The following is a 742,114-nucleotide window of genomic DNA, read 5'->3' on the forward strand; positions in this document are numbered from 1 at the left end:
GGCTTCTCTGGGGACGTGACGGTCTTTCCGGACTCCTCCGCCTCCACGGCGGCGGCCTCGTCCGCGGCTATCTGGGCCAGGCGGGCGGCCTCGCGGGCCTTGGCCGCGGCCTCCTCCGCCAGCCTCGCTGCCTCCTCGGCCTTCGCCACCTTGTCGGCCTTCACAGCCTTGTCGGCCTTCCAGCCTTGTCGGCCTTCACAGCCTTGTCCGGCTTGTTGTCTGCCTTGTCCGTCTTCTCGTCGGGCTTCTTCTTGCCCCGGCCAAGCATTGTCACGGGACGACCTCCAGTCCGGACACGAGCCAGCGGCCGTCGACCCGCGTGAGGTCCATCTGGTAGCGGTAGCCCTGCGGCGTACCGTTCTTCACCTTGTCGTTGGTGACGGTCCCGTTGAGGGAGACCATCACCTCGGCGGAGTCACCGTCGATCGAGACCAGGGCGGCGTCGACGTCGCTGACGGTCGACTTGGCCTTGGCCTTGGTCACCTGCTGCATGAAGGCGCTCGACTGGCTCGCCAGCTTGTTCTTCAGGTCGCCGGTGGTGCCGGCCACGATGCGGTCGAGGTCGCGCTGCGCGGTGGCGGCGTCCAGCGACATGAGGTTGACGCCCATCTGCCGCGCCGCCTGAACCGCCTTCGCCCGCTGGTCGGCCTCGTCCTTGCCCCGGAGGGAGACGACGCCGAGCCAACCGGCCGCGATCGCGAGGCCGACCACGATGACGCCGAGCGTGATCGCGGTGACCATGGGAAGACGGCCTCTCATCGTGTCCGCCTCACTGGCTCAGGGGTCCGAGCAGGAGCCACTTCCACGAGGATTCCTCTCCCAACTGGCGTGTACCGGCGCTGCGCGGCATGACGTATCGCTTGCCGTCGGGCCCGTAGACGGCACCCGTCGTTGGATCGTATCCAGCGAATTCCACGGAATCCGCCGGATAGGACAGGATCAGCCGACCGTCCGTCAACTGGCCGGTCGGGGCCGCCGCCTTGGTCTTGGCGTCGCCCTTGCCCTTGGCCTCGGACGTCTTGCCGTCGTCCTCGGTGCCGTAGGCGCCGCCTTCGGGGAAGCCCGCGCCAGCGGTGGCGCCCGCCGGGACCTGCGGGTACGGCGCGATGGCGTCGCGCGGGAAGTTGCGGGCGCCGCGCACGGCGGTGGGGGCGTTGTGCGGGGCCTTGCAGCCGGCGTCCAGGGCCGGCTTCTTCGAGGACGTGTCCTGCGGCCAGCGGTGCTTGACCTTCTCGTAGCCCTTGGTGCAGGCGGGCGGTGCGTCGATGTTGAGCGCGAGACCCAGGTGCTGGGTGCCGTCGCCGGGCGTGACGGTGAACGCGCCGCCGACCGTCAGCGGGTACAGGATGAACAGCGTCCGCAGGCCCGCCTTACGGGACGTGATGACCTGGCCGGTCGTGGTGAGGTTCGCCAGCAGGACGGGCAGCGTCGGCGCGAGCTGGTTGATGGCCTTGTGCGTCTCGTCCACGGCGCCAGGCGCGGCGTCGATGGTCTTGCGCAGGGCCGGGTCGTCGTTGCGCAGGGACGTGGTGAGCTCGTTCAGGTTGCGGGCGAACCCGCGGATGTTGGCGGCCTGCCCGCGCTGGGTGTCCAGGACGGTGACGCTGTTGTTCAGCAGCCGCTCGGTGTCGGGGTATGCCTCGTCGGCGGTCTTCAGCAGCCGGTCGGTGTCGTCCAGGATCGACTGGAGGTCCTCGGCGGAGCCGGAGAACGCCTTGTCCAGCTCGTCCACGATGATGCCGAGGTCCCTGGTGTCGACCGATCCGACGAGCGCGTCGACGTTGCGCAGCAGCTCGGCGGTGGACACCGGCAGCGTGGTGCGGCCCCTGGGGATCGTGTAGGGGTCGCCCTCGTCGAGATAGGGGCCGTTCTTCTTGGCGGGCTCCAGATCGATGTACTGCTCGCCGACCGCGGACCGGTTCGCCACGACGGCCTTGGTGCCGTCCCGGGGGATCCGCTTGCCGCGTTCGAGCAGCAGCTTGACCCGGATGCCGTCCTTGGTCAGCTCGATCGGCCCGACCCGTCCGACCGGGACGCCCCGGTAGGTGACCTCGGCGCCCGTGAAAACGCCGCCGGAGTCGGTGAGGTCGACGTAGGCGATGTACTGCTTGCCGAGCAGGTCGCGGCCCAGCCCGATGTAGTTCACCGAGACGATCGCCACGCCGACGACCGTGATGACGGCGAACGCGATCAGCTGGACGATGACGCCGCGCTTGAGGATCACGAGAGGCCCCCCGTCAGCAGGGTCCGCAGACCGCCGTCACCGGAGCCGGGGGCGAGCGCGCCCGTCCGTTCCGGGTTCGGGGTGCCGGACGTCGTCTTGGCCGGTGTGGGCGTGGAGCCGCCCGGCAGGCCCGGGACGCCCTGTCCGGGGAGTCCGCCCGTGCCGCCCGGTGTCTGCGGCAGCACGCCCAGCGGCGAGTCGGGCAGCGTCACGTTCGGCACCTGCAGCATGCCGCGCATCTGCCTGCCGCTGCCGAGCATCCCCTCCAGGTCGGTGCCGCCGAGCAGGTTGCGGGCGATGGACTCGAAGTCCAGGTCGACGGTCAGCCGCACGTTGCCGTAGTCGCCCTCGATGACGTTCTCGAACGTCGCCGGGAACGGGAAGGTGATCAGGCTCTCCAGCGACTTCGGCAGGTCGGAGCCCGCCCTGTTGAGGTTCCGCAGGATCTTGTCGAGGTCCTGCAGGTTCGCCAGCATGTCGGCCTTGGAGCGGTCGATCACGTAGGTGGTGGTGCGGCTGAGCTTGTCGAGCGCGACCAGCATCTTGGTCAGGTCGGCGCGGTTGCGGTTGAGGACGGCGATCGCCGGGCCCGTCTCGTCGATCGTGTCCTGGATCGTCCTGCGCTCGTTCGCGAGCTTGCCGCTCAGCCGGTCGATGCTGTCGAGCGCGCGGGTGATCGCGGCCCGGTTGCGGTCCAGCGTGCCGGCGAAGGTGTTGACCCGCTCCAGCACCGACCTGATCGTGGACTCGCGTCCGCCCATCGCGGCCTGCAGTTCGTGGCTGATCGTGGAGACCTGCTCCAGCCCGCCGCCGTTCAGCAGCAGCGACATCGCCGACAGCACCTCTTCGATCTCGGTGCCGCGGGAGGTGCGGTTCAGCGGGATCAGGTCGCCGGAGCCGAGGCGCCCGATCGGGGCCTCGTTCCTCGGCGGTGCGAGCTGCACGAACTTCTCGCCGAGGAGGCTGGTCTGGCCGATCGCGGCGACGGCGTTGTCCGGGAGCCCGACGTCCCCGCGCACCTTCACGGTGACGAGGGCGTGCCAGCCGCCCTTCCCGGGGACGCCGCCGGCGAGCTCGATGTCCTCGACCTTGCCCACCGACACGTCGTTGACCTTGACCGCGGACTGCGGGACGAGGTCCAGCACATTCGCGAACTCGATCTTCACGGTCCGCGGGTTCGAGCCGAGGTCGGGGCCGCCGGGCAGCGGCAGCGACTCCACGCCGTTGAACGAGCAGCCCGACAGGGCCGTCGCCGCGGCGACCGCGGCGGCGCCCAGCAGATGGGCGCGGCGGGCGAGCCGTGTCCTGCTCATCGGCCACCTCCGGGCAGCAGCGCGCTGAGGTCCCCGGGCCCGCCGCGCGCCCCGGCCGTCGCGGTCTTGGCCGGCGTCGTGCCCGTCTTGCCGGTCTTGCCTGGCTTGCCGGACCCGCCCCGCGGGCCGTAGGCGTCCGGCGGGATCGGCACCGGGTCGTAGTGCGTGGTCAGCGCGGTGATCCAGGACAGGTCCAGGCTGAAGCCCGTCAGCGCCTTGCCGATGCCGTTGTACGGCCGGACGAAGTCGAGGCATTCCTTGGCGGGCGTGCCGACCGAGTACGCCAGCGAGCAGATCCAGTCGGCCAGGTCGTGGAACTGGCGGAAGTTGTCGCGGGTGTGGATGGTGCCGCTGATCGGGTCGTACGCGCGGGCCAGGTTGTTCACCGCGAGCGGTCCCGCGGTGAGGATCTCGGCGAGCGCGTCCTTCTCCTTCACCAGCACGCCGGTGATCTGGGCGAGCTGCCGGACGTTCGCGGCCAGTTCACCGCGGTTGTCCTTGACGAAGCGCTGCACGTTCCGCAGCGTCGGCGCGAGCGTGTTGAGGGCCGCGCTGAGCTCCTCCTTCTCCCCCGCCAGCTGCGCCGACACCCCGTTGAGGTGCCCGGTGAACGACTTGATCTGCTGGTCGTTCGCCTTCATCGCGTCGGTGATGATCCGCAGGTTCCGGATCGTGGCGGCGACGTCGCCGCGGTCGGTGCTGAGCGTGCTGAGCGCCTTGGAGGCGTCCGCGATCGTCTGCCGGATGTCCTCGCCCTGCCCGTCCAGGTTCGCGGCGCCGACCCGCAGCAGCCGCGACAGCGATCCGGTGCCGTCCTCGCCGGGCGCGTTGGCGCCCTGCGGGCCGAGCGCCTTGGAGAGGTCGTTGAGGCTGCCGCCGACCTCGTCGACCTCGACCGGGACGGCGGTGCGGCTGGTCGTCAGCGTCGCCCCGTCCGCGAGGACGGCGCCGCTCCGGTAGACGGGGGTCAGCTGGATGTAGCGGTCGGCGACGAGCGTCTGGTTGATGATGACGGCCTGCGCGTCGGCGGGCACCTTGTACTTGGCGTCGTACCTCATCTCGACCTTGACCGCGTCACCGACGGGTTCGACGCTCGTGACCTCCCCGACCGGGATGCCGAGGATGCGGACGTCGGCGCCCTTGTAGAGGCCGACGGTCTTGGTGAAGTACACCGTCAGGCGGCGCTGCTTCGGCTCCTGGAGCACGAGCAGGAGCACGGCCACCAGCACTGCGACGGCGAGGACCGCGCCGCCGAGGCGAAGGATGGTTGCGGAGTTGCGCACTGTGACCTGCCTGCTCACGGGAGGAACGGCAACGGGTTGTCGCTCTGGTTGCCGGTCTGGTTGCCGCTCTGCTTCTGCTTCGTCCCGCCGTTCTTCGGGGCGTCCTGGATCGAGGCGGGGATCGGGACCAGGTTCTGGATCCAGGAGTCGAACCAGCGCCCGGTGCCGGTGACGTCCGAGAACTGCCGTGCGAACGGCGCGAACAGCTGCAGGATCCGGTCCAGGTTGTTCTGGTTCTTCAGCAGGATCCGGTTGACCTTCGCCAGGTTGTCCAGCATCGGCCGCAGCTGCTTGTCGTTCTCGCTGATCAGCGCGTTCACCTGCTGGGACAGGGTGACCGTGTTGATCAGCAGCTGGTGGATGACCGCGCGGCGCGCCTGCACCGCGCGCAGCACCTCGTCGCCGTCCCGGACGAGCCTGGCGAAGTCCTGGTTGCGGTCGGCGAGCAGTTGCGAGACGTCCTTGGCCTTGCCCGCCAGCTCGTGCAGCTCCTCGTCCCGGGACGCGACCGTGTTCGACAGCCGCCGCAGGCCCTCCAGCGACGCCCGGACCTCCTCCGGCGAGTTCTTGAACGTCTCCGACAGGACGTCGAACGACTTCGCGACCTGCTGGACGTCGATCGCGCCCACCCGCCGGCTCAGCTCGCTGATGGCCGGAACGACCTCGAACGGCACGTGCGTCCGCTCGATCGGGATGTTGCGGCCGAGCCTGCCCCTGCCGCGCGGGGTCAGCTCCAGGTAGTGCGCGCCCAGAATCGTCTTGATCTTGATGCCGGCCTCGGTGCGCTCGCCCAGCCGCACCCCGTCGTCCACCCGGAAGGTGACCTTGACGTGGTCGCCGTCCAGGTCCAGGCCGGTGACCTTGCCGACCTTGACTCCCGCGATGCGGACCTCCTCGTCGGGCTTGAGCCCGGCCGCCTCCTTGAACGAGGCGGTGTGGGTCCGGCCGCCGGAGACGAGCGGGATGTTCTCCAGATTCATCGCCAGCGCCACCAGCAGCGCGATGATCGCGAACGCGGAGAGCCCGATGGGGACCGGGTTGCGTTGCCGGAACGGGACCCTCATCTACTTGCACCTCGCGTTCTCGTTCACGATCGCCGGTGTCTGGTAGACCGGTCCGCCCGGCAGCCGCACCCGCGCGTCGAGACCGCAGATGTACATGTTGAACCAGGACCCGTAGGACGAGATGTTGACGAGCTTCTGCAGCCGCTCCGGGCTCCGCTTGAGGCCCTTGTCGAGGTCGCCTCCGCTGGCGTTGAACGTCGCGGTCAGCTTGCGCAGCCCCGCGATGTCGTTGCGGATGCCCGGACGGGCGTCCGACAGCAGGTCCCGCGTCGTGCCGGTCAGCTCGTTGATCGCCGCGACCGAGTCGAAGATCGCCTTGCGGTCGCCGGAGACCCCGCCGACGAACCCGCGCAGATCCGTGATCAGCCGGTTGACCTCCGTGTGCCGCTCGTCGATGGTGCCGAGCACGGTGTTCAGGTTGTCGATCACCTGGCCGATGACCCGGTCCCGGTCGGCGAGCGTGTTGGTCAGCGACGCCACGTGCGCGAGCAGGCTGTTGATCGTGCCGCCCTCGCCCTGCAGCACCTGGACGATCTGCATCGCGAGCGTGTTGACGTCCTTCGGCTCCAGCGCGCGGAACAGCGGCCGGAAACCGTTGAACAGGGTCGTCAGGTCCAGTGCCGGCCTGGTCTGGGAGATCGGGATCGTCCCGCCCGGCTTCAGGTAGTCGTTGGCCTGCCCGGCGCCGTCGGTCAGCGCGAGATACCGCTGGCCCATCAGGTTGCGGTAGCGGATCTGCGCCTGTGTGGACGACGGCAGGCCCACCTTGAGCGGGCCGTCCCGCTCGACGCGGAACGTCACCTCGGCCTGGCTGCCCCGGTACAGCCGGATCTTCTCGATCTGCCCGACCCGGACGCCCGCGACCCGGACGTCGTCGTTCTCCAGCAGCCCGGTCACGTCCGAGAAGATCGCCTTGTAGCCGCGGGTCTCCCGGAACCGCACGTTGGCGATCGTCATCGCCAGCACGCCGGTGGCCACCGAGGTGATGACCACGAAGATGCCCAGCCTGATCGCCGCGCTCGTCGTCCTCACTTGATCGTCACCACCGATCCGTCCCGCAGCAGCGGACCGAACATCAGCGACGCCACGTCGGACACCTCATCGGCCGGGGTCCGCGTCGCCGGCCCGAGGACGCTGTTGAGCTGCTCCTTCGGGGACAGCGAGCCGGTGTCGACGAAGACGTTCGACAGCGCCCGGCCCCGGTCGCCGCCCCCGCCGTTCGGGTCGTCCGGGTTCTTCCACCACAGGTCGTCCTGCGTGCCGTCCAGCGCCAGGTAGTCCGGGAACGGCTTCTTCGGGTTCGGCAGGCCGTAGCAGCGCGGGTTGCGCTGGTCCCTGGCCTCCGGCTTGTCCAGCGGGTACTTGTAGCCCGGCCGCGGCTTGACGATCTCGATCGTCAGGTTGAAGGTCTTCGACCCGTTCCCGCCGGCCACCCGCTCGGACTCCGGCTTCAGCTTCATCAGCCCGGCGAACACGCACGGCAGCGACGGCGAGTACCGCGCCACCAGGCTCGCCACGTCCCGGTTCGCGATGTTCACGCCGATGATCTTCGGCCCGTTGTGCCGCATGAACGTGTCGCCGTCCTGCGCCAGCGCGGTCGTCGCCGGGATCAACTGCTCGATCGTCGCCTTCTTGTCGGTGATCGTCCGGCTGGTCACATTGAGGTTGCGCAGCGTCTGCAGCAGGTCCGGCGCCGCCGCGTAGTAGATGTCGGACACGTCCGACAGGCTGTTCAGGTCGTGCACCAGCGTGCCGAGCTGCGGGTTGATCTTCTTCAGCAGCGCGTCCGCCTGCTCCAGGTTCCGGCCGATCTGGTCGCCGCGGCCCTGCAGCGCCGTCGCCAGCGCGTTCAGCGTCGCGTTCAGCTCCGCCGGCTTCACCGCCTGCAGCAGCGGCAGCAGATCGTTCAGCACCTTGTCGACCTCGACGGCGGCCTGGGAGCGGTCCTGCGCGATCACCGCGCCCTCGCGCAGCCCGAGCGGGGCCGGCTGGTCGGGGATCCGCAGGTCCACGTACTTCTCGCCGAACAGCGTCTTCGGCAGCAGCCGCGCCTGCACGTTCCGCGGGATCAGCTTCGCCTTGCCCGGGTCGAGCGCCAGGTGCAGCGTCGCGCCGTCCCCCGTCGCGGCGGTGCCGCGCACCTCCCCGACGATCAGCCCGCGCACCTTCACGTCCGAGTGCGGCAGCAGTTGCAGCCCGGCCCGCTCGGTCTTCACCGTCACCTCGGTGACCGGTGTGAACGCCTTGTTGTACAGCGCCACGGTCAGCGCCAGCAGCAGCGCAATCACGATGATCATCGAGATGCCGAGCACCCGGTAGCGCACACGTTCGCTCATCGCCGCGTCACCCCGCGATCCGGACGTCCGTCGAGGTGCCCCAGATCGCCATGCCGAGCAGCAGGTCCGCCACGTTGATCACGACGATGCTGGTGCGCACCGCGCGGCCCACCGCGACGCCGACGCCCGCCGGGCCGCCGCTCGCGTGGTAGCCGTAGTAGCAGTGGATCAGCATCACCAGCACCGCGAAGATGATCACTTTGCCGAACGACCACAGGATGTCGTTCGGCGGCAGGAACAGATGGAAGTAGTGGTCGTAGGTTCCGGGCGACTGCCCGTAGAACATCGTCACGATCACCCGTGTCGCGCCGTAGGAGGCGAGCAGGCCCACGGTGTACAGCGGGACGACCGCGATCATCCCGGCCAGCATCCGGGTCGTGACGAGGAACGGCATCGACGGGACGGCCATGACCTCCAGCGCGTCGATCTCGTCCGAGATCCGCATGGCGCCGAGCTGCGCGGTGAAGCCGCAGCCGACCGTCGCCGACAGCGCCAGCGCCGACACCAGCGGCGCGATCTCGCGGGTGTTGAAGTAGGACGCGACGAACCCGGTGAACGCGGCCGTGCCGATCTGGTTCAGCGACTCATAGCCCTGCAGGCCGACCTGGCTGCCGGTGAAGAACGTCATGAAGCCGACGATCACCACCGAGCCGCCGATCACCGCGAGGCCGCCGGTGCCGAGGCTCACCTCCGCCAGCAGCCGCAGCACCTCCGTGCGGTAGCGGCGCAGCACCCGGAACACCCACGCGAACGCGCGGGCGTAGAACGACAGCTGGTGCCCGAAGTCGTCCAGCCGCTGGAGCGGCGCGCCGGCCAGCCGGCCGGCCGCCTTTCCCGCCTTCGAAGGGGCAGCCATCACATCCCCTTCGACGGGACGAACTGGAAGTACAGCGTGGAGATCAGGAAGTTCTCCACGAACAGCAGCATGAACGTGATGACGACGGTCTGGTTGACCGCGTCGCCGACACCTTTCGGGCCGCCCTTGGCATTCAGGCCCTTGTAGGCGGCGACAAGGCCGGCGGTGATGCCGAACACGAACGCCTTGAACTCGGCCTGCAGCAGGTCGGGCAGTTGCGCGATCGCATTGAAGGACGCCAGGTACGCGCCCGGCGTGCCGCCCTGCAGCATGACGTTGAAGAAGTAGCCGCCGAGCAGGCCGACCACCGACACCAGGCCGTTCAAGAACAGCGCGACGAAGGCGCAGGCGAACATCCGCGGCACCACCAGGCGGTGCAGCGGGTTGATGCCCAGCACCTCCATGGCGTCGATCTCCTCGCGGATCTTGCGGGAGCCGATGTCGGCGCACATCGCCGACCCGGCGGCGCCCGCGACCAGCAGCGAGGTGACCAGCGGGCTGGCCTCCCGGACGATCGCGACCACCGCGGTCGCGCCGGTGTAGGACTGCGCACCGAGCTGCCGGATCAGCCCGCCGACCTGCAGCGACAGGATGCCGCCGAACGGGATGGCGACCAGCATGGTGGGAACCACGGTGACGCTGACGATGAACCATGCCTGCTGGACGAACTCGCGCCACTGGAACGGCCACTGGAACACCGCGCGGCCGGTGTCCAGACACAGGGCGAAGAACCGCCCGGGTTCCCTGACGACCACGTTGGCCGCGCCGTCCCCGATCTTGCGGAACGTCGCGGAAGAGCCGCCGCCCTTATCCCCTCGCTGGTCCGCGCCGATACCAGGAGTGGACATCAGTACCCTGCACCGCCCCCGGGCCGGCCAGGAGGCGGGTTGCCCGGGAACTGGCCGGGTCCGCCCGGCGGCATGCCGCCGGGCTGCCCCGCGGAGGACGCGCCGACGGGCGCCATCGACGCCACGTACCGCGGCCACTCCTCCACCCAGTTGCGGCCCAGGTCGTCGACGAACGAGCCGGGCGGCGGGGTGACGCCGTGCGCGGCGCACCACGCGCCGGGCGCGTGCATCCCGGCGCGCAGCAGCCCGTTGCTCGGCATCTGCTGCGGCGGGATCGACGGCAGCTTGCCGGGGTCGTGGCCCATCTTGGCCTCGGCCTCCAGCTCGGACTCGTCCTTCTCCTCGGACATGCCGATCGGGCCGATCTTGCTGGCGTTGAGGAACTGCCGGACGACCGGCTCCTCGCTGGACAGCAGCATCTCCCGGGGCCCGAACATCGCGAGGTGCCGCTGGTACAGCAGGCCGATGTTGTCGGGAACGGTCCGCGCCGTGTTGATGTCGTGGGTGACGATGAGGAAGGTCGCGCCGATCTGCGCGTTCAGGTCGATGAACACCTGGTTCAGGAACGCGGTGCGGACCGGGTCGAGGCCGGAGTCCGGCTCGTCCACCAGGAGGATCTCGGGGTCGAGGACGAGCGCGCGGGCGAGGCCGGCGCGCTTCTTCATACCGCCGGAGATCTCGCCGGGGAGTTTGTGCTCGGCGCCGAGGAGACCGACCATGTCCATCTTCTCAAGGACGATCCGCTTGACCTCGGACTCGGACTTCCTGGTGTGCTCGCGCAGCGGGAAGGCGATGTTGTCGAACAGGTTCATCGAGCCGAACAGGGCGCCGTCCTGGAACAGGACGCCGAAGAGCTTCCTGGTCTCGTACAGCTGCCCCTCGGGCAGATAGGGCAGGTCCCTGTCGCCGATCCAGATGTGCCCGCGGTCGGGCTTGAGGAGCCCGACGAGCGACTTCAGGAATACCGACTTGCCGGTACCGGACGGGCCCAGAAGAACGGAGATCTCACCTGCGGGAATGGTCAGCGACACGTCCTGCCAGATCACCTGGCGGCCGAAGGACTTGGTCAGGCCCTCGACTCTGATCTCGACGCCCACTCGTCACCTTTCGTCCAGGCCGGGGGAATCCCGAACCAATGAGCGAGTAGCACTCAGGCTCTTTCTGTCGTCACACGGCGTGTCCGCCGTATTGCTACCGTCCGGTAGCCGCGCCGGGTTCCACCACCGTAGCGGCCCCCCGTCCAAATGGAAGAGGTTCCTCTCCGGATCAGCGGCCGAATGCGACGTTGTAAGGCAATCGTTACTTACAACGTCTATGAGACTAGTGGTCCAAGAACCGACGTCTCAAGGGAGGGGTCCGGCCGACCGCCGAACCCGGACGGCAGGGACGGAGACCGCCTGATGTGACCACAGCGTCAGAACGGGACGGTACGCGGCCCGCAGATGACCACACAACCCGTCGGCGGCACACGCTTTCACGCGGACCTTTATCACTCCGGCACAGGAAACGAAGGCCCCGGAACGCGAAGGAGGCGGCCACCCCCGAAGGGGTGACCGCCTCCGCGCAGAGCGGTGGAGCCACAGGCTCCGCGACTCTGGAGCTTGAAGAGCTCTGGAGCGTCCTTACTTGACGGTGACCGACGCGCCGGCCTTCTCCAGGGCCTCCTTGGCCTTGTCGGCCGTCTCCTTGTTGACCTTCTCCAGCAGCGGCTTCGGCGCGCCGTCGACCAGGTCCTTGGCCTCCTTGAGGCCGAGGCTCGTCAGGGCGCGAACCTCCTTGATGACCTGGATCTTCTTGTCGCCGGCGCCCTCAAGGATGACGTCGAACTCGTCCTGCGCGGCGGCCTCCTCGGCGGCCGGGGCGCCCGGCCCGCCCGGGACGGCGGCCACGGCCGCGACCGGCGCGGCGGCCTTGACGTCGAAGACCTCTTCGAACTGCTTCACGAACTCGGAGAGCTCGAGAAGGGTCATCTCCTTGAAAGCGTCGAGCAGGTCGTCGGTGCTGAGCTTCGCCATGATGTTTCCTCCGCTATGGCTTGTGATCTGGGGTGTGGGGAACCGCGGGTGTGCCTACTCGGCGGCGGGTGCCTCGGCGGTCTCGCCGGCGTCCTCGCGCTTGGCGCGCAGCGCCTCGGCGAGCTGGGCCGCCTGCGTCGGCAGGGCGTTGAACAGCGCGGCGGCGTTCGCCATCGAGCCCTTCATCGCACCGGCCAGCTTCGCGAGGAGCACCTCGCGCGACTCGAGGTCCGCGAGCTTGGCGACCTCGGCCGCGTCCATCGACTGACCGTCGATGAACCCGCCCTTGATCACCAGCATCGGGTTCGCCTTGGCGAAGTCACGCAGGCCCTTGGCTGCCTCGACCACGTCGCCGCGCACGAACGCGATGGCCGACGGGCCTTCGAGCAGGTCACGGAACTGCTCGTCGATACCGGCCTCGTTCGCCGCGCGCTTGGTCAGCGTGTTCTTCACCACGCGGAACCGCGCGTTCTCGCCGAGGTTGTCGCGCAGTTCCTTGACCTGCGCGACGGTCAGCCCGCGGTACTCGGTCAGCACGGCGCCGCTGGAGCTCTCGAACTCGCTCTTGAGCTCGGCGATCGCCGTGTCCTTGTGGGCCTTGGCCATAGCCCTCCTTCCGATTACCTGGGTGGTCCGATCCGCGTCCGTCCTCCCGAGGGGACAGGACGCCGATCCACCAAAAAACGCCCCGGCGCAGGCGCACGGGGCGTCCAGGCACGGCGCGGAGGCCATGCGGGGAAGCTCTCGTCTCACCTACGCAGGCCGCCCGAACGGAGTCGGGTCCTTCGGTCACCTCATGGAGGTGACGACCGGCGGTCTTCGGCATGGAACAGGATACGCGTGTCCTCGATCAGGGCCAAATCGGGGGGACGGCGGAGGGACCGCGGCCCGTGCGGGCCGCGGTCCCCCGGTGGTTCGGTGACTCGGTGGTTCGGTGGTTCGGTGGTTCGGTGGTTCGGTGGTTCGGTGGTTCGCCGTGCGGGTCAGGCGCCGGCGCCGGGAAGCCCGCCACCGCCGAGCCCGCTCATGAGCTGGCCGAAGTCGGTGACCTGGCTCGCCGGAGGCTCGACGATCTGCACCGGCTTGCCGTAGTCCCGGTACTTCATCGTCATGGTCATCGCGCCCTGGGACGTCTGGTTCGACTTCATCGTCATCTTGCGCGGCAGCTGCTGCCCGTCCACCCACAGGTCGAAGTGCATGTTCTGCATCCCGGTCGTGGCGAGGCTCTTGCGGTAGGCCTCCTGCATCTCCGGAGAGAGCTTCGCTATCGCGTCCTCCATCTGGTAGGTGCCGGTGTAGTGGGTCGTCTCGACGCCGTCCACCGACTCCTTGCCGACCTCACGCACGTCCTTGGACGCCGTCAGCATCTTCGTGTTCTGGATCGGGTCCATCTGGCGCGACTGCTGCAGCAGCTCGTCGATGTTCATGCCGGACTTCTTGCCCAGCTCGTCCAGCGAGATCTTGATCCACGGCTTCGCGCTGGAGCCGCCGCCGAGCGCGCTCAACATCGCCATCTTCATGTACATGTTCCGGCCGACGAGCCGCTGCTCCATGCCGCCCATCGACTTGCCCCCGACCGTCATCTGGGCGAAGTTCATGCTGTAGGCGAGGTCGGGCTTCGTCCGGTACTGCATGGTGCCGTTCATCGACACGTCGCCCTCGGCCGAGCCCGCCATCTGCAGCGACATGTCGGCCTTGAACGCGTCGGTCTGGCCGGTCTTCTCCGCGGCCTTGCCGAGCACCTGCGCGGCCGTCAGCTTGATGTTCTTGCCGGCCTCGTCCACCTTGCTGCCGGCGTCCCCGAGACAGCCGGTCAGCGAGAGGGCGAGGCCGGTGGCCAGCGCCGTGCCGGCGGCGAAACGACGGATCATCGTGGGGGTTCTCCTTGGTCTGCTTGGTCGCCCGGGCGCACGGGCCGAACGGTAGATCAGACGCGGGAGACACCGTCGCGGTTCACCCGGCCCCGCGTGAGGCCCTCGATCAGTTCCCGCCCGGGAAGGACCCGATCGACAGCTTCCCCACCTGGTCGGACGGCGGCGGGTTCACGCGGAACGACTTACCGTAGTCGCTGTACAGGACGGTCACCGTGCCGTTCTCGCCCCGCACGCCGGTCGCCTTCGAGACGAGCTTGCGCGGCAGGTTGTCGCCGTCCGTCCACAGATCGAAGTTGATCTTGCCGTTGGCGCGGTCCTTCGGCAGCCACCTGCCGACCTTCTCGCGCGCCTGCGGGTCGAGCCGCCGCAGCGCGTCGTCGACGGTCACCGTCCCGGCGTAGTGCGTCGTCTTCACGCCGTCGATCGTCTCGGTGCCGACCCGGCGTGCGTCCTTGGAGCCGGTGAACATCTTCGTCTGCTCGGCCGGATCCACCTTCTGCACCTGGTCGACCAGGCTCCGCACGTCGAACCCGGTCCGCTGCGCGACCTGGTTCACGTCGATCCTCACCCACGGCTTGCCGTCGCTGACGAACCGGGCGAGCTGCGGGACCTTCGCGTACAGGACGTCGCCGGTGTAGATCGCCTGCCCCTTGGCACCCGGCACGTTCTGCCCGTTGTGGCTGAACTCGTCCAGCCTCGCGGTGAACGTCAGCTCCGGACGCAGCCGGAACTGCCCGGTGGCGTGGACCTTCCCGGCGCCGTTCCCGGTGCCGGTCACGGTCAGGTCGGCCTTGAACGTGTCGGCCTGCCCCGTCTTCTGCGACGTCTTCAGCAGCGCCTCACCGGCGCTGAGCTTCATGTTGTCCGTGTTCGCCGACCCGTCCCCGTTGCATCCGGACAGGACGAGCGCGGCCCCCACGGCGGTGCCGCCGGCCGCCACCACGAGTCGTCGGTTCATGAGAGTCGAGCCTCCCTTGTCGTCCTTCTGGTGTTCCCAGTGTCCCGGGATGGCAACAGCTCGACATCCCCCGGTGGTACGAACGACTCTCCAAGCGGTACGACCAACGGCGTAGCCCGCGACCGGCCCTACGGCAGGGCACGGAACGCGCGAGAAGGCCGCGTCAGCGGTAGGAGCCGAAGGCCATCGACCCGTTGAAGGACGCGCCGGGCCCCTGCGCGTTCAGCACGATCGACGTCGGGCGGGCCCTGCTGTCGGCCCACAGGTCGAGCCCGCAGCCGGTGCCGTCCGGTACCAGGGGGCGGAACCGGGCCGCCGTCTCCTGCGGAAGCAGCGCGTACACGCTGCCCATCAGCGCCTGCGCCGTGAAGTTCGTCCGGCCGGACGCGTCCGGCTCGCTCGCGGTCATCCCGGGCAGCGTCCCGATCATGAAGGTGAACTGCCGGGGGTCGGACTCGTTCTGCAGCCTGCCCAGCTGCGCCGCGGTGAGCGTGGACGTCGTCCACTTCGTCCCGTCGTAGCCCCTGAGCGTGTTCCCGCTCACGATCACCTTCTTGGTGACCTTGCTCAGCTCGCCGCTCTGCATCGTCTGCGTGACACCGGTCGCGCTCATCGCGAACTTCGGCCACAGGGTGAACGAGGCCGTCTCCGTGGCGTGCTGATAGTCGCCGCCCGACCCGATCGTCACCTTCATGTCCGTCTTGCGGGTGAAGGAGTGCAGGCTGGGGCCGGGCTGAGGCGGGGCCGTGGGCAGCCCGTGCGCGCCACCGCCGTTCCCCGTGCCGGGGGCGCCCGAGCCGGGGCCGTTGCCGGGGCTCGCGCCCGGTGCCGCGGACGCGCCCGGGGAGACCGTCCCGGACGCCGTCCCGTTCGGGTTCGTCCGGTCCCGCTGGGCCATGGCCGCGGCCGGCGGCATCGACCCGGCGTCCTTGGCGGAATCACCGCCGACCTTGACCACCATCAGGATCACCGTGGGCACGACGGCCACCGCGGTCACGGCGGAAATGGCGATGGCCCGGTCGGTTCGACGCTTCACGACGGCAATTCAACACCAGGTTCCCCGCGGGTAACAAAACAATCGTGCGACGAATTGTCCGGTTGCGGACGCGACCCGATGTATCCACCCGGTAGAACGCGGAAACGCGACAGGGCGCCCCCGGGTGGGGACGCCCTGTCGTGACGGTCGCCGCTACCGGCGAGCCGATGCGATCAAGCGGTTTCGAACTCCGCGGTCAGGTTGCGGACCGCGTTCGGGTCCACCGGGATGCTCGGGCCCATCGAGGTCGTCAGGGACGCCTTCTTGACGTACCGGCCCTTCGCCGCGGACGGCTTGAGCCGCTGGATCTCCTCGATCGCCGCCGCGTAGTTCTCCACCAGCCGGCGCTCGTCGAAGGACGCCTTGCCGATGATGAAGTGCAGGTTCGCGTGCCGGTCGACCCGGAACTCGATCTTGCCGCCCTTGATGTCGGACACGGCCTTCGCCACGTCCATGGTGACCGTGCCGGTCTTCGGGTTCGGCATCAGGCCGCGCGGGCCCAGCACCCGGCCGAGCCGTCCGACCTTGCCCATCTGGTCCGGCGTGGCGACCACCGCGTCGAAGTCCAGGAAACCGCCCTGGATCCGCTCGATCAGGTCGTCGGAGCCGACCAGGTCGGCGCCCGCCGACTCCGCCTCCTGCGCCTTCGCGCCGACCGCGAAGACCAGCACGCGGGCGGTCTTACCGGTGCCGTGCGGCAGGTTGACGGTGCCGCGCACCATCTGGTCGGCCTTGCGCGGGTCGACGCCCAGCCGCAGCGCGACCTCGACGGTCGCGTCGAACTTGGTGACCGCGGTCTCCTTGGCCAGCTTCACGGCCTCGGCCGGGCTGTACAGCCGCTCCCGGTCGATCTTCTCCGCGGCGGCGCGGTAGCCCTTGCTGCGCTTCATGCTCGTTCCTCCAATGGAACTCGTGGTACGGGCCGGCGCCGGCCCTCCCACCGGGTGACTTACTTGACGTCGATCCCCATCGACCGCGCGGTGCCGGCGACGATCTTCTCGGCGGCGTCCAGGTCCTTGGCGTTGAGGTCGGGCATCTTGGTCGTGGCGATCTCGCGGATCTGGTCACGGGTGACCGAGCCGACCTTGGTCTTGTGCGGCTCGCCGCTGCCCTTCTCCACGCCCGCGGCCTTCAGGATGAGCTGCGCGGCCGGCGGGGTCTTGGTGACGAAGGTGAACGACCGGTCCTCGTAGATGGTGATCTCTACGGGGATGACGTTGCCGCGCTGGGACTCCGTGGCAGCGTTGTACTGCTTGCAGAAGTCCATGATGTTGACGCCGTGCGGACCGAGCGCGGTACCGACCGGCGGCGCCGGAGTGGCCGCACCGGCCTGGAGCTGGACCTTCACCAACGCGGCGATTTTCTTCTTCTTGGGAGGCATGCCTCTCCCTCTGTGTTCCGTTTCGCTGTGGTCCCGACTCCCGGACACCGGGCAACACGGCGGGCGGAACTAGACCGCCGCGTTGGGACCTTGGTCGACCCCGCAGCCCCGCGTGCGCGGGGAGCACAGCCGCACCTTTACGAGGGCGGCCACGTTTCTGGGGGGTCATCCCCGCGGGAGCGGGGCCGATGGGTGCCCGTCCCGCCGGAGACCGGAGGGCGGGAACCCGAACCCGTCCCCGCTGACGCGAGGACGGCCTGTCAAGGATACGGCCTGACCGGAGCGAGCAGGACCGGGCGTCGAGACCGTGTCGGATCTCGGAGACCCGGGCAGATCCCGGAGGCGGTCAGATCTTGGAGACCTGGTTGAAGGACAGCTCGACCGGCGTCTCCCTGCCAAAGATCGAGACCAGGACCTTGAGCTTCTGCTGCTCGGCGTTGATCTCGTTGACGGTGGCGGGGAGGGTGGCGAACGGGCCGTCCATGACAGTGACGGACTCGCCGACCTCGTAGTCCACGGTGGCCGGGGCCTTCGCCTGCTCCTTGGCGGTCTTGGCGACGCCCTCCTCGGGCGCGGGGGCCAGCAGGCTGGCGACCTCGTCCAGGCTCAGCGGGGACGGCTTGTTCAGCAGGCCGACGAACCCGGTGACGCCCGGCGTGTTGCGGACGGCGGCCCACGACTCGTCGGTCAGCTCCATGCGGACGAGGATGTAGCCCGGCAGGACCTTCTCGTTGACCTTCTGGCGCTTGCCGCCCTTGATCTCGGTCACCTCGTGCTGCGGGACCTCGATCTGGAAGATGTAGTCCTCCATGTTGAGGGTCTGCGTCCGGGTCTCGATGTTGGTCTTGACCCGGTTCTCGTAGCCCGCGTACGAGTGGACGACGTACCAGTCGCCCGGCTGGAGCCGGAGCTGCATCTTGAAGTCGGCGTACGGGTCGGCCGGCGGCTCGGGCGCGGCCTCCTCGCCCTCGCCTTCGACGGCCTCCGCCAGCTCGGCGGCGCCTTCGGCGGCGTCCGGCGCGGGACCCTCGCCTTCGAGCTTCGTGTCCGCGGGTTCGGCGTCGCCGGCGGACACGGCCGCCTCGGCCGTCTCCTCGGCGGGCTCCGCCGCCTGGTCTGCCGCAGCAGCCGCAGCGGACTGGGCCTCGTCAACGGCCTCGTCGTAGGGCTGTGAGGGCTCGGACACGGCGACTCTTTCTCTCGGTCTTCGGTGATGGACTTGCAAGGTTACGGCGGGTCTACCGGGTACACGGCCCCGGCCGCGCGACGTCAGCCGAAGATGGCGTAGACGCCCTTCTGCAGCCCGTAGTCGAAACCGGAGACGACCGCGACCATGATCAACACGAACACGAGCGAGACGGTCGTGTAGGTGACGAGCTCCCGCCGCGTGGGCCAGATGACCTTGCGCAGCTCAGCGATGACCTGGCGCACGAAAAGCGAAGGCGACGTCCGCCCGGAAGGGGACTTCTTCCTGCTCTTGCCCTCGTCCTTGGCCTCGGGCTCTTCGCGAGTCTCAGTCGCCATTTGCCGCCGTTCACCTCATAGGTCGTGATCCAACCACCCTGTGGTTGCCGCGCGGTTCCGTACCGCGGAGCGTCACGGCGCCGCCGTGACGCGGCCGGAACGGGTGCGCGCACCGCACCTCGCAGGGCAGGAGGGACTCGAACCCCCAACCGCCGGTTTTGGAGACCGGAGCTCTACCAATTGAGCCACTGCCCTTCGTTCTCCGGCTACGGAGAACACCCGGCCATGGGACCGGGATGGTGCCGGGTCCCAGCTTACGGCCTCATGTCGATGCCCGCGTGCGGACAGGCTCGTATGGCGGGGACACGCCACTTGGAGGGTGAGTCTACGTGGCCGAGGGCCCCGCGTCGAACCGATACCCGGAGATCGTCCTCCGGGCGGCGGCGAATCCCGTCCGACCAGCCCGGATATATGGCTCGGGTCATGGACCGGCGTCTGTAACGATAGAGCCATGAGCACTGACCGTCCTCGCATCTCCAAGCGCATCGCCGCGATATCCGAGTCCGCCACGCTGGCCGTCGACGCCAAGGCCAAGGCGCTGAAGGCGGCGGGCCGCCCGGTCATCGGGTTCGGGGCGGGCGAACCCGACTTCCCGACACCGGACTACATCGTCGAGGCCGCGGTGACCGCCTGCAGGGTGCCGCGCTTCCACAAGTACACGCCGGCGGGCGGGCTGCCCGAGTTGCGCGCCGCCATCGCCGAGAAGACCGAACGCGACTCCGGGTACAAGGTCGAGGCCAATCAGGTCCTCGTGACCAACGGCGGCAAGCAGGCGGTGTACGAGGCGTTCGCGGCGCTGCTGGACCCGGGCGACGAGGTGCTCGTCCCGACCCCGTACTGGACGACCTACCCCGAGTCGATCAAGCTGGCGGGCGGCGTGCCCGTGGACGTCGTCGCCGACGAGACCACCGGCTACCGGGTGAGCGTCGAGCAGCTGGAGGCGGCCCGCACGGACCGGACGAAGGTGCTGCTGTTCGTATCGCCGTCCAACCCGACCGGGGCCGTGTACTCGCGGGACGAGATCGAGGCCATCGGACGCTGGGCGGACGAGCACGGCCTCTGGGTCGTCACCGACGAGATCTATGAGCACCTCGTGTACGGCGACACCGAGTTCCACTCGATGCCGGTGGTGGTGCCGGAGCTGGCCGACCGGACGATCGTCCTGAACGGCGTCGCGAAGACGTACGCGATGACGGGCTGGCGCGTGGGCTGGCTGATCGGCCCGGCGGACGTGGTCAAGGCCGCGCAGAACCTCCAGTCGCACGCGACGTCCAATGTGGCGAACGTGTCCCAGGCCGCCGCGCTCGCCGCGGTGACCGGTGACCTGTCGGCGGTGGCGGAGATGCGGGCGGCGTTCGACCGGCGCCGCAAGACGATGGTGCGGATGCTGAACGAGATCCCGGGCGTGGTCTGCCCCGAACCGGAGGGCGCGTTCTACGCCTACCCGTCGGTGAAGGCGCTGCTGGGCAAGGAGCTGCGCGGCAAGCGTCCGGAGACGTCGGTGGAGCTGGCGTCGCTGATCCTGGAGGAGGCGGAGGTCGCGCTGGTGCCGGGTGAGGCGTTCGGCACGCCGGGCTACTTCCGTCTCTCCTACGCGCTGGGCGACGATGACCTGGTCGAGGGCGTCTCGCGGGTCGCGAAGCTGCTCTCCGAGGCGAGCTGACCCCGCCGACGTACGAACCGGCCCCGGGCGCACGCCGCCCGGGGCCGGTTTCTTTTCCCGTGGTCTCCCCTCAGGGGCGCACGCCCTCGGCGATGCGCATGAGCTGGTCCTTGGGCGCTCCCTTGGCGGTGACGGTGACACCGACCCCGGGCCGCGCCAGCCACGAGATCTGGCGCGCCGAGTCGGGACGGTCGGCGGTCAGCGCGGGCGCCCCCCGCACGGACGTACGGCCTGGGACGCCCGTCGTCTTCATGAGGTCGGCGGGGCCGGTGAGCCCGCCGCTCTTCACCAGAGCGATCTCCACCCAGCCGGTCTTGCCGCGCCACTGGCAGGTCGTGGTCTTGCGGCCGGCGTCCTCGGTCACGGCGCAGGGGCCGGTGGAGGCAAGAGCGTCCGGGATGTAGGTGATCCAGCGCGGCAGCCGTCCGGTCACGTCGCCCACGCCGGGCCTGTCCGGTCCCGTCCCCCCGCCGGAGGAGGGACGCGTGGCCGGTCTCGGCGAGGCACCCGCCTCGGTCCTCCCCTTGGACGGCGAGGACACGGGGACATCGGGGGCGGGAGACCGCTCCGGTGGCCGGTGCGCCGAGACGGTGTTCGTGGGACGTGGCGTCTCGGCGTTCCCGGCCGGCGTGGCCTGGAACGACTGGTAGGTGGGCACGAGGGCGAGCGCGGCGACCGATGCGGCCGCGACGCCCGCGGCGGCGCGGATCCGGGCCGCCCGGCGGCGGTGCCGCCGCTTGACGTCCGCGGCGAGCGAGGGGGACGCGGTCGCCGCGGCCACCTGCTCGGCCATGGCCTTCCGCAGTTCACTCTCCAGGTCCATCGCTCATCTCCCCAGTGGCGCCAGGTTCGTGTCGAGGCGCTCCCGGAGCCTGGCGAGCCCCCGGGACGCCTGGCTCTTGACCGTTCCGACCGAACAGCCGAGCGCCTGCGCCGTCTCCGCCTCCGAGAGGTCCTCCCAGAACCTCAGGACCAGTACCGCACGCTGCCGCGGGCCGAGCTTGCGCAGCTCGTCCATGAGCGTCCCCCTCAGCTCGACGGCGTGGTTCGGTGAGGCGGCCGGTGTCTCCGGGAGTCGCGCCATATGAATCTCCCGGAGCACCTTCCACCGGCGGGCGCGGCTGATGATGAGGTTGACCAGGATCCGGCGGACGTACGGTTCCGGATCGCTGCCCGCCTCCAGCCGCCCCCAATGGCGGTAAGCCTTCTCAAGCGCGGTCTGCAGGATGTCCTCGGCGTCCTGCCGGGCCCCGCACATCAACGACGCGGTGCGCAGCAGGGCATCGCCGCGTGCCGCCACGAACTCCACGAACGACTCGTCGTCTCGACGCCCCACTGTGCTCCGTCCCGGCTAGTGCGGTTCCGGTCGATGTCACCGAGAGCAGGCGGCCCCCGCGCCAGGGCCGCCCGCTCGCGCCTGTGGTGTTACCGCGCCTGCCCCAGCGCGGTCGCCACGTCCCGCAGCCCGCCGGCGAGGACGGGGCTGCCGTTGACGAACAGCGAGTAGCCGTTCGGGTCGAACAGCAGCACCCCGTTGCCGTTCGGGGCCCGCCAGCCGGCGAAGCCCGCCACGGTGACCGGGCTGCCGCCCTCGGGCAGCCGCAGCGCCTGCCGGAGCTGATTCTGGGTCATGCCGGCGGGCGTCTTCAGCGTTTCGACGGTGAGCCACTGGCCGGCCTTGCCGGTCCACTTCTGCGTGATCGCGCAGATCTTCCGCTTGCGCAGCTCGGCGGAGCCCGAGGCGGCCGAGGTGTAGCGCAGGCCCTTCGGCAGCATGACGGTCTTCTCGACCGTTCCGCCGACCTTGACCGCCGGCATCAGCTTGCTGCAGTCGAGCTTCGGGACGGCGGGCAGGCCGGGCTTGGCGGGGACGGCCGCGGACGGCCTCGGCGCCGGGGCGTCGGTCGGCAGGCCCGGGGCGGTCGGCGCGCAGGCCGGCAGGTGCGCGGGGAGCTGGCCCTTGACGTCCGGGCTCTTGACGCCGGGGGCGTCGACACCCGGGACCTTGGCGCCCGGCACGTCGGTCTCGGGCAGTTCGGTCTTCGGCAGGTTCTTCGTGACCGGGTTCTGCTTGAGGTGCTGCTCGACCTGCTTCTTCACGCCGGTCTTGGGGATGTCGGCCTTGGGCAGGCCGGTCGCGGGGAGCTTGCCCTCGGGCAGGCCGGGCTTCGCCGGGATGCAGGTCGGGAGCGTCTTCGGCGCGGTGTGCCGCAGCTCGCTGGTCGCGGCGGGAGCCTTGGCGCCGTTCGACTGGAGGCCGGCCTCGTGGTGGGTGCCCGTCATCGCCCAGGTCGCGCCGCCGCCGACGGCGACGGTTCCGACGGCGGACGCGGCGATCAAAGCGGCCTTCAGCGTGATCATGGTGTGTGTCCCTTTCTGCCCGGGTCGTTCTCGCGGGGGGTGCCCGTTTCTCTCTGGCGCCCCTCGTATACGCACGGTGCGGACAGGGGGTTGCACGCGGTTCCAAAGTTTTTTTCTGAGGTGCCCATGGGCGGATGGCCGCCGCGTGTCATGCGGGGTAGTCCGGTGTGGTGATCTCGCGGGGACAGGGGTTCGAGACGCCCGCGGATCCGGCAACATTGGCACATGGAGGCCCGTACCGTTTCAGCCCGTCCGGCCCAGGACCACTCCATGCCGGACCACCGGGAGCCCGCCCCCGCCCCGCGCGGCTCCGCCCGCCCGGACGTGGCCAAGCTCCCGAAGGCGCATCTGCACCTGCACTTCACCGGATCGATGCGGCATTCGACGCTCGTGGAACTCGCCGGCGTGCACGGCGTCCACCTGCCGGACGCCCTCGTCGAGGACTGGCCGCCCCGGCTGCACGCGACCGACGAGCGCGGCTGGTTCCGGTTCCAGCGCCTGTACGACATCGCGCGTTCGGTGCTGCAGACGCCGGACGACCTGCGCCGCCTGCTGCGCGAGACGGCCGAGGACGAGGCGGCGGAGGGCTCGGGCTGGCTGGAGATCCAGGTCGATCCGAGCGGCTACATGGCGAAGTTCGGCGGGCTGACCCCGACCGTGGAGCTGATCCTGGACGCGGCGCGGGAGGCGGCGGAGGCGGCCGGCGTCGGCATCGGCGTGGTGATCGCGGCGAACCGGACCCGGCATCCGCTGGACGCCAAGACGCTCGCGCGGGTGGCCGTCCGGTACGCGGGCCGGGGCGTGGTCGGGTTCGGGCTGTCGAACGACGAGCGGCGGGGCCGGGCCTACGACTTCGAGGGGGCGTTCCGGATCGCCAAGCGCGGCGGGCTGCTGTCGAGCCCGCACGGCGGTGAGCTGCTCGGCCCGGCGAGCGTCCGGGAGTGCCTGGACATGCTGGCCGCCGACCGGATCGGGCACGGTGTCCGCGCCGTGGAGGACCCGCGGCTGCTGGCGCGGATCGTCGAGCGGGGCGTGACGCTGGAGGTGTGCCCGGCGTCGAACGTGGGTCTCGGGGTGGCGGCGACGGCATCGGAGGTTCCGGTGCGGCGGCTGTACGAGGAGGGCGCGTCGATCGCGCTGGGCGCGGACGATCCGCTGCTGTTCGGGTCGCGGCTGGCCCGCCAGTACGAGCTGGTCCGCGCCGAGCACGGGTTCTCCGACGTGGAGCTGGCGGAGCTGGCCCGGCAGTCGATCAGGGCGTCGGCCGCCCCCGATGACGTGCGGAAGCGGCTGCTGGCCGGGGTGGACGCCTGGCTCGCGGGCTAGGCGGCGGACGCGGCCGAGCCCGCTCGCTTCCGCGTCCCGTCAGGCGGTGATCCCTTCGACCAGCAGGAGGGCGCCGAAGACGGCGAATCCCGTGGCGGCACCGTACTTGATGACGCGCTCGGGGAGTTTCCGGCCGAGCATCTGGCCGGCGGCGATGGCGAGCGCGTCGGCGGCGACCATGCCGATCGTCGAACCGGCCCACACACCGGCCAGCGCCAGGAGCCCGCCGTGGTCGGCGGCGAGGGTGACGGTGGCGAGCATGGTCTTGTCGCCCAGTTCGGCCAGGAAGAACGCGCCGCCGACGGCGAGGATCGCCGAGCCCTTGGCGCGGCGGGCCTTCGCGCGTTCGTCCTCGTCCAGTTCGTCGCCGCGGAGCGTCCACAGCGCGAAGCCGAGGAACGCGAGCCCGGCGAGGATCGAGATCGGGCCGGTGGGGAGCGCGGCGCCGAGCGCCGCACCGAGGGCGACGCTCGCCAGGTGGACGAGCGCGGTCGCGGCCGTGATGCCGATCAGCACCTGCGCGGCGCGGAAACGGGTGGCGAAGGTCATGGCCATGAGCTGGCTCTTGTCGCCCAGCTCGGCAACGAAGATCACGGCCAGGCTGATGAGGAAGGCGGACACCGGTTCCCTCTCGCTCGGACGCCGGGCGAAGGGCGGGGGTTGAGCACACGCGACCCCGGCCCGGCATGGACTGCCAGGCCGAGGGTCTCGTCCGCCGCGGTGCGCACCGGGCCCGCGCGACCGGGCGCCACCGGCGGCGCCAGTATGTCGATCACGCGATTGGGACTACTCCCCCTCGACGTTTCCGACCCTACCGGATCAGAGCGCGACCCCGACGAGGACGGGCTCGTTGACCAGTTCGACCCCGAACGCGTCGCGGACGCCGGCGCGGACCTCGCGGGCCAGCGCGAGCAAGTCGGCGGTGCTGGCGCCGCCGGGGTTGGTGAGGGCGAGGGTGTGCTTGGTGGAGATGCGGGCGGGGCCGAGAGCGTGGCCCCTGGCGAATCCGGCGCGGTCGATGAGCCAGGCGGCGGACGTCTTGACCCGGTCGCCGGTCTCCGGGTAGCGCGGGAACGTCGCGTCCGGGCCGAGGCGCTCGGCGACGCGGCGCTGGAGTTCGGCGAGCTGCTCGGGGTCGAGGACGGGGTTGGTGAAGAACGATCCGGCGCTGCGGGTGTCGGGGTCGGCGGCGTCCAGGACCATGCCCTTGCCGCGCCGCAGTTCGAGGACGGCGTCGCGGGCCTCTTTCAGCGTGACCCGCTCCCCCGGCCGTACGCCCAGTTTGCGCGCCAGTTCGGCGTAGGCGATGGGCTGCGACTCCTCGGCCTCGTGGAGCGCGTACGTCACGTCCAGGACGACGTACCGGTCGTTGCCCTTGAAGACGCTGTGCCGGTAGGTGAAGCGGCAGGCGGCGCGGTCGAGCGTGACGACGGCCCGGGACTCCCGGTCGTAGGCGCGGACCTCGATGATCGTCTCGCTGACGTCCTGCCCGTAGGCGCCGACGTTCTGGATCGGGGTGGCGCCGACGCGGCCGGGGATGCCGGACAGGCATTCGACGCCGGCGAGACCGTCGGCGACGCAGCGGGCGACGAACGGGTCCCAGTCCTCGCCGGCCTGGGCGCGGACGTGGACGGTGCCGCCCTCGGCGGCGGTGCGTTCGGTGCCGCGGGTGCCGATGTGCACGACGGTGCCGGGGAAGCCGTCGTCGGACACGACCAGGTTGCTGCCGCCGCCGAGCACGAGGACGGGTTCGCCTTCGTCGTCGGCCGCGCGGATCGCGGCGACGAGTTCGGCCTCGGTCGTCGCCTCGACGAACCGCCGGGCGGGGCCGCCCAGCCGCAGTGTGGTGTATCCGGCCAGGTTCACCTCTTCGGCGATCACCGCCACGTCGTCTTCCCTCCCGTACGTGCCCGGCCCCCATGGCGGCATCGGCCGGGACGGCCCCGGCCGATGCGTCGCTCCCGTTCAGGCGAGCTTGACGACCGCCTTCGCGCGCGTGAGGACCTTCTGGTCGTTGGACCTGGCGGTGAGCGCCACGACGACCTTGCTGTCGTCGAGCTTCTCCTCCACCTTGCCGCTGATCTCCAGTGTCGCGCCGCCCTCGTCGGGGACGACGACCGGAGAGGAGAACCGTACCCCGTAGTCCACGACGGCGCCGGGGTCGCCCGCCCAGTCGGTGACGAACCGGCCGCCCTGCGCCATCGTGTACATGCCGTGCGCGATGACGTCGGGGAGGCCGACGGCCTTGGCGACGGACTCGCGCCAGTGGATCGGGTTGAAGTCGCCGGACGCGCCCGCGTACATGACGAGGTCGGCGCGGTCGATCGCGTAGGTCTGCGCGGGGATCTCGGTGCCGACCTCGACGTCGGCGTAGTTCACCTTGGCGGTCATCAGGCACCCCGCTCCACGATCACGTTGTAGGACTTGCAGACCAGTTCGCCCTCGGTCGTCTTGACGTCGGTCTCGATGACCATCTTCTCGTTGTTGCCGATCGACCTGATCTCGGTGATCGTCGCGGTGCAGGTGACGACGTCGCCGGCGCGCAGCGGGCGGGTGTACTCGAAGCGCTGCTCACCGTGCACGACCATCGCGTAGTTCAGCCCGAGTTCGGGGTCGGCGAGACCGGCGTTGCCGAGCGAGACGACGATCGGGAAGGTGGGCGGCGCGATGACGTCGGGGTACCCGGCCGCCTTGGCCGCCTCCTGGTCGCGGTAGATCGGGTTGTGGTCGCCGATCGCGTCCGCGAACTCGCGGATCTTCACCCGGCTGACCTCGTACGGTTCGCTGGGCGGGAAGCTCCGCCCGATGAAATCACGGTTGAGTGCCATGCATTCCGTCCCTCTAGGTCGAACGGGGCATCCATGCCCGGGCGCCCCCTGAGCACATCCTGTCCCGTCTTCGCTCGGACGGTAACAGAACGACGTTCAGCCCGCCCTCGCGGGTCTCAGTGGCGAGGACGGGCTGATCATGTCAGGGCAAGCGTGCGAAGAAGCAGCCGCTTCGGCGGGGCCTGGAGCGACCCGGCTCAACTGGCGGGTTTCCCGGTGCGGACGGTGGGTCCTGGCCCTGTGCCTTGAACACAGCGGGCAGTACTCCTCCGTCCGGGCCTCAGCTAGCGGGTTTCCCGGTGCGGACGGTGCGTCCTGCAGTTGGGGCAGTACTTCTTGATCTCAAGGCGGTCCGGGTCGTTGCGCCGGTTCTTCCGCGTGATGTAGTTGCGGTGCTTGCACTCCTGGCAGGCCAGCGTGATCTTCGGCCGGACGTCGGTGGCAGCCACGATGGAGTGCCTTTCTGGGTAAGGGACATGGAACTTCGGGCCGCGGCCGCCCTGGCGGGCGGCCGGCGATTCGACCCAGCCTGCTCACCTCCGGGACGGAGGTGAGAGACATGGGTAGTAGCGAGGGCCGGACTTGAACCGGCGACACAGCGATTATGAGCCGCTTGCTCTGCCTGACTGAGCTACCCCGCCGTGATGGTCGGTGTGACCGGATTACAAGGATACCGGATGCTCACCGAACCCTGGAAACGCGACAACCCGGATCGAGATCGGGGCTTCGGCTTCGCGGGCTCCACCGGACCGTCTCCGGGACATCGGGCGCGCCGATGAGCCGTGAAACGTCCTGCTGGAACCGGTGGGACGGTACCACAGGCCCCGCTATGGAGCGAATCAACTCGTTCCCGGCTCCTCGGCTCCGGCGCAGGAACCGCGGGGACGACGAAGGCCGCCGTCCGGTGATGCCGGAGGGCGGCCCGTGTGTCGTGAGCCCCTTTACGGAATCGAACCGTAGACCTTCTCCTTACCATGGAGACGCTCTGCCGACTGAGCTAAAGGGGCTTGCGTCGTTCGCGCAGTAAAACCATACACGGCCCGAGGGCATGGCGCGAACCGCATAAGGCTCTTCCGGAGTCCGGGTGCGGCGCCCGCCGGAATGCCCCGCCCGGCAGCCGTCAGAAACGTACGAAGACCGCGGTGGCGTCGTCGAACCGCTTGCCTCTCGGCCGGCCGGCCGCCGACGCCTCCACGGCCCGGGTGCGCCTGACGAGCTCCCGCGGGCCTTCCTCGTCGAGGAGGCGGAGCAGGTCGTCCCAGCCCATGTGCTCGAACCGCTCCACGAGCCGGGACGCGCCGTCGCTCAGCACCGCCGCGCGTGTGAGGCCCTCGACCGGCACCTCGCCGGTCAGCCCCTCGTACGCGGCCTCCGGTTTCGTGCTCGCCACCCAGAACCCGCCGGGGCTGTTCCGCGACCTCCGCACGCCTTCGAGGGTGTAGCTGGGCAGATGGTCGACCCGGTCGTCCCGGAACACCCTGATCTCGCCGGCGTCCATCACGATCGGGGAGTCGGCGAGGACGTACCACTCCACCGCCCCGTCGCGGCGGCGCAGCAGCGACACCGTCGCCGACGGGCTGTCCGGATTCTCCAGATCGCATGTCCCCGCGTGCGCCTCGCCCGTCACCTTGATGGCCTCGGCGACCAGGTCGGGCAGCGGCCGGCCCTCCTCCAGCGCGAGCAGCGCCGCGATCCGGCCGCCCAGTCTCCGCACCAGCCATACCGGGTCGTGCCGGCACCCGCTGTCCACCCCCGGCGGGGCCGTCGCCCCGTCCAGCAGCACGACCCATCCGGGCCCCGCCGCCACGAAGTCCTCGTTCTCCCGTCCCGGCGTCGCCTCGCTCACATAATTCACCTGCACGGATGCAGGTCTACACGGTGGACGGCCCGCCCGGGGCCGGTAGACCGAACCCGCACACGGGGCGCGCCGGGCCGCCGCCCTGCTGTATCGGCCTCAGTCCTCGACGTCGACGCCGAAGCCGCGCGCCAGCTCGGCCAGGCCGAAGTCGTGGCCCTGCCCGACCACGCGGAGCCGCCACCGCGGGCCGCGCCGGTAGATCTCGGCGAGCAGCATCGTCCGCTCGCTCGTCCCGGCGTCGAGGGTCGCCTGCGCGACCGCCCGCTCGCCGTCGTCCGGTCCGATCCCGAGTTCGACCGGGCCGAGTTCACCGAACGTCGCTCTGCCGTCGATCGCGGCCGCGACGGTCACCTTCCGGACGGCTTCGGGCAGCGCGGCCAGATCGATGGCGATCGCCTGCTCGGTGGGGCCGTCGGCGGCGAGGCGCACCGCCCCGTCCGGGGATTCGGCGGCGCCGTAGAACACGAAGTCCTCGTCGCAGGACACCTGGTCGTCCTCGTCGAGCGCGAAGGCCACCACGTCCACCTCGCAGGACGCGTGCTGAACCCAGGACGCGGCGACCGTCCACCGCGTCCCGGCCGGCAGGTCGATGGCCGCACCGCGCGGCAGCACCATCGGCGACACGCGTTCCGTCTCCGCTCTTTCCGGTGCCCTGAGCCACCGTTCTTCGTGAACGGGCACTTCCAGGGCGACGACCCGTTCCATTCGCCGGTCGTTCTCGCCGCCGTCCAAGGCGACGACGTCCGTGACGCTTGCGGACAGGTTCACGGCCGCGGCACCGCCCAGCTCGACGACCCGGCTCCGCGCGGCGGACGAAGCGGGGTGGGTTCCGCCGAGGACCAGCACGCGGCGTCCTTCCAGCGGGCCGGTCCGCCCGGACGGTCTCCCGGGCGGTCTCCCGGGCGGCGGCGCCGGCTCCTTGGCCCCGTGCGGTGTTCCCGGCCGGACGTTTTCGAGGAGGGCGAGGAACGTCCGCTCGTCGACGATCGGCACACCTTCCCGGTGGGCTCGGCGCGCCTTGGCCGTTCCGGAGCCGGGGTCGTTCGTCACAAGGAGCACCGGCCGCGGCAACGGCGCGCCCGACGCGACCAGGACGAGGACGATCAGCTCGGCGGGCACCAGCGCGAGCAGCGCGGCCCTGGCCGTCTTCAACACGACCGGTCCTTCAGGATCGCCACCAGCGACCGGAACACCTCGCGTTGCGCGGCGGACAACTCGTCCAGCCATCCGGTGTCCGCGCCGTGCTCGACCAGGAGCGCCGCCAGTTCCGGGGGCAGGTAGGCGGCGAGATCTTCGGCGAGCGCGGCGACCCGGGGATCGTCCCGCGGCGCGTCCGCGATCTCGTCCATGCGCGCGTAGAGTTCGGCGGCCCGCGCACTGGCCTCCGGCTCGGCGAGCGGACGCAGCATCTCGGCGAACCTGGCCCGCTCGGTGGGCTCGGACGCGGTGTCGACCAGCGCCGGCAGGCCCCGGTCGAGCTCGGCGAACCCCGATCCGTGCGGCAGCCCCCGCAGGACCTCCGCCATCTCCGGGGACACCGCCGAGTCGGGCCGCAGCTCCGCCTCGGCCAGCAGCGCGGCGAGCCGGGCCCGCCCCGCCTCGATCGCCTGCTGCTGCCGGGCCAGGTCCGCGTCCAGCTCGACCAGGACTTCACGCAGTTCGCGGCCCTGATCGTCGGCCAGGACGTCGCTGATCTCGGCCGGCGAAAGGCCCAGCTCGGTCAGCCTCCGTATCCGGGCGAGCAGGACCGCGTCCCGCAGCCGGTACTCGCGGTACCCGTTCGCGCGCCGTTCCGGCTCGGGCAGCAGCCCCAGGCGGTGGTAATGCCGCACTGTCCGGGACGACACCCCGACCAGTGCGGCGAGTTCACCGATCCGCATGGCCCTATTACAGACGTTGACGCAACGTCAAGGTCAACATGCGCTACACGCCCCGCCCGTCCCCCGGTCACCGTCCGTGTCCACGATCTGGAGGGACGTCTTACACGGGCCGGACGCACCATATACCACTGTCCGCGGAGAATTTCAGACAGGGAGGGCGCGCCGGTTGGCAGTCCCAGGTCGACGCGCCCGCCGCCGCCCGGCCGCAGGACTGCTGATCAGAGGTGTGAACCGGAGACGGCAGCCATCGTCCGGCTCGATTTTCGACCCGGCCAAGGTGACCACTTCCGGACAGCGATCTTTGTATCCACCGTCCGGTTTCGCCCTGTTTGATGATATTGCCGCGCGGACCGGCCGAAACCTCGGCCAGAAGTCCGATGGTTGACGTTTTCACAGGTCAGAACGTTGGACCCGGTGAGCATCCGGGGGATTTGGTCCATGACTCCGCGTAGCGGTCCGCCCCGTCGAGAGAGCCACCGGACGCTCGGCGGCACACCGCGCACCGCATCCGTCCCATGCCGCTCATCTGCGGCTTCACTCATGACAAGGGCCGATTGGTCACGTCAAGGCGTTACTGTTCCACCCGTCGCCGAGGGTTACGGCGATCACCATCGGTCGTACGTCGGGGAGTCGGTCTGTGGAACGTCGTGGTCGGCGCTCGCGCATCCTGGCGGCCGCGGCCGTCGGGCTGTCGGGCCTGGTCGGGGCGGCATTCCTCGCTTTCCACGCGTTCCGGGAGGAGCCCGCCACCGCCGGCCCGCCGATGCCGCCCGCCGCGGCGTCGGTGTCCAGCCCGGCCGTCCCCTCGACGACCCCCGCCCTGCCGCGTTCGGCGCCGCTGCGCCTGGAAGTACCGCGGATCGACGTCCGGACACCGCTGATGAAGCTGGCCCAGAACCCGGACCGGACCGTCGAGACTCCGCCGCTGAGCCGAGCCCAGGAGGCCGGCTGGTACCGGCTCGGTGCCGCGCCCGGCAGCCGGGGCGCGGCCGTGATCATCGGGCATGTGGACACGGCCGGCGGCCCGGCGGTCTTCTACCGCCTCGGCGCCCTGCGCCCGGGCGACGAGGCGAGAGTGCTCCGCGCCGACGGCCGCACCGCCGTGTTCCGGATCGACTCGGTGGAGCGCGTCGACAAGGGCCGTTTCCCGACGCGGCGGGTCTACGGCGATCCCGGCTACGCGGCGATCCGCCTGATCACCTGCGGTGGACGCTTCGACCGCGCCAGCGGCCACTACGTCGACAACGTCATCGCCTACGGGCACCTGCTGCGTACCACGGGGGCACGCTGACATGCCATCGGCCTTCGACCCCGCGGCGTTCGCCGGGGCCGCCTGCGACGTGACGCTCCCCGACCGTCCCGCCGGACACCGTTTCGCACGGCCCGAACACCCCGCATCCGCCCATGCCAAGCGTCCGATCACCACGCCCGGGACGGGGCACCTGACGTTCCAGGCGGCGAGCGGCTCACCGACGGTGACCCTGCCCGACCGGCCGGCGCACACGCTCGCACCGCCGGCCCGCCCGCATCCGGTGCCCGCCCGCCCCCGTCCCCAGGCGGCACCCGAACCTCGCCGTACCGAGCCGGCCCCGGCCCGTCCGGAGGCGGCACCCGCCCACTCCCACCGGCGGACCAAGGACAGCAAGAAGGACGACGGCAAACGCGACCTGCCGCCCACCCGCGCGGACGCGATGCGCGTCACGGTCCTGATCCCGGCGCACAACGAGGCCAAGCAGATCACCGAGACGATCGCCTCGCTGCGCCGCCAGGAGCGCCCCCCGGACCACATCGTGGTGATCGCCGACAACTGCACCGACGCCACCGCCGCGTTCGCGCAGCTGTGCGGCGTCGAGATCGTCGGGACCCGCGGCAACAAGCACAAGAAGGCCGGGGCGCTGAACCAGGTCCTCGACCGCCTCCTGCCGATCTTCGGCCCGGACGACGCCATCATGGTGATGGACGCCGACTCGGCGCTCGACCCCGGTTTCATCCGGCACGGCGTCGAGTACCTGGCCACCGGCCGCTACGCCGCGGTCGGCGGCACCTTCACCGGCAAGCCGGGCGGCGGCACGGTCGGCATGTTCCAGCGCAACGAATACGCCCGGTACGCGCGGGACGTCCGGCGCGTGCAGGGCAAGGCGCTCGTCCTGACCGGCACCGCCACCATCTTCCGCGCCGCCACCCTCCAGGAAGTGGTCGCGGCCCGCCGGGCCGAGCGCCTCCCCGGCCTCCCCCACGTCTACGACGTCCGCGTCCTGACCGAGGACAACGAGCTGACGCTCGCCATCCTCCATCTCGGCTTCCGCATCCTGTGCCCCCCGGAGTGCACGCTCACCACCGAGGTGATGCCGACCTGGCGGGAACTGGGACAGCAGAGGCTGCGCTGGAAGCGGGGCGCCCTGGAGAACCTCCTCGACTACGGCTGGACGCCGATCACCCGCCCCTACTGGGGACGGCAGCTGCTCTCCCTGATCGGCATCCTGGTGATCGTCGCCTATCTGTCCTCGCTCGCCTACTCGGCCATCTGGCTCGGCGGCATCAAGATCAGTCCGGTCTGGGCCGCCGTCACGTTGATCTTCATGCTGGAGCGCATGGTGACCGTCCGGCAGCGCGGCAAGCTGCAGATGGCCCTCGCCGGCACCATCGTCGTCGAAATGATCTTCGACGTCTTTCTCCAGATCGTCCAGGCCCGTGCCTTCTGGCAGGCCGCCTGGCGTAAAGAAAGGAAATGGTAGGTCATGTACAACACCCCACCCATCGGTGGCATCGCCGCCGGTTTCGGCGGAGCAGCCGCGGCCTCTCCCTGGCTCGGCGTGCAGGCCCTCTGGATCGGCCTGGCGCTCTTCACGCTGGTCTCCGCCGGCCTGGCCGTGAAGCGGATCCTTCCCGCCCGCAAGGGCTGACGCCCTTGGAAGGCCGGGGTCCCGCCCCCCGGCCTTCCTTAGGTGACCTTGGCGAGTTCTCGGTCCGCGGTGACGACCGGTTTCGGCGCCGCCACGGGCAGCAGCTCGGCCAGGCGGCCCAGGCCGGAGAGTCCGGGGAGCACGGCGCCGTCCGGGCGGACGACGGCCGGGACCACCGGCGTAAGGCCCTGCCACTCCGCACGCCACCGCTCGATACGGCGCTGACCGGTCACCGTCAGGGGTCCGCCGAGCACGCTGACCGTCGCGCCGAAGCGCCGCTCAGTCCCAGAGGCGACACGGCCGGCGTCCACGGCCATCACCAGGTCGGGGCCGTACCGGTGGTCCAGCGCCGACGCCTGCGGATACATCAACTCCGCGACGATGCGGCGGATCTCGTACGGGCTGCTCACGTGACGTCCGTCCACCCAGATGGCGCGGAAGATCTCCCGCCGCACCTCGTCGGCCAGACCGTCGGTCAACGCCTCGGCATATGCGGCCACGGCCGCGCCGGTGTTGCTGACCACCGGTGGCGGCGCCTCCGGCACCGCCTCGCCGGGCCGTGAAACCTCGGCGATCTCCCCCAACTCCCGGGCCCATTCACCCTGCGCGGCACCGCTGGGGGTGCCGGTGAGCGGCAGCCGCCGATCATGCTCCACGGCCCGCCACTCAATGCCGGACCCGCCTCGCCGTACGAACTCGTCCACACGCAGGCTCGCCAGGTAGGAGTAGGGGCAGTTGAAGTCCCCGTAGACGATGTAGGCCATCGCGCATCCCTCCTCAGCGACACCCGAAGCTATTTATTACAGTTTCTACCAGTCAAAAAGAAAAAACCATCCCCACCTGGTGTGACCCAGCTCTCGTCCCCGACTCGGACACGCCCAGCCGCCAACGGCCCCACCGTCCCCACGAGAGCGACCCCCAACAACCTCACGGAAGAGGCGTGGCCCTCAGCCGGGGGATTCAGTGCTCCGCTGCGGCGACCTGCCAGGCGATGCGCCGGGCACCACCGGCACGACCACGGCCAGGAGCGAGACGGCCTCGCGCACAGGGAGAGAGACGGCCTGGCAGAGCGTCCTCCACTTCCACCTGCACGTCGTTCCCCCCGCTACACCCTCCACGGACCTCATCGCTCCCTGGACCACGACCGAACTCCCCCTGAAATCCCTCCGCCCCTGGCCGATTTCACCCGCGCCAACACCACCAGCTGAACCCCACCGCCAACATCCCAGCCCCCGAAGTCGCCCGCCACGCCGGCCACGGCATTGAAGTGTTGCTTCGCGTCCACGCCAGGTGCATCGACGACCATGAGCAGACGTGGAACGGCCGCATCGACAACGGCCAGGAACGACAGAGCGCATCCACCATGTTCCGTAACTGCTCCGTGCACACCCGGGACCTGCGGGCCCCAACGAGAACGGCCCCTGACAGCGTTGTAGCTGGTCAGGGGCCGTTCTGTGTGGTGTGGCGGGTCCAGGATTCGAACCTGGGTAGGCTAAGCCGACGGATTTACAGTCCCACCGCCGAACACCCCTGACCTGCCGCTTCTCGCGCTCGTCACCGAACCTCGGCACGCATTCGGCACACCAGGGCGATCAGAGCCATGTGACCCGGATCAGACACGCTTCCCGCTGCTCCTCCAGGACGAAGTAGACGGCAAGGCCGCCGTCCCCGAACGCGAGCGTGAGCATGTTGCCTCGGGGGTTGGACCTGCCGAACGGCTGACCGCTCCACGGAGAGACCTCCAACAGAGTGACCAACTCGGCGAAGGGGCTGAGAGCCTCGTCCGGAAGGGCGGAGACCTGCTCCTCGACCTCCGGCGTCATGATGAGCCGATACAACTAGCCTCGGGCCTCACGCTCGGCGAGAACCTCGCGCACGGGTCGTCCCTTGGGAACCGTCTCTCCCGCTTGGATGCGCTCGGCCACCGCATGCATCCGCCGCCGGCCTTCGGGGTCTTTGGCCGAGTCACAGGCCGCGAGCCACCACAGGTGTACGAAGTCGTTCAGGACACCCAAGTCCAGACTGACGCGCACCTCATCAAGCACGGCCTTAAGCCCGGCATCGAACGCCTCACGGTCCTGCGGCACCACCAGAGCGGACCGGATGGCACGAAGACTCTTCTCCGGCACAGGCGTACCGCCTGCCGGGTAGTCCTGCGGCTGCGCGGTCATCACAAGCCCTCCTCCCCCGTACCTAGAGCCTACAGACCTCGGCCCGTCTCGCGCCTGGATCGGTCGGAGGGCGGTGAGGCCCAGCCCCGCGCACCAGCCTTCTAATCCGTAGCAAGATCAGGACCGCCCAGGGGTGTCCCCACGGGTCTCCTGACCAGTGCGGCAACCTCCCGCCCGTCCACACCCGTCCAAGGTCATCCGACCCCGTCGTTAGCAAGCGCGTTAGCACCCACGCCCGTCCCGGAGGGTGCGCCCGCGCGAACGGCGAGACGGTGTGACAGACAGCTTCGCGCGGGCGTGCCCTCCGGCCCGCGGGGGGCTGGGGGCCGCGAGGCCCCCGCTTCGCCCCCGCCCGACCGGCAACGCCCGTCCGACACGTGTCGCGTACGCATGCCTTCACGCATCGGCTGTATAGGCGACCAGACTGTGTTAAGGTACCCTTGTCGGCCTTGGGGGAGGCTTGCCGGAGCGGCCGATCGGGGCGGCCTGATAAGCCGTTGGATCCTGTGTCTGGAAACACAGGTCCCGTGGGTTCGAATCCCACAGTCTCCGCCAGACGCAAGTAGGGGGCGCGCATCGCGCGCCCCCTACCCTGACCTGGGCCGGAGCCTAGGATCCTGTGTCTGGAAACATCTTCAGTATGCAACCTTCGAGCTCCAGAGGCAAGCTGGGACAATGAGCCATCCTGATGAACTGGAGAAGGTAGAAGATCCTCTTCGCCTCTTCTGGCTGACAACTGACGCGATCGAGCATCATAAGAAACAGATCGATCGTCTAGCCGAGATCCGTTCTCGGTCAATAGCAGCATTGCATGCCAGCGGATATAGCTATAGGGATCTAGCGGAAGTCCTGGGCATCAGCGCACCGCGCGTTGGACAGCTGGTCAGTTCAAATGAGCCACCCATCCTCGAAATCTTGAAGTCATGGGTCTCAATCGAGCGCAATATGTCGCTGATTGCTGAAGCTTCATCAGCTGACGACGAACCTGACCTAAGCTACTCCAAAGCACTTAAAATAATCCGCCAATCTCCTCGTTTCGACGATGGGGCTCTCTCTGACTTGAAGAAACTGCGCATCCTTCGCAATCAGGTCGTCCATGGACGCTACGATGCAACTGTAGAGGATGCCGAGTTCGCGACGGACAAGACAATTTACCTTAACGCATTGTTGCACCTTGTCCTGTCGGACGTCACATCCGACAGGAGAGTGGATACCATCTCTTCTAGTCTTGTTGAGACTAGAATAGCGAGACTTGAGAGACAATGCCTTGATCTAGCCAAGAAGGAAACTGCCGCCCGAGAGAAAGAAAAGCAATTCAGAGCTGACGCAGCGAAGAAACTTTCTAGAGCAAGTTCTTCTAGACAGCAGAGTCAGCAAGCGACAGCCGCACGAGCTGCCGCCAGGCGAGACAAGGAAGCCGACGAATGGCGGAGACGGGCCGAGAAGTTTGCTTCTGACCGCATGCGAAAGGAGGCTGAACTAAAACGCGCAAAAAGTAAGCTGAGATAGTCCCGCCTTGCTTGCTGCAGCTGTCACTGACAGACCTGACCGATCGGTGACCGTGAGTCGCCCTGATGAGCATCGTCTGAAGCCTATGGGCGCTGCATCGCCGCCCTGGGCACTCAACCTCCCCCTAGCCACTCAACCTCCCCCTAGCCACTCAACCTCCATCGAATAATCAGAAGCGGCGCCTGCACTCGACTGGCATGATGGTGGTGCACCGAGTCAGACAGCTCGATCAGCTTCGGCGTGAGGGTGACATGAACCACTCCTTGACAGATCTCGCGGACGTTGTGGAGGCACTGGCCAGGGAATGCGCGGGTATCTTCGATCTAACCTACGGCGGCCAAGCTCTCGTTGAGATAGACCAGCATGATCAAAGCTATAGCGGAGGGATTGTTCAGAACCCCGTTAAGTTCTGCCAGGAAGTGGCGGGTATCTACCTCCTGGGCGCCGGAGACTACCTCTATGGAACAGCCCTGTCCGCCAATCCGCGGCACAATCTCGCCTTTTCCTCCGCCGCGCTTGCTCGCTCCGCTTATGAGTTTTCTGCCTGGTCGTGGTGGATTCAAGAGGCCAGTATTGATGCAACGGAAAGAGTTCAGCGGACTATCGGAATCGTGCGCAGTGATATCAAGCACCCTGGCAATGCTGGACAATACGGAGTTCCCGGAGAGAGATTGATTCAGGAACTCGATTCTTGGGCTAACGCTCAAGCGTTCAGAGTTCCGAGAGGAACCCGCAAGATTACCGAAGTCATCGCATTGATGAATCCGGACAACGGGCCTATGCACTACAAGTTTCTATCTGGTCTCACACATGGCCAACTCACGCCATTGCTGCGCATCTACGATCACGTACGCCGCTCGCAAACCGACCTTGAGTGTGATCAGTGGGAGCGTCTTCTCATTGCATCGGGTGCGGTGCTACAGGCGATGGAGGCAACTTGCGTGCTTCGTGGTCACGTGTTGCCGCAAACCGTGGTTCAGTTGCGAGAGTTGCTCGATCTGTTCATGTCTGAGCTCACGTCCTTCCTCGACCGTCAGTCAGGCACCTGGGAAGGCCATGGCTAGGCAGCCCTGACTCTAGGCGGACGGGCGACGCGGCGCGGCGGGACCGGACGGGACAGGCCGCATGCCCGGCGCGCCGGGGCGCGCGGCCGCCGGCGACGCGAAGCGGCGCCCTTGAAGACGTATAGAAAGTTCTCATCCGGTCGGCTTGTTGCCCCGCTGACCTGGGGTTTTTAGGTGTCTTGGCCGCCGATGGTGGGACCTGTTGGCCAGAGGGACTCTAGGTCGCTTGGGGCTAGCGGGTCTCGGTAGGCGGCCTGGAGGACGGTTGTCCTGGTGGGCTTGTTGGCGTCGGCGAGGTTGGTGAACCAGTCGATGCCGGCGGGGTAGGCCCATAGGTAGGAGCGGAGTTGGGGGTTGGCCCCTCGGTCGGTGAGGAGGTCGGCTATGGCCGCTTCCTTGATCCAAGGCATCCGGAAGCGTGCATGGTCGGCCAGTTCCGCGATGCTGGCACCCTCGTTGAGGGCTATGTGCAGCTCGGCGCGCACTAGTTGGTTGAAGTGGTCGAAGCGGGTGCGGGTGACGAGTAGCTCGTCGTCGGGGGCGATGAAGAGGGGCAGGGCCTGGGCGAGTCCTTCGAGGAGGACTTGTTGCGGGGCGTGCACCGACATCAGGCGTACCCAGGGGACGTCTTCGGCTGCGGCTCGGGCCGACCAGCTCGCGCCCTGGAGGCCGTGGCCGAGTACCTCGTGGAGGGCGAATTGGCGGGCGGCGACCTTGGTGAAGCTGGCGCGGCGCAGGTTGAGGCGCAGGCGGACCTTGTCGCCGGCGCCGTCGAGCCAGTACGCCCAGTAGGCGTCTACCTCGGCGGTCTCGATGGTGAGGTTGAACGGGGCTTGGCTGCCGGTGGCGTGGCGGACGGCTTGCTCGTAGTCGGCGGCGGCCTGGCGGATCGCGTCGGGAGCCTCGTCGGTCTCGATGGGGCCTTCGACGGCATTGAGGTCGCGGACGGTGTCGGGGCCCCACTGGATGCCTAGGGCGGCGAGTGCTTGGCGGGCCTGGTCGCCTCGGTGGGTGATGTAGCCGTCCTGCCATCCGACGGCCGGGCATCCCTGGGTCGCCTGGACGTAGTCGGTCAGGGGCCGGTGCTCGCCGAGCAGTGCGCCTAGATACGCGAGGTCGGCCGTCAGGCGGGCGGTGAGGCGGGTGGCTCCGGCTTGCCTGGCGCGGGTGTGTAGGTCGGTGAGGCGCTGGTAAACGTCTAGGCGGCTGGTGGCCGGTTCGGTGGGTGTGGTGATGGGTGCGCAATCGAAGTCGATGACGGCGACGGATCCGCGGCCGGTCTCGTAGGCGTGCCAGGCTCGTAGGGTCGATTCGATCTCGTCACGCAGGTTCACGGATCGGCTCCCAGCGCAGCGTCACGAACTGGTTCGGGCGTAGGTGGTCACGGGTCAGCGACATGACGGCGTCCTGGCCGTCGATGTCCCAAACGAGGCTATCTGTGGCGGAGTTCTCCGAGCCGTCCGGGTGTTCCTCGCTCGCGGTGCACCCGGCGAGGTCGACATGGCGTTGCCGGACGTTGATCTCGTAGCGGCGGCAGTAGCGGGGCATCGCCTCGCGCCAGTAGTGGTTCAGGTCGAACTTGCCGCCCTCGCAGATGTAGCCGACGCGCGCCCACTCCCCCGGCCGTAGCGGCGGGGAGATCTAAAACGCGAATTTCGCGAGGTTGGTCGTGTCGTGGATGCGCTGGATGGCGATGCGCCGGTCAATGTCGGGGACGGGCTTGATGACCAGGGGGCCGGTGGTGTGCTCGAACCACACTTCGCGCGACATGCGGGCCTGCGGCTTGTCGCCGAGGTTCAGCAGGTCGAAGCGGTATTCCAGGCGTGCGGCGCCGTCGGCGGCAATCTCAATGTCGATGGTCTTCGCCAGCTCGACGACGTGGCCGGAGAGGCCGGCCAGCTCGGTGACGTCGGCGTCGTTCAGGCGGCGTTCACGCTGGAGTTCGAGGAGTCTGCGGCCGAGGTCCTGGGCGTGGTCGCTCGTGGCCGCGAGGCGAGCCTTGGCGGCGGGGATGGCTCGGGTAGTGGTGCCCCAACTGATCTCGCCGGTCTCGGGGGCGTCGATGTGGTGTTCAAGGGTGGTGAGCAGTTCGGCGACGTCGAGGGCCATGGGCTCATCGGGGTCGCTCTGCGGCTGGTTGGACTCCTTCGGCGGGCACGGCTCGAAGAGTTGTTCTGCCGTCCAGCCGGGGAGCATCTTCTCCAGCACGCGGCAGTGATGCGGGTACGGAAGCCCTTTGAGTTCACCGCTGAGCCAGCGATGGAACTGCGCCCGGCTCGGCCAACTCCCGACAAGACCAGGGTCGATGCCTTTTGCCGCTTTGTCGTATTCGCCGCAAAACGTCTGGTGCGTCTGCCAGTGCTTCTCTCGAAGTAGCACCTTGAGCCGTACGGGGGGATTCGCCATCACAACCTCTCGACGGCAGGAACGTAACACAGACGAGTATCAGACGAGACAAGACGAGAACGATCCGTCCTGGATGCGATACAGGCGGTAATGCGACGTGACGTGTCTCCCGGCCACCTTAGAAGCGTGAACACCGAGACCACTCCTGAGATCGAGTTGTTGGCGGGGCTGCGGGCTGAACTGACCGAATACGAAGTTCGGTCTGAAGTCCGTGAGAGCGTCGCCGGCCTGGCCGTCTTCACCGACGTTCCCGGCGTCTTCGTCTGGGTGTTCGTCGGGTACTCCGGGCGTTACTTCGCCTGGGACCAGGACGGGCGTCAGCACCCGGTCAACGACATCCCGGGGGCGGCTCGCCGGATCGCCGAACAGGTCCGTCCGGGCGGGGCCGAGGTGGCGACGTCGTGAACGGGCTCTCCGGATCCGGCTCGTCAGCGCTGATCAAGCGCCTACAGGACGGCTTGTCAGTCGACTTCCCCGGCTGGCTCATCTCGCGTGAGTGTTCCGGCCGATGGGTCGCCACTCGGCCGGGGTGGGGCTCCCTGTACGGGCAAAGCGCCGGAGAACTCCGCAACCGGCTCGACCGGTTCACCAGTCAGGGGGACGCGCGATGACCGGCGACCGGACGGCGACCGTGGTCCGCATCTCCCCTGCACGGCAATCAATGACCAGGAAGAAGGCGGTCGGACTGACCGAGGAAGAGCGTCAGATCCTGCTCGCGGAACTCGCCGAGATCACGGCCGAACTCGATGAACTTCACGCCCAGACTCGGCAGATCACCGCTCGGGTTCACCGGGCCGGTACGGCCGCCCCGGAGTGCGAGCCCGGTGCGGCCTGAGACCAACGACTTCAACTGAGGAACCCTGCGATGGAAACGCGTGCGCACAACGATGACCCGGCGCTTCGCCGGCTTCAGGAGGAGTTCACCGGTCACCGGATCTGGCGGGCTCGGCGCTGGGACGGACGTCTCGGCGACTGGGTCGCGACCCTCCACAACCCGGCCGCCGGCGTCGATCTGACGGTGATCCGGTCGGATTCGGCGGCGCTGCGTGAGGCGCTGGTGCAGGAGCGGCAGCGTGCGGGGCGTCCGGTGTTGAAAAGAGCCTGGTGATGGTGGCGTGGACTCCGCCATCGTCACCGGATGGGGCCGTCCCTGCGCTGGGCGGGGCGGCCCTGGTGGAGGCTGAGGCGGCGCGGCGGGCGCCTATCCCCCCGGATGCACTCGTCGCGCTGCCTCGGCCGTTCACCGCGCAGCTGCTGCTCAACCGGCTCGGCCGGGCGCTGCGGCGGCGCGGGTGGCGGGTGGAGCACCGTTACGCCGAAACCCTGCCCTTGCTGCGGGTGCACTTCCCGGAGGTTGCGGGCCTGGGTGAGAGCGTCACCGTCACCGGCTCGGGCGGCGGCGGGTGGTGGTACCGGTCCAGTACCGGGGAACTGCTCGCGCCGTGCTCGGATATGGACCTGGCTGCACTACGGGTGATGACGTCACTGGATCGGTGGATCGCGGCGGCAGGCTCGTCCTGGAGGACGGACGGGGTCTGATGGACGCCGGGGCGGCCCTCGCCGAGATCTCGGACCGCTTCGGGGTCACATGCTGGCGGGGTCACTACACGCGGTCGTTGTGGGCGCTGGTGCGGTGTGACCGTGGGTGGCGGCTGGTTGAGGCGGTGTCGGTTCGAGAGCTGGTCATGGCCATCACTCATCCTGACGGGTGGCCGTGGCCGTGACGGCCGTGCGGCATGGGGAACGGTGGGGGCACCGTGGATTCCTGCGCCGTCCGGTCGTCGCCATTCGAGGGCGGGCGGGACGACTGGCCCCGCGGCTCGGCCTAGAGGTCCTTGGTTCGTTCGTCCAGGTCGTCAAGCCTCGTCCTGAGGCTGCGGAGTTGGCCCCGGATGTCCTGGAGTTGGGTGAGCAGGAGTCGGAACTCCTCGCTGTGCTCTGATGCGGCGTCGCCGGCCTCTTGCGCGTCGGGGGTCGCTATGACGGTTGCGCCTCTAGCTCCCTGCCGGGTGGTAACCAAGCCCTCTTCGCGCAGGACGGCGATTGCGTTGCTGATGGTCATCCCTGAAACGCCGTACTGATCAGCAAGCTTGGCGCCGGGTGGCAGGGTCTCCCCCACCTGATAGACACCGGACGCGATATCGCGGCGCAGGTCGTCAGCGATGCGCACGTACGGTTTGCGTCGGTCTACCGGGCCTTTTGCCATGTCAGACAGTGTACGTCTACGCCTAGGTCTCTAGGTACCTGCGGAAAATCTCGGTCTAACGCTTGACTTGGCGACTTCCCTAGATACCTTGGTACCTAGATAGTTCGTTTCAAGCCCTGGAGGGCCTCATGCGCAACATCCCGGTGGACGTGTCGGCGCTGACGTTCGTGTGCGTGTCCGCGCCGCGTCCCAAGCTGGTCAACCAGGAGACGGGGGAGGTGAAGACGGACCGCAACGGGCACACGGTGTTCACCGTGGGTCTGTCGGCTGCCGACGTGACGGGGCGGGTGGACCTGCTCAACGTCGCGGTGGTCGGCGACCAGTCGGTGACGATCGGGGAGGTCGTGACGCCGGTCGGCCTCGTCGCCTTCCCGTGGGAGGCGGTGCTCGGTGGGGAGAAGCGGTGGGGTGTGGCCTACCGCGCCGAGCGGATCGCGCCCGTCTCCTCGGTCGCCGCGCCCTCGCCCTCGTCGGCCTCGTCGTCGGACTCGTCCGCTTCGGCGGGCGTGGCCTGAACGGCGGCCCGGTCATGACTGACCTGCTCTGGGTGCTCGGGGTCCTGGCCGCTGCGGCGGCCGGGCTCTGGGCCTGGCGCCGGTATCACCCGGCCTCGTTCTGGTACGGCGTCGCCTTCCCGCTCCGCGCCGTTCTGGTGTATCTGACGTGGCATCACGTCGCCTCCGGCTGCAAGCTCACCCGCAACCGGCGGCGGTTCCGGCTCACCCTGGACGCCATCCCGGTGGTGGGGCCGGCCTCCCGGTCCGCTGCGACGGTGGTCGAGCAGAAGCGGCGGGTGCGGCGGGTCGACGTCGAGCGCGCTCCCCGCCTGGGCGTCCTGCGTCCGACCCGGCTCGGCTGGCGCATGCGGCTGCGCCTGCACGATGGGCAAGTTCCGGCGGACTACGAACGCGCTGCTGAGGGGATCGCGCACGCCTGGCGCGTCCACTCGGTTCGCGTGGTCGACGTCCGGCCCGGCTACGTGACCCTGTGGGCCACCATGCGTGACCCGCTGGTCGACGTGGCCACCGAACCCCAAACCGGCGAACTGCTCACCGTGCGTCCCGGCAAGCTGGAGAACGGCCGTGACTGGCTGATCGACTTCCGCACCGTCCCGCACTGGCTCAACGCCGGGGCCACCCAGTCGGGCAAGTCCAACCTCGCCAACGCCCTCATCAAGGGCCTGGCCCCGCAACCGGTCGCCCTGGTCGGCTTCGACCTCAAAGGCGGCGTCGAGTTCACCCCGTACGCCCCGCGCCTGTCGGCGCTGGCCACCACCCGCAAAGAGTCGGTCGACCTGCTGTCGGATCTGGTCGGCGAGGTCGAGAACCGCATGGCGCTGTGCCGCGCGCACGGTGCCCGCAACGTCTGGACGCTCCCGGAAGACCTGCGGCCGGTCCCCGTCGTCGTCCTGGTCGATGAGGTCGCCGAGCTGTTCCTGATGGCCGACAAGTCCGAGAAAGAAGAGGTGTCCCGGACCGCTACCGCGCTGCTGCGCCTGGCCCAGCTCGGCCGCGCATTCGCCGTCCACCTGATCGTGTGCGGGCAGCGCATCGGCTCCGACCTCGGCCCCGGCGTCACCGCGCTCCGCGCCCAGTTGTCGGGCCGGGTGTGCCACCGGGTCAACGACCCCGAAACCGCGAACATGACCCTCGGCGACCTCGACCCGGCCGCCCTCGACGCCGCACGCGCCATCCCCGCCGAGACACCCGGCGTGTGCGTGGTCGCCGGGCAAGACGGCTCTTGGCACCGCGCCCGCTCGGTCTACGTCCCCGAGCATGAGGCCGAGCAGGCGGCGCGTGAGTACGCGCACCTGACCCCGGACTGGTACGCGCTGATCGGCTCGGTCCCCGCCGTCGACCCGGCCGCTTAACCGGCCCGGCTCCCTCTCCCTTCCTCTCTCTTCCGGCTCGGCGTGAGCCCGTTCGCGCCACGTCCTTACCCGACCCATGCCCGAAACCGTCCCTGGAGGCTGCCCGATGGTCGCCCGCGTCCGTGTCCTTCGTCCTCGTCCTCGTCCCCGGTTCGTCGTCGTCCCGTCCCCCTCGTCCCCGTCCGGCCCGTCGCCCTCCGGCTCGTCCTCGCCGTCCGGGTCGTCGCCGGTGGTGTCGTCCTGGGACGTGTGGCCGGTCGGGGTCGAGTGGGACGAGTTCCGGTCCCTGCACGTCGCCCGCTGCCAGCGCTGCGCCGAGTCGTTCGCCTCCGAGTTCTGCGGTGAGGTCGACGACTGGGCGGACGCGCACCGGTGTGACGCCGAGTTGGCCGCGCTGCTGGCCCTGGTCGACGTGCGGCGGGCGGCATGACCCGGCGGATCCTCGGCGCGGTCGCCGACTCCGGCCCGGTGGTGGTGCTGGCCGGTATCGCGGCGGCGGGCTCGTTCACCCACATCCGCGACACGGCCACCGAACACGGGCAACGCGGCTGGATGGCCTGGGCCATCGCCGTGTGCATCGACCTGACATGCGTCATGGCAGCCGGTGAGCGCCAGCGCGACAAGCGGACAGGACGTGACACCGGGCGCCTGTCCTGGCCGACCGTCGTCCTCGTCGGGGGCGTCCTGCTGTCCCTGGCCGCCAACCTCGCGCAGGCCGACCCCACGGTGTGGGGCTGGATCACCGCGGGCACTCCGGCGGGCGCCTTCCTGGTCGCCGTGTCGATGCTGGAACGCCGCAAGGCCGGCCCCCGTCCGGCGGCTCGTCCCTCGCCGGTCCCGGACTCCTTCGGCCACCCGTCCCCGTCCTCGACGCCGTCCCCGTCCTCGGCTGGCTCGTCCGTCCCGTCCTCGGTCTCGTCGCCGCGGGTGGTGTGGGAGGACGAGCGACCCACGGTCGCCGCCGTCCCGGCCGTCCAGCACGGCAACAAGCGGGGCGAGGACGAGCAGGACGGCCAGACCTCCATCCCGGTGCCCGCCGAACACTCCGCCTCGACGCCGTCCGCCTCCTCATCGTCGGCCGCGTCGGCCGCGTCGGCCGCGTCGGGCTCGTCGGGTCCGGCCGGTCCGCTGGTCGACTTCGCGCGCCGCGTCGCCGCCGAACACCAGACCGAGCACGGGCGGCCCATCACCCGTGACGCGCTCCGCGCACGCCTCGGCGTCTCCAACCAGCTCGCCTCCGACCTGCTTCGCCAGCTCCGCAACCAGACAACCGCGTCCGTCTCCTGACCACTGGAGGAACCCGGCATGACCAACAACACCGACCAGACCGGCCAGACGCCTGTGATCGTGCCCGGCGACCTGTTCGCCCGGCACCAGACCATCACCGGCCTGGGTGCCCTGGCCGATTTCCTGGAGGCCAACCCCGGCGTGCCGGTCAACGAGTACGGCGCGACCTTCCACGTGCCCATCCGGGCCACCGACGACGCCTCGGCCGCCGCGCTCGTCGACAACACGGCGGATCTGCTGGGCGTCAACGCCGAACACGACACCCGGCGGGGCGGCCACTACATCGCGACCCGCACCTTCGGCCGCATCTCCTACACCGTCTTCCACATCCCCGCACACGAACGCGCGGCCTCCCTCGCCCGCGACAGCTACCGCGCCAACATCACCCTCGACACCGACCAGGACGGCAGCCAAGACACCGGGCGGGCCGCCTGATGCGCGCCCGTACCGGCCACCCGCGACCGCTGCCCGCGTTCCTCCCGTTCCTCCGGCTCGTCGTGGGGTGGGTGTGCGGGACGTGCGGCGGGGGCGGGGTCGCCTCCGACGGGTCCACCTGCCCCGACTGCAACGGCCACGGCCACACCTACTAAGGGGCGTCCCGATGTTCCTGCGCCGCTGCGCCTTCGCCTGCTTCTGGCTCGTGCTGGGCCTGTTCCTGGTCCGCCAACCCGAGAACGCCGCGCACGCCGTCCGCGCCATCGTCGGCGGCCTGGCGCTCGTCGCCGATGCCCTCGCGCGGTTCACCACCGCCTTCTAGATCCCCGGCGTGGCCGCTGTCGCCGGCAAGCATCCGCGGCCACGCCGGGCCATCCCCACCACCCGCAAACGGATGAGGAGACCCGCCTAATCATGCCCGACCCGGCACCCGTCATCACCGGCCTGGCAGCCCGCGACATGGCCGCCCGGTACAACCGGGCCGACTTCAAGGCCTGGGCACGCCACGCGCACTCCACCGGGGGCTGTGCGCAACCGGTCCACCTGCGCGGCCGCGTCACCCACCTGGACCCGCTGACCGGCCAGATCCTGCACCACTACTCCACCGCCCGCGAGCCGGGCGGGATGCTGCGGGTGGCCTGCAAGACCCGGCGCGCCTCGCGGTGCCCGGCCTGCGCCGAGATCTACCGCGCCGACACCTACCAACTCGTCCGCGCCGGACTCGTCGGCGGCAAAGGCGTCCCGGCATCGGTCTCCACACACCCGGCCGCATTCGTCACCCTCACCGCTCCCTCCTTCGGCCCCGTCCACACCCGCCGCACCGGCAAGGGCGGGGGCATGGTGGCCTGCCGTCCCCGGCGGAACGGCGGGACGTGCCCACACGGGCGGCCGGTCTCCTGCACCGTCCGGCACTCGGCCGCCGACCCTCGCCTCGGGCAACCGATCTGCCCCGACTGCTTCGACTACACCGGCGCCGTCCTGTGGAACGCCCACGCACCCGAACTATGGCGCCGGTTCACCCTGGCCTTCCGACGCTACGTCGCACGCTCGGCCGGGCTCCGGGTGTCCGACCTGCGGGACGTGCTCACCGTCTCGTTCGCCAAGGTCGCCGAATACCAGCGGCGCGGCCTGGTCCACTTCCACGCCGTCATCCGCCTCGACGGCCCCGGCGGCCCCGACGCACCCCCACCCGCCTGGGCCACCCTCGACCTGCTCAACGCCGCCGTGCACCACGCCGCGGGCGCGGTCACCGTCTCGACTCCGGCGGCAGGCGACGCCCCGGCCACAGAGCATGTATGGGGGTCACAGGTCGACGTACGCCCGATCACCACGTCGGGGGAACTGACCGATACGGCGGTGGCCGGCTACATCGCCAAGTACGCCACCAAAGCCGCCGAATGCGTCGGCACCCTCGACCGCCGCATCAGGCCGACTGACGACCTGGCCACCCTGCCCGTGTCCGGCCACGCCCGGCGGCTCATCGCCGAGTGCCTGCGCCTGGGCGCGATCGAGCAGTACGCCGGGCTGCGGCTGACCGAATGGGCTCACATGCTCGGCTTCCGCGGCCACTTTTCCACCAAATCCCGCCGCTACTCCACCACCCTCGGCCGCCTGCGCGCCGCGCGCATCGACCACACCCGCCGCGACCTCGACATCACGACCGGCCGCCTGCCCTTCGACGACGACCAGGTCCTCGTCATCGCCCATTGGCGCTACCTCGGCCAAGGCATGACGCCCGGTGAGGCGCTGTTGACCGCCGCCCTCACCGGCAAACCGCTGCCCCATCTCAGTCCATCCGGCTCCTGACAACCCATGGAGAGGCATCACGTGGCCACGCTCACCACTCGTGACACGCTCACCGTTCCCGAGGTCTGCGCCGAACTTCAGATCTCCCGATCGACCTTCTACGACTGGCGTCAGAAGGGACGCGCGCCCCTCTGCATCGTCCTGCCGAACGGCAGCCTCCGCATTCGCCGGCGGGACCTCGACCGGTGGCTTGCGGCCTGCGAGGACGCCGCCTGATGGACGACATCACATACGACGTCCGCGTCTACAAGACAGACGTCTACAGGGGAAAGAAGGTCACGACCTACACCGTGCGGTGGAAGGTCGCTCGCAAGACCTGGAAAGAGCCTTTCCGAAACGCGGCGCAGGCCGATAGCTTCCGCTCGTCCCTCCTCACGGCTGCTCGTAAGGGTGAGGCGTTCGCCGTGAAGACCGGCCGTCCGCTCTCCTGGGAGCGGGAGGAGAACGCAATCACCTGGTTCGCGTTCTCCCTCGACTACTGCGCGGCCAAATGGCCGTACGCCTCCCCCAACCATCGACGGGGCATCGCTGAGGCGCTGACGGACGCCACAGAGGCTCTCTTGACCACGGGCAAGGGCGCTCCGGCGGGCGGCCTGCTGCGTGAGGCTCTCCGAGCCTGGGCCTACAGCGGGCGCTTGCAGAACGGCGAGACCGAACCGCCCGAACACCTGGCCTCGGCCGTCCGCTGGCTGGAGCGGAACACCGTCGACATGAGCGACCTCGCGCCCGACCGGCAGGGGCCGCAGCTCGCGCGGCAAGTCCTCGACCGGCTGAGCCGTCGTCAGGACGGGGCTCCGGCGGCGGGCAGTACGGCGACGCGCAAGCGGGCGACCTTCAACAACGCCATGGAGTACGCCTGTGAGCGGCGCGTCCTGCCGATCAACCCGCTGACCTTGGTGAAGTGGACTCGGCCGCGAGTGGCGCAGACGCTTGACCTTCGGGTGGTCGCCAATCCCGACCAGGCGCGGCGGCTCCTCGACGCCGTCCGGTGCCAGGGCAAGCGCGGTGAGCGCATGGTCGCCTTCTTCGCCGTCATGTACTACGCCGCGCTGCGGCCAGAGGAAGCGGTGGACCTGCGACGGGATACCCTCGTGAGCCTGCCTGACGACGGCTGGGGCGAGATGCGGCTGACGCACGCCGAACCGCGTAGCGGCTCCCGGTGGACCGACAGCGGCAAGCCTCGGGACAGGCAGCCTCTCAAACACCGGGCGCCCGGCGAGACCCGGCCCGTGCCGATCCATCCGGAGCTCGTCACGCTGCTGCGCCATCACATCAAGGAGTTCAACATCCCGGCCGGGGGCCGGCTGTTCGTCGGGCCGCGCGGCGGGATCATGACTGACCGGACGTACCTCGGGGCCTGGCACAAGGCGAGGGCGGCGGCGCTCAGTGAGCGTGAGGCAGCCTCGCCGTTGGCCAAGACGCCGTACGACCTCCGGCATGCGGCCGTGTCGACGTGGCTCGGTGCGGGCGTCCCTCCGGCTCAAGTCGCCGAGTGGGCGGGGCACAGTGTGGCCGTCCTGCTGCGCGTCTACGCCAAGTGCGTTGCCGGTCAGGAGGAGGACGCCAAGCGCCGAATCAGTGAGGCGACCAGGCCAAAGACGCCTTAGAACTTCGGCACGTATTCGGCACAGACGGCCGTAGGAGGCCGTTAACGATCAGAGACAGCCGGACATGACGAGAACAGCCCCTGACCGCGTTGACGCTGGTCAGGGGCTGTTTCTGCTAGTGTGGCGGGTCCAGGATTCGAACCTGGGTAGGCTAAGCCGACGGATTTACAGTCCGCTCCCATTGGCCACTCGGGCAACCCGCCGTGGTGTCGCTCTCGCGACGGCACTGGAAAGAATAGCGGACCGCGGGCGTGGGTGTGACATCGAGGCGGGGCGTCCGGGGCGTGGGGAGTCGATACGCTTTCTTGATCGGAAGTTGCTGCTGAGGGGATGTGTGGGTCGTGGCCGATTCCTCGTTCGACATTGTGTCCAAGCTCGACCGGCAGGAGGTCGACAACGCGGTGAACCAGGCAGCCAAGGAGGTGGCGAACCGGTTCGACTTCAGGAACGTGGACGCGGGGATCAAGTGGTCGGGGGAGTCGATCGAGATCCAGGCGAACACCGATGAGCGGGCGAACGCGGTGCTGGACGTGCTGAAGGACAAGCTCGTGAAGCGGGGGATTTCGCTGAAGGCGATCGACGCGGGCGAGCCGAAGCTGTCCGGGAAGGTGCACAAGCTGAGCGTGGGGCTCAAGGAGGGCATCGCGCAGGAGGACGCGAAGAAGATCGGGAAGATCATCCGGGACGAGGGGCCGAGAGGTGTGAAGGCTCAGATCCAGGGGGACGAGCTGCGGGTCAGCGCGAAGAAGAAGGATGACCTGCAGGAGGTCATCGCGCTGCTCAAGGGCAAGGACCTCGATGTGGCGCTTCAGTTCGTCAACTATCGGTGATCTTTCGAGGAGCGCGTCGGCCCCATCCCCCGCCGAAGGGGCCGGCGCGCTCTCGCGTGTTATGACGCGGCGGCGTCCGGGGTGGTTCGCTCGAAATCGGCGAGCGTGGTGGCGAGGGTCGTCAGGTCCAGGTCCAGGACGCGGGCCAGGGACGCGACCGTGAAGAACGCGGGGACGGCTATGGCACCGCGTTCGATCTTGCGGAGGGTGTCGAGGGAGATGCCGGCCTCGTGGGCCACGGCGGCGGCCGGGCGGGGGCCTCGGGCGGCGCGGAGGATCTGGCCCAGGGCCTTGCCTCGGTCGCGCTGTTCGTCGGTCAGTGGGGTGCGCACCATACGAGTGATTGTAATACTGGTATTATAATCTTCTGCATGGTGACCTACCGAAGCCCACGGGAGTGGGAGCGCATGCGGGAGGCCGGGCGGGTCGTGGCCCGGATTCTGCGGGACGTCAGGGCGGCGGCCGAGCCTGGGGTGCCGCTCACGGAGTTGGAGGCGGTGGCTTCGCGGACGCTCAAGGAGCATCATGCGACGTCGCCGTTTCTGCACTACAAGCCGGCCTGGGCGCCCTACCCCTATCCGGCGAACATCTGCGTGTCCGTCAATGAGGTCGTGGTGCATGGCATCCCGGACGGGAGGGTCCTCCTGGACGGCGATCTCGTGACCGTTGACTGCGGGGCCCGCCTCGGCGGGTACTGCGGGGACGCGGCCGTCTCATTCATGGTCGGGACATCCGATGAGGCGGGTGCGCGGCTTGTCGAGACCACACGGGCCGCGCTTGAGCAGGCCATCGCCCAAGCCGTTCCCGGGAACCGGTTGGGAGACGTCTCGTCCGCCGTCGAGGAGACCGCCAGGAACGCCGGCTACGGGATCGCGGACGGGTCCGGCGGGCATGGCATCGGGACGGAGATGCATGAAGATCCGCCGGTGCCGAACACGGGCCGGCGAGGGCGCGGGATGCGGCTCAGGGAGGGGCTGACCATCGCCATCGAGCCGCTCGTGACCGAGAGCGGGCGCGATGCGACCGTGACTTTGGCCGATGGGTGGTCCGTGGCGACCAGGGACGGGAGCCGGGCCGCGCACTTCGAGCACACCATCGCGATCACGGGCGATGGGCCGGTGGTGCTGACGGCGCTCTAGCGGCGGCCGGCCATGCGTTCCAGGCGGGCGATGCGGTCGGCGGTCGGCGGGTGAGTGGAGAAGAGTTTTCCGATCCCGGCGCCGGCGAACGGGTTGGCGATCATCAGGGAGCTGGTGGTGGCGAGTTCGGGGTCCTGGGGCAGCGGCATCGCCCGGGTGCCGGCGTCGATCTTGCGGAGGGCGGAGGCGAGGGCGAGCGGGTCGCCGGTGAGGCGGGCGCCGGCGGCGTCGGCGGAGTACTCGCGGGTGCGGCTGATCGCCATCTGCACGACGGCGGCGGCGACGGGGCCGAGGACGAGCATCAGCAGGGCGCCGAGGACGCCGGGGCCGTCGTCGTCCTCGGACCGGCCGATCGGCAGGAAGATCGCCAGATGGGACAGGTAGGTGATCACGGTGGCGATGGCGGCGGCGACGGACGAGATCAGGATGTCGCGGTTGTGGACGTGGGACAGTTCGTGGCCGAGGACGGCGCGCAGTTCCCGCTCGTCCAGCATGCGCAGGATGCCGCGGGTGCAGCAGACGGCGGCGTTGCGCGGGCTCCGGCCGGTGGCGAACGCGTTGGGCTGCCGGGTCTCGGAGATGTAGAGCCGCGGCATCGGCTTGCGGGCGTCGGTCGACAGTTCCCGGACGAGCCGGTACAGCACCGGCGCCTCGACCTCGCCGACCGGGTGGGCGCGCATGGAGCGCAGCGCGATCCGGTCGCTGAAGAAGTAGGCGACACCGTTGATGCCGAGGGCGATGACCAGCGCGATCGTCAGCCCGGGTCCGCCGCCGAACGCCCATCCGGCGACGAGCATCAGGGCGGACAGCGCGGCGATCAGTGCTGCCGTCTTGACGCCGTTGTATCGCACTTCCGTTGCCTCCCCGTCGACTCCGGCATGAACATCAACGGTTTGACCTGGGTGAACGTTCCCGGTCAGGTCACCTGGGACACCGTCTGCAGGACGATCTGCGGCGCCGCCGACAGGACGACCGCGCCGGCCGCGGTGGCGGTGATCGCGGCGCGGACGCCGGCGCCGGGTGCCGCGTCATAGTGCTCGCCCGAGGGGGACGGGGTGAACAGGCGCACGGCCCAGGCCAGGTAGTAGTACAGCCCGATCACCGTGTTGATCGCCATGATGACGGCCAGCCAGGTGACGCCGCCCGCGACGGTGGCGCGGAACACGACGACCTTCGCGAACAGCCCCATGACACCGGGCGGCAGGCCGGCGAGGCAGATCAGGAAGAACGCGAGGGCCGTGGCGACGGCGGGGCTGCGGCGGGCGAGGCCGCGGTAGTCGTCCAGGGTGTCCCACCGCCCCGAGACGGGACCTCGGCGGCGGAAGCCGATCACGACGGCGAACGCGCCGAGGTTCATGACGGCGTAGAGGGCGACGTAGGCGGTGGTGGCGGCGACGGCCTCGGGCAGCCGGTTCGCGCCGACGGCCAGGGGCGCGAGCATGTAGCCGGACTGGGCGACCGACGACCAGGCGAGCAGCCGGATCGCGGTCCGCTGCCGCAGCGCCAGCAGGTTCCCCAGTGTCATCGTGATCGCGGCGAGCACGGCGATGACCGGCCCCCACACGTGCCCGTACGCGGGCAGGCCCAGGGCGAGGACGATCACGAGCCCGGCGAATCCGGCGGCCTTCGACACGACGGACAGGAACGCGGCGACGGGCAGCGGGGAGCCCTGGTAGACGTCCGGGGCCCAGAAGTGGAACGGGACGGCGGCGACCTTGAACGCGAATCCGGCGAGGACGAGGACCGATCCGACGGACGCGACCGGGTCCAGGTCGGCGTCCAGCCGGGCGAGGGCGGGCGCGACGCGGTCCAGGTGCATGGCGCCGGTCGCCCCGTACAGGAGGCTGATCCCGAACAGCATGATCGCGGTCGAGACGACGGAGACCAGGAACAGTTTCAGCGCCGCCTCGGACGCCGTCCCGTCGTAGCGGCGGAGCGCGGCCAGCGCGAACACCGGCAGCGACAGCGTCTCCAGCGCGACCACCAGCAGGACGAGGTCGCGGGCCGCGACCAGCGTCAGGGCACCGATGACGGCGGCGAGCAGCAGGAAGTGGTACTCGCCCACCGGCATCTTCGAGTCGGTGATCTCCTGCAGGGACAGCAGCACGACGATCACGGCGGCGCCCAGGACGATCCCCTGGAACAGCAGCGTGAAGTCGTCCGCGACGTAGGAGCAGGAGCGGGGGCCGCCGGAGCGCAGGCCGTCCGGCAGGCAGAACGTGGCGCGGCGGTCGCCGGCGGCCAGCGCGAGCACGGCGATCAGCGCGGCGGCGAGCGACCCGCCGGACACCAGGGACAGCACGCGGCGGGGCGCGTCGAACGCGTCGGCGAGCAGCAGCCCGATCGCGGCGACGGCGAGGATCAGCGGCGGCGAGATCGCCGCGTAGTCGATGCCCTGGATCATCAGCCGCCTCCGAACAGCGCGCGGACGGGACCGGTGGTCACGTCCAGCAGGGTCTTCGGCCACAGGCCGACGAGCAGCGTGAGCGCGATCAGCGGCACCCACGCCGCGTACTCCTGCGGCGACACGGCCGCGACGGGGCCGGACCGCGGCGAGGACGGCCCGTGGGTGAGCCTGGCGAGCATCCGCAGGAAGTAGGCGGCGGTCAGCACGGCGCCGAGCGCGGCGACGGCCATGAACGTCACGAACGTCTCGCGCGGCAGGTCCGCGTGCGGCCGGTACGCGCCGGCCAGCGCCAGCACCTCGCCCCAGAACCCGGCGAGTCCGGGCAGCCCGAGCGAGGCGACGGACGCGAACGTCAGGATCGACGCCAGCCGGGGCGACGTGCCGAGCATGCCGCCGCCGATCGCGTCCATGTCGCCGGTCCCCCAGCGTTCCTTGACCGAGCCCGCGAGGAAGAACAGCAGGCCGGTGATCAGGCCGTGCGCGATGTTGCCGAACAGCGCCGCGTTGATCCCGACGGGGGTGAGCGTCGCGATGCCGAGCAGGACGAACCCCATGTGCCCGACGGACGAGTAGGCGATCATCCGTTTCAGGTCGCGCTGGGCGAGGCAGGCGAGCGCGCCGTAGACGATCCCGATGACGGCGAGGAGCCCGAGCCAGGGCGCCCAGAACCGCGCGCCGTCCGGGGCGAGCGGCAGCGCGACCCGGACCAGCCCGTACGTGCCCATCTTCAGCAGCACCCCGGCCAGCAGCACGGACCCGACGGTCGGCGCCTCGGTGTGCGCGTCCGGCAGCCAGGTGTGCAGCGGCCACATCGGCGCCTTGACCGCGAGCCCGATCCCCATCAGGGCGAAGGCCGTGATCTGGATGCCGTGCGGCAGCCCGGACCCGTGCCGGCCGGCGAGCGCGGTCATGTCGAGCGTGTCGGCCTGCGCGCCGACGAGCAGCATCCCCGCGAGGAGCAGGCCGGAGCCGAGCAGCGTGTAGAGGATGAACTTGGCGGCGGCGGCGCGGCGTCCCGGCCCGCCCCACAGCATGATCACCGCGTACATGGGGACCAGGACGGTCTCGAAGAACACGAAGAACAGCACGAGGTCGAGGGCGACGAACGTGCCGAGCATCCCGATCTCCAGGACGAGCAGGAGCGCGGTGAGCAGCCGCGTCCGGCCGCCCTCCGGCGGGCGCCGCAGCGTGTAGAGGAAGCACAGGAACGTCAGCAGCGCGGTCAGCGCGACGAGCGGCAGCGAGATCCCGTCCACGCCGAGGTGGAACCGCAGGCCGATCGCGGGCGCCCAGGCGCGGTCGATCTCCAGTTGGACGCGGGAGGTGGCGCCGAAGTCGAACGCCGTCAGCGCGGAGACCGCGACCAGCAGCGTCGCGGCGGACACGGCCGTCCCGAACGCGCGGACGGCGAAGTCGGTGCGCAGGAACCGGTTCGCCGGGACGAGCATCGCCAGCGCCCCGGCGAGGGGGAGCGCCAGCATCAGCACGAAGATCACAGGAAGATCACCACCCCGGCCACGATGACGACGACGCCGGCGAGCAGGCCGGTGAGGTAGGTCTGCGGGTTGCCGTTCTGCGGGACGCGGAGCAGCCCGCCGAGCCGGCCCGCCGCCCGCGCGGTGCCGACGACGGCCGCATCGACGCGGTCGCGGTCGAACGTGACGACGTAACGCGCCAATGCCTGGACGGGCCGGACGATCGCCACCGCGTAGAGCTCGTCCACGAAGAAGGCCCGCGCGAAGGCGGGACGGACCGGGCCAAGCGCGCGCGCAGGATCCAAAGCCGGGTCACGGTTCCATACGAGGAAGGCGGCACCCGCCCCAAGGGCGACCAGCAGGACGCTCAGCAACGACGCTCCAAGGTGCGGACGCAACTCCGAAGCGCCGAGACCGAAGAATCCGAGGATCGCGGCGGGGACGGCCAAGGCCGCGACCGTCCACGACATGAGGCGCGACGGGTCCCGCGCCTCGTAGGAGCCGCGCGGCTCGCCGAAGAACGTCATCAGCCACGTCCGCATCGCGTAAGCGGCCGTCAGGGCGACCGTGACCAGCAACCCCAGATAGACCAGCCACGCGATGCCGGCAGGCAGGTCCATGGCAGGGGCGTTGTAGCTGATCTCAAGGTGAACAGGTGGGAGCGTCCCCAGCGTCGAGTCATCGTGAATCGGAGTACAGACGAGCGACGAGTCGAACTTGCATTGCGCGTACCCGGCGGATGTAGGGGCCGCTGGGGGTATGACGGCCGACTCGCCGCCGTGGAGGGCCGCGTGCTGGGCGGCCTCGATGATGGAGTCCTTGGAGAACCATCCGCTGAGCGGCGGGACGCCCGCGAGCGCGGCCAGCCCGATCGTCATCGACCAGAACGTGATCGGCATGCCGCGCCGCAGCCCGCCGTACTGCGCCAGCATGGTCGAGCCGGCGACGGCGATGACGCATCCGGCGGCGAGGAACAGCAGCGCCTTGAACGCGCCGTGCGTCAGCAGGTGGAAGATCGCCGCGGACTTCGCGCCGACCGCGAGCCCGGCGGCCATCACCGCGAGCTGGCTGATCGTCGAGTACGCCAGGACGCGTTTCAGGTCGTCCTGCGCGAGCGCCGCGCACGCCGCGCCGACCATGGAGATCACCGCGATGAGGCCCAGCACGGCGAGCGCGGCCGGGGCGGCGAGGAACACCCCGTACAGCCGCGCGACGACGTAGACGCCGGCCGCGACCATCGTCGCCGCGTGGATGAGGGCGCTGATCGGCGTGGGGCCCGCCATCGCGTCCGGCAGCCAGGTGTGCAGCGGGAACTGCGCGCTCTTGCCCGCGACCCCGGCGAGCAGCAGCAGCGCCGCCGCCGTCACCGCCCCGCCGGGCAGGCCGCCCACCGCCCGCAGGACCCCGCCGATCTCGAACGTCCCCGCGCCGACGCCCAGCACGATCACGCCGATCAGGAACCCCGCATCGCCGAGCCGGGTGACCAGGAACGCCTTGACCGCCGCTCGCGAGTTCGCCCGCTCCTCCCAGCGATGCCCGATCAGGAAGTACGAGCAGATGCCCATGACCTCCCAGCCCACGTACAGGACGAGAAGGTCACCCGCGTAGACGACCAGCAGCATCGCCGAGGTGAACAGCGAGATGAACGCCGCGTAGGACGAGTACCGCCGGTCGTCCTTCATGTAGGCGACCGAGTACACCTGGACGGCGAGCGCGACGCAGCACACCATGAGCCCGGTCACCGCGGACAGGCCGTCCACCTGGAGCCCGACCCGGATCGGCACCGACCCGGTGTCGACCAGCGTGAGCGTGCCCGTCCGCTCGCCCGGGGCGCGCCACACGGCGAACGCGACGATCGCCGACAGCACCAGCGACACCGCGACCGGCACGCACGCGATCACGCCCGACCCGCCGCCCGGCAGGCCGCGCACGAGACGGGTCAGCGACGGCCCGGACAGCATCCCGGTGAACGCGGCGAGGAACGGCGGCAGGACCACCAGTGCGGCGAGCCAGATCATCGCGCGTCGACCGCCTCGGTCTCGGTCTCCGGCTCCGCCGGACGCGGACGGGCCACGCCGCCCGCCGCCTCGTCGTCCGCCGCGTCCTCGGCCAGCGTCCGCAGCCGGTCGACGTCGATCATCTTCCGGTTCCGGAACACCAGCAGGACGATCGCCAGCCCGAGCCCGATCTCGGCCGCCGCGATCACGATGGTGAACAGCGTGAGGACCTGGCCGCCGTGCAGCCGGTCCCGGTACCAGATGTCGAACGTGACGAGGTTCAGGTTCACCGCGTTCAGCATCAGCTCGACCGACATCAGCACGAGGATCGCGTTGCGGCGCGCCAGCACCCCGTACACGCCGGCGGAGAACAGCAGCGCGGCGACGACCGTGGGATAGGCGAGATGCATCAGCCGTCCTCCTTGCGCGGCCCCGTGCCGGAGTCCCGCGGCCCGATGTCGGAGCGGGACAGGACGATCGCGCCGACCAGCGAGGCCAGCAGCAGCACCGACAGCACCTCGAACGGCAGCACCCACGTCCGGAACACCCCGGCGCCCAGTTCCCGCGCCGACCCGCCGCCCGCGTGCAGCGGCATCCGCCGGTCCCCGAACCCCATGACCAGCACGGTGACGAGGACCGCGGCGGTGGCGGCGGCGACCGCCAGCGCGGCCCACCGGTTCCCGGAGTCCAGATCGGCGGACCCCCCGATCGGCGCCCGCGTCAGCATGATCCCGAACAGCAGCAGCACGACGATCGCGCCGACGTAGATGAGGACCTGCACCCAGGCGACGAACTCCGCCGTCAGCACCAGGTATCCGCCCGCGAGCGCGCCGAACGACACCACCAGCCACAGCGCCGCGTGGACGAGCCGCCGCGTCGTCACCACCAGGATCCCGGCCCCGACCGCGACCACCCCCAGCAGCGTGAACACGATCTCCTGACCGCTCATGTTCCGGTCCCCGGCGCCCGGCGCGCGGCCCGCGCCGCCGCCTTCTCCGCCGCGGCGATCTCCTTCGGCGGCTCGGCGGCCGGATCATGGGCCGGCGGCGGCGGGACGGTCCACATCCACTCGCGCAGCCGCTCCTTCTCGTGCGTCAGCTCCGCGATGTCGTACTCGGCGTACTCGAACTCCGGCGACCAGAACAGCGCGTCGAACGGGCACACCTCGACGCAGATCCCGCAGTACATGCACAGCGCGAAGTCGATCGCGAACCGGTCGAGGACGTTGCGGGTCCGCGGGCGTCCGCCGCCCTCGGCCGGGAGGGTCTCCTTGTGGGAGTCGATGTAGATGCACCAGTCGGGGCATTCGCGGGCGCACAGCATGCAGACGGTGCAGTTCTCCTCGAACAGCGCGATGACGCCCCGGCTGCGCGGTGGCAGGTCAGGTTGCACTTCCGGGTATTGACGCGTTATGGATCGCCGCGTCATCGTCCGCAACGTGACCGCCAGCCCCTTGGCCAGCCCGCCTCCTGGTAGCCGTCCCACACGCCCCATGATTGCGCACCACGGGCGCGGGGGGAACGCGATGGGTCCTGCGTTCGTCCTACCTGGAGTAGGCCGTGTGGTAGATGGCGGGCTTACGGGCAGGGAGGACTTGTGAGTCATCACGCAGACCGCCCGTTCGATCCGGAGTCCGGCCGCCTGCCCATGCCGGAGCGTCCGTACCCCGGGGCCCCGTATCCAGGGCCCTCGTACCCCGGAGCGCCGTACCCCGGGGCGCCGTACCCCGGGCACGCCCAACCCGGGCACACCCAGCCGAGCCGCCGGCCGCCGCCGCGGGCGTTCGGGCCGGCCGGAGGGCGTCCGCCCTATCCGGGGCCGCCCGCCCCACCGCCTCCCGTGTCGCCGCCCCTCCCGCCGCCGTCCGCGGAGTCGGCGAATGACGTCCTGTGGGCGTTCGTACCGTTCATCACACTCGGCTACGGGACGCCGTTCGCGTTCCTCTACGCCGCGATCCGGCGCGGATCGTGGGGGCTCGGCGCGGTCGCCGCCGGTTACGGCATCGGCACGGCCGGCGTCCTCACCCTGATGCAGTCCGGCGACCCGCTCCTCACCGTGCTCGGGGCGTTCCTGGCGATCATGCTGTGGCTGGCGGGCACCGGGCACGCGTTCGCCGTCCGGACGTCGGTCTTCCCCCGCGAGGCGCCCCGCAACCGGCAGAACGAGCACGCCATCCAGATCGCCAAGTACCGGCGGACGCTGCGTGCGGAGGCCCGCGCGCTCGCCGCCGAGGACCCGGCGCTGGCTCGCGAACTGCGGATCGGCCGTCCCGACGAGCCCCGCACCTACGACGACGGCGGGCTCGTGGACGTCAACCACGCGCCCCGCGAGATCATCGAGAAGCTGCCCGGCATGACGCCGGAGATGGCCGGCCGCGTCATCCGCCGCCGTGAAGAGCACGGCGGGTTCGTGTCCGCCGAGGAGATGGCGGTGGACGCCGACATCCCGCCCGACGTCCTGCCGCTGATGGCCGACTACACGATCTTCCTGAAGTGACCTCGGCCTTCCCGAAGTGACGCCCGGCCGCTCAGAGCGCGACCCTGAGGACGCCGGTGAGCGCGAGCTGGGCGAGTGACAGCGGGACGAGCCACGCCCAGGCGAGCTTCTGCAACTGGTCCTCGCGCATCCGCGGGTAGCTGACCCGCAGCCAGATCACGCAGAACGCCAGCACACCGACCTTGAGCAGCGTCCACAGCCAGCCCAGCTCGGTGTTCAGGAACGGGCCCTTCCAGCCGCCCAGGAACAGGACGGCCGTCAGCGCGCACAGCACCACGATCCCGGCGTACTCGGCGAGCAGGAACAGCGCGAACCGCAGCCCGCCGTACTCGGTGTACGGGCCGAAGATGATCTCCGAGTCGGCGACCGGCATGTCGAACGGCGGCCGGCGCAGCTCGGCCAGGCCGGCGACGAAGAAGACCACGGCGCCCACCGCCTGCCACGGCAGCCACCACCAGCGCCACTCCCCGACGATGCCCTGCAGCGACAGCGTCCCGGCCGCCATCGCCACCGACGCCGCCGCGAACACCATCGGCAGCTCGTACGACATCAGCTGCGCGGCGACCCGCATCCCGCCGAGCAGCGAGTACTTGTTCGCCGACGCCCAGCCCGCCATGATCGCGCCGATCACGCCGACGCCCATGACGGCGAGCGCGAAGAAGACGCCGGGCCCGAGGTCGAGCGCGACCTGGCCGCCGGGACCGACCGGGATCACCAGCAGGACCAGCAGGTACGGGACGAGCGCCACGCCCGGCGCCAGCTTGAACACCCACCGGTCGGCGTCGCGCGGGACCACGTCCTCCTTCTGCGCGAACTTGACCCCGTCGGCGATGAGCTGCGCCCAGCCGTGGAAGCCGCCCGCGTACATGGGGCCGAGGCGGCCCTGCATGTGCGCCATCACCTTGTGCTCGGCCTGCCCCACCAGCAGCGGCAGCAGCGCGAACGCCCCCGCGACGAGGGCCAGCTTGACCACGACCTCAAGCATCGGGCCCCCAGTCGTCCGGTACGCCGGGCGGGCGGACACGGCGGCGGCTGGGCGCGCCGTGGCCGGATTCGCCCGGTTCCTTGGCGCCCGGCCACGGCTTGGCGACGCGGGCGGCGAGCACGAAGTCCTTGCGCAGCGGGTGGCCCTCGAAACCGTCCGGCAGCAGCAGCGGGACGAGGTTCGGGTGGCCCTCGAACAGGATCCCGAACATCTCCGCGGTCTCCCGCTCGTGCCACGCGGCGCCCCGGTAGACGCCCGTCGCCGTCGCCAGCACCGGGGCCCGCCGCGGGACGCGCGTCCGGACCAGCAGATGGTGCCGGCGTTCCAGCGAGTACAGGTGGGCGACGACGGCGAAGCCGTCCTCCAGTTCGTCCACGCCGGTCAGCCAGTCGAAGAACCCGCAGGACAGGTCGTCGCGGGCGAAGGTCAGCGCGTCCACCCAGTGCTCGGGCGGCACCCCGACGGCGAGGCCGCCGAACGTCTCCTCGGTGGTGACCTCGTCGTCGAAGCGGGCCGTCCAGGCGCGGGTCAGCTCGTCCGCCAGTTCGGCGCTCACCGGTCGCGTCCGATCCGGTCGTCATGATCGTCGTCGTCGACCAGGCCGGGGATGATCGACGGATCGTGCTCCGCGGCCGCGGCCTCGTCCGCCAGCGCGGTGACGGGCTGCGTCACCTCGTCGTCCGGGTGGACGGGCGGCTCCGGCTCCCCGGCCACCGGCTCCCCCGCCACCGGCTCCCCGACCACCGGCTCCCCGACCACCGGGACCGGGCGGGTCTCCTGCTCGTCCGGCGGCGGGACCGGCGCGAGCCGCCGGTCCTCCATCGGCCCGGTCTCACCGGGCACGGGAACGTCCCCGAGGTGCTGGACGGGGATGGTCTCGTCGTCCGGGCCGGCGCCCCGCGGGGCGGCGGGTTCGCCGGTCTCGTCCGCCAGGACGTCCCAGTGCTCGAACGTCTCCTCCTCGTCCGGCGGGGGCGGCGGCTGGAGCGGACGGCGCAGCACCGTCGCCGACAGCGGACGCGGCGCGGGCGGCGGGCCGAGCGGCTCCCCGCCGCCGTAGCGGTCGCCGAGCGACTCGGCCGCGATCTTCTCCTGCAGGTGGACGATGCCCTGCAGCAGCGCCTCCGGGCGCGGCGGGCAGCCGGGCACGTACACGTCCACCGGGATGATCTGGTCGACGCCCTTGGTGACGCAGTAGGAGTCCCAGTACGGTCCGCCGCAGTTGGAGCAGGCGCCGAACGAGATGACGTACTTGGGTTCGGGCATCTGCTCGTACAGGCGCCGCACGGCGGGCGCCATCTTGTCGCTGACGGTGCCGGAGACCACCATGAGGTCGGCCTGCCGGGGACCGGGCGCGAAGGGGATGACGCCGAGCCGGATGAAGTCGTGCCGGCTCATCGACGTCGCGATGAACTCGATGGCGCAGCAGGCCAGGCCGAAGTTGAAGACCCACAGCGAGTAGCGGCGGCCCCAGTTGAGCACGAACTTGATCGGCTTGGGCGCGAGCCGCGACAGCGGCCCGACCCTCGGCGGCGGTAGATCGATGGTGCCCACAGCGCCATTGTTACAGCGCCACCGGGGGTCAGACCCAGGAGAGGACGCCCTTCTTGCCCGCGTAGGCGAGCCCGGTGGCCAGGAACGCCAGGAAGACGAACATCTCGCCGAGCGTCGTCGCCCCGTAGCCGGGCGCGGAGAAGACCGTCGCCCAGGGGAACAGGAACACCGCGTCCACGGCGAACACGACGTACAGGTAGGCGAAGACGTAGTAGCGCACGTACGAGTGGGCCCAGCCCTCGCCGACCGGGTCGACGCCGCACTCGTAGGTGGTCAGTTTCTCGGCCGTGGGACGATCCGGACGCAGCATCCGGTTCGCCGCGAGCGCGCCGCCGACGATCCCCGCGCCGACGAGGAGCAGTACGACCACAACGACATACGTGTCGAAATAGTTATGCACCAGATCCTCCTCGCGTGCGTCTCATCCAGTACCCCACAACAAGGGTCAGGGGAGTGTGGCGTTGTACCTCCACCCCGGGGGACCACAATGTCATGGTTTTACTGCACACTAGGCTTGCATTGGGTCGTCTTGACCTGGAAGGACGTGACCGGATGAGCAACCCTCCACCTCCCCCGGGCTGGGAATCCCCGGGCGGTGCCTCCTGGCCGCCTCCACCGCCGCCCGCGGGTCCGGGCGGCCCCGCTCCCGGCGGCCCTGGAAACGCAGGTGGGCCGGGTGGCGTCGGCCCGGGCGGCGCTCCCCCGCCCGGCGGTTTCGGCGGCCCGGGAACGCCGCCCCCCTTCTTCCCGCCGCCGCCCGGCGCCCCGATGGGCGGTGCCCCGATGGGCCCCGGCATGCCGCCGCCGAAGCGCGGCGGAGGGGGTGCCCTGATCGCGGCCCTGCTCGGCGGCGGCCTCGTCATCATCGTCATCATCGGCGTCGTGGTGTTCGCGCTGGCCGCCAGCAGCGGCAAGTCGCCCGAGGAGAAGCTGGCCACCGCGGCCACCGGCCTCGACTCGGCGCGCGCCGTCGGGCTGAAGGGCACCTTCGGCGGCTCCGAGACGCTGACCGGTGAGCTGAACGTCACCAAGGGCGGCCGCGCGATGGGGCCCGTCACCTGGGGCGGCAACAACGTCACCCTGCTGTCGGCCGACGGCAAGCTGTTCGTGAAGGCCGACAAGGCGTACTGGGAGCGGGAGATCTCCTCCGCCGACGACCAGTTCTACCTGAAGAGCGGCGAGCAGTGGGGGCGGCTGGGCGACGACGAACTCGACCTCGACTTCAAGACGCAGCTGACGCCGGCGGCACTGGCCGCCAAGGTGCGCCTGGCGAAGACCTCCAGTGTCAAGCCCATCGAGACCACGTGGCAGGGGAAGAAGGCCCTGAAGTTCAGCACCTTCGCCTCCACCATCTACATCACCGACGAGGACGACGCGCAGCTGATGCGCTACGAGGCCACCACCCCGCGCGTCACGCTGGACGTCACCCCGAAGGACGCCGGTGACGCCTCGTCCCTCATCTCCGACATGCGCACGAACATGGGCGAGCTGAAGGACTCCTTCAACGGGTCGGCCCGCCCGTCGGTCGACGAGTGGAAGAAGGGCGGCTGCAACGGCAACTCCGGCTGCACGGTGGAGGCGAAGATCCGCCCGCCGTACGACGTGGAGAAGCCCGTCACCGTCGACGTGCGGTTCCGGATCACCGCCGGCACGCTGACCGGCCGGGACCTCGGCAACTGCACCACCCGGATCACCATCACCGGCAGCGACTCGCAGTGGGCGAGCTGCCGGGTCACCAGCGGCGCGTGGACGAGCTGGGCCAAGTCCACCGGCGGCACGTTCTACAAGCACGCCGAGTACAAGGTGATCGGCGCCACGCCCGCCGAGGTGCAGGCTCTGCAGAACGGGCTCGACAGCGAATGAGGCGCAGGTGAGGCGCGCGGTGCGGGGCACCGCGCACTGATCCCGCCGCCCGGGTGCCCGGCGGCGCTCCTCCCGTCCGGGGGGAAGCGCCGCCGGGCACCCTTATGCTCTGTGGAGACGCCCCTCCAGGGCCCCGGCGACCGGCCCACCACCTCCCGGACCGGTCTGGAGCCTTGCCGGCACCCTTTGGAGGACGCCTCAGATTCCTTGCTTCGTGCCTGGCGGTCGGGCCGAAACCGGGCCCCGGAAGTGAGCAGAGTGAGACCGAGTGAGCGCTGAACAGGACGAGCCGTCATCCGCGGCCTCCTTCTCCCGCCCGGACGCCCCCGGAACACCCTCCGCCCCCCATCCCGGGGACGTCCACGTCGCCGGCGCCGTCCCCGCCTCCCCGGCACCACCGGACGGCGCGGTGCCGCCCGTCCCGCCCAGCGGGGCCATGCCGCCGGGAGGGGCCATGCCGCCGGGAGGGTTCGTGCCGCCGGGAGGGCCGGTTCCGGCCCCGGCCGGGAAGGGCGGCCGGCGGGGTCCGCGAAGGCTGCGGATCATGGCCGCCGCGGGCACGGCGGCCGTCGTGGTCGCGGCCGGAGCCGGCGCCGCCGTCACGCTCGGCGGGGACGAGAAGCCGGTGAAGAAGACGCCCAAGCCCACCGTGTCCGCACCGCCGCCCGCGTGGACGATCGCGGCCGGACGAGCCCTCACCTCCGGGACGGGCCTGCGCTACGACGGCACGATGACGCTGATGGGGCGGCCCGTCCAGGCGCATCTGCGGGCGACACCGGCGGGTTCGGTGACCGGCACGCTCGTCGCGGGAACGCTGACCGCCGACGTCGTCGCGATCGACGGCGTCACCTACCTCAAGGCGGGGCTCGCGTTCTGGCGCGACTACGCCGGGGACGTCGCGCACCCCGAGTACTACGCGGACCGCTGGTCGAAGGCGCCCGCGTCCGTGCCGGGCTTCGACGTCCCGGACGTCCTCGGGCCCAAGTCGATCGCGAAGACGCTGGCCAAGGCGTCGGCGGCCCCGCCGACGGAGAACGTGAACGGCGTCCGCGCGTACCGGATCAAGACGCCGGGGGCCGACTACCTGGTCACGGCCGCGGCCCCCTACCGGCTGCTGGCCGTGCGGGCCGCCGGGCAGAGCGCGCCGCGGTTCAGCGCGGCACCCGTGGCCGCGCCCGGGACGCTGTTCGCCGAACTGCGGCCGAAGGTGGCCATGCTGGGCGGCGCGCCCGACCCGGCCCTGCGCTTCACGCCGGGGACGCTGACGTTCAGCAACTGCGACCAGAACACCAACGGCTGCACGGTAAGCCTGCCCGCCACGCTGAGCGCCCCCCAGGGGACGGTGCCGGAAGACGCACGCGCCGCGATGCGGGCCTCCATCGCCTCCAGGGGCAAGCCGCTCGGTTCCTGCACGGCGTCCGGCCCGGTGCCGGCCGACCGCGCGCTGGTGCTGCGCTGCACCGTCACCAGCGGGCTGTGGCGGCACTGGATGCGCAACGCGCTCGACAACCCCGGCTCCTACCCGTACGAGGCGGCGGCCCGGGTCGTCGGCCAGGCGCTGGACCCGGCGGACGTCCCGAAGCTGCTCGCCCGGGTCGACCGGGAACGCAAGGCCGTGCTGAAACCGAAGCCCCCCACGCCGGGGCCGTCCCAGACGGGGCAGCCGTCGGCCGAGCGGTCACCGCGGCCGGAGGTGGCCACATCACAGGCCCCTGGAACCCCATGAGACACGCGTCCAGGGCCGGTGCGGCCCGGCGGGATCCGCGCTGTCTACACTTCGGGACGTGAACTCCACGCGCCTGGGGAGCCGTGGCTCCTCGACGAGCCACGCGCGGCGGCTGGTCCGGCGGCTGCACGTCGACCTGTGCCGACAGCGCAGCGGCCTGTGTCCGGGATGAGCGGAGACACCGCCCCAGGTCGCAACTCCCGGTGAGCGGTCGTCCCGACAGCCCCATCCGATCCCGGACATACCATGAAGGTAAGCCTAAGTAGCATCACGATCCCGGGTGCCTCCCCGGGGACAGATGCTGCCCGTCGAGGAGGTCTTCCTCTGTGACCAAACAGGTCCAGCAGCTCGACCGCGTCATCATCCGCTTCGCCGGCGACTCCGGCGACGGGATGCAGCTGACCGGCGACCGCTTCACCCAGGAGACCGCGGCGTTCGGCAACGACTTGTCGACGCTGCCGAACTTCCCAGCCGAGATCCGCGCCCCCGCCGGGACGCTGCCCGGCGTGTCCAGTTTCCAGCTGCACTTCGCCGACCACGACATCCTCACGCCGGGCGACGCGCCCAACGTGCTGGTCGCGATGAACCCGGCCGCCCTCAAGGCCAACCTCGCGGACCTGCCGCGCGGGGCGGACCTCATCGTCAACACCGACGAGTTCAGCAAGCGCAACCTCACCAAGGTCGGCTACGCGTCCGACCCCGTCGAGGACGGCTCGCTCGGCGAGTACCGCGTGCACGCGCTGCCGCTGACCTCGATGACCGTGAAGGCGCTTGAGAACTTCGACATCTCCAAGAAGGACGCCGAGCGGGCGAAGAACATGTTCGCGCTCGGGCTGCTGTCCTGGCTGTATCACCGTCCCACCGAGGGGACACTCAGCTTTCTGGAACGCAAGTTCGCCACCAAGCCCGAGATCATGAAGGCGAACATCGCGGCCTTCCAGGCGGGCTGGTCCTACGGCGAGACCACCGAGGCGTTCTCGGTGCAGTACGAGGTCAAGCCGGCCGAGCACGAGCCCGGCCTGTACCGCAACATCACCGGGAACCTCGCGCTCGCGTACGGGCTGGTCGCGGCGGGCGTGCAGAGCGGGCTGCCGGTCTTCCTCGGCTCGTACCCGATCACCCCGGCGTCGGACGTCCTGCACGAGGTCTCCAAGCACAAGCGGTTCGGGGTGCGAACGTTCCAGGCCGAGGACGAGATCGCCGCGGTCGGCGCGGCGCTCGGCGCCTCGTTCGGCGGGTCGCTCGGCGTCACCACGACGTCCGGCCCGGGTCTCGCGCTGAAGAGCGAGACGATCGGCCTCGGCGTCGCGACCGAGCTTCCGCTGCTGGTCATCGACGTGCAGCGGGCCGGCCCCTCCACCGGTATGCCGACCAAGACCGAGCAGGCCGACCTACTCCAGGCCATGTACGGCCGCAACGGCGAGGCGCCGGTACCGGTGATCGCGCCGCAGTCCCCGTCGGACTGCTTCGACGCGACGCTGGAGGCGGCGCGGATCGCGGTGAAGTACCGCACCCCGGTGATCCTGCTGTCGGACGGCTATCTCGCGAACGGCTCCGAGCCGTGGCGGCTGCCGGACGTGGCGTCGCTGCCGAAGATCGAGCCGAACTTCGCCGAACCGGCGCAGGAGGGGTTCCAGCCGTTCCAGCGCGACCCGGAGACCCTCGCCCGCCCGTGGGCGATCCCGGGCACGGCGGGGCTGGAGCACCGGATCGGCGGGCTGGAGAAGGCCGACGGGTCCGGCAACATCTCCTACGACCCGACCAACCACGACACGATGGTCCGGCTCCGCCAGGCCAAGGTGGACGGCATCGCGAACGACATCGAGCCGCTCGCCGTGGACGACCCGTCCGGTGCGGCCCGCGTCCTGGTCATGGGCTGGGGCGGGACGTACGGGGCGATCTCCGCGGCCGTCCGGCGGGTCCGCTCGACCGGCCGGGCCATCGCGCAGGCCCACGTGCGGCACCTCAACCCGTTCCCCGCGAACCTGCCCGAGGTGCTGCGCTCCTACGACAAGGTCATCGTCCCGGAGATCAACCTCGGCCAGCTCGCGATGCTGCTGCGCGGCCGGTACCTCGTCGACGTGATCGGCTACAACCAGGTCCGCGGCCTGCCGTTCAAGGCGGAGGAGCTGCAGGGCGTCATCCAGGAAGTGATTGACAGTGAGTGACTCAACCGCCACAAGCGGCAATGGAAGCGGCCACGCTCCTGTTAACATCAAGGTGCCGGCGGGCCATGCTCCCCGCGTACGCGGGGGTGGTCCGGGCTTCAAGACAGACCAAGAGGTTCGCTGGTGCCCTGGCTGCGGCGACTACGCCATTCTCGCCGCAGTCCAGAGCTTCCTCCCCGAGCTTCAGCTCCCGCGCGAGAACATCACGTTCATCTCCGGCATCGGCTGCTCGTCGCGGTTCCCGTACTACATGAACACCTACGGGTTCCACTCGATCCACGGCCGCGCGCCCGCGATCGCGACGGGCCTCGCCACGTCCCGCCCGGACCTGTCGGTGTGGGTGGTGACCGGGGACGGCGACTCGCTGTCAATCGGCGGCAACCACCTGATCCACGCGCTGCGCCGCAACGTCAACCTGAAGATCCTGCTGTTCAACAACCGGATCTACGGGCTGACGAAGGGGCAGTACTCGCCGACGTCCGAACTCGGCAAGATCACCAAGTCGACGCCGATGGGGTCGCTGGACGCGCCGTTCAACCCGCTGTCGCTCGCGATCGGCGCGGAGGGCACGTTCGTCGCCCGCACCATCGACTCCGACCGCAAGCACCTGCAGTCGGTGCTGCGGGCCGCCGCGCGGCACCGAGGCACCGCGCTCATCGAGATCTACCAGAACTGCAACATCTTCAACGACGGCGCGTTCGCCCCGTTGAAGGACGCGTCCGTCCGCGACGACGTCACCGTCCGGCTGGAGCATGGCGAGCCGATCGTGTTCGGCGCGGACCGTGACAAGGCGCTGCGCCGCACCCCGGCCGGGTCGTTCGAGGTGGTGAACGTCGCGGACGTCGACCCGTCGGAGATCGCCGTCCACGACGCGCACAGCCCGGACCCGTCGCAGGCGTTCGCGCTGTCGCGGCTGGACCAGCCGGCGTTCGCGCACACCCCGATCGGCATCTTCCGGGACGTGGACCGCCCGTCCTACGACGAGCTGATGCGGGCCCAGCTCGGCGAGGCCGTCGAGAAGCAGGGCGAGGGCGACCTGGCCGCGCTGCTCGGCTCCGGCGACACCTGGCGCATCGACTGATCACTTTCGCGCAAGGCCCGGCCCCGGCTCGCCCGGGGCCGGGCCTTTTCCGCGCTTTGAACGCCGGCCGGCGGGGCACGGTTCCGCACGTCCCCCGTTCGCCGATCTCCGGGCGGGACACGGTGCGGGACACGTCTCATCCTGAGAGACTGGCGGAGATCATGGAGCCGGGGAGGTGACGATGCGGGTCATTCCGCGCCGCAGCAGAGATCGTCCGCGCGAGGATCCCCCCACCGCGCCGGGCCCGGCGCTCCCCGGCGAGGCCACCACCGCCGTGCTCGCGGTTCCGCACGACGAGGCGGCGCGGCGGCGGGCGCGGGCGGCCGAGCGGCGGCGGGAGGCGGCCGAGGTCAAGCGGAGCCGGGCCGGGCGGCGGCCGGGCCGGGCGCGGGGGGCGCCGGCGGCGCAGGTCGGGGCCGCCGACCGGCATCGGTCCGCGCTGCTGATCATGGTGCTGACGCTGGGGCTGCTGATCGCGGCGGTCGTGGTGACCGGCGCGCTGATCGCGTCCTCGATGCGAACCCGGCCGGTGACGCTCGCCGCGCCGCTGCACATCTACCCGGTCGCGCAGGCGACGCCGGGGCCGTGCCCCGCCGGGACGAAGGGGATCACCGGGCAGGGGGACACGGGCCCGACGTGCTACCACCTCACGCAGGGCATCGCGATCCACAAGGTCGCCGACCTGCGGGTGCAGAAGTCGCGGGTGAAGCCGGGCGGCTACGACGTGGCGGTGACGCTGCGGCCGGTCGACCGGCACGCGTTCGCGGAGCTGACCCGCGTGACGGTCGGGCGGGATCTCGCGTTCGTCGTCCGTGACCGGCTCGTCACCCTGCCCCGCGTCGACATGGCCATCACCGACGGGAAGGTCATCGTGACCGGCTCGCCGAACCGGGCGGCGGCGAACAGGCTCGTCCACGACCTGAAGGGGCGCTGACTCAGCCTTCCGGGGCGGCCGGGGCCGCGGTCGCGGCGGGAGCCTTCGCGGCGGCACCGCCCCGGCCTCCCGAGCCGCGCAGCGGCAGTTCCTTCAGCGCGAGGACCGTGAGGAAGCCGATCACCGCCACCGGGACGCCGACGAGGAAGACGGCATGCATCGCGTGGGTGAACGCCTCCTGGATGATCCCGTGCACCGGCTCGGGCAGCTTCTGGATCTGCTCCGGCGAGCCCAGGCGGCCGCTCCCACCGGACGGCATGGGGATGCCGGCCGCCCGGAAACCCGAGGTGATCTCGGCCGCCACCCGGTTGGCGAGGATCGCGCCGAACGCGGCCACGCCCATCGCGCCGCCGAGGTTCCGGAAGAACGAGACGCCGGACGTCGTCGAGGCCAGGTCGGCGGGCGCGGCGGCGTTCTGCGCGGCGAGGATGAGGATCTGCAGCGTCAGGCCCATGCCGGTGCCGAGGAGGGCGAGGTCCGCGCCGATGAGGAGCTTCGGTGAGTCGGTGTGCAGTTGCGCCAGCAGGAACATCCCGATCGCGATGCACAGCATGCCGAGCACCGGGAAGAGCTTGTAGCGGCCCGTCCGGGTCACCATCTGCCCGGAGCCGGTCGAGGTGACGAGCATGCCGAGGACGAGCGGCAGCGTCATCAGGCCGGACGCCGTCGGGCTCATCCCCTTGACGATCTGCAGATACTGCGGCATGTAGATCATCACGCCGAACATCGCCATGCCGACGCAGACGGAGATGAACGACGTCAGCACGAACGTCCGGTTGCGGAACAGCCGGGGCGGCAGGATCGGGTCGCGGGCGATGCGCTCGGCGACGATCGCCAGGCCGAGCAGGACGGCGGCGGCCCCGAGCAGGATGTAGGTCCACCGGGAGTTCCACGCGAACTCCGTCCCGCCCATGGACAGCACCAGCATCAGCAGGGCGGCGCTGCCGGTGATGGTGACCGCGCCGAACACGTCCACGCTGGTGTCGCGGGTCACCTTCGGCAGCTTCAGCACCTTCTGGATGACGAGGAACGCGACGACCGCGAGCGGGACGCACACGTAGAAGGTCCAGCGCCAGCCGAGGGCGTCGGCGTCCACGATGAACCCGCCGAGCAGCGGCCCGGCGACCGTCGCGACGCCGAACACCGCGCCCATGTATCCGGCGTAGCGGCCGCGCTGCCGGGGCTCGACCACGTCGCCGAGGATGACCTGGGCCAGCGCGGACAGGCCGCCGACGCCGAGGCCCTGGACCGCGCGGGCCGCGATGAGCTGGCCGATGTTCTGCGACAGTCCCGCGGCCACGGACGCCAGCACGAAGATCAGCAGGGCGGTCTGGAACATGAGCTTGCGCCCGGCGATGTCCGACAGCTTGCCCCACAGCGGGGTGGACGCGGTCATCGTCAGCAGTGACGCGCTGGCGACCCAGGCCAGCTGGTCCTGGCCGCCGAGGTCGCCGACGATCGTCGGCAGGGCGGTGGCGACGACCGACGTCGAGAGCATCGACGTCAGCATCGCCATCATCAGGCCGGCGAGGATCTCCAGGATCTGACGGTGCGTGTACTGCGGTCTCGCCGGCTCGGACGCCGCCGGGTCGTGCGACGCCACGCTGGTTTGAGCCACCCTGCCCCCATGCCAATGGAATTACCTGTGTCGTGCAGGTATCTTATGTAGACGCTTGTTTACTTGCAACTCGGTGGATACTGGGCACCGACCGTCAGCGACAGCCGGGGATGGGGATGCAGGTCGAGGAGCAGCGCACGGCCGAGCGGCGGCCGAAGCGGGACCGGGCGGCGACCCGGCGCCGCATCCTGGACGCCGCCCGCGACCTGTTCGGCGAGCACGGCTACGACGGCGTCACCGTCCGCATGATCGCGGCGCGGGCGGAGGCGAACGTCGCCCTGGTCAACCGGTACTTCGGGTCGAAGGCGGCGCTGTTCGGGGAGGTCCTGGCCGGCGAGTCGGTGATCCGCGGCGTCATCGCGGGCGACCCCGAGGGGCTGCCCCGGCGGCTCGCGGAGCACTTCGTCCGGCAGATCGACCCGCGTCCGGTCACCGCCATCTCCCGGATGCTCGACCGGTCGGCGGGGCACCCCGAGGTCAAGGAGATCCTGCTCCACTACCTGGAGGAAGTGATCGTCGAGCCGATGGTCGCCCAGCTGGAGGGGCCGGACGCCCGCGCCCGCGCGCTGCTGGCGTCCACGATCATCATGGGCGGCGGGCCCGTCCGGCGGCTCGTCGGCCTGGGCGACCTGCGCGCCGCCGACCCAGCCGAGCTCACCGACCGCCTCACCGCCATGTTCACCGCCGCCCTCGCCCCGCCGGTACGCCGCGCGGTGTAGCGGGGCGGCCCGGCGTACGGCGGCGGGAGCAGCGAAGATCGGCTCATGGGCGGAGCCTGCGGCGGCGCGGCGCGCATAGGGTGCAGGACATGAGGGTGGCGGGCGCGGTTCGGGCGCGGTGGGGCAGGACGGGACGGGCCGTGCGGTGGACGGCGGGCGGTGCGGCGGCCGTGCTGCTCGCGGGCGGCGCGGCCTTCGGGCTCACGGCCGGCGACGCCCCCCGCGTCCAGGCTTCCGACCAGCTCATCAGCGTGGTGGACGGGCCGGGCAACGACCAGCGCGTCACGCTCGACACGACGTTCTACAGGCCGGTCGGGCGGGCCAGAGGCCCGGCGGTCATGCTGGCGCACGGCTTCGGCGGATCGAAACGGGACGTCGAGGGCGAGGCGCGCGGCCTGGCCCGCGCGGGGTACGCGGTGCTGGCCTGGTCGGCGCGCGGATTCGGGCGGTCGGGCGGTGAGATCGCGCTCAACTCGCCCGACTACGAGGTCAAGGACACCCGGCAGCTCATCGACTGGCTGGCGAAGCGTCCGGAGGTCGTCCTCGACGGGCCGGGCGATCCGCGCGTCGGCATGGCGGGGCAGTCGTACGGCGGCGCGATCACGCTGCTGACCGCCGGGTACGACCGGCGGGTGGACGCCATCGCGCCGCAGATCACCTGGCACAGCCTCCCGGACGCGCTGTTCCCGTCCGCGACCGGCGCGGGGCCCGCGGACGGGGTGTTCAAGAAGCTGTGGACGGGGCTGTTCTTCACCAGCAGCGCGGGCCGGACGGCCTGCGGGCGCTTCCTGCCGTCGTTGTGCGACATGTACCAGGAAGTCGCGGAGAAGGGGCGTCCGACCGAGTCGGCGATCTCGACGCTGCGGCGGTCGAGCCCGGCCTCGGTCACCGGCCGGATCAAGGTGCCGACACTGCTGGTCCAGGGGCAGTCCGACTCACTGTTCCCGCTGGACCAGGCCGACGCCAACGCGCGCGCGATCGCCGCGGGCGGCGCGCCGGTGTCGGTGGTGTGGTTCCAGGGCGGGCACGACGGCGGCGACCCGGAGACCGCGCGGGTCGAGGGGCTGGTGCGCGACTTCTTCGACGCGCGGCTGCGGCACACCTCCGCACCCTCGCCGGACGGTTTCACGGTGACGCGGGCGGGCGGGCTCGACTCCGCCACGCAGGAGATCGTCGTGGGGGAGGCGACGACGTCCCGGTATCCGGGGCTTTCCGGTGATCCGGTCGCGATGCCGCTGTCCGGCGGCGAGCAGACGATCTTCAATCCGGCGGGCGGGTCACCGGCGTCGATCTCGGCGATGCCGGGGCTGGGCGCGCTGGGGTCCCTCGGCTCCCTGGGCGGGGCCGGCTCACCGGCCGGGTCGCTGCCGACGGACATGCCGGGGCAGACGGCCGCGTTCGACACGCGTCCGCTGGACCATCCGGTCCGGCTGACCGGGGCGGCCACGGTGCGGCTCAAGGTGCGCGGGGACGGCCCGCTGTTCGCCAAGCTCTACGACGTGGCGCCGGACGGGAGCACGATCCCGGCACGCCGGCTCGCGGCACCGTTCCGGGTGTCGGGCGAGGACGTCACGGTGACGCTCCCGGCGATGGACTACCGCTTCGACCGCGGCCACCGCCTGCGTCTCGTCATCGCGACGACCGACATGGGGTTCGCGACACCTGCCAAGCCTTCGTCTTACAAGGTGCAGGTGATGTCGCCGCTGTCCGTCCCCACGGTCCCCTCATTGGCGACTGCGGCGCCGCCCCTGCCCACCTGGGTGTGGGTCCTGCCGGTGGTCGCGCTCGCCGTTGCCGCCGCCATCCTCGTGCCTGGACGCCGCAGGCGGGCCGCTGAAACCGACAGCGACGTCCCGCTGGAGATATCGGGCCTAACGAAGGCGTACAAGAACGGCCATCTCGCCGTGGCGGACCTGTCTTTCCGTGTGGAGAAGGGCCAGGTTCTCGGTTTGCTCGGCCCGAACGGCGCTGGGAAGACCACGACCCTGCGCATGCTCATGGGCCTCATCCATCCCGACTCAGGCGAGATCCGCATCTTCGGTCATCGCGTCACTCCCGGTGCGCCCGTCCTGTCTCGCCTTGGCTCCTTCGTCGAGGGACCGGGGTTCCTCCCCCACCTCTCCGGCCGCGACAACCTGGACCTGTACTGGCGCGCCACCGGGCGCCCCTCGGACGAAGCCCACCTGGACGAGGCATTGGAGATAGCCGGCCTGGGGTCCGCCCTGGACCGGGCCGTCCGCACCTACTCGCAAGGCATGCGGCAGCGGCTCGCCATCGCCCAGGCCATGCTCGGCCTGCCGGACCTCCTCGTCCTGGACGAGCCGACCAACGGCCTCGACCCGCCCCAGATCCGCGAGATGCGGGAGGTACTCGTCCGGTACGCCGCTGCCGGACGCACGGTCATCGTCTCCAGCCATCTGCTCGCCGAGGTCGAGCAGACCTGCACGCACGCGGTCGTCATGGCCGGCGGGCGGCGCGTCGCCGCCGGTCCCGTCAGCGAGATCGTCGGTTCCGGCCGCCGGCTGGAGGACGCGTTCCTGGAGCTCATCGGAGAGGCCCCATGACGACCTACAACGTCCGGCGGACCCTGCCCCTGCGCGTCGAGGCCGTCCGCCAGTTCCGGCGCCGCCGCACCCTCGTCGCGTTCGGCATCCTGCTCGTCCTCCCGTGGGTGCTGATGCTCGCGTTCAAGCTCGGCGGCGACCCCGGCCCGGACGGCGTTCCCAGCCTGGTCGGCGTCGCCACGTCCAGCGCGCTGAACTTCGCCCTGTTCACCCTGTTCGCCGCGACCGGCTTCCTGCTGGTCGTCGCCGTCGCCCTGTTCTGCGGCGACACCGTGGCGAGCGAGGCCGGCTGGTCGTCGCTGCGGTACCTGCTGGCCGCCCCCGTGCCGCGCGCCCGGCTGCTGCGCCAGAAGCTGGTCGTCGCCCTCTCCTACGCCGTGGTGGCGGTCGTCAGCCTGCCGGTGATGTCCCTGGTCGCGGGGACCGTCGGCTTCGGCTGGGGCGACATCGCGCTCCCCACCGGCGGCACCGTCCCGGTCGGCACCGCGCTCGGCCGGATGGCGATCATCATCGGCTACTCGCTGATCGCCCAGCTCGTCGTCGCGGCCCTGGCGTTCCTGCTCTCCGTCACCACCGACTCGCCGCTGGGCGCGGTCGGCGGCGCGGTCGGCCTCGTCATCGTCAGCAACATCCTGGACGCCGTCACCGCGCTCGGCTCCTGGCGCGACTTCCTCCCGACGCACTGGATGTACGCGTGGATGGACGCCCTGCAGCCCCAGATCCAGTGGACGGGCATGGCGAAGGGCGCCGCGATCTCCCTCTCGTACGCCGTGATCCTCTTCGCCCTGGCCTTCCACCGCTTCCGAACCCGCGACATAGTCTCCTGAGTTTCCGGCACGATCCGCGATCATCCGATCACCCCGAGCCACCGACATCTCCCAAAAATCGGTCGAACCTCCAGTGTCCGGTGCATAAGCTCAGCAAACCGCGCAGGCGCCCGGTACGTACTACGAGGTGACCACGGTTAAGTCCGGCCCGTTGGGGGGAGGTGATCACCATGGCACGGCAGCAACTCGTCAAGCGCCCCAAGCCCCCGCGTCAACCGAGCCAGCCCGATCTGCGGACCCCGTCAGGCCGCCTGCTTCCCTACTGAAGCCGCGCCAGGAACCTCTCCCGATCCACCACGACCCGCTCGATACGCCCGTCCCCCACCGCACCGCGCTCGTCGACGGCCCTGACCCCGAACACGAGCCGCTTCCCGTCGACCTCTTCGAGCACCGCTTCGACGGTCACCCGCGCCCCGACCGGGCTGGCCGCCAGATGCCGCATCTCGACGCGCGTCCCCACAGAGGTCCGCCCGCCGGCGAGACGGCCCGCGACCGCCTCAACGGTCGCCGCCTCCGCGAGCGCCACCAACCGGGGCGTCCCCAGAACCGGGACATCCCCGCTGCCCGCATGAACGGCGGTGTCCTCCTCCCCGACCACCAGGGACGTCTCCGCCCGCAACCCCGCCTTCAGTTCCATGGGCCGATCCTCTCCTTCTGCGGAATTCACTCACAGTCGTCGCTGTCACCGAGGCCATGGCCGGCGCCCTCGGTCAGCCACCGCCTCTGCGCCTGGGAAAAGCACTCAGCGGGCAGGGACTTGTACGCGGCGGCAACGGGCCTTCGGCGTCCGGCCACGAACGATGAAGCCGGCCCGGCTCCGAGGACGACCCCACGGTGCTCTCAGGGCTTCCTGTTCCTCCGTCAGAGGAAGGTATGGCTGGACACAGACGAGCACGTCCTCTCCCGCATACCAGCGATGCCCCAGCGTGCACGGCGACTCCTCTATGGGGAGCTGCGGAAACCCCAGCCGGACGAACTGGCGCTCCACAGCGGGGATCTCCGCCTCAAGCAGTTCCCCCCGCAGAGAGAGTTGCGCGGCCCCACCCCACAACGTCTCCTCAAGCACCATGTCGATCAGCGCGATGGACAGCCGCTCGGTCCAGGCGACACCGGTCGCGTGCTCCTCATGACCCCGGTCGCATGAGTGCGCGGTCGGCGGATCGTCCATGTGCAGATCCGCCGGCCGGATGTACCGCTCCCAGGCGCCCTGGTTCTCCGCGTGGTACATGACCAGGCCCGTGTCCTCGTACACGTACAACCCGCCGGGCGGTTCCAGGCGGTGCATCGTGGCGCACAGATCCGCACGCTTACCGAACAGCGTGTACGCCTCGCGCAGCGCCGCCGGGAACGGGAAACCCAGCCGTTCCTCGGCCGCGTCCAACTCCCCGCCGTCGTAGCCGTCGCCATCGCGTAGCGGCGTTGACCACGCCCGAGCGAACTCTTGGATGAACGTCCACGCCCGGTGCCTGTCCTGCACCCCCGCGGCAATCTCACTCGCAAGATCGAAACCATCCGGCACGGCCAGAACCCTACGCCCCCGCACGGCCGGGCCAAGCGCGCAGCCGTCACCGAAACCGACCTCTGTCGATCTGGATCGACCGGCGATACATACCGCGCTGACTCCGAGCCTGTCTTTCCCACCGGATCTCGCAGAGCAACCAGCACGGGAGCGCACGGCGACCGGACGAAACTCGCCCCCGCCCTTACCCGGCTACACAAAGTCACTCCTTCCTCACGGGATTTACTCTTCACAAGTAAAGGTCACCAGTCAATATCAAGGCGAGTACATGACCATGTCGCCGTAGACACAATTCTGGCAATTGAATCTTCCTAAAGTGCGACATAGCGTCAATTTAAACGCCGCCCGAAGCGTGCTTTTCTGGGGCTGCGGGACCCCGGCGCCGGGCGGTGCTGCCTACCGAAAGCGAAAGGCGTCAACATGCTCAAAGTGATCGGGGCCGGGCTGCCGCGCACGGGGACCACATCGATGAAGGCGGCCTTGGAGCGGCTCGGGTTCGGCCCCTGCCACCACATGTACGAAATCCTCACGAACCCCGACCAGGTCGATCGATGGCTTCCGGCCGCCGACGGCGAGCGGCTCGACTGGGACCGTGTCCTCGCCGGCTATTCCTCCAGCCAAGATTGGCCGTCCAGCGGATTCTGGCGCGAGCTCGCCGACGCCTACCCCGACGCGAAGGTCGTGCTGACCGTCCGCGATCCGCGCGGGTGGCACACCAGCTTCGGCAACCTGATGGCGAACAGTTCCGGAGTACGGAACGCCGAGGAGTTGCCCGAGGCCGCGCGTCCCGTCGCGACCGCCATGCAGCGGCTGCGTCCCGTCCTGGACCGCATCGGACGCGACATCCTCGGTGAGGTCTGGCAGGCGGAGGACGACGCCTTCAGCGAGGACGAGGCGGTCGCGGCATTCAACCGGCACGTCGAGAACGTCCGAGCGGGCCTCCCCGAGGACAGGCTGCTGGTGTTCGACGTCCGCGAGGGCTGGGGCCCGCTGTGCTCGTTCCTCGGGGCCGAGGTCCCGGACGAGCCGTTCCCGCACCTCAACGACTCCGAGGCACTGCGGAGGACGTTCGACACGCTCCTCACCGGAGGCCCCCTCGCCGCTCCCGCATAAGGGAACCGGATCAGAACCCCTCAAGGGCGATGCTCAACTCAGGCGGGCTCGCAGGAGGCAGAATTCGTTGCCTTCGGGGTCGGCCAGGACGTGCCAGGGCTCCTCACCGGTCTGGCCGACGTCGGCCGGGCGCGCCCCGAGCTTCAGGAGGCGTTCGAGTTCGGCGTCCTGATCGCGGTCGGTGGCGTTGACGTCGAAGTGCAGCCGCAGCCTACCCACCTTGGGCTCGGTGGTGGAGCTGAAGACCAGAGTCGGCTGCAATCCACCGAACCCTTCCTGTGGTCCGATCTCCACCGCACCTTCGTCCTCGGTGTCGAGCACGATGAAGCCCAGCACCTCGCACCAGAACGCCGCCAGCCGTTGCGGATCCCGGCAAGGGATTATCAGCTCGGAAATACGACAAGCCATGATCGTTATCCTACGGGGCATCAACCGAGCAAAACCAATCACTAAACGGCCCAGAGCCGCGGCACAGTGGGCGCCCCGGAGGGTGGGCCGGCCCGATCCGCGCCCCCGGGCGGTGATGCGCTTATCAGGGTGTCGGCCCGCTGGACGTGCTCAGGGGTATCTTGACTGAGGGAGCACGGGGGCGGGTGTGTGGCCAGCGCAGGGCGGACCGTGGACGGCCCACCCATGGCGCATTGAACGGCCCCGCCTCTCTGCCACGAGGGCGAAGCAGAGAGACGGGGCGGGCAGTGACGGGCGGCTCGAACTCCCCAGCCGGAGCTGGAGCCGTACCGGGACGTCCCCGAAGTGCGCGAGGTGCTCGACACCTACGCCGCTTGACCACTGCGTAGCAGGTCAGAAGCTACTCGGCGGGGGCGACGCCTACCGGGCAGGCGAGGCCCGTTCCACCTATGCCGCAGTAGCCGTCGGGGTTTTTATTGTCCGAGAGGTACTGCTGGTGGCAGTGGTTCTCACATAGGTTCGAAATAAACTCTCATCGAGCTTCGATTGCCGCAAGAACATCAGCTGCCAGCAATGAGACGGCCAAAGCCACAGTTTCAGGCTCGCCGATCCCTTCTTCGGCACGACCGGCCATCGCCGACCCCGTTGCACTCGGACCCACCGCAAAAAGATCGTACAAGTGTTGGAGTGCCTCTTTTGTAGGTCCCGAACTGATCGGATCGCCAAGTAGCGGCAGGAACCTTTCAGCAAGTTCCTCCGTCTCGGAGTCAATCATGACGCGATAAATATCGTGAGCATCTTTATCGTTCAGCCGGCGAGGCTTGTCGACACGTTCGGAGATTTTGTGAAGCTTCGCTACAAGTAGCGCCGCGACTCCAGCAACCTTCACATGGTATCTACGTGCATCACGGGGGTGCAGAGCTTTTACTTCCAGCAATGAGTTGTCAACAACCGATGCTTCAAGACCTTTCGCCCGACGGGCGACCCGACGGTCATGAGGGGGATACGCGCTCCCCGGGTATTTTTCGAGCCCGGGCCAGCCAAAGCCTCTGGGACCATGAGGTCAACAGGGATTCCGGCAGGATTACGCCACGCGCCCGGCTGACCGCCGTCAGTCTCTCGATAGAACCCAGCCTGCTCCATAACGACTTCGACGCGCGGATCTGGCCCGAGCCTTCTCGGGTCAAGAGCCAGATCACTATCCTTGGTAGCCTCCGCGAGCGCCACCGTGGAACGAACGGTACGAAGGTAGATCGCTTGGGCACCAATGACGATTACTGCGTCCCGATAGACATCCAAAGCCTCCAAGGCGTCCAAAAGCGCCGATCGAGACCGAACCAAAAGGTCGTCTTCATCGTCGCCAGGAAGATTCATTTCGAACCATCCATTCAATAAGTTCCTCAGCTTCGGATGGACTACGGCCCGGGCCAGTCATCAAATCAACAACGACCTGAGAGGGCGCCGCGATCGCAACATTCGCCCGCGTGGCCTTGGCGCGAGCGAAGACGATATCACTTTCCGGCTCAGCCAGCATCACATTCGCTCCAGCATCAGCTTCGCGCAGGTTCCACTGCTCAGCGGCATGATCCGCATGAGCTACGTAGATCATTGCGGAGCGGGCAGGGGCGTACGGTGCCCAATTTTCCGCAGCGAGCGTTCCGGTGACAGCGTACTGCACTGAACTTTCAGCAACCCTGCTCAGCAAATTTGCAAGGCCGCGTACTGCAATCCATCGGGTGACATTGCTGTTTCGCACAAATCCATAGTCATCGCTCCACCTTCGCAGGAGCGCCACCCAGTCGGGAACGTCTATCTCTCCTCGCTTATCTCGCGTCACCAGGCCTTCGGTTTCAAGGAACTCAATCACCCGATATGTGGACCCCGTCGACGCACCCGATATCTCTACCAGCGAACGAACTGTCCACGACCTCCTAAAATCCAGGAGCGCGCGAACAACCTTGGCAGCCGGAGCACCCTTCAGCGTGCCTCTCGGTCTCCCAGGCCCTCGCCAGGGATCACGGTCAGCTCCTCGGTCCGTGATGTACAGGCCCGGCCGAGAGAGGACGAGGTGCACATTCCCTGTTGCATCGACGAAGGACAGCCCTGATTTAGTGAGGCGGTCACGGAGCACCGGCGCCAGGTACCGACTAACTATCACAGCGCTCTCACCAGGAAAGTGATCAAGAATACGAGAGAAGCGCTCCCGCAGTACGGCTACGTCCCGTCCCTCCACCACTCGTTTGGCCTCCAAGAGCAGCAGGCCGGACGTACCATCTGGGGCAGCCACCTGCAGGATCGCATCGACCTCGTGGTTAGCGGCCGCTGCATCCAGCCTCTTTGCCGACCACCCATCCGGCAGGCGGTCGATCAGGGCGGTCAGTCCAGTACGAAGGACGTCCGCTTCACTCCGAGGTGCAGGCTGTTCATCCACGTCTCCCCCTGTTGTTCGGGAAACAGCCTACCTCCAGCGACAGCGGAACCAGCGCATTTCCCGAACACTGGCTGCCTCAGCTCGGCGGCCAGGAGAGGCAGCGAAGACTTTGAAGAGCCGATCCTCCAGGCGCACGCCCTCGGGCGTGCGCCTGGAGGGATCCAAAGTCATCCTGGCGTACGCGCGACTGCCGACTCAGGTGCAGCCCGGCGCAGGCATAGTGCTCGTCTGGAACAGCGCCTTCCGGGTGGCCTCCCCCGGAGAGGCCAGCAGTTGGGAGGTCACTCGGCGGGGGCGACGCCGATGGGGCAGGAGAGGCCGGTGCCGCCTATGCCGCAGTAGCCGTTGGGGTTTTTGGCCAGGTACTGCTGGTGGTAGTACTTCGTCCTAGGCCATAGAACGGAGCTTCCGGTGAGCGTGACCGAGCGTGACATCCTCCCTGTCGTCTCTTACGCGCGTATCTCTGCCGACCAAGAGCGCGACGAGCACGGCATCCAGCATCAGCACAAGGTCAATCGGCAGACCGCCGAGCGACTCGGCTGGACGGTGGTCGCGGAGTACACCGACAACGACAAGTCAGCCGCCAAGAGTGGCGTCGTCCGGGACGAGTTCGAGGCCATGCTTCGCGCACTCCGGACCGGGAAGCTTCAGGACGGCCGCGCCATCCGTGGGACCGTGGTCATGGTCGAAGACCGCTTGGTCCGGCGCCCCGGAGACTACGAGCGCTTCGTTGAAGCACTGACCTACCGGGAGGGACGGGTCTACGCCGACCAGCGCGGCCCCAAGGATCTCTACAGCGAGGACGTAGAGAGCATGGGCTTGATCGGTGCCGTCATCGCCAAGATGGAGGTCCGGAAGATGCAACGCCGGATGCGCAACGACCACCGCCGCCGCGCGCTCGCCGGAGAGCCGCCCGCCGGCGGCAACCGCCCGTTCGGGTGGAAAGACGACCGGCGCACGCTCGACCGCGACGAGGCCGCACTTGTGGCGAAGGCCGTCGAGCAGTTCGTTGCCGGACGCGGACTCAACTCCATCGTGCGGAGATGGCAGGAAGCAGGCGTCAAGACCACCACCGGCCGGGAGTGGACCACCACATCCCTAAAGGTGATGCTGCAGAACCCGCGCCTCTGCGGATGGCGCATGATCAACGGTGAACTCGTCCGAGGCACGGATGGCGAACCGATCGTTGGGCAGTGGGACGCCATCATCACCCCCGATCAGTGGATGGCGGTCAACGCCATCTTCACCGCCCGCAAGGGCAAGGCCGTGAACGCCAACGGTGCGGGAGCCCCACTCCCCCACGACTTCAGGGAGCACAAGCACCTCCTGACGGGCTTTCTCCGCTGCGGACGTCTCCGTCCGGACGGATCGATGTGCGGTGCCCGCCTACGCGTGACGCGACAGCGCGACTGCGTGCAGCACATCTACACGTGCCCGCCCAAGGCGTCGGGAGGATGCGGAGGCTTGGGCCGCCGAGGCGACAAGGTGGACGAGTTCATCTCCGAAGCCGTGTTGGCCAAGCTCGAAGAGCAAAGCACGGCCGCCGCCCGAGAGGTCGGCCCGTGGCCAGGCGAACAAGACCTCATAGGCGTAGAGGACCAGATCAAGGAACTCCGGGAACAGTGGCGCGCCCGCAAGATCAGCAACGCCCTGTTCTTCGAGGAGATCCCCGCGCTTGAGAGCGAGCAGACCCGCCTACGCACCGAGCGAGAGCGCTACGCCTTGACCGCCCAGCGCGCCGCCGCTGACATGACCGATATCCGCCGCCGCTGGTACTCGGAGGACGACGAAGACCGCTTGGACGTCTCCCAGAAGCGCGCGTACATCCGGGAAGCCCTTCACGCCGTGATCATCCACCCAGTCGGCAAAGGCAACGGCAGCCGATCCAAGTTCAACCCCGATCTCCTTGAGCCGATCTGGCGTGAGGACTGACCCGCATCCAGCGCCGAGGCCCCGGAGATGAGCACCGACCGGGGCCTTTGGCTGTGTGATCTACGCCACTTTCAGTCGTGTGCGGCCAGACGCCAGCGGACGCTACCGGACGTCAACGGTCACCCACGGACAACCACACACACCGGCAACCCCTACGGGCAAGGCGGTTTCGCAGGTTTGATCTTCGCGTGTGCGTGGCACAGTGGAGACCGGAGCCGCATCCAGCGACTTCGAGACATGCGAGTGGTGGGCGGGGTCGGCTCCCGTCGCAGGGGTCCCGCGAGGTGACCTCGGACAAAGCGGAAAGCCGGAACACACACACTAAATACACAGATCGCCGGGGTGGGCTCTCGGCACGTAAGACCGGGGTCGCGCCCGGGCGGGGTTCGCCCCGCGAAACGGCTCTCCCAACTTAGAAAGCCCTGGCTAACACGGCACATAAAGAAGGCCGCTCGCGCGAAGCACTGACCGGAACGAGCAGGCGTCAGCCTGCCCGCAGGTCGTGTCTTCAGTCCCGGAGATCGTTGCGCGCTCCCTAGCTGTGGCCAGGGAGAGGAGTCACGGGTTGAAGCCCAGCCCGGAAGCTGTCGCATGGGGAAAGCGTCAGGCCAGCACATCGCCGCACTGGTCAGACGCCAAATGGAGCAAGATCGAAGCAATCTTCGGCGTGAAGCTGCTCGCCCAGGACCAGACCGGGCAGCAGCCCCAGGAGGACGCCGAGCCGTTGCGGGACGCGGCATGAGCGCCCCGCAGATGCCCGAACTGCCGCCCGAACTGGCGGCCGCCGTCCAGCGCGCCGCGATGCCGGACTTTGAGCGCTGGCACCAGATGATCACCTCGGCGGGAGGGTGCGAGCAGCCGATCCGGCTGCGCGGCGAGCGGATCACGCTGGACGGCGAGACCGGCGAGCTGATCGAGTCCTACTCGACCGCCGACGAGCCCACCGGGTTCCTGATCACCGCGTGTGGGAACCGCCGCGCGTCCCGCTGCGCCGCGTGCGCCGAGGTCTACCGGGACGACACCTATCACCTGATCATCTCCGGTCTGACCGGTGGGAAGGGCGTCCCCGAGGAGGTCAGCGGGCACCCGCGCGTGTTCCTCACCCTGACCGCGCCCTCGTTCGGCGCCGTCCACGCCCACCGGGCCAAGGCCGGGAAGACCCAGCCGTGCCGACCCCGCCGAGACGACCCGGTGTGTGCGCACGGCCGCCCGGAGGGATGCCGAGCCCGGCACCAGGCTGACGACCCGCAGGCAGGGCAGCCAATCTGCGCCGACTGCTACGACTACCCCGCCGCCGTGCTGTGGAACGCCCACGCCCCCGAGCTGTGGCGCCGCCTGACCCTCACCGTCCCCCGGCTGATCACGGCCGAGCTGGGCATCACCCACAAGGCCCTACGCCAGCAGGCCCGCCTGTCCTACGCCCGCGTGATCGAGTACCAGCGGCGCGGACTCATCCACTTTCACGCCGTGGTGCGCCTGGACGGGCCGGACGGCCCCGACCAGCCCCCGCCCGCATGGGCCACCGCCGAACTCCTACAGCGGACGCTTCGCACCGCCGCCGCACAGGTCGAGGTACCGGCCCCGCACCCGGACGGGACCAGCCCGCCGCTGGTCCTGCGGTGGGGACGCCAACTCGACATCCAGCCCATCCAGGTCGCCGCCGAGCTGGACGGCATCGCCGACAAGCACGTGGCCCGCTACATCGCCAAATACGCCACCAAGGGCGCCGAGGACTCCGGCACCGCAGACCGCCCCATCCGGTACGCCACACAGATCAACTCGTTGAAGGTGTCCGAGCACGCCCGCCGCATGATCTGGACGTGCTTCGCACTGGCCGACCTACCCGAGTACCACGACCTACGGCTACGCAACTGGGCTCACATGCTGGGGTACGGAGGGCACTTCTCCTCCAAGTCCCGCCGGTACTCGGTCACCCTCACCGAGCTACGCCAGGCCAGAGCCGACCACGCCACCCAAGCGGCCCACCAAGCCGCAGGACGGCCCGAGCCCGACCCGGACCGCGCCACCGTGACCACCGGGCAATGGAAGTACCTCGGAAGCGGCCTCATGCACGGCGAACACTTCTGGGCCGAGCAAGCCCGCAACCGCATCCAGCAGGCACGGGCCATCCGGAACCAGATCACCGAACGTGACCAGGAACCGAAGGCGAGCTAGCCCGGACCACCCGGCGTCGAGGAGTTTCATTACAGGATCAAGGCGCCCGCAAGCGGGCGCGCGCACGGGGCCTGAGGGGCCACGCGTTTTCCGGACAGCTTCTTGATCGGTGATCTGCGGGCAGATCTACGCCGCTTGCTGCCGACTCAGGTACTGGGCATGCACCTCAAGCGGTGTCCGGTACCCGTTCGCGGAATGAAGCCTGTGTCGATTATAGAAGCCCTCGATGTACTGCACAACCGCACGGCGGGCCTTGGCTCGTGTGGCAAACACCATACGGTTGAGCCACTCGTTCTTCAACGCTCCGAAAAACGATTCGGCCATTGCGTTGTCCCAGCACACACCGGTCCTGCCGACCGAGCGCCGCATCTTGTACTTCTTGCTCAGATGCCGGCCGAACTCATCGCTGGTGTAGTTCGACCCACGATCTGAGTGGAAGATGCAACCTTCCTCGATGCGGATGCTTCCCGCCGCGGAATCCAGCGCAGCGGTGATGAGTGAAGTCTTGAAGTGGTCGGCCATCGCCCATCCGACCACCATCTTCGAATGGCAGTCGATAACCGTCGCCAGATACAGGAACCCTTCCCAGGTGGGGATGTAGGTGATGTCCCCGACCAGCTTGGTCCCGGGCCGCGCCGCGGTGAAGTCCCGGTTGACCAGGTCGGGGATCGCGCCCGGATCGCCCGCCAGGGTGGTGACCGGCCGCCACGGCCGCGGCTGCACCGGCTGGAGTCCGAGCTCGCGCATCAGCTGCCGCACCAACTCCAGCGAGGCCTCCTCGCCCGAGCGGGCCAGCACCGCGTGGACACGCCGATGGCCGTAAGTCTCGTGATTGGCGGCGAATATCGCCTCGATCAACGTCTTGAGGCGCTCCCGGCGTTCGGCGGTCGCCGACAACGGCCGGGTCCGCCACTCATAGAACCCCGACCGTGACACCCGCAGCCAGGCGCACATGTCAACGATGGCGTGGTCGGCCTTCTCCGCGTCGATGAACTCATATTTCGCGCTCACCGGTGATCCTTCGCGAAGAAGGCCGCGGCTTTTTTCAAGAACTCGTTCTCTTCGCGAAGCTTGCGGACCTCGCGTTCGAGTTCTCGTTCTCGAGGGCTCTTCGGCTCGCCGGCCGAGGTGGCGGACGAGTCCCCGCCGTGCCTTCTGCGGTACTCCTTGACCCAATTGCCCAAGGTGGTGTCGTGGATCCCGACCTCCCGGGCCACATGAGCGATGGGGCGCGGGCCGTCCAGGACCATGCGGACGATCTCGTCCTTGTGCTCCTGGGTGAAATGCCGCCTCTGTCTCGCCAACTGCCTTCCTCTCCGGTTCCACCCAACTCTAGTTGGGGGCCTGTCCGGAAGATCCGTGGCACCTCAGCCGGGCCGAGTGCCGCAGGCCGGTTCCCGACTTGCGCGGGGACCCCGCGCGGGGCCTCGGGACGGGCCATTGCGGGCAGGCAGGTGCCGCCCGTCCGCCGGTCAAGGCTACGAGGCCCCGCCCCCGCGCAAGTCCGGAACCGTCCAGCTTCAACGCGCGGCACAGCCGACACACATGGGCCGGATCTCGACAGAGTGAAGCGCGGGGGCGGGGTGCGTGGCCGGTCCCGCCCACCGCGGGGCGGGACCGTGGACGGCCGCCGCGCCTTGCGCGTGCGGCGCTGGGGCGCCGTTCGCGGCGCGGCCCCGACCACCGCCCCGCCCCACCGTGGACGGCCCGCACCCACCGCACCGCGCAACCCCAGGCAGGCCCCCGCGCAGAGCAGGCCGCACAGGTACCGGGCAGCGGCTTCCACGCCGGGCGACGCTTAAGACGGAATTGCCGCAACGGCGCCGGCTGACTCCCTGCGGTCGCCCCTACGGGGTGGCCTTACGGCCATCGACCGGCCCCAACCCTGCCAGCACGCAAGGGAAGCCGCGGCCCTCAACTCACCGCGCAGCAGTCATTAAACGGCCCCGCCTCTCTGCCACGAGGGCGAAGCAGAGAGACGGGGCGGGCAGTGACGAGCGGCTCAAACTCCCCAGCCGGAGCCACGCGTCACCACCGGGAACGAGGGACAATCCCCGAGCCCCACCCCACAGGATTCGTCCCTCTTGCGGCCTACCAGGTGCCGAGGAACATGCGGTGTTTGAGAACGGCGTCGACCTGTTCGGCCGCCGCTTTGGCGTCATCGCAGGGAGCCAGGTAGCCCCGCCGCTCTCCTCCCGTCACCGGCCAGACGGACGCATCAGGAACTTCTGTTGAGGCCATGGCCAGGCCGCCGGATTCTCCAGCGCTTCCCGCAGCTCACGCGGGTTGGCCGCTTCCACCAGCCGCGCCCCCTCCGGCGACGGGACCAGCGCCCACCATGCCCCCGTGGCCCGCCCGTACCACGTGACCGCCCCGAACGCGGGACCCCTACCCATCGGCCTGCGCGGCGAGCTTGCCCTTCACCGCCACCACCACCTCGTGCAGGTGCGCGTCATCGGCCGGAGCGATCGCACCACCGCCCGAGAAGGCGAACCACAGTTCACCGCCGCAGACCGCCCGCCGATCGCACCGCACCACCACCGGCGACCCGAACACGGCCGGAACCGCCAGCAACGGGTCAGACTCGGCCACCTCCACCGCGTACCCGTGCGCCTTGAGTGCCTGCGCCAGCGCCCACACCCGCAGACGCCGCGCCTCCGTCACCTCCGAAGCTTCCGTTGCCATGGAAGCCATCCCTTCACCGAGGCGCAGGACGGGGGTTGACCGTTGGCGCCTGCCGCCTCTTCCATGGCTTGAGCCTGTCTTTTCGGGCTGTCTCCTCAGAGGCGCCTACCAGGGGGCCGGAGAGGGGCCAGACTGAGGAGTGAGGGAGGGGCCAGCGTGATCAACGAAAAGCGGCAACGGTTCGGTCTGTATCTCGCGGGGTTGCGGCGCAACGCGCACAAGAGCCAGCGACAGTTAGCGGAGTCGTTGTGCCGCATCTCAGGAACGGCGTCTGTGACACGCCACGAGATCAGCCGATGGGAACGAGGCGAACGAATCCCCGATGTCTGGATTTCCGCCCTCTCCGAAGCCCTAGACGTTCCCCTTCAGACGCTTGAACGGGCAGCCGCCCATGCGCGCGGCGAGGACTTCTCGCCCGAAGCGCCCAGCCCAGCGGAAGCACTCTCCTATTTCCTGCCCGAAGACGTCGAACTCGGGCCATTGGCGAGCAGCACAGGCCGTCGAGTCGGGACGTCCACGGCGGCCGCGCTTGCCGATCGGGCGCACGGCCTGCGGCTCGGAGACGATGTCATCGCCAGCCGCGATCTGCTCGCGCCAGCCTTCAGGGAGTTGGACGGCGCAGTCCAGCTCTACCGAGAGACGACGCATTCCGAGCAGACCGGCCGCTCACTCCTCGGCAGCATCGGCGAGATAGCCCAGATCACCGGATGGATCGCCAGCGACGCGGGCCAACATGACCAGGCGGCACGCGCATACCGGCTCGGAATCTCGGCGGCCAGGGAGGCCGGAGACCTCGCACTCGTCGGTCACCTCGCAGGGAGTCTGGCCTACCAGCTCACCAACACCGGCCACGAAGAGGACGGGCTTAGTCTGGCCCGCGCCGCGCTGGAAGAGGCTGGGCCGGACGCACCAGCCAAGGCCCGCGCGCTCTACCTCGACCGAGTCGCATGGGCGAACACCAAAGCGGGCAACGCCCAACCAGCCATGCGCGCTCTTGCCCAAGCTCACGAAGCCATGGACGAGGAGGGCTCGCGAGAGGCACCGGATTGGGCCTACTGGGTATCGCCCGAGGAACTCGACGTGATGGACGCCCGCGTCTTCACCGAACTCCACAAACCCCTACGGGCCGTGCCTCTCCTGCAAGAGGTGCTCAGCCGGTACGACTCGACACGCACGCGCGAGCTTGCTCTGTACCTATCTTGGCTCGCGGTCGCCCTGGTGGACGCCAACGAGCCCGAAGAGGCAGCCGAGACGGCGCGGCGCATGCTCGACCTCTCGGCCCGCTTCCCCAGCGATCGGACTGCGAAGCGTGGGCGAGTCGTGCTGACCAAGCTGGAGCCGTACCGGGACGTCCCCGAAGTGCGCGAGGTACTCGACACCTACGCCGCTTGACCGCTGCGCAGCAGGTCAGACGCTACTCGGCAGGGGCGACGCCTACCGGGCAAGAGAGTCCCGTCCCGCCTATGCCGCAGTAGCCTCCGGGGTTTTTATTGTCCGAAAGGTACTGCTGGTGGTAGTCCTCGGCGAAGTAGAAGTCGGGGGCCTTGGTGATCTCGGTGGTTATGGGGCCGTAGCCGGCGGTGGCGAGGGTCTGCTGGTAGGCGTCTCGGGAGGCTTCGGCGGCCTTCTGCTGGACGTCGGTGCGGGTGAAGATGGCCGAGCGGTACTGGGTGCCGATGTCGTTGCCCTGGCGCATGCCCTGGGTGGGGTCGTGGGACTCCCAGAAGACGCGGAGCAGGTCGTCGTAGGAGATCTTGGCGGGGTCGTAGACGACGCGGACGGTTTCGGCGTGGCCGGTCTGGCCGCTGCAGACCTCTTCGTAGGTGGGGTTCGGGGTGTAGCCGCCCGCGTAGCCGGCGGCGGTGGAGATGACGCCGGGGGTCTGCCAGAACTTGCGTTCGGCGCCCCAGAAGCAGCCGAGGGCGAACTCGGCGATCTCGGCGCCGTCCGGGTAGGGCGGGGCCAGGGGGGCGTCGAGGACCTCGTGGCGAGGCGGCACCGGGATGGGCTCGTCCCTGCCGGGGAGTGCCTTCTCCGGAGAGACCATCTGGGTCTTCGCAAAGCCGAACATGTTACCCAGATTACTCTCCGGATGAGTCATGAGTGTGACCAGGTATGGCTGATTACCAAGTAGAGTTCCGGGTGTGGTGAAGCGGGGGATGCTGTTCGGGGTCGGGGCCTACGTGATGTGGGGGTTGTTCCCGCTGTACTGGCCGCTGCTGAAGCCGGCCGGGGCGGTCGAGATCCTCGCGCACCGGGTCATGTGGTCGCTGGTCGCGGTCGCCGCGGTGCTCGCGGTGCGCAGGACCCGGATCCGGAACCTGGGGCTGCGCAGAGGGCTGCTGCTGGCGCTGGCCGCGGTGGTGATCAGCGTCAACTGGGGGACGTACATCTACGCCGTCAACAGCGGGCAGACGCTTGAGTCCGCGCTGGGGTACTTCATCAACCCGCTGATCAGCGTGGTGTTCGGTGTGGTGATCTTCCGGGAGCGGCTGCGGCCGGGGCAGTGGGCGGCGGTCGGGCTGGGGACGGTGGCGGTCATCGTGCTGACCGTCGATTACGGGCGTCCGCCCTGGATCGCGCTGGTGCTGGCGTTCGCGTTCGGGACGTACGGGCTGCTCAAGAAGTTCGCCGACATGCCGTCGGCGGAGAGCCTGGCGGTCGAGACGGCCCTGCTGTTCCTGCCCGCCCTGGTGTTCGTGCTGGTGCTGGAGGGACGGGGCGAGGCGTCCTTCGGGCACCACGGGATGGGGCACGCGGCGCTGATCGTGGGGGCGGGACTCGTGACGGCCGTCCCGCTGATGCTGTTCAACGCGGCGGCGATCAGGCTGCCCATGACCGCCATCGGCATGTTGCAGTACCTGGCGCCCGTGCTGCAGTTCGTCATCGGGTTCTTCGTCCAGCACGAGGAGATGCCGCCGAGCCGGTGGGCGGGGTTCCTGCTGGTGTGGCTGGCGCTGGTGACGCTGACATGGGACGGGGTGAACGCCGGGCGCCGGAAGCGATGCCCGAAACCGCCCGAAGAGGCTAAAGTGCCGGACGTCGAACCCCGGATTCGAGGAGTTCTCGTTGCGTCTGGTCAGCTTCACCGTGTTGGGGACGGCACTCGTCGCGGCGGGCATGCTGGCACCGGCGACGGGTGAGGCGACGGCCATCGGGCACGACGACGTCACGGTGGAGCCGGGCGTGGCGCGGCCCGGGGAGCGGGTCCGGGTCTCGGTGCCCGGGTGCGGGGGCATGGCGCGGGCGGTGACGTCCGAGGTGTTCGCCGGGCAGGCCGTGCGCGGCGCCGCCACCGTGAAGCCGGATGCCGCGCCCAGCACGTACGCGGTCGAAGCGCGGTGCGGTTCACGGAAAGTGACCGGCAAGATCCGGGTGGCGGGACGGCTGGGATGGCCGGATATCGTGCCCGCCGGCCACGATTCCCGATAACCGGGAAAAGCGGAAGCTCCCTCCTTTTCTATTGCTCATTACTTAGCGTGGCCGATCGGCGGCGCGAGCACCTCTTCTCTCCGGCACCTGCGGGGATGCTGTCAACTCGTCTCGTCAACTGAGACAACCAGTCCAGCAAGTGATAAACCTCACCCGGTGGCGGTTGAGATTTCTACCGTTCGACCCCTTGATCCCGTTAAATGATCATATGATACTCCCACGAAACCCTACATAACACCCACGCCTCACAGAGAACGCCAGAAACCCCCATTCCTCTGCTTCCGGTGTCCACCGCGAGGGACACCGGGGCGCCTCGGCAGGCCCGCGCCGAGGGGCCGTATCCCCTGAGACACGCGAGCACGGGTCGAGACGCTTCAACTCAACATCGAGGGGCAGTCGGTAATGTCCGTTGACGCGGTTCCAGCCCAGAAGCCCAAGAACTTCCCCCTTTACCGCACGGCCGCCGGGTTCGTCCGCGATCCGCTCCGACAACTGGAGCGGATCAGCAGCGAGGGCGACGGCCGGCTCATCCGCATCGACCTCGGCGCTTCGCACCCTTACCTCGTCACCCACCCCGACCACATCCAGCAGGTACTGCGGCGGGAGTCGGAGAACTTCCAGCGGGACGGGGTGTTCTGGCGGCCGCTCCGCGAGCTGATGGGCGACAGCATCCTCTCCGAAGGCGCCGAGTGGGAGCACAGCAAGCGCGTCCTGCAGCCGGTCTTCACCACGCGCAACGTCAACCGGCTCACCGGGCTGATGGCCGGGGCGATCAACAACGCGGTCGCCAAGCTGGACGAGCCGGCCCGCACGGGACAGCCCGTCGACGTCCTGGCGGAGATGGGCCGGATCGTCAACGAGACCGTCATCAAGGTCCTGTTCGGTGACAAGATCTCCCCGAACGACGCCAACCGGCTGATCCCGACGTTCGACCAGATCGCCACATTGATCTCGTTCCGGTTCCTGCTGCCGTTCGTCCCGCGCGCGATCCCGATGCCCGGCGACCGGGCCTTCCGGGACGCCGTCAACGTGATGGACGAGGTGCTGTTCGAGCTTGTGGAACGTTACCGGGACGACCCGGGCGACGGCAGCGACATCTTCACCGCGCTCTGCCAGGCCCCCACCGAGCACGGCGAGCCCCCGACCAACAAATGGATCCGCGACAACCTGCTCGCCATGTTCGCCACCAGCACCGAGACGACGACGCTGGCGCTGACCTGGCTGTGGCCGCTGCTGCACGACCACCCGGACGTCCAGGACCGGCTGGTCGCCGAGATCGAGGAGGTCGTCGGCGGCGACCCGGTCCGCCCGGACCATCTGCCCAGGCTGCCGTACGTGTCGCAGGTCGTGGACGAGCTGCTGCGCCTCTACCCCGTCGGCTGGATGTTCCCCCGCATGGCCACCAGGCCGACGTCCATCGGCGGCGTGCCCATCCGGCCGGGCGACTCGGTGCTCATCAGCCCGTTCCTCACCCACCGGCTGGCATCGGTGTGGGAACGTCCGCTGGAGTTCGACCCCGACCGGTTCACCCCGGAGAACGTCCGCGAGCACCACCGCTACGCCTACTTCCCGTTCGGTGGCGGACCGCACCAGTGCATCGGCCGGCACGTGTTCAAGGTCGAGGCGCGGATGATCCTCACGAGTATCCTCAGCCGGTTCCGGCCCAGGCTGTCGGAGGCGGTGCCGGCCATGCCGCGCATCGGCGCGACGCTGCGGCCCCGAGAGCCGCTGGAGATGACGCTGACGCACGCCGGGAAGGGCGAGTGAGCGGGAGCGGAGCCGGCGAACTCGCCCACCCTGCCCATCAGGGGCGGACGAGCACGCCCGCCCTCGAATCCGGGACGATCTGCGCGGTCGCCGGCCAGTCGCAGCGGCAGATGCGCGGCTGGGCCGCCGAGTACCCCGCGCTGTACGGGGCACAGGCGTTCGATCCGGCGCTGTTCAGCACACTGTCACTCGCGGCGGCGTTCAGCGGCCCCGGGCTCACCGCCGGCGGGCTGCGCATGGCCAACCGGGTCTGCCTGTGGTGCTTCGGCCTCGACTGGCTGATCGACTACGCGGCGTCGTCCCGCGCGCAGGTGCGCGGTCTCGTCCGGCGGTGCGCGCGGGTCGCCGACGGCGCGGAACCCGGGGACGGCGACTGCGCCGAGGATGAGCTGATGCGGTTCCTCGCCGCCGTCCGGGACGAACTGGCGGCCGAACCCGCCCATCCCGGCCTGCGGGACGTCTGGCGGGAGGAACTCCAGCGGGTGCTCGACGCGATGGCGCTCGAATGGGACTGGAAGGCCGCCCGGGAGAAGGGCGAGCACGGACCCGCGTTCGAGGAGTACCTCGCGAACGCCGACAACCTCGGTTTCTCGTTCGTGTTCGCCTCGCACTGGATCGCGTCCGGGGGCGGCGGGAACGTTCCGGTGGTACGTGAGGCGAGCCGGACCGTGCAGCGGGTGATCCGGCTGCTGAACGACCTCGGCACCTACGAGCGCGATCTGAAGTGGGGCGATCTGAACGGCCTGCTGCTCGACCGGACGCGCGCCGAGGTCGAGGAGCGCATCGGGGAACTGACCAGCGAAGCCCGGACGCTGCTCCGGGACGCCGCGCGGAGCGTCCCGGAACTGGCCGGCTACATGGAACGCCAGATGGACTTCTGTGCGGGCTTCTACGGAGTCACCGACTTCTGGGGCACGTTGTGAGCATCGCCGACCGTCCTGTTGTGTGGAGCGCCGTCCCTTACCCGCGCCGTCCGGCCACGAGGTCCGGTGGCGTGGACCTGAACAACGCCGTCGGCGAGCTCATCGCCGGGCTGGTCACGCGGCAGTGGGGGCAGGTCACTCCCTCGGTGTACGAGACCGGCCGGCTGGTGACGTTCGCCCCCTGGCTCACGGGCCACGAACGGCGCCTGGGGTTCCTGCTGGAGACGCAGCGTCCGGACGGCGCCTGGGGCGTCCCCGACGACGGGTACGCGCTCGTCCCCACGCTGAGCGCGGTCGAGGCGCTGCTCGGCGAACTCACCGGCGAGGCGCGGCGGGACGGCGGGAGCGGCCTGCACCGCGCATGGCTGGCGCACTCGGCCGAGCGCGGGCTGCGGGCGATCCGCCTGCGGATGTGCGGGCCGGCCGCGGCGTCCCTGGACCTGCCCGACCTGCCGGCGATCGAGCTGATCGCGCCCGCCCTGACCGAGCGGATCAACGTGTCGCTGGCCCGGCTGCGGGACCGTCCGGTGCCGGGGCTCGCCGGCTGGGCGGGATGCGAGCTCGGCCCGCCCGCGGGGCTGTCCCGCAAGAAGCTCGACTTCGTACGCGCCCTGTTCGCCGCGGGGGCGGACGTGCCGCAGAAGCTGGTGCACGCGCTGGAGATCGCCGGGGACGACGCCGCCGGGCTGCCCTGGCCTACCCCCGAGCCGACCGGCACGATCGGCGCGGCACCGGCGGCCACCGCGGCCTGGCTGGGCGCGGACGCGGCCGACGACCTGGAGAATCCGGCCCGCTGGTATCTGGAGACCGTGGTGGCGCAGCACGGCGGGCCGGTGCCGTGCGGTTTCCCGCTGACCGTGTTCGAACGCGGCTGGGTGATCGCGTGGCTGGTGCGCGCGGGCGTCCGGTGCGCCGTCCCGCCGGAGATCGTGCTCAGCCTGACGGCGCCGCTCGGCCCGGCGGGCACCCCGGCGGCGGAGGGCCTGCCGGCGGACGCCGACACCACGGCCGGGGCGCTGTACGCCCTGGCCCTGCTCGGCGCGCCGCACCGGCCGGATCCGCTCTACGCCTACGAGACGGACACGCATTTCTGTACGTGGCAGGGCGAGGAGGGCGCGTCGATCACGACGAACGCGCACGTCCTTGAGGCGTTCGGCGAATACCTCGCCGCGGGCAGGCCCGGCGCGCAGGCGTCCCGGTACGCCGCGACCGCAACGAAGGTGGCGGGCTGGCTCCGCGAGCAGCAGGCGCCGGACGGAAGCTGGTCCGACCGGTGGCACGCGTCGCCGCTCTACGCGACGGCGTGCAGCGCCATCGCGCTCGCGCGGTTCGGCGGGCCGGAATCGGCCGCGGCGGTCGGCGCGGCCCGGCGCTGGGTCCTGGAGGCGCAGCGGCCGGACGGCTCCTGGGGCCGCTGGGGCGGCACGTCGGAGGAGACCGCGTACGCGGTGCAACTCCTGCTGCTGACCGGCGCGGTCCCCGCGCCGGCCGTCCGGGACGCGGTCGACCGGGCCGTCCCGCGGCTGCTCCGCTCACTGACCGGCGCGGACGGCGGAGACTTCGGTGAGCCGGCGCTGTGGCATGACAAAGACCTTTACCGGCCCTCGGCGATCGTCCGGGCGGGTGTGCTCGCCGCGCTGCAACTCGTCCGCACGATGCCCGGGGGCGGATCCGGCACGCGGCCGATGTTCGACTGAGTGAATTCCGCCACATCGACAGTCCTCCGCATCCCCCTCAAAATGCGACAAAGCGCCCGCCGTTGATGATTCACCTTGAGGGGTTATGGTCCTGTTGCTAGTCTTCTAGGCCGTATGGAACGGCGGCTTGCCGTCGCCCTTGCATCCCTCTGACCGCGCAATCCGCCCCCACTCGTCTATGGCAACGGCGGCTTGCGAGCCATTTCACATATTGTTTGGGCGATTGTAATGCGCTTCCGCAACTCGCGCCTGCGAACCAAGATCGCGGCGCTCTTGCTTTCCCTCACGGCACTCTGGGTTTTCGCCGCCTGGGTGACGCTGCGCGAAGGCGTCAATCTGCTCGGCGTCAGCACCCTGGACCGCGTGCTGGCGCAGCCGACCGACCCGTTGCTCGCCGACCTGCAGCACGAACGCTGGATCTCCATGGTGCAGTTGGCGCGGCCGGACGCCGTCAACCGCGCGGCACTCGACAAGCAGCGTGCCGAGACGGACAAGACACGCGCGGAAGCGATCCGGCTGGCCCGCGACAGCAACGTCTCCCTGTTCGGCAGCAAGCTCCTCGAACGGCGCGTCTATCAGATGCTGGACCAACTGAGGGCGCTGGACGCCACCCGGCACTCGGTCGACGCCGGTGCCACCGACCGGGCCCGGATCACCGACGCGTATTCGGAGGTCATCGAGTCCATTTTCCGGGTCTACGATTCGCTCGCGACCCTGGACGACAAGGATTTCGCCCGCGACACCCGGACGCTGCTCGAGCTGAACCGCACCTGGGAACTGCTTTCCCAGGAAGACGCATTGATGTCCGGTTCCCTCACGGTCGGCCGGATCACACCCGCCGAACTCATCGAGTTCACCCAGCTGGTCGGCAGCCGGCGGCACAACACCGCGCAGGCGCTGCTCAACATTCAGAGCTCGGACCCCGTCCTCTACAAGGCCCTGACAGAGAACGCGAAGCTGCGGCAGGTCGAGGCGTTCGAGGACGAGGTGATGCAGAACCGCCGGATCCCCAAGGCCGGGCAGTCCCGGCTGAACTGGCGTCCCTCGATGACCGCCGACCGGTGGGACTCGGCGGCCGACCCGGCCCTGCACTACATGCGCCTGCAGATCCAGGCCTCCGGCGACCGGCTGGTCGAGCGCGCCACGCCCATCGCGGCGGGGGTCATCCTCCGGCTGGCGCTGGCCGGTGGTCTCGGGCTCCTCGCGGTCATCGCGTCGGTCATCGTGTCGATCACCACGGCACGTGCCCTCGTCCGGCAGCTCGAACGGCTGCGCGGCGCCGCCTGGGAGCTGGCCGAGCAGCGGCTGCCCAGCGTCGTCGAACGGCTGGGACACGGTGAGAAGGTGGACGTCGCGCTCGAGGCGCCCCCGCTGCAGTTCGGCACCGACGAGATCGGCCAGGTGGGACGCGCGTTCAACGCCGTCCAGGAGACCGCGATCCGTACCGCCGTCGAGCAGGCCGAACTGCGCCGCGGCATCCGGGACGTCCTGCTGAGCCTGGCCCGCCGCACCCAGACGCTGGTCCACCGGCAGCTCACCATGCTCGACACGATGGAGCGCAAGCGCGACATCGACCCGAAGGACCTGGAAGAGCTGTTCCGGCTCGACCACCTCGCCACCCGCATGCGGCGCAACGCCGAGAACCTCATCGTGCTGTCCGGGGCGATCCCGGCCCGCGGCTGGCGGCAGTCGGTGCCGATGGTGGACGTCGTGCGCGCCGCGGTCGGCGAGGTCGAGGACTACACCCGCGTCACCGTCCTGCCGTTCGGACCGATCGAACTCACCGGCCGCGCCGTCGGTGACATCACCCACCTGCTGGCCGAGCTGATCGAGAACGCGGTGTCGTTCTCCCCGCCGGACACCGCCGTGCACATCGGCGGCCACCTCGTCGCCAACGGCTTCGCCATCGACATCGAGGACCGCGGGCTCGGCATGACCGACGAGAAGCTCGCCGAGATCAACGAGCGGATCGTCGACCCGCCCGAGTTCAACCTGCGCAGCTCCGTCCAGCTCGGCCTGTTCGTCGTCGCGAAGCTCGCCGAGCGCTACGGCGTGCGCGTCTCGCTGAAGCGGTCGGCCTACGGCGGCACGACGGCCGTCGTCGTCATCCCGCAGGACCTGATCGTCGAGAGCGACGCCGCGAAGAGCCCCGCGACCACCACCCAGAACGGCCTCACCGTCCGGCAGCCGGCGGCGGTCTCCGCCGGCGCCAGGTCCTCGGGGGCGCATCCGACGGCCAGTGTGACGACCATGACCAGGAAGCCGTCCACCTCGCCCCCCGCCCTGGTGGCCGTGCCGCCGCCCGCGGCCGACCCGGACGATCCGGACGACGCAGCCGACCAGGACGACCGCGAGGACCCGGCCCCCGACCCCGGTGACACGGAGACTTCCGAGCCGCAGGCCAGCGCCGCGGCGGAGACCAGCCACCCGGAGGATCAGCCACCCGTGACCGACAACTCCATCACCCCGTCCGGCCTGCCCGTCCGCGTTCCCCAGGCCAACCTCGCGGCGCCGCTGCGCACCGACGAACCCGTCGTCGCCCAGCAGCCGGACGAGCACGACGACGACCCAGGCCGCTCGCCCGAGGAGATTCAGCGGATCATGGGTTCCTACCAGCGCGGCACCCGCCTTGCGAGGACGGCCGTCGAGTCCCTCGGCAACGAAGCAGTGGAAGGCGAGAACGAGCAGTGAAGCAGAAAGCAGGTGCGCCGTCCGATCTGGGCTGGCTGCTGGACGACCTGATCCACCGTGTGCCGCACGCGCACAGCGCGGTCGTCCTGTCCGCGGACGGCCTTCTCATGGCCTCCTCGGAAGGGATGAGCCAGGACGACGGCGAACACCTGGCCGCGGTGGCCGCCGGCATCCAGAGCCTGGCCAAGGGCGCCGGGACACGGTTCGGCGGCGGCCCGGTCAGGCAGACGATCATCGAGATGCAGTCGCAGTTCCTGCTGGTGACGGTGGCCGGCAAGGGCGCCTGCCTCGCCGTGCTGGCGGGCGATGAGGCCGACGTCGGCCTCATCGCCTACGAGATGGCGATGCTCGTCACCAGCATGGGGCACCATCTCACCTCGCCGTCACGTTCGGAGACCGCGGAGGGCCGCTCCACATGATGCCGCCCGAAGACCCCTCGCCCGACCTCTGGCCGGAGACCCCGCCGCTCCCACCGGCCCCCGAACCGGACACGCACGAACGCTGGCTCGACGACCAGGCCGGCCCCATGGTGCGTCCCTACGTGATGACCAGCGGGCGCATCGAGCCGACCCGCGGCAAGTTCGACCTGATCACCCTCGTGGTCGCGGCCGGCCCGGAACCGGACACCGTGATCGGGCTCGGCCCCGAGCACCTGGCGCTCATCCGGCTCTGCCAGAACGTCATCTCGGTCGCCGAACTCACCGGCCATCTCAACCTGCCCGTCGCGACCGTGCGGGTCCTGCTCGGCGACCTGCTCGACAAGGGGTTCGTCTCCATGCAGGAACCCGAACCGGAGGCGGACATGCACGACATCAGGCTCTACAAGGCGGTGATCGATGGTCTCCGGGCCCTCTAGAGGCGTACGCGCCCGCCGGCTTCCCACCGCGGTCAAGATCGTGATCGCGGGCGGTTTCGGGGTCGGCAAGACCACGATGGTGGGCACGGTCTCCGAGACCCGGCCGCTGCGCACCGAGGAACTCCTCACCGACCAGAGCATCGGCGTGGACGACATCGCCGGGGTGGAACGCAAGAGCACCACCACGGTCGCGATGGACTTCGGCCGCATCACGATGCGGGACGAGTACGTCCTCTACCTGTTCGGGACCCCCGGCCAGGAACGCTTCTGGTTCATGTGGGACGAGGTCGCCCTCGGCGCGCTCGGCGCGGTCGTCCTCGCCGACACCCGCCGCCTGTCCGACTGCTTCCCGTCGGTGGACTACTTCGAGCGCCGCGGCACCCCGTTCGTCGTCGCGGTCAACTGCTTCGAGGGCGCCCAGCGCTACGACCTCCAAGAGATCCAGATGGCCCTCAACCTGGGCCCCAAGGTCCCCGTCATGCTCTGCGACGCCCGCCGCGTCGAATCCTGCAAGAAGGTCCTCATCGACCTCGTCCTGCACGCCATGAAGTTCCGCGGCCTGACCGAAGAGCCCGCCGAACCGCAGAAAGCCTGAACCCGAACAGCCGGGCTTCAAGAGCGGGGCCGTTCGCGCCCACCGGCATCGCCGGCGCGAACGGCCCCGCGCGGTCACGTCCCGCCACCTGGATCAGCGGCCGGGCGGCGCGGATCAGCCCGTGCGGCTCACCACGTAGTCGCAGAGGTTGGTGAATGCCTCGCGGGCGGGGATCTCGGGGAGGGTGAGGAGTTCGGCGCGGGCGTCCTCGGCCCAGCGGCGCAGGTCGGCACGGGCACGGTCCATGGCGGGGTGGGCGCGCAGCAGGGTGAGGGCCTCGGCGTGGCGGGTGTCGTCGGTGAGGTCCTGGACGAGGAGTTCGCGGAGGCGGGCGTCGTCCGGCCCGGAACCGATCCCGCCGAGGACGTGGTGCATCGGAAGGGTGCGGACGCCCTCGCGCAGGTCGGTGCCCGGCGTCTTGCCGGACTCCTCGGTCTCGGACGCGATGTCGAGGATGTCGTCGGAGAGCTGGAAGGCGATGCCGATCTTCTCGCAGGCGGAGGTGATCGTGTCGACGACATGGGGCGGGGCGCCCGACAGCAGGGCGCCGAACTGGCCGGAGACGGCGATGAGGGACGCGGTCTTGTCGGCGACGACCTGCAGGTAGTGCTTGAGGGGGTCGGCGGAGGTGCCGGGGCCGACCGTCTCCTGGATCTGGCCGCGGACGAGGCGGGCGAACGCGCGGGCCTGGATGCGGACCGCCTCGGGGCCGAGGTCGGCGAGCAGGTCGGAGGCGCGGGCGAACAGGTAGTCGCCGGTGAGGATCGCGACGGTGTTCGTCCAGCGGGAGTTGGCGGACTCCTGGCCGCGGCGGACGGTCGCCTCGTCCATCACGTCGTCGTGGTAGAGGGTGCCGAGATGGGTCAGCTCCACGACGACGGCGGCGGGGACGACGCCCGCGGCGGCCGGGTCGCCGAAGTGGGAGGCGAGCAGCACCAGCATCGGCCGGAACCGCTTGCCGCCCGCCTCCACGAGATGCTCGGACGCCTCGGTGAGCAGCGGATCCTCGCCACGCACGCAGTCGAGGAGCATGGCCTCGACATCGGCCAGACGCGCTTTCGCAGCGGACGCGAGCGCGGCGTCGATGGGAAGCCCGAACGGGCCGGTCTCCTTGACGGCCGGCCCGCCGGGCTTCTCAGCGGATGGGTTGCTCACCCAAGACTCCCTACCGGACGAACATGTGGGTCGTGGCCTGACCCGCGAGGTCCAGGACCGGCTGCGGGATCACGCCGAGTACCACAGTAGCCGCCACGCCGAGGGCGACCGCGACCGCGGTCGCCGGCCCGGCCACCACGACCGGCCCGTCCGCGTCCGGCTCGCTGAAGAACATGACGACGATCACGCGGACGTAGAAGAACGCGGCGATCGCGGACGAGATGACCGCGATGATGACCAGGGGCGTCGCGCCCTCCTCGACGGCCGCCTTGAACACCGCGAACTTGCCGGTGAACCCGCTGGTGAGCGGGATCCCGGCGAACGCCAGCAGGAAGAAGGCGAACACGCCGGCGACGACCGGGGACCGCTTGCCGAGCCCCGCCCACCGGGACAGGTGGCCGGCCTCGCCGCCCGCGTCCCGCACCATCGTGATGACGGCGAACGCGCCGACCGAGGTGAAGCCGTAGGCGAGCAGGTAGAACAGGCTGCTCGACAGGCCGTGCGGGGAACTGGCGATCACGCCGAGGAGCAGGAAGCCCGCGTGCGCGATCGACGAGTAGGCCAGCAGCCGCTTGATGTCGGTCTGCGTGATCGCGATGAGCGACCCGGCGACCATCGTGAGAATGGCCACACCCCACAGGACGGGCCGCCAGTCCCAGCGCAGCGTCTCGAACGCGACGTAGTAGACGCGCAGGATCCCGCCGAACGCGGCGACGACCGTGCCGGACGCCATCAGCGCCGTGATCGGGGTCGGGGCGCCCTGGTACACGTCCGGCTTCCACATGTGGAAGGGGACGCCGCCGAGCTTGAACAGCAGCCCCACGGACAGCAGCGCGACGCCCGCGAGGAGCAGGGTCTCGCTGCCGGCGTCCCTGCCGATCTGGGCGGAGATGTCCGACAGCCGCACCGACCCGGCGTACCCGTACAGCAGCGCCGTCCCGTACAGGAAGAACGCCGACGAGAACGCGCCGAGCAGGAAGTACTTGACCGCCGCCTCCTGCGACAGCAGCCGCCGCCGGCGGGCGAGCCCGCACAGCAGGTAGAGCGGCAGCGACATGACCTCCAGGGCCACGAACATCGTGAGCAGGTCGTTCGCGGCCGGGAACATGATCATGCCGCCGACGGCGAACATCATCAGCGGGAACACCTCGGTCTGGGTGATCCCGGCCTCGGCGGTGCGCTGCTCGGCCTCGCTGCCGGGCAGCGCGGACGCCTGCGCGGCGAAGTGGCCGCCGGCGCGCTCGGCGATCAGCAGCAGGCTGACGAGCGCCAGCACCAGGATGGTGCCCTGGATGAACAGCGTCGGCCCGTCCACGCCGAGCGCGCCCTCGGCGGCGACGTGGTGCGGGTTGTCGCGCCACGCGAGCGCGACCGTCCAGCCGAAGGCGCCGGCGAGGCCGAGGAACGCCAGCGGCACCTGCGCGTAGTAGCGCGCGTTGCGGCCGACGAACGCCTCGACGAGCACGCCCACGACGGCGACGCCGAGGACCAGGAGCAGCGGGGCGATCTGCCCGTACTCGATGTGCGGCGCGGGGATGTCACCCCCCTGCGCGAGGACCGCGCTCACCTGACTGGTGGTGCTCATGGACGGGCTCCGTTCTCGGCGACGTTACCGGTGATGGCCGGCGCCGGATCGCGCTGATCGACCCTGGCCAGCGTGTGTCCCACCGACGGGTTGATCACGTGCAGCACCGGCTGCGGGAAGAAGCCCATCGCCACGATGATCGCGATGATCGGGGCGATGACCCACTTCTCCCGGGCGGACAGGTCCTTCATGCCCTCGACCGCGGGGACCTTCGGGCCGCCCATGGTCCGCTGGTACATCCACAGGATGTAGATGGCGGCGAGCACGATGGCGATGATGGACGCGACGGCGGCCCACCTGTAGCGGCTGAAGGTGCCGACCACGACGAGGAATTCCGACACGAACGGCGACAGGCCGGGCAGCGACAGCCCGGACAGGCCGGCGATGAGGAACGTCCCGGCGAGGACGGGCGCCGCCTTCTGCACGCCGCCGAAGTCGGAGATCCGCGCCGACCGCCGCCGGACGATCAGGAACCCGACGATGAGGAACAGCGCGCCGGTGGAGAAGCCGTGGTTCACCATGTACAGCGCCGCGCCCGACTGCGCCTGCGAGGTCATCGCGAAGATACCGAGCACGATGAACCCGAAGTGCGAGATCGACGTGTAGGCGATCAGCCGCTTCATGTCGACCTGCCCGATCGCGAGGACCGCGCCGTAGATGATGCTGAGCACGGCGAACCCGAGCACGACCGGCGTCGCCCACTTGGCCGCGCCGGGGAACAGCTCCAGGCAGAACCGGAGCATCCCGTACGTGCCGACCTTGTCCAGCACGCCGACGATCAGCACCAGCGCGCCCGCCGGGGACTGCTGCGCCGCGTCCGGCAGCCAGGTGTGCACCGGCACCATCGGCGCCTTGATCGCGAACGCGATGAAGAAGCCGAGGAACAGCCACTTCGCCGTCGTCGGGTCGATGTTCATCTTCGACAGCTCGTCGAACATGAACGTCCCGCGGCCGAGGCCGCCGGCGTCGACGGACTTCGCCGACAGCGGGTACAGCCAGATGACGGCGACGAGCATCAGCAGCCCGCCGAACAGCGAGTACAGCAGGAACTTCACCGCGGCGTAGGAGCGCTGCGCGCCGCCGTAGGACCCGATGATGAAGTACACCGGGATCAGCATCGCCTCGAAGAAGACGTAGAAGAGGAACACGTCGGTCGCCGCGAAGACACCGATCATGGCCGCTTCCAGCGACAGCAGCAGCGCGAAGTACGTCTTCACCGACCGCTTCGCCGGAACGTCGGTGCCGCCGGAGCGGTCCGCCTCGCCCCACGAGGCCAGCATGACCAGCGGGACGAGAATGACCGACAGCAGGATCAGCGTCAGCGCGACACCGTCGACGCCGAGGGCCCAGTGGACCCCGAACTCCTTGATCCACCAGTACTTCTCTTCGAACTGGAAGCGCGGGCCGCCGGCGTCGAAGCCCGCCGCCATGACGCCGGTGAGCGCCGCGACGGCGACGGAGACGCCGAGTGCGAACTGCTTGACCAGCGTCTCCCGCTCGCGCGGGATGGCGATGAGCAGCAGCGCGCCCGCCAGTGGCAGTCCGATGAGGACGCTCAGCCAGGGAAAGTCGCTCATGAAACGTTCACCACCAGGAGCGCCGCGACCACGAGGGCCGCACCGCCCAGCATCGAGAGTGCGTAGGAACGGGCGAAGCCGGTCTGGACCCGGCGGAGCCGGCCGGAACTGCCGCCGACCCCGGCGGCGGTGCCGTTGACGACGCCGTCGACGCCGCGTCCGTCGAACCAGACCGCGAGCCGGGTCAGCCACTGCCCGGGACGCATGAGCAGCGACTCGTTGAGCGCGTCGCCGTACAGGTCCTTGCGGGCCGCGACGGTGGCGAACGAGCCCTTGGGCGCCTCGCGCGGCACCGGCCGGGCGCCGTACTGCAGCCACGCGATCGCCGCACCGATGATCATCAGCACCAGGGTGATCGCGCCCGGGACGGTGAGCCACTTGAACTCGTGCGGGTGCTCGGGCGTCCCGACGACCGGCTCCAGGAAGTCGGCGAACCCGCCGAGGATCAGGAACCCGCCGGCGGCGACGGAGCCGACCGCCAGCAGCATCAGCGGCCAGGTCATGACCTTGGGCGACTCGTGCGGGTGGACGTCGTCCTCCCAGCGCTTCTCGCCGAAGAACGTCATGAACATCACGCGCGACATGTAGTAGGCGGTGATGCCCGCGCCGATGAGGGCGCAGGCGCCGAGGATCGCCCCGGACGTGCCGCCCTTGTCGAACGCCGCCTCGATGATGGCGTCCTTGGTGAACCAGCCGGACAGGCCGGGGAACCCGATGATGGCGAGGTACCCGAGCCCGAACGTCGCGTAGGTGATCACCATCACCGCGCGGAGCGCGCCGTAGCGGCGCATGTTCACGTCGTCGTTCATGCCGTGCATGACGGAGCCCGCGCCGAGGAACAGGCCCGCCTTGAAGAAGCCGTGCGCGATGAGATGCGCGATGGCGAAGACGTAGCCGGCCTTGCCGAGCCCGGCGGCCAGCGTCATGTAGCCGATCTGCGACATCGTCGACCCGGCGAGGGCCTTCTTGATGTCGTCCTTCGCGCAACCGATGATCGCACCGGCGAGCAGCGTGGCCGCCCCGACGATCGTGACGGCGAGCTGCGCGTCCGGCGACATCTCGAAGATCGGGCCGGACCGGACGATCAGGTAGACGCCCGCGGTCACCATCGTCGCCGCGTGGATGAGCGCCGACACGGGGGTCGGGCCCTCCATCGCGTCCAGCAGCCAGGACTGCAGCGGCAGCTGCGCCGACTTACCGCACGCGCCGAGCAGCAGGAGCAGCCCGATCGCGGTGGCGGTGCCGGTGCTGAGCTGGGACGCCAGGCCCGCGTGCCCCGGACCGGTGCCGAGGATCGAGCCGTAGTCGATCGTGCCGAACGTCGAGAACATCAGCGCGATCGCGATGATCAGCCCCATGTCGCCGACGCGGTTGACGACGAACGCCTTCTTCGCGGCGGTCGCGGCGGTCGGCTTGTGCTGCCAGAACCCGATCAGCAGGTACGAGGCGAGGCCCACGCCCTCCCAGCCGAGGAACATGACCAGGTAGTTGTTGCCGAGCACCAGCAGCAGCATCGCCGCGACGAACAGGTTCAGGTAGGCGAAGAACCGGCGCCGGTCGGGGTCCTCGGCCATGTAGCCGATGGAGTAGATGTGGATGAGCGAGCCCACCCCGGTGATCAGCAGGACGAAGCTGATGGACAGCGGGTCCACCAGCAGGTCCATGCCGACCTTGAACGAGCCGACGTCGATGAAGTTCCACAGGTGCAGGGTGCGGCGCCGGGCCTCGGCGTCGTATCCGAGCATCTGGGCGAACATCGCGGCGCCCACCGCGAACGACGCGATCGACATCGTGACGCCGAGCAGGTGGCCCCACTTGTCGGTGCGCCTCCCCCCGAGCAGGAGGATCGCGGCGCCCGCGAGCGGGAGCGCGATGAGAAGCCAGGACGCGGCCTGGATGCCTTCCGCTTTCATCCTCGGCCTCTCAGTACTTCAGCAGGTTCGCGTCGTCGACCGACGAGGACCTGCGGGTCCGGAAGATGGTCATGATGATCGCCAGGCCCACGACGACTTCCGCGGCGGCCACCACCATCACGAAGAAGGCGATGATCTGACCATCCAGATTGCCGTGCATGCGGGAGAACGAGACGAACGCCAGGTTCGTCGCGTTCAGCATGAGCTCGACGCACATGAACACCACGATCGCGTTGCGCCGCACGAGGACGCCGAGCGCTCCGATGGTGAACAGGATCGCCGAGAGCGCCAGGTAGTGCCCCGGACTCATTGACCCGCCTCCCCTTCACTCGCGCCGCCGCCCGCGGCCGGCGACCCCGACTTCACCGAGCGCGCCTCGGCGTCGGCGTCGTGGACGTCCTCGGTGACCGCCTTGACCGCGGCCACGTCCTGTTCGAGGGCCTCCTCCTCGGTGCCGCCGTAGAGGTCGGCGTGCCGCTCGGCGGTGTCGGTGCGGGCCGCGATGACCGGGTTGACCGACAGCTCCGACGGGGTGCCGTCCGGCAGCAGCGCCGGCATGTCGACGGCGTTGTGCCGGGCGTAGGTGCCGGGGCCGGGCAGCGGGCCGGGGTGGTCGCCGGTCAGGAACCGTTCCTTGGACAGGTCCTTCTGCGTCGGCTTCGGCTCGGTCCGCTCCCGGTGCGCCAGCACCATCGCGCCCAGCGCCGCGGTGATCAGCAGGGCGCTGGTCGCCTCGAACGCGAACACGTACTTGGAGAACAGCAGCCGGGCCAGCCCCATCACGTTGCCGCCGGCGTTGGCCTGCTTCAGGCCCACCGAACCGCCGAGCGCCGCGTTCCCGAGCCCCACCGTCAGCAGGACGATGAAGCCGAGCGCGGCGATCGCGGCCCAGAAGCGCTGGCCCCGGATCGTCTCCACCAGCGAGTCGGTGGAACTGACCCCGACGAGCATCAGCACGAACAGGAACAGCATCAGCACCGCGCCGGTGTAGACGATCACCTGGACGAACGCCAGGAACGGCGCGCTCTGGATCGCGTACAGCGCGGCGAGGCAGAGCATCACGGTCGCCAGCAGCAGCGCCGAGTGCACCGCCTTCCGCATGAAGATCATGCCGAGTGCGGCGAGCACCGACACGACCGCCAGGAGCCAGAAGAAGAACGGCTCACCGGACTGCTTGTCGGCGACCTCGGCGGCGAGGAGATGAGCGGTGCTCATTTGCCCTCACCCCCGTCGTCCTGCTTGAGGCCGAGGCGGTAGTAGTCCTCCTCGGTGTCGCCGAGCCGCATCTCGTGCGGCGGCGTCTCCATGCCCTCGCGCAGCGGCGCCAGCAGCATGTCCTTGGTGTAGATCAGGCTCTCGCGGCTGTCGTCGGCGAGCTCGTACTCGTTGGTCATCGTGAGCGCCCGGGTCGGGCACGCCTCGATGCACAGCCCGCAGAGGATGCAGCGCAGATAGTTGATCTGGTAGGTGCGGCCGTACCGCTCGCCGGGCGAGTACCGCTCCTCCGCCGTGTTGTCGGCGCCCTCGACGAAGATGGCGTCCGCCGGGCAGGCCCACGCGCACAGCTCGCAGCCGATGCACTTCTCCAGGCCGTCCGGCCAGCGGTTGAGCTGGTGCCGCCCGTGGAAGCGCGGGGCGGTCGGCTTCTTCACCTCCGGGTACTGGACGGTCTCGCTCTTCATGAACATCTGGTGGAACGAGACCCCGAACCCCTTGACCGGGTTCAGGAAATCAGTGAGTCCCACTGGTGACCTCCTCGGAGGAAGTTTCGATCTTGGCGGGCCGGACCGGCTCGCGGGCGCGACCGTGGTAGTGCGGCGCGTCCAGCGGCGGCACCGGGAACCCGCCGGCGGCCGGCTCGGCCTGTCCGCCCTGCGCCGCGCCGGGCACGATCTCCTTGTCCTCCTCGCCGCCCCGGAACATCTCCCAGAGCACCGTGGCCAGCAGCACCACCGCGCCGACCACCGCCGCGGCGATGACGATCTGCCGCATGTCGTAGCCCTCGTTCTTGAAGGCGCGGATGGCCGCCACCAGCAGGATCCAGCCGAGGGAGACGGGGATCAGCACCTTCCAGCCGAGCCTCATCAGCTGGTCGTAGCGGACCCGCGGCAGCGTGCCGCGCAGCCAGATGAAGAAGAAGATGAACAGGAAGACCTTGATCAGGAACCACAGCATCGGCCACCAGCCGGAGTTGGCGCCCGCCCACACCGTGGAGATCGGCGCGGGAGCACGCCAGCCGCCGAGGAACAGCGTGGTGGCGAGCGCCGACAGGGTGGTGAGGTTGATGTACTCCGCGAGGAAGAACATCGCGAACTTCAGCGACGAGTACTCGGTGTGGAACCCGCCGACGATCTCGCCCTCGCCCTCCGGCAGGTCGAACGGGATGCGGTTCGACTCGCCCATCATCGTGATCACATAGATCACGAAGGACGGGGCCAGCAGCACCACGAACCACGTGTCGTGCTGCGAAGCGACGATCTCCGAGGTCGACATCGTGCCGGCGAACATGAACACCGCCACGAACGACAGCCCCATCGCGATCTCATAGGAGATCATCTGCGCGGACGAGCGGAGCCCGCCGAGCAGCGAGTACGGCGACATCGACGACCAGCCGGCCAGCACGACGCCGTAGATGGCCATCGACGACATCGCCAGCACCAGCAGCACCGCGACCGGAAGGTCGGTGCCCTGCAGCGCCGTCTTGTGCCCGAAGATCGACACCGTCGGCCCGAACGGGATGATGATGAACGAGATGAACGCCGGCACCGCCGCCATCACCGGCGCCAGGATGAACACGACCTTGTCCACCTGGCGGGGGACGATGTCCTCCTTCAGCGCCAGCTTGATGCCGTCGGCGAGGCCCTGCAGCAGGCCGAAGGGCCCGGCGCGGTTCGGGCCGACGCGCAACTGCATCCGGCCGATGACGCGCCGCTCCATCCACATCGTCATCAGCACGGTCACGACGAGGAACGCGAAGATGAACAGGACCTTGCCGCCGATCAGCCACCACGGGTCGGTGCCGAAGTCCTTCAGCGTGGGGTCGGCCGCCGGGGCCGCGGCGAGCGGGCTCATTTGCCACCTCCAGCGTTCCGCGCGGCGCCCGGGAGCACCCCGCTCGCGATCTTGACGATGCCGCCCGCGGCCGCGCCCAGATCCCGGTGGAGGGCGCAGCCCGCCGAGTTCGTCGGCAGCCACACCACCCGGTCGGGCAGGTCCGGGGTGATCTCCAGCGGGAGCGTCACCTCACCGCGCGCCGCCGACACGGTCACCGCGTCGGTCGCGCCGATCTCCGCGGCCGTCGCGGGCGACAGCCGGGCGATCGCGGGCTTGGCGGTGCCCGCGAGGAACGGCTCGCCGTCCTGCAGGCGGCCCCGGTCCAGCAGCAGCCGCCACGTCGCGAGCAGCGCCTCGCCCTGCTCGGGGTGCGGCGGCAGTTCCTGCGCCACGTCCGGCGCCTCCGGACGCTCACCGCGGTACCCGCCGAGCTCGGTCAGCTCGCGGCGCGCCGCCTCCGGGCCGGGCAGGCCCAGGTGGACGTCCATCTCGTCGGCCAGCGCGTCCAGCACCCGCAGGTCGGACAGCCGCCCGGCCGACTTCAGCACGGTGTCGAACGGACGGCCGCGGCCCTCCCAGTCGACGAACGTCCCGGACTTCTCCGTGACGACCGCGACCGGGAACACCACGTCGGCGCGGTCGGTGACCGCGCTCGGCCGCTGCTCCAGACTCACCACGAACGGGGTCGCGTCGAGCGCCCGGAGCATCGTCTCCGGGTCGGCGAGGTCGTAGGGGTCGACTCCGCCGACGAGCAGCGCGCCGCGCCGTCCCGCGGCCGCCGCCGCGACGATCCCGTCGGTGTCCTCGCCCGCCGCGGCGGGCAGGTCCGCGACGCCCCAGACGCGGGCGACCTCGGCGCGTGCGGCGGCGTCGGTCACCGGACGGCCGATCGGCAGCAGCCCGGGCAGCGCCCCGGCCTCGATCGCGCCGCGTTCCCCGGCCCGGCGCGGCACCCATGCCAGCCGGGCTCCGGTGATCCGCGCCAGCCGGACCGCCGCGGTCAGCGCGCCGGGGCTGCCGGCGAGCCGCTCCCCGGCCAGGATGACGGCGCCGGGCGTCTCCAGCAGCGTCCGGATGCCCGCGTGGCCGGCGTCCCCGATCAGCGAGCCGAGCGTCTCGGCCTCGGCGCCGGGCGGCGTCGGCAGCAGCGTGCCGCCGACCTTCGCCAGCCCGCGGGTCGCGAACGGCGCGGCGGCGTACACCGGCAGCCGGTGCTTGCGGTACGCCTTGCGGAGCCGCAGGAAGACGATCGGCGACTCCTCCTCCGGCTCGAAGCCGGCGAGGAGGACGACGGGCGCCTTCTCCAGGTCGGTGTAGGACACCTCGATGGAGTGGCCCGCGACCGAGGAGGCGATGAACCGCGACTCCTCGTCCGACAGCGGCCGGGCCCGGAAGTCGACGTCGTTGGTGCCGAGCGCGATCCGGGCGAACTTGGCGTAGGCGTAGGCGTCCTCCAGGGTGACGCGGCCGCCGGTCAGCACCCCGGCCGAGCCGCGCGCCGCCGCGAGGCCGCGCGCCGCGATGGTGAGCGCCTCCGGCCAGGACGCCGGCTCCAGTTCACCGTCCTCGCCCCGGACGAGCGGGTGCGTGAACCGCTCCGGCCGCGTCCCGTAGGCGAACGCCCAGCGGCCCTTGTCGCAGTTCCATTCCTCGTTGACCTGCGGGTCGTCCCCGGCGAGCCGGCGGGTGACCTTGCCGCGCCGGTGGTCGGTGCGCAGCGCGCAGCCGGCCGCGCAGTGCTCGCAGACGCTCGGCTGCGACACCAGGTCGAACGGGCGGGACCGGAACCGGTACGCGGTGCCGGTGAGCGCGCCCACCGGGCAGATCTGCACGGTGTTGCCGGAGAAGTAGGAGTGGAACGGCTTGCCGTCGGCCGTCCCGACCTCCTCCTTCGCGCCGCGGTTCAGCAGGTCGATGAACGGGTCGCCGGCGATCTGCTCGGAGAACCGGGTGCAGCGGGTGCACTGGATGCACCGCTCGCGGTCGAGCAGCACCTGGCTGGACAGCGGCAGCGGCTTCGGCCAGGTCCGCTTGGTCTCCTGGAAGCGCGTCTCGCCGCGCCCGTTGGACATCGCCTGGTTCTGCAGCGGGCACTCGCCGCCCTTGTCGCAGATCGGGCAGTCCAGCGGGTGGTTGATGAGCAGGAACTCCATCACGCCGTGCTGCGCCTTGTCGGCCACCGGCGAGGTGAGCTGGGTCTTGATGACCATGCCCGGCATCACGGTGGTCGTGCAGGACGCCTGCGGCTTCGGCATCCCGCGGCCGTTGCCGGCGTCCGGGATCTCCACCAGGCACTGCCGGCAGGCGCCGATCGGGTCGAGCAGCGGGTGCTCGCAGAACCGGGGGATCTGGATGCCGAGCAGCTCGGCGGCCCGGATGATCAGCGTGCCCTTCGGCACCTCGATCTCGAAGCCGTCGATGGTGCAGGAGACCATCTCCACCTGCTCGACCGACTGACCCGACTTGTCGTCGGTGACGGTCACTTGGCACCTCCCCAAAGGGTGGACTTGGCCGGGTCGAACGGGCAGCCGCCCTGTTCGAAGTGCTGGAGGTACTCGTCCCGGAACAGCTTGATGGACGACACGACCGGGCTGGTCGCGCCGTCGCCGAGGGCGCAGAACGCGCGGCCGAGGATGTTGTCGGAGATGTCCAGCAGGGTCTCCAGGTCCTCCTCGGTGCCCTCGCCGGCCTCCAGCCGCTTGAACATCTGCTTGTACCAGTAGGTGCCCTCGCGGCACGGCGTGCACTTGCCGCACGACTCGTGCGCGTAGAACTCCGACCAGCGCTGGACGGCCCGGACGACGCACGTCGTCTCGTCGAAGATCTGCAGCGCCCGGGTGCCGAGCATGGACCCGGCGGCGCCGACGGACTCGAAGTCCAGCGGGACGTCCAGGTGCTCGTCGGTGAAGATCGGCGTGGACGACCCGCCGGGGGTCCAGAACTTCAGCCGGTGCCCCGCCCGGATGCCGCCCGCCATGTCGAGCAGTTCCCGCAGCGTGATGCCGAGCGGCGCCTCGTACTGGCCGGGCCGCGTGACGTGCCCGGACAGCGAGAAGATCCCGAAGCCCTGCGACTTCTCGGTGCCCATCGAGGCGAACCATTCCGGCCCGTTCTCGATGATCGAGGGAACCGAGGAGATCGACTCGACGTTGTTGATGACAGTGGGTCCGCCGTAGAGGCCCGCGACCGCGGGGAAGGGGGGCTTCAGCCTGGGCTGACCGCGGAATCCCTCAAGGGAGTCCAGCAGCGCCGTCTCCTCGCCGCAGATGTAGGCCCCGGCGCCGCTGTGCACGACCACGTCCAGGTCGTAACCGGACCCGAGGATGTCCTTGCCGAGGTAACCGGCCTCGTACGCCTCCGCCACCGCCTGCTGCAGCCGGCGGATCACGTGCAGGACCTCGCCGCGCACGTAGATGAACGCGTGGTTCGACTTGATCGCGTACGAGCTGATGATGACGCCCTCGACCAGCACGTGCGGGTTGGCCATCATCAGCGGGATGTCCTTGCACGTGCCCGGCTCGGACTCGTCGGCGTTGACGACGAGGTAGCGCGGGTTCGGGCTGGACGGCGGCAGGAAGCCCCACTTCATCCCGGTGGGGAACCCGGCGCCGCCCCGGCCGCGGAGGCCGGAGTCCTTGACGGCCTGGACGATCTCGTCCGGCGCCATGCCGAGCGCCTTGCGGAGGGCCTTGTAGCCGCCCTCGCGCTCGTAGCCGGCGCGGGTGAACGAGTCGGCCTGGTCCCAGTTCCTGGTGAGGACGGGGGTGAGCGTGGTCACTGGTTCCGTCCTTCCTGGCTGCCGGGCTTGGCCTCGCCGGGGACGGGTTCGCCCGGCTCGTGCGGCGGCTCGGCGATCTGTTCCGGCTTCACCGGCTCCTCCGGACGCTCCCGGCCCGCCTCGGTGGAAGGCGCCTCCCACCCGCGCTCCCGGGCGAGCTTCACCCCGGCCAGCGACTCGGGCCCGGCCTGGACGCCCTCACCGGCGAGCCCGTCCGGGAACCCTGCGAGCACGCGGGACGCCTCCTTCCAGGTGGCCAGGTGGTTCGGCCCGCGGGAGGGGAGCACGTCGTTGCCGAGGCGCAGGTCGTCGACGAGCTGCTTCGCCTTCTCGGGAGTCATGTTGTCGAAGAACTCCCAGTTGACCATCACCACCGGGGCGAAGTCGCAGGCCGCGTTGCACTCGACCCGCTCCAGGCTGATCTTGCCGTCCGGGGTGGCCTCGTCGTGCCCGACCCCGGTGTGCTCGCTCAGCTCGTCCCAGATCTGGTCGCCGCCCATGATCGCGCACAGCGTGTTGGTGCAGACGCCGACGTGGTACTCCCCGACCGGCTTCCGCTTGTACTGCGTGTAGAACGTGACGACGCCCATCACCTGCGCGGGCGTGATGCCGAGCATCTCCGCGCAGAACTCCACGCCGTCCTTGGTGACGTGGCCCTCGGCCGACTGCACCAGGTGCAGCATCGGCAGCAGCGCCGACCGCGGCCGCGGGTACCGGCCGATGATCTCCTTGGCGTCCCGCTCCAGCCGCTCGCGTACGTCGGGTTCGTATGTCATCGGTCCACTCCCCCCATGACCGGGTCGATGCTGGCGACCGCGGCCATGTTGGCAGGTGCGACCATGCCGCATGCCGTACTACGTGCGATGCTCATCGGTCCACTCCTCCCATGACCGGGTCGATGCTGGCGACCGCCGCGATGATGTCGGCGACCATGCCGCCCTCGCTCATCGCCGGGGTGGCCTGCAGGTTGACGAAGGACGGCTCGCGGAAGTGGACGCGGTACGGCCGGGTACCGCCATCGCTGACCACGTGGGCGCCGAGTTCGCCGCGCGGCGACTCGATCGGCGCGTACGCCTGCCCCGCCGGCACCCGGAAGCCCTCCGTCACCAGCTTGAAGTGGTGGATCAGCGCCTCCATCGAGGTGCCCATGATGTGCGCGATGTGCCGGGGCGAGTTGCCCATGCCGTCCGCGCCGATCGCCAGCTGTGCGGGCCAGCCGATCTTCTTGTCCTCGATCATGACCGGGCCCTTGACCGTCTGGAGCCGGTCCAGGCACTGCTCGACGATCTTCAGCGACTCCTCCATCTCGTCCATCCGGACGAGGTAGCGGCCGTACACGTCGCAGGTGTCCTGCGTCGCGACCTCGAAGTCGTAGGTCTCGTAGCCGCAGTAGGGCTGCGACTTGCGCAGGTCCCACGGCAGGCCCGCCGCGCGCAGCACCGGGCCGGTGACGCCGAGCGCCATGCAGCCGGTCAGGTCCAGGTACGCGATGTTCTGCGTCCGCGCCTTGAAGACGGGGTTGTCGTCCATCAGCTTGCGTAGCGCCTTGATCCGCTTCGGCATCCGGTCCAGATAGTCGCGGATCTTGCTGGTGGCGCCGCTCGGCAGGTCCTGCGCGACCCCGCCCGGGCGGATGTAGGCGTGGTTCATCCGCAGCCCGGTGATCTCCTCGAACAGGTCGAGGGTGTACTCGCGCTCGATGAACCCGTTCAGCATCACGGTCGTCGCGCCGAGCTCCAGCCCGAACGTGGCGATCGCGACCAGGTGCGAGGAGATCCGGTTCAGCTCCATCATCATCACGCGGATGATCTGGGCCCGCTCCGGGATCTGGTCCTCGATGCCGAGCAGCCGCTCCGTGCTGAGGCAGTACGCGGTCTCGTTGAACAGCGGGGCCAGGTAGTCCATCCGGGTGCAGAACGTGGTGCCCTGCGTCCAGGTGCGGAACTCCATGTTCTTCTCGATGCCGGTGTGCAGGTAGCCGATGGCCACCCGGGCCTCGTTCACCGTCTCACCGTCGAGCGTGAGGATCAGCCGGAGCACGCCGTGCGTGGACGGGTGCTGCGGGCCCATGTTGATGACGAGCCGCTCGTCGCCCAGCTCCTCGGCGGCGGCGACGACCTTGTCCCAGTCCTGCCCGTTGACGTCGAAGACCTTGCCCTCCGCCGCCTCTTCGGCGGCGTAGGCGTCGTACTCGGTGTACTTCGTCGAACTCATACGTAAGACCTCCGCTCGTCCGGCGGCGGGATCTCCGCTCCGCGGTACTCGACGGGGATGCCGCCGAGGGGGTAGTCCTTGCGCTGCGGGTGCCCGACCCAGTCGTCGGGCATCTCGATGCGCGTCAGCGCGGGATGGCCGTCGTAGACGATGCCGAAGAAGTCGTAGGTCTCCCGCTCGTGCCAGTCGCTCGTCGGGTACACCGGCACCAGCGACGGGACGTGCGGGTCGGCGTCCGGGCAGGTCACTTCCAGCCGGACCCGCCGGTTGTGCGTGATCGACAGCAGGTGCACGACGGAGTGCAGCTCGGCGCCCTCGTCCTTCGGGTAGTGCACGCCGGACACGCCCGAGCACAGCTCGAAGCGCAGTGACGGCTCGTCCCGCATGGTCCGCGCGACCTCGACCAGGTGCTCGCGCCTGACGAAGAGGGTCAGCTCGCCGCGGTGCACGACGACCCGCTCGACCGCGTCCCCGAAGTACGGGTAGGCGCGCTGGAGTTCGTCGGCGATCTCGTCGAACTCGCCGGGCTCGGCGGCGCCGCCGGGCCCGCCGTAGGGGCGCGGCGTCGACACCTTCGGGGCCTGCCGGACGACGAGCCCGCCGTACCCGGAGGTGTCGCCGGTGGTCTTCGCGCCGAACATGCCCTTGCGGACGACCGGCTGCTCCCGGCGCTCCTCCTCGGCGTGCGCGGGCAGCTGGTCGGCGGCCTGCTCGGCCCGCTGCTCGGGGTGCTCGGAAGTCATGAGGCCCCCTGTCCCAGCAGCGGCAGCCGGCGGCGCTTGGCCTCTTCCAGCTCCACGATCTGCTTCGCGCGCTGCGGCCCGAGCTTGGTGTTCTGGATCTTGTCGTGCAGCTTCAGGATCGCGTCCAGCAGCATCTCCGGCCGCGGCGGGCAGCCGGGCAGGTAGATGTCCACCGGGACGATGTGGTCCACGCCCTGCACGATCGCGTAGTTGTTGAACATGCCGCCGGACGAGGCGCACACGCCCATCGCGATGACCCACTTCGGCTCGGTCATCTGGTCGTAGATCTGCCGCAGCACCGGCGCCATCTTCTGGCTCACCCGGCCCGCGACGATCATCAGGTCGGCCTGCCGCGGCGTCGCCGAGGCGCGCTCCATCCCCCACCGGGAGAAGTCGTGCCGGGGGTCGCCGGTCGCCATCATCTCGATCGCGCAGCAGGCGAGGCCGAACGTCGCCGGCCACACCGAACTCTTACGCGCCCAACCCGCGACCTGCTCAACCGTGGTCAGCAGGAACCCGCTGGGGAGTTTCTCCTCTAGACCCATCTCAGTCCCACTCCAGACCGCCGCGCCGCCAGATGTAGGCGTACGCGACGAGCACGGTGACGATGAAAAGGACCATCTCGACAAGGCCGAAGAGCCCCATCCGGTCGAAAGCGACCGCCCAGGGGTAAAGGAAGATGATCTCAATGTCGAAGACGATGAACAGCATCGCCGTCAGGTAGTACTTGATCGGAAAACGTCCGCCGCCGACCGGCTGCGGAGTCGGCTCGATACCGCACTCGTAGGCGTCCAGCCGGGCACGGTTCCAGCGCTTCGGCCCGGTGAACGCGGCCATCAGCACCGAGCCCCCGGCGAAGGCGAAGGCGAGCAACCCGAGCACGATGATCGGAATATAGAGATCCATGCGTTACGACCTCTCCCCGGGACGTACGACGTTGTACGGGACGGGCCGTCCGCGACCCGCCACACTGACCAAGGTGATCAATAGCGCTCCCCTCTCCGGGGGTCGGGTAATGCACTGTAGTCCGCTCACCTGCGGAAGCTTGAATTCGCTGGATGCGATCATGCCGCCGGCGCCACCTTCTGCATCGCGTTGATGACCCGGTCCATCGCATCCCCGCCCCTGGGGTCGGTCAGGTTGGCCAGAAGCTTGAGCGTGAAGCGCATCAGCGTCGGGTGCGGCAGGCCGTGCGCCGTGAGGAACTTCATGACGCGCGGGTCGCCGATGGCCTGCACGAACACGCGGGCCAGCGTGAAGTAGCCGCCGTGCTCGTCCTTCAGGATGCGCGGGTACTCGTACAGGGTCCGCTCGCGCTGCGCCGGGGTGCGGCGGGCGAGCGCCTGCACCATGATGTCGGCGGCCAGCCGGCCGGACTCCAGCGCGTAGTCGATGCCCTCCCCGTTGAACGGGTTGATCATGCCGCCGGCGTCGCCGACGAGCAGCATCCCGCGGGTGTAGTGCGGCTGCCGGTTGAAGCCCATCGGCAGCGCCGCGCCGCGGATCTTCGAGGTGGCGTGCTCCTCGTCGAACCGCCACTCCTCCGGCATCTGCGCGCACCAGCGCTTCAACATGCCGCGGTAGTCGACGTTCTGGAACGCCTTGCTGGTGTTGAGCAGGCCGAGCCCGACGTTGGACGTCCCGTCCCCGACGCCGAAGACCCAGCCGTAGCCGGGCAGGAGGCGCTCGCCGTCCCACAGTTCGAGCCACGCCTCCATGTAGTCGTCGTCGTGGCGCGGCGTCTGGAAGTAGCGGCGGACGGCGACGCCCATCGGCCGGTCCTCGCGCCGCCGCAGGCCCATGGCGAGCGACAGCCGGGTCGAGTTGCCGTCGGCGGCGACGACGAGCGGCGCCCGGAACTCGATCTCCTCGCCCTCGTGCTCGGCGGTGACGCCGATGATGCGGCCGGTGCGGTCGTCCAGGATGGGGCCGGTCACGGTGCAGCCCTGCAGCAGCCGGGCGCCGGCCTTCGCGGCGTGCTCGGCGAGCAGCTGGTCCAGGTCGGTGCGCTTGCGGACGAGCCCGTAGTCGGGGAACGACGCCAGCTCCGGCCAGGGCAGCTCGACCTTGGCACCGCCGCCGTAGATGCGCAGACCCTTGTTGCGTCCCCAGCCCGGGGCGTTGATGTCGACGCCCATCCCGATGAGCGCGCGGACGGCGCGCGGGGTGAGTCCGTCACCGCAGATCTTGTCCCGCGGGAAGGTGGCCTTCTCCAGCAGGAACACGTCCAGCCCGGCCTGCGCGAGCCAGTACGCGGTCGACGATCCGGCGGGGCCTGCCCCGACGACGATGACATCCGCGTGTCGGGTGGAGTCGGTCACGGCGTTCCTCTTTAGCTCGTTCGCTTGTGAAGCACTTCACAAGGATCCGTTGGGGAGTCTATTCCTTTATCGCGACTGGTGGGTACTTCTGGCCCGGTTCGTGTTTGGACCGGTCCCTTTTGGAGCGGTCCGGCCTACTCGCCACCTGATCAGCGGGGGTTGACGGCGTGGTGCAGCGCGGCCACCCCGAACGTCAGATCACGCCAGCGCACGCCCACCCACCCCGCCTCCCGGATGAGCCGCGCCAGCGCCGCCTGGTCGGGCCAGGCCAGCGTCGACTCGGCGAGGTACCGGTAGGAGTCGGGGTTCGAACTGACCCGTGCCAGCAGCGGCAGCCCGTACCGCAGGTGCGCCCTGTGGCCGAGCGCCAGCAGCGCGTTCGGCGGATGGCTCACCTCGCAGACCAGCAGCCGTCCGCCCGGTTTGGCGACCCTTCTCATCTCGCGCAGCGCGCGCACGGTGTCGGCGACGTTGCGGAGCCCGAACGAGATCGTGACCGCGTCGAACGAGCCGTCCCGGAACGGCAGCCGCAGCGCGTCCCCCGCCACGAAGCTCAGCCCCCGCACACCCGCCTGCCGGCGCACCCCGACGCGCAGCATGCCGAGCGAGAAGTCGCACGCCACCGTGTCGGCGCCCGCCTCCGCGAACGGCACCGAGGACGTCCCCGTCCCCGCCGCGAGGTCGAGGACGCGCTCCCCCGGCTTCGCCCTCAGCGCCCGGACGGCCTCCCGCCGCCACCGCCGGTCCTGGCCGCCGGTCATCAGCGTGTTCAGCAGGTCGTACCGCTCGGCGGTGCCGTCGAACATCGCCGCGACGTCGGCGGGCTGCTTGTCCAAAGAGGCACGGGTCATGCCTCCACCCTAGAGACTGCCGCGAACGCCCCGCGCGCCCACGGTCGCCTTAAGGAACGATTCCGCCGAAGCCGTAGCATGCGGCGGATGCCCGCCCCGCCACAACACTGGAGAAGCATGGAGTTCGACGAGACGCTTCGGCAGAGCATTGAGACGAACAAGCGCAACGCACAGGGCTACTTCAGCAAGACGCTGGAGGTGCAGAAACGGCTGTCCGGCCTGGTCGGGAGGGCCTCCAGCGGCGACGGGCGGGTCAGCGTCGGCTTCACCACCGGAGGCGCGCTCAGCGAGCTGCACATCGACCCGCGGGCGATGCGCATGGGAGCCGACGAGCTGACCCGCACGCTGCTCGACCTCGCCGCCGAGGCGCAGGCCGACCTGAAGCGGCAGACGGAGGAGATCGTGTCCGAGGCGTACGGCGACCAGAACCCCGCCGAGATGTTCCGCGACCCGGAGAAGTTCGCGGAGAACCTGCGGGCGATGCGGGACGCGTTCAGCGGGGCGATGGGCGAATCGGTCACCGCGCTGAACGAACTCAAGCGCAGGGTGCAGGCGTGAGCGCGGTCGGCGCACTGCTCGACGCCCCGGTCGTCCGGCTGCGGCTCGGCGGCGGCCGGCTGATGGAGACGGCGTTCACCCTGACCTCCGGCGACGGGCGGTTGCTGGCCCTCGGCCGCGAGCCGTCGCTCGGCCCGCTCGGCCAGGTCCGCCGGCTGACCGCCAAGACCTACCGCGACTTCCGCCGGACCGTCACGCTGTCCGCCGAGGACGGCACGGTGCTGATGACCGTCGACAAGGAGCGCTACGCCCACACCCGCCGCGCGAACGTGCTGGACGGGGCGGGCCGGCCGGCCGGGCGCATCGACGACGCCTCCCCCATGCTGTCCAAGCGGTTCCGGCTGCGCGGGCCCGACGGCGCCGAGCTCGGCCGGATCGAGGGCGAGCGCGGCGTCCTCGCCGTCACCGACGGCCGCGGAGCCGAGGTGGGCGAGATCTCCTACGACGCACCGGGGTGGACGCTGCGCCGGACGGCCGCCCACGGGCCGCCCGGCGTGCTGCTGGTCGCGGGACTGGTGCTGGCCGAGCTGACCCGGGGCAGGTGACCGCACCCGCCCCGGGTCAGCCGCGGCCCGCTAGCCGACCTCGGGGCTGGGCTCGCTCGTCAGGTCACCGGTGAAGGTGTAGGAGGGCGAGTCTCCGCCGGAGTCCGCACCGCCCTTGATCCGCCCGCCGCCGACGACCGGCCACGGCAGCTTGGGGCCGCCGGTGTGGTCCCACTTCATCGTGTGGCCCGTGAGGTTGCGCTCCAGACGCTGCAGCGACCCGCGCCAGGCGGCGTCGAACGCCGGTACCTGCGCCTGGATCAGGTCGAGCGCGGCGCCCGGGTTGCCCGACAGCATCTGGGCGCCGATGTCGGCCACCAGAGCGGTGCCGAGGATCACCGCGGCCCCGTTCATCAGCGCGTCCACGTTGCTGGTGACCGTGGTGAACATCGGGACCATCTCCATCTCGATGATCAGGCAGATCTCCCCGACGGCGGCCCAGTAGCCGGTGCCCATCGTGCTGGCGGCCACGATGGCGACATAGACGACCTGCGCCACCAGGATGATGGAGATGATCAGCATGATCACGATGAGGATGTAGAGCGTGATGGCGGCGAACAGCAAGATGTGGTGGGTGACGTCCGCCATGACGGCGGAGAGCCCCACCTGCGTCTTGAAGTCCTCCATCTTCTCTTCGTAGGCCTTGCGGTCCTTGCCGTCCCAGTCGTGGCCGGGGATGTCCTTGATGATCCGCTCGACGTCCTTTTCGAGGTCGTGGAGCTTCTTCGCCGTGCCGCCCCACGTCTCGGAGCCCTTCCAGTACGCGCTGGGGTCGCACTGGCACAGGTACATCATCGAGACCAGCTCCCAGGCCGCGGGAAGGATCACCGCGCAGCCCATGCTGGTGTAGAGGGCGGTCTGCGCCGTGCCCAGGCCGTCTTCGAACATGTGCCTTCCTCAGACGACCTGGATGGTGCTCTTGTCGTCGGCCTGCCGCCAGTTGGCCGCGACCGTGGTCAGTCCGAACTCGATCTCGCCGAGCTGGTCGTTCTTGCTCTTCATGTCCTGGATGAAGAACGCGCTGGCCTCGGTGTAGGCGATCGCCAGCGCGACCGTCACCGCGGTGAACGAGGTCTGCGCCAGGTCCAGTGACCCGATCTCCTTCGCAATGGCCGTGAACTTCGGCCCCAGTTCCCCTGCCACCTTCTTCGCGTACGCGTCGATGGCCTCATGGTCGTTCTGGACCTGGCCGTTGCCGCCGCCGGAGGGCGTCGTAGGCGAGGGTGCGGGTGTAGGCGAGGGCGAGGGTGTGGGGGCCGGCGTCGGAGAGGGGGACGGCGATGGCGGCGGCCCCGAGGTGGTCGGGCCGGGGCCCGGCGAGTTGAGAATCTGACTGATCCGATTCGGCGGCTCCGGGCTCAATCTCGCGCTCCTCTCCGCAAGGCTTCCGGCGGCCATCGTGCCGCCCGGCGGACGATCAACGCGGCACCAGGCTCCACCCAACCGCCGCCCCGTGGCAACCGGCGGTGCGGTGTCAGGCGTCTTCCTTGGTGACGGACTTCTCGAACTTCTGGCGCTGGGCGCGCAGGCCGCCGGCCACGGCGGCGGACATGCGGTCGCGCTGACCGGACAGCAGGACGTAGCTGACGACGCCGCTGATCAGCAGGGCCATCAGCACGAGCAGGAAGCCGCGGGCGCCGAAGAGCGCCAGCACACCCGCGGTCGCCGCGAAGATGGCGAGCCGCGCGATGGTGTAGAGGATGACGGAGCGCATGACACTTCGAGGTTATCCCCGGTTCTCAGCGCTCTCGCTCCGGGGTCACTTCAGGACGTCCAGGAAGAGGGCCGGGTCCACGTTGCCGCCGGAGAGGATCGAGACGTAGGTGCGTCCGGCCGGGAGTTCGTCGCGGTGGTGCAGGTAGGCGGCGGTGGCGACGGCACCGGCGGGTTCGGCGATGAGGCGCGCCTCACGGGCCAGGCGGCGCATCGTCCAGCGGATCTCGTCCTCGGTGACGGTGACGATGCCGTCCACGTGGGCTTGCATGTGGGCGAAGGGGAGGTCGCCCACCTGCTGGACGCGCAGGGCGTCGGCGATGGTGCGGCCGGTCTCCTCCGCGTCCCAGGCGACGGGACGTCCCGCGGCCATGGAGTCGCGGGCGTCGGCGGCGAGTTCGGGTTCGACGCCGATCACCTTCGCCTCCGGGCGCAGCGTCTTGACGGCGGCGGAGACCCCGGCGACGAGGCCGCCGCCGCTGATCGGGACGAGCACGACGTCGACGTCCGGACGGTCCCGGACGATCTCCAGCCCGGCGGTGCCCTGCCCGGCGATGACCCGCGCGTCGTCGTAGGGCGGGATCAGCGCGAACCCGTGCGCGGCGGCGAGTTTGCCGCTGGTCTCGGCGCGGGCCCGGGCGGTCGGCTCGACGTAGACGACCTCGGCGCCGAGCGCGATGCACCGGTCGACCTTCACGGCGGGGGTGGTGTGCGGCATGACCAGGACGGCCCTGATGCCGAGGGTGCGGGCCGCGTAGGCGACGGCCTGCGCATGGTTGCCGCTGGAGTGCGTGACCACGCCGGCCGCGCGCTCCTGCGGGGTGAGTGACGCGATGGCGGCGTAGGCGCCGCGCACCTTGAACGCTCCGATCGGCTGCAGCGACTCGGCCTTCACCAGCAGCGCCGGGTCGGCGGCGGCGCGGGGGGCGGGGTCACGGGGAAACGGGACGAGCGGGGTCCGCACCGCGACGCCCGCGATGCGTTCGGCGGCCCGCACGATCTCCGGCAGCGAAACAAGATCGGACATGGTCGTGAGACTACTTCGCGTACCGCGCACCGGGAGCGCTCGGGCGTGTTCCGGGCGTGACCGTGCAGGTCAAACGGGGTCAACGGGGGTCCCGCACAAGAACAGGCAAACACTGAGCGCGATCGCTCCTGCTCAAGAAACTACGGTCAGTCATCTTTTCCGAAAACAAGGGAGAAATCGGTCTTGACCCGCCACACTGTTAAACAGTCCACCCGCGCCGAGAGCGGGACAAAGGGGGAGAGAAAACGTGGAGAGTACGAGCGAGCGACTGCTGACCCCAGGAGAGGTCGCCGCCCTCTTCAGGGTCGACCCGAAGACGGTCACCCGGTGGGCCGCCGCGGGCCGGATCAGCAGCATTCGCACTCCGGGAGGCCACCGGCGCTTCCGCGAGTCGGAAGTGCACGCGCTGCTGCGCGGCGAGGAGCCCGTCGCCGAGCATTCGGCCCGCTGACGAGGCTCTGGCCGCCCGGACCGCCGCGCCACGGATCGGTCCTCCAGCCGGGCGGCCGGGGCATCGCACCCACCCCGATCGAACGCATCCGGGGGCGTCCGCGCGCTCAGCCCTCCGCGTCCTCCGCCTTCCACTCCTCGAACCTGCGCAGCAGGTCGGCGTCCTCGTCCCGCCAGCGGCGCCGCCGCTCCGCCAGTTCCTCCTCGGTGAGCGACTCGCGGAGCAGCCGGTCGTAGTCGGGGTCGTCCGGGCCGATCTCGATGTAGCCGTCGGCGATGATCCGTCCCTCCTGCGCGTCCGTCCCGGGCTCGCCGGTGCCGGCGAGAACGCTGTGCGGAACCCGGAGCGTACCGTCGGGGAGCCGGATCACGTACATCCTCGATCACCCTCGCCGTCTGTCGTCGCGCGGCCTGTCGTCACGGTGTGCTAGATCCCGTACCTGCGGTTGAAGAAGAGCATGACCTCAAGGGCCATCCGGATGTCGCCGGCGAGCATATCCACCAGCGCGGGCCGCTGCCGGGAGGAGATCGCGGCGAACGCGTCGGCGAAGAACTCGCGCCGGCCGAGGGCGCCCGGCTGCCGGTGGAACATGCTCGCGAGATGCGGCCGGCACTCCTCGTACAGTGCATGGAAGGCCGGGCTGTCGGAGGTCCACTCGCCGTCGTCGCCGTCGATGTCGTCGAGCGCGTGCCCGACCTCGTGCAGCATCACGTCCGGCGTCGGGGACGGCCGGTCCCCGACGACGATCTTGTGGTCGCCGTACGCGCCGGCGCAGATGTCCCAGGTGGCGCGGCCGGACGGCAGCGGCCGGTCGCGCAGGTGGCCCATGTCGTCGAGCTGCGGGACGCCGCCGGGCCCCACGTAGATGCCGTCGAGGCCGGCCGCGAGCTTCTCCTTCAGCGGCTCGGGCAGCGCCGCCAGGCTGTCCACCGCGCCGATCACCTCGGGGGGCGGCGGCCCGTCCTGGACGTCCCACTGCCGGTACAGGATGCCCTCCAGCACACCGCAGTTGCGGCGGCCGTCGGCGGCGTGCGGCATGCCCGGCGGGTACGGCTCGACCCGGAGCCGGTCGTCCTCCAGCTCGAAATCGCTCCACGAGTAGTCGCCGGACCGCGGCCGGCCGGGCCCGCGCCGCGCGAGCCTGCCGGCCTGCGCGGGCGCGTCGCCCGCCGTGTCCATGCCGCCCGGACCCAGGGCGCCCGCGTCCATGCCACGGGGGCCGTCCACCGAGAAGTCGTCGTCGCGGCCCGCCTTGCGGAACCGCCCGAACCGGTCACGCGGCTGGTTGCTGCGCGGCCTCACCTGCCCCGAATCGGGCGGGGACGCGGCGTAGGCGACCTCGTCCCGGGCCGTGTCGGCACGGAACCGGACGCCGCGCAGCACCTCCCGGGCGCGCACCTCCCGGGGTTTGCGGTGGACGCCTTTGAAGCGCATCGGGCTCCTCTGTCCGCGGGACCCGCAGGGTATCGGGCGGCATACGCCACCGGACGAGGGCCCCGCAGGCAGGGTAAGCCCGAACCCGACATCCCGTCACCCCCTGGAGTCACGCGCCTGTGGCGGGCGTGCGGTCAGGCGTAGGAGTGCAGGCCCTGGAAGATGTAGTTCACGCCGAAGAAGTTGAACATCAGCGCGGCGAACGCCAGCAGCGACAGGATCGCGGCCTTGCGGCCCTTCCAGCCGGCGGTGGCGCGGGCGTGCAGGTACGCGGCGTAGATGATCCACGTGACGAAGGACCAGATCTCCTTCGGGTCCCAGCCCCAGTAGCGGCCCCACGCCTGGTCGGCCCAGATCGCGCCCATGATGATCGCGGCCGTCCAGATCGGGAACGCGAACATCGTGACCCGCATCGACAGCCGGTCGAGGCTCTCCACCGACGGGATGCGCGACAGCACGCCGCCGGCCGCGACCGCGCCGCGCGACTCCGCGCGGTCCTTCAGCAGGTAGAGGATCGTGGCGGCGCCCGCGACGGTGAACGCGCCGGTCGCGATGATCGCGGCGGTCACGTGGATGGCGATCCAGTAGGAGTTCAGCGCCGGGCTGACCGGGCCCACCGAGTCGTACAGCCAGATGTTGGCGACACCGAGGGCGACGACGGCGGCGGCCATGACGAACGCGCCGAGGAACCGCGCCCGGTACCGGAACATGACGACGACGAACGCGGTGACGGCGGCGAACGAGATCGCGGTGAGGAACTCGTACATGTTCCCCCACGGCCACCGGTTCGCGGCCAGCCCGCGGGTCACCAGGACGCCGAGGTGCGCGCCCCAGCCCAGCACGTTCAGCAGGACGGCGAGGTTGGCCCAGTCGACCTGGGAACGCTCCGAGCCGCTCTCACCGGCGGCGGCGGCCTGCGCGGCGTCCGGGCCGCCGGTCGTGGTCTCGGCACCGGCCGCGCCGACCAGCACCTTCGCCCCGGCCTTCGCCTCGACGGCCCCGGCCGTCGCACGGCGGCGGCCGAAGCCGAGATCGGCGGCATAGGCGACCAGCGCGATGATGTACAGCACGACGGTGGTCAGCATGAGCTTGTCGCTCAGGTTCGCGAGGTCGGCGTTGCTCACCTCGTCACTCCTTCGTTTCGGGGGCCGACCCGGATTCCTGATCGGCGTCGGGGTCGCTCTCACCCGGCTCAGGGCCGGACTCCCGGCCGTGCTCCGGGGCGGGCTCGTCCTCCGGACCGCGCAGCACGGTCACGATGTCGTCGAATTCCGAGGTCGGATTCCCCAGCGTGAGACCGCCGACCTCCACCACCGTACGCCCGCCCTCTCCGGCGCTCGCACGGACCCACACCCGGCGCCGCCGGACCATGAACGAGGCGGCCACGCCGAGGACCGCGAGGATGGACGCGATCAAGGCGGGGACGCGTCCCGGGTCATGGTTGACCGACAGGCTCGTCCACTCCTTGAGCCCGTCGAACGTGACCGAGCCGGCGCCGCCCGGCAGCGTGAACGTCTCCCCCGGTTCCAGCAGCTTCTGGCCGCCCTTCACGGGCTGGAGCGTCTTGCCGAGGCCCTCCAGCTTGTAGACCGACTGGGGGGCACCGGAGTCCAGCCCGAGGTCGCCCTTGAACGCGGTGATGGTGACGACCGGGCGGGCCGGCGCGGGGAACGCCGAGACGATCTGCTTGCCGTCCTGGCTCGCGGTCGCCGTCGGCCACAGGATGGCGTAGAAGGCGAGCTGGTCGGGCTGCGCGTCGGGGACCTTGATGACGCCCTCGGACGTCAGGTTGCGCGGCTCCATCTGCAGGAACGGCACCGTGTCCTGGAAGGCGACGTTGCCCTTGGCGTCGCGGACGGTGAACACCGGCGCGTACCCGTGGCCGAGCAGGTACACCTTCGCGCCGCCGACCTTCAGCGGATGGTTGATCCGCAGGTCGTACGGCTTCTCCCGGGCGTCCGGGCTGGACCGGTAGCGGATCTCGGCGTTGAAGTCGGTGGCCTGGCCGCGCTTGGCGCCCCGCGTCTCGTACTGCGCCTTGAAGTCGTCCAGCGTGACCGTGAACGGGGCGAGCTCGCCGCCGCCGAACGCGCGTCCCGGCTGGAACTGGTCGTACAGGCCCAGCGAGTTCGCGAACGTCTTGCCTTCGGTCAGCAGGACGTTCCCCCGGTAGCCGAACAGGTTGCCGAGGCCGAGCGCGAACAGCAGCGCCAGCAGCGCCAGGTGGAAGAGCAGGTTGCCGGACTCGCCCAGGTAGCCCTTCTCGGCGGACACGGCGCCACCGGAGACGTCCGCCCGGAAGCGGCGCCCGCGCAGCACCCTGCGGGCCTCGGCGAGGACCTCGTCCGGGGAGGCGTCCGTCTCGTACGTCGCGGACTGCGGCAGCCGGTCCAGGTTGCGGGGCGCCGCCGGCGGACGCGCCCGCATCGACTGGTAGTGCTTGACCGCGCGGGGCAGGACGCAGCCGGCCAGCGACACGAACAGCAGGATGTAGATCGCCGCGAACCAGGGCGCGGCGAACACGTCGAACATCGAGAACCGGTCGAGCCACGGGCCGAACGTCCTGTGCCCGTCCAGGTAGGCGGCGACCTTCTCGGGCGCCTGGCCCCGCTGCGGCAGGATCGACCCCGGCACCGCGCCCAGCGCGACCAGGAACAGCAGGACCAGCGCCGTGCGCATCGTGGTGAGCTGCCGCCAGCCCCATCGCAGCCAGCCGAGCGGGCCCATACCGGCCGGACGCGGCACCTCCTCGGGCGCCCGGCGGGCGGCGGGCGCCTCGGTGCCCGACTCCGCGGGGTCGTCCGCGGGGTCGTCCTTGAGCTCGTGCTTGGTATCAGTCATCTCAAATCACCGGTTCGAAGCCGCTGATCCACGACCTCAGCTCGATGGTCAGGTTCCCCCACAGGCCGCTCACCAGCAGCACCCCGATGAGGACGAGCATCCCCCCGCCGATCCGCATCACCAGGGGGTAGTGGCGTTTCACCGCGCCGAACGCGCCGAGCGCCCGGCGGTAGGCGAGCGCGGTGGCCACGAACGGCAGGCCGAGGCCGATGCAGTACGCCAGCGACAGCAGCGCGCCCCGTCCGGCGCTGGCCTCGGTGATCGCGAGGCTCTGCACGGCGCCGAGCGTCGGGCCGATGCACGGCGTCCAGCCGAGCCCGAACAGGACGCCGAGCAGCGGCGCGCCCGCGAGCCCGGCCGCCGGGAGGCGCCCCGACTTCATCGTCCGCTGCAGGCCGGGGATGAACCCCATGAACGCGAGGCCGAACACGATCGTGACGACGCCGAGGACCCGGGTGATCGTGGCCTGGTACTCCAGCAGCCACCGGCCGAGCCCGCCGAAGATCACGCCGTAGCCGACGAACACGGCGCTGAAGCCCGCGACGAACAGCAGCGCGCCGGCCAGGAGCCGTCCGCGCCGCTGCTCGGCCAGGTCGACGCCGGTCATTCCGGTCACGTACGACAGGTAGCCGGGGACCAGCGGCAGGACGCACGGCGAGGCGAACGAGACGAGCCCGGCGAGGGCGGCGAGCGGTGCCGCCGCGACCAGCGACCCGCTGACGATCGTCTCGCCGACGCCGCTCATGGCCTCGCTCCGCGCGGCGCGCGCCCGCTCACCGGACTCACTTTTCCGCGAGGACCTTGCCGACCAGGGGGTTCAGCTTGGAGTACGTCGTCGGGCCGATGATGCGGACGGCGACGCGGCCCTGCCGGTCCAGCACGAGCGTGCTCGGGATCGCGCTCGGCGGCACCTCCCGGAACGCCAGCGTGACCTGGCCGTCGGCGTCGAACAGGCTGGGGAACGTCACCTTGAACTTGCGCTCGAACGCCTGCGCGCTGGCCTTGGAGTCCTTGAAGTTGACACCGAGGAACTCGGCGCCCTTGGCCTTGTTCTCGGTGTAGACCTGCTCCAGGGACGGCGCCTCGCCGCGGCACGGCGCGCACCATGACGCCCAGAAGTTGACGACGACGACCTTGCCCTTGAGTTCGGCCAGCTTGAACGCCTTGCCGTCGAGGCGCTCCCCGCCGACGTCATGGACGCTCTTGCGGTCGGCGGGCTTGTACTGCGTCACGTTCCCGCCGCCGGAGATGAACCGGTTGTCGCCGCCGTCCGGACCGCTCCCGGCGGCGTTCGTCCCGGCGCAGCCCGCCAGCAGGCCGCACAGCGCGACGGCCGCGGCGGCGGCGCGGAACGGGGAGATACGGGGGCTCAACGGGACCCTCCTACTACAAGACGTAGTATTCAACTTAGCGGTGCGTTCAAGCACCGGCGACACTGGGGCCCTTCGCCATGCCCGCGGCGGGCTCGCAGTACGCGACCTCGACCAGCCTGCTGCCCTCGAACGTCAGGCTCGTCAGGCTGGCCAGCCCGCACTCGCGCCGGGTCGGGTGGTGCCAGAGGCGGCGGTGCTCGGCGCGCAGCCGCAGGATCCAGATCGGCAGCTGGTGGCTGACGCACACGGCCTCGTGGCCGCGCGCCGCCTCCCGCGCCCGGATCACGGCGGCCCGCATCCGCGCGGCGAGCTGCTTGTACGGCTCGCCCCAGGACGGCTTGAACGGGTTGATCAGATGCCGCCAGTGCTCGGGGCGGCGCAGCGAGCCGGCCCCGGCCCCGAACGTCAGCCCCTCGAAGTGGTTGTCGGCCTCGATCAGCCGGTCGTCCACCGTGACGGGCAGGTCCAGCGCGTCCGCGAGCGGCGCGGCCGTCTCCAGCGCCCGCTGCATCGGTGAGGAGAACAGCGCGGTGACGTCCCGCCCGGCGAACCACTTGGCGGCGGCCTTCGCCATGAGGACGCCGTCCTCGCTCAGGCGGTAGCCGGGCAGCCGTCCGTAGAGGATGCCTTCGGGATTGTGCACCTCACCGTGCCGCAGCAGGTGAACGATCGTCGTCTCAGTCATGGCGTCGTCAGATTACCCGCGCCGCACGTTACCCGCGCCGCACGCCCGCCGCGGGCCGGCTCGTCGCGGGCCGGCCCGGGACGGGGGCCACCGCCGGGAGGTCGGCCGGGACGGCGGCGCGCAGCGCGGTGACGGCGGCGCGGATCGCCGGGCGCCGGGCGGCCTCCTCCCGCCACACCGCGTACACCCGGCGCGTCAGCGGCGCCGCCAGCGGGACGATCGCCACGCCGGGCGGGACGTCGCAGCGGCCGAGGCGCGGCAGGATCGCGTTGCCGAGCCCGGCGGCGACGAGGCACAGCTGTGAGGAGAACTCGTAGGCCATGTGGTCGATGTCGGGTTCGCTGTCGACGGCGCGGAGCGTGCGCATGAGCCAGCCGCAGCAGATGCTGTCCGGGGAGGAGCTGATCCAGGGGTCGCCGGCGAGTTCCTTGAGGTCGATCGTGTCGCGCCCGGCGAGCGGGTGGTCGGCCGGCAGCGCGACGTCGGCGACGTCGTCGCAGATCACGCCCTTCTGCAGGCCCTCGGCGAACGGGAGGGGCTCGTTGTTCCAGTCCTGCACGAGGGCCATGTCGAAGTCGCCGCGGGAGACCAGCGGCATGCTGCGCAGCGGATCCTCCTCGCGGAGCAGGACGCGCAGGTCGGGATGGTCGGCGCGGAGGCCGCGCAGCGCCGCCGGCATGAGCCCGCGGATGGCCGTGGGGAACGCGGCGATGGCGAGCTGGCCGACGACCGAGCCGCGGTGCGCCTCCAGGTCGGCCTGCGCCTGCTCGACCAGGGACAGGATGCGCTCGGCGTGCGCGACGAGCAGTTCGGCGGCGTCGGTGAGCCGGACGCCGCGGCCGTTGCGTTCGAGGAGCTTCTGCCCGGTCTCCCGCTCCAGCTTCGCGAGCTGCTGGGAGACGGCCGACGTGGTGACGTGCAGGACGTCGGCCGCCGCGCTGACCGAGCCGTAGGTCGCGACCGAGTGCAGGGCGCGCAGCCGTTCCAGATCAAGCATGAAGCAATTCTAAAACGAGGTGTCAAGAAATTCTCGGTTGTCCTAAATGGAATTGTCCGAAGACGATCAGGGGATGAGAGCACACCACGTCCTGCCTGGCCACCGCGGTCGCCTCCGGAACAAGGGGACCTGATATGCGCGGAATCCACGCCCCGCTCGTCACGCCGTTCACCCGCTCCGGCGAGGTGGACGTGAAGTCGCTCGAACGTCTCGCCGTCCACTGCCTGGACAACGGCGTGGACGGGCTGGTCGCGCTCGGCACGACCGGTGAGGCCGCCCTGCTGACCCCCGAAGAGCAGCGGACGGTGCTGGAGGTGTGCCGCGCCGTCGCGGGCGAACACGGCCGGCCGCTGATCGCCGGCGCCGGGACCATGGGCACCGGGGACTCGATCCGGCAGGCCCGCGAACGCGCCGCCCACGCCGACGCGCTGCTCGTCGTCGTCCCGTACTACCTGCGCCCGTCCGAGGAGGCCGTCGTCGAGCACTTCGCCGCCGTCGGCGCGGCCGTGGACGTCCCGCTCGTCCCGTACAACGTCCCGTACCGGACGGGCAGGCACCTGTCCGCCGGCACGCTCCTGGAGATCCTCGCGCTCGACTGCGTCGCCGGCATGAAGCACTGCGCGGGCGCCATCGACCACGACACGCTGACCGTGCTGGCGTCCAATCCCGGCAAGCCGGTGCTGTGCGGGGACGACGCCTACATCTACCCGATGCTCCAGCTCGGCGCGGCCGGGGGCATCGCCGCGTGCGCGTGCCTCGCGCCGGCCGCCTACGCGTCGATGTTCGGCGCGGCGCGCCGGGGTGCCGCCGCGGAGGCGCTGACGATCCACAACGCGCTGCTGCCGATGGCGGAGGCGCTGTTCAGCGAACCCTCGCCCGCCGTCCTCAAGGCGTGCCTGGCCGAGGCGGGGCTGATCGGCGACCCGGTGGTGCGCGCTCCCCTGCGCGCACCGCGTCCCGGACCGGTCGCCGCCGCCCTGGAGGCGTTCGGCGCCCTCCAGGGCAGCGTTCTTCCAGGACAGCGCTCTAGAGGGCGCTTCTAGGACGACGCCTGGGCGGCGGCGCGGGCGGCGTGCGGGAGGGCGTCCAGGACGCGCCCCAGCGCCTCCTCGTCGTGCGCGGCCGACAGGAACCACACCTCGTACGCCGACGGCGGCAGGTACACGCCGTGCTCCAGGGCGGCGTGGAAGAACGCCGCGTACGCCTTGGAGTCCTGGCGCTGCGCGGCGGCGAAGTCGCCCACCGGCGCGTCGCTGAAGAAGACCGAGAACAGGTTGCCCGCGTTCTGCACCCGGTGCGGGACGCCCTCCCGCTCCAGCGCCTGCGACGCGGCCTTCGACACGATCTCCGCCGACCGGTCGATCGCCGCGTACACCTCGGCTGTGGCGTGCCGCAGCGTGGCGAGCCCGGCGGCGGTGGCGAGCGGGTTCCCCGACAGCGTGCCCGCCTGGTAGACGGGCCCGGCGGGGGCGAGGTGGTCCATGATGTCGGCGCGTCCGCCGAACGCGGCGGCGGGCACCCCGCCGCCCATCACCTTCCCGAACGTCATCAGGTCGCCCGGCACGCCCTCGATCCCGAACCAGCCGGACCGGGACGCGCGGAACCCGGTGAGCACCTCGTCCAGCACCAGCAGCGCCCCATGCCGCTCGCACAGCCGCTTCAGCAGCGCGTTGAACCCCGCCAGCGGCGGGACCACGCCCATGTTGCACGGGACCGCCTCGGTGATGACGCAGGCGATGTCGCCGCCATGGTCGTGGAACGCCGTCTCCACCGCCGTGACGTCGTTGTACGGCAGGATCAGCGTGTCGGCGGTGGTCGCGCCCGTCACGCCCGGGGTGTCGGGCAGCCCGAACGTCGCGACGCCGGACCCGGCCGCCGCCAGCAGCGAGTCGACGTGCCCGTGGTAGCAGCCGGCGAACTTCACGATCTTGGTGCGGCCGGTGAAGCCGCGCGCCAGCCGGATCGCCGACATCGTCGCCTCGGTCCCCGAGTTCACCAGGCGGACCTTGCCCACCGGCGTCCGGGACACGATCTCCTCGGCGAGGTCCACCTCGCCCTCCGTCGGGGCACCGTAGGATGTGCCCCGGCCCGCGGCCTCCCGCACCGCTTCTACCACGGCCGGATGCGCGTGCCCGAGGATCATCGGACCCCACGAGCACACCAGGTCGACATAGGTGTTCCCGTCGGCGTCCGTCAGATACGGGCCCCGCGCGGACGCCATGAAGCGGGGCGTCCCGCCGACGGCGCCGAAGGCCCGCACCGGGGAGTTGACACCGCCGGGGACGACCCCGGCGGCACGGTCGAACAACTGCCGAGAGCGATCGAAATCAGTCACAGTTGCAGTCTCTCAGTTGCAGTTCGGCGACTTGCCTTGACCTCACGGCGTACGGGCCGATATTCCACCAAGTACGACATCGGAGGGATGGGCTTTCAACGTGGTTGACGGCTGGACGGTCCCGGGCTTCAGCCACGAGCGGGAGCTGGGCGGCGGAGCCTCGGGCCGGGTGATGCGGGCGGTCGACGACCAGACCGGCACGAAGGTCGCGATCAAGTACCTCGACGGCGCGCTCATGGCCGACGAGGCGTTTTTGGTGCGGTTCCGCGCGGCCGCGCGGAACCTGTCCCAACTTGAGGACCCCAACGTGGTCGACTTCTACGACTTCGTGGAGTCCGCGGACGGCACCGCGATCGTGATGCAGTGGGTCGAGGGCGTCAGCCTGCGGCGGGTGCTGGCCGCGCAGGGCCCCACCGGGCCGCTCGCGGCCCTGTCGGTGCTGGGCGGCGTCCTCCTCGGCCTCGCCGCCGCGCACGACCGCGACGTCGTGCACGGCGCGCTCCGCCCGGCGAACGTCCTGGTGGACACCGGCGGCAACGCGCAGCTCACCGACTTCGCGACCGCGGCCGCCGGCACCGAGGTGCGGTCCGGCGCGCAGTACGCGGCGCCCGAGCTGTGGAGGGGCGAGCCCGCCACCGTCGCCACCGACCTGTACGCCGCCACCGCGGTCTTCTACGAGTGCCTCACCGGGCGTCCCCCGTACGCGGGCCGCAACATGGCGCGACTGCACCGCGAGGCCGACATCCCCGCCGACGAGGTGCCGGGGCCGCTGCGCGGACTCGTCCGCCAGGGCCTCGCGAAGGACCCGGAGGAGCGCCCGAAATCCGCCGCCGACTTCCTCGGCGCGCTGGAGGACGCGGCCGTGTCCGCGTACGGGCCGTCCTGGGAGGCGCAGGGCCGCGGCCGGCTCACCGAACTCGCCGCGCAGGCGGCGCTGCAGCCGGAGCCGCCGAAGCCGAAGCCGGCCCGCGGCAGCGGCCGCAACCAGGTCGTCGCGGACAAGTCCGGCGGGTCCCGCAAGCGCTGGCTCGTCGCCGCCGTCGCCGTCCTGGTCATCGCCGGGGCCGGCGCGGCCGCCGCGACGCTGCTGAAGAAGGACGACAAGAACGCGCCGCCCGAGCCGACACCCGCGCAGAGCAGCAGCCCGCAGCCGGCGCTGCCGATCGGCGGCGTCGACCCGGCGCCGCTCGTCGCGCAGATCGACCAGGCCGTCGGGCGGGCGTCCGGCGCGGCGTTCAGCTACCAGCAGACCGGCTGCTGCGGTTTCCCCGTCAGCGGCCGGGGGACGTTCGGGCCGGGACAGGACGGGCGGCCCGCCTACTCGATGACGCTCGCCGGGACGGGCCCGGCCCGCAAGCCGGTGCACGCCGTCATCGTGCAGGACCGGCTGTACGTGCGGGTCGGCAAGAACTGGAGGGCGTCGGCGCTCGGCGGGCACGGCTATCCGGGGGCGGCCGAGCAGGTCCGCCAGGGCGGTTCCGTCGCGAACCTGACCGCGCTGCTGAGGTCGGCGACGAAGCTCAAGCAGTCGGGATCGATCTACGAGGGCGAGGCACCGGCCGCGACGCTGGCGCAGGTGCCCGGCGTCGGCCCCCTGTACGCGCGGATGGCCCAGGCGACCGGCGCCCAGCAGATCGCCTTCGCCGTCAAGCTCGACGCGGACCACCGTCCCGTCAAGTTCTGGGTCCGCGCCGGGCCCGAGAAGGGCCGCAACCAGATCCAGCACGGCTCCTACTCCAAGTGGGGTCCCAAGCCCACCATCAAGGCCCCGCGCTAGGCGTTCCCGCGCTAGGCGCCCTCACAGGCGTCTGCGAGGACCTCCAGGAGCCGCAGCGGGTCGGGCAGCGGGTCACGGGTCGGCGGCCTCAGCCAGGCGACCTCACGCCCGTACGGCAGCGCGGAGGGCGGCGCGACCACGTAGCTGTCGCGGCAGTGCCACCGCATCCCCGGCGTCTCGGCGACGTCCTCCGGGACGCAGTCGAGGTGGCACGACCACCACTCGTCCTCGTCGACGGGCGCGCCGCGGGTCGCGACGAAGAACAGGTGCCGTTCGCCCCCGAACGACGCGACCGGACCGACGGGAACGTGCTCCCGCTCGATCCGGTCGAGGGCGATGGTCCCGGCCGCGGCCGGGACGTCGAACACGTCGAAGACCCGGCCCGTCGGCAGGATGATGTTGGCCTGCGGGCGTTTCGTCCACCAGCGTCCGATCACGTCGGGATCCACGCTGGCCTGGTGCGCCCAGGCCGCCGATACCGGATGCGCCCCCGGGTCCGGGCAGCCGATCCGGTCGCACGAACACGCCCGGTCGGCCCCGACGTGCGCCCCCGGGAAGCAGGGCCAGCCGAGCTTCGCGTACTCCCGCGCCGCCGCGGCCATCCGGTCCCGTGCCGCCTTCTGCCGCTTGTGCCCCGTGACCGCCAGCATCTTCGCCCCCCAATAGCCCAAGGTCGCACGTGGGTTCTTGGTTACCGATGATGCCCGCCGGGACGGACCCGAGACACGGCAACCCCCGGAAAGGGCCCTAAGTGACTAGCCGGAGGGCGTACCAGGGCAGGCGCGAGAGCTAGGACGACGCGAGGAGCACCGCCGCCTCCGTCGCCCAGTAGGTGAGGGTGATGTCGGCGCCGGCGCGGCGGATGGACATCAGGGACTCCATGATGGTGCGCTCGCGGTCGATCCAGCCCTTCTCGGCGGCGGCCTCGATCATGGCGTACTCGCCGCTCACCTGGTAGGCGGCGACGGGGACGTCGACGGCGTCGCGGACGCGGCGGACGATGTCGAGATAGGCGCCCGCGGGCTTCACCATGACCATGTCGGCGCCCTCGTCGAGGTCGAGGAAGACCTCGCGGAGCGACTCGCCGGCGTTCGCCGGGTCCTGCTGGTGGGTGGACCGGTCGCCGAACTGCGGGGCGCACTCGGCGGCGTCCCGGAACGGGCCGTAGTAGGCGGAGGCGTACTTCACCGAGTACGAGAGGATCGCGACATCGGAGTGGCCCGCGCCGTCGAGCGCGGTCCTGATCGCGGCGACCTGGCCGTCCATCATGCCGGACGGGCCGACCACGGCGGCGCCCGCCTCGGCCTGCGCGACGGCGATGGACGCGTAGCGTTCCAGGGTGGCGTCGTTGTCGATCTCGCCCGCGGCGGTGAGGAGGCCGCAGTGCCCGTGGTCGGTGTACTCGTCCAGGCACAGGTCCGACATGATCACGATCGCGTCGCCGAGGTCGGCGGCCAGGTCGCGCAGCGCCCGCTGGACGATCCCGTCCGGGTCGTCGGCGGCCGAGCCGGCGCCGTCCTTCACCGCCGGGACGCCGAACAGGATGATCCCGCCGACGCCGGCCTCGGCCGCCTCGTGCGCGGCCTTGCGCAGGCTGTCGCGGGTGTGCTGGAACACGCCCGGCATGGACGCCACCGGCTGCGGCTCGGCGATGCCCTCCTTGACGAACATCGGCAGGACGAGGTCCGCCGGGGCGAGCCGCGTCTCGGCGACCATCCGGCGCAGCGCGGGCGCGCGGCGCAGCCGCCGCGGCCGGGCGACGGGGAACTGTGCAGACATGATCCCTCTGTGGGTCTATTTCCGGCGCCGGGCCCCCCGGCGCATCTGGCTGGGCTTGCGGAGCGGGTCTCCCGCCTCGATCTGGGCCGCCCGCCGCCTGGCACCGTACTCCGCGAGCGCCTCGGCGAGCGCCGACACCGACGGTTTCTCGGCCATGACGTCCACGCGCAGCCCGTACTCCCGCGCGGTCTTCGCCGTCTGCGGGCCGATCACCGCGATGACCGTGACGTTGTGCGGCTTGCCGGCGATCCCGATCAGGTTCTTCACCGTGGACGACGAGGTGAACAGCACGGCGTCGAACCCGCCGCCCTTGATCGCCTCGCGGATCGGCGCGGGCGGCGGCGCGGCCCGGACCGTCCGGTAGGCGGTCACGTCCTCGCACTCCCAGCCCAGCTCGGTCAGCTTGGCGATGAGCACGTCGGTGGCGATGTCGGCGCGCGGCAGCAGCACCCGGTTGATCGGGTCGAGGTCCTCGTCGTAGGGCGGCCACTCGCTGGCGAGGCCCTCGCCGGACTGCTCCCCGGACGGGACGAGGTCCGGGTGGACGCCGAACTCGACGAGCGCGGCGGCGGTCTGCTCACCGACGGCGGCGACCTTCAGGCCGGCGAACGCGCGGGCGTCCAGGCCGTAGTCGACGAACTTCTCCCGGACGGCCTTCACAGCGTTCGTGGAGGTGAACACCACCCACTCGTAGCGTCCGGTCACCAGGCCCTTCACCGCGCGCTCCATCTGCTGCGGGGTGCGCGGCGGCTCGACGGAGATCGTCGGGACTTCGTCCGGGACGGCCCCGTACCCGCGGAGCTGGTCCGACAGCGACGCGGCCTGCTCCTTCGTGCGCGGCACCAGGACGCGCCAGCCGAACAGCGGCTTGGTCTCGAACCACGACAGCTTGTCACGCCAGTTCACCACGTCCCCCACGATGATCAGGGCGGGCGTCTCCATGCCCTTGGTGTCGGACGCGAGCTTCTGCAGCGTCGAGACGACCGTCTCCTGGTCGGTGGTGGTGCCGAGGCTCGTCATGGCGGCGGGCGTGGAGTCGGGGCGGCCCGCGGCCACCAGGCCCTTGGCGACCTCGGCGACGGCGCCCTCCGCGCCGAGGATGACGAGCGTGGTGCCGGGGGCGGCGAACCGCTCCCAGTCGACGCCGCCCGCGGAGGCGTCGACGATGCGGACCTCGCGGTTGTCGGCGTCCGTCAGCGGGATGCCCGCGTACCCGGGCACGCCCGTCACGGCGGACACGCCCGGCACGATCTCGAACGGGACGCCGGCCTTGGCCAGCGCCCCGCCCTCGGCGGCCAGCGTGCAGGCGAGCCCCGGATCACCGCGGAACAGCCGGACGACGCGCCGCCCGGCCTTCGCGGCGCGGACGGCGAGCTTGACCGGGTCGCCCTCGGCGGTGTCGAGGATCTCCGCGTCCGGACGGCAGCAGGCCAGGATGTCGGCCGGGCAGTGCGCACGGCTGACGATGACGGTGTCGGCGCGTTCGAGCTCGGCGGCGGCGCGCAGCGTCAGCAGCGCGGGGTCGCCCGGCCCCATGCCGACGATCGCGACCGTGCCCGGGTCGGCGGTCCGGCGCGCGGCCGGCGGCCGCGCGCCGGCCGGCGCGGTGTCCTTCGTGCTCGCGGCGCTCTTCGTGCTCGCGGCGTTCTTCGTGGTGGCGGTGGTCTTCGCGGCGGTGGTCTTCGCGGCGGGGCTCAATCGCGCTCCCCCATCAACTGGTCGGCCCCCTGCGCGAGCAGCCGGTTCGCGAGGTCGCGTCCGATCTGCTCGGCGGCATCCGGGTGGCCGCTTGCGGACAGCCTGATCTGCCGGCTCCCGTCGTACGCCGCGACGGTCGCCGTCAGATGAAGCCTTTCATCTACTTCGGCAGCGTATGTTCCCACGGGCGCGGAGCAACCCGCCTCCAGCACGGCCAGCACCGCCCGCTCGGCGGTGACGGCGCGCCTGGTCGCGGCGTCGTCGACCGTTCCAAGCAGCTCCCGGAGGTCGTCCCGGCCGGCGTGGCATTCGAGGGCGAGCGACCCCTGTCCGGGCGCGGGCAGCATCTGGTCCGGCTCGAAGACCTCGCCGACCGCCTCCAGCCGGCCGATCCGCTTCAGGCCCGCGTGCGCCAGCACCACCGCGTCCAGCTCACCGTCGGTGACCTTGCGGAGCCGGGTGTCGGCGTTGCCGCGGATCGGGACGATCTCCAGGTCGGGGCGGAGCGCGCGCAGCTGCGCGACCCGGCGCGGCGAGCCGGTGCCGACGCGGGCGCCGCGCGGCAGGTCGGCGAGCTTGCTCGGGCTGCAGAGCGCGTCGCGGGGGTCGTCGCGCCGTGGCGTCGCGGCCAGCGCGATCCCCGGCGTCTCGGACGTCGGCAGGTCCTTCAGCGAGTGCACGGCGAAGTCGATCTCGCCGGACAGGATCTTGTCGCGCAGCGCGTTCACGAACACGCCCGTGCCACCGATCTGGGCGAGCAGCGCCTGGGAGACATCACCCTGCGTGGTTACCCCCACCAGCTCCACGGCATGCCCGGTCAGCCGGGTCAGCGCGTCCGCGACGCCCTGCGACTGGGTCGTCGCCATCAGGCTCTTCCGGGTGCCGAGCCGCAGCGGCCTGTTGTCGATGGTCACGTCTCGTCTCCTTCGTGCGCCGGGACCGTGTCCCGGGCACTGACCGCCCGGACGCTCGCGGCCTGGGCGTTCACCGTCTCCACGTTCACACCGTCCGGCACGTCCGGGGCGGCGGAGGCGAGTCCGGCCGGGTCGGCCTCGGCGCGCTCCGGCGCGATCGCCGCCGGCGGTTCGTCCTCGCGCAGGTCGGCGCGGGTCACCGCCTCGGGGGCCATCGGGTCCAGGCCGAACAGCTCGCGCAGCGCGTCGGCGTAGGAGTCGCCGCCCGGCGCCGCCGCCAGCTCCTTGACCCGGACGGTCGGCACGTGCAGCAGCTTGTCGACCACGCGCCGCACGGTCTGCTCGATCTCCCGGCGGTCCCGCTCCCCCATCTCGGGCATCCGGCCGGTCAGCCGGGACAGTTCCGCGTCCACCACCTCGGCGGCCATGCTGCGCAGCGCGACGACGGTCGGCGCGACGGCGGCGGCGCGGGCCGCGCTGAGGAACGCCTCGACCTCCTCGCACACGATCCGCCGGGCCGCCTCGACGGCGGCGGGGCCGATCGCCTCCGCGGCCTCCTGCGCGGTCCGCAGGTCGTCCAGCCCGGCCAGCTCGACGCCCGGCAGCCCGCGGGCGGACCGCTCGATGTCGTGCGGCAGCGCCAGGTCGAGCAGGAACCGGCGCCGCTCGCCGTCCCCGCCGCCGCGCGCCGTCAGCTGCGCCGTGGTCAGCACGAGGCCGGTGGCGCCGGTGCACGAGACCACCAGGTCGGCGTCGGTGAGCGCCTCGTCCAGCACCGACAGCTCTATCGCGCGGGACGGGACGTCCAGCGACTCCGCGAGGCGCACGGCGTGCGCGTGGGTGCGGTTGGCGACCACGACCTCGCGGACCCGGGCGCGGCTCAGCGTCGCCGCGGCCAGCGAGCTCATCGACCCGGCGCCGACCACCAGCGCGCGCACCTCCGCCAGCGGGCCGAGGTGCCGGGCGGCGACGTCCAGGCCGACGCTGACCAGCGACGCGCCCGCCTTGTCGATGCCGGTCTCGTGGTGGGCGCGCTTGCCGACCCGCAGCGACTGCTGCAGGACGTCGTGCAGGTCGCGGCCGAGCGTGCCCTCGTCGTGGGCGACCTTGAACGCCTGCCGGATCTGGCCGAGGATCTGCCCCTCGCCGACGACCATCGACTCCAGCCCGCACGCCACCGCGAACACGTGCTGGACGGCCCGCTCCTCGTAGTGGACGTACAGGTGCCGCGACAGGTCGTCCATCGGGATGCCGGAGTGCAGGGCGAGCAGCTCGGAGATCGCCGAGACGCCGCCGTGGAACTTGTCGACCACCGCGTAGATCTCGACCCGGTTGCACGTCGAGACGATCGCGGCCTCGGCGATGTTCGCCGAGGCGTGTACCGCGTGCAGCAGTTTGACCAGGTCGTCCCCGGCCACCGCCGCCCGTTCCAGCACCGCCACCGGGGCGCTGCGGTGACTGAGCCCCACCACCAGAACGCTCATGCCGGGTCTCCCGCCGTCTCTCCCGCCGTGCCCTCGATCATGCCTCGACAGTCTCCACGTACTGCGGTGCGCCCGGCGGCGAGTCGCCGTCCGGCATCGGGGCGAGTTCGTCCGGCCCGCCGGCCTTGCGCTGCTCGTGGAACGCGAGGATCTGCAGCTCGATGGACAGGTCGACCTTGCGCACGTCGACGCCGTCGGGCACCGACAGCACCACGGGGGCGAAGTTCAGGACGCTGGTCACGCCCGCGGCCACCACGCGATCGCACACCCCCTGGGCCGCGCCCGCGGGGGTCGCGATCACAGCGATGGACACGCCGTGGGCCGCGATGATGTCCTCCAGCCGGTCGATGTGCTGCACCGTCATGCCGGAAATCTCCTGGCCGACGATGGCGGCGTCCGCGTCGAGCAGGCCCGCCACGCGGAAGCCGCGGGACGCGAAACCGCCGTAGCCGGCCAGCGCACGGCCCAGGTTACCGACACCGATGATGGCGACCACCCAGTCCTGGGTGAGGCCGAGTTCGCGGGAGATCTGGTAGACGAGGTACTCGACCTCGTAGCCGACCCCGCGCGTCCCGTAGGAGCCGAGGTGGGACAGGTCCTTGCGGAGCTTGGCCGAGTTCACCCCGGCCGCCGCCGCCAGTTCCTCGGAGGAGACGGTGGCGACGCCGCGCTCCTGCAGCCCGGTGAGGGCCCGCAGGTACACCGGGAGCCGCGCCACGGTGGCTTCGGGGATGCCACGGCCCGCACGGTCGCGGTGCCGGTTCTGTCGTGGAGGTGTCACGGCCTGCTCTTCGGGCTCGACGCTGGGGACGGGGCGCTCGGGGAACCCCTGGCCCCGGCTCGGGCGGCCGGGAGGCGGCCTGGTGGCCGCGATCCGATCCGCCCGGGGCTGGCCCCCAGGTTAGCCCTTGTGAACACGCGCACAAAGTCACCCCCCGGTTTCGCGGCCGGAACGGCACCGCGGAGCGGGACGTCCATCAGGGACTTCCAGCGTAAGGGCCCGGCACCGGGACGCCATCGAATGTGACAGACCAGACAATCCGGGCCGGTGGGGCCGATGTGGCGGAGGGGCGTCGCGGCTAGCGGAGCTTCGCTATGGCGGCGCGGAGACGGTCCTCGTCGACGCGCCAGAAATCGTGCTGGACGCCGTTGACGAGCGTGACCGGGATCTGCTCCCAGTACCGCTCGTTGTCGGCCTCCGACCGCGTGATGTCGCGCTCCTCCCACCGCACGCCGAGGTCGGCGGCGACGCGCTCGATCACCGCGCGGGCGTCGTCGCACAGGTGGCAGCCGGGCTTGCCGAGCAGCGTGATCACGATGTCCGCGGCCATGTCACCTCCCGGGGAACTCCGGCGCGGGCAGCGGCATCTTGGCCGGGCCCAGCTTCAGCTCGATCACGTTCGTGGCCAGCACGTGCGTGCGGGACTCCGCGAGGAACCGCCGCAGGTGCGGCTGCCCGCGGTGCGCGGTGAACGCCGCCTCGTCCCGGAACAGCTGGTAGAAGATCCGCTGCGTGGGGCCGCCGACCACCTCGTGGCAGGCGAAGATCACCGTTTCCGGCTCGTTCGCCCGCGCCGCCTTCACCAGGTCGGCGGCGAGCCGGTCGAATGCCTCCTCGCGTCCGTCCAGCAGCGTGTAGACGGTGATCTGGCCGCACGCCTTCGACAGGTCGCCGCCCGGCAGCGGCATGCCGCCCGTCCCGGCGGGGGCGGGGAGCCCACCAGGGATGGGGAGCCCGGCGGGGCCGCCGATGCCGTCGATGGCGGTCGGCCCGGCCGGGTCGCCGGAGAAGCGCGGCTCCTCGGTGGCCGGCTCGGGGAACCGCAGCTCGCCGCGGCGCGGGGCGGGCGGCGGGGTCGGCGCCGGGACGGGCTCGGGCTTCGCGGCGGGCTTCGCGGGGTACGCCTGCTCCTCGTAGCCGCTCGCGGGCTCCTCCCCGTACTCGTCGTAGCCCTGTTCCCCGTCGTAGACCGGGATCGTCCGCATCGCGCCGTACCAGACCAGGCCGACGGCGGCGCCGAGCGCGATCACCGCGACCGGGGCGGGCAGGAATCCGCGGCTGCCGCTGACGACCAGCACGCCCGCGAGGGCGACCAGCGCGATCGGGATCAGCAGTTCGCCGGCCTCCCGGTCCTGCTTGCTCGCCAGCCACGCGGTGACCCCGGTGCAGGCCGCCAGGGAGATCACCGCGACGACGTGCGCGCCGTCGATCAGCAGCAGCGGCAGCGCGTCATAGGTGGAGCCGGGCTTGGGCAGGCTCTTGGAGAGCGACCCCTTGAGCGGGTCCAGCATCAGGATGACGATCGCGACGACCGTGTAGGAGATCGCGAACAGCCAGGCGCCGAACCGCACCTGCACGTACCGCGCGATCAGCTCGATCATGCCGAGCGCGAGCCACACCGGCCCGATCAGCGCGGCACCGAGTTCCATGACGCGGAACAGCGGGCCGTTGAACCCCATCATGAAGCCGAGCGCCATGCACAGCAGCGCGAGCGTCAGCCCGACCTGCGTGAACGACCAGGCGATGAGGTAGAGCAGCCGGTCCTTGTAGGCGCGCTGGACCAGCAACCCGGTGGCCGCCAGGGCACCAAGGGTCGCCAGAAGCGCGAGAAGAGCGTCGACCATCGCGCCCAATGGTGCCCGATGCCGCGCGTGGACGGGTAACCGCGCCGGGGAAAGCACCCGATAAGCACTTTGCGCTCATTGCCTCGCGCGCCTTCCGGTATCTAGAGTGACAGATCACGCCGGAGGTCGCGTACGCCCCGAGGAGAACTGCATGAGCAGCTTGACCCTCGATGCCGGGGTCATCCCGCTTCCTCGGTCTTCCCGTACCCGCGCCGCCCGGATCGCCCGCCCCGCCGCCGAGCCGGGCACCGACCGGGCCGAGGTCCTGAAGGCGCTGGTACTGCGCGCCCGCGACGGCGACGCCGACGCGTTCGGCTGCCTCTACGACCATTACGTCGAACTCGTCTACCGGTACGTCTACTACCGGGTCGGGACGCATTCGCTCACCGAGGACCTGACCAGCGAGACGTTCCTGCGCGCCCTCCGCCGGATCTGCGATTTCCACTGGCAGGGCAAGGACTTCGGGGCCTGGCTCGTGACGATCGCCCGGAACCTCGTCGCCGACCACTTCAAGTCCGGCCGCTACCGGCTGGAGGTCTGCACCGCCGAGCTCATCGAGCCGGACCGCCACCAGGAGGGCCCGGAGCGGGCCGTCCTGGACGCGATGACGAACCGGACGCTGCTGCTGGCCGTCCGGCGGCTCGGATCCGAGCAGCAGGAATGCATCGTGCTGCGGTTCCTGCACGGCCTGTCGGTCGCCGAGACCGCGCTGATCATGGGCAAGAAACCGGGCGCGATCAAGGCGCTGCAGTACCGGGCCGTCCGGTCGCTGAGCCGTATGCTGCCGGACGATCTGCGCCTGTGACCCCTTCGCCGGCCCGTTGACCGACCCCGCTCGGAGGTGCTTCATTGGACTGTTTATCAATTAATCATCGGGCCGTAACCCGCCGCGCCGCAGGATCGTTCTGCGGGCAGGGGCGATTTCGCGCCCGGATTCCGCAAAGGAGCGGCCGATGAGAACCGGGCTGTGAAGACGAGACGACGACGCGTCACCGAACGGGGAGACGTGCTGACCCGGCTGCGGGCCGGCGAACCGGGACCGGATCCGCAGTTCCGCGCCGTACTGCGTGAACGCCTGATTGCGGCCGCATATGACAAAAGTGAAGACTGTCGCAACCGGCGCCGGGAGGACGGTCCCGGGGAGGCGGTTGACTAGGCTTCGCCTCATGCGGCGATTCTGGCAACGCGACGTGGACCACAAGAGCGCCGGGGAGGCCGCCGCCGCGGCCGCGGCCCCGCCCGGTCCGCTGCCCGAGCCCGATCCCGCCGCGGCGGCGTTCTTCGACGTCGACAACACGATGATGCGCGGCGCGTCCATCTACTACTTCGCGCGCGGGCTCGCCGCCCGCAAGCTGTTCACCATGCGCGACCTCGCCATGTTCGCGTGGGGGCAGGCCGCGTTCCGGCTGCGCGGCACCGAGAACCACGACCACATCGGCAGCGCCAAGGAGGCCGCGCTCGCGTTCGTCGCCGGGCAGCGGGTCGCCGGGATCGTCAAGCTCAGCGAGGAGATCTACGACGAGGTGATGGCCGACCGCATCTGGCACGGCACCCGCACCCTCGCGCTCCAGCACCTCGACGCCGGCCAGCAGGTGTGGCTCGTCACCGCCACGCCCGTCGAGGTCGCCCGGACGATCGCGCACCGCCTCGGCCTCACCGGCGCCCTCGGCACCGTCGCCGAGACCCGCGAGGGCGTCTACACCGGGCGGCTCGTCGGGAACCTGCTGCACGGGCCGGCGAAGGCGGAGGCCGTCCGCGCGCTCGCCCAGCGGGAGGGCCTCGACCTCGCGCGCTGCTCCGCCTACAGCGACTCGATCAACGACCTGCCGATGCTGACCGCCGTCGGCCACCCGCACGCCGTCAACCCCGACTCCGAGCTGCGCGCCCACGCCCGCGACCACGGCTGGCCGATCCACGATTTCCGCACCGGCCGCAAGGTCACGATGGTCGCGCTGCCCGCCGCCGCGGGCGCGGGCGCCATCGCGGGCGGCGTCGCGGCGGGCATCGCGCTTCGCCGGCACTACCGCACGAGCTGATCTTCCGGCTTAGCCTGTCCGCATGACGGTCGAGCTGGCGCTGCTGTCCCGGGCCGCCTGCCGCGGACGGGACGTGACGAGCCCCCGGCTGCGCGGGCTGCTCGCGCTGCTCGCGGGCGAACCGCGAGCGGGCGTGTCCGCCATGCGGCTGGTCGGGGGACTGTGGCCGGACACCCGTCCCGAGAACCCGGTCAAGGCGTTGCAGGTCGTGGTGTCGCGGGCCCGGTCGCAACTGGGCGCGGACGTCATCGTGAGCACCGCGCTGGGGTACCGGCTGGGGCTGGAGGAGTCCGCGGTGGACGCGTGCGCCGTGCTGCTCGCCGCGTCCGCGAGTGCGCGCCGCTCGCGCGACGGCGACCACGCGGGCGCGCTCGCCGCGGCCGAGGAGGGGCTCGCGCTGTGGGACGGGCCGCCGGAGCCGGAGCCCGGGGACGACCCGCTGTCGCGCCTGCGCGCCGAGCGGGCCGCGACGTACCGGACGCTGCGCCGTGCCCGCGCGCTGGCCCTGGCGCGGCTCGGCCGGCACGCGGAGGGGTTCGACGCGCTCACCGGCGCGGCCCGCGAGTATCCACGCGACGAGGAGGTCCTCGCCGAGCTGCTGCGCTGCGAGGCCGCGGTGGCGGGGCCGTCCGCGGCACTCGCCCGGTTCGAGGCGTACCGGCGGTCGCTGCGCGATTCGCTCGGCACCGATCCGGGTGCCGCGCTGCGCGGCGTCCAGCAGGAGCTGCTGCGCGCCGAGGCGCCCGCCGTCCGGCGCGGTGCCGCGCACGAGCCGAACCCGCTGCTCGGGCGGGCCGGCGACCTCACCGCCGTGCTGAACCTGCTGCGCACGTCACGCGTCACCTCGATCGTGGGGGCGGGCGGGCTCGGCAAGACCCGGCTGGCGAACACGGTGGCGCGTGAGGCCCCGCAGCGCGCGGTGCACGTCGTGGCGCTCGCGGGGGTCGCCCGGGACGGGGACGTGGCGGGCGAGGTCGCCTCCGTTCTCGGCGTCGGCGAGTCCCGGCGGGCGCCGATACGGCCGGGCGGCCCGCTCGGCGGGATCGTGGAGGCGCTCGGGCCGGGGCCGGCCCTGCTCGTCCTCGACAACTGCGAACACGTCGTGGACGGCGTCGCCGAACTCGTCGGCGCGCTGGTGTCGATGACGCGGGACCTGCGGGTGCTGACCACCGGCCGCGCACCGCTGGGCCTGTCGTCGGAGTCGGTGTATCCGCTGCCCGCCCTCGACCTGCCGACCGCCGTCGAGCTGTTCCGGCAGCGCGCGTCGGCGGCGCGTCCCGGCGCCGGCCTGCCCGCGGGCGCGGTGGCGGAGCTGTGCCGGCAGCTGGACGGGCTGCCGCTCGCGGTGGAACTGGCGGCGGCGCGCGTCCGGGTCATGTCGGTGCCGGAGATCGCCCGCGGCCTGGACGACCGGTTCGCCCTGCTGCGCTCGCACACGCGCGACGCGCCGTCCCGGCACCGGACGATGCACGCCGTCGTCGACTGGAGCTGGAACCTGCTGTCGCCGTCCGGCCGGGCGGCGATGCGGTCGCTGTCGGTCTTCTCCGGCGGGTTCACCGCGGACGCGGCCCGCCATCTGCTGGACGGCGCCGACGTGCTGGACGTCCTGGAGGATCTCGTCGGCCAGTCGCTGCTGTCCATGACCGAGGACGGCGGGGGCGCGCGGTTCCGGATGCTGGAGAGCGTCCGGGAGTTCAGCGCGTCCCACCGGGAGGCCGAAGGGGAGACGGACCGCGCGGTCGGCGGGCTGCTGGCCTGGGCACGCGACTTCGGCACCGCGCACCACGAGGCATTGTTCGGGGACGATCCCTCCGCCCCCTGGGAGCGGGTCCGCGCCGAGCAGGACAACCTCGTGCAGGCGCTCCGCCACGGCCTCGCCAGGGGAGACGTCCCGGCGGTGGCGGCCGTGACGGCGGTGCTGGCCGGCCTGTGGACGCTGGAGTCCGCCTACGGCCGGATGATCGTCCTGGCCGAGGAGACCGCCGGGCCGCTGAGCCGGTTCCGTCCGGGCCCCGACGACGTCGAGGTCACCCGGACGGCCCTCACCCTGAGCGTCCTGACGACGTTCATGCTGAAGGGCCCGCGGCCGACGCGTGCGCTCGTCGCGCTGCGCCGCCTGCCGCCCGCCCCGCCGACCAGCCTCATCCGGGCCGGGGCGATCGTGATGGGCTCCGTGCCCGCGATCCTGGACCCGGACGGCGCGGCGCTGCGCCGGATGTGCGCGAGCGATCAGCCGCCGCTCTCGGCCCTCGCGAACTGCATCGCCGGCTACCTCCGCGAGCGGGACGGCGACCTGGAGGGGGCGCTGGCCGCCGCGGAGGCGATGACGGCGCTGGCGGACACGCCGCGGACGCCGTGGCTGCGGTTGATCGCCCACTCCCGGCTCAGCGAACTGCTGATGCAGCTCGACCGGGGAGCACGGGCCAAGCATCACCTGCGGGTCGCCCTGGACGTGCTCAACCGGTACGGATGGCCCGACATGTTCGGGTTGCTGTGGGCGCTCGCGGCCGTCTGCCTGCACCTCGGCGAGTACGACGAGGCGGAGCACTGGCTCGACCGGTCGCCCGCGCACGGCCAGGACGAGTTCTCCGGCACGGCCACGTTCGACCTCGGCTCACGCGCCGAGATCGCCCTCGGACGCGGTGACGTCGAGACCGGCCTGCGGCTGTGGCGCGAGGCCGTGCGCGGCCTGGCCGACGAAGAGATCCCCGGCCCGGGGCCCGGCCTCGACCCGTGGACGCTGGAGGCCCACTCCGTCACGGTCGTCGCCCACGCGCGGCACGGGCGCCTCGACCTCGTCCAGGACATCGCCGCCGGGCTGCCCGCCAAGCTCTCGGCGCTGCTCGCCGAACCCCCGCTCCCCATGCCGTCGTACTTCATGGACCTGCCGATCTGCGGCGGTCTGCTCCTGGCGCTCGCCATGGCCGACGGCGACCGCTCCCGTGCCGCGCGGCGGATCGCGCTCGCGGAGCGGATGCACTTCATCCGGTCGTTCCAGCCGACGATGTCCCCCGCCGCCGCCCGCCGCGCGGCCCTCGACGCCGACGAGCCGGCGTACTCCGCCGCGGTGGCGGAGTACGCCGGCCTGGGCCGTGCCGGGCTGCTGGACGCCGCGCGTGCGCTCGCTACCGGGGCGCCTTCCGGTTGAACAGCGCCTTGGAGGACGCGTAGGCGACCGCCGCGAGCCCCGCGCACCATGCCACGGAGGCGACCGCGTCATGCCCGTCCGGCGCGTCCACCAGCAGCCCCCGGAGCGTCTCGATGATCGGGGTGAACGGCTGGTACTCGGCGAACCACCGCACCCCGGCCGGCATCGACTCCGGCGGGACGATCGCGCTGCCGACGAACGGCAGGAACTGGACGATCAGCGGCGTGTTGCTCGCGCCCTCCGGGTTGTTCGCCAGCAGCCCGAGCATGACGCCCACCCAGGTCAGCGCGAACGTGAGCAGCACCAGCAGGCCGGCGGCGGCGAGCCAGTCGGCCACCCCGCCATGCGTCCGGAAACCCATCGCGACCGCGATCCCGATCACCGCGGCCGTGCTGATCAACGTCTGGATCATGCTGCCCACCACGTGCCCGGTCAGCAGGGACGCCCGCGCGATCCCCATCGTGCGGAACCGGTCCACGATGCCCTCGGTCATGTCCGTGCAGACGGCGACCGACGTCGACAGGCACCCGGACGCGACCGCCATCAGGATGATCCCGGGCGCCACATAGGTGATGTAGTCGCCCTTCGCCGGGCCGCCCACGCCCGCGCCGAGCGCGTTGCCGAACACGCCGACGAACAGCAGCAGGATCGTGATCGGCATCATCATCCCGCCGATCGTCAGGGACGGGTAGCGCAGCGCGTGCCGCAGGTTGCGGCGCAGCATCGTCGCGGAGTCCACCGCCGCGGTCGTGAGCGTGGTCATGCCGAGGTCACCTTCTCGTTCTCGTTCTCGCCGGTGAGGGCGAGGAAGACGTCGTCGAGGTCGGGGGTGTGCACGGACAGTTCGCCGACCTCGACCGCCGCGTCCTCCAGCCGTCCGAGCAGCGCCCGCAGCGACCGGACACCGCCGTCGCCGGGCACCTGCAGGCAGAGCGCGTCGTCGTCGCGGGCGGTCACGCCGAGGACGCGGGCCGCCGCGTCGAGGCCGGCCAGATCGTGGAACCGCAGCCGGACGTGCCCGCCCGGGACCAGCCGCTTCAGCTCCCCGGACGTCCCCTCGGCGACGAGCCGGCCGCCGTCCAGCACCGCGATCCTGTCGGCGAGCTGGTCCGCCTCCTCCAGGTACTGCGTGGTCAGGAAGATCGTCACCCCGTCCCGCACCAGGCCGCGGACGATCTCCCACGTCGTCCGCCGGCTGCGCGGGTCGAGGCCGGTCGTCGGCTCGTCCAGGAAGATGATCCGCGGGCCGCCGATCAGCGTCATCGCGATGTCGAGCCTGCGCCGCATCCCGCCCGAATAGGTGGCGACCGTCTTGTTCGCGGCCTCCACCAGGTCGAACCGCTCCAGCAGCCCGTCCGCGGCGCGGCGCCCCGCGGCCTTGCCGAGATGGTGCAGGTCCGCCATCAGGATCAGGTTCTCGCGCCCGGTCAGCAGCCCGTCCACCGCCGAGTACTGCCCGGTCACCCCGATCGCCTTGCGCACCCCGTCGGGGTCCCGCGCCAGGTCGCGCCCGGCGACCCGCGCCTCGCCACCGTCCGCGCGGATCAGCGTGGACAGGATCCGCACCATCGTCGTCTTCCCCGACCCATTGGGGCCGAGCAGCGAGAACACCGTCCCGCGCGGCACGGTGAGATCGATCCCGTCGAGGACGGTCTTCTCCCCGAACGCCTTCCGCAGCCCGGCCACATGGATCGCCGTCTGCCTCGCCTCTGTGTTCATGCGGCACAGCCTGCGCGCCCCCGCCTTCAGCCCGGTTTCACCCGGGTTTCAGGACCCGCCGCGGAGTCCGGTTCCGGTCAGGGGGACATAAGCGAGATTTCGGACGACTCCGGCTAAGATCACGCGATGTCCCTTTTTGGCCGCCCGGCCACCCGCCTGGCGACGGCCCTGGCACTGGTGACCGCGACCACCGCCTGCGGCGCGATGCACGTCGACGAGTTCCACAGGCAGATACGGATTCGCGGCGGCGGCCTCACCACGGCGCTCGTGCGGGACGCGATGGACGCCCTGGCCGTTGAATACCGGTCGAAGGACCTGAGCCTCACCGCGCTCACCCTCAAGTCACCGGACGCCAGCCTGACCGCACGCGTCCGCGACCCGCGGCATCCGGACCGGCTCGATGAGTTCACCTACACCGAGGAGGGTCTCGGCGACCGGTCACCGGTGAAGGTCAGCGCGCACGACGACCTGGACCGCATGGCCTTCCCCATCAAGGACGTGACCGCCCTCGGCAACGTCGAGAAACTCGTGGACACGGCGCTGGTCAGGACGGACGGCCACGTCGATTCGGTGGAGGTGAGCCGCGCCGGCGCCGCCCCGGAGATCAGCGTCGCCGTCTCGTCTCCCCGCACGGACGCCGTGGTGACCTTCAAGGCGGACGGACAGTTCCTCAAGGTGACACGGAAATGAGCAAGAACCGCGCTGCGCAGATCCTCAGCGTATTGGTCGTGTGCGCATTCGCCTCAGCGATGCTGACGCTGCTCAGCACAGTGATCGCGCCGGGCCAGGTTCGCTGGACGGCTCACTCCCTCTGCGACGCCCCCTACACCGACCCGTTCATCGTCGCCTACCGGGCCGGCAGGGGCGGCACCAACTACACGATGTACTGCGTCGGGGAACGCGGCGAGCACCAGGACGTCGGATGGATGAACCCGTACCTGATCATGTGGGCGGTGTACTTCCTGGTGATCACCCCCATCACCGGCCTGGCCCTGCTCCTGCGCCGCCTGTCAACTACTCGGCCCTGAAGGACCGAGCTTGTCAGCTGGGTCCTTGTGGGCTTTGTTCACGCTCCCGACTGCCCGCTACGGCGGGGCGGTCACGGGTCGCATCCACCAGGTTCCGGGGCTATGCCGGGGCCGGTGCGGGCATGTTGACGAATACCCACGCCGAGCGTGCGCGGTCACGCACGTTGACCCCGGCGACGACGCCGGCGGGTCCAGCGAGACCGCACCGGCGACAACAGAAATGGTCCCGCGAGGGACGGTTGTTCCTGGCGGTGCGGCCGCAGCGCGGGCAGCGCTGCGAGGTGTAGGCCGCATCCACCTGCAGGAACGGCACACCGGCACGCCGCGCCCGCTTCTTCAGCAGCCGGGCCGCCGAACGGGTCCGCTTGGCCTGGATCTCCGCCCGCTTGTCTCGTGGCCGCGGCGCCAGACGAGGGCCAGTTCCGGGTCGGGCAGGCCGACGACCGGGACGTGGGTGACGGCGCTCTCCTTCAGATCGCCGGGACGGCACCGCCCGCCCTCGCGGTACGCCAGGACACGGGCGGTCTTCGGGGCGTCCGGGCCGAGAGCGGGGACGGCGGGGTCACCCGGTGACCTCGCCGAGGGCTTCGCGGGCGAGGGTGGTGGTCAGGAGGAGGGCGAGGAGGGCGGCTATGGCCACGAGGCTTGCGGGGACGCCGATGGCGGGGGCGGCGAACGGGGTGAGGAGGATCAGGGCGGCGGTGGCCCCGACGAGTTCCAGACGGACGGCCGGGCGGCGCATGGGGGCGTGCAAGGCCCAGATCATGACGAGGACGACGGCGACGGGCACGGCGACAGAGGCGACGACCGTCCGCGTCCCCGCTCCGGTGTGCCCGCCCGCCGATGCGACCGCCGTTTCGAGGCCCGCGCCGATGGCGGCGAGCGCGGCGAAGACGAGGTAGTGGCCGTAGCCCCAGACGAACGACCTGTCGCGGTGCCGCTCCAGCCCCTCCCCGGCCGGCTCGGAGAAGTAGATCCACCAGAGCGCGAACAGGATGGCGAGACCGGCCAGGGCGATCGTGACGAGGTCGGCGTGCAGGCCGTGCTCGACGGCGTCCTGGACGGCGTTCGTCGAGGCGAGGACGCTCTCCCCCAGCAGGATGATCGTGAACAGCCCGTACCGTTCGGCGATGTGGTGCGGGTGCCAGGCCGTCGTGCCGGAACGCTCCGCGATCGGCGGGACGGAGAGGTCCAGTGCCACGAGGACGAAGAACAGCCACATCGGGCCGCCGCCGGAAAGGGCGAGCCGGGACAGCCAGAACACCTGGACGATCGAGAGGCCGGCGGCGTAGCGGAGGGCCGTGGCTCGTCCGGCGGGATGCGCGATCGCGGCGCGCACCCACAGGCTCACCAGGCCGACGCGCATGACGAGGTAGCCGAGGGTGACCGTGGTGAAGTCGCCGTCGAACGCGGCGGGCGCCCCCGCCGCGAGGACGAGGACGCCCGCCATCTGCACGAACGTCATGACGCGGTACGGGACGTCGTCGGTGTCGTACGCGGAGGCGAACCAGGTGAAGTTCATCCACGCCCACCAGATGGCGAAGAACACCATGAGGAACGGCGCGATGGCGTCCCCGGTGTGCGCGGTCCCCGTGGCGTGGGCGAGGCGCCCGGAGACCTGGGACACGGCGGCGACGAACGTCAGGTCGAACAGCAACTCCAGCGGGCTGGACACGCGGTGCGGTTCGGCCAGGTCACGGGCGACCATCCGGCTTCGGAGCGGCATGCGCCTACTTTAGGGACGCGCGGGCCGGCGCAGGCGAGCACGGACGAGCCGCCCGGCTCGCCGGTCACAGGAAGGCGGGGCCGCGGCGCAGGAGGGCCTCGTAGAGCATGTGCTGGATGTTCTCGCGGACGTGGTCGGTGAGCTCGAAGACCGTCATGGGGTCGTCGGCGTCGTCGGCCTCGTAGCCGTCCAGCGTCATGGGCTCGCCGAACTGGATCACCCATTTGGACGGGAGCGGGACGAGGCCGGCGAGGCCGAGCAGCGGGAACGTCGGGGTGATCGGGAAGTACGGAAGGCCGAGCAGCCGGGCCAGCGGACGCAGGTCGGCGATCTTGGGGTAGATCTCCTCGGCGCCGACGATGGCGCAGGGGACGATCGGGACGCCGGCGCGCAGCGCGGTGCCGATGAAACCGCCGCGGCCGAAGCGCTGCAGCTTGTAGCGGTCGGAGAAGGGTTTGCCGACGCCCTTGAAACCCTCGGGGAAGACGCCGACGAGCTCGCCCTTGGCGAGGAGCCGGGTGGCGTCGGCCTGGCAGGCGAGGGTGTGGCCGGCCTTGCGGGCCAGGTGGCCGAGCATCGGGATCTGGTAGACGAGGTCGGCGCCGAGGAGGCGGATCTGCCGGTCGGCGTGGTCGTGCAGCGCGACCGACAGCATCAGCGCGTCGAGCGGGATCGTGCCCGAGTGGTTGGCGACGAGCAGGGCACCGTCCTCGGGGACGTTCTCCAGCCCGCAGAGCTCGACGCGGAACCAGTGCTCGTAGAGGGCGCGGGCCGGCGGCAGCAGGACCGTGGAGGTGAACTCGGGGTCAAAGCCGAACTCGTCCACCTCGTAGTCGCCGGCCAGGCGGCGGCGCAGGAACGCCAGCCCGGAGGCGATGCCGCGTTCGAGGAGGCCGGGCCCGGCGGGGGAGTCGCCGGCGGAGTCCTGGCGGTCCGGGGACAGCGGGATGACCTGCGCGTCCTCGTCGTCGTCCGCGTGGCGGGCGTTCAACATCGCGGGCTCCCCTTTCAGGCGCGTCCGAGCAGGTGCGTCAGCCGGTTGTGGGTGAGGCCCTGGGCGGCGGCGAAGTCGGCGAAGGCGGCCTCGGAGCTGTACTTGGGGCGCCACGCCAGCTCGGTCTCCAGGGCGGTGGTGTCGATGACCCGCCCGTACGTCAGCCAGCGCAGCAGTTCGGGCGAGAACCCGGACAGGCCCGCGAAGCGGCGTCCCATGTCGCCGAGCACCGAGAGGGACGGCGACGGGACGGGCAGGTACGGCCGTCCGGCGCGGCGGAGCGCCTGGGACAGCAGCAGCACGCCGTCCCCGGCGACGTTGTAGCAGCCGGGATGCGCCTCGACCGTCATGCGCCGCAGCACCTCGACGCCGTCGTCCTCGTGGACGAACTGGAGCCGCGGGTCGAAGCCCAGCACCGTCGGGACGACCGGCAGGTGCAGGTAGCGGGTGAACGGCGAGTCCACGCCCGGGCCGAGGAGGTTCGCGAACCGCAGCACCGACACGGTCAGGTCGGAGCGGCGCCGCATCAGCCCGCGGACGTAGCCCTCGACTTCGACCGCGTCCTTGGCGTAGCCGCTCCTCGGCGGCTCGGCCGGTTCGTCGCGCTCGGTGAAGACCGCCGGGTCCATCGGCGAGGACCCGTAGACGGCCGCCGAGGACCGCACGACGAGCTTGCGCATGTCCGGTGAGCGCTGGCAGGCGGCGAGCAGCTGCATCGTCCCGATGATGTTGAGCTCTTTCACCTTCGCCCGCGGGGCGGCCGAGGAGGTCACCAGGTTGAGGTGCACCACCGTGTCCACCCCCGCCGACGCGATGATCTTCGCGATGCCGGGCGTGCGGATGTCGACGCGGACGAACTCGGTGCGGCCGAGGGACTCGGCGGGCGGCACCGTGTCCACCCCGATGACCCGTTCGATCCCGGGCTCCGCCTGCAGCGCGTTCGCGACCCGCGCCCCCAGGAAACGGGAGACGCCCGTGACGAGGACGACACGGGCCGCGGCGACGGGCATGGAGGACACCGTGCGCTCCACCCCCTACGGGCTCACTTCTTGTTGCGGCGCTGGATTCGCGTCTTCTTCAGCAGCTTGCGGTGCTTCTTCTTGGCCATTCTCTTGCGGCGCTTTTTGATGACAGAGCCCACGAGACCTCGCTCGGCGTATCGGGTGATGTGCAGGAGACGAACGTGCCGCGGGCGAGCATGGCCCATGAAGCGTGCACGGTCGGTCGCACAAGACTACCGCCGAACGGGCGGAGATCATGCCTCGGCCCGCCTCATGGCGCCGCGGAGGCGGCTCGCGGCCGGCCGCGTCGCATCGCGGACCGACCTGCGGCATCCGGCACCGCGCCTCGCACGGCGCCGGGCACCGCCGAACCGGGGCGGGCGGTCGCCGCCCGTCCCGCTCGGTGTCCGGACCGTCCCGCCGGGCCGGGGACGGCGGAGGCGCTGCCCCCGCTCCCCCGGTACCGGCTCCGGCGGCCGCGAGGCCGCCGGCCGGTCCTCGTCCTGCGTCCCCGGCTCCGGGGCGGTCCCTGGGGATCGCCCCGAGGCCCCCTGCGCGGCCGGGTGCGGAGTACGGGGCGGGGTCATGGCTCATGCCCCGCCCTTACCCGTTATCCGGCTTCGATGTACGCGTCGCGCAGGTAGTCGTGAACGGCCTGCTCGGGGACCCGGAACGAGCGGCCCACGCGGATCGCGGGAAGCTCGCCCGAGTGGACGAGGCGGTAGACGGTCATCTTGGACACCCGCATCACCGAGGCCACTTCGGCCACGGTCAGGAACCTGACCTCACTCAGAGGTCGCTCGCCTGAGTTCATCGGACGCCCTCTTCCACACGTGCCGCGCACAGCCCTTCGGGTGACTTCGATCACGCACGTGTACTTCCTCCAGCGTAAATCGCGCACCGGCAGTCGCAAGAGGGGAGTTCCGCACATTTCCGTATCCCGACCTGACCGTGGGGATACAGTGTCGATTCCATACTCAACGTGGACGTAACGGCACTATCCGTGTCACAACGAACGGTCGTCAACCAGGATCCCGCACTGACCTGCGGTTCCGCTGCCCTCGATGGCGTCGCACAAGCTCATCCGTCCCGTTACGGCGGCCTTGTCACCCCCTGTGACATGCCGGACGGGCACCGGTCGGCCGGGCGCGGGCTGGGACGGGGCTCAGCCCGCCGGGGCCAGCCCCGCCCGATCAAGGATGTAGGCGGTCAGCGGCGCGTAGTGGCGCGGGGAGACACCGTCGTCGAGCGGGACGACGACATCGATCTTGCCCTCGGCGGCCCCGGCGAACAGCGCGGGGTCGTTACAGTCCGCGAACCCCACGGTGTCGATGCCGGCCTGACCGGCGGCTCCGGCCCAGCCGTGATCAGCGATGGCCAGATCCGGCCAAATATCAGGTTTAGCCTCCACCGACTCCCCGGAAGCGCTAGGGGACAGCTCCCGGAGCATGGCCTCCATCGGGTGCGGGTCGTGCGTGTGGTGGGTCCGGTAGTCGTCGCCCTCCAGCATCGCGACACCGTGCTCGGCGTAGACGAGGCGGCGCAGGTCCAGGCCGCCGTACCCGGTCTCGATCTCATACGTCCAGCCGGTCGCGGGCGTCAGCACCCGGCAGCCCGCCTCGGTCAGCGCACGCGCCACCGCCTGGTAGAGCGGCGTCAGCGTGGCCGGGTGACCGGTCGCGATGACCACGTTCTCCCTGCGGCGGGCCGCGAGGCCGATGCGGTCGCCCATCGCCTCAAGCATGTCGAGCGTGATGTCGGGATCGATGGTGTCGTCGCCGTACAGATGCCTGGGGTCGGGGCTGACTCCGCACCGCTCGACCATCATCTCCAGCACGGTCCGCTCCGTCCACGACGGCTTCAGCTCCAGGCCGAACTGGTAGTACGGGTTGCCGGCGGCCATCCGCCGGTAGTGCAGCAGGTTGTTCTGGCGCGGTGTCGCGACATCGCCCGCGATCATCGTGCGGACGAGGTGGGCGCGCAGCTCGTCCCTGCCCGGCGCGGGGGTCACTCGTCCGTCAGCGGGTCGAGGCCGTGCTCGGGGAACACCGCCCGCCGCGTCGCCAGCACCGCCTGGTCGATGGGACTGCTCGGGTCGTAGCCGTTCCCCCACCTGCTGACCTCCACCACTTGCGTTCCGTCCGTCATCCGGCGCGGGGCGATCTCCTCGGTCCGCCGCCGGACGAAGTCGCGCCACTCCCGCGGGGTCTCGGTGTCCGGCGCGATCGGCCCGCCCGCGGCCTCCGCCAGCAGATGCGTCCACGCGCGCGGCACCACCTGCACCAGTTCGTAGCCGCCGCCCCCGGTGAGCACCCAGCGGCCGCCCGCCGTCTCGTGCGCCAGCCGGTGCAGCAGCGCGTAGGCCGTCCGCTGGCCGTCCACGCTGAGGAGGAGGTGCGCGAGCGGGTCGAGCGCGTGCCCGTCCGCGCCCTGCTGGGTGACGAGGACGTCCGGCCGGAACCGGTGCAGCAGCGGCGGGATGATCGCGTCGAACGCGCGCAGCCACTGCCGGTCGCCGGTACCGGGCGGCAGGGAGATGTTGACGGAGGTGCCGTCCGCGCCCGTCTCGTCCGGGAAGCCCGTGCCCGGGAACAGCGTGCGCGGCGTCTCGTGCAGGCTGATCGTCAGGACGCGCGGGTCGTCGTAGAAGGCGTCCTGCACGCCGTCGCCGTGGTGGACGTCGATGTCGACGTAGGCGACGCGTTCGGCGCCGTTCTCCAGCAGCCAGGCGATCGCGATCGCCGGGTCGTTGTAGACGCAGAACCCGCTGGCGGCGCCGCTCAGCGCGTGGTGCAGGCCGCCGGAGATGTTCGCGGCATGCTCGGCGCGGCCCGTCCAGACCGCCTCGGCGGCGGCGACCGAAGCGCCGGCGACCAGGGCGGACGCCTCGTGCATGCCGAGGAAGACCGGGTTGTCGGGGGTGCCGAGGCCGTGCCGGATCTCGGGCAGCCCGGTCGCGCCGGCCTGCTTGACCGCCGCGATGTAGGACTCCTCGTGGACGAGCCGGAGCAGCTTGTCGCCCGCCGCCTCGAACGCCGAGACCCGCACGTTGGGACGGTCCAGGACGCCGAGCTCCCGGGCCAGCGCCATCGTCAGCTCGACGCGCACGGGGTTCATGGGGTGGCCGGGGCCGAAGTCGTAGGAGATGAGCCGCTCGTCCCAGAAGATCTCAAGCCCGCAGTTCTCGGGACCGGAGCGCGGGGACGGCGCGGGACTGCTCATGACCTCACGGTATCGCGCCCGTCACGTGGCCCGGCTCACACGCCCTGCCCGGCCGCCGCTGCGGTCTTCAAGGATTCAGTACGAAACTGTGACGTGAATTACTCCGTAAAACGGGGCATACAGGTCAGACAACGCGAAATATCAAAGGGGGGTCAGATGGACAGCCCGAGCGTTCGCAGCCGAGCAATCAGCGGCGCTCTGCGTCTGGGCGTCCGTCCGCTTCTGCACTACCTCCCCGGCCACGCCACCGGCATCCGCACCGCCCGCTCCACGGTCGACGCCGCGTCGCTGCTGCTGCGGCCGGGCTCCGGTGTCCGGATCGAGGGACTCAACGAGCGGTCCGCGGACGGCGACGGCGACGGCGACGAGCGTCCGATCAGGGGCGAGTGGGTCATCCCCCGGGACGTCCCGGAGGGAAAGGCCGACGGCGCCATCCTGTACCTGCACGGCGGCGGCTACGTGGTCTGCTCGCCGCGCACGCACCGTCCGATCACCTCGCGGCTCGCGCACGACACGGGCCTGCCCGTCCTCGCGCCCCGGTACCGGCTCGCGCCCGAGCATCCGTTCCCGGCGCCGCTGGAGGACGCCGTCAGCGCCTACCGGTTGCTGCTCGCGCGGAACATTCCCGCCTCCCGCATCGTCGTCGCGGGCGACTCGGCCGGCGGGCACCTCGCCGCCGCGCTCGCCGGCGAGCTGTGCCGGCTCGGCCTGCCGATCCCCGCCGGGCTCGCCCTGTTCTCCCCCTGGGTGGACCTGACCTGCGAACTCGCCATCCAGGCGCAGCGCCGCGCCCGCGACCCCTACATCAGCCCCGCCTCGGCACGCCGGATCGCCCGCCTCGTGGTGGGGTCCGCCGGCTTCAAGGACCCGCGGCTGGCCCTGCTCACCTGCGCCTGGACGAACACGCCGCCCGTCCTCATCCAGGTCGGCGGCGCCGAGGTCCTGCGCGCCGAGGCCGAGGCGTTCGCGGACGCGCTGAAGCGCGCCGGCGCGTCCTGCGAGCTCCAGGTCTGGAACGGGCAGATGCACGTCTTCCAGATCCTGAACCGCGTCCTGCCCGAGGCGAGCGAGGCGATGCGCGGCGCGGCCCGATTCGTCTGCACCGTCACCCACCACGCCGCGCCGCGACGGAACAAGGCGGCCTAGGCACGGCCGCGCCCCGCACCCGGGCGCCGGGCGGTCAGCCGCCCGCCAGCTCGCGGCCCCGGTCGCGGGCCGCCTCGATCGCCTCCAGGACGGCGGCGCGGACACCGTGCCGCTCCAGCTCCCGGATCGCCGAGATCGTCGTCCCGCCCGGGGAGGTGACCGCCTCCCGCAGCAGCACCGGATGCTCACCCGAGTCACGGAGCATGATCGCCGCGCCCACGGCCGACTGGATCACCATCTCCAGCGCGGCGGCGCGCGGCATGCCGAGCAGGATGCCGGCGTCCACCATCGCCTCGACCAGGTAGTAGAAGTACGCCGGGCCGCTGCCGGACAGGGCCGTCGCGCCGTCCTGCAGCGACTCCGGGATGCGCAGCACCTTCCCGACCGGGGACAGCAGTTCCTCGGCCCGTTTCAGGTGCTCCTCCGCCGCGTGCGACCCGGGCGAGATCACGCTCATCGCCTCGTCCACGTGGACGGGCGTGTTCGACATGACGCGGACGACGGGCACGCCCTCCGGCAGCCGCGCCTCGACGAACCCCGTGGTGATGCCCGCCGCCATCGAGATCACCAGCCGGCCGGGCGGGACGTGCGCGCTGATCTCGTCCAGCAGGGCCCCCATGTCCTGCGGCTTGACCGCGAGGATCAGCGTCTCGGCCTTCGCGGCGGCCTCGGTGTTCGGCACGACCTCGATGCCGTACCGCTCGCGCAGCAGCGCGCGCCGCTCCTCGCGGCGCGCGGTCGCCATCAGCTCCGACGGGCGGCGGCCGGCCCGCAGCACCCCGGACAGCAGCGCCTCGCCCATCTTCCCGGCACCCAGAATCGCGATCATCGGCATACCTTGACGTGGGGATTCATCGACCGGCCCAGCCTATAGCCGCGCGGTTCACGCCCGTCCGGCAACGGAGCGCAGGAAGAAGCGGAGGTTGGCGGGACGCTCCGCGAGGCGCCGCATGAAGTACTGGTACCACTCGCGCCCGTACGCGACGTAGACGCGGACCTGCGCGCCCTGTGCGGCGAGCCTGCGCTGCTCCTGCGGACGGATCCCGTAGAGCATCTGGTACTCGAAGGTGTCGGCGTCGCGCTCATGCAGGATCGACAGCGCCCCGGCGATGTCGATGAGCCGTGGGTCGTGCGTGGCGAGCATCGGGTAGCCCTTGCCCGCCATCAGGACCTTCATACAGCGGACGTACGACTTGTCGATCTCGTCCTTGTCAGTGAAGGCCACCGCCGCCGGTGCCGCATACGCGCCCTTGCACAGCCTTACGCGTGACCCCTCGTAGGCCAGTTCCGCACAGTACTCCTCGGCCCGCCGCAGATATGACTGGATGACCGCCCCCACGTCCGGGAAGTCACGCCGGAGCTCGTGGACGATCCCAAGGGTCGAATCGACGGTCGTGTGCTCTTCCATGTCGAGAGTGACCGTCGTACTGGCGGAACGGGCGGCCGCGCACACTCGCTTGGCGTTCTCCAAGGCGAGGTCTTCATCGAACGTCTGGCCGATGGCCGACAGCTTCAACGACACCTCGGCGCGTGTGCCGAGACCGGCGGCGCCCAGCCGTTCCAGCAGTTCGACGTAGTGCTCGACGTTCGCCTCGGCGCGGCCCTTGTCGTGGGTGTCCTCGCCCAGGACGTCCAGCGTGACGAGCAGCCCCTCGCCGGTCAGCTCCCCGGTGACGCGTGTCGCGTCCTCGATCGTCTCCCCGGCGATGAAGCGGCGGACGACGTCGCCGGTGAACGGCGCGGTCTCCACGACCCTGCGCGCGCCGCCACTGCGCGACGCGGCGAGCAACGCCTGACGAAGCACCGTACGCACCCCTTGCTCCCTGGGCCCCTACCCGTCCCAGGTTATGCCCGCCGCGGGCCGGCGATCACGAAACGGTGCCCAGGCTGTTGCCGCCGCCGTACTGTTTGACGTACTCGGCCATCTCGGCGCTCTTCACGGCCTCGAACAGCTGTTTCGCCTTCGTCCCGTCCAGGAACACGACGCTCTGCTTGCCGCGCATGCCGGTGCCCTTGTGCGGCAACGTCATGAACATCACGTCCGACGCCCGGACGTCCCGCATGCTCAGCGCCAGCGAGCGCAGGTCGCCCGCCGACACGCCCTCGTCCACGCTGATCGACTTGCTGAGCGCGGACAGGAACCGGTCGAGCTTGAGCGGGTTGGTGAGCGTGCCCCGGTCCGCGGCCTGCTTGGCGAGCGCGCCGAGGAACGCCTGCTGCCGCTTGATCCGGTCGAAGTCGCCGTTCGGCAGGTTGTAGCGCTGCCGGACGAACAGCAGCGCCTCCTCGCCGTCGAGCTTCTGCCTGCCCGCCGTCCACTGCTTCTTGCGGGCCGGGTCGTACACGCTCTGCTTGACGTTGACGGTGACGCCGCCGAGCGCGTCCGTCATCGCCTTGAACCCCTCGAAGTCGATCGCGCCGTAGTGGTCGATGCGGACGCCGGTGAGGTTCTCCATCGTCTCGATCAGCAGTTTCGGCCCGCCGAACGAGAACGCCGCGTTGATCTTCTGGTTGCCGTAGCCGGGGATCTCGACCCACGAGTCGCGCGGGAACGAGATCACGTACGCCTTCTTCCGGTCCGCCGGCAGGTGCAGCAGCATGATCGTGTCAGTGCGCTGCCGCCCCGGCTTCCAGACCTGGTTACCCTCCCCGGTCGTGCCGCCTTCGGCCCGCGAGTCCGAGCCGACGAGCAGCCAGTTCTCGGTTCCCTCCACGTTCGGCCCCGGCCGCTTCGCCCCGGTGTCCGGCATCACTCCCTTGATCCGGTCGATGTTGCCGTTGTAGGACGACTGGCGCTGCCACAGCAGGCCGCCGAGCCCGGCCACGACCAGCGCCAGGAACACCCCTACCGCGATCAGGACGCGGGGCCAGCGCCGCTTCCGCTTGCGCTCGGCGCCGTCCGAGGCCCCCCAGAACGCGCCCTCGGCGTCACTTTCGGGAGCCTCCTTGGCGCCCGCGGCCTGGTCGGCGGCGTGCGGCTGCGGAGCCTCCGCGGGCCGCTGCGGCCCCGGTGGCCCGTGCTCTGGGGAGGTCATGGCGCGAAGCTACCAGCCCGATAGAGCACGGAGAGCCTGATTGCCCCCACCTGTCCGGTTGAGGAGCGACACACCGCCGCGTGTAAACCTCGGCCGCCGTTCACGGGTCATGCCGTACGGCGGCGGAGGGTGATGGCGCCCAGGACGAGGGACGTGATCGTGAAGGCGGCGATGACGGCCACGTCCAGGGCCAGGGTGCCGGTGAAGTCGGGGGTGGCGCTGATCTGCTGCATGCCCTCCACCGCGTAGGACAGCGGCAGGACGTCCGCGATCGCCTGGAGCCAGGACGCCATCTTCTCGCGCGGGTAGATCAGCCCGCACAGCAGCAGCTGCGGCAGGACGAGCGCGGGCATGAACTGGACGGCCTGGAACTCGGTCCGCGCGAACGCGCTGGCCAGCAGGCCGAGGGCCATGCCGAGCAGGGCGTCCAGCAGGGCGACGAGGATGAGCGAGCCGAGCGAGCCGTGCAGGTCGAGGCCGAGCCAGGTCAGCGAGATCGCCAGCACGACGGCGACCTGGACGAGCGCGAGCAGCCCGAACGCGAGCGCGTAGCCGGTCAGCAGGTCCAGCTTGGCGAGCGGCATGGTCATCAGCCGTTCGAGGGTGCCGCTCGTCCGCTCGCGGAGGGTGGCGATGCTGGCCACGACGAACATGACCGTGAACGGGAACAGGCCGAGCAGCATCGGGCCGATCCGGTCGAACAGCACCGGCTGGTCGAACACGTACCGCAGCAGGACCATGAGCAGCGTCGGCACGCCGACCAGCAGCGCGAGCGTGCGGTGGTCGTGCTTGAGCTGCGCGAGGATACGCCGCATCGTGGCGAAGGTGATGGCCGCGCTCATGCGGGACTCCCTGCCTTCTCATTGATCAGCCGGAGGAACGCCGCCTCCAGGTCGGAGGTCCGGGTGCGCGAGCGCAGCTCCTCCGGGGTGCCATCGGCGAGGACCGCCCCCTCGCGCATCATCAGCAGCCGGTCGGTGCGGCGCGCCTCGTCCATGACGTGGCTGGACACGACGAGCGTGGCGCCCCCGTCGGCCAGGTCCCGGAACAGCTCCCACAGCTCCTGCCGCAGCACCGGGTCGAGGCCGACGGTCGGCTCGTCCAGGACGATCAGCTCGGGCGAGCCGAGCAGCGCGACGGCGAGGTTGAGGCGGCTGAGCTGCCCGCCGGACAGCGTCGCCGCGGTCTGGCCGCGGTTGCGGCCGAGCCCGACCTCGTCGATGACGCGGTCGGCGTCCGAGCGGGGCGCGCGCAGGACGGACGCGAAGTAGCGCAGGTTCTCGGCGACGGTCAGGTCGGCGTACACGGCCGGGGACTGCGTCGCGTATCCGACGCGGCGCCGCAGGGCGGACGATCCGGCCGGCGCGCCGAGCACCGTCACCGTGCCGCCCGCCACGATCTGGACGCCGACGAGCGCCCTGATCAGCGTGGTCTTCCCGCAGCCGCTCGGGCCGATCAGGCCGGCGATCTCGCCGCGCGGGATGTCGAAGGTGAGCCCGTGCAGGACCTCCCGGCCGCCGCGGGCGACCCGCAGGTCGCGCACCCGGACGGCCGGCTCCTGGTTCACCGGGCTAGAACTCATCATGTGTTGAATTTATGTGCGCGGCGGAGCCCGGTCAAGGAGGCCCGGCGAAGCTCAGGCCGATGTCAGATAACGCTGGATGACCGGTGAAACCAGCGCGACCAGTTCCTCCTCCGGAACCGACGCCATCGGCTCGACGCGCAGGACGTACCGCAGGATCATCAGGCCGATCATCTGCCCCGCCGCCGCCTGGATCTGCGCGTGCGGGACGTCCAGCGCCTGCCGCGCCCGCTCGGTCAGCGCGACCGTGACGAACTCGCGCAGCAGCGTCGCCGCCCGCTCGTTCGTCATCGCCGAGCGGAGCATCGCCAGCAGCGGCGCGCGGCGGTCGGCGTCCCCCCACACCGCCAGGAACGCGCGGACGACCGCCTCACCGAGCCGGTCGCGCGGGACCGACATGATGCGCGGCAGCAGGACCGACGGGTCCACCGGGAAGCGCATCGCCTCGACGAACACGCCGTCCTTGCTGCCGAAGAAGTGGTGGACGAGCGCGGGATCGACGCCGGCGGCGCGGGCGATGGCGCGCACCGAAACGCCGTCGTAGCCCTTCTCGGCGAACATCTCGCGCGCCGCGGCCAGGATCTTCTCGCGCGTCTCCGTCGGGCCGGGACGGCGCCCCGGCCCCCGGCGCCCGGTGGTCTCGGTCACCGCACGCCCCGGCGGGTGACCTCCCCGGCCGGCGTGACCTCCCAGGTGCGGTCGGCGGCGGCCAGGTGCAGGCGGGCGAACGCCAGGGCCTCGGCGAGGTCCTCCATCCGCTCGACCCGGCTGGTCGCGCGCCGCGTGTTCACCTCCAGGACGATGTGCCCCCGGAAGCCGCCTTCGGCGAGGTTCTCCAGCATCGCCCCGCACGGCTGGTTGCCGCGGCCCGGGACGAGATGCTCGTCCTTGTTGGTGATGCCCACACCATCGGCGAGATGGATGTGCCGCAGACGGTCCCCCAGGTCGCCCGCCATGTCGACGGCGTCCGACCCCGAGACGGCGGTGTGGGACAAGTCGAGGGTGACGTACGGGTAGTCCTGGTCGACGGGATTCCAGTCGGGCAGGTACATGCCCGCTTCCGCACCGCGCGCCTTGAGCGGGAACATGTTCTCCACCGCGAACAGGACATCCGTCTCGTCCTGCATACGGGCCAGGCCCTCGACGAACTCCTTGGCGTAATCACGCTGCCAGCGGAACGGCGGATGGACGACAACGACCTCCGCGCCCAGTTCCTCGGCGACCTCCTTGGAGCGCACCAGCTTGCCCCAGGGCTCACGCCCCCACACCCGCTGGGTGAGCAGCAGGCAGGGCGCGTGGATCGACTTGATGGGGACCTGGTGGTAGTCGGACAGGCGGCGCAGGACGTTCAGATCCTGCGACGAGGCGTCCGTGGAGACCATGACCTCGATGCCGTCGTAGCCCAGGAGCGCGGCGATCTCGAACGCGCTCGGTACCTTCTCCGGGTAGACCGACGCGGTGGAGAGCGTGATCGGCGCGTCCGGGACCCGCAGAGCGGGTGAACGGACGCCGTTGTGCTGCGGGGTCAAGGCTTCCTCGCCAGGAATGATCGCTCGACGGTGTTCATCAGGTTCGCAAGGCAAAGCCTATGCGGCGGCGGCCGTGATGAAACAACCGCCGCGAGTGATCCTCCTTGCTCCGTCCCCATGGACGCGCCATTGATGCGTGCCGGGCCCCGGCTACGCTCTGTTTCCGTGGCCGAGATCGCGCCGGGCGCCGTGCCGAGCCCCAACATCTGGAACTCCCCGCAGGTCTACGAACTGGAGAACCGCGCCGTCGACCCCGACGGCGTCCTCGCCGACGCGATGCGCGCGATCCGCCCGTGGAAGGGGGCGGACGTCCTGGACCTCGGCTGCGGCACCGGCTTCCACCTCCCGTTCTTCGCCGCGGACGCGCACCGGGTGATCGGCGTCGAGCCGCACGCGGGCCTCGCCTCGGCCGCCGCCCGCCGCACCCGCGGCCTGCCCAACGTGACCGTCCGTACCGGCGCGGCGCAGGCGCTGCCGCTCCCGGACGCCTCGATCGACGTCGTCCACGCCCGGTGGGCGTACTTCTTCGGGCCGGGCTGCGAACCCGGTCTCGCCGAACTCGACCGGGTCGTCCGGCGCGGCGGGGCGATCTTCATCATCGACAACGACGCCACCCGCTCCACGTTCGGCCGCTGGTTCCGCCGCGGCCTGCCGAAATATGACCCCGGGGCGGTCGAGCGCTTCTGGACGCGCCGCGGCTTCGCCCGCGAGCCGCTGACGATCCGGTGGTCGTTCCAGAACCGGGACGATCTCACCGCCGTCCTGCGGATCGAGTTCCCGCCGGGCCTCGCGGACGCCTGCCTGCGCGAGGTCGACGCCGCGGGAGCCGGCTTCGAGGTGGACTATGCGGTGAATTTGTGGTGGCGTTGCCCCTGAGTTACCGACGGGTTGGTCATCCGGGAGGAACGGAGCATGGGCAACGCCGCCACCACGAGCCGTGTCACCGCTGGAAGAGCGTTCGGCGGCCTGCTCGCCGCCACCGCCGTCGGCGCCGCCGGAGCCGGCGCCGGACTCCTCGCCCAGCGCCGCGCCCTGCGCCGCCTCCAGCTGCGCCCCGACCCGTTCGCCGGCGAGCCGTTCGGCTCGCTGCGCGGCCGCCCGACGCCCGTCCGCGCCGACGACGGCACCCGCCTGTACGCCGAGATCGACGGCGAGGAGCGCACCGACCTCGCCGTCGTCTTCTCGCACGGCTGGACGCTCACCCAGGACTCCTGGCACTTCCAGCGCAAGGCGCTGCGCGGCCTCGGCCGCCTGGTGTTCTGGGACCACCGCGGCCACGGCCGTTCCGACGGCGGCGGCCGCGACGGCTACTCCCTCGGCCGCCTCGCCGGCGACCTCGCCGCCGTGATCGAGGCCACCGTCCCCGCCGACACCCCCGTCGTCCTCGTCGGGCACTCCATGGGCGGCATGACCGTCATGCGGTACGCCGACGAGAACCCCGGCCTGATCGGACGCAGGGTCCTCGCCACCGGCCTGCTGTGCACCTCGTCCGGCGGGCTCGGCGAGGTCACCCTGGGCCTGCCCGCGCTGGTCGCGCGCACCACCCGGCGCGTCCTGCCCCGCGCCCTCGGCGCCCTCGGCGCGGGCGCCGGCGCCATCGAGAAGGTCCGCCACTTCGGCCGCGACGTCACCACCCTCGTCGAGGACCTCATCGCCTTCGGCCCGGACGCCAGCCCCGCCGCGGTCGCCTTCGCCGAGCAGATGATGATCGAGACCCGCATGGACGCCTTCGCCGACTACTTCCGCTCGATGATCACGACCGAGGTCATCAGCGACTGCGCGTCCCTCGCCGCCGCCGACACCCTCGTCCTCGGCGGCGAGAACGACGTGCTCACCCCCGTCGAGCACAGCATCAAGATCGCCTCCTGCGTGCCGTCCGGCCGCCTGGAGATCATCCCCACCGCCGGGCACATGGCCATGCTCGAACGCCCCGGCACCGTCTCCGACCACCTCGGCGACCTGATCGAACGGGCCCATAAGGAGCGCTGACTGTCGGGGCCGGGCTCTAGGCTGCCGCGCATGGCGAAGGCTAAGACGGCCAAGGCGGCCTATCGGTGCTCGGAGTGCGGGTGGCAGACGTCCAAATGGGTCGGGCGCTGCGGCGAGTGCCAGACGTGGGGGACGGTCACCGAGGCGGCGTCCGCGACACCGGCGCGGGTCGTGGCCGCCGGGCCGGTCAGCGCGCCGGCGCGGCCGATCGGGCAGGTGGACGTCCGGTCCGCGCAGACACGCCCCACCGGCCTGGACGAGCTGGACCGGGTGCTCGGCGGCGGCATCGTCCCCGGGGCCGTGCTGCTGCTCGCGGGCGAGCCGGGCATCGGCAAGTCGACGCTGCTGCTGGAGGTCGCCGCGCTGGCCTCGACGGGAGGCGAGGGCGCGGGCGGCAAGAACGTCCTCTATGTGACGGGTGAGGAGTCGGCCGAGCAGGTGCGGCTGCGCGCCGACCGGGTGGGGGCGATCACCGACCACCTGTATCTGGCGGCCGAGACCGAGCTTTCCGCGGTCCTCGGGCACATCGACACCGTCGAGCCCGCGCTGCTCGTGGTCGACTCCATCCAGACCATCGGAACGTCCGAGGCGGACGGCGCGCCCGGCGGCGTCACGCAGATCCGCGAGGTCGCCGCCAACCTGATCAGGGTCGCCAAGGAGCGCGGCATCACCGTCGTGCTGGTCGGCCACGTCACCAAGGAGGGCGCGATCGCCGGGCCGCGGCTGCTGGAGCACCTGGTCGACGTCGTCCTGTACTTCGAGGGCGACCGGCACTCCCGGCTCCGCATGATCCGCGCGGTGAAGAACCGCTACGGGCCCACCGACGAGCTGGGCTGCTTCGACCTGTCGGAGGTCGGCATCGTCGGCCTGCCGGACCCGAGCGGCCTCTTCCTCACCCGCCGCGAGGAACCCGTCCCCGGCACCTGTGTGACGGTCACGCTGGAAGGCCGCCGCCCCCTGGTCGCCGAGGTGCAGTCGCTCGTCGCCAAATCCCACCTGCCGGCGCCGCGGCGGGCCACGTCCGGGCTCGACACCTCCCGCGTCGCGATGGTCCTGGCCGTCCTCGCGCAACGCTGCAAGATCTCCATGCACGAACAGGACGTGTACGTCTCGACGGTGGGCGGGGTGCGGCTCACCGAGACGTCCGTCGACCTGGCCCTCGGCCTGGCCGTCGCGGGGTCCACGGTCGAGCAGGCCCTGTCCAACAGCCTGATCGCGCTGGGCGAGGTGGGGCTCGCCGGGGAGGTCCGGGTCGTGCCCGGCGTCCAGCGGCGGCTCGCTGAGGCGGCCCGGCTCGGGTTCAAGTACGCCGTCGTCCCGCGCGGCTCCCTCGAACTCGCCGACGGGTCACCGCTCAAACGCGCCGACCCCCAGCTCAGCAGCTACGAGGGCATGAAGGTGATGGAGGTCGACAGCCTGCAACAGGCCCTCCAGGTAGCGTTCACGGCCCCCTGACAGGGGCCGCGGCAAAGTATTACTTCACGTATTACTCCACACAACGCGGGCTTGCGACCTGGGGAGGAACCAGTCCGCGGCCCTCCTCGGTAAACTGGCGCCGTCCAGCGACCTCCGGGGGTCAGGTGCCATCACACGACAAGGGTCATGACGAACGACGCCGCGCCACATTGGCCGCGGTGGCCCCGGGCACCCAGATTCGCGACGGACTGGAGCGGATCCTTCGGGGCCACACCGGCGGCCTGATCGTGCTCGGCTACGACAAGCCCGTCAGGGAGCTGTGCACGGGCGGCTTCGAGCTCGACGTCGAATTCTCCGCGACCCGCCTTCGCGAACTCGCCAAGATGGACGGCGCGATCGTCCTCGACAACAGCCACACCCGCATCGTCCGCGCCGCCGTCCACCTCGTGCCCGACTCGACCATCCCGACCGAGGAGTCGGGGACGCGTCACCGCACCGCGGAACGCGTCGCCCGCCAGACCGGCCTTCCGATCATCTCGGTCAGCCAGTCGATGCACATCATCGCGCTGTATCTCGACGGAACCCGCTACGTCCTCGAAGACTCGGCGGCGATCCTGTCCAAGGCCAACCAGGCCCTGGCGACACTCGAACGCTACAAACTCCGCCTCGACGAGGTGTCGGGCACGCTCTCCGCCCTCGAAATCGAGGACCTCGTCACCGTCCGGGACGTCAGCGCCGTCGTCCAGCGCCTCGAAATGGTGCGCCGCATCGCCGACGAGATCGAGGGCTACGTCGTCGAACTCGGCACGGACGGCCGCCTGCTCTCCCTCCAGCTCGACGAGCTGGTCTCCGGCGTCGACGCGGACCGGGAGCTGATCGTCCGCGACTACCCCTCCGACGACACCCGCACCCGCGGCGTGGCCGCCATCCTCACCGCGCTGGACGCGCTCTCCGCCAACGAACTCCTCGACCTGTCCACGGTCGCCGAGGTGATGGGCTTCTCCGGCCCGGACGCCCTCGACCTGCCCGTCAGCCCCAAGGGCTGCCGCCTCCTCGCGAAGGTCCCCCGGCTGCCGAGCACGGTCGTCGAACGCCTCGTCGAGCACTTCGGCGGCCTGCAGAAACTCCTCGCCGCCAGCATCGACGACCTCCAGGCGGTCGGCGGCGTGGGCGAATCCCGGGCCCGCAGCGTCCGCGAGGGCCTCTCCCGGCTGGCCGAATCCTCCATCCTGGAACGCTATGTCTGATCGCGCCGCCCTCACCGCCGGGCACTAGGACGCCTCAGCGGACCGGGACGAGGGAACGCCCGCCGCGTGTCACAATGGCGGCGCGCCATGAACCTGAACTCCGTGTACACCGCCCCGATCCTCGACTGGTACGAGGCGAACGCCCGGGATCTTCCGTGGCGGGCGCCGGACGCGAGCCCGTGGGGCGTCCTGGTCAGCGAGATCATGCTCCAGCAGACACCGGTCGCGCGCGTCCTGCCCGTCTGGGACGCCTGGATGACGCGCTGGCCGGCACCCGCCGCGCTGGCCGCCGAACCGTCCGGCGAGGCCGTCCGGGCGTGGGGCCGGCTCGGCTACCCGCGCCGCGCGCTGCGCCTGCACGAGAGCGCCCGCGCGATCACCGAGCGGCACGGCGGCGAGGTCCCGTCCGCGCACGAGGAACTGCTGGCGCTCCCCGGCATCGGCGCCTACACGGCCGCGGCCGTCGCGAGCTTCGCGTTCCGGCAGCGGCACGCCGTCCTCGACACCAACGTCCGGCGCGTCCTGGCCCGGCTGCTGTCCGGTGCCGAGTATCCGCCCAAGTCGCAGACCAGGGCGGAGGTGCGGCTCGCGGAGAGCCTCCTGCCGGCCGATCCCCCGACCGCCGCCCGCTGGGGCGTCGCCGTCATGGAACTGGGCGCGCTGGTGTGCACCGCCCGCACACCCCGCTGCGTCGACTGCCCGGTGCTCGACAGGTGCGCGTGGCAGCTGGCCGGACGTCCCGCCTACGACGGGCCGCCGCGCCGGGGCCAGACGTACGCGGGCACCGACCGGCAGTGCCGCGGCCGCCTCCTCGCCGTCCTGCGCGACGCCGAAGGACCCGTCGCGAAACCGGCCCTCGACGCCGTCTGGTCGGACACCGTCCAGCGCGAACGCGCCCTCGACGCCCTCATCGCCGACGGCCTCGTCGACCCGCTGGACGACGGCCGCTACGCCCTCCCCGGCTGAACCGGGGCGCCGCGCCCGGCGTGCTCGTGCACGCGAATATTCGCTGGTCGTCCTGGGTGGCGCGCCCATACCGTAACGTCCGTGCGCGACCTGCTGACCCTGCCCAAAGCCCACCTGCACGTCCACCTCGAAAGCACCGTGCGGTGGACGACCCTCCGCGAGATCGGCGCGGCCAACGGTGTCCGGGTGCCCGGCGAGGTGGGCGCGTTCGGGGACTTCGCCTCCTTCTTCGCGCAGAACGACCTCGTGCGGGCCTGCCTGCGCCGTCCCGCCGACTTCCACCGGATCGCCTACGAGTTCTGCGCGGACGAGGCCGCGCAGGGCGTCCGGTACGCCGAGGTCTCGTTCACGGCGGCCGGCCACGGCGAACGCCTCGGTGACCTCGGCATGCCGCTCGCGGCCGTCCTGGACGGCCTGGAGGCCGGGCAGGACGCCTTCGGGATCGAGTGCCGCCTCATCCTCGACCACTCCCGGCGCCGCTCCGTCGAACGCGCCTGGCGCACCCTGGACCTCGCCCGCCGCCACGACCGCGTGGTGGCCGTCGGGCTCGCCGGCGACGAGGCGCACCCCGGCGCCCCGTTCGACGCGGTGTTCGCCGCCGCCCACGACGCCGGGCTGCACATCGTCCACCACGCCGGCGAAGGCGAGGGACCCGCGAGCATCCGCCACGCGATCGGCCCCGGCCGCACCGAGCGCCTGGGGCACGGCATCCGCGTCCTGGACGACCCCGATCTCGTGGCCGAGGTCCGCGACCGCGGCATCGCCCTCGAAGTCTGCCCATCGTCCAACGTCGCCCTGGGCTTCGCGCCCTCCCTCGGCGCCCACCCGCTCCCCCGCCTCCGCGACGCGGGCCTGACCGTGACCCTCAACACCGACATCCCCGCCCTGATCGGCACCCCCCTGGCCGCCGAGTACGCCCTCGTCCGCGACACGTTCGGCTACGACGACCCCACCCTCGCCGGCCTGGCCCGCGCCGCCGTCGACGCCTCCTTCGCCCCCACCGAAACCAAGCACCGGATGAACCAGGCCATCACCGATTGGCTGACCCGGCCCGCGGCACCCGGCGGTTAGCCCCCGGCTCACCGGCCACGTCCGCCTCCACGCGGAACCATCCTTTTCCGGCCCCTCCTGGACTATCTTCGGCTTCGGAACTTCCCCAACGGGGTCGCGGCGGGTGGCTGGGAGTTGAGGGCACTTGCGTGAAGGGCTGGAACTCGCTGGACGCTACCGGCTTGAGCGCCTTCTCGGCAGCGGCGGGATGGGAGAGGTCTGGCGCGCCGTCGATACGCGGCTGCGCCGCGCCGTGGCGGTGAAGACGCTGCGTGCTCATTCGCGCGCCGACTCCAGCCTCGTCACCCGTTTCCGGCGGGAGGCCGAGATCGCGGCGAGACTCCAGCATCCCGGCATCACCGTGGTGTTCGACTTCGGCGAACACGAGGGTCACCTGTTCCTCGTCATGGAGCTTCTTGAGGGCGAGGACCTCCGCAGCGTTCTGTCCAGGGAACCCCGGGGTCTGCCCATTCCCCGGGTGCTGGAGCTGGCACGGCAGATCGCCGAGGCCCTTTCCGCGGCGCACGCCGGCGGAATCGTCCATCGCGACATCAAGCCCGCCAACCTGATGGTCCTGGAGAGCGGCAGGGTCAAGATCTGCGATTTCGGCATCGCGCGTTTCGCCGAGGCGACGGCCGGCCTGACCGGGCGGGGAATCATCGGCACCCCCTCCTACATGGCGCCCGAGCAGCTTGAGGGCGGCCGGATCGACCAGCGAACCGACCTGTACGCGCTCGGCTGCGTGCTGTACCAGCTGGAGACCGGACGACCGCCTTTCCCCGGCGACAAGGGCATCGGCGCTTTGATGCACGCGCACCTCAACGTGCCGCCGCCGAGCCCGTGCGCCGTGCGCCCCGACGTTCCGGACGAACTGGATCGCCTGACCCGGGCACTCCTCGCCAAACGCGGCACCGAACGCCCGGCGGACGCGGCGACGGTGGCCGCGAAGTTCCGCGCGATCGAGGACGAGATCAAGAGCATGGGGCGCTCGTGGCACATTCGTCCCAGCGACCTTGAGGTCGACGCGACCGTGACGTTCGCGCAGGCGCTGGAGGGGGTGACGCTGCCCATCCGGCTGACACGCCCGGAGCGCTGTGCCAGATGCCGGGGAACGGGGGCCGGAGAAGGCACCGGTCTCCGCCGCTGCCCGCGCTGCGACGGCACCGGGCTGAGAAAGGAGGCCGCACCGGACGAGGACCCCTCGAATACGGCCTGCCCCGGCTGCTGGGGACGCGGCCTGATCGCGGATGACCCCTGCAGCGCCTGCGCCGGCCGCGGCCTGATCGACGCGGCCAGAGTCCTCGCCGCGAAGATTCCCGCCGGTGTGGGCCATGGGCAGTTCGTCCGCCTGAGAAACAAGGGAAAGCCAGGTGCCGACGGTGCGCCCGATGGGGACCTCTACGTCAGGATCAGCATCAGGCGGCATCCCGTTTTCGGCCGCCGCGGCGATCACCTGACCGTCACCGTTCCGATGAGCTACACGGAGGCCACGCAGGGCGGCGAGATCCGTGTTCCCGTCTTCGGCGGCCCGCCCGTCACTTTGCGCCTCCCCGCCGCAACGCCCTCGGGCCGCATATTCCGGGTACGGGGCCGTGGCGCGCCCCGCCGCGACGGCACCAGGGGAGACCTGCTGGTGACAATGGAGGTGCACGTTCCCCAGGACCCGGCCGGCAATGCCGCCGCCCTCCGCGAAGAACTCATCCTGCGCGCCAACACCCCCAAATAGCGGAAATCCGCGACCGCGACGCCGACCAAGCACGCCGACATGAGGGCACGGTCTCGGTTTTCTAGAGCCTGAGCAGGGAGCCGCTGCGGATCTCACGCAGGAAGGGATCGGTGTCGTCGAACCATTCGGGCTGCGTCCGGACGACGGGGTGGACGGGCAGGCCCAGGCGCGCTGCGGCCTCTTGGGCCGCGTCATGGGCCGCATCGCAGGGGACTTCGCCGATGACGAGGACTTCGACATCGGCCGGCTGGTCGCCCGGCACACCGTTGCAGCGGTCCGCCCAGGGGCCGAACAGGTAGAGCTCGTGGACGGCCCGCAGGACTCCGAACTCCTCCGCCACCACGGCGGCGGGGCCGAAGGTCAGCATCAGGAGCCGGGCCAGCGGGCCGTAGAGAGGGCTTTCGGTGTTCCGGGTGACCAGGCTTCCGGCGAGCGTCCGGCGCAGCGTGAGGAGGTCGGCTCGGGCCAGCCTGGCGACCTCGCGCATCACCGATGCGAGGTCGGTGCGGAGCATCACCGCGAGGTCCAGCATGGAGACCTCACGCTCTGGGCCGAGCAGGAGCCGGGCCAGCAGTTCCCCTTGCAGGTGCGACCGGAAGATCGGCAGCCTGGCCGGCGCACCCGACCGGACGTCCTGCCGGAACGCCCGGGTGATCCGCGCCTCCTCCAGATTCGGCCGCCGCCCGAACTGCGCCACAGCACCACCCTCATTCGATCTGATGTTCGAATATTAGGGGTCGCGTATGACATTTCCACCTATCAGGAGCGTTGGGGTGCCAGGGTGAGGCGGCCGGCCCGACTCCTGCGCCACCGTCAGCCCAGGAGGCGCCGTGGAGGGCCGTCGGTCTGCTGTGCCCGTGAAACCGCCGGGCATACGGAAGGGCCCGCAGCCGGCCGGCTGCGGGCCCCTCTCGACGGACGTCAGTCCTTGTTGAAGTTGACCGCGCCCTCGATGGGCGGCGGGCTGTCGGGGACGGTGGACGGCTTCGGCACGCCCTTGAACGTGAACTTGGCGTTCTCCGCCGTGGCGTCCTTGTTCTCGGGGTCGAAGCCCTCGGTGCCGACGATCACGATCTGGCCGGGCTTCAGCTCGTTGTAGAGGATCTTCTCGGACAGGGTGTCCTCGATCTCCCGCTGAATGGTCCGGCGCAGCGGACGGGCGCCGAGCACCGGGTCGTAGCCGCGGATCGCGAGCAGGTCCTTGGCCTCCTGCCGCAGCTCGATGCCCATGTCCCGGTCACGCAGCCGCTCGTCCACCTTGGCGATCATCAGATCCACGATCTGGATGATCTCCTTCGGGGTGAGCTGGTGGAACACCACCGTGTCGTCGACGCGGTTGAGGAACTCGGGGCGGAAGTGCTGCTTGAGCTCCTCCGACACCTTCGCCTTCATCCGCTCGTACGAGCCCTGCTCGTCGTTCTGCCGGGCGAAGCCCATCGAGACGCCCTTGGAGATGTCCTTGGACCCCAGGTTCGTCGTCATGATGATGACGGTGTTCTTGAAGTCCACGACACGGCCCTGCGCGTCGGTGAGGCGGCCGTCCTCCAGGATCTGCAGCAGGCTGTTGAAGATGTCCTGGTGGGCCTTTTCGATCTCGTCGAACAGGACGACCGAGAACGGCTTGCGGCGCACCTTCTCGGTCAGCTGGCCGCCCTCCTCGTACCCGACGTAGCCGGGCGGGGAGCCGAACAGCCGCGAGACGGTGTGCTTCTCCATGAACTCGGACATGTCGAGCTGGATCAGCGCGTCCTCGTCGCCGAACAGGAACTCCGCGAGCGTCTTGGACAGCTCGGTCTTACCGACACCGGACGGGCCGGCGAAGATGAACGAACCGCCGGGACGCTTCGGGTCCTTCAGCCCGGCGCGGGTACGCCGGATCGACTGGGAGAGCGCCCTGATGGCGTCCTCCTGGCCGATGACCCGCTTGTGGAGCTCGTCCTCCATGCGCAGCAGGCGGCTGCTCTCCTCCTCGGTCAGCTTGAAGACCGGGATGCCGGTGGCGGTGGCGAGGACCTCGGCGATGAGCTCGTCGGTGACCTCGGCGACGACGTCCATGTCGCCGGCCTTCCACTCCTTCTCCCGCTGCGCCTTCTGGCCGAGCAGCTGCTTTTCGGAGTCGCGCAGCGCGGCGGCCTTCTCGAAGTCCTGCGCGTCGATCGCGGACTCCTTGTCGCGCCGGACGTTGGCGATCTTCTCGTCGTACTCGCGCAGGTCCGGCGGAGCGGTCATCCGGCGGATGCGCATCCGCGAGCCGGCCTCGTCGATCAGGTCGATCGCCTTGTCGGGCAGGAACCGGTCGCTGATGTAGCGGTCGGCGAGCTGCGCGGCCGCGACCAGCGCGCTGTCGGTGATCGACACGCGGTGGTGCGCCTCGTAGCGGTCCCGCAGCCCCTTGAGGATCTCGATCGTGTGCGACAGCGACGGCTCGGCGACCTGGATCGGCTGGAAGCGGCGCTCCAGCGCGGCGTCCTTCTCCAGGTGCTTGCGGTACTCGTCCAGCGTGGTGGCGCCGATGGTCTGCAGCTCACCGCGCGCCAGCATCGGCTTGAGGATGGACGCGGCGTCGATCGCGCCCTCGGCGGCGCCCGCACCGACGAGGGTGTGCAGCTCGTCGATGAACAGGATGATGTCGCCGCGGGTGCGGATCTCCTTGAGGACCTTCTTCAGGCGCTCTTCGAAGTCACCGCGGTAGCGGGACCCGGCGACCAGTGCGCCGAGGTCGAGGGTGTAGAGCTGCTTGTCCTTGAGCGTCTCGGGCACCTCGCCCTTGACGATCTTCTGCGCGAGGCCCTCGACGACGGCGGTCTTGCCGACGCCGGGCTCACCCACGAGGACGGGGTTGTTCTTGGTACGGCGGGACAGCACCTGCATGACCCGCTCGATCTCCTTGTCCCGGCCGATGACCGGGTCGAGCTTGCCCTCACGTGCGGCCTGCGTCAGGTTGCGGCCGAACTGGTCGAGCACAAGGGAGGTGGACGGAGCCGACTCCGAGGGACCGCCGGAGGCGGCCGGCTCCTTGCCCTGGTAGCCGTGCAGCAACTGGATGACCTGCTGGCGGACCCGGTTCAGGTCGGCGCCGAGCTTCACCAGCACCTGGGCCGCAACACCCTCGCCCTCGCGGATCAACCCGAGCAGGATGTGCTCAGTGCCGATGTAGTTGTGGCCGAGCTGCAGCGCTTCGCGCAGTGACAGCTCAAGGACCTTCTTGGCGCGCGGAGTGAACGGGATGTGGCCCGACGGCGCCTGCTGGCCCTGGCCGATGATCTCCTCAACCTGCTGGCGCACCGCCTCAAGGCTGATCCCCAGGCTCTCCAGAGCCTTGGCGGCGACACCTTCGCCCTCGTGGATCAGGCCCAGGAGGATGTGCTCGGTGCCGATGTAGTTGTGGTTGAGCATCCTGGCCTCCTCCTGAGCCAGGACGACAACGCGCCGCGCGCGGTCGGTGAACCTCTCGAACATCTCGTCGCTCCTCACAGAGCGGTTGGGCAGAGTCCGGAACGTCCGGAACTGTCCTTCCGCATGCTAGCCCGCCCCGAGGAGGCCGCCCGGTGCACTCCCACCAGGAGACGTTCCCCAGCTAAGCGCTGTTCAGTCTCATCCAACTACCGCATCGGTGCGTCATGTTCCCGCTACGCCGCAAGCGAACGGGGGCTTTCCGCAGGTCGACCGGGGCGCGGGACGAGTACGCCGAATGGGACGGAGTTCCATCCGCGCCGCCTCTCTACCTCGGCGGGGACCCACCGAACCCCATTGCCGCTACGCCAGAAGCGAACGATTGATCTTTTGAACGGGCGGCGTCACCGTCGACTCGGCTCTTGGAAGCCGGTGCGGAGACTCCCGCAGAACCGGCACAAAGAACGCCGCTCCCGAGAGAACGCCCGCAGAACCCGCTGGGGCGGAGTGTCGAAGAACACACGGGGGGAAGGCCCCCGGGAGCCCCGGAGAACAACGAACGGCCCGTCCCGCTAAGGGAGACGGGCCGCCCCGATGGGTGAGCGGTCAGTTGGCCGCCTCGTACTGCTCGATCACGTGGGCCGGGATGCGTCCGCGCTCATTGACCTTGATGCCATTGTTCTTGGCCCAGGCGCGGATCTCAGCGCTGCGTTCCCGGCTGGACGCGCCGCGCTGCCGGCGACGACGCGAGACCGCGCCCGCCTTGCGGGACTTCTCAACGAACGGCTGCAGCGATTCCCGCAGCTTCGTTGCGTTGGCGCCACTCAGGTCGATCTCGTAGGAGGCGCCGTCGATCGAGAACGCTACAGTCTCGTCCGCCTCGCCACCGTCGAGGTCGTCGACGAGAAGCACCTGAACCTTCTGTGCCATGGGGACAGACCCTTTCGGCTTGAGCAAACTTCAATCGGCTGCCAAAGATATACCGAGAACTACGCCGATGACAATTCCAGCCATGCCGATGAACCGGCACTCGGGACGAAGTCGCCTTCCGCCGGTGACCGGCCGTAATCGACCTCATCGTTTCCGGAGCAGCGCGGGGACACGCGAGGGGCGGCGGTAGCCCCTGGAACCGGGAATTAGCGCCCCACGCGGAGACGGCAGAGGTTTTCGGGCGTGACCGGTGTCACGGGCCACCGCGCCGACCTGGGCGGACCCTCGCGCTTTGCGCCGGGTTTGCGGGTGTCCCCGCTTTCGGGCGGGACGGGCGTCCAGCCGCAAAAGTCCCCTGCCCGGACCTTAACAGGCCCTGCGCACTGGTACCGCGGCCAACGATTAACCCTGACGTAACGGCCCTAACCGCCCCCGGCCGGGAATACGCGCGGACTCCGCGAGCCCGGCGCGGCGAGGATCCGCCAGTACCTCCGGGACGGCGCCCGGAGGCGCCTGGCCGGAGGGAGCCCGGGACGAAAACGGAGATCACCGCCCCCACCGGCCGAGGTGGACGGATAACCGCGGGCAAGGCGGCGGCGAAAATCTGTTCCGCCGCCCTGGGACGCGAAGTCACCATCCGCGATCCCGCCGAAGCCCGGCGTCGTGCTCCGCCGGGGAAATCAGGAGATTGAGGCACAATCCGACCGTCCGGTCCGCCCAGTTCTTCACCCTCCCCACAGGACCGGCCGAGGCGAACGTGGCCCATCTACTGTCACAACCCGCATGGATGCGCGAAAGTCCGTGCCAAGCAAGACCACGTCCCATCCGGAGTAAGTCCACTACCGCTATGAAGCGACACCGTACGCGGTGCGGCAAGGGCGGGGAAGCATCCCGCCAATCCGGAGGCGGCATCCGGGACGTGACAGATCCCGGCCCGATTCAGGGCCGTAACCGGAACGAGGCGGCATTCGCCCCGTGAACACGGGCGTCCGAAACAGACCCGGCCAACTCGGCGAAAGCATGGAGAACACCGGCGAATATCCTCGTGCCACGATGGATCGCCGCCCGAGGGTACGGCAGCAACGCCCCGGGAGCGCACCTGAACGCGTCTGAGAGGGCCTCAGAGGGCCGATGAATCGGGACGCGCACGTTTTACCACGAGGGTCCCGGCGAGCCTGTCATGGGCGGCCTGGCGGCGCGTGCCCTCGAACAGGACCCCGGCGTTCACCACCCAGAAGACGCCCGCCAGCAGACCGAGGACGGGAATCGGGCGCGCCGCGATCGGCAGCGAATAGACCGCGGCACGGAGAACCGACCGCAGGACGTCCGGGCGGGCGGCGACCCCGGCATCCGCGTTCCCGGAAACGCCCGCCGGCACGAACCCGGGTACGGGCACGGGCGATACGGGCACGGGCGAGGACACGGGCGGGGAGGCGGGCAGGGCGCCGGTTCCTCCCGCCGCCGCGGGTTCGGCGTCCTCTGCGACCGCCCCACCGGGCTGCTCGTCCGGTGGGGCGACGACGACTTCTATGCCCGCGAAGCGCTTGCCCAGTGTCCGCCCCCAGAGGGCGAGCTGGACCGCCTCGTACACGAGCATGCATCCGGCCACCGCAACAGGGGCGGCGACGTCCACTGCGCGCCCGGACGCCAGTTCGCGGATGGCGAGGACAACGGGCACACCGACGATGAGCGTGTCGACGACACGCGCCAGCAGGCGCTGACCCGGTTCCGCAAGGGGAGCCGCCATGGCGGCCTTACTCCGCGTACTCGGCGTACTCGTCGTACCCGGTCGTCCGCTCATCGATGACGAGCGTGCCGGCGAAGCGGTCGTGCAGTGCCTGATGCAGGGGCTGATCCCAGATCGCCCACAGGTAGGCCATAAGGCCGCCCACCCAGACCAGCGCCATCCCGTACGCGGCGTAATCCCACACCATCACCGCCAGGACGAGAAAGAAGAAGACGCCGATCTGGTAGCCCACATGCACGATGCCGGCGCGCCACACGGCCTGCGTCGTGGTCACCGGCTCGCCCGCGGGACGCGCCTGCACGATGCCCAGGCCCAAGACCCGCTTGCCCAGCGTCCGTCCCCACATGGACAACTGCACGGCCTCGTAAAGGAACGGCAGCACCGACAGGACGAAGAACAGGGTGAAGATGATGGGCCAGTTCCAGATGCCGCCCTCGTCCTCGGTCTTGCTGCCCGGCTTGCCCAGGCCGAACGCCCCGATCGTCACCGGCAGGATGAGCGCGAACCCGAAGACCGCGACGAGCCCGTTGTCGATGATCCGGGCACCGGCCCGGCGGTGGATGGGAGCCAGTTCCATCTCACCGCTGTAGGAGTCGCCGTAGGAGCCGTCGTACTGGTCATAGGCCGGCTCGTGGGACTGCCCCCAGTCCTGCTGGGGCTGCTGCCACTGTTGTTGCGACGGCTGCCGCTGCTGGGGTTGCTGCCATTGGGCCCCTTGGTACGGGGGCGGCGGGCCGTAAGAACCCTGGCCCTGCGGCGGTTGGTGGTGCCGCCGCCCGCGGTGGGGGGAATCACTCATTTGGGTCGGTCCTCCAGGCGAAGCAACATCCGGGTGTTGCCCAACGTATTCGGCTTGACCCGGTCGAGGTCCAAGAACTCTGCCACGCCTTCGTCGTAAGAGCGGAGAAGTTCCTCGTACACCTCTGGCGCCACCGGAGTCCCCAGGATCGGTTGGAAGCCGTGACGGGCGAAGAACTCCACTTCGAAGGTAAGGCAGAACACCCTCCGCACGCCGAGTTCTCGCGCGGTCTCCAGAAGGCGGGCCACGATGCGGTGCCCGATGCCACGTCCGCCGTGGCCCTTGTCCACGGCGACAGAGCGGACCTCCGCCAGATCCTCCCACATCACGTGCAGGGCGCCGCAGCCGATGACGGTCCCGGGCGTCCCGTGCTGGATGTCCTCGGCGACCCAGAACTCCTGCACGTCCTCGTACAGCGTCACCGTCGTCTTCTTCAGCAGGCGTCGTCCCGACCCGGCGTACAGATCGACCAGCCTGCGGATCTCCTGAACGTCGGCGGTACGGGCACGCCGGATCACGACCTCCACAAACAGACGAGATTATCGAAACCGGGCTCATCCCGGCGCCACGCCCTCGCGACCTGCGAGTTCGCGTGTTCTGGTTGGCATCCATTGCGGGTTCCGTTAGTGTCCATCGCTGGTATCGGCCGCCCGCAGAACGGAGGCCGAACCGCCGAGTCCGCGGACCGCAACCAGCGTCCCGAGGAGTCGGGAACCCGCTTTCGGAGCGTCTGGGGGTCGCCCCTGGACGGAACCGTCAGGGGTGAACCCGCGGGTGCGCGGCAGGGCCGCACACCACCGCACACGGGCTGCTCCGGCCCCAACCCGTCAGCCGACCCGCAGGCGGACGAGGAGAGGAGAATTCGTGGAGCCATTGCGGCCTGCTTCTCTTTCACGCTTTCACGGCCGCGCGGTCACCGTGGCCGGCGCGCTCATCGCGCTGACGGCCGCGCCGCACGCCATCGCCCCGCACACCGTCGCCGTCGCGCACGCCGAGCCGGGTCCGTCCGCCAAAGAGCTCCGGGCCGAGGCCCTCAAGCTCGCCGACCAGCTGGAGCAGCTCACCGAGCGGTACAACGGCCTGAAGGTGAAGCTCGCGCAGTCGCAGCGCGCCGCCAAGGTCGCCAAAGAGAACGCCGAGCGACAGGAGAAGTCGCTCCAGGAGATCCGGCAGAAGGTCGGCGCCCTGGCCGCGACCAGCTACATGCAGGGCGGCTCCGACCCCACGGTCTCGTTCGTCGTCGCCCAGAACCCGCAGGTCGTCCTCGATCAGGCCGCGACCCTCAACTACTTCGCCAAGCAGGACAGCACCAGGGTGCTCCACCTCATGCGGGCCATGCAGGCCGCCCAGCGGGCCCGCAAGTCCGCCGAGGCGCGCGCCCAGCAGGTCAAGGAGCTGCGGACGCAGCTGGAGTCGCAGCGCAAGAAGGTCTCCGAAACCTACGAGAAGGTCCGCGGCAAGCTCGTCAAGAAGGACCCCACGCAGCTCGCCAAGCTTCCCGTCGTCGGCAGCGGCAAGGCCGCGCAGGCGCTCCGGTACGCCATGAGCAAGATCGGACGCCCGTATGTCTGGGGCGCCGCGGGTCCCGACACCTTCGACTGCTCCGGCCTCACGATGTGGGCCTACAAGCAGGTGGGCATCAACCTCCCGCACTACACCGGCAGCCAGTGGAACGCGGGCACGCACGTGTCGCGCAGCCAGCTTCAGCCGGGCGACCTCGTTTTCTTCTACTCCGATCTCCACCACATGGGGATGTACGTCGGCGACGGCAAGATGCTCCACGCGCCGCACACCGGCGATGTCGTGAAGATCGCCCCCATGGCCGGACGTCCCTTCGCCGGCGGTGTCCGAGTCGCCTGAGCCTCGCTCGAACCTCGCCGCGCACGCCGGAGGGATCCACGGCCGCCGGATGGTCGAACGCCGTCCGCGGCGACGCCTCCTGCAGGGACCTACCTGCCAGGACGTCGGCGCCGCCGCCACGGGGCCGGACGGAATTCGTACCAGGTTCGCCGCCTGGATCGTCGGTGACGCCCACCCGTCCCCTGGCGGGCGTCGGGGGGTGAAGCCGCTAGATGAGCTGCCTTCGGGCCGCCCACACCACGGCCTCGATAGGGGTGTTGACCTCCAGCCGGTCACAGATCGTCCGCAACCGGCGCCGCAAGGTCCGTGCGCTCAACTCCAGCTTGCGTGCCGCCACATCGGCAGTGACACCGCTGGCGATCTGGGCGAGCAGCCGGATCTCCTCTTCGCTCAGCCCGAAATCGTCGGTGCCACGACGTGCGAGTGTGGCTGGTTCCACTCCGTCCTCCCTCGTCCGTGGTGATGACCGCGGGGATGCAGCCGTCCGCTGCACAGGCACGGGTTGGGCCTCGATCTGTACGCGCGTTGGGTTGCCGGGTCCGGAGCCTTCCGGACTTAGATCATCGGGTTCCTTTTCTGTCTCGCGAGCTTGGCCGGAGGTGGCCGCCTGGCCGATTGCGGGGTCGTACGGGGGAACTCCGGGTGACGATTCACTCGTTGGCCGTCCGAGGGAGACGGGATGAGATCGCCAGCCATCCGCACCGCCCCTTCTCGTTGGACTCGCCAGATCTCGACGCGGATCAAGATCGTGAATCGTTTCAAGCTACGCTTCGGCTCGGAACGCTAGGCGGCCGGATCCGGCCCGTCAAGCGCCGGTCAGCTGCCATCTGCCACCAATTGAACACGCTGCGTGGTCACTCAATCGGTGGCGCCCCCTGCACAACTCCACTACCTGGGGAAACACTCCTGGGGCGGGACGAGGAGCGAGTTGCCACAGACCAGTATTCGTGAGGTCGCGAGGCGGGCTGGAGTCTCAGTTGGGACCGTTTCGAATGTCCTAAACCGGCCAGACCTCGTGGCCGAAGCTACCCGTGACCGTGTTCGCGCCGCGATCGAGGAGCTCGGATTCGTCCGGAACGAGTCCGCGCGCCGGCTCCGCCGGGGCCCCGACCGCACCGCGGGCGAGTTCGGCGATCAGCCGCGGCGGGCCTTCGGCATCGTCGTCGAGGACCTCACCAACCCGTACGCGTCGGACGTCGCACGCGGCGCCGAGGCCGCGCTCAACGAGGCGGGCCACGACGCCCTCTGGCTCTCCAGCGACCACTCGTCCGCCAAGGAGCGCCGTTCGCTGGAGCTCCTGGAGGAGCAGCGGGCCGCCGGGGTCCTGATCATCCCCGTGGGGCTCGATCCCACCGATATCTCACGGCTGCGCGCCGCCGGGATGAGCGTGGTGCTGATCGACCGCGACTCGTCCGACGCCTGCACCGCGCGGGTCGATCATGTCGCGGGCGGGGAGACCGCCGCCAGGCATCTGCTCAGCCTCGGCCTGGAGCGGATCGTCTTCGTGACCGGCATCCCCGAGCCGCAGCCCTGCGTGGACCGCCGGGACGGCGCCGCGCGGAAGATCGTCGAGGCCGGTTTCGCAAAGCCCCGGACGCTCGTCCAGGACGCCCTGAGCCCGACCGAAGGCCAGGCCGCCGCCCACGCGGTCATCGCGATGTCCCCGCGGCCGGACGGGGTGTTCTGCGCCAACGACCTGCTGGCGATCGGCCTGATCAACGAGCTGACCCGGCTCGGCGTCCGCGTCCCCGAGGACATCGCCGTGATCGGCTACGACGACATCGAGCTGGCCGCGAGCGCCGCCGTCCCGCTCACCACGATCAGGCAGCCGCGCCGTGCGCTCGGCTGGGAGGCCGCCGAGCTGGCACTGGCCGAGATGGGCGAGGGCAGATCCCACCAGCACCGCCAGGTCGTCCAGCGGCCCGACCTCGTGATCCGCGAAAGCGCCTGACCGGCCCCCCCGGGGGGCGCCGGCCACGGCGCGTCGCGTCACTGCCCGGGCTTGACCAGCGGGAACAGGATCGTCTCCCGGATTCCCTTACCGGTGAACGCCATGATCATCCGATCGATGCCGGCGCCCATCCCGCCCGTGGGCGGCATCGCGTACTCCAGCGCGCGCAGGAAGTCCTCGTCGAGCTGCATGGCCTCCGGGTCGCCGCCGGCGGCGAGCAGCGACTGCTCGGTGAGACGGCGGCGCTGCTCGACGGGATCGACCAGCTCGGAGTAGGCGGTGCCGAGTTCCGTCCCGAAGCCGATGAGGTCCCACTTCTCGGTGAGGAGGGGCTCCTCGCGGTGCTGACGCGTCAGCGGGGACGTCTCGACCGGGTAGTCCATGACGAACGTGGGCTGGACCAGGGTGTGCTCGATCAGCTCCTCGAAGAGCTCCTGCACGAGCTTGCCCTGCCCCCACTTGGGGTCCCAGGAGATGTCGCGGGCGTCCGCGAGCTTACGGACGGTCTCGATCGGCGTGTGCGGGGTGATCTCCTCGCCGAGCGCCTCTGACACCGCCCCATACAGCGTGATCCGCGGCCACTCCGCCAGACCGAGGTCTATCTCGACACCGTCATGGACGACCACGGTGGTGCCCAGGGCCGCGACAACGGCCTTCTGGTACATCCGCTGGGTCAGGTCAGCCATGTCGTTGTAGTCGAGGTACGTCCCGTAGGCCTCCAGCATCGTGAACTCGGGGTTGTGCGTGGAGTCCGCGCCCTCGTTGCGGAAGTTCCGGTTGACCTCGAAGACCTTCTCGATGCCGCCGACGACGAGCCGCTTCAGGTACAGCTCGATCGCGATACGGAGGTAGAGGTCCATGTCGTAGGCGTTGATGTGCGTCTTGAACGGACGGGCCGCCGCCCCGCCGTGGATGGGCTGGAGCATGGGCGTCTCGACTTCGAGGTAGCCCTCGTCGTGCCAGAAGTCCCGGACCGCCTTGACGGTGGCGCTACGGATCCGCGCCATCTTCCGCGCCTCGTCGTTGACGATGAGGTCGACGTACCGCTGCCGGACCCGCGCCTCCGGGTCGGTGAGGCCGGCGTGCTTCTCCGGCAGGGGGCGCAGGCACTTGGAGGTGATCGCGAACCGGTCCGCCATGACCGACAGCTCACCCCGGCGGGAGGTGATGATCTCGCCCTCGACGCCGATGTGGTCGCCGAGGTCGACTTCGCGCTTCCAGAAGTCGAGCTGCTCCTGACCGACCTTGGCCAGCGACAACATGATCTGGAGGTCGCCGTCGCCGTCCCGGATGGTGGCGAAGCACAGCTTGCCGGTGTTGCGGATCAGCATGACGCGGCCGGTGACGCCGACCTTCTCACCCGTCTCGGTGCCCGGCTCCAGGTCCGGGTGTTTCTCCCGGATCTCGGCGATCGTCGCCGTGCGGGGGAAGGTCACCGGGTAGGGGTCGATCCCGCTCTCGCGGAGCCGGTCGAGCTTCTCCCGGCGCACGCGCATCTGCTCCGGGAGCTCGTCGAAGGTCTCGTCACTCACGTCGTCAAGGCTATCCAGCCCGCCTGATGCGCCGCGAACGACTTCCGGTGCTAGGGGGTGTTGCGTTCGTAGATGAGGCGGAGGCCGATGAGGGTGAGCCACGGCTCGAACACGTCGATGCTCTGGGACTCCTCCAGGACGAGCGGGGCCAGACCGCCGGTGGCGATGACCGTGACGTCCTCGGGATCATCGGCGAGCTCGTCCGACATGCGTTCGACGATGCCGTCCACCTGCCCGGCGAAACCGAAGATGATCCCGGACTGCAGCGCCTCGACGGTGTTCTTCGCGATCACGTTGCGCGGCCTGACCAGCTCGATCTTGTGCAGCTGGGCGCCGCGCGACGACAGCGCGTCTATCGAGATCTCGATGCCGGGCGCGATGGCGCCGCCCACGTACTCGCCCTTGGCGGACACCGCGTCGAACGTCGTCGCGGTCCCGAAGTCGACCACGATCGCGGGCCCGCCGTGGGTGTGGACGGCGGCGAGCGCGTTCACGATGCGGTCGGCGCCGACCTCCTTGGGGTTGTCCATCCGGACGGGGACGCCCGTCTTGACGCCCGGCTCCACGATCACCGCGGGCACGTCGCCGTAGTAGCGGCGGCACATCTCCCGCATCTCGTGCAGGACGGACGGGACCGTGGAGCACAGCGCGATGCCGCTGATGTCGCTCTCGGCCAGCAGCGGGCTCTGCTGGACGAGCCCCTGCAGGACCACCGCGATCTCGTCGGCGGTACGCCGCGGATCGGTGTTGATCCTCCAGTGCTCGATCACCTCGTCGCCCTCGAACAGGCCGAGGACGGTCTGGGTGTTACCGACGTCGATGGTGAGCAGCATCAGGTCCCCGCTGGTCAGGTGAAGTCAAGGCCGATGTCGAACACGCGCGCCGAGTGTGTCAGCGCGCCGACGGCAAGGTAGTCCACCCCGGTCACGGCAACGTCTCGGGCCCGGTCCAGGGTAAGACCACCGCTGGCCTCAAGCTCCGCTCGCCCCGCCACAAGGCGCACCGCCTCGGCCATCTCGGCGTCGGTCATGTTATCGAGCAGAATGCTCGTCGCGCCCACCGCGAGTGCCTCTTCGACCTGTGCGAGGGTGTCGCACTCCACCTGGATGTGCAGGGACGGATACACGGCGCGGATCGCCTCGTACGCCTTGGTGACGCTCCCGGCCGCCGCGATGTGGTTGTCCTTGATGAGGGCAGCGTCGTGCAGGCCCATCCTGTGGTTGACCCCGCCGCCGCAGTGGACGGCGTACTTCTGCAGGGCCCGGAGCCCGGGGAGGGTCTTGCGGGTGTCGCGGACCTTCGCCTTGGTGCCGTCCAGCGCGTCCGCCCACCGCCGCGTGGCCGTCGCTATCCCGGACAGGTGGGTGAGCAGGTTCAGCGCCGTCCTCTCGGCCCGGAGAATCGCCCTGGTCTGGCCGCTGACCGAGATGAGGACCTGCCCGGGGACCACCCGGTCGCCGTCCTCGGCCTTCGTCTCGTAGGCGACGTCCAGGAGCTCGAACACGACGCAGGCCGCCGGGATGCCCGCGACGACCCCTTCCTCCCGCGCTCTGAGGTCCCCGGTCGCGGTGTCCTCGGGCGCGAAGATCGGCATGCTGGTGACGTCGGCCTCCCCGTCCTCGGCCAGCGCCGTCCGGACGAGGTTTTCCACAGTTCGCGGATCGAGCCCGGCGGCAGTGAGCCTCTGCGAAAGTTCCGGTGTCATGAGCGCTTTCCTTCCAGAGGTTCGTAGGTCGTCGTCAGGACGTTTCCGGTCAGCCGCGTCACCAGGTGCCCGCGCCACGCTCCGTCGGCCCGCTCGGGGAAGTCCTCCCGCCAGTGGCTCCCGCGCGTCTCCTCCCGCAGGCGCGCCGCCGCCACGATCGCGGACGCGACGGTGTGCAGGTTGGTGACCTCCCAGGCCCCGACACCGGGCGCGGTGTCCCCGCCCCCGAGCGCCCGCAGTTCCCGGGCCGCGGTCTCCAGGCCCCCGGCCCCCCGCAGCACTCCGGCGTAGGAGGTCGTGATCCGCTGAATCTCCTCCCGGAGCTCCGGATCGAGCAGCCCCCCGCCCTCGGAGCCCGCACCGGCCGTGACCGGGTCGCCCATACCGGCGCCACCGGCGGGCGCGGCGGCGGCCTCCGGGACCGCGTCGCCGACCGGCGAGGCGGGTGCGGCCGAGGAGGCGAGGTCGGTTCGCAGGGCGGTGGCTATGCGGGCCGCGAAGACCAGACCTTCCAGAAGGGAGTTGGATGCCAGGCGGTTGGCGCCGTGGACGCCCGTGCAGGCGACTTCGCCGCAGGCGTACAGCCCCGGGACGGACGTGCGGCCGTACAGGTCGGTGCGGACGCCGCCGCTCGCGTAGTGGGCGGCGGGGACGACCGGGATCGGCTCGGTCACCGGGTCGATGCCGTGGTGCCGGCAGGCGGCCAGGATGGTCGGGAAACGGTTCTCCCACATGGCGGCGCCGAGGTGCCGGCCGTCCAGGAGCATGCAGGACGCGCCGGTCTCGCGCATCCGGTTCATGATGCCCTTGGCGACGACGTCGCGGGGAGCGAGTTCGGCGAGTTCGTGGCGTCCGGCCATGAAACGGACGCCCTCGTGGTCGATGAGGTGGGCGCCCTCGCCGCGGACGGCCTCGGAGATGAGGGGCTGCTGGCCGGTCGCGCCCTCGCCGAGCCAGAGGACTGTCGGGTGGAACTGGACGAACTCCAGGTCGGCGACCTCGGCCCCGGCGCGCAGCGCGAGCGCCACACCGTCGCCGGTCGAGACCTCGGGGTTGGTCGTGGCGGAGAACACCTGGCCGAGCCCGCCGGTGGCGAGCACGACGGCGCGGGCGCGGACGGCGCCGACGCCGCCCGGCTGCCCCTCGCCCATGACGTGCAGGGTGATCCCGGCGGCACGTCCGGCGGCGTCCTTCAGCAGGTCGAGGACGAGCGCGTGCTCGATGACCTCGACACCGGAGTCCTTGAGCGCGGCGAGGAGGGCACGGCTGATCTCCATGCCGGTCGCGTCGCCGCCCGCGTGCGCGATGCGGCGCCGGTGGTGGCCGCCCTCGCGGGTCAGCGCGATCTCGCCGGCGCCGGAGAGGTCGAACGCGGCGCCGAGGTCGATGAGCCCGCGGACGGCGTCCGGCCCCTCGGTGACGAGCACCCGGACGGCGTCCTCGTCGCACAGCCCGACCCCCGCGGTGAGGGTGTCGGCGAGGTGCTCCCGCGGGGTGTCGTCCGGTGCGAGCGCGGCGGCGATGCCGCCCTGCGCCCAGCGGGTCGACCCGGCGTCCAGGAGGGCCTTGGTGACGAGCAGCACCCGCCCGTGCGGACGGCAGCGCAGCGCGGCGACCAGGCCGGCGATGCCGGAGCCGATGACGACGACATCGGTCTCGGTGGTCCAGCCGGGGTCGGGGGCGTGCAGAACGGAAGGGATCATGTGCCCTCCTCCGGGATCGGTTCTCGTCATTATGACCCTAATCCCGGAGAGTCCGAACGCCCGCCCCCTCCGGCAGGGCGGGCCCGGGTCAGTCGTGGACGAGGTCGCCGCGGGTCGTCCGGGTGCCGGGGACGGGCTCGGCCGGGTCGGACCCCAGGGAGATGATCTTGTTGCCGCGGTCGACGTGCACGACGGTGGGGACGAACTCGCGGGCCTCGGCGTCGGTGAGCTGGGCGTAGCTGATGATGATCACCAGGTCGCCGGGCTGCACCAGGCGGGCCGCGGCGCCGTTGATGCCGATGACGCCGGAGCCGCGCTCACCGGCGATCAGGTAGGTCTCCAGGCGGGCGCCGTTGTCGATGTCCACGACCGAGACCTGCTCGCCGGGGAGCAGGTCGGCCGCGTCCATCAGATCCTGGTCGATGGTGAGCGAGCCGACGTAGTGCAGGTCCGCCTGCGTCACCGTGGCGCGGTGGATCTTGGACTTGAACATCGTCCGGAACATCAGTGCTCCTTGCCGAGCTGGAGGTGAACATTGTCGATCAGGTGGGTGGTGCCGACGCGGCCCGCGACGGCGAGGACGGCGGGTCCGGCACAGGGGGCCGTGATCGGGGTGAAGGACGCGGGATCGACCAGCACGAGGTAGTCGAGCACGAGAGGCGGGTCGGCGGTCGCCGCCGCGTCGAGGACGGTGCCCGCGGCGGCGAGGATCGCCTTCGGCCCTTCGGCGGCGGCGTCCGCGCCGGCGCGGAGGGCGTGCGACAGGGCGAGGGCGGTCTTGCGCCCGGCGGAGGAGAGGTAGCGGTTGCGGCTGGAGAGCGCCAGGCCGTCCGGCTCGCGGACGGTGCGGCCGCCGATGATCCGCACGGGCACGTCCAGGTCGGCGACCATGCGGCGGATCATCGCGAGCTGCTGCGCGTCCTTCTCCCCGAAGATCGCGACATCGGGGCGGACGAGGTTGAGCAGCTTCAGCACGACGGTGAGCATCCCGTTGAAGTGGCCCGGCCGGGCGGCGCCCTCCACGATCTCGCCCATCGGACCGGACAGCACCGTGACCTGCGGTTCCGCCGGATACATGACGTCGCGGGCCGGCGCGAAGATCAGGTCGACGCCCTCGCCGGCGCACGCCTCGACGTCGGCGTCGAACGTCCGCGGGTAGCGGTCGAAGTCCTCGCCCGGCCCGAACTGCAGCGGGTTGACGAAGATGCTGACGGCCACCGTGTCCGCGCTGCGGCGGGCCTGGCGCATCAGGGACAGGTGCCCCTCGTGCAGCGCCCCCATGGTCGGGACGAACGCCAGCGTGCCCGCGACGCGGGCGCGCGCCGCGGCGAGTTCCTCCCGCGTCCGCGCGATGACGGGTTTCACACGACCTCCCACATCATTCGGCTTCCCGCCCGGACGGACGGTGGTGATCAATCGGCCAGTGCTTCCAGGAGGCGTTCGGCGTCCTCGGGCTTGAGGAGTCCGGCGCCGAGCGCGCGGTCGGCGGTGAGGCGGGCCAGCGCGACATAGGCGCGGCGGCTCTCCGGCGACACCTTGGCCAGTTCGGCGACATGGTCGGAGACCGTGCCGGCGTCGCCGCGGGCGACCGGGCCGGTGAGGCCGTCGATGCCGAGCCGCAGCCCGTTGTCGAGGGCGGCGCCGAGGAGCGGGCCGAGCATCCGGCCGGGTTCGGCCACACCGGCCGCGCGCAGCAGGTCCATCGCCTCGACGACGAGCGTGACCAGGTGGTTCGCGCCTCCGGCGAGTGCCGCGTGGTAGAGCGGGCGCGCGTCCTCGGTGATCCACACGGGCTCGCCGCCCATCTCCAGGACGAGCGCCTCCGCGACCGGGCGCAGCGGCTCGGGCGAGGTGACGCCGAACGAGATGCCGGTGAGCCGGTTCACATCGTCCGGGCGCCCGGTGAACGTCATCACCGGGTGCAGGGCCAGCGGCAGCGCGCCCGCGCGGGTGAGCGGGTCGAGGACGGCGGTGCCGTACCGGCCGCTGGGGTGCATGATCAACTTGCCGGTGACGGGGACACCCGCGGTGACCAGCCCGGACGCGAGTTCGGGCAGTTCGTCGTCCGGGACGGTCAGCAGCACCAGGTCGGCGGCGGCGACCACGTCCGGCAGCGGCGAGACGGCCGCGCCGGGGAGCCGCTCCGCGACGCGGGTCCGCGACCGGTCGGACACGGCGGCCGCGGCGACCACGCGGTGGCCCGCGCGGGACAGCGCGGCGCCGAGCGCCGTGCCGACGCGGCCGGCGCCGACGACGCCGACCGCGAGCCGCGCGGGCCGGTCCGCCGGGAACTGCGGCCCGTTTCCGGGCGCACCGGAGGAGGGCGTGTCGTATGGGTCCATCAGTTCGTTCCAGTCCTCACGGGCAGGTACCGGACGTGCGCGCACCAGCGTACCCGCGGGACCCGGTCACGCGGTCCGGTGGGTGACGATCGCCACCCCGGTTCCCCATTCAGTCATGCGCCAGCGACTCCACGATGGAGGTCTTGGCGGCGCGCCGCGCGGGCAGGACGGCGGCGAGCGTCCCGGCCAGCCCCGCGAGCAGGACGAATCCGGCGATCTGGAGATACGGCAGGGCGAACACCGATCCCTCGATCATCGCGCTGGTCGCGGCCCAGCCGAACACGCCGCCGAGCACGACCCCGGTCAGCGCGCCGATCATCGCCATGACGACCGCCTCGATCGACAGCATCCGGCGCAGCTGGCGTTTGGTGAGACCGAGGGCGCGCAGCAACGCCGATTCGCGGGTTCGTTCCACGACCGAGAGGGTCAGCGTGTTGGCGATGCCGAACAGCGCGATGATGATCGCGAGGCCGAGCAGCCCCCCGAAGACCAGCAGCACCATGTCGATCGCCCTCTTCACCTGCTCTTCGAAGTCGGCGGTGGAGGTGACCTTCGCCGCGGGGTACGGCCGCACCGCCTCGTCCACGATCTTCCGCGCCTCGTCGGGGGACAGGGCATCGCTGGTCTTGACGTAGATCTCGCCCGGGGCGACCTTGCCGAAGTACCGGATGAAGTCGGCCTCCGGCAGGATGACCCCGCTGAAGTGCTCGCCCAGCTTGTACATGCCGACGATCTCGACCGGGACGGTGCCCTGCCGCGTCTTGATCCGCAGGGACTTGCCGACCTCCCATCCGGGGATGCTCGCGGCGGTCTCGTCCACGATCGCGGTTCCCGGCTTCAGGTCGGACATCGAGCCGGTCTTCATGTCCACCTTCACCGTCGAGCCCCACGCGGACGCGGTCACCGTCATGAACGCGTCCTCCTTGCCGTTGGCCGTGCCCGCATGGTCACGGACCTCGACGACCTTCTCGACCTGGGGCCGCCCGCGCAGGTCGTCGCCGAGCGCGGGCGGGAGGTCCTTTCCGCTCTGGGTCGCGATCCTGAACTGGGCGGGGAACTGCTCGTCCAGCTTGTGCGCCGCGGTCGCCTTGCTGCTCGCCGCGATGACCGCGAACAGGCTCATCAGCCCGACACCGACGGTCAGCGCGATCGTCGTGGTGGCGGTGCGGCGCGGGGCGCGCTGCGCGTTCGCCACCGCCAGCCGTCCCGGGACGCCGCCGAGCCGCGCCGGGATCGCGCCCGCCAGCCGCCCCATCGGGCGGATGAGCGCCGGCATCCCCGCGACCACCGCGAGGAAGAAGACGCAGCCGGAGAACGCGACCACGAACATCGCGACCTGCCCCTTCTCCATGACCAGCGCGCCGAACACGCCGATGGCGAGGCCGCCGGACGCGAGCAGCACGGCGAGTGCGGTGCGCCAGACACCGAGCCGGAACCGCCGGCCGCCCGGTTCCAGCCCGGCGCGCAGTGCCGCGACGGGCGCGACCCTGGTGGCGGCGCGGGCGGGCAGCAGCGCGGACAGGACGGTCACGACGACGCCGACACCGAGCCCGATCAGTATCGTCCGCACCGCGAGGGACGGGCCGGTGATCGCCACGTTCGAGTTCAGCCTGCTGATCAGGACGAGCGCGCCCTGCCCCAGACCGACGCCCGCGGCGATGCCGAGCAGCGAGCCGGTCAGCCCCACCACCGCCGACTCGGTGAGCACGCCGCCGAAGACCTGCCGGCGGGTCGCGCCGACGCAGCGCAGCAGCGCCATCTCCCGCATCCGCTGCGCGACCAGGATCGCGAACGTGTTGTAGATGACCAGGGCGGACACCAGCATCGCGACCAGCGCGAAGATCAGCAGACCGGCACGGATGAGCTCGGTGTCGGCGCCCGCCTGCTTCGCCAGCATCGCGCCGAGTTCCGGGCCGGTGAGGACTCGGTAGCTGGGACCGATGGCGGCCTTCACCGCGGCCTGGGACGCCGTGCCCGCGATGTCGATCTCGTGATAGTTCTTCTGGCCGGTCATCCAGACCGTGGTCACCGGGTCGAAGCCCACCGCGCCGAAGACGCTCGCCTCCTGGTCGATGCCGAAGTCGACCAGCCCGACGACACGGAACTTGTGCGGCCGTTCCTCGCTGTCCAAGACCGTCGCCGTGTCACCGACGGTGAAGCCCTCCCGCTTGGCGACCTTGCTGTCGATGACGGTCTCGCCGCCGTTGGAGGGGGGCCGGCCCTTGTCCACGTCATAGCGCAGCAGACGTCCGGACGGCACGGACATCCCTATCGTGGCGAAGTCGCCGACCGTCCTACCGTCCTTGCCCACCAGTGCGGTCTCGCCCCTGACCAGGCCCTGGGCCTCGGTCACCCCGGGGACGGAGCGGATCTTCTGCAGCAGCGGGGCCGAGAGCTCCTTCCCCGCCTTCTCGTTGTACAGCACCGCGACGTCGACCTTGTCGGCCGACCGGGCGAACGTCTTGGCGATGCCCTTGTTCATCGTGTCGGTCAGCACGAACGTGCCGGAGATGAAGCCGACGCCCAGGGTGATGGCCACCGCGGTCAGCAACAACCTCAGTTTGTGGGCGCGCAGGCCCGCCAGTGTCGTCCTCAGCATCACGCCCCCAGAGCCTTGAGCCGGTCCAGGACGGCCTCCGGGGTCGGCCGGAAGATCTCGGAGACGATCTCACCGTCCCGTAGGAACACCACCCGGTCGGCGTACGAGGCGGCCACCGGGTCGTGGGTGACCATCACGATCGTCTGGCCCATCTCCCGGACGGACGAGCGCAGGAACCCGAGAACCTCCGCGCCTGCCCGCGAGTCCAGGTTGCCGGTCGGCTCGTCCGCGAAGATGACCTCGGGCCGGGCGACGATGGCGCGCGCGCACGCCACCCTCTGCTGCTGGCCGCCCGACAACTCGCTAGGACGGTGCCCCAGCCGGTCGCTCAGGCCCAGGACGTCCACGACCCGCTGGAACCAGGCACGGTCGGGCTTGCGTCCGGCCAGTTCCATCGGCAGCAGGATGTTCTGCTCGGCGGTAAGCGTCGGCAGCAGGTTGAACGCCTGGAACACGAACCCGACCCTGTCGCGGCGCATCAGCGTCAACTGCCGGTCGCCCATCCGGGTGATCTCGGCGTCGCCGAGCATGATCCGCCCGCCGGTGACGGTGTCGAGCCCCGCCAGGCAGTGCATCAGCGTCGACTTCCCGGACCCGGACGGCCCCATGATCGCGGTGAACGCGCCCTTGGCGAATCCGACCCCGACGCCGCGCAGCGCGTGTACGGCCGCGTCACCGGTCCCGTACACCTTCGACACGCCCTCGGCGGTGACGGCTGGTGGCGCTTCGGCACCCGGGACTCCCCCGGGCGGATCGGTGAACGTGCTGGTCACAATGGCTCCTTCGTGGTCCGGACTGATCAGCGACCACGTTAGGAATCCGCGCCGCCGCTGCCATCGCCCCGGCGGCCACGCTCTGCGTCCCCCTCCCGGCTATCCGCGGCACCCGCGTACGACCTGAGTCGTACGGGCCCGTCACCCTGCCCGCCGACCCGGGAACCGGGGAGGAGGGCGAACGATCAGATCGTTTACGCGGAGTGACCTCGCCCGCCGCTTTTGACCAGACCCGTCTCGTAGGCGAAGACGACGGCCTGCACGCGGTCCCGCAGCCCGAGCTTCATCAGGATGCGCCCCATATGCGTCTTGACCGTGGCCTCCGAGACGTACAGCCGGCCCGCGATCTCCGCGTTCGACATGCCGCGCGCGACGAGCCGCAGCACCTCGCCCTCCCGCTCGGTCAGCGTCTCCAGCGCGCCGCCCGCCTTCTCCTCCGCGTCCGGCAGGTGCACCGCGAACCGGTCCAGCAGGCGCTTGGTGGTGCTCGGCGCGACCACCGCGTCCCCCGAGTGCACCGCCTTGATCGCCTCGATGAGCTGGGCCGGCCCCGCGTCCTTCAGCAGGAACCCGCCGGCCCCCGCCTTGAGCGCCGCGAACGCGTACTCGTCCAGGTCGAACGTGGTCAGGATGATCACCTTCGGCCCGGACCGCGCCACCACCCGCCGGGTCGCCTCGATGCCGTCCATCCGCGGCATCCGCACGTCCATGAGCACCACGTCGGCGCGCGTGCCGCCCAGCAGTTCCACCGCCTTCACGCCGTCGCCGGCCTCACCCACGACCTCGATGTCGGGCTGCGCGTCCAGGACCATCCGGAACCCGGCCCGCACCAGTTCCTGGTCGTCCACCAGCACCACCCGGATGGGCGGCGCCGCGTCCTCAACCTCGATCATGCACACTCCCTGTGGGACGACCGGCCGCGCAGGCCGCGCCCCTCTCGGTCCGCCTGGTCATGCCGCGACCTCCTCGCGCACCGGAAGGGTCGCGACCACCTCGAAGCCGCCGCCGGGACGCGGGGCCGCGCGGACGCCGCCGCCGTACACGGCGACGCGCTCGCGCATTCCGGCGAGGCCGTGGCCCCGTCCGTCGTCGAAGGCCGCCGCGCCGCGCCCATCGTCCTCCACCCGGATCTCCAGCGCGTCATCGGCGTACCGCAGCCGCACCGACACGTTCACCCGCGGGCCCGCGTGCTTGAGCGCGTTGGTCAGCGCCTCCTGGACGATCCGGAAGACGGTGAGCTGCCGCCCCTGCGACATGGCCGCGGGCACCCCGTCCACCTCGTAGGTCACCGCCAGCCCGGACGCGCGGACCTGCTCCACGAGGTCGGCCAGTTCGGCCACCCCCGGCTGCGGCGCGAACGCCCCCGCGTCGTCGTCCTCGCGCAGGACGCCGAGGAGCCGCCGCATCTCCGCCAGCGCCAGCCGCCCGGTCGAGGAGATCGTGTCGAGCGCCTGCCTGGCCCGCCCCACGTCGGTGTCGATCGCGTAGGACGCGCCGTCGGCCTGCACGACGATCACGCTGACGTTGTGCGCCACGACGTCGTGCAGTTCCCGGGCGATACGCGCCCGCTCGGCTGCCATGGCCACCTTGACCTCGTTGTCGCGTTCGCGCTCCAGCCGCTCGGCCCGCTCCTCCACCGAACGCAGGTACGCCCGGCGCGTCCGCATGTGCAGGCCGAGCACGTACACGCCCGCGACCAGCACCGTCAGCATGAGGAACGTGGTTCTGCGGTGATCGGCACTGGCCGCGTAGCGGTAGGTCGCCATGCCCGCGCCGAGTTCCGCGACCAGCGCCGCCGCCAGACCCCAGCGGAACGAGCATCCGGCCGTGACCGTGTAGAGCCCCATCAGGACGGCCAGGTTCGCCGGGATCGTGGGCACCTGCAAGACGCACTGGACGCACGAGACCAGCGCAACCGCGGTGAACACCGTGCGAGGGAACGTCCGGCGGAGGATGAGCGGACCGGTCAGCGCCGCCGTCCACATCAGGAACCGCGGCGTCTGGATCCCGTACGCGCCCGCGAGGATGCCGGGCAGGGACATGAGCAGAACCTGTGCCGCGTAGAACGCGTCGACCAGCGGCTTCTTACGCCGCAGCCAATCCCACACGCTCGCCACCATGGCGACAGGGTACGTACACGCTGGTCAGCGGCGGATCAGCCGCAGGTCTGACCCCTGTCCACCGCAAGGAGGGCGCGAGGGACGCCGTCGCCCACGGTAACGTCACAGTTGTGGAGGCGTTGGTTCCCGAATGGCTGACATGGCGCACGGCGATGGAGCGGGCGCTGTACGGGGAGGACGGGTTCTACCGGCGCGGAGAACGCCCGGCGGAGCACTTCCGCACCTCGGTGCACGCGTCCCCGCGCTTCGCCGCCGCCGTCGTCCGCCTGCTGGTCGAGGTCGACGCCCTCCTCGGACGTCCCGACCGGCTGGACGTGGTCGACATCGGCGCCGGATCCGGGCGCCTGCTGAGCAACATCCTGGCCGACGCGCCCGCCGACCTGGCCTCCCGGCTCGCCCCTACCGCGGTGGAGATCGCGCCCCGCCCCGCGGAGGTGCCGGACCGGATCGTCTGGCGGCCGGACCTGCCCGACCGCATCACCGGCCTCGCCGTCGCCAACGAGTGGCTCGACAACGTGCCCCTGGACGTGGTCGAACGCACGCCGGACGGTGTCCGGACCGTGCTGGTCGACCCGGCCACCGGGACCGAACGTCCCGGGCCGTGGCCGTCCGCCGAGGACAGCGACTGGCTGGAGCGCTGGTGGCCGCTCCGCGAGCCGGGAGACCGCGCCGAGATCGGCCACCCGCGCTGCAACGCCTGGGCCGCGGTGATCAGGCGGCTCTCCCGGGGGCTCGCGCTCGCCGTGGACTACTCGCACTCGCGCGGGGCCCGCCCCGTGTACGGGACGCTGACCGGATACCGGGACGGCGCGACCGTCCCGGCCGTCCCGGACGGATCGTGCGACGTCACCGCCCACGTAGCGCTGGACGCCTGCGGCATCGCCGGGGAGCGCGCGGGCGCGACGTCCACCCTCCTGACCACCCAGCGCGATGCCCTGCTGGGCCTCGGCCTGTCCGGCACCCGCCCGCCGCTGGACCTGGCCCACCGCGATCCCTGCGGCTACGTCGCCGCTCTCTGCCACGCCGGCGAGGACGCGGAGTTGATCGACCCGTCCGGCCTGGGCGGGTTCGGGTGGCTCGCCCAGACCGTCGGCGTCCCGATCCCCGCCGTCCTCTCCCCCTGACCGGGGCCGCGGCCCGGGGTCAGCGTTCCACGTGCAGCGCCTCCAGGCCGCGCAGGACGTACCCGGGCTTCCACTGCGGCTCCGCGGACAGGCGGAGGTCGGGGGCGGCGCGCAGGAGCGCGCCGAACGACTCGGTGAGCTCGATGCGCGCGAGCGGGGCGCCCAGGCAGTAGTGGATGCCGAGCCCGAACGTGATGTGCGGGTTCGGGTCGCGGGACAGGTCGAGCCGGTCCGGCTCGGCGAACACCTCCGGATCCCGGTTGGCGGACGCGAACTGAAGCGCCACCTCCGCCCCGCGGGGGATGTCGACGCCGGCGACCGTGATGTCCTCCAGGACCCAGCGTTCGAACATGGGCGCCGGGGTGTCGTAGCGCAGCAGCTCCTCCACCGCCGTGGGGACGAGCTCCGGTTCGGCACGGAGACGCTCCAGCTCGCCGGGGTTGCGGAACAGCGACCACCAGCCGTTGCCGGTCGCGTTGACCGTGGCCTCGTGCCCGGCGTTGAGCAGCAGGACGCAGGTGCCGACCAGCTCATCCTCGGTGAGCCGGTCGCCCTCGTCCACGACCTGCGCGAGCGCGGTGATGAGGTCGTCGCGCGGCTCGTCCCGCCTGCTGCGGGCCAGCGTGCGCAGATAGTCGGAGAACTCGACGGCGGCGCGGACGGCGGTGCGCCGCGCCTCCTCCGGAGGGTTCAGCTCGTACATGCCGCAGATGCCGGCCGACCAGGGACGCAGGAGATACCGGTCCTCGGGCGGGACGCCGAGCATCTCGGCGATCACGTTGACCGGCAGCGGCTCGGCGATCTCGGCGAGCAGGTCGCCGCCGCCCTCGTCGGCGAGGGCCCCGGCCAGCTCGGTGGCGAGCCGTCTGATCGTCGGGCGCAGCCCCTCCACCATCCGCGCGGTGAACGCCTTCGACACCAGCCGCCGCAGCCGCGTGTGCGTGGGCGGCTCCACGTCCAGCATCCCGGCGCGGACGAGGTCCCAGAACGGCTTGAGGAAGTCGGCCTCCGGCCGCCGGCCGAACTCCTCGTGGCTCCCGATGTGAAGGTACGACCGTCCGAGCCGTCGGTCCCGCAGCAGCGCATCGACGTCCTCGTACCGGCTGATCACCCACTGCCCCGTCGGCTCGTGAAAGAACACCGGGCGCTCCTCGCGGAGCCGCTCGAACACCGGGTAGGGGTCCGCCACGAACTCGGGGGACCAGGGGTCGTACACCGCGTCACTCATGCCCCGAAGATATGCGCATTTCACCCACTTCGGACACCGCCCCCAGGTCACCGCCCCCCAGGTCAGGGCCACCCCGCCGGGACGTCAGCGGGCCCAGCGGGTGGGGTCGCCGGTGGCCCGGCGGGCGGCGCGGGCACGGCGGGCGGTGCTGTCGACGATCGCGCGGGCCTCGCCCAGATCGCGGTCGGTGGCCGTGACCTGGACCGGCCCTGGGGGCGCGTCAACGTGGACGGTGGCCAGGCCGAGGAGACGCTGGAGCGGGTTCACGGTGAGCCGGACACTCTGCGCGCGCGCGTGGGCGATCACGTCGGTGCGGCGGCAGGGCCAGCCGTGCCGGGCCACGAAGACCACGTCGTCGGTGCCTGCGCCGTCCGCGCGGTCGACCGCCACAGCCTTGGAGGACGCGGGGACCAGGGGGACACCGTCGACATGCGTCCCGGGGAAGACCTGCGAGACGAGGTGCATGGCGACATGGCGGGGCGCGACGGGCAGCAGGGTCGAGGACAGGGCCTGACGCTCGCCCGCATAGCCGGCGACGGTGACCTCGACACGGGCCCAGCCGAAACTCCGCCAGATCGCCGGTTCGACGATGCTGACGGCCTGGACGCGCCCCGGAGGAAGCGTCTGCATCCTGGTTTCCAAGAGCCCGTAGCGGAGGCGGATTCCGTCCGGTGACATCGCGACCGTGAAGTTGGCGTACATCACCAGGGGTGCGATCACCGCGCGGATGAGCCCCAGCAGGACGGGGATGGTGACGGCCAGTATGCCGCCCTCCGCGTACGCCACGAGGAAGACGAGGGAGCCCAAGAAGAGCAGGCCCGTCCCCAGGACGGGCAGCTTCACGATCAGGGACGCGAAGAGCGTTCCGAACGGGACGCGCCACAGGTGACGTTCCGGGGCCTCCGGTGTGTGGCCGGGGAGCCCGGCGGCACGGGCGAGGAGTTCGGCGCGCAACTGCTGGGCGGAGTGCCGTCCCAGATACCGCAGGGCGATCTCGCTCTGCTCGCCGCCCGCCAGTTCCACTCGCACCTCCGCCAGGGCGAACATCCTCGTCACCAGCGGGCGGACAAGGTCGATGGCCTGGATGCGCGACAGCGGGATACGGCGCTTGTTCTTACGGAGGAGACCGGTCTCGACGACGAGATCGTCGTTGTCGATGCGGAAACGGAGGGCGAGCCAAGTCCAGAGGCCCGTTCCCACCGCGATCAGCCCCATGGGGAGAGTCACGATGAGGAATCTGAAGATGACCTCCGGGGTGAGCGCCAGGGTGATGCCGTGGTCTGTCTGGGTCACCAGCAGAGGGAAGCCGAGCAGGACGAAGTAGATGATGAGGAAGATGAAGGCGCGCAGGGGGGCCGTCGCCCAATGGAGCCTGTGCGTGCCCTCGGAGAACCTGACCGGCGGACGGTAGCCGGGTGGCGGGCCGTACCCGTACGGAGGACGGGGCGGACCGTACGGCGGGCCGGCGGGCCCTGGAGGGCCGTAGGGCGGTGGTGGTGGGCCATAGGGCGGGCCCGGACGGCCTTGAGGGCCATATGGGCCGGGCCGTCCCGGCGGACCGGGTCGCCCTGGCGGACCGTAGGGGCCGTAGGGGCCACTCATAGCCCCATGCTCCGTTCCTCGCCCTTCTGTGCGAGACGGTCGCGCAGAAGAGCGGCCTCAGCGGCGGGCAGGCTCGGAATGGTCGCGTCCGTGGCCGCGGCGGCCGTGTGCATCCGGACGGTGGCGATTCCCATCCACCGTTCGAGGAGCCCCGCGGTGACGTCCACGAACTGCATCCGCCCATAGGGGACGACGATGAGCCGCTTGACGAACACACCGTGCGTGACGATGAGGTCGTCCGCACGCTCGGCATACCCGTACGCCCGCCGATCCAGTTCGGCGACCAGCCAGGTGACGACCGTCCCGAGGACGACGGCGACGATCCACATGGCGGCGGCCGTCCCGCCACCGTTCCGCCACACGACGAACGCGCCGACACCGCCGATGGGAACGGCCCAGAGAACGGCGGTGAGAAGCCTGTGCCAGGCGTGCCGCTTGGAGATGGGCGCCCACTGGAGGTCGCCGCCGGGGGCGAAGGCCTGATCCGCCTGGTAGACGGGCGGCGTCTGCTGTTGCGGCGGGTAATGTGCCGGTACCTGACCTGGAGGTCGGCCGCCGGGTCCCGGGCCGGGGGACGCGGGCGGGTGCGCCGCGCCCTGCGGTCCAGGATGCGCGGCGGGCTCGTACGGCGGTTCGCCGTGGCTCGGGTTCATTGCTCCCTAGTCAACCGGAAAACGAGTACCGCTCGCCATGGGACCATGAAGCGGTGACCGGAGCGGCGGAGGCGCGACCATGACCACCGAACGGATCGTCGGGATCGGTGCGGGCGCCAAGGAGCTCGCCACCGAGGACATGACGCTGAACATCGGCCCCCAGCACCCGTCCACGCACGGCGTGCTCCGGCTGAGGCTGACCCTGGACGGCGAGCGCATCTCGGCCGCGGAGCCCATCGTCGGCTACATGCACCGGGGCGCGGAGAAGCTCTTCGAGGTCCGGGACTTCCGGCAGATCATCGTACTGGCGAACCGGCACGACTGGCTGTCGGCGTTCTCCAGCGAGCTGGGCGTCGTCCTCGCTGTGGAACGCATGCTCGGCATGGAGGTCCCGGTACGCGCCGTATGGGTGCGGACCCTTCTGGCCGAGCTGAACCGGATCCTCAACCATCTGATGTTCCTCGGCTCGTATCCGCTGGAGATCGGGGCCATCACTCCGATCTTCTACGCGTTCCGTGAGCGTGAGACGTTGCAGCGGGTCATGGAGGAGATCTCCGGCGGACGCATGCACTACATGTTCAACCGTGTCGGTGGCCTGAAGGAGGAACTCCCCGCCGGCTGGACGGCGCGCGCGCGGAAGGCGGTCTCCGAGGTCCGTGCCCGCATGGGCGACATCGACGACCTCATCATGGGCAACGAGATCTTCCGCGCCCGCACCAGGGGCGTCGGCGTCCTCACCCGGGAACAGATCCTCCAGTACGGGGTGTCCGGGCCCATCGCACGGGCGTCCGGCGTCGACTTCGACCTGCGCAGGGACGAGCCGTACCTCGCCTACGGCGACCTCGACGTCCGCGTGGCCACCCGCACGGAGGGCGACTGCCTGGCCCGCTTCGAATGCCTCCTCGACCAGGTACACGCCTCCCTGGATCTCGCCGACGCCTGCCTGGAGCGCCTCGCCGAACTCCCGCCCGGCCCGATCAACCAGCGGCTTCCGAAGGTCCTGAAGGTGCCGGAGGGGCACACCTACGCCTGGACGGAGAACCCCCTCGGCATCAACGGCTACTACCTGGTGTCGCGTGGCGAGAAGACCCCGTGGCGGCTGAAACTGCGGTCCGCGTCGTTCAACAACATCCAGGTCCTCACGGAACTGCTGCCCGGCCACCTGGTCGCCGACATGATCGCCATCCTCGGGTCGATGTTCTTCGTCGTCGGTGACATCGACAAATGAGCGCCTAGGCGCGGGAGGCCCGGTGGTCGTGTTCCTCATCGTCGGGCCCCTTGGGGACCCGGCACGCGTACTCCAGGAAGAACGCCGCCGCCACCAGCACGACGGCGGCCAGGAACGTGCCGCCGCTGACGAAGAAGTCGTGACGGGGGGTCGGCTTGTCGAGCTGGGACACGAGGTTGACGGCGAACCCTCCGAACACGCCCGCGATGACGGCGGCGGAATGCGCGCTGGCCTTGCCCAGGGCGGCCAGGCGCGCCACCGCCATCGGCTCCAGCGGCTTCGGCCCCTTACGACCGGTGTCCGGCGCGTGCCTCTTGTCGGGCTTGCGGCGGATACGGCGCAGCACGTTCCAGCCGGTGAAGGCCTCGCCCAAGGCGAGCAGCAACAGCGTCGGTACCGCCGTCCATGGCAGCGGCGGCAAGGACACATAGGCCGTATGCAACACCGCCCAGGTGACCACCACGAAGACGACGGTCAGGGCGACGAGGAACAGCGGGCGGGACGGTTTCATGCAGGCTGCTGCAGGGCCAGATCCTCCCGCCGGCGCACCGCCGACGGGCCGCCCTCGGACTGTTTGGCCTGGGCCAGGTCACCCACACGGCCATGCCCGGGCAGAAGCACGTCCGGCTCGATGTCGGCCCACGGGACGAGCACGAACGCACGTTCGTGCGCGCGCGGATGGGGAAGCGTCAGATCAGGGTCGTCGGAGGAGAAGTCACCGAACGTCACGATGTCGATGTCCAGGGTGCGGGGCCCCCAGCGGACCACGCGCTCCCGGCGCATGGAGTTCTCAATGTTCAGGACGCGTTCAAGCAGGTTCTCCGGAGGCAGCCGCGTGTCGGCCACCAGCACGACGTTGAGGAAGTCGCCCTGTTCGGGGATGGTCTCCCCAGGCGGCGCGAAGGGCGCGGTCTCGTAGACCGGGGAGATCGCCACGAAGTTCAGCCCCGGCGCGTCGAACAGCGCGTCGACCGCCTCCTGGATGTTGTCCAGCCGGTCCCCGAGATTGCTGCCGATCGAGAACACGACACGGTGCTGGACCAGCATGTGCCCACCGGTGGCGGTGCGGTCGGGCATGCGGTCGGACGCTGTCATGGGCGACTCCTCCTGATCCTCACGGCGACGTCCGTGAAGGGGTGCGGCACGGGGGCGCTCGGCTTGTGGACGGTGATCTCCACCTCGGCTACCGCCCCGTCTTCCAGACATATTGTCGCCAGCCGGTCGGCGAGCGTTTCGATGAGGTCGACGGGCTCGCCCTCGACGGCCGCGACCAGACGGCCGGCGAGCGTCCCGTAGTCGACGGTGAGCGAGAGGTCGTCGGCGGCGGCGGCGGGACGGGTGTCGAGGCCGAGCACGGCGTCCACCACGAACTCCTGGCCCAGCTCACGCTCGGCGGGCAGGCATCCGTGCCGTCCCCGCGCCCGGAGACCGCGCAGTTCGATGCGGTCGAGAGTCATTCTTCCTCTGCATCCACGACATTGAGGACCGGGGAGCCGTGGTGGAGCAGGAGCCGCCACTCCCCGCCGGTCCGGACGAACAAGTTCGTCGCCACGATGCTCCCTCCCGCGAGGAAGCCCGCCTCTGTGTCCTCATCGGCGGTAAGGACGTTCTCCTTACATGTCACCACGGCGTGGTCGCCATAGACATCTGTCTCGATATCCGTCAGCACGAACTGGATGTAGGTCGTGTTGGCCATGATGAGCGCCCAAGAACGCAGCACCTCCTCACGTCCCCGCAGCATCGTCCAGCCCGGATGCACGCAGGAGACGCCGTCGGCGTACGGACCGTCCGCCCACACGGCCGACATCCGGTCGAAGTCGCCGGCCTCGAACGCGGCATAGAACTCGGCGTGGACCTCGTCCACGTCGGCGCGGTTCACGGCACGGCTCATACGCGATGTCCCCCCTGTCCGGCGCGACCGTCCGCCGCGGCCGGTTCCGAGATCTCGTCATCTGGTGGACGGGCCGCATGGACGGCGGCCGCCACGCGCACCGCGTCCGCATTGGGGCGGACGCGGTGAACCCGTACCCCCCATGCCCCGGCCGCGGCGGCCAGGGCCGTGGTGGCCACGGTGGCGTCATCACATTCGGCGAACGCGCGGGGCGTCCCGTCGGCATCCGCTAGGAGCCTGGTGAGGAAGCTCTTGCGGGACGCACCGACCAGCACCGGATATCCGGTCTCGGTCAGCGCGTCGAGCCGCGCCAGGAGCGCCCAGTTGTGCCCCGCCTTCGGGCTCTTGGCGAACCCCAGCCCGGGGTCGAGCACGATCATCGACGGGTCGACGCCCTCGCGCAGCACGGCATCGACCCTCTGCAGCAGTTCGTCCCGCACCTCGCGGACGACGTCCGTGTAGAGGGCGCGGGTCTGCATGTCATGACTGTGGCCCCGCCAATGCATCACCACGTAGGGGACGCCCGCGGCCGCGACCACCCGTGGCATGTCCGGATCGGCCAACCCGCCACTGACGTCGTTCACCAACCGGGCGCCCACGCTGATGGCGGCCTCGGCGACCTCGGCGCGCATGGTGTCGACACTGACCGGAACATTCTCGGAACGGAGCGCCTCTATGACGGGGATCACGCGGCGCAGTTCCTCGTCCTCGGACACACGCTGCGCACCGGGGCGCGTGGACTCGCCACCCACGTCCACGATGTCGGCGCCCTCCGCGACGAGGTCCAGCCCATGGCGGACGGCCTTCTCAGGGTCGAACCAGGCTCCGCCATCCGAGAAGGAGTCGGGGGTCACGTTGACCACGCCCATGATGAGGCACCGCCCTGGCGCGGGCAGCCCCGGGACTACGGCATTGGTCATGTCACCCCACCCTATGCGCTGCGGCCACACGGTCGGCGCGACGCCTCCACCATTCCGTCACGTCCGCCCCATACCCGCCGGAACCGGCAGAACGGGCCTCAGCGCGACGCTGAGGCCCGTTCAGGTGGTTCGGGTCTCCGGGAACGGCCCGGCGGTCACTAACGGCCGAGGATCAAGCTCATCGCCTCGGACCGGGTCTCGGCGTGATCTCGGAAGTCACCGCGCACCGCCGACGTCACCGTCTTCGCGCCCGGCTTGCGGACACCGCGCATCGTCATGCACAGATGCTCCGCCTCGATCACCACGATCGCCCCGCGCGGCTCCAGCACGCTCATCAGCGCGTCCGCGACCTGGCTCGTCAGCCGCTCCTGCACCTGCGGGCGACGCGCGTACACGTCCACCAGCCGGGCCAGCTTCGACAACCCGGTGATCTGCCCCTTCTTGTTGGGGATGTAACCCACGTGGGCGACACCGTGGAAGGGCACCAGGTGGTGCTCACAGACGGAGTAGACCTCGATGTCCCTCACCAGGACCATCTCTTCATGGTCGGCGTCGAACACCGTGGTGAGCGCGTCCTCCGGCGCCTGCCGCAGGCCCGCGAACTGCTCGGCGTACGCACGCGCCACCCGCGCGGGGGTGTCGCGCAGCCCGTCACGGTCGGGGTCCTCCCCGATGCCGATCAGGATCTCGCGCACGGCCTTCTCGATGCGCGCGTGATCGAAATGCCCGCCGTGCAGGGTCTCGCCCGGCGGGTCATTCTCGATCGGCGCCTCGTCGTACGGAATCGCCAAGACGGTCAGCTCTCGCCCTGGGCCGGGTCGACCGCGTCGGAGGGGACGCCGCCGCCCTGGCCGTTGTTCTTGGTCAGGTCGGTGACGTCCTGCGGGCCGAGCAGGGCCAGCTCCTTGGGCGTGAGCACCGGCGGACGGTCGGACGGGAGACGCTTGCCGTAGCCGGTGTAGGAGTTCTGGTGCGGCCGCTTCTGGATCGGCGCGAAGATCTCCAGCACCTGGTTCTTCGACAGGGTCTCCTTCTCCATCAGGTTGACGACGAGCTCGTCCAGGACGTCCCGGTACTCCATGAGGATCTCCCACGCCGTGTCGTGCGCGGCCTCGATGTAGCGGCGGACCTCGTCGTCGATGGCGGACGCGATGTCCTCCGAGTAGTCACGCTCGTGCCCCATGTCGCGGCCCAGGAAGACCTCACCCTGGCCGGAGCCGAACTTACGCGCGCCCAGGCGCTCGCTCATGCCGTACTCGGTCACCATGTTGCGGGCGATGGCGCTGGCCTTCTCGATGTCGTTGGCCGCACCCGTGGTCGGCTCGTGGAAGACCAGTTCCTCGGCGGTACGGCCGCCCAGCAGCATGGCGAGCTGGTCGGTCATCTCCGAACGCGTGGTGAGGAACTTGTCCTCCATGGGGAGGGTCATGGTGTAGCCCAGGGCCCGCCCACGCGGAAGGATCGTCACCTTGTGCACCGGGTCGGAGTTCGGCAGCGCGTGCGCCACCAGCGCGTGCCCGCCCTCGTGGTAGGCGATGATCTTCTTTTCCTTCTCCGACATCACCCGGGTCTTGCGCTCCGGCCCGGCCATGACGCGGTCGATGGACTCCTCAAGGGTGTCCATGTCGATCAGCTTGCGGTCGAACCGCGCGGTCAGCAGCGCCGCCTCGTTGATGACGTTGGCCAGGTCGGCGCCGGTGAAGCCCGGGGTACGGCGGGCGATCACGTCCAGGTCGACGTCCTGCGCGAACGGCTTGCCGCGGCCGTGCACCCGCAGGATGCCCTTGCGGCCCTCCAGGTCCGGGCGGTCCACGGTGACCTGCCGGTCGAACCGTCCGGGACGCAGCAGCGCCGGGTCGAGGATGTCGGGACGGTTCGTCGCCGCGATCAGGATCACGCCGCCCTTGACGTCGAAGCCGTCCATCTCGACCAGCAGCTGGTTGAGGGTCTGCTCGCGCTCGTCGTGGCCGCCGCCGAGGCCCGCGCCGCGGTGCCGCCCGACGGCGTCGATCTCGTCGATGAAGATGATCGAGGGGGCGTTGGCCTTGGCCTGCTCGAACAGGTCACGGACCCGGGACGCGCCGACACCGACGAACATCTCGACGAAGTCCGAACCGGAGATCGAGTAGAAGGGCACGCCGGCCTCACCGGCCACGGCGCGCGCCAGCAGCGTCTTACCGGTGCCGGGCGGGCCGTACAGCAGCACGCCCTTGGGGATCTTGGCGCCGATCGACTGGAACTTCGCCGGATTCTGCAGGAAGTCCTTGATCTCTTCCAGCTCCTCCAGGGCCTCGTCGGCCCCGGCCACGTCGGCGAAGGTGGTCTTCGGGGTGTCCTTGGTGATGAGCTTGGCCTTGGACTTGCCGAAGTTCATCACCCGCGAGCCGCCGCCCTGCATCTGGTTCATGATGAACAGGAAGATCAGCACGATGACCACGATGGGCAGCAGGCTGAACAGCAGGTTCAGGAAGAAGCTCTGCTTGGGGACATCGACGTTGTAAGCGCCGGGCAGGTTGCCGGCGTCGGCCTGCTTCTGCAACTGCTGCTGCAGTTGCAGCCCCTGGCCGTCGACCCAGGACGCCTGCTGCTGGTCACCGTTCTTGAGGGTGACCTCGATCCGCTGGTCCTTGTCGATGATCTTGGCGGACTTCACCTGCCCCGCGTTGATCTCCTGGACCACCTTGGAGGTGTCCACGTTCTTGAACGATTGGCCGGGGTTGACGCCCCACATGAAGAGGGCGACCACAATGCCGACCAGCAGGATCCACAGCAGCGGCCCGCGAAAGTAGCGCTTCACGTCCATTTATCCGGTCACCCCTTACGGGGCCCGTCCCTCCTGACCAACGTCTGTGTGCGATCCCCGCCCGTCCGGGGGGACGAACGCCACTGCGACCAACGATGCGTCCAACGAAAGGCCCGTCGTCCGGGACGTCGGACCCGCCGTGGCGGCTTCCCTCATACGGCTCCCCCGAACCCAGGGTCCGGGACACCGACGGTACACCGCAGGCGCGGGCGACGCAGCCGACGCGTCCTCCCGCATCCCTTCCATATACCTGTCAACGACCTTTGCAACGATTCGTCACGGTCTCTTGTTCCCTGAAGCACTTTGCAAGGCTGTGACCAGCACGGCTCCCTCCGGGTTCAGGCCGGTGCAGGACGGCCGGACCCGGCCGCCGGACGGGCCCGGCCGGACGGTCAGGCCCCGTCACCGCCATGCACGTGCGGGGCGAGCGTCCCCACGAACGGCAGGTTCCGGTACTTCTCCGCGTAGTCGAGCCCGTACCCGATGACGAACTCGCTGGGGATGTCGAACCCGATGTACTTCACGTCGAGGTCGGCCTTGACCGCCTCCGGCTTGCGCAGCAGCGCGCAGATCTCCAGTGAGGCGGGGCCACGCGAACGCAGGTTGCTCACCAGCCACGACAGGGTCAGGCCCGAGTCGACGATGTCCTCCACGATCAGGACGTGCCGGTCGAGGATGTCGGTGTCGAGGTCCTTGAGGATGCGCACGACGCCGGACGACTTCGTGCCCGAGCCGTACGAGGACACCGCCATCCAGTCCATCGAGGCGGGCGTGTGCAGTGCCCGCGCCAGATCCGCCATGATCATGACGGCGCCCTTGAGGACCCCGACGAGCAGCAGGTCCTTGCCCGCGTAGTCGGCGTCGACCTGCCCGGCGAGCTCCCGCACCTTGGCCTGCAGATCATCCTCGGGGATCAGCACCTTCGCCAGCTCGGCGCCCAGGTCCTTCTCGTCCACAATCCCACCCTTGTTCGCTCAGCCCCCGCCCGCCCGGTGGGACGGACGTGGGATGGACACCGTCGCACGCGCCGTATCCGCGCCGCGCACGACGGACGCGTCGCGTGACGACGCGCACACGTCGCGAGGTCACGCCGGGCCGAACAGCAGCTTCCCGGACCGCCGGACGGCTCGTAGCCCCCCGGGCAGATCCACGTGCCGCTGGCCGTGCCAGGCCGTGACCAGCCGGTCCACCGCATCGACATGAACCGCCGCGAGCGTACCCGGTGGGCTGCCGGCCTTCACCGCGGCCATCCTCACGACCCTGGTCCGGACGGCTCTGGGCAGGTCTTCGAGCCCCTCCAGCCCGATGGCGACGCTGTAGCCGTCTTCCGGAGCCTCCAGATCGGTGTAAGCGCGAGCGGCGAGGTCGTCAAGGGCGTCGGCATCGTCACGGAGCATCCTGGCCGTACGGGCCAATGCCTCGGCCACACCCGGGCCCAGGGTCTTCTCCAGGACCGGGAGGGCTTCGTGCCGTACGCGCACACGCGCATAGGCGTGGTCGACGTTGTGGGGGTCGTCCCAGGGGTCCAGCCCCATCGCCGTACAGGCCCGGCGTGTGGTGGCGCGGTCGAGGCCCAGAAGGGGTCTCAGATAGAGGACGTTCTGCCGCCTGAACTCGGGCGGCATACCGGCCAGCGAGCGGGCGCCGGAACCACGCGCCAACCCCAGCAGGACGGTCTCGGCCTGGTCGTCCTGGGTATGGCCGAGGAGGACGGCTGCGGCCTTCAGCCTGCCCGCCGCTTCGCTGAGAGCCGCATAGCGCGCTTCGCGGGCGGCGTTCTCCGGGCCTCCCGGCCCATCGACGGTGACCGCGATCGATCCCGATGGGTCCAGGCCAAGGCCCGCCATGGTGCGGACCACGGCGTCGGCGCGCTCGGCCGAACCGTCCTGGAGACCGTGGTCGATCGTGATGCCACCGGCGGGACGGCCCGCCCTGGGCGCCTCGAAGGTGAGCGCCCCGGCGAGCGCCAGGGAGTCGGCGCCTCCGCTGCACGCGGCGAGCACCATCGCGCCCCGCGGCAGACCGGCGAGTACGCGCCGCACCGCGAGACGTACCGCCGCCACCGCCGGATCAGGCCCCATGGCACACGTCTACCACCTTGCGGGGCCGCGCATCCGCCCTAGCCCGGCTCAGGCTTCGTTGGCCTTGGGCGGCGCGTCGATGGCCCTGGGGCCGAGGACCCGGCTCATCCAGCGCACCGGCTCCTTGATCTCGTCGTGCGTGGGGAGCGTCTCCGGCGACTGCCAAATCTGGTTGAAGCCGCTCATGCCCGCTTCGGCGACGACCCGGCGGACGAACCGCGATCCCTCCGCGTACTGCTTCATCTTGAGGTCGATGCCGAGCAGGCGCCGGATCGTCTTGTCGAGCTTGGAGCCGCCTTCACGCCGCCCCTGGAACCGGGCCCTGATCTGTTGCACGGACGGGACGACGTCCGGGCCGACCGCGTCCATGACGTAGTCGCCGTGGCCCTCCACCAGCGTCATCACCGCGGTCAACCGGTCGAGGATCTCGCGCTGTTCCGGGCTCTGGATCGCGTCGATGAGATTGGAGTCGCCGCCGCGCACCGCGTCCGCCACCGCCTCGGCCGCGTCCCGGAGGCGGTCCAGCATCGCACCGGGGTCGAGGTCCGACGCGAGCAGGAACTTGGTCATCTGGTCCTGGACGTATTCACGCAGCCAAGGGACGCCGGTGAACTGGGCGCGATGCGTCTCCTCGTGCAGGCACACCCAGAGACGGAAGTCACGCGTCTCCACACTGAGCTCATGCTCGACATGGACAATGTTGGGCGCCACCAAGGTCAGCCGCCCGGTCGAAGCACGCCCCGACGGGTCCGGCGGCAAGAACAGCTCGTACTGCCCGAGGACACGGCTTGCCATGTAGGCGAGGATCGCGCCCACCTGCATCCCCGTCACGCGGGAACCGACCGCCTGGATGACCACGTCGCCCGCACCGCCGAAGGGGCCGGGGCTCCGCCGCTCGGACATCTGCTCCATGAGCGGCTCCAGCACCACGCGGAAGCCGTCCACGTTGGCACGGATCCAGCCGGGCCTGTCCACAACCGTCGCCGGGTCGGGATCGAGTTCCGACGCCATGCCGGTGAAGTCGCGCACGTGCCCGTGGGCGACCTTCGACAGCTCGCGCAGCTCCTTCACGACCTCGCGGGCCTCGTCATAGCTGACCTGCGGTCCCGGCCGGACGAGCCGGGTTCCGGCCTGAACGGCCACGTTCCAGTCGATCATTGAGGCGCTCATGTACTCCACCGTACGTTTCGGACGCGGCGCCGAGGCGCCCCTACTAGGTCGTTCAACGAACGACCGTTCTGGTTATCTCCCGTACAGCCCCGCCCACACCCGCCACCGGCCCATACACGTCCCGCCGAAGCCAGGCGCCAAAAAAAACAGGCCCCGCCCACCCGGGGGCGGACCGTACCCCTCCACCCTCGCCATCCCCGCCGCCCCACCGCAGTAGAACGAGATTCTGGGGATAACCGAAAATCAGCCGCAGCCGCACCCGGCGACGGCCGCTGCGAGTTGGTCGAGCTTCCCCGGATCCACCGGTCCCTTCCCATCCCCCGCCATGAACGCGAACGCCAGCAGCCGTCCATCCGCGTCGTACGCGAGCCCGGCCAGCGTGCTGACACCCGCCAGAGTGCCGGTCTTGGCACGAACCATCCCCGCACCCGCCTGACTGGCCGCGACGGTGTAGCGCGGCGGCCTCAACGTCCCGGAGAACCCGGCGACGGGCAGCCCGGTGATGGCCGAACGCAGCTTCGGATGTTTCTCACCGGCCGCGAGCGAGACGATGCGGGCAAGCGCGAGCGGCGAGATCCGGTTGCGCGGCGACAACCCACTGCCGTCGTTGACCGACACGCCTTCCGCAACACCGAGCCTGGCGAGAACCTGCCGGACGGCTTGCGCCGCGTCCGCGAACGTCGCCGGACGCCCCAGCTTGATGGCGACCTGGCGGGCCACCGCCTCGGCAACGTCGTTGTCACTATCAGTCAGCAAATGCTCCACCAGCGCGGACATGGGCGGCGATTGGACGGCACCGAGCCGAGCCGCCTCCTTCGGCGCGACAGTCATCCGTCCTGGCCTCGCGCTCACTCCGTCCCTGGACAACAAACGCGCGAACTGCCTCGCCGCAGAGGCGGGTGGATCGGCAATCCGCGCCTTCCTGGTCGGGTCCAACGGTGAGACGCGCCCCTCATCGACGGCTAGGGCGGTAACAGGGGCGACCTCGCCGTCCGGCAGGTAATTGGGTTTCCACCCGGCGGCCGTGCGAGGCCCCTGGTACGCGGACACGTCGTAGTCCACACGTACCTGGCGCACCCCCGATGCCTTCAGCGCCGCAGCCGTCTGATGGGCCAGATCCAATAGCGACGCATAAGGCGGCCGGCCGGCCCCTGGACGCGACGGAAGTGCCGTCAGGGTAGGATCCCCGCCTCCGATCAGTACGATTCCGCCTCCGGTACCGCGCACGACCTGGGTGGTGATCCGGTGCGCGGGGCCGACCGAGGCCAGCGCCGCCACCGACGTCGCCAGTTTCGTCGTCGAGGCCGGGGTGGCGGGCCGGTCGGCGCGCAGCTCGTAGAGGGGCCGCCGCGTCTCCGCGTCGATCACCACTGCGTTGATCTTCGCCTTCGGGCCGCCGATCAGCGCCGAGAGCCGTCCCGCCAGGACGGACGGGTTCGGCGGGCGGCCCGATCCGGCATCGGCGGCGGGGACCACGGTCGACGTGGCGGGGGCGCGCACGAGGTCGCGCGCCGCCACGCTCGGCGGCTGCGGGGACAGATGCCGGGCAGGTGTGAGTTTCACCACTGCCAGCCCCGCGGCGGCGGTGAAAACGTTAAGGAGGGACAGCGACAGGATCACGAGGGTTCGGGCCCGTCCAGGCACGTGACCGCCCCTCTCCCACTCAGCACTCACCAACGTGCGACATCCTTATACGAGGGAATACTCGTCCTGTGGGGCCGGCCTCGCCCACGGGCTCCCGAAAGACTATTCACTGCGCGCGCGCAGGGAGCGGAGGACATCTTGGATTTCGACGTCACCATTGAGATCCCGAAGGGCCAGCGGAACAAGTACGAGGTGGACCACGAGACCGGACGCATCCGCCTCGACCGCATGCTGTTCACCGCGACGCAGTACCCGGCCGACTACGGATTCATCGAGGACACCCTAGGGGAGGACGGCGACCCGCTGGACGCGCTCGTCCTGCTGCAGGAGCCGACCTTCCCCGGCTGCCTCATCCGCTGCCGCGCGGTGGGCATGTTCCGGATGACCGACGAGGCCGGTGGTGACGACAAGGTCCTGTGCGTCCCCGCCACCGACCCGCGCATGGAGCACCTCCGCGACATCCATCACGTCGCCGAGTTCGACCGGCTGGAGATCCAGCATTTCTTCGAGGTCTACAAAGACCTGGAGCCCGGCAAGTCGGTCGAGGGCGCCAGCTGGGTGGGGCGTGTCGAGGCCGAGCAGGAGATCGAGCGTTCCCTCAAGCGCGCGGCCGACCAGGGCGGTCACTGACACCGTCCCCATGACCGGTCGGCCGACCGGCCGGTGGGCCGCGCCCAGGCCGGGGCAGGGAGTCGCGGACGGCGCTGATCCGCTCCCCATCGCCCATGCGACACGTCTCGCGAGGAACCCTTCCGCACACACAGGACGTCGTGCGGAAGGGTTCTCGCCGTCCATAGGGGTTCGCCTTCATCCGGCCGGCCTCCGCCACTCGCCGTTATCCGGTGGTCGCCGGGGCCGGGCTGGAATAGGTGCTCCCCGATGATCGCCCTGTGGGGGACGGTGTCGGCTCCGGCTCGGTGCTTGAGGACGGTGATGTCACAGGAGCCGACGACGGTGCGGGGTGGGTGGTGTCCGGGGGTTGGGTTCCGGGGGTCGTGGTCGGACTCGCTGGGGCGGAACCCGTCGGCGTAGGCGTCGGCTCCGGATCAGGCGCGTTCTGCCGCCAGGTCACCTGCACTTGGGGTCCGCAAGGCCGGAACGTGATGAGGCCGCTCCCGCGTGCGTTCCCCTGCCGGGAGACATGAACGCGCACGGTCACGTTCTGGCCGGGTTGAAGATGTCCGTAGGACGGCTGAACTCGTATCGGGCCCCGAGTCTTTGCCTGCCAGGCCACTGTTCCGTCTCCCGCACGCAGGTCTACGGAGCCGTCCGAGCTTCCTGCCATGTCCAGGTAGAGCGGCGAAACCGTCAGGACGCATGGGGCCGCCACGATCGGCTCTGTTCCGGAATCGGGGTCTGGAGACAGCAGGGGCACAGCGGCCAGGGGGGCGGATGAGGCGCGCGCGCCGAGCGGGAACGTGGCGGAGACAGGAGCGGACTGAAGGGTCCCCGGCCCATCCGTATGAGTTGCGGACGGCCGTCCGGACTTCGGCATCTGCGAGACGCCCGGAACCGCCGTGGGGTGTGCGTCGGCACCCCCTTCTGCGGGATTCCGGCCGGTGCCCACGAACCCGTACATGGAGGCGACCCCGCCCCCGGACAGAAGCCCCACCACCGCCAGCACCGTCGTGGCACGGATGACCGAAGCGCCGAGACCTGCCACGCTCGCGGAAGGGGCTCTGCGGAAGCGACCGATCCCTGAGAATCGGCCTGGACGCGCCTGCTGCCCGGACCGTACGGACTGAATGGGGAAACCTTTGGGCGTGAACTCGGCGACCCTGGTGGCCGCGAAGAGCCTGTAGCCGACCAGTTCGGGATCCAGGAAGCAACTCATCACGCGTAGCCGCAGATCCGCCGGCGGATGCACTTCTGGTAGCAGCCCGTACACCTTCTGGGCCGACACAGACCGGAGTCGGAAAGGTCCACAGACCGAACACGATCTCGCATGCTCCGTCAGCCGCCCGCTGAGGTCGTGAGTGAGCTCACCACGCCGTTCCCTCAGCAGCAGCGCACGCTCGGGGCAACCATAGGGCCCCTGCTGCGCGAGTATCTCCGCCGTTAAGGTCTCGGCGAGTTCGCGGTGCGCGAGGTCCAGAGCCTCTTGGGCTTCCTGCAGCGACATGCCGAGCACGGCCGCCAGGTCGGGAACCGACAGCCGGCGCCTGACCCTCAGATCCAGAATCTCCCGCGAGATCGGACGTAACGCCGAAACCGCCTGCCATGCCGTTATGCGCCGCTCTACGTCCTCCTGGTCGTGGTGGGCGACCGGCACGTCCGGTGTCTTGGTGCGAGGCGACTGACGCCGTGTGCACTCCAGCCGCGCAATGGCGTAGAGCCATGTCCTGAAACGGTCGGGGTCGCGCAGCCTACCGACGTGCGCCTCGGCCACGATGAAGGTGTCGCGTAAGGCGACCTGCGCCGCGTCACGGCACCGCAACCGGAACCAGCAGTACGCGTAGAGCCCGCGGGCATGGGCGTCGTACACCGCGGCCGGGGCGCCGAGAGCGCGCTCGCGCAGCGCCTCGACCAGGAGTCGGTCGTTCATACCGGAAAAACCTAAAGGCTCTGGTCGCTCTTTACAGACCAATTCAGAAGATCCAAATCCAACGCCGGCCACCATTACTAGCGCTATCCAGCAAGCTCTAGGCAAATGTCCCATTTAGGAGCTTTGTTTGATTTGACCGAGATACTGTAAGTATCAGATGCCTGATGCGACCAGGAAGACATCACAATGAGCGATCAAGTAGAGACGTAGCGTGAGTGGAACATATTTCTCCTCTCGCCACGAGAGGACCATTTTCACCATCGCGGGAACAGCCGTTCGATGCCTCGTTGCCGCGACCTGAACGGCGACATGAATAACGGCTCTGCCGTAATGGCGCATGAGGTCGCCCACTCGCACCGCAAGGCCGTCCGCCGGGTGATCGAGGTCCGCCGCCGGCACGGAGCCGCCGAGGATCTCCAGAGTCGATCTTCGTTCGAACTTGACACTGTCATCGTGACAGTGTCATCATCGAGCCATGGACGAGACCTGGACGATCGGCGAGCTGGCGGCACGCGCCGCCACCGCCCTCACGGCGGACGGAGCCGCACAGGTCAGCGGGCGGGTGCGCGATCTCCCCAACGAGCGGCTGATCCGCTGGTACACCACCATCGGCCTGGTCGACCCGCCCCTCGGCCGCCGTGGCCGCAACGCCCTGTACGGGCCGCGCCACCTTCTCCAGCTCGTCGCGGTGAAACGCCGCCAGGCCGCGGGCCACTCGATCGCGGAGATCCAGATGGAACTCGCCGCCGCCCCCGACGAAACCCTCGCCCGGATAGCCGGCCTCCCCGCCGGCGGCGCCACCGCGCCAACGGCCTCCGCGCACCCGGCGCCCTTTGAAAGCGGCCGACCCGAGCCGAGCCGAACGCGGGGAACCACCGCACCACGGTCGCCGGAAGAACCGGAAGAATCCGCCGCCGGGAATGCCGGGCGAGCGGCTCCCCCGCGCCCCGCAGCCGGCAGCGCTCGCACGGCAGAACCCACCAGAGCACCGACCGGTTCGGCAGACGGCGAAGGAGGCCACGAACAGACCGACTTCTGGCGCACCAGACCCGACGTGTCCTACAGCCGGGCAGCCGTCGTCAGCGATTACGGCCGGCCGCTCCCCTCGGTGCTCCAAGGGGTTCGGCTGGCTCCGGGCCTCACCGTTCTGCTCGACGGCCCCACCCTGAGCGGCGACGACCTCGCCGCCATCGAGACCGCCGCACGTCCCCTGCTCGACGAGCTGCACCGGCGCGGTCTTCTCACCCTCGCCGAAAGCCCCGACTCTCCGTCCGCCGATCACTCCCGGAGGTTCCAGTGACCGTGCGCATTCTGCCGCTACCCGAGACCGAGCCCCCGGTACCCGACCGCGGGCTCGGCGCACTCACCACCGACAAGGGAAACCTGCCGCTCGACTCCGTCGACGTCCACGCGTCCATCACGGGTCTCGCCGCCGGAATCGAGGTCGTCCAAGGCTTCCGCAACCCGTTCGACACGCCGCTTGAGGCCACCTACATCTTCCCTCTGCCCGACCGCGCCGCCGTCACCGCGTTGCGCATGGAGGCGGCAGACCGCGTCATCGAAGGCACGCTGAAAGAGCGCGGACAGGCGCGCCAGGACTACGACGCCGCCATCGCCGAAGGCCGCCGCGCCGCGATCGCCGAGGAAGACCGCCCGGACGTGTTCAGCATGCGGGTCGGCAACATCCTGCCCGGCGAACGAGTGACCATCAGGCTGGCGCTCAATCAGCCGTTGCCGCACGAGTCGGCCTCCAGCGCGACATTCCGTTTCCCGCTCGTGGTCGCCCCCCGCTACATCCCGGGCAGCCCCTTGGACGGGGAACGCGCCGGCCCCGGGGTGGCCGACGACACCGACGCCGTACCGGACGCGTCCCGGATCAGCCCGCCCGTCCTCCTGCCCGGTTTCCCCAACCCGGTGCGCCTCGCCGTCTCCGTCGACATCGACCCCGCCGGGCTGCCACTGACCCAGATCCGCTCGGCCCTGCACGTGGTGAGCGAAGAGGGCGAAGGCGAGCGCACCACCGTGCGCCTGCAGCCGGGTGAGCGACTCGACCGCGACTTCATCCTCCGCCTGGACTTCGCCCCGCGCGAGAGCGCGGCCCTGTCCCTGATCCCGGACGAGTCGGGCGAAGAGGGAACGTTCAGCCTGACCGTCCTGCCGTCCGGGGAGGCCAGGCCGAACCCCCGCGACGTCGTCCTCGTCCTTGACCGTTCCGGCAGCATGCACGGCTGGAAGATGGTCGCGGCCCGCCGCGCAGCCGCCCGCATCGTCGACACGCTCCGCGGCGAGGACCGGTTCGCCGTCCTGTCCTTCGACAACGTCATCGAACGCCCCCGCGACCTCGGCACCGGCCTGGTCGACGGCACCGACCGCAACCGGTTCCGCGCCGTGGAGCACCTTGCCGCGCTGAACGCGCGCGGCGGCACGGAGATGCTCGCCCCGCTCGATGAGGGCTGCCGGCTGCTCGCCGACTCCGCGCGTGACCGCGTGCTCGTTCTCATCACCGACGGCCAGGTCGGCAACGAAGACCATCTCCTCGCCCACCTGGAACCTCGGCTCCACGGTGTCCGCGTCCACACGGTGGGCATCGACCAGGCCGTCAACGCCGGCTTCCTGAACCGCCTCGCCTCCATCGGCCAAGGCCGCTGCGAACTGGTCGAATCCGAGGATCGCCTCGACGAGGCGATGGAGCACATCCACCACCGGATCGCCGCCCCGCTCGCGACCGACCTGTCCCTGCACGCCGACGGGCTGGAGATCGTCCCCGGCACCATGGCCCCGGCCCGGCTGGGCGCCCTGTTCCCCGGCGTGCCCCTGACGATCGCGGGGCGGTTCCACGGTGACCCGTCCGGCACGATCGCCGTCCGCGGCACCGCGTCCAGCGGGACGCCATGGGAACAGCACGCCACCGGCATCGTCTCCAAGGATCCCGCCGCCACGTCCATCTGGGCCCGCGCCCATCTGCGCGACCTCGAAGACCGCTACACGGTCGGCGGCCCCGACGACCTGGAACAGCGCATCATCGAAACCTCTCTCCGCTTCGGCGTCCTGTGCCGCTTCACCGCGTTCGTGGCCGTGGACAGCCGGGTGGTCGCCGAGGGCGGCACCCCGCACCAGGTCGTCCAGCCGGTCGAATCCCCCCGCGGCTGGACGCCGCCCACGGCGGTCCCGAGAGCCGTACCCGCCGCATTCGCGGCCGCCCCGGAACCCTTCGCACCCCCAACGGTCACCGGCGGCATGCCCATCGGTGGCATGCCCGCCCCCGCAGGCCCGCCGCCAAAGAGCGCCGCCCCCTACGGCGCGCCACCGGCCGGCGCCGGAGTCTCCGGTAGGCCCTTCGGCAGATCCACCGGCAGGGACCCCGCCTCGCGACGGTCCCGCCGCGCTCCCGCCCTCACCGGGTTCCAGCAGGAACTGGCGAACGTCCTCAACCGCCTTCGCCAGGTCCCCGACGACCAGCGGCTCCACCATCTGCTGGGCGAACTCCTCCCGATCCTGGAGTCGATCGTCCAGCGCATGGAGGCGCAGTTCCTGGACGTCGCTCCCCTGGCCGCCCTCCGCGACGATCTACGCCGACTCCAGCCCACCTCGGACCGGGCCACCATCAACGACCAATGGACCCGCACCCTGGAGGTTCTGGCCGACTTCACCGGAGAGTCCCCACCCCGCCGCCCCTTCTGGAAACGCCCCAAGTAACCCCGGCGGCGGGTGGTGCAGCTGAGGCGGGGGCCGCCTCTGGGAGGCAGCCCCCGCGTAGTGGAAGGAGGTCAGCTTTGCTTCGGGCGGCGGTGCAGGAGCGGGATCAGGTTGAGTGCCAGACCCACCACGGCAACGGCACTGACCAAGTTGACGCCCGGGTGGAACTCCGCGAAGCCGCCGCCGGCGGTCGTTCCACCCGCGACGAGCGCGGTGACCACGGCCAGGACGAGGGCGGCGCCGACCTGTCCCGAGGTCTGGACGAGGCCGGAGGCCAGTCCCTGCTCGGAGTCGTCGATTCCGTCGGTGGCCTGCGCCATGATCGAGCTGAACCCGAACGCGAACCCGCCGCCCAGCAAGAGCATCGTCGGCAGGATCGTGACCACGTAGTGCGGGGCGTTCCCGGCCGTGGCCAGGAACCAGCCGTAGCCGAGGGTGAGGGACGTCATGGAGCTGGTGATCAGGCGGGGCGTCCCGTATCGGTCGATCAGGCGTCCGACGAAGGGGGATCCGAAGGCGACGAGCAGTCCGGCGGGAAGCAGCCCCATGGCCATCTCCAGCGGCGACCAGTGCAGGACGTCCTGCAGGTAGAGCGTCATCATGAACTGGAAACTGAGGTACGAGCCGAACAGCGCGATAATGCTCAGGTTGGCGCGGACAATGGAGCCGATCCGCAGGATGCCGAGCCGGATCAGCGGGTGCCGCACCTTGTTCTCCGCGACGAAGAAGCCGGTCAGCAGGGCGGCCGCGAGCACGACGGAGCCAAGTGTTATGGGGGCCAGCCAGCCGCGGTCGGGTGCCGAGACCACGGTGTAGACCGCGAGCAGCATGCCGCCGGTGAGCGTCACGGCGCCGACGATGTCATGGCCGCCACCGGCCGCCGGCTTGTCCCGAGGGATCAGTGCGACACCCGCGACCAGGGCGATGACCGCGAGCGGGACGGGCGTCAGGAACGTCCAGCGCCATCCGAAGCCGGTCAGCAGCCCGCCCAGGATCAGCCCGGACGAGTAGCCGCTGGCGCCGAAGACGGAGAACACCGACAGCGCCCGGTTGCGCGCGGGCCCCTCCTGGAAGGTCGTGGTCAGGATGGACAGGGCGGTGGGAGCGGTGAACGCGGCGGCCAGTCCCTTGACGAAACGGGTGACGATCAGCATCGCACCGTCGTTCATCAGTCCGCCCACCAGGGACGCGACCGCGAACACGGCCAGCGCGGCGAGAAAGACCCGGCGGCGGCCGAGCAGGTCGGCGGTACGTCCGCCGAGAAGAAGCAGCCCGCCGTAGCCGAGGACGTAGCCGTTCACGATCCACTGCAGTGATGTGGTGGAAAGGCCGAGTTCAGCGCCGATCGACGGCAGCGCGACGCCCACCATCGAGACGTCGAGGGCGTCGAGGAACAGCACGGCGCACAGGACCGCGAGGACCCCCCACAGCCGGGGAGTCCAGGTCTGTTCGGGCAGCGCGCCTTCGGCGCCCCGCACACGGACGGTGGAGGCAGGTGAGGTGTCGGTCATAGTCACGTCGGAGGACAGTACATGCATATGCATCAAATGTCTACGCACTAATTTCTTAGGAATTTAATGTGAGTGCATCTGATGCGTGCGCATGGTACGATCCGCGGCATGGAGGCGAAGGCTGCTCTGGTCGCGCGATGGCGCGGGCTGGCGACCTGCTACAACACGGTGGCGTGCGCCCTGGACCGCGCCCTGCAGGACGCCCATGGCCTGAGCATGAGCGAGTACGAGACGCTCGACCGCCTTGTCGACCTCGACTGTGAGAAGCACCGCATGCAGGAGATCGCCGCCGCGATGTACCTCAGCCAGAGCGCCCTGTCCCGCACGGTCGCCCGCCTGGAGAAGCACGGCTACGTCAAGCGCGGCCTCTGCGAGAACGATCGCCGCGGCGTCTTCGTCGAGATCACCGAGGCCGGACGCCGCTGCCATGCCGAGGCCCGCGACACCCACCTGAAGATCCTCGCGGAGCACCTGACCTCCTGACCCGGAGAGATCACCTGGCCCCAGCCCCCGGAAGAGGCCCCGCACCGTTCCTCGACGGCGCGGGAGCCAGGCGGGGTGCTGCTGGTGGCCTGCTAGACCCGGCGCACGTCCGCTGCCCGCCCCGCACCGAGATCCACCTGTTCGCCCGGGCAGGCCCGATCAGCAAAGGCGCCCTGGTTCCCGTCAGCACCCATCCGGCGGCCGAGCAGGGCGGCGTTGTCCAACTGGTCGCCGAGCCCGCCCCCGGAGCCGCTCCCCCGAGGTGACCGCCTGGGGAGTGCGTTTCATGACCGGCCGTCGGGCAACCTGGGCCCTGGGCGAAAGCGGTCCGCGTACAACGGAGCCAGGAGCCGAGGCGTTGTGGGAGGTCGCGTGATCGCCACGCTCACCGGCATCGTCCGCAGGCCGTACGACCGCGCCGACTCGGGCCAGCCCGGTCCCGGCAGCAAGCAGTGCATCCCCGGCCAGCAGGGCAACCCGCACCCTGGTTTCAAGGCCGGCGTCTGCACCAACCCGTGACAAGGCACCCGTTCCCCTAACGGCCTGCGCGGTCAGGAACGGGTGACGGTCCCCGGGGCCGGCCGAAGAGGCCGAAGCCGGGGACCGACCACATCCCGGTGACCGCGCAGCGGACGCCCTTGAAAAGACGTTGGGCGTGTTCGTCCTGAACGTCGTTGGGATAACGACAGTTCGGCCGTGGAGATGCGGGTTTCGGGGTCGATGTTCTGCGCAAATCTCGCCGGCTGATGTGGGCGGTGGGGCCGCGGGTGGGGCGGGTGATGGGCTGGACGGCTGGGGCCTGTTTCAAGAGTGCCGAATTGGCACCTGCCGCCCGCGCTGTGTCCCGGGCGCCGGGTCAACGTCTGGGTCTTTACGGGCTGTCCGTCGCGATAGGCCGGGAGATCACGGTGTGGCTTCGGCCTCGGCGCCGTTCGGCAGCAGGGCCAGGAGCTGTGCCGCGTGGCCGGGCAATTCCACTTCTGCGAGTCCGGTGATGAGGTCCCTCAGCGGAACGGGCTGGTCAACCAGGACTGTGCCGTTGGACAGGAGCCGCGTGGGCACCGGTGTGCCGAGTTCGGCCTCGCTCAGGGCCGGTCCGCCGAGTGCGCACAGAGCGTCTCCTTGGGCACGGATGCGGTTCCGGAGCCCCGTGTTACCGCCGGCGAGCGCAATGACGCGTTCAATGGTCCATGTGTCGAGTGCCATGCGGTTGTCGTACGTGGTGTTGCCTCCCGAGGCGATTGTGGAAACGGCGGCGATGGCTGTGGCGTTGATGATGGCAACGTGCGCCAGAATCTGGTCGGCGTTCCATTCACCAGCCGGAGGGACGTGGCTCGTGGCGCCGGAGTCGGCCACTGTGGCGGCAGCGTCCAACAGCGCGCGGTAGGCGTCCCGCAGCGGCTTGGCATCCATCATTTCTTCTTTCCCGGGTCGTGCGCGGGGTGAACGCGACAGAGGTTTATGGCGACATCCGTCTCAGGCGTGCGCGCGAGACATTTCCCATGGCGCCTGGGGGAGAATTTCTCCGGTTTCGAGCAGCGACTTGAGGTTCGCCAGCACGGCCGGCCATCCGTGCGAAATCCCGTTGAACATCGCCTGGTCGGGGAGATTCTCGTGGGTGACGGTGAGGCGGACGATGTCGTGGTGCGGCTCGACAAGGAAGGTGACGACCGACGGCTCTCTCGGCGGTTCAGCGCCGGGGGTGTCCTCGAAGGTGATGACCAGGCGCGTCGGGGGCTCGGCCTTGAGCACTTGACCGACGACGTCGACTGCGCCTGATCCGTCGATGCGCCGGTGCTCCCAGGTCGAGCCCGGCTGCCAGTCCGAGACATTGGCATGTCCCCAGTAGCGCGCCGTCAGGTCCGCTTCCGTCAGGGCCTGCCACACCTGCTCCGCGCTTGCGCGGATGTAGGTGACGTACACGTAGGTCGGCACGGAGGTGGGTGCGTTGGTCATGGCGTACTCCTCTGCCTGGTTCTTGATGGCACTGATCGCTTGCAGGCGGGGCTTGTCGAACTCCGAGATCCAGCGCTCCTCGATCTCGTGGATCGGCGCCGGGTTGAGGTAGTGAAGCCGTTCCCGTCCCCGCCGTACGACGGTCACGAGGCCGGCCCGCTCAAGAACGTCGAGATGCTGGGTCGCCGACTGGCGCGCCATGTCCAGGCGTTCGCACAACTCGCGCAGCGTCTGGCCGTTGTGCTCGCGCAGGCGGTCGAGCAGGAGTCGCCGGGTGGGATCGGCCAGCGCTTTGAAGACCGAGTCCATCCCTCTCGCTTCGAGGCTCACGTTGACGATTATGCAGGTATCCACCTGCATATGTCCACCGATCGGGGTCACCGGGGATGTCCTCGGGATGAGCGGAGCGGCGGCCCACCAGCTCATACGGCTCTTCGGCCTGAGCGGCTTCGAGGTCGCACATCGCCCGGTCGTCCAGGATCAGCACGGCGAGGCTGGGGAGTTCGATTGACCGTTTGGGGTCGCCGAGCCGACCTCGGCGGCGCGGGTCACCTACCTCGCCCCACTGACCCGGGGGGAGGTCCCGTCCCATTCCTCGACGGCGCGGGAGCCGGCCAGGTACTGCGACTGACCTGCGAGGACCCGGCGCGCGCCCGCCGCCCATCCCGCATCGAGACCTACCAGTTCGTCCGGCAGGCCGGGTCAGCGAAGGCGCCGTGGTCCCCATCAGCACCCATCCGACGGCGTTCGCCGCACCCGCCCCACCGGCAAGGGCGGTGGCATGCCCGTCCTCGCCGCAGCAGGGGGACGGGCCGTATGGGCAGCCGGTGCCCCTTAGCGGCTGCCCAGGATGTTCGAGTGTGCATAAAACTCCTCCCAACCAACCTTTGACCACTTTAAGTAATTGATCGGAAACAAAAAGTATTCAAACGAAGGAGTGATGGCCGCTCGGCTGACACGGCCACTCCGGGACACAGTGATCTCCCGCAAGCGCCGCAACGGCTGCGGACACCGCACTTGCCCCGTGCGGAGGCCCCACTGGCGCGTGCGCCACCCGCACGTCCGCGACACTGTCACCGGTGGACGGCGGCGCGGAGTGAGGCTGTGGGGCGAGGACCTTCGTCCCTTGATGGCCGGGACCCGCGATGTGTCTGGTGGAGGAAAGGACCGCCGCGGGGCGACCTGCACAGACGGTCATTCCAACGCCAGTACGGGGGGAAGTTCATGGAGACCGGAATCCTGATCAGGTGGGGCGCACCGAGGCAGGGGCGCGAGAAGGAGTCCCTCGAGCTCTTCCGGAAGTCCGCCGACTACTACAACCGTCTCGTCACGGACGGGAAGCTCACCTACTTCGAGCCCTTCATGCTCGGCAGTGGTGACTCCGAGGTCGAGGCCGGTTTCTTCATCCTCAAGGGAGAAGTGGCCAGCATCTTCGAACTGCTCGACAACCAGGAGTTCCGCGACCTGCTGGCACAGGGCAGCGTGCTGGCGGAGCACTACCGCTTCGACATGCTCGCAGTCGGCGAGAGCATTCAGCGGGCGCTCGAGGAGTACCAGCGGGCACTCACGACCGTGGGCGCCTAACCCACGACACGCTCAGGGCGGAACCCCCAGGGTTTCGCCCTCTTTTCATCACTGGCGCCCCTGGGGCCGCCGAGCAGATCAAGCACCCGCAGGCGCGGACGGGCGGCTCTCCTGTCAGGGGCGGATGCCATCATCGGGCGCGTGACGGACCACGACGAGTTGCTGAGGCGGGTCGCCGAGCGAGCACTCCGGGAGTCCGGTGGCGCGCTCCCACACGCCACCGCGGAACAGATCGAACAAGCCGAGGCGGCGCTCGGTTTCGCGCTGCCTCCGCTGCTGTCACGGCTCTATCAGGAGGTCGGCAACGGCGGGTTCGGCCCCGACTACCGGCTCCTGCCCCTGGCCGGAACCGACGGCCGCACCGCGGTCAGCGCCTACCTGGCGGAGCATGCTCCCGGCCGGTGGCCGACCGGTGTCCTTCCCATCCTCGACTGGGGCTGTGCCATGTACGCGGCAGTCGACTGCACCGACGCCCGAGCACCCGTCCTGCTCTTCGAACCCAACGCCGTGGAAGACGACTGGAGCGCCGCCTGGTTCGAGGACGCCGACAGCCTCGCCGACTGGCTCCAGGCGTGGCTCTCGGAAACCGGCTGGTACGAGGAGGAAGTCATGCTGAGCGAGGACTTCGCAGGCCCACAGCCATGGCCCCCGGCCAGGCAACGATTGGGCTGACGGACCGAGTCGGCCCGCGAGGCTGGCAGGAGTCGTTGATCGAGTGATCTGTGTTCCTTGTGCTGGGGACTGTAGAGGTCACTGTCTGTGGTCATCTGGGGCGTAGCGGTTCCAGGCCCCGCCCGCTTGGGCTGCGAGTTGGGTGGTGGTTTTGTCATGGAACCCGAGGGCTTGGGCGATCACGGGGGCGGGGGCTTGGAGGACGAGCTGGCGCAGGGCGGCGACCCGCCCGGCGGCGCCGGGGATGCCCATGCGTCTGACCTGGTCGGCCAGGGAGCGTGAGTGCAGTGGCCTTCCGGCGCGGCTGGGGAACAGCCATGACGCCGTCGAGCCGTTGTCAGTGCTTGCGTTCTTGGCGCGTAGCAGCAGGTCGGAGAAGGGCGCGGGAACGGGTGTGGGCGGGTCTCCGAGCCGGATGAGGACGTCGTTGTCTTCGCGGAGGACGTCGTCGGTGGTGAGCTGGACCAGGCGACTGGCGGGTTGGGCGTAGAGGAGCATGAGGCTGGCCGCAGCGCGGGCAGGAACCGGTCCCGCGGTTTCGTCCAGGACTCGACGCAGTAGTTCCAGGCGCCGGTGCTGGGTGAGGCGGCGGCCCTCGGTGATGTGCAGTCTCGGCAGGGACAGGTGCCGCGGGGCGCGGCCGGTGCTGGTCGCCCAGGTCAGGAAGCCGCGGAGAGAACGCTGCTCGTGAGACGGGTGGGTTGCGTGCCAACGGTCGAGGTGGGCCTGAGTGAGCTGGGCGAGGGCGCTTTGGTTCTGGTGGAGCCAGGTCAGGAACTCATGGGCCCGGTTGAACTGCTGGGCTGCGTGGTTGCCGGCGCTGTCGGTCAAGGGTTTGCGGGTGGCGCGGGCGCGGAGTTTGGGCAGTTGGTGCCAGGTGGCGAAGTGTTCCAGGGTCTGGTGGTGCGGGTGGTCGGCGAGTTCGGTGAGGCGTCGGTGCAGCCGGCTCTCGAAGCGCAGGAGTCTGCCGTCTCGTTCGGGCAACAGCCCGCAAGCCATGAGGAGGTCACGCAGGTGCGCGGCGGTGCGCCATTCAGGATGCCGATGGAACGCCTCGTGGGTGAGCGGCAGCGTGCCGTCGGCGAGATCGGTCAGCAGAGCTTGGTTGGTGGTTCGGCGAAGCCAGATCAGGCGGCTCTTGGGACGCGGCATCTGGATGAGCATGGCGTGCAGAGGTGCAAGGCCGGGGGCGATGCGGCGGCCGGTGCCGTCGTCTAGGTGTACTCGGTCATGATCTTGGTGACAGTCGGGTGATGGGTGGCTGGCCGCCCAGGGCTGAGTGCGGGCGTTTGGTGTTGTAGTGCTCCAGCCAGGGGCCGAGGGCCTGGGTGCGCTGGTCGTTGCTGGTGTAGGGGCGCCGGTAGGCCCATTCGGTGGCCAGGGTGCGGTTGAGGCGTTCGGCTTTGCCGTTGGTCCAGGGGTGGCGGGGCCGGGTGAACTTCTGCCGGGCGCCCAGCTGGGCGCAGGCCTGCTGGAACGCGCGGCTGGTGCGGTAGTTCTTGGCGTTGTCGGTCAGTACCCGCTGGATGCGGGGGATGCCGCAGGCGGCGAAGAACACCGCGGCGCGGGTGAGGAAGGCGGCGCTGGTGATGCCCTTCTCGTCGGGCAGGACTTCGGCATAGGCCAGGCGGGTGTGGTCGTCGATGGCGGTGTGGACGAAGTCGTAGCCGATGCCGCGGCCGCGGACGGCCTGGCTGCGGCCATGGATCCGCCAGCCGCCGCCGTCGGGGATCCGGCCGAGCTTCTTGACGTCCAGGTGGATCATGTCGCCCGGCGCGCCATGCTCATAGCGGCGCTCGCTCTCGCGCAAGGCGCGGATCTGGGCTCCGGTCACCGGGTCGCAGGCGGCGAGCACCGGCACGCCGTGGCGGCGCAGGATCCGGGTGACGGTGCGGGCCGGCACCCCGGTCGCGGCGGCGATGTGGTCGGGCCCGGCGCGCAGCTCACGCCGGGCGGCCAGCACCCGCTCCTCGGTCTTGGCCGGGGTCTGTGACGGGCATGCGCGGGGGCCGCTGCGCCGCTCGGCCAGCCCGTCCCAGCCTTCTTTGCGGAACCGGCCGACCCACCGGTGCGCGCACTGGCGAGACACCCCGAGTTCGGCGGCGACGTGCGCGATCGGGCGCCGGTCGAACTCGACACGGCGAACCAGCAGACATCTGCCATGGAACGTCAGCCGGGCATTAGCGTGACCCACTGGGACCTCCTGGTGGCGGTGAAGTCGGTGAAACTCCACTACGCCAGGAGGTCCTCTTGCTGATCAAAGACCTACCGGTCAGGTGTCACCAAGATCATGGCCAAGTACATCTAGGAGCTCGGCGAGCTGGTCGGAGAGGGTGCAGCGTTCGCAGAGCCGGCGGCCCAGCAGGTGGGCTTCGTTGCCGCAGCGGTCGCAGTGGAAATCGCGGGTGATCCCGGCGCAGTCCCGGCAGACCGGTGCGCCATCACGTCGGCCGGGCAGTAGTCGTTCAATACCGCAGCCCGGGCAGGTGCCAAAGGTCCGAGCGGCCTTCTCGCAGCAGGTGCGGCATATCAGCCCCTCCCAGTTTGCGGACTTGGCCGCGCGCCGTCCGCAGCGGACGCACTCGCCAAGATGCCAGCGCTCGTACTGCTCCCTGGTCCGGTGCGTCATTCGGGTCGGATGCGGGCGCGCTTGGGCTGGATCGGTGCGATCTGCGGCCCCGGGCCGGTGTCGCCGGTGGCGGTGCGTCGGGGCGCGGCGTTCTCGGCGCGGGTGCCGATCAGGTCCGAGGGGGTGCAGTCGAAGATGTCGCAGAGCGCGGCCAGGATGGGCAGTGAGAGCCGTTCGGGGCTCTGGGTGACCAGGCGCCAGATCTGCACCGAGGACAGGGTGACCCCGCGGTCGGCCAGAGGAGCGGCGAGGTCGGTGGCGGAGAACATGCCGTGGGTAGCCATGACCTCGCGGAGCCGCCATTGGTAGCTGACCTGGCGTTTCATCGCTTGCCCCTTCCGGTGGCGAGAACGGCGTCGGCGGTGTCCTGCATCGCTTTGAGCAGGGTCCGAGTGCGGAAGTCCGAGGACACGCAGGTGTAGATAGAGGTGGTGGAGGCGTGTTCGTGGCCGACCTGCTCCTGGACGAACCGTGGGTCCCAGCCGTCTTCGATCAGGTGCGTGACGTAGGAGCGGCGCAAGGAATGAAAGTCCAGGCCCTGATCCAGCCCGAGCGCATCGCGGTAGGCGGCGAAGCGGGTGTTGATCTGCGAGAATCCGATCCGGGGGCTGCGCTCCGACGGCCAGAACGCCGGTGAGGCAGACGCCTGAGCGAGCCTTGGTCGGACTTCGGTGACCCACTGGTCGAGGGTGTCGACGATCCAGTCCATGCCGCCGATCCCGTCGCGCGGTCCAACCGTCAGGACACTGCGGCGTTTGGGCGGTGAGCCCTTCATCGCCTTGCCCCAGCGGACGTAGCAGACGCCGAAGTCCCCGAAGGTCGGCGCGTGTGGGTTGCGCCCGAAGTCGGCCAGGTCCAGCATCCGATCCTCGCGGCGGCGCAGCCCGTAGGCGTAGGCGGTTTTGAACAGCGTCGCGTCCCGGAACGCCGGGAGCCAGCCCTTGCGGCCGGCGCCGCTGACCCGGTGGACCTGGTCGTCGGCGTGGTCGAAGAACGCCTGGAGCTCATCGCGGGTGAATGCTCGCTTGGACGGGTCAGCCTCGTTGTCCTGAAGATGAACCGTGGTGTTCCACTCGTGGCAGACCTGGATCGGGTGCGAGCCGAACCGGCGCTCACATTCGACCGCCCAGCCGTAGGCCGGGTCGGTGAGGAACGCGCAGAACGAGCGGACCGCCTCGGCGTAGTTGCGCACCGTCGAGTGCCGCAGATGCCGGACTGCCCGCAGGTCACCCAGCCACTCATCCACCATCTGCGGCATCCACTGCCAGAGGAACGCGTCGGAGTAGCGGGTGAATGCCTTCACCGCGTTCACCCGGCCCTCGATCGTAGAGAGCGCCAGGTTGCGGGCGAGCTGCTGATTCCGCCACCCGCTCAGCATCGCCTCAGCGACCTGTTCCTCGGGCCGAAGCAGCACCGTCCCACCGACCAGATGCAGGCTCGCCGCACCCGGCACCGACCCGTCCCGGATCACACTCCGCCACCTTCCGCTGCCTACATCAAACGAAAGAATCTTTCATCAGAAGTAATCGCCTGGCAAACGTGCAGGTGAGAAGGAGGTTTTCGGTGGTTCGCTGGGAGGCATTACGCTGGCCGTGCTTTCACCAGCCGCCCTCACCTCGCCCAGGCCAGCGGTTCCGGCCTGGGCGGCGCGACGTGTGAAGTAGTCGCAGACTTCATCGGCTGAAATAGCGACTGCTTGGAGGATCGGACCGGATTTTGGCGGTAGCGGGCTGGGAGGCTGCGTTCGGTGTGGGCGTCCGCGCGTTGGCCTGCGTGGAGGCTGAGTGCAGAAGTTAGCGGTAGGCCCCGGCACTCGACCGGCGATGGTCGCGGCCATCAGGCCGCGACCATCGCCATTCCCAGGTCAGTCGTGCGGCGCGGTTGTGGATTACCGCTTTTGGGCGGGCTCGGTCGTCGGCTTGTTGCGCGGGCTGAACAGGAAACACAACACGACAGCGGCCACCAGAACCATGGCGCACGCCACGAGGGTGGTCTGCATGGCGTGGACGAAGCCGGTGGCGAACGTGTCGGCGGTGAGGCGTTCGTACAGGCTGGTCGTGGCGGGGCTCAGGCCGCCGGGCGGCGTGGGCGGACTGTAGTGCCGCGCGGCGGCGGTGCTGTTGTCGACGAACCGGGCGCGCAGATCCTCTGGTAGCTGACCGGCGCGCTTCTCGGCCTCACTGTGCAGGGCCGCGGAGAGGCGGGCCGACAGCAGCGCGCCCAGCATGGCGGTACCGAGGACCCCGCCGACCTGCCGGATGGTGCTGGAGACACCGGAGGCCGCCCCGGCCAGTCGGGGATCGACGCCGTCCATGGTGGCCTGCTGCAGTGGCGCGAACGTGGCGCCGCTGGCGATCCCGATGATGGTCAAACCGGGCAGCATGTTCCACGCGCTGCTGGTGGGGCCGGTCGAGGAGGCCAGCACCAGGAGGCCGACGGCCAGCAGGGTCGTCCCGGCCACCAGGATGTACTTGCCGCCGAACTTGTCCGACAGCCGTCCGGCGTACGCCGAGCCGGCCGCGGTGAGCACGGCGTTCGGCAGCACCACCAGGCCGGTCTCCAGCGCCGAGTACCCGCGGGCCATCTGCAGGTACAGCACCAGCACGAACATGATGCCGATCATGCCGAGCTGGAAGACGAACCCGACCGCGTTACCGACCGCGAAGTCGCGCACACCGAACAGGGCCAGGGGCATCAGCGGCTCGTCGCGCCGGCGGTGCTGCCACAGGACGAACACCGCCAGCAGCACGGCGCCCAGGGCGATGACCGAGGTGATGGTGACCGGCCCGGTGATGGTGCCCCAGTCGTAGCGTTCTCCCTCGATCAGGCCGAAGACGATGCCGCCGAGCCCGGCGGTGGCCAGCGCGACGCCGACCAGGTCGAGCCGGTGGGTGCGGCCCGAGCGCAGGGGCGGCGCGAACCTCAGCGCCAGCACGACGGTGATGATTCCGATCGGGACGTTGATGAAGAAGATCCAGCGCCAGCTGAGGTGGGCGAGCAGGCAGCCGCCGGTGACCGGGCCGACGACCGGGGCGAAGCCGACGATCGCGCCGAACAGGCCGAACGCGCGGCCGCGCAGGTGCGGCGGGAAGATGGTCAGGATCGACGAGATGACCTGCGGGAACAGCAGCGCCCCGCCCAGTCCCTGCAGCAGCCGGGCGGTCAGTAGCCAGGCAGGTGAGTCGGCCGGCCCGCACAGCGCCGAGGCGATGGTGAAGGTGATGATCCCGATCACGTACAGCCGGCGGTATCCGAAGATGTCCCCCAGCCGCCGGTGGTGATCAGCAGCACCGAGAAGACGGGCAGGTAGCCGTCGATGACCCACAGCACCTGGTCGTAGGAGGCGTCGATGCCGTGGATCAGCGTGGGAACGGCGACGTTGACGATGGATCCGTCGAGCAACGACATGAAGAAGCCGATGCACATGATCGCGAGAACCAGCCACGGACGCCGCGTGACCGGCCGGTCGGCGGATCGGAGAGGATCAGAAGGGCGGGCGCGTTTCGTCACCATCACAAAACACCCTTTTCCGGGATGTGATGAGTGACTTCCACCTTTCCCGCGTCATCGGGACCCGGGAGAAGCTGGTTGGCGAGGCGGAATGCCCAACGGTGAGAAGCCGGCTCGCGGCCCAGCACAGCGCGTTCAGCCCGCGTGTAGATCGTCGAGAGGTCGACCCGGGACGCGGACTGTCGATCCGCCCACGCCGGTGTTCGTCAAACGGTCGTTTCATCTATGGCGAACAGTCGAGGCCGGCGGCCGGGAACGTCCAGGAGGAAGCGTTCATCTGACCGTTCATTTTGTGTTAGCGCCCCGGCTTGATGAACACGTTTGCCGAACGCCTGGAGGCGCGAGCATAGCTGGTCGGACTCGTCCGGGTCAGCACCAAGGATCAGGAGACCGTGCGCCAGCACGACGCGCTCGATCCGATCTGCATCAAGGTCTTCGAGGAGAAGCGCTCGGGCAAGTTGAAGGTCGACGAACGGCCCGGTCTGCAGGCGGCCCTGGACTACATGCGCCCGGGCGACATGCTGACCGTCCAGGAGGCCGACCGGCTCGGCCGCAACCTGCTGGAGGGGCTGATCGTCCTGAACGATCTGTTCCAGCGCGGCATCGCCGTCAAGGTGCTGGAAGGGATCGCGGCCGGTGAGCACACCGAACGCTCCCTCATTTTGGACCTGGCCCTCGCCCTGGCCGATGACCGGCGCCGCGACATCGTCCGCAAGCCCGCAACGGCCTGGAGGCAGCCCGCAAACGGGGCCGGGTCGGTGGACGGCGCCCGGTGGTCGACGACGACAAGCGCGCCGCGATCCTAGCCCGCCGCGAGCGCGGGGAGTCCATCCGCCCCATTGCCGCCGGGGTCAAGGTCTCGGTCGGCGTCGTCCACAAGACCCTGACCGAGGCCCGGCCAGAAACCCGTGCAGAGGCCCAGGACGAGCAGCAGCTCGTGCTGGGCCCCGCTTTACCTGGTGCCTCAGGCAGCGTCGGTCGTCCATCATGCAGACGATCCAGCGGATCCGCCGCCACTGGGACGACATCCTTCGGGTCGGCGCCTCCATCCATACCGGCGCGGTGCGTGCCTAAGACGTCATTCGCATGCTCTCCCGAGACGGCAACCCCACCCCGCTCGGGTTGGCCATCGTCCACTTCGGGCGCCTGCACAAGACCCTCCACGTGCTGTCCTACATCGACGACGAGTCCTACCGGCGCGGCATCAAGGGCCAGACCAGCCTGCAAGAGTCCCGCCACGCCCTGGGACGGTACGTCTTCCACGGCAAACGCGGCGAGTTGCGCCAGCGCTACATCGAAGGGATGGAGGACCAGCTCGGCGAGCTCGGCCCGGTCCTCGATTGCATCACGTTGTGGAACAGCGTGTACATGGACGGAGCTTTGGACCAGCTCCGCACCGAGGGGTACCTGGTACGCGGGGAGAGCATCGTCTACCTCTCGCCGTTCGCACGCAAGCACATCAACGTCCAGGGCCACTACTCGTTCCTGCTCCCGGACCGTCCCGATACCCGGCCAGGACCAAGCTGTTGTCGATGAGCGGCACGCGTGGTCAGGCTGCCTGCTTGGCACGGTGGGCGTGCACCCGGCAGGCCGTCGAGCAGTAGCGGCGTCGTCGTCCGGACTTGGGCTGAGCCACGGGCAGGCCGCACCCGGGAGCTTCGCACCGCGTTTGGTTGCACATCCCTTGGCCGGGCAGTGCCGGCCCGGGACTCCCATGAAGAAAGAGGGGCTGCTCCTGCGGCCCGAAATCTCCTCGACGAACAGCTCTATGGGCAGGTCGGACAACGCCAGGATCCGCACCTAACCAAGTGTCGGCGGGTGCTGTGCCGGACGGCGTCCCCAGGCCGAGATCAGCGGCGCGAGAGTCAGGTCGAGTTCGCCGGCGTGGATGGCGGCCAGGTGCGCGTCGATCTCGGCGTCGTCGGCCAACCCGGCCGCGAGCAGCTCGCCGCGCACGTGCCGTATGGTCGCCGCCTCCAACCGGTCACAGGCCGGCCCGCCGACCGGGAACGAGCCCACCGCGGCGACATCTACCAAGCCGGCCTCACGCAATGCCCGCGGCAGCGTCCGGCCGTAGCGCAGGTCCGCGCCGCGGCGCGTCAGCAGCTCCCGGACCGCGTCGCGCAGCCGGTTGGCCCGCCGCTGCGCAGGGCCGCTGTCGTCCAGGCAGGCCAGTGGCTGCAGAGCGGTATCGGCGTCCTCGACCAGCAGCCAACCGCCGGGCCGTAGCGCTGCCGCCATCGTGGCCAACGCTCGGGCCCGGTCGGGTACATGGACCAGCACGAGCCGGGCGTGCACCAGATCGAACGTCCCCGGCTCCGGGGGCGGATCAGCGGCGACGTCGTGCCGGCGCACCTCGTACCCGTTGCCCGCCTCCAGCCACGACGGGTCGATGTCGGTGGCCAGCACGTGCCCGGTCGGACCGACGGCCGCCGCGAGCGCCTCCGGGATACTGCGGCCACCGGCCCCCACCTCCCAGCAGCGCGAGCCGGCCCTGACCCCGAGCCGATCAAAGTGCGCGCGCGTCACACCGTCGAACAGCTCGGCCAGCCAGACGAATCGCTCGCCCGCCTCGGCGCGCGCGTTGTCCAGCAGATACCCGCGGGCGGATGCGGACTCCCCACCGGGCACGGCAGCCGCGCCGGTCGGATCCAGTCGGCCACCGACGTCAGGCAGGCGGGGCGAGGAGGTCATCACCACATTGTCAACCTCCCCCGGCCACCACGCCACGACGACGGGAGAGGGACATCTCACACAGCCGACGAATTATTCGGCCGCTTCGATCTCGGCGCGGGTGGTGGGGACCTCAACGGCGCGGCGGCTGCCGGTGGTGAGTTCGGGGACGTACTTGTAGATGGTGGAGCGGGAGACGCCGAGCAGCCGGGCGATGGAGGAGACGGTGTCCTCCGGCCGGGTGAGCAGGTCGCGGGCGTTGCGGATCTGCTCTTCGGTCATGGCCGGGGGCCGGCCGAGGCGCTGGCCGCGGGCGCGGGCGGCGGCGAACTCGACCACCTCCGCCGGGACCTTCAGCGGAGTGTCCGCCAGTAACGTGCCCAGCATCCGGACCGTGCCCCACTGCACCGCGCCGCCCAACCGAGCTTGGTCGCCGGGCGCCGCTTGTCCGCCACCACCGCCCGCGCCTTCGCGTCCAGGCGGAAGAACTGCTCCAGCTCGCCGACCGTCACCTCATCACGGAACCGCCGATACCGCGCGACCTGCTCATCCGACAAGAAATCAACTGGCATGCCCCAGGAACGTAGAGCCCCGCCAACCGCACCAAGCCCGCCGTCACCGAACCGTCGTCAACCCCGCCGGGCTACCGCCAAAATCCGGTCCGATCCTCCTCGCGGGCCAGTCCAAGCACGCCGCCCAGACAGCCTGGGCTGACAAGCTCCTCACCAGCGAGAAATGGCGGAGCGGTGATCAGGGCTACGAGTTCGCGTCCGGCTGGGCCTGCGGCAGGGTGAGGCGCTCGGACTCCGCTGGAAGTTCATCGACCTGGACGGCGGGTCCGTGCGGGTGTAGTGGCAGCTCTCGCGGCTGAAGTGGCGGCACGGCTGCGACGATGTCGCCGCGTGCACTGAGGGCAAGCACCGGCGCCCGTGCCCGAAGGCGCGGCGGGTGCCCGGCCGGCGGCACACCTGCGTCCCGGCGGCCACCGAGCGGCTGTGCCCGAAGCGGACCGGCGGCGGGCTGGTGTTCCGCAAGCCCAAGCGGACGGTGCCGCTCCCGCCGGAGCTGGTGCCCGTGCTGAAGGCGCACCGCAGGCGGCAGCGTGAGGGGCGTCTCGCCGCGGCGAACGCCTGGGAGGACAACGACCTGGTGTACTGCCGGCCGAACGTGCGGCCGATCGATCCGCGCAACGGCTGGAAGGACATCCTTGCTGCGGCCGGAGTACGGGACTCCCCGATGCATGACGGGCGGCACACCGCCGGGACGCTGCTGATCGAACAGAGCGTTCACGTCCGCACCGTTCAGGAGATCCTCGGCCACTCCGACATCCGGCTCACCCAGCAGTACACCCACGTCGCTACGCCAAGGGCCCAGGATGGTATGCAGCGCATGGGACGGGCCCCGGGGGGGCGCCGTGATCATGGGAACTGCAACACGAATTGCAACCGGGACGGCGAAGGACGCCCACCGGATTCAGGTGAACGCCCTGGTCACATACCGAGCCGCCTATCGGAATCGAACCGATGACCTATTCATTACGAGTCTCACGAACAAGATCCACACCCGTCCAGCCCCGTCCGCTCACCTGCTGGGTGACCCTCCAGATCACCCCTCCGTTCCACCTTCGTCCAGGCCCATCCAGACCTGCCGTTAGCATCCGCGTTAGCATTCCAGCCCCACGCGGCCCGGAGGTCGCGAGCCCTTCGCCTCGCGCTCGCTCAACCGGCCCTGGCTCTGCGACCGTTCGCTTTTCAGCTATAGCAACACTCCTGCCGGTTGGGCTTCGGCCGAGGTTGGACGGCTGTCGGCGTGCGCTGACAGTTGGAGCTGGTTGCCGCTGTTGCTGTCACCGTTGCTGTCAGCTGGACACGGTCTTGACGAAAGTTACGCTCTGCGCGCCGCGGTTCGGGAGCGCCTGATATCCAGCATCCAACCAGGCTGCCTGCGTGTGTTGGGGGTCGGTCTCCCACCACTGCGAGTACTTCGCAGCGCTATCGGGCAAAGCAGCACCGATCACCGCAGAGACCTCGGCGAATGACATCTCGATGTATGGGCGGCCGTCTGACCGTAGGTGCTGCGCTAGCCGCTCATACTGCTCACGTCGTACCACCTGACCATCATCGGTCACGGAGTCTCGGAAGTCATGATGGTGGGGTGGGTGTCGGCAGGAGGATCCCGCTGGCGCTCACGTGGGCATCGCTCCAGGGGGTGCGCCCGCGCGAACGGCGATGTGGTGTGACAGAGCGATTCGCGCGGGCGTGCCACCTGGCCCGCGGGGGGCTGGGGGTCGCGAGACCCCCGCTTCGCGCACGTTCAACCGGCCCTCGACCGCTAGCACCATGCCGGACTGGACGGGCCAGCGCTTCCTGTGAACGGCAGAGGCCCCTGAGAAATCGATCCCAGGGGCCTCCTACGTGATGCACACTGCCCACGGTAGACCGCAGACCAGCGTGACACGCTCACCATAGAGCATTCCCAGGCGCTGTGCTGGGAGGTGCGCAGGGTAGTAACGCCCGAGCTCAGCTCAGCGGGTGACGGCGGTCAGTGTGGGGGACTGATTAGTCGTATGGACCGAGGAAACGCTCCCCGTTGAAATGAATCAAGTGTGATGGGTCGCTGGCACACCACACCTCTGTTTCCCATGCGATCTCTCGAAGGTACTTCCGCATCTCCCTGCGGTCGGGGAAGCATGAAACGTAGACCAGTCCCGGTCTTGCCCCCTCAAATAGGGACGACAGTTCGCTGTGACGTTTAGCATCGACCGGCCCATGTGATGAGGCGGCTTCGAGAAGAACAAGCCATCCCCTGTCGGCCATGTACACGATAAGGTCGGGCATCTTTCCGTGATAGGCGACCGTCACGCCGAGTTGCGCAAGCCGTTCTTCCTCGAACCATGCCCACTTCGCGTCTGCGTCACCGACGTACAGCACTTCAGCGCCCGGGGTGAAACGTGGGCAGAACTCTTCAATCATCTGCTTAATCAGTACGTTTTGCCCACCCGGCGACAGAGTGAACGGCTCTCCGCTCGGCAGGTTGACCGGGATGCGGTTCATTTCTCGCGCGGCTGCGTATTGAGCTTTCAAACCCGGCACCCTGTCAAGATAATCGGCTAGGGCTCGATCGAAGCCGCGCCTGCCGTATAGCTGAATCACCGTCAACGCTTCTGGTGTGACCTGATAGTTCCACTTGGGTGAGTTGATGGGGCGGTCTGGCTGGTCGGGGTTCTGCTGGACGAGCAACGCATCAGCGAACTGGTGGAGCGTGAACCGGCGGATCGTCTCGCGGGTGTTAGCGGCATACTCCCGGCCGTATTCGTCTCGTATCCAGTCCATGATGGCCCTCGTGCCGAGCATGGGATTAGAGGCGTCCGCCCAGGTGTCACCGGGGCTCATGCGTAGAAGGGCAAGCAGGGTGAGTGCAGAGCGCTCGTTCGAGCGCTCGGAGTCCATCTGGAGAGCGGCGAGGATACGGCGGGCTTCGCGGATCTTGTCGGTCACACAGCTGTGTCTATCATGTCCAGGACCTTGTTAACGAGAGTATCAATCTCATTCTGTACCGGCAACCGATCGGGGGCTAGCGCTCCCAGCTGGCGCAGCGACGCCCGGTCGGGGAACCGCATAGTCCGCAGATCAGTCGCGTTCACCTGCGTGTGCCCGGAGAAGGTACGAAAGAACTTATCGACGAGGGAGGAGTTGAGCCACATGGAGAGACCAAGAGTCATGTCTCGATCCAGTCCGACTCCGTTGATGTGGAAGACATTCACATGATTCTCGAAAGCCACTTTCCCGGGTGTCTGATCTGGTGACCAGACAGCGGCCACGATGCGACGTCGCTCTTCCTTGGCGGAGAATCGCTTTACCACGCAATACCACCCCTCGGGGAGCAGCATCTTTGCGTCCTTGTCGGTGACAGGCCGGAACCACTGCGGTTTCCGGATCTCCCTAGGCCAGACCACTAGACCATCGCGAACGTTGCCGGGGTAGATCAACGGCACCGCGTCGTCTTCGGCTTGTGTCAGGAGGCAATCCCGCGACCTAAAGTCCACCACCCTCCCGGTAGAGACCTTGATCCCGAGTGAGGCGAGGGTATCGGGAAGAGAGAGCATCCGCTCGGCAATCTTGGTGTCCTCCTCGTTGGTGGCAATCCGAATGAACCGGTGTGGATCGTCCGGACGCACAACATCGGAGTAGGGCACATTGCGGTGGGACGCTTCTTCCTCGTGGCCGGCGCTCGTGGAGAGCAGCACTTGATCACGTGTGCCCCCCTTCGTGCCAGAGAAGATCACGTTTTCCTGGAGTACACCTGTGTCAGCGAAGACCGTTGAACGCGACTCGAATACATGTACCCGGTCTAGGGCCATCTGATCGAGCAGATAAGACCGAAAGGCGCCGAAGTAGGGGCCGTTGCAGAACGACCGTGGAGTGATGGCCACCAACTGACCGCCCTGGTTGAGCATGGCCGTAGCCAGGGACAGGAACGCGGCGTACAGGTTGGGCGCGTCGGCGCCGGTTGTACGGACCGCAGCGCGGGCAGCTGAGGAGGCTGCGAGCTTCGCGTATGGCGGGTTCTGGATGACGAGATCGAAGCCTGAGAGGCGCTCGTCCTGCTCTATGCCTGTCGATGCAGTGATGAAGTCGGCTTCGATCACTTCACATGTCACGCGACCGTCTCCGGCGGTGGTACATGCCGTAAGAGTGTCCGTTAGGTACGGCAACACACTTTTGTCGCGCTCGACTGCTACCACGTGCACGGCCAAGTTGGGCCGCTCGTCGAGAACGCGGGACACGAGGGCGGCGGAGAGTACACCCGATCCTGCGCCGGGGTCGAGAACACGGAGGCGACCCTCCTGTGGAAGGTAGGGCAGTGAGGCGATGAGTGCAGCCGCACGGGCGGGTGTGAAGAACTGACCTAGGGAGTCCTGGGTCTTTGGATCGAGCTCAGCAAGGGCGGCCACTCGGTTCCGCTCCGCCTGGGCGAGAAGGTCATGCACCACGAGGCCACGCTAGCGCAGCACCTCACCCTCCGTGACGTCCGTCGTGAAGCCGGTAGGGTTGGCGGCGCGGCGCGGCGGGACCGGCCCGGAGAGGCCGCACGCCCGCCGGGCCGGGCCGCCGGCGACGCGTAGCGGCGCCCTTGAAGACGTATAGAAAGTTCTCATCGGGCGGGCTTGCCCTTTTGTCCGGTCTCAGGACCTGCGTGACACATCGTGCTCAGGACGTGCGTGACACTTCGCCGAGTGCTGGTGGAGTTGAGCGTGGTGGAGCAGCGGTATCAGGCCGTGCTGCAGGTGCTGTCCGGGGCGAGTGTCACTGAGGTGGCGGGCCGGTTCGGGGTGTCGCGTCAGGCGGTGCACCGCTGGCTGGGCCGGTATCGAGATGAGGGCCTGGCCGGGTTGTCGGATCGCTCGTCACGTCCGGTCTCCTCGCCGTCGCGGACGCCTGCCGAGGTGGAGGCGCTGATCTGTGAGCTGCGGCGCAACCATCCCTCGTGGGGTGCGCGGCGTCTGGTGTGGGAGCTGTCCCGTCGGGGCTGTCGCGGGCCGGTGCCGTCGCGGGCCACGGTGCACCGGATCCTGGTGCGGCACGGCCTGGTGCAGGTCACCCCGCGGGGCCGGCGGCGCGAGGACTACAAGCGCTGGCAGCGCTCGGAACCGATGCAGCTGTGGCAGATGGACATCGTCGGCGGGATCATGCTGGCCGACGGCACCGAATGCAAGGTCGTCACCGGCGTGGACGACCATTCCCGGTACTGCGTGATCGCGGCCGTGGTGGCCCGTCCCACCGGCCGGGCGGTCTGCCTGGCCCTGGCCGGGGCGCTGGAGCGGTTCGGGATTCCCGATGAGCTGCTGACCGACAACGGCAAGCAGTTCACCGCCCGGTTCGGCCGCGGAGGGGAAGTGCTGTTCGACCGGATCTGCCGCGAGAACGGCATCGCGCACCGGCTGACCCGGCCCCACTCGCCCACCACAACCGGCAAGGTCGAACGCTTCCACCAGACCCTGCGCCGCGAACTGCTCGACGACCACGCCCCCTTCACCGGCATCGAGCACGCCCAGCGGGTCCTGGACGCCTTCGTGGCCGACTACAACACCGCCCGGCCGCACCAGTCCCTGGACATGGACCGCCCCGCCGACCGGTTCCAGCCCCGCCGCGACGACCAGCTCCCGCTGCGCCTGCCACCTGCACTGCGCCCCCTCCCCGAACCCAGGCCCGAACCCAGGCCCGAACCCGAGCTCGGGGTGGTGCCACAGCCTCGCCGGGAACCCGAACCCGCGCAGGCCGCGGGGCTGGTGCTGTCGGCCAACGGCATCGACCCGGTGAACCTGGCGGTGGAGTTCACCCGCCTCATCCCGGCCTCGGGCAACCTGACGGTCTGCGGCCAGCAGTTCTGGCTCGGCCCGCACCGCGCCGGTCTCACCCTCACCCTGCGCGCCGACACCGGAACCGTCGAACTGCTGACCGCCGGCACCAGGATCAAGAAGGTTCCCTCCCGGCTGACCACCCGGCACCTGCAGCAGTTGCTGGCCGGCGGCGGCTCCCGCATCGCCCCCCTGGCCCCGCCGCCGCATCCCGGGATGGGTGAGGCGATCGAGGTCGACCGCACCATCAACGGCTGCGGCCTGCTGTCGCTGGGCGGCCGCCAGCACCCGGTCGGCTACCACCTGGCCGGACGCCGCCTGACCGTCCGCATCGACGGTTCTGTGCTGCACCTGATCGACGGGCACACCCTGCTGCGCACCCTGCCCAACCCGCTCACCGGCGCCGACATCGCACGCATCCGCGACGCACGCCCCGCCGGACCCGGCCCCCGCCCCGCGGCCGAACCGGTCAGGGTCCAGCGCCGCGTCAGCAGCCGCGGCCAGGTCATCATCGCCGGCCAGAAGATCCAGGTCGGGATCGGCCACGCCGGAGCGACCGTGACCATCGAAGACACCGACGGCACCTTCCGCATCAGCCTCGCCGACCAGATCATCACCGAAGTCGCCCGCACCACCACCAAACCGATCGCCCGGTTCAAAGCCCGAAAACCCGAACACCACCGAACCGGCCAACCCGCCCCGCCCCAGACGGCAACCGCACTAACCTCAACCCAGGAACAACAACAGATCATCTAGCCGGAGTGTCACCCACCTCCCGAGCCAGATCTGTCACCAACCTCATGAGACCCGACACGGGCTTGCCCTTTTTGTCCGTGGCGCGGTCGGCATCCTGTGGGATGTTGCCGGATTCGGTCTCTTCCCTGGTCACGGGCGCTGGCTGTCACTTTTTCTCCGTGATCGCGCGCATCCCGGTCTTACTTTCCGGATGACGTATCCGCTGCGGAGGACGGGATGGCTGACGCGAGAAAGAGCCTGGAGGAGCTGGGCGGGGCACTCACGGACGCGGGATTCAAGGTTCGCCTAGCTGTAGATGACCCCCCGCTGCTTCACGTGGAGGGCATCGGGTCGGCCGAACTATGCGAGCAGATCGGATGTCGACTGAACCCGCTGGACGGCGAATTGTGGTTCCAGTGGTCCGCCCTAGAGGTGTTCCTCGGCCGCGCCTCCGATGTGCCCAGCGGGGTGGAACGGGTGAAGTACGTCTTGCAGGCACGGGCCGATGAGAAAAGCGCGGACTAATGCTCGCGCTCCGCGACCCGGACGGCAATGGAAATGAGGTGATGTGATGACCTCCGGCCGTGCCTCGTTGGCCATGCTGGAAACGCAGTTGTTTGCGCGTGGCCTCAAGGTCGAACTGACGGGGCAAGATCTCAAGCGCCGTGGACAGTGCGGCCTACCGCACGGTATGCGTTCTTTCGGCGCCCGGCCGAGAGGCGTCGCGTGAATGCTCTCGACCTGCCCGAGCGGCGGCTTGCCGCACTCGGTACACACTTGTCCGCACGTGGCTACCGGATTGATTTTCTCGGTACGCGGCTGAAAGTCAGCAACGTGCACGATTCGGAATGCTGCGCGCAGCGTCTAAGTGACACGGTCACGTGCCGCGCCCGGCAGGACGACGGGGGTCGGTGGTGGTACTTCACGTCCTGGGGTGAGCCGATTGCGCCGGCCGATCGGGTCACCGATGCCGCCGTTTCAATTCAGGGCTACTTGCCCTTGCCGAAGCGGTGAGTCGTGGGCGTATTTCCGGCAAGCGCAGATCACTGGCATGTCAGTACGTCACGGCTGGGAAAGTGGCAGGTCTTTCCCGAGCGTCATAACCGCGAAACGGCGATAAAAGCAGTGCGTGACCTCCTTTCTTACGACGGTCGTGTAAGTGGTGATCCCAGGTTCGGTGACGCCGTCCGCGCGATCGACAGCGGGTATTGCACGTACCGGATTGGCCGGGCATGCTACGCGGCTTTTGCGTGCGCATGCCCATCGCTCCCAAACGAATAGAGATAGCAAAACCTTGGAACCGCTGAAATTCCGAAAGTCGTCTCGATGTGCGGAACTCAATCAAGACGGCTGTGTCGAAGTCGCCTGCGGGCGGGGTTACTTCATCGTGCGTGACTCCAAGGATCCGAACGGCCTTGCGCTATGCATGCCGATTGCGGTGTGGAGAAACATCGCGCGAGCGATTCGCACTAACGCAACGTTTATGCAGGCCAGCAAACGAGAGATAGGAATCGCCGTCAATGACACAAACCATGCAAGATCCACGCATTAGGCCACCGGAAAACGGGAACGGCGATAAGCACAAGAAACGAATCCGCCGTGTTGTCCGCTGGATACGCAAGCAAGTGCGGGCCATCTCCAAAACCGGCTAGATAAGATCATTTGGGAAGGTGGTCATCCCCGGTCACTACCTTTCCTCTCCTGGGAAGGACGCGAGCACTGTGCGGAACCACCCTGGTGCGCCCGCTTGCGTCGCCTCGGCTCCTGCCTTCCATTTTTTCGGTGGGCAGGAGCCCGTCAAGCTCTCTGCACAGACTCAAGGGACGGCAGGCGGAACGGAAGTGGCAAGGGAAGAGAAGCGACGTCAAGAAATGATTCGAATGCGCCAGAGGCGCGGACTGTCGCAAACCGAAGCCGCTCGAAAAATTCGGGTTGACCTGGTCACGCTCCAGCGCTGGGAACTCGGCAAATGCAGCCCGCAACCCCGAAACATTGTTGAGATTTCGCGCGTCTTCCAAGTGTCCATATTGGAAGTGGAACGCTGGTTTGGCATGGAGCCGATGCCCAGTGATAGTAACTGGTGTCCCGATACCGATAGCAGGTTTCTTGACGGAACGACGCTTACCAAAACTATGGCTCTCATGCACGATGCCTATCGCGAAGGAATGGGGAGTGCAGGACTAACCAGGGGACAGATAGCCGCAGTGCAAGCGTACGCCGACCTCTACATTAAGGGCTTTAAGGAGGGGAGGAACGAGACAACGAGCCCACGCGCCCCTAACGGAGATACACAATAGAAGACGAGTTGGCGCCGATGTCCCGCAACGAGAACAGTTCAGTGTATCGCGATGGGGATTCACGCCCAGCATGGGCCATCCGCCTACAAGCGGAACGCGAGTCCAGGGGATGGAGTAAGCGCGAAATGGCTCGCCGTCTACTCAGGACTCCCCAGTATCGCAATTATGATCACGGATGCATTCTGAGGCAGATATACAGATGGGAAAAAGGAGAAGTTTTCCCGAGGCGGGCACAAACCGCCTTCGCTGTGGCATTTGGGATACACGTAGACCGCTTCAGCTTGAACGTTGCCGAATCTAATAGCGCACTGATCCGTGCAAAACAAGAAGCGCTGATCATCCGTGCCGCTTACCGCGAAGCGTTGCGGGCGGTTGGGTTACCGGAAGATCTGAGAGTGGAGATTGATAGATACGTCGCTCTTGACATCATGTCCAGGGAACCTACGTCCGAACGGGGGGCCTCCGTCCCCTCCCAGGGGGAACCAGGGGGCCGCACAGGGGAGCCAACTCCCGGGGTTTTCGCCGGATGACTCCCGCCCCAAGCAGACAAAGCAGTGCCGTAGCCGCAGGTCAAACGCGGTCCCGCCAACTTTGTTAGATCGGTATGCCTGGGCTTCGGTGAGGTGGTCAACGTCGGGGACATCCGTAACCCGTCAAGGCTGGAACGGCCGCGGTGCCCCTCCTGCTGCCCAACGGACGCGTCTTGACCGCGCGGTGAGCGCTGGGCGTGACGTGTCTGGGGTCTGACCGCCAGTGGTGTTCGGTCCGGCGGGAATGCCCGTCGGGCCTTCGTCGTGCTCGGGGCGCCGTCCGTCGATAAGTCGGCTCTCTGCTCTACTGGGGGCTTGGTGCCGTTCGTCCCGAGCATGCTTGAGGGGGTGGCGACCGTTCGGCGGTGACAGTGCCGGGAACTTTCGTCGTCGATCTTCTTCCTGGTCACGCAACCTGGAGGATAGGGACTGTCACTTTTTCTGCCAGTGATCGTCACTCCGGCGCCTACGTTGTCACTGTGGGAAAGGGAGTCTTCAACGTGAGTGAAGAGATGACCACGGGCCAGCGTGTTGCGCGGGCGCGTCGCCGTAAGGGCTGGGATCAGGCGACGCTTGCGCAGGAGATGGACCGTTCGGTCAGTTGGGTCACCAAGATCGAGAACGGGAGGCTTCCGCTCGATCGCGCAAGCGTGCTGGCCAAGCTCGCGAGAGTCCTGGATGTCGAGATCCCCGAACTGACCGGACAGCCGTACCGGCATGAGACGGCCGAACTCGACTCCGGCCACTCGACCATTCCGGAACTCCGGCTGGCTCTCCAGCGGGCGACCATGCCGGGCGGGGCCGGCCTGATCGGGACGCGCGAACCAAGCTCGCTCTCTGAACTCGCAGGGCAAGTCACACTGGCCGAGAAACTCCGGCAGGACGCTCGTTTCTCGGCGCTGGGTGACATCCTTCCGCGGATCATCACCGATCTGACCTTGCATGCCGCAGACCGGGGTTTGCCTGACCGCGACCGTGCCGAGTCGCTGATGTTGCGCGCGTGCCACATGGCGCGCGTGACGTCCAACTTGCTCGGTCACCATGACCTCGGCTGGACCGCCGTTCAACGCGAACTGGTGGCGGCTGAGCGGGTGGGAGCGCCGGAACTGGTAGCGGCGTCGGCGTGGGACCTTTGCGGGGTCTGGCTACATGAGGCTGCTCTCGACGGCGCCAAGTCGGCGGCACTGGCCGCGCTGGACGACATTGACGAACACTTGGGGGCCGGTGACCCGAACCTTCGGGCGCTGTCGGGTGCGCTGCATCTACGGGCCGCGGTGGCGTACTCTCGACTGCTGAACCGGCAGGAAGCGGAAAGTCACCTCAGTGAGGCTGAGCAGATCGCCGAAGAGCTTCCGCCCGGCGGCAACGTGTTCCAGACACAGTTCAACCGGGTGAACACCCGCATTCACGCTGTTGAGGTCAGTCTCGAACTCGGGCGTCCCCGCGACGTGACCTCGCGTGCCGAACAGGTCGAGGTCTCCGAGATCGCCTCGGGGGAACGGCAGGCGCACTACTGGACGTGCCGGGCGGCCGGGATGGCGATGAACCGCAAAGAGGACAAGGCGGTAGAAGCGCTTCTGACCGCTGACCGGATCGCGCCCCAGCACGTTCGAAACCGTCCGTTGGTGCGGAACCTCGTCCGGGACCTGCGTAGCAGCGGGAGGCACTCCAAGGGAGTGGAGGTCAGGGCGCTGGCAGCGCGCATGAGACTCGACTGACGGCCGTGACGGATACCACGCGGCGGGGCAGGGACGGACGTCACCTCGCCGCGATTGTCGGCACTCACCCATAGCGCAGACGTCGGCACGGACAATGACAAGAGGGGTAATGGCCACCAAGCCGGGGCTTACCGAGTTCGAGCGTCAGAGGCTACTCAAGGAGCTGGCGGAGATCTCAGCCGAGATGACGGCGACACAACGCCGCATGGCGCAGCTCTCCACGAAGCTCACAGGTCCTTCGTCCGTCTCTCAAGCTCGTCCAGCCTGAGATTCTGCCGCCGGAGATGCTCCCTGATCTCCTGGAGCTGGCCCCATAGAAGGGTGAACTCCTGGCTGGGCTCCTCGGGAGTGTCTCCGGCTTCTACACGCTCCGGCTTCGCTATGACGACGCTGGGGCTTCCCTGTCGGCTCTGAATGAGCCCTTCCTCGCGAAGCACGGTCAAGGCGCGCTCCACCGTGGCCTTGGCCGCGTCGAACCGCGCGCTCAGAGCGGCAATGCTCGGGAGCGTCTCCCCTACCGGGTAGCGCTCTGACGCAAGGTCCTGCCGCAGCTCATCCGCGATGCGGACGTAGACCTTCCTCCGGTCCACGTGGCCATGTTTGCCCATGTCAGCAGCATAGCCCTTCAACGCAGGTTCCTGGGTTCATAGGAAAGTTCTGGCCAAAGGGTTTACAGTCATACTTTCCTAGGTAACCTGTGTTTGCAGGAATCCGAAGTGACCTGGAGGTCTCGTGCGCAACATCCCTGTGGACATCTCCGCTCTGTCGTTCGTGTGCGTGTCGCCGGCGCGCCCGAAGCTGGTGAACCAGGAGACAGGAGAGGTCAAGCTCGACAAGAACGGTGAGGCGGTCTATCAGGTGGGCCTGTCGGCGGCGAACGAGGGGGGCCGCGTGGACCTGGTGACAGTCGCGGTGACCGGCGACCCGGGCTTGACGCTCGGACAAGTGGTCACGCCGGTCGGCCTGGTCGGCTTCTACTGGGAGCAGACCATCAACGGCGAGAAGCGGTCGGGCGTCTCATTCCGCGCTGAGCGGGTCGTCCCCGTGGGCGACGTGGCCGCGGCGGCTGCCTGAGATGAGCGACACAACCGCCTATCTGGTGCTCGGGGTCCTGGCCGCTGCGGCGGCCGGGCTCTGGGCCTGGCGCCGCTGGCACCCGGCCTCGTTCTGGTACGGCGTCGCCTTCCCGCTGCGCGCGGTGCTGGTGTATCTGACGTGGCATCACGTTGCCTCGGGCTGCAAGCTGACCCGGCAGCGGCGCCGGTTCCGGCTCACCCTCGACGCTATCCCGGTCGTCGGGCCGGCGGCGCGCAACGCCGCGACCGTGGTGGAGCACAAGCGGCGGGTGCGGCGGGTCGATGTCGAGCGCGCTCCCCGCCTCGGCGTCCTGCGGCCGACCCGGCTCGGCTGGCGCATGCGGCTGCGCCTGCACGACGGGCAGGTTCCCGCCGACTATGAGAAGGCGGCTGAGGGCATCGCGCACGCCTGGCGCGTCCACTCGGTGCGCGTGGTCGACGTCCGGCCCGGCTTCGTCACCCTGTGGGCGACGATGCGTGACCCGCTGGTGGACGTGGTCACCACCCCGGAGACCGGCGAACTGCTGACCGTGCGCCCCGGCAAGCTGGAGAACGGCCGTGACTGGCTGATGGACTTCCGGACGGTGCCGCATTGGCTCAACGCCGGGGCAACGCAGTCGGGCAAGTCCAACCTTGCCAACGCCCTCATCAAGGGCCTGGCTCCTCAGCCGGTCGCGCTGGTCGGGTTCGACCTCAAGGGCGGGGTGGAGTTCACCCCCTACGCCCCGCGGCTGTCGGCGCTGGCCACCACCCGCAAAGAGTCGGTGGACCTGCTCTCCGATCTAGTGGGCGAGGTCGAGAACCGCATGGCGCTGTGCCGGGCGCACGGCGCCCGCAACGTCTGGACCCTGCCGGAGGACCTGCGGCCGGTTCCGATCGTGGTCCTGGTGGACGAGGTCGCCGAACTGTTCCTGATGGCCGACAAGTCCGAGAAGGACAAGGTGTCGCGGACGGCTACCTCCCTGCTGCGGGTCGCCCAGCTCGGCCGGGCGTTCGCCGTCCACCTGATCGTCTGCGGGCAACGCATCGGCTCCGACCTCGGCCCCGGCGTCACCGCCCTGCGCGCCCAGCTCTCCGGCCGGGTGTGCCACCGGGTCAACGACCCCGAAACCGCCACCATGACCCTCGGCGACCTCGACCCGGCCGCCCTGGACGCCGCCCGCGCCATCCCCGCCGAGACACCCGGCGTGTGCATCGTCGCCGGTCAGGACGGCACCTGGCACCGCGCCCGCTCGGTCTACATCCCCGAGCATGAGGCCGAGCAGGCAGCGCGGGAGTACGCGCACCTGACCCCGGACTGGGACGCGCTGATCGGCTCGGTCCCGGCCGCATAACCGGCCCGGCCCTCCCTCTCCCTCCCTTGAGCGGCTCGGCGTGAGCCCTGATCGCGCCACGTCCCTACCCGCCCCATGCCCCAAACCCGTCCCTGGAGGCTGCCCGATGGTCGCCCGCATCCGTGTCCTTCGTCCTCGTCCTCGTCCCCGGTTCACCGTCGTCCCGTCCCCCTCATCCCCGTCCTCGGGGTCGTCCCGGTCGTCGGTGGTGTCGTCCTGGGACGTGTGGCCGGTCGGCGTCGAGTGGGACGAGTTCCGGTCCCTGCACGTCGCCCGCTGCCAGCGCTGCGCCGAGTCGTTCGCCTCCTCGTCCTGCGGCGAGGTCGACGGCTGGGCCGACGCGCACCGCTGTGACCCGGAACTGGCCGCGCTGCTGGCCCTGGTCACCTCCCGGCGGGCGGCATGACCCGGCGCGTCCTCGGCGCGGTCGCCGACTCCGGGCCGGTGGTGGTGCTGGCCGGAATCGCGGCGGCGGGCTCGTTCACCCACATCCGCGACACCGCCACCGAACACGGTCAACGCGGCTGGATGGCCTGGGCCATCGCGGTCTGCATCGACCTGACATGCGTCATGGCGGCCGGAGAACGCCAGCGCGACAAGCGCACCGGACGGGAGACGGGGCGGCTGTCGTGGCCGACCGTCGTCCTCGTCGGCGGTGTCCTGCTCTCTCTGGCCGCGAACCTGGCACAGGCCGACCCGTCGGTGTGGGGCTGGATCACCGCCGGGACCCCGGCCGGGGCGTTCCTGGTCGCCGTCTCCATGCTGGAACGCCGAAAGGCCGGCCCCCGACCGGCGGTTCACCCCTCGCCCCGTCCGGCCGCCGACGTGTCGCCGGTCCCGGACTCCTCCGGCCGTCCGTCCCCGTCCCCGTCGCCGTCCTCGTCCGGCCCGTCGGACTCCTCGCCCTCGCTCTCATCCTCGTCCCCGTGGGTGGTCTGGGAGCGCCCCACCACTCCCGCCGCTGCCGCGCCCGTCCAGAACAGCCAGGACGACCAGAAGCCGGGCGAGGACGAGCAGGACGGCCAGACCTCCATCCCCATCCCCGCCGATCCCCCCGCCTCAACGCCGTCCGCCTCGTCTCCCCCGTCCCCGTCGGGCTCGTCGGGCTCGTCGGGCTCGTCGGCTCCGGCGGGGCCGCTGGTCGACTTCGCACGCCGGATCGCCGCCGAACACCAGACCGAGCACGGGCGGCCCATCACCCGTGACGCGCTCCGCGCCCGGCTCGGGGTCTCCAACCAACTCGCGAGTGACCTGCTCCGCCAACTCCGCACCGAAACCGCGCCCGTCTCCTGACCACTGGAGGAACCCGAAATGACCGCCCACACCACCCCGACCGGCCAGACGGCCCCGGTCGTGTCCGGTGACCTATTCGCCCGCCACCAGGTCATCAGCGGCCTGCGCGCCCTGGCCGACTTCCTGGAGGCCAACCCCGGCGTGCCGGTCCCCGAGTACGGCGACACCGTCGACGTCTTCACCCGCCATTGCGACGACACCTGTTCGGCCGCGCTGGTCGACCACGTCGCCGCGCTCCTGGGTGTCCCCGTCGACGACGACCGCCCCAACGGCGGCCACTACAAGGCCGCCAAGTCCTTCGGCCGCATGGCCTACCGCGTCATCCACATCCCCGACCGAAGCCGCCGCGAGCACGAAGCGGAAATGAGCTACCGCGCCAACATCCGCCTCGACCCCGACCAGGACGACCAGGACGGCGACCAGGGCACCGGGCGGGCCGCCTGATGACGGTCGAGAACCTGTCGACGTGGCGGCTTCGCTGCCGGGCCTGCAACGTCACCGGCGGCGGACTCGGCTGGGTGACCCTGCTCGCGCTCCGGGGTGGTCCCTCGTGCTCGGCCTGCGGCTCAACCGAGGTGACCGCGCAGGACTCCGCGACCGGGTCGGCCATCGCCTTCCCTCGTCCGCTCGCCCCGGTCGGCCAGTGGTGGCAGTGCTGCAACTGCGGCGGGACCGGCCTGGACTCCTACGGCGACACCTGCCCGCACTGCTCGGGCCTGGGCAACTGCCAGTGATCTGAGCGCCCCCGGCGTGACCGCTCAACCGCCAAGTCACGCCGTCACGTCGGGGGCCATCCCCTGTCCCGCATGAATCGGTTAGGAGACCCCTTCATCGTGCCTCACCCTGTCGTCACGCCGCAGGACGCCCGGCTGATGGCGAAGATCATCGACCGGCCGGACTTCGAGCGCTGGGCCGCTCGTGCCCGCGCAACCGGCGGTTGCGCTCAACCGGTCTTCCTCACCGGAACCGTCAAGCACGTCCACACCGGTACCGGGGAACTGCTGCACAGCTACTCCACCGACACCGAACCCGACGGCGCGCTTCCCGTGGCCTGCAAGACCCGGCGGGCCTCCCGGTGCCCGGCCTGCGCCGAGATCTACCGGGCCGACACTTACCAGCTCATCCGGGCGGGCCTGGCCGGTGGAAAGGGCATCCCCGAAAGCGTCTCGGGCCACCCGGCCGCCTTCGTCACCCTGACGGCGCCCTCGTTCGGCCCGGTCCACGCGCGGCGGGCGCGCAACGGCGGACGCCTCCAACGCTGCCACCCACGGCGGAACGCCAAACCGTGCCCGCATGGCGTGGTGGCCTCCTGCGCCGTCCGGCACTCCGACGATGACCCCCGGCTCGGCGAACCGCTGTGCCCCGACTGCTACGACTACGCCGGGTCGGTGCTGTTCAACGCCCTGGCGCCGGAACTGTGGCGGCGCTTCACCCTCGCCCTGCGCCGCTACCTCGCCAAGTCGGCCGGACTGACGCACAAAGAGTTCCGCGAGACGCTGGCGGTCTCGTTCGCCAAGGTCGCCGAATACCAGCGTCGGGGCGTCGTCCACTTCCACGCGGTCATCCGCTTCGACGGACCCGGCGGTCCGGCCACGCCCCCGCCCGGCTGGGCGAACGTCCGGCTCCTGGAGGACGCCGTCCGGCACGCCGCCGGCGCCGTGTCGGTCACCACTCCGGCAGCACCTGGCATCCCGGCCCGGTCGCTGTCCTGGGGGCCGCAAGTCGACATCCGGGCCATCACCTCCTCGGGCACGCTCACGCAACAGGCCGTAGCGGGCTACATCGCCAAATACGCCACCAAGGCCGCCGAATGCGTCGGCACCCTCGACCGGCGGCTTCAACCCTCTGACGACCTGGCCGCGTTGCCGATCACGCCGCACGCCCGGCGGCTCATGAACGCATGCCTGACCTTGGGTGCGCTGGAGGAGTTCGCCGATCTCCGGCTCGTCCAGTGGGCTCACATGCTCGGGTTCCGGGGCCACTTCTCGACCAAGTCCCGCTGCTACTCCACCACCCTCGGCGCGCTGCGGGCCGCACGCATCGCCTACGTCCGCGAGCAGTTCCCCGGCTGGCAACCACCCGACGACCAAGACCCTGGCCTCGTCCTCGCCATCGGCGAATGGCGCTTCCACAGCCAGGGCCTCACACGCGGCGAAGCGCTCGTCACCGCCGCACTCACCGGAAGACCCCTACCGTCCGCCGTCTCTTCGAGGAGTCCCGCGTGCCCAAGCTCCTGCTGACCGTCCCGGAAGCCGCCAAAGCCCTGGCCATCTCCCGCAGCAAGCTCTATGAACTGCTCGCCTCCGGTGTGCTGCGCTCGGTCCGCATCGACGGTTCGCGCCGCATCCCGCTCAACGCCCTGAACGACTACATCGACGCCCTGATGGAAGAGGCCGCCTGATGACCGACTCCGCCAGCTCCGACAAGCCGCGCAAGCCGTCCAAGAGCACGCCGGGCAAGGGTCGGCCCAAGCTGCGCGACGGGGTGATGAAGCGCGGCAACACCTGGTCCTACGTCATCCGCGTGACCGACCCCGAAACCGGCATCTCAAAGCCCAAATGGGTCGGCGGCTTTACTACCGAGGACGCCGCGAAAGAGGCGCGGGACGAAGCACGGGTCAAGGCGCGGCGCGGTGAGTACATCGACCGCAACGCCATCACCGTTGCCGAGTACCTCGACCAGTGGATTGAGTCGCACGCCGTTGAGATCCGGCCGCGCACGCTGGCCAGTTACCGCACCATGATCCGGCTCTACATCAAGCCGCACATCGGCGGCCTGCGGCTCCAGTCCGTACGCCCGGCCCGAATCACCAAGCTCTACCGCGACCTCCTGACGGGCGGCGGCGAGGACGGCAAGGCACTCGGTATCTCGACCGTCCAGCGGACGCACGCCATCCTCCGTAAGGCGTTCGGTGACGCCGTCCTGGTCGATGAACTCATACCGTCCAACCCGGTCGAGCGGGCCAAGCGGCCAAAGGCGGCGGTGAACGAACCCGGCGCGGTCTGGACGACCGTGCAGCTCCGCGCCTTCCTCGGGGCCGTTCGTCGGCATCGGCTGTTCGCCTTCTACCACCTGGCCGCGTACACGGGCGCGCGGCGCGGGGAACTGCTCAATCTGCGGTGGTCGAGTATCGACCTGGACGCGAAACAGATCACGATCAGCGGGTCCACGGGTGTCGTCGCCGGCGAGCGTATCGAGGGGGCGACCAAGAGCGGGCGGTCTCGGGTCGTGAGCATCGATGACGAGACCGTGACCGTGCTCCGGGATCACCACAAGGCCCAGGTGGCTGACAAGCTCCTCGTCGGTAAGAAATGGCGGGGCGGCGATGACGGGTACGTGTTCGCTACCGGCTGGGGTGACCCGATCCATCCGGATACGGTCGGCTGGCTGATGACCAAGACCGTCCGGGCCTATAACGCCCCCAAGGAGGGGCCGCGTCCGGCTGAGCCGCTCCCCCATGCTCGGGTTCACGACCTTCGGCACATTCACGCGACGACTCTGCTCCTGGCGGGCGTGCCCGTCCACATCGTGGCCGCTCGGCTAGGGCACGCTGACCCGGCCATCACGCTGAGGGTCTACGCGCATGTGATCAGGTCGGCTGAGGTGGCTGCGGCGGACGTGTTTGCTCGGGTGATGAACGAAGCGGCGTAGACGACTGCTGTTAGCAAGCCTGTTAGCAAAAGCCCTCTTGCGAAGATCGCAAGAGGGCTTTGAGCTGGGAGCCGCCTGTCGGAATCGAACCGACGACCTATTCATTACGAGTGAATCGCTCTGCCGACTGAGCTAAGGCGGCTTGCCATGCGGAACACGGCTAGGTGAAGTCTAGCGGGTGTCGGGGGGTGGGTGCGCACGGGTTTCAGCCGCAGGTGGTTCCGTCCTTGGGCGGGTCGGTGGTGATGAGGTAGTCGTCGGTGGCCTTGGTGATGCAGGGGTTGCCCTGCAGGTAGGCGGTGTGGCCGTCGCCGTTGAAGGTGAGGAGGACGCCGCTGGAGAGCTGGTCGGCCAGGTTCTGGGCCCACTTGTAGGGGGTGGCGGGGTCGCGGGTGGTTCCGATGACGACGATGGGGGCGGCGCCCTTGGCGGTGATGGGTTTGGGTTCCTGCTTGGTCTGGACGGGCCAGTAGACGCATGGGAGGCCGCCCCAGACGACGAAGGCGCCGAAGCGGGGGGCGACCTTCTTGGCCTTGTCCGCGTACTTCCCGTAGGCGGCCAGGTCAGGCGGGTTGGGCTTGTCGACGCAGTTGACGGCCATGTTGGCGTCGGTCTGGTTGCTGTAGGTGCCGTCGGGTTTGCGTTCGACCATCTCGTCCGCGAGGGCCAGGAGGATCGTGCCGTCCGAGTTCTGCATCGCCTGGGTGAGGGCCTGGCGTAGGACGGGCCAGTACTCCTTGACGTAGAGGGCCCTGGCGATGCCCATCACGGCCAGGGCCTCGGTGACCTTGCGGGAGTCGCGCGTGTTGGTGAGGGGCTTGTGGTCCGTGGCGGAGAGGAAGGACTCGACCTTGGCCACGACCGCGTCGGCGGAGCCGCCGAAGGGACATGTTCCCGGCTTGACGCAGTCGTCGGCGAACGCGCGGAGGGCGGTTTCGAACCCCTTCGCCTGCTCGATCAGCAGTTCGGTGGAGGAGAGGCGGGGGTCGACGGCACCGTCCAGGACGAAGGCGCGGATGTTCTTGGGGAACTGTTCGGCGTAGAAGGCCCCGAGATAGGTGCCGTAGGACGCGCCGTAATAGGTGAGCTTGGAGTCTCCTAGGGCGGCACGGAGGACGTCCATGTCGCGGGCCGCGTCGGCGGTGCCGACGTAAGGGAGTTCTGAGCCGGCCTTGGTCTTGCAGTGCTGGGCGAACTTCTTGCCTTCGGCGGCGAGGGCGGCCGTTTCCTTCGGGTCGTCGGGGGAGGCGTCCGTGGCGAAGAACTCGTCGAGCTGGGGGCCGGTGTTGCAGCGGACGGGGTCGCTGCCGGCCACGCCGCGCGGGTCGAAGCCGACGATGTCGAAGCGGCGGCGCAGGTCTCTCCCGAACGTCCTGCCGGCCTGCCGGACGAAGTCCACACCGGACCCGCCCGGGCCGCCCGGGTTGGTGAGCAGGGAGCCGATGCGGTTGGACTTGTCCTCGGCCGGCAGCCTGATGACGTGGATGTCCACTTTCTCGCCGGACGGCTTGGCGTAGTCCAAGGGGACCTGGACGGTCGCGCACTGGAACCCGTTGCCGCAGCCCTTCCAGGATGGTTTCTGCCCGTAGAAAGACCCGAGCCCCGCGGGGACGCTCGTCGACGGGCTCGCCTCCTGCTCGTCGCCGTCGCTGCATCCGGTGACCGTGGCCAGTGCCAGCACTGTGGCCACGCCGATGAACTTCGCTGCCCGCACCTGGACCCCGTCTCGTCATAGCGGCACGTACGCCGCCGCCTACGCTACGTCGGCAGAGCGGCGAGGGCCACATCCCTCCATGCCCGTGTCCGACGCCGTTGACCAGCCGGTTGACCCCTGCCCACGGGAAAACACCCATCTTCCGGGCGACCGCCCCGAAGCAGCGGCATGACGGTCTGGGGCACGTCCTTGCCGGCGAGCGTTGCACAACCGCGGGTGCGATGCCTGTCAGCCGAGGGCCTGGGCCACGGGGAGGTAGAGGCGGGCCGGGTCGTTCGTGATGGGCTCGCCGTACTCCATGATCGTCGTGGTGAACGCGGGGCGCAGACCGTGCCGCTCCGCCCAGCCGATCAGCTCCGGGTGACGGTGGTCGATGTCGAGCCTTATCGGGCCTTCGGGGACGACTTCCTCCACCAGCGCGAGCGCGGTTTCGGTGTCCTGCGCGATGACGGGGCCGACGATGACCACGCCGTCGTTCTTCCACGCACCGCCGTAGCCCACGACCCCGGTCTCGTCCCGGACGACCCGTAGCGTCTCGCAGAACGTCGGCAGCCCTTCGACCAGCTGCGACCGGTCGGCGCCGAAGACCTCGGTGTCGAGCGCATGGATTCCAGGCATGTCGCTTGCCTCTACCGGCACGGTCACACCCCGCTTGGACGGCCCGTCCGACTCACCCTTATACGTCGTGCACAGCCCCACGGCCCTGAACCCCAGCCGCTCGTACAGGGGGCGCCCGTACTCGGTGGCGGTCAGGCAGAGGCTGGCCGTGCCCGCGTTGTCCATCGCGTGGCGCATCAACCGGCCGCCCAGGCCACGCCGCTCGAACCGCTTGGCGACAAGCACCATGCTGATGGCCGTGACGTCCTTGCCGTATGGGGTCGACACCACCGTCCCGGCGAGTTCCCCGTTTCCGTCATCGATGCCGTAGACGTCACCGACCGAGAACAGGAACCGCCACTTGTGGTCTTCACGGCCCCATTCGCGGTCCTCGGCGAGCCGCTGACAGGCCCCAAGGTCGTCGATCGCGAGCAACCGCACGGCTCCGTCCAGCACGCTCATGGCCTGGACGCTAGATCGTCCCCAACCATCTCCACAACCGAATTACACGCGGCGAAGCCGGCGGCATTACCCCACGCGTTATCGCCTTCACGACCTCCCTCACGCGATCGTCGGGGAACGCCCGACGATCCGAGGGGGACCATGTCGCACACCGCGATTCCGGAGGCGGGAAGCCGTCCCGGGGAGGCCGCGCGGCCGCACGCCGCGTCCACCGGCACGCTGCTCGTGCTGCTCACCGGCATATTCATCACCACGCTCGACTTCTTCATCGTCAATGTGGCGATTCCTGATATCCAGGCCGATCTGGGTGCGGGCACGACCGCGATCCAGTGGGTGGTCGCCGGGTTCGGGCTGGCGCTCGGCGGCGGGCTCATCACCGGCGGACGGCTCGGTGACCTGTTCGGACGCCGCCGGATGTACGCGCTCGGCCTGGCCGTGTTCACCGCCGCGTCGCTCGCGTGCGGGGTCGCGCCGTCCCCGGGCACGCTGATCGCCGCCAGGGTCGTACAGGGGATCGCCGCGGCGCTGCTGATGCCGCAGGTCCTCGGCATCATCAACGCCGCCTTCACCGGCGAGCGGCGCACCCGCGCGTTCACCGCCTACGGGCTGGCGCTCGGCCTCGGCGGCGTTTTCGGGCAGCTCATCGGTGGTGCGCTGATCCAGGCCGACGTGCTCGGCAGCGGGTGGCGCAGCATCTTCCTGATCAACGTCCCGGTCGGCGCGGTGACACTGGCGCTGGTCCGCCGGACGGTCCCGTCCCAGGCCGCCGCGCGGAACACCCGTCTGGACGCCGCCGGAACCGTCCTGGTCACGCTCGGCCTCGTCGCGCTCGTCCTGCCGCTGATCGAGGGACGCCGGCTCGGCTGGCCGGCGTGGACGTGGGAGTCGCTCGCGGCAGCGGCCGTCCTGCTGGCCGCGTTCGCGGTGCACCAGCGGCGCCTCGACCGGCGCGGTGGCGCACCGCTGGTCGCGCCCGCGCTGTTCCGCGAGCCCGCGTTCCGGGTCGGCAGCGGCCTCGCCCTCGTCTACACGCTGGCCATGGCGTCCTTCTTCCTCTACCTCGCCCTCTACCTCCAGCAGGGACGCGGGCTCAGCGCCCTGGAGTCGGGCCTGCTGTTCGTCGCCCTGGGCGCCGGCTACCTCGCCGCGTCCACCCGGGCCACGGCCGTCGCCGCGCGGCTGGGACGGCAGGTCCTCGCGCTCGGCGCGCTGATACAGGCGGCCGGCTGCCTGCTGCTCATGGACGCCCTGGGGCACGGCATCGCCTGGCTCATCCCGGGCTTGGCCCTGGCCGGGGCGGGCATGGGGTTCGTCGTGGCGCCGCTGTCCGCGCTCGTGCTGTCCGGGGTGACGGACCGGCACGCGGCCTCGGCCTCGGGCGTCCTGGCCACGGCCCAGCAGGTCGGCAACGCCCTGGGCGTCGCGGTGGTCGGCATCGTCTTCTACGGAGCCGCGGGCGGCGTTCCGGACGCCTTCCGGGCGTCCCTCGTCCCGCTCATTGCCTTCTGCGTGGCTACCGCGGCCCTTGCGCAGTTGCTCCCGCGCCGGTGAGCCGGGTCGGCACACGGTGAGATCAGCCGGCGTCGCCGGGCCCGGTTCCGGATGAGTACGAGGCCCACGAGATCTAGGTAGAAGGACCCATCCGGTGCGAATCAGTGCGCCGCAGGATGAGGCGATCGTTCTGTCTGGAGGGCGCATGAGATTCCGCTTGCCGAAAACCTGTGCTGTGCTGCTGCTCGTCGTCGCCGCGGGCTGCGGGAGCCCCGCCGCCGGGCCTGATCTGTGGAGGACGAAGGTCGCTCCATGGCAGGTGGAGGTCGAGGACGCGTCGGTAAGGGTCGATCCCCAGGTGGTCACGATCGGCCCCGATGACGTGTGGGTGTTCGGCGGGCGCGGCCCGGCGGACACGACGCGGTGGCCGGTGGCGAGGCACTGGAACGGCCGGAGTTGGAGCAAGGTCGACCTTCCCGGCGGACGGAGCGGCGCGATCCTGGCGGCCGGGGCGTCCTCGGCGTCCGACGTGTGGGCGGTGACCTCCGGCGAACCGGACTCGGCCGTCCTCCACTGGGACGGTGCCCGCTGGACGGTCGCCCAGCGTCTCCCCGGCTTCACCGTGACGACCATGGAGGTGTTCTCCCCGCAGGACGTCCGCGTCTACGGCTCCGGGCCGTCCGCCACCGGAACGGTCTGGAGCCGCACGGCGGAAGGGTGGTCGAGGAGCGGGCTGCCGTTCCTCATCTCACGCACCAGCGCCCGTTCCGCCCGGGACATCTGGGCGCTCACCTTCGAGGAAAAGCTGTACCGCTACGACGGCACCGTCTGGAAGGCCGTCCCGCTGGACGGTGTCCTCCCCGCCGGCAAGACGCATCACCTCATGGAGATCACCACTACGGACACCGGGATCTGGATCACCGCCGAGGGCGGCGGCAGTCCGTTCCGGGGTGGTCCACCCCAAAGTGGTTCACCCCAAGGTGAACCTGGCGGCCCCGATCTGACGTCCCTGCTCGTTCACGGCGACCCCGAAGGCGGCCGCTGGACCGCCGAAAGCCTCATGGACAGGACGGGACGGCTCAACGAGTTCGCCGCACCGATCATCGACCCGGACGGCGGCGTATGGCTCATCGGTTCCACCGACGTCAACGCCTACGACTCCGCGCTCGCCCACCGGACCCCGGACGGCGCCTGGACCCGGACCAGGATCCGCGCCCCCCGCTTCGGCTTCTTCGAGGTGCGCGCCTTCGCCCGGATGCCGGGCGGCACACGCTTCCTCGTCGCGGGCATGAACGATGAGGACGGCGCGATCCTGTCCACCCGGTGAGCCGGTCAGGTCGCGTGGCCGTCGCCCGGGCCGTACATGGCGTCGTGCTGCCGGCGAGGCGAGCAGACCGAGGCGGACGGGCACGAGCAGCGGCGGGACCCCACCTTCACGGTCACCCGGTCGCCGGGCACGTTGTAACCGATGACCTGCCCTTCTCCCTCCGGCGTGCTCACCCGCGCCCCGAGGCGCGGCGCCTTCTCCTTGAACTCCATGTAGAGGGGGTGCTCGTATTTGAGGCAGCACATCAGGCGGCCGCAGGCGCCGGCTATGCGGAGGGGATTGACGGGCAGGTCCTGGTCTTTCGCCATCCGGACGGAGACGGGTTCGAAGTCCTTGAGGAAGGTGGCGCAGCAGAGGTCGCGGCCGCAGGGGCCTATGCCGCCCTGGAGGCGGGCCTCGTCGCGGGGGCCGACCTGGCGGAGTTCGACGCGGGCCTTGATGCCGCGGGCCAGGTCGCGGACGAGGGCGCGGAAGTCCACACGGTTCGGGGCGGTGAAGTAGATCTTGAAGATGTTGTCGGCGTCGAGGTAGTCGACGCCGATGACCTTCATGGGGAGGTCGTGCTTGCGGATGAGGCGCTTGGCGATGGAGCGGCCCTCGGCGCGGCGGCGGCGGTTGGCCTCGTCCCGGGCGAGGTGCTCGTCGGTGGCGAGGCCGGCGCATTCGGGGAGGCCGCCGATGTCCTCCGGCACCCACTGCGGGGCCCAGACGCATTCGGCGACCTCGGGGCCGGAGTCGGTGGGGACGAGGACCTTGTCGCCGACGCCCGGGGAGTGCGGGCCCGGGTCGAGGTAGTAGAGCCGGCCGTAACGGGTGAAGCTGACGGCCATCACCATGCCCACGGTTTCGCTCCGTTCGCCCGGTTTCCTGTGGCCCCACGTTAGTCCGTCGGGCGCACGCGTCACCAGGTGGCGTCGGCGAGGTCCTTTCCGGGGACGGCCGGGACGCCCTGCGCGTAAAGGTCGCCGGCGGTCGCGAGGAGGGACCGGCCGGTGTCGAGGTCGGTCAGCGGGCCCGTCACCTTCTGGCGCCACAGGACCTTCGTGGGCTTGCCGGTGAGGGTGAAGCCCTGGAGGGTCAGCTCGGAGTTCGTCACCGTGCCGGCGACCACGGCGTCCTTGGTCAGGACGGCGTTAGCACTGCCCTTGGGCAGTGTCATGACGGCCTTGCTGAGCTTCAGGTCTCCGGCGGCGCCGTTGGTGTCGAGGGTGCGGAGCTGCGGCTTGGACGAGCCGGCCGGGGTCCAGACGAAGGCGAGGGTGGCCCCGGACCAGGAGAGGCTGCCGACGCGGCCGGGCGCCTTGGTCGCCCATGCCTTGTGGGCGCCGGTGCCGAGGGTGAGGACGTCCACGCGGCCGTTCTTGCCCTTGTAGGTGACGTAGGCGATGCGGTCGCGGGTGACGGCGATGTCCGACCAGGCGGTGGAGGCGCCGGGGACGGTGGCCTTCGGGATGTCCTTGAGGTCTTGCGGACGTCCGTCGTCGCCCAGGTGGAGGCGCTGGAAGGTCACCTTGCCGCCGCCGTAGGACGCGACGATGTACGAGCCGTCCTTCGCGGCGGCGACGCGGTGGAAGCGGCGGCCCTGCGGCGGTGCGATGGGGACGCCCACGTCGGCGCCGGTGTGCGCGTCACGGACGAGCAGCGCGGTGCCCGGCCGGGTGATCCCGACGATGAACCGCGGGTCGGTGTGCTCGGCCTTCGCGGCCGGCTTGGCCTCGTGCTCCTCCTTGGCGGCGCGCTGGTGGCGGTGCACCACATCGACGCCCCCGCCGATGAACAGCGCCGCGGTCGCGGCCGCGGTGAGCGGGATCAGGCTCTTCCACGAGCCTAGACGTGTCCCCTGGTCCTCGCGCCTGCCGTCGTCCATGGGTTCGCTCTGCACCTACCTGTCCACTCTTGGGGTATCGCGTCGTTTCTATCTCATCTCCATCATTTACATCGCCACAAAAGCCCATGAAGCGGGAGTTACCACATCGACGCGAACCCGCGAGCCCGGCACGGCCGCGGGCTGCGAGACGCAGGGTAACGGACGCCCCGGCTCCTCACGGCGAACCGCCTCAACCGAGGCAGGCTCGGGCCGCCTCCACCAGGGAGGAGCGGTAGGACGTCCCGAACAGGGCCACGTGGACGAGGAGGGGATGCAGCTGGTGCAGCGGGACGCGTGCCCGCCACCCGTCCGCCAGGGGCGCCGTCTCGTCGTAGGCGGACAGCACCGTTTCGAGGTGGGGCGTGCCGAACAGGGCCATCATGGCGAGGTCTGTTTCGCGGTGGCCGCCGTGCGCCGCGGGGTCGATGAGGAGGGCCCGGCCGTCCGTCCACTGGATGTTGCCCGACCACAGGTCACCGTGGATGCGGCTGGGCGGTTCCGGCGGCCCGGCCAGGTCTGCGATGTCCGACATGACGCGCTCGATGAGACGGATGTCGGCGGACGGCAGGTGCCGCGCGCCGCGGCGGAGGAACGGTTCCAGGCGGCGTTCGGCGTACCAGGCCGGCCAGTCACGGTCGTCCAGCGTGTTGTCGAGCGGGAGGTCGGCGATGAAGCCGTCCCAGGGCGCGCCGTAGGCATCCGGGCGGTTGCGGGTGTGCAGGGCGGCCAGCTCACGGCCGAGGCGTTCGGCGGCCTGCCGGGACGGCGGCGTGGCCGGCAGCCACGGCAGGACGAGCATGTGATCGTCCGCCGCGACCACGTCCGGGACGGGCGTGCCCGGCCCCGCCTCGCCCAGCCAGCGCAGCCCGGCGGCCTCCGCCGCGAACACGCCGGCCTGGCCGGCGGCCGCCTTCACGAACACCTCGCGGCCGTCGGCCAGGGACGCCCGGTGCAGCGTCCAGGAATGGCTGGAACCGAGGTCGCGCACCTCGCCGACCCCGGTGCCGAGGAGCCGCTCCAGCCGGTCGCGCACTCAGCCCTCCTTGAGCGCGGTGCGGATCTCCTCCAGGAGGCCGGGCATCGCCGCCTCCACCTGCTCAAGGACGAGGTCGAAGTCGGCGCGGTCACCGTAGTACGGGTCGGGGACGTCGAGGTCGCCGTCCGCGTCCGGGTCGAATTCGCGCAGCAGCCGGATCCTGCCGCGCGCCCCCTCGTCCGGGGCCATCGAGCGCAGCGCCCGCAGGTGCCCCTCGTCCAGTGCCAGGATCAGGTCGTACCGCCCGAACCAGGACGGTGCGAACTGGCGGGCGATGTGCGCCGACCGGTAGCCGGCCCGCTCCAGCGTCGCGACCGTCCGCTCGTCGGCCTCGTTGCCGACGTGCCAGCCGCCGGTGCCCGAACTGTCGACCTCCACGTCCAGCCCCTCGTTCTCGACGTGGTGGCGCAGCACCCATTCGGCAATCGGGGAGCGGCAGATGTTGCCCGTGCAGACGAACGTGACGCGGTACGACATGCCCCCATCATGCCCGAGCCGGCCGAAGCTCGATGATGACGGTGCCCACGCCCGGAGCACCGTCCCGGGAAAAGGGGGCGGCCCCCCGACCGTGACCGGTCGGAGGGCCGCCTTCGGGTGGCGTCAGTATCGGACGGCGTTCAGCGCGTCCACGATGCCGTTGCCGAAGAAGCCGTTCTGCTCCTTCGAGCCCTCACAGGTCTGCGTCGAGGTCCGCTTGGCGCCCGACGAGGTGTACCACTCGTACACGAACGTCCGCGGGCTCGGGCATTCCTTGGGGGTCGCCGTGCCGAGCAGCGCGCGCTCCACGACGTCCGGGTTCAGGGTCAGGCCGCCGTTCCGGCGGTCCGGGTGCCCGTACCTGCTGACGATCAGCGCGGCGACGCCGGCGGCGTGCGGCGAGGCCATCGAGGTGCCCTGCAGCGACGAGTAGTAGGCGCACTTGCCGTCCTTGCAGCTGCGGATGACGTAGGACACCTTCGGCGTGCCGTCCGGGTTCAGCTCGCCGCGCTCCTTCGCGAGCCGCTCGGGGTAGGCGGCCCAGACGCCGCCGCGGTCGTCCGGCCGGCTGGCGGCGTTGTCGACCTTGTCGCCGCCGGGCGCGGCCACCGCCACGTACCCGTTGCCGAAGCTGCTGTAGTACGACTTGCGGGTGCTGGGGCCGGTCGCCGAGACCGGGATGACGTTCTCGCCCTCGGACGGCATCGACACGCAGCTCGCCGGGACCGTCCGGTCGTACGGCGCCTCACCCGGCACGGACGGGAAGTCCGGGCTGGTCGCGTCCAGGTTCGTCTTCGTGTAGTCGACGTAGTCGTTGCCCGCCGCGGAGACCAGCGTGACGCCCCGGTCGTGGGCGAAGTCCAGGGCGCGCTGCGTCGCCTCGATGATCGTGCGCTGTTCGAGCTGGTTCTCGGGGCTGTCGGCGGGGTTGTTCTCGCAGTTCCAGAGCCACGGGTCGATGTAGTACGACATGTTGACGACGTCGATGCCGTTCTTGGCCGCGTACGTCAGGCCGTCCACGGTCGGCTGGAGGAAGAAGAGACCGGAGTCCTGGCCGACGCGCAGGTTGACGATCGACACGTTCGGCGCGACGCCCGCCATGCCGAACCCGTTGCGGGGCGAGGCGATCGTGGACGCGACGTGCGTGCCGTGGCCGCGGTCGTCCCAGTCGTTGGGGTCGACGCACGACGTGAACTCGCACGGGCCGTCGAGCTCGTTGCCGTCGGCATCCGTCGGGATGTCCTGGGTGAAGTTGCGGCTGAGCTTGCGGTTGAAGTTCGGCTTGATGTCCGGGTGGTCGCCGTCCACGCCGGTGTCGAGGATGCCGACCAGCACGCGCTTGTCGCCCGGCTCCTTCTTGTACGAGCCGTCCGGCGTCGCGTGGATCTGCTTCATGTCCCACTGCAGATCGGCCAGCGGCTCGCCGTCCTGCGACGAGGCGCTCTTGGCCGACACCGTCTTCCCGGTGCCGGTCATCTGCTCGACCTTCGAGACCTTCGTCTTCGCCTTCGCCGGCTTCGGCGCCTCGCCGATGATCCGGTTGTGCGCGACGCCCTCAAGCGCGCGCTGCTTCATCACCGCGTGGATGAACTCGGGGTTGTCGGAACGGACGGTCGCGACGCCCACGTCACGGTTCTCGTGGACGACCTTGCCGCCGGCCGCCTGGACCGCGTGATGAGCCTGGCCGAGAGAGACGTGCTCCTTGTAAAGGACGACGTACTCCGACACCTGACCCTTCGCCTGCGCGGGTTGTGGTTCCGCTGATGCTGGCACCGCGAGCGCCGTCATGGTGGTGACGGCGCACGCGGCGGAAATCAAGGCTCGCCGCAAAGCTGACCTCCTGGCAGTGGGGGAGCTAGCCCGGGATTGGGGCACAAGCCTGCCGAAGGTACGGGAGCGACTATTGAGTCTTGCGTACGGTTGTATAACGAATAGGGAGATCTCTTGTAAGCCGTGTCAGCCGGTGCGGAGCGCCAGGGTGAGCGCCTCGACCGCCAGCAGCGGGTTCACGTTCGCGTCCAGCCGCTTCCGGCAGGCCATGATCGCGTCCAGTCGCTTGAGGGTGTTCTCGGGGCCGCCGTTCTGCGCCGCCGTCCGCAGCTCCGGGCCCAGCTCGGTGTTGACGAGGTCGGTACCCGCCCCCATCTGGAGGGTCAGCACGTCCCGGTAATAGGACGCGAGGTCGAGGAGCGTCCGGTCGAGGGCGTCGCGCTCCAGCCGTGTGGCACGCGACTTCTGCCGGGCCTCCAGGTCCTTGAGCGCCCCGGCCGTGCCCCTCGGCATCCGTCCCTTGGCGCTCTCACCGAGGGCCTGCCGCAGCGCCGACGTCTCCGCCTCGTTCAGCTCCTCCGTCTGCACCTTCGCCTCCGCCTTCGCCGCCGAGACCAGCGCCTCCGCCGCCGCCACCGCCGGGCCCACCGCCGTCAGCCGGCGCGGCACCGCCAGCACCTCCGCGCGCCGCCGGCGCGCCCGCGGATCGGTCGCCAGCCGCCGCGCCCGGCTGATGTGGCCCTGCGCGGCCCGCGCCACCACGTCCGCCGTCTCACGGTCCACCCCGTCGCGCAGGGTGAGGACGTCCGCGACCGCGTCGATCGGCGGCGTCCGCAGCGTCACCAGGCGGCACCGCGACCTGATCGTCACCAGCAGATCGTCCGGGGACGGCGTGCACAGCAGCCACACCGTCCGGGCCGGGGGCTCCTCGATCGCCTTCAGCAGCGCGTTCGCCGCCGCCTCCGTCGCCCGGTCCGCGTCCTCGAACAGGACGATCTGCCAGCGGCCCCCGGACGGGGACGACGACGCGCGCAGCACCAGCGCGCGGGCCTCCTTCACCCCGTACGACAGGCCCTGCGGGCGGACGACCTCCACGTCCGCGTGCGTGCCCTGCAGCACCTGGTGGCAGGACGCGCAGTGCCCGCAGCCGCGCGGCGTCTGCGCGCACTGCAGCGCCGCCGCGAACGCCCGCGCGGCGGCCGAGCGCCCCGCTCCGGGAGGACCGGTGAACAGCCACGCGTGCGCGAGCCCGCCCGTCCCCTCGGCGGCCGACGACAGCTGCGCGACGACGGGCTCCTGCCCCACCAGGTCATCCCACACGCTCATGGATAGAGGCTAACGGGGTCAGGCGTCCCGGATGGCCGGGAAGGTGCTCGTGGCGTCCTCGGTGCCCGCCGGGACGGGGTCGGGGAGGATCTCGCGGATCCGGTACTGGATCTCGCGGCTCAGCTCGCCCTGCGGCCGGCTCGCGTCCAGGATCAGGTACCGGTCCGGGTCGGCCTCGGCGAGGGCGCGGAACCCGGCGCGGACGCGTTCGTGGAAGTCCTGCGGCTCCGACTCGATCCGGTCGGCGGGCGCGGGCAGCCGCCGCAGCCCCGCCTCCGGCGGGATCTCCAGCAGGACGGTCAGGTCCGGGACGAGACCGCCGGTCGCCCACGCGTTCACCCGGGCGATGTCCTCGACCGGCTGCCGCCGCCCGAACCCCTGGTAGGCGAGGGACGAGTCGACGTACCGGTCGCTGACGACGATCGCGCCGCGGTCCATCGCCGGCTTGATCACGTTGGCGACGTGGTCGGCGCGGTCCGCCGCGTACAGCAGGGTCTCGGCGCGGTCGGACAGCCCGGTCGTGTCGCGGTCGAGCAGCATCGCGCGCAACCTCATGCCGATCTTGGTGGCGCCGGGCTCGTGCGTGGTGACGACGTCGTAGCCGTGGTCGCGGAGCCAGATCGCGGCGAGCCGCGCCTGCGTGGTCTTGCCCGCTCCCTCGCCGCCCTCGAACGCGATGAGCACGCCGCGGTTCCGGTGGACGGGCTGGGGCTCGGCGGCGGCCTGCTCCGGCGGCGTGTAGATCTCGCCGTGCAGGGCCGCGTGCAGGTCGGGGACGAGCGGGATGCCGCGCCGGTCGTCCGCCCGCCGGTAGGCCAGCAGCCCGGACAGCAGGGCGCCGGCGGCCGCGATCAGCAGCGCCGCGCTGGAGCCCGCGAAGTCGTGGCCGCCGTCGCCGAGGTCGATGCGGTGCGTGCCGATTGCCCCGGTGACCAGCGGGGCGGCGAGGAACGCGACCAGCGCGGTGACGAGCGCGACCGAGCGCAGGTAGGCGGGCGGGCGGACGTCCTCCGGCGTGTCGGGGTCGGTCACCGCGGTGGTGGCCGTCGACCAGGCGGCACCGGCGAACACGCCGAGGAACGCCGTCATGAACACGACGACGACGAGGTTCTGGACGAGGGCGAGCACGCCCAGCGCGAGCGCGGCGGCGACCACGGCGAGGCCGTTCAGCCGCCGGCGGCTGAACGGGACGAGGACGCGGGGGCCGAGGAACACCCCGAAGCCGAAGCCGATCGCCAGCCCGGCGAGGACGGTGCCGTAGCCGGCGTCTCCCCCGCCCAGCACGCCGGTGTGGACGCGGGCGACGGCGGCGACGGCGCCCCCCGCCAGGAACGCCCCGGCGATCGCGAGCCCGAGGCCGCGCGCGGCGGCCGTCCCCGGCCCCTGGAACAGCAGCCTCAGCGGGGCCGGGACCGCGGGCATCGCCCTGACCGGGATCTCCCGGACCGCGGCGACGGCCGCGGCCGAGACGGCGAAGATCCCGGCCGCCGCGTAGAGGGCCAGGTCGGCGCGGGAGCCGCGGCCGAGCGTCCCGTCCGCGATGAGCGCGAGGACGGCGAACAGCACGGCGGCGGCCGGGGCCGGGCCGTAGATCACGCGGGTGGCGGTGCGGTGCGCGCCCGGCTCCCCGTCCGGGTCCGGGACGAGGGCGGGCAGCGCCGCGCGCGCCGCGCACACCCACAGCAGGCTCAGGCAGCCGACGAGGAACGCGGCGGCGAGCGTCCAGGCCGCCAGGTCCACCAGCGGCACCGTCACGATGATCACCAGCCGCAGCACGTCGGCGATCAGCAGCATGAGCCGGCGGTCGACGCGGGCGGCGAGCAGGCCCGCGAGCGGGGCGAGCAGCACCGCCGGCAGCAGCATCAGCGCCAGCGTCCCGCCGATCGCCTGCGCGCGCACGGCGAGGTCCTCGTCGCGGGTCAGCATCGCGACCATCGCGGTCAGCGCGGGGACGGTGAGCCACTGCGCGAGACCGGCCAGCGACAGCGCGGTCCGGAGCCGCCGGAACGGTCCGATCGGCGGAAGTGACGAAACGCCCGGCGGCGGTGACGCTGCGGGGTGCGGCCGGGGTGCGCCCGTTCTGGTCATGTCGGTCAGGGTATCGGCGCCGATGTCCTTATGAACCGGACTTCGCGGAGGTTCGGCGGCGGGTTGCCGTCTTCTTCTTGGCGCCGCCCGCGGCCACCTTCTCCCGGCGCTCCGCGAGCAGTTCCGCGGCCCGCTGAATCGTGATCGACTCGACCTCGTCGCCCTTGCGGAGGCTCGCGTTCGTCTCGCCGTCGGTGACGTACGGGCCGAACCGCCCCTCCTTCACCACCACCGGCTTCTCGCTCGCCGGATCGACGCCCAGCTCACGCAGCGGCGCCGCCGCCGCGGCCCGGCGGCCACGCTGCTTCGGCTGCGCGAACAGTTCCTTCGCCCGCTCCAGCGTGACGGTGAACAGCTCCTCCTCCGAGCCGAGCGAACGGCTGTCGGCGCCCTTCTTGATGTAGGGGCCGAACCGCCCGTTCTGCGCGGTCACCGGCTCGCCGTCCAGCTCGCCCAGCGTGCGCGGCAGCGACAGCAGCTTCAGCGCGTCGTCCAGCGTGATCGTGTCGAGCGACATCGACTTGAACAGCGAACTGGTGCGCGGCTTGGGGGCGTCCGCCTTCTTCGTCCGCTTCCTGCCCTCGGGGGCGGGGGGCTGCTCCGGCAGGATCTCGGTGACGTACGGGCCGAACCGTCCCGACTTGGCCACGATCGTGTGGCCGGTCGCCGGGTCGGTGCCGAGATCCCGGTCGCCGGACGGCTGCGCGAACAGCTCCTCCGCCTTCTCGGCGGTCAGCTCGTCCGGGGCGATGTCGTCGGGGATGTTGACGCGCGCGCCGTCCCGGTCGAGGTACGAGCCGTACCGCCCGACCCGGACCACGATGTCGGTGCCCCTGATCGGGAACGAGCTGATGCCCTTGGCGTCGATGTCGCCGATGTCGCCGACCAGCTCCTTCAGGCCCTCGGCCCCGTTGTCGCCGTAGTAGAACCGGTTCAGCCACGGGACGCGCCCGGCGTTGCCGCGCGCGATCTCGTCGAGACCGTCCTCCATGTGCGCGGTGAAGTCGTAGTCGACCAGGTTGCCGAAGTGCCGCTCCAGCAGGTTGACCACGGCGAACGCCAGGAACGACGGGACGAGCGCCGTGCCCTTCTTGAACACGTACTCGCGCGCCAGGATCGTCCCGATGATCGAGGCGTAGGTCGACGGCCGCCCGATCTCGCGCTCCTCCAGCTCCTTGACCAGGCTGGCCTCGGTGTAGCGGGCCGGCGGGCGGGTCGAGTGGCCCTCCGCGTCCACCGCGTTCGCGGTCAGCGCGTCGCCCTCCGCCAGGTTCGGCAGCCGCCGCTCCTGGTCGTCCCGGTCGGTGGACGGGTCGTCCGCGCTCTCCACGTACGCCTTCAGGAACCCGTGGAAGGTGATCGTCTTTCCGGTGGCGCCGAACTCGGCCCGCTCGCCGCGGGTCGACAGCCCCGCGACGCGGATCGACACCGACTGGCCCACCGCGTCCTTCATCTGGGAGGCGATCGTCCGCTTCCAGATCAGCTCGTACAGCCGGAACTGGTCGCCCTTCAGCCCCGTCTCCGCCGGGGTGCGGAACGTGTCGCCCGCCGGGCGGATCGCCTCGTGCGCCTCCTGCGCGTTCTTGACCTTGGACGCGTAGACGCGCGGCTTGTCCGGGACGTACTCGCCGCCGAACAGCGACGCCGCCTGCCTGCGCGCCGCCGTGATCGCCGTCTCCGACAGCGTGATCGAGTCGGTGCGCATGTAGGTGATGAAGCCGTTCTCGTACAGCTTCTGCGCGACCGACATCGTGTACTTCGCGGAGAAGTTCAGCTTGCGGCTGGCCTCCTGCTGGAGGGTCGTCGTCCGGAACGGGGGGTAGGGCTTGCGCGTGTACGGCTTGCGCTCAACGGACGCGACCTCGTAGGGCCTGCCGCGCAGCCGCTCGGCCAGCGCGCGCGCGGCGGGCTCGTCCAGGTGCAGCACGTCCTTCGTCTTCAGGGTGCCGTCGGACGCGAAGTCGCGGCCCTGCGCGACGCGCCTGCCGCCCACGCTGACGAGCCCGGCCTTGAAGACCTTCGGCTCCTCGTCCGCACCGGTGTCGAACTGTGCCGCGATGTCCCAGTAGTGGGCGGGGACGAACGCGATCCGCTCCCGCTCCCGCTCGACCACCAGCCGCGTCGCCACCGACTGCACCCGGCCCGCCGACAGCTTCGGCATGACCTTCTTCCACAGGACGGGGCTGACCTCGTACCCGTAGAGGCGGTCCAGGATGCGGCGCGTCTCCTGCGCGTCCACCAGGCGCATGTTCAGCTCGCGCGGGTTCGCGGCGGCGCGCTGGATCGCGTCCTTGGTGATCTCGTTGAAGACCATCCGGTGCACGGGGACCTTCGGCTTCAGCACGTCCTGGAGGTGCCAGGCGATCGCCTCGCCCTCCCGGTCCTCGTCCGTCGCGAGGTACAGCTCGTCGGCCTCGGCGAGAAGCTTCTTCAGCTTCTGCACCTGCTGCCGCTTGTCGGAGTTGACCACGTAGAGCGGCTCGAACTCGCGCTCCACGTTCACGCCGAGCTTCGCCCACGGCTCGCCCTTGTACTTGGCCGGCACCTCCGAGGCGCTACCCGGGAGGTCCCGGATGTGGCCGATACTGGACTCCACGATGTAGCCGCGGCCCAGGTAGCCCGCGATCGTCTTCGCCTTCGCGGGCGACTCGACGATCACCAGGCGCGTCCCCGCACCGTTGCCCCGGCCACTGTTCGCGGTGCCGTTCTTGGCTGGCACAGTCGCTCCAACCTCGCTGTCTTGGTCCTCTTACACAGGTTCTTTCTTACCGGCTTCCTACAACGCCGCAGGACGGCGCGTTCATGCCCGCGCGCTCCTCGATCATCGTTGCCGCCCCCATCAGGGGACGGGATCCTCACCGCTTTACGCCTCCGACAGGATGACATGCCGCCGCACACCGCGCGGACCGGGACGCCACGGTACGGTGCCGCATGCACGGTAGACCAAGTAATAATGGTCGCAATGGCGGAGTACACCTACCTCGTCCTGTCACTGCCGCGCGGCACCACGCGTGATGCGGCCCGGCAGATCCTGACCGAGCACGCCGAACGCGGCGGCTGGGAAATCGATCGCTTGCGCCTCTACCCGGATGGACGCCGCCGTATTCAGCTCCGCCGCAAGGTCATCCGCGCCGTCCGCACGTTCTGACCGTCCCGGCGGAGCGTAGCACCAGGTACGAACGTCATGACGCATCGTCGCGTCACGCCCGCTCCAGCGGCGCCCGGCCGGACGCCTCGTCCACGACGGGCGAACCGTGCCACCCGCAGCCGAGCGACCACCGAACCGTCCTCAGCGAGCGGTAACGATAACGCCACCGAACGCATCGGCGATGGCGAATTCAGGAACGATCAAGGAACTTGTCGAGAACCCGGACGCCGAAGCGCAGCCCGTCCACCGGAACGCGCTCGTCAACGCCATGGAACATTCCGGAAAAGTCCAGCTCCGGCGGCAGCCTGAGGGGCGCGAAGCCGAAGCAGCGCATTCCGAGGCGCGCGAACGCCTTGGCGTCCGTCCCGCCGCTCAGGCAGTACGGCGCCGGCAGCGCTCCCTCGTCCTCCGAGATCAGCGCCGCCTCCATCGCCGCGACGAGGGCCCCCTCGTAGTCCGTCTCGAGCGCATGGTCGTGGTGGACGAAGTCACGCCGAACGTCCGGCCCGAGAAGTTCGTCGACGGCCGCGAAGAACTCCTCCTCGTGTCCGGGCAGGAACCGGCCGTCCACCTGGGCGGTGGCGGTCTGCGGAATCACATTCGTCTTGTACCCCGCGTCCAGCCGCGTCGGATTGAGCGTGTTCCGCAGCGTCGCCCCGATCATCCGCGCCAGCGGCCCGATCTGGTCAAGGCACTTCTCCGGACGCTCCGGATCGAACTCCACCCCGTACGCCATGCACGCCCGCTCCAGGAAGGCCCGCACCGACTTCGTCAGCCGCACCGGAAACTCATGCGACCCCAGCCGCGCGACCGCCGCCGCCACCGCCGTGACCGCATTGTCCGGATGCACCATCGACCCGTGCCCGGCCGTCCCCCTGGCGGTCAGGTTCATCCACGCGATGCCCTTCTCCGCAGTCTCGATGAGGTACATCCGCCGGTCCCCCGGCACCGTCAGGCTGAACCCGCCGACCTCCCCCACGGCCTCGGTGCACCCCTCGAACAACTCCGGATGCTCCTTCACGAGCCAGTGCGCGCCCCACTGCCCACCGGCCTCCTCGTCCGCCAGGAAAGCGAGCACGACGTCCCTCGGCGGCCTCCGCCCCTCCCGCAACCGCTGCCGGACGACGGCGAGGATCATCGCGTCCATGTCCTTCATGTCGACGGCCCCGCGTCCCCAGACGCAGCCGTCGGCGATCTCTCCCCCGAACGGATCCCGCGTCCAGTCCTCCTTGCGCGCCGGCACGACATCGAGGTGCCCGTGCAGGAGCAGCGCGTCCCGTCCCGGATCCTCCCCCTCGATCCGCGCGACGAGACTGGCCCGTCCCGGGTGCGACTCGAAGATCCGCGTCTCCAGCCCGACCTCGTCGAGCTTCTCCGCGACGTACTCCGCCGCCACCCGCTCCCCCGGACCCGAATGATCGCCCGGGTTGCTGGTGTCGATCCGGATCAGCTCCTGGCAGAGCCTGACGACCTCGTCCTCAGCGGTCGGCTGGTGGGCCACAGTGATCACCTTCGCCTCGTGTCCTCCCCTACCCGCCCCATGGTCCCCGACGATCGACTTCGCCGCGACTCCCCACCTTTGGTACAGTGAACCCCGCCGCGGCAGCACCGCGGCCTGCGACCGAGTCCGGGTGGCGGAATAGGCAGACGCGCTAGCTTGAGGTGCTAGTGCCCTTTACGGGGCATGGGGGTTCAAGTCCCCCCTCGGACACTTCACGACAAAGTGGGACAGGTTCACATCTGTCCCACTTTGTGGTTTCTGCGCTTGGCGGAGTACTGGTGCCGAGTCCCAGAGCACCAGGACGTTCAGGAGACCCGTTGCGAGCCTTCGGGCGGAACGTCCAGTGCGCGGGCGAGGGCGGCGGCGAGCGGGGCGGCGCGGTCGGGAACGTACCGCTCGGCCCATGAAGCGGCCAGTCGGTGGAAGGCGATCAGGTCGCGTTCCACGCCGGCCAACAGACGCCGCAGGTCGGCGGTGGGCAACTCGATCATCGGCCTGTCATCGCGCTCGGCGTCGACGATCATGCGGACTATGTCGCCGTGAAGTTCACCGCATGGATCGGGATCGTGTCCGAGGAAGCCGCTCGAGGCATGGCCGTCGAGGACGCTCCACCATTCGCGCCAGTCCTCGATCCCGCTGCAGCAGCCGGGCAGCAGGGTGGTGCCCGTCGTAGTGTCGATGACTCGCAACCCGCCCGGCGCGAAGAGCGGCTCCATGGTGAGAAGGTCATGCAGGAAGGCCCCGAGCGGATCGGCCGGACGCCGCGGACGACCGTCCTCGGGATCGATATCGTTGGCTTCGGCGATCCCCATCACCGCCGTGCCGACCTCGACCGGAGAGAGTGTGCCGCTGAGCGGCAGGTACCTGAACGGCTCCGACCGAGCGACCGGCCAGAGCGTGAAGCCCTCTGACCCGTACACCTCCAAGACCGGCTGCATCTCAATCACCCTTGAAGTCTGTCTCACATCCCTCCGGGGGCACCTCACGTTTTCCGCGGACGTGATCCTGGAGCGCCCCAGGTTGGGTGGAGGCCCTGATACCTGGAAAGGTGAGGGGCTATGGCACCCCCGAGGAAGTACTCCCCTGAGCTGCGTGAGCAGACGGGTGAGAGGACCGGGTCGATCGCCCGGGTGGCCGACCAGCTCGGGGTGCATCGTGAGGCGTTGCGGACCTGGATCCGGCAGGCCTAGAACACCGCCTTGCCTATGGTTTGCCGGCGCGGCGGCGGTGGCCGGTCAGGTCGGTTGCTTTGATCAGCTTTTCGGGTGCTGATGGCGCGCGCCACAGTTGGACTAGGTGCTGCTCGTCGGTGCCGGCGTCGCGGCCTTGGACGCTCACCCGGGTCCGGTACATGCACGTGGACGGCCAGACCCGGTCGAACTCGATCAGGGTGACGGCCTGGTGTCCGGGGGCGGCGGCCCGGAGCGTGCCCGTCGTGGGCGGGGGGCCAGGGACATCGATGGTGGGGAACGCCCAGGAGTATTCGGCGATGTCGTCCCAGGGATCGGTCTCCAGTGGTGGGGGGCCGTCCAGGAGTTCGGCGGTGAGGTCGACGGCGCCGTTGCGGGTGCCGGTGAGGATGTGGGAGCGGACGGCGAGCCCGTTGCCTTCATCCAGCCAGGTGTTGTCGTCGAAGCGGTATGCGCTGACCGGGAAAGGGTGATCGGTGCCTGGTGCCGCGAACAGTGCGAAGCAGCCCAGTTCGTCGATGTGGACGCTGGTGGTGTGGTGTTGCGGCGCTGAGGGCTGCGGGGGCGCGGGTAGGTGGTCGCCGAGCCCTTCGCGGATGCGGTCACGAAGGCTCCGGGCGAGCGTTGCGTCCTCGGGGTCTCGGCTGGCGAGTTGGAAGGCCGACACGTCGAGGAGTTCGGCGAGCAGCGACCAGTGGTCGGGCGTCAGTGCCACCGTGACGGTGGTTTCCTCGGGTAGCTCGATAGTGCGGTGGCTGGTGTGCTCCCACAGCTCGTGGAAGATGGCGCTGTATTCGTCGGCTTCGGCCGGGTCGCCGCCCTCACGCAGGGACTGGCTGCTGTTGTCCAGCTGACCGACTAGGCGATGACGTTCCTTGAGGCTGACATCCATCGGATAGAGGTCATTCATGTTCTGAGATCGTATTTCTCTCGGGGCATGGCCGGCCGACGGAGTACGTGCCCCGTCGGCCGGCCGGTGTAGCGGGTTGTTGTCACATGTGGTTCTGGCACTGGGTGAAGGTCGGTGGTGTGGTGGGCGCGTTGGACACCCACACCCAGTAGGAGCCCTGCGGACGCCCGGTGGTGTCGGTGACCTTGCCGGTGGGGTTGCGCCACAGCCGGTTCTCGTCGTGGAACTTGCGGATGTCGGCGCCCTGGTAGTCCTGTTCGGCCTTGGGGACGAACCGGCAGCTCCACTGGTCGGCCGGTACCCATTCGGCGCCCTGCCAGGTCGAGGCGAAGGGGTACTCGTCGCAGGTCTGACCCTCCGGCCTGGGGAGGCTACTGGGGCAGGAGACGCTGCGGCTGAGGTAGTCGAAGTTCTTCACCACACCGTCCTTGGGGTCAGCGATCCGCGCCGGGCCGCGGATCAGGGGCTGACCGCCTGGGATGATGCCCGTGCCGGGAAAGCCGGGGCGGCTGCGCAGCGCCAGCTGCGCGAACAGGATGTTCTCCGCGATGGTCGGCATCCGCTCATCCGCACCGTACTCGACTGTGTAGGTGGGGGTGTACCAGTAACACGCAGCCCGGCTTCCCGGTGGAGATGGCGTCGGTGAGGCTGTCGCAGTGGACACCGGTGGGCGGGCCCAGGTGCGTCGCCTTCCCGTCCGAGCCCTGGATGATGGCGCCCGGGTAGGCGAACTGGATCTTGGTTTGCGGCTGCGGGAAGGTGATCGACGACCCGGTCGATTCCATGAAGTGCTCGTGCTGTTGCACCACGCCCTTCTGGGCGATGAAGGTCTTGGGCAGGGGGTGCCGCACGCCCCGTCGCAGTCGATCGAGAATGTCGCGGTGAGCAGGCTCTCGATCAGCTTGCCGGTCACGAAGTTGGTCCGGAAGTAGACGGTGCGTTTCCACTGGCGGGAGGCCGGGTCCAGTTGCTCCTCGAACGCCGAGTCGGTGTTCGCGGTGCCGAGGATCTCCGGTGTGTTGTCGGCCTCCACGAAGACGCCGATCTGATTCACGTGCGAGCACGAGTAGGTCCGCACGTAGTGGATCGCGTCCTTGTTGGCCGGTGCCGGGCAGTCGGGCCACCCGGCGGCTGTAGCGACCGCAGCCTGCCAACGCGGCGAAACCGACGAGGCGTTCGCCCTCGCCCTCGACGCCCTCAACACCGGCATCACCTACGGCTCCGAACGCATCATCAGACAAGCCCGCCAGTTCCGCTACAGCAACGCCCCCACGACCGCACCCACCGTCACCCGCTTTGACGACCGCCTCAGGACAACCCTGCTCTAGGAGAACCCGTTGCGCATCGCCATCTCCGGCCACCGCCTCCTGCCTCCCGCCACCGAAACCCTGGTAACCGAAGCACTCGACGAAGCCCTCTCCCCCATCACCGCGGACATCACCGGCCTGACCTGCCTCGCCGACGGCGCCGACACCCTGTTCGCCCGCGCCGTCCTCGCACACGGCGGCCAGATCGAGGTCATCGTCCCAGCCGAGCAATACCTCGCCGGCCTACCCGAAGAGCACCACGCCGAATACCACAAGCTCCTCGCCCAAGCCACGCAGGTGCACCGCATGCCCTTCACCGAGTCCACCAGCGAAGCCCACATGTCCGCGAGCCAGCACATGCTGACCCTCGCCGACGAGATCTGGGCCGTCTGGGACGGCCAACCCGCACGCGGCTACGGCGGGACCGCCGACGTCGTCCAAGCCGCCCACGACCTCAATAGACCCGTCCGAGCCATCTGGCCGACTGGCGCCACAAGGGATTGAGCGCTCCGTCGAACATTTGACCTTACGAGCCCTCGAAGGCGATCCGTCTCGCCGAGAGCGCCAACTCAATCTTCCCCAACCATTCACAAACCAACTGGTCCAAGCCCGAGCGCAAGACATGAATGACTCTGCGCTCAAGCCAGCACAGGTCTGAACACACAGGAAGTTGGTTACCTACCTGTCGCATCAGAGGTCGATGACACCTCAAGGCCCTTCCTCGATCTGTGTCATGTCCCCGCCCCGCAGGCAGGTCGGGCGCGACGGCGGTGAACGGCCGGCGCACCAGGTCGGGAGCCGCCGCCCGTGTGCCCTGGCGAGTCAGCAACCGCCGTTTGCGCGGACCGGACCGCCCCGCCAGGCTCAGCCATGGCGCGTCCACGATTTTGAACCTCCTGCGTTCTCAGGGGAATCGCAGTATGGGCCATGAGCTCGGTTCAATGTGCCTGCGGTAAGAGGGCAGTTGCCGGGGCCTGTCGGGTTTTTCAGCCGCCCCGCAGGGTGACCCCGTAGAGGATCCGCAGCCGGTGGATCTCCCACCACGAGATGGCGATCACCAAGCCCGGGCCGCAGAGAAGTAGCAGGCATGTGATCGGCCATGGCCCGCTGGGCAGTCCGAAAAGAGCAGCGCACTCCAAGGTCAGAACACTGGCCAACACGGGCGGGAGGACGGGGTGTACCGCGCCCAGGCCGAAGCCGGTCCGCATCACCCTGGGCGTGGCGAACAGAAGCACCGACAGGGCCCACACGAACGCCGCTACTCTCACCAGGAGCGCCCAGCCGGCATCATCCAGGTCCACGTCGCTGGGCAAGGCGGCGAAGAGGGTGAAGGCGAGGGCCACTGTGCCGAGGTAGCAGAGTAGTTTGCACAGCGGGGTGCGCACAGCCGTCCGCATGGCCGAGCGCGCATCGCGCTGCGCGCAGCCGATGACGATCATGACAACAAGCGGCGCGCTAAGCACAAACAGCGCGGGGGACACGGAATAGATCAATAGGTGTTTGGCGAGTTGCCCGGCCACCCCACTTCCAGTGACCGCAGCAATCACGAGCGGCACTAGGAGCGCTGTCCACACCCGCAACTTCTTGACTATCCCCAAAGGCCGGTCGTCAATCTGCGCGGCTCCCTTGAGAAAGAGAAACCAGGTCACGAGGCGGGCGCTGCGGAAGATGTAGTACGCCCCGATCGGATAAAGGGGCCACCGGGCGAATACGGCGAAGTACCCCAGGCCCAGCAGGGGATAAATCCTGTTGGGAAAGAGGGAGGGCCTGTCGGGGAAGAACCTCCTCTGAAAAAAGGGCATGTTCCAGAAGGGAGGGGGCCGGTTAGAATGCTCCGGAGGCCACAGAGTCCGTCGCAGCACACGAAAAGCAAGCGAGTCGGGTGCGCGATGCGAACCTGTCAACGCGTTCCCCCTTCCGTCAACCTGACGGCTACGGAGATAGCCTATATCCCCGGCCATAAAAGAACTGTAAAGAAGCCATCCCGTGCTCAGCATCTTTCCCAGCAGCACTGATGGGTAGATGATCACGTCCTGATCGCGGGCGGTGCGGCTTGGTCTGGAAACATGAAGGTCGGGTAGCCGGGAGGAGTTCCCCACTCAGGCTTTCACCTAGCTGTCTCCGATAGCTCCCAAGGAACCAAGGTGGACTTCAAGATATGACGCCGCCGCGTATGACGGTGTTACAGTGCCACTGAAAACGGTAGAGCGACACGCAGAGGGTATCTGACTAGGGAGGACGGGCTTGATCCGTCCTCGGACACAAACACATGTCGAAGCGCCAGGTCTCTGACCTGGCGTTTTTGCGTTTGCATGGGTTTGGCTTCTGATGTCGGCGGCTAAACCGCAGGTCAGAGCGATGGGGGTTCGGGTCCCTGGTATGTCCCGGTCTTCACTGGCTTCGTCGTGCTCTGTAGTTATCGTGCAAGTGATGGCCACGACAACCGGCGACGAGCGAGCCGCGTCCATCCGTGGCGCCGTAGGTCGAGACGGTGCGGCGGGCGATCTTCAAGGTGTCGTTGGTGCCCATGAAGTCGACGACCGTCTGCCCGGAGCCAAGGCGTTGCCCCGGATGCCACGTGGGCGAACTCGGCGGACATGGACGCGTAGGGCACCAAGGAGACCTTGGCGGCATACGTCGATCACGGTGGAGAAATACACCGAATGCTTGCAGTGATCGAGAACAGTCGCCGTCGGATGGGTAGGCCGAGGCATCGACCTCCGCAACACCGTTCGTGCCAGCGCTATTTCCTGCTGTTCTCGATAATGGACACTACTTCTTTCGCTATTCCTTCGCGATCGGGCAGGATCCGGAGGCTCGCTTCAACGAACTCCTTGGACAGCAGGCCGTCCGAACCGCCGGGCACGACCCAGATGACGGACGCAATTTCGGTGAGCGCCGCGTAACTCCTGATCGTCTCCTCATCGGGGAGCGGCGCGTCAAGCCCGAAGACGACGACGACCGGCATCGCCGTGCCCCCTCCCTCCGATGCGAGAAATGCCAGGTCCCGGTGCATCATTTCCAGGACCTGAGCGAAGGGCGCGATGACATCGAAACTGGGCGGCGGACGCTTGATGGCCCCCTTCGGCATTTCCCCGGCCAGGCGGAGCGCGTCTCCCGCCTGCGCCTCGCCCCCGACCATGGCGCGGACCCGGTACACCGTATGCGGGCGTGCGGCGAGCGCCCCGTCGATCTCCCGCAGCACCTCGCCACCCCGGCGCCACCCGGCCCTGTCCCGCGCGCCGATGCCGTCGATGATCACGAGGTGGACGAGCGCGTGCCCGCCGCTCCCCGCCCCGTCGGACGCGGGTTCCGGGGCACCGCCCGCCGATACGTCCGCGCGCTTCCCGCGACGCGGCAGCAGGTGGAACGGCGACCGGCGCCTCGGCTCGCGCTGGGGTTCCTGGCGTGCGTCCCCCGCGTACCGGAACTCACCGGCGGGATTCGAGGGGCCCTGCTGCTCGATCGGCGCCGGCGGCGCACCGGGCGGAACGAACGCGGCCGGGCTCAGATCGAGCGGCCGGTCCTCTTCGGCGGTATCCGCGCACTCCCCCGCGGAGGACGGCGCGAAAGGCTCGCGGATCGACGCCAGTTCCTCTCGCGTGACACCATGATCGTGCGTCGTCGCGAAATGGTTCAGCAATTCTTCGGCGTATTCCTGCAACTCCCCCACCATGGTCCGCTGCGTCCATGAGCCCGACGGCGCGAAACGCACCTCCGAGCCCTGCGCAACGGCCGCCGCACCTTCGTCCATCGCGGGCCGGGGACGGTCCTCGCTCACCGCGAGGCCACGGCACCGCAATGGGAGTCTCGCAATGGACGGATCGAGCCGGCAATCGCCGAGCAGCCGTTCCGCGGCGGCCGCGGAACCGTCGACGAACACCAGACCGAAGAAGTTCTCCGCCGCGGCCTCCATCGGTCGGGTGAGCTCGTCCCGCAGCCGCGCCACCGCCGCCGGCGAACCGTCCCCCTGCCGTGGCCGGTCCCCTGCGTCGGCGAAGCGCAGTTCGATGAAGTCACCGAGGACGGGTGACATCATCAGCCGCGCGGCGGCGTTCGTCACGACGTCCGCCACCGTGCCCGCGATGTCGGTGTAGCTCGCCACCACGAGCAGGCAGCCTCTCGAATCAGGCTCGTCGGACATCGCACCTCACAGGTTGTCGTCGTCGGGCAGATTGATCGGAGAGACCACCTGGCCCATCGCGGCCCGGTTGTTGTTCGGCCCGGCGCCGGATCCGCCATTGGCGTGACCAAGCGGACCGGTGGCACCGGCGGGCACAACAGCGTTGCCGCCGGCGGGGGCCGGCGCAGACGCAGACGTGGGCGCAGCCGGCACCACGCTATTGCCGGCAGGTGCTACCGGCGCGGGTGCCGGACTCGCCGCGGGTGCGGGCGCCGGACTCACCGCAGGTGCAGGCGCGGGGCTCACCGCAGGCGCGGGCGGTGGGGCCGGTGCGGCGGGCGCAGGTGCGGGCGGCGCGCCGTTGGTGAGTGCAGGCGGCGTGGGCGCAGGGGCCGCTGGGGTAGTGGGGGTTGCCGGGGGGCCGCTGGGCGGGATGGGCTGGGGCAGGGCGGTGCCCTGGGCGTGATTGGGCGGGACCGCTGCGGCGGGGGGCGTGCCGGGGAGGGGCGCGGGTGCACCGGCGGGCTGGGTGCCCCCCGCGAGCTGCGCGTGCAGCTGGGCGCTCCACTGGCGCAGCGCGATGTCGATGATCGTGGTCATCTCGGCGGCGACATGCTTGTTGGCGCGCTTGCCCAGGTCCACCTCCAGCTTCCGCATGTTCTTCTCGACCGCGAACGCGGCCTGCCTCTTGTCCCTCTTGCGCTTGGCGTTGTCCCTCGCCTCTTGCTCGGCGTCATTTCGAGCTGCGGTTCGCGTGATCAGTGCTCTGTCGATCTCGGCGTTCTCCCGGGCCTTGGCCCGCGCCTCGTAGGCCGAGACGTCGCCGGTGTTGAGCAGGATCTTGACCACGACCGGAAGCAATTCGATCATGAAGAACAGCAGGCCGACCAGCAGATGCGAGACCAGCAGCGTCGTGTCCTGGTTGCCGAAGTCGTACAGCGCCTTGATCTGGGCGGGCAGCTTGTTGTCGTCCTCGATCAGCTTGGTGCCCAGGTCGGTCCTGTTGCGCAGCTTGACCATCAGGTCGTCGTACTTCTTCTGCAGGCCGGGAAGCTCTGCCCTGGCATCCGCCTGCGCCTTCTGCAGCAGCTGGGCCTCACTGCCCTTGATCTTCTCCCGCGCCCGGTCCACCTCGTTCTGAGCGGCCTTCAGCTGCTGGGTGAGCACGGCGGCCTGGGCAGCGGCCTCGTCGTAGAGCTTCTTCTTCGCGTCGGCGAGCGGCCCCTGCCCCCACGTCTTGCTCGCGTCATGGCACTTCTCTCCCTGCCCGTAGCGTTCGCACTTCCAGGCCAGTAGCGCGTCGTCCCGCTTCTGCACGGCGTCCTTCTGCCGCGTCTGCACGCTTTCCAGCTTGCTCTGCGCCGCGTCGAGTTCCGGGCTGGAGGCGTCCTGGGGGAGATTCCCGGCCAGGATCCTCTTGTCCTCGTCGATCTGCTTCTTGAGCTGGTTCGCCTGGTCCTGCTCGGCCGTGTTCGCGGCCCGCTGCTTCTGCTCCTTGGACTGCTCCTGCTGCGTCTGGTAGATCTGCCGGTTGATGTCGCTCTCGAAGATGCGCAGGACGAGCGGCGTGGAGATGACGACGGCCAGGACGCCGGCCATGAACAACCGCGGCGCCGCCAGGAACAGCAGGCGGCGCTTCTCCCGGACCGATCCCATGCTCAGGACCAGCAGGCGGTCCAGGTTGATGATGACGAAGCCCCACAGGACCCCGAACGGCACCGCCCAGAACCAGTGCGCCTTCATCCCGTCGTGCAGGACCAGGGACATCGAGACGACGGCAAGGCCCGCCGTGGTCAGCAGGACCCCGGCCATCTGCGTGAACTTGGTGCGCTCCCACGGCACCTGCGCCAGGATCTCTTTGTCCCCGCCGCCCAGCCATGCGAGGAAATCCCCGACCTTCCCGCTCACGACCCACTACCTCCCGGCCTCTGTCCTAGGAGCCTTTTCTTGAAAATGTCGTGCAGCAGCGGGCCCATGTCGTCGCCCGCCCGGGCCAGCACGGTCCGCAGTGCCCGCGTGGTCTCTGCGGCCGCGTCGCCGATCCCCAGCGCGGGCATGGCGGCCGGTGCGGCCGGGATCAGCGCCTCGACGGGCTCGAAGACGTTCAGCGGCGGGATCGTCAGCACGTCGTTTCCGACCGCGATGCGCGGTCGTCCCGCGAGGGTCGCGGCGAGGGCGGGGGGCTGGAACGCGGTGAGCGTCGGGATCTGCGGCCGCGGCAGGTAGTTGAGGTCGACGGTGAAGGGCGGAAGTTCGTGCAGGGTGAGTTCCCCCAGGTCGATGGTGACGGTCGCGAACCGGTTGCGCACGTCGAGACGGACCGGGCCCGACTCGTCCGCCCGGAACGCGAACCCGTGGGGGTGGCCGGCAGGGTCCACGGTGATCTTCCCGCCGTTGCCGTGGGTGATCTCGATCTCCGCCGCCCGGTCGATCCGCCATTCGACCCGCGCGTCCTGGCCGCGGACGAGGAACGGTGAGACGAGGCGGGCGACAGTGACCTCGGGCGGATCGATCCGGTCGGCGAGCGCCTGCTTCAGGTAGATGTAGACCTGCTTTGCCGTCGGCCGCACGCTCCGGTCGTCGGACAGGGCCCGGGTGATGATGTCGATGCCGGCCTGCTCGAGGTCGCCGTGCAGCCGGCTCGCCTTCCGCGTCGAGCTCGCGCCCTTGCCCGGGGCGAGGCAGCGCAGCATCGCCAGTCCCAGTTTGTAGACGTCGGTGACGTCGTCCTGCAGGGCCTGGCGGCGCGGCCGGCCGGCCGGCGCCTGGATGGGGCACTCCGGTGCGTCCCAGTTGGGAGTCGATGCCTGGCGGCGAGAGGTGTCGGCGAGTTCGGCGGCGCCGTCGCAGTCGAGCAGCATGATCCTCGGCGGGTCGAGCGCGAAGACCACGTTCTTGAAGCTGACGTCGCCGAAGACCCAGCCGTACTTGTGCAATCTTCCGATCATGTAGACCAGCTGCGCGAGCATGATCATGCGCTCGGTGCGGTCGACGTCCCGCAGGTCGATCCGGGCCGCCTGCCGCTGCGCGGCGCTCGACGCGAGCCATCCCATCTCGCGCGGTTTCGCGACGATCTGCCCGTCCCCGTCCGCCAGCCGGCAGAAGAAGTCCCCCGGGATCTCCGCCATCAGCAATCCGCAGATCGCACCGGAGGCATCGTGCACGAGCGCCTTCGGCCAGGCGGTGAACGTGTCCAGCTCGGTCTGCTCGGCCGGCGTCAGCTTCGTCCGGAAGACGATCGAAGCCTTGGCCGCGCGGGCCTGCTCGGCGTGCCCGCTGGTGAACTTCTTGTAAGCCAGCGGCGCCGGATCACCGGGAAGGTGGAAGTCGGCCGCACGGAACACTTCGGCGAATCCGCCTTCTCCCAGCGGGGTCAGGTCTCCGAGGTCGGCTTCGCGGATCTTCAAATGGCGTCTCCGCTTTCCCCGCTCGCGACGTCGGGCCAGAAGCCCACGACGGTGCGGTCGTCCACATGTGACTTGCGGGCGAATGCCGCCTGCGCGGCGAACGTGAACGGATCCGGTGGCCCGCACCACCACTCCGCCAGCGTCTCCTGGACGTCGCCGGACCACTTGAGCGGGTTCGCGATGCCGTCCGACATCAGGAAGAGCGCGCCCGCGCCCACCCGGACCTCCCGGGTGGCGCAGGCGCCGCCGGCCATCGGCATCGGCCGCACGCCGGTGGAGTGGTAGCCCTCCTCGTCCTCGTCGGCCTGGCCGGTCAGCGGCGTCCAGCGCCCGTCCGGGGCCAGGTGCCACAGCGACGAGTCGCCGACCCAGGCGACGTCGCCGACCCACGCGTCCGCCGCACGGTGGACGGCCAGCGCCACGGCCGTCGTGGCCATGCCGTCTCGGCTCGGGTCGCCGGTGTCGTCGCACCTCGGCTCCTTCACGAAGGCGTGCAACTCCTCGTTGACCTGCGCGAAGGCTTCGGGCCAGGGCGTACCCGCGGCGCCCAGGGCCGTCAGGCGGCGGCTGACGAGCGCGGCCGCCTCGTCCGACCTGCCCAGCGAGCCGACGCCGTCGCACACGACCGCGACGGCGCGCACCGTCCCATCCTCGGCGGCGTGCCGCCCGAGCGCGAAGGCGTCCTGGCGGACCTCGCCGTTCGAGCGGTGCAGCAGCCCCCGGACGGTGGCCGCGCGGACGAGCATGCCCGGCTCGGACGCGGCGCTCAGCTCGACGTCGGAGAGCCCGGCGCGGTCCGGTGGGGCGCCGGCCGGGAGTTCCAGCCCGGCGCGCCCCGGATTGCCGATGGCATAACCCGAGAACGCGACGCGCGGATCCGCGGGCGTTTCGAAATTCATGACGTGCGGCGCCTTCCGGTGAGGACGGGAAACGAGCCGGTCAGATCCATTCCGGATCGTACTCGGCATCGCCGTGGGTAATGCCCGATCCGGGCGCGGGATCCTGCTGCGTCACGGCCGGCTTATTCGTCTGGGCGCTCATGCCGGACGTGATGACCGTCTTCATGATGACGTCGAGGATTCCCTTCAGCGCCTCCTCGACTCCGGAGGTCCGGGCCTGGTACCACTTGCCCTTCTCCGGCGGGTACGCCAGTTTCCTGAGGACGTCTTCCGGGGCGTCCCGGAATCCGAACGGGACGAAGATCGGGTGCGCCTTCATGCCCGCGCCGGTCTTGGGGCTGTAGTGCAGCGCCGAGGAGAAGGTCTGGTACCAGTCGCGGTCGAGGGGCTCGCCGTCGGTGAGAAAGAACGCGCACGGGCGGAAGACCCTGTACCCCTGGGCCTTGAGCTTCGCGCGGTCGTCCTCGATCACGCGGGCCAGTTCGCGGAAGGCGCTGCCGTAGTTCGTCCCGCCCTCGACCGCGAGCTCGGGGATCGCCGTCTCGCTCATCTGGGACAGCGGCACGACCACCTTCGCGTCGTTGGAGAACGTCATGACGCAGATCTGGGCGACGTCGTCCACGACGGACTCGGCCACGATCGCCCGGCGCAGCCGCTTCACGCCGTCGTTGAGCGCCGGCATGTCGTTCGTCATCGAGTAGGACACGTCGCAGATGAGGTAGAAGGGCATGACGATCTGCCCCTCCTCCACGTCTTTGCGCTCCGACATCCGTTCGTCGTTCATTTCGCTCCTTGATCTCGCGGGGCCCGGCGGTACGGAACGCCGGGCACCGAACCGGGGGGACGCCCTAAGACACTCATGCGGTTACACGGCCTTGACAACGAAAATGCATCCCGGTGAGCCATGGCGGACTCGCCGCTCAGCCGGCATAAAGTCCTGCCGCCCTTCTCCATATTGCTTGATATATCAAAGACGGATCGTCGGGCGGTACCGGGGAAAACCCCGGGATCGGTGGAAGCGGCACACGGAACGGGACCGGCGCGGAACGGGACGGGTGGGCGCCGCACGCCCCCGCGGCACCGCGTCCACCCGGATCAGGCCCCGCCGCCGACGACCGGGCCGGCGACGCTCTGGGGGGCATCCGTCGCGCGTTGGCTCGGTGAGCGGCCATGCGATCAGCGTACAGATACTTTTATATCTGAACAAGGAAAATTCTTGACGCCCTGAGCGGCGCGGCCCTACCGTCGGGGGATGTACGCGCTCCCTGCCCGGGTCCCGGACGTCGAGGTCCCGAGGGCCGAGATCATCCCCAACCGGGTCGCCCGGAAACTGGCCCCGCTCTTCGGCGTCATCTGGGACGAGAACCCGTTCGGCCGCACCTGGGTCTGCGACTACGGCACCGTGACCCTCGCGGAGATCATCAGGGGCGCGCCCCTTCCCGGGCGCGCGGAGCAGGCCGCGCTGGACGCCGCGGCCGAGCAGGGAACCGCCTGGAAGCACGCCGGCCGCGCCGTCTGGACGCCGCGCCGCGCGCCGACCCCGGTCGCGCTGTCCAACGCGTCCATCAACCGGTACGGCCCCGACACCAAGGCCGCCACGGTGCTCACCGGCGTCAACGTGCTGCTACGCGACGCGACCGGGGCGATCGCCGACGTCTGCCGGCACATGCACGCGACCGGCACCGGCTCCGGCATCCAGTACGCCGTCTGGGCCGGCCTCGTCCTGGAGGTCTTCCGCGCGCAGCCCGCGCTCGTCATGGCCGGCGTCCAGGCGCGGGCGGTGCAGCGCTCGCTGAAGTTCCCCTGGCGGTCGCTCGTGGACGCCCACCAGGTGGAGGGCGCGGCGCGCTGCGAGGTGAACGCCGGCGACGAGGACACCGAGGCCGACCAGCCGCACCGCCTCGACCTCATCGACGCGACGCTGCCGCTGCTCATCCCGCCCGCCGCCGTCGACCCGCTCGACACCGGGCTGTCCAGCACCGACATCCGCGGCGCGATCGCGGACCGCTGGGCGCAGCGGCTGCTCGAGATCGGCAGACCCGGGCGCGGCATCGTCTGGCTCACCGAACGGCCCACCGGCCACCGCGAGGTGCAGGCGTACCTGCGCGTCGGGTCCGCGGTAGCACCGTTCGTCGCCGAGTTGCGCCACCTCTGGCCGGACGAGGAACCCGGCACGCTGCCGCAGCCGCCGGACGACCTGGCGGACGCTCCGCTCGCCACCCGCCGCGCCCATCTCATCGCCGTGCACATCGCCGTCAACTACCTGCGGTTCCGGGACGATCTGCTGCAGGGCCCGCACGAGCTGCGCCGCAACACCCTCGCGATGGTCGCCGCGGCCGGACGGCAGGCGCGGGACGTCCTCGGCCCGCAGGACCCGGTGACCACCGTCCTCGGCGCCTACGCGTCCTACCTGGAACTCACCGACCTCAACCGCGACCGGCATCCGGACCCGGCGCTGATCGGCGCGGCCGTCCGCGAGGTCATCGGCCGCCAGCGCGAGGTCACCGAGGCGTGGCGCGGCGGGCGGCTCGACCCGGGGACGGCCGCCTACCTGCTGGAGGTCATCAACGTGGAGGCCGCGCGGGCGCGCGGCGTCCTCGACGATCCGCGGCCGGTCGACCGGGCCCTCGCGAGCGGCTGGCGGGAGCATCTGCGCGCCCGCGGCATCGACCCGGACCACGACGTCGCCGCGCTGACCGAGGCGCAGCGCTACCACCTGCAGAACTACAGCGACTACCTGGCGGGGCTCGGCGGCGGCGACCGGCTGCGCCGCGCCTTCCGGATCCAGCGGCTCGTCGTGGACATCCGCGAGCGGGTCACCGAGGCGGAGCCTGCCGGCTACGTGGCCAAATACACGGCGTCCCGGACGTCGCACGAGGTGGCGGCCAGGATCGCGACGGCGCTGCTGGACGTCGCCGGCCCGGACGAGGCGCCCATGGTGCTGGAGGCCGGGCTGCACCATGTCGAGGGCGTGCTCGCCAATCCGACCACCGAACGGCTGCTGCTGAGCCCGCAGAGCGACGGCCAGGTCGCCTGGACGGCCCTGAACGTGTTGCCCCTCATGGCGGCTGCCGCGGAGAGCGGCCGGTCGGCGCAGGTGAAGCCGCTGCTGGAGCGGGGGCTGGCGCTGCTGGAGGAGGCGCGGAACCGGGTCGCCCCCGGCAGCGCGGAGCGCGCGAAGCTCGACGAGCTGGCCGCGCGGCTCGCCGCGTCCACCTAGGTCACACAGGGGAGGGGCGGTCGAACCACTCTGCCCACCTGTCCCGCAGCCAGGCGTCCAGTTCCGCCTGGCTGCGGAAGCCCAGGCCGGTCAGCTCGGCGACGCCGTCCGGGGTGAGCGCACCGCTGCGGGCCGCCGCCTCCAGGTCGCGGGGCAGCCAGGACAGGAAATGCTTCCGGGACGGCCCGTGCAGCAGTTCGACCACCTCCTCCGGGTCGGTGTCGATGTTGCACCACGCGGACAGGAAGTCCGCCAGTTCCTCGCTGATCACGCGTTCGTCCTCCTGGTCGTCCGGGCCATCACGGCTTCGGGAAGCACGTGACGAGGTACCAGCGGCCATCCTCGCCCATCCGCCAGCACGCGAAGCCCCGCGCGCCGTCCGGGAAGCGGGTGGGCCTGCTCGCGCCCGCGGCCGCCGTCATGCTGCGGCCCTCCACCTGGGCGCGCCAGTCCGGGCCAAGGGCGTCGCGCAGCGGGACGGTGGCGGTGAACTTCATCTCCGAGCGCTGCAGCTGACCCGCCCGGTGCTTGCGTTCCTGCCGCTCCCGCGCGGCCCGTCCCGCGTCGGAACGCCAGGCCGCGTCGGCGGTGCGGATCAGCGCGCCGTCGGAATGCCAGCGTGTCGCGTCCCGCACCGGCACCTTCTCCCGTACCCCCCTGGCGTTGACGCCGGTGGTGACGCGCCGGTCGAGCTGCCGCACCGTCACGTCGCGGTGCTCGGTGAACGCGTGCCCCACCCCCTGCTTCTCCCTGGCGCGGACGGCGTCCGCCCGCCGCCGGGTCCGCTCGTCCTCCCGCGCCCGGTCGCGTTCGCGGTCCCTGGCTCGGTCCGCGTCCCGCGTGCGCCCGTCCCCCACCGCGTTCTCCTCACTACCGGGTCAGGTCGACGATGAACGGGTTACTCGCCAGGTCGCGCGCGTGCACGGTCGCCGTCCACGGGCCGAACGGCGGCGACATGATCTCGCGGACGCCCAGGACCGGCGCCATCTGCGTGCCCATGGTGCGGCTCGTCGAGTGCCCCGGGCCGTGCTGCGCCGGGGACCGCGAAAGCGACGAAATCTGGACGGGATGCTCGCCGACCCGCTTGGCCATCAGCTCGGCGCTCGCGTGCGACACCCCCGACATGCAGACGAGGGTGCCGCAGTTGGCGAAGATGACCGACCGCTGGTCGGCGTCCTTGAACTGCTGCGCGTCCTGCACGGCGATCACCAGCGCGACCCCGGCGGCCCTTGCGACGCTCAGCACGTTCTCGAAGTCGATCCGGTCGGCGAGCTGCGCGGCCTCGTCCAGGACGAGCAGCAGCGGCACCCCGGCCGGCGCGGTGAAGCGGTCGTACGCCCGGTTGAGCAGCTGGTTGACGAACAGGCTGGACAGCATCTGCGCCATCTGCCCGTCCTGTTTCGGCGCCACCACTGAGACGAGGGTGCGTTCGCGGAGGATGTCGCCGACCGACAGGTCCAGCCGGTCGGTGACCGCCTCGACCATGGGCTTGGCCAGCGCGTCCAGCCGCACCGCCACCCCGGTGATCCGCTTGGCGTAGTCGGCGGGGTCGAGGGACGGCAGGTCCCGCAGCCGGGTCGCGGCCGGGCTCGACGGGTACCGGGCGAGGGTCCGTTCGAGGTCGTTCTGGTCCTTCAGCAGCCGCAGCAGCCGGCCCGCCGTGATGGACCCGCGCCGCGGCGAGCCGCTCACCAGTTCGAGCAGCCCGCGCAGCAGCGACGCGTCCATGTTGAAGAAGTACGGGTCGGTGCCGGGCGGCGGCTGGTGCCCGAGGATCGCGGCGACAGCCCGGTCGATCGCGCGGTCGTCGTCCAGCTCGGCGAGCCAGTTCCAGTGCATCGACGCGGCGGGCCGCGTGTAGTCGAGGCTGTGCGCCCGGACGCCGAGCGGCGCGCCCGCCCGCGCCTCCTCCTTGATCTCCTTGAGCAGGTCGCCTTTGACGTCGATCGTGACGACGCTGTAGCCGGCCCGCAGACCGGCCACCGCCCACGGCACGATGATGCTCTTCGTCTTGCCGGACCCCGCCGGCCCGATCACGCCGACATTGTGGTCGGCCGCCGCCGGCGGCAGGCCGATGGGCTGCAGCACCCCCCGCGCGGGGTGGACGTACCTGCCGAGCGGGAACGTGCCGTGCCGCAGGTCGTCCGGCACCCGCCGCAGCGACAGCACCCCGCGGTAGTCGTAAAACGACCCGATCATGTCCGGTGGTGGCGGCGGGTCTCCGGGCGCCAGGAGCCCGCGCCTGGCGCCGCGGCCTTCCCTGCGGTCGGTGATCGCCTCCGAGATGTGCCGGGCGAGCGCGTTCGACGCCTTGGAGGACCCCTTCGCGACCCAGCGGGTGCCCTGCCAGTAGTAACGCAATATCTGGCTCACCGCATCGCCCCGATCCAAGTGCTCGACGTTCACCTCAACGGTACTTGCAAATGCTGAGGTCCTCCAGGTGCCCGAGTCAAAGGCGAGCCTATTGGCGGGGTGCGGGTTCAGAATAGCCTTCTGGCGGAAGAAGCCGATGTTTCCCTGTCCAGCCTTCAGGGCGTGCTCGACATGCAGCGTGGGCTTCTTCCTTCCGCCCGGTCGTTGTTTCCGTGAAAGATCCGGCCGCGGAGGCCGCCGATCAGCTTGATCTTTCCCCCGCCCCGGAGGCCATGCAAAAAATCGAAAGAAGAGCAGTCCGGTGAACTCCTGGGTTCCGTTCTTGCGCATGAGACAGACCACCATCGTGATCGGTCTATAGAGGCCGATGATCGGTGGAGGCAGCGGTCTGAGCGGCCGGGCATTGGCGATGCCCTGGTGAGGCCGATGCTCGTTGTAGAAGGTCTCGAACTCGCGGAGGGCGTGGAGCAGGTCCGGGAATTTGCCGTCCGGTCACGGATCAGAAACCGTGCCCGGCATCCCGCGTCCTCCAGACCCATGACCAGGTTCCGGGCCGCCTGGGTCACCCACGAGGCGGTCGGGTGAGCGGTTGCGTCCAGAACCCGGATACGGCGGGTGTGATGCTCGATGACCGCCAGCACGTACCTGCGCGCCCCCGTCACGGTGACGGTCTCCAGGAAATCGCACGCCAGCAGCGCCTCGGCTTGGGAGCGTCGACCACGCTCCTGGCCGACCGCATCGTCTCCTGATCAATCGGGTCTGTACGTTTTTGGGCGCCTCTCTGTGTCAAGCGGCGGCGAGCAGAGAGGTGTCCAACCTGTTGGATCGATGGCGTTGGCCGCGGTCTGCAGCCAAGGTCAACAAGGCTGTGGCCGGGGTCGCTCTAGTTGCGCCTGCCGCCCTCCGGCTGGCTCATTCAACGGCGTGCGTGCCGGCCACCGCCGCTGGCGAGAGTGGCTGGTCTGCACCGCCCCAAGTTGGTTTGCCCTCCTCGCCGGTCAACTCCTGCCCGGACCTTCCAGGAGCACCATGCCGTCATTCCCCCGGCTCACCGACACCGCTGGTCAGGTCGCCGTCCAGGTCGGCCACTTCGGCCCGGCCAAGCCCAGCCGCCCTGGAAGGCCGGCACGCCGCCTCACCCGCGGGGGGTCGGCTGCTGGAGCGCAGCACGCACCATGTCGCGCTGACCGCCACCGTCGCGGGCGGGGCGGCGCCCGCAGGTTCCCGACGCGACTCGCCGCCGGTCACCGGGAGGGCGCCGGTCCCGAGCGCGGATCAGACGCGGACGGTGGAGATGCCGCAGGACGCCAGGATCTCCTGTGGCATCGCATCGCCGGTCCCGGCGGCGGATCCGGCCAGGGCGGCCTCCGCCGCGGACGGCACCGCCCCGGGCGGGATGAGGAGAAGCAGGATCGGGTCCGCGCGCCCGCAGGTGATCGAGACCATGTGGTCGAGGTGGGCCAGCCAGCCCACCCTGACCTCCTGCCCCAGGACGGTGATGCGGAGCGGGACGCCGTCCCAGTCGTCGAAGTCGATGGCCACGCGGGTGGCCGGTTCCGGAGCGTCGCCCATGCCGGCCAGAGCGGTCAGCAGTTCGGTGAGTTCAGCGCCGGTGTCGCGGGATCGGGGCCACCAGCCGCCGTCCATGACCCCGCGTCCCGCACCGCCGGGGGCCAGGCGCAGGCGCGGGGCCGGCGGAGTGGGTTCGGCCGGCGCGGCCGTGGCCGGAGGGGGGTCAAGCTGCGTGGTGTCGCGGGCCATGGAGGGGGCCCCATTCTCGGTCCGTGCGGAACCGGTTCGCGTATCGCCGGGGACGGCGCCGGCATGGTGGCCCGCGCGCGAAAAGCCCTCGGTAACGCCGAGTGTACGTCAGGGGATGTGCACGTCACGGGCTGTGCACGTTCGGACGCGTAGACACGCGGCATCCGGCACCGGCAACACCGTCCGGGCATCCCGGATGAGTCTCGCCGGACCCGGGTCGGCCACCGCGGTCTCGCCCGATCCGGCGTCTCAGAGCGATTCGCCGCCCCAGCGCCATTCGTCGTTCTCATGCCGGGCGCGGATCAGGTGCGCACCGCTGGAGTCGGCGAGCTCGGCGATCATCCGGATCAGCTCGCGGTGGAAGTCGGCGGGCGGGTGGCCGCCGCCTGACGAGCCCTCCAGGAGCGTCACGTTGACTTTCGCCTCGTCGCGGAGCTGCGCGGTCAACCGGCCGGTCTTGTCCAAGCGGAGTATCACGATCGCATCGGCACGGATCATGTCGCAGCCGTCGGCGGCCGAGATCCACACTTCGCCCATGCGCCTCATCTCCAAGGATCGGAAGCCGCATGCCCCACCACTCCAACATAAGCGCCCTCCGCGCCCCAGCGGCGTCACCGACGGGTGCGTGGAGTCGTGACCCGCCCTGCATCGCGCGAACGTGATCGCACGGGGCCAGGGCGTATACTCGTTGTGACACGGGTTACTCGATGCGGGCGGCCAAGCTCACGTCCCCCTGGTCTCTCGATACTCGGCCCTCTCGGGGCCAGACAGGTCCGGCGCTATGACGCCGCAACACCAGCCCACCCGAACCGCTGAAACCGATCTGCGCACCGGGATCGCCACGGGCACCGCCTGTGAGGCTGAGACGTCGGCATCCGAGCCCTTTGGCCATGGGGTCACGCGATGCCTCCGCAGGCGCTGACCTGCCGTGCAACCACCTCGCCCCGGCTCCGGCCATGAGCGGCGTTCACAGACCTCGGATCGGAGATCCCCCATGCCCACCGGTACCGCCTCGCCCGAGGCCGGGCTGACCCGCGAACGGCTCGCCGACCACACCGTCATCGCCATCAGCGGCGAACTCGACATCGCCTCCACCCCGTCCCTCCGGGAACGTCTGCACGTCGCGCTGCGGGACGTCGGCGCGTACGTGATCATCGACCTGTCGGGCGTGACGTTCTGCGACGCGTCGGGGCTGGCGATGCTCGTCGGCGCACGCCGCCGGACGCAGCCGAACGGCGCGCCCGTGATCCTCACCGGCCCGCGCCGTCAACCCGCCAAGCTGCTGGAGGTCACCGGGCTGCTCCATGCCTTCACCGTCCGTTCCTCCATTCCCGGGGCACGGACCGCCGACCCCGGTCCCCGATCGGCCGCGGCCTGACCGCGGCGGGACACGGGCGGAACCCCGCCCGTTGCCGAGCCGGGACCGGGCAGGCGCCAGGCCGGAGGAGAGCGGGATGACGACATGACCGGACACGATCTGCCGGTGAGCGCCTGGGGGCCGGACGAATCCGGGAGCGCGGAGAACGACCGGCGCCTGACCGCGTCGTTCGACCTGATGACGGCGGTCCTGGACGGGGCCGCCCTGCCCCGTCTGCTGATCCTCGTGGCCGAACGAGCCCGCGCCATGGCGGGCGTTCCGCTGGCGTTCATCGCCCTCCCCGACGAAGACGGCCACACATTGCGGATCGATGTCGCGGTCGGCGCCGGCAGCGACCGGATACGCGGGCTGACCGTGCGGCGCGGCCGGTCGATGCTCGGCCGGGCGTTCGGCTCCCGCCGGGCCCTGTCCGCACGGATCGTCGCCGACCAGACGCTCAGCGCCCTGCCGGCCGGCCCGATCCTGATCCTGCCGCTGGACACCGGCGAGGCCACGCGCGCAGTGCTCGCCGTCCTCGGGCAACCGGGCGCGCAGCCGTTCAGCCCGGCCACCGCCCGCCAGCTGCTGCTGTTCGCCGACACCTCCGCCCGCCTGGTCCAGCTCGCCGAGGACCGGCGCGCGACCGCCCAGCCGGACCGCGCGGCCGCACAGATCATCGCTCTCCGCCCGCCGCGGCCCACGCAAATGTGACACGACCGAGCGGGAAATCACGGCGAGTGAACAACGGCCTCTCCGGGGTCCGCTTGTAAGGTCAGGGGCGGACGGATGCGGGGCGTGCCTATTGGCCGTTGGTGTTGTCGATCCAGGTTCCGTTGCCCTTGTAGGCGTAGAACCGGGAGCCGAACGAGCCGATGGCGGGCGGTGCCGGGTTCTCGCCGGAGGCGGTCTTCGGCGCGCCCCCGAAGACGGGGCCGGTGAACTCCTTGGGCCGATCGCCTGACTTCCGCGGCGCTCACGTTGGTCGTTCGGAAGACCGTTGCCTGGCGGCCATCGACTCACGGCTCGTCCAGGAGTCCGGTCATGGGCGCGTCCACGCTGACGTTGTCGCGGGTGCTGATGCCCTGCGGCTGGATCGGCATCGTGACGATCCGCACCGCCGGCGCGAGCAGCAACAGCACGAGCGACGCCACGATCACGACGACAACGACCAAGGTTCCCCTCGGACGCTCCACTCCCTGGAGGTCCGAGCCCGAACAGGCCATCTGGAAGACCCCGCCCAAGCCAAGCCCATGCGGCCATCGGAGGGATACCGCCGATACGGGCTGAACCGATCATCGCAACCGATCACCGCACGGGGGGGCCGGGTGGATCGGTGGTCTGCGGTCAGCCGGTCGCCTGGTCGGCGGTGACCAGCCAGCCGAGCCGTTCGGACATGCCGCGGGCGCAGGCGACGACGGCGCGTACATGGTCGGAGTCGTCGGCGGCGCGCCACAGGATCGACCAGGGGTAGAACGAGGCGGGTTCGGTGAGCGGGCGCCAGATCGTTCCCGGGAGGGCGGAGATGCAGGAGGAGGGCACGCAGTACAGGCAGCGGCCCTGGGCGACCAGAGCCGATGCGGCGCGGATGCTGTCGACGGTGCCCTTGTACACCGTCGGGGTGAAGCCGGCGGCCCGGCACATCTCGACGGTGAACTGGTTGAACTCCGGCGCCTTCATCTCCTCGGCCAGCAGCAGCGGCTCCCGGGCCAGGGCCTCGACCGGCACCGCGTCCAGGTCGGCGAACCGGTGCCCGCGAGGGACCAGGACCCCGAGACGATCCCGGCGGAACAGATGCGAGGCGATCCCGCTCGGCGCCAGTGCGGCACGGCCGATGCCCACATCGAGACGCCCGTCCACGAGCTGCTGGTACTGCTCGGGGACCCCGACCTCCACCTGGTGGATCACCAGGTCCGGATAGCGCGCCTGGGCCTCATGCAGGATCTGCGGCATCGAGTCGTAGCTCGCGTCGATGATGCCCACCCGCAACGCCGGGGAGGTGCCCTGCGCGGTCCGGGCGACCTGGGCGGCGCGCTCCACGTGAGCGAGGATCTGCCGCGCCTCGACCAGGAACGCCGCCCCCGCCGTAGTCAGGGCGACGTAGTGCGTGGTGCGCTCCAGCAGACGCACCCCCAGCTCCCGCTCCAGCCGCTGTACCTGCTGGCTCAGCGCCGACTGCACGATGTGCTCACGGGCCGCCGCGCGCCCGAAGTTGAGCTCCTCGGAGACGGCGATGAAATAGCGGAGCTGGCGCAGTTCCACATCTCCCGCCTTCCGGGCCGAAACAGCGAGCCCCCTCAGCAGCGTACATCGCGGCGTGCGCCTAGAGAGGTTCACTGACCCAGCGCCAGCCGTCCCCCTCGTGCCGTGCGCGGACGAGTTGCGCGCCGCTGGTGTCGGAGAGCTCGGCGACCGCCCGGAGCAGCTGACGATGGAAGTCATCGGGCGGCGGGGAGCCGGACGAGCCTTTCAAGAGAGTCACACTGACCTTCGCATCGTCGCGGAGCTGCGCGGTCAACCGTCCGGTCTCATCCAAACGGAGCATCACGATCGCATCAGCACGGACCATGTCATGGCCGCCACCGGTCTCGATCCAGACCTCGGGCACCGTTTTGCTCATGGACATCATCTCCTCGGCTCCGACAGTTCGCCCCACCGCTCAACATAGAGGGCTCGGCATGACGTCCGTCAGAACCGGGGCGGCGGCCTGTGCCCCCGCGCGACGCGGGGTATGACCACCGCCGACGGTTATCACCCCCGCTGATGGCTCTTGCCAGGATTGCGCGGTTCGGTCCGGCCGAAGGCCGAGTTCAACTGGTAGTGGGCGTCATCCCGTACCCGAGTTCGGCCGGTCGCGTCCAAGCCGGTCCCGCACCCGCCAGAGGGCCTCCCCTCGGAATGGAAGACCATGACCACGATCGTCCCCGGAGGCAACACCCATCGGGGCGCACCGGACCGGCGTGACGCCGGAGGGTGCGTGCGGGGCAGTGACTACGCGGTGCTGTCGCGGCAGGTGAAACGGGCCGGCCTGCTGGCCCGCCGTCCCGGCTACTACTGGGTGAAGGCCGCGACGAACCTGCTGCTTCTCGCCGCGGGATGGGCGGCCTTCGTGCTGATCGGCCCGTCCTGGTGGCAGCTCGCGGTGGCGGCGTTCCTGGCGGCCGCGTTCACCCAGACCGCGTTCCTCGGCCACGACGCGGGCCACCAGCAGATCTCCGGCTCCAGGCGGGTCAACGTCCTGCTCGGACGGCTGCACGGCAACCTGCTGGTCGGTCTCGGCTACGGCTGGTGGGTCGCCAAGCACAACCGGCATCACGCCCACCCCAACCAGGTCGACCGCGATCCCGACATCGCCACCGGCGCGATCGCCTTCACCCGCCAGAGCGTGCGAGCACGACGCGCTCCCGGTGCGTGGCTGGCCCGCCACCAGGCCTGGCTGTTCTTCCCCATGCTGCTCCTGGAGGGGTTCCACCTGCACCTGGCGGGGGTCCGGGCACTGGTCGGCCGTGGCGCGACATCACGGGCGAACACCTCGGGAACGACCCGGCTGGTCGAGGGCGGCCTGCTGCTCGCCCATGCCGCCGGATACCTCACCGTCCTGTTCTGGGTACTGGCTCCCGTCCAGGCCGTGGGCTTCCTCCTGCTCCAGCAAGGGCTCTTCGGGCTCTACCTGGGCTGCTCGTTCGCCCCCAACCACAAGGGCATGCCGATCTTCGGCAAGGACCACAAGTCCGACTTCCTGCGCCGCCAGGTGCTGACCGCGCGCAACATCCGCGGCGGCCGGATCACCGACTTCGCGCTCGGCGGACTGAACTACCAGATCGAACACCACCTCTTCCCCTCCATGCCGCGCCCCAACCTGCGCCGCGCCCAAGCCCTCGTGCGCGCGTTCTGCACCCGCAACGACATCGCCTACTGCGAGACGAGCCTCACCGGCTCCTACGCCCAGGTACTGCGGCACCTGCACGCGGTCGGCGGTCCCCTGCGCCCGGAACTGGAGTACTGACCCGGCGGCAACGCAACACGACGCCCGGAAGGGGAGGTTCGATGAACCACGAGATGAGGATCCACGCCATGGCCTCGGGCGTGCCGTCCAGCCCGAACGGATCGGCACCGCGCTGCGGCCACGTGGACGCCCTGGCGCCCGTCACGCCACGATCACGCGGCTGCACGGCATGTGAGACACGGGGCGCCCGGTGGACGGCACTACGGCTCTGCCTGACCTGCGGCTGGGTGGCCTGCTCCGACGACTCGCCCCACCGGCACGCACGAGCGCACTACCAGGAGACCGACCATCCGGTCGCCGCCGCCGTGGAACCGGAATCCACCTGGAGATGGTGCTACGTCCACGAACGTCTGGTCTGACGAACCCGGCCAGGCACCTCTTTCCATCGGCCGCCCGCCACGCCAGGCCACTCGCGGATCGAACATGTCCGGATACCTAGAGTCATTGATGTGGCAACGGGCATATAGACGCGGTGGGGGAACGGATCGGACGCGAAGAGCCGGTGGATCGGAGTGAAGGCTTCGGTGAGCGGCTGCTGGGGCAGTTGCTGGACCGGGCGCACGAGATGCCACCCCAGCTCATCGCCCCGCTGGTGGCCGAAGAAATACACGCGATCGGCGGCCGGGACATCTCGATCCTGCTGCAGGACTACGCCCAGCTGACACTGGTGCCGCTGCCGGGCCGGGGCCTCACCGACAGTGAACCACTGCCCCTTGCAGGATCCCTGGCCGGACGCGCGTTCCTGTCGGAGACCATCGTCGAACACCCGCAAGCCGACGGCGTGCGCATGTTCCTGCCCCTGCTGGACGGCAGCGACGAGATCGGCGTGATGGTCCTGACCCTCGACAGCGTCAACGACGACGACCGCCGGCTGCTGCGACGGCTCGCGGGCCTGGTCGCCGACATGCTGGTCACCAAGAACAACTACACCGACCAGTTCCTGCGGACACGACGACGCGAACCGATGAGCGTGCCCGCGGAGATCCAATGGTCACTGCTGCCCCCGCTCACCATGACGACACCGCAGGTCGCCGTCGCCGGAATACTGGAACCCGCCTACGACGTCGCCGGCGACAGCCTCGACTACGCCCTCAACGACGACGTCCTGCACCTGGCCATGATCGACGCGATGGGCCACGGCCTGAACGCCGCGGTACTGGCCACCGTCGCCGTGGGCGCCTACCGGCACGCCAGACGCGCCGACGCCGGCCTCGCCGAACTGTACGCGTTCATGGACACCGCCATCGACGCCCAGTTCGGCCCCGACCACTTCGTCACCGCGCAGATGATGCGCCTCAACATCGGGACGGGCCACCTGGAATGGGTCAACGCCGGCCACCCGGCACCCATGCTGATCCGTGACCACCACGTCATCGGCACGCTGGAAGGCCACGGCACGCTGCCCGTCGGCTTCGGCGGCTCGTCACCCCAGATCAACAACGAACGGCTACGCCCCGGCGACCGGGTTCTGGCCTACACCGACGGCCTCATCGAAGAGCACATCACCGGCGGGGAACAGTTCGGCGAGGAACGCCTGATCGCCACCATCGAACGCGTCGGACCCGCCAGCGCGACCGTGCAGCAGATGGTGCGGCACCTCTCCCACACCCTCATGCGGGAAAGAGGCGGGATCACCAGCGACGACGCCACCCTCTTCCTCATCGAATGGCGCGGCGGCACCGCCGACCACCTCACCAGACCACTCCTGTGACCGCGAGATCCGGGCCGGGCGGGCGGCCGGGCGGGCGGCCGGGCGGGCGGCAGTGAGGCGGTGAGGCGGTGAGGCGGTGAGGCGGTGAGGGACGGTACAGACGATGACGTCGGTGCTGGCGCGCAGGACGGCCGCCAGGAGTAGACCTCGCTGGTTCCGCAGGATCCGGTAGCGCCATCGTTTTCGCCGTCACCGGGTCCCCAAGCGGTATCGATCTGCACGCGGTGGGCACCGTCTTCATGGTCGCCGTCGTCGTTCCCTGACGGGGCATGAGAGCGAGGAACCACGGCGTGAGGACGGCGACCGGGCCGGTCGCGCAGGGCTTCGTGTCCGGTGACGGTGATTACTGGTCGGCGATGGCGTCCTGTTGCCACCAGGCGAAGGAGTGGATGTACCGGACGCGCTTGCGGGAGGGCCGGCGTCCATACGTCAGGGCAATGATGCCGTGGCCGTCCGCGTGGTCGGACGGCCGGCCGGCGGCCCCGGACGGGGCGGGTGCGGCGTCGCGGATCTCACCCAGCAGCAGGCGGGCGGATGCGCGTAGTTCCAGCCGCAGATCGACCGGGCCGCGCGCGGCGGCACGGGTGAGAAGGTCCTGGACGAGTGCCGTCAACTGGTCACTGAGGTCGCCTGCGGCCGGCCCCAGCCCCCACGTTCGCAGAGCATCGTGAACCGCCCGGCGGACCTGTCCGGCGGGCAACCGCCACCGGCCGGTGCGCAGACCGGGATACGCGGCGGCATCGGCGTCGTTCTCGGCGGGAGCGGCCACGGTGCTCTCCGATCAGAAACGAGCCCGGACCGGGACGCGCGCCGTAGGGCCGGCGTCGCGGAACCGAGCGCGGTTTGGTCACATCGCCCCTCTTGTGCCCGGCGCGCATGCGGTCATGCGGCGAGCTCGGCGCGGACTTGCCGAGGGGGTTGGACGATGAGCGCGCGGTCGAGCCCCGTGACGCGGAGCAGCGCGGCGACCGGCGGGCTGCGGGCGGCCAGGCGCAGGGTGATGCCGAGTCCGGCGGCGCGGCGCCAGGCGCCGATCAGCACGGCCGGGTGGTCATGGCGATCTCCGATCGCAGATGGGGCCGGAAGCTCCGTGCCCGGACGGCCGCATGACGGCCGGCCGGGCAACGGGTCGGATCAACGCGTCGTGAGGTCTCCGCGAAGTCGTCCGCCCTCAGATTCCCAGGCGTCCTCTGAGTCGTTCTGGGCGCCGGCCCGGTCCGTCCGGCCAGGTGCTGCGGTGAGGGCGGCCAGCAGGCCGGGGGTGTGCAGGTGGTTGGCGGGGTGGGATGCCAGTTCCATCACCGCCTCGGCTTCGGCGCGGGTCGTGGAGACCGGGACGGTGAGCAGGTCGACGCGTCGGCCGTCGGCGTGGATCGCCGTGAGCAGCCCTGTGGGAAGGGAGTCGAACCAGCTCAGCCGCACCACCCGGGTGTCGGCCGGGCCGTCGATCCGCAGCCGCCGCGGACGGCTGTCCCAGTCGCCCACCCGGAGCAGGACGTGGGTGATGGGCCGGTGGTCGTCGATGGGCCCGTGGTCCTGCAGGGCCAGGATCAGGCCCGGCAGCTCCGCGACCGGGTCGGCCGAGCGGGGCCACCAGGCGCCGTCGAGCGCCGTCCGCGCCGAGCCGGGAGAAGCCGCGGGGCGCAACCGCAGCCGTGGAGTCGAGGGCGGTGACAGGCTGGTCGTTGTGCGGCGTTCGGTGGTGCTCCACATGACCGGCACCTTCTTTTGAATTTCGATTGACGCGGCGAGTCGGTTTCTCATCGGAGGCGCTTGCGGGTCAGCGGGCGCAGTTGGGTGAGGCGGGCGGTGCCCAGGATCAGGGTCACCGCCTGCGGCACGGGCCGGGTCTTGTGTCGACCGGGCGAGCCGGGGCCGGGCTGGAAGCCCGCACCTGGGCGTCCACTCGTACGAGGTCGCCATGGCTCCCCCTCTCCGGGGGCGAGCCGGTGTAACGAAACAACCCTCAGAACAAGAGTGTCGTTATTTCCGGATAACTTGATTCTACCCGACAAATCGCCAATATTCGCAATTTTTGAAAATGATTCCCCCGGGAGGTGCGCAGGAGTGCGGGACCAGGATCCATTGCCCTCCGAGCGACGGTCATCGGCGCAAGTGATGGCGTGTGCACGCATTGCCTGTTTCCGTCATCAGGCCGTCCGGCTCAAATGAGAAGTGGCCAGTCACTGCTGGGGGCTGCGCCGGCTGGTCCAGGGCCGTCCACTCCTCACCCGAGCCGGGCGGCCCTGGACCGCAGCCCACCCGTTGTGAACGAGGACATTGGCAGGGTCGGTGAACCGGAAGTGAGCCCCATGACCACCCCAGACCGGGTCCCCGCGATCCGAACCTCGAAATGCCGCCCCCCTACCGGCGCCCCGGACCGAGCCGACCACGAACAGCAGCCCTCAAGCGCGGACGCCGTTTCCTGCTCGCCGGTGGTCGTGTCAGTTGGCCTGCCCGCGCCCACACCCCAGACCGTCCAGCAGGCGCGGGCCTACCTGACCCCCCGCCACGCGACCGGCGTGGACGGATTCCTCTGGCAGTCCAAGGAACGGCCGATGCCCGACCGCGACGCCATCAACGCGGTCATCACCGCCGGCGACCGAGCCCAGCACGGAACCGGCGACCATCCCGAGCCGGTCGAGGTCGCCGCGGCACTGCTGGTACTGAGCGCGGTCCGCCTGGGCCTGGACCAGACCGAGGCCCGCCTGCTCAACACCGCGCAAGCCTCGGGCATGGGCTTCGAACAGATCGCCGCCGTCCTCGACCTCAGCGTCGAGGAAGCCGAAGAACGCTACCGGCAACTCAAACCCCGCCTGGACGAACCCGCCGCCACACCGTCCCCACCGCCGCCTCGCCGCGCCGGCACTCCCGGCAGATCACCCCGCCAGCCGGGTACACGGACCAGGGATCAGCCGACCTGGGACGAATTGGATGACGAAGACTGGGGAAACTGATCCCACCGGAGAATGGAGGGAGTCCCGATGATCCAGATGGCCGACATCAGGGAATGGCGCGCCCACGCCATCCTCGACTCAACCGGACACAAGATCGGCACGCTGGAATCGGTCTACGTCGACACCAGCACCGACGAACCCGCCATGGCCACCGTGCGGATCGGCCTGCCCACCCGGCACCGCCTGGCCTTCGTCCCCCTGGAAGGTGCGACCGTCGGGCCCGGCTACGTGCGGGTCGCCCACGACAGGTCGCTGGTCAAGCACAGCCCCGCGATCGGCACCGACGACGTCCTGCCCGCCGAGGACGAGGAAGCCGTCTTCCGGCACTACGGCCTGCCCTACGAACCCGGCGCCGGCGGCGAGCGCCAACTCGCCCGCCGCTGAGCGCTCGGCCCCCGGCCGAAGGAGTGAAGGCACATGATGGTCTTCGTCCTCGTGGTGATCACCGCGCTGGTGCCGGGCATCCTCGGCATCTCATCCACGGTCTGTTCTACCTGCTGATCATCGGCATCATCGTTCTCATCGCCGATCTGGCTTTCCTCGCCGTGCGCTCGACCAGGCGCGAACGGCCGCTTCGCTGACCGCCCGCACGGAACCGGTCCCGGCGTCAGTCCGGGGGGTCGTCGCCTGCGGGCGGGTCGAAGTCGACGTCGACGTTCTCGAACCCTTTGTGGCGTTCGGTCTCGGCGTAGGAGGAGTAGGCGCGCCGGTCCCCGGCGGTCAACTCGACATTGTCGGTGAAGGGCGTCAGGAGGCTGCGGGGCCACAGCCGCCGCTCGCGGACGACGTTGATCTCCGCACCGGCCACGAAGGTGATCGCGCCCAGGTAGATCCACGTCAGCAGGCCGAGCACCAGGCCGAACATCCCGTAGGTGGCGGTCGCGCCCTTGAGCATGTGGCCGAGCAGGAACGCGCCGGCCCACTGCAGGGCCTGCCAGACCAGCGCCGAGACGATCGCGCCCGTCCGGACCTGCGCGACGGTGAGCGGCCTCGCGGTCAGCACCCGGAACGCCACCGTGAACAGCACGACGTTGATGGCGACGGCCACCACGATGGCCCCCGCCCGCACACCGGCACCGAAGACGCCGCCGGACGCGGTCACCGCCGACAGCAAGGTGGTCGCCAGGATCACCCCGCCGCCGACCGCCAGCAACGCCAGGCTGCGCACCCTGGCGGCGATCGGGTTCGGCCGGGAGTTGCGCGGCACGCCCCAGATCTTGTTCAAGGCGTTCTGGACGGCCTGCACGACGCCCAAACCGCCGTACAGACTGCCCGCCACGCCCGTCACCAGAGCCAGGATGCTGCCGTGGAAGGAATGGATGTTCGCACCGATCTGGTCCCCGATGACCGGGAACTGGGCTAGCGCCGAATCCAGCACACGCTGCTGCAACCCCGGACTGCCCTGCAACGCGAACCCCAGACCGGTGACCAACAGCAGCAGCAACGGAAACAGCGACACGAACCCGTAATAGGTGATCAACGCCGTGAGGTACGCGCCCTGGTCGTCCACGAACTTGTACACCACCGCCAGCGGCAGCCCCGCCCAACGATGCCGCCTCTGATAGGCGTCCACGCGGCCGACCACTCCCACACGATCCTTCTTCCCTCCTCACCCCCGGCCAACGCCCCCGCGACCGGCTCGCGACTGACCGCACCGGTCCTGCTCACCAGGAAGCTGCATGCGAGCCGATAGTCGAGCCCCGCGTCGGGGCTGCCGCGCGGCCAGGTCCACGTGCCGCACCATATTGCGGATCGTCAGGCCCAGCTGCTGGTAGAGGTCGGCTTTGTCTTCGGGCTCGGCATTGCTGGCCGGCTGCGCCAGGTCTCCGCTCCGCTGGAGCAGGTCGGCAATCTCGTCCCGGGAGATGCCCGAGCCGCGCGGAGCGGCCTTCACCTCGCGTTCCAGGTGGGCACGTTCCTGCGTGACGTCGTTAAGACGAATACCGGCGGCTGCGCGGCACGGTGGGCGGCACCCACATCGCCCTCGGCGGGCCCGGGTCACAGCCTCCGGCACCGTGTCCGGCGCCGAACCGGGTTGTCGGCCACTGCGGCTGTCACGTGACCCACGACGGGACGATCTGGTCCAGCCGGGCCGGGGCGGTCAGCCCGCGGATCGCGGTGACGGCGCCGCCGGCGACCGTGAAGGCCAGGACCGTGACCGGCCGTCCGCCGACGGTGATGAGCGCACCCGGGACGCCGTCCACGAGCGCCGGATGCGCCCGCCCGTCGGAGCGTGCGAACGTCGTCGCCTGGGCCGCGACCTCGCCCGCGCCGCGGATGACGACGGTCCCCCAGGGGCCCTGCGTCCGCAGTTCGACCTCGGGGGCGAGCACGGCCAGCAGTCCGGCGATGTCGCCCCTGCCGACCGCCGCCAAGAACGCGTCGATGACCTCCCGGACGTGCGGCGGTGTCACCATCAGGACGCATCGCACGCCGGTCAGGTAACCCCCGGCCCGGCGTTACCTCCCGCCGCGGCCGGACGTCGTAGTGCCGTCCACCGGTCCACCGGCCCGCTCCCCGGAGGAGAGATGACGGCACGCATCCAGAACACCGCAAGCCAACCCGACATCACCAAAGGCGTCCAGCACCTCTTCAAGGAGGTGTACGCCGGCGGCGTACCGCGTCAGACACTGGAGCCGGTGCATCTGCGCGCGAGCCAGATCAACGGCTGCAGCGCCTGCGTCGACGCCGGCGCCAAGAGCGCGGCCAGGGCCGGCGCCGACCCCGAGAAGCTGCTCACCCTGGCCGCCTGGTACGAGAACCCGCTCTTCGACGACGCCGAGCGGGCCGCGCTCGCGCTCACCGAGGCCGCGACCCGGCTCTGCGACCGGCCCGGCGCGGTCACCGACGAGATCTGGGCCGAGGCCGCAAGGCACCACGACGAACGGCAACTGGGAGCCCCGGTGCTGAGGGTGGCGATCACCAACTTCCTCAACCGCATCAACACCACCCTCCGGGTGCCCGCCGGAACCAGCTGGCACTGACACCAGACCCGCGACCCGCCACACCTGCGGCACACGAAGCGACAGCAGTCGGCCCACCCCAGACGTCGGTGCACCGGGCAGTGACCGGACGCCGGCGATCCGCGCCGACGAACGACATCGCGCAGCCCGCCCGCTGCCTCTTACTCAGGGGCAGCGGGCGGGTTGCATCCCCTTCCCCACCGGCACGGCGCACGCGGGATGGATCCAGCAGCTCCCGCCGGGACAGCCGCCGGAGCTTGGACAGGGTGGGAACCTGCCGGCCGTCGAGCCAGGGGCAAGGGGGCGCAGGGGCACAGATGTGGTCAGTTCGTGCAGCCGGCAATCGCGCAGGGCGGTGTCGATACAGCCGACGCTGGACGCGTGGGGAGGCAGGCGAATGGCCGCGACCGCCTTGCGATCGCTCTCGGAGCGAGCGGGGGCGGCGGCGACCCGGCCGGCAGGGGCGGGGACGTACTGCTCGGCCTGCGTCACGGCCGGCCGCTGGAAGGCGACCGGATCGCGTTCCGCTCTGCCGGCAGGTGACGCGGCACCTGCCTTCCCGGAGGAGGTGGAGCTGCTACGCCCGGTCCTGGGACGGATCTTGCGACTTTCGGTCCCGCTGTAACCGGGCGTTGATGCGCTGGGCTTCGGCGAGCTGGTCTTCCAGGATGATGATGCGGCAGGCCGCGTCCAGCGCGGTGCCCTGGTTGACCAGGTCGCGGGCGCGCTGTGCCAGCCGCAGCTGGTAGCGGGAGTAGCGGCGGTGCCCGCCGGCCGAGCGTTGCGGGACGATCAGCCGAGTGGTGTCCAGGCTGCGCAGGAACGCCGGGGTGACGCCCAGCATCTCCGCGGCGCGGCCCATGCTGTAGGCCGGGTAGTCCTCGTCGTCGAACTTGTCTTCAAGCTCGCCGGAGTCGTCCTGCGCATGGTGCTGGTCTAGCGGGTCGCCGGCCCGGGCCGGCTGGGATGCCTTCACTGAACCTTCCGTACTGCCTCGGTCGGCAGCGACGACAACAGGGGCCCCGGCGCCAGACTGCGGCGCCGGGGCCCAGAGGTGCAACACCACCTACCGGCCCTGAAGAGCCGGTCTTCCGCGTGCGCCCCCCAGACGGGAGCGGGAACGCGGGGATCGCGGATGCGTGACCGTAGACCACCGTCCAATCCGTGGAACTGCGGTACCCGCGCGTGGCTGGAGCCTGCAGCGGGCGATCCCGATGGCGTCGAACCCTCCTTTCCTCGACATCACTACCGGTACTGCGTGTTTCCTTGCGTACTGCGTTTTCGTGCGTTGTTCCGCTCCCGGCGACTCGCCTGCCGCCGGGCCGGCCGACTGCCGGAGCCCCTTGCACTGCGCTGGCCCCGGCACGTCCGGCCGGTGTCATCCGTACCTGCCGGCAGTTCGTCCACTGCCGCTTCTCATGGACTTGTCTCTCTTCGATGACAGGAACAGTACCCGCTGCTCTCCCGAAAATCTACTTCGAGCACTACAGAGTTTCGTAGATCACATTGCTTGGTTCTCTTCATCCATCGCGAGTGCTCCGGCTGGGCACGGGCAGGCGGGAGCGGACGGCCGAACCCGCCCCCCGGCCGCCGGCCCGGAATCCCGGGTGGAGGGCGTGGAGGACCCCTGGACGCTCGTTCAGCGGTCGGTGACGATGAGCAGGCGGGGGCTCTGGTTCAGGCGGCGGGCTCCGATGTCGGTGCAGACGACGACGTCCTCGATCCGCGCACCGTACAGTCCCGGAAGGTAGATGGCGGGCTGGACGGACACGGTCATGCCGGGTTCGAAGACCGTCTGGTCCTCCGATGTCAGGTAGGGCGGTTCGAACTGGTCGAGGCCGACCCCGTGGCCCGTCCGGTGGACGAAGAACCTCCCGTACCCGCTGGCCGCGATGGCGTCACGGCAGACCTTGTCGATCTCGGCGGCGGTGACACCGGGGCGCACCGCCTCGCAGGCGGCGCTCTGGACGGCGAGCACGACGGAGTACATGGCCTCGAAGTCCTCGGGCGGCTCGGCCACGACGAACATCCGGGTGATGTCGGAGCAGTAGTCCTCGTGCCGCCCGCCGATGTTGATCAGGACCGCGTCGCCCGGGTTGATCACCCGTTCGGTGGGCCGGTGATAGGGGGCGGCGGAGTGCTCCCCCGCCGCGACGGTGACGAGCGTGACCTCCTCATGGCCGGTCTCCAGCAGCAGCCGCCGCAGCAGCCGCGCCATCTCCCGTTCGGTGGCGCCGGACCAGCGCAGTTCAGCGGCCATCGCCACGGCCCGGTCGGCGGCGAGGGCCGCGCGTTCCATGGCCGCGATCTCCGCGTCGGACTTGCGCATCCGCAGCGGTGCGAGGAGCGGCTCGGCCGAGGCGAACAGGGTCTGCGGGCCGAGCCGCTCCTGGATGGACAGCAGTTCATGCGCGGGCATCTGGGGGTCGATGGCGACCCGCGCGCCCACCGGGATGAGGGACGAGGCGTCGGGAACGTGTGCGGGCGGGCCGTCCGGCGTGATGACGAGGAAGCCGTGCCGCACCGAGCCGGCCAGGTACCGCAGGTTCGAGGAAGGGCGCAGGACGAGGACGTCCACCCCGTGCTCGATCATGCGGGCCCGCACCCGCTCCATGCGGTCGTCGCTCATTTCGGCGCCGGATCGTGGAGCCAGCAGGCCACCCCGCGTTCCCGCACCGGTTCCCGCGTCGAGCAGATCTCCATGGCGTGGGGACAGCGCGGGTGGAACCGGCAGCCGGACGGCGGCGACACCGGGTCCGGCACGTCGCCGGGCAACTCGGCGGGCAGCGTACCCGCCCCGTCCGGCGCGGGGATGGCGGCGAGCAGGGCCCGGGTGTAGGGGTGTCGCGGGTCGGCCCAGACCTCAGCGGTACGGCCGATCTCGACGATCTTGCCCAGGTACATGACCGCGATCCGGTCCGCGATCATCCGGACGACCGACAGGTCGTGGCTGATGAACAGCAGCCCCGCCCCCGACTCCACGGTCAGCGACCGCATCAGCCCCGCGACCTGCGCCTGGGCGGAGGCGTCCAGCGCGGAGATCGGCTCGTCGCCGATCAGCAGGGAGGGCTGGGCGGCCAGCGCGCGGGCGATGGCGATGCGCTGCCGCTGCCCGCCGGAGAACTCGTGCGGGTAGCGGGTGGCCATGTCGGCCGACAGCCCGACCCGCTCCAGCAGCTCACCCGGGGTCGGGCCGCCGCGCCGGCCGTCGGCGATCTGGCTGCCGACCCGGCGGCGCGGGTTCAGCGACGCGAACGGGTCCTGGAACACCATCTGGATCCGGGTCAGCGCGGGATCGCGGCGGCGCAGGCCGAGCGGCGGCACCGGGCGGCCCTCGAACCCGATGGAACCGCCGGACGGGCGGATGATCCCGCAGATGGCGCGGGCCAGCGTGGACTTTCCGCAGCCCGACTCGCCCACCAGGCCGACGACCTCTCCGGGCGCGACGGACAGGTCGACACCCGCCACCGCCCGTACCGGGGGCCGGTCCGGGCTGTGATGGTCGACCACCAGGTTCTCGACGGCCAGCAGCGATGTGGCGGGCGCCGGCTCGGCGCCGTCCAGCAGTTTCATGAAGTGCTCCGCTCCGGCAGCGCGTCCAGCAGCATCCGGGTGTACTGGTCGGCGGGCTCGCGCATGACCTGGGCGCGTGCGCCGGTCTCGACCAGCAGGCCCGCCCGCATCACGCTGATCGTGTCGGCCACCGCGGACATGACGCCGAGGTCGTGGGTGACCAGCAGGACGGCGAGCCCGAGCTCGTCGCACAGGCCGCGCAGCAGGCGCAGTATGCCGGCCTGGACGGTCACGTCGAGCGCGGTGGTCGGCTCGTCGGCGATCAGGACCTTCGGGTCGCAGGCCAGCGCGATCGCGATCGCGATGCGCTGCCGCATGCCGCCGGAGAACTGGTGGGGGTACCGCCGGAGCGCGCCGTCGGCGTCCGGGATGCGCACCCTGGCCAGCAGTTCGACCGCGCGGCGGCGCGCCTCGGCCTTGTCCAGCTCCAGATGGTGCCGCATGTGGTCGGTGAGCTGGCGGCCGATCGGGAGCATGGGGTGCAGGCTCGTCGACTGGTCCTGGAAGACCATGCCGATCTCGCTGCCGCGCAGCGCGTTCATCTTCTTGGGCGGGAGGGTCAGCAGGTCGGTCCCGTCGTACCGGATCCGCCCGCCGGTACGCGCGCCGTGCGGAAGCAGTCCCATGACACCCAGCCCGGTCATGGTCTTCCCGGAGCCGCTCTCGCCCGCCAGCCCGTGGATCCGGCCCGGTTCCAGCGCGAGGTCGATCCCCTGGATGATCTGCCGGCTCCCCAGCTCGACGGTGAGCCGCTCGATGTTCAGCACGGTCACAGCGCCCGCTCCTTGATCGCCCGTGCGGTCCGCGGGTCGAGCGCGTCGCGCATCGTGTCACCGAGGAAGTTGAAGGCCAGCACCACCGTCAGGATGGCCAGGCCGGGGAACACCCCGACCCACCATTTGTCGAACACGTGCGTGGCCGACGCCACCATCGTGCCCCATTCGGCGGTCGGCGGCTTGGCGCCGAGCCCCAGGAACGACAGTCCCGACAGCAGCAGGAGCTGGGTGCCGATGTCGAGGGTGGCCAGGACCAGGACCGGGCCGGTCACGTTCGGCAGCACGTCGGTGCGCAGCGAGCGCCACGAGGAGAACCCGAGCAGCCGCCCGCTGATCACGAATTCGCGGGACCGGACGCCGAGCACCAGGCCGCGGGTGACCCGGGCGTACGCGGGCCAGGACACGACGAGGACGGCGAGCACCGCGTTGCGCAGGCTGGCGCCGAGCGAGGCGGCCACGACCATCGCGAGGATGATGGTGGGGAACGCGAACACCAGGTCCGCCACCCGCATGATCGTCTCGTCCAGCCAGCGGCCGAAGTAGCCGGCGCAGGCCCCCAGCAGCCCGCCGATGACGACGGACATCACGACCAGCAGCAGGGTGAGCGGGATGGACAGGCGTGCGCCGTACAGCACCCGGCTGAGGACATCGCGGCCGAGTTCGTCGGTGCCGAACCAGTGCGCTCCGCTCGGCGCCTGGAGCCGCGGGAATGCCTGGCTCAGCGGGTCGTGCGGCGCGAGCAGCGGCGCGGCGAGCACCACGACCAGCCATCCCGCCGCGATGACCAGGCCGGCGACGGCGAGCGGCTTGCGCCATGCCTCCGGCAACCTGCGGCTCACGTGTGCCTCACTCTCGGGTCGATGACGCCGTACAGCATGTCCACCACGAGATTGACCACCACGTAGATCACGCCCACCACGAGACCGACGCCCATCACCGCGGGCAGGTCGAGGTTGGTCGCGCTCTTGTACGCGTACTCGCCGATGCCGGGCCAGGCGTAGATCGCCTCGACGAGCACGGTGCCGGACAGCAGGCTGCCGAAGGCCAGCCCCGCCACCGTGATCACCGGCACCAGCGCGGCGCGCAGCGTGTACCGGAGGAGGACGGTACGGCCGGGCAGCCCCTTGGCCCTGGCGGCCCGCACGTAGTCCTGGCCGAGCACCTCCAGCACGGCCGACCGCGTGAACCTGGTGAGCAGGCCGATCGTGTACGCGGCGAGCACCAGCGCGGGCAGCATGAGGTGGCCGACGGCGCTGGCGAAGACGTCCCACTGGCCGGCGATCGCCGCGTCCACCGTGTACAGGCCGGTGGTGTGCGGCGGAGGCGCCAGGGCCGGGGAGAGCCTGCCGGAGCCCGGCGCCAGCTCGAATTTGTAGAAGAAGAGGTAGAAGGCCAGCAGCGCCAGCCAGAACGTCGGCACCGAGACGCCGGCCAGGCTGGTCACCCGCAGGAACTGGTCCACGAGCCGGTCCCGGCGCAACGCCGCGATCACTCCGAACGCGACGCCGACCAGCAGCGACACCAGCAGCGCCGTGCCGGCCAGCTCGAACGTCGCGGGGACGAACTCCCGCAGGTCGTCGGCGACCGGCCGGTGACTCTGCTGCGACTCGCCGAGGTCCCCGCGGACGAGGTCGCCCATGTAGGTCGCGTACTGCACGGGCAACGGCTTGTCGAGGCCGTGCTCCTTCCGGAACTGCTGGACGATCGCCGGGTTGCCGAGCGCCTGCTGGCCGAGGTTCGCGGTGGCCGGGTCGCCGGGCACCATGTTGGTGAGGATGAAGGTGACGAGGGTGACCCCGACGGCCAGCAGTACGGAGACCGCCAGCCGCCGGGTCAGGAACCGCATCAGCGGATGCCGTGACCACCACCGGGCGCCGGGTGGCCGGCGGCCCTTGAGCGTCCGCGCGTCCGACGGGGGATGGGACTTCATTTGCTGCCGAGCGCCGCGATCTCGAAGTTCCACACCGGGTTGACCGCCAGGCCGGTCAGCGATCCGGCGGTGACCAGGCGCAGGCTCGGCTGCATCAGCGGCACGATCGGGCCGCGCGCGTTGAGCTGCTCCTGGATCTGGTGGTACTGGGTGAACCTGTCATCGCCGCTGGTGGCCGCGGCCTTGGCGCCGGCGTCCTCCAGCGCCTTGTCGGCGCCCTTCTTCCAGCCCGCGCGCTCGCCGACCAGGCCGCCGGGCAGGAAGGCGAGGTAGTTGCTGGCGTCCGGGTAGTCCGGGCCCCACCACCACAGGCCCATCTCCTCCTTGCCGTCGCGGTAGCTCTCCAGCGCGGTCGCGATCGGCGCGGGGGCGAGGTCGACGGTGATGCCGACCTCCTTCAGGTTGGCCTGGATGCGCTCGGCCAGCGGCTGGAACGACAGGCCGTTGAGCGTGAAGTCGCTCGGGAATTCCAGCTTGACCCTGGGGTTGGTGATCCCGCCGGCGGCGAGCGCCGCCTTGGCGCCGGCGACGTCGCGCTTGGGCGCCTGCGCCGCGGGAAGCGACCCGTTGATCATGGACGGCACGATGCCGGCCGCCTGCACGGAGCCCTCGCCGGCGAGTTCCAGCAGCCCCGCGTAGTCCACGCCCTTGCGGACGGCCTCGGCGAACCGGGGATTGGACGTGATCTTGCTGACGGACGGGTTCCGGTTGGTCAGCAGGAAGAACACGTTGGCGGACGCGCCCTTGACGATCTGCTTGTCGCCGCCGATGCCCTGGGCCTGGTCGGCCGTCAGGTCCACCGCGATCTGGCTGTCCCCGCGCTGCACGTTCAGCTTCTGGGTCTGCGACTGGACGTTGCGCAGCACGACCCGCTTGTAGACCGGTTTGGTGGCGCCCCAGTACTTGGGGTTGGCCTTCAGCACGACCTGCGTGGCGACGTTGAAGGACTCCAGCATGTACGGCCCGGATCCGGCCGACTGGCCGTTCAGGTACTTCTCCGCCTTGTCGGCGGGGCCCGCGGCACCGCCGTTGGCCTTGACGACCTTGGAGTTGAGGATGCCGAGCGCCGGGTTCGGCAGGATGAACGGCAGCGACGGGTTGGGCTTGTCCGACACCAGGGTGATGGTCTTGTCGTCGGTCTTCTCGACCTTCACGCCTTCGAGCAGGAACGACGGGTTGCCCTTGAGAGCGCGGACCCGGTCGAGAGAGAACACCACGTCGTCGGCGGTGACGGGGCTGCCGTCGGAGAAGACCGCGTCCTGGCGGAGCTTGAGGGTGAGCTTCTTGCCGTCCTTGGACAGTTCGTACGATTCCGCCAGCGCCGGCACCGGCTTGCTCACGTCGGAGCCTTTGAAGCCGAGCAGCGTGTCGTAGAGGGCCCGGTCGATGAGCAGGCCGGTCTGCTCGTACATCCGTCCCGGGTCCACGGTCTTGAGGTTGAACGAGGTGTCGATGACCAGGGCCTTGCCGCCCCCGGACGAGGACGTTCCGTCCCCGCCCGAGCAGGCGGTCAGGCTGAGCGCTGCGGCCACGAGGACGGACAACGCCGCCCGCCGTGTGGTTCCACTCGTGATCGGCATCAGCGGCCTCCGGGGCTCCGTCAGGTCAATTCTTTGCTTCTGGACGAGGAGGTCCCATGGTGCGAGACTTCCGACTGACCGTCTATGAAGCAAGCAAAAGTCAAGACAAAGCGAAAGAAGGACACGGATCTATGGTCAGACCGTCGCACGGACCACCTCATAGGGGGACCGAACCTGGACAGATCCGCACCGGGCCGGACTTGGTCGACCTCAAGATGCTGGAGGTCCTGCGCCAGGACGGCCGGATCTCCATCGCGGCCCTCGCCCAGCAGGTCGGGATCTCCCGGGCCAACGCCTACACGCGCCTTGAGGCACTCCGCACCGGCGGCGTGATCAGCCGGTTCACCGTGCAGATCGACCCCGTCCGCACCGGCCTCGGCATCTGCGCGCTGATCTTCGTCACCGTCCGGCAGCAGATGTGGCCGCAGTTCCGCGCCCAGCTCTCGCTGATGCCCGAGGTCGAGTACTGCGCGATCACCACCGGCCAGCACGACGCGATGATCCAGGTCCGGGCCGTCGACGTCGCCGCCGTGCATCGCCTGGTCTCCGAACGCCTGGCCGGCATCCCGGCCGTGAAGGCGACCGAGACGGTGCTCATCCTCGACGAGGTGATCCGCCGGCCGTTCGTGCTGCCGTCCGACTGCGTCCCGGCGAAGGTCGAGACGGAGCCCGGCCCCGGCCCGGTCGCCCTGGGACGGATGCGCTTCATCCGCGCGGACGCGGGGCGGGCCAAGCTCAAAGACCTCCCCTGACGATCTCCTCGCAGATGCTGACCTGGGGCGTATCGTCCCCGTCGAACCGGAACTCCTCCACCAGCCTGATCCGGCCGTCCCGCAGCAGCTCGATCCGGTTCGTGCTGGACCCGGCGACCGGCTCCGCGCTCTGCTTGGTCAGATGCACATAGTTCAGCCGGACCTCGGCCCCGCGCCGGGCCCCCACGAACCGGCCGTGGACCACGGTGTCGCCTTCGTAACTGCCCCACACCACGCCGCCGGACTCGGTGTAGGCGAATCGTGTGGGCGCGGCAGGGTCCACACGGCTCGCGGTCGAGCTGACCATCGCGAACCGCCGGCCATCCAGATTGAAAAGATCATTCTCATGCACGGTGCCATCGTGCCGGGTTCCGCATCTCGCGCAATCGCGCCTGAACGCATCGTAGCGGAGCCGCCCGCCTCCTGGACGAACCGTCCGCGATACGCGGCCTTCACGCCAATCCGTCTCGGACCGCCCCGTCCAGGCCGCGAAGCCCGCGGGGTGAAGGAGTCCGTCCAGCATCCGTGCCGATCACCGGGGCCGATCCCCGCACCGGGATCGCCACGGTCACCGCCTGTGACACCGAGGCACGAACCACCGGCCCCGGTACCCGATCGGCCGCGGCCGGACCGCGCGGCCACACTGATCATCGCTCACCGCCCGCCGCGGCCCACGCAAATGTGACACGACCGAGCGGGAATCACGGCGGGTGAACTGCGGGGGGACGTCCAAGCCCTGGTTCCCACCGCCGTTGCAGGCCCGGCGCGGGTTTCAGAGTTTGAAAAGTTTCATGTACGGGGCGGGAATCCTGACCTTCCCCGTCCCGAAATCGACCAGGACGGAGCCTCCGGACTCCGCCTCCACCACGCGCCCCAGCCCGTACTTGTCGTGAGTGACCAGGTCCTGGGGCGCGAACTTCTTGGTGGGCGGAGCAGCGGACGGAGGCGGGAAAGGGCTCGTGGGCAGGTGCCGCCTGGTGGATCCGGAGGATTTCATAACCGCAGTATGCGCCGCGGCAAAGCATTACGGATAGCCTTCGCGGCAGCTGACGGGAAAATCACAACCGCGCCCGGCCGGCCGCCGCCCCGATCCCGTTCCGTCCGCCCGGCCATGTGGTACCGTCCGAGTAGTTGCGGTTCCCATAGACATGTTCATGCGCCTGTTGGGTCTGACCTCAGGCGCATTTTTGTTGTTCTGGATCTTCCGGATGGGCCATCGCGGCGTCCTCGACGCACACGGTGTGCGGCGGGACCCACCAAGAAGGAGACAACCATGGCCACCGGTACGGTCAAGTGGTTCAACGCCGAAAAGGGTTTCGGCTTCATCGAGCAGGACGGCGGCGGCCCCGACGTCTTCGCCCACTACACCAACATCGCGGCGCAGGGCTTCCGCGAGCTCCAGGAGGGCCAGAAGGTGTCCTTCGACGTCGCCCAGGGCCAGAAGGGCCTGCAGGCGGAGAACATCGTCCCCGCCTGATCACCGACCCGCGCGGCGGGCGGCCGCTTCGGCGCCGCCCGCCGCGCCCGTCGCGCGTGTCGCCCGTCACTCCGGGCGCCCAGCTCCCCGCGACCACCGTTTCTTCTCACCCCGGCCCGGCGGCCCAAGCCCCGCCGGTCGCCACCCGGTTCGTTCTTGAGAGCCCTCCGCACCCCTCGGGGTCCGCGATCCAGCACGGCGGAGCACTTCCACGACACGCACCGCTTCGAGGAAGGCTCCCTGTGCCCCGCAGTTCCCATCAGACCGCCCGCAGACGCTCCCCCGGCTCCGGCCGCCGCCGGCCGGCGCAAGAGCAGCGCCCCGGCGCGGATTTCGCCCGCCCAGAGGCGTCCACCCCGCCGCTGCCCCCGGCCGAGTCGTTCGCGCACCTGCGGATGCCCGGACCGCTCCTGACGGAGCTGGCCCGCCAGGGAGTGACGGCCCCGTTCCCCATCCAGGCCGCGGCCCTGCCGAACGCCCTCACCGGCCGGGACGTCCTCGCCCGCGGCCGCACCGGCTCGGGCAAGACCCTCGCCTTCGGCCTGGCACTGCTCGCCCGCACCGCCGGCCACCGCGCCGAACCCCGCAGCCCCCTCGCCCTGGTGCTGGTCCCCACCCGGGAACTCGCCCAGCAGGTCAGCGCCGCGCTCACCCCGTACGCCGACGCCGTGGACCTGCGGCTCACCACCGTGGTCGGCGGCATGCCGATCTCCCGCCAGGCGAACGCCCTGAAACGGGGCGCGGACGTCCTGATCGCCACCCCCGGCCGCCTCGCCGACCTGATCGAACGCGGCGACTGCCGGCTCGCCCGGGTGCGGACCACCGTGCTGGACGAGGCCGACCAGATGACCGACATGGGATTCCTGCCCCAGGTCACCCGGCTTCTGGAGCAGACCCCGCGCGACGGGCAGCGGATGCTGTTCTCCGCGACCCTGGACCGCAACGTCGACCAGCTCGTCCGCAGGTTCCTCAGCGACCCGGCCACCCACTCGGTCGACCCGCCCGCCGGCGCCGTCACCACCATGGAACACCACCTGCTCCACCTCGCCGACGCCGACAAGCACGAGATCACCGTGCACATCGCCGCCCGCGACGACCGGGTGATCATGTTCGTCGGCAAGAAGCACGCCGCGGACCGTCTCGTCCGCAAGCTCACCTCCCGCGGCGTACGCGCCGCCGCGCTGCACGGCGGCAAGAGCCAGTCGCAACGCAACCGCGCGCTGGACGGCTTCCACGCCGGGGACGTCACCGTGCTGGTCGCCACCAACGTCGCCGCCCGGGGCATCCACATCGACGACCTCGACCTCGTCGTCAACGTCGATCCGCCCGCCGATCACAAGGACTACCTGCACCGCGGTGGGCGCACCGCCCGCGCGGGGCGCCGGGGAACCGTGGTCAGCCTCGTCCTCCCCGACCAGCGCCGCGAGATGAACGACCTGATGGCCAAGGCCGGTATCACCCCGCGCACCACCCGCGTCCGGCCCGGCGACCACGACCTGGCCCGCATCACCGGCGCCCGCACACCGGACCGCCCCGCCCCCCTGCCGTCCGGGCGACTGCACCCCGCCGCCCCGCCCCCTCATCGCGAGGACGCGCAACTGTCCCGCAAACGCAGGCCGCGCCGCCGCCCGTCCTCCTTGAACACCTGACGCCACCCCGTCTACGGCCGGCGCTGCGGGCTCTGCCGCGGTGTCCGTTGCTGACTGTCGAGTCCGATTCGACTGGGACGGCGTCGGGCGACTACGCGCCGGGCCAGAGCCACGCGGGCATCGTGGACTTTTTCGCCTCTGCGGTCACGGGGCGGAACAGGAGCGGGGCGCCGGCCGGTGACAGCTCGCGGTACGCCTCCTCGGAGAGGATGAGCGCGAGGTCGGCGGTGGAGGAGTCGAGCGCGTCCCGGATGGCGGTGGAGTCGACCAGCCGGAATGCCTGGTTCACCGCCCTGCCCGCCACGCCGTACGAGTCGCGATGGACGGTGCCGAAGTGCAGGGCGGCGCGCAGCCTGATCGTGTGAAGCGGTAGGACCGACCGGTTGTGCCCGTGCAGGGCGTCGCCGAGGCGGGTGACGAGGGACGGGACGAGCGCGGAGACCGGAACCGGCACGGGCAGCACGATGAGAGCACCATCGCCGCGATCTTCCCGCACGCAGAGGCGCCAGGGGATGCCCGCCGCGTTGAAGGAGCGCGCCAGCAAGCCGTAGAGGGACCGGCGCAGGCCGAGCTGCACCGGGTCGTCGCGCTCCTCGACCGTGAAGTCCTTGATGTCCACCACGAAGATCGCGCACCGGCGGGACGCACCCGCATGGAAGGCGACCCGGCCGTCCCGTGCCCCCATGGCCACCTTGGGCCGTTCTGTGGTTCTTCGCCCCGTAACAGAGGCGATCAACTGGCAACCTGATCTCAGGCGCATCCCGCTACCCTCCGCCCCGTCCACTCATCCCGAGAAAGATGGCCTGAGTCACAGAATCATGCTGGGTCATATAGAATCATCCTCTCTTGGGTGCCGGTCGCACATCAGGAGGTCAACGTGGAGCTTGTGATGCATGAGCACCTCGGCCACTGGTGTACCTCGGAGCCGATTCGCATGAGTCAGCATCGAACCGAGTCCACCGTCGCCGACGGTCTCTCGGAACGGTGGGATGAGCACGATGGCCGCGGTGAAAGGGCAGGGCGAGGCGTCGAGCGCCCGTCATCGACTGGCGGCGGAGCTGCGGGCTCTGCGCGAGCTGGCCGGACTGTCGGGCAGGGAACTGGCCGGCCGGATCGGCATCAGCCAGTCGCAGATATCGAGGATCGAGTCGGGGAAGACGCCGCCGACGATGCCGCAGGTGAAGGAGTGGGCCACGGCGGTGAACGCGTCGACGGAGACCAGAACGTGGCTGGTCGCGATGACCGAGGCGGCCTACACCGAGGTGGACGCCTGGCGGACGGTGCTCGGCGATCGGCCTCACCTGCAGGACGAGATCGGGGAACTGGAGGCGCGTACGCAAAGGACGCGATGCTTCCAGCACTCGGTCGTGCCCGGACTGCTGCAGACGGCCGAGTACATGCGGCTCGTCTTCGGCCTCTACCGGGACATCCCCTACGCGAAGGAGGATCTCGCGGCGGCGGTCGCCGGCCGGCTCGACCGGCAGCTGGCACTGTTCGACACGGAGCGGCGTTTCGAATTCCTCATCACCGAGGCGGCACTGCGCTGGCGGCCCGGCTCGGTGGCGAGCCAGCTGGCCCAGCTGGACCGCCTCGCCTCGCTCGCCACGCTGGAGAACGTGTCCATCGGACTCATCCCGCAGAGCACCCGCGCGGTCACTTACCTCTCGCACAGCTTCGTCATTTACGCGGCGGATGGCGCCCTGGAACAGGAATCGGTCGTGATCACCGAAACGATTCATGCGCGAGTGACCGTCCACAAGCCGGACGACATCGTCCTTTACGAGGATCGATGGTCTCTCTTGCAGCAAATGGCGGTATTCGGCGATGCGGCCCAAGACTTCCTCTCCGAACTCGCAGCCGACCTGCGGAGGCCGCCGGAATGAACATGACGAGCAGAACGCGCCCGGCTCGACGGGGGCCAGGCCGGGCGGACCCGGTGGTCCGGGCGCCCGTGCGCGCCCGGACCACCGGCCCCCTCCTATCAGCGCAGGTCGAACTCGCCGTTCTTCACACCGGCGAGGAACGCCTTCCACTCGTCACCCGTGAACCACAGCACCGCCCCGTCCGGGTCCTTGCTGTCGCGGACGCCGACCCAGTGGGCGACGGTCACCTCCACGCAGTCGCCGATGCCCTCGCTCCGCCGGCTCTTGCGCCAGATGCCGGCGCTCAGCCGGCTCTTGGAGTCACCCATTTTCATGTCCTTTCTTCCGCGACCTCACTGGCCGCTCTGAAAAGAGCATCAAATGGGCACCAAGGTGGATTTCCCATGGCCGATCAAGCAATTTCAAGAAGGATTCCAGTGACTTTCCAGGTGGTGTGATGAGACACGTGACCATGCCCGGCGAGCAGCTTCCGGCGGACCGGCCCGACCCCGGCGAGATCGCGTTCACCCTCTTGGAGCGCGTCCGGGCGGAAGTGGGCGGCACGGAGATCAGGCTGGGCGATCAGAAGGCGCGCCTGATCCTGGCCGTCCTGCTGGAGCAGCCGGGCACGCTGGTCCCCATCGAGGCACTGATCAACCGGGTATGGCCCGAAGCCCCCAAAAGCACCCGTCCGATGTTGCATGACCATGTCACGAAGCTGCGGGGCAGACTCGACACGGCGAAGGAAGGCGCTCGCTCGCTGCTGCCGCGCGGCGAGGGCGGCTACCGGATACAGGTCGACCGCCGGCAGATCGATCTGTGCCGCTTCCGGGACCTCGTCAAGCACGCCCAGACCGTCGCCGGACACGACGGCGAGGCGGCGGTGCGCTACTACCGGAGCGCGCTGGAGCAGTGGGGGCCGCTGCCCGACGGGCCGTGGTCGGCCGAGCCGCTCGGCGGCCTGCACAGCGGCGCGTGGATCGACTCGACCCGCACCGCCCTGCGCAACGAGTACCAGCGGGCACTGATGTCCTACCTGGAGCTGGAGCTGCGCATCAGCGACCCCGCTGCGCTCATCCCCGGACTACAGCGGCTGACGGCCCGTTCCGAACCGCCCGACGACGCCCTCGCCGCGCTGCTGATGCGCGCGCTTTACCTGTCAGGCCGGCAGAACGAGGCCCTGGACGCGTACCGGCGGCACCACTCCCGCTCCGTCGAGGAAGTCGGAGGGGAACCGGGTGAAGGGCTGCGGCACCTGCAGCAGCAGATCCTCACAGGGGAACTTCCGCTGAGGCCGCCCACCGCACCGCACGATTCCGACCCCCCGAAGGGAGCCCCCGTGGGCCGAGCGGAGAACGAGCAGGACAGCACGACCGGCCACGGCGGGCAGACCCCGCCCGGCGAATCCTCCGGGACGGCGGACGGCACGCGCCGGACGATCGAGGAGGTCGGTGAGGCCGCCGCCATGGCCGTCGCCGCCGGCGCCCGGCGGGCACTGTCCGGAAAGGTCGTGCTCCAGCCGCCCGCCGAGCGCAAGCTCGTGGAAAGAGTGCAGCGGGAGTTCGAGCCGGACACCCCCGGATTCCGCGCACTGGTCGTCGTCGAGACGGCACCCGACCAGGCCGGCGCCGTCCAGGCGCTGCGGGACGCCCTGGTCGTGCGAATGCTCAGCCACGGCTCGTTCCTGAAATCACTGCGGAAGCTCACCGATCGGCTGAACACGGCGCCGTCACAGGGAACCGGCACCATCGTCAACGCCAACCGCGTCGGCAAGGTCGTGACGTTCAACGACAAGGTGAAAATGCGTGACTGGAACTGCTGAACGGCTCCACGCGCACGTCCTCATCCACCCGGGTTCCGAAAGCGAGGACCATGAGCCAGCCCGACGACGCCGAAGCGAAGAACGCGGAACCGGCGGCCGAGCCCAAGCACAGGCGGCAAGGTGACGAGGAGGCGCAGAAGCCTCCCGAGCCCGCTCCCCGCCAGAGCGAGGGCGGCGCCTCCGAGGAGGGGTACCCCGCCTCGGAGGAGGAGGCCCTCCGCGCGCTCGGCGACGGTGCCGGCGAGGACGCCGGCCTCCCGTCGCAGCACGCGCAGTACATGGACATCATCAAGCAGATCACCGAGCGGTACGCGGGCGATGCCGCCGGGCCCTCCATCGGCACGCTCGCGTTGTTCCAGGACACCGTGGAGTTCGGCGGGGACTTCAACACCGGCGGTGCCGCGCGGCGGCGTGGGCGGGCGTCGTTCAGGATCGATCTCGACCGGCTCGCCCGCCACCTGCGGGGCTTCGTCGAACCGCCGAACTTCGCCGCGGCCGTCAGCGTCCTGCTCGACCGGCATCTGCTGATCCTGGCGCTGGCGCCCGGCACCGGCCGGGAGACGGCCGTCTACAACCTCCTGGACCGGCTCCCCAACCCCGGCGGCGGGCAGACGCGGCCGGAATGCCGGCTCTTATCGGAGACCGCCCCGCTCGGTGCCCCGGGCTGGCGGCCCGACATCCGGCACTGCGCGTTCGTGGTCGACCTCGACGGTGCCATCGAGACGCACCGGGAGGACGAGGGCCTCACCGCCGACCGCATCGACGAACGCTGGATCTCCGAGACGGCCGCCGCGTTGCGGGAGACCCGCAACTTCATGATCGTGCTGACCGGCCCGGAGCGCGGAGCGCTGATGGAGGCGGCGGAGCGCTCCGCCCACGTGGTCACCACGCTCGGCCGGGTGCCCGCCATGGAGATCATCGAACGGCGGGTGCTCGGCACCGACCGTGACCCCGGCCGGCGCCGGGAACTGCACGCGCGGCTCACCGCGTGCGGCGCCGGGGAACTGCTGCGCGAGTGCCCAGAGCCCCGGGTGGCCGCGCGGCTCGCCGAGGCCGTCAACACCGGGCGGGACCTGGCTGCGACCGTGCGGGAACTGCGCGACCCGACGGGCGAGGTGCATCGCCGGCTCAGCCGGTACCGGAAACCGGAGTACGTCAGCTTCGCCGTGGCATCGGCGGTGCTGGAGGGCTCGGGCTACCTCACCGTTTCGGACGCGGCACTCGATCTCTACGCGATGCTCGTGCCGGACGAGGAGAAGCCACCGCTGTCGCGGCTCAGGTTCCGCGACCAGCTCGGTGCGGAGCAGAACTGGATCGAGGTCGCCGTGCCGTCCGGCGAGGCCGGGCATCGCGGCGCTCCCCGGGTGCGGTTCCGCAGGCCGCTCGTCCAGCAGGCGGTCCTGGAGTACGCCTGGACGTACCTCGACAGCGACCGGCCCGCGTTCATCCGGTGGCTGCGGCGGCTGATGACGCACTCCGACGTCGAGGTCCGCGCCCGTGCCGCCGTGGCGGCGGGCGTGCTCGCGGGCAGCGACCCGGCGCACGCGTTGCACCGTCTCGTCCTGCCGTGGGCGCTGGACGGCTCGCCGCTGCTGCGCCAGGCCGCCGCGACCGCACTCGACCTTCTCAGCACCCGCCCGGGGCTGGCCGGCGAAACCTGGAACCTGCTGGGCGCCTGGGCGGCGGAGGGCGGTACCGGGACGGCGCCGCGGCGGCTGGCGCTCGTCGCCGGCGCCGCCGCCGGCCGGATCATGGGCAGCCGCGATCCGGAGCGCGCACTGTCCGTGCTGCGCGCGGTTCTCGACCGGGACGACTGGGCCCCGCTGCCCACGGTCGCGTCGAGCATCCTGCAGCTGATCGAGTTCAGCCATGTGCGCCAGGTCCTCGCGGCGCTGCTGGAGTGGAGCGCCGCGCAGGACAAGTCGCCGCTGGTCATCAAGGCGCTGTCCGCCTTCGTGTTCGCCTCGACGGAACCCGCTCCCGAACTCGCCTGGGCGGTCCGCGCGCCGGCGGGCCGGGCGCGGGAGCCGCGGTCGCCGCTCGGGCTCCTCCCGGCGGACGAGGACGCGGCACCGCTGCTGCTCGCGCACGCCGCCGAGCACCGGTCGCAGCTCGTCCCGCTGTGGGCGCGTGCCCTGGCGCGCAAACCGGTGCAGACGCAGGCGCTGGCGCGGCTGCGGAGCTGCCTGGAAACCCACGCGGACCGGGACATGGCGGTCCGCGCCCAGATGCGGGACCTGCTCCTCGGGATCGCGGCGCAGCCCGGCCAGCACCGGGAGCGGCTGCTCTACCACCTCGCCGCCTGGGCGAGGGACACCGCACGGCCCAACGAGGCGGCCGCCCAGATCCACACGGCGCTCCTGCGCGATGAGCCGGTCCCGTGCGGACGCCCCGCCACGCACGCCCTTCTTTGGATGGAGGAGAGATGACATGGACCACATGACGTACGACCCGATCCTCGAGGAGCAGGAGCTCTCCCGGGTCAGGCTGTTCTCACCGCCGCGTGCACCGCGTCCCCGCGAAGCCCTCGTGCTGGCACCGGGCCGCGGGCCGATGTGCACGATCCGGCACAGCGATCCCATCCCGGGCGCCCGGCTGACCGACTACCGCCGCCTGTACCGGGTCGACGTGGCCGAGCACCGGCTGGTCCTGGACTTCCCGCTGCTCAGCCGCGACCACACGTTCGCGTTCAACGCACGCGCCACCTTGACCTGCCAGGTCACCGATCCGGCTAAGGTGGTCAGCCGCAATATCCGTGACATGAGCGGAGCGCTGTACGGACCGTTGAAGGGGATGTTGCAGGACGTCAGCAAGCACTACGACATCTCCCATTTCCACGCCGCGCAGGAAGCGCTGAACCAGGAGATGCGCTATTTCTCCGGCGATTCGGCGATCCGGCTGCACAGCATCCACATCGAGCTGCTGGTGAACGAGGAGGAGGCCGCCGAAAGCGGGCGGATGTTCCGTGACGTGGCCCGCGAGCAGCGGCTCGCGGACATGAAGGCCGACCACCAGCTCGAACGGCTGCGCAGCACGGGCGTGGAAGGGCTGATCGCCGATATCTTCGTGGAAAAGGGCGCGGAAGCCGCGCTGGCCCGGATTCGCGAGATCGAGGGGGAGGAGCGGGGCGAGATCCTCGCCGCCTGGGAAGCGGTCCTGAAGCACTCCGAGGACTCCGTCGATCCGTACCTCCTGGCCGAGGCGCACAAGGAACTGCTGGCGAAGTACGTCGAGGGCAGTTCGGCCCCTTTCGGGGGCACCCGTTCCGGGCGGCTGCGCGGTTCGCTGACCCCGGGCGTCATGAGCAGCATCGAGCCGCCGTCCGCGCCTCCGCCGTCCGTGTCCTCGCCGTCCGCGGAGGCGTCGGACCGCTCCCCGGGCGGTTCCTCTCCACGGGTGGGGCGGCACAGTGAGCACCGTCCCTCGCCGGCGTACGGCGACCCCGGCGCGCCGGCCGGCCCGCCCGACGACGAACCGCCGGGCACCCCCGCGCATTCGCCGGGCGCCGAACCCGCGGGCGCCCGGCGTGATTCGGGCGCGGGCTGGGGCACCGCATGGGACCCGAGTACGAGCGCGAGCGCCGGGGCCCCGCCGCCCCCGGTTTCCGGAAAGGTGCCCGGCGCCGGCCCGGCTCAGCCGTCGGGCGGCGCCCGCATGGGCGGGGCTTCCACGGACCGTACCGCGGACGGAACGCGACCGGGCGGCGATGACGCGGCAGGCGGTGACGCGGGAGACGACGGCGATGCACCCGGCGGGCACCCGGCGAGCCGGCTGCGCGGCTTCCGTACCGGGGAGCCAGGGCGGTGACCGAAGCGCAGGCGACGCCCGCCGGCCCGATCGCCTGGGACTACGAACTCGGAGACGCGTCGGCCGGAGGGGTATGGACCGAGGCCGTCACAGGCCACGGGCAGGACGCCGAGCCGCTGTTCGTCCACCATCTGCCGACCGGACAGGGGATCATCGCGGTCTTCGACGGTTCCGGCGGTGCGGGATCCGCTCCGGCCTACTGGACCTCCGACGGGACACCGCGCACCGGAGCATGGCTGGGAGCACGGGTGGCCAGGACCGCGCTGGAGTCCTGGTTCGGCGCGTCGGTCCTGAACGGCGAAGGGTTCGGCACCGCCGACCTGGAATCGCGGCTCGCCCGGATGCTGGAGGCGATGCGGCCGGCGACAGCGTCCCGCATCGTCGGGCGAATGCAGAAGGAACTGCCCACGACGATGGCCGCCCTGCACTACCGCCTGCGGCACGGTGCGGTCGACTGCCGGGTTCTTTGGGCGGGGGACAGCCGCGTCTACGTGTTGACCCCGGACCATGGTCTGCAGGCTCTCAGCCGGGACCACACAGAGGAGGAGGACGGCCTCGTCCAGCTTCTGCAGGATCCGCCGCTCAGCAATGTGATCTGCGCCGACAGCCCGTTCTTCGTCCAGGTACGGCGCCTCTCCCTCGAACTGCCGTGCGTGCTGCTGTGCGCGACCGACGGCTTCTTCGGCTACGTGCAGACACCCGCCCACTTCGAGTACCGGCTCCTGGCGGTGCTTCAGGACTCGGACTCGATGAAGGACTGGTGCGGGCGGCTCGGCCGGGACATCTCCGGCTACGCGGCGGACGACGCTTCGCTCAGCATGGTCACGCTCGGCTTCACGGACTTTCCGTCCCTGCGCACCGCGTTCGCCGGACGCGAGCGGGGCCTGGGGCGCCGGTACTGGAGCAACCGTCCGCGAGAGCACACAGGCCCGCCGGACGCGGACCGGAACGGCGCACGGCCGGAGGGGCCGAGCGCCGAGGAGAGGGTCGGCCGCCACGAGAGGAAGTGGCGGCAGCTGACCTGGGACAGCTATCGAGGCGACTACGAGCGCCTCATGCCACCACCGGACCTGGAGAGGGAGCATGAAACTCGGAGACACGATCAACGGCTACCAGGTGATCACCCGGCCCGGTAACGACGACGCGGGCAAGAGCGTGTGGGCGTTCGCGGCGAAGAACGGGTCGCAGTACTTCATCAAGCAGTTCCTTGAGCCGAAGCGGCCCCGTGGCGACTCGACGGCCAGCCCACGGAGCAAGGAGCTGCGGCTTCAGGAGTGCCTGGAGTTCGAGCAGCGGCAGCGGACGGTCGCCCGGGTGCTGGAGTCGCAGCACGGCCGGCCGGGAACCGGCAACCTGGTCCTCCCCCTCGATTTCTTCGCGGACGGCTCGACCTATTACAAGGTGACCGAGAAGGTCGAGGTCGCTGGCCGCGAACCGGAGTCGTTCTCCGCCAGGGAGAAGCTGACCCTGTTGCGCACGCTCGGCCTCAGCCTGCAATTGCTGCACGGCATCGGGATCGTCCACGGAGACCTCAAACCGACCAACGTGCTGATCCAGCGCAAGTCCGAGGACAGGGCCTTCTACCGCGCCCGGCTCATCGACTTCGACGACGCCTACATCTCGGAAGAGCCTCCGGCCGCGGACGTCATGGGGGGCGACCAGCTCTTCGGCGCCCCCGAATTCATCCGTTACCTGCACGGGGATCCGGTCGTCCGGGCGCGCGACCTGACAGTGCGCGCCGACGTCTTCTCGCTGGCCCTGCTGACCCACCACTATCTCACCGAGAGCCTGCCCGGCCACGACGACGCCTTCGCCGCGCCGGCCGAGGCCGTCGCAGCGGGCGAGCGGCTGCGGTGGGACGCGCGCCTCAGCGCGCCCGTGCGGGATCTCCTCATCGCGATGACCTCTCCGTCCCCCGCGGAACGGCCTGGTGTAGAGGACTTCCTGGACACGATGAAGGATCCGGCCCTCTGCGCGCTGAACGGGCCGGCGCCGGCCGCAAGCCCGGCGACACGACTGCGCGGCATCCGTTCGGGAGACTCCCAGCCCCCGGCGGCACCGAGGCCCTCCGCACCGACCACCCCCGCGGTCCCCGCGCCGCCTCCCGGCCCGTCTTCCGGCCGGGCCTCGCGGCTGCGGATCAACCTGGGCGGCGATGGCCGCCCCTGACCCTGATTGGAATCCACATGACCGACCACATCGGCCAGTACCGCGGCAATCTGCGCTACGCGGTCGACATCGTGATGTGCATCGACGCGACAGGGAGCATGGGCCCTGTCCTGGAGGAGGTCAAGAGCAGCGCGCTGTCCTTCCCCGGGCGGCTCAAGGAGGAGATGGCGCAGAAGCGCAAGGCCATCAGCCAGCTCCGGCTGAAGGTCATCGCCTTCCGCGACTTCGCCGACTTCGCCGACGACGCGCTGGAGGAGAGCGAGTTCTTCACGATGCCCGGAGAGCTGGACAAGTTCGAGTCGTTCGTCCGCGGGCTGACGCCGGAGGGGGGCGGCGATGTGCCCGAGTCCGGGTTGGAGGCCCTGGCACTCGCGCTCCGGGCACCGTGGGAGCGCGGGCTGGACCGGCGCCGCCATGTCATCGTGCTGTTCACCGACGCGCCCGCCCACCCGCTGGGCGACCCGAAGGCGCGCGCCGCGCACACCTACCCGGCCGGGCTGCCGCTGGACGGTGACACGCTGCTGGAGGAATGGGGGTACGCGCGAAGCCGGCAGGCCCTCATGGAGAACTCGGCCAAGCGACTCGTGCTCTTCGCCCCCGACGAGACCCCCTGGAAGAACATCGCGGACGAATGGAACATGACGATTCTCTTCCCCTCGGTCGCGGGCCAAGGGCTGGAAGAGGTCGAGATGAGCGAGATCATCAACACGATCGCGCACAGCATCTGAGATGAAGTTCAGGAAGGACAAGCATCCCGCCGACGCGCCCGGAACCCGGGTGCAACCGTCCCAGGACGCCACCGGGCAGGCGGACGAGTCCGCGGTGCCCTCCGGAGACACGCAGACGGCGGACAGGTGGGTGCTCTACTGCCAAGAGGCCGAACTCGTGTTCGACGGTCAACGCGTCGACGTGGTCGGGCCCGGCGGGCTGCGCCAGAACCTCCCGATCGGCTGGTGCGTCGAGGTGGCGGTGCAGCCGCTTCCAAAACCCCGGGCACTTCAGCTCGTGCTGCATTTCGCTCCCGGGGCACCGGCCACCGGGAACTCGAAGGAGTCCCCGGTCCTGGTCGTCCTGCGGCTCTTCGTGGACGCGCCGTACGTGCGCGACGCCGAGCAGATGGCGGAACGGCTGAGACGCCGCGCACCGAGGCTCGCTTCGCCCCGCGCCGCAGACGAGCCGTACGACCTCCTGAACGGCGAAGTGCCGCAGGCGGTCCCCAGTGCCGACGGGGAACGTGCGCCCAGGACACCGGAACCGGCGCCCGGCCGGTCCGCCGAGGCGCCGCCCACCGTCTGGTGCGCCCCGCAGAACGGCGAGTGGGCGTTCTTCACTCCGATGTCCGACACGGTCGAGGTACGCGACGATCTCGCCGGATGGGCGCGGAACCTCAGATCCGGCCACGTCACCGGCCCCTGAAGGAGGGACCGCCATTGGCCTCGCAGTGGCACTGCGGCTCCTGCAGCACCTTCAACGCGGGGGCGGCCGAAGAATGCATCGGATGCTTCTCGCCGCGGGAATCGGCGGAGAGCAGGAAAGGCCCCGGGGACGTACCGCCGCGCGGCGAACCGGGAGGCAGCGGCCCCCGGCCCCGGGCGCCGGACGCAGAGCGTCCGAAGACACCGGACGAGATTTTCATGCCGCCGGCGGGCGCCGGGTACCGGCCGGAAACGTCGGAGCCCACCGCGCCTCCCCCCGCCCCCGTCCCGGCTCGCCCACGCGCGGCCTCGCGGCGCGAGTCGCGCATCGGCACGAAGCTGCTGGCGGGCGCTTCCCTGGTCGCGGCTCTGTCTTTCTCGGTAGGCCACTTCGACGACATCGAGCGGTTCGTCCGGGAGCACACACCCGTCGAAGAAACCGCGGCCGGCACCTGCCCGACGCGGGTCGCCCCGGAGTCACGGAACGGCACCACCATGAACCTGGTGATCGCCTACCGGACCTCAAGCCACGACGTCATCATCTGCCGATCGTCCTCGGGCGAATACGTCTACCACGGTGAGGAGATCGGAAATCCGTCCTCGGCGATCGATCTCCATGCCGAACGGACGTCGCACGGCTATATCGCCCGCAACGGCTCCTATACCTACGATATCCGCGGCCGAAGAATCATTGTCAAGCATCAGGGGAAGGTCATCGGCAAGTACACCGGAACTCGTTTCTCTCCCTGATCACTTTTCTGGTCCGGTGGAAGGGGAACCACTCGCCGGCGGTGCTGCGACGGCCCTTTGCGCTCTCGTTCCGGTACGGCCTTGGATGACCGGTCATGGGGCGGGACCTGGGTGGTCCCGCCCCATGACCGTGGCCGTCAGGGGACGGCTCTCGGCCACCTTTGTGCTGATCAGAGCACTGTCGCTGATCGGAGTTCCGCACGGCGATGCGTCGCCCTCACCGATCCAGATGCTGCGCTGACCGAGGTAGCGGTACCTCTTCGCGTCGAAGACGGGTTCCTCGCGTTCGCCGTCGCGGCCATCGAAGGTCACGGCGAGGCCGGTGCGGCCGGCGGCGTCCGTGATGCGGCCGCCCGGGTGAACAGTTCAGCGGCGTTGGCCGGCGCGGGGCCGGGCCCGCCGGGACCGTCCCCGCCCGGGATCAGGACGGCACCCGCGGTCACCGCCGCGGCCAGCCCGCCCGCCACCGCCACGCGCAGGCCCCACGCGGAGCGGAACCCGCGGACACGGGCCCGGGTGCTGCCGCGCCCCCGGCCGGGTCTCGTCCAGCACCCGCCGGCGGGCGGCGGCGAGCCGGCGTCTGCTCATCTGGGCGCTCACCCGCTCGACCGCCCGTTCCGCGATGCCGGCGGACGCGTCTGGCAGCGCCCCCGTGCGGACGAACGCCCGGTAGCGGCCACCTCGATGCGCCGATGCCTCCGGATGACGTTCGAGGCGCTCCCGTACAGCCAGGGCAGGGCATCGGGGCGGTTCAGGTCGTAGGCGTCCCGCTGCCGGAACGCCACCGAGAACGTCTCGGCGACGATGTCGTCGGCCTCGCCGTCACCGAGCCTGCGGCCCGCGTACCGGTGCAGCCGCGCGGCATACCTGTCGAACAGCACGGCGAACCATTCGGGCTCCCGCCGGGAGCTGGGTCCGGGCGGGCGGGGGTTTTGTCGGTGCGGGCCCGTACAACTATCGGCATCCGACGGGCCGCGAGGGTGGAGGTCGAAGTCATGGGTTCCGGCGAGGCCGGCTGGGAGGAACGGAGCGCGGTGCGCGTGGCGCCGCCCGTCCAACCGCGCAAGCTGGCCAAGGTGCCGTTCGTCGAACTGGCGGAAGGGCGGCTGCAGGGTGTGGTGTCGAGCGGTTCGGACATCGCCCGGGTGTACGTCTCGTCGATCGCGGCGGAGACGCACGATTTCAGTTGCAGCACCAACAACAACCGGCCGTGCGGCGGGCTCGGCGGCGGCCACCGCTGCAAGCACCTCGACGCGCTGATCGACGAGGCGGTCAGGCAGTACGGCCTCGAACGCGTCGCGCGCTACCTGAAGGCCGAGGCCGGGGAGGGTGACGACCTGCGTTCCCTGCTTCAGGGCACCCGGGAGAAGGCTCCGGCCGCCGCGGTGTTCAGCCGGTTCCTGCGGCACCTGACCTATCTGGAGGTCCCGGCGAGCCCGGAGCCCCTCACCGAGATGCACTGGTTCCCGGCGCTGGGGGCGGTCCGCTGATGCAGGCAGTACAGCTCGCCGAGCTGACCGGGCGGGTCCCGCCGGGCGTCGGGGAGGCACTGGAGGTCGTCGCGGGGTTCGACGCCGCGCTGGCCGACGGCCTGGCCCGGCTCGGCCCCCGGCACACCGAGGCCCTCGGCGCGCTGGCCGGCGCGGTGGGCGGCTCTCCGCTCGGCGCCGCGCCGGCGGAGGCGTCCGGCAGGCTCGCCACCGGTTCCATCGGCGCCGCGGAGTTGTCGGCGGTGGCCGCGGCCCGTGCCGCGCTGCTCGGCGCGGTGCACGACGCGCTGCTCGACCGGCTCGACGGTGCGCTCGGCCGGTCCCGTCCGGGTTGGGAGGAGCCGCCCGGCGATCCGGAGCCGGTGCCCGCCAACCTGCTCGTCGCCGGCCGGTCCTGGCTGCAGGAGCTGGCCATCGCGGGCTGGCGGGGCGTCGACGACGCGCTGGTCTCGGCCGCCGACCGGGCGCTCGACGCGCTGTGGGCCGAGCCGCGGCTGCGCCGCCTCGCCGTGCTGGCCGACGGTCTGGCCGCCGAACTGCGCGCCTCGTGCCCGGTCGCGACGATGGAACGGATCCCCGAACGCCGCTGGGCCGACCTGTGGACACGTGCCGTGCTGCTGTCGCACGGGGGGAGCTGGACGGGCGGCGCGACGGCCGTCTCCGGGCGGCTGCTGCCGCTGGGCGTCGACGTCCACGAGCACGGGACGGCCGTTCAGGTGCAGCTGCACGCGGTGCTGGAGCCCGCCGGCGAGGGGCCGGTGCGGCTGGTGCGCGTCGCCGTCGCCGCCGCCAAGGTCGACACGATCGTCGGCCCCCTGGTGTGGAAGCTGCTGTCGGCGTACCCGACGCTGCTGGCGGCCCTGGCCGAGCGCCGCGCCGTCGAGGTCACCGGGATGAGCCTGACCTCAGGCGGCGACCTGCTGTGGGACGAGGAACGCGCCGCGGCCGGCGCGCCCGCCGACCCGTTCGCGACGGCCCGCGTCCGGCTCGCCGGCGCGCAGGCCCCGGCCGTCGCACCGCTCGACCGCCATCCGGTGCGCATCGCCGAACCGGTGCTGGTCGAGGGGTACAAGGCGGGAAACGACGGCACGTTCGACCTCGGCGGCGAGCGGCTGGCCGTCGACTCGGACCGGCTGCCGCCGAGCGGCCCGCTCACCCCGCAACTGGTCAAGGCGTCGACGGCGTGCATCGGCCTGCTCCGCTGGGACGCCGGGCGGTGGACGCTGCAGCCGCTGGCCGTGCGGTCCGCCGTGAAGAGGCAACCGGTCGAGGCGCACAACGGCGACTGGGCGCTGGGCCCCACCGACCCGAAGGTCGCCAAGGCCCAGGCCCGTTCCGGCGACGCCGTGGCCGTCCTGTCCGAACGCGCGGGACGACTGCTGCGCAATTGACCCGGCTCCCGCCGCCGGGCACCGATACGTGCGGCCTGTGCCGCGTTTCCCTCCTCCGCCCGCGGGCGGAGGTCTCCCCCCAGGAGTTCTCATGAACGACGGCGACAGTGACGACGTCCGCCGGCAGGTGCTGCTGTGGCGGTTGCTGGGCCGGGTGTTCGACGCCGAGGAGCAGCCCGCCCTGGAGGCGGCGAGCCTGGCCGTCGTCCAGGAACGCGGGCTGCCCGCGGCGCTGCTCGACCCCGGCGTCACGATCGACACCGTCGTGCAGCGGTTCCCCGAACTGGAGCCGGAGTTCGCCGACCCGCTGGCCGGCGGCGACCGGGTGCGGCGGACGGCCCTGGTGTCGAAGCTGCTGCTCAACGCGCTGCGCACCGGCTCCGGCGACGTGTCGGCACAGCGGCTGGCCGCCTGGCAGCGCGACGCCGAGTGGCTGCGCCGCGCGCTCGGCGCGTGCGCGGGCGGCGCTCCCGGACAGGGCGCGGGGGGCCGCCCGGCGGGCGGCGGCCAAGGCGAAGGCGCGGGCGACGGGCGGGCGGCGACCGGGCGGCGGCGGCCCGACCCAGGACGCGGCGAGGGCGGCGGCCCCGGGCAGGGCTTCGACCTCAACGAGGACGAGCTCAAGCGGATCCTTGGCGAGCTGGAAGGCGGCCTGGTCTCCCGGATGCGGCTGCGCGAGGTGCTGGCCGACCCGGCGCTGGCCCGGCAGCTCACCCCGAGCATGTCGCTGGTCGAGCAACTGCTGCGCGACAAGCACAACCTCTCCGGCGTGGCGCTCGCCAACGCCAAGGGCCTGATCCGGCGCTATGTGGACGAGGTCGCCGAGGTGCTGCGGACCCGGGTCGAGCACGCCAGTGCCGGAAGGATCGACCGGAGCGTGCCGCCCAAGCGGGTGTTCCGCAACCTCGACCTCGACCGCACGATCTGGAAGAACCTGGTCAACTACAACCCCGACGACGAACGGCTCTACGTCGACCGGCTCTTCTACAGGCACACCGCCAAACGCAGCACGCCCGCCCGGATGATCGTGGTGGTCGACCAGTCCGGGTCGATGGTGGACTCGATGGTCAACTGCACCATCCTGGCGTCCATCTTCGCCGGGCTCCCCAAGGTGGACGTGCATCTGATCGCCTACGACACCCGGGCGATCGACCTCACCCCGTGGGTGAACGACCCGTTCGAGGTACTGCTGCGCACCAAGCTCGGCGGCGGCAACGACGGGCCGGTCGCGATGGCCATGGCGCGTCCGAAGATCACCGACCCGCGCAACACGGTCATGGTGTGGATCTCGGACTTCTACGAGTTCGACCGGTCCCGCCCGCTGCTGGAGGGGATCAAGGCCGTGCACGGCTCCGGGGTGAAGTTCATCCCGGTCGGCTCGGTCAACAGCTCCGGGCAGCAGAACGTGGAGCCCTGGTTCCGGCAGCGCTTCAAGGAACTCGGCACGCCGGTCATCTCCGGCCACATCGACAAGCTCGTGTTCGAACTCAAGAACTTCCTGGGCTAGGCCCGGGCCTGCAGACCTGTAGAGGAGTCCCCCCGAATGACCGACGACATGCTGCGCGCACCGGCCGAGGCCAAGTACGCCGACGAACTCGACTACCTGGAGTCGGTCGACGACGCGCCCAGGCCGTTCTCGTGGCGGCTCAGCCCGCGGATGGTGCGCACGTTCGTCCTCGGGTCCGAACGCTCCGACGGCCTCGACCGGGAGATACCGCAGAAGTGGTTCGGTGACCGGACCTTCGTCGAGCGCGCCATCGTCACGCTCGCCTCCGACCGCGGGCTGCTGCTGATCGGCGACCCCGGCACCGGCAAGTCCTGGCTGGCCGAGCTGCTGGCGGCGGCGATCAGCCGCAACTCGACGCTGGTCGTGCAGGGCACCGCCGGCACCACCGAGGACCACATCAAGTACTCCTGGAACGTCTCCATGGTGATCGCCAAGGGGCAGTCGCGGGAGTCGATGATCCCCTCCCCGATCATGACCGCGATGGAACGGGGCGTGATCGGCCGGTTCGAGGAGCTGACCCGCGCCACCAGCGACGTGCAGGACGCGCTGATCTCGATCCTGTCGGAGAAGTACGTCTCCATTCCCGAGCTGAGCACCGACAACACCGTGTTCGCCCAGCCCGGCTTCTCGATCATCGCCACGGCCAACAGCCGTGACCGGGGCGTCAACGACCTGTCCTCGGCGCTCAAGCGGCGTTTCAACTTCGTCCGCATCCCCGTGGTGACCGGCAAGAAGGCCGAGTCGGAGATCGTCCGGTTCCGGACCACCGAGCTGCTGCGGCGGCACCGGATCGAACTGGAGGTCGCGCCGTCGCTGCTGGAGGTGCTGCTGCAGAGCTTCGCCGACCTGCGCGCCGCCGCCGCGTCCGCCCGCGGCGACGACGAGAGGCTGGAGTCGGCGCTGTCGACCGCCGAGCAGATCGGCGTGCTGGAGGACGCGATCCTGCACAGCCGGTTCTTCGGCGAACGCGAGCTGCGTCCCGAGACGCTCGCGTCCTCGCTGGTGGGGTCGCTGGCCCGCCGCACCCCGGAGGACCTGGCCATCCTCAACAAGTTCTGGCACGGCGTCGTCGAACCGCGCAGCAAGAAGGAGGAGGGTCCGTGGCAGGGCTTCCTGCAGGGCGGCCGCGAAGCGCTGGCGAAGCTCTCATGACCGGCGACGTGACCGAGCTGAACGGCGTGACCGCCGGGCCGTTCGGTGAGCTGCGCGGGCAGCTGCTCGGCGCGGCCGAGCGGTTCGGCTCCGGCCCGGTGGCGGAGATCCTGGGCGGGCTGGTCGAGGACGTCGACCGGGCGCTGCGCGAACCGCTGGAGATCTTCCCGGTGTGCCACCACTCGCCGTCCTCGGCGACGGCGATGGTCCGCCGGCTGCGCCGCAAGCAGCCGAAGGTCGTCTACCTGGAGCTGTGCGAAGACCTGCGGCCGCTGCTGGACGAGCTGCACAACTGCACGCTGCCGGTCGCCCTGCAGTCGTTCGCCACCGACCTCGACGGCTTCCCGGCGGCATGGGCGCCGCTCAGCGTGGTCGCGCCCATCACCGAGGCGTCCGCCGAGTACCAGGCGATCTCGTACGCGCTCACCACGCCCGGCGTGGAGCTGGTGCTGGTGGACCGCTCGACCGACCACGTCTTCCAGTGGGAGCCGCGCGGTGACGACGGCGGCGGGAGCGCGGACGACGAGACGGCGCTGCACGGCGACGCGGTCGGCGTCGAGATCGGCGACCTGCGTCCCCGCTTCGCCGAACTGGAGGAGCACCTGCTCCATCACGGCAAGGTGCGGCACTGGTCGGAGTGGTGGGACCAGTATGTCGAGCAGCCGCTGGTCGACGCCGACCACGACACCTACCGGCAGGTGATGGTGCTGGTCGGCAGCCTGTTCCGGCGGCTGCGGCCGGAAGGGTCGGCCCGCACCGCCGTGGACGAGGACCGCGAGCGCCACATGTGGACGCGGATGCGCGAGCATCTGGCGTCCTCGGGCGCCGATCCCGCCGACTGCCTGTACGTGTGCGGCGCCTTCCACGCGGCCAGCCGGGTCGCGGAGTTCGGGCTGCACGGCCGGGCCGGCTCGTTCGAGATCACCCCGCGCACGGCCACGAGCTGGCAGTACGGGCTCATCCCCTCCAGCCACTCGGCGATCGAGGCGCAGTTCGGGCTCGCGCCCGGTTCGGTGTCGATCGCCGCCGCGACCTGGAGCAAGGCGCTGCGGCGCGGCGGGCTCAAGCCGTTTCGGCTGAGCGGTGCGCGGACGGCGGGGAAGAAGCCCGCCAGGGCCGCGAAGCCGCCCGCACCGCCCGCGCCCGTGACCGACCGGCTCTCGGGCTTCCTGACCGCCGCGCCCGCACCGGACGGGCTCGACGAGCAGGAGCTGCTCGGCTGGTGCGTCGACATCGTCCGGCTGGCCCGCAAGAACGGCTACGCGTCCAGCACCGCCGACGCCATCGCGGTCTATGAGACCTCGATCCTGCTGGCCGGGATCCGCGGGCGGCGGCGGCCGACGCCGTACGACTTCCAGGACGCGGCGATCACCTGCATCGAGAAGGACGCCGTGCCCGGCCGCCGCGACATCGCGCGGCTGTGCGAGATCCTGCTCGGCGGCGACCGGGTCGGCTCGGTCGGCTACGACGCGCTGCCGCCGCTGGCCCGCAACGTGCTCGACCGGCTCGGACCGCTCGGCCTCGACCTGGAGAAACGCACGATCCAGCGGGCGCTGCTCGACCTCGCCGCCGACCCTCGCCTGCGGCCGTGCTCGGACCTGCTGTGGATTCTGCGCCGCCTGGTGCCGCACGACGCCGTCCAGCCCATCATGGGCTCACGCCGCCTGGGCGAACGTCCGATCCAGGAGAGCTGGGACCTGGCGATCGGCCGGAACATGCGCTCGATCGTCGAGCTGGGGTACGAGGGCGTCACCGTCGAGCAGGTGCTCGAACAGCGGCTCCGCAAGGGCGTGCACGGGCCGCGGGCGACCGCCGCCGGCGCCCTCGCCGCCGTGGCGGACTCCATCCTCTACCTGGGCGGCGGGCGCTTCACCGACGAGCTGGGAGCCCGCGCGGTCGAGCTGCTGGCCGCCGAGCGCACGGTGGACGAGGCGCCCGAGGTGCTGCGCCGTATCCGGCGGCTGCTCACCCACTACCAGGCGACCGAACCGGAACTCCCGGCATGGTGCCAGGCGTTCGTCACCGCCGGTTACGCGCACTACTGCACGCTGCTGCCGACCGCGTTCGCCGACGACGCCACCGGGGTGCGGCAGGTCGCGGCGATGCTCGGATTCCTCCTCGGGATGGAGAGCCTGGCGCTGTCCCTCGGCTGCGACCACACCCAGCTGGAGCTGGCCGTCCAGCAGTCGCATCCGGAGCACCCCGCCAAGGTCGCCCTGCTGTGGGCGGCGCAGACACAGCTGGGCCTGCTGCCGCTGCGGGAGCTGCGGCGGCGATGCGACGAACTGCTGGACAACCCGCTGGTGGTGCCGTCGTTCCCGCTCTACCTGAGCGGCTTCGTCCAGGCCCTGGAGCCCGCCCCGGCGCTGGCGTCGCTGGTGGTGGAGGTCCTGTCGAAGGCGTTCGCCCGCCTCCCCGACGCGGTCCTGCTGCCATGGCTGCCGAAGCTGATCACCACGTTGCGGGACCATGCCGCGGAGATGGTCCCGGTCCTGGTCAGGGAGGCCGGCCGTACGTTCCCGGCCACCCTGCCGGCGCTGGACTCGTGGGTCCCGCCCTGGTCGGCCCCCGAGGACTCCGAGGACCCCGGGGCCACCGCGCCGCCCGCCTCCGTCCCCGGCGGCGGCCCGGCCGGAGATCTCCTGGCCGCCCACCCCGCCGCCTGCGACGCGGTGGCCGCTCTCCTGGGCCTTGCGCCCGGCTGGGCGACCGCCGCGACGACGGCGCCGGGAGCCGCACCGGAGGTGACCGCACTGCTCACCGAGCATCCCGCCACCGCCCACGCACTCGCCGCCCTCCTGAGCTGAACGCCCCGCCCATCCGGGCGGCTGAGACGGCCCACCTCGAAACCGGGAAGGTCCCGCTCTCCGGACGGGCGGAGAGCGGGACCGAGGACCATTCCCCGGTTTTCACCAGAACCGGTCCCGGAAAAGGTGGCGGGTGGGGCGGGGACGCTCAGGTTCGCGCCCTCTCGCACACCCATCCCTGCGGCAGCTCTCCGGAGTCGAGGAAGGCCCGCAGCCGCTCGGCCACCGGCTCCGGCGTGACTCGGTCCACCTCCGGGTAGAGGATCTTCTCCTCCTTCAGGTTGTGGTGGAGGAGCTGGACGGTCAGCCGGCGGCAGAGCGTGAGCGCGGCACCGATGTCCGGTTCGGCTTCCAGCGAGTCGAGCGTCGTCCACATCTGGGCATGTTCGCGCAGCATGAGGAGCACCGGGGTCCCCAGCCCCGCCGCGTACAGGGACGGGAACAGGAATTCCTCTTCGAGGTAGATGTGGCGGCGAAGGGCGTGGATCGCTCGCGTCAGCGGCCGCCGGTCCCGTTCCCTGGACGAGGGGTCGGCGGTGAACGCCCCGATCCCTTCGTCGATCTCGCGGTGCTCCCGTTCGAGGGCCGCCGCCAGCGACTCGATCTCCATGCCCGCCACCTCGGTGCCGCCCTGGTCGTCCCGTCCCACTCCGCCGGGACACTGGAGCCACGATATTAATACAATCAATCCTGTAAATAATAGCGCGCCGAGATCGTCCGCCCTGGTCCTGCGGGTCCGGCCCAGGGGACGTCAACCGGCCGTGTCCGGGGTCGCTGCCGGCGAGGGTTCACGGTCCGCGGCTCGAAAATGAAGGACTTTGGTCCCTACAGCCGCTCGCGGGATGGAGAGACGTTGGTAGTGGGCCTGCGGGACGAGCGAGGGAGTTCGACCCGGAACCTCCGGAGGAGTCGCCTTCGACGGAGGAGACGGGAGGACTGAGAGGCCGGAGAACCGCAAGGCGATCCGGCGACCCCTAGCCACCTGATCCGGACAATGCCGGCGAAGGGAGAGCGCCTCGCAGGTCTTCCTCCATGCCCGGCGAACCTGCCTCAGCCTCCGAGATTCCCGCCGGGCTGGAGCAGCCGGCGGAGTTCCTCGGGCAGGTGCCTCAACGCCTGGTCCACACTGCCGGCGGTGCTGCGAGCGATCACCACCTCGGTCACGATCGCCGCGGTCTTCGGCACATCGCCCCGGGAAATGTTCGCGTCCTCCGCGAAACGGGCGGTGAACTCGTGGGCATCGTACTTGTGCGGCACGTGGGCGGGACTCCACCCGTCGTAGAAGACGCCGCGGAGCAGTTCCGGGAGCTGCGCCGCGAGATGGGCCGCGGCCTCGACCGGGAGGCGGTCGCGCAGGGTGTGCATCCAGGCCCGCAGTGTCCGGTAGGCGAAGGCGCGATCTTCGGTGCCGAAGGCCGCGGCGATATCGGCGATCCATCGATTGGTGCTGTCGATGCTCCGGTCCAGCGCTTGGACTTTCGTGAACGACATTGGCCCGCCCCCCTGGCGTCCTCATCTTCATCGTCGTTACGAGCATTCCGCCGGCGAGCACTCCTGACGACCGGTGCAACGGTCCCGATCCGGCAAAGCGTCGGTCATGCCGGACCGCCAGGCCCCCACATCACAGGCCGACATGCGGGCACGGAAGAGAGAGGCCGTGGCCTGCGGTAGAAGGCACCGGCAGGTATGGCGGTATCGGGAAGCTGGTGATGATGGTGCGGACGGACGCCAAGAGGCGCCGGGCTGAACCCCCGGAATCCGATGAGGAACCCGACCTGGTGCGGCAGTACCTGACCCAGATCTCGTCCACTCCCCTGCTGAACGCGGAGGAAGAGGTCGAACTGGGGCGGCGCGTCCAGCAGGGCGCGCGGGCCGCGGCGCTGCTGCGCGAATCCGACGCGGGCGAGCGCACCGTCCCTCCGGAACGGCGTGCGGAGCTGGAAGAGGCGGCACGGGAGGGCCGGCAGGCGAAGGACCACATGATCAGGGCGAACCTCCGCCTGGTGCTGTCGGTCGCCAAGAAGTACTCCCGGCACGGCCTGCCCTTCCTGGACGTGGTGCAGCAGGGCAACCTCGGTCTGATCCGTGCGGTGGAGAAGTTCGACCACACCCGCGGCTTCAAGTTCTCGACCTATGCGGTCTGGTGGATCCGGCAGGCGATCCAGCGGGGCCTCGCCGCGCAGGCCAGGACCATCAGGTTGCCGATCGACGTGGTGGAGGAACTGGCACGGGTCGGACGCCTCGAACGGGAACTCCAACTCGGCCTCGGACGAGAGCCCACGCCGGAAGAGGTGGCCGAGCACGCCGGGATCACGGTCGGCAGGCTCTCCGAGCTGCGCCGGCTCGCCCGCACGTCGGTCAGCCTCGACGCGCCGGTGGGGGAGGACGGGGACACGCGGGTACGGGATCTGATCACCGAGACCGAGGTGCTGCAGGCGGCCGAGGTCGCGGAGTACCGGGCGATGGCGGAGGAACTTCGCGCGCGGATCGACACCCTGCCCGCGCAGGAGGCGATGGTGATCAGCCTGCGCTACGGGCTGCACAACGGCAGACCGCGCTCGCTGCGCGAGATCACCCGCCAGACGGGGCTGGGCTCCAAGCGGATACGCAGCCTGGAGCGCTCGGCGCTCGCCCGGCTGCGCGGCTCCGCGCAGGGTGACGCCCGGCCGGCCGGAGAACGGCGGTCCGGCCGGCCGGACCGGGACTGAGCCCGTGCTACGCGTGGCGCAAACGCGCGACCGGACCGGCGGGATGCCGGCGCGGCGCGGCCAGACGGACGAGCGGGCCGCTGGAACGGCGGCCGGGGACCGCCGTCATGGGACGAGGTCCAGCGCGGCACGGACGATCGAGTCCGTGTCGATGCCGTGGTGGCGGTAGACGTCCTCGATCGTGCCGGACTGGCCGAAGCCGGTGACGCCCAGGTTGACGCAGGGGACGTTGTTCAGCCCGGCGAGGAAGGCCAGTGTGTGCGGGTGCCCGTCCAGAACGGTGACGAGCGGGGTGGCGCGGGCGGCGGGGAACGCCTGGTCGAGGATCCAGTTCGGGCCGTCATCGTGGCCCTGGCGGGAACGGAGTGCCTGGAAGAGCAGGCCGGGACTGGTCACGCACACCACGTCGGTGCCGAGGCCGGCCTGTTCCAGCCGGTCGGCGGCGGCGAGCGCCTCGGGGACGAGGGCGCCCATCACCGCCACGGTCACTGCGGGGCGGGCGGCGCGGCGCAGCGGGTAGCCGCCGGCGATGACCTGCCGGCGGCGGCGTTCCCGGGCGGCCGGGTCGGCCGGCACCGCGGCCAGCGTCTGGTCCACGGGGCGGGTCGACAGGCGCAGGTAGGCCGAGCCGCCGTCCGGACGGCCGAGGCGGGCCATGCTCGCCAGGAGCGTCCACTCGGTGTCGAGGGCGAACGCGGGCTCGTAGGCGACGCAGCCCGGCTGCTCGATCCCGATCGACGGGGTGAGGACGGACTGGTGCGCGCCGCCCTCGGGGGCCAGGGTGACCCCGGACGGCGTGCCGATCAGGATCGACTGACCGCCGGCGTAGATGCCGAACGACCAGGGCTCCAGGGCGCGGCCGACGAACGGGTCGTACAGGACGCCGATCGGCAGCAGCGGCCGGTTCCAGCGGCTCCAGGTGGCGCCGAGCTCGCCCAGCAGCCCGACCAGGTTGGTCTCGGCGATGCCCAGCTCGATGTGCTGGCCCGCCGGGCCCTCCCGCCAGTGCAGGATCGTCTCGGCGTCGTCGGCGAACCAGTCGCGGCGTTCGGAGGTCGACCAGACACCGACCTTGTTGACCCAGCCGCCGAGGTTGGTGCTGGAGCTGACGTCCGGGCTCACCGTCACGACCCGCGCGGCGGCCTCGGGCGCCTCCCGGGTGAGGTCCAGCAGCAGCCGGCCCAGCGCGGCCTGGGTGGTCGCGGTGCCCTTGGGGGTACGGCCGATGTCGGTGGGCAGCGGGGGCGGGGCCTGCGGCGCGACCGGGTCGCGGCGCAGCCGCGCGGCCGTGTCGGCGCACAGCCGGGCCGCCCGCGTGCCCTCCTCGAAACGGTCCCACGGCGCGTCCGGGTCGATGCCGAGCCGGGCGGCGAGCCCGGTCATCTGGTCGGCCGTGAGCAGCGAGGAGTGGTTCTGCGGGTGGCCCTCGCTGGGCAGGCCGTGCCCCTTGACCGTGTACGCGAAGATCACGGTCGGCCGGGTGTCGTCGATCGCGTCGAACGCGTCGGCCAGGCTGCCGAGGTCGTGGCCGCCCAGGTTGCGCAGCGCCGCGAGAAGTGCGGTGTCGTCCAGCGTCGCGACCAGCTCGGCGACGGGGCCGCTCCCGCCGGGCAGCCGGTCGCGCAGTTCGGCCGCGTCGCAGCGCAGCAGCCGCTGGTACTCCGGGTTGGACATCGCGTCGATGCGGGCGCGCAGCGCGTCACCGCCGGGGCGGGTGAACAGTTCCGACAGCAGCCGGCCGTACTTCAGCGTCAGCACCTGCCAGCCCGCGGCGGTGAACATCCCCTTCAGCCGGTGCGCGGCCAGGTAGGGCACGACCCGGTCGAGCGACTGGCGGTTGAGGTCGACGATCCAGACGATCTCGCCGAGCTCGGCGACACCCGGGTCGAGGATCGCCTCCCAGACCGCGCCCTCGTCCAGCTCGGCGTCGCCGACCAGCGAGTACTGCCGGCCCGCGGGCGTCCCGCCGGCCACCCCGTCCACGTACCGGCGGGCCATCGCGCCCCAGATCGGCGCGGTGGCCCCGATGCCGACGGACCCGGTCGAGTAGTCCACCGGATCGGGGTCCTTGGTCCGGCTCGGGTAGCTCTGCAGCCCGCCGAACTCGCGCAGGGTCGTCAGGTACGCCCCGTCCAGCTCGCCGAGCAGGTAGTTGATCGCGTGCAGCACCGGGGACGCGTGCGGCTTGACCGACACGCGGTCGTGCGGCCCGAGGTGGCGGAACCACAGCGCCGTCATGATGGACACCATCGACGCCGAGGACGCCTGGTGCCCGCCCACCTTCAGCCCGGACGGGTTGGGCCGCACCCGGTTCGCGTGGTGCACGATGGCGGTCGCCAGCCACAGCACCCGCCGCTCGATCTCCTCCATCACCTCGGTGTGCGGCGCCGTCGCCACGGGGTCGTTCATCGTCGGCTCCTCTGCGTCAGCGCCAGGAAGGCGCCAGGTCGATGGAGATCGACTGGATCTCCGTCACGGCCTCGGCAATGTAGCGGCCGCCCAGCCGGCCGTGGCCGCTGGCGGTGCCCGGCGCGCCGCCGAACGGCAGATGCAGTTCCCAGTAGTTGCTGGTGTCGTTGACGGTCACCTGCCCGGCGCGGAGCCGGCCGGCCACCGCCAGGGTACGGTCCAGGTCCCGGCCGAACACCGCCGGGCGCCGCCCGCTACGCGCTCCGGCACAACGTCACCCGGCCGGCCGACGACCACGCCGGCGCCCGCGTCCTCGCCACGCTGCTCGCCGAGGGCGGCCTGCCGGTCGATCCCGCCGGGGTCGACACCAACTTCGTCTTCCTCGATCTGGCGCCCCTCGGGCTGACCCGCGACGCCGCCCGTGCCCGGCTCCGCTCCCACGGCGTCCTGTGGTCCAACGCCCACCATCCCACCGTCCTGCGCGCCGTCGCCCACCTCGGCCACTCCCGGGCGGACCTCCAGACCGCCGCGGCTCGCACCGTCCACGCCCTGACCACCGGCTGAATCGCGGCCCGGCCGCGCCTTCAGGCCGTCCTGATCAGGCCGGCCCGATCAGGACGGCCCGATCAGGGTTCCAGGACAGCCGGACGGGTTTGCCGGGGTCGGCGGGGGCCGTGCCCGGGACGGTCAGTTCCACCGGCCGGGTGAGCCCCCCGACCTCGACGGCGACCCGGGAGACGCCGCCGAAGAAGCTGGTGTCCATGACCGTCCCCGCGAGCGGGCCCTCGTCGTCGAACCTGACGTTCTCGGGGCGCACGGACAGCACGACCGGGCTCCCGGCGGGCAGGTCCCCCGGGGGCTCGCAGGGCAGCGGCCCGGATCCGACCCCGGGCACCTCGACGCCCCCGTCCCGCAGCACCCCGTCGAACAGGTTGTTGGCGCCGACGAAGTCCGCGACGAACCGGGTCCGCGGGCGGCGGTAGAGCGAGACGGGCGCGTCGACCTGCTCGACCCGGCCCTCGCTGAAGACCGCGATCCGGTCGGCGAGCGACATCGCCTCCTCCTGGTCGTGGGTGACGACCACGAAGGTGATGCCGACCTCGTGCTGGAGCCGTTTGAGTTCGAGCTGCATCTCCGCGCGGACCTTCTTGTCCAGCGCGGACAGCGGCTCGTCGAGCAGCAGCAGCCGGGGACGTTTGACGATCGCGCGGGCCAGCGCGACCCGCTGCCGCTGCCCGCCGGACAGCTGGTTCGGGCGGCGCTTCGCGGCGCCGGGCAGGCCGATCGTCGCGAGGACGCCGGCGACCCGGGCGCGGATCTCGTCCTTCGGCAGTCCCTCGCGGTGCAGGCCGTAGGCGATGTTCTTCTCGACCGTCATGTGCGGGAAGAGCGCGTAGCTCTGGAACATGAGGTTGACGGGCCTGCGGTGCGCGGGCAGCGCGAGCAGGTCCGCGCCGTCGAGCGTCACGGTGCCGGTGTCGGGCCGCTCGAACCCGGCGAGGACGCGCAGCAGTGTGGTCTTGCCGCAGCCGGACGGGCCGAGCAGCGCGAAGAACTCGCCCTGCACGATGTCGAGGCTCACGTCGTCGAGGGCGGTCACATCGCCGAAGCGCCGCGACACACCGGTGACGCTCAGGAGGGTCATGCTGGTCCTAACGCAGGGAGTCGGTGAGGCGGGTGAGCCGCTGGGCGAGGATCACGACCGTGAAGCTGACCGCCAGCAGCACCGTGGCCAGCGCGTTGATCTCGGGCGTGACACCGAAGCGGACCATCGAGTAGATGACGATCGGCAGGGTCGGGTCCTTGGGTCCGGCGGTGAAGAACGCGATCACGAACTCGTCGATCGACAGGGTGAACGCCAGGAGCGCGCCGGCGACGATGCCGGGCGCCAGCGTCGGCAAGGTGATCCGTACGAACGTCGTGACCGGGCCCGCGCCGAGGTCCCGGGACGCCTCCTCCAGGGACGTGTCGGAGTGCGACAGCCGGGTCCGCACGACGGTCGCGACGAAGGCCATGCCGAACACGGTGTGGGCGAGCAGCACCGAGTGCAGCCCGAGCGTCGCCCTGACGGCGGAGTAGAACGCCAGCAGCCCGATCGCCAGGATGAGGTCCGGCAGGATCGCGGGCAGCGTGGCGAGCACCGCCAGCACGCGGAGGCGGGGGTAGCGGGCCAGCCCCACGGCGAGCAGCGTGCCGAGCACCGTCGCCAGCGCGGTGGACCCGGCGGCGACGACCAGGGTGTTGACCAGCCCTTCCCGGATGGCCTCGTCGCCGCTCAGTTCGCCGTACCAGGACGTGCTGAAACCGCCCCAGGAATAGGGCGTGTCGGCGGCGTTGAACGACATCGCGACGAGCACGACGATCGGCGTGTAGAGGAACAGATAGGTCAGCCAGAACGGCCCGTAGGCCCACCGCGCCCTACGCATGGTCGCCCTCCCCGGAGAACCGGCGCGCGGCCCACGCCTGCACTGTCAGCAGCGCGATGAGCACGGCGACGATGCTGAGCGCCAGCACCGAGCCGAAGGGCCAGTCGCGGGCTTTGAGGAACTGGTCGCGCACCAGGTTCCCGACCATGATCGTCCGTCCGCCGCCGAGCAGCTCGGGGATGACGAAGTTGCCGAGGCTGGGCACGAACACGAACACGCACCCGGTCAGCACGCCGGGCAGCGTGAGCGGCAGCGTCACCGACAGGAACGTCCTGGCCGGGCCCGCGCCGAGGTTGGCCGAGGCCTCTGCGAGCTGCGGGTCGAGCCGTTCGATCGCCGAGTACAGCGGCAGGATCATGAGCGGCAGGTAGGCGTAGAGCAGCCCGGTGACGATCGCGCCGTCGGTGTAGAGCAGCCCGAGCGGCCTGTCGATCACCCCGAGGTCGGTGAGCGCCGAGTTGACCAGCCCCTCGGAGTTCAGCAGGACGATCCAGGCGTAGGTACGGATCAGGAAGTTGGTCCAGAACGGCAGCACCACCGCGACGAGCGCCGGCGTCTTCCACCGGGCGGGCAGGCGCGCGATGACGTAGGCCGTCGGATAGCCGATGGCCAGGGCCAGGAGCGTCGTCACCGTCGCGAGCTTCACCGAGGTGAGCAGCACGTCCAGGTAGAGCGGGTCGGCGGCGCGGGTGAAGTTGTCGCCGGTCGCCTCGTGGACGATCCCGCCGAACCGGCCCCGCTTGAAGATCGTGTAGCTGAGGACCAGGGCGAGCGGGACCAGCAGGAAGGCCAGCAGGTACAGCAGGCCGGGACCGAGCAGCACCAGCGGCTCGGCCCGCAGGCGGCGGGCCCTGCCCGCCGCCCGCGTCCGCGCGTCCTTGGGCACGGCGGTCATTTCTTGGCCGCGACCTCGGTGGCGATCTGCGTGTAGGTCGGCGCGGCCTCGCCGAGGTCGACCAGGCCCTCGCCCTTCAGCAGGTCACCCGGGGGCATGGCCAGGTGCGGGTGGCTCTTGACCAGTGCCGGGTCGACCTTCTCCATCGCGAGCTTGTTCGGGACCTTGTAGAGGATGTTCGCCGCGGCCCAGCCGTGCACCTCGGGTTCGAGGATGTAGTTGATCAGGGCGTGCGCGGCCTCCTTGTTCTTGGAGGACTTCAGGATCACCATCGTGTCCACCCAGAGGTCGCTGCCCTCCTTGGGCACCGCGAACTTGATGTCCTTGCGGTCGGTCGGGCACCAGCCGTCCCATGCCTCGGCCAGCGCGGCCTCGCCGGACTTGAGCCGGTCGCCGAAGGTGGCGTCGTCGAAGGCCAGCAGGTTCTCCTTGGCCTTGACGAGGACGGACTTCACCTGGTCCATCTGGCCCTTGTCGCGGGTGTTGGCCGAGAAGCCGAGGGACTTCTGGGCGGGCAGCATCAGCCAGCGCTCGGTGGCCAGCATCGTGATCTTCTTCTTGAGCTCGGGCCTGGGCTTGAGCAGGTCGTTCCAGCTGTCGGGGGTGTAGCCGGTCAGGTCGCTGCGGTAGCACAGGCCGGTCGTGCCCCAGGTGTAGGGAACCGAGAAGGTGTTGCCCTTGTCGTAGGCGAGCCGGGTGGCCTCGGGATAGAGGTTCCCGAGGTTCGGGATCAGGTCCGCGTGGATCGGTTCGAGCAGGCCCTGCTCGTTGAGCGCCTGGGCGAACTGGCCGGAGACGAAGGCCACATCGATGCCGCTGTCCCCACCCGCGGTGAGCTTGGCGACGATCTCCTCGTTGGTCACGTGCTTGGTGACGGTGACCGGGGCGCCGGTCTTCGCCTTGAACTTCGCCGGCAGGTCCGCCGGCATGTACTTGTCCCAGTTGGAGATCGTGAGCGACTGCTCGGCGAGATCGGCGCTCGGGTCGAGCCTGTCCGGGGCGGCCGCGCCTCCGGAAGCGGAGCCGCCGCAGGCGGCAAGGGTCAGGGCGAGTGCCGCGACGATCGTCGCGGTCGATATGCGGAGCATACCGACACCACCTTCGGTGGTCGGAGGACTGCGGTCGAAGGCTGAGTGTTGCATCTCACCTCAACATGAACAAGACTTAAATCTGCTACTCAACGCCTACTTGTGGTTACAAACTTGAATTTGCATTCAATAGACGTCGTGGCCCCGGACGGGGTCCCGGAGCCCTACACGGCGCGGGACTTCGCCGTGCTGCCGCCGCTGGCCGACCCCGCCGAGCGGGCGATCACCGCCGACCAGACGCACCGGTCGGTGATCGTCGGCGAACGGCTGGTCGTCAAGTGGTTCACCCCGCCCGCTCCGCCGCCGCACCGGGCCCTGGCGGTACTGGAACAGCTCGCGCTGGCCGGGTTCACCGGGACCGCACGCCCCTACCGGGCGGTCTTCGCCCCGGACGGCGCATTGGTCGCGCTGGTCACGGCCTACCTGCCCGAGGCCCGCGACGGCTGGGAGTGGTGCGTGGACGCGGCCGTCGCCGGGGAACCGGTCGGCCGGCTGCTGGGCACGCTCACCGCGGACCTGCACAGGGCCCTGGCCACCGCCACCCCCGCCCACCCCGCCCCGGTGGTCGAAGGCGAACTGGTCCGGCTGCCGGGCGCGCTCGCCGCCCTGGACGAGGCCCTGGCGCGCACCGGCGACCCATGGCTGCGCTCCCGGGCGCACCGGCTGCGCGCGGACCTGCTCGACCCGCCCGACCCGCTGCGCACTCCGCTCATGCGCATCCACGGCGACCTGCACGCCGGCCAGATCCTCCGGTGGCGCGAGGGCCACGCGGTGATCGACTTCGACGGCAACCCGGTGCTCGCCGGCCCCGGCGGCGGGCGGCCCGCCGCCGACCTGCTGCCCGCCGCCCGGGACGTCGCGCAGCTGCTGACCAGCCTGGAGCATGTCGGCCAGGTGGCCCGCGAACGCCGCGGGCACGACGCCACGGGCTGGGTCGCGGCGGCGCGGGCGGATTTCCTCGCGGCCTACGGCGCCCCCGAGTTCTTCGACGAGCGCCTGGTCAGGGCGTTCTCGATCGAGCAGGAGTGCCGGGAACTGATCTACGCCGCCCGGTTCCTCCCCCGCTGGCGCTACGCCCCGCTGGGCGTGCTGCGCTCCTGGTACGACCACTGACGGCACACTGGAGACCACCGATGCACCCGGACCTGTTCCGCGCCGACCTCGAAGCCAAGCCCGCGGCCCTGGCCGCACTCGCCGACGCCCTGCGCGGGGGCGACCCGTTCGCCTCCCTCGGGGACGTCCGGCGGGTGGCCTTCCTGGGCATGGGCAGCTCCCGCTACGCCGCCACGGTCGCGGCCCACCGCCTGCGCCGCGCCGGGATCGACGCGGTGGCCGACTATGCCTCGGCCCTCCCCGTCCCCGAACCGCCCGGCACCCTCACCGTCGCGATCTCGGCGTCCGGGGCCAGCCGGGAGGTGCTGGACGCGCTGGCCGTCCGCGGCGGCGGGCACGTGGCGCTCACCAACGTCGCGGACTCGCCCGTGACCGAGGGCGCGTCCCTGGTCGTGCCGATGCTCGCGGGCGAGGAGAAGGGCGGGGTGGCCTGCCGGTCGTTCCAGCACACCCTGGGGCTGCTGCTCGCCCTGGAGCGGCGGCTGACCAGGGCGGCCCTCGATCTGCCCGGCCTGCTGCTCAAGGCCGCCGAGGCCAGCGCCGACCTGCTGGAGCGCCGATGGCTCGACGACGTGCTCCCCCTGCTGGACGGGCCCGACGGCGTCTACACGATCGCACCGTACGAACGGATCTCGTCCGCGGAACAGTCGGCCCTGATGCTGCGGGAGGGGCCGCGGCGGCCCGCCGACGCCTGCGAGACCGGCGACTGGTCCCATGTCGACGTCTACCTGACCAAGACCCGCGACTACCGGGCCCTGCTGTTCCCCGGCTCGCGCTACGACGCCCAGGCCATGGACTGGATCAAGCGGCGCGGTTCGACCGTCGTCACCGTCGGCGCGCCGGTCGGCGGCGCCCGCGCCGCCGTGCGCTACCGGCACGACGGCGAGGCCGACGTGGCCCTCCTGGCCGAGACACTGGTCGCCGAACTGGTCGCCGCCGCCTGGTGGCGGTAGCCCTGTTTGAAGACCCGTTCAAATCCTTGCCGGGCGGCGGGGCGGGCGGGCGGCCATGGAACGCGGCGCTCGGATCACCGGGCTTTCGGGGTGGTGCCGGCGGCCCTGGGCTTGCGCGCCGGCTCGGGCGCGGGACGCAGCGGGTGCCCGGTGGCCTGCCGGGCGTAGTCCAGGATCAGCTCCGCCGCCTCGTCCGGCCCGATCAGCGGATGCCTGGCCACGATCCGGTAGCCGTAGGCGTCCTCCAAGGCCACGAGGTTGCGGGCGATCGTCTGCGAGTCTCCCGACAGGGTGAACGCGCCCTGGGCCCGGCCGGTCTCCAGGATCATCTGGTACATCGTCACCTGGCGGTCGTAGAGCGTGGTCAGCAAGGTGGCGTAGACGCGGTTGCGTCCCGCCGAGCCGCCGAGTTCGCACAGCAGCCGGACGTCGTCGTCGTCCGGGCTCGACGGCAGGCCGGAGCGGATGGTGACGACCAGCTTCTCCGCCGGGTCGGCGATCGAGGCGATCTTCTTCATCCGCAGGTCGTAGAAGCGCTCCATGCCCGCGTGGTGCGCCTCGAGCAGCAGGTCGTTGAGGTCGGGGTAGTGGTACAGGACCGCACCCGAGGTCAGCCCCGCCGCCTCGGCCACCTGGTTGAGGTGGACCGCGTCGGTGCCGTACTGCACGATCGCCCTTCGCGCGGCCTCGATGAGGTCCTGGCGCCGCTCGGTCTTCCTCTTACGCGTGGCCATGGCTCCCCATTCTCGGTTCTCCCAGGTGTTGACGTGGCGCCCTCGATACTATTTGAATCCTTCTTCAAAAGAGCCTCCCCTCTTGGGGCGACACCGGGAGCCACCATGGCCGATGAGCTGACGGTCCTGTTCATGCCGGAGAGCGCCTACGGGCCGACCAACAACTGCGTGGGCATCGGCGACGTCCTGCGCAGGCGCGGGCACCGTGTCGTCTTCGCCGCCGAGGCGTCGTGGAAGGGCAAGCTCGCGCCGCTGGGCTTCGAAGAGGACCTGGTCGACCTCACCCCTCCGGCCGAGGACGCCGCCGAGCAGGACGCGGGCCAGTTCTGGAAGGACTTCATCCGCGACACCGCGCCGGAGTTCCGCAAACCCACCTTCGAGCAGCTGGACACCTGGATCAAGCCCGTCTGGGAAGAGCTCATCTCCGGCGCGAAGTACTGCGAGCCCCGGCTCAAAGAGATCATCGGGCGGGTGCGGCCGGACGTGATCGTCGAGGACAACGTGGTGTGCTTCCCCGCCCTCACCACGGCGGGCGTGCCGTTCGTCCGGATCGTCTCCTGCAACCCGCTGGAGGTGAAGTCTCCCGAGGTCCCGCCGCCCTTCTCCGGCTACCCGATCGACGACCGGTCGCGCTGGCGGGACTTCGCCGCCGAGTACGACCGCACCCACCGGGCGCTCTGGGAGGAGTTCTCCGCCTGGTGCGTCGCCCAGGGCGCACGGCCGCTTCCCGAACTGGAGTTCATCCACGAAGGCGACCTCAACCTCTACGTCTACCCCGAGGCCGCCGACTATCCGCGCGAACTCGGAGCGGCCTGGCACCGCCTCGACTCCTCGGTGCGCGCCACCGACGACTCGTTCGAACTGCCCGGCGAGCTCCGTACCGGCGAGGGCGCGCTGATCTACTTCTCGCTCGGCTCGCTCGGCTCGGCCGACATCGAACTGATGCGGCGGGTGATCTCCGTGCTCGGCGCGACCCCGCACCGCTACATCGTCTCCAAGGGCCCGCTGCACGAGGAGATCGACCTGCCCGGCAACATGTGGGGCGCGGAGTTCGTCCCGCAGACGCAGGTGATCCCGCTGGTCGACCTGGTGATCACGCACGGCGGCAACAACACCACCACCGAGAGTCTGCACTTCGGCAAGCCGATGGTCCTGCTGCCGCTGTTCTGGGACCAGTACGACAACGCCCAGCGCGTCGACGAACTGGGCCTCGGCGTCCGGCTCGACACCTACCGCTTCTCCGCCGAGCAGCTCACCGGGGCGATCGACGGGCTGCTCGGCGACACCGCGCTCCGCGAGCGGCTCGGCAAGACCGGGGCCGAGATCCGCGCCCGCGACGGTGTCACCCTCGCCGCCGACCTGATCGAACGCGCGGCCCGCGCGTGAGCTTCGTTCCCGGTGCCGCCGGGGGCGCCCGGCCGGCGGTCTTCTGGACCGACCGGCCAGGGCGTCCCGGCCCCTTCCCGCCGCTCGCCGGCGCCACCGGCGCCGATCTCGTCATCGTCGGCGGCGGTTACACCGGCCTGTGGGCCGCGATCCTCGCCAAGGAGGAGAACCCCGGCGCCGATGTGCTGCTCCTGGAGGCCGCGACGATCGGCTTCGGCGGCAGCGGCCGCAACGGCGGCTTCGTCTCCGACTCCCTCACCCACGGCATGGCCCACGGCGTCTCCCGCTGGCTCTCCGAGATGCCCGCACTGGTCAGGCTCGGCCGCGAGAACCTCCGCGACCTGGCCGCCACCCTCGACCGGCACGGCATCGACGCCGGCCTGCGTCTCACCGGCAAGACGACGGTCGCCGTCGCCCCGCACCAGGTCGCCGAACTGCGCGCCCTGCAGCGGCTCCACCTGGACTACGGCGACGACGCCGCCTGGCTGGACGCCGAGGAGATGCGGGCCGACGTCCGCTCCCCCACCTATCTGGGCGGCCTGCGCGTCCGCAACACCGGCGGCCTCGTCGACCCCGGCAAGCTCGTCTTCGGCCTCACCGAGATCGCGGCCCGCCTCGGCGTCCGCATCCACGAACACACCGTGGTCACCGGCTTCACCCGCCATCGGAGCGGAGTCGCCGTCGACACCATCGCCGGTCCCGGCGGGACGGCGGCGGGTACCGTCCTGGCGGGACAGGCCCTGGTGGCCACGAACGCCTATCCGGCGCCGTTGAGGCGGCTGCGGCATCTCGTGCTGCCCGTCTGGGACTACGTACTGGTGACCGAACCGCTCACAGCCGCTCAGCTCGCATCGATCGGGTGGACGCAACGGCAGGGGGTCACCGACGCGGGCAACCAGTTCCACTACTACCGGCTCACGGCCGACGACCGGATCCTGTTCGGCGGGTACGACGCGATCTACCACCGGGGCGGCGGGGTCGGGGAGCACCTCGCGCAGCGGGCGTCGTCGCACGATCTGCTGGCGCGGCACTTCCGGGAGACGTTCCCGCAGCTCCGGCCGGTCGCCTTCAGCCACAGGTGGGGTGGCGCCATCGATTCGACCAGCCGGTTCACCGCCACGTTCGGGACGGCGCTCGGCGGGCGGGTCGGGTACGCGGTCGGGTACACCGGGCTCGGCGTCGCGGCGTCCCGGTTCGGCGCGCAGGTCGCGCTGGACCTGCTGGCCCGGCGGCGCACCGAACGCACCGAACTGCGGATGGTGCGCCGGCCCCCGCTGCCGTTCCCGCCCGAGCCGCTGCGGTGGCCCGTCGTCGAGGTGACGCGCCGGGCCCTGGTACGCGCCGACGCACGCGAGGGGCGCCGGGGTCCCTGGCTACGCCTGCTCGACCGTTTCGGCATCGGTTTCAACTCCTGAGGACGCACATTGCGCACGTTGATCAATCCCGCCACCGGCCGGGCCCTCGCCGAGCTCGCGGACACGCCGGCCGGTGAGCTGCCGGCGATCGTCGCCGCCGCCAGGAGCGCCCAGGAGATCTGGAAGGACGTGACACCCGGCGAGCGCGCGCGGGTGCTGCTGCGCCTGGCCGACCTGGTCGAGGCGAACTCCGCCGAGCTGACCCGGCTGGAGGTCGAGGAGACCGGCAAGCCGGCACCGGTGTTCCGGGACGGCGAGCTGCCCTTCGCCGCCGACAATCTGCGGTTCTTCGCGGGCGCCGCCCGGTCCCTGGACGGCACCGGCGCGGGCCTGTTCAGCGCGGGCTACACCTCGATGCTGGTGCGCCGCCCGGTCGGCGTGGTCGCCTCGATCGCCCCCTGGAACTTCCCGCTGGTCATGGCCGTGTGGAAGGTGGGTCCCGCGGTCGCGGCGGGCAACGCGGTGATCATCAAGCCCGCTCCGAACACCCCGCGGGCGACGCTCCGCCTGGCCGAGCTGATCGTCGAGGCGGGTGCGCCGCACGGTCTGGTCCAGGTCGTCCTCGGCGACGCGGGGGTCGGGGAGGCCCTGGTCACCGACCCCGGCGTGGACATGGTGAGCGTCACCGGCTCGACCGCCACCGGGAAGGCCGTCATGCGCGGTGCGGTCGAGGGCGTCAAGCGGGTCCACCTGGAGCTCGGCGGCAAGGCGCCCGCGCTGGTCTTCCCCGACGCCGATCTGGAGCAGATGGCCGCGGGCCTGGCGATGGGCACCACCTACAACACCGGCCAGGACTGCACCGCCGCCACCCGCGTCTACGCCGCCCGCGAGTCGTTCGACGCCGTTGTGGACGCCCTGCGGACGGCGGTCTCCTCGGTGCGTCCGGGCGACCCCTGGGCCGACGGCACCGACATCGGCCCGCTGATCTCCGCCGCGCACCGCGACCGGGTGGACGGCTTCGTCCGGCGTGCGGTCGCCGCGGGCGCGCGGGCCCTGTGCGGCGGCGCCCCGCTCGACGGCCCCGGCTACTACTACGCGCCGACCCTTCTCGTCGGCGCCGCCCAGGACAGCGAGATCGTCCAGGGCGAGGTCTTCGGCCCGGTCCTCGTCGTCCTGCCCTTCGACCACGAAGACGAGGCCGTCCGCCTGGCCAACGGCACCCCCTACGGTCTGGCCTCCTCGGTATGGACCGCCGACGTCTCCCGCGCCCTGCGCGTCGCCCACCGTCTCGACGCCGGCGTCACCTGGATCAACGACCACCTGCCGATCGCCTCCGAGGCCCCGCACGGCGGCGTCAAGGGCAGCGGCTTCGGCAAGGACATGAGCCAGGAGTCGGTCGCCGAGTACTCGGTCACCCGGCACATCATGCTCAAACACGCCGCTCCCGAGTCCCGCGACGCCTTCCGCCCGGCCTGACGTCCCCGCCGCCGGCACGAAATCCATGAACCAGGGCTTTGGACATTACTCCGGCAAAGCCGATGCGACTCCCGAAGAAGCCGAACTAAAAACTTACTTCCCGGCCATATTTCGAGTCTGTACATTTGGACGAACTTGATCATCAGAAAACTACTCAGCGAATGCGAAGCATCACACGATGGCCCTCGACACCGAGCAGGAAGTAGCGATGTTCACCGCCCGCCCTTCTGATGGCGCACGTGAGTGACCGATGCCCGGGGGAGACGCACTCGCAGGTGACGCCTTTCACGAAACCGACCTGCGTCGTTTGGGCCGGGTGATCCGTCATGCCCGGCAGGCGTCGATCACGCCCGTCGCGGAACTCGTGGGTCCCGTCCGGCCGGGCGGTGCGGCCGCCCGGCTGACCGAGGACCACTGCGTGTTCGACCACTGCGCGGTGCTGCTCTTACCCCGGTCGCTCACGGCCGGGCTGGAGTATCTGGAACGACGGGGGCTGGCGCCGACGCCGCCGGTGCCGAGCACGGTGGTCCGCCGCCGGCTGATCGAGCGGTACGGGCTCGGACCGGAGGACTGCGACGTCCACATCACGCGCCTCCAACTGGAACTGCCGAGCGGGCAACGGCATCCCGCGGTCGAGGTGTTCCTGTTCCCCCGCACCTGCCCGGATCTGGACGACCGCATCGAGAGGTCGGAAATCGCCCACGGCTTCGAAGACCACACCGCGTTCACCGTGGCCCACCCCGACCCGCCGCTGCTGGCCAGGCTGGTCGCCGCCTGGCGGCGCGAGGGGGGACTGCACTGGGAGGGCGGCGGGTACAACCCCCGCGAGGGCGGCCCCCGGGGAACCACCGTCATGTACTTCGTCCGATCGCCCGCGAACCCCTCAGGCCGGCGCCGGTTCGAGCTGCACTGCGCCGGTGATCTGACCTCCTTCATCAGCGGCATCGCGGTGGACGCCGAGACCGTCGGCCACGCCTACACCGCCTGGCGGCGCGCCGTACGAGACCCGCACCCGTCCTGACCGAACATCCCCCGGGAGACACCGTGCGCCGGAGCGAACCCCTCGACCTCAGGAACCTGGCTCTCACCCCGGACCTGCATTCCTATCTCCTCACGCAGGGCAGGATGACGCCCGATCCCCTCCTGGAGGAGCTGATCGATCGCACGTGCGCGCTCGTCCCCGACCAGGCGCACATGGTGGTCGCCCCGGAGGAGGGCGCCCTGCTGACCTTCCTCGTCCGGCTCCTGGGGGCCCGCGACATCGTCGAGGTCGGCACGTTCACCGGCTACTCGGCGCTGTGCCTGGCGCGCGGGCTCCCGGCCGGCGGATCGATCACCACATGCGACGTCTCCGCCGAGTGGACGGCGCTGGCCCGCGAGTTCTGGACCCGGGCGGGCATCGCCGACCGGATCCGCCTCCGGCTGGGCCCCGCGCTGGAGACCCTGCGCGCCCTGCCCCCGGAACCGCACCTGGACCTCGCCTTCATCGACGCCGACAAGCCCGGTTACATCGGCTACTGGGAGGAGCTGGTGCCGCGGCTGCGGCCCGGCGGGCTGCTGCTGGTCGACAACACCCTCTTCAGCGGCCAGGTGATCGAGGACGAGCCCGGCGAGAAGGCCGCGGCCGTCCACGCCTTCAACGAGCACGCCCGCCGGGACGACCGGGTCCAGATGGTGATGCTGCCGATCGCCGACGGCCTGACCATGGCCCGCCGCCTCCCGCCCGCCCGCCTCCCCGCTCCCCCGGGGCCCGCCTGATGCGGGGTCGCATCAGCACAGGATCTGTTTGCCGACGACCTGGCCGCGGCCGAGTTGCTCGTGCAGCCTGGGGGCGTCCTCCAGGGGGGCGCGTTCCGCGATGACCGGTGAGAGCCGTCCGCCGGCCAGCAGATCGAACAGGGCCGTGAGATCCGCCCGGTACCAGTCGGGCCGCCGGTCACGCCATTCGGCCACCTGGTAGATCGTCGCGGTGGGGGCTCCCGGCAACGCGGCCCGGGCGAACACCAGTGCTCCGGCCGCGTAGAACTCCAGGGCCCGGACGAGATCGCGCCGTCCGTGCCGCAGGGACGCGTAGTGGCCGAACATCACCAGCCTGCCGCCGGGACGCAGCAGCCGGTACGAGCGGCGCGAGGTCCGGCCTCCGATACCGTCCAGGACGACGTCGATTCCCCGGGGGGCCAGTTGACGCACCCGTTGCGCGAAATCCTCCCTGGTGTAGTCGATCGCGTGGGCCCCGAGCTCTGACACGATCTCGGTGGAGGCGCCGCCGGCCGTCCCGTACATGTGCAGGCCGGCCAGGCGCCCCAGTTCCAGCGCGGCGGTGCCCACCCCGCCCGCGGCACCGTGCACCAGCACCCGCTCGCCCTCCCGTGCCTTCGCGACGCGGTGGAGCATCTGGTGGGCGGTGACGTAGTTGAGGACGAGGGCGACGGCCTCGGCCGGGTCCAGGTCCGCGGGAACGGGCACCAGGTGAGGCGCCGGAACGCAGACATGATCGGCGTAGGCCCCGAAGACGGTCAGGGCCGCGACGCGCTGCCCGGCGGACAGGCCGGTGACGCCCTCACCGACCGCGTCGACCGTTCCGAGGAGGTCGTATCCCGGTGTGAGCGGCGGGCGCGGACCACCCGGGTAGCCGCCCTCGCGGATGAGGACGTCGGCGAAGCTCACCCCGGCCGCGACGCGTTTCACCCGGACCTCGCCCGAGCAGGGCATCGGCAGCGGCTCCTCGACCAGGCGCATGGCCTCGGGGCCTCCGTACCGCGCGACGACGATCCGCCGCGTCCGCCCCGCCGGCCCGTCCCCGGCCGCGACCGGACGGGCGCGCAGCCGGACGAGCACGGCATCGCCGCCGGAAAGCCGGTTCCGGGGGAAGCGACGCCGGTGGCCCCGCGCCCCCTCGCCGGCGTCCACGCGGCAGGCCAGTGCCTCGCCCACCATCTCCTGCTCCCTTCCGGCGATCAGCAGCCGGACGGCGGCGGGACGGCGCAGGTTGCGCCACCAGGTCTTGCGGCCGGAGCGGCGGACGAGCACGTAGACGCCGCCGTCCCGGCGCGCGTAGACCACCGGGAGCGTGTAGGGCCGGCCGGTACGGCGTCCCGTGACCGTGATGAGGGCGCCGGAGCCGCTCAGCAGCCGATGGGCGCGGGACCGCAGAAGCGCGCCGACGACCGGGTTCGCCACCCGTTCGCGAAGTCTCATGGAACCCGCCCGGTCTGGATCGACGTACTCGTGAAGACGATGTTTCACGGTGCTGCCGGCATGCCGTTATCGGTAACGGCAGGACACTTCATACCCCTTCCGGCCGGAAAGATGATCGGCTGGTTCACCTTTTGTGTTGATGTTCCCTTTCGGTGACGGATATTTCATCATCGGACAACGCCGGGATTGGCCGAAGATATGCCATGTCACCTGCGATGACGCGCGTGCCGAAAACTGCGTCCACGCAAGGATCGGCGGCAGGCGGGCTGGAAGGTCTGCCGGCTCCCGGGAGACCGGGACCGCGGAAGGGCTCGCACGATGGTGAAGACTGTGGCCATGGAATTCTTCTGCTACCACCGCGATCGGCCCGGCTCGATGGCACTGCGCGACGAGCTGCTGGAAGAGCACTGGTCCTACATGGACCGGTACGCGGCGGAGCTGATCGCCCGCGGCCCCACCTTCGCCGCCGGCGACACCCCCACCGGCAGCGTGCACATCGTCGACCTGCCGGACCCGGCGGCCGCCCGCGCGTTCGCCTTCGACGAGCCCGGCTACCAGGCCGGCGTGTACCGGGACGTGCTGCTGCGCCGGTGGCGCAACATGCTGGGGCGCACGATGTGGGACTTCCCCGGTGGCCGGACCGATGGCGACCGGTACCTGGTGCTCGGCCTCGGCTCGGGCCAGGCCGCCGACCTCGACGTGCCGCCCGGCCGGGACGAGCTGATCGCCTACGGGCCGCTGCTGTCCGACGACGGCACCGCATGGCTGGGCACGGCGGCGCTGCTCCGGGCGCCGGACCCGGACACGGCACGCGCCGTCCTGGACCCGAAGCGGTACGCCGATATCGAGGTCCACGCGTGGGAGTTCGGCGGACGGCGGTAACGGCCCTCCCCGTCACCCGTCCGGTTCAGGACGTGCCGGCGATGTTGCGGGCGGGTGATCGGGGGAAGGCTGCCCGTGTGGCCGAGGACGAGCCGGGGGGCACTCCTCCCGAGCCGCTGCTGGAGGTGATCGCCAACCTCGCGCGGTTCCATCACGAGCATGAGAAGTACTACTCCCAGGCGCCGCTGAGGCAGGCGGCCGAGCTCCAGGCCCGGTCCCGGGCGCTGAAGTCGCTGGCCGACCGGTGGAGCACGGTCGATGCGGGCGGACGCTCCGGGACGGTTCCGTTCGCCGGCGCGGAGGATCTGAACGCCCCGGGGCTCGTCGCGGAGTCGGGAATCCTGTTCATGGAGGGCGAGGGCGAACCCGCCGAACTGCTGCGGCTGAAGCGGGACATCGGGGAGGTCGCCGACGACTACGAGCGGGGCGGCACCTGGCTGGCGCACGCGATGGAACAGGCATGGGAGATCGCCGGGCAGCTCGCCGTCCACCCGGCGCTGGCCGACCTGCTCGGTGAGCGGCACCGCATCATCGCCAACGACTGGCAGTCGGCGGGCCTGCAAACCTTGGTCGCGCGGCTGCTGAGACGCGCCCTTGAGGTACTGGCCCGCGTCGACTTCTCGCCCGCGGCGCTCCGCGCCGACCTGGGCGGCGGGCGGCTGGCCCCCGGCTACCTCTACTCCGCGTCCGAACTGCTCGACCGGGCGGCGGACCTGATGACGGAGTCGGCCATGCTCGTCCACGACAATGAACGCCGCTGGCGCGTCTTCGGCGCCCGCGTCCGCGAACTGCGGTCCGGGTAGCCCGCGTTCCGCGGTGCGAGGCACCGGCCTCAGCCCGCGGCGGGACGGGTCTGCTCCATGCGGGTCCAGGGCCAGGTGATCAGGGCCCAGCCGAGCAGGATGAGCGCGGCCTCGGCCGGCACGTACCACGGCCAGGGCCCCAGCAGATCCAGCACCGAGGCGGTGCCGGGCTTGTGGTTGAGGTACCCGTAGTTGGTCCCGGCGGCGACGTTGAAAACGAACGTGGCGACGGCCCACGCCAGGGTGACGGCGACCGCGAACCTGTAGCCGCCCCAGTCCGGCCGCATCCCGAGCCCCCAGGTCAGGTACACCGCGGCCCACACGATCATCAGATGCATCCCGAAGAAGCCCAGGTAATCGATGTCGGGATAGTCCCCGCCGTTCAGCGCCGGTGTGAGCAGGGCCTGCACCGACAGTGTGAGTCCCCAGTAGTACGTCAGCGCGAACCAGCGCCGGCCGAGCGTCCACAGCGCGCCGACCGCGGCCGGCCACGCCACGTCGCACAACTGCAGCGGCAGCGACCCGCCGATGCTCCACTGGCCGGGCAGCAGCGGGTGAACCTGCGTGCCGATCATCACGTACACGATCGCCAGCGCGTACGCCTTGCCGAAGCCCCTCGCCTGCTCGCCGGACCCGTGGCCCGGCTCGGTCCCCGTCCGCTGCGCCCGGCCGAGCGGCACCAGCCCGGCGCACCCGATCGCGAACAGCCCGAGCGCCGCCCAGTGCGACGGCCCGAACGCGACGAACTCGCCGGCGACGGTCAGCGACATCCGGTGATGCTAACCCGGCCGTCCCCGGTCGGCCGCCCACCGCGCTCCCCCGCCCCGTGGCGGACGAAGAACCCGCGAGCACGAGGGCGGGCCCAGAAGCAGGAAATTCGAATGCACCCTCGATTTCCGCCCGTTTTCGGAAGATTATGACAAAACGCCGTAATGCGAAGAGCGTTCCACTTTCGGGGTATTGATCATTTCCGTCGGCGGGCGATCGGCTGCCGCCGTTCGGCGAATACCCCGAAGAATGGTGATCGGTGCCGTAGGGCGGTGCCCCTCACAGTGATCATTCAGGTTTACTCCGGGTGTGGCGGAGGGCGAATGCGGCCTGGTCAATTGGTGGCCGACCGCTACCGGCTGCTGGAACAGGTCGGCGCGGGCGGTGGAGGTACGGTGTGGCTCGCGAACGACGAGTTACTGGGCCGGGACGTCGCGATCAAACGCGCGCTGCCCGCCGAGGGGGCGCGCGGCGCAAAGCACATCCGGGGTCTGCGCCGTGAGGCCGAGCTGCTGGCCAAATTGAACCATCCCCATGTCGTCACCCTGTTCGACGTCGTCCAGGAGAACGGCGAATGGTGGATGGTGATGGAGTACGTCCCATCGCGCAGCCTGGCCGATCAGGAGACGCTGCCCGCTGAGCGGGTGGCCCGGCTCGGCGTCCAGATCGCCGATGCGCTGGAGGCGGTGCATGCCGCGGGCATCGTGCATGGGGACATCAAGCCCGGCAATGTGTTCGTGACCGATGACGGCCGGGCCAAGCTGGGCGATTTCGGGATTTCGCGCTCCATGTACGCGGATGTGACGGTCTCCGAGAGCGGCGCGGTGATCGCGGGGACCCCCGCGTACATCTCGCCCGAAGTCGCGAAGGGGCGGGAGCCCACCCCGGCGTCTGACATCTTCTCGCTCGGAGCCACACTGTTCGCCGCGGCCGACGCCCTCGTGATCGACGCCCCCGCGGACGGGCCCGAGCCGTCGCCTCCCCGGCGGCGGGCCGTGCTCCGCGCCGCCGCGGTCGTGTGCGCGATCACCGTGATCGCCGTCGTGGCGTGGGTGGTCGTCGGCCCGCCGTCCCCGGCACCCCGGCCGGCGGCTCCCGCCTCGGCCTTGGGCGATCCGCACAAGGCCGACCCCTGCGCCCTGCACGACACCGCACAGCTCGCCCGGTTCGGTACCACCGAGATAGACACCGCCTACGGCAATTTCAATCGGTGTGACGTTCTCGTGAATCCGCGCAGTGGCGGCGAGGTGGACGTCAAGGCGGAACTCATCAACCCGGACCCGGCCATGGAACTGCCCCGGAAGGTCGAGAACCTCGCCGGAATCCAGGGCTGGCGGGAACTCCAGGAGGAGCACGCGTGCTCCTGGATGCTGTTGTTGCGCGACAAGCACCTCGTGAACATCAGCGCGGATTCCGGTGACGCCTCGGTGAACATGTGCGCCATCGCCGACACCGCCGTCAAAAGCGCGGCCACGGTGCTCTCAAAGGGGCAGCTTCCCCCGCGGACGGCACGTCCGGTGGGTGAATCGCTGTTCTGGGCGAACGCGTGCGCGCTCCTGGACGCGAAGGCGCTCTCCCGCCTCCCCGGCGTGGACGCGACGCATCCGAGGACGGAATTCGGCAACTGGGAATGCAGGTGGGACAGTACGACCAGCCACCAAACCCTCATCGTGCGTTTCGATCAGGATGACCCGCTGAATGCACAGGACGGCCGCCCGATCAGGCTGGGCGGGCACGACGCATTCGTCGACCCGGAATACGACTCCGACACGTGTGCCGCCCAGGTCGTCCATCGTCGCTTCACCGTCGCGCATGGCAGGAAGACGGAGTTGCTGCTGGTCATCGTCCAGGGAGGAGCGGACGCGGCGCAGCGCTGCCGGCTCGCCACCGGCCTCGCCGGATCCGCCGCCGGCAGGCTGTCCAGCGCCGCCTGACCGGTCCTCGTCCGCCCGCGGCCGGCGGAGCGTCCAGGGGCCGGGGTCAGGTGCGGATCATCAGGGTGTCCAGGGGTTCGTTGTCGCGCAGGCGGCCGATGGCGTCGGCGAGCAGTGGGGCCACGGACCGCACCTGAAGCCACGGCGGCCGCTCCCGGCTCGCCGGGAGGGTGTCGGTGACCAGCAGGCGGCGCAGCGAGAGCCGGGCGAGCCGCTCGTGGGCGGCGGCCACCAGCGGCCCGTGGGTGGCGGCCACGGTGATGTCGGAGGCGGCCCCGGCGGCGCGCAGGACACGCACCGCCGCCTCGATCGTCCCGCCGGTGCTGATCATGTCGTCCACGATGACCACGGGCCGGCCGGCGACGTCACCGGCCAGTTCCTCGGCATGAACCCTCTCTCCGGTCACCCGTCTCTTGCGCACCACGGCGACCGGACGCCGCAACAGCCGGGCGTAGTGCTCGGCGAGCTTGACCGCGCCGAGGTCGGGCGCCACCACCACGGTCGTGTCGGGGGTCTCCTGCGCGAGCACACCGGCCAGGACGGGCACCGCGGTCAGCATCTCCACCGGCATGGCGCACATGGCCTCCAGCGCGCTGGTGTGCGGGTCCACCACGACCAGCCGGTCCACCCCAACGGAGGCCAGGGCGTCGGCCACCACCCTGGCGCCCACCGCCTCCCCCGCCAGGCCGCGGCGGTCCTGCCGGGCATATCCGAAGTACGGGACGACGGCGGTGAGCGTCCTCGCGCCGCCCCGGCGGCACGCGTCCAGCAGCAGAAGCAACTCGACCAGGTGATCGTTCACGGCGGGTCCCGTGGGCTGGAGCACGTACACGTCCCCGCCCTGCACACCGCCCACGACCGGCCGCAGCTCCCCGTCGGGGAAACGCACCACCTCGCTCGTCACCGGCTCGGTGCCCAGCGCGTCCGCGACGGCGTCGGTCAGCGCCGGATGCGCCGTCCCTGACACGATCTGGATGGACATCGCCCCTCCTCGTCCGCACCGGAAAGCCGGTGCCGGTCGGATGCCGGCGTGACCGCCCGCATCATCGGCGGGCCGGCGCATCCGTGCACTCGCCCGCACCACGGTCCACCGTCGGTCGCGCCACGGGGTGTCCTTCCCCCGCCTCGGGCAGAGATGACAGGCACGCCGCGCCGCAGCCGCCGGAGCCGACCCGCCCCCAGCCCTCCGCCGACCTGCGCCGATATGGACCTTCGACCCTGGCTGCCGGCCGCGGTCCGCACCACGATGGACTCAGAACCGAACGTCAGGAAGAGCGGAACATCGGGGGGACGCCATGCAAGCGAGCGTAGGTGACCGGCTGGTGATCCACGGACACCACGTGGGCGAGCCGAACCGCAACGCCGAGATCATTGAGGTGCACGGCCGGGAAGGAGCACCGCCCTACCTCGTCCGGTGGGACGACGGGCACGAGAGCACGTTCTTCCCCGCCTCCGACGCCACCATCGAGCACTACCCGTCCGATGCACCGGAGACACCGAAGGATTAGACGGCGGCATTCCGGTGGCCGTCCCCTCGGCGGTCTCCGCACCTCGCCGGGGCGCAGGGCGGACGGCAGGGCCGGTCAGGGAATGATGGGCGTCTCCTGCTCGGCCAGCACGGTGGTCATCGGCGACCAGCGGTCGGCGAGCCGGTCGGCCAACTGCGGCATGGTGGTGTACTCCAGGTCCTCCAGCGGCAGCCGGTGCGGCTCGAACGGGCCGTGGCGGCGCAGGTAGTCCATCGCGTGGTTGGCCTGGCGGCGGGCCTCGTCGAAGGAGGGGTCGGCGAACAGGTCGCGGGGGCCGATGAGCCTGCCCTCGTGAACCTGGAAGCCGAGGGCGACCACCCGGGGCGGCCCGTCGAACCGGGCGGGGTGCGAGTCCTCCATGGAAACGGGCATGAGCGGGGCGTGGTGCGAGCCGCGCATGGCGCCGCCGACGGTGTAGGAGAAGCTGAACGGCTCCAGCGCCTCGCCGACGGCGGGCAGCCCGGACTGGCAGCGCACGATCATGACGGGGTCGTCCTTGCCGACGTACTTGCCGGCGATCAGCGACAGCCGCTGGGTGCTGGTGGCGGCCGCCGTCTGGTCCAGGGTCTTGGACCGCACGCCGTGCACCACGTAGCGGGCCGGCGCGCCGATGAACATCAGCATGTCGTACAGGTCGGCCGGGCAGTCGAAGAAGATCCGCTTCTCCTCGAACAGGTCGTACACCTCGAACTCGAAACCGGCGTGCATCTTGGCGTCGATGACCAGGCCCGCGGTGTTGAACGGGTCGGCGAACATCTTGTAGAGCGGGAGGTTCCACGCTCCCGGCTCGGTCTTGTCGGCGAGGAAGCAGATCACCGGCTCCGACTGCCGCTCCTCGAACTCCAGTTCGGCGTAGCCGGGGCCCATGCCGCGCAGGTTGCCGGAGAAGGCGTCCGACAGCAGGTCCTGGCCCGCGCCGTACAGGCCGAGCCGTTGCGCGATGTGGGTGGTGGCCTGGAAGGTGTCCCAGGCGAAGGAGTGGATCAGCCGGGCGTCCGGGCCGTGCTGATGGGTCATGATGAGGGACATGTCGTCGCCGCACGTGGCGACGTGCCCGTCGATGAGCAGTTCACTGTCGACCATGTGCTCCACCCGGTGCCGCGCCTCGGCGATCATGTCCGGATGCACCGCCGCGTGACCGACGAACCCGCCGGTGTCGGCCTTGATGATGCTGAGCGTGATCATGTCGCTGCTCCCCCGTGTGTCGACCTTCGCGGTCACGCCGCGCCGGCTGCGAGGTGGCGCCCGGCGGCCGCTTCGGCCCGGCTGCCCGGCCGTCGCGCGGGCTGCACCATTCCCGTGCCCGGAACAGAATCGGCGCTGTCCTGGTTGTATTGAATGACCGGTGTTCAGAGTTCCCCGGACTGCACGAACAACTGATGTTGCCCCTGCGGATTACCGGTTCGGCCGGTGCCGCATCGGGCCGGAAGCCGAGACGAACCTGGACACCGGCCTTCTTGATGGGACGCCGTCCCGGCAGAGCGGTCACCAGAGCGTGCTGCGAAGAATTCGGACGAAGTACCTCCAGTCGAACCTATCTGACCTGTGCTTTCAGTCAAGCACGCTGCCATCGGCACCCGAGGGACACTGCTCATTCGGGGTTCCGAGGCGCCCCGTGGATCGCCGTCCGGCAACCTCGATGACCTTGCCGGAATATCGTCGGTAACGACATTCTGGGTGAGATATTCCCCCTCTTTTACCTTTCCCGCTCACCGGTCCACGTGTCAGCGTTTCCGCCCGGCAGGGCTGGACACATTCTGGCCGTGGAGAAGGTTCGGCTCCGCGGCCCCGCCCGCGCCGAAGGCTTGGCGGAGGTCCGCCGGTCCCCGGAGTGGAGGCGGGCTTCGGCCGGCCGGACCTGATCGACCCAACGGGGGGAACCATGCTGATCAGCAACGTGTACCGGCCGACGGTCTTCGGCTGCCAGGCGGACGAGCATCTGGCCGAGGTGGCGCGGCGGATGGTGGACCAGGACGTCGGCGCCCTCGCGGTGCTCGACGGTGAGCGGGTCACCGGGATCATCACCGAACGCGACCTGGTCAGGGCGCTGGCCGCGGCGACCGAACCGGCCGCCCAGCAGGCGGCGGCGTACGCCTCGGCGCAGATCAGGACCGCCGCGCTGGACGAGGACTCGCGCGAGGTCACCCGCCGGATGCTGGAGGAGGGCATCCGGCACCTGCCGGTGGCCGACCACGGACGCCTGGTCGGCATGGTGTCGATGCGCGATCTGCTCGCCCTGGAGACATGGGCGCTCTGAGCGGCGGGCGGGCGCGGATGCCGAGAAGTCCACGCCGGCGCTGACGGCGACGCAGGGGCGGCCATGAAGATCGTCGAAGAGACCCCGTACCGCTTCCGGATCGAACGGGAAGGGGCCATGCGGGTACCGGGCGTGGTGTTCGCCTCCCGCGCCCTACTGCCCGATATCGCCACCGACGAGGCCCTGACACAGGTGGCCAATGTCGCGACGCTGCCCGGCATCGTCACCGCCTCGTACGCGATGCCCGACATCCACTGGGGATACGCGTTCCCCATCGGCGGCGTGGCGGCCACCGATGTCGCGGACGGCGGGGTCGTCTCTCCCGGCGGGGTGGGTTTCGACATCTCCTGCGGGGTCCGGCTGCTGGCCGCCGACCTGGATCGCGACACCCTCGCGCCAAAGCTGGGCACGCTCATGGACCGGCTCGGCCACACCATTCCCCGCGGCCTTCGGCGCGGCGCCGTCTGGCCGCTCGCCGGCCGGTCGCAGCTTGAACAGGTCCTGGCCGGCGGCTCGGCGTATGCGGTCGAACACGGCCATGGCACCGCCCGTGACCTGGACCGCTGCGAGGATCGGGGCGCGGTGGCGGACGCCGACGCGGCCGGTGTCAGCGCCCGTGCCGAGCAGCGCGGGCTTGAGCAGCTGGGCAGCCTCGGGGCGGGCAACCACTTCCTGGAAGTGCAGGTGGTCGACCAGATCTACGACGAGGGCGTGGCCCGGGTCTTCGGGATCGGCGCCGGGCGGATCTGCGTGATGATCCACTGCGGTTCGCGCGGGCTCGGCCACCAGATCTGCACCGACCACGTGCACGTCATGCAGGCCGCCATGGACCGCTACGGGATCGACGTCCCCGACCCGCAACTGGCCTGTGCCCCCGTCGAGTCCCCGGAGGGCCGCCGGTACCTGGGCGCGATGGCGGCCGCGGCCAACTACGGGCGGGCCAACCGGCAGTTGCTCGGCCAGGCCACCCGGCGCGCCTTCGCCGAGATCTACGGGGCCGATCTGGAGCTGGTGTACGACGTGTCCCACAACCTCGCCAAGATCGAAACCCACCGGGTGGACGGCGTGCCACGCCGGTTGTGCGTGCACCGCAAGGGCGCCACCCGGGCCTTCCCGCCCGGGCACCCGGACCTGCCGCCGGACCTCGCCGGGACCGGCCAGCCGGTGTTCATCCCCGGCACCATGGGCACCGCCTCCTATGTGCTCGCCGGCGTCCCGGGCAACCCGGCGTTCGACTCCACCTGCCACGGCGCGGGCCGTACCCAGAGCCGGCACCAGGCGGCCCGCACCGTGCGCGGCCGGGAACTGCGCGACCGGCTGGAGGCCGCGGGCATCGCGGTGCGGGGCGCGTCCTGGCGCGGCCTCGCCGAAGAGGCCCCCACGGCCTACAAGGACATCGACGCCGTCGCCGAAGTCGCCGAAGGGGCCGGGCTGTGCCGCAAGATCGCCCGCCTCGTCCCGCTCGGCGTCGTCAAGGGCTGACCGGCCGCGGCATTCAGCGGGACGCCCGGCGCACCTGCCCGCGTCATGGCCGAAGGTCCCACCCTCCGGTGCCGTTCGTCCGCTGGTCTCCCGGGCCGGGGCGGCCGAGGCTGGCATCAGGCATGGGGCTCGATTCTCGAGACCATCGGGAAGGGCACGCGCCGCAGGGTTCAGGAACCGCCCTGGCCGGCAAGGCGTCATCCGTCATCCCCGTCCCCCCGTTGGCGGTCATCCGCACCGCGTCCGGCCAGGGCCCGCACAGACGGAGGGAATGTCTTGACTTCCTCCACCCGCCTAAAGGCGGGGGATTCCACGGGTCGCCCCGTGGGTTTCCTGCTTCGTCGCCGTCTGCCCGCTCGGCTTGCGCCGTTTGGGTCTTACGTCGGCTCCACAGGCTGCTACCGCCAGCCCGGCGGCCAGAATGTTCTTCGCTGCGTTGACGTCGCGGTCGTGTCGGGCGCCGCACCCGCACTCCCATTCCCTCACGCTGAGGGGCATCGCCTCGGTGATGGCCCCGCACTCCGAGCACGTCTTGGAGGATGGGAACCACCGGTCGATCACGACGAGTTCGCGGCCGTACCAGTCGGCCTTGTACTCCAGCATGGTCCGCAGGTCCCGCCACGCCGCGTCACTGATGGCGCGAGCGAGGGAGTGGTTGGCGACCATGCCCGCGACGTTGAGGTCCTCGATCACGACCACTTGGTTCTCGTGGACGAGCCGAGTCGAAAGCTTGTGCAGGAAGTCTCGCCTGCGGTCGGCGATGCGGGCGTGGATCCGCGCGACGCGCGTCTTGGCCTTCTCGCGGTTCTTCGAGCTCTTGGCCTTGCGGGCCAGGTCCTTCTGCGCGCGGGCGAGGCGCTCGCGGTCGCGGCGTTCGTGGCGGGGGTTGGTGACCTTTTCCCCGGTCGACAGGGTCACCAGCGACGTGACCCCGGCGTCGATGCCCACGGCCTGGTCGACGGGGTCCAGGCGGGTGATGGCGTCCTCGCACAGCAGGGACACGAACCACCGCCCCGCCGCGTCCCGGCTGACGGTGACCGTGGACGGCACGGCATGCTCGGGCAGCGGCCGGGACCACACGATCGCCAGCGGCTCGGACATCTTCGCCAGCGTCAGGCGCCCGTCACTCCACTTGAACGCGCTGCGGGTGTACTCCGCAGACTGCCGGGACTTCTTCCGCGACTTGAAACGCGGGTAGGCGGCGCGTTTGGCGAAGAAGTTCGTGAACGCCGTCTGCAGGTGCCGCAGCGCCTGCTGCAACGGCACGCTCGATACCTCGCCCAGGAACGCCAGATCCGGGGTGCGTTTCCAGGCGGTGAGCATCGCGGAGGTCTCCACATAGGAGACGCGGCGCTGCTCGGTGTACCAGGCGCGGGTGCGTTCCTCCAGCGCCCGGTTGTAGACCAGGCGCGCGCAGCCGAACGTGCGGGCAAGCTCTTCCGCCTGCTCGTCCGTGGGATGGAAGCGGTACCGGAAAGCCCGCTTCACCTGCCGTGCCATGCCTCACATCCTATCGGTTTCCAAGTGAACGAAGGGAGGGAGCGGCGTTTCCTCCCCTGCCTGAAGGCAGGGGTATCCACGCCGCGAACCTGATGAAGCGATCGACGACCCGGGCCGCCCCCGAGGTGGCCGTGGAGCACCGGGGAGCGGTGCCGGACGGCTCCGCCGACTACGCGCGTTCCAAGGTGACCGCGGTGTTCGGGCACGCGCCGGAGCCGGTGCTGTTCGCCCGCGTGAGACTGACCATGGCGGCCGATCCGGCGGTGGCCCGCCCGGCGCTCGCACAGGCCAACCTGGACGTCAACGGCCGCCTGGTGCGGGCGCAGGTGGCGGCGGAGACCATGCCCGAGGCGATCGACCGGCTCCATGACCGGCTGCTGCACCGGCTCCGCCGCATCAGCCGGCACTGGGAGGCCCGCCGGGGCGCCCAGCCCCTGCCCGGCCCGCACGAGTGGCGGCACGACGCCGAGCCGGCCCAGCGCCCGGACTACTATCCGCGTCCGGTCGAGGAGCGGGAGCTGATCCGGCACAAGTCGTTCACCCTGGCCTCCGAGTCCCCCGACGAGGCGGCCTTCGACATGGAGTCGCTGGACTACGGGTTCCTGCTGTTCACCGATGTGGAGACCGGGCAGGACAGCGTCATCTACCACCGCGGCGAGGGCTACCGGCTCGCCCAGGTCACCCCGCGGGAGGACCGGCATGACCCGGTGGCCGTTCCGCTGACGATCAGCCCCCATCCCCCGCCGCGGCTGAGCGTGCCCGCGGCAATCCAGCGGCTGGAGAGCATCGGGCTGCCGTGGGTGTTCTTCCTCGACGACGGCACCGCGCGAGGCAACGTGCTCTACCACCGCTACGACGGCCACTACGGCCTGATCACCCCGGCATAGCCCCGAGGGAGGCGACGATGCCGAAGTTGCACGGGCGCTCACGTGGTCCACGTGCGGTGACCGCCGCAGGGACCAACGGCCCTACACATCCGTGCCGGAACGTGCGGACTGTGGGTGAAAGGCCACAGGCCACGCGCAACGACAGGAGGTGATGTCGGTGAGCATCACCGACCGGATCGCCACGCTGTTCAAGGCCAAGACGCACGCGACGCTGGACCGCATCGAGGACCCGCGTGAACTCCTGGACTACTCCTACGACAAGCAAGTGGAGATGCTGCAGGCGGTCAAGCGCGCGCTGGTGGACGTCGCCACCGGACGCGCCGGGGTCGAACGCAGGGCCGCCGGGCTGCGGCGCTCGGCCGACAGGCTCTCGCAGCAGGCCGAGCAGGCGATGTCCGCCGGCGACGAGGACCTCGCCCGCCAGGCGCTCACCCGCCGGACGGCCGTCCTCGCCCACGCCGGCGAACTCCAGGAAAGGCAGGACGAGTTGAGCGAGGAGGAGAGGAAGCTCGCCGACGCGACGAAGCGGCTGCAGGCCAAGGTGGAGACGTTCGGCACCCGCAAGGAGGCCATCAAGGCCCAGTACACGGCCGCCGCCGCGGAAACCTACATCAACGAGACGTTCACCGGTGTCTCGGAGGACATGAGCGACGCGGGCCTGGCCGCCCTGCACGCCCAGGACAAGACCGCGCGCTTGCAGGCCCGCGTCAGCGCACTGGACGACCTGCTCGCCTCCGGCGCGCTCGCCGACGCCACCCAGCCCGCCGGCGACGAGGAGATCCAGGCCCGGCTGCAGGAGATCACCACGGCCGCCGCCGTGGACAGGGAACTCGCCGAACTCAAGGAACGGCTCAAGACCACCGGCACCGGACCCGAACCTCCCTCACCGGACACCCCGCAGGACGCACCGTAGGCCGCACGTGTTCGGGTCTCGTCCCGGCCGGCCGGGGATGTCAGCGGTTCGCCCGCAGGAAGTCGATCAGCCGGTCCACCGGCCAGGTGTTGATGACCTCGTCCGCCGTGAGCCAGCCGCGCTGCGCGGTACCGACCCCATAGCGCGTGCAGGCCAGGTGCGGGACGGCGTGGGCGTCGCTGTCGATGGCGAACCTGACGCCGTGCCGCCGGGCCCGGCGCACGTGCCCGGCGGACAGGTCGAGGCGGTCGGGGAGCGAGTCGATCTCCAGGGCGGTGCCGGTGCACGCGCACGCGGCGAACACCGCGTCCCAGTCGGCGTCGACCGGCGGCCGCCGGCCGATCAGCCGTGCGCTGGGATGGCCCAGGATGGTGACGAAGTGGTTCTCGCAGGCGCGGATCAGCCGCCGGGTCATCGCCGCGGCCGGCTGGTCGAAGTGGGAGTGGATCGAGGCGACGCACACATCGAACCCGGCCAGGAAGCCGGCGGGCCAGTCGACGCCGCCGTCGGGGTCGATGTTGAGTTCGGTGCCGTGCAGGACCCGCATGCCGTTGTGGCGGCCGTCGAGCTCGCGGACCTGCTCGCGCTGGGCCAGCATCTTCTCGTCGGTCATCCGCTGCATGGCCAGGCCGGGCGCGTGGTCGGTGACGGCGTAGTAGGAGTACCCGCGGGCCGCGGCCGCGGCGACCATGTCCGGCAGGCTCGCCAGCCCGTCGGACAGGTCGGTGTGGGTGTGCAGGTCCCCGCGGAGGTCGGCCTCGGCCACCAGGACGGGCAGCTCGCCGCGCAGCGCCGCCTCGATCTCCCCGGTGTCCTCGCGCAGCGGCGGCGGGATCCACGGCAGCCCGAGCCGGGCGTACACCTCGTCCTCCGCCGCGGACACGATCTTGGTGCCGGTCGCGACGTCGAACAGGCCGTACTCCGACAGTTTGAGCCCGGCGTGGACGGCGATCTCGCGGGTGCGGATGTTGTGCGCCTTGGACCCGGTGAAATATTGCAGGGCCGCGCCCCAGTCCTCCGGCGGCACCACCCGCAGGTCCACCTGCAGTCCCGCACCGGTGCGGATCGAGGTCTTGGTGTCCCCGGCCGCGATGACCTGCTCGGCCAGCGGCAGCCCGGTGAAGGCCGCCATCAGGGCCGCCGGGCGGCCGGACGCGGCCAGCACGTCGACGTCCCCCACCGTCTCCCTCATCCGCCGCAGCGACCCGGCGAACGCGCAGCGTGCACAGCCGGGGACCGCCGCCAGGTCGGCCACGACGGACTCGGCGAGCTCCAGCGCCGTCCCGAGCGGGACGCGCCGGCCCGCCTTGTGCAGGATCTCGATCCCGTGCCGCAGGTTCTCCTCGGTCCTGGCGCCGAAACCGGGCAGGCCGTGCAGGTGGCCGGCCTCGATGGCCTCGGACAGCGCCTCGACCGAGTCGATGCCGCGTTCGTGGTAGAGCACCATCGCCTTCTTCGGGCCGAGCGTGGGCACCAGCGTCAACTGCCGGACGCCCACCGGGATCCGGGCCCGCAGTTCCTCCAGCGCATGGATGCTCCCGGTGGACAGATACTCCTCGATCTTCGCCGCGATCGATTTGCCCACGTTCGGGATGCCGCGCAGCCCGGCGGCGTCCAGCCCGGCCAGGTCCGCCGGGTGACCGGCCACCGACCGGGCCGCCTTCTCGTACACCCGCACCTTGAACGCGTCCCCGCCGGTGATCGCCAGCAGATCGGCGTACTCCTCCAGCAGGGCCCCCACCTCGTCGTTGACGCGCATGACGCACCAGTACCCCGTGAGCGGGGAAGGTCCCTGGTACAGGCCGGCACGGGTGACGCCGGTGGCCGGTCGGTACCGCACACGGAATCCGGTCGCACGACCGCGGGACAGGGTGATGTGGATGGCTGTTCTCCCCCGTGAGATCCGCAAGCGCGACGGCACGCTCGTCGCGTTCGACCCCGAGCAGATCCGGCGGGCGATCGACCGGGCCGCCGCCGAGGCCGGGGTCCGGGACCCGGGCGTGATCGGTAAGGCCGCGCGCCGGGTGGTCGACCGGGTCGCCGCGCGCTTCGACGGGCGGGCGCCGACGGTCGAGCAGGTGCAGGACGCCGTCGAGGACACCCTGATGACGGCCGGGCTCGCCGACGTCGCCCGCGCCTACCTGCTCTACCGCAGCCGCCGCGCGGAGCTGCGGGACTCCAAGCGCATGCTCGGCGTGCGCGATGAGCTCAAGCTCACCCTGGCGGCCACGGTCGTGCTCAGGGAGCGTTATCTGCGCCGGGACGAGACCGGCGCCGTCGTCGAGTCCACCGGCGAGATGATGGACCGGGTCGCCGGTCACGTGGCGCGCGCGGAGGAGGAGTTCCCTCCCGGCGCCTCCGCGCACTGGGCCGGGGAGTTCGGCCGGGCCATGCGGGCGCTGGAGTTCCTGCCCAACTCGCCGACCCTGGTGAACGCGGGGACCGAGCTGGGCCTGCTGTCGGGGTGCTTCGTGCTCCCGGTGGAGGACTCCCTTGACTCGATCTTCACGGCGGTCAAGGACGCGGTGCTCATCCAGCAGGGCGGGGGCGGCACCGGATTCGCCTTCTCGCATCTGCGTCCGGCCGGCGACCCGGTGCGCTCCACGCACGGCGTCGCGAGCGGCCCGGTGCCGTTCATGCGCGTCTTCGACGTCGCCACGCAGGTCGTCCGCCAGGGCGGGCGCCGCCGCGGGGCGAACATGGCGGTGCTCGACTGCGCGCATCCCGACATCCGCGCGTTCGCGGCGGCCAAGGCCCACTCCGAGCACTTCGAGAACTTCAACCTGTCGGTGGCGGCGCCCGACGCGTTCCTGCACGCCGTCCAGGACCGGGCGTCCTGGCCGCTGGTGAACCCCCGCACCGGGGAGACGGCCGGGGAGGTGGACGCGGCCGAGCTGTTCGACCTCATCGCCGCGCAGGCGTGGCGCACCGGCGACCCCGGCCTGCTGTTCACCGATCGCATCAACCGCGCCAACCCCGTGCCCTCGCTCGGGCGGATCGAGGCGGCCAACCCCTGCGGAGAGGTGCCGCTGCTGCCGTACGAATCGTGCAATCTCGGCTCGCTGAACCTGCCGCGCTTCGTCAGCGGCGGCACGGTGGACTGGCCGCGGCTGACCGGCGCGGTGAGGCTGGCGGTCCGGTTCCTGGACGACGTCATCGAGGTGAACCGGTTCCCCTTCGGCGAACTGGAGGAGGCGGCGCGCCGCACCCGCAAGATCGGGCTGGGTTTCATGGGGCTGGCCGAGCTGCTGGCCATGCTCGGGGTGCCCTACGGCTCGGCGGAGGCGGTCCGCCTGGCCGGCCGCATCGCCCACCGGATCGCCGCCGCGGCCCGCGAGGCGTCGGCCGAGCTCGCCGCAGAACGCGGCCCGTTCCCCTGCTTCGGCCAGAGCGTCCACGCCGGCGGGCCGCCACTGCGCAACGCGCAGCTGACCGCGGTGGCGCCGACCGGGACGATCTCCCTCATCGCCGGCACCACCTCGGGGATCGAGCCGATGTTCGCCCTCGCCTACGTCCGCAACGTGCTGGGCCGGCACCTCATCGAGGTCGATCCGCTGTTCGAGCGGACGGCCCGCGACCGCGGATTCTGGTCCGAGCACCTCATGGCCGACATCGCCGCCACCGGCAGCCTCCCCGACCACCCGTCGGTGCCCGCCGACGTGCGGCACGCCTTCGTCACCGCCGCCCAGGTACCGCCCGAGGCGCACCTGGCGATGCAGGCCGCCGTCCAGCGGCACATCGACGCGGGCGTGTCGAAGACGGTGAACCTTCCGGCGTCCGCCACGGTCGACGAGGTGAAACGCATCTACCTTGAGGCATGGCGCGCCGGCGTCAAGGGCATCACCGTCTACCGGTACGGCAGCAAGCCCGGCCAGGTGCTCACCTACCTCGCGGAACCGCCGCGGCAGGCGCCGGTCCAGGTCGACGGCGCGTACGCGGGCGGCTGCGCCCACCATGTGTGCGAGTACTGAGGGGCCCCGGGGGCCCGGACCGTCCCCGAGATCTACGAACTCAGGGACCTTCGTCTCTGCCCCGGGCACCGGCGGGTGACGCAGCCTGCCAGAAAGGTGACAACCTCCCGCCGGGCGCACACGCCGGCGAGGAGAACTCACAGGGGGGACCTCATGACCACTGCCCGAGACATCATGCACTCCGGTGCCACCTGCATCGGCGAGAACGACACCCTCGCCTCCGCGGCGCAGCGGATGCGCGACCTGGACGTCGGCGCACTGCCGATCTGCGGGGAGGACGACCGGCTGCACGGCATCCTCACCGACCGCGACATCGTGATCAAGTGCGTGGCCGAGGGCGCTGACCCGCAGTCCACCACCGCGGGCGAGTTCGCCCAGGGCAAACCCGTCACCGTGGACGCCGACGCCGAGGTGGACTCGGTGCTGCAGGCGATGGAGGAGCACCAGATCCGCCGGCTTCCGGTCCTGGAGAACCGCCGGCTGGTCGGCATGATCAGCGAGGCCGACCTGGCCCGCAGCCTGCCCGAAGAGACCGTCGGCGAATTCGTCGAGGCGATCTGCGCCCGCTGACCGGCGAGTGCCGCGGTTCCCGGCCGTGCGGCGGGCCGGTCACCGGCCCGCCGCCGCGGGGAGCCGCCTCGCGCGGGCTCGCGCTCCGGTGCGGCGTGACCGCTTGAGCAGCCGGGTGAGAACGTGGCGGGCGTCGGCGCCGACGCCGCGCAGGGTGGCCGAGGCGAGCGAGCGCTGCCACTCCAGCCCGACGTAACCGAGCCCGGCATGGGTGGTGGAGACGCCGCCGCGGTGGCGGGGCGTCCCGTCCTCGTCCAGGGCGCCGAGTCCGGCCAGGTAGCCGGCGTCCGGCCGGTATCCGGTGGCGAGCAGCACCACGTCGGCGTGCTCGCGGACGCCGTCGGCCCAGACGACGTGGTCACCGTCCAGGCGGGTGAACATCGGGCGGCGGTCGGGGTTCCCCGAGGCGACGGCGTCCCGGTAGGTGCCGGTCTCCATGACCGGGGTGCCCTTGCCGCCGGTCAGCAGCGGCCGGGCCCAGCCTGCGGTGTCCAGGCCGGTGCGCCGCAGCCAGATGTGGACGTCGCGGCCCGCGATGCGCTGCGGGGTGAACCGCAGCGGATGCGGGGTGGCCAGCGTGACGTCGGCGACGGCGGCCAGTTCGACCGCGATCTGCACGGCCGAGTTCCCGCCGCCGACGATCACCACCCGCTTCCCGGCGAACGGTTCGGGGCGCCGGTAGCCGGCCGAGTGCAGCACCTCCCCGGCGTCCGCAGACGGCGTCACGGGCCGAGCCCCGGCGGGGTGCGGCGCGGTCAGGCCCCTCGCGAACCCGCGGGGCCGAGAAGCTCGGCGGCCAGGGCCGCGACGCGCTCGCGGATCTCGTCGCGGATGGGGCGGACGGCCTCGACGCCCCGCCCGGCGGGATCGTCCAGCGTCCAGTCCAGGTAGCGCTTGCCGGGGAAGACCGGACAGGTGTCGCCGCAGCCCATGGTGATGACGACAGCGGAGCCCCGGACGGCGTCCGCGGTCAGCACCTTGGGGATTTCGGCGGAGATGTCGATGCCGTCCTCCGCCATCGCCGCCACCACGGCGGGATTGACCGCCTCGGCGGGCTCGGACCCGGCCGAACGCACCTCGACCGCGTCTCCGGCCAGGTGGGTCAGATAGGCGGCGGCCATCTGGGAGCGGCCCGCATTGTGCACGCAGACGAACAGCACGCTCGGCTTGTCGGACACGGCACTTCCTCCGTCCGCGGCTCGGGCTCCGTGTGCGGCTCGGGCCGGCGCAAGGCCGTCCTCCGGCACGGAGATACGGCTGCTAAAATATCAGTCTGTGATGATATCAGTTGATAATGATGGCTTGCGGTTGCTCGGCGACCCGCTGCGGGCCCGTATCGTCGAACTGCTGGCCCGCGAGGCGCTGTGCGTGTGCCACCTGGTCGAGGAGACCGGCGCCCGGCAGACCAACATCTCCAACCACCTGCGGGCCCTGCGCGAGGCCGGGCTGGTCGACTCCGAACCCTGCGGCCGGTTCACCTACTACCGGCTGCGTCCCGAGCCGCTGCGCGCCCTGGCGGCCGAGCTGACCGGACTGGCCGGCGCCGCCGAACAGACCCGCTCCGAGACCCGGAAGAGACCCTGCCCGTGACCACCTCGCACACCGAGCCTCCCGCACCGGCGCACGATGCGGAACGCGGCCTCGTCGCCCGGCTGTCCGTCCTCGACCGCTTCCTGCCGGCGTGGATCCTCGCGGCGATGGCCGCCGGGCTGCTGCTGGGCCGCGCGATTCCCGGCCTGGACGACGTGCTGGCCAAGGTCGAGATCAGCGGTGTCTCCCTGCCGATCGGGCTCGGGCTGCTGGTCATGATGTATCCGGTGCTGGCCAAGGTGCGCTATGACCGGCTCGACACCGTCACCGGCGACCGCCGCTTGATGATCTCCTCGATAGTGCTCAACTGGCTGGTCGGCCCCGCGGTGATGTTCGCACTGGCCTGGACGTTCCTGCCCGACCTGCCCGAGTACCGCACGGGTCTGATCATCGTCGGGCTCGCCCGCTGCATCGCCATGGTCATCATCTGGAACGACCTGGCCCGCGGCGACCGCGAGGCCGCCGCCGTCCTGGTCGCCCTCAACTCGCTCTTCCAGGTCGTCGCGTTCGGCGCACTGGGCTGGTTCTACCTGCGCGTGCTGCCCGGATGGCTGGGCCTGGCCACCGACGACCTGCACTTCTCCACCGGCAAGATCGTGGTCAACGTGCTGGTCTTCCTCGGCATCCCGCTGCTGGCCGGATACCTCTCCCGCCGCATCGGCGAGAAGACCCGCGGCCGCGACTGGTACGAGACCCGCTTCCTGCCCCGCATCGGCCCGCTCGCCCTGTACGGGCTGCTGTTCACCATCGTCATCCTGTTCGCGCTGCAGGGCGACACCATCACGTCCCGGCCCGGTGACGTCGCCCGCATCGCCCTGCCGCTGCTGGCCTACTTCGCGCTGATGTGGGGTGGCTCCTACGCCCTCGGACGCGCCGTCCGGCTGCCCTACCCGCGCACCGCGACGCTCGCCTTCACCGCCGCCGGCAACAACTTCGAACTGGCCATCGCCGTCACCATCGCCACCTTCGGCGTCACCTCCGGGCAGGCCCTGGCCGGTGTCGTCGGCCCTCTCATCGAGGTCCCGGTCCTGGTCGCCCTGGTGTACGTCTCGCTGTGGCTGCGCAACCGCACCGAACGGACGGCCTGACCCGGCGGGACACCGCCGGCCGTCAGCGGTGCGGGGAGCGGGTGATGGCCAGCAGGGCGGGGCCCGAGCCGCGGGGGCCGCAGCCGGGCTTGCCGTTCCTGCCGAGCGCGCAGCCGCCGCAGCCGGTGGCAGGGCAGGCGGCGGTGAGGTCGTCGGTGGTCAGCAGGCCCTTGCGGGTCCAGTAGGCGACCATGGACTCGGCCTCGTCGCGGGTCACGCCGACGCGGCGGGCTATCTCCTCCAGGCTGACCGGTTCGTGCGCGGCGGTGATCTCTTCGAGGAGTCGTCGCAGGGGGCTCACCAGAACAGCCTCCCCAGCTGGAACACCGCGACCGCCAGGAGCCAGGCCACGGTGAGCTGCATGCCGATGCCGAAGAGGGTCAGCCGTCCGCCCATCTCGGCCCATTGGGCGGCGACGGTGGCCATGCACGGCGTGTAGGCGAGGAGGAACACGAGGAACGCCAGCACGGCCGGGAGCGGATGCCCGCCCGACGTCCGGTCGAAGGTGGCGCGCAGGGCCGGGGCGAGTTCGCCGTCTCCGGCGCTCTCGCTCATGCTGTAGGTCTGCGCCGTGGTCGAGACGACGGCCTCCTTGGCGACGAAGCCGGTGAGCAGGGCCGCGGAGTTGTGCCAGTCGCCGAAGCCCGCCGGGGCGAAGGCCGGTGCCGCGGTCCGGGCCGCCACGCCGTAGACGCTGTGCTCGACGGGGGTGTCGCCGAACGTGCCCTGGCCGACCGGGATCGACGACAGCAGCCAGACCAGGGTGACGGTCGCGACGATCACGCCGCCGGCCGTGCGGAGGAACGCGCGGAGCTTCACCCAGGTCTGCGTGCCGATCAGCCGGAGCGTGGGCAGCCGGTACGGGGGCAGGTCCAGCACCAGCGGCTCGCCGGCCATGCCGCGGAACAGGGTGCGGCGCAGCAGCAGGCCGATGCCGATCACCAGCGCGATCGACAGGACGTACATGGCGAACACCACGGTGCCGGCGGCGTCGCCGAAGAACACGCTCGCCACCAGCACGTACACGGTGAGGCGGGCGCTGCAGGTGACGAACGGGACGAGCAGGCCGGTCAGCAGGCGGTGCCTGCGGTCGGCGAGGATGCGGGTGCCCGCCACGGCCGGGACGTTGCAGCCGAACCCGACGATCAGCGGCAGGAAGGCGCGGCCGGGCAGCCCGATGAGCCGCATCAGCCGGTCCACGACGAAGGCGGCGCGGGCGAGGTAGCCGGAGTCCTCCAGGACCGCGAGCAGCACGAACATGATGGCCATCAGCGGCACGAAACCGAGCAGCTGGCCGACCCCGGCGATGATCCCGTCGACCACCAGGCCCCGCACCGGGGCGCCGGCGCCGATCGCGGTCAGCGCGCCGCCGGCCGCGCCCGCCACCGGACCGTCGATCAGCGCCTGCAGCGCGGCCGTGAGGGGCGCGGCGGCCTTCGTGGTGAGGACGAACACGCCCCACATGACGGCGAGGAAGATCGGGGCACCGGACCAGCGGGAGGTGAGCACCCGGTCCACCCGGTCCGACCAGGTGGTCCGCGTGTCGCCGCGGCGGGTCACGACGTCCGCGATGACCTTGTGCACCCACGCGTAGCGCTGCTCGGCGACCAAGACCTCCGGGTCGCCGAGGTCGTCGCCGTCCACGAGGGCGGCGCCGAGGTCGCGGGCCAGGGCGGCGGTCCCGTCCGGGACGCCCGGGACGGCCTCGCCGGTGATCAGCGCGATGGAGAGCCAGCGTGCCGGAAACCGTGCGGTGGACGCGGCGGGCAGTTCGGCGGCCAGCGCGGCCAGGGCCGGTTCGACGTGGTCGCCGAGGGGCGGGACGGCCGGCGGACGCGGGTTCGCGAGGGCCTCGGCGACGGCGCGGTCCAGCGCGTCCAGCCCCTCGCCACGGCGCGGCACCATGGGGACGACGGGCGCGCCGACCAGCGCCGACAGCCGGCCGGCATCGACCCGCACGCCGCGGGCGCGGGCGACGTCGACCATGGTGAGGGCCACGACGAGCGGCACGCCGGTCTCCATGACCTGGGCGAGGAGATACAGGTTCCGGGCGAGGTTGGCGGCGTCGACGGCGATGACGACGGCGTCCGGGCGGCCGTCCATGCCGTGGTCCACGAGCACGTCGCGGGTGAGCGCCTCGTCGGGTGAGCCCGGCAGGAGGCTGTAGGTCCCCGGCAGGTCGATCAGGGTGACGTCGCCGCCGGACGCCCGCCAGGTGCCCCGCGCGACGCTCACCGTCTTGCCCGGCCAGTTCCCGACGCTCTGCCGGGCGCCGGTGAGCGTGTTGAAGAGCGTGGACTTGCCCACGTTCGGGTTGCCGGCGAGCGCCACCCGGGGAGCGCGTTCGTCCACCGTGCCGGTGTGCTCGTCGCAGCAGGACTTGGCGAGCAGCGTCTTCGCGGGCCGGACGTCAGTCATGGGACGGCTCGACGAGGAGCGTGGCCGCCGTCCCGGCGTCCACGGCCACCCGCGCGTCGCCGAGGGCCAGGATGAGCCCGCCGTTCACGCCCCTGGCGATCACCGAGACGTCCGCGCCGGGCACGAAGCCCAGTTCGACGAGCCGGCGGCGATGCCTGCGGTCACCGGTGACCCGGCTCAGCCGCATGGCCGCGCCCGTGGTCGCTTCGCGTGGCGTCACCGTGTCCTCGATCCACTCGACCTTCAGTGAGGTAAGGATTACCTAAGGAAGGGGTGGATATCCACGGACTGCGAGTTAAGTCACAGCTTCTATTGTAAAAAAGGACCTTGGTCCCGGCGTGGCGGGCCGGAAGTCCCGCGGCCCGGTCAGGCCGCGATGGCGACGGCCACGAGGAGCAGCACCGACGACGCCACCTCGACGAATCCGATCTGCTTCGCCGAGTAGCGGCGGCGGCGCAGCACGACGGCCCTGGCCAGGTACCAGGCGAAGGGGACGGCGTACACCGGGCTCAGCCAGGCGGCCAGGACGGCGGCGCCCGCGTGGAACCCGGTCGAGACCGCGAACAGCTTCGTGTTGTCCCGCTCGCGGATGCACGTCTTGACGAACAGGACCGTCCCGGCGAAGTACAGGAACGTCACCACGGCCACCTCGCCGGTGCTCCAGGGCGACTCCCCGGCGACCACCGCGACCACGGGCAGGATGAGCGTGGCGGCGGCGACCGACACCAGCCCGTTCAGCAGCGCCCGGTCGTCGCGGCGGGCCGCGAACAGGCCGTTGACCAGGAGCGCCACCGCGAAGACCGGCGCGAAGGCCAGCAGTTGCGGGCGCGCGAGCAGCACCGTCGCCCCGGCGGCCAGTGCCGTCCCCCCGTAGGCGAGGACCTGGGGACGGAACTTGCCGAGGCGGCGGGTCTTGACCGCGAGCAGCGCGTAGTACGACAGCAGGTAGCCGGCGATCCACGCGACGAGCAGCGGCAGGTCGGGCCAGGAGAAGCCGAAGGCGAGCAGCCCCGCCAGGTACGGGACGAGCAGCATCGCCCACGCGCCGTGCTGCGGCGGGATCCAGCGGCGCCTACGGCGGGACGGCGCTTTGCGCGAGGCGGCTCCGCGCGAGGGCGCCCGATGCCGGGACGTCCCGGGCGTGGACGTCCCGCCTGCGGACGGGCTGTGCGAGGGTGCGCGGCGGCGCGCGTCCGGCGCCGGCGACCCGGTGTTTCTCGCCATCGGTCCCACCTCCGAGGCGGTGCGCCGCCGGACAGGACGTACCGGCCCGCAGCCACCCCAAAGCAGTTAATACAGCCGTGCTATGTAAAAACTACTTCACGGTGAGTCCGGCCGGCGAACCGGCCCCGACCGAAAGGCGCCGACCTCTAGCTTCCCGAACCAAGTTCTAGTATCCAGGTAGCACCAACGGCTCCAGTGCGTCCATCGGGAGGCAGCAGTGCAGACACGAGCGGCGATTCTGTGGGAACCCCACACCGACTGGAGCATCGAGGACATCGAACTCGACGATCCCAAGGCCGGCGAGGTCAAGATCAAGCTCGCGGCCTCCGGGCTGTGCCACTCCGACGAGCACCTGGTCACCGGGGACATGGTGCTCGACCCCGAGATCGCCAAGCTCATGGGCTGGGAGCAGTTCCCGGTCGTCGGCGGGCACGAGGGCGCGGGCGAGGTGGTCGCGGTCGGTCCCGGCGTGACCACGCTGCAGGAGGGCGACCACGTCGTCCTGTCGTTCATCCCGGCGTGCGGCCGCTGCCCCTCGTGCGCCATGGGCCGCCAGCACGTCTGCGACCTCGGCGCGGTGCTGCTGGCCGGACGGCAGATCGGCGACATGACCGCCCGGCACCACTCCAAGAGCGGCAAGGACCTCGGCATCATGTGCTGCACCGGCACGTTCTCGCCGTACACCGTGGTCAACGAGGCGTCCGCCATCAAGATCGACGACTGGATCCCGCTGGACAAGGCCGCGCTCGTCGGCTGCGGCGTCACCACCGGCTGGGGCTCGGCCGTCAACGCCGCCGATGTCCGGCCCGGCGAGACCGTCGTGGTGATCGGCCTCGGCGGCATCGGCATGAACGCGGTGCAGGGCGCCGCCATGGCCGGCGCCCGCCACGTCTTCGCCGTCGACCCGGTCGGCTGGAAGCGGGAGAAGGCCGGCGTGTTCGGCGCGACCCACACCGCCGCGTCCATCGAGGAGGCCGCGGCCCAGGTCGGCGAACTCACCTGGGGCGCCAACGCCGACAAGGTCATCCTCACCACCGGCGTGGCGACCGGCGACCTCATCGGCCCCATGATGGGCATGGTCGCCAAGGGCGGCCGCGGCGTCGTCACGGCGGTCGCGCCGATCGTCCAGGAGGACGTGAAGCTGAACCTGTTCGACCTGGCGATGCAGCGCAAGGAACTGGTCGGCTGCATCTTCGGCAACGCCAACCCGCGCCGCGACATCCCGCGCCTGCTGCGCCTCTACGACGAGGGCAGGCTCAAGCTGGACGAGCTGGTCACCACCACCTACACCCTCGACGAGGTCAACAAGGGCTACCAGGACATGCGGGACGGCAAGAACATCCGCGGCATGATCAAGTACTGACGCGACCCGCCCCGGCCCGCCCCGGGCGGCGCGGGCCGGACGGTCCGACCGGCCATGCCCGCCGGATCGATCACGGTGCGCTGCGCTCACCGGGTTCCCGGAGACGACCGGCTTCCAGGTGCAGGATCTGGTCGACGGTCCCCGGCGGCGGGGGTGCGTGGGTGATGAGCAGGATGCCCGCCCCGGACGTGTCGCCGAGGACGTCGGTGAGGAGCTCGCGGGCGGTCGCGGGGTCGAGGTGGGCGGTGGGTTCGTCCAGGATCACGAGCCGCGCGCCGGACAGGAAGGCGCGGGCCAGCGCGATCCGCTGACGCTGGCCGCCGGAGACGCGGGCGCCGTGCTCGCCCACGTGGGTGTCCAGACCGCCGGGGAGGCCGGCGATCCAGTCCCAGACGCGGGCCCGGCGCAGCGCGTCGACGATCTCGGGTTCGGTGGCGTCCGGCCTGGCGAGGGCCACGTTGGCGCGGATCGTGGTGGCGAACAGGTGGGCGTGCTGGTCGACCAGGCAGATCGCGCGCCGGACGTCGTCCTGCGCGTAGTCGCGCAGATCATGGCCGTCGAGGGTGATGCCGCCCTCGTCGGGATCGCGGAACCGGACCAGCAGGTGCGCCAGGGTGCTCTTGCCGCCGCCGCTCGGGCCGAGCAGCGCGACCCGGCGGCCGGGACGCAGATCGAGGTCGATCCCGTCCAGGACCCAGGGTGCGTCCGGGGCGTAGCGGGCGCGCAGGCCGCGGACCCGGAGCAGGTCGCCGCGCGGCGCGGGCAGCGGGCGGGGCGGGTCGGCGGCGGGCGCCGGGTGGGCGGTGAGCGCGCCGAGGCGGGCGGCGGCGCCGTGCGCGGTGAGCAGGTCGCGGGCCGCCTCCGGCAGCGGCCGGACGGCCTCGAACGCCGCCGTGGCGGCCAGCGCGAGGGCGGCGAGCAGGACACCGGGCAGCGCGTCCCGGTGGACGGCGTGCAGCCCCGCGACCAGGACGGCGAGGGTCGTGGCGGCGGTGAGGAGGGTGACCGACGCCGAGGTGAACCCGGCGGTGCGGGCGTCGCGGCGCGCGATCCGGGCCAGCGCGGCGTCGGCGGCGGCGATCCGGCCGAGCCGGTCCGCCACCTCGCCGAAGGCGATCAGGTCGGGCGCACCGTGCAGGAGTTCGACGGTCTCGGCGGCCCGCGCCGCGCGGGCCGCGGTCCGCCGGGACGCGGCGGCGCGGGTGAGCGCGACGGCCGCGGCGGGCAGCACGAGCGCGGCCGGCAGCAGGCCCAGCGCCAGCCAGAGCCCGGCGGCGGGCAGCAGCCACGCGGTGGCGGCGACCGACCCGGCGGCCACGGTGAGCGCGACGAGCGGCGGGGCCAGCCCGCGCAGGTACAGGTGCTGCACGGCTTCGACGTCGGCGACGAATCCGCTGAGCAGGTCGCCGGAGCGGGCGCCCGGCAGGCCGGCCGGGACGAGCGGCTCCAGCCGGCGGAACCACCGCACCCGCAGCTCCCGCAGCAGCCGCAGGCTCGCGTCGTGGGAGATCAGGCGCTCGGCGTAGCGGAACACGGCCCGCGACAGGCTGAGCGCGCGCACCGCGGTGATCGCCACGGCCAGCGTGACGACCTCCGGGCGGAGCGCGGCGCGGGAGATGAGGTAGCCGGAGGTGCCCATCAGCGCGACGGCCGAGCCGAAGGCGAGCGCGCCGCAGAGCGCGGCCGCGGCGAACCGGTGCGCGACGGGCCGGGCGGCGGCGAGCATCGCCGCCAGCGGGCGCCCGCTCACGTGAGGATTCCCGCGCGGGATCCGGACAGGTCGATCACCTGGTCGGCGCCCGCCGCCAGCCGCGCGTCGTGCGTGGCGACCACCACCGTGCGCCCGCGAAGGGCCAGGACGGCGTCGGTCACGCGCCGGGCGGTGGCGGCGTCGAGGTGGGCGGTGGGCTCGTCCAGCAGCAGGAGCGGCGCCGGGCGGGCCAGCGCCCGCGCCAGCGCGAGGCGGCGCAGTTCCCCGGCGGAGAGCCCGGCGCCCGCCTCGCCCACGGTGCGGTGCAGCAGCGCCCCGGCGCCGGCCAGTTCGGCGGCGGCCACCGGGCTCAGCCCGCCGGGCTCGGCCGGGGTGATGGCCGCCAGCACCGGGCCGGGCCGCAGCCGCGGACGCTGCGGCAGCCAGGCGACCAGCCGCCGCCACTCGTCCGGGTCGACCGCGGCGAGGTCCGTCCCGGCCACGGTGATGAGCCCCGACGACGGCTCGATGAAGCGCATGAGCAGCGCCAGCAGGGTGCTCTTGCCGGCGCCGCTGCCCCCGACGAGCGCCGTCCGCTCCCCCGGGCGGATCTCCAGCGACATCCCGGCCAGCACGGGCGGGCCGCCGTATCCGGCGGTGACGTCCGCCATCCGGACGACCCCGAACCCGGCCGGGCGCGGGCGCGCCGGCGGCGGCACGGCGGGAGGCAGCGCGAGCAGCGCGGACAGCCGCCGCGACGCGGTCAGCCCGTCCGCACCGGCGTGGAACTCGGCCGCGAGCCCGCGCAGCGGCCCGTACAGTTCCGGCGCGAGGACGAGGATCGCGAGGCCCGCCCGCAGCCCCAGGTCGCCGGTCGTCAGCCGGAGGCCGATGCCGACCGCGACCAGCGCCGTGCCGAGGGTGGCGGCGAGTTCCAGGACGAACGCCGACAGGAACGCGACCCGCAGGACCCGCATCGTCTCCCGCCGGTAGCGGTCGGTGGTCGCGGCGACGGCCGCCGCCTGGGCGCGGCCCCGGCGGTGGGCGCGCAGGGTCGTCAGCCCGTTCACCACGTCCAGGAAGTGCCCGCTCATCTGGGCGAGGGCCCGCCACCGCTCCCGGGTCCTCGCCTTGGTCGACCGGCCGATCAGCGCCCCGAACAGCGGGATGAGCGGCAGCGTCACCGCCATGATCACCGCCGACGGGACGTCCCGGAACGCGACCCACGCGAGGATCGCGGGCGGCGCCAGCGCGGCGGTCGTCAACTGCGGCAGGAACCGGGCGATGTAGGTCTCCAGCGCCTCCACGCCGTCCGTGGTGACGGTCACCGCCTCGCCGGACGGCACGCTGCCGGGACGCGCCCGCACCAGCCGGTCCAGTACCCGTCCGCGCAGTTCGCCGACCATCCGGGACGCCGCCGTGCGGGCACCGGTCTCCCGCGTCCAGCCGATCGCGGCCCGCGCCGCGCCGGCCCCCGCGAAGCACAGCAGCGCCGGCAGGACGTCCCGCACGTCGCGGTACCCGAGGAAACCGGAGACGACGATGTGCGCGAACAGCGCGGCCTGGGCGATGGTGAGCGCCGCCGAGCAGGCGGCGAGCGCGCCCGCCGCCGCCAGGAACCGGCGGATGCCGGGGACGTCCCGCGGCAGCAGGCGATCGAGCGCGCGCATCGGCGGCCTACTCCCCGCCCCCGGCGGGCGCGCCCCCGGACGACGCGTCGCCCCGTCTCGTCCCCCGCTCCCGCGTGATCATGTGCAGCGGGGTCGGCGGGCGCGCGAAGTCGGCCCGCGAGAGCCGTGCCCGGAACACCCACAGCGCCCAGATCTGGTAGACGAGCACGACGGGCACGAACACGGCGGCGATGATCGTCATCGCGACCAGCGAGTAGTGGTTGGACGCGGTGCCGTAGATCGTCAGGCTGGGCGAGCCGGACGTGGACGACACCATGACCCGCGGATACAGCCGGGCGAACAGGGCCGCGACCAGCAGCACGGTCGCGGCCGACGTCCCGGCGAACGCGGCCAGCGGACGTCTCAGCCAGGCCAGCGGACCGGACGCGGCGGCCGCCGGCAGGCCCAGCCCGAGCAGCACGTACACCGGCACCGGATACGGCGCCGACGACGACGCCTGCACCGCCGTCCACACCGTGAACGCGATCAGCAGCACCGCCGCGACCGGCCACAGCGCCAGCGCCGTGCGGCGCGCCCGCGTCTCCAGGCCGTCCCCGGTGCGGATGGCGAGGAACAGCGCGCCGTGCAGCGCGAACGCCGCCACGAGCGCGAACCCGGTGAGCACCGAGTACCCGCTGAACAGCACCCCCTGGCCGCCGCTGACATCGCCGCGGGCGTCCATCGGCACACCGCGGGTGATGGCGGCGAACACGACGCCGAGCAGGAACGGGATCGCCGCGCTGGAGATCGGCATCGCGATGTCCCAGCGGCGGCGCCAGGCCGGGTCGTCGTGCTTGTTGCGGTACTCGATGGCGACGCCGCGCACGATGAGCGCGACCAGGATCGCGAAGAAGACCAGGTAGAAGCCGGAGAACATGCTCGCGTACCAGCCGGGGAACGCGGCGAAGGTGGCGCCGCCGGCCACGATGACCCACACCTCGTAGCTGTCCCACACGGGCAGGATCGTGGCGAGCAGCGCGTGCCGCTCCGGGTCGTCGCGGCCGAGGAAGGGGTAGAGCATCCCGACGCCGAAGTCGAAGCCGTCGAGCAGGAAGAACCCCATCCAGAGCACCGCGATCAGCACGAACCACAGCGTCTGGAGGTCGAAATGCCCTGCGGTCTGCATCGTGGTGCGCCTTTCGACGGGCCGGGTCAGTAGAGCATCGGCGGCAGCGAGTCCTCGCGGGTCACCTCGGGGGCGGGACGTTCCGGGCCGGCCTTGATCGCGCGGACCATCAGCCAGCCCATGATCGCGGCGAGCACCCCGTAGACCACGGTGAAGCCGGCCAGCGTCGCGATCACGTGGCCCTTGCCGACCGTCGGGGAGATGGCGGCGTGCGTCTTCAGCAGGCCCTGGACGATCCACGGCTGGCGTCCCATCTCGGTGAGCAGCCACCCGGCCGTGTTGGCGAGGAACGGCAGCCCGAGGAACACGTAGGCCGTCCAGGCGAACCAGCGGGACCGCCGCCACCCGCGCCGGCGGATGAACCACAGCCAGAAGGCGCCGTACAGCACCCCGAGGAACCCGATGGTGATCATCACCCGCCACGACCAGTAGATGCTGCCGATGATCGGCGTGTAGTCGCCGGGCCCGTACCGCCGCTGGTACTCGCGCTGGATGTCGTTGATCCCGCGGATCTCGCCGTTCCAGTCGTTGGTGGACAGCACCGACAGGCCGTGCGGCAGGACGATGTCGACGTTGGTCCGCTTCGGGTGCTTCTCCCAGGGCCCGATCGCCAGCAGGGAGAGCGGCGCGGGCGCCTGCGTCTCGTACAGCGCCTCGGCCGCGGCCATCTTCATCGGCTGGTGCTCGACCAGGATCTGCGCCTGGAAATGCCCCACGATGATCACCGCGAGGGACGCCAGCGCCGTCACCCAGAGCGCCCCGCGCGCGGCGGCCCGGAACAGCGTGACGTCCGCGTCCACCCGTCCCGCGTCCACCCGTCCCGCGTCGGCCTGGCCCGCGTCCTCCCGCCGGGCCTTGCGCAGCCGGTACGCGGACGCCGCGATGACCAGGAGCGCGGCCGTCATCAGCGAGGCGGCGATCGTGTGGAAGAAGTGGGTGATCTGCAGCGGCTGGAAGAGGACGTGCCACAGCGACGTCATCTCCGCGCGCCCGTCCTTCATCTCGAACCCGACCGGACGCTGCATCCAGCTGTTCGCCGCCAGGATGAAGTAGGCGGACAGTGTCACGCCCGCCACCACGAGCCAGATCATCGCGAGGTGCACGCGCGGGGACAGCCGGTCCCAGCCGAAGATCCACAGCCCGATGAAGGTGGACTCCAGGAAGAACGCCACCAGGCCCTCGATCGCGAGCGGTGCCCCGAACACCGACCCCACGAACCGGGAGTAGACGGACCAGTTCATGCCGAACTGGAACTCCTGCACGATTCCGGTGACGACCCCCAGCGCGAAGTTGATCAGGAAGAGCTTCCCGAAGAACCGCGTCATCCGCAGGTAGTGCTCCTTGCCGGTACGGTGCCAGGCGGTCTGCATCCCGGCGACGAACCAGGCGAGGCCGATCGTGAGCGGCACGAACAGGAAGTGGTACACGATGGTGACCGCGAACTGCCATCGGTCCAGAACCGCCGTCGTCTCCACCGCGCTCCCTTCCCCGCCGTCGGAGATCTCAGCGGCAGAGCACCATCGGAAAGCCGCCCGCACCGGGGATGCACTGGGCACATTTCCCGGCTGATCGATTCCGAAAGGCGCCGCATGGTCAATCGTTGATCAAGTTGTGGCCGCCCCCGGTGCGGTGCCGCCCACCGCGACGGCCGGTGCGGTGAGCCGCGCCGCCGGTGCCCGCCGAGGTCGGCAGGGGGGTGCGGCGGGCTCCGCGAACCCATGTACTACGGTTCGTAGTACATGGGTCCGGACACGGTGAGCGAGAGGACGCGCGCTGACGGCGGCATGCGGCTGCTGAGGTCAGCGGCTTTTTCCGCCGTGTGCACGGCCGTGTCGGCGTCCGCCCACTCCGCGGTCTCCGGTGCCGGGCTGCCCTGGTCGTCGCTGCTGGCCGGATGGGTCCTCACGATGGGCCTGGTGACACCGCTGGCGGGCCGGGAACGGTCCAGGCACGCCATCACCGCGATGCTGCTGTGCGGCCAGATGATCCTGCACGTGGTGTTCTGCTTCGGGCAGGCCCCCGCGCAGCACGCCCCGGCGATGCCCGGCCATCACGGCATGGGCGTGCAGCTGATGCCGGGACCCGACATGTTCGCCGTGCACCTGGCGGCCGCGTTCCTGCTCGGCTGGGTCATGCACCGCGGCGAGCACGCCGTCTGGCGGATGGTGCGGATCTCACGGCGGACGGCGGGCGTCCTCGCCGGCCCGCTGGCCGCGCTCCTCGCCGCCGTCTTCGCGCGGCCCGCCGCGTGCCGCCCGCTCGACCCGCGGCTCCGGCCGCGCCGCCGCTGCACCGAGGAGACCGGACGGGGCGAGACCCCGCTGCTGGACCACGCCGTGGTCCGGCGCGGCCCGCCCCTCCCGGCGACGGCCTGAGCCGACCCCTTTCCGCCGTGCCGGTGGCACGGCGTGCTCCACCATGCGTCGCCGACGCTCCTCGCCCTTTGGAGGCTTCATGCGTGCCCTTCTGCACGCCTCCCCCCGGACGGCCGTGCCCGTCCGGGCGGCCCTCGTGGTCGCGGCGGTCTCGCTGACCGCGGCCGCGTGCGGCGGCACCCCGTCCGCGAGCCGCCCCGACGCCGCGACGCCCCCGCCCCCCTCCGGCACCGCGATCCGGCTCGACCGGCCGCTGCCGAAACCCGGCCTGACGCTCACCGACGACCAGGGCCGCACGTTCGACCTGGTCAAGCGGACGGCGGGCAAGCCGGTGCTGATGTACTTCGGCTACACCCACTGCCCCGACGTGTGCCCGACGACGATGGCCGACATCGCCAACGCCGTGAAGAAGCTGCCGCAGGCCGAGCAGCGGAAACTACAGGTGATCTTCGTGACCACCGATCCGGGCCGCGACACCCCGAAGCGGCTGCACCGGTGGCTCGCCGCGTTCGACACCCGCTTCACCGGGCTCAGCGGCGACTTCGACGCGACCCAGAAGGCGGCGCGCAGCCTCGGCATCGCCGTGGAGAAGCCGCGGAAGAACGCCGACGGCTCCTACACCGTCAACCACGGCGCGCAGGTGCTCGCCTTCTCCCCCGCAGACGACAAGGTTCACATGATCTACACATCCGGCACCACCAGCCGGCAGTACTCCGCCGACCTTCCGAAGATCATCAAGGGGGCGCTGTGAAGCGGTCCGCCGCCGCACTCGCGGCACTCCTCCTCGCCGCCGGAGCGGCCACCGCCTGCGGCTCGGACGACAAGGGATCGGGCGACCAGGGCCATGACGGGCCGCACCTCGCGGTGAGCGGGGCGTACGTCAAGGAACCGCCGATGCCCGACATGACGGCCGGCTACTTCACGATCACCAACACCGGGCGGGACGCCGACACGCTGACCTCGGTGACCAGCGACCTCGCGAAGCACGTCACCGTGCACACCACGAAACCGGACGGGTCGATGACCGAGGCCGGCCCGCTGGCCGTCCCCGCCCATGGCCGGCTGGTGCTGCGCATGGGCGGCTACCACGTGATGTTCATCGGGCTGCACCACAAGCCGAAGACGGGCGAGACCGTCACGATGACGCTGCGGTTCGCCACCTCGGCCCCGATCACCGTGCGCGCCCCCGTCCAGCCCGCCGGCTACCGGCCCGGGGAGCGGTGACCGGTGGGGGAACCGACCACGCGGCGCGGCGTCAGCCGGCGGTGGCTGCTCGGCACGGCGGGCGGCGCCGGCGTCGCCGGGCTGGCCGCCGGCGGCTTCGCCGCCCGTCCCCGGGCCGAGGACGCCCCGCCGCTCACCGCCGTCGGAAGCACCGCCGTCCCGTTCCGCGGACGGCACCAGGCCGGGATCCTCACCCCGGCCCAGGCGTGCGGGCACCTGGCCGCGTTCGATCTGCGCCCCGGTGCCGGCCGCGCCGGGGCGGCGGCGCTGCTGCGCCGCTGGTCGGCGGCGGCCGAGGCGATGACGGCCGGGCGTCCGCCGGCCGGTGACGACCAGGTCGCGCTGGACGCCGGGCCGTCCTCGCTCACCGTGACGTTCGGCTTCGGCCGCTCCTTCTTCGGCAGGACCGGGCTGGAGGACCGCATGCCGGACGCGCTGGTGGAGATGCCGCCGTTCTCCGCCGACGCCCTCGACCGCGCGAAGAGCGACGGCGACCTGTGGGTGCAGATCGGCGCGGACGACCCGCTCGTCGCCGTGCACGCGCTGCGGATGCTGGAGAAGGGCGCGGCCGGGACGGCGAAGGTCCGCTGGACGATGAACGGCTTCAACCGGGCCCGGGGCGCGACCGACCGGCCGCGGACCGTCCGCAACCTGATGGGGCAGATCGACGGCACCGGCAACCCGCGTCCGGCCGACGACGGGTTCGACGCCAAGGTCTTCGCCGCGGACACCACCGGCCCGCACGCGTGGATGAACGGCGGCTCGTACGCGGTCGTCCGGCGCATCCGGATGCTGCTGGACGCGTGGGACCAGTTGCCCGTGCACCAGCAGGAACGGGTCATCGGCCGCCGCAAGTCCGACGGCGCCCCGCTGTCGGGCGGCACCGAGACCACGCCGCTGAACCTTTCGGCGGCCGGGCCGGACGGGGCGCTCGCCATCCCCGGCGACGCCCACGTCCGGGTGGCCGCGCCGTCGTCCAACGGCGGCGCGGCCATGCTGCGGCGCGGGTTCTCCTACCACGACGGGCACCGCCCGGACGGCGCACCGGACGCCGGGCTGCTGTTCATCGCCTGGCAGGCCGACCCGACGGCCGGCTTCATCCAGGTGCAGCGCAAACTCGACGGCGCCGACGGCCTCACCCGCTACCTCCGGCACGAGTCCAGCGCGATCTTCGCCGTGCCGGGCGGCGCCCCACCCGGCGGCTACGTCGGCCAGCCCCTCCTGGAGAGCTGACCACCGCGGACATAACGGCCGCCGCCGTCGCGGAACCGGCGGCGGCCGAGCGGCGGCGCACTGGTCTGCCTCGCCGGCATGGCCGTGATCATGTACGCGCCCCGCGGCCAGGATGAGCCGGGCGGCCGTCCTTGAGCCGGACCTTGCCCGGCCTGGTGCGGCAGCCAGAGCAAAGCCCCGACCCACCGGGCCGGGGCTTGCCTGGACGCAGGTTCAGATCCAGTTCGTCCTGCGCCTGGGCTCCCTCCACCGGGTCGCTGATGAACCTCGAATATCTCTTGTCTCTTACGAATTACCTCGGCCAATCGGGTGAAAATACGATCGAGAAATCCGGCTCCAACCAAGCCGTTGCGGGGGTGATGTCGCACCTCGCAGATTCAAGATTCAGCGCTCACTTGACGAACTTGATATACAACTTTCAGATTTCCATCTCATCAATTGCGTCCAGTGTCATGCCCCACGGAAACAGATGCAAGTACTCGCTGCCCGTACCGGGAGCATGAAGGGGATACACTTCGGGGCCGAACAGCACTTTGACTCCCCATTCCCGGAGGTTGGCAATATTGGCCCCGAAAGCCGGATGTGCGGCATGGTCCCGGTTAGTGAACGGCAACGCGACTATTGGAAGATTTTTGCCGACCCCCTCAACCAAAAGACCAAGCGCAAGGGTGTCACAGATCCCTAGCGCCCATTTATTCACCGTGTTGACCGTGGCCGGGGCAACAATCAAAGCGCTGGGCGGAGGCAGAACGTCTGCGGTCCCCAGAGCTTTATATTCACTCCGCACCGGGTATTTCGTCATTCTCTCCACGTGATCGGCATTTATGAATTTTCTTCCCGATGGCGTGGTGACCACACAAACCGTCCAGCCTCTGGCCTGAGCCATCTCCACGAGTACAGACACATGACGTGCAGGCGGCGCACCGCAAGCAATGACATACAGCACACGGTTCAATTCTTCACCCCCGCCCTTGCCGCAAGTTGTTCGAGCGTGAATGATGGCGCACCCCGTGCACGCCGCATAAGGTCACTGATCGCTGCTTGCGCTACTGGGCGACACCGAACCTCGCGTGGAGCTATCCTTTCGGCTTCGATCAGGTTGCGCAAAGCCTGATCTCGCTCCCCTATTTGGTTGTACGCCCTCGCAACATCCACACGCAGCGCCGCCCGCCGCTCTTTACGCAGCTTGCGGAGTTCGAACTCATCAATAGAGTTTGCGGCCTGAACTGCTCGCCCACCTTCTCCTTGCGCCAAAAGGATGGTTACTTCATGCAGGGAGACGTTCGTTTTTCCAAATTCTAGGTGATAATGATCATGCTGCGTGGTCACATGTCTCGCCGCATCGCGCGCCTCGCCAATCAGGTCTTGCACGGATGCGCGATCCTCGTCATCGGCGGTTGCCGCCGCAACGGCTGCTTGCAGCATGACATGTCCGTACAACGCACGATTGCTTTCGTCGCGGGATTCGGCTTGAATTCTCTCAGCGAGGGAAACGGCTAATTCCTTCGCTTGCCGTGCGCGCCCCAGCGAAAGCAGGGCATTTGCGACTCTAAATCCTGTGGCCACTGAGAGCGCGGGCGTTTCTAGGTTCTGAGAAAGAGCCATTCCTCTATCGCCCGCCAGCCAGGCCAGTGACGGCTCTCCAAGTTTCCGGAGAGTCGAGGATGCTATCTGGTAGATCTCGATCAACATTTCTCGCGCAAGCACATCTTGCGATGCCTGGAAGGTTTTCCTGCCTGCCATGATGAGATCGGGCAAAGTGAGGCTGACAGTCGTATAGTCTGCATACTCGAAGGCGGTCCATGCGTACCGCACTCGCCCCCTCAATGCATCGATGCCATAGGGCCGATCCTCAGTCACCCCGGCCACTGAGTAGTTTTCCAGGGCGGACTGGATGCGTTCTGTGTCCGCATCGTCAAGGCAAACCTGAGCCTGCCGACTTGGTTCTTCGCCGATAAGTGTGGAGAGATCAACGCGCAGTACCTGACAGATATCATCGAGGATATCCAGCCTAGCGGCACTTCGATAACCGCCCTCAACTTTCACGACCCAGCTTTTCGAACGACCAATCAGGTCGGCAAAAATGACTTGGGTGAACCCGCGCCGGCGGCGCCAATAGCCGATTCGTCTGCCAAGTTCACGGTCGTCCATTGTGTCCTGGTTCCGGAGTGGTTGAGAGGGGAACCTCTGTTCTTCCAAAACCAGGATGACAGAGGTAACACGGGATGTGCCACTCCCTCATGGGAACAGGCTTAGCGTCAGTGCTTCGGGCACATGAGGCGGCCCCGGACCTGATGCGCCGACATCAGGACAGTTCCCCCGGGGCCTTGATCCGACATGGGAGGTCGGACCCATGGCAGATAGTAGGACAAACCCGCTGGCCGAGTTAGCCGTGATGCTCATGCAACGGTGTTGCCGTATTGATGTGGGTGGTGAATCCCTGGTTGCCTCGCTGGGGCTGTCGGCGCGTCCTGAGTGGGTCATAGCACACGACGGACGGTGGTCCCGGTGGGAAAGCGCCCATGGTCGGGAGCTCGGTTCGACCAGCGACGTGGACGGTACAGCTGATCGCGCGGAGGTCGTCCTGGCGATGCATGGTCGGGGGTGCGCCACGTGAACGCGCTCAGCCTGCCCGAGCGGCGGCTTGCCGCGCTCGGTGCGCACTTGTCCGCGCGCGGTTACCAGATTGACTTTCTCGGTACGTGGCTGAAGGTCACCAATGCGGATGCGTCGGGATGCTGTGCACGGCGTCTGAGCGACACGGTCACGTGCCGTGCCCGGCCGGATGACGGGAATCGGTGGTGGTACTTCACATCCTGGGGCGAGCCGATCGCACCAGCCGATCAGGTCACCGACGCCGCCGTTTCGATTCAGGGCTATCTGCCGTTGCCGGAGCGGTAAACCGTGGGTACCTTTCCGGCACGCGCGGATCACTGGCATATCGCTACGTCGCGGCTGGGAAAGTGGCTGGTCTTTCCCGAGCGTCACGACCGCGAAACAGCGATCAAGGCCGTACGTGACCTCTTGATTTACGATGGTCGCGTCAGTGGTGATCCCAGGTTCACCGATGCCGTCCGCGCGATCGACAGCGGGTATTGCACGTACCGGATCGGTCGGGCATGCTATGCGGCTTTTGCATGCGCATGCCTCGACGCTCCCAAAAGGTTTCGCCGGATGAACTCACCACAAGCCGACAACGTAGCACCGTAACCACAGGTCAAACGTAATTCGTCAGCTCTGCCAGGCTCCATAGAATCCCCGTGTCCAGCCTGGGTGGAATGGCAGGAACATCCAGAAACAGGAGATCGAAGTGTTCCACAGGATACGCCGGGTGGTGGGTCGGTGGCAGGCGGTGCTTCGGTGGCGGACGCTGCTGGGGGACGAGACGGCGGTGCGAAACCTGGAACTGCTCGCCCTCGCGCTCAAGGAGAAGGGATGGCGGTGCGTAGAACTGTACGAGAAGCAGGAGTACGGGTTTCCGGTACCGCTGCTGTGGGTGTACGCCAGCGGGATGGCCGAAGACGTCGGGATGGTGGTGACGGTGCGGGCAACGCCGGGCGGCACGTGGGCCTACTTCGAGGCGGGCAAGGGGCGGGCCGGGTTCCTGTCCCCATGCGGCGACGCCAAGACGGCGGCTGAGCGGGTTGACCGGCTGCTGAAGTACCGGATGTTCCCCAACCCCGAGTGGGCCTGACGCAAGCGTTGAGGTGGTGTGCCCCACGCGAAGCGCTCGATGACCGACAACGAGGGGGCCGGAGGACCGAAAGGGACAAACAAATGCCGGGCGGGGTGGTCGAAGGACCGTAGCCGCGCTGTCAGTGTGGAGAAGGCCGGGCCGGTTGAAAGGAGTTCAGGAGATGGGAAAGCACGGCAAGAAGGAGACCTGCAAGCGGTGTAACGGGTCAGGGACGATCGTCGTCGACGCCGATGGGAAAGACGGCCGAAGCCAGGAGACGCGGAACTGTCCCGGGTGCGGCGGGACCGGAGAGGTATGAACCGGCGGCAGTTCATTCCGGACACGGTGTGGGTGTGGGGTGATGACGGCTGGATGATCCCCTTGCGCCGGGAGGTCGATCCGGAGCGGTGGGAGCGGCTTTGCGACAGTGACGAGGCGATCGTCACGCAGGTGGACGATGGCGCCTGTGACATGGGTGTGCAGCCCACGAGTTCCAGCAGCGCTCCGTCGGTCATGCGGGAAATGATCGATGCCCTGGATGTGGGAACGGGTATGCGGGTGCTGGAGATCGGAACCGGGACCGGGTACAACGCGGCGCTGCTTGGGGAAATCGTCGGTTCGGAGAACGTGACCACGGTTGAGGTCGATGCGCAGATCGCCGACCATGCCAGGCATGCCCTGAAAGGGGCAGGATTCCCGGTGACTGTGATCACGGGGGACGGCATCACCGGTTATCCGGAGAATGCGCCCTATGACCGCATCATCGTGACGGCCTCAGTGCGGGATGTCCCCTACGCCTGGGTGCGGCAGAGCACCGCGGGCGGGCGGATACTCATGCCTTGGGGCAGTGACCTCTACCCGGGCGGGGTCCTGTTGGCGCTGACGGTGCGGGCTGATGGCACGGCCGAGGGACGGTTCACTCGCGCGGTCGCCTTCATGCGGCTGCGGGAGCAACGGCCGAAGCATGTGCCGTGGCGCGATGACGTGCGGGAAGGCGACTACCTCCAGAGAGTATCCAGGGTCTTTCCTCGCGAGGTCTTCGAGACCGCATCGGATGCCAGATTCGCCCTGGGGGCCAGGCTCCCGGGCGTTACGGACGGCAGGACCAGAAACCCGGACGGAAGTCACACTCTACGGTTGTCGGACTACGAGACCGGATCATGGGCGGCCTGCACGCCCGGTTCCGGCGAGCACCTCGTATGGCAGCACGGGCCGCGCCGGCTCTGGGATGAGCTTGAGCGGTCTTATGAGTGGTGGCTGGACTCCGGCAAGCCGGGACCCGCAAGGTTCGGTCTCACGGTGACCCCTGCGGGGCAACGCATCTGGCTTGATTCACCTGACGACCCGATCGCTTGAAGGCTGCGGCTCCCCCGGCCGGCGGAGGCCGCAGCCCCGCAAGAGCACACGTAGGGGCGAGACCGTTACGGGATCATGAACGCCGTTCGTCCTCGATCGGTTGTGGTGGGGACTCGTCGAAGATCAGCCAGGTGCGGGTCGCGCGGACGCCCTCGACCGCGTGGATACGGGCCAGGACGACGTCCCTGAGCGAGGCGTTGTCCGGGGTACGGACCAGCATGACCAGGTCGACGTCGCCGCCGACGAACGCCAGGTGCTCGATGTGCGGCACCTCCCGCAGCAGGGCCGAGACCTTCCGCCAGGAGTTCTGCTCGATGTTGACCATGACGTAGGCGGCGGTGCCGAGGCCCGCGCGGACGGGGTCCACCTGGGCGGTGAAACCGGTGATGACGCCGTCGGCGATGAGGCGCTCCACCCGCGCGTAGGCGTTGGAGCGGGAGACGCGGACCCGCTCGGCGAGCGTCCGCATGGACATGCGGCCGTCCGCCCGCAGTTCGCGCAGGATCGCGCGGTCGAGGTCGTCGAGCGGGGCCGCCGAACGTCCGTCGGGACCGGGAGGCGGCAGATTCTCAGGCGACAGTTGGTCCATGGAAACTCCACTTCTGAGCCGAATGTCCTTGTTTTTACCCGTCTATTGAGACTTATGGTCGATCGGGTTCATATTTCTAGCACCGATCGAGTGCGGAGGTGCAGGCGTATGACGGATCGGGTTGAGGCGCTGCTCCCCTCGGCGGAACCCGTGCGGTTCCTGACGGACAGCGGCGCGGCGGTGCGCGGACGGCAGCGCTACGCGGCCCCGGACCCGGAGCTGCTGCGCCGGGCGCACCGGGCCATGGTCGTCGGGCGGCGGTTCGACGCGCAGGCGACCGCGCTGACCAAGCAGGGCCGGCTGGCCGTCTACCCCTCCAGCCATGGCCAGGAGGCATGCCAGGTCGGGTCGGTGCTCGTCCTGGAGGACGGCGACTGGTTCTTCCCCACCTACCGGGAGTCGATGGCGCTGGTGTCGCGCGGCATCGACCCGGTCGAGGTGCTCTCCCTGCTGCGGGGCGACGCGCACTGCGGGTACGACCCCCGGCGCCACCACACGGCGGCGCAGTGCACGCCGCTCGCGACCCAGACCGTCCACGCGGCGGGGCTCGCGTACGCGGAGCGGCGCAAGGGGACCGGACGGGTCGCGCTGGCCTGCGTGGGCGACGGCGCCACCAGCGAGGGCGACTTCCACGAGGCGCTGAACTTCGCCGCCGTCTTCAAGGCGCCGGTGGTGTTCCTCGTCCAGAACAACCAGTACGCCATTTCGGTGCCGCTGGAGCGCCAGACCGCCGCGCCTTCGCTGGCCTACAAGGGAATCGGTTACGGGGTGCGCTCCGAGCGGGTGGACGGAAACGACCCGGTCGCGGTGCTGGCCGTGCTGTCGGCGGCCGTCGAGCACGCCCGGTCGGGCCACGGCCCCTTCCTGGTCGAGGCGCACACCTACCGGCTCGAATCGCACACGAACGCCGACGACGCGTCCCGGTACCGGACGGACGCCGAGGCCGAGGAATGGCGCGGGCGCGATCCGATCACCCGGCTGGAGAACTACCTGCGGCGGCGCGGGCACCTCACCGACGAGGACCTCGCGGCGGCGTCCGCCGAGGCCGAGGAGTTCGCCGAGCGGCTGCGGACCCGGATGAACACCGACCCCGAACTCGCCCCGATGGGGCTGTTCGAGCACGTCTACGGCACCCCGACCCCGCAGCTGGACGAGCAGCGGGCCCGGTTGCACGCCGAACTCCAGGCCGAGGAGGCGCTGTCATGACCACAATGGCCCAGGCGCTCAACACGGCGCTCCGGCACGCCATGGACGAGGACGAGCGGGTCCTGGTGTTCGGCGAGGACGTCGGCGCGCTCGGCGGCGTCTTCCGCATCACCGACGGGCTGACCGCGAAGTTCGGCGACGACCGCTGTTTCGACACGCCGCTCGCCGAGGCGGGCATCGTCGGGTTCGCGGTCGGAATGGCGATGGGCGGTTTCCGGCCCGTCGTCGAAATGCAGTTCGACGCGTTCGCCTACCCGGCCTTCGAGCAGATCGCCTCGCACGTGGCGAAGATGCGCAACCGGACCCGCGGAATGGTGGAACTGCCGCTCGTCATCCGCATTCCCTACGCGGGCGGAATCGGCGGCGTCGAGCACCACTGCGATTCCAGCGAGGCGTACTACGCGCACACGCCGGGCCTGAAGGTCGTCACCCCGGCGACGGTGGAGGACGCGTACTCGCTGCTGCGGGAGGCGATCGACGACCCCGACCCGGTCGTGTTCCTGGAGCCGAAGAAGCTGTACTGGTCCAAGTCGGACATCGAGCGGCTCGACCGGACCGGGCCGTTCGGCCGCGCCGCCGTCCGCCGGCCCGGCCGGGACGCGACGGTCGTCGCGTACGGGCCGAGCGTGCCGGTCGCGCTGGAGGCCGCGAAGGCCGCCGCGGACGAGGGCTGGGACCTGGAGGTCATCGACCTGCGCACGATCGTCCCGTTCGACGACGCGACCGTGGCCGCGTCCGTGCGGAAGACGGGCCGCTGCGTCGTGGTCAGCGAGGCCGCCGGGTTCGCGGGCGTGGGCGCGGAGATCGCGGCCCGCGTCCAGGAGCGCTGCTTCCACAGCCTGGAGGCGCCGGTGCTGCGGGTGGCGGGGTTCGACATCCCGTACCCGCCGCCAATGCTGGAGCACCACCATCTGCCGAGCGTCGACCGCATCCTGGACGCGCTCGACCGCCTCCAGCGCGACGACCGGCCGGATACCCGGTACCTGCCTGTGGACGGTGCGGCATGAGCGGAGCGACCGTCTTCCGGCTGCCGGATCTCGGGGAGGGGCTGACCGAGGCCGAGATCCTGGAGTGGAAGGTGTCGGTCGGCGACACCGTGGCCACCGACCAGATCATCGTCGAGGTGGAGACGGCGAAGGCGGCGGTGGACGTCCCCGTCCCGATGGCCGGCACGGTCGCGGAGCTGTTCGCCGAGGCGGGCACGGTCGTGGACGTGGGGTCGCCGCTCATCTCGATCGCCGCGCGCGACGCCGCCGCCGAGCGGTACCGGGAGGAGGAGCGGGCCGGCTCCGGCAACGTCCTCGTCGGCTACGGGACGACCGGGACCCGCCGCTCCCGCCGCCGCGCCGCCCGACCGACCCCCGCATCACCGGCCCCCGCACAACCGGCCCCCGCGCAACCGGCGGCGCCGTCCCACGACGAGGCGCCGCGCGTCATCTCACCCGTGGTGCGCCGCCTGGCGAAGGACAACGGCGTCGACGTCGCCGCGCTCACCCCGACCGGCCCCGGCGGCGTCATCCTGCGCCGGGACGTCGAGCGGGCGATCGGCGCCGCCGCGCCGGCCCCCGAGCCGCGGCAGGACGAAACCGGCGTCGTGCGCGTCCCGCTCAAGGGCGTCCGCCGGACGATGGCCGACAAGCTGTCCCGCAGCCGCCGCGAGATCCCGGACGCCACCACCTGGGTCGACGTGGACGCGACCCGCCTGGTCAAGCTGAAGAAGAAGATCCAGCGGGCCGACCCGGACGCGAACGTCGGCATGCTGGCGCTGTTCGCCGGGATCTGCGTGGCCGGGCTCCGCCGCTTCCCCGAACTGAACGCCTACGTGGACACCGAGCGGCAGGAGATCGTCCAGGTGCCGCACGTCCATCTGGGGTTCGCCGCGCAGACCGGCCGGGGCCTCGTCGTGCCGGTCGTCCGCGACGCGCACCTGATGACGGTCACCGAACTCGCCGCCGCCCTGCGAGCGCGGACGCAGGAGGCGCGCGAGGGGCGCCTGTCCCCGGCCGACCTCACGGGCGGCACGTTCACGCTGAACAACTACGGCGTGTTCGGCGTGGACGGCTCGACCCCGATCATCAACCATCCCGAGGCGGCCATGCTCGGCGTCGGGCGGATCACCGACCGGCCGTGGGCGGTCAAGGGGAAGGTCCGGCTGCGCAAGGTGACGCAACTGTCGTTCACCTTCGACCACCGGGTCTGCGACGGCGGTGTCGCCGGCGGTTTCCTGCGGTTCGTCGCCGACTGCGTCGAGCATCCGGAAACGCTGGTCAGTCATCGCTAGCCACCGCGCGGCGGCGCAGGCCGTCGAACGCGACCTTGCAGAGCGCGTCGGCGATCTCTTCCCCGCTCGCGCCGCCGCGCGGCCGGTACCACTCGATCAGCGAGTTGACGAGCCCGAACAGCAGCCGCGCCGCGATCGCCGGGTCGATGTCGGGCCGGATGTCGCCGTCGGCCTCGGCCCGCGCGACCAGCCCGGCCACCAGCCGGTCGAACTCGCGGCGGCGGGCCAGCGCGCGCTTCTCGACGGCGGTGTTGCCGCGCACCCGCAGCAGCAGCGTGACGAACGGCTGCCGCTCGACGAGCACGGCGACGCTGGCCCGGACGAGGTGCTCCAGCCGGTCGATGGCGCGCCCCTCCACGGCCGCGGCCTCGTCGGCGGCGGCGAACAGCCCGTCGAGTGCGCGGTCGACGGCGAGCTGGAGCAGTTCGCTCTTGCCGGCGACGTGGTGGTAGATCGCGGACTTGCTGATGCCGAGCCGCTTGGCCAGGTCGTCCATGCTGGTGCCGTCGTAGCCGCGCTCGTTGAACACCGTGACGGCGACGCGCAGCAGCGACTCCCTGTCGTAGCCGGGCCGTCCCCGCCGGCTCGGCCGCCCGCCGCCCATGGTGGTCACGGCGGTCATTATCGCAGCGCCGCACCCCCGGCCACGGCGCCGCGTCCCTTCACCGCGGGCCGTCCCCGGGGTAAAATCCTGACTGAACGGACGGTCGGTAATTCAATGGTCGGCAAGTCGAGGGAGGCCCGATGGCTCCGCTGCCCAGCTACGTGTCCGGCACCTGGCATGTTCCGCCGGACGAGGGCGCGCCGCTCACCGACGCGGTGACCGGCGAGGAGATCGGCCGGCTCTCCTCGACGGGCATCGACATGGCCGCGGCGCTGGAGCACGGACGTCGGACGGGCGGCCCGGCCCTGCGCGAGCTGACCTTCCACCAGCGCGCCGCCCTGCTGAAGCAGCTCGGCCTGCACCTGCGCGAGCACCGCGAGGAGCTGTACGCGCTGTCCGCGCGCACCGGCGCGACCCTCGCCGACTCCCGGATCGACGTGGACGGCGGCATCGGCGTGCTGCTGGCGTACGCGAGCAAGGGCAAGCGCGAACTGCCGAACGACACCGTCCTCGTCGACGGGGACGTGGAGCCGCTGAGCAAGGGCGGCACGTTCGCCGGACGGCACGTCTGCACGCCGCTGGAGGGCGTCGCCGTGCAGATCAACGCGTTCAACTTCCCGGTGTGGGGCCCGCTGGAGAAGCTCGCGCCCGCGTTCCTCGCCGGCATGCCGAGCCTGGTCAAGCCCGCACCGCAGACGGCCTACCTGTCCGCACGGCTGGTCGAGCTGATCATCGGGTCGGGCATCCTCCCGGAGGGGACGCTCCAGCTCGTCTGCGGCGGCCCCGGCGACCTGCTCGACCACCTGACCGAGCAGGACCTGGTGGCCTTCACCGGGTCCGCGGCCACCGGGCACATGCTGCGCGCACACCCGGTGGTGATCGGGCGGTCCGTCCGGTTCACCGCCGAGGCCGACTCGCTGAACTGCTCGATCCTCGGCCCCGACGCCCGGCCGGGGACGGCCGAGTTCGACCTGTTCGTCAAGCAGCTCGTCACCGAGATGACGGTGAAGGCCGGGCAGAAGTGCACGGCGATCCGGCGGGCGCTGGTGCCGTCCGGCCTGATGGACGAGGTGGCCGGGGCGGTGCGCGAACGGCTGGCGCGGGTGCGGGTCGGCGTCCCGTCCCACCCGGACGTGCGGATGGGCGCGCTCGTCACGCTGGAGCAGCGCCAGGAGGTCCGCCGGCAGCTGAAGAAGCTGCTGGACGCGGGCCGGATCGTGTTCGGCGACCCCGAGCACGTCGAGGTCCTCGGCGCCGACGCCGAGCGCGGCGCGTTCCTGTCCCCGATCCTGCTGCGCGCCGACGACGCGGGCCGCGCCGAGCCGCACGAGGTCGAGGCGTTCGGCCCGGTCAGCACGCTGCTCCCCTACGACGGCGCCGAGCAGGCCGTCGCGCTGGCCGCACGCGGGCGGGGCAGCCTGGTCGGCTCGGTCGTCACCGCCGACGCGGGCTTCGCGCGCCGCGTGGTGCTGGGCGCGGCGCCCTGGCACGGGCGGCTGCTCGTCCTCAACGAGGAGGACGCGAAGGAGTCCACCGGGCACGGCTCACCGATGCCGGGGCTGGTCCACGGCGGGCCGGGACGCGCGGGCGGCGGCGAGGAGATGGGCGGGATGCGCGGCGTCCTGCACCACATGCAGCGCACCGCCGTGCAGGCCGGGCCGTCCATGCTGTCCGCGATCACCGGGCGCTGGACGCCGGGCGCGCCCCGCGTGCAGGCGGACGTCCACCCGTTCCGCAAGCACCTCGAAGACCTGCGGGTGGGCGACACCGTCATCGCCGGCCCCCGCACGGTCACCCTCGACGACATCGAGCACTTCGCGGAGTTCACCGGCGACACGTTCTACGCCCACATGGACGAGGAGGCCGCCAAGGCGAACCCGTTCTTCGGCGGCCGCGTCGCGCACGGCTATCTGGTGGTCTCGTTCGCGGCGGGCCTGTTCGTCTCGCCCGAGCCCGGTCCCGTCCTCGCGAACTACGGGCTGGAGAACCTGCGGTTCCTCACCCCGACGTTCCCCGGCGACGAGCTGACGGTGAAGCTCACCGCCAAGCAGATCACCCCGCGGGAGAACGCCGACTACGGCGAGGTCCGCTGGGACACCGAGGTGACGAGGCAGGACGGCAAGGTCGTCGCGGCGTACGACGTCCTGACCCTGGTGGCCAAGCGCCCGGAGGAGACGCCATGACGCAGCAGCACTTCGAGCGGACGATCGAACGCGACCAGCGGATCGAGCCGCGCGACTGGATGCCCGACAGGTACCGGGCCACGATGATCCGGCAGATCGCCCAGCACGCGCACTCCGAGATCATCGGAATGCAGCCGGAGGGCGCCTGGATCACCCGGGCGCCGTCGCTGCGGCGCAAGGCGATCCTGCTCGCCAAGGTGCAGGACGAGGCCGGCCACGGCCTGTACCTGTACTCGGCGGCGGAGACGCTCGGCGCCGACCGGTCCGACCTCACCGCCAAGCTGATCTCCGGGAAGCAGAAGTACTCCTCGATCTTCAACTACCCGACGCCGGCGTTCGCGGACGTCGGCGTGATCGGCTGGCTGGTGGACGGCGCCGCGATCTGCAACCAGGTGCCGCTGTGCCGCAGCTCCTACGGCCCCTACGCGCGGGCGATGATCCGGATCTGCAAGGAGGAGTCGTTCCACCAGCGGCAGGGCTACGAGCTGCTGATGACGCTGATGCGCGGCACGGACGCGCAGCGGGAGATGGTGCAGGACTCCGTGAACCGCTGGTGGTGGCCGTCGCTGATGATGTTCGGCCCGCCGGACGCGGAGTCGACGCACACCGCGCAGTCCATGGCCTGGAAGATCAAGCGGCACACCAACGACGAACTGCGGCAGCGGTTCGTGGACATGACCGTCCCGCAGGCGGAGGCGCTCGGCGTCACGCTCCCCGACCCGGACCTGAAGTGGAACGCCGAGCGCGGCCACCACGACTTCGGCGAGATCGACTGGTCGGAACTGAAACGCGTGATCAGCGGCGACGGCCCGTGCAACGCGGAGCGGATCGCGGTGCGCCGGCAGGCCCACGAGGACGGCGCCTGGGTCCGGGAGGCCGCCGCCGCGTACGCCGCGAAGCAGGCTCACCGGGAGGTGGCGTGATGGAGAAGGACTGGCCGCTCTACGAGGTGTTCGTCCGCGGCAAGCGGGGCCTGAACCACGTGCACGTCGGCTCGCTGCGCGCCGCCGACGGCGAGATGGCCCTGCAGAACGCCCGCGACCTGTACACGCGGCGCAACGAGGGGGTCAGCATCTGGGTGGTGAAGGCGCGGGACATCACCGCGTCCAGCCCGGACGAGAAGGACCCGTTCTTCGCCCCCAGCGGCGACAAGGTCTACCGGCACCCGACGTTCTACGAGATCCCCGAGAACGTCCCGCACATGTGAGGCTCCATGTCGTTCGACAACGCGTTCGACGCGCTCGCCCAGGAAAGCGACGACACCCGCTGGGCGTTCGGCACCGGGTTCGCCGACCCGCTCGCCGGGATCGACCCGGCCGTCCCGGACGGCGTCGACCGTGCCGCGCTGGCCGCCTACTGCCTGATGCTCGGCGACGACGCGCTCGTCATGTCGCACCGGCTGCAGCAGTGGTGCACGCACGCGCCCGAACTGGAGGAGGAGGTCGCGCTCGCCAACATCGCGCTCGACCTGCTCGGCCAGGCGCGGCTGCTGCTGGCGCGCGCCGGGGCCGCCGAGGACGCCGGCCGGGGCGAGGACGACCTGGCCTACTTCCGGGACCCGCCCGAGTTCCGCAACGTCGGCCTGGCCGAGGCGGAGAACGGGGACTTCGCGTACTCGGCCGTCCGGCTGCTGGTGTTCGCGACGTGGCGGCTGGCGCTGCTGGACCGCCTCACCGCGTCCGGCGACCCGGTGCTGGCCGCGATCGCCGCGAAGAGCGTGAAGGAGGTCGCCTACCACCGCGACCACGCCGCGCTGTGGACGGTCAGGCTCGGCGACGGCACCGACCTCTCCCACGAGCGCGCGCAGCGGGCGCTGGACGACCTCTGGCCGCTGACGGGCGAGCTGTTCGCGGCCCACGAGGTCGAACGCCGGCTCGCGGGCGCCGGGGTGGGCGTCGATCCGGCCGACGTCCGCGAGGAGTTCGACGCGGTGCTGGACGAGGTGCTGGCGAAGGCGACCCTGCGGCGCCCTGATCCCGTCCCGTCCCACCTGGCCGGACGCGACGGCGCGCACTCCGCGGCGCTGACCGGTCTGCTCGCCGAGATGCAGGGCCTGGCCCGCGCCCATCCGGGGGCGACATGGTGAGCGCCCGCGCGGTCGCCGAAACCGTCACCGACCCGGAGCTTCCGATGCTCACGCTCGCGGAGCTGGGCGTCCTGCGCGACGTCACGGAGCGGACCGGCCGCGTCGAGGTGACGATCACCCCCACCTACACCGGCTGCCCCGCGCTGGACACCATGCGCGCCGACCTGCGGTCCCGCCTCGCGGCGGCCGGCTACCCCGAGGTCGAGATCCGCACGGTCCTGGACCCGCCCTGGACGACCGACTGGATCACCGAATCGGGTCGCCGCAAGCTCTCCGAGGCGGGGATGGCGCCCCCCGGCCCGGCCCCCCGCCGCGAGCCGGGCCCGATCCCGCTCACGCTGGGCCCGGCCCGCCGCGTCCGCTGCCCGCGCTGCGGCTCCGCCGACACGGTCGAGCTGTCCCGGTTCGGCGCGACCGCCTGCAAGTCCCTGCGCCGCTGCGACGCCTGCCGGGAGCCGTTCGAGCACTTCAAGGAGCTCTAGATGACGCTCACCGAGGTCGCGCCGCGCCGCGCCGGCTTCCACGCGCTGCGCGTCGCCGCCGTCGAGCGCCTGTGCGACGACGCGGTCGCGGTCACCTTCGACGTGCCGCCGGACCTGGCGGACGCGTACGTGTTCCGTCCCGGCCAGTTCCTCACGCTGCGCCGCCGCGTCGACGGCCGGGAGGAACGCCGGTCCTACTCGATCTGCGCGCCGGCCGGGGCCGCGCCCCGCATCGGCGTCCGCGAGATCCCGGCCGGGCTGTTCTCGTCCTGGCTGGTGCGCGAGGTGCGGCCGGGCGACATGATCGAGGTCCTGCCGCCGTCGGGCACGTTCGTCCTCGCCGGCGGCGCCGCGCACCACGTGCTGATCGCCGCCGGGTCCGGCATCACCCCGGTGCTGTCGATCGCCGCGTCCGCGCTCGCCGACCCGTCCAGCCGTGTCACGGTGCTGTACGGCAACCGGACCAGCGGCACGGTCATGTTCGCCGACGAACTCGCCGACCTGAAGGACGCCCACCCGGACCGTTTCGAGCTGGTGCACGTCCTGTCCCAGGAGCCCCGGGAGGCGGAGCTGTTCAGCGGTCGCCTGGACGCGGACAGGCTGCGCACCCTGCTCCCCCTTCTCGTCCCCGTCCCGGACGTCGACCACTGGTGGCTGTGCGGACCGTTCGGCATGGTCACCGACGCGCGCGGTGTCCTGGACGGCTTCGGTGTACCGCGTGACCGCGTCCACCAGGAGCTCTTCCACGTGGACGACGTGCCGCCCGAACCGAACCGGAGGCGGTCCGCGCCCACCGGCCCGGCCAGCGAGGTCACGATCGTCCTGGACGGACGTTCCACGACCCTCACCCAGCCGCGGGACGCGACCGTCCTCGACGCCGCCCAGCGCGTCCGCCCCGACCTGCCGTTCGCCTGCAAGGGCGGCGTGTGCGGCACCTGCCGCGGCAGGGTCGTCGAGGGCGAAGTGGACATGCGCCGCAACTTCGCCCTTGACCCCGCCGAGGTGGCCGCGGGTTACGTCCTGACCTGCCAGTCCACCCCGGTGACCTCCGAGCTGACCATCGACTACGACAGCTGACCCGGCTCGGGCGGGCAGGTGAGATCGCGGCCGGGCAGGCGGCCGGTCAGCAGGTAGCCGTTGACGGTGGTCATCACGCACGTGTTCGGGTAGCCGCGCTGGTAGGGGGCGTGGACGTTCGCGGGCAGGGTGATCATCCGGCTGCCCCGCAGTTGGCGGTGCACCACTTCGTTGCGTTCGTAGATGGTTCGCGTGTCGCCGGTCGCCGCCACCATCAGGGCGGGGAGGGGGCCGACGGTTCGCGTCGGCGGCTCGGCCGGACGGGTCGGCCAGAACGCGCAGGGGCCGATGTTGTGGCTCACCGGGCCGAACATCGGGGCGGCGTGGCGGGTGCGCTGGACGTCGCGCCAGTAGAGCGCAGGGTCGCGCGGGGCGGCTCCGTCACCGCAGATGATGGCGGCCTGGCCGGAGGCGTCCCGCCCTTCGGCCCCGGTGAGCAGATAGGTGAGCTGCTCGTCCAGTTGCGGGGTGGGGCGGGCGGGGCGCCCCGCGGCCGCGTCGGCCAGGACGCGGACGGACGCGGCCAGGTTCGCCCGGGCCGCGTCCTCGTCGGTGTCCAGGGCGGTGAACAGCACGAGGGGCACCATCGTGTCGTCGAGGCGGTGGCGGCCGACGGCCAGGGGGGCGCGGCCGGACGCCTTGAGGATCCGGTGCACGGTGGCCAGGACCGCGGTCCGGGTGTCTCCGAGGCGGTATTCCGCGTCGCGCTCCGCCGTCCAGGCCGCCCAGCCGGCGAGGCCCCGCTCGTTCGCCTGCTCGACGCCCACGAGGGTGCGCGGACCCCAGGTGAACAGGTCCTGGGAGCTGTCGAGGACGACCCGGTCGAGGCGGCCCGGGAACATCGAGGCGTAGACCTGGCCGAGGACCGTGCCGTAGGACGCGCCGTTGTAGGACACCTTCCGCTCGCCCAGCGCGCTCCGGACCACGTCCATGTCCCGGGCGATGTTGCGGGTGCTGATGTGCGGGAGCATTCGGGCGTTCGTCCGCGCGCATCGTGCCGCCAGGTCCTTCGCGAAGGCGGCGGCGCGCCCGTAGGAGCGGCGTGTCACGCCCGCGCCCTTGATCCACGTGCCGGCGGGCCAGCCGCAGTCGACCGGGGTGCTGCGGCCCAGCGAGCGGGGGTCCATGGCCACGAGGTCGTAGCGGGTGCCCGCCTCGCCCATGATGCCGCGCATGTAGGGCGGCATGTCGAGGGCGGGTCCGGGGCCGCCGCCGTTGAGGATCATCGTGCCGATCCGCGGGCCGGACGCCGCGAGCCGGGAGATCGCGACGGTGATGGTGCGGCCGTCCGGGCGGGTGTAGTCGAGCGGGACGGTCACGCCGGCGCACCTGGCGCCGGCCTTGTCGAGCTCCGCGCCGATCTCGTCGCCCGGCCCGAGCGTGCAGGGCTTCCAGGTGAGCCGCTGATGGTGGAAGCGGCCGAGGGGGTCCGGGGCCGCGGTGGCCGGGACCGCCGTCGCCATGGCGAGTGCGGCGGCCGTTCCCGTGAGGGCCGCCGTCCAGCGGGTCGTTTTCATCGGTTCTCCTCGCAGAGGGCGGTCCTGGCGATGTCCAGCTCGTCGTTCCACGCTTCCTGCGTGGCGGGGTTCTCGTTGAAGACCACGGTGACGGTGCGGCCGGACGGGGCCACCCCGGCGAGCGAGGTGAAGCCGTCGATGTCGCCCGCGTGGCCCCACCACGTGCCGCCGCAGCGCAGCGGCGTCCCGATGAGGCCGAGACCGTAGGACGCGCCGTCCCACACCCGGTCCGGGTCGGCGGGGACGGTCCGCCTCATCTCCGCGAGCATCGCCGGGGGCAGCAGCCGCCCGCCCGGCAGGGCCGCGAAGAACCGGTTCACGTCGCGGGGGCTGGAGATCAGCGCGCCGCCCGCCCACGCGACCGACGTGTTCATCTCGGTGCGGTCGGCCCACGCGCCCGTCTCGGTACGGATGTAGCCGCGCGGGTGCGGGCCCCGGATCCGCGTCCCGTCGCCGGGCCAGTAGGTGTCGCGGAGCCGCAGCGGTTCGATGATCCGCCGCCGGACCTCGTCCTCCAGGGGGTGGCCGCTCACCTTCTCCACGATCAGCCCGGCGATGACGTAGTTGGTGGTGGAGTAGTGCCAGCCGGGGCCGGGGCGCGGCAGCGTCAGCGCGCGGGCCACCAGTTCCTCCGGCTCGAAATGGCGGAAGCGGAACTCCTCGCCGCTCGCGAAGGTGTCCATGTGGTCGGGCAGGCCGCTGGTGTGCCGCAGCAGGCTCCGCACGGTGATCTCGCGTCCGTCGTGGCCGCCCCGGCCGAGCAGGCCGGGCAGGTAGCGCTCGACCGGGGCGTCGAGCGAGATCCGGCCCCGCGCGGCGAGCCCGAGCAGGGTCGCCGCCGTGAACGTCTTGGTGATGCTGGCGACGCGGACGCGCAGGTCCGCGCGCATCGGGCGGTGCGTCCGCCGGTCGGCGACGCCGCTTCCCGCCGTCCAGGCGCCGCAGCGGGGGTCGTCGATCCGTACGGCCGCGCCGGTGAGGCGGTGCACGCGCGTCATGCGTTCCAGCGCCGTGCGGGTGGCGTCGTGGTCGCCGCACCGGGGCCGGGCGGCGCGGGCCGGCGCGGGCGCCACGGCGGTGACGGTGACCGTGGCCGCCGCCACCAGCAGCGCGGTGATTCGGTGCCTGATCATGTGTTCCGACGCTAGGCGGGCGCGCTCACCGGCACATTGGGGCGATCACCCGGAGCGGTGGTGGGGCCGGCCCCCGTGCGCGGATTCCGGTGATCGGGACAGGGATTGGGGAGAGGGGTTCGTCCCCCTAGGATCGGCGCACCCATTCAGTCGCCGACCGGGCCGGGCGCGGGGCCCTCGGAGAGCGGCCGTCCCGCCGTGCGCGGTGGCCGCCGAGAGGAAGACATGGACCTGAGCGCCGATTACGTCGTGGTGGGGGCCGGCAGCGCGGGATGCGTGCTGGCGAAGCGGCTGGCCGAGTCGGGGGCGAGCGTCGTCCTGGTGGAGGCGGGTGGGTCGGACCGGACGCCGCTGGTCCGCAAGCCGGGGCTGATCGCCGTCTTCCACAACGTCCCCCAGTTGAAGAAGAAGCTGGACTGGGGGTTCTACAGCGCGCCGCAGAAGCACGCGCTCGACCGGAGGATCCCGCAGGTCCGGGGGAAGGTGCTCGGCGGCTCGGGGTCGATCAACGGCATGCTGTTCGTGCGGGGCCACCGCAGGAACTACGACGACTGGGCGGCGGACGGCTGCGACGGCTGGGGCTTCGACGACGTGCTCGCCGGCTACCGGCGGATGGAGAACTGGGAGGACGGCGCCACCGAGCTGCGCGGGGCCGGCGGCCCGATCGAGGTGACCCGGCAGCGGGACCTCACGCCCGCGTCGGAGGCGTTCATCGAGGCGCTGATCGACACGGCCGGGGTGAAGCGCAACGACGACTACAACGGCGCCGAGCAGGAGGGTGCGGGCGTCTTCCAGCAGAGCGTCGCCAAGGGGCTGCGGTACAGCTCGTCCGTCGGCTACCTGGACGACCACGGGCTGCCGAACCTGACGGTCGTGACGGGCGCGCTGGTGGAACGCGTGACCGTCGGCAAGGGGCGTGCCACGGGCGTCGAGGTCGTCTCCAAGAAGGGGCGCGGGACGATCCGGGCGTCCAAGGAGGTGGTGCTCGCGGCGGGGGCGTTCGGGTCGCCGCAGTTGCTCATGCTGTCGGGGGTGGGTCCGGCCGCGCATCTGCGGAAGCACGGCATCGAGGTCCACGCGGACCTGCCCGTCGGCGACAACCTGCACGACCACATGTTCGTGCCGATGACGTTCATCATGGACACCGCCCGCAACAAGGGCACCGCGCCCTACTTCGCCCGGGGCGTCGCCAAGGAGTGGACGAAGGGCGGGACGTGGGTGGCCCGCAGCGTGTTCGAGGCGGTGGGGTTCGTCCGCAGCGGGCAGGCCGGCGAGATCCCCGACCTCCAGCTGCACGCGCTGCCGTGGTCGTACCCGTTCCCCAACCAGGACGCCCCGGTGCGGCACAAGGTGGACAAGCGTCCCGCCCTCACGGTCATGCCGACGCTGATCTACCCGAAGAGCCGCGGCACGGTCCGGCTGGCGTCCGCCGACCCGGCCGCCGCGCCCGTCATCGACCCCGGCTACCTGACCGACCCGGACGACGCCCGGCTGCTGCTCGACGGGATCGAGCTCGTCCGCGAGGTGATGGCCAACAAGATCATCGCCGGGGACGTCAAGGCGGAGCTGTCCCCCGGGCCGCGGTACCCCGATCGCGCCGCGCTGGCGGAGGAGCTGCCGAACCGCGCGACGACCGTCTACCACCCGGTCGGCAGCTGCCGGATGGGGTCGGACGAGCGGGCCGTCGTCGATCCGGCGCTGCGGGTCCGCGGCATCGAGGGGCTCCGCGTCGCGGACGCGTCGATCATGCCGAGCATCATCGGCGGCAACACCAACGCCCCGAGCATGATGATCGGCGAACGCGCCGCGACGCTGATCCTCGGCGGCTGATCCTCGGCGGGCCGAGCCTCAGCGCGGGAAGCGGGCCACCCAGCGGCGCTGCCAGGGCGTCTCCACGGCGCGCGGGTGGTGGTGCTCGCGCGCCCAGGCGACCGCGTCGGCCGGGTCCACGCCGGACAGGACGGCGAGGCAGGCGATGACGGTGCCGGTGCGGCCGACGCCGCCGCCGCAGGCGACCTCGACGGAGTCGCCCGAGCACGCGCGGGCGTGCAGGTCGCAGATGCGCCGGACCGCGTCATCCCGGTCGCGGGGCAGCAGGAAGTCGGGCCAGTCGATCCACGCCGACTCCCAGCTCAGCCCCGGTTCGTGGCGGCGGCGCAGGCGGCCGGAGCCGAGGTAGAGGCCGAAGCCGGGGACGGGTCCGTCCGGCAGCGGGGCGCGCAGGCCGCGGCCCCGGATCCATGCGCCGTCCGGGAGCCGGATCGCACCGTCGAGCGGGGCGGTCACCGGGTCACCCCCGCTTGGCGGCGGGCGCGGTGGTTGGCGACGTTGAGCCGGTTCCCGCACCGCTCGGGCATGCAGTAGCGGCGGCGTCCGGCCCGGCTGGCGTCGATGAACACGCCGCGGCAGCCGGGGGCGGCGCAGGCGCGGAAGCGTTCGTGGCCGAGCGCCCGGACGACGCCGAGCACCGCGACCGCGATGACCGCGGCCAGCTCGTCGGCGAGGGACGCGTCCGGGGCGGTCGGGACGAACCACTGCCACCGCCCGGACGGGTCGCGGCGCAGCACGGGCGCGCGTCCGGCGCGCCGGAGCAGGACGGCCGCGCCCGCGGCGCTCTGCTCGCCGTTCTCCGTCTCCACGATGCCGCGGGCCTCCCGGCGGAGCAACTGGACCGGCTGGACGTCCGCCGCGTCCGGCACCCGAAGGTCCCGCCCCGCGGGCAGACCGGCCAGCAGGCCGGCCAGCGCCGCCGCATCGGGCAGCGCCTCCGCTCCGCGCACGGTGGGCGACGTGCTGATCAGGGCGTTGGCGAGCTCCGCGCCCGCCACGTAGTCGCCGATCGGAATGTGCACCACAGGTCCTCCTGTAAGGGTTACAGGAGGACCATAACACTTACTTCACCGGCTCCGTGCTGACGTCGAACTGGAGACCGCCGTTCACGGCGGACACCTCCACGTGCCGGCCGTGCTCCAGGTCGCCGGCCAGCAGCAGGTCGGCGAGCTGGTCGTCCACCTCCCGCTGGATCGTGCGGCGCAGCGGCCGGGCGCCGAACTCCGGCTGGTAGCCGCGCTCGGCGATCCAGTCCACCGCCTCGGGGGTGAAGTCGACGTCGACGTCCTGCGCGCGGAGGCGGCGGCGCGTCTCGTCCAGCAGCAGGTCGGTGATCTGCCGGAGCTGGCCCGCCTCCAGCCGCCGGAACACGATGATCTCGTCGATCCGGTTGAGGAACTCGGGCCGGAACGACTCGCGCAGCCGGCGCATGATCCGGTCGCCGAACGCGTCCCCCTCCCCGCCGGACACGCCGAACCCGATCTCCGTCGTCCCGATGATCAGCTCCGAGCCGAGGTTGCTCGTCATGATCACCACGGTGTTGCGGAAGTCGACCGTGCGGCCCTGCGCGTCGGTGAGCCGCCCGTCGTCGAGCAGCTGGAGCAGGACGTTGAACACGTCCTGGTGCGCCTTCTCGATCTCGTCCAGCAGGATCACCGAGTACGGCCGGCGGCGGACGGCGTCGGTGAGCTGCCCCGCCTCCTCGTAGCCGACGTATCCCGGCGGGGCGCCCAGCAGCCGGCTGACGGTGTGCCGCTCCTGGAACTCGCTCATGTCGAACCGGACCATCCGGTCCTGGCTGCCGAACAGCGCCTCCGCCAGCGCCTTCGCCAGCTCGGTCTTGCCGACGCCGGTCGGGCCGAGGAACAGGAACCCGCCGATCGGGCGGTTCGGGTCGCCCATCCCCGCGCGGGACCGGCGCACGGCCCGCGCCACCGCCGCCACCGCGTCCTGCTGCCCGATCACCCGCTGGTGCAGGTGCTCCTCCAGGCGGGTGAGCCGCTCGCGTTCGGCCTCGGTGAGCTGGGTGACGGGCACGCCGGAGATGCGGGAGACGACCTCGGCGATGTCCTCGGGGGTCACCTCCGGGACGGTCGCGGGGCCGTCCTCCTCGCCGGCGTGCCGCAGCTCCTCCTCCAGCCGGGTCACCTCGTCCCGCAGCTCGGACGCCTTCTCGTAGTCCTCGTCCGCGACGGCCTGGTCCTTCTCCCGGCGCCGCCGGTCGAGCCGCTGCTCCAGCTCGCGCCGCCCGCCGTCGCGCGTGCCGGACCGCAGCCGGACACGGGCGCCCGCCTGGTCGATCAGGTCGATCGCCTTGTCCGGCAGGAACCGGTCGGTCAGGTAGCGGCTGGACAGGTCCACGGCGGCGACGAGCGCCTCGTCGGTGAACCGCACCTGGTGGTGCGCCTCGTACCGGTCGCGGAGGCCGCGCAGGATCTCGATGCTGTCGTCGACGCTCGGCTCCGGCACCAGGATCGGCTGGAACCGGCGCTCCAGCGCCGCGTCCTTCTCGATGTTGCGGCGGTACTCGTCGATGGTCGTCGCGCCGACCGCGTGCAGCTCGCCGCGCGCCAGCGGGGGCTTCAGCATGTTCCCCGCCGACACCGCGCCCTCCGCGCCGCCCGCGCCGACGATCGTGTGGATCTCGTCGATGAACACCACCAGCTCGCCGGCGTGCTCGCGGATCTCGTCCACGACCTTCTTCAGCCGCTCCTCGAAGTCGCCCCGGTACCGGGTGCCCGCGACGACGCCGCTCAGGTCGAGCTGGACGACCCGCTTGCCGCGCAGCGCCTCCGGGACGTCGTCGTCCACGATCCGCTGCGCGAGCCCCTCCGCGATCGCCGTCTTGCCGACCCCCGGGTCGCCGATCAGCACCGGGTTGTTCTTGGTGCGGCGCGACAGCACCTCGACGGTCTCCTCGATCTCCCGCTCCCGCCCGATCACCGGGTCGATCCGGCCCTCCCGCGCCAGCACGGTCAGATCGCGGCCGAACTCGTCCAGCGTCGGGGTGCCGGACGGCGGCCCGCCGCCGGGACCGGCCGGAGGCTGCCCGGGACCGCCGCCGGCCGCCGCCGACTGCAGCGAATCCGGCGTGATGTGCTCGTGGTCCAGGATGCGTCCCGCGCTGGACCCGCGGTCGAGCGCCAGCGCGAACAGCAGATGCTCCGGCCCGATGTAGGACGAGCCGAGCGCCCGCGACACCTGGTGCGAGTCCAGCAGCGCGCGCTTCGCCGACGGCGTCAGCTCCGGCGGGACGTCCCGCGGCTCACCCCGCCGGGCATGGTCCTCGATCTCGTTCTTGATCTTGTCGGGGTCGGCGCCGGCCCGCGCGATCCACTGCCGCGTCCCCTGCTGCCGCGTCGCCGCCCACAGCAGGTGGTCGGTGTCCAGGTCGACGCTGCCCCACTGCGCCGCCTGGGCCGCCGCGTCCCGGACCAGCTCGCGCGCGGGCTCGCTCATCAGCCGCGCGATGCTGATCCGCTCCACCGGGCGGCGCTGCGCCCGCGCCCCGAAGAACCGGCCGAGCATCTCCTCGAACGGATCCATCCCCCCAGGCCCGTACCATCCCGCGCTCATCTGCGAACCCCCCTCGCCTGCGCACCAAGGCGCCGGCGCCCCGTCCGAGATGCGCGAGCACCGCACGCCGAAGGCCCGTTACTGCAACGGTCAGGGACCTGCCCGTGGGACGGCCCGGAAAACCCCGGGTGAAGCCCCCGGGCGGGGAGGCGTCGCGCGGCCGGCGCGCGGCACGCCGTTCCCGGCGGGCTCAGAGATGGTCGGCGGGCTGGACCAGCGGGCGCAGCAGGGTCGCCCGGACGCGCTGGTCGTCGCCGACGCCCGTCATCGGGTACTTCTGCGCGGTCTGCAGGTGACCCCGCAGCAGGCGGGCCACCCCCTCGGCGTCGCCCTCCTCGATGAGCGCCAGCGCCTGGGCGTGCTCGTCCAGGGCCTGGCGGCGCAGCGCGGGTTCGGGAAAGAAACCGGCGCGGGTCGCGTGCTCGGACCAGTCGCTCTCCTGCGCCGTCCACAGCGTCTCCAGGGCGCCCGCCACGACGAACAGCGTCTCGTTGCCGCACAGCCGGACGATCGCCTCGTGGAACTCGCGGGACGCGGGCGTCGCGCGCTTCTCGTCGCCGGTCTCGACGGCGTGCACGAGGCTCTCGTGCGCGCGGCGCAGCGCCGGCACGACCGCGGTGTGCCGGTCGGGACGCTGCGCGCACAGCGCCGCGCAGAACGGCTCGATCTGCTGGAGCGCGAACCCGACGTCCGGCAGCGCGACCTGCCGCGACTCCAGGACCAGTGCCAGCATGTAGGCGACGCTGTCGCGTTTCGGCGCGTGCACGACCGACCCTCCGGTGTTGCCGCGCCGGACCGTGATCAGCCCCTCGGTCTCCAGGATGCGCAGCGCCTCGCGGGCGGCGAGCTTGCTGACCCCGAACTCCTCCAGCAGGTCCGACTGCTTGGGCAGCAGGCTGCCGTCGGGCAGCTCGCCGCGCAGGATTCGGGACCGCAGGGTGTCGGCGAGCAGGTCCGCGACCCGCGGCTGGCGCATCTGCGCCCGCGGCTCCGGGCTCTCGGTGTCCTCCACCGTGTCGATGTCCTCTCGGATGTCATGGTTCCGGCGGTCACGTGCGTCTCTCATCTTCCACCCGGCGGCGAGACCGCGTGCGGTTCCGCGCTCCCGGCCGTGACGCCCATCGCGCGCTGGTAGGCGGCGTCCAGTTCCCGGCCGCCCTCGACCGGGTCGGACGCCCGGCCGCGCAGCAGCACGTAGCCGCGGTCGAGGCGGTCCCGGATCGCGCCGATCGACGGCTCCACGACCACCACGACGGTGCCCTCCTCGGCGAGCCGGCGCGCGGTGTCCATCAGCTCCGCGACGATGAGCGGCGCCAGGCCGGTGGACATCTCGTCCAGCAGCAGCGCCTTCGGCGAGCCCATCAGGGCGCGGGACACCGCGAGCATCTGCTGCTCGCCGCCGCTGAGCACCCCGGCGAGCGCGCGGGCACGTTCGCGCAGCACCGGGAAGCGGTCGAGCGCCGTCTCGACCTGCCCGCCCGGCAGGCCCAGCGTGTCCGCCATGACCTGGAGGTTCTCCCGGACGGTCAGCCGCGGGAAGATCTGCCTGCCCTGCGGGACGAGCGCGAGCCCGCGGGCGGCGCGGCGGGCGGCGCTCAGCCCGCCGATGTCCTCGCCGTCCAGGGTGACCCGGCCGGTCGCGGCGACGGACCCGTACGCGGCGAGGAGCAGGCTCGACTTCCCGGCGCCGTTCGGCCCGACGACGCCGGTGACGGCCCCGCCGGTGAAGGTGAGCGAGGCGTCCGCGACCGCGACCGACTCGCCGTACCGCACCGAGACCCCGCTCAGGATCAGCTCATGGGGCAACGCTCTCACCACCGGTTCCGAAGTAGACGTCCTGCATCTCGGCGCTGGCCAGGCATTCGGCCGGGTCGCCGTCGAACACCACCGTGCCGGTGCGCAGCAGCATGACCCGGTCGACCAGGGACGCGACGATGTCCACGTTGTGGTCGACGAGGATGATCCCGCAGCCCTGCGCGCGGACCGTGCGGACCGCCGCCGAGATCGCCCCGATGCCGATCGAGTCGGCGCCCGCGAACGGCTCGTCCAGCAGCAGCACCGACGGCTCCTGCGCGAGCGCGCGGGCGACCTCGACGAGCCGCTGCTCGCCGAGCGTGAGGTCGCCGCAGCGGCGGCTCAGGTCACCGAGTTCGAGGGCCTCGGCGACCCGGCGCAGCGTGCCCTCGAAGCGGGCCCCGGCGGGCCGGAACGCGCCCGCGACCAGGCCCGCGATGAGCCCGCCGACCCCGGCGAGCTTCGGCGCGGCGGCCCCGAGCAGGATGTTCTCCCGGACGGTGAGGTCGTGCGCGAGGTGCGGATGCTGGAACGTCCGGGCGAGACCGGCGCGGGCGCGCCGCGAGGGCGGGCCGCCGAGCCTGCGCCCCCGGATGGTCAGCGTCCCCCGGTCGGCGGGCTGCGCACCGTCGAGCAGGTCCACCAGCGTCGTCTTGCCGGCGCCGTTCGGGCCGATCAGGCCGAGGACCTCCCCGGCCGACAGGCGCAGCGACACGTCGTCGACCGCGTGGACGCCGCCGTAGCTCTTACCGAGCCCGGTGCCCTCCAGCAGATACGGCCCGTCATGAGTCGTCTCGGTCATCGCGTCCCTCCCGTGCGCGTGAGCCGGCCGCGCAGCCACCGGGCGCCCTGCCCGGCGTAGCCGAGGATCCCGCGCGGGGCGATCAGCAGGACGGCGAGCACCGCGATCCCGAAGATCAGGGACCCGGCGCGTTCGAAGATCTGCAGGTTGAAGGTCAGCTCGACGACCAGGACCGCGCCGAGCACCGCGCCCCACGCCGACCCCTGCCCGCCGAGCAGCGGCATGAAGATCGCCAGCATGACCAGGCTCAGCGTGAACGTGTCGGGCCCGATCGTCTGGTTGGCGGTGGTGAACAGGCCGCCGCCGACCGACGCGATCGCCGCGCCCGCGCCGAGCACGGTCAGCCGCAGCGCGGGGACGCCGATCCCGGCCGCCTCCACCGCCGCCGGGACGTCCCGGGAGCTCTGCAGCGCCACCCCGAACGGCGACCGGCGGACCCGGTCCACGGCCACCGCGACGATCCACACGACCAGCAGGGTCAGCGCGATGAACGACCGCCGGTCCACTTCGCCGCCGAAGAGGGTGAGCGGGCGGATCGAGCCGATCCCGAGCGCCCCGCCGGTGATCTCCTTGGCGTCCAGCAGGAAGCTCTGGAACGCGACGCCGAACAGCAGCGTCACCGCCGCCAGGTAGAAGCCGGACAGCCGCCGCGTCGCGAATCCGAGCACGACCGCGAGCACGGCGGACGCGACCGCGCCGAGCAGGTAGGCGACGGGCAGCGGCCAGCCGGTCTCGGTCGCGACGAGCCCGACCGCGTACCCGCCGATCGCGACGTAGGCGCTGTAGGCGAGCGACAGCGCCCCCGCCAGGTTGAACGGCAGGTACATGCCGAGCGCCAGCAGCGCGTACGTGGCGCCGAGAAGCGCCAGGTCCTGCCGGAACAGGTCACCGCCCGCCCACGCGATCACGCCCAGCGTCAGCACCAGCGTGCCGAGGACGCGCGCCGTCTCCGCCGACCGGACCCACCCGAACGACCCGGCCGACTCCTTCACCGATACCGCACTCATACTCGGACCCTCCGTACGAACAGACCGCTCGGCCGGAGCGCGAAGAACAGGATCGCGACGGCCAGGACGGCGTAGTCGAGTGAGGCGCTGCCCAGGTAGTAGGGGACGAGAGTCTGGGCGAGCGCGAGCAGGAGCCCGCCGGCCAGCGGCGCCCACACCGAGCCCGTCCCGCCGATGACCAGGGCGAGGAACCCCGACAGCGCCCATCCGAAGCCGGACTGGAAGCTCACCCCCGCCTTGGCGGAGAACAGCTGCCCGGCGAGGCCGACGACGAGGCCGGCGAGCGCGAACGCGACCAGCCGGACCCGTCCGACCGGCATCCCGAGGGTGCGCGCCGCCTCCCGGTTGCTGCCGACGGCGCGCAGGATGCGGCCGTACTTGGACTTGCGCATCCACAGCCACACGCCGGTGAACGAGACGAGCGTGCAGGCGACGAGCACGAGCGTCTGCCCGTCCACGGTGACGAAGCCGAGGTCGAGGGTCGTGCCGGGCAGCCATGACCGGCCCGGCATGAGCTGCCGGCCGAACAGGGTGCCGGCGAGCTGCTCGACCGCGAACAGCACGGCGACCACCGCGATGAGGGACGGCAGTTCGCCGCCGCCGGTGCGCGCGTCGATCGGCCGGACGAGCGCGACCTCGGTGACGACCGCGAGGACCGCGGCGATCACGATGCCGAGCACGGCGGCGAACCCGAGCGGCCAGCCCTGCCGGGCCATCAGCCAGGACGCCGTCAGGCCGGAGAACATCGCGAACGGACCGAGCGCGAAGTTGAAGAAGTCGGCTCCTTCGAGGACCAGGTAGTACCCGAGGGCCACCAGTCCGAAGAAGCACCCGATCTGCACGACCGAGACCCACAGTTGCGCTGACATCCCGCTCCTTCTGAGCTGCTTCTGTGGGATCTTATGTTTAAAAGAAAGCTATGACAATGCTAACTTCGGGGCAGGTTGGGAGACCGGGGAGGCAGCTGTGACCAGTCCATACGACGCGGCGACCGTGCGGGCGTACCGGGCCGCCGGCTGGTGGGGCGCGGCGACCGTCGCGGACCACGTCCGGCGGCACGCGGCGGAGCGGCCCGGCGCCGCCGCCTACACGACCCCGGACGAGACGCTCACCTGGGCGCGGTACGAGGAGAACTCGACGGTCCTGGCCCGCCACCTCGCCGCGCTCGGCCTCGCACCGGGCGACCGGGTCGCGACGCTGCTGCCGGACGGCCCCGCGTGGCATGTCGCCGCCGTGGCGGCGGAGAAGGCCGGGCTGGTGCTGGTCGGCGTCGGCGCGCGGGCGGGCCGCCGCGAGCTGCGGTTCCTGCTGGGACGCACCGGCTCACGCGCCCTGGTCACGCTCGCCGAACACCGTGGCGCCCGGTCCGCCGCACTGGTGGACGAACTGCGCGCGGACGGCCTCGGCCTCGCCCACCACGTCGTCGTCGACCGCCTCGGCGTCCCCGGCGACCCGCGCGACGCCGACATCACCGGCCGCGCACTCGGCCCGGACGACTTCTCCATGCTGAACTCGACATCGGGCACGACCGGGCTGCCCAAGTGCGTGCCCCACACGCAGAACCGCTGGTTCTACTTCCACGAGCTGGCGTGCCGGGCGGGGGCGCTGAACCCGTCCGACGTGTTCATGGGGGCGGTCCCGTCCCCGTTCGGGTTCGGGCTGTGGACGGCGCACTTCTCCCCCGCGGCGCTCGGCGTCCCGACCGTGCTGATGGAGCGGTTCGACGCGCACGCCGCGCTCGACCTGATCGAACGGCACCGCGTGACCGTCCTGCACTGCGTGAGCACGCAGTTCATCATGCTGCTGAACGCGCAGGCGGAGCGGGAACGCGACCTGTCGTCGCTGCGCTGCATGTTCACCGGCGGCGAGGCCGTCCCCTACGACCGGGCGGCCCGGTTCGAGGAGACGACGGGCGCGAAGGTCCTGCAGTTCTACGGCTCGAACGAGACCGGCGCGCTCAGTTGCACCAGCCTCGACGACACCCGCGAGCACCGCCTGCGCACCGCCGGCCGGATCATCCCGGAGATGCGGGTGCGGCTGTTCGACCCGGCGGACGGCTCCGACATCACCGGGAGCGGCCGTCCCGGACAGCCCGGCTGCAAAGGCCCCGCGACCTGCCCCGGCTACTACGACGACCCGGAGGCCGACGAGAAGCTGTTCACCCCGGACGGCTGGATGCTCATGGCCGACATCGTGGAGATCGACGCCGACGGCTACCTCCGCGTCGTCGGGCGGCTCAGCGACCTGATCATCCGGGGCGGCAAGAACATCAGCGCCGCCGCCGTGGAGGAGGAGGTCGGCACGCATCCGGCGGTCGCGCTCGCCGCCGCCGTCGCGATGCCGGACGAGGTGTTCGGGGAACGCGTCTGCGTCTACGCCGAACTGCGTCCGGGCGCCGCGCTCACCCTGGACGACCTCACCGCGCACCTGACCGAGCGCGGCGTCTCCCGCGAGTGGCACCCCGAGCGGCTCATCGTCCTGGACGCCCTGCCCCGCTCCTCCGGCGGCAAGGTGGCCAAGGGCGACCTACGCGCCGACATCCACCGCCGCCTCACGCCCTGACCCGGATCACCAGGCGGGCCGGGTCATCCGCCCTCCGTCAGCAGCGAGACGGCACGCCGGGTGGCATCAGGGTCGGCAACGGCGAGCGACTCCAGCAGACCGTCCAGGTCGGACGCCGAGATCGGAATGCGGCCGATGGCCCGCCACACGCCCGCATCGTCCCGCATGATCGCCCACTCCGGGAGCAAATGGTGGAGCAGCAGCAGCGCCACGGCCTCGTTCATGTGGCTACCGCGATCGGTCCTGAAGAAACCGGTCGATGACCTGCGCGGCGTACTTGGTGTCGCCTCCGCAGTGGCACAGGAACCCGCCACGTCCGCGCGGAGCCTCATGGAACGCCCACCGGCCTCCGGGCACTGCCATGACATTGAGCGTGATCACGACACCGCCGGCGCCGTAGACCCGCAGCAACGGCGTACGGACCGGGACGACCTCGGGGCAGTACGTCTTCACGCAGCGCCACCCGTGCCGCTCCAGCGCGAGAGCGAGCAGGTCCAAGTGGCGTACGACGGTGTCGCGGTTGCGGTCGGTGCGCCACTTCAGGAGGCGGAAGTGAAGCCTCCGGCGGATCTGGTAGCCCGTCAGTGAAGCTTGGCCCACGTGACCTTCCCTCCCTCATTGAGGGGGCGGACGCCCCAGTCGTGGACGAGTTCGGCCATGAGCAGCAGCCCCCGTCCGGAGACGTCGGCGCAGTTCTCCGGCTGGATCTCCGGCCGTCCCTCCCCGGCGTCCCACACCTCCACCACCGGCCGGCCGTCGCGCTCGTCGCGGAACACCCGGACGACGATCTGGCCCGCACCGTGCAGGTAGCTGTTGGTGACCAGTTCGCAGACCACGACCCGGCCCACGTAGTCGTCTTCGACCCCCCACTCGGCGAACCGCTCGGCAAGGAACCGCCGCGCGAGACCCGGCGCCTGGTCAGTGGGTTCGAGAACGAGCGGCGGCGGAACCTCTGGAGCGAGCACTGTTGCTGACATCGGTGCGACCCTTTCGGCACGTCTCCACTTGAACGCCTCCATTGAGCCACCGAGCAAGTGCACAGCGTCACGAACCGCAGGTGGTTGCCTGACAATCTCCTCTGACCGGCTTTCTGAACTTGGTAGCCGCTTGCGTCAAGGTTGAGAGACCATGACCGCATGGCACCACGACGGTTGAGAGCGAAGGTCAGCCCGAGCCTGGTCTCGTTCGGGCGCAGGTTCCGCCGGTTCCGTGAGGCCAAGGGCTGGAGTCAGGAGAACGTCGCGCGAAGGGCTCGCGACGGAGAGGGCGTCACCCCTCAGTACATCGGGCAGGTCGAGACCGGCCGGACGCGGTGCACCCGTGAATTCGCCGAGACGATGGACCGCGAGCTTGAGACTGGCGGCGAGCTGGTCGAACTGTGGGAGGACCTGGTCAAGGGCGCGGAGTTCCCGACCTGGTACGAGTGGCTCCCCGTCGAGGAGACGGCGGAGGAGCTGACCTCGTGGAACCTTTCACTCGTACATGGCCTGCTCCAGATCCCCAGCTACGCCGAAATGCTGCTCTACGGCGACAAGGAGAAGGTCGAGGAGCGTATAGCCCGACAGAGCATCCTCACCCGGAAGAGCCCGCCACCGCCCGGTTGCACGTTCCTGATCGACGAGGGAGTGCTGCTGCGCGAGGTCGGCAACCCGGCGATCATGCGAGCGCAACTCGATCACCTCATCGAAGCACCGAAGGCCCTCGGGGTCTCGCTGCACATCGTGCAGATGCGGGGCGATCACCTCGGGAACGCAAGTTCCTTTACGATCGCAACTATGGAGGACATGCGGGAGGTCGCATACTTCGAGAGCCCGGCACGCGGGTTCACGCTGGAGGAGTACGAAGAACTGGCCGCCCTCCGCCGGGCTCTCCGAGAGATTCGGGGCCTGGCCCTCCCGGTAGATCAGTCGCTTGATGTCATCCGAAAGGTGCAGGCAGAACGATGGACCTGAACACGACGACCTGGCGCAAGAGCAGTCACAGCGCCGGCACCGGAGGCGAGTGCGTCGAACTGGCGTCGGCCCCCGGAATCATCGCCGTCCGAGACAGCAAGAACCCGGACGGCCCGAAACTGCTGATAGCGCGCGACGAGTTCGCAGCCCTGGTGACAACCCTGAAGCACTGACACTCCCCAATCAGCACGGAAGCCCTATGGACCCGAACGTGTCCACCTGGCGCAAGAGCAGTCACAGCACCAGCACCGGAGGCGAGTGCGTCGAGCTGGCGTCAACTCCCGGAATCATCGCCGTCCGAGACTCCAAAGACCCGGACGGCCCGAAACTGATCGTGAAGCGCGACGAGTTCGCAGCCCTGATGACAACCTTGAAGCACTAACCCGCTAATCCGCGCAGAGCCCCGGCCTCTTTCGAGGGTCCGGGGTTCTTGCGCGCTTTCATACCGTTCAGGACTTTCGGCTTGCCGGGGGTCCTGACGTTACGGAGGGCCATGTGCCGGCCCCTATCGGTCGATGCGATGCTCCTCGGTGTCGAGCCAGACGTACTGGCCCTCGGGGGTGACGGTCAGGCCCCACCGGTCGGCGGTGGGACGGTCGAGCCCGTCCCACCAGCGGTAGGCGTCCTCCACCTCCCGCCACAGGTCCCGGTCGCCCGACTGCCGGACGGGGAACTTCTCCGCTCCCGGCTCGACGTCCAGGCCGGCCCACGAGCCCGACCACGGATCGACCAGCCACACCGTGTAAGCACCGTCCTGCCGGTGCCTGACGACGAGCTTGCACCGGGCGACCCTGAGCCCGACCGCCAGTGAGGCGTCGTACTCGCCGAGCACCCCGTACGGATGCAGGTCGGTGAACGACCGGCGGGCCTGCTCCACATGCCGCACGTCGCGGGTGAGCAAGGCGCGCTTGCCACGCTGGGCGCGCAGCCGCATGAACGCCACGTTGTCCACGATCCGGCCCCGCATCGTGGCGTCCCGTGACACCACGAACGACACCAGCGCACCGTTATGGAAGTCGGTGGTCCACGGCACCAGCACCCGGCCGCCCGGACGGGTCTGCTCCGCCCACGCGGACGGCACCCGGTCGGCCGCCACCGTGGCGATCACCCGGTCGAACGGCCCGGACTCCGGGTAGCCCAACGCGCCGTCTCCGGCCGCAACCGTGAGCTGGTAACCCGCATCCCACAGAACGCGACGAGCACGGTCGGCCACCGCCGGATCCACCTCCACCGAGGTCACCCGGTCGGCCCCGAGCCGTTCGGCCAGCAGCGCGGCGTTCCAGCCGGTACCCGTGCCGATCTCCAGTATCGCCATGCCGGGCTCAACTTCCAGCGCCGCCAGCATGCGCGCGACCACGTCCGGGCGGCTCGCCGAACTGGTGATCTCCCGGCCGACCTGCCCCGGCCCGGCCGGGACACCGTCGTCCACCTGCGTGACCACGAAGTCGTTCACGTAGCACAACTCCAGCCACGTGGCCTCGTCGTCGGCTCGCTCAACCGGCACCAGCCGATCACCGTCCTGAATCCATACCGTGTCGGGGATGAACCGGTGCCGGGCCACCTTGCCGAACGGCCCGCGCCAGTCCGGCGTCAGATCGCCCGCCTCGGCGAGCTCGGTGATGAGCCGGGCGGAAAGCTCCGCGGCATCGGCCACCTACTTGCCGCCCTTCTCGTGCCTGCCGCCTCCCGGCGGGTTCTTGGTGTCCGGCGGCGGAACCGGCTTGTCCCATTCGCCTTCCTTCCATCCCTGCACCACCACGCTGCCGTCAGCGTCGTCGTACCAGAGCGAAGGCGAGTCACCGTCCTTGCTGTCCGGGTCCTTGCCGGGGAAACGTAATGCCATGGCGCTCTCCTTGGTGGAGGGTGTGCCCGAACGTGGCATGCCGGATACCACCATGAGGCCGTACGGACGGCATGAGCAAGGTATCCAGGCATGCACTCTTGGCTTGCCGGTCGCACGCGGACCGGGTCGACAGGCGCCCTGCGTCATCCAGTCGGGAGGGCGCCGCCGTTGAGGAGTAGGCGGCGCATCGGGGGCGGTATCGGGACCGCCTTGGCCGGGGTGGCCGGGTCTACGCAGACGAGGGTGAGGGTGGCGGTGCTTGCGCGGGTGCCGTCCTCGCGGATGAAATCGCCGCGCATCTCGAACGAGGTGCGGCCGACGCGGGTCGCGTAGAGGCGGCATTCGATCTGGTCGAAGAGGGTGATGGTGCGTTCGTACTCGGCGGACGCGGCGCGGGTGACGACCGCTACGCCGAGGCGGGATGGAAGCTCGTCGAAGCGCAGGCCGTGCAGGAACCACCATTCGGTGTGCACGCGTTCCATCCAGCGCTGGTAGTTGGCGTAGTACACGATCCCGGCGGGATCGCAGTCGCCGTACGACAGGCGGAACGTCACCCGGTGCAGTGGATCGTCCGGCACGGTCACTCCCCTTGCAGATGCTAAGATTTAGATGTTAAGGGCCGTCCGGCCCATCGCACTCACGACGGGGGACCGGTGGAGGGAACGCGCCCGGCGCGCATTCGCCAGCCCCGCCTCGCCGACATGGTCGCCTCCGTCCTGCGTGAGCGGATCGTCAGCGGCGAACTGGCCGACGGCGAGGTCATCGGCCCGCAGGACGACCTGCTCGCCGAGTTCGGGGTCAGCAAGCCGTCCATGCGGGAGGCACTGCGCATCCTGGAGTCCGAGGGGCTCATCACCGTGCTGCGCGGCAACAAGGGCGGCGCCGTCGTGCACGTCCCGCGCACCGAGACGGCGGCGCAGGCCATCGACCTGGTGCTGCGGTCGCGGCAGACGGCGCCCGCGGACATCGCCGTCGCCCTGGTGCGGCTCGAACCGGTCTGCGCCGGCCTGTGCGCCGAACGCCCCGACCGGGAGACCAGCATCATCCCGGCCCTGGAGGCGGCGCAGCGCGACGTCGAGGCGAACCTGGACGACCTGATCGGCTTCGTCCGCGCCGCCCGCGAGTTCCACGCCCAGCTCGTGTTCGGCTGCGGGAACGCCGCGATGGCGGTCGCCGTCGGCGCGCTCGAACGGCTCTGGACCACCGCCGAGCAGGAATGGGCGGGCGGCGCCGCCGGGCGCGGCGAGTTCCCCGGCCTCGAGCAGCGCTCCCAGGGCGTGCGGGCCCACCACCGGCTGATCAGGCTGATCGCGGCCGGTGACGCCGCGGGCGCCGAACGCGCCGCACGGCGTCACCTGACCGCGGCCCAGTGCCATGTGCTGAACTAGCTACACCGACCAGGCGATCGGCAGGGTCGCCGGGCCCCACATCATGAACGAGTCGACGCGGGTCGGCTCGCCGTCGAGGCGCAGGCCGGGCAGCCGTTCGCCGAGCAGCCGCAGCGAGATCCGCGCCTCCAGCCGGGCCAGCGCCGCGCCGGGGCACAGGTACCGGCCGAGGCCGAACGACAGGTGCCGGCGGCGCAGCTCGTTCAGGTCGCGGTCCAGCCGGAAGGTGTCCGGGTCGTCCCATGCCTCCGGGTCCCGGTTCGCGGACGCGTACAGCCCGTGCACCTTCGCCCCCACCGGGATCTCCACCCCGTGCAGGACGACCGGACGGGTGCTGGTGCGGTACAGCCCGAGAACCGGCGGGTCGTAGCGGAGGCTCTCCTCCACGGCCGCGTCCGCCAGTTCCGGGCGCGCCCGGACCTCCTCCCACAGCCCGAGATCCAGCAGCCGCCACACCGCGTTCGCGATGAGCGAGGTCGTGGTCTCGTTGCCGCCGACCAGCAGGAGCAGGATCAGCGGCAGCAACTCCTCGTCGGTGAACGGCCGCCCGTCGTGCTCGGCGGTGAGCAGGGCGGTGAGCAGGTCGTCCGGCAGCGCCCGCGGGCCGTCGCCGGCCAGCACCTCGCGGCGCCGCCCAAGGACGCCGGTGAAATAGCCGTCGATCTTGGCGCGGGCGGCGCCCTGCACCGCCGGGTCGGCGGCGTTCTGCCCCGCCATGAACTGATCCGACCACTCCTTGAAGTCGGCCTGGTCGGACGCGGGCACCCCGAGGATCTCGGCGATCACCAGGACGGGCAGCGGGACCGCGAACGCCTCGCACAGGTCGGCGCGGCCGTCCCCGGCGAACCCGTCGACCAGCCCGGCGGCCGTCGCGGTGATCCACTCCTCCAGCGCGGCGGTGCGGCGGGCCGTGAACGCCGACGTCACCAGCCGCCGGTAGACGGTGTGCTCCGGCGGGTCGGAGCGCAGCCCGCCCTCCCGCGTGTAGATCGGGCCCTGCCCCCACTCCGACGACCAGAGGCCGACGTCACCGAACACCTCGGTGACGTCGGCGTGCCGCGACACGGTGTAGAAGCCCTTCTCCCCGAACCCCGCGTAATGGTGCACCGGGCATTTGTCCCGGAGGGCGCGGTGCGCCGGCGCCGGGTCCTCCAGCACCTCCGGGGCGAACGGGTCGTATTCCCCGGAGGTGCCGGCGCCGGAAGAACGCATGATCGTCATCGTGGGTCTCCCGGTCAGTACGCGTTCGGGTCGGCCTGGACCTCGGCCGGGACGGGGTGCCGGTACAGCTCGGCGGCGTTCTGCCAGGTGAAGCGGCGCACGTCCGCGTCGGGCAGCCCGCCGATCTCCGACTCGATGACCCGCTGGGTGTCCGGCCACGTCGAGTCGCAGTGCGGGTAGTCGCTCTCCAGCAGGATGTTCTCCACGCCGATGCGGTCGCGCAGCGCGAACGACGACTGGTCCTCCACGGCGCAGAACCAGAAGTTGCGCTTGAGGACCTCGGCCGGGGTGAGGCCGATGTCCTTCGTCCACGTCCCGTACATGTCGTGGTAGCTGAGCATGTGGTCGAGCCGGTCCATCAGCCCCGCGACCCAGCCGATGCCGCCCTCGCTCAGGCAGATCTTCAGGTCCGGGTAGCGGACGGGCAGCATCGAGTACAGCCAGTCCACGGCGGCGAACATCGCGTACCCGAAGAACAGGACGCCGACCGTGTCGGGCGGTGCGTCATCGGCGGTCGCCGGGGACGTCCCGGACGACCCGATGTGCAGGTTCACGACCGTGCCCGTCTCCGCGCACGCCCGCATGAGCGGGTCCCAGTACCCGGTGTGCAGGGACGGCAGCCCGAGCTTCTGCGGCGCCTCCGAGAACGTCACCGCCTTGAAGCCGCGCTCGGCGTTGCGGCGGATCTCCTCGGCGCCCAGCTCCGGGTCGAGCAGCCACGGGATCTGGCAGGGGATGATCCGGTCCGGGTAGGACCCGGCCCACTCCTCCAGGTGCCAGTCGTTCCAGGCCCGGACGGCCGCGAGCGACAGTTCGGTGTCGGACGTGGTGAGCTGCAGCCGCTGCCCCGCGAAGCCGGGCAGGAACGACGGGAAGTTGAGCGACGCGTAGATCCCGGCGAGGTCCATGTCCTTGATCCGGTGGTGGATGTCCCAGGCGCCGCGCCGCATCTCGTCGAACCGGGACGGCTCGAAGCTGTACTCCGACACGGGACGTCCGACGACGGCGTTGAACCCGACGTTCGGGAACTCCTTGCCGTCGTAGACCCACACCTCGGTGCCGCCGTCCTTCTCCACGATCTTCGGGGCGCGGTCGGCGAGCCTGGCCGGCAGCCGTCCCTCGAACGTGTCCGGCGGCTCCACGATGTGGTCGTCCACGGAGATCACGGTGTACTTGCGGTCGCGCCGTTCGGGCTCGGGCAGCCAGGTGGGCCCCTCGGCGCCCCTGCCTCCGGTGGTGAAACCGGTGTTGGCCGCGAGGTCGTCCAGGTTGATGCTCATGAGTCCACCACCTCCGGATGGTCGCGGAGCAGCGCGCGGACCGCGCCGTTCCAGAAGAATTCGGTTCCGCGTTCGAGAAGCGACGCCTTCATGCTCCGCCGCAGGCCGGGCGCCACAAGCGTATGGTCCCGCCCCGAGACCAGCACGTCGTGCATGAGCCGGCACTGCCGGTCGATGGTCGCGGCCCGGTAGGTCGCCTCCTCCACCGACGGGCCGGTCACGATCACGCCGTGGTTGGCGAGCAGCACCACCGACTTGTCGCCGATCCGGTCGGCGAGGTCGGCGCCGAGGTCGGCGGTGGCGACCTCGCCGGTGTACTCGTCCACGAAGACCAGGTCGCCGTCGAACATCGACCCGGTCTGGTGCAGGAACTCCGGCAGCACGCCGAGCGCCGCGAGCACGGTCGCGTGGTACGGGTGGTTGTGCACCACGGCCCGCACGTCGGGGCGGCGGCGGTGCAGCTCGGTGTGGATGTGGATGGCGGGGGTGACGTCCCACTTGCCGTCGAGGACCTCCGCGTCCGGCGACACCCGGCAGATGTCGGACGCGGTGATCTCCTCCCACCACAGGCCCCACGGGTTGATCAGCAGGTCCTCGCCGTCCTCCACCCGGACGGTGATGTGGCCCGCGATGTTCTCGCTGAAACCGGACCGCCCGAGGATCCGGAACGCGCACGCCAGCTTCTGCCGGTCGCCGAGTTCCCTGCCGATCGGCGGCATCACCCGGGGCGTCCATTCGGCGGCGCCCCCGGCGACCGGTGCCGGTGCGGGCCGAGGCCCGACCTCCAACGTCACGGTTCCTCCCATCTGTCAGCCGCAGGCCGGCTGGTACACCGGCCACTGCCGGCCCGGCTTGCTGTTCTCGAACTGCATGAGGATCAGGCCGCAGAGCCCGTCGGTGCCGCTGTGCTTGCCCGGCTTGAACGACAGGGTGTAGCCCTTCTGCCCGAAGGAGGACGGGTAGCCCGACACCTGCTCAAGGCCCTTGTTGATGGCCTCGCCGTCCACCTTCGGCCCGGCCTTCTCGATCGCCTTGGCGAGCATCCCGATCGCGTCGTAGGCCTGCGCGTCGTAGGCGGTGACGCTGACCGTGCCGCCGCGCCTGCCCGCCAGGAACTTCTCCAGCGCGGCCGTCTTGTCGTTCTCCCGCGTGATGGACCCGACGAAGACCAGCTTGTCGAGCGCCCCCGGCTTCGCCTGGCCCCACAGGTCCGGCTGGTTGCCGATGGACGCGAGCGAGAACCGGTCCACGTCCGGGACGAGCTGGTGCGCGGTGTTGTGGACGAGCACCTCCATCTGCCCGCCGAGCGCCGTGACGAGCATCGCGTCCGGCTTCGCCTGCTTGATCCGGGTGACCTGCGCGGTGACGTCGCTGGCGTCCACCGGCGCCACCTCCGTCGCCACCACCTCGATGCCGGCGTCCTTGATCGGGGTCAGCAGCGCCTTCTCCATCCCGGCGATGGACGCGCTGTCGTCCTTGAACACGGCGAGCCGCTTGTATCCGGCCTTCTTGAACGCCTCCGCGTAGACCTTGCCGAAGTCCGCGGTCGGGTTCGCGAGCGAGTACGTGTACGCCGAGTTCGGGCCGTCCCCGATGCCGGGGGTGATGTTCACCGGGGCGACCGCGGGCACCTTCTGCTGCTTCAGCAGCGTCTGCACCTGCAGGACGGACTGCCCGCCGGAGTTCATGACGATGGCCTGCGCGCCCTGGCTGAGCAGCTGCCGGACGACGGTCGGCGCCTTCGTCGCGTCGTTGTCGTCGCTCTTGACGACCAGCTTGAGCTTCTTGCCGCCGATGCCGCCCCGCTCGTTGACCTCGGCGACCGCGTCCTTGATCGTCTTGCCGACGATCGAGGCGTACGCGGCGGCGCCGCCGGAGGTGTCCTGGTCCATGCCGATGACGATGGTGTTCGCGTCGGCCTCGACGGACCCGGAGCCGGACGCGCAGGCGGTGACCGCGAGGGCGGGCAGCGCCGCCGCGGCCAGCACGGCGGCCCGGCCCGCTCTGCCGCGCGACCTCGGAAAGATTCCTGCCATGGGGGTTCCTCCTAGGAGTGGGGTGGAGGCGGGGGGACGGAGTCGGGAGTGATCACGACGCTCACGGGGGCGGTCTCAGGGGAGGCCGGGCGGTTCCCGGCGAGCGTCTCGATGGCCTCGGCCGCGTCCGCGAGCGCGAAGGAGTGGGTGACGAGGCGGTGCAGCGGCCGGTCGCCCGCCGCGATCAGCGCGACGGCCCGGCGGAACGAGGTGTGCCCGACCGCCCGGACGCCCTGGACGCGCAGCCCCTTGAGGACCACGTCGTCGCTGACCCAGCCGGGCACGGGCCTGCCGCCCTTGAGCCCGGCGAGGACCACCGTCCCGCCGGGCCGGGCGATCCGCATCGCGTCCAGCACGGTCGTGGTGTCGTGGGACGCGACGTCGATCACCACGTCGGCCGGGACGCCGCCGGTCAGCGCGAGGACCTTCTCCGGGACGCCGCCCCCGTCGGCCTCCACCGCGCCCGTCGCGCCCAGCTCCAGCGCGAGGTCGAGCTTGTGCCGGTCGGCCGCCAGCCCGGTGACGATCACCGGGCCGGCGCCGGCCGCCCGCGCCGCCAGCACGCAGGTCAGCCCGCGCTGCCCGGCGCCGAGCACGACCACGCAGTCGCCCGCGCGGGTGCCGGGCACCTCCACGGCCCACTCGACGCCCGCGGCGAGCGCGTTGAACGTCGCGGCGATCCTCGGGTCCACGGTGTCCGGCACCCGGTGGACGACGCTGTTCGGGTGCAGGTACATGTGGTCGGCGAACCCGCCCCACAGCGCGGGCGGAATCCTGGCGGGGATGAACCCGTAGCTCATCGGATGGTGGTCCCATCCGGCGCACAGCGCGTACCGGCCCGTGCGGCAGTCGCGGCACGCGCCGCACGGCAGCGCCGGCTCCACCACGACCCGGTCGCCCTCGGCGAGCCCCCAGCGCCGCGCCGCCCCCGCCCCGATCGCCGCGATCCGCCCGACCGGCTCATGCCCGGGGACGAACGGCGAGGCGGGGCCGATGGAGTCCAGCAGCGCGCCGCTGTACTCCTCCACGTCCGTTCCGCAGATCCCGCATGCCTCGACGCTCAGCAGCGCGTCGTCGGGGCCGACGTCCGGAAGCGGCAGCTCCACCAGGTCGAGATCGCGCGGAGCGCGCTGGAGCACGGCACGGGCCGTCCCCGCCCCGCTCATTTGGTGATGGTCCGGACGCCGCCGAACACGCGGCGGACGCGGGGCGCGAAATGCTCCAGCGGCGGCGTGTCGAACCCGGGGTCGAAGGCGACCTGGTCCCACTCGTCGGCGAACCGGATCGCGTCGGCGTACCAGGGCTCGTCCTTGAACGTCTCCCGCTCGGCCGGATCCCACCCGAAGTGGTGGCCGTAGTGCGCGGCCTCGAACGTCTGGTGGGCGTGGATGATCCGGTAGACGTCCTCGCACACGTACGGCCGCAGGATCTCCGCCGCCACCGCCGCGTGGTTCGCCGTCGAGATCACCTTGCCCATGTCGTGGCACAGCGCCGCGACCACCATCTCGTCGTCCGCGCCCGCCGCCTCCGCGTGCGCCGCGGTCTGCAGCGAATGCTGGAGCTGGTCGACGGCGAACCCGTCGCGGAACGCCGACAGCGAGGCCAGCATCGGCAGCACCCGGTCGGGTGCGTCCTCCTGCGTCTTGAGGGTCTCGCCGCGGATGTACAGCCACTCCTCGCGGGTGCCCCGGTCCATTCGGGTGAACATGTGCCTCCTTACCGGTAGCGCGGCCGGAAGTCCGGATCCGCGGGGTCGAGCCCGTTCTCGTGCTCGGCGAACCAGCGCGTCCGCACCGCCCGGGTCAGCCGGGCGTCCACGAGCACCGGGCCGGACGGGTCGGCGATCAGTCCCTTGAGGTCGTCCAGCTCACCGGGCGTCCGGACGGTCACGGCCGTCGCGCCGAACGCGCGGGCCACCGCCGCGAAGTCGGGACGCGGGATGACCGACAGGCCGACGTCCATGCCCCGGTGCAGCATGTTGTGGTACTCGTAGCCGAACGCCCCGTCGTTCATGACGACGACCACGAGGCGCAGGCCCCGCCGCACCGCCGTGTCCAGTTCGGCGAGGTTCATCATCAGCGCGCCGTCCCCGGTGACGGCCAGGGTCACCCGCTCGGGCCGGGCGGTCGCCGCGCCGATCGCCGACGCGAGCCCCAGCCCGATCGACCCGAAGTTGACGGGGAACACCAGCCCGGACGGGTCGGGCACCGACAGGCCCCGGCACGGCTCGGACAGCGCGGCGTGCCCGCCCTCGACCACCAGCGTCCGCTCCCGCGGGACGATCCGCTCCAGCGCCGCCACCACCGTGTGCGGGTCGAGGCCGGTCTCGTCGCTGCCGTCCGGGTACTCGGTGTCGTAGCCGTTCTCGGTCAGGCGCCGCGCGGTCTCGGCGGTCCGCCGGCCGGTCTTCGGCTCGGCCACCTCGGTGAGCATCGCGGCGAGCGCCCCCGCGTCGCCGAGAACGCGCAGGTCGGCGAGTGTCCACGCGTCGAACGCCGCGGGCCGGACATCGTTGTGCACGATCACCGGGTTCCCGGCGAGCATCCGGCCGCCGTCCACGGTGAAGGAGTTGAGCCCGGCGCCCATCGCCAGCAGCAGGTCGGACTCCCTGATCAGCTCCCGCCCGATCGCGGTGGCGAAGCCCCCGCACACGCCGACGTCGAACGGCTCACCGGTGAAGAGGCCCTTGGCCTTCAGCGTCGTGGCCAGCAGCGCGCCCGTCCGCTCGGCGAGCGCGACCAGTTCGTCCCGCGCGTGGGCGGCACCGCGCCCCGCGACGATCACGGGCCGCTCCGCCCGCCCGAGCGCCTCCGCGACCCGCGCGACCTCCTCGGCCCGCGGCACCGGCACGGGCGTCCGATCCTCGCGGAACGTTCCAGGCCCGGCGCCGGCCGCCAGCGCCAGCAGCGGTGTCGGGACGTTCAGCACGATCGGCCGCCGCTCGGTGAACGCCCGCCGGATCGCGAGCACCACGTCCGCCACGGCCGACTCCGCCGAGTGCACCCACTGGACGCCCGCGCCGGTCGGCCGGACGACGTCCTCCTGGTCGATGGCCTGCGGATTGCGCCGGTCGCCCGGCGGCGTGTCGGCGGCGACGAGCAGCATCGGCGTCCCGGCCCGCGCCGCCTCGGTCAGCGCGGTCACCGCGTTGGTCAGGGCCGGCCCGTGCGTGACGGTCGCGACCCCGAGCCGCCCTCCGGCCCGCGCGTACCCGTCCGCCATGAGCACGGCGCCGTCCTCCCGGGCCGCCGCCACATAGTCCGCGCCGTGCTCGCGGACCAGCACGTCCAGGATCGGCAGGTTCCCATCCCCGAGCACCCCGAACAGGCACGACACCCCATGCTCGGCGAGCACTCCCGCCACCGCCTCGGCGACCCGCATCCGCGCCTCCCAGCTCATCCGGCACTGATAGGGACTATCTTATAAAAGAAAGCCACCAGTCAAGGGGTTGCTCTCACGCATCACCGCAGGACCGGCCCGGGACGACCGCCGAAGGCGATGCCGCACCCGGCCCGAAGTGCGCCGCGGGCGCCCGGGACAGAACGGCCGCCGACACGCGAACGGCCCGGCCGTCACGGACGGAGCCGCACAAGGTCACCGGTCACGGCGAGGGCGCGTTCCATCGGCGAGCGGATGCCGAGGCCGGTACGGACGGGCGCAACTCAGAGCCGCAGGAACGCGGAAGACCGGGAGAAGCAGGAGCACGAGAGGCGCGAGAGGACGCGAAGACACGGGAAGCCGGGAGCGACACGGACACACAAAGATGCGAGATGGCGCGGAAAACGCGGGAGAGCACGAGAGAGCGCGGGAGGGCGCGGGAGGGCGCGGGAAGCGTGGGAACCCGGGAGGACGCGGGGAACGCAGGAAAGCGCGGAAACCCGGGAGGACGCGGGAAGCGCGGGAACGCGGAAGGGCGCGGAACGCGGAAGGGCGCGGAACGCGGAAGGGCGCGGAACGCGGAAGGGCGCGGAACGCGGAAGGGCGCGGGAAGCGCGAGGGGTGGGGGAGAGGAGGTGCGGGCCGGTGGCCTGGTAGGGGAGCCGAGGGGCGGAGGCCCTCGCCGTTGAAGGCGTCCGTCCCAGAGAGGGGGTGTCCGGCCGGAGCCGGGGCTCGTTCAGGGTCAGATGAGGCCCTGGGCGAGCATCGCGTCGGCGACGCGCTCGAAGCCCGCGATGTTGGCGCCGACGACGTAGTCGCCGGGGGCGCCGTAGCGTTCGGCGGTCCCGTAGCAGGTCTCGTGGATGTCCGTCATGATCGTGGCCAGTTCCTCCTCCACGCGGGAGAACGACCAGGCGGCGCGGCTCGCGTTCTGCCGCATCTCCAGCGCGCTGACGGCGACACCGCCCGCGTTGGCCGCCTTGCCGGGGCCGAACGCGACGCCCGCGTCCTGGAAGATGTGCACGGCTTCGGGCGTGGTCGGCATGTTCGCGCCCTCGGACACGGCCTTGACGCCGTTGCGGACGAGAATCCGCGCGGCCTCCGCGTCCAGCTCGTTCTGCGTCGCGGACGGCAGCGCGATGTCGCCCGGGACGTCCCAGACGCGGCCGCCGGGCACGTACCGGGCGGACGCACCGCGCAGCTCGGCGTAGTCGGAGACGCGGCCCCGGTCGACCTCCTTGACGTGCTTGAGCAGGTCGAGGTCGATGCCCTTCTCGTCCACAACGTAGCCGCCGGAGTCGGACACGGTGATCACGTTGGCGCCGAGCTGCTGGGCCTTCTCCACCGTGTAGATCGCGACGTTCCCGGAGCCGGACACGACGATCTGCTGGCCGTCCAGGTCCTCGCCGCGGTGGCGCAGCATCTCGGCCGTGAACATGACGTTGCCGTAGCCGGTCGCCTCCGTCCGGCAGGCGGACCCGCCCCACAGCTGGCCCTTGCCGGTCAGCATCCCCGCCTCCCAGCGGTTCGTGACCCGGCGGTACTGGCCGAACAGGTAGCCGATCTCGCGGGCGCCGACGCCGATGTCCCCGGCCGGGACGTCGGTGTGCTCGCCGACGTGGCGGTACAGCTCGGTCATGAACGACTGGCAGAACCGCATGACCTCCTCGTCGGAGCGGCCGTGCGGGTCGAAGTCGCTGCCGCCCTTGCCGCCGCCGATGCCGAGCCCCGTCAGCGCGTTCTTGAAGATCTGCTCGAAGCCGAGGAACTTGACGATGCCGAGGTTCACGGTCGGATGAAAGCGGAGCCCGCCCTTGTACGGCCCGAGCGCGCCGCTGAACTCGACGCGGAAGCCGCGGTTGACGTGGATCTCGCCGTTGTCGTCCTGCCAGGGCACCCGGAACATGATCTGCCGTTCCGGCTCGATCATCCTTTCGACGAGCTTGGCGGCGGCCAGCCTGGGGCGGGCGGCCAGCACCGGGCCGAGGGATTCGAGTACCTCGTGCACGGCCTGGTGGAACTCCGGTTCACCGGGGTCACGGCGCAGAACCCTGTCGTAGGACTCTTCGAGGAGGGCCAGCGTCTCGGGTGGCGCCGGCAGACGGGGGGCCAATGGCATGGTGCGGTCCCTTCCTTGGGTCTCCTCCACTCTAAAACCTGCGTCTCCCCGCATGAGACGAACTCACCGCAGGTCGGAGCACATGCGTTGCCAATAACAACCCCTGCAACTCCCAAAGCGGAGAGCCGGGCCGCGCCCTCCCCCGGTGGGGACGCGACCCGGCTGGATGAGCGGGCTCAGACGCCCGGGCAGCGCTTCCACTCGAAGTGGTAGGTGGTCTTGACGCTGCCGTCGGTGGAGTCGAAGGCCATGAAGCTGGTCTCCGCCGGGTCGGAGGTGCCCTTGAGCACCCGCAGCTCGGTGTTGATATTGAAGTTGCGGTCGACGCCGCACGGCTTGAAGACGAGTTCGGAAACGGGCGTCCGGTCGGAGAACTGCCAGTTGTCCGAGTACACGCCCTGGACCGTGTGACTGACCGGCGTCGTCTGCGCCATGCCCTGGTGGTAGTAGCTCGCCCTCTCCATGCCGGACGCGCCGTCCGCCAGGTGCGCGAAGCCCCGGTAGTCGGCGCCCGCGATCGCGTAGGTGAACCCCTGCGGGACATGGACCTGCATGCTGATCTGGCAGTTCTTCCGGAACTCGGTCGGGCCGGAGGCCCCGCCGGCCTGGGCCAGGTAGTCGCTGTAGGTGACGGTGAACGCGGTGTTGTCGCTCGCCGTCGCCACCGCCGCCGTCCCGGCCCGGCAGCCCGACCCGTTCACGGTGAGGACGTCGATGGTGATCCGGTCGGCCGGCGGGGGGTCGGCGGGGGCGGCGGACGCGGCGGGGGCCGCTGACAGCGGCAGCGCCAGTGCGGCCACGGCCGCCGATACGGTCAGTGCTCTGCGCATCGGTGATTCTCCTTTACTCGAGGCGTCCTTCCACGGATCAGGGACATGCCTTCCAGGCGAAGTGGTAGACGGTCTTGATGCTGCCGTCGGTGGAGTCCATGGCGATGAAGCTCGTCTTCGCCGGGTCCGAGGTGCCCTTGAGCGCCCGCAACTCGGTGTTGATGTTGAAGTTGCGCTCCTCACCGCACGGCTTGTAGACGAGCTGCGCCACGTCGTTGGTGTCGGTGAACTGCCAGTTGTCGGCGTAGGGGCCGCTCAGGGTGTGCGAGATGGCGGAGGTCTGCGGCATGCCCTGGAAGTAGTAGCTCGCCTTCTCCACGGCGCTCGCGCCCTGCTCCAGCGACGCGAACCCGCGGTAGTCGGCGGCGGCGATCGCGTAGGTGAACCCCTGGGGGACGTGCACCTTGAGGTCGAGCTGGCAGTTCTTGCGGAAATCGGTCGCCGTCGAGGCACCGCCCGCCTGCGCCATGTAGTCGCTGTAGGTGACGGTGAACGCCTCCTTGTCGGGGGACACCGCGACGGCGGCCGTCCCGGCCGGGCACCCGGACCCGTTGACGGTGGCGACCTCGATCGTCACCCCGTTCGGGCCGGGCACCTGGAAGGTGTCGGCGGATGCCGGCGCGGCGGTCATGGCGCTCACGGCAATTGCCGCGGCAGCGGAAACTACGATCCCTTTACGCATGCAATTCCTCCTTGCTGGGGTTGCGTAAAGGGAGCGTAAACTTCCCATATCAGAGGCGTCAATCGGCACTTTTCAACATCAAATAAACAGCGTTTCCACCCCCACGACGACCCGGAACAGCCGCCTTGGAACGTCCATGAAACTTTCCGTTGAAAGGGAGCGTTCCATAAAGTCATGAACGAATTTAAATGCCCGCGTACAGAACACATGGAAACCGGCCCGGGCCGGTCGGGGCGCGGGCCGGGGACGTCCGGGCGGTCAGCCGGTGCCGCGGAGCCGGGCGGCGAGGACGGCGGCCTGGCTGTGGTCGATGTCCCTGGTCGCGGTGAGGAGGGTGATGGTGCCGTCGCCGGCGAGTTCCCGCAGCCGGTCGAGGGCCGCCGCGCGGCCGGGCTCCCGCAGCTCGGCGTCGTAGCGGTCGGTGAACTCCTCGAACTTGGCCACGTCGTGGCCGTACCACTTGCGCAGCTCGGTCGAGGGGGCGACGTCCTTCTCCCACTCGTCCAGGCGCGCCTCGTCCTTGGACAGCCCGCGCGGCCACACCCGGTCGACCAGCACCCGCTTGCCGTCCTCGGACGAGGCGGGCTCGTACACCCTGCGCAGCCTTACCTCCATGCTTCCTCCCAGCACGACCTATACCCCGCCCGCCGACCCGATGCCCGGATTTCGCCGGTACCGGGCCGTGCGCCCGGGCCGGTCCGGACCGCTACGTCACTCCGCGGGGTGGCCGGAGGACGGGAGCTGCCAGCGTCCGGTGACGCGGAGGTCCTCGGCGGTGCGGCGGGCGAACTCGGCGGCGAGGGCGTAGCCGAGGACGTCGTCGTCGGGGCGGTGCCGCTCCAGGTATTCGAGCGCCTCGGCGAGTTCCCCCGCGGTCAGCCACCGCACCGGTTTCCCGGCCCAGTGCGGGAGCCACCGGTCCGCGGGCACGGCGGCGGGTACCGCGTTCACCGGTTCGAACAGGGGTTCGGCGCGCATGGGCGGAGCCGGCGGGTGGGCGACGCGGCCGCGGCGGCGCAGACCGCCGATCAGGGCGGCGCGGAGCGTCTCGATGGTCATGACCTTCCCCTACGCGTTCGTGAATGCATCGGGGCGACCTTTTCGCAGGCGGAACCGAAAGTCGACTTCCTCCGGGTCAAATTTTGCCAGGAGGTAGACGTGGAGCAGCCATTTCCGTTTCGCCGGAAACGTCTTATCCGCTTCGCGATCTCCGCTCCTTTGGGAGGCATTACTGTGCCGTTTGGACGAGCCGAAGGCTTCCTTTGCGAAGACTTTCTGTTCGGCCGTGGAACGTCTGGTGCGGGAAGATCTCTTCGCCGGCGGGGGGACGTCCGGCGGCGCGTCCGGCGCGGCGCGTCCGGGCCGCGTCCGGGGACCCGCGACACGCCGGGCAGGCGAGCGGCGACTGTCAGCGGGGTGACAAGCGCGGGCCGTCGAAACCTTCCGCGCCCGCCTAGCGCCGGGCCGCGCCGCGACCGAGTCCGGTGGCCATGAGCCGCAACAGGTCGTCCGCCGCCCGGACCTCCCGCTGTCCGGGGTCCCGGCGGCCCCGGCCGCGAGCGGATGCTCACCGCGCTCAAGGGGACGCGGGCGGCGATCGGCCCGGCCGTCCCGCCGGCGCGGGACGCGCTGTCGCTGCGCTGGGCGCGGCGGGGCCTCGCGCTGGTCGAGCGCGGCGTGCTGCCGGACAAGGAGCCGCTGCGCTGCCTCGACCATCTGCCGGCCCTGGTGGCGGCGCAGAGCGAGGAACTGCTGGACGTGACGCTCGGCAGCCGGCTCGCGCCGCTGCTGAAACTGCCGCCGCACCGGCGGGACGCGCTGTCGCGGACGCTGCTGACGTACCTGGAGTGCCGCGACAACGCGGTGGCGGCGGCGGAGCGGCTGCTGGTGCACGAGCAGACCGTCCGGTATCGCATCCGCTGGCTGGACGCGGCCCTCGGCGGCGCGCTGAGGGACCCGGACCGGCGCATCGAACTGCTGCTGCTCCTGCACCATCTCGTCCGGCTGGATCCGGGCGACCGGCGCCTCTCGCCCGCGAACCCGTCGCGCGGCCGCGTGCCCTGCCCCTCCGGAAACAGACGGAGGGGCCACTTCCCCCCGAAGTGACCCCTCTCCCCCCGTTCCGCCGTGCCGGCCCCGGTGCGCTCACAGGACCGGCCGCTCCCCCCGAAGCGGCTCGCACCGGCCGTTCAGCGGATGTCTCGAACGTAGCGAGACCACCCCGGCCGGATCGAGGATTCAACCCTGCGCATCGACGAACGGGCGACTCTGTGCGACGAACGGAACACGCTGTGCATCCGACGCGTCATCGCCGTCCGGAAAAGCGTGTATTTTCTGCACGGTCGTGCGAGAACGGACACGGGAGGCGCGGGACCATGGCGGGACATGCGCGGCCGATCACGCTGGTGGGGACGCCGGTCCTGCATCAGCCGTGCCGGCCGGTCGAGGACTTCGACGCCGCGTTGCGGGAACTGGCCGACGACATGTTCGCCAGCATGTACGAGGCGGACGGTGTCGGCCTGGCCGCGAACCAGATCGGTGTGGACCTGTGCGTCTTCGTCTACGACTGCCCAGACGCGGACGGCGAGCGGCATAAGGGTGTCCTAGTGAATCCCGTCCTGGAACTGCCGGCGTTGGAGAACCGGCGGCTGGACGACAGCGACGAAGGATGCCTCTCTCTGCCGGGACCTTACGCTCGTCTGGCGCGGCCTGACCATGCGACCGTGCACGGCTTCGACGTCATCGGCAACGCGGTCACGGTAGAGGGCACGGGGTTGCTCGCCCGCTGCCTCCAGCACGAGACAGACCACCTTGAGGGCAAGGTCTACATCGACAGGCTCTCCGCCAGGACGCGCAAGAAGGTGCTCAAGGAGTACGAGGCCCTGCGCGCGGAGAGCCCGGCGGGCTGACCGTTCACGGGGTCAGAAGGCGTTCGTATTCATAGAGGACGCTGGCGAACTCGCCCGTCGGCATCTCGCAGGCGTGGCCGGGCAGCCACATGTGCTCCAGGCGGACGGTCCGGACGTCGAGTCTCAGGTGACACGCGTTCCCCGTGTGCTCCCAGCCGGGACGCGCCGCCCGGACGACCTCCAGATGGTGACGATGGCTCTGCACGTCGTGCAGCAGGAACGCCGTCAGGACGTGGCGCGGCCCGTCCACGGCCCGGGGGAAGTCGCTCGCGGTGGACGCGGCGGCGACCAGATCAACACCGGAATCGGCCAGTTCAGGGAAGAACACCCGAACGTGCCGGACGACACCGCCGATCTCGATCGGATCGCAGGGCAGCCGTAAGACGGCGGCAGGGTCGACGTAGCCGTGCACTGGGACACCGGCGACGAAACCCGCCCACGCCCCTGGGATGGTGTTGATGAAACGAGCATGTGTCAGGGTGTTGCCCAGTTCCGCCATCAGGCGCTCTGGGTCGATGCCACGTGGCATGAACGTTTTCGTGCCGCCGCGTAGGCGCGTTCCTGCCTCGTCCAGGACGGCGAGGTCGGCCCAGCAGGCGCCTGAGCCCGTCCCCAGGACGCCATGCGGGAGGCAGCCGTCAGGGTGCGGGATGAGCCCGGCCATGTCTTCCAGGACGGCGCGCGGGGTCTGGAACAGCCTCCAGCCCTGCGTCCGGTGAGAGACGGAGCCAAGGGCAAGGGAGGTCGCCACCGGTTCGCCCTCGCGCGCCTCGCCGAAGACGCGGTCGCGGCGGTCCCGCAGGGCCCCGACCTGCTGGAGGTACTCCTCCAGGCACTGCCGCAGGACGGCCGGGTCGAGATCGCAGGACGCCCAGCCGTCCACGTCCCGGACGTGGACGATCGTCCCGTCGAAGTCGAGGCGGTGGTAGCGGTAGTTCTCCTGCCAGGGCCCGGACGGGACGCCGTCCAGCCATCCCTGGGCGCGCGCGATCGCGGACACGTCCTCACCCAGGTCGTTGATGAGGAAGTCGCGCAACGGAGCGTGCAGGGGGTCGGTCTCCACCGCCACCCGCACGCCATCGCTGCGGAACCGTACCGGAAGCGACATCACCACCCGCGTGATTATGCCTACAAGCAAAGATCACTACTGGTATGGCGAAATGTTCTTTCCGCTCATGCGGGCTCGTCGGCCATGTACGGCGGCGCGGGCTCGTGCTGGATGTACCGGCGGACCGCACGTGCGTCGTCGCGGCCGTGGACGCGTCCGAGCTGGATGCGCGCCGGCCATGACATCGACAACGGGTACCCACAGAACACGCCGCCTTCCGAAGCCGGGGGTTGCCACGGAGAAATCCCGATGAAGCCTCCCGGCGATGTGTCTCCACTCGCCGCCGTCCGGGTTCGCGGCCGGCCGGGACTAATGGGTTGACATCGCCCGGAGGGCTATGGCTAACTCTTACGCATGGAGTTCTGATTCTTCTCCGGTTGAGCCGCCCCCGGCACCGCCGCGGGCCCGCTCCCGTTCCTTCACCGGCGCCCCTTCATCGCATACAGGCCATGTGACCTGCGTTGTTGCCGCGCGCCCGTCTTTTCTTTCTCCTCGGCCTTCCCGGCCGGATTCACACACGCCCGGAGGTGTTCTCTTCATGCGCGCCATTGACAACCCCGAATCCGCGCCCTTCACCAAGTCCAAGAAGAAGGGCAAACGGAATAACTCCGACTTCAGGTCGGCGAATTTCGCGAACCACCGCCGCAACGCCCGGCGACTGCCCACCCGGCAGCTCAACCGGGGCCGCTGACCGGCCGCCCCCGGCCCCGGCCCGCCGCTTGGCGGCCGGGGCCGGGACATGCGGCGGCACGACTACTCTTGGCAATGAATCACTACCGAGGGTGTCGACCGGGGGCCGGCTGTGACGATGGAGAGGCGGGACCGCGTCCGCCGCCGGCTGCGGCGCCTGCTGCTCTCGGTGCGCGGACGCGCGACGGTCACCACCACGGCGGTGGCGGCGCTGATCCTCACCCTCGTGTTCGTCCTGCTGATGCTGCTCGCGCGGGACTGGGCGCAGAACCGGGTCGCGCGCAAGACCGAGCGGACCACCGAGCGCATCGCGTTCTCGATCACCTCGGGCAAGAACCGCGGGGACCTCACCACCCGGCCGGACGAGGCCCCCATGGTGCAGGTCGTGAGCCCGGACGGCCGGGTCCAGGCGGCCAACGCGGCGATCGCGGGGCGTCCGGCCCTCGCACGGGCGGACTTCGCCGCCGGCGTCCTGCTCGTCGACGCGAAGACCTGCCCGTCCTTCCTGGACCAATGCGTATGGGTCGCCGGGCTGCGCCTGCGCACATCACCGTGGGGCCCGAACGTGATGGTGATGACGGCCACCCCCCTACCCGACCTCCTGAACGTGTGGGTGCTGCCGCTGGGCATCGCCCTCCTCCTGTCCGCCTTCCTCGCCCTGATCGCCTGGTGGACGTGGCACACGATCGGGCGGGCCCTGGTCCCCGTCGACCAGCTCCGCGCCGAACTCGCCGACGTCGGCGCCCGCGGCCTGGACCAGCGGGTCGCCGTCCCCCGCACGGCCGGTGAGATCCAGACCCTCGCCGAGACGGTCAACGCCACGCTCACCCGCCTGGAGGAGGCGTCCAACCGGGAACGCCGGTTCGTCTCGGACGCCTCGCACGACCTGCGGAACCCCATCGCCGGGCTGCAGATGCGGCTGGAGGTCGTGCTGGACGAACCGGACGACTACCCGTGGAAACCGGTGGTCCGAAACGCCCTGGCCGACGCGCAACGCCTGAACGACATCGTCTCCGACCTGCTGGAACTGTCCCGGCTCGACGCCCGCGCCCCGCAACCCGTCGAACCGGTCGACCTCGCCGGGCTGGTCCGCCGCGAGCTGAGCCGGTACGCGGGCCGCGTCCCGGTCGACACCCGGCTGGAGCCGGGCGTGGTCGTCACCGCGGACAAGGTGCGGCTGAGCCGCGTCCTCGGCAACCTCCTCCACAACGCCGAACGGCACGCCGAGTCGCGCATCCGGGTGACCGTCGCCCGCGACGGCGGCGACGCCGTCCTGGAGGTCCTGGACGACGGGTCCGGCATCCCCGACGAGTTCCGCGAACGCGTCTTCGAACGCTTCTCCCGCCTCCCCGAATCCCGCGTCCGCGACCCCCACGGCACCGGCCTGGGCCTCCCCATAGCCCGCGAGATAGCCGAGATCTACGGCGGCACCCTCCGGCTGGCCGACAGTCCCCGCGGCGCCCGCTTCGTCCTCCGCCTCCCCCTCACCTGACGAACCGCCCGCCACCGGGCCGCACGGGGACGTGCCCGGACTCGCCGAACGCGTCCGTCAGGAGAGGTCCAGGCGGGCGAGTTCGGTGCGGGCCGTGACGCCCAGTTTCGGATACGCCTTGTACAGGTGGTAGCCGACGGTCCGGGGGCTGAGGAAGAGCTGCGCGCCGATCTCGCGGTTGCTGAGGCCCGTCGCCGCCAGCCGGACGACCTGGAGCTCCTGCGGGGTGAGGCGGGCGGCGAGATCGGCGGGCGGGGCGGCGCCGGGGCGGCTTTCGCCGGCGGCGCGCAGTTCGCCGCGGGCGCGTTCGGCCCACGGGGTCGCCTCCAGCCGCTCGAACGCCTCCAGGGCCGCGCGCAGCCGGGCACGGGCCCCGTTCCGGCGGTGCGACCTGCGGAGGAACTCGCCGTAGAGCAGCTCGGTGCGGGCCCGTTCGAACGGTGGCCCGCCCTCGCGGTGCAGGTCCAGGGCGCGTTCGTACGACGATTCGGACGGGTCGAGAAGCGCGGCACAGCGCAGCGCGACGGCCTCCGCCCAGGGTTGCCGCACCTGCGACGCCCACGCGCCGAACCAGTCGGCGGCGTCCCGCGCGCGCTCTGGGACGCCCGACCGGACGGCCGCTTCGACCAGGTCGGGCAGCGCGGACATGACGCCCACCCTGCTCGGCCCGGCGACGACCTCCGCCAGGCGTTCGAGGGCGGCCTCGTGCCGTCCGAGCCCCAGGTCGAGCAGGCTCCGGGCCGCCGCGGCGTGCACGTTGCCCGGCGGGACGTTACGTGCCAGCGCCTCCTCCGTCAGCGCGAAGCAGCGCTCTTCGTCACCCTGGATCGCGGCGAGCTGCGCCAGCACGGTGTCCAGATGGACGCGGATGCGGTGCTGCCCGGTGTCGGCGGCGATCCGCAGGCCCTCCGTCGCGGCGGTGAGCGCGTCGCGATGGCGTCCGAGGAGGAGGTCGGTCCGGGAGCGGAGCATCAGCACGGGCGCGAGCAGCCCGATCGCGCCCTGCTCCCGCAACCGCCGCTCCAGTTCGGCGGCGACCTCCGCCGCGCCCGGAACGTCCCCGAGCACGAGGTGCCACGTTCCGGCGCGCACCCGGTCGCGCGGCCCGTAGCAGGCGCCCATCCCGTCCATCAGCTCGCGCAGCGCCGTGACGCCCGCCGCCAGATCACCGTCGTCCGCGAGCGCGTTCTGCCCGGCGAACACGCGGTTCAGCGCGCGCAGATGGTGCGCGTTCGGCACGCCGAGCCGGGCGCCTTCGGCGGCGATGCCGGCCACGGCGCCGAAGTCCCCGGCGTTGGCGGCGGCGGACGCGGCCTGGAAGTACAGGTAGCCGGACGTGCGCGGATCGAGCTCGGCGACCGACGCGGCCGTCTCGGCGAACAGCCGGTAGGCGTCGCGCGTCCGGTCCTGCTCGTCGGCGAGGGAGGCCCGGATCAGCGTCAGCCCGGCCCGCGCCACCGGGTCGGGCAGGTCGGCCTCCGCGCGGGCCGCCAGCTCGATCGCCCGCTCGGGCAGCCCGGCGTCGGCGGACGCCCGCGCCGCGGCGGCCAGCCGCCGGCCCCGGTCCGCCCGGTCCGGGCTGAGGCCGGCGGCCGTCTCGTACATCGCGGCGACGGAGGCATGCCCGCCCGTCTCCCGCTCGGCCTCGGCGGTCTTCTCCAGGACGGCCGCGACCCGCTCGTCCGGCCCCGGCACCGAGCGGGCCAGATGCCAGGCGTGATGGCAGGCGTCGCCGCGCTCCAGGTAGGCGCCGGCGAGCGCGTCGTGCACCGCCAGCCGGGCGCTGAGCGGCGCGTCCCCGACGGCGGCGGTGCGGATCAGCGGATGCCGCACCTCAAGCCGCCCGTCGCCCGTGCTGCGCAGCAGGCCCAGGCGTTCGGCGGGCGCGAGGTCGTCGACGGACGCGCCGAGCCGGGCCGCCGCCGCCATGATCACCCCGGTGCCGCCGAGATCGTCCGCCGCGACCAGCAGGACCAGCCGCCGGGCCGGCTCCGGCAGCTCGGCGATCTTCGCGGCGAACGACCGCCGGATGCGCTCGTACGCCGACGAGGTTCCCTGGCCGTCCTGTCCCGGCAGTTCGAGAAGCGCGAGCGGGTTGCCCATCGCGGCCGCCAGGACCTCCTGCCTGGCGTGCTCGGGCAGGCCGGGGGCGTGCTGGGCGAGGAGCGCGGCCGCCGTGTCGCGGTCGAGCCCGCGAAGGCGCAGCTCGGGAAGGCCGGGCGCGGCGAACTCGGGGGCGTCCCCGTCGCGGGCCGCGAAGATGATCGCGATGGGCTCGGCGTTCAGCCGGCGCGCGGCGAACAGCAGCGCCTCGGCGGACGGCCCGTCCACCCAGTGGGCGTCGTCCACGACGCACAGCAGCGGGCGCTCGTCCGCGAGGTCGGACAGCAGGGTCAGCACGGCGAGCCCCACCAGGAACCGGTCGCCGTCTCCCGGGGTTCCGCACCTGTTGAGGGCCGCGTACAACGCCTGCGCCTGCGGCGGCGGCAGGCTCTCGGCCCGGTCCAGATGCCGGCCGAGCAGCAGGTGGAGGCCCGCGTACGGCATGCCGCTCTCGTATTCGACGCCCGTCCCGCGCAGCACCCGCATGTCACCGGCCGCCGCCGCGGCATGGTCGAGCAGGGCCGACTTGCCGATCCCCGCCTCGCCGCGCACGACGAGGACGCCGCTGCGCCCGGCGCGGGCCCGGCCGAGAAGCCGGTCGAGTTCGGCCAGCTCCCCATCCCGCCCGTACAGCATGGCGTTCACCCTACTCGGGCCTCCCGGACGCCCCGGAGGGTTGAAGCCCGTCCCCCGGGTATCGCCTCGGTTCGAGCATTCATGAGGGGGATGACCATGCCCGAGACGGCAGAGAACGTTATCGACCTGCTGCTTTCGCAGCACGATGAGATCCGCCGGCTGGCGTCGAACGTCGAGGAGAACAGCGGTCAGGTCCGCAAGGACGCCTTCGACCGGCTGCGTGAGCTCCTCGCCGTGCACGAGACCGCCGAGGAGGAGATCGTCCACCCGTTCGCCCGCCGCGCCATGGGCGACCGCTCCCATGTGGTGGACGACCGGCTGGAGGAGGAGAACAAGGCCAAGAGCGTCCTGTCGGATCTGGAGAAGATGGACCTCGACTCCGCGGATTTCCAGGAAACGTTCTCCGACTTCCACAAGGACCTGGAAGCGCACGCCACCAATGAGGAGAAGAAGGAGTTCCCCGACATCCGGAAGAACGCCACGCCCGAGCAGCTGCGCGGCATGGCCAAGGCGTTCCGGGCCGCGGAGGCGGTCGCCCCGACCCACCCGCATCCGGGGGTGGAGTCGCCGACCAAGAACGTCGTGCTCGGCCCGATGGCCGCCATCGCCGACCGTGTCCGCGACGCCATCGGCAAGGCGCGCGGCTGAAACGGCCCGCGGCTGAAACGACCCGCGGCTGAAACGACCCGCGGCTGAAACGACCACGGTGGGGCGGCCCCGCGCGGGGCCGCCCCACCCGTGAGGACGACGGCTCCAGCCCCCCGACCGGGGTTCCCGAGCGGCTCACTGGGTGTCGTCCCCCAGGTCGGAGCCGACCGTGACGCCGACGACGTCCTCCAGTTCGCTGAGGCGCGCGGTGAGGTCGTGGACCGAGCCCGCGCCCTCCAGCACCAGCGACACCACCGCGTTGCCGGGGCGCCGTCTTTCGGGCGGTTCGCGCCGGTCGCGCCGCTCGTCCCGGCCGCGGTCGGAGTCGTCCGGCAGGTAGTCGCGGTCGACGTGGACCTCCAGGATCACGAACCCGCGCTGCGTGCACTCCATCAGGACATGCCGCAGCGCCCCCCGCCCGTCCCGGTAGACGAGCCGCAACCGTGCCAGCTCCGGCGGGCCGAAGCGGTGCAGCGGCAACTGGTGCGACAGCGAACTGAGCCCGTACACGATGAAGAAGTGGACGGCGGTGACCGCGACCGCCAGGATCGGCAGCCCGGCGCCCGCCGCCATGCCGACCGCCGCGGTGACCCACACGACCGCGGCGGTCGTCAGCCCGCGCACCGCGTCCCGCCGGACGAAGATCACCCCGCCGCCGATGAACCCGATGCCGGACACGATCTGCGACGCCACCCGGGACGGATCGAGCGAGGTGGTCCCCGGAACGTCCTGGAACCCGTACTTGCCGACCATCATGAACAGGGCGGCGCCGACACCGACGAGGGTGTGCGTGCGCAGGCCCGCGCTCTTGTTGCGCAGCCCCCGCTCCAGGCCGATGAGGGCCGACAGCACCATCGCCAGGAGCAGTTCGCCGATCTGGACGAGCCCCTGACCTGTCGGCAGGTCGATCACCTTTTGTGTCTACCCGCCCGCTCCGCCCCACAAGCCGCGCACGCGAAGACCGCCCGGGGGCACCCATGGGCCGGTGCCACCGCGGGCGGCGGAGGGCCGCTGTGCCAGACTCCTACCGGCAGGGTTGTGAGGCGAGGAGCATGGAGTCATGGAGCTGATCCACCGGGGGAAGGTCAGGGACGTCTACGCGGACGGGGACGAGCTGATCCTCGTGGCGTCCGACCGGGTGAGCGTCTACGACGTCGTCCTGCCGACGCCGGTCCCCGACAAGGGCAAGATCCTGACGCAGCTGTCCCTGTGGTGGTTCGAGCAGCTCGCCGGCATCATCCCGAACCACGTCGTGTCGGCGACGGACGTCCCGGACGAGTGGGCCGGGCGCGCCATCCGCTGCCGCCGTCTCACCATGCTCCCCGTCGAGTGGATCGCCCGCGGCTACCTCACCGGCCTCGGCCTCAAGGAGTACGAGAAGAACGGCACCGTGTCCGGGATCACGCTGCCGGGCGGGCTGGTCGACGCGTCCAGGCTCCCGGAGCCGATCTTCACCCCGACCACCAAGGCCACCGAGGGCCACGACGAGTTCATCACCTACGCCGACGTCGTGAACGAGATCGGCGCGGACACCGCGGCCCGGCTCAAGGACGTCACCCTGGAGATCTACGAGCGCGGCGCCGCCCTGGCCGCCGAGCGCGGCATCATCATCGCCGACACCAAGCTGGAGTTCGGCCGCGCCGCCGACGGCACCCTCGTCCTGGGCGACGAGGTCCTGACGCCCGACTCGTCCCGCTTCTGGCCCGCCGACGCGTGGGAGCCGGGCCGCCCCCAGCACTCTTTGGACAAGCAGTTCGTCCGCGACTGGAGCAGCACCCTCGACTGGGACCGCACCCCGCCCGGCCCCGCCGTCCCCCAGGACGTCGTGGACGCCACCCGCGCCCGCTACATCGAGGTCTACGAACGCCTCACCGGCCGCACCTGGACGTCCTGACCACGGCCGGGACGCATGTCCCGGCCCAGTTCAGAAGGCCCGGTTCAGAAGATCGAGGAGTCTCCTGCCGGGACGATCTCGTGGCCGAGCGGGGCCAGGGAGATCGGGATCAGCTTGAAGTTGGCGATGCCGAACGGGATACCGATGATCGTGAGGCAGAGCAGGACGCCGGTGACCAGGTGGCCGAGGGCCAGCCACCAGCCGGCGACGATGATCCAGATGATGTTCCCGATGAGCGAGCCCACGCCCGCGTTCCGTTTGGGGACGGCCATCCGGCCGAACGGCCACAGCGCGAACCCCGCGATGCGGAACGCGGCGATGCCGAACGGGATCGTGATGATGAGGACGCAGCAGATGATTCCGGCGACCACGTAGCTCAGCGCCATCCAGAACCCCGCCAGCACCAGCCAGATGACGTTCAACAACGTCCGCATGTGCAGCCTCCTGACGGCATCGTCACCACCATCGAGCATAGGCCTCCGGGCGCCCGGGCAACGCGCTGGTCCGGCCGTCTTCCGGGCCATGACGATCTCATAACGGGCTCGGACCCCGGTGGACCGGCGGGCGATACTCCTACCGAAACTGATCATGAGCGGAGGGGCGGGCCCATGTGCCGTTTCGTGATGCCGGCGGCGCGCGGCGGGTGGCGGCGCCCGGACGGCCCGCCCGCCGGCCCGTCCGACCACGCGCTGGCGCGCACCGTGCTCCGGTTCGCGATCGTGCTGCGCTGCGGGGGCGTCGCCGCGGCCATGGTGGCGGCGGGCATCGGCGACGGGGCGGGAGTGTCCCGGGGCTGGCAGGCCGGGGTGCTGGCCGGCCTGGGGTGCTGGGCCGCGCTCTTCACGGCGGTGGCGATCCGGCGTGGCCTGAGCCTTCCGCTGGTGGCCGCCGACGTCCTCGTCGTGGCGCTGGCGCTGCTGGCGCAGCCGCGCTACATCTCGGAGGCCGCCGTGGCCGACGAGACCACGTGGGCGATCATGCTGGCCGGCACCTCGATCTACGTCGCGCAGCTCGCGCTGCGCCCGCCGGTGAGCCTGCCGCTCGCGGCCGTCGTCATCGCGGCGTACCAGATCGGTGTGCCCGCGGTGACGTCCCAGCCCAGGGTCATGATCGTGCAGACGCTGGCCGTCGTCGCCATCATGGAGCTGCTCCGCCGCGGCGGGCGGAAGGCGGACGCCGTGGTGGCCGGGCGGGATCTGGAGCGGCGCCAGGTGGTCGTCGAGGCGGCCCGGCGCGCCGACGAGCGGGAACAGCGGGCGCAGCTGCACGATTCGGTGCTGGCCACGCTCACCATGGTCGCCTCGGGAGCCGTGGGATCGGGCTCGGCGACCCTTCGTCCGGCGGCGCTGCGCAGTCTCGCGATCATGGAGGGCCGCGCGGGCTGCGGGCCGCCGCCCGCGCGGCCGGTCGACCTGGCCGAGGCGCTGACGGCGCCGGGCGATCGGCCTCCGGGCCTGGTCGTGGAGTACGCCGTCGCGCCGATCAGCACGCCGGAGCCGGTGGCCCTCGCGATCCGCGGGGCCGTCGGCGAGGCGCTCCGCAATGTCGAACGGCATTCGGGAACCACGCGGGCGCGGGTGAGCGCGAAGCAGAGCGCGGGCGTGCTGACGGTCGAGATCGCCGATGCCGGCCGGGGGTTCTCCCCGGCCCGTGTCCCGGACACGCGGTACGGCATCAGGGTCTCGATCGTCGACCGGATGGCGGCGGTCGGCGGGATCGCCGAGGTGAAGTCGGCCCGCGGGCGCGGCACCCGGGTCAGGCTGCGCTGGCCCCATGGCTGAGGCGGCATCGGCGACGCCGTTCGCGGCGCGTTTCCGCCGGGCGTTCGACCAGGCGACGATCATCGTCGTGACCGCCTGGCAGGTCGGCGCGGCGGGCACGGCCCTGCTGGCCTATCACGACGTGTACTCGTCTCCCGCCCTGGCCGTCGGCGCCTGGCTGCTGCAGCTGGCGGTCATCGCCATGGGAGCCGTATGGCTGTTGCGGCGGCGGGCGAACACCGTCATGACCTGGTCACTCCTCGCCGTCAACCTGTCGGCCCTGGTCGTGGTGCTGGTCATCTGCCCGCCCCAGGAGATGCTCCGCATCAACTGGACCTGGTCCACGACCGGCCTGATCGGCGTGCTGCTCCTGCTTCACCGGCCGGTGGGCGAGCTGGTGTTCTTCCTGGCGGTCGGCGCGGGCGCCGTCCTCGCCGCGCTCGTGGTCACCGGCGACGCGGACCGGCACGACCTCGCGGGCTTCGTGACCCTGTGCTACGCCTCCGCGAGCATCCAGTTCGCCATGATGGCGGGGGCGCGCGTCTTCCGGTTCACGGCCGGCGTCGCGGCGGACGCCGCCGCCGAGCAGGCGGAGATGGCGACCCGCCAGGCCGTCATCGCCGAGGTCGCCGCCGCCCGGCGGGCCCGCTACCGGGAGGCCAGGCGGCTCATCGTGCCGATCCTGCGCGGTCTGGCGGACGGCACCCTCGACCCCGCGGACCCGTCGACGCGGCAGCGGTGCGCCGTCGCCGAAGCCATGCTCCGCCGGCTCATGACCCGGCAGGAGGACCTGCCCCATCCGCTGCTGCGCGGCCTGGAGGACGGCGTCGCCGCCGCCACGCGGCGCGGCGCCGTGGTGAGCGTGGCCCTCGTCGGGGAGCTGTCGCCGATGCCGGCCGGGATCGGCCCCGCGCTCACCGAGCTTCCGCTCGCGGTGCTCGCGAGGACCCGCGCCTACGCCCGCATCACCGTGGTGGAGACCGAGCCGGGTCACGTCAGTGTCTCGATCCTGGCGGACGGTACCGCGCCCGCCCCGCCGGCGGGTTCCGCCGGCCACGTGTCCGCGGAACGCGGTGTCACCGTCACCATGGACCACGATGGTGACCTCCTCTGGCTGGAGACCCGATGGCAACGCCCGTGACCACCGCCGTGATCGACGATCAGGACGTCGTCCTGTCCGGTGTCGACACCTGGATCGCCGCCGACCCCGGACAGCGGGTCCGGATCATCCACCGCGCCACCAGCCTGGACGGCCTGGAGGAGGGGCCGGCCGCCGCCGCCGACGTCCTGGTCGTCGACCTGCGCATCGCCGGTGAGCTCGTCTTCGACCGGATCGCCGAGCTGACCGCCGCGGGCCACCGCATCGTGGTCTTCTCCCAGCACGCCGAGCCCGACTTCATCCACCGGGCCGAGATGGCGGGCGCGCGGGCGTACGTCACGAAGGAGACCCGCGAGGGCCGGCTGCATCTGATCGAGGCGATCCTGGCCGTGGCCGCCGGCGACACGTACACGACTCCTTCGCAAGCAGGGGCCATGCTCGCGGCCACCGGCACCGGCCGGCCCAGTTTCTCCGGCCAGGAGCTGCGGACCATGCGGCTGTGGCTCGCCGGGCTGACCCGCGCGGGCGTGGCCCGGCAGATGGGCATCAGCGAGCACACCGTCAAGCAGTACCTGGACCGTGCCAGGGAGAAGTACGCCAAGGCCGGCCGTGAGGCCCGTACACGGCTTGACCTTTACCGGGAGGCCCGGCGCGACGGCATCGTGGACGGTCCCTGACGCGGACGGCCCCCTTCCCGTCCGCCATGACCCCCGAACATCCGTCATGACAACGTCGCGGCTCCTCCCCCAAGCTGTTGGCGAGGCGAGCGGACCGGCCGGAACCCCCTGCCGGTCCGTTTCACGCTGACGAGAAGGAGCAGAGGATGAAAGGCGCCACGCAGGTCAGGGCCGCGACGATCGCGGTCGCTGTGGGAGCCCTGACGACCGGGCTCATGTCCGCCCCCGCGCACGCCGCCGCGGCCAAGGGCGAGACCTTCACCCGGTCCTACACGCTGGTCAAGGAGTTCAATTCCAAGCCCCTGAAGCGTTGTGCCAGGCTCACCGTCTGGGGTTCGGTCACCTTCACCCGCACCCAGGGGCCGGGGTTCTACCTGATCTACAAGAACATCAAGGTGAACAACCCCACGGCGCGGGTCAGCGCGCTGGCGAAGTGCGGCAGCAAGAAGTCCTCCACGCTGACGAAGGGGACGATCACGCAACGCTGGTACGAGAGCAGTTGCAAGGCGAACGTCAAGGTCGCTGTCGGATTCCCCTGGGCGGTTTCCGTCGAGCCCACGGTCGAGTGCGGAAATCGACGGGTCGGCAAGAGGAAGACCACCTACACGGGTACGGCCAAGACGTACACCCAGTACAACAGCGGCCGGCCGCTGTCCTTCACGGGCACGCTGTACGCCGGCCCCTCGGTGAAGCAGCCTCCGGCGCCGCTCTGCCTCTCCGCCAAGCCGACGATCACGATCTACGCGAAGAGCAAGTCCGACTCGTTCACCACGACGATGAAGGCCTGCGTGAAGCCGTAGCGGCTTGACCCGCGGCCACCCCCCGTTCCGGAACGGGGGGTGGCCGCGGCGCCTCGGCGGACCCCGCCGGGGAGCAGGGTCAGGGAGGGGGAACCACTCGCGGCCGCGCATCCGCGCCTCAAAATCCATCTCCGGTCAACTCTCTGACGTCGAAATAGAACGTCGTCTTCCCCGATGCTTGCAAGTCGAGGAGGATGGCGAGGTCGGCATCAGCGGGGGACGAGCTCACGCACAAGGTCGGCGGCGGGAGTCTCGGTGGCCTTGCGGAAGGATTCGCCGGCCCACAGGTTGACGCCCTCCGGGTCGCCTTGCGCGGCGGACGCCTTGCGTAGCGGCGAGGTCACGTAGTGGACGTCGGGGTAAGCGGCCGGTGCGTGCGCCGAGTGTTCAGTGAGGAAGCGGTTGACCAGACCGCGTGCCAGCCGTCCGCTGAAGGCCCGGGTCATCGCGGTGGACGTGAAGCGCGGGTCCGCCAGGGCCGCCTTGTGGACGGCGCTTGCGCCGCTCTCCGGACAGCGGACGAAGGCCGTTCCCAACTGGGCGGCGACCGCGCCCACACCGAGGATCTCGGCGACGTCCACGGGCGTGGCCAGGCCCCCGGCGGCGATGAGGGGCTGCGAGGTCATCCTGCGCACGGAGTGCAGCAGGACGCGCAGCGGCAGCGGCTCGTCGGACACGTTGGTGAACGATCCCCGGTGCCCCCCGGCCTCCGCCCCCTGCAGGCAGAGGGCGTCGGCGGCGGACGCCCGCCTGGCCTCGTCCACGGACGTCACCGTGACGATCACGAGCACGCCCCGGGCCTGGAACGCCCGGATCACCTTCGGCGGCGGGCAGCCGAAGGTGAAGCTGACGAACACCGGCGGGTCGGACAGCAGATCGGCGACCTTCGCCTCGTACGCGTCGTCCCGGGGACCCGGAACGCCGGGCGAGACGCCGAGACGCTCGGCCTCGGGCGCGAGACGGTCCCGGTAGGCGGCGACATCGGCGGGGTCGATCTCGTCCAGCGACGGCATGAAGACGTTCACCCCGAATGGGCGCGATGTCAGCTTCCGGGTGGCGGCGATGTCCGCGCGCATGGCCTCCGGCGTCTTGTAGCCGGCGGCGAGGAAGCCGAGCCCGCCCGCGTTCGAGACGGCGGCGGCCAGTTCCGGTGTCGACGGCCCGCCCGCCATCGGTGCCTGCACGATCGGGACGTCCGTCCACATGGTGTTCACCCCGTCCTGAAAGCCCACTGGCCAGGATAGGCGGCCGTGTCCTCCCGGCCTCCGGGCGGGTTGCGGGTGCCGGGGTGCGCCCGGTAGGAGGGTGGGGACGGAGGGGAGCCTGTATGCGGGTGCTGCTGCACTACGACATGGATCATGAGGAGCCCGGCCTCGACATCGTGAGCTGCTCCGAGCAGGACGACGCGCGGTTCGCCGGACTGCTGCCGGACGCCGAGGTCATCTGGCACGTCCTGCGCCCGCTCACCGCCGCCGACATGGACGCGGCGCCGAAGCTGCGGCTGATCCAGAAGCTCGGCACCGGCGTGAACACCATCGACCTCGACGCCGCGCGGGAACGCGGGATCGCGGTCGCGAACATGCCGGGGCGCAACGCGCAGGCGGTCGCGGAGACGTCCCTGCTGCTGATGCTGGCGGTGCTGCGGCGGGTCGTGCCGTTCGACGCGCGGACACGGCGCGGCGCGGGCTGGCCCGCCGGCCGGGACCTGGTCGGCGGGGAGCTGGCCGGGCGGACGGTCGGGCTGCTCGGCGGCGGGGAGATCGCGACCCTGCTGCGCGGCATGCTGGAGGCGATCGGCGCCCGCGTGTTCTACACGTCCCGCCGCCCGCGCCACGACGACCCGGCCTGGCGGGAACTGGACGATCTGCTGCGGGCGAGCGACGTCGTGTCCGTGCACGTCCCGCTGACGGACGAGACCCACCACCTGCTGGACGCCGGCCGCCTCGCGCTGCTGCCGCGGGGCGCGGTCGTGGTGAACACGGCGCGCGGCGCGGTCATCGACGAGGCGGCGCTGACGGCGGCGCTGCGGTCCGGGCGGCTGGGCGGCGCCGGGCTCGACGTCTTCGAGAAGGAGCCGGTGGACGCCGCCAACCCGCTGCTGGCCCTGGACAACGTCGTCGTCATGCCGCACGTCGCCTGGCTGACGCGCGAGACCTGGGACCGGTACTTCACCGTCGCGGCGGACAACTGCCGCCGCCTCGCCCGCGGCGACGACCTCCTCCACCGCGTCGTCTAGGGGACGGGCGCGGGCACCGGGGTCCTTCAGGCGAGGGAGTAGCGGATCGGAAGGCGTTTCAGGCCGCCGACGAACGTGGTGGCGGTGCCCTGCGGGGTTCCGGCGAGTTCGATGGAGGAGAGCCGCGGCAGCAGTTCCTCGAAGAACGCGCGGATCTCCATGCGGGCGAGGGCCGCGCCGAGACAGTAGTGGACGCCGAACCCGAACGCCAGGTGCTTGTTCGGGTCGCGCCCGACGTCGAAGCGGAACGGGTCGTCGAAGACGTCCTCGTCCCTGTTCGCGGACGGATAGGACAGCAGCACCGCATCGCCCCGGCGAATCGTGACGCCGCGCAGTTCGCAGTCCTCGGCGGCGGTGCGCATGAACTCCTTGACGGGCGTGACCCAGCGGATCATCTCGTCCACCGCGAGCGGCATCAGCTCGGGCTTCTCGCGGAGCCGTTCCAGCTGGCCCGGGTGTTCGATGAGGGCGTGCAGGCCGCCGGAGATCGTCGCGCTGGTCGTGTCGTGCCCGGCCGTCGCGACGATGACGTAGTAGGAGGCGGTGTCGAAGTCGTTCAGCGGCTCGCCGTCGATGCGCGCGTTGGCGATGGCGGACGCGAGGTCGTCGGTCGGTTCCTTGCGCCGCGCCTCCGTCAACTCCTGGAAATAGGCGAAGAAGTCGAGCAGGACCTGGAGTTTCTCCTCGTTGGTCGTGCCGCGCTGGAACTCGGCGTCATCGCCGCCGAAAAGCTCCTGCGTCAGTTTCAGCATCCGGCCGAAGTCGCTTTCCGGAAGGCCGAGCAGCGACAGGATCACATAAAGCGGGAAATGGACGGCGACCTCCTGGGCGAAGTCGCATTCACCGCCGAGGTCCACCATCCGGTCGACATACCGTTTCGCCAGTTCGCGGACGCGCGGCCGCAGCGCCCGCATCGCACGCGGCCGGAACCAGTCCGCGCCGACCGCCCGGACGACCCGGTGGTCCGGATCGTCCATGTGGATCAGCGTGCGCAGCGCGATGCCCTGCTCGGCCCGCCGCCGGTTCAGTTCGTCGAACTCGGCGGTGGCGAGCAGCGGACGCGGCGCGTTCAGGAAGACCTGGTGGTCGCGCTCGACCTCCAGCACGTCCTCGTGCCTGGTGATCGCCCAGAACGGGTTGTAGGCGGGCGCGTCCACCCAATGCACCGGCGACTCGCGGCGCAGCAGCGCGAGCGAGGCGTGGAGCCGCCGGTCGTCGGCGTAGACCCGCGGATCGGCGAGGTCGAGACCCGCCTCGTGCACGGTCAGCGTCATCGCTCTGCTCCTCGCTCGTGGCGGCCGCCCCCAGGAACCTACGGGCCGGAATTCGGCTCGGTCAATGATCACCGACGGCTCGGCCGCCGGTGAGTCGCCGTGCCGTCCGCGGCCGGCGGCGAACCGCGCGGCGCCCTTGACCGCGGCCTCCTAGCCGCCGGTGAACGCGCCGTCCGCCAGGTCCGCGAACCGTTCGAGGTCCTCCGCCGGGGTGTCGATGCCGCGCAGCGGACCGGCGTCGGCGAGACGGCTCCGCGCGTAGAGGCGCGCGACCAGCGCCTTGCGGTCGCCGCCGGAATCGGCGCGTTCCCAGCCGGCCTGCTCCAGCAGCAACGCCGCTGCGTACACGTCCGCCATGTACTGGGCGAGCGGGAAGAGCCGCGCTTCGGCCACGGTTCCGTCGAGGTCGCGCCACTTTTCTATGGCCTGCCGCAGGTGCTCGATGCGCCGGCCGACGAGGTCGGCGGTGCCGTCGTCCCCCGGCGGCGCGGCCCGGGCGGCCTCGGTGAGCCGGTCGAGGAACGGCTTGTGCGCCTCCTGCCGTTCGACGGCGCGGCGCACGTCCAGGCACAGGATGTTGTCGCCGCCCTCCCAGATGGGGTTGACCTGCGCGTCCCGCAGGATGCGCGCCACCGGCCACTGCTCGATGTAGCCGTTGCCGCCGTGGATCTCGATGGCGTCACTCGCCGCCGTCACCCCCAACCTGGACGCCCGCAGCTTGATCAGCGCCGCGCCCACCCTGAGCCGGGGCCGGCCGAGGTACCCGTCGAACACGAGCGCCTGCGCGGCCTCGGTCTCCACGATCAGCTCGGCGAGCTTGCGCCGCATGAGCGGCTGGTCGGCCAGTGCGGCGCCGAACGCCTCCCGCGCCCGCGCGTAGCGGAGCGACTCGACGAGCGACCGCCGCGCGCATCCGAGGCCCATCATCGCGATGCCGAGGCGGGCGCCGTTCGTCAGCTCCATCATGCGGGCGAGGCCCCTGCCGTCCCCGCCCTGGCCCGCGCTTGAGGACGGGGCCAGCAGGAACGCCTCCGCGTCGGTGAACTCGATCTCCGCCGACGCGACGGACCTGGTGCCCAACTTGTCCTTGAGCCGCCGGATGCGGACGCCGTTGCGCGACCCGTCCCGCCGCTCCCGCAGCACCAGGAACGGAGCGATCCCCCGCACCCCGTCGACGGCGCCTTCGGACTTGGCCAGCACCACGAACGCCGACCCGTTCGCGTTGGACGCGAACCATTTGAACCCGTTGACCCGCCAGGCGTCCCCGTCCTTGGCCGCGGTGGACTCCAGCACGCCCAGATCGGAGCCGCCCGACCGCTCCGTCAGCATCTGTGCCGCCTCACCGGACATCTCCCCGGCCGCGAACAGCTCCCGCACCCGCTCCCTGACGTCCTCGGGCGCGAACATCTCCGTCAACTGGACGACCATGTCGCCGCCGGTGCCGAGCGCGCACGCCATGCCGATGTCGGCCTGGTCCAGCAGGTAACTCCACGCCACGCCCAGCGGCGCGGGATCGACCCCGGCGGCCTCCGCCTCCGCGATGAAGCCGGGCCGGGTGAAGGACGTCGCGACGAGATCGCGCCGGGCCGCCTCGAACGACGGCGGCATGACGACCTCGCTGATGTCGCGTCCCCACCGGTCGTACTTCTCCAGGCGCGGCGGGTTCCGGTCGGTCTCCTCGGCCCGCTCGGCGATCGGCCCGCCCATCAGCGCGCCCATCTCCCGGAGCCTCGGCTCGGCCCAGCCGAACCCGTCCCCCAGGTACCGCCGCATGAGGAACCGCAGCGTGGGGTCGCAGTCGTACCAGTTGAGGCCCACGGCCCCCTGGTACCGCTCGGTCGCGTACCGGCGCGCCTTCTCCGGGCCACCGAACGGCAGCCGGTCGAACGCCTCGATCAGATAGGACGTCATACCCTGACATTACGCTTCTTCGCCATATGATGAAAGTCTGTAACATCCCAAGATCGCAGGCCGGTGACACCGTTCCCGGTAGGGTCGGGACAGACATGGACAGCCTGGAGATCCGCCCGCTCACCGCTCGTTCCGTCGTGCTGAGCACGCTGCTCGGCGTCCATCCGCCCCGGCTCCCGGCCCGCTATCTCGTCCGCGTCGGCGACCTGTTCGGCATCGCCGAGGGGACCATCCGGGTCGCCCTCTCCCGGATGGTGGCCTCGGGCGACGTCGTCCAGGACGGCGGCGAGTACGCCCTCACCGAGCGCCTCCTCCAGCGGCAGACCCGGCAGGACGAGAGCCGCTCGCCCCGGACCCGCCCCTGGGACGGCACGTGGGAGATCGCCGTCATCACCGCCGAACGCCGTCCCGCCGCCGACCGCACCGCGCTCCGCCAGGCCATGTCCGAACTCCGCCTCGCCGAACTCCGCGAAGGCACCTGGCTGCGTCCCGCCAACCTGACCCGCACCCGCCCGGCCCCGGTCGTCCGCCAGTGCACCTTCCTGACCGGCCGCCCCGAGCAGGACCCCGCCGTCCTGGCCGCCGCCCTCTGGGACCTGGACGCCTGGGCCGCCGAGGCCGGCGCCCTCCGCACAGCCCTGTCCCAGGCCACCGCGATCGCCGAACGCTTCACCTACGCCGCCGCCATCCTCCGCCACCTCCTGAACGACCCGCTGCTCCCCCCGTCCCTCCTCCCGCCCGGCTGGCCCGGCCCCGCCCTCCGCGCCGACTACCAGGAATTCGAAACGGAGTTCGAGCAACTCCTCACCACCCACGTGTTAAGGAATTCACCGAACACCCCCCTGGCCCGATCCGTTCACAACCTCTAACCTGACCATCCGTCGGATGGGAGGTTCATGGACCGGGCAGAACAAGCGGCTTCCCTGTTACCGCACGTCAAACGATTAGCCGAACGACACGGCCCCGCCCTTGAACGCGCCCACGCGCTCCTCCTCGACGAAGCCCTGACAGGCCCCGCCGCCGACCGCCTCAAGAAAACCCTGGCAAACCGCCATGAGGACGTCCGCTCGGCCTTCTACACCGCTTTCGACACCGTCCGGCACCTGGCAGCGAGCGCCGGCCCACCCCGTACAGGCGAGCCGTACATCCCGGGCCCGCCCCGAGGTCACCGCCCCGCATCAGCCATTCGCAGCGGCTCACCCGACGAACTCGACCGGCTCGGCGCGGAACTGACCCGCGCCGCGAACTCCTGGCAGGACGCCGCCCAGGCCCTCTCCGAAATCCTCGCCAATCTCGGCCTCAGCACCACCCCTGCCCGGACGATCTCCCAAGCCGCCCACACGATCTCCCAGCAGAAGACCGAGATACGCCGAAGCCGCGACGAACTACTCAAGACAGACCGGCAGCAGGTCGTCCAGACGACCAAGCCCGGCGACGTGTTCCACAATGGCTGGAACGCCTACATCCACCACTACCTGCCCGGCCTCGGCCAAGGTGTGAAGGACATCGGCCTCGGCGCCCTCGCCGGCAACCCGAGCACCGCTCCCTTCTACATGGCGATCAAGCCGAAGAGCTGGCTGCAACGAGGCCCCGTAGGCCAGATTCAGGGCCTGGCCCAGGGCGTCCGGCATCCGGTCGCCTTCGCCAAGGCGGCCGTCAACTGGGAAGAATGGAAACGCGACCCCGTCCGAGCCTTCGGCGAGGCCGTACCCACGATCGTCATCACGACCGTGACCATGGGCACGGGCTCAGGATCCGGCGTGACCGCCCGCCTGGCCTCGGCCCTGCGCCGCACCGGCAAAGCCGAAACGGCCAAGTCCGCCCGGGCCCTGCAAGAAGCCGCCGCCGAAGCCCCCAAAACCAAAGACCTGGCCCAACACCCCCCAAAGGCTCCTGACATCGGCCCGGCGGCCCCCAAAAACCGCACCGGCCTTGGCCGCGCATTGACGACAAAAGAAAAAGCCGCTCTCGAAAAGCACTTGGACGATCTGGAGAGACAGAACCCAGAAAAATTCGCCGAGACCACAAAAGATCCCGACCACAACTTCAAGACGCACAAGGGATCGGCAGACGAGGCGCGGATCGCGCTAGATCTCCATCGGCGAGGGATATTCGATGAGAACTACACCCGGCCGACGGGACCAGACCAAGGCGATTTCATCAACCAGGGAGTACACTGGGATATCAAGGGCATACACTCGGATTGGCCTCCCGGAGTCCCCGAGGCCGTTCGGTCCCGGCCTTTCAGAAATGGATACACCGAGACCAAATTCCGAGAAACGATGCTTCGCCAGTTCCGGAAGGACCGCGGCGTCATCCTCGACACCAGAAATGCCAGTCAGAGCGCCATCGACGACATGCGTCATATTGTTGAACAGGAGGGGTGGGGTGACAGGGTCATCTGGTATCCGTGATCGTCCGTGGGAGCCCGTTGTCTGGCCCGCGAACGCCGAGGCGGCTGGTGTATTGAGAGAGTGGCTCCGCGACCCGGACGAAACCCTCTACGCGGTCGATCAGGACTTCCGGGGGGCGGATCTTTCCGGCGCGGACTTTTCCGAAGCGTGGTTGACCGGCTCGGACTTCTCCGCCGCCACGCTGCGGAACGCGGTGCTCTACCGCTCCCACTGCGAGGACGCCGACTTCCATGACGCCGACCTCGAATGCGTCGACCTGGTCAAGGCCGGCATCGACCGGGCGAACTTCTCGGGCAGCCGGATGCCCGGCGCCAACCTGCGGCGAGTGGAGTGCATGGGCACGTCGTTCGCCCAAGCGGACATGAGGCGGGCGACGCTCGGGGACGCCATCTTCATTCGATGCGATATGAATGGCATCGACCTGCGGGGATCAGTCGCGAACATGACGAGCTTCTCTGCCGTCGAATTCACGAACGCGAAAGTTGAAGGCATGACCGGCACGGTCATGGGCTCGCTACTCGTCCACGGCGATGACGAGGCAACCGAATTGACGGAGGTTGAAATGGAACGCTGGCTCAGACGACACGGCGCCGACGTATCAGTCATGGACTGACCATCGACACCGAGGCGGCTGAGGCCTTGTGGGAATGGCTCGTGGAGCCCGGATGACCGGCGTCCGGCTCGGACGGGCGGAATGCATACGGACGTCATTTGCCGGCGCGGACCTGAGACGAGCGGACATCGGGGACGCCGCCTTCATCGGCTGCGACATGAGTGACACCGACCTGCGTGGCTCCACCGTGACGCTGGCCGCCTTCGGTGAAACCGACCTCACGGATGCGAAGGTTCACGGTATGACCGGAAGCGTGGTCGGATCCATCGTGCTCACCACACAGGCAACAACAACAGAACTCGACGGCATCCGGCTGGAGCGCTGGTTCACTCGCAATGGCGCGAAGGTATCGGTCGTGAACTAGTGCCGCATCAACTCGCACTGGCCATAGGCAGGGTGTGATACGTTCTTCGGCCCAGTTCCGCTGCAGACCGAAACTCCCGGCGTGCTTTTGGAAGCCGGATGCTTTCACAGGAATCGGAGAACAATAATGGTCAATTCGATTCGCCGGCAGGGATTCGATTCGAGAGAAATTGAAGCCCTGCCAGACTGGCATATCTTCAATGAACATCTCGACGAGCGAGAATGTCCGCACTGCCGCAGTTACTACGGCTGGACGGGACCGTATCCATCAGAGATTTCCATCAGCGATCCTCTGGCGGACCTCTCGACCGAGGAGTTCTCGACCCTCGCCCGGGACGAGGACACTCTCTTCAAACGACTCGACGCCCCTTGAAGGGAGGGCGAACTTCCTCAGCAAGTGATAAGCCGATGGCCGGGAGCCCCGGGCCCGGCCGCATGGATTCACTCCGAACCCTGGGTGACGGGTACGAAGCAACCCGGCCTTAAGGAGAATCGTGAGCAGCTATCACCAGATCTTCATCCAGACGAGCAACTCAGAGGATCAACTCGTCGCCGACATAGTAGCGGCCGCAGGCTGCAGGATGCGCAAACTCGAGACGATGGACGCCCCCATCGCATATACCGGGCGGACTCGTCGCGTAGCGGTGGAGGTCAAGCTGAACCACGACTTGGAAGATGACCTCGGAACTAATTTCTCACAATACCCGATAGTCATCACACTGCGTTCCCTCGACAGCGACAAGTCACACGAAGAGGGGGTGGCCAAGGAGATCTTCAATAATCTCGTCAGTGGCGGTCAGTACGCAATGATTCTGACCTTCAACCTCTACAACGTGCTGGCCGAACAACCTCCTACCGAGAAGCGGCAATCGACATGATGAAATATCGGTCAGAGCGCCATCGCGGATCTCACGGGCCCCAATGACCGGGCGCGTGGTCGGTTCGATTGTGCTCACGACCTCCACGGAGACAATCGAACTCGACGGCGCCCGGCTGGAGCAATGGTTCCGCCAGAACGGTGCGGAAGTGTCGGTCGAGAATGAGAAGCGGCGTTCACCAGGCCGCGAGGAAAGGTTCTGAGCACGATCCCGGCCAGGTGAACGCCGCCCCCTGCGCGGCGCCGCGTGGGCGCCGCCGTCTCAGGACGCGCGGGCCGCGTCGAAGCGGGCCTGCACGTCCGCCCAGTTCACCAGCGACCAGAGCTTCTCGACGTAGTCCGGGCGGACGTTGCGGTATTGCAGGTAGTACGCGTGCTCCCAGGCGTCGAAGACCAGCAGCGGCGTGGTGTTCATGCCGACGTTGCCGTGGTGGTCGTAGACCTGCTGGACGACGAGGCGGCGGCCCAGCGGCTCCCACGCGAGCACGCCCCAGCCGGAGCCCTGCACGGTGGACGTCGCCGTCGTGAGCTGCTTCTGGAACGCCTCGAACGTCCCGAAGTGCTCGGCGATGGCCGAGGCCAGTTCCCCGTCGGGGCGGTCGCCGCCGTCCGGCGACAGGTTGTCCCAGAAGATCGAGTGCAGGACGTGGCCGGAGAGGTTGAACGCGAAGGTCTTCTCCAGGCCGACCAGCCCGCCGTACTGCTCCTTGCCGCGTGCTTCGGCGAGCTTCTCCAGCGTGTCGTTGGCGCCCTTGACGTAGGCGGCGTGGTGCTTGGCGTGGTGCAGCTCAAGGATCTCGCCGGTGATCGCCGGTTCCAGCGCGGCGTAGTCGTAGGGCAGGTCGGGAAGCGTGTAGTCGGCCATGCGGACCACTATTGCAAATGAGTTGCAGTTACGTCCAGCATGCAAGAAGAAGGGCCCGCCCCGGGGGGCGGGCCCTGATTGCCGGGTTCAGTGGTGGCGGCCGCCACCGCCACGCAGCCGGGACAGCAGGCCGCGCACCTTGGTCTGCGTGCGCGGATCCCGGGCGTAGCGCTCGGCCTTCCCCCGCATCCTGCGGCCCTGTGAGCTCCGGGCGTATTTCCTGATCCGGTCGACGACAGAAGGCATGCTCGTCCTCCTCGGCCTAGCCTCTCCGTTCAACAAGTGCCCGGTTTGGGAGGTTCAGAACGCCTCGTCCAGGGTGACGCTGCCCTCGATGCCGATCTGGTAGGCCGAAACCCGCCGCTCGAAGAAGTTGGACAGCTCCTGGACGTCCTGCAACTCCATGAACGCGAACGGGTTCGCGGTGCCGTAGCGGGCCGGGAGACCGAGCCGGACGAGCCGCTGGTCCGCGACGTATTCGAGGTAGGCGCGCATGTCGCCGGCGCTCATGCCGGGCAGCCCGTCCCCGCACAGGTCGCGGGCGAACGCCAGTTCCGCCTGGACGGCCTCCTCCAGCATCGTGGTGACCTGGGCCGTCAGCCCGGCGTCGAACAGCTCCGGCTCCTCGGCCCGGACGGTGTCGACCACGGAGAACGCGAACTCCATGTGCATGCTCTCGTCGCGGAAGACCCAGTTCGTCCCGGACGCCAGCCCGTTCAGCAGCCCGCGCGACCGCAGCCAGTACACGTACGCGAAGGCGCCGTAGAAGAACAGGCCCTCGATGCAGGCCGCGAAGCAGATCAGGTTGAGCAGGAACACCCGGCGGTCGGCGGCGGTGCGGAGTTCGTCCAGGGAACCGAGCGAGTCGATCCAGCGGAAGCAGAACTCCGCCTTGGCCCGGATGGACGGGATGTGCTCGATCGCCGCGAACGCCCGCGCACGCTCGTCGTGGTCGGGCAGGTAGGTGTCCAGGAGGGTGAGATAGAACTGTACGTGTACGGCCTCCTCGTATAGCTGCCGCGACAGGTAGAGCCGGGCCTCCGGGGCGTTCACGTGCTTGTAGAGGTTCAGCACCAGGTTGTTCGCCACGATCGAGTCGCCGGTGGCGAAGAACGCGACGAGCCGGTTGACGAGGTGCAGTTCGGCGGGCGTGAGCCGGGCGAGGTCCGGGAGGTCGGACGCGAGGTCCACCTCCTCCACCGTCCAGGTGTTGCGGATCGCGGCCCGGTACCGCTCGTAGAAGTCGGGGTAGCGCATGGGCCGGAGGGTCAGGTCCATGCCGGGATCGAGCAGCATTACTGGCAGGCCTCGCAGGTCTCGGGGTTCTCCAGGGAGCAGACGGCCGCGGCGACGGTCGTCTGGGCGATCCGCGTCGCCGGGCGGGAACGCAGGTAGTAGGTGGTCTTCAGCCCGCTCCGCCACGCGTAGGCGTACATCGAGGAGAGCTTGCCGATCGTCGGCGTCTCCATGAACAGGTTCAGCGAGTGCGCCTGGTCGATGTAGGGGGTGCGGGCGGCGGCGAGGTCGATCAGCGCCTTCTGCGGCAGTTCCCAGGCCGTCCGGTACAGGGACCGCATCTCCTCCGGCAGGTCGACCAGGCCCTGGACGGAGCCGTTCGCCCTCTTGATCGCCTCCCGGACCGCCGGCGTCCACAGCCCGAGCGACTTCAGGTCGTCCACGAGGTAGCCGTTGATCTGCAGGAACTCGCCGGACAGCGTCTCGCGCTTGAACAGGTTGGACACCTGCGGCTCGATGCACTCGCAGCAGCCCGCGATGGACGCGATCGTGGCGGTCGGCGCGATCGCGATCAGCAGCGAGTTGCGGAGCCCGACCTCGGCGACGCGTGCGCGGAGCGCGGCCCATTCGCGGGGACGGGCCGGGGCCGCGTCCGGGAAGTGGTCCACGTGGAGCCGGCCGCGGGCCGTGCGCGTCATGCCGTAGGCGGGCAGCGGGCCGTGGAGAGCGGCCAGGTCGGCGGACGCGTGGTAGGCGGCCAGCGCGATCTCCTCGGCGATGCGGGTGGACAGGGCGCGGGCCTCGTCCGAGTCGAACGGCAGGCGGAGCGTGAAGAAGACGTCCGCGAGCCCCATCACGCCCAGGCCGACCGGCCGCCACTTGCGGTTTGCCTTCTCCGCCTCCGGCGTGGGGTAGAAGCCCCTGTCGATGGTGCGGTCCAAGAACCGGACGGCCGTGCGGACCGTGGAACGAAGCCGCTCCCAGTCGACCCCAGCGGAAGTGACGTGCGCGGCCAGATTCACCGATCCGAGGTTGCAGACGGCCGCCTCGCCATCGCTCGTCACCTCAAGGATCTCCGTGCACAGGTTCGACAGGTGCACGGTCTGGCCCGGCTCGGCGGTCTGGTTGCAGGCGCGGTTGGCGGCGTCCTTGAACGTCATCCAGCCGTTGCCCGTTTCGGCGAGCGTCCGCATCATGCGCCCGTACAGCTTGCGGGCCGGGAGCTGCCGGACGAACCGTCCGTCCCGCTCGGCCGCCCGGTACGCCTCGTCGAACGCCTCGCCCCACAGGTCCGCCAGCTCGGGGACCTCTTGCGGGTCGAACAGCGACCACGTCGCGTCGGCCTCGACGCGGCGCATGAACTCGTCCGGGATCCAGTTGGCGAGGTTCAGGTTGTGGGTGCGGCGCGCGTCCTCGCCGGTGTTGTCGCGCAGTTCGAGGAACTCCTCGATGTCGGCGTGCCACGGCTCCAGGTACACGCAGGCCGCGCCCTTGCGGCGCCCGCCCTGGTTGACGGCCGCGACGGACGCGTCCAGCGTGCGCAGCCACGGGACGATCCCGTTCGAATGCCCGTTGGTGCCGCGGATCAGCGAGCCGCGCGAGCGGACCTTCGTCCAGGAGATCCCGATGCCGCCCGCGTACTTGCTGAGCCGCGCGACCTGCCCGTACCGCTCGTAGATCGACTCCAGCTCGTCGCGCGGCGAGTCGAGCAGGAAGCAGGACGACAGCTGCGGGCGGCGCGCCGCCGAGTTGAACAGCGTCGGCGAACTCGGCAGATACGACAGCGTGCTGAGCAGCCCGTACAGCTCGGCCGCCTCCTCGACACCGTCGGCCAGCCCGCACGCCACCCGCAGCAGGAAGTGCTGGGGCCGCTCCAGGACGAGCCGCGACCGCGGATGCCGCAGCAGATACCGGTCGTAGAGGGTGCGGAGCCCGAAGTACTCGAAACGGTCGTCGGCGGACTCGTCGATGAGGGCGTCGAGGGCGGGCGCGTTGGCGGCGGCGAACGCGGCCGGGGCGTCCGCCAGCAGGCCCTCCCGGTGCGCGGCGGCGATCGACTCGGCGAACGCCGTGACGCCGGCGGACGCCGCCTCGTCCCGGATCCGGCGGCCGAGCAGCCGCGCGGCGACCCTGGAGTATCCGGGTTCGGCGGGCACCAGCGCGGCGGCCTCGCCGATCGCGAGGTCCCGCAGCGCCGCCACGTCCAGCCCGTCCCCGGACCGGACGGCGGCCAGCACCCGTCCCGCCTCGACGTCCGGTACCCCGTCGCAGGCCGCCTCGACCTCGGCGGCGATCTCCGCCGCCGGCGGCGCGGCCAGAGCCTGTGTCACGTGCATCTCCCCTCGCAAGCGCCTCGCGGAGGCATGCGAACGGGACACGGCGGCACGCCGCGCTCCGCCCCCGGTCCACCCGCGAGACCTGGACGTGTCGGGCTGGCAGGTCTTCGGACTCGCGGGCGCCGCCTCGAAAGGCGTCCTACTGGCCGTCGCTTCCCGGGCCGCGCGGCCCAGTGCGTGATGACGGCGGTCGTTCCCGCTCACCGCTGCGGGGCAGTCCCGGACTCGCACCGGGTTCCCTCTTGCGACGCCCCCGCCGCGAACGACGGGGGCGAACCAGCACGGGATTGAACCCTACATGTAGTTGACGATCTTTGCGCAACCCCAAGATGTTGGGCGTGTCACGCGGAACTTAGGGTCGCCTGCACGGCCGCCGCAGGTGCTGGGACGATGGTCACCGTCATGCCCGTCCATCCCCCGCCGTTCCGGACCGCACGCGCGGTGGTGTTCGCCACCGTGTGCATCACCCTGACCGTTCTCGGGCACGTCCTCGCGGGTGGCGCCGCGGTGCCGGGGTGGGCGGCGGCGACGGGATTCGGCGCGGTGCTGGGCGTGACGCTGCTGCTGGCGGGCCATGAACGCTCACTGGCGACGATCCTCGGCGGGCTCCTCGGCGGGCAGTTCGCGCTGCACACGCTGTTCACGCACTCGGCCGCCCAGGCGACCCACCACACTCCCGCCATGCACGCGGCCATGGCGCACGGCGCGGACACCGTGGCGGCGCCGGCCGCGCACGGCGGCGACAGCCTCGGGATGACGCTCGCGCACTGCGTGGCCGCGCTGGTCGCGGCGTGGTGGCTGCGGCGCGGCGAGCGGGCCGCGTGGACGCTGGCCCGCCGGGTCGCCGCCGTCGCCGACCGCCCGGTCCGGCTGCTGCTCGCCCTGCTCGCCATCGAGGCGGCGAACCCCCCGCGGCCGGTCGCGGTGGTCCCGGCGGCGGACGCCGTCCCGGCCGCCGGCCGCGTGCTGCGGCATCAGGTCGTCCGGCGGGGTCCCCCCGCGCGTTCGGGGGCGCTCGCACACCGCTGAAGCGGGCGCCGTACGTCACCGGACGCCGATCCCCGGCCATCCGGCTCTTCCCGTACGACTCGAACGGAGTTCCGCCATGCCTTTCGTCCCGCATGCGCGCCGCCTCGGCGCCCTCGCGGCCCTGTCCGCCGCGTCCGTGCTCGGCCTCGCCACGGCCGCGTCCGCCCACGTCACCGCCAACCCGAAGACCGCCGAGCAGGGCTCGTACACCAAGGTGGCGTTCCGGGTGCCGAACGAGCACGGCAACGCGTCCACGACCAAGCTCGTGATACACCTGCCGGTCGAGCATCCGCTGGCGTCGGTGTCGGTGCGTCCCCTGCCCGGCTGGACGGCGAAGGTGGAGAAGTCGAAGCTGCCGGAGCCGATGAAGGCCCACGGCGGCGAACTCACCGAGGCCATCACCACGATCACCTGGACCGGCGGCAAGATCGAACCGGGCCAGTTCCAGGAGTTCGACGTGTCGATGGGCCCGCTCCCGGCCGACACCGACCAGATGATGTTCAAGGCCGACCAGACGTACTCGAACGGCGAGGTCGTCAAGTGGGAGGAGGCCCCGGCGGACGGCGCCGCCGAACCGGAGCACCCGGCCCCGTCGCTCAGGCTCCTGCCGAAGGGCGACGCGCAGACGGCCGGCCTGACCGCGAACGTGAAGCCCGCCGCCGAGGCGGCGCCCGATGACGGGACGGCCCGGCTGCTCGGCGGCATCGGCATCGCGGCCGGTGTGATCGGCATCGGCGTGGGCGGCTACGGCCTGACCCGCGCACGGAGCCGGTCATGAGGCGCCTCGCGGTCATCTTCGTGACCATGGGAACGGCCCTGGCGCTGACCGCGGCCCCGGCGTCCGCCCACACCACGCTGACGTCGGCGAGCCCGGCGAAGGACGCGACGGTCAAGGCACCGTCCGAGATCGTCCTGACCTACGCCGACCCGGTGCGGCTGCCGCGCGTGGTGGTAACGGACGCGTCGGGCGCGCAGCGCCAGGCGGGGGCGGCCCGTGCGGTGGACAACAAGGTCACCCAGCCGATCCACGGCACGCTGCCGAACGGCGAGTACACGGTGGGCTGGCGCGTCGTCGCCTCCGACGGTCACCCGGTCGAGGGCACCTACACCTTCACCGTGAGCGGGTCACGGGCCGCCGCCCAGCCCGCCCCCTCGGCACCGTCCCCGACGAACACCACGTCCACCCAGGATTCGGGCGGCTCCTCGGGCTGGCTATGGATCGGCCTGCTCGCCCTGGCCGTCGCCACAGCAGCCAGCGCAATCACCTGGCTCCGCCGCTCCCGGTCCAAGGGCTGACCGCCGCACCGCGCATCGGGGTCACAGGCCGGCGCGACCGCTCGCCGGTCGTGCCGGCCTGTGACGTATGTCCCCTTCAGCAGTGGGTTGTGTTTTCCAACTAACGATTGCTACCTTCGCGTAACCCACCGCCAGTCGAACTTGCGAGGAGAGCCGTGAACCCATCAGACACGCGGACCGCCGATACCGCCGCGCCGGCACGGCCGGCACGCTTCGGGACGGTCTTCGCGATCGTCGTGGCCGGGGTGGCGATGTCCAACCTCGACCTGTTCATCGTCAACGTGGCGCTGCCCCAGATCGGCGGCCACTTCTCCGGCGCACCGCTGGCGTCCCTGTCCTGGATCCTCAACGCCTACGCGGTGATCTTCGCGGCGCTGCTGGTGCCGGCCGGCGGGCTGGCCGACCGCACCGGCCCCAAACGCGCCTACCTGCTCGGCGTCGCGGTGTTCACGCTCGCGTCCGTCGGCTGCGCGCTCGCCCCGGGCGTGTGGTGGCTGGTGGCGGCGCGGGTGGTGCAGGCGGCGGGCGCGGCGGCCCTCATCCCGTCCTCGCTCGGCCTGCTGCTGGCGGCGGCGCCGCCGGAGCGGCGGATGGCCGCGGTGCGCGGCTGGACGGCCGTCAGCGGACTGGCCGCCGCCCTCGGTCCCGTCATCGGCGGGCTGCTCACCGAGTTCGACTGGCGGTGGGTCTTCCTCATCAACGTGCCCATCGGCGCCGCCGCGCTGATCGCCGGGGCCCGGCTGCTGCCCGGCGCGCCCGCCCGGCGGGACGCGCAGCGGCCCGATCTGCTCGGCGCGGCCGTGCTGACGCTGGCGATCGCCGTCCTCGCCCTCGGCATCGTCCGGGGCCCGGACTGGGGCTGGGGTTCGGCGAAGATCCTCGGGTCGCTGGCGGCGGCCGTGGCGCTGCTGGCGTGGTTCGTGCTGCGTTCGGCGCGGCACCCCGCGCCGGTGCTGCCGCTGGGGCTGCTGCGGGCACCGGCGTTCAGCCCCGCGTCGCTCGCCAACATCATGTTCGCGGTGGCGTTCGCCGCGATGCTGCTGTCCTGCGTGCTGTGGTGCCAGGACGTGTGGGAGTGGTCGGCGCTGCGCACCGGCCTGGCGATCACGCCCGGTCCGCTGATGGTGCCCGCGCTGGCGATCGGCGGCGCGCCGATCGCCCGCCGGATCGGCGCGGGCCCGCTCGCGATCGCCGGATGCGTCACGTTCGCGGTGGGCGTCGGCTGGTGGATGTGGCGGATGCCGGACGGCTACGCGGCCGGGATGCTGCCCGGAATGCTGCTCACCGGCGTCGGGGTCGGGCTGACGCTGCCCACGCTGATCGGCGCGGCCGTCTCCGCGCTGCCCCCGCAGAGCTTCTCCACCGGCTCGGCGGTCGTCACGATGGCGCGGCAGGTCGGCACGGTCGTCGGCGTCGCCGCGCTGACCGCCGTGCTCGGCGGGGGCGGGGCCGCGCGTTCCGAAGCCGGCTTCGACGCCGGCTGGCTGCTGACGGTGCTGGCGACCGCCGCCGCCGCGCTCGTGTGCCTGTTCATCCCCCGCGCCCGCGGGGAATGACCCCGCTCAAGGTGAAACGAGCGTCCTCTGCCCCGGCCCCGGAGCGCGCGGATCGGAAAACGCAACTGACCCGCCTATCATGAGGCCATGGAGAAGAGCGCCGCTCCACGTGAATGCTCGGTCGCCGACGCGCTCCAGATCGTCGGGGAACGGTGGACGCTGCTGGTGGTCCGGGAACTGCTCTACGGGGTGCGGCGGTTCGACGGGATCGTCCGCAACACCGGCGCGGCCCGCGACATCCTCACCACCCGGCTGCGCAAGCTGGAGGACGCGGGCCTCGTCCGGCGGGAGCTCTACAGCACCCGCCCGGCCCGGTACGAGTACCACCTGACTCCCCAGGGACGGGAGCTCAGCGACGTGCTGGCCGTCCTGATGAAGTGGGGCGACCGGCACCTCAACCCCGGCGACCCGCCCGTCCGGTGGGTGCATACCTGCGGTGAGGACCTCGACCCGATAGTGGTCTGCGCCCACTGCGGGCGGCCCGCCCGCGAAGGCGGACACCCCACCGGCCGCGGCGCCCGCACAGCGTGACGAGCCGGACCAGGCCGGCGATACGGCAGGCCGGCGGCGGGTGACCGGGATATCGCATCGATCCGCGGGACGCGGAGGAGTTCGAGGCCGCCTACGCGCGGGCATCGGTCCCGCTCGCCGCCGCGCCCCAGTGCGTGGACTACGAACTGTCCCGCTGCGTCGAGGAGCCCTCGGCCTACGTCCTGCGCATCTGCTGGACGTCCGCCGATGACCACATGCGGGGCTTCCGCGGCGGTGCGCACTTTCCCGCGTTCTTCGCCGAGATCAAGCCGTACGTGCGGCGGATCGAGGAGATGCGGCACTACGAGCGGACGCCCGTGCGCGGCGCCGGCTCGTCCGTCCCGACGATGTACGACTGGGCGGGCGGGAGCGCGGCGTTCGAGCGGCTGACCGAGGTCTTCTACACGAACGTCCTCAAGGACGAGCTGCTGCGTCCCCTCTTCGAGCACATGGACCCGGACCACCCGAAGTGGGTCGCGATCTGGCCGAGCGAGGTCTTCCGCAGCAGCGGGGGGTTTAGGGCCTGTTGGAAGTTCGGATCAGTTGCTGCTAGTCACGATTGAGTGACTCGCTCACACCTGGGCGGGGGCGGGCTGTACCACCGGTACATGACGCGTGGTGATGTGACCGATACGGAATGGGAACTGATCGAGCCGCACCTGCCGCTGGGGGTGTCGGGGCCGATCGATGACCTGCGCAATCAGTGCTCAGCAGATACTGCATCCCATACGGGTCGCGGTCCCCGGCGTGCTCGGCGATCGTCCAGCAGTTCTTGCGCGGCAACTCCGCCAGCAACCCCTCCAGCAGGCCCCGGAACCGCCGCCGGGTCTCCACCCGCCTGAACCTGCAGGCCACCCGGCCCAACAGATCCTCCAACATCGTCTGCCACCGGCCAGGGTCTACGCTGGGCCCAGCGGCCACCACGCGATCTTCGGTCGTCCTCACAAACACCCATGATCACGCGGTGGCCGTCTGCATGCTCCAGCACCCCACCAGCAAGATCACAACTTACCGCTGGAGTATTAGACGTCATCTCATTTGGCGAGTCGGCGGTGACAGATGAGGGTGGCGGCGATGCCGACGAAGGCCAGGAAGTGTTCGGGCTTGCGTTCGTAGCGGCGGTGCAGGCGGCGGCAGCCGCTCAGCCAGGACACCGTCCGGTCGGGGAGGCGCAGGGTGTCGGGGCGCAGGGTGGCCAGCGCGATCGCGGTGACCAGGACGCCGACCGGGATGTTGATGTAGATGCGGCGGGGCGGTCACGGGCTGCCTTGACCGCCCCGCCGGACACGATCACATCGGCAACGCGGGATCAGTCATCAAGTCAGCAGCTCCTTGACGACTGCAATCACAGCCACCCCAGCTTCTCCGGCCACTGCCGCCACCCCTGCGATCCTCTTCAGGAGCGAGTTGAAGCGCTCCTCAGAAGGGCTCGAGTCGATCTCATGAACAGCGGCATCGATTTCCGCTCGATCACTGTCATCCAGGTGCTGCTTCAGCTCTGCGAGCTCCACCCGGAGGTCATCGATTGTGAACTGTCTCGACTCCGAGCCTGCGCCGCGCGTTCCTCCCGCCGTGATGTTTCCGGTGCGGGTTACCGCCTTGCCGATGTTGCCGTCACCGCGTTGCTCGATGCGGTCGCCCATCATCGCCCCCGAACGTTGCCGGTGCGCGTTTCCGCCTTGCCGATGTTGCCGTCACCGTACTGCTGAATGAGGTCACCTTGTACCGCGTGCTGGACGTTGAAGGTCATCTGCGCCAAGTCAGGCTGGCTGATCGCTTCGGTGACTTTGAGGACAAGCGCCTTGATTTCACTCGCCTGCGTGCTCCACACCGCATCTCGTTGCGTGCCTGCGGTGTTGAGGACCAACCCGTATACCGGCGGTATGCCGATGGTCGACGTAAGGCGCCAGATGGACACTGCCACCACGACGAGCACGATCAGTATCCCGACCGCTTTGGATCCGAGCGCCACGATTACACCGAAGATCACGCCGAGCAGGACGCGCTTGATGAATTTTCTCCAAGCGGCACCTTTGTCGACTTCCAGCGCGCGTTGCCCCACATGGCTGATGTTGCGCAGCGGATATGCCTCGTCGTCAATCCACAGCACCCCTTGCCCGACTCGTACCTGAACCGCCGCGTGTTCGATCCCCACGATGCGCCCTCTGACTCGTAGCCACTCTCGACGATACCCAGCATAGGCAGCCAGCGAATCAATCAGCGGAGATTTCCTACAATTTTCCATGATCTCAAAATCTGAACCCTTTCGGTCTCCTCGTTCAAGGGTTTCGACATGACCTTGATTGCAGTATCGACGTCGCCACACGGCACAGATGTCCCATTTCTTGGTTTATGACTTATTTGTCCGTTACAAGCGAGAGGTGCCGGCACATGGCGCGATTACTGCGTCGCCGTTCGCTGCGGCGGGTAGAACGACCCGACTACCCCCGTTCGGGGGTGGCGCAGGTCACTCGGATGGCCAACGATCCTTGTGACCGTGATGCCCGTGCGGCTACGAGGAGAGACCATGCCCGCAGTCGAGTTCCGCGCGGCGCGCGACTTCCTGCTCGCGCATCGCGACGACTACGCGACCGCGTACGAGAAGTTTCGCTGGCCGGTGCTGACCGGTTTCAACTGGGCGCTGGACTGGTTCGACAAGATCGCCGAGGGCAACGACTCGCCCGCGCTGTGGATCGTCGAGGAGGACGGCTCGGAGGCCAGGTACTCGTTCGCGCAGCTCGCGCGGCGGTCGAACCAGGTCGCGAACATGCTGCGCCGGGCGGGCGTGCGGCGCGGCGACCGGATCATCCTGATGCTCGGCAACCAGGTGGAGCTCTGGGAGACCGTGCTGGCGGCGATGAAGCTCGGCGCCATCATGATCCCGTGCACGCCGCTGCTGGGCACGGCCGATCTGCAGGACCGGCTGACGCGCGGCAAGGCCCGGCACGTGGTGGTCGGTTCGTCCGACACCGGGAAGTTCGACGGGGTCGAGGGCGAGTACACCAAGATCGCCGTGGGCGACCCGGTCGACGGCTGGCTGCGCTACGCCGACGCCTACCAGGAGGCCGAGGCGTTCACCCCGTACGGGCTGACGATGTCGCGGGACACGCTGCTGCTCTACTTCACGTCCGGGACGACGGCGCAGCCGAAGCTGGTCGAGCACACGCACGCGTCCTACCCGGCCGGGCACCTGTCCACGATGTACTGGATCGGGCTGCGGCCCGGGGACGTCCACCTGAACATCTCGTCGCCGGGCTGGGCGAAGCACGCGTGGAGCAACGTCTTCGCGCCGTGGGACGCCGAGGCGTGCGTGTTCATCTTCAACTACACGCGATTCGACGCCGACCGGCTGCTCGACACCCTGGACCGGTGCGGCGTGACGAGCTTCTGCGCGCCGCCGACCGTGTGGCGGATGCTGATCCAGGCCGATCTCGGCCGGCTCGGCACGCCGCCGCGCGAGGTCGTCGCGGCCGGTGAGCCGCTGAACCCCGAGGTGATCGAGCGGGTCCGGGACGCCTGGGGCCGGACGATCCGCGACGGGTTCGGGCAGACCGAGACGACCGTCCAGATCGCCAACACGCCGGGCCAGCCGGTCAAGCCGGGGTCGATGGGACGTCCGGTGCCGGGTTACAAGGTCGTGCTGATCGACCCGGTGACCGGGGAACCCGCGGACGAGGGCGAGATCTGCCTCGACCTCGAAGACCCTCCGCTCGGGCTGATGGCCGGCTACCACGGCGACGAGGAGCGCACGGCCGAGGCGATGGCCGGCGGCCACTACCACACCGGCGACATCGGCTCCCGCGACGCGGACGGGTACATCACCTATGTCGGACGTGCCGATGACGTGTTCAAGGCGTCCGACTACAAGATCTCGCCGTTCGAGCTGGAGAGCGTGCTGATCGAGCACCCGGCGGTCGCGGAGGCCGCCGTGGTGCCGTCCCCCGACCCGGTGCGGCTCGCCGTCCCGAAGGCGTACGTGACGCTCGCGAACGGCTGGGAACCGACCGCCGAGACCGCGAAGGCGATCTTCGCGCACAGCCGGGCGCAGCTGTCCCCGTACAAGCGGATCCGGCTGCTGGAGTTCGCCGAGCTGCCGAAGACGATCTCCGGAAAGATCCGCCGGGTCGAGCTGCGCACCAGCGAGATCGACAAACACCCCGGCACGAGCGACCGCCCGGAAGGCGAGTTCCGCGAGGAGGACCTGCGATGACACTCTCCTACGCCTCGGGCGTTTCGAGCACACCGCTGCTCGGCGACACCATCGGCGCGAACCTCGACAGGACGGTCGCCGCGTTCCCGGAGCGGGACGCGCTGGTCGACCGGGCCACGGGCCGCCGCTGGACGTACGGGCGGTTCGCCGAGGACGTGGCGGCCGTCGCGCTCGGCCTGCGCGACCTCGGTGTGGTCAAGGGCGACCGGGTCGGGATCTGGGCGCCGAACTGCGCCGAGTGGATGCTCGTCCAGTACGCGACGGCCAAGCTCGGCGCGATCCTGGTCAACATCAACCCCGCCTACCGGGTGCATGAGCTGGAGTTCGTCCTCAACCAGGCGGGCATCCGGACGCTGGTGGCGGCGCCGGCGTTCAAGACGTCCGACTACGCGGCGATGATCGAGGAGGTGCGGCCGAAGTGCGCCGCGCTGCGGGATGTCGTCCTCATCGGGACCCCCGGCTGGGACGCGCTGCTGGAGTCGGGCCGCACCGCCGACCCCGCCGTCCTCACCGGCATCGCGCGGACGCTGACCGCCGACGACCCGATCAACATCCAGTACACGTCCGGGACGACGGGCTTCCCCAAGGGCGCGACGCTGTCGCACCACAACATCCTGAACAACGGCTACTTCGTCGGTGAGCTGTGCGGCTACGGCGAAGAGGACCGCGTGTGCGTCCCGGTGCCCTTCTACCACTGCTTCGGCATGGTGATGGGGAACCTCGCGGCGACCAGCCACGGCGCGTGCGTCGTGATCCCGGCGCCGGCGTTCGACCCGAAGGCGACGCTGGACGCGGTCGCGGTGGAACGTTGCACATCGCTGTACGGGGTGCCGACGATGTTCATCGCCGTACTGAACGAGCCGTCGGCGGACGAGCTGGACCTGGCCAGCCTCCGCACCGGGATCATGGCGGGGTCGCCGTGCCCGGTGGAGGTGATGAAGCAGGTCATCGACCGGCTCGGGATGAGCGAGGTCGCGATCTGCTACGGCATGACGGAGACGTCGCCCGTGTCGACCCAGACCCGGGCGGGCGACTCGCTCGACCGGCGGGTGTCCACGGTCGGAACCGTCCTGCCGCATCTGGAGATCAAGATCATCGACCCGGAGACCGGGGTGACGGTCCCGCGCGGCACGCCCGGCGAGTTCTGCACCCGCGGCTACTCGGTGATGCTCGGCTACTGGGACGAGCCGGACAGGACGGCCGAGGCCATCGACGCCGCCCGCTGGATGCACACCGGCGACCTCGCGGTGATGGACGCCGGCGGCTACGTCAACATCACCGGCCGGATCAAGGACATGGTGATCCGGGGCGGCGAGAACATCTACCCGCGCGAGATCGAGGAGTTCCTCTACACCCATCCCGACATCGTGGACGCGCAGGTCATCGGCGTCCCGGACGAGAAGTACGGGGAGGAGCTGATGGCGTGGGTGCGGCTGCGCGAGGGCGCGGCGGGCCTGACCGCCGCGGAGTTGCGCGCGTTCTGCGAGGGCAGGCTCGCCCACTACAAGATCCCGCGCTACGTGCACGTGGTGGACGAGTTCCCGATGACGGTCACCGGAAAGATCCGCAAGGTGCAGATGCGCACCGAGGCGGTCGACATCCTGGGCCTTGGGGACGCCGCCGCCACGAAGCACGCGTGAGTTTTCCGGCTCGTGACCTTCCGTGATCGGGCCTGGGCAAGGCATGCTCGGGGCATGGATGCGCATTCGCCCGGGGGCGTCGGGGCACGTCCCCCCGCAGCGGCGCGCGACGACGTGGGGGCCGTCCGGTCGGCGGTGCTGGCGCTGCACCGCACGACCGGGCTGCCCGTGGTGTTCGGGGGCGCGCTGAGCGGCCAGGACAGGTTGCGCATCACCGAACTCGTCGGCACCATGACCGACGCCCTGAACGGGCTGGTCGTGCGGCAGGGCAACGGGCTCGGCGGCAAGGCGATGGCCATGGGGCGTCCCGCATGGGTGAGCAACTATCCGTGTTCATCGTCGATCAGCCACGACTACGACAAACCGGTCGGGCGTGAGGGGCTGCTGTCGATCGTCGCCGTCCCGATCGTGGTCCGGCGGCGGGTGCGCGGCGTCCTGTACGGCGCGCTGCGGGAACCCCTGAGCCTCGCCGACCGCGTGGTGGGGGCGGCCGTCCAGGTGGCCCGCGACCTTGAGCAGGACCTCGCCGTCCGGGAGCGGGCGGACGAGGCGCTCGCCCGGACGCGGCCCGGCACGTCGGCCGCGCGCTGGGAGGAGGTGCGGGCCGTGCACGCCGAACTGCGGGCGCTGGCCGAGGAGGTCGACGACCTGCCGACCCGCGACCGGCTGCGCCGCGCGTCGCTGCGCCTGGCCGCCGCCGGGCTGGACGAACCGGGCGACGCCCCGCGTCCCGCCCTGTCCCCCCGTGAGCTGGACGTGCTGTCCTATGTGGCGATCGGCTGCACGAACGCGGAGGCCGCCGAACGCCTGGGCCTGCTGCCCGAGACGGTGAAGAGCTACCTGCGCTCGGCGATGCGCAAGCTCGACAGCCACACCCGCCTGGAGGCCGTGACCGCCGCCCGCCGCGCCGGCCTGCTGCCCTGAGCCCGGCCGTGGGAAACCGCGGGGCCGCGCGGTCTTCCGACGATCGGACCCGGCGACGGGGTCAGCGCCGTGGGGCGCGTCCTCCAGAGCAGATCGGCCCCCGCGGCGCACTGCCTGAAGGATCGGTCACCGCACGCCGGCTGCGCCGGGCCGTGATCGCACGGCCGTCCCGCGCCGCGTTTCCGGCGGAGACGTCCGCCCCCGATGTGCCCGGAAACCGTAACACCCTGGCCGGCGATGACCGGAGTAAAAGGATTTCGTTCAAATACCTCAACTCGTCAGTAGCTTTTGGGCACGCGGGGACCGCCTTGAACCGACGGTCGAGGACCTCGCTCCCGAGCGCGTCCACCGCCTTGGCACCGATGTTCATGCCCGGCCTCCCGTGTGGCATGGCACTCATCGGCCACCGCTAGGCCCGATTGTGATCCAATATCGCTCTCCTCCCCCGTTGAAAGCCCGATAGCGTGGGGCTTGTGGAGGTTGAGGAGGCAGGTGGGACGTCCCGCCGCAAAGCGCTCTGGTTGCTGGGTGCCGCGGCCGGCCTGACCGCGCTCGGCGCGGACGCCGCGCGCCCGTCGGGCGGCTCCACCGCCGTGGCCGCGCCGACGACGACGCCGCGGGCGCGTCCGGTGATCCATCCGACGCCGACCCCGACGCCGACCCCGACTCCCCGTCCCGCCTCGTGGACGGCCGCGAAGCTCACCGCGGCGGGCGAGCCCATCCGGGAACTGTCGGAGCTGTCGCCGCCGCCCCCGCCGAAGTCGATCGCGCTGACCATCGACGACGGCCCGAGCCCGATGTGGACCCCGCGGATACTCGACCTGCTGGCCGAGCACGAGGTCCACGCGACGTTCTTCATCATCGGCGAGCAGGTGAAGGAGTATCCGAAGCTCACCCGCCGCATCGCCGACTCCGGCCACCAGATCTGCAACCACACCGAGACCCACCCGATCTCCATCGGGGGCCTGCCGAGGAAGCGCGTCCGCCGGGAGATCGTCCAGGCGCACGACCGGATCGCGGACGTCACCGGCATCGTCCCGCAGTTCTTCCGCTCCCCCGGCGGCGCATGGTCGAAGACCGTCCTGGACCTGGTCGCCGAGCACGGCATGCTGCCGATCGACTGGGCCGTCGACCCGCGCGACTGGGCCCGCCCCGGCGTGGGCCGCATCCGCCGCGCCCTGCTGAAGGGCAAGGAGAACAACATCCTCCTGTGCCACGACGGCGGCGGCGACCGCTCCCAGACCCTCAGGGCACTGGAAACGGTCATCCCGAAGATGAAGAAGCGCGGCCTGACCTTCGTCGCCCTCTGACCCTCCCGATCGAGACGCCCGGCTCCTCCGGCGTCCCAGGGGTGGACGTAACTACACCCCCGGCTCGGGGTGCGGGCACACTGTGCTCGTGGGCGCACGCCAGAAGACTGGACTCCAGGTGGCAGGCGACCCGTGGAGGACCCAGTGAACGGTGGATCGGTGGAAGAGACCCGGCTGCAGCGGTACGCCAGGACGCCCTGGCGCGGGCTGGCGCTCTGGATGCTGAGCGTCCCCGCGACGCTCGTCGGGCTGTGGTTCATCACGGTCGTCTCGATGATCACCAGCTTCGTCGGGGTGCTGCTGTTCCCGTCCGCGACCATACTGCTGCGCGACCGGCTCGACGCCTACCGCGACCGCATCGGCCGGTGGACCGACATCACCGTCCAGCGGCCGTACCTGCCCGAGCCGGCGCCCGAGCCGGGCCTGAACGGCTTCTTCAAGCGGTTCATCGCGCTGGTCTGCGACCCGGCGACATGGCGGGACTACCTGTGGGTCGTCGTCGACCCGGTCGTTGCGATCTTCACGGCGGCGCTGCCCGGGCTGCTGATCCTGAACGGGCTGTGGGGGTACGTCCTCGCGGCGTTCGCCGGCGACCTGATCGGCCACTACGGCGGCAGCGACTGGTACGCCTACATCCCCATCACGGAGGGGTACGGCCGCGACACCGGACGCGTCGTCTCCACCCTGGTCGTCGCGACCCTCAGCATCGTGGCCGGGTACGCGATCGGCCCGAAGATGATGACCGTGTACGGGCACTGGGGCCGCATGCTTCTCGGCCCGACGAAGAAGTCGCAGCTCGCGCTGCGCGTCCAGCACCTCACCGAGACCCGGTCGGACGCCGTGGACACCTCCGCCGCCGAGCTGCGCCGCATCGAGCGCGATCTGCACGACGGCGCGCAGGCCCGGCTCGTCGCGATGGGCATGACCCTCGGCGCGATCGAGCACCTGCTCGACAAGGACCCGCAGAAGGCGCGGCTGCTGCTCGCCGAGACCCGCGCGTCGTCGGCGAAGGCGCTGCACGAGCTGCGCGACCTGGTCCGCGGCATCCACCCGCCGGTGCTCGCCGACCGCGGGCTCGGCGACGCGGTGAAGGCGCTGGCGCTCGACCACCCGATGCGGGTCGAGGTCACCGGCGACCTGCCGGGACGGGCGAGCGCGCCGGTCGAGTCCGCGGCCTACTTCGCGGTGTCGGAGATCCTCACCAACACCGCCAAGCACTCCGGCGCGTCCCGCGTCTGGATCGACATGCGGCACGAGAACGGGATGCTGCGCATCACGGTCACCGACGACGGGCACGGCGGCGCCACCCTCGACGGCGGCACGGGCCTGCGCGGCATCGAACGCCGGATCGGTACATTCGACGGCGTGCTCGCCCTCAGCTCGCCGATGGGCGGCCCGACGATCGTGACCTTGGAGCTGCCGTGCGCGTTGTCCTCGCCGAAGATCTCGCCCTCCTGAGAGAGGGGCTCGTCAGCCTGCTGGAGACGCACGGCTTCGAGATCGCGGCGGCCGTCGACAACGGCCCCTCGCTGCTGAAGGCACTGCTCGACCACCGCCCGGACGTGGCGGTGGTCGACGTGCGGCTGCCCCCATCCTTCACCGACGAGGGGTTGCAGGCGGCGCTGGAGGCGCGGCGCCGGGTCCCCGGCCTGCCCGTGCTCGTGCTGTCCCAGTACGTCGAGCAGCTGTACGCGCGGGAACTGCTCGCGGACGGCGCCGGAGCCATCGGCTACCTGCTGAAGGACCGGGTGTTCGACGCGGCCCAGTTCGTGGACGCGGTGCGCCGCGTCGCCGGCGGCGGCACCGCGATGGACCCGGAGGTCATCTCCCGGCTCGTCGCCGGCAGCACCCGCGACACCCCGCTGAGCCGCCTCACCCCGCGCGAGACCGAGGTCCTGGAGCTGATGGCGCAGGGACGGTCCAACGCGGCGATCGCGGAGCGGCTCGTCGTCACCGAACGGGCCGTCACCAAGCACACCGCCAACATCTTCACCAAGCTCGACCTGCCGGTGACCGGGGACGACAACCGCCGCGTCCGCGCCGTCCTCGCCTATCTGAACCGGTGACCGGTCAGCTGTAGTTGACGCCGTTCATGGTGGGCTGGAGGGTGCCCTGGGAGAGGGTGCCGGGGCACATGTCGCGCGGGCCGTTCTGCCAGGTGGCGTCGATGAACAGCCAGCTTCCCTGCCAGGAGACCGCCCAGCCGCCCGCGCTCGGGCAGTCGGGGCTCGTCCCCCACCTGAGCCCGGCGAAGGCCGTCCGGCCGGGGCGCAGGGTGATGTTCACGCCGGGGCCCGGGTAGTTCTCGCGCTCGCCCTGCACCGCGCTGTAGTACGCGCCGCCGGCGCCGCCGAGCCCCAACGGCGCCCAGCCCGCCGGGATCAGGCAGGTCTGCCCCGACTTGTTGGTGAGCATCAGGGTCGCGAGCACCTTCTCCTCGGAGTCGGACTGCTGCTCCTGCATCTCCGCCCGCAACTGCGCCGCCGTGCATTTCGCCACGGCCGCGACCGGCGCCTGCGCGGTGGGGGGCGTGCTCGGCGAGGTGCCGCTGCCCGTCCCCGTCTCCGTGCCGCTGCCCGTGCCTGTGTCTGTGTCTGTGCCCGTGCCGGTGCTCGAACCGGACGTCGGCCCCGTGCCGCCCACGTGGGCGCTGACACGGCAGCCGGTGACGGAGAGCGCGAGCGCGAGGCCCGCCCCGGCCAGCGCGAGCAGCGATCGACGGTTTGCACCCTGCGTCATGGTTCGAACCCCTTTGCAATCTTTCCTGATCGCTGGATGAGATGACCGATATGTCGGAGGAGTTCGAGAGATTTTCACGATATTTCGCACGTGAGATCCGGCGTCAGCGCGTGGCGGACGTCCAGGTGAAGGCGGGTGGGCGGCGTTCGAGGAACGCGGCGACGCCCTCCTCGACCTCGCCGCTCGCGGCGACCTCCGCGAACCACCGGGCGGTCTTCTCCTGGACCGGGCCGGCGGCGGCGATGGCGTCCACGATGTCCTTGGTCGCCTGCTGGGTGAGCAGCGAGCGGGACGCGAGGGTCGCGGTGAACGCGGCGACCCGGTCGCGCAGGCCGCCGGACGGGACGACCTCGTCCAGCAGCCCGATCCGCAGCGCGTGCCCGGCGCCGATCAGGTCCGCCGAGAACAGCAGGTACTTCGCGGCGGCCGGGCCCACCAGCCGGACGAGCCGCGTCGTCGCGGCGGCCGGATACACGATGCCGAGCTTGGCCGGGGTGATCCCGAACCGGGCGTCCTCGGTGGCGAACCGCAGGTCGCAGGCCGCCGCGAGCTGGCAGCCGCCGCCCACGCAGTAGCCCTCGATCGCGGCGAGCACCGGCTTGGGGAACGCGGCGAGCGCCCGCTCGGCGACCGTCGACAGGTGCGAGTCGTCGTCGCGGTGGATGTCGCCGAGCTCGGCGATGTCGGCGCCCGCGCAGAAGTTCCCGCCCGCGCCCGTCAGCACCACCACCCGGACGGACGGGTCGCCGGCGAGGGCGTCCAGGATGCCGGGGAGCGCCCGCCACATGTCCGCCGACATGGCGTTCCGCTTGGCCGGCCGGTCGATCGTGATCGTCCCGACACCCCCGGCCACCTCGAAGTGGAGCCCGGTGTCCATGGTCCTCCCTCTGCCCTGACGCGGCTCATCGTACGGAGCCGATTCCGCCCGGCGGTTCCGGGGGGCACCCGATCCGATCGGAACCCCGGCGCCCGCCGGAGAGTCATACCGAACGATCGGACGGCGGCGCGGCCGGGGGACGCCGCGCCGCGTCACGCCGTCACGAGGGGGATCGACCTGCATGAAAGCAATCACCGCCGATCGGGGAATGCGAAACCGGCGCCGAGTGCTGTACTGTCAAAGCAGCGGCTTCGGTTCCGCGACTCGCACCGAAGTTGTTTCTTCCCCGCCCGGGCCATCTGAGCGCCCGGTGATCTTCCCGGTCCGGTACGCGCAGGTCGGCGTCCGGGCCGCCGCACAAGGGAGCCGCCGTCAGCCCGGTGAACCGAGCTGAATTCCTCGCATTCCTCTCGCGTACGCGCCGCGGAGTCCGCCGCCGTACCCGGGAATCGACCCCAGGCGGCGCGGACCGTTCCGCGCCAGCCTGAGAAGGGGCCCACATGTCCACTTCCACCCTCACATCCGAACCCCCTGCCACCGCCCGCAAGACACAGGCGCACACCGTGTCCGCGCAGAGCGGGCGCAAGGCCGGCCGGCAGCAGACCCGGCGTCCCGCCGACGAGACGCCGACCGTCCCGTTCCACGGCATCCTCGCCGTCCAGGACAAGCACGCGTTCGTCCGCACCTCCGGCTACCTCCCCGGGCCGGACGACGTGCACGTCTCCCTCACCCAGGTCAGGGCGCACCACCTGCGGCACGGCGACGTCGTCGCGGGCATCGCGAAGGCGCCCAAGTCGGGCCGGGAGAAGTTCCCCTCCCTCGCCCACCTGGAGGCGGTGAACGGGCTGCCGCCCGCGCAGGCGGCGAACCGCCCCGAGTTCGGCAAGCTCACCCCGCTGTTCCCGGACGAGCGGCTCCGCCTCGACACCGGCCCGCTCGCCACCCGCGTCATCGACCTGGTCGCGCCGATCGGCAAGGGCCAGCGCGGGCTCATCGTGTCGCCGCCGAAGGTCGGCAAGACGATGGTCCTGCAGGCCCTCGCGGGCGCGATCGCGCAGAACAACCCCGAGGTCCACCTCATGGTCGTGCTCATCGACGAGCGGCCGGAGGAGGTCACCGACCTGCAGCGGTCCGTGCGCGGCGAGGTGATCCACTCGACGTTCGACCGTCCCGCGCAGGACCACACCGCGCTCGCCGAACTCGCCGTCGAGCGCGCCAAGCGGCTCGTCGAGCAGGGCCACGACGTCGTCATGCTGCTCGACTCGATCACCCGGCTCGGCCGCGCCTACAACCTCGCGGCGCCCTCCAGCAGCCGCATCCTCGCGGGCGGGGTCGCCACGACCGCGATCTACCCGCCGAAGAAGTTCTTCGGCGCCGCCCGCAACATCGAGAACGGCGGCTCGCTGACGATCCTCGCGACCGCGCTGGTGGAGACCGGCTCCCGGATGGACGACGTCTTCTTCGAGGAGTACAAGGGCACCGGCAACATGGAGCTGAAGCTCGACCGGAGCCTCGCCGACCGCCGCGTCTTCCCCGCCGTCGACATCGAGGCGTCCGGGACGCGCCGCGACGAACTGCTCATGTCCCCCGAGGAACTCGCCCTCTCCTGGCGCCTCCGCCGCGCACTCCAGGGTCTGGAGAAGCAGCAGGCCGTCGAGCAACTCCTGGAGAAGATGAAGGGCACCTCGTCCAACGCCGAGTTCCTGCTCCGCCTCCGGCAGACGACCTAGCCGTTCGGATCGCGAGTCATCCCGGAGGCCGCCCCCCGATCATTCGGCCGTTTCCGGCCTGAACGACTTGACGATCTTGTCGTAGAGGCGCTGGCCCGGTGTCCAGCCGGAATCGGGCGCGTAGAAGCAGAACTCGTACCCGGCCGCCCGGCCGCACAGCCCGTGCCGGACGCCGCCGTGGCCGCGCTCCCGCCAGGTGAACTCCCACTCGGCGGCCCCCGCGATGACCTCCGGGACGGGTTCGAGCCGCAGCCGCCGATACCCCGGATAGCGGTGCTCGGCGACCGCCCCGCGCTCCTCGGCGCGCAACCCCGTGAGCGGGTCGCCCGGTGCCGGGGAGATGCGCAGGCCGAGTCCCGCACCGGTGTCCTTCCACGTCATGACGGAGCCGCTCCGCTCGGCCTGCCAGCCCGCCGGCACGCGCACCGAGTAGGCGCCCGCCTCGCGGTACCTCGTCGTCTTCACCGTGACGCCCGCCGCCGGACGCAGCACGACCGCGTCGCTCTTGCCGATCGACGTCCAGCGGGCCGCCCAGGTGCCCGCACCGGCGGCGAGCGCGGCGAGCAGCACGACGCCGACGACGGCGCCGGGCCGGAGCCGGCGCCGCCGCAGCGGCCACCGGCAGCGCGCCGCCAGGGCGCGGGGCGTCCACGCCTCGCGGTACCGCCGCCGCGGCGGCCGCGAACCGCACGGCGGCGCCCCGCCCGATCCGTCGCGGAACACCCGCGGGACGCGCGGCCCGCCGGTGCCCCGGCGGCGCGGGACGTCCCGCGGCCCCCGCCCGCCGAGCGGCGCCCAGGGGCCGCGGCGGCACACCGCGGCCCGCGTGATGCCGGGTTCGGGGAGGGCGCGGATCACCTCTCGCAGCAGGTCCGCCGTGGCCTCGGCGGTCAGGCGGTCCTCGGGACGCTGCCGCAGCAGCCCGTCGATGACGGGAGTCAGCGGCCCCGCCCGCATCGGACGCGCGTAGTCGCCCAGCAGCACCGCCACCATGGACGCGAGCGCATGGCGGCGCAGGAACGGCGAGAAACCCTCGACCGCCGTGTAAAGCGTCGCACCGAGTGACCAGAGGTCGGACGCCTCCACGCTCGGCTGCCCGTTCACCCGTTCCGGCGGAAGGTAAGCGGGAGATCCCTCAATGCCCGAAGGCATTGTGTCGGCGTTCTCCACGCCCTTCTTCATATGGACGGCCAAACCGAAGTCGGTGAGCAGAACGCGTCCGTCATCGCAGACGAGGACATTGCTCGGTTTGACGTCGCGGTGCAGGATGCCGGTCGCGTGCGAGGCGCGCAGCACCGACAGGACCGCCGCGCCGATCTCCGCCGTCCGGCGCACGCCGAGCGGGCCGTCCTCGGCGACGAGCCGGTTCAGCGAGCACGACTCCAGGAACTCCATGACGATCCACGGGCGGCCGTCCTCGATGACCAGGTCGTGGACGGCGACCACACCGGGATGCCGCAGCGCCGCCGTGGCCCGCGCCTCCATCAGCAGGCGCCGGCACATCACCCTGCGTTCACTCTGGGTGATGCGCGAAGGAAGGCGGACCTCCTTGACGGCGACGTCCCGGTCGAGCATCTCGTCGTACGCCCGCCAGACGGTGCCCATGCCGCCTCTGCCGACCACAGAGAGCAGGCGATACCGTCGCGCGAGCGGTATCAGCCGATCCCCATTCATAGAGCGGGTAATCGCCGGAACGCGCCCAAGACACGCCCCATCGGCATCAATTGATTCTTGACCGGCGCACCGCCCGGAAAAGGCACCAAACCGTGGTATGGGCGCAGAAAACTTACTCCAGCACGCTTCGCGCCCACTTGTAGTCGGACTTGCCGACGGCCGTGCGCCGCACCTCGTCCACCAGCGTGATCTGGCGCGGGAGCTTGTATCCGGCGAGCCGGCCGCGGCAGTGCTCGGTGAGCCCCTCCAGCGTGACCGTCGCGCCGGGACGGGGCGCGACGACGGCGGCGACACGCTGCCCGAACCGCTCGTCGGCCAGTCCCACGACGACCGCGTCGTCCACGTCGGGGTGGTCCTTGAGCGCGACCTCGACCTCCTCCGGGTACACCTTCTCACCGCCCGTGTTGATCACGAGGGAGCCGCGGCCGAGGAGGGTGATCGTGCCGTCCTCCTCCAGGGTCGCGAAGTCGCCCGGGACCGACCAGCGGGTGCCGTCGGCGGCGGTGAAGAACGTCGACGCCGTCTTCTCCGGGGCGTTGTAGTAGCCGAGCGGGATGTGGCCGCTGCGGGCGAGTTTGCCGATCTCGCCGGGCTTGACCATGTTGAGGTCGTCGTCCAGGACGGTGATGCCCGGCTTCATCATGAACCGGGCCGTGCCCTCCGCGGCGCCGACGGACGGCCCGCACGCGCCGGTCTCCGAGGCGCCGTAGTTGTCGAGGAACATGATGTCGGGGAGGCGGTCCCGCAGCGCCCGCTTGGCGCCCTCGGTGAGCGGGGCGCCGCCCGACGCGATCGCCATCAGCGAGGACGTGTCGTACCCGCCGCTCGCCAGCGCCTTCGCGACCGGCCGCGCCATGACGTCGCCGACCAGCATCAGCACGTTCGCCCGCTCCTCGGCGAGCAGCCGCAGCGCCTCGCCGGCGTCGAACGCGTGGTCGGTGTAAAGGACGACCTTGGCGCCGCTGAACAGGCCCATGAGCGCGACCCACTGGCCGGCGCCGTGCATGACGGGCGCGCAGTCGAGGACGGCCATCGCGGGCTGGCCGGCGTTGGCGGCCAGTTCCTCCGGGGCACCGATCGGGTCGCCGAGGGCGTTCCCGCCGCCGAGTGCGCCGAAGAAGATGTCCTCGCAGCGCCACTCGACGCCCTTCGGGTAGCCGGTCGTGCCGCCCGTGTACATGATGTAGCGGTCGTCGCTGGAACGTTCCGGGAAGTCGTCGCCGGGGTCGGCCTCCGCAAGGGCCCGCTCGTACCCGACCGCGTCCGGGATCTCGGCCGCGGAGCCGTCCTCCAGGACGACGACGTGCCGCAGCTTCGGCAGCCCGTCCCGGATCTCCTGCACCTTCTCCAGAAGCGAACGCTCCCCGATCAGCGCGGCCGAGTCCGAGTCGGCCAGCACATGCCGCAGTTCCGCGGCCACGTACCGGTAGTTCACCGGGACGGGCACGGCACGGATCTTGAACGCGCCGAACATCGCCTCGATCCACTCGGCGCGGTTGTGGGCGAGGATCGCGACGTGCTCGCCCGGCCGCACGCCGGCCGCCGCGAGATGGTGCCCCACCCGGCTCGCGCGTTCGCTGAGCTGCCCGTACGTCCGCCGTTCGGCCCCGGCGACGAGGGCCGGACGGTCCGGGCCCGCCGCGGCCAGGATTTCGAGCAGGTCGGCCAGGTTGTAGCTTCGCGCCATACCGCGTCCTCGCAGGGGGTCGGGGTGGGGACTGCCCCGATCCTCCTGGCGAACCCCATCCTTGTCGACAGTCCGTCCAATGAGATGAGTCACATCCCACATCGCCTTATCCGGCCACGTACGAGGTCCTTACACGGTGCTTATCTGGGTACCGGCATGCTTGGCCGTAACAATTCTGTATCAGACAGGGGTAGTGGTGAGCGCAGGCGCGATGGCGTGGACCCCGCCGACGTGGGAGGAGATCGTCAGCGAGCACTCGACCCGGGTGTTCCGGCTGGCGTACCGGCTGACCGGCAACCGGCACGACGCCGAGGACCTGACGCAGGACGTCTTCATCCGCGTCTTCCGCTCGCTGTCGTCCTACAGCCCCGGCACGTTCGAGGGCTGGCTGCACCGGATCACGACGAACCTGTTCCTCGACCGCGCCCGCCGCAAGCAGCGCATCCGGTTCGACGCCCTCGGCGACGACGCCGCCGACCGCCTGCAGGGCCGCGAGCCGACGCCCGCGCAGGCCTACGACGACCGCCACCTCGACGCCGACATCCAGAAGGCGCTGGACGCCCTCGCCCCCGAATACCGCGCCGCCGTCGTCCTGTGCGACATCGAGGGGCTCTCCTACGAGGAGATCGCCGCGTCCCTGAACGTCAAGCTCGGCACCGTCCGCTCCCGCATCCACCGAGGCCGCGCCCAACTCCGGAGCGCCCTGGAACACCGCCGCCCCGCCGAAGCCACCCAACCCTGACCCCGCCCACCGGGCTGGTCACGCCGTGTCCAGGGCGTGGCCGGCGTCCTCGGCCAGGTCGGTGACCGTTGACGGCGCGCCCGCTCAGCGCAGCGACGCCACCAGCCGGCCGAGCCGTTCCGACCCGATCCGCGTGGCGATCGCCTCGTACAGGTCGTACACGCGGCCGACCGATCCGGCCCGCAGCCGCTGCGCCGCCTGCGCCAGGCCGATCATCGTCCCGATGTGGCCGCGCCGCTCGGCGATGTACCCCTGCCATGACATGACCGACCGACCAGCTGCCGGTCGTCGATCTCCGTCGCCCATTCCAGGGTGCGGCCGAGCCACTTCAGACCGTCGGCGTACCGGCCGACGTTGGTGTGCAGTCAGCCGGCGAACTGCGCCCACTGCGCGGCGACGTCGAGCAGGTCCCGCCGGACGGCCCCGCGGGCGTCGGCCACCATGCCCTCGATGGCGCGGAGCTGTGCGCGGACCGCGGGGACGACGGCCGCCGACCCGATGGAGTCCTCCAGGCGCCGTTGCCCGGCCAGCACGCGGGCGAGCGACTCGACCGTGGCGAGATCGACGCGCGAGGGCCTGGCCGCCGTGTCCCCGAGCGGGGGCGACCGGCGCCGGAAACAAGACGGGATTGACATGTGTTTAAGCGTCAACTAACTTTCGATGTTAGTTGAAGGTTCAATTCACTCGCGGGAGTCACCATGAGCATCGCCGCCGTCGCGCCCGAACTGACCACCGGGACCTGGAACATCGATCCCGGGCACTCCGAGGTCACCTTCGTCATCCGGCACCTGATGACCAAGGTGCGTGGCACGTTCACCCAGTTCTCCGGCACCGTGCGGATCGACGAGGACCTGGCGCGGTCGACCGCGGCGGCCGAGATCGAGGTCGCCTCGCTCGACACCCGGAACCCCGACCGGGACGCGCACGTGCGCACCGCCGACGTCCTGGACGTCGAGAAGTACCCCACCATGACCTTCGCGACCACGGGCGTGCGCGCCGAGGGCGACGGTCATTTCCTGGACGGCGAGCTGACGATCAAGGGCGTCACCCGGCCGGTCACCCTGTCGGTCGAGTTCAACGGAGTCGCCGAGGACCCCTGGGGCGGGACGCGCACCGGCTTCTCCGCCGCGACCACGATCAACCGCAGGGACTGGGGCATCGAGTTCAACATTCCGCTGAAGGGCGAGAAGGCCCTGCTCGGCGACAAGGTCGACATCCAGCTTGAGATCCAGGCCGTCCGCGTCTGAGCCGCCGCGTCAGGCAGGGCCGCCCGTTTTCGGGCGGCCCTTTTCGGTGCTCAGGGGCAGGCGGAGCGCGAAACAGGCGCCGGACGGGTGAGGCTCGGCCCGGATCGTCCCGCCGTGCGCGCCGGCGATCTCCCGGGCGATGGCGAGGCCGAGGCCGGCGCCGCCCGCGCCGCGGCTGCGGGCGGCGTCGAGGCGGGTGAAGCGCTCGAAGACGCGTTCCCGGTCGGCGGGCGCGATGCCCACGCCGTCGTCGGTGACGGTGAGCAGCGCCTGCCCGTCCTCCCTGGTCACCCGGACGGTGATGGACGAGTCGGCGTAGCGTTCGGCGTTGTCCAGCAGGTTGCCCAGCAGCCGGACGAGCTGCGTCGGCACCCCGAGGACCGTCACCCCGGGCGTGAGCTCCGTGACGATCTTCGGGGTGAACGAGCGGCGGGCGACCTCGGTCTTCACCAGCATGGACAGGTCGACCGGCTCCCGCGCCGTCCCGGCGGTGCCGATGCGGGTGAGCAGCAGCAGGTCGGTGACGATCGACTCCAGCCGGTCGGTGTCGCGCAGCGCCGACCCGACGACCTCCCGCAGGTCGGTGTCGTCGGGATGCGCCGCGGCGTCCTCCAGGTTCGCGCGGAGCGCGGCGATCGGGGTCCGCAGCTCGTGGGAGGCGTCGGCCGCGAACTGCCGCTGCCGTCCGACCGACCCTTCCAGCCGGTCGAGCGTCGCGTTCGCGGTGCGGGCGAGCTGCGCGATCTCGTCCTGCCCGGACGGCTGGGGGACGCGGCGGCTCAGGTCGGTGGCGCTGATCTCGGCGAGCTGGGCGCGGATCGCCTCGACCGGGCCGAGGGTGCGGCCGACGACCTGCCAGGTGATCCACGCGGAGGACCCCGCGAACAGCAGGACGCCGGTACCGAGCACCGCCTCCAGCACCCCGTCCACCAGGTAGGACGGCATTTGCTGTGACGCGTACACGACGACGGAGTCGGGCGTGGTGCTGACCCGGATGGCCTCGATGACGAGGCATTCACGTTTCGGCCAGGAACCGTGACACTCGGTGAAGTCGCGGATCCGCTGGTTGCTCGACGGCCAGACTCCGCTCACCGGCGGGCGGCCCGCCGCGGCGGGTGTCGCGTTCGTCACGAGCCCGCCGGGCTCGACGACCTGGATCAGGACGCGGCCCCGGGTGTCGTCGGGGATCACGCGCTTCAGCGTTCCGTCGCGGAGGGCGCCGCTGACCCTCCGGGCGCCCGCCTGCGTCTCCTGGAGGCGGTCGGTCCTGACGGCGCCGCGCACGGCGAGGTCGACGACGGCCGCCGTGATCCCGAACACGAGCGCGGCGATCACGGCGGCGATAAGCGTGTCCCTGGCCCTGATGGACCGGGGGCGCATGCGCATGGCTCCTCCTGGGCCCCACGCTACCGGCGGTCCCAAACGACAGCCCGAAACCACTGCCGGGTTTTCACCTTCCCTTACTGGGACATCCCGTTTTATGACGGTTCCTCCGAAGCACAGGGACGGACACATGGGCAGGGACGTGGCTTCGGTCACCATCAGCGGCGAGGACCGGCGGCGGTATCGCGAGAAGGTTCGCAGGTGCCTCGACGTGCTGGCCCGCATGCTGGGCGAATCCCAGTTCGACTTCGAGCGCCCCCATATCGGGCTGGAGATCGAACTCAACCTGATCGACTCACTCGGCGATCCGCTGATGCGCAACGCGGACGTCCTCAAGGCGATCGCCGACCCGGCCTGGGCGACGGAGCTCGGCCAGTTCAACCTGGAGATCAACATCCCGCCCCGCGAACTCGGCGGGGAGAGCACCGGCGAACTGGAGGCGGAGGTCCGCGAGCATCTGCGGCACGCCGACGACCGCGCCCGCGAGGTCGGCGGCCGGCTCCTCATGATCGGCATCCTGCCCACCCTGCGGCGGACCGACATCGGCGAGGAGACCCTGTCCGCCAACGCCCGCTACAAGATGCTGAACGACCAGATCTTCGCGGCGCGCGGCGAGGAGATGCGCATCGACATCGGCGGGGCGGAGCCGCTGCACATGCACGCCGACACGATCATCCCCGAGGCCGCCTGTACCAGCGTCCAGTTCCATCTCCAGGTCAGCCCCGACCAGTTCGGCGCCTACTGGAACGCCGCACAGGCCATCGCCGGCGCCCAGGTCGCGGTCGGCGCCAACTCCCCGTTCCTGTTCGGGCACCGGCTCTTCCACGAGACCCGCATCACGCTGTTCGAGCAGGCCACCGACACCCGTCCGGACGAGCTGAAGACGCAGGGCGTCCGGCCCCGCGTCTGGTTCGGCGAACGCTGGATCACCTCCGTGTTCGACCTGTTCGAGGAGAACACCCGCTACTTCCCGTCCCTGCTGCCGCTCTGCGACGAGGAGGACCCGCGGAAGGTCCTGGACGACGGCGGCATCCCCGAACTCGGCGAACTCACCCTCCACAACGGGACGATCTACCGCTGGAACCGCCCCATCTACGCGGTCGTCAAGGGCCGCCCCCACCTGCGCATCGAGAACCGGGTCCTGCCGGCGGGGCCGACCGTCGCCGACGTCGTCGCCAACGGCGCCTTCTACTACGGCATCATCCGGATGCTCGCCGAGGCCGACCGGCCCGTCTGGACCCGCATGTCCTTCGCCACCGCCGAGGAGAACCTCCACCGCGCCGCCCGCGACGGCCTCGACGCCACCCTCTACTGGCCCGGTGTGGGCGAGGTCCCGGCGGCCGAACTCGTCCTGCGCAAACTCCTCCCCCTCGCCCACGAGGGCCTCGACCGCTGGGGCGTCGACCCGGCCCGCCGCGACCGCCTCCTCGGCATCATCGAACGCCGCTGCGTCACCGGGCAGACCGGCGCCGCCTGGCAGATCGCCACCGTCGACTCCATCGAGCGCTCGTCGGGCGCCTCACGCCACGACGCCCTCCGCATGATGACCCGCGCCTACGCGCACAACATGCGGGAAAACGCGCCCGTGCACACCTGGTGAGCCGGAGCGGCCCGCCGACGTCCCCGGCCCGTGCACGGTGGCCGGGGATCCGGCGGTCCCGGGGGCGCTGACGCGTGCCCCGCTCCGGAACCGACACAGATCCTCCACATTTCCGGCCCGGCGCCCGCATATCCGGCTTCTAGAGTCAGGGTTCGTGACTGGGAACGAGACTCGGGTCCTCGTGGTCGAGGACGAGCCGACGATCGCGCGGGCGGTGGCGGACCGGCTGGCGGCGGAGGGCTTCGGCGTCCAGGTGGCCGGGGACGGCCCGTCGGCGGTCGAGCGGGCCCGCGCGTACGAGCCGCATCTCATCGTGCTGGACGTCATGCTGCCCGGGTTCGACGGGCTGGAGGTGTGCCGGCGCGTCCAGGCGGAGCGTCCCGTCCCGGTGGTGATGCTGACGGCGCGCGACGACGAGACCGACCTGCTCGTGGGGCTCGGCGTGGGCGCCGACGACTACGTGACCAAGCCGTTCAGCATGCGGGAACTGGTCGCGCGCATCCGGGCGGTGCTGCGGCGGGTCGAGCGGCCCGCGATGGGCGCCGCGGACGGCGCGGTGCGGGCCGGGGGGCTGGAGGTCGACCGGCGGGCCCGGCGGGTCCGCCGGGACGGCCGCGAGGTGCATCTCACCCCGACCGAGTTCGACCTGCTCGCGTGCCTGCTGCGCAACCGGGGGGCGGTGCTGACCCGCGCCGTCCTGCTGGAGCAGGTGTGGGACTGGGCGGACGCGTCCGGAACCCGCGTCGTCGACAGCCATGTGAAGGCGCTGCGGCGCAAGCTGGGGCCGGGCCTGATCCGGACGGTGCACGGCGTCGGCTACAGCCTGGAGGCCGCGTCGTGACCGCCGCCGTCCACAGGCTGTGGGCACGGCTGCCCCGGCCGCTGGACCCGCTCCGGTCCATCAAGGTCAAGTTCGGCGTCGTGGTCGTCGTGACCGCGTGCATCGCCGTCCTGATCGTCCTGTGGGGGTATCCGCTGGGGTTCCGCGCGCGGCAGACGACGCCGGTCGGCGTGCTCATCTCGCTGGTCGTGACCCAGTTGCTGGCGCACGGGATGACGGCGCCGCTGCGGGAGATGACGGCGGCGGCGCGGGCGATGGCGCGCGGCGACTACGGCCGGCGGGTGCGGGCGACGTCGCGGGACGAGGTCGGCGAACTGGCGCAGGCGTTCAACCGGATGGCCGCCGACCTCGCCGAGGTGGACCGGCAGCGCCGCGAGTTCGTCGCGAACGTCTCGCACGAGCTGCGCACCCCCATCAGCGCGCTGCGGGCCGTCCTGGAGAACGTCGCGGACGGCGTCACGCCCGCGACCCCGGACGTCCTGGAAACGGCCCTCGACCAGACCGAACGGCTCGGGCGCCTGGTCACCCAGCTTCTCGACCTGTCGCGGGTCGAGGCCGGGGCGGCGGTCCTGGACCTGGCCGACATCGATGTCGCCGCCTTCGTGGACGACGTCACGGCCGAGGCGTCCGCGGGCCGTCCGGACGCGGTGTTCGAGTCGGACGTCACGCCCGGCCTGCACGCCACCGCCGACCGCGACCGGCTCCACCAGGTCGTCGCGAACCTGCTCGACAACGCCGCCCGGCACGGCCCCGCCGGCCGCCCCGTCACGATCACCGCGCGGCCGGGGAACGAACCGGGCGGGCTGGTCATCGAAGTGACCGATGAGGGACCCGGCATTCCCCCCGAGGAGCGCGCCCGCGTGTTCGAGCGCTTCTCGCGCGGCTCCGTGCCGGGGTCCGGGACACCGGGCGGCGGCACCGGCCTCGGCCTCGCCATCGCCCGCTGGGCCACCGGTCTGCACGGCGGCGACATCACCGTCCTGGACACCCCGACCGGCTGCCGCATCCGCGTCGTGATCCCCCCGATCATCGGAGAACCCGCATGACGAACCCGCCCGGTTTCCCACCCGCCCCCGGTTTCCCACCCGCCCCCGGATTTGCGCCGCCGCGACAGGTCCCTTACAAGCCGACAAAGATCGAGCAAGCGCTGATGAGCTGGAAGCGGCCCGCGCGGCCCATGTCGGCGGCGCTGCTGGCGGGGACGGTGACCGCCGGGGTGATCGGGGCGGTCGCGGTCGGGCCGGCGCTGGGCAACGGGCCGTTCGGGGTCGGGGTCCTCATCGCCGCCGCGGCCGTCGCTTACGTGTCGGGCGCGTCGGCGTGGTCGGCGGGACGGATCGTGCGGCCCGCGGCCGGGAGGCGCGGGGCGCGCGTCAACCGCACCGCGATCGCGTTCGTGCTGCTCGCGGTGGGCCTGTCGGCGACCGCGGTGTACCGGGACGCGGGGTGGGTCGTCAGCACCGCGCTGCTGCTCGCCGTCGCCATCGGCTCGTACGGGGTGTCGGGCGGGCGGTCCTGGCCCGAGGTCCTGTTCGGCGGCCTCGCGGTCCTGCCGGCGACCGTCCGCGTGGTCCCGTGGATGGGACGGGGCGCCTACGGGATCGCCGCGTCGGACAAGAGCAACGCCTGGCCGATCATCCGGACGGGCCTGATCGCGGCCGGGCTGCTCGCCGTGTTCGGCGGCCTGTTCGTGGGGGCGGACGCGGCGTTCGGCACCCTCGCCGCGGGCCTCCTCCCCGAAGTGTCGCCGGCCTCGGTCGTCCTGGACGGGGTCGCGGGGTTCGCGGTGCTGCTGCTGGCGTCCGCCGGCGCGTTCCTCGGGCAGGCGCCGCCGCCGCTGCACCTGCTGATCCCCGAGCGCGCCAAGCCCGCCGGACGCTGGTCGTGGGCGGTGCCGATCGCCGCGCTCGACCTGCTGTTCCTGACGTTCTGCACGATCCAGGCCCGGGTGGCCCTCGCCGACGACAAGGACAAGATCCTGCGCTCGGCCGGCCTCACCTACGCCGAGTACGCGCACCAGGGGTTCTTCCAGCTGGTCATCGTGACCGTGCTCGTGCTGGCCGTCGTCGCCGTCGCCCGGCGGTACGCGCCGGCGGGGAACCGGGCCGACCGGGTCACCGTCCGGGTGCTGCTGGGGCTGCTGTCCGCGCTGACCCTCGTGGTCGTCGGCGTCGCGCTGCGGCGGCTCTACCTGTACGAGGAGACGTTCGGCTGGACGAGGCTGCGCCTGTGGGTCCACGCGTTCGAGCTGTGGCTCGGCGTCGTCGTGGTGCTCGTCGCGGTCGCCGGGGTCGTCAGGGGTCGGGTGCCCTGGCTGCCGCGCGCGGTCGCCGCCAGCGGCGCGATCGCGATGATCGTCCTCGCGGTGCTCAACCCGGACCGGTTCATCGCCGAGCACAACGTCGCCCGCCACGCCGAGACCGGCAAGATCGACGTCTCGTATCTGCGGGGGCTGTCCGCCGACGCCGTCCCGGCCCTGGACAGGCTGCCCGAGCCGGAACGGTCCTGCGCGCTGAGCGGCCTCGTCTACCGGCTCGATGACGCCGAACCGGCGATGAGCGCCAACCTCGCCCGCGCCCGCGCCCGCGCGATCCTGAAGCGGCGTCCCGCCGACACGTCGCTGAGCTGCTTCAGCGCGACTCATCCATGAGGAGCAGGGCGTACGCGGCGAGGGTCGAGTCGTCGGTGATGCGGCCCGCCCGGATCAGCGCCCGGAACTCCTCCCGGGAGATCCACTTCTGCCGCATGTCCTGCTCCTCGGGCTCCCGGTCGGCGTTCCCGGCCTCCAGGCCGGACGCGGCGAAGACGTTGAAGCCCTGGCCGCTCGTCCCATGCGCGCAGTGCAGGTGGCCGAGGTGCTTCAGCGTGCCGGCGCGGAGCCCCGTCTCCTGGGCGAGCTCAAGCCGGGCGAGCTCCTCGGGGTCGGCGTCCTGCCGGTCGGGGAGCGAGCCCTGCGGGAAGTTCCATGTGCGCTTCCCGATCGGGTACCGGTACTCCTCGACGAGATGGAACCCGTCGTCCTCCAGCGGGATGACCACCACGAAGTCCGGTTTGTCGACGACGCCGTAGATGCCGCGCGAGCCGTCCGGCCGCTCGACCTCGTCCTCCCGGACGACCATCCAGGGGTTCTCGTAGACGACCCGCGTGCCGACCTGGCGGACGGCGGGCTCTTCGGTCATGTCAGCTCCCGGCCCATAGTGGTGGACGAGTTCACGCCGACCGCGGCCCGGCAGGGCACCTCGACGGCACGGCCATCCTGATCGTAGGCGCGGCACGGCGAGGGGGACGGGCGTGCCCGTCCCCCTCGCCTTCGGCCACGTCCGGTCAGCCGCGCCGGAAGGTGACGACCTCCCCGGAGTCGCCGACCGCCTCGCGGGCCGGCGGGATGATCCGCTCGCCCGCGTTGTCGGCCAGCAGCGCGCGGGCCCGCAGCACGATCTCCAGGTCGAAGCGGAGATCGGGGTCCAGCAACTGGTCGCCGAACAGCTCCTCCAGCTGGCGCAGCCGGTACCGGACGGTCTGCGGGTGGACGTGCAGCCGCATCGCGACCTCGTTGGCGTTGCGTCCCGACTGGAGCCACGCCAGCAGCGTCTCGGCGAGCCGGTCCTGCTGGCTGGGCCGCAGATGCGCGAGCGGCGCGAGACGCAGGTCGGCGAGCGAGGTGATGAGCCCCTCGTCCTGGAACAGGATCAGCGTGGACATGTGCTCCACGCTGCGGATCACGCCGCTCTCCGCCTCGATCACGCCGCGCTGGACGAGGCACAGCGTCTTGCGCGCCCACTGGATGGAACGTGCCGCCTCCATCAGCGGAACCGTGGGGCCGACGACGGCGAGCGTCCCGGCCAGCGCCCGGTCGACGAGCTTGGCCCGGCCCGGCCCGTCCGGGTCGGGGATGATCAGGCTGGGGGTGCGGCGGGTCAGGTCGGCCAGCACGTCCGGGGGGAACGCGGGCTGGCGGCCGCCCTGGTGGGGACGGCCGAGCGCGACCGCGGCGACCGTGCGCGGGACGGGCCAGTGCGCGGCGGCGGCGAGATCGGCGATGGCCTCCTGCGCGGCCGGCGGGTCGGCGAGCAGCAGGTCCAGCAGGCGTTTGCGGCGGCGCTGCATCTCCCCCGCGACGGCGGCCTTGGCCTGCGAGAACCCTTCGGCGGCGGCGTGCGCCAGCTCGTCTTGGAACTGCATCAGGACCTCGCCGGCGGCGCCGAGCGTGCGCGGCGGCACCCGGAGCGTCTCGGCGCCCTCGGTCATCCGGCGCCACGCCACCATGCCGCCGACCCGCATCGCGGTCTGCATGGCGTCGAGGCTGCGTCCCTCACCGGCCTCGCCACGGCCGATGGCGCGGAAGAAGTCGGTCACCGGGGCGGGATCATGAGCGGGATCGGCCACCCGGTCCACGAAGTAGTGGAGTACCCGCTCGACGGCGAGCCGCAGGGTCCCCGAGTAGGAGCCGTCCCCCGGCCGGTCGTACTCCCTGACGCGCGTCTGGATCTCCTGGATCATGTCGTCCGCCACCTCGTCGAGGTGGGGTCGCATGTGATCCGCCAGTTCCCTCGGCAGATCCGCCCACGGGCGCCCGTTGTTGGTCGAACCGTCGTCCGACACAGCACCTCCCCCTGCTCGTCCCCCACAGTGCCGCGCCATACACAGAGGGTAATTACTTACTTATGGGACCTGTGTGAGGCAAATCATGACCCCTTCCGCGCCCAAGCGCAAAGTTTAAGTTGCCCTCCGACCAGCATCGGCCGACGAAATGACAACCAACCGCCAGGAATCCGACGGCTGCGGCGGGACGGCTGGACGGCGCGTGCGCCGGAGTCGCCCCGCGATCGTGTGCTCCTCACTCCTTCGTCAAGGCCGCACCCGCCGGTTCGCCGGCGGCCCGCGCGCCACCCGGGACGGTGCGCGAGTTCTTCCCGCCGGTGCCGAGCATGACGAGCAGCGAAGCCCCCGTCAGCGCCACACCGAACCACACGACGCTCGTGACGCCCAGATGATCGGCGAACAGCCCGCCGAAGAGCGCGCCGAGCGCGATGGACGTGTTGTAGGCCATGGTGTTGAGCGACATCGCGGCTTCGAAGGTCTCGGGCGCGGCGGCGAGCGTCATGTTGACCTGGGAGAGCTGCACGACGCCGAAGGAGACCCCCCAGAGGATCAGCGCGAGGATCGAGCCGGCCGGTTCGCCGCCGATCGCGAGCAACAGCAGCAGGGACGCCACCAGCCCCGCGCAGCCGACGATGAAGCTGCCCCGCGGGCTCCTGTTCACCGTGTATCCGGCGATGAAGTTCCCGGCCGCGCCTCCGGCGCCGAAGAGCATCAGCACCACGGTGATGAAGACGGGCGAGGCGGAGGCGCTGCTCTCCAGGAACGGGCGCACGAACGTGTAGGCCCCGAAGTGGCCGAGCACGAAGAGCACGACGATGAACAGCACGCGGCGCAGCGGCACGTTCCGGCGCGGCAGCCCGAAGACCTCCCGGACCGGGACCGCGTTCGCCGACGGCAGCGACGGGACGGCGGCGGCCACCGCGAGGAACACCAGCAGGCTGAGGCCCGCCCAGATGAGGAACGTGATCCGCCAGGTGGTGAGGTTCTCCAGGGCCGTCCCCAGCGGGATGCCCACGACCGTGGCGATCGAGATGCCGGACATCACGATCGCGGCCGCCCGGCTGGCGTGACGTTCCGGGACGAGACGCATCGCCATGCTCACGCCGATCGCCCAGAACACGCCGCTCGCGAATCCCATGATGAGCCGCGTCGCCAGGACCACCGGGTAGTTCGGCGAGACGGCGGTGATCAGGTTTCCCAGGGCCAGGACCGCCAGCAGCGCGGACAGCAGCACGCGCCGGTTGACGCGCCTCGTCCACGCCACGATGAACGTCACGGCCAGCCCGGCGGAGACGCCGTACAGGGTCACCATGAGCGCGGCGACTCCCACCGGGACGCCCAGGCTCGTGCTCAGCGGGGTGAGCAGGCCGACGGGCATCAGTTCCGTCGTGAGGAACACGAAGAGACTCGCCGTGATCGCGGCGACCCCCAGCCATGCCCGTGCGGCCGAGCACCCGAGCCCCTGTTCATCAAACTGACCACATGATAGCGTTCGATGCATATAGCGTTCGATGCATGGAGCTGTATGACGTCGAGATCGAGCCTGAAGTCCGCGATTGGCTGGACTCCCTCACCGATCGGAACTTCGGTCGTGTCGAGTGGTTCGTCGCGCTCCTCGCGGAGAACGCCGAGACTCTGGGAGAGCCGTGGTCACGGCATCTCGGCGATGGGGTTCGAGAGTTACGCCTCCACCTGCACCCACACGAGGTGCGCATCACCTACTGGCTCGCGCCTGGCCGTCGGGTGGTCCTGCTCACGGTCTTCTATAAGGCGAAGGAACGCGAGATCGCGGAGGTGGAGCGGGCGATACGAGCGCGTGAGCAGTGCGAAGCCGAACACGGCCATGCACGGGAGGACTACATCAGGGAGGCATGAGACGTGACGCAGAAGGACAGCCCACACGAGCGGTGGGCTCCCGGGGCAGGGCGCGACAACGACGAGGTGCGGGCAGGGCGTGAAGAGGCTCGCCTGGCGTTCGAACTGGGAAATGCCGTCCGGCAGCGCCGCCTTGCCCTGGGGCTGACGCAGACCGAACTCGCCGAAAGGGCCGGGCTGACCCAGCCCGCCCTCTCCAGGCTGGAGTCGGGAGGCCCGACCCCGACGATCGGTGTCCTCGACCGGCTCGCACACGCCCTCGGAGCCAAACTCAAGGTGGAGTTCACCGACGCGGCCTGACCGAGACGAGTCCCCGTCGAGGCGAACGGGGCCTCGTCACCGATCAACTGTGGGCCAGGTCGTGAACACCGGCCGCGACGCGGCGGGCGAACGCCCGCCACTCGGCGGCAGCGAAGGCCAGCTTCGGCCCGTCCGGGTCCTTGGAATCCCGAACCGCCACCACCGGCGCAACCTTCGCGACCTCAACGCAGTCGCCACCATGATGATCACTGCGGCTCGCCTTGCGCCACGCCTCGGCGGACACCTGCGGAACACTCCCGACCTCGACACAGTTGCCGCCCTCATGACCGCTGCGGCTCGCCTTGCGCCAGATCACGGCCGATAAATCCACCATGGTCATCCGTACCGCTCGGCCCTGACACGGCGGCTGAACGCCCGCCACTCGGCAGCAGCAAAGATCAGCTTCGGCCCGTCCGGATCCTTGGAATCCCGAACCGCCACCACCCGCGCGGCCTTCGCGACCTCGACACAGTCGCCGCCCTCATGACCGCTGCGACTCGCCTTGCGCCACGCCTCAGCAGGCACCTGCGGAACACTCCCGACCTCCACGCAAGCGCCGCCCTCATGACCGCTGCGGCTCGCCTTGCGCCAGATCACGGCTGACAGATCAAGTGTGGTCATCCGTACTCCTCCATGACGCTCTTGATCAGGGTCCGCGATTCTTCGACGCGAAGCGCGTCACCTCGCAGTGAGTTGTACCTTACTGCGAAGCTTGCGACGATTCGCGGTTCCGTGATGAGCATCCCCTGTCCCGCGATCTCGCCGTAGACGATATCTGGCGCATTGGTGAAGCTCAGGATGGTGAAACTTCCCGTGAGCCCCTGGTAGTACCGCGTGCTCAGCGGGACGACGTCGATCGAGATATTGGGTCGTTCGCCCAGCGCGAGAAGGTGTGCCAGTTGGCCGCGCATGACGTCAGGGTCGGCGATGTCGCGCCGGAGCGCCGACTCGTCAAGGGTGAACCACGCGTTGGCCGCGTTCTCGCGGGTGAGGATTTCCTGCCGCTTGAGTCGCTCGGTGACGAGCCGGTCGGCGGTGTCCGGGTCCTGCTCGTGCCCAACGACCGCGCGCATGTAGTCCTCGGTTTGGAGAAGGCCGTAGATCAGCGTGAGCTCGAAGTTGCGCACCTGGCTGGCCTCGGTCTCGCGTTCCATGTACTCGGTGAAGCCGGGCGGGAGGATGGCCTGGTGGCGGGTGTCGATGATGCGCTTCCACAGCCGCTGGAAGAGGCCGTTGGTCTTGAAGAAGGTGTCCAGGTTCTCCGCGAACGTCTTGGACGGGATGCTTTTCGCGGATTCGAGCTGGCTGATCCATTGGGGCGTATAGCCGAGAGTCTCGGCGAGGGCCGTCTGGGTGAGTCCTGCTTCCGTTCGCCACGCCGTCAATTCAACGGCGAATGTCTGAATTGCGGGGGCTTCATATGGTTCGCTACGCGTTCCCATCGGGGGCTCCTTGAGAAACCGGTCCCTGGGTTTCGTTGATCTTCCGGGGGGTGGAGCGCGGCTCTTGACGCCTTGCTGGTCAGGAGCAATGCGCGCCGTGATTCTTATAACACATGCACCGCCAGCGATTACGACCACGGGATCTCCCTTGAAAGACACATCTTCGTTCGATGACCCCGCACTCGACCGGCTTCGTGAGGATTTTCCCGGGCACCACATTTGGCGTTCGCGTCGATGGGACGGGCGGCTCGGCGAATACGTCGCCACGCTTATCGACCCCAAGGCCGGGGTGGACGCGACCGTGATGCGCGCGGACCCGGTGGAGCTGCGGGCCGAACTGATGCGGGAGGCCGTCCGGGCGGGCGGCGCCTACCGGAACCTCCGGTGAGTTCATCACCGGAGCGGGCCGTCCGTCCCAGGACGGCCCCGGGGAGGGAGGTGGCGCGGCCGGCCGGGTTCCCCCCGTGCCCGCCGGTCGCGCCATCCCTTCTCGACACCTGGCGGGCGCGCCGTCACCTGAACCGGCTCGCCCTGCGGCTGCGGCGGGACGGTTGGACGGCCCGGCCCCGCTACGACCAATCCCCGCCGCTGCTGCGGGTGTTCGACCCGCGGGTCCCGTGCATCGGCGACAGCATCACGGCCGTCCGGGACGAGACCGGCTGGTGGTTCGTGTCGAGCACGGGAGACCGCCTGGCACCCTGCCCCGACCTGGACGGCGCGTGCGCCGGAGTCGCCCGGCTGCTCGTCCCGTGGGTCATCCGCGCCCTCGGCGACCGGACCCCCTGACCGGCGGGAAACTCCCCAGCCGACCGGAAGCCGGGTTCCGGGCTTCACCCACCGCTGAGCTCCGCACGTCCCCGGAGGGCGTCGGTCCGGGAGACGAGTGCGTGAATCACGGCGGCCATGTCGGACGGGCCGTGGCCCAGCGCCTGGGTTTCGCGGTAGAGGGCGTGGCAGGCGTCCAGGACGGGCGAGGCGACGCCGGCCCGGCGGGCGGCTTCGGCGATGAGGCGGTTGTTGTCCAGGACGTTGGTGATGGACGCCTGGACGGAGAAGTCGCGGGCGAGGAGCTTGCGCGCCTTGGCGCGGGACACGGTGCTGGCCATCGGGCCCGCGTCGAGGACCTCCAGCAGCCGCCGCCGGTCCAGGCCGTGCCGGTCGGCGAAATGGAACGACTCGGCCAGGCCGGTGACCATCGTGATCAGGAACAGGTTGACCGCGAGCTTCATCTCCAGCCCATGGGGAACGGGACCGCAGGCGAACGTCTGGCCGCACATCGGGGCGATCAGGGGGCGGACGAGGTCGACGTCCGCGGGTTCACCGGCCAGCATCGCGACCAGTTCGCCCGTCTCGGCGGGTCCGCGCGAGCCGGACACCGGAGCCTCGACGTAACGGCCGGTGGCCGCGCGGACATCGGCCTCCAGGTCGCGGGAGTAGCCCGGTGACGTGGTGCCCATGTGGACGATCACGCGTCCGGCGACATTCGCCGTGAAGCCGGGCGTGCCTCGTCCGAGGACGGCGTCGATGGCGGGGCCGTCGGCCAGCATGAGCAGCACCACGTCCGCGCTTCGGCACACCTCGGCGGGGCTGGACGCCACGGCCGCTCCCGCGGCGCGCAGCGCCTCGGTCCTGGCGGGGGTGCGGTTCCAGACGATCAGGCTGGTTCCGGCGCGGGCGAGGTTGAGCGCCATGGGGCGTCCCATGACGCCGAGTCCGATGAATCCGACGTTCGTGTCCACCTTCGCCTCCGGTCGTGGCTGGACCGCGCCCCGCCCGGGGTGGCGGCGGAGCGCTCGTGGGGACGTGCCGACCTTGCCGATTATGACAGCGGTCATGATAATGGTCCAGGTGAAGCCAGAAGTGGACGATCGAGGACCTCGGGAGCGGATGGTCTTCAGCGCCGCGCAGCTCATCCGCCGGAACGGGGTCACCGCCACGGGGCTGCGGGAGGTCGCCGCCCACGCCGGCGCGCCGCGCGGGTCGCTCCAGCACTATTTCCCGGGCGGCAAGGAGCAGTTGGTGAACGAGGCCGTGGAGTGGGCCGGCCGCTACGCCGCCGCGCGCGTCGACCGCTTCATGGCCTCCATGTCCCGTCCCACGCCGGGCGGGCTTTTCGCGGCGATGGTGCGGCAGTGGACGGAGGAGTTCCGGTCGGCGGGCTTCGCGGGCGGCTGCCCGGTCGCCGCGGCGACGGTCGACTGCGCGGACTCCGCCGCCTCGACCCGCGCCGCCACCGCCGCCGCGTTCGCGTGCTGGCGCCGTCCGATCGCCCGGGAACTGACCGCGATGGGCGTCCCGTCCCGCCGGGCCGGCGCACTCGCGACGCTCATGGTCGGTGCCCTGGAGGGCGCGATCCTCATGGCCAAGGCCGAACAGAACGTCCGCCCCCTGACGGCCGTCGCCCGCGAACTCGGCCCCTACCTGGACTCCTGCGCCGAACCCGGCCCGTGATCCGGTTCCGCGACCGGCCGCGACGACGGGGGTGCTGAAGCACGTGGTGGACGAACGGCCGCCGCCCACCTGAGAGACGGAACGCCCGCCGGTCCGTGGCGGGAACCGGCGGGCGTCCACCCGGGGAAGGTCAGCGGCGGTAGAGGGACAGCTTCTCCTCGCCGATGCGCTCGCGCAGGGCCGGATCGTCCACGCCCTGCCCCTCCGCGGTCGCCCCGCACAGGACGGCGACCTTGCCGACGTGCTGGTTCGTCTGGACGGCGCGGGTCGCCTCCCCGGCCTCCTCCAGCGGGAACACCTTCGACAGCGTCGGGTGGATCATGCCGAGGCCGAACAGGCGGTTCACCTCGACGGCCTCGTGGTAGTTGAAGCCGTGCGAGCCGATGATGCTCTTCAGCCGCATCCACAGGAACCGGTTGTCGTACTCGTGCTTGTACCCGGTCGAGGAGCCGCAGGTGACGATCCTGCCGCCGCGCTTGGCGACGTAGACGGACGCGCCGAACGTCTCCCGGCCGAGGTACTCGAACACGATCCCGGGGTCCTCGCCGACGAGGGCGCGGATCGCCTCGCCGAGGACCCGTCCCGCCTTCGGATGGCGCAGGCCCTGCTCGCCCAGGTTCAGCTCGTTGCGGTTGATGACGTGCTCGCAGCCCTGCGCGCGGACGATCTCCGCCTTCTCCTCCGACGACACGACCCCCACCGGGATGCCGCCGCCGTTCCTGACGAGCTGCGTCGCGAACGAGCCGAGCCCGCCCGTCGCGCCCCAGATCAGCACGACGTCGCCCTGCTTCATGCGGGCGCCGTGCGTGCCGACGAGCATCCGGTAGGCGGTGGCGGCGCACAGGGTGTTGGAGCCCGCCTCCTCCCAGGTGAGGTGGGCGGGCTTGCGGATCAGCTGGTTCGCCTTGACGATGCAGTACTCGCCGAGCGACCCGAAGTTCGTCTCGAAGCCCCAGGCGAGCTGGGTCTCCGACATCATGCCGTCGTCGTAGGAGCCGTGGTCCTCCTCGTCCACGTAGGACGGGGACAGGACGACCTTGTCGCCGACCTTCCAATGCTTCACGCCGCTGCCGGTACGGACGACGACACCGGCGCCGTCCGAGCCGAGGATGTGGTACGGCAGGTCGTGCCGGGCGCCGTACCAGCCCTGCCGGCCGAACTTCTCCAGGAACGCGAACGTCGGGATCGGCTCGAAGATCGCCGACCAGACGGTGTTGAAGTTGATCGCGGCGGACATCACCGCGACCACGCACTCGTCGGGCGCGATCTCCGGCATCTCGACCTCGCCGACGTGCAGGGAGCGGCGCACGTCCTTGTCGGTCTGGCCCTCGAAGATCCCGACCTCGTCCTTGCGGGTGAACGCGGCGCGGAAACGGGTCGGCAGGTCGATCTCCTGCAGCTCGGGGCCGCTCGCACCGGAGCGGACGGCGTCGAGCAGGTCATGGGACGGGCCGGGGTGGGCCATGGAATGTCCTCCGTGGAACGACGGTGTCGTGGGCGGGCCCTCAGCGGGCCGTGGTGGGCGTACGGACGGCGTCGCGCTCCCGCCGTCCGGCCAGCCGGTCCTCCAGGTGCGCGGCGAGAACGTCCACACCCGGCGGGTCGAGCAGGTTGAGGTGGTGCGCCCCGGGGATCGTGACGATCTCCAGGTCGGAGCAGAGCCCGCCGAAACCGTTGGTCCCGTCGAGCACATAGCGGGCATCCCGGACGGCCCACGGGGTCTCCTCGGGCGCGTGGTACAGGATGACGTGCCCGTCGTAGGGCCCGGGCTTGTACGCCTCCAGGGAACGGGTGTCCTGGTGGGAGGTGAGCTGGTGGGTGAGGGCCGCCGGGGGGATGTGGTCCACGAGCGGCGCCGCGCGTTCCATGACGAGGGCGAACTGCGCCTCCTCGTCCAGGCCGGCCAGTTCCTCGTAGTCGAGGGCGACGTCCAGGCCGTACGTCTCGTTGATGTAGTCGGTGAACGCGGAGAACCGGCGGGCGAGGGTGTCGGACTCGTCCTCGACCGGCAGCGGGAGCCCCGCGTCGAACAGCGCGACGAACTCGACCTCGCGTCCGGCCCGCCGGAGCCGCCGGGCGGTCTCGTAGGCGAGGACCCCGCCGAACGACCAGCCGCCGAGCCGGAACGCGCCCTCCGGCTGTGCCTCCACCAGGTGCCGCACGTAGCGGGCGGCGCGCTCCTCGACCGGCGGCGCGTCCTCGAACCGCTCCAGCCCGTACACCGGCTGGTCGTCGCCGAGCAGGTCGATGAGCTGCCGGTAGCAGGCGGTGGTGCCGCCGGCCGGGTGCGCGATGAAGATCGGCCGGCGGGTGCCGGACGGCTTGAGCGGGCGGACGGTCTGCCGCGCGGCCTCCTCGTCCGCGGCCCGGATGAACTCGGCGACGTGCTCCGCCGTGGGCACCTCGAACAGCTCACCGCGGGTCACCTCGGTGCCGAGTTCGGCGACGACGAGCGCGACGACCCGGTCGGCCTGGTCTTCCCGGCCGCCGAGGTCGGCGAAGAAGCCGGCGGTGACCCCGACGCGGTCGAGGCCGAGGACGTCCTCGAAGATGCGGGCCGCGAGACGCTCCGCCGCATCGCGGGGCATGACATATCCGGATTCGGCGTTCGAGACGGCGGTCGGCGCCGGGGCGTCCGGCAGGCCGAGTTCGGCGGCGGCCCACTCCTCGAACACGTTGACGCTGGCGCCCTGCAGCAGCACGGACGCGGGGACGGTCAGCCCGAGGTCGTGCTCGACACCGCTCTTGATCCGGACGGCGACGAGCGAGTCGAGGCCGAGGTCGGTGAGCGGGACGGCCGGGTCCAGGCGCCGCGGATCGAACCCGAGGACGGTCGCGATCCGGTGCCTGACCCGTGCGGCGATCAGCTTGCGGGCGGTGCCGGGGTCCAGGTCCGCGAGCGCCTCCACGCCGGGCCAGTCGCCGGCGTCATCGGCCCCGGCCTCGCCCGCGGCCTCGGTCAGCGCGGCGAAGTACGGCATGTTCCGGATCTCGGGGAACAGCGCGACGGCCGTGCCGGGGTCGAAGCGGAGCACGCCCGCCGCCGGCAGGCCGTGGACGAGCAGCGCTTCGAGCGCCTCCGCGCCCTCCGCCGGGCTGATCGGGTCGATGACGGTGACGGACGCTTCGGTGGCTCCGCCGACCTGTGACCAGGTGCCCCAGTTGATGGTGGTTCCGGGGCGGCCGTTCGCGCGCCGGTACGCCATGAGGGCGTCGATCGCGGCGTTCGCGGCGGCGTAGCCGCCCTGGCCGGGCGAGCCGAGCAGCGCGGCGGCCGACGAATGCGTGACGAACCAGTCGAGATCGAGGTCCCAGGCGGCCTCGCTGAGCCGGCGCGCACCCTCGACCTTCGCCGTCCACACCCGGTGGAGATCGTCCGGGCCGAGGTCGGCGATCAGCCGGTCGTCGATGGCACCGGCGCCGTGCACGATGCCGAGCAGCCTCGTGCCGCCCTCCTGCGCGGCCCCGATGAGGCGTTCGGCGGTGCCCGGCCGCGCGATGTCGCCCAGCACGACGCCGACGTCCACGCCGTCCTCGCGGAGGCGGGCGATGACCTTCTCGGCGTCGGCGTCCGGGCCGCTCCGCCCGGACAGCACGATGCGTCCCGCGCCGCGCTCGGCCAGCAGCCGCGCGGTGACCAGGCCGATGCCGCCGTAGCCGCCGGTGATCACGTAGGCGCCGCCGCGCCGGACGATCCGCTTCCCGCGCGGCGGCGGCTCGGGGAGGACTGCCCGCGCGAGGCGCGCCGCGTACCGGGTGCCGCCGCGCCAGGCGGCCTCGCGCTCATCGGCGCCGGCGAGAAGTTCCGCGACCAGGTCCTGCGGACGGTCGACGTCCACGTGGGTCGCCCGCTGGGCGGTGCGCTCGAACGCGAGGACGCGAGTGAGCGCGCTGACGAACCCGTGGCCCGGCAGGCCCTCCCCGCCGTGCAGGGGCAGGGCGCCGCGGGTCGCGACGTAGAGGCGGGGGCCGTCGGGGAGCGAGCGGCTCACCCCGGCGACGGCGAGCACCAGGTCCTCATCGACCAGGTCGGCGGGCGGGACGAGGACGACGCCTTCGACCGGCCCGTCCATGGCCGGATGGCCGTCCGGTGGACGGTGCGTCACCCGATGCCGGACGACGGCCTTGCCGCGGCTCTCCAGCCCGGCGGCCGCCGCCGCGGCGAGCGGGTCGTCCTCCTCGGACAGCACCAGCCACGTCCCGCCGCCCGCCGTCCCGGTTTCGGGAAGGGGGGACTCGTCCCAGGCAAGTTCGACCAGCTTGCCGGTGAGCGGCACGGGGACGTCGGGGCGTTCGACCCGGCGGAGGACGATGCCGGTCGCCTCGGCGAGGAGCCCGCCGTCCGCCGACAGCAGCGTGAGCGAGCCGGTCACGCCCTCGTCGTCCCGGACGACCGCCGCGCGGACGTGCCCGCCGCGGTGCGTCGGCCCGTACACGCGCAGGCTGCCGATCGTCTCGGCCGTCCACACGCCGCCGGCCCCGGTGAGCGCCGCCGCCTCGTCCGACAGGACGGACAGGCAGCGGTCGAACACCTCGGGGTGCAGCCGGTAGTGGCGGCTGCCGCGCTCGGCGCCCGCGATCTCGGTGGCGGCCCCCGGCTCGGCGCCCGCCGGTGCCCGGTGGTCCGCACCGACGTCGGCACTGGCCAGCCGCACCCAGGTGCCCGCCGGTGTCAGCGCGTGCACCTCCACCCGCTGCTCCGCCTCGGTGAACGTCGTGGTGACGGTCGTGTGGTCGGCGAGCGCCAGCGGACGCTCCACCCACAGGCCGTTGACGCGGACGTCCTCGGTGCCGAGCACGGTCGCGCCGGCGGCGAGCGCCATCTCCGCGAACGCGGCGACCGGCAGCACGGGCAGGCCGTGGACGGTCAGCCCGTCCAGCCACGGCTGCGCGGCCAGGCCCACGTCGGCGCGCCATGCGTGCCGGTCCTCACCGGGGAGTTCCACGTGCGCGCCGAGCAGCGGATGCTCGTCGCTCCGGCCGGACGTGCGGGCCGACAGGTCGACCCAGTGCCGTTCGTGCCGCCACGGCGACTGCGGGACGTCGATGACGCGCCCGTCCAAGGGGGCCGCGACCGGATGGCCGTGTGCGGCCAGGGTGGCGAGCTGCGCGTGGAACGTCAGCGTGTCGTCGGTCTCCTGCCCCTTCGGTGCCCGCTTGAGCGTGTGGGTGACGAGCGCGCCCGTCCCGTCGAGGGTCTCACCGACCGCGTGGGCGAGGATCGGGTGCGCGTTGACCTCGATGAACGTCCGGTATCCGTCCTCGGCGGCGGCCGAGACGGCGTCGGTGAGCCGGACCGCGTTGCGCAGGTTCGCGGCCCAGTGCTCGGCACCGAGCGGCGCGCCGGAGGCGAGGTAGGCGCGGGGGTCGTCGAGGGCGGTGGTGTAGAGCCGGATGCCGCCGGCGAGCGGGGCGCCGGGCTCGGCGCCGACCCCGGCGAGGAGTTCGCGCAGTTCGGGCAGCAGCGGATCGACCTGCGGGGAGTGCCCGGCACCCTCGGCCTGGACCATCCGGGCCAGGCGTCCCTCGGCCTCCGCGCGCTTGACGATCTCGGCGACCTGGCCGGCGTCGCCGGTCACGACGGTCTGCCTCGGTGACGAGTGCACCGCCGCGTACACCTCGGGCAGGCCGCCGGCCAGCCGCGCGACCTCGCCGGCGGACGCGCCGAGCACGGCCATCGCGCCGCCGCCGACGAGCCGCGTCAGCAGGCGGGACCGGCGGCAGATGACGCGGACGCCGTCCTGCGGGGTGAGCGCGCCGGCGACGACGGCCGCCGCGACCTCGCCCATCGAATGGCCGATGACCGCGCCCGGCGTGACGCCGTACGCCTGCCACATGCGGGCGAGGCCGAGCTGGATCGCGAACAGGACCGGCATGGTGTCGGCCGGCCCGTCCGGCTTGCCGCCCTCTTCGAGCAGCGCCCACAGGTCGGGGCCGCCCTCCTCGGCGAACATGCCGTCCAGGTCGTCGATGGCTTCGGCGAACGCGGGCTCCTCCTCAAGGAGCCGCTGAGCCATGCCGGCGCGCTGAGCGCCGTACCCGGAGAAGACCCACACGGGACGGCCCGGCGCACCGAGCGCGGTACCCGTCACCACACCGGGGTGGGGACGGCCTTCGGCGAGGGCGGTGAGCCCTTCGAGGAAGCCTGCACGGTCCCTGGCGACGACGGCGGCGCGGGCTCGTCCCCGGCCGGCACGCCGGTGCAGGGTACGGGCGATGTCAGCGAGTTCCACGTCCTGGGGCGGGAGCCACCCGGCGAGGAGGGCCGCGTGGTCGCGGACACGGTCGTCGCTCGTGTCGGACAGCGGGAACGTCCGGACGGCGGCCGGCTGGACGGTCGTCTCCTGCGAAGGAGCCTCTTCCAGAAGGACGTGCGCGTTAGTCCCGCCAAAACCGAACCCGGACACACCCGCACGCGCCGGGTGCCCCCTATCGGGCCACGGGGTCTCCTCCGAGACGACCGCGAGGTGCAGTTCATCGAACGGGATGTGCGGGTTGGGCTCCTTGAAGTGCGCACTGGGCGGGATGACCCGGTGATGCAGCGCGAGAACGGTCTTGATGAGCCCGGCTATGCCCGCCGCGGACTCCATGTGCCCGAGATTCGACTTGGCGGAGCCGAGCAGCAGCGGCGCACCGTCGTCGCGTCCGGCGCCGAGGACCTCGCCGACCGCCTTGGCCTCGATCGGGTCGCCCAGGAACGTTCCCGTCCCGTGGGCTTCGACGTAGTCGACGTCGCGCGTGCCGATGCCCGCCCTCGCGTACACGTCGCGGAGCAGGGCGCGCTGCGCGTCGGAGTTGGGGGCGACCAGGCCGTTGGAGCGTCCGTCCGAGTTGACGCCGGACCCCCGCACCACGGCGAGCACCCGGTCGCCGTCGCGCACCGCGTCCGACAGGCGCTTCAGCACGACGGCGCCGCAGCCCTCCGCGCGGACCATGCCGTCGGCGGACGCGTCGAACGCCTTGCAGTGCCCGTCCGCCGCCGTCCCGCCCGCGAGGTCGAACGTCATCGTGACGGCCGGCGACAGCAGCAGGTTCACGCCGCCGGCCAGCGCCACGTCGGCCTCACCGGCGCGCAGCGCCTGGACGGCGAGGTGCGTGGAGACCAGCGACGACGAGCACGCCGTGTCGACGATCATGCTGGGGCCGCGCAGGTCCAGCAGGTACGACAGCCGGTTCGCGATGATGCCGAGCGCCGCGCCGGTCGCCGTGAACGGCTCCAGCGACGCCAGGTCGGACGCGGTGAACGCCGCGTACTCCGGCGCCGACACGCCGACGAACACGCCGGTGCGGCTGCCGCGCAGCGACGCCGGCCCGATGCCCGCGTGCTCGAACGCCTCCCACGCCACTTCGAGGACGAGCCGCTGCTGCGGGTCCATCGCCGCGGCCTCGCGCGGGGTGATGCCGAAGAACCCCGCGTCGAACCCTGCGACGTCCGCCAGGAAACCGCCGAGCCGCGTCGTCCGCGCGAGCAGGTCGCCGACCTCGGGCGAGCCGTCGTCGAACGGGGCCCAGCGGCCGTCCGGCACCTCGCGGATCGCATCGCCGCGTCCGGTCAGGAAACGCCAGTAGTCCGCGGGGCCGGTCAGGTCGCGGTCGCCGCCGGGGAAGCGGCAGCCGATGCCGATGACGGCGATCGGCTCGTCGTGCGCGGCCGGGCGGGCGGGCCCGGCCTCCGGTTCCCCCGCGGCCGGTTCCGGCCCGATGCCGCCGCCCGCCAGCGCGGCGACCAGCTTGTTGATCGTGGGGTGTTCCCAGACGAGGGTGGCGGGCAGGGAGCGTCCCAGCAGCTGCTCCAGCTCACCGGCGATCGCGACCGCGTCCCGGGACGCCAGCCCGAACTCCTCAAGCGGACGGTCGGGATCGACTTCGGCGGCGACGGTCCTGGAGCGGCGCGCGATCTGCTCGATCAGATGCCGGCGGATCGGCTCCTCACCGATGCGAGTCTCGTCCTGCGCGTCATCCTGCGCGTCGTCCTGCGCGGCTCCGGAACGATCGTTGCTCTGCATGCGCTGGGGTCCCCCCAAGAAACCGGGATCGTTCGTCGAAGCGAAGGGACCACTTTGTCCCACGCTGACCTGTTCACGATGCGCATCCAGGCCACTTTTCTCACCGGGGCCTTGTCACGGTGATGACAAGACTCCGGAGTAGCCAATGTGGCCTGATGGGATAGTTGAGAAAACACGACCTAGAGTCATGGCCGAGTAACAAGATGTCAACCATCAGTAACAGCAGCGACGACTGTTTTTAGGGGGAAGCGGCGGATTTCCCGGCGGTGCGGGACCCTCGCCGTACGGACTGTTGACCCGGGGCCGATACCGATGGGCGCTGGCGGTTGTCGCCGTCAGCGCGTTCATGACCACCATGGACAACACGGTGGTCTTCACGGCCCTGCCCACCATCATGGCCGACCTCGACATGTCGTCCTCGGCCAAGGACTGGGTCGCCACCGGCTACATCCTGATGTTCTCCTGCCTGATGATCATGGGCGGGCGGCTCACCGACGTCTACGGCTGCCGGCTCACCTTCACCGCCGGCATGGCCGTCTTCACCACCGCGTCCGCCGTGTGCGGGCTCGCGCCGAGCTCCGAGGTGCTGATCCTCGCCCGCATCGTGCAGGGCGCCGGCGCCGCGCTCGCACTGCCCGCCACGCAGGTGATGGTCACCGTCGGACGGAACGACAGGCAGCGCTCGATCGGCAACATCGTCTTCATCGGCGCCGCGTCCGGGGCGACCGCGCTCGGCCCCGCGATCGGCGGGATCATCGTCCAGCACTGGCACTGGGGCTGGATCTTCCTGATCAACATCGTGCCCGGCATCCTGGTGATCCTGCTCGGCATGTTCGTCCTCACCGGGCACGGCGAGAACAAGCACGCCCGCGTCGACCTGCCCGGCGTGCTGATCTCCGCGACGATGCTGTTCGCGTTCATCTACGGGCTGGAGGCCGGCAACAGGCACGGCTGGGCCGACCCGTCGGTGCTCAGCGTCTTCGCCCTCGGCGCGATCGCGCTGGTCTGCTTCGTCGTGGTGGAGAGCTGGGCCCCCGACCCGATGATCGACCTGCGGTTCTTCCACAACCGCGTCTTCACCGGCGGGCTGCTGTCGCAGATGCTCTACGGCATCGGCTTCAACGGCATGATGTTCTACTCGCAGCCGTTCCTGCAGCGCTTCCTCGGCTTCTCGCCGCCCAAGGCCGGCATGGTCATGCTGCCCCCGGCCATCGTGATCCTCCTGCTGACCCCGGTGGCCTTCCTGATGGCCGCCAAGATCGGCCCGCGGCCCGCGATCGGCGCCGGCATGGCGCTGATGGGCCTCGGCATGGTCCTGTTCTCCACCCTGACGATCGGCGACGGCTACGCCGACCTGATGCCGGGCGTCATGCTCATCGGCGCCGGGGCCGCCCTCGGCATGCCGCTCGTGATGTACGTGCTCAAGGCCGTCCCGGAGAAGCGGGCCGGCGTCGCGAGCGGCGTCATCAACGTGATCCGCGAGGCGTCCGGCGCCTTCGGCATCGCCATCGTCGGCCTGTTCGTCCACACCATCCCGGACGAGGGCGCGAGCGCCGCCGAACTGGAGAAGTTCCGCATCGGCACCTCCTCGGGCCTCATCCTCGGCGCCGTCCTCGTCCTCATCGGCGGCCTGGTCAGCGGCATCACCCTCCCCAGCCGGCGCGGCTGGCTGGGCCCGAAGCACGGCAAGAGGCCCCCGGTGATCCCGGACCGCCCGAAGCACGATCCCGCCGGGCCACCGCGCGACCCGGTCCCCGCCCTCCTCGCGTCCGGCCCCCTTCCCGCCCCGGTCGCCGTCGCGAGCGCCGCCCCGCCCAACGTCCCCCTCCCGTTCCCCCTCACCTGGGAGGACGACCTCGCACGGGACGAGCGTGTCCGCGCCCCCGGCCCCCACTGGTGGACCGACACCGCCCTCAAGCCCCCGGACGACACCCCCACCCGGTGGAACAGCGAATCCCCCGCCTCCCCCTGGCCGGCGCCTCCCGCCGAGCCACCGCCCGAATCCCCGGAGCACGACCACCCCGCCCGCAAGGGTGAGCCGCGCTCATCGCGGCCTTCGGCGTCCGGACCGGCTCAGCGCGCGGACACCGATGGATCGGGCGTGGTGCGCGGGCCACGGGACGTGCCGCCGGTGAAGCCGGGCCTGGGCGCGGGCGGCGAGCAGCGGCCCGGGGAACGGCCCGCCCCGCCGGACGGGTGGTACGAGCCCTATGTGCCGGAGGAGCGGGCGGACGGGCCGCAGGGCATCCCGCGCGGTGACGCCGGGTGGGAGGCACCGTGAGCAGAATCGTGATCTTCGCGGCCGGGTCGCGGGGGGACATCCAGCCCTGCGTGGCGCTCGGGCGGGCGTTGCGGGCGCGCGGGGACGAGGTGCGGCTCGTGGCGAGCGCCCGGTACTCGCCGATGGCCGTCGCGGCGGGGCTGGAACTGGCGCCGCTGACGGCCGACCCGGCGGAGATCCTGGAATCCGACGCCGGGCAGCGGCTGCTGGCCGGGGGGCGTAATCCGGTGAAGTTCCTCGGCGGGTTCAAGCGCGTCATCGGGCCGATGGCCGAGCGTTTGCTGGCGGAGTGCGCGGACGCGTGCAAGGGCGCGGATCTGATCTTGGGGCCCACCCTCGGATTCCTCCCCCGGCACATTGGTGAGCATCTCGGTGTGCCGTGGGCGCTCATTCATTTCCAGCCGAGCGAGCCGACGGGCGCGTTCCCGCATCCGTTCGTCCCGCGGTCGCTCGGCTCGTGGGGGAACCGGGCGAGTTTCCGGGCGGTCGACCAGATCGCGTGGCAGTTGTCGCGGCCGTTCATCAATCCGTGGCGGGAGGAGTCGCTGGGGCTGCCGCGGCTGCCGCTGCGGGGCCGCAGGCCGGACGGCCCGGTGCTGGCGTGCTTCAGCCCGACCGTCGTGCCAAGGCCCGGGGACTGGGGGCCGAACGTCCATCTGACCGGGTACTGGTTCCTCGACGAGGACGAGTGGGAGCCGCCCGGGGAACTGGCGGAGTTCCTCGCGGCGGGCCCCACACCGGTGTACGTCGGGTTCGGGAGCATGGTCCCGAAGGACGGCGAGGCGACCGGCCGGACCGTGCGGGCGGCGTTGGAACTCGCCGGGGTGCGGGGCGTCGTGCAGGGCGATCCGGCGAGTTCGGACGGCCGGGTCCACGCCGTCCGGGACGTCCCGCACGCGTGGCTGTTCCCCCGGACGGCGGCGGTCGTCCACCATGGCGGCGCCGGGACGACCGCGGCGGGACTGCGGGCCGGCGTGCCGGCCGTGGTGTGCCCGTTCTTCGGCGACCAGCCCTACTGGGGCGAGCGGGTGGCGGCGCTGGGCGCGGGGCCGGCACCGCTCCCGTTCCGCGCGCTGACGGCGCCGCGGCTGGCGCGGAAGATCCGGCAGGCCGTCCAGGATCGGGAGATGGCCGAGCGCGCGAGCGAGATCGGGCGGCGCATCCGGGCCGAGGACGGCGTCGGACGCGCGCGGCAGATCATCGACGCGCTGCCGCGCTGAGCGCGGTCAGTCCTCCGCCTCGCCCCAGCGCCAGCCGGAGCCGTCCGGGGCGGGGACGATCGCCCGCCTGGCGGGCGGCGGCTGCGGCGGCCTCGGCCGCGGCGGGCCGTCCGCCCACGGCCGCCACGGCGCGCCGTCGGCGGGGGCGTGCCCGTCGAGCCCGGTGGCGCCCGGCGCGGGCGCGGGCTGCGCGGCGGGCCGGAACGCCTCGTTCGCGTCCACCGGGCGCGCGTCCTCCCAGTGCAGCGCGTACGGGAACGGTTGCTCCGCCGGGAGGCGCGGCGGTGCCGCGGTGCCGCCCGCCGGGGCCAGGGCACTGCGTTCGCGCAGGTCCATCCGGGCGTGCAGGCCCGCGAGGAAGCCCGGCAGCCACCAGTTCGCCCCGCCCATGAACCGCATCGTCGCCGGGACGAGCAGCGACCGGACGAGCACGGCGTCCACCACGACCGCGACGAACATGCCGACCCCGATCAGCTTCACGACCGTGATGCCGGCCATGCTGAACGCGGCGATGACGACGAGGAACAGCAGCGCGGCACTGGTGATGATGCCGCCGGTGTGCTGCATGCCGGACGCGACGGCCCGCCGGTTGTCGTGCGTGAGGTCCCATTCCTCGCGGATGCGGCTGAGCAGGAAGACCTCGTAGTCCATCGACAGGCCGAACACGACGGCGAGGATGAGGATCATGCTGGTGGCCTCGACGCCGCCGGTCGGGGTGAAGTTCAGCGGCCCGGCGAGGTGCCCGTACTGGAAGCCCCACACGATCGCGCCGAACGAGGCGCCGATCGACAGGACGTTCATCACGATCGCCTTCAGCGGCAGCACGATCGACCCGAAGAACATGAAGAGCAGGATGAACGTGGCGATCCCGACGGTGAACGCCATCTTCGGCAAGGTGCGCATCAGGCTGGACATCAGGTCCATCTGCGCGGCCGTGCTGCCGCCGACGTCGATGTGCATCGGATAGCCGTCCTTCGACAGGCTCATCCCGCGGATCTCGGTGACGAGGTCCTGGGCACGCTGGTCCATCGGCTCGTACCTGTGCGTGACGGAGATGCGCACGCCCCCGTACGAGCCGGAGTAGCCGGTGTACTGCGCCTCGGTGACTCCGGGAAGCCCGCCCAGGCGCTGCCTGAACTCCTCCAGGTAGGGCGGGATGGGATCGCCCTTCTTGGCGGGCTTCCAGTCGCGCGGGATGAGGTCTCCGGAGACGACGACGTCGATGGGCTCGGCGGACCCGTTGGGGAAGTTCCTCTTGACCGTCTCCACCACGGCCCGGGTGGGGCTGTCCTTGGGCAGGACGCGGGCGTCCACACTGCCGAACTGGACGTTCAAGAACGGCACGAACATCACGCCCAGGATGACGAGCACGATCGCGAAGTACGGCAGCGGATGCTTCATCACGCTGTGGCCGAGGCGGTACCAGAAGCCGCTCTGGGGGTCGCGCTGCGCGCGCTTGGACGTGGGACGCCGCCACGGCATGCGTCCGATCTCGACACGCGGGCCGAGCAGCGCCAGCAGCGCCGGGAGGAGGACCGTGGCGCCGAAGACGGCGACCATGACGGTGGCTATGCCCGCGAGCCCGATCGTCCGGAGGAACATCTGCGGGAACAGCAGAAGCCCGGCGAGAGCGGCCGACACGGTGACGCCGCTGACCATGATGGTGCGGCCCGCGGTCGCCATAGTGGCGGCCAAGGCCGCCTCCCGTATCGGCTCCAGCGCCGTCTTGTGGGCCTTCTTCGCCGCCTTGCGCGCCTCCGGGTCGCGTTCCCGTTTCCAGGGTTTGCCCTGGGGCAGCCCCTGCGCGGACATGCCGCGCTCCAGTTCCTCACGGAAACGGCTGATGATGAACAGCGAATAGTCGATCGCCAGGCCGACGCCCATCATCGTGACGACTTCCAGGGCGAAGGACGTCACGTCCGCGACATACGTCACCACGTGCAGGACGGCCAGCCCGCCGACCGTCGAGAAGATCGCCACGGCCATCGGCAGGAGGGACGCCATCCACGCGCCGAACAGGATCATCAGCAGGATCAGCAGCGGCAGCGCCGTGATCAGCTCGGCACGCACGATGTCGGCGACGACCTGCTTGCCGAACTCCTCGCCGAGCGGCACGCTGCCGCCGTACCGGGCATCGAGCCCCGGCGCCGACAGCCGGTCCTTGATCGCGTGGTAGTTCTCGGCCTTGGCCGCGCCGTCCTTGCCGCGCAGCTTCACCGCGACGAACGTCGACCGCCGGTCGTGGGAGGCGAACGAATGCGCCGCCTCACTGTCGAACGACCAGTACGAGATGATCTCCTCGACCTGCGCCTTCGGCAGCCGCGCCACCGTGGTGACGACGCTCGCCTCGTAGCGCGGATCGTCCACCGTCATGGAGTCGCTCGTGTAGAGGACGAGGACGTCGGGGTTGGTGCTGCCGAAGTAGGTCGCGCCCAGCCGGGCGACGAGCGTCGAGGACGCGTTCGGGTCCTCGAAGCCGCCCTCCTTGAACTTGGCGAACACGCCGAGGCCCCATGCGCCCCCGACCCCGGTCAGCACCAGGATCAGCACCAGGCCGGCCCAGCGTCGCCGGTGGATGAGACGCCCCAGCCCCGAAAGCATGATCCTCCTGTTTCGTCGCGGCCGTCGGGCCGCCTCGGCTACTTGCGGGACGCCAGCCGGGCCGCCGTCGTCGGCAGCCCGCCGTCCAGGTAACGCTGCCGCGTCGCCGCACGTGCGATCTTTCCGCTGGACGTGCGCGACACGCCACCCGGTTCGATCAACACGAAGTCGTGGACGCTCATCTCGTGCTCGATGTTGACGGCGCCGCGCACCGCCGCCTCGACCTCGTCCGGGTCCAGCCGTCCGAGCGGAACACGCCGGTTGCGCTCGGCGACGATCACCAGCCGCTCCGTCTCCTCCCCGGTGAGCGCGAACGCGGCGACGTGGTCGGGACGGATCGCGGGGTGCGCCTCCTGCGTGGTGACCTCGATGTCCTGCGGGTAGTGGTTGCGTCCGTCGACGATGATGAGGTCCTTGATGCGGCCGGTGATGTACAGCTCGCCGCCGTGGATGACGCCATAGTCACCGCTCTTCATCCAAGGCCCGGACGGAAGGTCCCCAGGTTCGGACAGTTCGCCGCCGAACGTGTCCTGGCTCCGCTCCGAGTTGCGCCAGTAGCCGGGCGCCGTGTTGGGCCCGTGCACCCAGATCTCACCGACCCTGCCGTCCGGCTGCTCGACACGGGTCTCCGGGTCGACGATCGCGACGAGCTGCCCGTACGGCCGCCCGCACGACACGAGCTCGGAGCCGTCCGCGCGGAGCCTGAGCTCGCCCCGGGTGAGCGCCTCCCGGTCCACGGAGATGATCTTGGGCGGGGCGTCCTCGGTCGCCGCGGACACGAACACCGTCGCCTCCGCCAGCCCGTAGCCCGGCGCCTGCGCGCCCGGACGCAGCCCCGCCGGCGCCAGCGCCGCCGCGAACATCGACAGCGTCGAGGTGCGGATCGGCTCCGCGCCGTTCAGGCACGCCGTGAGCCCGGACAGGTCCAGGGCCGCGATCTTCTCCGGCGACGCCGTCGACGCGACGTACTCGTACGCGAAGTTCGGCCCGGCCGTGTACACGTTCCTGCCCGGACGCTCCGCGATCAGCTCAAGCCACCGAACCGGGTTCATGATGAACGAGACGGGGTCGGTGTAGATGGCGTGGTCGCCGCGCACCAGCGGCATCGCCATCGTCGCGATCAGCCCCATGTCGTGGAACAGCGGCAGCCAGCTGACCAGCTCCGGGTTCGGCCTGTCCGGCGCCCAGCCGACCCACAACTGCGCCGCGTTCGCCGTCACGTTCCCGTGCGTGATCTCCACCCCGGCCGGACGGCGTGTCGACCCCGACGTGTACTGCAGGTACGCGAGGTCGTCGAACGCGATGGGCTCGCCCTCCCACCGGTCGGCCAGCGCGAGGTCGATCTCCTCGGCGAACACGATCTCCTTCGGCTGCGGGACGTCGTGGTCGGCGAGGAACTTCTCCACATGCGGCAGGGCGTTGCGCATCGTGACGATCACCGCGGGCTCGGCGTCGGTGTAGGCGCCGATCAGCCGGTCGGCGTGCCCCGGCAGGTCGGGCGAGAACAGCGGCACCGCGATGACATGCGAGTACATGGCGCCGAGCATCGTCATCATGTACTCGAGCGTCTGCGGCAGCAGCAGCGCGGCCCGCTCCCCCGGCCCGGTGACCTGCCGCAGCGTCGCCGCCATGGCACGGGCGCGCCGGTCCGTCTCGGCCCAGCTCACCGTGGTGTGCGCACCCGCCGGGGCGGCCGAGTAGTCGACGAAGGTGTAGGCGGGGGCGTCCGGCTTCTCCTGCGCCCACCTCGCCGCCCGCTCGATCAGCGGGGTGCGGCCGGAACCGCCGGGCAGGAGTTCGGGAAGCAGCGAGCCCAATGCCATTGATCATTCTCCCGGGGGGACGGGCCGGACGGGCCCCGAGCAATGCGTACGGGTGGGCGCCATCGGCGGATCTTGGCCGCGTCGGCCGGACGGCTGTGTCTGGAGCGCCCCCGGTGACCGGCAATGATCGCCAAGCTACCCGATGGTAGTCGGCGCGCGATATCGGCTCGCGGTCACATTCACCAAAGCCGGGTTTATCACCGCCGTGACAAGAGGAATTCCCCTTTCACACGTGGTCACCCGGCCGGTCACCGACCGTGCCCGGCGCCCCCGGCCGGCGGAGAAGATCCACCGCACGATATTCCGGCGGTGCGGGGTCCCCTGTCCGTCACGACAGTGTTTACTGTCCGACGGTCGGCCCGCTGACGCGGAACCCGATATTGAGCTGGTTCGTCCCGATACGGGCGTCCAGAAAGGGCATTCCCAGCGTTCGTGCCGTCACCGGTCGGACATGGCCCGCCGCAACGCCAGCCGCCGCCTCCACAACCCGACGCACGCGGCCCCCCACAGCAGCCCGATCTCGGCGATCAGCGCGATCCCGGTGACGACCGCCCAGTCCGTCCCGTCCGACTCCTGCGCCCCGGCCGGCGCCATCAGCGACATCCGGCTCTCCCCGGTCGCCACCCGGGGCCCCGTCGGCTGATCGAGTGGCGGCAGCACGACCGGCTTCGAAGGTGCCACGGTGGGCAGATCCGGCGCCGGAAACTCTCCCCCCTGCCCGCCTGGAGCCCCAGCTTGTGGCCCCTCACCAGGCCCCGGCATAACGTCCCCGGGCCCCGGCTCAGCCACGGACGGCCCCACAGGCGCACACGTCCCCTCACCGCTCTTCGCCTCACCCGCCTTGCAAGGCCCACCAGACGACGACCCCGCACCAGAGTGACTACCACCCGGCCTCGGACCGGACGGCTGCACGGACGGACACGACCTCCCCGCCACACTCCTCTTACCGGGCACACAATGACCAGCCTTCGGCGACCCCACGCCAGGGTGACCGCCGGGACGCGGCTTCGCCACAGACGGCTTCACAGGCACACACGGCCCCTCGTCACTCTTCGGCTTGCCCGCCTTGCACTGCGTTCCAGGCGACGACCCCGTGCCAGAGTGACCACCGCCCGGCCTCGGACCGGACGGCTCCGCAGACGGACACGACCTCCCGCCCACACTCCTCTCACCGGGCACGCAATGACCAGCCTTCGGCGACCCCACGCCAGGATGATCGCCGGGACGCGGCTTAACCACAGACGGCTTCACAGGCACACACGGCCCCTCGCCGCTCTCCGCCTTGCACTGCGTTCCAGACGACGACCCCGCGCCAGAGTGACCACCGCCCGGCCTCGGACCGGACGGCTCCGCAGACGGACACGACCTCCCGCCCACACTCCTCTCACCGGGCACGCAATGACCAGCCTTCGGCGACCCCACGCCAGGGTGACCGCCGGGACGCGGCTTAACCACAGACGGCTTCACAGGCACACACGGCCCCTCGCCGCTCTCCGCCTTGCACTGCGTTCCAGACGACGACCCCGCATCAGAGTGGCCACCATCTGGCGTCGGCTCTGGGCCGGACGGTTGCGCGGACGAGCATCGCTTAGCGCCAGCGCTCGCCTTACCGGACGTGCACGGTGTGTCCGTCGGCGTTTCCGTGTCAGGGTGCCCCTCGCTCGGCGTTGGGTCCGGGTCGGGCGGCCGTGTCATCGAGCGGCGGGGAGCGTTGGTGGCGTCCGCCACGACCAGGACGCTTACGGGGGGCGAGGACGGTTCCGAGGTCGAGGTGACCGGGATTCGGATGGTGCCCGCCCGTTCACGCGGCGCCTCGCCCAGGTCGCCCAGGTCGCAGCGCAATGTGCGGCCTGAATCGGACTCGATGCAGTCCGGGGAGTGCCGCGTCCAGGAGAGGGGGCGGTCGGCGGTGAGGCGCAAGGTCGTGTTCCGCGCGATGTCGCCTTTCGCGCGGATACGGACCGTGTACGTCAGGGTCCGGTCCGGTCCGGTGGTGCTCTCCGAGATCGCCATGTCCATGACCAACCGGACCGCCGGTGTCCCCGCGTCCCGTGCGGCCTCGGCGGACGGGCTCATCAGCGGCAGCGGCACGGTCATTGCGGCGCCGGCCGCGATCGCGCCCCAGCGTGTCCTTCGGCGCACCGGTCCCCCCCAGCGGTCTCCTCTATGGCTGCCAGGGGGGCGGCGACGCGGCGCCGGGCACAGAAGGTTATTGCCACGTCGCCAAGGCGAGTAACGTGCATCCCTCTGGCAACTCCCTTCTTTCGCACAGTGAAATCAATTCTCCGTAGAATCGGCTGGGTTGCGAGGGAGAGGAGTTCGGGGTGGCGGAGGCCGTTAGGTCGCTGGAGCGCGCGTTCGACCTGCTGGAGCATCTGGCGGACGCCGGGGGCGAGATGGCGCTGTCGGAGCTGACGGAGGTCTCCGGGCTGCCGATGCCGACGATCTACCGGCTGATGCGGACGCTGGTGAACCAGGGGTACGTCAGGCAGGAGCCGTCCAAGCGGTACGCCCTGGGCCCGCGGCTCATCCGGCTGGGCGAGGGCGCCAGCCGCCTGCTGGGCACGTGGGCGCGTCCGGTGCTGGCCCGCCTGGTGGACGAGATCGGCGAAACGGCCAACATGGCGGTGCTCGAAGGCGACGAGGCCGTGTACGTCGCGCAGGTGCCGTCCAAGCACTCGATGCGGATGTTCACCGAGGTGGGGCGGCGCGTCCAGCCGCACTGCACGGGCGTGGGGAAGGCTCTGCTGTCCCAGTTGTCCGACCAGCGCGTCCGGGAGATCCTGGCCCGGACGGGCATGGACGCGCACACGCCGAACACGTTGACCGATCCGGACGCGCTGGTGGCGGAGCTGGCGCGGATCCGCAAGCGGGGTTACGCGCTGGACGACGAGGAGCAGGAGATCGGCGTGCGTTGCGTCGCCGTGCCGCTGCCCGGGGCGCCGGCGCTGACGGCGATCTCGGTGTCGGGCCCGTCCGGGCGCATGACGCGCGAGGCCGTCCCGGGCGTCGTGCCCGTCATGCGGGACGCCGCCGAACGCTTCGCCAAGGAGCTCGGCCCGACCGCGTGAGGCGGCCGGGCCCCGGGTGGGATCGGGTCAGTCGACGGGTTCGCCGACGATGACGGTGGGGCGTCCGCCGCGCTCCCAGGTGACGAAGTCGCCCGCGGACCTGACGAGGACGGTGGCCAGCCACAGGGCCAGGCCGGTGTCGTCCGCGATGCCCGCGAAGGGGATCACGTCGGGAATGGCGTCGATCGGGGAGATGATGTAGACCAGGCCCAGGGCGAGCAGCCCGAGCGTCCCGAAGGACATGCCCTTGTACTGCCCGCGCAGGACCGACTTGATCATCCGGGGTACGGCGCGGGTCCGCTCCCACAGGCCGGGTGCGTCGGGCCGCAGGGTCTCGCTGTAGATCTGCCAGGCCTGCCCGGCGGCGGCCGCACTGCGCTTCCTGTCCACGAGCACTCCCTCGGAGGAACGTTCTGGGGGCGCGCCCCCGCTGCGCCCACGCATATCTAGGACGCGACGAGTGCCGGAAATGTTCCCGCGACCCGATCATGAGGCGCGGGTCACAGGCGTCCCGCCCGTACCGGCGGCGGAATGATCGCCGGAACCGTCCCGTCATCGCTCACCGGGACGTGTGATGCGGGTGACCTCTGGTGAGGTCTTCATCACTCTCGTGCGCCTGGCGCGGCGGTTCACGGCGTGTTCCCCGGTGCCCGCTGCCAGCATGGGCCGCAAGGACGCGTGTCATCGCGTGAGCGTGCGCGGCAGCCCGGCGCCGGACCGGAGGTCTCGATGAGCGGCGATCACACGGCCCGTCCCGTCCACGGCACCGTGGCGGGCGTGGCCTATGTCGCGCTGCCCCCGACCGCGGTCGACGCGACCGCCTCCGGCCCGACCCGGCTGATCGTGGCCTGGCCCGGGTTCGATCCGCCCCGCACGGGGGCCGCGCTCGCGGCGGCGCTCCCGATGACCGGCGTGCCGGTGTGGCGGGTCTACCTCGACCTGCCGGGACGCTCGCCCGGCGGGCTCGGCTCGGGCGCGATCCTGGAGAACGAGGCCGTCGAGGCGTACTGCGCGGCGGTCGAGAGCGCCGCGCAAGGGCTGCCCGGCGTCCTGGCGGCGGTCCGCCGCGACCTCGCGATTCCGGACGGCCCCGTCGGCCTGGCCGGTTTCAGCGCGGGCGCCGCCGCCGCGCTGCTCGCCGTGGCGCGCGGCGTGGTGCCGGTGAGCACCGCGGCGCTCGTGGCGCCGGTCGTCGCCCCGGCGCGGGCCGCGCGGGCGGTGGAGACGCGGTCCGGCCGCGACCGGGGCTGGACGGCCCGCGCCGCCGCCCTCGCCGACCGCCTCGACCTCGGTTCCCTCGCGGCGGACATCGCCGGACGGGACGTCCCCACCCTGCTCGTCGGCGGCGCCCAGGACCGCGTCGTCCCCGCCCGGGAGGTCTCGGCCCTGCGCGACCTGCTGCGCACGCACGGCGGCGCATCGGTCGACTCCACCACATTCCGCATGGGTCACGCGTTGGCCGCCGAACCCGGCACCGAGCCCCGGCCCCCGATCACCGAGGCCGTCCAGGTGGACACCGCCCTCACCGACTGGTTCCGCACCCACCTCGCGCAAGCCGCGGACGAGGCCGGATGCGGGGAATCCGGGGGCGCGGCGGACGGCCCCCCGGTACAGGCCACGCTCCCGGACGTCCCGCAGCCGGTGAGCGACCGGTCCGGGGACGCGCGGTACGGAGCCTGGTCGGCGGGCGGAGAGGACGCGGGAGCCCGGCCGGGGATCGCGGCAGGGGACCGGCGATAGGCATGCGTCCGCCCGGCGGGCACGGCCGGGTGCCCGCCGGGCGGGACGGGAGAACACCGCGGATCAGCCGCGGGACAGAACCTCGTACCGGACGGGGATCACGCCCGCCCCGGTGCCGCCGACCTTCTGCATCGCCGCCCTGGACAGGTCCAGGCAGCGACCGCCCGCGTACGGGCCCCGGTCGTTGATACGGACGATGACCGAACGGTCGTTGTTCCTGTTGGTCACGCGGACTTTGGAACCCAGCGGCAGCGTCTTGTGCGCGGCCGTCAGTTCGCTCGGGTCGAAGGGCTCACCACTGGCGGTCATCTGGCCCTCCCAGTAGTAGGAGGCCTCGCAAGAGCCCGAGTCGACGACCTTGTAGTGCTTCTTCTTCTGGGGTTTCACCAGGTGCGCGACCTCGGTGTCGGCCTTGGGCTTCTTCTTCGCCGGCTTCTTCGGCGAAGGCTCTGGTGGACGCGGCTTGCCGCGGCTGCCCCGGGTCGGCTCGGCCCGCGGCTCGTCGGCGAGCGGGTCGGCGGGCGGTGGCGCGGTCTGCGCCGCCTGTGCGGATCCGGCGGATCCACCGGTACTGGTCAGGGCGAACGCGCTCGCGGCCAGGACGGCGACGGCGGCGCCGGAGACGATCAGGACGGTTCGTAGGCGTGCTCGAAGAAGACGCCTGACAGGGCTACCCACAGAGGAGTCCTTTGTTAGGGGACAGGACCCCGGACGCCCGGCTCTTTCACGGCGTGCTCAGGCGACCTCGTTCGTCCCCGAGTGCTCCGCCGCCTACGGGCTCGTTCGCCCGTGTCCGCGCTCCCTCAGGCGCGGCCGCGTCATCGCTGTCCGGCGTCCGGCAGGTGCGGCTGAAAAGGCATCTTCACTTTTGATCGCTAAAGTGCCGCACAAGTCCTTGACCGTACGTTGTGTTCCGCGAGAATCAAGCGCAGGGCCGTTATTTGTGGGGTTTGTCACCCCGATCTTTGCGCTATGGAGTTGATCGACTTCGCGCCGTAACTCCACTTGAAGATCATCTTTACTGCCCATGGAAGGTGTGATCTCGATCATATAACAACGGCTTATTGCATAACCGAATGGGGCGTTCCGCGAATGCCGCAACATGCACGGAACGCCCCATAGGCGCGGACGAAGGGGGCGCGTCACCCGATTCCGAACGACGCGCGGAGATCAACGACATTACGCCGGACGCCCCATACCGGCGGAATCCGCGGCAACGCGAAACGGGGGCGCCCCCGAAGGGACGCCCCCGCCCGAGCGGGTCCCGGCTACTCGGCCGAGCCGAGCGCGATGGCGTCCTCGACCTCGCCCTTGCGCGCGGCGAGCTCGGCCGCGTAGCGCTCCTCGTCGACCTTCTCGGCGATCTCCTCGTCCTGCTTCATCAGCGCCTCAAGATCGGCCTTGGCGTTGTCGAGCACGCCCATGTCCGCGTAGGCGGCCTGCACCTTGTCGCCCCAGAGCCCCACGTCCCGGACGCACGGGACGATCCGGCTGAACAGCAGCGACTGATAGAGGGTGTACATGTCGGAGTTGTCGACGTACTCCATGCATTTCTCGACCGGCATGTCGAGCTGCTCGAAGACCTCGCGCCCCTTGAACCGGTCGCGCATCAGGTAGCAGCCCTCGACGACGAACTCCTCCCGCTCGGCCCGCTCCTTGTCGGTGAGCTCGGCGTAGTAGTCCTTGAGCGCGAGCCGCCCGAACGCGACGTGCCGCGCCTCGTCCTGCATGACGTACGCGAGGAGCTGCTTGACCAGCGGGTTCGTCGACATGTCCCGGTACAGCCCGAACGCGGCGAGCGCGAGCCCCTCGATGAGGACCTGCATGCCGAGGTAGGGCAGGTCCCACCGGCTGTCCTCCAGCGACTCGGCGAGCAGCTTCGCCAGGTCCTGGTTGATCGGGTAGTACATGCCGATCTTCTCGTGCACGAACTTCGTGTACAGCTCGACGTGCCGCGCCTCGTCCATGGTCTGGGTCGCGGCGTAGAACTTCGAGTCCAGGTCGGGGACGGACTGGACGATGCGCGCCGACACGTTCAAGGCGCCCTGCTCGCCGTGGAGGAACTGGCTGAACAGCCATGAGCCCTGGTGCCGGCCGAACTCGTCCCGCTCCTTCTGCGACATCTTCTCCCAGATGTCGGACCCGAAGAGCGGGTTGAAGTTCTCCGGCAGGCCGGCGACGTTGATCGGGTCGACCGCAAGGTCCCAGTCGATGCGCTTCTGCGCGTCCCACTGCTTGTCCTTGCCCTTCTGGTACAGGTTCAGCAGCCGGTCGCGGCCCTCGTCGTACTCCCAGGTGAAGCGGGTGTCACCCGCCATGGGTACGTTCCACGTCTCGGTCGGGACCGGGGTGGAATAGAGGTCAAAGGAACTCACGGGGATCCTCCTCCAGGCGTTGCGCCGCGCCCTCGCGACGCCGGTCCGCACCGCCCACGGCTTTACATCCCTTCGTAACATGTAAACCTGCCGGAGGCCAGAGTCATGCAAGAACTCACTGATCACCCCGCCGAGGCAGCCGCCCGCGCCCCCTGGCGGGAAGCGCGGGCGGTGTGGACGCGGGCGGGCCGGCGGGACCGGGGGCCGGGCTAGCGGGACTGGAGGGCGTCGAGGCCGACGGCCTGCGCGATGACCAGGCGGCGGTCGAGGCGGGCGTCGCCGATCTCGACGACGTAGCGGTCGCGGAAGCCCAACTTCTTCTCCACCGAGAAGACGACCTGGTCGCCGGCGTAGAAGTCGAAATGGTACGGCCAGGCGAACGGCAGGCTGTCCGCGTACGGGATGAACTGCCAGAGCCGCCGCAGCACCGCGACGAACTTGTTGCGCTCGGTTCCCGTGACCACACCGAGGTCGGGCTGTTCCAGGTGCCAGGTCGAGGCCAGCAGCGACCTCTTGAAATCCTTGCGGAAGACGCCGATGGGCTGGCCGTGCGCGTCCGTGATGTCGTACGCCGAGGCCAGGTCGATGCGCTTGCGCGCCTTGAAGCCGAGGATCGGACGCGTCTTGGAGTCGTCCGAATACAGGGTGACCTGCTCCTTGAACGCGAGCCGCTTCTGCTGCGCGAAGGCGAGCAGTTCGCCCTCTCCGCCGTCCGGGGCCTCGGCATGCACCTCGTATTGGTTCACCATCAGGCGCACCCGCTGCCGGATCAGTAGCCTGCGCTGCGCCTGGAGTCTCTCTTCGTCCAGCGAATCGTCCAGCGAACTCACCCGTTCTGTAGCAGTTTGCGGTGGGAGTCTGCCACAGCGAGTTCTTTTCCTCCGGCGTTTCCGAGGCGCGGTGCACCGGCCCCGGCCGCGGTCAGGATTCCTGGATGTGCGAGGCCAGGTAGCCGTGGATCAGCCGTTCCGCCTCGGCGAGGATCGCGGGGTCGCCGTCCGGGCTGCGCCGGAACGCCATCTTCAGCACGGCGTCGCCCGCCTCCACCGCGATGGCGAGCGCCGTGGCGAGGCCGGGGGTGTCCTGGACGCCGAACGTCCCGACGATCATCCTGCGGAGCCGGTCGGCGACCACCGCGTTGTTGTCGGCGTCGGAGTCGAGCAGGTTCACGTCCGCGACGTCGCCGAACCGCAGCACGCGGAAGCCGGGGACGCTCCGGTGCATGTCCACGAAGATCTCGATGATCGCGCCGACCGTGTCGGACCAGTCGCCGAACCCGCCCTCGGCCAGCCGCGCCGAGATCCGGTCGCCGAACTCCTCCAGGTTGCGCAGCGCGAGGGCCTGCGCGACCGCCCGCTTGTCGGGGAAGAACTGGTAGACCGAGCCGATCGCCACCTCGGCGCGCTGGGCGATACGCGTCGTGGTGAGGCCGTCGTAGCCGTCCTCGTCGAGGATGTCCGCGCAGGCGTCGAGCATCCGCTGCACGCGTTCGGCGCTGCGGCGCTGGGCGGGACGGCGGCGGAGCGGGGTCCGGATCTCGGTCACCCCGCCATTGTCCCCGACCGCGGGGGTGTCCGGCATGCCCGGCAGCCGCTCCGCACCCCGAGGCCGCCGGAGACTTCCGCCCGCACCACCCCAGGACCTAATATCCGAACGCTGTTCGCATTTCTGCAGGGCACGCCGGGAGAGGGGAACACGATGGGGCTTGCGGAGGGCTTCCGCTGGGGCGTCGCCACCGCCGCCTACCAGATCGAGGGCGCGGTGGACGAGGACGGGCGGGGACCGTCCACCTGGGACACCTTCTCGCACACCCCGGGACGCGTCAGAGACGGCCACAACGGCGACGCCGCCTGCGACCACTACCACCGGTGGCCGGAGGACATCGCGCTGATGTCGGGCCTCGGCATCGACACCTACCGGTTCTCGATCGCGTGGCCGCGCGTCCAGCCGTCCGGGATCGGGCGGGCCAACGCCAGGGGCCTCGACTTCTACGACCGCCTCGTGGACGGGCTGCTCGCCGCCGGGATCGCCCCCGCCGCCACCCTCTACCACTGGGACCTCCCGCAGCCGCTCGAAGACGCCGGCGGCTGGATGGAACGTGACACCGCCTACCGGTTCGCTGAATTCTCCTACCTGGTGGCCGAGCGGCTCTCCGACCGCGTGGAAATGTGGATAACCCTGAACGAGCCGGTGGTCGTCATGGCCTACGGCTACGCGTTCGGCGTCTACGCACCCGGCAAGACCCTCATGCTGGACGCGCTCCCCGCCGCGCACCACCAGCTCCTCGGCCACGGACTCGCCGTCCACGCCCTGCGCGGCCGGGGCGTCCGCTCCATCGGGCTGGCGAACCACTACTCCCTCGCCTGGGCCGCGTCCCCCGGGGACCAGCCCGCCGCCGACGCCTTCGACACCTTCATGAACCGGCTGTTCACCGATCCCGTGCTGCTGGGCCGCTACCCCGGCCTGATGGCGGACGCGCCGTTCATCCGCGCCGAGGACATGGCGGTCATCGCCACGCCCATCGACTTCCTGGGCGTGAACTACTACCAGCCGACGCGGCTGAAAACGGCCTCCGGAGGCCCGCTGCCCTTCGAGATCGTGGACATCACCGAATACCCGACCACGGGGATGGGCTGGCCGATCGTCCCGGACGCCTTCCTGTCACTGCTCCGTACGCTCGACACCCGGTACGACCTGCCGCCGCTCTACATCACCGAGAACGGATGCTCGTTCCCGGACGAGATCGGCCCGGACGGTGTGGTGGACGACTCGCCCCGCATCAAGTTCTTGGACGCCCACATCCGGGCCATGCGCACGGCCATCGGCGAGGGCGTCGACATCCGCGGCTACTTCACGTGGTCGCTGCTGGACAACTTCGAATGGTCGGAGGGCTACCACCCGCGCTTCGGCCTCGTCCACGTCGACTACGAGACGCAGAAGCGCACCCCAAAGAAGTCCTACGGCTGGTACAGGGATCTCATCGCATCGTCCAAGCCCCCGCTGTAGGCGCCGGTCAGGGCGTGCGCGGCACCGGAGCACAGCGACCGCGCTGGCTAGGCTTGTCATATGGCCGTCGAAGGACAAGTCCTCGGAAGGGCCGTCAAGCAGGTCCAATACCGGCAGTACCGGACGCTTGACAGCAGGCTCGCCCGGATCGGCACCACGCTGGCGCAGTGGGACGCGCTGCGGGCGATCAGCCGTTCCCCCGGGGCGTCCGCCCGGTCGCTGGCCGCGCGGACGTTCCAGAGCGAGCAGGCGTTCGGGACGCTCGCCGGACGCCTGGTCGCCCAGGGTCTGATCGACCGGCGCCCCGGTCGCGGCCGGAGCATCGAGCACCATCTCACGCCCGCCGGGGAGAAGATCCTCGAAGCCGGGCACCGCATCGCCGACGACGCCCTCGCCGAGATCTTCTCCCCGCTGTCCGACGACGAACGCGCGACCCTCCTCGACCTGCTCCTGCGCGTCGGCCGGGCGGGGTGACCCGCGCCGGCCGGCGCTCCCGGATAGGCTGCTCTCCGCTTTCGTCGGGGAGGTCGTGGATGCCGGAGACTCGTCCGCTGCGTACCGGCGATCCGCGCGAGGTCGGCGGGTTCCGGTTGACGTCCCGGATCGGCGAGGGCGCCCAGGGCGCCGTCTTCCTCGGTGAATCGGCCACCGGGCGGCGCGTCGCGGTGAAGCTCCTGTACGCCGACTTCGGCCGGGACGCCCGCGCCCGCACCGCCTTCGAGCGCGAACTGGCCGCGGCCCGGCGCGTCGCCCCCTTCTGCACCGCCCGGATCCTCGCGGCCTCGGCCGACGACGACCTCCCGCACATCGTCACCGAGTACATCGACGGGCCGTCGCTGAAGGACCTGATCGCCGAGCGGGGCGTCGCCTCCCCCGCCGAGCTGGTCAGGCTGGCGATCGGCACCGCCACCGCGCTCGCGGCGATCCACGAGGCGGGCGTCGTGCACCGCGACTTCAAACCGGCCAACGTGCTGCTCGGCCCGGACGGCCCGAAGGTGATCGACTTCGGTATCGCCCGGCCGCTCGACGCCACCTCGGCGACCATGACCGGCGCCGTCGGCACCCCCGCCTACATGGCGCCCGAGCAGGTGGCGGGGGTGTCCGGCGGCGCACCGGTGGACATGTTCGCGTGGGGCTGCACGATGGCGTTCGCCGCGAACGGGGCGCCGCCGTTCGGGACCGACTCCGTCCCGGCGATCATGCAGCGCATCCTGCACGGGGAACCGGAGCTGGGCGCGCTGACCGGGCAGTTGCGCGAACTGGTGGCGTCCTGCCTGGCCAAGGACCCGGCGGACCGTCTCCCCGCGACGGGGGTCCTGCAGCGGCTGCTCGGCATCGGCCCGGACGCGAACCTCCTCGCGGAGGGCACCTCGGCCGCCGCCCACCCCGCCGGCGCGCTCCTGCCCGAGACCACGCCCGCCGGCGCGCCCGCGGGGGCGCCCGCGGGGGCGCCGTCCTTCGCCGCGCCGGACGCTCCACCGCCGCCCGGCATGGCGCCCGGCGGGCCGTTGCCGCCCCCGGCCGGGTTCCCGTATGCGGGGAGCCCGCCGCCGCCCGGACGGAACGGGCGCCCGCTGCTGATCGCCGGCGCGGCGGCCACCGGCGCGCTGCTGCTGGCGAGCGGGCTCGTCGCCGTGATCCTGCTGAAGGACGGCGGTTCCGGGAAGGGCGGCGTGCCGGTCGCGCGGACGGCACCCGCCGCGCGGACGTGCAGTTACCCGCCCTCCACGAGTACAGACGTCAAGTCCATCCCCACGCCTTCGGCACGCGTCCCGGACAGGCCGCCGACCCACGCCACCATCAAGACCAACCTGGGCGATCTGGAACTCACCCTGGAACCCGGCGCGGCGCCCTGCACGGTGAACTCGCTGGCCTTTCTTGCAAGCCGCGGCTTCTACGACCGCACCTCGTGTCACCGGCTGACGACGACCCCGAGCCTGAAGGTGCTCCAGTGCGGTGACCCGTCCGGTACCGGGACGGGAGGTCCCTCCTACCAGTTCGCCGACGAGAACACGGCCGGGGCGTCCTACACCAAGGGCACCGTGGCGATGGCCAACCGGGGACCGAACACGAACGGCAGCCAGTTCTTCATCCTCTACGAGGACGCGCCGCAGCTTCCGCACAGCTACCCGATCTTCGGGCACATCACGTCCGGCATGGACATCATCGAGAAGGTCGCGAAGAAGGGCGTCAAGGACGGCACCGAAGACGGCCGGCCGAAGCAGAAGGTCACGATCACCCAGATCAGCACGTCCGCGACCTAGCCCCCGGCATGGGACGATCAAGGCATGGAATCACTGGCCGAGGTGCGTGCCCGGATCGACGACATCGACGGTGAACTCGTCCGGCTGCTGGCCGAGCGGCAGGGCCTGGTGCGCGCCGCCGCCGCCTTCAAGGCCGACGAGCGGGCCGTCCGCGCACCCGACCGGGTGGAGCGGGTCGTCGCGCTGGCCCGCCGGCGCGCCGCGGACGCCGGCCTGGCGCCCGAGGTCGCCGAGGCGGTGTGGCGGGCGATGATCGCCGCGTTCATCGAGCTGGAACTGGCGGAGCACGCGAACGGCCGCCCGTCCTGACGAGGCGGCCGTTCGCGTGCTTCGCCCGAGGGCGGCGCCGGAACGCGGCGGTCAGTCCCAGACCACCCCGGCGGGCTCCTGGATGGTCGCGTTGAGGCGGTTGAACAGGTTCGTCAGCGAGATCCCGAGGATGAGGGACGCCAGCTGCCTCTCGTCGAAGTGATCGGCGGCCTCGTCCCACAGCTCGTCCGGCACCGCCGGCTCGGACCGGTCGGCGAGCCGGGTGGCGCGCTCGGCCAGCGCCAGCGCGGCCCGCTCGGCGTCGGTGAAGAACGGCGCCTCCCGCCAGGCCGCGACGGCCGCGATCCGCTCGGTGCTCTCCCCGGCCTTCACAAGGTGGTGGACATGGCCGTGCACGCAGACGCTGCATCCGTTGATCTGGCTGACGCGCAGCGCGACCAGCTCCTGCAGCTCGCGCGAGAGGCCGCCCTCCTTGATGGCCTCGGTCAGCCCCCCGATCCCCTTCATCATGCTGGGCAGGAGGTAGATCGGGTTCTTCATCCGCGCTTCCATGACACTCCTTCATTCGGTCTGACACCTACCCGACGGAGCACGCCGGACGAATGTGACATGGCCTCAGGCCGCGGCCGGGAAAGCCCGCGCGGTGCGGCGGCGGATCCGGGACGGATTAGAACCGCCGCCTCCCAACGTTGATGAAAGCGGAACCCCCGCCCTGCCCAGGAAGGAGGTCCGCCGATGGCCTTGAAGCGACCGTCCTTCCTCCCTTCGCTGGACGACCTCGAACAGCAGGCGCAGGCGCGTTCGGCGCAGCGCGGCCGTCCCGGTTCCCACTTCGACCATCCGACCGCGAAGAACGTGTTCATCGCCGTCCTGGTCATCACGGTCGTCGCCCACGTCGTCGGCGGCATCGTCTTCGTCCTGATCGGGCACTGACCCGCCGGAGGAATTCCGCGGCGGTGCCTCGTGCCACGCCCGGCAGCGGAAAACGGGATGCCGCGGGACGGGTGGACACGTCATCGTGAAGGCATGCTGACCGATATTTTTCCGCTGCTCGGACTGCGGCTGACGACACCGCGGCTCGAACTGCGGCTGCCGTCTCCGGAGGAACTCGCCGCGCTGGCGGACGTCGCGGCCGGGGGAATCCACCCTTCCGACACGATGCCGTTCATGGTGCCGTGGACGGAGCGGCCGGCCGCCGAGGTCGCCCGGGGCGTCGTCCAGCACCACTGGCTCAAACTCGGGCAGTGGACGCCGGACGACTGGGATCTCAACCTCACCGTCCTGCACGCCGGAGAAGTGGTCGGGCAGCAGACGATCGCGGCCCGCGACCTGGCCGTCCTCCGCCAGGTGAGCACCGGTTCATGGCTCGGACGCCGCCACCAGGGGAAGGGGATCGGCACCGAGATGAGAGCGGCCGTCCTGCACCTGGCCTTCGCCGGTCTCGGCGCCGAGGAGGCCCTTTCCAGCGCGTTCGAGGACAGCCACGCCTCCATGGCGGTATCGCGCAAGCTCGGCTACCGGCCCAACGGAGTCGGGCGCCAGGTCGTCCGCGGATCCATGACGATCGACCGGCGGCTGCGGCTCGGCCGGAAGGACTGGGAAGAGCACAGCACCACGCCCGTCACCATCGAGGGCCTCGCGCCATGCCTCCCTTTGTTCGGTCTTCCAGGCTGACGGAGCACCCGTCCCGGACGAACGCATCCTCACGATCGTGGACGTGCTGTTCCTTCCACCCTTGGCCCGCTACCAGGGCGGCTAAGCGGTAAGGCGATACGTGGTGCCGCTGCTGCTCTGCACCCAGGCGTCGGGCAAGGCGGCGGCCAGGGCGTGCTGGGCGCGCCATCCGGTGCAGTGGCCCGGGACGACAAGGCTCGGCGCCAGCGCGGTCAGCGCGTCGACAGTGGGTGGAATGACCGGTTCGAAGGCCGGTCCGCCGAGGTGCAGCCCGCCGACGAGCGCGTGCAGCCGGTCGACCCCCGTCAGCCGCCGCGCGTGCCGGACGATGTTGATCGCGCCCGCATGACCGCACCCGGTCAGCACCACCAGGCCCCGGCCGCGGACGTTCACCACGAGCGCCTGGTCGTCCAGCACCAGCGGGTCGTGAACCCATCCGGACCCGGTCCACGCCTGATGCGGCGGCGGCATGCCGTGCTCGAACTCGGTGGTGCGGTCGATCTCGCCGGTGATCAGCACGCCGCCGTCCAGCAGGAGCGAGGGGACGCGGCGCTCGATGACCTCGAAGCCCTCCCCGCCGAGCGCCCGCCTGCTCAGCGTCGGCAGTTCCTCCGGTTCCCGGCCGGGCACCGCGATCCGCCGCCTCGTCCACGCCAGCGGGTGCAGCACCATCGGCAGCGACCGGACGCCCCGCCCGCCCGCCAGCCCGGCGAGCCCGCCCGCGTGGTCGAAGTGGCCGTGGCTGAGCACGACGGCCTGGACGTCGCCGAAGTCGACGCCGAGCCGGCCGGCGTTGGTGACCATCGCGTCCGGAGACCGGCCGGTGTCGAAGAGCAGCGTGGTGGAGCGACCGGCGCGCCGCACCGTGACCAGGGCGGCGAAACCGTGCTCGGCGATCATCCCGGCGTCGGTCCGGCCGCCGTCGAACTGCGGTGCCGCCACCACCCCCGCGCCGAACCCCGCCCGGCGGGTGCGCTCGTCACTCGTCAGCAGGCCGTCGTAGACGTTGTCGACCAGGGTGACGATCTCGACCTCGTCCACCGGCTCCAACGCGATCGGATCGACCACGGCGCCCGGTGCCGGACGCGGCATGGACGCCTGCGCCTCTCCGGGCGCACCCCCTGGCTCGCACATGAAGTCACCCTAGCCTCGGCCCTCCACGAAGCCGGCGGGGGTGAGGATCGCCTCTATGCCGTAGTGGTCGGAGAGTGGTGTGGGGCGGCCGTCCAGGTCGAGTTTTTCCTTGAAGACCACGCGGGTCTTCGCCTCCAGGGGAGGTCTGACCAGGAACTGGTCTATGGCGCCGATGTCCGCGTACTCGGGGCGGTAGGTGGGTTCCGTGCTGCCGTCCGTGGCGTCCTGGAGGCCGGTGACGGACGCGAACGTCTGGAGGTAGCCGGAGTCTCGGGGGATGTTGAAGTCGCCCACGGCGACGAGGGGTTCCGCCCTAGGGATTCTGTTGACGGCGTCCGCCAGTTGGCGCAGCTCGGCTTGCTCCACCTTCGTGTAGGCGTTGGACGGAGACCAATCCATGTCCATGTTCGCGGACAGGTGGGTGTTCACCACCGTCAGGTATCCGCCGGGGAGTTGGACGCGGGTGAACAGGGCGCCTTTGTTCAGCAGCCATTCGGGACGCGCCGGGCGGGCCGGAGTGAACGGGTGATAGCGGACCTGGGTCACCGGCCAGCGGGAAAGGGTGACCAGGCCGCCGCGGACGATCGGGAACGTCCAGGCCCGGGCCAGGTGGGGGTAGGACCTCGTTCCCCGGCGGAGGGCCGCCAGGATCAGCGGCGATATGACTTCCTGTAGGCAGACGACGTCGTAGTCGGACCGTTCGAGGAGTTCGGCGAGGGCGTCCATGCGGACCCGGGTACGGCCGCGGTAGAGCGTGTTGAAAGTGAGGATCCGGATCTTCGTCATTTCCGGCGCACTGCGTCGCGCATCGTCCCACGTGGCCATGGCCGCCACCCTATGCGGGCGGTGGCGCGTCCGATGCCGCTGGACGCGCCACCGGTGAAACTACGCTTCCCGGACGGGCTGGCGCAGGATCGTGCGCATCTTCTCCGGATCGGTCTCCCGAGGATCGGACAGGTAGATCTCGTGGTGCAGCCCGTTCGGCACGAGGTTCTCGGCCTTCATCAGCGCGGCCATGCGCGCGAGGGACGCGGGTTCGTCGGAGTAGGCCCCCTTATGCAGGATCTGCACGCACAGGCCATCGGTGTAGGTGACGTGTTGGACGCGCGCAGCCGCACGCAATCCGGAACGTGCCTCCTCACGCGCCCGGTTGATCGAGAGGGTCTCGTCCGGGAGGCGAAGGAACAGATGCCACCACCACTGGTCGCGGGGCACGTCGAACGGTGAGCGCTCGTCCTCGACCCACCAGCGCCCTTCCATCGGCACCATCGGCGCATCCAGCGCGCCTAGAACCGCGTAGAGCGCGCCCACGCTTTCCCCATACGCGGCACCTTCCGGCTCACCACGGCCGGTGACGGCCAGGCCGGACACGGTCCCGTGCTCCACCACCTCCGGCTCGTCCGAAGCCTCGTACCAGTTCACGGCCTCCTGCGGGGACACGTCCCCCCGCACCCCCCGGTTCGCTTCGCTCATCTCTGGTCGTCCTCCACACGGATCATCACCCGGGTCTCCAGGCGTTCGGGCGGCGTGGTCGCGGGGTCGTTGAGGTACACCTCGCGGACGGGTCCGGCGGGCGTGTGCCCGTGGTCGCCGAACCATGCGAGCACGCCATGGACCGTGAGCGAAATCTCCTCGTAGGGACCGGTATGGACGGCCGACGCGAACGCACCACCGGGCAGGACGTCGTCGCCGTCCTCGGCCTGGATGGTCACGCGCACCTCGAACTCCTCCGCCAGGTCCAGCGGGAACAGCCCGATCAGCAGGCCGTCCGGCGTCATCCGGGGCAGCAGCCGGGCCACGCACGCCGACGTCGCCGCCGCGATCGTCGAGGGTGTCGCGGCCTCCCGCGCGACGACGACGCGCCGCGCCGGCTCCCGGACGACCGACACCTCCGTCTCCGGCAGCCCGTCCGCGAGGACGCGGTCGAGGAGCCGCAGGCCGCGCCGCCGCCGGGCGATGTCGGCCTCGATCCTGTCCCGTGCCGCGCGCAGCGCGCCGCCCTCGTCGCCGGACAGGACGCGCGCCACCACGGGCAGCGGGACGTCCATCGTCCGCAGCAGGCCGGCCAGCAGCGCGTCCCGCGCCTGGGCGGGCCGGTAGTAACGGTATCCGGACACCGGGTCCGTCCACGCCGGGGCCAGAACGCCGAGGTCGTCGTAGTGGCGCAGTTGCTTGACACTCAGCCGGCACAGCCGCGCGAACCGCCCGATCGGCAGGAGATCGTCGCTCACGGGACTCACCCTGCCCCCTCCCACAGTGGGAGAGTCCAGCTCAGGACGGACGTGCCGAGAGCCCCGTGCAGGAGCGCAGCCCGTTCCACCGCTTGACCTCCGTCTGCGCCGCCGCGCCCGTCATCGGGATGGGGAGGCCGCCGGAGATGAGTGCCGGGCTCCACTTGTCCTTGGTGACCTTGCCGTTCTCCACCTTCAGGAACAGAACACCGGACTTGGCCGTCTGCCCGCTGGCGGAGTAGAACACGAAGTTGCCCATGCCGTAGTGGACGTACGCGTTGTTCATGTAGCCGCCGCCAAGCGGGATGTGTGCGTGCCCCCCGACGACGATGTCAGCACCCGCCTCGGCGAGTTTCTGGGCCAGTTCCTTCTGACGGGGCAGCGGGCAAGGCTGAAGCTCCGCGCCCCAGTGCAGGTGGACGATGACGACGTCCGACCCCTTGCGCGCCTCCTTCACCGCCTGGACCATCCGGGGGATGTCCTTGGCCGACGCAAGACCGCCCTTGGTGTCGGTGGCCGTCCACGCCTGGATGAGGTTGTCGTCCAGCACCTGCGTGGCGCCGATGATGGCGAGCTTGTTGCCCTTCACCGTGACCCGATACGGCTTGTAGGCGTCGTCGGCGTTCTTGCCGATGCCCACGACCGGGAACCCCGTCTGCTTGATCGCGGCCAAGGAGTCGCGTAGCCCGCCCTCCATGTAGTCCATGCCGTGGTTGTTCGCCATGGAGACGACGTCCACCCCGGCCGCCTTCAGCGACTTGAACGCGGACGGCGGGGCCCGGAACGTGAACTGCTTGCCCGGCGCGGGCGTCCCGCCCGTCGTGATGGCCGTCTCCAGATTGACCATGGCGAAGTCGGCGGCGCGCAACTGCTTCGCGACCGGGCCGAGCGCCGTCGACGGCTGACCGAGACGGCCGCGCAACTGGCCCTCGAAGTGCGTGTCGCCGCCGAACGCGAGAACGATCGGCTCCTTGGCGGACGGCGCCGGCCGCGTCCCGCCCGAGCCCTTCGAACCGGACGACGCGGGCGGCGTCGCGCCCTTCGCCTCGGAGTCCCCCGACTCGCCGCACGCCGCCCCGGTCAGCGCCACTCCCACCATGGCCGCGACCGCGACCGCCTTCCCCCGCCTGCTCATCGCTTCGCCTCCGTCCGGCCCCATCGGACCTGCTCGGTCGGCCAAGCATGCCACGGCCGGCCGCCGGCCTCCGGCCGGGGCACGGCGCGAACGGCTCACGAGCCCGTTCTTCCCCCACCTCCTGCGGGCTCTGGGGTGAGATCAGGCGGATTCTCCTTCTTGCCCGTCGTGTTTGCCAGAAGTCAGCTTGAAGGACGTGGGCGTCGGCTTCTCTTGCGCGGGCCTGCTCTCCTGGGGCGGCTTGGCTTCGTCCAAGCTGCCGCCGAAGGCTTCACGCACGGCCTGTAGAGCGGTCGTCACTTCGCTTGGGATGACCCAGAAGGTGCTGCCCTGGCCATCGGCCAGCTTGGGAAGGGTCTGGAGGTACTGGTAGGCGAGAAGCTTCGGATCCGGGTCGGCGGTGTGGATGGTGGCGAAGACCTGCTCGATCGCCTTCGACTGGCCCTCGGCCTCCAGGATGGCGGCCCGCTTGCCGCCCTCCGCCTTCAGGATCGCCGACTGCTTCTCCCCCTCCGCGGTGAGGATCTTGGACTGGCGGGAGCCCTCGGCGGTCAGGATCGCGGCGCGCTTCTCCCGCTCGGCGCGCATCTGCTTCTCCATCGCGTCCTTGATGGACGCCGGCGGCTCGATCGCCTTGATCTCCACGCGGGTGACGCGGATGCCCCACTTGCCGGACGCGTCGTCCAGGACGCCGCGCAGCGCGGTGTTGATCCGGTCACGGGAGGTGAGGGTGGCCTCCAGGTCGAGGGTGCCGAGGACGTTGCGGAGCGTCGTCGCGGTGAGCTGCTCGATCGCCTTGATGTAGTTCACGATCTCGTAGTCGGCGGCGCGCGGGTCGGTGACCTGGAAGAACAGCACGGTGTCGATGTGGACGACGACGTTGTCCTCGGTGATGACGGGCTGCGCCTTGAACGAGACGACCTGTTCGCGCAGGTCGATGAGGGACTTCACCCGGTCGACGAACGGGACGACGAAGCTGATGCCGGGGGCGAGGGTGCGGTGGTAGCGGCCGAGGCGCTCGATGTTGCGGGCCCGTGCCTGCGGAATGATCCACACGGTCCGTATCACCGTGAGGGCCAGGACGAGCACCCCGGCGACCACGGCGACGAGGACGGCTATGGCGATATCGGTCATGATGGCTCCTCATCCGTTCCGGACGAGATCGGATAGAGCAGGGCGGTGGCCCCTTCGATGGCGAGGACGTCGGCGGTGGCGCCAGCCGGGATGACGAGGTCGGGATCGTAGGGGCGGGCCGTCCACTCCTCGCCGCCGATGCGGGCGCGGCCGCCGCGGCGGGTCACCTCGGTGAGGGTGAACGCCTCCCGGCCGACCAGCGCGGCCGTGCCGGAGCGCAGCGGCGGCGGCTGCCGGATGTGCCGGATCGCGAGCGGGCGCACGACGGCGATGCCCGCGATCGCGCCGACCGCGAAGACGGCGGCCTGCACGGCGAGCGGCAGGCCCAGCACCCCGGTCAGCCCCGCGGCGAGGGCGGCGACGGCGAGGAGGCCGAGCGCCAGCGTGAGGGTGAGCAGCTCGGCGACGCCGAGCAGCGCGGCGAGCAGCAACCAGACGACCCACGGCTCCATAGCAGCCTCCCCCCGGTCGGCTGCCGAAAAGTCCTCGATTTCAAGGTAACTCTCAGGTCACCGTCACGGCCATGCCCGGGGGGCGGCGATGGCGCGCCCCGGACCAACCGGTCATCATGGGGACCACGGTCCCGTTCGCAAGGAGTGTCCCGATGGGCGACCGCACGGCCTTCCGCACCTGTCCCCTCTGCGAGGCCCTGTGCGGGCTCGAACTGACCCTGGACGACGCCGGAGCGGTGACCCGCGTCCGCGGCGACGCGGCCGACCCGTTCAGCAAGGGCTTCATCTGCCCCAAGGGTGCCACGCTCGGCCGCCTCGACGGCGACCCCGACCGGCTGGCCGAGCCCCTGGCCGAGGGCGCCGAGGTCACGTGGGACGCGGCGTTCGAGGCCGTCCGGGAGGGGCTGGCGGGCGTCATCGGACGGCACGGCCGGGACGCGGTCGCCGTCTACCTGGGGAACCCGGTCGCGCATTCGATCGCCGGGCCGCTGTACGGGGCCGCGATCGTCAAGGCGCTCGGCACGCGCAACCTGTTCACCAGCAGCACCTCCGACCAGATGCCGAAGCACGTCTCCTGCGGGCACATGTTCGGTGATCCGCTCGCGATCGCGGTGCCGGACCTCGACCGGACCGATCACCTGCTCATGCTGGGCGCGAACCCGCTGGAGTCGAACGGGAGCCTCGCGTCCGCGCCCGACTTCCCCGGCCGGCTCAGGGCGATCAGGGCGCGCGGAGGCAGGGTCACGGTCGTCGACCCGCGCCGCACGCGGACGGCCGCGCTCGCCGACGAGCACCTGTTCATCCGTCCGGGGACGGACGCGTTCCTGCTCATGGCGCTCGTCCACACGCTGTTCGCCGAGGACCTCGTCGCGTCCGCCGGGCACCTGGCGGGACGCGTCAACGGCCTGGACGACCTGCGCGCCCTCGCCGTGGACTTCGCCCCCGAGCGCGTCGCGCCCGTCACGGGCATACCGGCCGGCACGATCCGCGGGACGGCCCGCGAACTGGCCGCCGCCGGCCGCGCCGCCGTCTATGGCCGCCTCGGCACCTGCACCCAGGCGTACGGGACGCTCAGCAGCTGGCTCGTGGACGCCCTGAACGTCCTCACCGGGAACCTCGACCGTCCCGGCGGCGCGATGTTCCCGCGCCCCGCGCACGCGCCCGTGTACCGCCGCAAGAGGCCGTTCACGACCGGGCGGTGGCGCAGCCGTGTCCGCGACCTGCCGGAGGTCAACGGCGAGCTTCCGGTCGCCACGCTCGCGGACGAGCTGGAGACCCCCGGCGAAGGCCAGGTCAAGGCGCTGATCACGATCGGCGGCAATCCGGCGCTGTCGGCTCCGAACGCCGCCCGGCTCGACCGGGCGCTCGCCGGGCTGGAGTTCATGGTGAGCGTCGACCCCTACCTGAACGAGACGACCCGGCACGCGCACGTGATCCTGCCGCCGCCGCGTCCCGCGCAGACGCCGCACTACGACATCATGCTGACCGGGTTCGCCGTCCGCGACTACGCGCGCTACTCGCCGCCGGTCGTCCCGCTGCCGGACGGACGGCCCGGCGAGGCCGCCATCCTCGCCCGGCTCGCCATGATCGCCTCCGGGACGGACGGCGACCCCGCCGCCCTCGACGAGCTGATCATCACCTCGACGCTCGCGAAGGCGGTCGCGCTCGAAGGCTCCCCCGTGCACGGCCGCGAACCCGACGAGCTGCGCAAGATGCTCGACACGGGCACGCCGGCCGAGCAGCGGCTCGACATGATGCTGCGCCTCGGCCCCTACGGCGACGGCTTCGGCGCCGACCCGTCCGGCCTCACGCTGACGCGCCTGCGCTCCGAGCACCCGCACGGCCTCGACCTCGGCGCCCTCAAGCCGCGCCTGGACGAGGTCCTCTGCACCACGTCCGGGCGCGTCGAGCTGTGCCCGCCCACGTTCGCCGCCGACGTCGACCGGCTGCGCTCCGCCCTCCGCGCCCCGCAGGCGGGCGGAACGGTGCTGATCGGGCGCCGGCACCTGCGCTCCAACAACAGCTGGCTGCACAACGTCCCCGAGCTGGTGGGCGGCTCCAACACCTGCACCCTCCAGCTCAACCCCGCCGACGCCGACCGGCTCGGCGTCGGCGCGGGCGACCCGGTCCGTGTCACGTCCCGGACGGGCACCGTCGAGGCCGTCGCCGAACCCACCGACACCCTCATGCCCGGCGTCGTCAGCCTGCCGCACGGATGGGGCCACGACCGGCCCGGGACCCGCGCCGGCGTCGCACGCCGGAACGCTGGCGTCAACGTCAACGCCGTCACCGACGACCAGGAGATCGATCCCCTGTCCGGCAACGCGGTCTTCAACGGGGTGCCCGTCACCCTGGAGGCCGTGCCCCGCTGAGGGAGTGGTTTAGCCCCTCCCGGCCGCAGGTACGTATGACTGGCCGCACGAGAACGCGGAAGACTAGTGTCGCATCAGGCGTCTCAAGCCGCGGAGGAGGGACATGCCCCGACGGGTGAACATATTCCGGCGCGGGTCCCGGCCCCAGACGTCCGCGCGGCTCGCGGACGCCACCGAGGCCCTGGAGCACACGCGCGGCCTGGACCGCACCATCCGCGTGCTCTCCACGGCCGTGCGGCGGACGCTGCCTCCCGGCCCGGTCAAGGACGCGCTCCACGGCGTGCCGGTCGGCCACCCCGCCCATCCGCCGCTCACCGACATCCCCATCGGGCTGTGGGTGTCGGCCGCCGTCCTGGACCTCATGCCGGGGACGCGCCGCGCCGCGCAGACGCTCGTGGCCGCCGGGCTCGCCGGCGCCGTCCCGACCGTCCTCACCGGCATCGCCGACTGGTCGGCGCTGCACCGCGAGCAGCAGCGCGTCGGGCTCGTCCACGCCGCCGGGATGGCCACCTCCAGCGTGCTGTACTCGGCGTCCCTCATGGCCCGCCACCAGGGACGGGACGCCGCCGGACGCGCGTTCGCCTTCGCGGGCCTGTCCGTGCTCCTGGCCGGCGGCTACCTCGGCGGGCACCTCGCCTTCCGGCAGGCCGCGGGGCCCAGCCACGCCGACCAGATCGCGCACCTCGTCCCGCTCGGCTGGCACGATCTGTGCGCCGCCGGGGAACTCCCGGACGGCTGGCCCGTGACCCGGCGGCTCGGCTACATCAGCCTGTTCGTGCTGCGGACCGGCGACGACGTCCACGTCCTCGCCGACCGCTGCAGCCACCTCGCGGGACCACTCCACCAGGGCCGCGTCATCACCGACGACAACGCCGACACCTGCGTCGTCTGCCCCTGGCACGGCAGCACCTTCCGCGTCACCGACGGCGCCGTCGTGCACGGCCCCGCCACCGCCCGCCAGCCCGCCTTCGAAACGCGCGTGACCGAGGAGGGAATGCTCCAGGTCAGGCCCGTCTAGCGGGCCGGACCCGGTCAGCCCGCTTCGCCCTGCTCGGTGGAGACGGGGTGTTCCACCAGGGCCAGGACGCGGCTGGACATGAACCGGGCCGTGCGGACGGGGGTGCCGGTGCGGGTGACCTCGCTGACCTCCACGACGCCGCGCCTGGTGGCGATCTCCACGCGGCGGCCGGCGCGGGTCGCCGCGACCTCGTACGTCCGCGTCCCGTCGCCCCCGGCGTCGACCACGATCTCGACACTGTCGCCCTTCATCCGCGCGAACCCTCCGGTAGTCGAACGTGTATTCGACTTATACCCGGAATGTCCGATCACAAATCCCCGCGGACGCGGCGAAAACGCTGGTCAGGACAGCAGCAGGTTGGCGACCGCCACCAGGCCGACGACGACGATCACGCCGCGCAGCACCAGCGGCGGGATGCGGCGGCCGAGCCTGGCGCCGATCAGGCCGCCGCAGGTGGAGCCGCCCGCGATCAGCAGCACCGACCACCAGCTGATGTCGGTGCCGGCGAACAGCCACATGAGGATGAACAGGATCGCGGCCATGCCGTTCACGACCGCCGACAGGACGTTCTTGCCCGCGTTGATGCGCTGCAGCTCGTCGTCCAGCATGATGCCGAGGAAGGCGATGAGGATGATGCCCTGCGCGGCGCCGAAGTAGCCGCCGTACACGCCCGCGAACAGCACGCCCACCCACAGCATCGGGCCGCCGTGCGGGCGGTGCTCGCCCTCGCGGCGGCGCAGCATCCAGCGCTGCAGGCGCGGCTGGACGACGACCAGGACCAGCGCGAGGAGGATCAGCGGGACGACGATGATGTTGAACGCCGCGGAGGGCAGGCCGAGCAGGAGCAGGCCGCCGATCACCGAGCCGGTGAGGGACGCGGTGGCGAGCCGCAGCAGCCGTCCGCGCTGGCCCTTCAGCTCCTCGCGGTAGCCGTACGCGCCGGTCACGGTGCCCGGGACGAGCCCGATGTTGTTGGAGACGTTCGCCACCACCGGCGGCTGGCCGAGCGCCAGCAGCGTCGGGAAGGTGATCAGGGAGCCGGAGCCGACGATCGTGTTGATGCCTCCGGCGGCCATCCCGGCGGCGAAGACGGCGGTCGCGTGCAGCAGGTTCACGTGCGTCCACCCCAGCACTACGAGTTCCTCAAGAGCGCACACATCGTAGGGACACCGGGGACCGCCACCGTTGATCGGGGGTGCTTTGGGGCGTTTCGCCGCCTTTCAGCGGAGCGAGCGGGCGTACCAGCGGCCGTTGTGCCGGTCGATGGCCAGCGGCAGGCCGAAGGTCTCCGACAGATGCTCGGGCGTGAAGACCTCGTCCACCTTGCCCTGCGCGACGATCCCGCCGGACCGCAGGAGCAGGGCGTGGGTGAAGCCGTCGGGGACCTCCTCCACATGGTGCGTGACCAGCACCATCGTGGGCGCGGCCGGGTCGCCGGCGAGAGCGGCGAGCCGGGCGACGAGGTCCTCCCGGCCGCCGAGGTCGAGGCCGGCGGCGGGCTCGTCCAGCAGCAGGAGCTCGGGGTCGGGCATCAGCGCGCGGGCGATCTGGACGCGCTTGCGCTCGCCCTCCGACAGCGTGCTGAACGTCCGCTTGATCAGGTCGGTGCAGCCGAGCGCCTCCAGCAGCGCGACGGCGCGGCCCACATCGGTCGACTCGTACTCCTCCTGCCAGCGGCCGAGGATCGCGTACGAGGCGGTCAGCACCAGGTCGATGACCTTCTCACCGGCCGGGACCTTCTCCGCGACGGACGAGCTGGCGATGCCGATGCGGGGACGCAGCTCGAACACGTCGGTGCGGCCGAGTTCCTCCTCCAGGATCTCGACCTCGCCCTCGGTGGGATACAGCATCGCGGCGGCGATCTGGAGCAGCGTGGTCTTGCCCGCCCCGTTCGGGCCGAGGACGACCCACCGCTCGCCCTCGCTCACCGTCCATGTGACATCGCGCAGCAGGCTCGCCCCGTCACGCCTGACCCCGACTCCGCGGAGCTGAAGTACCTCGCCGTCCATGCGTGCCTTCGTCCCCAATCCCGGTGGTCCGTGATCGCACTCTCAGGGAAGAACCTATGCGATCCGGGACGGCCGCGCCCCCCGGCTCCCCACCGGAAACGACCGCCCCGGGACGCTCCTCCTCCGCGATAGGTCTCTTACGTCCGGTGGAACGGGCGATCCGAGCGCTTATCGTGTTCGCATGCCCATTGCGGACTGTCTGGGAATGAGAACGGGCGTATGAGCGAGGCCGTCGCGATAGCGCTGGTCGCCTGGGGCAACGCCTGGCTGACCGGGCACATCGGCCTCGACGAGGCGGTCGACGCGGTCGAAAAGAGCGGCGGGCCGCAGATCCTCGGCGGCGCGCCCGCCGAGGTGACGCTGCGCCGCGGCCTCGGCGATCTGCGCGTCGGCGGGCTGACCGCGCTGCGGCTGGCGCTGCCCGAGCCGGGCGACCCGCTCGGGCTGACCGGCCCGCCGGCGTTCAACGGCGCGGCGGTCGAGGCGGGCGCCGCCGTCGTCGCCGTCCTCGGCGAACGGGCGATGGGGCTGCTCCCCGCCGAGGACCGGCGCGGGTCGTCCTACGTCGGCGTCCGCTGGACGACCCACGAGGCGTCGGCGGGGCCGCCCGACGTCCCGTCCCTCGCGGAGGCGGACCGGCGGCTCGCCCTCGCCATGCGGGACGCCACCGAGGCGCTGCTGACCGTGGACGGCTTCGCCGGTGTGCCGCCCGAGATCGCGGACGCGCTCGTCGATCTGCGCGACCCGGACCGCGGCGACCATCCGCTCGCCCCCGGCTACCCGCCGCGCGCGCACCGCGTCGCCGCGCTCGCCGGCCGGCTGTCCCTCGTCGTCGACCTTGCCCGGCAGATGGACGACCGTGGCCTCAGCACCGACCAGACAAGGCGCCGGGGTGAGGCCCTGCGGCTGCTGGACGGGGCCGTCCGGCGCGCACTGGTGGCCGCCTGCAACAGCGCGTTCGACCCGGTTCCCGGAACGGAGCGCTAGCGGTCATCATGCGAAACGGGGCGTCCCCGGAGGGACGCCCCGTTCTCGTGGATCCTGCTCAGGAACGGACCACGATGGTGTTGCAGATCTTGTCGGCGAAGGTCTGCTTGCGCTCGTCCCACAGCGGCCAGAGGTAGCCGATGTAGCACAGGAAGCTGTCGGCGATGTGCGCGAGCCTGCGCACGAACGCCATGCCGAAGCCGATGGGCTGGCCGGTCTGCGCGCTGACGAGGCGGATGCCCATCTGCCGCTTGCCGATCGTCTGGCCGGTGGTGCCCTCCTGGTAGCACATCCACAGGCTGACGCCGAAGGCGGCGACGTAGGCGAGGAGTATCAGCAGGACGCCGATCACCGCGGCGGCGTCTCCGGCACTGGCCAGCAGCGTGCCCACCAGGTACAGGACGAAGAGCGGCACGCCGATGATCAGGCCGTCGATGACGGCGCCGCCCGCGCGCGAGCCCCACTCGGCCAGCTGGCCGGTCGCGCCGTAGTGGTGGTGGTGCACCTCCTGGTAGCCGGGCTGGGCGGGCGCGCCGTAACCGGGCTGGGCGGGAGGCTGCTGGCCGTACCCGGGCTGCTGCTGGCCGTAGCCCGGCTGCGCCGGGGGCTGCTGACCGTACCCGGGCTGCTGCTGGCCGTAGCCCGGCTGCGCCGGGGGCTGCTGACCGTACCCGGGCTGCTGCTGGCCGTACCCGGGCTGCTGTTGCCCGTAGCCCGGCTGCTGACCGTACGGGTCGTAGGGGTTACCCACACTTGCTCCTTATTGGTTGACCCTGTGGTTATGTGACGCCCGCCGGACCCGGTGGGCTCCGCAAGTCTGACCGAGGATTCACCTCGGCTCAAACCCGCAAAATTCCGAACCGGACGAGTTGCCACAGCTCCGACCCCACGAGGGCGGTGCCGAGCATCCAGGCACGGGTGTTCGGCTGGAGTGCCCACCACCGTCGTCCCAGCCCCAGGGGTGCGGCGGCGACGGCGATCGCGCCGGTCAGGGCGACCGGGTTCGCGAGCACGGCCTGGCCCGGACGGCCCGAGCCGAGCTCGATGAACACGGTCGTGCCCCCGCACATGGGACACGGGACTCCGGTGAACGCCCGCAGGGGACAGAGCACGCCGGGGTCGTTGACACGGTGGATCCATGACGCGCCGATGGCCGCGACGGCCATCGCCGCAACGCGCAGCACCGCGCCCAGGGGGCCGTGCCGCGCTGCGGTGAGGGTCCGGCTGACGATCCCGCCGAGCGCACCGTCCGGTGCGCCGGTGGCCGCCGCCCCGGGCGCTCCCCCCAACGAATCCTCCGCCTCGATGACATACAGATGGGTGACCCGTATATCGGGTTCACCCGGAGGTGAGTCAAGTCCGTGTAACGTTCCGCGATTGGACCGTTACACGATGCACACTGACATCACTCCAGGGTAAGAGTAAGACAAACCGCCAGTTACGTGGGAACTCTTTTGTATTACGGGTTCCTAAGAATCCCCGTGGACCGGTCCGGGCCCGGTGCGCGCGGCGGTCTCGAAGACGGCTGAGGGGCGGTCGGGTCCGGGCGGTCAGCTCTGGGCGGCGGCGCCGACGACGACGGGGTCCTCGCCGCCGTGGAGGTGCTCGGCCTCGACGACGTCGGCGATGACCGCGGTGATGTTGTCGGGGCCGCCGTTGTCGCGGGCGAGCTGGATCAACCGGTCGACGGCCCGCTGCGGATCGGCCTCCGCGGACAGCACCTCGTAGATCCGCTGCGCGTCGACCGGGCCGCTCAGGCCGTCCGAGCACAGCAGATAGCGGTCGCCGAGCCGGGCCTCGCGCAGCCGCAGGTCGGGCTCGCGGTCCTCCCGTCCGTCCAGCACCCGGTACAGGACGTGCGACAGCCGCGAGGTCTCGCCGGGGTCGGCCTGCTGGCCGGCCTGCTCCGCCTCCGCCTTCAGCAGCTCGTCCATCGTGTGGTCCTGCGTCATCTGGAACAGCTCGCCGTCGCGCAGCAGATAGCCGCGCGAGTCGCCGACGTGCGCCAGGGCCACGGACTCACCGGACCAGAGCATCGCGGTGAGCGTGGTGCCCATCCGGCTCAGGTCGGGACGTTCCTCCCGGACGATGCGGAGCTTCTCGTTGGCCTCGGCCACCGCGCGGCCCAGCATGTCGACAAGATCGTCCTTGGGGGCAGCGGTGTCCAGCGAGCGCAGGGAGCCGATGACGGTCGAGCTCGCGACCTCGCCGCCCGCATAGCCGCCCATGCCGTCCGCGACCGCGATCAACCGCGCACCGGCGTAACCCGAGTCCTCGTTGTTCTCTCGGTTGCACCCGATGTCGCTACCTGCTGCGTACCTGATTGCTACGTTCATACCAATTTCGATGACGATCCTGTCAGAGGAGTTTTATCAGTCGCGGACACTTGGTTCCCCAGTTTCCCCGACTGCGCCGGACGAACCGACACCGTGCCGGACCGCGTACAGCGCCGCCTGCGTCCGATCCTGTACTCCCAGTTTCATGAGCAGATTACTGACGTGCGTCTTGACCGTCTTCTCGGACACCACGAGGGCACGCGCGATCTCCCGGTTGGACCTGCCTCGCGCGATGTGCACGAGCACCTCCCGTTCCCGTTCGGTCAGCGCGGCCAGGCCGCGGTCGTCGTCCCGCTCCGCCGACCCGTCCCGCAGCATCGCTTCGGCCGCGTCGGGCGCGAACAGGACGTGCCCGTCGTTGACCGCCCTGATCGCCTGGACGAGCGCCTGCGGGTCGACGTCCTTGTACAGGTACCCGGCCGCACCCGCCTGCACGGCCGGCAGCACGTGCCCGCGCTCCGTCACGCTGGTGAGGACCAGGACCCGTGCCTTCACCCCGCGAGCCCGCAGCTCCGTCAGCGCGGCCAAGCCGCCGGTGCCCGGCATCTTGAGGTCCATGAGAACGATATCGGGATCCAGGGATTCGGCCAGTGTCACGGCCGATACGCCGTCCTCGGCCTCGCCGACGACCTCGATGTCGTCCTGGATGCCGAGGAACGTGCGCAGCCCCTGCCGGACGACCGGGTGGTCGTCGGCGATCAGGACCTTGATGGCGTCCGGTCGGGGACTCACAGCGGCACCTCCAGCCGGACGGTCGTGCCCTTCCCCGGCGCGGCGTCGATCGTGAGTTCCCCGCCGATGGAGTCCGCCCTGTCGCGCATGGAGGCGAGCCCGAGCCCGCCCTGCGGTTCCGTGTCGGAAACGTCGAAACCGGAGCCGTCGTCGGCGACCTCCAGGACGGCCCGTTCGTCCTCTGTCGCAAGACGGACCTCCACGGTCCGCGCACCGGCGTGCCGTAGCGCGTTGTAAAGCGCCTCCTGGGAGATGCGGTAGGCGACGGCCTCATGCTCCTCCGGCAGGACGATGGCCTCGTCCGCGGCGATGCGCACGGTCGCCTCATGCGCCCGGTCGAGGACCTCGACGTGCTTGCGCAGCGACGCGACCAGGCCGTCCGCGAGGTCGGCGGGACGCAGCTCGAAGATCACGGCGCGCAGCTCGGCGAGGGCCTCGGCGGCGAGCCGCTCGACCTGCGCCAGCTCCCGGACGCTGCGGGCCGGGTCGCGGCCGGCCAGCGCGGAGGCCGTGCGCGCGGTCAGCCGCAGCGAGAACAGCTTCTGGGCGACGGCGTCGTGCAGCTCGCGGGCCAGCCGGGTGCGTTCCGCGACGACCGTCAGCTCGCGGTTGTGCTCGTAGAGGCGGGCGTTCGCCATCGCGATCGCGGCGTGCGCGGCGAACAGCGTGAGCAGCTCCTCGTCCTCCCGGGTGAAGCCGCCGGGGGTCCGCCTGTTGGCCAGGAAGATGATGCCGAGCACGTCCTCGCCGTCGCGGATCGGGACGCCGAGGAAATCCCTCAGCACGGGATGCGCGGCCGGCCAGCCCTCGAACTCCGGCTCCCTGCGGATGTCGCCGAGCCGTTTCGGGGCGTCGCCCCTCAGCATCGCGGCGAGCATGCCGTGCTGGCGGGGCAGCGGGCCGATCCGCTCCCACTCCTCCTCCGAGACGCCCTCGACGACGAACTCGGCGAACGATCCCTCGTCGTCCGGGACGCCGAGGGCCGCGTACCGGGCGTCCAGCAACTGCGCCGCCGCCCGGACGATCACCTGCAGCACCTCGTGCACGGACAGGTGCCGGGTCACCGCGAGCACGGCGGAGCTGACGGCGTGCAGGGTCGCGCCCTGGTCGCCGCGGCACCCGTTGTCGGTGTCCATCCCGGCCTCTCGTCCTCCCCCTGCCGAGCCCTACGCGGTGCTCACATGTGAAGACCGTACTCTCTGGGCGCGTCCTCCCGAATCACCCTGAGCGAGTATCGGTGTCCGGGCCGCCCCGGCTCCGGTCCTAGGACCATCTGACCACCGGCCGGGGGACCGTGCGGCCGATGCCGCGAGCCGCGCCGGTTCCTAGCGTCGAAGGCATGAGAACGGCACTCGTCACCGGCGCGTCCCGGGGGCTCGGACGGGCGCTCGCCCGTGAGCTCGCGCGGGACGGCTGGAACCTCGTCATCGACGCACGCGACACCGCCGCCCTCTCGGCCGCCGCCGCCGAGACCGGCGCGACCGGGATCGCGGGGGACGTCACCGACCCCGCGCATCGGGCCGACCTCGTCCGGGCGGTCTCAGGCGGGCTCGACCTCCTCGTCAACAACGCGAGCACCCTCGGGCCGACGCCCATGCCGCGGCTGGCCTCACTGCCAGCCGAGGACCTGGCGGGCACGTTCGCGACGAACGTGCTGGCGCCGCTCGCGCTGATCCAGGCCGTCCTGCCGAGCCTCCGGGAACGGCGCGGCGCGATCCTCAACATCACCTCGGACGCGGCCGTGGAGAGCTACGCGACGTGGGGCGGTTACGGGGCGTCCAAGGCGGCGCTGGAGCAGTTGTCGAACGTCCTGGCGGCCGAGGAGCCCGGCGTGGCCGTCTGGTGGGCGGACCCGGGCGAGATGAACACCGCCATGCTGCGCGCCGCCGGGGAGGACGCCGACGCCGCCCCGCCGCCGGCGGAGGCCGCCGCCGCGCTGCACCGGCTGATCGCCCACCGGCTCCCCAGCGGGCGCTACCGGGCCGCCGACCTGATGGCGGCGCGATGACCGGAATCCTCCATCATGATCAGGTGAAAGTTGCAGATCACGGCATTCTGGGCGCCGGGTACCGGGGGGCGACGTCCGGGATCGTCCTGGTCGTCACGCTGCTGGCGTTCGAGAACATGGCCGTCGGCACCGTCATGCCGGTCGTCGCCGACGACCTGAACGGCCTGCCGCTGTACGCGTGGGGCTTCTCCGCCACCCTGATCATGAGCCTGCTGTCCACGGTGCTGGCGGGCGGCTGGGTCGACCGGGCGGGCCCGTCCCGGCCGTTCATGGCCGGGCTCGGCGCGTTCCTCGCCGGTCTGGTGGTGGCGGGCGCGGCGTCGTCCATGGAGGTGTTCGTCGCGGGCCGCGCCGTGCAGGGCCTCGGCACCGGGATCTCGCTCGTCGCGATGTACGTGGTGATCGCCCGCGTCTACCCCGAGAACCTGCGGTCCCGGGTGTTCGCGGCGCTGGCGGCGGCGTGGGTGCTGCCGTCGCTGATCGGCCCGGCGCTCGGCGGCTTCGTCGCCGAGCACATCGGCTGGCGCTGGGTGTTCCTCGGGCTGATCCCGCTGGTGATCCCGCCGGCGCTGGCGCTGGTGCCCGCGCTGCGCGGCATCGGCGAGCCCGGGACCGCGCCCGCGAACGGCGGCGGCCGCGTGCCCGCCGCCGTCGCCGTCGCGGCGGGCGCCGCGCTCCTGCTCTACGGCCTGGACGGGACGGGCTGGACGACCACGGCGGCGGCCGCCGCGGGGATCGCGGGCCTGGTGTTCGGGCTGCCCCGGCTGCTGCCCCCCGGAACGCTCCGGTTCCACCGCGGGCTGCCGAGCGTCATCGCCGTCCGCGGGCTGCTGTCCGGCGCGTTCACCGGGGCCGAGGTGTTCATCCCGCTCGCCCTGGTCCGGCTGCACGGGTTCAGCGCGGGCACGGCCGGGCTCGTGCTGACCGCCGGGGCGCTCGGCTGGTCGGCGGCGTCGCAGATCCAGGGCAGGTCCGAGCGGCCCCGCGAGTTCTACGTCCTGCTCGGCGCCTTCTGCGTCATCACGGGGATCGCCGCCGCCACGGTCTGCCTCCGGTTCTCCGGGTGGACGACCGTCCTCCCGTGGATCGTGGCCGGGGCCGGGATGGGGTTCGCGATCGGCAGCCTGTCCGTCCTGCTGCTGCGGCTGTCGCCCGCGGACGAGCAGGGCGTCAACTCGTCCGCGCTGCAGGTCGCCGACACCCTCGGCTCGTCCCTCGTCGTCGGCGTCGCGGGCGCGCTGGTCGCCGCGTTCGGCGCCGCCCGGCTCGGCACCGGCCTCGCCGTCGCGGGCGCGCTGTGCGCCGCGATCGCCGCGTTCGGGGTCTTCGCCGCGTTCCGCCTGGAGGTCAGGACATGACCGTCGAGTTCACCCTGCCCCCGTCCCTGGAGGCGCACGAGCCGCCCGAGGCGCGCGGCCGGACCCGCGACGGCGTCCGGCTCCTGGTCTCCCGGCGCGCCACCGGCGAGATCACCCACCACGGGTTCGGTGACCTGCCCGCCCTTCTCGACCCGGGTGACCTGCTGGTCGTCAACACCTCGTCCACGCTGCCCGCCGCCGTCCGGCTCGACCGGATCAGCGTGCACTTCTCCACCCCGGTGCCCGGCGCGGACGACCGGCTGTGGCTCGTCGAGCTGCGCCGCCTGACCGGCGCCACCGCCCACCCCTACGCGGGCGGCTCACCCGGCGAATGGATCCCCCTGCCCGGTGGCGCCACCCTCACCCTCGTCGGACGGCACACCCACCGCCTCTGGCGCGCCCGCCTGAGTACCGACGTCGTCCCGTACCTGCGGCGTCACGGGGTGCCGATCCGCTACGGGTACGTCCACCGCGACTGGCCCGCCGCCGCGTACCAGACCGTGTTCGCCTACGACCATGCGACGGGCGGTGCGGAGATGCCGAGCGCCGCCCGCCCGTTCACACCCGAACTGGTGACCCGCCTGGTGTCCCGCGGCGTCCTGATCACGCCGATCACGCTGCACACGGGCGTCGCGTCCCCGGAGGCCCACGAACCCCCGTACGCCGAGCGCTACCGCGTGCCGGAAGCGACGGCCGCGCTGGTCGAGCACGTCCGCTCCCAGGGCCGCCGGGTGATCGCCGTCGGGACGACCGCCGTCCGCGCCCTGGAAACGGCCGTGGACGCCTCCGGACGCGTCCGGCCGTCCTCGGGGTGGACCGAGCACATCGTGACCCCCGAGAACGGCGTCCGGGCCGTGGACGGCCTTCTCACCGGCCTGCACGAACCCAGGTCGTCCCACCTGATGATGCTCACCGCCATCGCCGGCCGCGACCTGCTCACCGCCACCTACGAGGCCGCTCTGGCCGAGACCTACCTCTGGCACGAATTCGGGGACCTCAACCTCATCCTGGGCCGGTAGCGTCTCGCATGCCGGACCGGGCGCACGAGCCCCACGTCACGGCCGGTACCGTGGAAAACAGCTATGGACGGGTCAGCACAGCGCACGCTGCTCATTACACTCACCGGACGCGACCGCCCCGGCGTGACGTCGCGTCTGTTCCGGACACTCTCCGACTTCCCGCTCACGGTCGCCGACGTGGAGCAGGTCGTGATCCGCGGGCGGCTCATCCTCGGGGTCCTGCTCGCCTACCACGAGGGCGCCGACATCGGACGCGTCTGGAACGCCGCCGAGCACGTCGCGAGCGACCTCGACATGGAGATCGAGCTGTCCACCGGCCGCAACCGGCGGCTGCCGAAGCGGACCGGGCGGCTGCACGTCACCGTCCTCGGCGCCCCGCTGAAGCCCGCCGCCATGGCCGGGATCGCCGGGCGGATCTCCGCGCACGGCGCCAACATCGACCGCATCGAACGGCTCGCGCAGACCCCCGTCACCTGCATCGAGATGGACGTGTCCGGCGCCGACCCCGACGCGCTGCGCGCCGCCCTCACCGCCGAGGCCGCCGAGCAGCAGGTCGACGTCGCCGTCCAGCAGAGCGGGCTGAGCCGGCGCGCCAAGCGGCTGATCGTCATGGACGTCGACTCCACCCTCATCCAGGGCGAGGTCATCGAGCTGCTCGCCGAGCACGCCGGCTGCCTCGGCGAGGTCGCCAAGGTCACCGAGGCCGCCATGCGCGGCGAACTCGACTTCGAGGGCTCCCTGCGCGAACGGGTCGCGCTCCTCGCCGGGCTGGACGCCTCCGCCATCGACGAGGTCCGCGACAGGCTCCGCCTCGCCGCCGGCGCCCGCACGATGGTCCGCACCCTCAAGCGCCTCGACTACAAGTTCGCCATCGTCAGCGGCGGCTTCACCCAGATCACCGACGCCCTCGTCGAGGACCTCGGCATCGACTACTCCGCCGCCAACACGCTGGAGATCGTCGACGGCAAGCTGACCGGCCGCGTCACCGGCCGGGTCATCGACCGCGCCGGCAAGGCCGCCGCCCTCGAACGCTTCGCCCGCGAGGCCGGCGTCCCCATCAGCCAGACCGTCGCGATCGGCGACGGCGCCAACGACCTGGACATGCTCCAGGCCGCCGGCCTGGGCATCGCCTACAACGCCAAACCGGTGGTCCGCCAAGCCGCCGACACCGCCGTCAACGTCCCCTACCTGGACACGATCGTCTTCCTCCTGGGCATCTCCCGCGACGAGGTGGAGGCCGCGGACGCCCTCGACGCCCAGAAGGCGGGCTGACCCATCGGGGTACGGTGAGACGCGGGGAAAGTGATCTCCGCGAGCGGCCGTAGGAAAGCGGAGGAACAGCGGTGCTGCAGCGTGCGCGCCAGGCGTACGTTCAGGCGAACGGGCGGGCGTCCCCCATTTACGGGGCCACCGCGGCCGTGGCGGTGGCCGTGCCGTTGCTCGTGGGGGCGCTGACCGGGCACCCGGCGCAGGGGTCGATGATCGCGCTCGGGGCCTATCTCGTCGCGCTGCGGGCGCCGGAGGGGCCCTACGGGGCGCAGGCCCGGAGCCTCGCGGTCGGGGTCGTGGTCGTCGCGCTCGGGGCGGCCGTGGGCGGGCTGCTCAGCGGGCACCTGTGGCCGACCGTGATCGTCGTGCCGCCGCTCGTCGCGCTCGGGGTCGCGGTGCCGCGGATCGGGGCGACGGCGGGCCTGGCGGTACTGCTGAGCGCCGTCCGGCCGCCCGCCGGGGACGTGCTGAACATCGGGCTGCTGGAGCTGATCGGCGGGCTGCTCACCGCCGGGCTGCTGCTGGCGCCGTGGCCGGCCCGGCGGCTGCGCCCGCTGCGGGCGGCGCTGAGCGAGTGCGCCGACGCGGTCGCCGAGGCGCTCGACGCGGTCGCCGAGGACGTCGGGGCGCACGACGCCGGTCCGCTGGACGCCATCGAGCTGACCAGCCCCGAACTGCTGGCCGTCACCCGGATACCGGACTGGGAGGCCAGGCGGCGCGCCGCGTCCGAGGCGCTGACGTCGGCGCGCGCCACCTACGCGCTGTACCGGTCCGGACGCGGCCGGACCGACCCCACCCGGCCCGAACGGCTCATCGACGCGCTGGGACGCGTCCTGCACGAGACCGTCACGCTCCAAGCCGTCCTGGAGGCCGCGAAGAACTATCCGCCCGACCGCGAGTGGCGGCTGGAGACGCAGACCGCGATCTCCGCGCTCGCGGCGCGGCTGCGGCTGCTGGCCGGGGCGACCGCGACGGCGGGCGAGGCGCCGCTCGGCGGGGAGGAGTCCGCGGCCGTCCGGCGGATGGGGCGCACCGCCGAGCAGATCCGGCGCGCCGGGCTCGCCGGGGACGAGGACCTCGTCGCGGTCGCGCTGATCAGCCAGGTGCGCCGGTCCATCGACCGCATCGCGGGCGAGGTCGCCTCCGCCCGCCGCATCGTCGCGGGCGGCCTGCGGATCGCGGTCGCGCCGCCCCGGATGCCGGGAACGCTCAACCCGATGCGCGCGTGGGAGCGGACACGGGGCGCCGTCCGCACCCGGTCCCCGGTGTTCCGGCAGGTGTCGCGGGTGTTCGTGACGGCGGCCGTGTCGATGGCGCTGGCCGCCGTGCTCGGCCTCTCCCACGGGCACTGGATGACGATCACCGCGATGCTGAGCCTGCGCGCGACCTACGGCGAGACCGTCGACCTGCTCGTGCAGCGCGTCGGCGGCACCGCGGCCGGGTCCGCCGTCGCCGCGGTCATCCTCACGCTCGTCCCCGGGCAGACCGCCATCGCGCTGATCGTCTTCGGGTTCGCGCTGGCCGGGTTCGCGATGCGGTCGGTGAACTACGTCTACTGGGCGCTGTTCGGGACGCCGCTGGCGATGATGCTGCTCGACTTCTCCGTGCCGGCCGACTGGCGCACCGCCAGCGAGCGGATCGGGCTGACGATCGCCGGCGCGGCCATGGCCTACCTCGCCGTCCGGCTGCTGTGGCCCGCCGGGCACGCCGAGCGGCTGCCCGTCCAGCTCGAACGTCTCCTCCGCACGCACGCCCGCCTGGTCCGGGCGGCGGCGGACGTCCTCGCGGGGGAGCGGGTCCGGCTGCCGCACGACACGATCGTCGCGGCCGAGCGGTCGGCGGAGGCGGTCGCCGAGACCCGGGCCCGGCTCGGCCACGAACGCCGGCCCGACACCGGCCTGATCGCCGAGCTGCGCAGGTCGGTGGACGCCGCGCACCGCACCCGCGACCACCTCATCACGGTCGCGAAGCTGTCCCGCGCGAAGGCCGTGGACACCGGGCCCATCCCGGAGATCCTCGACCGGCTCGCCGACCGGTTCGAGGAGGCCGCCGGCCTGCTGGAGGAGCCGGCGAACCTCGACGCCGAGCACGCCGCCCCCGTCCTGGAACTGGACGAGGAGCTCGCCGACCTCGACTCCCACCTGTCCGCGATCACCCGGCGGCGGCGCGCCGAGATCAAGGCGGGCGTGGACCGGGAGGAACTCACCCCGCTCCGGCAGGCCCTCCTGCAGGTGTCCGGCACCCGCTACACGATCAGATCACTGCGCCGCGACGCCGGGACGGTCGTCGAATCGTCCCTCGCCGCCGCCGCACCCCGGCCCTGACCCGCGTCAGCCCTTCGGGGTGCGGACGGTCCGGAGCGTTCCCAGGCCGGGGCGGACGTCGATCCACGCGCCCGGCAGCTCGATCACGGCGAGCGCGCAGGTCGGGAAGGAGTCCGGGGCCTGCCCGGTCAGATCGTGCACGAACTGGTGCGCGGACGGGTTGTGCCCCACCAGCAGCAGCGTCCCGGCATCGTCCGGGGCCTCGTTGACCAGGGCGAGGAGCCGTTCGGGGTCGTTGTCGTAGATCGCGGGCTCGTGGCTCACGGCGGCGTCGAGCGCGAGCAGGTCGAGCGTCTCGCGCGTCCGGGCCGCCGTGGAGCACAGCACCCGGTCGGGGACGAGACCGTTCGCGCGGAGCCACTCCCCGGCCGCCGCGGCGTCGCGCCGGCCTCGGTCGTTGAGGGTGCGGTCGATGTCGGGCGTCCCGAAACCGGCGACGGCCTTGGCGTGGCGGAGCACGATGAGCGTGGGCATGACCGCCACATTAGGGCGCGGCGAGCGCCGCCAGCCCCCACAGCACGAGAAGGATTCCGAGCATCCCGCCGAGCACGAGGACGAAACCCTTGGCGCCCGACATGGTCGGCTTGCCGCCGCCGCTGTTCGCCACAGCGCCTCCCGATCTCATTGCACGTCCGGGTCCGGGGCGTCCGGCCCGCACGTCAAGCGTACGGCCGCCGCCGCGTGGCCGGGACACGACCCTGACATGCGGGAGGGCCGGCGGCGCGTCGCCACCGGCCCTCCCCTTCTGAACTGTCAGCCCTTCTTGGCCGACTCCCCGGTGCCCGTCTCGGTCTTGGCCGCGCCCGAGTCGGCGCCGACGGCCGCCTCCTCGACGGACTTGGCCTGGCCGTCCGCCACGGGGGGCGCCTGCACCGTGCCGCCCTCGACCGCGGGGGCCGGGGCGGACTCGGCCATCGGGGCGGCGCGCCGCTTGGAGACCACGATCGCCGCGACGACGACCGCGACCGACAGCACGGTCACCCCGACGCGCAGCGGGATGTTGCCCGCGTAGGTCACCACGGCGTCCGCGATCAGCAGCGCGACCAGGTTCATCACCTTGATCAGCGGGTTGATCGCGGGACCGGCGGTGTCCTTGAACGGGTCGCCGACCGTGTCCCCGATGACCGTCGCCTCGTGCGCCTCGCTGCCCTTGCCGCCGAGGTTGCCCTCCTCGACGACCTTCTTGGCGTTGTCCCAGGCGCCGCCGGAGTTGGCGAGGAACACCGCCATCAGCACGCCCGCGGCGATGGCGCCGCCCAGGTAGGCGCCGAGCGGCGCGTACCCGAGCGCGAAGCCGACCGCGATCGGCGTCATGATCGCCAGCAGTCCGGGGGTGGCGAGCTCGCGCTGCGCGTCCCGGGTGCAGATGTCCACGACGCGGTCGTAGTCGGGCTTCTCGGTGTAGTCCATGATCCCGGGCTTGGTGCGGAACTGCTCGCGGACCTCCACCACGACCCGTCCGGCCGCCCGGCCCACCGCCATGATCGCCAGGCCGGAGAACAGGAACACCACGGCCGCACCGATGATCAGCCCGATCAGGACGTTCGGGCTGGCGATGGACAGGTTGAAGGTGAGGAAGTCGGCGCCGATGGCGTCCTTGGCGCTCTTCGAGGCGCCGTCCAGCGCCGCGATGACCGTCGTCCGGAACGAGCCGAACAGCGCGGTCGCCGCGAGCACCGCGGTCGCGATCGCGATGCCCTTGGTGATCGCCTTGGTGGTGTTGCCGACGGCGTCCAGCCGCTCCAGGATGGACGCGGCCTCACCCTTGATGTCCCCGGACATCTCGGCGATGCCCTGGGCGTTGTCGGACACCGGCCCGAAGGTGTCCATCGACACGATGACGCCGACCGTGGTCAGCAGCCCGGTGCCTGCCATCGCCACCGCGAACAGCGCGACGGTGGTGTTGCCGAAGCCGAGCAGGAACGCCCCGTAGACGGCACCGGCGATCACGAGCGCGGTGTAGACGGCCGACTCCAGGCCCAGCGAGATACCGGCCAGGATGACGGTCGCCGGGCCCGTCCGGGCGCTGTCGGTGACCTCCCTGACCGGCCTGCGGTTGGTCTCGGTGAAGTAGCCGGTGAGCAACTGGATGACGCTGGCCAGCACGATCCCGATGATCACCGCGCCGAGCGCGACCCAGCGCGGGTCGGCGTCCAGGCCGCGGATCGCCTTGTCGGTGACGCCGTTCAGGTCGGCGAAGGACGACGGCAGGTACGCGAACGCGGCGATCGCGACGAGGATCGCCGAGATCGCCGCCGAGATGAAGAACCCGCGGTTGATCGCCGACATGCCGGAGCGGTCCCCGGCGCGGGGCGCCACCGCGAAGATGCCGATCACCGCGGTGATGACGCCGATCATCGGCACGACCAGCGGGAACACCAGGCCCTCGGTGCCGAACGCCGCCGTGCCGAGGATGAGCGCCGCGACCAGCGTGACCGCGTACGACTCGAACAGGTCGGCCGCCATGCCCGCGCAGTCGCCGACGTTGTCGCCCACATTGTCGGCGATCGTCGCCGCGTTCCGCGGGTCGTCCTCCGGAATCCCCTGCTCGACCTTGCCGACGAGGTCGGCGCCGACGTCCGCGGCCTTGGTGAAGATGCCGCCGCCGACACGCATGAACATGGCGAGCAGCGCGGCGCCGAACCCGAAGCCCTCCAGCACCTTCGGCGCGTTGCCCTGGTAGGCGAGGACGACGACCGCCGCGCCGAACAGGCCGAGGCCGACGGTGAACATGCCGGCGACGCCGCCGGTGCGGAACGCGATCCGCATCGCCGTCTTCTCGCCGTCCTCCTCGCGGGCGGCCGCGGCGACCCGGACGTTGCCGCGGACCGCGAGCCACATGCCGGTGAACCCGGTGACGGCGGAGAACAGCGCGCCGACGACGAAGAAGACCGACCGTCCGATCCGCTCACCCGTGGAGTCGGCGGGGAGCAGCAGCAGAACGAGCGGGATCAGCACCACGAAGACCGCGACCGTTCTGAACTGGCGTTTCAGATAGGCACTGGCGCCCACCTGAACGGCCCGCGCGATCTCCTGCATCTTGGCGGTGCCCTGGCCCGCGGCCAGGACATCGCGAACCAGACCCGCGGCGACGGCCAGTGCCAGCAGCGCGATCACGGCGACGACGACGACCAGGGAAAGGTCGCCGCCGCCGAGATCCACTTCTGCGCTGGCCGGGCTTGACAGGGAAAACCCGGACATCCGTCCTCCTCGACAGGGGCGTTGCGACTCGATCGTCAAAAAGACGATCTTTACCGCGTACCCCGCGAGTCATGATTTCGAACGCCTCGCACGGCAGCGCGGGTGCCGGGAGTCTACGCACGTGCAAGTCGAATGTTAAGGCCGGACGGCCCTTGATGAGCATGTCGCCGAAATGCGATGGACGATATGCCGGAAATTTGACATATAAGCCCGCCCAGCGGACATCGTCGCAGCTCAACGCAGGTGAGCCAACGCTTACTCCGCCGCCACCCCAACGAGGCGCGCGGCTATGGCCGGAGCACCACAACCACCGGCATCCGTATTAAAGCTAGGCATTAACACAGAATCTGTCCAGACCCAAATCGGTTCGAACTAAGATCAACTCAAAGAGAGTCTCACAACACCGGCAACACCGGCCCCACCGCCCCCACCAATCCCCTCCCCCGACCGCGCGCACGCGGCCCCTTGGAGCTCGTGTGGCGGTCGCGGGGTGTGGGCGCGCGGGGGGTGTGGGTGGGCGGGAGTGGGGTGGGCGGGAATGACTAAGGCCCCGCCGGGGGTGGCGGGGCCTTTGGTCGTGTCGGGGCGGGCGGGCGGCTAGATCGTCGCCTCGGCCTCGGCGGGCCAGCTCATCCGTATCTGGACCCCCTTGGGCGTGGCAGCGATGTCCACATCGTCGGCGAGCCCGGCGATGACCGCCAGCCCCAGCTCCGCCGTACCCTCGCCCAGGCCGTACTCGAGCTCGTCCGCGTCCAGGGCCGTCGGGAGGTCACCCGGAGTGCCGTCGCCGGGCACGGTGTCGCTGACGGTCACCTCGAAGCGGCGGTCGGCGCCACTGAGCTCAAGGCGGACGGGCTCGTCCGGGCAGTGCCGGCGATGCGCCTCCACGGCACGCGAGCACGCCTCACCGACCGCGAGCCGGACCTCGTCCAGCAGCGGCTCGGCGACGCCGCTGCGGCGGGCAACGGCGGTCACGATCAGGCGTGCGGTCCGGACGTGGACGGGCAGCGCACTGAAGGACAGTTCAACGGTCGCCATCTCAGCTACAGGCCGCCTACTTGGCGCCCTTGCGCTTCTCCTCGGCCTCGGCGATCGAGGTGTGGATGCCGAAGACCTTGGTCAGCCCCGTGATCCGGAAGATCTTGAGGATGCGCTCCTGGGTGCACACCAGTTCCAGCGAGCCGTCGTGCGCGCGCACCCGCTTCAACCCGCCGACGAGGACGCCGAGGCCGGTGGAGTCGAGGAACTCCACCTTCTCCATGTCCACGAGCAGGTGGAACTTGCCCTTGTTGACCAGGTCGATGAGCTTCTCGCGAAGCTTCGGCGCCGTGTAGACGTCGATCTCGCCCTCCACGTTGATGACGGTGAGGCCATCGTCGGTGGTGTAGTCGTTCACCTTCAGGTCCACAGATCCTCCACGCGCCGTGCAGCACTATCCGATCCCGATGTCCGGGCCACCGGACGGTGACCGACCATCGAGACTTCGCCGTGATTCAACCACGCTCCGGCGTCGTGTACGCAGGTAATCGCCCACTCGGGCGAAAGTTCGCGCCATCCCGTCTGACCTGCTGATCTACCGGCCAGGGCAGGGGGTACGGGCCCTCCGGCGCCGGGGCGTTCCCGTAGTTTTGCCCAGGCTGGCAAACTGAAAACCTGATGGGCGCCCAAAGATCTTCAACTCCGCTGGACCGGCTCCTCGCCGAACCCGCACGGCGCGATCGCATCACCCATGTGGAGAGCGTTCCCGCACGTCAGGGCCGCCGGGCCGGGTGGCCGTCCTGGGCACCGCCGGTACTGGTCGAGCGGCTCACCGCGGCGGGCATCGAGGCCCCCTGGGAGCATCAGGCCGTCGCCGCCGACCACGCCCATGCCGGACGTTCTGTGATCATCGCCACAGGGACCGCGTCCGGTAAATCGCTGGCCTACCTGCTGCCTTGCATCGAGGCGATCTATGCGGGTGAGGAGAACCCGCGCCAGGAGGGGACGATCCTCTACCTGTCGCCGACCAAGGCGCTCGCCGCCGACCAGCTCCGCGCGCTCCGCTCCCTGCGCCTCACCCGGGTGCGGGCGGCGACCTACGACGGCGACACGCCGTGGGACGAGCGGACGTGGGTCCGGCAGCACGCGAACTATGTGCTGACCAATCCGGACATGCTGCATCGGTCGATGCTGCCCGGACATGCCCGCTGGTCCTCCTTCCTGCGCCGCCTCCGGTACGTGGTCATCGACGAGGCCCACGGATACCGGGGCGTCTTCGGGTCCCACGTCGCGCAGGTTCTGCGCCGCCTGCGCCGGCTGTGCGGGCGGTACCACTCCTCGCCGGTGTTCATCCTCGCATCGGCGACCACGTCCGAGCCCGCGTCCACCGCGTCCCGCCTCACCGGGCTGGACGTGGTCGCGGTCGACGACGACGCCTCGCCGCGCGGGCCCGCCACGTTCGCGCTGTGGGAGCCGCCGTTGACGGAGCTGCGCGGCGAGCGAGGCGCCCCTGTTCGCCGTGCCGCCACGGCCGAGGCAGGTGACCTTCTGGCCGACCTCGTTACGGAGGGCGTCCAGACACTCGCATTCGTCCGTTCCAGGCGCGGGGCAGAGTCGGTGGCGCTCAGCGCCAAGCGCGCGCTGCACGAGGTCGCCCCGCCCTTGGCCGACCAGGTCGCCGCCTACCGCGCCGGTTATCTGCCCGAGGAACGGCGTGCTCTGGAGGAGGCCCTGCGCTCCCGCTCGATCGTCGGGCTCGCCAGCACCAACGCGCTGGAACTCGGCGTGGACGTCTCCGGGCTCGACGCCGTCCTCGTCTGCGGCTGGCCCGGCACCCGCGCGTCCCTCTGGCAGCAGGCCGGACGCGCCGGACGATCCGGACAGGCCGCGCTCTCCGTCCTCGTGGCCCGGGACGATCCGCTCGACACGTTCCTCGTCCACCATCCCGAGGCGATCTTCGGGACACCGGTCGAGGCGACCGTCCTCGACCCCGACAACCCGTACGTCCTGGAACCGCACCTGTGCTGCGCCGCGTCCGAAATGCCGCTCACCGAGGACGATCTGCCGCTGTTCGGCCCGGAGACCGCCGGCCTGCTGCCCGACCTCGTCCGCCGCGGCATGCTCCGCCGCCGCCCCGCCGGCTGGTACTGGACGCGCCGCGACAAGGCCATCGACCTGGCCGATATCCGCGGAGCGGGCGGCGAACCCGTCCAGGTGGTGGAAACGCCGACCGGGCGCCTGCTCGGCACGGTGGACGAACCGTCCGCGCACACCACCGTCCACGAGGGTGCCGTCTACATCCACCAGGGCGAGTCCTACATCGTCCAGACACTCGACCTGGACGATTCGGTCGCGCTCGTAGAAGCGGCCGACCCCGACTACTCGACGACCGCCCGCGATGTGACCGACATCAGCATCGTCGAACGGCTCCGCTCGATCTCCTGGGGTGAGGCCACGCTCTGCTTCGGAACCGTCGACGTGACCCGGCAGGTGGTCGCGTACCAGATGCGCCGCCTGCACACCGGTGAGATGCTCGGCGAGAAGCCCCTGGACCTGCCGCCCCGCACGCTCCGCACCCGCGCCGTCTGGTGGACGCTCTCCGAAGGCCAGATCGCCGCCCTGGACGACCTGGACCTGGCCGGCGCCGCCCACGCCGCCGAACACGCCTCGATCGGCCTGCTCCCGCTGTTCGCCACATGCGACCGCTGGGACATCGGGGGCGTGTCCACGGCCGTCCACCCTGACACCGGGCTCCTCACCGTCTTCGTGTACGACGGCCATGAGGGCGGCGCGGGATTCGCCGAACGCGGCTACGCGGACGCCTCCTCCTGGCTCCGCGCGACACGCGACGCCATCGCGTCCTGCGAGTGCGACTCGGGCTGCCCGTCCTGCATCCAGTCCCCCAAGTGCGGCAACGGCAACGACCCCCTGGACAAGGCGGGCGCCTTGAAACTCCTGGCCGTCCTCCTGGACCGGGCCCCCTGAGACCGCCCGTCCGTCAGTTCGGGGCGACGCGCTGGGCCGGCACCGGGGGCTGGTCGTCCATGCCGCGCCGCGCCTGGGCGAGCGCCTGCTGCAGCCTCCGCCGCTCCATCTCCAGCGTCTGCAGGGACTCCTCGTGCTCGTCCCGCAGGTCCCGCAGCTCACGCCGCACGTTCATCGCCCGCCTGAAGCCGAGCGCCGCGACCATCACCCCGGACATGAACACGACCGCGACCACGGCCCCGGCCATGAAGACGTGCCACTGCTGCGTGATCCCCGGAATCTGCTCACCGAACATGGACATCTGGACGTCGCCGGTGTTGTCCAGCACCACGGCGACACCGGCCACGGCGGCGGCGAGCGCCACGATCAGGCCCAGGAAGATCATGCGGGGGTCTCCTCTCCATCAGGCCCTGCGGGGGACAGGACCGAGGTCTCGGACGACAGGGACGCATTCCCGGACGATCCGGGCGTTCCGACTGGCAAGGCAGCCTAGACCCTGCCCAAACCCCCTCGCCACCGTCCCGCCCAAGCCGACACGGCGAGGTCACCCCCGCGGGGTTACTTGCGGCGATGGCCGCGCTTGCGCCCTTCGGCCGAAGCGGACTTGGCCGAGGGAGGCTTGGCCAGCCGGACGTTCACGCCGCCGGAGCCCTTGCCGAGGGTCGCGGGACGGCGGCCCGCCTTCGGCTTGGTGGAGGCGTTGCGCGGCGGCACACCGGGCCTTGCCGGCTTGGCGCGCTTGCCGGAGATGACGGCGGACATGACCGGCGCCGTCTTGGCGCGGGCCTCGGCACGCGCGATCTGTTCGCGCGCCTTGCTCACCCGCTTGCGGCCGGTACCACTGCGCGCCGCGCGGGCCGCCATGCCGGTGTTGCTCGTGCCCGCCTGGGCGACGCGCAGCCGGCGCGTCCAGGTGCCGAGGTGCGCGGCGACGATCAGGAGGACCAGCGCGATGCCCACGCTCTTGCCCCACTGGAGCCTGTCGGTCGCCGCGACGTCCTGCGCCTTCGGCGAGTCGGTGGCGATCTGTGGCGCCGGGTAGGTGAAGCCGGGCGTCGCACCGTCCGGCTGGACGGACGGGAGCGTCACCGGCGACTCGTTGTTGAACGGCGTCAGCGGCGTCCCCGCCCTGGGCACGCTGGAGTTCGAGGGGAGGGACGGAACCGTGCCGCCGGGCAGCGCCCCGGACCCGCCGCCCACCGTGGCGGTCGCCGAGGAGGCGCCGGAGTACAGCGACCCGCCCGTCCCGGTGGAACGCCTCGCCCGGACGCCCACGGAGACCGTGCCGCCCGACCGGGTCAGCGCCAGGGTGGTGGCGCAACTCGTCCCCTGGCACAGGGAACCCAGGGAGCCGGACTTGGACTGCACCCCGGACCCCGAGAGCGCGTAGCCGATGAGGTCGTCCTCCATGCCGCGGTTCCATTTCACGACGAGCCTGCGGCCGGACACGTCCGCGGACACGCCGGTGGGGGCGGCAGGGGCGATCCGCACGGTGACGGTGTTGGAGTCGTAGACGCCGCCGGTCTGCTTGCCCTTCAGGTAGACCTTGTAGCGGCCGTTCTGAGTGATCGGGAAGGTCCCGGACATGTCCCCGGAGAAGCCCTTCTCCGCGAGGAAGATGTCACCGATCCCCGGGCCGGCCACCCGCAACTGCATCGTGATCGCGAAGTCGAAGTGGGCCTTGGCGGTCAGCTGGGATCCGCTCGTGATGACCGCGCCGTCCGCCGGGGTGATGACGCTCGTCGTCGCGGCCCGCGCGGGCATGGCGCCGAGTACCGGGAAGCTCATCGCAAGGGGCGCCGCGAGCACGACCGCACCGATCCTGCGAATGATGGTCACCTAATCCTCCGAAGGATGTCCTGGCCTTCAGGCCAGGGAGGAATTCGGACTCCGCCAGGAGCGGCCCGGCGCAGTGTCCTGCTCGTCCCGTCCCGCCAGGGGCCTCGCGGGGCTGCACACCGCGTCCGGTGATAACCGTGGGCTTACGGCAGCGTAACGCACCCTCGGGTGGCAGAAGTCACAGGACGATGACAAAGCGCAACGTGTCGGCATCCTCCGCGACCCCTTCCACTCTATTGACACTCAGTGCAACGAGCCGTGCCGCGTCAGGTTACGCCGTCTCGTCCCACAGGACCAGCCCTGGCCCGGGAAACAACCCGCAGGCCCGCGCCCCCCATCGGCACCTTCAGGGGGACGATCACCGAGACATCGACGACGTCTCCGCTCACCCGGCAGCGCGACAACCGGGCACCCGACTCGGCCGCGACGCCCCTCGCCCGCTCGCACGCGGCCCCCTCGCCCTCGGCCACCCGCGCCGCGCCCGCCAAGGCCGCCATGTCGGCCGCCGCGTCACCCCGGTGCCTCGCCCCCCGCACCCCGCCGACCACGATCGCCGCCACACCGACCACCCACACGACGGCCGCGAACGCCACCACCCAAACCGTCCCCGACCCCCGATCCCCCCTGACCGCCCCCCACACCTTCACCAGCCCCTCCATTCACTCAAAACCAGCCTCACCTGCACTGTCGTCCTGATGTGGCGCATCACCCCCGCACGGACGCCGATCGGATTCAGCCGTACCGGGTGGACGCCGGGCTCCGCATACCGCACATCACCTCTTTGCGGACGGCCGAGCCACCCATGGGTGAGCCAATGAGCGACGAGCAGCTCGCGACACATCACCTCCTTGTGGACGGCTTGTCGGGTTCGGCGGCGCCGGGAGGAACGCCGGGTTCCGTTGCGGCTGCTACGTGGGCGTGGACGGTCAGGGGTGGGAGGCCGGACGCCGCGGGCGGTTCGACCGGGGCGGAGACGTCCACATGGACGGTGGCCTCATCTCGGCGGACCCGCACGGTCGCCCCCTTCGGGACGGCCCTCACCACGAGATCGCGTACAGCAGTGAGGGACTCGCCCCGGGCGGCGGCACGCGCCCCGGTTCGGGCCGCGTCCGTACAGGTGAGCTGGACGGACACGGCCACCAGTGCCCACAGCGCGACCGCGGTGATCAGTACCAGGGCGGGGAGTGCCACGGCGATCTCCGCCGTGGCCATCCCGCGATCGCTCAGCCCGCGAGCCTGAGTGCCTTCTCGATGATCTGTAAGAGCAGCGACTTCACCTGCGAACTGGTCACGATCTTGAACAGCAGGCCGGCGAAGGCCGCCGCCGCGATGGTGCCGACCGCGTACTCGGCGGTGGACATCCCCCGATCCCTGCACACCCCGGACCATCGCCGCACCACCATCTTCATCGCCCGCATGGGGCTCCTTCCGCTCGTGGTTCCCCTCAAGGCTGCCGAGCCGGAAAGCACCCCGGCGCCCGAACACACTTCTGTGGAAAACCCGGTTCACCGGGGCAGGAGGATGGTCGAGGCGATCCCGGCGATGGCTGGGACGACGCCGAGGAGAACGAAGGCGGGCAGGAAGCACAGGCCGAGCGGGGCCAGTGCCCGGATGCCCGCCGCGCGGGGCCCTACCCCATGCGGTTCGCCCCCATCCAGACGCCGCTCCGGCCCCGGTAGTCAGGCGGGCATGCGGTACATCAGTTCGTACAGGTGGGATCCCTTGACCAGCACCAAACCTCTATGGGCCGATCATCGTACGAGAAGGCCACCCGGACCTGCTCTGAATACTGGGGCACCGGCAAGGTCTGAGCACTGGGCGAATCTGGGCAGTGACCCACTGTGCCGGGGCTGGTTATGCTCACGATGACCGTGTGTCATCAGCTGGACGCCGTGAGGGTGGTCGACGTTGAAGCTGGCCGGGCTTGCCTCCTATGACAAGCGGGTCGCCTGCGCGGCCCGGACTTTGCTGGGCTGTCAGGGTTTCGACGGCGGGTGGGGGCTGACGCTGTCGTCGGTGTCGTCGATCGTGAACACCAGCGAGGTGCTGGCGATCTTGCGGGCCGCCGGGGTCGGCGGCTCACCGGTCCGGGATGCGCTGGCCTACCTGTCCGGGGTGGTCGAACAGCACTGCCGTCCCCGGCAGAAGGGCGGTCGCGGGGAGAACACCCGGTTCGTCTGTTTCGGGCTGACCGGGTTGCTGCACTACCCGGAGTTCTTCACCCAGCCGCGGGTCGCCGAGACCGCGGCCTGGTGCGTGGACTGGCTGGAGCGGCAGCAGATCGATCAGGGATGGCCCGAGGTCGCCGGGATCGACGACACCTCGCTGCACCAGACCGCGCTGGCGGTGCTGGCGCTGTCGCGGCTGCGCGACACGTTGACCGCGCTGGGTCCCGGACTGGCGCTGCCCGGCGGGGCCGACACCGGCACTCTGGCCGCCCGGGTTGAGCCGCTGATCAGGCACGGGCTGACCGGAGTGCTCTATCACCGCCGCTCCAGTGGCGCCTGGGGATGGCGGACCTATGTTGACACCGCGCCGAGCCCGAGCAAGACCGCGCTGTGTCTGATGGCCGTGGCCGCCGCGGCCGGGCGGCAACCCCTGGGCGGCACCCCCAGCCGCGAGGAACCGCAGGAGGTCGGCGGGGTCCACGGCAGGCCGGAGCTGCTACGCCCCTCCCAGATCATCGCCGACGCCGGGCAGTGGCTGCTGCGCAACCATCACCGCTGGGAGACCTTCGTCGAGGACGACAAGGACGTTCAGGGCACCGCCTGGGAGCACATGGCCTACGCGCTCGGCGTGCAGAGCGTGCTCCGCGCCGGCGGCAACCCGCACGATCAGCGGCTGGGGCGGGCCTGGCGGTTGATGAACGACCTGTGGGACCGGGAGGCCGGGCTCTGGAACGAGCCGGGCGCGTCCGGGCGACGGGCCACCATCCGGGCCGCCTACTACACCGTCACCGCCTACGAGGAGGCCCGCCTGCGGATCGGGCAGCTCGGCATGGCCGATGCAGACGGCATCGGGGCCGGCCACCGGTCCGGCCGGTTAGAGGGCGCCGCGCCCGAGCTGCGGGAGGTCTCGCTGATGGCCCGGGGGCGGCAGATCGTGGTGAGCACCGCCGATTCCTCAGCGGCCTGCATGGTGTCGCAGCGGCTGTTCGACCTGGCGGTGCTGCTGCATCACGCGCCCGGCGGCCTGGCCGTCGCGCAGATCGCCTCGGCGTTGCACGTCGCACCGTCCTCGGTGCCCAAGTACGTCCAGCGGCTCAACACCGCGATCGCCGAGGGGTTCGGCGGGGCCCCGGTCAAGCTCGTCGTCCCCCGCCAGCTCACCGGTGGCGACGGTCAGGTAAGCGGTTACGCCCTTGCCGCAAGAGCCGACGCCGCCGGGGCCGACGAGCTTGCGAAGAGCCGCACGCCGGACCAGACCACGTGACGGCCGCCCCTGGCCGGCACCTGATCAGGCGCGTTCGGTTTCGATCGGGTAGTTGCACAGCGCGAACCGGGCCAGCGACCGGACCTGCTCGAAGGTCGGCAGGTCGTCCAAGTCGCCGAGGGTGAACCACTTGGCGTCGTGGACCTCTTCGAGCTGGGCCTGCAGCTCCTGGTCGTCAGTGATCCGCCGGACATAGAAGAACTGGACGATCGCCGGAACACGGAAGCCCTCGCGCTCCAGATCCGCATAGAACGGCACCGGCTCCGGGGTGGCGTTGTCGTCAGGGGGATGGATCACCGGCTGGGAGGACAATGCCTCGACCAGCAGCCCGGTCTCCTCCTTGAACTCCCGGACCGCCGTCTCGGCGAACGTCTCGCCCGGCTCGATATGCCCGCCGGGCGGAACCCACTTGCCGAACCGGTTGTGGTGCACCAGCAGGACCCGCCCCTGCTCGACCAGATAGCCCGAGCAGATCAGGACGAAGCCGGTGTCCTTGGTCACCTCGTCGTCTTGGATGAGGATCGAACGTCGCACCACGCCCGCCACGATAGCCCACCGATCATGAGAAGCCAGGCGGATCAAGCCGCGCCGGCAAGCCCGATGACATGTCATCGGGGCAGCGGTGACAGGCCATCTGTCATGACATCGAGATGTCAGCGGGATCTGGCCGACCGGCGGGCGATGGTGACGGCATGGACGCCAGCGCCCCCCACACCAGCACCACCCCGGCCGGCCGCCCCAGCAGCCCCGGGCAGGCCGACTTCGATGAGCGGATCGGCCGCAGTTTCCGGACCGTCGTGCTCCAGCCGACCAGCCTTTGCAACCTCGACTGCGGCTACTGCTACCTGCCCGCTCGAAAGAAGCGCTACGAGCTGCTGCCGGCAGTGGCTCAGTCCGTCGCGGCCTCGATCGCCGAGCAGGCCGCCCGGCACGGCCACGAGCCGGGCGGCGGGCCGGTCGACGTGGTCTGGCACGGCGGCGAGCCCACCGCCCTGCCCATCGCCAGGTTCACCGAACGGCTCCAGGCCTTCGAGGAACTGCGGCGAGCCGGGCGGGTACGGCACGCGATCCAGACGAACGCGACCCTGATCGACCAAGCGTGGTGCGAACTGTTCCGCGACTACCGGTTCGAGGTCGGGGTCAGCATCGACGGCCCGGCGGCCGCGAACCTCGACCGGGTCGACTGGTCCGGCAAGCCCGCCTTCGAACGGATCATGCGCGGCATCAGGCTGCTGCGTGAGCACCAGATCGACTTCAGCGTGATCTGCGTGGTCTCCCCGCAGACCATCACCAACCCCGACCGCCTCATGACCTTCTTCGGCGACCTCGGCTGCAGGCGGGTCGGGTTCAACATCGAGGAACTCGAAGGCGCCAACACCCGCGCCCCCGTTGACGCCGCGGCCGCCGAGGCGTTCTGGAGGGGCGTCCTCGCCCACCGCCGCCACCATCCGGGCACCCGCCTGCGTGTCCGGGAGATCGACCAGCTCGCCATCTACCTGGCCCAAGCCCGCGACGGGCGGAAGGAGGAATGGGCCAAGGCCAAACACGACCCGATCCCCACGATCGCCTGGAACGGGGACACCGTGCTGATGTCCCCGGAACTGCTCGGCACCGACGCGCCCGAACACCACGACTTCATCGTCGGCAACGTACTCGGCCAGTCGCTGCCCACCATGCTGCGCCGCGCGCACCAGGTCGGCTACATCCAAGAACTGCTTCACGGCCTCACCAACTGCCAGGCCGGATGCGCGTTCTTCGACTTCTGCCGCGGCGCACACGCCGGCAACCGGTACTTCGAACACGGCACCTTCGCCGCGACCGAGACCGCCCACTGCCGCAACACCCGACAAGCCCTCGTCAAAGCCTTCGCAACCACCATCAAGGAGTGAACACGATGCCCGTGCTCGAAATGCTGGAGACCACCACCGACACTACGGTGGAGGAGTTCCTCGCCGAGGTGACCGCCACCGCCCCGGACCTGGCGCCGGACTGCTTCGACAACCGCCCCACCTGGGACAACTGGAGCAAGCGGTAACCGATGACCGCCCATGGCGCGCCCCGGCCCTCCACCGGGGCGCGCCCCCACCACCTCCAGGAGGCAGCACGCATGGACATCCGGCGGATCCGCGAGGCGAAGATCCTGCTGCCCTCCGACCAGCCTGATCGGCTCACCTCCACCGGCCAGCCGCCCACCCGCGGTGACCTGGCCGACCTCCGTGTCCAGGACGCCGACTGGTCCCGCCTCCAGGTCACCGAGCACGACATCTCCGGCTGCCACCTGGCGAACGTGATCCTGGCCGATGCACACCTCGAAGACGCCCGGGTGACCAACACCATCTTCGACAACTGCGACTTCGCCTCGGCCCGCTGGACCAACCTCAAAATCGACCGATGCCTGTTCCGCGGCAGCCGCCTCACCGGCCTGCAGGCCAGCGACATCACCTTGACCGACGTCGTCTTCGAGCACTGCCGCTTCGACTACGCAACTCTCGCCGGCCTGCACGCCACCGGAGCGGTCGCGTTCACCGGCTGCGCGCTCCGCGAAACCGCCGTCCACGACTCCCGCCTCGACAACGCGGTCTTCGCCGACTGCCCGATGCCCGGCGCCCAGCTCACCCGCACCCGGATGCGCGGAGCCGACCTGCGCGGCAGCAGCATCGCCACCCTCACCGGGGCCACCTGCCTGGCCGGAACGACCATCGACGACACCCAAGTCCACCAGCTCACCGAGGCACTGCTCAACGACCTCCAAATCCAAGTCCAGAACTGAACCCCAGGTGGACACGGCTCCGGCGCAGTCGTGATCCTGACCTGGTTGTCCGGCACGGCGACGATCGATTTCCGTGGAGCCGGGTTCACCGGGGCAGGAGGATGGTCGAGGCGATCCCGGCGATGGCTGGGACGACGCCGAGGAGGACGAAGGCGGGCAGGAAGCACAGGCCGAGCGGGGCCAGTGCCCGGACGCCCGCCGCGCGGGCCTTAGCTGCGGCCTCCGTCCGGGCGACGCGGCGCTGGTCACGCGCGAGGCGGCTGAGGGACGGTGCCAGCGCCGCACCCGTGGACGTGGCCCGGACGGCCGTCCGGGCGAGGGGCGCGAGCATCGGCTCCCTCGTGAGCGCGAGCCACGCCTCCGCAGGGTCGGCACCAAGCCTGATCTGGACGGAAACAGATCGCAGTTCATCCCCGAGCGGCCCTCCCACCGCGTCCGCTACCGCGGCCACGGCATCGTGCCAGGGCGCGCCGCCACGCAGACACGCGGCGAGGAGATCCACCGCGACGGGCAGGTCCGCGATGAGGCGTGCCCTCCGGCGCCGGCGTTCCGCGTTCCCGACGCGACCGAACGAGAACCAGACGGCCACCGCGACGAGCGCGCCGATCACTCCGCCGGTCAGGCCACCCACCGTTCCCAGGCCCAGGAGCCCCGCCGCCCCAGCAGCCGCACACCGAAGACGAAGGTCGCGCCGCCGGGCAGCTTCTGAGCGGCTTCCCTCCTTCCCGTCATCCGTCCGCCTCTTCACCTGGCCGTCCGCTCGGCCGAGCACATGGCTCTTCGTCCGTCCGTGGGAAGACGGGTCGACGCGGGTGCGGTCCCAGAGCCGTGGAGCCTGTGTTCTGGTGGCCGCATGCCTCGGTGAGGATGCTCGGAGCTGACCTGCCAGCCGCTGCGCGGCGGCGTTCCTCTCCTTGGGGAGAAGAAAGGCCGATGCCGCCGCGCAGAGCACGGCCGCCAATGCCGTCATTGCTTCACCTGCTCCTCCTCGTTGACCAGGCCACTGTCGTGCGGCTCGGCCGGGACTTCGGCCCGGTGCGAGGCCATGTCACCCATTGCCGCCACCGCCTGAGCACACCGCGCGGATCACGACTCGGGTCCACGCTTTGGCCGCTCCCCCCTGAGAGGAAGGGGATTCTTGAGGCCCCCGCCATGGAGATGTGCGGGGATTCCCCGCTCGGGCCGCCTTCTGCCCCGGCGGGGCAGGAGGTCTTCCACCATCAACGCCGTCCCGGTTCAGCCCCGCCCGGACGAGCATCACACGCGCGGAGTTCTTGTCCCTGGGTGAGACGGCTCGGCACACAATGCAGGTGAACACGATCCTGGAAACGCGCGGTCGGCCCCCGGATGGGCAGGTGTGGCCGCCGTGGGGCGTGGTCGCCTTCGGGGAGGCCGGTCCAGGGAGTCTTCCAGGAGCACGGGGTGACGGTCAGTGGGGTGACTCGGCGTTCTTGGCCAGGTGGCGGGTCCAGTAGAGGCCCAGGAAGTTGAGGGCCATGCCGACGATCAGGCACGCCAGGCCGGGGAGGGTCCCGCAGAGGAACGGGATCGGGTGAGCGCCCAGGGCCGCGGCCATGGCCAGGCCGAGAAGCGGGAGGACGGCGAGCAGCCTGGCCGTCGCACGCGGGCCGGCGAGCTGGACCGACACGTCCTGCCGCTGGGCCTCTTCGGCGCGCAGCGCGCCCGCCAGGCCGTCCAGGACGGTCGCGAGCGTGCCGCCGCGTTCCGCGCCGATGCGCCAGCAGGCCGCCAGGAGACGGAGCCCCTCGGCTCCGGGCCGGGCCGCCAGCTCGTCCAGGTGGTCTGGCGGCGGGCGGGGGATGCGAAGGAGCTCCTCGGACACCTGCGGGTCCAGGACGGCGGCCGCCGCCGTGAACGCCTTGTCGGGGGTCCGGCCGGCGGACAGTTCGGCGGCCATGGCGTCGCAGAGTTCGATGACGGACGTCCGCCACCGCTGCGGGCGGGTCCGGCGTTCTCGCAGGGCCGCGGCTCTGGCTCTCAGGAAGCGCAGGGGGTCGTCCGGCGGCGGGGTGACGAGCCGGTCGAGGCGGTGGGCCGCCGGAGAGGGGGTCAGGAGCATCCAGACGGCGGCGGCCGAGCAGAGCACCGCCAGTGCGATGATCACCGGTCTTCCTCCAGCCGGGTGTGGAGGGCGTCCGCACCGGGGGCCGGAACGACCTCGCCGGACGCGGTGAACGACACGGCCGGGACGGCACCGACCAGGCCGTCGGACGCTCGTCGCAGAAGGCAGATCTCGGCCACGCGGCGGCGTCCGCCGCCCGGGTCGCGGACCAGGTGCACGACGATGTCCAGTGCGGCGGCCAGCTGGCTGTGCACGGCCTCCCGGGTCAGACCCGCGGCGCACGCCAGCGCTTCCAGGCGCGCCGGCACGTCCGCGGCCGTGTTGGCGTGGAGGGTGCCGCACCCGCCCTCGTGGCCCGTGTTCAAAGCCTGTAGGAGAACGACGACCTCCCGGCCTCTGACCTCGCCCACGACCAAGCGGTCGGGGCGCATGCGGAGTGCCTGGCGGACCAGGTCGTCGAGGGTCACTCCTCCGGCGCCCTCCACATTGGGCGGGCGGGCCTCCAGGCGCACCACGTGCGGGTGGGCCGGTCTCAGTTCGGCGGAGTCTTCGACGAGGAGTAGCCGTTCGGCCGGATCGACCAGCGACAGCAGGCTGCCCAACAGGGTGGTTTTGCCCGTTCCGGTGCCGCCGGTGATCAAGAAGGCGGCTCGGGACCGGATCAGCGCGGCGAGGAGATCCGCGCCCTCGGGCGGGACGGTCCGGGTCGTGATCAGCTCGTCCAGCGTGAAGGCGCGGCGCCGCGGCAGCCGCAGGGACAGGCAGGTGCCGCCCGCGGCCACCGGCGGCAGGACCGCGTGCAGCCGCACCCCGCCCGGCAGCCGGGCGTCGGCGTAGGGGGCCGCGTCGTCGAGCCGGCGTCCGGCGGCGGCGGTGAGGCGCTGGGCCAGGCGGCGCAGGGACGCCTCATCGGTGAACCGCACGGAGGTGCGGACGAGCCCCGAACCCGTATCGGCCCAGACCTCGTCCGGGCCGTTCACCAAGATGTCGGTGACATCGGGGGCACGCAGCAGCGGCTCCAGCGGCCCCGCGCCGACGTACTCGGCGCACAACTCGTCCGCCAGCGCGAGCACCTCCCGGTCGCCGAGCAGCCGCTCCTCCGCGCGCAGGGCCGCGGCGACCCGTCCGGTGGTCGCCTCCGCGCCGTCGTTGGCGAGTCGCTCCCGTACCGCGTCGGACAATCTCGTCATGACGCCTCCTTGGTGACGAGCACGTGGTCAGGCCGCTTCTCGGTAGGCGTAGGGCTGGAGGGCCAGGTCGGCCAGGACGGTGGTGCAGAAGTCGGTGAGGGGGCCGCGCCGGCAGGCCCGTTCCAGGTCGCCTTCGTCGATGGCGGCGGGGAGGCGGCGGTCGCGTTCGAAGGCGCCGGCGGACGGGAGGCCGAGGGCGGTCGCGACCGCGTCCGGGGTGAGGCCGCCCGGGGCCGGGCCCTGGACGACGAGCCGCAGGTCGGCGGTGTCCCGGCGGAGGGCGGCGGCGAGGCCGTCGGCGGCGACGGTGGCGCGGACCTCGGCGGGGACGAGCAGGAACGTGACGTCGGCGGAGCGCAGGGCGGCGCGGCCGACGTCGCCCGGGTAGCGGGGGACGTCCGCGATGACCAGGTCGAAACCGCGGGAGGCCGCGTCGAGCAGGGCGCGGGCGGCCTCGTCGGGGACCGGGACGGGCTCACCGCGCCGCCACGACAGGACGGACAGGTCGCCGGAGCGGGGCAGGGTCTCGCGGAGGGTGGCGGCGCTGAGGCGGCCGCGCCGTTCGGCGAGGTCGGGCCAGCGGGCGCCCTCCCGCGATTCCAGCCCCAGCATGAGCTCGACGCCGCCGCCGAACGGGTCGGCGTCCACGAGGAGGGTGCGCAGGCCCTGGCCCGCGGCGGCCAGGCCGAGGGTGGCCGCGAGGACGCTGGCGCCGGCGCCGCCGCGGGAGCCGACGACGCAGAGCGTCGTGGCCCAGCCGCCTTCGGGTTCGCAGGCCGCGGCGAACGCGTTGATCAGCCAGTCCTCATGGTCGGGCAGGGCGGCGACGTCCTGCGCGCCGGCCTCGACCGCGAGCCGGTACGCCTCGGATGTGGCGCCGTCGCCGGTGACGAGGACGACGCCGGGGCGGCGCTGGAGACCGGCGGACGCCACGTCCGCGGCCATGTCGGCGCCCACGAGGATGAGGGCGGGCCACGTCCAGGCGGGTCTGGCCTCATCGGGCCCGTAGGCGACCTCCGCGTGGGCGTCGGCGGCGGCCGCGAGGCGGAGCAGGCCGTCGGCGAGGGCGGGGTCGCCCGTGACGATCAGTGCCGCGAGGTTCATCGGATGGCTCCTTCGACGTTCGGAGACATCCACCTTGCGGGGCGGGGCGTGGGCACGGACGGTGTTCGGCCGACTGTGGATAACTTCGCCGGAGTGCCTGGTGAGCGGGCCGGGCGGTGGTGCCACCGCCCGGCCGGCTCGAAAACTGGACGACCCCCGCCGGGGGGGGAGAGCGGGGGTCGTCGGGCGGGTCCGGCTCCGGGGGGGTAGAGCCGGGTCCGCTTTCCAGGAAAGCCTCAAGGGAGTTCGGCCTGGGCCGTAGGTAAGTTCGTCCTATGGGAGAGGCAAACTCACTCACTCCAGTCTAGGCATATACAACATATGCTGCCCGATCATCGAGAGTGGCGTCGAGGTGCAAAGCCGTCCGGCGGATGACGAGTTTTCTCATCTGGCTGGAACATCGCGCACCGCGAGGTGCCACAAGGCGCAGGCCCCTCCACGACAGGGCGTCCCGCCCCGCGCACACGGCGTGCATAGGGACGGAAGTGGGAGCGTACAGCAGAACTAAAGATCTTTCCGTCCGCACGGCTGATCGGCCGCCAAAAGGAAACGGTCACGGTGAGTGATCAATTCCGGATCCAGCACCCAAATTCCGGATTGTCCGAAATATCCTTAACCAGCCCCGCCGGGTATCGATGTCCCGTCCGGCGCGGCCCGCGGCAGTGCGCCACGATTACCGAACAGGGGCTTGTCAGCGGGGCGGAGGGGGCGTAGACAGGTGTTACGGACCACGTGTCCGTGCACGGCAACCGGGTACCCACGCGCGACCAGCCGCGGGAGGCGCGTCGAGACGGGCTTGACCCGATCCGACGGACTTGAGATGCACGCTTGGTAACCCGGTGTGACGTGCCTGGCGGCGGCGTCCTGGAACGGGGCGCCGCTCGCTCCGTCAGGGGGCTATTCCCGGACGTCCAGCCCGAGGGCCGTCGCCAGAACGATCGCCTGGTAGGGGTCGATCACCGCGCCCTTCAGCGCGGCGCCGAACGGGTCGATGGCCGAGATGTCGCTACCGCGCAGATCGCAGCCGGAGAAGTCGGCCTGGTGAAGTGACGCACCCGACAGGTCGACGCCGCGGAACTCCGCCCCCGCGCACCTCGCACCGGTGAGATCGACCTCGCGCATGCGCACGTCCGTGAACGACGCACGGCGCAGATCGGCCCCCGGCAGGCCCGTGAACGACCAGTCGCCGCCCTTCACCTTCAGCAGGTCGTACGTGCAGGAGTCGAACAGGCCGCCCACGAGTTTGCATCCCGTGAAGGCGGCGTCGAAGAACCCGCACCGGATGAACGTGCAGTTCAGGAAGGCGGCATCGGTATGGGTCGACGCATTGAAACGCACACCGCGAAACGTGCAATCGGTGAACACGGCACCGGTGCCCGTGGCCTCGGTCATGTCGACGTCCACGAACAGGACGCTTTCGTGGGTCTCCCCCGTCAGGTCGCGCGAATCCCAGTTCGCCGACGAGATCGTGGTCTCGGTGGGCGGTGCGGGGCGCCCGTGCATGCGATCGACCATGCGCACCAGCATGGCAGCGCCCACCGACAGGATCAGCCCCGCATGAACGCTTCGCAGATCGCCTGCGAGTCCCGTGCGGCGGCGGCCACAGCGGACGAACAATGCACGATCCACCGCGCGACACCCTCGGACGTACCGGACGCATAGTCCCGCAAGGCCGGGGCGTAGTCGTCACCCAGTTCCAGGTGCCCGACCTCGGGAGCCACCAGCGACTTGGGGTCGAACCCACGGGACACCAGCGTGAGGCGCTGCGCCGCACGGGCGACGAGCCCGTCCCCCAAGCCGAACGGACGCAGGGTCAGCAGCTCGCCGTGCACGACGGCCGCGACCACCAGCGCCGGCGCCTTGGTCGACTCGGTCAGCAGCCCGCTGAGGGCGTCCAGGCGCGCCGCCGCCTCGGACGGCGAAGGCGGCTCACCCAGGCCCAGGACGTCCTTCACGGCGGCGCCGGCGGAGCGCGGACGCCCCAGCTCGTCACCGTCCACCACGTCCGCCGCGGCGAGAACGTGGAGCCGGGCGAGCGCCTGCCGGGGCGCCTTCCGCCAGGTCTCCGTCAGCGTCCCCAGCTCGGCCGACACGCGCAGCGAACCCTGCACGACGGGGTCGGACGGGCTCTCGCCGGTCCGCAGCTCGTCCAGCGTGACCGAGGCACCGTCGAGGACGGCCGACGCCCGTGCCCCGCGTAGCGCCGACTCCGTGGACACCTCGGCGCTGCGCCGCCGCAGGATGCGATGGCCGAGCAGCCGGTCCACGGCCTTACGCGCGTCGTCGACGGCATCGGCGACACCGGGCAGTTTCGCTACTTCAGCAAGGGCATCGGTCACGGCCCGACCCTATGCGGTCCTCCGCGACGCTCGCGAAACGGCCTGTGGAGGCGTAGAACGGAAGCGGTTCCCCGAACGCGGGCGGGGAAGGTCCGTTGTGCCGGGGGTCACACCACCGGTTGTGTCGGGGGTCACAGCACCATCCGGATTCATGAGGAGCCCGCCGCGTTCGTCTTCCACATCAGGGATTCCGGCCTTGTGGAGACCGGGAACTTCCTGGTGAAGTGGGGATACCGGGCGACCCCGCATCACCTAGCAAGGAGTTCGCGTTGAGCCAGAGCCAAGAAACACTGTCGAACCTTCTGCAGGAGACGCGTCGCTTCGCCCCGCCCGCGGACCTCGCCGCCTCGGCGAACGTCAAGGCCGACGCGTACGAGCAGGCCGCCGAGGACCGCCTCGGCTTCTGGGCCGAGCAGGCCGACCGCCTCACCTGGACCAAGCGGTGGGACGAGGTCCTCGACTGGAGCAACCCCCCGTTCGCCAAGTGGTACGTGGGCGGCGAGCTGAACGTGGCCTACAACTGCGTAGACCGGCACGTCGAGGCCGGGCGCGGAGACAAGGTCGCCTACTACTGGGAAGGCGAACCGGGGGACAGCCGTACCCTCACCTACGCCGACCTCCAGCGCGAGGTGAACAAGGCCGCGAACGCGCTGCTCGAACTGGGCGTCCGCAAGGGCGACCGGGTCGCGATCTACATGCCGATGATTCCCGAGCTGCCGATCTCGATGCTGGCGTGCGCGCGCATCGGCGCGACCCACTCGGTCGTGTTCGGCGGCTTCTCGGCCGAGGCCCTCCGGACCCGTATCGACGACGCGCAGGCCAAGCTCGTCATCACCGCGGACGGCGGGTTCCGGCGCGGCAAGCCGTCCGACCTCAAGGGGATCGTGGACGAGGCCGTCGCACAGACGCCGTCGATCGAGCACGTCCTCGTGGTGCGCCGCACCGGCGAGGAGGTGGCCGAACACGACCGCGACCTGTGGTGGGACGACGTCGTCGGCCGGCAGAGCGAGGAGCACACGGCCGAGCCCATGGACTCGGAGCACCCGCTGTACATCCTGTACACCTCCGGGACGACGGGTAAGCCGAAGGGCATCCTGCACACCACGGGCGGCTACCTGACCCAGTGCGCCTACACCCACTGGGCCGTGTTCGACCTGAAGCCGGAAACGGACGTCTACTGGTGCTCGGCCGACATCGGCTGGGTGACCGGGCACTCCTACATCGTGTACGGGCCGCTCGCCAACGGGTCGACCAGCGTCATCTACGAGGGGACGCCCGACACCCCCAACAGGGGACGCTGGTGGGACGTCATCCAGAAGTACAAGGTGTCCATCTTCTACACCGCCCCCACGGCGATCCGCACGTTCATGAAGTGGGGCGACGACATCCCGGCGCAGTACGACCTGTCGTCCCTGCGCGTGCTCGGGTCGGTCGGTGAGCCGATCAACCCGGAGGCCTACATCTGGTACCGCAAGAACATCGGCGCCGACCGTACGCCGGTGGTCGACACGTGGTGGCAGACGGAGACCGGCGCCATCATGATCAGCCCGCTGCCGGGCGTCACGGCGGCCAAGCCCGGGGCGGCGATGCGTCCGCTGCCCGGGATCACGGCGGACGTGGTGGACGACCAGGGCCGGTCCGTGCCGAACGGCGGCGGCGGGTTCATGGTGGTCAGGGAGCCGTGGCCGGGCATGCTCCGCACGATCTGGGGCGACGACGAGCGGTACGTCAAGACGTACTGGTCGCGTTTCGACGGCCTGTACTTCGCCGGGGACGGCGCCAAGAAGGACGAGGACGGCGACATGTGGCTGCTCGGCCGCGTGGACGACGTCATGCTCGTGTCCGGGCACAACATCTCCACGACGGAGGTGGAGTCGGCGCTGGTGGCGCACCCGAAGGTCGCCGAGTCGGCGGTCGTCGGCGCGACGGACCCGGTGACCGGCCAGGCGATCGTCGCGTTCGTCATCCCGCGCGGCGAGGGCGGCGGCGACGTGGAGGGCGAGGACTTCCTGCGGGAGCTGCGCGACCACGTGTCCAAGACGCTCGGCCCGATCGCCAAGCCCCGGCAGATCATGATCGTGCCGGAGCTGCCGAAGACCCGCTCCGGGAAGATCATGCGCCGGCTGCTCCGCGACGTCGCCGAGAACCGCAGCATCGGTGACGTCACGACCCTGGCCGACAGCACGGTCATGGACCTGATCGCGGAGAAGCTCCCCGCGGCCAAGTCCGACGGCTGATCCGCCTCGGAACGGCCCGCGCCCGCCCCGCCTTTCGTGGGGGGCGCGGGCCGTTCCCATGCCCGCGGCCCCGTCACAGGTGGGTCTCGCCAGGGGCCGCACCTGGGCAGACCCACTAAGGTGGAGTCTGGTGTGCCGGGAAGGCTGGTCGGCAGGTGACGTCCCGTAGTGGTTGCGGGCCGGGCCTTGACCGACCGTCCGCCTCCTTCCCGAAGGTTTCCGCATGGCGCGCACACCCGTGAAGCGCCGCGTCGCCGCGACGTGGCCGTTCCGTCCGACCGTCCGTTACAGCACTCAGGTCGCCAACGCGCTGCGGTTGGAGACCTACGGCGGCATCGTGATGCTGCTGGCCGCGGTCGCCGCGCTGGTGTGGGCCAACACGCCGTGGGCGAGCACCTACAAGAGCCTGCAGACATTCGAGATCAGCCCGCATTGGCTGCACCTGGGGCACATGGACCTGCAGCACTGGGCGTCGAGCGGGCTGCTGGCGGTGTTCTTCTTCATCGCCGGCCTGGAGCTGCGTGAGGAACTGACGCACGGCGAGCTGCGCAATCCGCGGGACGCGGCGCTGCCGGTGATCGCCGCGGCGGCCGGCGTGGTGATGCCGGCGCTCATCTTCCTGGCGGTGAGCACCGGGGAGGCGGGGGCGGCGCGGGGCTGGGCGGTGCCGACCGCGACGGACATCGCGTTCGCGCTCGCGGTGCTCGCCGTGACGTTCACCTCGTGCCCGGCGCCGTTGCGGGCGTTCCTGCTGACGCTCGCCGTGGTGGACGACCTCATCGCCATCGCCATCATCGCGCTCTTCTACACCGAGACCGTGCACTGGACGCCCCTGGGGCTCGCGGTGGTCCTGGTCGGTGCGTATGGGTTCCTGCAGTTCAAGGACGTCCGCTCGCCCTGGGTGTATGTGCCGCTGGCCGTCCTCGCCTGGTACTTCCTACAGCGCAGCGGGATCCACGCAACGGTCGCCGCCGTGGCCATGGGGATGCTCACCAGCCCGAAGGAGACCCCGGACGGACGGCCGACGAACGCGGAACGGGCCGACCACGTGCTGCGGCCGTTCTCGGCGGGCGTGTGCGTGCCCGTCTTCGCGTTCCTGTCGGCGGGGGTCGGGCTCGGCGCGTCCCAGCTGGGCGCCGTGTTCACCGACCGGGTGGCCCTCGGCGTGATCGCCGGGCTGGTGATCGGTAAGTTCGTGGGGGTCCTGGGCGGCGCGTGGGCGGCCGTGCGGCTCGGCTTCGCGACGCTCGGGGAGGATCTGCACTGGCATGAGATCGCCGGGGTCGCGCTCCTCGCCGGGGTGGGTTTCACCGTTTCGCTGCTGATCGGCGGTTTGGCCTATACCGACCAGGCACAATTCGAGAGAGTGACGACTGCGGTCCTGATCGCGAGCGTTCTCGCTTCGGCGGCCGCGGCCGTCGTCTTCCGGAGAAGGGTGCGTGTGCGCGCGCGCCCGGACTAAGGAGAAAGCCATATGTCCGAGGCTCTACCGGGCGAGCGCATCGAGGACAAGTCCCTCGGTGAGCTGGTCGCGCTGGCGTCGAGCAATGTCTCCAACCTGGTCAGGGCGGAGATGGACCTGGCCAAGCTGGAACTGAAGGCCGACGCCAAGAAGGCCGCGCTCGGCAGCGTGATGTTCACGATCGCCGCGCTGATCGGCGGGCTCATCGTGATCCTGCTGTCGATCGCGTTCGCCTACGGCCTGGTGGCCCTCGGGATCTGGCACTGGGCCGCGTTCCTCATCGTGGCGGGCGTGTACCTGGTGCTGGCGCTGATCCTGATCGCCATCGGCTACCAGCGCATCCGCAAGATCGACGGGGCGAAGCGGACCCGGAAGACGCTCAAGGCCGACATCTCCGCGCTGCGGCGCCGCGGCGACTCCGGCGAGCTCGAGCCGACGGACTGACCGGCGCCATGTCCGGGCACGACGCGTCGCTGATCGAGGTGGACGGGCCGTGGACCCACCGGCAGGTCAGCGCCGGGGGGACGCGGTTCCACATCGCCGAGGCCGGCGAGGGGCCGCTCGTCCTGCTGCTGCACGGTTTTCCCGAGTTCTGGTGGTCGTGGCACCACCAGCTCGTGTCGCTGCCCGCGGCCGGCTACCGCGCGGCGGCCGTCGACCTGCGCGGATACGGCGGCAGCGACAAGCCGCCGCGCGGCTACGACCTGGTCACGCTGGCCGGGGACGCCGCCAGGCTCGTCCGCGCGCTGGGCGAGGCGAACGCGATCATCGTCGGGCACGACTGGGGCGGGCTGCTCGCCTGGACGGCGGCCGTCTACCACCCGAAGATCGTCCAGCGGCTGGCGGTGGTGAGCGTCCCGCATCCGCTGCGGCTGCGGCAGGCCCTCGCCGGTGACCCGCGCGGCCAGGGATGGGCGGCGCGGCACACGCTCGGCTTCCAGGTGCCGCTGTGGCCTGAACGGCGTCTGGTACGTGACAATGCGGCGCTGGTGGGCAGGCTCCTGCACGACTGGTCCGGCCCAGGCTGGCCGGACGAACACACTGAGCAGCTTGTGCGGAAGGCAGTGCAGATCCCTGGCACGGCCCACTGCGCGCTGGAGTACCACCGCTGGCTCTTCCGGTCGCTGCCCCGCCCGGACGGTATCCGCTACGCGCACCGGATGCGCACACCCATCCAGGCACCCACACTCCACCTGCACGGCGCGCTCGACACATGCGTCCTTCCGGCCAGTGCCCGGGGCTCCGGCCGCTATGTGGCGGCCCCCTACCGCTGGAAGCTCATCGAGGGCGCCGGTCACTTCCCCCACCAGGAACGTCCTCACGCGTTCGACAGGCAACTTCTCGGATGGCTCGCCGACCCGGAACCCGAACACTGATCTCCGGGCGTACGGTGGACCCATGCGGGATCGCGACCAGATTGGACGCCCACGCAACGCACGCCCACGGGACGCGTATGGCCGTCCGCTGCCCCATGGAGCCACCGGCATCCCCACCATGCCGGACGACCTCACCATGCCCCCGGCGAAGGCCCTGGAAGAGGCACAGCGTCTCCTGGACGCCGACCGCCCGTTCCACGCCCACGAAGTGCTGGAGGCGGTCTGGAAAGCCTCTCCGGAGCCCGAACGTGAGCTGTGGAGGGGCCTGGCCCAGGTCGCCGTGGGAATAACCCATCTCCGCCGTGGAAACACCCGCGGCGCCGAAGCGCTCCTCAGCCGCGCCGCCGACCGGCTCGTCCCGTACGAAACCGAGACTCCGCACAGCATCGACGTCAAGGGCGTCGTTCAGCGGGTACGCGAGCTGGCGGTGCACCCCGAGAACGGTCCTGTGACCCTGCGGCTCACGATCTAGTCAGAGCAGTTCTGCGTGGACACCGGCGCCGTGGACTGCGCGCCCACGCGCGCATCAGGCGCGACCTCATCCGCGGTGAGCGCGTAGCCGGTGGACGGGGTGTCCAGTGCCGCCGCGAAGATGACGCCGTACACGCGTCCGTCCGTGGACAGCAGCGGCCCGCCCGAGTTGCCGGGCTCGACCTTGCCGCGGAGTGCGTAGATCTCACGGCTGACCTGGCCGGAGTGGTAGATGTCCGGGCCCCGCGCGGTCTGCCGGGCACGGATGCGGGCGGCCCCCGTCGTGAACGGCTGGTTCTTCGGGAACCCGGCGATGATCGCGTCGTCCCGTACGCGGGCCTCCCTGGCGAACTGCAGCACCGGAGCCCGCAGCCCCGGCACGTACAGGACGGCGATGTCGCGCTTGGGGTCGTACAGGACGACCCGTCCCTTGGTGGTGGCGCCGTTCATCGTCGCCACGAGCGAGGCACCGCGCGCACCGGCGACGACGTGCGCGTTGGTCATGATGTGCTGCGGCGCGAACACGAACCCGGTGCCCTCGATGCGGCGCTGGCACTGCGGCGCCGTGCTGACCACCTTCACGATGCTGTTCTTGGCGATCCTGAGGCCCCTGGTCTTCAGCACGGACTCGTCCGGCGGCGGCACCTGCACCACCGACTCGCCGCCGAGCCCGTTGAAGACCTGCGGGAACTCGCTGCCCCGCACGAAGCCCTGGAAGGAGGTGAACCAGGTCTGCGCCTGCGCGGGCATCACGCCGTTGATGCCGCTGATGATCGAGGAGCCCTTGACCTGGGTCCGCAGGGGCTTGAAGTCGGAGTTGGCGACCAGGCTGCCGAAGAACCACGCCACGATCAGCAGCGACGTCGCGCTGACGAACGTGCCGCCGACCGCGTCCGCGGTGCGGGCGTTCATGCCGGTGACCCGGTTGCGCAGCACGGCGCCGAGCGACGAGGCGATCAGCTGCCCGAGGGTGGCGGCCAGGAACGCGATCACGATGGCGAGGAGCGCCTGCTGCGCGGCGCCGTCCACCGTGGCCTCGGCGATCGGCGGCGCGATCAGCACCCCGGCGACACCGCCGCCGACGAAGCCGACGAAGCTCAGCAGGCTCACGATGAAGCCCTGCCGGTAGCCCGAGACTCCGAACAGCACGACGAGCACGAGCAGGATCAGATCGAGAATGTGGTCGTGCAGCACCGCTTCACCGTATAGGTCCGCGCAGCGGGTTCACGTCCCCTCGCCGTACCGGTTTCGGACGTGGCGGGTAGCCGTCCGGAGTGACACGCGGACGTGACCGGAGCCATGCCGGCCGAGAACCCGCCCCTGACCTGCGGATCATTCACTTGACCTTGGAAAAGGCGCGGTCTTGCCGCCGTACGGGGGGTTCTCAGCCGCGCGCGGCGAGGTTCAGGACCTCGGGCGGCAGGTCCTCGACGTGAGAGGTGTCCCACGGCCGGTTCCAGCCGCCGGCGTCCAGCACCTGGGTGAGCAGCGCCGCCGTGAACCCCCACACGAGCATGTCGCGGACGCGGAACGCGGGCCCGAGCCTGATCCCGGAGGGGTGCCGGACCATCAGCCGGTTCTCCGGGTCGACGAGTTCGGCGAGCGGGACGCGTGCGACCATCGCGACCTCGCCCGGATGGCCGGGCGCGACCTCCGACGGCTCCCGCCACCAGCCGGCGACGGGCGTGATGCGGTGCTCGCTGCGCGACAGGTAGAGCTCCGGCAGCGTGCACAGGACGTCCACGCCGGACGGTTCGACACCGGCCTCCTCCCACGCCTCGCGCAGCGCCGCCGCGACCGGGCCGTCGTCCTCGGGGTCGATGCGGCCGCCGGGGAACGCGGGCTGCCCGGCGTGCTTGTTCAGCGTGGCGGCGCGCTCGGTGAGCAGGACGTCCGGGCCCGCCGGCCCCTCGCCGAAGAGGATCAGGACGGCGGCGGCGCGGGCGCCGGACGCGGGCCGGAACATCGGCGGCACCGGTATCCGGGGGCCTTCCACGCGGAAGCGGTCGAGCCAGGCGGGGCTGCTGGGGGTGGTCTCGGTCACGTCCGTCCCAACTCAGGAACGCCCGCGTTCCTTCCCGTCATGAGAACGCCCGTCATGAGAACGGCCCCGGCTTCACGAGCTTGCGCGCGGTCTCCTCGTCGGTCGGCCCTTCACCGAAGGACGGGCACAGCCGCGCGAGCGGGCACACACCACAGGCCGGACGCCGGGCATGGCACATCCGGCGGCCGTGCCAGATGAGCCTGTGGGAGAGCATCGTCCAGTCCTTGCGCGGGATGAGCGTGCCGACCTCTTGTTCGACCTTGACGGGGTCGTCTTCGGTCGTCCAGGCGAATCGCCGCGCGAGGCGGCCGAAGTGGGTGTCGACGGTGATCCCTGGGACGTCGAACGCGTTGCCCAGGACGACGTTGGCCGTCTTGCGCCCGACACCGGGCAGCTTGACAAGGTCCTCAAGGCGTCCTGGGACCTCGCCTTTGAACTGGTCGCGCAATGCGGCGGACAGCCCCATGACCGACTTGGTCTTGGCGCGGAAGAACCCGGTGGGCTTCAGGATCGCCTCGACGTCCTCGGGGTCGGCCGCGGCCAGGTCCTCCGGGGTGGGGTACTTGGCGAACAGTTGGGGCGTGGTCAGGTTGACCCGCACGTCCGTGGTCTGCGCCGACAGGACGGTCGCGACGAGGAGCTGGAACGGGGTGCCGAAGTCCAGTTCGCAGTGCGCGTCCGGATATGTCTCGGCCAGGATCCGGTTCATCCGGCGCGCCCGCCGCACGAGCGCCAGCCGGGACTCGGGCTTGCGCCCGCCCGCGGGGGACGATGCCGTCGTGGTCGCCATCCCGCCAGCGTAGAGCCTTCCTTAAAAAAACATACATGTTCTTTTATGTTAGGGTCCCCGCATGATCCTCGACTCCTCCCGGTGGGCCGCGACCCTCACCGGACGGCGCGTGCTGATCACGGGCGCGGCGCGGGGCATCGGCGCGGCCCTGGCGGCGCGGCTGCACGAGCGCGGCGCCCGCGTCGCGCTCGCCGGTCTGGAACCCGATCTACTCGGGGCCGTCGCGAGCGGGTGCGGTTCCGCGCCTTGGTGGACGTGCGACGTGACCGACCGCGGCAGGGTCGAGGAAGTCGTGAACGACGCGGTCAAGGAACTGGGCGGCCTGGACGTGGTCGTGGCCAACGCCGGTGTGGCCGCGCAGATGCCCGTCATCGGCGGCGACCCGTCCGTACTGGAACAGAGCCTCCGGGTGAACGTGCTGGGCGTCCACAACACGCTCCGGGCAGCCGGACCCCACATCAGCCATGAACGCGGCTACGCGCTGGCCGTGGCGTCCTTGGCGGCGGCCGTTCATCTGCCTCTGCTGGGCGCCTACAGCGCGTCCAAGGCCGCGGTGGAGGCGCTGGGCAACACGCTGAGGGTCGAGCTGAGGCCGTGGGGCGCGAAGGCGGGCGTGGCCTACTTCGCGGAACTCGACACCGACATGACGCGGCGCGGGTTCAGCACTGAGGCGGCGTCCGCGCTGATGGGTTCGGGGCCTGCGAGCAGCCTCATTTCAGGAGTCGCGCCCTTGCGGGTGGGGATCGACGCACTGGAACGCGGAATCGCCCGCCGCTCCAAGCGGGTCGTCGCTCCATGGTGGGTGGGGGGCGTCCTGCCCGTCCGGATGCTCGCGCAACCCGTGCTGGACCGCGTCGTCCAGCGCAAACTGCGCCTCACTCTGGAGGTCGCGCGGAACGAGCAGGTCGAACTGACCACGCCGCAACCGGACTCTCACCTGTGAGTCCTTCCCGCCGGCGGACCCCGCGGGCCTGCGCGCCCCGCGTCGCACCAGGCGGCATCGGCGACATCGGCGTGGTGAACTGGCTCGCCTGCCGCGTCGCGGGCCGGGCCGCCGGAACCGGGCCGCCCAACCTGTTCCTGACCCTGGCACGCCGGCGCGGGCTGTTCCGCGGCTGGCTGTGGTTCGCCGGACGGCTCATGCCCGGCGGCACCCTGCCGCGCCGCGAGACCGAACTGGTGATCCTCCGCATCGCGCACCTGCGCGACTGCCGCTACGAGTTCGACCACCACGTCCGCATCGCCGGCCGTTCGGGCGTGCGGGGGCGGGACGTCGAGCGCGTCAAGGCGGGCCCGTCCGCCGCCGGCTGGACGCCGCGCGAACAGGCGATCCTCGCCGCGGCCGACCAGCTCCATCACGCACGGGACCTGGACGACGAGACCTGGGCACGGCTCCGCACCCACCTCACCGAGGGCGAGTGCGTCGAGCTGACCGTCCTCGCCGGTCACTACGAGATGCTCGCCACCGTGATCACCGCCCTGCGCATCCGGCCCGACCGCCCCCGGCGTCCCGGCCGAAGACCGCAGGGGTGAGCATCACAGCACCTCAGACGGCAGGTCGGGCGTCCAGGACCCCCGCTCGAAGCAGGAGGCGCACATGCTCGGCGACCGGCGGCCCGACCGCCCGCAGCGCCTCCATGTCGCCCATCGCGACCGCCGGCGTCACCATCGTGCTCACCGCGGACACGACGATCTGGCACGCGAATTCGGCCGTCTCGCCGGTCACGCCCATGAGCCCCGCCAAAGCCCCGGCCAGATCGCGCTGCATGGCGGAACGGCGCCGGATGGCCTCGGGCCCGGCCGCGTACACCTCGACCAGGAACAGCCGCGCGTACCCCGGTTCGGACGCCAGCGCCTCCAGGTAGGTGGTGAAAGCCCGCTCGAACCGGGCCGCCGGATCGCCCTCGCCCTCCGCGGCGCCCTCCAGCCGGCGGCGGAGCAGCTCGCCCGCCTTGTCGAACGCCGCCATGAAGCAGTCGAGCTTGGACGAGAACAGCCCGTAGAAGTTCTGCCTGGACACCCGGGCCCGTTTGAGGACATCCTCAACCGAGGTTCCGACGTATCCTTTCTCCGCCATCGCCGCCGCCATGGCGGCGCAGAGCCGGTCCCGGTGCACGCGCTCGACCTCCGAGCGGGACAGCGCGTGACGTCCCCGGGGAAGCCGGCGCGGTGTGGAGCGGGGGCCGGAGCTCTGCATCCGCTCAGGGTAAGGCACCGCAGGCAGGAGCCCATCTCGCCCGATTCCGGGTGATTGAGACCGGTGTGATGGCATTCACCCGCTGGTCCGTACACTGGGCAAACGGGACCGTGACCCGCCGCGGGACGCACGACCCCGGTCCCGCGTTTCGGCGCGCCGTGACCTTGCCCTCACGCACGCGGTGGGACGTACGTCACACTAGGCATGTAGGTGTTCGAGGAGGAGAAGCGTGACCGATCGCGACGTGGACGTTCTGAGTAGAGCCCCGCTCTTTGAGGCCCTCGACGAGCAGGGCGCCAAGGCGCTGCGCGCCAACGTGACCGAGGTGCGTCTCGCGCGCGGTCAGACGCTGTTCAACGAGGGAGAGACCGGGGACCGGCTGTACGTCGTCCTGGAGGGCAAGATCAAGCTGACCCGGACGGCGCCCGACGGCCGGGAGAACCTGCTGAGCGTGCTCGGCCCGAGCGAGATGTTCGGCGAGCTGTCCCTGTTCGACCCGCGCCCCCGCACCGCGAGCGCCATCGCGGTGACCGAGTGCCGCCTCGCCGGGCTCGGCCACGACGACCTGCGGCCCTGGCTCACCGGGCACCCGGAGGTCGCCGTGCAGCTGCTCCGCGCCCTGGCGCAGCGGCTCCGCAAGACCAACGACGTGATGGCCGACCTCGTCTTCACCGACGTTCCCGGACGCGTCGCCAAGGCGCTGCTCGACCTCGCCGAGCGTTTCGGGCAGCCGTCCGAGGCGGGGCTGCACGTCCACCACGACCTCACGCAGGAGGAACTGGCGCAGCTCGTCGGCGCCTCCCGCGAGACCGTCAACAAGGCGCTCGCCGACTTCGCGCAGCGCAACTGGCTGCGCATCGAGGCGCGCGCCGTGGTGATCCTCGACATCGAGCGCCTCCGCAAGCGCTCGAAGTGAGCCGCGCTCAGCGGCCGTTCAGATAGTCCAGTTGCGACTGGACCGACCATTCGGCCGCGGGCCAGAGGGACTTGTCGACGTCGGCGTAGACGCGTTCGACGACCTCGCGCGCGGTGCGCGCGCCCGCGGCGACGGCCGCCTCGACCTGTGCGAGGCGCTCCCGGCGATGGTCGATGTAGTAGTCGAGGACGGCGATCGGGTCGTCCAGCTTGGGGCCGTGGCCGGGGAGGATGGTGGCGGCCTCAACATCGGCGGAGAAACGGCGCAGCCGGTCGAGCGAGTCAAGGTAGTCGCCCAGGCCGCCTTCCAGGACCGTCGTCCCGTAGCCGAGAATGGTGTCGCCGGTGAGGACGGCACCGTCCGCCGGAAGCCAGAACGTGAGCGAGTCGTGGCTGTGGCCCGGCGTCTCCATGATCCGCAGTTCCAGGCCGCCCGTGGTGACGACGTCGCCCTCCGAGAGCCCCTCGTCGCCGAGCCGGTGCCGGGGGTCGAGGGCCCGTACCTTGACCGAGCCGCCGGCCAGCTTCGCGAACCTGCCGGCCCCGGCGGAGTGGTCGGGGTGGCCGTGGGTGAGCAGGACGAGGCCCACGCGACGGCCCTGCGCCTCGACCGTTTCCAGCACGCGCCGGAGATGCGCGCCGTCCTTGGGGCCGGGGTCGACGACGACGGCCTCGTCCGCCCCCGGCTCGGCGATGATCCACGTGTTCGTGCCGTCCAGGGTCATGGCGGACGGGTTCGGAGCGAGCACGCAAGTCGCCCTTTCGGTACCCATTCCGTCGATCTCCGTCATATCTCCCATCCTGCCCGAGGTCCGATCCGGGTGACGGGCCGGGTTCCAGCCGAGACGTTCGAGATGCCGGAGCGCCGAGGTGCCCGCCAGCCGCCGCATGAGGGCCTGGGCCGGTGGCATCCGGCGCGCGCTCATCCCCGGGGGTAGTGCTGCGCGGCGCCCTCGGGCAGGACGAGGTACGCCTCGCCGTCGATGATCTCCGCCATGGGCTCGTGGACGACGATCTCCCGCCGCGCGGCCAGCACGTCCGCCACGGTGTCGAACTCGGCCAGCTCCGCCAGCGTCGCGATCGTGGGCGGCAGCATCATCCACTCGCCCTTCAGCGCGCGCTCGGCCGCCTCCTCCGGACGCACCCACGCGACCCGGTCGGCCTCGGTGCTGACGTCCCCGGCCCGCTGCCCCTCCGGCATCGCCGCGACGAAGAAGCGCGTGTCGTAGCGCTTCGGCTCGATCGCCGGGGTGATCCAGTGCGCCCACGGACGCAGCAGGTCCGCGCGCAGGACCAGGCCGCGCCGGGCGAGGAAGTCGCCGAACGACTGGGACCGGTCCAGCAGCGCCCGCCGGTCCGCCTCCCACTCCTCGCCGCGGGTGTCGTCCACGACCGTCTCGCCCGTCGGCCCCGCCAGCAGCACGAGCGTCTCCTCGAACGTCTCCCGCACCGCCGCGCACACCAGCTCGCGGGCCAGCGTCTCGTCCGCGTTGAACGCCGCGCCCCACTCGGCGGGCGGCGGGCCCGACCAGGCCGGCGCCGCCTCGCCGTCACGCGGGTCGACCGAGCCGCCCGGGAAGACGTAGGCGCCCGGCGCGAACGCCATCGACCGGACGCGCCGCAGCAGGAACGCCTGCAGCCCGTGCCGGTCGTGATCGCGGAGCACGACGACCGTCGCGGCGTGCCGCGCGGGCACGGGCTCGGCCCGGCCCGCCCGGATGTCCTCGATCCGCTCCCGGAAGCTCGCCGGCAGCTTCAGCCCGTTCACGATGCTCATGACGGCCCATTCGGGCATACCGAATGGCATTCCGTCAAGCCTCGGGAGCTACTGGACCTCGGCGATGAACTCCACCTCGACGGGCACGTCGCTCGGCAGGACGGCGACGCCCACGGCGCTGCGCGCGTGCTTGCCCGCGTCCCCGAACACCTCGACGAGCAGGTCGCTCGCCCCGTTGATCACCTGCGGCTGGCCGGTGAAGCCGGGGGCGCTCGCGACGAAGCCGACGACCTTCACGATCCGCACGATCCGCGACAGCTCACCGACCTCGGCCTTGAGCGCGGCGATGCCGTTCAGCCCGCAGATCCGCGCCTGCCGGGTGGCCTCCTCCACGCTGACCTCGGCGCCGACCTTCCCGGTGACGCCCAGTTCGCCCTTGACCACCGGAACCTGGCCCGCGGTGTAGACGAGCGAGCCCGTCCGCGCGGTCGGGACGTACGACGCGACCGGCGGGACGACGTCCGGAATCTCGATCCCCAGCTCACGCATCCGCTCTTCGGGCGTGCTCATGACCATTCCTCCTCGTTGAGGTACTGCTCCGTTACGACCGGGCTTCGTTGCAACCGGCTTCGTTGCGACCGGCTTCTAGGACTGGACTTCGCGCTTGAAGTAGGCCACGAGGTTCTCCGGGTTCGGACCCGGCAGGACGGTGACGAGTTCCCACCCGTCCTGGCCCCAGTTGTCAAGGATCTGCTTGGTCGCGTGCACCAGCAGCGGAACGGTCGCGTACTCCCACTTCTTCATGGCGTTCACCCTACTGATTGCCCCGTCGGACCGGCTTCGGGCGGGTCGTCCCGCCGCTCCGCGCGGAGCATCACGCGGCGCAGGAGGTCGGACAGGGTGCGGCGTTCGCCCGGGGTGAGGACGCCGAGGAGACGCTCCTCCTCGGCGCCGACGGTGTCCATCGCGTCCCGCCAGGCGGCGCGGCCCGCGTCGGTCATCTCGACGATGACGCGGCGGCGGTCGGTGGGGGACGGCGTGCGGCGGACGTAGCCGTGGCGTTCCAGCGCGTCCAGCCGGCCGGTGATCGAGTTCGGGGGCATGCCGAGGTCGGCGGCGAGCCGGGACGGCGCGGCGGTGCCGTGCCGTCCCGCGAGCGCGTGCAGCGTGTCGAACTCGTGCCACTGCATGCCGGACGCGGTGAGGGACGCCTCGCGGATCTGCTTGAGATGCCGGACGAAGTGCACCATCCGCGTCACGGCGCCCTCCATGTCGGGATCGAGCTCGGGCAGGATCGGCGTCCACCGCGCCACATGATCATCTGCCCGGTCCCGTGCCGTGTCGCCCATACCGCGATGGTAGTCGGCAACGAATAACTCCTTGCCGAATAACTCCTTGCCGAATAGTTCGGTGACGAACTAGATTGCCCGGCATGGCTCACCCACTGCGCAGCCGGGACTTCCGGCTGCTGTTCGGCGCGCGCGTGCTGTCCATGACCGGCGACGCGGCCGTGCCCGCCGCGCTCGCGCTCGCCGTCCTGCGCGCGACCGGCTCCACCGCCGCGCTCGCCCTCGTGCTCGGCTGCGCGATGGTGCCGCGCCTGCTCCTGCTGCCCATCGGCGGCGTCGTCGCCGACCGCCTCGGCACCCGGGGCGTCGCCCTGGCCACCGACCTCGTCAGCGCGGGCGCCCAGCTGTTCGCCGGGCTCGAACTGCTCGGCGGCGAACCGCGGCTGTGGCATCTCGCCGTGACCCAGCTGATCGGCGGGACGGCCGCGGCGTTCCAGGCGCCGACGATCTCGCCCCTGGTCACCGGCACCGTCGAACCGTCCGGGCTGCGGCGGGCCAACGCGCTCATCGGCGCCGCCGGGGGCGCCACCGGCCTCGCCGGGCCCGCCCTCGCCGGGACGTTCGTGCTGACCATCGGCCCCGGCTGGACGTTCCTGCTCGACTCCGCGTCCTTCGCCGCGAGCGCCGTGCTCCTGGCCCTGGCGCGCGTCCGGCACGTCCCGCCGCCGAAGCGCTCGCTGCGCGCGGACCTCGCGGAAGGCTGGTCGGAGGTCCGCTCCCGCGACTGGTACTGGACGAGCCTGATCGCGCACGGCGTCTGGAACGGCGCCTCCGCCGTCCTGCTCACCCTCGGGCCCGTCATCGCCGTCGAACGGCTCGGCGGCGAGGGGACGTGGATCGCCACCGTGCAGACCGGCGCCATCGGGCTGCTCGCCGGGGCGCTGCTCGCCGGGCGCGTCCGTCCCCGCCGTCCCGTCCTGGTCGCGAACGCGGGGCTCACCGCCCTGGCCCTGCCCCTCGCGCTGCTGGCGGTCACCGCGCCCGCGCCCCTGGTCATCGGCTCCTACGGGCTGGCGCTGGCCGGTCTCGGCGTCCTGAACCCGACATGGGAGACCGTCGTGCAGAAGAGCATCCCGCGGCAGGCTCTGGCCCGCGTGACGTCCTACGACTGGCTGCTCTCCCTGGCCGCCGCCCCGCTGGGCTACGCGCTCGCCCCCTGGGCGGCGTCCACGTGGGGCGCCTCCACGCCGCTCATGGTGGCGGCCGTCCTGGTGGGCGCGTCATGCCTGGGCACGGCCGCCGTCCCCGGCGTCCGCCGCCTGACCATGCCGGACACCGCCCACCCGCGGGAGGAGGCGGTGTAGATCAGACGGGCCGGTCCTGGTCGCCCGGCTCCTGGCCGGGCCGGGCACCGGACGCACCGTCGCCGCCCGTGATGCCGCGCTGCTCGCCGGACGGCGCGTCCGAGATCTCCCGCGCGGGCGCCGAACCGTGCTTCGGCTCGTCCAGGCCGATGACCGGCGGGACGTCCTCGACCGGCTCCAGGGTCGAGGGCTGTTCCGCCGCCTTGGCCAGTTCCTCCTCCGCCTTGGCGAGCCGCTCACCGAGGTCGAGCTTGCCGCCCTCGCCTTCCTCGGAGCGTCCGGGACCGCCCGCGGCCCGCTCGAAGAACCGCAGGATCTCGACCGGCAGCGGCATGACCAGCGTGCTGTTCTTCTCGGCGGAGACCTCGACGACCGTCTGCAGCAGGCGCAGCTGGAGGGCCGCCGGATCCTGCGACATGATCTCCGCGGCGGCGGCGAGGCGCTTGGACGCCTGGAACTCGCCGTCCGCGGTGATGATCCGGGCGCGGCGCTCCCGCTCCGCCTCCGCCTGCCGGGCCATCGACCGCTTCATGCCCTCGGGCAGCGAGACGTCCTTGATCTCGACCCGCTCGATCAGGATGCCCCACGGCCCCTCGGTGATCTCGTCGATGATCGCCCGCAGCCGCATGTTGATCTTCTCGCGCTCGCTGAGCAGCTCCTGCATGTCGGCCTGCCCGATCACCGACCGCAGCGACGTCTGCGCCACCTGCGACACCGCGTTGCCGTAGTTGTAGACGTTCACGATCGCCTTCACCGGGTCGATCACCCGGAAGTAGACGACCGCGTCGACGCGGACGCTGACGTTGTCCTGGGTGATGCCCTCCTGGGCCGGCACCCCCATGGTGATCGTCTGCCGGCTGACCTTCTGCATTCGGTCGGCGATCGGCACGATCACCGTCAGGCCGGGTGCGCGCACCGCGCCGGGACGCAGTTGCCCGCCCCGCTGGACCTGGCCGAACCGGAACACGATCCCCTGTTCGTACTGCTGGACGACCCGGACCGACGACGCCAGGGCGATCAGTCCGACCACGACGACGATGAGCAAGATGACGAGGGCCACCGCTTCCATCACGGGCACCTTTCTCGTGTGGACGCCGGGGCCGCAAGCGCCTGGGCTCCGGCAGAACCCTGGACCCTGGAAGATCCAGCCGGAACCGCCCGGGGACGGTTCACGTTTCCCAGCTAACCGCGTGGGCACGCCCGTGTACAACGCCCGCACGAATGATCTTGCGGGAAACCGTGTCAGGGATCACTTGCATAGGGGCCGGAGCCCTCTGAAGTGTTTGCCGAGTGAACGATATGGTCGATTGGGTGAGCGCGAGAGACACCGACTGGGACGGCGTACGCCTCCATGTGGTCACCGGGAAGGGCGGGACGGGCAAGACGACCGTCGCGGCCGCCCTCGCCCTTGCCCTGGCCGCCGGAGGCCGCAAGGTCCTGCTCGTCGAGGTCGAGGGGCGCCAGGGCATCGCCCAGCTCTTCGACTGCCCGCCCCTCCCGTACGAGGAGCGCCGCGTCGCGGTCGCCCCCGACGGCGGGGACGTGTACGCGCTCGCCATCGACACCGAAGAGGCGCTCATCGAGTACCTCGAAATGTTCTACAACCTCAAACGCGCCGGCAAGGCGATGACCAAGCTCGGCATCGTCGACTTCGTCACCACCATCGCCCCCGGCCTGCGCGACGTCATCCTCACCGGCAAGACGTCGGAGGCGGTGCGCCGCAAGAAGAAGGACGGCACGTTCATCTACGACGCCGTCGTGATGGACGCCCCGCCCACCGGCCGCATCACCAAGTTCCTCAACGTGAACGACGAGGTGTCCGGGCTCGCCAAGGTGGGCCCAATCCGCAACCACGCCGACACGGTGATGCAGGTCGTGCGCAGCCCTGAAACCGCTGTGCATTTCGTCACCCTCCTCGAAGAGATGCCCGTCCAGGAGACGATGGACGGAATCCGAGACATCACCGGGGTCGGGCTCCCCGCCGGCGCCGTCATCGTCAACATGGAGCACCAGCCCGTCCTCACCGAGGACGACCTCGCCGCGGCCGCCGCCGGCACCCTGGACACCGACGAGATCATCCGGGGCGTGAAGGCCGCCGGGCTGGAGCACAACGCCGAGTCCATCGCCGCCGAGCTCGCCGCCGAGGCCGGCGACCACGCCCGCCGCACCGCCCTCCAGCGCCGCGAGAAGGAGCGCCTCGACTCCGTCGACCGCCCCCGCTACACCCTCCCGCTGCTCTCGGACGGCATGGACCTCGCGGGCCTCTACGACCTGGCCGCCGCCCTCCGCGCCCAAGGTGCCGCATGACCGCCCCCGCCGACAGCGAACGCGCCGCGCGCACGGCTCCCGCCCAGCACGACAAGGGCTACCGCCCCCACGCGACGGCATACACCGGACGACCGCACTCAGGCCACACCACGTCCCGCAGCGGGACGTTCCTGGGAGTACATGCAGTGATGCGTAGAGAAGCACGGGCTGGGACAGCGACGTTGCAGGGCGTGTCGTGGGTCGCCCTGGCAGAGAAGCACGCCGCCTTCGGCCACGGCACGCCGGACGCTTTCGCGGGTGGACGTACGGTGAAGGGCCGCGCGGCACGGTCCGGTGGCCCTGTGGAGCGATCCCGGCGGAGCACAGAGGTGAACCGATGAGCCCGGCCGGCAAGACCCCTCCCGTCCTCGACGTCGACGCCCTCCTCGACGACCCCCGCACGAAGATCATCGTGTGCTGCGGTTCGGGCGGGGTCGGGAAGACGACCACGGCCGCCGCGCTCGGCGTCCGGGCGGCCGAGCGGGGCCGCGACGTCGTCGTCCTCACCGTGGACCCGGCGCGCCGGCTCGCCCAGTCGATGGGCCTGTCCGAGCTCGACAACAGCCCGCGCAAGATCGAGATCGAGGGCGACGGCGAGCTGCACGCCATGATGCTCGACATGAAGCGCACCTTCGACGAGATCGTCGAGGCGCACGCGGACCCGGACCGGGCGAAGCAGATCCTCGCCAACCCCTTCTACCAGTCGCTGTCGTCCAGCCTGTCGGGCACGCAGGAGTACATGGCGATGGAGAAGCTCGGGCAGCTGCACCGCTCCGGCGCCTGGGACCTGATCATCGTGGACACGCCGCCGTCCCGCAACGCCCTCGACTTCCTGGACGCCCCCGAACGCATGGGCCGTTTCCTCGACGGCCGCTTCATGCGGATCCTCGCCGCCCCGGCCAAGACCGGCGGCCGCTTCGGCGTCAAGGTGATCAGCACCGGGTTCGGCATGTTCACCGGCATCATCAACAAGGTCCTCGGCGTCCAGCTGCTCCGCGACGTGCAGACGTTCGTCGCCGCGTTCGACACGATGTTCGGCGGGTTCCGGGAGCGGGCCGAGAAGACGTTCAAGCTGCTGCAGACCCCCGGGACCGCGTTCCTCGTCGTCGCCGCGCCCGAGCCGGACGCGCTCCGCGAGGCGTCCTACTTCGTCGAACGTCTCGCCGAGGAGCGGATGCCGCTCGCCGGGCTCGTGGTCAACCGCGTCCACGAATCCGCGGCCGACTCGCTGTCGGCCGCCCGCAGCCAGGCCGCCGCCGAGAACCTGGAGGAACGCGGCGAGCACGCGCTGACCGCGGCCCTGCTCCGCCTGCACACCGACCGCATGCAGCTCGCCGCCCGCGAGGAACGCCTCCGCGACCACTTCGCGTCCGCGCACCCGACCGTCCCGGCCACGGTGGTCCCCGCCCAGGCCGAGGACGTCCACGACCTTGAGGGCCTGCGCCAGGTGGGCGAAGACCTGGCCGCCCCCACCGCACCCCCATCCGCCGCATGACCTTCATGGTGGACCGTGCTCGATGATGTACCGGCCACGGAAACACCGGCCGGGCGGATGATCGCCGGGTTCGCCGGGCACGCACTGCCGACGAGTACGGGCCGGGGCAAAGCATTCGGCGGAGGCTGATCGCACCGATCGGCGGGCCGAGGAAGCGGACGCCGCCGGCACGCCGCATTCGCCGCCGGACCGGACGATCAGCGAGACGCGAAAAGCGCGGCGACGGCCCACATCGCGAAAGGCGATGCGGGCCTGTCACCACGCTTCTCATTGAGCCCTGCCGGGCCCTGAACCTCTGCCGGACGAGCCGATCACCCGGCCCGAGATCAGCTGGCGACGAGCTCCTGCTCGTCCACCTCGGCCGACCGCTCGTACTCTTCCTTCGCGGTCTCCAGCAGGTCGCGCCACGACCGCACATCCGGCCGCCGCCGCAGCAGAGCCCGGCGCTCACGCTCGGTCATCCCGCCCCAGACACCGAACTCGATCCGGTTGTCGAGGGCGTCAGCGAGACACTCCGTGCGCACTGGGCAGCCGCGGCAGATGAGCTTGGCCCGGTTCTGCGCCGCTCCCTGCACGAACAGGGCATCGGGATCCGCGTTACGGCAGGCGGCGCGCGCGGTCCAATCCGTGATCCACATCTGGCCCCACTCCCCTAGGGTCTGTGTCGATTTGCGCTCCTTGGCCGGACGGGCGCGGACGTCAGGCCGCCAAACGAAAGCCGTGGGGAAGAACTTACGGAAGCGAGAGACGTTTCAACAGCCCCCGATGGGCCCATTCTCGATATAGCCCACCGGGGCCATACCGCCGGAACGGACTAGTTACCTATCGTTGACGCGCCAGACACGGCGCCGGTTGTCCTGATGAGGGCATAACGGACGAACGTTCCACCCCGGCCGGGGTGGAACGCGGCACGCTGGGGACCTGTCCCTAATGCACTGCTCGTCCCCCGTACCCTAGACCACGTGCGCGTTGCGAATATGGATCGGGGCAAGGCCGCCTCCACACTGTTCAGACTGCTCGGTGCCGGGGTGGTGGCGGGCCTCATCGTCGCCCTCATCGCACTGCCGTCCGTCGGCAGCGCAGGGCTCACCGCTCGCGACGCCGCGAACAACTTCGACGACATGGACAGCCAGCTCAAGACGACACCACCGTCCGAGAAGACGGTGATGTACGACGCGAACGGCAAGCAGATCGCCACGTTCTTCGACAAGTACCGCGAGTCCGTCCGGCTCGACCAGGTGAACCCGATCATGCGGCAGGCCATGATCGACATCGAGGACTCGCGGTTCTACCAGCACGGCGCGCTCGACCTGAAGGGCACCGTCCGCGCACTCGCGTCCAACGTCGAATCCGAGCAGACCCAGGGCGGGTCCACGCTCACGCAGCAGTACGTCAAGAACCTCCTGGTCGACAGCGCCCGGACGCAGGAGGAGTACCGCGACGCCACCGCACCCACGGTCGGCCGCAAGATCCGCGAACTCCGCTTCGCGCTCGACATCGAGCAGCGCATGACCAAGGACCAGATCCTTGAGGGCTACCTCAATATCGCCTACTTCGGTGCAGGCGCGTACGGGGTGCAGGCAGCGGCGAAGCGCTACTTCAGCATTCCCGCGTCCAAACTGAAGCTCGGCCAGGCCGCACTGCTGGCCGGCATCACACAGAACCCGACGGCCTACGACCCCATCCTCAACCCGAAGGACGCCCGGCACCGGCGCGACGTCGTCCTCTACCGGATGGTGCAGCTCGGCCACATCAGCAAGGCGCAGGCCGACGAAGAGGCCGCCAAGCCGATCCGGCTGAACCGCACCGACCCGGTGGGCGGCTGCCAGTCCAGCAAGGCGCCGTACTTCTGCGAGTACGTGAAGTACGACATGCTCAACATCCTGTCGGACGGCAAGTACCGGAAGCTCAAGCCGAAGCAGCAGCAGAACGTCGTCAACGAGCTCAACCGGGGCGGCTACACGATCCGCACCACCCTCGACCTCCAGGACCAGCGCGCCGTCGACAGGGCCCTGCGCCAGACGGTCGCCCCCGGCGGCAACCGCGTCGGCGCCGAGGCGATGGTCGAGCCCGGCACGGGCAAGGTCCGGGCGATGGGCGTGAGCAAGCGGTTCGGCCCGGGCAAGGGCCAGACGACCATCAACCTGGCGGCCGACGCCGCGCACGGCGGCGGCTCCGGCGTGTCGGCGGGCTCGACCTTCAAGGTCTTCACGCTCGCCGCCGCCCTCGACCAGGGCATCCCGGTCAGCACGACGATCAATTCGGGCAACAGCACGACGGTCACCGGGCTCACCACCTGCAAGGGCGACGGAACCGCTCCCTGGAGCCCCGGCAACGCGGACCCGGCCGAGGCGGGCGGTTACAACCTCAAGACCGGCACCTGGCATTCGGTCAACACCTTCTACGCCCAGCTCGAGAAGCGCGTCGGGCTCTGCAACGCGGTCAAGACGGCCGAGAAGTTCGGGATGAAGCGGGCGGACGGCCGCCCCCTGTTCCAGGTGCCCTCGCAGGTCCTCGGCACCAACGAGATCGACATGGTGCACCTCGCCGCCGCGTACGCCGGGTTCGCCGCCCGCGGCAAGTACTGCGCCCCCATCTCGGTGACGGAGGTCATCGACGCCCAGGGCAAGCGGCTGAAGCTCCCCAAGCAGGACTGCCACCAGGCCCTGGACACCGACGTCGCCGACAAGGTGAACTCCATCCTGCAAGGCGTCCTGACCAAGGGCACCGCGCGACGACTCGGCGGCATCGGCAGGCCGGCCGCCGGCAAGACCGGCACCTGTGAAGAGCACTCGTGCGCCGTCTTCGCCGGGCACACCCCCAACCTCGCCGCTGCCGCCGCCTACTGGGACTACCGCGGCCCCTACCGCTACAAGGTCTACGGCGTGTTCGGCGCCGACCAGCCCCTGACGATCTGGTCGCAGAGCCTGCGCGGCGCCCTCGCCGGCAAGCCCGCCCCCGACTTCAACACCCCGTCCCGCGACTTCGGCGACACCACCCGCGTCCCGCAGGTGAAGGGCGCCACGGTCGCCGCCGCCACGGCCAGGCTCCAGGCTGCCGACCTGAAGGTCAAGGTGGCACCCGGGTCCGTCGACTCCGACCAGCCGCGGGGAACGGTCGTATCGACCTCCCCGGACGCCGGCACCGAAGTCCCGCCCGGCACCACCGTCATCCTCTACCTGAGCAGCGGCAAGAAGGGCGACGGGGGCCACGACCAGCCGGGCGGCGGCTGGCCCCCGTGGGGCGGCAACTGACCGCGAAGGGCCCGGCACACGCCGGGCCCTTCCTCATTCCGCGAGCTGCCGCTTGACCTCGGCCGCGACACGCCCGCCCTCGGCACGCCCGGCGACCTTCGGGTTCACGACCTTCATGACCTGCCCCATCGCACGCGGCCCCGCCGCCCCCGTCGCGGCGATCGCGTCCGCCACCAGCGCGGTCAGCTCCTCGTCCGCCAGCTGGGCGGGAAGGTACTCCTCCAGCACCTCGCCCTCGTCCCGCTCCGCCCGCGCCTGCTCCTCGCGTCCCGCGTCACCGAACGCCGTCGCGGCCTCGCGGCGCTTCTTCGCCTCCCGGGTGAGCACCTTGACGACGTCGTCGTCGGACAGCTCACGCGCCCGCTTACCGGCGACCTCCTCGTTCTTCACCGCGGTGAGCGCCATGCGCAGCGTGCGGGTACGCACCTCGTCGCGCGCCTTCATCGCGGACGCGAGGTCGGTCTCCAGCTTCTCCTTCAGGGTCATGCCAACATCATGCCCGTCCCGCACCTTCTGCCTCATCAGGATTACCGCGCGGTGCCCATCTCTGAAAGCATGGACCCCCTGAGAAGGGAGAGCCGTGCGAAAGATCTACGCCGTGCCCCTCGGCCTGCTGGGCGCGGGGGCAGCGACCTTCGGGTACGCCTCGGTGATCGAGCGGAACTGGTTCCGCCTCCGCCGCGTCGACGTGCCGGTGCTGCCGCCCGGCCGTCCCCCGGTGAAGATCCTGCACATCTCCGACGCGCACCTCACGCCCGGACGCTCACGCCTCATCCACTGGCTCCGCTCCCTGGACGCCCTTGAGCCCGACCTCGTCGTCAACACCGGCGACTCCCTCTCCCACCGGGACGCGATCGGCCCCTTCCTCGAAGCCCTCGGCCCCCTCCTCGACCGCCCCGGCGTCTTCGTCTACGGCTCCAACGACCTGTACTCCCCGGTCCTGAAGAACCCGCTCCGCTACGTCTGGCGGACGAGCAAGTCCGACTACGAGCGGCACCGCCGCGAACCCGACCTCCCGTACCGCGAACTCGGCTCGTCCCTCCAGGCCGCCGGCTGGCTCGACCTCAACAACCGCATAGGCCGCCTCAAGGTCGGCGAACTGGACGTCGAGTTCGGCGGCATCGACGACTCCCACATCGACCGCGCCCGCTACGACAAGATCGCGGGCCCCGTCGACCCCCAGGCCGACGTCCACCTCGGCGTCATGCACTCCCCCGAACCGCGCAACCTCGACCGCTTCGCCGCGGACGGCTACGACCTCCTCCTCGCCGGCCACACCCACGGCGGCCAGGTCTGCGTCCCCTTCTACGGCGCCCTCGCCACCAACTGCGGCATCGACCGTCCCCGCGTGAAGGGCCTCCACGAACACCGCGGCTCCTGGCTCCACATCTCCGCCGGCCTCGGCACCTCCCCGAAGGCCCCCATGCGCTTCTGCTGCCCGCCCGAAGCCTCCCTCCTCACCCTCGTCCCCCGCCGGTGAACCGCGCCCGGCTCAGCCGGGCTGAGCCAGGAACCTGGCGAGCGCACCGCGGTTGCGCTGCAGCCCCTCGATGCGCGTGTCCAGGGCCGCCAGCTCCCGGGCCAGGAGATCACGGATGTCCGCGCACCAGTCGAAGCCCGGCCGGTCGTCCCGGGTGCACGGGAGCACTTCGCGGATGACCTCGGTGGACAGGCCGGCGTCCAGCAGGACCCGGATCTTCCGGACGGTGGTCACAGCGTCGGCGTCGTAGTGCCGGTACCCGTTCGGGCCGCGCTCGGCGTCCAGCAGGCCCTGCTCCTCGTAATACCGCAGCAGCCGCGCGCTGACTCCCGTCCGCCGGGACAACTCACCGATCAGCATGCCACCGTCCCATATTGACCTTCTCACCGGTGTGAAGGCCTAACGTCGTCCCGCAAGCGATCATTCCGCACCGCTGGAGACGCGCATGACCTCCTTCCTCGTCCACCGCAACGGCCACCCGGCGACCACCGAGGAGCTCGCACCACTCGCCTTCGCGGGCTACGCCCACTTCACCGCCATGCAGGTGCGCGACGGCAAGATACGCGGCGTCGACCTCCACCTGGAACGGCTGCGGTTCGCCTCACTGAAGCTGTTCGGCCGAGCGATGCCCGACGAACAGGTGCGTTCACTCCTAAGAGCCGCAGTAAAGGCGAGCCCCCCAGATGTGTCGCTGACGATCACCATGTCTCCACCCCAGGGGGAGTTCACCGCGGACGGCTACACCGGAGACCCGGACGTCCTGATCCGCACAGGAGAGCCCGCATCCGGCCCAGCAGGGCCACTGACACTGACCATGGTCGAGTACGAACGCGTCCTGCCCGCCGTGAAGCACGTGGGAGAAGTGGCCAAGACCTACTTCATGCGCCAAGCCGTCCGAGAAGGCTTCGACGACGCCGCCTTCATCGACCGCCAGGGCCGCCTCAGCGAAGCAACGATCTGGAACCTGGCCTTCTGGGACGGCACCACCGTGGTCTGGCCCAAAGCCGACATGCTGACGGGAACCACGATGGGCATCGTCCGCCGCCAACTCGACCGCCTCGGCGTACCCCAACGCACGCAACCCATCACACTCGCCGACCTGCCCACCTTGGCCGGCGCCGTGGTCATGAACTCATGGACGCCAGGCGTCGCCGTCCACCAGATCGGCCCGATCCAACTCCCCGAAGCCCCGCGCTTCCTGGCCCTACTCCACCAGGCCCACCAAGCCGAACCCCTCACCCACTGCTAAGAAGCCGCCCCCGAACGCCCAGACAGGTGCACTCGTCCACGGCACAGCGCCCAGGTAGTCGACCTCCGCAGTCGCTCCCCGGCCCAACCGGGCCGTGACCGCCTTCACAGCCCGTAAATAGGGACGCAGTACCCCTCGGCATCCGCTAAAGTGGTCTAGGCGCCGGAAGCTCGTACGAACTTCCGGGCAGCCGCCACCGGGGTGTAGCGCAGCTTGGCAGCGCGCTTCGTTCGGGACGAAGAGGTCGTGGGTTCAAATCCCGCCACCCCGACAGAAACGCCAGATCAGAGGCCGGATCTCCACCAGGAGACCGGCCTCAAGATCTTTCGCCCGCGATCCGTCCGCGAACTCAACCCCCACCCACGGACACCGTCCGTCCCGGACCAGCACTGAGCCGGACTTGCCCCACCGCCCCCACGTTCAGATCCGCACGCCTCGTCGCCCGCGTCCGAGCGCAGCATACGGCCAAAACTCCGCGTCACCCGACGGACCCGCAAGAGACGGCCCGCTGGTCGACATCGCCGTCCACGGGTTCGTCCTCGACACCCGCAACTACCGCGAGTTCTGCGACCGGCGCTTCGGCCGGTTCCTGGAACACATCCCGGCGATCGAGTTCAAGCACGACGGCTCCGTCGAGCGGACGGCCCCCCATCATCGAGGCCAACGGGTTCGCGATCGACTGGCCGCTGTGGGAGGCCGACTTCGCCAAGTGCACCCCTGCTACAGGGCCTGCTCACATGCCGACCAGCGTCAACGATCGCACCAGCTACTGGGACCACTACGCTGAAGGCGTCACCGACCAATCCCCTGAAGAAGCACTCAAGAACGCCTTCGGCTGGACCCAGTATCCGGGACACGGCCCCGGTGACGAACTTCTCGGCGCCCCCTTACTGCTCTCGAACTCGGCTCAGGACGAGGAAACGCCGTGGCGGCCCTGGCGACCAAGGGCATCACCGCCACCGGCCTGGACATCTCCCCGACCTAACGCGAGAAAGCACGCACCCGCTGGGGGCATCTACGGCGCTGGCCTCACCGGCCCTCAAGTCTGGCTCCACCGCTGGGCCTACGAAGCCGACACCTGGACGACCATCCTCCACACCCACGGCTTCACCAACATGAAAGTCTGGATGGAGTCGGCCCGGCTCTGGGAAACGTCGGCACTCTCATCGCAGAGGCTTACCGCCTGTAATAGGCACGCGCCCGCTCGCGAACCGCGAGGCTGAGTTCCACCTCTACGTCGTGGCATCGATGCGCGGAGTCGGTGCTCTGCGGCCCACAGGGACCATGGACCGATGGGAAACTTTTCCCATATCGGGCATACCATGCCTACATGGATCTATCGGTGATCACACGCGAGGCCGTCCTTGAGGCAATCGCCGAGTGTGATCGGCTCGGACGTGACCGTTTCCTTGAGCACTACGGCTTCGATCCAGCTCGCCGATACTTCCTTCATCACGACGGCGTCCACTACGACTCCAAGGCCATAATCGGGGTGGCTCACCGCTACGTGACCGGCCGACCACTGACCGCCGACCAGTTCTCCGGCGGTCGGCAAACGGTCGGCCAACTCCTCACACGCTTGGGTTTCGAGGTGGTGACCGATGAGCCGGCTCCGCCGCAGCGGCGCCTACTTGAGCTTCTTGGGACGCTGCGCACCGCCGGCACTTCCGATGGGCCCGCGCGGCACCAGCCCATCACCCTCCTCTGGGCGCTGGGCAGGGCTGCACACCACCGTCCACGCCTGGTTTCTTGGCAAGACGCATATCTAGAGCTACGCAGCCTCATGCGCGAGTACGGCCACCCCAACTCCAGACCCACACCCGAATTCCCCATTCTCGCGCTTTCCCGCACAGACCTTTGGGAACTACAAGGTCACGTGGGGGAAATCCCACCGGCACACGGCAACCCGATCACCTGGCTCGAAGAACAGAATCCCTACTGCGGCCTCACCGCGTGGGCATATGAACTCTTCGCGTTTACGGAATCGGCTCGGACAGAGGCCATTGAGATACTCGGCAACCGCTTCTTCGGCGGCAACCTCCCCGAGGGATTGCTAGCAGAAGTCGGCTTGCAGCAGGAAACACGCACTGTCACCTCGCCGTCCCCGGGTGAGAGCCCAGTGGAAGCTTACCTACGCCTCTGCTGGACAGTGGAGGCCGCGGAGGCGCGGGGCGACCATGACCGCACCTCGCATACTACTCGGGAGCAGCCTGTTCGCTCTTCGGCCGCAGTCAAGGCCGTATTGATCCGGAGCGCCGGGCGCTGCGAGAACCCGCTGTGCACCGGCCAACCCAATGACGTGAACAAGAACGGCGATCCCATTCTTGAGGTCGACCACGTCCATGACCGAGCAAAATGGGGTCGCGACCACCCGATCCAAATGATTGCTCTCTGCCCCAACTGCCATGCCATCAAGACAAGAGGGCGAACGGGTGAGCAGCTTAGAGAACTTCTCCTATCGGAGGCCCGAGCGAGACACCATGCTTGGGTTTCCCAAGTTTGACTCCCTGCCATTCACCACTGACATCAGGTAGTGGCGGACAGTGCCGCACAGCCGATAATGGCGTCAGATTTCACCGTTCGCCGGGCACAGGGACGAACGACGTACTCACTGAAAGTCACAACATCACCTCTGGGGCGAGCGCGGCAAGCGTGCTCGTCAGGTGATGGACGGCCAAGACGGCCTAAGAGGGTGTCATGTCGCCGGGGAACTCTGGGGAACCGCCACCGGCCGCATGGCAGGCCGATCAAGGACGCACACCATGGGTGCGGTGCGCGTTCCTTGGTCACAGCAGTTGATCAAGGATCGGGCGGTATGGCCGTCGTCGGCGCAATCGCACTGCCCTAGCTCGTTAGTCCTGGTCAGGACACGGGGTCGGCGTCGAGCTGCTCCAGTTCAGCCCATAGCTCCTCGACCTTGCGGCGGGCAGCGTGTAGAGCTTCCTCGACCGTTCCTTTGAAGAAGCGGTCGTTGAGGGTCTCGCGGATCGACTCCTCGACGATGCCGGCGCACGTGTCGAGCGGGACCCAGGTCATCGGTTCGCGGTCCATGGCCGTCCCTCCACTCTCTCGGTGATCTGAGCGATGAGGGCGTCCGTGGTGGCGGCCTCCAGTAGGCAACCGCCTCGTGGTGTCGGGACGAAGGCCCACCAGTGGCAGGTGCGGAGTCCCCACCAGCAGTGGACGCCGGAGAAGTGCTCTTCGACGTTCGCGATGGTGGACGGCCGCACGGTGGTGGCCGGCTGCCGGTTCGGGGGCTGGGGCGGGCGGTGGAGCGGCGCGGCCGGTGCGCCAGGGGGGACGCTTACCGGACGTACCGCTCTCACCTCCCCCCACGGGACCGCCCTGGGGGCCGCGGTCCCCTCCGGTGGCCGGGCCGCGTCATAGTGCGGTTGTCCCATCACCGGAGTCTCCTTCGCGCGGCGGCCCGTTCGGCCTCAACGCGCAAGGCGTCACGAAGCGCGGCGGCGTCCGAGCGGATCACCGTCGGGTCGATCCCGGCGGCCGGGTCGTGGAGGCTGGCCACCCAGTCGCCCAGCCGCCCGTCCCAGCGAACCGCCCGCCAGATCCGGTGCCCCGTGAAGTCCTGACGCAGCCTGGTGAGTTCATGATCTTCGTTGGGTGTCTGGGCGTTCATGGGCGGGCCTCCGCTTCCGCGTTCGTGAGACAAGGATTGCGGCTCCGCGTTACCTTCGGAAGGTTCGTACAGCAGATACAACAACGGGGAGTCTCAGGTGAGCGCCAGAGAGTTACTGAACCCGGAGAACTCGCTCTGGGATCTCATCGCGGTTCAACTGCGCAGACATCGCGAAGAGCGCAGACTCTCCGGCAGTGCCCTGGGGGTGATACTTGATCTTGATCGATCGAGTGTTTCGCGGCTTGAGTCCGGACAGGTGAAGCTCCTGGAGAAGCACGCGCGCGTCCTCGACCGGGAATGGGACACTCAGGAGCTCTTCAAGGTCCTGGTGCTCTTCGCCAAGGCGGGCCACGACCCGGAGTGGTTCAAGGCGCACTTCGAGATGGAGGTCCGCGCCAGTGAGCTGCGCATATGGGAGCTCGCATGGATTCCAGGGCTGTTTCAAACCGAGGCATACGCGCGGGCAGTCGCGGTCGGAGCTGGACTGCGAGACATCGACGCACGCGTTGCGATCCGGATGAAGCGCCAGGAGAGGCTGTTTCAGGATTCGCCGCCGAATCTTTGGGTCATGCTCGACGAGGGCGTCATCGCACAACCCGTCGGAGGATCGCAGGTCATGCGTGATCAGCTCGCCAGGCTGCTGGAGCTGAACGAACAGCCGAACATCTCCGTGCGGATTGTTCCGCAGCGAGCCGGTGCCCACGTCGGACGAGACGGTTCGTTCAAGATCATGACGGTGGACGGCAACGAGGCGGTGTACGTTGAGGCGAACATCGGCGGACGACTTGCCGTGGATGTCGCGGATGTACGCTTGTACCGAGCCAGCTTCGATCGCATCAGCGATCGAGCCCTCCCGGTGGATGCGTCCGCCGAGTTGATCCAGCAAACGATGGAGAGGTTCAAGTGACTCCCGTCTGGCGTAAGGCCAGCTACAGCGGAAGTGACCCCGCAAAGCAGGACTGCGTGGAGGTTGCGCAGCTCTGGCGTAAGTCGAGCCACAGCGGAAGTTCGTCTGGTCAGAGCGACTGCGTGGAAGTTGCGCAACTCTCCCCCCACATCGGAGTGCGTGACTCCAAGGCCCCCGAGGCTCCCCACCTGGCATTTGGTGCCGCCGACTGGCGCGCGTTCGCCGACCGTGTGAAGCGCGGAGAGCACGACCTGACCTGATCCGTCCCCAGCGTTGTACGAGCCCTCGGCCCAGTGCGGGTCGAGGGCTCGTCGCTGCGCGTCCAGCATCGGCGATGACCCGGGGCGGAGGAGCCCAGACAAGGGGTTCTTCACAAGCACGTGTCCCCTCCGCTGACTCAGCGGAGGGGGCACGTGTGGACAGTCACTCGTCCAGGTAGAGCAGCGTGGTGATGGTCTTCTTCCAGATGTTGCAGTGCGTGGGCGCTTCCTCGAAGACGAGGTCGCACTCGACGGTGGTGACGCGGTCGATGACGCTGGTCGCCGCTTCAGCGGTCCAGGCGTCGGCCCAGCGGCGGGTGTTGGCGGCGAGGTCATCGACGTAGCGCGCGGTCATCTCGTAGAAGGCGCGGACGCCGTGTTCCTTCATGTAGTGCCAGTTGAACTGGAGCGACAGCAGCGCGATGGGGAACGGATACTCGACCAGACCGCGCGGGCTCAGCGTTCAGAGACGTCGTCAGTGTCCAGGCGTGCGGCACTCGTCACTGTGCGTCCAGCTCTGGCGATTGCCTGGGGTGGAGGAGTCCGGATGGCGAAGTCGCCCAGGCAGACTGCCTCGGCGAGTTGGGGACGGCCGAGCCTACGTGCGGGCCGCGCCTACGTGTACGCCCTACGGGGCGATGGGGTCGGTGTATGCCGCATCGACCTCGACCGTGAAGGTGCTCTCGGCGTCGGTGTTGGAGGCGCGGGATTGGCGGCTTCGTGACCGGAAGGCGCGCATGTCCGGGCTCGTCATCAGGGATTAGTTTCGGTGGAACAGCAGGATGCCGTCCTCCTCTTTTACGAGAGTAAGTCCTTCTGAGGGGAGGGCGTTCAACCTGGCTCGTTGTACGGCGGCAGGGGCCGGGACGCCGGCAAGGCGCTTGCTATCGACGATGACCCAGGTGGTGGGGCGCCGATGTACGTCTGCGAAGAGGGTCACACTGCATCGGTCCGTGAGTTGTGCTGCGAGGTAGTTACTGGCGGCAACGGATGAGCCACTGGGTATCTCCCCAAGCAAGTGCCGTGCCGCGATCACGTGCGCCGAAGGTCGGTAAAACCCGGGATCGGTGAAATGCCAGAACGAGAAGAACGGCAGTAATGCGATTCCGGTAGCGATCGCCGCTGCGGGTGCAATACGAGAGTACCGTCGAGATATTGAAAATTGACTTGTTCGCAATATCACCACCGCATCGAGCATTGCCAAGAAGACGATCGGCATCAAGATCGCATTGTAGTGGACCTCGCCGATGCTCCATTGAGGCGATTGCGTTGACATAATCCGGTACGCCACGACGGGCAGGCCGATGACAATAAGGGGCGACCGCAGTGCCGAAAATGCCGTTACCGCCGACAGGCATAGCAAGAGCAGGAGTTTCTGTGGATGCTGGAACAAGCTTGCAGGCGCATCAATGATCGTCCAAAAAATGCTCTGGTGACCTTCATCGCTCACCTGCCCCCAGTAGGGGTACCGGCCTTTACGGTTGAATCAGGGAATCAGCATCGTGACCGTTATCACGAAACCGACGATGCCGATGACGATCACGCCTGCGCCAAGACGGTAGCGTTTCTTTATTACGAGATACAGCCCGACCGCCGCAACAACGAGCCCCAAATCCTCCTTCACGAGAAGCAGAGGGAGGGTCCATGCGACGGCTGCACGCCAGCGCTCTTCGATCAAGCAGGTGACCGCAAACCCCAGAAGTGGCACTGCGAAGGCGACCTCATGGAAGTCAAAAGCGATCGCTCCCTGAATTCCCCAGGAAAGACCGTAGGCCACTGACAGGGCGAGTCCGGTGGGCCGGCCAAGCCTCGCGATGGCCAAATTCGCGACCGGGATCACCGATACCGCGATCAGGAAAGCCTGGGCGACGAGCAGCATTCGCACATCGGGCCATATCCAGTATGGTGGCGCAAGAGTCGCAAGAATCGGATGAAAATGATCTCCAAGAAGGTTCGCGCCAGGTCCTTTGATCGGTACGATCGGCGCATTGAAACGCGAATACTCCTGGACGGCCTGGTCAAAGATGCCGAGATCGTATGCAGCCGAATCTATGCGCGCATGACGAAGTAGCGAAAAAGAGGCATAGATGACCCATAGTCCGGCCATCAAGACAAGGGAATCAACCTGCCCGGCCGAAGAGCGATACAGGGCGCTTGACCGCCTGAAACCTTTTGCTTTTGCAAGGCTCTCCGCCTCCATGCCGGCTCACCTTACTATACAAACGATCTTGGTCGGATGATGCCGCATGGCGGTTCTCTCCTGATGCCGTGAGACCGCGGGGCCGCAGGAACCTCACTGGATTCGAAGTGGCTGGTCATTGAGCTGTTTCCAGCCCGTCCGGCCTGGTGGTAAAGGGTCTTCCGCAGGGTTCGCGAGCCGCGCGGCCGTGGAAGTCGACGGTGTCTGCGAGTCCTCGGCCGCCGGTGATGGCCATGGTTACGTGCAGGACGCCGGCGGCTGCGGCGGACAGGTCTTGGGTGAGGAAAGGTCTGCGGCCAGTGAGGCCAGGGAACAGCCGTCTGGCCGTACGACGGGTCGGCGAGGATCGTCGGTGAAAGACGCGCACCGTGGGGTGCGGTGTGCGTCTTGGTCTCAGCGGTTGTTCAAGGCCCAGGGCGGCGTGACCGTCGGGACTGGTCCCGTTGGCGTACGTGTCCGTCAGGATCAATCTGCGGCCGTGCTCGGCGGGGCCGGCTTCCTGGTCGGGGTGAGCGGGGACGGTGTCCAGCACCGTGAGGCGCGGCTCTCAGTTCAACCCTGATCTGTCCGCTGGGTGCACCGTTGACCGAACGACACAGCGTGCTCGTACCGTACTCGCTGACGATCAACTCGAACACCTCGGCCAGGTCCGTGTCGTCGACCGGGAGCAGGCGGTCCCAGTGGCACCGCACGGTTACGCAGGGGACGTCAACGTGTCACACGTGCCCGTCCCCGCGCCTTTCGGTACTTGCTCCGTCGTCGGCGGCTTTGAGAGGGCGGATGCGCCGTCCATGTCCGGCATGACGGACGGGGTGTCACCACCCGGTGTCCCGAACGACCTTATTGATCAAGGCTCCTCATAACCGTCGTCATCGGCGGTACCGGGTGTGTCTGGAGTGAGCATGGCACCTCAGCATCGCGGTCGTCGAAGGCGGTTGAATCTGCACGCATCATGAGCGTGTTGTGACGTTCAATATCGCTTCCGAGGCTGTTGTCATGTCTTACTCGGAGAGGAGCAGCAACTCGGTTCTACAAAAATGTTGATTCCCTATCAGCAATCACACTGATTTGGTGACCGGAAAGTCGCCTACGGAGCTTGTCCTTACGTTCGCGTGTGCTGGCCTGTCAGTGGTGTGCACGTCTCGCGGTGTCATGGCCGGGAACGGCCAAACTTGATCAAGGGGAGCGTGGGCGGAGCACAATGCCGGTATGCGGCCCAATCAGCTCCCGGCTGCGCAGGAAATGAGAAAAGTGTGCGCTGCCGCCTTGCTCCTGGCCATGGGGGCGATCGGGCTGCGGGCGCTGGCCGGGCTCTGGGCGTGGCCGTCCGCGCATCGGCCGCCGGGGGCGAACCTGGCCGGGTTCGCGGTGGTGGAGGCGCTCGCGGTCGTGCTGATGGTCGCGGGACGGCGGGGCGCCGGGGCCGATCCGGTCGGGAGCCGGTGGAGAAGGTGGCTGTCGGCGGGCTATGTGTTCCTGATTCTCGGGGTGCCGCTGGCGATGCTGCTGGTGACGGCGGTCAGGGTTCCGGGGACGGGAGAGCCGTTCCCCCTGCCGACACCGTCGCCTTCACCGTTGGAGCCGGTGCCGTCGGAGCCGGATCCGACATTGCTGCCGCCGCTGCCGGGGCGGGAGGAATCGTCCTGGACGGGCGGCTGGATGATCCTCTTGGCCGCCCTCGTCGTCCTGGGGGTCAGCGCGGTGGTCTGGAGCGTTGCCGGACGTCGGCCGCGCGGGGCACCGCCGGTTCCCTCACCGGTCCCGCCGCGACCGGCCGCTTTTGATGAGGCGGCGGCGGCCGGCAGCCTGGTGCTGCGCTCTACCGGCGACCCTCGCGCGGCCGTGGTCGCCTGCTACACGGTGATGGAGAGCGTGCTGGCGGAGGCGGGAGCCGCCCCGCGGAGCAGCGACACCCCAGGTGAGGTGCTGGCCCGGGCCTCCGGTGCGGGATTGGCGGGGTTGGACGCGGCGGCCACGCTGACGCAGTTGTTCAGGGAGGCGCGCTACAGCGTCCATCCGGTGACCGAGCGGCACCGGGCCGAGGCGCTGGCCGCGCTGGAGTCGTTGCGTGCCAGGAGCCGGGCGTGAGGGCCGTGGCGCGGGTCTTGGCGGCCGGGTTCGCGCTGGTCGCGGGTTATCTCGTCGCTGGTACGCCCGCTGTCGTCCTGCTGGCCGCCGGGTTGACCGTCCTCGGTCTGCTCGCGGCCCGCGCCGCGGTTCCGGCCGCGCTGCCGGCCCTGGAAGCCGTTGCGGGAGAGGAGACGCGCGGTACGGACGATCTTCAGCAGTTCTCGTCCTACTGGCGTATCAACAGGGCGGTGTCCTGGTCGCAGGTGTCGGCCCGGCACTACGACTCGACCGCCCGGCCGCTGCTCACCCGTCTTCTCGCCGTCGCCCTGGCCGACGGGCACGGCATCGACCTGTCCCGCGAGCCCGAACGGGCGAGGGAACTCCTCGGCGAGGAACTGTGGCCGCTCCTCGACCCCGGCCGTCCCGCGTCCGGGGACACCTTCGTGCCCGGCCCGGACTCGGCCACGCTGCACGCCGTCGCGATCCGTCTGGAGGAACTGTGGCCTTGAACGACGACGCGAACATCCGGTCCCCCGCCGACGCGGCGGCGCTGTGCCGGGCCGTCCTCGGTGAGATCGAGAGGGCGGTGGTCGGCAAGCGGGACGCGCTCGAACTGGTGCTGACGGGCATCCTCGCGTCCGGGCACGTGCTGATCGAGGATCTGCCCGGTCTCGGTAAGACGCTGATGGCACGGGCGTTCGCGACCGTCCTCGGCCTGGACTTCGCGCGCGTCCAGTTCACCCCGGACATGCTGCCCGCCGACCTGACGGGCGGCACGGTCTACGACCCGCGGACGTCGGACGTGAAGTTCCGTCCCGGGCCGGTGTTCACCCAGCTGCTGCTGGCCGACGAGATCAACCGGACGCCGCCGAAAACGCAGGCCGCGCTCTTGGAGGCCATGGAGGAACGGCAGGTCAGCGCGGACGGGGAGAGCCGTCCGCTGCCGCGGCCCTTCATCGTCCTGGCCACCGACAACCCGATCGAGTACGAGGGCACCTACCCCCTGCCCGAAGCCCAGCTCGACCGGTTCGCATTGCGGATCAGGCTCGGTTACCTCACCTCCGGCGAGGAGAGCGAGATGATCAACCGGCGGCTGTCGCGGGGCGCCGCCGCGCCGTCCCTGCGCGCTCTGGCGGGCCCGGAGCAGGTGCTGGCCATGCGGGACCGGGTGGAGGAAGTGCACGTCGATGACGGGATCGTCCGGTATGCGGTCGCGATTTCGGCCGCCACCCGCGCACACGCCAAAGTGACGGTCGGCGCGAGTTCGCGGGCGACGCTCGGCGTCGTCCAGGTCGCGCGGGCCCGCGCGCTGCTCGCCGACCGCGATCACGTGCTCCCGGAGGACGTCAAGGCCGTCGCGGTTCCGGCGCTCGCGCACCGGCTCGTCCTCCAGCCGGAGATGTGGGTCCGGCAGGTCACCGGTGAGGACCTGGTCACCGAGGTGCTCGAACAGGTCCCGGTGCCGCGCGGGATCACCCCCGTGCCGGGCCGCGCCACATGAGCGGGCACCGGCTCGACTGGCGCCCCGCGCCGCTCGCCCACCGGCTCGCCACGGTCGCCCTGCTGGCCGGCCTCGCGGCGCTGCTGCTGTCCCGGCCGGACCTGCTGCTGCTGGCCGCGCCGCCCGTCGGGGTGCTGGCCGCCGGACGCGCCGCGCGGCGCCCGCGCGGCCTCACCGTGCGGGTCACCGACCATCCGCGGCGCTGCTTCGAAGGCGAACCCGTCGAGATCACCGTCACCGCGCGGGTCGACGGGGCGCTGGACGAGATCGCGATCACGCTGGATCACTCCTCGGTGTTCACGGCCGAGATCACCGCCCGGGACCGGTCGGCCGCATCCGCGGAGGTCACGGTCGTCCTGTCGGCCGGATGCTGGGGCCGCCATCCCCTTCCCCGGGTGGTCGTCGACTGCCGCAGCCGCTACCGCACCGGCCAGGCCCGGGTGGTGCTCGCGCTCGGCGAGATCAAGGTGTTCCCCGCCGGGCCTCCCGTCCGGCCGCGGATCACCACGCTGGACCTGCCGCGCCGGCTCGGCGAGCATGTCGCCCGCACCGCCGGATCGGGGGTGGAGTTCGCCGGGATCCGCCCCTACCTGCCCGGCGACCGGGTGAGGGACCTGAACTGGAAGGCCAGCGGGGCGCGCGGACGGCCGCACGTCACCACGTGGGCCGATCAGCGGCAGGCCGAGATCGTCCTCGCCGTGGACACGTTCACCGACCTCGGCGCGCGGGGACGCGGCACCCTGGATCGCGGCATGCGCGGCGCGGCGGCGATGGCGACGGCCTACCTGCGGGCCGGCGACCGGGTCGGGATCGTCGCATTCGGCGGGGTCCTGCGCTGGCTGGCACCGGGGCAGGGCGGGCTTCACTTCCACCGCCTCGCCGAAGCCGTCATGGACGTCCGGAACCCGCACGGCGTCGCGTCCGACATCGTCCGGGTTCCGCGGTCGGCGCTGCCGCCGGGCGCCCTGGTCATCGTGTTCTCACCCCTGCTGGACGACCGGCCGTGCAGACCGTCCAGGACCTGCGGCGCCGCGGCAACCCGGTCGTCGTCATCGACACCCTGGACCGGGAACCGCCGGCGGGCGAGCGCGACGCGACCACCGACCTGTCGCTGCGGCTGTGGCGCCTGGACCGGCGGGCGCTGCTGGCCGGGCTCGCCGACCTCGGCATCCCCGTGGTGCCCTGGTCGCCCGCGGGCTCGCTCGACGCGGCCGCCGGCGCCTTCGGACACCCGATCCGCGGACGGCACTCGTGATCCCCCGCATCAGGTCCGCCGCCGTGATGGGCCTTGCCATGGCCGTCATCGTTCTTTGCGCGGTAGGGGACCCCGGTGTCCCCGCGGCTGCGGTCATCGGGCTGGGACTTCTCGGGTTCCTCCTCGTCGAGGACGCCTCCGGTGGGCTTCGGCGCCACCTCCTGCCCTTGGCCGTGGCGGGCATCTGCGCCGTCCTCACCGCCGCCGCGCTCCTGCTACCGCCCGCACCCACCGTTCTCACCGTCGTCGCCGGGCTGAGCGCACTCGTCGGCGCCTTCCGGCTCTCCCATCGCTGACCAAGGTCAGACCTCGCAGGCGATCCGTGCGCACTTGATGTTTCCGGTGATCGCTTCCTCGTCCGAGAGGCCGTCTTCAGGTTTCCCTTGAAGACGGCCTCTTGTGTCGGAGTGGTGGCCTATGCGACGGGCCAGGCGCGGGTGAAGGAAGACCATCCGCCGCTTTGGGTCGGGTAGGTGGTGGTCCAGATGGCCTGGTCGACGCCGCGGACGGCGGCGATCGCGTAGGGCCTCGGTTCGCGGGTTCCGGCGGCGGTGGGGCCGTCGATGAGCCTGCCGCCTATGCTCTCCCAGCCGGTGGGGGCTCCGGCGAGGCCGTTCACCCAGAGGGCGTCGTCGGTGCCGCGGACGAGGGCGAACACGCCGTTGCTCTGCGGTATGTAGGCGAGGGCCGGGGGACTGTAGGTGAGGCCGCCGATGGAGGTCCACGGGCCGGAGGTCGACTTCAGCCATACCGCGTGGTCCATTCCGGCTGCGGCGATCTCGATGTGGCCGTCCTGGATCGTTACCGCGGCCGGTGCGGTGGAGATCTGCCCGCCCAGGCTCGTCCACGGCTGGAGCGTTCCACCGGCGGGGAGTGCGCGGGTCCACAGCGCGTTGTCCACGCCGCGGGCGAACACGTCGATGCGTCCGTCGCTTCCGCCGGCGACCGCCGGTGCGGAGTTCAGCCTTCCGCCCCAGCTCGTCCAGGAGCCCCAGGTGCCGTTGTGCATCATGCGCACCCAGATCGCGTCGTCGACGCCTCGGACGGCGACGACGACCGTGCTGCCCGCGACGGCCGCGGCCGGAGCGCCGTAGGTCTGGCCGCCGATGCGGGTTTGCCCGGACCAGCCGGTCGCGTCGTAGAAGGTGCGCATGTACACCGCGTCGTCCACGCCGCGGTAGAAGCCGAACCCCGTGCCGGTGGCGTCGATGGCGAGTCCGACGGTCGAGCGCGGGGCCGGATCGGCGGCCGCCGCGTCGCCGGATGCCGCCATGAGCGGGGCGGCGAGGCCGGCCAGGCCCGCCGCGATGGCCGTGTTCCTCAGCAGGTGTGCCGAGATGCGCCGTGTGATGTGTGCGGCGCGTAATGCTTCGTGCATTTTGATCACCCCATTACATAATGCCCGCTCTTTAGATCATTTAAAGGGACAAAAGTCCCAATTGATTTGATCAAAGAGTCAAGGAATCGAGATCATGGCCGTGACCTGCACTGATGAATGTAGATCGAGAATTCGCACAGCTAATGATCGGCATTTTTGGATGATTTCGGTCGTCCACAAGTTGGCATTTTTGGGCGACAGTCGAAGGCCTCAGAAAGGATCAAGGTTTGAATTCTGCCCGGAATGATCTGGGGTGGGCCGAGTACGCGCCCTCCACCATCCCGTGGACGTGCGGTCGCCCTCGGCTCCCGTGGTCGGACCTGGGGGTTGATTGGGCGAGATCCGGACGGGTAAAGCCGGGTCCCGAAGTGACTTGGGCTTCAATTAGCCCGTTCGGGGTGAAGAACGGGCGGGGCCCACCTACGCTTTGCGGTCACGTTGAGTGTCGTTGGGAGGCCGACCGTGAACATCATCAGCCGGGCGGAGTGGGGCGCGCGTCGCCCGCGGTCCCGCTCGACGGTCACGTGGGGGCGGCGCACCGAGTTCATCGTGCACTACTCCGAAGGTCCCACCACGCAGTCGGTGCGGTCCATCCAGGACTTTCACATGGGCACGCGCGGCTGGTCCGACATCGGATACAACTTCCTCGTCGACGTCCACGGCCGGATCTACGCGGGACGTGGCTGGCTGGTCGTCGGAGCGCACGCGCCGGGGCACAACACGTCCGGCATCGGCGTCTGCATGATCGGACAGGACGGGGACGCCACTCCGGCGGCCACCCGGTCCATTCGCGCGCTCTATGACGAGGCGTGCCGGCGCGCCGGGCGGAATCTGGCGAAGCTCGGGCATCGGGACGTGTACGCGACGAGCTGCCCCGGCGACCAGTTGTACGCGTGGGTGCGGGCCGGGATGCCCGCGGAGAAGGAGAAGGAGGACGACGACATGCCGGATTACGTGTCCGTCGGGATGAACGCGAGGCAGGATCTTCCGCCCGGAGAATGGGTCACGGTCAACTGGGGCAAGGAGTACGCCGACTCGGCGCATCACCATTGGGACAAGGGCGGACCGTCGTTCATCATCGGTCCCGCCCGCTACGCCCTCACCGCGAACGTCCAGATCGAGGGGCTCGCGCCCGGCACGGAACTGCAGGCGCGCGTGATCGAGCACGCCGAATCCGGCAGCGACATCGCGACGGGCCCGCTCGCCGAGTACGTCGCCAGCAACGGCGCGGCGTTCCTCCATTACAACGTCGCGGCGGACATGGTGCCGAAGGGTTACCGGGTCCGGTTCCAGATCGTCCAGTACGGCTCCAAGACGGGCCGGATCACGGACGGAAGCGCCAAGGGCCTGGTCTGGTCGACGTAAGCCCGAGGTCGGCGATGGTGGCGCACCACGGACACGGTGATGCTCAGCGCCATCGCCCGGCTCGTGAAGAGCTGACCCCGAGACTGTGAGGCGGGCGGGGCGCATCCCAGATGCGCCCCGCCCGTCTTGTTAACTCAATCAACCCATCCATACGTGTTGACTCAATCTTCAATCCATGGTCTTCTGATTGCAGTCAACCGGGCTCGTCATGAGATCGGCGCCTGGTGCCATCAACGGGGAGATCTCATGAAGCCTGCTCTTGCCCTGGTCATGGCTGGTCTGGTGTTGTCGCTCGCCGCGTGCGAGCGTCCGGCTGCCGTGCACAAGGGCCTGGCCCCTCCGTCAGAGATCCCCTCCACCAACACCGCTGACAGCACGACACCCAGCCCGCATTCGGTCAAGCCGCAGAAATACCGCGGACGTGGCGACAAGATCGTGCGCATCAAGGACGGTGACGAGGCATGGCTGGCCGCATTCACGCACACGGGCAGCAGCAACTTCATCGTTTCGGCCCTCGATCCCTCTGGGGACGAGAGCGACGTCCTGGTCAACGTCATCGGCGGTTACAAGGGCACGGTGTTGTTCAACGACGAAGCGGACAGCAACACCAGAGCACTGAAGATCAAGGCTGACGGGGCTTGGACCTTGCGTCTCAAGCCGCCGTCGGACGCACGGCTCTGGGACGGTGAACGCATCACCGGCAAGGGCGATGACGTTCTGCGGTTCGCGGACCCGTCCTACGGATTCAGCACGATGAAACTCACCCACCGGGGCGATTCCAACTTCATCGTGGACTCCTACACCGAGGACAGCGCCGAGAATCTGGTCAACGAGATAGGCCGCTACTCGGGGGAGGTGTCGCTGCCAGGCGACACCGTGCTGATCACCGTCCACGCCGACGGCAAGTGGACGCTCACGTGGACCTGACCGAAATCATGCCGCGCGGAGGGGCGTGGGTACGTCCCGCCGGTAGCACCTGAGCGGGTGAGGTTTGCCGTTCGGTGGGGTTAGCGGGGGGTCGTCCGGCTATGTGAGGAAGCGACGAGTGCGCCGGACGAACGGACGAGGGGCATGGCACGTAGACGGGGGCAGAGCGCGCCGCTCAACTGGGAGTTGCTTCTCGGGCTGCTGGCGACCGCGTTCATCATCTATGTGTGGGTGTGGGCGGCGACGCAGGGCGGCCCACCCTGGTAGGCATACTGGCCCGCGCCAAGCGGTACCGCGTCCCTGCCGATGACCCGCGTACGGTGCGGTCGGCCGGGTCTCCTAGCGGGCCAGCAGGGTTCGGAGGGCCTTGCCGATCTCGGCGGGGGCCTCTTCGGCCATGAAGTGGCCGCAGGTCACGGTTTCGTGGGTCAGGTCGGGCGCCCAGGCGCGCCAGAGCGCGGCGGCGTCGTAGCCGAGGGCGGCGCCCCAGTCCTGCTGGAGGACGGTGACGGGCATCCGCAGCCGGTTGCCCGCGTCGCGGTCGGCCCGGTCGTGTTCGACGTCGATGCCGGCGGACGCGCGGTAGTCGGCGACGATCGAGGGGATCGCCTCCCGGCAGGCGTCCAGGTAGGCGGCGCGGACGTCGGGCGGGACGGCGGACGGGTCGTTCGCCCACAGGTCGAGGAAATGGCCGAAGAACGCGTCCGAGGCGCCGGCGATCATCTGTTCGGGCAGGCCGGGCGGCTGGGCCATCAGGTAGAGGTGGAATCCGACGGCGGCGGTGGTGCCGTGCATGACGTCCCACATGTCCAGGGTCGGCAGGACGTCGAGGCAGGCCAGGTGGGTGATGGTGTCGGGATGGTCGAGGCCGGCGCGGAAGGCGACGAGGGCTCCGCGGTCATGGCCGGCCAGGGCGAACCGTTCGTGACCGAGGGCCTGGGCCAGGGCGACTATGTCGGAGGCCATGGTGCGCTTGGAGTAGTCCCCATCGGGCTTGTCGCTCGCTCCGTATCCTCTGAGGTCCGGGCAGATGACGGTGCGGTCGGCGGCCAGGTCCTCGGCGACGTGCCGCCACATCAGGTGGGTCTGCGGGAAGCCGTGCAGTAGGACGATCGGAGAGCCCGAACCGCCGACGGCCACGTTGAGGGACACGCCTTCGGCGACAGGGACGCGCTTGTAGTCGAATCCAGGGATGCTTGTCATGGCTCCAAGGCTGCCGCGCGTGAATGAGCATCCGATGAGCGCGCTATAGCGTGGCGGGGTGGACGTCCTGTTCGGGGTGCTGGGGCCGGTCACGGCCTGGGACGGCTCCGGGAACGTGATCCCCTTGAAAGGGCCGCGCCATCGTGCCGTGCCGGCCCGGCTGATCATCGCGCGTGGACGCGTCGTGCCGGTGTCGCTGCTGGTGGACGACCTGTGGATGGATCCGCCTTCGGACGGGGTCGGGGCCGTGCGCACCTTCGTGGCGGCGTTGCGGCGCGTCCTGGAGCCCGATCGTCCGCCCCGGACGCCGCCCCGGCTGCTGGTCACCGAGGGGCCGGGGTATGCGCTGCGTCCCGGACCGGACGGCGTCGACGCCTGGTGGTTCGAGCGGGCCGTGACCGCGACGCGTCCGGCGGCCGAGCTGCTCACGGCGCTGGACGAGGCGCTCGGCCGGTGGCGCGGACCCGCCTACGCCGAGTTCGCCGGCGAGCCGTGGGCGCGTGCGGAACGTGCCCGGCTGGCGGAGCTGCGGCTGCGGGCGGTCGAGCGCCGGGCGGAGGCGCGGCTGGCACTGGGCCTCGCCGCCGACGCGGTGCCGGATCTGGACGCGCACGTCGCCGAGCATCCGTGGCGTGAGGAGGGCTGGCGCCTGCTGGCACTCGCCCTCTACCGCACCGGCCGTCAAGGGGACGCGCTGGCGGTCCTCCGGCGAGCACGCACGCTGCTGGTAGAGCAACTGGGGGTCGATCCAGGCCCGGAGTTGCGTCGCCTAGAGGAGGACATCCTCCGCCAGGCCGATCACCTGGACGCGGCCTCGCGAGTGTGGGCGCAAGCAGCCGAGACCTATGACCGCACCGTGGCGGCGGAGGCGCGGTCGCGGCTGGAGTCGACGGTCGGCATCCTGCGGAACCTCGCGGTGACCGGCGGCGGGGGCCTGGAGGCGGCGCGCGGGCAGCGCATGGCGGCGATCGCGGCGGCCGAGGAACTCGGCGACGCGGAACTCACCGCCCGGGTGATCGGCGCCTACGACGTCCCGGCGATCTGGACGCGGTCCGACGATCCGCACCAGGCCGCCCAGGTCGCGGCGGCGGCCGAGCGGGCATTGGCCGCGCTTCCGCCGGGGCGCGAGACGGCGCGGGCGCGGCTGCTGGCCACGATCGCCCTGGAGTCGCGCGGCACCGGGACGAAGCGGGCACGGCAGGCGGCCCGCGAGGCGGAGCGGATCGCCCGCGAGCTGGACGATCCGAGGCTGCTGGCGTTCGCGCTCAACGGCGTGTTCATGCAGTCCTTCGACCGCGCCGGGCTGGCTGCCCGGCGGGACGAGGTCGGGGCCGAACTGGTCGGGCTGTCCGCCCGGCATGATCTGGTGAATTACGAGGTGCTCGGGCACCTCATCCGGCTCCAGGCGCGCGGCGCGCTCGCCGACTTCGGCGCGGCCGACGGGCACGCGCGGGCCGCGGACCGCTTGGCGGAACGCCACGAACGTCCGCTGGTGGGGGTGTTCACCGCCTGGTACCGGGCGATGCGGCTCGCCGCGTCCGGCCGGGCGGCGGCCGAGGTCGAGGCCGCCTACCGGGACGCCGCCGCCCGGCTCGACGGCTGCGGCATGCCCGGTCTCGAAGCGGGCCTCGTGCCGCTGGCGTCCCTCTGCCTGCGCGTGCGAGACGGGCGCCCGGCGCAGACCGGCCCCGCGGACTGGGGGCCTTACGAGCCCTGGGCACGGCCCCTGGTGTCGCTGGCGCGCGGCCGGCGGGCCGAGGCCGCCAAGGCGTTGCGAGACGCCCCCGATCCGCCCCGTGACCTGCTGTTCGAGGCGCTCTGGTGCCTCACCGCCCACGCCGCCGTCGCCCTGGACGACCGGGAGGCGATGCGACGCGCCCACGACGCGCTCGCCCCGGCCGCCGGTGAACTGGCCGGCGCCGGCAGCGGCCTCCTCACCCTGGGCCCGGTCTCCCGCTACCTGCGCGCCCTCGCGGAACGGAGCGGCCGTTAGGCGGCGGGCGGCTCCCCGGTTCCGGCCATGGCCCGCCGCTCGCGCCGCGCTAGTTGTCGCTGAACAGCGGGTAGCGGAGACGCGCCACGCCGGGGCGCGCCGCCCGGTGGTGGCCTTCGACCGCGGCGCCGACGAGTTCGTCCTCGGCGGTGAACGCGATCTCCATGATCGTGATGAATTCCGCCGTCGGCGGGTAGAGCCGGGCCGCGGCGTTGGCCGTCCGGCGGACGAGGACGCGGGCGGCGGTGCGCAGCGCGCACTCGAAGTACCGGATGTCGTGCCCGGCGAGGGCCTCGCCGGCGCCCAGCGCGCGGAACACCGGCAGCACGGCGCTCGCCTCGCGGGCTCCCGAGTAGACGGCGATGGCCTCCCGGACGAGGTTGGAGACGTCGCCGGCCCGCAGATGCGTGTAGGCGGGGACGCGGGCGGCGATCTCGCCGACCACCTCGGCGGTGATCTCGTCGGCGCGCTCGGCGAGGAACCGCCGCAGAACCGCCGCCGGGCCGTCGTCCGTCCCTGCCACCGTGAGCCCCCTCGCAACCCGTTCCCAGTGGTAGCTGGGAGTGTTGGCCGAGAGTAGATCAATCCGCGCGGATGCGGTAGGGGTATGTTACCGACGCGTACAGCGGATCGCGACCGAGCGGTAACTTTCCTCAGGTCAAGGACGGGTTGGCTGCTCGGCCTTCTGTGTTCAGCAGTACAACGGTGTGGGCAGGAGCCAAGGACGGGCGGTGGGCCAGGGCGGCACGGACGCCTGCCAGGGAGGCGGCACCGCAAGGGCCGGCGGATATGCCCAGAGCCGACAGGTCCTTCGCAGCACGGGCCGTATCGGCATCGGTCACTGCCACTGCCGCGTCCAAGCCGGAGCGGAGGACGGGCCAAGCCAAGGTGGAGGGGGTGGCGCAGTTGAGGCCCGCCATGGTGGTCGAGCCCGTCTCAATGGTCTGAAGCCTGTCTTGGTGGAGGCTCGTCAACAGGCAGGGAGCGGCATCGGGTTCCACGGAGAGCACGGTGGGAGCACACCCTCCAGACCTGTAATGGGTCACCGCCGCCTGGGCCAGCGAGCCCACGCCCACGGGAACGGCCACCAGGCCCGCTGGGGCGGCGCCCGCCTCGGCCAGTTGGACGTCGATCTCGGTGAAGAGGGTGGAGTAGCCCTCCACGATCCACTGCGGGACGCGTTCGTAGCCGGGCCAGGCGGTGTCCTGGACGAGGAGAGCCGAAGGGTCGGCGTCCGCCGCCTCGGCCGCGCGGCGCACGGCCTCGTCGTAGGGGCCCGGGACCTCGGTCAGGCCGGCGCCCTCCGCCTTGATCGCGGCCATGGCGGCGGGGTGGACACCGTACGGGACGTAGACGTCGGCCTTGAGGCCCAGCAGGCGGGCCGTCGCCGCGACCGCGCGCCCGTGGTTGCCGTCGGTCGCCGTGACGAGCCGGACGCCGGTCGCCTCGCGGGCGTCCGAGAGCGCCCGGTGGATCCCCCACGAGGCACCGAGGATCTTGAAGGCGGGGAGCCCGAGCCGGGACGACTCGTCCTTCACCAGCACCCGCCGCACCCCCAGTTCGGCGGCCAGGGACGGCAGTTCCACGAGCGGCGTCGGGGCGTAACCGGGGAGCGTGCGGTGGAAGGCGGCGACGCCGGGCGGGACGGGAGGGCACGTCCAGGCGCGGGCGGCCGGACGGGCGAACCAGCGGACCATGGACGCCACACTTCCGCAGCGGCCTTCGATCGGTCCAGCGAATGTTTCCGAGCGATAATCGTCAGTTCAGCCGATGATTGGGGAAGCATGCTGGATCTGCACCGGCTGCGCCTGCTGCGCGAGCTGAAGCATCGCGGGACGCTCGCCGCCGTCGCCGAGGCCCTGTCGTACAGCCCGTCGTCGATCTCGCAGCAGCTGTCCGTCCTGGAGAAGGAGGCCGGGGTGCCGCTGCTGGAGCCGGTGGGGCGCCGGGTCCGGCTGACCGCGCAGGCCGAGATCCTCGTCGCGCACACCGAGGCGGTGCTGGAACGGCTCGAACGCGCGGAGGCCGAGCTCGCGGCGTCCCTGGAGGGCATCGCGGGGGTGCTGCGGGTGGGCGCGTTCCAGACCGCCGCGCTCACGCTCGTCCCGGACGCGCTCACCCGGCTCCGCGACGCCCATCCGCGGCTGCGGATCGAGATCACCCAGCGGGAGCCGGAGAGCGCGCTCCCCGCCCTGCTCGCGCGGGACTTCGACCTCGTGATCACCGAGGAGTATCCGGGCGGGCCCGGGCCGCGGCCGGCGGGAGTCGAGTACGCGGAACTGGGCGAGGACGAGATCCGCCTCGCGGTTCCGGCGGGCACGGCGGTTCCGGCGGGCACGGCGGTTCCGGCGGGCATCCCGGGCGCCGGCCTGCGGAGCCTGGCGGGCGGCGCGTGGGTGATGGAGCCGGAGGGCACCGCGTCCCGGCGGTGGGCGACGCGGCTGTGCCGCGAGGCCGGGTTCGAGCCGGACGTGCGGTTCGAGTCCACCGACCTGCTGCTCCACCTGCGGCTCGTCGAACACGGCCACGCCGCCGCGCTGCTGCCGGGGCTCGTGTGGGCGGGCCGCCCGCCGACGGTCCCGGTCGTCCGGCTGCCGGCCGGGCACCGGGTCCGCCGCCTGTTCACCGCGGCCCGCCGGGGAGGCGGCGGCCACCCGGCCGTGCGGGCGTTCCGGACGGCCCTCGCGGCCGGGTTCACGGACCGGAGCAGAGGACCGGGGGAATGACCCCACCGCGGTTACGGGTTTTCCTCTATAGCGATTGATTCGCCCAACAGGGAGAGTCATATCCAGCAGCAGGGGAACGAGGCCCCTCCGCGGGAAGAAGGCACACGATGGCGAAGACGCCGACCCTCACCTCGATGAGCACGTCCGATCTGGCCGAGATCCTGTTCTGCTGCGGGCTGCAGGAGTCCGACCGCCCCTCCGCCGAGCAGGTCCGCGCCGCGATCCGCGCCCGGATCTGCGCCTGCGGCGGGGACCGCTCCGTCTGCGTCGCCCTCGTCGCCCAGGAGGCCGGCGACCACCCGGAGACCTACCGCACCCGGATGCGCTGGGCGCTCAGCACCGTGTCCGCGGCCTACCCCGACCTTGGCACACCCGACTGACCAGGGAGAATCCCATGCGCTCACCGTTCATCGACCGGCGCGAGGACATCCTTCCCCGTTCGCTTCGCGACCTGATCGCCGCCGAGGCGTCCCAGGCCTCACGGCTCACGAACGAACCGCGCAGGCACCGGCAACGCAGAGCCAGGACCGCCCGGCGTGCCCCATAGCCCGGTACGGCCCGGTCAGTGCCGCGACTTGGACTTGGACTTGATCTTGGTCTTCTTGTGCTTGGACTTGTGGCCGTGGCCGCCGCTCGTCTCCCACTCGTAACCGGGCGTGTTCTTCTCGCAGTAGCGGTCGCTCACCTTGGTGTCGGTCGCGTCGTGCTCGCACCAGCGGTCCTGACCGCCGCACGCGGTCAATCCGAACGCGGCGACCAGGACGGTCAGCGCGAGTGCGGCGGGACGGGTCTTCGGCATGTTCGGCCTTTCTCTGCCGGTGTCAACCCAGGTCAGACGTCCGCGATCCGGTTGCCGTTCCCCTGCCCGCCGAAAGGGCAGGTGACCGTCTCCGGCCGCGAACTATGCTGGCGCCCGTGAGCGAAGAGCCGACGCAGGACCATCCCGGCGGCGCGGGCCGCGAGTACCGCATCGGCGAACTCGCGAAGGCCGCCGGCGTTCCCGTGCGGACGCTGCGTTACTACCAGGAGCGCAAGCTGCTCCCGCCGCCCCGCCGCGAGGGACGCATCGGCCTCTACCGCGAGGACCATCTCGCCCGCCTCCGCGTGATCGGGAACCTGCTCGACCGCGGGCACACCCTGGAGGGCATCCGCGAGCTGCTGTCGGCGTGGGAGCAGGGGCGCGACATCGCCGCCGTCCTCGGCGTCGAGAAGGCGGTCACCACGCCGTGGTCGAACGAAGTCCCGGTCACGATGACGCTGGCCGAGCTGGCGGCGCTGTTCCCCGGCGAGGTCGGCCCCGAGGCCCTTGAGCGGGCCGTCGCCCTCGGCCACATCGAGGTGGACGGCGACTACGTCACCCACTGGAGCCGCCGCCAGCTGGACGCGACGGTGGCGCTCGTCCGGGCCGGGGTGCCGCTGGACGCGGTGCTGTCGGCCGGCCGGGAACTCCAGCGCGGCATGGACGAGCTCGCCGCGATGTTCATCCGGCTGATCACCACGCATGTCGTGCAGAACATCGACGACCGGGACCTCGGGGAGCTCACCGAGACGCTCGCCCGGCTGCGTCCGGGGGCACAGGTGACGGTCGAGGCGGGGTTCGCGCGGGCCATGGACCGCCAGGTCCGTGCCACGATCGACCGGCTGCTCGGCCGGCTGGCCACCCCCTGAGCACCGTCCGGAGGGATACCGCGGGGCCGCGATACTGGGGGCATGGTCGACGACGAGCGCTGGAAGGCGCGTTTCCGGGCCGCCCGGATGAGCCTGCCCCGGTGGGCGCGTGACGCCCCGCACCGCAGCATCTACCGGTCGAACGTGACCGGGACGTGGGAGATCTACGCGTGGGACCGGGAAACCGGTGCACAGCGGCAGGTGACCGATCGTCCCAACGGGACATGGGCGGGAACCATCGCCCCGTCCGGCGAGTGGGTGTGGTGGTTCGCGGACACGGACGGAGACGAGTTCGGTGTCTGGAACCGTGTCCCGTTCGATGGGAAGGAGAGCGTTCCGGCCGTCCCCGGGCTGGAACCGTCGTATCCGTCTGGGCTGTCCCTGGGGCGCAGTGGTCTCGCCGTCATCGGACGGACGACCGACCAGGGCAACACGATTCACCTGTGCCCGCCCGAGTCGGAGCCAGAGGTGCTCTATCACCACGCGGAGGACGCGCACGTCGCCGCCCTTTCGCGGGACGAGACCCTCATCGCCATAGGGCACAGTGAGCACGGCGACAGCCGGCACATGGCGTTGCGCGTGCTGCGCCCGGACGGCTCCACGGTCGCGGACCTGTGGGACGGGCCCGGCAAGGGCGTCTACGGCGCCGGATTCGCCCCGGTCGAAGGGGATTCGCGGCTCCTGGTCAATCACGAGCGGCGCGGCCGGGACGAGATGCTGATCTGGGATCCCGTCGCCGGAACCGAGCACGAGATCGTCCTCGACCTGCCCGGCGAGATCGGCGCCGACTGGTACCCCGACGGGACGGCGCTGCTGATCTCCCACTCGCACGAGGCGCGCGACGAGCTGTACCGGTACGACCTGGGCGACGGCGCGCTGACCAGGATCGACACGCCGCGCGGGGTGATCGGCGGGGCGGCCGTCCGGCCGGACGGGACGGTGGAGTTCTCGTGGTCGTCCGCCGCCGAGCCGCCGGTGATCAGGTCCACGTCCGGCGCGATCGTGCTCACCCCGCCCGGTCCGGCCGCGCCGCCGTCCGTCCCGGTCGAGGACGTGTGGGTGGACGGCCCGGCCGGCCGTATCCACGCGCTGGTGAGCCGGCCGGCCGGCGACCGCCCCCACCCGACGGTCTTCGACGTCCACGGCGGGCCGACCGCGCAGGACGACGACTCGTTCGCGCCAGCGGCCGCCGCCTGGGTCGACCACGGATTCGCGGTCATCCGCGTCAACTACCGGGGGTCCACCGGATACGGGTCGCAGTGGCGTGACGCCCTTGAGGGGCGCGTCGGGCTCACCGAACTGGAGGACATCAAGGCCGTCCGCGACTGGGCCGTCGAGTCGGGCCTCGCCGACCCGTCGCGGCTCGTCCTGACGGGCGGCTCGTGGGGCGGGTTCCTCACGCTGCTCGGCATCGGCACCCGGCCAGACGACTGGAGCGTCGCGGTCGCGTCCGTTCCCGTCGCCGACTATGTCGCCGCGTACGAGGACGAAATGGAGGGCCTGCAGGCGTTCGACCGCTCCCTGTTCGGCGGCTCCCCGGACGAGGTCCCGGACCGCTACCGCGAGTCGTCCCCGATCACCTACGTGTCCCGGGTCAAGGTGCCGGTGCTGATCCTGGCCGGGGAGAACGACCCGCGCTGCCCCATCCGGCAGATCGACAACTACCTCGGGCGCCTCGCCGAACTCGGGCTTCCGCACGAGGTGTACCGGTACGACGCGGGCCACGGGTCCCTCGTCGTGGAGGAGCGGATCAAGCAGATGGCGGCCGAGATGGGCTTCGCCCGCAAGCATCTCGGCATGGCGTGAACTCCCCCGGGGGCGGACGCCCGTCCCCGGGGTTCCCAAGATCGCCCCCTGCCGGGGCGTGCGCACCCGTCAGGCGCGGACCTCGCGGATGATCCCCACCAGCTCGCGGGTCACCGACTTGAAGCCCGGCAGGCGCGACATCGCCACCATGCGGTTGACGAGCGGGACCGTCCGCTCGACCAGCAGGTAGGTCTTCCGGCAGCCCGGCGAGCTGTCGTGGACCCAGTACAGGACAACGCCCATCGAATAGATCCACAGCAGTTCGGGCAGTTCGGCGCGGAACTCGCCGTCGATCTTCAGGTCGGAACCCTCCACGACCTCGCGGTAGATCGCGACCGCCGACTCGCGGGCCGGGCCGGACTCGGCGCTGAACGGGTTGAGCGGGCTGGTCGGCTCGGCGGCGAACTTGAAGAACTTCCCGGCGAACTCGTGATACGGGACCATCGTGTCGACCCGGGCCTTCAGGACGCCCCGCAGCCGGGCCGCGAACTCCGTCTCGGTGTCGAGGACGGCCCGGCACGCGGCGACGTGCTCGTCCTGCAACTCGTCGTAATAGGCCTGGATCAGCTCTTCCTTGGACCCGAAGTAGTAGTAGGCGTTGCCGACCGAGACGCCCGCCTCCTTGGCGATCGCCCGCATCGTCGTCGCCTCGTATCCGCGCTCCCGGAACAGGCGCAGCGCCGTCTCGACGATCACGGCCCGCGTCTGCTCGGACTTGCCGGCCTTCGTCTCGGTCACGCATGCCACCCTAAAGCCCGTGTGCGACGTCCTGCTCATGGCATGAACCGCCCTCCGGCGCGACCCCGCGTGATCAGCCGGTTCGTTCGGCGGCGAGGAGTTCGGCTATCTGGGCGGTGTTCAAGGCGGCGCCCTTGCGGAGGTTGTCGCCGGACAGGAACAGCTCCAGGGCGCACGGGTCGTCCAGTGAGCGGCGGACACGGCCGGCCCAGGTCGGGTCGGTGCCCGCGACGTCGGACGGGGTCGGGAACTCGTGCGTCTCCGGGCTGTCGCACAGCACGACACCGGGCGAGCGGGCGAGGATCTCCTGCGCGTCCCGCTGGTGGACGCGCTCCTCGAACACCGCGTGCACGGCCATCGAATGCCCGGTGATCACCGGCACCCGGACGCAGGTCGCCGACACCCGCAGCTCGGGCAGGTCCAGGACCTTGCGGATCTCGTCCCGGATGCCGACCTCGTCGGACGTCCAGCCGCCGTCCGCGTGCGTCCCCGTCCACGGCACGACGTTCAACGCCAGCGGCGCCGGGAACGGGCCGAGGTCGCCGACGACGCCGCGGATGTCGCCCGCGCGGTTGCCGAGCGCCCGGTCCCCGCCGACCTTCTCCAGTTGCGCGTGCAGGGTGTCGATGCCGTGCCGCCCCGCCCCGGACGCCGCCTGGTAGGACGCGACGACCAGTTCACGCAGCCCGTACCGGGCGTGCAGCGCGCCGATCGCCACGATCATCGAGAGCGTCGTGCATCCGGGGCCCGCGACGATGCCGCGCGGACGGTCCCGCACCCGTTCGGGGTTCACCTCGGGGACGACGAGCGGGACGTCCGGGGCGGCCCGGAACGCGCGGGACCCGTCGACCGCGACGGCGCCGTGCTCCACCGCGACCGGGGCCCATGCGGCGGCGACCTCGTCCGGCACGGCGAACACCGCGATGTCGGCGTCCTCGAAGACCTCCGGTGCGAGCGCCACCGCCTCCGCCCGCTCACCGCGTACCCGGAGCGTCCGCCCGGCGGAGCGCTCCGAGCCGATGAGGCGGACCTCCCCGTACACGTCCCGGCGGATGGACAGCAGGTCGAGCATCACCGCCCCGACCGCCCCGGTGGCGCCGACGACCGCGAGGGTCGGCAGCCCGGATGCAGGGCCCATCGTCGCACTCACACCATCAGAACTACCGCGGCCCGCACGCGGTTCCCGGACGGGGAGAGCGCCGCGGACGCGAAAGGCCGCGCGGGCGGGAGCGTCGCCGTCCCGTGCCCGCGCGGCCCGCGGCGGCATCAGCGGCCGGTGCCCCCGTAGACGACGGCCTCGACCTGCTCGGCGTCCAGGTCGAACGCGTGGTGCGCGGCGGCGACCGCGGTGTCGATGTCGTCCTGGTCGACGACCACCGAGATCCGGATCTCCGAGGTGGAGATCATCTCGATGTTGACCCCGGCCTCGGCGATCGCGCCGAACAGCGCGGCCGTCACCCCGGGGTGCGAGCGCATCCCGGCGCCGATCAGCGACACCTTGCCGATCCGGTCGTCGTAGCGGAGCGACTCGAACCCGATCCGCTCCTTCAGCTTGTTCAGCGCGGTCAGCGCGGTCTGCCCGTCGGTGGCCGGCAGCGTGAACGAGATGTCGGTCCGCCCGGTGGACGCCGCCGACACGTTCTGCACGATCATGTCGATGTTGATCTCGGCGTCGGACAGCGCGGAGAAGATCGCGGCGGCCTCACCGACCTTGTCCGGCACTCCCACCACGGTGATCTTGGCCTCGCTCCGGTCGTGCGCGACCCCGGAGATGATCGCCTGCTCCATGTCCTGTCCTTCGATCTCGCTGCTGTCGACGACCCACGTGCCCTCCTTCTGACTGAACGAGGACCGCACATGGATCGGAATGTTGTAGCGGCGCGCGTACTCCACGCAGCGCAGATGCAGGATCTTCGCGCCGCTCGCCGCCATCTCCAGCATCTCCTCGTAGGAGATCTTCGGGATCTTGCGGGCGGCGGGCACGATGCGCGGGTCGGCGGTGAAGACCCCGTCGACGTCGGAGTAGATCTCGCAGACGTCGGCGGCCAGCGCGGCGGCCAGCGCGACCGCGGTGGTGTCGGACCCGCCGCGGCCGAGCGTGGTGATGTCCTTGGTGCCCTGCGAGACGCCCTGGAACCCGGCCACGATGCAGATCGAGCCCTCGTCCAGCGCGGTCCGGATCCGGCCCGGCGTCACATCGATGATCTTCGCTTTCCCATGCGAGCCGTCGGTGATCACACCGGCCTGGGAGCCGGTGAACGAGCGGGCCTCATGGCCCAGGTTCGCGATGGCCATGGCCAGCAGCGCCATGGAGATCCGCTCGCCCGCGGTGAGCAGCATGTCCAGCTCACGGCCCGGCGGCAGGGGACTCACCTGCTTGGCCATATCGATGAGATCATCCGTCGTGTCGCCCATCGCGGACACGACGACGACCACGTCGTTGCCCGCCTTCTTCGTTGCGACGATGCGCTGGGCGACCCGCTTGACGCCTTCGGCGTCGGCGACGGAGGAGCCACCGTACTTCTGCACGACAAGAGCCACGAGTGGGCGCTCCTCGGATCGGGGTCAGACGTTCCGGACGACGAGTCTACAGAGCCCGGCGCCATGGATCACGACCAGGTAACTACCAAGGTTGGAGCCCTACAGGTTCGGCGGGCCCTGCTCGATGCGGCGCAGCACCGGGTCGAGGCGCTCGTTGTCCTCGGTGCCGATGAGCCGGCGCTCGTCCCACCAGGTGGCGCCGGCGTCCATGAGCGGGCCGACCAGGTCGCGGGCGTCGGCGGGGCTGACCCCGCCCACGACGATCTCGAAAGGCCCTTCCTCCCGCTGCCCGCGAATGTAGGCGACCAGCTCCTGAACGTCCTCCTTGGACGGGGCACGACCGTGCGAACCCGGCCCGAACAGCGGGACGGCGCCGTCCCAGCGCGCGGCCCTGCGCATCGGCCGCCGGTTCGGCCAGAACCCCGCGATCCACACCGGAGGGCGGGGACGCTGCACCGTCGCGGGCAGCAACGCCACGTCCTCCGCCTGGTAGTGGCGCCCGTGATGGGTCACCGGCTCCCCGGTCCAGTAGCGTGCGAGCAGGTCGAGCCCCTCGTCCAGGCGCTCGGCCAGCAGGACCGGGTCGGTCGGCTCACCGAAGGCCCCGTACTCGTCCTCGATCGGCCCGCCGAGCCCCGCGCCGAAGATCACCCGCCCGCCGCTGAGGGCGTCCAGGGTGGCGACCTGCCGCGCCAGCTGCTGCGGCCGCCGCCGCGCCACCGGCGTGACCAGGGTGCCGAGCTTGATCCGGCTGGTCGCCAGGGCCGCCGCCGTCAGCAGCATCCACGGATCACCGAACGTCTTGCGGCTCCGCTTCGCATGGACGACGTGATCCCAGACGAACACCCCGTCCCATCCGGCCTCCTCGGCCGCCACCGCGACCCGCGCCACCGTCCGCGGGTCCGCGAAGTCCCCGAAATTCGGAATATTGATCGAATACCGCACCCCCGCATGCTCCGCCCCACCCTCCCCCCTTGGCAATCGAATTAGCCCTGGGCGGACAACCCCCGCCAGCCACATCACCACCCCTCGGGCAGTACATCTAGATCATCTCGGATCGGTGCTCGCCTTTTCTGTGGGCCTGCGGGTTCGTTGGGGTTGTCATCGCGGGCAGCCCCGCGCGTCCCGATGGCTCTCGCGCGATTCGCCGATGTGCTGGTGGCGGCCGGGGTGGGGTGCCGCGGCCGGTATGGGACACCGCAGGCGGTGCTGGAGATCTGCTCGGCGGACCACCCGGCGGTGAGGCAAGGCGTCTACGTAAAAGCAGGGGGCGGGTGCCCCGGTTCGTGGCGTCCATCGGGGACCCGTTGCGTCCCCTGCCATGACCCGGCCGGGGCATGCGCCGTGGTGACCGAGCTGATGGGAGAGTTGATGGCCGCGTTCGATGAGCTGCCGCGGGTGCGCAGGGGACCGCTGGACTCCCTGTACGCGACGCTGCGGCGCCGTGCCCCGCAGATGTCCGCGGCCCGCCCGGACGGCGACGCGCTGCACGTCGGATACCGGGGGCAGACGGCGACCGTCGTCTGGGACGCCGACCTTGAGCAGTACGCGTGGGGTTCCGGGGACGGCGGGCAGATCGGGCCGGACGCCGAGAAGGCGGCCGAGCTGATCGCATGGGCCCTGGACGCCACGGTGACTCCCGGCACGCCGGACGAATGAACCCGAGTCCGCGGAGCCGGGGCTCCCCGGCGACGCGGAGTCGTGCGCCGGGACGGTGACGAACGGGTCAAGCCCGTTCGCTAGGCCCTCGCGGCCTGGGGGGCGACGTCCAGGCGGGCGTTGGCGACGAAGGCGTGCAGGGCGCGAAGCGCCGCCCCGGCGTGGTTGCCCCAGTGGTTGAAGTAGGAGTACTGCCACCACCAGAGGGCCTCAAGGGGGCGGTCCTGGTTGTAGTGACGCAGCCCGTGGACGAGGTCACTGGCGACATCGACCAGGTCGTCCGACAGGCGGTAGGACGTGACCTCGGAGTCCTTGTAGGGGTCGAAGACCTCGGCGTACTCGTCCAGGGCTTCGAGACGCTCGGCGAGGCCCTGCCGGATGGAGTCGAGGTCGGGGTCGTCCCCGACCTCCGGCTCCCAGTTGTCGGGGAGGATCACGTCGGCGCTGGCACCGAGCTGCGCGCCGGCCAGGATGACCTGCGACACTTCGAGGAGGAGCAGCGGGATCGTGTGCTTGCCGCCGTCGCCGCGGGCGACCGCCTCCAGTCCGTTCAGGTAGTTGTCGACGTGGCACGCCACGCGTTCTGCGAGGGCGTTCCAGTCCTGCGGGCTGTTGGTGTCAGACATCGAGCAGCCTCCGTCCTTCGAATGCGCGGCCCAGCGTCACCTCGTCTGCGTATTCGAGGTCGCCACCCACCGGCAGGCCGCTGGCCAGACGGGTGACGGTGAGGCCCATCGGTTTGACGAGCCGGGCGAGGTACGTCGCCGTCGCCTCGCCCTCCAGGTTGGGGTCGGTGGCGAGGATCAGCTCGGTCACCGCCCCGTCCGCGAGCCGCTGCATCAGCTCGCGGATGCGCAGATCGTCCGGGCCGACGCCCTCGATCGGGCTGATCGCGCCGCCGAGGACGTGGTAGCGGCCGCGGAATTCGCGGGTCTTCTCGATCGCGACGACGTCCTTGGATTCCTCCACGACACAGATGATGTGCGGGTCACGGCGGGCGTCCCGGCAGATCCGGCACTCCTCTTCTTCCGCGACGTTGCCGCACGTCTTGCAGAAGCGGACCTTGTCCTTGACCTCCTTGAGCGCCTTCCCGAGCCGTTCGACGTCGGCCGGATCGGCGGCGAGCAGGTGGAAGGCGATCCGCTGCGCGCTCTTGGGGCCGACTCCGGGCAGCCTGCCCAGCTCGTCGATGAGGTTCTGGACCACCCCTTCGTACAACGGACCCTCCTTTCCTCGTCGCCCGCGCTCAGGCGCCCTGGCCGCCGCCGAGCCCGGGGAAGCCGCCGGGGATGCCGCCGCCTCCACCGCCGAGCCCCTGGGCGAGCGGCCCCATCTTCTCCTGCTGAAGCTCCTGCACCTCGCGCGCGGCGTCCCGGATCGCGGCCAGGACGAGATCGGCGATGGTCTCCGCCGTGTCGGCCGGGTCGTCGGCGTCGATGGCCTTCGGGTCGATCGACAGCCCCGTGACCTCGCCCTGCCCGTTGACCGTCGCGGTGACGAGCCCGCCGCCGGCGGTCCCCTTCACCTCGGCCTCCGCGAGCTCACGCTGCGCGTTGAAAAGCTGCTGCTGCATGGCCTGCGCCTGCTGCAGCAGTTCCTGCATGTTCAACTGACCACCGGGTTCCACGGTGCACTCCCTCTTCCGGCCCCCGAGGGCCTTCTCCCTGGCGCTCCGCCAGCCACCGGACGTCCGTCCCCCGAGCCTACGGGTTTCCACCAGGACACGGTAAGTACGCCCATCACGGCGCCGATGCTTCCACGCCGGTCTCGCCGTAAGCGCCCTGCCCGTTCAGGGCGGGGGTTGGGATACCACGACGCCCGGCGCGGGCGGCGCGGCTACCTGGGGCCCTGCACGACACCGAAGCGGCGGCGGAGCAGGTGGAGGGCCTGCTCAAACACCGCATGCTCCCCGACACGCGGTAGGGACCGCCGTGTCGCCGCGCGGCGGCGCCGCCGGACCCGGTGCGGCTAAGGGTTCGAGTTGTCGATCTCGCGGATGACCTGGCCGCCGAGTTCGCGCTGGATGAGGGCCATGCCGTTCATCTCGGCCTCGGTGCCGTCCGCGTCCGCGTCGCTTTCCGGGTCTACTTCGTCGCTTTCGTCCACCGGCGCGGGCTCAGGGGGCGGTGGGGGCTCGTCCGGGGGCGGCGGCATCGGGCCCGGGTCCGCCTGCCGGACGGAGTTCTCACCGTTCGCCGGGCGTGAGCCGGGATTCGATGCGCTCGGACGGGCGGCCGGGGGTGATGAGGTCTGCGGCTGCGATCCGGCGGATCCGAAGCCGGAGGCCGGTGCGGAGCCGAAGCCGCCCCCGGGGCCCTGCCGGCCGCCGCCACCGGTCGGGCCGTGACCGCTCGTGGGTCGTCCGCCGACGACGGTTTCGATGCGCCAGTCGACGCCCATCCGCTCCTTGAAGACCTCGCGCAGGACGGTGTCACGGCCGCCGTTGACGAAGCCCAGGCGGCGTCCCTCAGCGTCGAAGCCCAGGGTCAGGACCTTGCCGTCCAGCGACACCGGCTGCACCCCGGACATGATGGTCATCCAGGTGGCGCGGCTCTTCTGCTTCACGGCCTCGACGACGTCCGGCCAAAGCCGCTGGATGGTGGAGAACTCGGCCCCGCCCGCAGCGCCTGCGGTGGGCGCGGGTGGACTGGCGCTCGGGCCGGCCGGCGCGGTGCCGGACGAGCTCCGGGGAGGGCCGCCGCGGGGTGTGCTGCGGCGGTTATCCACAGAACTCTGTTCTTGCGGTGCCGGGGACGGGCCGGGGTTGACACTAGAAGTGGGGTCGCCCCCCTGGGCGGGCGGGGAGTGGTCTCCGGCCGGTTGGGAACTGCGGGGTCCCTGTCCTTCGGGGCCCTGCCGCGCCTGCGGCGGTGCCGCTTGGGCAGGCGGGGCGAAAGCCGGGGCCATGCCGCCCGCCGGGGGCTGGACGCTCGCGAAGCCGCCTTGGGTGGCCTGGCGTTCCAGGCGGTCCAGGCGGGCGAACATCGACGCCTCGTCCTCGTAGGCCGCCGGCAGCAGGATGCGGGCGCAGATCAGTTCCAGCAGCAGCCGGGGGGACGTGGCGCCGCGCATCTCGGTGAGGCCGGTGTGCAGCAGGTCGGCGGCACGGGTCAGTTCGCCCGGCCCCATCGAGGACGCCTGGCGCCGCATCGCCTCCAGTTCGTCCGGCGGGACGTTCAGCAGCCCCGTCCCGCCGGCCTCCGGGACGTTCGACAGGATCACCAGGTCCCGGACGCGCTCCAGCAGGTCGGCGGTGAACCGGCGCGGGTCCTGCCCGCTCTCCACGACCCGGTCGACCGCGGCGAAGACGGCGGCACCGTCGCGGGCCGCGAAGGCGGCGATAACCTCGTCCAGCAGGGCGGAGTCGGTGTAGCCGAGCAGCGAGACGGCCCGCGCGTAGGTGATGCCCTTCTCGTCCGACCCGGCGAGCAGCTGGTCCAGGATCGACAGCGTGTCACGGGCGGAGCCCGCGCCCGCCCGCACCGCCAGCGGCAGCGCGGAAGCCTCGTAGGGGACGTTCTCGCTCCGCAGGATCTCCTCCACGAGCTCCTGCAGCACACCCGGCGGGATCAGCCGGAACGGGTAGTGGTGGGTCCGGGACCGGATCGTCCCGATGACCTTCTCCGGCTCGGTGGTCGCGAACACGAACTTCAGGTGCGGCGGCGGCTCCTCGACGAGCTTCAGCAGCGCGTTGAAGCCCTCGCGGGTCACCATGTGCGCCTCGTCGATGATGTACACCTTGAAGCGCGCCGCAACCGGCGCGAAGAAGGCGCGTTCCCGCAGGTCGCGGGCATCGTCGACACCACCGTGAGAGGCGGCGTCGATCTCGATGACGTCGATGTGCCCCGTCCCGGACGGTCCGAGCGCGACACACGAGTCGCACTTGCCGCACGGGTCGGGAGTCGGCCCCTGCTCGCAGTTCAGCGAGCGGGCGAGGATGCGGGCGCTGGACGTCTTGCCGCAGCCGCGCGGACCGCTGAACAGGTACGCGTGGTTGATCCGGCCGTTGCGCAGTGCCTGCTGCAACGGCTCCGCGACGTGCTCCTGCCCCTTCAACTCGGCGAACGTCGCTGGCCGGTACTTGCGGTACAGCGCCAGACTCATCGGGGCCCGCCCTCCTCAGAAGCAGAGCGTCACAAGCGAAAAGGACCCCCCGCACACCCGCCAGAGCCTGCTTATCCTTGCTGCCTTCCGGCCCTGGGGAGGTTCACAGGATGACGCCATGCGAGGGGTCTGCTCAGAGTCTATGACATCCCCGGCCCAGGATTGCCACGCTTCCGCGTAGTCTCCGCCTCATGTCTGCCTCGTCCCAGGACACGCTCCTGCACATCGCCGAACGAGCCCACTGGGAATCCGCCCATACGGCGGGTGTGCCGTACACCATGTCCACCCTGGGCCGGACGCTGGACGAGGAGGGCTTCATCCACTGCTCGTCCGACATGACCCAGGTGGACGGCGTCCTGGACCACTTCTACAGCGGCATCGACCGCGCGGACCTGGTGCTGCTGATCATCGACACGTCCCGGCTGGACGCTCCCGTCCGCCGCGAACCCGTCGGCGATGACGTCTTCCCGCACGTCTACGGTCCCATCCCGCTCTCCGCGGTAATTGGGGTCAGGTCACTGCCCCGGAAGCTGTAGGATTTCCCGTGGAGGATTCGCCTAGTGGCCTAGGGCGCACGCTTGGAAAGCGTGTTGGGGGCAACCCCTCAGGAGTTCGAATCTCCTATCCTCCGCCACCTCTGACCTGCAGAGATTCGCAGCCGGTACCGATCTCGGTACCGGCTGTTTCGCGTGCCGGTTGCAGTTCTGGTCGCATCTCCCGCCGGCTCGGTGTGCAGCAGCGGCGCATGCCGTCCGCCCCATCACCGAACTCGAGCTCTTCTGCAGTGCCCGATCCATCGCCGACCGCGAGCAGGGCATCGAGGACATGCACCTGCTGTTCCGCTGGACCCCCATCGACGACCGCGCCTACGACCGCGCCTGGAAAGTTCAAGAAGCCCTCACCACCAGAGGGGAACATCGAAGCGCAGGCCCGGTCGACCTCGTCCTCGCCGCCACAGCGGAACTTCAGGGGCTGCCCCTCCTCCACCGCGACCGGGACTTCGAGTGCATCGGTCCGTGATGGTGTGGCGCCGGCGACCGGAGCCCGGCCGAACAGGAGCGGTTGGCGTGCGCGAGGAACCCTTGCCTCTCAAGAGCCGGCGGCTCGAAGTCCCCGTCGTGCCCGCGCAGGTAGACCTTGCGGGATCCGGCGGCGACCGGGACAGCAGAAGCGTTGATCCCCCATCCAGTGATTTCCAATGGTAAGCCGGTCATATGCGCGAGGAAGCGTTGTGGGCGGTGGCGGAGGCCGTGCACCGTGCTCGGGCGGAGGGAACGATCCGTGAGCTGCTCTCGTGGAAGGTGAACCGGCAGGCCGCCAAGCTCGAAAGGTCGCTGCGGGAGCGGCCGGATGACGCGCCCGCGCGGGTGGCGCTCACCTGGTTCCACTGGCTGCGGGCCGAAGGACTGGTGATCGGCCGGGGCACGGCGCTCCGGTACGCGCTCCGGGCCGGGAAACCGCTGTTCTTCGAGAAGCCCGAGGTGCTGCCGACCGGTCTCGCGGCGATGATCGCCGAAAGCCTGCTGCCCGAGGCCACGGAGCATACCGTCGAGCTCATCGGCAGCGAGGACGTGGTGCTACTGACGAGGCTCACCACGCTCTGGAGCAAGATCGTCGAAGCCACGCCCGCGTCCCACCCCGAGTACGGGAAGCGGTGCTTCGCGCTCTGCGCGGTCGCGAGCCGGCTCGCCGGCCGCGACCCCGATCCCGCCCATCTCGAGACCGCGCTCGCGAGCGCACGGGCGGCGGCCGGAGCAGACCCCGGGGTGGAGACTCTGATCGGGCTGAACGCAGTCCTGCACCAGAGGTACATGCGGTTCGGTGATCCCGGCGATCTGGCAGAGGGCATAACCCTGCTCCGCGGGTGCGCCGACGTCGAGCTCGCGAGGCTGCCGCTCGGCGGCGCCCTCATGACCCGATACGGCCACACTGGAGACCTGTCCGACCTCCGGGAGGCGGTGGCCGTGCTCAGGGAGGCGGTCGCCGCGGACACCCCGAGTGTCTTCGACCTCACCGACGCCCGGATGGCGCTCGCCGGCGCGCTCGGCCGGCTCGCAGAGGCCACCGGAGACCACGACGCGATATCCGAGACGATCGACCTGCTCGCCGCGTGCCGTGCGGTGCCCGATATCCCTGACGACCAGCGCTGGCTGGCGACCGCCGAACTCGCGCACAGTCTTCACCGCCGCTACGACTTCACCGGCGACCTGGACTGTCTCAACACGGCGATCAGCCTCTTCTGGGAAGCGGCCGACAAGATCCCCGCCTTTACGGGCTTTTCCCGGCTGATCTCCCACAACTTCGCCGCGGCCGCCTACGCGCGGTACGAACGCCTCTCCGACGAGGGCGATCTCGCTACGGCCCTCACCTGGGCGGAGACCGCGCTGGAAGAGAGCCCGCCCAGCGCGCCCGGCTACGCCCAGCACCTGCACATCGCCGGGCTCTGCCATTACCACAGGTTCTTGCGTTATCTGAACATGGACGACGGTGAGGCCGCCGTCCGGTTGCTTCGTGGCAGCGTCGAGCGCTCTGACCCCGGGCATCCGCTGACAGCAGCCCGCCTGGACGCGCTGATGGCGGTTTTGCAGGCGCTCAAGCTGGTGACAGGCCGACAGGACGATCTCGTATCGGTGCTTCACGCCCTGCGTGAGGCCACGGCCAGGCTGCGTGACGACTCGCCGGATCGCCCGCTGCGACTCGCGCGTCTCGGTCAAGCGATCTTCGATCTGGCCGGAACGCGCACAGAACGGGACGAGGGAGTGAGGTACTGCCGCGAGGCCGTCACCCTGACCCACCCGGACGGCCGCCACGGCGCTTACGTCCGCCATGTCCTCGGCGAGGTCCTGGGGGACCGTCACCTGGCCGAAGGGTCCGCGGCGGACAGGGCAGCGGCCGTGAAAACGTTGGAGGAGATCGTCGGCTCTGAGCCGGCCGTTCTGGTACTGCGCATCGAGGCGACGGCGAGGCTCGGCGCGCTTCTGGCCGCAGACGATCCGGGACGCGCGGCCGGCCTCCTGCGCGACGCCGTCGCGATGCTCGCGCAGCGGGCTCCCCGGCAACTGCGGCAGGCCGACCAGTTCGCCGCCGTGGCCCACCACGACAGCCTGGCCGCCGACGCCGCCGCGCTGGCGCTGGCCGCGGGACGGCCGCCGCAGGAGGCGCTGGCCGTGCTGGAGGTGGGCCGTGACGTGCTCCTGAACCAGGCGCTCGACCTGCGCGAGGACCTCTCCCCGCTGCGAGCGGGCCACCCGGGGCTGGCAGACCGGCTGACGAGCCTGCGCGCCTACCTCGAATCGACCGCGTCAGGCTGGGACGTCGACGGCAACGCCCGCGATGTCCATGCGCGGCACCAGGCCGCACGGGAACTCGAACTGGTCATCGGCGAGATCAGGGCGCTGCCCGGTTTCAACGGCTTCGCCCGGCCACCCGACCCGCACACGCTTCTCACCGCCGGCAGGCACGGCCCGGTCGTGGTGCTGACGGCGAGCCGCCACCGCACCGATGCCCTGCTCGTCACCGCAGCGGGCGTTACCTGCCTCCCGTTGAGCCGGCTCACCCGCGACGGCCTGGAACACCGCGCCGACCTGCTTGAACAGGCCATCCTCAAGATCACCGACGGCCCTGGAGCAGCGGAACGCCGGGACGGGCAGCGTCGGCTCACCGAACTGCTCGCCTGGCTGTGGGACGAGATCATGGAGCCAGTCCTCACGGAACTCGAGGTGCCGGAAGCGTCGCGCCTCTGGCTCGTCCCGGGCGGCCCGTTCGCGCGTCTCCCCCTGCATGCGGCGGGCCATCACGCCGACCGGCGCCGGAACATGCTCGATCGGGTGATCCCCTCCTACAGCCCGACGCTTCGGGCGCTTCTGCGGGCTCGCGGGCGCGAGCCGGCCGGCACCGCGCCGCCGGATCCGGACACAGCCGTCGTCGTGGCGATGCCCTCGACGCCCGGGTACACCCGGCTCGGCTCGGTCGACGCCGAGACCGCCCTGCTCCGCCGTCATCTGCCGGGCGCGCTCGTCCTCAACGCGGACGGCACGGATCCCCCCGCCAAGGAGACCGTCATGGCGGTTCTGCATGACTGCTCCATCGCGCATTTCGCCTGCCACGCGATGAGCGCCGCGGCGCACCCGTCTTTCAGCCATCTCGTCCTGCGGGACGATCCGTCGGGCCAGCTGCGAGTGGCGGATCTCGCGGCACTCGACCTCAACCGGGCACGTCTGGCGTACCTGTCGGCATGTGAGACGGCCTCGCCGCCCTTCGGCACCGCGGACGAGGCGGTGCATCTCACCGGAGCACTGCATCTCGCGGGGTTCCCGCACGTCATCGGCACGCTGTGGCCGGTCGGCCCCGACACCGTCACCGTCACCGCGGGCTTCTACGCGCGGGTGGGCACGGACACCGGCCCAGACCCGGCACGCTCGGCGGAGGCGCTGCACGCGGCGGTCCGGGCGATGCGAGACGGAGACGACCTCCCGGACGGCCTCACCCGGACACAGAGACCCTTTGTTTGGGCGGCATATGTTCATGTAGGCCCGTAGAATTCGGCTGTGTCGCACGATCTCCGTGAGGACCTGCGGGCGGTGCTGCGTGAACTGTCCTCCGCCGAACTCCCGGCCGACCGCGCCGTCCAGGTGGGCCCCGCGCTCCGCGCCGCGGCCGAGGCTCTCGATGGGAACGACACCACCGCGCTGTTCGAGGCCGTCGAGGACCTGAAGATCATCGTCGGCCTGCGGGTGACGCCCATCGGATCGGCGGAGCCGCCCGAAGATCCGCCACCCGCCTACGAGGAGGAGATGACCGATCTCGCCAGGCGGCTGGGCCTCACCGAGGACAGTTCCGGCGACCGCTGATGGAAGGCTGGGACCTCATCCTCCACCTGTTCGCCCTTCCCGAGGACGAACAGGATCTGCTCCGGATCCTCGGCCTGTGGGACGCATGCGCACACCGTCTCGGCATGACCGACCCGATCACAGGTGCCGGGCTCCCCGCCGATCCGCCACCCGGCGACCCCGGCCCCGCGGCCGATGCGGTGCTCGCCGCCCGGCAGGACACGACGGGCTCGCGCCAGTGCGTCCTGCGGGTCATCGGCGGATTCCCCAACCTGTCGCTCGCGTTCACCGGAACAGAACCGCGGGCATGGGAGGTGGCGACGCGCCTGTGGCGGGAGGCATCCGCGGGAAACACCGACGGTCTTCTCGGCTCCGTCCGGATCCACCTGGCGCGGCTCACCGGGCTCGGCGCCGCCCCGTCCGCGGAGACCGCCCGCGGCCTCGCGGCGCTGTGCGGCGTCCCCGGCACCGGATGGCCGGGCCGGGGTACGCGCACCGCGGACGGGTTCCACCTGTGGGAGCCGACCGCGGAGCGCGGCGCCGGCGCTCACCGCGACTTCTTCGTCGCCGCCGGAGCCCATCGTGACCGGGAGGTCAGCGCCTGGCTGTGGTCGGACGGCGGCCCCCAGCCCCCGCCCTTCGTCCGGTACCTGCTGAACGCCGCGAAGATCCGCTGGCAACTCCGGCTGTGGGAGTCGTCCCGCCGCCCGCGCGTCCGTGTCGAGCGCATGACCGAGGATCTCGCCGGCGGCTTCCCGGACGGCGCCCGGCTGGAACGTCTGCGGCGCGGCCAGGCGGATCTCATCGCCACCGTTGACGACCTCACCGTGATGCGGACGGCGGTACGCCGATCTGCCGGCAACATCGGCGCCGCCCTGCCGCGCGAACGCTCGGCAGGTCCGGTCCAGGCCGATCTGAAACGCGCCGAGTGGTTCCTGCGGCACCTCGACACCGACCTCGCGGCCGCCGAGTCCGGACGGGAACGGACCGAGCGCGTCATCGAGGAGCTCACGGGGACCGCCCGCCGTCCTCCGGCCGAGCCGGGCGACGCGCGGGCGCATCAGGGCTTTCCGGCCGGGCGGCGGCGCAACGTGTTCGTCGTGCACGGCAGGGACCGGCGCCTGCGTGACGCGTTCTTCGACTTCCTGCGCGCCCTCGATCTGCGCCCGCTGGAGTGGAACCAGCTGGTACGGCTCAGCGGCGGCACGTCCCCATTCCTCGGGGAGGTCGTGGTGCGGGCGCCCGACCACACGCAGGCGGCAGTCGTCCTGCTCTCGCCCGACGACGTGGTGAGCCTGCACCCCGAGCTCCGCAAGGCGGGCGAGGACCCCTTCGAGGTGCGGCCGACCTGCCAACCCCGCCCGAACGTCCTGATCGAACTGGGCATCGCCCTCGGCTCCTACCCCGACCGCACGGTGATCGTCCATGTGGGGAGACACAAGCCGATCGCAGACCTCAACGGCCGCACCTATCTGCGGTTCGACGGCTCGGCGACCGCGCTGGGCAAGATCGTGGAGGCGTTGAAGGCCGCCGGGTGCGCGGTGGACGACACGGGGATGGACTGGCGGAACCCGAAGCGCTTCTCCGCGATCACCGCCTACACCCGGGAACCTCCGGACTCCTGATGGGCGGGCGCCGTACCGTCGCCCCCGCGGACAGGACGGCGCCCACCCCGGGTCACCCGTCCTGCGGATCGCTCGCGAGACGTCCCCGGATCATCCCGTTGAGGGAGTCCCGCTCGGTCTCGGAGACCTCACCGGCGTCCGGCGCGGCGCCGGGCCGCGCGGCGATGATGTCCGCCAGGGACCGGGCGAGGTCGGCGTGGGTGATGTGCTTGCGGCCCTCTCTGGCCACGGTCACGGCGGCGTTGACGACGGCGCGTTTGACCTCCCGGCCGACGACGCCTCCGGTCTCGGCCAGTCCGTCGGTGGAGACGTCCGGAGCGAGCGGCAGCCCGGGTGGGAGATGGGCCGCCCAGATCGCTCGCCGTGCGGCGTGGTCCGGTTCGGGAATCCGCACATGGTGCAGGCGGCTGCTGATCGCCGGGTCATAGCTGGTCACGAGGTTGGTGGCGAAGACGGCGATGCCCTCGAAGACGTCCAGGTGCTGGATCAGCTCCGCGCGGAGCGTGTTCACCGCATGCTCGGACCCCTGGCTGACGCTCTCGAAACGGCGTGACAGCAGCGACTCCGCCTCATCGATGAACAGCACCGCGCCGGCACGGCGGGCTGCCTCGAACAGGGCGGCCAGGTACTTGCCGCCCTCCCCGTGGTACTTGCTCTCCAGCTGGGACGTGCGCGCGGGCAGAATCTGACGCCCGAGCAGACGGGCGAGCGCGTGCGCCGTCATCGTCTTGCCGGTGCCCGGCCCGCCGTGCAGGCTGATGGCCGCACGCGGGTGCGGTTCGACGGCACGCAGCCCCCATGTGTCGAAGACGAGGCCCCGCAGCCGGATGGTGTCGACGGCGATGTGCAGTTCCTCGACCGTCGCGGCGGGGAGGACCAGCTGCGACATGTCGTACAACGGCTCGACGGGGGTGAAGAACGACATCCGGCCCTCGAGATCGAGCTCCCCGCCGTCCGCCGGGGCCGCCGCGGGCCGCTCGGCGGCTCCGGCGGGGTCATCGCGGCGCACCACCAGCTGGAGGGCGTGCATACCTGTCTCGTCGAACAGTTTCCGGGCGGCGTCACCCAGGCTGATCCGAAACCGCTCCGCCGCCGGCCCGCCGGGGACGCCATCGACCCGCAGTCTGTACCTACCCGGCGATGGTGATCTTGTCGCTTTCACCGAACCTCCGCTCCAGGTCGTCGTTGAGCCTGCCTTCCCATGTCTTCGAGTGCTTGAGCGTGCCGTTGCGGGCGTCGCGGATCTCCCCCCTGAGCGACGCCTTCACGAACTCACCGGCCTTGATCTTTCCCTTGATCAACTCGCCGAGATCACCCTCGGCCATCCGAGGCTGGAACCAGGCCAGGACGTCCCGCCAGGCGATCACCGCGAGTGCCGCCGCGATGACGGCTCCCCCGACGATCCCTCCCACGATCAACTGCCCGGCGGAGGGGGTCCGGCGCTTCGGCCGGCTGCCCGACGCCAGCAAGCAGATGATCACGGCGAGGACGATCACTCCGAAGAGGACTTCCACGGGAATCCCCTCCTACTCGTAGATTGCGAGGTCGCCGCGGCTGTGCAGCTCGCGCAGGCGAGCGTCCAGGCTCCTGGCGCTGATCTTGCGGGCCTTACGTACCTCATCCTTGGTCGTGTCGAACAGGCCCTGGTAAACGGTGTACTGACCGCTCTCCAGCTGCCCGCGGACGGTGAAGGGCAGCGTCTTCTCGTCAAGTTCCTGTTCCAGCTTCAGGAACCAGTCGAGGATCTCGGCCATCACCAGCATGACGAACGCCACGATCGCGTCGAACGCGATCGCCGCGAGCCCGAGCAGGATGATCTCCAGCATCGTCCGTTCCTTCCGATCAATCGAAGAGGATCATTTCCTTGCCGGCGAACAGCCGGCGCAGTTCGTCATCGCAGTCGTGGGCGAGGAGGACCCGGCCCAGGGGGCGCCCCGTCGCGGGATCCACCACGGGCTCGTTGGTGTCGTCCAGAAAGGCAATGCGGAACGTCCAGCCGCCAGGACGGGAGCGTCGCAGCAGAGCGGCCCGCGTTGCCCGCGCCTGTGCCGCGTTCTCCTTGAGATAGGTCGCGACCTCCTCGAATGTGAGGACGTCCCTGGTCATCAGGCGTTCGAGGATCGCCTGGCGGAGGGAGACCAGCCGGGCGCACAGCCAGTTCCAGAGCAGCAGGCCCCGGCCCGGGCGCGGTTTCTCAGATGAATCGGTCATGTAAGCCAGAACAGCAGGGGAGAGGCTGAGGATCAGAGCGCCGAAATGATTCAGATTTGATGCAGAACCTCACTTGATGACCGCGTCACGGGTTCCTTCAATGGATGCATGGCGATCGCATTGACGCTGATGGGCCGGGCGGCGCTGTTCCGTGACGGAACTCAGATCAAGCTGGAACCACGGGTCATGGCCGTTCTCATCCGGCTCGCTCTGGACCTCGGCAGCAGCGTCCGGCTTGAGGACCTGACCAGGGAGGCGATGATCGGCCCGGCCACCGCCGGAACTCGGCCGCGCAAGGTGCCGCGTGAGAGCCGGGTGCCCGTCTACCAGTGCGTCTCGACGCTGCGGGCCGCCCTCGACCCGGGTCGTCCGGGCGACGCTTCGGTCCTCCTGGTCCGCGACCCGGGCCGCAACTCCGGATACCGCCTGGAACTCCCACCCGACGCCATCGATCTGGTCCGCTTCGAGAGGCTCGTCGCGGAAGGCATGGAGAACTCGCCGCTGCGTACGGCGCTCATGCTCCGGCAGGCTCTGGACCTGTGGCGGGGCCGGCCGCTCATCGACGTCGAGCATCTCGCGTGGGCACAGCCGCGCATCGCCGCGCTCACAGCGGCGTGGGACGACGCTCGGCGGCGGCTCCTCGAGCTGTACGCAGCGCTCGGACATCCGGGGCAGGCGCTGAAGCTCGGCTGTGCCCTGCTCTCCGACCATCCCGGCGACACCGTGTTACGCGAGCGTGTCGACGGCCTCGCCACCCAGATCCGCCAGACCCCCGCCATCTCCCATCCGACCGGCTGGTCGGGGGGTCGGCTCACCCTCCACGTCGGCGACCTTTTCGACCAGGACGACACCCACCTCGTCATCGGCTTCAGCGACACCTTTGAGACCAACACCAAGGACGACTTCCTGGTCGCCCGCCGCAGCGTCCAAGGGCAGTTCCTCCACCGCCTCTACGCCGGCGACCACCGGGCGCTGGACCGCGATCTCCGCAGGGCCCTCGATGGCAGGCCGTACACATCCGAGACCCGCGCGACGAAACGCCACGGCAAGCTCCGCCGATACCCGATCGGCACCGTCGCCGTCATCCCGCACTCCGGCCGCCGCCTCTTCGCCGTGGCCTACAGCGGGGTCAACGAGCACGGCGTCCACGCGACGTCGACCCTTCCGCTCCTCCGCGAGGCTCTGAACCGCCTCTGGGCGGAGGTCCGCGAGAAGGCCCAGCACCGCCCGGTCTCCATCGCCGTCGTCGGCTCAGGGCTGGCCCGCATCAGGGACGTCGACCACATGGCGCTCATCACGCTCATCGCCGAGACCTTCATGTCCGCCCAGCCCTCCGGCCGCATTACCGACGAGCTGCGAATCATGGTGCACCCGGCCAACGTGCCCGCCCTGGACCTGCCTGCCGTCGACGACGCACTCGCGGCCATCATTGCCCACTACTCAGCATGACGCGTATGGCCGGCCATCCAGGTCGGACCTGCGGAAAGCGTGTCGGGTCAACCCCTCGGAGTCCGAATCTCCCATCTCCGCCGCCCCGGCCTGCAGCGCATGGAGGAGGTCAGTTCCCGTCGGGGTCGTCCTCTCTCAGGCCGTTCGGGGCAGCGTCGAGGATGATGGTGCGGCCGGAGGGCCGGATCAGAAGCTCGGTGCGGTCGGCCACGGCGTGCAGATGCTTGCGGACCCCGTCGAGGAAAGCCACTTTGAGCTTGTTCTCATTCAACTCCAGGAACTTGGCGGCGATCTTCTCGGCAACGCCCTCTTCAAGGGACTCTTTCCTGGCCTCAGCGCGGACCTTGTCGCGCAGAGTGTCCTCCTTCACCATGCGGCGGACTCGTGGAGGAAGCTTCCTCGTACGGATCTCCCCCAACAGCCTCTCCTTGCCGGCGAACGCGCCCCAGACGAGCCCACCGGCCGCCAAGGCGACCAGCCCTGTGACGAGCCAGGGATTCCAGATCGTGGCAACGGTTCCACTGGCCGCCGCGGTGGCCAAGGCCAAGGACGCCGCCTCGAAGGCGATCGTGGAGGCTGCCAACGTGACGAGCGCGGCGATGGCGCTGAACGCTCCCACCATCCAGTTGCCGATCTGGTTGTAGAGGTCCAACGCCATCTTCTGGCCGACGGACCCCTCGACCTCGGCATGCCTCTTGTACTCAGGACTGTGGGAGATCGACAGCGTGTCCGCAGGCACACCGGCCGCCTCGCAGATTGGCCGGGTCTTCCGGTCGATGGCCCCGGTGATCTCGGCCGTCCACCGCTCGACGGCGGACCGGATCATCCGGTCCGCCTTCGGCGATGCCAGAAATGCCTGGTACGTCCGCTGAACTTCTCCCTCAATCTCCGCGACGGTGTCGAGATCTCCGTTCCGCCACTTCAAAGTAGCCGGGATCATGTGATCCTCCACCAGGCCCCGGCTCATGATCTTCCCCAGATCTCGGGCGAGCGCCTTCATCCGGTCGTCCAGGAGCTGCGGGATCTCGTCGCCATCTACATACCGCTCGACCTCGGCCCGGAACCGGGTCACCTGTTCCTGCCTGCCACCGACGATCGCCAGGCCCTTGGCGATCGCGAACTGCGGCTCAGCACCGAGGATCACCTGGGACTCGGGGAAGGTGTCGGTCACCGCCTGCTGCGCGTAAAACATCCGGGAGGCCCCGCCGGTCATGACGATCGTCGCGGGCACCTCCTCGCCCAGCGCGGCGCAAATCGATGCGAGATCGCCCCGGAACGCCTCGTCCCATGATCTTCCTTTCAACTCGGGAAGCGGGCGTTGGTAGATCTCGGTCATGAACTCGGGCGTGAGCTCGATGTTGATATTTATCTCTTCTCCGGAGCCTGGGTGTTTCAGGCGAATGGGCCGATATATCGGCGCGAACAGATGCATTTGGGAGGCAGCAGGAAGGGATCTGAAGAAATCCTCTTTGGCCCTACGGCAGTGCAGTTCTAGACGGTTCCTGGTGGTACCGCTTTGCAGGATCTTCACCAGGAGGTCCGGCTCCGCGTGCGGCCCGGCCTCGTAGGTGGCGAGCGCATGCTGCATTATCGCTTTGTCGAGAAGCGAGGCGCCCAGAGGCGTACCACCGTCCCAGGCGAAGGAGTCGGCGGCAAGGCCCGAGACAAGGGTGTAGTCGGCGGTCGACGAGCCGAGGTCGATGACGAGCGCCTTCCCGGACCGCGGACCAGAGGGTACATCCCGCGAGTGCTGTGCGTAGAGCATCGCGGCACGGGATTCCGGGATCACCTGAACATCGCCCTGGCATATTCCGGCCAAGAGTTCGCGGTATTCCTCGCGTACTTCGGGTGTCCACCCCGAGGGAACACCGAAGATCCAGCGCACCACGGACCCGTCGGGGATGGTCTTCACTTGCGTTCCGGGGGCGGTGAGCCTCCGGACAACCTCACCGACGAAGAGTTCGGTGCCTCGCCGCATGGCAGGGTCGGTGAGGTCCGGGCTCTTGAAACCGATGTACTCTTCCCTCGGTATCCAACCGCTGACGTAGACGTTGTTCCCGATCAGGATCTCCGGCGTTTCACCGGTCTTCGAGTCGCTGGTGTAGACGGCGACGGCGCTGGTGAAGTGGTCGCCGCACTGGGCGAGGTCAAGGACCTCGGGCTCCCCCAGCGATGGTGACTCTTCTGGATCCCGGGATGACAGCCGCGCAAGCGAGGTTTCGCCGTGCCCCAGGTCGAAACCGATGATGATTCCGTCGTTCGACGGTGCTCCGGTCATGATGATTCCTTGTCGCTCATTTGGATCGGGCCCCGGTAGACGACGCCTTTTCGGTTGTGCAAGGGAACGAGCCGGCCTTCCGGCCCGTTCCTAGCGAGGGCGGGTTCCTCCACCCTCGTCTCACCCGCGGGAAGCTCCACCGCGTCAAGGACGTCGAAGCACAGCGCGGTGTCCGTACGCAGCTCGTCAACGACGACCACTCCCAGGGACAGGAGCTGTTTGCGTACGGACCCGATCAGCTGCGCGGAAGGACCGGAATCGTTATTCGCGGCATGAACGGCCTTCACCACCTCGTGCAGGACGCCTACGAGAGCGGGGTCCTCGTGCCAGGATGTCCGTTCATAGCGCACTTCGACCGCGGGCGACTGGAGTCCTTCCGCCAGCGCGCTGATGGACGCGCCAACCGCCGACCACAATTCACGAGCGATCGACTGGACGTGGCGACTTGGATTCGCATCGCGAAGCCCCTCGATTGCCTTCTTGTAATTCACCTCCGCCGCAGAACGCCCGGTGCGAACTTTTAATCTTTTCGATTGTTCGTAGGCGTCGCGAGTCACCCAGACCTTCGCGCCGGCTTCGGCGATCGGTTGCAGCCTGTCGAGAATCATGGCGAACTCGGAGGCCATGTCAGCGAGTGCGTCAACGATCGCGTCGGCTCTTTCGCTGTTCTCCTCCCCGGGCGGGAACTGAGAATGGACCGCCGCACGCAGCGCGTTAATGGCGGCACTCGTCACGATGGTGGGCGTGGCCAAGGGGTCCGGAACCGTCGTCTTCGGCTCCGCCTTGTCATAACTCTTCCGCAGGTGTTGCGCGGTCGCGATCGGATCGGTCTCGGTCGGGGGCTCGGTCATGGAAGTCCTTCCGGGGCGATCCGCCAGAGAGCGGCCGAGGCTTGGTGGATGATCAGGAGGCGTCGACCGTCCGGAGCAAGCTCCAGGGACACGACCTTGCGGGCGGGAAGGGTGAGGCCAGAAGCACCAGCGGGTGCATCGTCTCCGGCGATGCGCACGGAATCCGGGGCGGCCGTCCAAGCGAGCAGTTCGCCCTGGTAGGCATGCACAACATCATCGAGCCCGCTGTCCCAGCAACGCGAGTTCCAGGTGGCGGTGTCCACGAAGGTGACGCGGCCCCGGGAGGCGTAGGCGAGGCCGGCACCGTCACGACCGAAACGAGCACCTCGGACCTGGCTCTTGACGTGGGACAGGTCGGGGACGGGGACTCCGCTCAGCGAGACCATGGTGAGCGAGCCGGCCCCCGGGGTGCTGCGGCTCTCCCCCGTGACTGCGCAGAACGCGCCGGACGGATGCACCGCGACCGATGCTGCGTGCCGCATCAGCGCCGTCTCCGTCGTCTGGCCCGATGCCAGGTCGATGTCGTACAGGGTTCCCTTGCCGCAGACAGCGAGGAGCCGGGAGCCGTCCAGAGTGAAGGCCAGGTCTTGTACGGCGCCGGTCGTCCTCGCCTGAGTCCGCGTCTCGCCGCCCAGGGCGAGAAGCCGCACCTCCTGGTCGTTCGAGGACAGGCTGAAGGCCACGTTCAGGCCGTCGGGCGACCAGGTCAGGGCATGGACGCGGCCGACGACCTCGGTCTCCTCGATCGCCGCGCCGTCGCGGGCGTCCACGATCAGGAGCCGGGTGCGGGACGGCGCGGCCCGCACCGCGAGGGCGACGCGGGCGCCGGTGGGTGAGAGCGCGGACGCTGTCGCCGGCAAGCCCTCAAGCCGCCACAGTTCGGCCGGGGCACCGAGATCGGCATGCCGTGCCGGGCGGAGGGAGGTGAGCGCCCAGTCCCCGTCGAAGAGTTCCTGGCGTTCGTTCAGATGCCGATGGGTCACTCGGCCCGCGGTGGGCGCGGTCATGTCGTACAGCGCACCCGTGTCGAGGCGGATACGGGCAAGGACGTCTCCCGCGCGGAAGCAGTCGCCGGGCTCGACCAGCCAGCGGGCGAGGACGGCCGAGGTGGTGCCGTCGGGGGCAGACCAGCGGAGCGGGACGACCGGGCCGCGAGGCGGCGCGGCGCTGATCCTGCGGCCCGCGGCGCCGCGCGCCCACCGGGCGGCGCCTTCGACCACGGCCGAAGTCCCGTCGGGAGCCGGCTCCGGCCGCACGCCCAGGTGCTCGGTCAGGTAAGGGGCGACGACCGGCATCTTGCTGCCGCCTCCAGCCAGGACGACCGCCTTCAGCTTGGACGGCTCCATTGCGTGCCGGGCGAGCAGGTCGCGGCAGCACGCGACGGTTTCGGCCAGGAGCGGTTCGGCCGCTTCGGCGAGCATGGCCCTGTTGACCCGATGAACGGGCATCGCGAGGACCCTCGTCGTGGCGACATCCGATCCGGTGAGATCGTGCTTCAGCTTGCGCGCGTGCTCGCGGAGCATATCGGCGCGGAACGCCTCATCGACGAAGAGTTCCGGATGCTCGGCGAGCCACCTGTCGAGGGCGATCTTCAGGTCGGCGGCGAACACGAGATCCACCTGGTCCGCGCCGGAACCGGGAGGAAGTCCGGCCCAGCCGACGACCTCGGGCCCAGCGTCCCCGAACCGGACGAGGGCCACATCGAAGGTGCCTCCGCCGAGGTCGTAGACGAGGATGTGGGAGTCGCGCGGCCAGACTCGGGCGAAGACGGACTGGGCGGCCGCGGCGGGCTCGGTGAGTAGTTCCACCTCGTCGAACCCCGCCAGGTGGCCGGCCGTGATGGTCGCCTCCCGCCACGGCTCGTCGGCGGCGGCGGGGACGGTGATGAGCAGGCGGCGCGGACCGGCGGCGAACGACTCCCGTGCCGCCCGGCGCAATTCCCGCAGCACCTCGGCGGCCAGTGCCTCGGGGGTGTGGGGCTCTCCGTCGATGAGCAGGGGCTCACCCGAGCCCATATGGTCTTTGAACCTGGCGCGGTAGCCGAAGGGGTACTCCAGTTTCCGCGCCTCGGCGGCGTCGCCCACCGACCAACGTCCCCCCGCCCGGCAGACGGCAGTGGGCCACCAGTCCAGGCCTGTGACGTCCTTGAGGACGCGGTGGTCGTCGGCGGTCAGAAGGATCGCCGAGGTCGTCGTAGTGCCAAGGTCGACGACGAGGACCGGCTCGATCATGGGCCGTCCTCCAGAAGGGATCGGGCTGTTCGGACCCGGTCGCAGAGCAGCTCGTACCGGCGTTCCAGGACCTGGACGATGGGTACCGCGTCCGGCGACAGCAGCGGGGAGGCGCGCCAGACGCCCAGCCGGGCGCACGCGGCCTTCTCCAGATCGGCGAGGGGTGTTCCCGGAGCCAGGCCGAGGCGTTCGGCGACGGACGTGCCCTCCTCACCGGCGGCGCGGCGGAACTCCTCGGCGATGCCGTCCGGAAGCGTCAGCTTTCCCTCGTACCATCGGGCCAGAAGGTCGAGTTCGATGAGATCCTGGTCGTCCCTCGCAAGGTCTGTGACGTGGCGCAGGGCCACTTGGGCGGCCCGCCGGTCACGCGGATCGCCGGGCAGGCCGGCCGTGAGCGCGTGTGCTCGGGCAACCACCCGCGCGACCTTGATCAGGTCGCGGCGGCGGCCGAAATGACGGACGAGCAGAGAGCGGAGGCCGGGGAGGCCGCTGCGGCGGTCGAGCTCTTCGCGTAACGCCGCCGGGGTAGTGGCGCCGTTGCGGAGCAGGCCGCAAGCCAGATGCACCCCGTAGGGCGTGAACCGGGCGAGGAGCGCGGCCCGCCTGTCCGCGGCCACCGGAAGGTCGGCGCGGGCGAAATGCGCGCGCGATTTCAGTGCCGAAAGGACGGTCTCTGGCGGAGCGTCCGTGAGGGAGACCAGGTCGGTGAAGTCCTCCTCAGTGAGGGTCGCGGCGGTCGCTCCAACCATGCTGCAGACCGGGACGACCTTATAGAACAGGCGCGCCGCCTCCGGCTGCGCCATGAGCCGCCGCACGTGCCGCTCACCGACGGCGAGTGGATCGAGTTCCGGGTCGGCCGGGCGCCACTGGTCCTCCAGCTTCGTCAGCACGCCCAGGCAGGTGACGGGCGACAACGGCGGCCGGTCGTCCTCTCCGGTGTGGAACCGGCTGAGCATCGCCGCCTCCTCCTGGGAGAGGTTGGCGTGGTTGAGGACCGTGACAACGGCATCGGCCCGGACGAGATCGGAGAACGTACGTTCTCGGATCTTCTCCGCGGTCAGCCCGAACGCCGCCATCGCCTGCACGGTGTCCTCGTCGAACGCCGAGTCGAAGCCCGGTGTGTCGACCAGGTCGAACCACCGCAGATACGGCCATGGTCCCCGCACCTCGAAACCGGAGGTGTCCGCGTGGCTCCCGTCGGCCTTGCGCCCCGAACGCGCGAGCAGTTCGTCCCTCGTGATCGGTTTGCCGGACTCCAGGATCTCCAGGGCCTCGGCGTACCGCAGCACGGCGGACACGAAGGTCATCGCGTGATAGCCGGTGGCGAGTAAGTCACCCCCAATCAGCGCGTTGACCAGCGTCGACTTGCCCGAGCTGACGATGCCCGTCACCGCTACGCCCATCGCGCCGCCCAGGGCGGCGCCCTCCTCCTCCAGCACGCCGCGGATCGCGTCGCAGGCCCGGCCTTTGGGCAGGTCTCGGAGCGCCTCCGCTATCGCGCGCTCGCCCTTGGCACGAATCGCCGAAGCCGTGAGGGCCCTCACGCCGCCGCGAACCCCACGGTCTTAGCCAGCCGGTCCACCTCACGGCTGAGGGCCAGCAGCGCCTCCCGGCGTTCCTCCAGATCAGCGGAACCCGCTCCCTCCGCTGCGGCTGCCTGGGCCTGCGCGACCTGCGCGACTGCCTTCTCGGCGGTTTCACGGCGTCGTTCGAGATAACCGCGAATGTCGGCACCGAGGACTGTGGCGTGCCCGTCCATCAGCTCCGTCAGCGATGCCTGGAAGAACGCTCGTTGATCGGTTTCCCAGGTGCTGAAGAACACGTCGAGCGCGTCGATCCGCTCGGCCTTCACCAACTTGTGGATCGCAACCAGCTCGTTCGCGAACGTCAGGGTGGCCCCGACCACGGTGCCGACCGTCCGGCCGACGATCGACCCCGGATCGCCCGGCGAGGCGGACTTATCGTTGAGCGCCTTGGCGAGTTCGAGTGCGAGCGCCGCGCCCTTGGCCTGCGGCAGGCTCAGCCCGGAGGCCCCGGCCCAGATCACCGAACCGAATCGCGCTCCCGCTTCCGCACCCGCGCGCGCGCCGTCGGCGGCCGCCTCGATCGCCTGGGCGATTCCCGCCACGGGTGACGGCTTGTAGTGGACTCCAGCGGGCGCGAACGGCGCGGGCATCGGCGCTGCCGGAAGCAGCCTCCGCAGCGGTGCCCGCACGCGATGCCCGATCCGCGCGGCGAACTCCTCACGGACGGCGGTGACAGCCTGCTCGGCCTCCGCGGCGAGATCCGCAGTCAGCACCGCCAGCCGAGCCGCGAGTAGATCCAGCAGGCGCTGGGGATCGTCGCGCAGCCCTTCGTCCGTGCGGTAGGCGGCGCGCAGCTCCCGCCACAGGTCCGACAGGCGGTTGTCGGCGTCACGGAGAATCCCTTCGGTGTGCGCCGCCAGCAGGTCGGCGACCTCGGACGGGACCTGTTCGGCCGCGCCGGTCCGCGACGCGAGTTCCTCCAGCAGTTCCTCGGACTTCTTCGCCAGCTCCGCCCGAGTCTGCTCGTCCTGCGCGGCGAGTGCCGCCAGGGCTTGCTCCACCGGTTCGAGTAACGTGTCGAGGACGGCGCCGAGCTCGTTGAGCGCGGTGCCGAGCCGCAGCCGTGCCCGCACCCGGCGCACCGCCGGCCACAGCTCCGCCTCCAGCGCGGGCAGGTTGCTGAACTCCAGATCGAGCGGATCCCCGCTGGCCAGATGGTCGAGCCGCAGCTGTGCCGACACCGGAACGATCAGCGCCTGCTCGGCTCCGGGCACCGTCAACAGCCGGTCACGCAGGTCGGCGACGGACTCCTCCCGGTCCGCGACAAGATCGATCTTGGTGATGGCGAACAGCAACCTCCCAGGGTGGGCGGGCAGGTCAAGCGCCTCGGCGATCTGCTGGATGAACGCGAGTTCAGAGCTGAGCAGCGGCTGGGAGGCGTCGGTGACGTACAGGACGGCGTCGGCCGTCGGCAGCACCCCGAGCGTGGCGAGCGCGTGCTTGCTGAAAAGGCTGCCCATCCCGGGGGTATCGAGGATCGTCAGGCCGCCCGCCAGCTTCGGATGCGGGAGCTCGATGATCGCCTCGGTCGCGCGTGCCCGGTCGGCGGGCGGGTCATCGGCCGCCTCATTGGCATAGCGCCGCAGCTCCGCCCGTGTGATCTCACGTTCCTCCGGCGGATCGGCCAGCCGCACCACGATCTTCTCGGTTACTCCCGCCCGGATCGTCACGACGAGCCGGGTGGCCGCGCCGGAATCCCGCGGGAGTAACTCTGGATCCTCCAGCAGCGCGTTCAGCAGCGTCGACTTACCCCTGTCGTATCGGCCCAGCACCACCAGGACCGCGCTCTCGCCCCGCAATTCACGTTCGGCATCGTCCAGGCACTGCCCGAGGTCTTCATCACCGGGCCGCAGCCGCGCAGCGACAGGAGGGAAGAGATTGAGAACAGCGTCCTTGAAAGCACTCATGGAGTCCATCCAGCTTCCCCCCTCGAACAGCACCTCCTTCTGATTCAAGTCACGGCGGATAACGCTGACCGCACAAACCGATCACGGTACCGCAATACGTCATGAAAATGCTCCGGGGTCCGCCATGCGGCAAGAAGGCTTCCCCGTCAAGCAGATCCCGGCGTGGTCACGCAACGACGCGCGCCGTCTCGGCGCCCTGATCCACGCCTCCCGCCCAGGCCACCACGCTTTCCAGACGGTCTCCCCTGCCCTGGACCACGGAGCGGCCCCGGGGAGTCTCACTCCGGGCTCCCGCAGAACCGTGCTTACATGTACCAACCAACTCTCAGGCTCTCGATCAGCCGTCCGGCAGCGTTCTCGGTTCCAGTCTCAGCGGTTGCGGTTCCGGTTGCATTCGCACGTGTCCGGGGGCGTTCAGGAGCGCCCACCAGAAGGCAAATTTCCAGGTCAGCAGGGGTTTTGACCACCCACGAGCACCAGGGCGCACGCTTGGAAGCGTGTTGCGTGCAAGCGCTCGCGAGTTCGAATCTCGCATCCTCCGCCGCAGCGAGGCCGGTACCCGGACGGGTGCCGGCCTTTCGCATGTCCCGCGCCGGCCGCGGCGTGCCGCCGCCCCGGCGCCTGCTTCCGGCGGGAGCGGCACCGAAGTTTGGTACTTAGTCACGAACCGGCTGACCTGGTAAGTCACTTGTTTACCATGGACGGAAAGTCGAGTGACGCATGTTGTTGCGTTGCCTTCTCCAGGTAGTGCGGACCCCGTAGACTCGCAGGGTGATCTTCAAGGCGGTGGGTGATGGAAGGCCCTATCCCGACCACGGCATGACGTCCCGGGACTGGGCCAAGATCCCGCCTCGCCAGGTCCGCCTCGACCAGCTCGTGAGCACCAAGCGGGAGATGGACCTGCAGTCCCTCCTCTCCAAGGACTCCACGTTCTACGGCGACCTGTTCCCGCACGTCGTCCAGTGGCAGGGCGAGCTCTACCTGGAGGACGGCCTGCACCGGGCGCTGCGGGCCGCGCTGCACCAGCGGCTCGTCCTGCACGCGCGCGTCCTGGACCTGGACGCCGTCGACATGAGCTGATTCAGCGGATACGGACGGGCTCCGCGGCGGGACGCGCCTTCGGCCGGGCCTGCGGGCGGGCGGGACGGACGACGCCGGGACGCGCGGCCAGCAGCCCGAAGAGCACTTCGGGCACGACCAGGGCGAGCAGCAGCACGATCGGGACGTCCCAGCCGCCCGTGACGTCGTGCAGCACACCGACCGCGAACGGGCCGGCGGCGGCGAGGAGATACCCGCCCGTCTGCGCCATCCCGGACAGCGCCGCCGCCACGGACGGGCTCGGTGACCGGAGGCTCAGCAGCGTGTAGGCCAGCGGAAACGCGCTGCCGGTGCCGAGGCCGAGGACGGCGACCCAGATCCAGCCCGCGGACGGGACGAGCAGCAGGCCGGCGAGCCCCGCGACCATCGTGGCGGCGACGGCGACCACCACGGGCCGCTGGTCGCGCAGCCGGGCGGCGGCCACGGGGACGAGGAAGCCCAGCGGAATGCCGACGATCAGCATGACCGAGACCATCATCCCGGCCGCCGCGGGAGTGAATCCGGCGTCCCGCATGATCTCCGGCAGCCACGACATCAGGACGTAGAACATCAGCGACGCCAGCCCCATGAAGGCGGCGACGTACCAGGCCGTGGGCGAGCGCAGCAGGGACCCCTCCTCGCGCGGAGCCGCCATCGGGGCCGTCGGGGCGCGGCGTCCGCGGACGGCGAGCGGCCCCCACACGAGCACGGCGGCCAGGGACGGGACGGCCCAGACGGCGAGCGCGAGCCGCCAGCCGCCCGCCTCGGCGAGCGGCACCGCGAGCCCGGCCGCGACGGCGCCGCTGGCCGCCATGAGCATCATGGCGAGACCGGTGAGCGAGCCGACGCGGGCCGGGAACGCCCGCTTGATGACGGCCGGCATCAGGACGTTGCCCATCGCGATCCCGGCCCCGGCCAGGACCGTTCCAACGAACAGCGACACCGGGGACTGCGCCACCCGCAGCACGATCCCCGCCGTGATCAGGACAAGCGACCCGGCGATGGCGGCCTCGGTGCCGAACCGCCGCGCCACCACGGGGGCGAGCCCGGCGAACACCCCCAGGCAGAGCACCGGCAGCGTGGTGAGGACACCGGCCCCGGCGTCCGACAGCCCGAACACGTCCCGCAGGTCACTGAGCACCGGCGCGATCCCGGTGATCGCCGCCCGCAGGTTGACCGTCAGCAGCACCAGCCCGGCCAGCCACCAGACGGCCGTCACCTGGGAACCGGGAGCGGCCGCCGGACTCCTCGTCTCACTCATGGCTCACCCGGTCGGCGGAGGCGAGGATCTCGTCCAGGCACGCGTGCGTCGCCCGGGTCGCGGCGTCGGCGTCGCCCGCCTCGATGGCCGCGGCGATCGGGCCGTGCGGGACGTCGGCGTGTTCGAGGAGGACGCCCGCCGCGCCGATGCTGGCCCTGAGCGCGGCGCTGAAGCCGCGGTACAGGTCGGTCAGGACGCGGTTGTGCGTGGCCTCGACGACGGCGGTGTGGAAGGCGAGGTCGGCCTCGACGAACGTGGCGTGCTCACCGGCCGCCCAGGCGGCGTCGCGGCGCGCGAGGGCGATCGCGATGGCGGCGATGTCGGTGTCCGTGCGGCGGGCCGCGGCGAGCCGGGCGGCCTCCACCTCAAGCCCGCGCCGCACCTCCAGGATCTCGACGAGTTCCGCCGTCTCCAGGCCCCGCCGGACGGCCCCGGACAGCTCGCTCGTCGCGCGCACGTACGTGCCGTCGCCCTGCCGGGATTCGAGAAGCCCCGCGTGGGTGAGGGCGCGGACGGCCTCCCGGACGGTGTTGCGGCCGACCCCGAGCGTCTCCGACAGCGCCGGCTCCGGCGGGATCTTGGCGCCGACGGGCCAGCTTCCCCCGGCGATCTCCGCTCTGAGCTGGCCGATCACCTGATCGACCAGCGACGACCGCCGCGCCGTGCGCAAAGCCACCCTGAACCTCCGGTCAACCAATCATCCTACGTTTAAGGGTAAACCAAGACCGGATGCCTCTTGTCCCTTTGTGCAGGAGAGGAACGCCACACCGCGCCGGCGCGGGGGTACGTCGCCGAGGCCGGTGACGTGCCGTCCCCGGGAAGGCGGACGGCACGTACCGGCTCAGAGTCCTCGGTCTTCGTATTGGCCGTGGTAGGACGGGGCCTTCGCGCCCGGCTGCGCCGGGGACGCGATCGAGGACGCCGACAGCCCCGCGGCCCGCAGGGCGTGGCGGTAGGCGGCGGCGGCGTCCTCGGTGTCCTGGACGAGTTCGAACAGCTCACCCAGTTCCCGGAACAGGTGGGCCGCCGGACGCCCCGGAGGCAGCGTCGCCAGCTGCTCGGACGCGGCCCGCAGGACGACCTGGGCGGCCGCCCGGTCGCCTTGGGCCACGCGTGCGCGGGCCAGGACGAGCCGGGCCAGGACGGTCTTCTGCGTGCGTACGGCAAGCTCGGCGGCAGGCTGCGGGGCCACGGTGTGATTGCTCGTGGGGGCGGCCAAGGCCAGTCCGGTGTCGAGGAACTGTTCCAGGGTGGCGATCGCCTCGTCCAGTGCGCCGACGAGGACCAGCGCACGAGCCTTGGCGATGACGCTCTCCGTGGATTCGTCGCCTTCGAGGCTCTCCGTCCCCTGGAGGAGGTCCAGCGCCTCTTGCGCGGCCTCCCGCGAGCCCTCCGGGCGCGGGCCTTCGAACCCGAACTCACCGGACGGCACCGCACTGGGCGGCACGGCTGCTGAGAACGGTACGACGCCCCTGAGCAGCGCCTTGGCCCCGGCAAGAGCGAGACGAGCGCGGCTCCGCACCGGAGTGGCGTCGGTACGCGCGGCCAATGCCTGATCGGCGAAGTACAGCGAGTCCCCGATGCTCCCCTCCTCCAGCGCACGCATGCTGGCCCGCTGGTAGTGGACGCTCACCGGCTCGCTCTCCCCGGCCTGCCCAGGATGCAGGAGGCGCCGGCCCAGCTCGTGCGCGCGCACCGGATCGGAGCGATCCACATAGGCGAGCAGCAGGATCCGACCGGCCTCGGTGTACTCGTGGCCGACGGCGAGCCCGAGCTGTTCGAGCCGCTCGACGGCGCGCTCGCCGAGCGCGGTCGCCTGCCCCAGGTCGCCGACGGTGTGGTAGCACCGGGCCAGCGCGATCACGGGCGGCAGCCAGCTGGCCCGGCCCGGGTCGCGTTCGGCCTGCTCGCGCAGCTCCTCGAACAGCGTGATCGCGGCGTCGGTCCGGCCCAGGTCCTCCAAGGCGCGGGCGCGGCCCCAGCGGGCGCGGGACGTGAGGTCGGGGTCGTCGCTGCGGGCGATCACCTCCTCGAAGCCGGCCTCGGCGGTGGCGGCGTCGCCGCGCAGCAGCGCGAGGTGCGCGTGGCGTTCCCGGACTTCGAGATGGGCGCGCTGCTCCGGCTCCACGCCCTCGGCGAGGTACTCCGGGGTGCAGCCGAGACGCTCGGCCAGCATGCGCAGGACGGTCGGAGTGGGCGTGCGCTTACCCGACTCGATCAATGAGATGTAGCTGTCGGAAAGGTCGTGACCGGCGAGCTGTGCCTGCGACAAGCGTCTGGTCAGCCGCAGGTTGCGGACACGTTCGCCGACGTTGCCTGGACCCGGCATGAGGACTCACTTAGCGGAAGTAAACAGGCGACTGGGGTGCCGACATGATTGCACATTGCGGGTTATCGCACATCGAGAGCAATGAACTGGAAATCGCGGACACCGCCCGGCGGGCTCGTCCCGCTGCCGCGCGCACGCCGCTGGAGCACGGTGCCGCGCCGGTTCGCGCCAACGGATCGTCCGGCGGATGCGACCTCTGTCACTCACCGAGAGTATCCGACTGACGCCACAAGATCCCGAACACCGCGAATATCGGCCAGTTCATCATGTTTTCCGGTCGGCCGCACCCTTCGTCCGGCAGCGGGTGGAGCGACGGCCCGCAGCATGATCGTCCAGCTCGGAGCGCCGGGCGCCCGGCCGTCTCGCGGAGCCGGCCGGGCGGACGGGTCACGGTTCGGGATCGGAGCCTTCCTTGGGCCCGGTGGAGGTGGGGGTTTCCTCCGGCGGCCTGGGCCGGCGCGGGGGCGGGGGCAGCGTTTTCTCCACCGGCTCCGGGTTCTTGTTCGGGAAGATCATTTCGCAGACTTCGAGATAAAGCTGCTCGGGATACGGCAGAAACGGCACGTTCGTGAGCGCCTGGTCCTGGCCCGCGGACTCCAGGATGAACTCCCCGTAGCCGAGCATCCGGCCCGCGATCGTCCGCTTGAAGCTCATGTCGGTGACCTTGGCCAGCGGCATCATCGCGACCTTGCGGGTGATCAGGCCGGTGGTCAGCAGCATCCGCTGGTTGGTGATGACGAAGTAGTCGACGGACCACTCCGCGACACGCCAGACGAACCAGGCGAGCAGGAACAGCCAGATCCACCAGATCCAGCTGATGGCCTTCCCCGCGTCGCTGGCGACGGTGTTGCTGAGCAGGCCGGCGACGATCAGGCCGCCGAGGACGAGACCGACCGGGACCATCAGCACGGCCGGATGCCGGCGCACCGTGATCACCTGGTTCTCGTGCGGGAGCAGGTACTTGTTGACCGACGCGGGCGCCGAGTCTCCGGGGGTGACGAGCCTCATCCCGGCCTCTCAGGAGAGCGCGTTGACGAAGGTGGCCAGGGAACCGGCGGCGGACGCGATGCCGTTGGCCGCGCTCTCCACCGACCGGGCTGCACCGTCCGGCTGGTTGATGACATAGAACGCTACGAAGGCCATGGCGGCCCACGTCATGTACTTCTTGGCGGGCACGGCTGCCTCCCGGAGCGTCGACTCACGGACCCCGGTTCAGTTTCGCACAGCCCACCCGACCGGCAAAGCAAGCACTATGGCGCGTTGCCGTGAGCCAAGGAAGGCCGGACGTCCACGTCCGGCACCTCCTCATGGCGCATTATGGCGCGTCCTCATGGTGCTTATGGCGCATTGTCCAACGACGACCGGCTCGCCTTGCGGCGCTTCTCGGCCGCGACGGTCGCGAGCACTTCCAGGTGGCGGCGCGCGATCCGTTCCACAAGGTCGGGGGGCGCCGCCCCCGTGACCTCCTCGGCGCCGTAGCGCGCGGCGGAGACGCAGCGGTCCACCGTGTCGGCACCGTGCACCCCGTCGAACTCCTCGGTGAGCCGCTCGCCGATCTCGGCGTAGCGCGGCAGGTCGTCCCCTTGGTGAGCCATCACGTTTCCCCGTGCTCGCTCGCACCGCCCGGTCCGTAGCGGTCCCCTGTGCCGGGACGGCGGAGGGGAACGCGCCCTGGCGTTCCGTAAGGGGGGTGGTACCCCATGCCGCAGCGAACGAACATCGCAGGTCACGCCTGACTTGGGGCATATTGCCGGTATTGCCGGGACGTGCTCAGACGACGCCGTAGAGGCGGTCCCCCGCGTCCCCGAGGCCCGGCATGATGAAGCCCTGCTCGTTGAGGTGCGAGTCGATCGCGGCCGTGACCACCCGGACCGGCGCCGAGACGCCGGCGAACGCCCGCTCCATGTACTTCAGCCCCTCCGGGGCGGCGAGCAGGCAGATCGCGGTGACGTCGTCGGCGCCCCGGTCGAACAGCAGCCGGATCGCGGCGGCGAGCGTCCCGCCGGTCGCGAGCATCGGGTCGAGGACGTAGCACTGCCGTCCCGACAGGTCGTCCGGCAGGCGGGTCGCGTACGTCTGCGCCTGCAGCGTGCCCTCGTCCCGGATCATGCCGAGGAAGCCGACCTCGGCGGTGGGCAGCAGGCGCGTCATCCCGTCCAGCATCCCGAGGCCAGCGCGCAGGATCGGCACGACCAGCGGCTTCGGGCTCGCGAGCTGGACGCCCTCGGCCTCGACGAGGGGGGTCTGGACGGTCGCCGCGGCGACCCGGACATCGCGCGTGGCCTCGTAGGCGAGCAGGGTGACCAGTTCGTCCGCCAGACGCCGGAAGGTGGGGGAGTCGGTGCGGACGTCCCGCAGCGTCGTGAGCTTGTGCGCGACGAGGGGGTGGTCGACGGCGAGGGTCTGCATGCGCTCACCGTAGCCCACCCGCTCTCGGTCGGCCGGACCGTGCCGAACAGGATAGGACGCCGTTGAGCTGGGCAGTATGGCGATATGAGCAGCCAAAGCGGTCGCCAGCCGAGGGGACCGGCGCGGGCCCGCGAATCCGCGCCCGATCCGCCCGCCCCCGCCGTGCCTCCCCCCGAGGCCGCGGCGCCTCCTCCCGACCCCTCCGAACCCGCCGAATCCGCAACTCCCGCACCGGCTTCCGAGCCCGCGCCCCAGCCCGCGGGCACCGGGGTGACCGATGTCACAGCCGAGGACGCACCGGCACGTCCCGGCCCCCAGGGCGACATCTCCCCCGAGCAGGTCCGCGAGCATCTGCGCCGCCGGGCCATCTTCCTGCGCGAACTGGCCGAGGCCCGTGAGCTGCGGCGCCGGGTCACCCCGCACCGGTCGCGCCGCGCGCGGATCCACGCGGTGCTGCGCCGCCGCACCTTCCGCATCAATTGATGCGGATTGGATAGGTTCTTGCCGCCAGGACCGGTATACGGTGCCGACTCCCGGCCTCACCTCCGGGTACGGTGCCGAGTTTGGCGGTGGGGCACGCGAGCGGGCGCCGCATCTGCCACCATTCCCTGGCAGGAGACGCGCCGGTGGGGTGGAGATGACGGATGTGGACGCGACGGACTTCGCCGTCGTGGTGTATCGGGAAGACGAGAGCTGGGAGGCCGAGATCCTCCCGGTGGCGTTGACCGAGGACCTCGCGGGGCTGATCCATGCCCTGCGCCAGCAGCCGAGCCTCGGCGGCACGGTCGGGCTGGTCTCGGTCGGCGACGACTTCTTCGTCGCGATCCGCCTGCTGGGCGACGAGGTCATGGTGTTCCTGTCGGACGTCACGGCCTCGGTCGACTGGCCGCTGGCCCGCCAGGTCCTCGACTATCTGGACATCCCCGTCCCGGACGACGAGGAACTCGACCAGGTCCTGCCCGTCGGCGACATGTCGATCTTCGCCGATCTGGGCCTTGACGAGATGGAACTCGGCGCGATCTCCGGTGACCTGGAGCTCTACCCGGACGAGATGCTCCTCAGCGTCGCCGGCCGCATCGGCTTCGCCCCCGCCTTCGAACGCGCCCTCGACGCCGTCCCCTAGGCGCAGGCCCGTCCCCCACCGGACAGAACCGAAGTTCATGCACGGCCGCCGCCGGGAAGCCGGGGGCGGATTCCGCCCCCGCAAAGGGGTGTGACCCTGGCAACCCCGTGGGTCACAATGAGCACGTGTCCTACTTCGCCGCCGTGTTCGCGCGGACCCCGCAAGGCTGGGTCGGTGCCGAGGCCGCCCTCGCCGAGGCGGACCACGTCGACGATGTCGCCGACCTGATGCGGGAGGCCGCCGTCGAGTCCTACGGCGACCCCGTGGTGCTGATGGTCGAGCAGGACGACGACTGGTTCGCGATCGTCCGGCTGGACGGGACGGACGAGCCGCGCGCCTACGTGTCCACCGTCCGCCAGGACGGGCTCGGCTCGCTGCTCCAGCAGCTCGTCGGCGAGGTCCCCGACGGCGAGTCCGGCGGTGACCCGGCCCTCCTCGAAGACCTCGGCCTCGCCGCCGACCAGCTCACCGACCTCGGCGAACGCACCATCCCCGGCGACGCCCTCCTCACCATCGCCGAACAGGCCGGCTTCGGCGAAGAATTCGACCGCCTCCGTGACTGACCCGGGGGATCCGGTCGTCGCGGGGTTCGTGCCGGCGATGCGGCGGGCCCTGGACGAGGCGCGGAAGGCGGCCGAGAGCGGGGAGGTTCCGGTCGGCGCGGTCGTGCTGGACGCGTCCGGCGAGATCATCGGCACCGGGCACAACGATCGCGAGCGCTCCGCCGACCCGACCGGGCACGCGGAGATCATCGCGATGCGGGAGGCGGCGGCGTCCCTCGGGTCGTGGCGGCTGGCGGGCTGCACGCTGGTCGTCACGCTGGAGCCCTGCACGATGTGCGCGGGCGCGGCCGTCCAGGCCCGGCTGGACCGCGTCGTCTACGGGGCGGCCGACCCGAAGGCGGGTGCCGTGGGGTCGCTGTGGGACGTCGTCCGGGACCGGCGGCTCAACCACCGGCCCGAAGTGATCGCCGAGGTACTGGCCGACGAGTGCGCCGCCCCGCTTATCGAGTTCTTCACCCGCCGCAGAGTCGGGTAGGCTCTCCCGCGGTGGTGTCGCCTAGTGGACGAGGGCGCACGCCTCGAAAGCGTGTGAAGTGCAAGCTTCCGTGGGTTCGAATCCCACCACCACCGCAGGCGCGAAGGCCGCCGTCCCGCAACCGGGGCGGCGGCCTTCGCTCATGTCAGCCGACCGTGACCAATGCCACGCCGGCGACGGCGACGGCCATGCCCACGCGCTGGATGACGCGCAGGCGCTCACTGTAGGCGACCCTCGCCAGCAGGACGGTGATCGCCGGGTAGAGGGACGTGAGGACGGCGGCCAGGCTGAGCATGCCGCCGTGGACCGCGAGGAAGTACAGGACGTTCGCGCCCGCGTCCAGGCCGCCGGACAGGAGCGCCAGCCCGATCAGCGCCCGTCCGGACATCCGCGGGCCCAGGTCGCGGCCGCGGGCCACCATGAACAGCAGCGCCACGGCCACGATGAACAGGGTGCCGACGCGAGCGCCGACGACCGGCCAGAGCCCGGCGCCGTTCCCCGCCGCCTTCAGCAGAACGAAGAAGACACCGAAGCAGGCACCGGACACCCCGGCCATGAGCGGGCCCGAATCCACCGGCCGCCGGCCGGACGCGGCCTTCCCGCCGTCTCCGGCCTCCATGCTGACCAGCCCGATCGCGACGAGGCACAGCAGCACGCCGGCGAGGACGGAGGCGTTCAGCCGTTCGCCTCGCGCGATGCCCACCGCCACCGGCAGCACCGCCGCGGCCAGCGCGGACACCGGCGCCACCACGCTCATCGGCCCGCGGGCGAGCGCCCGGTAGAACGCGATCAGCCCGGCCCCACCGGTCATGCCCCCCAGGAGCCCCCAGGCCATCGGCCCGGGAGCGGCGTTCCCGCCGCCGAGCAGCGCCGCCACCAGGACGACCGCGAGCCCCACCGGGACACACCAGGTCAGGGCCTTCAACGCGGTCGACTTGCGGGCCACGGCGCCGCCGAGGAAGTCGGCGGTGCCATAGGCGAGGGCGGCGCCGAGCGCCAGGACGGTGACCATCACCGCCCGCCGATCAGGCGGGTCTCGATCCGGACGTCCGGCGCGATCACGCGGAGCCGCTCCGCCAGCCGGTCGCCCGCCTCGCGCAGCCGCTCGATGGGGTACGGCTCAAGGCGTTCGAGCAGGAAGAGGCCGTTCTTCGTGCGCTGCGTCAGCCGCGTCCGGACGCACTGCCGCCAGTTCCAGCGCCGGCAGGTGACCCCCCGGTCGTCCCGCCAGACGACCTCGCCGGCGTCCGGGTGCTCGACGGCGGGCTCCCCGCCCGCGATCACGTCGAAGGGCTCGTCTCCCGCGGCCCTGACCAGCCGCGCCGCCCCCTGATAGGCATCGAGGTCCTCACCGCCGATCGGCAGCGCGTACTCGACGCTGACCGCGTTGTAGGCGTCCACGACCTTGTTGATGGACGGGAGCGCCTCGGCACGCCGCAGCAGCGCGTCCACCGAGGGCCGGGTCCGCTGCGGCTTGGCGCCGAACGCCCGGTAGGCCGCACGCCAGGCATCCACATGCGGATCACCGGGGTCGGCCTTCCCGGCGGCCTCGGCCAGCCAGCCCTCCGACACCTGATCGCCGGGCCCGTTCACCAGCCCCTCGGCGCTCATGACGAGCACGGCGAAGTCGGGACGCAACTCCCGGACGGCCTCGTCCACGACAACCCGCTCCAACATCCGACCCTCCACACGGTCACTTTAATGAAACGCTCGTAGCATTATACCGACCGCCGGCGGTGCGGACCAAGCCGTTTCCCGCTCCGAGACCGACGGCTCGGCGGGATGTGAGCCGGCCACGACCTGGGGGTTGTGGACGGGGGGACGGGGCACCGGCGGGGTTGCGGGACACTGATCGCATAGCGGATCGGGTGATGCGGCGGCCGCCCGCGCCGGCCTTGGCGGGCGCGCGACGCCGACAGATGCTGGAGGACGATGAGCGGGCAGGAGGCGATCGGGGAGGCCGTGGCGCGGACCGTCCGGGCGTTGCGGGCCGGGCACAGCTGGAGCCTGGACGAGCTGGCCGGGCGCGCCGGGGTGAGCAAGGGCGTCCTGGTGGGGCTGGAGCAGGGGCGCGGCAACCCGAACCTGGGGACGCTCATCCGGATCTCGGACGCGCTCGGCGTCCCGTTGACGCGGCTCGTGCAGGTGGAGGAGGAGCCGCCGGTGCGGATGTTCCGGCCCGAGCGGCACGTCGTCCTGTGGGAGGGCGAGCGCGGCGGGACGGGGACGCTGCTGGCCGGCAGCGACCCGCGGCCGTCGCTGGAGCTGTGGCGCTGGGTGCTCCAGCCCGGCGAGACGCGGGAGAGCGACGCGCATGTGCCGGGCACCAAGGAGATCGTCTATGTGGAGCAGGGCACGCTGACCCTCGTTGTGGACGGCCGGACGGACCTGGTCGAGGAGGGGGCCGCCGCGGTCTTCGTCGGCGACCGCCCCCATTCGTACGGCAACGCGGCTGAGAGCGAGGTCCGCTTCGTCCTGGCCGTCCTGGATCTCTAGCCGTCCCCTCGCCGTCCGTGGCCGACGGGCGGGCGCGGTGGGTCAGGAGGTCAGGCGGACGGGCATGGCCAGGTAGCGGTAGCCGGTGTCGGTTTCGGGCGGGGGCTCCTCATCGTCCTTCCGGTCGGGGATGGCGGTGAGGAGGGCGGGTTTGGTGGGGCCCGCGCATTCGAGGCGGGCGTATTCGGTGTCGATGCCGGCCAGGCCGTCCAGGAGGTACTGGGGGGCGAACGCGATATCGACGTCATCGCCGGTGAGGCTCACCGCAAGCGCTTCGTTGGCGCGGGCGGAGTCACCGGTGGCGGCGCGGATGCGGACCTCGCCCGCGGTGAGGGCCAGGCGGATCGGGGTGCCGTGCTCGGTGACGAGGGCGGCGCGCTTGATCGCCTCGACGAACGGGGCGACGGGGATCTCGGCGACCGACGACCAGGTGCCGGTGAGGCGGGACCTGTAGTTGATGTACTGGTCGTCCAGGAGGCGGCTGGTCATGCTGCGACCGCCGCCGGAGACGCCGATGAGGGTGTCGGCCCTGCCGGCGAGGCCGATCTCGACGCCGGCGCCGCGTTTGATCGACTTGGCGGTGTCGGCGAGGGTGCGGGCGGGGACGACGACGCCGGCGGTGAAGCCGGGGTCGGCGGGCGACCAGGTCAGCTCGCGGGCGGCGATGCGGTAGCGGTCGGTGCAGGCCAGCCACATCGTGTCGCCCTCGATGTCGATCCGGACGCCGGTGAGCATGGGCAGCGTGTCGTCGCGTCCGGCGGCGGGCGTGACCTGGGCGACCGCGGTGGCGAACACGTCGCCGGGGACGGTGCCCGCGCGGGCGGGCGGCTCGGGGAGGGTGGGGTAGTCCTCGACGGGCATCGTCAGCAGGCCGAACTCGGCGGGGCCGCAGCGGACGACCACCTCGGAGCCCTTCGTGAAGACCTCCACCGGCTGCGCGGGGAGATTGCGGACGATGTCCGACAGCAGCCGCCCGGGGACGAGCACACGCCCCGGTTCGGTGACGTCGGCGTCCTCCCGGGCCTGCGCGGAGACCTCGTAGTCGAACCCGGCCAGGGTCAGTTCACCTTCGCCGGTGACCTCGATGAGCATGCCCGCGAGGATGGGGAGGGCGGGACGGGACGGCAGGGTCCGCGCCGCCCACGCGACGGCGTCGGCGAGCGTCTGCCGGTCGACTCGGAACTCCACCTCGATCAGCCTTCCCACGGTGAACGTCTACGTAGGGCACGTTAGCCGGGACCTCTGACAAACGAGCCGGACACGGGTCAGAAGAGGGTCGCCCCGCCGTCTCCGCCGCGGATCCCGCGTTCGAAGCCGAGGAGGTAGCGCTTGCGGTCGAGGCCGCCGCCGTAGCCGGTGAGGGAGCCGGTGGAGCCGATGACGCGGTGGCAGGGGACGATGACGCCGACCGGGTTGCGTCCGTTGGCGAGGCCGACCGCACGGGACGCGGACGGTTTGCCGATCTCGACGGCGAGTTCGCCGTACGTGGTGGTCTCCCCGTAGGGGATCTCCTGGAGTGCCGCCCAGACGCGCTTTTGGAAAGGCGTCCCGTGGAGGGCGAGCGGCACGTCGAATTCGGTCAGTTCACCGGCGAAGTACGCGGTGAGTTGGGCGGCGACGGTCGCGAAGGGTTCGGCGCCGGGGTCCCCTGGCGCACCGAAGGTCCCTTCGGACGGAAGGTGCCGCTGCTTCTCCATGTAAAGCCCGGACAGGGCGCCGTCTGTGGCCACCAGAGTGAGAGGGCCGACGGGGCTGTCCAGGACGACGTGTGCAGGCATGAGGTTCCTCAGTGTGCAGGAAGCAGGTTGATGGGGTGGTCGCCCGTGGCCCACAGATACTGGACGGCGTAGGCGCGCCAAGGGCGCCATTGGGCGGCACGCCGGGTGAGGGCCACGGGAGTGGCCGGAAGGTCGAGGCTCCTGGCGGCGGCCCGGATTCCCAGGTCGCCGGGGATGAACGCGTCCGGGTCTCCGAGAGCACGCATCGCGATGGTCTCGACGGTCCATGGGCCGAAGCCCGGTAGGGCGGACAAGCGCGCGCGGGCCTCATCCCAGTCGCTCCCTACGCCCAGGTCGATCTCGTCACTCGCAAGCGCGTCGACAAGGGTCGTGAGGGTGGTGCGGCGAGCTTTCGGGAACGCGAGTGCCTCCGGGGCAAGGCCGGCCAACGCGGCCGGGGTGGGGAAGAGGTACGTCAGCCCGCCCCCTGGGTCGTCTATGGGGTCGCCATAGGCGGTGACCAGGCGTCCCGCGTGGGTGCGGGCCGCAGCCGTCGAAACCTGCTGCCCCAGGACGGCCCGTACGGCGAACTCAGGGGCGTCCACAGTGCGGGGGACGCGTCGCCCGGGGGCCTTGTCGACCAGCGGGGCCAGAACCGGGTCGGTGCGGAGCAGGTCGTCCACGGCGACGGGATCGGCGTCCAGGTCGAGCATCCAGCGGCAGCGGCTGATCGCGATGGTGAGGTCGCGCAGGTCGCTGAGGCTGAGCGTGCAGGCGACGTAATCGGGCTGCGGGCTGAGGGCCGCGATGCCATGCCCGTGAGGCAGGCGCATGGTGCGCCGGAACGCACCGTCCCGCCATTCTTCGACGCCGGGGACGGCGGTGGCCGCGAGATGGCCGAAGAGGTTGTCCGGGCAGAGCGGCGCACGGAAGGGCAACCGCAGCGACAGCGCCCCCGACCCGGCCGGTGCGTGGCCCTTGGCGGCACGGTCGCGCAGAGCGGTCGGGGTGAGCGCGAACACCTCGCGGACGTTGTTGTTGAAGGCGCGGATACTGGTGAAGCCCGCCGCGAACGCGACGTCCCCCATCGGAAGGGAAGTCGTTTCGATGAGGAGCCGTGCCGTCTGAGCACGCTGAGCCCGCGCCAGAGCAAGTGGCCCGGCACCCAGTTCAGCATTGAGCTGACGTTCGATCTGGCGGGTGCTGTAGCCAAGACGTCCGGCGAGACCTGGCACACCCTCACGGTCAACGACACCGTCCGCGATGAGGCGCATCGCCCGTGCGACGACGTCCGCCCTGTGGTTCCACTCGGGCGAGCCAGGGGACGTGTCAGGCCGGCACCTCTTGCAGGCCCGGAAGCCCGCCTGCTGGGCGGCGGCAGCACTCGGGTAGAAGCGCATGTTCTCCGGCTTGGGCGGTACCACCGGGCAGCTTGGGCGGCAGTAGATCCCGGTGGTCACGACCCCGGTGAAGAACCATCCGTCGAAGCGCGCGTCCTTCGACTGGACGGCCCGCACACACCTCTCCACGTCCTCGTGCATGCCTCCAGCATCACCGACGGGAACACAACCCACTAGCCAGAAAACGACATCATCGCTGGCCGCACTACGATCGTCCCCCACACCAACCATGTGCAAAGAGGAATCATGGAGCACCAGTCCAGCACCCCTGCCTTAACGGCTTCCGAGTCCGGCGAGGTGGTGCTGAGGCCACCGCGCACGCTCCGGTACCTCGCCTATGCGCAGGCCGCTACAGGTGCCCTCCTCATCGTGGCCACGGTGTACGCATTCTGGATCCAAGCCTTCATCCCGGCCCTGTGCCTCGGCTTCATGGGGCTGTCAGCCATTGGCGCGACGCTGCCCTTCCTCGCGGGCAGTGTGAAACTTGGTCCGGACGGGCTGCACAACCACCACCGGGATTCGGTCAGCCAGGTCTACCTGGCCTGGGACGGCATCAATGCGCTCGAACGGCGCCGCCGGCTGTGGACGGAGGCGGTGGTGGCCGTAAGTCCCGCCACCTCGGTCACCTTGGGGGCACCGATCCGGCTGCGCCTGCGCCGGGACCCGAGGTTCGACGCCGCCGTCGCCGACCTGTCCCGGCGCTCGGGAATCGCGGTGACACGTGGGCGTTCCCTGCTGACATGGCGGTACGCCTTCGCGCATCTGGCGATCCTGACGACGTGGACGCTGGTCTTCGTCACGTTCGATCCGATCTGGCACCATCAGGCGTGGCCGGGCCGCAAGGAGGCGCACGCCCTCCCCGATCCCTGTCGCGTACTCGCGCCCACCGCGAACCAGATGCTTCCGAAGAGCACACCGGCACGTTTTCCGTTCGACGGCAACCCCGTGTGCCACTTCGGCGCCATCTCGCTGAGGCTTGAGTACCGGCTGTACGAATACAGGACCGGTCAGGACGGCGGCATCGAACAGGCCAAGGAAAGGTTCCGCGAAGGCCCCGGCGGGCCCACGCCCGAGGACAAGGACGCCCGGCCGCTGCCGAACGTCGGAGATGAGGCGGTGATCGTCGCGTCCACCTATCAGGACGCGACCCGCGTGAAGCAGGTCCAGGTCTCCGCGCGTAAGGGCAATGTCGTCATCTGGCTCGTCTACACGCCTCGTTTGAAGGGCTGGGACTCCACGGACGAGGCGGCCGCGATCGCCGAGCGTCTCGCCCGCACCGCCGCCGGCCGGGTCGTGCTCGGGTGAGCGGGCTTGACGTCTCAGGTAATCGATCTTCCGTCGGCGGGTTGGCAGCGTAGGGGGCACCGGGAGAACAGGCCCGGACGATCAGACGGGAGTCATGAAATGGGCGACGTTCAGCAGCGGGTCGAGCGGTACCTGGCCATCTGGAACGAGACGGACCCGGCCGCCCGGCGCGCCGCGATCGACGAACTGTGGACGGAGAACCCCGTCTACGTCGACCCGCTCGGCGTGGCCGAAGGGCGGGACGCGATCGACGCGTTCGTCGGCGCCGCGCAGCGGCAGTTCCCCGGCCTGGTGTTCCGCGCGGCGGGCGCCGTGGACGCCCACCACAACGTGGCCCGCTTCACCTGGGAACTCGGCCCCGAGGGCGGCGAGGCGATCGCCGCCGGCTTCGACGTCGCGGTCTTCGGCGACGACGGACGCTTCGACCGCGTCCACGGCTTCCTCGACAAGGTGCCCGGCTGAGGCGGAGCGCGGCGTGCCGGGCGCCCCGCACGCCACGATCACAACTGCCGTAGCGCGCCGCCGTCCACCGTCCATTCGGCGCCCGTGACCTGGGCGGCCATGGGGGACAGCAGGTAGGCGATGACCCGTGCGACGTCCTGCGGCGCACCCAGCCGTCCGACGGGGAGGCGTCGCTCCTCACGGACGAACCGCTCTATGGCGTCCTCGACGGGAAGGCCGTAGAGAGCGGCCAACTGGTCCGCGAACCCACCGGGCTCGTCCCACAGCCGAGTCCGTGTAGGGCCGGGCGTAACGACGTTGGAGCGGATGCCACAACGGCCGAACTCCCCCGCCAGCGTCTTGGACACCGACAACAAGGCCGTCTTGGACGCCGCGTAGTCGACCAGTGGCGTGTCGGGGAGCCGCCCGGCTTCGCTGGAGACGTGCACCATGCTCCCCGCCCCCTGGTCGATCAGTGCGGGCAGCACGGCGCGGGCCATGCGCACCGCCGCGTGGAAGTTCAACTCGAACGTGGCGTGCCACTGGTCGTCGGTGACGTCGAGGAATCCGATCCTTGAGTGCAGCGCACCCGCGTTGTTGACAAGGCCGTCCAGCCGCCCATGACGCTCTAGGGCGACGTCAACGACGCGTTGCGCGGCGGCCGGGTCGGTGAGGTCGGCGGCCACGTCGGGGGAGAAGCGCGCCACGCCGACGACGTGGGCGCCTTCGCCGGTGAGCAGCCGGGCGGTCGCCTCGCCGATGCCGGCGGACGCGCCGGTGACGATGTAGACCCTGCCGTCGAGTCCGAGATCCATGTCGGTTCCCTTCAGGAGCGGCGCAGGAACGACCCGACGAGGACCGCGCCGGCGAGGGCGATTGCGACGTTCACCGCGGTCGCGGTGTGGACGCCGCCAAGGACGGACGTGTTCGCGGTGGCCACGGCGCTCATCACGGGGATGCCGAGCGTGATGGCGACCTGCTGCGTCATGGTGGCGAGGCCGGTCGCGAGTCCCTGCTCGCCGTCCGGCAGCCCGGACGTCGCGGTCCCCATGAACGCGACGATCGCGACCAGGTTCCCGAACCCCCCGATCGCGGTGGCGGCGAGCAGCAGGCCGAGCCCGTCACGCCGCTCCCCCAGGCCGAGCAGCGCGGTCGTCGCGGCGGCCTGCAGGACGAGCCCGCAGACGAGCGTCGCCCGGCCGCCGAGCCGCCCCATGATCCGGGGCGCGGCCACGCCGCCGGCGAACGTCCCGGCGCCGAGGACGCCGAGCGCGAGGCCGGTGGCCAGCGGCGAGAAGTCCAGGACCTTCTGGAGGTAAATCGTCATCAGGAACACCAGTGATGTTTCGGTGGCGAACGCCACGAAGCCGCCCACGTTGCCCCAGGTGACGGTCCGGCGGGTCAGCACGCGCAGCGGCGCGAGCGGGGCCGGTGAGCGCCGCTCGACCAGGACGAACGCCACGAGCAGCGCCGCCGCGGCCGCGAGCGCACCGAGCGCGGGCGGGAACGTCCAGCCCCGCGAACCGGCCGAGGTGATCCCGTACACGAGGGCGAGGAGGCCGCCGGTGACCGTCACCGCGCCCGGAACGTCCAGCTTCGCCCCGTCCCGTGCCCGGCTCTCGGTGATCACCGCGGGCGTGACCGCGAGGATGAACACCGCGAACGGCACGTTGACCAGGAAGGCCCAGCGCCAGCTCAGCAGATCGGTGAGCAGCCCGCCGAGGATCGCGCCGACGGTGAACCCGGCGGACATCAGCGCGCCGCTGAGCCCGAGCGCCCGCGTCCGCAGCGGCCCCTCGGGGAAGGACGTGGTGAGCAGCGACAGAGCGGCCGGGGTCGCGATCGCCGTGGCCAGCCCCTGCAGGACCCGTCCGGTCAGCAGCGACGCCGGCGCCGTGGCCAGCCCGCCGATCAGGGACCCGCCGGCCAGGAGGGCCATGCCCGCGAGCAGCATCCGGCGCCGCCCGAACAGATCGGCCACGCGACCGAACAGGAGCGTGAAACCGGCGGCGGGAAGGGCGAACGCCGTGGCGATCCATTGCAGCTGGTCCAGGCCGAAGCCCAGTCCCCTGCCGACGACCGGCAACGCCACGTTCAGGATGGAGAAGTCGATGGCGAGCATGAACTGTGCGCCGAGCAGAAGGGTCAATACCAGCTTGTGCCGTGACGACATCCGCCCGGAGGGGGCGGAGACAGCGGTGGTGAGTGCGGTCATGCCGACGACCCTCGCGCCGTAGGGCGCGGCTACCCAGCCCCCGGCCGTTCGTACCACCGTCAGTGGCAGGCTCAGGTCACGGGGCGAGGCTCCGCAGGACGCAGAACTCGTTGCCCTCCGGATCGGCCAGGACCTCCCAGGTGCGATCCGGGGACTGGCCCACGTCCGCCTTGCCGGCACCCAGTTCGACAAGGCGGGCGACTTCCTCGTCCGTTCCGCAGTCGATCGGGCTGAGGTCGAGGTGGAGCCGGTTCTTGACCGTCTTCCCCTCCGGTACCCGGATGAACTGGATCGTGGGCGGCATCTGGCGCGCTCTGACCTCTGCGACGGTCGGCTCCCACGAGCCGATCTCGACCTTGTCCCGGGTTCTGTCGATCACTGTGAAGCCCAGTGCCGCGCACCAGAACTCCGCGAGCCGCTCCGGGTCGCGGCAGTCGATGGTCAATTCAGTGAATCTACTCGTCATGATCTCCGAGTGTGGCACCTTCGGCGGGGCTCGGCGGCCGCCGTTCGCGGCCGGGGCGAGACCATCGGCGCTCAGGAGCGCCAGCGGTACCTGCGCTCGGGGCGGCCCGCCGCGCCGTAGCGCAGCCGTACCTCGGCCCGGCCAGAGGACACGAAGTATTCGAGATAGCGGCGGGCGCTCACCCGGGCCAGGCCCACGCACGCGGCGCACTCGGACGCCGACAGGTCGGGGTGTGCTTCCCGCAGCGCCTGTTCCACCAGGGCCGCGGTCTCCTGGGTGAGGCCCTTGGGGAGCCGGCTGACCTGGCCGGACGCGGTTCCGCTGAAGGCCCGGTCGACCTCGGCCTGCCCGGCGCTGGAGACCTCGGCGAGTTCCTTGCGGAGCGCGGCATACCGCTCCAGGCGCTCCCGCAGCGTCGCGTAGTCGAACGGCTTGATGAGGTAGTTGACCACCCCGCCGCGCATGGCCTGGCGGACGGTGTCCACGTCCCGGGCGGCCGTGACGACGAACACGTCGACTTCGGGTGGGCCCTCCCCCCGCAGCCGCCGCAGCATGTCGAGGCCGCTGATGTCGGGCAGATAGATGTCGAGCAGCACCAGGTCGGGCCGCAACCGGCTCACGGCGCGGAACGCGTCCGTACCGGTGTGGACCTGGCCGGCCACCGCGAAGCCCGGTGTGCGGGCCACATATCCGGCGTGGATCCTGGCGACCATGAAGTCGTCATCGACGATGAGCACCCGGATCATGGCCCCGTCCCGTCCGCCACGGGGAGCCGCGCGGTGAACACGGCCCCGTCCTCGTTGCGCACCGCGATGTCACCGCCGCGGCGCCGGCAGACGAGCCGGGCCAGCGCGAGCCCGAGCCCGCGCTCGCCGGCGCCGTCCTTGGTGCTGAAGCCGCGGCGGAACACCTCCTGGGTCAGCTCGGGCGCCACACCGGGGCCGCAGTCTCGGACGGTCACCACCACGTTTCGGGGCTTCCCGGCGTCTTCGGTCACCTCCACCTCCACCCAGCCGTCCGACACCCCGCCGAGTGCGTCGAGCGCATTGTCGACCAGGTTGCCGACGACGGTCACCAGATCCGCGGAGAGAATCTCGTCCACTTTCGGCAACCGGGTCCGCGGCGAGATCCGCAGCCGTACGCCCTGCTCGGCGGCCAGGCTGGATTTGGCGATGAGCAGGGCCGCCAGCGAGGAATCCGCGATCCGCGAGACCACCTCGGCGCTGAGCCGGGCGCGGGCCTTGCTCAGCCGCGTCACGTACTGCACGGCCTCGTCGTGCTCGCCGAGTTCGATGAGGCCGGCGACGGTGTGGAGCTGGTTGCTGAACTCGTGCGCCTGGGCGCGCAGCGTGTCGGTGGTGTGCCTGGTCACGTCCAGTTCCCGCTGCAGCGCGGTCAGCTCGGTACGGTCGCGCAGTGTCGTCACCCACCCGAGCGAACGGCCGCGGGCCGAGAACGGCATGCGATTCAGGATGAGTACCCGGTCGCCGCTCATCACTACCTGATCCCGCCCCGGCGAGGCGTCGGTGAGCGATTCGCACACCGGCTCTTCCAGGCCGAGTTCCTCCAGCTTCTTGCCCACGCACTGCGGGGGCAGGTCGAGCAGGCGCACCGCCTCGTCGTTGACGAGCGTGATCCGGTGCTGGAGGCCAAGGCCGATCACGCCTTCACGGATGCCGTGGAGCATCGCCTCGCGGTGCTCCACCAGGCCCGTGATCTCCGTGGGTTCCAGGCCCAGGGTCTGCCGCTTGACCCTGCGGGAGAGCAGCAGCGAGCCCGCCACCCCGAGGGCGCTGGCCATGCCGAGATAGGTGAGCAGGTTCGGAGAGGCCCGCCACAGGCTGGCCAGCAGCGTCGGATAGGCGCGCCCCACGGCCACCAGGCCCAGGGTCCGCCCGCGGTCATCGAGCACGGGCGCGTAACCCACCACGTACTTGCCGCCGTCCTCCTCGACCGCCTCCACCCAGGAGCGGCCGGAGAGCACGGGGCTGCCGTGCAGATCCAGCGGTTCACCCACCTGGCCAGGGTCCGGTGAGGTGACGACGATGCCGTCGGACCGTGCCACGATCACGTAGGAGGCGCCGGAGACACTGCGTGTGCTCTCCGCGACCGGCGCCACCACATGCTCCATGGTACGGTCCGCCAGTCCGAGACGGACCGACCGCACGGCGGCCACGGTCTCGGCGATGGAGAGTACCCGGCGTCCCTCGTCCCTTCGGAAGCCGGCCTCCGTCTGCGCCAACGAAACCGCGGCGACCGCCACCAACACCGCAAGAACGATGGCCAGCTGCAGGGCGAGGAACTGGCCGGCCAGCGAGACCCGGCGACGCGCCCACGGCCAGTTCACGCTTCGATACTGCCAGGACAGTGTCTCGATGGAGACACAATTCTCATGACCACAACGACCACAACCATCAGTACGACCCAAAGCCTGACATTGAAGCGCAGATTGCCCGAACATCGTCTGAACCTGGTCGAGAGGCGGGATCGTGATGAACAGACGTTACCGGGCAGGTTTGGCGGTCGCTCTGGCCGCGATGCTAACCGTGGCAGGCTGCGGCGACGCTTCCGGTGGCAAATCGGTCACCAACCTCCGCGTGATGGTGCCCACCGGTCCCGGCGGCGGGTACGACATGACCGCGCGCACCGCGGCCAAGGTCATGGAGGAAGCCAAGCTCGCCCGCAATGTCGAGGTCTTCAACCTGGCGGGTGCCGGTGGCACCGTCGGCCTGGCACGCCTGGTCAATGAGAAGGGCAACGGCAAGCTCATCATGCAGATGGGCCTGGGAGTGGTGGGCGCCTCCTACGCCAACAAGTCCAAGGCCAAGGTGAGCGAGACCACGCCGCTGGCCCGGCTCATCGAGGAACCCAACGTCGTGGTGGTGCCCGACAAGTCCCCCTACCACAGCCTGCAAGACCTGCTCAACGCGTGGAAGGCCGACCCGGGCAAGATGCCGGGCGGTGGCGGCTCCAGCCCGGGCGGACCCGACCACCTGGCCACCATGCTGCTCGCCAAGGCCGCCGGCATCGAGCCCAAGCAGGTCAACTACGTCACCTACGCCGGGGGCGGCGAACTGCTGGGCGCCCTGCTCGGCAAGAAGATCGCCTTCGGAGTGACGGGCGCCGGGGAGACCACCGACCAGATCGAGGCGGGAACGGTGCGGGTGCTGGCCGTCACCGGCGGCACGCGCATCAAGGGCATCGACGCGCCCACGCTCAAGGAGTCGGGGGTGAACGTGGTGTTCACCAACTGGCGCGGCATGCTCGCCCCGCCGGAGATCAGTGAGTCCGACCGCAAGGCGCTGCTCAAGCTGATCACCGATATGCACGGCACCAAGCAGTGGCAGGACGCGCTGGCCAAGAACGGCTGGACCGACGCCTTCCTCACCGACGAGAAGTACGCCGCCTTCCTCAAGTCGGAGACCGAACGGGCCGCCGCCGTGCTCCACGACCTGGGGCTGGGATGACAGAGAGAACGGCCGGCGAGACCCCCGGTAAGACGGCTGGCAGCACCGGGACGAACCGGCTGCAGGGCCGCTCCGAGCTCGGAGTGGCCCTGTTCCTCGGCGGGCTCTCCGCGGTCGTCCTCATCGACGCCGCCCACCTGCACAGCGAACTGGCCCAGCGCGGCCCGGTCGGCCCCAAGACGACCCCGCTGCTGGTGGGGGCGCTGCTGGCGGTCGTGGCGGTACTGCTGGCCGTCGACGTGGTGCGCGGCGGACGCGGCAGCGCCGAGACCGGCGAGGACATCGACCTTGAGCGGCCCAGCGACTGGCCGACCGTGCTGCTGCTCGCCGGTTCCTTCCTGACCAACGTCGCCCTCATCGAGCGGGCCGGCTGGCCCATCTCCGGCGCCCTGATGTTCTGGGGTTCGGCGTTCGCGCTCGGCAGCCGGCATCTGGTGCGCGACCCGCTGCTGGCGTTGGCCCTGTCTCTGGCCACCTTCTACGCCTTCGACCGGGGGCTGGGCCTGGGCCTGCCCGCCGGCATCCTGGAAGGGATCCTGCCGTAATGGGGGCCCTGAGTGATCTGCTCGGTGGCTTCACCACCGCCCTGACACCGATCAACCTGCTGTACGCCCTGATCGGTGTGATCGTCGGTACCGCGGTGGGGGTGCTGCCCGGCATCGGCCCCGCGATGACGGTCGCGCTGCTGCTGCCTCTCACCTACGGCCTCGACCCCACGGGCGCGTTCATCATGTTCGCCGGCATCTACTACGGCGGCATGTACGGCGGTTCCACCACGTCCATCCTGCTCAACACGCCCGGCGAGAGCGCCTCGGTGATCACCGCCATCGAGGGCAACCGGATGGCCCGTTCGGGACGCGCCGCACAGGCCCTGGCCACCGCCGCCATCGGCTCGTTCGTGGCCGGCGCCATCGCCACCGCGCTGCTGGCCCTGGCCGCCCCGAAGATCGTCGACGTGGCGCTGAGCATCGGCTCCCAGGACCACTTCGCGATCATCGTGCTGGCCTTCGTCGCGACGACCACCGTGCTCGGCGCCTCCCGCATCCGCGGTCTGGCCTCGCTCGGGCTCGGTCTCACCGTCGGCCTGGTCGGAATCGACCACACGACCGGCGAGCAGCGGCTCACCTTCGGCATCCCCCAGCTGGCCGACGGCATCGACGTGGTCGTCGTGGCCGTGGGGCTCTTCGCGGTGGGCGAGGCGCTGTGGGTGGCCAGCCATCTGCGCCGCAGCCCGCTGGAGATGATCCCGGTCGGCCAGCCCTGGATGAGCCGGGAGGATTGGCGCCGTTCCGTGGGCCCCTGGCTGCGGGGCACCGCGCTCGGCTTCCCGTTCGGCGCCATCCCGGCGGGCGGCGCCGAGATCCCCACGTTCCTGTCGTATGTCACGGAGAAGAAGCTCTCCCGCAAGCCCGAGGAGTTCGGTCACGGCGCCATCGAAGGGGTCGCGGGACCGGAGGCCGCCAACAACGCCTCGGCCGCGGGCACGCTGATGCCGATGCTCGCCCTCGGCCTGCCCACCACGGCGACGGCCGCGGTCATGCTGGCCGCCTTCCAGCAGTACGGCATCCAGCCCGGCCCGCTGCTGCTGAAGCGGGAACCCGACCTCGTGTGGGGCCTGATCGCCAGCCTCTTCATCGGCAACGCGCTGCTGCTGGCCCTCAACCTGCCGCTGGCCCCCGCCTGGGCCAAGCTGCTGCGGCTTCCCCGCCCCTACCTGTACGCGGGCATCCTGGCCTTCGCCAGCCTGGGCGCCTACTCGGTCAACGGTTCGACCATCGACCTGCTCATTCTCTTCGCGCTCGGCTGCCTCGGCCTGATGATGCGGCGCTACGGCCTTCCCATGGTCCCCGCGATCATCGGCGTGATCCTCGGACCGCGCGCCGACCAGGAACTCCGGCGCGCCCTGCAGATCAGCGACGGCGATCTCTCCGGCCTGGTGAACACTCCGTTCTCGATGACCGTCTACGGACTGGTCCTTCTCCTGATCATCTGGCCGTTGCTTCGCCGAGTGCTACGACCGACGGGAGGATCGAATGAATCCGATCCCTGAACACGTTTCGCCCACCGACCATCACGTCCCTCACCACCAGGGCGTGGAGCAGCGGCTCGCCGCCGGACCGGCCGCGCCATCGGCCGGCCGCCGGTTCGTTGCCGCGCACCTGCGCAAGTGGGGGCTGGACGAGCTGACCGACGCCTGCGAACTGGTGGTCAGCGAGCTGGTCACGAACGCGGTGACGGCGGTCGGCGACCGGGACGTCGCGCGCCGCACCGCGCCCCCGCCCGGCCCGCTGCCCCCCTTCCTCCCGGTGGACATCATCGTGGTGCTGCGGCTTGCCGGGCACCGCCTGTTCTGCGAGGTCTGGGACTGCAGCGAGCGCCTGCCCGTCCCCGCCTTCACCGACGACGAACCCGCCAGTCTGGACGCCCTCGCCGACATCGACGAGCACGGCCGCGGCCTGCTGCTGGTCGCCGGTCTGTGCACCGGCTGGGGGTACCGCCCCGCTCCCATGGGCGGAAAGATCGTCTCGGCCTGGTGGGACCTGCCCTGATCCGCTCTCGCCGCCCCTGATCCGCTCTCACCGCCGTCCCGCCGGATAACCTCGCCGGTATGGCGCGCAACCGTGAACTCGGCGAGTTCCTGCGGTCGCGGCGGGCGCGGCTGCGCCCCGAAGACGTCGGCGTACCGTCCTACGGAACGCGGCGGCGCGTCCCCGGGCTGCGGCGGGAGGAACTCGCGCAGCTCGCCGGGGTCAGCGTCGCCTACTACATCCGGCTCGAACAGGGGACGGCCGACGGGGTGTCCACCGAGGTCCTGGACGCGATCGCGCGGGCCCTGCGGCTGGACGGCGCCGAGCGCGCCCACCTGCACCGCCTCGCACACCCGCCGCGCCGGGCGCCCGTCACCGGACCGCCGCGCCTGCGGGCCCCGCTCCAGCACCTGCTCGACTCGATCACCCACGCCCCCGCGTACGTGGTCGGCCACCACACCGACGTCGTCGCGTGGAACCGGCTCACCGCCGCCGTGTTCGTCGACCTCGCGAACCTCCCGGCGGACGAGCGGACCTGGTCGCACCAGATCCACCTGAACGGCGACTACCGGGCGCGGCTCGGCGGCAACTGGCCGGTCGTGGCCCGCCGCAACGTCGCCTACCTGCGGTACCGCTCCGGCCAGGACCCGGACGATCCGCGCCTGCGCACCCTGATCGACTGCCTGCGGGAGCGCAGCCCCGAGTTCCGTCGGATGTGGTCGGACCACCACGTCACGGACCTGACGCATGGGGAGGCGCACATCGACCATCCGCAGGTGGGCCGGCTCGTCCTCCCGTTCGAGACCCTGCACCTGCCCGGCGACCCCGACCTCAGCCGCCTGATGCTGTACGCGGCCGAACCAGGATCGCCCTCTGAGGCGGCGCTGAGGAAACTGGCCGAGACGTCCACGCACCTCTCCAGCGCGGATCTCTCCAGCGCGGACCTCGCCTAAGCGGCCGTGCGGAAATGTGCCTCGCGGTCCAGTGTCGCCAGGGCGGTGTTGAGCACGACGACCACGGCGAACACGATCGCCACCGTCGTATGCCCCACCCCATGGAAGGCCAATGCACCTGCACCGAACACGACGGTCTTCACCAGGAGGACGAACGGCAACGCGACCTTGAACCGTGCGCGCGGTGCCGCGAACAGGCCCCACAGCACCATCGCTACAACCGGCGTACCGACTCCTAGGGCGATGTTGGCGACGATGTTGCCACCAGCCGTGAAGCCCCACCACGCGAGCGCGACGATGGCCACGACCTCCAGGAGAAAGGCGAGACCCTCGTTCAGCACATGCAATGGTCCAGGTAGGTGCACGCCGATACCGTACTCTGTGTGGACGAGATCTCCTGGCGGGAGGACAGCCGGGACCATCGTGCCCGCTGGCGGTCGGAAAGCGGCGCGCCCCCGCCCCGCCGCGTGGTGATCGCCGACGACGAGACCCGCGCGGCCGACGCCTACCGGCTGGCCTGCGAGGGCACCGCGCTGCTGTGGCGCGGCGACTTCCAGAACGCGCGGCAGCTCCTCACGGCGATGGCGCGCAGGATCGACCGTCCGCCACGCCGGCGGAAGCGCAAACTGCCGGAGCCTTCCCAGGTACAGGCTTTCCACCTTCACCGTCAGGCACGGGCCCAGCGCGCGCGGACGCTCGCCATGCTGCTCATACCGTTCGACTCGGGGCACGTGATTCCGCTACGCCGTGCACCTGCCGTCCAGGACGCCTGTACGGAGGCCTATGGGCCGGGCGATCAGCCCTACGTCACCTCACTGCGCGAACTGCTCGGACTGATCGGCGCCCACGAGTGGCGTGAGAAGGGCGTCCCCATCTCCGCCCTGGGCGGCGACCGGATACATCCGCATTACGGGGTCTTCTCGCCGGTCCGAGGGGAGTATGTGGACCTGGTCGCCGAGGCGCCGCTTCCCCCGACGAAGACGGCGTTCGACATCGGAACCGGCACAGGTGTCCTGGCGGCGGTCCTGGCCCGTCGCGGTGTGGAGCGCGTCGTCGCCACTGACCTGGACCCGCGCGCGCTTTCCTGTGCCCGGGAGAACATTAACCGGCTGGACGTGGCGGAGCAGGTAGAGGTCGTCCAGGCCGACCTGTTCCCCAGCGGACGGGCCGACCTCATCGTGTGCAACCCGCCCTGGGTGCCGGCCAAACCGAGTTCCCCTCTCGAACACGCCGTCTACGATCCGGGCGGACGGATGCTCCGCGGCTTCCTCGGCGGCCTCGCCGATCATCTGGAACCGGACGGTGAAGGCTGGCTGATCCTGTCGGACCTGGCCGAACACCTCGGTCTTCGCACCCGCGCCGACCTCCGCACAATGATCGAATCGTCCGCCCTGCAGGTCGTGGGCAAGCTCGACACCAAGCCGGTCCACCCCCGCGCCGCCGACCCCGACGACCCCCTCTACGCGGCCCGCTCCGCCGAAACGACCTCCCTCTGGCGCCTAAGACGAACCCCACCCGCCTCTTCGGACGACCTCACGTCCCCCTAACGCGCCGGAAGAACGCACGGACGTCATCGGTGAGCGGGTCCGGTGCCTCAACGGCGGGGAAGTGGCCACCACGATCGAACTCCGTCCAGTGGACGACGTCGTACACGCGCTCTACGAGACGCCTCACCGGCCGGACCAGATCGTGCGCGAACACCGCCACGCCCAGCGGAACGGAACACGGAACGGGAGGACCGCCCCGCGCGGCATTCTCCCTGTGCAGCCTGGACGAGGAACCGGCCGTGCCGGTGAGCCAGTAGAGCGTCACGGTCGTGAGCACGCGGTCGTCATCGACGCCGCTCGCGGGGTCGGTCCACTCAATGATCTTGTCTGCGAGCCAGGCGAGCTGGCCGACGGGGGAATCGGTCAGTCCGTACGCGACGGTCTGGGGACGCGTCGACTGCATCTGCCAGTAGCCGGCCGGGTGGGCCAGATAAGCCTTCTGGTCCCGGAGCCTCTCCACATCGTCTTCTGCGAGACCGTCGTCATCTCCTGGAGGCGACCCCATGTAGTTCAGGTGGACGCCTACGACCCGTTCCTTGGCCACGGTGGCGAGCACGTTCGATATGGGCCAGCCCCAGTCACCGCCTTGCGCGCCGTACCGTTCATAGCCGAGCCGTTCCATCAGCGTGGCCCAGGCGCGTGCGATGCGGTTCACATCCCATCCGGTCTCGCGCGCCGGGCCGGACAGCGGGAAGCCGGGCAGCGACGGGATCACCACGTGGAACGCGTCCGCCGGGTCGCCGCCGTGCGCGCGGGGGTCGGTGAGCGGGCCGATCACGTCCAGGAAGTCGGCGATCGTGCTGGGCCAGCCATGGGTGATGATCAGCGGCAGCGCGTCGGGCTCCGGCGACCGCACATGGACGAAATGGACCTCCGTCCCGTCGATCTCCGTCGTGAACTGCGGGAACGCGTTGATCCGCGCCTCCTGCGCCCGCCAGTCGTAGGCCGTCCGCCAGCGTGCGGCCAGTTCCCTGACGCGGGCGAGCGGGATTCCGTAGTCCCAGCCGGCGCCGGGCGGCTCGTCCGGCCAGCGGGTGCGGTCCAGCCGGGCGGCGAGGTCGTCGAGGCCGGCCTGGGGAACGTCCAGGCGGAAGGGCGCGATCTCAGACATGTGCATCCCGGTCATGTGTCATCTCCCAGATCGGACGGACCTGAACCCGCGATAGGCGCCAGCCGTCCGGCGTCCGGACGGCCCTGAGTTCGTAGCGCTCGCCCAGCAGATGCGGCCCGGTTTCGTGCGCGAACACGACAAGGAGGTTCGCGCTGATCGCGGCCTGGTCACCGTCCACGTCGATGAGCGGATTGGTGACGAAGTGCTGGGTCGGCACCGTGTGGTTGCGGCGCGCCTGTTCGACGAGGGCGCCGACGCCCTTGGCGACACCGCCGAGGGTGTGCGCCTCCGCGTCCTCGGTGAAGAGGCTCGTGTCCGAACTCTGCTCGTCCAGCCACAGCCCGAGCCGGCTGACCAGTACGGACAGCTGTTGACGGTCGTCCATCACGCTCCATTCATTGGCATGACCAACATTGGTTCCCCCAACACTAGGTCATTGTTGGTCCGGCCAACAAGCCCGTAGACTGGACGGCATGATGACGGCCGACGCCCGGACACCCAGCCGACTCCGGCGCGCCCCCAGCTGGCTGATCAACCTGGTGTCCGCGCACAGCCGCCGGCTGGTCGCCGACGGTTTCGCCGCGGCGGGCGCCCGCGGGTACCACTACCGGCTGCTCGCCGCCCTCGACGAGTACGGCCCGTCCAGCCAGGCCGCCCTGGGCCGCCACACGGGCATCGACCGCAGCGACGTCGTCGCCGCCCTCAACGAACTCGCCGCCAAGAAGCTGATCGGCCGCTCCCCCGACCCGTCCGACCGGCGGCGCAACATCGTCACGCTCACCGCGGAGGGCTCCCGCCATCTCCGGGAACTGGACAAGGTCCTGGCCGGCATTCAGGACGGCTTTCTCGCCCCCCTCTCACCGGAGGAACGCGAACAGCTCATCGGCCTGCTGACCCGCCTGGCCGACCACCACGAGAAAAGCTGGTAAAAACACCCGATGTCACCTGCGATTCGCCTTGTCGAACTACCTCCGGCCGCAATGAACGCCCTGGTGGACGGAGATCTTGAGCGCACCGGAAAAGCCGCCGGGATTCCGCTCACCGAGTACTTCACGACCGACGAAGCGAAATGGCTCTGGCGTTTCCGCCTCACCCAGCTCGCCCGCGATCCGTCCCATGCCGCATGGATCGTCCGAGCCGTCGTCGCGGTCCCCGAAGGCCACGTCGTCGGGCATGCCGGTTTCCACGGAGCGCCCCAGAACGGCACGGTGGAAGTCGCCTACTCGGTCGATCCCGCGCACCGCCGCAAAGGTTATGCGAAAGCGATGCTCTCCGCGCTTCTCGACCGGGCCGCGGCGGAACCGTACGTCACGACCGTTCGCGCGGCGATCAGTCCCGAGAACGCGGCCTCATTGGCGACGATCGCCGGATACGGCTTCACCCACGTCGGGGAACAATGGGACGAGCAAGACGGCCGCGAACTGATCTACGAGCGTCCAGCCGTCCAGTAACCGGAAGCCATACCGGCCACATTCGAGTGGCTCGGAGACGGCGCTTTCCGCGCATCCGCTCCGGGCCACCCGTCTCCGGCCGACGGCCGCTATTCCCGCGTCCGTGCGGCCAGCGCCTCACGCTCGATCCGGTCGAACTGCGCGCCCATCGCCTCGGCGAGCGCGTTGGCGGCCGACAAGGGCCGCACCATGACGGTGAGGTCGTCGATCAGTCCGTTCTCGTCAATGTGCAGGAAGTCGCATCCGTGCAGTTGGCGACCGTTCACCGTCGTCTGGAACATCAGCGCGTGGTCGCGGCCGTCCGCGCTGACGATCTCCCGGACATAGCGGAAGTCCTGGAACACCCGCATCACGCCCCGCAGGATCGCCGCCGTGATCGCCTTCCCCTCATACGGCTTGAACGCCACCGGACTGGTGAACACCACGTTGTCCGCCAGCAGCCCCTCGATCGTCGCCATGTCCCCGGCCTCGGCCGCCTGTCGGAACGGGTACATGCACCCACCCCCATACTCAATTTGTTGACTAGGTGCGAGGGACGCTAATCACGTCCGGAGGGCCCGTCCAGATACCGGTCGCATGACGCTCATCACATAGTTGACCAGCGGCAGAGTCGTCCATGGCTGCCGCTAGGCTCGGGCCATGTCGTTGCGGCACGCGGTTCTGGCCACGCTCCTGGAGGGCGAGGCATCCGGTTACGACCTGTCCAAGAGCTTCGACGCCGGAGCCGCCAACTTCTGGATGGCCACCCCGCAACAGCTCTACCGGGAACTGGACAAGATGTCGGACGAGGGCCTCATCGAGGCACGCGTCGTCCAGCAGGAGCGCCGCCCCAACAAACGCCTGTTCTCCCTCACCGACGCCGGCCGCCGCGCCCTGTACGACTTCACCGCCACCCCGCCACGCCCCGGCGCGATCCGCGAAGAACTGATGGTCCAGGTCCAGGCGATCGACGCGGGCGACGCCGAGGCCGTCATGAACGCCATCCGCGAACGCATGGCCTGGGCCGAATCCAAGATCGCCCGCTTCGAACGTCTCCGTGCCCGCTTCCTGGACGGCCGCACCGAGGACGGGTACCTCGCCACCGCCGACCGCATCGGCCCCTACCTGACCCTGATGCGCGGCCTGGCGTTCGAACGCGAAAACCTCCGCTGGTGCCGGCAGACCCTGGCCATCCTCACCGACCGCACCGAATCCCGGCCCCAGCAGGTGACCAGATCGGCCAAGCCCTAGCACCGGACGCCGCTACTGAGCCATGTCGACGAAGCGGCTGTAATGGCCCTGGAAGGCGACCGTGACGGTCGCGGTCGGGCCGTTGCGGTGCTTGGCGACGATCAGGTCGGCCTCGCCGGCGCGCGGCGACTCCTTCTCGTAGGCGTCCTCGCGGTGCAGCAGGATCACCATGTCCGCGTCCTGCTCGATCGAGTTGTGCAGGGTAATCCCGTTCGCCACGAAATTATGGAGCCCCAGCACGGTGGCGTCATAAACCTCTTGCCGCCCGATGCTTTCGATCTCGGCTATCTCATCCCACAACACGTCGTTGGTGCACAGCAGCTCCAGCTCGGCACCGTCCAGCACCGTCGCCACCCGGCCAAGACGCTCACGATCAGGCGCACGCTGTGAGAGGACACCGCCACCGGACCGAGCACCGATCGGGGCCGAGAGCTCCCGATGCGGCGTCCGGCCCTCGGCGAGGATCCGCCGGACGTCGTCCCACACCTCGTGGGAAACGGTCTCGCGGTTGGTATTCGACCGAACACCACGGAGATTCTCGGCGGCGGCCGCGGCCAGGGCGCCGCGTGCCCCATGCACACGGACGGATTCGAAGAACGCGAGCTGGTTCTCCGCGCCGTGGATGTGGAGCCGGTATTCGCAACGACGGGCGTCCTTGGTGACGCTCTTGACGCTGGACGGAATTCCGAACCGCAGCAGCAGCACGGAAACGTCGTCCACGAGCCGTCTGCTCGCGGACGCGTAGTGGACGTCGTACCGCCCACGCTCAGCGTCCCCGTGCACGCGCCCGCCGGTGGCCCACAGATGCCGGATGAAGAGGGCGACCTGCTCCTTGGGAAGGCCGAACACCGGCGCCGGCACGAACTTCTCGTGCGAACGCGTTCCGAGGAGCCCCAGGTCATCGAGCCACTCGGCGACCGGGTTCGGGCGGTTATGCGGCGGGCCGCCGGGGCCCGGCAAACGCAGCGTGGTGACCCGCGCGTCCGCATCTCCGTCTCGAACAGCGGTGACACCGAAGTGCCCGGCCGCCTCGATGACCGCCCGCAGGCACGCCTCGTCCTCACTCGCGTACCGGATCGGCCGGCCCTTGCCGAAAGATCCGCCACCGATCAGGTGGGCCAGCAAGATCACGCGCATCTCGGGCCATGCCTTGGGCTCCAGTGGCGGCGGCACATGCCTGGACACGGCGACGCGGGAGCCGGGCGCCAGCTCTCCGAGCGGCTTCCAGCCGTGACAGGTCAGGAACGGGTGGTTCGCGGTGGCCTCGATCTCCTTGCCGGAAGCCAGCCTGACGCGGAAGACCTCCTTACGCCCGCTGGAAAAGGCGTGCGTCATCGTTCGCGGTACATACTTCAAGCGCTCATCGAGCGCCCACACGGGAACGTCGTGCGCACCGCGGGCCACGAGTTCACCGATCGTGACCTCCTCATTGGTGTCCGCACGCATGATCCGGGTGGCAGCCGTGACGCATCCCGATTCGCGGAGGTCGGACACCATGGGTTTCTTGTCCGTCCGCTGCTCGGGACCTCGGTTGAGCTGCGACAGCGCGATGACCGGGACGCCCAGTTCCTTGGCGAGGAGCTTCAGCGACCGGGAGAACTCCGAGACCTCGACCTGGCGGCTCTCCACGCGCTTTCCCGAGGTCATCAGCTGCAGGTAGTCGATGATGACGAGGCGCAGGTCATGCTGCTGCTTGAGGCGCCGGCACTTCGCGCGGATCTCCATCATCGACATGTTCGGTGAGTCATCGATGAAGAGCGGGGCCTCGGCGACCTCGCTCATCCGCCGGGCGAGGCGGGTCCAGTCCTCGTCCTGCATGGTGCCGGACCGCATCGCGTGCAGCGCCACCCGCGCCTCGGCCGACAGCAGGCGCATCGTGATCTCGTTGCGGCCCATCTCCAGGCTGAAGAACGCCGAGGTCAGGCCGTGCTTGATGGACGCGGCACGGGCGAAGTCGAGCGCGAGCGTCGAGTTGTGCGTCGGGATGCAGGAGCGCCCCGCCAGGTACATGTGGTCGTCGTTGTCGACCTGGACGCACCGCACCGGCACGCTCTCGACCGGCCGCACGTCCACGATGTACCGGACCTGCGGTTCCGCGGGGACGTCCGTGCGCTGCCGGGCCGCCTTGCGCGGCAGCCGGAACACCGTCTCGGCAGGCGTGAAGCCGATCTCGTGCACCCGTTCGCCCGGCTCCGCCCGGCCGGTCGTCAGCTCGGCGCGATGGCCGAGGCTGAGGAGGAGTTCGTGCACCCCCCCGGCGAACCGTGCGGAGGAGAAGGCGAGATCGACGCGTCCGTCCGCGGACACGTGACCGCGGACATCGAGCAGCCCGGCCAGCAGCGCCCGCCGCTGGGCCCTGGACGCCCGCAGATACCGCGTCGGGACGTGTTTTCCGTCCAGCAGGGCGAGGGAGCGCAGGTGACCCCGGATTCCGGGCAGCAGGTGGCAGCCGGGGACCGGCTCCGGGTCGACCCGCTGCCCCGCCGCCTCGACCTGGGCGATGATCATGCCGTCGAGGCAGGTGATGCGCGCGTCCCCGGTGTCTCCCGCGCCGAGCCACACCCCCAGGACATAGGGGTCGACGGGGAGATCGGCCTCGGGGAGGTCGAAGGCGGCGGCGACCTCCACCGCATGGACGGGGCGCCCCTCGTGCCGAAGCGTCGCGAAGATCTCCTCGGTCGTCCGGATCCGGGGAAGACCAGCGAGCGGTGCGGCCCCCTCATGGCGCCGGGCCGCCGGACCTTGCGGCTCAGGCGACCCGCCCGGAGTCCTTCTGTCCGTGCCGGCCGAGACCACTGCCCCGACGCCGGTTCGGGTGGAGTGCCCGTGCGGTCGCCGGACGGGCTTCCCCGGCAGCACATCGGAAGAGCGCGGCGCCTCGTCCGCCATCACCGGAAAGCGTCCGGGGAGTGCCCCGGTCTTGCCGCGCCGCCCCGCGCTCGTGCGGGTGCGGAGCGCGGCCCGGTTCTCGGAGCCGCCCCCGCCGGCCTCGCCGTGCCGGTGGACCGTCCCTGTCGTGGTGCGCCACTGGTGCTGGGCGTCGGCGACGATGACCTCGCCGCCGGAGAATTCGATCTCGTAGCAGGGCCGGTCGCGCATCACCTCGGTGGCGGCGACGACGCGGGTCGGCCTGCCGTCGGCACCGATCAGGCGGTCTCCCACCTCGACCTCGCCCATGGTCGTCCAACCGGTCGGGGTCGGTAGCGGTGTGTCCAATTTGACCGCTTTGCCCATGGCCGGTCTTGCCGCCACCACGATCATCTGGCCGGGGTGGAGACCGTTGGTCAGGGCGTCGAGGTCGGCGAAGCCGGTGGGGCAGCCGACCATCTGGCCGCCGCGGCTGCCGATGGCCTCGATCTCGTCCAGGGCGCCGGGCATGATCTCCGACAGCGCGACGTAGTCCTCACCGGCGCGCTTCTCGGCGATCGCGAAGACCTCGGCCTGGGCGCGGTCGAGGACCTCGTCGGCGTCGGCACCGTCGGCGGCGTAGCCCATCTGGACGATGCGGGTCCCCGTCTCGACCAGGCGGCGCAGGATCGCGCGCTCGTGGACGATCTTCGCGTAGTACCCCGCGTTGGCCGCGGTCGGCACCAGGGAGATCAGGGTGTGCAGGTAGGGGGCGCCGCCGATGCGGGCGATCTGGCCGTTCTTGGTGAGTTCGCCGGCGACCGTGACGGCGTCGGCGGGGTCGCCGCGCCCGTACAGGTCGAGGACGACGTCGTAGATGATCTGGTGCGCGGGACGGTAGAAGTCCGGGGTGCGCAGCAACTCGACGACCTCGGCGATGGCGTCCTGGGAGAGGAGCATGCCGCCGAGCACGCCCTGTTCCGCCGAGATGTCATGCGGTGGGGTGCGCTCGAACTCATGCTCCGGTGGTCCGATCTCGGCCACGCTCACCGTCGCACCCCCCTCATCCCGGCCGTCGGCGGCCCCGCCCGCCTCATCGCCGATCGTTCATCACACGTCTATCTGACGCGTCGGACATTCTCGCGAGCCCGTGCGGCCGAGAGCAAAGCCGCCTGTGGACAAACCTGTGGACTGCCTGTGCAGACACGCCGGACAGGTTGTGCACGACCTGTGGACAACTTTGTGGATTTCCTATGGACGAGCCACGAGCCACCGCATTGAACTGCGAGAACGTCGTCCACCGGCTGTGTGGGAAAGAAAGTCGGCCGGCCACCGCACTGTAAGGACTGATCTATTTACGTCAGTTACGGGCTGGTAGCCTCGGCGCGGTGACGACCCCCCGGCGGCTCGCGACCGCGCATGACCGCGAGATCCTGCGCCTGGCCGTGCCGGCCTTCGGCGCGCTCGTCGCCGAACCCCTGTTCCTGCTGTCGGACTCGGCGATCGTCGGGCATCTCGGCACCGCGCCGCTGGGCGGTCTCGGGGTCGCGGGCCAGGCCCTGAGCACCCTCGTCTACCTGTGCGTCTTCCTCGCCTACGGGACGACCGCCGGGGTCGCGCGGCAGATCGGCGCCGGAGATCTGCGGGCGGCGATCCGGCAGGGCATCGACGGCATGTGGCTCGCGCTCGCCATCGGGGCGGTGCTGGTCGCGGCCGGCTGGCCGCTGGTCCCGGGGATCGTGGACGCGTTCGGCGCGTCCCCGGCCGTGGCCCCGTACGCCGAGACCTATCTCCGGGTGAGCCTGTTCGGGATTCCGTCGATGCTGGTCGTGCTGGCCGGCACCGGCGTGCTTCGCGGCCTGCAGGACACGCGCACGCCGCTCGCCGTGTCCCTCGGCGGGTTCTCGGCGAACCTCCTGCTCAACGCCGTGTTCGTGCTCGCCCTGGGCTGGGGGATCGCCGGCTCGGCCTGGGGCACCGTCCTCGCCCAGACGGGCAGCGCGGCCGTCTACGCGGTGGTCGTCCTGCGCGCGGCGCGGCGCCACGGGGCTCCGGTCCGTCCCGACGTGGCCGGGCTGAGGGCGTCCGCCACGGCGGGCTTCGGCCTTCTGGTCCGGACGGCGGCGCTCCGCATCGTCCTCATCGTGGGGACGTCGATCGCCGCCCGGATGGGCGACCCGGAGATAGCCGCGTACCAGGTCGGCTTCCAGGTGTGGACGCTCCTGGCGTTCGCGCTCGACGCCATCGCGATCGCCGGCCAGGCCATCACCGGACGCTACCTGGGCGCGTCCGACGTCTCCGGGACGCGCGCCGTCACGCGCCGGATGGTGGGGTGGGGCATCGGCTGCGGTGTCGCGTTCGGGCTGATCATCCTCGTGGTGCGTCCCTGGCTGCCCGCGCTGTTCACCTCGGACGGCGACGTCCGGCGCCTGCTCTTCGCCTCGCTGCTCCTGGTCGCGGTGCTGCAACCGGTCGCGGGAGTGGTGTTCGTCCTGGACGGCATCCTGATCGGCGCCGGGGACGGCCCGTACCTGGCGGTGACGACGCTGATCGCCACGGTCGTCTTCCTGCCCGCGGCCATCGTCCTCTACCGGGCGGACGCGGGCCTGACCGGGCTCTGGGTCGCGATCGGCCTGTGGATGCTGACCCGCATGTTCACCCTGGGCCTGCGCGCCCGCGGCGACCGGTGGATGGTCACCGGCGCCGGCCGCTAGCCGGATTCGGCGTTTCGCACCTGCACCGGGGGCCACAGCCGCTACGATTCGAACATGTGTTCCACACACGGCGAGCGGATGGCCCGGCTGACGCAGGCGATCGACGACCTGGCGGCCGAGGGCCTGGCCGGGCTGCCCCCGGAGACCCTGGTGGAACGGGTGGCGGGCATCTGGTCGCTGGTCGAGGGCATCGACCCCGAGATCGCCCGCCGCCGCACCCGGTACACGACCCCGGAGACCTGAGCCGGGTCGCGAAAGTGCGTGCGGCGACGGACGGGGCGTAGTACCCCTGGACGGTCCCGGATCCGTGCCCGTTCCCATCGGGAGTCGTCAATGGCCGTTCGCCGTGTCATGCCCATCATCCAGTCAGCGGCCACGAAGGAGAGCCGGGAGTTCTATGGCCTGCTGGGCCTCGAAGAAGTCATGAATCTCGGCTGGATCATGACGCTCGCCTCCCCGGCCAATCCGGTGGCCCAGGTCAGCGTGATGACCGGCGACAAAACCGCCCCGCTCACCCCCGATATGAGCATCGAGGTCGACGACGTGGATGCGGCTTACGCGGTCATGCGGGACAGCGGCGCGGAGATCGTTCACCCCCTGCAGGACGAGGAGTGGGGCGTACGGCGGTTCTTCGTCCGCGACCCCAACGGCCGCGTGGTCAACGTTCTGGGCCACCGCTGACGCCTCCGGCGCCACGAGGACGGTGCCGGGACGCGGAACGGCCCCCGGGCCCGGGTGGGCTCGGGGGCCGTTCGGCCGGACGTGGTGTCAGGCCTCGACGACGTTGATGTCGATCGTGGCGTTGACGTCGCTGTGCAGCCGGACGCTGACCCGGTGGGTGCCGACGGTCTTGATCGGGTTGCCGATCTCGATGCGGCGGCGGTCCAGGTCGGGGCCGTTGGCGGCACGGACCGCCTCGGCGATGTCGGCGGCGGTCACGGCGCCGAACAGGCGGCCGTTGCTGCCGGTCCGGGTGCGCAGCGTGACGCGCAGCCCGCCGAGCCGGTCGGCGACCTCCTTGGCGTGCTCGACGGTCGCGATCTCGCGGGCCGAACGCGCCTTCTTGATGGAGTCGATCTCCTTCTCGGCGCCCCGGGTCCACTTGATCGCGAACCCGCGGGGGATGAGGTAGTTGCGGCCGTAGCCGTCGCGGACCTCGATGACGTCACCGGGCTCGCCGAGCCCGGAGACCTGCTGGGTCAGGATGAGCTTCATGATCGTTCCTCCTGCCTCAGCGCGCGGTGCTGGTGTACGGCAGCAGCGCCATCTCGCGGGCGTTCTTGATCGCCGTGGCGACGTCCCGCTGGTGCTGGGTGCAGTTGCCGGTCACCCGACGGGCACGGATCTTGCCGCGGTCGGAGATGAACTTCCGCAGCAGGACCGTGTCCTTGTAGTCGACGTAGGAGATCTTCTCCTGGCAGAAAACGCAAACCTTCTTCTTGGGCTTGCGGGGAGGTGGCTTCGCCATCGTGGTGCTCCTTTGGGAGAGCCCCGCTCACGCGGGAATGGACGTGTACTGGGTGTTGCCGTGGTCGCGCCGGAGCGACGGAGCTAGAACGGCGGGTCGTCGGAGTATCCGCCGCCGCCACCACCGCCGCCGGTGGCCCAGGGGTCGGACGGGGCGTTGCCCTGCTGCTGGCCGCCGCCGCCGAAGCCGCCGCCGCCCTGCTGCTGGCCGCCGCCGCCTCCGAAGCCGCCGCCCTGCTGGCCGCCGCCGCCGAAGCCGCCGTCCTGACCACCGCCGCCGAAACCGCCGCCCTGCCGCTGGGTCTTGTTGACCTTGGCGGTCGCATTGCGCAGCGACGGGCCGACCTCGTCGACCTCGATCTCGAAGACGGTGCGCTTCTCACCCTCGCGGGTCTCGTACGACCGCTGCTTGAGGCGTCCCTGCACGATGACCCGCATACCGCGCTGCAGGGTCTCGGCGACGTTCTCGGCGGCCTGCCGCCAGACGTTGCAGGTCAGGAACAGGGCTTCGCCGTCCTTCCAATCGCCCGACTGGCGGTCGAAGAACCGCGGGGTCGAGGCGAGGCGGAACGACGCGACCGCCTGGCCGCTCGGGGTGAAGCGCAGATTCGGGTCCTCGACGAGGTTCCCGACGATCGTGATTACGGTGTCGCCTGCCATGGGGCTCGCTCCGGCTGCTGTGAGGGCTGAGCCTGGCTCAGTGGACCTCGGGGCGGATGACCTTGGTACGGAGGATCGACTCGCTCAGGTTGAGCTGCCGGTCGAGCTCCTTGACCGTGGCAGGCTCGGCCGACAGGTCGATCACCGCGTAGATGCCTTCGGACTTCTTCTGGATGTCGTACGCCAGGCGCCGGCGGCCCCAGACGTCGACCTTCTCCACGCTGCCGCCGCCGTCCTTGACGACCTTCAGGAACGGGTCGAGCGCGGCGTTCGCGGTGCGCTCGTCGATGGCGGGGTCGAGAATGGTCATGAGTTCGTAACGACGCATGCTGGTCCCTACCTCCTCTGGACTGATGCGGTCACGGTCTCTCCGTGACAGGAGGGCTCTTGCGTCTCCCGCGGCGGCACCGGCCCGGATTGCCGGGCGGACCTGCCGCGGGACCGGTACAGGCTACCAACAGTCGAGGGTGTGGGGGTCGCCCACGCGAACGATCCCGTGCCGGTTCCCGGACCGGACGCAGAAGCCGGCTCGTCCATGGCGTGTCAGTGGCGGGCCTGGGCCCTTGGCTGGCGCTTGGCACAGCGGCGCCGTTCCAGCTCGGCCATGATGTCGGCCATGCGGGCCCGCATCCGGGCGGTCTGGGTCGTCAGCAGCGACAGTTCCTCCACGAGCTCGGCGTCGCCGATGAGCCCCAACTCCGCTTTCGTCACGGTGTGCACCTCCTGCTCTCCCCCGCTTCCCCTCGGGGGATCGGACCCGGGCCGGTGTTCTCGAATCTGTGTTCGACACTACCGGGTGCCTCCGACATTTCCGCGCCCCCACGCTGGTTGATCTTCGCTCCGGGTGGGAATTCCTTTACACACACGGTCCGTCCGGTCCCGCGTTCACCATGTGCCCCAGGCGCGGGTGCCACGACGTCGAGGAGGGTCCGATGCCAACGGAGGCACCCGGCGCACGGCGGCCGGCCGCGCGCGCAGAGGCCAGGCCCGAGTCCCATCGGTATCAGGACGTGCTCGCGGTCGTCGCGGTCACGATCGGAATCGCCGCCCTCATCCTGGGCTGGATTCCGGCGACCCACTTCCCCGGCGCCGTGCTGGGCGTGATCGGCCTGCCGCTCGCGCTGTACTCGCAGATGATCTCGGCGACGACGAACGAGCGCTGGCTGAACGTGGTCGGCATGGTCGCCGCGTTCGTCGGCGGCGCCTTCGCGCTGAGCCACGGCGGCTTCTCGATCTGACCGCCCGGCGGAAGGACGCCCTGGCCGTCGTAGGGCGCGGCTAGGCTCGTGGCATGCGCATCGGAGCCCATGTCGACCAGACCCATCCGCTCGACAACGCCCGCGCGGTCGGGGCCGACGTCGTGCAGTTCTTCCTGGGCGATCCGCAGGGCTGGAAGAAGCCCGTCCTCCCCGAGGGCGTCGAGGCGCTGGAGGGCTCCGGCGTGGACGTCTACATCCACGCGCCCTACACGATCAACGTGGCGACGTCCAACAACCGGATCCGCGTCCCGAGCCGCAAGAACCTCACCCAGCAACTGGAGGCGGCCGCGTCCATCGGGGCCAAGGCGCTGATCGTGCACGGCGGGCACGTGCTGAAGGACGACGACCCCGAAACGGGCTTCGAGAACTGGCGCAAGGTGTTCGAGCGGGTCGAGTGTCCGATTCCGGTCTACATCGAGAACACGGCGGGCGGCGGAAACGCCATGGCGCGCAAGTTCGATCGGATCGCGCGGCTGTGGGAGGTGCTGTCCGGGGTCCCCGGGCTGGACTCCAAGCTCGGTTTCTGCCTCGACACCTGCCACGCGCACGCGGCGGGTGAGGAACTCGTCGACGCCGTCGACCGGATCAAGGCCATAACCGGCCGCATCGACCTGGTGCACTGCAACGACAGCCGGGACGCGTTCGGGTCGGGCGCCGACCGGCACGCCAACCTGGGCAGGGGCGGCATCGACCCAAAGTTGATCTTGACGGTGGTGCGGGCCGCGGGCGCGCCGGTCGTGGTCGAGACGCCGGTGGCGGGCCAGGCCGACGACATCGCATGGTTGCGTTCCAAGCTCTGACGAAGCAAAGTCGGAATCGTCCCGGGAACCCCCCTGGCGGCCGCCGCATCTAAACCGCATGCAACCGGCCTGACGACAGAATCCGAAGGTCACGTCACACTGGCATAATCCGGAACCAAGCCCTCAGCGCACGCGCGTTCTCTCCGGCGGCGGGCGCGCGAACCGATCGGGAAGCACATGGCACAGCCCCCTTACGACCCCTACGGCTACGGGGCGCAGGATCCCTACGCCCAGTCCTACTCCCAGCAGCCCCCGGCCGTGCAGCACCACTACTACGGGTCCTCCGTGCCGGCCGTCCCGCCGACCAACGGGATGGCCACCGCCTCCATGGTGTGCGGCCTGATCGGCTTCCTCGCCTGCGGCCTGACGTCGATCCTGGCGGTGATCTTCGGGCATGTCGCACTGGGCCAGATCAAGCGGACGGGCGAGGGCGGTCACGGGATGGCCGTCGCCGGCCTCGTCCTCGGCTACATCGTCTCCGCCGGATGGCTGGTCTTCTGGATCTTCTACATCGGCCTCTGGGCCGCGATCGTGGGAGGCAGCGCCACCACCGGCACCTACTGACCCGCCCCGGCCGGGCCGCCGCGGGGCCGGCCGGCTCAGGCCAGCCGGGGAACACCCGCCACCTCCACTCCCACACTGGACATCAGCACCGTCATGGGGGTGGAGGTGTCACGCCACACCTTGACCGCCTCCCCGAACACCTTGAGGACGACGCGCAGCGACCTCTGGTCGGCGTCGGCCAGTTCGGCCCACGACTCGTACAGCACCAGGTAGCCGCTCTTCGCCGGCGTCCACGACAGGTCCCCGAGGCAGTCGCCGAGATCACCCCAGTCGCCGCCGGCCAGCGAGGGGAGTTCGAACACGTCGGCGCACAGCCGCAGGAACGCGTTCTTGTCGCGGGCGCGGCGGCCGTCGAGGTGGAAGCCGCGCCAGCCGGCCTCCTCGGCCCGTTCCGTCCAGCTCGTGTCGCCGACCGCGCCCGGCACCGGAGGCGTCCGCCACTGGTAGACGCCCGGCGTCAGCCCACCCGCGAGCAGCCTGGTGAGTGCTTGGTTCGCGTTCACGTCCTCTCCCGGCGGTTCCTGCGTCCCCGCGGTTCGCGAGTGGCCGGGGTGCCCCGCCCCGCCGCGAGCATTTCCCCAACATTCCCCTCGAAATCCCCCACATAGCCAGATTTCGGACACAGACTTTCCGCACCCACGTCCGCGACCGCCGCACCGCATGCCCGGCGCAGCACGCCGACCGGCGATGACGCGAGCACGGGCACGATGGGCCTTGAGTCTCCAGCGGGTGGAGGGCCCAGGGTGAGGGGCATGGACGGCGACACCTTGTACACGATCGGGGAACTGGCGCGACGGACCGGCCTTTCGGTGCGGACGATCCGGTTCTACTCCGACGCGGGTGTCGTGCCGCCCACCTGCCGTACCGCGGCCGGTTACCGGCTGTACGACGCGGAGGCCGTCGCGCGCCTCGACCTCGTGCGGACGCTGCGCGACCTCGGCGTCGATCTCGGCACGGTCCAGCGGGTGCTGGACCACGAGATCGGCGTCGGGGAGGTCGCGGCGGCGCACGCGGAGGCGCTGGACGTGCAGATCCGGACGCTGCGGCTGCGCCGGGCCGTGCTGCGGGCGGTGGCGAAACGCGGATCGAGCCCAGAGGAGATCGAACTCATGCACAAGCTCGCCCGGCTGTCCGACGAGGAGCGCCGGCGGATCATCACCGACTTCATCGACGAGTCGTTCGCCGGACTCGACGTGAACCCCGACTTCGCGGCGAAGATGCGGGCCGCGCTACCGGAGCTGCCCGACGATCCCGAGCCCGCGCAGGTCGACGCCTGGGTGGAGCTGGCCGAGCTGGTCGGCGACCCCGATTTCCGGGCGGCGGTGCGGCGGATGGCCGAGTTCCAGGCCGCCGACACCGAGAACGCCGCCTATCCCGAAGACCCGGCGCGGCTCGGCCGGCTGACGGGGGAGAAGATCGCGGCGGCGATCGCGGACGGCATCGAGCCCCGTTCGGACGCGGCCCGTCCCATCGTCGACGAGCTGGTGGCCGCCTACGCGGAGGCCCTCGGCGCCACGGACGACGCCGAGTTCCGGCGCGAGCTGCGGAAGCGGACGGAGATCGGTACCGACCGCCGCGCGGAACGCTACTGGCAGCTGATCGCCATCATCAACGGCTGGCCCTCCTGGCCCGCGATGACCCCGTCGTTCGAATGGTTCATCGAGGCCCTGCGCGACTAGGGGCGCGACTAGGGGCACGGCTGGGACGGCACGGGGGCGCCGGCGTGGCGGGCGCCGCGCCAGCGCCCCAGCGAGATCACATCCGGGGCGCCGTCGAGAACGCCCCCGGCCGGGTCGTCCTCCCCGTCCGACCGGACCACGTCACCGGACGGGCGAAGAATGTCCCACACCACCAGGGCGGCCAGCATGAGGACGGTCGCGAACCGCGCGAGAAGAGCCAGGGAGTAGACGTCCTGGCTGATGCCGCCCTGGGGTGCGTCCAGGCTCAGCACCGCCGACACCGTGCCGGACAGGTCCTGGCCCGGAGTCTGGCCGGACACCGACAGCAGGAACCACCAGATGCCGAAGAAGTAGGCGATCTCGCCGAGCTGCCAGACGATGAACGCGGGCGGCTTCGGACGCGCCATCACCGCGAGCGGCAGCAGCCAGAGCACGTACTGCGGCGACCACACCTTGTTCGGCAGCATGAACGCGACCAGCACCAGGAACATCAGCTGCGCCAGCCGCGGCCGGCGCGGCGCGGCGAGCGCCAGGACCGCGATACCGGCGGCGAGCACGAGGAACGTTCCGGTACCGAGGAGATTGAGCAGTTCGGTGTCGGCCGCGGGTTCCGCCAGCCCGTGGTCCTGCAGGACGAAGAAGATCGAGCCCCAGTCGACGCCGCGTTTCTGGCTGAAGGTGTAGAACTCCGTCCAGCCGTCCCACGCGAAAACCATCACGGGCAGGTTGACGAGCAGCCAGGTCGCCGCGGTGCCGGCGAGCAGCCGTCCCATCGCGCGCCACCGCCCGGCGCGGACGCACAGCAGCACCAGCGGGCCGAGGAACAGCAGCGGATAGAACTTCGCGGCGATCGCCAGGCCGAGCATCGCGCCCGCGAGCGCCGGGCGGCGCGCCGACCACGCGGCCACCGCCAGCGCGGACAGCGCGACCGCGAGAAGATCCCAGTTGATGTACGCGGTGAGCAGCAGCGCGGGGGACAGCGCCACCATCAGGCCGGCGCGCAGCGAGCGCCGTCCGGCCGCATGCGCCGTGGCGAGAACGGCCACCACCGCGAGGACGGCCAGGATCAGCGCGGTCACGTGGTAGAACGCGAGCCCGCGATCGTCCGCCCCGAACGGCTTGACGAGCCATCCGACCAACTGCATGAAACCGCCGCTGAGCACCGGATACTCGACGTAGTGGATGTCGGATCCGGTGAACGAGTCGAAGTACGGGATCTTGCCGTCGTTCAGCCCGCGCACGTAGTACAGCGGATAGATGTCGGTGTAGCACGCGTTCGTCGTCGTCTTGATGAAGTCGAACCGCACCGACGCGCACGGCTGCTTCTGCAGCCAGCCGAGCAGGCACACCAGGGCGGTCAGCCCCGTCAGCACCGGCGCGAGCCGCCTCAGCCGGCCGGGAGGGTCCGCCACCTCGCTGTCGGCGGGCATGTCGGCGGGCATGGTGAGCCTCTCAGAAGACGACGACATGGACAGCAAGACTATTCGTCCCGGGCCGCCCCTGATCGCCATCACGGAGAACGGCCCGGAGCCACCGCGGGCTCCGGGCCGTCCTCATCGCACGTGCCGGCTCCGATCAGGCGCCGTTCTCAGTCCCGGGGCCGGGATTCTCCTTCCGGCAGGCGGGGTCGTTGCGGTGCTCCGGCTTCGCGCACCACCAGGTCTTGTCCCCGGTGGGCGGAAGGTTCGGGTCACAGCCGAGCGGCAGGTTCATCTCGTTGCAGGGCTGCCCCTCTCCCGGCTCCGGCGTCGGCGACTGCGGCGGCTCCGGCGAACGCGACGGGCAGCCCGGCTGCGGCCGGCCCGGCTGGCAGGTGGGCGTGTTCGACGGCGTCGGCGTGATCGTCGGCGTCGGCGTCGGCTTCGCCTTCGCCCAGGGGGCGATGCTGCCGCCGTTCGCCGCCGGCGGGAACTGGCTGATCTCCTTGCCCTCCAGTGCCTTCAGCATGAAGCGCTTGAACAGCTCGGCCGGAACCGTACCACCGTAGACCTGGCTGTAGTTGCCGACGCCGACCAGCGACTTGCGCCGGCCGCTCTTGTCCTGCCGCCACATCGCCGCCGAGGTCGCGAGCTCCGGGGTGTAGCCGACGAACCAGGCGGACTTGTTCTCGTCCGTCGTACCGGTCTTGCCGGCGACCGGGCGGGCGCCGAGGCTCGCGCGCGTACCGGTACCGGACGTGACGACCGCCCGCATCGCCGTCGTGGCGTCCGCGGCGACGCCCTCGGAGAACGCCTGGGTCGGCTTCTCCCAGGGCAGCTTGCTGAGCGGCTTGTTCTCGTTGTTCACGACGGTGTGGCCCTTGGCGTCGGTGATCTTGGCGATCACGTGGGCCTGCCGGTGCTTCCCGCCCGCGGCGAACGTCGAGTAGACCGACGCCATCGTGACGGGGCTCGTGTCGATGACGCCGAGCGGCAGCGAGGTGTAGGTCGGGTTGAGGTTCGGGGTGTCCTTCGGGATGCCCATCTTCGCGGCCATGTCGATGACGTTCGTCAACTGGACCTTCTGCCCCAGGTCGACGTACGCCGTGTTGATCGACATCGCCGTCATCTGCTTCAGGTTGTAGATGCCGTTCTCGGACCTGCTGTCGTTGGTGAACGTCGCACCGTTGATGGTCCGCTTGTAGGCGCCGTCCATCGTCGTCTGCAGGCTGACGCCCTGGTCGAGCGCGGTGGCCAGCACGATCGGCTTGAAGGACGAACCCGGCTGCACCTTGCCCTGGAACGAGTTGTCGAACTGCTGTTTGCGGAAGTCGGGGCCGCCGTAGGCGGCCACCACCCCGCCCGTCCTCGGGTCGACCGCCGCGAGCCCGAACTGGATGTCCGACTTGAGGCCGTTCTCCTTCTTGATCTGGTTGACGGCCACGTTGGTGTAGTCCTGCAGTTCCTTGTTGAACGTGGTCGTGATCCGCAGGCCCCCGGTCGACAGCCTTTCCCGGTCGATGCCGAGCTCCTTCAGCTCGCTGAGCACGCGGGCTTCCAGGTAGCCGGAGTTCGGGTCGTTCGGAACGTCGCTCCACTGCTTCTGCGTCTGCGGGAACTTCGCCGCCGCCCGCTGGTTCGAGTCGAGCCACTTCTGCTCGACCATCCCGTCGAGGACGTAGGTCCAGCGGTCGATCAGCGCCTTCTTGGCCGGGTTGGACGCCGGGCCGTAGCTGGCGAAGTAGTACGGCCGCTGGATCATCGCGGCGAGCACCGCCGCCTCGGAGACGTTGATCTTGGTGACGGGCTTGTGGAAGTAGGCGCGGGAGGCCGCCTGGATGCCGTACGAGTCGCGCCCGAACGGGACGGTGTTGAGGTACAGCTCAAGGATCTTCTTCTTGTCCATCTCCTTGCCCATCCGGACGGAGATGAGGATTTCCTTGAACTTGCGGCTGACCGTGCGGTCCCGGCTGAGGTTCGCCCAGTAGTTACGGGCCAGCTGCTGGGTGATCGTCGAGGCGCCGGCGACGTCTCCGCCGGTCGCGGCGCGGTAGAACGCGCCCACGATGCCGGTCGGCGAGATACCGGGCTCGGTCCAGAAGTTGCGGTCCTCCGCGGCGAGCACCGCGTTCTGGACGAAGACCGGCACGTCCTTCAGGGCGATGTCCTCGCGGTGGGTGCCGACCCGGGCGAGCGGGGACCCGTCCGCGTAGGTGATCACCGACTCCTGCCGGAGCGCGTCCTGCTGCGCCTTCGTCGGCAGCGGGGTGTTGGCGTAGGCGACGACGACGAGCGCGGCCATGCCGAGGATCATCACGCTGACGACGGCGACGGTGATCTTCCAGGACGGTATGTACCGCCGCCAGCCGGTCTTCTTCTCGGTGTCCGCGGAGTGCTTCTCGCGCCGTCCGCGCCCCTCGCCGCCCCAGAAGCCGTCCCCGCCTCCGGAGCCGCCGCCGGCCCCGCCGGGGCCGCGGCCGCCGGGACCGCCCGGCCCACCCGGACCGCCGGGGCCACCGGGTCCGCCCGGGCCGCCCGGGCCGCCCGGGCCGCGGCGTGGCGGTGGGCCGCCCGGCCCCGATCGCGAGGCCGCGGGCGCGCCGCGCCGCCGGCCACCGCCGGGGGCGCCGGCACGTCCGCCCGTCCTGCCGCCGGGACGCGGCGTCCTACCGGGCGGCGGCGAGCCGGACGGTGTGCCGGGGGAGCCGGGGCGGGGAAGGCCCCGCCGGCCAGAACTCTGTCCGTGGTCCGGTCCGTATCGGCTTGGGTTACTCACGCGGCCTCATCAACTGGGGGACGGCTGTGCGCCGTCCGAGCGTACTGTGCCCCCGGGACCGTCGAGGCGGATGAGCCGGTGCCGCCCTTCCTCCGGCCGGGCGGGCACGCGCGATCGAGGCCGCCGGCGTGCGGCAATTCGCGAACATGCTCCATGTCACACCCCCAAGTTCATGTGGACGGTTCGGGTGACGGTGGCCCACCGGTTCATTCCGGTGGCCTGGTCAATGGAATCAGAGGCGCGAGGCTCTGTGTGGCGGCTCCGCCGAAACCCCGGCCGCCTCCGCGCTTGCGGCACGCCGGATAGTCGCGGTGGAGCTGGCACCACCACCGCGGCGGCGGGTTGCTCGGCGGCCTGTTCGGGTTGCAGTCGCCGTCCGGGAACGGCGACTGGCACGGCGGCATGTCGCCCTCGCCGCCTTCACCGCCCTCGCCCTGGCAGCGCGGGTCGTACTGGCCGACCGGGGAGTTGCACCACGGCGGCCTGCCGTCCTCGTCCTTCTTCTTCTCCGGCGGCTTCGCCCACTTCTGCACGATCCCGCCCCACGCGGGCGGCGGGAACGCCTGGGCGTTCACGCCCTGCAACGCGTTCGCCATGTAGGCCCGCCAGATGCGGGCGGGGATCGTGCCGCCCTGCACCTCGCCGACGCCCGGCAGGATCACCGACTTCTTCTTCCCGTCCGGGCCCGTCGCGTCGTTGTAGATCGTCACCGCGGTCGAGAACTGCGGGACGTACCCGACGAACCAGGAGGAGACGTTCCGGTCGGTGGTACCGGTCTTGCCGGCCGCCTGGCGGCCGTCCGGCAGCGCCGCCGCCGTCGCGGTACCGCTCCTGATGACCTGCTGCATCGCGTACGTGGCGTCCGCCGCGACCTTCGCGTTGAACACCCGGTGCTCTTCGTAGTTCGGCTTGAGCCGGACCGACTTGTTGTCGCTGTTCCTGACCAGGCGGATCACGTGCGGCTGGTGGTACACGCCGCCGTTGGCGAACGCCGCGTAGCCGGCCGCCTGCTCGATCGGGCGGATGTTGTTGACGCCCAGCGCGAGGTTCAGGCAGCACTTGTGCGGCGTCAGCAGATCGGACGCGATGCCGGCGTCCGTCTCCGTCTTGATCACGTCGTCGATGCCGACCTTGCCCATCAACTGGATGAACGCGGTGTTCACCGAGTCCTTGGTGGCCGTGACCAGGTCGATCGCGGGGCCGACGTCATGGCTGTTCGGGACGATCACGGCGCCCGGGTCGTCCTTGGACACCACGCTGCCGTCCGGGCCGATCGGCGTCTTCGACCGTCCCTCCACCAGGCTCTTCAGGCTGTAGTTCTGCTTCAGCGCCGTCGCGAGGACGTACGGCTTCATCGCCGACCCGGCCTGCGCCGAGCCCTGCCACACGTTGTCGAACTCCTGGTCCAGGTAGCCCGGCCCGCCGTAGAACGCCACGACCTCGCCGTTCGCCGTGTTCACCGAGACCAGACCGACGCGGATCTTCTTCTTCGCGAGCTTCTTCGGGTTCACCTGCGGGACGGTCCTCTCGGCCGCCCGCTGGGCCATCACCATCCGCCTGCGGTCGAACGTCGTGTAGACGCGCAGGCCCTTGGTCGTCAGCTCCTTGCTGTCGATGCCCAGCCGGCGCAGCTCCTCCTTGGCGCGCATCAGCATGTAGCCGCGCTGGCCGCCGTACAGCTGGTTACCGCTGCCCGGCTTGCTGATCCTGGGTAGCTGCCGCATGTACTTGTCGGCGTCGGCCTGGCTCAGCTTGCCCATCGAGACCATGCCCTTGAGCGTGTACTGGTACCGCCCCATCACCCACGCCTGGTTCGCCTTCTCGCCGGGGTCCCGGTTCGGGTTCTGGATGATGCCGCCGAGAACGGCCGCCTGGTCGGGCTTCAGCTCCCACACGTTCTTGCCGAAGTACTCGCGGGACGCCGCCTGGATGCCGTACGTGTCGCGGCCGAAGTAGATCGTGTTCAGGTAGAGCTTGAGGATCTCGTCCTTGGAGTGCTTGTCCTCCAGCTTCACCGAGATGAACAGCTCCTTGAACTTCCGGCTGACCGTCCGGTTGTTCGGGTCGGAGTAGTAGTTCTTCGCGAGCTGCTGCGTGATCGTGGAACCACCGCCGGACCCGCCGGTCAGGTTGTCCCACACCGCCCGCGTCGTGCCCGTGACCGAGAATCCGGGGTCGGTGCGGAAGCTGCGGTTCTCCGCCGCCAGCACCGCGTCCTGGGCGAACAGCGGGACCTGCTTCAGCTCGACGCTCTGCCGCTTCTTCCCGATCCGCCCGATCTCGGTCTTGTCGGTGTAGTAGAAGATCGACGCCTGGTCCTCCACGCCCGCGACCGTCGGCTCCTCGGGCGTCGGCGTGTTCTCGTACGCGACCCAGATCAGCGTGATGAACGCCGCGATGCCGAGCCCGCAGACACCGGCCACCAGCTTCCAGGACGGCAGGAACCGCCGCCACCCCGACTCCCGGGACCGCAGATGGTCGAGAATCCCCTTCTTCGGGGAAGGCGGCGTCCCATGCCGTCCGGGGCCGCCCGGACCACCGGGGCCTCCGGGACCGCCCGGACCACCGGGGCCGCCCGGACCACCGGGGCCGCCCGGGCCTCCGGGACCCGCGGGCCCACCGGACCGGTTGGCGGCCCGCACCCCCGTGCTCTTGAACCTCGCGGTCAGCTTCGCGCCGAGTTCCTGCCCGGCCTTCCCGAGCTCCCCGAGCTTCTCCAGCACGGCCGGCTTGGGCGGCGCACCGGGCGGCGCACCGGGCGTACCGAACCCGGCCGCCCCGGCCATGCCGGCTCCGGCGGCCGCACCGGGCACCCCCGGCGCGTTCAGAGCCCGCGGCCCACCGGCGCCGGGCATTCCACCCATCGCGCCCGGAGCCCACGGCCCACCGGGAGCACCGCCGGCTCCGGCTGCGCCCCGCATCCCGGGCTGCGCACCCGGCCGGCCGCCGAACGGGCCCGGACCACCGGGTCCGGCCGGGCCACCCGGCGCTCCCGGTCCGCCGGGCATGGCCTGCCCACCGGACGCGAAGGGGCCGCCGGGCGAGGCATGAGAACCCGAAACGGACGGACCACCGGGTGTGCCGGGGCCGCCCGGACCGCCGGGTCCACCCGGACCGCCGGACGGGCCGTTGCCGCCGGGCGCGGCCGGGCCGCCCGGCACGGACGAGCCACCGGGCGCGCCGGACGCGCCCGGGCCGCCCTGGGCGAAGGCACCGGGGAGGGAAGTGTGCGGGCCCGGGGACGGCGGGTTGACGGGCAGCCCCTGTCCGCCGGGCGATCCTCCGGGGATGCCATGTCCGCCCAACCCGCCGCTGGACGCGGCCGGAGAGTCCGAGGCGAGAGGGTCACCGAAGGGGGCGGCGTGGCGGCCTCGGGGAGATTCGGGAGGTGACGGGGTCCCGGGAGCGGGAGTCCCGGGAGCGGGGCCCGGCGGGGCGGCGCCGGGGCCGCCGGGGACGGAGTAGCCGCCCATGAAGCCGGGGCTCTGGCCGGTTTCCGGCAGCCCCGGGAAGCCGGGGTCCTGCGGCACGCCGGGCGGGCCCGCGGGATGGGTCCAGGCGGACTCGCCGGGGGCGTCCGGACGGCCGGGGTCGTCGGAGTCGCCGGGACGGGGGTTCTGCTGCCCGCCCGGCCTCTGCGACCCGGGTTCTGGTCGGGGCTGGCTTGGATTACTCACGCGACCTCATCAACGGGGGACAACGGTTGCTGCCGAGGGCCAAGGGCGTTCCCCGGTCCTTGTTGCGACTCGTGCGCCGTCCGAAGAGTACTGTGCGGGCTGGTGAGCGGGGGGGAGCGCAGGCACGGCGAAGTTCCGTCCTGGCTGGTCAGCGCCCCTGCCGATGGAAACGGCCGGGTGGATCCTCCTTCGCGTCCGCCGTCCGGGGCCGGTACCCCGAGGCTGAGGACGCTCGACATGGCCAGGTGGTTCCAGCCGTAACTTTGACATATTTCCGCCACATACGCCCTGAACTTGCCGCATTCGCCCCCCACCTCGGCACAGCGGGCGCCGGGCGGCCACTTGCCATGGAGGGAGCCGGTACGTATCTTGTCGATGTATCGAGCCGATACATTAGCTCGATACATCGGATCGAGACATCGGCTTCTGCGAGAGGGAACCGGGATGGCGGCCAGGAAGGGCGCGGGCGTGCTGGAGCTCGCCGTGCTCGGGCTGCTGCACGAGGCCCCAATGCACGGCTACGAGCTGCGCAAGCGGCTCAACGCCCTGCTGGGCATGTTCCGGGCGTTCTCCTACGGATCCCTCTATCCGTGTCTCAAGCAGCTTCTTGCGAACGGGTTGATCGTCGAGGACCGTCCGGACGAGGCGAACACACCGCTGGCACTGCAGAGCCGCCGGTCGAAGATCGTTTACAAGCTCACCGCCGACGGCAAGGAGCGCCTCCAGCGGCTCCTGACCGAGGCCGGTCCGGCGTCGTGGGAGGACGAGGGGTTCGGCGTGCACTTCGCCTTCTTCTCGCACACCCGCGCCGACGTCCGGCTGCGGATCCTCGAAGGCCGGCGCAGCCGGCTGGAGGAGCGCCTGGAGAGCTTCCGCGCCGCGCTGGCGCGGACCCGCGAGCGGGTCGACTCCTACACCCTGGAGCTGCAGAACCACGGGCTGGAGTCGGTCGAGCGCGAGGTCAGATGGCTCAACGAGCTCATCGGACGCGAGCGGGCCGAGCAGGAACAGCAAGCACAGTCAGCCAAGCAGATCGATCAGGACATGCCTCGGGACAAGCGCCGCTGACGGCGGCCTCAACCGGGATGGGTGAGCCCCACCTCATGTCCCATCACAGGTGGCGTTCGCCCTCCGGGCGGGCGTGGATCGCAACCGCTAGAGATTAAGGAGCAACCGGATGGGTTCGGTGCGCGTAGCCATCGTGGGTGTGGGGAACTGCGCCTCTTCGCTCGTCCAGGGTGTCGAGTTCTACAAGGACGCGGCCCCCGACACGCGAGTTCCCGGCCTGATGCACGTCCAGTTCGGTGAGTACCACGTGGGCGATGTGGAGTTCGTCGCGGCGTTCGACGTTGACGCCAAGAAGGTCGGGATGGACCTGTCCGACGCCATCCACGCCAGCGAGAACAACACCATCAAGTTCGCCGACGTCCCGCCGACCGGCGTGACCGTCCAGCGTGGACACACCTTCGACGGCCTGGGCGAGTACTACCTGGACATGGTCGAGGAGTCCGACGCCGAGCCGGTCGACGTGGTGCGGGCGCTGAAGGACGCCGAGGTGGACGTCCTGGTGTCGTACCTGCCGGTGGGTTCGGAGGAGGCAGACCGCTTCTACGCCCAGTGCGCGCTCGACGCCAAGGTCGCGTTCGTGAACGCGCTGCCGGTGTTCATCGCCAGCGACCCCGAGTGGGCGCAGAAGTTCACCGACGCGGGCGTCCCGATCGTCGGTGACGACATCAAGTCGCAGGTCGGCGCGACCATCACGCACCGCGTGATGGCCCGGCTGTTCGAGGACCGCGGTGTTGAGCTGCTGCGCACCTACCAGCTCAACTTCGGCGGCAACATGGACTTCATGAACATGCTGGAGCGCAAGCGCCTCCAGTCCAAGAAGATCTCCAAGACGCAGTCGGTCACCTCGCAGATCCCGCACGAGATGGCGAAGGCGGACGTGCACATCGGCCCGTCCGACCACGTGCCGTGGCTGGACGACCGCAAGTGGGCCTACGTCCGGCTGGAGGGCAAGTCGTTCGGCGACACGCCCCTCAACCTGGAGTACAAGCTGGAGGTCTGGGACTCCCCGAACTCCGCCGGCGTGATCATCGATGCGGTCCGCGCCGCCAAGATCGCCAAGGACCGCGGCATCGGCGGCCCGATCCTGTCGGCCAGCTCCTACTTCATGAAGTCGCCGCCGGAGCAGTACAACGACGACCAGGCGCACGAGGCGGTGGAGAAGTTCATCCGCGGCGAGGTCGAGCGCTGAGCGGCGCCTGAGAGTCTGATCACAAAGTTCCCGAAGGACGCCCTGACAGTGGACATCCCACTGTCAGGGCGTCCTTACTTCTTTGGAGAAACGGTGATGTACCGGCCATCCGTCACTCTGTAGACCTCCGGAACACCGCCGGTGACCGCACGCCAGGTTCGGAGTCTTCGAGGTGGGATACGTGACGGCACGCGAGATGCTCAGGGTGTCGGCGGGCCTGACGGGGCTGGTGGTGGGCCTCGCCGGGTGCGCGGCGGGCGGGGACGACGCGTCCGCGGGGGGCCGGCCCCGCGACGGCGGGACGCTGCGGATCATCGGGTCGTCCGATGTCGGGCATCTCGACCCCGCGGCCGTGTCGGACACCGGCGCGTACGGGCTCGCCCGCACGTTCGCGCGGACGCTGTTCGGAACGCGTGCGTCCAACGACTTCCAGGAGACACTGCCCGTCCGGCCGGACGTGGCCGAGCGGATCCCGACCCGCGAGAACGGCGGCATCGGCAAGGACCGCCGCACGTACACGGTGCGGCTGCGCGAGGGCGTCCGGTGGAACACGGCGCCGCCGCGTCCGGTGACCGCGCAGGACTTCGTCCGCGGCTTCAAGCGGCTCTGCAACCCGGCAGCGCCGTCCGCCGGGAAGGGGTACTTCATCTCCACGCTCAAGGGGATGGAGGAGTTCTGCCGCGGCTACGGCGGCGTCGACGCCGAGGACCCGGCGGCGATGGCGGCCTACCAGCGCGACCATGAGATCGCGGGTGTCCGCGCGAAGGACGACAGGACGCTCGTGTTCACGCTGAAGCGCCCCGCGAGCGACTTCCTCCACCTGCTGTCGCTGCCGTACACGGCCGCCGCGCCGAAGGAGTACGACGGGTACGTGCCGGACGGCCCGCAGTTCCGGCGGCACACGATCTCGGACGGCCCGTACCAGATCACCGAATACCGTCCGGGGGTCTCCTACGTGCTCGGTCACAACCCGGCGTGGCGGGCGGACGGTGACCCGCTCCGCGAGCGGCATGCCGCGCAGATCAGGATCACGCTCGGGCAGGACTCGCCGGAGGCCGTCCAGCGGCAGATCGAGCAGGGCGCCGCCGACCTCGCGTGGGACCTGCCCGTCCCGGTGTCCGCGATCCCGCGGCTGCGGAACGACCCGCGGTTCGCGCTCAGGGAGACGCCGAACACCAGCCCGTACCTGGTGTTCAACACGCGCGGTCCCGGCAACGGCGGCGCGCTCGGCAGGCGGGAGGTGCGGCGGGCGCTGGAGTACGCGATCGACCGCAACGCCCTCATCAAGATCGTCGGCGGGCCGTCGGTGGCGCGGCCGCTGCACACGGTGATCCCGCCGGGCACCTCCGGATACGCGTCCGTGAACCACTATCCGACGCCCGATGAATCCGGCGATCCGGCCAAATGCCGGGAACTGCTCGGTAAGGCCGGCCGCCCCAAGCTCACGCTGAGGTTCCCCCACCGGACGGACGGCGTCCACAAGCTCATCGCCCGGTCCATCGCGGACGACCTCGACGCCTGCGGGGTCAAGACCAAGCTCATCGCCGACTCCGGCGGCTCCTTCCACGCCGGCGCGCCCGCGCGCGCCCGCGCGGGCGAATGGGACATCGCCGCCCCCGACCGGGTGCCCGACTGGTACGGCGACAACGGCCGCTCGATCGTCCAGCCGCTGTTCGACGGCCGCGGCCACGGACGGAACTCCGCCAATTACGGCGGCTACGACAACCCCGAGGTCAACGCACTCATCGACGCGGCCCTCACCGCCCGCGACGCCGGCCACGCCGCCGGCTACTGGCAGCAGGCCGACCAGAAGATCATGGAGGACGCCGCGATCGTCCCGCTCCTGGACCGCTCCCAGCCCCTCTTCCACTCGTCCCGCGTCCATGGCGCCCTGTACCTGCCGGCGACCGCCGGCTACGACTACACCCGGCTGTGGCTGACCCCGTAGAACCCCCGGCGGGCGAGGTGGGCGTGGTACCGGTGTCCAGCACATATGGTGATCGGGTGCATGCGGGTCAGTTGCGGGAAGTTCTGCGGGGACGGGATTTCCGGCGGCTGTACGGGACGCGCCTTGCCTCGCAACTGACCGACGGCGTCTTCCAGGTGGCGCTGGCCGGCTACGTGTTCTTCTCGCCCGAGCGGCAGACGACGGCGGGCAAGGCCGCGGCGGCGTTCGCGGTGACGCTGCTGCCGTACTCGGCGCTCGGCCCGTTCGCCGGGGTGTTCATCGACCGGTGGCGGCGCCGGCAGATCCTCGTGTGGACGCCCGTCCTGCGGGCCCTGCTGGTGCTGCTCGTCGCCGCGCTGGTGGCGGCCGGTCAGGACGGTCTGCTCTTCTTCCTCGGCGTGCTGGCGGTGCTGGGCGTCAACCGGTTCTTCCTCGCGGCGCTGTCGGCGGCGCTGCCCCATGTGGTGCGGCGCGACCGGCTGGTGACCGCGAACGCGTTCACGGTCACCTCCGGGACGGTCATCGCGTTCGCCGGTGCCGGGGCCGGCTACCTGCTGCGCGGGCTGTTCGGTGCCGGACACGAGGGGACGGTGCTGATCCTCGTGTGGGCGGCGGCATTGTTCCTGCTGGCGGGCCTGATCGCGACGACCCTGCCGAAGGGGCTGCTGGGGCCGCATCCGGCGGGCGATGCCGGGCCGGGGGTCCGGGTCGCGCTCGGCGGCGTGCTGACCGGGCTGGCGGACGGGGCGCGGCACATCACGCGGCGGCCGCAGGCGGCGCTGGCGCTCGGCGCGATCTCGTTCCACCGGTTCCTGTACGGCATCGTCCTGATCATGACGCTGCTGCTGTGCCGCAACCACTTCGCCGGCGATCCGGACGGGGGGCTGGAGACGTTCGCGCTCATGCTCGGCGTGTCCGGCGCCGGGTACTTCGCGGCGGCGCTGATCACCCCGGCGGTGGTGCGGCGGATCAGCAAGCAGGCGTGGGTGGCGTGGCTGCTCGGCGTGGCGGCGCTGAGCCTGCTCGTCCTGGGGATGCCGTTCACGGAGCGTCCCTGGGCGGCCGGCGCGTTCCTCCTGGGCGTCGTGTCGCAGGGCGTGAAGCTGTGCGTCGACACGACCCTCCAGGAGATCATCGAGGACGCCTACCGGGGCCGGGTGTTCGCCGTCTACGACATGCTGTTCAACGCGACGTTCGCCGCCGCCGCGGCAGCCGCGGCCACCTGGCTGCCCGCGGACGGCCGCGCCGCCCCCACCCTCCTCATGGTGATCCTCGCCTACGCCGCGGGCGCGGTCGCGTACCGCACGGCCGCGTCCCGCATCCGCCCGCCCGTCCCCGCCCTCCGCTAGAGGGATTCGGCCACCGCGTGGAGAGCGGCGGCGATGTGGAGGACGTCGTCCTCCGTGCAGACGTACGGCGGCATCGTGTAGACCAGCCTGCCGAACGGGCGGAGCCAGACGCCGTGCGCCATCGCGATCTCCTGGACGGACGGGACGTCCACCGGCTCGCGCGCCTCCACCACGCCGATCGCGCCGAGAACGCGGACGCCCGCCACCCCCGGCAGGCCGGCCGCGCCGTCCAGTTCGCTGGTCAGGATCGCCTCGATGGTGTCGACCTCGTCCCGCCAGTCGCGCGACAGCAGCAGGTCGATGGACGCGGACGCGACGGCGGCGGCCAGCGGGTTCGCCATGTAGGTGGGGCCGTGCATGAGAACGCCCGCTTCGCCGGACGTGATGCCGCCGGCGACACGGTCGGTGCACAAGGTCGCGCCCATCGTCATGTATCCGCCGGTCAGGGCCTTGCCGACGCACATGATGTCCGGGACGATCTCGGCGTGGTCGCAGCCCCACAGTTCGCCCGTCCGGCCGAACCCGGTCGCGATCTCGTCCAGGATCAGCAGCAGCCCGTGCTCGTCGGCGATGCCGCGGAGGGCGCGCAGGTATTCGGGGGCGTAGAAGCGCATGCCGCCGGCGCCCTGCACGACCGGCTCGACGATGATCCCGGCCAGTTCGCCCGCGTGCTCGGCGGCCAGCCGCGACAGCTCGTCCAGATACGCCCCGTCGGGTTCGGCGGCGTAGCCGGGCGGCGGCGCGGACGCGAACACGTGCCGCGGGAGGACGTCGCCGAACAGGTGGTGCATCCCGTTCACCGGGTCGCAGACGGCCATGGCGCCGAACGTGTCGCCGTGGTAGCCGCCCCGGACGGTGAGGAGCCGGCGCCGTTCGGGGCGTCCCCGCGACCGCCAGTACTGCAGCGCCATCTTGATCGCGACCTCGACGGCCACGGACCCGGAGTCGGTGAAGAACACCTTCGTCAGCGGCTCCGGCGTGATCTCGACGAGGCGTTCGGCGAGCCGCACGGCCGGTGGATGAGTGAGCCCGCCGAACATCACGTGCGCCATCTTGCCGAGCTGCCCGGTGACGGCCGCGTTCAGCTTCGGGTGGTTGTAGCCGTGCACGGCCGCCCACCACGACGACATCCCGTCGATCAGCTCGGTGCCGTCCGCGAGCGTCAGCCGGACCCCGTCCGCCGACACGACCGGCAGGGCGGGCGTGGACGCGGGCATCGGCGCGTACGGATGCCAGATGTGCTCCCGGTCGAACGCCAGCATCCGCTCGGTCTCCCCCGGGCTCATCCGCCCGAGCTGCAGCGGAATCATTCGCCCTCCTCGCCGGCGGGCCGGTCCGGGGCGCCGATGCCTTCGGCCGCGGCCCAGCGGCGCAGTTCGTCCGCCGCGGCGTCCTTGCCGATGATGCCGCGGTCGAGGCGGAGGTCGAGCAGGAACTTGTAGGCGCGTCCGACGAGCGGGCCCGGCGTGATGCCGAGGATCTTCTGGATCTCGTTCCCGTCGAGCTCCGGGCGGAGCGCGGCGAGCTCCTCCTCCTGCGCCAGCCGCTCGATCCGCACTTCCAGGTCGTCGTAGGTGCGGCGCAGCCGTTCGGCCTTGCGGCGGTTGCGGGTCGTGCAGTCGGCGCGGGTCAGCTTGTGCAGCCGGGGGAGCAGCGGGCCGGCGTCGCGGACATAGCGGCGGACGGCCGAGTCCGTCCACTCGCCGGTGCCGTAGCCGTGGAACCGCAGGTGCAGCTCCACCAGCCGGGACACGTCGGTGACGACGTCCTTCGGGTAGCGCAGCGCGGTCAGCCGCTTGCGCGTCATCTTCGCGCCGACGACCTCGTGGTGGTGGAACGACACCCGGCCGCCCGGCTCGAACCGGCGCGTCCTCGGCTTGCCGATGTCGTGCAGCAGCGCCGCCAGCCGCAGGACGAGGTCGGGCCCGCCTCCGCCCGTTTCGTCGCCCGAACCCGCCTCCTGCGCGATCGCCTGCTCCAGGACGATCAGCGAGTGCTCGTAGACGTCCTTGTGCCGGTGGTGCTCGTCGATCTCCAGCCGCAGCCTCGGCAGCTCCGGCAGGACGTGCGCGGCGAGACCGGTCTCCACGAGCAGCGCCAGGCCCTGCCGCGGGTACCGGCCGCAGATCAGCTTGGACAGCTCGTCCCGGACCCGCTCCGCCGAGACGATCTCGATGCGGGCCGCCATGTCCTTCATCGCGCGGACGGCGTCCGGCGCGACCGTGAACCCGAGCTGCGAGGCGAACCGGGCGGCGCGCATCATCCGCAGCGGGTCGTCGCCGAAGGAGTCCTCGGGCCTGCCGGGGGTCCGCAGGACCTTGCGCTGCAGGTCGGTGAGGCCGCCGAACGGGTCGACGAACTCGTGCCCCGGCAGCCGCGACGCCATCGCGTTCACCGCGAAGTCGCGGCGGCGCAGATCCTCCACGAGCGACGTCCCGTACGAGACCTCCGGCTTGCGGGACTTCGGGTCGTAGGACTCGCTGCGGTAGGTGGTGATCTCCAGCTCGACGCCGTTCTTGCGGAGGCCGACCGTGCCGAAGTCGATGCCGATCGTCCAGTGCGCGTCCGCCCAGTCGCGGATGATCTCCAGGGTGCGTTCGGGTGTCGCGTCGGTGGTCAGGTCGACGTCCTTGGTCGGACGGCGCAGCAGCGCGTCCCGGACGGGCCCGCCGACCAGCGCCAGCTCGTAACCGGCAGCCGCGAACAGGGCGCCGAGGTCGTCGGCGACGGGCGCGATCCCGCGCAGCAGCTCGGCGATCGCGGTGCGCCGCGAGGGCTCTGGGGTCACGTTCTGGTTGGGCACGGCCATCGAGCGTATTTCCTTGGTTGACGGGCTGACAAAGGACTTTCTGGCGATCGGCGGCGTCCCGCGCGGAAGCCCTTGCGGGCCGGAGCCGGACGGGCCCTTCTCCTACCGCGATCCCCGGGTTACGTTCTGGACACCCCGATGACGCCGGTGAGCCTCCCGCACGACAACGGTAGCGGGAGCCGCCAGAGCCCCGGTCCGCCGCAGGTGCGGTTGAGGCGCTTTCTGAGGGTTTACGTGACGTATGACGCGAGTTGGTCCAGTCATTCCGGGTATGTGGGCATATCTCCCACAGAGTGTGAAGCAGGGGACACAGCGATACCAGTTCCGGGAGACCCCCGCGGGATGGAGCCGAACATGAAGGACGCTCTCGCCATACACCGCGCACTGCTCCAGTGGGAGGCCGTGCACGAGATCGTGCGACTGCCCGTCGCGCTGACCCACGCCGACGAGTTGCCGAAGGCCCTCGGCCTCCCGGCGGAAAGATGCCTGGTGACACGCGTCTACACGTGCGACGACGTCCACCACGGCCGGCGTTTCCTGACGGGCGTGATCGTCCGGGCGGGTGAGCGTCCGCCGCTCGACGCCGTCCGGCACACCATCGGCGCCCGCACCATCCGCCCGGCGCATCCCGACATCGTGAACGCCGTGACCGAGTACGCCGCGGGCCTGGTCTGCCCGCTGCTCCTGCCCGACACGATGCCGCTCCTCATCGACCACCGCCTGGTGGACGGCCTGAGCACCGACGACGTCGTCTACACCGCGACCGGCGAGGCGTCAACGGCCCTGGGCATCCGCGGCGGTTCGCTGTCCGCCCTGTGCCAGGCGGAACCCTTCGACCTCACCGCCCCCACCCTCGCGTCCCCCATCCTCTGACCCCACCCGCCCCAGCCATGCGACAACCGAAAGGCACGCCGTCTTTAACCCCAGCCCCGCAACGACCTCAGGCGTTGCGATCGCGTGCGAAGCCAGGTTCGAGCCTGCGAGAACCTGATCGCGCAGCGAGCCCCCTGGGCGAGCCGGAGCGATGCAGCGATCGCCGCTTTGCTCGTTGAAGGAAGGCGCGCCAGCGCCTGACGCCGAGAGCGAAGCCATGAACACAGCAATAAACGCACCACTAGACTCAACCCCGTGGTGCGGGAATTGTTGGCCCGCCGTCCCCGTGCGGCGGCCGGTACGGCGTGAGGACGGTCAAACGCACGGTGGCGTTGGCCGCGCTGGTGCCTTGTATGGCGGCGGTGCCGATGATGCCGACGTCTCCGGCTCTCGCGCGGCGTGCTCCCGCACAGGTTCAGGCGCGTGCCCAGGTCGCCATGGCGCTCACCAAGGTCGGTCCCAAGACCGTCAGTGAGAGCAAGCCGCAGATCGAGATCTCGGGGCTGGCCAAGAACCGCACCGGCCATCAGCTTCCCGGCGTCTCCCTGCGGCTGCGCTACAGCGCGCAGCCCGTCACGAGCCGTACCCAGCTCGACCAGCTCGCGACGAGCCCGCCGAACGCGCTGCCGAACATCGGCCCGGCCAAGCCGCTTCCAGGGGCGGCGTCGCCCGGCGCCACGCAGGGCTGGACGTTCAAGACCACGGTCAGGGAACTGCGGCTCCGCGCTCCGGCCGGCACGCCCGGCGTCTACCCGGTGGGCGTCGAGGTGCTGAATTCCGCGCAGCAGGTCGTCGGCGGCATCACGACGTTCGTCACCTACATGCCGAACCGGCCGAACTTCAAGCCGGTGGCGGTCGGCTGGGTGCTGCCGCTGATCGACCAGATGCACCGCACCGGCGACCGGACGTTCACCGACGACGATCTCACCAAGGAGATGTCGCCCGGCGGCCGGCTCAACCGGCTCGTCGAGGCGGCGTCCGGCACCGCCACGCCCGTCACGTGGGCGCTGGACCCGGCGCTGCTGGACGACGTGCGGCAGATGGCGTCCGGCGACTACACGGTCCGGGCGCCGGGCGCGAAGGCGAGCGTCCGCAAGCAGAAGAGCGCGGTCGCCGCGTCCTGGCTGTCGGCCCTGCGGGACGCCGCGAAGAAGGACCCGTACTTCACCCTCCCCTACGCCGATCCGGACGTCGTGGCGCTCGTCCGCCGCAAGACGCCGCGCGACATCGGCGTCGCCTTCGACCAGCGGAACACGGGCGTCGTGTCGCAGGTCCTCGGACGCGCCCCGGACCGGCATGTCGCCTGGCCGCCCGCGGGCGCCGCCGGCCGCGGCACGCTCGACCAGCTCGCCAGGTCCGCGCTGAAGGACGGCGGGGCGTTCCTGATGAGCAGCTCGCAGTTCCAGGATCCGGCGCCGCCCGCGCCGCCGAACGCGACCACGACGCTGCAGACGCACCACGGCGCCAGGAAGACGCTGCTCTACGACGAGAAGCTCAACCGGATCATCAGCGGGGGGGCGCGGACGGCGTCCGGGGCGCTGCTGACCGAGCAGCGGTTCCTCGCCGAGACGGCGATGATCGCGGCGGAGACGCCGAGCCTGCAGCGCACCGTGGTCATCGCCCCCGACCGGCACTGGGACCCGGCCGACGGGGTCGCGAAGAACCTGCTGACCTACACCAAGGACGCGGCCTGGCTGAAGGAGGTGCCGCTGGGCAAGATCGAGGCGGCCCCGGCGCAGGACCGCGTCTTCAACGAATACTCCGACGACTACCTGCAGTACGAAATCGGCGACGCGCACCTGCGGCAGGTGCAGGAGATCTCCCGGGAGGCCGCGTCGTTCCAGGCCGTGATGACCGGCCCGATCAAGATCTCCTACGAGCGGGCGGTGCTGCGCATGGAGTCGGCGGCGTGGCGGACGTCGGCGCGCCGTGCCAGGGCGTCCCGCATAGAGCTGGAGAACCAGCTCAGTTCGGACATGCGCCGGGTCCGTATCGTCACCACCAAGAGCAAACGCGTGCTGATGGGGGGCAGATCGGGCCGGCTGCCGGTGCTCGTGGAGAACACGCTGCGCGACCAGTCGGTCAAGGTCCATCTCGTCGCCACGTCGGAGAGCAACGCGAAGCTCCGGCTCGGAACGCTGGATCCCGAGGACGCGGTCATCGAGCTGCGGCCCGGCGAGCGGGCGCAGCGGTGGATTCCCGCGCAGGCGGCCGGTAACGGCAACTTCCACGTCTTCCTGGAGTTGCGGGTTCCCGGCGCGAAGGGCCGGACGTACGGGAGCCGCGAGCAGGTCACGGTGACCGTGACCGGCTACGGACGTCTCGCGCTGCTCATCACGGGCGGCGGACTTGCCGTACTCTTCGTGGGCGTCGGAGTGCGGGCCATCAGAGCGAGGCGCCGCCGGAAAGCGGAGGCAGCCGGTGACGGGTCGACGGGAATGGGATCGGCAGGGACAGGGGGACAGGACCCCGGGTTCCCAGCTCCCGGGCTCCCAGGAGCAGGGATATCCGCCACCGAGTTCCCCGGGGTATCCGGGGCGGGACCGGCCGGTGCCGGGCCGGGGACACCCCCAGGGCCCGCCCCCGCAGGGCCGTCCGCCGGCTCCGCCACCGCAGAGCGCACCGAACCCGGCCTACCCGGGCCCGCCGCCGATGGGCAGGCCGGCGGGCCCGCCGAACGCGGCCGAGACGGCGATTGACATTCCCGTCCCCGGCGGCGGCGCACCCGTCGCGGAGACGGTCGTCGACACCCCCGCCCCCGAGTCCGGCTCCGGGGAGGGCGAGAGCGGGAAGGCCGCGTCCGGCGGCATCCTGCGCTCCGGCGCGATCATGGCGGTGGGCACCCTCGCGTCCCGCGTCACCGGCTTCCTGCGCACCGCCGTCATCGTCGCCGCACTCGGCACCGGGCTGCTCGCGAACGCCTACAACACCGCCAACACGATCCCCAACCAGATCTACGACCTGCTGCTCGGCGGCATCCTGACCAGTGTCATCGTCCCGCTGCTGGTGCGGGCGAAGCAGCGCGACCGCGCCTACGGAGAGCAGTACGAGCAGCGCGTCTTCACCCTCGCGGTGATCGGCCTCGGCGTGCTCACCGTCGTCTCCGTGCTGTGCGCGCCGCTGTTCATCGACATCCTCGCGGGCAGCTACACCGGCGACCAGCGCACCGTGGCCGTCCTGTTCGCCCGGTTCTTCCTGCCGCAACTGTTCTTCTACGGTGTCGGCGCGTTCGCCGGGGCGATCCTGAACACGCGCGGCAGCTTCGGCGCGCCGATGTGGGCGCCGGTGCTGAACAACATCGTGGTCATCGCGATCGGCGGCGCGTTCCTGGCGATCACCACGGGCCGCGTCGACCCGTCCACGATCTCCGACTCGCAGCTGATGCTGCTGTCCATCGGCACGACCGGCGGGATCGTCCTGCAGACGGTCGCGCTGTGGCCGTCGCTGCGCCGCGTCGGGTTCCGGTGGCGGCCCCGGCTGGACTTCAAGCGCGGCGAGATCGGCGAGGTCGGGCGCATGGCCGGCTGGACGCTGCTGTACGTCGTCGCGGCCCAGGCCGCGTTCGCCGTCGTCACCGCGCTGGCGAACGCCGCCGGGACCAGGGCCGCGAAGGAGGGGTTCGGCGAGAGCTACGGCTACACCCCGTACTTCAACGCCTACCAGCTCTTCCAGCTGCCCTACGCGATCGTCGGGGTGTCGGTGATCACCGCGCTGCTGCCGCGGATGAGCCGGTTCGCGGCCGAGGGCAAGACCGCCGACGTCCGCGCCGCGTTCTCCAGCGGGCTGCGGCTCTCCTCGGTGATCATCATGCCGGCGGCGGCGCTGATGCTGGTGCTCGGCCCGGAGATCACCACGGTGCTGTTCGCGCACGGCAACACCTCGGCCGACGACGCGCTGGTCATCGCGCGGGTCATGCAGATGTTCGCGATCGCGCTCGTCCCGTTCTCGATCTACCAGCTCATGCTGCGGGTCTTCTACTCCCACGGCGACACCAGGACGCCCGCGCTGATCGGGCTCGTCGTCACCTCGTCCAACATCATCATGGCGTTCACCGCCTACAACGTCCTCGGCGTGAAGTGGATCGTGATCGGCATCGCCGGCGGATTCGCGATCACCAACGTGGTCGGGACGATCACCTGCTGGCTGGTGCTGCGCCGCAAGCTCGGCGGCATCGACGGACGCCGCATCGTCGGCGGCCACCTGAAGCTCCTCGTCGCGGTCTGGCCGCTGATCGGGTTCGCCTACGCCGCGCACACCATCGCGGACGCCGCCGGTGACACCTCGACGATGCTGCCCGCGCTGATCACCCTGGTCGTCGGCTCCGCCGGCGGCGGGCTACTGTACGTGTTCTTCGCCAGGCTGATGCGGGTAGAGGAGGTTCAGACGGCCATCGCCACGTTCGCGCGCCGGCTGCCCGGACGCTGACCACCCGCCGTCGACCACATCCCGAAGTAAAAAAGGACGCGCGGCGATAAGGCGGCCACTTATGCGAGTAACCACTACCATGTGGGGGACTACGGCCTGCGGGGCGACACCCTGGGGAACGCAAAGAGGAGGGTCGGAGGCGTAAGCTGCCACGCCACGAACATGGGATCTGACCACCTGTGCAGGACGCTGCCGTGAGCACGTCAGTCATCGAACCCGGCACACGTCTCGCCGGCCGCTACCGGCTCGAAGAGCGCATCAGCGATTCCGGCGGATCATCGCTCTGGCGGGCCATCGACGAGATCCTCGCGCGGGCGGTCGCCGTCCGCACCTTCGATCCGAAGTTCCCCCGGATCGCCGAGGCCGTCACCTCCGCCCGGTCCGCCAGCCGGCTGACCGACCCCCGGCTCACCCAGGTCTTCGACGCCGACGATTCCGGTGAGAGCGCCTATGTCGTGAGCGAGTGGGTCGTCGGCGAGAACCTGGAGGCCATGCTCGGCAAGGCCCCGCTGGAGCCGGGACGCGCCGCGACGCTGCTGTACGAGGCGGCCGAGGCGCTCGCCGCCGCGCACTCCGCCGGGCTGTCGCACCTCTGCCTCACCCCCCGCAACCTCGTCTGGACGACCGGCGGAACCGTCAAGATCCTCGGTGTCGCGACCGACGCCGTCCTCGGCGACCGGCACTCCGACGACCCCGCCGCCGAGGACGCCCGCGGTCTCGGCCGGATGCTGTACGCGGCGCTCACCGCGCACTGGCCCGGTGCCGAGGACGCCTCCGACCTGCCCGCCGCGCCCGCGGCCGACGGCACCCCGCGCGCGCCCCGCCAGGTCCAGGCCGGCATCTCGCACGCGGTCGACGCGATCGTCTGCCGCTGCCTCGGCCTCGGCCAGGGGGAGCCGCTCGCGTCCCCCGCCGACCTCGCGAAGGCGCTGCGCGGTGTCCCGCGCACCCCGCTGCCGCTGTTCGCCGGGCTCGGGAACGCCGCACCACCGTCGCCGCCGCGGCCCGCGGCGCCCCAGCGTCCGGCGGCACCGCCGCCCGCGGCGACGCGCCCGCACCGGCGGCCCGCGCACGAACAGCCGGCGCCGTCGCACGTCCCGCCGCCGCATTCCCGGCACGGCGCCACCCCGCCGCCGTCCACGTCCACCCGGACGGCGGCGCAGGGCCCCGGCCCCTCGAAACGTCCGGCCAACCGGGCCCTGCTCGGCGTCGCCGCGGCCGCCCTGACCGTCATCGTCGGCCTCGGCGCCTGGGCGCTGTTCGACACCGGCCCCAAGGACAAGTCCGGCAACACCGGCACCGTGGACCCGAAGAAGTCGAGCGCTCCCCCCACCCCCTCCGCCACCCAGCTCACCGTCCGGAGCGCGGAGGGCATCGACCCCGTCGGCCAGGACGGAGGCAAGGGCGAAGGGAAGGGCCATCTCGCCGTCGACGGCAAGACCGGCACCGCCTGGCGGAGCTCCTACTACACCTCTCCGGAGTTCGGGAACCTCAAGAAGGGCGTCGGCCTGCGGCTCGACATGGGCAAGGCGGTCACGGTCAATGAGGTCAAGGCTCAGGTCCCCGTGGCCGCCGGGGCCACGATCCAGCTGAAGATCGGCGACACGGCCGCTCCGAACGCGATGCAGAAGGTCCAGACGGTCACTACTTCGGGGGGCAGCTTCGTCTCGTTCCAGCTCCCCAGCCCGCAGACCGCGCGATACGTGCTGCTCTGGTTCACCAGGATCTCCAACGGTTCGGACGGGCAGTTGCGCGCCGAGGTCAGCGAGGTCTCCGTCCTCGGTTCGTCGAACTGATCCGGCTTCGCACCCGCTGCGGGCCGGCGCGCCGGCTCCGCCGCGGCAGGCCGGTTCCCGCGCGGGCGGCGGGAGCGGGATCTCGGGGCGGCCGAGGCAGTCCCGGCTACCGGGTTACATCTTCGCGGCGGTTGGGGCGACGCCGAAGCGGCTGTGACGTGGAGTCTCGCTTGTCTGTATCGTGCCTCTGAGCAGAATGTCCCCTCGCCCCCAGGAATCTGTGGTGCAAACCCCAGCAGCCGGTCGCGGACGTCCGGCACCCACAGGGCGTCCCGAAGGAGAAAGCGGTCGCTCATGGCGTCGGTGAGCATGCATCGCGTCGGCGAGGTGCCCGACAAGGAACTCCTCGCCCGCCATGCCCAAGGGGACCCGCACGCGTTCGCCGAACTGGTCCACCGGCACCGCGACCGCATGTGGGCGGTCGCGCTGCGGACGCTCGGCGATCCGGAGGAGGCGGCCGACGCGCTGCAGGACGCGTGCCTTTCGGCGTTCCGCGCCGCCGCACGGTTCCGCGGGGACGCCGCCGTCACGACCTGGCTGCACCGCATCGTGGTGAACGCGTGCCTGGACCGCGTCAGGCGCAAGTCCGTCCGGCCGGCGACGCCGATGGGCGACGACGCGACGTTCGACGCCGTCGCCCCCAGGATGCCGGACCCGACCGACGCGCACGGGGTGTCGCTCGACGTCCGCACCGCGCTCGCGGAGCTTCCGTACGAGCAGCGGGCCGCCCTCGTCCTCGTCGACATGATGGGCTACTCCGTCGACGACGCCGCCCAGGTCATGGACGTCCCACCTGGGACGATCAAGAGCCGCTGCGCGCGGGGACGGGCCCGGCTCGCCCCCCTTCTCCGCCACCACCGGAACCGACGGGATCGCAAAAACGTCGGAGGTGTGGAAGGAGGTGGCATGCCCAAGTGAACCCCGCACACTATGACTACGACGTCCTGGCCGATCTGGCCGAGGGATTGCTCGAAGACGACGAAGCCGCCTCCGTCAACGCGCACCTCGACACCTGCGCTGAATGCCGGGAGCTGTCCGCCGACCTTGCGGACGTCTCCCGGATCCTGGCGGAGGCCCCCGTCCCGTCCATGCCCGCCGAGCTGGCAGAGCGCATCGATACCGCCATCGCCGCGGAATCGTTGAACAACGCCACCGTCGTGAGCATGGAACAGCGGCGCGGAAGGCGGCATTGGCGGATACTGTCGGCGGCCGCGGCGGCGGTGATCGTCGTCGGCGGCGGCGCGGCGGTCGGCTCGACGGCATTGGACGGGGTGAGCGGCGACCACGGCAAGGCCGCGACCCCCGCACAGGACAACCCCGACCAGTCCGGTTCGGGGCACGGGATGGCGCCGAACTCCGCCCCGGCCCCGGCGGCGACCTTCACGGTCACCCGCAGCGGTGCCTCGTACCGTGCCGGGACGCTGGGCCCGCAGGTCGGCCGGATGCTGGCCGACGCGCAGGAACTCCGGGGCCGGTCCGGCTCCCCGTCCGCTCGGCTCCAGGGGTGCGTCCGCGGCGTCACCCACGGCCAGACGCCCGCCCTCGTCGATCAGGCGACCTACGAGGGGAACCCGGCGACCGTCATCGCCACCCATGGGGACGGGTCGGGCAAGTGGAACATCTGGGTCGTCGGCCCGGACTGCTCAGCCCAGAACCAGCACGTCCTGAAGAAGCTGACCAACGCCTGACACGCGGCACACCGCTCATTTCCGCTCGCAGGCCCCGGCGCCATACCGCCACGCCGCTCCGGCGGCGCAGGCGCCGGGCCCGCGGCGAGACGGACACTCCCCGGGTCGCGAAACCCCACGGCCGACGCCGATCCCCCGCTCATCGACCCCGTACGGCCGACGATAAGACCGAGTCGAGAAGACCGGCGCCATCACCCAAGCGCACTCACCGGCGCCGGGCGCGCTCGGCCGTGCTGGGCAGCGAGGAAGACGCGTTGGAAGGCCGAGCGCCTGGTCTGGGTGCCCGCGTCCCTGGTGAAGGGCTTGGAGTTCGAGACGGTCGTCGTGACCGAACCGCCCACATCGTCCGCGGCGAACCGCGCGGACTGCACCGGCTGTACGCCGTGCTCACCCGCGCCGTCAGCGCGCTGCAGATCGTCCATGCCGAGCCGCTCCCCCCACCGCCGAGCGGAGGGTGACGTGCCATCGGCGAACCTGGGCGACAGTGACGCCGCCCTTAGAGGGAGTCGAGGAAGGCGAGGGCGGTCGTCCAGGCGCGTTCGGCGGCGTCGGCGTCGTAGTCGGGCAGGTCGGGGTCGGTGAACAGGTGGCCGGCACCCCGGTAGCGGAAGACCTCGACGTCCGCGCCGGCATTGCGCATCCGCAGGTACCACGCGTTCAGCCAGTCGACGGGCTCCCAGGTGTCGGGGTCGGCGACGTGCAGCTGCACCGGGATTTCGGTGGACGCGTCGTCCGCCATGTCGGACGTGCCGTGCATCAGCAGCAGCCCGGCGGCCTTGTCGTCGGCCAGCGCGAGGTTCTGCGCGATGGAACCGCCGAGCGAGAACCCCGCGTAGACGAGCCCGCCGTCGCCCGTCAGGGGGGCGGCGGCCGTGACGGCGCGGCGCAGCAGCTCGTCCCGGCCGATCTCGTCCTTGATCTCGATGCCCGCCTCGGGCGTGTCGACCACCCGCCCGTCGTACAGGTCGGGGACGTGGACCTCGTGGCCTGCCGCGCGAAGCCGGTCCGCCGCCTGGTGCACCGCCGGGCGCAGCCCGTACATCGAGTGGAGGAGCAGAATGCGTGCCATGTCCCACACCCTAGAGGGGTAGACCTGGGGGACGGCCGGTCGCGCGTGTCCCGGGGAATCATCCGGGCCTAGGATCGGTTGACGCGACTGGCAGGCCGAATCGTGCGGCCACCGGCGGCCAACGAGGAGAGGCACAGAACAGTGAGCGACGTCCGCAACGTCATCGTCATCGGGTCCGGGCCCGCGGGTTACACGGCCGCGGTCTACGCGGCTCGCGGTGACCTGAAGCCGCTGGTGTTCGAGGGGTCGGTGACGGCCGGGGGTGCGCTGATGAACACCACCGACGTGGAGAACTTCCCCGGGTTCCCGGACGGGATCATGGGGCCGGACCTGATGGACAACATGCGCAAGCAGGCCGAACGGTTCGGCGCCGAGCTGATCACCGACGACGTCACCGAGGTCGACCTCACCGCCGACCCGAAGGTCGTCAAGGCGGGTGACGACACCTATCTCGCCAAGACCGTCATCATCGCGACCGGCTCCGGGTACCGGGAGCTCGGCCTGCCGGACGAGAAGCGGCTGTCGGGACGCGGCGTGTCGTGGTGCGCGACCTGCGACGGGTTCTTCTTCCGCGAGCAGGACATCGCGGTCGTCGGCGGCGGCGACACCGCAATGGAGGAGGCGATCTTCCTGACGAAGTTCGCCCGCTCGGTCACGGTGATCCACCGGCGGGACGAGCTGCGCGCCTCCAAGATCATGCAGGACCGCGCGTTCGCCAACGAGAAGATCAAGTTCCTGTGGGACAGCGAGGTCACGTCCATTCAGGGCGACGACCGGGTGACGGGCGTGACCGTCCGGAACACCAAGACCGGCGCCGAGTCCTCGCTGGAGATCACCGGGCTGTTCATCGCGATCGGCCACGACCCGCGCAGCGAGCTGTTCGCCGGCCAGCTGGAGACCGACGCCGACGGCTACCTGATCGTCGACGCCCCGAGCACCCGGACCAAGCTCCCCGGCGTGTTCGCCTGCGGCGACGTCGTCGACCACATCTACCGGCAGGCCATCACCGCCGCGGGCAGCGGCTGCTCGGCCGCCATCGACGCCGAGCGCTGGCTCCAGGACCACAACGCCGCCGAAACCGTCCCGCAGACCTGACCGCCGCGAGCGGCGTCCACGGCCCGCATCCCGCCGATCCGCGGATCGGCCGCCACCCTCCGCCGGCCGGTCGCCGCGCGGCGACCGGCGGGCCGAGCGATCAAGTCGGCGTCGCCCCGCGGATGATCTCGTCGTCCGCGCCGCGGGAGCGACACACGAGGTGGCCGTTGCGCGGCGGGCGGCGGACACGTAGGAACGAACGACGGTATCGGGTGAAAGAGCGCCCCGGCCGAGTGAGAACAGAAGGAGAACCATGAAAGCCGTGACCGACGCCGACTTCGTGTCCGAGGTCCTCGACAGCGACAAGCCCGTCCTGGTCGACTTCTGGGCCGAGTGGTGCGGCCCGTGCCGGATGGTGGCGCCGATCCTGGAGGAGATCGCCAAGGAGCACGGCGACAAGATCGACATCGTGAAGCTGAACATCGACCAGAACCCGCTGGTGCCGCAGAAGTACGGCATCATGCAGATCCCGACGATGAACGTCTACAAGGGCGGAGAGGTCGTCAAGCAGATCATGGGCGCCAAGCCGAAGGCCGCCCTGCTGCGGGATCTCGCCGAGTTCATCTGATCCGCCTCCCGTCTCCCGCGGCGAGCGCGAAAGCGTGTGGCCCGCACTCCGGAATGGAGTGCGGGCCACACGCGTCATACCGCCTCAGAACGTCTCAGACGGGTCGTAGCGCCCCTTCCGGGGTCATGGACCCCAGCAGCCGCTCCAGGGCCACCTCGACGTCCTCACGCCACGACAGGGCCGACTTCAGTTCCAGCCGCAGCCGCGGATACCGGTGATGCGGCCGGACGGTCTTGAACCCCACCGACAGCAGATAGTCGGCGGGTACCATGCATCCGCCCTCTTCGTCCTTCAGGTCGCCGAACGCCTCGATCGCCTTCACCGCGCGGCGCGTCAGGTCTTTCGCGACGCCCTGGACGAGCATGCGGCCGAGCCCGCCGCCCGCGAACTCCGGCAGGATGTGCGCGGTCATCAGCAGCACCGCGTCCGCGCTGACCGGGCTCGTCGGGAACGCCACCGAACGCGGCACGTACAGCGGCGGCGCGTACATCACGAATCCCGCCGGGACATTGTCCACATAGGCGATCTTGCCGCAGCTGCCCCATTCGAGCAGCGTCGAGGAGATCCACGCCTCCTTCTCCAGACCCGGGTCGCCGCTCTCCAGCGCCCGGTCGCGGCTCACGGGGTCCAGCTCCCAGAACACGCAGCCGCGGCAGCGGTGCGGCAGATCATCGAGATTGTCCAGCGTGATGTTGACGAGACGACGCGACACCGGGCCGGCACCCCCTGCCTCGATCCTCGCCCGCCGGGCCTGGAACCCGTGCCGGCGGAAGTCCCGGCAACCGACCGGGCCCCGCAGGCATCGTATCGGACAGGAGTTTCTCCGGGCGGCACGGCGCGCCCCACCCGGGGGGTTCCGCCGCAGAGCTCATGTCGTACTTTGCAGGGAAGCCCATTTCACCTCGGAGGTGCCACGTGGAACAGCACTCGCGTACGGACGTCTACGCCGATCGCTACGCCGCCCGCGCCGCCGGCATGGTGCCGTCCGAGATCCGGGCGCTGTTCGCAATGGCCGCCCGGCCCGAGGTCGTCTCGCTCGCGGGCGGCATGCCCAACGTCTCGGCGCTCCCCCTCGACGCCGTCGGCCAGATGATCGGCGACCTCGTGGCGGGCAGGGGCGCCGAGGCACTGCAGTACGGCTCCGCGCAGGGGGACGGGCAGCTCCGCGAGCACATCTGCGAGGTGATGGCCCTCGAAGGCGTCCACGCCTCGCCGGACGACGTGGTCGTCACCGTCGGCGCGCAGCAGGCACTCGACCTCATCACCAAGATCTTCGTGGACCCGGGGGACGTCGTCCTCGCCGAGGCGCCGTCCTACGTCGGCGCGCTCGGCACGTTCGCGTCCTACCAGGCCGACGTCGTGCATGTGCCGCTGGACGAGGGCGGGCTCATCCCGTCCGCACTCCGCGAGACGCTCTCCTCGCTCCGCCGGCAGGGGCGCAGCGTCAAGTTCCTCTACTCGGTCCCGACGTTCCAGAACCCGGCGGGCGTCACGCTCACTCCCGCGCGCCGCGCCCAGATCCTGGAGATCTGCGCCGAGTACGACGTCCTGATCGTCGAGGACAACCCGTACGGGCTTCTCGGTTTCGACGGCGAGCCCATGCGGGCCATGCGCGCGGACGACGCCGAGCGCGTCATCTACCTCGGCTCGTTCTCCAAGACGATCGCGTCCGGGCTCCGCGTCGGCTGGGTGCTCGCACCGCACGCGGTGCGGGCCAAGCTCGTCCTGGCCGCCGAGTCGGCGATCCTGTGCCCGTCGAACTTCTCGCAGCTCGCCGTCCGCGAGTACCTCGCCACGCAGCCGTGGCGGGAGCAGATCAAGAACTTCCGCGAGCTGTACCGGACCCGCCGTGACGCGATGCTGGAGTCCCTTGACCAGCTGATGCCGGACGGTTGCACGTGGACGCGTCCCGCCGGCGGTTTCTTTGTCTGGCTCACACTTCCCGAGGGGCTCGACTCGAAGGCGATGGCACCGCGCGCGATCGCCGAACGCGTCGCCTACGTCCCCGGCACCGGCTTCTACGCGGACGGCATCGGACACCGGCACATGCGTCTGTCGTACTGCTTCCCCGAGCCACACCGGATCCGCGAGGGCGTCCGGCGGCTCGCGACGGTGATCGAGCAGGAGATCCGGCTGCGGGACATGTTCGGCGGCGCGATCGGCGGCGCCTCCACGGGCGTCCAGGCTCCGGGGCCGGACGTCGTCTGAATGTTTCACGTGAAACGCGCGTCGGCCGACGCGCGCGACATCCTTGGAGAGGCACCTGCGTTGGAACTCGGACATGTCATCGTCCTCGCCGGAGGACTGTCCTACGAGCGCGAGGTGTCGCTCCGGTCCGGGCGGCGCGTCACCGACGCGCTGCGCGCCCGCGACATCCCGGTCGAGCTGCGCGACGCCGACGCGACACTTCTGGACTCGCTGACCGACGACCCGCCGGACGTCGTGTTCCCCGTCCTGCACGGCGCCGCGGGGGAGGACGGGGCGATCCGCGACGTCCTCGAACTCCTGGACGTGCCCTATGTCGGCGCCCGCCCGGACGCATGTCGCGTCGCGTGGGACAAGCCGACCGCCAAGTCCGTCGTCCGCCGTGCGGGCCTCCGCACGCCCGAGTCGGTCGCCCTCCCGAAGGAGGTCTTCCACGACCTCGGCGCCGCGTCCGTCCTCGACAAGATCGTCCGCGCTCTCGGCCTGCCGCTGTTCGTCAAGCCGACCCGTGGCGGCTCGGCCCTGGGCGCCTCCGCCGTCCATGAGGCGTCCGAGTTGTCCGCCGCGATGGTCGGCTGCTTCGCCTACGGCGACGCGGCACTCGTCGAGCGGTACATCTCGGGGATCGAAGTGTCCGTCAGCGTCATCGAACGCGACGGCGTACCCACGGCGCTTCCCGCCGTGGAGATCGTCGCCCCCGGCGGCCTCTACGACTACACGGCACGCTACGACGCCGGCGACACCGAGTTCATCACCCCGGCCCGCCTCACCCCCGACGCGACGGCCCGCGCCACGGCCGCCGCCGTCACCGCCCACCGCGCCCTGGGCCTCCGCGACCTCTCCCGGACCGACCTCATCGTCTCCCCTGACGGCGAGGTCCACTTCCTGGAGGTGAACGTCGCCCCCGGCATGACCGAGACAAGCCTCCTCCCCCGCGCCGTCAGCGTCGCCGACCTGGACCTGGGCGAGGTCTGCGAGTCCCTTCTCCAGGCCCGCGTCTCCTAGAGTCATGATCACTGGGTGGCGGGGTCTCCGGTGTTGGAGGTCCAGCCGCCATGCCACGGCGCCTCCCCTGCCGGGGGCGCCCGGCATGAAGACGAGCGCCGCCGTGCTCCTCGCCCCGGCATCTTCAATGGCCGGGAAGCTCGCCGATCACCGCACCTGACGGTCGGCCCACGGCGTGATGGCGGCGCCGCCCTGGGTGGACGCGGTGGCTGTCGAGCACCTGGCTTCCCGGAGACCAACGATGCCGGTTGCCCAGGGGCATCGCCCGCAAGCTGCCCGGGGCGACCCGGCCGGCCGCCTCTGTTTCACGTGAAACAGAGGCGGCTCGGCTGCCCTCTCCCGCGCAGCACAAGGGCAAGCCTGCTCCAGGCACCCGCAGCTAGCGGCGGCGGATTGCATCGGACCGGACGGCGTTTCACGTGAAACCGATGCCGGGGCGAGCGAGGAGTGGCCCCAGGGCCACCGCTCCTTCCCCGGCTCGGCAATGGGGGGTGCGTCGGCCGGGAAGGAGAGCTCCCTCTCCCGGCAGGGGAACGCGCCCCGGCCTTGGGACGACTCGACCGGCCGCCCGATGTTTCACGGGAAACATCGGGGGAGCGGACCGCACAGAGAAGCGCCCCGGAAGCCGGCCGGCTTCCGGGGCGCTCTAAGCGAGGCGGACGTCAGAGCTCGTCTGGCCCCTCATCCGGGGCCATCGACTTGATGATGCGATCCAGATCTTCGAGCGTGGCGAACTCCACCACGATCTTGCCCTTGTTGCGGCCCATGTCGACGCGGACCCTCGTGTCGTACCGGTCGGAAAGGCGCTCGGCCAGTGCCTGGAGGCCCGGGGCGACCGGCTGCTTACGGCGGCCCTGCCGGGGCGCCTTGGGCTCGTCCTCGACCTCGCGGAGCGCGATCATCTCTTCGAGGGCACGGACGGAAAGGCCCTCCTGGACGATCCGCTGCGCCAGATGCTCCTGAGCCTCGACGCTGTCGAGGGAGAGGAGGGCGCGGGCGTGCCCGGCGGACAGTACGCCGGCGGCCACCCGTCGCTGGACGGCGGGCGGCAGGTTCAGCAGCCGGAGCGTGTTCGTGATGTGCGGACGCGACCGGCCGATGCGTGCGGCGAGTTGCTCGTGGGTGGCGCCGAAGTCCTGCAGCAACTGCTGGTACGCGGCCGCCTCCTCCAGCGGGTTGAGCTGCTGGCGGTGGAGGTTCTCCATGAGCGCGTCACGGAGCAGATCGTTGTCGCCGGTGTCCCGGACGATCGCCGGAATGACCCCCAGGCCGGCCATCTTGGACGCGCGCAAGCGGCGTTCGCCCATGATCAGCTCGTAGTCGTGCTCACCCGACGCGGACTTGCGGACGACGATCGGCTGCAGAAGGCCGACGATGGCGATCGAGTCCGCGAGCTCCTGGAGCGCCTCGTCGTCGAAGTGCTCGCGCGGCTGCCGCGGGTTGACCGTGATGGAGCCGACGGGCAGCTCCGCGAAGTGGGCGCCGGCCACCGGTTCGGGGGCGGCGGTGCCGTTCGATACGGGGCCGCCCGGGAATCCGGGCTCGCGTGCGCCGCCCGGTTCGTCCGGGGCAGGGGAGGGCGGGGCGGTGGGGATGAGGGCGCCGAGCCCCTTGCCCAGACCGCGTCGCTGCTGGCTCACTGAACAGTTCCTCCGTGCGCCATTTCCGAGGCGGCTTCCCTGTAGGCGAGCGCGCCACTCGAACCGGGGTCGTAGGTGATCACGGACTGCCCGTAGCTCGGGGCCTCGGACACCCGGACACTGCGGGGGATCACCGTGTTCAGGACGACGTCCCCGAAGTGGCTCCGGACGTCCTCGGCGACCTGCGCGGCAAGGCGCGTCCGAGCGTCGTACATCGTGAGCAGGATCGTGGACACCTTCAGTTTCGGGTTGAGGTGCGCCTTGACGAGGTCGACGGTGCGGATCAGCTGCCCGAGCCCCTCCAGCGCGTAGTACTCGCACTGGATCGGGATGAGGAGTTCGTCCCCGCCGACGAGGGCGTTCACCGTGAGCAGGCCGAGCGACGGGGGGCAGTCGATCAGCACGTAGTCGAACTTCTCGATCTCGTAGGAGTCGAGTGCCCGCCGCAGCCGCGACTCGCGGGCCACCTTGGAGACGAGTTCGATCTCGGCGCCGGCGAGGTTGAGGGTCGCGGGCGCGCAGTACAGGTTGGGGATCTCCGGCGCCGGGACGACGATGTCGCCGAGCGGCATGTCCTCGATCAGCACCTCGTAGATCGACGGGACCTCCGCGTGGTGCTCGACGCCGAGCGCCGTGGACGCGTTGCCCTGCGGGTCGAGGTCGACCACGAGGACCTGTGCCCCGTGCAGGGCGAGGGACGCGGCGAGATTCACCGAGCTGGTGGTCTTGCCCACGCCGCCCTTCTGGTTGGCGATGGTGATGACGCGGCACTTGTCCGGCCGCGGCCACTCCCGGTCCCCTCGGCCCGGCACCGTCCTGACTCCGGTGGCCGATGTTTCATGTGAAACCTTGGCGTCCTTGAGCGCCTCGCGCACGAGTTCCGACTCCCCCTGTTTGCGTCCCTTGCGCGGTTCCGGCGGCTGTGCCCCGGTGTTCGTCGGTACGTATCCGACATTCTCCGCGGTACCGGACGTCGTGTTCCCCCACATCGCGTGCCCGGAAGGCATCGTCCCCTGGCCCGCACTCCCCTGCGTTCCACCGGCGGACGGCGGCTGCGCGTTCTCGTCCCTGCCGGACGGCTGCTCGTCGGGGGTTTCGGCGGCGCGGTCAGGCCGGCCCAGTCCTGGTCCCGTGCTCATGAAGACCTCTTCCTCGACCCTCTGGCACGCCGGGGCGCGCGCTGTCGTCGTTCGACAACCTCTCCTCGGCCGGCGACCACACGGACGAGTGTTGTCGGCGGATCGACCATACCGCGCCCAACTTGCAGCAGTTCCGCGGAGCGCGCCCCGAACCGCTTCAGGACAGGCTCCGCCTCGTCCAGTTCCGCCTGGGCACGCTCCCCTTTGAGCGCGAGGAGTTCGCCGCCCGGACGCAGCAGCGGCAGGGCCCACTTCGCGAGGCGTTCGAGAGGTGCGACGGCCCGCGCGGTGACCACGTCCACCGAGAACTCCTTCGCCACCTCCTCGGCACGGGCACGGCGCACCTCGACGTTCCGCAGACCGAGCATCCCGACGCACTCGTCCAGGAAGGCGGTGCGTCGCAGCAGCGGTTCGAGCAGGGTGACCCGCAGGTCGGGCCGGACGATCGCGAGGACGATGCCGGGGAGTCCCGCGCCCGAGCCGATGTCCACGACGTGCGCGTCCGCCGGGACGGCCTCGGACACCACCGCACAGTTGATCAGGTGGCGTTCCCAGAGCCGGTCGACCTCGCGGGGCCCGATGAGCCCCCGTTCGACCCCGGCCTCCGCCAGGAACGCCGCGTACCGCTCCGCGATCGGCAGCGCGTCACCGAATACCTCACGTGCTATCCCCACCAGACGAATCGTTCCACATGAACGGGCGGCGCCGTACACGCGGAACGTCCCCGCGCAGCGTCCGGGTCCCGGGGGTGGACGACCCTTGCGTTATGGCAAGAACCACATGACCCCCTGCATATTCGTGATCGGGCGGGTAGGGGTGCGGTGTCGCCCGACCGTCCCCCCGGAAGGAGCTCCGACACATGGGAATCGGAGTCAGTCTCGCATTCATCGCCGTGGGCGCGATCCTCGCGTTCGCCCTACGCGTCGACCTCAGTGGTATCGACATTCACCTGGTCGGCTGGATCCTGATCCTGGTGGGGCTTGTCAGCATGGGCTTCACCCTCAAGTACACGCGGCCCCGGCGCCGTGCCGGCCGAATCGTCGGCGTCGACCCCGCCTACGGGGATGAGCCGGGCACCATCGTCCGCGAGGAGCACATCATCGAGGAGCCCGCGCCCATGGGCCGGCCGGCCGAGCGTGTCGAACGTGTGATCGAGCATCCGGCGGACGAGGGTGTGACGCACGGGCACCTCGCGCAGGACCCGGCGTACGCCCAGGACCCCGCGCACGCACAGGATCCGGCGGAGGAGAACAGGCCGTCCGTCGTCGGCTCCGGCGATCGCATTCCGGAGCGCCGCAGATGGCGGCGTACCGCCCGCAGGTGATCACACGGACACGGATGCCTGCTCGGTGTGCCTGGGCGGCGGTGCACACCGAGCAACCGGGCCCCGCGCCGATCAAGGCGCGGGGCCCTTTCCGTCTCCAGAGGGGGTTGTCCACAGTTGCCCGTTCGTCTTCCCCTGAGCATGTGGGGGCTTGACCCTGGAGGTAAGCGGTCCGCCCCCGGGCGGGAGGGGCCTGCTTTTCAACGGGCGGCTCTTCCGCGGCCCGGCGAAGGTTTTCCGCGGCCATGCGAATGGCCCCGGCGCGGGTGTGCACCGGGGCCATTCGGAGGTTCGGACGGGACGTCCCCTGTGGAGGGCTCGTCCACGCTCAACGCGACGAGAACAAACGTCAGGCGGGGTAGACGACGACGTAGCGGTCGGGTTCTTCGCCCTCGGACTCGCTGCGGAGACCGGCGGCGGCCACCGCATCGTGGACGATCTTGCGTTCGAACGGCGTCATCGGGGCGAGCGGCTTCGGCTCGCCGGCCTGCTTGACCTCGTCGGCGACGTCCGTGCCGAGCTTGGTGAGTTCGGCGCGGCGGCGCTCGCGGTAGCCGCCGATGTCGAGCATGAGGCGGGTCCGGTCGCCGGTCTGCCGGTGGACGGCCAGCCGGGTCAGTTCCTGCAGCGCCTCCAGCACCTCGCCGCGCTTGCCGACCAGTTCGTCCAGGGAGGCACCAACGACGGCGACGATGGCGCGCTCGCCCTCGACGTCCATGTCGATGTCGCCGTCAAAGTCACCGATGTCCAGCAGACCCTCGATGTAGTCGGCGGCGATCTCGCCTTCCTGTTCGAGCGCCTGGACGTCGACCTCGGTCGTGTCGGTCTGGCTCAACGGGGTCTCCTTCTCCGGCACATGCTCGGGATTCAAACTAGCGCTTCTGGGTGCCGCTGCGCTTGCTGCGCGGCTTGCGGGTCGGCTGGTTGCGCGCGGCCTTTGGCTTGGCCTCGGCCTCGGGCTCGGGGACCGGCTCCGCTTCCTTCTTCAGCTTCGCCTTCATGCCAGAGGGGGACTGGCCGTTCTTGGACAGCGCCGCCTTCGCACCGCCCGCCTTGGCGCCGACCTTGGCGGTGGTGGTCGGTGCGGCCTCGCCGTTCGTGCCGGGCGGCGGGTACTTCTTGTAGATGTAGTGCTGCTGCGCCAGCGTCCAGCTGTTGGACGTGACCCAGTACATGAGGACGCCCAGGGGGAAACCGAGGCCGAACAGGCCGAACAGCGGCGCGAGGAAGACCATCATCTTCTGCGCCTGCATCATCGGGTTGGCGTCGTCGGTGACGGGCTGCCGCTTCATGCTGGCCCGGACGGTGAAGAACGTCGTGATGGAGCTGATCACGACGGCGATGCCGGTGACGACGATCGCGCTCCAGACCTTGGGGTTGGCGCCCCAGGCGTTCAGGAACGTGTCCGGGATGTGGGCGCCGAAGATGTTGGCATTCTGGGCGCTCTGCACCAGATCCCACTTCATCGCGAAGACGTCGTGGCCTTCCTTGGCGTCCGAGATCCGCTTGAGGGTCTGGAACAGCCCGATGAAGATCGGCATCTGCACCAGGAGCGGCAGGCAGCCCGACAGCGGGTTGGCGCCGTTCTCCTGGTAGAGCTTCATGACCTCCTGGTTGAGGCGCTGCTTGTCGTTCTTGTACTTCTTGCGCAGCGCCTGGACCTTGGGGTTCAGCTCCTGCATCTTCCGCGAGGCGTGAATCTGCTTCACGAAGAGCGGAACGAGCAGAAGCCGCAGCAGGACGGTCAGCAGGATGATGGAGCCACCCCAGGCCCATCCGCTGTCCTCGGGGACGACGACGCTCAGCCCCGTGTGAATCCACACGATGAGCTGAGAGACGATCTCGTACAACCAATCAAGCACCGGGCAGCTCCTTGGACTCTGCTAGGGCGTGGCCGCTCTCCTCGCGGCCGGAGTTCGAGGACGCCGCCGCGGATCGCCGCTGAGGGGGCGTCCCCTCAGCTCCCCCGGAGAAGCCCGCCGCGGCGGGCTTCTTCGGCGGCACCGGGTCGTAACCCCCGGGATGGAAGGGATGGCACCGCGCGATCCGGCGGGCCGTCAGCCATGTGCCGCGCGGCGCCCCGTGCACCTGGAGCGCCTCCAGGCCGTAGGCGCTGCAGGTCGGGTGGAAACGGCACTGCTGCCCGAGCAGGGGACTCAAGAAGCGGCGATAGGCGCGGATGAGAAGGATCAGCACGGCCGCGACGGGACCTGGGCGGCCCGTCCTGTGCTGCGCGGGGGACTGCGCCCCCTGCCGACTTCTCATCTTCGCCCCTTGGACGCGGGCCGCAGCAGCCGGTCGAGTGCCGACTCCAGATCCGCGGCCAGTTCGTCTGGACGCGCTTCACCCGCGCGGGGATTGGCGCGCACTACGAGCAGGCTACCCGCTGGGAGCCGGTCGAGGTGCGGGCGCACCAGGTGGCGGAGCCGGCGCCGCACCCTGTTGCGGACGACGGCGTTGCCGACGGGACGCGCCACGATGAACCCGACCAGCGGCGGCGCGGCCGCCGCGGGGGGCTCGTCCGGGTGAAGCAGGTGAACCACGACGGTTGGCCGTCCGGTGCGGCGACCGCGCCGGACGGCCAGCGTGAAGTCGTCCCGCCGCCGCATCCGGTTACCGGACGGCAGCACGGTGCGGGAGGCTCAGACCGCGATGCGGGTGCGGCCCTTGGTGCGCCGGTTGGCCAGGATCGCGCGGCCGGCACGTGTGCGCATGCGCAGCCGGAAGCCGTGCTTCTTGTGGCGACGACGGTTGTTCGGCTGGAAAGTACGCTTGCTCACTTGGGGCTCCAGTGCTGCGGTCGGTTCGTCTTCAGGCGTCAGGCTCGAAAGCTCGCATCGAGGTCCGCGTCCGGTCCCCCGCAGCGGGGGCCCACCCGGACTCGCCTGAGGGGCTGCCGGCGGGCACGCGGCATCTCCGTCGATGCGACTCGACCTCAGCACGTTACGGGCTCCCCGGGTACCCGGTCAAACGGAGGCCCCCACCGCCGCCGGGCCGGAGAAGCACGCCTGTGGACGGAGCCGGTTCGTGTTGCGGGTGATGGCGGCAGCGATTAAGGTCGTCTGGGCGAGCCGACGCTCCTTCGACCGATTCGACGACTTCGACGACCTGATGTCGGCACTCCGCCCCCTCAAGCCCCCCGTTCCAGAGCGCCCCAGTACCGGCCGAGAAAAGGCCGGGGTCTTCCCGACCTCGTTTCCAGAAACCCGCCTCACGGGTTTTACACAGGTGCCGCATGTCTATGCACAGCATGTGGACAACTCTGTGGACAACTCGTGAGAGAGTAAGTCTTCCGCGTCGCGGCGTGCCCCCTGAGGCGGGCCGTATCCCGTGGGAGAGCCGGGCAGTCAGGTACTCCGTACGGCGGAGTCGGTGGGAGGGGGACCTTGCGC

The 742,114-nt window shown here is 70.7% G+C and carries 728 protein-coding genes, 11 tRNA genes, 1 other RNA gene, 10 pseudogenes and 1 riboswitch (1 of these 751 only partly in view); of the genes and pseudogenes, 315 read left to right on the top strand and 435 right to left on the bottom strand.

Annotated features, from left to right (window positions below):
• The 21 genes from ACQP1N_RS30555 to ACQP1N_RS30655 form a co-directional block, all read right to left on the bottom strand.
• Nucleotides 1-164: the start of a hypothetical protein gene (locus tag ACQP1N_RS30555; RefSeq protein ID WP_433227798.1), read on the bottom strand. It extends 787 nt beyond the left edge of the window; the window shows 164 of its 951 coding nt (coding positions 1-164); the start codon lies at nucleotides 162-164; its stop codon lies off the left edge, out of view.
• Nucleotides 165-270: 106 nt separating this feature from the next.
• Nucleotides 271-759: a hypothetical protein gene (locus tag ACQP1N_RS30560; protein ID WP_433227799.1), complete on the bottom strand. Its 489-nt coding sequence runs from the start codon at nucleotides 757-759 to the stop codon at nucleotides 271-273.
• A 10-nt stretch (nucleotides 760-769) separates the two neighbouring features.
• On the bottom strand, nucleotides 770-2,224 hold the full coding sequence (locus ACQP1N_RS30565) for an MCE family protein (protein WP_433227800.1): 1,455 nt from the start codon (nucleotides 2,222-2,224) through the stop codon (nucleotides 770-772).
• Nucleotides 2,221-3,537, bottom strand: a complete 1,317-nt coding sequence (locus ACQP1N_RS30570; RefSeq protein WP_433227801.1) for an MCE family protein — start codon at nucleotides 3,535-3,537, stop codon at nucleotides 2,221-2,223. Before ACQP1N_RS30570 ends, ACQP1N_RS30565 begins: the two co-directional genes overlap by 4 nt.
• Nucleotides 3,534-4,838, bottom strand: coding sequence for an MCE family protein (locus ACQP1N_RS30575; RefSeq protein ID WP_084262600.1), 1,305 nt, complete (start codon nucleotides 4,836-4,838; stop codon nucleotides 3,534-3,536). Before ACQP1N_RS30575 ends, ACQP1N_RS30570 begins: the two co-directional genes overlap by 4 nt.
• Nucleotides 4,835-5,884, bottom strand: a complete 1,050-nt coding sequence (locus tag ACQP1N_RS30580; RefSeq protein WP_433227802.1) for an MCE family protein — start codon at nucleotides 5,882-5,884, stop codon at nucleotides 4,835-4,837. The genes ACQP1N_RS30575 and ACQP1N_RS30580 overlap by 4 nt, the downstream gene beginning before the upstream one ends.
• Entirely contained in the window at nucleotides 5,885-6,916 is a 1,032-nt protein-coding gene (locus ACQP1N_RS30585; RefSeq protein ID WP_084262621.1) for an MCE family protein, read from the bottom strand. It abuts the gene before it with no gap.
• Nucleotides 6,913-8,220: an MCE family protein gene (locus ACQP1N_RS30590; RefSeq protein ID WP_067794773.1), complete on the bottom strand. Its 1,308-nt coding sequence runs from the start codon at nucleotides 8,218-8,220 to the stop codon at nucleotides 6,913-6,915. The genes ACQP1N_RS30585 and ACQP1N_RS30590 overlap by 4 nt, the downstream gene beginning before the upstream one ends.
• A 7-nt stretch (nucleotides 8,221-8,227) precedes the next feature.
• On the bottom strand, nucleotides 8,228-9,076 hold the full coding sequence (locus ACQP1N_RS30595) for an MlaE family ABC transporter permease (RefSeq protein ID WP_433227803.1): 849 nt from the start codon (nucleotides 9,074-9,076) through the stop codon (nucleotides 8,228-8,230).
• On the bottom strand, nucleotides 9,076-9,924 hold the full coding sequence (locus ACQP1N_RS30600) for an MlaE family ABC transporter permease (protein ID WP_242608698.1): 849 nt from the start codon (nucleotides 9,922-9,924) through the stop codon (nucleotides 9,076-9,078). The genes ACQP1N_RS30595 and ACQP1N_RS30600 overlap by 1 nt, the downstream gene beginning before the upstream one ends.
• Nucleotides 9,924-11,021 (bottom strand): ABC transporter ATP-binding protein, encoded by a 1,098-nt coding sequence (locus ACQP1N_RS30605; protein WP_067794779.1) that lies wholly within the window; start codon nucleotides 11,019-11,021, stop codon nucleotides 9,924-9,926. Before ACQP1N_RS30605 ends, ACQP1N_RS30600 begins: the two co-directional genes overlap by 1 nt.
• A gap of 525 nt (nucleotides 11,022-11,546) precedes the next feature.
• On the bottom strand, nucleotides 11,547-11,939 hold the full coding sequence (rplL, locus tag ACQP1N_RS30610; protein WP_067794782.1) for a 50S ribosomal protein L7/L12: 393 nt from the start codon (nucleotides 11,937-11,939) through the stop codon (nucleotides 11,547-11,549).
• A 54-nt stretch (nucleotides 11,940-11,993) separates the two neighbouring features.
• Nucleotides 11,994-12,545, bottom strand: a complete 552-nt coding sequence (rplJ, locus tag ACQP1N_RS30615) for a 50S ribosomal protein L10 (protein WP_067794785.1) — start codon at nucleotides 12,543-12,545, stop codon at nucleotides 11,994-11,996.
• Nucleotides 12,546-12,922: 377 nt separating this feature from the next.
• Nucleotides 12,923-13,810 carry an LppX_LprAFG lipoprotein gene (locus ACQP1N_RS30620; RefSeq protein ID WP_067794789.1) on the bottom strand — a complete coding sequence of 296 codons (888 nt, stop codon included), beginning with the start codon at nucleotides 13,808-13,810 and terminating at the stop codon, nucleotides 12,923-12,925.
• 109 nt (nucleotides 13,811-13,919) lie between these two features.
• On the bottom strand, nucleotides 13,920-14,771 hold the full coding sequence (locus tag ACQP1N_RS30625) for a hypothetical protein (protein ID WP_433227804.1): 852 nt from the start codon (nucleotides 14,769-14,771) through the stop codon (nucleotides 13,920-13,922).
• 163 nt (nucleotides 14,772-14,934) lie between these two features.
• Nucleotides 14,935-15,807 (bottom strand): hypothetical protein, encoded by an 873-nt coding sequence (locus ACQP1N_RS30630; RefSeq protein ID WP_433227805.1) that lies wholly within the window; start codon nucleotides 15,805-15,807, stop codon nucleotides 14,935-14,937.
• A 173-nt stretch (nucleotides 15,808-15,980) separates the two neighbouring features.
• On the bottom strand, nucleotides 15,981-16,697 hold the full coding sequence (rplA, locus tag ACQP1N_RS30635) for a 50S ribosomal protein L1 (RefSeq protein ID WP_067794798.1): 717 nt from the start codon (nucleotides 16,695-16,697) through the stop codon (nucleotides 15,981-15,983).
• 59 nt (nucleotides 16,698-16,756) lie between these two features.
• A complete protein-coding gene (gene rplK / locus ACQP1N_RS30640; RefSeq protein WP_067794801.1) occupies nucleotides 16,757-17,188 on the bottom strand; it encodes a 50S ribosomal protein L11 in 432 nt (143 codons plus the stop codon).
• 346 nt (nucleotides 17,189-17,534) lie between these two features.
• Nucleotides 17,535-18,374, bottom strand: coding sequence for a transcription termination/antitermination protein NusG (gene nusG / locus ACQP1N_RS30645; RefSeq protein ID WP_433227806.1), 840 nt, complete (start codon nucleotides 18,372-18,374; stop codon nucleotides 17,535-17,537).
• Nucleotides 18,375-18,457: 83 nt separating this feature from the next.
• Nucleotides 18,458-18,712: a preprotein translocase subunit SecE gene (gene secE / locus ACQP1N_RS30650; protein WP_067794807.1), complete on the bottom strand. Its 255-nt coding sequence runs from the start codon at nucleotides 18,710-18,712 to the stop codon at nucleotides 18,458-18,460.
• Between the two features lie 122 nt (nucleotides 18,713-18,834).
• A tRNA-Trp gene (locus ACQP1N_RS30655) sits at nucleotides 18,835-18,907 on the bottom strand.
• A gap of 256 nt (nucleotides 18,908-19,163) precedes the next feature.
• Here ACQP1N_RS30655 and ACQP1N_RS30660 point away from each other — a divergent pair.
• Nucleotides 19,164-20,375 carry a pyridoxal phosphate-dependent aminotransferase gene (locus ACQP1N_RS30660; protein ID WP_067794810.1) on the top strand — a complete coding sequence of 404 codons (1,212 nt, stop codon included), beginning with the start codon at nucleotides 19,164-19,166 and terminating at the stop codon, nucleotides 20,373-20,375.
• Between the two features lie 70 nt (nucleotides 20,376-20,445).
• Here the strand turns inward: ACQP1N_RS30660 and ACQP1N_RS30665 are convergent, their stop codons facing one another.
• The 3 genes from ACQP1N_RS30665 to ACQP1N_RS30675 all read right to left on the bottom strand — a co-directional run bounded on the left by ACQP1N_RS30665 (nucleotide 20,446) and on the right by ACQP1N_RS30675 (nucleotide 22,736).
• Nucleotides 20,446-21,198 carry a hypothetical protein gene (locus ACQP1N_RS30665; protein WP_067794811.1) on the bottom strand — a complete coding sequence of 251 codons (753 nt, stop codon included), beginning with the start codon at nucleotides 21,196-21,198 and terminating at the stop codon, nucleotides 20,446-20,448.
• Nucleotides 21,199-21,201: 3 nt separating this feature from the next.
• On the bottom strand, nucleotides 21,202-21,711 hold the full coding sequence (locus tag ACQP1N_RS30670) for a SigE family RNA polymerase sigma factor (RefSeq protein ID WP_067794814.1): 510 nt from the start codon (nucleotides 21,709-21,711) through the stop codon (nucleotides 21,202-21,204).
• An 89-nt stretch (nucleotides 21,712-21,800) separates the two neighbouring features.
• Nucleotides 21,801-22,736 (bottom strand): hypothetical protein, encoded by a 936-nt coding sequence (locus ACQP1N_RS30675; RefSeq protein WP_067794817.1) that lies wholly within the window; start codon nucleotides 22,734-22,736, stop codon nucleotides 21,801-21,803.
• 270 nt (nucleotides 22,737-23,006) lie between these two features.
• On the opposite strand from ACQP1N_RS30675, the gene ACQP1N_RS30680 reads away from it, so the two are divergent.
• Nucleotides 23,007-24,062 carry an adenosine deaminase gene (locus ACQP1N_RS30680; protein WP_433232871.1) on the top strand — a complete coding sequence of 352 codons (1,056 nt, stop codon included), beginning with the start codon at nucleotides 23,007-23,009 and terminating at the stop codon, nucleotides 24,060-24,062.
• A 39-nt stretch (nucleotides 24,063-24,101) separates the two neighbouring features.
• Here the strand turns inward: ACQP1N_RS30680 and ACQP1N_RS30685 are convergent, their stop codons facing one another.
• The 10 genes from ACQP1N_RS30685 to ACQP1N_RS30730 all read right to left on the bottom strand — a co-directional run bounded on the left by ACQP1N_RS30685 (nucleotide 24,102) and on the right by ACQP1N_RS30730 (nucleotide 30,628).
• On the bottom strand, nucleotides 24,102-24,683 hold the full coding sequence (locus ACQP1N_RS30685; RefSeq protein WP_067794823.1) for a TMEM165/GDT1 family protein: 582 nt from the start codon (nucleotides 24,681-24,683) through the stop codon (nucleotides 24,102-24,104).
• Nucleotides 24,684-24,881: 198 nt separating this feature from the next.
• Entirely contained in the window at nucleotides 24,882-25,949 is a 1,068-nt protein-coding gene (locus tag ACQP1N_RS30690) for a UDP-N-acetylmuramate dehydrogenase (protein WP_433227807.1), read from the bottom strand.
• A gap of 78 nt (nucleotides 25,950-26,027) precedes the next feature.
• A complete protein-coding gene (locus tag ACQP1N_RS30695) occupies nucleotides 26,028-26,453 on the bottom strand; it encodes a MaoC/PaaZ C-terminal domain-containing protein (protein ID WP_433227808.1) in 426 nt (141 codons plus the stop codon).
• Complete coding sequence (locus ACQP1N_RS30700; RefSeq protein WP_067794831.1) at nucleotides 26,453-26,890, bottom strand: MaoC family dehydratase N-terminal domain-containing protein; 438 nt, start codon at nucleotides 26,888-26,890, stop codon at nucleotides 26,453-26,455. Before ACQP1N_RS30700 ends, ACQP1N_RS30695 begins: the two co-directional genes overlap by 1 nt.
• A gap of 284 nt (nucleotides 26,891-27,174) precedes the next feature.
• Nucleotides 27,175-27,339 (bottom strand): 50S ribosomal protein L33, encoded by a 165-nt coding sequence (gene rpmG, locus ACQP1N_RS30705; protein WP_026404241.1) that lies wholly within the window; start codon nucleotides 27,337-27,339, stop codon nucleotides 27,175-27,177.
• A gap of 118 nt (nucleotides 27,340-27,457) precedes the next feature.
• A tRNA-Met gene (locus tag ACQP1N_RS30710) sits at nucleotides 27,458-27,531 on the bottom strand.
• A 293-nt stretch (nucleotides 27,532-27,824) separates the two neighbouring features.
• Nucleotides 27,825-27,897, bottom strand: a tRNA-Thr gene (locus tag ACQP1N_RS30715).
• Nucleotides 27,898-28,010: 113 nt separating this feature from the next.
• Nucleotides 28,011-28,751, bottom strand: coding sequence for a protein phosphatase 2C domain-containing protein (locus tag ACQP1N_RS30720; RefSeq protein WP_433227809.1), 741 nt, complete (start codon nucleotides 28,749-28,751; stop codon nucleotides 28,011-28,013).
• Nucleotides 28,752-28,844: 93 nt separating this feature from the next.
• Nucleotides 28,845-29,903, bottom strand: a complete 1,059-nt coding sequence (locus ACQP1N_RS30725) for a TerD family protein (RefSeq protein ID WP_433227810.1) — start codon at nucleotides 29,901-29,903, stop codon at nucleotides 28,845-28,847.
• Entirely contained in the window at nucleotides 29,897-30,628 is a 732-nt protein-coding gene (locus tag ACQP1N_RS30730; protein ID WP_433227812.1) for a MerR family transcriptional regulator, read from the bottom strand. The genes ACQP1N_RS30725 and ACQP1N_RS30730 overlap by 7 nt, the downstream gene beginning before the upstream one ends.
• A gap of 637 nt (nucleotides 30,629-31,265) precedes the next feature.
• Between ACQP1N_RS30730 and ACQP1N_RS30735 the strand changes: the two genes are divergently transcribed.
• From ACQP1N_RS30735 to ACQP1N_RS30745, 3 genes are read left to right on the top strand one after another with little or no spacing between them, the layout of a single operon-like run.
• Entirely contained in the window at nucleotides 31,266-31,919 is a 654-nt protein-coding gene (locus ACQP1N_RS30735; protein WP_067794840.1) for a class F sortase, read from the top strand.
• Nucleotide 31,920: 1 nt separating this feature from the next.
• Nucleotides 31,921-33,363, top strand: coding sequence for a glycosyltransferase (locus tag ACQP1N_RS30740; RefSeq protein ID WP_433227813.1), 1,443 nt, complete (start codon nucleotides 31,921-31,923; stop codon nucleotides 33,361-33,363).
• Nucleotides 33,364-33,366: 3 nt separating this feature from the next.
• Entirely contained in the window at nucleotides 33,367-33,531 is a 165-nt protein-coding gene (locus ACQP1N_RS30745) for a hypothetical protein (RefSeq protein WP_157419154.1), read from the top strand.
• A gap of 38 nt (nucleotides 33,532-33,569) precedes the next feature.
• On the opposite strand, the gene ACQP1N_RS30750 is transcribed toward ACQP1N_RS30745, so the two are convergent.
• The 4 genes from ACQP1N_RS30750 to ACQP1N_RS30765 form a co-directional block, all read right to left on the bottom strand.
• On the bottom strand, nucleotides 33,570-34,295 hold the full coding sequence (locus ACQP1N_RS30750) for a DsbA family protein (RefSeq protein ID WP_433227814.1): 726 nt from the start codon (nucleotides 34,293-34,295) through the stop codon (nucleotides 33,570-33,572).
• Nucleotides 34,296-34,993: 698 nt separating this feature from the next.
• Nucleotides 34,994-35,071: transfer RNA gene (locus ACQP1N_RS30755), tRNA-Tyr, on the bottom strand.
• A 52-nt stretch (nucleotides 35,072-35,123) separates the two neighbouring features.
• A complete protein-coding gene (locus tag ACQP1N_RS30760) occupies nucleotides 35,124-35,354 on the bottom strand; it encodes a hypothetical protein (protein WP_433227815.1) in 231 nt (76 codons plus the stop codon).
• Between the two features lie 15 nt (nucleotides 35,355-35,369).
• Nucleotides 35,370-35,702: a DUF6247 family protein gene (locus ACQP1N_RS30765; protein ID WP_433227816.1), complete on the bottom strand. Its 333-nt coding sequence runs from the start codon at nucleotides 35,700-35,702 to the stop codon at nucleotides 35,370-35,372.
• 454 nt (nucleotides 35,703-36,156) lie between these two features.
• Between ACQP1N_RS30765 and ACQP1N_RS30770 the strand changes: the two genes are divergently transcribed.
• The 3 genes from ACQP1N_RS30770 (at nucleotide 36,157) to ACQP1N_RS30780 (ending at nucleotide 38,275) form a co-directional block, all read left to right on the top strand.
• Nucleotides 36,157-36,257, top strand: a tRNA-Ile gene (locus tag ACQP1N_RS30770).
• Between the two features lie 120 nt (nucleotides 36,258-36,377).
• The gene (locus ACQP1N_RS30775) at nucleotides 36,378-37,211 is read left to right on the top strand and encodes a hypothetical protein (protein WP_433227817.1); all 834 of its coding nucleotides are present in this window, start codon (nucleotides 36,378-36,380) and stop codon (nucleotides 37,209-37,211) included.
• Nucleotides 37,212-37,408: 197 nt separating this feature from the next.
• Nucleotides 37,409-38,275 carry a hypothetical protein gene (locus ACQP1N_RS30780; RefSeq protein ID WP_433227818.1) on the top strand — a complete coding sequence of 289 codons (867 nt, stop codon included), beginning with the start codon at nucleotides 37,409-37,411 and terminating at the stop codon, nucleotides 38,273-38,275.
• A 170-nt stretch (nucleotides 38,276-38,445) separates the two neighbouring features.
• Here ACQP1N_RS30780 and ACQP1N_RS30785 read toward each other — a convergent pair whose 3' ends face one another.
• From ACQP1N_RS30785 to ACQP1N_RS30795, 3 genes are all read right to left on the bottom strand, one after another.
• The gene (locus tag ACQP1N_RS30785; RefSeq protein WP_433227819.1) at nucleotides 38,446-39,609 is read right to left on the bottom strand and encodes a hypothetical protein; all 1,164 of its coding nucleotides are present in this window, start codon (nucleotides 39,607-39,609) and stop codon (nucleotides 38,446-38,448) included.
• Nucleotides 39,596-39,823 carry a hypothetical protein gene (locus ACQP1N_RS30790; RefSeq protein WP_433227820.1) on the bottom strand — a complete coding sequence of 76 codons (228 nt, stop codon included), beginning with the start codon at nucleotides 39,821-39,823 and terminating at the stop codon, nucleotides 39,596-39,598. The genes ACQP1N_RS30785 and ACQP1N_RS30790 overlap by 14 nt, the downstream gene beginning before the upstream one ends.
• Before the next feature lie 93 nt (nucleotides 39,824-39,916).
• Nucleotides 39,917-40,681 carry a hypothetical protein gene (locus ACQP1N_RS30795; protein ID WP_433227821.1) on the bottom strand — a complete coding sequence of 255 codons (765 nt, stop codon included), beginning with the start codon at nucleotides 40,679-40,681 and terminating at the stop codon, nucleotides 39,917-39,919.
• A 126-nt stretch (nucleotides 40,682-40,807) separates the two neighbouring features.
• Here ACQP1N_RS30795 and ACQP1N_RS30800 point away from each other — a divergent pair, with 126 nt between their 5' ends.
• From ACQP1N_RS30800 to ACQP1N_RS30815, 4 genes are all read left to right on the top strand, one after another.
• A complete protein-coding gene (locus ACQP1N_RS30800; protein WP_433227822.1) occupies nucleotides 40,808-41,086 on the top strand; it encodes a hypothetical protein in 279 nt (92 codons plus the stop codon).
• A 202-nt stretch (nucleotides 41,087-41,288) separates the two neighbouring features.
• Nucleotides 41,289-41,516, top strand: a complete 228-nt coding sequence (locus ACQP1N_RS30805) for a hypothetical protein (protein ID WP_433227823.1) — start codon at nucleotides 41,289-41,291, stop codon at nucleotides 41,514-41,516.
• Nucleotides 41,517-41,546: 30 nt separating this feature from the next.
• Entirely contained in the window at nucleotides 41,547-41,789 is a 243-nt protein-coding gene (locus ACQP1N_RS30810) for a hypothetical protein (RefSeq protein WP_433227824.1), read from the top strand.
• A 65-nt stretch (nucleotides 41,790-41,854) separates the two neighbouring features.
• The gene (locus tag ACQP1N_RS30815; RefSeq protein ID WP_433227825.1) at nucleotides 41,855-42,220 is read left to right on the top strand and encodes a hypothetical protein; all 366 of its coding nucleotides are present in this window, start codon (nucleotides 41,855-41,857) and stop codon (nucleotides 42,218-42,220) included.
• Between the two features lie 286 nt (nucleotides 42,221-42,506).
• On the opposite strand, the gene ACQP1N_RS30820 is transcribed toward ACQP1N_RS30815, so the two are convergent.
• Complete coding sequence (locus tag ACQP1N_RS30820) at nucleotides 42,507-42,887, bottom strand: GntR family transcriptional regulator (RefSeq protein ID WP_433227826.1); 381 nt, start codon at nucleotides 42,885-42,887, stop codon at nucleotides 42,507-42,509.
• A 128-nt stretch (nucleotides 42,888-43,015) separates the two neighbouring features.
• On the opposite strand from ACQP1N_RS30820, the gene ACQP1N_RS30825 reads away from it, so the two are divergent.
• The 10 genes from ACQP1N_RS30825 to ACQP1N_RS30870 all read left to right on the top strand — a co-directional run bounded on the left by ACQP1N_RS30825 (nucleotide 43,016) and on the right by ACQP1N_RS30870 (nucleotide 49,892).
• Entirely contained in the window at nucleotides 43,016-43,402 is a 387-nt protein-coding gene (locus tag ACQP1N_RS30825; RefSeq protein WP_433227827.1) for a hypothetical protein, read from the top strand.
• A gap of 14 nt (nucleotides 43,403-43,416) precedes the next feature.
• Complete coding sequence (locus ACQP1N_RS30830) at nucleotides 43,417-44,757, top strand: FtsK/SpoIIIE domain-containing protein (RefSeq protein WP_433227828.1); 1,341 nt, start codon at nucleotides 43,417-43,419, stop codon at nucleotides 44,755-44,757.
• 106 nt (nucleotides 44,758-44,863) lie between these two features.
• On the top strand, nucleotides 44,864-45,187 hold the full coding sequence (locus ACQP1N_RS30835; RefSeq protein WP_433227829.1) for a hypothetical protein: 324 nt from the start codon (nucleotides 44,864-44,866) through the stop codon (nucleotides 45,185-45,187).
• Nucleotides 45,184-46,044, top strand: a complete 861-nt coding sequence (locus ACQP1N_RS30840) for a DUF2637 domain-containing protein (RefSeq protein WP_433227830.1) — start codon at nucleotides 45,184-45,186, stop codon at nucleotides 46,042-46,044. Before ACQP1N_RS30835 ends, ACQP1N_RS30840 begins: the two co-directional genes overlap by 4 nt.
• Before the next feature lie 18 nt (nucleotides 46,045-46,062).
• Nucleotides 46,063-46,479: a hypothetical protein gene (locus ACQP1N_RS30845; RefSeq protein ID WP_433227831.1), complete on the top strand. Its 417-nt coding sequence runs from the start codon at nucleotides 46,063-46,065 to the stop codon at nucleotides 46,477-46,479.
• Nucleotides 46,479-46,634: a hypothetical protein gene (locus ACQP1N_RS30850; protein ID WP_433227832.1), complete on the top strand. Its 156-nt coding sequence runs from the start codon at nucleotides 46,479-46,481 to the stop codon at nucleotides 46,632-46,634. The genes ACQP1N_RS30845 and ACQP1N_RS30850 overlap by 1 nt, the downstream gene beginning before the upstream one ends.
• An 11-nt stretch (nucleotides 46,635-46,645) precedes the next feature.
• Complete coding sequence (locus ACQP1N_RS30855) at nucleotides 46,646-46,801, top strand: hypothetical protein (protein ID WP_433227833.1); 156 nt, start codon at nucleotides 46,646-46,648, stop codon at nucleotides 46,799-46,801.
• A gap of 92 nt (nucleotides 46,802-46,893) precedes the next feature.
• Nucleotides 46,894-48,285, top strand: coding sequence for a replication initiator (locus ACQP1N_RS30860; RefSeq protein ID WP_433227834.1), 1,392 nt, complete (start codon nucleotides 46,894-46,896; stop codon nucleotides 48,283-48,285).
• A gap of 21 nt (nucleotides 48,286-48,306) precedes the next feature.
• Nucleotides 48,307-48,501, top strand: coding sequence for a helix-turn-helix transcriptional regulator (locus ACQP1N_RS30865; RefSeq protein ID WP_309237186.1), 195 nt, complete (start codon nucleotides 48,307-48,309; stop codon nucleotides 48,499-48,501).
• On the top strand, nucleotides 48,501-49,892 hold the full coding sequence (locus ACQP1N_RS30870; protein WP_433227835.1) for a tyrosine-type recombinase/integrase: 1,392 nt from the start codon (nucleotides 48,501-48,503) through the stop codon (nucleotides 49,890-49,892). The genes ACQP1N_RS30865 and ACQP1N_RS30870 overlap by 1 nt, the downstream gene beginning before the upstream one ends.
• Before the next feature lie 121 nt (nucleotides 49,893-50,013).
• Here the strand turns inward: ACQP1N_RS30870 and ACQP1N_RS30875 are convergent.
• A tRNA-Tyr gene (locus tag ACQP1N_RS30875) sits at nucleotides 50,014-50,095 on the bottom strand.
• Between the two features lie 138 nt (nucleotides 50,096-50,233).
• On the opposite strand from ACQP1N_RS30875, the gene ACQP1N_RS30880 reads away from it, so the two are divergent.
• The gene (locus tag ACQP1N_RS30880) at nucleotides 50,234-50,722 is read left to right on the top strand and encodes a YajQ family cyclic di-GMP-binding protein (RefSeq protein WP_433227836.1); all 489 of its coding nucleotides are present in this window, start codon (nucleotides 50,234-50,236) and stop codon (nucleotides 50,720-50,722) included.
• A 59-nt stretch (nucleotides 50,723-50,781) separates the two neighbouring features.
• Here ACQP1N_RS30880 and ACQP1N_RS30885 read toward each other — a convergent pair whose 3' ends face one another.
• Nucleotides 50,782-51,057 carry a helix-turn-helix domain-containing protein gene (locus tag ACQP1N_RS30885; protein WP_067806491.1) on the bottom strand — a complete coding sequence of 92 codons (276 nt, stop codon included), beginning with the start codon at nucleotides 51,055-51,057 and terminating at the stop codon, nucleotides 50,782-50,784.
• A 36-nt stretch (nucleotides 51,058-51,093) separates the two neighbouring features.
• Between ACQP1N_RS30885 and map the strand changes: the two genes are divergently transcribed.
• The gene (map, locus tag ACQP1N_RS30890) at nucleotides 51,094-51,861 is read left to right on the top strand and encodes a type I methionyl aminopeptidase (RefSeq protein WP_067806484.1); all 768 of its coding nucleotides are present in this window, start codon (nucleotides 51,094-51,096) and stop codon (nucleotides 51,859-51,861) included.
• Here map and htpX read toward each other — a convergent pair.
• The 7 genes from htpX to ACQP1N_RS30925 form a co-directional block, all read right to left on the bottom strand.
• Nucleotides 51,858-52,712 carry a zinc metalloprotease HtpX gene (htpX, locus tag ACQP1N_RS30895; protein WP_131732481.1) on the bottom strand — a complete coding sequence of 285 codons (855 nt, stop codon included), beginning with the start codon at nucleotides 52,710-52,712 and terminating at the stop codon, nucleotides 51,858-51,860. The genes map and htpX overlap by 4 nt on opposite strands.
• Before the next feature lie 65 nt (nucleotides 52,713-52,777).
• Nucleotides 52,778-54,265 carry an NADH-quinone oxidoreductase subunit N gene (locus ACQP1N_RS30900; RefSeq protein WP_067805468.1) on the bottom strand — a complete coding sequence of 496 codons (1,488 nt, stop codon included), beginning with the start codon at nucleotides 54,263-54,265 and terminating at the stop codon, nucleotides 52,778-52,780.
• Entirely contained in the window at nucleotides 54,265-55,764 is a 1,500-nt protein-coding gene (locus ACQP1N_RS30905) for a complex I subunit 4 family protein (RefSeq protein ID WP_433227837.1), read from the bottom strand. The genes ACQP1N_RS30900 and ACQP1N_RS30905 overlap by 1 nt, the downstream gene beginning before the upstream one ends.
• A complete protein-coding gene (locus tag ACQP1N_RS30910) occupies nucleotides 55,761-57,761 on the bottom strand; it encodes an NADH-quinone oxidoreductase subunit 5 family protein (RefSeq protein ID WP_433227838.1) in 2,001 nt (666 codons plus the stop codon). The genes ACQP1N_RS30905 and ACQP1N_RS30910 overlap by 4 nt, the downstream gene beginning before the upstream one ends.
• Complete coding sequence (gene nuoK / locus ACQP1N_RS30915) at nucleotides 57,758-58,150, bottom strand: NADH-quinone oxidoreductase subunit NuoK (protein WP_067805473.1); 393 nt, start codon at nucleotides 58,148-58,150, stop codon at nucleotides 57,758-57,760. The genes ACQP1N_RS30910 and nuoK (ACQP1N_RS30915) overlap by 4 nt, the downstream gene beginning before the upstream one ends.
• The gene (locus ACQP1N_RS30920) at nucleotides 58,150-58,689 is read right to left on the bottom strand and encodes an NADH-quinone oxidoreductase subunit J family protein (protein ID WP_433227839.1); all 540 of its coding nucleotides are present in this window, start codon (nucleotides 58,687-58,689) and stop codon (nucleotides 58,150-58,152) included. Before ACQP1N_RS30920 ends, nuoK (ACQP1N_RS30915) begins: the two co-directional genes overlap by 1 nt.
• Nucleotides 58,686-59,132, bottom strand: coding sequence for a 4Fe-4S binding protein (locus ACQP1N_RS30925; RefSeq protein ID WP_242608694.1), 447 nt, complete (start codon nucleotides 59,130-59,132; stop codon nucleotides 58,686-58,688). Before ACQP1N_RS30925 ends, ACQP1N_RS30920 begins: the two co-directional genes overlap by 4 nt.
• Before the next feature lie 447 nt (nucleotides 59,133-59,579).
• On the opposite strand from ACQP1N_RS30925, the gene ACQP1N_RS30930 reads away from it, so the two are divergent.
• Complete coding sequence (locus ACQP1N_RS30930) at nucleotides 59,580-60,236, top strand: ComEA family DNA-binding protein (protein ID WP_433227840.1); 657 nt, start codon at nucleotides 59,580-59,582, stop codon at nucleotides 60,234-60,236.
• A 31-nt stretch (nucleotides 60,237-60,267) separates the two neighbouring features.
• Here the strand turns inward: ACQP1N_RS30930 and ACQP1N_RS30935 are convergent, their stop codons facing one another.
• From ACQP1N_RS30935 to ACQP1N_RS30950, 4 genes are read right to left on the bottom strand one after another with little or no spacing between them, the layout of a single operon-like run.
• Nucleotides 60,268-61,221, bottom strand: a complete 954-nt coding sequence (locus ACQP1N_RS30935; protein WP_067805487.1) for a complex I subunit 1/NuoH family protein — start codon at nucleotides 61,219-61,221, stop codon at nucleotides 60,268-60,270.
• Nucleotides 61,214-61,777, bottom strand: a complete 564-nt coding sequence (locus ACQP1N_RS30940) for an NADH-quinone oxidoreductase subunit C (RefSeq protein WP_242608693.1) — start codon at nucleotides 61,775-61,777, stop codon at nucleotides 61,214-61,216. The genes ACQP1N_RS30935 and ACQP1N_RS30940 overlap by 8 nt, the downstream gene beginning before the upstream one ends.
• Complete coding sequence (locus ACQP1N_RS30945; protein WP_433227841.1) at nucleotides 61,774-62,775, bottom strand: NADH-quinone oxidoreductase subunit B; 1,002 nt, start codon at nucleotides 62,773-62,775, stop codon at nucleotides 61,774-61,776. The genes ACQP1N_RS30940 and ACQP1N_RS30945 overlap by 4 nt, the downstream gene beginning before the upstream one ends.
• Before the next feature lie 28 nt (nucleotides 62,776-62,803).
• Nucleotides 62,804-63,175: an NADH-quinone oxidoreductase subunit A gene (locus ACQP1N_RS30950; RefSeq protein WP_067805493.1), complete on the bottom strand. Its 372-nt coding sequence runs from the start codon at nucleotides 63,173-63,175 to the stop codon at nucleotides 62,804-62,806.
• 383 nt (nucleotides 63,176-63,558) lie between these two features.
• On the opposite strand from ACQP1N_RS30950, the gene ACQP1N_RS30955 reads away from it, so the two are divergent.
• From ACQP1N_RS30955 to ACQP1N_RS30975, 5 genes are all read left to right on the top strand, one after another.
• A complete protein-coding gene (locus ACQP1N_RS30955) occupies nucleotides 63,559-64,638 on the top strand; it encodes a hypothetical protein (RefSeq protein ID WP_433227842.1) in 1,080 nt (359 codons plus the stop codon).
• A 268-nt stretch (nucleotides 64,639-64,906) separates the two neighbouring features.
• Nucleotides 64,907-66,364, top strand: coding sequence for a hypothetical protein (locus ACQP1N_RS30960; protein WP_433227843.1), 1,458 nt, complete (start codon nucleotides 64,907-64,909; stop codon nucleotides 66,362-66,364).
• A gap of 326 nt (nucleotides 66,365-66,690) precedes the next feature.
• Nucleotides 66,691-68,532, top strand: a complete 1,842-nt coding sequence (locus tag ACQP1N_RS30965; RefSeq protein WP_067805502.1) for a 2-oxoacid:acceptor oxidoreductase subunit alpha — start codon at nucleotides 66,691-66,693, stop codon at nucleotides 68,530-68,532.
• Nucleotides 68,533-68,584: 52 nt separating this feature from the next.
• Nucleotides 68,585-69,613: a 2-oxoacid:ferredoxin oxidoreductase subunit beta gene (locus ACQP1N_RS30970; protein ID WP_242608691.1), complete on the top strand. Its 1,029-nt coding sequence runs from the start codon at nucleotides 68,585-68,587 to the stop codon at nucleotides 69,611-69,613.
• 181 nt (nucleotides 69,614-69,794) lie between these two features.
• On the top strand, nucleotides 69,795-70,547 hold the full coding sequence (locus tag ACQP1N_RS30975) for a SecDF P1 head subdomain-containing protein (RefSeq protein ID WP_433227844.1): 753 nt from the start codon (nucleotides 69,795-69,797) through the stop codon (nucleotides 70,545-70,547).
• 1 nt (nucleotide 70,548) lies between these two features.
• On the opposite strand, the gene ACQP1N_RS30980 is transcribed toward ACQP1N_RS30975, so the two are convergent.
• On the bottom strand, nucleotides 70,549-72,165 hold the full coding sequence (locus ACQP1N_RS30980) for an MDR family MFS transporter (RefSeq protein WP_067794420.1): 1,617 nt from the start codon (nucleotides 72,163-72,165) through the stop codon (nucleotides 70,549-70,551).
• 116 nt (nucleotides 72,166-72,281) lie between these two features.
• Between ACQP1N_RS30980 and ACQP1N_RS30985 the strand changes: the two genes are divergently transcribed.
• From ACQP1N_RS30985 to ACQP1N_RS30995, 3 genes are all read left to right on the top strand, one after another.
• Nucleotides 72,282-72,884: a TetR/AcrR family transcriptional regulator gene (locus tag ACQP1N_RS30985; RefSeq protein WP_067794537.1), complete on the top strand. Its 603-nt coding sequence runs from the start codon at nucleotides 72,282-72,284 to the stop codon at nucleotides 72,882-72,884.
• Nucleotides 72,885-72,973: 89 nt separating this feature from the next.
• The gene (locus ACQP1N_RS30990; RefSeq protein WP_433227845.1) at nucleotides 72,974-75,448 is read left to right on the top strand and encodes an alpha/beta fold hydrolase; all 2,475 of its coding nucleotides are present in this window, start codon (nucleotides 72,974-72,976) and stop codon (nucleotides 75,446-75,448) included.
• The gene (locus ACQP1N_RS30995; RefSeq protein ID WP_433227846.1) at nucleotides 75,445-76,275 is read left to right on the top strand and encodes an ABC transporter permease; all 831 of its coding nucleotides are present in this window, start codon (nucleotides 75,445-75,447) and stop codon (nucleotides 76,273-76,275) included. The genes ACQP1N_RS30990 and ACQP1N_RS30995 overlap by 4 nt, the downstream gene beginning before the upstream one ends.
• 259 nt (nucleotides 76,276-76,534) lie before the next feature.
• Here the strand turns inward: ACQP1N_RS30995 and ACQP1N_RS31000 are convergent, their stop codons facing one another.
• Both ACQP1N_RS31000 and ACQP1N_RS31005 read right to left on the bottom strand, forming a co-directional pair.
• Nucleotides 76,535-76,912: a thioesterase family protein gene (locus tag ACQP1N_RS31000; protein WP_433227847.1), complete on the bottom strand. Its 378-nt coding sequence runs from the start codon at nucleotides 76,910-76,912 to the stop codon at nucleotides 76,535-76,537.
• Between the two features lie 105 nt (nucleotides 76,913-77,017).
• Nucleotides 77,018-77,794: a hypothetical protein gene (locus ACQP1N_RS31005; RefSeq protein WP_433227848.1), complete on the bottom strand. Its 777-nt coding sequence runs from the start codon at nucleotides 77,792-77,794 to the stop codon at nucleotides 77,018-77,020.
• A 420-nt stretch (nucleotides 77,795-78,214) separates the two neighbouring features.
• Here ACQP1N_RS31005 and ACQP1N_RS31010 point away from each other — a divergent pair, with 420 nt between their 5' ends.
• Nucleotides 78,215-78,907, top strand: coding sequence for a sulfotransferase family protein (locus ACQP1N_RS31010; protein ID WP_067794428.1), 693 nt, complete (start codon nucleotides 78,215-78,217; stop codon nucleotides 78,905-78,907).
• A 33-nt stretch (nucleotides 78,908-78,940) separates the two neighbouring features.
• On the opposite strand, the gene ACQP1N_RS31015 is transcribed toward ACQP1N_RS31010, so the two are convergent.
• The 5 genes and pseudogenes from ACQP1N_RS31015 to ACQP1N_RS31035 form a co-directional block, all read right to left on the bottom strand.
• Complete coding sequence (locus ACQP1N_RS31015) at nucleotides 78,941-79,315, bottom strand: VOC family protein (protein ID WP_433227849.1); 375 nt, start codon at nucleotides 79,313-79,315, stop codon at nucleotides 78,941-78,943.
• Between the two features lie 400 nt (nucleotides 79,316-79,715).
• Nucleotides 79,716-79,814, bottom strand: a pseudogene (locus ACQP1N_RS31020) (peptide-methionine (S)-S-oxide reductase MsrA); the annotation flags it as partial.
• Between the two features lie 33 nt (nucleotides 79,815-79,847).
• Complete coding sequence (locus ACQP1N_RS31025; RefSeq protein WP_433227850.1) at nucleotides 79,848-80,204, bottom strand: hypothetical protein; 357 nt, start codon at nucleotides 80,202-80,204, stop codon at nucleotides 79,848-79,850.
• Nucleotides 80,205-80,666: 462 nt separating this feature from the next.
• Nucleotides 80,667-81,182, bottom strand: a complete 516-nt coding sequence (locus ACQP1N_RS31030) for a type IV toxin-antitoxin system AbiEi family antitoxin (protein WP_433227851.1) — start codon at nucleotides 81,180-81,182, stop codon at nucleotides 80,667-80,669.
• 845 nt (nucleotides 81,183-82,027) lie between these two features.
• A pseudogene (locus ACQP1N_RS31035) lies at nucleotides 82,028-82,123 on the bottom strand (peptide-methionine (S)-S-oxide reductase MsrA); the annotation flags it as partial.
• Nucleotides 82,124-82,157: 34 nt separating this feature from the next.
• On the opposite strand from ACQP1N_RS31035, the gene ACQP1N_RS31040 reads away from it, so the two are divergent.
• The 3 genes from ACQP1N_RS31040 to ACQP1N_RS31050 all read left to right on the top strand — a co-directional run bounded on the left by ACQP1N_RS31040 (nucleotide 82,158) and on the right by ACQP1N_RS31050 (nucleotide 85,853).
• On the top strand, nucleotides 82,158-83,678 hold the full coding sequence (locus ACQP1N_RS31040) for a recombinase family protein (protein ID WP_433227852.1): 1,521 nt from the start codon (nucleotides 82,158-82,160) through the stop codon (nucleotides 83,676-83,678).
• Between the two features lie 565 nt (nucleotides 83,679-84,243).
• Entirely contained in the window at nucleotides 84,244-84,420 is a 177-nt protein-coding gene (locus tag ACQP1N_RS31045) for a hypothetical protein (RefSeq protein WP_433227853.1), read from the top strand.
• Nucleotides 84,417-85,853, top strand: a complete 1,437-nt coding sequence (locus ACQP1N_RS31050) for a replication initiator (protein WP_433227854.1) — start codon at nucleotides 84,417-84,419, stop codon at nucleotides 85,851-85,853. Before ACQP1N_RS31045 ends, ACQP1N_RS31050 begins: the two co-directional genes overlap by 4 nt.
• Before the next feature lie 126 nt (nucleotides 85,854-85,979).
• On the opposite strand, the gene ACQP1N_RS31055 is transcribed toward ACQP1N_RS31050, so the two are convergent.
• The 3 genes and pseudogenes from ACQP1N_RS31055 to ACQP1N_RS31065 all read right to left on the bottom strand — a co-directional run bounded on the left by ACQP1N_RS31055 (nucleotide 85,980) and on the right by ACQP1N_RS31065 (nucleotide 88,538).
• Nucleotides 85,980-87,029 carry an IS3 family transposase gene (locus ACQP1N_RS31055; protein ID WP_433227855.1) on the bottom strand — a complete coding sequence of 350 codons (1,050 nt, stop codon included), beginning with the start codon at nucleotides 87,027-87,029 and terminating at the stop codon, nucleotides 85,980-85,982.
• Nucleotides 86,969-87,103: pseudogene (locus ACQP1N_RS31060) on the bottom strand (transposase); the annotation flags it as partial. The pseudogene ACQP1N_RS31060 and the gene ACQP1N_RS31055, both read right to left, overlap by 61 nt.
• Nucleotides 87,104-88,241: 1,138 nt before the next feature.
• A complete protein-coding gene (locus tag ACQP1N_RS31065) occupies nucleotides 88,242-88,538 on the bottom strand; it encodes a hypothetical protein (protein WP_433227856.1) in 297 nt (98 codons plus the stop codon).
• 156 nt (nucleotides 88,539-88,694) lie between these two features.
• Between ACQP1N_RS31065 and ACQP1N_RS31070 the strand changes: the two genes are divergently transcribed.
• Nucleotides 88,695-89,930: a helix-turn-helix domain-containing protein gene (locus ACQP1N_RS31070; RefSeq protein WP_433227857.1), complete on the top strand. Its 1,236-nt coding sequence runs from the start codon at nucleotides 88,695-88,697 to the stop codon at nucleotides 89,928-89,930.
• 22 nt (nucleotides 89,931-89,952) lie between these two features.
• On the opposite strand, the gene msrA is transcribed toward ACQP1N_RS31070, so the two are convergent.
• Nucleotides 89,953-90,609 (bottom strand): peptide-methionine (S)-S-oxide reductase MsrA, encoded by a 657-nt coding sequence (gene msrA, locus ACQP1N_RS31075; RefSeq protein ID WP_433227858.1) that lies wholly within the window; start codon nucleotides 90,607-90,609, stop codon nucleotides 89,953-89,955.
• 88 nt (nucleotides 90,610-90,697) lie between these two features.
• Here msrA and rarD point away from each other — a divergent pair, with 88 nt between their 5' ends.
• The 9 genes from rarD (at nucleotide 90,698) to ACQP1N_RS31120 (ending at nucleotide 100,499) form a co-directional block, all read left to right on the top strand.
• Complete coding sequence (rarD, locus tag ACQP1N_RS31080) at nucleotides 90,698-91,681, top strand: EamA family transporter RarD (protein ID WP_433232873.1); 984 nt, start codon at nucleotides 90,698-90,700, stop codon at nucleotides 91,679-91,681.
• Complete coding sequence (locus tag ACQP1N_RS31085; protein ID WP_433227859.1) at nucleotides 91,632-91,970, top strand: hypothetical protein; 339 nt, start codon at nucleotides 91,632-91,634, stop codon at nucleotides 91,968-91,970. Before rarD ends, ACQP1N_RS31085 begins: the two co-directional genes overlap by 50 nt.
• Nucleotides 91,971-92,372: 402 nt before the next feature.
• Nucleotides 92,373-93,737: a cytochrome P450 gene (locus ACQP1N_RS31090; protein WP_433227860.1), complete on the top strand. Its 1,365-nt coding sequence runs from the start codon at nucleotides 92,373-92,375 to the stop codon at nucleotides 93,735-93,737.
• A complete protein-coding gene (locus ACQP1N_RS31095) occupies nucleotides 93,734-94,660 on the top strand; it encodes a terpene synthase family protein (RefSeq protein WP_433227861.1) in 927 nt (308 codons plus the stop codon). The genes ACQP1N_RS31090 and ACQP1N_RS31095 overlap by 4 nt, the downstream gene beginning before the upstream one ends.
• A gap of 71 nt (nucleotides 94,661-94,731) precedes the next feature.
• Nucleotides 94,732-96,357 carry a prenyltransferase/squalene oxidase repeat-containing protein gene (locus ACQP1N_RS31100; protein WP_433227862.1) on the top strand — a complete coding sequence of 542 codons (1,626 nt, stop codon included), beginning with the start codon at nucleotides 94,732-94,734 and terminating at the stop codon, nucleotides 96,355-96,357.
• 228 nt (nucleotides 96,358-96,585) lie between these two features.
• Entirely contained in the window at nucleotides 96,586-99,048 is a 2,463-nt protein-coding gene (locus ACQP1N_RS31105) for a sensor histidine kinase (RefSeq protein WP_433227863.1), read from the top strand.
• Nucleotides 99,045-99,467 (top strand): roadblock/LC7 domain-containing protein, encoded by a 423-nt coding sequence (locus ACQP1N_RS31110; protein ID WP_067794445.1) that lies wholly within the window; start codon nucleotides 99,045-99,047, stop codon nucleotides 99,465-99,467. Before ACQP1N_RS31105 ends, ACQP1N_RS31110 begins: the two co-directional genes overlap by 4 nt.
• Nucleotides 99,464-99,904 (top strand): DUF742 domain-containing protein, encoded by a 441-nt coding sequence (locus ACQP1N_RS31115; RefSeq protein ID WP_084262564.1) that lies wholly within the window; start codon nucleotides 99,464-99,466, stop codon nucleotides 99,902-99,904. The genes ACQP1N_RS31110 and ACQP1N_RS31115 overlap by 4 nt, the downstream gene beginning before the upstream one ends.
• Complete coding sequence (locus ACQP1N_RS31120; protein WP_067794447.1) at nucleotides 99,885-100,499, top strand: GTP-binding protein; 615 nt, start codon at nucleotides 99,885-99,887, stop codon at nucleotides 100,497-100,499. The genes ACQP1N_RS31115 and ACQP1N_RS31120 overlap by 20 nt, the downstream gene beginning before the upstream one ends.
• A 114-nt stretch (nucleotides 100,500-100,613) precedes the next feature.
• Here ACQP1N_RS31120 and ACQP1N_RS31125 read toward each other — a convergent pair whose 3' ends face one another.
• The 17 genes from ACQP1N_RS31125 to ACQP1N_RS31205 all read right to left on the bottom strand — a co-directional run bounded on the left by ACQP1N_RS31125 (nucleotide 100,614) and on the right by ACQP1N_RS31205 (nucleotide 119,690).
• Nucleotides 100,614-101,531 carry a polyprenyl synthetase family protein gene (locus ACQP1N_RS31125; protein WP_131732771.1) on the bottom strand — a complete coding sequence of 306 codons (918 nt, stop codon included), beginning with the start codon at nucleotides 101,529-101,531 and terminating at the stop codon, nucleotides 100,614-100,616.
• 133 nt (nucleotides 101,532-101,664) lie between these two features.
• Nucleotides 101,665-103,239: an NADH-quinone oxidoreductase subunit NuoN gene (nuoN, locus tag ACQP1N_RS31130; RefSeq protein ID WP_067794450.1), complete on the bottom strand. Its 1,575-nt coding sequence runs from the start codon at nucleotides 103,237-103,239 to the stop codon at nucleotides 101,665-101,667.
• A complete protein-coding gene (locus ACQP1N_RS31135; RefSeq protein WP_433227864.1) occupies nucleotides 103,236-104,816 on the bottom strand; it encodes an NADH-quinone oxidoreductase subunit M in 1,581 nt (526 codons plus the stop codon). Before ACQP1N_RS31135 ends, nuoN begins: the two co-directional genes overlap by 4 nt.
• Nucleotides 104,813-106,729, bottom strand: a complete 1,917-nt coding sequence (nuoL, locus tag ACQP1N_RS31140; RefSeq protein ID WP_067794455.1) for an NADH-quinone oxidoreductase subunit L — start codon at nucleotides 106,727-106,729, stop codon at nucleotides 104,813-104,815. The genes ACQP1N_RS31135 and nuoL overlap by 4 nt, the downstream gene beginning before the upstream one ends.
• A gap of 10 nt (nucleotides 106,730-106,739) precedes the next feature.
• Nucleotides 106,740-107,039: an NADH-quinone oxidoreductase subunit NuoK gene (gene nuoK / locus ACQP1N_RS31145; RefSeq protein WP_021593191.1), complete on the bottom strand. Its 300-nt coding sequence runs from the start codon at nucleotides 107,037-107,039 to the stop codon at nucleotides 106,740-106,742.
• Nucleotides 107,036-107,944 (bottom strand): NADH-quinone oxidoreductase subunit J, encoded by a 909-nt coding sequence (locus ACQP1N_RS31150; RefSeq protein ID WP_067794457.1) that lies wholly within the window; start codon nucleotides 107,942-107,944, stop codon nucleotides 107,036-107,038. The genes nuoK (ACQP1N_RS31145) and ACQP1N_RS31150 overlap by 4 nt, the downstream gene beginning before the upstream one ends.
• Nucleotides 107,941-108,417, bottom strand: coding sequence for an NADH-quinone oxidoreductase subunit NuoI (gene nuoI, locus ACQP1N_RS31155; RefSeq protein WP_067794547.1), 477 nt, complete (start codon nucleotides 108,415-108,417; stop codon nucleotides 107,941-107,943). Before nuoI ends, ACQP1N_RS31150 begins: the two co-directional genes overlap by 4 nt.
• A 43-nt stretch (nucleotides 108,418-108,460) precedes the next feature.
• On the bottom strand, nucleotides 108,461-109,801 hold the full coding sequence (gene nuoH / locus ACQP1N_RS31160) for an NADH-quinone oxidoreductase subunit NuoH (RefSeq protein WP_067794459.1): 1,341 nt from the start codon (nucleotides 109,799-109,801) through the stop codon (nucleotides 108,461-108,463).
• Nucleotides 109,798-112,266 (bottom strand): NADH-quinone oxidoreductase subunit G, encoded by a 2,469-nt coding sequence (locus ACQP1N_RS31165; RefSeq protein WP_067794461.1) that lies wholly within the window; start codon nucleotides 112,264-112,266, stop codon nucleotides 109,798-109,800. Before ACQP1N_RS31165 ends, nuoH begins: the two co-directional genes overlap by 4 nt.
• Nucleotides 112,263-113,561: an NADH-quinone oxidoreductase subunit NuoF gene (nuoF, locus tag ACQP1N_RS31170; RefSeq protein WP_433227865.1), complete on the bottom strand. Its 1,299-nt coding sequence runs from the start codon at nucleotides 113,559-113,561 to the stop codon at nucleotides 112,263-112,265. Before nuoF ends, ACQP1N_RS31165 begins: the two co-directional genes overlap by 4 nt.
• Entirely contained in the window at nucleotides 113,558-114,337 is a 780-nt protein-coding gene (nuoE, locus tag ACQP1N_RS31175; RefSeq protein ID WP_067794465.1) for an NADH-quinone oxidoreductase subunit NuoE, read from the bottom strand. Before nuoE ends, nuoF begins: the two co-directional genes overlap by 4 nt.
• Before the next feature lie 91 nt (nucleotides 114,338-114,428).
• Complete coding sequence (locus tag ACQP1N_RS31180; RefSeq protein ID WP_067794468.1) at nucleotides 114,429-115,775, bottom strand: NADH-quinone oxidoreductase subunit D; 1,347 nt, start codon at nucleotides 115,773-115,775, stop codon at nucleotides 114,429-114,431.
• Nucleotides 115,772-116,518: an NADH-quinone oxidoreductase subunit C gene (locus tag ACQP1N_RS31185; protein ID WP_433227866.1), complete on the bottom strand. Its 747-nt coding sequence runs from the start codon at nucleotides 116,516-116,518 to the stop codon at nucleotides 115,772-115,774. The genes ACQP1N_RS31180 and ACQP1N_RS31185 overlap by 4 nt, the downstream gene beginning before the upstream one ends.
• Complete coding sequence (locus tag ACQP1N_RS31190; RefSeq protein ID WP_067794472.1) at nucleotides 116,515-117,063, bottom strand: NuoB/complex I 20 kDa subunit family protein; 549 nt, start codon at nucleotides 117,061-117,063, stop codon at nucleotides 116,515-116,517. The genes ACQP1N_RS31185 and ACQP1N_RS31190 overlap by 4 nt, the downstream gene beginning before the upstream one ends.
• Before the next feature lies 1 nt (nucleotide 117,064).
• Nucleotides 117,065-117,424: an NADH-quinone oxidoreductase subunit A gene (locus ACQP1N_RS31195; RefSeq protein ID WP_067794474.1), complete on the bottom strand. Its 360-nt coding sequence runs from the start codon at nucleotides 117,422-117,424 to the stop codon at nucleotides 117,065-117,067.
• A gap of 158 nt (nucleotides 117,425-117,582) precedes the next feature.
• A complete protein-coding gene (locus ACQP1N_RS31200; RefSeq protein WP_433227867.1) occupies nucleotides 117,583-118,839 on the bottom strand; it encodes a geranylgeranyl reductase family protein in 1,257 nt (418 codons plus the stop codon).
• Nucleotides 118,840-118,988: 149 nt separating this feature from the next.
• Nucleotides 118,989-119,690 carry a demethylmenaquinone methyltransferase gene (locus tag ACQP1N_RS31205; RefSeq protein WP_433227868.1) on the bottom strand — a complete coding sequence of 234 codons (702 nt, stop codon included), beginning with the start codon at nucleotides 119,688-119,690 and terminating at the stop codon, nucleotides 118,989-118,991.
• Nucleotides 119,691-119,807: 117 nt separating this feature from the next.
• Between ACQP1N_RS31205 and ACQP1N_RS31210 the strand changes: the two genes are divergently transcribed.
• Together ACQP1N_RS31210 and ACQP1N_RS31215 are read left to right on the top strand one after the other, a co-directional pair.
• Nucleotides 119,808-120,248, top strand: coding sequence for a YbaB/EbfC family nucleoid-associated protein (locus ACQP1N_RS31210; protein WP_433227869.1), 441 nt, complete (start codon nucleotides 119,808-119,810; stop codon nucleotides 120,246-120,248).
• A complete protein-coding gene (locus ACQP1N_RS31215) occupies nucleotides 120,245-120,793 on the top strand; it encodes a hypothetical protein (protein WP_067794482.1) in 549 nt (182 codons plus the stop codon). The genes ACQP1N_RS31210 and ACQP1N_RS31215 overlap by 4 nt, the downstream gene beginning before the upstream one ends.
• A gap of 30 nt (nucleotides 120,794-120,823) precedes the next feature.
• On the opposite strand, the gene ACQP1N_RS31220 is transcribed toward ACQP1N_RS31215, so the two are convergent.
• The 4 genes from ACQP1N_RS31220 to ACQP1N_RS31235 form a co-directional block, all read right to left on the bottom strand.
• The gene (locus ACQP1N_RS31220; RefSeq protein ID WP_067794485.1) at nucleotides 120,824-121,681 is read right to left on the bottom strand and encodes a hypothetical protein; all 858 of its coding nucleotides are present in this window, start codon (nucleotides 121,679-121,681) and stop codon (nucleotides 120,824-120,826) included.
• 9 nt (nucleotides 121,682-121,690) lie between these two features.
• Nucleotides 121,691-121,936 carry a hypothetical protein gene (locus ACQP1N_RS31225; RefSeq protein WP_067794487.1) on the bottom strand — a complete coding sequence of 82 codons (246 nt, stop codon included), beginning with the start codon at nucleotides 121,934-121,936 and terminating at the stop codon, nucleotides 121,691-121,693.
• A 331-nt stretch (nucleotides 121,937-122,267) separates the two neighbouring features.
• Nucleotides 122,268-122,507: a DUF4229 domain-containing protein gene (locus ACQP1N_RS31230; RefSeq protein WP_067794490.1), complete on the bottom strand. Its 240-nt coding sequence runs from the start codon at nucleotides 122,505-122,507 to the stop codon at nucleotides 122,268-122,270.
• A 45-nt stretch (nucleotides 122,508-122,552) separates the two neighbouring features.
• Complete coding sequence (locus tag ACQP1N_RS31235) at nucleotides 122,553-123,533, bottom strand: threonine ammonia-lyase (RefSeq protein ID WP_067794492.1); 981 nt, start codon at nucleotides 123,531-123,533, stop codon at nucleotides 122,553-122,555.
• A 247-nt stretch (nucleotides 123,534-123,780) separates the two neighbouring features.
• Here ACQP1N_RS31235 and ACQP1N_RS31240 point away from each other — a divergent pair, with 247 nt between their 5' ends.
• Complete coding sequence (locus ACQP1N_RS31240; RefSeq protein ID WP_021593176.1) at nucleotides 123,781-123,984, top strand: BldC family transcriptional regulator; 204 nt, start codon at nucleotides 123,781-123,783, stop codon at nucleotides 123,982-123,984.
• 106 nt (nucleotides 123,985-124,090) lie between these two features.
• On the opposite strand, the gene ACQP1N_RS31245 is transcribed toward ACQP1N_RS31240, so the two are convergent.
• From ACQP1N_RS31245 to ACQP1N_RS31280, 8 genes are all read right to left on the bottom strand, one after another.
• Nucleotides 124,091-124,360: a hypothetical protein gene (locus ACQP1N_RS31245; RefSeq protein ID WP_067794494.1), complete on the bottom strand. Its 270-nt coding sequence runs from the start codon at nucleotides 124,358-124,360 to the stop codon at nucleotides 124,091-124,093.
• Between the two features lie 50 nt (nucleotides 124,361-124,410).
• Complete coding sequence (locus ACQP1N_RS31250; protein WP_067794496.1) at nucleotides 124,411-125,418, bottom strand: hypothetical protein; 1,008 nt, start codon at nucleotides 125,416-125,418, stop codon at nucleotides 124,411-124,413.
• Nucleotides 125,419-125,552: 134 nt separating this feature from the next.
• The gene (ccsB, locus tag ACQP1N_RS31255; protein WP_433227870.1) at nucleotides 125,553-126,542 is read right to left on the bottom strand and encodes a c-type cytochrome biogenesis protein CcsB; all 990 of its coding nucleotides are present in this window, start codon (nucleotides 126,540-126,542) and stop codon (nucleotides 125,553-125,555) included.
• A 4-nt stretch (nucleotides 126,543-126,546) separates the two neighbouring features.
• Nucleotides 126,547-128,259, bottom strand: a complete 1,713-nt coding sequence (gene resB / locus ACQP1N_RS31260; protein WP_433227871.1) for a cytochrome c biogenesis protein ResB — start codon at nucleotides 128,257-128,259, stop codon at nucleotides 126,547-126,549.
• Nucleotide 128,260: 1 nt separating this feature from the next.
• Nucleotides 128,261-129,004 (bottom strand): cytochrome c biogenesis CcdA family protein, encoded by a 744-nt coding sequence (locus ACQP1N_RS31265; protein WP_433227872.1) that lies wholly within the window; start codon nucleotides 129,002-129,004, stop codon nucleotides 128,261-128,263.
• A 37-nt stretch (nucleotides 129,005-129,041) separates the two neighbouring features.
• The gene (locus ACQP1N_RS31270; RefSeq protein ID WP_067794502.1) at nucleotides 129,042-129,632 is read right to left on the bottom strand and encodes a TlpA family protein disulfide reductase; all 591 of its coding nucleotides are present in this window, start codon (nucleotides 129,630-129,632) and stop codon (nucleotides 129,042-129,044) included.
• Nucleotides 129,633-129,678: 46 nt separating this feature from the next.
• The gene (locus ACQP1N_RS31275) at nucleotides 129,679-130,317 is read right to left on the bottom strand and encodes a histidine phosphatase family protein (protein WP_067794504.1); all 639 of its coding nucleotides are present in this window, start codon (nucleotides 130,315-130,317) and stop codon (nucleotides 129,679-129,681) included.
• 28 nt (nucleotides 130,318-130,345) lie between these two features.
• On the bottom strand, nucleotides 130,346-131,314 hold the full coding sequence (locus ACQP1N_RS31280) for a LysR substrate-binding domain-containing protein (RefSeq protein WP_433227873.1): 969 nt from the start codon (nucleotides 131,312-131,314) through the stop codon (nucleotides 130,346-130,348).
• 134 nt (nucleotides 131,315-131,448) lie between these two features.
• Between ACQP1N_RS31280 and ACQP1N_RS31285 the strand changes: the two genes are divergently transcribed.
• On the top strand, nucleotides 131,449-132,357 hold the full coding sequence (locus ACQP1N_RS31285) for a dihydrodipicolinate synthase family protein (RefSeq protein ID WP_433227874.1): 909 nt from the start codon (nucleotides 131,449-131,451) through the stop codon (nucleotides 132,355-132,357).
• Here ACQP1N_RS31285 and hemL read toward each other — a convergent pair.
• Nucleotides 132,354-133,649, bottom strand: a complete 1,296-nt coding sequence (gene hemL, locus ACQP1N_RS31290; RefSeq protein WP_067794510.1) for a glutamate-1-semialdehyde 2,1-aminomutase — start codon at nucleotides 133,647-133,649, stop codon at nucleotides 132,354-132,356. The genes ACQP1N_RS31285 and hemL overlap by 4 nt on opposite strands.
• A 100-nt stretch (nucleotides 133,650-133,749) precedes the next feature.
• Between hemL and ACQP1N_RS31295 the strand changes: the two genes are divergently transcribed.
• A complete protein-coding gene (locus ACQP1N_RS31295) occupies nucleotides 133,750-135,426 on the top strand; it encodes a serine/threonine-protein kinase (RefSeq protein WP_433227875.1) in 1,677 nt (558 codons plus the stop codon).
• A gap of 11 nt (nucleotides 135,427-135,437) precedes the next feature.
• Here ACQP1N_RS31295 and ACQP1N_RS31300 read toward each other — a convergent pair whose 3' ends face one another.
• The 8 genes from ACQP1N_RS31300 to ACQP1N_RS31335 form a co-directional block, all read right to left on the bottom strand.
• Complete coding sequence (locus ACQP1N_RS31300) at nucleotides 135,438-136,076, bottom strand: bifunctional DNA primase/polymerase (RefSeq protein ID WP_067794517.1); 639 nt, start codon at nucleotides 136,074-136,076, stop codon at nucleotides 135,438-135,440.
• A gap of 139 nt (nucleotides 136,077-136,215) precedes the next feature.
• A complete protein-coding gene (hemB, locus tag ACQP1N_RS31305; RefSeq protein ID WP_067794519.1) occupies nucleotides 136,216-137,205 on the bottom strand; it encodes a porphobilinogen synthase in 990 nt (329 codons plus the stop codon).
• Between the two features lie 15 nt (nucleotides 137,206-137,220).
• Nucleotides 137,221-138,741, bottom strand: coding sequence for a bifunctional uroporphyrinogen-III C-methyltransferase/uroporphyrinogen-III synthase (locus tag ACQP1N_RS31310; protein ID WP_067794550.1), 1,521 nt, complete (start codon nucleotides 138,739-138,741; stop codon nucleotides 137,221-137,223).
• 158 nt (nucleotides 138,742-138,899) lie between these two features.
• A complete protein-coding gene (hemC, locus tag ACQP1N_RS31315) occupies nucleotides 138,900-139,769 on the bottom strand; it encodes a hydroxymethylbilane synthase (RefSeq protein ID WP_433232877.1) in 870 nt (289 codons plus the stop codon).
• 44 nt (nucleotides 139,770-139,813) lie between these two features.
• Nucleotides 139,814-141,301 carry a glutamyl-tRNA reductase gene (locus tag ACQP1N_RS31320; RefSeq protein WP_084262574.1) on the bottom strand — a complete coding sequence of 496 codons (1,488 nt, stop codon included), beginning with the start codon at nucleotides 141,299-141,301 and terminating at the stop codon, nucleotides 139,814-139,816.
• A gap of 37 nt (nucleotides 141,302-141,338) precedes the next feature.
• Nucleotides 141,339-142,082: a redox-sensing transcriptional repressor Rex gene (locus tag ACQP1N_RS31325; protein ID WP_067794525.1), complete on the bottom strand. Its 744-nt coding sequence runs from the start codon at nucleotides 142,080-142,082 to the stop codon at nucleotides 141,339-141,341.
• A gap of 298 nt (nucleotides 142,083-142,380) precedes the next feature.
• Nucleotides 142,381-142,632, bottom strand: a complete 252-nt coding sequence (locus ACQP1N_RS31330) for a glutaredoxin family protein (RefSeq protein WP_067794528.1) — start codon at nucleotides 142,630-142,632, stop codon at nucleotides 142,381-142,383.
• 1 nt (nucleotide 142,633) lies between these two features.
• Complete coding sequence (locus ACQP1N_RS31335; protein ID WP_067794552.1) at nucleotides 142,634-143,926, bottom strand: putative quinol monooxygenase; 1,293 nt, start codon at nucleotides 143,924-143,926, stop codon at nucleotides 142,634-142,636.
• Between the two features lie 151 nt (nucleotides 143,927-144,077).
• On the opposite strand from ACQP1N_RS31335, the gene ACQP1N_RS31340 reads away from it, so the two are divergent.
• From ACQP1N_RS31340 to ACQP1N_RS31350, 3 genes are all read left to right on the top strand, one after another.
• The gene (locus ACQP1N_RS31340; protein ID WP_433227876.1) at nucleotides 144,078-144,731 is read left to right on the top strand and encodes a sigma-70 family RNA polymerase sigma factor; all 654 of its coding nucleotides are present in this window, start codon (nucleotides 144,078-144,080) and stop codon (nucleotides 144,729-144,731) included.
• 361 nt (nucleotides 144,732-145,092) lie between these two features.
• Nucleotides 145,093-145,962, top strand: a complete 870-nt coding sequence (locus ACQP1N_RS31345; protein WP_067794534.1) for an HAD family hydrolase — start codon at nucleotides 145,093-145,095, stop codon at nucleotides 145,960-145,962.
• Nucleotides 145,963-145,984: 22 nt separating this feature from the next.
• Entirely contained in the window at nucleotides 145,985-149,110 is a 3,126-nt protein-coding gene (locus ACQP1N_RS31350; protein ID WP_433227877.1) for an AfsR/SARP family transcriptional regulator, read from the top strand.
• On the opposite strand, the gene ACQP1N_RS31355 is transcribed toward ACQP1N_RS31350, so the two are convergent.
• Nucleotides 149,088-149,873: an ABC transporter permease gene (locus tag ACQP1N_RS31355; RefSeq protein ID WP_067807804.1), complete on the bottom strand. Its 786-nt coding sequence runs from the start codon at nucleotides 149,871-149,873 to the stop codon at nucleotides 149,088-149,090. The genes ACQP1N_RS31350 and ACQP1N_RS31355 overlap by 23 nt on opposite strands.
• Entirely contained in the window at nucleotides 149,870-150,829 is a 960-nt protein-coding gene (locus ACQP1N_RS31360; protein WP_067807807.1) for an ATP-binding cassette domain-containing protein, read from the bottom strand. Before ACQP1N_RS31360 ends, ACQP1N_RS31355 begins: the two co-directional genes overlap by 4 nt.
• Before the next feature lie 126 nt (nucleotides 150,830-150,955).
• Between ACQP1N_RS31360 and ACQP1N_RS31365 the strand changes: the two genes are divergently transcribed.
• Together ACQP1N_RS31365 and ACQP1N_RS31370 are read left to right on the top strand one after the other, a co-directional pair.
• On the top strand, nucleotides 150,956-151,519 hold the full coding sequence (locus tag ACQP1N_RS31365) for a hypothetical protein (RefSeq protein ID WP_433227878.1): 564 nt from the start codon (nucleotides 150,956-150,958) through the stop codon (nucleotides 151,517-151,519).
• A complete protein-coding gene (locus tag ACQP1N_RS31370; protein ID WP_433227879.1) occupies nucleotides 151,516-151,857 on the top strand; it encodes a hypothetical protein in 342 nt (113 codons plus the stop codon). Before ACQP1N_RS31365 ends, ACQP1N_RS31370 begins: the two co-directional genes overlap by 4 nt.
• Nucleotides 151,858-151,957: 100 nt before the next feature.
• Here ACQP1N_RS31370 and ACQP1N_RS31375 read toward each other — a convergent pair whose 3' ends face one another.
• Nucleotides 151,958-152,170, bottom strand: a complete 213-nt coding sequence (locus tag ACQP1N_RS31375; protein WP_207393953.1) for a zinc ribbon domain-containing protein — start codon at nucleotides 152,168-152,170, stop codon at nucleotides 151,958-151,960.
• An 80-nt stretch (nucleotides 152,171-152,250) separates the two neighbouring features.
• Here ACQP1N_RS31375 and ACQP1N_RS31380 point away from each other — a divergent pair, with 80 nt between their 5' ends.
• A complete protein-coding gene (locus tag ACQP1N_RS31380; protein ID WP_067807336.1) occupies nucleotides 152,251-152,430 on the top strand; it encodes a hypothetical protein in 180 nt (59 codons plus the stop codon).
• Here ACQP1N_RS31380 and ACQP1N_RS31385 read toward each other — a convergent pair.
• From ACQP1N_RS31385 to ACQP1N_RS31415, 7 genes are all read right to left on the bottom strand, one after another.
• A complete protein-coding gene (locus ACQP1N_RS31385) occupies nucleotides 152,420-153,583 on the bottom strand; it encodes a low temperature requirement protein A (protein WP_433227880.1) in 1,164 nt (387 codons plus the stop codon). The genes ACQP1N_RS31380 and ACQP1N_RS31385 overlap by 11 nt on opposite strands.
• A gap of 64 nt (nucleotides 153,584-153,647) precedes the next feature.
• Entirely contained in the window at nucleotides 153,648-154,577 is a 930-nt protein-coding gene (locus ACQP1N_RS31390; protein ID WP_067807331.1) for a lysophospholipid acyltransferase family protein, read from the bottom strand.
• Nucleotides 154,578-154,591: 14 nt separating this feature from the next.
• The gene (locus ACQP1N_RS31395; RefSeq protein WP_067807343.1) at nucleotides 154,592-155,587 is read right to left on the bottom strand and encodes an NAD-dependent epimerase/dehydratase family protein; all 996 of its coding nucleotides are present in this window, start codon (nucleotides 155,585-155,587) and stop codon (nucleotides 154,592-154,594) included.
• A gap of 32 nt (nucleotides 155,588-155,619) precedes the next feature.
• Entirely contained in the window at nucleotides 155,620-155,718 is a 99-nt protein-coding gene (locus ACQP1N_RS31400; protein ID WP_018654693.1) for a 30S ribosomal protein bS22, read from the bottom strand.
• 470 nt (nucleotides 155,719-156,188) lie between these two features.
• Entirely contained in the window at nucleotides 156,189-156,392 is a 204-nt protein-coding gene (locus ACQP1N_RS31405) for a helix-turn-helix domain-containing protein (RefSeq protein ID WP_067807328.1), read from the bottom strand.
• Between the two features lie 351 nt (nucleotides 156,393-156,743).
• Nucleotides 156,744-157,589, bottom strand: a complete 846-nt coding sequence (locus ACQP1N_RS31410; RefSeq protein WP_433227881.1) for a phosphatase — start codon at nucleotides 157,587-157,589, stop codon at nucleotides 156,744-156,746.
• Entirely contained in the window at nucleotides 157,586-158,800 is a 1,215-nt protein-coding gene (locus tag ACQP1N_RS31415) for an acetoin utilization protein AcuC (protein WP_407642182.1), read from the bottom strand. Before ACQP1N_RS31415 ends, ACQP1N_RS31410 begins: the two co-directional genes overlap by 4 nt.
• Nucleotides 158,801-158,956: 156 nt before the next feature.
• Here ACQP1N_RS31415 and ACQP1N_RS31420 point away from each other — a divergent pair, with 156 nt between their 5' ends.
• A complete protein-coding gene (locus ACQP1N_RS31420) occupies nucleotides 158,957-159,946 on the top strand; it encodes an alpha/beta hydrolase (RefSeq protein WP_131732399.1) in 990 nt (329 codons plus the stop codon).
• A 34-nt stretch (nucleotides 159,947-159,980) separates the two neighbouring features.
• Here the strand turns inward: ACQP1N_RS31420 and proC are convergent, their stop codons facing one another.
• From proC to ACQP1N_RS31455, 7 genes are all read right to left on the bottom strand, one after another.
• Complete coding sequence (proC, locus tag ACQP1N_RS31425) at nucleotides 159,981-160,775, bottom strand: pyrroline-5-carboxylate reductase (RefSeq protein WP_433227882.1); 795 nt, start codon at nucleotides 160,773-160,775, stop codon at nucleotides 159,981-159,983.
• A 54-nt stretch (nucleotides 160,776-160,829) separates the two neighbouring features.
• Entirely contained in the window at nucleotides 160,830-161,750 is a 921-nt protein-coding gene (locus ACQP1N_RS31430) for a proline dehydrogenase family protein (protein ID WP_433232881.1), read from the bottom strand.
• 64 nt (nucleotides 161,751-161,814) lie between these two features.
• The gene (locus tag ACQP1N_RS31435) at nucleotides 161,815-162,981 is read right to left on the bottom strand and encodes an LCP family protein (RefSeq protein WP_067802435.1); all 1,167 of its coding nucleotides are present in this window, start codon (nucleotides 162,979-162,981) and stop codon (nucleotides 161,815-161,817) included.
• Nucleotides 162,982-163,088: 107 nt separating this feature from the next.
• Nucleotides 163,089-163,823 carry an ABC transporter permease gene (locus ACQP1N_RS31440; protein WP_433227883.1) on the bottom strand — a complete coding sequence of 245 codons (735 nt, stop codon included), beginning with the start codon at nucleotides 163,821-163,823 and terminating at the stop codon, nucleotides 163,089-163,091.
• Complete coding sequence (locus ACQP1N_RS31445) at nucleotides 163,820-164,566, bottom strand: ABC transporter ATP-binding protein (RefSeq protein ID WP_067802429.1); 747 nt, start codon at nucleotides 164,564-164,566, stop codon at nucleotides 163,820-163,822. The genes ACQP1N_RS31440 and ACQP1N_RS31445 overlap by 4 nt, the downstream gene beginning before the upstream one ends.
• Nucleotides 164,567-164,617: 51 nt before the next feature.
• Nucleotides 164,618-165,211 (bottom strand): TetR family transcriptional regulator, encoded by a 594-nt coding sequence (locus ACQP1N_RS31450; RefSeq protein ID WP_067802426.1) that lies wholly within the window; start codon nucleotides 165,209-165,211, stop codon nucleotides 164,618-164,620.
• Nucleotides 165,208-166,092, bottom strand: coding sequence for a sugar phosphate isomerase/epimerase family protein (locus ACQP1N_RS31455; protein ID WP_067802423.1), 885 nt, complete (start codon nucleotides 166,090-166,092; stop codon nucleotides 165,208-165,210). Before ACQP1N_RS31455 ends, ACQP1N_RS31450 begins: the two co-directional genes overlap by 4 nt.
• Nucleotides 166,093-166,257: 165 nt before the next feature.
• Here ACQP1N_RS31455 and ACQP1N_RS31460 point away from each other — a divergent pair, with 165 nt between their 5' ends.
• From ACQP1N_RS31460 to ACQP1N_RS31490, 7 genes are all read left to right on the top strand, one after another.
• A complete protein-coding gene (locus ACQP1N_RS31460; RefSeq protein WP_433227884.1) occupies nucleotides 166,258-166,968 on the top strand; it encodes a class I SAM-dependent methyltransferase in 711 nt (236 codons plus the stop codon).
• 36 nt (nucleotides 166,969-167,004) lie between these two features.
• Nucleotides 167,005-168,081: an alpha/beta fold hydrolase gene (locus tag ACQP1N_RS31465; protein ID WP_433227885.1), complete on the top strand. Its 1,077-nt coding sequence runs from the start codon at nucleotides 167,005-167,007 to the stop codon at nucleotides 168,079-168,081.
• Nucleotides 168,082-168,111: 30 nt separating this feature from the next.
• Nucleotides 168,112-169,536 (top strand): DNA repair protein RadA, encoded by a 1,425-nt coding sequence (gene radA, locus ACQP1N_RS31470; RefSeq protein WP_067802414.1) that lies wholly within the window; start codon nucleotides 168,112-168,114, stop codon nucleotides 169,534-169,536.
• A 179-nt stretch (nucleotides 169,537-169,715) separates the two neighbouring features.
• The gene (gene disA / locus ACQP1N_RS31475; RefSeq protein WP_242608624.1) at nucleotides 169,716-170,744 is read left to right on the top strand and encodes a DNA integrity scanning diadenylate cyclase DisA; all 1,029 of its coding nucleotides are present in this window, start codon (nucleotides 169,716-169,718) and stop codon (nucleotides 170,742-170,744) included.
• An 87-nt stretch (nucleotides 170,745-170,831) separates the two neighbouring features.
• Nucleotides 170,832-171,710, top strand: a complete 879-nt coding sequence (locus ACQP1N_RS31480) for an A/G-specific adenine glycosylase (RefSeq protein ID WP_067802408.1) — start codon at nucleotides 170,832-170,834, stop codon at nucleotides 171,708-171,710.
• Nucleotides 171,711-171,791: 81 nt separating this feature from the next.
• A complete protein-coding gene (gene add / locus ACQP1N_RS31485) occupies nucleotides 171,792-172,781 on the top strand; it encodes an adenosine deaminase (protein WP_067802405.1) in 990 nt (329 codons plus the stop codon).
• A gap of 124 nt (nucleotides 172,782-172,905) precedes the next feature.
• A complete protein-coding gene (locus ACQP1N_RS31490; RefSeq protein ID WP_433227886.1) occupies nucleotides 172,906-174,486 on the top strand; it encodes a protein kinase domain-containing protein in 1,581 nt (526 codons plus the stop codon).
• Between the two features lie 61 nt (nucleotides 174,487-174,547).
• Here the strand turns inward: ACQP1N_RS31490 and ACQP1N_RS31495 are convergent, their stop codons facing one another.
• The 6 genes from ACQP1N_RS31495 to ACQP1N_RS31520 form a co-directional block, all read right to left on the bottom strand.
• On the bottom strand, nucleotides 174,548-175,183 hold the full coding sequence (locus ACQP1N_RS31495; RefSeq protein ID WP_084263201.1) for a hypothetical protein: 636 nt from the start codon (nucleotides 175,181-175,183) through the stop codon (nucleotides 174,548-174,550).
• Nucleotides 175,184-175,407: 224 nt separating this feature from the next.
• Nucleotides 175,408-177,945: an ATP-dependent Clp protease ATP-binding subunit gene (locus ACQP1N_RS31500; RefSeq protein ID WP_067802401.1), complete on the bottom strand. Its 2,538-nt coding sequence runs from the start codon at nucleotides 177,943-177,945 to the stop codon at nucleotides 175,408-175,410.
• Between the two features lie 540 nt (nucleotides 177,946-178,485).
• A complete protein-coding gene (locus ACQP1N_RS31505) occupies nucleotides 178,486-178,809 on the bottom strand; it encodes a histone-like nucleoid-structuring protein Lsr2 (protein ID WP_067802398.1) in 324 nt (107 codons plus the stop codon).
• 1,120 nt (nucleotides 178,810-179,929) lie between these two features.
• Nucleotides 179,930-180,556 (bottom strand): RDD family protein, encoded by a 627-nt coding sequence (locus tag ACQP1N_RS31510; protein ID WP_433227889.1) that lies wholly within the window; start codon nucleotides 180,554-180,556, stop codon nucleotides 179,930-179,932.
• A 7-nt stretch (nucleotides 180,557-180,563) separates the two neighbouring features.
• Nucleotides 180,564-181,355, bottom strand: coding sequence for an RDD family protein (locus ACQP1N_RS31515; RefSeq protein WP_067802393.1), 792 nt, complete (start codon nucleotides 181,353-181,355; stop codon nucleotides 180,564-180,566).
• Nucleotides 181,352-181,882 (bottom strand): amino-acid N-acetyltransferase, encoded by a 531-nt coding sequence (locus tag ACQP1N_RS31520; protein WP_407642183.1) that lies wholly within the window; start codon nucleotides 181,880-181,882, stop codon nucleotides 181,352-181,354. The genes ACQP1N_RS31515 and ACQP1N_RS31520 overlap by 4 nt, the downstream gene beginning before the upstream one ends.
• A 337-nt stretch (nucleotides 181,883-182,219) precedes the next feature.
• Here ACQP1N_RS31520 and ACQP1N_RS31525 point away from each other — a divergent pair, with 337 nt between their 5' ends.
• Nucleotides 182,220-183,215, top strand: a complete 996-nt coding sequence (locus tag ACQP1N_RS31525) for an NlpC/P60 family protein (RefSeq protein ID WP_242608625.1) — start codon at nucleotides 182,220-182,222, stop codon at nucleotides 183,213-183,215.
• 208 nt (nucleotides 183,216-183,423) lie between these two features.
• Here the strand turns inward: ACQP1N_RS31525 and ACQP1N_RS31530 are convergent, their stop codons facing one another.
• Nucleotides 183,424-183,654: a LuxR C-terminal-related transcriptional regulator gene (locus ACQP1N_RS31530; protein ID WP_067802385.1), complete on the bottom strand. Its 231-nt coding sequence runs from the start codon at nucleotides 183,652-183,654 to the stop codon at nucleotides 183,424-183,426.
• Nucleotides 183,655-184,080: 426 nt separating this feature from the next.
• Here ACQP1N_RS31530 and ACQP1N_RS31535 point away from each other — a divergent pair, with 426 nt between their 5' ends.
• The gene (locus ACQP1N_RS31535) at nucleotides 184,081-185,166 is read left to right on the top strand and encodes a LacI family DNA-binding transcriptional regulator (protein WP_242608639.1); all 1,086 of its coding nucleotides are present in this window, start codon (nucleotides 184,081-184,083) and stop codon (nucleotides 185,164-185,166) included.
• A 38-nt stretch (nucleotides 185,167-185,204) separates the two neighbouring features.
• Here the strand turns inward: ACQP1N_RS31535 and lysX are convergent, their stop codons facing one another.
• The 11 genes from lysX to ACQP1N_RS31590 form a co-directional block, all read right to left on the bottom strand.
• The gene (lysX, locus tag ACQP1N_RS31540) at nucleotides 185,205-186,662 is read right to left on the bottom strand and encodes a bifunctional lysylphosphatidylglycerol synthetase/lysine--tRNA ligase LysX (RefSeq protein ID WP_067802438.1); all 1,458 of its coding nucleotides are present in this window, start codon (nucleotides 186,660-186,662) and stop codon (nucleotides 185,205-185,207) included.
• Nucleotides 186,663-186,748: 86 nt separating this feature from the next.
• Nucleotides 186,749-187,531 carry a type III pantothenate kinase gene (locus ACQP1N_RS31545; RefSeq protein ID WP_067802380.1) on the bottom strand — a complete coding sequence of 261 codons (783 nt, stop codon included), beginning with the start codon at nucleotides 187,529-187,531 and terminating at the stop codon, nucleotides 186,749-186,751.
• A 14-nt stretch (nucleotides 187,532-187,545) separates the two neighbouring features.
• Nucleotides 187,546-188,403 carry a carboxylating nicotinate-nucleotide diphosphorylase gene (gene nadC / locus ACQP1N_RS31550; RefSeq protein WP_433227891.1) on the bottom strand — a complete coding sequence of 286 codons (858 nt, stop codon included), beginning with the start codon at nucleotides 188,401-188,403 and terminating at the stop codon, nucleotides 187,546-187,548.
• Nucleotides 188,400-190,106, bottom strand: a complete 1,707-nt coding sequence (locus tag ACQP1N_RS31555) for an L-aspartate oxidase (RefSeq protein ID WP_433227893.1) — start codon at nucleotides 190,104-190,106, stop codon at nucleotides 188,400-188,402. Before ACQP1N_RS31555 ends, nadC begins: the two co-directional genes overlap by 4 nt.
• 88 nt (nucleotides 190,107-190,194) lie before the next feature.
• Nucleotides 190,195-190,611 (bottom strand): aspartate 1-decarboxylase, encoded by a 417-nt coding sequence (panD, locus tag ACQP1N_RS31560; RefSeq protein WP_067802372.1) that lies wholly within the window; start codon nucleotides 190,609-190,611, stop codon nucleotides 190,195-190,197.
• Complete coding sequence (gene panC, locus ACQP1N_RS31565) at nucleotides 190,611-191,471, bottom strand: pantoate--beta-alanine ligase (protein ID WP_084263199.1); 861 nt, start codon at nucleotides 191,469-191,471, stop codon at nucleotides 190,611-190,613. Before panC ends, panD begins: the two co-directional genes overlap by 1 nt.
• Before the next feature lie 47 nt (nucleotides 191,472-191,518).
• Complete coding sequence (locus ACQP1N_RS31570) at nucleotides 191,519-192,448, bottom strand: Rossmann-like and DUF2520 domain-containing protein (protein ID WP_433227896.1); 930 nt, start codon at nucleotides 192,446-192,448, stop codon at nucleotides 191,519-191,521.
• 109 nt (nucleotides 192,449-192,557) lie between these two features.
• The gene (locus ACQP1N_RS31575) at nucleotides 192,558-195,047 is read right to left on the bottom strand and encodes an ABC transporter permease (protein ID WP_433227898.1); all 2,490 of its coding nucleotides are present in this window, start codon (nucleotides 195,045-195,047) and stop codon (nucleotides 192,558-192,560) included.
• Nucleotides 195,047-195,820, bottom strand: coding sequence for an ABC transporter ATP-binding protein (locus ACQP1N_RS31580; RefSeq protein WP_084262307.1), 774 nt, complete (start codon nucleotides 195,818-195,820; stop codon nucleotides 195,047-195,049). Before ACQP1N_RS31580 ends, ACQP1N_RS31575 begins: the two co-directional genes overlap by 1 nt.
• 194 nt (nucleotides 195,821-196,014) lie before the next feature.
• Nucleotides 196,015-196,713 carry a response regulator gene (locus tag ACQP1N_RS31585; protein ID WP_067792460.1) on the bottom strand — a complete coding sequence of 233 codons (699 nt, stop codon included), beginning with the start codon at nucleotides 196,711-196,713 and terminating at the stop codon, nucleotides 196,015-196,017.
• 57 nt (nucleotides 196,714-196,770) lie between these two features.
• On the bottom strand, nucleotides 196,771-197,940 hold the full coding sequence (locus ACQP1N_RS31590) for a sensor histidine kinase (RefSeq protein WP_433227900.1): 1,170 nt from the start codon (nucleotides 197,938-197,940) through the stop codon (nucleotides 196,771-196,773).
• 110 nt (nucleotides 197,941-198,050) lie between these two features.
• Between ACQP1N_RS31590 and ACQP1N_RS31595 the strand changes: the two genes are divergently transcribed.
• Nucleotides 198,051-199,064, top strand: coding sequence for an SAM-dependent methyltransferase (locus ACQP1N_RS31595; protein WP_433227901.1), 1,014 nt, complete (start codon nucleotides 198,051-198,053; stop codon nucleotides 199,062-199,064).
• Between the two features lie 19 nt (nucleotides 199,065-199,083).
• Here ACQP1N_RS31595 and ACQP1N_RS31600 read toward each other — a convergent pair whose 3' ends face one another.
• The 3 genes from ACQP1N_RS31600 to ACQP1N_RS31610 form a co-directional block, all read right to left on the bottom strand.
• The gene (locus ACQP1N_RS31600; protein ID WP_433227903.1) at nucleotides 199,084-200,292 is read right to left on the bottom strand and encodes a cytochrome P450; all 1,209 of its coding nucleotides are present in this window, start codon (nucleotides 200,290-200,292) and stop codon (nucleotides 199,084-199,086) included.
• An 84-nt stretch (nucleotides 200,293-200,376) separates the two neighbouring features.
• Nucleotides 200,377-201,585, bottom strand: coding sequence for a PH domain-containing protein (locus ACQP1N_RS31605; protein ID WP_433227904.1), 1,209 nt, complete (start codon nucleotides 201,583-201,585; stop codon nucleotides 200,377-200,379).
• A gap of 305 nt (nucleotides 201,586-201,890) precedes the next feature.
• Nucleotides 201,891-202,547, bottom strand: coding sequence for a PH domain-containing protein (locus tag ACQP1N_RS31610; protein WP_084262309.1), 657 nt, complete (start codon nucleotides 202,545-202,547; stop codon nucleotides 201,891-201,893).
• A gap of 79 nt (nucleotides 202,548-202,626) precedes the next feature.
• On the opposite strand from ACQP1N_RS31610, the gene ACQP1N_RS31615 reads away from it, so the two are divergent.
• Nucleotides 202,627-203,775 (top strand): NADH-quinone oxidoreductase subunit D, encoded by a 1,149-nt coding sequence (locus ACQP1N_RS31615; RefSeq protein ID WP_067792469.1) that lies wholly within the window; start codon nucleotides 202,627-202,629, stop codon nucleotides 203,773-203,775.
• A gap of 4 nt (nucleotides 203,776-203,779) precedes the next feature.
• Here the strand turns inward: ACQP1N_RS31615 and ACQP1N_RS31620 are convergent, their stop codons facing one another.
• From ACQP1N_RS31620 to dacB, 11 genes are all read right to left on the bottom strand, one after another.
• The gene (locus tag ACQP1N_RS31620; protein ID WP_067792472.1) at nucleotides 203,780-204,286 is read right to left on the bottom strand and encodes a DUF3180 domain-containing protein; all 507 of its coding nucleotides are present in this window, start codon (nucleotides 204,284-204,286) and stop codon (nucleotides 203,780-203,782) included.
• Nucleotides 204,283-204,870: a 2-amino-4-hydroxy-6-hydroxymethyldihydropteridine diphosphokinase gene (gene folK / locus ACQP1N_RS31625; RefSeq protein WP_067792475.1), complete on the bottom strand. Its 588-nt coding sequence runs from the start codon at nucleotides 204,868-204,870 to the stop codon at nucleotides 204,283-204,285. The genes ACQP1N_RS31620 and folK overlap by 4 nt, the downstream gene beginning before the upstream one ends.
• Entirely contained in the window at nucleotides 204,867-205,232 is a 366-nt protein-coding gene (folB, locus tag ACQP1N_RS31630; RefSeq protein ID WP_067792478.1) for a dihydroneopterin aldolase, read from the bottom strand. The genes folK and folB overlap by 4 nt, the downstream gene beginning before the upstream one ends.
• Nucleotides 205,229-205,666: a nuclear transport factor 2 family protein gene (locus tag ACQP1N_RS31635; protein ID WP_067792481.1), complete on the bottom strand. Its 438-nt coding sequence runs from the start codon at nucleotides 205,664-205,666 to the stop codon at nucleotides 205,229-205,231. The genes folB and ACQP1N_RS31635 overlap by 4 nt, the downstream gene beginning before the upstream one ends.
• A complete protein-coding gene (folP, locus tag ACQP1N_RS31640; RefSeq protein ID WP_433227907.1) occupies nucleotides 205,663-206,586 on the bottom strand; it encodes a dihydropteroate synthase in 924 nt (307 codons plus the stop codon). The genes ACQP1N_RS31635 and folP overlap by 4 nt, the downstream gene beginning before the upstream one ends.
• Nucleotides 206,587-206,744: 158 nt before the next feature.
• Entirely contained in the window at nucleotides 206,745-207,350 is a 606-nt protein-coding gene (folE, locus tag ACQP1N_RS31645; protein WP_067792703.1) for a GTP cyclohydrolase I FolE, read from the bottom strand.
• 32 nt (nucleotides 207,351-207,382) lie between these two features.
• Nucleotides 207,383-209,389, bottom strand: coding sequence for an ATP-dependent zinc metalloprotease FtsH (gene ftsH / locus ACQP1N_RS31650; protein ID WP_067792484.1), 2,007 nt, complete (start codon nucleotides 209,387-209,389; stop codon nucleotides 207,383-207,385).
• Nucleotides 209,390-209,781: 392 nt separating this feature from the next.
• Nucleotides 209,782-210,345 carry a hypoxanthine phosphoribosyltransferase gene (hpt, locus tag ACQP1N_RS31655; protein ID WP_067792487.1) on the bottom strand — a complete coding sequence of 188 codons (564 nt, stop codon included), beginning with the start codon at nucleotides 210,343-210,345 and terminating at the stop codon, nucleotides 209,782-209,784.
• A gap of 129 nt (nucleotides 210,346-210,474) precedes the next feature.
• Entirely contained in the window at nucleotides 210,475-211,470 is a 996-nt protein-coding gene (gene tilS / locus ACQP1N_RS31660) for a tRNA lysidine(34) synthetase TilS (RefSeq protein ID WP_067792490.1), read from the bottom strand.
• A gap of 48 nt (nucleotides 211,471-211,518) precedes the next feature.
• Nucleotides 211,519-212,628, bottom strand: a complete 1,110-nt coding sequence (locus ACQP1N_RS31665) for a zinc-dependent metalloprotease (RefSeq protein WP_433232885.1) — start codon at nucleotides 212,626-212,628, stop codon at nucleotides 211,519-211,521.
• Between the two features lie 255 nt (nucleotides 212,629-212,883).
• The gene (dacB, locus tag ACQP1N_RS31670; RefSeq protein ID WP_242608627.1) at nucleotides 212,884-214,260 is read right to left on the bottom strand and encodes a D-alanyl-D-alanine carboxypeptidase/D-alanyl-D-alanine endopeptidase; all 1,377 of its coding nucleotides are present in this window, start codon (nucleotides 214,258-214,260) and stop codon (nucleotides 212,884-212,886) included.
• Nucleotides 214,261-214,422: 162 nt separating this feature from the next.
• On the opposite strand from dacB, the gene ACQP1N_RS31675 reads away from it, so the two are divergent.
• From ACQP1N_RS31675 to ACQP1N_RS31685, 3 genes are all read left to right on the top strand, one after another.
• On the top strand, nucleotides 214,423-214,914 hold the full coding sequence (locus ACQP1N_RS31675; RefSeq protein WP_067792496.1) for an inorganic diphosphatase: 492 nt from the start codon (nucleotides 214,423-214,425) through the stop codon (nucleotides 214,912-214,914).
• 2,390 nt (nucleotides 214,915-217,304) lie between these two features.
• Nucleotides 217,305-218,129, top strand: coding sequence for a MerR family transcriptional regulator (locus ACQP1N_RS31680; protein ID WP_433227908.1), 825 nt, complete (start codon nucleotides 217,305-217,307; stop codon nucleotides 218,127-218,129).
• Nucleotides 218,126-220,525, top strand: a complete 2,400-nt coding sequence (locus ACQP1N_RS31685; RefSeq protein ID WP_433227909.1) for a VIT domain-containing protein — start codon at nucleotides 218,126-218,128, stop codon at nucleotides 220,523-220,525. Before ACQP1N_RS31680 ends, ACQP1N_RS31685 begins: the two co-directional genes overlap by 4 nt.
• Nucleotides 220,526-220,596: 71 nt before the next feature.
• Here the strand turns inward: ACQP1N_RS31685 and ACQP1N_RS31690 are convergent, their stop codons facing one another.
• Nucleotides 220,597-222,036 carry an MFS transporter gene (locus tag ACQP1N_RS31690; RefSeq protein WP_433232887.1) on the bottom strand — a complete coding sequence of 480 codons (1,440 nt, stop codon included), beginning with the start codon at nucleotides 222,034-222,036 and terminating at the stop codon, nucleotides 220,597-220,599.
• A gap of 108 nt (nucleotides 222,037-222,144) precedes the next feature.
• Here ACQP1N_RS31690 and ACQP1N_RS31695 point away from each other — a divergent pair, with 108 nt between their 5' ends.
• Entirely contained in the window at nucleotides 222,145-222,519 is a 375-nt protein-coding gene (locus ACQP1N_RS31695) for a MarR family winged helix-turn-helix transcriptional regulator (protein ID WP_067792511.1), read from the top strand.
• 372 nt (nucleotides 222,520-222,891) lie between these two features.
• Complete coding sequence (locus tag ACQP1N_RS31700; RefSeq protein ID WP_433227910.1) at nucleotides 222,892-223,038, top strand: hypothetical protein; 147 nt, start codon at nucleotides 222,892-222,894, stop codon at nucleotides 223,036-223,038.
• Nucleotides 223,039-223,422: 384 nt separating this feature from the next.
• Here ACQP1N_RS31700 and ACQP1N_RS31705 read toward each other — a convergent pair whose 3' ends face one another.
• Entirely contained in the window at nucleotides 223,423-223,935 is a 513-nt protein-coding gene (locus ACQP1N_RS31705) for a hypothetical protein (protein ID WP_433227911.1), read from the bottom strand.
• Nucleotides 223,936-223,995: 60 nt separating this feature from the next.
• Entirely contained in the window at nucleotides 223,996-224,805 is an 810-nt protein-coding gene (locus tag ACQP1N_RS31710) for an ArsR/SmtB family transcription factor (protein WP_242608628.1), read from the bottom strand.
• A gap of 894 nt (nucleotides 224,806-225,699) precedes the next feature.
• On the opposite strand from ACQP1N_RS31710, the gene ACQP1N_RS31715 reads away from it, so the two are divergent.
• Both ACQP1N_RS31715 and ACQP1N_RS31720 read left to right on the top strand, forming a co-directional pair.
• Complete coding sequence (locus ACQP1N_RS31715; protein WP_067792527.1) at nucleotides 225,700-226,059, top strand: hypothetical protein; 360 nt, start codon at nucleotides 225,700-225,702, stop codon at nucleotides 226,057-226,059.
• Between the two features lie 141 nt (nucleotides 226,060-226,200).
• A complete protein-coding gene (locus ACQP1N_RS31720) occupies nucleotides 226,201-226,731 on the top strand; it encodes an SMI1/KNR4 family protein (RefSeq protein WP_433227913.1) in 531 nt (176 codons plus the stop codon).
• A 78-nt stretch (nucleotides 226,732-226,809) separates the two neighbouring features.
• On the opposite strand, the gene ACQP1N_RS31725 is transcribed toward ACQP1N_RS31720, so the two are convergent.
• The 6 genes from ACQP1N_RS31725 to ACQP1N_RS31750 form a co-directional block, all read right to left on the bottom strand.
• Complete coding sequence (locus ACQP1N_RS31725) at nucleotides 226,810-227,883, bottom strand: hypothetical protein (protein WP_433227915.1); 1,074 nt, start codon at nucleotides 227,881-227,883, stop codon at nucleotides 226,810-226,812.
• A 76-nt stretch (nucleotides 227,884-227,959) separates the two neighbouring features.
• Entirely contained in the window at nucleotides 227,960-228,925 is a 966-nt protein-coding gene (locus tag ACQP1N_RS31730; RefSeq protein ID WP_433227916.1) for an IS481 family transposase, read from the bottom strand.
• A gap of 431 nt (nucleotides 228,926-229,356) precedes the next feature.
• Nucleotides 229,357-229,686, bottom strand: a complete 330-nt coding sequence (locus ACQP1N_RS31735) for a helix-turn-helix domain-containing protein (RefSeq protein WP_433227917.1) — start codon at nucleotides 229,684-229,686, stop codon at nucleotides 229,357-229,359.
• Nucleotides 229,683-230,831, bottom strand: a complete 1,149-nt coding sequence (locus tag ACQP1N_RS31740; RefSeq protein ID WP_433227919.1) for a tyrosine-type recombinase/integrase — start codon at nucleotides 230,829-230,831, stop codon at nucleotides 229,683-229,685. The genes ACQP1N_RS31735 and ACQP1N_RS31740 overlap by 4 nt, the downstream gene beginning before the upstream one ends.
• Nucleotides 230,832-231,248: 417 nt before the next feature.
• The gene (locus tag ACQP1N_RS31745) at nucleotides 231,249-232,595 is read right to left on the bottom strand and encodes a DHA2 family efflux MFS transporter permease subunit (protein WP_433227921.1); all 1,347 of its coding nucleotides are present in this window, start codon (nucleotides 232,593-232,595) and stop codon (nucleotides 231,249-231,251) included.
• On the bottom strand, nucleotides 232,592-232,768 hold the full coding sequence (locus ACQP1N_RS31750; protein WP_433227922.1) for a hypothetical protein: 177 nt from the start codon (nucleotides 232,766-232,768) through the stop codon (nucleotides 232,592-232,594). The genes ACQP1N_RS31745 and ACQP1N_RS31750 overlap by 4 nt, the downstream gene beginning before the upstream one ends.
• 494 nt (nucleotides 232,769-233,262) lie before the next feature.
• On the opposite strand from ACQP1N_RS31750, the gene ACQP1N_RS31755 reads away from it, so the two are divergent.
• Nucleotides 233,263-233,676, top strand: a complete 414-nt coding sequence (locus ACQP1N_RS31755; protein WP_433227924.1) for a recombinase family protein — start codon at nucleotides 233,263-233,265, stop codon at nucleotides 233,674-233,676.
• Nucleotides 233,677-233,956: 280 nt separating this feature from the next.
• Entirely contained in the window at nucleotides 233,957-234,406 is a 450-nt protein-coding gene (locus tag ACQP1N_RS31760; RefSeq protein WP_433227926.1) for a Tn3 family transposase, read from the top strand.
• Nucleotides 234,407-234,670: 264 nt separating this feature from the next.
• Here ACQP1N_RS31760 and ACQP1N_RS31765 read toward each other — a convergent pair whose 3' ends face one another.
• The 3 genes from ACQP1N_RS31765 to ACQP1N_RS31775 form a co-directional block, all read right to left on the bottom strand.
• The gene (locus ACQP1N_RS31765; RefSeq protein WP_433227927.1) at nucleotides 234,671-235,501 is read right to left on the bottom strand and encodes a methyltransferase domain-containing protein; all 831 of its coding nucleotides are present in this window, start codon (nucleotides 235,499-235,501) and stop codon (nucleotides 234,671-234,673) included.
• A gap of 135 nt (nucleotides 235,502-235,636) precedes the next feature.
• Entirely contained in the window at nucleotides 235,637-235,930 is a 294-nt protein-coding gene (locus ACQP1N_RS31770) for a helix-turn-helix domain-containing protein (RefSeq protein WP_433227928.1), read from the bottom strand.
• Nucleotides 235,897-236,115: a DUF4158 domain-containing protein gene (locus ACQP1N_RS31775; protein ID WP_084262312.1), complete on the bottom strand. Its 219-nt coding sequence runs from the start codon at nucleotides 236,113-236,115 to the stop codon at nucleotides 235,897-235,899. The genes ACQP1N_RS31770 and ACQP1N_RS31775 overlap by 34 nt, the downstream gene beginning before the upstream one ends.
• A 376-nt stretch (nucleotides 236,116-236,491) precedes the next feature.
• On the opposite strand from ACQP1N_RS31775, the gene ACQP1N_RS31780 reads away from it, so the two are divergent.
• Nucleotides 236,492-237,070 (top strand): tyrosine-type recombinase/integrase, encoded by a 579-nt coding sequence (locus tag ACQP1N_RS31780; RefSeq protein ID WP_433227931.1) that lies wholly within the window; start codon nucleotides 236,492-236,494, stop codon nucleotides 237,068-237,070.
• Nucleotides 237,071-237,401: 331 nt separating this feature from the next.
• Here the strand turns inward: ACQP1N_RS31780 and ACQP1N_RS31785 are convergent, their stop codons facing one another.
• The 3 genes from ACQP1N_RS31785 to ACQP1N_RS31795 all read right to left on the bottom strand — a co-directional run bounded on the left by ACQP1N_RS31785 (nucleotide 237,402) and on the right by ACQP1N_RS31795 (nucleotide 240,536).
• Nucleotides 237,402-237,584, bottom strand: coding sequence for a DUF7662 domain-containing protein (locus ACQP1N_RS31785; protein ID WP_433227933.1), 183 nt, complete (start codon nucleotides 237,582-237,584; stop codon nucleotides 237,402-237,404).
• Between the two features lie 517 nt (nucleotides 237,585-238,101).
• The gene (locus tag ACQP1N_RS31790; RefSeq protein ID WP_433227935.1) at nucleotides 238,102-239,040 is read right to left on the bottom strand and encodes a BsuBI/PstI family type II restriction endonuclease; all 939 of its coding nucleotides are present in this window, start codon (nucleotides 239,038-239,040) and stop codon (nucleotides 238,102-238,104) included.
• A complete protein-coding gene (locus ACQP1N_RS31795) occupies nucleotides 239,037-240,536 on the bottom strand; it encodes an Eco57I restriction-modification methylase domain-containing protein (protein WP_433227937.1) in 1,500 nt (499 codons plus the stop codon). The genes ACQP1N_RS31790 and ACQP1N_RS31795 overlap by 4 nt, the downstream gene beginning before the upstream one ends.
• A 255-nt stretch (nucleotides 240,537-240,791) precedes the next feature.
• Here ACQP1N_RS31795 and ACQP1N_RS31800 point away from each other — a divergent pair.
• The 6 genes and pseudogenes from ACQP1N_RS31800 to ACQP1N_RS31825 all read left to right on the top strand — a co-directional run.
• A pseudogene (locus tag ACQP1N_RS31800) lies at nucleotides 240,792-242,585 on the top strand (IS481 family transposase); the annotation flags it as partial.
• Nucleotides 242,586-242,873: 288 nt separating this feature from the next.
• Nucleotides 242,874-243,161, top strand: coding sequence for a hypothetical protein (locus tag ACQP1N_RS31805; RefSeq protein WP_433227939.1), 288 nt, complete (start codon nucleotides 242,874-242,876; stop codon nucleotides 243,159-243,161).
• A gap of 201 nt (nucleotides 243,162-243,362) precedes the next feature.
• Nucleotides 243,363-243,650, top strand: coding sequence for a hypothetical protein (locus ACQP1N_RS31810; RefSeq protein ID WP_433227941.1), 288 nt, complete (start codon nucleotides 243,363-243,365; stop codon nucleotides 243,648-243,650).
• A gap of 163 nt (nucleotides 243,651-243,813) precedes the next feature.
• A complete protein-coding gene (locus ACQP1N_RS31815) occupies nucleotides 243,814-244,188 on the top strand; it encodes a DUF397 domain-containing protein (protein ID WP_433232890.1) in 375 nt (124 codons plus the stop codon).
• Nucleotides 244,189-244,516: 328 nt separating this feature from the next.
• Complete coding sequence (locus tag ACQP1N_RS31820; RefSeq protein ID WP_433232893.1) at nucleotides 244,517-244,933, top strand: helix-turn-helix domain-containing protein; 417 nt, start codon at nucleotides 244,517-244,519, stop codon at nucleotides 244,931-244,933.
• A 1,030-nt stretch (nucleotides 244,934-245,963) separates the two neighbouring features.
• Nucleotides 245,964-247,181 (top strand): helix-turn-helix domain-containing protein, encoded by a 1,218-nt coding sequence (locus ACQP1N_RS31825; protein WP_433227942.1) that lies wholly within the window; start codon nucleotides 245,964-245,966, stop codon nucleotides 247,179-247,181.
• A gap of 227 nt (nucleotides 247,182-247,408) precedes the next feature.
• Here ACQP1N_RS31825 and ACQP1N_RS31830 read toward each other — a convergent pair whose 3' ends face one another.
• A complete protein-coding gene (locus tag ACQP1N_RS31830; RefSeq protein WP_433227943.1) occupies nucleotides 247,409-247,789 on the bottom strand; it encodes a GntR family transcriptional regulator in 381 nt (126 codons plus the stop codon).
• Between the two features lie 124 nt (nucleotides 247,790-247,913).
• Between ACQP1N_RS31830 and ACQP1N_RS31835 the strand changes: the two genes are divergently transcribed.
• The 9 genes from ACQP1N_RS31835 to ACQP1N_RS31875 all read left to right on the top strand — a co-directional run bounded on the left by ACQP1N_RS31835 (nucleotide 247,914) and on the right by ACQP1N_RS31875 (nucleotide 254,535).
• Nucleotides 247,914-248,255 carry a hypothetical protein gene (locus ACQP1N_RS31835; RefSeq protein ID WP_433227945.1) on the top strand — a complete coding sequence of 114 codons (342 nt, stop codon included), beginning with the start codon at nucleotides 247,914-247,916 and terminating at the stop codon, nucleotides 248,253-248,255.
• A 1-nt stretch (nucleotide 248,256) separates the two neighbouring features.
• On the top strand, nucleotides 248,257-249,591 hold the full coding sequence (locus ACQP1N_RS31840) for an FtsK/SpoIIIE domain-containing protein (protein ID WP_433227946.1): 1,335 nt from the start codon (nucleotides 248,257-248,259) through the stop codon (nucleotides 249,589-249,591).
• A gap of 106 nt (nucleotides 249,592-249,697) precedes the next feature.
• Nucleotides 249,698-249,997 (top strand): hypothetical protein, encoded by a 300-nt coding sequence (locus ACQP1N_RS31845; RefSeq protein WP_433227947.1) that lies wholly within the window; start codon nucleotides 249,698-249,700, stop codon nucleotides 249,995-249,997.
• Nucleotides 249,994-250,884: a DUF2637 domain-containing protein gene (locus ACQP1N_RS31850; RefSeq protein ID WP_433227949.1), complete on the top strand. Its 891-nt coding sequence runs from the start codon at nucleotides 249,994-249,996 to the stop codon at nucleotides 250,882-250,884. The genes ACQP1N_RS31845 and ACQP1N_RS31850 overlap by 4 nt, the downstream gene beginning before the upstream one ends.
• Before the next feature lie 18 nt (nucleotides 250,885-250,902).
• Nucleotides 250,903-251,328, top strand: coding sequence for a hypothetical protein (locus ACQP1N_RS31855; protein WP_433227950.1), 426 nt, complete (start codon nucleotides 250,903-250,905; stop codon nucleotides 251,326-251,328).
• The gene (locus tag ACQP1N_RS31860; protein ID WP_433227952.1) at nucleotides 251,328-251,618 is read left to right on the top strand and encodes a hypothetical protein; all 291 of its coding nucleotides are present in this window, start codon (nucleotides 251,328-251,330) and stop codon (nucleotides 251,616-251,618) included. The genes ACQP1N_RS31855 and ACQP1N_RS31860 overlap by 1 nt, the downstream gene beginning before the upstream one ends.
• A 99-nt stretch (nucleotides 251,619-251,717) precedes the next feature.
• Nucleotides 251,718-253,124 carry a replication initiator gene (locus tag ACQP1N_RS31865; RefSeq protein ID WP_433227954.1) on the top strand — a complete coding sequence of 469 codons (1,407 nt, stop codon included), beginning with the start codon at nucleotides 251,718-251,720 and terminating at the stop codon, nucleotides 253,122-253,124.
• Nucleotides 253,106-253,285 carry a helix-turn-helix domain-containing protein gene (locus ACQP1N_RS31870; RefSeq protein WP_433227955.1) on the top strand — a complete coding sequence of 60 codons (180 nt, stop codon included), beginning with the start codon at nucleotides 253,106-253,108 and terminating at the stop codon, nucleotides 253,283-253,285. Before ACQP1N_RS31865 ends, ACQP1N_RS31870 begins: the two co-directional genes overlap by 19 nt.
• Nucleotides 253,285-254,535, top strand: coding sequence for a tyrosine-type recombinase/integrase (locus tag ACQP1N_RS31875; RefSeq protein WP_433227957.1), 1,251 nt, complete (start codon nucleotides 253,285-253,287; stop codon nucleotides 254,533-254,535). The genes ACQP1N_RS31870 and ACQP1N_RS31875 overlap by 1 nt, the downstream gene beginning before the upstream one ends.
• Before the next feature lie 69 nt (nucleotides 254,536-254,604).
• On the opposite strand, the gene ACQP1N_RS31880 is transcribed toward ACQP1N_RS31875, so the two are convergent.
• The 3 genes from ACQP1N_RS31880 to ACQP1N_RS31890 all read right to left on the bottom strand — a co-directional run bounded on the left by ACQP1N_RS31880 (nucleotide 254,605) and on the right by ACQP1N_RS31890 (nucleotide 257,308).
• Nucleotides 254,605-254,677: transfer RNA gene (locus tag ACQP1N_RS31880), tRNA-Thr, on the bottom strand.
• A gap of 63 nt (nucleotides 254,678-254,740) precedes the next feature.
• Entirely contained in the window at nucleotides 254,741-256,225 is a 1,485-nt protein-coding gene (locus tag ACQP1N_RS31885; protein ID WP_433227958.1) for an alpha/beta hydrolase, read from the bottom strand.
• 252 nt (nucleotides 256,226-256,477) lie between these two features.
• Nucleotides 256,478-257,308 (bottom strand): GNAT family N-acetyltransferase, encoded by an 831-nt coding sequence (locus tag ACQP1N_RS31890; RefSeq protein WP_433227959.1) that lies wholly within the window; start codon nucleotides 257,306-257,308, stop codon nucleotides 256,478-256,480.
• Between the two features lie 141 nt (nucleotides 257,309-257,449).
• Between ACQP1N_RS31890 and ACQP1N_RS31895 the strand changes: the two genes are divergently transcribed.
• Both ACQP1N_RS31895 and ACQP1N_RS31900 read left to right on the top strand, forming a co-directional pair.
• The gene (locus tag ACQP1N_RS31895) at nucleotides 257,450-258,859 is read left to right on the top strand and encodes an MFS transporter (protein WP_433227960.1); all 1,410 of its coding nucleotides are present in this window, start codon (nucleotides 257,450-257,452) and stop codon (nucleotides 258,857-258,859) included.
• A 145-nt stretch (nucleotides 258,860-259,004) separates the two neighbouring features.
• Nucleotides 259,005-260,126: a hypothetical protein gene (locus tag ACQP1N_RS31900; RefSeq protein ID WP_433227962.1), complete on the top strand. Its 1,122-nt coding sequence runs from the start codon at nucleotides 259,005-259,007 to the stop codon at nucleotides 260,124-260,126.
• Between the two features lie 5 nt (nucleotides 260,127-260,131).
• On the opposite strand, the gene ACQP1N_RS31905 is transcribed toward ACQP1N_RS31900, so the two are convergent.
• The 8 genes from ACQP1N_RS31905 to topA all read right to left on the bottom strand — a co-directional run bounded on the left by ACQP1N_RS31905 (nucleotide 260,132) and on the right by topA (nucleotide 271,409).
• Nucleotides 260,132-260,962, bottom strand: a complete 831-nt coding sequence (locus tag ACQP1N_RS31905; protein WP_067792711.1) for a regulatory iron-sulfur-containing complex subunit RicT — start codon at nucleotides 260,960-260,962, stop codon at nucleotides 260,132-260,134.
• A gap of 65 nt (nucleotides 260,963-261,027) precedes the next feature.
• On the bottom strand, nucleotides 261,028-262,008 hold the full coding sequence (locus ACQP1N_RS31910; RefSeq protein ID WP_433227963.1) for a hypothetical protein: 981 nt from the start codon (nucleotides 262,006-262,008) through the stop codon (nucleotides 261,028-261,030).
• Between the two features lie 175 nt (nucleotides 262,009-262,183).
• Nucleotides 262,184-263,026, bottom strand: a complete 843-nt coding sequence (locus ACQP1N_RS31915) for a fructosamine kinase family protein (RefSeq protein WP_433227965.1) — start codon at nucleotides 263,024-263,026, stop codon at nucleotides 262,184-262,186.
• Entirely contained in the window at nucleotides 263,027-263,506 is a 480-nt protein-coding gene (locus ACQP1N_RS31920) for a low molecular weight protein-tyrosine-phosphatase (protein ID WP_067792563.1), read from the bottom strand. It abuts the gene before it with no gap.
• Between the two features lie 123 nt (nucleotides 263,507-263,629).
• On the bottom strand, nucleotides 263,630-265,336 hold the full coding sequence (locus ACQP1N_RS31925; RefSeq protein WP_433227967.1) for a S8 family peptidase: 1,707 nt from the start codon (nucleotides 265,334-265,336) through the stop codon (nucleotides 263,630-263,632).
• A gap of 126 nt (nucleotides 265,337-265,462) precedes the next feature.
• Complete coding sequence (locus ACQP1N_RS31930) at nucleotides 265,463-266,602, bottom strand: DNA polymerase III subunit delta' (RefSeq protein WP_433227969.1); 1,140 nt, start codon at nucleotides 266,600-266,602, stop codon at nucleotides 265,463-265,465.
• Nucleotides 266,603-266,620: 18 nt separating this feature from the next.
• Complete coding sequence (gene tmk, locus ACQP1N_RS31935) at nucleotides 266,621-268,690, bottom strand: dTMP kinase (RefSeq protein ID WP_433227970.1); 2,070 nt, start codon at nucleotides 268,688-268,690, stop codon at nucleotides 266,621-266,623.
• Between the two features lie 28 nt (nucleotides 268,691-268,718).
• Nucleotides 268,719-271,409, bottom strand: a complete 2,691-nt coding sequence (gene topA / locus ACQP1N_RS31940) for a type I DNA topoisomerase (protein ID WP_433227971.1) — start codon at nucleotides 271,407-271,409, stop codon at nucleotides 268,719-268,721.
• Between the two features lie 243 nt (nucleotides 271,410-271,652).
• On the opposite strand from topA, the gene ACQP1N_RS31945 reads away from it, so the two are divergent.
• Complete coding sequence (locus tag ACQP1N_RS31945; protein ID WP_067792576.1) at nucleotides 271,653-271,838, top strand: DUF5703 family protein; 186 nt, start codon at nucleotides 271,653-271,655, stop codon at nucleotides 271,836-271,838.
• Nucleotides 271,839-272,028: 190 nt separating this feature from the next.
• Here ACQP1N_RS31945 and ACQP1N_RS31950 read toward each other — a convergent pair whose 3' ends face one another.
• Entirely contained in the window at nucleotides 272,029-273,339 is a 1,311-nt protein-coding gene (locus ACQP1N_RS31950; protein WP_433227973.1) for a M20/M25/M40 family metallo-hydrolase, read from the bottom strand.
• A 124-nt stretch (nucleotides 273,340-273,463) separates the two neighbouring features.
• Here ACQP1N_RS31950 and ACQP1N_RS31955 point away from each other — a divergent pair.
• Nucleotides 273,464-273,549, top strand: a tRNA-Leu gene (locus ACQP1N_RS31955).
• A 95-nt stretch (nucleotides 273,550-273,644) separates the two neighbouring features.
• Here the strand turns inward: ACQP1N_RS31955 and ACQP1N_RS31960 are convergent.
• Entirely contained in the window at nucleotides 273,645-274,277 is a 633-nt protein-coding gene (locus ACQP1N_RS31960) for a hypothetical protein (protein ID WP_433232895.1), read from the bottom strand.
• Between the two features lie 120 nt (nucleotides 274,278-274,397).
• Here ACQP1N_RS31960 and ACQP1N_RS31965 point away from each other — a divergent pair, with 120 nt between their 5' ends.
• Entirely contained in the window at nucleotides 274,398-274,529 is a 132-nt protein-coding gene (locus ACQP1N_RS31965) for a transposase (protein ID WP_084262313.1), read from the top strand.
• 13 nt (nucleotides 274,530-274,542) lie between these two features.
• Here ACQP1N_RS31965 and ACQP1N_RS31970 read toward each other — a convergent pair whose 3' ends face one another.
• The 3 genes from ACQP1N_RS31970 to ACQP1N_RS31980 all read right to left on the bottom strand — a co-directional run bounded on the left by ACQP1N_RS31970 (nucleotide 274,543) and on the right by ACQP1N_RS31980 (nucleotide 276,290).
• On the bottom strand, nucleotides 274,543-275,439 hold the full coding sequence (locus tag ACQP1N_RS31970; RefSeq protein WP_131732405.1) for a hypothetical protein: 897 nt from the start codon (nucleotides 275,437-275,439) through the stop codon (nucleotides 274,543-274,545).
• Between the two features lie 82 nt (nucleotides 275,440-275,521).
• Entirely contained in the window at nucleotides 275,522-275,998 is a 477-nt protein-coding gene (locus ACQP1N_RS31975; protein ID WP_067792588.1) for a NucA/NucB deoxyribonuclease domain-containing protein, read from the bottom strand.
• A gap of 4 nt (nucleotides 275,999-276,002) precedes the next feature.
• Nucleotides 276,003-276,290: a hypothetical protein gene (locus tag ACQP1N_RS31980; protein WP_067792591.1), complete on the bottom strand. Its 288-nt coding sequence runs from the start codon at nucleotides 276,288-276,290 to the stop codon at nucleotides 276,003-276,005.
• A 243-nt stretch (nucleotides 276,291-276,533) separates the two neighbouring features.
• Between ACQP1N_RS31980 and ACQP1N_RS31985 the strand changes: the two genes are divergently transcribed.
• Complete coding sequence (locus tag ACQP1N_RS31985) at nucleotides 276,534-276,767, top strand: hypothetical protein (protein ID WP_067792595.1); 234 nt, start codon at nucleotides 276,534-276,536, stop codon at nucleotides 276,765-276,767.
• Nucleotides 276,768-276,776: 9 nt separating this feature from the next.
• A complete protein-coding gene (locus ACQP1N_RS31990) occupies nucleotides 276,777-277,250 on the top strand; it encodes a hypothetical protein (RefSeq protein ID WP_433227975.1) in 474 nt (157 codons plus the stop codon).
• A gap of 482 nt (nucleotides 277,251-277,732) precedes the next feature.
• Here the strand turns inward: ACQP1N_RS31990 and ACQP1N_RS31995 are convergent, their stop codons facing one another.
• The 6 genes from ACQP1N_RS31995 to ACQP1N_RS32020 form a co-directional block, all read right to left on the bottom strand.
• Nucleotides 277,733-278,548 (bottom strand): hypothetical protein, encoded by an 816-nt coding sequence (locus tag ACQP1N_RS31995; protein ID WP_067792598.1) that lies wholly within the window; start codon nucleotides 278,546-278,548, stop codon nucleotides 277,733-277,735.
• A 941-nt stretch (nucleotides 278,549-279,489) separates the two neighbouring features.
• Nucleotides 279,490-280,890, bottom strand: coding sequence for a hypothetical protein (locus tag ACQP1N_RS32000; protein WP_433227976.1), 1,401 nt, complete (start codon nucleotides 280,888-280,890; stop codon nucleotides 279,490-279,492).
• Between the two features lie 6 nt (nucleotides 280,891-280,896).
• Nucleotides 280,897-282,777, bottom strand: coding sequence for a DUF4407 domain-containing protein (locus ACQP1N_RS32005; RefSeq protein ID WP_433227977.1), 1,881 nt, complete (start codon nucleotides 282,775-282,777; stop codon nucleotides 280,897-280,899).
• Nucleotides 282,774-284,276, bottom strand: a complete 1,503-nt coding sequence (locus ACQP1N_RS32010; protein ID WP_433227978.1) for a hypothetical protein — start codon at nucleotides 284,274-284,276, stop codon at nucleotides 282,774-282,776. The genes ACQP1N_RS32005 and ACQP1N_RS32010 overlap by 4 nt, the downstream gene beginning before the upstream one ends.
• Nucleotides 284,273-285,175 (bottom strand): PP2C family protein-serine/threonine phosphatase, encoded by a 903-nt coding sequence (locus tag ACQP1N_RS32015; protein ID WP_433227979.1) that lies wholly within the window; start codon nucleotides 285,173-285,175, stop codon nucleotides 284,273-284,275. Before ACQP1N_RS32015 ends, ACQP1N_RS32010 begins: the two co-directional genes overlap by 4 nt.
• 40 nt (nucleotides 285,176-285,215) lie before the next feature.
• Nucleotides 285,216-285,959 (bottom strand): vWA domain-containing protein, encoded by a 744-nt coding sequence (locus tag ACQP1N_RS32020; protein WP_433227980.1) that lies wholly within the window; start codon nucleotides 285,957-285,959, stop codon nucleotides 285,216-285,218.
• Between the two features lie 468 nt (nucleotides 285,960-286,427).
• Between ACQP1N_RS32020 and ACQP1N_RS32025 the strand changes: the two genes are divergently transcribed.
• Entirely contained in the window at nucleotides 286,428-288,395 is a 1,968-nt protein-coding gene (locus ACQP1N_RS32025; RefSeq protein WP_433227982.1) for a hypothetical protein, read from the top strand.
• A 1-nt stretch (nucleotide 288,396) separates the two neighbouring features.
• Here ACQP1N_RS32025 and ACQP1N_RS32030 read toward each other — a convergent pair whose 3' ends face one another.
• The 5 genes from ACQP1N_RS32030 to ACQP1N_RS32050 form a co-directional block, all read right to left on the bottom strand.
• Nucleotides 288,397-288,666, bottom strand: coding sequence for a hypothetical protein (locus tag ACQP1N_RS32030; protein ID WP_433227983.1), 270 nt, complete (start codon nucleotides 288,664-288,666; stop codon nucleotides 288,397-288,399).
• 28 nt (nucleotides 288,667-288,694) lie between these two features.
• Nucleotides 288,695-289,252: a hypothetical protein gene (locus ACQP1N_RS32035; protein WP_433227985.1), complete on the bottom strand. Its 558-nt coding sequence runs from the start codon at nucleotides 289,250-289,252 to the stop codon at nucleotides 288,695-288,697.
• 13 nt (nucleotides 289,253-289,265) lie between these two features.
• Complete coding sequence (locus tag ACQP1N_RS32040; RefSeq protein ID WP_433227987.1) at nucleotides 289,266-290,801, bottom strand: type IV secretory system conjugative DNA transfer family protein; 1,536 nt, start codon at nucleotides 290,799-290,801, stop codon at nucleotides 289,266-289,268.
• 1,242 nt (nucleotides 290,802-292,043) lie between these two features.
• Nucleotides 292,044-292,529: a DUF5994 family protein gene (locus ACQP1N_RS32045; protein ID WP_433227988.1), complete on the bottom strand. Its 486-nt coding sequence runs from the start codon at nucleotides 292,527-292,529 to the stop codon at nucleotides 292,044-292,046.
• A gap of 249 nt (nucleotides 292,530-292,778) precedes the next feature.
• Nucleotides 292,779-293,066 (bottom strand): hypothetical protein, encoded by a 288-nt coding sequence (locus tag ACQP1N_RS32050; RefSeq protein ID WP_067792606.1) that lies wholly within the window; start codon nucleotides 293,064-293,066, stop codon nucleotides 292,779-292,781.
• 457 nt (nucleotides 293,067-293,523) lie between these two features.
• Here ACQP1N_RS32050 and ACQP1N_RS32055 point away from each other — a divergent pair, with 457 nt between their 5' ends.
• Nucleotides 293,524-293,907: an STAS domain-containing protein gene (locus ACQP1N_RS32055; protein WP_433227990.1), complete on the top strand. Its 384-nt coding sequence runs from the start codon at nucleotides 293,524-293,526 to the stop codon at nucleotides 293,905-293,907.
• A gap of 84 nt (nucleotides 293,908-293,991) precedes the next feature.
• Nucleotides 293,992-294,597: a GAF domain-containing protein gene (locus ACQP1N_RS32060; RefSeq protein WP_067792612.1), complete on the top strand. Its 606-nt coding sequence runs from the start codon at nucleotides 293,992-293,994 to the stop codon at nucleotides 294,595-294,597.
• Between the two features lie 305 nt (nucleotides 294,598-294,902).
• On the opposite strand, the gene ACQP1N_RS32065 is transcribed toward ACQP1N_RS32060, so the two are convergent.
• The 3 genes from ACQP1N_RS32065 to ACQP1N_RS32075 all read right to left on the bottom strand — a co-directional run bounded on the left by ACQP1N_RS32065 (nucleotide 294,903) and on the right by ACQP1N_RS32075 (nucleotide 296,503).
• The gene (locus ACQP1N_RS32065; RefSeq protein ID WP_433227993.1) at nucleotides 294,903-295,058 is read right to left on the bottom strand and encodes a hypothetical protein; all 156 of its coding nucleotides are present in this window, start codon (nucleotides 295,056-295,058) and stop codon (nucleotides 294,903-294,905) included.
• Nucleotides 295,059-295,230: 172 nt separating this feature from the next.
• Nucleotides 295,231-296,145 carry a LysR family transcriptional regulator gene (locus ACQP1N_RS32070; RefSeq protein ID WP_433227994.1) on the bottom strand — a complete coding sequence of 305 codons (915 nt, stop codon included), beginning with the start codon at nucleotides 296,143-296,145 and terminating at the stop codon, nucleotides 295,231-295,233.
• A 61-nt stretch (nucleotides 296,146-296,206) separates the two neighbouring features.
• Nucleotides 296,207-296,503, bottom strand: coding sequence for a hypothetical protein (locus ACQP1N_RS32075; RefSeq protein WP_165488325.1), 297 nt, complete (start codon nucleotides 296,501-296,503; stop codon nucleotides 296,207-296,209).
• A gap of 288 nt (nucleotides 296,504-296,791) precedes the next feature.
• On the opposite strand from ACQP1N_RS32075, the gene ACQP1N_RS32080 reads away from it, so the two are divergent.
• The 3 genes from ACQP1N_RS32080 (at nucleotide 296,792) to ACQP1N_RS32090 (ending at nucleotide 299,600) form a co-directional block, all read left to right on the top strand.
• Nucleotides 296,792-297,889, top strand: coding sequence for a fatty acid desaturase family protein (locus ACQP1N_RS32080; RefSeq protein WP_433227995.1), 1,098 nt, complete (start codon nucleotides 296,792-296,794; stop codon nucleotides 297,887-297,889).
• A 41-nt stretch (nucleotides 297,890-297,930) separates the two neighbouring features.
• Nucleotides 297,931-298,248 (top strand): UBP-type zinc finger domain-containing protein, encoded by a 318-nt coding sequence (locus ACQP1N_RS32085; protein WP_242608631.1) that lies wholly within the window; start codon nucleotides 297,931-297,933, stop codon nucleotides 298,246-298,248.
• A gap of 143 nt (nucleotides 298,249-298,391) precedes the next feature.
• Complete coding sequence (locus ACQP1N_RS32090; protein WP_433227996.1) at nucleotides 298,392-299,600, top strand: PP2C family protein-serine/threonine phosphatase; 1,209 nt, start codon at nucleotides 298,392-298,394, stop codon at nucleotides 299,598-299,600.
• 343 nt (nucleotides 299,601-299,943) lie between these two features.
• On the opposite strand, the gene ACQP1N_RS32095 is transcribed toward ACQP1N_RS32090, so the two are convergent.
• The 3 genes from ACQP1N_RS32095 to ACQP1N_RS32105 form a co-directional block, all read right to left on the bottom strand.
• A complete protein-coding gene (locus ACQP1N_RS32095) occupies nucleotides 299,944-300,369 on the bottom strand; it encodes a hypothetical protein (RefSeq protein WP_067792625.1) in 426 nt (141 codons plus the stop codon).
• A 113-nt stretch (nucleotides 300,370-300,482) separates the two neighbouring features.
• A complete protein-coding gene (locus tag ACQP1N_RS32100; RefSeq protein ID WP_157419125.1) occupies nucleotides 300,483-300,641 on the bottom strand; it encodes a hypothetical protein in 159 nt (52 codons plus the stop codon).
• Between the two features lie 93 nt (nucleotides 300,642-300,734).
• Nucleotides 300,735-301,313: a DUF5994 family protein gene (locus tag ACQP1N_RS32105; protein WP_433227998.1), complete on the bottom strand. Its 579-nt coding sequence runs from the start codon at nucleotides 301,311-301,313 to the stop codon at nucleotides 300,735-300,737.
• Between the two features lie 722 nt (nucleotides 301,314-302,035).
• Here ACQP1N_RS32105 and ACQP1N_RS32110 point away from each other — a divergent pair.
• Entirely contained in the window at nucleotides 302,036-302,557 is a 522-nt protein-coding gene (locus tag ACQP1N_RS32110; protein ID WP_067792632.1) for a hypothetical protein, read from the top strand.
• Between the two features lie 27 nt (nucleotides 302,558-302,584).
• A complete protein-coding gene (locus ACQP1N_RS32115) occupies nucleotides 302,585-302,941 on the top strand; it encodes a PRC-barrel domain-containing protein (protein ID WP_433228000.1) in 357 nt (118 codons plus the stop codon).
• 223 nt (nucleotides 302,942-303,164) lie between these two features.
• Here ACQP1N_RS32115 and ACQP1N_RS32120 read toward each other — a convergent pair whose 3' ends face one another.
• Nucleotides 303,165-304,130 (bottom strand): YihY/virulence factor BrkB family protein, encoded by a 966-nt coding sequence (locus ACQP1N_RS32120; RefSeq protein ID WP_207393958.1) that lies wholly within the window; start codon nucleotides 304,128-304,130, stop codon nucleotides 303,165-303,167.
• A gap of 481 nt (nucleotides 304,131-304,611) precedes the next feature.
• A complete protein-coding gene (locus ACQP1N_RS32125; RefSeq protein ID WP_131732408.1) occupies nucleotides 304,612-304,974 on the bottom strand; it encodes a hypothetical protein in 363 nt (120 codons plus the stop codon).
• Nucleotides 304,975-305,085: 111 nt separating this feature from the next.
• Between ACQP1N_RS32125 and ACQP1N_RS32130 the strand changes: the two genes are divergently transcribed.
• On the top strand, nucleotides 305,086-305,541 hold the full coding sequence (locus ACQP1N_RS32130) for a carboxymuconolactone decarboxylase family protein (protein ID WP_067792645.1): 456 nt from the start codon (nucleotides 305,086-305,088) through the stop codon (nucleotides 305,539-305,541).
• A gap of 556 nt (nucleotides 305,542-306,097) precedes the next feature.
• Here the strand turns inward: ACQP1N_RS32130 and ACQP1N_RS32135 are convergent.
• From ACQP1N_RS32135 to ACQP1N_RS32165, 7 genes are all read right to left on the bottom strand, one after another.
• Nucleotides 306,098-306,382: a MerR family transcriptional regulator gene (locus ACQP1N_RS32135; protein WP_084262327.1), complete on the bottom strand. Its 285-nt coding sequence runs from the start codon at nucleotides 306,380-306,382 to the stop codon at nucleotides 306,098-306,100.
• Nucleotides 306,383-307,159: 777 nt separating this feature from the next.
• The gene (locus tag ACQP1N_RS32140; protein WP_084262318.1) at nucleotides 307,160-308,149 is read right to left on the bottom strand and encodes a M24 family metallopeptidase; all 990 of its coding nucleotides are present in this window, start codon (nucleotides 308,147-308,149) and stop codon (nucleotides 307,160-307,162) included.
• Complete coding sequence (locus ACQP1N_RS32145; protein ID WP_067792654.1) at nucleotides 308,146-309,093, bottom strand: oligopeptide/dipeptide ABC transporter ATP-binding protein; 948 nt, start codon at nucleotides 309,091-309,093, stop codon at nucleotides 308,146-308,148. Before ACQP1N_RS32145 ends, ACQP1N_RS32140 begins: the two co-directional genes overlap by 4 nt.
• Complete coding sequence (locus ACQP1N_RS32150) at nucleotides 309,090-309,866, bottom strand: ABC transporter ATP-binding protein (protein WP_433228002.1); 777 nt, start codon at nucleotides 309,864-309,866, stop codon at nucleotides 309,090-309,092. The genes ACQP1N_RS32145 and ACQP1N_RS32150 overlap by 4 nt, the downstream gene beginning before the upstream one ends.
• Nucleotides 309,863-310,708, bottom strand: a complete 846-nt coding sequence (locus ACQP1N_RS32155; RefSeq protein ID WP_067792660.1) for an ABC transporter permease — start codon at nucleotides 310,706-310,708, stop codon at nucleotides 309,863-309,865. Before ACQP1N_RS32155 ends, ACQP1N_RS32150 begins: the two co-directional genes overlap by 4 nt.
• A complete protein-coding gene (locus ACQP1N_RS32160) occupies nucleotides 310,705-311,799 on the bottom strand; it encodes an ABC transporter permease (protein ID WP_084262319.1) in 1,095 nt (364 codons plus the stop codon). Before ACQP1N_RS32160 ends, ACQP1N_RS32155 begins: the two co-directional genes overlap by 4 nt.
• A complete protein-coding gene (locus ACQP1N_RS32165) occupies nucleotides 311,796-313,379 on the bottom strand; it encodes an ABC transporter substrate-binding protein (protein ID WP_067792663.1) in 1,584 nt (527 codons plus the stop codon). Before ACQP1N_RS32165 ends, ACQP1N_RS32160 begins: the two co-directional genes overlap by 4 nt.
• 200 nt (nucleotides 313,380-313,579) lie before the next feature.
• On the opposite strand from ACQP1N_RS32165, the gene ACQP1N_RS32170 reads away from it, so the two are divergent.
• On the top strand, nucleotides 313,580-314,131 hold the full coding sequence (locus ACQP1N_RS32170) for an Lrp/AsnC family transcriptional regulator (protein WP_433228005.1): 552 nt from the start codon (nucleotides 313,580-313,582) through the stop codon (nucleotides 314,129-314,131).
• On the opposite strand, the gene ACQP1N_RS32175 is transcribed toward ACQP1N_RS32170, so the two are convergent.
• Complete coding sequence (locus tag ACQP1N_RS32175) at nucleotides 314,115-314,483, bottom strand: hypothetical protein (RefSeq protein ID WP_242608634.1); 369 nt, start codon at nucleotides 314,481-314,483, stop codon at nucleotides 314,115-314,117. The two genes, ACQP1N_RS32170 and ACQP1N_RS32175, sit on opposite strands and share 17 nt — an antisense overlap.
• Before the next feature lie 420 nt (nucleotides 314,484-314,903).
• Nucleotides 314,904-315,128 carry a hypothetical protein gene (locus tag ACQP1N_RS32180; protein WP_084262320.1) on the bottom strand — a complete coding sequence of 75 codons (225 nt, stop codon included), beginning with the start codon at nucleotides 315,126-315,128 and terminating at the stop codon, nucleotides 314,904-314,906.
• A gap of 276 nt (nucleotides 315,129-315,404) precedes the next feature.
• On the opposite strand from ACQP1N_RS32180, the gene ACQP1N_RS32185 reads away from it, so the two are divergent.
• Complete coding sequence (locus tag ACQP1N_RS32185) at nucleotides 315,405-315,608, top strand: cold-shock protein (protein WP_067792671.1); 204 nt, start codon at nucleotides 315,405-315,407, stop codon at nucleotides 315,606-315,608.
• Between the two features lie 242 nt (nucleotides 315,609-315,850).
• Nucleotides 315,851-317,257, top strand: coding sequence for a DEAD/DEAH box helicase (locus ACQP1N_RS32190; RefSeq protein WP_433228007.1), 1,407 nt, complete (start codon nucleotides 315,851-315,853; stop codon nucleotides 317,255-317,257).
• Between the two features lie 91 nt (nucleotides 317,258-317,348).
• Here the strand turns inward: ACQP1N_RS32190 and ACQP1N_RS32195 are convergent, their stop codons facing one another.
• Nucleotides 317,349-317,942, bottom strand: a complete 594-nt coding sequence (locus ACQP1N_RS32195) for a hypothetical protein (RefSeq protein ID WP_433228009.1) — start codon at nucleotides 317,940-317,942, stop codon at nucleotides 317,349-317,351.
• 313 nt (nucleotides 317,943-318,255) lie between these two features.
• Here ACQP1N_RS32195 and ACQP1N_RS32200 point away from each other — a divergent pair, with 313 nt between their 5' ends.
• The gene (locus ACQP1N_RS32200) at nucleotides 318,256-319,140 is read left to right on the top strand and encodes a helix-turn-helix domain-containing protein (protein ID WP_433228010.1); all 885 of its coding nucleotides are present in this window, start codon (nucleotides 318,256-318,258) and stop codon (nucleotides 319,138-319,140) included.
• Between the two features lie 98 nt (nucleotides 319,141-319,238).
• Here ACQP1N_RS32200 and ACQP1N_RS32205 read toward each other — a convergent pair whose 3' ends face one another.
• Entirely contained in the window at nucleotides 319,239-319,448 is a 210-nt protein-coding gene (locus ACQP1N_RS32205; RefSeq protein WP_433228011.1) for a DUF397 domain-containing protein, read from the bottom strand.
• Nucleotides 319,449-319,576: 128 nt separating this feature from the next.
• Between ACQP1N_RS32205 and ACQP1N_RS32210 the strand changes: the two genes are divergently transcribed.
• The 8 genes from ACQP1N_RS32210 (at nucleotide 319,577) to ACQP1N_RS32245 (ending at nucleotide 329,082) form a co-directional block, all read left to right on the top strand.
• Nucleotides 319,577-320,941 carry an AfsR/SARP family transcriptional regulator gene (locus ACQP1N_RS32210; protein ID WP_433228013.1) on the top strand — a complete coding sequence of 455 codons (1,365 nt, stop codon included), beginning with the start codon at nucleotides 319,577-319,579 and terminating at the stop codon, nucleotides 320,939-320,941.
• Between the two features lie 50 nt (nucleotides 320,942-320,991).
• Entirely contained in the window at nucleotides 320,992-323,370 is a 2,379-nt protein-coding gene (locus tag ACQP1N_RS32215; protein ID WP_433228014.1) for a hypothetical protein, read from the top strand.
• 1 nt (nucleotide 323,371) lies between these two features.
• Complete coding sequence (locus ACQP1N_RS32220) at nucleotides 323,372-324,748, top strand: hypothetical protein (RefSeq protein WP_433228015.1); 1,377 nt, start codon at nucleotides 323,372-323,374, stop codon at nucleotides 324,746-324,748.
• Nucleotides 324,745-325,884 (top strand): PP2C family protein-serine/threonine phosphatase, encoded by a 1,140-nt coding sequence (locus ACQP1N_RS32225; RefSeq protein ID WP_433228016.1) that lies wholly within the window; start codon nucleotides 324,745-324,747, stop codon nucleotides 325,882-325,884. The genes ACQP1N_RS32220 and ACQP1N_RS32225 overlap by 4 nt, the downstream gene beginning before the upstream one ends.
• A complete protein-coding gene (locus ACQP1N_RS32230) occupies nucleotides 325,832-326,917 on the top strand; it encodes a protein kinase domain-containing protein (protein WP_433228018.1) in 1,086 nt (361 codons plus the stop codon). The genes ACQP1N_RS32225 and ACQP1N_RS32230 overlap by 53 nt, the downstream gene beginning before the upstream one ends.
• Nucleotides 326,918-326,934: 17 nt before the next feature.
• A complete protein-coding gene (locus tag ACQP1N_RS32235) occupies nucleotides 326,935-327,645 on the top strand; it encodes a vWA domain-containing protein (protein ID WP_433228019.1) in 711 nt (236 codons plus the stop codon).
• 1 nt (nucleotide 327,646) lies between these two features.
• Nucleotides 327,647-328,333, top strand: coding sequence for a hypothetical protein (locus ACQP1N_RS32240; protein WP_433228021.1), 687 nt, complete (start codon nucleotides 327,647-327,649; stop codon nucleotides 328,331-328,333).
• A gap of 218 nt (nucleotides 328,334-328,551) precedes the next feature.
• Nucleotides 328,552-329,082, top strand: a complete 531-nt coding sequence (locus tag ACQP1N_RS32245) for a hypothetical protein (RefSeq protein WP_433228023.1) — start codon at nucleotides 328,552-328,554, stop codon at nucleotides 329,080-329,082.
• A 93-nt stretch (nucleotides 329,083-329,175) separates the two neighbouring features.
• Here the strand turns inward: ACQP1N_RS32245 and ACQP1N_RS32250 are convergent, their stop codons facing one another.
• Nucleotides 329,176-329,394: a hypothetical protein gene (locus ACQP1N_RS32250; protein WP_433228025.1), complete on the bottom strand. Its 219-nt coding sequence runs from the start codon at nucleotides 329,392-329,394 to the stop codon at nucleotides 329,176-329,178.
• Between the two features lie 284 nt (nucleotides 329,395-329,678).
• Nucleotides 329,679-329,963 carry an RNA polymerase sigma factor gene (locus ACQP1N_RS32255; RefSeq protein WP_433228026.1) on the bottom strand — a complete coding sequence of 95 codons (285 nt, stop codon included), beginning with the start codon at nucleotides 329,961-329,963 and terminating at the stop codon, nucleotides 329,679-329,681.
• 114 nt (nucleotides 329,964-330,077) lie between these two features.
• Between ACQP1N_RS32255 and ACQP1N_RS32260 the strand changes: the two genes are divergently transcribed.
• From ACQP1N_RS32260 to ACQP1N_RS32280, 5 genes are all read left to right on the top strand, one after another.
• The gene (locus ACQP1N_RS32260) at nucleotides 330,078-330,572 is read left to right on the top strand and encodes a hypothetical protein (RefSeq protein WP_433228027.1); all 495 of its coding nucleotides are present in this window, start codon (nucleotides 330,078-330,080) and stop codon (nucleotides 330,570-330,572) included.
• Nucleotides 330,572-331,963: a hypothetical protein gene (locus ACQP1N_RS32265; RefSeq protein ID WP_433228028.1), complete on the top strand. Its 1,392-nt coding sequence runs from the start codon at nucleotides 330,572-330,574 to the stop codon at nucleotides 331,961-331,963. The genes ACQP1N_RS32260 and ACQP1N_RS32265 overlap by 1 nt, the downstream gene beginning before the upstream one ends.
• A 91-nt stretch (nucleotides 331,964-332,054) precedes the next feature.
• Nucleotides 332,055-333,470, top strand: a complete 1,416-nt coding sequence (locus ACQP1N_RS32270) for a vWA domain-containing protein (protein WP_433228030.1) — start codon at nucleotides 332,055-332,057, stop codon at nucleotides 333,468-333,470.
• 36 nt (nucleotides 333,471-333,506) lie between these two features.
• The gene (locus ACQP1N_RS32275; RefSeq protein ID WP_067807761.1) at nucleotides 333,507-334,622 is read left to right on the top strand and encodes an ATP-binding protein; all 1,116 of its coding nucleotides are present in this window, start codon (nucleotides 333,507-333,509) and stop codon (nucleotides 334,620-334,622) included.
• Nucleotides 334,619-337,429: a hypothetical protein gene (locus tag ACQP1N_RS32280; RefSeq protein ID WP_433228032.1), complete on the top strand. Its 2,811-nt coding sequence runs from the start codon at nucleotides 334,619-334,621 to the stop codon at nucleotides 337,427-337,429. The genes ACQP1N_RS32275 and ACQP1N_RS32280 overlap by 4 nt, the downstream gene beginning before the upstream one ends.
• Nucleotides 337,430-337,577: 148 nt before the next feature.
• On the opposite strand, the gene ACQP1N_RS32285 is transcribed toward ACQP1N_RS32280, so the two are convergent.
• Both ACQP1N_RS32285 and ACQP1N_RS32290 read right to left on the bottom strand, forming a co-directional pair.
• A complete protein-coding gene (locus tag ACQP1N_RS32285; RefSeq protein WP_207394111.1) occupies nucleotides 337,578-338,078 on the bottom strand; it encodes a hemerythrin domain-containing protein in 501 nt (166 codons plus the stop codon).
• A gap of 401 nt (nucleotides 338,079-338,479) precedes the next feature.
• Nucleotides 338,480-338,920: a DUF2267 domain-containing protein gene (locus ACQP1N_RS32290; protein WP_067807092.1), complete on the bottom strand. Its 441-nt coding sequence runs from the start codon at nucleotides 338,918-338,920 to the stop codon at nucleotides 338,480-338,482.
• 218 nt (nucleotides 338,921-339,138) lie between these two features.
• Here ACQP1N_RS32290 and ACQP1N_RS32295 point away from each other — a divergent pair, with 218 nt between their 5' ends.
• Nucleotides 339,139-340,137 carry a sigma-70 family RNA polymerase sigma factor gene (locus ACQP1N_RS32295; protein ID WP_433228035.1) on the top strand — a complete coding sequence of 333 codons (999 nt, stop codon included), beginning with the start codon at nucleotides 339,139-339,141 and terminating at the stop codon, nucleotides 340,135-340,137.
• 105 nt (nucleotides 340,138-340,242) lie between these two features.
• On the opposite strand, the gene ACQP1N_RS32300 is transcribed toward ACQP1N_RS32295, so the two are convergent.
• From ACQP1N_RS32300 to ACQP1N_RS32330, 7 genes are read right to left on the bottom strand one after another with little or no spacing between them, the layout of a single operon-like run.
• Entirely contained in the window at nucleotides 340,243-342,546 is a 2,304-nt protein-coding gene (locus ACQP1N_RS32300; RefSeq protein WP_433228037.1) for a transketolase-like TK C-terminal-containing protein, read from the bottom strand.
• Between the two features lie 16 nt (nucleotides 342,547-342,562).
• Nucleotides 342,563-342,751: an aldehyde dehydrogenase family protein gene (locus ACQP1N_RS32305; RefSeq protein ID WP_067807086.1), complete on the bottom strand. Its 189-nt coding sequence runs from the start codon at nucleotides 342,749-342,751 to the stop codon at nucleotides 342,563-342,565.
• Nucleotides 342,721-343,092 carry a hypothetical protein gene (locus ACQP1N_RS32310; protein ID WP_131732779.1) on the bottom strand — a complete coding sequence of 124 codons (372 nt, stop codon included), beginning with the start codon at nucleotides 343,090-343,092 and terminating at the stop codon, nucleotides 342,721-342,723. The genes ACQP1N_RS32305 and ACQP1N_RS32310 overlap by 31 nt, the downstream gene beginning before the upstream one ends.
• A 52-nt stretch (nucleotides 343,093-343,144) precedes the next feature.
• A complete protein-coding gene (locus ACQP1N_RS32315) occupies nucleotides 343,145-344,191 on the bottom strand; it encodes an ABC transporter ATP-binding protein (RefSeq protein ID WP_433228039.1) in 1,047 nt (348 codons plus the stop codon).
• Between the two features lie 7 nt (nucleotides 344,192-344,198).
• Nucleotides 344,199-344,972, bottom strand: coding sequence for an ABC transporter permease (locus ACQP1N_RS32320; protein ID WP_067807077.1), 774 nt, complete (start codon nucleotides 344,970-344,972; stop codon nucleotides 344,199-344,201).
• Nucleotides 344,965-345,867 (bottom strand): ABC transporter permease, encoded by a 903-nt coding sequence (locus ACQP1N_RS32325; RefSeq protein ID WP_433228040.1) that lies wholly within the window; start codon nucleotides 345,865-345,867, stop codon nucleotides 344,965-344,967. Before ACQP1N_RS32325 ends, ACQP1N_RS32320 begins: the two co-directional genes overlap by 8 nt.
• The gene (locus ACQP1N_RS32330; RefSeq protein WP_067807072.1) at nucleotides 345,864-346,955 is read right to left on the bottom strand and encodes a polyamine ABC transporter substrate-binding protein; all 1,092 of its coding nucleotides are present in this window, start codon (nucleotides 346,953-346,955) and stop codon (nucleotides 345,864-345,866) included. The genes ACQP1N_RS32325 and ACQP1N_RS32330 overlap by 4 nt, the downstream gene beginning before the upstream one ends.
• Before the next feature lie 138 nt (nucleotides 346,956-347,093).
• Here ACQP1N_RS32330 and ACQP1N_RS32335 point away from each other — a divergent pair, with 138 nt between their 5' ends.
• Together ACQP1N_RS32335 and ACQP1N_RS32340 are read left to right on the top strand one after the other, a co-directional pair.
• Complete coding sequence (locus ACQP1N_RS32335; protein ID WP_433228042.1) at nucleotides 347,094-348,068, top strand: hypothetical protein; 975 nt, start codon at nucleotides 347,094-347,096, stop codon at nucleotides 348,066-348,068.
• 20 nt (nucleotides 348,069-348,088) lie between these two features.
• The gene (locus ACQP1N_RS32340; protein ID WP_433228044.1) at nucleotides 348,089-349,021 is read left to right on the top strand and encodes an SIS domain-containing protein; all 933 of its coding nucleotides are present in this window, start codon (nucleotides 348,089-348,091) and stop codon (nucleotides 349,019-349,021) included.
• Nucleotides 349,022-349,095: 74 nt separating this feature from the next.
• Here ACQP1N_RS32340 and ACQP1N_RS32345 read toward each other — a convergent pair whose 3' ends face one another.
• A complete protein-coding gene (locus ACQP1N_RS32345; protein ID WP_067801243.1) occupies nucleotides 349,096-349,755 on the bottom strand; it encodes a TetR/AcrR family transcriptional regulator in 660 nt (219 codons plus the stop codon).
• A 105-nt stretch (nucleotides 349,756-349,860) separates the two neighbouring features.
• On the opposite strand from ACQP1N_RS32345, the gene ACQP1N_RS32350 reads away from it, so the two are divergent.
• From ACQP1N_RS32350 to ACQP1N_RS32370, 5 genes are all read left to right on the top strand, one after another.
• Nucleotides 349,861-351,141, top strand: coding sequence for a glycosyltransferase (locus tag ACQP1N_RS32350; RefSeq protein WP_067801246.1), 1,281 nt, complete (start codon nucleotides 349,861-349,863; stop codon nucleotides 351,139-351,141).
• The gene (locus ACQP1N_RS32355; RefSeq protein WP_433228047.1) at nucleotides 351,138-352,556 is read left to right on the top strand and encodes an NAD(P)/FAD-dependent oxidoreductase; all 1,419 of its coding nucleotides are present in this window, start codon (nucleotides 351,138-351,140) and stop codon (nucleotides 352,554-352,556) included. The genes ACQP1N_RS32350 and ACQP1N_RS32355 overlap by 4 nt, the downstream gene beginning before the upstream one ends.
• 18 nt (nucleotides 352,557-352,574) lie before the next feature.
• Nucleotides 352,575-353,972: an aminobutyraldehyde dehydrogenase gene (locus ACQP1N_RS32360; RefSeq protein WP_433228049.1), complete on the top strand. Its 1,398-nt coding sequence runs from the start codon at nucleotides 352,575-352,577 to the stop codon at nucleotides 353,970-353,972.
• Between the two features lie 316 nt (nucleotides 353,973-354,288).
• Complete coding sequence (locus tag ACQP1N_RS32365; protein WP_433228051.1) at nucleotides 354,289-354,993, top strand: hypothetical protein; 705 nt, start codon at nucleotides 354,289-354,291, stop codon at nucleotides 354,991-354,993.
• 104 nt (nucleotides 354,994-355,097) lie between these two features.
• Nucleotides 355,098-355,730 carry an O-methyltransferase gene (locus tag ACQP1N_RS32370; RefSeq protein ID WP_084263148.1) on the top strand — a complete coding sequence of 211 codons (633 nt, stop codon included), beginning with the start codon at nucleotides 355,098-355,100 and terminating at the stop codon, nucleotides 355,728-355,730.
• Nucleotides 355,731-355,742: 12 nt separating this feature from the next.
• Here the strand turns inward: ACQP1N_RS32370 and ACQP1N_RS32375 are convergent, their stop codons facing one another.
• Complete coding sequence (locus ACQP1N_RS32375) at nucleotides 355,743-357,170, bottom strand: nitroreductase/quinone reductase family protein (RefSeq protein ID WP_084263142.1); 1,428 nt, start codon at nucleotides 357,168-357,170, stop codon at nucleotides 355,743-355,745.
• 318 nt (nucleotides 357,171-357,488) lie between these two features.
• On the opposite strand from ACQP1N_RS32375, the gene ACQP1N_RS32380 reads away from it, so the two are divergent.
• A complete protein-coding gene (locus tag ACQP1N_RS32380; RefSeq protein WP_242608910.1) occupies nucleotides 357,489-358,052 on the top strand; it encodes a YciI family protein in 564 nt (187 codons plus the stop codon).
• A 77-nt stretch (nucleotides 358,053-358,129) separates the two neighbouring features.
• Entirely contained in the window at nucleotides 358,130-358,855 is a 726-nt protein-coding gene (locus ACQP1N_RS32385; RefSeq protein ID WP_433228053.1) for a hypothetical protein, read from the top strand.
• A 29-nt stretch (nucleotides 358,856-358,884) separates the two neighbouring features.
• On the opposite strand, the gene ACQP1N_RS32390 is transcribed toward ACQP1N_RS32385, so the two are convergent.
• Nucleotides 358,885-359,625: a YwaF family protein gene (locus ACQP1N_RS32390; RefSeq protein WP_067801269.1), complete on the bottom strand. Its 741-nt coding sequence runs from the start codon at nucleotides 359,623-359,625 to the stop codon at nucleotides 358,885-358,887.
• A gap of 339 nt (nucleotides 359,626-359,964) precedes the next feature.
• On the opposite strand from ACQP1N_RS32390, the gene ACQP1N_RS32395 reads away from it, so the two are divergent.
• Nucleotides 359,965-361,557, top strand: a complete 1,593-nt coding sequence (locus ACQP1N_RS32395; RefSeq protein ID WP_433232899.1) for a serine/threonine-protein kinase — start codon at nucleotides 359,965-359,967, stop codon at nucleotides 361,555-361,557.
• Between the two features lie 46 nt (nucleotides 361,558-361,603).
• On the opposite strand, the gene ACQP1N_RS32400 is transcribed toward ACQP1N_RS32395, so the two are convergent.
• Entirely contained in the window at nucleotides 361,604-362,539 is a 936-nt protein-coding gene (locus ACQP1N_RS32400; RefSeq protein ID WP_433228054.1) for a ribose-phosphate diphosphokinase, read from the bottom strand.
• A gap of 313 nt (nucleotides 362,540-362,852) precedes the next feature.
• On the opposite strand from ACQP1N_RS32400, the gene ACQP1N_RS32405 reads away from it, so the two are divergent.
• Nucleotides 362,853-363,065, top strand: coding sequence for a DUF1918 domain-containing protein (locus ACQP1N_RS32405; RefSeq protein ID WP_433228056.1), 213 nt, complete (start codon nucleotides 362,853-362,855; stop codon nucleotides 363,063-363,065).
• A gap of 75 nt (nucleotides 363,066-363,140) precedes the next feature.
• Here the strand turns inward: ACQP1N_RS32405 and fbp are convergent, their stop codons facing one another.
• Nucleotides 363,141-364,271 (bottom strand): fructose-1,6-bisphosphate aldolase/phosphatase, encoded by a 1,131-nt coding sequence (gene fbp / locus ACQP1N_RS32410; RefSeq protein WP_433228058.1) that lies wholly within the window; start codon nucleotides 364,269-364,271, stop codon nucleotides 363,141-363,143.
• A 697-nt stretch (nucleotides 364,272-364,968) separates the two neighbouring features.
• On the opposite strand from fbp, the gene ACQP1N_RS32415 reads away from it, so the two are divergent.
• Nucleotides 364,969-365,343, top strand: a complete 375-nt coding sequence (locus ACQP1N_RS32415) for a CBS domain-containing protein (RefSeq protein WP_433228059.1) — start codon at nucleotides 364,969-364,971, stop codon at nucleotides 365,341-365,343.
• A 63-nt stretch (nucleotides 365,344-365,406) separates the two neighbouring features.
• Nucleotides 365,407-366,825, top strand: coding sequence for an RtcB family protein (locus tag ACQP1N_RS32420; RefSeq protein WP_433228061.1), 1,419 nt, complete (start codon nucleotides 365,407-365,409; stop codon nucleotides 366,823-366,825).
• A gap of 294 nt (nucleotides 366,826-367,119) precedes the next feature.
• On the opposite strand, the gene ACQP1N_RS32425 is transcribed toward ACQP1N_RS32420, so the two are convergent.
• Entirely contained in the window at nucleotides 367,120-368,325 is a 1,206-nt protein-coding gene (locus tag ACQP1N_RS32425; RefSeq protein ID WP_433228063.1) for an RNA-guided endonuclease InsQ/TnpB family protein, read from the bottom strand.
• Between the two features lie 92 nt (nucleotides 368,326-368,417).
• On the opposite strand from ACQP1N_RS32425, the gene ACQP1N_RS32430 reads away from it, so the two are divergent.
• On the top strand, nucleotides 368,418-369,212 hold the full coding sequence (locus ACQP1N_RS32430; protein ID WP_433228064.1) for a ribosome hibernation promotion factor: 795 nt from the start codon (nucleotides 368,418-368,420) through the stop codon (nucleotides 369,210-369,212).
• 157 nt (nucleotides 369,213-369,369) lie between these two features.
• Nucleotides 369,370-370,125, top strand: a complete 756-nt coding sequence (locus ACQP1N_RS32435; RefSeq protein ID WP_433228065.1) for a PspA/IM30 family protein — start codon at nucleotides 369,370-369,372, stop codon at nucleotides 370,123-370,125.
• Between the two features lie 40 nt (nucleotides 370,126-370,165).
• Here the strand turns inward: ACQP1N_RS32435 and polX are convergent, their stop codons facing one another.
• Nucleotides 370,166-371,884 carry a DNA polymerase/3'-5' exonuclease PolX gene (polX, locus tag ACQP1N_RS32440; RefSeq protein ID WP_433228066.1) on the bottom strand — a complete coding sequence of 573 codons (1,719 nt, stop codon included), beginning with the start codon at nucleotides 371,882-371,884 and terminating at the stop codon, nucleotides 370,166-370,168.
• 121 nt (nucleotides 371,885-372,005) lie between these two features.
• Between polX and ACQP1N_RS32445 the strand changes: the two genes are divergently transcribed.
• On the top strand, nucleotides 372,006-374,096 hold the full coding sequence (locus tag ACQP1N_RS32445) for an adenosylcobalamin-dependent ribonucleoside-diphosphate reductase (protein WP_433228068.1): 2,091 nt from the start codon (nucleotides 372,006-372,008) through the stop codon (nucleotides 374,094-374,096).
• Nucleotides 374,097-374,249: 153 nt separating this feature from the next.
• Nucleotides 374,250-374,666, top strand: a complete 417-nt coding sequence (locus ACQP1N_RS32450; RefSeq protein ID WP_067801294.1) for a CBS domain-containing protein — start codon at nucleotides 374,250-374,252, stop codon at nucleotides 374,664-374,666.
• 39 nt (nucleotides 374,667-374,705) lie between these two features.
• Here ACQP1N_RS32450 and ACQP1N_RS32455 read toward each other — a convergent pair whose 3' ends face one another.
• Entirely contained in the window at nucleotides 374,706-375,392 is a 687-nt protein-coding gene (locus ACQP1N_RS32455) for an NAD(P)-binding domain-containing protein (RefSeq protein ID WP_433228070.1), read from the bottom strand.
• Nucleotides 375,393-375,421: 29 nt separating this feature from the next.
• Entirely contained in the window at nucleotides 375,422-375,787 is a 366-nt protein-coding gene (locus tag ACQP1N_RS32460; protein WP_242608912.1) for a heat-shock protein HtpX, read from the bottom strand.
• 181 nt (nucleotides 375,788-375,968) lie between these two features.
• On the opposite strand from ACQP1N_RS32460, the gene ACQP1N_RS32465 reads away from it, so the two are divergent.
• Complete coding sequence (locus ACQP1N_RS32465; RefSeq protein ID WP_433228072.1) at nucleotides 375,969-376,256, top strand: ArsR/SmtB family transcription factor; 288 nt, start codon at nucleotides 375,969-375,971, stop codon at nucleotides 376,254-376,256.
• Nucleotides 376,257-376,363: 107 nt separating this feature from the next.
• Nucleotides 376,364-377,344: an ACR3 family arsenite efflux transporter gene (arsB, locus tag ACQP1N_RS32470; protein ID WP_242608913.1), complete on the top strand. Its 981-nt coding sequence runs from the start codon at nucleotides 376,364-376,366 to the stop codon at nucleotides 377,342-377,344.
• 22 nt (nucleotides 377,345-377,366) lie between these two features.
• Here the strand turns inward: arsB and ACQP1N_RS32475 are convergent, their stop codons facing one another.
• The 4 genes from ACQP1N_RS32475 to ACQP1N_RS32490 form a co-directional block, all read right to left on the bottom strand.
• A complete protein-coding gene (locus ACQP1N_RS32475) occupies nucleotides 377,367-377,645 on the bottom strand; it encodes a FeoC-like transcriptional regulator (protein WP_067801308.1) in 279 nt (92 codons plus the stop codon).
• Nucleotides 377,642-379,762: a ferrous iron transport protein B gene (gene feoB / locus ACQP1N_RS32480; RefSeq protein WP_433228075.1), complete on the bottom strand. Its 2,121-nt coding sequence runs from the start codon at nucleotides 379,760-379,762 to the stop codon at nucleotides 377,642-377,644. Before feoB ends, ACQP1N_RS32475 begins: the two co-directional genes overlap by 4 nt.
• Entirely contained in the window at nucleotides 379,755-379,982 is a 228-nt protein-coding gene (locus ACQP1N_RS32485; protein ID WP_067801315.1) for a FeoA family protein, read from the bottom strand. The genes feoB and ACQP1N_RS32485 overlap by 8 nt, the downstream gene beginning before the upstream one ends.
• A 146-nt stretch (nucleotides 379,983-380,128) precedes the next feature.
• A complete protein-coding gene (locus tag ACQP1N_RS32490) occupies nucleotides 380,129-380,986 on the bottom strand; it encodes a YwiC-like family protein (RefSeq protein ID WP_084263147.1) in 858 nt (285 codons plus the stop codon).
• A gap of 217 nt (nucleotides 380,987-381,203) precedes the next feature.
• Between ACQP1N_RS32490 and ACQP1N_RS32495 the strand changes: the two genes are divergently transcribed.
• On the top strand, nucleotides 381,204-382,349 hold the full coding sequence (locus tag ACQP1N_RS32495) for an NDMA-dependent alcohol dehydrogenase (protein ID WP_433228077.1): 1,146 nt from the start codon (nucleotides 381,204-381,206) through the stop codon (nucleotides 382,347-382,349).
• A gap of 70 nt (nucleotides 382,350-382,419) precedes the next feature.
• On the opposite strand, the gene cydC is transcribed toward ACQP1N_RS32495, so the two are convergent.
• The 4 genes from cydC to ACQP1N_RS32515 are packed head-to-tail and all read right to left on the bottom strand — an operon-like array spanning nucleotide 382,420 to nucleotide 388,310.
• Nucleotides 382,420-384,099 carry a thiol reductant ABC exporter subunit CydC gene (cydC, locus tag ACQP1N_RS32500; protein ID WP_433228079.1) on the bottom strand — a complete coding sequence of 560 codons (1,680 nt, stop codon included), beginning with the start codon at nucleotides 384,097-384,099 and terminating at the stop codon, nucleotides 382,420-382,422.
• Entirely contained in the window at nucleotides 384,096-385,709 is a 1,614-nt protein-coding gene (gene cydD / locus ACQP1N_RS32505) for a thiol reductant ABC exporter subunit CydD (RefSeq protein WP_433228081.1), read from the bottom strand. The genes cydC and cydD overlap by 4 nt, the downstream gene beginning before the upstream one ends.
• Before the next feature lie 7 nt (nucleotides 385,710-385,716).
• A complete protein-coding gene (cydB, locus tag ACQP1N_RS32510; protein WP_433228082.1) occupies nucleotides 385,717-386,835 on the bottom strand; it encodes a cytochrome d ubiquinol oxidase subunit II in 1,119 nt (372 codons plus the stop codon).
• A 26-nt stretch (nucleotides 386,836-386,861) separates the two neighbouring features.
• Nucleotides 386,862-388,310 carry a cytochrome ubiquinol oxidase subunit I gene (locus ACQP1N_RS32515; protein ID WP_433228083.1) on the bottom strand — a complete coding sequence of 483 codons (1,449 nt, stop codon included), beginning with the start codon at nucleotides 388,308-388,310 and terminating at the stop codon, nucleotides 386,862-386,864.
• A gap of 279 nt (nucleotides 388,311-388,589) precedes the next feature.
• Between ACQP1N_RS32515 and ACQP1N_RS32520 the strand changes: the two genes are divergently transcribed.
• The 4 genes from ACQP1N_RS32520 to efeB all read left to right on the top strand — a co-directional run bounded on the left by ACQP1N_RS32520 (nucleotide 388,590) and on the right by efeB (nucleotide 391,667).
• Nucleotides 388,590-389,210, top strand: coding sequence for a hypothetical protein (locus tag ACQP1N_RS32520; RefSeq protein ID WP_433228084.1), 621 nt, complete (start codon nucleotides 388,590-388,592; stop codon nucleotides 389,208-389,210).
• A gap of 79 nt (nucleotides 389,211-389,289) precedes the next feature.
• The gene (locus ACQP1N_RS32525) at nucleotides 389,290-389,961 is read left to right on the top strand and encodes an SCO family protein (RefSeq protein WP_433228085.1); all 672 of its coding nucleotides are present in this window, start codon (nucleotides 389,290-389,292) and stop codon (nucleotides 389,959-389,961) included.
• A complete protein-coding gene (locus ACQP1N_RS32530) occupies nucleotides 389,958-390,434 on the top strand; it encodes a copper chaperone PCu(A)C (RefSeq protein WP_433228086.1) in 477 nt (158 codons plus the stop codon). Before ACQP1N_RS32525 ends, ACQP1N_RS32530 begins: the two co-directional genes overlap by 4 nt.
• A 3-nt stretch (nucleotides 390,435-390,437) precedes the next feature.
• Nucleotides 390,438-391,667, top strand: a complete 1,230-nt coding sequence (efeB, locus tag ACQP1N_RS32535) for an iron uptake transporter deferrochelatase/peroxidase subunit (RefSeq protein ID WP_433228087.1) — start codon at nucleotides 390,438-390,440, stop codon at nucleotides 391,665-391,667.
• Between the two features lie 418 nt (nucleotides 391,668-392,085).
• On the opposite strand, the gene ACQP1N_RS32540 is transcribed toward efeB, so the two are convergent.
• Both ACQP1N_RS32540 and ACQP1N_RS32545 read right to left on the bottom strand, forming a co-directional pair.
• Complete coding sequence (locus tag ACQP1N_RS32540) at nucleotides 392,086-392,613, bottom strand: flavoprotein (RefSeq protein ID WP_433232903.1); 528 nt, start codon at nucleotides 392,611-392,613, stop codon at nucleotides 392,086-392,088.
• A gap of 5 nt (nucleotides 392,614-392,618) precedes the next feature.
• Complete coding sequence (locus ACQP1N_RS32545) at nucleotides 392,619-393,818, bottom strand: helix-turn-helix domain-containing protein (RefSeq protein ID WP_433228088.1); 1,200 nt, start codon at nucleotides 393,816-393,818, stop codon at nucleotides 392,619-392,621.
• A 462-nt stretch (nucleotides 393,819-394,280) separates the two neighbouring features.
• Here ACQP1N_RS32545 and ACQP1N_RS32550 point away from each other — a divergent pair, with 462 nt between their 5' ends.
• The 3 genes from ACQP1N_RS32550 (at nucleotide 394,281) to ACQP1N_RS32560 (ending at nucleotide 396,699) form a co-directional block, all read left to right on the top strand.
• A complete protein-coding gene (locus ACQP1N_RS32550) occupies nucleotides 394,281-394,568 on the top strand; it encodes a hypothetical protein (RefSeq protein ID WP_433228090.1) in 288 nt (95 codons plus the stop codon).
• A gap of 409 nt (nucleotides 394,569-394,977) precedes the next feature.
• Complete coding sequence (locus tag ACQP1N_RS32555) at nucleotides 394,978-395,361, top strand: hypothetical protein (RefSeq protein WP_433228091.1); 384 nt, start codon at nucleotides 394,978-394,980, stop codon at nucleotides 395,359-395,361.
• A gap of 297 nt (nucleotides 395,362-395,658) precedes the next feature.
• Nucleotides 395,659-396,699: an rRNA adenine N-6-methyltransferase family protein gene (locus ACQP1N_RS32560; RefSeq protein WP_433228092.1), complete on the top strand. Its 1,041-nt coding sequence runs from the start codon at nucleotides 395,659-395,661 to the stop codon at nucleotides 396,697-396,699.
• 73 nt (nucleotides 396,700-396,772) lie between these two features.
• On the opposite strand, the gene ACQP1N_RS32565 is transcribed toward ACQP1N_RS32560, so the two are convergent.
• A complete protein-coding gene (locus tag ACQP1N_RS32565) occupies nucleotides 396,773-397,288 on the bottom strand; it encodes an Lrp/AsnC family transcriptional regulator (protein ID WP_433228093.1) in 516 nt (171 codons plus the stop codon).
• Between the two features lie 108 nt (nucleotides 397,289-397,396).
• Between ACQP1N_RS32565 and pdhA the strand changes: the two genes are divergently transcribed.
• From pdhA to ACQP1N_RS32580, 3 genes are read left to right on the top strand one after another with little or no spacing between them, the layout of a single operon-like run.
• Entirely contained in the window at nucleotides 397,397-398,494 is a 1,098-nt protein-coding gene (gene pdhA / locus ACQP1N_RS32570; RefSeq protein WP_433228095.1) for a pyruvate dehydrogenase (acetyl-transferring) E1 component subunit alpha, read from the top strand.
• Entirely contained in the window at nucleotides 398,491-399,501 is a 1,011-nt protein-coding gene (locus ACQP1N_RS32575) for an alpha-ketoacid dehydrogenase subunit beta (protein WP_433228096.1), read from the top strand. The genes pdhA and ACQP1N_RS32575 overlap by 4 nt, the downstream gene beginning before the upstream one ends.
• The gene (locus ACQP1N_RS32580; RefSeq protein ID WP_433228098.1) at nucleotides 399,498-400,775 is read left to right on the top strand and encodes a dihydrolipoamide acetyltransferase family protein; all 1,278 of its coding nucleotides are present in this window, start codon (nucleotides 399,498-399,500) and stop codon (nucleotides 400,773-400,775) included. The genes ACQP1N_RS32575 and ACQP1N_RS32580 overlap by 4 nt, the downstream gene beginning before the upstream one ends.
• Here the strand turns inward: ACQP1N_RS32580 and ACQP1N_RS32585 are convergent.
• The gene (locus tag ACQP1N_RS32585; protein ID WP_131732736.1) at nucleotides 400,762-401,379 is read right to left on the bottom strand and encodes a TetR/AcrR family transcriptional regulator; all 618 of its coding nucleotides are present in this window, start codon (nucleotides 401,377-401,379) and stop codon (nucleotides 400,762-400,764) included. The genes ACQP1N_RS32580 and ACQP1N_RS32585 overlap by 14 nt on opposite strands.
• 140 nt (nucleotides 401,380-401,519) lie before the next feature.
• Here ACQP1N_RS32585 and paaZ point away from each other — a divergent pair, with 140 nt between their 5' ends.
• Genes paaZ through paaE form a run of 6 tightly spaced genes read left to right on the top strand, consistent with a single transcriptional unit; the run spans nucleotide 401,520 to nucleotide 407,207 of the window.
• Complete coding sequence (gene paaZ / locus ACQP1N_RS32590; protein ID WP_433228099.1) at nucleotides 401,520-403,562, top strand: phenylacetic acid degradation bifunctional protein PaaZ; 2,043 nt, start codon at nucleotides 401,520-401,522, stop codon at nucleotides 403,560-403,562.
• Nucleotides 403,559-404,485, top strand: a complete 927-nt coding sequence (gene paaA, locus ACQP1N_RS32595) for a 1,2-phenylacetyl-CoA epoxidase subunit PaaA (protein WP_433228100.1) — start codon at nucleotides 403,559-403,561, stop codon at nucleotides 404,483-404,485. Before paaZ ends, paaA begins: the two co-directional genes overlap by 4 nt.
• On the top strand, nucleotides 404,485-404,769 hold the full coding sequence (gene paaB, locus ACQP1N_RS32600; RefSeq protein WP_067797061.1) for a 1,2-phenylacetyl-CoA epoxidase subunit PaaB: 285 nt from the start codon (nucleotides 404,485-404,487) through the stop codon (nucleotides 404,767-404,769). The genes paaA and paaB overlap by 1 nt, the downstream gene beginning before the upstream one ends.
• Before the next feature lie 6 nt (nucleotides 404,770-404,775).
• Nucleotides 404,776-405,648 carry a 1,2-phenylacetyl-CoA epoxidase subunit PaaC gene (paaC, locus tag ACQP1N_RS32605; protein WP_433228101.1) on the top strand — a complete coding sequence of 291 codons (873 nt, stop codon included), beginning with the start codon at nucleotides 404,776-404,778 and terminating at the stop codon, nucleotides 405,646-405,648.
• Nucleotides 405,642-406,130, top strand: coding sequence for a 1,2-phenylacetyl-CoA epoxidase subunit PaaD (paaD, locus tag ACQP1N_RS32610; RefSeq protein ID WP_067797055.1), 489 nt, complete (start codon nucleotides 405,642-405,644; stop codon nucleotides 406,128-406,130). The genes paaC and paaD overlap by 7 nt, the downstream gene beginning before the upstream one ends.
• Nucleotides 406,131-407,207 carry a 1,2-phenylacetyl-CoA epoxidase subunit PaaE gene (paaE, locus tag ACQP1N_RS32615; RefSeq protein ID WP_433228102.1) on the top strand — a complete coding sequence of 359 codons (1,077 nt, stop codon included), beginning with the start codon at nucleotides 406,131-406,133 and terminating at the stop codon, nucleotides 407,205-407,207. It begins immediately after the preceding gene.
• On the opposite strand, the gene ACQP1N_RS32620 is transcribed toward paaE, so the two are convergent.
• Nucleotides 407,195-408,724, bottom strand: coding sequence for an alpha/beta hydrolase (locus ACQP1N_RS32620; protein WP_433228103.1), 1,530 nt, complete (start codon nucleotides 408,722-408,724; stop codon nucleotides 407,195-407,197). The genes paaE and ACQP1N_RS32620 overlap by 13 nt on opposite strands.
• Nucleotides 408,721-409,857: a serine hydrolase domain-containing protein gene (locus ACQP1N_RS32625; protein WP_433228104.1), complete on the bottom strand. Its 1,137-nt coding sequence runs from the start codon at nucleotides 409,855-409,857 to the stop codon at nucleotides 408,721-408,723. Before ACQP1N_RS32625 ends, ACQP1N_RS32620 begins: the two co-directional genes overlap by 4 nt.
• Nucleotides 409,858-410,082: 225 nt before the next feature.
• On the opposite strand from ACQP1N_RS32625, the gene ACQP1N_RS32630 reads away from it, so the two are divergent.
• Nucleotides 410,083-411,687 carry a GMC family oxidoreductase gene (locus ACQP1N_RS32630; protein WP_433228106.1) on the top strand — a complete coding sequence of 535 codons (1,605 nt, stop codon included), beginning with the start codon at nucleotides 410,083-410,085 and terminating at the stop codon, nucleotides 411,685-411,687.
• A gap of 18 nt (nucleotides 411,688-411,705) precedes the next feature.
• Here ACQP1N_RS32630 and ACQP1N_RS32635 read toward each other — a convergent pair whose 3' ends face one another.
• From ACQP1N_RS32635 to ACQP1N_RS32670, 8 genes are all read right to left on the bottom strand, one after another.
• Complete coding sequence (locus ACQP1N_RS32635) at nucleotides 411,706-412,143, bottom strand: phosphatase domain-containing protein (RefSeq protein ID WP_433228107.1); 438 nt, start codon at nucleotides 412,141-412,143, stop codon at nucleotides 411,706-411,708.
• Nucleotides 412,140-412,712 carry a CGNR zinc finger domain-containing protein gene (locus ACQP1N_RS32640; RefSeq protein WP_242608879.1) on the bottom strand — a complete coding sequence of 191 codons (573 nt, stop codon included), beginning with the start codon at nucleotides 412,710-412,712 and terminating at the stop codon, nucleotides 412,140-412,142. The genes ACQP1N_RS32635 and ACQP1N_RS32640 overlap by 4 nt, the downstream gene beginning before the upstream one ends.
• A 37-nt stretch (nucleotides 412,713-412,749) precedes the next feature.
• Nucleotides 412,750-415,263, bottom strand: a complete 2,514-nt coding sequence (locus ACQP1N_RS32645; protein WP_433228108.1) for an ATP-dependent Clp protease ATP-binding subunit — start codon at nucleotides 415,261-415,263, stop codon at nucleotides 412,750-412,752.
• A gap of 190 nt (nucleotides 415,264-415,453) precedes the next feature.
• Nucleotides 415,454-416,329: a FadR/GntR family transcriptional regulator gene (locus tag ACQP1N_RS32650; protein ID WP_433228110.1), complete on the bottom strand. Its 876-nt coding sequence runs from the start codon at nucleotides 416,327-416,329 to the stop codon at nucleotides 415,454-415,456.
• Nucleotides 416,326-417,069: an ATP-binding cassette domain-containing protein gene (locus ACQP1N_RS32655; RefSeq protein ID WP_433228112.1), complete on the bottom strand. Its 744-nt coding sequence runs from the start codon at nucleotides 417,067-417,069 to the stop codon at nucleotides 416,326-416,328. The genes ACQP1N_RS32650 and ACQP1N_RS32655 overlap by 4 nt, the downstream gene beginning before the upstream one ends.
• On the bottom strand, nucleotides 417,059-417,859 hold the full coding sequence (locus ACQP1N_RS32660; protein WP_067797034.1) for an ABC transporter ATP-binding protein: 801 nt from the start codon (nucleotides 417,857-417,859) through the stop codon (nucleotides 417,059-417,061). The genes ACQP1N_RS32655 and ACQP1N_RS32660 overlap by 11 nt, the downstream gene beginning before the upstream one ends.
• Nucleotides 417,856-418,866, bottom strand: a complete 1,011-nt coding sequence (locus ACQP1N_RS32665) for a branched-chain amino acid ABC transporter permease (RefSeq protein WP_084262829.1) — start codon at nucleotides 418,864-418,866, stop codon at nucleotides 417,856-417,858. Before ACQP1N_RS32665 ends, ACQP1N_RS32660 begins: the two co-directional genes overlap by 4 nt.
• Nucleotides 418,863-419,735, bottom strand: coding sequence for a branched-chain amino acid ABC transporter permease (locus ACQP1N_RS32670; RefSeq protein ID WP_433228115.1), 873 nt, complete (start codon nucleotides 419,733-419,735; stop codon nucleotides 418,863-418,865). The genes ACQP1N_RS32665 and ACQP1N_RS32670 overlap by 4 nt, the downstream gene beginning before the upstream one ends.
• 97 nt (nucleotides 419,736-419,832) lie before the next feature.
• Between ACQP1N_RS32670 and ACQP1N_RS32675 the strand changes: the two genes are divergently transcribed.
• Entirely contained in the window at nucleotides 419,833-421,428 is a 1,596-nt protein-coding gene (locus ACQP1N_RS32675) for a class I adenylate-forming enzyme family protein (protein ID WP_433228116.1), read from the top strand.
• A 23-nt stretch (nucleotides 421,429-421,451) separates the two neighbouring features.
• Here the strand turns inward: ACQP1N_RS32675 and ACQP1N_RS32680 are convergent, their stop codons facing one another.
• The 3 genes from ACQP1N_RS32680 to ACQP1N_RS32690 are packed head-to-tail and all read right to left on the bottom strand — an operon-like array spanning nucleotide 421,452 to nucleotide 422,405.
• Nucleotides 421,452-421,652, bottom strand: coding sequence for a hypothetical protein (locus tag ACQP1N_RS32680; RefSeq protein ID WP_433228117.1), 201 nt, complete (start codon nucleotides 421,650-421,652; stop codon nucleotides 421,452-421,454).
• Between the two features lie 4 nt (nucleotides 421,653-421,656).
• Complete coding sequence (locus tag ACQP1N_RS32685) at nucleotides 421,657-422,028, bottom strand: hypothetical protein (RefSeq protein ID WP_433228118.1); 372 nt, start codon at nucleotides 422,026-422,028, stop codon at nucleotides 421,657-421,659.
• Entirely contained in the window at nucleotides 422,010-422,405 is a 396-nt protein-coding gene (locus ACQP1N_RS32690) for an ATP-binding protein (protein ID WP_433228120.1), read from the bottom strand. The genes ACQP1N_RS32685 and ACQP1N_RS32690 overlap by 19 nt, the downstream gene beginning before the upstream one ends.
• Nucleotides 422,406-422,564: 159 nt before the next feature.
• On the opposite strand from ACQP1N_RS32690, the gene ACQP1N_RS32695 reads away from it, so the two are divergent.
• From ACQP1N_RS32695 to ACQP1N_RS32705, 3 genes are read left to right on the top strand one after another with little or no spacing between them, the layout of a single operon-like run.
• Entirely contained in the window at nucleotides 422,565-423,380 is an 816-nt protein-coding gene (locus tag ACQP1N_RS32695) for a helix-turn-helix domain-containing protein (protein ID WP_433228121.1), read from the top strand.
• Nucleotides 423,371-423,553, top strand: coding sequence for a DUF397 domain-containing protein (locus ACQP1N_RS32700; protein ID WP_433228123.1), 183 nt, complete (start codon nucleotides 423,371-423,373; stop codon nucleotides 423,551-423,553). The genes ACQP1N_RS32695 and ACQP1N_RS32700 overlap by 10 nt, the downstream gene beginning before the upstream one ends.
• A gap of 26 nt (nucleotides 423,554-423,579) precedes the next feature.
• On the top strand, nucleotides 423,580-423,762 hold the full coding sequence (locus ACQP1N_RS32705) for a DUF397 domain-containing protein (protein WP_433228125.1): 183 nt from the start codon (nucleotides 423,580-423,582) through the stop codon (nucleotides 423,760-423,762).
• 123 nt (nucleotides 423,763-423,885) lie between these two features.
• Here the strand turns inward: ACQP1N_RS32705 and ACQP1N_RS32710 are convergent, their stop codons facing one another.
• The 3 genes from ACQP1N_RS32710 to ACQP1N_RS32720 form a co-directional block, all read right to left on the bottom strand.
• Nucleotides 423,886-425,034, bottom strand: a complete 1,149-nt coding sequence (locus tag ACQP1N_RS32710; RefSeq protein WP_433228127.1) for a methyltransferase domain-containing protein — start codon at nucleotides 425,032-425,034, stop codon at nucleotides 423,886-423,888.
• Entirely contained in the window at nucleotides 425,035-425,223 is a 189-nt protein-coding gene (locus ACQP1N_RS32715) for a hypothetical protein (RefSeq protein ID WP_433228128.1), read from the bottom strand. It lies immediately after the preceding gene.
• A 143-nt stretch (nucleotides 425,224-425,366) separates the two neighbouring features.
• Nucleotides 425,367-425,801, bottom strand: coding sequence for an acyl-CoA thioesterase (locus ACQP1N_RS32720; protein WP_433228129.1), 435 nt, complete (start codon nucleotides 425,799-425,801; stop codon nucleotides 425,367-425,369).
• Nucleotides 425,802-425,876: 75 nt separating this feature from the next.
• Between ACQP1N_RS32720 and ACQP1N_RS32725 the strand changes: the two genes are divergently transcribed.
• A complete protein-coding gene (locus ACQP1N_RS32725; RefSeq protein ID WP_433228130.1) occupies nucleotides 425,877-426,611 on the top strand; it encodes a FadR/GntR family transcriptional regulator in 735 nt (244 codons plus the stop codon).
• Here ACQP1N_RS32725 and ACQP1N_RS32730 read toward each other — a convergent pair whose 3' ends face one another.
• The 12 genes from ACQP1N_RS32730 to ACQP1N_RS32785 all read right to left on the bottom strand — a co-directional run bounded on the left by ACQP1N_RS32730 (nucleotide 426,612) and on the right by ACQP1N_RS32785 (nucleotide 439,216).
• Nucleotides 426,612-427,823, bottom strand: coding sequence for a cytochrome P450 (locus ACQP1N_RS32730; protein ID WP_131732733.1), 1,212 nt, complete (start codon nucleotides 427,821-427,823; stop codon nucleotides 426,612-426,614).
• 23 nt (nucleotides 427,824-427,846) lie between these two features.
• Nucleotides 427,847-429,112 carry an amidohydrolase family protein gene (locus tag ACQP1N_RS32735; RefSeq protein WP_433228131.1) on the bottom strand — a complete coding sequence of 422 codons (1,266 nt, stop codon included), beginning with the start codon at nucleotides 429,110-429,112 and terminating at the stop codon, nucleotides 427,847-427,849.
• Complete coding sequence (locus ACQP1N_RS32740) at nucleotides 429,109-429,906, bottom strand: class II aldolase/adducin family protein (protein WP_207394089.1); 798 nt, start codon at nucleotides 429,904-429,906, stop codon at nucleotides 429,109-429,111. Before ACQP1N_RS32740 ends, ACQP1N_RS32735 begins: the two co-directional genes overlap by 4 nt.
• A 15-nt stretch (nucleotides 429,907-429,921) precedes the next feature.
• Complete coding sequence (locus tag ACQP1N_RS32745; protein ID WP_084262822.1) at nucleotides 429,922-431,148, bottom strand: ABC transporter substrate-binding protein; 1,227 nt, start codon at nucleotides 431,146-431,148, stop codon at nucleotides 429,922-429,924.
• Between the two features lie 11 nt (nucleotides 431,149-431,159).
• The gene (locus ACQP1N_RS32750; protein WP_433228133.1) at nucleotides 431,160-432,314 is read right to left on the bottom strand and encodes a zinc-dependent alcohol dehydrogenase; all 1,155 of its coding nucleotides are present in this window, start codon (nucleotides 432,312-432,314) and stop codon (nucleotides 431,160-431,162) included.
• Nucleotides 432,311-432,856, bottom strand: a complete 546-nt coding sequence (locus tag ACQP1N_RS32755; RefSeq protein WP_433228134.1) for an HD domain-containing protein — start codon at nucleotides 432,854-432,856, stop codon at nucleotides 432,311-432,313. The genes ACQP1N_RS32750 and ACQP1N_RS32755 overlap by 4 nt, the downstream gene beginning before the upstream one ends.
• A gap of 8 nt (nucleotides 432,857-432,864) precedes the next feature.
• On the bottom strand, nucleotides 432,865-434,547 hold the full coding sequence (locus tag ACQP1N_RS32760) for a thiamine pyrophosphate-binding protein (RefSeq protein WP_433228135.1): 1,683 nt from the start codon (nucleotides 434,545-434,547) through the stop codon (nucleotides 432,865-432,867).
• A gap of 721 nt (nucleotides 434,548-435,268) precedes the next feature.
• The gene (gdhA, locus tag ACQP1N_RS32765) at nucleotides 435,269-436,645 is read right to left on the bottom strand and encodes an NADP-specific glutamate dehydrogenase (protein ID WP_084262819.1); all 1,377 of its coding nucleotides are present in this window, start codon (nucleotides 436,643-436,645) and stop codon (nucleotides 435,269-435,271) included.
• A 176-nt stretch (nucleotides 436,646-436,821) separates the two neighbouring features.
• Nucleotides 436,822-437,475, bottom strand: a complete 654-nt coding sequence (locus ACQP1N_RS32770) for a DUF4360 domain-containing protein (RefSeq protein WP_067796979.1) — start codon at nucleotides 437,473-437,475, stop codon at nucleotides 436,822-436,824.
• A gap of 37 nt (nucleotides 437,476-437,512) precedes the next feature.
• Entirely contained in the window at nucleotides 437,513-438,106 is a 594-nt protein-coding gene (locus tag ACQP1N_RS32775) for a DUF4360 domain-containing protein (RefSeq protein ID WP_242608880.1), read from the bottom strand.
• A gap of 309 nt (nucleotides 438,107-438,415) precedes the next feature.
• Nucleotides 438,416-438,772 (bottom strand): DUF488 domain-containing protein, encoded by a 357-nt coding sequence (locus ACQP1N_RS32780; protein WP_067796973.1) that lies wholly within the window; start codon nucleotides 438,770-438,772, stop codon nucleotides 438,416-438,418.
• A gap of 96 nt (nucleotides 438,773-438,868) precedes the next feature.
• Entirely contained in the window at nucleotides 438,869-439,216 is a 348-nt protein-coding gene (locus tag ACQP1N_RS32785) for a hypothetical protein (protein WP_433228138.1), read from the bottom strand.
• Nucleotides 439,217-439,720: 504 nt separating this feature from the next.
• On the opposite strand from ACQP1N_RS32785, the gene ACQP1N_RS32790 reads away from it, so the two are divergent.
• Nucleotides 439,721-440,263: a helix-turn-helix domain-containing protein gene (locus ACQP1N_RS32790; protein ID WP_433228139.1), complete on the top strand. Its 543-nt coding sequence runs from the start codon at nucleotides 439,721-439,723 to the stop codon at nucleotides 440,261-440,263.
• 269 nt (nucleotides 440,264-440,532) lie between these two features.
• Nucleotides 440,533-441,066, top strand: coding sequence for a peptide deformylase (gene def / locus ACQP1N_RS32795; RefSeq protein WP_433228141.1), 534 nt, complete (start codon nucleotides 440,533-440,535; stop codon nucleotides 441,064-441,066).
• 4 nt (nucleotides 441,067-441,070) lie between these two features.
• On the opposite strand, the gene ACQP1N_RS32800 is transcribed toward def, so the two are convergent.
• Nucleotides 441,071-442,174: a hypothetical protein gene (locus ACQP1N_RS32800; protein ID WP_157419176.1), complete on the bottom strand. Its 1,104-nt coding sequence runs from the start codon at nucleotides 442,172-442,174 to the stop codon at nucleotides 441,071-441,073.
• 538 nt (nucleotides 442,175-442,712) lie between these two features.
• On the opposite strand from ACQP1N_RS32800, the gene ACQP1N_RS32805 reads away from it, so the two are divergent.
• Both ACQP1N_RS32805 and ACQP1N_RS32810 read left to right on the top strand, forming a co-directional pair.
• Nucleotides 442,713-442,865 carry a hypothetical protein gene (locus tag ACQP1N_RS32805; RefSeq protein WP_433228142.1) on the top strand — a complete coding sequence of 51 codons (153 nt, stop codon included), beginning with the start codon at nucleotides 442,713-442,715 and terminating at the stop codon, nucleotides 442,863-442,865.
• Nucleotides 442,866-442,982: 117 nt separating this feature from the next.
• Nucleotides 442,983-444,356 carry a sensor histidine kinase gene (locus ACQP1N_RS32810; RefSeq protein WP_433232906.1) on the top strand — a complete coding sequence of 458 codons (1,374 nt, stop codon included), beginning with the start codon at nucleotides 442,983-442,985 and terminating at the stop codon, nucleotides 444,354-444,356.
• A 57-nt stretch (nucleotides 444,357-444,413) separates the two neighbouring features.
• Here the strand turns inward: ACQP1N_RS32810 and ACQP1N_RS32815 are convergent, their stop codons facing one another.
• A complete protein-coding gene (locus tag ACQP1N_RS32815) occupies nucleotides 444,414-447,095 on the bottom strand; it encodes a helix-turn-helix transcriptional regulator (protein ID WP_433228143.1) in 2,682 nt (893 codons plus the stop codon).
• Between the two features lie 96 nt (nucleotides 447,096-447,191).
• Here ACQP1N_RS32815 and ACQP1N_RS32820 point away from each other — a divergent pair, with 96 nt between their 5' ends.
• Nucleotides 447,192-447,743 (top strand): hemerythrin domain-containing protein, encoded by a 552-nt coding sequence (locus tag ACQP1N_RS32820; protein WP_433228145.1) that lies wholly within the window; start codon nucleotides 447,192-447,194, stop codon nucleotides 447,741-447,743.
• Nucleotides 447,744-447,878: 135 nt separating this feature from the next.
• Here the strand turns inward: ACQP1N_RS32820 and ACQP1N_RS32825 are convergent, their stop codons facing one another.
• On the bottom strand, nucleotides 447,879-448,655 hold the full coding sequence (locus ACQP1N_RS32825; protein WP_433228146.1) for an MgtC/SapB family protein: 777 nt from the start codon (nucleotides 448,653-448,655) through the stop codon (nucleotides 447,879-447,881).
• Between the two features lie 148 nt (nucleotides 448,656-448,803).
• Between ACQP1N_RS32825 and ACQP1N_RS32830 the strand changes: the two genes are divergently transcribed.
• Nucleotides 448,804-449,637, top strand: a complete 834-nt coding sequence (locus ACQP1N_RS32830; protein ID WP_067796955.1) for a phosphoribosylaminoimidazolesuccinocarboxamide synthase — start codon at nucleotides 448,804-448,806, stop codon at nucleotides 449,635-449,637.
• A gap of 44 nt (nucleotides 449,638-449,681) precedes the next feature.
• On the opposite strand, the gene ACQP1N_RS32835 is transcribed toward ACQP1N_RS32830, so the two are convergent.
• The gene (locus ACQP1N_RS32835; protein WP_067796952.1) at nucleotides 449,682-450,071 is read right to left on the bottom strand and encodes a YccF domain-containing protein; all 390 of its coding nucleotides are present in this window, start codon (nucleotides 450,069-450,071) and stop codon (nucleotides 449,682-449,684) included.
• A 174-nt stretch (nucleotides 450,072-450,245) separates the two neighbouring features.
• On the opposite strand from ACQP1N_RS32835, the gene ACQP1N_RS32840 reads away from it, so the two are divergent.
• The 4 genes from ACQP1N_RS32840 (at nucleotide 450,246) to ACQP1N_RS32855 (ending at nucleotide 453,973) form a co-directional block, all read left to right on the top strand.
• Nucleotides 450,246-451,418 (top strand): sensor histidine kinase, encoded by a 1,173-nt coding sequence (locus tag ACQP1N_RS32840; protein WP_433228148.1) that lies wholly within the window; start codon nucleotides 450,246-450,248, stop codon nucleotides 451,416-451,418.
• Nucleotides 451,411-452,538: a hypothetical protein gene (locus ACQP1N_RS32845; protein ID WP_433228150.1), complete on the top strand. Its 1,128-nt coding sequence runs from the start codon at nucleotides 451,411-451,413 to the stop codon at nucleotides 452,536-452,538. The genes ACQP1N_RS32840 and ACQP1N_RS32845 overlap by 8 nt, the downstream gene beginning before the upstream one ends.
• Nucleotides 452,523-453,173: a response regulator gene (locus ACQP1N_RS32850; RefSeq protein WP_433228152.1), complete on the top strand. Its 651-nt coding sequence runs from the start codon at nucleotides 452,523-452,525 to the stop codon at nucleotides 453,171-453,173. Before ACQP1N_RS32845 ends, ACQP1N_RS32850 begins: the two co-directional genes overlap by 16 nt.
• Nucleotides 453,174-453,319: 146 nt before the next feature.
• Complete coding sequence (locus ACQP1N_RS32855) at nucleotides 453,320-453,973, top strand: hypothetical protein (RefSeq protein ID WP_433228154.1); 654 nt, start codon at nucleotides 453,320-453,322, stop codon at nucleotides 453,971-453,973.
• A gap of 209 nt (nucleotides 453,974-454,182) precedes the next feature.
• On the opposite strand, the gene ACQP1N_RS32860 is transcribed toward ACQP1N_RS32855, so the two are convergent.
• Nucleotides 454,183-455,178, bottom strand: coding sequence for a nitronate monooxygenase (locus ACQP1N_RS32860; RefSeq protein WP_067800943.1), 996 nt, complete (start codon nucleotides 455,176-455,178; stop codon nucleotides 454,183-454,185).
• Between the two features lie 122 nt (nucleotides 455,179-455,300).
• Here ACQP1N_RS32860 and ACQP1N_RS32865 point away from each other — a divergent pair, with 122 nt between their 5' ends.
• Entirely contained in the window at nucleotides 455,301-456,209 is a 909-nt protein-coding gene (locus ACQP1N_RS32865) for a 2-hydroxyacid dehydrogenase (protein ID WP_433228156.1), read from the top strand.
• A gap of 26 nt (nucleotides 456,210-456,235) precedes the next feature.
• Here ACQP1N_RS32865 and ACQP1N_RS32870 read toward each other — a convergent pair whose 3' ends face one another.
• Entirely contained in the window at nucleotides 456,236-457,483 is a 1,248-nt protein-coding gene (locus tag ACQP1N_RS32870) for a cytochrome P450 (protein ID WP_067800877.1), read from the bottom strand.
• A 150-nt stretch (nucleotides 457,484-457,633) separates the two neighbouring features.
• The gene (locus ACQP1N_RS32875; protein WP_433228157.1) at nucleotides 457,634-459,394 is read right to left on the bottom strand and encodes an acyl-CoA dehydrogenase family protein; all 1,761 of its coding nucleotides are present in this window, start codon (nucleotides 459,392-459,394) and stop codon (nucleotides 457,634-457,636) included.
• Between the two features lie 95 nt (nucleotides 459,395-459,489).
• On the opposite strand from ACQP1N_RS32875, the gene ACQP1N_RS32880 reads away from it, so the two are divergent.
• The 7 genes from ACQP1N_RS32880 to ACQP1N_RS32910 all read left to right on the top strand — a co-directional run bounded on the left by ACQP1N_RS32880 (nucleotide 459,490) and on the right by ACQP1N_RS32910 (nucleotide 463,864).
• The gene (locus ACQP1N_RS32880) at nucleotides 459,490-460,263 is read left to right on the top strand and encodes a PaaX family transcriptional regulator C-terminal domain-containing protein (RefSeq protein WP_433228158.1); all 774 of its coding nucleotides are present in this window, start codon (nucleotides 459,490-459,492) and stop codon (nucleotides 460,261-460,263) included.
• Nucleotides 460,264-460,290: 27 nt separating this feature from the next.
• Nucleotides 460,291-461,808, top strand: coding sequence for a hypothetical protein (locus ACQP1N_RS32885; RefSeq protein ID WP_433228160.1), 1,518 nt, complete (start codon nucleotides 460,291-460,293; stop codon nucleotides 461,806-461,808).
• Nucleotides 461,783-462,421, top strand: coding sequence for a pentapeptide repeat-containing protein (locus tag ACQP1N_RS32890; RefSeq protein WP_433228162.1), 639 nt, complete (start codon nucleotides 461,783-461,785; stop codon nucleotides 462,419-462,421). The genes ACQP1N_RS32885 and ACQP1N_RS32890 overlap by 26 nt, the downstream gene beginning before the upstream one ends.
• Before the next feature lie 52 nt (nucleotides 462,422-462,473).
• The gene (locus ACQP1N_RS32895; RefSeq protein ID WP_433228163.1) at nucleotides 462,474-462,785 is read left to right on the top strand and encodes a pentapeptide repeat-containing protein; all 312 of its coding nucleotides are present in this window, start codon (nucleotides 462,474-462,476) and stop codon (nucleotides 462,783-462,785) included.
• Between the two features lie 126 nt (nucleotides 462,786-462,911).
• On the top strand, nucleotides 462,912-463,157 hold the full coding sequence (locus ACQP1N_RS32900) for a hypothetical protein (protein WP_433228165.1): 246 nt from the start codon (nucleotides 462,912-462,914) through the stop codon (nucleotides 463,155-463,157).
• 121 nt (nucleotides 463,158-463,278) lie between these two features.
• Nucleotides 463,279-463,662 (top strand): hypothetical protein, encoded by a 384-nt coding sequence (locus tag ACQP1N_RS32905; RefSeq protein WP_433228167.1) that lies wholly within the window; start codon nucleotides 463,279-463,281, stop codon nucleotides 463,660-463,662.
• Nucleotides 463,663-463,705: 43 nt separating this feature from the next.
• On the top strand, nucleotides 463,706-463,864 hold the full coding sequence (locus tag ACQP1N_RS32910) for a hypothetical protein (RefSeq protein ID WP_433228169.1): 159 nt from the start codon (nucleotides 463,706-463,708) through the stop codon (nucleotides 463,862-463,864).
• 59 nt (nucleotides 463,865-463,923) lie between these two features.
• On the opposite strand, the gene ACQP1N_RS32915 is transcribed toward ACQP1N_RS32910, so the two are convergent.
• The 4 genes from ACQP1N_RS32915 to ACQP1N_RS32930 form a co-directional block, all read right to left on the bottom strand.
• Nucleotides 463,924-464,526: a superoxide dismutase gene (locus ACQP1N_RS32915; protein WP_433228170.1), complete on the bottom strand. Its 603-nt coding sequence runs from the start codon at nucleotides 464,524-464,526 to the stop codon at nucleotides 463,924-463,926.
• Nucleotides 464,527-464,613: 87 nt separating this feature from the next.
• Nucleotides 464,614-464,772, bottom strand: coding sequence for a hypothetical protein (locus ACQP1N_RS32920; RefSeq protein WP_165488441.1), 159 nt, complete (start codon nucleotides 464,770-464,772; stop codon nucleotides 464,614-464,616).
• A 54-nt stretch (nucleotides 464,773-464,826) separates the two neighbouring features.
• Nucleotides 464,827-465,822 carry a ribonucleotide-diphosphate reductase subunit beta gene (locus tag ACQP1N_RS32925; RefSeq protein ID WP_067800897.1) on the bottom strand — a complete coding sequence of 332 codons (996 nt, stop codon included), beginning with the start codon at nucleotides 465,820-465,822 and terminating at the stop codon, nucleotides 464,827-464,829.
• Nucleotides 465,822-468,092, bottom strand: a complete 2,271-nt coding sequence (locus ACQP1N_RS32930) for a ribonucleoside-diphosphate reductase subunit alpha (RefSeq protein ID WP_242608981.1) — start codon at nucleotides 468,090-468,092, stop codon at nucleotides 465,822-465,824. Before ACQP1N_RS32930 ends, ACQP1N_RS32925 begins: the two co-directional genes overlap by 1 nt.
• 87 nt (nucleotides 468,093-468,179) lie before the next feature.
• Nucleotides 468,180-468,394, bottom strand: a riboswitch (cobalamin riboswitch).
• Nucleotides 468,395-468,488: 94 nt separating this feature from the next.
• Here ACQP1N_RS32930 and ACQP1N_RS32935 point away from each other — a divergent pair.
• The 6 genes from ACQP1N_RS32935 to ACQP1N_RS32960 all read left to right on the top strand — a co-directional run bounded on the left by ACQP1N_RS32935 (nucleotide 468,489) and on the right by ACQP1N_RS32960 (nucleotide 473,073).
• Complete coding sequence (locus tag ACQP1N_RS32935; RefSeq protein ID WP_433228173.1) at nucleotides 468,489-469,127, top strand: MFS transporter; 639 nt, start codon at nucleotides 468,489-468,491, stop codon at nucleotides 469,125-469,127.
• Nucleotides 469,128-469,203: 76 nt separating this feature from the next.
• Nucleotides 469,204-469,905, top strand: coding sequence for a YcnI family copper-binding membrane protein (locus ACQP1N_RS32940; RefSeq protein ID WP_433228175.1), 702 nt, complete (start codon nucleotides 469,204-469,206; stop codon nucleotides 469,903-469,905).
• On the top strand, nucleotides 469,902-470,423 hold the full coding sequence (locus ACQP1N_RS32945; protein ID WP_433228178.1) for a copper resistance CopC family protein: 522 nt from the start codon (nucleotides 469,902-469,904) through the stop codon (nucleotides 470,421-470,423). Before ACQP1N_RS32940 ends, ACQP1N_RS32945 begins: the two co-directional genes overlap by 4 nt.
• Nucleotides 470,424-470,578: 155 nt before the next feature.
• Entirely contained in the window at nucleotides 470,579-471,979 is a 1,401-nt protein-coding gene (locus ACQP1N_RS32950; protein ID WP_433228179.1) for an MFS transporter, read from the top strand.
• Between the two features lie 87 nt (nucleotides 471,980-472,066).
• Entirely contained in the window at nucleotides 472,067-472,510 is a 444-nt protein-coding gene (locus ACQP1N_RS32955) for a winged helix-turn-helix transcriptional regulator (protein WP_067800913.1), read from the top strand.
• 56 nt (nucleotides 472,511-472,566) lie between these two features.
• On the top strand, nucleotides 472,567-473,073 hold the full coding sequence (locus tag ACQP1N_RS32960) for an antibiotic biosynthesis monooxygenase (protein ID WP_084263118.1): 507 nt from the start codon (nucleotides 472,567-472,569) through the stop codon (nucleotides 473,071-473,073).
• Between the two features lie 145 nt (nucleotides 473,074-473,218).
• Here ACQP1N_RS32960 and ACQP1N_RS32965 read toward each other — a convergent pair.
• The 4 genes and pseudogenes from ACQP1N_RS32965 to ACQP1N_RS32980 all read right to left on the bottom strand — a co-directional run.
• Nucleotides 473,219-473,389 (bottom strand): annotated as a pseudogene (locus ACQP1N_RS32965) (IS701 family transposase); the annotation flags it as partial.
• Nucleotides 473,390-473,544: 155 nt separating this feature from the next.
• A pseudogene (locus ACQP1N_RS32970) lies at nucleotides 473,545-473,673 on the bottom strand (IS5/IS1182 family transposase); the annotation flags it as partial.
• Between the two features lie 153 nt (nucleotides 473,674-473,826).
• Entirely contained in the window at nucleotides 473,827-474,156 is a 330-nt protein-coding gene (locus ACQP1N_RS32975; protein WP_067800916.1) for a hypothetical protein, read from the bottom strand.
• A complete protein-coding gene (locus tag ACQP1N_RS32980; RefSeq protein WP_207394173.1) occupies nucleotides 474,153-474,665 on the bottom strand; it encodes a DUF6232 family protein in 513 nt (170 codons plus the stop codon). The genes ACQP1N_RS32975 and ACQP1N_RS32980 overlap by 4 nt, the downstream gene beginning before the upstream one ends.
• 372 nt (nucleotides 474,666-475,037) lie before the next feature.
• On the opposite strand from ACQP1N_RS32980, the gene ACQP1N_RS32985 reads away from it, so the two are divergent.
• The 6 genes from ACQP1N_RS32985 (at nucleotide 475,038) to ACQP1N_RS33010 (ending at nucleotide 482,660) form a co-directional block, all read left to right on the top strand.
• Nucleotides 475,038-476,720 (top strand): AMP-binding protein, encoded by a 1,683-nt coding sequence (locus ACQP1N_RS32985; protein ID WP_433228181.1) that lies wholly within the window; start codon nucleotides 475,038-475,040, stop codon nucleotides 476,718-476,720.
• Complete coding sequence (locus tag ACQP1N_RS32990) at nucleotides 476,717-478,360, top strand: AMP-binding protein (RefSeq protein ID WP_433228183.1); 1,644 nt, start codon at nucleotides 476,717-476,719, stop codon at nucleotides 478,358-478,360. The genes ACQP1N_RS32985 and ACQP1N_RS32990 overlap by 4 nt, the downstream gene beginning before the upstream one ends.
• 54 nt (nucleotides 478,361-478,414) lie before the next feature.
• Complete coding sequence (locus tag ACQP1N_RS32995; RefSeq protein WP_433228185.1) at nucleotides 478,415-479,284, top strand: response regulator transcription factor; 870 nt, start codon at nucleotides 478,415-478,417, stop codon at nucleotides 479,282-479,284.
• A gap of 473 nt (nucleotides 479,285-479,757) precedes the next feature.
• On the top strand, nucleotides 479,758-480,594 hold the full coding sequence (locus tag ACQP1N_RS33000) for a polysaccharide deacetylase family protein (RefSeq protein WP_067800926.1): 837 nt from the start codon (nucleotides 479,758-479,760) through the stop codon (nucleotides 480,592-480,594).
• A gap of 159 nt (nucleotides 480,595-480,753) precedes the next feature.
• Nucleotides 480,754-482,052, top strand: coding sequence for a histidine kinase (locus ACQP1N_RS33005; protein WP_433228188.1), 1,299 nt, complete (start codon nucleotides 480,754-480,756; stop codon nucleotides 482,050-482,052).
• Entirely contained in the window at nucleotides 482,016-482,660 is a 645-nt protein-coding gene (locus tag ACQP1N_RS33010; protein ID WP_067800933.1) for a response regulator, read from the top strand. Before ACQP1N_RS33005 ends, ACQP1N_RS33010 begins: the two co-directional genes overlap by 37 nt.
• Before the next feature lie 4 nt (nucleotides 482,661-482,664).
• Here the strand turns inward: ACQP1N_RS33010 and ACQP1N_RS33015 are convergent, their stop codons facing one another.
• Both ACQP1N_RS33015 and ACQP1N_RS33020 read right to left on the bottom strand, forming a co-directional pair.
• Complete coding sequence (locus ACQP1N_RS33015; protein ID WP_433228190.1) at nucleotides 482,665-483,333, bottom strand: DUF4232 domain-containing protein; 669 nt, start codon at nucleotides 483,331-483,333, stop codon at nucleotides 482,665-482,667.
• Between the two features lie 103 nt (nucleotides 483,334-483,436).
• A complete protein-coding gene (locus tag ACQP1N_RS33020) occupies nucleotides 483,437-484,210 on the bottom strand; it encodes an enoyl-CoA hydratase/isomerase family protein (RefSeq protein WP_067800940.1) in 774 nt (257 codons plus the stop codon).
• Between the two features lie 578 nt (nucleotides 484,211-484,788).
• On the opposite strand from ACQP1N_RS33020, the pseudogene rho reads away from it, so the two are divergent.
• A pseudogene (gene rho, locus ACQP1N_RS33025) lies at nucleotides 484,789-485,940 on the top strand (transcription termination factor Rho); the annotation flags it as partial.
• A 39-nt stretch (nucleotides 485,941-485,979) separates the two neighbouring features.
• Here rho and ACQP1N_RS33030 read toward each other — a convergent pair.
• Both ACQP1N_RS33030 and ACQP1N_RS33035 read right to left on the bottom strand, forming a co-directional pair.
• On the bottom strand, nucleotides 485,980-487,563 hold the full coding sequence (locus tag ACQP1N_RS33030; RefSeq protein ID WP_433228191.1) for a protein kinase domain-containing protein: 1,584 nt from the start codon (nucleotides 487,561-487,563) through the stop codon (nucleotides 485,980-485,982).
• 163 nt (nucleotides 487,564-487,726) lie between these two features.
• Nucleotides 487,727-489,301 (bottom strand): acyl-CoA synthetase, encoded by a 1,575-nt coding sequence (locus ACQP1N_RS33035; RefSeq protein ID WP_067802509.1) that lies wholly within the window; start codon nucleotides 489,299-489,301, stop codon nucleotides 487,727-487,729.
• A 211-nt stretch (nucleotides 489,302-489,512) separates the two neighbouring features.
• Here ACQP1N_RS33035 and sigE point away from each other — a divergent pair, with 211 nt between their 5' ends.
• Nucleotides 489,513-490,043 carry an RNA polymerase sigma factor SigE gene (sigE, locus tag ACQP1N_RS33040; protein ID WP_131732941.1) on the top strand — a complete coding sequence of 177 codons (531 nt, stop codon included), beginning with the start codon at nucleotides 489,513-489,515 and terminating at the stop codon, nucleotides 490,041-490,043.
• Nucleotides 490,044-490,127: 84 nt separating this feature from the next.
• Here the strand turns inward: sigE and ACQP1N_RS33045 are convergent, their stop codons facing one another.
• Both ACQP1N_RS33045 and ACQP1N_RS33050 read right to left on the bottom strand, forming a co-directional pair.
• Nucleotides 490,128-490,307 carry a hypothetical protein gene (locus ACQP1N_RS33045; RefSeq protein ID WP_433228193.1) on the bottom strand — a complete coding sequence of 60 codons (180 nt, stop codon included), beginning with the start codon at nucleotides 490,305-490,307 and terminating at the stop codon, nucleotides 490,128-490,130.
• 101 nt (nucleotides 490,308-490,408) lie between these two features.
• The gene (locus ACQP1N_RS33050) at nucleotides 490,409-490,678 is read right to left on the bottom strand and encodes a hypothetical protein (RefSeq protein ID WP_433228195.1); all 270 of its coding nucleotides are present in this window, start codon (nucleotides 490,676-490,678) and stop codon (nucleotides 490,409-490,411) included.
• Between the two features lie 63 nt (nucleotides 490,679-490,741).
• Between ACQP1N_RS33050 and ACQP1N_RS33055 the strand changes: the two genes are divergently transcribed.
• Nucleotides 490,742-491,290, top strand: coding sequence for a YceI family protein (locus tag ACQP1N_RS33055; protein ID WP_067802496.1), 549 nt, complete (start codon nucleotides 490,742-490,744; stop codon nucleotides 491,288-491,290).
• A 9-nt stretch (nucleotides 491,291-491,299) separates the two neighbouring features.
• On the opposite strand, the gene ACQP1N_RS33060 is transcribed toward ACQP1N_RS33055, so the two are convergent.
• A complete protein-coding gene (locus ACQP1N_RS33060; RefSeq protein ID WP_433228196.1) occupies nucleotides 491,300-492,676 on the bottom strand; it encodes a sensor histidine kinase in 1,377 nt (458 codons plus the stop codon).
• Nucleotides 492,677-492,803: 127 nt separating this feature from the next.
• On the opposite strand from ACQP1N_RS33060, the gene ACQP1N_RS33065 reads away from it, so the two are divergent.
• The 4 genes from ACQP1N_RS33065 (at nucleotide 492,804) to ACQP1N_RS33080 (ending at nucleotide 497,764) form a co-directional block, all read left to right on the top strand.
• Complete coding sequence (locus ACQP1N_RS33065; protein ID WP_067802488.1) at nucleotides 492,804-494,273, top strand: glutamate--cysteine ligase; 1,470 nt, start codon at nucleotides 492,804-492,806, stop codon at nucleotides 494,271-494,273.
• Nucleotides 494,274-494,427: 154 nt separating this feature from the next.
• Complete coding sequence (locus ACQP1N_RS33070; protein WP_433228198.1) at nucleotides 494,428-495,114, top strand: response regulator transcription factor; 687 nt, start codon at nucleotides 494,428-494,430, stop codon at nucleotides 495,112-495,114.
• Nucleotides 495,111-496,160 (top strand): HAMP domain-containing sensor histidine kinase, encoded by a 1,050-nt coding sequence (locus ACQP1N_RS33075; RefSeq protein WP_067802486.1) that lies wholly within the window; start codon nucleotides 495,111-495,113, stop codon nucleotides 496,158-496,160. The genes ACQP1N_RS33070 and ACQP1N_RS33075 overlap by 4 nt, the downstream gene beginning before the upstream one ends.
• A 104-nt stretch (nucleotides 496,161-496,264) precedes the next feature.
• The gene (locus ACQP1N_RS33080) at nucleotides 496,265-497,764 is read left to right on the top strand and encodes a DUF4153 domain-containing protein (protein ID WP_433228199.1); all 1,500 of its coding nucleotides are present in this window, start codon (nucleotides 496,265-496,267) and stop codon (nucleotides 497,762-497,764) included.
• Here ACQP1N_RS33080 and ACQP1N_RS33085 read toward each other — a convergent pair.
• The 3 genes from ACQP1N_RS33085 to ACQP1N_RS33095 form a co-directional block, all read right to left on the bottom strand.
• On the bottom strand, nucleotides 497,745-498,293 hold the full coding sequence (locus tag ACQP1N_RS33085) for an NUDIX domain-containing protein (protein ID WP_067802480.1): 549 nt from the start codon (nucleotides 498,291-498,293) through the stop codon (nucleotides 497,745-497,747). The genes ACQP1N_RS33080 and ACQP1N_RS33085 overlap by 20 nt on opposite strands.
• Nucleotides 498,294-498,438: 145 nt before the next feature.
• Nucleotides 498,439-499,647 carry a helix-turn-helix domain-containing protein gene (locus ACQP1N_RS33090; RefSeq protein ID WP_407642244.1) on the bottom strand — a complete coding sequence of 403 codons (1,209 nt, stop codon included), beginning with the start codon at nucleotides 499,645-499,647 and terminating at the stop codon, nucleotides 498,439-498,441.
• Nucleotides 499,648-499,951: 304 nt separating this feature from the next.
• On the bottom strand, nucleotides 499,952-501,115 hold the full coding sequence (locus ACQP1N_RS33095; RefSeq protein ID WP_433228201.1) for an MFS transporter: 1,164 nt from the start codon (nucleotides 501,113-501,115) through the stop codon (nucleotides 499,952-499,954).
• A 116-nt stretch (nucleotides 501,116-501,231) separates the two neighbouring features.
• On the opposite strand from ACQP1N_RS33095, the gene ACQP1N_RS33100 reads away from it, so the two are divergent.
• Together ACQP1N_RS33100 and ACQP1N_RS33105 are read left to right on the top strand one after the other, a co-directional pair.
• The gene (locus tag ACQP1N_RS33100) at nucleotides 501,232-501,591 is read left to right on the top strand and encodes a type II toxin-antitoxin system RelE/ParE family toxin (RefSeq protein WP_433228202.1); all 360 of its coding nucleotides are present in this window, start codon (nucleotides 501,232-501,234) and stop codon (nucleotides 501,589-501,591) included.
• Nucleotides 501,592-501,594: 3 nt separating this feature from the next.
• Complete coding sequence (locus ACQP1N_RS33105) at nucleotides 501,595-501,891, top strand: helix-turn-helix domain-containing protein (protein WP_433228203.1); 297 nt, start codon at nucleotides 501,595-501,597, stop codon at nucleotides 501,889-501,891.
• 43 nt (nucleotides 501,892-501,934) lie between these two features.
• On the opposite strand, the gene ACQP1N_RS33110 is transcribed toward ACQP1N_RS33105, so the two are convergent.
• Genes ACQP1N_RS33110 through ACQP1N_RS33120 form a run of 3 tightly spaced genes read right to left on the bottom strand, consistent with a single transcriptional unit; the run spans nucleotide 501,935 to nucleotide 503,333 of the window.
• Nucleotides 501,935-502,231 carry a DUF397 domain-containing protein gene (locus tag ACQP1N_RS33110; RefSeq protein ID WP_433228205.1) on the bottom strand — a complete coding sequence of 99 codons (297 nt, stop codon included), beginning with the start codon at nucleotides 502,229-502,231 and terminating at the stop codon, nucleotides 501,935-501,937.
• Nucleotides 502,228-502,512 carry a DUF397 domain-containing protein gene (locus ACQP1N_RS33115; RefSeq protein WP_433228207.1) on the bottom strand — a complete coding sequence of 95 codons (285 nt, stop codon included), beginning with the start codon at nucleotides 502,510-502,512 and terminating at the stop codon, nucleotides 502,228-502,230. The genes ACQP1N_RS33110 and ACQP1N_RS33115 overlap by 4 nt, the downstream gene beginning before the upstream one ends.
• Complete coding sequence (locus tag ACQP1N_RS33120; RefSeq protein ID WP_433228208.1) at nucleotides 502,509-503,333, bottom strand: helix-turn-helix domain-containing protein; 825 nt, start codon at nucleotides 503,331-503,333, stop codon at nucleotides 502,509-502,511. The genes ACQP1N_RS33115 and ACQP1N_RS33120 overlap by 4 nt, the downstream gene beginning before the upstream one ends.
• 148 nt (nucleotides 503,334-503,481) lie before the next feature.
• Between ACQP1N_RS33120 and ACQP1N_RS33125 the strand changes: the two genes are divergently transcribed.
• Together ACQP1N_RS33125 and ACQP1N_RS33130 are read left to right on the top strand one after the other, a co-directional pair.
• Nucleotides 503,482-503,721, top strand: coding sequence for a hypothetical protein (locus ACQP1N_RS33125; RefSeq protein WP_165488455.1), 240 nt, complete (start codon nucleotides 503,482-503,484; stop codon nucleotides 503,719-503,721).
• A gap of 50 nt (nucleotides 503,722-503,771) precedes the next feature.
• Nucleotides 503,772-504,119 (top strand): hypothetical protein, encoded by a 348-nt coding sequence (locus ACQP1N_RS33130; protein ID WP_433228210.1) that lies wholly within the window; start codon nucleotides 503,772-503,774, stop codon nucleotides 504,117-504,119.
• Between the two features lie 44 nt (nucleotides 504,120-504,163).
• On the opposite strand, the gene ACQP1N_RS33135 is transcribed toward ACQP1N_RS33130, so the two are convergent.
• Complete coding sequence (locus ACQP1N_RS33135) at nucleotides 504,164-505,168, bottom strand: NAD(P)-dependent oxidoreductase (RefSeq protein ID WP_433228212.1); 1,005 nt, start codon at nucleotides 505,166-505,168, stop codon at nucleotides 504,164-504,166.
• Nucleotides 505,169-505,181: 13 nt separating this feature from the next.
• Here ACQP1N_RS33135 and ACQP1N_RS33140 point away from each other — a divergent pair, with 13 nt between their 5' ends.
• A complete protein-coding gene (locus ACQP1N_RS33140) occupies nucleotides 505,182-505,784 on the top strand; it encodes a TetR/AcrR family transcriptional regulator (protein ID WP_217999836.1) in 603 nt (200 codons plus the stop codon).
• A 130-nt stretch (nucleotides 505,785-505,914) separates the two neighbouring features.
• Here ACQP1N_RS33140 and ccrA read toward each other — a convergent pair whose 3' ends face one another.
• Both ccrA and ACQP1N_RS33150 read right to left on the bottom strand, forming a co-directional pair.
• Complete coding sequence (gene ccrA / locus ACQP1N_RS33145) at nucleotides 505,915-507,249, bottom strand: crotonyl-CoA carboxylase/reductase (protein WP_067802456.1); 1,335 nt, start codon at nucleotides 507,247-507,249, stop codon at nucleotides 505,915-505,917.
• A gap of 40 nt (nucleotides 507,250-507,289) precedes the next feature.
• Nucleotides 507,290-513,790 carry an SDR family NAD(P)-dependent oxidoreductase gene (locus tag ACQP1N_RS33150; RefSeq protein ID WP_433228214.1) on the bottom strand — a complete coding sequence of 2,167 codons (6,501 nt, stop codon included), beginning with the start codon at nucleotides 513,788-513,790 and terminating at the stop codon, nucleotides 507,290-507,292.
• Between the two features lie 355 nt (nucleotides 513,791-514,145).
• On the opposite strand from ACQP1N_RS33150, the gene ACQP1N_RS33155 reads away from it, so the two are divergent.
• On the top strand, nucleotides 514,146-516,071 hold the full coding sequence (locus ACQP1N_RS33155; RefSeq protein ID WP_433228215.1) for an MFS transporter: 1,926 nt from the start codon (nucleotides 514,146-514,148) through the stop codon (nucleotides 516,069-516,071).
• Nucleotides 516,068-517,291: a glycosyltransferase gene (locus ACQP1N_RS33160; RefSeq protein ID WP_433228217.1), complete on the top strand. Its 1,224-nt coding sequence runs from the start codon at nucleotides 516,068-516,070 to the stop codon at nucleotides 517,289-517,291. Before ACQP1N_RS33155 ends, ACQP1N_RS33160 begins: the two co-directional genes overlap by 4 nt.
• Nucleotides 517,292-517,297: 6 nt before the next feature.
• Here ACQP1N_RS33160 and ACQP1N_RS33165 read toward each other — a convergent pair whose 3' ends face one another.
• The 3 genes from ACQP1N_RS33165 to ACQP1N_RS33175 all read right to left on the bottom strand — a co-directional run bounded on the left by ACQP1N_RS33165 (nucleotide 517,298) and on the right by ACQP1N_RS33175 (nucleotide 522,396).
• Nucleotides 517,298-519,892 (bottom strand): MMPL family transporter, encoded by a 2,595-nt coding sequence (locus ACQP1N_RS33165; protein ID WP_433228219.1) that lies wholly within the window; start codon nucleotides 519,890-519,892, stop codon nucleotides 517,298-517,300.
• A 38-nt stretch (nucleotides 519,893-519,930) separates the two neighbouring features.
• Nucleotides 519,931-521,715, bottom strand: coding sequence for a fatty acyl-AMP ligase (locus ACQP1N_RS33170; RefSeq protein WP_067807896.1), 1,785 nt, complete (start codon nucleotides 521,713-521,715; stop codon nucleotides 519,931-519,933).
• Between the two features lie 438 nt (nucleotides 521,716-522,153).
• A complete protein-coding gene (locus ACQP1N_RS33175; RefSeq protein WP_131733047.1) occupies nucleotides 522,154-522,396 on the bottom strand; it encodes a hypothetical protein in 243 nt (80 codons plus the stop codon).
• 1,643 nt (nucleotides 522,397-524,039) lie between these two features.
• On the opposite strand from ACQP1N_RS33175, the gene ACQP1N_RS33180 reads away from it, so the two are divergent.
• The gene (locus ACQP1N_RS33180; RefSeq protein WP_255218865.1) at nucleotides 524,040-524,786 is read left to right on the top strand and encodes an IclR family transcriptional regulator; all 747 of its coding nucleotides are present in this window, start codon (nucleotides 524,040-524,042) and stop codon (nucleotides 524,784-524,786) included.
• A gap of 27 nt (nucleotides 524,787-524,813) precedes the next feature.
• Here ACQP1N_RS33180 and ACQP1N_RS33185 read toward each other — a convergent pair whose 3' ends face one another.
• Nucleotides 524,814-525,176 carry a YkvA family protein gene (locus tag ACQP1N_RS33185; protein ID WP_067808094.1) on the bottom strand — a complete coding sequence of 121 codons (363 nt, stop codon included), beginning with the start codon at nucleotides 525,174-525,176 and terminating at the stop codon, nucleotides 524,814-524,816.
• Between the two features lie 339 nt (nucleotides 525,177-525,515).
• On the opposite strand from ACQP1N_RS33185, the gene ACQP1N_RS33190 reads away from it, so the two are divergent.
• The gene (locus ACQP1N_RS33190; protein WP_433228221.1) at nucleotides 525,516-526,526 is read left to right on the top strand and encodes a hypothetical protein; all 1,011 of its coding nucleotides are present in this window, start codon (nucleotides 525,516-525,518) and stop codon (nucleotides 526,524-526,526) included.
• Nucleotides 526,527-526,589: 63 nt separating this feature from the next.
• Here ACQP1N_RS33190 and ACQP1N_RS33195 read toward each other — a convergent pair whose 3' ends face one another.
• From ACQP1N_RS33195 to ACQP1N_RS33210, 4 genes are all read right to left on the bottom strand, one after another.
• Nucleotides 526,590-527,204 (bottom strand): septal ring lytic transglycosylase RlpA family protein, encoded by a 615-nt coding sequence (locus ACQP1N_RS33195; protein ID WP_433228223.1) that lies wholly within the window; start codon nucleotides 527,202-527,204, stop codon nucleotides 526,590-526,592.
• A gap of 590 nt (nucleotides 527,205-527,794) precedes the next feature.
• The gene (locus ACQP1N_RS33200) at nucleotides 527,795-528,901 is read right to left on the bottom strand and encodes a ferritin-like domain-containing protein (RefSeq protein ID WP_067804106.1); all 1,107 of its coding nucleotides are present in this window, start codon (nucleotides 528,899-528,901) and stop codon (nucleotides 527,795-527,797) included.
• A gap of 209 nt (nucleotides 528,902-529,110) precedes the next feature.
• Nucleotides 529,111-529,731: a hypothetical protein gene (locus ACQP1N_RS33205; RefSeq protein ID WP_242608589.1), complete on the bottom strand. Its 621-nt coding sequence runs from the start codon at nucleotides 529,729-529,731 to the stop codon at nucleotides 529,111-529,113.
• A 91-nt stretch (nucleotides 529,732-529,822) separates the two neighbouring features.
• Entirely contained in the window at nucleotides 529,823-530,446 is a 624-nt protein-coding gene (locus ACQP1N_RS33210) for a TetR/AcrR family transcriptional regulator (RefSeq protein WP_084263311.1), read from the bottom strand.
• Between the two features lie 153 nt (nucleotides 530,447-530,599).
• On the opposite strand from ACQP1N_RS33210, the gene ACQP1N_RS33215 reads away from it, so the two are divergent.
• Genes ACQP1N_RS33215 through ACQP1N_RS33230 form a run of 4 tightly spaced genes read left to right on the top strand, consistent with a single transcriptional unit; the run spans nucleotide 530,600 to nucleotide 534,480 of the window.
• Entirely contained in the window at nucleotides 530,600-531,907 is a 1,308-nt protein-coding gene (locus ACQP1N_RS33215) for a GH1 family beta-glucosidase (protein WP_433228224.1), read from the top strand.
• Between the two features lie 60 nt (nucleotides 531,908-531,967).
• Nucleotides 531,968-532,381 (top strand): MarR family winged helix-turn-helix transcriptional regulator, encoded by a 414-nt coding sequence (locus ACQP1N_RS33220; protein WP_067804114.1) that lies wholly within the window; start codon nucleotides 531,968-531,970, stop codon nucleotides 532,379-532,381.
• A gap of 59 nt (nucleotides 532,382-532,440) precedes the next feature.
• Nucleotides 532,441-534,171 (top strand): protein kinase domain-containing protein, encoded by a 1,731-nt coding sequence (locus ACQP1N_RS33225; protein ID WP_433228225.1) that lies wholly within the window; start codon nucleotides 532,441-532,443, stop codon nucleotides 534,169-534,171.
• Nucleotides 534,172-534,195: 24 nt separating this feature from the next.
• Nucleotides 534,196-534,480: a chorismate mutase gene (locus ACQP1N_RS33230; RefSeq protein WP_067804121.1), complete on the top strand. Its 285-nt coding sequence runs from the start codon at nucleotides 534,196-534,198 to the stop codon at nucleotides 534,478-534,480.
• Between the two features lie 51 nt (nucleotides 534,481-534,531).
• On the opposite strand, the gene ACQP1N_RS33235 is transcribed toward ACQP1N_RS33230, so the two are convergent.
• Nucleotides 534,532-534,993, bottom strand: coding sequence for a carboxymuconolactone decarboxylase family protein (locus tag ACQP1N_RS33235; RefSeq protein WP_067804125.1), 462 nt, complete (start codon nucleotides 534,991-534,993; stop codon nucleotides 534,532-534,534).
• Between the two features lie 183 nt (nucleotides 534,994-535,176).
• Here ACQP1N_RS33235 and ACQP1N_RS33240 point away from each other — a divergent pair, with 183 nt between their 5' ends.
• Entirely contained in the window at nucleotides 535,177-535,374 is a 198-nt protein-coding gene (locus tag ACQP1N_RS33240; RefSeq protein ID WP_067804129.1) for a hypothetical protein, read from the top strand.
• Nucleotides 535,375-535,467: 93 nt separating this feature from the next.
• The gene (locus tag ACQP1N_RS33245; protein WP_067804132.1) at nucleotides 535,468-536,115 is read left to right on the top strand and encodes a GNAT family N-acetyltransferase; all 648 of its coding nucleotides are present in this window, start codon (nucleotides 535,468-535,470) and stop codon (nucleotides 536,113-536,115) included.
• An 81-nt stretch (nucleotides 536,116-536,196) separates the two neighbouring features.
• Here the strand turns inward: ACQP1N_RS33245 and ACQP1N_RS33250 are convergent, their stop codons facing one another.
• The 7 genes from ACQP1N_RS33250 to ACQP1N_RS33280 form a co-directional block, all read right to left on the bottom strand.
• Nucleotides 536,197-537,249: an MBL fold metallo-hydrolase gene (locus tag ACQP1N_RS33250; protein WP_433228226.1), complete on the bottom strand. Its 1,053-nt coding sequence runs from the start codon at nucleotides 537,247-537,249 to the stop codon at nucleotides 536,197-536,199.
• Between the two features lie 9 nt (nucleotides 537,250-537,258).
• Nucleotides 537,259-538,035, bottom strand: a complete 777-nt coding sequence (locus tag ACQP1N_RS33255) for an endonuclease/exonuclease/phosphatase family protein (protein ID WP_067804140.1) — start codon at nucleotides 538,033-538,035, stop codon at nucleotides 537,259-537,261.
• 99 nt (nucleotides 538,036-538,134) lie between these two features.
• Nucleotides 538,135-538,722 (bottom strand): GyrI-like domain-containing protein, encoded by a 588-nt coding sequence (locus ACQP1N_RS33260; protein WP_067804143.1) that lies wholly within the window; start codon nucleotides 538,720-538,722, stop codon nucleotides 538,135-538,137.
• The gene (locus ACQP1N_RS33265; RefSeq protein ID WP_067804146.1) at nucleotides 538,719-539,480 is read right to left on the bottom strand and encodes a MerR family transcriptional regulator; all 762 of its coding nucleotides are present in this window, start codon (nucleotides 539,478-539,480) and stop codon (nucleotides 538,719-538,721) included. The genes ACQP1N_RS33260 and ACQP1N_RS33265 overlap by 4 nt, the downstream gene beginning before the upstream one ends.
• Before the next feature lie 40 nt (nucleotides 539,481-539,520).
• Complete coding sequence (locus ACQP1N_RS33270) at nucleotides 539,521-540,615, bottom strand: CapA family protein (protein WP_433228229.1); 1,095 nt, start codon at nucleotides 540,613-540,615, stop codon at nucleotides 539,521-539,523.
• Nucleotides 540,616-540,756: 141 nt separating this feature from the next.
• Nucleotides 540,757-541,749, bottom strand: a complete 993-nt coding sequence (locus tag ACQP1N_RS33275) for an SPFH domain-containing protein (protein WP_433228230.1) — start codon at nucleotides 541,747-541,749, stop codon at nucleotides 540,757-540,759.
• Complete coding sequence (locus ACQP1N_RS33280) at nucleotides 541,746-542,201, bottom strand: NfeD family protein (RefSeq protein ID WP_067804152.1); 456 nt, start codon at nucleotides 542,199-542,201, stop codon at nucleotides 541,746-541,748. The genes ACQP1N_RS33275 and ACQP1N_RS33280 overlap by 4 nt, the downstream gene beginning before the upstream one ends.
• 152 nt (nucleotides 542,202-542,353) lie before the next feature.
• Here ACQP1N_RS33280 and ACQP1N_RS33285 point away from each other — a divergent pair, with 152 nt between their 5' ends.
• On the top strand, nucleotides 542,354-544,573 hold the full coding sequence (locus tag ACQP1N_RS33285) for a molybdopterin oxidoreductase family protein (protein WP_433228231.1): 2,220 nt from the start codon (nucleotides 542,354-542,356) through the stop codon (nucleotides 544,571-544,573).
• Between the two features lie 103 nt (nucleotides 544,574-544,676).
• Complete coding sequence (locus ACQP1N_RS33290; RefSeq protein WP_067804158.1) at nucleotides 544,677-545,591, top strand: Rieske 2Fe-2S domain-containing protein; 915 nt, start codon at nucleotides 544,677-544,679, stop codon at nucleotides 545,589-545,591.
• A gap of 14 nt (nucleotides 545,592-545,605) precedes the next feature.
• On the opposite strand, the gene ACQP1N_RS33295 is transcribed toward ACQP1N_RS33290, so the two are convergent.
• From ACQP1N_RS33295 to ACQP1N_RS33305, 3 genes are all read right to left on the bottom strand, one after another.
• Nucleotides 545,606-545,842: a hypothetical protein gene (locus tag ACQP1N_RS33295; RefSeq protein ID WP_067804161.1), complete on the bottom strand. Its 237-nt coding sequence runs from the start codon at nucleotides 545,840-545,842 to the stop codon at nucleotides 545,606-545,608.
• Nucleotides 545,843-545,932: 90 nt separating this feature from the next.
• On the bottom strand, nucleotides 545,933-546,706 hold the full coding sequence (locus ACQP1N_RS33300) for a sulfite exporter TauE/SafE family protein (protein WP_433228232.1): 774 nt from the start codon (nucleotides 546,704-546,706) through the stop codon (nucleotides 545,933-545,935).
• A 105-nt stretch (nucleotides 546,707-546,811) separates the two neighbouring features.
• The gene (locus ACQP1N_RS33305; RefSeq protein ID WP_433228234.1) at nucleotides 546,812-547,600 is read right to left on the bottom strand and encodes an ABC transporter ATP-binding protein; all 789 of its coding nucleotides are present in this window, start codon (nucleotides 547,598-547,600) and stop codon (nucleotides 546,812-546,814) included.
• A 219-nt stretch (nucleotides 547,601-547,819) separates the two neighbouring features.
• Between ACQP1N_RS33305 and ACQP1N_RS33310 the strand changes: the two genes are divergently transcribed.
• A complete protein-coding gene (locus ACQP1N_RS33310) occupies nucleotides 547,820-548,587 on the top strand; it encodes a hypothetical protein (protein ID WP_433228236.1) in 768 nt (255 codons plus the stop codon).
• Nucleotides 548,588-548,645: 58 nt separating this feature from the next.
• Here the strand turns inward: ACQP1N_RS33310 and ACQP1N_RS33315 are convergent, their stop codons facing one another.
• From ACQP1N_RS33315 to ACQP1N_RS33335, 5 genes are all read right to left on the bottom strand, one after another.
• Nucleotides 548,646-549,338 (bottom strand): RDD family protein, encoded by a 693-nt coding sequence (locus ACQP1N_RS33315; RefSeq protein WP_131732363.1) that lies wholly within the window; start codon nucleotides 549,336-549,338, stop codon nucleotides 548,646-548,648.
• Nucleotides 549,339-549,426: 88 nt separating this feature from the next.
• Nucleotides 549,427-549,876, bottom strand: coding sequence for a DUF2752 domain-containing protein (locus ACQP1N_RS33320; protein ID WP_242608590.1), 450 nt, complete (start codon nucleotides 549,874-549,876; stop codon nucleotides 549,427-549,429).
• A gap of 261 nt (nucleotides 549,877-550,137) precedes the next feature.
• Nucleotides 550,138-550,923, bottom strand: coding sequence for a PP2C family protein-serine/threonine phosphatase (locus ACQP1N_RS33325; RefSeq protein WP_084263524.1), 786 nt, complete (start codon nucleotides 550,921-550,923; stop codon nucleotides 550,138-550,140).
• Nucleotides 550,924-550,959: 36 nt separating this feature from the next.
• Nucleotides 550,960-551,655: a response regulator gene (locus ACQP1N_RS33330; RefSeq protein WP_067807932.1), complete on the bottom strand. Its 696-nt coding sequence runs from the start codon at nucleotides 551,653-551,655 to the stop codon at nucleotides 550,960-550,962.
• A complete protein-coding gene (locus ACQP1N_RS33335; protein WP_067807934.1) occupies nucleotides 551,652-552,791 on the bottom strand; it encodes a GAF domain-containing sensor histidine kinase in 1,140 nt (379 codons plus the stop codon). Before ACQP1N_RS33335 ends, ACQP1N_RS33330 begins: the two co-directional genes overlap by 4 nt.
• A gap of 203 nt (nucleotides 552,792-552,994) precedes the next feature.
• Here ACQP1N_RS33335 and ACQP1N_RS33340 point away from each other — a divergent pair, with 203 nt between their 5' ends.
• The 5 genes from ACQP1N_RS33340 to ACQP1N_RS33360 all read left to right on the top strand — a co-directional run bounded on the left by ACQP1N_RS33340 (nucleotide 552,995) and on the right by ACQP1N_RS33360 (nucleotide 559,633).
• Nucleotides 552,995-553,663 (top strand): SDR family NAD(P)-dependent oxidoreductase, encoded by a 669-nt coding sequence (locus ACQP1N_RS33340; protein WP_433228238.1) that lies wholly within the window; start codon nucleotides 552,995-552,997, stop codon nucleotides 553,661-553,663.
• Between the two features lie 23 nt (nucleotides 553,664-553,686).
• The gene (locus ACQP1N_RS33345; protein ID WP_433228239.1) at nucleotides 553,687-555,021 is read left to right on the top strand and encodes an MFS transporter; all 1,335 of its coding nucleotides are present in this window, start codon (nucleotides 553,687-553,689) and stop codon (nucleotides 555,019-555,021) included.
• Nucleotides 555,018-556,040, top strand: coding sequence for an S-adenosylmethionine:tRNA ribosyltransferase-isomerase (locus ACQP1N_RS33350; RefSeq protein WP_067807106.1), 1,023 nt, complete (start codon nucleotides 555,018-555,020; stop codon nucleotides 556,038-556,040). Before ACQP1N_RS33345 ends, ACQP1N_RS33350 begins: the two co-directional genes overlap by 4 nt.
• 63 nt (nucleotides 556,041-556,103) lie before the next feature.
• Nucleotides 556,104-557,312 carry a phosphoserine phosphatase SerB gene (gene serB / locus ACQP1N_RS33355; protein WP_067807104.1) on the top strand — a complete coding sequence of 403 codons (1,209 nt, stop codon included), beginning with the start codon at nucleotides 556,104-556,106 and terminating at the stop codon, nucleotides 557,310-557,312.
• 71 nt (nucleotides 557,313-557,383) lie between these two features.
• Nucleotides 557,384-559,633: an FUSC family protein gene (locus ACQP1N_RS33360; protein WP_433228240.1), complete on the top strand. Its 2,250-nt coding sequence runs from the start codon at nucleotides 557,384-557,386 to the stop codon at nucleotides 559,631-559,633.
• Nucleotides 559,634-559,639: 6 nt separating this feature from the next.
• Here ACQP1N_RS33360 and ACQP1N_RS33365 read toward each other — a convergent pair whose 3' ends face one another.
• The 5 genes from ACQP1N_RS33365 to ACQP1N_RS33385 all read right to left on the bottom strand — a co-directional run bounded on the left by ACQP1N_RS33365 (nucleotide 559,640) and on the right by ACQP1N_RS33385 (nucleotide 564,242).
• Nucleotides 559,640-560,107: a SixA phosphatase family protein gene (locus ACQP1N_RS33365; RefSeq protein WP_067807098.1), complete on the bottom strand. Its 468-nt coding sequence runs from the start codon at nucleotides 560,105-560,107 to the stop codon at nucleotides 559,640-559,642.
• 10 nt (nucleotides 560,108-560,117) lie between these two features.
• Nucleotides 560,118-560,240, bottom strand: a complete 123-nt coding sequence (locus ACQP1N_RS33370) for a hypothetical protein (protein WP_255218851.1) — start codon at nucleotides 560,238-560,240, stop codon at nucleotides 560,118-560,120.
• Nucleotides 560,241-560,386: 146 nt separating this feature from the next.
• Nucleotides 560,387-562,834 carry a sodium-translocating pyrophosphatase gene (locus tag ACQP1N_RS33375; RefSeq protein WP_067807095.1) on the bottom strand — a complete coding sequence of 816 codons (2,448 nt, stop codon included), beginning with the start codon at nucleotides 562,832-562,834 and terminating at the stop codon, nucleotides 560,387-560,389.
• Between the two features lie 597 nt (nucleotides 562,835-563,431).
• Nucleotides 563,432-563,872, bottom strand: a complete 441-nt coding sequence (locus tag ACQP1N_RS33380; protein WP_067795367.1) for an ATP-binding protein — start codon at nucleotides 563,870-563,872, stop codon at nucleotides 563,432-563,434.
• A gap of 16 nt (nucleotides 563,873-563,888) precedes the next feature.
• On the bottom strand, nucleotides 563,889-564,242 hold the full coding sequence (locus ACQP1N_RS33385; protein ID WP_067795371.1) for an STAS domain-containing protein: 354 nt from the start codon (nucleotides 564,240-564,242) through the stop codon (nucleotides 563,889-563,891).
• A 248-nt stretch (nucleotides 564,243-564,490) separates the two neighbouring features.
• Between ACQP1N_RS33385 and ACQP1N_RS33390 the strand changes: the two genes are divergently transcribed.
• Nucleotides 564,491-566,797 (top strand): DEAD/DEAH box helicase, encoded by a 2,307-nt coding sequence (locus ACQP1N_RS33390; RefSeq protein WP_433228244.1) that lies wholly within the window; start codon nucleotides 564,491-564,493, stop codon nucleotides 566,795-566,797.
• Nucleotides 566,798-566,810: 13 nt separating this feature from the next.
• On the opposite strand, the gene ACQP1N_RS33395 is transcribed toward ACQP1N_RS33390, so the two are convergent.
• The 6 genes and pseudogenes from ACQP1N_RS33395 to ACQP1N_RS33420 form a co-directional block, all read right to left on the bottom strand.
• On the bottom strand, nucleotides 566,811-567,182 hold the full coding sequence (locus ACQP1N_RS33395; protein ID WP_067795377.1) for a hypothetical protein: 372 nt from the start codon (nucleotides 567,180-567,182) through the stop codon (nucleotides 566,811-566,813).
• 173 nt (nucleotides 567,183-567,355) lie between these two features.
• Nucleotides 567,356-568,636, bottom strand: coding sequence for a hypothetical protein (locus ACQP1N_RS33400; RefSeq protein WP_433228246.1), 1,281 nt, complete (start codon nucleotides 568,634-568,636; stop codon nucleotides 567,356-567,358).
• 266 nt (nucleotides 568,637-568,902) lie between these two features.
• A complete protein-coding gene (locus ACQP1N_RS33405) occupies nucleotides 568,903-569,229 on the bottom strand; it encodes an Rv3654c family TadE-like protein (RefSeq protein WP_242608592.1) in 327 nt (108 codons plus the stop codon).
• 247 nt (nucleotides 569,230-569,476) lie between these two features.
• Nucleotides 569,477-569,848: a TadE family type IV pilus minor pilin gene (locus ACQP1N_RS33410; protein WP_433228248.1), complete on the bottom strand. Its 372-nt coding sequence runs from the start codon at nucleotides 569,846-569,848 to the stop codon at nucleotides 569,477-569,479.
• An 11-nt stretch (nucleotides 569,849-569,859) separates the two neighbouring features.
• Nucleotides 569,860-570,054: a DUF4244 domain-containing protein gene (locus ACQP1N_RS33415; RefSeq protein WP_433228250.1), complete on the bottom strand. Its 195-nt coding sequence runs from the start codon at nucleotides 570,052-570,054 to the stop codon at nucleotides 569,860-569,862.
• Between the two features lie 87 nt (nucleotides 570,055-570,141).
• Nucleotides 570,142-570,261 (bottom strand): annotated as a pseudogene (locus tag ACQP1N_RS33420) (type II secretion system F family protein); the annotation flags it as partial.
• 283 nt (nucleotides 570,262-570,544) lie between these two features.
• On the opposite strand from ACQP1N_RS33420, the gene ACQP1N_RS33425 reads away from it, so the two are divergent.
• Nucleotides 570,545-572,068 (top strand): hypothetical protein, encoded by a 1,524-nt coding sequence (locus tag ACQP1N_RS33425; RefSeq protein ID WP_433228251.1) that lies wholly within the window; start codon nucleotides 570,545-570,547, stop codon nucleotides 572,066-572,068.
• A gap of 24 nt (nucleotides 572,069-572,092) precedes the next feature.
• Here the strand turns inward: ACQP1N_RS33425 and ACQP1N_RS33430 are convergent, their stop codons facing one another.
• The gene (locus ACQP1N_RS33430; RefSeq protein ID WP_433228253.1) at nucleotides 572,093-572,605 is read right to left on the bottom strand and encodes an NUDIX hydrolase; all 513 of its coding nucleotides are present in this window, start codon (nucleotides 572,603-572,605) and stop codon (nucleotides 572,093-572,095) included.
• A gap of 155 nt (nucleotides 572,606-572,760) precedes the next feature.
• On the opposite strand from ACQP1N_RS33430, the gene amcB reads away from it, so the two are divergent.
• The 3 genes from amcB to ACQP1N_RS33445 all read left to right on the top strand — a co-directional run bounded on the left by amcB (nucleotide 572,761) and on the right by ACQP1N_RS33445 (nucleotide 574,838).
• The gene (gene amcB, locus ACQP1N_RS33435) at nucleotides 572,761-573,957 is read left to right on the top strand and encodes a cyclophane-forming radical SAM peptide maturase AmcB (protein ID WP_433228254.1); all 1,197 of its coding nucleotides are present in this window, start codon (nucleotides 572,761-572,763) and stop codon (nucleotides 573,955-573,957) included.
• 5 nt (nucleotides 573,958-573,962) lie between these two features.
• Nucleotides 573,963-574,103, top strand: a complete 141-nt coding sequence (locus ACQP1N_RS33440) for a hypothetical protein (RefSeq protein WP_433228256.1) — start codon at nucleotides 573,963-573,965, stop codon at nucleotides 574,101-574,103.
• Nucleotides 574,104-574,175: 72 nt separating this feature from the next.
• Nucleotides 574,176-574,838 carry a pentapeptide repeat-containing protein gene (locus ACQP1N_RS33445; RefSeq protein ID WP_433228257.1) on the top strand — a complete coding sequence of 221 codons (663 nt, stop codon included), beginning with the start codon at nucleotides 574,176-574,178 and terminating at the stop codon, nucleotides 574,836-574,838.
• A gap of 85 nt (nucleotides 574,839-574,923) precedes the next feature.
• Here the strand turns inward: ACQP1N_RS33445 and ACQP1N_RS33450 are convergent, their stop codons facing one another.
• The 6 genes from ACQP1N_RS33450 to ACQP1N_RS33475 form a co-directional block, all read right to left on the bottom strand.
• Entirely contained in the window at nucleotides 574,924-575,469 is a 546-nt protein-coding gene (locus tag ACQP1N_RS33450; protein ID WP_433228259.1) for a type II secretion system F family protein, read from the bottom strand.
• Nucleotides 575,470-576,267: 798 nt separating this feature from the next.
• Nucleotides 576,268-576,963, bottom strand: coding sequence for a type II secretion system F family protein (locus ACQP1N_RS33455; RefSeq protein ID WP_433228261.1), 696 nt, complete (start codon nucleotides 576,961-576,963; stop codon nucleotides 576,268-576,270).
• Complete coding sequence (locus ACQP1N_RS33460; protein WP_433228263.1) at nucleotides 576,960-578,111, bottom strand: TadA family conjugal transfer-associated ATPase; 1,152 nt, start codon at nucleotides 578,109-578,111, stop codon at nucleotides 576,960-576,962. Before ACQP1N_RS33460 ends, ACQP1N_RS33455 begins: the two co-directional genes overlap by 4 nt.
• A 27-nt stretch (nucleotides 578,112-578,138) precedes the next feature.
• Nucleotides 578,139-579,215, bottom strand: coding sequence for a septum site-determining protein Ssd (gene ssd, locus ACQP1N_RS33465; protein WP_433228265.1), 1,077 nt, complete (start codon nucleotides 579,213-579,215; stop codon nucleotides 578,139-578,141).
• Between the two features lie 897 nt (nucleotides 579,216-580,112).
• The gene (locus ACQP1N_RS33470) at nucleotides 580,113-580,730 is read right to left on the bottom strand and encodes a pentapeptide repeat-containing protein (RefSeq protein WP_067795513.1); all 618 of its coding nucleotides are present in this window, start codon (nucleotides 580,728-580,730) and stop codon (nucleotides 580,113-580,115) included.
• A gap of 32 nt (nucleotides 580,731-580,762) precedes the next feature.
• On the bottom strand, nucleotides 580,763-581,554 hold the full coding sequence (locus ACQP1N_RS33475; protein ID WP_433228268.1) for an oxidoreductase: 792 nt from the start codon (nucleotides 581,552-581,554) through the stop codon (nucleotides 580,763-580,765).
• Between the two features lie 269 nt (nucleotides 581,555-581,823).
• On the opposite strand from ACQP1N_RS33475, the gene acs reads away from it, so the two are divergent.
• The 5 genes from acs (at nucleotide 581,824) to ACQP1N_RS33500 (ending at nucleotide 587,101) form a co-directional block, all read left to right on the top strand.
• Nucleotides 581,824-583,791: an acetate--CoA ligase gene (gene acs, locus ACQP1N_RS33480; protein WP_067795415.1), complete on the top strand. Its 1,968-nt coding sequence runs from the start codon at nucleotides 581,824-581,826 to the stop codon at nucleotides 583,789-583,791.
• 223 nt (nucleotides 583,792-584,014) lie between these two features.
• Nucleotides 584,015-585,253: a Na+/H+ antiporter NhaA gene (gene nhaA / locus ACQP1N_RS33485; RefSeq protein WP_433228270.1), complete on the top strand. Its 1,239-nt coding sequence runs from the start codon at nucleotides 584,015-584,017 to the stop codon at nucleotides 585,251-585,253.
• Between the two features lie 12 nt (nucleotides 585,254-585,265).
• Complete coding sequence (locus tag ACQP1N_RS33490; protein ID WP_067795417.1) at nucleotides 585,266-585,697, top strand: phage holin family protein; 432 nt, start codon at nucleotides 585,266-585,268, stop codon at nucleotides 585,695-585,697.
• A gap of 8 nt (nucleotides 585,698-585,705) precedes the next feature.
• On the top strand, nucleotides 585,706-586,629 hold the full coding sequence (locus ACQP1N_RS33495; protein WP_067795421.1) for an alpha/beta fold hydrolase: 924 nt from the start codon (nucleotides 585,706-585,708) through the stop codon (nucleotides 586,627-586,629).
• A 118-nt stretch (nucleotides 586,630-586,747) separates the two neighbouring features.
• Nucleotides 586,748-587,101: a DUF309 domain-containing protein gene (locus tag ACQP1N_RS33500; RefSeq protein WP_242608595.1), complete on the top strand. Its 354-nt coding sequence runs from the start codon at nucleotides 586,748-586,750 to the stop codon at nucleotides 587,099-587,101.
• Here ACQP1N_RS33500 and ACQP1N_RS33505 read toward each other — a convergent pair.
• The 3 genes from ACQP1N_RS33505 to nth form a co-directional block, all read right to left on the bottom strand.
• Entirely contained in the window at nucleotides 587,098-588,294 is a 1,197-nt protein-coding gene (locus ACQP1N_RS33505) for a MarP family serine protease (RefSeq protein WP_174548835.1), read from the bottom strand. The two genes, ACQP1N_RS33500 and ACQP1N_RS33505, sit on opposite strands and share 4 nt — an antisense overlap.
• Nucleotides 588,295-588,484: 190 nt before the next feature.
• Nucleotides 588,485-589,066 (bottom strand): NUDIX hydrolase, encoded by a 582-nt coding sequence (locus ACQP1N_RS33510; RefSeq protein ID WP_084262723.1) that lies wholly within the window; start codon nucleotides 589,064-589,066, stop codon nucleotides 588,485-588,487.
• Between the two features lie 130 nt (nucleotides 589,067-589,196).
• Complete coding sequence (nth, locus tag ACQP1N_RS33515) at nucleotides 589,197-589,934, bottom strand: endonuclease III (RefSeq protein WP_067795432.1); 738 nt, start codon at nucleotides 589,932-589,934, stop codon at nucleotides 589,197-589,199.
• A gap of 61 nt (nucleotides 589,935-589,995) precedes the next feature.
• Here nth and ACQP1N_RS33520 point away from each other — a divergent pair, with 61 nt between their 5' ends.
• The gene (locus tag ACQP1N_RS33520) at nucleotides 589,996-590,877 is read left to right on the top strand and encodes an SDR family NAD(P)-dependent oxidoreductase (protein WP_067795435.1); all 882 of its coding nucleotides are present in this window, start codon (nucleotides 589,996-589,998) and stop codon (nucleotides 590,875-590,877) included.
• Nucleotides 590,874-591,467 carry a carboxymuconolactone decarboxylase family protein gene (locus ACQP1N_RS33525; protein WP_433228273.1) on the top strand — a complete coding sequence of 198 codons (594 nt, stop codon included), beginning with the start codon at nucleotides 590,874-590,876 and terminating at the stop codon, nucleotides 591,465-591,467. The genes ACQP1N_RS33520 and ACQP1N_RS33525 overlap by 4 nt, the downstream gene beginning before the upstream one ends.
• Before the next feature lie 13 nt (nucleotides 591,468-591,480).
• Here ACQP1N_RS33525 and ACQP1N_RS33530 read toward each other — a convergent pair whose 3' ends face one another.
• A complete protein-coding gene (locus tag ACQP1N_RS33530; protein ID WP_131732367.1) occupies nucleotides 591,481-592,131 on the bottom strand; it encodes a TetR/AcrR family transcriptional regulator in 651 nt (216 codons plus the stop codon).
• Nucleotides 592,132-592,360: 229 nt separating this feature from the next.
• On the opposite strand from ACQP1N_RS33530, the gene ACQP1N_RS33535 reads away from it, so the two are divergent.
• Nucleotides 592,361-593,047 (top strand): Crp/Fnr family transcriptional regulator, encoded by a 687-nt coding sequence (locus ACQP1N_RS33535; protein WP_067483689.1) that lies wholly within the window; start codon nucleotides 592,361-592,363, stop codon nucleotides 593,045-593,047.
• A gap of 7 nt (nucleotides 593,048-593,054) precedes the next feature.
• On the opposite strand, the gene ACQP1N_RS33540 is transcribed toward ACQP1N_RS33535, so the two are convergent.
• The 5 genes from ACQP1N_RS33540 to ACQP1N_RS33560 all read right to left on the bottom strand — a co-directional run bounded on the left by ACQP1N_RS33540 (nucleotide 593,055) and on the right by ACQP1N_RS33560 (nucleotide 596,112).
• Nucleotides 593,055-593,837: an MBL fold metallo-hydrolase gene (locus ACQP1N_RS33540; RefSeq protein ID WP_242608596.1), complete on the bottom strand. Its 783-nt coding sequence runs from the start codon at nucleotides 593,835-593,837 to the stop codon at nucleotides 593,055-593,057.
• A 131-nt stretch (nucleotides 593,838-593,968) separates the two neighbouring features.
• Nucleotides 593,969-594,823 (bottom strand): NUDIX hydrolase, encoded by an 855-nt coding sequence (locus ACQP1N_RS33545; protein ID WP_084262724.1) that lies wholly within the window; start codon nucleotides 594,821-594,823, stop codon nucleotides 593,969-593,971.
• Nucleotides 594,824-594,871: 48 nt separating this feature from the next.
• Nucleotides 594,872-595,333 carry a RidA family protein gene (locus ACQP1N_RS33550; protein WP_067795529.1) on the bottom strand — a complete coding sequence of 154 codons (462 nt, stop codon included), beginning with the start codon at nucleotides 595,331-595,333 and terminating at the stop codon, nucleotides 594,872-594,874.
• A 75-nt stretch (nucleotides 595,334-595,408) separates the two neighbouring features.
• Complete coding sequence (locus ACQP1N_RS33555) at nucleotides 595,409-595,567, bottom strand: DUF4177 domain-containing protein (RefSeq protein ID WP_021591512.1); 159 nt, start codon at nucleotides 595,565-595,567, stop codon at nucleotides 595,409-595,411.
• Between the two features lie 5 nt (nucleotides 595,568-595,572).
• Nucleotides 595,573-596,112, bottom strand: coding sequence for a MarR family winged helix-turn-helix transcriptional regulator (locus ACQP1N_RS33560; RefSeq protein ID WP_067795445.1), 540 nt, complete (start codon nucleotides 596,110-596,112; stop codon nucleotides 595,573-595,575).
• Between the two features lie 83 nt (nucleotides 596,113-596,195).
• Here ACQP1N_RS33560 and ACQP1N_RS33565 point away from each other — a divergent pair, with 83 nt between their 5' ends.
• Nucleotides 596,196-597,416 carry an MFS transporter gene (locus ACQP1N_RS33565; RefSeq protein WP_433228276.1) on the top strand — a complete coding sequence of 407 codons (1,221 nt, stop codon included), beginning with the start codon at nucleotides 596,196-596,198 and terminating at the stop codon, nucleotides 597,414-597,416.
• A 1-nt stretch (nucleotide 597,417) separates the two neighbouring features.
• On the opposite strand, the gene ACQP1N_RS33570 is transcribed toward ACQP1N_RS33565, so the two are convergent.
• Nucleotides 597,418-598,485, bottom strand: coding sequence for a slipin family protein (locus ACQP1N_RS33570; protein ID WP_067795449.1), 1,068 nt, complete (start codon nucleotides 598,483-598,485; stop codon nucleotides 597,418-597,420).
• 242 nt (nucleotides 598,486-598,727) lie between these two features.
• Between ACQP1N_RS33570 and ACQP1N_RS33575 the strand changes: the two genes are divergently transcribed.
• Both ACQP1N_RS33575 and ACQP1N_RS33580 read left to right on the top strand, forming a co-directional pair.
• Nucleotides 598,728-599,723 carry an ArsA-related P-loop ATPase gene (locus tag ACQP1N_RS33575; protein WP_084262726.1) on the top strand — a complete coding sequence of 332 codons (996 nt, stop codon included), beginning with the start codon at nucleotides 598,728-598,730 and terminating at the stop codon, nucleotides 599,721-599,723.
• Between the two features lie 337 nt (nucleotides 599,724-600,060).
• Nucleotides 600,061-601,218 carry an ArsA family ATPase gene (locus ACQP1N_RS33580; RefSeq protein ID WP_067795455.1) on the top strand — a complete coding sequence of 386 codons (1,158 nt, stop codon included), beginning with the start codon at nucleotides 600,061-600,063 and terminating at the stop codon, nucleotides 601,216-601,218.
• Nucleotides 601,219-601,544: 326 nt separating this feature from the next.
• On the opposite strand, the gene ACQP1N_RS33585 is transcribed toward ACQP1N_RS33580, so the two are convergent.
• The gene (locus ACQP1N_RS33585) at nucleotides 601,545-601,856 is read right to left on the bottom strand and encodes a WhiB family transcriptional regulator (RefSeq protein WP_067795458.1); all 312 of its coding nucleotides are present in this window, start codon (nucleotides 601,854-601,856) and stop codon (nucleotides 601,545-601,547) included.
• Nucleotides 601,857-602,180: 324 nt separating this feature from the next.
• Between ACQP1N_RS33585 and ACQP1N_RS33590 the strand changes: the two genes are divergently transcribed.
• The gene (locus ACQP1N_RS33590; protein WP_131732368.1) at nucleotides 602,181-604,472 is read left to right on the top strand and encodes a transglycosylase domain-containing protein; all 2,292 of its coding nucleotides are present in this window, start codon (nucleotides 602,181-602,183) and stop codon (nucleotides 604,470-604,472) included.
• Nucleotides 604,473-604,505: 33 nt separating this feature from the next.
• Here the strand turns inward: ACQP1N_RS33590 and ACQP1N_RS33595 are convergent, their stop codons facing one another.
• Nucleotides 604,506-604,958 (bottom strand): GatB/YqeY domain-containing protein, encoded by a 453-nt coding sequence (locus ACQP1N_RS33595; RefSeq protein ID WP_067795465.1) that lies wholly within the window; start codon nucleotides 604,956-604,958, stop codon nucleotides 604,506-604,508.
• Nucleotides 604,959-605,052: 94 nt separating this feature from the next.
• Between ACQP1N_RS33595 and ACQP1N_RS33600 the strand changes: the two genes are divergently transcribed.
• Nucleotides 605,053-605,952, top strand: a complete 900-nt coding sequence (locus tag ACQP1N_RS33600) for a metallophosphoesterase (protein ID WP_433228278.1) — start codon at nucleotides 605,053-605,055, stop codon at nucleotides 605,950-605,952.
• 12 nt (nucleotides 605,953-605,964) lie between these two features.
• Here ACQP1N_RS33600 and ACQP1N_RS33605 read toward each other — a convergent pair whose 3' ends face one another.
• Nucleotides 605,965-606,312: a MerR family transcriptional regulator gene (locus tag ACQP1N_RS33605; protein ID WP_433228280.1), complete on the bottom strand. Its 348-nt coding sequence runs from the start codon at nucleotides 606,310-606,312 to the stop codon at nucleotides 605,965-605,967.
• Between the two features lie 85 nt (nucleotides 606,313-606,397).
• Here ACQP1N_RS33605 and ACQP1N_RS33610 point away from each other — a divergent pair, with 85 nt between their 5' ends.
• A complete protein-coding gene (locus ACQP1N_RS33610) occupies nucleotides 606,398-607,201 on the top strand; it encodes an aminotransferase class IV family protein (protein WP_433228282.1) in 804 nt (267 codons plus the stop codon).
• A 197-nt stretch (nucleotides 607,202-607,398) separates the two neighbouring features.
• Nucleotides 607,399-607,472 (top strand) — tRNA-Pro (locus ACQP1N_RS33615).
• Nucleotides 607,473-607,679: 207 nt separating this feature from the next.
• Here the strand turns inward: ACQP1N_RS33615 and ACQP1N_RS33620 are convergent.
• Entirely contained in the window at nucleotides 607,680-607,910 is a 231-nt protein-coding gene (locus ACQP1N_RS33620; RefSeq protein ID WP_433228284.1) for a hypothetical protein, read from the bottom strand.
• A gap of 621 nt (nucleotides 607,911-608,531) precedes the next feature.
• On the opposite strand from ACQP1N_RS33620, the gene ACQP1N_RS33625 reads away from it, so the two are divergent.
• On the top strand, nucleotides 608,532-609,704 hold the full coding sequence (locus ACQP1N_RS33625) for a hypothetical protein (protein WP_433228286.1): 1,173 nt from the start codon (nucleotides 608,532-608,534) through the stop codon (nucleotides 609,702-609,704).
• 359 nt (nucleotides 609,705-610,063) lie between these two features.
• Here the strand turns inward: ACQP1N_RS33625 and ACQP1N_RS33630 are convergent, their stop codons facing one another.
• Both ACQP1N_RS33630 and ACQP1N_RS33635 read right to left on the bottom strand, forming a co-directional pair.
• Nucleotides 610,064-610,252, bottom strand: a complete 189-nt coding sequence (locus tag ACQP1N_RS33630) for a hypothetical protein (protein ID WP_433228289.1) — start codon at nucleotides 610,250-610,252, stop codon at nucleotides 610,064-610,066.
• 349 nt (nucleotides 610,253-610,601) lie between these two features.
• Nucleotides 610,602-610,838, bottom strand: a complete 237-nt coding sequence (locus ACQP1N_RS33635; RefSeq protein WP_433228290.1) for a hypothetical protein — start codon at nucleotides 610,836-610,838, stop codon at nucleotides 610,602-610,604.
• 97 nt (nucleotides 610,839-610,935) lie between these two features.
• Between ACQP1N_RS33635 and ACQP1N_RS33640 the strand changes: the two genes are divergently transcribed.
• The gene (locus ACQP1N_RS33640; protein ID WP_433228292.1) at nucleotides 610,936-611,745 is read left to right on the top strand and encodes a DUF5753 domain-containing protein; all 810 of its coding nucleotides are present in this window, start codon (nucleotides 610,936-610,938) and stop codon (nucleotides 611,743-611,745) included.
• A gap of 122 nt (nucleotides 611,746-611,867) precedes the next feature.
• On the top strand, nucleotides 611,868-612,005 hold the full coding sequence (locus ACQP1N_RS33645; protein WP_433232911.1) for a DUF397 domain-containing protein: 138 nt from the start codon (nucleotides 611,868-611,870) through the stop codon (nucleotides 612,003-612,005).
• A 163-nt stretch (nucleotides 612,006-612,168) separates the two neighbouring features.
• On the opposite strand, the gene ACQP1N_RS33650 is transcribed toward ACQP1N_RS33645, so the two are convergent.
• The 3 genes and pseudogenes from ACQP1N_RS33650 to ACQP1N_RS33660 all read right to left on the bottom strand — a co-directional run bounded on the left by ACQP1N_RS33650 (nucleotide 612,169) and on the right by ACQP1N_RS33660 (nucleotide 614,205).
• The gene (locus ACQP1N_RS33650; RefSeq protein WP_433228294.1) at nucleotides 612,169-612,393 is read right to left on the bottom strand and encodes a hypothetical protein; all 225 of its coding nucleotides are present in this window, start codon (nucleotides 612,391-612,393) and stop codon (nucleotides 612,169-612,171) included.
• 240 nt (nucleotides 612,394-612,633) lie between these two features.
• Nucleotides 612,634-612,759 carry a hypothetical protein gene (locus tag ACQP1N_RS33655; protein ID WP_433228296.1) on the bottom strand — a complete coding sequence of 42 codons (126 nt, stop codon included), beginning with the start codon at nucleotides 612,757-612,759 and terminating at the stop codon, nucleotides 612,634-612,636.
• Between the two features lie 6 nt (nucleotides 612,760-612,765).
• Nucleotides 612,766-614,205: pseudogene (locus ACQP1N_RS33660) on the bottom strand (DUF2079 domain-containing protein).
• A 1,266-nt stretch (nucleotides 614,206-615,471) separates the two neighbouring features.
• Here ACQP1N_RS33660 and ACQP1N_RS33665 point away from each other — a divergent pair.
• Genes ACQP1N_RS33665 through ACQP1N_RS33680 form a run of 4 tightly spaced genes read left to right on the top strand, consistent with a single transcriptional unit; the run spans nucleotide 615,472 to nucleotide 619,365 of the window.
• Complete coding sequence (locus tag ACQP1N_RS33665) at nucleotides 615,472-616,293, top strand: DUF4129 domain-containing protein (protein ID WP_433228297.1); 822 nt, start codon at nucleotides 615,472-615,474, stop codon at nucleotides 616,291-616,293.
• Entirely contained in the window at nucleotides 616,290-616,784 is a 495-nt protein-coding gene (locus ACQP1N_RS33670) for a hypothetical protein (RefSeq protein ID WP_433228299.1), read from the top strand. Before ACQP1N_RS33665 ends, ACQP1N_RS33670 begins: the two co-directional genes overlap by 4 nt.
• A complete protein-coding gene (locus ACQP1N_RS33675; protein WP_433228300.1) occupies nucleotides 616,775-617,776 on the top strand; it encodes an AAA family ATPase in 1,002 nt (333 codons plus the stop codon). Before ACQP1N_RS33670 ends, ACQP1N_RS33675 begins: the two co-directional genes overlap by 10 nt.
• On the top strand, nucleotides 617,773-619,365 hold the full coding sequence (locus ACQP1N_RS33680) for a DUF58 domain-containing protein (protein WP_433228302.1): 1,593 nt from the start codon (nucleotides 617,773-617,775) through the stop codon (nucleotides 619,363-619,365). Before ACQP1N_RS33675 ends, ACQP1N_RS33680 begins: the two co-directional genes overlap by 4 nt.
• 81 nt (nucleotides 619,366-619,446) lie before the next feature.
• Here ACQP1N_RS33680 and ACQP1N_RS33685 read toward each other — a convergent pair whose 3' ends face one another.
• Nucleotides 619,447-620,409 (bottom strand): hypothetical protein, encoded by a 963-nt coding sequence (locus ACQP1N_RS33685; RefSeq protein ID WP_131732375.1) that lies wholly within the window; start codon nucleotides 620,407-620,409, stop codon nucleotides 619,447-619,449.
• A gap of 462 nt (nucleotides 620,410-620,871) precedes the next feature.
• On the opposite strand from ACQP1N_RS33685, the gene ACQP1N_RS33690 reads away from it, so the two are divergent.
• From ACQP1N_RS33690 to ACQP1N_RS33700, 3 genes are all read left to right on the top strand, one after another.
• Complete coding sequence (locus tag ACQP1N_RS33690) at nucleotides 620,872-621,774, top strand: N-acetylmuramoyl-L-alanine amidase (RefSeq protein WP_433228303.1); 903 nt, start codon at nucleotides 620,872-620,874, stop codon at nucleotides 621,772-621,774.
• 246 nt (nucleotides 621,775-622,020) lie between these two features.
• Nucleotides 622,021-622,701 (top strand): hypothetical protein, encoded by a 681-nt coding sequence (locus tag ACQP1N_RS33695; RefSeq protein WP_433228304.1) that lies wholly within the window; start codon nucleotides 622,021-622,023, stop codon nucleotides 622,699-622,701.
• A gap of 144 nt (nucleotides 622,702-622,845) precedes the next feature.
• Nucleotides 622,846-622,968 (top strand): hypothetical protein, encoded by a 123-nt coding sequence (locus tag ACQP1N_RS33700; protein WP_255218773.1) that lies wholly within the window; start codon nucleotides 622,846-622,848, stop codon nucleotides 622,966-622,968.
• 72 nt (nucleotides 622,969-623,040) lie between these two features.
• Here the strand turns inward: ACQP1N_RS33700 and ACQP1N_RS33705 are convergent, their stop codons facing one another.
• Nucleotides 623,041-623,904, bottom strand: a complete 864-nt coding sequence (locus ACQP1N_RS33705) for an alpha/beta fold hydrolase (protein ID WP_067793539.1) — start codon at nucleotides 623,902-623,904, stop codon at nucleotides 623,041-623,043.
• A 58-nt stretch (nucleotides 623,905-623,962) separates the two neighbouring features.
• On the opposite strand from ACQP1N_RS33705, the gene ACQP1N_RS33710 reads away from it, so the two are divergent.
• Entirely contained in the window at nucleotides 623,963-625,897 is a 1,935-nt protein-coding gene (locus tag ACQP1N_RS33710) for a BTAD domain-containing putative transcriptional regulator (RefSeq protein WP_433228306.1), read from the top strand.
• A 49-nt stretch (nucleotides 625,898-625,946) separates the two neighbouring features.
• Here ACQP1N_RS33710 and ACQP1N_RS33715 read toward each other — a convergent pair whose 3' ends face one another.
• On the bottom strand, nucleotides 625,947-626,420 hold the full coding sequence (locus tag ACQP1N_RS33715) for a hypothetical protein (protein WP_067793537.1): 474 nt from the start codon (nucleotides 626,418-626,420) through the stop codon (nucleotides 625,947-625,949).
• Between the two features lie 130 nt (nucleotides 626,421-626,550).
• Nucleotides 626,551-627,594, bottom strand: coding sequence for a pyridoxal-phosphate dependent enzyme (locus ACQP1N_RS33720; protein ID WP_433228307.1), 1,044 nt, complete (start codon nucleotides 627,592-627,594; stop codon nucleotides 626,551-626,553).
• An 87-nt stretch (nucleotides 627,595-627,681) separates the two neighbouring features.
• On the opposite strand from ACQP1N_RS33720, the gene ACQP1N_RS33725 reads away from it, so the two are divergent.
• On the top strand, nucleotides 627,682-628,623 hold the full coding sequence (locus ACQP1N_RS33725) for a LysR substrate-binding domain-containing protein (RefSeq protein ID WP_433228309.1): 942 nt from the start codon (nucleotides 627,682-627,684) through the stop codon (nucleotides 628,621-628,623).
• A gap of 107 nt (nucleotides 628,624-628,730) precedes the next feature.
• Nucleotides 628,731-629,003 (top strand): hypothetical protein, encoded by a 273-nt coding sequence (locus tag ACQP1N_RS33730; RefSeq protein WP_433228310.1) that lies wholly within the window; start codon nucleotides 628,731-628,733, stop codon nucleotides 629,001-629,003.
• Nucleotides 629,004-629,185: 182 nt separating this feature from the next.
• Here the strand turns inward: ACQP1N_RS33730 and ACQP1N_RS33735 are convergent, their stop codons facing one another.
• The gene (locus ACQP1N_RS33735; protein ID WP_067793534.1) at nucleotides 629,186-629,422 is read right to left on the bottom strand and encodes a hypothetical protein; all 237 of its coding nucleotides are present in this window, start codon (nucleotides 629,420-629,422) and stop codon (nucleotides 629,186-629,188) included.
• 116 nt (nucleotides 629,423-629,538) lie between these two features.
• Here ACQP1N_RS33735 and ACQP1N_RS33740 point away from each other — a divergent pair, with 116 nt between their 5' ends.
• Nucleotides 629,539-630,291, top strand: a complete 753-nt coding sequence (locus tag ACQP1N_RS33740; RefSeq protein ID WP_242608601.1) for a MerR family transcriptional regulator — start codon at nucleotides 629,539-629,541, stop codon at nucleotides 630,289-630,291.
• Nucleotides 630,292-630,333: 42 nt separating this feature from the next.
• Nucleotides 630,334-632,097, top strand: coding sequence for a prolyl oligopeptidase family serine peptidase (locus ACQP1N_RS33745; RefSeq protein ID WP_433228312.1), 1,764 nt, complete (start codon nucleotides 630,334-630,336; stop codon nucleotides 632,095-632,097).
• A gap of 69 nt (nucleotides 632,098-632,166) precedes the next feature.
• Here ACQP1N_RS33745 and ACQP1N_RS33750 read toward each other — a convergent pair whose 3' ends face one another.
• The 4 genes from ACQP1N_RS33750 to ACQP1N_RS33765 all read right to left on the bottom strand — a co-directional run bounded on the left by ACQP1N_RS33750 (nucleotide 632,167) and on the right by ACQP1N_RS33765 (nucleotide 636,321).
• On the bottom strand, nucleotides 632,167-632,835 hold the full coding sequence (locus ACQP1N_RS33750; RefSeq protein WP_131732377.1) for a TetR/AcrR family transcriptional regulator: 669 nt from the start codon (nucleotides 632,833-632,835) through the stop codon (nucleotides 632,167-632,169).
• 73 nt (nucleotides 632,836-632,908) lie between these two features.
• Entirely contained in the window at nucleotides 632,909-633,973 is a 1,065-nt protein-coding gene (locus ACQP1N_RS33755; protein ID WP_433228313.1) for an aspartate-semialdehyde dehydrogenase, read from the bottom strand.
• 128 nt (nucleotides 633,974-634,101) lie between these two features.
• The gene (locus ACQP1N_RS33760; RefSeq protein WP_433228314.1) at nucleotides 634,102-635,376 is read right to left on the bottom strand and encodes an aspartate kinase; all 1,275 of its coding nucleotides are present in this window, start codon (nucleotides 635,374-635,376) and stop codon (nucleotides 634,102-634,104) included.
• Nucleotides 635,377-635,475: 99 nt separating this feature from the next.
• On the bottom strand, nucleotides 635,476-636,321 hold the full coding sequence (locus tag ACQP1N_RS33765) for an LLM class flavin-dependent oxidoreductase (protein ID WP_433228316.1): 846 nt from the start codon (nucleotides 636,319-636,321) through the stop codon (nucleotides 635,476-635,478).
• 426 nt (nucleotides 636,322-636,747) lie between these two features.
• On the opposite strand from ACQP1N_RS33765, the gene ACQP1N_RS33770 reads away from it, so the two are divergent.
• A complete protein-coding gene (locus ACQP1N_RS33770) occupies nucleotides 636,748-637,035 on the top strand; it encodes a hypothetical protein (RefSeq protein ID WP_131732378.1) in 288 nt (95 codons plus the stop codon).
• Between the two features lie 80 nt (nucleotides 637,036-637,115).
• Here the strand turns inward: ACQP1N_RS33770 and ACQP1N_RS33775 are convergent, their stop codons facing one another.
• The 5 genes from ACQP1N_RS33775 to ffs all read right to left on the bottom strand — a co-directional run bounded on the left by ACQP1N_RS33775 (nucleotide 637,116) and on the right by ffs (nucleotide 641,272).
• Nucleotides 637,116-637,661, bottom strand: coding sequence for a DUF5063 domain-containing protein (locus tag ACQP1N_RS33775; RefSeq protein ID WP_067793526.1), 546 nt, complete (start codon nucleotides 637,659-637,661; stop codon nucleotides 637,116-637,118).
• Nucleotides 637,654-638,253 carry a recombination mediator RecR gene (recR, locus tag ACQP1N_RS33780; RefSeq protein ID WP_067793525.1) on the bottom strand — a complete coding sequence of 200 codons (600 nt, stop codon included), beginning with the start codon at nucleotides 638,251-638,253 and terminating at the stop codon, nucleotides 637,654-637,656. The genes ACQP1N_RS33775 and recR overlap by 8 nt, the downstream gene beginning before the upstream one ends.
• Before the next feature lie 28 nt (nucleotides 638,254-638,281).
• Nucleotides 638,282-638,662, bottom strand: coding sequence for a YbaB/EbfC family nucleoid-associated protein (locus ACQP1N_RS33785; protein ID WP_084262409.1), 381 nt, complete (start codon nucleotides 638,660-638,662; stop codon nucleotides 638,282-638,284).
• Nucleotides 638,663-639,003: 341 nt separating this feature from the next.
• On the bottom strand, nucleotides 639,004-641,139 hold the full coding sequence (locus ACQP1N_RS33790) for a DNA polymerase III subunit gamma and tau (protein WP_433228318.1): 2,136 nt from the start codon (nucleotides 641,137-641,139) through the stop codon (nucleotides 639,004-639,006).
• A 37-nt stretch (nucleotides 641,140-641,176) separates the two neighbouring features.
• Nucleotides 641,177-641,272, bottom strand: an RNA gene (ffs, locus tag ACQP1N_RS33795) — signal recognition particle sRNA small type.
• Between the two features lie 58 nt (nucleotides 641,273-641,330).
• Between ffs and ACQP1N_RS33800 the strand changes: the two genes are divergently transcribed.
• From ACQP1N_RS33800 to ACQP1N_RS33825, 6 genes are all read left to right on the top strand, one after another.
• Nucleotides 641,331-641,675 (top strand): DUF952 domain-containing protein, encoded by a 345-nt coding sequence (locus ACQP1N_RS33800; protein WP_433228320.1) that lies wholly within the window; start codon nucleotides 641,331-641,333, stop codon nucleotides 641,673-641,675.
• Nucleotides 641,676-641,685: 10 nt separating this feature from the next.
• Nucleotides 641,686-641,773, top strand: a tRNA-Ser gene (locus ACQP1N_RS33805).
• Between the two features lie 62 nt (nucleotides 641,774-641,835).
• On the top strand, nucleotides 641,836-642,159 hold the full coding sequence (locus ACQP1N_RS33810) for a PIN domain-containing protein (RefSeq protein ID WP_433228322.1): 324 nt from the start codon (nucleotides 641,836-641,838) through the stop codon (nucleotides 642,157-642,159).
• Between the two features lie 194 nt (nucleotides 642,160-642,353).
• On the top strand, nucleotides 642,354-645,677 hold the full coding sequence (locus ACQP1N_RS33815) for a CHAT domain-containing protein (RefSeq protein ID WP_433228323.1): 3,324 nt from the start codon (nucleotides 642,354-642,356) through the stop codon (nucleotides 645,675-645,677).
• Nucleotides 645,678-645,686: 9 nt separating this feature from the next.
• Nucleotides 645,687-645,989, top strand: coding sequence for a CATRA system-associated protein (locus ACQP1N_RS33820; protein WP_433228325.1), 303 nt, complete (start codon nucleotides 645,687-645,689; stop codon nucleotides 645,987-645,989).
• The gene (locus ACQP1N_RS33825; protein WP_433228327.1) at nucleotides 645,989-647,593 is read left to right on the top strand and encodes a CATRA conflict system CASPASE/TPR repeat-associated protein; all 1,605 of its coding nucleotides are present in this window, start codon (nucleotides 645,989-645,991) and stop codon (nucleotides 647,591-647,593) included. The genes ACQP1N_RS33820 and ACQP1N_RS33825 overlap by 1 nt, the downstream gene beginning before the upstream one ends.
• 52 nt (nucleotides 647,594-647,645) lie before the next feature.
• On the opposite strand, the gene ACQP1N_RS33830 is transcribed toward ACQP1N_RS33825, so the two are convergent.
• The 4 genes from ACQP1N_RS33830 to ACQP1N_RS33845 form a co-directional block, all read right to left on the bottom strand.
• Entirely contained in the window at nucleotides 647,646-648,623 is a 978-nt protein-coding gene (locus tag ACQP1N_RS33830) for an ATP-binding protein (protein WP_433228330.1), read from the bottom strand.
• Nucleotides 648,624-648,723: 100 nt separating this feature from the next.
• A complete protein-coding gene (locus ACQP1N_RS33835) occupies nucleotides 648,724-649,107 on the bottom strand; it encodes a hypothetical protein (RefSeq protein ID WP_433228333.1) in 384 nt (127 codons plus the stop codon).
• A gap of 12 nt (nucleotides 649,108-649,119) precedes the next feature.
• The gene (locus tag ACQP1N_RS33840; protein ID WP_433228335.1) at nucleotides 649,120-649,419 is read right to left on the bottom strand and encodes a hypothetical protein; all 300 of its coding nucleotides are present in this window, start codon (nucleotides 649,417-649,419) and stop codon (nucleotides 649,120-649,122) included.
• A 16-nt stretch (nucleotides 649,420-649,435) separates the two neighbouring features.
• A complete protein-coding gene (locus ACQP1N_RS33845) occupies nucleotides 649,436-649,804 on the bottom strand; it encodes a hypothetical protein (RefSeq protein WP_433228338.1) in 369 nt (122 codons plus the stop codon).
• 108 nt (nucleotides 649,805-649,912) lie between these two features.
• On the opposite strand from ACQP1N_RS33845, the gene ACQP1N_RS33850 reads away from it, so the two are divergent.
• Entirely contained in the window at nucleotides 649,913-651,253 is a 1,341-nt protein-coding gene (locus ACQP1N_RS33850; RefSeq protein ID WP_433228339.1) for a macro domain-containing protein, read from the top strand.
• 109 nt (nucleotides 651,254-651,362) lie between these two features.
• Here the strand turns inward: ACQP1N_RS33850 and ACQP1N_RS33855 are convergent, their stop codons facing one another.
• From ACQP1N_RS33855 to ACQP1N_RS33875, 5 genes are read right to left on the bottom strand one after another with little or no spacing between them, the layout of a single operon-like run.
• Nucleotides 651,363-653,531 carry an Hsp70 family protein gene (locus tag ACQP1N_RS33855; protein WP_433228341.1) on the bottom strand — a complete coding sequence of 723 codons (2,169 nt, stop codon included), beginning with the start codon at nucleotides 653,529-653,531 and terminating at the stop codon, nucleotides 651,363-651,365.
• On the bottom strand, nucleotides 653,528-654,382 hold the full coding sequence (locus ACQP1N_RS33860) for a hypothetical protein (RefSeq protein ID WP_433228343.1): 855 nt from the start codon (nucleotides 654,380-654,382) through the stop codon (nucleotides 653,528-653,530). Before ACQP1N_RS33860 ends, ACQP1N_RS33855 begins: the two co-directional genes overlap by 4 nt.
• Complete coding sequence (locus ACQP1N_RS33865) at nucleotides 654,379-656,613, bottom strand: Hsp70 family protein (protein ID WP_433228345.1); 2,235 nt, start codon at nucleotides 656,611-656,613, stop codon at nucleotides 654,379-654,381. The genes ACQP1N_RS33860 and ACQP1N_RS33865 overlap by 4 nt, the downstream gene beginning before the upstream one ends.
• Complete coding sequence (locus tag ACQP1N_RS33870; RefSeq protein ID WP_433228346.1) at nucleotides 656,610-658,157, bottom strand: dynamin family protein; 1,548 nt, start codon at nucleotides 658,155-658,157, stop codon at nucleotides 656,610-656,612. The genes ACQP1N_RS33865 and ACQP1N_RS33870 overlap by 4 nt, the downstream gene beginning before the upstream one ends.
• Nucleotides 658,154-660,154, bottom strand: coding sequence for a dynamin family protein (locus ACQP1N_RS33875; protein WP_433228348.1), 2,001 nt, complete (start codon nucleotides 660,152-660,154; stop codon nucleotides 658,154-658,156). The genes ACQP1N_RS33870 and ACQP1N_RS33875 overlap by 4 nt, the downstream gene beginning before the upstream one ends.
• Before the next feature lie 723 nt (nucleotides 660,155-660,877).
• On the opposite strand from ACQP1N_RS33875, the gene ACQP1N_RS33880 reads away from it, so the two are divergent.
• A complete protein-coding gene (locus tag ACQP1N_RS33880; protein ID WP_067793520.1) occupies nucleotides 660,878-661,186 on the top strand; it encodes a type II toxin-antitoxin system VapB family antitoxin in 309 nt (102 codons plus the stop codon).
• A gap of 1 nt (nucleotide 661,187) precedes the next feature.
• Here ACQP1N_RS33880 and ACQP1N_RS33885 read toward each other — a convergent pair whose 3' ends face one another.
• From ACQP1N_RS33885 to upp, 7 genes and pseudogenes are all read right to left on the bottom strand, one after another.
• Nucleotides 661,188-662,444, bottom strand: a complete 1,257-nt coding sequence (locus ACQP1N_RS33885) for a CynX/NimT family MFS transporter (protein ID WP_433228351.1) — start codon at nucleotides 662,442-662,444, stop codon at nucleotides 661,188-661,190.
• The gene (locus ACQP1N_RS33890; RefSeq protein ID WP_433228354.1) at nucleotides 662,437-663,120 is read right to left on the bottom strand and encodes a FadR/GntR family transcriptional regulator; all 684 of its coding nucleotides are present in this window, start codon (nucleotides 663,118-663,120) and stop codon (nucleotides 662,437-662,439) included. Before ACQP1N_RS33890 ends, ACQP1N_RS33885 begins: the two co-directional genes overlap by 8 nt.
• Before the next feature lie 165 nt (nucleotides 663,121-663,285).
• Nucleotides 663,286-664,773 (bottom strand): helix-turn-helix transcriptional regulator, encoded by a 1,488-nt coding sequence (locus ACQP1N_RS33895; protein WP_084262408.1) that lies wholly within the window; start codon nucleotides 664,771-664,773, stop codon nucleotides 663,286-663,288.
• Nucleotides 664,774-665,271: 498 nt separating this feature from the next.
• Nucleotides 665,272-665,781: pseudogene (locus tag ACQP1N_RS33900) on the bottom strand (PH domain-containing protein); the annotation flags it as partial.
• A gap of 9 nt (nucleotides 665,782-665,790) precedes the next feature.
• A complete protein-coding gene (locus ACQP1N_RS33905) occupies nucleotides 665,791-665,949 on the bottom strand; it encodes a hypothetical protein (protein WP_157419132.1) in 159 nt (52 codons plus the stop codon).
• 161 nt (nucleotides 665,950-666,110) lie between these two features.
• Complete coding sequence (locus tag ACQP1N_RS33910; protein WP_067793517.1) at nucleotides 666,111-666,368, bottom strand: hypothetical protein; 258 nt, start codon at nucleotides 666,366-666,368, stop codon at nucleotides 666,111-666,113.
• 175 nt (nucleotides 666,369-666,543) lie between these two features.
• Nucleotides 666,544-667,182, bottom strand: a complete 639-nt coding sequence (gene upp, locus ACQP1N_RS33915; RefSeq protein WP_067793556.1) for a uracil phosphoribosyltransferase — start codon at nucleotides 667,180-667,182, stop codon at nucleotides 666,544-666,546.
• Nucleotides 667,183-667,452: 270 nt separating this feature from the next.
• Here upp and ACQP1N_RS33920 point away from each other — a divergent pair, with 270 nt between their 5' ends.
• The 5 genes from ACQP1N_RS33920 to ACQP1N_RS33940 all read left to right on the top strand — a co-directional run bounded on the left by ACQP1N_RS33920 (nucleotide 667,453) and on the right by ACQP1N_RS33940 (nucleotide 669,438).
• Nucleotides 667,453-667,665 (top strand): hypothetical protein, encoded by a 213-nt coding sequence (locus ACQP1N_RS33920; RefSeq protein ID WP_067793516.1) that lies wholly within the window; start codon nucleotides 667,453-667,455, stop codon nucleotides 667,663-667,665.
• A 154-nt stretch (nucleotides 667,666-667,819) separates the two neighbouring features.
• A complete protein-coding gene (locus ACQP1N_RS33925) occupies nucleotides 667,820-668,305 on the top strand; it encodes a tRNA adenosine deaminase-associated protein (RefSeq protein WP_067793515.1) in 486 nt (161 codons plus the stop codon).
• A gap of 125 nt (nucleotides 668,306-668,430) precedes the next feature.
• On the top strand, nucleotides 668,431-668,868 hold the full coding sequence (locus ACQP1N_RS33930; protein ID WP_433228356.1) for a tRNA adenosine deaminase-associated protein: 438 nt from the start codon (nucleotides 668,431-668,433) through the stop codon (nucleotides 668,866-668,868).
• A 37-nt stretch (nucleotides 668,869-668,905) separates the two neighbouring features.
• Complete coding sequence (tadA, locus tag ACQP1N_RS33935) at nucleotides 668,906-669,343, top strand: tRNA adenosine(34) deaminase TadA (protein WP_067793555.1); 438 nt, start codon at nucleotides 668,906-668,908, stop codon at nucleotides 669,341-669,343.
• Nucleotides 669,344-669,353: 10 nt separating this feature from the next.
• Nucleotides 669,354-669,438 (top strand) — tRNA-Ser (locus ACQP1N_RS33940).
• Nucleotides 669,439-669,488: 50 nt separating this feature from the next.
• Here ACQP1N_RS33940 and ACQP1N_RS33945 read toward each other — a convergent pair.
• A complete protein-coding gene (locus ACQP1N_RS33945; RefSeq protein WP_067793513.1) occupies nucleotides 669,489-670,355 on the bottom strand; it encodes an EamA family transporter in 867 nt (288 codons plus the stop codon).
• A complete protein-coding gene (locus ACQP1N_RS33950) occupies nucleotides 670,355-671,020 on the bottom strand; it encodes a B3/B4 domain-containing protein (RefSeq protein WP_433228357.1) in 666 nt (221 codons plus the stop codon). The genes ACQP1N_RS33945 and ACQP1N_RS33950 overlap by 1 nt, the downstream gene beginning before the upstream one ends.
• Nucleotides 671,021-671,275: 255 nt before the next feature.
• Between ACQP1N_RS33950 and ACQP1N_RS33955 the strand changes: the two genes are divergently transcribed.
• Complete coding sequence (locus tag ACQP1N_RS33955) at nucleotides 671,276-671,839, top strand: helix-turn-helix domain-containing protein (RefSeq protein ID WP_433228358.1); 564 nt, start codon at nucleotides 671,276-671,278, stop codon at nucleotides 671,837-671,839.
• A 42-nt stretch (nucleotides 671,840-671,881) separates the two neighbouring features.
• Here the strand turns inward: ACQP1N_RS33955 and dnaN are convergent, their stop codons facing one another.
• The 3 genes from dnaN to ACQP1N_RS33970 all read right to left on the bottom strand — a co-directional run bounded on the left by dnaN (nucleotide 671,882) and on the right by ACQP1N_RS33970 (nucleotide 675,098).
• Nucleotides 671,882-673,027 (bottom strand): DNA polymerase III subunit beta, encoded by a 1,146-nt coding sequence (gene dnaN, locus ACQP1N_RS33960; protein WP_433232915.1) that lies wholly within the window; start codon nucleotides 673,025-673,027, stop codon nucleotides 671,882-671,884.
• Between the two features lie 77 nt (nucleotides 673,028-673,104).
• Entirely contained in the window at nucleotides 673,105-673,617 is a 513-nt protein-coding gene (locus tag ACQP1N_RS33965; RefSeq protein ID WP_433228360.1) for a methylated-DNA--[protein]-cysteine S-methyltransferase, read from the bottom strand.
• An 8-nt stretch (nucleotides 673,618-673,625) separates the two neighbouring features.
• Entirely contained in the window at nucleotides 673,626-675,098 is a 1,473-nt protein-coding gene (locus ACQP1N_RS33970; protein ID WP_433228362.1) for an AlkA N-terminal domain-containing protein, read from the bottom strand.
• A 105-nt stretch (nucleotides 675,099-675,203) separates the two neighbouring features.
• Between ACQP1N_RS33970 and ACQP1N_RS33975 the strand changes: the two genes are divergently transcribed.
• Nucleotides 675,204-676,262, top strand: coding sequence for a hypothetical protein (locus ACQP1N_RS33975; protein WP_433228363.1), 1,059 nt, complete (start codon nucleotides 675,204-675,206; stop codon nucleotides 676,260-676,262).
• Between the two features lie 99 nt (nucleotides 676,263-676,361).
• On the top strand, nucleotides 676,362-676,724 hold the full coding sequence (locus tag ACQP1N_RS33980; protein WP_067793507.1) for a nuclear transport factor 2 family protein: 363 nt from the start codon (nucleotides 676,362-676,364) through the stop codon (nucleotides 676,722-676,724).
• Nucleotides 676,725-676,762: 38 nt separating this feature from the next.
• On the opposite strand, the gene ACQP1N_RS33985 is transcribed toward ACQP1N_RS33980, so the two are convergent.
• From ACQP1N_RS33985 to ACQP1N_RS34005, 5 genes are all read right to left on the bottom strand, one after another.
• Nucleotides 676,763-677,518, bottom strand: a complete 756-nt coding sequence (locus tag ACQP1N_RS33985) for an SDR family NAD(P)-dependent oxidoreductase (RefSeq protein WP_067793506.1) — start codon at nucleotides 677,516-677,518, stop codon at nucleotides 676,763-676,765.
• Between the two features lie 11 nt (nucleotides 677,519-677,529).
• Nucleotides 677,530-678,918: an MFS transporter gene (locus ACQP1N_RS33990; RefSeq protein WP_433228366.1), complete on the bottom strand. Its 1,389-nt coding sequence runs from the start codon at nucleotides 678,916-678,918 to the stop codon at nucleotides 677,530-677,532.
• 76 nt (nucleotides 678,919-678,994) lie between these two features.
• Nucleotides 678,995-679,363 (bottom strand): VOC family protein, encoded by a 369-nt coding sequence (locus tag ACQP1N_RS33995; protein WP_306303150.1) that lies wholly within the window; start codon nucleotides 679,361-679,363, stop codon nucleotides 678,995-678,997.
• A 92-nt stretch (nucleotides 679,364-679,455) separates the two neighbouring features.
• Nucleotides 679,456-680,130, bottom strand: coding sequence for a response regulator (locus ACQP1N_RS34000; RefSeq protein WP_067793503.1), 675 nt, complete (start codon nucleotides 680,128-680,130; stop codon nucleotides 679,456-679,458).
• Nucleotides 680,127-681,731, bottom strand: a complete 1,605-nt coding sequence (locus tag ACQP1N_RS34005) for a sensor histidine kinase (protein WP_433228368.1) — start codon at nucleotides 681,729-681,731, stop codon at nucleotides 680,127-680,129. Before ACQP1N_RS34005 ends, ACQP1N_RS34000 begins: the two co-directional genes overlap by 4 nt.
• A 253-nt stretch (nucleotides 681,732-681,984) precedes the next feature.
• Between ACQP1N_RS34005 and ACQP1N_RS34010 the strand changes: the two genes are divergently transcribed.
• From ACQP1N_RS34010 to ACQP1N_RS34030, 5 genes are read left to right on the top strand one after another with little or no spacing between them, the layout of a single operon-like run.
• Entirely contained in the window at nucleotides 681,985-682,851 is an 867-nt protein-coding gene (locus tag ACQP1N_RS34010; protein ID WP_242608603.1) for a Bug family tripartite tricarboxylate transporter substrate binding protein, read from the top strand.
• Entirely contained in the window at nucleotides 682,848-683,396 is a 549-nt protein-coding gene (locus ACQP1N_RS34015; RefSeq protein WP_067793501.1) for a tripartite tricarboxylate transporter TctB family protein, read from the top strand. The genes ACQP1N_RS34010 and ACQP1N_RS34015 overlap by 4 nt, the downstream gene beginning before the upstream one ends.
• Complete coding sequence (locus ACQP1N_RS34020) at nucleotides 683,396-684,901, top strand: tripartite tricarboxylate transporter permease (protein WP_067793500.1); 1,506 nt, start codon at nucleotides 683,396-683,398, stop codon at nucleotides 684,899-684,901. The genes ACQP1N_RS34015 and ACQP1N_RS34020 overlap by 1 nt, the downstream gene beginning before the upstream one ends.
• Nucleotides 684,885-685,400, top strand: a complete 516-nt coding sequence (locus ACQP1N_RS34025; protein WP_067793499.1) for an ATP-binding protein — start codon at nucleotides 684,885-684,887, stop codon at nucleotides 685,398-685,400. Before ACQP1N_RS34020 ends, ACQP1N_RS34025 begins: the two co-directional genes overlap by 17 nt.
• 59 nt (nucleotides 685,401-685,459) lie before the next feature.
• Entirely contained in the window at nucleotides 685,460-686,332 is an 873-nt protein-coding gene (locus ACQP1N_RS34030) for a helix-turn-helix transcriptional regulator (RefSeq protein ID WP_067793498.1), read from the top strand.
• On the opposite strand, the gene ACQP1N_RS34035 is transcribed toward ACQP1N_RS34030, so the two are convergent.
• Nucleotides 686,329-686,637: a YrdB family protein gene (locus tag ACQP1N_RS34035; protein WP_433228372.1), complete on the bottom strand. Its 309-nt coding sequence runs from the start codon at nucleotides 686,635-686,637 to the stop codon at nucleotides 686,329-686,331. The genes ACQP1N_RS34030 and ACQP1N_RS34035 overlap by 4 nt on opposite strands.
• 78 nt (nucleotides 686,638-686,715) lie before the next feature.
• Here ACQP1N_RS34035 and ACQP1N_RS34040 point away from each other — a divergent pair, with 78 nt between their 5' ends.
• Entirely contained in the window at nucleotides 686,716-687,879 is a 1,164-nt protein-coding gene (locus ACQP1N_RS34040; protein ID WP_433228374.1) for a 50S ribosomal protein L11 methyltransferase, read from the top strand.
• On the opposite strand, the gene ACQP1N_RS34045 is transcribed toward ACQP1N_RS34040, so the two are convergent.
• Both ACQP1N_RS34045 and ACQP1N_RS34050 read right to left on the bottom strand, forming a co-directional pair.
• A complete protein-coding gene (locus ACQP1N_RS34045) occupies nucleotides 687,866-688,990 on the bottom strand; it encodes an epoxide hydrolase family protein (protein WP_433228376.1) in 1,125 nt (374 codons plus the stop codon). The two genes, ACQP1N_RS34040 and ACQP1N_RS34045, sit on opposite strands and share 14 nt — an antisense overlap.
• On the bottom strand, nucleotides 688,983-689,375 hold the full coding sequence (locus ACQP1N_RS34050) for a nuclear transport factor 2 family protein (RefSeq protein ID WP_433228378.1): 393 nt from the start codon (nucleotides 689,373-689,375) through the stop codon (nucleotides 688,983-688,985). The genes ACQP1N_RS34045 and ACQP1N_RS34050 overlap by 8 nt, the downstream gene beginning before the upstream one ends.
• 88 nt (nucleotides 689,376-689,463) lie before the next feature.
• On the opposite strand from ACQP1N_RS34050, the gene ACQP1N_RS34055 reads away from it, so the two are divergent.
• Nucleotides 689,464-689,919 (top strand): MarR family winged helix-turn-helix transcriptional regulator, encoded by a 456-nt coding sequence (locus ACQP1N_RS34055; RefSeq protein ID WP_433228380.1) that lies wholly within the window; start codon nucleotides 689,464-689,466, stop codon nucleotides 689,917-689,919.
• A gap of 51 nt (nucleotides 689,920-689,970) precedes the next feature.
• Nucleotides 689,971-690,441 (top strand): GNAT family N-acetyltransferase, encoded by a 471-nt coding sequence (locus tag ACQP1N_RS34060; protein WP_433228382.1) that lies wholly within the window; start codon nucleotides 689,971-689,973, stop codon nucleotides 690,439-690,441.
• An 89-nt stretch (nucleotides 690,442-690,530) separates the two neighbouring features.
• Here the strand turns inward: ACQP1N_RS34060 and ACQP1N_RS34065 are convergent, their stop codons facing one another.
• Nucleotides 690,531-690,935, bottom strand: coding sequence for a nuclear transport factor 2 family protein (locus ACQP1N_RS34065; protein ID WP_067793491.1), 405 nt, complete (start codon nucleotides 690,933-690,935; stop codon nucleotides 690,531-690,533).
• 145 nt (nucleotides 690,936-691,080) lie between these two features.
• Here ACQP1N_RS34065 and ACQP1N_RS34070 point away from each other — a divergent pair, with 145 nt between their 5' ends.
• Nucleotides 691,081-691,671 carry a PadR family transcriptional regulator gene (locus ACQP1N_RS34070; protein ID WP_433228383.1) on the top strand — a complete coding sequence of 197 codons (591 nt, stop codon included), beginning with the start codon at nucleotides 691,081-691,083 and terminating at the stop codon, nucleotides 691,669-691,671.
• A 12-nt stretch (nucleotides 691,672-691,683) separates the two neighbouring features.
• On the opposite strand, the gene ACQP1N_RS34075 is transcribed toward ACQP1N_RS34070, so the two are convergent.
• Nucleotides 691,684-695,568: a replicative DNA helicase gene (locus ACQP1N_RS34075; protein WP_433228384.1), complete on the bottom strand. Its 3,885-nt coding sequence runs from the start codon at nucleotides 695,566-695,568 to the stop codon at nucleotides 691,684-691,686.
• Nucleotides 695,569-695,906: 338 nt separating this feature from the next.
• Here ACQP1N_RS34075 and ACQP1N_RS34080 point away from each other — a divergent pair, with 338 nt between their 5' ends.
• From ACQP1N_RS34080 to ACQP1N_RS34090, 3 genes are all read left to right on the top strand, one after another.
• Nucleotides 695,907-697,232 carry an MATE family efflux transporter gene (locus ACQP1N_RS34080; protein ID WP_067793488.1) on the top strand — a complete coding sequence of 442 codons (1,326 nt, stop codon included), beginning with the start codon at nucleotides 695,907-695,909 and terminating at the stop codon, nucleotides 697,230-697,232.
• A gap of 54 nt (nucleotides 697,233-697,286) precedes the next feature.
• Entirely contained in the window at nucleotides 697,287-697,475 is a 189-nt protein-coding gene (locus ACQP1N_RS34085) for a hypothetical protein (RefSeq protein WP_052357975.1), read from the top strand.
• A gap of 90 nt (nucleotides 697,476-697,565) precedes the next feature.
• A complete protein-coding gene (locus ACQP1N_RS34090) occupies nucleotides 697,566-697,913 on the top strand; it encodes a VOC family protein (protein WP_433228386.1) in 348 nt (115 codons plus the stop codon).
• A gap of 87 nt (nucleotides 697,914-698,000) precedes the next feature.
• Here ACQP1N_RS34090 and rplI read toward each other — a convergent pair whose 3' ends face one another.
• From rplI to ACQP1N_RS34115, 5 genes are all read right to left on the bottom strand, one after another.
• Nucleotides 698,001-698,447 carry a 50S ribosomal protein L9 gene (gene rplI / locus ACQP1N_RS34095; protein WP_067793486.1) on the bottom strand — a complete coding sequence of 149 codons (447 nt, stop codon included), beginning with the start codon at nucleotides 698,445-698,447 and terminating at the stop codon, nucleotides 698,001-698,003.
• A 16-nt stretch (nucleotides 698,448-698,463) separates the two neighbouring features.
• A complete protein-coding gene (rpsR, locus tag ACQP1N_RS34100) occupies nucleotides 698,464-698,700 on the bottom strand; it encodes a 30S ribosomal protein S18 (protein ID WP_026403973.1) in 237 nt (78 codons plus the stop codon).
• An 83-nt stretch (nucleotides 698,701-698,783) separates the two neighbouring features.
• Complete coding sequence (locus tag ACQP1N_RS34105) at nucleotides 698,784-699,359, bottom strand: single-stranded DNA-binding protein (protein ID WP_433228389.1); 576 nt, start codon at nucleotides 699,357-699,359, stop codon at nucleotides 698,784-698,786.
• 37 nt (nucleotides 699,360-699,396) lie between these two features.
• Nucleotides 699,397-699,687: a 30S ribosomal protein S6 gene (rpsF, locus tag ACQP1N_RS34110; RefSeq protein WP_067793484.1), complete on the bottom strand. Its 291-nt coding sequence runs from the start codon at nucleotides 699,685-699,687 to the stop codon at nucleotides 699,397-699,399.
• 215 nt (nucleotides 699,688-699,902) lie between these two features.
• Nucleotides 699,903-700,070, bottom strand: coding sequence for a hypothetical protein (locus ACQP1N_RS34115; RefSeq protein ID WP_165488316.1), 168 nt, complete (start codon nucleotides 700,068-700,070; stop codon nucleotides 699,903-699,905).
• A 221-nt stretch (nucleotides 700,071-700,291) separates the two neighbouring features.
• Here ACQP1N_RS34115 and ACQP1N_RS34120 point away from each other — a divergent pair, with 221 nt between their 5' ends.
• The 3 genes from ACQP1N_RS34120 to ACQP1N_RS34130 all read left to right on the top strand — a co-directional run bounded on the left by ACQP1N_RS34120 (nucleotide 700,292) and on the right by ACQP1N_RS34130 (nucleotide 701,982).
• Complete coding sequence (locus ACQP1N_RS34120) at nucleotides 700,292-700,597, top strand: hypothetical protein (RefSeq protein WP_067793483.1); 306 nt, start codon at nucleotides 700,292-700,294, stop codon at nucleotides 700,595-700,597.
• Between the two features lie 53 nt (nucleotides 700,598-700,650).
• Nucleotides 700,651-701,418, top strand: coding sequence for a deoxyribonuclease IV (locus ACQP1N_RS34125; RefSeq protein WP_433228391.1), 768 nt, complete (start codon nucleotides 700,651-700,653; stop codon nucleotides 701,416-701,418).
• Nucleotides 701,419-701,595: 177 nt separating this feature from the next.
• A complete protein-coding gene (locus ACQP1N_RS34130; protein WP_433228393.1) occupies nucleotides 701,596-701,982 on the top strand; it encodes a DUF4190 domain-containing protein in 387 nt (128 codons plus the stop codon).
• 35 nt (nucleotides 701,983-702,017) lie between these two features.
• Here the strand turns inward: ACQP1N_RS34130 and ACQP1N_RS34135 are convergent, their stop codons facing one another.
• Nucleotides 702,018-702,485 carry a barstar family protein gene (locus tag ACQP1N_RS34135; protein ID WP_433228394.1) on the bottom strand — a complete coding sequence of 156 codons (468 nt, stop codon included), beginning with the start codon at nucleotides 702,483-702,485 and terminating at the stop codon, nucleotides 702,018-702,020.
• Between the two features lie 249 nt (nucleotides 702,486-702,734).
• On the opposite strand from ACQP1N_RS34135, the gene ACQP1N_RS34140 reads away from it, so the two are divergent.
• Nucleotides 702,735-703,661, top strand: a complete 927-nt coding sequence (locus ACQP1N_RS34140) for a MerR family transcriptional regulator (RefSeq protein WP_433228396.1) — start codon at nucleotides 702,735-702,737, stop codon at nucleotides 703,659-703,661.
• Nucleotides 703,662-703,669: 8 nt separating this feature from the next.
• On the opposite strand, the gene ACQP1N_RS34145 is transcribed toward ACQP1N_RS34140, so the two are convergent.
• The 3 genes from ACQP1N_RS34145 to ACQP1N_RS34155 form a co-directional block, all read right to left on the bottom strand.
• Entirely contained in the window at nucleotides 703,670-705,130 is a 1,461-nt protein-coding gene (locus tag ACQP1N_RS34145; RefSeq protein ID WP_433228397.1) for a glycosyltransferase family 87 protein, read from the bottom strand.
• 106 nt (nucleotides 705,131-705,236) lie between these two features.
• A complete protein-coding gene (locus tag ACQP1N_RS34150) occupies nucleotides 705,237-707,855 on the bottom strand; it encodes a transglycosylase domain-containing protein (protein WP_433228398.1) in 2,619 nt (872 codons plus the stop codon).
• A 206-nt stretch (nucleotides 707,856-708,061) separates the two neighbouring features.
• Complete coding sequence (locus tag ACQP1N_RS34155) at nucleotides 708,062-710,641, bottom strand: transglycosylase domain-containing protein (RefSeq protein WP_433228399.1); 2,580 nt, start codon at nucleotides 710,639-710,641, stop codon at nucleotides 708,062-708,064.
• 1,335 nt (nucleotides 710,642-711,976) lie between these two features.
• On the opposite strand from ACQP1N_RS34155, the gene ACQP1N_RS34160 reads away from it, so the two are divergent.
• The 4 genes from ACQP1N_RS34160 (at nucleotide 711,977) to ACQP1N_RS34175 (ending at nucleotide 717,086) form a co-directional block, all read left to right on the top strand.
• The gene (locus ACQP1N_RS34160; protein WP_067806345.1) at nucleotides 711,977-712,600 is read left to right on the top strand and encodes a PadR family transcriptional regulator; all 624 of its coding nucleotides are present in this window, start codon (nucleotides 711,977-711,979) and stop codon (nucleotides 712,598-712,600) included.
• A 109-nt stretch (nucleotides 712,601-712,709) separates the two neighbouring features.
• Complete coding sequence (locus ACQP1N_RS34165) at nucleotides 712,710-713,789, top strand: inositol-3-phosphate synthase (RefSeq protein ID WP_067806348.1); 1,080 nt, start codon at nucleotides 712,710-712,712, stop codon at nucleotides 713,787-713,789.
• A gap of 181 nt (nucleotides 713,790-713,970) precedes the next feature.
• A complete protein-coding gene (locus ACQP1N_RS34170) occupies nucleotides 713,971-715,737 on the top strand; it encodes an ABC transporter substrate-binding protein (protein ID WP_433228400.1) in 1,767 nt (588 codons plus the stop codon).
• Nucleotides 715,738-715,793: 56 nt separating this feature from the next.
• Complete coding sequence (locus ACQP1N_RS34175; RefSeq protein WP_433228402.1) at nucleotides 715,794-717,086, top strand: MFS transporter; 1,293 nt, start codon at nucleotides 715,794-715,796, stop codon at nucleotides 717,084-717,086.
• Here the strand turns inward: ACQP1N_RS34175 and ACQP1N_RS34180 are convergent.
• The gene (locus ACQP1N_RS34180; RefSeq protein ID WP_433228404.1) at nucleotides 717,083-718,396 is read right to left on the bottom strand and encodes an adenosylmethionine--8-amino-7-oxononanoate transaminase; all 1,314 of its coding nucleotides are present in this window, start codon (nucleotides 718,394-718,396) and stop codon (nucleotides 717,083-717,085) included. The genes ACQP1N_RS34175 and ACQP1N_RS34180 overlap by 4 nt on opposite strands.
• Entirely contained in the window at nucleotides 718,393-719,895 is a 1,503-nt protein-coding gene (locus tag ACQP1N_RS34185; protein ID WP_067806366.1) for a CCA tRNA nucleotidyltransferase, read from the bottom strand. Before ACQP1N_RS34185 ends, ACQP1N_RS34180 begins: the two co-directional genes overlap by 4 nt.
• Nucleotides 719,896-720,249: 354 nt before the next feature.
• Between ACQP1N_RS34185 and ACQP1N_RS34190 the strand changes: the two genes are divergently transcribed.
• The 6 genes from ACQP1N_RS34190 (at nucleotide 720,250) to ACQP1N_RS34215 (ending at nucleotide 728,677) form a co-directional block, all read left to right on the top strand.
• Nucleotides 720,250-720,768: an aminoacyl-tRNA deacylase gene (locus ACQP1N_RS34190; protein WP_067806370.1), complete on the top strand. Its 519-nt coding sequence runs from the start codon at nucleotides 720,250-720,252 to the stop codon at nucleotides 720,766-720,768.
• Between the two features lie 353 nt (nucleotides 720,769-721,121).
• Complete coding sequence (locus ACQP1N_RS34195; protein WP_067807891.1) at nucleotides 721,122-723,467, top strand: DUF6049 family protein; 2,346 nt, start codon at nucleotides 721,122-721,124, stop codon at nucleotides 723,465-723,467.
• A complete protein-coding gene (murJ, locus tag ACQP1N_RS34200; protein ID WP_433228406.1) occupies nucleotides 723,421-725,193 on the top strand; it encodes a murein biosynthesis integral membrane protein MurJ in 1,773 nt (590 codons plus the stop codon). Before ACQP1N_RS34195 ends, murJ begins: the two co-directional genes overlap by 47 nt.
• A 194-nt stretch (nucleotides 725,194-725,387) precedes the next feature.
• Nucleotides 725,388-726,989, top strand: a complete 1,602-nt coding sequence (locus ACQP1N_RS34205; RefSeq protein WP_131732682.1) for a protein kinase family protein — start codon at nucleotides 725,388-725,390, stop codon at nucleotides 726,987-726,989.
• Nucleotides 726,990-727,283: 294 nt separating this feature from the next.
• On the top strand, nucleotides 727,284-727,907 hold the full coding sequence (gene sigM, locus ACQP1N_RS34210) for an RNA polymerase sigma factor SigM (RefSeq protein WP_174548851.1): 624 nt from the start codon (nucleotides 727,284-727,286) through the stop codon (nucleotides 727,905-727,907).
• Nucleotides 727,904-728,677: an anti-sigma factor family protein gene (locus tag ACQP1N_RS34215; RefSeq protein ID WP_067797443.1), complete on the top strand. Its 774-nt coding sequence runs from the start codon at nucleotides 727,904-727,906 to the stop codon at nucleotides 728,675-728,677. The genes sigM and ACQP1N_RS34215 overlap by 4 nt, the downstream gene beginning before the upstream one ends.
• A gap of 191 nt (nucleotides 728,678-728,868) precedes the next feature.
• Here the strand turns inward: ACQP1N_RS34215 and ACQP1N_RS34220 are convergent, their stop codons facing one another.
• Both ACQP1N_RS34220 and ACQP1N_RS34225 read right to left on the bottom strand, forming a co-directional pair.
• Complete coding sequence (locus ACQP1N_RS34220) at nucleotides 728,869-729,099, bottom strand: hypothetical protein (protein ID WP_067797446.1); 231 nt, start codon at nucleotides 729,097-729,099, stop codon at nucleotides 728,869-728,871.
• Between the two features lie 74 nt (nucleotides 729,100-729,173).
• Nucleotides 729,174-729,746 (bottom strand): dienelactone hydrolase family protein, encoded by a 573-nt coding sequence (locus ACQP1N_RS34225; protein ID WP_067797448.1) that lies wholly within the window; start codon nucleotides 729,744-729,746, stop codon nucleotides 729,174-729,176.
• Nucleotides 729,747-729,887: 141 nt separating this feature from the next.
• Between ACQP1N_RS34225 and trxB the strand changes: the two genes are divergently transcribed.
• Nucleotides 729,888-730,841, top strand: a complete 954-nt coding sequence (gene trxB, locus ACQP1N_RS34230) for a thioredoxin-disulfide reductase (protein ID WP_433228409.1) — start codon at nucleotides 729,888-729,890, stop codon at nucleotides 730,839-730,841.
• Between the two features lie 253 nt (nucleotides 730,842-731,094).
• Nucleotides 731,095-731,409: a thioredoxin gene (gene trxA, locus ACQP1N_RS34235; protein ID WP_433228411.1), complete on the top strand. Its 315-nt coding sequence runs from the start codon at nucleotides 731,095-731,097 to the stop codon at nucleotides 731,407-731,409.
• 94 nt (nucleotides 731,410-731,503) lie between these two features.
• Here the strand turns inward: trxA and ACQP1N_RS34240 are convergent, their stop codons facing one another.
• Entirely contained in the window at nucleotides 731,504-732,121 is a 618-nt protein-coding gene (locus tag ACQP1N_RS34240; protein ID WP_067797455.1) for a GCN5 family acetyltransferase, read from the bottom strand.
• A gap of 263 nt (nucleotides 732,122-732,384) precedes the next feature.
• On the opposite strand from ACQP1N_RS34240, the gene ACQP1N_RS34245 reads away from it, so the two are divergent.
• Both ACQP1N_RS34245 and ACQP1N_RS34250 read left to right on the top strand, forming a co-directional pair.
• Complete coding sequence (locus tag ACQP1N_RS34245) at nucleotides 732,385-733,617, top strand: PLP-dependent aminotransferase family protein (protein ID WP_433232918.1); 1,233 nt, start codon at nucleotides 732,385-732,387, stop codon at nucleotides 733,615-733,617.
• Nucleotides 733,618-733,677: 60 nt separating this feature from the next.
• Nucleotides 733,678-734,619, top strand: coding sequence for a D-alanine--D-alanine ligase family protein (locus tag ACQP1N_RS34250; RefSeq protein ID WP_433228412.1), 942 nt, complete (start codon nucleotides 733,678-733,680; stop codon nucleotides 734,617-734,619).
• A gap of 662 nt (nucleotides 734,620-735,281) precedes the next feature.
• Here the strand turns inward: ACQP1N_RS34250 and ACQP1N_RS34255 are convergent.
• The 3 genes from ACQP1N_RS34255 to rsmG all read right to left on the bottom strand — a co-directional run bounded on the left by ACQP1N_RS34255 (nucleotide 735,282) and on the right by rsmG (nucleotide 738,072).
• Nucleotides 735,282-736,259: a ParB/RepB/Spo0J family partition protein gene (locus tag ACQP1N_RS34255; protein WP_433228414.1), complete on the bottom strand. Its 978-nt coding sequence runs from the start codon at nucleotides 736,257-736,259 to the stop codon at nucleotides 735,282-735,284.
• Nucleotides 736,256-737,071 carry a ParA family protein gene (locus ACQP1N_RS34260; RefSeq protein WP_067797555.1) on the bottom strand — a complete coding sequence of 272 codons (816 nt, stop codon included), beginning with the start codon at nucleotides 737,069-737,071 and terminating at the stop codon, nucleotides 736,256-736,258. The genes ACQP1N_RS34255 and ACQP1N_RS34260 overlap by 4 nt, the downstream gene beginning before the upstream one ends.
• 323 nt (nucleotides 737,072-737,394) lie before the next feature.
• Nucleotides 737,395-738,072, bottom strand: a complete 678-nt coding sequence (rsmG, locus tag ACQP1N_RS34265) for a 16S rRNA (guanine(527)-N(7))-methyltransferase RsmG (RefSeq protein ID WP_433228415.1) — start codon at nucleotides 738,070-738,072, stop codon at nucleotides 737,395-737,397.
• A gap of 185 nt (nucleotides 738,073-738,257) precedes the next feature.
• Between rsmG and ACQP1N_RS34270 the strand changes: the two genes are divergently transcribed.
• Nucleotides 738,258-738,722, top strand: a complete 465-nt coding sequence (locus ACQP1N_RS34270) for a DUF6458 family protein (protein WP_067797470.1) — start codon at nucleotides 738,258-738,260, stop codon at nucleotides 738,720-738,722.
• Nucleotides 738,723-739,071: 349 nt separating this feature from the next.
• On the opposite strand, the gene ACQP1N_RS34275 is transcribed toward ACQP1N_RS34270, so the two are convergent.
• From ACQP1N_RS34275 to rpmH, 5 genes are read right to left on the bottom strand one after another with little or no spacing between them, the layout of a single operon-like run.
• The gene (locus ACQP1N_RS34275) at nucleotides 739,072-739,557 is read right to left on the bottom strand and encodes a protein jag (protein ID WP_067797558.1); all 486 of its coding nucleotides are present in this window, start codon (nucleotides 739,555-739,557) and stop codon (nucleotides 739,072-739,074) included.
• A 37-nt stretch (nucleotides 739,558-739,594) separates the two neighbouring features.
• Nucleotides 739,595-740,584 carry a membrane protein insertase YidC gene (yidC, locus tag ACQP1N_RS34280; RefSeq protein ID WP_433228417.1) on the bottom strand — a complete coding sequence of 330 codons (990 nt, stop codon included), beginning with the start codon at nucleotides 740,582-740,584 and terminating at the stop codon, nucleotides 739,595-739,597.
• A complete protein-coding gene (gene yidD / locus ACQP1N_RS34285) occupies nucleotides 740,577-740,987 on the bottom strand; it encodes a membrane protein insertion efficiency factor YidD (protein ID WP_433228419.1) in 411 nt (136 codons plus the stop codon). The genes yidC and yidD overlap by 8 nt, the downstream gene beginning before the upstream one ends.
• Complete coding sequence (rnpA, locus tag ACQP1N_RS34290; protein ID WP_067797476.1) at nucleotides 740,984-741,352, bottom strand: ribonuclease P protein component; 369 nt, start codon at nucleotides 741,350-741,352, stop codon at nucleotides 740,984-740,986. The genes yidD and rnpA overlap by 4 nt, the downstream gene beginning before the upstream one ends.
• Before the next feature lie 12 nt (nucleotides 741,353-741,364).
• Nucleotides 741,365-741,502: a 50S ribosomal protein L34 gene (gene rpmH / locus ACQP1N_RS34295; RefSeq protein WP_067797480.1), complete on the bottom strand. Its 138-nt coding sequence runs from the start codon at nucleotides 741,500-741,502 to the stop codon at nucleotides 741,365-741,367.
• 247 nt (nucleotides 741,503-741,749) lie between these two features.
• Here rpmH and ACQP1N_RS34300 point away from each other — a divergent pair, with 247 nt between their 5' ends.
• Nucleotides 741,750-742,001: a hypothetical protein gene (locus ACQP1N_RS34300; protein WP_131732681.1), complete on the top strand. Its 252-nt coding sequence runs from the start codon at nucleotides 741,750-741,752 to the stop codon at nucleotides 741,999-742,001.
• Nucleotides 742,002-742,114 lie beyond the last annotated feature (113 nt).

It is taken from the genome of Actinomadura formosensis (assembly GCF_050948385.1).
Taxonomy (GTDB): Bacteria; Actinomycetota; Actinomycetes; order Streptosporangiales; family Streptosporangiaceae; genus Spirillospora; species Spirillospora formosensis.

What these genes read in the sequence shown, in the direction of transcription:
- ACQP1N_RS30560 (WP_433227799.1), bottom strand. Translation starts at nt 759, where the DNA reads ATGAGAGGCCGTCTTCCCATGGTCACCGCGATCACGCTCGGCGTCATC.
- ACQP1N_RS30570 (WP_433227801.1), bottom strand. Translation starts at nt 3,537, where the DNA reads ATGAGCAGGACACGGCTCGCCCGCCGCGCCCATCTGCTGGGCGCCGCC.
- ACQP1N_RS30580 (WP_433227802.1), bottom strand. Translation starts at nt 5,884, where the DNA reads ATGAGGGTCCCGTTCCGGCAACGCAACCCGGTCCCCATCGGGCTCTCC.
- ACQP1N_RS30590 (WP_067794773.1), bottom strand. Translation starts at nt 8,220, where the DNA reads ATGAGCGAACGTGTGCGCTACCGGGTGCTCGGCATCTCGATGATCATC.
- ACQP1N_RS30595 (WP_433227803.1), bottom strand. Translation starts at nt 9,076, where the DNA reads ATGGCTGCCCCTTCGAAGGCGGGAAAGGCGGCCGGCCGGCTGGCCGGC.
- ACQP1N_RS30600 (WP_242608698.1), bottom strand. Translation starts at nt 9,924, where the DNA reads ATGTCCACTCCTGGTATCGGCGCGGACCAGCGAGGGGATAAGGGCGGC.
- rplL (WP_067794782.1), bottom strand. Translation starts at nt 11,939, where the DNA reads ATGGCGAAGCTCAGCACCGACGACCTGCTCGACGCTTTCAAGGAGATG.
- rplJ (WP_067794785.1), bottom strand. Translation starts at nt 12,545, where the DNA reads ATGGCCAAGGCCCACAAGGACACGGCGATCGCCGAGCTCAAGAGCGAG.
- ACQP1N_RS30620 (WP_067794789.1), bottom strand. Translation starts at nt 13,810, where the DNA reads ATGATCCGTCGTTTCGCCGCCGGCACGGCGCTGGCCACCGGCCTCGCC.
- ACQP1N_RS30625 (WP_433227804.1), bottom strand. Translation starts at nt 14,771, where the DNA reads ATGAACCGACGACTCGTGGTGGCGGCCGGCGGCACCGCCGTGGGGGCC.
- rplA (WP_067794798.1), bottom strand. Translation starts at nt 16,697, where the DNA reads ATGAAGCGCAGCAAGGGCTACCGCGCCGCCGCGGAGAAGATCGACCGG.
- rplK (WP_067794801.1), bottom strand. Translation starts at nt 17,188, where the DNA reads ATGCCTCCCAAGAAGAAGAAAATCGCCGCGTTGGTGAAGGTCCAGCTC.
- secE (WP_067794807.1), bottom strand. Translation starts at nt 18,712, where the DNA reads ATGGCGACTGAGACTCGCGAAGAGCCCGAGGCCAAGGACGAGGGCAAG.
- ACQP1N_RS30660 (WP_067794810.1), top strand. Translation starts at nt 19,164, where the DNA reads ATGAGCACTGACCGTCCTCGCATCTCCAAGCGCATCGCCGCGATATCC.
- ACQP1N_RS30665 (WP_067794811.1), bottom strand. Translation starts at nt 21,198, where the DNA reads ATGGACCTGGAGAGTGAACTGCGGAAGGCCATGGCCGAGCAGGTGGCC.
- ACQP1N_RS30675 (WP_067794817.1), bottom strand. Translation starts at nt 22,736, where the DNA reads ATGATCACGCTGAAGGCCGCTTTGATCGCCGCGTCCGCCGTCGGAACC.
- ACQP1N_RS30680 (WP_433232871.1), top strand. Translation starts at nt 23,007, where the DNA reads ATGCCGGACCACCGGGAGCCCGCCCCCGCCCCGCGCGGCTCCGCCCGC.
- ACQP1N_RS30695 (WP_433227808.1), bottom strand. Translation starts at nt 26,453, where the DNA reads ATGACCGCCAAGGTGAACTACGCCGACGTCGAGGTCGGCACCGAGATC.
- ACQP1N_RS30700 (WP_067794831.1), bottom strand. Translation starts at nt 26,890, where the DNA reads ATGGCACTCAACCGTGATTTCATCGGGCGGAGCTTCCCGCCCAGCGAA.
- ACQP1N_RS30730 (WP_433227812.1), bottom strand. Translation starts at nt 30,628, where the DNA reads ATGCGGATCGGTGAACTCGCCGCACTGGTCGGGGTGTCGTCCCGGACA.
- ACQP1N_RS30740 (WP_433227813.1), top strand. Translation starts at nt 31,921, where the DNA reads ATGCCATCGGCCTTCGACCCCGCGGCGTTCGCCGGGGCCGCCTGCGAC.
- ACQP1N_RS30745 (WP_157419154.1), top strand. Translation starts at nt 33,367, where the DNA reads ATGTACAACACCCCACCCATCGGTGGCATCGCCGCCGGTTTCGGCGGA.
- ACQP1N_RS30750 (WP_433227814.1), bottom strand. Translation starts at nt 34,295, where the DNA reads ATGGCCTACATCGTCTACGGGGACTTCAACTGCCCCTACTCCTACCTG.
- ACQP1N_RS30760 (WP_433227815.1), bottom strand. Translation starts at nt 35,354, where the DNA reads ATGACGCCGGAGGTCGAGGAGCAGGTCTCCGCCCTTCCGGACGAGGCT.
- ACQP1N_RS30765 (WP_433227816.1), bottom strand. Translation starts at nt 35,702, where the DNA reads ATGACCGCGCAGCCGCAGGACTACCCGGCAGGCGGTACGCCTGTGCCG.
- ACQP1N_RS30775 (WP_433227817.1), top strand. Translation starts at nt 36,378, where the DNA reads ATGAGCCATCCTGATGAACTGGAGAAGGTAGAAGATCCTCTTCGCCTC.
- ACQP1N_RS30780 (WP_433227818.1), top strand. Translation starts at nt 37,409, where the DNA reads ATGATGGTGGTGCACCGAGTCAGACAGCTCGATCAGCTTCGGCGTGAG.
- ACQP1N_RS30790 (WP_433227820.1), bottom strand. Translation starts at nt 39,823, where the DNA reads ATGCCCCGCTACTGCCGCCGCTACGAGATCAACGTCCGGCAACGCCAT.
- ACQP1N_RS30795 (WP_433227821.1), bottom strand. Translation starts at nt 40,681, where the DNA reads ATGGCGAATCCCCCCGTACGGCTCAAGGTGCTACTTCGAGAGAAGCAC.
- ACQP1N_RS30805 (WP_433227823.1), top strand. Translation starts at nt 41,289, where the DNA reads ATGACCGGCGACCGGACGGCGACCGTGGTCCGCATCTCCCCTGCACGG.
- ACQP1N_RS30810 (WP_433227824.1), top strand. Translation starts at nt 41,547, where the DNA reads ATGGAAACGCGTGCGCACAACGATGACCCGGCGCTTCGCCGGCTTCAG.
- ACQP1N_RS30820 (WP_433227826.1), bottom strand. Translation starts at nt 42,887, where the DNA reads ATGGCAAAAGGCCCGGTAGACCGACGCAAACCGTACGTGCGCATCGCT.
- ACQP1N_RS30825 (WP_433227827.1), top strand. Translation starts at nt 43,016, where the DNA reads ATGCGCAACATCCCGGTGGACGTGTCGGCGCTGACGTTCGTGTGCGTG.
- ACQP1N_RS30830 (WP_433227828.1), top strand. Translation starts at nt 43,417, where the DNA reads ATGACTGACCTGCTCTGGGTGCTCGGGGTCCTGGCCGCTGCGGCGGCC.
- ACQP1N_RS30835 (WP_433227829.1), top strand. Translation starts at nt 44,864, where the DNA reads ATGGTCGCCCGCGTCCGTGTCCTTCGTCCTCGTCCTCGTCCCCGGTTC.
- ACQP1N_RS30840 (WP_433227830.1), top strand. Translation starts at nt 45,184, where the DNA reads ATGACCCGGCGGATCCTCGGCGCGGTCGCCGACTCCGGCCCGGTGGTG.
- ACQP1N_RS30845 (WP_433227831.1), top strand. Translation starts at nt 46,063, where the DNA reads ATGACCAACAACACCGACCAGACCGGCCAGACGCCTGTGATCGTGCCC.
- ACQP1N_RS30850 (WP_433227832.1), top strand. Translation starts at nt 46,479, where the DNA reads ATGCGCGCCCGTACCGGCCACCCGCGACCGCTGCCCGCGTTCCTCCCG.
- ACQP1N_RS30855 (WP_433227833.1), top strand. Translation starts at nt 46,646, where the DNA reads ATGTTCCTGCGCCGCTGCGCCTTCGCCTGCTTCTGGCTCGTGCTGGGC.
- ACQP1N_RS30860 (WP_433227834.1), top strand. Translation starts at nt 46,894, where the DNA reads ATGCCCGACCCGGCACCCGTCATCACCGGCCTGGCAGCCCGCGACATG.
- ACQP1N_RS30870 (WP_433227835.1), top strand. Translation starts at nt 48,501, where the DNA reads ATGGACGACATCACATACGACGTCCGCGTCTACAAGACAGACGTCTAC.
- ACQP1N_RS30885 (WP_067806491.1), bottom strand. Translation starts at nt 51,057, where the DNA reads ATGGTGCGCACCCCACTGACCGACGAACAGCGCGACCGAGGCAAGGCC.
- map (WP_067806484.1), top strand. Translation starts at nt 51,094, where the DNA reads ATGGTGACCTACCGAAGCCCACGGGAGTGGGAGCGCATGCGGGAGGCC.
- ACQP1N_RS30900 (WP_067805468.1), bottom strand. Translation starts at nt 54,265, where the DNA reads ATGATCCAGGGCATCGACTACGCGGCGATCTCGCCGCCGCTGATCCTC.
- ACQP1N_RS30910 (WP_433227838.1), bottom strand. Translation starts at nt 57,761, where the DNA reads ATGATCTGGCTCGCCGCACTGGTGGTCCTGCCGCCGTTCCTCGCCGCG.
- nuoK (WP_067805473.1), bottom strand. Translation starts at nt 58,150, where the DNA reads ATGCATCTCGCCTATCCCACGGTCGTCGCCGCGCTGCTGTTCTCCGCC.
- ACQP1N_RS30920 (WP_433227839.1), bottom strand. Translation starts at nt 58,689, where the DNA reads ATGAGCGGTCAGGAGATCGTGTTCACGCTGCTGGGGGTGGTCGCGGTC.
- ACQP1N_RS30935 (WP_067805487.1), bottom strand. Translation starts at nt 61,221, where the DNA reads ATGCTTGAGGTCGTGGTCAAGCTGGCCCTCGTCGCGGGGGCGTTCGCG.
- ACQP1N_RS30955 (WP_433227842.1), top strand. Translation starts at nt 63,559, where the DNA reads ATGGGCCCCGGCATGCCGCCGCCGAAGCGCGGCGGAGGGGGTGCCCTG.
- ACQP1N_RS30975 (WP_433227844.1), top strand. Translation starts at nt 69,795, where the DNA reads ATGCGGGTCATTCCGCGCCGCAGCAGAGATCGTCCGCGCGAGGATCCC.
- ACQP1N_RS30985 (WP_067794537.1), top strand. Translation starts at nt 72,282, where the DNA reads ATGCAGGTCGAGGAGCAGCGCACGGCCGAGCGGCGGCCGAAGCGGGAC.
- ACQP1N_RS30990 (WP_433227845.1), top strand. Translation starts at nt 72,974, where the DNA reads ATGAGGGTGGCGGGCGCGGTTCGGGCGCGGTGGGGCAGGACGGGACGG.
- ACQP1N_RS30995 (WP_433227846.1), top strand. Translation starts at nt 75,445, where the DNA reads ATGACGACCTACAACGTCCGGCGGACCCTGCCCCTGCGCGTCGAGGCC.
- ACQP1N_RS31000 (WP_433227847.1), bottom strand. Translation starts at nt 76,912, where the DNA reads ATGGAACTGAAGGCGGGGTTGCGGGCGGAGACGTCCCTGGTGGTCGGG.
- ACQP1N_RS31010 (WP_067794428.1), top strand. Translation starts at nt 78,215, where the DNA reads ATGCTCAAAGTGATCGGGGCCGGGCTGCCGCGCACGGGGACCACATCG.
- ACQP1N_RS31015 (WP_433227849.1), bottom strand. Translation starts at nt 79,315, where the DNA reads ATGGCTTGTCGTATTTCCGAGCTGATAATCCCTTGCCGGGATCCGCAA.
- ACQP1N_RS31050 (WP_433227854.1), top strand. Translation starts at nt 84,417, where the DNA reads ATGAGCGCCCCGCAGATGCCCGAACTGCCGCCCGAACTGGCGGCCGCC.
- ACQP1N_RS31065 (WP_433227856.1), bottom strand. Translation starts at nt 88,538, where the DNA reads ATGGCAACGGAAGCTTCGGAGGTGACGGAGGCGCGGCGTCTGCGGGTG.
- msrA (WP_433227858.1), bottom strand. Translation starts at nt 90,609, where the DNA reads ATGTTCGGCTTTGCGAAGACCCAGATGGTCTCTCCGGAGAAGGCACTC.
- rarD (WP_433232873.1), top strand. Translation starts at nt 90,698, where the DNA reads ATGCTGTTCGGGGTCGGGGCCTACGTGATGTGGGGGTTGTTCCCGCTG.
- ACQP1N_RS31090 (WP_433227860.1), top strand. Translation starts at nt 92,373, where the DNA reads ATGTCCGTTGACGCGGTTCCAGCCCAGAAGCCCAAGAACTTCCCCCTT.
- ACQP1N_RS31105 (WP_433227863.1), top strand. Translation starts at nt 96,586, where the DNA reads ATGCGCTTCCGCAACTCGCGCCTGCGAACCAAGATCGCGGCGCTCTTG.
- ACQP1N_RS31115 (WP_084262564.1), top strand. Translation starts at nt 99,464, where the DNA reads ATGATGCCGCCCGAAGACCCCTCGCCCGACCTCTGGCCGGAGACCCCG.
- ACQP1N_RS31120 (WP_067794447.1), top strand. Translation starts at nt 99,885, where the DNA reads ATGGTCTCCGGGCCCTCTAGAGGCGTACGCGCCCGCCGGCTTCCCACC.
- ACQP1N_RS31125 (WP_131732771.1), bottom strand. Translation starts at nt 101,531, where the DNA reads ATGCTCCTCGACTGCGTGCGTGGCGAGGATCCGCTGCTCACCGAGGCG.
- nuoN (WP_067794450.1), bottom strand. Translation starts at nt 103,239, where the DNA reads ATGAGCACCACCAGTCAGGTGAGCGCGGTCCTCGCGCAGGGGGGTGAC.
- ACQP1N_RS31135 (WP_433227864.1), bottom strand. Translation starts at nt 104,816, where the DNA reads ATGAGCGACTTTCCCTGGCTGAGCGTCCTCATCGGACTGCCACTGGCG.
- nuoL (WP_067794455.1), bottom strand. Translation starts at nt 106,729, where the DNA reads ATGAAAGCGGAAGGCATCCAGGCCGCGTCCTGGCTTCTCATCGCGCTC.
- nuoK (WP_021593191.1), bottom strand. Translation starts at nt 107,039, where the DNA reads ATGAGTCCGGGGCACTACCTGGCGCTCTCGGCGATCCTGTTCACCATC.
- ACQP1N_RS31150 (WP_067794457.1), bottom strand. Translation starts at nt 107,944, where the DNA reads ATGAGCACCGCTCATCTCCTCGCCGCCGAGGTCGCCGACAAGCAGTCC.
- nuoI (WP_067794547.1), bottom strand. Translation starts at nt 108,417, where the DNA reads ATGTTCATGAAGAGCGAGACCGTCCAGTACCCGGAGGTGAAGAAGCCG.
- nuoH (WP_067794459.1), bottom strand. Translation starts at nt 109,801, where the DNA reads ATGAGCCCGCTCGCCGCGGCCCCGGCGGCCGACCCCACGCTGAAGGAC.
- nuoE (WP_067794465.1), bottom strand. Translation starts at nt 114,337, where the DNA reads ATGACATACGAACCCGACGTACGCGAGCGGCTGGAGCGGGACGCCAAG.
- ACQP1N_RS31180 (WP_067794468.1), bottom strand. Translation starts at nt 115,775, where the DNA reads ATGAGTTCGACGAAGTACACCGAGTACGACGCCTACGCCGCCGAAGAG.
- ACQP1N_RS31185 (WP_433227866.1), bottom strand. Translation starts at nt 116,518, where the DNA reads ATGACTTCCGAGCACCCCGAGCAGCGGGCCGAGCAGGCCGCCGACCAG.
- ACQP1N_RS31190 (WP_067794472.1), bottom strand. Translation starts at nt 117,063, where the DNA reads ATGGGTCTAGAGGAGAAACTCCCCAGCGGGTTCCTGCTGACCACGGTT.
- ACQP1N_RS31195 (WP_067794474.1), bottom strand. Translation starts at nt 117,424, where the DNA reads ATGGATCTCTATATTCCGATCATCGTGCTCGGGTTGCTCGCCTTCGCC.
- ACQP1N_RS31205 (WP_433227868.1), bottom strand. Translation starts at nt 119,690, where the DNA reads ATGACCCGTGCCTCTTTGGACAAGCAGCCCGCCGACGTCGCGGCGATG.
- ACQP1N_RS31210 (WP_433227869.1), top strand. Translation starts at nt 119,808, where the DNA reads ATGGAGTTCGACGAGACGCTTCGGCAGAGCATTGAGACGAACAAGCGC.
- ACQP1N_RS31220 (WP_067794485.1), bottom strand. Translation starts at nt 121,681, where the DNA reads ATGTTCGAAGACGGCCTGGGCACGGCGCAGACCGCCCTCTACACCAGC.
- ACQP1N_RS31230 (WP_067794490.1), bottom strand. Translation starts at nt 122,507, where the DNA reads ATGCGCTCCGTCATCCTCTACACCATCGCGCGGCTCGCCATCTTCGCG.
- ACQP1N_RS31235 (WP_067794492.1), bottom strand. Translation starts at nt 123,533, where the DNA reads ATGTCCGATCTTGTTTCGCTGCCGGAGATCGTGCGGGCCGCCGAACGC.
- ACQP1N_RS31245 (WP_067794494.1), bottom strand. Translation starts at nt 124,360, where the DNA reads ATGTACGTGATCCGGCTCCCCGACGGTACGCTCCGGGTTCCGCACAGC.
- ACQP1N_RS31250 (WP_067794496.1), bottom strand. Translation starts at nt 125,418, where the DNA reads ATGCGCTTCAAAGGCGTCCACCGCAAACCCCGGGAGGTGCGCGCCCGG.
- resB (WP_433227871.1), bottom strand. Translation starts at nt 128,259, where the DNA reads ATGACTGATACCAAGCACGAGCTCAAGGACGACCCCGCGGACGACCCC.
- ACQP1N_RS31265 (WP_433227872.1), bottom strand. Translation starts at nt 129,004, where the DNA reads ATGAGCGGCGTCGGCGAGACGATCGTCAGCGGGTCGCTGGTCGCGGCG.
- ACQP1N_RS31275 (WP_067794504.1), bottom strand. Translation starts at nt 130,317, where the DNA reads ATGACTGAGACGACGATCGTTCACCTGCTGCGGCACGGTGAGGTGCAC.
- ACQP1N_RS31280 (WP_433227873.1), bottom strand. Translation starts at nt 131,314, where the DNA reads ATGCTTGATCTGGAACGGCTGCGCGCCCTGCACTCGGTCGCGACCTAC.
- ACQP1N_RS31285 (WP_433227874.1), top strand. Translation starts at nt 131,449, where the DNA reads ATGCGCGGAATCCACGCCCCGCTCGTCACGCCGTTCACCCGCTCCGGC.
- ACQP1N_RS31300 (WP_067794517.1), bottom strand. Translation starts at nt 136,076, where the DNA reads ATGCTGGCGGTCACGGGGCACAAGCGGCAGAAGGCGGCACGGGACCGG.
- hemB (WP_067794519.1), bottom strand. Translation starts at nt 137,205, where the DNA reads ATGTCTGCACAGTTCCCCGTCGCCCGGCCGCGGCGGCTGCGCCGCGCG.
- ACQP1N_RS31310 (WP_067794550.1), bottom strand. Translation starts at nt 138,741, where the DNA reads ATGGGGCCGGGCGACCCCGCGCTGCTGACGCTGCGCGCCGCCGCCGAG.
- hemC (WP_433232877.1), bottom strand. Translation starts at nt 139,769, where the DNA reads ATGGCGACGACCCAGTCGCAGGGCGTCGCGGACGCGCTGACCCGGCTG.
- ACQP1N_RS31320 (WP_084262574.1), bottom strand. Translation starts at nt 141,301, where the DNA reads ATGAGCGTTCTGGTGGTGGGGCTCAGTCACCGCAGCGCCCCGGTGGCG.
- ACQP1N_RS31330 (WP_067794528.1), bottom strand. Translation starts at nt 142,632, where the DNA reads ATGGCCGCGGACATCGTGATCACGCTGCTCGGCAAGCCCGGCTGCCAC.
- ACQP1N_RS31335 (WP_067794552.1), bottom strand. Translation starts at nt 143,926, where the DNA reads ATGGTCGACGCTCTTCTCGCGCTTCTGGCGACCCTTGGTGCCCTGGCG.
- ACQP1N_RS31340 (WP_433227876.1), top strand. Translation starts at nt 144,078, where the DNA reads ATGAGCAGCTTGACCCTCGATGCCGGGGTCATCCCGCTTCCTCGGTCT.
- ACQP1N_RS31345 (WP_067794534.1), top strand. Translation starts at nt 145,093, where the DNA reads ATGCGGCGATTCTGGCAACGCGACGTGGACCACAAGAGCGCCGGGGAG.
- ACQP1N_RS31350 (WP_433227877.1), top strand. Translation starts at nt 145,985, where the DNA reads ATGACGGTCGAGCTGGCGCTGCTGTCCCGGGCCGCCTGCCGCGGACGG.
- ACQP1N_RS31355 (WP_067807804.1), bottom strand. Translation starts at nt 149,873, where the DNA reads ATGACCACGCTCACGACCGCGGCGGTGGACTCCGCGACGATGCTGCGC.
- ACQP1N_RS31360 (WP_067807807.1), bottom strand. Translation starts at nt 150,829, where the DNA reads ATGAACACAGAGGCGAGGCAGACGGCGATCCATGTGGCCGGGCTGCGG.
- ACQP1N_RS31365 (WP_433227878.1), top strand. Translation starts at nt 150,956, where the DNA reads ATGTCCCTTTTTGGCCGCCCGGCCACCCGCCTGGCGACGGCCCTGGCA.
- ACQP1N_RS31370 (WP_433227879.1), top strand. Translation starts at nt 151,516, where the DNA reads ATGAGCAAGAACCGCGCTGCGCAGATCCTCAGCGTATTGGTCGTGTGC.
- ACQP1N_RS31385 (WP_433227880.1), bottom strand. Translation starts at nt 153,583, where the DNA reads ATGCCGCTCCGAAGCCGGATGGTCGCCCGTGACCTGGCCGAACCGCAC.
- ACQP1N_RS31390 (WP_067807331.1), bottom strand. Translation starts at nt 154,577, where the DNA reads ATGTTGAACGCCCGCCACGCGGACGACGACGAGGACGCGCAGGTCATC.
- ACQP1N_RS31395 (WP_067807343.1), bottom strand. Translation starts at nt 155,587, where the DNA reads ATGCCCGTCGCCGCGGCCCGTGTCGTCCTCGTCACGGGCGTCTCCCGT.
- ACQP1N_RS31405 (WP_067807328.1), bottom strand. Translation starts at nt 156,392, where the DNA reads ATGAACTCAGGCGAGCGACCTCTGAGTGAGGTCAGGTTCCTGACCGTG.
- ACQP1N_RS31415 (WP_407642182.1), bottom strand. Translation starts at nt 158,800, where the DNA reads ATGAGCAGTCCCGCGCCGTCCCCGCGCTCCGGTCCCGAGAACTGCGGG.
- ACQP1N_RS31420 (WP_131732399.1), top strand. Translation starts at nt 158,957, where the DNA reads ATGGACAGCCCGAGCGTTCGCAGCCGAGCAATCAGCGGCGCTCTGCGT.
- proC (WP_433227882.1), bottom strand. Translation starts at nt 160,775, where the DNA reads ATGATCGCGATTCTGGGTGCCGGGAAGATGGGCGAGGCGCTGCTGTCC.
- ACQP1N_RS31435 (WP_067802435.1), bottom strand. Translation starts at nt 162,981, where the DNA reads ATGACCTCCCCAGAGCACGGGCCACCGGGGCCGCAGCGGCCCGCGGAG.
- ACQP1N_RS31440 (WP_433227883.1), bottom strand. Translation starts at nt 163,823, where the DNA reads ATGAGCGCGGCCATCACCTTCGCCACGATGCGGCGTATCCTCGCGCAG.
- ACQP1N_RS31445 (WP_067802429.1), bottom strand. Translation starts at nt 164,566, where the DNA reads ATGATGAGTTCTAGCCCGGTGAACCAGGAGCCGGCCGTCCGGGTGCGC.
- ACQP1N_RS31465 (WP_433227885.1), top strand. Translation starts at nt 167,005, where the DNA reads ATGGGCAACGCCGCCACCACGAGCCGTGTCACCGCTGGAAGAGCGTTC.
- radA (WP_067802414.1), top strand. Translation starts at nt 168,112, where the DNA reads ATGGCGAAGGCTAAGACGGCCAAGGCGGCCTATCGGTGCTCGGAGTGC.
- ACQP1N_RS31480 (WP_067802408.1), top strand. Translation starts at nt 170,832, where the DNA reads ATGAACCTGAACTCCGTGTACACCGCCCCGATCCTCGACTGGTACGAG.
- ACQP1N_RS31500 (WP_067802401.1), bottom strand. Translation starts at nt 177,945, where the DNA reads ATGTTCGAGAGGTTCACCGACCGCGCGCGGCGCGTTGTCGTCCTGGCT.
- ACQP1N_RS31505 (WP_067802398.1), bottom strand. Translation starts at nt 178,809, where the DNA reads ATGGCACAGAAGGTTCAGGTGCTTCTCGTCGACGACCTCGACGGTGGC.
- ACQP1N_RS31510 (WP_433227889.1), bottom strand. Translation starts at nt 180,556, where the DNA reads ATGGCGGCTCCCCTTGCGGAACCGGGTCAGCGCCTGCTGGCGCGTGTC.
- ACQP1N_RS31515 (WP_067802393.1), bottom strand. Translation starts at nt 181,355, where the DNA reads ATGAGTGATTCCCCCCACCGCGGGCGGCGGCACCACCAACCGCCGCAG.
- lysX (WP_067802438.1), bottom strand. Translation starts at nt 186,662, where the DNA reads ATGCGCGTGCGCCGGGAGAAGCTCGACCGGCTCCGCGAGAGCGGGATC.
- ACQP1N_RS31545 (WP_067802380.1), bottom strand. Translation starts at nt 187,531, where the DNA reads ATGCTGCTCACCATCGACGTCGGTAACACCCAGACCGTCCTCGGCCTG.
- nadC (WP_433227891.1), bottom strand. Translation starts at nt 188,403, where the DNA reads ATGACACCGGAACTTTCGCAGAGGCTCACTGCCGCCGGGCTCGATCCG.
- ACQP1N_RS31555 (WP_433227893.1), bottom strand. Translation starts at nt 190,106, where the DNA reads ATGATCCCTTCCGTTCTGCACGCCCCCGACCCCGGCTGGACCACCGAG.
- panD (WP_067802372.1), bottom strand. Translation starts at nt 190,611, where the DNA reads ATGTTCCGGACGATGTTCAAGTCCAAGATCCACCGCGCCACGGTGACG.
- ACQP1N_RS31570 (WP_433227896.1), bottom strand. Translation starts at nt 192,448, where the DNA reads ATGGACCCATACGACACGCCCTCCTCCGGTGCGCCCGGAAACGGGCCG.
- ACQP1N_RS31575 (WP_433227898.1), bottom strand. Translation starts at nt 195,047, where the DNA reads ATGCTGAGGACGACACTGGCGGGCCTGCGCGCCCACAAACTGAGGTTG.
- ACQP1N_RS31585 (WP_067792460.1), bottom strand. Translation starts at nt 196,713, where the DNA reads ATGATCGAGGTTGAGGACGCGGCGCCGCCCATCCGGGTGGTGCTGGTG.
- ACQP1N_RS31590 (WP_433227900.1), bottom strand. Translation starts at nt 197,940, where the DNA reads ATGGTGGCGAGCGTGTGGGATTGGCTGCGGCGTAAGAAGCCGCTGGTC.
- ACQP1N_RS31600 (WP_433227903.1), bottom strand. Translation starts at nt 200,292, where the DNA reads ATGAGTGACGCGGTGTACGACCCCTGGTCCCCCGAGTTCGTGGCGGAC.
- ACQP1N_RS31610 (WP_084262309.1), bottom strand. Translation starts at nt 202,547, where the DNA reads ATGAACCCGAGCCACGGCGAACCGCCGTACGAGCCCGCCGCGCATCCT.
- ACQP1N_RS31615 (WP_067792469.1), top strand. Translation starts at nt 202,627, where the DNA reads ATGACCACCGAACGGATCGTCGGGATCGGTGCGGGCGCCAAGGAGCTC.
- ACQP1N_RS31620 (WP_067792472.1), bottom strand. Translation starts at nt 204,286, where the DNA reads ATGAAACCGTCCCGCCCGCTGTTCCTCGTCGCCCTGACCGTCGTCTTC.
- folK (WP_067792475.1), bottom strand. Translation starts at nt 204,870, where the DNA reads ATGACAGCGTCCGACCGCATGCCCGACCGCACCGCCACCGGTGGGCAC.
- folB (WP_067792478.1), bottom strand. Translation starts at nt 205,232, where the DNA reads ATGACTCTCGACCGCATCGAACTGCGCGGTCTCCGGGCGCGGGGACGG.
- ACQP1N_RS31635 (WP_067792481.1), bottom strand. Translation starts at nt 205,666, where the DNA reads ATGAGCCGTGCCGTGAACCGCGCCGACGTGGACGAGGTCCACGCCGAG.
- folP (WP_433227907.1), bottom strand. Translation starts at nt 206,586, where the DNA reads ATGACCAATGCCGTAGTCCCGGGGCTGCCCGCGCCAGGGCGGTGCCTC.
- ftsH (WP_067792484.1), bottom strand. Translation starts at nt 209,389, where the DNA reads ATGGACGTGAAGCGCTACTTTCGCGGGCCGCTGCTGTGGATCCTGCTG.
- tilS (WP_067792490.1), bottom strand. Translation starts at nt 211,470, where the DNA reads ATGGGGCCTGATCCGGCGGTGGCGGCGGTACGTCTCGCGGTGCGGCGC.
- ACQP1N_RS31665 (WP_433232885.1), bottom strand. Translation starts at nt 212,628, where the DNA reads ATGATCGACTGGAACGTGGCCGTTCAGGCCGGAACCCGGCTCGTCCGG.
- ACQP1N_RS31680 (WP_433227908.1), top strand. Translation starts at nt 217,305, where the DNA reads ATGGACGAGACCTGGACGATCGGCGAGCTGGCGGCACGCGCCGCCACC.
- ACQP1N_RS31690 (WP_433232887.1), bottom strand. Translation starts at nt 222,036, where the DNA reads ATGACCGACACCTCACCTGCCTCCACCGTCCGTGTGCGGGGCGCCGAA.
- ACQP1N_RS31695 (WP_067792511.1), top strand. Translation starts at nt 222,145, where the DNA reads ATGGAGGCGAAGGCTGCTCTGGTCGCGCGATGGCGCGGGCTGGCGACC.
- ACQP1N_RS31705 (WP_433227911.1), bottom strand. Translation starts at nt 223,935, where the DNA reads ATGATGGATGCCAAGCCGCTGCGGGACGCCTACCGCGCGCTGTTGGAC.
- ACQP1N_RS31715 (WP_067792527.1), top strand. Translation starts at nt 225,700, where the DNA reads ATGGAGACCGGAATCCTGATCAGGTGGGGCGCACCGAGGCAGGGGCGC.
- ACQP1N_RS31725 (WP_433227915.1), bottom strand. Translation starts at nt 227,883, where the DNA reads ATGCCGCGTCCCAAGAGCCGCCTGATCTGGCTTCGCCGAACCACCAAC.
- ACQP1N_RS31735 (WP_433227917.1), bottom strand. Translation starts at nt 229,686, where the DNA reads ATGAAACGCCAGGTCAGCTACCAATGGCGGCTCCGCGAGGTCATGGCT.
- ACQP1N_RS31750 (WP_433227922.1), bottom strand. Translation starts at nt 232,768, where the DNA reads ATGTCGTTGCTCGACGGATCCATCGTCAACGTCGCCGTTCCCACGCTG.
- ACQP1N_RS31760 (WP_433227926.1), top strand. Translation starts at nt 233,957, where the DNA reads ATGCTCTCCCGAGACGGCAACCCCACCCCGCTCGGGTTGGCCATCGTC.
- ACQP1N_RS31770 (WP_433227928.1), bottom strand. Translation starts at nt 235,930, where the DNA reads ATGCTGGGCACGTTACTGGCGGACACTCCGCTGAAGGTCCCGGCGGAG.
- ACQP1N_RS31775 (WP_084262312.1), bottom strand. Translation starts at nt 236,115, where the DNA reads ATGCCAGTTGATTTCTTGTCGGATGAGCAGGTCGCGCGGTATCGGCGG.
- ACQP1N_RS31785 (WP_433227933.1), bottom strand. Translation starts at nt 237,584, where the DNA reads ATGTCATTCGCCGAGGTCTCTGCGGTGATCGGTGCTGCTTTGCCCGAT.
- ACQP1N_RS31805 (WP_433227939.1), top strand. Translation starts at nt 242,874, where the DNA reads ATGGCTGACGCGAGAAAGAGCCTGGAGGAGCTGGGCGGGGCACTCACG.
- ACQP1N_RS31820 (WP_433232893.1), top strand. Translation starts at nt 244,517, where the DNA reads ATGCGCCAGAGGCGCGGACTGTCGCAAACCGAAGCCGCTCGAAAAATT.
- ACQP1N_RS31830 (WP_433227943.1), bottom strand. Translation starts at nt 247,789, where the DNA reads ATGGGCAAACATGGCCACGTGGACCGGAGGAAGGTCTACGTCCGCATC.
- ACQP1N_RS31840 (WP_433227946.1), top strand. Translation starts at nt 248,257, where the DNA reads ATGAGCGACACAACCGCCTATCTGGTGCTCGGGGTCCTGGCCGCTGCG.
- ACQP1N_RS31845 (WP_433227947.1), top strand. Translation starts at nt 249,698, where the DNA reads ATGGTCGCCCGCATCCGTGTCCTTCGTCCTCGTCCTCGTCCCCGGTTC.
- ACQP1N_RS31850 (WP_433227949.1), top strand. Translation starts at nt 249,994, where the DNA reads ATGACCCGGCGCGTCCTCGGCGCGGTCGCCGACTCCGGGCCGGTGGTG.
- ACQP1N_RS31855 (WP_433227950.1), top strand. Translation starts at nt 250,903, where the DNA reads ATGACCGCCCACACCACCCCGACCGGCCAGACGGCCCCGGTCGTGTCC.
- ACQP1N_RS31860 (WP_433227952.1), top strand. Translation starts at nt 251,328, where the DNA reads ATGACGGTCGAGAACCTGTCGACGTGGCGGCTTCGCTGCCGGGCCTGC.
- ACQP1N_RS31875 (WP_433227957.1), top strand. Translation starts at nt 253,285, where the DNA reads ATGACCGACTCCGCCAGCTCCGACAAGCCGCGCAAGCCGTCCAAGAGC.
- ACQP1N_RS31890 (WP_433227959.1), bottom strand. Translation starts at nt 257,308, where the DNA reads ATGAGCGTGCTGGACGGAGCCGTGCGGTTGCTCGCGATCGACGACCTT.
- ACQP1N_RS31895 (WP_433227960.1), top strand. Translation starts at nt 257,450, where the DNA reads ATGTCGCACACCGCGATTCCGGAGGCGGGAAGCCGTCCCGGGGAGGCC.
- ACQP1N_RS31900 (WP_433227962.1), top strand. Translation starts at nt 259,005, where the DNA reads ATGAGATTCCGCTTGCCGAAAACCTGTGCTGTGCTGCTGCTCGTCGTC.
- ACQP1N_RS31905 (WP_067792711.1), bottom strand. Translation starts at nt 260,962, where the DNA reads ATGGTGATGGCCGTCAGCTTCACCCGTTACGGCCGGCTCTACTACCTC.
- ACQP1N_RS31920 (WP_067792563.1), bottom strand. Translation starts at nt 263,506, where the DNA reads ATGTCGTACCGCGTCACGTTCGTCTGCACGGGCAACATCTGCCGCTCC.
- ACQP1N_RS31930 (WP_433227969.1), bottom strand. Translation starts at nt 266,602, where the DNA reads ATGAGCGTGTGGGATGACCTGGTGGGGCAGGAGCCCGTCGTCGCGCAG.
- tmk (WP_433227970.1), bottom strand. Translation starts at nt 268,690, where the DNA reads ATGACCAGAACGGGCGCACCCCGGCCGCACCCCGCAGCGTCACCGCCG.
- ACQP1N_RS31945 (WP_067792576.1), top strand. Translation starts at nt 271,653, where the DNA reads ATGGCGGAGTACACCTACCTCGTCCTGTCACTGCCGCGCGGCACCACG.
- ACQP1N_RS31960 (WP_433232895.1), bottom strand. Translation starts at nt 274,277, where the DNA reads ATGCAGCCGGTCTTGGAGGTGTACGGGTCAGAGGGCTTCACGCTCTGG.
- ACQP1N_RS31965 (WP_084262313.1), top strand. Translation starts at nt 274,398, where the DNA reads ATGGCACCCCCGAGGAAGTACTCCCCTGAGCTGCGTGAGCAGACGGGT.
- ACQP1N_RS31970 (WP_131732405.1), bottom strand. Translation starts at nt 275,439, where the DNA reads ATGAATGACCTCTATCCGATGGATGTCAGCCTCAAGGAACGTCATCGC.
- ACQP1N_RS31975 (WP_067792588.1), bottom strand. Translation starts at nt 275,998, where the DNA reads ATGCCGACCATCGCGGAGAACATCCTGTTCGCGCAGCTGGCGCTGCGC.
- ACQP1N_RS31995 (WP_067792598.1), bottom strand. Translation starts at nt 278,548, where the DNA reads ATGCCCTTTTTTCAGAGGAGGTTCTTCCCCGACAGGCCCTCCCTCTTT.
- ACQP1N_RS32000 (WP_433227976.1), bottom strand. Translation starts at nt 280,890, where the DNA reads ATGTCCGACGAGCCTGATTCGAGAGGCTGCCTGCTCGTGGTGGCGAGC.
- ACQP1N_RS32015 (WP_433227979.1), bottom strand. Translation starts at nt 285,175, where the DNA reads ATGAATTTCGAAACGCCCGCGGATCCGCGCGTCGCGTTCTCGGGTTAT.
- ACQP1N_RS32020 (WP_433227980.1), bottom strand. Translation starts at nt 285,959, where the DNA reads ATGAACGACGAACGGATGTCGGAGCGCAAAGACGTGGAGGAGGGGCAG.
- ACQP1N_RS32025 (WP_433227982.1), top strand. Translation starts at nt 286,428, where the DNA reads ATGTACGCGCTCCCTGCCCGGGTCCCGGACGTCGAGGTCCCGAGGGCC.
- ACQP1N_RS32045 (WP_433227988.1), bottom strand. Translation starts at nt 292,529, where the DNA reads ATGGCCCGCGACACCACGCAGCTTGACCCCCCTCCGGCCACGGCCGCG.
- ACQP1N_RS32050 (WP_067792606.1), bottom strand. Translation starts at nt 293,066, where the DNA reads ATGGGCGAAGTGTGGATCTCGGCCGCCGACGGCTGCGACATGATCCGT.
- ACQP1N_RS32055 (WP_433227990.1), top strand. Translation starts at nt 293,524, where the DNA reads ATGCCCACCGGTACCGCCTCGCCCGAGGCCGGGCTGACCCGCGAACGG.
- ACQP1N_RS32060 (WP_067792612.1), top strand. Translation starts at nt 293,992, where the DNA reads ATGACCGGACACGATCTGCCGGTGAGCGCCTGGGGGCCGGACGAATCC.
- ACQP1N_RS32075 (WP_165488325.1), bottom strand. Translation starts at nt 296,503, where the DNA reads ATGAGCAAAACGGTGCCCGAGGTCTGGATCGAGACCGGTGGCGGCCAT.
- ACQP1N_RS32080 (WP_433227995.1), top strand. Translation starts at nt 296,792, where the DNA reads ATGACCACGATCGTCCCCGGAGGCAACACCCATCGGGGCGCACCGGAC.
- ACQP1N_RS32085 (WP_242608631.1), top strand. Translation starts at nt 297,931, where the DNA reads ATGAACCACGAGATGAGGATCCACGCCATGGCCTCGGGCGTGCCGTCC.
- ACQP1N_RS32105 (WP_433227998.1), bottom strand. Translation starts at nt 301,313, where the DNA reads ATGTGGAGCACCACCGAACGCCGCACAACGACCAGCCTGTCACCGCCC.
- ACQP1N_RS32115 (WP_433228000.1), top strand. Translation starts at nt 302,585, where the DNA reads ATGATCCAGATGGCCGACATCAGGGAATGGCGCGCCCACGCCATCCTC.
- ACQP1N_RS32125 (WP_131732408.1), bottom strand. Translation starts at nt 304,974, where the DNA reads ATGGTGACACCGCCGCACGTCCGGGAGGTCATCGACGCGTTCTTGGCG.
- ACQP1N_RS32130 (WP_067792645.1), top strand. Translation starts at nt 305,086, where the DNA reads ATGACGGCACGCATCCAGAACACCGCAAGCCAACCCGACATCACCAAA.
- ACQP1N_RS32135 (WP_084262327.1), bottom strand. Translation starts at nt 306,382, where the DNA reads ATGGGCCGCGCCGCGGAGATGCTGGGCGTCACCCCGGCGTTCCTGCGC.
- ACQP1N_RS32140 (WP_084262318.1), bottom strand. Translation starts at nt 308,149, where the DNA reads ATGAGCGACGACCGCATGGAGCGGGTGCGGGCCCGCATGATCGAGCAC.
- ACQP1N_RS32145 (WP_067792654.1), bottom strand. Translation starts at nt 309,093, where the DNA reads ATGAAACTGCTGGACGGCGCCGAGCCGGCGCCCGCCACATCGCTGCTG.
- ACQP1N_RS32160 (WP_084262319.1), bottom strand. Translation starts at nt 311,799, where the DNA reads ATGAAGTCCCATCCCCCGTCGGACGCGCGGACGCTCAAGGGCCGCCGG.
- ACQP1N_RS32165 (WP_067792663.1), bottom strand. Translation starts at nt 313,379, where the DNA reads ATGCCGATCACGAGTGGAACCACACGGCGGGCGGCGTTGTCCGTCCTC.
- ACQP1N_RS32180 (WP_084262320.1), bottom strand. Translation starts at nt 315,128, where the DNA reads ATGAAATCCTCCGGATCCACCAGGCGGCACCTGCCCACGAGCCCTTTC.
- ACQP1N_RS32185 (WP_067792671.1), top strand. Translation starts at nt 315,405, where the DNA reads ATGGCCACCGGTACGGTCAAGTGGTTCAACGCCGAAAAGGGTTTCGGC.
- ACQP1N_RS32195 (WP_433228009.1), bottom strand. Translation starts at nt 317,942, where the DNA reads ATGGGGGCACGGGACGGCCGGGTCGCCTTCCATGCGGGTGCGTCCCGC.
- ACQP1N_RS32200 (WP_433228010.1), top strand. Translation starts at nt 318,256, where the DNA reads ATGGCCGCGGTGAAAGGGCAGGGCGAGGCGTCGAGCGCCCGTCATCGA.
- ACQP1N_RS32205 (WP_433228011.1), bottom strand. Translation starts at nt 319,448, where the DNA reads ATGGGTGACTCCAAGAGCCGGCTGAGCGCCGGCATCTGGCGCAAGAGC.
- ACQP1N_RS32210 (WP_433228013.1), top strand. Translation starts at nt 319,577, where the DNA reads ATGAGACACGTGACCATGCCCGGCGAGCAGCTTCCGGCGGACCGGCCC.
- ACQP1N_RS32215 (WP_433228014.1), top strand. Translation starts at nt 320,992, where the DNA reads ATGAGCCAGCCCGACGACGCCGAAGCGAAGAACGCGGAACCGGCGGCC.
- ACQP1N_RS32220 (WP_433228015.1), top strand. Translation starts at nt 323,372, where the DNA reads ATGGACCACATGACGTACGACCCGATCCTCGAGGAGCAGGAGCTCTCC.
- ACQP1N_RS32230 (WP_433228018.1), top strand. Translation starts at nt 325,832, where the DNA reads ATGAAACTCGGAGACACGATCAACGGCTACCAGGTGATCACCCGGCCC.
- ACQP1N_RS32235 (WP_433228019.1), top strand. Translation starts at nt 326,935, where the DNA reads ATGACCGACCACATCGGCCAGTACCGCGGCAATCTGCGCTACGCGGTC.
- ACQP1N_RS32240 (WP_433228021.1), top strand. Translation starts at nt 327,647, where the DNA reads ATGAAGTTCAGGAAGGACAAGCATCCCGCCGACGCGCCCGGAACCCGG.
- ACQP1N_RS32245 (WP_433228023.1), top strand. Translation starts at nt 328,552, where the DNA reads ATGCCGCCGGCGGGCGCCGGGTACCGGCCGGAAACGTCGGAGCCCACC.
- ACQP1N_RS32260 (WP_433228027.1), top strand. Translation starts at nt 330,078, where the DNA reads ATGGGTTCCGGCGAGGCCGGCTGGGAGGAACGGAGCGCGGTGCGCGTG.
- ACQP1N_RS32265 (WP_433228028.1), top strand. Translation starts at nt 330,572, where the DNA reads ATGCAGGCAGTACAGCTCGCCGAGCTGACCGGGCGGGTCCCGCCGGGC.
- ACQP1N_RS32270 (WP_433228030.1), top strand. Translation starts at nt 332,055, where the DNA reads ATGAACGACGGCGACAGTGACGACGTCCGCCGGCAGGTGCTGCTGTGG.
- ACQP1N_RS32275 (WP_067807761.1), top strand. Translation starts at nt 333,507, where the DNA reads ATGACCGACGACATGCTGCGCGCACCGGCCGAGGCCAAGTACGCCGAC.
- ACQP1N_RS32280 (WP_433228032.1), top strand. Translation starts at nt 334,619, where the DNA reads ATGACCGGCGACGTGACCGAGCTGAACGGCGTGACCGCCGGGCCGTTC.
- ACQP1N_RS32290 (WP_067807092.1), bottom strand. Translation starts at nt 338,920, where the DNA reads ATGTCGTTCACGAAAGTCCAAGCGCTGGACCGGAGCATCGACAGCACC.
- ACQP1N_RS32295 (WP_433228035.1), top strand. Translation starts at nt 339,139, where the DNA reads ATGATGGTGCGGACGGACGCCAAGAGGCGCCGGGCTGAACCCCCGGAA.
- ACQP1N_RS32300 (WP_433228037.1), bottom strand. Translation starts at nt 342,546, where the DNA reads ATGAACGACCCCGTGGCGACGGCGCCGCACACCGAGGTGATGGAGGAG.
- ACQP1N_RS32315 (WP_433228039.1), bottom strand. Translation starts at nt 344,191, where the DNA reads ATGACCCTCCTGAGCGTCACCGGTGTGTCGCGGCGCTTCGGCGATGTG.
- ACQP1N_RS32320 (WP_067807077.1), bottom strand. Translation starts at nt 344,972, where the DNA reads ATGCGTAGGGCGCGGTGGGCCTACGGGCCGTTCTGGCTGACCTATCTG.
- ACQP1N_RS32325 (WP_433228040.1), bottom strand. Translation starts at nt 345,867, where the DNA reads ATGACCGCCGTGCCCAAGGACGCGCGGACGCGGGCGGCGGGCAGGGCC.
- ACQP1N_RS32330 (WP_067807072.1), bottom strand. Translation starts at nt 346,955, where the DNA reads ATGCTCCGCATATCGACCGCGACGATCGTCGCGGCACTCGCCCTGACC.
- ACQP1N_RS32340 (WP_433228044.1), top strand. Translation starts at nt 348,089, where the DNA reads ATGCACCCGGACCTGTTCCGCGCCGACCTCGAAGCCAAGCCCGCGGCC.
- ACQP1N_RS32345 (WP_067801243.1), bottom strand. Translation starts at nt 349,755, where the DNA reads ATGGCCACGCGTAAGAGGAAGACCGAGCGGCGCCAGGACCTCATCGAG.
- ACQP1N_RS32350 (WP_067801246.1), top strand. Translation starts at nt 349,861, where the DNA reads ATGGCCGATGAGCTGACGGTCCTGTTCATGCCGGAGAGCGCCTACGGG.
- ACQP1N_RS32370 (WP_084263148.1), top strand. Translation starts at nt 355,098, where the DNA reads ATGACGCCCGATCCCCTCCTGGAGGAGCTGATCGATCGCACGTGCGCG.
- ACQP1N_RS32375 (WP_084263142.1), bottom strand. Translation starts at nt 357,170, where the DNA reads ATGAGACTTCGCGAACGGGTGGCGAACCCGGTCGTCGGCGCGCTTCTG.
- ACQP1N_RS32380 (WP_242608910.1), top strand. Translation starts at nt 357,489, where the DNA reads ATGGTGAAGACTGTGGCCATGGAATTCTTCTGCTACCACCGCGATCGG.
- ACQP1N_RS32390 (WP_067801269.1), bottom strand. Translation starts at nt 359,625, where the DNA reads ATGTCGCTGACCGTCGCCGGCGAGTTCGTCGCGTTCGGGCCGTCGCAC.
- ACQP1N_RS32400 (WP_433228054.1), bottom strand. Translation starts at nt 362,539, where the DNA reads ATGTCCATCCAGATCGTGTCAGGGACGGCGCATCCGGCGCTGACCGAC.
- ACQP1N_RS32405 (WP_433228056.1), top strand. Translation starts at nt 362,853, where the DNA reads ATGCAAGCGAGCGTAGGTGACCGGCTGGTGATCCACGGACACCACGTG.
- fbp (WP_433228058.1), bottom strand. Translation starts at nt 364,271, where the DNA reads ATGATCACGCTCAGCATCATCAAGGCCGACACCGGCGGGTTCGTCGGT.
- ACQP1N_RS32415 (WP_433228059.1), top strand. Translation starts at nt 364,969, where the DNA reads ATGCTGATCAGCAACGTGTACCGGCCGACGGTCTTCGGCTGCCAGGCG.
- ACQP1N_RS32420 (WP_433228061.1), top strand. Translation starts at nt 365,407, where the DNA reads ATGAAGATCGTCGAAGAGACCCCGTACCGCTTCCGGATCGAACGGGAA.
- ACQP1N_RS32425 (WP_433228063.1), bottom strand. Translation starts at nt 368,325, where the DNA reads ATGGCACGGCAGGTGAAGCGGGCTTTCCGGTACCGCTTCCATCCCACG.
- ACQP1N_RS32430 (WP_433228064.1), top strand. Translation starts at nt 368,418, where the DNA reads ATGAAGCGATCGACGACCCGGGCCGCCCCCGAGGTGGCCGTGGAGCAC.
- polX (WP_433228066.1), bottom strand. Translation starts at nt 371,884, where the DNA reads ATGCGCGTCAACGACGAGGTGGGGGCCCTGCTGGAGGAGTACGCCGAT.
- ACQP1N_RS32445 (WP_433228068.1), top strand. Translation starts at nt 372,006, where the DNA reads ATGGCTGTTCTCCCCCGTGAGATCCGCAAGCGCGACGGCACGCTCGTC.
- ACQP1N_RS32450 (WP_067801294.1), top strand. Translation starts at nt 374,250, where the DNA reads ATGACCACTGCCCGAGACATCATGCACTCCGGTGCCACCTGCATCGGC.
- ACQP1N_RS32460 (WP_242608912.1), bottom strand. Translation starts at nt 375,787, where the DNA reads ATGGCCGCCGCCTATCTGACCCACCTGGCCGGAGACGCGGTCGAGGTG.
- arsB (WP_242608913.1), top strand. Translation starts at nt 376,364, where the DNA reads ATGGCCGCCGGGCTGCTGCTGGGCCGCGCGATTCCCGGCCTGGACGAC.
- feoB (WP_433228075.1), bottom strand. Translation starts at nt 379,762, where the DNA reads ATGACTGACGTCCGGCCCGCGAAGACGCTGCTCGCCAAGTCCTGCTGC.
- ACQP1N_RS32490 (WP_084263147.1), bottom strand. Translation starts at nt 380,986, where the DNA reads ATGGCGAGAAACACCGGGTCGCCGGCGCCGGACGCGCGCCGCCGCGCA.
- cydD (WP_433228081.1), bottom strand. Translation starts at nt 385,709, where the DNA reads ATGCGCGCGCTCGATCGCCTGCTGCCGCGGGACGTCCCCGGCATCCGC.
- cydB (WP_433228082.1), bottom strand. Translation starts at nt 386,835, where the DNA reads ATGCAGACCGCAGGGCATTTCGACCTCCAGACGCTGTGGTTCGTGCTG.
- ACQP1N_RS32525 (WP_433228085.1), top strand. Translation starts at nt 389,290, where the DNA reads ATGCGTGCCCTTCTGCACGCCTCCCCCCGGACGGCCGTGCCCGTCCGG.
- ACQP1N_RS32545 (WP_433228088.1), bottom strand. Translation starts at nt 393,818, where the DNA reads ATGGACGACCGTGAACTTGGCAGACGAATCGGCTATTGGCGCCGCCGG.
- ACQP1N_RS32560 (WP_433228092.1), top strand. Translation starts at nt 395,659, where the DNA reads ATGAACCGGCGGCAGTTCATTCCGGACACGGTGTGGGTGTGGGGTGAT.
- ACQP1N_RS32565 (WP_433228093.1), bottom strand. Translation starts at nt 397,288, where the DNA reads ATGGACCAACTGTCGCCTGAGAATCTGCCGCCTCCCGGTCCCGACGGA.
- pdhA (WP_433228095.1), top strand. Translation starts at nt 397,397, where the DNA reads ATGACGGATCGGGTTGAGGCGCTGCTCCCCTCGGCGGAACCCGTGCGG.
- ACQP1N_RS32575 (WP_433228096.1), top strand. Translation starts at nt 398,491, where the DNA reads ATGACCACAATGGCCCAGGCGCTCAACACGGCGCTCCGGCACGCCATG.
- ACQP1N_RS32580 (WP_433228098.1), top strand. Translation starts at nt 399,498, where the DNA reads ATGAGCGGAGCGACCGTCTTCCGGCTGCCGGATCTCGGGGAGGGGCTG.
- ACQP1N_RS32585 (WP_131732736.1), bottom strand. Translation starts at nt 401,379, where the DNA reads ATGGGCGGCGGGCGGCCGAGCCGGCGGGGACGGCCCGGCTACGACAGG.
- paaZ (WP_433228099.1), top strand. Translation starts at nt 401,520, where the DNA reads ATGGCTCCGCTGCCCAGCTACGTGTCCGGCACCTGGCATGTTCCGCCG.
- paaA (WP_433228100.1), top strand. Translation starts at nt 403,559, where the DNA reads ATGACGCAGCAGCACTTCGAGCGGACGATCGAACGCGACCAGCGGATC.
- paaB (WP_067797061.1), top strand. Translation starts at nt 404,485, where the DNA reads ATGGAGAAGGACTGGCCGCTCTACGAGGTGTTCGTCCGCGGCAAGCGG.
- paaC (WP_433228101.1), top strand. Translation starts at nt 404,776, where the DNA reads ATGTCGTTCGACAACGCGTTCGACGCGCTCGCCCAGGAAAGCGACGAC.
- paaD (WP_067797055.1), top strand. Translation starts at nt 405,642, where the DNA reads ATGGTGAGCGCCCGCGCGGTCGCCGAAACCGTCACCGACCCGGAGCTT.
- paaE (WP_433228102.1), top strand. Translation starts at nt 406,131, where the DNA reads ATGACGCTCACCGAGGTCGCGCCGCGCCGCGCCGGCTTCCACGCGCTG.
- ACQP1N_RS32620 (WP_433228103.1), bottom strand. Translation starts at nt 408,724, where the DNA reads ATGAAAACGACCCGCTGGACGGCGGCCCTCACGGGAACGGCCGCCGCA.
- ACQP1N_RS32625 (WP_433228104.1), bottom strand. Translation starts at nt 409,857, where the DNA reads ATGATCAGGCACCGAATCACCGCGCTGCTGGTGGCGGCGGCCACGGTC.
- ACQP1N_RS32630 (WP_433228106.1), top strand. Translation starts at nt 410,083, where the DNA reads ATGGACCTGAGCGCCGATTACGTCGTGGTGGGGGCCGGCAGCGCGGGA.
- ACQP1N_RS32645 (WP_433228108.1), bottom strand. Translation starts at nt 415,263, where the DNA reads ATGAGCGCGGGATGGTACGGGCCTGGGGGGATGGATCCGTTCGAGGAG.
- ACQP1N_RS32650 (WP_433228110.1), bottom strand. Translation starts at nt 416,329, where the DNA reads ATGAGAGACGCACGTGACCGCCGGAACCATGACATCCGAGAGGACATC.
- ACQP1N_RS32660 (WP_067797034.1), bottom strand. Translation starts at nt 417,859, where the DNA reads ATGACCGAGACGACTCATGACGGGCCGTATCTGCTGGAGGGCACCGGG.
- ACQP1N_RS32665 (WP_084262829.1), bottom strand. Translation starts at nt 418,866, where the DNA reads ATGAGTGCGGTATCGGTGAAGGAGTCGGCCGGGTCGTTCGGGTGGGTC.
- ACQP1N_RS32670 (WP_433228115.1), bottom strand. Translation starts at nt 419,735, where the DNA reads ATGTCAGCGCAACTGTGGGTCTCGGTCGTGCAGATCGGGTGCTTCTTC.
- ACQP1N_RS32680 (WP_433228117.1), bottom strand. Translation starts at nt 421,652, where the DNA reads ATGAACGAGGCCGTGGCGCTGCTGCTGCTCCACCATTTGCTCCCGGAG.
- ACQP1N_RS32690 (WP_433228120.1), bottom strand. Translation starts at nt 422,405, where the DNA reads ATGTCAGCAACAGTGCTCGCTCCAGAGGTTCCGCCGCCGCTCGTTCTC.
- ACQP1N_RS32695 (WP_433228121.1), top strand. Translation starts at nt 422,565, where the DNA reads ATGGCACCACGACGGTTGAGAGCGAAGGTCAGCCCGAGCCTGGTCTCG.
- ACQP1N_RS32700 (WP_433228123.1), top strand. Translation starts at nt 423,371, where the DNA reads ATGGACCTGAACACGACGACCTGGCGCAAGAGCAGTCACAGCGCCGGC.
- ACQP1N_RS32705 (WP_433228125.1), top strand. Translation starts at nt 423,580, where the DNA reads ATGGACCCGAACGTGTCCACCTGGCGCAAGAGCAGTCACAGCACCAGC.
- ACQP1N_RS32715 (WP_433228128.1), bottom strand. Translation starts at nt 425,223, where the DNA reads ATGGCATTACGTTTCCCCGGCAAGGACCCGGACAGCAAGGACGGTGAC.
- ACQP1N_RS32730 (WP_131732733.1), bottom strand. Translation starts at nt 427,823, where the DNA reads ATGCGTTCTTCCGGCGCCGGCACCTCCGGGGAATACGACCCGTTCGCC.
- ACQP1N_RS32735 (WP_433228131.1), bottom strand. Translation starts at nt 429,112, where the DNA reads ATGAGCATCAACCTGGACGACCTCGCGGCCAACACCGGTTTCACCACC.
- ACQP1N_RS32745 (WP_084262822.1), bottom strand. Translation starts at nt 431,148, where the DNA reads ATGGCAGGAATCTTTCCGAGGTCGCGCGGCAGAGCGGGCCGGGCCGCC.
- ACQP1N_RS32750 (WP_433228133.1), bottom strand. Translation starts at nt 432,314, where the DNA reads ATGAGCGGGGCGGGGACGGCCCGTGCCGTGCTCCAGCGCGCTCCGCGC.
- ACQP1N_RS32755 (WP_433228134.1), bottom strand. Translation starts at nt 432,856, where the DNA reads ATGTTCACCCGAATGGACCGGGGCACCCGCGAGGAGTGGCTGTACATC.
- ACQP1N_RS32760 (WP_433228135.1), bottom strand. Translation starts at nt 434,547, where the DNA reads ATGAGCTGGGAGGCGCGGATGCGGGTCGCCGAGGCGGTGGCGGGAGTG.
- gdhA (WP_084262819.1), bottom strand. Translation starts at nt 436,645, where the DNA reads ATGCCATTGGCCCCCCGTCTGCCGGCGCCACCCGAGACGCTGGCCCTC.
- ACQP1N_RS32770 (WP_067796979.1), bottom strand. Translation starts at nt 437,475, where the DNA reads ATGCGCAGAGCACTGACCGTATCGGCGGCCGTGGCCGCACTGGCGCTG.
- ACQP1N_RS32775 (WP_242608880.1), bottom strand. Translation starts at nt 438,106, where the DNA reads ATGACCGCCGCGCCGGCATCCGCCGACACCTTCCAGGTGCCCGGCCCG.
- ACQP1N_RS32780 (WP_067796973.1), bottom strand. Translation starts at nt 438,772, where the DNA reads ATGGAGGTAAGGCTGCGCAGGGTGTACGAGCCCGCCTCGTCCGAGGAC.
- ACQP1N_RS32785 (WP_433228138.1), bottom strand. Translation starts at nt 439,216, where the DNA reads ATGACCATCGAGACGCTCCGCGCCGCCCTGATCGGCGGTCTGCGCCGC.
- ACQP1N_RS32790 (WP_433228139.1), top strand. Translation starts at nt 439,721, where the DNA reads ATGCTCACCGCGCTCAAGGGGACGCGGGCGGCGATCGGCCCGGCCGTC.
- def (WP_433228141.1), top strand. Translation starts at nt 440,533, where the DNA reads ATGGCGGGACATGCGCGGCCGATCACGCTGGTGGGGACGCCGGTCCTG.
- ACQP1N_RS32800 (WP_157419176.1), bottom strand. Translation starts at nt 442,174, where the DNA reads ATGTCGCTTCCGGTACGGTTCCGCAGCGATGGCGTGCGGGTGGCGGTG.
- ACQP1N_RS32805 (WP_433228142.1), top strand. Translation starts at nt 442,713, where the DNA reads ATGCGCGCCATTGACAACCCCGAATCCGCGCCCTTCACCAAGTCCAAG.
- ACQP1N_RS32810 (WP_433232906.1), top strand. Translation starts at nt 442,983, where the DNA reads ATGGAGAGGCGGGACCGCGTCCGCCGCCGGCTGCGGCGCCTGCTGCTC.
- ACQP1N_RS32815 (WP_433228143.1), bottom strand. Translation starts at nt 447,095, where the DNA reads ATGCTGTACGGGCGGGATGGGGAGCTGGCCGAACTCGACCGGCTTCTC.
- ACQP1N_RS32820 (WP_433228145.1), top strand. Translation starts at nt 447,192, where the DNA reads ATGCCCGAGACGGCAGAGAACGTTATCGACCTGCTGCTTTCGCAGCAC.
- ACQP1N_RS32830 (WP_067796955.1), top strand. Translation starts at nt 448,804, where the DNA reads ATGGAGCTGATCCACCGGGGGAAGGTCAGGGACGTCTACGCGGACGGG.
- ACQP1N_RS32835 (WP_067796952.1), bottom strand. Translation starts at nt 450,071, where the DNA reads ATGCGGACGTTGTTGAACGTCATCTGGCTGGTGCTGGCGGGGTTCTGG.
- ACQP1N_RS32840 (WP_433228148.1), top strand. Translation starts at nt 450,246, where the DNA reads ATGTGCCGTTTCGTGATGCCGGCGGCGCGCGGCGGGTGGCGGCGCCCG.
- ACQP1N_RS32845 (WP_433228150.1), top strand. Translation starts at nt 451,411, where the DNA reads ATGGCTGAGGCGGCATCGGCGACGCCGTTCGCGGCGCGTTTCCGCCGG.
- ACQP1N_RS32850 (WP_433228152.1), top strand. Translation starts at nt 452,523, where the DNA reads ATGGCAACGCCCGTGACCACCGCCGTGATCGACGATCAGGACGTCGTC.
- ACQP1N_RS32855 (WP_433228154.1), top strand. Translation starts at nt 453,320, where the DNA reads ATGAAAGGCGCCACGCAGGTCAGGGCCGCGACGATCGCGGTCGCTGTG.
- ACQP1N_RS32860 (WP_067800943.1), bottom strand. Translation starts at nt 455,178, where the DNA reads ATGTGGACGGACGTCCCGATCGTGCAGGCACCGATGGCGGGCGGGCCG.
- ACQP1N_RS32865 (WP_433228156.1), top strand. Translation starts at nt 455,301, where the DNA reads ATGCGGGTGCTGCTGCACTACGACATGGATCATGAGGAGCCCGGCCTC.
- ACQP1N_RS32870 (WP_067800877.1), bottom strand. Translation starts at nt 457,483, where the DNA reads ATGACGCTGACCGTGCACGAGGCGGGTCTCGACCTCGCCGATCCGCGG.
- ACQP1N_RS32875 (WP_433228157.1), bottom strand. Translation starts at nt 459,394, where the DNA reads ATGACGTCCTATCTGATCGAGGCGTTCGACCGGCTGCCGTTCGGTGGC.
- ACQP1N_RS32880 (WP_433228158.1), top strand. Translation starts at nt 459,490, where the DNA reads ATGGACAGCCTGGAGATCCGCCCGCTCACCGCTCGTTCCGTCGTGCTG.
- ACQP1N_RS32885 (WP_433228160.1), top strand. Translation starts at nt 460,291, where the DNA reads ATGGACCGGGCAGAACAAGCGGCTTCCCTGTTACCGCACGTCAAACGA.
- ACQP1N_RS32895 (WP_433228163.1), top strand. Translation starts at nt 462,474, where the DNA reads ATGACCGGCGTCCGGCTCGGACGGGCGGAATGCATACGGACGTCATTT.
- ACQP1N_RS32900 (WP_433228165.1), top strand. Translation starts at nt 462,912, where the DNA reads ATGGTCAATTCGATTCGCCGGCAGGGATTCGATTCGAGAGAAATTGAA.
- ACQP1N_RS32910 (WP_433228169.1), top strand. Translation starts at nt 463,706, where the DNA reads ATGACCGGGCGCGTGGTCGGTTCGATTGTGCTCACGACCTCCACGGAG.
- ACQP1N_RS32915 (WP_433228170.1), bottom strand. Translation starts at nt 464,526, where the DNA reads ATGGCCGACTACACGCTTCCCGACCTGCCCTACGACTACGCCGCGCTG.
- ACQP1N_RS32920 (WP_165488441.1), bottom strand. Translation starts at nt 464,772, where the DNA reads ATGCCTTCTGTCGTCGACCGGATCAGGAAATACGCCCGGAGCTCACAG.
- ACQP1N_RS32925 (WP_067800897.1), bottom strand. Translation starts at nt 465,822, where the DNA reads ATGCTGCTCGATCCCGGCATGGACCTGACCCTCCGGCCCATGCGCTAC.
- ACQP1N_RS32935 (WP_433228173.1), top strand. Translation starts at nt 468,489, where the DNA reads ATGGTCACCGTCATGCCCGTCCATCCCCCGCCGTTCCGGACCGCACGC.
- ACQP1N_RS32940 (WP_433228175.1), top strand. Translation starts at nt 469,204, where the DNA reads ATGCCTTTCGTCCCGCATGCGCGCCGCCTCGGCGCCCTCGCGGCCCTG.
- ACQP1N_RS32945 (WP_433228178.1), top strand. Translation starts at nt 469,902, where the DNA reads ATGAGGCGCCTCGCGGTCATCTTCGTGACCATGGGAACGGCCCTGGCG.
- ACQP1N_RS32955 (WP_067800913.1), top strand. Translation starts at nt 472,067, where the DNA reads ATGGAGAAGAGCGCCGCTCCACGTGAATGCTCGGTCGCCGACGCGCTC.
- ACQP1N_RS32975 (WP_067800916.1), bottom strand. Translation starts at nt 474,156, where the DNA reads ATGATGGGCGACCGCATCGAGCAACGCGGTGACGGCAACATCGGCAAG.
- ACQP1N_RS32985 (WP_433228181.1), top strand. Translation starts at nt 475,038, where the DNA reads ATGCCCGCAGTCGAGTTCCGCGCGGCGCGCGACTTCCTGCTCGCGCAT.
- ACQP1N_RS32990 (WP_433228183.1), top strand. Translation starts at nt 476,717, where the DNA reads ATGACACTCTCCTACGCCTCGGGCGTTTCGAGCACACCGCTGCTCGGC.
- ACQP1N_RS32995 (WP_433228185.1), top strand. Translation starts at nt 478,415, where the DNA reads ATGGATGCGCATTCGCCCGGGGGCGTCGGGGCACGTCCCCCCGCAGCG.
- ACQP1N_RS33015 (WP_433228190.1), bottom strand. Translation starts at nt 483,333, where the DNA reads ATGACGCAGGGTGCAAACCGTCGATCGCTGCTCGCGCTGGCCGGGGCG.
- ACQP1N_RS33020 (WP_067800940.1), bottom strand. Translation starts at nt 484,210, where the DNA reads ATGGACACCGGGCTCCACTTCGAGGTGGCCGGGGGTGTCGGGACGATC.
- ACQP1N_RS33035 (WP_067802509.1), bottom strand. Translation starts at nt 489,301, where the DNA reads ATGGCGCGAAGCTACAACCTGGCCGACCTGCTCGAAATCCTGGCCGCG.
- sigE (WP_131732941.1), top strand. Translation starts at nt 489,513, where the DNA reads ATGGCGTGGACCCCGCCGACGTGGGAGGAGATCGTCAGCGAGCACTCG.
- ACQP1N_RS33045 (WP_433228193.1), bottom strand. Translation starts at nt 490,307, where the DNA reads ATGTCATGGCAGGGGTACATCGCCGAGCGGCGCGGCCACATCGGGACG.
- ACQP1N_RS33050 (WP_433228195.1), bottom strand. Translation starts at nt 490,678, where the DNA reads ATGTCAATCCCGTCTTGTTTCCGGCGCCGGTCGCCCCCGCTCGGGGAC.
- ACQP1N_RS33055 (WP_067802496.1), top strand. Translation starts at nt 490,742, where the DNA reads ATGAGCATCGCCGCCGTCGCGCCCGAACTGACCACCGGGACCTGGAAC.
- ACQP1N_RS33060 (WP_433228196.1), bottom strand. Translation starts at nt 492,676, where the DNA reads ATGCGCATGCGCCCCCGGTCCATCAGGGCCAGGGACACGCTTATCGCC.
- ACQP1N_RS33065 (WP_067802488.1), top strand. Translation starts at nt 492,804, where the DNA reads ATGGGCAGGGACGTGGCTTCGGTCACCATCAGCGGCGAGGACCGGCGG.
- ACQP1N_RS33080 (WP_433228199.1), top strand. Translation starts at nt 496,265, where the DNA reads ATGAGCTGGAAGCGGCCCGCGCGGCCCATGTCGGCGGCGCTGCTGGCG.
- ACQP1N_RS33085 (WP_067802480.1), bottom strand. Translation starts at nt 498,293, where the DNA reads ATGACCGAAGAGCCCGCCGTCCGCCAGGTCGGCACGCGGGTCGTCTAC.
- ACQP1N_RS33090 (WP_407642244.1), bottom strand. Translation starts at nt 499,647, where the DNA reads ATGCGACCCCACCTCGACGAGGTGGCGGACGACATGATCCAGGAGATC.
- ACQP1N_RS33100 (WP_433228202.1), top strand. Translation starts at nt 501,232, where the DNA reads ATGGAGCTGTATGACGTCGAGATCGAGCCTGAAGTCCGCGATTGGCTG.
- ACQP1N_RS33110 (WP_433228205.1), bottom strand. Translation starts at nt 502,231, where the DNA reads ATGACCATGGTGGATTTATCGGCCGTGATCTGGCGCAAGGCGAGCCGC.
- ACQP1N_RS33115 (WP_433228207.1), bottom strand. Translation starts at nt 502,512, where the DNA reads ATGACCACACTTGATCTGTCAGCCGTGATCTGGCGCAAGGCGAGCCGC.
- ACQP1N_RS33120 (WP_433228208.1), bottom strand. Translation starts at nt 503,333, where the DNA reads ATGGGAACGCGTAGCGAACCATATGAAGCCCCCGCAATTCAGACATTC.
- ACQP1N_RS33135 (WP_433228212.1), bottom strand. Translation starts at nt 505,168, where the DNA reads ATGACCGCTGTCATAATCGGCAAGGTCGGCACGTCCCCACGAGCGCTC.
- ccrA (WP_067802456.1), bottom strand. Translation starts at nt 507,249, where the DNA reads ATGGCCCACCCCGGCCCGTCCCATGACCTGCTCGACGCCGTCCGCTCC.
- ACQP1N_RS33150 (WP_433228214.1), bottom strand. Translation starts at nt 513,790, where the DNA reads ATGCAGAGCAACGATCGTTCCGGAGCCGCGCAGGACGACGCGCAGGAT.
- ACQP1N_RS33155 (WP_433228215.1), top strand. Translation starts at nt 514,146, where the DNA reads ATGGACAACACGGTGGTCTTCACGGCCCTGCCCACCATCATGGCCGAC.
- ACQP1N_RS33165 (WP_433228219.1), bottom strand. Translation starts at nt 519,892, where the DNA reads ATGCTTTCGGGGCTGGGGCGTCTCATCCACCGGCGACGCTGGGCCGGC.
- ACQP1N_RS33170 (WP_067807896.1), bottom strand. Translation starts at nt 521,715, where the DNA reads ATGGCATTGGGCTCGCTGCTTCCCGAACTCCTGCCCGGCGGTTCCGGC.
- ACQP1N_RS33190 (WP_433228221.1), top strand. Translation starts at nt 525,516, where the DNA reads ATGAGCGGCGATCACACGGCCCGTCCCGTCCACGGCACCGTGGCGGGC.
- ACQP1N_RS33215 (WP_433228224.1), top strand. Translation starts at nt 530,600, where the DNA reads ATGGGGCTTGCGGAGGGCTTCCGCTGGGGCGTCGCCACCGCCGCCTAC.
- ACQP1N_RS33220 (WP_067804114.1), top strand. Translation starts at nt 531,968, where the DNA reads ATGGCCGTCGAAGGACAAGTCCTCGGAAGGGCCGTCAAGCAGGTCCAA.
- ACQP1N_RS33225 (WP_433228225.1), top strand. Translation starts at nt 532,441, where the DNA reads ATGCCGGAGACTCGTCCGCTGCGTACCGGCGATCCGCGCGAGGTCGGC.
- ACQP1N_RS33230 (WP_067804121.1), top strand. Translation starts at nt 534,196, where the DNA reads ATGGAATCACTGGCCGAGGTGCGTGCCCGGATCGACGACATCGACGGT.
- ACQP1N_RS33235 (WP_067804125.1), bottom strand. Translation starts at nt 534,993, where the DNA reads ATGGAAGCGCGGATGAAGAACCCGATCTACCTCCTGCCCAGCATGATG.
- ACQP1N_RS33240 (WP_067804129.1), top strand. Translation starts at nt 535,177, where the DNA reads ATGGCCTTGAAGCGACCGTCCTTCCTCCCTTCGCTGGACGACCTCGAA.
- ACQP1N_RS33245 (WP_067804132.1), top strand. Translation starts at nt 535,468, where the DNA reads ATGCTGACCGATATTTTTCCGCTGCTCGGACTGCGGCTGACGACACCG.
- ACQP1N_RS33250 (WP_433228226.1), bottom strand. Translation starts at nt 537,249, where the DNA reads ATGTGCGAGCCAGGGGGTGCGCCCGGAGAGGCGCAGGCGTCCATGCCG.
- ACQP1N_RS33255 (WP_067804140.1), bottom strand. Translation starts at nt 538,035, where the DNA reads ATGACGAAGATCCGGATCCTCACTTTCAACACGCTCTACCGCGGCCGT.
- ACQP1N_RS33260 (WP_067804143.1), bottom strand. Translation starts at nt 538,722, where the DNA reads ATGAGCGAAGCGAACCGGGGGGTGCGGGGGGACGTGTCCCCGCAGGAG.
- ACQP1N_RS33270 (WP_433228229.1), bottom strand. Translation starts at nt 540,615, where the DNA reads ATGAGCAGGCGGGGGAAGGCGGTCGCGGTCGCGGCCATGGTGGGAGTG.
- ACQP1N_RS33275 (WP_433228230.1), bottom strand. Translation starts at nt 541,749, where the DNA reads ATGACCGATATCGCCATAGCCGTCCTCGTCGCCGTGGTCGCCGGGGTG.
- ACQP1N_RS33280 (WP_067804152.1), bottom strand. Translation starts at nt 542,201, where the DNA reads ATGGAGCCGTGGGTCGTCTGGTTGCTGCTCGCCGCGCTGCTCGGCGTC.
- ACQP1N_RS33285 (WP_433228231.1), top strand. Translation starts at nt 542,354, where the DNA reads ATGGGCGACCGCACGGCCTTCCGCACCTGTCCCCTCTGCGAGGCCCTG.
- ACQP1N_RS33290 (WP_067804158.1), top strand. Translation starts at nt 544,677, where the DNA reads ATGCCCCGACGGGTGAACATATTCCGGCGCGGGTCCCGGCCCCAGACG.
- ACQP1N_RS33295 (WP_067804161.1), bottom strand. Translation starts at nt 545,842, where the DNA reads ATGAAGGGCGACAGTGTCGAGATCGTGGTCGACGCCGGGGGCGACGGG.
- ACQP1N_RS33305 (WP_433228234.1), bottom strand. Translation starts at nt 547,600, where the DNA reads ATGGACGGCGAGGTACTTCAGCTCCGCGGAGTCGGGGTCAGGCGTGAC.
- ACQP1N_RS33310 (WP_433228236.1), top strand. Translation starts at nt 547,820, where the DNA reads ATGAGCGAGGCCGTCGCGATAGCGCTGGTCGCCTGGGGCAACGCCTGG.
- ACQP1N_RS33325 (WP_084263524.1), bottom strand. Translation starts at nt 550,923, where the DNA reads ATGAACGTAGCAATCAGGTACGCAGCAGGTAGCGACATCGGGTGCAAC.
- ACQP1N_RS33335 (WP_067807934.1), bottom strand. Translation starts at nt 552,791, where the DNA reads ATGGACACCGACAACGGGTGCCGCGGCGACCAGGGCGCGACCCTGCAC.
- ACQP1N_RS33340 (WP_433228238.1), top strand. Translation starts at nt 552,995, where the DNA reads ATGAGAACGGCACTCGTCACCGGCGCGTCCCGGGGGCTCGGACGGGCG.
- ACQP1N_RS33350 (WP_067807106.1), top strand. Translation starts at nt 555,018, where the DNA reads ATGACCGTCGAGTTCACCCTGCCCCCGTCCCTGGAGGCGCACGAGCCG.
- serB (WP_067807104.1), top strand. Translation starts at nt 556,104, where the DNA reads ATGGACGGGTCAGCACAGCGCACGCTGCTCATTACACTCACCGGACGC.
- ACQP1N_RS33365 (WP_067807098.1), bottom strand. Translation starts at nt 560,107, where the DNA reads ATGCCCACGCTCATCGTGCTCCGCCACGCCAAGGCCGTCGCCGGTTTC.
- ACQP1N_RS33375 (WP_067807095.1), bottom strand. Translation starts at nt 562,834, where the DNA reads ATGTCCGGGTTTTCCCTGTCAAGCCCGGCCAGCGCAGAAGTGGATCTC.
- ACQP1N_RS33380 (WP_067795367.1), bottom strand. Translation starts at nt 563,872, where the DNA reads ATGGCGACCGTTGAACTGTCCTTCAGTGCGCTGCCCGTCCACGTCCGG.
- ACQP1N_RS33390 (WP_433228244.1), top strand. Translation starts at nt 564,491, where the DNA reads ATGGGCGCCCAAAGATCTTCAACTCCGCTGGACCGGCTCCTCGCCGAA.
- ACQP1N_RS33395 (WP_067795377.1), bottom strand. Translation starts at nt 567,182, where the DNA reads ATGATCTTCCTGGGCCTGATCGTGGCGCTCGCCGCCGCCGTGGCCGGT.
- ACQP1N_RS33410 (WP_433228248.1), bottom strand. Translation starts at nt 569,848, where the DNA reads ATGGCCACGGCGGAGATCGCCGTGGCACTCCCCGCCCTGGTACTGATC.
- ACQP1N_RS33415 (WP_433228250.1), bottom strand. Translation starts at nt 570,054, where the DNA reads ATGCGGGCGATGAAGATGGTGGTGCGGCGATGGTCCGGGGTGTGCAGG.
- amcB (WP_433228254.1), top strand. Translation starts at nt 572,761, where the DNA reads ATGGACGCCAGCGCCCCCCACACCAGCACCACCCCGGCCGGCCGCCCC.
- ACQP1N_RS33440 (WP_433228256.1), top strand. Translation starts at nt 573,963, where the DNA reads ATGCCCGTGCTCGAAATGCTGGAGACCACCACCGACACTACGGTGGAG.
- ACQP1N_RS33445 (WP_433228257.1), top strand. Translation starts at nt 574,176, where the DNA reads ATGGACATCCGGCGGATCCGCGAGGCGAAGATCCTGCTGCCCTCCGAC.
- ACQP1N_RS33460 (WP_433228263.1), bottom strand. Translation starts at nt 578,111, where the DNA reads ATGACGAGATTGTCCGACGCGGTACGGGAGCGACTCGCCAACGACGGC.
- ssd (WP_433228265.1), bottom strand. Translation starts at nt 579,215, where the DNA reads ATGAACCTCGCGGCACTGATCGTCACGGGCGACCCCGCCCTCGCCGAC.
- ACQP1N_RS33470 (WP_067795513.1), bottom strand. Translation starts at nt 580,730, where the DNA reads ATGGTCGATCGCATGCACGGGCGCCCCGCACCGCCCACCGAGACCACG.
- nhaA (WP_433228270.1), top strand. Translation starts at nt 584,015, where the DNA reads ATGGCGCGCACACCCGTGAAGCGCCGCGTCGCCGCGACGTGGCCGTTC.
- ACQP1N_RS33490 (WP_067795417.1), top strand. Translation starts at nt 585,266, where the DNA reads ATGTCCGAGGCTCTACCGGGCGAGCGCATCGAGGACAAGTCCCTCGGT.
- ACQP1N_RS33495 (WP_067795421.1), top strand. Translation starts at nt 585,706, where the DNA reads ATGTCCGGGCACGACGCGTCGCTGATCGAGGTGGACGGGCCGTGGACC.
- ACQP1N_RS33500 (WP_242608595.1), top strand. Translation starts at nt 586,748, where the DNA reads ATGCCGGACGACCTCACCATGCCCCCGGCGAAGGCCCTGGAAGAGGCA.
- ACQP1N_RS33510 (WP_084262723.1), bottom strand. Translation starts at nt 589,066, where the DNA reads ATGTTCCGGCCCGCGTCCGGCGCCCGCGCCGCCGCCGTCCTGATCCTC.
- nth (WP_067795432.1), bottom strand. Translation starts at nt 589,934, where the DNA reads ATGGCGACCACGACGGCATCGTCCCCCGCGGGCGGGCGCAAGCCCGAG.
- ACQP1N_RS33520 (WP_067795435.1), top strand. Translation starts at nt 589,996, where the DNA reads ATGATCCTCGACTCCTCCCGGTGGGCCGCGACCCTCACCGGACGGCGC.
- ACQP1N_RS33530 (WP_131732367.1), bottom strand. Translation starts at nt 592,131, where the DNA reads ATGCAGAGCTCCGGCCCCCGCTCCACACCGCGCCGGCTTCCCCGGGGA.
- ACQP1N_RS33540 (WP_242608596.1), bottom strand. Translation starts at nt 593,837, where the DNA reads ATGACGGAGATCGACGGAATGGGTACCGAAAGGGCGACTTGCGTGCTC.
- ACQP1N_RS33545 (WP_084262724.1), bottom strand. Translation starts at nt 594,823, where the DNA reads ATGAGCATCGTGAACGGGCTGAAGCTGCCGGCGAGCTTCCGGGAGCGG.
- ACQP1N_RS33550 (WP_067795529.1), bottom strand. Translation starts at nt 595,333, where the DNA reads ATGAGCACGCCCGAAGAGCGGATGCGTGAGCTGGGGATCGAGATTCCG.
- ACQP1N_RS33555 (WP_021591512.1), bottom strand. Translation starts at nt 595,567, where the DNA reads ATGAAGAAGTGGGAGTACGCGACCGTTCCGCTGCTGGTGCACGCGACC.
- ACQP1N_RS33560 (WP_067795445.1), bottom strand. Translation starts at nt 596,112, where the DNA reads ATGGGCGACACGGCACGGGACCGGGCAGATGATCATGTGGCGCGGTGG.
- ACQP1N_RS33565 (WP_433228276.1), top strand. Translation starts at nt 596,196, where the DNA reads ATGGCTCACCCACTGCGCAGCCGGGACTTCCGGCTGCTGTTCGGCGCG.
- ACQP1N_RS33570 (WP_067795449.1), bottom strand. Translation starts at nt 598,485, where the DNA reads ATGGAAGCGGTGGCCCTCGTCATCTTGCTCATCGTCGTCGTGGTCGGA.
- ACQP1N_RS33580 (WP_067795455.1), top strand. Translation starts at nt 600,061, where the DNA reads ATGAGCCCGGCCGGCAAGACCCCTCCCGTCCTCGACGTCGACGCCCTC.
- ACQP1N_RS33585 (WP_067795458.1), bottom strand. Translation starts at nt 601,856, where the DNA reads ATGTGGATCACGGATTGGACCGCGCGCGCCGCCTGCCGTAACGCGGAT.
- ACQP1N_RS33595 (WP_067795465.1), bottom strand. Translation starts at nt 604,958, where the DNA reads ATGACCCTGAAGGAGAAGCTGGAGACCGACCTCGCGTCCGCGATGAAG.
- ACQP1N_RS33605 (WP_433228280.1), bottom strand. Translation starts at nt 606,312, where the DNA reads ATGCTGATCGGTGAGTTGTCCCGGCGGACGGGAGTCAGCGCGCGGCTG.
- ACQP1N_RS33610 (WP_433228282.1), top strand. Translation starts at nt 606,398, where the DNA reads ATGACCTCCTTCCTCGTCCACCGCAACGGCCACCCGGCGACCACCGAG.
- ACQP1N_RS33625 (WP_433228286.1), top strand. Translation starts at nt 608,532, where the DNA reads ATGGATCTATCGGTGATCACACGCGAGGCCGTCCTTGAGGCAATCGCC.
- ACQP1N_RS33630 (WP_433228289.1), bottom strand. Translation starts at nt 610,252, where the DNA reads ATGGACCGCGAACCGATGACCTGGGTCCCGCTCGACACGTGCGCCGGC.
- ACQP1N_RS33635 (WP_433228290.1), bottom strand. Translation starts at nt 610,838, where the DNA reads ATGAACGCCCAGACACCCAACGAAGATCATGAACTCACCAGGCTGCGT.
- ACQP1N_RS33650 (WP_433228294.1), bottom strand. Translation starts at nt 612,393, where the DNA reads ATGAAGGAACACGGCGTCCGCGCCTTCTACGAGATGACCGCGCGCTAC.
- ACQP1N_RS33655 (WP_433228296.1), bottom strand. Translation starts at nt 612,759, where the DNA reads ATGACGAGCCCGGACATGCGCGCCTTCCGGTCACGAAGCCGCCAATCC.
- ACQP1N_RS33680 (WP_433228302.1), top strand. Translation starts at nt 617,773, where the DNA reads ATGAGCGGGCACCGGCTCGACTGGCGCCCCGCGCCGCTCGCCCACCGG.
- ACQP1N_RS33685 (WP_131732375.1), bottom strand. Translation starts at nt 620,409, where the DNA reads ATGCACGAAGCATTACGCGCCGCACACATCACACGGCGCATCTCGGCA.
- ACQP1N_RS33695 (WP_433228304.1), top strand. Translation starts at nt 622,021, where the DNA reads ATGAAGCCTGCTCTTGCCCTGGTCATGGCTGGTCTGGTGTTGTCGCTC.
- ACQP1N_RS33700 (WP_255218773.1), top strand. Translation starts at nt 622,846, where the DNA reads ATGGCACGTAGACGGGGGCAGAGCGCGCCGCTCAACTGGGAGTTGCTT.
- ACQP1N_RS33705 (WP_067793539.1), bottom strand. Translation starts at nt 623,904, where the DNA reads ATGACAAGCATCCCTGGATTCGACTACAAGCGCGTCCCTGTCGCCGAA.
- ACQP1N_RS33720 (WP_433228307.1), bottom strand. Translation starts at nt 627,594, where the DNA reads ATGGTCCGCTGGTTCGCCCGTCCGGCCGCCCGCGCCTGGACGTGCCCT.
- ACQP1N_RS33725 (WP_433228309.1), top strand. Translation starts at nt 627,682, where the DNA reads ATGCTGGATCTGCACCGGCTGCGCCTGCTGCGCGAGCTGAAGCATCGC.
- ACQP1N_RS33730 (WP_433228310.1), top strand. Translation starts at nt 628,731, where the DNA reads ATGGCGAAGACGCCGACCCTCACCTCGATGAGCACGTCCGATCTGGCC.
- ACQP1N_RS33735 (WP_067793534.1), bottom strand. Translation starts at nt 629,422, where the DNA reads ATGCCGAAGACCCGTCCCGCCGCACTCGCGCTGACCGTCCTGGTCGCC.
- ACQP1N_RS33745 (WP_433228312.1), top strand. Translation starts at nt 630,334, where the DNA reads ATGGTCGACGACGAGCGCTGGAAGGCGCGTTTCCGGGCCGCCCGGATG.
- ACQP1N_RS33755 (WP_433228313.1), bottom strand. Translation starts at nt 633,973, where the DNA reads ATGGGCCCTGCATCCGGGCTGCCGACCCTCGCGGTCGTCGGCGCCACC.
- ACQP1N_RS33770 (WP_131732378.1), top strand. Translation starts at nt 636,748, where the DNA reads ATGGCCGCGTTCGATGAGCTGCCGCGGGTGCGCAGGGGACCGCTGGAC.
- ACQP1N_RS33775 (WP_067793526.1), bottom strand. Translation starts at nt 637,661, where the DNA reads ATGTCTGACACCAACAGCCCGCAGGACTGGAACGCCCTCGCAGAACGC.
- ACQP1N_RS33790 (WP_433228318.1), bottom strand. Translation starts at nt 641,139, where the DNA reads ATGAGTCTGGCGCTGTACCGCAAGTACCGGCCAGCGACGTTCGCCGAG.
- ACQP1N_RS33800 (WP_433228320.1), top strand. Translation starts at nt 641,331, where the DNA reads ATGTCTGCCTCGTCCCAGGACACGCTCCTGCACATCGCCGAACGAGCC.
- ACQP1N_RS33815 (WP_433228323.1), top strand. Translation starts at nt 642,354, where the DNA reads ATGCGCGAGGAAGCGTTGTGGGCGGTGGCGGAGGCCGTGCACCGTGCT.
- ACQP1N_RS33825 (WP_433228327.1), top strand. Translation starts at nt 645,989, where the DNA reads ATGGAAGGCTGGGACCTCATCCTCCACCTGTTCGCCCTTCCCGAGGAC.
- ACQP1N_RS33830 (WP_433228330.1), bottom strand. Translation starts at nt 648,623, where the DNA reads ATGCACGCCCTCCAGCTGGTGGTGCGCCGCGATGACCCCGCCGGAGCC.
- ACQP1N_RS33840 (WP_433228335.1), bottom strand. Translation starts at nt 649,419, where the DNA reads ATGCTGGAGATCATCCTGCTCGGGCTCGCGGCGATCGCGTTCGACGCG.
- ACQP1N_RS33845 (WP_433228338.1), bottom strand. Translation starts at nt 649,804, where the DNA reads ATGACCGATTCATCTGAGAAACCGCGCCCGGGCCGGGGCCTGCTGCTC.
- ACQP1N_RS33850 (WP_433228339.1), top strand. Translation starts at nt 649,913, where the DNA reads ATGGCGATCGCATTGACGCTGATGGGCCGGGCGGCGCTGTTCCGTGAC.
- ACQP1N_RS33855 (WP_433228341.1), bottom strand. Translation starts at nt 653,531, where the DNA reads ATGACCGGAGCACCGTCGAACGACGGAATCATCATCGGTTTCGACCTG.
- ACQP1N_RS33860 (WP_433228343.1), bottom strand. Translation starts at nt 654,382, where the DNA reads ATGACCGAGCCCCCGACCGAGACCGATCCGATCGCGACCGCGCAACAC.
- ACQP1N_RS33865 (WP_433228345.1), bottom strand. Translation starts at nt 656,613, where the DNA reads ATGATCGAGCCGGTCCTCGTCGTCGACCTTGGCACTACGACGACCTCG.
- ACQP1N_RS33885 (WP_433228351.1), bottom strand. Translation starts at nt 662,444, where the DNA reads ATGAGTGAGACGAGGAGTCCGGCGGCCGCTCCCGGTTCCCAGGTGACG.
- ACQP1N_RS33895 (WP_084262408.1), bottom strand. Translation starts at nt 664,773, where the DNA reads ATGCCGGGTCCAGGCAACGTCGGCGAACGTGTCCGCAACCTGCGGCTG.
- ACQP1N_RS33910 (WP_067793517.1), bottom strand. Translation starts at nt 666,368, where the DNA reads ATGGCTCACCAAGGGGACGACCTGCCGCGCTACGCCGAGATCGGCGAG.
- upp (WP_067793556.1), bottom strand. Translation starts at nt 667,182, where the DNA reads ATGCAGACCCTCGCCGTCGACCACCCCCTCGTCGCGCACAAGCTCACG.
- ACQP1N_RS33925 (WP_067793515.1), top strand. Translation starts at nt 667,820, where the DNA reads ATGACGGATGTGGACGCGACGGACTTCGCCGTCGTGGTGTATCGGGAA.
- tadA (WP_067793555.1), top strand. Translation starts at nt 668,906, where the DNA reads ATGCGGCGGGCCCTGGACGAGGCGCGGAAGGCGGCCGAGAGCGGGGAG.
- ACQP1N_RS33945 (WP_067793513.1), bottom strand. Translation starts at nt 670,355, where the DNA reads ATGGTCACCGTCCTGGCGCTCGGCGCCGCCCTCGCCTATGGCACCGCC.
- ACQP1N_RS33950 (WP_433228357.1), bottom strand. Translation starts at nt 671,020, where the DNA reads ATGTTGGAGCGGGTTGTCGTGGACGAGGCCGTCCGGGAGTTGCGTCCC.
- ACQP1N_RS33955 (WP_433228358.1), top strand. Translation starts at nt 671,276, where the DNA reads ATGAGCGGGCAGGAGGCGATCGGGGAGGCCGTGGCGCGGACCGTCCGG.
- ACQP1N_RS33965 (WP_433228360.1), bottom strand. Translation starts at nt 673,617, where the DNA reads ATGCCTGCACACGTCGTCCTGGACAGCCCCGTCGGCCCTCTCACTCTG.
- ACQP1N_RS33970 (WP_433228362.1), bottom strand. Translation starts at nt 675,098, where the DNA reads ATGCACGAGGACGTGGAGAGGTGTGTGCGGGCCGTCCAGTCGAAGGAC.
- ACQP1N_RS33975 (WP_433228363.1), top strand. Translation starts at nt 675,204, where the DNA reads ATGGAGCACCAGTCCAGCACCCCTGCCTTAACGGCTTCCGAGTCCGGC.
- ACQP1N_RS33980 (WP_067793507.1), top strand. Translation starts at nt 676,362, where the DNA reads ATGGGCGACGTTCAGCAGCGGGTCGAGCGGTACCTGGCCATCTGGAAC.
- ACQP1N_RS33985 (WP_067793506.1), bottom strand. Translation starts at nt 677,518, where the DNA reads ATGGATCTCGGACTCGACGGCAGGGTCTACATCGTCACCGGCGCGTCC.
- ACQP1N_RS33990 (WP_433228366.1), bottom strand. Translation starts at nt 678,918, where the DNA reads ATGACCGCACTCACCACCGCTGTCTCCGCCCCCTCCGGGCGGATGTCG.
- ACQP1N_RS34000 (WP_067793503.1), bottom strand. Translation starts at nt 680,130, where the DNA reads ATGATCCGGGTGCTCATCGTCGATGACGACTTCATGGTCGCCAGGATC.
- ACQP1N_RS34010 (WP_242608603.1), top strand. Translation starts at nt 681,985, where the DNA reads ATGGTGCCCACCGGTCCCGGCGGCGGGTACGACATGACCGCGCGCACC.
- ACQP1N_RS34015 (WP_067793501.1), top strand. Translation starts at nt 682,848, where the DNA reads ATGACAGAGAGAACGGCCGGCGAGACCCCCGGTAAGACGGCTGGCAGC.
- ACQP1N_RS34020 (WP_067793500.1), top strand. Translation starts at nt 683,396, where the DNA reads ATGGGGGCCCTGAGTGATCTGCTCGGTGGCTTCACCACCGCCCTGACA.
- ACQP1N_RS34025 (WP_067793499.1), top strand. Translation starts at nt 684,885, where the DNA reads ATGAATCCGATCCCTGAACACGTTTCGCCCACCGACCATCACGTCCCT.
- ACQP1N_RS34030 (WP_067793498.1), top strand. Translation starts at nt 685,460, where the DNA reads ATGGCGCGCAACCGTGAACTCGGCGAGTTCCTGCGGTCGCGGCGGGCG.
- ACQP1N_RS34045 (WP_433228376.1), bottom strand. Translation starts at nt 688,990, where the DNA reads ATGTCTGAGATCGCGCCCTTCCGCCTGGACGTTCCCCAGGCCGGCCTC.
- ACQP1N_RS34050 (WP_433228378.1), bottom strand. Translation starts at nt 689,375, where the DNA reads ATGGACGACCGTCAACAGCTGTCCGTACTGGTCAGCCGGCTCGGGCTG.
- ACQP1N_RS34055 (WP_433228380.1), top strand. Translation starts at nt 689,464, where the DNA reads ATGATGACGGCCGACGCCCGGACACCCAGCCGACTCCGGCGCGCCCCC.
- ACQP1N_RS34060 (WP_433228382.1), top strand. Translation starts at nt 689,971, where the DNA reads ATGAACGCCCTGGTGGACGGAGATCTTGAGCGCACCGGAAAAGCCGCC.
- ACQP1N_RS34065 (WP_067793491.1), bottom strand. Translation starts at nt 690,935, where the DNA reads ATGTACCCGTTCCGACAGGCGGCCGAGGCCGGGGACATGGCGACGATC.
- ACQP1N_RS34070 (WP_433228383.1), top strand. Translation starts at nt 691,081, where the DNA reads ATGTCGTTGCGGCACGCGGTTCTGGCCACGCTCCTGGAGGGCGAGGCA.
- ACQP1N_RS34085 (WP_052357975.1), top strand. Translation starts at nt 697,287, where the DNA reads ATGTGTTCCACACACGGCGAGCGGATGGCCCGGCTGACGCAGGCGATC.
- ACQP1N_RS34090 (WP_433228386.1), top strand. Translation starts at nt 697,566, where the DNA reads ATGGCCGTTCGCCGTGTCATGCCCATCATCCAGTCAGCGGCCACGAAG.
- rplI (WP_067793486.1), bottom strand. Translation starts at nt 698,447, where the DNA reads ATGAAGCTCATCCTGACCCAGCAGGTCTCCGGGCTCGGCGAGCCCGGT.
- rpsR (WP_026403973.1), bottom strand. Translation starts at nt 698,700, where the DNA reads ATGGCGAAGCCACCTCCCCGCAAGCCCAAGAAGAAGGTTTGCGTTTTC.
- ACQP1N_RS34105 (WP_433228389.1), bottom strand. Translation starts at nt 699,359, where the DNA reads ATGGCAGGCGACACCGTAATCACGATCGTCGGGAACCTCGTCGAGGAC.
- rpsF (WP_067793484.1), bottom strand. Translation starts at nt 699,687, where the DNA reads ATGCGTCGTTACGAACTCATGACCATTCTCGACCCCGCCATCGACGAG.
- ACQP1N_RS34120 (WP_067793483.1), top strand. Translation starts at nt 700,292, where the DNA reads ATGCCAACGGAGGCACCCGGCGCACGGCGGCCGGCCGCGCGCGCAGAG.
- ACQP1N_RS34125 (WP_433228391.1), top strand. Translation starts at nt 700,651, where the DNA reads ATGCGCATCGGAGCCCATGTCGACCAGACCCATCCGCTCGACAACGCC.
- ACQP1N_RS34130 (WP_433228393.1), top strand. Translation starts at nt 701,596, where the DNA reads ATGGCACAGCCCCCTTACGACCCCTACGGCTACGGGGCGCAGGATCCC.
- ACQP1N_RS34140 (WP_433228396.1), top strand. Translation starts at nt 702,735, where the DNA reads ATGGACGGCGACACCTTGTACACGATCGGGGAACTGGCGCGACGGACC.
- ACQP1N_RS34145 (WP_433228397.1), bottom strand. Translation starts at nt 705,130, where the DNA reads ATGTCGTCGTCTTCTGAGAGGCTCACCATGCCCGCCGACATGCCCGCC.
- ACQP1N_RS34155 (WP_433228399.1), bottom strand. Translation starts at nt 710,641, where the DNA reads ATGGCCGGGGCGGCCGGGTTCGGTACGCCCGGTGCGCCGCCCGGTGCG.
- ACQP1N_RS34160 (WP_067806345.1), top strand. Translation starts at nt 711,977, where the DNA reads ATGGCGGCCAGGAAGGGCGCGGGCGTGCTGGAGCTCGCCGTGCTCGGG.
- ACQP1N_RS34165 (WP_067806348.1), top strand. Translation starts at nt 712,710, where the DNA reads ATGGGTTCGGTGCGCGTAGCCATCGTGGGTGTGGGGAACTGCGCCTCT.
- ACQP1N_RS34180 (WP_433228404.1), bottom strand. Translation starts at nt 718,396, where the DNA reads ATGATTCCGCTGCAGCTCGGGCGGATGAGCCCGGGGGAGACCGAGCGG.
- ACQP1N_RS34185 (WP_067806366.1), bottom strand. Translation starts at nt 719,895, where the DNA reads ATGGCCGTGCCCAACCAGAACGTGACCCCAGAGCCCTCGCGGCGCACC.
- ACQP1N_RS34190 (WP_067806370.1), top strand. Translation starts at nt 720,250, where the DNA reads ATGAAGGACGCTCTCGCCATACACCGCGCACTGCTCCAGTGGGAGGCC.
- ACQP1N_RS34195 (WP_067807891.1), top strand. Translation starts at nt 721,122, where the DNA reads ATGGCGGCGGTGCCGATGATGCCGACGTCTCCGGCTCTCGCGCGGCGT.
- murJ (WP_433228406.1), top strand. Translation starts at nt 723,421, where the DNA reads ATGGGCAGGCCGGCGGGCCCGCCGAACGCGGCCGAGACGGCGATTGAC.
- sigM (WP_174548851.1), top strand. Translation starts at nt 727,284, where the DNA reads ATGGCGTCGGTGAGCATGCATCGCGTCGGCGAGGTGCCCGACAAGGAA.
- ACQP1N_RS34220 (WP_067797446.1), bottom strand. Translation starts at nt 729,099, where the DNA reads ATGGACGATCTGCAGCGCGCTGACGGCGCGGGTGAGCACGGCGTACAG.
- ACQP1N_RS34225 (WP_067797448.1), bottom strand. Translation starts at nt 729,746, where the DNA reads ATGGCACGCATTCTGCTCCTCCACTCGATGTACGGGCTGCGCCCGGCG.
- trxA (WP_433228411.1), top strand. Translation starts at nt 731,095, where the DNA reads ATGAAAGCCGTGACCGACGCCGACTTCGTGTCCGAGGTCCTCGACAGC.
- ACQP1N_RS34245 (WP_433232918.1), top strand. Translation starts at nt 732,385, where the DNA reads ATGGTGCCGTCCGAGATCCGGGCGCTGTTCGCAATGGCCGCCCGGCCC.
- ACQP1N_RS34270 (WP_067797470.1), top strand. Translation starts at nt 738,258, where the DNA reads ATGGGAATCGGAGTCAGTCTCGCATTCATCGCCGTGGGCGCGATCCTC.
- yidD (WP_433228419.1), bottom strand. Translation starts at nt 740,987, where the DNA reads ATGAGAAGTCGGCAGGGGGCGCAGTCCCCCGCGCAGCACAGGACGGGC.